648 protein-coding genes, 15 tRNA genes, 3 rRNA genes and 12 pseudogenes (2 of these 678 cut by a window edge) are annotated in these 922,746 nt (G+C 41.9%); 372 read left to right on the top strand and 306 right to left on the bottom strand.

The annotated features are described in order from the left end of the window. Positions 1 to 1,258: the 3' portion of an arylsulfatase gene (locus CGC64_RS04650; RefSeq protein WP_005679232.1), read on the top strand. 263 nt of this gene lie to the left of the window's left edge; the window shows 1,258 of its 1,521 coding nt (coding positions 264-1,521); its start codon lies off the left edge, out of view; its stop codon occupies positions 1,256 to 1,258. Between the two features lie 73 nt (positions 1,259 to 1,331). On the opposite strand, the gene CGC64_RS04645 is transcribed toward CGC64_RS04650, so the two are convergent. The 6 genes from CGC64_RS04645 to CGC64_RS04620 form a co-directional block, all read right to left on the bottom strand. Beyond that, a complete protein-coding gene (locus CGC64_RS04645; protein ID WP_005679231.1) occupies positions 1,332 to 1,658 on the bottom strand; it encodes a heavy metal-binding domain-containing protein in 327 nt (108 codons plus the stop codon). 283 nt (positions 1,659 to 1,941) lie between these two features. Next, entirely contained in the window at positions 1,942 to 3,153 is a 1,212-nt protein-coding gene (locus CGC64_RS04640; protein ID WP_005679229.1) for an aminotransferase class V-fold PLP-dependent enzyme, read from the bottom strand. Between the two features lie 16 nt (positions 3,154 to 3,169). Next, positions 3,170 to 4,513, bottom strand: coding sequence for a Fe-S cluster assembly protein SufD (gene sufD / locus CGC64_RS04635; RefSeq protein WP_032838470.1), 1,344 nt, complete (start codon positions 4,511 to 4,513; stop codon positions 3,170 to 3,172). 2 nt (positions 4,514 to 4,515) lie between these two features. Next, positions 4,516 to 5,268 carry a Fe-S cluster assembly ATPase SufC gene (sufC, locus tag CGC64_RS04630; RefSeq protein WP_005679227.1) on the bottom strand — a complete coding sequence of 251 codons (753 nt, stop codon included), beginning with the start codon at positions 5,266 to 5,268 and terminating at the stop codon, positions 4,516 to 4,518. A gap of 15 nt (positions 5,269 to 5,283) precedes the next feature. Beyond that, positions 5,284 to 6,738, bottom strand: coding sequence for a Fe-S cluster assembly protein SufB (gene sufB, locus CGC64_RS04625; RefSeq protein ID WP_005679226.1), 1,455 nt, complete (start codon positions 6,736 to 6,738; stop codon positions 5,284 to 5,286). Beyond that, the gene (locus CGC64_RS04620) at positions 6,716 to 7,246 is read right to left on the bottom strand and encodes a CvpA family protein (RefSeq protein WP_005679225.1); all 531 of its coding nucleotides are present in this window, start codon (positions 7,244 to 7,246) and stop codon (positions 6,716 to 6,718) included. The genes sufB and CGC64_RS04620 overlap by 23 nt, the downstream gene beginning before the upstream one ends. On the opposite strand from CGC64_RS04620, the gene CGC64_RS19410 reads away from it, so the two are divergent. Beyond that, positions 7,185 to 7,313, top strand: a complete 129-nt coding sequence (locus CGC64_RS19410) for a Loki-CTERM sorting domain-containing protein (protein WP_445534804.1) — start codon at positions 7,185 to 7,187, stop codon at positions 7,311 to 7,313. The two genes, CGC64_RS04620 and CGC64_RS19410, sit on opposite strands and share 62 nt — an antisense overlap. A gap of 11 nt (positions 7,314 to 7,324) precedes the next feature. On the opposite strand, the gene infB is transcribed toward CGC64_RS19410, so the two are convergent. The 3 genes from infB to rimP are packed head-to-tail and all read right to left on the bottom strand — an operon-like array spanning position 7,325 to position 12,255. Beyond that, positions 7,325 to 10,438 (bottom strand): translation initiation factor IF-2, encoded by a 3,114-nt coding sequence (gene infB, locus CGC64_RS04615; protein ID WP_005679223.1) that lies wholly within the window; start codon positions 10,436 to 10,438, stop codon positions 7,325 to 7,327. Positions 10,439 to 10,492: 54 nt separating this feature from the next. Beyond that, positions 10,493 to 11,785, bottom strand: coding sequence for a transcription termination factor NusA (gene nusA, locus CGC64_RS04610; RefSeq protein WP_005679222.1), 1,293 nt, complete (start codon positions 11,783 to 11,785; stop codon positions 10,493 to 10,495). Between the two features lie 2 nt (positions 11,786 to 11,787). Next, on the bottom strand, positions 11,788 to 12,255 hold the full coding sequence (gene rimP, locus CGC64_RS04605; RefSeq protein ID WP_005679221.1) for a ribosome assembly cofactor RimP: 468 nt from the start codon (positions 12,253 to 12,255) through the stop codon (positions 11,788 to 11,790). Between the two features lie 172 nt (positions 12,256 to 12,427). On the opposite strand from rimP, the gene CGC64_RS04600 reads away from it, so the two are divergent. Continuing rightward, positions 12,428 to 12,823, top strand: a complete 396-nt coding sequence (locus CGC64_RS04600; RefSeq protein WP_005679220.1) for a hypothetical protein — start codon at positions 12,428 to 12,430, stop codon at positions 12,821 to 12,823. 33 nt (positions 12,824 to 12,856) lie between these two features. On the opposite strand, the gene CGC64_RS04595 is transcribed toward CGC64_RS04600, so the two are convergent. From CGC64_RS04595 to CGC64_RS04550, 10 genes are all read right to left on the bottom strand, one after another. Continuing rightward, positions 12,857 to 13,561, bottom strand: a complete 705-nt coding sequence (locus tag CGC64_RS04595; RefSeq protein WP_005679219.1) for a YgjP family zinc-dependent metalloprotease — start codon at positions 13,559 to 13,561, stop codon at positions 12,857 to 12,859. 211 nt (positions 13,562 to 13,772) lie between these two features. After that, the gene (locus CGC64_RS04590; RefSeq protein WP_005679218.1) at positions 13,773 to 14,252 is read right to left on the bottom strand and encodes a hypothetical protein; all 480 of its coding nucleotides are present in this window, start codon (positions 14,250 to 14,252) and stop codon (positions 13,773 to 13,775) included. Continuing rightward, complete coding sequence (locus CGC64_RS04585) at positions 14,242 to 14,751, bottom strand: RNA polymerase sigma factor (RefSeq protein ID WP_005679217.1); 510 nt, start codon at positions 14,749 to 14,751, stop codon at positions 14,242 to 14,244. Before CGC64_RS04585 ends, CGC64_RS04590 begins: the two co-directional genes overlap by 11 nt. Before the next feature lie 61 nt (positions 14,752 to 14,812). Beyond that, positions 14,813 to 15,586 carry an acetylglutamate kinase gene (argB, locus tag CGC64_RS04580; RefSeq protein WP_005679215.1) on the bottom strand — a complete coding sequence of 258 codons (774 nt, stop codon included), beginning with the start codon at positions 15,584 to 15,586 and terminating at the stop codon, positions 14,813 to 14,815. A gap of 2 nt (positions 15,587 to 15,588) precedes the next feature. Continuing rightward, entirely contained in the window at positions 15,589 to 17,481 is a 1,893-nt protein-coding gene (speA, locus tag CGC64_RS04575) for a biosynthetic arginine decarboxylase (RefSeq protein WP_005679213.1), read from the bottom strand. Between the two features lie 70 nt (positions 17,482 to 17,551). Continuing rightward, entirely contained in the window at positions 17,552 to 18,622 is a 1,071-nt protein-coding gene (locus CGC64_RS04570) for a tetratricopeptide repeat protein (protein ID WP_005679211.1), read from the bottom strand. An 8-nt stretch (positions 18,623 to 18,630) separates the two neighbouring features. Then, positions 18,631 to 20,397 carry an HSP90 family protein gene (locus tag CGC64_RS04565; RefSeq protein WP_089421553.1) on the bottom strand — a complete coding sequence of 589 codons (1,767 nt, stop codon included), beginning with the start codon at positions 20,395 to 20,397 and terminating at the stop codon, positions 18,631 to 18,633. 9 nt (positions 20,398 to 20,406) lie between these two features. Beyond that, positions 20,407 to 22,905, bottom strand: a complete 2,499-nt coding sequence (locus CGC64_RS04560) for a tetratricopeptide repeat protein (protein WP_089421551.1) — start codon at positions 22,903 to 22,905, stop codon at positions 20,407 to 20,409. Between the two features lie 175 nt (positions 22,906 to 23,080). Then, positions 23,081 to 23,608, bottom strand: a complete 528-nt coding sequence (locus CGC64_RS04555; RefSeq protein WP_005677038.1) for a shikimate kinase — start codon at positions 23,606 to 23,608, stop codon at positions 23,081 to 23,083. Positions 23,609 to 23,670: 62 nt separating this feature from the next. Next, entirely contained in the window at positions 23,671 to 24,273 is a 603-nt protein-coding gene (locus CGC64_RS04550) for a nitroreductase family protein (RefSeq protein ID WP_005677037.1), read from the bottom strand. 140 nt (positions 24,274 to 24,413) lie between these two features. Here CGC64_RS04550 and CGC64_RS04545 point away from each other — a divergent pair, with 140 nt between their 5' ends. Both CGC64_RS04545 and CGC64_RS04540 read left to right on the top strand, forming a co-directional pair. After that, entirely contained in the window at positions 24,414 to 25,043 is a 630-nt protein-coding gene (locus CGC64_RS04545; protein WP_005677036.1) for a ribonuclease H1 domain-containing protein, read from the top strand. Between the two features lie 84 nt (positions 25,044 to 25,127). After that, on the top strand, positions 25,128 to 26,825 hold the full coding sequence (locus CGC64_RS04540) for an ArnT family glycosyltransferase (RefSeq protein WP_005677035.1): 1,698 nt from the start codon (positions 25,128 to 25,130) through the stop codon (positions 26,823 to 26,825). Between the two features lie 42 nt (positions 26,826 to 26,867). Here CGC64_RS04540 and CGC64_RS04535 read toward each other — a convergent pair whose 3' ends face one another. The 5 genes from CGC64_RS04535 to CGC64_RS04515 all read right to left on the bottom strand — a co-directional run bounded on the left by CGC64_RS04535 (position 26,868) and on the right by CGC64_RS04515 (position 34,335). Beyond that, entirely contained in the window at positions 26,868 to 27,818 is a 951-nt protein-coding gene (locus CGC64_RS04535; RefSeq protein ID WP_005677034.1) for a glycosyltransferase family 2 protein, read from the bottom strand. Further along, positions 27,815 to 28,195 carry a GtrA family protein gene (locus CGC64_RS04530; protein ID WP_005677032.1) on the bottom strand — a complete coding sequence of 127 codons (381 nt, stop codon included), beginning with the start codon at positions 28,193 to 28,195 and terminating at the stop codon, positions 27,815 to 27,817. Before CGC64_RS04530 ends, CGC64_RS04535 begins: the two co-directional genes overlap by 4 nt. Positions 28,196 to 28,202: 7 nt before the next feature. Then, positions 28,203 to 30,188, bottom strand: a complete 1,986-nt coding sequence (locus tag CGC64_RS04525) for an LTA synthase family protein (RefSeq protein ID WP_005677030.1) — start codon at positions 30,186 to 30,188, stop codon at positions 28,203 to 28,205. A 38-nt stretch (positions 30,189 to 30,226) separates the two neighbouring features. Then, positions 30,227 to 32,062 (bottom strand): ABC transporter ATP-binding protein, encoded by a 1,836-nt coding sequence (locus tag CGC64_RS04520; protein WP_005677029.1) that lies wholly within the window; start codon positions 32,060 to 32,062, stop codon positions 30,227 to 30,229. Positions 32,063 to 32,205: 143 nt separating this feature from the next. Continuing rightward, entirely contained in the window at positions 32,206 to 34,335 is a 2,130-nt protein-coding gene (locus CGC64_RS04515; RefSeq protein WP_005677028.1) for a BT4734/BF3469 family protein, read from the bottom strand. Positions 34,336 to 34,938: 603 nt separating this feature from the next. Here CGC64_RS04515 and CGC64_RS04510 point away from each other — a divergent pair. The 7 genes from CGC64_RS04510 (at position 34,939) to CGC64_RS04480 (ending at position 45,134) form a co-directional block, all read left to right on the top strand. Next, positions 34,939 to 35,547 carry an HU family DNA-binding protein gene (locus CGC64_RS04510; protein ID WP_005677027.1) on the top strand — a complete coding sequence of 203 codons (609 nt, stop codon included), beginning with the start codon at positions 34,939 to 34,941 and terminating at the stop codon, positions 35,545 to 35,547. Positions 35,548 to 35,729: 182 nt separating this feature from the next. Then, a complete protein-coding gene (locus tag CGC64_RS04505) occupies positions 35,730 to 38,207 on the top strand; it encodes a hypothetical protein (RefSeq protein WP_229066631.1) in 2,478 nt (825 codons plus the stop codon). A gap of 15 nt (positions 38,208 to 38,222) precedes the next feature. Next, entirely contained in the window at positions 38,223 to 40,583 is a 2,361-nt protein-coding gene (locus CGC64_RS04500) for a hypothetical protein (protein WP_005677025.1), read from the top strand. Further along, positions 40,576 to 41,637: a hypothetical protein gene (locus CGC64_RS04495; protein ID WP_005677023.1), complete on the top strand. Its 1,062-nt coding sequence runs from the start codon at positions 40,576 to 40,578 to the stop codon at positions 41,635 to 41,637. Before CGC64_RS04500 ends, CGC64_RS04495 begins: the two co-directional genes overlap by 8 nt. A gap of 83 nt (positions 41,638 to 41,720) precedes the next feature. After that, the gene (locus tag CGC64_RS04490) at positions 41,721 to 42,545 is read left to right on the top strand and encodes a hypothetical protein (RefSeq protein ID WP_005677022.1); all 825 of its coding nucleotides are present in this window, start codon (positions 41,721 to 41,723) and stop codon (positions 42,543 to 42,545) included. A gap of 304 nt (positions 42,546 to 42,849) precedes the next feature. Further along, the gene (locus CGC64_RS04485) at positions 42,850 to 43,785 is read left to right on the top strand and encodes a glycosyltransferase family 2 protein (RefSeq protein ID WP_005677021.1); all 936 of its coding nucleotides are present in this window, start codon (positions 42,850 to 42,852) and stop codon (positions 43,783 to 43,785) included. A gap of 5 nt (positions 43,786 to 43,790) precedes the next feature. Beyond that, complete coding sequence (locus tag CGC64_RS04480) at positions 43,791 to 45,134, top strand: DUF6056 family protein (protein WP_005677020.1); 1,344 nt, start codon at positions 43,791 to 43,793, stop codon at positions 45,132 to 45,134. A 75-nt stretch (positions 45,135 to 45,209) separates the two neighbouring features. On the opposite strand, the gene CGC64_RS04475 is transcribed toward CGC64_RS04480, so the two are convergent. From CGC64_RS04475 to CGC64_RS04445, 7 genes are read right to left on the bottom strand one after another with little or no spacing between them, the layout of a single operon-like run. After that, positions 45,210 to 46,202 carry a glycosyltransferase gene (locus CGC64_RS04475; protein ID WP_005677019.1) on the bottom strand — a complete coding sequence of 331 codons (993 nt, stop codon included), beginning with the start codon at positions 46,200 to 46,202 and terminating at the stop codon, positions 45,210 to 45,212. 44 nt (positions 46,203 to 46,246) lie between these two features. Then, a complete protein-coding gene (locus CGC64_RS04470; protein ID WP_005677018.1) occupies positions 46,247 to 46,786 on the bottom strand; it encodes an acyltransferase in 540 nt (179 codons plus the stop codon). Between the two features lie 2 nt (positions 46,787 to 46,788). Beyond that, positions 46,789 to 47,898, bottom strand: coding sequence for a DegT/DnrJ/EryC1/StrS family aminotransferase (locus tag CGC64_RS04465; RefSeq protein ID WP_005677017.1), 1,110 nt, complete (start codon positions 47,896 to 47,898; stop codon positions 46,789 to 46,791). Between the two features lie 52 nt (positions 47,899 to 47,950). Further along, a complete protein-coding gene (locus tag CGC64_RS04460) occupies positions 47,951 to 48,829 on the bottom strand; it encodes a glycosyltransferase (protein ID WP_005677016.1) in 879 nt (292 codons plus the stop codon). Between the two features lie 58 nt (positions 48,830 to 48,887). Then, a complete protein-coding gene (locus CGC64_RS04455; RefSeq protein WP_005677015.1) occupies positions 48,888 to 49,820 on the bottom strand; it encodes a glycosyltransferase family 8 protein in 933 nt (310 codons plus the stop codon). A 56-nt stretch (positions 49,821 to 49,876) separates the two neighbouring features. Further along, complete coding sequence (locus CGC64_RS04450; protein WP_005677014.1) at positions 49,877 to 50,611, bottom strand: glycosyltransferase family 32 protein; 735 nt, start codon at positions 50,609 to 50,611, stop codon at positions 49,877 to 49,879. Positions 50,612 to 50,661: 50 nt separating this feature from the next. Further along, on the bottom strand, positions 50,662 to 51,648 hold the full coding sequence (locus CGC64_RS04445) for a glycosyltransferase family 2 protein (RefSeq protein ID WP_005677013.1): 987 nt from the start codon (positions 51,646 to 51,648) through the stop codon (positions 50,662 to 50,664). A 116-nt stretch (positions 51,649 to 51,764) separates the two neighbouring features. Between CGC64_RS04445 and CGC64_RS04440 the strand changes: the two genes are divergently transcribed. From CGC64_RS04440 to CGC64_RS04430, 3 genes are all read left to right on the top strand, one after another. Next, entirely contained in the window at positions 51,765 to 52,709 is a 945-nt protein-coding gene (locus tag CGC64_RS04440) for a hypothetical protein (protein ID WP_005677012.1), read from the top strand. Positions 52,710 to 52,939: 230 nt separating this feature from the next. Next, positions 52,940 to 54,049: a glycosyltransferase family 4 protein gene (locus CGC64_RS04435; RefSeq protein ID WP_005677011.1), complete on the top strand. Its 1,110-nt coding sequence runs from the start codon at positions 52,940 to 52,942 to the stop codon at positions 54,047 to 54,049. 31 nt (positions 54,050 to 54,080) lie between these two features. After that, positions 54,081 to 54,899, top strand: a complete 819-nt coding sequence (locus CGC64_RS04430; protein ID WP_032855083.1) for a glycosyltransferase family 2 protein — start codon at positions 54,081 to 54,083, stop codon at positions 54,897 to 54,899. Positions 54,900 to 54,960: 61 nt separating this feature from the next. On the opposite strand, the gene glf (CGC64_RS04425) is transcribed toward CGC64_RS04430, so the two are convergent. Then, positions 54,961 to 56,103: a UDP-galactopyranose mutase gene (gene glf / locus CGC64_RS04425; protein WP_005677008.1), complete on the bottom strand. Its 1,143-nt coding sequence runs from the start codon at positions 56,101 to 56,103 to the stop codon at positions 54,961 to 54,963. A gap of 122 nt (positions 56,104 to 56,225) precedes the next feature. Then, positions 56,226 to 57,194: a glycosyltransferase family 2 protein gene (locus CGC64_RS04420; protein WP_005677007.1), complete on the bottom strand. Its 969-nt coding sequence runs from the start codon at positions 57,192 to 57,194 to the stop codon at positions 56,226 to 56,228. Positions 57,195 to 57,331: 137 nt separating this feature from the next. On the opposite strand from CGC64_RS04420, the gene CGC64_RS04415 reads away from it, so the two are divergent. The 7 genes from CGC64_RS04415 to CGC64_RS04385 all read left to right on the top strand — a co-directional run bounded on the left by CGC64_RS04415 (position 57,332) and on the right by CGC64_RS04385 (position 63,889). Further along, on the top strand, positions 57,332 to 58,240 hold the full coding sequence (locus tag CGC64_RS04415; protein ID WP_005677006.1) for a glycosyltransferase family 2 protein: 909 nt from the start codon (positions 57,332 to 57,334) through the stop codon (positions 58,238 to 58,240). 243 nt (positions 58,241 to 58,483) lie between these two features. Then, entirely contained in the window at positions 58,484 to 59,293 is an 810-nt protein-coding gene (locus CGC64_RS04410) for a glycosyltransferase family 2 protein (protein ID WP_005677005.1), read from the top strand. A gap of 1 nt (position 59,294) precedes the next feature. After that, entirely contained in the window at positions 59,295 to 60,344 is a 1,050-nt protein-coding gene (locus tag CGC64_RS04405; protein ID WP_005677003.1) for a pyridoxal phosphate-dependent aminotransferase, read from the top strand. Next, positions 60,341 to 61,072: a phosphocholine cytidylyltransferase family protein gene (locus CGC64_RS04400; protein WP_005677001.1), complete on the top strand. Its 732-nt coding sequence runs from the start codon at positions 60,341 to 60,343 to the stop codon at positions 61,070 to 61,072. The genes CGC64_RS04405 and CGC64_RS04400 overlap by 4 nt, the downstream gene beginning before the upstream one ends. 18 nt (positions 61,073 to 61,090) lie before the next feature. Then, a complete protein-coding gene (locus tag CGC64_RS04395) occupies positions 61,091 to 61,903 on the top strand; it encodes a LicD family protein (RefSeq protein ID WP_005677000.1) in 813 nt (270 codons plus the stop codon). Between the two features lie 34 nt (positions 61,904 to 61,937). Continuing rightward, the gene (locus CGC64_RS04390) at positions 61,938 to 63,071 is read left to right on the top strand and encodes a glycosyltransferase family 4 protein (RefSeq protein WP_005676999.1); all 1,134 of its coding nucleotides are present in this window, start codon (positions 61,938 to 61,940) and stop codon (positions 63,069 to 63,071) included. After that, complete coding sequence (locus CGC64_RS04385; protein ID WP_005676998.1) at positions 63,068 to 63,889, top strand: FkbM family methyltransferase; 822 nt, start codon at positions 63,068 to 63,070, stop codon at positions 63,887 to 63,889. The genes CGC64_RS04390 and CGC64_RS04385 overlap by 4 nt, the downstream gene beginning before the upstream one ends. On the opposite strand, the gene CGC64_RS04380 is transcribed toward CGC64_RS04385, so the two are convergent. The 5 genes from CGC64_RS04380 to CGC64_RS04360 form a co-directional block, all read right to left on the bottom strand. Next, positions 63,890 to 64,801, bottom strand: coding sequence for a lipopolysaccharide kinase InaA family protein (locus CGC64_RS04380; protein WP_005676997.1), 912 nt, complete (start codon positions 64,799 to 64,801; stop codon positions 63,890 to 63,892). 112 nt (positions 64,802 to 64,913) lie between these two features. Then, entirely contained in the window at positions 64,914 to 65,951 is a 1,038-nt protein-coding gene (locus CGC64_RS04375; protein WP_005676995.1) for a hypothetical protein, read from the bottom strand. A 12-nt stretch (positions 65,952 to 65,963) separates the two neighbouring features. After that, positions 65,964 to 67,067 (bottom strand): UDP-galactopyranose mutase, encoded by a 1,104-nt coding sequence (gene glf / locus CGC64_RS04370; RefSeq protein WP_032855102.1) that lies wholly within the window; start codon positions 67,065 to 67,067, stop codon positions 65,964 to 65,966. 23 nt (positions 67,068 to 67,090) lie between these two features. Next, positions 67,091 to 68,122, bottom strand: a complete 1,032-nt coding sequence (locus tag CGC64_RS04365; protein ID WP_005676992.1) for a glycosyltransferase family 9 protein — start codon at positions 68,120 to 68,122, stop codon at positions 67,091 to 67,093. Between the two features lie 3 nt (positions 68,123 to 68,125). Then, entirely contained in the window at positions 68,126 to 68,731 is a 606-nt protein-coding gene (locus CGC64_RS04360; RefSeq protein WP_005676990.1) for a DUF4254 domain-containing protein, read from the bottom strand. A gap of 117 nt (positions 68,732 to 68,848) precedes the next feature. On the opposite strand from CGC64_RS04360, the gene pdxB reads away from it, so the two are divergent. Further along, positions 68,849 to 69,892, top strand: coding sequence for a 4-phosphoerythronate dehydrogenase PdxB (pdxB, locus tag CGC64_RS04355; RefSeq protein WP_005676988.1), 1,044 nt, complete (start codon positions 68,849 to 68,851; stop codon positions 69,890 to 69,892). Between the two features lie 19 nt (positions 69,893 to 69,911). On the opposite strand, the gene CGC64_RS04350 is transcribed toward pdxB, so the two are convergent. The 3 genes from CGC64_RS04350 to purN are packed head-to-tail and all read right to left on the bottom strand — an operon-like array spanning position 69,912 to position 72,945. Then, positions 69,912 to 70,847 (bottom strand): hypothetical protein, encoded by a 936-nt coding sequence (locus CGC64_RS04350; protein ID WP_005676987.1) that lies wholly within the window; start codon positions 70,845 to 70,847, stop codon positions 69,912 to 69,914. A 9-nt stretch (positions 70,848 to 70,856) separates the two neighbouring features. Then, positions 70,857 to 72,290, bottom strand: coding sequence for an MBOAT family O-acyltransferase (locus CGC64_RS04345; RefSeq protein WP_005676986.1), 1,434 nt, complete (start codon positions 72,288 to 72,290; stop codon positions 70,857 to 70,859). A gap of 31 nt (positions 72,291 to 72,321) precedes the next feature. Then, the gene (gene purN / locus CGC64_RS04340) at positions 72,322 to 72,945 is read right to left on the bottom strand and encodes a phosphoribosylglycinamide formyltransferase (RefSeq protein WP_005682440.1); all 624 of its coding nucleotides are present in this window, start codon (positions 72,943 to 72,945) and stop codon (positions 72,322 to 72,324) included. A 98-nt stretch (positions 72,946 to 73,043) separates the two neighbouring features. Between purN and CGC64_RS04335 the strand changes: the two genes are divergently transcribed. Genes CGC64_RS04335 through rnc form a run of 3 tightly spaced genes read left to right on the top strand, consistent with a single transcriptional unit; the run spans position 73,044 to position 75,516 of the window. Then, positions 73,044 to 73,280: an acyl carrier protein gene (locus tag CGC64_RS04335; RefSeq protein ID WP_002558672.1), complete on the top strand. Its 237-nt coding sequence runs from the start codon at positions 73,044 to 73,046 to the stop codon at positions 73,278 to 73,280. An 18-nt stretch (positions 73,281 to 73,298) separates the two neighbouring features. Next, positions 73,299 to 74,561 carry a beta-ketoacyl-ACP synthase II gene (fabF, locus tag CGC64_RS04330; protein ID WP_005676981.1) on the top strand — a complete coding sequence of 421 codons (1,263 nt, stop codon included), beginning with the start codon at positions 73,299 to 73,301 and terminating at the stop codon, positions 74,559 to 74,561. Further along, positions 74,527 to 75,516 carry a ribonuclease III gene (rnc, locus tag CGC64_RS04325; RefSeq protein WP_005676980.1) on the top strand — a complete coding sequence of 330 codons (990 nt, stop codon included), beginning with the start codon at positions 74,527 to 74,529 and terminating at the stop codon, positions 75,514 to 75,516. Before fabF ends, rnc begins: the two co-directional genes overlap by 35 nt. On the opposite strand, the gene CGC64_RS04320 is transcribed toward rnc, so the two are convergent. Continuing rightward, complete coding sequence (locus CGC64_RS04320) at positions 75,458 to 76,468, bottom strand: ATP-dependent 6-phosphofructokinase (RefSeq protein ID WP_005676979.1); 1,011 nt, start codon at positions 76,466 to 76,468, stop codon at positions 75,458 to 75,460. The two genes, rnc and CGC64_RS04320, sit on opposite strands and share 59 nt — an antisense overlap. Before the next feature lie 137 nt (positions 76,469 to 76,605). Between CGC64_RS04320 and CGC64_RS04315 the strand changes: the two genes are divergently transcribed. Next, the gene (locus tag CGC64_RS04315; RefSeq protein ID WP_005682443.1) at positions 76,606 to 78,126 is read left to right on the top strand and encodes a GH3 auxin-responsive promoter family protein; all 1,521 of its coding nucleotides are present in this window, start codon (positions 76,606 to 76,608) and stop codon (positions 78,124 to 78,126) included. A gap of 140 nt (positions 78,127 to 78,266) precedes the next feature. On the opposite strand, the gene mnmA is transcribed toward CGC64_RS04315, so the two are convergent. Then, the gene (mnmA, locus tag CGC64_RS04310; protein WP_005676975.1) at positions 78,267 to 79,364 is read right to left on the bottom strand and encodes a tRNA 2-thiouridine(34) synthase MnmA; all 1,098 of its coding nucleotides are present in this window, start codon (positions 79,362 to 79,364) and stop codon (positions 78,267 to 78,269) included. 52 nt (positions 79,365 to 79,416) lie between these two features. Here mnmA and CGC64_RS04305 point away from each other — a divergent pair, with 52 nt between their 5' ends. The 3 genes from CGC64_RS04305 (at position 79,417) to cysS (ending at position 85,450) form a co-directional block, all read left to right on the top strand. Next, a complete protein-coding gene (locus CGC64_RS04305) occupies positions 79,417 to 82,263 on the top strand; it encodes a DEAD/DEAH box helicase (RefSeq protein WP_005676973.1) in 2,847 nt (948 codons plus the stop codon). 73 nt (positions 82,264 to 82,336) lie between these two features. Continuing rightward, complete coding sequence (locus CGC64_RS04300; RefSeq protein ID WP_005676972.1) at positions 82,337 to 83,152, top strand: Cof-type HAD-IIB family hydrolase; 816 nt, start codon at positions 82,337 to 82,339, stop codon at positions 83,150 to 83,152. Between the two features lie 816 nt (positions 83,153 to 83,968). After that, entirely contained in the window at positions 83,969 to 85,450 is a 1,482-nt protein-coding gene (gene cysS / locus CGC64_RS04295) for a cysteine--tRNA ligase (RefSeq protein ID WP_005676971.1), read from the top strand. 128 nt (positions 85,451 to 85,578) lie between these two features. Here the strand turns inward: cysS and CGC64_RS04290 are convergent, their stop codons facing one another. From CGC64_RS04290 to CGC64_RS04280, 3 genes are read right to left on the bottom strand one after another with little or no spacing between them, the layout of a single operon-like run. Then, positions 85,579 to 88,446: a chondroitinase family polysaccharide lyase gene (locus CGC64_RS04290; protein WP_005676970.1), complete on the bottom strand. Its 2,868-nt coding sequence runs from the start codon at positions 88,444 to 88,446 to the stop codon at positions 85,579 to 85,581. Positions 88,447 to 88,486: 40 nt separating this feature from the next. Further along, a complete protein-coding gene (locus CGC64_RS04285; protein WP_005676969.1) occupies positions 88,487 to 90,034 on the bottom strand; it encodes a sulfatase family protein in 1,548 nt (515 codons plus the stop codon). Between the two features lie 44 nt (positions 90,035 to 90,078). Then, positions 90,079 to 91,281, bottom strand: a complete 1,203-nt coding sequence (locus tag CGC64_RS04280) for a glycoside hydrolase family 88 protein (RefSeq protein WP_005676968.1) — start codon at positions 91,279 to 91,281, stop codon at positions 90,079 to 90,081. 139 nt (positions 91,282 to 91,420) lie between these two features. Between CGC64_RS04280 and CGC64_RS04275 the strand changes: the two genes are divergently transcribed. Further along, positions 91,421 to 91,831: a PaaI family thioesterase gene (locus CGC64_RS04275; protein WP_005676967.1), complete on the top strand. Its 411-nt coding sequence runs from the start codon at positions 91,421 to 91,423 to the stop codon at positions 91,829 to 91,831. Between the two features lie 62 nt (positions 91,832 to 91,893). On the opposite strand, the gene CGC64_RS04270 is transcribed toward CGC64_RS04275, so the two are convergent. The 6 genes from CGC64_RS04270 to CGC64_RS04245 all read right to left on the bottom strand — a co-directional run bounded on the left by CGC64_RS04270 (position 91,894) and on the right by CGC64_RS04245 (position 104,351). Then, positions 91,894 to 92,766 carry a DUF3108 domain-containing protein gene (locus CGC64_RS04270; RefSeq protein ID WP_005676966.1) on the bottom strand — a complete coding sequence of 291 codons (873 nt, stop codon included), beginning with the start codon at positions 92,764 to 92,766 and terminating at the stop codon, positions 91,894 to 91,896. Then, entirely contained in the window at positions 92,714 to 94,624 is a 1,911-nt protein-coding gene (locus CGC64_RS04265) for an Ig-like domain-containing protein (RefSeq protein WP_005676965.1), read from the bottom strand. Before CGC64_RS04265 ends, CGC64_RS04270 begins: the two co-directional genes overlap by 53 nt. A gap of 330 nt (positions 94,625 to 94,954) precedes the next feature. Then, on the bottom strand, positions 94,955 to 96,604 hold the full coding sequence (locus CGC64_RS04260) for a RagB/SusD family nutrient uptake outer membrane protein (protein ID WP_005676964.1): 1,650 nt from the start codon (positions 96,602 to 96,604) through the stop codon (positions 94,955 to 94,957). Between the two features lie 14 nt (positions 96,605 to 96,618). Continuing rightward, on the bottom strand, positions 96,619 to 99,390 hold the full coding sequence (locus tag CGC64_RS04255; protein WP_089421549.1) for a SusC/RagA family TonB-linked outer membrane protein: 2,772 nt from the start codon (positions 99,388 to 99,390) through the stop codon (positions 96,619 to 96,621). Between the two features lie 27 nt (positions 99,391 to 99,417). Beyond that, complete coding sequence (locus tag CGC64_RS04250; protein WP_005676961.1) at positions 99,418 to 101,214, bottom strand: RagB/SusD family nutrient uptake outer membrane protein; 1,797 nt, start codon at positions 101,212 to 101,214, stop codon at positions 99,418 to 99,420. An 11-nt stretch (positions 101,215 to 101,225) separates the two neighbouring features. Continuing rightward, positions 101,226 to 104,351, bottom strand: coding sequence for a SusC/RagA family TonB-linked outer membrane protein (locus CGC64_RS04245; protein ID WP_005676959.1), 3,126 nt, complete (start codon positions 104,349 to 104,351; stop codon positions 101,226 to 101,228). A 483-nt stretch (positions 104,352 to 104,834) separates the two neighbouring features. Here CGC64_RS04245 and CGC64_RS04235 point away from each other — a divergent pair, with 483 nt between their 5' ends. From CGC64_RS04235 to lpxA, 5 genes are all read left to right on the top strand, one after another. Then, complete coding sequence (locus tag CGC64_RS04235) at positions 104,835 to 107,942, top strand: glycoside hydrolase family 2 TIM barrel-domain containing protein (RefSeq protein WP_005676956.1); 3,108 nt, start codon at positions 104,835 to 104,837, stop codon at positions 107,940 to 107,942. Positions 107,943 to 108,124: 182 nt separating this feature from the next. Continuing rightward, positions 108,125 to 109,300, top strand: a complete 1,176-nt coding sequence (locus CGC64_RS04230) for an efflux RND transporter periplasmic adaptor subunit (protein ID WP_005676955.1) — start codon at positions 108,125 to 108,127, stop codon at positions 109,298 to 109,300. Positions 109,301 to 109,315: 15 nt separating this feature from the next. Further along, positions 109,316 to 112,744, top strand: coding sequence for an efflux RND transporter permease subunit (locus CGC64_RS04225; RefSeq protein ID WP_005676954.1), 3,429 nt, complete (start codon positions 109,316 to 109,318; stop codon positions 112,742 to 112,744). A gap of 11 nt (positions 112,745 to 112,755) precedes the next feature. Then, positions 112,756 to 114,147: a TolC family protein gene (locus tag CGC64_RS04220; protein ID WP_005682455.1), complete on the top strand. Its 1,392-nt coding sequence runs from the start codon at positions 112,756 to 112,758 to the stop codon at positions 114,145 to 114,147. Between the two features lie 18 nt (positions 114,148 to 114,165). Next, positions 114,166 to 114,936 carry an acyl-ACP--UDP-N-acetylglucosamine O-acyltransferase gene (lpxA, locus tag CGC64_RS04215; protein WP_005676951.1) on the top strand — a complete coding sequence of 257 codons (771 nt, stop codon included), beginning with the start codon at positions 114,166 to 114,168 and terminating at the stop codon, positions 114,934 to 114,936. Between the two features lie 111 nt (positions 114,937 to 115,047). On the opposite strand, the gene CGC64_RS04210 is transcribed toward lpxA, so the two are convergent. After that, the gene (locus tag CGC64_RS04210; protein ID WP_005676949.1) at positions 115,048 to 115,689 is read right to left on the bottom strand and encodes a carbohydrate-binding family 9-like protein; all 642 of its coding nucleotides are present in this window, start codon (positions 115,687 to 115,689) and stop codon (positions 115,048 to 115,050) included. A 110-nt stretch (positions 115,690 to 115,799) separates the two neighbouring features. Here CGC64_RS04210 and CGC64_RS04205 point away from each other — a divergent pair, with 110 nt between their 5' ends. Together CGC64_RS04205 and CGC64_RS04200 are read left to right on the top strand one after the other, a co-directional pair. Beyond that, a complete protein-coding gene (locus CGC64_RS04205; RefSeq protein WP_032855081.1) occupies positions 115,800 to 119,882 on the top strand; it encodes a hybrid sensor histidine kinase/response regulator transcription factor in 4,083 nt (1,360 codons plus the stop codon). Between the two features lie 394 nt (positions 119,883 to 120,276). Continuing rightward, a complete protein-coding gene (locus CGC64_RS04200; protein WP_005682465.1) occupies positions 120,277 to 121,812 on the top strand; it encodes a sulfatase-like hydrolase/transferase in 1,536 nt (511 codons plus the stop codon). 254 nt (positions 121,813 to 122,066) lie between these two features. Here the strand turns inward: CGC64_RS04200 and CGC64_RS04195 are convergent, their stop codons facing one another. The 7 genes from CGC64_RS04195 to CGC64_RS04165 form a co-directional block, all read right to left on the bottom strand. Next, positions 122,067 to 124,367: a DUF4955 domain-containing protein gene (locus tag CGC64_RS04195; RefSeq protein ID WP_005676946.1), complete on the bottom strand. Its 2,301-nt coding sequence runs from the start codon at positions 124,365 to 124,367 to the stop codon at positions 122,067 to 122,069. 98 nt (positions 124,368 to 124,465) lie between these two features. After that, on the bottom strand, positions 124,466 to 126,385 hold the full coding sequence (locus CGC64_RS04190; RefSeq protein ID WP_005676945.1) for a PL29 family lyase N-terminal domain-containing protein: 1,920 nt from the start codon (positions 126,383 to 126,385) through the stop codon (positions 124,466 to 124,468). A 31-nt stretch (positions 126,386 to 126,416) separates the two neighbouring features. Beyond that, the gene (locus CGC64_RS04185) at positions 126,417 to 127,307 is read right to left on the bottom strand and encodes a PL29 family lyase N-terminal domain-containing protein (RefSeq protein WP_005676943.1); all 891 of its coding nucleotides are present in this window, start codon (positions 127,305 to 127,307) and stop codon (positions 126,417 to 126,419) included. Between the two features lie 11 nt (positions 127,308 to 127,318). Beyond that, entirely contained in the window at positions 127,319 to 129,244 is a 1,926-nt protein-coding gene (locus CGC64_RS04180) for a PL29 family lyase N-terminal domain-containing protein (RefSeq protein WP_005676941.1), read from the bottom strand. Positions 129,245 to 129,263: 19 nt separating this feature from the next. Continuing rightward, positions 129,264 to 130,388, bottom strand: a complete 1,125-nt coding sequence (locus CGC64_RS04175) for a DUF5017 domain-containing protein (protein WP_005676940.1) — start codon at positions 130,386 to 130,388, stop codon at positions 129,264 to 129,266. Positions 130,389 to 130,430: 42 nt separating this feature from the next. After that, complete coding sequence (locus tag CGC64_RS04170; RefSeq protein WP_005676939.1) at positions 130,431 to 132,230, bottom strand: RagB/SusD family nutrient uptake outer membrane protein; 1,800 nt, start codon at positions 132,228 to 132,230, stop codon at positions 130,431 to 130,433. A 34-nt stretch (positions 132,231 to 132,264) separates the two neighbouring features. Continuing rightward, positions 132,265 to 135,444 (bottom strand): SusC/RagA family TonB-linked outer membrane protein, encoded by a 3,180-nt coding sequence (locus CGC64_RS04165; RefSeq protein WP_005676938.1) that lies wholly within the window; start codon positions 135,442 to 135,444, stop codon positions 132,265 to 132,267. A gap of 149 nt (positions 135,445 to 135,593) precedes the next feature. Between CGC64_RS04165 and CGC64_RS04160 the strand changes: the two genes are divergently transcribed. Continuing rightward, positions 135,594 to 136,538: a tRNA-dihydrouridine synthase family protein gene (locus tag CGC64_RS04160; RefSeq protein WP_005676937.1), complete on the top strand. Its 945-nt coding sequence runs from the start codon at positions 135,594 to 135,596 to the stop codon at positions 136,536 to 136,538. 54 nt (positions 136,539 to 136,592) lie between these two features. After that, entirely contained in the window at positions 136,593 to 137,828 is a 1,236-nt protein-coding gene (locus tag CGC64_RS04155; RefSeq protein WP_005676936.1) for a DcaP family trimeric outer membrane transporter, read from the top strand. A 368-nt stretch (positions 137,829 to 138,196) separates the two neighbouring features. On the opposite strand, the gene CGC64_RS04150 is transcribed toward CGC64_RS04155, so the two are convergent. Together CGC64_RS04150 and CGC64_RS04145 are read right to left on the bottom strand one after the other, a co-directional pair. After that, entirely contained in the window at positions 138,197 to 141,271 is a 3,075-nt protein-coding gene (locus CGC64_RS04150; protein ID WP_005676935.1) for a chondroitinase family polysaccharide lyase, read from the bottom strand. 42 nt (positions 141,272 to 141,313) lie between these two features. Next, positions 141,314 to 142,006 (bottom strand): DUF6250 domain-containing protein, encoded by a 693-nt coding sequence (locus CGC64_RS04145; protein ID WP_032855080.1) that lies wholly within the window; start codon positions 142,004 to 142,006, stop codon positions 141,314 to 141,316. A 98-nt stretch (positions 142,007 to 142,104) separates the two neighbouring features. On the opposite strand from CGC64_RS04145, the pseudogene CGC64_RS19405 reads away from it, so the two are divergent. Beyond that, a pseudogene (locus CGC64_RS19405) lies at positions 142,105 to 142,167 on the top strand (DUF1573 domain-containing protein); the annotation flags it as partial. A gap of 17 nt (positions 142,168 to 142,184) precedes the next feature. On the opposite strand, the gene CGC64_RS04140 reads toward CGC64_RS19405, so the two are convergent. Beyond that, positions 142,185 to 142,742 carry a hypothetical protein gene (locus tag CGC64_RS04140; protein WP_005676932.1) on the bottom strand — a complete coding sequence of 186 codons (558 nt, stop codon included), beginning with the start codon at positions 142,740 to 142,742 and terminating at the stop codon, positions 142,185 to 142,187. A 210-nt stretch (positions 142,743 to 142,952) separates the two neighbouring features. Between CGC64_RS04140 and CGC64_RS04135 the strand changes: the two genes are divergently transcribed. Beyond that, the gene (locus CGC64_RS04135; protein WP_005676931.1) at positions 142,953 to 145,574 is read left to right on the top strand and encodes a TlpA family protein disulfide reductase; all 2,622 of its coding nucleotides are present in this window, start codon (positions 142,953 to 142,955) and stop codon (positions 145,572 to 145,574) included. A gap of 7 nt (positions 145,575 to 145,581) precedes the next feature. Here CGC64_RS04135 and CGC64_RS04130 read toward each other — a convergent pair whose 3' ends face one another. After that, positions 145,582 to 146,865: a DUF2851 family protein gene (locus tag CGC64_RS04130; protein ID WP_005676929.1), complete on the bottom strand. Its 1,284-nt coding sequence runs from the start codon at positions 146,863 to 146,865 to the stop codon at positions 145,582 to 145,584. A gap of 83 nt (positions 146,866 to 146,948) precedes the next feature. Here CGC64_RS04130 and dapB point away from each other — a divergent pair, with 83 nt between their 5' ends. The 5 genes from dapB to CGC64_RS04105 all read left to right on the top strand — a co-directional run bounded on the left by dapB (position 146,949) and on the right by CGC64_RS04105 (position 155,257). Continuing rightward, positions 146,949 to 147,713 carry a 4-hydroxy-tetrahydrodipicolinate reductase gene (dapB, locus tag CGC64_RS04125; RefSeq protein WP_005676927.1) on the top strand — a complete coding sequence of 255 codons (765 nt, stop codon included), beginning with the start codon at positions 146,949 to 146,951 and terminating at the stop codon, positions 147,711 to 147,713. Between the two features lie 24 nt (positions 147,714 to 147,737). After that, a complete protein-coding gene (lepB, locus tag CGC64_RS04120; RefSeq protein ID WP_005676925.1) occupies positions 147,738 to 149,222 on the top strand; it encodes a signal peptidase I in 1,485 nt (494 codons plus the stop codon). 16 nt (positions 149,223 to 149,238) lie between these two features. Further along, positions 149,239 to 150,177 carry a signal peptidase I gene (gene lepB, locus CGC64_RS04115; protein ID WP_032855079.1) on the top strand — a complete coding sequence of 313 codons (939 nt, stop codon included), beginning with the start codon at positions 149,239 to 149,241 and terminating at the stop codon, positions 150,175 to 150,177. Between the two features lie 61 nt (positions 150,178 to 150,238). Further along, on the top strand, positions 150,239 to 150,877 hold the full coding sequence (locus CGC64_RS04110) for a WbqC family protein (protein WP_005676923.1): 639 nt from the start codon (positions 150,239 to 150,241) through the stop codon (positions 150,875 to 150,877). Between the two features lie 405 nt (positions 150,878 to 151,282). Further along, a complete protein-coding gene (locus tag CGC64_RS04105; RefSeq protein WP_032855100.1) occupies positions 151,283 to 155,257 on the top strand; it encodes a two-component regulator propeller domain-containing protein in 3,975 nt (1,324 codons plus the stop codon). Positions 155,258 to 155,342: 85 nt separating this feature from the next. Here the strand turns inward: CGC64_RS04105 and CGC64_RS04100 are convergent, their stop codons facing one another. The 6 genes from CGC64_RS04100 to CGC64_RS04075 form a co-directional block, all read right to left on the bottom strand. Beyond that, positions 155,343 to 156,887, bottom strand: a complete 1,545-nt coding sequence (locus CGC64_RS04100) for a Gfo/Idh/MocA family protein (protein WP_005682479.1) — start codon at positions 156,885 to 156,887, stop codon at positions 155,343 to 155,345. A 32-nt stretch (positions 156,888 to 156,919) separates the two neighbouring features. After that, the gene (locus CGC64_RS04095) at positions 156,920 to 158,761 is read right to left on the bottom strand and encodes a heparinase II/III domain-containing protein (RefSeq protein WP_005676920.1); all 1,842 of its coding nucleotides are present in this window, start codon (positions 158,759 to 158,761) and stop codon (positions 156,920 to 156,922) included. 52 nt (positions 158,762 to 158,813) lie between these two features. Continuing rightward, complete coding sequence (locus tag CGC64_RS04090; protein WP_005676919.1) at positions 158,814 to 160,346, bottom strand: M60 family metallopeptidase; 1,533 nt, start codon at positions 160,344 to 160,346, stop codon at positions 158,814 to 158,816. 109 nt (positions 160,347 to 160,455) lie between these two features. Continuing rightward, positions 160,456 to 163,287, bottom strand: a complete 2,832-nt coding sequence (locus CGC64_RS04085; protein ID WP_032855099.1) for a M60 family metallopeptidase — start codon at positions 163,285 to 163,287, stop codon at positions 160,456 to 160,458. Between the two features lie 80 nt (positions 163,288 to 163,367). Beyond that, positions 163,368 to 165,302: a RagB/SusD family nutrient uptake outer membrane protein gene (locus CGC64_RS04080; protein WP_005676917.1), complete on the bottom strand. Its 1,935-nt coding sequence runs from the start codon at positions 165,300 to 165,302 to the stop codon at positions 163,368 to 163,370. Positions 165,303 to 165,311: 9 nt separating this feature from the next. After that, on the bottom strand, positions 165,312 to 168,500 hold the full coding sequence (locus CGC64_RS04075; protein WP_005676915.1) for a SusC/RagA family TonB-linked outer membrane protein: 3,189 nt from the start codon (positions 168,498 to 168,500) through the stop codon (positions 165,312 to 165,314). Between the two features lie 336 nt (positions 168,501 to 168,836). On the opposite strand from CGC64_RS04075, the gene CGC64_RS04070 reads away from it, so the two are divergent. Then, positions 168,837 to 170,138: a glycoside hydrolase family 88 protein gene (locus CGC64_RS04070; RefSeq protein WP_005676913.1), complete on the top strand. Its 1,302-nt coding sequence runs from the start codon at positions 168,837 to 168,839 to the stop codon at positions 170,136 to 170,138. Between the two features lie 15 nt (positions 170,139 to 170,153). Next, on the top strand, positions 170,154 to 171,425 hold the full coding sequence (locus tag CGC64_RS04065) for a DUF2264 domain-containing protein (RefSeq protein ID WP_005676912.1): 1,272 nt from the start codon (positions 170,154 to 170,156) through the stop codon (positions 171,423 to 171,425). Between the two features lie 214 nt (positions 171,426 to 171,639). Here the strand turns inward: CGC64_RS04065 and CGC64_RS04060 are convergent, their stop codons facing one another. Beyond that, the gene (locus tag CGC64_RS04060) at positions 171,640 to 172,860 is read right to left on the bottom strand and encodes a M16 family metallopeptidase (RefSeq protein ID WP_005676911.1); all 1,221 of its coding nucleotides are present in this window, start codon (positions 172,858 to 172,860) and stop codon (positions 171,640 to 171,642) included. Positions 172,861 to 172,965: 105 nt separating this feature from the next. On the opposite strand from CGC64_RS04060, the gene CGC64_RS04055 reads away from it, so the two are divergent. The 4 genes from CGC64_RS04055 to CGC64_RS04040 all read left to right on the top strand — a co-directional run bounded on the left by CGC64_RS04055 (position 172,966) and on the right by CGC64_RS04040 (position 177,049). Next, positions 172,966 to 173,499 (top strand): LOG family protein, encoded by a 534-nt coding sequence (locus CGC64_RS04055; protein WP_005676910.1) that lies wholly within the window; start codon positions 172,966 to 172,968, stop codon positions 173,497 to 173,499. Between the two features lie 4 nt (positions 173,500 to 173,503). Next, complete coding sequence (locus CGC64_RS04050) at positions 173,504 to 174,109, top strand: SIS domain-containing protein (protein WP_005676909.1); 606 nt, start codon at positions 173,504 to 173,506, stop codon at positions 174,107 to 174,109. Next, a complete protein-coding gene (locus CGC64_RS04045; protein WP_005676908.1) occupies positions 174,097 to 175,017 on the top strand; it encodes a carbohydrate kinase family protein in 921 nt (306 codons plus the stop codon). Before CGC64_RS04050 ends, CGC64_RS04045 begins: the two co-directional genes overlap by 13 nt. Before the next feature lie 109 nt (positions 175,018 to 175,126). After that, the gene (locus CGC64_RS04040; RefSeq protein ID WP_005676907.1) at positions 175,127 to 177,049 is read left to right on the top strand and encodes a DEAD/DEAH box helicase; all 1,923 of its coding nucleotides are present in this window, start codon (positions 175,127 to 175,129) and stop codon (positions 177,047 to 177,049) included. 179 nt (positions 177,050 to 177,228) lie between these two features. Here CGC64_RS04040 and CGC64_RS04035 read toward each other — a convergent pair whose 3' ends face one another. The 5 genes from CGC64_RS04035 to ruvB all read right to left on the bottom strand — a co-directional run bounded on the left by CGC64_RS04035 (position 177,229) and on the right by ruvB (position 183,894). Further along, positions 177,229 to 179,367, bottom strand: a complete 2,139-nt coding sequence (locus CGC64_RS04035; protein ID WP_005676906.1) for a S46 family peptidase — start codon at positions 179,365 to 179,367, stop codon at positions 177,229 to 177,231. Between the two features lie 19 nt (positions 179,368 to 179,386). Then, positions 179,387 to 180,742, bottom strand: a complete 1,356-nt coding sequence (locus CGC64_RS04030; protein WP_005676905.1) for a TIGR00341 family protein — start codon at positions 180,740 to 180,742, stop codon at positions 179,387 to 179,389. Between the two features lie 3 nt (positions 180,743 to 180,745). Further along, positions 180,746 to 182,242: an oligosaccharide flippase family protein gene (locus tag CGC64_RS04025; protein ID WP_005676904.1), complete on the bottom strand. Its 1,497-nt coding sequence runs from the start codon at positions 182,240 to 182,242 to the stop codon at positions 180,746 to 180,748. A 52-nt stretch (positions 182,243 to 182,294) separates the two neighbouring features. Beyond that, the gene (locus CGC64_RS04020) at positions 182,295 to 182,678 is read right to left on the bottom strand and encodes an endonuclease domain-containing protein (protein ID WP_229066542.1); all 384 of its coding nucleotides are present in this window, start codon (positions 182,676 to 182,678) and stop codon (positions 182,295 to 182,297) included. Between the two features lie 184 nt (positions 182,679 to 182,862). Further along, positions 182,863 to 183,894, bottom strand: a complete 1,032-nt coding sequence (gene ruvB, locus CGC64_RS04015) for a Holliday junction branch migration DNA helicase RuvB (RefSeq protein WP_005676902.1) — start codon at positions 183,892 to 183,894, stop codon at positions 182,863 to 182,865. 345 nt (positions 183,895 to 184,239) lie between these two features. Here ruvB and CGC64_RS04010 point away from each other — a divergent pair, with 345 nt between their 5' ends. Continuing rightward, on the top strand, positions 184,240 to 185,472 hold the full coding sequence (locus CGC64_RS04010) for a nucleoside recognition domain-containing protein (protein ID WP_005676901.1): 1,233 nt from the start codon (positions 184,240 to 184,242) through the stop codon (positions 185,470 to 185,472). 16 nt (positions 185,473 to 185,488) lie between these two features. After that, a complete protein-coding gene (gene ybeY, locus CGC64_RS04005) occupies positions 185,489 to 185,905 on the top strand; it encodes an rRNA maturation RNase YbeY (protein WP_005676900.1) in 417 nt (138 codons plus the stop codon). A gap of 119 nt (positions 185,906 to 186,024) precedes the next feature. Here the strand turns inward: ybeY and CGC64_RS04000 are convergent, their stop codons facing one another. The 10 genes from CGC64_RS04000 to CGC64_RS03955 form a co-directional block, all read right to left on the bottom strand. Next, positions 186,025 to 186,447 carry a lipocalin-like domain-containing protein gene (locus CGC64_RS04000; RefSeq protein WP_005676899.1) on the bottom strand — a complete coding sequence of 141 codons (423 nt, stop codon included), beginning with the start codon at positions 186,445 to 186,447 and terminating at the stop codon, positions 186,025 to 186,027. A gap of 5 nt (positions 186,448 to 186,452) precedes the next feature. Further along, the gene (locus tag CGC64_RS03995) at positions 186,453 to 189,176 is read right to left on the bottom strand and encodes a S9 family peptidase (protein ID WP_005676898.1); all 2,724 of its coding nucleotides are present in this window, start codon (positions 189,174 to 189,176) and stop codon (positions 186,453 to 186,455) included. Then, positions 189,160 to 191,517: a S9 family peptidase gene (locus tag CGC64_RS03990; protein ID WP_005676897.1), complete on the bottom strand. Its 2,358-nt coding sequence runs from the start codon at positions 191,515 to 191,517 to the stop codon at positions 189,160 to 189,162. The genes CGC64_RS03995 and CGC64_RS03990 overlap by 17 nt, the downstream gene beginning before the upstream one ends. 18 nt (positions 191,518 to 191,535) lie before the next feature. After that, positions 191,536 to 193,890 carry a S9 family peptidase gene (locus CGC64_RS03985; protein ID WP_005676896.1) on the bottom strand — a complete coding sequence of 785 codons (2,355 nt, stop codon included), beginning with the start codon at positions 193,888 to 193,890 and terminating at the stop codon, positions 191,536 to 191,538. A 40-nt stretch (positions 193,891 to 193,930) separates the two neighbouring features. Beyond that, positions 193,931 to 195,637 carry a PKD-like family lipoprotein gene (locus CGC64_RS03980; RefSeq protein ID WP_005676895.1) on the bottom strand — a complete coding sequence of 569 codons (1,707 nt, stop codon included), beginning with the start codon at positions 195,635 to 195,637 and terminating at the stop codon, positions 193,931 to 193,933. A gap of 18 nt (positions 195,638 to 195,655) precedes the next feature. Next, complete coding sequence (locus CGC64_RS03975; RefSeq protein ID WP_005676894.1) at positions 195,656 to 196,414, bottom strand: DUF4843 domain-containing protein; 759 nt, start codon at positions 196,412 to 196,414, stop codon at positions 195,656 to 195,658. Positions 196,415 to 196,455: 41 nt separating this feature from the next. Next, positions 196,456 to 197,970: a RagB/SusD family nutrient uptake outer membrane protein gene (locus CGC64_RS03970; RefSeq protein ID WP_005676893.1), complete on the bottom strand. Its 1,515-nt coding sequence runs from the start codon at positions 197,968 to 197,970 to the stop codon at positions 196,456 to 196,458. Between the two features lie 10 nt (positions 197,971 to 197,980). Continuing rightward, complete coding sequence (locus CGC64_RS03965; RefSeq protein ID WP_005676892.1) at positions 197,981 to 201,322, bottom strand: SusC/RagA family TonB-linked outer membrane protein; 3,342 nt, start codon at positions 201,320 to 201,322, stop codon at positions 197,981 to 197,983. Positions 201,323 to 201,370: 48 nt separating this feature from the next. Next, entirely contained in the window at positions 201,371 to 202,573 is a 1,203-nt protein-coding gene (locus CGC64_RS03960) for a FecR domain-containing protein (protein ID WP_005676891.1), read from the bottom strand. Positions 202,574 to 202,821: 248 nt separating this feature from the next. Beyond that, the gene (locus CGC64_RS03955; protein WP_005676890.1) at positions 202,822 to 203,388 is read right to left on the bottom strand and encodes an RNA polymerase sigma-70 factor; all 567 of its coding nucleotides are present in this window, start codon (positions 203,386 to 203,388) and stop codon (positions 202,822 to 202,824) included. Between the two features lie 1,242 nt (positions 203,389 to 204,630). Here CGC64_RS03955 and mnmG point away from each other — a divergent pair. The 7 genes from mnmG (at position 204,631) to CGC64_RS03915 (ending at position 211,925) form a co-directional block, all read left to right on the top strand. Continuing rightward, on the top strand, positions 204,631 to 206,517 hold the full coding sequence (mnmG, locus tag CGC64_RS03950) for a tRNA uridine-5-carboxymethylaminomethyl(34) synthesis enzyme MnmG (RefSeq protein WP_005676888.1): 1,887 nt from the start codon (positions 204,631 to 204,633) through the stop codon (positions 206,515 to 206,517). 50 nt (positions 206,518 to 206,567) lie between these two features. Next, positions 206,568 to 207,098, top strand: a complete 531-nt coding sequence (locus tag CGC64_RS03945; protein WP_005676887.1) for an adenine phosphoribosyltransferase — start codon at positions 206,568 to 206,570, stop codon at positions 207,096 to 207,098. Between the two features lie 74 nt (positions 207,099 to 207,172). After that, positions 207,173 to 209,002, top strand: a complete 1,830-nt coding sequence (uvrC, locus tag CGC64_RS03940; protein WP_005676886.1) for an excinuclease ABC subunit UvrC — start codon at positions 207,173 to 207,175, stop codon at positions 209,000 to 209,002. A gap of 134 nt (positions 209,003 to 209,136) precedes the next feature. Continuing rightward, positions 209,137 to 209,589, top strand: coding sequence for a D-aminoacyl-tRNA deacylase (dtd, locus tag CGC64_RS03935; RefSeq protein ID WP_005676885.1), 453 nt, complete (start codon positions 209,137 to 209,139; stop codon positions 209,587 to 209,589). A 26-nt stretch (positions 209,590 to 209,615) separates the two neighbouring features. Further along, positions 209,616 to 209,954: a nucleotide pyrophosphohydrolase gene (locus CGC64_RS03930; RefSeq protein WP_005676884.1), complete on the top strand. Its 339-nt coding sequence runs from the start codon at positions 209,616 to 209,618 to the stop codon at positions 209,952 to 209,954. Further along, a complete protein-coding gene (gene deoC, locus CGC64_RS03925) occupies positions 209,941 to 210,843 on the top strand; it encodes a deoxyribose-phosphate aldolase (protein ID WP_005676883.1) in 903 nt (300 codons plus the stop codon). Before CGC64_RS03930 ends, deoC begins: the two co-directional genes overlap by 14 nt. A 404-nt stretch (positions 210,844 to 211,247) precedes the next feature. Beyond that, the gene (locus tag CGC64_RS03915) at positions 211,248 to 211,925 is read left to right on the top strand and encodes a DUF1266 domain-containing protein (RefSeq protein ID WP_005676882.1); all 678 of its coding nucleotides are present in this window, start codon (positions 211,248 to 211,250) and stop codon (positions 211,923 to 211,925) included. A 3-nt stretch (positions 211,926 to 211,928) separates the two neighbouring features. On the opposite strand, the gene CGC64_RS03910 is transcribed toward CGC64_RS03915, so the two are convergent. Next, positions 211,929 to 212,903 carry a polyprenyl synthetase family protein gene (locus tag CGC64_RS03910; protein WP_005676880.1) on the bottom strand — a complete coding sequence of 325 codons (975 nt, stop codon included), beginning with the start codon at positions 212,901 to 212,903 and terminating at the stop codon, positions 211,929 to 211,931. An 87-nt stretch (positions 212,904 to 212,990) separates the two neighbouring features. Between CGC64_RS03910 and polA the strand changes: the two genes are divergently transcribed. Continuing rightward, positions 212,991 to 215,840: a DNA polymerase I gene (gene polA, locus CGC64_RS03905; protein ID WP_005676879.1), complete on the top strand. Its 2,850-nt coding sequence runs from the start codon at positions 212,991 to 212,993 to the stop codon at positions 215,838 to 215,840. 264 nt (positions 215,841 to 216,104) lie between these two features. After that, positions 216,105 to 216,500 carry a DUF3836 domain-containing protein gene (locus CGC64_RS03900; protein WP_005676878.1) on the top strand — a complete coding sequence of 132 codons (396 nt, stop codon included), beginning with the start codon at positions 216,105 to 216,107 and terminating at the stop codon, positions 216,498 to 216,500. Positions 216,501 to 216,593: 93 nt separating this feature from the next. Here the strand turns inward: CGC64_RS03900 and CGC64_RS03895 are convergent, their stop codons facing one another. Both CGC64_RS03895 and CGC64_RS03890 read right to left on the bottom strand, forming a co-directional pair. Then, positions 216,594 to 217,370 (bottom strand): LytR/AlgR family response regulator transcription factor, encoded by a 777-nt coding sequence (locus tag CGC64_RS03895; RefSeq protein WP_005676877.1) that lies wholly within the window; start codon positions 217,368 to 217,370, stop codon positions 216,594 to 216,596. Further along, positions 217,367 to 219,400: a tetratricopeptide repeat-containing sensor histidine kinase gene (locus CGC64_RS03890; protein WP_032838484.1), complete on the bottom strand. Its 2,034-nt coding sequence runs from the start codon at positions 219,398 to 219,400 to the stop codon at positions 217,367 to 217,369. Before CGC64_RS03890 ends, CGC64_RS03895 begins: the two co-directional genes overlap by 4 nt. A 121-nt stretch (positions 219,401 to 219,521) precedes the next feature. Between CGC64_RS03890 and CGC64_RS03885 the strand changes: the two genes are divergently transcribed. From CGC64_RS03885 to purD, 4 genes are all read left to right on the top strand, one after another. Continuing rightward, positions 219,522 to 220,427, top strand: coding sequence for a serine O-acetyltransferase (locus tag CGC64_RS03885; protein ID WP_005676874.1), 906 nt, complete (start codon positions 219,522 to 219,524; stop codon positions 220,425 to 220,427). 16 nt (positions 220,428 to 220,443) lie between these two features. Beyond that, complete coding sequence (locus CGC64_RS03880; RefSeq protein WP_005676873.1) at positions 220,444 to 221,913, top strand: THUMP domain-containing class I SAM-dependent RNA methyltransferase; 1,470 nt, start codon at positions 220,444 to 220,446, stop codon at positions 221,911 to 221,913. 169 nt (positions 221,914 to 222,082) lie between these two features. Continuing rightward, entirely contained in the window at positions 222,083 to 224,278 is a 2,196-nt protein-coding gene (locus tag CGC64_RS03875) for a S9 family peptidase (protein ID WP_005676872.1), read from the top strand. A gap of 62 nt (positions 224,279 to 224,340) precedes the next feature. Beyond that, complete coding sequence (gene purD, locus CGC64_RS03870) at positions 224,341 to 225,615, top strand: phosphoribosylamine--glycine ligase (protein ID WP_005676871.1); 1,275 nt, start codon at positions 224,341 to 224,343, stop codon at positions 225,613 to 225,615. A 103-nt stretch (positions 225,616 to 225,718) separates the two neighbouring features. On the opposite strand, the gene CGC64_RS19015 is transcribed toward purD, so the two are convergent. After that, positions 225,719 to 225,898 carry a hypothetical protein gene (locus CGC64_RS19015; protein ID WP_198134677.1) on the bottom strand — a complete coding sequence of 60 codons (180 nt, stop codon included), beginning with the start codon at positions 225,896 to 225,898 and terminating at the stop codon, positions 225,719 to 225,721. 108 nt (positions 225,899 to 226,006) lie between these two features. Here CGC64_RS19015 and CGC64_RS03865 point away from each other — a divergent pair, with 108 nt between their 5' ends. From CGC64_RS03865 to CGC64_RS03810, 12 genes are all read left to right on the top strand, one after another. Further along, positions 226,007 to 227,017 (top strand): hypothetical protein, encoded by a 1,011-nt coding sequence (locus CGC64_RS03865; protein WP_005676870.1) that lies wholly within the window; start codon positions 226,007 to 226,009, stop codon positions 227,015 to 227,017. Next, positions 227,002 to 227,481 (top strand): YqaA family protein, encoded by a 480-nt coding sequence (locus tag CGC64_RS03860; RefSeq protein ID WP_005676868.1) that lies wholly within the window; start codon positions 227,002 to 227,004, stop codon positions 227,479 to 227,481. The genes CGC64_RS03865 and CGC64_RS03860 overlap by 16 nt, the downstream gene beginning before the upstream one ends. Before the next feature lie 49 nt (positions 227,482 to 227,530). Next, positions 227,531 to 228,229, top strand: a complete 699-nt coding sequence (gene mnmD / locus CGC64_RS03855) for a tRNA (5-methylaminomethyl-2-thiouridine)(34)-methyltransferase MnmD (protein WP_005676867.1) — start codon at positions 227,531 to 227,533, stop codon at positions 228,227 to 228,229. Between the two features lie 69 nt (positions 228,230 to 228,298). Further along, positions 228,299 to 229,246 carry a metal ABC transporter solute-binding protein, Zn/Mn family gene (locus CGC64_RS03850; RefSeq protein WP_005676866.1) on the top strand — a complete coding sequence of 316 codons (948 nt, stop codon included), beginning with the start codon at positions 228,299 to 228,301 and terminating at the stop codon, positions 229,244 to 229,246. 14 nt (positions 229,247 to 229,260) lie between these two features. Beyond that, positions 229,261 to 230,010 (top strand): metal ABC transporter ATP-binding protein, encoded by a 750-nt coding sequence (locus tag CGC64_RS03845; RefSeq protein ID WP_005676865.1) that lies wholly within the window; start codon positions 229,261 to 229,263, stop codon positions 230,008 to 230,010. A 542-nt stretch (positions 230,011 to 230,552) separates the two neighbouring features. Then, positions 230,553 to 233,966, top strand: a complete 3,414-nt coding sequence (locus CGC64_RS03840) for a glycosyltransferase family 117 protein (RefSeq protein ID WP_005676863.1) — start codon at positions 230,553 to 230,555, stop codon at positions 233,964 to 233,966. A gap of 106 nt (positions 233,967 to 234,072) precedes the next feature. Beyond that, positions 234,073 to 234,687, top strand: coding sequence for a polysaccharide deacetylase family protein (locus tag CGC64_RS03835; RefSeq protein WP_005676862.1), 615 nt, complete (start codon positions 234,073 to 234,075; stop codon positions 234,685 to 234,687). Between the two features lie 63 nt (positions 234,688 to 234,750). Then, complete coding sequence (gene queG / locus CGC64_RS03830) at positions 234,751 to 235,674, top strand: tRNA epoxyqueuosine(34) reductase QueG (RefSeq protein ID WP_005676861.1); 924 nt, start codon at positions 234,751 to 234,753, stop codon at positions 235,672 to 235,674. 485 nt (positions 235,675 to 236,159) lie between these two features. Continuing rightward, positions 236,160 to 236,390 carry a hypothetical protein gene (locus CGC64_RS03825; RefSeq protein WP_081447298.1) on the top strand — a complete coding sequence of 77 codons (231 nt, stop codon included), beginning with the start codon at positions 236,160 to 236,162 and terminating at the stop codon, positions 236,388 to 236,390. Between the two features lie 99 nt (positions 236,391 to 236,489). Then, on the top strand, positions 236,490 to 236,972 hold the full coding sequence (locus CGC64_RS03820; RefSeq protein ID WP_005676855.1) for a hypothetical protein: 483 nt from the start codon (positions 236,490 to 236,492) through the stop codon (positions 236,970 to 236,972). A gap of 55 nt (positions 236,973 to 237,027) precedes the next feature. Continuing rightward, on the top strand, positions 237,028 to 237,687 hold the full coding sequence (locus tag CGC64_RS03815) for a porin family protein (RefSeq protein ID WP_005676854.1): 660 nt from the start codon (positions 237,028 to 237,030) through the stop codon (positions 237,685 to 237,687). 104 nt (positions 237,688 to 237,791) lie between these two features. Beyond that, positions 237,792 to 238,517: a hypothetical protein gene (locus tag CGC64_RS03810; RefSeq protein ID WP_005676851.1), complete on the top strand. Its 726-nt coding sequence runs from the start codon at positions 237,792 to 237,794 to the stop codon at positions 238,515 to 238,517. A gap of 273 nt (positions 238,518 to 238,790) precedes the next feature. On the opposite strand, the gene CGC64_RS03805 is transcribed toward CGC64_RS03810, so the two are convergent. From CGC64_RS03805 to CGC64_RS03785, 5 genes are read right to left on the bottom strand one after another with little or no spacing between them, the layout of a single operon-like run. Continuing rightward, on the bottom strand, positions 238,791 to 239,831 hold the full coding sequence (locus CGC64_RS03805) for a BACON domain-containing protein (RefSeq protein ID WP_005682524.1): 1,041 nt from the start codon (positions 239,829 to 239,831) through the stop codon (positions 238,791 to 238,793). A 14-nt stretch (positions 239,832 to 239,845) separates the two neighbouring features. Next, a complete protein-coding gene (locus CGC64_RS03800; RefSeq protein ID WP_005682525.1) occupies positions 239,846 to 241,120 on the bottom strand; it encodes a DUF4302 domain-containing protein in 1,275 nt (424 codons plus the stop codon). A 16-nt stretch (positions 241,121 to 241,136) separates the two neighbouring features. Then, positions 241,137 to 242,006: a zinc-binding metallopeptidase gene (locus CGC64_RS03795; protein WP_032838487.1), complete on the bottom strand. Its 870-nt coding sequence runs from the start codon at positions 242,004 to 242,006 to the stop codon at positions 241,137 to 241,139. A gap of 28 nt (positions 242,007 to 242,034) precedes the next feature. Further along, entirely contained in the window at positions 242,035 to 243,537 is a 1,503-nt protein-coding gene (locus CGC64_RS03790) for a RagB/SusD family nutrient uptake outer membrane protein (RefSeq protein ID WP_005676846.1), read from the bottom strand. A gap of 14 nt (positions 243,538 to 243,551) precedes the next feature. Further along, positions 243,552 to 246,671: a SusC/RagA family TonB-linked outer membrane protein gene (locus CGC64_RS03785; RefSeq protein WP_005682528.1), complete on the bottom strand. Its 3,120-nt coding sequence runs from the start codon at positions 246,669 to 246,671 to the stop codon at positions 243,552 to 243,554. Positions 246,672 to 247,351: 680 nt separating this feature from the next. Between CGC64_RS03785 and CGC64_RS03780 the strand changes: the two genes are divergently transcribed. Continuing rightward, a complete protein-coding gene (locus CGC64_RS03780; protein ID WP_005676844.1) occupies positions 247,352 to 247,597 on the top strand; it encodes a carboxypeptidase-like regulatory domain-containing protein in 246 nt (81 codons plus the stop codon). A 135-nt stretch (positions 247,598 to 247,732) separates the two neighbouring features. On the opposite strand, the gene CGC64_RS03775 is transcribed toward CGC64_RS03780, so the two are convergent. The 18 genes from CGC64_RS03775 to metK form a co-directional block, all read right to left on the bottom strand. Next, positions 247,733 to 248,974: a DUF4861 domain-containing protein gene (locus tag CGC64_RS03775; protein ID WP_005676842.1), complete on the bottom strand. Its 1,242-nt coding sequence runs from the start codon at positions 248,972 to 248,974 to the stop codon at positions 247,733 to 247,735. 94 nt (positions 248,975 to 249,068) lie between these two features. Continuing rightward, positions 249,069 to 249,872: a gluconate 5-dehydrogenase gene (locus tag CGC64_RS03770; protein WP_005676841.1), complete on the bottom strand. Its 804-nt coding sequence runs from the start codon at positions 249,870 to 249,872 to the stop codon at positions 249,069 to 249,071. Positions 249,873 to 249,915: 43 nt separating this feature from the next. Next, the gene (gene kduI / locus CGC64_RS03765; RefSeq protein WP_005676840.1) at positions 249,916 to 250,758 is read right to left on the bottom strand and encodes a 5-dehydro-4-deoxy-D-glucuronate isomerase; all 843 of its coding nucleotides are present in this window, start codon (positions 250,756 to 250,758) and stop codon (positions 249,916 to 249,918) included. 719 nt (positions 250,759 to 251,477) lie between these two features. Continuing rightward, positions 251,478 to 251,548: transfer RNA gene (locus CGC64_RS03755), tRNA-Gln, on the bottom strand. Positions 251,549 to 251,655: 107 nt separating this feature from the next. Continuing rightward, on the bottom strand, positions 251,656 to 252,948 hold the full coding sequence (gene tyrS, locus CGC64_RS03750; RefSeq protein ID WP_005676838.1) for a tyrosine--tRNA ligase: 1,293 nt from the start codon (positions 252,946 to 252,948) through the stop codon (positions 251,656 to 251,658). 86 nt (positions 252,949 to 253,034) lie between these two features. Next, positions 253,035 to 253,688: a TatD family hydrolase gene (locus tag CGC64_RS03745; protein WP_032855097.1), complete on the bottom strand. Its 654-nt coding sequence runs from the start codon at positions 253,686 to 253,688 to the stop codon at positions 253,035 to 253,037. 17 nt (positions 253,689 to 253,705) lie between these two features. After that, positions 253,706 to 253,945 carry a membrane protein insertion efficiency factor YidD gene (yidD, locus tag CGC64_RS03740; RefSeq protein ID WP_369894050.1) on the bottom strand — a complete coding sequence of 80 codons (240 nt, stop codon included), beginning with the start codon at positions 253,943 to 253,945 and terminating at the stop codon, positions 253,706 to 253,708. 32 nt (positions 253,946 to 253,977) lie between these two features. Further along, positions 253,978 to 254,367: a ribonuclease P protein component gene (gene rnpA / locus CGC64_RS03735; protein ID WP_032838430.1), complete on the bottom strand. Its 390-nt coding sequence runs from the start codon at positions 254,365 to 254,367 to the stop codon at positions 253,978 to 253,980. A gap of 5 nt (positions 254,368 to 254,372) precedes the next feature. Next, positions 254,373 to 255,119, bottom strand: coding sequence for a uroporphyrinogen-III synthase (locus CGC64_RS03730; RefSeq protein WP_022043208.1), 747 nt, complete (start codon positions 255,117 to 255,119; stop codon positions 254,373 to 254,375). A 4-nt stretch (positions 255,120 to 255,123) separates the two neighbouring features. Then, the gene (locus CGC64_RS03725) at positions 255,124 to 255,975 is read right to left on the bottom strand and encodes a DUF4271 domain-containing protein (RefSeq protein WP_005676833.1); all 852 of its coding nucleotides are present in this window, start codon (positions 255,973 to 255,975) and stop codon (positions 255,124 to 255,126) included. Then, entirely contained in the window at positions 255,972 to 256,559 is a 588-nt protein-coding gene (locus CGC64_RS03720) for an LOG family protein (protein WP_005682538.1), read from the bottom strand. The genes CGC64_RS03725 and CGC64_RS03720 overlap by 4 nt, the downstream gene beginning before the upstream one ends. 463 nt (positions 256,560 to 257,022) lie before the next feature. Next, positions 257,023 to 259,260, bottom strand: coding sequence for a TonB-dependent receptor (locus CGC64_RS03715; protein WP_005676831.1), 2,238 nt, complete (start codon positions 259,258 to 259,260; stop codon positions 257,023 to 257,025). Next, entirely contained in the window at positions 259,260 to 260,309 is a 1,050-nt protein-coding gene (locus tag CGC64_RS03710) for a DUF4249 family protein (protein WP_224241319.1), read from the bottom strand. The genes CGC64_RS03715 and CGC64_RS03710 overlap by 1 nt, the downstream gene beginning before the upstream one ends. After that, positions 260,272 to 261,264 (bottom strand): thioredoxin domain-containing protein, encoded by a 993-nt coding sequence (locus tag CGC64_RS03705; protein ID WP_005676829.1) that lies wholly within the window; start codon positions 261,262 to 261,264, stop codon positions 260,272 to 260,274. Before CGC64_RS03705 ends, CGC64_RS03710 begins: the two co-directional genes overlap by 38 nt. 66 nt (positions 261,265 to 261,330) lie before the next feature. Next, the gene (locus CGC64_RS03700) at positions 261,331 to 262,269 is read right to left on the bottom strand and encodes a hypothetical protein (protein WP_005676828.1); all 939 of its coding nucleotides are present in this window, start codon (positions 262,267 to 262,269) and stop codon (positions 261,331 to 261,333) included. Between the two features lie 5 nt (positions 262,270 to 262,274). After that, complete coding sequence (locus CGC64_RS03695) at positions 262,275 to 262,667, bottom strand: DUF3244 domain-containing protein (RefSeq protein WP_005676827.1); 393 nt, start codon at positions 262,665 to 262,667, stop codon at positions 262,275 to 262,277. A 95-nt stretch (positions 262,668 to 262,762) separates the two neighbouring features. Beyond that, positions 262,763 to 264,280: a tetratricopeptide repeat protein gene (locus CGC64_RS18910; RefSeq protein WP_005676826.1), complete on the bottom strand. Its 1,518-nt coding sequence runs from the start codon at positions 264,278 to 264,280 to the stop codon at positions 262,763 to 262,765. 280 nt (positions 264,281 to 264,560) lie between these two features. Continuing rightward, a complete protein-coding gene (gene metK / locus CGC64_RS03685; RefSeq protein ID WP_005676825.1) occupies positions 264,561 to 265,853 on the bottom strand; it encodes a methionine adenosyltransferase in 1,293 nt (430 codons plus the stop codon). Between the two features lie 228 nt (positions 265,854 to 266,081). On the opposite strand from metK, the gene CGC64_RS03680 reads away from it, so the two are divergent. Further along, complete coding sequence (locus tag CGC64_RS03680; protein WP_005676824.1) at positions 266,082 to 266,270, top strand: hypothetical protein; 189 nt, start codon at positions 266,082 to 266,084, stop codon at positions 266,268 to 266,270. Here CGC64_RS03680 and folK read toward each other — a convergent pair. From folK to miaB, 8 genes are all read right to left on the bottom strand, one after another. Next, a complete protein-coding gene (folK, locus tag CGC64_RS03675) occupies positions 266,245 to 266,730 on the bottom strand; it encodes a 2-amino-4-hydroxy-6-hydroxymethyldihydropteridine diphosphokinase (RefSeq protein ID WP_005676823.1) in 486 nt (161 codons plus the stop codon). The two genes, CGC64_RS03680 and folK, sit on opposite strands and share 26 nt — an antisense overlap. Beyond that, entirely contained in the window at positions 266,730 to 267,788 is a 1,059-nt protein-coding gene (gene queA, locus CGC64_RS03670) for a tRNA preQ1(34) S-adenosylmethionine ribosyltransferase-isomerase QueA (protein WP_005676821.1), read from the bottom strand. Before queA ends, folK begins: the two co-directional genes overlap by 1 nt. Positions 267,789 to 267,805: 17 nt before the next feature. After that, a complete protein-coding gene (gene truB / locus CGC64_RS03665) occupies positions 267,806 to 268,528 on the bottom strand; it encodes a tRNA pseudouridine(55) synthase TruB (protein WP_005676819.1) in 723 nt (240 codons plus the stop codon). After that, positions 268,528 to 269,319 (bottom strand): undecaprenyl-diphosphate phosphatase, encoded by a 792-nt coding sequence (locus CGC64_RS03660; protein ID WP_005676818.1) that lies wholly within the window; start codon positions 269,317 to 269,319, stop codon positions 268,528 to 268,530. The genes truB and CGC64_RS03660 overlap by 1 nt, the downstream gene beginning before the upstream one ends. A gap of 9 nt (positions 269,320 to 269,328) precedes the next feature. Then, positions 269,329 to 269,565 carry a DUF3098 domain-containing protein gene (locus CGC64_RS03655; protein ID WP_005676817.1) on the bottom strand — a complete coding sequence of 79 codons (237 nt, stop codon included), beginning with the start codon at positions 269,563 to 269,565 and terminating at the stop codon, positions 269,329 to 269,331. Between the two features lie 75 nt (positions 269,566 to 269,640). Next, positions 269,641 to 270,522: a cell division protein FtsX gene (locus tag CGC64_RS03650; protein ID WP_005676816.1), complete on the bottom strand. Its 882-nt coding sequence runs from the start codon at positions 270,520 to 270,522 to the stop codon at positions 269,641 to 269,643. A 3-nt stretch (positions 270,523 to 270,525) separates the two neighbouring features. Then, positions 270,526 to 271,425: a methyltransferase domain-containing protein gene (locus CGC64_RS03645; RefSeq protein WP_005676815.1), complete on the bottom strand. Its 900-nt coding sequence runs from the start codon at positions 271,423 to 271,425 to the stop codon at positions 270,526 to 270,528. A gap of 546 nt (positions 271,426 to 271,971) precedes the next feature. After that, complete coding sequence (gene miaB, locus CGC64_RS03640; protein ID WP_005676814.1) at positions 271,972 to 273,339, bottom strand: tRNA (N6-isopentenyl adenosine(37)-C2)-methylthiotransferase MiaB; 1,368 nt, start codon at positions 273,337 to 273,339, stop codon at positions 271,972 to 271,974. Positions 273,340 to 273,675: 336 nt separating this feature from the next. On the opposite strand from miaB, the gene CGC64_RS03635 reads away from it, so the two are divergent. From CGC64_RS03635 to CGC64_RS03625, 3 genes are all read left to right on the top strand, one after another. After that, positions 273,676 to 274,137, top strand: coding sequence for a hypothetical protein (locus CGC64_RS03635; RefSeq protein WP_005676813.1), 462 nt, complete (start codon positions 273,676 to 273,678; stop codon positions 274,135 to 274,137). A 157-nt stretch (positions 274,138 to 274,294) separates the two neighbouring features. After that, positions 274,295 to 275,794 carry an acetyl-CoA hydrolase/transferase family protein gene (locus CGC64_RS03630; RefSeq protein WP_005676812.1) on the top strand — a complete coding sequence of 500 codons (1,500 nt, stop codon included), beginning with the start codon at positions 274,295 to 274,297 and terminating at the stop codon, positions 275,792 to 275,794. A gap of 43 nt (positions 275,795 to 275,837) precedes the next feature. After that, the gene (locus CGC64_RS03625) at positions 275,838 to 277,202 is read left to right on the top strand and encodes a hypothetical protein (RefSeq protein WP_005676811.1); all 1,365 of its coding nucleotides are present in this window, start codon (positions 275,838 to 275,840) and stop codon (positions 277,200 to 277,202) included. A gap of 21 nt (positions 277,203 to 277,223) precedes the next feature. Here CGC64_RS03625 and dacB read toward each other — a convergent pair whose 3' ends face one another. The 4 genes from dacB to CGC64_RS03605 all read right to left on the bottom strand — a co-directional run bounded on the left by dacB (position 277,224) and on the right by CGC64_RS03605 (position 281,846). Then, a complete protein-coding gene (gene dacB / locus CGC64_RS03620) occupies positions 277,224 to 278,630 on the bottom strand; it encodes a D-alanyl-D-alanine carboxypeptidase/D-alanyl-D-alanine endopeptidase (RefSeq protein WP_005676810.1) in 1,407 nt (468 codons plus the stop codon). A 235-nt stretch (positions 278,631 to 278,865) separates the two neighbouring features. After that, a complete protein-coding gene (locus CGC64_RS03615) occupies positions 278,866 to 280,068 on the bottom strand; it encodes a TlpA disulfide reductase family protein (RefSeq protein WP_005676809.1) in 1,203 nt (400 codons plus the stop codon). A 27-nt stretch (positions 280,069 to 280,095) separates the two neighbouring features. Continuing rightward, a complete protein-coding gene (gene lpdA / locus CGC64_RS03610; protein ID WP_005676808.1) occupies positions 280,096 to 281,439 on the bottom strand; it encodes a dihydrolipoyl dehydrogenase in 1,344 nt (447 codons plus the stop codon). A 14-nt stretch (positions 281,440 to 281,453) separates the two neighbouring features. Next, positions 281,454 to 281,846, bottom strand: coding sequence for a PH domain-containing protein (locus tag CGC64_RS03605; RefSeq protein ID WP_005676807.1), 393 nt, complete (start codon positions 281,844 to 281,846; stop codon positions 281,454 to 281,456). Between the two features lie 106 nt (positions 281,847 to 281,952). On the opposite strand from CGC64_RS03605, the gene nadB reads away from it, so the two are divergent. Both nadB and CGC64_RS03595 read left to right on the top strand, forming a co-directional pair. Then, a complete protein-coding gene (gene nadB / locus CGC64_RS03600) occupies positions 281,953 to 283,524 on the top strand; it encodes an L-aspartate oxidase (RefSeq protein ID WP_005676806.1) in 1,572 nt (523 codons plus the stop codon). Between the two features lie 2 nt (positions 283,525 to 283,526). Then, complete coding sequence (locus CGC64_RS03595) at positions 283,527 to 283,802, top strand: DUF4884 domain-containing protein (protein ID WP_005676805.1); 276 nt, start codon at positions 283,527 to 283,529, stop codon at positions 283,800 to 283,802. 64 nt (positions 283,803 to 283,866) lie between these two features. Here CGC64_RS03595 and rbr read toward each other — a convergent pair whose 3' ends face one another. Then, on the bottom strand, positions 283,867 to 284,445 hold the full coding sequence (gene rbr, locus CGC64_RS03590) for a rubrerythrin (RefSeq protein ID WP_005676804.1): 579 nt from the start codon (positions 284,443 to 284,445) through the stop codon (positions 283,867 to 283,869). A gap of 248 nt (positions 284,446 to 284,693) precedes the next feature. Between rbr and CGC64_RS03585 the strand changes: the two genes are divergently transcribed. Next, positions 284,694 to 286,373, top strand: a complete 1,680-nt coding sequence (locus CGC64_RS03585) for a SulP family inorganic anion transporter (RefSeq protein WP_005676801.1) — start codon at positions 284,694 to 284,696, stop codon at positions 286,371 to 286,373. Positions 286,374 to 286,628: 255 nt separating this feature from the next. On the opposite strand, the gene CGC64_RS03580 is transcribed toward CGC64_RS03585, so the two are convergent. From CGC64_RS03580 to CGC64_RS03515, 14 genes are all read right to left on the bottom strand, one after another. Then, entirely contained in the window at positions 286,629 to 287,144 is a 516-nt protein-coding gene (locus CGC64_RS03580; RefSeq protein ID WP_005676800.1) for a GNAT family N-acetyltransferase, read from the bottom strand. A 214-nt stretch (positions 287,145 to 287,358) separates the two neighbouring features. Further along, on the bottom strand, positions 287,359 to 291,240 hold the full coding sequence (locus tag CGC64_RS03575) for a TIM-barrel domain-containing protein (RefSeq protein WP_005676799.1): 3,882 nt from the start codon (positions 291,238 to 291,240) through the stop codon (positions 287,359 to 287,361). Positions 291,241 to 291,542: 302 nt separating this feature from the next. After that, on the bottom strand, positions 291,543 to 293,057 hold the full coding sequence (locus CGC64_RS03570; protein ID WP_005676798.1) for a sulfatase family protein: 1,515 nt from the start codon (positions 293,055 to 293,057) through the stop codon (positions 291,543 to 291,545). Positions 293,058 to 293,309: 252 nt separating this feature from the next. Beyond that, positions 293,310 to 295,595: a glycosyl hydrolase family 95 catalytic domain-containing protein gene (locus tag CGC64_RS03565; protein ID WP_005676796.1), complete on the bottom strand. Its 2,286-nt coding sequence runs from the start codon at positions 295,593 to 295,595 to the stop codon at positions 293,310 to 293,312. A gap of 43 nt (positions 295,596 to 295,638) precedes the next feature. Further along, positions 295,639 to 297,144, bottom strand: a complete 1,506-nt coding sequence (locus CGC64_RS03560) for a sulfatase (protein ID WP_005676795.1) — start codon at positions 297,142 to 297,144, stop codon at positions 295,639 to 295,641. Between the two features lie 74 nt (positions 297,145 to 297,218). Continuing rightward, positions 297,219 to 298,757, bottom strand: coding sequence for a sulfatase family protein (locus CGC64_RS03555; protein ID WP_005676794.1), 1,539 nt, complete (start codon positions 298,755 to 298,757; stop codon positions 297,219 to 297,221). 18 nt (positions 298,758 to 298,775) lie between these two features. Further along, positions 298,776 to 300,158, bottom strand: coding sequence for a sulfatase (locus CGC64_RS03550; protein WP_005676793.1), 1,383 nt, complete (start codon positions 300,156 to 300,158; stop codon positions 298,776 to 298,778). A gap of 73 nt (positions 300,159 to 300,231) precedes the next feature. Further along, positions 300,232 to 301,623, bottom strand: coding sequence for a sulfatase family protein (locus tag CGC64_RS03545; RefSeq protein WP_005676792.1), 1,392 nt, complete (start codon positions 301,621 to 301,623; stop codon positions 300,232 to 300,234). Positions 301,624 to 301,643: 20 nt separating this feature from the next. After that, the gene (locus CGC64_RS03540) at positions 301,644 to 304,565 is read right to left on the bottom strand and encodes a M60 family metallopeptidase (protein WP_005676790.1); all 2,922 of its coding nucleotides are present in this window, start codon (positions 304,563 to 304,565) and stop codon (positions 301,644 to 301,646) included. 30 nt (positions 304,566 to 304,595) lie between these two features. Beyond that, positions 304,596 to 306,272 carry a M60 family metallopeptidase gene (locus tag CGC64_RS03535; RefSeq protein WP_005676789.1) on the bottom strand — a complete coding sequence of 559 codons (1,677 nt, stop codon included), beginning with the start codon at positions 306,270 to 306,272 and terminating at the stop codon, positions 304,596 to 304,598. Between the two features lie 81 nt (positions 306,273 to 306,353). Further along, a complete protein-coding gene (locus tag CGC64_RS03530) occupies positions 306,354 to 308,279 on the bottom strand; it encodes a RagB/SusD family nutrient uptake outer membrane protein (RefSeq protein ID WP_005676788.1) in 1,926 nt (641 codons plus the stop codon). 6 nt (positions 308,280 to 308,285) lie between these two features. After that, positions 308,286 to 311,690, bottom strand: a complete 3,405-nt coding sequence (locus CGC64_RS03525; protein ID WP_005676787.1) for a TonB-dependent receptor — start codon at positions 311,688 to 311,690, stop codon at positions 308,286 to 308,288. Positions 311,691 to 311,929: 239 nt separating this feature from the next. Then, a complete protein-coding gene (locus CGC64_RS03520; RefSeq protein ID WP_005676785.1) occupies positions 311,930 to 312,484 on the bottom strand; it encodes an RNA polymerase sigma factor in 555 nt (184 codons plus the stop codon). A gap of 248 nt (positions 312,485 to 312,732) precedes the next feature. Further along, positions 312,733 to 313,830, bottom strand: coding sequence for a FecR family protein (locus CGC64_RS03515; RefSeq protein WP_005676784.1), 1,098 nt, complete (start codon positions 313,828 to 313,830; stop codon positions 312,733 to 312,735). Positions 313,831 to 314,536: 706 nt separating this feature from the next. Here CGC64_RS03515 and CGC64_RS03510 point away from each other — a divergent pair. Continuing rightward, positions 314,537 to 317,827: a glycoside hydrolase family 2 gene (locus CGC64_RS03510; RefSeq protein ID WP_005676783.1), complete on the top strand. Its 3,291-nt coding sequence runs from the start codon at positions 314,537 to 314,539 to the stop codon at positions 317,825 to 317,827. 135 nt (positions 317,828 to 317,962) lie between these two features. Here the strand turns inward: CGC64_RS03510 and CGC64_RS03505 are convergent, their stop codons facing one another. The 7 genes from CGC64_RS03505 to CGC64_RS03475 form a co-directional block, all read right to left on the bottom strand. Continuing rightward, complete coding sequence (locus CGC64_RS03505) at positions 317,963 to 320,200, bottom strand: TIM-barrel domain-containing protein (RefSeq protein WP_005676782.1); 2,238 nt, start codon at positions 320,198 to 320,200, stop codon at positions 317,963 to 317,965. A gap of 36 nt (positions 320,201 to 320,236) precedes the next feature. Continuing rightward, entirely contained in the window at positions 320,237 to 322,417 is a 2,181-nt protein-coding gene (locus tag CGC64_RS03500) for an alpha-galactosidase (RefSeq protein ID WP_005676781.1), read from the bottom strand. Positions 322,418 to 322,460: 43 nt separating this feature from the next. Beyond that, complete coding sequence (locus CGC64_RS03495) at positions 322,461 to 325,274, bottom strand: M60 family metallopeptidase (RefSeq protein WP_005676780.1); 2,814 nt, start codon at positions 325,272 to 325,274, stop codon at positions 322,461 to 322,463. 95 nt (positions 325,275 to 325,369) lie between these two features. Continuing rightward, on the bottom strand, positions 325,370 to 326,734 hold the full coding sequence (locus CGC64_RS03490) for a DUF1735 domain-containing protein (protein WP_005681966.1): 1,365 nt from the start codon (positions 326,732 to 326,734) through the stop codon (positions 325,370 to 325,372). Between the two features lie 32 nt (positions 326,735 to 326,766). Beyond that, entirely contained in the window at positions 326,767 to 328,683 is a 1,917-nt protein-coding gene (locus CGC64_RS03485) for a RagB/SusD family nutrient uptake outer membrane protein (RefSeq protein WP_032855094.1), read from the bottom strand. Positions 328,684 to 328,696: 13 nt separating this feature from the next. Next, a complete protein-coding gene (locus CGC64_RS03480; RefSeq protein WP_005681969.1) occupies positions 328,697 to 332,095 on the bottom strand; it encodes a SusC/RagA family TonB-linked outer membrane protein in 3,399 nt (1,132 codons plus the stop codon). A gap of 40 nt (positions 332,096 to 332,135) precedes the next feature. Next, entirely contained in the window at positions 332,136 to 333,083 is a 948-nt protein-coding gene (locus CGC64_RS03475) for a FecR family protein (RefSeq protein WP_005676776.1), read from the bottom strand. A gap of 119 nt (positions 333,084 to 333,202) precedes the next feature. Between CGC64_RS03475 and CGC64_RS03470 the strand changes: the two genes are divergently transcribed. Then, positions 333,203 to 333,751 carry an RNA polymerase sigma-70 factor gene (locus CGC64_RS03470; protein ID WP_005676774.1) on the top strand — a complete coding sequence of 183 codons (549 nt, stop codon included), beginning with the start codon at positions 333,203 to 333,205 and terminating at the stop codon, positions 333,749 to 333,751. Between the two features lie 105 nt (positions 333,752 to 333,856). On the opposite strand, the gene CGC64_RS03465 is transcribed toward CGC64_RS03470, so the two are convergent. The 11 genes from CGC64_RS03465 to CGC64_RS03415 all read right to left on the bottom strand — a co-directional run bounded on the left by CGC64_RS03465 (position 333,857) and on the right by CGC64_RS03415 (position 350,454). Then, the gene (locus tag CGC64_RS03465; RefSeq protein ID WP_005676773.1) at positions 333,857 to 334,630 is read right to left on the bottom strand and encodes a radical SAM protein; all 774 of its coding nucleotides are present in this window, start codon (positions 334,628 to 334,630) and stop codon (positions 333,857 to 333,859) included. A 157-nt stretch (positions 334,631 to 334,787) separates the two neighbouring features. Beyond that, complete coding sequence (locus tag CGC64_RS03460) at positions 334,788 to 336,032, bottom strand: retropepsin-like aspartic protease (protein WP_005676772.1); 1,245 nt, start codon at positions 336,030 to 336,032, stop codon at positions 334,788 to 334,790. A 181-nt stretch (positions 336,033 to 336,213) separates the two neighbouring features. After that, entirely contained in the window at positions 336,214 to 337,611 is a 1,398-nt protein-coding gene (locus tag CGC64_RS03455; RefSeq protein ID WP_005676770.1) for a TlpA family protein disulfide reductase, read from the bottom strand. A gap of 3 nt (positions 337,612 to 337,614) precedes the next feature. After that, a complete protein-coding gene (locus CGC64_RS03450) occupies positions 337,615 to 339,015 on the bottom strand; it encodes a DUF1735 domain-containing protein (protein WP_229127081.1) in 1,401 nt (466 codons plus the stop codon). A 22-nt stretch (positions 339,016 to 339,037) separates the two neighbouring features. After that, entirely contained in the window at positions 339,038 to 340,732 is a 1,695-nt protein-coding gene (locus CGC64_RS03445; protein ID WP_105095006.1) for a PKD-like family lipoprotein, read from the bottom strand. A 12-nt stretch (positions 340,733 to 340,744) separates the two neighbouring features. Next, a complete protein-coding gene (locus tag CGC64_RS03440; protein ID WP_005681976.1) occupies positions 340,745 to 341,587 on the bottom strand; it encodes a DUF4843 domain-containing protein in 843 nt (280 codons plus the stop codon). 25 nt (positions 341,588 to 341,612) lie between these two features. Further along, a complete protein-coding gene (locus tag CGC64_RS03435) occupies positions 341,613 to 343,166 on the bottom strand; it encodes a RagB/SusD family nutrient uptake outer membrane protein (RefSeq protein WP_005676765.1) in 1,554 nt (517 codons plus the stop codon). Positions 343,167 to 343,200: 34 nt separating this feature from the next. Then, positions 343,201 to 346,518 (bottom strand): SusC/RagA family TonB-linked outer membrane protein, encoded by a 3,318-nt coding sequence (locus CGC64_RS03430; RefSeq protein ID WP_005676764.1) that lies wholly within the window; start codon positions 346,516 to 346,518, stop codon positions 343,201 to 343,203. A gap of 133 nt (positions 346,519 to 346,651) precedes the next feature. Next, on the bottom strand, positions 346,652 to 347,821 hold the full coding sequence (locus CGC64_RS03425) for a FecR family protein (protein ID WP_005676763.1): 1,170 nt from the start codon (positions 347,819 to 347,821) through the stop codon (positions 346,652 to 346,654). Positions 347,822 to 347,851: 30 nt separating this feature from the next. Continuing rightward, positions 347,852 to 348,361, bottom strand: coding sequence for a sigma-70 family RNA polymerase sigma factor (locus tag CGC64_RS03420; protein WP_005676762.1), 510 nt, complete (start codon positions 348,359 to 348,361; stop codon positions 347,852 to 347,854). Positions 348,362 to 348,405: 44 nt separating this feature from the next. Next, positions 348,406 to 350,454, bottom strand: a complete 2,049-nt coding sequence (locus CGC64_RS03415) for a helix-hairpin-helix domain-containing protein (RefSeq protein WP_005676761.1) — start codon at positions 350,452 to 350,454, stop codon at positions 348,406 to 348,408. A gap of 145 nt (positions 350,455 to 350,599) precedes the next feature. Between CGC64_RS03415 and CGC64_RS03410 the strand changes: the two genes are divergently transcribed. Then, positions 350,600 to 351,178, top strand: coding sequence for a DUF4294 domain-containing protein (locus CGC64_RS03410; protein ID WP_005676759.1), 579 nt, complete (start codon positions 350,600 to 350,602; stop codon positions 351,176 to 351,178). Between the two features lie 363 nt (positions 351,179 to 351,541). On the opposite strand, the gene CGC64_RS03405 is transcribed toward CGC64_RS03410, so the two are convergent. After that, positions 351,542 to 352,069 (bottom strand): RNA methyltransferase, encoded by a 528-nt coding sequence (locus CGC64_RS03405; protein ID WP_005676758.1) that lies wholly within the window; start codon positions 352,067 to 352,069, stop codon positions 351,542 to 351,544. 490 nt (positions 352,070 to 352,559) lie between these two features. On the opposite strand from CGC64_RS03405, the gene nadA reads away from it, so the two are divergent. Next, on the top strand, positions 352,560 to 353,498 hold the full coding sequence (gene nadA, locus CGC64_RS03395) for a quinolinate synthase NadA (RefSeq protein WP_005676757.1): 939 nt from the start codon (positions 352,560 to 352,562) through the stop codon (positions 353,496 to 353,498). Positions 353,499 to 353,597: 99 nt separating this feature from the next. Here the strand turns inward: nadA and CGC64_RS03390 are convergent, their stop codons facing one another. Then, on the bottom strand, positions 353,598 to 354,956 hold the full coding sequence (locus CGC64_RS03390; RefSeq protein WP_005676756.1) for an alpha-L-fucosidase: 1,359 nt from the start codon (positions 354,954 to 354,956) through the stop codon (positions 353,598 to 353,600). A 302-nt stretch (positions 354,957 to 355,258) separates the two neighbouring features. On the opposite strand from CGC64_RS03390, the gene CGC64_RS03385 reads away from it, so the two are divergent. The 9 genes from CGC64_RS03385 to CGC64_RS03345 all read left to right on the top strand — a co-directional run bounded on the left by CGC64_RS03385 (position 355,259) and on the right by CGC64_RS03345 (position 373,805). Next, positions 355,259 to 356,167 (top strand): metallophosphoesterase, encoded by a 909-nt coding sequence (locus tag CGC64_RS03385; RefSeq protein ID WP_005676755.1) that lies wholly within the window; start codon positions 355,259 to 355,261, stop codon positions 356,165 to 356,167. A 441-nt stretch (positions 356,168 to 356,608) separates the two neighbouring features. Further along, complete coding sequence (locus CGC64_RS03380) at positions 356,609 to 359,791, top strand: SusC/RagA family TonB-linked outer membrane protein (RefSeq protein WP_005681985.1); 3,183 nt, start codon at positions 356,609 to 356,611, stop codon at positions 359,789 to 359,791. Between the two features lie 17 nt (positions 359,792 to 359,808). Continuing rightward, positions 359,809 to 361,665 (top strand): RagB/SusD family nutrient uptake outer membrane protein, encoded by a 1,857-nt coding sequence (locus CGC64_RS03375; protein WP_032855076.1) that lies wholly within the window; start codon positions 359,809 to 359,811, stop codon positions 361,663 to 361,665. Between the two features lie 43 nt (positions 361,666 to 361,708). Further along, positions 361,709 to 364,486, top strand: coding sequence for a SusC/RagA family TonB-linked outer membrane protein (locus CGC64_RS03370; protein ID WP_005681987.1), 2,778 nt, complete (start codon positions 361,709 to 361,711; stop codon positions 364,484 to 364,486). A gap of 14 nt (positions 364,487 to 364,500) precedes the next feature. Next, positions 364,501 to 366,192, top strand: coding sequence for a RagB/SusD family nutrient uptake outer membrane protein (locus CGC64_RS03365; RefSeq protein WP_192913162.1), 1,692 nt, complete (start codon positions 364,501 to 364,503; stop codon positions 366,190 to 366,192). Between the two features lie 116 nt (positions 366,193 to 366,308). Then, a complete protein-coding gene (locus CGC64_RS03360; RefSeq protein ID WP_005676749.1) occupies positions 366,309 to 367,037 on the top strand; it encodes a hypothetical protein in 729 nt (242 codons plus the stop codon). Between the two features lie 21 nt (positions 367,038 to 367,058). Then, a complete protein-coding gene (locus CGC64_RS03355; protein WP_005676748.1) occupies positions 367,059 to 368,144 on the top strand; it encodes an alginate lyase family protein in 1,086 nt (361 codons plus the stop codon). Positions 368,145 to 368,167: 23 nt separating this feature from the next. Further along, positions 368,168 to 369,550 carry an alpha-L-fucosidase gene (locus tag CGC64_RS03350; RefSeq protein WP_005676747.1) on the top strand — a complete coding sequence of 461 codons (1,383 nt, stop codon included), beginning with the start codon at positions 368,168 to 368,170 and terminating at the stop codon, positions 369,548 to 369,550. 232 nt (positions 369,551 to 369,782) lie between these two features. Continuing rightward, a complete protein-coding gene (locus CGC64_RS03345) occupies positions 369,783 to 373,805 on the top strand; it encodes a hybrid sensor histidine kinase/response regulator transcription factor (protein ID WP_005676746.1) in 4,023 nt (1,340 codons plus the stop codon). A 1-nt stretch (position 373,806) separates the two neighbouring features. Here CGC64_RS03345 and CGC64_RS03340 read toward each other — a convergent pair whose 3' ends face one another. Continuing rightward, complete coding sequence (locus CGC64_RS03340) at positions 373,807 to 376,068, bottom strand: glycosyl hydrolase family 95 catalytic domain-containing protein (protein ID WP_032855075.1); 2,262 nt, start codon at positions 376,066 to 376,068, stop codon at positions 373,807 to 373,809. 280 nt (positions 376,069 to 376,348) lie between these two features. Here CGC64_RS03340 and CGC64_RS03335 point away from each other — a divergent pair, with 280 nt between their 5' ends. After that, on the top strand, positions 376,349 to 377,572 hold the full coding sequence (locus tag CGC64_RS03335) for a glycoside hydrolase family 88 protein (RefSeq protein WP_005676743.1): 1,224 nt from the start codon (positions 376,349 to 376,351) through the stop codon (positions 377,570 to 377,572). An 11-nt stretch (positions 377,573 to 377,583) separates the two neighbouring features. Beyond that, the gene (locus tag CGC64_RS03330; protein ID WP_005681995.1) at positions 377,584 to 378,819 is read left to right on the top strand and encodes a DUF2264 domain-containing protein; all 1,236 of its coding nucleotides are present in this window, start codon (positions 377,584 to 377,586) and stop codon (positions 378,817 to 378,819) included. 142 nt (positions 378,820 to 378,961) lie between these two features. Here the strand turns inward: CGC64_RS03330 and CGC64_RS03325 are convergent, their stop codons facing one another. From CGC64_RS03325 to leuS, 4 genes are all read right to left on the bottom strand, one after another. After that, positions 378,962 to 379,798, bottom strand: a complete 837-nt coding sequence (locus tag CGC64_RS03325; protein ID WP_005676741.1) for an OmpA/MotB family protein — start codon at positions 379,796 to 379,798, stop codon at positions 378,962 to 378,964. Between the two features lie 31 nt (positions 379,799 to 379,829). Beyond that, a complete protein-coding gene (locus CGC64_RS03320) occupies positions 379,830 to 380,411 on the bottom strand; it encodes a non-canonical purine NTP diphosphatase (protein WP_032855091.1) in 582 nt (193 codons plus the stop codon). A 64-nt stretch (positions 380,412 to 380,475) separates the two neighbouring features. Next, the gene (locus CGC64_RS03315) at positions 380,476 to 381,393 is read right to left on the bottom strand and encodes a YitT family protein (RefSeq protein WP_005676739.1); all 918 of its coding nucleotides are present in this window, start codon (positions 381,391 to 381,393) and stop codon (positions 380,476 to 380,478) included. Between the two features lie 116 nt (positions 381,394 to 381,509). After that, a complete protein-coding gene (gene leuS / locus CGC64_RS03310) occupies positions 381,510 to 384,344 on the bottom strand; it encodes a leucine--tRNA ligase (RefSeq protein ID WP_005676738.1) in 2,835 nt (944 codons plus the stop codon). 633 nt (positions 384,345 to 384,977) lie between these two features. Here leuS and CGC64_RS03300 point away from each other — a divergent pair. Then, complete coding sequence (locus CGC64_RS03300; RefSeq protein ID WP_005676737.1) at positions 384,978 to 385,853, top strand: DMT family transporter; 876 nt, start codon at positions 384,978 to 384,980, stop codon at positions 385,851 to 385,853. A 30-nt stretch (positions 385,854 to 385,883) separates the two neighbouring features. Here CGC64_RS03300 and CGC64_RS03295 read toward each other — a convergent pair whose 3' ends face one another. After that, positions 385,884 to 386,426 carry an RNA polymerase sigma-70 factor gene (locus CGC64_RS03295; RefSeq protein WP_005676735.1) on the bottom strand — a complete coding sequence of 181 codons (543 nt, stop codon included), beginning with the start codon at positions 386,424 to 386,426 and terminating at the stop codon, positions 385,884 to 385,886. Positions 386,427 to 386,568: 142 nt separating this feature from the next. Here CGC64_RS03295 and CGC64_RS03290 point away from each other — a divergent pair, with 142 nt between their 5' ends. The 6 genes from CGC64_RS03290 to mutS all read left to right on the top strand — a co-directional run bounded on the left by CGC64_RS03290 (position 386,569) and on the right by mutS (position 399,536). Continuing rightward, complete coding sequence (locus CGC64_RS03290) at positions 386,569 to 387,639, top strand: FecR family protein (RefSeq protein WP_005676734.1); 1,071 nt, start codon at positions 386,569 to 386,571, stop codon at positions 387,637 to 387,639. A 324-nt stretch (positions 387,640 to 387,963) separates the two neighbouring features. Continuing rightward, positions 387,964 to 391,248 (top strand): SusC/RagA family TonB-linked outer membrane protein, encoded by a 3,285-nt coding sequence (locus tag CGC64_RS03285; protein ID WP_224241376.1) that lies wholly within the window; start codon positions 387,964 to 387,966, stop codon positions 391,246 to 391,248. Positions 391,249 to 391,261: 13 nt separating this feature from the next. Then, complete coding sequence (locus CGC64_RS03280) at positions 391,262 to 393,118, top strand: RagB/SusD family nutrient uptake outer membrane protein (protein WP_005676732.1); 1,857 nt, start codon at positions 391,262 to 391,264, stop codon at positions 393,116 to 393,118. A 228-nt stretch (positions 393,119 to 393,346) separates the two neighbouring features. Continuing rightward, on the top strand, positions 393,347 to 394,465 hold the full coding sequence (locus tag CGC64_RS03275; RefSeq protein WP_005676731.1) for a glycoside hydrolase family 88/105 protein: 1,119 nt from the start codon (positions 393,347 to 393,349) through the stop codon (positions 394,463 to 394,465). 30 nt (positions 394,466 to 394,495) lie between these two features. Continuing rightward, positions 394,496 to 396,595 carry a glycoside hydrolase family 2 protein gene (locus tag CGC64_RS03270; protein WP_085962109.1) on the top strand — a complete coding sequence of 700 codons (2,100 nt, stop codon included), beginning with the start codon at positions 394,496 to 394,498 and terminating at the stop codon, positions 396,593 to 396,595. A 352-nt stretch (positions 396,596 to 396,947) separates the two neighbouring features. Next, complete coding sequence (gene mutS / locus CGC64_RS03265; RefSeq protein WP_005676729.1) at positions 396,948 to 399,536, top strand: DNA mismatch repair protein MutS; 2,589 nt, start codon at positions 396,948 to 396,950, stop codon at positions 399,534 to 399,536. 140 nt (positions 399,537 to 399,676) lie between these two features. On the opposite strand, the gene lgt is transcribed toward mutS, so the two are convergent. From lgt to CGC64_RS03235, 6 genes are all read right to left on the bottom strand, one after another. Continuing rightward, positions 399,677 to 400,519, bottom strand: coding sequence for a prolipoprotein diacylglyceryl transferase (gene lgt / locus CGC64_RS03260; protein ID WP_005676728.1), 843 nt, complete (start codon positions 400,517 to 400,519; stop codon positions 399,677 to 399,679). 28 nt (positions 400,520 to 400,547) lie between these two features. Further along, on the bottom strand, positions 400,548 to 401,459 hold the full coding sequence (locus CGC64_RS03255) for a ketopantoate reductase family protein (protein WP_005676726.1): 912 nt from the start codon (positions 401,457 to 401,459) through the stop codon (positions 400,548 to 400,550). 42 nt (positions 401,460 to 401,501) lie between these two features. After that, a complete protein-coding gene (gene ychF / locus CGC64_RS03250; protein ID WP_005676725.1) occupies positions 401,502 to 402,605 on the bottom strand; it encodes a redox-regulated ATPase YchF in 1,104 nt (367 codons plus the stop codon). 236 nt (positions 402,606 to 402,841) lie between these two features. Beyond that, positions 402,842 to 406,282, bottom strand: a complete 3,441-nt coding sequence (locus CGC64_RS03245; RefSeq protein ID WP_005676723.1) for a bifunctional proline dehydrogenase/L-glutamate gamma-semialdehyde dehydrogenase — start codon at positions 406,280 to 406,282, stop codon at positions 402,842 to 402,844. 432 nt (positions 406,283 to 406,714) lie between these two features. Next, positions 406,715 to 407,857, bottom strand: coding sequence for an MFS transporter AraJ (gene araJ, locus CGC64_RS03240; protein WP_005676721.1), 1,143 nt, complete (start codon positions 407,855 to 407,857; stop codon positions 406,715 to 406,717). Positions 407,858 to 408,064: 207 nt separating this feature from the next. Beyond that, positions 408,065 to 409,486 (bottom strand): alpha/beta hydrolase family protein, encoded by a 1,422-nt coding sequence (locus tag CGC64_RS03235; protein WP_005676720.1) that lies wholly within the window; start codon positions 409,484 to 409,486, stop codon positions 408,065 to 408,067. Between the two features lie 201 nt (positions 409,487 to 409,687). On the opposite strand from CGC64_RS03235, the gene CGC64_RS03230 reads away from it, so the two are divergent. From CGC64_RS03230 to CGC64_RS03220, 3 genes are all read left to right on the top strand, one after another. Continuing rightward, on the top strand, positions 409,688 to 410,026 hold the full coding sequence (locus tag CGC64_RS03230) for a cupin domain-containing protein (protein ID WP_005676719.1): 339 nt from the start codon (positions 409,688 to 409,690) through the stop codon (positions 410,024 to 410,026). Between the two features lie 103 nt (positions 410,027 to 410,129). Continuing rightward, positions 410,130 to 411,077, top strand: a complete 948-nt coding sequence (gene cysK / locus CGC64_RS03225) for a cysteine synthase A (RefSeq protein WP_032855090.1) — start codon at positions 410,130 to 410,132, stop codon at positions 411,075 to 411,077. Positions 411,078 to 411,168: 91 nt separating this feature from the next. Further along, on the top strand, positions 411,169 to 412,935 hold the full coding sequence (locus CGC64_RS03220; protein ID WP_005676717.1) for a CotH kinase family protein: 1,767 nt from the start codon (positions 411,169 to 411,171) through the stop codon (positions 412,933 to 412,935). A gap of 130 nt (positions 412,936 to 413,065) precedes the next feature. Here the strand turns inward: CGC64_RS03220 and CGC64_RS03215 are convergent, their stop codons facing one another. The 3 genes from CGC64_RS03215 to rnr are packed head-to-tail and all read right to left on the bottom strand — an operon-like array spanning position 413,066 to position 418,096. Beyond that, complete coding sequence (locus tag CGC64_RS03215) at positions 413,066 to 415,426, bottom strand: glycoside hydrolase family 3 N-terminal domain-containing protein (protein ID WP_005676716.1); 2,361 nt, start codon at positions 415,424 to 415,426, stop codon at positions 413,066 to 413,068. Between the two features lie 2 nt (positions 415,427 to 415,428). Then, positions 415,429 to 415,908, bottom strand: coding sequence for a pyridoxamine 5'-phosphate oxidase family protein (locus tag CGC64_RS03210; protein ID WP_005676715.1), 480 nt, complete (start codon positions 415,906 to 415,908; stop codon positions 415,429 to 415,431). A gap of 31 nt (positions 415,909 to 415,939) precedes the next feature. Then, entirely contained in the window at positions 415,940 to 418,096 is a 2,157-nt protein-coding gene (gene rnr, locus CGC64_RS03205) for a ribonuclease R (RefSeq protein WP_005676714.1), read from the bottom strand. A gap of 349 nt (positions 418,097 to 418,445) precedes the next feature. On the opposite strand from rnr, the gene CGC64_RS03200 reads away from it, so the two are divergent. Both CGC64_RS03200 and CGC64_RS03195 read left to right on the top strand, forming a co-directional pair. Beyond that, positions 418,446 to 419,453 carry an NAD-dependent epimerase/dehydratase family protein gene (locus tag CGC64_RS03200; RefSeq protein WP_005676713.1) on the top strand — a complete coding sequence of 336 codons (1,008 nt, stop codon included), beginning with the start codon at positions 418,446 to 418,448 and terminating at the stop codon, positions 419,451 to 419,453. Further along, complete coding sequence (locus tag CGC64_RS03195) at positions 419,444 to 420,409, top strand: phosphatase PAP2 family protein (RefSeq protein WP_005676712.1); 966 nt, start codon at positions 419,444 to 419,446, stop codon at positions 420,407 to 420,409. The genes CGC64_RS03200 and CGC64_RS03195 overlap by 10 nt, the downstream gene beginning before the upstream one ends. A gap of 55 nt (positions 420,410 to 420,464) precedes the next feature. Here CGC64_RS03195 and dusB read toward each other — a convergent pair whose 3' ends face one another. After that, positions 420,465 to 421,460 carry a tRNA dihydrouridine synthase DusB gene (dusB, locus tag CGC64_RS03190; protein ID WP_005676711.1) on the bottom strand — a complete coding sequence of 332 codons (996 nt, stop codon included), beginning with the start codon at positions 421,458 to 421,460 and terminating at the stop codon, positions 420,465 to 420,467. Positions 421,461 to 421,584: 124 nt separating this feature from the next. On the opposite strand from dusB, the gene CGC64_RS03185 reads away from it, so the two are divergent. The 13 genes from CGC64_RS03185 (at position 421,585) to CGC64_RS03110 (ending at position 436,208) form a co-directional block, all read left to right on the top strand. Next, the gene (locus tag CGC64_RS03185; protein WP_005676710.1) at positions 421,585 to 422,874 is read left to right on the top strand and encodes a peptidase U32 family protein; all 1,290 of its coding nucleotides are present in this window, start codon (positions 421,585 to 421,587) and stop codon (positions 422,872 to 422,874) included. Positions 422,875 to 422,911: 37 nt separating this feature from the next. Then, complete coding sequence (locus CGC64_RS03180; RefSeq protein WP_005676709.1) at positions 422,912 to 423,313, top strand: acyl-CoA thioesterase; 402 nt, start codon at positions 422,912 to 422,914, stop codon at positions 423,311 to 423,313. Then, entirely contained in the window at positions 423,310 to 424,434 is a 1,125-nt protein-coding gene (gene dprA, locus CGC64_RS03175; protein ID WP_005676708.1) for a DNA-processing protein DprA, read from the top strand. Before CGC64_RS03180 ends, dprA begins: the two co-directional genes overlap by 4 nt. 419 nt (positions 424,435 to 424,853) lie before the next feature. Then, on the top strand, positions 424,854 to 425,075 hold the full coding sequence (locus CGC64_RS03170; protein ID WP_005676707.1) for a DUF4248 domain-containing protein: 222 nt from the start codon (positions 424,854 to 424,856) through the stop codon (positions 425,073 to 425,075). A gap of 927 nt (positions 425,076 to 426,002) precedes the next feature. Next, positions 426,003 to 427,196 carry an adenine-specific methyltransferase EcoRI family protein gene (locus tag CGC64_RS03160; protein WP_005676705.1) on the top strand — a complete coding sequence of 398 codons (1,194 nt, stop codon included), beginning with the start codon at positions 426,003 to 426,005 and terminating at the stop codon, positions 427,194 to 427,196. Between the two features lie 188 nt (positions 427,197 to 427,384). Beyond that, positions 427,385 to 428,236, top strand: coding sequence for a BRO-N domain-containing protein (locus CGC64_RS03150; RefSeq protein ID WP_005676704.1), 852 nt, complete (start codon positions 427,385 to 427,387; stop codon positions 428,234 to 428,236). Positions 428,237 to 428,258: 22 nt separating this feature from the next. Next, entirely contained in the window at positions 428,259 to 429,431 is a 1,173-nt protein-coding gene (locus tag CGC64_RS03145) for an HNH endonuclease family protein (protein ID WP_005676702.1), read from the top strand. Positions 429,432 to 429,476: 45 nt separating this feature from the next. Further along, positions 429,477 to 430,400 (top strand): tyrosine-type recombinase/integrase, encoded by a 924-nt coding sequence (locus CGC64_RS03140; RefSeq protein WP_005676700.1) that lies wholly within the window; start codon positions 429,477 to 429,479, stop codon positions 430,398 to 430,400. A 737-nt stretch (positions 430,401 to 431,137) separates the two neighbouring features. Further along, positions 431,138 to 431,635 (top strand): HU family DNA-binding protein, encoded by a 498-nt coding sequence (locus CGC64_RS03130; protein WP_005676697.1) that lies wholly within the window; start codon positions 431,138 to 431,140, stop codon positions 431,633 to 431,635. A gap of 230 nt (positions 431,636 to 431,865) precedes the next feature. Then, on the top strand, positions 431,866 to 433,143 hold the full coding sequence (locus tag CGC64_RS03125) for a DUF3575 domain-containing protein (RefSeq protein WP_005676696.1): 1,278 nt from the start codon (positions 431,866 to 431,868) through the stop codon (positions 433,141 to 433,143). 7 nt (positions 433,144 to 433,150) lie between these two features. Next, on the top strand, positions 433,151 to 434,146 hold the full coding sequence (locus CGC64_RS03120) for a DUF5119 domain-containing protein (protein ID WP_005676694.1): 996 nt from the start codon (positions 433,151 to 433,153) through the stop codon (positions 434,144 to 434,146). 54 nt (positions 434,147 to 434,200) lie between these two features. Further along, positions 434,201 to 435,196 carry a fimbrillin family protein gene (locus CGC64_RS03115; protein WP_005676693.1) on the top strand — a complete coding sequence of 332 codons (996 nt, stop codon included), beginning with the start codon at positions 434,201 to 434,203 and terminating at the stop codon, positions 435,194 to 435,196. A 184-nt stretch (positions 435,197 to 435,380) separates the two neighbouring features. Continuing rightward, positions 435,381 to 436,208 carry a helix-turn-helix domain-containing protein gene (locus CGC64_RS03110; RefSeq protein ID WP_005676692.1) on the top strand — a complete coding sequence of 276 codons (828 nt, stop codon included), beginning with the start codon at positions 435,381 to 435,383 and terminating at the stop codon, positions 436,206 to 436,208. 90 nt (positions 436,209 to 436,298) lie between these two features. On the opposite strand, the gene CGC64_RS03105 is transcribed toward CGC64_RS03110, so the two are convergent. From CGC64_RS03105 to CGC64_RS03055, 11 genes are all read right to left on the bottom strand, one after another. Next, on the bottom strand, positions 436,299 to 437,549 hold the full coding sequence (locus CGC64_RS03105; RefSeq protein WP_005676691.1) for a thioredoxin family protein: 1,251 nt from the start codon (positions 437,547 to 437,549) through the stop codon (positions 436,299 to 436,301). 105 nt (positions 437,550 to 437,654) lie between these two features. After that, entirely contained in the window at positions 437,655 to 438,410 is a 756-nt protein-coding gene (locus tag CGC64_RS03100) for a succinate dehydrogenase/fumarate reductase iron-sulfur subunit (RefSeq protein WP_005676690.1), read from the bottom strand. Positions 438,411 to 438,446: 36 nt separating this feature from the next. Beyond that, positions 438,447 to 440,426, bottom strand: coding sequence for a fumarate reductase/succinate dehydrogenase flavoprotein subunit (locus CGC64_RS03095; protein ID WP_005676689.1), 1,980 nt, complete (start codon positions 440,424 to 440,426; stop codon positions 438,447 to 438,449). A 37-nt stretch (positions 440,427 to 440,463) separates the two neighbouring features. Further along, positions 440,464 to 441,168, bottom strand: coding sequence for a succinate dehydrogenase/fumarate reductase cytochrome b subunit (locus CGC64_RS03090; RefSeq protein ID WP_005676688.1), 705 nt, complete (start codon positions 441,166 to 441,168; stop codon positions 440,464 to 440,466). Positions 441,169 to 441,288: 120 nt separating this feature from the next. Continuing rightward, positions 441,289 to 442,161, bottom strand: a complete 873-nt coding sequence (locus CGC64_RS03085; RefSeq protein WP_022042538.1) for a helix-turn-helix transcriptional regulator — start codon at positions 442,159 to 442,161, stop codon at positions 441,289 to 441,291. Positions 442,162 to 442,300: 139 nt separating this feature from the next. After that, complete coding sequence (locus CGC64_RS03080; RefSeq protein ID WP_005676686.1) at positions 442,301 to 443,890, bottom strand: sulfatase family protein; 1,590 nt, start codon at positions 443,888 to 443,890, stop codon at positions 442,301 to 442,303. 136 nt (positions 443,891 to 444,026) lie between these two features. Continuing rightward, on the bottom strand, positions 444,027 to 444,650 hold the full coding sequence (locus tag CGC64_RS03075) for an HU family DNA-binding protein (protein ID WP_005676685.1): 624 nt from the start codon (positions 444,648 to 444,650) through the stop codon (positions 444,027 to 444,029). A gap of 559 nt (positions 444,651 to 445,209) precedes the next feature. Beyond that, positions 445,210 to 446,799, bottom strand: a complete 1,590-nt coding sequence (locus CGC64_RS03070; RefSeq protein ID WP_005676683.1) for a S41 family peptidase — start codon at positions 446,797 to 446,799, stop codon at positions 445,210 to 445,212. Between the two features lie 28 nt (positions 446,800 to 446,827). Then, on the bottom strand, positions 446,828 to 447,283 hold the full coding sequence (gene coaD / locus CGC64_RS03065; RefSeq protein ID WP_005676681.1) for a pantetheine-phosphate adenylyltransferase: 456 nt from the start codon (positions 447,281 to 447,283) through the stop codon (positions 446,828 to 446,830). Beyond that, a complete protein-coding gene (locus CGC64_RS03060; protein ID WP_005676679.1) occupies positions 447,280 to 449,157 on the bottom strand; it encodes a DNA topoisomerase IV subunit B in 1,878 nt (625 codons plus the stop codon). The genes coaD and CGC64_RS03060 overlap by 4 nt, the downstream gene beginning before the upstream one ends. Before the next feature lie 10 nt (positions 449,158 to 449,167). After that, positions 449,168 to 450,304, bottom strand: a complete 1,137-nt coding sequence (locus tag CGC64_RS03055) for a hypothetical protein (protein ID WP_005676678.1) — start codon at positions 450,302 to 450,304, stop codon at positions 449,168 to 449,170. 172 nt (positions 450,305 to 450,476) lie between these two features. On the opposite strand from CGC64_RS03055, the gene CGC64_RS03050 reads away from it, so the two are divergent. Beyond that, positions 450,477 to 451,106 (top strand): ORF6N domain-containing protein, encoded by a 630-nt coding sequence (locus CGC64_RS03050; protein ID WP_005676677.1) that lies wholly within the window; start codon positions 450,477 to 450,479, stop codon positions 451,104 to 451,106. A gap of 2 nt (positions 451,107 to 451,108) precedes the next feature. Here the strand turns inward: CGC64_RS03050 and CGC64_RS03045 are convergent, their stop codons facing one another. From CGC64_RS03045 to CGC64_RS03015, 7 genes are all read right to left on the bottom strand, one after another. Beyond that, positions 451,109 to 453,574, bottom strand: coding sequence for an outer membrane protein assembly factor BamB family protein (locus CGC64_RS03045; RefSeq protein WP_005676676.1), 2,466 nt, complete (start codon positions 453,572 to 453,574; stop codon positions 451,109 to 451,111). Between the two features lie 44 nt (positions 453,575 to 453,618). Further along, positions 453,619 to 455,496, bottom strand: coding sequence for a sodium:solute symporter family protein (locus tag CGC64_RS03040; RefSeq protein ID WP_005676675.1), 1,878 nt, complete (start codon positions 455,494 to 455,496; stop codon positions 453,619 to 453,621). Between the two features lie 482 nt (positions 455,497 to 455,978). Further along, on the bottom strand, positions 455,979 to 457,766 hold the full coding sequence (locus CGC64_RS03035) for a RagB/SusD family nutrient uptake outer membrane protein (RefSeq protein WP_005676674.1): 1,788 nt from the start codon (positions 457,764 to 457,766) through the stop codon (positions 455,979 to 455,981). 19 nt (positions 457,767 to 457,785) lie between these two features. Beyond that, the gene (locus CGC64_RS03030; protein ID WP_232286814.1) at positions 457,786 to 460,944 is read right to left on the bottom strand and encodes a SusC/RagA family TonB-linked outer membrane protein; all 3,159 of its coding nucleotides are present in this window, start codon (positions 460,942 to 460,944) and stop codon (positions 457,786 to 457,788) included. A 303-nt stretch (positions 460,945 to 461,247) separates the two neighbouring features. Next, entirely contained in the window at positions 461,248 to 462,447 is a 1,200-nt protein-coding gene (locus CGC64_RS03025; protein ID WP_005676672.1) for a glycoside hydrolase family 130 protein, read from the bottom strand. A 34-nt stretch (positions 462,448 to 462,481) separates the two neighbouring features. Next, positions 462,482 to 463,960, bottom strand: coding sequence for a glycoside hydrolase family 30 protein (locus CGC64_RS03020; RefSeq protein ID WP_005676671.1), 1,479 nt, complete (start codon positions 463,958 to 463,960; stop codon positions 462,482 to 462,484). 317 nt (positions 463,961 to 464,277) lie between these two features. After that, positions 464,278 to 465,195, bottom strand: a complete 918-nt coding sequence (locus CGC64_RS03015; RefSeq protein WP_005682103.1) for an alkaline phosphatase — start codon at positions 465,193 to 465,195, stop codon at positions 464,278 to 464,280. Between the two features lie 235 nt (positions 465,196 to 465,430). On the opposite strand from CGC64_RS03015, the gene CGC64_RS03010 reads away from it, so the two are divergent. Continuing rightward, complete coding sequence (locus tag CGC64_RS03010) at positions 465,431 to 466,999, top strand: DUF4832 domain-containing protein (protein ID WP_005676668.1); 1,569 nt, start codon at positions 465,431 to 465,433, stop codon at positions 466,997 to 466,999. Positions 467,000 to 467,018: 19 nt separating this feature from the next. On the opposite strand, the gene CGC64_RS03005 is transcribed toward CGC64_RS03010, so the two are convergent. After that, the gene (locus CGC64_RS03005) at positions 467,019 to 467,999 is read right to left on the bottom strand and encodes a calcium/sodium antiporter (protein ID WP_005682105.1); all 981 of its coding nucleotides are present in this window, start codon (positions 467,997 to 467,999) and stop codon (positions 467,019 to 467,021) included. A 127-nt stretch (positions 468,000 to 468,126) separates the two neighbouring features. On the opposite strand from CGC64_RS03005, the gene CGC64_RS03000 reads away from it, so the two are divergent. Further along, positions 468,127 to 469,950: a mechanosensitive ion channel family protein gene (locus CGC64_RS03000; RefSeq protein ID WP_005676666.1), complete on the top strand. Its 1,824-nt coding sequence runs from the start codon at positions 468,127 to 468,129 to the stop codon at positions 469,948 to 469,950. 69 nt (positions 469,951 to 470,019) lie between these two features. Here the strand turns inward: CGC64_RS03000 and CGC64_RS02995 are convergent, their stop codons facing one another. The 9 genes and pseudogenes from CGC64_RS02995 to CGC64_RS02960 all read right to left on the bottom strand — a co-directional run bounded on the left by CGC64_RS02995 (position 470,020) and on the right by CGC64_RS02960 (position 475,810). After that, the gene (locus CGC64_RS02995; protein ID WP_005676665.1) at positions 470,020 to 471,210 is read right to left on the bottom strand and encodes a class I SAM-dependent methyltransferase; all 1,191 of its coding nucleotides are present in this window, start codon (positions 471,208 to 471,210) and stop codon (positions 470,020 to 470,022) included. 61 nt (positions 471,211 to 471,271) lie between these two features. Beyond that, on the bottom strand, positions 471,272 to 472,045 hold the full coding sequence (locus CGC64_RS02990; protein WP_005676664.1) for a M15 family metallopeptidase: 774 nt from the start codon (positions 472,043 to 472,045) through the stop codon (positions 471,272 to 471,274). A gap of 212 nt (positions 472,046 to 472,257) precedes the next feature. Next, positions 472,258 to 472,383: pseudogene (locus CGC64_RS19400) on the bottom strand (DUF7825 domain-containing protein); the annotation flags it as partial. A 43-nt stretch (positions 472,384 to 472,426) separates the two neighbouring features. Then, positions 472,427 to 472,684 (bottom strand): annotated as a pseudogene (locus tag CGC64_RS02985) (SWIM zinc finger family protein); the annotation flags it as partial. Between the two features lie 534 nt (positions 472,685 to 473,218). Then, positions 473,219 to 473,292: transfer RNA gene (locus tag CGC64_RS02980), tRNA-Ile, on the bottom strand. Between the two features lie 92 nt (positions 473,293 to 473,384). Next, positions 473,385 to 473,696, bottom strand: coding sequence for a DUF4491 family protein (locus CGC64_RS02975; RefSeq protein WP_005676661.1), 312 nt, complete (start codon positions 473,694 to 473,696; stop codon positions 473,385 to 473,387). 4 nt (positions 473,697 to 473,700) lie between these two features. Then, complete coding sequence (locus tag CGC64_RS02970) at positions 473,701 to 474,165, bottom strand: Lrp/AsnC family transcriptional regulator (protein ID WP_004302580.1); 465 nt, start codon at positions 474,163 to 474,165, stop codon at positions 473,701 to 473,703. Between the two features lie 156 nt (positions 474,166 to 474,321). Then, on the bottom strand, positions 474,322 to 475,206 hold the full coding sequence (locus CGC64_RS02965) for an FKBP-type peptidyl-prolyl cis-trans isomerase (protein WP_005676659.1): 885 nt from the start codon (positions 475,204 to 475,206) through the stop codon (positions 474,322 to 474,324). A 19-nt stretch (positions 475,207 to 475,225) separates the two neighbouring features. Continuing rightward, positions 475,226 to 475,810: an FKBP-type peptidyl-prolyl cis-trans isomerase gene (locus tag CGC64_RS02960; RefSeq protein ID WP_005676658.1), complete on the bottom strand. Its 585-nt coding sequence runs from the start codon at positions 475,808 to 475,810 to the stop codon at positions 475,226 to 475,228. A 368-nt stretch (positions 475,811 to 476,178) separates the two neighbouring features. On the opposite strand from CGC64_RS02960, the gene CGC64_RS02955 reads away from it, so the two are divergent. Continuing rightward, positions 476,179 to 476,877 (top strand): SIR2 family NAD-dependent protein deacylase, encoded by a 699-nt coding sequence (locus CGC64_RS02955; RefSeq protein ID WP_005676657.1) that lies wholly within the window; start codon positions 476,179 to 476,181, stop codon positions 476,875 to 476,877. Positions 476,878 to 476,892: 15 nt separating this feature from the next. Here the strand turns inward: CGC64_RS02955 and CGC64_RS02950 are convergent, their stop codons facing one another. From CGC64_RS02950 to CGC64_RS02940, 3 genes are all read right to left on the bottom strand, one after another. Further along, positions 476,893 to 477,111, bottom strand: a complete 219-nt coding sequence (locus tag CGC64_RS02950; protein ID WP_005676656.1) for a hypothetical protein — start codon at positions 477,109 to 477,111, stop codon at positions 476,893 to 476,895. A 13-nt stretch (positions 477,112 to 477,124) separates the two neighbouring features. After that, positions 477,125 to 477,475, bottom strand: a complete 351-nt coding sequence (locus tag CGC64_RS02945) for a helix-turn-helix domain-containing protein (RefSeq protein ID WP_005676655.1) — start codon at positions 477,473 to 477,475, stop codon at positions 477,125 to 477,127. A 74-nt stretch (positions 477,476 to 477,549) separates the two neighbouring features. Continuing rightward, positions 477,550 to 478,323 carry a class I SAM-dependent methyltransferase gene (locus tag CGC64_RS02940; RefSeq protein ID WP_005676654.1) on the bottom strand — a complete coding sequence of 258 codons (774 nt, stop codon included), beginning with the start codon at positions 478,321 to 478,323 and terminating at the stop codon, positions 477,550 to 477,552. Positions 478,324 to 478,749: 426 nt separating this feature from the next. Between CGC64_RS02940 and CGC64_RS02935 the strand changes: the two genes are divergently transcribed. From CGC64_RS02935 to CGC64_RS02860, 17 genes are all read left to right on the top strand, one after another. Beyond that, positions 478,750 to 482,784, top strand: a complete 4,035-nt coding sequence (locus tag CGC64_RS02935) for a hybrid sensor histidine kinase/response regulator transcription factor (protein ID WP_005676653.1) — start codon at positions 478,750 to 478,752, stop codon at positions 482,782 to 482,784. Between the two features lie 248 nt (positions 482,785 to 483,032). Further along, on the top strand, positions 483,033 to 483,164 hold the full coding sequence (locus tag CGC64_RS19225) for a hypothetical protein (RefSeq protein ID WP_005676652.1): 132 nt from the start codon (positions 483,033 to 483,035) through the stop codon (positions 483,162 to 483,164). A 64-nt stretch (positions 483,165 to 483,228) separates the two neighbouring features. Beyond that, a complete protein-coding gene (locus CGC64_RS02930) occupies positions 483,229 to 484,659 on the top strand; it encodes an alpha-L-fucosidase (protein ID WP_005676651.1) in 1,431 nt (476 codons plus the stop codon). Positions 484,660 to 484,678: 19 nt separating this feature from the next. Beyond that, complete coding sequence (locus CGC64_RS02925; RefSeq protein WP_005676650.1) at positions 484,679 to 486,787, top strand: glycoside hydrolase family 2 protein; 2,109 nt, start codon at positions 484,679 to 484,681, stop codon at positions 486,785 to 486,787. Between the two features lie 109 nt (positions 486,788 to 486,896). Then, on the top strand, positions 486,897 to 490,361 hold the full coding sequence (locus CGC64_RS02920) for a TonB-dependent receptor (RefSeq protein ID WP_005676649.1): 3,465 nt from the start codon (positions 486,897 to 486,899) through the stop codon (positions 490,359 to 490,361). A 29-nt stretch (positions 490,362 to 490,390) separates the two neighbouring features. Next, a complete protein-coding gene (locus tag CGC64_RS02915) occupies positions 490,391 to 492,418 on the top strand; it encodes a RagB/SusD family nutrient uptake outer membrane protein (protein WP_005676648.1) in 2,028 nt (675 codons plus the stop codon). Between the two features lie 144 nt (positions 492,419 to 492,562). After that, positions 492,563 to 494,965, top strand: coding sequence for a M60 family metallopeptidase (locus CGC64_RS02910; RefSeq protein WP_005676647.1), 2,403 nt, complete (start codon positions 492,563 to 492,565; stop codon positions 494,963 to 494,965). A gap of 40 nt (positions 494,966 to 495,005) precedes the next feature. Beyond that, positions 495,006 to 496,124: a discoidin domain-containing protein gene (locus CGC64_RS02905; RefSeq protein WP_005676646.1), complete on the top strand. Its 1,119-nt coding sequence runs from the start codon at positions 495,006 to 495,008 to the stop codon at positions 496,122 to 496,124. Positions 496,125 to 496,305: 181 nt separating this feature from the next. After that, positions 496,306 to 499,029 carry a sugar-binding domain-containing protein gene (locus CGC64_RS02900; RefSeq protein ID WP_005676644.1) on the top strand — a complete coding sequence of 908 codons (2,724 nt, stop codon included), beginning with the start codon at positions 496,306 to 496,308 and terminating at the stop codon, positions 499,027 to 499,029. Positions 499,030 to 499,031: 2 nt separating this feature from the next. Then, positions 499,032 to 499,802: a beta galactosidase jelly roll domain-containing protein gene (locus CGC64_RS02895; RefSeq protein ID WP_022042517.1), complete on the top strand. Its 771-nt coding sequence runs from the start codon at positions 499,032 to 499,034 to the stop codon at positions 499,800 to 499,802. A 117-nt stretch (positions 499,803 to 499,919) separates the two neighbouring features. After that, positions 499,920 to 503,789: a TIM-barrel domain-containing protein gene (locus tag CGC64_RS02890; RefSeq protein WP_005676639.1), complete on the top strand. Its 3,870-nt coding sequence runs from the start codon at positions 499,920 to 499,922 to the stop codon at positions 503,787 to 503,789. A 137-nt stretch (positions 503,790 to 503,926) separates the two neighbouring features. Continuing rightward, positions 503,927 to 506,875, top strand: coding sequence for a glycoside hydrolase family 88/105 protein (locus CGC64_RS02885; protein ID WP_005676638.1), 2,949 nt, complete (start codon positions 503,927 to 503,929; stop codon positions 506,873 to 506,875). Positions 506,876 to 507,289: 414 nt separating this feature from the next. Continuing rightward, positions 507,290 to 507,721, top strand: coding sequence for a TlpA family protein disulfide reductase (locus tag CGC64_RS02880; protein WP_138332468.1), 432 nt, complete (start codon positions 507,290 to 507,292; stop codon positions 507,719 to 507,721). A 17-nt stretch (positions 507,722 to 507,738) separates the two neighbouring features. Continuing rightward, positions 507,739 to 509,142 carry a DUF4932 domain-containing protein gene (locus tag CGC64_RS02875; protein WP_005676636.1) on the top strand — a complete coding sequence of 468 codons (1,404 nt, stop codon included), beginning with the start codon at positions 507,739 to 507,741 and terminating at the stop codon, positions 509,140 to 509,142. After that, positions 509,135 to 509,524 (top strand): hypothetical protein, encoded by a 390-nt coding sequence (locus tag CGC64_RS02870; RefSeq protein ID WP_005676635.1) that lies wholly within the window; start codon positions 509,135 to 509,137, stop codon positions 509,522 to 509,524. The genes CGC64_RS02875 and CGC64_RS02870 overlap by 8 nt, the downstream gene beginning before the upstream one ends. Then, positions 509,511 to 510,602, top strand: a complete 1,092-nt coding sequence (locus CGC64_RS02865; protein ID WP_005676634.1) for a TlpA disulfide reductase family protein — start codon at positions 509,511 to 509,513, stop codon at positions 510,600 to 510,602. The genes CGC64_RS02870 and CGC64_RS02865 overlap by 14 nt, the downstream gene beginning before the upstream one ends. 98 nt (positions 510,603 to 510,700) lie before the next feature. Further along, positions 510,701 to 511,555 (top strand): SGNH/GDSL hydrolase family protein, encoded by an 855-nt coding sequence (locus CGC64_RS02860; protein ID WP_005676633.1) that lies wholly within the window; start codon positions 510,701 to 510,703, stop codon positions 511,553 to 511,555. 9 nt (positions 511,556 to 511,564) lie between these two features. On the opposite strand, the gene CGC64_RS02855 is transcribed toward CGC64_RS02860, so the two are convergent. From CGC64_RS02855 to CGC64_RS02810, 10 genes are all read right to left on the bottom strand, one after another. Next, complete coding sequence (locus CGC64_RS02855) at positions 511,565 to 512,320, bottom strand: glycosyltransferase family 2 protein (protein ID WP_005676632.1); 756 nt, start codon at positions 512,318 to 512,320, stop codon at positions 511,565 to 511,567. After that, positions 512,313 to 513,578, bottom strand: coding sequence for a glycosyltransferase family 4 protein (locus CGC64_RS02850; protein ID WP_005682140.1), 1,266 nt, complete (start codon positions 513,576 to 513,578; stop codon positions 512,313 to 512,315). The genes CGC64_RS02855 and CGC64_RS02850 overlap by 8 nt, the downstream gene beginning before the upstream one ends. 12 nt (positions 513,579 to 513,590) lie before the next feature. Continuing rightward, entirely contained in the window at positions 513,591 to 514,706 is a 1,116-nt protein-coding gene (locus tag CGC64_RS02845; protein WP_032855073.1) for a glycosyltransferase, read from the bottom strand. Beyond that, positions 514,679 to 515,695 carry a hypothetical protein gene (locus tag CGC64_RS02840; RefSeq protein WP_032855085.1) on the bottom strand — a complete coding sequence of 339 codons (1,017 nt, stop codon included), beginning with the start codon at positions 515,693 to 515,695 and terminating at the stop codon, positions 514,679 to 514,681. Before CGC64_RS02840 ends, CGC64_RS02845 begins: the two co-directional genes overlap by 28 nt. 2 nt (positions 515,696 to 515,697) lie before the next feature. Further along, the gene (locus CGC64_RS02835; protein ID WP_005676626.1) at positions 515,698 to 516,561 is read right to left on the bottom strand and encodes a LicD family protein; all 864 of its coding nucleotides are present in this window, start codon (positions 516,559 to 516,561) and stop codon (positions 515,698 to 515,700) included. Between the two features lie 55 nt (positions 516,562 to 516,616). Beyond that, entirely contained in the window at positions 516,617 to 517,669 is a 1,053-nt protein-coding gene (locus tag CGC64_RS02830; protein WP_032855072.1) for a hypothetical protein, read from the bottom strand. Next, complete coding sequence (locus tag CGC64_RS02825; protein WP_005676623.1) at positions 517,656 to 518,531, bottom strand: glycosyltransferase family 2 protein; 876 nt, start codon at positions 518,529 to 518,531, stop codon at positions 517,656 to 517,658. The genes CGC64_RS02830 and CGC64_RS02825 overlap by 14 nt, the downstream gene beginning before the upstream one ends. Continuing rightward, on the bottom strand, positions 518,528 to 519,976 hold the full coding sequence (locus tag CGC64_RS02820; protein ID WP_005676622.1) for a lipopolysaccharide biosynthesis protein: 1,449 nt from the start codon (positions 519,974 to 519,976) through the stop codon (positions 518,528 to 518,530). Before CGC64_RS02820 ends, CGC64_RS02825 begins: the two co-directional genes overlap by 4 nt. Positions 519,977 to 519,980: 4 nt before the next feature. Next, entirely contained in the window at positions 519,981 to 522,020 is a 2,040-nt protein-coding gene (metG, locus tag CGC64_RS02815; RefSeq protein ID WP_005676621.1) for a methionine--tRNA ligase, read from the bottom strand. Between the two features lie 122 nt (positions 522,021 to 522,142). Next, a complete protein-coding gene (locus CGC64_RS02810) occupies positions 522,143 to 522,856 on the bottom strand; it encodes a LexA family transcriptional regulator (protein WP_005676620.1) in 714 nt (237 codons plus the stop codon). Positions 522,857 to 523,250: 394 nt separating this feature from the next. On the opposite strand from CGC64_RS02810, the gene CGC64_RS02805 reads away from it, so the two are divergent. From CGC64_RS02805 to CGC64_RS02665, 29 genes and pseudogenes are all read left to right on the top strand, one after another. Then, positions 523,251 to 523,592, top strand: a complete 342-nt coding sequence (locus CGC64_RS02805) for a hypothetical protein (RefSeq protein ID WP_005681941.1) — start codon at positions 523,251 to 523,253, stop codon at positions 523,590 to 523,592. A gap of 45 nt (positions 523,593 to 523,637) precedes the next feature. Further along, the gene (locus tag CGC64_RS02800) at positions 523,638 to 524,594 is read left to right on the top strand and encodes a DUF4373 domain-containing protein (RefSeq protein ID WP_089421546.1); all 957 of its coding nucleotides are present in this window, start codon (positions 523,638 to 523,640) and stop codon (positions 524,592 to 524,594) included. A 149-nt stretch (positions 524,595 to 524,743) separates the two neighbouring features. Then, a complete protein-coding gene (locus tag CGC64_RS19285) occupies positions 524,744 to 526,018 on the top strand; it encodes an RHS repeat domain-containing protein (RefSeq protein WP_005681939.1) in 1,275 nt (424 codons plus the stop codon). Continuing rightward, the gene (locus CGC64_RS02790; RefSeq protein ID WP_005676614.1) at positions 526,015 to 526,209 is read left to right on the top strand and encodes a hypothetical protein; all 195 of its coding nucleotides are present in this window, start codon (positions 526,015 to 526,017) and stop codon (positions 526,207 to 526,209) included. Before CGC64_RS19285 ends, CGC64_RS02790 begins: the two co-directional genes overlap by 4 nt. Before the next feature lie 80 nt (positions 526,210 to 526,289). Further along, positions 526,290 to 526,694 carry a hypothetical protein gene (locus CGC64_RS02785; protein ID WP_005676613.1) on the top strand — a complete coding sequence of 135 codons (405 nt, stop codon included), beginning with the start codon at positions 526,290 to 526,292 and terminating at the stop codon, positions 526,692 to 526,694. A 243-nt stretch (positions 526,695 to 526,937) separates the two neighbouring features. Continuing rightward, a complete protein-coding gene (locus CGC64_RS02780; RefSeq protein ID WP_005676612.1) occupies positions 526,938 to 527,435 on the top strand; it encodes an HU family DNA-binding protein in 498 nt (165 codons plus the stop codon). Positions 527,436 to 527,679: 244 nt separating this feature from the next. Next, positions 527,680 to 527,775, top strand: coding sequence for a smalltalk protein (locus CGC64_RS18760; RefSeq protein WP_005681936.1), 96 nt, complete (start codon positions 527,680 to 527,682; stop codon positions 527,773 to 527,775). A 49-nt stretch (positions 527,776 to 527,824) separates the two neighbouring features. Further along, positions 527,825 to 530,677: an RHS repeat protein gene (locus CGC64_RS02775; RefSeq protein WP_005676609.1), complete on the top strand. Its 2,853-nt coding sequence runs from the start codon at positions 527,825 to 527,827 to the stop codon at positions 530,675 to 530,677. 26 nt (positions 530,678 to 530,703) lie between these two features. After that, positions 530,704 to 533,868, top strand: a complete 3,165-nt coding sequence (locus CGC64_RS02770; protein WP_236588796.1) for an RHS repeat-associated core domain-containing protein — start codon at positions 530,704 to 530,706, stop codon at positions 533,866 to 533,868. A 474-nt stretch (positions 533,869 to 534,342) separates the two neighbouring features. After that, positions 534,343 to 534,549, top strand: coding sequence for a hypothetical protein (locus tag CGC64_RS02760; protein ID WP_005675194.1), 207 nt, complete (start codon positions 534,343 to 534,345; stop codon positions 534,547 to 534,549). A gap of 215 nt (positions 534,550 to 534,764) precedes the next feature. Further along, positions 534,765 to 535,976 (top strand): annotated as a pseudogene (locus CGC64_RS02755) (RHS repeat-associated core domain-containing protein); the annotation flags it as partial. 13 nt (positions 535,977 to 535,989) lie between these two features. Next, on the top strand, positions 535,990 to 536,355 hold the full coding sequence (locus CGC64_RS02750; RefSeq protein WP_005675196.1) for a hypothetical protein: 366 nt from the start codon (positions 535,990 to 535,992) through the stop codon (positions 536,353 to 536,355). A 386-nt stretch (positions 536,356 to 536,741) separates the two neighbouring features. Next, complete coding sequence (locus CGC64_RS02745) at positions 536,742 to 538,802, top strand: acetate--CoA ligase family protein (RefSeq protein ID WP_005675197.1); 2,061 nt, start codon at positions 536,742 to 536,744, stop codon at positions 538,800 to 538,802. 99 nt (positions 538,803 to 538,901) lie between these two features. Then, positions 538,902 to 542,918: a hybrid sensor histidine kinase/response regulator transcription factor gene (locus tag CGC64_RS02740; protein ID WP_005675198.1), complete on the top strand. Its 4,017-nt coding sequence runs from the start codon at positions 538,902 to 538,904 to the stop codon at positions 542,916 to 542,918. A 428-nt stretch (positions 542,919 to 543,346) separates the two neighbouring features. Next, positions 543,347 to 546,541 (top strand): SusC/RagA family TonB-linked outer membrane protein, encoded by a 3,195-nt coding sequence (locus tag CGC64_RS02735; RefSeq protein ID WP_005675200.1) that lies wholly within the window; start codon positions 543,347 to 543,349, stop codon positions 546,539 to 546,541. Between the two features lie 12 nt (positions 546,542 to 546,553). Continuing rightward, the gene (locus CGC64_RS02730; RefSeq protein ID WP_005675202.1) at positions 546,554 to 548,476 is read left to right on the top strand and encodes a RagB/SusD family nutrient uptake outer membrane protein; all 1,923 of its coding nucleotides are present in this window, start codon (positions 546,554 to 546,556) and stop codon (positions 548,474 to 548,476) included. 19 nt (positions 548,477 to 548,495) lie between these two features. Further along, complete coding sequence (locus tag CGC64_RS02725; RefSeq protein ID WP_005675203.1) at positions 548,496 to 549,710, top strand: DUF5000 domain-containing lipoprotein; 1,215 nt, start codon at positions 548,496 to 548,498, stop codon at positions 549,708 to 549,710. 21 nt (positions 549,711 to 549,731) lie between these two features. After that, on the top strand, positions 549,732 to 550,406 hold the full coding sequence (locus CGC64_RS02720; protein ID WP_005675204.1) for a DUF4998 domain-containing protein: 675 nt from the start codon (positions 549,732 to 549,734) through the stop codon (positions 550,404 to 550,406). A 279-nt stretch (positions 550,407 to 550,685) separates the two neighbouring features. Next, complete coding sequence (locus tag CGC64_RS02715) at positions 550,686 to 552,500, top strand: glycoside hydrolase family 2 protein (RefSeq protein WP_005675205.1); 1,815 nt, start codon at positions 550,686 to 550,688, stop codon at positions 552,498 to 552,500. A 25-nt stretch (positions 552,501 to 552,525) separates the two neighbouring features. Beyond that, positions 552,526 to 553,608: a glycoside hydrolase family 88/105 protein gene (locus tag CGC64_RS02710; RefSeq protein WP_005675206.1), complete on the top strand. Its 1,083-nt coding sequence runs from the start codon at positions 552,526 to 552,528 to the stop codon at positions 553,606 to 553,608. A gap of 47 nt (positions 553,609 to 553,655) precedes the next feature. Next, positions 553,656 to 556,742 (top strand): SusC/RagA family TonB-linked outer membrane protein, encoded by a 3,087-nt coding sequence (locus tag CGC64_RS02705; protein WP_005675207.1) that lies wholly within the window; start codon positions 553,656 to 553,658, stop codon positions 556,740 to 556,742. Positions 556,743 to 556,764: 22 nt separating this feature from the next. After that, positions 556,765 to 558,615 (top strand): RagB/SusD family nutrient uptake outer membrane protein, encoded by a 1,851-nt coding sequence (locus CGC64_RS02700; RefSeq protein WP_005675208.1) that lies wholly within the window; start codon positions 556,765 to 556,767, stop codon positions 558,613 to 558,615. Between the two features lie 68 nt (positions 558,616 to 558,683). Next, on the top strand, positions 558,684 to 559,922 hold the full coding sequence (locus tag CGC64_RS02695) for a DUF2264 domain-containing protein (RefSeq protein WP_005675210.1): 1,239 nt from the start codon (positions 558,684 to 558,686) through the stop codon (positions 559,920 to 559,922). An 82-nt stretch (positions 559,923 to 560,004) separates the two neighbouring features. Then, the gene (locus CGC64_RS02690) at positions 560,005 to 560,979 is read left to right on the top strand and encodes a metallophosphoesterase (RefSeq protein WP_005675211.1); all 975 of its coding nucleotides are present in this window, start codon (positions 560,005 to 560,007) and stop codon (positions 560,977 to 560,979) included. 29 nt (positions 560,980 to 561,008) lie between these two features. Then, a complete protein-coding gene (locus CGC64_RS02685; RefSeq protein ID WP_005675212.1) occupies positions 561,009 to 562,439 on the top strand; it encodes a sulfatase in 1,431 nt (476 codons plus the stop codon). Between the two features lie 17 nt (positions 562,440 to 562,456). Continuing rightward, complete coding sequence (locus CGC64_RS02680) at positions 562,457 to 563,665, top strand: glycoside hydrolase family 88 protein (RefSeq protein ID WP_005675213.1); 1,209 nt, start codon at positions 562,457 to 562,459, stop codon at positions 563,663 to 563,665. A gap of 14 nt (positions 563,666 to 563,679) precedes the next feature. Continuing rightward, the gene (locus tag CGC64_RS02675) at positions 563,680 to 568,314 is read left to right on the top strand and encodes a glycosyl hydrolase (RefSeq protein ID WP_005675214.1); all 4,635 of its coding nucleotides are present in this window, start codon (positions 563,680 to 563,682) and stop codon (positions 568,312 to 568,314) included. Further along, complete coding sequence (locus CGC64_RS02670) at positions 568,314 to 570,293, top strand: glycoside hydrolase family 127 protein (protein ID WP_005675215.1); 1,980 nt, start codon at positions 568,314 to 568,316, stop codon at positions 570,291 to 570,293. Before CGC64_RS02675 ends, CGC64_RS02670 begins: the two co-directional genes overlap by 1 nt. A 45-nt stretch (positions 570,294 to 570,338) precedes the next feature. Continuing rightward, on the top strand, positions 570,339 to 572,378 hold the full coding sequence (locus CGC64_RS02665; protein ID WP_005675216.1) for a hypothetical protein: 2,040 nt from the start codon (positions 570,339 to 570,341) through the stop codon (positions 572,376 to 572,378). Between the two features lie 654 nt (positions 572,379 to 573,032). Here CGC64_RS02665 and CGC64_RS02660 read toward each other — a convergent pair. The 6 genes from CGC64_RS02660 to xerD form a co-directional block, all read right to left on the bottom strand. Then, positions 573,033 to 574,571: a YifB family Mg chelatase-like AAA ATPase gene (locus tag CGC64_RS02660; RefSeq protein WP_032854926.1), complete on the bottom strand. Its 1,539-nt coding sequence runs from the start codon at positions 574,569 to 574,571 to the stop codon at positions 573,033 to 573,035. 6 nt (positions 574,572 to 574,577) lie between these two features. Continuing rightward, positions 574,578 to 575,654 (bottom strand): TlpA disulfide reductase family protein, encoded by a 1,077-nt coding sequence (locus tag CGC64_RS02655; RefSeq protein WP_005681906.1) that lies wholly within the window; start codon positions 575,652 to 575,654, stop codon positions 574,578 to 574,580. 138 nt (positions 575,655 to 575,792) lie between these two features. Next, complete coding sequence (locus CGC64_RS02650) at positions 575,793 to 577,001, bottom strand: 6-bladed beta-propeller (protein ID WP_005675223.1); 1,209 nt, start codon at positions 576,999 to 577,001, stop codon at positions 575,793 to 575,795. Positions 577,002 to 577,198: 197 nt separating this feature from the next. Further along, positions 577,199 to 578,827, bottom strand: coding sequence for a tetratricopeptide repeat protein (locus CGC64_RS02645; RefSeq protein WP_005681904.1), 1,629 nt, complete (start codon positions 578,825 to 578,827; stop codon positions 577,199 to 577,201). A 162-nt stretch (positions 578,828 to 578,989) separates the two neighbouring features. Beyond that, a complete protein-coding gene (locus tag CGC64_RS02640; RefSeq protein ID WP_005675225.1) occupies positions 578,990 to 580,684 on the bottom strand; it encodes a tetratricopeptide repeat protein in 1,695 nt (564 codons plus the stop codon). Positions 580,685 to 580,830: 146 nt separating this feature from the next. Then, on the bottom strand, positions 580,831 to 581,781 hold the full coding sequence (gene xerD, locus CGC64_RS02635; RefSeq protein ID WP_005675226.1) for a site-specific tyrosine recombinase XerD: 951 nt from the start codon (positions 581,779 to 581,781) through the stop codon (positions 580,831 to 580,833). A 145-nt stretch (positions 581,782 to 581,926) separates the two neighbouring features. Here xerD and aroQ point away from each other — a divergent pair, with 145 nt between their 5' ends. From aroQ to CGC64_RS02605, 7 genes are all read left to right on the top strand, one after another. Then, positions 581,927 to 582,349, top strand: coding sequence for a type II 3-dehydroquinate dehydratase (aroQ, locus tag CGC64_RS02630; protein WP_005675227.1), 423 nt, complete (start codon positions 581,927 to 581,929; stop codon positions 582,347 to 582,349). Between the two features lie 28 nt (positions 582,350 to 582,377). Beyond that, positions 582,378 to 583,835 carry a pyruvate kinase gene (pyk, locus tag CGC64_RS02625; RefSeq protein WP_005675228.1) on the top strand — a complete coding sequence of 486 codons (1,458 nt, stop codon included), beginning with the start codon at positions 582,378 to 582,380 and terminating at the stop codon, positions 583,833 to 583,835. A gap of 14 nt (positions 583,836 to 583,849) precedes the next feature. Further along, on the top strand, positions 583,850 to 584,488 hold the full coding sequence (locus tag CGC64_RS02620; protein ID WP_005675231.1) for an O-methyltransferase: 639 nt from the start codon (positions 583,850 to 583,852) through the stop codon (positions 584,486 to 584,488). Between the two features lie 12 nt (positions 584,489 to 584,500). Then, entirely contained in the window at positions 584,501 to 584,833 is a 333-nt protein-coding gene (gene rbfA / locus CGC64_RS02615; RefSeq protein ID WP_005675232.1) for a 30S ribosome-binding factor RbfA, read from the top strand. Between the two features lie 17 nt (positions 584,834 to 584,850). Beyond that, entirely contained in the window at positions 584,851 to 586,077 is a 1,227-nt protein-coding gene (locus CGC64_RS02610; RefSeq protein ID WP_005681899.1) for an FtsX-like permease family protein, read from the top strand. Between the two features lie 102 nt (positions 586,078 to 586,179). Continuing rightward, positions 586,180 to 586,341, top strand: a complete 162-nt coding sequence (locus CGC64_RS19330) for a RagB/SusD family nutrient uptake outer membrane protein (protein ID WP_122118206.1) — start codon at positions 586,180 to 586,182, stop codon at positions 586,339 to 586,341. 96 nt (positions 586,342 to 586,437) lie between these two features. Further along, a complete protein-coding gene (locus CGC64_RS02605) occupies positions 586,438 to 588,825 on the top strand; it encodes a hypothetical protein (RefSeq protein ID WP_032854936.1) in 2,388 nt (795 codons plus the stop codon). Positions 588,826 to 589,011: 186 nt separating this feature from the next. Here the strand turns inward: CGC64_RS02605 and CGC64_RS02600 are convergent, their stop codons facing one another. Together CGC64_RS02600 and CGC64_RS02595 are read right to left on the bottom strand one after the other, a co-directional pair. Then, positions 589,012 to 590,022 carry a 2-oxoacid:ferredoxin oxidoreductase subunit beta gene (locus CGC64_RS02600; protein WP_005675235.1) on the bottom strand — a complete coding sequence of 337 codons (1,011 nt, stop codon included), beginning with the start codon at positions 590,020 to 590,022 and terminating at the stop codon, positions 589,012 to 589,014. 3 nt (positions 590,023 to 590,025) lie between these two features. Further along, positions 590,026 to 591,876, bottom strand: a complete 1,851-nt coding sequence (locus CGC64_RS02595; RefSeq protein ID WP_005675236.1) for a 2-oxoacid:acceptor oxidoreductase subunit alpha — start codon at positions 591,874 to 591,876, stop codon at positions 590,026 to 590,028. A 203-nt stretch (positions 591,877 to 592,079) separates the two neighbouring features. On the opposite strand from CGC64_RS02595, the gene CGC64_RS02590 reads away from it, so the two are divergent. After that, positions 592,080 to 592,151: transfer RNA gene (locus CGC64_RS02590), tRNA-Arg, on the top strand. A 176-nt stretch (positions 592,152 to 592,327) separates the two neighbouring features. Here CGC64_RS02590 and secDF read toward each other — a convergent pair. From secDF to CGC64_RS02565, 5 genes are all read right to left on the bottom strand, one after another. Beyond that, positions 592,328 to 595,351 carry a protein translocase subunit SecDF gene (secDF, locus tag CGC64_RS02585; RefSeq protein ID WP_005675237.1) on the bottom strand — a complete coding sequence of 1,008 codons (3,024 nt, stop codon included), beginning with the start codon at positions 595,349 to 595,351 and terminating at the stop codon, positions 592,328 to 592,330. A 165-nt stretch (positions 595,352 to 595,516) separates the two neighbouring features. After that, the gene (locus CGC64_RS02580; protein WP_085962096.1) at positions 595,517 to 597,601 is read right to left on the bottom strand and encodes a M3 family metallopeptidase; all 2,085 of its coding nucleotides are present in this window, start codon (positions 597,599 to 597,601) and stop codon (positions 595,517 to 595,519) included. A gap of 31 nt (positions 597,602 to 597,632) precedes the next feature. Next, on the bottom strand, positions 597,633 to 598,718 hold the full coding sequence (locus CGC64_RS02575) for an endonuclease/exonuclease/phosphatase family protein (protein ID WP_032838214.1): 1,086 nt from the start codon (positions 598,716 to 598,718) through the stop codon (positions 597,633 to 597,635). Positions 598,719 to 598,722: 4 nt separating this feature from the next. Beyond that, on the bottom strand, positions 598,723 to 599,628 hold the full coding sequence (locus CGC64_RS02570) for a rhomboid family intramembrane serine protease (RefSeq protein WP_005675241.1): 906 nt from the start codon (positions 599,626 to 599,628) through the stop codon (positions 598,723 to 598,725). Then, a complete protein-coding gene (locus CGC64_RS02565; RefSeq protein ID WP_032837909.1) occupies positions 599,609 to 600,286 on the bottom strand; it encodes a rhomboid family intramembrane serine protease in 678 nt (225 codons plus the stop codon). Before CGC64_RS02565 ends, CGC64_RS02570 begins: the two co-directional genes overlap by 20 nt. Before the next feature lie 221 nt (positions 600,287 to 600,507). Between CGC64_RS02565 and CGC64_RS02560 the strand changes: the two genes are divergently transcribed. Together CGC64_RS02560 and argS are read left to right on the top strand one after the other, a co-directional pair. Beyond that, positions 600,508 to 600,780, top strand: a complete 273-nt coding sequence (locus CGC64_RS02560) for an HU family DNA-binding protein (protein WP_005675243.1) — start codon at positions 600,508 to 600,510, stop codon at positions 600,778 to 600,780. 84 nt (positions 600,781 to 600,864) lie between these two features. Beyond that, a complete protein-coding gene (argS, locus tag CGC64_RS02555; RefSeq protein ID WP_005675244.1) occupies positions 600,865 to 602,682 on the top strand; it encodes an arginine--tRNA ligase in 1,818 nt (605 codons plus the stop codon). Between the two features lie 229 nt (positions 602,683 to 602,911). Here argS and CGC64_RS02550 read toward each other — a convergent pair whose 3' ends face one another. Next, the gene (locus CGC64_RS02550) at positions 602,912 to 604,921 is read right to left on the bottom strand and encodes an LruC domain-containing protein (protein ID WP_005675245.1); all 2,010 of its coding nucleotides are present in this window, start codon (positions 604,919 to 604,921) and stop codon (positions 602,912 to 602,914) included. A 68-nt stretch (positions 604,922 to 604,989) separates the two neighbouring features. Beyond that, on the bottom strand, positions 604,990 to 607,335 hold the full coding sequence (gene topA, locus CGC64_RS02545) for a type I DNA topoisomerase (protein ID WP_005675246.1): 2,346 nt from the start codon (positions 607,333 to 607,335) through the stop codon (positions 604,990 to 604,992). 355 nt (positions 607,336 to 607,690) lie between these two features. Here topA and CGC64_RS02540 point away from each other — a divergent pair, with 355 nt between their 5' ends. Then, positions 607,691 to 611,632 (top strand): hybrid sensor histidine kinase/response regulator transcription factor, encoded by a 3,942-nt coding sequence (locus CGC64_RS02540; protein WP_005675247.1) that lies wholly within the window; start codon positions 607,691 to 607,693, stop codon positions 611,630 to 611,632. 120 nt (positions 611,633 to 611,752) lie between these two features. Here CGC64_RS02540 and CGC64_RS02535 read toward each other — a convergent pair whose 3' ends face one another. The 7 genes from CGC64_RS02535 to CGC64_RS02505 all read right to left on the bottom strand — a co-directional run bounded on the left by CGC64_RS02535 (position 611,753) and on the right by CGC64_RS02505 (position 625,442). Next, complete coding sequence (locus CGC64_RS02535; RefSeq protein ID WP_005675248.1) at positions 611,753 to 612,877, bottom strand: DUF4971 domain-containing protein; 1,125 nt, start codon at positions 612,875 to 612,877, stop codon at positions 611,753 to 611,755. 87 nt (positions 612,878 to 612,964) lie between these two features. Continuing rightward, entirely contained in the window at positions 612,965 to 614,425 is a 1,461-nt protein-coding gene (locus CGC64_RS02530) for a BACON domain-containing protein (RefSeq protein ID WP_005675249.1), read from the bottom strand. Between the two features lie 21 nt (positions 614,426 to 614,446). Next, positions 614,447 to 615,922, bottom strand: coding sequence for a BACON domain-containing protein (locus CGC64_RS02525; protein ID WP_005675250.1), 1,476 nt, complete (start codon positions 615,920 to 615,922; stop codon positions 614,447 to 614,449). Positions 615,923 to 615,954: 32 nt separating this feature from the next. Then, positions 615,955 to 617,670, bottom strand: a complete 1,716-nt coding sequence (locus tag CGC64_RS02520; RefSeq protein WP_005681793.1) for a RagB/SusD family nutrient uptake outer membrane protein — start codon at positions 617,668 to 617,670, stop codon at positions 615,955 to 615,957. 19 nt (positions 617,671 to 617,689) lie between these two features. Next, on the bottom strand, positions 617,690 to 620,467 hold the full coding sequence (locus CGC64_RS02515; protein WP_005675252.1) for a SusC/RagA family TonB-linked outer membrane protein: 2,778 nt from the start codon (positions 620,465 to 620,467) through the stop codon (positions 617,690 to 617,692). A 31-nt stretch (positions 620,468 to 620,498) separates the two neighbouring features. Next, positions 620,499 to 622,256 carry a RagB/SusD family nutrient uptake outer membrane protein gene (locus CGC64_RS02510; protein WP_005675253.1) on the bottom strand — a complete coding sequence of 586 codons (1,758 nt, stop codon included), beginning with the start codon at positions 622,254 to 622,256 and terminating at the stop codon, positions 620,499 to 620,501. 12 nt (positions 622,257 to 622,268) lie between these two features. Next, on the bottom strand, positions 622,269 to 625,442 hold the full coding sequence (locus tag CGC64_RS02505) for a SusC/RagA family TonB-linked outer membrane protein (protein ID WP_032854938.1): 3,174 nt from the start codon (positions 625,440 to 625,442) through the stop codon (positions 622,269 to 622,271). A 435-nt stretch (positions 625,443 to 625,877) separates the two neighbouring features. On the opposite strand from CGC64_RS02505, the gene CGC64_RS02500 reads away from it, so the two are divergent. Then, positions 625,878 to 626,429 carry an HU family DNA-binding protein gene (locus CGC64_RS02500; protein WP_005675256.1) on the top strand — a complete coding sequence of 184 codons (552 nt, stop codon included), beginning with the start codon at positions 625,878 to 625,880 and terminating at the stop codon, positions 626,427 to 626,429. A 144-nt stretch (positions 626,430 to 626,573) separates the two neighbouring features. On the opposite strand, the gene CGC64_RS02495 is transcribed toward CGC64_RS02500, so the two are convergent. The 9 genes from CGC64_RS02495 to CGC64_RS02455 all read right to left on the bottom strand — a co-directional run bounded on the left by CGC64_RS02495 (position 626,574) and on the right by CGC64_RS02455 (position 645,401). Beyond that, positions 626,574 to 628,298, bottom strand: a complete 1,725-nt coding sequence (locus CGC64_RS02495; RefSeq protein WP_005675257.1) for a TonB-dependent receptor — start codon at positions 628,296 to 628,298, stop codon at positions 626,574 to 626,576. 22 nt (positions 628,299 to 628,320) lie between these two features. Next, the gene (locus tag CGC64_RS02490) at positions 628,321 to 631,338 is read right to left on the bottom strand and encodes a tetratricopeptide repeat protein (protein WP_005675258.1); all 3,018 of its coding nucleotides are present in this window, start codon (positions 631,336 to 631,338) and stop codon (positions 628,321 to 628,323) included. Positions 631,339 to 631,470: 132 nt separating this feature from the next. After that, positions 631,471 to 631,992, bottom strand: a complete 522-nt coding sequence (locus tag CGC64_RS02485) for an NUDIX hydrolase (RefSeq protein ID WP_005675259.1) — start codon at positions 631,990 to 631,992, stop codon at positions 631,471 to 631,473. 133 nt (positions 631,993 to 632,125) lie between these two features. Further along, positions 632,126 to 633,595 (bottom strand): DUF4832 domain-containing protein, encoded by a 1,470-nt coding sequence (locus CGC64_RS02480; RefSeq protein WP_005675261.1) that lies wholly within the window; start codon positions 633,593 to 633,595, stop codon positions 632,126 to 632,128. 33 nt (positions 633,596 to 633,628) lie between these two features. Further along, on the bottom strand, positions 633,629 to 635,215 hold the full coding sequence (locus CGC64_RS02475; RefSeq protein WP_005675262.1) for a glycoside hydrolase family 31 protein: 1,587 nt from the start codon (positions 635,213 to 635,215) through the stop codon (positions 633,629 to 633,631). 19 nt (positions 635,216 to 635,234) lie between these two features. Then, positions 635,235 to 639,365: a hybrid sensor histidine kinase/response regulator transcription factor gene (locus CGC64_RS02470; RefSeq protein ID WP_005675263.1), complete on the bottom strand. Its 4,131-nt coding sequence runs from the start codon at positions 639,363 to 639,365 to the stop codon at positions 635,235 to 635,237. An 18-nt stretch (positions 639,366 to 639,383) separates the two neighbouring features. Then, entirely contained in the window at positions 639,384 to 640,487 is a 1,104-nt protein-coding gene (locus tag CGC64_RS02465; RefSeq protein WP_005675264.1) for a DUF5017 domain-containing protein, read from the bottom strand. 30 nt (positions 640,488 to 640,517) lie between these two features. Beyond that, positions 640,518 to 642,311: a RagB/SusD family nutrient uptake outer membrane protein gene (locus CGC64_RS02460; protein ID WP_005675265.1), complete on the bottom strand. Its 1,794-nt coding sequence runs from the start codon at positions 642,309 to 642,311 to the stop codon at positions 640,518 to 640,520. A gap of 18 nt (positions 642,312 to 642,329) precedes the next feature. Further along, positions 642,330 to 645,401, bottom strand: a complete 3,072-nt coding sequence (locus CGC64_RS02455; RefSeq protein ID WP_005675266.1) for a SusC/RagA family TonB-linked outer membrane protein — start codon at positions 645,399 to 645,401, stop codon at positions 642,330 to 642,332. Between the two features lie 853 nt (positions 645,402 to 646,254). Between CGC64_RS02455 and ahpC the strand changes: the two genes are divergently transcribed. The 3 genes from ahpC to CGC64_RS02440 all read left to right on the top strand — a co-directional run bounded on the left by ahpC (position 646,255) and on the right by CGC64_RS02440 (position 650,394). After that, positions 646,255 to 646,821 (top strand): alkyl hydroperoxide reductase subunit C, encoded by a 567-nt coding sequence (gene ahpC, locus CGC64_RS02450; RefSeq protein WP_005675267.1) that lies wholly within the window; start codon positions 646,255 to 646,257, stop codon positions 646,819 to 646,821. 88 nt (positions 646,822 to 646,909) lie between these two features. Beyond that, on the top strand, positions 646,910 to 648,460 hold the full coding sequence (ahpF, locus tag CGC64_RS02445) for an alkyl hydroperoxide reductase subunit F (protein ID WP_005675269.1): 1,551 nt from the start codon (positions 646,910 to 646,912) through the stop codon (positions 648,458 to 648,460). Positions 648,461 to 648,567: 107 nt separating this feature from the next. Continuing rightward, on the top strand, positions 648,568 to 650,394 hold the full coding sequence (locus CGC64_RS02440) for an endonuclease/exonuclease/phosphatase family protein (protein WP_005675270.1): 1,827 nt from the start codon (positions 648,568 to 648,570) through the stop codon (positions 650,392 to 650,394). 76 nt (positions 650,395 to 650,470) lie between these two features. On the opposite strand, the gene CGC64_RS02435 is transcribed toward CGC64_RS02440, so the two are convergent. The 11 genes from CGC64_RS02435 to CGC64_RS02385 form a co-directional block, all read right to left on the bottom strand. Continuing rightward, positions 650,471 to 652,420, bottom strand: coding sequence for a glycoside hydrolase family 97 protein (locus CGC64_RS02435; RefSeq protein WP_005675273.1), 1,950 nt, complete (start codon positions 652,418 to 652,420; stop codon positions 650,471 to 650,473). Between the two features lie 2 nt (positions 652,421 to 652,422). Continuing rightward, positions 652,423 to 653,427, bottom strand: coding sequence for a GRP family sugar transporter (locus CGC64_RS02430; protein WP_005675274.1), 1,005 nt, complete (start codon positions 653,425 to 653,427; stop codon positions 652,423 to 652,425). A 10-nt stretch (positions 653,428 to 653,437) separates the two neighbouring features. Then, entirely contained in the window at positions 653,438 to 654,478 is a 1,041-nt protein-coding gene (locus tag CGC64_RS02425; protein ID WP_005675275.1) for a nucleoside hydrolase, read from the bottom strand. Positions 654,479 to 654,486: 8 nt separating this feature from the next. Then, positions 654,487 to 656,100, bottom strand: a complete 1,614-nt coding sequence (locus CGC64_RS19070; RefSeq protein ID WP_005681784.1) for a DUF4832 domain-containing protein — start codon at positions 656,098 to 656,100, stop codon at positions 654,487 to 654,489. 12 nt (positions 656,101 to 656,112) lie between these two features. Continuing rightward, positions 656,113 to 657,735 (bottom strand): DUF4832 domain-containing protein, encoded by a 1,623-nt coding sequence (locus CGC64_RS02415; RefSeq protein WP_005675277.1) that lies wholly within the window; start codon positions 657,733 to 657,735, stop codon positions 656,113 to 656,115. Positions 657,736 to 657,752: 17 nt separating this feature from the next. Then, entirely contained in the window at positions 657,753 to 659,168 is a 1,416-nt protein-coding gene (locus tag CGC64_RS02410) for a RagB/SusD family nutrient uptake outer membrane protein (RefSeq protein ID WP_005675278.1), read from the bottom strand. Between the two features lie 13 nt (positions 659,169 to 659,181). Continuing rightward, positions 659,182 to 662,127 (bottom strand): SusC/RagA family TonB-linked outer membrane protein, encoded by a 2,946-nt coding sequence (locus CGC64_RS02405; RefSeq protein WP_005675279.1) that lies wholly within the window; start codon positions 662,125 to 662,127, stop codon positions 659,182 to 659,184. Between the two features lie 25 nt (positions 662,128 to 662,152). Further along, a complete protein-coding gene (locus CGC64_RS02400) occupies positions 662,153 to 663,328 on the bottom strand; it encodes a DUF1566 domain-containing protein (protein WP_005675282.1) in 1,176 nt (391 codons plus the stop codon). 12 nt (positions 663,329 to 663,340) lie between these two features. Then, entirely contained in the window at positions 663,341 to 664,276 is a 936-nt protein-coding gene (rbsK, locus tag CGC64_RS02395) for a ribokinase (RefSeq protein WP_005675284.1), read from the bottom strand. Positions 664,277 to 664,318: 42 nt separating this feature from the next. Beyond that, complete coding sequence (gene rbsK / locus CGC64_RS02390) at positions 664,319 to 665,242, bottom strand: ribokinase (RefSeq protein ID WP_005675285.1); 924 nt, start codon at positions 665,240 to 665,242, stop codon at positions 664,319 to 664,321. Positions 665,243 to 665,468: 226 nt separating this feature from the next. Continuing rightward, entirely contained in the window at positions 665,469 to 667,010 is a 1,542-nt protein-coding gene (locus CGC64_RS02385) for a hypothetical protein (RefSeq protein ID WP_005675286.1), read from the bottom strand. A gap of 345 nt (positions 667,011 to 667,355) precedes the next feature. On the opposite strand from CGC64_RS02385, the gene CGC64_RS02380 reads away from it, so the two are divergent. The 3 genes from CGC64_RS02380 to CGC64_RS02365 all read left to right on the top strand — a co-directional run bounded on the left by CGC64_RS02380 (position 667,356) and on the right by CGC64_RS02365 (position 671,175). Next, positions 667,356 to 668,159, top strand: coding sequence for an inositol monophosphatase family protein (locus CGC64_RS02380; protein WP_005675287.1), 804 nt, complete (start codon positions 667,356 to 667,358; stop codon positions 668,157 to 668,159). A 30-nt stretch (positions 668,160 to 668,189) separates the two neighbouring features. Then, complete coding sequence (locus tag CGC64_RS02375; protein ID WP_032855003.1) at positions 668,190 to 668,897, top strand: ComF family protein; 708 nt, start codon at positions 668,190 to 668,192, stop codon at positions 668,895 to 668,897. 862 nt (positions 668,898 to 669,759) lie between these two features. Next, positions 669,760 to 671,175, top strand: a complete 1,416-nt coding sequence (locus tag CGC64_RS02365; protein ID WP_005675289.1) for an alpha-L-fucosidase — start codon at positions 669,760 to 669,762, stop codon at positions 671,173 to 671,175. Between the two features lie 38 nt (positions 671,176 to 671,213). On the opposite strand, the gene CGC64_RS02360 is transcribed toward CGC64_RS02365, so the two are convergent. Together CGC64_RS02360 and CGC64_RS02355 are read right to left on the bottom strand one after the other, a co-directional pair. Continuing rightward, a tRNA-Asn gene (locus CGC64_RS02360) sits at positions 671,214 to 671,287 on the bottom strand. 28 nt (positions 671,288 to 671,315) lie between these two features. Continuing rightward, positions 671,316 to 671,389, bottom strand: a tRNA-Asn gene (locus tag CGC64_RS02355). 77 nt (positions 671,390 to 671,466) lie between these two features. On the opposite strand from CGC64_RS02355, the gene CGC64_RS02350 reads away from it, so the two are divergent. Both CGC64_RS02350 and CGC64_RS02345 read left to right on the top strand, forming a co-directional pair. Next, a complete protein-coding gene (locus CGC64_RS02350) occupies positions 671,467 to 672,456 on the top strand; it encodes an adenosine kinase (protein ID WP_005681775.1) in 990 nt (329 codons plus the stop codon). Positions 672,457 to 672,501: 45 nt separating this feature from the next. Next, positions 672,502 to 674,190 (top strand): S41 family peptidase, encoded by a 1,689-nt coding sequence (locus CGC64_RS02345; RefSeq protein ID WP_005675293.1) that lies wholly within the window; start codon positions 672,502 to 672,504, stop codon positions 674,188 to 674,190. Positions 674,191 to 674,295: 105 nt separating this feature from the next. On the opposite strand, the gene CGC64_RS02340 is transcribed toward CGC64_RS02345, so the two are convergent. Then, a complete protein-coding gene (locus CGC64_RS02340; RefSeq protein ID WP_005675295.1) occupies positions 674,296 to 675,486 on the bottom strand; it encodes a sensor histidine kinase in 1,191 nt (396 codons plus the stop codon). 171 nt (positions 675,487 to 675,657) lie between these two features. Between CGC64_RS02340 and ahcY the strand changes: the two genes are divergently transcribed. From ahcY to CGC64_RS02310, 6 genes are all read left to right on the top strand, one after another. After that, complete coding sequence (gene ahcY / locus CGC64_RS02335) at positions 675,658 to 677,088, top strand: adenosylhomocysteinase (RefSeq protein ID WP_005675296.1); 1,431 nt, start codon at positions 675,658 to 675,660, stop codon at positions 677,086 to 677,088. 114 nt (positions 677,089 to 677,202) lie between these two features. Further along, the gene (locus CGC64_RS02330; RefSeq protein ID WP_005675297.1) at positions 677,203 to 679,716 is read left to right on the top strand and encodes a YfhO family protein; all 2,514 of its coding nucleotides are present in this window, start codon (positions 677,203 to 677,205) and stop codon (positions 679,714 to 679,716) included. Between the two features lie 344 nt (positions 679,717 to 680,060). Next, on the top strand, positions 680,061 to 681,392 hold the full coding sequence (locus CGC64_RS02325; protein WP_005675299.1) for a TolC family protein: 1,332 nt from the start codon (positions 680,061 to 680,063) through the stop codon (positions 681,390 to 681,392). 28 nt (positions 681,393 to 681,420) lie between these two features. After that, positions 681,421 to 682,512 (top strand): HlyD family secretion protein, encoded by a 1,092-nt coding sequence (locus CGC64_RS02320; protein WP_005675300.1) that lies wholly within the window; start codon positions 681,421 to 681,423, stop codon positions 682,510 to 682,512. 65 nt (positions 682,513 to 682,577) lie between these two features. Further along, on the top strand, positions 682,578 to 684,215 hold the full coding sequence (locus CGC64_RS02315; protein ID WP_005681770.1) for an efflux MFS transporter permease: 1,638 nt from the start codon (positions 682,578 to 682,580) through the stop codon (positions 684,213 to 684,215). 39 nt (positions 684,216 to 684,254) lie between these two features. Continuing rightward, a complete protein-coding gene (locus CGC64_RS02310; RefSeq protein WP_005675304.1) occupies positions 684,255 to 685,130 on the top strand; it encodes a helix-turn-helix domain-containing protein in 876 nt (291 codons plus the stop codon). Between the two features lie 4 nt (positions 685,131 to 685,134). Here the strand turns inward: CGC64_RS02310 and upp are convergent, their stop codons facing one another. Beyond that, complete coding sequence (gene upp / locus CGC64_RS02305) at positions 685,135 to 685,788, bottom strand: uracil phosphoribosyltransferase (RefSeq protein WP_005675306.1); 654 nt, start codon at positions 685,786 to 685,788, stop codon at positions 685,135 to 685,137. Between the two features lie 284 nt (positions 685,789 to 686,072). On the opposite strand from upp, the gene pckA reads away from it, so the two are divergent. The 16 genes from pckA to CGC64_RS02225 all read left to right on the top strand — a co-directional run bounded on the left by pckA (position 686,073) and on the right by CGC64_RS02225 (position 712,456). Then, on the top strand, positions 686,073 to 687,680 hold the full coding sequence (gene pckA / locus CGC64_RS02300; RefSeq protein WP_005675310.1) for a phosphoenolpyruvate carboxykinase (ATP): 1,608 nt from the start codon (positions 686,073 to 686,075) through the stop codon (positions 687,678 to 687,680). Positions 687,681 to 687,828: 148 nt separating this feature from the next. Further along, the gene (locus tag CGC64_RS02295; RefSeq protein WP_005675311.1) at positions 687,829 to 688,398 is read left to right on the top strand and encodes an RNA polymerase sigma-70 factor; all 570 of its coding nucleotides are present in this window, start codon (positions 687,829 to 687,831) and stop codon (positions 688,396 to 688,398) included. Positions 688,399 to 688,489: 91 nt separating this feature from the next. Beyond that, positions 688,490 to 689,425, top strand: coding sequence for a FecR family protein (locus CGC64_RS02290; RefSeq protein WP_005675312.1), 936 nt, complete (start codon positions 688,490 to 688,492; stop codon positions 689,423 to 689,425). Between the two features lie 149 nt (positions 689,426 to 689,574). Further along, the gene (locus CGC64_RS02285) at positions 689,575 to 692,976 is read left to right on the top strand and encodes a TonB-dependent receptor (protein ID WP_005675313.1); all 3,402 of its coding nucleotides are present in this window, start codon (positions 689,575 to 689,577) and stop codon (positions 692,974 to 692,976) included. A gap of 20 nt (positions 692,977 to 692,996) precedes the next feature. Beyond that, positions 692,997 to 694,850, top strand: a complete 1,854-nt coding sequence (locus CGC64_RS02280) for a RagB/SusD family nutrient uptake outer membrane protein (protein ID WP_005675314.1) — start codon at positions 692,997 to 692,999, stop codon at positions 694,848 to 694,850. A 44-nt stretch (positions 694,851 to 694,894) separates the two neighbouring features. Beyond that, positions 694,895 to 695,365: a DUF5018-related domain-containing protein gene (locus CGC64_RS02275; protein WP_005675315.1), complete on the top strand. Its 471-nt coding sequence runs from the start codon at positions 694,895 to 694,897 to the stop codon at positions 695,363 to 695,365. Positions 695,366 to 695,491: 126 nt separating this feature from the next. Continuing rightward, on the top strand, positions 695,492 to 696,619 hold the full coding sequence (locus CGC64_RS02270) for an acyltransferase family protein (RefSeq protein WP_005681766.1): 1,128 nt from the start codon (positions 695,492 to 695,494) through the stop codon (positions 696,617 to 696,619). Between the two features lie 1,181 nt (positions 696,620 to 697,800). Further along, the gene (locus CGC64_RS02265; protein ID WP_229066661.1) at positions 697,801 to 701,016 is read left to right on the top strand and encodes a SusC/RagA family TonB-linked outer membrane protein; all 3,216 of its coding nucleotides are present in this window, start codon (positions 697,801 to 697,803) and stop codon (positions 701,014 to 701,016) included. A gap of 10 nt (positions 701,017 to 701,026) precedes the next feature. Then, a complete protein-coding gene (locus CGC64_RS02260) occupies positions 701,027 to 702,952 on the top strand; it encodes a RagB/SusD family nutrient uptake outer membrane protein (RefSeq protein ID WP_005675320.1) in 1,926 nt (641 codons plus the stop codon). 33 nt (positions 702,953 to 702,985) lie between these two features. Further along, positions 702,986 to 704,242, top strand: coding sequence for a DUF5000 domain-containing lipoprotein (locus CGC64_RS02255; RefSeq protein WP_005681760.1), 1,257 nt, complete (start codon positions 702,986 to 702,988; stop codon positions 704,240 to 704,242). Between the two features lie 16 nt (positions 704,243 to 704,258). Then, positions 704,259 to 705,437, top strand: a complete 1,179-nt coding sequence (locus tag CGC64_RS02250) for a DUF4998 domain-containing protein (protein ID WP_005675322.1) — start codon at positions 704,259 to 704,261, stop codon at positions 705,435 to 705,437. Positions 705,438 to 705,645: 208 nt separating this feature from the next. Beyond that, positions 705,646 to 707,454, top strand: a complete 1,809-nt coding sequence (locus CGC64_RS02245; protein ID WP_005675323.1) for a right-handed parallel beta-helix repeat-containing protein — start codon at positions 705,646 to 705,648, stop codon at positions 707,452 to 707,454. 24 nt (positions 707,455 to 707,478) lie between these two features. After that, complete coding sequence (locus CGC64_RS02240) at positions 707,479 to 709,974, top strand: glycosyl hydrolase family 95 catalytic domain-containing protein (RefSeq protein ID WP_032855006.1); 2,496 nt, start codon at positions 707,479 to 707,481, stop codon at positions 709,972 to 709,974. A gap of 7 nt (positions 709,975 to 709,981) precedes the next feature. Beyond that, positions 709,982 to 710,539 (top strand): chromate transporter, encoded by a 558-nt coding sequence (locus CGC64_RS02235; RefSeq protein ID WP_005675325.1) that lies wholly within the window; start codon positions 709,982 to 709,984, stop codon positions 710,537 to 710,539. Next, complete coding sequence (locus CGC64_RS02230; RefSeq protein WP_005675327.1) at positions 710,536 to 711,060, top strand: chromate transporter; 525 nt, start codon at positions 710,536 to 710,538, stop codon at positions 711,058 to 711,060. Before CGC64_RS02235 ends, CGC64_RS02230 begins: the two co-directional genes overlap by 4 nt. A 79-nt stretch (positions 711,061 to 711,139) precedes the next feature. After that, on the top strand, positions 711,140 to 712,456 hold the full coding sequence (locus CGC64_RS02225) for a MutS-related protein (protein ID WP_005675328.1): 1,317 nt from the start codon (positions 711,140 to 711,142) through the stop codon (positions 712,454 to 712,456). 61 nt (positions 712,457 to 712,517) lie between these two features. On the opposite strand, the gene typA is transcribed toward CGC64_RS02225, so the two are convergent. After that, positions 712,518 to 714,317 carry a translational GTPase TypA gene (gene typA / locus CGC64_RS02220; protein WP_005675329.1) on the bottom strand — a complete coding sequence of 600 codons (1,800 nt, stop codon included), beginning with the start codon at positions 714,315 to 714,317 and terminating at the stop codon, positions 712,518 to 712,520. A gap of 155 nt (positions 714,318 to 714,472) precedes the next feature. Between typA and rpsO the strand changes: the two genes are divergently transcribed. The 3 genes from rpsO to CGC64_RS02205 all read left to right on the top strand — a co-directional run bounded on the left by rpsO (position 714,473) and on the right by CGC64_RS02205 (position 717,186). Beyond that, positions 714,473 to 714,742, top strand: coding sequence for a 30S ribosomal protein S15 (gene rpsO / locus CGC64_RS02215; protein WP_005675330.1), 270 nt, complete (start codon positions 714,473 to 714,475; stop codon positions 714,740 to 714,742). A gap of 185 nt (positions 714,743 to 714,927) precedes the next feature. Continuing rightward, positions 714,928 to 715,503: a helix-turn-helix domain-containing protein gene (locus CGC64_RS02210; RefSeq protein WP_005675332.1), complete on the top strand. Its 576-nt coding sequence runs from the start codon at positions 714,928 to 714,930 to the stop codon at positions 715,501 to 715,503. Positions 715,504 to 715,536: 33 nt separating this feature from the next. After that, positions 715,537 to 717,186, top strand: coding sequence for an AMP-binding protein (locus CGC64_RS02205; protein ID WP_005675334.1), 1,650 nt, complete (start codon positions 715,537 to 715,539; stop codon positions 717,184 to 717,186). Positions 717,187 to 717,349: 163 nt separating this feature from the next. Here the strand turns inward: CGC64_RS02205 and CGC64_RS02200 are convergent, their stop codons facing one another. Beyond that, positions 717,350 to 718,432 (bottom strand): mannose-1-phosphate guanylyltransferase, encoded by a 1,083-nt coding sequence (locus CGC64_RS02200; RefSeq protein WP_005675336.1) that lies wholly within the window; start codon positions 718,430 to 718,432, stop codon positions 717,350 to 717,352. A gap of 165 nt (positions 718,433 to 718,597) precedes the next feature. On the opposite strand from CGC64_RS02200, the gene CGC64_RS02195 reads away from it, so the two are divergent. Continuing rightward, positions 718,598 to 718,681: transfer RNA gene (locus CGC64_RS02195), tRNA-Leu, on the top strand. 113 nt (positions 718,682 to 718,794) lie between these two features. Here the strand turns inward: CGC64_RS02195 and CGC64_RS02190 are convergent. The 9 genes and pseudogenes from CGC64_RS02190 to CGC64_RS19055 form a co-directional block, all read right to left on the bottom strand. After that, positions 718,795 to 719,742: an ISAon1 family transposase gene (locus tag CGC64_RS02190; RefSeq protein ID WP_441296204.1), complete on the bottom strand. Its 948-nt coding sequence runs from the start codon at positions 719,740 to 719,742 to the stop codon at positions 718,795 to 718,797. A gap of 25 nt (positions 719,743 to 719,767) precedes the next feature. After that, positions 719,768 to 720,071, bottom strand: a pseudogene (locus CGC64_RS02185) (ISAon1 family transposase N-terminal region protein). Between the two features lie 52 nt (positions 720,072 to 720,123). After that, the gene (locus CGC64_RS19065; protein WP_005681752.1) at positions 720,124 to 720,342 is read right to left on the bottom strand and encodes a hypothetical protein; all 219 of its coding nucleotides are present in this window, start codon (positions 720,340 to 720,342) and stop codon (positions 720,124 to 720,126) included. A gap of 40 nt (positions 720,343 to 720,382) precedes the next feature. Further along, positions 720,383 to 721,003, bottom strand: a complete 621-nt coding sequence (locus CGC64_RS02175; RefSeq protein WP_005675341.1) for an HAD family hydrolase — start codon at positions 721,001 to 721,003, stop codon at positions 720,383 to 720,385. Positions 721,004 to 721,015: 12 nt separating this feature from the next. Continuing rightward, positions 721,016 to 721,642, bottom strand: coding sequence for an NUDIX hydrolase N-terminal domain-containing protein (locus tag CGC64_RS02170; protein WP_005675342.1), 627 nt, complete (start codon positions 721,640 to 721,642; stop codon positions 721,016 to 721,018). A gap of 80 nt (positions 721,643 to 721,722) precedes the next feature. Continuing rightward, entirely contained in the window at positions 721,723 to 722,286 is a 564-nt protein-coding gene (locus CGC64_RS02165) for a Crp/Fnr family transcriptional regulator (RefSeq protein WP_004323784.1), read from the bottom strand. Between the two features lie 313 nt (positions 722,287 to 722,599). Then, positions 722,600 to 723,691, bottom strand: a pseudogene (locus CGC64_RS19060) (PDDEXK nuclease domain-containing protein). A 25-nt stretch (positions 723,692 to 723,716) separates the two neighbouring features. Further along, positions 723,717 to 724,781, bottom strand: a pseudogene (locus tag CGC64_RS02150) (tyrosine-type recombinase/integrase). Then, positions 724,769 to 724,960 (bottom strand): annotated as a pseudogene (locus tag CGC64_RS19055) (hypothetical protein); the annotation flags it as partial. The pseudogenes CGC64_RS19055 and CGC64_RS02150, both read right to left, overlap by 13 nt. 152 nt (positions 724,961 to 725,112) lie before the next feature. Here CGC64_RS19055 and CGC64_RS19395 point away from each other — a divergent pair. The 23 genes from CGC64_RS19395 to CGC64_RS02030 all read left to right on the top strand — a co-directional run bounded on the left by CGC64_RS19395 (position 725,113) and on the right by CGC64_RS02030 (position 752,499). After that, positions 725,113 to 725,241 carry a hypothetical protein gene (locus tag CGC64_RS19395; protein ID WP_420838833.1) on the top strand — a complete coding sequence of 43 codons (129 nt, stop codon included), beginning with the start codon at positions 725,113 to 725,115 and terminating at the stop codon, positions 725,239 to 725,241. Positions 725,242 to 725,342: 101 nt separating this feature from the next. Next, entirely contained in the window at positions 725,343 to 725,687 is a 345-nt protein-coding gene (locus tag CGC64_RS02135) for a hypothetical protein (protein ID WP_005675348.1), read from the top strand. A gap of 344 nt (positions 725,688 to 726,031) precedes the next feature. Further along, on the top strand, positions 726,032 to 726,715 hold the full coding sequence (locus CGC64_RS02130; RefSeq protein WP_005675349.1) for an energy transducer TonB: 684 nt from the start codon (positions 726,032 to 726,034) through the stop codon (positions 726,713 to 726,715). Between the two features lie 170 nt (positions 726,716 to 726,885). Beyond that, a complete protein-coding gene (locus CGC64_RS02125; RefSeq protein WP_032855007.1) occupies positions 726,886 to 727,509 on the top strand; it encodes a hypothetical protein in 624 nt (207 codons plus the stop codon). Positions 727,510 to 727,555: 46 nt separating this feature from the next. Continuing rightward, the gene (locus tag CGC64_RS02120) at positions 727,556 to 728,119 is read left to right on the top strand and encodes a cob(I)yrinic acid a,c-diamide adenosyltransferase (protein ID WP_005675351.1); all 564 of its coding nucleotides are present in this window, start codon (positions 727,556 to 727,558) and stop codon (positions 728,117 to 728,119) included. 73 nt (positions 728,120 to 728,192) lie between these two features. Beyond that, positions 728,193 to 728,414 (top strand): DUF2795 domain-containing protein, encoded by a 222-nt coding sequence (locus CGC64_RS02115; protein WP_002558131.1) that lies wholly within the window; start codon positions 728,193 to 728,195, stop codon positions 728,412 to 728,414. A gap of 198 nt (positions 728,415 to 728,612) precedes the next feature. After that, positions 728,613 to 729,971, top strand: coding sequence for a tyrosine-type recombinase/integrase (locus tag CGC64_RS02110; RefSeq protein ID WP_005675352.1), 1,359 nt, complete (start codon positions 728,613 to 728,615; stop codon positions 729,969 to 729,971). A gap of 7 nt (positions 729,972 to 729,978) precedes the next feature. Continuing rightward, on the top strand, positions 729,979 to 730,614 hold the full coding sequence (locus CGC64_RS02105; RefSeq protein ID WP_005675354.1) for a hypothetical protein: 636 nt from the start codon (positions 729,979 to 729,981) through the stop codon (positions 730,612 to 730,614). 242 nt (positions 730,615 to 730,856) lie between these two features. Continuing rightward, complete coding sequence (locus CGC64_RS02100) at positions 730,857 to 731,189, top strand: helix-turn-helix domain-containing protein (protein WP_005675356.1); 333 nt, start codon at positions 730,857 to 730,859, stop codon at positions 731,187 to 731,189. Continuing rightward, on the top strand, positions 731,179 to 732,642 hold the full coding sequence (locus CGC64_RS02095) for a DUF3987 domain-containing protein (protein ID WP_005675357.1): 1,464 nt from the start codon (positions 731,179 to 731,181) through the stop codon (positions 732,640 to 732,642). The genes CGC64_RS02100 and CGC64_RS02095 overlap by 11 nt, the downstream gene beginning before the upstream one ends. Before the next feature lie 12 nt (positions 732,643 to 732,654). Next, positions 732,655 to 733,704: a DUF6371 domain-containing protein gene (locus tag CGC64_RS02090; protein WP_005675358.1), complete on the top strand. Its 1,050-nt coding sequence runs from the start codon at positions 732,655 to 732,657 to the stop codon at positions 733,702 to 733,704. A gap of 165 nt (positions 733,705 to 733,869) precedes the next feature. After that, positions 733,870 to 735,426 (top strand): MobV family relaxase, encoded by a 1,557-nt coding sequence (mobV, locus tag CGC64_RS02085; RefSeq protein ID WP_005675359.1) that lies wholly within the window; start codon positions 733,870 to 733,872, stop codon positions 735,424 to 735,426. A gap of 159 nt (positions 735,427 to 735,585) precedes the next feature. Beyond that, on the top strand, positions 735,586 to 735,786 hold the full coding sequence (locus CGC64_RS02080) for a helix-turn-helix transcriptional regulator (RefSeq protein ID WP_005675360.1): 201 nt from the start codon (positions 735,586 to 735,588) through the stop codon (positions 735,784 to 735,786). 90 nt (positions 735,787 to 735,876) lie between these two features. Further along, entirely contained in the window at positions 735,877 to 737,343 is a 1,467-nt protein-coding gene (locus CGC64_RS02075) for a type I restriction-modification system subunit M (RefSeq protein WP_085962099.1), read from the top strand. A 4-nt stretch (positions 737,344 to 737,347) separates the two neighbouring features. Then, a complete protein-coding gene (locus CGC64_RS02070; RefSeq protein WP_005675362.1) occupies positions 737,348 to 738,868 on the top strand; it encodes a type I restriction-modification system subunit M in 1,521 nt (506 codons plus the stop codon). Continuing rightward, a complete protein-coding gene (locus tag CGC64_RS02065) occupies positions 738,865 to 739,977 on the top strand; it encodes a restriction endonuclease subunit S (RefSeq protein WP_005675363.1) in 1,113 nt (370 codons plus the stop codon). Before CGC64_RS02070 ends, CGC64_RS02065 begins: the two co-directional genes overlap by 4 nt. 11 nt (positions 739,978 to 739,988) lie before the next feature. Further along, positions 739,989 to 741,431: a Fic family protein gene (locus tag CGC64_RS02060; RefSeq protein WP_005675364.1), complete on the top strand. Its 1,443-nt coding sequence runs from the start codon at positions 739,989 to 739,991 to the stop codon at positions 741,429 to 741,431. Positions 741,432 to 741,533: 102 nt separating this feature from the next. Then, a complete protein-coding gene (xerA, locus tag CGC64_RS02055; protein WP_005675365.1) occupies positions 741,534 to 742,520 on the top strand; it encodes a site-specific tyrosine recombinase/integron integrase in 987 nt (328 codons plus the stop codon). A gap of 1 nt (position 742,521) precedes the next feature. Further along, on the top strand, positions 742,522 to 743,607 hold the full coding sequence (locus CGC64_RS02050; RefSeq protein WP_005675366.1) for a restriction endonuclease subunit S: 1,086 nt from the start codon (positions 742,522 to 742,524) through the stop codon (positions 743,605 to 743,607). 20 nt (positions 743,608 to 743,627) lie between these two features. Continuing rightward, the gene (locus CGC64_RS02045) at positions 743,628 to 746,561 is read left to right on the top strand and encodes a type I restriction endonuclease subunit R (protein WP_005675367.1); all 2,934 of its coding nucleotides are present in this window, start codon (positions 743,628 to 743,630) and stop codon (positions 746,559 to 746,561) included. A gap of 23 nt (positions 746,562 to 746,584) precedes the next feature. Further along, positions 746,585 to 748,099 (top strand): hypothetical protein, encoded by a 1,515-nt coding sequence (locus CGC64_RS02040; protein WP_005675368.1) that lies wholly within the window; start codon positions 746,585 to 746,587, stop codon positions 748,097 to 748,099. After that, the gene (locus CGC64_RS02035; RefSeq protein WP_005675369.1) at positions 748,086 to 750,461 is read left to right on the top strand and encodes a phospholipase D-like domain-containing protein; all 2,376 of its coding nucleotides are present in this window, start codon (positions 748,086 to 748,088) and stop codon (positions 750,459 to 750,461) included. Before CGC64_RS02040 ends, CGC64_RS02035 begins: the two co-directional genes overlap by 14 nt. Before the next feature lie 382 nt (positions 750,462 to 750,843). Next, positions 750,844 to 752,499, top strand: a complete 1,656-nt coding sequence (locus tag CGC64_RS02030; RefSeq protein WP_005677245.1) for an IS1182 family transposase — start codon at positions 750,844 to 750,846, stop codon at positions 752,497 to 752,499. A 101-nt stretch (positions 752,500 to 752,600) separates the two neighbouring features. On the opposite strand, the gene CGC64_RS02025 is transcribed toward CGC64_RS02030, so the two are convergent. Together CGC64_RS02025 and CGC64_RS02020 are read right to left on the bottom strand one after the other, a co-directional pair. Further along, complete coding sequence (locus CGC64_RS02025) at positions 752,601 to 754,148, bottom strand: sulfatase family protein (RefSeq protein WP_005675374.1); 1,548 nt, start codon at positions 754,146 to 754,148, stop codon at positions 752,601 to 752,603. 123 nt (positions 754,149 to 754,271) lie between these two features. Further along, on the bottom strand, positions 754,272 to 754,832 hold the full coding sequence (locus CGC64_RS02020; RefSeq protein ID WP_005675375.1) for an RNA polymerase sigma-70 factor: 561 nt from the start codon (positions 754,830 to 754,832) through the stop codon (positions 754,272 to 754,274). Between the two features lie 176 nt (positions 754,833 to 755,008). Here CGC64_RS02020 and CGC64_RS02015 point away from each other — a divergent pair, with 176 nt between their 5' ends. From CGC64_RS02015 to CGC64_RS01995, 5 genes are all read left to right on the top strand, one after another. After that, positions 755,009 to 755,953, top strand: a complete 945-nt coding sequence (locus CGC64_RS02015; protein ID WP_227102871.1) for a FecR family protein — start codon at positions 755,009 to 755,011, stop codon at positions 755,951 to 755,953. A 57-nt stretch (positions 755,954 to 756,010) separates the two neighbouring features. Then, positions 756,011 to 759,361: a TonB-dependent receptor gene (locus CGC64_RS02010; protein WP_005675379.1), complete on the top strand. Its 3,351-nt coding sequence runs from the start codon at positions 756,011 to 756,013 to the stop codon at positions 759,359 to 759,361. A gap of 20 nt (positions 759,362 to 759,381) precedes the next feature. After that, positions 759,382 to 761,457 (top strand): RagB/SusD family nutrient uptake outer membrane protein, encoded by a 2,076-nt coding sequence (locus CGC64_RS02005; protein ID WP_005675381.1) that lies wholly within the window; start codon positions 759,382 to 759,384, stop codon positions 761,455 to 761,457. Between the two features lie 28 nt (positions 761,458 to 761,485). After that, entirely contained in the window at positions 761,486 to 762,877 is a 1,392-nt protein-coding gene (locus tag CGC64_RS02000) for a DUF1735 domain-containing protein (RefSeq protein ID WP_032855010.1), read from the top strand. A 99-nt stretch (positions 762,878 to 762,976) separates the two neighbouring features. Continuing rightward, the gene (locus CGC64_RS01995; RefSeq protein ID WP_005675385.1) at positions 762,977 to 765,910 is read left to right on the top strand and encodes a M60 family metallopeptidase; all 2,934 of its coding nucleotides are present in this window, start codon (positions 762,977 to 762,979) and stop codon (positions 765,908 to 765,910) included. 137 nt (positions 765,911 to 766,047) lie between these two features. Here the strand turns inward: CGC64_RS01995 and CGC64_RS01990 are convergent, their stop codons facing one another. The 3 genes from CGC64_RS01990 to CGC64_RS01980 are packed head-to-tail and all read right to left on the bottom strand — an operon-like array spanning position 766,048 to position 769,652. After that, positions 766,048 to 767,235, bottom strand: a complete 1,188-nt coding sequence (locus CGC64_RS01990; protein ID WP_005675387.1) for a porin — start codon at positions 767,233 to 767,235, stop codon at positions 766,048 to 766,050. Between the two features lie 15 nt (positions 767,236 to 767,250). Then, complete coding sequence (ansB, locus tag CGC64_RS01985) at positions 767,251 to 768,309, bottom strand: L-asparaginase 2 (protein ID WP_005675388.1); 1,059 nt, start codon at positions 768,307 to 768,309, stop codon at positions 767,251 to 767,253. A gap of 32 nt (positions 768,310 to 768,341) precedes the next feature. Further along, a complete protein-coding gene (locus tag CGC64_RS01980) occupies positions 768,342 to 769,652 on the bottom strand; it encodes an anaerobic C4-dicarboxylate transporter family protein (RefSeq protein ID WP_005675389.1) in 1,311 nt (436 codons plus the stop codon). A 176-nt stretch (positions 769,653 to 769,828) separates the two neighbouring features. Here CGC64_RS01980 and aspA point away from each other — a divergent pair, with 176 nt between their 5' ends. Together aspA and CGC64_RS01970 are read left to right on the top strand one after the other, a co-directional pair. Continuing rightward, on the top strand, positions 769,829 to 771,262 hold the full coding sequence (aspA, locus tag CGC64_RS01975; protein ID WP_005675390.1) for an aspartate ammonia-lyase: 1,434 nt from the start codon (positions 769,829 to 769,831) through the stop codon (positions 771,260 to 771,262). A 228-nt stretch (positions 771,263 to 771,490) separates the two neighbouring features. Continuing rightward, positions 771,491 to 772,861: an FAD-dependent oxidoreductase gene (locus CGC64_RS01970; protein ID WP_005675392.1), complete on the top strand. Its 1,371-nt coding sequence runs from the start codon at positions 771,491 to 771,493 to the stop codon at positions 772,859 to 772,861. Positions 772,862 to 773,236: 375 nt separating this feature from the next. Here CGC64_RS01970 and CGC64_RS18750 read toward each other — a convergent pair whose 3' ends face one another. After that, positions 773,237 to 773,488, bottom strand: a complete 252-nt coding sequence (locus CGC64_RS18750) for a hypothetical protein (RefSeq protein WP_153880752.1) — start codon at positions 773,486 to 773,488, stop codon at positions 773,237 to 773,239. 423 nt (positions 773,489 to 773,911) lie between these two features. Between CGC64_RS18750 and CGC64_RS01960 the strand changes: the two genes are divergently transcribed. The 4 genes from CGC64_RS01960 to CGC64_RS01945 all read left to right on the top strand — a co-directional run bounded on the left by CGC64_RS01960 (position 773,912) and on the right by CGC64_RS01945 (position 779,404). After that, positions 773,912 to 774,484 (top strand): porin family protein, encoded by a 573-nt coding sequence (locus CGC64_RS01960; RefSeq protein ID WP_005675395.1) that lies wholly within the window; start codon positions 773,912 to 773,914, stop codon positions 774,482 to 774,484. Positions 774,485 to 774,563: 79 nt separating this feature from the next. Then, positions 774,564 to 777,020, top strand: a complete 2,457-nt coding sequence (priA, locus tag CGC64_RS01955) for a replication restart helicase PriA (protein ID WP_005675396.1) — start codon at positions 774,564 to 774,566, stop codon at positions 777,018 to 777,020. Positions 777,021 to 777,076: 56 nt separating this feature from the next. Then, positions 777,077 to 778,873, top strand: coding sequence for a DUF4091 domain-containing protein (locus CGC64_RS01950; RefSeq protein ID WP_032854950.1), 1,797 nt, complete (start codon positions 777,077 to 777,079; stop codon positions 778,871 to 778,873). Between the two features lie 60 nt (positions 778,874 to 778,933). Then, positions 778,934 to 779,404 (top strand): low molecular weight protein-tyrosine-phosphatase, encoded by a 471-nt coding sequence (locus tag CGC64_RS01945; RefSeq protein WP_005675398.1) that lies wholly within the window; start codon positions 778,934 to 778,936, stop codon positions 779,402 to 779,404. Here the strand turns inward: CGC64_RS01945 and CGC64_RS01940 are convergent. Continuing rightward, positions 779,379 to 781,451, bottom strand: coding sequence for an HD family phosphohydrolase (locus CGC64_RS01940; protein ID WP_005675399.1), 2,073 nt, complete (start codon positions 781,449 to 781,451; stop codon positions 779,379 to 779,381). The two genes, CGC64_RS01945 and CGC64_RS01940, sit on opposite strands and share 26 nt — an antisense overlap. Positions 781,452 to 781,545: 94 nt before the next feature. Between CGC64_RS01940 and gltX the strand changes: the two genes are divergently transcribed. Both gltX and CGC64_RS01930 read left to right on the top strand, forming a co-directional pair. After that, positions 781,546 to 783,063, top strand: coding sequence for a glutamate--tRNA ligase (gene gltX, locus CGC64_RS01935; RefSeq protein WP_005675401.1), 1,518 nt, complete (start codon positions 781,546 to 781,548; stop codon positions 783,061 to 783,063). 17 nt (positions 783,064 to 783,080) lie between these two features. Continuing rightward, positions 783,081 to 784,304 (top strand): 3-deoxy-D-manno-octulosonic acid transferase, encoded by a 1,224-nt coding sequence (locus CGC64_RS01930; protein ID WP_005675402.1) that lies wholly within the window; start codon positions 783,081 to 783,083, stop codon positions 784,302 to 784,304. A gap of 137 nt (positions 784,305 to 784,441) precedes the next feature. Here CGC64_RS01930 and CGC64_RS01925 read toward each other — a convergent pair whose 3' ends face one another. The 4 genes from CGC64_RS01925 to CGC64_RS01910 all read right to left on the bottom strand — a co-directional run bounded on the left by CGC64_RS01925 (position 784,442) and on the right by CGC64_RS01910 (position 789,087). Then, positions 784,442 to 786,076, bottom strand: a complete 1,635-nt coding sequence (locus CGC64_RS01925) for a TlpA family protein disulfide reductase (protein ID WP_005675403.1) — start codon at positions 786,074 to 786,076, stop codon at positions 784,442 to 784,444. Continuing rightward, complete coding sequence (locus CGC64_RS01920; protein ID WP_005675404.1) at positions 786,073 to 786,495, bottom strand: hypothetical protein; 423 nt, start codon at positions 786,493 to 786,495, stop codon at positions 786,073 to 786,075. Before CGC64_RS01920 ends, CGC64_RS01925 begins: the two co-directional genes overlap by 4 nt. Before the next feature lie 215 nt (positions 786,496 to 786,710). Next, positions 786,711 to 787,226 (bottom strand): gamma carbonic anhydrase family protein, encoded by a 516-nt coding sequence (locus tag CGC64_RS01915; protein ID WP_005675405.1) that lies wholly within the window; start codon positions 787,224 to 787,226, stop codon positions 786,711 to 786,713. A 79-nt stretch (positions 787,227 to 787,305) separates the two neighbouring features. After that, positions 787,306 to 789,087 carry an aminopeptidase P family protein gene (locus CGC64_RS01910; protein ID WP_005675406.1) on the bottom strand — a complete coding sequence of 594 codons (1,782 nt, stop codon included), beginning with the start codon at positions 789,085 to 789,087 and terminating at the stop codon, positions 787,306 to 787,308. 189 nt (positions 789,088 to 789,276) lie between these two features. Between CGC64_RS01910 and rpsU the strand changes: the two genes are divergently transcribed. The 53 genes from rpsU (at position 789,277) to CGC64_RS01640 (ending at position 823,794) form a co-directional block, all read left to right on the top strand. After that, entirely contained in the window at positions 789,277 to 789,468 is a 192-nt protein-coding gene (gene rpsU / locus CGC64_RS01900; protein ID WP_005675407.1) for a 30S ribosomal protein S21, read from the top strand. A gap of 73 nt (positions 789,469 to 789,541) precedes the next feature. Beyond that, positions 789,542 to 790,423, top strand: coding sequence for a tyrosine recombinase XerC (gene xerC, locus CGC64_RS01895; protein ID WP_005675408.1), 882 nt, complete (start codon positions 789,542 to 789,544; stop codon positions 790,421 to 790,423). Positions 790,424 to 790,439: 16 nt separating this feature from the next. Beyond that, entirely contained in the window at positions 790,440 to 790,739 is a 300-nt protein-coding gene (gene hpf / locus CGC64_RS01890; protein ID WP_005675409.1) for a ribosome hibernation-promoting factor, HPF/YfiA family, read from the top strand. 97 nt (positions 790,740 to 790,836) lie between these two features. After that, positions 790,837 to 790,910: transfer RNA gene (locus CGC64_RS01885), tRNA-Thr, on the top strand. 72 nt (positions 790,911 to 790,982) lie between these two features. Continuing rightward, positions 790,983 to 791,065 (top strand) — tRNA-Tyr (locus tag CGC64_RS01880). Positions 791,066 to 791,093: 28 nt separating this feature from the next. Beyond that, positions 791,094 to 791,166: transfer RNA gene (locus CGC64_RS01875), tRNA-Gly, on the top strand. Between the two features lie 10 nt (positions 791,167 to 791,176). Continuing rightward, positions 791,177 to 791,248, top strand: a tRNA-Thr gene (locus CGC64_RS01870). 49 nt (positions 791,249 to 791,297) lie between these two features. Further along, a complete protein-coding gene (tuf, locus tag CGC64_RS01865) occupies positions 791,298 to 792,482 on the top strand; it encodes an elongation factor Tu (RefSeq protein ID WP_005675411.1) in 1,185 nt (394 codons plus the stop codon). A gap of 52 nt (positions 792,483 to 792,534) precedes the next feature. Next, positions 792,535 to 792,607 (top strand) — tRNA-Trp (locus CGC64_RS01860). Positions 792,608 to 792,621: 14 nt separating this feature from the next. Further along, positions 792,622 to 792,813, top strand: a complete 192-nt coding sequence (secE, locus tag CGC64_RS01855; RefSeq protein WP_004296363.1) for a preprotein translocase subunit SecE — start codon at positions 792,622 to 792,624, stop codon at positions 792,811 to 792,813. A gap of 15 nt (positions 792,814 to 792,828) precedes the next feature. After that, a complete protein-coding gene (nusG, locus tag CGC64_RS01850; protein ID WP_004296362.1) occupies positions 792,829 to 793,371 on the top strand; it encodes a transcription termination/antitermination protein NusG in 543 nt (180 codons plus the stop codon). 61 nt (positions 793,372 to 793,432) lie between these two features. After that, positions 793,433 to 793,876 carry a 50S ribosomal protein L11 gene (gene rplK / locus CGC64_RS01845; protein ID WP_004307548.1) on the top strand — a complete coding sequence of 148 codons (444 nt, stop codon included), beginning with the start codon at positions 793,433 to 793,435 and terminating at the stop codon, positions 793,874 to 793,876. A 15-nt stretch (positions 793,877 to 793,891) separates the two neighbouring features. Next, positions 793,892 to 794,590 carry a 50S ribosomal protein L1 gene (gene rplA / locus CGC64_RS01840; protein WP_005675413.1) on the top strand — a complete coding sequence of 233 codons (699 nt, stop codon included), beginning with the start codon at positions 793,892 to 793,894 and terminating at the stop codon, positions 794,588 to 794,590. 15 nt (positions 794,591 to 794,605) lie between these two features. Further along, a complete protein-coding gene (rplJ, locus tag CGC64_RS01835) occupies positions 794,606 to 795,124 on the top strand; it encodes a 50S ribosomal protein L10 (protein ID WP_005675414.1) in 519 nt (172 codons plus the stop codon). Positions 795,125 to 795,171: 47 nt separating this feature from the next. Continuing rightward, the gene (rplL, locus tag CGC64_RS01830; protein WP_004296358.1) at positions 795,172 to 795,546 is read left to right on the top strand and encodes a 50S ribosomal protein L7/L12; all 375 of its coding nucleotides are present in this window, start codon (positions 795,172 to 795,174) and stop codon (positions 795,544 to 795,546) included. A gap of 104 nt (positions 795,547 to 795,650) precedes the next feature. Beyond that, a complete protein-coding gene (rpoB, locus tag CGC64_RS01825) occupies positions 795,651 to 799,463 on the top strand; it encodes a DNA-directed RNA polymerase subunit beta (RefSeq protein ID WP_005675415.1) in 3,813 nt (1,270 codons plus the stop codon). Between the two features lie 105 nt (positions 799,464 to 799,568). Beyond that, the gene (rpoC, locus tag CGC64_RS01820; RefSeq protein ID WP_005675416.1) at positions 799,569 to 803,852 is read left to right on the top strand and encodes a DNA-directed RNA polymerase subunit beta'; all 4,284 of its coding nucleotides are present in this window, start codon (positions 799,569 to 799,571) and stop codon (positions 803,850 to 803,852) included. 141 nt (positions 803,853 to 803,993) lie between these two features. Next, positions 803,994 to 804,302, top strand: a complete 309-nt coding sequence (locus CGC64_RS01815; RefSeq protein ID WP_005675418.1) for a DUF3467 domain-containing protein — start codon at positions 803,994 to 803,996, stop codon at positions 804,300 to 804,302. Positions 804,303 to 804,438: 136 nt separating this feature from the next. Then, positions 804,439 to 804,840: a 30S ribosomal protein S12 gene (rpsL, locus tag CGC64_RS01810; protein ID WP_005675419.1), complete on the top strand. Its 402-nt coding sequence runs from the start codon at positions 804,439 to 804,441 to the stop codon at positions 804,838 to 804,840. A gap of 142 nt (positions 804,841 to 804,982) precedes the next feature. Further along, positions 804,983 to 805,459, top strand: coding sequence for a 30S ribosomal protein S7 (rpsG, locus tag CGC64_RS01805; protein WP_005675420.1), 477 nt, complete (start codon positions 804,983 to 804,985; stop codon positions 805,457 to 805,459). A 47-nt stretch (positions 805,460 to 805,506) separates the two neighbouring features. Beyond that, complete coding sequence (gene fusA, locus CGC64_RS01800) at positions 805,507 to 807,624, top strand: elongation factor G (protein WP_005675421.1); 2,118 nt, start codon at positions 805,507 to 805,509, stop codon at positions 807,622 to 807,624. Between the two features lie 80 nt (positions 807,625 to 807,704). Next, positions 807,705 to 808,010: a 30S ribosomal protein S10 gene (gene rpsJ / locus CGC64_RS01795; protein WP_002558075.1), complete on the top strand. Its 306-nt coding sequence runs from the start codon at positions 807,705 to 807,707 to the stop codon at positions 808,008 to 808,010. Positions 808,011 to 808,028: 18 nt separating this feature from the next. After that, positions 808,029 to 808,646, top strand: coding sequence for a 50S ribosomal protein L3 (rplC, locus tag CGC64_RS01790; RefSeq protein ID WP_005675424.1), 618 nt, complete (start codon positions 808,029 to 808,031; stop codon positions 808,644 to 808,646). Further along, a complete protein-coding gene (gene rplD / locus CGC64_RS01785) occupies positions 808,646 to 809,272 on the top strand; it encodes a 50S ribosomal protein L4 (RefSeq protein WP_005675425.1) in 627 nt (208 codons plus the stop codon). Before rplC ends, rplD begins: the two co-directional genes overlap by 1 nt. A 16-nt stretch (positions 809,273 to 809,288) precedes the next feature. After that, on the top strand, positions 809,289 to 809,579 hold the full coding sequence (gene rplW / locus CGC64_RS01780) for a 50S ribosomal protein L23 (protein ID WP_005675426.1): 291 nt from the start codon (positions 809,289 to 809,291) through the stop codon (positions 809,577 to 809,579). Positions 809,580 to 809,584: 5 nt separating this feature from the next. Continuing rightward, positions 809,585 to 810,409, top strand: coding sequence for a 50S ribosomal protein L2 (gene rplB / locus CGC64_RS01775; protein ID WP_004296346.1), 825 nt, complete (start codon positions 809,585 to 809,587; stop codon positions 810,407 to 810,409). Between the two features lie 20 nt (positions 810,410 to 810,429). Next, positions 810,430 to 810,699: a 30S ribosomal protein S19 gene (gene rpsS / locus CGC64_RS01770; protein WP_004296345.1), complete on the top strand. Its 270-nt coding sequence runs from the start codon at positions 810,430 to 810,432 to the stop codon at positions 810,697 to 810,699. A gap of 35 nt (positions 810,700 to 810,734) precedes the next feature. Next, a complete protein-coding gene (gene rplV / locus CGC64_RS01765; RefSeq protein ID WP_005675428.1) occupies positions 810,735 to 811,145 on the top strand; it encodes a 50S ribosomal protein L22 in 411 nt (136 codons plus the stop codon). Positions 811,146 to 811,150: 5 nt separating this feature from the next. Continuing rightward, positions 811,151 to 811,882, top strand: coding sequence for a 30S ribosomal protein S3 (gene rpsC, locus CGC64_RS01760; RefSeq protein WP_005675430.1), 732 nt, complete (start codon positions 811,151 to 811,153; stop codon positions 811,880 to 811,882). A 23-nt stretch (positions 811,883 to 811,905) separates the two neighbouring features. Further along, on the top strand, positions 811,906 to 812,340 hold the full coding sequence (gene rplP / locus CGC64_RS01755) for a 50S ribosomal protein L16 (RefSeq protein ID WP_004291234.1): 435 nt from the start codon (positions 811,906 to 811,908) through the stop codon (positions 812,338 to 812,340). A 5-nt stretch (positions 812,341 to 812,345) separates the two neighbouring features. Continuing rightward, positions 812,346 to 812,543: a 50S ribosomal protein L29 gene (gene rpmC / locus CGC64_RS01750; protein WP_005675431.1), complete on the top strand. Its 198-nt coding sequence runs from the start codon at positions 812,346 to 812,348 to the stop codon at positions 812,541 to 812,543. Beyond that, a complete protein-coding gene (gene rpsQ / locus CGC64_RS01745; RefSeq protein WP_005675432.1) occupies positions 812,540 to 812,809 on the top strand; it encodes a 30S ribosomal protein S17 in 270 nt (89 codons plus the stop codon). The genes rpmC and rpsQ overlap by 4 nt, the downstream gene beginning before the upstream one ends. A gap of 2 nt (positions 812,810 to 812,811) precedes the next feature. Next, positions 812,812 to 813,177 carry a 50S ribosomal protein L14 gene (rplN, locus tag CGC64_RS01740; protein ID WP_004296340.1) on the top strand — a complete coding sequence of 122 codons (366 nt, stop codon included), beginning with the start codon at positions 812,812 to 812,814 and terminating at the stop codon, positions 813,175 to 813,177. A gap of 20 nt (positions 813,178 to 813,197) precedes the next feature. After that, positions 813,198 to 813,515 carry a 50S ribosomal protein L24 gene (gene rplX / locus CGC64_RS01735; protein ID WP_005675433.1) on the top strand — a complete coding sequence of 106 codons (318 nt, stop codon included), beginning with the start codon at positions 813,198 to 813,200 and terminating at the stop codon, positions 813,513 to 813,515. Between the two features lie 2 nt (positions 813,516 to 813,517). Further along, a complete protein-coding gene (rplE, locus tag CGC64_RS01730; RefSeq protein ID WP_005675434.1) occupies positions 813,518 to 814,075 on the top strand; it encodes a 50S ribosomal protein L5 in 558 nt (185 codons plus the stop codon). 5 nt (positions 814,076 to 814,080) lie between these two features. After that, complete coding sequence (gene rpsN, locus CGC64_RS01725) at positions 814,081 to 814,380, top strand: 30S ribosomal protein S14 (protein ID WP_004310885.1); 300 nt, start codon at positions 814,081 to 814,083, stop codon at positions 814,378 to 814,380. Positions 814,381 to 814,433: 53 nt separating this feature from the next. Continuing rightward, positions 814,434 to 814,829, top strand: a complete 396-nt coding sequence (gene rpsH, locus CGC64_RS01720) for a 30S ribosomal protein S8 (RefSeq protein WP_005675435.1) — start codon at positions 814,434 to 814,436, stop codon at positions 814,827 to 814,829. 17 nt (positions 814,830 to 814,846) lie between these two features. Beyond that, a complete protein-coding gene (gene rplF, locus CGC64_RS01715; protein ID WP_004296335.1) occupies positions 814,847 to 815,416 on the top strand; it encodes a 50S ribosomal protein L6 in 570 nt (189 codons plus the stop codon). 21 nt (positions 815,417 to 815,437) lie between these two features. Next, positions 815,438 to 815,782: a 50S ribosomal protein L18 gene (gene rplR / locus CGC64_RS01710; RefSeq protein ID WP_005675437.1), complete on the top strand. Its 345-nt coding sequence runs from the start codon at positions 815,438 to 815,440 to the stop codon at positions 815,780 to 815,782. Between the two features lie 5 nt (positions 815,783 to 815,787). After that, entirely contained in the window at positions 815,788 to 816,306 is a 519-nt protein-coding gene (gene rpsE / locus CGC64_RS01705) for a 30S ribosomal protein S5 (RefSeq protein WP_005675439.1), read from the top strand. A gap of 9 nt (positions 816,307 to 816,315) precedes the next feature. After that, a complete protein-coding gene (gene rpmD / locus CGC64_RS01700) occupies positions 816,316 to 816,492 on the top strand; it encodes a 50S ribosomal protein L30 (RefSeq protein WP_004296332.1) in 177 nt (58 codons plus the stop codon). Between the two features lie 31 nt (positions 816,493 to 816,523). After that, entirely contained in the window at positions 816,524 to 816,970 is a 447-nt protein-coding gene (rplO, locus tag CGC64_RS01695; protein ID WP_005675440.1) for a 50S ribosomal protein L15, read from the top strand. A gap of 4 nt (positions 816,971 to 816,974) precedes the next feature. Continuing rightward, positions 816,975 to 818,318, top strand: coding sequence for a preprotein translocase subunit SecY (secY, locus tag CGC64_RS01690; protein WP_005675441.1), 1,344 nt, complete (start codon positions 816,975 to 816,977; stop codon positions 818,316 to 818,318). A 15-nt stretch (positions 818,319 to 818,333) separates the two neighbouring features. Beyond that, on the top strand, positions 818,334 to 819,131 hold the full coding sequence (map, locus tag CGC64_RS01685) for a type I methionyl aminopeptidase (RefSeq protein ID WP_005675442.1): 798 nt from the start codon (positions 818,334 to 818,336) through the stop codon (positions 819,129 to 819,131). A 1-nt stretch (position 819,132) separates the two neighbouring features. Beyond that, positions 819,133 to 819,351, top strand: coding sequence for a translation initiation factor IF-1 (gene infA, locus CGC64_RS01680; protein WP_002558052.1), 219 nt, complete (start codon positions 819,133 to 819,135; stop codon positions 819,349 to 819,351). A gap of 8 nt (positions 819,352 to 819,359) precedes the next feature. After that, on the top strand, positions 819,360 to 819,476 hold the full coding sequence (gene ykgO / locus CGC64_RS01675) for a type B 50S ribosomal protein L36 (protein WP_002558051.1): 117 nt from the start codon (positions 819,360 to 819,362) through the stop codon (positions 819,474 to 819,476). A gap of 33 nt (positions 819,477 to 819,509) precedes the next feature. Next, complete coding sequence (rpsM, locus tag CGC64_RS01670; protein WP_004296328.1) at positions 819,510 to 819,890, top strand: 30S ribosomal protein S13; 381 nt, start codon at positions 819,510 to 819,512, stop codon at positions 819,888 to 819,890. A gap of 11 nt (positions 819,891 to 819,901) precedes the next feature. Further along, on the top strand, positions 819,902 to 820,291 hold the full coding sequence (rpsK, locus tag CGC64_RS01665; protein ID WP_005675443.1) for a 30S ribosomal protein S11: 390 nt from the start codon (positions 819,902 to 819,904) through the stop codon (positions 820,289 to 820,291). A gap of 117 nt (positions 820,292 to 820,408) precedes the next feature. Beyond that, positions 820,409 to 821,014 carry a 30S ribosomal protein S4 gene (gene rpsD, locus CGC64_RS01660; protein ID WP_005675444.1) on the top strand — a complete coding sequence of 202 codons (606 nt, stop codon included), beginning with the start codon at positions 820,409 to 820,411 and terminating at the stop codon, positions 821,012 to 821,014. 11 nt (positions 821,015 to 821,025) lie between these two features. Beyond that, entirely contained in the window at positions 821,026 to 822,018 is a 993-nt protein-coding gene (locus tag CGC64_RS01655; protein ID WP_005675446.1) for a DNA-directed RNA polymerase subunit alpha, read from the top strand. 3 nt (positions 822,019 to 822,021) lie between these two features. Beyond that, a complete protein-coding gene (gene rplQ, locus CGC64_RS01650; protein ID WP_005675447.1) occupies positions 822,022 to 822,519 on the top strand; it encodes a 50S ribosomal protein L17 in 498 nt (165 codons plus the stop codon). Between the two features lie 233 nt (positions 822,520 to 822,752). Continuing rightward, on the top strand, positions 822,753 to 823,148 hold the full coding sequence (locus CGC64_RS01645; protein ID WP_005675448.1) for a hypothetical protein: 396 nt from the start codon (positions 822,753 to 822,755) through the stop codon (positions 823,146 to 823,148). 103 nt (positions 823,149 to 823,251) lie between these two features. Then, positions 823,252 to 823,794, top strand: coding sequence for a hypothetical protein (locus CGC64_RS01640; RefSeq protein ID WP_005675449.1), 543 nt, complete (start codon positions 823,252 to 823,254; stop codon positions 823,792 to 823,794). Between the two features lie 66 nt (positions 823,795 to 823,860). On the opposite strand, the gene CGC64_RS01635 is transcribed toward CGC64_RS01640, so the two are convergent. Further along, entirely contained in the window at positions 823,861 to 825,675 is a 1,815-nt protein-coding gene (locus CGC64_RS01635) for a MutS family DNA mismatch repair protein (protein ID WP_005675450.1), read from the bottom strand. A gap of 841 nt (positions 825,676 to 826,516) precedes the next feature. Between CGC64_RS01635 and CGC64_RS01630 the strand changes: the two genes are divergently transcribed. The 11 genes and pseudogenes from CGC64_RS01630 (at position 826,517) to CGC64_RS01580 (ending at position 839,828) form a co-directional block, all read left to right on the top strand. Then, the gene (locus CGC64_RS01630) at positions 826,517 to 827,161 is read left to right on the top strand and encodes a DUF6563 family protein (protein WP_005681711.1); all 645 of its coding nucleotides are present in this window, start codon (positions 826,517 to 826,519) and stop codon (positions 827,159 to 827,161) included. A gap of 357 nt (positions 827,162 to 827,518) precedes the next feature. Next, positions 827,519 to 827,737 (top strand): annotated as a pseudogene (locus CGC64_RS19045) (hypothetical protein); the annotation flags it as partial. Between the two features lie 351 nt (positions 827,738 to 828,088). Then, positions 828,089 to 828,733 carry a TetR/AcrR family transcriptional regulator gene (locus CGC64_RS01620; RefSeq protein ID WP_005675454.1) on the top strand — a complete coding sequence of 215 codons (645 nt, stop codon included), beginning with the start codon at positions 828,089 to 828,091 and terminating at the stop codon, positions 828,731 to 828,733. Between the two features lie 56 nt (positions 828,734 to 828,789). After that, a complete protein-coding gene (locus CGC64_RS01615) occupies positions 828,790 to 830,136 on the top strand; it encodes a TolC family protein (protein WP_005675455.1) in 1,347 nt (448 codons plus the stop codon). A 34-nt stretch (positions 830,137 to 830,170) separates the two neighbouring features. Further along, complete coding sequence (locus tag CGC64_RS01610; RefSeq protein WP_089421542.1) at positions 830,171 to 831,187, top strand: efflux RND transporter periplasmic adaptor subunit; 1,017 nt, start codon at positions 830,171 to 830,173, stop codon at positions 831,185 to 831,187. Positions 831,188 to 831,216: 29 nt separating this feature from the next. After that, positions 831,217 to 834,375 (top strand): efflux RND transporter permease subunit, encoded by a 3,159-nt coding sequence (locus CGC64_RS01605; protein ID WP_005675457.1) that lies wholly within the window; start codon positions 831,217 to 831,219, stop codon positions 834,373 to 834,375. 12 nt (positions 834,376 to 834,387) lie between these two features. Beyond that, on the top strand, positions 834,388 to 834,681 hold the full coding sequence (locus tag CGC64_RS01600) for a PG0541 family transporter-associated protein (protein WP_005675458.1): 294 nt from the start codon (positions 834,388 to 834,390) through the stop codon (positions 834,679 to 834,681). A gap of 199 nt (positions 834,682 to 834,880) precedes the next feature. Further along, positions 834,881 to 836,284, top strand: a complete 1,404-nt coding sequence (locus CGC64_RS01595; RefSeq protein WP_005675460.1) for an SGNH/GDSL hydrolase family protein — start codon at positions 834,881 to 834,883, stop codon at positions 836,282 to 836,284. After that, entirely contained in the window at positions 836,271 to 837,194 is a 924-nt protein-coding gene (locus tag CGC64_RS01590; RefSeq protein ID WP_005675463.1) for an SGNH/GDSL hydrolase family protein, read from the top strand. Before CGC64_RS01595 ends, CGC64_RS01590 begins: the two co-directional genes overlap by 14 nt. Further along, positions 837,181 to 838,668 carry an MBOAT family O-acyltransferase gene (locus tag CGC64_RS01585; protein ID WP_032855011.1) on the top strand — a complete coding sequence of 496 codons (1,488 nt, stop codon included), beginning with the start codon at positions 837,181 to 837,183 and terminating at the stop codon, positions 838,666 to 838,668. The genes CGC64_RS01590 and CGC64_RS01585 overlap by 14 nt, the downstream gene beginning before the upstream one ends. Before the next feature lie 146 nt (positions 838,669 to 838,814). Further along, positions 838,815 to 839,828 (top strand): aldo/keto reductase, encoded by a 1,014-nt coding sequence (locus CGC64_RS01580; RefSeq protein ID WP_005675466.1) that lies wholly within the window; start codon positions 838,815 to 838,817, stop codon positions 839,826 to 839,828. 85 nt (positions 839,829 to 839,913) lie between these two features. Here CGC64_RS01580 and CGC64_RS01575 read toward each other — a convergent pair whose 3' ends face one another. Further along, positions 839,914 to 840,471 (bottom strand): RNA polymerase sigma factor, encoded by a 558-nt coding sequence (locus tag CGC64_RS01575; RefSeq protein WP_005675467.1) that lies wholly within the window; start codon positions 840,469 to 840,471, stop codon positions 839,914 to 839,916. Between the two features lie 166 nt (positions 840,472 to 840,637). Between CGC64_RS01575 and CGC64_RS01570 the strand changes: the two genes are divergently transcribed. From CGC64_RS01570 to CGC64_RS01440, 26 genes are all read left to right on the top strand, one after another. Then, positions 840,638 to 841,618 carry a FecR family protein gene (locus CGC64_RS01570; RefSeq protein ID WP_005675468.1) on the top strand — a complete coding sequence of 327 codons (981 nt, stop codon included), beginning with the start codon at positions 840,638 to 840,640 and terminating at the stop codon, positions 841,616 to 841,618. A gap of 324 nt (positions 841,619 to 841,942) precedes the next feature. Next, positions 841,943 to 845,224, top strand: a complete 3,282-nt coding sequence (locus CGC64_RS01565; RefSeq protein ID WP_229093633.1) for a TonB-dependent receptor — start codon at positions 841,943 to 841,945, stop codon at positions 845,222 to 845,224. Between the two features lie 21 nt (positions 845,225 to 845,245). Beyond that, entirely contained in the window at positions 845,246 to 847,111 is a 1,866-nt protein-coding gene (locus tag CGC64_RS01560; RefSeq protein WP_005681698.1) for a RagB/SusD family nutrient uptake outer membrane protein, read from the top strand. 38 nt (positions 847,112 to 847,149) lie between these two features. Further along, a complete protein-coding gene (locus tag CGC64_RS01555) occupies positions 847,150 to 848,769 on the top strand; it encodes an IPT/TIG domain-containing protein (RefSeq protein ID WP_032854954.1) in 1,620 nt (539 codons plus the stop codon). 8 nt (positions 848,770 to 848,777) lie between these two features. Further along, positions 848,778 to 850,088 carry an IPT/TIG domain-containing protein gene (locus CGC64_RS01550; RefSeq protein WP_022042961.1) on the top strand — a complete coding sequence of 437 codons (1,311 nt, stop codon included), beginning with the start codon at positions 848,778 to 848,780 and terminating at the stop codon, positions 850,086 to 850,088. Positions 850,089 to 850,182: 94 nt separating this feature from the next. Beyond that, positions 850,183 to 851,859, top strand: coding sequence for a right-handed parallel beta-helix repeat-containing protein (locus CGC64_RS01545; protein ID WP_005675473.1), 1,677 nt, complete (start codon positions 850,183 to 850,185; stop codon positions 851,857 to 851,859). Between the two features lie 52 nt (positions 851,860 to 851,911). After that, a complete protein-coding gene (locus CGC64_RS01540; RefSeq protein WP_005675474.1) occupies positions 851,912 to 853,492 on the top strand; it encodes a right-handed parallel beta-helix repeat-containing protein in 1,581 nt (526 codons plus the stop codon). A gap of 36 nt (positions 853,493 to 853,528) precedes the next feature. Then, positions 853,529 to 855,676 (top strand): alpha-N-acetylglucosaminidase, encoded by a 2,148-nt coding sequence (locus CGC64_RS01535; protein ID WP_005675475.1) that lies wholly within the window; start codon positions 853,529 to 853,531, stop codon positions 855,674 to 855,676. A 107-nt stretch (positions 855,677 to 855,783) separates the two neighbouring features. Then, positions 855,784 to 857,103, top strand: coding sequence for a Gfo/Idh/MocA family protein (locus CGC64_RS01530; RefSeq protein ID WP_373101771.1), 1,320 nt, complete (start codon positions 855,784 to 855,786; stop codon positions 857,101 to 857,103). Positions 857,104 to 857,135: 32 nt separating this feature from the next. Beyond that, positions 857,136 to 859,460 (top strand): beta-galactosidase, encoded by a 2,325-nt coding sequence (locus tag CGC64_RS01525; RefSeq protein ID WP_005675478.1) that lies wholly within the window; start codon positions 857,136 to 857,138, stop codon positions 859,458 to 859,460. A 1,430-nt stretch (positions 859,461 to 860,890) separates the two neighbouring features. After that, positions 860,891 to 862,419: ribosomal RNA gene (locus CGC64_RS01515) — 16S ribosomal RNA — on the top strand. Positions 862,420 to 862,607: 188 nt separating this feature from the next. Next, positions 862,608 to 862,681, top strand: a tRNA-Ile gene (locus CGC64_RS01510). Between the two features lie 18 nt (positions 862,682 to 862,699). Beyond that, a tRNA-Ala gene (locus tag CGC64_RS01505) sits at positions 862,700 to 862,773 on the top strand. A 143-nt stretch (positions 862,774 to 862,916) separates the two neighbouring features. Further along, positions 862,917 to 865,796 (top strand): 23S ribosomal RNA (locus CGC64_RS01500). Between the two features lie 74 nt (positions 865,797 to 865,870). Then, a 5S ribosomal RNA gene (gene rrf, locus CGC64_RS01495) occupies positions 865,871 to 865,981 on the top strand. Together the 16S, 23S and 5S rRNA genes with 2 tRNA genes alongside form the textbook arrangement of a ribosomal RNA operon. Before the next feature lie 291 nt (positions 865,982 to 866,272). Continuing rightward, entirely contained in the window at positions 866,273 to 866,716 is a 444-nt protein-coding gene (locus CGC64_RS01490) for a hypothetical protein (RefSeq protein WP_005682835.1), read from the top strand. A 158-nt stretch (positions 866,717 to 866,874) separates the two neighbouring features. Next, complete coding sequence (locus CGC64_RS01485; RefSeq protein ID WP_005675486.1) at positions 866,875 to 867,678, top strand: MotA/TolQ/ExbB proton channel family protein; 804 nt, start codon at positions 866,875 to 866,877, stop codon at positions 867,676 to 867,678. A gap of 29 nt (positions 867,679 to 867,707) precedes the next feature. Continuing rightward, complete coding sequence (locus tag CGC64_RS01480; RefSeq protein ID WP_005675487.1) at positions 867,708 to 868,313, top strand: ExbD/TolR family protein; 606 nt, start codon at positions 867,708 to 867,710, stop codon at positions 868,311 to 868,313. 15 nt (positions 868,314 to 868,328) lie between these two features. Beyond that, positions 868,329 to 868,982 carry an ExbD/TolR family protein gene (locus tag CGC64_RS01475; RefSeq protein ID WP_005675488.1) on the top strand — a complete coding sequence of 218 codons (654 nt, stop codon included), beginning with the start codon at positions 868,329 to 868,331 and terminating at the stop codon, positions 868,980 to 868,982. 26 nt (positions 868,983 to 869,008) lie between these two features. Then, entirely contained in the window at positions 869,009 to 869,824 is an 816-nt protein-coding gene (locus tag CGC64_RS01470; protein ID WP_005675489.1) for an energy transducer TonB, read from the top strand. Positions 869,825 to 869,828: 4 nt separating this feature from the next. Further along, positions 869,829 to 870,776, top strand: coding sequence for a PstS family phosphate ABC transporter substrate-binding protein (locus CGC64_RS01465; protein ID WP_032838671.1), 948 nt, complete (start codon positions 869,829 to 869,831; stop codon positions 870,774 to 870,776). 20 nt (positions 870,777 to 870,796) lie between these two features. After that, entirely contained in the window at positions 870,797 to 872,263 is a 1,467-nt protein-coding gene (locus CGC64_RS01460) for a tetratricopeptide repeat protein (RefSeq protein WP_005675491.1), read from the top strand. Positions 872,264 to 872,435: 172 nt separating this feature from the next. Beyond that, positions 872,436 to 873,281, top strand: a complete 846-nt coding sequence (locus tag CGC64_RS01455) for an ABC transporter ATP-binding protein (RefSeq protein WP_005675493.1) — start codon at positions 872,436 to 872,438, stop codon at positions 873,279 to 873,281. 6 nt (positions 873,282 to 873,287) lie between these two features. After that, entirely contained in the window at positions 873,288 to 874,139 is an 852-nt protein-coding gene (locus CGC64_RS01450; protein WP_005675495.1) for a hypothetical protein, read from the top strand. Positions 874,140 to 874,150: 11 nt separating this feature from the next. After that, positions 874,151 to 874,519 carry a GntR family transcriptional regulator gene (locus tag CGC64_RS01445; RefSeq protein ID WP_005675496.1) on the top strand — a complete coding sequence of 123 codons (369 nt, stop codon included), beginning with the start codon at positions 874,151 to 874,153 and terminating at the stop codon, positions 874,517 to 874,519. Positions 874,520 to 874,529: 10 nt separating this feature from the next. Further along, on the top strand, positions 874,530 to 875,336 hold the full coding sequence (locus tag CGC64_RS01440) for a hypothetical protein (protein WP_005675497.1): 807 nt from the start codon (positions 874,530 to 874,532) through the stop codon (positions 875,334 to 875,336). A gap of 68 nt (positions 875,337 to 875,404) precedes the next feature. On the opposite strand, the gene CGC64_RS01435 is transcribed toward CGC64_RS01440, so the two are convergent. The 3 genes from CGC64_RS01435 to CGC64_RS01425 form a co-directional block, all read right to left on the bottom strand. Continuing rightward, a complete protein-coding gene (locus CGC64_RS01435) occupies positions 875,405 to 877,042 on the bottom strand; it encodes an alpha-galactosidase D (protein ID WP_005675498.1) in 1,638 nt (545 codons plus the stop codon). A 108-nt stretch (positions 877,043 to 877,150) separates the two neighbouring features. Beyond that, positions 877,151 to 877,223, bottom strand: a tRNA-Pro gene (locus tag CGC64_RS01430). Between the two features lie 14 nt (positions 877,224 to 877,237). Beyond that, positions 877,238 to 877,310: transfer RNA gene (locus CGC64_RS01425), tRNA-Phe, on the bottom strand. Positions 877,311 to 877,637: 327 nt separating this feature from the next. On the opposite strand from CGC64_RS01425, the pseudogene CGC64_RS01420 reads away from it, so the two are divergent. Continuing rightward, positions 877,638 to 877,935: pseudogene (locus tag CGC64_RS01420) on the top strand (ATP-binding protein); the annotation flags it as partial. Positions 877,936 to 878,049: 114 nt separating this feature from the next. Here CGC64_RS01420 and gadC read toward each other — a convergent pair. Continuing rightward, a complete protein-coding gene (gadC, locus tag CGC64_RS01415) occupies positions 878,050 to 879,660 on the bottom strand; it encodes a putative glutamine/gamma-aminobutyrate antiporter GadC (RefSeq protein WP_005675504.1) in 1,611 nt (536 codons plus the stop codon). Positions 879,661 to 879,876: 216 nt separating this feature from the next. Here gadC and CGC64_RS01410 point away from each other — a divergent pair, with 216 nt between their 5' ends. Beyond that, positions 879,877 to 880,653 (top strand): potassium channel family protein, encoded by a 777-nt coding sequence (locus tag CGC64_RS01410; RefSeq protein WP_005675506.1) that lies wholly within the window; start codon positions 879,877 to 879,879, stop codon positions 880,651 to 880,653. Positions 880,654 to 880,760: 107 nt separating this feature from the next. On the opposite strand, the gene glsA is transcribed toward CGC64_RS01410, so the two are convergent. The 3 genes from glsA to CGC64_RS01395 form a co-directional block, all read right to left on the bottom strand. Further along, positions 880,761 to 881,726 (bottom strand): glutaminase A, encoded by a 966-nt coding sequence (glsA, locus tag CGC64_RS01405; RefSeq protein WP_005682998.1) that lies wholly within the window; start codon positions 881,724 to 881,726, stop codon positions 880,761 to 880,763. Between the two features lie 10 nt (positions 881,727 to 881,736). Next, a complete protein-coding gene (locus CGC64_RS01400; RefSeq protein WP_005675508.1) occupies positions 881,737 to 883,179 on the bottom strand; it encodes a glutamate decarboxylase in 1,443 nt (480 codons plus the stop codon). 340 nt (positions 883,180 to 883,519) lie between these two features. Further along, positions 883,520 to 884,023, bottom strand: coding sequence for an RNA polymerase sigma factor (locus tag CGC64_RS01395; RefSeq protein WP_005675509.1), 504 nt, complete (start codon positions 884,021 to 884,023; stop codon positions 883,520 to 883,522). Between the two features lie 317 nt (positions 884,024 to 884,340). On the opposite strand from CGC64_RS01395, the gene CGC64_RS01390 reads away from it, so the two are divergent. Continuing rightward, positions 884,341 to 885,570, top strand: coding sequence for an MFS transporter (locus CGC64_RS01390; protein ID WP_005675511.1), 1,230 nt, complete (start codon positions 884,341 to 884,343; stop codon positions 885,568 to 885,570). Positions 885,571 to 885,572: 2 nt separating this feature from the next. Beyond that, positions 885,573 to 886,493, top strand: coding sequence for a DMT family transporter (locus CGC64_RS01385; RefSeq protein ID WP_005675512.1), 921 nt, complete (start codon positions 885,573 to 885,575; stop codon positions 886,491 to 886,493). Positions 886,494 to 886,569: 76 nt separating this feature from the next. On the opposite strand, the gene CGC64_RS01380 is transcribed toward CGC64_RS01385, so the two are convergent. From CGC64_RS01380 to CGC64_RS01370, 3 genes are all read right to left on the bottom strand, one after another. Further along, entirely contained in the window at positions 886,570 to 886,962 is a 393-nt protein-coding gene (locus tag CGC64_RS01380; protein ID WP_005675513.1) for an HIT family protein, read from the bottom strand. A gap of 51 nt (positions 886,963 to 887,013) precedes the next feature. Continuing rightward, on the bottom strand, positions 887,014 to 887,478 hold the full coding sequence (gene greA, locus CGC64_RS01375; RefSeq protein WP_032838703.1) for a transcription elongation factor GreA: 465 nt from the start codon (positions 887,476 to 887,478) through the stop codon (positions 887,014 to 887,016). Positions 887,479 to 887,659: 181 nt separating this feature from the next. Then, a complete protein-coding gene (locus CGC64_RS01370; protein WP_005675515.1) occupies positions 887,660 to 888,811 on the bottom strand; it encodes a TlpA disulfide reductase family protein in 1,152 nt (383 codons plus the stop codon). 196 nt (positions 888,812 to 889,007) lie between these two features. On the opposite strand from CGC64_RS01370, the gene pnp reads away from it, so the two are divergent. The 4 genes and pseudogenes from pnp to CGC64_RS18745 all read left to right on the top strand — a co-directional run bounded on the left by pnp (position 889,008) and on the right by CGC64_RS18745 (position 892,893). Further along, on the top strand, positions 889,008 to 891,134 hold the full coding sequence (gene pnp, locus CGC64_RS01365; protein WP_005675516.1) for a polyribonucleotide nucleotidyltransferase: 2,127 nt from the start codon (positions 889,008 to 889,010) through the stop codon (positions 891,132 to 891,134). A gap of 96 nt (positions 891,135 to 891,230) precedes the next feature. Beyond that, positions 891,231 to 892,163 (top strand): annotated as a pseudogene (locus CGC64_RS01360) (FecR family protein); the annotation flags it as partial. 183 nt (positions 892,164 to 892,346) lie between these two features. Next, positions 892,347 to 892,691 (top strand): annotated as a pseudogene (locus CGC64_RS01355) (STN domain-containing protein); the annotation flags it as partial. 64 nt (positions 892,692 to 892,755) lie between these two features. Continuing rightward, entirely contained in the window at positions 892,756 to 892,893 is a 138-nt protein-coding gene (locus CGC64_RS18745) for a hypothetical protein (protein WP_005675522.1), read from the top strand. Positions 892,894 to 893,191: 298 nt separating this feature from the next. Here the strand turns inward: CGC64_RS18745 and buk are convergent, their stop codons facing one another. Together buk and CGC64_RS01345 are read right to left on the bottom strand one after the other, a co-directional pair. Then, complete coding sequence (buk, locus tag CGC64_RS01350) at positions 893,192 to 894,253, bottom strand: butyrate kinase (protein WP_005675523.1); 1,062 nt, start codon at positions 894,251 to 894,253, stop codon at positions 893,192 to 893,194. A 17-nt stretch (positions 894,254 to 894,270) separates the two neighbouring features. Continuing rightward, positions 894,271 to 895,227, bottom strand: a complete 957-nt coding sequence (locus CGC64_RS01345; protein WP_005675524.1) for a phosphate acyltransferase — start codon at positions 895,225 to 895,227, stop codon at positions 894,271 to 894,273. 179 nt (positions 895,228 to 895,406) lie between these two features. Here CGC64_RS01345 and CGC64_RS01340 point away from each other — a divergent pair, with 179 nt between their 5' ends. The 9 genes from CGC64_RS01340 (at position 895,407) to CGC64_RS01300 (ending at position 908,357) form a co-directional block, all read left to right on the top strand. After that, a complete protein-coding gene (locus CGC64_RS01340; protein ID WP_005675525.1) occupies positions 895,407 to 896,210 on the top strand; it encodes a glycoside hydrolase family 16 protein in 804 nt (267 codons plus the stop codon). Between the two features lie 8 nt (positions 896,211 to 896,218). Further along, positions 896,219 to 897,127, top strand: a complete 909-nt coding sequence (locus CGC64_RS01335; RefSeq protein ID WP_005675526.1) for a S66 peptidase family protein — start codon at positions 896,219 to 896,221, stop codon at positions 897,125 to 897,127. A 70-nt stretch (positions 897,128 to 897,197) separates the two neighbouring features. Next, complete coding sequence (locus tag CGC64_RS01330) at positions 897,198 to 898,181, top strand: M20 family metallopeptidase (RefSeq protein ID WP_032838704.1); 984 nt, start codon at positions 897,198 to 897,200, stop codon at positions 898,179 to 898,181. Positions 898,182 to 898,231: 50 nt separating this feature from the next. Beyond that, a complete protein-coding gene (locus CGC64_RS01325; RefSeq protein WP_005675528.1) occupies positions 898,232 to 898,657 on the top strand; it encodes a SufE family protein in 426 nt (141 codons plus the stop codon). A gap of 248 nt (positions 898,658 to 898,905) precedes the next feature. Then, positions 898,906 to 901,962, top strand: a complete 3,057-nt coding sequence (locus tag CGC64_RS01320; protein WP_005675529.1) for a SusC/RagA family TonB-linked outer membrane protein — start codon at positions 898,906 to 898,908, stop codon at positions 901,960 to 901,962. 12 nt (positions 901,963 to 901,974) lie between these two features. Beyond that, on the top strand, positions 901,975 to 903,366 hold the full coding sequence (locus tag CGC64_RS01315) for a RagB/SusD family nutrient uptake outer membrane protein (RefSeq protein WP_082431431.1): 1,392 nt from the start codon (positions 901,975 to 901,977) through the stop codon (positions 903,364 to 903,366). Positions 903,367 to 903,394: 28 nt separating this feature from the next. Next, positions 903,395 to 904,606, top strand: coding sequence for a DUF4929 family protein (locus tag CGC64_RS01310; RefSeq protein WP_005675533.1), 1,212 nt, complete (start codon positions 903,395 to 903,397; stop codon positions 904,604 to 904,606). A 24-nt stretch (positions 904,607 to 904,630) separates the two neighbouring features. Next, positions 904,631 to 907,477, top strand: a complete 2,847-nt coding sequence (locus tag CGC64_RS01305) for a M16 family metallopeptidase (RefSeq protein WP_005675534.1) — start codon at positions 904,631 to 904,633, stop codon at positions 907,475 to 907,477. Then, on the top strand, positions 907,470 to 908,357 hold the full coding sequence (locus CGC64_RS01300; protein ID WP_005675535.1) for a ChaN family lipoprotein: 888 nt from the start codon (positions 907,470 to 907,472) through the stop codon (positions 908,355 to 908,357). The genes CGC64_RS01305 and CGC64_RS01300 overlap by 8 nt, the downstream gene beginning before the upstream one ends. Here CGC64_RS01300 and CGC64_RS01295 read toward each other — a convergent pair. The 5 genes from CGC64_RS01295 to CGC64_RS01275 form a co-directional block, all read right to left on the bottom strand. Further along, a complete protein-coding gene (locus CGC64_RS01295; protein WP_005675536.1) occupies positions 908,347 to 909,120 on the bottom strand; it encodes a CPBP family intramembrane glutamic endopeptidase in 774 nt (257 codons plus the stop codon). The two genes, CGC64_RS01300 and CGC64_RS01295, sit on opposite strands and share 11 nt — an antisense overlap. A 136-nt stretch (positions 909,121 to 909,256) precedes the next feature. Then, positions 909,257 to 910,243, bottom strand: coding sequence for a bifunctional riboflavin kinase/FAD synthetase (locus tag CGC64_RS01290; RefSeq protein WP_005675537.1), 987 nt, complete (start codon positions 910,241 to 910,243; stop codon positions 909,257 to 909,259). A gap of 10 nt (positions 910,244 to 910,253) precedes the next feature. Then, on the bottom strand, positions 910,254 to 910,877 hold the full coding sequence (locus tag CGC64_RS01285) for an HAD family hydrolase (protein WP_005675538.1): 624 nt from the start codon (positions 910,875 to 910,877) through the stop codon (positions 910,254 to 910,256). Further along, a complete protein-coding gene (locus tag CGC64_RS01280; protein WP_005675539.1) occupies positions 910,867 to 913,572 on the bottom strand; it encodes a calcium-translocating P-type ATPase, PMCA-type in 2,706 nt (901 codons plus the stop codon). The genes CGC64_RS01285 and CGC64_RS01280 overlap by 11 nt, the downstream gene beginning before the upstream one ends. A 90-nt stretch (positions 913,573 to 913,662) precedes the next feature. Then, on the bottom strand, positions 913,663 to 914,838 hold the full coding sequence (locus CGC64_RS01275; RefSeq protein ID WP_005675540.1) for a sensor histidine kinase: 1,176 nt from the start codon (positions 914,836 to 914,838) through the stop codon (positions 913,663 to 913,665). Positions 914,839 to 915,061: 223 nt separating this feature from the next. Between CGC64_RS01275 and rd the strand changes: the two genes are divergently transcribed. Next, positions 915,062 to 915,226: a rubredoxin gene (gene rd, locus CGC64_RS01270; RefSeq protein WP_004306971.1), complete on the top strand. Its 165-nt coding sequence runs from the start codon at positions 915,062 to 915,064 to the stop codon at positions 915,224 to 915,226. A 110-nt stretch (positions 915,227 to 915,336) separates the two neighbouring features. Further along, positions 915,337 to 916,056 (top strand): hypothetical protein, encoded by a 720-nt coding sequence (locus CGC64_RS01265; RefSeq protein WP_032838707.1) that lies wholly within the window; start codon positions 915,337 to 915,339, stop codon positions 916,054 to 916,056. Positions 916,057 to 916,149: 93 nt separating this feature from the next. Here the strand turns inward: CGC64_RS01265 and CGC64_RS01260 are convergent, their stop codons facing one another. Next, a complete protein-coding gene (locus CGC64_RS01260) occupies positions 916,150 to 917,847 on the bottom strand; it encodes a Na/Pi cotransporter family protein (RefSeq protein ID WP_005675546.1) in 1,698 nt (565 codons plus the stop codon). Positions 917,848 to 917,929: 82 nt separating this feature from the next. Here CGC64_RS01260 and CGC64_RS01255 point away from each other — a divergent pair, with 82 nt between their 5' ends. Both CGC64_RS01255 and CGC64_RS01250 read left to right on the top strand, forming a co-directional pair. Then, complete coding sequence (locus tag CGC64_RS01255) at positions 917,930 to 919,603, top strand: nucleoside kinase (protein WP_005675548.1); 1,674 nt, start codon at positions 917,930 to 917,932, stop codon at positions 919,601 to 919,603. A 221-nt stretch (positions 919,604 to 919,824) separates the two neighbouring features. Next, positions 919,825 to 920,223, top strand: a complete 399-nt coding sequence (locus CGC64_RS01250) for a hypothetical protein (RefSeq protein WP_005675550.1) — start codon at positions 919,825 to 919,827, stop codon at positions 920,221 to 920,223. A gap of 133 nt (positions 920,224 to 920,356) precedes the next feature. Here CGC64_RS01250 and CGC64_RS01245 read toward each other — a convergent pair whose 3' ends face one another. Further along, positions 920,357 to 921,730: an aminopeptidase P family protein gene (locus CGC64_RS01245; RefSeq protein ID WP_005675551.1), complete on the bottom strand. Its 1,374-nt coding sequence runs from the start codon at positions 921,728 to 921,730 to the stop codon at positions 920,357 to 920,359. Positions 921,731 to 921,868: 138 nt separating this feature from the next. On the opposite strand from CGC64_RS01245, the gene rpoN reads away from it, so the two are divergent. Continuing rightward, a protein-coding gene (gene rpoN / locus CGC64_RS01240) for an RNA polymerase factor sigma-54 (protein WP_005675552.1) crosses the window boundary here: on the top strand, positions 921,869 to 922,746 show its 5' portion. Its footprint extends 607 nt past the window's final position; the window shows 878 of its 1,485 coding nt (coding positions 1-878); its start codon is at positions 921,869 to 921,871; its stop codon lies off the right edge, out of view.

The following is a 922,746-nucleotide window of genomic DNA, read 5'->3' as shown; positions in this document are numbered from 1 at the left end:
ATTACATACCGGGCACGCCTATATACGGGGGAATGACGAAATGGCTTCACGTGGAGATGTTTGGAATCATAAAGCTGTATTAGCTGATTCGACCCTGGAAGGCCAACGCCCCGTTCCGGCAGAAACGGTAATGATTCCGGCAGTCATGAAGCAAGCCGGCTACACAACGGCCTGTATCGGAAAATGGGGATTGGGGTATCCCGGTTCTGCCAGTACCCCAAACAAAATGGGATTTGACTTTTTCTACGGATATAATTGCCAAAGAGAAGCTCATACCTACTACCCTCCATTTTTATATAGAAACGAACATCGGGAATATCTGAATAATCCATTGGTAGTCCCCCACACCAAACTGGATAAAGGTGCAGACCCATACGAAGAAAAAAGCTATGCGAAATATACTCTCAATGAGTATGCACCGGACCTGATGTACAAAGAAATACTCAACTTTATCGACCTTACTAAAGATAACCCTTTCGTCTTATTCTGGACGACGCCCCTTCCCCATGTTCCCTTACAAGCACCGGAAAAATGGGTAAAGCATTATGTGAACAAGTTTGGAGATGAAAAACCATACACAGGCAATAAAGATTATTTTCCCTGCCGTTATCCTCGCGCAACCTATGCTGCCATGATCAGCTACTGGGATGAACAGATCGGGGGACTTATTAATAAACTTAAAGAACTGGGAATCTATGACAATACCATCATCATTTTTACCAGTGACAACGGGCCGACTTTCAATGGCGGAAGCGATTCTTTCTTTTTCGATAGTGCTAAACCATTCAAAAGTGAATGGGGCTGGGGCAAAGCATCGCTCCGCGAAGGAGGCATTCGTGTTCCGATGATTGCCAGTTGGCCTAAAAAGATAAAAGCCGGTAGTAAAAGTGATCTCATCTGTGCCTTTTGGGACATTATGCCTACTTTCTGTGAGATTGCAAAAGTAGAATGCCCGACTACGGACGGAATCAGCTTTTTGCCGGAATTACTAGACAAAAAACAGAATAAACATGATTTCTTATATTGGGAATTTCCCGATAGCGGAGGCCAAAAAGCTGTCCGAATGGGCAAATGGAAGGGTATTGTATTGAATATTTTTAAAGGAAACAGGAAAATTCAATTATATGATCTGGATTCTGATCCCAGAGAACAGACAGATGTTGCCAGATACCACCCGGAAATCGTGAAAAGAATGGAGGATATTATGAAGCAGGAACATATCGAACCGGAACTAGCTTCATTCAAAATGCCTCATTAGAGCCTTAAATAAATCATTATTCATTCTGCTTATTCGGAATGAATAATGATTTATAATTTCAATGCCACCTATCTCAGTCATCCTCAATCTTTACGGCTGTACCGTTAGCAGTCACCATTAGCATACTGCCACTACCTCCTACTGTCTCGTAATCCAAATCAACACCTATCACGGCATTTGCTCCTAACTGAGCAGCTTGTGCCTGCATTTCCTGCAAAGCGGTATCTTTAGCTTTGCGCAATACTTCTTCGTACGCTCCGGAACGCCCTCCTACAATATCGCGGATACTTGCAAACAAGTCACGAAACACATTGGCACCTATGATTGTTTCTCCGGAAACGATTCCATAATATTTCACTATTCGTTTTCCCTCAATAATGGGAGTTGTTGTTATTAACATTGTCTTTTTCTCTTTAAGTTATTTGCAATTCTATATATTAGACGTAAACCGTCCTAAAAAAGTTGCAGCTATACCGTAATTTATTTACGATATAGCTGCCATTAATGTTAAAGAGAGAGAATTTATAATATAAGCATGGTCTCACGACCCTCCAGATATTCCATGAATATTTGTTTCTTTACTCATTAGACGCAAGAAAACTCAAATCACTGCACTTTGGGTATTCTTTTTTTAGTTAAAGAATAAAAAAATCGCTATTCCACAGAAATAGCGATTCATATCTTTAAAACATCTTGCTGACACGTTCAATCCCGGCCACCAATATATCAATTTCCGATTTCGTATTGTACATGGCAAACGAAGCCCGCACTGTCCCCTCTATGCCAAGGCGTTGCATCAAAGGTTGGGCACAATGATGTCCTGTACGGACGGCAATACCTAAGCGGTCGAGTAAAGTTCCGAGATCGAAATGATGAATGTCGCCGACAAGGAAGGATATCACCGCTCCATGGTCAGCAGCTTCACCGAATATACGCATAGTAGGAATTTCTTTCAGACGTTGCAGAGCATAAGTTGTCAGTTCATGCTCATGGGCGGCTATTTGCTCCAGACCGATACCATTCACATAATCGAGTGCTTTCGCCAGTCCGGTAGTTCCGATATAGTCAGGTGTACCGGCTTCAAACTTGAAAGGAAGTTCATTGAAAGTCGTTTTTTCAAAAGAGACATGCTGAATCATCTCTCCTCCTCCCTGGTAAGGCGGAAGGCGGTCCAGCCATTCTTCCTTTCCATAAAGTACGCCGACACCTGTCGGACCATATATTTTATGAGCGGAGAACACGAGAAAATCGGCATCCAAATCCTGTACGTCCACTTTCATGTGAGGGATAGACTGAGCTGCATCAATCAGACAGGGTACACCGTGAGCATGTGCTGTTGCAATCATTTCCTTCACCGGATTCACCGTACCCAATACGTTCGACACATGCACCACACTGACAATCTTCGTGCGTTCGGAGAATAATTTTTCGTATTCGTCCAACAACAGTTCGCCTTTGTCGTTCATCGGAATCACTTTGATTGCAATACCTTTACGAGCAGCCAGAAGTTGCCAGGGGACAATATTACTATGATGTTCCATTACAGAAAGGATCACCTCATCCCCTTCTTGCATAAACTCGTCACCAAAACTGGAAACAAGCAAGTTTATGCTTTCTGTTGTTCCCCGTGTGAACACCACTTCACTCGTGCTGCGGGCATTGATAAACTGACGTACCGTTTCACGAGAGGCTTCGTGCAGTTCCGTAGCCTGCTGTGAAAGATAATGCACTCCGCGATGCACATTTGCATTGACGGAATAATACTCATCTACCAATGCATCAACCACCAGACGGGGTTTCTGAGTCGTTGCACCATTATCGAAATAAACCAATGGCTTACCGTAAACCGTACGGCTCAATATCGGGAAATCCTCACGTATCTTTTGAATATCCATGTTTATTCGCTATTACTCATTTACAAATCGCACAACCCTGACATCTGTTCAACTCACCACGGAAACGTTTCTCAACCAACAGATGCAAGCGATCTTTCAGCGCATCCAGACGAATGGTATCAATCACTTCGTTGACAAACGCAAACATCAGAAGCAGACGAGCTTCTTTCTCGTTGATTCCACGGGAACGCATATAAAACAATGCATTCTCATCAAGCTGTCCCACCGTTGCTCCATGCGAACATTTCACATCGTCCGCATAAATCTCCAACTGCGGCTGCGTGTACATTCTAGCATCACGTGTAGCGCAAAGATTACGGTTTGTCTGTTGAGAATTTGTATGTTGGGCGTCAGGACGTACCAGCACTAATCCGGCAAATGCACCTATCGACTGATCATCGAGTACATATTTGAATAATTCATTACTTGTACAATTCGGAACCGCGTGATCAATACTTGTATTATTATCTATATGCTGGTTCTTATCAGCAATCGCCATTCCGCAAAGATTAATTTCAGCTCCTTCTCCTGCCAGCAATACCTCCGTAGTATTACGGGTAGTGCCATTATGCAAAGTCATACCATTCAGCAAAACGTTACTGTTTGCTTCCTGCTTTACATATAAATTACTAATACGGACAGTACTTGTATGTGTTTCTTCCAACTCATACAAATCAAACACCGTATTCTCTCCTGCAAAGACTTCTATTACCTGTGTTGCAAGGAAGTTCACATTATCCATAGCATGATCACAAATCAGGAGACGGGCTTGTGCACCATCTTCCAGAATAATCAACACACGGCGGTTCACCATGAAATTGACATCTGCACGAAGAATATTCACCAACTGGATAGGTTTTTCCACTACTACATTCTTCGGCACATAGAAAATTACGCCATCTTGCGCAAAAGTCGTATTAAAGGCGGTCACACCATCTTTTGAAGTATCCGCCAGTTTGCCGTAATACTTCTTCACCAATTCGGGATGTTGCCTGGCCACCTCTTTCAAGCTGCCAAATATCACGCCTTCCGGCAAATGACTTTTGGGAAGGGCCTTGTCATAGAAAGCGTCATTCACCACAAAATACAGGGCAGTGCTCATATTCGGCACATCGCACTTGAACACTTCATACGGATTGACCGGAATAGCCAGGCGATTCAGGTTCAAACCAAAGTCCGGTTCAAAATACTTGCTTACATCCGTATATTTGTACTTCTCCATTTTGCGGGTCGGGAATCCGATTCGCTCAAAATCGGCAAAGGCAGCAGCACGAGGCGCATTCAGCACTTCAGCGCTATGTTTGCAGATCATAGCTTCCGTCTGCGAGAAGAGTTCTATATATTGTTGTTCCGCATTCATCGTCATTCTCCTACTTCTTTCTTTATCCAATCATATCCTTTTTCTTCCAGTTCAAGAGCAAGTTCCGGTCCGGCAGTTTTCACGATACGACCTTTATAAAGAACATGCACGATATCCGGTTTGATATAATCAAGCAGACGTTGATAGTGAGTGATAACAATTGTGCTTGTTTCGGGAGTTTTCAATTTGTTCACTCCTTCCGCAACGATACGAAGAGCATCTATATCCAGACCGGAGTCCGTCTCGTCAAGAATGCTTAAACGTGGTTCCAACATCGCCATTTGGAAAATCTCGTTCCGTTTCTTTTCACCACCGGAGAAACCTTCGTTTACCGAACGGTTAGCCAATTTGTTATCCAATTCAACCACCGCACGTTTCTCACGCATCAGTTTCAGGAACTCGCTGGCAGTCAGCGCAGGCAGACCTTTGTATTTGCGTTGTTCGTTTACGGCAGCACGCATAAAGTTTACGATACTCACTCCCGGAATCTCCACCGGATACTGGAAACTAAGGAAAATACCTTCATGGCTACGATCTTCCGGACTCAACTCCAACAGATTCTTTCCATAAAAAGTGATTGAACCTTTCGTTACCTCAAAAGCCGGATTCCCCACCAGTACCGACGACAAAGTACTCTTACCGGAACCATTCGGTCCCATAATTGCATGTACTTCGCCCGGTTTCACCGTCAGGTTAATGCCTTTCAATATCTCTTTGCCATTAATGCTGGCATGCAGGTCTTTTATTTCTAACATAATCACTTTTATTTTTTATCCTACACTTCCTTCCAAGGAGATAGTAAGCAACTTCTGTGCTTCTACCGCAAATTCCATTGGAAGTTTATTCAATACTTCTTTCGCATATCCGTTCACAATCAGTCCGATAGCGTCCTCTGTCGGAATACCGCGCTGGTTGCAATAGAAAATCTGGTCTTCACTGATCTTGCTTGTCGTAGCTTCATGTTCCACTACCGCTGTCTCATTATGAATATCCATATATGGGAAAGTATGTGCACCACACTTATCTCCCAACAACAAAGAGTCACACTGGCTGTAATTACGGGCGTTATCCGCTTTCTCCGCTACACGGACCAGTCCGCGATACGAATTCTCGCTGTGACCGGCAGAAATACCTTTGCTGACAATTGTACTACGTGTATTCTTACCGAGATGAATCATCTTCGTACCTGTATCCGCCTGCTGATAGTTATTAGTCACAGCCACAGAATAAAATTCTGCTGTCGAATTATCACCTGTCAGGATACAGGAAGGATATTTCCAGGTAATCGCCGAACCGGTTTCCACTTGTGTCCAGGAAAGTTTACTATCCACTCCTTTGCAGTTACCTCGCTTCGTCACAAAATTGTATACACCGCCTTTACCTTCGGCATCTCCCGGATACCAATTCTGAACCGTACTGTATTTCACTTCTGCACGGTCATGCACGATAATCTCTACAATAGCAGCGTGCAGTTGATTCTCATCCCGCATCGGAGCCGTACATCCTTCCAGATAAGATACATACGAATCATCATCCGCCACAATCAGCGTACGTTCAAATTGTCCCGTGTTACGGGCATTGATACGGAAATAAGTAGAAAGCTCCATAGGACAACGCACCCCCTTCGGAATATACACAAAAGAACCGTCGGAGAATACAGCTGAGTTCAATGCGGCAAAGAAATTATCACGGTAACCGACTACCGAACCAAGGTACTTCTTCACCAAGTCCGGATGTTCACGCACCGCTTCGCTGAACGAACAGAAAATAATTCCTTTTTCCATTAATGTTTCCTTGAAGGTAGTCTTTACTGAAACCGAGTCCATTACGGCATCAACCGCCATTCCACTCAAGGCCATTTGTTCTTCCAAAGGAATTCCCAACTTATTGAAGGTCTTTATTAGTTCAGGATCAACCTCATCCATGCTCTTCGGCCCTTCCTTTTTCTTAGTAGGATCAGCATAGTAAGAAATAGCCTGATAATCAATCTCCGGAATACGGAGATGTGCCCATGTGGGCATTTCCAGCGTCAGCCAGTGGCGGTACGCTTTCAATCGGAACTCCAGCAACCACTCCGGTTCGTCCTTTTTCGATGAAATCAAACGAATCACATCCTCATTAAGTCCACGCTCAATGATGTCTGTATGCACCTCCGTGGTGAAGCCATATTTGTACTTCTCCTGCGTTAGTTCCTTTACATATTTATTGGGTTCTTCTTGTTGCATCTTTATTCTCTAATATATATTGTTGCGTCATACTCTTAGCAGCAGGGAAAAAGATTCCCGCAAACGTTTCTATCGGATAATATAACAAAGATTCGCTCTTTTTTGTTGCACTAATTAACTTATTATCGCCATCCATAAACTCTATCAGACAAATCACCAGACTTGTTAACAATAGAAATTTAAGTGCTCCCAGCACACAACCGAGCCAACGGTTCAACCAATCCAGCGAAACCGCTTTCATTGCCTTTGTCAGCAACGAAGCCACCAATAAGAATATCAGTGGAACGGCTATCCAGATGATAATAAAAGCCAATACCTGTGCAACAGTCATCGAATCAGTCACCGTTGGACAAAGCTTTTCCGCTAAAGTGGTATACAAAGCCTTCGCCGCCAGCAAACCGACTATTAATCCCAGTATAGAAGCCAACTGACGAATAAAGCCTTTCATAAAGCCTACTATTGCGCCTGCACCTATTATAATAAGGATAATAATATCAATCGTTGCCATATTTCTCTATAAAAAGAAAAAAGAGGCACGGAGTTATAATTCACTCTGTGCCTCCGTTTATTCTTAATTCAGTACAAATTATAATGTCTGTTTCACTTCTATTTCTTCGAATGCCTCGATCATATCGCCTACCTTCATGTCGTTGCAGTTCACTAAGCTGATACCACACTCAAAGTTTGTACCTACTTCCTTCACATCGTCCTTGAAGCGTTTCAGCGCATTGATATTCCCGGTAAAGATTACGATACCGTCGCGAATCAGACGAGCCTTGTCGCTTCGTTTCACCTTTCCGGTTTTCACCATTGCACCGGCTACCAAACCTACTTTCGTGATATTGAACACCTCGCGGATTTCGATAGTAGCAGTCACCTGCTCCTTCACTTCCGGCGCCAACATACCTTCCATAGCAGACTTCACCTCTTCAATTGCATCGTAGATGACAGAGTACTTACGGATATCGACACCTTCCTGTTCAGCCATCTTAGCGGCAGCACCTGAAGGACGTACCTGGAATCCCACGATAATCGCATCCGAAGCAGCGGCCAGAGAAACATCCGATTCGGAAATTGCTCCCACACCCTTATGGATGACATTTACCTGAATTTGTTCCGTAGACAACTTGATCAACGAGTCGCTCAATGCTTCCACAGAACCATCCACGTCACCCTTAACGATAATATTCAATTCCTGGAAGTTACCCAAAGCGATACGACGACCCAATTCATCCAAAGTAAGAATCTTCTGCGTACGCAAGCCTTGTTCACGAGCCAACTGTTCACGTTTGTTGGTGATTTCACGAGCTTCCTGGTCGCTTTCTACCACATGGAAAGTGTCACCGGCAGCAGGAGCACCGTTCAATCCCAGAATCAATGCCGGTTCAGCAGGACCCGCTTCTTTGATACGTTGATTACGTTCATTGAACATAGCCTTCACACGACCATAGCTAGTTCCGGCCAATACGATATCTCCGACTTTCAAAGTACCGTTAGATACCAATACCGTAGCTACATAACCACGTCCCTTGTCAAGTGAAGACTCGATAATAGATCCCGTAGCGTTACGGTTCGGGTTTGCCTTCAAGTCGAGCATTTCGGCTTCCAGCAATACCTTTTCCAACAAATCTTCCACTCCCATACCTTTCTTGGCAGAGATATCTTGTGACTGATACTTACCACCCCATTCTTCAACAAGGTAATTCATAGCAGCCAATTCTTCTTTAATCTTATCCGGATTTGCAGTCGGTTTATCCACCTTATTGATAGCAAACACAATAGGTACACCCGCCGCCATTGCATGGTTGATGGCCTCCTTTGTCTGCGGCATCACGTTATCATCCGCCGCTACAATAATAATCGCAATATCCGTTACTTTCGCACCACGGGCACGCATAGCGGTAAACGCCTCATGTCCCGGAGTATCAAGGAATGTAATACGGCGACCGTCTTCCAACTTCACATTGTATGCACCGATATGTTGTGTGATACCTCCGGCTTCACCGGCAATCACATTCGCCTTACGGATATAGTCAAGCAATGAAGTCTTACCATGGTCAACATGTCCCATTACAGTAACAATCGGAGCACGCGGCTGCAAATCTTCCGGAGCATCTTCTTCTTCCACGATAGCCTGTGCCACTTCCGCACTTACATATTCGGTCTTGAAACCAAATTCTTCGGCCACCAGATTGATTGTTTCCGCATCCAGACGCTGGTTGATAGAAACCATGATGCCAATACTCATACAAGTAGCAATAACCTGGTTGACAGAAACGTCCATCATTGTAGCTAATTCATTAGCTGTAACAAATTCGGTCAGCTTCAATACTTTGCTGTCTGCCATTTCCTGATCTTCCAGTTCCTGCATACGGTTGGAAGCCATTTCACGTTTCTCCTTACGGTACTTGGAAGTCTTGTTCTTACCTTTAGTGGTCAGACGAGCCAAGGTTTCTTTTACCTGTTTTGCTACATCTTCTTCACTTACTTCCTGTTTGATAACCGGCTTTTTGAAACGATCCTTGTTATTGTTTCTTCTATTATTGTTGTTATTGTTACCTTGGTTATTACCACCATTATTATTACCGCCTTTGCCTTGCACATTCGGTCTTGGAGCTGCAAAGTTGGAAGTTGCAACGTTATTCACATCCACCTTCTCTTTGCTGATACGATTCCGTTTTTTCTTGTTACCGGCTGCATCCGCATTATCTTTCGGTCCGCTCTTAGCCTGTTTGGCATCATCTTTACGGATTTCCTTGATAATCGCTTCCTTCATCAGTTTCTTCTGATCCTGGCGGATTTTCTCTTTTTCTTCACGTTCACGACGTTTCTCTTCCTTCGATTTCTTCTTAGGGCGAGTTGACTGATTCAATGCTGCAAGGTCAATCTGACCGATTACATTAATCTTTGCTCCCAGTTCCGGCTGACGGATCTTGAAAACCTCGTCTTCCTTAGGAGCGTCTTTTTCTTCCGAAACGACTTCTGTCGATGCTACTGCTTCCACAGGCTTTTCTTCTTTTTTATGTTCTTCTGCCTTCACAGGTGCTTCTACCTTCTTCGGCTCTTCCTTAATCACTTCTTCCACTACCACTTTTTCAACTTCTGCCGGTTTCGGTTCTGCTACAGGTTCCGGTTGTTTCACCACCACAGGTTCGGCCGGAGTTGGAGCAGGTGCCACCACCTCTTCCTTTTTTACTTCAGGCTCTTTCTTTTCGGGTTCTTTCTTCACTTCCGGTTCAACGACAGGGCGTTCCGCTACTATCGGACGTTCCACCACAGGACGTTCTACCACAGTTTCCTTTTTCTGTTCCGGTTCCTTTTCTACTTTATCAGTTTTACGACCGTTTAATTTATCCAAATCAATTTTACCGACAGGTTTAAACTTCGGACGTGCATCCTCAGGTACGACTGTCTTGATCACATCTTCCGACTTCGGTTTTTCCTGTTGCTTTTCGAAGCCTTCAATCGAAACCGATGCCTTATTACGATCCTTATTCTGACGTTCCTGAATGAAACGCTCCGATTCAAGTCTAAGGTTCTTATCCGTACTAAACTCTTTTACGAGTATAGCGTACTGCTCCTCGCTAATTTTTGTATTAGGATTAGCCTCAACGGTATACCCTTTCTTTTGCAGGAACTCAACTACCGTCGCGATTCCTACATTCAAATCTCTTGTAACTTTGTTTAACCTTATCGTCATATTTTAAATTTAATGAATAAATGGAGCGAAGAAAATCTCAATCGTAATTGCCTATTACTCTTGTCCTTGTTCCGGTTCTTCTTCCGATTCTTCTTCTTCAAACTCCGATTTCAAAATGCGTATTACCTCGTCCACTGTCTCTTCTTCCAGGTCCGTCTTTTCAATCAACATCTCACGAGGAGCATTCAACACAGCTTTTGCCGTATCAATACCGATAGCCTTGATTGCATCAATCACCCAACCATCTATTTCGTCTCTGAACTCGTCAAGATAGATATCTTCATCAGCTACATTCTCATCCAACTCACGGAACACGTCGATAGTGTACTCAGTTAACATACTGGCCAGTTTGATATTCAAACCGCCTTTACCGATAGCCAGCGATACTTCTTCCGGTTTGAGGAACACCTCTGCTTTCTTCTCCTCCTCGTTCAAACGAATAGAAGAAATTTTCGCCGGGCTTAAAGCACGCTGTATAAACAATGAAATATTCGATGTATAGTTAATTACGTCGATATTCTCATTGCGAAGTTCACGAACGATGCCATGAATACGACTCCCCTTTACACCTACACAGGCTCCTACGGGATCGATTCTGTCATCATAAGATTCTACCGCAATCTTGGCACGTTCGCCGGGGATGCGGGCAATCTTCTTGATAGTTATCAGACCATCATTTATTTCAGGTACTTCCATCTCAAACAGACGTTGCAAGAAAACGGGAGAAGTACGTGACAAGATAATCTTAGGATTATTATTCTTGTTGTCTACGCGGGCAACCACTGCGCGTGCCGTTTCACCTTTACGATAAAAATCGCTCGGGATTTGTTCGGTCTTGGGCAGCAGCAGTTCGTTTCCTTCATCGTCGAGAAGCAACATTTCCTTTTTCCAGATCTGATACACTTCTGCATTGATAATTGTACCTACCTTATCTATATATTTATTATAAATACTGTCTTTTTCCAGTTCCAGAATCTTGGAAGCCAATGTCTGGCGGAGGTTCAGGATAGCACGACGACCGAATTTCGCAAAGATAACTTCATCAGTCACCTCTTCGCCTTCTTCGTATGAAGCGTCAATTTTCTGCGCCTCACTCAACGCAATCTGCATATTCGGGTTAGTCAAATCTTCATCGGCCACAACTTCACGGTTACGCCATATCTCGAAATCCCCCTTATCCGGATTCACGATCACGTCGTAATTTTCATCGGTGCCAAACATTTTCGCGATTACGCTACGGAACGACTCCTCGAGTACACTAACCATTGTCGTTCTATCGATATTCTTCAGTTCCTTAAATTCCGAAAATGTATCAATCAAGCTGATTGTTTCTTCTTTTTTGGCCATAACTATTTAAAGCTAATTAAGTATTTAGTATATTTTATTTGCTCATAAGTAAAGGTTTCGTCTTCTTCCACCAGCTTTGGTCGCTTGGATCCTTCGAGTTTCACCTTCTTTTGTACGGTTACCGTAAACTTCTCTTCATCGGCATCCTTTAGGATACCGGTCAGTTTCTGTCCGCCTTTGGTCATCACTTCCACTTCTTGTCCGATGTGGATGTAATACTGTTGCAGCACTTTAAAGGGCTGTCCTATACCGGCCGACCCTACTTCCAGTTCATAATCTTCCTCTTCACGGTTCAGTTTCGATTCAATGTAGCGGCTAAGCTCCACGCAATCTTCAATCCAAACGCCTTCTGCATGGTCAATTTCGACCACAATTTTGTCATCCGGGCTCACAGTTACCTCTACCAAAAAGTAATCTTTTCCTTCCAGCCACTCTTCAACAATCTGACAAACAGTTTTCTTTTCTATCATTTATTAGCTATTAAGAACAAAAAAAGGAGCTTAATTGCCCCTCCACCTTTCATCCGTTTTCGGTTGCAAAGATATAAATAATCTATTCGACTACAAAACATTAAAGAAAAAAAGTATGAATTAACAGTGCGATATTCGTATCTTTACGCCGCAATTAAAAAAAATAACAACTATGGCGCATCGTCTCAACACCAACAAACAGTTCATGGTCGGCAATGGAATCCTCGCTTTTGCCGTCATTTTTGTCGTAGTGATTTTCATCTATATGAGTATGCGACTGCAACAGAAGCAACAGGAAGAACGACATTTTATCGAAACATATACGATTAGTCTGGTCAAAGGCTTTACCGGCGATTCAATTTCTTTGTTTGTCAACGACAGTCTCATTTCCAATAAGACTATCATAGAAGAACCTTATACAGTGGAAGTCGGTCGTTTTGCCGAGCAGAGTGCATTGTTAATTGTAGATAACAAAACTGAATTAGTATCGACTTTCGACCTAAGCGAAAGAGGGGGTAATTATCAGTTTGAGAAAGAGGAAGACGGAATTAAGCAACTGGCGAAATAAACGGTAAAGCAAGATAAAGACAAAGGAACTCTTTTATATTTCTGTCCGATATTTCTTCAGTTCTCCCCGTAGAGCAAGAGCTTTTCCTTCCGTGAATTGATTCAGTAGAGACCAAAAACGTTCACTATGATTCATCTCACGGGTATGACATAGTTCATGCAAAAGCACATAATCAATCAAATAAGAAGGCAACAAAACGAGGTAATAGGATAAATTAATATCCTTCTTTGTCGAACAACTCCCCCACCGCCCCTGACTGGAATTTATCTTCACGCTTGCATAGGGCAATCCGCATTGTTTGGAAAGACGGTCTAAACGTGGAGGAAGAATACTTTTTGCATTCCGCCTCAACGATTCTTCAATCACCTTTCGTAGCCAACTCTGCAATTTCTCATCAGTAAAGTCCGCATTTGGCGGACAAATAATCTGCATACATCCCAATCGGGAATTTGCCAGAAACTGCTCTTTCTCTCCGGACACCAAAGACAACTTGAAATATTCTGCATCAATCTTATAATTCAAATCAATTAACGGACGATTCAATCGTTGACGAGAAGCCAGCAACTTACTACGTAAATCTTCAATCGCCCGTTTTACTTCTTTCATCGTTGTGCCGGAAGGGACTGAAACGTATACCGCATCACTCTTTGTACGAAAGACAAGACTTTTAGCACGCAAATTAACACGCACTATTAACCGTCCAAGTTCTTCATCTTCTATAATTGCTTCCTTCATCATAAGTCTCCTAATAACAGGTACAAAAGTAATAAAAAAAAGATTCTTCCACTCTTAGAAACATAAAAGGGCTACTGCATCTCGCGGTAGCCCATTTATTTAGTTAGTTTCATTATAAAAATTTGAGAGAATTGAAAACTTCACAGTTTCGCTTTCGATGTTGTTTTAATTAAGCACACTAACTATATTATATGTTTAAAGCAAATGAAAATGTCTATTCATTAATAACCTGCATCTTGTGGTTGATCTTCGCCAAGCTATCAGCCAAGACCTGATCCGCTTTCACATCGTTCGAGATAGCGACCGACGGTGCAGTTACTTGTTTACCAATGGTATCTGTGGCCAATACACTTCCATCATCTCCCGAGAAAGAATGTTGTGCCACATTTCCCAATCCGAGAATGATTGCAATCACGGCAGCGGCTTTGAACAGAGGAATAAAGCGACTCGTCAGTGTCAGACGTTTTGCTTTCACTACCGGGACCTCCACTTCTGCCAGAATACGTGCATCAAAGTCCTCACCCAGCCCTACTTCTTGCTGAACCTGCTGATAAACAAACAAGTTCTTATAGCGAAGCAAATGAGCCGGTACGTCTTCTTTCGAGAAGAAGTCACGCAATCTTGATTCCTCCTCAACGGAAGTTTCACATTGCCAGTATCGCTCTAGGAGCTGTTCTATATCCTTATAATCCATATTCGTCAATTTCTAAATACCTTTGTTTTACCTTTTGCCTGGCTCTGAAGAGATTCACTTTGACTTGTTCCTCTGTCAGATTCAGCAGGGTTGCAATTTTTTTATAGCTTTCACCTTCAATGTCCCTCAGTTGCATGATAAGCCGCTGTTTTTCGGGAAGTTCGTTGACCAACCTATTGATGATGTTCATTTTTTCATCATGAATCATCCGATCGTACGGACTGTTTGCATCAGGTTCTTCCTCCATTTCGGGGGTGAGTTCCACGTTTTGAGCCTCTTTCTTCTGACTCCGGTCTATCGCAAGGTTCTTTGCCACTATCAGGCAATAGGCTTCAACCGATTCAAATTGCGGCCACTCATCACGCTTGCTCCACACTCTTATCATGGTGTCCTGAACGACATCCTCGGCTTCTGCCCTATCCAGGGTGATTCTGAGCGCCAATCGAAAGAGTTTGTCCTTCAACGGCAAAATATCGTTTCGGAAGCTGATTTCTTGCATCTCTATAATAATGACGGGCTAGGATTCGAAAAGTTACAGTCGCCCACTACTTTTTTTTGAATTATTTTTTTATCCGGGTTCCTCCGTTGCCGTTAATCGCTGATGCTAAAGTAATTATCACTTCAGACACCCCGGCATTTATTGCTTCAAAAGAATTCTCCAATTTCGGAATCATACCTCCTTGAATAACGCCATCGGCTACGTATTGTTCAAATTCCGCACGGGTAATCTGAGGAATTACACTATCGTCATCATTCTCATCACGCAGTACACCTTTTTTCTCGAAACAGTACACCAATGTCACATCAAACAGGCCCGACAAGGCTTTTGCCGTCTCTCCGGCAATAGTATCCGCATTCGTATTCAGCATATTCCCTTGTCCGTCGTGTGTCAACGGAGCCATAACCGGCACCACACCTTTGTATATCAAGTCAGACAACAGAGAAGCATCCACCTTCTCCACATCGCCGACGAAACCGTAATCAACTTCTTTCACCGGACGTTTCACCGAACGTATCACGTTCATATCCGCTCCGGTCAATCCCAGCGCATTGACACCATACGCCTGCAACCCGGCAACAATATTCTTATTCACCAAACCGCCATACACCATTGTCACTACCCTCAACGTTTCCGCATCAGTAATCCGGCGGCCATTGACCATTTTGCTTTCAATTCCCAGTTGTGCGGCTATCTTTGTAGCCGAACGGCCTCCGCCGTGCACCAGCACCTTATGTCCTTCAATAGCGGCAAAGTCGTTTAACAACTGACGAAGGGTGGCTTCCTCTTCTACGATTTTGCCACCCACCTTAATTACAGTTAGTTTTTCTCTCATTTTTATTCTAAATACGTATATCCATAAAGTCCCGAACGGTAGTTGGAAAGGAATTCTTTTCCTTCTTCCAAAGAGATTTTGCCTTCCTTTACTGATTTCGTCACCCAAGTTTCGAGCGTACGAACCAGCTTCTTCGGATTATACTGCACGTAGTCCAATACTTCCGCCACCGTTTCTCCGTCAATAATCTGTTCGATATTATATCCTTTCTCGTTCACAGAGACATGCACTGCATTCGTATCACCGAACAAGTTGTGCATATCCCCCAAAATCTCTTGATAAGCACCTACCAGGAAAACAGCTACATAATAAGGTTCTGTTTTCTTCAGGCTATGTACAGGCAGATAATGAGCTACATTACGGGTAGAGATAAAGTTCGCAATCTTACCGTCGGAGTCACAGGTAATATCCTGCAAAGTAGCCGAGCGGTCCGGTTTTTCATCCAGCCGTTGAATAGGCATAATCGGGAATATCTGGTCTATCGCCCAGGAATCCGGCAACGATTGGAACAGTGAGAAGTTACAGAAATATTTATCCGCAAGCAGCTTGGACAATCCTCGGAATTCGTCAGGCGCATGTTTCAGGCCTTCGGCAATCTGATTAATCTCACGTGTGATCGACCAGTACAGGCGTTCAATCTGTGCACGGGTTTTCAAGTCGACAATCCCGTGACTGAACAAATCCAACGCTTCCTCACGAATCTGTTGCGCATCATGCCATGCCTCCAACATTTTATTCTGATTCAACGAATCCCAAATGCCATATAATTCCTGTACCAGTTCATGTGCGTCCGGAGCGATTACTTCTTCATCATCCCATTCGGGTAAAGTGGCAGTCTCCAACACTTCAAAGATAAGCACAGAGTGGTGTGCAGTCAATGCGCGTCCGCTTTCGGTAATAATATTCGGGTGCGGGATACCATTCTTATCGCTGACATCCACCAACGTAGAAATCGAGTCATTCACATATTCCTGAATAGAATAGTTCACGCTGCCTTCGCTGTTGGACGACCGGGTTCCGTCGTAATCAACTCCCAGTCCGCCGCCGATATCCACAAATTCCACTTTGAACCCCATAGCATGAAGTTGGACATAAAACTGTGAAGCCTCACGCAAGGCGGTCTTGATGCGACGGATCTTCGTCACCTGACTACCGATATGGAAGTGAATCAGTTTCAGGCAATCTTTCAATCCCTTGCTTTCCATGAAATCGAGCGCTTCGAGCAACTCACTGGAAGTCAGCCCGAATTTGCTGGCATCGCCACCCGATTCTTCCCATTTTCCGCTACCGGAAGAAGCCAGTTTAATACGAATACCGATATTAGGTTGCACATTCAACTGCTTCGCCATTTTTGCAATCAGTTTCAGCTCATTCATCTTCTCCACAACAAGGAAGATACGTTTACCCATTTTCTGGGCAAGCAAAGCCAGTTCAATGTAACTCTCGTCTTTATAGCCGTTACATACAATCAATGAGTCAGAATCCGTATTAACAGCAATCACAGCATGCAGTTCAGGTTTAGAACCCGCCTCCAGTCCGAGATTGAATTTCTTTCCGTGGCTGATAATCTCCTCCACCACAGGGCGCATCTGGTTGACCTTAATCGGATAGATAATAAAGTTCTCCGCCTTATAACCGTATTCTTCGGCTGCCTGTTTAAAGCAGGACGACATCTTTTCAATACGATTATCCAGAATATCCGGAAAACGCACCAACGTGGGAGCCGCTACATCTCTCAGTTGTAACTCGTCGACCAACTCTTTCAAATCAACAGCTACCCCATCTCTACGCGGTGTAACAACAACATGACCTTTGTCATTAATACCAAAGTACGAGGTTCCCCAACCTGTAATGTTGTAGAGTTCCTCAGAATCTTCAATACGCCACTTTCTCATTTTTCTGTAATTCAGTGTTTTTAGTAAATAATTGGACGGCAAAAATACAGATTTATCTACATGTTGCCAATTAATTAGACATTATTTCTTTCAGTCGGTCCATATATCCGCTGTTTCCGTTACGGGCGTCATAGCGCCGTGCCAGTTCTTCAGCCTGCTGATAGAAATACCGGCGTAATTCGCTGACAGAGTAAACCCCGTCCGCGCGGTAAAGAGGGAACTCCTCCGGCAAAGCCAGATGAACCTCCGGACGCATCTCATACTTCAAGGCCTCCACCATATCACAGGAGAAACGATATTTCTTCAACGTATTGGTACGCAGGCTCCAGTCAATGCACCGTTCGGCATACTCCCAGCCGCGCTCCGGATTCGTCATTAAATAATAAGCGATAAACAGCCCCATATAGAGCAACAGATACTCGTCCTTCTCTCTTCCGGCCAACGCTTCTTCGGCACGTGTACACATATCGGCAGCAATATCCGGCTTACCCGCTTTTTGTGCATAATAAGCAAGCTTCAGGTAAGCACGCAGGTTAGCTTCATAGCAAGTCACCTGTTTGTTAATCAATGGCTGCGCCCGGCTATAAGCCTCATCAAACTTTCCCGTTTCCAGATAATAATCCAACATAAAGTTCAGTTCACAAGCCTCACACGACTGGTCGTCCATTTTCTCCGCCAGCATCTTATCAATATATTCCTTTGCCTTGTCATACTGCCTCATCCATGTGCATTCCACCGACCAGCGCTGATAAAAACTCCGCAAAGAATATCCGTTCCGCAAGATACGGGTCTTATAATCCTCCCCTACCGCTTCCACCTGTTCCATTGGAATCTCCGGAATATCAAAAGTCGAAGACCATATCCATTTATACTTCCACAGCAGATCATCCTCCTTGATTACATCCTTATGATTCTCATAATCATCCAGAATCTTAGAGAACACGGCAATCTCCTCAGTGTCCGCCGAGAGAAGGTTCAGTTCATAAATGAGGTCCAGCCTCATTTCCGTTGCCCATTCCACATCTTCGTTTTCATCAGCGATGCGGATAGCCTCTTTCAACAAATTAGCTTTCTCACGGGGATGCAGGTTTTTATTCTGTGCCTGCAACAGCAGTTTTTGTATTTCAAGTGTGTATTTCATACGCTTTCTTAATTCAGGAAATTTATAAAATCATTCATTTTAGCAGTCATCAATTCACTGAGCGAGTGGTTGAAAAGTTCCATTTCCTCACTGTTCACAGGATACTTACCCTGAAGGAGTGACTGTACATATAATATATGTACCACATGCTGAAACATTTTATTATCTCCCTGTATTTGCAGTAAAGTGCGGACCATTTCATTATCCGCATTAAATGTCAGCGTCGGAGGTATCTGCCTGGTCGTATTGACAGTCCCCAACACAGCCGCTAACGGATTATTGGTACTCTTGGTCGTACTCTCTTTCTCCTCTGCCACAAATATCACCGGAATATCCGCCGGAGTAAAGTGCTTCAACCGGCAGACGCAGCCAAAACGCTTTAACAACTCGTTCGCCTTCGCCTCAAAAGCCCGGAACTCTTTTTTGGCTTCTACCTCCCCAAACTGTTCCAGTAATCTCGAAGGGGATATTTCATCCAAAGTCAGTTCCGGATTCAGGCGGGCATACTTTTTCAACAACGTTTCATCAAACGTATAAGCAGCATTAACCACCAACCATCCTTGTGCTCCGGCAATACGGCGTACCTGCCTGAAATCCTCCAGATTTCTGGTATAACAGATCACATTGTCCGCCGAACGGATACTCCCGAAGCTCCGTACCCCCTTATTCGTCTCAAAAGGAAGATAATCCATAAACAAACGAAGCAACTCATTATCTTCCGAAGCAATCGCCTTGATGTGAAAATGATGCACGTCCAGTATCTTATTAAACATAGCCCGGTTGTTCTGCACCAGTCCCCGCAAATAATCCTTGATAGCCATACCTATCTCCTTGCGGGCATCCTTCAGCAAATCATTGCTTACCAGAGACTCGCGTGAAGCGGTAGACAACAACCCATCCGCATTCACCAGACAACGGATAAAGAAAGCCCACTGCGGCAACAGGTTACAATCATCCTCGCTCAACAGCATACGCTTCAAATACACTTTGTGAGAGTTACGCACAGAAAACTGCGTCCGGAAAGGCAACACATAAAGCACTCCCTCCACCCGACCGCTTTCAGTCCGTATCCGAAAAACATCAAGCGCAGATGATTGAAAAACTTTCGCCCCGTAATCAAGGAGTTCCTTGCGGGTTGCCTTCGGGTCAAGCCATACAGGCGAAGGCGTATTCACCAACTCTTCCTCATCCTGATGATGCAGATAGACAGGATATGGCAACACCTCTCCATAGCCGACCAATATCTTCTTAAATGTATCATATTCAAAAAGATGCATCCAGTCATTCTTGGGATGCAATACCACCTGCGAACCGATAGGACGTTCTTCGGCGGATGACGTCAGTTCATACGTACCGTCCACCTTACCACACCAACAGACAGCCTGCCCGCCCATTGCCGACCGGCTCTCCACCTTGATCTCATCCGTCACTACAAAACAAGACAGCAAACCAATACCAAACCTTCCGATAAAATCATCCGCATCAGGCGTATCCCGTTTCGAGCTTTCCCCGATAACGGTAAGGAAACGATATACCTCCTCCTCTTTCAGCCCGATTCCATTGTCGCGGAATATCACCGTTTTGTCATCATTCAGAAAGACATCAATACGTCCTGCATAATTCTCGTCAATATTGCGCAAAGCTGTAATAGCATCCACACAGTTCTGCAACAACTCACGGACAAAGGTATTCGGATTACTATAAATATGCTCTGACAACAAGGCAATCATTCCTTTGAGATTGACTTGAAACAGATTATTCCCTTCTTTCTCCATGCCTACTTACTATTTTCTCCTCCTTCCGGTGATCTTAAGGGCCTTTTCGTTACCATTTTCAGCAGCCTTCTCGAACCACTCCATTGCTATATCATCGTTTTCTTCCACACCATTTCCCGTCAGGTAAGCGTTTCCTAGTTCAAATTGAGCCTTATCATTATTCTTTTCGGCAGCTTTCAACAACCATTGCACAGCTGCTTCCGGGTCAGGCGTACAGCCTTCGCCATACATTTGCATCTTACCCAGATAATATGCGGCACCGATATTCTCATTACCGGCCGCATCCGTAAACCAGCGGTAAGCCTCCGCATAATTCTGCTTCACACCCACTCCGTTGTAATAACAAAGTCCGGTACGATACATACTCGTCACATTACCGTTATCCGCAGCCAGTGTATAATATTTAAAGGCTTCCGTCTCATTATCCTCTACACCGATACCCATTTCGTAACAAATACCCAGTCCTTCGTTATACCATTCGTATTCGGCAGCTTTCTTAAAGTAAGCAAACGCCTTTTCCGACTCGTTCAGACTATCATAATCATACAAATAATAATCCCCCATGCGCAGCATCGCCATAGGAATCTCATTCGCAACAGCCTTTTCGTACCATTCCACGGCTTTCTTGTTATCTTCCAAACAAGGACCGCACCCGAAGAAATAATAATCTCCCATTTTAAACTGGGCGTAACCATAATCCTGTTCCGCTGCCCGTGTCATATATTCCACAGCCTTTTGCGGGTTTTCCTCCACACCGTTACCGTTCTCATAAGCCAGCCCCAATTCAGTCAGACAGCGGGATTCGTTCTTCTCTGCCCCCTTTCCGAACCACTCGAGTGCCTTGTCCCAGTCCTCCTCCGTACCGATTCCCTGTTTGTAACAACGTCCCAGAGCAAAGATTCCTTCATTTTCATCCGCCATGGCAGCTTTTGTATACCAGGCAAATGCCTCCTCCGGCTTCGCCTCACCCAATACAGCTTTTTCCAGATAAAGACCTACGCGGAACATTGCATAAGGATAGCCTTCCTGTGCCGCTTTTTCACAGAGTTCAAAAGCCTTCTCATAGCTTCTTTCCACTCCGTTGCCATTCTCGTATAAGAATGACAGTTCTACCAATGCAAAACATGAACCCATTCCGGCCGCTTTCTCGTAATATTCTCTCGACTTCACCGCATCCGTCACACCGCTATATCCGTTAGCCAAGTAAAGCGCTGCACGGCAGTATCCGTCCACATTATCCAGTTCAGCTGCTTTCTCGTAATATTCCATAGCTTTCACATAATCCGGTTCTTCAGACAGAAAGCCACGTTCATACATCCAACCCAAACGATAGGCCGCATTTCCCGAACCCAGTTCGAGCGCCTTTTCCAGCAACTGTTTTGCACGACTCATGTCTTCTTCCACCAGGTCACCGTTGAAATATACATTCGCCAGTCCTTCGATACCTTCTATATAATCACCTTCCACACAACGTTCGAGACACATCAGCCCACGTTCCACATTCTTATAATCATCATTGTACAAGTAAATCAATGCCAACTCATACGCACTATACAACTCGCAATAAAGCATTCCCTTCTCCAGCCATTCTATTGCTTTAGGCAGATCAAGCCATTCCTCCTCCTGATAATTGTATCCCAGGAAGTTGGCGGCAGACCATACTCCGGCATGCCAGGCTTTCTCCCAAATTTCGAAAGCCAGTTCTTTCGGTTTACCCAGTTCGGGATAACGGAAATACAGAGTAGCGAGATTTTTCAGACTATATAGATTGGGAACGATTTCCAAAGACTTTTCATAACAGGCAGCTTCCTCGGCTATCTTGCCTTCTCCCCTGTCGAGTGCGTCTCCCATTGCCGCATACACATGAGCACGCAAACGGTCGCCTTCGGGCAGTTCGGCAAGCAAATCCTGCCGTATCTGCAACGCTTTCTCCTTGTTGCCCGTAAACTCTTCGGCAAAAGCGCGATAATGTTTCCCCCAAAGAATAGCTTCGGGTGAAGAAAGAGCCGCAAAACGTCGTTCTCCTTCTTCCTTATCCTGCTCACAATAAAACCCCATATACCGCCAATAGGCAACAGTCGCTTCCGCTTCACCCCAGCCCATATCGGCAGCCTTCTCGTAGCAAGGGAACAAATAGCTCATATCCCGCTTTCCATAGCGGGCCTCGGAGTACTGTGCACCTTTCTGCGCCCAGCCTGCTCCGCTGAACACAGCCACACGTTCGCACACCCTCATCACCTTCTCCCACCAGAACTCATATTCTTCTTCGCTGAGATCGACTTCGACATTACAGTCGAATGCACTGAATATCAATTCAAAGAAACCTTCCGTCAGTTTCTCATCCTCCCGGGTGTCCAACGCATATTCGCATACAGCCAATGCTTCCCACCAGTTATCAGCATTTAATAATGAAGTAGATGTATATTTTGGGAACCATGCCGCAGCAGGTTTCCCAGAGGCTTTAATCCCGGCGGACAACTCCTCGAATTTCTCTTTCAAAGTTCCCATAACAGTCTCTTTATCTTCTTTCTTGTGTTAATAGTCAATAGAAAAATCTCGTAACGAGCGCCAAGGTACAAATATTGACTGAATGAACAAAAAAGAGAACCCAAAAAGATAAAGAGCAGATAAAAAGAAAAGGAAGAAACCATGTGGTTGACATGACTTGTGAAAGTAAAATAGCTTATAGTCCCAACAATTCCTGCAATCGTTGCACGGCTGTTTCGATCTGCCAGCGATCTTCCAGTTCGTCGGCATTGAAAATATATTGCGCCTGCGTGTAGAAAGGAGCCCGTTGTTCCAGCGCCCGGATGATAAACGCTTTCAATTCATCATCCTCTTTTCCCTGAAGTATGGGACGCTGTTGCTTGGCGATACGCAACCGTCTGAACAACACATCGGGATGAACATCCAGAAATACCGTCTTCCCCACCCGGTTCATAAATTCCATATTATCAAAAAAACAAGGCGCTCCCCCCCCCGTAGAGATTACCACATTCTCGAACTCGGCCACCTCATGGAGCATATTCCTCTCCAATTCCCGGAATCCGGTTTCACCACGTTCGGTAAACAGCTCTCCAACAGTTTTGTGAAAACGCTCCTCAATATACCAATCGAGATCAACGAACGGTACATTCATCTTACGGGCAAATGCCTTACCCAATGTCGTTTTTCCGGCACCCATATAGCCGGTAAGGAAGATACGAACCATAAATGACTAATTTTGCTCACAAAATTAGTCATTTTATTAAAATCCAAGTATTAAAAACGAAGTTATTTGAATACCCTCACCCGTTCTTCGAGCGGTTGAAACTCTTTTTCACCCGGTTTAGTCACAGGAAGTCCGAACGGCATTTCCGCAATCAGATGCCAATGTCCGGGCAGATTCCATGCACGACGCACCTCGTCGTCAATCAACGGATTATAGTGTTGCAGTGATGCTCCGAAACCGACATCTTCCAGCATGACCCATATAGCCAGCTGATGCATGGCCGAAGTTTGCAGCGACCAGCCGGGGAAGTTATCCTGATAGGATGGGAAAGCCTCCTGAAGTCCTTTCACTACCTTTTGGTCTTCAAAGAAAAGCACAGTCCCATATCCGCAAGCGAACGAGTTATCTATTTTTTCTTCCGTCTTTACGAAAGCCTCCGCGGGCACAATTTTCTTCAACGCATCTTTCACAATCTGCCACAGTTTCTTGTGTGATTCCCCTAACAAAAGTACCACCCGCGTAGACTGCGAATTAAATGCAGACGGCACGTGGCGTACGGTCATATTGACGATACACTCAATCTCCTGATCCGGGATAGGCGACTGATTAGTAATTGAATAGTAAGTCCGGCGATGTTTCAAAGCTTCACTAAAAGATCTTTCCATAATAGCTCCTTTCTAAATGTTATATTCTTAAACTCTCTTATTTTTATAACAAGTAGCTCTGTTGACTTGTTCAGTTAGAGAATATATTTGTACCTTCGCGCTGTCAATATACAGACATCAATTCATTGTAAAAAGGAAAAATGGCTAAACAGAAATTCTACGTTGTATGGGAAGGCGTGACGCCCGGGGTTTACACATCCTGGACGGACTGCCAGCTTCAAATCAAAGGATACGAAGGCGCCAAATACAAATCATTCGACACCCGCGAAGAAGCGGAACGCGCACTGGCCACCTCCCCTTACGCCTATATCGGGAAAAACGCCAAGAAGAAAAGCGAGAAAGTTTCTTCGGAAACATTGCCCGCCTGCGTGATTGACAACAGTCTGGCGGTGGACGCTGCCTGCAGCGGCAACCCCGGTCCTATGGAATATCGCGGAGTCCACATAGCCAGCCGCCAGGAAGTCTTCCACTTTGGCCCGACGAAGGGAACGAATAATATCGGCGAATTCCTCGCTATCGTACACGGACTGGCTTTGCTGAAACAGAAGGGATTCGATATGCCCATTTACAGTGACAGCGTCAATGCAATCAGCTGGGTGCGGCAAAAGAAATGTAAGACCAAGCTTCCGCGTACCGCAGAAACAGAGGAACTGTTCAAACTGATAGAACGTGCGGAGAAATGGCTTCGGGAAAACACATACACCACCCGTATTCTGAAATGGGAAACCAAAGAATGGGGAGAGATTCCGGCAGATTTTGGCAGAAAATAAGACAAAAAGACCAAACACCCCAAAATATATTTTTATCTTTGAACCCAAGATAGCATTTTTGTATCCAAACACATCAATAAATGTATGAAAAATAAGCAATTTATTATTTTAGCGGTCGTTTGCGTCGTTACTCTTCTCCCTTTTATGGGATTAACGGATTTCCATACCAAAGGGGAACCCCGCGAAGCAATCGTTGCATACTCCATGATTGAAACCGGTAACTGGACGCTTCCCGTCAACAACGGCGGGGACATCGCCTACAAGCCGCCCTTGTTTCACTGGTGTATTGCCGCCCTTTCCTCTATTGCCGGGAAAGTAACGGAATACACTTCACGTATGCCCTCTGCATTGGCACTGATAGCTATGGTGTTAGGCGGATTCTTATTCTACGCCAAACGCAGGGGAGCTTCAGTCGCCCTCCTTATGGGCTTAATTACCCTGTCTAATTTTGAAGTCCACCGTGCCGGTATGAACTGCCGCGTTGACATGATGCTGACCGCCTTTATCGTACTCGCGCTCTACCAACTCTACCGTTGGTGTGAGAAAGGGCAAAAAGGATTCCCCTGGATAGCCACCTTGTTTATGGGATGTGCCACACTAACCAAAGGTCCCGTAGGTATCCTCCTGCCTTGCATGGTCACCGGGGTCTTTCTGCTGATCCGGGGTACCAGTTTCTTCAAAGCCTTTTTCTCGATGGCGCTGGTAGCCATTACGTCCTGTATCCTGCCCGCCCTTTGGTACATCGCTGCCTACCAACAGGGAGGAGATAATTTCATCTCACTGGTTATGGAGGAGAATTTCGGTCGTTTCATGGGAAAAATGAGCTACGAATCCCATGAGAATCCTGCTTACTACAATATCATTACAGTCGTATCCGGCTATGCCCCTTACACATTGTTGGTTCTGCTTTCCTTATTCAGCCTTACATACGGGAAAATAACCGGAAAACCCCGCGAATGGTGGCAGAGGTTCACAACATATATCCGCGAAATGGACAGCACCCGCTTGTTCTCTTTATTGAGCATTGTTCTCATTTTCGTTTTTTACTGCATCCCAAAGAGCAAGCGCAGTGTTTACCTGTTACCCATTTATCCGTTCATCGCCTATTTCCTTGCCGAATATATCATGTATCTGGTCCGGAAAAACTCAAAAGCAGTTAAGATATACGGCGGATTTCTCTCCGTCGCCGCTATTCTTCTCCTTGTCACGTTTATAGCCGTGCGGTTAGGATTAGTGCCCGACAGTATTTTCCACGGAAGACACGCCGCCGAGAATATAGCCTTCATGAACGCGTTGGCAAATATCTCACTCAACGCAGGCCACATCATCGTCATCTGCCTGCCATTAATTGCAGCCATCTATTTCTTCCGGACAATCAGGAAAAAAGAATCGGGAATGAACGTAGTGTATGCCACTCTTTTCGTTACATTCTCGCTTTTCATGTCATTGGACGGTGCTTACCAGCCCGCCATACTGAACACCAAATCGGACAAAGGAATGGCGGAAGATATCCGGGAAATAGCTTCGGGCAGCAAGATCTATTCTTATGTAGCTGTCGATATGCTCCGTTTCTACACGGTCAATTTCTATCACAACGACCAGATAGGATTGTTTGAAAAGGATATGCCGGCCGAAGGCTATCTATTGGTAGGACGACGCGATTTTGAAGGTTTCAAGCCCAAATATGAATCCGAATATACTTTTGAAGAAGTATATCAGAGCACGAAAAGAGGATGTGACATCCGTGACATTATTTACCTGTATCGTTTCAAGAGAAAATAGCCATAGGATCAGCATAGAATAACAGAAAAAGAAGTAAACCCGTTACAGGTTTACTTCTTTTTCTATCAGATAACGCGGACGGCGTTTCACCTCCTTATATATTTTACCGATATATTCACCGATCACTCCGACGGCAGTCAGGATAGCGCCGCCGATAAACCAGACAGAAATGAGTAGCGAAGTCCAGCCTCGGATTACGTCTCCACCAATAAACTCCACCAAAGCATAGATAATGGCCAGGAAAGAAACCAGCATAAAGATAAGCCCGGATGTGGTAATCAGGCGTAATGGTTTGACAGAGAAAGAAGTGATTCCGTCCAGGGCGAAGTTCAACATCTTCGTGAACGGATATTTCGATTCACCGGCAAAACGTTCCTTGCGGTCGTAATAGACTGAAGCGGTAGGATATCCGAGCATACACACCATGCCCCGGAGGAAAAGATTACGTTCGGGGAAAGACACCAATGCCTTCAGGGAGCGCTTGCTCATCAGGCGGAAATCCGCATGATTGTAAACAATCTCCCCGCCCATTGTCCGCATCAGTTTGTAGAACATCTGCGCGGTATGTTTCTTGAAGAACGTGTCCGTTTTACGTTCCCGCCGTACACCGAACACCACATCGGCCCCCTGATTATAATAATCCACCATTTCCACAATAGCATTCACATCATCCTGCAAATCAGCGTCGATAGATACAGCCGCATCATAATCGCCGGCCGCCACAAAATCCAATCCCGCCCAGAGAGCCTGCTGATGCCCGACATTATGCGCCAGTTTCAAGCCCGCCACACACCTATGAGATTCAGACAATTGCTCTATCAGTTTCCAAGTAGTGTCCTTGCTTCCGTCGTCCACATACAAAATCTTTCCTTCAGCCACCTTCCCTTCCTGCTCCATTCGGGCAAGCACATCAGATAGCTGACGAGTCGTTTCTTTCAATACTTCTTCCTCATTATAACAAGGAACTACAATCACAAGTCTCACGCCGTTCATAGCTTTTTATGTTTAAAGACAAACCGAACAAATAAGAAATTCACAGGAATCGCTATCGCAAACACCGGCACAGGTGCCCATGCTTTAGAAACTCCCAGATAGAGGAATACATTCAACAGAATGATATGCAACAAATAATTAACCAGATGCGCCCCTCCCATACCAACCAACTTTTTCCATGACGGAGTGGTTCCGAACGTAAAATAAGAAGTCAGATAGAAGTTGACAATAAAACTGATTACATATCCCGTCGTATAGGCTACATTGACGTTGATAAAAGATTGCAGGAAATAATAAATCCCATAATGCAATGCCGTAGCCAGCACGCCGACCACGCCAAAACGTATAAACTCTTTCACCAACGGCTTTGTTTTCATAAAGCACTTACTTCTTGACGGATACTTTATCTAATGTCTTGTGTTCTTTTACCAGGGATTCCGTACTTTGCAGCATAGAGAAGCAATAATCTTTCAAGTTCCGGAAAGCCTCCTCATCAGTACCAGTGGCAGCGTGGAGCTTACCTTCCTCCAGTTTGTACTTGAATTCCTGTTGGCTGTCCGGCGAATAGATAAACATATTCACCGAGTCTCTTGCCCCGATCAGATTATCCGCCGTAAAGAACATACAAGGACGTTCTTCTTCCAACAGATTGACACCGAAATTGTTTTGCAGGTAACTTATGTTAAGCAGCCCCAACAACGTAGGAGATACATCCACCTGCCCACCAAAACCGTCGTATACCCCCGGCTTGATATCTTTCCCGTAAATCATCAGAGGGATATGGTTATAAGACTGGGGCATTTCACATTCAGGTGTTCCCACCATTTTGCCATGATCGCCCAGAAAAACGAAAATCGTATTGTCAAACCACGGCTGTTTTTCCGCAGCCTGCATAAACTGCCGGATAGACCAGTCGGCATATTCTACAATCTGTTCTTCGAGCACATCACTATGCGGGTGAAAATAGGGCGGAATCACATAAGGGGGATGATTGCTGATAGACAGCAATACGCTGAAGAACGGATTCCCCGTCCCGGCCCTTTCATTCAAAATAGGAAGTGCATACTGATACATGAAGTCATCCTGCACACCGAAGCTGTTCACTACTTTTTCCGAAGGATAATTCTCCTGAGCGTAGATTTCGTCGAAGCCGTTCGTGCGAAGGAAAGCATTCATATTGTCGTACTGCGATTCGTGAGTCATAAAGAACAGGTTACAGTATCCGTTCTCCTGCAATACGGTAGGCAGTCCCGAATAGACAGGAATCACAGAACCTTTCATGGCATTCCGTTTCATGATAGCCGGAAAAGAATAAAGCGTGGAATAAATACCATGATTGGTATGAATACCGGAGGAGTAGAAATGACTGAAACTCAAGGATTGCTGATAAAGGCTATCCAGATAGGGAGTCAGTTTCTTATCCGATCCAAAAGTCCCCATTAGATTGGCGGACATAGACTCCATAAAGACCAGAACTACGTTCCTGCGATTAGGCGTACCTTCCCGTTCTACTTTCCGTGCGATCGGAGACAACCGGTCAATTCCTTGCCTATGCAAATATTTCTGTACTTTTGATAAAGCGTCTTCCTCAGACATCAGATGCAGAGTCCGGTTTTCTTTCCGGTTATCATCCAGTGTACTTGTCAGCAGATTAAAGACGGGATTCACTCCCAACTGATTCAGGAACGGGTCTTCACAATAATATGCCTGACTTACTTTTATCGGGTTATATCCCATACGCCCACGAATGCCGAACAGGCAAAGCCCGATACAAATTGCACCTGCTACCAACACAGCTACCCGGCTCAACAGACTTATCTGTGGTGCAGCCTTTTCTGCCCTACGATAGAAATAGGATGCAAGGGAAGAAGCTCCCCAAACAAATACCACGATAGACAGGAGTCCGAGGAATATCGGAAAATAGTAAGAAGACTCCCCAAACATCAGACCAGCTGTTGTACCGCCATAGCCGAACCAATTATAAATAGAAGAATTAATCGTTTTGAAGAAATATTCAAAATATGGAATATTGGCAGCAGCGATAACAAAAGATACCGAATAAAAACAACTAAAATAAACCGTTGTAAACCTAAACAGCCATTTAGCGGTGTAGTTACAAAGAGCGGCTATCCACAAAACAGCCAGAGGGAGCAACAGGATATAACAAGCTATTACATTGTCAAACCAGAGTCCGCGGAGGAAAGCACCGGACTGCAAAAGAACATCTCCCTTTATTTCTGCCGGGAATTGATAGTCAATGGAACAGAACAGTGTGAACCGGAAAATAAAGAAAATGAAGAGAGCTGCCACGTGTATGGATAACAGATATAAGAGGTAGCACTCAAAACGTTTTATAGAGATTCCTTTCATTAGATTCAACTTAAAAAAGTTCCATTATAATTATTCCGTTACAGTTGCTGCATATCGTGTAAGCGTTTGTAATATCCGTTCAGTTCTATGAGTTCCTCATGCTTGCCGCGTTCCACAATCTCTCCCTCATAGAGCACGCAGATTTCATCCGCATTCTTAATAGTAGAAAGACGGTGAGCAATGGCAATCGTTGTACGCGTCTTCATCAAACGCTCCAACGCTTCCTGTACCAGACGTTCCGATTCGGTATCCAGTGCCGAAGTAGCCTCATCCAGAATCAGAATCGGCGGGTTCTTCAAGATAGCACGGGCAATGCTGATACGCTGACGCTGACCACCGGACAACTTACCGCCCCGGTCACCGATATTCATATTATATCCCTCCGGCTTCTCCATGATAAAATCGTGTGCATTCGCAATCTTGGCAGCTTCTATCACTTGCTCCATTGTTGCATTTTCCACACCAAAAGCGATGTTGTTGAAGAATGTGTCATTAAACAAGATTGCTTCCTGATTCACGTTACCGATCAAACTGCGCAAATCGGCAATACGAACATCACGTATACTGGTTCCGTCGATTGTGATATCTCCTTCCTGCACATCGTGATAGCGCGGCAGCAAATCCACCAACGTCGATTTACCCGACCCCGACTGTCCTACCAGTGCGATCGTCTGACCTTTAGGAACTGTCAGGTTCACATGCTTCAACACTTCCCGTTTACCGTCATAACTGAAAGTGATATCCTTAAACTCAATTTTGTCATTCAGTCCCTTCAACGGTTTCGGATTCGAAATTTCTTTGATCTTATTCTCAGCTTTCAGAATCTTGTCTACACGCTCCATTGAAGCCAGACCTTTCGGGATGTTGTATCCTGCCTTCGCAAAATCTTTCAACGGATTGATTACGCTATACAAGATCACCATATAAAAGATAAATGTCGGAGCGTCAATCGATGCGTTTTGTCCCAGAATCAATGTACCGCCGAACCATAACACAGCTACAATCAGAATCGTTCCTAAGAACTCACTCATAGGATGCGCCATAGCCTGACGTATGGCAACCTTATTTGTCGCGTCACGAAGTTCGTTGCTGCATTTGGTGAAACGGTTAATCATTTTGTCTTCCGCAATAAAAGCTTTGATAATGCGCAAGCCACCCAACGTTTCTTCCAGTTGCGACATCGTATCGCTCCACTTGCTCTGCGCCTCCAAAGACTGGCGTTTCAGTTTTCGTCCTACCACACCCATCAGCCAGCCCATTCCCGGCAACACAACGATCGTAAAGAGAGTCAACTGCCAGCTGGTGATGACCAGTGTCGCAAAATACAGAATAATCATAATCGGACTCTTCATCAACATATCCAACGAGCTGGTAATGGAGTTCTCCACTTCACCCACATCCCCGCTCATACGAGCGATAATATCTCCTTTTCTCTCTTCCGAGAAGAATGACATCGGCAGACGCATCACCTTGGCATACACCATAATACGGATATCACGCACCACTCCTGTACGCAACGGAATCATTACAGCCGAAGAAGCGAAATAACAACCGGTTTTAAACAATGTCATAATCATCAGGAACAGTCCCAAAAAGATAAGCGCCATAGTAGGTCCATTATCTATTATCATCTGACTGATATAATAATAGAAGTTATTCTTAGCAACATCGGCCAAATCACCACTTCCCCATTCCATAAAATGATAGACCTTATCAGCCCCTTCCGTCTTGAACAGGATACTCAGAATAGGAATCAAAAAAGTGAATGAAAACACATTGAATACAGCAGATAAAATATTCAGCAAAACAGCCCAGCCGATATACTTCTTATAAGGCGACACAAAACGTCGCATCAATTGTAGAAATTCCTTCATTACTTGCCATTAAATAAGTTAAGACCGCAAAGATACAATAAAACCGATTAACAGACAGCAGTTTCACCGAATTATTAACGCGATTTATCGAAAAGAGCTTGTAAGAAAGCGATCATATATCCGACAAACTCTCATTTCCCGAGTCATAAAGTCTTTCTTCCGGTAAGTCTTTCGCAATTACCCTGTATCTCTTTTTGAGCGACAGCCACCACATGATAATAAACTCCGCGCGTTTTCCTGTACGATTTCACTCCCAACCGTTGCAGAATACGTCCGAAATAGTTCACCTGACCGGAAGAGAATTTCATTTTACTCGCCTTTTGTATCCGTTGCAATATATCGGCAGCAAGTATCCACTCTCCTTCTTCCTCATCGTCCGCAACGCGGTAATACACAAGAAACAGCTGTTCGATAAGCGGTGACTGTTCAAACTCCTGATTGGCTTCCGTCATAATGGCTTCTTCCTTTTCGTCAAACCAATACCGTTCATTGTGATAGAGCGCCGCCATTGCCTGCGCATAAAGCTGTTCATAATCAACAGGACGAACCACATCAATCACTCCCGTAACCTCCACACCTATATAACGACGACTGCCGGAAGTATCTGTCAGCAAATCCTTATGATTGCTTGTTCCGATGAAAGAAGCGTAGCGGCGAAGTTCTTCTACCGCCGAAGCATTCGGGCGCCGTGTATTAACGACCGGCTTTTGCATGATATGTTTAAGGAAAGGCTGCTGATTGATACCTATCTGGTCAAACTCATCCATATTAATCAGCAAAAAACGATTCAGATACAACTCCGCATCCCGTTTCCGGCTAAAGTCAATGCTATCCGTATAGTACGCCTGCAAACACGGCGGTAGAATCAGGCGGCAAAACGTAGATTTCCTGTAAGCCTGCGGACCGACTAATATAGGCGAAGTGCTGTTTGCATGATTTTTACCCAGTCCACGCCAATGAGCTATCATGCTGAGAAACCAACGACGGAACAACTGTGCCCAATGGGGATTATTGCAAGGAACCCGCTTTGCCAGATCTCCGATGTGATCTTTGCCGTCCCAACGGGGGAGATCATAAAGGAACTCTTCAATAGGCTGATAAACCGGCACATGATCTGAGTTCAGATAACGCACCACGTCTTTGTCCCACAATTTAAGCCCTTCGTATTGCGCATTCATGGTAATACTTGCCATCAGCCTCTTATTTACCGGACGAAAATAAAAATCAAAACTGTTCCGTTGCCGGCATTCCACTTGCGAGGTCAACTGATTGAAACGAAACTCATAACGACGTTTCATAAACTCATCCATTTGCATCACAAACAGTTGTTCCGGCAGCAGACTGCTTTTATCCGCAAACCCTTTACAAGTGCGATATACATTCTGCACTGTCTCACGGATCAGAAATTCATCATCCGGCAAGCGGTAATGGGCACGAGTCCACCGCACTGTATCCTCTGCGGGAATACCGGCACGAAAACAATGTCCGGCCAGACAAACCAGCAAGGAATGTATATCATCTCCCGGCTGATAGCCATGCTGCTCATCCAAAGCCCGCGCAAAAGCCGCCTCAAAAAGTACGGAAAGAGCTTTATAACTCTCATATCCCGGTACAAGCCGTTGCAAAGGCGAGGTTTCCGCCTTCACCTGTTCGCGATAGGTCGTTTCTCCCGGCATAGCCATAGGCTGTTTCATATAGACAGGCATCGCTTCGGGATTAAAATACAGTTCGGGGTCGAAGGTCAGACGACAATATTGCTCTAGTGAAGGTTCTTTCAAGTCGATATCGAAAGGAAGCTGCGGTTGATAAAATTTCACGGCGAGCCGGTAAGCGTGCGCATGGAAAAGTTCCGCTTGCTCACGGTTGCCCGGCAAAAGATCGTCAGGATAAGTAAAGCGTACCCATATCTTTACCGACTTTCCGGAAGAACCGGTAAAAGCAAGATAGGTCTGCGGAAACTCCTTCACACGTTCTTTCACCTCATCCGCTTCCATAGGTCCGGAGAGATTGTTCACTTGAAGCATCACCACTCCGTTGTACTCGTCCATTGTCATTACCCCATTCTTACGGACAAAGGCAGCCGCAGGAAGCAACTTCGGCACTTTCTGTACATAGTCATTTTTATCTCCCGGAAATATATAAGGCAGGACTTCTCTCATTCCTGAGACGAGTTGTGCTTTAGTTTCCACTTTCATTTGCTCCACGAGCTGTTCGATTTTCAACGTCCGCAAAGTGTTCACTCTGCCGTCGTCTCTAATTTGTGTTATTCTCATTACTTATTTAGTTTGTCCTGCATGTTTGTGTAGGGCGATTATTACCGGAGACAAAAGTACTGTAAATATTCCATACAAACAAATTTTAAAAGCGCTGGTTCTTCTTTCTACTAGAAAAGATTTTTCAATTTCATTTCTCATATTCTCATACTTTTCAGTTAAAGTGTAGTCAATCAAATAGATGTACTATGAGAAATACTTTTTCAAACAGGCATTTCTCATAGTTTATTCCACATCTCGGCTCAAAATTCGGGTATTTCTCATTGTTTTTCAGAGTATTTCTCATAGTCAGCACAACTCTGCTTACCTAATGCCGGATAACCTTATCCAATATGAAATTAAACTATTATTTACGTATAAACAACTAAGCATTTACTTGTTTTCCGCCCAATATTGTTGTATCTTTGAAGGAACATTCCAACCGTTCCACTCCAGTGCACAGGCCTGTCTACTCCAGTAAAAAGTTCTGTCTACTGAAGTGCAAAGAACCGTCTACCGGAGTGGAACGATAGAAGCATAGGTAGGAAAAGAAAGGAATGAAGGCAAGATATAGCAACAGCCTAAGTAACATAATACATAAATCACCATTAAATTGAAACAGCAATGGCAATACAATTCGAGTTTTATAAGAATCCCCAACCGGAAAAAGAAGGGGAAGAACCAAGCTACCACCCTCGCGTAGTTAATTTTCAACATGTCACTACTCAGCGACTAGCAAAAGAAATCCACATGGCAACTACTTTCGGAAAAGCAGAAGTAGAGGCAATGTTAATGGAACTGAGCAGATGCATGGGCAATCATCTGCGCGAAGGAGAAAGAGTGCATCTGGACGGGATCGGGTATTTTCAAATCACGTTGCAAGCCGCCGAACCCATACACTCACTTACTACCCGTGCCGACAAAGTGAAACTAAAATCCATCAACTTCCAGGCCGACAGAGACTTGAAAAGTTTGTGTATGACCACACACCTGCGGCGTTCGAAATATAAACCGCATTCCGCCTCTCTTTCAGAAGAAGAAATTGACCGGAAACTCACGGAATATTTTGCAACGCATCCTGTCTTGACTCGTACTAATATGCAGTCTCTTTGCAGCTTCACTCAAAGTATGGCCAGCCGGCAAATACGCAGGCTAAAGGCAGAAGGTAAGCTGCAAAATATTGGGAAGCCTACGCAACCTATCTATGTTGCAGGGGCGGGATACTATATTTAGCATACTAAAATTTGTATCAATAGTGAAACATAGGTTCAAAAATTCAAGGCATGCCCAATAATTCTCTTGAAAAAAAATAAAATACCATGAAATATACGAGAATATACAAATTTATTGTAACTTTGGAATCATTTTGATTAGAAAAGCAACAGGATTACAGAAAAATGGTTAGGTCTGCGTTTATGGGAACTTTTGGAGAAGAAGCCATGAAATGGTTAAGTCTCTTGACAGCGCCACAATATGACTATATTGTGGCTATAGCACGTAAGTGCCCCCGTTTAATTGACGTCATCCTTCGGGAAAGCAAGACGTTTTCTCCTTCGATCTGGGATAAAGTAATAACAGAACATGCTCTGCCTTTTCATTTTGCACAAATGCCCCCAAAGCATAATTATTTACTAATTGACGACAGTGTGTTCTATGGAAGCACATTCAAAAAGATAGAGACACTTATAAAAAATTTAAACAATATTTCTCAATCTGAAAATGCGAATGAATGTAACAAGATCAATATAAAAAACGCTACCCTTTTTCTCTTAGAAAACAACAGACTGGAAAACCTAAATATCAATATGTACTTCCGGACCGGAAATGAGCAGCAAGCAGTCACATTCGTCAATTATGAAATGTCAGCATTCCTTAAAGGAGGACCTTATGATTTAGAATTCCCTATCATATATCATCCAGGAGAGTTCGACGAAAATAAAATACAAACTGCACTGGAAGAGAACTTCCCCGAAGCACAAATTTATTCATTGGACGAACCTGTTCTATTGGAAAACGGAGAGAATGCAACAAGAAAAAGTTGGACAATATTGTTTTATCCTATAAACAAAAGAAATGCACAGTCTACAGATCCAGAATTCAGCAAAATAAGATTTTTCCTTAACGAGACCCGGAATGAACTCAGAATTGTGCCTTTCTCTCCCTATCCATTAACAACGGATGCACTAAGTAAATTTGATTTATTCCTTCCCGATCAGCACAAAGATTTATACAGAAAGGTTTACAATCGTGTATCTCATCTTCTTGATTTAGAAGCTAACAACGAGGACGAAGAATATATTGTCTATCAGACAGAAAGAAGTTTGGTTATATGGATAAATTACTTGCTGTCTATTAATTTATATATCAAAAACAAAAAGGCATTAGACAACTTCCTTTTGTCCGTCAACGCCACCAGCCAACATCTTGACCCCAAAGACATACGCTTTTTAATCGGATACGAATTGGCAGAAGAACTATACCCTTGTATAGAAACTTGGTTTAAGAGCAATGACATCATGACTCCTTTATTCATTGATTATAGTCCTATCTATGTCAATGGACTTGAAGAAATGGTTATCCCTGCCAACTATGTTAACTCATTTTCCCAAGCATTATCGGGAAAGTTCGCAGGTTCTACCGCTATCAATGAGTTTGTCTCCTGGCATTTTTTCTGCCAACATGAATTGATAGACAATGCGAGCAGAAATCAGACAGCGTCCAACAAGTACGCCCGCCTCAGATATGGCATCACCTACCGGGGATTATACAACAATATCCTTGTACATAAGACCGACATCGACTTTGAAAAAGATTTACATATAGCCATGGATGCGCAAATTGATGAAGGGAGTGTAGTGCCTAAATATATCAAGTTATCTTCCCCTGAACGTAAATCGATGTGGACACGTATGTTCCGCTCCGGAGAAAGGATTCCTAAGTTTATCGAAATGATAAACTTAAGTCTCTCACTTATTGTACAACTGAAAAAGAAACTTAGTGTATCTTCCGTACCAAAGACTATTTTGGAAACATATCTCTTGCAGGCCCTGACCAATTCACTTGACAACAAAGAACTATATGGATTATCGGACTATTCTTTCAAAAGATATCTGATGCCCGTCAAGGATGATATGCCAATGTATTGTGCTGCAATAGCGCCCGATCAGAAACAAAACCAATGTATCCCGATTACACGTTGGCTGATTGATCACGATTATATGAAAGAAAGCTACGACAGCTACGAAATATCAGGATGTATAACAGAGCATATATATTATCCACATAGCTTCGAAAACGCTTATAATGAACTGTCCTCTGCCTTTGCACGCATACTCGATACATTTTATGAAATGAAAAACTATATTTTCAAACTCTCTTTATTCGGATTAAGCAAAGAAGAGACTAAGGAAATTCAGATAGAACTACTAAAGCTTTGGAAAAGTAGGTTTGAAAAGTGCATGACAGAATTTCACAATACAAGCAATGATTACAGTAGTTCCGAATGTTATAAATTTCTTTATGAATACATTAAGAATTACAGAGATTTGGACAACAACTTATTGACAAAAATAAACAAATTGACAGAAGAGCCAGGAAATGAGAACAATAAATATTGGGCAACTATATTACAGAAAGAGCAAGAAGGAAAGGCCTTTGCTTTTGACAAAGAGCTCGATGGAAAATTCCAATTGGCAATTCTATTATGTTCAGCATATAGCACAATTAGATCAGAAATTCCCATGCTTAAGAATAATGATATTATCCAAACAGAATTAGAAGACAACAACATCAAAAGACTTTATGATTTTGTTTTAAAAAAAGAAAGCTTGAGAAATGATATTCTGCAACAAATCTGCAAAAATATCTTCGAAAAGAGTTTTTACTTTTACTAATATATTTCTTGATATATGGCACAAAAAAACTATGAAAAACTACTGACCGAATTAATGAAAAAGATTCCCCAAAACAGATTGGTAAAACATTTATTTTTAAATTATACTATCGGAAAAGGAGGGAATGAATTTCTTGTTATAAACAAAATTTGCAAACGTATATTCGGCAAACCGGCAAATAGAGAAGAAGATAAGGCAGATACTGCTGACAGTAGTACATTCGATCCTGTATATGACAGAAATTCCTGTTTTATCGACGAAGAAAAAGATATAAATATCGATTGGGAAGCAGTGTTTAACCCGGAACTAATCAATGAAGACTTTAGAATCGCCAAAATCTCTTTTGAGAACTTCCGCAAATTTCCGGGAAAAGGAGATAACCAATATCCTTACGGAGTATCTTTCAAATATTCTCCGGAGGATGAAAACCCTTGTTCAGCCATTATACTGGGAGTAAACGGAGTAGGAAAAAGTTCCGTATACCAAGGCATCGAATATATATACAGAAAAGAAATCGGTGAAGCACGTTTACGCGACTATGGCAAAAGAGAAGATACAGAAGCCGGTAAATTTAAGAGATATATGTCTAATTGGACATGTAATGATGTAAACGTAAAAATGTGGGTAAATGGTTCCCAAAAAGAATTTACGAATGAAATACCCCTACAAGCGGAACAAGGAGTACTATCCAATTGCCTCAAATATGGCTTTTTTATCTCTGAATATGAAGTAATACGCCTGGGGCAAATGAAGATTGAACATGGCGGCCACGACTCCTTGAGAATGCAAATAGCCAACGCGCTGGATATGGGCGAATTGAATTGGCTCAACAGGTTAGTCTATAAGCTTGCCATTTACCAGTCTAATATCAAAGTAGAGGAGAATATCAGTAGCGAAGAGATTGATGCCAAACGGGACACTATCAAAAGGAATAATGAATTCTTCACGCATATCGACTTTTTAATGAATTTAAAACCCGGAGAGCAATCTTTGAAAAATTTCCTCTACAATCTTCCTGAGGTTTTAACAATGCCGGATGTCAATAAAACCATAGAGCATGCAAATAAAATCATTCACCTTGCAAGTATTATTTCAGAATTCACACTGTCGACAGGCAAGAAGAACATTTCTGATACAACTCCTATAGGAGTAAACAGCGAAAGGAAGATAATCACCCAACTGGATAATCTGGTCAGAGCACTTAATAACATACACGAACTCCGGGAAAAGATTGATGCGGAAATAAAATATATAAAAGACAGTCTTCCTCTCCAAAACTTAAGGTTTAAAGACGAATACATCCATAACATATTAAAACAAATAGACGATGACTTCTACAATGTAATCGATCATATACAGAAAGATAAAGATAACGCAGTTCCCATAACAATAAGCGGCTTGAACGCTTTGAAAAATAATTGCAGGGAAATCCTCTCCTTCATCACAATGGAACTGATTCCCACTCTGCCCAAATGGGAAAAAGAAAGGAATGAACTTATCGGTGCATTACAATTGTCGAAAATCATCGAAACATATAACACATATTCGTCAAAAGAGTTAATCAACAGAGTAAAAGAAAACGACCAATTAGCAAAAGAAATCCATGCCTTAGAGTTGGCTCAAAAAGAATATCAGGACAGAATCAGTCAATACAATCTCATTCAATGTATTAAGCAGGATGCATACCAGATTTATAAAATCATAAACAAGAAGATATCATCCAAATTACAAGAGGAAGTGAGCAGAATCAACAGAGACATTATACAAAATATAATGTCACACTTCCTCAGTGAAGACGAAGAACTTATCTGGACTTGGGACAATATGTTAATCAAAGAAGAAAATGGTAAATATACTCCTGCTACAGATTCAAAAGAGAACAAATATCTAGCTTGTATGATACAAGACAAGACAAGCGGAAGCACTATCTCGGTAAAAAAGCACTTCAACACTTTCAGATTCCACCTTTTCAACACAATCCTGAATATGGCGTTCTCATTTGCCGTGATGGAGAAACTCAAAGTAAAATTGCCTATTATGCTGGATGACATCTTTTATGCTAGCGATTTCCACAACAGGAGAAACATTAAGCATTTTGTTAAAGCAATACTTACAGCATACAAGAGCATTTTCGAAAACGGGAAAGATAATAGCGAACAACCGGACAAAATCGGAAGTAAATTACAGCTTGTCATCTTTACGCATGACGAACTTGTATTTAAAAGTATCACCGACGAGATCAAAGAGTTTCATAAAAATGACTATCGCAAATACTTTATGTTCCATTCGCTATTACCACATAAAGAAGCTGCGCCCGACAGTAACTTTGAGATAAGTAACTTAGTATTCAATTTAAACGAGAGAAACGATGAGTGAAAATAAAGATATACAAAAGGTAGAAAACGATAAAGATAAAATTGAATATGAAAAATTCCATTGGGAGATTTCAGCTATCAAACGATTTAATATATGCATTGTTATAATAGTGTTGGGTATCTTTATTTGTGCTTTATTCAACATTAGTTATAAGATAAACGAACACAATAAAGCATGTGCCAAGAAGTTTGATTCCTTGACAAAAGATGTTGTCATCGACTTGCCACTCATACAAAAAACAGACTCAAATGTTACTGCCATACTTTTAGAATCCATTATCAAACAAATAGACAAACATTATTCAATGAAACTCGGAGAAATCCAAACAGTTGCTGACACCCGTCTATCCAGAGAAATGAATAATTTAAACCTATGGATAACCGTTTGGGCAGTACTCATGGGAATCATAAGCATCGGGCTGCCAATGTTTCTCAGCCTTATTGATTTCAAGAAGAGAGAATTCGAGAAACGAGAGCTCCAAAAGTCAGGAAACTACTATAAAAAAATATTTGAGGAAGACAAAAACGAATTTGATACCAAAATTAAAAAAGCGACAAAAGAACAAGCTGATCAATTAGAAAAACAATTGATAGAAGTGGAAGGACAGTCAAAGATCATGTTTCTGTTGCATTTATTAAGCACTCTTTGTAACTTCTCCTCTACCTCATTTCCGGAATCTGCAGAGCGGGACCAATGCGTGTATGATATTGTCATGAAAACAAGTAGTGCTTTCGACAAGATATATATATACTACAATCAGCACAGGAATTACAAACCAGATACCTCATTTCATTCACTGATTGTGTTCCTAATTATATCCTGCGACCAAATTAAAATAACAATTTCAAATCGCAAAGTATTACGCCTTTTGAGTGACTTGACAAACACTACCGAAGAACTTGAAAAGAAGTTTTGTCTTTATATGAGAAATAAAGCAGAAGAAACCGATAAAGAAATGTATGAAAAATTCCTTGAAGCACTCAAAAGTACAAATTATGCATTAGACAACTTTAAAAATGGTCTGAAGCAACTGCTCGCAGAACATTCAACATAATCAATAAAGTATATCCTCATATTTTTATATTGGGAATTACGCACCACAAACTAGATTATTAACACACTAAACTAAACGCCATTATGAAAAATCTACTTAATGTTTTGTTCATTTTATTATTTATCTCGTCATGCTCAGATACGGACAACAGCACATTTCCTGAGATAAACGACGAGGAGGAAAATAATACGGAGAAAATCATTCCGTTAAAATTAGAGATAGAAGACACACGGAAAAACATTTTCGATTATGCCGTTTTTGGCTTATTTCCCAATGATTATTTCATTATGTTTTCTCTATTCGACATTTACGATTCAATCACGTGGAAAGTTTCTAATTTAGACGGTAGCCTGAAAATATTCAAACATACAGAAGGTAGCGCCAATTTCATACGTCAATGGTCTCATTCTTTTTATAGCCCGGGAAAATACAAAGCGTATGTGTCAGGATACAAAAACAAAGAAGTAATCAGCAGTGACACCGTAGAAATAGAGATTACGAACACTAAAGATTTTCTTTGCTATAATTGGAAAGACATAAAAGGCTCTATCGGACATGCGACAGGATACGAAGATGTTTTAAACGATTATGAATTTATCACGTATGAGGATATGCATCAAGGAATCCCTTCTGTATCCGTGTATCTTCGCGACAAGGAAAAGAACGACAGACCCGCCTTTCTTATACGAAGTAAAAAAATACTCACTGACTATATAAATTCGCTATATAATACAACTCCTATTTATGACGAAACGGATGATATTCTCCTCAAAAAACGCGAAGAGTTATTCGTGTATAAAGAAGAAAACACCTATCCTCTATGTATATGGATTACTCCAAAATCAAGGATCGTATTAATCAAGAATGAAAGGTTTAATGAATATCAGCTCTATGCGGAGCCCCAATAAGGAAAATCTAAAATTATTAACTGGCCCTTTTATGCTCAAACTTAAAAAATAAATTGAAAATAACAGTCTCAGTTATTATTAGCTATTTATCATATTTAATCAGGCTTTTCTTGTTTTTATAATATATTATTCATAATATTGCAACATTATATACCTAAACGTCAGAAAAATGTTTATGAAAAAATCATTCTACAAACGTCCTCTGTTAAATATTGATACATGAAGTCAGGTATGCTCAGACGATCAAATATTGTTTATGTATCTATTTTTGTTATACCTACAACCTCTTTTCAAATAAAAAGATATGAGTAAAATCAGTGTTCTTATACCAGCCTATAATGAAGAACTTTCTCTACCAGAATTATATTTAAAAATGAAAGAAGTGATGGAGACTCATTCACAATATGAATGGGAGATTTTATTTATCAATGATGGTAGTTATGATAAAACATTAGAAATCATAAAATCTTTGAGACAACAAGATAATAGAATAAACTTTGTTGATCTATCTCGAAATTTTGGAAAAGAATCCGCAATGCTAGCAGGTTTTGATTACGCAACAGGAGATTGTGTAATTATTATGGACGCCGACTTACAGCATCCTCCTTATCTGATTCCAGAAATGCTAAGATATTGGGAAGAAGGTTATGAAGACGTATATGCGAAACGTATAACCCGAGGTAAGGAAAGCTTAATACGTAAACATTTATCTTTACTGTTTTATAAATTGCTGCAAAAAACTACACGTATTAAAATTCTCACGAATGTAGGAGATTTTAGATTATTAGATCGATGTTGTATCAATGCACTAAAAAAGCTTCGCGAGAGTCAACGATATACTAAAGGCATGTATTGTTGGATTGGCTTTCGTAAAAAAGAAATTAAATTTGAGCAGGAGAATCGCATTGCAGGTAACTCTTCATTCAACTTCTTCAGTCTACTGAGTCTAGCTATGGAAGGGATAACTTCTTTTACCATAGCCCCTTTACGTATTTCGACTTTTGCTGGAATCATTATATCATTGATCGCTTTTATTTATATGTGTATTGTCATGATAAAAACATTAATTTGGGGAGAAAAAGTACAAGGATTTCCAACACTATTAGTCACGATTCTCTTTTTAGGAGGAATACAACTACTATCTTTAGGTGTTATAGGTGAATATATTGGACGAATCTTTAACGAAACAAAAAACCGCCCAGCATACATTGCAAGAGAGTATAATGGGACAAAGCAATAAATAGAATGTATAAAAAAACACCACTGCTAAAAATCAGTTTATTTCTCTCGATAGTTGGTATTCTATTCTATCTAATAAATTTGTATACACCATGGATATCTGACGACTATTTGTATTCTTTTTTTTTAACACCAAAGGCAGCTAAATCCTTTTTTGAAGGAACATTTATAGGCTTTGAGCAGAAGATATTATCAACATCAGACATTATACATTCGCAATATAATCATTATTTTTTTGTTAATGGGCGTACAATTCCCCATATCATTGAACAGGGGTTCGCAGGTATTTTAGGAAAAGAATGGTTCAATTGGATTAATGTATTATTCTTCTTATTACTCACAGCGCTAATAATCAGATTATCAAACAAAAAAAATATATTCAGTTTTCCTTATTGGACGATAGGGATTTCTTCTGTATGGTTCTTATTACCTCATCCAGCTGATATTCTTTTACCAATGGTATGCGCTATTAACTATGTTTGGAGTGCACTTCTTTGCCTATTTTTTCTTTTCGTCTATTGCAAAGTAAAACATGCCCAAAATATCCATTGGCCAGCTACTATATTTTTATTTCTATTTAGCATTATTACAAGCTGGACGCATGAAGCATTAGTTATAGGTATCTCTGGAGCCTTATTTCTCAATTACTGCTTACACTATAAAAAACAAAAAACAAAAAAGGCAGAAATCAGCATGATGGTTGGCTTTTGGATTGGAACATTGTTAGTATGCCTATCCCCAGCAGCCCGTGATCGAGCATTACTAGACCACGTTTCTATTTGGGAGACATGTCTTGCCTTGGCTAGTCAGCTCAAAGCATTCTATATTCTTTTCTTTTTACTTGGGGGCATGCTACTATATGAAAAAAAATACAATACACACATCTTTAGAAAATTTATCTATGACAATCAATTCTATTTTTACATAATCTTTATCAACTGCGCTTTTAGTTTATTCATTGGCTATCGAAATGCACGGCAATTATTTGGAATAGAATTATTTTCTATTATACTTTTCATAAAAAGTATCAGCTCCTTTGTAACAAGTTCTTCTTCATGGTTTAAAAAAGTTTCCAACATAATTGCTGCATTAACTATAATACATATGGCCTACGTTGTTCCTAAGTCAAAACAAACCTACATACAATACCAAAACCTAATCAAAACTTACATACAATCAGATAGTGGTGAAGTCAATTATGAACGAAAAACCTTCTCATGGTGGCTAGACCCATATGTTTGGAGATTCGGAGAATATTTAGATTGGGAGACATCGTGTATATCTGTCTATTACACAGGTAATAAAAAGCAGATGAAAATTATACAAACAAATAAAATTGATTTAGAATGAATTAAACATTAAAGTTTAAAAATTGATTCTTCCTCAGATCTAACATAAGTTAGCTATCCCAATAAGAGTATCTTCTCATAGACGCTGATATTTATGAAAATAGAATTTATAAAGTATTCGTATTATCTTACGCCCTAACTGAGTACGCGCCACCTGCAACCGAAAATATTGATAAAAGCTCAATCGTTTTCCTCGCAATGCCCGTCTCATCTCAATTATAACATCTTTATCTCCAAAAGCAGCCAAAAGTCTCAAATAAGTTAAATAATACTTCTCATCTATTTCTTCTTTTATATTCATTGGAAGATTATATAACTTTACCAATTCCATTTGAGCTGTATACAATCCTGACACTCTCATATATGTTTTTTCTAAAGAATTCGAATGACTAGCACTCTCTGGTAAGAGACGATATACGCTTGTAGTATCAGGTAAAAAATAGATATCAGTTTTTGAAAGCATATGAGCAAATAGCACAAATGTTGAATCAACCGATTCAAAAGAAGGTTTAACTAACAATTCTTTACGAAACATCCATGTACAAGGAGCTAAATATGAGGGAGTACAAACAAATGTAGCTAAATCGCTATGCAAGGGAAACCATTTTGAATTAGTATGAAATACAGAGCATTCAAGGAAGCCATTAGCTTGCCACAATCGATTAAAATCAGTATACACGCAACCTACGTTGGGATGAGTTTCCAAATAGGCAACTTGCTTCTGTAGTTTATGTGAATCAATCCAATAATCATCACCTTCACAAAATGCAATATATTTTCCTGTAGCACTAAATAAGGTAGTGTAAAAATTATCACTTATTCCCAAATTCTTTTCAGGAAGTAAAAGTGTTATTTTATCAGGATACAGTTCTTTGTAGTATTGACATATCTTGCGTGTACTATCTGTACTACAATCATCACTAATAATGAATTCAAATGGAAAATCTGTTTCTTGCATAAGTACTCCCTCAATCGCCTGCTTAATATACAAAGATTGATTATATGTTATCATGCATACTGAAACCAAAGGTTTTATATCCATTTTACTATCTGAAAAAATTGTTTCCATTTAATTATATTATTAATAAACCAGTTTATAGCCAAACAGAAAAATTACTTTAAACTTAACAACATTCGAGAACGTTCACGAATAACACGCGCAGGTATACCAGCGGATATTGTCCATGCAGGAAGAGATTTATTTATTAAAGACATAGCTCCTGCAACACTACCCTCTTCAAGCGTAACATTAGGAAATACAATACAATTCACTCCTATCTGTGAATACTGTTTTAATAAAATCCGCCCTCCAGTCACATGTGTAAATTTTTGAGGATGAATAGGTCCTATCATAAAATCTCCTCCAAAATCATCCATTGCACTAAAAAGTGTAGAACGTGGAGAAATTCCAGTATTATTTTCCAATTCAATCCCCATACTTCCATAAAGAGCCGAATATGCACCGATATGAATATTTGAACCTAGAGTTATCTCACCTGACAAAATACAAAAATCATCTATTCGTACATTATCACCAATTTGCATTCCTTTGGTACCATAAAGCGAAGCTTTACGACTTATAAGTACGTGGGAGCCAACACATTGAAAGCCTAAATCCAATAGCTCATCATTTGTATAAAAAGAGGTACACATGATTATTTACAAATAATGGATATTACATGATTTACATCATCATTACTGAGCTCGTGATGTATCGGCAAGCAAATAACCTCTTGTGCCATACGTGTAGCAACTGGTAAATTTGCAGAAGAAGCAGAAGGTAACCCTCGATAAGTAGAAAAAGTGCTTATAAGAGGATAAAAATAACGTCGTCCTAATATATTCGCAGCCTTCATTTTAAAATAAAGCTCATCTCGTGACATTCCATACTTATTTGCATCTACAAATATTGGAAAATAAGAATAATTATGCCGCACACCTGGAATATCTTCAAAAAATGAAATACCCTCAACATCATATAAAGCTTCACGATATCGAAGTGCAACCCGATGTCTTGATTCAATTGCTGCATCAATATATTTTAAATTTAAAATCCCATATGCAGCACGGATTTCATCCATTTTAGCATTAATACCAGGTGCTACAATTGTCGTCTCATCTGCAAAGCCAAAGTTCTTTAAATAATCTATCCGTTGCTTCATGTGAGTACTATGACATATTAATGCACCTCCTTCTATAGTATTATAAGTCTTAGTTGCATGAAAACTAAGCGTACTGATATCACCTGCATTCAAAATAGACTCCCCATCAACCTTTACACCAAAAGCGTGCGCTGCATCATAAATTACTTTCAATCCATATTTATCCGCAATATTTTGTATTCGCTTTGTATCACAAGGCATACCATATACATGAACTGGCATAATTGCAGTTGTATATGGCGTGATAGCTGCCTCTATACAGTCCGGATTCAAATTTCCTGTTCGTGGATCTATATCAACAAAAACTGGCTTAATACCATTCCACCAAATAGAATGAGTCGTAGCTACAAAACTATACGGGGTAGTAATTACTTCTCCCGATATACGTAAAGCTTGTAAAGCAGCAATAAGTGGAAGTGTTCCATTAGTAAAAACAGAAATGTACTCAATACCTAAATAAGTACAAAGGGCTTTTTCTAGTTCTTGATGATAATATCCATTATTAGTAATCCACTTCCTATTCCAAACATCACGCAAGTATTCAACAAACTCATCAAGTGGTGGCAACAAAGGAGATGTTACTGTTATTTGTTTTTTTTCCATAAATACATTTCTCAATTTAATGTAAACAATAAAAGACCTATGCAATATGCAACTATCTTTTTAAGTATTTGAATGTGCAACCAATACAATGTAAAAGATGTTTCCAAGAAAAAGGACGAGACCAAAATTCATATAATACCTTTCTTTTATCTGATCGGCTACAATTCGTTCTTAAAATTCTATGTAAAAAATCATAAGAAATTTTTTCCTCATAACGCATCAAACGCTTATCAGAGATATTAACATCATTAGTTTTTATAGGTAATAAATATTTCCATTTTTTATGTAAACAAATAGTAGCGGAGAACCATTTTTCATCCATACTTCCCATAGAAAAATGTTCAATTAGAACCTGGTTTGAACAACACACATAATTTTTAAAATGAGCATGTGCGATTTGTAGAGTAAAATCAATATCATAACAATGAAATCCTGTTAATAGTTCTTCATCAAATGGATATTGTTTCCAAACATCTTTCCTAACAAATAGCCCCAACCCATCCAATACTATAACTTCCTCAAAAGAACGTTCTAAATATGTATTAGAGGCACGAAATGCAGTCAACCCATTATGAAGGTTCTGATAAAAGTAATTAACCGTACATTCACCGCACTGATACCACCCAGAGTAACTAGATAATTTAACTTTAGAACCTCCAAAACCTATAACCCCACAATCTGGTTCTGCAAGCTTATTCACAATTACTTCCCCCCAACCGTTAGAATGAAAATTAACATCCTCATGAACAAAAAACAGATAAGGATACTTAGCTTTTTGTGCACCATAATTATAAACTTTTGCTATCGGCCATCGTTTCTCACGATTATCAACAGCAATAATTTCATGACTGATGCCAATTGTTTTTCGTATATTAGCTTCTAACGCCTCTAAATATTTTAAAGAAATTGAACATATAATGATTGACAACATACTTAATATAACTTACAAATCCTACTTTATAAAACAATTCGCACCAAATTTGACAAAATCATCTCTTCTTTTTAAAACGGATTTTTCTGTCTAGTCTCTCGGCTTTCTCCAAAGTGCAGCCAAGCCATATAAACAAACTAACAGGAAACTTAAAAGCGCTAAAAACATAGTAATAATCGGGGCTTTGACATCCCCATGAAAGCTTTCTTGAATAGTTAAAGTATTCCTTTCTCAAAGGATGCGGGCATCCATGATGCCAAGGTTTTAAAGGACCAGAAAAATGTATCACCGCTGGAGAGTCTAGATTTTCATGCAGTTCTCGCATATATTTCTTCGCAATAAAAGGTGGTTTTCTATAAAAGCAATCCAACATATTCCATTTGATTGGCACAAACAGTACTTTCCCATGAAGTAATGCATTCAGAACATCCTGATCATGAAGGACAATTTTCTCTCGACAATCACGAATATACGCCATCGCCTTATTCGTGAAATCCATATCACGCAGATATTTCACATTCAACAACACAAATCCTGCATTAAAGTACAAATCCGATTCTGGAAATCCCAATCTTAAAGCATTCTGATTTGGAGCATCCTCCATGCCAGCTAAAGCATAATTTGTTATATCAGAATCATATAAAGCAGAGATATCTTTTTTAAAAATAATATCTGAATCAACATATAAAGCCTTGTCAACTTCAAAAGGTAACAGCTGAGGGATAAACAAACGCAAATAAGTTGCCAAAGAAGGATAATCGGTTGATTTCATTGGAAAATTTAATACTAGCTCTGAAGGTATATCTATAAAATGAATTTGTTTTTGATAACTATCCACCAACTCCTTCAATAAGTTTTTGCTTTTCTCTGATAGTTCTAATGATAAAACATATATTGTAATAGCCCCCGGATTAGACTCAAATAAAGATAGCAACATAGCTCCACAATGTTGACAATACTGATCATCGATACCACATATTATATTCTTCATATCACAAAATTACTTTACAACTTATCTTCTTAATCTTACAACTTCTTAAAACGCTTTTATGACATACGGTATTTCTTAAAAAAGAATCCCAAAAAACGATACCACTTAAACTTTCTCATTTTTTTCTTAGAATCTTTGAGCCAAGAACCTGAGAAATGATGAATAGAATATGTTCGCGGAGTTACTTCCAATTCACGAGTATCAAATGTTTTGGGACTAAAATAGTCTACAGGAAAAATAGATATAACCTCAGGAGAGAAATCAAACTCATCAACTTTCTGAATTTCTTTTAAAGTAAAATGCTGATTTATTATATTTAGCATAATTAAAGGCATAACTTGAATATCAAAATCCCAGTTATATTCATGGTTACCTTTAACATAGAATGGTCTATCTTGATAATAATCTAATAAATATTTCATCAATGGATGCCCCTTCTCAAACCCGATAGTAGCAGCTTCAATAACACTCTCACTCTTTTCTTTTCCTATAAAATAAGGCAAATGCAACAAATCATCAAAAGATTTTAGGACTTCTACGTCACAATCTAAATAAATTCCCCCATAATTATACAAAGCATATGCACGAATATAGTCTGAAGCAAAGGCATACTTACCTGCATAAAAGGCCGTCTTTACCCATTGTGATGAATCAATATCGAAGCACTTAAAGTTCCACAATTTAAACTCATAATCTGGAAGATATTTCTTCCAACTATATATACATGCCAGAATCCCATCCGGATAAGGCTCATCGCTCAACCAACAATAATGAATGACTTTAGGTATCATAAATTTATATATAAACAAAAGTTATAATTATTCCAAAAAACAGTCTATATTTACTGCTTCAACTCTTTAAATGCAAAATGTACACAATAGTAAATTGGCCAATAATAAGCAATGTTTCTTATTCGCTTATAGACTCTAACATCAAATTCATTTTTAGGAAATGTCAATAAATGTTTGAAGCCTTTTCGTATCTCATCAATTTCATTTTTAAAGTTTTTAGGCCTCACCCTTTGCAAAGCCTGTTTAAACTGCATCAAAGCATTTCGAAGTATCACAGTCTGCACATCAACCAATTCCCTGCCAGAAAATAATGCTTGTTCGTGTATAAAGTCTAACCAAATAAAACAAGATAGAATATAATGATAACGATTCTCTGGGGAGATTGTATGGCAAATACTATTTGCACGTTCTACATAATAATAATAAGTTTTATCAACCCAAACAATTCTATCACACATCATAATCCAACGAGGCATATTTCTACGATCTTCATAGACAAATCCTTCAGGGAATCTCAAGGAAGTAAACAGTTCCCTTTTAAATAGTCTTATCCAGACTGCACAACTTTTTCTCTCCCACATTAAATCCCGAAGTAATTCTTCTTTTACACAAAGAATATTATTTCCAGAGTTAGGAGCCAACAATTCTATATGTCCATCCTCATATTCATAACAATAATTACAAAAAGTTAGATCTGCATCATTCTCAGTCATTGCTTCAACCAAATCTTTAAACATATCAGTCCCTATATAATCATCACTATCTACAAACCCAATATAGGGAGCTGTCGCAGCATCTATTCCAGCATTTCGAGCTATACATAAACCTGCAATAGGAAGATGGATTACTTTTATTCGAGAGTCAATCTTCGCATATTCATCACAAATTTCAGCAGAATTATCTATCGACATATTCTCAACAAGAATAATCTCTATTTCCTTTAGGGATTGATTACGTACAGACTCCACACATTTATGTAAATAAGGCGCTGTATTATGTACAGGTATAATAACACTCACTAAATAATTACTTTCCATACAGAAGGGGCTTATTGATAAATGCAACAAAGATATATAAAATTGGAAACACCCAAAGAGCAATATAGAATAAATTTCATACCTTTGCCTCGTGTTACTATCAAAGCTAAAATAAAATGAGTAAATTCAGCCAAAGATTTCCAACTTCCATACGAAAAAGATACATCAAGCTTTTTCCTCCAACAGCTCTAAAGCCACTAAAATATGATAAAGACCCTAATCGCGTATCGGAGATAATATATAAAACACTATTATCAGATAAGCCTTGTATGATTGCACGATTTGGCGCAGTTGAATTAGGATGTGTCGTTAATTATCTTGGGGTAAGAAATAAGGATATCTTAAACTATATCCGAGGAAAAGCCGAACCATGGTGGTGGACAAAACCAACATTACAACAAATGTCTAACAATGCAGGATTCTTCTCCATTAGTGATAAAAATCTAAGAAGGTTTTCCGAACTAATGATACAAGATATGTCCTCAGTCGATATTTTAGCATCGTGGTTACAAGATGAAAGTCGATTTGAAAAAGAATTATCAAATGTATATAAAATCTGGCTAGAATATCTTAACCCATATTGGAGCGAAAATCCGTGGTCACGTGCCCTAGAAGGGAAGAAAGTGCTAGTGGTACATCCATTTGTAGACTCTATACAAAAACAATATAAGAAAAGAGCCTTCCTTCACAAACACCCCCAAACCCTTCCTGACTTTGACTTAAAAACGATAAAGGCTGTGCAAGGCATTGGTGGAGTATGTAATGAAGGATTTAAAGATTGGTTTGATGCTTTTGAATACATGAAAGCAGAAATTAATAAATCAAATTATGATATTTGTATTTTAGGATGCGGGGCATATGGTTTTCCTTTGGCAGCTCATGTTAAGCGAATGGGGAAAAAAGCCATACACATGGGGGGAGCAACTCAAATGTTATTTGGGATTAAAGGAAAGCGTTGGGAAGATGAATATGGAGAATTTATGAATGAACATTGGATAAGACCTTCAAAAGAGGAAACTCCAATAAATGCGATGAAAATCGAGAATGGTTGCTATTGGTAATTCACTAACCTACCAAATTATTAGCACAGATTATACAAGAGCAACTATTCCCCTATAAATATGTAATTAATTACTTGTAATCGTAACAACCTATTAAACTACTCAACTTTCAATAAAATCACAGTGGTCTCAATAAATGCAATAAGGATATACAAAATCAAGATAGATAAAAGAAATTAATAAGATAAATTTCATACTTTTGCATATAAAATCAGCAAAGAAAATCCAGTATGAGCCAAAGCCACCAACCATTCATTTTATATGATAATCAAATCTTTGATATTCAACGATTTGGAGGTATATCACGTTACTTTTGTGAAATATTGCGAAGACTAAATATGAAAAAGGATATTGCAGTTCGCTATTCTGTAAATTATTATTTAACGACTTACAGATTAGGCAAACATCGTATACCGCTCCCCCGATTCATTTTTAAGCATTATCGTAAACAATGTCAAAACCAAAACAAAGAATTAAGCAAAAATCTATTACAACAAAGCAATAAGTATCTTTTTCACCCAACTTATTACGATCCATATTTTCTAAAATATATTGGAAGTAATCCATATGTTATCACCGTACATGATATGATTCATGAAAGATTCCCCTCATACTTTTCCGATGCTTCCGAAATTATAGCACATAAAAAAGAAGTGATTACTCACGCAAAACGCATTATAGCAATAAGCCAAAACACTAAAGAGGATATTATCCAATTATTACATATTTCTCCTGAGAAAATAGACGTAATCTATCATAGTACTAGTATGAAGCCTTTCACTGGGAAACAACGCTTAACATTACCTGATTCTTTTTTACTTTTTGTCGGAGACAGAACTCCTTACAAAAACTTTAATCGCTTAGCTAAAGCTTTTTCAGAGTTAAGTACTAAAGATGAAAATTTATTCCTAGTATGTACAGGAATGCCATTTAAACAATCAGAAAAAGAACTACTTGACAAACTAAACATTTCAAACAAAGTAATACACATCAAAGCTACTGACAGAACTCTTGCAGAGTTATACAGTCGAGCTAAACTTTTTGTATTTCCGTCACTATATGAAGGATTCGGCATACCTATTTTAGAAGCCTATGCTTGTTATTGCCCTGTGGCTCTAAGTAACACAAGTTGCTTTCCTGAAATTGCAGGAGATGCAGGAATATACTTTGATCCTTATTCTGAAACATCTATACTTGAAAGCATCAAAGAAGTTATATACGATGACAGAAAACGTACAGAACTCATCATGCGAGGGAGAGAGCGTCTCAAACTTTATTCATGGGAAAAAGCAACCGCACTAACTCAGAAAACGTATTTAAAAGCGTTGAATATGGAATAACTTCTCACTTAATCTTAAACATTAAATGAACATGAAACGAGTAACTTTAAGTATCATTACCGTCAATTACAATAACAACACAGGCTTAATCCAAACATTAGAAAGCATAAAGAAACAGACATTCTCTTCGTATGAGCATATCATAATAGATGCGAATTCCACAGATGGCAGTAAAGACACCATAAAAAAGTATGCAAAAGAAAATATCCATCTTAGCCATTGGATCTCAGAACCTGACAAAGGTATATATGACGGAATGAATAAAGGTATAGAACATGCCAATGGAGAATACCTATATTTTCTAAATTCTGGTGATTGTTTAATTGAAAATATCCTTCAAAAAATACCATTCGATGGAACTGAATATATTTATGGAGATATAGAAATGGTCGGTAAAGGGAAAAGACGAATAGATAAATGTCCAGATAAGGCTGACATAATGTTCTTTCTAACAAAGTCTTTACATCATCAAGCTTGTTTCATACATCACACACTATTCCAAAATGAGAAATACGATATAAATTATAAGATTATGGCTGATTGGATACATAGTGTACGGTCTATTATTTTCAAGGAATGCAGCTATAAACATATTCCCTACACCATAGCAGAATACGATCAAAATGGTATCAGTTCAGATTATCAAACATCACAACAAGAACGTATCAAATGGCTAAAAAGCAATCTCTCCAAACCATTTTACGAAGCCTCCATTGAACTAACTGAGCTGCAACTGTCTGTATTTAAAGACATAATTCCGATTCTCAACAAAACACGTAAATTTCAAAAAAGAGCAAAACGAATTGTCATGTTCCTATATAAAATCAATTCACTATTTTCAAACAAATAAAGAGTAAAAAGAACAATAAGTACTTTTTTGACATTAACTATAAAAAACACCAACTAAATTTCTACCTCTCATACGCCTTTGTCTTAAACATATTCAGCACTTTCTTCACTATCGGGGCCATATCATAATATTTATATTCTGCTAAACGTCCACCAAAAATAACATTTTTCTCACAAGAAGCCAACGCTCGATATTGCTCATATAAAGTATTATTACGATCATTGTTAATTGGGTAATAAGGTTCCTTACCTTCTTCCCACTCAGCAGAATATTCTCTTGTAATTATAGTCTTAGAACATTTATTCACTTCATTTCCAAAACATTCAAAATGTTTATGCTCAATAATCCTTGTGTACGGAATATTCTGTTCCGTATAATTTATCACTGCATTTCCTTGGTAATTAGAACAATCAAGTTCTTCTTCTTCAAACATAAGAGAACGATACTCTAATTTTCCAAAACGATATTGATAAAATTCATCAATTGCCCCTGTAAATACAATCATATCAGCTATATTCTCAAAGTAAGTACGATTCTCAAAAAAATCAGTATTACATTTACACTCCACATCATTCAACAAACCATCTATCAATTTATTATAGCCACCGACAGGAATCCCTTGATATGTATCATTAAAATAATTATTATTAAAAGTAAAACGCACCGGCAAGCGCCTGATTATAAACGCTGGCAATTCCCGACACGATCTTCCCCATTGCTTTTCTGTATATCCTTTTATTAATGCTTCATAAATATCACGACCTACTAACATTAAAGCTTGTTCCTCTAAATTTATTGGAATATTACGTCCCTGATTTTTTATAAATTCAAAGGCCTTCGCTTTTTGTTCTTCTATTTTAGCTTTGGCTTCTTCTGGTTTCGTCACTCCCCACATTTGATAAAATGTACTCATATTAAAAGGAAGATTAAATAACTTCCCTCTATATTGAGCTAATGGGGAATTGATAAAATTATTGAATTCAACAATAGAATTTACGAACTTCCAAACCTCTCTATCTGATGTATGAAAAATGTGTGCACCATATTTATGTACATTAATGCCATATTTCTCTTCACAATAAATATTTCCTCCTAAATGAGAACGCCTATCAATAACCAAACAACGCTTGCCCAACTCTTTAGCTTTATTGGCAAAAACTGCTCCAAAAAGTCCTGCACCAACAATCAAATAATCATATTTCATAAGTTCTATTTCTACATATAAAACAATTAATTACATCCTCACGTAAATATATCAAAAAAACAGCTCTCTATACAAAAAGTTCGCCATTCCTTTTTAAAAGAAGCACTTTAAAATACATTATATCATTTGAATAAAAGTTTTATGCTCATATATATATTCATAAACCAAGCACTAGGAAGACATAATAGATAACGATATACTGATTTTATCTTTAATGACATATCGAAAATATTCTTTTCTTGATAAAATACCCATAATTCTTTGATAATAGTATTTCGTTTTCTAATATTGGAAATTCGTTTAATTGCATTCAGATAATTTCGAATAATTTGCAGAATCATGTACTCCTGAAGTCTTTTATCTGTGTAATAAATCAAAGATTCTTGATATGCATGAGATAATAATAGAAACTCATCATAAGTATGTTTTTTTTTCGTTAACCCGGTATCTGAGACTCTATAATTATAAACAATATTAGGTAAAATCATAAGTTTCTTGCAATAATGAGCATAGTGTAAAGTAAAAACCTCATCCTCTCGATAAGATAAATTTTCAATAAAACGTATATTGTATTCTTTCAGAATATTGCTTCTAAATACCTTATTCCATGTAAAACCCAAGTAATCATAATATTTCGGGTTTGTTATCAAATCAATCATCCCTTCCTGAACCTCAGAAAAGCCATGACAAATGCATAAATTGGGAGAATATAAAGTCACATTCCCATTCACTGAATGAAATGAACTACCATAAAAGATTAAATCAACATCACTTTCCTGAGCCATTAAAAAAGATAAAGCATTTTTTTCCAACCAATCATCACTATCCACAAAAATAACATATTCCCCTTGTGCCCGCTCAATACCTTTATTTCTAGCAGCACTTACCCCTCTATTTTTCTCATGAAATACATAAATATTATTATATCGACTAGCATACTCATCGCACAATTTCCCGGAGAAATCAGTACTTCCATCGTCTATCAATAAAATTTCAAAGTCATCAGAAGCTTGTGCCAAAATACTGTCAAGACATTGTTTTAGATATTTCTCCGAATTATAAACTGGAATTATAATAGATAAAGTAGGCATATTATGAATTTTATAAATTATGAACTGAATGCAAATATACTACATTATCAAACAATCCCTACCAGATTCTTCTTCATGAATTTGGATTATCTTTGATATTTACGTATTTTTGTTCAAACAACTAAAAATGAGCTCAAATGAAAATAAATTGTGTAATAGTAACATACAATAGACTCAGTCTACTTAAAGAATGTATCTCCGCTCTTAAGAACCAAACATACAAAATAAATAAGATTTATATCATAAACAATAACTCAACAGATGGAACGAGCGATTATCTACAAGAACTAATTGCAGATTCTCAGTTTGTCATTATTAACCTACCTCAAAATATTGGTGGAGCAGGGGGATTTTCAGAGGGAATAAAAAGAGTAGTGTTAGATGGTTGTGATTGGGCATGGATAATGGACGACGATACAATTCCGATGAATAATGCTTTAGAAGAACTGGTTAAAGGAACAACTGTTACAAAAAATGTTGGTTATGTATGTAGCCGGGTTGTATGGACAGATGGCATGATACATAAAATGAATATTCCCAGATTTGATTGCGAGAATAAACAACACCTTCCTATCAATTATTATTCAAATCTTGCTGACGTTCTTTTAATAAGAGCTGCGTCTTTCGTCTCACTATTAATAAACTCAAAAGCGGTTCGTGAGGTAGGATTACCTATAAAAGAGTTCTTCATTTGGGGGGATGATACTGAATTTACTACTAGAATTTACCAACATGGATACGTGTGCTTATATGCAAGCCAAAGTACTGTAATACATAAAACGACAGAAAACTATATCTCACAACTTCAAAATGCTCCGGTAGAAGCTTTATGGAAATTTCAATATGGATTCCGAAATGACATATTCCTGCGTCGAATGAGAAAAAAGAATTTTCTATTTTTTATATCTGTTATAAACGCATACAGACGAGCAGTTAGACATATTAATAAAAGGCCAGGGAATGATAAAAAGGAATTTCTAAAAGTCATTAGAAAAGCCTGTTGGAATGGATTATTTTTTAAACCAAAGATCGAATATCTTCCTTAAAATGGAGCTAACCTATTTATCTAAAAAACGTACATTTATATTCTACCGATATTTCAAGATAAACTTTATTAAGAAATCTATGAAACCATAACTTAAAATACACGTATTATTTCAAAGAAGAAGCTAACCCTCTAATGTTTAGCAAAAAAGGCAGTAACACTTGTTACAACCAAATAAAATGTCTACATTTGTAGAATTTTAGTACAAACCCCTTAACTATTTAACTAACTTAGTAATAAATTTATGAATAAATCAATGGCGAGCAAGATTAGCACATCGCTTATTATATCGACTTATAATAGAAGCGACGCATTAGAATTATGCGTTAAAAGCGTGCTACGTCAATCTCTCCTTCCCGATGAAATCATTATCGCAGACGATGGTTCTAAAGAAGAAACGGGAGAGTTAATTCATCAATTGGCAACTACTTCTGTAGTTCCCATTATACATGTGTGGCATGAAGATTTAGGGTTCAGATTAGCTACAATCCGTAACAAAGCCATTGTAAAAGCTACTAAAGAATACATCATACAAATCGATGGAGACATCGTTTTGCATAAAGACTTTGTCAAAGATCATGTTCGCTTTGCCCAAAAAGGCAGTTTCGTAACAGGTAGCCGTGTGCTAATCCGGGAAGCCCTGACAAAAAAGATGTTGGCAGAAAAAAACTGCGTTATATCTATCCACGACAAAGGAACAAAAAATACAATCAACGGAGTACACTTGCCATGGCTGAGTCCTCTGTTACAACATTATCGCCAGTGGGACATTTCTTATTCCAGAGGATGTAATATGGCTTTTTGGAAAGAAGATCTGTTGAAAGTTAACGGATACAACGAAGCAATTACGGGTTGGGGAAGCGAAGACCACGAATTAGTGTGCCGACTCATCAATAGCGGAGTGCGCAAGCGTACTATCAAATTTGCAGGAATTGTATTCCACCTTTATCACGAACTTCATGGAACCGACAATTTGAGCAATAACCGCAGCATTTTGAGCGATACCAAAACCCAAAAGCTGACCTGGTGCGAAAAAGGAATCATACAAAACTAATATGGAAAAGAATTTAAACTTTTTAGACAGAAACGAATTTAACTACAGCCCATCAAAAGAAGTAGTAGAAGCACTCAAAAACTTCGATATAAATAAACTTTGCTTTTATACCCGTATTTACGATGAAGGCAAAAAAAGCATTTTATCCGTTTTCTTATCTGAATTATACGATATAGACGAGACGCAAGTTTTATTAGGGTACGGCGGAGAGGATATTCTGAAACAGGCCGTACATTATTTCCTCACAGAAGAAGACGGAAATAAAACGATGTTGATTCCTAAATTCTCATGGTGGTATTATAAGTCTATCGCAGATGAAGTGAACGGTCGCACTTTACAATATCCTCTTTATGAAGACGGAAACACGTTCAAGTACGACTTCGCCGCCATGAAAGATATGATACAAAAAGAAAATCCGAAGATTTTACTGCTTGCATCGCCCAATAATCCTACCGGGAATGGTCTGACTCCGGAAGAACTGGATGAGTTGCTGGCTGAAGTTCCTGCCAAAACGAAGGTCTTGATTGACGAAGCATACGCCTCTTTCGTCTCAACAGACACAAGATATATCAAAGAGCTGGTGAACAAATATCCGAATTTGATCATCTCCCGCACTTTATCCAAGTTTTACGGCTTGCCGGGGTTACGCATGGGATTCGGTTTCATGAGTAAAGAACTGGAAAAATTTAGCAAATACAGCAACAAATATCTGGGATACAACCGGATATCTGAAGACATAGCTATTGCAGCACTCAAATCGGATGCACACTACCGTAACATCGCCAAACTGATGAATGAAGATCGTGCCCGCTATGAAAAAGAAATCGGTGTGCTGCCCGGATTTAAGGTATACGAATCGGTAGCCAACTTTATTTTAATCAAATATCCGATTGCATTAAAAGAAGCACTGCAAAAAGCGTTTGCCGAACAGAGTTATAAAGTGAAATTTATGAATGAACCGGATATCAACACTCATCTGCGCATCACGCTGGGACGCCCTGAGCAGAACCGGATCGTCATAGATACAATCAAAGAAATCGCATCCAAATGAAAGCTGTAATACTAGCCGCAGGAATAGCCTCACGTCTACGCCCACTGACCGACACAACTCCCAAATGCTTGCTCAAGATAGGAGAACGTTGTTTGTTGGAAAGGGCTTTTGACGCTTTAATACAAAATGGTTTTAACGAATTTATCATTGTCACCGGATATCGCCAGCAACAAATAGTCGACTTTCTGCAAGCTCATTATCCGGCTCAAAGTATTACTTTCATCTACAATGATAAATATGAATCAACCAACAATATCTATTCTTTGTGGCTGACCCGCCCTTATACGGAAGGGGAAGAGGTATTACTTCTGGATAGTGACATCGTATTTGATCCCCAGATCGTAGAGAAGTTGCTCCGGTCGGACAAAGCCGATGTATTGGCACTCAACCGCCACGAACTTGGTGCCGAAGAAATTAAGGTTATTGTGGACAATGAACAAAAGGTAGTGGAAATCAGTAAGGTTTGCTCTATACCTGATGCAATCGGTGAATCAATAGGTATTGAAAAGATGTCGGCAGCATACACACAAGCGTTATTCCGTGAACTGGAGATGATGATCTTATCAGAAGGATTGGACAATATTTTCTATGAACGGGCGTTTGAAAGACTGATTCCACAAGGATATAGTTTCTACGTAATGGACACCACCGAATTCTTTTCGGCAGAGCTGGACACGGTAGAAGATTTCCAACAAGCACAGAAGCTGATTCCGGCTAGTCTTTACTAATATAAAATTTGAATAGAAATGGCCACTTACGATATTCGCCCCTTACAGCTTCGCATCTTAAAGAATTTACTAGCAATAGATAAAGTCTGTAAAGAACATAACCTGCGATATTATATCATGGCAGGTACGATGTTGGGAGCTGTACGCCACAAAGGATTTATCCCCTGGGATGATGATCTGGATATTGGTATGCCACGGGCAGACTATGATCTATTAATGACTAATGCCAAGGAATGGTTGCCGGAGCCATACGAAGCCGTATGCGCTGAGAATGACAAAGAATACCCGCTTCCGTTTGCCAAGATACAGGATGCCGACACAACATTAATTGAACGTATGCATCTTAAATATCTGGGAGGCGTATATATTGATGTATTCCCATTGGACGGTGTGCCGACAGGCCGTATGGCACAAAGAATGCATTTTGCCAAATATGAATTTTACAAACGGGTTCTTTACCTGATTCACCGCGACCCGTATAAGCATGGAAAGGGGCCAAGTTCATGGATACCATTACTATGCAGGAAGTTTTTCACACTCACCGAAGTACAGAAAAGCATCAGAGAGGTTATGACCAAATACGACTTTGACAAGAGTGATCTTATTTGTGACTATGACGACGGCATGAAAGGAATCATGCCAAAAAAGATTTTGGGAGTTCCTACCCCTGTCTTGTTCGAGAACGAAGAAGTATGGGGTGTACAGGAATATGACACATATCTGTCTCAGAAATATGGGGATTATATGACGATTCCCAAACAGAGTGGACAAAGACAACATAATTTTCATTACTTGGACTTGAATAAACCTTATCGGGATTTTGAAGTCTAATTATAAACCATATAAGCAGTAGGTAACAACAGAGATGAGAATAGGTTTTGACGGAAAACGTGCAGTGCAGAATTTCACCGGGTTAGGTAATTATAGCCGCTATGTAGCGGATATTCTTTGCCACTTCTATCCGGAGAATGACTATGTCCTGTATGCACCTAAAAAACGGGAAAACAAAAGGATGAATCTATTAACCGGACAATACCGGCAGCTCACTCTCGCCTATCCTGCTACTTCTTTTTGGAAAAAACTAAGTTCATTATGGCGCGTATGGGGAATCACCTCTCAATTGGAGAAAGAAGGTATTGAGTTATTCCACGGACTCAGTAACGAGCTTCCTCTCAACATCCATAAAAGTCGCATTAAAAGTATTGTAACTATCCACGACCTGATATTTTTGAGGTATCCGCAATATTACCAATCTATTGACAGGAAAATATATACATACAAATTCCGTAAAGCGTGCGAAAATGCTGATAAGATAATTGCTATCAGTGAATGTACCAAACGGGATATTATCCGATACTTCAACATCCCTGATGATAAAATAGAAGTCGTTTATCAAGGATGCGACGTCTCATTTACTCATCCGGTGACGGAAGAAAAAAAGGAGGAGGTACGGAAAAAATACCAGTTGCCGGACCACTATATACTTAATGTAGGCAGCATTGAAGAACGAAAAAATATTCTTGCAGCAGTACAGGCATTGCCTATGCTGCCGCAACATATTCATATCGTTATCGTAGGACGCCGTACAGGCTACACAGAAAAGGTTGAACAGTTTATCAAAGATAACGGTTTAGGCGAAAGAGTGCATATTATCAGTAATGTCCCTTTCAACGATTTGCCCGCTTTTTATCAATCAGCAGAGATTTTTGTATATCCTTCCCGTTTTGAAGGTTTCGGTATCCCCATCATAGAGGCACTATATTCGGGTATTCCTGTGGTAGCCGCCACAGGCTCATGTCTGGAAGAAGCCGGAGGGCCCGACTCTATCTACGTAAACCCGGATGATATCACCGGACTGGCTGATGCATTTAAACAAATATATTCAAATTCCGATAAAAGGAAGAACATGGTGGAGAAAGGACGGGAATTCGCGAAACGGTTCTCTGAGAAACAACAATCGGAAGAAATTATTAACATCTACAAGAAACTAATACGATGAACATACTTAAACACTCAATAAAGAAATTTATATATGGTACGCTTCCATATTATTTTATGAAAGGGTATAAGCCGGATTCTCCTTATCTGAAGTATTATAAATACATCAGAAAACATGGATATTCAAGACACTTATACGAATTCAAAGATGAGTATTTGAGTATGCCTGTTGATGTACGGAAAGACGAAAATAGGAATTTGTATTATGTACTAAAGGAGGATGGTAAACGCCTGTACTTCCAAAGAACAACACCTCCCCATAAAATCCAGAAGTATTACAGGGCGTTGATGATAGAGCAAGACCAACGCTCCGCACACCATTATTTCAATAATAATAAGGACGTAACGGGAAAGGTTTTTGTTGACGTGGGATGTGCCGAAGGATATTCTTCGCTGGAGATTATCGAAGAAGCCAAACATGTTTATTTATTTGAGCAGAACGAATCGTGGCTGGAAGCTATCAGGGCCACTTTTGAGCCATGGAAAGACAAGGTAACCATTGTTCAGAAGTATGTGAGCAACCGTAATTCTCCCAAAGAACAGAAACTGGACGATTTCTTCAGAGACAAACCGGACGAGCATCTATTTATAAAAATGGATATAGAAGGGGCTGAGCGCCGTGCGCTGGCCGGATGTGAACAGCTTTTCCGGGATTGCAAGAAAATAGATTTCGCCATCTGTACTTATCACCTACATGATGACGAGGAGGTTATTTCTGCGTTTCTTGATAAACACAACTGCACATACAGAAATCAAAAAGGATTTTTCAGACACAAGATCAGGAGTGTTGTTCTTCGAGGCAACAAGAAAGTAAATTAACTACCGATAGTCAGAAGATAGCAAATCGCAATAATCATACTTACACAAGTAGGTATCATAAATATGTTTTTCCTTCGCTAATAAATAATGCGAGAAGTGAGGCTCCCAGGAAAGGAACTTACGCGTAGAGCGACATAAGCGGAACAATAAAATATGCGAAACGATATGTTTTGACTTCTCTTTTCGGGCTGCACGACGGTAAATGTAGTGGGTAAAGAACTGATCACTGTAATAAAGAGCGAGCTTGACAGTAGCCGCTACATCCCAACCCCGCAAAGAAGCATATTCGGTCATTATATATGCCAGCACTTCCCGGGATATGCACAGACGGCACATATTACGGCAAACTTTATCACAATCTATTTCCGGTAATAACTGCATACGGTTCACATCAACCAAAGAGAAGCTATATTCATTTGCTCCATTCTGATGAATCAGAATATTGCCGGGAGAATAGTCCAAATGTAAAATACCCGCCTGATGTAATGCAAAAGTGTAACGCGCGAACGCCAGTAACTTGTCTTCATTTCCCTCAACCTTACCGTCCATCAAATAACGAACGGTTTCACCATTGTCATAGCAACAAACATAGTAGCTGTTTGTAAGAAGACCTTTCTGAAATTGTTCGATCATGGCAATCGGTTCCGGAGTATTGAAACCATGCTTCTGAAGTTCCATGGAATAGATATAGGAGCGGGCAGCTTTGGATTGGCGGAAATATGAATAGACAACACGATTAATGATGTGAGGCTTTTTAAAGCTTTTCACAACAACATCAACGTTATCCAGACTAATCCGTTTTAGAATATTACGCCCATCATACACCACCTTTCCTTCATCCGCAAAGAACTTGGGAATCTCCTCTATCTGTTTTTGCAAATGTGTGTACTTGGGATTTACAATCACTCTCATTACACTCTTCTATAAATCCTACTTACAAAGATTGTGCAAAGATAAAGAAATTAGGGCATATTCCGACTATATTTTTTTCTTTTATCGCAGAACTAAGATAAAAGGGGACAATTTAGCCCTTTATTTCGACTCCCAAGTCTGCGCAGGCTTGCTTTATTGCCTTAAAGCAATAATATCCATGCGAAAGTTTATCGGCTATTTGCAATACATTTTTCTTCATTTCCATGTATTGTCCTGCACTTATTTTAGGTAAAATATCTTCAAGTTCCGTCAAAGAAGAGATACATATACCCACATTGTTCTTCTTCACAAAAGGCGCCAGCCCGGCTTTCTCCCAAACGATAATCGGAAGACCGCAACGTATGTAGAGAGACATTTTATGAGGAGCGTTATATTGAAGATATTCTCCCAAAGCACCACTTCCTCCCTCTAAAGAAGATCCATACCAGGCAAGTCCATATTCGCCTTCTGCCGTCGCTATCAGCTCGTCCGAAGAGACAAAGCCTTTATAATCAACTTTTCCTTCCAGTTTTTCGGTTTCAAGGCCACTTCCATAGAGTACTATATCATAAGAACGGGGAGAATTTACCTGTTTATATAAGAAATCATTATGATAAGAAGACAAAGCACCGACAAACAGGATGCGGTTCGGTGATTTCGGCGAATCATTGCCGGCAACAGGTTGGCTATCGGATAAATAATCAAATATCTCCAATATCTGCAGCTTGGCCTTAATTCCATGTTCAAGCAGCCAGTCCCTCATACGTTCACTATGTACAATCACACAGTCCGAGTGATCCAAGCGCGCTATTTCTTGGGGAATAGTCAGCTTCTTACGACGAAAACTACCCAAATCATGAATCAACGTCACCACCTTGCAGCCACGTAGATGAGCCATATTGCAGACAAATGCATAATATTTCTTCAAAGGATATTGCAGTACCAGCACATCGCCTTTACGCAAACAGAGAATACTCTTCAGCACACTGAATAAGGTACGACAAAAAGCTACAACGACATTTCTATACCGGGTTTGTTTCAGCCCGACATTCCGGAAGCCATGCGACTCCATTATCTGTTCAATGTCTGTTTTTGCTTTATTTCCGGCATTATCGACACCTCGGTAATTTCTTGATAGATAACAAATCATAGGAATGATATTTTATAGTTCATTTTGCGCCAAAACCAATGCGGCAGCCACTGTATCGTCCATATCAAAATAAGCGTATTGAGCTAAACGTCCGCCAAACAAGACTCCGGGAGTATGTATAGCCAACTCCTTGTATTTCTCGTACAACCGCATATTTCTCTCGTCATTCACCGGATAATAAGGTTCGTCCCCGGGAGTGAATACAGAAGGATATTCGCGGGTGATCACCGTATGCGGCTGCTTACCAAATTCGAAATGTTTATGTTCGATAACACGGGTATAAGGAATCTCTCTTTCACAATAATTAATGACCGCATTCCCCTGATAATTTTCCATTTCCAGACGTTCGTGTTCAAAACGAAGACTACGGTATTCCAAATGCCCGAAACGAAAATCGTAATACTCGTCAATACATCCGGTAAACAATACTTTATCCACCAGCGAATCCAGTTCTTCACGAGCAGAAAAATAATTCGTCCCCAAACGCACATCAGCTCCTTCAAACAAACTTTCAATCAGCTTATTGTATCCGCCTTTAGGAATGCCTTGATACTCGTCATTAAAATAATTATTATCATAAACGAAACGGAAAGGAAGTCGTTTTATAATAAAGGCCGGAAGCTCCGTTGCAGGACGCCCCCACTGTTTTTCCGTATATCCCTTGATTAGTTTCTGATAAATATCTTTTCCACAAAGCGTCAAAGCCTGTTCTTCCAGATTGGCAGGAGCCTGGATATGTGCATATTCGCTACGTTGTTCTTCAATCTTATCCTTAGCCTCTTTAGGAGTGTTAACTCCCCATAACTTATTAAAAGTATTCATGTTAAAAGGCAGATTATATAATATGCCTTCATAGTTAGCTAATGGAGAATTAGTGTAGCGATTAAATGTTACGAAACGGTTCACATAATCCCAGACCTCTTTATTGTCTGTATGAAAGATGTGCGCTCCGTAAAGATGTACATGAATGCCATCTACATTCTCACAATAGATATTTCCGCCGATATGACTACGTTTATCTATAACAAGACAGCGCTTGCCCGCATCAATGGCTTGACGAACAAACACAGCCGCAAACAGCCCTGCTCCAACTACCAGATAGTCATATTCTTTCATATACATTCAAAAGCTATTTATGATTAATCAATGATTCCCTCAATCTTTGCAATCACCTGTTCGGGAGTTATATCCCTCAAGCAAGCATAGTCGCCCCGCCAGCAAGGCTTCTGTCCATAAACCGAACAAGGACGACAGGATAAATCGAGTTGTACTGTATTGACCGGTAATTGTTTCCACCCCATAAATCCGGCATAAGGATGAGTGGCTCCCCAAACGGAAACCACAGGTATATTCACCAGAGATGCCAAATGCATATTAGCAGAGTCCATAGACAACATCACATCCAGATGACTCATCAGATTCAGTTCCGTACGCATATTCAATTTACCGATCATGGAAACCACCGAAGGATATTTGGCAATCCAGGAGTCAAAGACTTCCTGTTCGCTTTTCCCACCGCCAAACAGAAAAACTTTCACCGCAGGATTAGCAGCAAAATGAGCAACAACCTGTTCCTGCAATTCTAACGGATAAATCTTGCCCTTATGCTTGGCAAAAGGAGCAATACCGATCCATTTTTGTTTTCCTTTCGGTCCTGTCATCGGTTCAATCTCTGCGAAATCACCCTTTCCTTCTCCATAAATAGAAGAAAAGTTCAATAAAACCGGCAGTCCCAACTTTTCTAACACATCAGCATAACGACGGAAAGAACTTTTCTGGTTCTCCAGCACTTTATGACGGCGGCGAACCAGTTTCTTTTTTCCGGCTCTCCCTTTACAAATGAAAGCAACCGGTATATTGGCAAGGCGAAACCGCAGACACAGATATTTCGAACGAAGTACGTGATGAAAGTCCGCCACGTAATCGAAATGCATCCTTTTCAGTTCCGAGTAAAGGCTGTTCAATCCCCATAGCCCTTTATGCTTACCTGTCAGATCAGCTCCGACAAAATTCACATTTTCAGGCAAACTTTGAAAAAGAGGCTGCCATACGGCACGACTTAATACAGTGATTTCGTGCTGTGGATATTGCACAGCAAGCGAATGTATCACAGGTATTGTCATGGCTACATCGCCAAGGGCTGAAAAACGGATAATGAGAATACGCGCCATTCGTTATTTTTTTGCATAAAGCACCGGATTCAACGCCGGGTCGTTATACATCTTCATCTGTTTATATACTTTCATATATTTTCTTCCGGCCTCAATGTCTGCCAACAACTGTTCGATAGCAGAAGAAAGGTCTTTCTGCTGTTCCAACAGAATATTCAGCTTGGTCCGGCATTGCTCACAATGTTCTTCGGTAGTATCCGTACGTTCCACCTCCTGCTTCATGTGGTAAATTTTCAACGCAAGAATAGAAAGCCGGTCAATTGCCCATGCAGGACTCTCTGTATTGATAGTTGCATCAGAAAGCGGTTTAACAGCTTTGTATTTGTCCAAAAAATAACTATCAATCAGTTCAACCAGATCAGTACGGTCTTGATTGGACTTATCAATTCTTCTTTTCAAAGCCAGTGCTTCTACAGGATCAATTTGAGGGTCACGGATAATATCTTCGAAATGCCATTGAACGGCATCGATCCAATTTTTCAAGTATAAATAATACTCAATCGTCTTCAACTCGTAAGGATTGTTCATCGGTGCATCTACACTGTCCGTTACGTGGTAATCAGTCGTCGATTTCCAAAAAATCTCGTTGCAAAGGTTACTAAATGTCATAATCTTAACTAGCTTATAGATATATAATAGGGCAAATCTATGTAATATTTTTCAGACAAGCAACCCTTTCTTACTTTTTTATTTCCTACCTTTGTGGGAACTAAATACAGATTGTATATGAAAATTATTATCGATAATAAGATACCTTATATAAAAGAGGCTGTCCAGACAATAGCCGACGAAATAATCTACGCCCCCGGAAAGGATTTTACTCCGAAACTGGTACAAGACGCAGATGCGCTGATTATCCGGACCCGTACTCACTGCAATCAGGAATTACTGGAAGGCAGCCGGGTAAAGTTTATAGCTACGGCAACCATAGGGTTCGACCATATCGATACTGAATATTGTAAGCGGGCAGGTATCGAATGGACAAATGCACCCGGTTGCAACTCAGCTTCTGTTGCCCAATATATTCAATCTTCACTCCTGATATGGAAGTCTCTCAGAAATAAGAAACTGGACGAACTGACTATTGGAATCGTAGGAGTAGGAAATGTGGGGAGTAAAGTTGCCAAAGTCGCCGAAGACTTCGGCATACGCGTTCTACTGAACGATCTGCCACGGGAAGAAAAAGAAGGAAAAGAATCCTTTACCTCTTTAAATAAGATAGCGGAAGAATGTGACATCATCACTTTTCATGTACCTTTATATAAAGAAGGCAAATACAAAACATTCCACCTGGCAGATGAAGATTTCTTCAATTCGCTAAAACGCAAACCTGTTATCATTAATACTTCACGAGGAGAAGTTATCGACACGGACACTCTCTTGAAGGCATTGAACAATGGTTCTATCTCAGACGCTATTATTGATGTATGGGAACACGAACCGGAAATCAATCGTGAATTATTAGAGAAAGTGATTATCGGCACTCCACACATTGCCGGATATTCCGCTGACGGCAAGGCTAATGCAACGCGAATGTCGCTGGATGCAATCTGTAAGTTCTTCCATATAGAGGGAAAGTATGAAATTAACGCTCCCGCACCTACCTCTCCTATCATTCATGCACAAAGTCAGGAAGAAGCATTGCTCCAAATATATAACCCTGTCGAAGACAGCGACCGGCTGAAAGCTCAACCGGAACTGTTTGAAGAATTACGGGGAAACTATCCGTTACGAAGAGAAGAAAAAGCCTACATAATAAAAATTGAATAAAACAATTTCTCACATATATTTATAAAGTTCTTTTCAACTCACCTGCTATCTTCCGAGAATGCATCACCACACCTTCCCTAATCAGATGATAACGCGAGTCATAGAACATACTATCAGGATAAACACAACCGGAAGGTTCCAAATAATAAGGAAAGCCTATAGCCTTCAAACTCTCCGAGATACGGTTAATGGCCAAAGAATCATTTTGAAAAGAAGAACGACAATATGGAGGAGGCAAGAAGAAAATAGTCACCCCCCGCTCACTTAAAGTAGATATTTTCTCTTTCAAATCTATAAAAACTTTTTCATCGGGTGATACCATAGGTAATGGGGCACTGTCCCAATGTCCGGCAGAAGATAGATTATAATGTCCGGTATAATCACCATATTCATTATATTTAGTACGAACTTCCATATTCTCCGGTATATCTTCTATATCCATACCTATCCGTTTTACACGTTTACGAATCAAGCGATACATCGAAAAAAAATTATGTGTATTTACCATATTATATAAGGCCTTTCCCCATTCATGCTTTATCAGATACATATCAGTCAGACCTTCATCCCCATAATAACTGCCCTCCTTAAGAAAATGATTATATTCTGCAGAAACGAGCAACACATCTCCTTTTCGTAAATGGTCGTAAACCTCCTCAAACATATAATTCAATCCCAACCCGATATGTATTCCCATATTCACAGGTTCCAGATGTAATGTATCTCTCAGAATGGAAGAATCAAAGCCAAAGCGGGCGTTAGAACCACCTATTATTAGCAAGCGGGACTGATTTCCCAATTCTTCCAAACGCTTTTCTTTATCCAGTGCAGACGCATAATTCACATATGTCAAATCATCTTGCCATGCTAAAAAGACCAACGTTCCCCAACACAATGCATTAATAACAGCTACGGGAATTAATGCTAAAAGAAGATTTCTTAAGAACTTTCTCATATTCCTTATTTAGAATTGAAAATAAATGAACTCCGAGGACTTACCCATGGTTATCTCTATGAATAAGATTACAAACGTCAGGATAGCAACGCGCAATGATTTACTTTTTAGAAACTGAATCTGCAACGCATATGGCTTATCTCGCTGAAACCATTCCAGAATCCAGAAAAGCAGAATATACAATCCTACCTCCAAAGAGTGGGAAGGCATATTGCCGGTAGACTGTTGCATAGAAAAAAGTCGTCCGATATAGCCGATAGCTTGTTCCATATTTTCTGCCCGGAACAGTATCCAGCCGATTACTACCAGAAAAAATGTTGTTCCTATCTGAATAGCCTCCTTCCAGGAAGGAAGAAGTTTTCCTTCTGCCACAATGCCACGATATTTTCTATTGGAAGAAGTCAGTAATAAAGGCAGGAATAATAAAGCATGGAAAAGTCCCCAGCAAATAAATGTCCAGTTAGCTCCATGCCAGAAGCCGCTTACGAGAAATATAATAAAAGTATTCCGCACACTTTTCCACTTCCCTACCCGGCTTCCGCCTAAAGGAATATAAATGTAATCTCTAAACCATGTCGTTAGCGAAATATGCCATCTTCTCCAAAACTCCGCTATATTACGCGAGATATACGGATAATCGAAATTCTTCATTAATTTAATCCCGAGCAACTTGGCTGTACCGATAGCTATATCCGAATAACCGGAAAAATCACAGTAGATTTGAAAGGTGAAGAAGACAGCTCCTAAAAATAGTTGTATGCTTCCCAACTGTTGGTAATTGCTAAAAACGATATCGACCAATCGGCTACAATTATCGGCTATCACCATTTTCTTAAATAACCCGTACAGTATCTGCTGCATTCCGTCTACTGCCTGTCCATAATCGAACGTGCGAACTTTCAAGAACTGCGGCAACAAGTTAGTAGCCCTTTCGATAGGACCTGCCACTAATTGAGGAAAGAAACTGATAAAAGCAAAAAATGCCACCATATCATGTGTCGGTTTCATTTTATGCTGATATATATCAATAGTATAGCTGAGAGCCTGAAAAGTGTAAAAGCTGATTCCAACAGGAAGCAGAATATCTAATGTTACCCAATCCAACTTAATCCCGAAAGTCTCAAATAAGGACACAAAGTTCTCAGAAAAGAAATTAAAGTACTTAAATATGCATAACACCAACAAATTCAATGTAATATTAGCCGCACATATCCATCGTTGAATCAAACGACGTTCTTGCCGCTCTATCAGGATTCCGCTAGCATAACTACACAAAGTAGTAAATGCTATTAAAATTAGAAAACGCCAGTCCCACCAACCATAAAAGATATAACTACTGATTACAACAAATATATTTTGTAATTTCAAACGTTTAAAAATAAACCAGTATCCGATAAAAAACAATGGCAAGAATATTACATATTCTATTGAATTGAACAACATAACAGTTTAGAAGGCTAATTTAGTGTGGGGATTATAACGTCGTTATAATCTGTTCTATTACTCGTGGGAAATGTTCGTACTCTAAAGCGTGTACCTTCTCAGCGACATCCCCAGGAGAATCTGTCGGAAGAACGGGACAGGTCGCCCGAAAGATCGTATCTCCTTCATCATAGTGTTCATTAATATAATGTATAGTAATACCGCTTTCTTTTTCACCGGCAGCAACCACAGCCTGGTGAACACGATCTCCATACATCCCCTTCCCGCCGAACTTCGGAAGAAGTGCAGGATGTATATTTATGATTTTATCGGGATAAGCATGCAAAAGTAAATCCGGCACGCGGACAAGGAATCCTGCCAACACAATAAAATCAATTCGATACTCTTGCAAAACAGCCAGAATTTCATCTCCGGCTATCCAATCTTCCTTTGTAAACACGTTACAGGGCACTCCTAGACGGTGTGCACGCTCCAAAACATAGGCATCACTTTTGTTGGAAAGCACCAATGACACCTGAGCAGAGTCATTCTTTTGGAAATACCGGATAATATTCTCGGCATTAGAGCCGGAACCGGAAGCGAAAATAGCGATGTTTTTCTTCATAACTCTCGATTTCAATGCACAAAACAGTGAAAAATGTGCAAAACATTGCATTTATTTAGTCAAATATTTGCGCAAAACGATAAATATTCATTCCTTTGCACCGCAAATTTAAAGAAATAAAACTAATTATTAATTAAAAACTTAAAGTTATGTCTGAAATTGCATCAAGAGTAAAAGCGATTATCGTTGATAAATTAGGCGTAGAGGAATCAGAAGTTACAACCGAAGCAAGCTTCACTAACGACCTGGGAGCAGATTCTCTTGACACTGTAGAACTTATCATGGAATTCGAAAAAGAATTCGGTATCTCTATTCCTGATGACCAAGCAGAAAAGATTGGTACTGTAGGTGATGCTGTATCTTATATCGAAGAACACGCTAAGTAATTATCCGATTTCATCAATATGGAATTAAAAAGAGTGGTAGTAACAGGCCTTGGCGCCATTACTCCTGTTGGCAATGGTGTGCCCGAATTTTGGGAGAATATTGTGAACGGGGTTAGTGGAGCAGGGCCTATTACTCATTTTGATGCGTCGCTATTCAAGACCCAATTCGCATGCGAAGTGAAAAACTTCGATGTAACGAAATATATCGATCGTAAAGAGGCAAGGAAAATGGATCTGTACACTCAGTACGCCATTGCAGTTGCCAAAGAAGCGGTAGCAGACTCCGGTCTTGATGTAGAAAAAGAAGACTTGAACAGAATCGGTGTTATTTTTGGCGCCGGTATCGGTGGTATACATACATTTGAAGAGGAAGTAGGCAACTACTACACTCGTCAGGAAATGGGTCCGAAGTTTAATCCGTTCTTCATCCCGAAGATGATCTCGGATATCGCTGCCGGACAGATTTCTATCATGTATGGCTTCCATGGTCCTAACTACGCGACTTGTTCGGCATGTGCTACTTCTACCAATGCCATTGCAGATGCGTTTAACCTGATTCGTCTGGGCAAAGCAAATGTGATTGTATCCGGTGGTTCGGAAGCGGCTATCTTCCCCGCAGGTGTAGGTGGTTTCAATGCTATGCATGCTCTGTCAACCCGCAACGACGAGCCCGAAAAGGCTTCACGTCCGTTCAGTGCAAGCCGTGACGGCTTCATCATGGGCGAAGGTGGCGGTTGCTTGATTCTGGAAGAACTAGAACATGCGAAAGCCCGTGGTGCTAAAATCTATGCAGAAGTTGCCGGTGTAGGCATGTCTGCTGATGCACATCACCTGACAGCTTCTCATCCGGAAGGTCTTGGAGCCAAACTTGTGATGATGAATGCATTGGAAGATGCGGAAATGGACCCGAAAGAAGTGGATTATATCAATGTACACGGTACATCTACTCCGGTTGGTGACATTTCGGAAGCAAAAGCGATTAAAGAAGTATTCGGTGATCATGCGTTCGAGTTGAACATCAGTTCAACAAAATCAATGACAGGTCACTTGCTGGGTGCTGCCGGTGCGGTAGAATCAATTGCAAGTATCCTTGCCATCAAGAACGGCATTGTTCCCCCGACTATCAACCATGAAGAAGGTGACGACGACGAAAATATCGACTATAACCTTAATTTCACGTTCAATAAAGCACAGAAACGCGAAGTTAATGTTGCCTTGTCCAACACATTCGGATTCGGCGGTCATAATGCGTGCGTTATCTTCAAAAAATACGCTGAGTAAAATCGTGTTACGAAACCAAATAGATAAGATAAGGCTCTTGTTCCACAGGGATAGAGAGTCTTATCTTTGTTTTTACCGGATACTCGGTTTCTACCCGCGTAACATCCAGCTCTATGAGCAGGCTCTCTTACATAAATCCTCATCTGTCCGTTCGGACAAGGGGCGTCCGTTAAACAATGAGCGTCTGGAATTTTTAGGTGATGCCATTCTCGACGCTATCGTAGGCGATATCGTCTACAAACGTTTTGAAGGGAAGCGGGAAGGTTTCCTGACAAACACACGTTCCAAGATTGTACAACGGGAGACTTTAAACAAACTTGCCGTAGAGATCGGACTGGACAAACTTATTAAATATTCAACCCGTTCTTCTTCCCACAACAGCTATATGTACGGGAATGCTTTCGAGGCATTTATCGGAGCGATCTACCTGGACCAGGGATATGAACGCTGCAAACAGTTTATGGAGCAGCGAATCATTAATCGTTATATTGATCTGGATAAAATCTCCCGTAAAGAAGTAAACTTCAAATCAAAACTGATCGAATGGAGCCAAAAGAGCAAACTGGAGGTTTCTTTTGAACTGATTGAGCAATTCCTTGATCAGGACAGCAATCCTGTTTTCCAGACAGAAGTACGCATTGAAGGACTTCCTGCCGGAACCGGAACCGGATATTCCAAGAAAGAATCCCAACAGAATGCCGCCCAAATGGCTATAAAGAAAGTAAAGGACCCGACTTTCATGGCAACCGTCAACGAAACCAAAATGCAGCAATCAGCAATGGCAGCCGAACCTGAACCCGAAATGGATGCAGACTCTGATATCGAATTGCTGAATGACAATATATTGGAAGAAAATGAGTTCGACAATGAGATTACGGCAGAACCGATCGTGGAATCTATCCAAAGCAAATCCCCATGCGACGTCCCTGAATCACCAGATCGTGATCCTCACTAACCAACTTTAGTTTCCCAGCCACTTCTTCCAAAGGGATAGAAGCGATAGTATCTCCTTTTAGTGCAACCATACGCCCGAATTCCCCGTTGGCAATCAGTTCCGTCGCGTGTCCGCCCATTCGGGTAGAGAGATTACGGTCATAAGGAGTAGGCGAACCACCACGTTGAATATACCCTAATACGGTTTCACGGGTTTCAATACCCGTCTCATACTCTATTTCCTGTGCAATGTATTCCGCAGCACGTTTACGGCCGTCCGTATGAATGCCTTCAGCTACTACTACAATAGAGTATGGTTTCCCCTTTTTCAATCTTTCCAGAATAGTGTTTCCTATGTTTTTAATGCTATAAGGTATTTCAGGCACAAGAATAACATCTCCCCCTCCTGCCATACCGGAATACAAAGCAATCCAACCCGCTTTATGTCCCATGACCTCAATCACCATCACCCTTTTATGAGAACTTGCGGTAGAATGCAACCGGTCAATAGCGTCCGTAGCAATACTTACAGCCGAGTCGAAACCAAAAGAGATATCCGTCCCCCAGATATCGTTGTCAATGGTTTTAGGAACCGAAACGATATTTACACCCATGGCAGCAAATTTGGCAGCCGTCTTTTGCGTTCCGTTTCCACCGATACAGACAACACAATCCAATCCCATTTCCCGAATATTCTGAAGGATCAGTGCAGGTTTATCGACATCCGAAATAACACCTCCTTTTTTAAAAGGCTTCTCGCGGGAAGTCCCCAACATCGTTCCACCAAGATTCAGCAAACCCGATAAAGATTTATCTGTAAAGGATTCTACATCTTTTGTGAGCAACCCCTGAAAGCCGCTATGAATACCTACCACTTCCATACCGTAGTAGTTAATGGCAGTTTTGCACACGCCACGAATAGTGGCATTTATACCGGGGCAATCTCCCCCTGATGTTAAGATTCCGATTCTCATTGTCGCATTTTTTAGTCTAAAACTCGGAGATTATATGAAAGCCGTCAATTTTTAACGATTATTTCCGTCGTAAAGATAGAAAAAAAAGATAAATAAGTTACTTTTGCACGACTAAACATTATTATGTCAAAGCAGAAATGAATATTACAAAAATTATTAGTAAGACTTTTGATTCCCGTTTAAAACAGATAGACCTATATGCTACTCAGGCTAGTGAGATACAGCATAGTGTACTAAACCGCTTAGTACATCAGGCTGCTCAGACAGAATGGGGAAAAAAGTACGACTATTCCTCGATCCGCAGCTATGAAGACTTCAGAAAACGTGTTCCAATCCAGACTTATGAGGAAATCAAGCCGTATGTAGAACGTTTGCGGGCAGGAGAACAGAATCTGCTTTGGCCGTCGGAAATACGTTGGTTCGCCAAATCTTCCGGAACGACAAATGATAAAAGTAAATTCCTCCCTGTCAGTAAGGAAGCACTGCAAGACATTCATTACAGAGGAGGAAAAGACGCTGCCGCACTTTACTTCCGCATCAACCCGGACAGCCATTTCTTTTCAGGAAAAGGATTGATCCTAGGGGGAAGCCATAGTCCGAATCTCAATTCTAATCATAGCCTGGTAGGAGATTTATCTGCTATTTTGATTCAAAATGTCAATCCGCTTATCAATTTTGTCCGTGTGCCCAGCAAGAAAATCGCACTAATGAGCGAATGGGAAACCAAGATAGAGGCGATAGCCAACAGTACTATTCCGGTCAACGTCACAAGTTTATCCGGCGTACCGTCGTGGATGTTGGTGCTTATCAAACGGATCCTTGAAAAAACAGGCAAACAGACGTTGGAAGAAGTATGGCCGAATCTGGAAGTTTTCTTCCACGGAGGAGTTGCATTTACTCCTTACCGTGAGCAATACAAGCAAGTGATTCATTCACCGAAGATGCACTATGTAGAGACCTACAATGCTTCCGAGGGATATTTCGGCACACAGAACGATCTTTCAGATCCTGCAATGTTGCTGATGATCGACTACGGAATCTTCTACGAATTTGTTCCGTTGGAAGAAGTTGACAAAGAGAATCCACGTGCCTATTGCCTTGAGGAAGTGGAGCTTAACAAGAATTACGCAATGGTCATTTCGACCTCTTGCGGTTTGTGGAGGTATATGATTGGGGATACAGTGAAATTTACCGGCAAGAACCCTTATAAATTTGTCATTACCGGACGAACCAAACATTTCATCAATGCTTTTGGCGAGGAACTAATCGTAGATAATGCAGAAAAAGGACTGGCAAAGGCTTGTTCGGAAACAGGGGCGCAAGTGAGTGAATATTCTGCCGCACCGGTGTTTATGGACGAACATGCCAAATGCCGCCACCAATGGTTAATAGAGTTCGCTAAAATGCCGGATTCCGTTGAGAAGTTCGCAGCAATACTGGATGCAACATTAAAGGAAGTAAACTCCGACTATGAAGCAAAACGTTGGAAAGATATTGCATTGCAACCCTTGGAAGTAATCGTTGCCCGACCGGGACTATTCCATGACTGGCTGGCACAGAGAGGGAAGTTGGGAGGACAGCACAAAGTCCCCAGACTCAGCAATACACGTGAATACATAGAGACAATGCTGGCATTGAATTCCAGCCCTCAAATATAGAGAAACTTATCATATAGTTATTACAGGTTTTCTTTTTTGCAAAGATTACTTGCCTGAGACCCGGGTGTCGTGTAGACGGAATCCGGGTCTCAGCATGGATGAGACTTGGGTTCGCACAAGTTATTCCGGCTGTCGGATAGTTATCGGGCTTTTACTATAATCCCTCCCCCCAGCAGCAAATCATCTTTATAGAATGCGGCAGCTTGTCCCGGAGCAATAGCAGTCAACGGTTCATGAAGCTGTATATGCAATAAGTGTTCCGGAGTAACAGTTACCGTACCGTGATTCTCCTGTTTGCGGTACCGTATCTTCACGATTATATCAGAACAACCGAGTACACGGTTTTCGTTTATCAAGTTCCAATTATCCAGCCACATTTCTGTTTTCTCTAGAGATTGAAGAGGGGCAAGTACTATCTCATTCTTTTCCGGAAATATATCTTTCACAAAAACAGGACGATTCAGATGTATCCCTAGCCCGCGTCTCTGTCCGATGGTATAAAAAGGATATCCTTCATGCCAAGCAATAAAATGCCCCGTTTCATCGACAAACCGCCCTCGTCTGACTATTTCTGACCATTTCTGACCATGTGCGGTAAAAAGCTGATCATTTTTATCCAACCAGTTTTTTAAAAAACTCCGATAATCCATTGGACAGAAACAAACCCCTAAGCTGTCCTTTTTAGTAGCAACTTTCCGGAAGCCACGTTCAGCAGCCAATGCACGGGCTTCCACTTTCGTGATATCTCCCATTGGCAATAACATTCTACGGAGAATATCTTGTTTCAATCCCCATAAAAAGAACGTCTGATCCTTGTCCGAATCAGCCGCAGATGTGATATAATAGGTATCTTCCAACTTAACTTTCCGAACGTAATGCCCTGTGGCAATATAGAATATGCCCATTTCATCGGCAAGTTCCGCTAACAACGGCCATTTCAAATAATTATTGCATAAGGTACAGGGAACCGGTGTACGCCCCGCCATATATTCCTGCACGAAATACTCAATGATCTGCTTATTGAATACTTCACGGGCATCGTACGTTATATGACGGATTCCCAAATGCTCCGCCAAACTACGGGCATCTTCCAGATATTCGGTCGAGCCATTTAATTCATAAAAACGAAAAGTCACCCCGATCACCTCATATCCGGCCTCCAGCAGTCTCATAGCGGCAACGGAACTATCCGTACCGCCACTCATTCCTAACAATACTCGTTTGTTTTCTTCTATCATGCTGCAAAATTAAGGATTTTCCCGTATCTTTGTCAGTTAAAGCCCAAAGAGAATGAGAGAGAAAACAACTAACGGACAAGTCATCATCGTTTATACAGAGCATCCTGTGTTTGGTATACTACTGATCCCTTACATAGCAGAGCGACTGGAAGATGGCACGTTGCAGTTGATTGAACAGGCTTTTCACGCTTCTCCCGAAGCTATTGAACAAATGAATGAAGCAGAAAGACAAGCCATCGACATCGCTTCTCACTATACAGAGAAATATTTAATGGGAGCCTATTCCCGAGAAAAGATAGTATCACGCTTCCTGCATAAGTTATCTCAAGATCCTGAGAAAGTAAAGAATAACATTCGGCCATTTATTGAAGGCAAACTACTCGAGATGCTTACTCTCATACGGGAAAACGGGTTATCTTTTTATCAGAAACAGCCCGGAAGCAAAGTGTTGTACGCCCACCATGCTTATCACGTACATCCACATGACGCCGAAGTCCGCTTTACATTTCATGTCGACAGCAGTACTTTCCGCTATCAACTGCAATGTTATTATGAGAAGCAACCATTTTCATTGGACGACCAAAAACCCGTTATCGCATTAACTGCCTCACCGGCTACTCTATTGCTAGGGATGAATTTATACTTCTTTCCACACATAGATAGTGTCCGGCTCTTACCCTTTACCAAGAAAAAGGCAATTAGTGCAAGCGCCGCTCAACTCGAAAAGTATATCGACAATATTGTCATTCCGATTGCACGCTATCACGAAATCATAACCGAAGGGTGGGATATCCCTGAAGAAAGATGTGCCTGCGAAGCATTACTGTCACTTGAAGACATCACCCATAGCGAACAGTTGTTGCAGCTTGGTTTTCGTTATAGAGACCAGCTATTTACATCAGACAACGGAGCAGCAATGAAGAAAATCATTTATCGGAAAGACTCCGGTGAGGTATCCTTCTTCCGGCGGGATATTGTCGCCGAAAAAAAAGCGATTCAGCTTTTAGAAAGCTCCGGTCTGCAACGTATCGGTGATATCCATTTCAGGTTATCAGCCAGTTCTTCTGAGAAAACACTTGTTGAATGGATCAATAAGCATCGGGAGATGTTACAATCGGACTTTCAACTGACCGGCCATATGGGAAACACTCCTTACTGCCTGGACGAGATACATATCGAGCAGAGTTGTGACGATGAAGTAGTAGACTGGTTTGAGTTACATATCACCGTTGTTGTCGGCAACCTGCGCATTCCTTTCTCACGCTTCCGCAAGCATATCCTCGAAGAAAAGAGAGAATATCTGCTGCCGGACGGGCGCATGATCCTTTTACCCGAGGAATGGTTCAGTAAGTATGCGAACTTGTTGGAAATGGGAGTTCAGACAGAGCAGGGAATACGATTGAAGCATACATTTATAGGCGCCGCGCAAGCTGCCTTGGGAGGAACAGGACTTAAAAAGTTCTCTGGCAAAAATCAGATTAAGAATGTTTCCGTCCCTAAAGCACTAAAAGCAACATTACGTCCTTACCAGCAGAAAGGATTCTCATGGATGATGCATCTGCATAAACTAGGATTCGGCGGATGTCTGGCAGACGATATGGGACTGGGGAAAACCCTCCAGACACTTACGTTGTTACAACATATATATAAATCGCCCGCCTCAAGGAAAGCAGCCACTCTCATCGTCGTTCCTACGTCGCTGTTGCACAACTGGCGACGGGAAGCGAAACGCTTTACAACGCTTTCAATGATTGAATATAACAGTAGCATCGTCGTGCCCCCCAATCATCCCGGGAAGTTCTTCGGACGTTTCCAGTTGATATTCACAACGTATGGCATGATGCGCAACAACATCGACCTGCTTTCTTCTTACAAATTCGAATATATCGTACTCGATGAGAGCCAAAATATTAAGAACAGCGAATCGCTCACCTTCCGTTCTGCACTCCAACTGGAAAGCAAGTATCGGCTTGTACTTACGGGCACACCTATCGAAAATTCACTGAAAGATCTGTGGGCACAATTCCGTTTCATCCAACCGGACTTACTGGGAACTGAGAGTGCTTTTCAAAAACAATTCATGATTCCGATCCGCCAAGGCAATACCCGTGTAGAAGCACAGTTACAACAACTGATATCCCCATTTATTCTTCGCAGAAGCAAAAGTGAAGTGGCTCCGGAACTTCCCCCGCTTACCGAAGAAACGATCTATTGTGACATGCCCGAAGAACAAAATACTCTTTACGAACAAGAAAAAAATAGTTTGCGGAATATCCTGCTCCAACATCCTCAAAATATGGATAAACTTCATTCTTTCAGTATCTTGAACGGCATCCTGCGGCTACGCCAACTTGCCTGTCATCCGCAACTCATCTATCCGGACTTTAACGGTGCATCCGGCAAAGCGATACAAATAATAGAAATATTCGACACACTACGGAGTGAAGGACATAAAGTACTGATTTTCTCATCCTTCGTCAAACATCTGGAAGTCCTCGCCGAAGCGTTTCGCGAACGGGGCTGGAAATATGCACTACTGACAGGAGCAACCAACAACCGGCCGTCCGAAATTGCCCATTTCACCGAGCAGAAAGACGTACAAGCCTTCCTTATCTCTCTGAAAGCCGGAGGCGTAGGACTTAATCTGACACAAGCCGACTATGTGTTTATTATCGATCCGTGGTGGAACCCCGCCGCCGAATCGCAGGCTATTGCCCGTGCCCACCGCATCGGACAGGACAAGCAGGTTATCGCCTATCGCTTCATTACCCAGAACAGTATTGAAGAAAAGATTCTCTATCTGCAAGATGAAAAACGAAAGTTAGCAGAAACATTTGTTACCGACAGCGAAACATTGCCTGCATTGAGCAATGAACAGTGGGTGGATTTGCTAAAATAAAAACTGCATCTTTATATGGACTGTCTTGCAAGAATACTTTTTTACTTTATCTTTGCACGCAAAATGACACTGCATGAAATACAAGCTTATCGTGCTCGACCTTGACGGCACACTCACCAACTCTAAAAAAGTAATTACTCCCCGCAACCGGGAAATATTGATACGTGTACAAGAACAGGGCGTCCGTCTGGTTCTTGCTTCCGGTCGTCCGACTTATGGCATTGTGCCGTTGGCAAATGAATTGCGCATGAATGAGTTCGGCGGATTTATCTTATCCTACAACGGAGGGGAAATCATCAATTGGGAAACACAGGAAATGCTCTATGAGAATGTATTGCCGAACGATGTCGTCCCCGTACTCTATGAGTGCGCCCGCAGCCACCAGTTAAGCATACTGACTTACGACGGAGCAGAAATCGTAACCGAAAACTCTCAGGACCCGTATGTTCAAAAAGAGGCTTTCCTGAATAAAATGGCAGTCCGGGAAACAAACGACTTCCTGACAGACATCACGCTTCCGGTAGCTAAATGCTTGATTGTGGGAGATGCCGACAAGCTCATCCCCTTAGAAGCCGAACTTTGTCTTCGGTTGCAAGGACGTATCAACGTATTCCGTTCAGAACCTTACTTTCTCGAACTAGTCCCGCAAGGAATCGACAAAGCCCTGTCTCTTGCCGTATTATTAAAAGAAATAGGAGTAGAACGCAAAGAAATGATAGCAATAGGCGACGGCTACAATGACTTGTCCATGATAAAGTTTGCAGGACTAGGCATTGCCATGGGCAACGCACAGGAACCGGTGAAGAAAGCGGCGGACTATATCACTCTGAGCAATGAAGAAGACGGAGTGGCGGAAGCACTAGAACACTTTTACTATAAATTTACGTAGCATCATATGCTCACAATTCCTTTTTCAACCGTACCTTCATAACCTTTGACTGTATGTCTTATACTCTGTTTCAGCAGTATGCAGAGTAGCTATCGTATATCAATCTTACCATTATATAGCTCGTTGCACTAAAGTGAACAGTTCTTTCTACTAAAGTGATGAGATCTTTCCACTCCAGTACACAGGCCTCATCACTCTTGTGGAAAGAAGCGGATGTTTATTACATAACGCAGTGATGTCAGCAAGAGGATCTGCGAATATCGACTACTTAAGTTATCAGAACAGGGCCAACAACATATAACCAAAGGTCATCCTACTTTACGTTTATCAATATGGTTCATATAAATAAGCAAATGGTTTCATTTCCAACTATCATGAGAACAATGATGAGAAATACCCCCCAAAAAGATGCATTATAGCCATTTTTGAGTTAACGAACGTAAAAAACGAATGAGAAATACCAATTTTGAAAGGCATTTCTCATTCGTCACATATCTGATTATAAAGGAATTGCCAAAAAATATGAGAACAATGAGAACAATATTAAAAAAATCCGTTCTAGGATGGGGATGCAAATTATAGATGTATGCTGTCTATATACTCATGATACGTACAGCAAGAAAAGCTGTACCAATAAGCGAACACACTCTTTACAACTATATAAGAAAGCTGCGTGAAGTATTGTCCAAAGACAAAGAGATCTCAATCACAACACAGAACAATGGCTATGAGTTACATATTTCAACTTGAATTATCGTAATATATCAAAGATTTATTCTAATTTTGTGGTTTTAAATCGAATAAATAGCAAACGTTATGGAACATCAACTGACCATTTACAACACGTTAGATAGAAAAAAAGAGTTATTCGTACCGCTCCACGCACCTCATGTAGGTATGTATGTGTGCGGACCGACTGTTTACGGTGATGCGCATCTGGGACATGCACGCCCGGCCATTACTTTCGACGTACTCTTCCGTTATCTCACTCATCTAGGATATAAAGTACGTTATGTACGCAATATCACTGACGTAGGTCATTTGGAACATGATGCCGACGAAGGAGAAGACAAAATTGCCAAGAAAGCCCGTCTGGAAGAACTGGAACCAATGGAAGTCGTTCAGTACTATCTGAACCGCTACCATAAAGCAATGGAAGCCCTCAACGTGCTCTCTCCAAGTATCGAACCTCATGCTTCGGGCCATATCATCGAACAAATCCAACTGGTACAGAAGATTCTGGACGCCGGATATGCTTACGAAAGTGAAGGCTCCGTCTATTTCGATGTAGCCAAATATAACAAGGATCATCACTACGGAAAACTTTCCGGACGCAATCTGGATGATGTACTGAACACCACCCGCGACCTTGACGGACAAAGTGAAAAGCGTAATCCCGCCGATTTCGCCCTCTGGAAAAAGGCACAGCCGGAACATATCATGCGCTGGCCATCTCCTTGGAGCGACGGTTTCCCCGGCTGGCATGCCGAATGTACCGCTATGGGACGCAAATATCTGGGTGAGCACTTCGACATTCACGGCGGAGGAATGGACCTGATTTTCCCGCATCATGAGTGTGAAATAGCACAATCAGTAGCCTCACAAGGCGACGATATGGTTCACTACTGGATGCATAACAACATGATTACCATTAACGGAACGAAAATGGGTAAATCACTCGGCAACTTCATCACATTGGATGAGTTCTTCAATGGCACACATAAGTTGCTGACCCAAGCCTATACTCCAATGACAATCCGCTTCTTCATCCTGCAAGCCCACTACCGCAGTACGGTCGATTTCAGCAATGAAGCACTGATTGCTTCCGAAAAGGGATTGCAACGTCTGATAGAAGCTATCGATGGATTGGGAAAGGTTACCCCTGCATCCGCAACTTCAGAAGGTATCAATGTAAAAGAGCTGCGTGCCAAATGCTACGAAGCCATGAATGACGACCTGAATACTCCAATTGTCATCGCACAGCTTTTTGAAGGTGCCCGCATCATTAATAACGTCATTGCCGGCAATGCAACGATCTCCGCTGAAGACTTGAAAGAGCTGAAAGAAACTTTCCACTTGTTCTGCTTTGACATTATGGGATTGAAAGAAGAAAAAGGTTCTTCCGACAGTCGTGAAAATGCCTATGGTAAAGTGGTGGATATGTTGCTGGAACAGCGTATGAAAGCAAAAGCCAACAAAGACTGGGCTACTTCCGACGAAATCCGTAACACATTAACAGCCCTCGGATTCGAAATCAAAGATACAAAAGACGGTTTTGAGTGGAGATTGAATAAATAAATATTAAACATCAGGGAGATAAATCCCTTCTACAGATAAAAAAGACCGGTTCGTAATGAGCCGGTCTTTCTGTTTCATAGAAACATAGTAACTAATACCCCTCTTAAACTACAAATCTTATCATCTAATCACTTGTTTTCCATTAATACCTCAACAGGTTGTCCGTGCTGGCAGGTTACCGTCAATTGTGTATCATTTCCTTGTCGCTCCAACCGGACATTTTCCATTGAATTCTTTAGCGTCCAACGACCTTTGAGTAGTATTTTCTTATAAATAGGACGGCTAGGTTCTTTCGTCGTATACGCCTTTTCTTTTATATTCAAGTTTGGGTCACAAACACTCAAACGAACTCCTTTACCGGTTTCTTTCGCATACATCACCATTGTTTCAGCAGGAATAGAAGCAATCACCTTATCAGTTACCGGCTGATAAGCCTCAAAAACCGCATACGCCGTAATACCTGTTTTCTTATCATAAACGACATGAGCCGTTTGATCACGTTGCAGGACTTCATACGCAGGAGTTTTCTGAAGGTCGTCCAAGTCCGCTGCAGAAGGCTGTATCAATACCATATATTCATAAGTTCCGTTCTTCGGAGCTTTACCATGCTCTATCCATGCAGAGGAGAATTTTCCTTTAGTGACCGCACGGGTTTTCTCATGACGTGATTCTTGTTCCGCGATCTGCGAACGAACTGTTCCGTCTACTACATGATAGTAATTGTCATAACCGTCATGTAACCAATAGCCGTCATTACCCACTTTCTGTTCTCCGCCGTTGTATTTCGTCTGGAAAAGAGTCGTTTCCGTAGGATAATCGGCATTACTATTCGTTATGCCGGTTCCCAGACAAATCATCCGGTTGTCGAAGCAGAATACAGATTTACGGGCAACAAAATCAGGAGTGAAGTTTTCCAAATTACGCTCCATTAACTTCATAGCAAACATGCCATTCTTGCCTTCCAAGGAACTGCTACCGGAGAAGTTTTCCTTGGAATGAGCCATGGTAGTACCCTTTAACGGACTATCCAGCAACTCGAAGGGCAAATGAATAGTAGTCGTACCCGGCAGGCGGTTCCAATCCCAACCATCCTGTACAAAGCCGCTTCCGGTACGGGAAACGGGGTTTCCTTTTCCCATGATCTGCACCGAACCATAACTCTGATAACGTCCGTAACGATTATCTTTTGTATAGATTTCAGCCCCCCAAACATCAGTAGTATATCCTTTTAGTGTCACCATCCAATCTGCACGGCGGAAAATACCTGCCGAACCGTAATTATAAACAAAAAATCCTTGTGGAGCTTGTGCAGGCTTGATGCCTTCTTTCTTAAAGAAACGCGCATTCGGAGTATCCCTATCACGTACTAACCGTAGATAATCTGCTGCCAGAGCATGATCGAACGTATTCCCCCGACCGGACAAATCACCGGCTAAAGCTATATTGGCAAATGCTTCCACATCATCATTCCCCATTTTTCCACCGAAAGGATGACGTCCGCTGATACCAATTCCCCATTCATAAAGATTACAATAATTGCGCATGGCAATAAATGCGGATTTTATATGTTGCCGGGCTTCTTCCGTCAGTTCAAAATCCGTATTGTTAGTAAAAGCAATGAATTGCCCTATTACGGCCAGCACTCCGGTCGTATATGCCGGATAGAAACCACCATGGTGAAAAGTTGTGCCATCTATCTTAATACCACCAATTGTTCCCGGTGAATAGTGTAAAGAAGAAGAAACCCAACGGGAGAGGCCCTCCAAAGCCTGCGCCTGCTCTCTTGCATCCGTGAACATCATAGCAGAGATAAATCTCGCCATTAAAAGCGTATGCCAAGTATCCAGCATTTCATCCCGTTCCAAAGGACACGGTTGACGAGTCTCCTGCAAAGCAGACCAGAAACGTAATGTCGACAAATAAGCATCCCTGTGGGGATGTTTATAGATCTCATCTCGCATCAACCATGCCGTCGTATATATCTTACGTATCTGATAACCATAATGATGATTGGTTCCCATACCGCTACCAAAGGCAAATCCCTGGTCAATAGCATAATCAAACACCGTGAAGTAGTTTTTCTTTGATGTCTCGTTTCGATTGCAATAAACGTCATACGCAAAACCGGAAAGCATTGTTTCAATATCATTCCACGACATCTCTCCTATCTTCTTATTCTGTTCGTCCGGAGCTACAATAGGTGTTCCCGTAAATCCCGTACCTGCTGCCGACGGGCGGATATCCGCTCTTTTAAATGTCTCGTAAGCGGCATCAACTTGCTTTTTAGGGGCTTTTTTCACTTCCAGAAAATCTGTCAGACGTTGCTCGATTGTTTTCAGGTCTTTCGCCTGTCGAGCAGTCAACTTGGATGCCAATGGAGTATCATACGACAGTTGCTCCCACTTCCATACCAGGCACCAATGCCAGAGGTCACGGTTAGCCAAGCCATTATTAGTCGGCAACTGCTGATCCGGAGTGGTACGAAGATTCATCTTCTTTTCCGGGAATATCAGACGGTCAAGAAAAATACGTCCTTTGCGTTGGGGGGCAACTAACCTGTAAGCTACAATATCTTTGTCCTTCTTATCGCCTTGCATATATTCGAAAGAAATCCAGCAAGCCCGCCACCCTGCTGCTTGCAGATGATAAGCAAACCAATAAGACACCTCTCCCGCCTTATTCAGGAATTCAAAACGAATAGAATCCTGCTGTGGCTTTTCATTATATATCCACAAGGTAATGCCATACTGTCTCTCCGTTTTTCCTTTTAATGATAAAGGAGGTATCTGTACATTCAAAGTTGAACCGGATTGGAAATCCCACTCCAAGCTACTTTTACCCTCTTTATAGAAAAGAGAAGAAATTTTCGCCTCTCCCTTTCCGGAAGTCTTAAATGCTTCGGGTACCTCACTACTCTCAAATCCTATGAGTTGTGCGAAAGCCGAAGAAGCTGTTACAAACAGAAACAGTAGTATAAAACAAATATCTTTCTTCATTGTGTCATTATTAAATGGTCAAACAGTAACCAACTACTGCTTAATAAGGTATTTTGTCCGATAAAATCTTCTCCGTATACCAAGGATCGTTGATTTCTTTCAACATAGCACCCATTTCACGATAAAGTTGTGCCACTATTTCCTTGTTTTCTTCCAAAGGTAGATTGTTCAACTGATACGGGTCTTTCGCGTCATTGAATAAAAGACTTTTCTTTAACTGTTTTGTCTTACGGTCGATGTACAGAGCCAATGTATAGTCCGCAGTCTTAATACCTCGTGATGAAGGAAAGTAAGTTTTTACCAAGCCGTTTTCGTCCTTTTCACCATCTATATTCTGAATGTACAAAGCACCGGTAGGACGAACAATTTCAGCCTTTTCATCGAAGAAAAGAGGGGCAAAGTTACGTCCCTGCACTTCTGCCGGAATTGAATCACCCAATCCGCACAGTCCGAGCACAGTAGGCATTATGTCAGGAGCGGAAAGCAGCAAGTCATCTACCCGCGGCTGAATCTTATCCGGGAAACGAACCAGAAACGGGATATTCATTGACTCTGAGTAAGGCGAATTCTTCGGATCATCCGTACGTTGGCTACACATCGTTTCACCATGATCGGAGGCAAAAATAACGACTGTATTCTTATCCAGCCCCATCTCTTTCAGTGTTTCCAGAATCTGTCCGAAAGCACGGTCTACCCCGGTCACGGAAGCGAAATAATAACGGGCTGATTCGGCTTTCTTCATTTTCAGGTCAACATTAGGACGAATCAACAGACTGTCTAAAGGTTGGTTTTTATAAAGATCAAAGTCCTGCTCTTCGCAATCATCCAATGAACGATACGGACTATGAGGAGGATTCATCCCTACCATGATAAAGAAAGGCTTCTTTGTATCACGCACATTACCTTCGTTTTTCAAATAAGATACAACTTTTCCGGATTCATGCAGAGGTGACCATTCTTTCGGATCGTGCCTTTTACCGTCCGTATCCCAGTAATGCGGATTCTTATGTTCATCAAACGTGCCATAAGAATACCAGTAGTTGAAACCATGACGACGCTCTTTCGGTGTATAGGCATCCCACACAGGACGTTTGGATTCTACATATTGTCCCGGATGTTCGGGATCATTCGGAGTGGGAAAATCTGCATGAAGTTTACCGAAATAAGCACAATCATAACCAGCTTTGCTAAATACATCACCGATGCACTCCGCATCCTCACGCAAAGAACTGATCGGACGTGTAGAGTTGCAATTTAAAGGCACTCCGCTACGGTTCGGATACATACCGGTCAGCAACATTCCCCGATGAGGGCTACTCAACGGACAGTTGCTTTGCGCGGAGGTCAGAACCATAGACTCCCGTGCAAATGCATCCAGATTGGGGGTATGTACGGGATCTCCCTCAAAATTTACTTTATCCCGGAATCCATCCTGACTCCAGAAGCCCATTGCCTGATTACGGTACTGGTCCGGAAATACATAAATAATATTGGGATGTTCCGATTGTTCGACTACTTGCTTCGGAGCCTTGCAACCCTGTGCCGTAAACAGTGTCAGGCCTCCCACCAAAAGATTTATAGGTTTCATATATATTTAAGTTATAAGATGATAAATAATAAACGATAACCTTATTATTTCTTTTCCAAGTCTCTTTTGCGCATCAGTCCTTCCAAGAAGTAATAGTCGGCATAATTCAAAGGAACATCAATCTCCTGTCCGTGAGGGATACTGCCTACCGAGTGCATCAGGATAAAGTTTCCATTTGTTCCAACTTTAGCACGATAAGCGGGTGAGCCCAAGCTTTCCATGATCTTATCAGCAGTTTCCTTGTAATGATTGCCCGGCAGATAACCGTCCAGTTCGTAAAGGGCGGAAGCCGTACAAGCAGCGGCAGAAGCATCACGCGGTTCATTCGGGATGTTCGGAGCATCATAATCCCAGTAAGGAACGAGATCTTCCGGCAGGTTCTTATTCGTAAAGATGAAGTTATATACTTTTTGCGCCTGGTCGAGATACTTCTTATCTTTAGTGTAGCGGTAACAAGTAGTATATCCGTACAAGGCCCAGGCCTGTCCGCGAGCCCAGGCGGATTCGTCCGCATATCCCTGCGCTGTTTGTCTCTTACGCACTTCGCCTGTTTCGGGATCATAATCCACAACATGATAACAACTGTTGTCCGGACGGAAGTGATGAGCCATGGTCGTATCCGCATGTTTCACTGCAATATTATAGAAAGTAGAGTCACCGGAAAAAGCGGTTGCCTCGAACAGTAATTCGAGATTCATCATATTGTCGATAATCACCGGACATTTCCAACCGCGCGTTCCTTGCCAGCCTCTATCGGCATCCCATGACTGAATAACACCTGCATTCGGGCGGAAACGGGTAGAAAGAGATTTTGCCGTTTCAATGATTACATCTTTATATTCTTTCTTGTCTGCCATACGGTATCCGTTCAGATAGCTGCAGCCAATCATGAAGCCTACATCATGGTGCCATTTCAGATGCTTCACAGAATCAAGGGCCTCTGTATACTTTTCAGCCAACGGTAACCATTTTTGATCTCCGGTCAAGTTATAAGTCAGCCACATACTGCCGGGAAAGAAACCGGAACACCAGTCGTCAATAGGTATATAAGATATACTACCGTCTTTATTGATAGTTCTCGGATTTAGGATTTTACCTGATTTCTCGATAATATCCGTTTGAATCGTGTTTTGTGCCACTGCGTTGTCGATGTTGTCCTGGATAAAGTCTACTTCAACTTTTTTCTGTCCACCGCAACTCGTAAAGATCAGAAGGGATAGTCCTAATGCGCTAAGAATTGTTTTCATAATACACGGATTATTTTGTTAAGTGATTAATTATCTGATTGCAAAAATAATGCATTCAACAAGAATAGACCGACCTAAATAATCCAAATGAGGGACAAATTTGGTACATTTGCAAGGAAATATCAAAATTATAAAGACCATGACTCCACAAGAATTCTTCAAAAATGATCTTTTCGCCGAAAACGCAGGTGTAGTGCTGCTGGAAGTACGTGAAGGGTATAGTAAAGCCAAATTAGAAATAAAGCCGGAGCATCTTAATGCAGGCGCACGGACTCAGGGAGGAGCTATCTTTACACTAGCAGACCTTGCGCTTGCCGCAGCAGCCAACTCACACGGTACACTAGCCTTCTCTCTCTCCTCCAACATCACTTTTCTACGGGCAAGCGGACCGGGCGATACACTTTATGCCGAAGCGCACGAACGCTATATCGGACGAAGTACAGGCTGTTACCAAGTCGACGTGACAAACCAGAACGGGGACTTAATTGCTACTTTTGAATCAAGCGTATTCAGAAAAGAACAGAAAGTACCTTTCGAAATTCAAAAATAAAAAATCGGAGAGCCGGAAGAACCTTTACAGGCAACTTCCGGCTCTCCGACTTTTCTCTTGATTTATTTAACAATAGAGGTCAACGGGTGACGATTGCCGGTTACACTATTCAAGAATGCTTTTGCCGAACCAAAATTCAGGAATAAATCCAAGCGGACAGGAAGGTGATTTAAATCATCAGTCACAAAAAAAGTAATCACCTCTTTTTCTTTTCCTTTCTTGTCATACTCGACTAACGAAAAGATCAGGCAACGATAAGTAACCCCGTTCTCAGCTTTCACATTTTCTTTTCCACGATAGATAAGCGTTTGCTCCTCCACTTTACGTCCGGTAGCCATAGGAAATTTAATTTTATCCCCTACTTTATAATCACTAGGATCATAAGAACGTGCCTGTGCCAAGATGCTCAACATATCGTAGATACAACGGCTGTCACTTTCTTCCGACTCGGTGACGGATCCGTCCCGGTATGTACGCTTCTGATTGGCAAAACAAAGACCATCCTTATAAGAAAACCAAGCCTCATCAACCGTATAACGTTTTCCTTCCTCGGCACCTTTGCGGAAATAATGCGGTTCGAGTTTTTCACCTATTACACAAGTCAGCGTATCCCGCATTTTAAAGAAGAAATCCGCCCGCTTACTGCCCAAAGCCAGCAGATTGATACGATAGGCAGGCTCCGAGTGGTAAGTAGTTGCGTTCGTTGTCAAACTGGCCAATCCGGCTTTCACCCATACAAACTTCCAGTTAAAGTACAAGTCGTACATCACGTGCTCACCGGATTTGAATGCATCGTTCTTAGCTTCGCACTGGGCACTGGCAGGAAGAACAAAGATTCCCATTAGCAATGTCGCTAATCCAATTATAATTTTTCGTCGAAAATTAGCGACGTCGCTGACTATTCCTATCTCTATCTTTCTTTTTCTTGTCTTCATCCGGTTTTTGTTTTTTAAGTTCGTCCAGTTTCTGCTTATCTAGCGGAATTGCGTGAATATCCCATGATTGCTTATCTAAGTCCCAGTTTGCCTTCGGCTCCAAGATCATATTGTAATAATACACTTCCTCAGGTTGTTCTCCTTTTTCAAAGTTACCAGTATCCCAGATTCCATTTCCATTCCGGTCGTTCACCAGTCGGGCACAATATTTACCAGGATTCAAAAAATAAAAGTCTGCATACCCTCCGTCCGTTAACCTTCTCTGGCGCACCACTTTATCTTGAGCATCCAACAATTCTACAAAAGCAGTAGAGTCTGCTCCTGTCACCAGAAAGGTGATACTGGCATATTCTTCCAGTTTACGTACTTTGAAGCCCTGCTTTATTTTATCGGTGAACAAGCCATATATACCATGGAATGCAGTCGAGTCTACCGAGAACTCATATTCATTACCCGGTTCCCAGTCATAATACAAGTTGAATCTTTTCAGATTCAAAGAATCTTGTTCAAACTCAAATGGTATATCTTTCCAAAGCGTATCCACCTTTTCTTTCAGATGAATCGCCGCACTATCAAAACGGGCAATCGGTTCATCAAAAGTCAAAGATATAGAACCGTATACATCCATTGATGAAGGTGCACCGACATTCACCGGCAAGAATTTGGTTGGTTCCGGCTCATCTTCTTCATCTTTCTTTTTCTTTTTTTTCTTTTTCTCCGGTTCTTCCTTCTTATATTTTTGCTTCGAAACCAGATTCAACGTATCCGTACGTGATACCAATTGATTTAATGTATCCGTATAAAGATAAGTTAGGCTGATAGCAAGTGTATCCTGCTTAAAAAGCAAAGAGTCTTTCAACCAATAATGGATCGTATCGTTCCGCGGATTCTTTTCGATAACAAAAGCATCCCTTTCATCGAAATTCAACCCCTTCAATGTAGGTAAAGTATCTGCCTGACCGGCAAAATAGAACGTAAATTTCTGCGGAACAAGCCGTTCTGATTTAATCAAATATTGTGAGTAGTTGAACTCCTTAAAGGCACGGAGTATAAGATCATCCGGCAGATAATGCATATATTTCCTCTCAACAATCGTATCGTAAGTCAGTGAGTCCACCCAAGCCGTGTCCATACGGATTCTTTCCTCCATACGAGGAATGACCAGTGAATCGTTAAAAGCAATGACTTCACTTTTTTGGTTGAAAGTAAATGTCTGGTCTGCATCCATTAACCCATAAATACGATATTTGCCAGGAGCTACGCCACGGATAGAGAAGCGTCCCCGGCTATCGGTACGTGCCACACGGTCAAATGGCAATTTTGTAAAAGCCGAATCGTTCAGGTTGGAATGTAATCCTACCAGGATTCCTTTTATCGGCTCCAGATTGGAAGCGTCAAGCACCGTTCCGGATACCTCCATTGTATCTATTTGCGTACCGGTAGAAAAGGTGAAGGTAAAGTTACCCAACGGGTTACCTTCGTTATTATCGACTATCGCATCCGAAAAGTCAATTGTATAAGTGGTATTCGCTTTCAATGAATCAAGCAGGTTCACCTGTATCCGCTTTCCTGAAGCTTTAATTTCGGGCTGTTGTACCTGCGGTGGAGAAACAACGACTTTTTCTGTTGCTTTTTCCAACTTTATAAATTCGTCGAACAAGAGAGAAACTTTTGTCCTCTGATTATTTAAAGCGCCGGCAGCAGGTGTACTACCGATGAAACGGGGTGGCGTTTCATCATAAGGGCCACCGTCCGGACGTCCGATACTGGCGCAAGAATATAGCATGACAACCAGCGTTACTACCGGAAATGCCTTGCGAACGATTTGCTTTATCTTTTGATTCTCAAATTGTAACATGCTGCAAAAATAAGTGTTCTTATCCAATAAACACCACACTTTCTAGCTAATTTATTAAAAAACGAAAGGGTAGCTTAAGGTAATAAACAATTCCAACGCGTTTTTTATTTCTTTTTATCGCTGATATAATTAGTTTTCTTACCTAAAGCGACTAGCTTTATTAGCTAGTCTTTTTCTCTGATTTTTACGAGATGATATCAAGAAGAAGGAGTAAAGAGCAGGTAAACCGGTAGTTGATATGCAGAAAACAGAAGTTGGATAATAAACTGAATAATTTAACGTGAGATACTGTTTGCAGGAAAAGCAGAAACAGTATCTCACGTATTTTATTTACCAGCCTGTATTTTGGCCTAAATTAGGATTCTTATAATATTCTGTCTGTGGTATAGGATACAGATACATCTTATCATCCCAGTTACGTGTTTCAAGCAACTCTTTCTTATAAACAGGTGAACCATTTTCCAGAGTAATCTTGATGCAATAAATGGCTTTGGTTTTATCACCTATCTTCCAACGACGGATGTCCCAGAACCGATGGTCTTCAAACGCCAGTTCCACGCGTCTTTCGCGACGGATACTTTCAGTAAATGCATCGCCATCCGTTGTAACAGCAGGCATATCAGCTGCACTACGTACTTGATTCAGTGCTGCACGTGCAGACAATGGATGATCATTATCCGTATAATCGGCACCCTTCCAGGCATCCATCGCTTCTGCATAGTTCAGAAGAATCTCTGCATAACGGAATATAATGAAATGATGAGGTTTCTTTTTCTCGTTAGAAGGAGTAAGAGAAACGGTCTCGTTCATATACTTCTTCAAATAATAGCCAGTGGTAGTCGCTCCGGCTGTTCCGGCACCATCTTTACCGCCTTCATAAGACTGAATAGTTGAATTCATCCATGTATCTCCGTTGCAAAGTACTGTTTTGTAAAACCGTGGGTCTCTGCCCTCATACGGGTTCTGCCCTGGCGCAAGCTGTTCCCAGTCAAAGTCTTTTCCATTAGTCAGCTGAAAAGCATCCACCAGATTTTGGGTAGGTACATTGCCGGTTTCTCCCTTTTCATAACTGATAGGCAGATTGTTTGCTTCAAAGTCAAAACTTTCTCCATTTCTACGCTCAAAGATTAATTGCGGAGATTTCAAAACATCGTTTCCACCGTTCTTATCATACAGAGGATCGGCATTCGTTTTCGGCAGACTGTACCAGTTCTCTTTTATGATAGCATAAGCCGCATCGGCAGCAGCTTTCCACTTATCAGCATCCTGACTGGGATTATGTAACATACTCGCCGCATAAAGAAGGGCACGAGATTTCAATGCCAACGCAGTACCTTTAGTTACGCGTCCCGTCTCCGCCCAAAAATCTTGATGACTGACGGGAAGTGTTTTAGCTGCATCACTACATTCATCGCATATATATTTTATCACTTCGCTGAAAGAACTCTTTTCCACGCTATTGATCTCATCCAACGCATACGTACGTGTCAATAATGGAATATCTCCGTATCGTTTGGCCAGTTCGAACAAGTAGAAAGCCCGCAACACCCGCAATTCTTCACGATACATAGTAGCTTTGGCAATATCTTCTTCATACGTATCATTCCAACGGAAACGCTCCAGCCTCTCTTGGGAATAGTTTTCGAGAAATGAATTAACGGAACGGATAGCTCCATAACACTTCGACCACATATTGTCGACTGCATTATTGGGACTCCAGGCATTATTATAAAAGTCGTGAACACTATTATCACTCCAAATATAAACAGAATTATCCGTTGCAGACTCTCTCAAAGCCCCGTCGAGTACTCCGAGATCTCCGGGCAACTGGCTATAAACATAAGTAGCCAAGCCCTTGACATTGCTAAAGTAGGAATAAGCCTCTTCTCTGTTCAAACCAGTCGATTCGTCCAGTTCGAGCAAGCTACACCCAGAAACGGATAGTAGCAAACCTGTATATAATATGATACATTTTCTCATGGTTATCTCACATTTTAGAAGTTAATATTCAATCCGAAATAAACGGAAGTCATATCCGGATAATTGATTTTCAGATCCTCACAGTTCATATATTTCACATGATCCAGCGAGAAAAGATTATTAGCTCTCGCATATACCTGAATCTTCTCCATCTTCACCTTCTTCGCCCAAGAAGAAGGAAAATTATAATAAACATTCAGGTTACGAAGTTTAAAGTAACTTCCGTTCTCCAACCATTGTGTACTATTTCTGAAATTATTGGCATTATCCAGCGTGGTCAAACGAGGAACATTGGCAATATCTTTCGTATCTTCCGTCCAACGGATTTTGTCGTTCAGATACCAGTTTGAAATATTTGTGTTGTTTCTCAACGGCCAGTACACGCTTGCAGTATTCAACATCACGCTATAATGCCCTACCCCTTGGAAGAGAGCGTCTACCCCAAAACCTTTATACTCAAATCCTAAGTTGATACCATAGTAAATCTCCGGTATGGCAGTAGAATATCCTATCGCTTTCTGATCATTACTGTCAATTACTTTATCACCATTTAAATCCCTATATTTGACATCCCCCGGACGTACCTCCGAGAATTTCTGTACAGGGCTGTTCTTAATGTCCTCCTCATCTCTAAAATAACCGATCGCTTCCCAACCGAAACATTGTCCGATAGGATAACCTTTCTTAGACAGATAGCCATACGGTTGATACCCCTCACCATTCTCTATGACTTTACTTTTGGCATAAGAGAAATTAGCACCGATGTAGTAGCTGAAGTTTTTATACTCTTTTTTCCACATAGTAGAGAGTTCTGTTCCTTTTGTTTCCACTTTTCCCGCATTCATCTGGGGAATGGTAACTCCGATTGCAGAAGATATCAACCCGCTTCCTTCAATTAAAATATTAGAGCGCTTGTCATAGAAACCATCAATAGAAAAAGTCAACCCTTTGAGCAAACTCATATCCAAACCGATATTATATTTATCTGCCACTTCCAAGTCGAGTTGCTCCATTGCCAGCATTCCCTCCTTCAAACTGCTTCCGGCAGAGGTATTCCCAGCCTGAAAATAATAGGAACCGCTTCCTATCCAATATTGCTTATCCATATCATAATCATAGATATCATATCCGGAACGCCCGTAAGAAGCGCGGAGTTTCAAATAATCAAAAGCGGAGATTCCTTTCATGAAATTCTCGTTCGAGAGTATCCAGGCTGCAGATATGGCAGGATATGCACGATACTTATCGTTCTTTCCCAATACGCTACTGCCGAAACAGTTAGCAACAACATCCACCATATAACGATTATCAAAATTATAACCTACGGTTCCGATGATGTACTGACGGTAACGGCTATTATTAGCTCCCGTCAGAGTCATTGATTCCTGGCGGAACATGGCACTGGCAGTAAAATCATGTTTATCCCATGTCCGGTGATAATTGACTTTCGCTTCAAAGTTGGCATGTATATATTGATTAGCCAATCCTTTGTTGCTGATTTCCAATTCATCGTTAGGATTTCCGTAATTCGTATAAACCGGTTCTCCGTCAGTACCTTTCTCAATGGTCTGATACATAAAGCTTTTCTTGGCTGTTTCCTGATAAGTTGCATTATTATCATAGGCAATAGCAAGTTCAGCGCTCAGTCCGCGAGTCAATACAGACAGGTCTTGTATCAATCGCAGATCTGCTTGCAGCATTCGCTGATTCAGCTTATAATAGCCTACGTCCGCCAGATTGGCTATCGGGTTTGTTTTCAGCACATTATTACTACCCCAGAGTCCATTCTGAGTCTGTACAGGGAATGCGGCAGATGGAGTATTGAATATCTGTTCAAACAAAGTAGCCTCCGATGTGGTAGGGCGTTTCGTTTCACGCAGCATACCGAGCATATTCAGTTTCAATTTCGTTACATCTGTGATATCTACATCCAGATTCATGCGAAGATTGAGAAAATACTTTTTCATCTGGGAATTATAACGATCAGTGTAGTCAGTGTACTTGGAATTCAACAGTCCCATATCATTCTTATAATTCAAGACACTGAAATAGCGCAGCCTCTTACCTCCCCCGCGGAAAGTAATATCCAGTTGATGACTGGTCGTATGATTACGCAACGCTTCCTTCTGCCAATCAACATTCGGATAAAGATCGCTATTACCTCCGGCCAAAAAAGAAGCTTCATCCATATCCGGTTGCAGGCCATCATATCTCAATGCTTCATTCCGGGCTTTTGCATATGTATAAGCATCGGCAAATTCCGGTTGGTTTACGGGCAGACCTAAACCAAACTTGTAATCTACCTTGATCTCTTTTTTACTGTACATACCGCGTTTGGTAGTTATCAGCACCACGCCGTTGGCGCCTCTACCTCCCCAAAGAGCAGTAGCAGCACCGTCTTTCAATACGGATATTGATTCTATTTCCGAAAGATTGATATATTCGATCGGGCGGGCAAAACCGTCTACCACAAATAATGGCGTATCTCCATTCAAGGAGCCACGACCACGTACATTTAAACGTGATTTGTCGGTTCCCCAACTCGTATTTTGCATCACAGTCAGTCCCGGCAACAGGCCATATATTGCATTGTAAGGACTCGTAGTTGCATTTTTATCCAATTCGTCCGAATAAATGGTAGATACCGCCTGTGTCTTCCGTAACTCGGTTGTCGTCTGAGTTCCCAGATCGACTGTCTTATCTTGTCCTTCATTATTTTGAGCTATCCCTGTAGTGGCAAACGCCAACGAGAAAGCTACGATATAAAGTGATTTATTCATAATCATTCTTCTTATTATTCAACGATTTGATTATTACCAACCCGGATTCTGAATCAATCCATATTTCTTGTTTATCTCGTCTACCGGTAGAGGTAACAGGAAATATTTGTCATTCCACTTCTCAGGTTTCGCATACTGGCGTGTTTCCGCCATTGCATGAGATACTTTATAAGAAAAGCCGCTCGGCTCACCGGCCGCTTTTTTAATAATCAGACGTGATAGTTGTCCGGTAAATATATCTGCGCGTTTCCAACGTATCAAATCGAAATAACGTACTTCTTCATAACCGAATTCAATGGCTCTTTCACGTAATATCGCTTCGCGCAACGGTTTTCCGGCCGGAACATCTGCCGCCGAAATCGCAGGCATACCTGCACGTTCCCTGGTTTTGTTCAGATAATCATAGGCCGTATTGCCAAACTCGTCACGAACTTCCGCCTTATTCAACTCATTCATCGCTTCAGCCATATTCAAATAAACTTCGGGAAGACGAATTAACGGACAAGAATAGAATTTACCATTCACTTCGTCATTAAAGTTTCGTATGAATTTTCTCATCGCAAAACCATTGTAACTCATTCGCCCATCTTTATAAGGTGACTGGGTGGTTCCTTCAAAAATCTGTACTTTCTGGGCACCCTTAAACTTATCTCCATTCACAGCAACCGTTTCATACAAGCGGATATCCCTTCTAGGATTTCCATCCTTATCAAAGAAAGGGAATTTATTATGATCGGGATTATTCCAGTCGAATTCCGTCCCGTCCTTCATCTGAAACATATCGACATAAGTTAATGTAGGAGAAGCAACTCCGTAGCGTACTTGGGCAAACGGAGTTTTCCCCGTAACATAAGTGGTAAATCTTCTGGAAGAAATCAGAACCTCTCCATTATGACGATTGAAATATCCTGCCGCAAAATCATCGCGAGGGTTACCTGTATTCACCAGTTGATAAACATTCGAATTCTTTTTATTAGCCCGCATAAATTCCAACCCTGCATCCAGTGCTTTCTGCCACCTGTCTGATGAATAATTACCATACCAGGTAAGGAATTGAGAGGAAGCATCACCTTCCAAATAGGGTTTGTCAGCATTAAACAAAGGACTCGCCACAAACTGAAGCACTCTGGACTTTAATGCTAAAGCAGAGGCCGCCGTCATTCGTCCGTCATTATCCGCATCTACCTGCCAAGGTAATACAGAGGCGGCGGCATCCAGCAACCCGATGATTTTCTGTACGGTTTCTTCTACCGTCATGCGAGGAAATTTCATCGCATCTTCTGCCGTATAAGCATGGTCTATCCACGGCATACCCCCATAATAACGGAGCATTTGAGAATAATGATAGGCAATAATTACTTGTGCTTCCGCTTTTCCTATCGCCTTTTCATCCGCAGTCATATCTGTCACTCTATCCACATTTTCAATATAGATATAAGCTCTCCGGATACCATAAATCGGACCGACACCAATGGTTCTATTATCAACATCCAACCGATATGGAAGATGTTCCAGATAGGCATTTGTTCCGTCTACCGTTCCTGTATAGAACTTAGGTGCTCCTTTTTTTGTCCAGTCACCCAAATCGGTAAGCATTTCCAGCACTCCATATCCCAGACGTCCTTGCATAGGCAGATAATCCGGCAGTGAATGGTAAGTCTCCGCCAATGCCTGCTCAGCATATACTTTCTTGTTAAAGACAGAATCTATATTCTGCTCATTACTTATCGGCTTATCCAAAAACTTCTCTCCGAACTTAAGGTCTTCGCACCCTATCAATGTCAATGCAAAGAGAGAAAGACAGCCCATATACTTTTTATAGTTTTTCATTGTCAGCACTATTAGAAGGTTAGATTAATACCTAAATTATATATCTTAATGATAGGGTAAGAATCCGCATTATTCGGATTACATTCAGGGTCCATGATGTCAAACTTATCAAAGGTCAGCAGATTATAGCCTGTTAGTTTTATACCTAACTGCTGGATACCCAGTTTTTTCAACATCTTCTTATCTGTAAAGTTATATCCTATTGTCACATTCTTCAGTTTCAAATAGGAACCGTCTCGTACCCAAAGAGAAGAAGAACGCATATTGTAAACTGCGTTTGTCTCGGTAAACCGCGGTGTGGTAGCCGTACTGGCTGTTTCCGGTGTCCAACGTGTATCTGCGTGAAACTGCATCAAGCCACGAATTTTACCATTTCCAAAAGGTTCTCTAAAAGCTCCATCCAACAACAAGGAACGCTGTGCGGCACCAGTCCAGTTCATTGTCAGGAAAAAGCCCTTATAATTAATGCCATAATTCAATCCGAATGTATAGGCCGGACGAGTCGGGTTTCCAATAATAGTCTGGTCGTCCGAAGTAATTTCTTCGTCACCGTTCAAATCCCGGTATTTCACATCACCCGGCTTCACAGATACCCCAGGATCGGGCAAGCCAGCCACAAGTTTGCCGTTCTCTCCGAAATCCTCCTCCGTATAAAAACCGTCCGCCACATATCCGAAAAGAGCTCCTACCGGATTTCCCGTCCGCCACATATAAGGTTCATTAGGTTCTACCTCGTCCTGGAAAATAATCTTATTCTTTGAGTAGGAAACATTTGCCTGAATATTATACTGAACCTGACCGATCCTGTCATTCCACTTCACTTCTACTTCATATCCGTGATTTTTCACTTTACCCATATTTACGGCAGGCAGAATCGAGGAAGTCAGTCCCGTCAATAAAGGTATTGTCTTACGATTGATAAGAATGTCCTTACGTTCCTCGAGGAAATAATCCAAAGAGATCTTCAGACGGCTCTTCAAGAAATGAACGTCCAATCCATAGTTCTGTTTCAGCGCAGTTTCCCAAGTCACGTTAGGATTACCCAGACGTTTTTCCAACGCACCCTGGATTAACGCTTTGCTGTTATAACCAAAATTGAAGCCGTATTTATTGTTATTCCACGCGTCTACTCCGCTCAAATTCACATCATAAGAATCCGGCAGGAACAAGAAACGGTTATTTCCAAGGTTATCATTTCCGACCAGACCAACTGAAGCACGGAATTTCAGATAATCAACAACTTTCTGTTGTTTCATAAATGCTTCCTCCGACAGGATGTAACCGATAGAACCGGCAGGAAATGCGCCGAACCTCTTACCCGGAGCAAAATTCTCGGAACCATTATAACCGAAGTTGACTTCTGCCATATAACGGGATTTATAATCATACGTCAGACGTCCTACAAAACCGATGTAAGCGGACGGTACTCCCACCCATTGAGCAGGATAGTATTTTTTACTCTGATTATATAAGAACAATCCTCCGACATTATGAGAACCAAACTTACGGTTATATCTCAGACTTGCTTCCAGATACCAGTCTCTTGCCCTCGAGGAAGTTTCGTCATATTGCAAGCTCTTATTTTCTCCTTTGATCTTATAAACAATATTCTTGTTGAAATCCGGCGAGTCATAACCAAGCGACGGGTCCTCCAAAGAAGACTGATAGAAAGGCATAAATTGCTCCACCTGTCCTTTACGTTTCTTAGTAAAACCATAACTCGTATTATAGGCGCCTTTTATCTCTGCTGACAGTCCTTTAGTAATAAAGTCCAATTTCTGGTTCAACAGAAGATCCAAATTCATTGTATTATTAATAGCTGTTGAATAGCCTGTCCCGTAACATTTAGGCAAAGCACTGTTACCCAAATTAATTTTATTATCAAAACGTTCTTCGGGGGTAACTATCAGCTTCCCGTCAATTACTCCCGGGCTGCTGAACGGAGTCGTCTGATTAATCAATGTCCAGATTGAATTAGTCGCATCATTAATCATCGGTTCATTCCGGTTACCTACAATACCACCGATACCAATCTTTAACGTGGTAGTCTTAGTAGCATCAAAATCCAGATTGGCCCGATAATTATACCTTTTGTATTTATAATTATTATCATATCCCACTCCTTCGAACTGTTTCAACAGGCCATTCTGATATAAGAAACCTAAAGATATGAAGTAACGTATATCCTTTGTTCCTCCGGAAATATTCAGGTTGTGTTGTGTCTGCACAGATGTCTTATTCAGCAGATATCTTCTCCAGTCGATACTGGGATACATGATGGGATCATCATTCAGTCTGAATCGTTCAACTGCATAATTATCAAATACCAAATCATTCTCGGTAGCATTTGGCTTGTCATTTGTTATAATCTCATTTCTCAAAGTTGCATACGTATAACTGTCTGCCATTTCGAGCATACGAGTAGGCATCTGAATACCAACCGAAGAATTCACCGAGATTTTCGCTTTGCCCTCCTTACCACGGCGTGTAGTTACCAAAATTACGCCATTTGCACCTCGAACACCGAATACAGCAGTGGCAGAAGCGTCTTTCAGTACTGTCACACTTTCTATTTCATTCGGATCCATTTGATAAAACGAACGTTCCACACCGTCCACCAGGATCAGAGGAGAAGAAGCACTTTCTGTCAAAGACCCTACACCGCGAATAAACACTTTGGGATCTTCCTGCCCCGGTTGGCCGCTGGTTTGTACAGATGAGAGTCCCGTGATCTGGCCTGCCAACGTGTTAGCTACACTAGCATTAGGCGAACGCACCAACGCATCATTACTTACGGCAGAGATAGCCCCTGTCAAAGTCTCTTTCTTCTGTGTACCATAGGCCACAACCGTAACTTCCTGAAGTTCATTTGCTGTTTCTTTTAGAATAATTTTTAGTTGTTTACGCCCGTTCAACGGGACCTCTTGAGGTTCATATCCCATGAACGAGATTTGCAGAACAGCTTTTTGAAGATTGCTCACTTTTAAATGAAAAACACCATTCATGTCGGTGATGGCACCGTTAGCAGTACCTTTTTCTTTCACATTCGCACCAATTACTTCCAAATTAGATTCATCCAATACAGTTCCCGTTACTGTATTCTGCGCCCATACTAAGAGCGAACAACACATAAGCATTAACGTACTGATGCACCTTTTGCATCTTTTCAGCCTCGTCAGTTTATTCATAATAACAAATTTAAGAATTAGAAATAGGTTTATTAAAAACACTCGCTGCAAATTAAGTAAATGATACAGTTTTTAAGATACTGATATCATACTAAAAAGGTACAAAATAGTACATAACAAGAAATAATAAGTATTAAAATTAATTGTATTATCCATAGTATCAAGCTATCCCAACAACAAAAAACATCCAATTCATCGTTTCTTATTGACTTTACATACACGAAAAATAAAACTTCAAAGATCAACTCACCAAGTTCTTCCTTCATCGCAAATCTATGCATAAACAATGCATCTTTATTATACTTCATTTTATAGTTCATAAATAAATTAAAATTGAACCATAGATATACTTATTAGACTCATTATTCTCCTTTACTAATCAAATTATTCCCTATCTTTGACTCCCGAAATTCAAACCTAATACAAAAACCCATGAAGAAACAACTGCTATTTTGCTGCTTGGCCACGTTAGGACTAAACGCCATGCAAGCACAAAACTTCAATGAGTGGAAAGATCCGGAAGTGAATTCCGTAAACCGCTCGACAATGCACACTAATTATTTCGCCTATGCATCGGCTGATGAAGCCAAAGCCGGAATCAAAGAAAACTCAAAGAATTTTATGACCCTGAACGGGCTTTGGAAATTCAACTGGGTGAGAAACGCGGATGCACGTCCGACCGATTTCTTCCAGACTAATTTCAATGACAAGGGCTGGGACAATATTAAGGTGCCCGGAGTATGGGAGTTAAACGGATACGGAGACCCGATCTATGTAAACGTAGGATATGCATGGAGAAGCCAGTTCAAGAACAATCCCCCCTTTGTTCCCGTTGAAAACAATCATGTAGGTTCTTACCGGAAAGAAATCACTCTGCCCGCCGACTGGAAAGGGAAAGAGATTTTTGCCCATTTCGGTTCAGTAACTTCTAATATGTACCTTTGGGTAAACGGACGCTATGTGGGATACAGCGAAGACAGTAAATTGGAAGCTGAATTCAACCTGACAAACTATCTGAAACCAGGAAAAAACATCATCGCTTTCCAAGTATTCCGTTGGTGCGACGGCACTTATCTGGAAGATCAGGATTTCTTTCGCTACTCCGGTGTGGGACGCGACTGTTATCTTTATGCCCGCGATAAGAAATATATCCAGGATATTCGTGTAACTCCCGACCTCGACAGCCAATATAAAGACGGGACATTGAATATCTCTGTAGACTTGAAAGGTAGCGGCACAGTGGCCTTAAACCTGACAGATGCACAAGGGAACAGTGTAGCTACTGCCGATCTGAAAGGTTCCGGCAAGCTGAACACTACTTTGAATATTTCCAATCCTGCCAAATGGACTGCCGAAACACCTAATCTTTACACACTGACTGCCACTCTGAAAAACGGCAATAATACCGTAGAAGTGCTTCCTATCAAAGTAGGTTTCCGCAAGATTGAACTAAAGGGCGGACAAATACTTGTAAACGGCCAGCCGGTACTCTTCAAAGGAGCCGACCGCCACGAAATGGACCCTGACGGTGGTTATGTGGTTTCAGTGGAACGTATGCTCCAAGATATCAAAGTAATGAAAGAACTTAATATCAATGCTGTACGTACCTGCCACTATCCGGACGACAACCGTTGGTATGACCTCTGCGACCAATACGGTCTGTACGTAGTAGCCGAGGCAAATGTGGAATCCCACGGTATGGGTTACGGTGACAAGACACTCGCCAAAAACCCAAGTTACGCCAAAGCTCATTTGGAACGCAACGAACGCAATGTTCAACGCGGTTACAATCACCCTTCTATCATCTTCTGGTCACTCGGTAACGAAGCCGGTATGGGACCGAACTTTGAAAAATGTTATACTTGGATTAAAAACGAAGACAAATCACGTGCCGTACAGTATGAACAGGCGAGGACCAGCGAATTTACAGACATTTTCTGTCCGATGTACTACGGCTACGATGCGTGCGTCAAGTATTCCGAAGGCAATATTCAGAAACCGTTGATTCAATGCGAATACGCTCATGCTATGGGTAATTCTCAAGGCGGATTCAAAGAATACTGGGATATCATCCGCAAATATCCGAAATATCAGGGTGGATTTATATGGGACTTCGTAGACCAGTCCTGCCATTGGAAAAATAAAGACGGAGTGGATATCTACGGCTACGGAGGCGACTTCAATAAATATGACGGCTCGGATAATAACTTCTGCGACAACGGTCTGATTAGTCCCGACCGTGTGCCCAATCCGCACGCTTATGAAGTAGGTTATTTCTATCAGAACATTTGGACAACTGTTGCCGATCTTGCTAAAGGCGAAATTAATATTTTCAACGAGAATTTCTTCCGTGACCTTTCCGCATATTATATGGAATGGAAATTACTGGCAAACGGAGAAGTGGTACAGACAGGCATTGTTTCAGACCTGAAAGTAGCGCCTCAGCAGACGGTTAAAGTCCAATTACCTTTTGACACAAAGAATATCTGCCCTTGCAAGGAGCTGCTGCTCAACGTCAGTTACAAGCTTAAAGCTGCCGAAACTCTCCTGCCTGCCGGAACCACCATTGCTTATGACCAACTAAGCATCCGCGATTACAAAGCACCGGAACTGAAACTGGAAAACCAACAAACTTCCAATGTTGCAGTTATCGTTCCTACTATTCAGGATAACGACAGAAATTATCTGATTGTTAACGGCGAGGACTTCACCCTCGAATTTAACAAGCATAACGGTTATCTCTGCCGCTATGACGTAAACGGAATGCAGCTAATGGAAGACGGCAGTCTCCTGACTCCTAACTTCTGGCGTGCACCGACCGACAATGATTACGGAGCAGGATTACAGAACAGATATGCAGCCTGGAAGAACCCGGTACTGAAACTAACTTCTCTGAAACATGCGATTGAAAACGAACAGGCCGTAGTTCGTGCCGAATATGATATGCAGTCAATAGGTGGAAAATTGTTCTTGACTTATACTATCAATAACTTGGGCGCAGTGAAGGTGAACCAGAAAATGGTAGCTGACAAGAGCAAGAAAGTTTCTGAAATGTTCCGTTTCGGTATGCAGTTCCGTATGCCTCTTGCATTTAACGAAATTGAGTATTACGGACGTGGCCCGGTAGAAAATTATTCGGACCGTAATCACGCCGCTATGCTCGGCAAATACCGCCAGACGGTAGAAGAACAATTCTATCCGTACATCCGTCCGCAGGAAACCGGCACAAAAACAGATATCCGCTGGTGGAGACTGTTAAACATCGGTGGTAACGGATTGCAATTCGTCTCAGACGCTCCGTTCTCTGCTTCCGCACTGAATTACACGATCGAATCTCTGGACGACGGCGCCGGCAAAGACCAGCGTCACTCACCGGAAGTAGAAAAAGCCAATTTCACTAATTTCTGTATTGATAAAGCACAAACAGGACTTGCATGTGTCAACAGTTGGGGAGCTATTCCATTGGAGAAATACAGACTTCCTTACCAAGATTATGAGTTAAGTTTTATTATGACTCCCGTCTATCATAAACTAAAGTAAAAAACATAGTTAAAAAACACGGTATCAGAGAACAAGAATACCGAATTTAAAGTACTTTTGCAGCCGGAAACTGATTCTATCAAATCAGTTTCCGGCCTTTTTTCCTTAAACCATCCCTCTATACAAGAGAATAACACACGTGCAACAAAACGCATCAATTTAAAAACAGATAAATAAGAAGTATGAAAAGTAGAATTGTTTTATTTGCATTTTGCTTAGCCCTTCTGTCCAGTTGCGGCAATAAGGGCAATGACACGGGAAAAGTCCCAGAATATGCAGTACAGGAATTACAAAAATCAACTGCAAATCTAACGACAGCTTATCCGGCTACTATTAAAGGTAAACAAGACGTAGAAATTCGTCCGCAGGTTTCCGGTTTCATCACTAAATTATGTGTTGATGAAGGAGCTACCGTGCGCAAAGGACAAGTACTGTTCATTGTCGATCCTACTCAGTACGAAGCAGCCGTACGCACTGCCAAAGCAGCAGTTGCCACAGCCGAAGCGGCAGTGAGCACTCAACAAATGACGTATGACAACAAAAAAGAGCTGAACAAGAAACAAATCATCAGCGACTATGATCTGGCAATGGCAGAAAACTCTCTGGCACAAACCAAGGCACAACTGGCCCAAGCTAAGGCACAACTGACCACTGCTCAGCAGAATTTATCATTTACACAAGTCAAGAGTCCGTCAGACGGTGTAATCAACAATATCCCTTATCGTGTAGGAGCGCTTGTCAGCCCTTCTATCGCTACGCCCATGACTACCGTATCCGAGATCGATGAAGTGTATGTATACTTCTCCATGACAGAAAAAGAATTACTGGCTATGACTAAATCCGGAAGTACCATCAAAGAAGAAATCAGCAAAATACCAACTATCAAGCTGCAGCTGATTGATGGCTCCACATACGCCATGGAAGGTAAAGTAGACGCTATCACAGGCGTTATCGACCAGTCTACCGGTTCGGTAAGTATCCGTGCTATTTTCCCCAACAAGGAACATGTGTTGCGCAGTGGAGGTACTGCCAACGTTCTGATTCCTTACAACATGGAAAACGTTATCAGCATCCCGCAATCGGCAACAGTGGAAATCCAGGACAAGAAATTCGTTTATGTGTTACAACCGGACAACACGTTAAAATATACGGAAATCGGCATTTTCAACTTGGATAACGGAAAAGAATATCTGGTCACTTCCGGATTGAATGCAGGAGATAAAATCGTAATCGAAGGTGTACAAAACCTGAAAGACGGTCAGAAGATTCAACCGATCACCCCCGCACAAAAAGAAGCGAACTACCAACAACATTTGAAAGACCAACATGACGGTAACCTAGCCACAGCTTTCAATTAATAATCAGATAATCGTATGAAATTAGATAGATTTATTAACCGTCCGGTACTATCAACCGTTATTTCTATCCTGATAGTCATCTTGGGAGCTATCGGATTGGCAACACTGCCTATCACGCAGTATCCGGACATCGCACCTCCTACCGTATCGGTAAGAGCCACATATACGGGTGCGAGTGCATCGACCGTATTGAACTCCGTAATCGCTCCGTTGGAAGAACAGATCAATGGTGTAGAAAACATGATGTATATGACCTCCAACGCCTCTAACACTGGTGCCGGAGATATTTCCATTTACTTCAAACAGGGAACAGACCCGGATATGGCTGCCGTCAATGTGCAGAATCGTGTTTCCATGGCACAAGGACTACTGCCTGCCGAAGTAACCAAAGTCGGCGTGACAACACAGAAACGTCAGACTTCTATGCTGGTGGTATTTTCCCTTTATGACGAAAGCGATACATACACAGAAGCATTTATCGAGAACTACGCAAAAATCAACTTGATTCCGCAAGTTCAACGCGTACCGGGTGTAGGTGACGCCTCTGTAATGGGACAGGACTACTCCATGCGTATCTGGTTGCGTCCGGACGTAATGGCGCAATACAAGTTGGTTCCGGGTGATGTGTCCGCAGCGCTGGCAGAACAGAACGTGGAAGCTGCTCCGGGACAATTCGGTGAACGCAGTAACCAGACTTTCCAATATACTATCCGTTACAAAGGTCGTCTGCAACAGCCAGAAGAGTTCGAGAATATCGTCATCAAGTCTTTGCCCGACGGTGAAGTGCTTCGTTTGAACGACATCGCCGAAATCCAGTTAGACCGCTTGGGATACAACTTTACTAACCGTGTAAACGGCCATAAAGCAGTAACCTGTATTGTTTATCAGATGGCAGGGACAAACGCGACACAAACCATCAGTGACATTCAAGCATTACTGGATGAAGCCTCCCAATCACTGCCGGCCGGTTTGAAGATAAACGTTTCCATGAATGCCAACGACTTCTTGTTCGCTTCAATTCATGAGGTATTGAAAACATTGATTGAGGCATTCATCCTGGTATTTATTGTAGTATATATCTTCTTGCAGGATTTACGTTCTACATTGATTCCTACTATTGCCATTCCGGTAGCTCTTATCGGTACATTCTTCATACTGTCTTTAGTGGGATTCAGTTTGAACTTGCTAACGTTATGTGCGCTTGTGCTCGCCATTGCGATTGTGGTCGATGACGCCATTGTGGTTGTCGAGGGTGTACACGCCAAGTTGGACCAGGGCTACACTTCCGCCCGTCTGGCTTCTATCGACGCGATGAACGAGTTAGGTGGCGCTATCGTATCCATTACGCTAGTCATGATGGCCGTGTTTGTTCCGGTAAGCTTCATGGGTGGAACGGCAGGAACATTTTACCGCCAGTTTGGTATGACAATGGCTATTGCCATTGGTCTGTCCGCCTTGAATGCTTTGACATTAAGCCCCGCCTTGTGTGCTGTTCTTCTGAAACCGCATAAACAGGAAGGTTCCGAAGATATTCCTCCATTGAAGGAGCGTATGAAGACAGCCTATAAAACGGCTCATACAACAATGATCAACAGATACACCGAAGCTATCGGAAAGATGCTGCATCCGGGAATCACACTCACATTCACACTTGTTGCCATACTTGGTATGATCTTCGGCCTTTTCAACATCAATCCGATAATTACTGCCATCTTCATACTTCTTAGTATTTTGGCATTAATCGGAATGAGTACGAATAAATTCAAGAACAGATTCAACGATACCTATGAATCTATTTTGAAACGGTACAAGAAACGCGTATTGTTCTTCATTCAAAAGAAGTGGTTGTCTATGGGACTGGTCGTTGCTTCCATTGCCTTACTTATGTTCTTCATGAACACCACTCCGACAGGTATGGTACCCAATGAAGACACCGGTACATTGATGGGAGCTGTAACCTTGCCTCCGGGTACATCACAAGACCACTCGGAAGAAATCTTGGCACGTGTAGACAGTCTGATTGCCTCTGATCCTGCCGTAGCTTCACGCACATTGATTTCCGGTTTCAGTTTCATCGGTGGACAAGGCCCATCCTACGGTTCTTTCATCATCAAGTTGAAAGACTGGGACGACCGTTCAATGATACAGAACTCTGACGTTGTCGTAGGTTCCTTATATATGCGTGCACAAAAAATCATCAAAGAAGCACAGGTATTGTTCTTCGCTCCACCGATGATTCCGGGTTACTCGGCATCTACGGATATTGAAGTGAACATGCAGGATAAGACGGGTGGAGACCTGAACAAGTTCTTCGATGTGGTCAACGATTATACCGCTGCGCTGGAAGCCCGTCCTGAAATCAATTCGGCGAAGACAACATTCAACCCGAATTTCCCGCAATACATGATTGATATTGACGCGGCGGCTTGTAAGAAAGCAGGCATCAGCCCGAGTGACATCCTTACTACCATGCAAGGATATTATGGTGGTCTGTATGCATCCAACTTCAACCGTTTCGGTAAGATGTATCGTGTAATGATTCAGTCAGACCCGCTATCACGTAAGAACCTGGAATCCTTGAAAAATATCAAGGTTCGCAACAGTGCCGGCGAAATGGCTCCTATCTCACAATTCATCACTGTTGATAAAGTATATGGTCCGGATATCATCAGCCGTTTCAACCTTTACACTTCCATGAAAGTGATGGTGGCTCCTGCCAGCGGTTATACATCCGGTCAGGCATTGACTGCGTTGGCAGAAGTAGCCGGTCAAAATCTTCCGGCCGGTTATACTTACGAATTGGGTGGTATGGCACGTGAAGAGGCACAGAGCAGTGGAAGTGCTACCGGATTGATTTTCATCCTCTGCTTCGTATTCGTTTACCTGTTGCTGAGTGCACAGTACGAAAGTTATATACTTCCGTTGGCCGTGTTGCTGTCCGTTCCGTTCGGTTTGTTAGGCAGCTTCCTGTTTGTCAACGGAGTGAGTGCTATCGGTAATATCTCGATGTTAAAGATGATTCTCGGTACGATGTCCAACAATATCTATATGCAGATTGCGTTAATCATGTTGATGGGTCTGTTGGCGAAAAATGCAATTCTGATTGTAGAGTTCGCCCTCGATCGTCGTAAGATGGGCATGAGTATCACGTGGGCAGCCGTATTAGGTGCCGGTGCCCGTCTCCGTCCTATCTTAATGACATCATTGGCGATGGTAGTCGGATTACTTCCGTTGATGTTCGCCTTCGGAGTAGGTGCTCACGGTAACCGTACACTAGGTACTGCCTCTATCGGTGGTATGTTAATCGGTATGATTTGCCAGATTTTCATTGTTCCTGTACTGTTCGTAATCTTCCAGTACTTACAAGAGAAGGTGAAACCGATGGAATGGGAGGATATTGACAACACGGATGCCGTAACTGAGATTGAACAATACGCTAAATAATGAAATTCGATATGAAGAAACAGATTCTATATATGGTGTGTGCAACTGCTCTCCTGAGTAGCTGCCACATCTATAAGTCGTATGACAGACCCGAAGACATTACTACTTCCGGGCTATATCGTGACCCGATTGCGGAGAATGATACACTGGTTTCGGATACAACCAACTTCGGCAATCTGCCGTGGAGAGAAGTCTTCACCGACCCGCAGTTACAGTCTCTCATCGAAGCGGGACTGAAACAAAACACTGACCTCTTGACCGCTGCCCAAAATGTAAAAGCAGCAGAAGCATCTCTGCTGTCGGCACGCCTGGCTTATGCTCCGTCCTTGGGACTGTCTCCGCAAGGAACAATCAGCAGCTTTGACAAGAATGCAGCTACCAAAACCTATTCATTGCCCGTCACTGCCAGCTGGCAAGTCGACTTGTTCGGGCAGTTGCTGAACTCCAAACGGAATGCTCAGGTCACTTTAAAGCAGACGAAAGCTTACCGTCAGGCTGTACAAACGCAAGTTATCTCCAACATTGCCAATATGTATTATACACTAATGATGTTGGACCGTCAGTTGGAAATAACCAAGTCTACAGCCGAAATCCTGAAAAAGAATGCCGAAACAATGGAAGCGATGAAAGACGCTGCCATGTACAATATCAATTCAACCGGTGTAGAACAAAGCAAGGCTGCTTATGCCCAAGTGCTTGCCAGCATTCCGGACATCGAGCAGAGTATCCGTGAAACGGAAAATGCCCTGTCTACATTTTTGGGTGAAGCTCCGCACGCTATCAAACGCGGTACACTGGAAGCACAAGTACTTCCGACAGAACTTTCTGCCGGTGTACCTATCCAGTTATTATCCAACCGTCCGGACGTAAAAGCTGCAGAAATGGCTTTGGCCAGTTGCTACTATAATACAAACTCCGCACGTGCCGCTTTCTATCCGCAGATTACTCTTAGCGGTTCTGCCGGGTGGACAAACAGTGCCGGAAGTGCGATTATCAATCCGGGCAAGTTACTGGCTTCTGCAGTCGGTTCTCTGACACAACCTCTATTCTATCGGGGACAAAACATCGCTCGTCTGAAAGCTGCAAAAGCGCAAGAAGAATCAGCGAAACTATCCTTCCAGCAGGCACTATTGAATGCCGGAAGTGAGGTCAGCAATGCGCTAAGTTTATACCAAAAAACCAGCGAAAAGGTAGAATCTCGCCGGTTACAAGTAGAATCTGCTAAAAAAGCTTCGGAAGATACAAAAGAATTGTTTAACTTAGGGACTTCAACTTATCTGGAAGTACTGTCGGCACAGCAATCTTATCTGAGCGCGCAAATCTCACAGGTTTCCGATTGCTTCGATCAGATGCAGGCCGTAGTCAGCCTTTATCAGGCTCTAGGTGGTGGAAGAGAAGAATAACTTTAAACATATACTATTATGATTAGTCCGTTAGCTTACGTAGACCCCGAAGCAAAACTTGGCAAGAATGTAACTGTCCTGCCGTTTGCCTACATTGAAAAGAATGTGGAAATCGGAGATGACTGCGTCATCATGTCTTATGCCAGTATCCTGCAAGGTACTAAAATGGGAAAAGGAAACAAGATACATCAGAATGCTGTCCTGGGAGCGGAACCGCAAGATTTCCACTACACGGGAGAAGAAAGTAGCCTGATTATCGGTGACAACAACGATATCCGCGAAAATGTGGTAATCAGCCGTGCTACCTTTGGCGGCAATGCTACCAAGATCGGTAACGGAAATTACCTAATGGATAAAGTACACCTCTGCCATGACGTACAAATCAACAATAACTGTGTGGTAGGTATCGGTACGACTATTGCAGGAGAATGCACATTGGATGACTGCGTGATTCTAAGTGGAAATGTTACTCTGCACCAATACTGCCACATCGGTAGCTGGACACTTGTACAGAGTGGTTGCCGTGTTTCTAAAGATGTACCTCCGTATGTAATTATGTCCGGAAACCCCGTTGCATACCATGGAGTGAACGCGGTGGTTCTTTCACAACATCACAATACATCCGAAAGGATCCTCCGTCACATCGCCAATGCATACAGACTGATTTACCAAGGTAATTTCAGTATTCAGGATGCTGTACAGAAGATTGTCGACCAGGTCCCGATGAGTGAAGAAATCGAGAATATCGTTAACTTCGTGAAGGCTTCGGAACGAGGAATCGTGAAATAAGCAAAGTTACTTTTCAATATTGAAAGGGTGACGCCTAATAAAAAAGCGTCACCCTTTCTGTTTATAGTAGGGCGACGCTCTGTGAGTTATTATTTCGTTTCCGTTTCGTAATTATTCAAACTCCAACGTACCGAAGAAGTCGGGACGGTGGAAGTCCGGGTTCTCTATTTTTATCGGATTCCATGAAAGGAAGTGGGGGGTCTGCAATTCGTCACCACACTTGTAAAAGTTAGCTTTTATCTCCTTCTCATCGAGTGATTCGATCTGATGCTTAAAGAATACAGCATAGGGAATAATCAAGGCAACTTCCCAATCAGTTTCTTCCACACGTTCTTCAAAAGGTGTATCACCCAAACTTGACCAGCGCTGCACAAGGTCAGTCACTTCCTTCGGAGCGTGTTCTCTACCGTTGCGGGTAGGACCGACACCTATCAGGATTGTTCCGATGCAGTTGCACTCTATATTATAATACACCCCGTCACCTGCCGGAATAGAAAAGAATTCCACACAGGAATCAGTCCATACAGAACCGTTGTCCGTTCCGTATCTGGCACGCACACTCGCTTCTTTAACTTTAAAATGTAACAAGATAGAGTTCTTCGTGTGAGCAATGCGAAAGTTTACTTTGGGTTTGTAGGGATATTCAGCCCAATTAACACATTGAACCGGTTGAAAATCTATCTTTTCTTCATCAAATAATCGGGGAAGCGAACAAGCCTCCACGTTAGCCGCACTAATTTTCTTTACTTTCATATTTCTATTGTTTGGATGATACAAATATAGTTACTTTCTTCTAATAAGGTTCACTGAAATGAAATAAAAACAATATATTTGCCAGTAGTAATACCTTAAAAAACGAATTAGTGAGAAAAGTAATCCTTTTATTTCTGCTTTTTTTAAGCGTAGACACCGTCCGTACACAAGGACAGAACATCACTTTCAGCCATTTGACCACTGATGATGGACTTTCTCAGTTTTCTGTCAACAGCATGTATATTGATGAACAGGGAATTATATGGATCGGTACGCGCGAGGGACTAAACCGGTATAACGGTAATGATATCAAGAGTTTCAAACTTAAAAAGAACGACCCGAACAGTCTGTTCAGTAATACCGTACTACGCATCACCGGAAATAGAAATGGTAAAGTGTACCTGCTCTGTACCGATGGTGTGGCGGAATTCGATCTGGCGACTCAAAGGTTTAAAACATTGTTGCAAGGGAATGTAGACGCTATTTATTTTAATGAGAAGTTATATATCGGAAAGAGGGAGGAAGTCTTTGTATACAATGAAAGTACGGGCAACTTCGATCTTTTCTATCATCTCGCGGGAAAAAACATCACTCTATCCTGCCTGCACCTGGATAAAAACAAAAATCTGTGGTTGGGGACTACCAGCAATGGCATATACTGCCTGTCGGAAGATAAAAACCTTTCCCGGCCTGTCACAAAAGGCAATATAACCAGTATCTATGAGGATTCTTCCAACGAACTGTGGATAGGGAGTTGGGAAGAAGGACTTTACCGTGTAAAAACAGACGGCAGCATTGAAAACCTTCGCCATAATCCGATGAATACGAACAGTCTATGCTCCAATTTTGTCAGAAGTTGCTGCGAAGATAACTCCGGGGATTTATGGATAGGAACATTCAACGGACTGAACCGATATGACAGAGAAACAGGTCAGTTTCACCTTTACACCGCCAATGGAAACAGTCCCGACGGGCTTACCCATTCTTCTATCTGGTGCATCGTAAAAGACGGGCAGGGAACAATCTGGCTGGGAACTTACTTCGGCGGAGTGAATTACTTCAATCCTGAATATGAAATCTATACCCGCTATAAAGTGGGAGACACGGAGAAAGCAGGTTTGAGCAGCCCGATTGTAGGCAGAATGACGGAGGACAAGGACGGTAATTTATGGATTTGTACCGAAGGTGGTGGTGTAAACGTATACGACCGGATCAATAATACATACCGTTGGTATCGCCATGAGGAAGGGAGAAACAGTATTTCGCACAATAATGTAAAAGCCATCTATTACGACCGTACTAACGAGATCATGTGGATAGGTACCCATTTGGGAGGATTAAACAAGCTCGACCTGCGTACCAACCGTTTTACAGTCTACCGGATGAAGGCGGGAGATCCGACCTCGTTACCCTCGGATATTGTTCGCGATATTATACCATATAAGGATAAGCTGGTAGTTGCCACACAGAAAGGTGTCTGCCTGTTCAGTCCGGCAACAGGTAGTTGTGAGCAGCTTTTTCAAGAAACAAAAGAAGGAAGAGGAATTGACATGGTGGCCAGCCTTTGTATAGACAATGACGGTACCCTATGGGTTGCCGCCACCGGAGAGGGTGTTTACTCTTATCGGTTCGACACTGGCAAGCTGACCAATTATCCGCATAACCCTGCCAATCCGAACAGTCTCAGCAACAACAACATTAACAACATTATGCAGGATAGTAACGGCAACCTGTGGTTCTCCACTTCCGGCAGCGGGCTTGACCGTTACCGCAAGGAAAGCGATGATTTCGAGAACTTTGATATGCAGAAAGACGGTTTATCCAGTGACTGCATTTACGAGGTATTCGAATCATCGATACAAAAAGGACATCTGTTGTTGATTACTAACCAAGGATTTTCAGAATTTGACTATCCGAACCAGAAGTTCTATAATTATGGCACGGAAAACGGATTCCCGTTGACCGCCGTCAATGAGAATGCGCTGTTTGTGACACACGACGGAGAAGTGTTTTTGGGTGGTATCCAGGGAATGATTTCTTTCTGGGAGAAGAAACTGCATTTTTCTCCCAAATCTTACAACATACTTCTTTCCCGTTTGCTGGTCAACGGTAAGGAAGTAACCCCCGGAGATGAAACCGGGATTCTGGAACAGTCAATCTGCCATACACCGGAGATTAAATTGAGGGCGAACCAATCAATGTTCAGCATTGAGTACGCCACTTCCAACTTCATCCCCGCCAACAGGGACGAAATTCTTTATCGTCTGGAAGGCTTCTCCGACGAATGGAATCATACGTATCGCAAACAGACGCTTATCACTTATACAAATCTGAATCCGGGCAAGTACACACTTGTCATCAAATCACAGCGGGACGGGATCAAAGAAGCCAAACTGCTGATTATCGTCCTTCCGTCCTGGTATGAGACATGGTGGGCTTATCTGATTTATACCATCGTCACTATCAGCCTGTTGTGGTATCTTATCCAGAACTATAATTCAAGAATCAAACTCCGCGAGTCATTGAAGTACGAAAAGAAGCATATCGAAGACCTGGAAGCACTGAACCAGTCGAAACTCCGCTTCTTTACGAATATTTCGCACGAGTTCCGTACTCCGTTGACACTAATCGTCGGACAGGTGGAGACGTTGTTGCAGGTACAGACGTTCACACCCAATATATATAATAAGGTATTGGGAATTTACAAGAACAGTCTCCAGTTGCGGGAACTGATTACCGAGTTACTCGATTTCCGGAAGCAGGAACAGGGACACATGAAAATCAAAGTGAGCCGGCACAACCTGGTGAATTTCCTGTATGAGAATTATCTGCTCTTTCTCGAATACGCCAGCAGCAAGCAAATCAACTTCAAGTTTAATAAACAGAAAGACGATATTGAAGTGTGGTATGACCAAAAGCAGATGCAGAAAGTAATCAATAACCTGTTATCGAATGCATTAAAGCATACTAAAGCTGAGGATACTATCTCTATCAATGTATCGCAAGAGGAAGACTATGCCATAATCGAAATAAAAGACACCGGCTCGGGCATTGCCGCCGCGGAGATTGATAAGATATTCGACCGCTTCTACCAGACCGAGCACCTCAACTCGTTGAATACCGGAGCCGGTACAGGCATCGGGCTGGCACTGACGAAAGGTATCATTGAGCTTCACCAAGGCACCATCCGCGTAGAAAGCGAACCGGGCAAAGGAAGCAGCTTCATTATCACCCTCAAACTGGACAAAAAGCACTTCACGGAGGAAGAGATAGCACAAGAAAGCACAGAATCAACGATCCGGCAAACGGAAACGATTGTTCCTTCAGTGGAGATAATACCTGATTCGGAATGGAAAGAGGAAGAAAATAAACGGATTGAAGGCGCCAAGATGCTGATTGTGGAAGATAATGAATCTATCAAGCAGATGTTGGCAGGTATCTTCGAAACGTTCTATCAGGTCAGTACCGCTTCGGACGGAGAAGAAGCTTTGGAAATGATACAAAAAGAGATGCCGAGCATTATACTGAGCGATGTCGTCATGCCTCGTATGTCCGGTACGGAACTTTGTAAACGGATCAAGACGGATTTCAACACTTGCCATATCCCGGTTGTGCTGTTGACTGCACGCACGGCCATAGAGCACAATATCGAAGGACTGAAGATCGGTGCGGACGATTATATCACTAAACCATTTAATACAAACCTGCTGATTTCGCGTTGTAATAACCTCGTGAACTCCCGCAGACTGCTGCAAGAGAAATTCAGTAAGCAGCCGCAGACTTTTGCACAAATGCTGGCTACCAATCCAATGGATAAAGAGATGCTCGACCGAGCAATGGATATTATCGAACGCCACTTGGATGATACAGATTTCAATGTCAACATCTTTGCCCGTGAAATGGGTATGGCCCGCACCAATCTGTTCACCAAACTGAAAGCGGTGACGGGACAAACGCCGAATGACTTTATTCTGAACATTCGCCTGAAGAAAGGGGCTGTCATGCTACGGAATAACCCCGAACTGAATATTACGGAGATTTCCGACCGGATTGGCTTTTCTTCTTCACGCTACTTTAGTAAGTGTTTCAAGGAGATTTATCATGTCAGCCCGTTGGCTTACCGCAAGGGAGAAGAGAAAGAAGAAGGAGACGGGGAAGAAACGAACAATTTGTATAATGGTGATAATAATTAATTTATGTATTCACCTACCACCTCCCCCTACGGGTACTCCTCCTTCCCGAAGGAGGAGAATTAAAGATACTGCCGATTCGCTCTTGCAGCCATAAAACAGGACCTTTTGTGCCACAAGTGTGCCACCCTATTGGCACGCTTGTGCCAACGCACTGGCACAGTTGTGCCAAAGGCTTGGCAGGGTCGTGCCAATACGTTGGCACAAGGTCAGCAAGATAACTTCGAAAAACAAGCAAGGTTATTAAGGAGAACAAGCGTAGAATCTTCACACTTCACATCACAGAGTAAAGCCTTTCGTGTACTATTTTGTACTTCACTTGTACATTCCTGCTCCTTCTTTTCCTTTCAATCATTTACCTTTGCTTCCAATAATTCATCCCTTAAAAATCAACTTCATGAGAAACGTATCACGTATACTTCCGCTATTGCCCGGCATCGCAATGTTGTCAGGATGTAATAATGCCGCTCAAAAGAGTAATGGACAAAACGACCAGAAGCCTAACATTATTTACATATTCGCCGACGATCTTGGTATCGGTGATTTGAGTTGCTACGGAGCAACCAAAGTGAGCACACCCAATATCGACCGTCTGGCCGGACAAGGCGTGCAATTCACGAATGCTTACGCAACTTCCGCCACCAGCACTCCTTCCCGTTTCGGGCTCCTCACGGGTATGTATCCCTGGCGTCAAAAGAACACAGGTATCGCTCCCGGCAACTCGGAACTTATCATTGATACTGCCTGTGTCACTATGGCGGATATGCTGAAAGATGCAGGATACGCCACCGGTGCCGTTGGCAAGTGGCATTTGGGACTGGGACCGAAAGGAGGGACAGATTTCAACAAACAGATCACTCCGAATGCACAAAGTATCGGCTTCGATTATGAATTTATCATTCCGGCAACCGTAGACCGTGTGCCATGCGTGTTTGTGGAGAACGGCCGCGTAGTGGGTCTCGATCCTAATGACCCAATCACCGTCAACTATGAGCATAAAGTAGGCGACTGGCCCACCGGAGAAGAAAATCCGGAACTCGTAACGTTAAAACCCAGCCAAGGGCATAACAATACCATTATCAACGGTATCCCCCGCATCGGTTGGATGACAGGCGGCAAGTCCGCTCTCTGGAAAGACGAGGATATAGCCGACATCATCACCCATAAAGCGAAGAAGTTCATCACTTCCCATAAAGAAGAACCTTTCTTCTTGTATATGGGTACGCAGGATGTACACGTGCCACGTATCCCCCACCCGCGTTTTGCAGGAAAAAGCGGACTCGGCACCCGTGGTGACGTTATCCTCCAACTGGACTGGACCATCGGTGAAATTATGAACACGTTGGATAGCCTCAACATCGCCGACAATACCATTCTGGTCTTTACCAGCGACAACGGTCCCGTCATCGACGACGGCTATCAGGACCATGCCTACGAGCTTCTCAACGGTCATACTCCAATGGGAATCTACCGGGGAGGGAAATACAGCGCTTATGAAGCGGGCACACGTATCCCGTTCATTGTCCGCTGGCCTGCCAAAGTAAAACCGAGCAAGCAACAGTCTCTTTTCTCACAGATTGATGTATACGCCTCACTCGCCTCACTGCTGAATCAGCCTTTGCGCAAAGGTGCAGCCCCCGACAGCCAGGAACACCTGAACACGTTCTTAGGCAGGAACAATACCGGTCGCGAATACATCGTCCAACAGAATCTTAATAATACGCTTGCCATTGTAAAAGGGCAGTGGAAATATATCGAGCCCAGCGATGCTCCCGCCATTGAGTTCTGGACGAAAATGGAACTTGGCAACGACCAACAGCCTCAGCTCTACGATTTATCGTCCGATCCTTCGGAGAAAACGAATGTGGCGAAACAGCATCCTGACATCGTAAAAGAATTAGCTGAATTATTGGAATCTGTAAAAGAGAAATAAATATACCGGAATAACAGAATTGTATGATTTTATACCAATCCTGAATCATTCTATCCACAGGAGAGAGCGTAAATTGCATACATTTGTAACAGAGAAACGATAAAGTCACATTACAACCAAAGTAATATACTGCACAATTCTTCTAACCTTTATCAACAGATTTATATAAAAATCAGACTTTGATCAATTTACCCCCAAAAGAGAGAGGCCCTTCGAGCCCCTCTCTTTCTTTAGTTGATATTTCTCGTATCCTCTTATTTCAATGCCTTCAACCAGGCAGGCACAAAGCCCAGGCGTTTCTCCAGCTGTGCTTCGTAAAGAGACTGCGGCTCTACCGGAGTTCCATTACTTTCGTCCAGTTTTACTTGCTCCTGCACAAAATTCAACGGTTCGCCATGAAAACCGACAATAACGGGCGGAAGGAACTTCCAACCTTTAAAGCCGATACGCCACCAGTCGAATACACCGGCAGGAGCCGAATTACCGCTTGCCGTGCGCGATCTTTCCGAATACATATTCCAAATAGTGAGGTCATCGAGGTGATTGGGAAGTTGGTTGTAATCACCTCCCTGACGAGACTGCATGAATCCACCCGTACAATTATCAATCAGCGTAGCACGCGGCTGCGTGGCATGAGACTCAAAGCAGGCATCCAATCCCCAATGTACCCGCCAAATGACAGCACCCATACTCGGTTTTGAGACTCCGCAAGCATGATATTGTCCTGCCCCCTGCTGTATGACGCCTCTATTATCTATTAGAGGTCCGTTGGTACGGTCGGTCACTTTGCCGATAAACACCCGCGACGACCCTTGCGACCGAATGGCGGCATGGCCACGATTACCGTCTATCTTAATATCGTAGGCGGACACGTTAGCGGAAGACGTAATCGAGTTGGCCTCACTAACACTTATAAAGTTCACCCGGCGCATCCACGAGTTTGTCAGGCGTGTCATCTTTATCGGTTTATAAGCACCGTCATGCGCCCAGTTTCTGTGATGCTGAAAATCATCGGTGGCATGTCCTACGAAAGTCACGTCTTCTATACCGACTTCCTCATAATGCGGATATTTGTGGATCGCCCAACCCCAACGAGAATCAACTTCGTGCATTATAGGTTCTTTAAAAGTGATTACATTCCCGCTTTTTGCCACAATTTGGTGGAAGTCCTGCACCTGCACACCTACATTTATAATATTCTCCATTGTTGGCTCGGGTGCATAGGGAGACAACTCGTTGCGTACCAGTTCCGGGTCATTGTTCTGTAAATACAGGCATACCCAGTCACCTTTACTCAGCGAAGCCGCATCAGATACTTCCACGCTAAAAGTACCTTTAGCTGCGTTACCCGTGATATCACAGAGTTTCGACAACCCGGAGTTATGTTTAATATCAATCATTACCGGCGACGAATACATGGTAGTAATATCATCCGGCAAGTTCGGAGTATCCATTATCAGCTTTGTTCTTCCTGCGCCATCTCCCTTAATTACAAAATGGCCTGCGAATATATAGATACTGGAACTTTTATTATTTCCTTTACTATCCAAAGAATATGCTTCATCACCTTCCTTTCCCAATACCGGCTTGCCCGGCTCTATTGTATTGTCATCGTCATTATGCAATACGTATTCTCCTTCCGGGAAATAAATGACAATCCGGGCATTTGCATTGTTGTAATTCTTACCGTCCTTACGGGTCATGTTATTCTCCTGCAATATGGTTATCAAGGCTTCACGGGCAGTCATGCCACGGTTTTCCATACGTTCTTTCACATTGAAAACTTTATATCCTAATGAGAAAGCCTCCGGAGGTGTCACTTCTCCATGTTTGTATCCGGCATACGAATAATCCAACAATACATTGTCATCACTATTCATCAGGAACTTTTTCCACGCTTGTGCTGTGCCGTTATTGCGGGTATCCAGTTTAAGCACACTCCCGCTTGTACGGGATTCCAAAGTGATTGTATTCGTCTGTTCATCTAAAACAGCCGAACGGTAAAGAGAGAAATCAACAGCCGTTTTTCCTTCCAATGACGGAGCCGGAGTGTCACTCAAACGTTGCCACTGATAGCCATTGTAAGAAACTTGCCAACAGCCGTCCTCCCCCAATGCAATTTGAGGAGTAAGAATGCCTTTTCCTGTCTTGTTTAAAGCAGGAGCCGGATTGCCATGCGTATCTGTCAGAATGCGTGAAGTACCTTCCAATTGATAATTCCAGTAACCTTCTTTATCAATTCCAAGAAGGGGAATATCTTTATCGTCGGCAGTTTGGATATAAACATCCGCTATCTGTCGGTTACTCAATTGAAGTTTGTAGTTACCCTTCTCGTCAGAGGTGTAGTCTACAATCTCGGCTTTGCCATTCATCATGGCCTGATAAGCCGCAATATTAGTATTGTATTGCGCAGTGAGTTCTGTTAATTGTTCCGGTTGCTCGGGAATAGTTGGGTTATTTATTGCTTCATCGTCCGAACAGGAAGTGAAAACTATGACAGCAACCATCATACAAGTTGTCGCTATACTATGTAAATCAAGTTTCATGTTTTTCATATTTCTAAAGTCTAATAATGTTATAAAGGCGAAGAATCCGTTAAACCCAATATTAGCATTAATAGATTCTTCGCCTTTATCAAATTTAATTGCAGCAACTATTCGATAACTGCACCTATACCTTGATATTCCGGTTTAAGAGTATATTTTCCTTCAATGTCAACCAACGTTTCAAAAGGAGTCTCTTTTTCTATGGTTATTACATTATCCTTAAAACCTACCGGCGCGGTTCTAAAATACTGCCAAGTCATCTGAGTATTTTCAAGAGAGGTAAATATTCTATTATTAGAAAAGTCTGTTTCATTGAAAGTAGCTGCACCAATCATTAAAGTAGATAACATTGGGAAAGTCCCACTAGCTGCACAATCCGTATCATACCAGAATAGATTATTTTTCATCGTCCATCCTTCTTCAGCGGTTACTTTAAAAAAGCCGGAGCTATTTCCATGATTACTTAGAATATTAATAACCGTGTTATTTTCAATACTCACATTATCAGAGAACTTTGCATTCGTTCCTTTCAGTAATGCCACAAATAGAACAGAGCGATCCTGTGTAGAGCAATAGAAAACATTATTATGAATCATTATATCTCCATAATTCCCATTATTAAAATTCAAGAAATTAATAACTTTAGTAGTTGCCGATGGAGCCGGCACTGCAATATAACAAGATTCAACCAACAATTTTGATATACCTGACGATGCATTATTAAAATAAGAGAACATCTTGTCCGCCATCATCTCAATCTTACAATGATCTAAATACAGTCTTTCTATTACATCTTTACTTGAACTAGGAAAGTTAAACCAATAATTTGCGGTTAACTCATCAGGAGATAAAGTAATCTCCTTACATAACATTCCAATTTTCGACTCCACATTTTCCAAAGAGACAATCCCTTTGGTCATTACTTTTGAAGAATAATTACTATTCTTTTTCTCTCCTATCAGAATCAGGTCACTCACTGCACCAGTCCAATAAGCCGTAGCACCTTCGGCAATAAAGTAAATACCGCTTTCGGAGATTGATTCACCTTCTTTTACCAATACTCCATTCGGGTTATCATATTTATTAAGTACTACATCACCGATCCTGATATCAAATCCAGCCTGATATTCAGCCCAGTAACTATCACTGGAAGTTTTTGCCTTTATCTGATCTGTTGCTGAATTTACTCCATGAGTCACTTCTACAATAATCGTACACTCGCTCGGAGTTGCAGGAGGTGTCACAGTCACTGTTACTTCCGTTGTTCCAGCCACATATTCCGACAGTTTTGCATTCCAATCAGCAGGTGCTTTTACTCTTACTAAATCACCTTCAGCCAAATTTACTTTCACAGTAAAGGAAGACGCACCTCCTCCGGCTACCAACCAAAGATCATCTGTTACACCTTCGGGAACATTAATTGCACATTCCAATCCTTTCACAATAGGAATCAGATACTCCTTTCCGCCAAAAGTAACTTTAAAATTATCTCCGTCAACAGTTGCGTTGCTGATAGGATTCGAACCTGTATTTATACCTTCAGCCAGACCGTTTTCCAATACTTTCCAGGTTGAACCGTTGTCATAACTCACATACCAATACTTTTTATCTCCATCGGCCGGATTGGGTGCAATCTTAAATTCGGGAGTAATGGTAGCATCTTCCCCATTCTCCGCTTGAGCACGCCAGCCTGTATCTGTACCGCCAATAAACCAATTACCATTTGCACCGATCTCAATAGAAGGATAGTTGCCTCCGGTCACTCCCGGAGTCAAAGTCAATGTTTCGCCATTGCTTAAGGTCAAGGTATAAGTATCACCATTGATAGAGTAATCGGTAATAGTCTTGTTGCCGTCCAACAGCACACGGATAATGTTCATCTCATCGTTCAACTGCTGTACCTGTGCCTCAACATTCGTCACACGATCTTTCAAGGCATCAATGTCTCTTTCCAAATCGTCTGTATTACATGACACAAAAGCCAATGCAAACAAACTGAATAATATGAATGATTTATAGTATTTCATAATGATTTCTTCGCTTAATTATTAATTCAACTTATTCAGCAACCGTCACCTCTAATGATTTAATCAGACGATATCCTTCCTTAGAGAATATCTGGAAATAAACAGTATATTTGCCGGAAGCCAGTCCTTTTGTTTTAATCGTCAGATTATCGGAAGCGTCATCAGTCAAGACTACCTGTACAGGTGTGGGATCTATAATCACTCTGGCTACATTCGTCTGTTTTGCCGTCAATACCGCTGAACCTCCCTTCGCTACATTTACAGAAGTAATATTCGATGAACCACCTTGAGAAAAAGTCATATCCAATCCTCCCAATAAAGGGATCTCGGTTTTCGAGCCGTCTGTAAATTCAAAGGTCACGATATTACCGTTCACCGTTACATCGGCAAATATACCTCCCGGAATCTCTCCAATATTGGCAATGTTGTAACGCCCGTCTATACGTTGAGGTTCTCCACCGCCAACGGCATAACACCAGTAACCGTCCGCATCAATCGAGATGGTTGGAGTTTGTCCGTCGGAACCGTCTACGGGAACAGCAGGACAAGGATTGCCTTCTTTATCTTTCAATTCAACGGTTCTACCGTCAAGGGTATATGTCCAATTTCCGGCTTCATTAATGCCAAGTGTAGGAATATCTCCCGCAGGCTGTCCGCCATAAACAACCAATTCCGTACCGTCACTCAGTGAAAGTGTATAGTTACCCTTTTCATCCATTGTATATCCGGTTACAAGAACAAGTCCTTTCACTGCATCTTGGAAAGATTTGATGCTCGTATTCAAATTTTCGAGATCATCTGTCAAAGCATCCAAACGAGCATTCAGATCGTCGATGTCTTTACGTATATCATCCTTATCATCACAGGAGGTAAAGGTGATGACAGGCAATAAGCAAACTAATAGTATCAATATCTTTTTCATAATTCTTAGTTTTAGCGTTGTGCACCATATTGAGTGTAACCTTCTTTGGGAATGAATGTCCCTGTAGATTTGTTAAAAGTAGCCGGATCAGTGGTATTGAATAATCCTTCTACTAATTTTACATCAGGATCAATTGCTGTATTTTGGAACATACGAAGAGGTTTATCGCTTACAGAATATCCAAAATTATCACTACTATCCAATGACTCTACCAAGGAACTAGCACCAGTAAAGAAATATGCTGCCTTAGCGGCATCTGATAACCAATACAAGTTATCCTTTACAGTAGCTTTCAACACTTTAGCTGCCCTGACAAGCCCATAAAGACTCGCACCTGATGACTCAATATCAATCAATGTATTAGATGTTAAATTCAGAGTTTCCACTGTTAAGCCATTGCCATTAAATATCTTAAATTCAGTCACATTCCCATCTAAAGAAGAAGCATAAATAAGGTTATTATCTAAACTAATATTCTTGCAACTCATCTGGGTCAACAAATATAAAGCTGCACCCGATTGAGCAAGATTTATATCTGAATTATGAATAATAAAATTATCCACAGAAACTGCTGATACTTCAGAACTTTTCATTGCAAATCCTTTAGTCGGGACTAAACCATTCACTTTACATCCGTCCAAAACTATATTTATATTCTGTTCTGCTATTATACGTAATGGATAATGAAATGAAGTTGCATTCGGAACTTGATTTAACAAAGTTACATTCTGACAAGCAAACATTCCTTTCAAATATATCTGTTTAGAGACTACCAGATTTATCGTAGTAACATCCTTGGTTGTTGGTACAATAATTAAATTATCCACTCCCGTAGTACCTAAATTATAAGTTAGTCTCACATTATTTGTAGACACAAAATAAACACCACCCTGTTCAATCGGCATATCAGCAGTAACTTCCGTTGCTTCACCATACTTTTCTTTTGTAATCTCCAGCCCGCCTACAATAACAGCCTGTCCTTCATTATACATATCCAGATTAGAAGCAAGTCCTTTCGGATTCTTCACTTTTATCTTGTCAACTGCCCAAAACAAGCCTTCCTGTACCTGAACAGTTACATCGGCAGTATTATCCGCCGCGGCTCTCGTTAACGTTTTATTCTCAGCAGCCGGAGCAAAGATCAACAACTGATAATTATTTCCTTTTTCATCGGCAACATCCAGTTTGTTCAAAGTAGCTCTCCAACCTTGCGGATAAGTAACCTGCGGATTCTCACCTTCAATCTTAGCAGGAATCACCACTCTTTCTCCTTTATTGATAATCAGGAAGTCCTCATCATCAAATGCAAGACCTGTTCTATCAATAGCACAAACCAAAGTTGCCACGATAGGAAGTGTATGCACAGTCCCATCTTTAAGAGTCACAACAAAGTTGCTACCGTCTACTTTGGCAGATTCAAAGATCTGGTCGCCTAAAGAACTGCCACCGGCAATCCCCTCTCCACCGGGAACATTCGCCCACTCACCGTCACCGAAACGTATCTGCCAATTTCCATTCTGTACACGAAATTCGGGATATCCCTCCCCATTCTTACCGTTCTCTCCTACGGCTACTACGCCGGTAGAAATACCGTTGATATACCATTTCCCATCATCTCCTATCGTAATCTCCGGTTCGTTGACTGTTCCTTCCTTACCGATAGTCAATGTCAGTTGGGTATTATCACTTAAAGTTATGACATATTTCGCAGCAACCCCATTCTCTTTAACAGTCTCCACTTTACTGACTGTCTTATTCTGAGGATCAAGGATGTAGCCGATCACAGCCAGATTATCATTCAACAGTTTCACCTGCTGCTCGATAAGCGTCACCCTATCTTTCAGGTCGTTTACATCGTCTTTCAGGTCGTCTATAGTACACCCCGCAACCGCAAAGCCCATGATAACGAAAAGTATATACGATTTTATGTACTTCATAATCTATTAGTATTTAAAGTTATTCTGTTACATTGATTATCAATTCACAAGTCTTGGACGCCACATGTGAATAATTTGCGTTATTCATCAGAAACGTAGCAGTATATGTACCCACCTGATTATAAGTATAAGAGTAAGACTCCAGATCCAGAGAAATGTCTTTTACCTTCACTCCCGAATCCGGTTCGGGACATTCCGCCAGATTCAGATAATCGGAAACAAGCCAATTATACTTCCAAGGATTATTGGCAGCCGTACCGTTAATAGTAAATCCGCCGCTTTTTATACTACTCAAGTTCCACATGCCAGTCACTCCCGTTGAAACAGAACCATATTCAAGATCTTTAGGCATATTTTCCGGAGCCTGTTCTTCATACTTCGTCTTATTCTTCATGTTCAATGGAGTAAAGCCGAAAGAACTTGCATAAGCAGTAGTGACACGTCCGTTCTTCCATTTGGTTTCCACACACATATTCAGAATATTGAATGTAGACTGAACAATAGTAGCCTCCGGATCTTCCGGATTATTGGCACTTATTGCTTCTTTCTGATCTCTGTTCAGCACTAAAGCCAGCGTCAGTTTCTTGCCAATATATTCTTTGACCGATTTACTGAAACTCAAAGCTCCGGCTGCACTGGTCACAGGTGCTTGCGGCAGTTGCGCACGTGTGATAAGTTCCTTCCAGGGAGTATTCTTCTCCACAAGTACAGAATCAGCCTCGAAATTATTCTTGCTCATTCCCGGGAAAAAGATCGTATTTCCCGGATTATCAGGATCTTCTTCTTCCGCCAGATACAACACATCAAACTGGTCTTTGCATGAATTGGCTACCCCGTATTGAGCCCAAATCGAAAACTTAAAGTCGCATGACACAATATCTTCTACCGAAATCTCCTTCCGGTCACGATAAATATACTGATGACCGATTTCGCCACTGAAGAAAGAAATGTAATCAGGATCACCGTGAAAGAGAAACTCGACAGGAGTCCCCTTCTTTACAGTCAGGATGTTGCCTTCGTACCGTACATTCTCATTGGTAGCCACAGTTACACTGACATCAGTCAGATCCCGGTCCAACTCTTTTTCGCATGAAGCAAACAAGAGAGTTCCCAGAGTTAGTATTAAGAATTTATATGTTTTCATCGTTGTATTCTCTTCAAAAATTATTAATTGGATTAAAGCGGATTACCAACCGGGGTTATTGCCCGTAATCAGTTTGTTGACAGCTTTCTCGGCATCCGGAATCGGGAAGTACTGATAAGCGGAAGATACCCGGAAGAAAGGTGCAGCCTGCCCTCCCTGAGTCCAGTTGTTTCCACTCTGTGCCAGCACTGCCTGCTCGTTCATCTTATCTACAAAGTCTCCCCAACGAATCAGGTCGAAACGACGGAGATATTCAAAACAAAGCTCCATTGCACGCTCATCCTTTATAATAGTAAGAAAGTCCTCACCTGAAGTAATCTGACCTGTAAGATCTGAGATTCCGGCACGGTCACGTACCTCTTTCAGGCATTCTTCGGCCAAGGGTGTCGGGGCACCGTTATATTCATTCTCCGCTTCCGCAATCATCAGCAACACATCCGAGTAACGAAGTATAGGGAAATTGATAGAAGTACGGTTCTTGTCCTTCTTTGCAGCAGGCTCATATTCCCGGCGGAACTTGGCACAACACAAATCTTTCCTTTCCTTACCGGCAGCAACCGCTTTTTTGTAAACATCTCCAATCTGCTCCACCTTACTGTTATATTCTTCACCCTCATTGGCTCCCTCATAATTATACGATCTGTCTCCGTACCAGCCGGCACCTTTCACCAGATCATACAACGCCTTGTTTTCAAAAGTTCTTCCTACAATTCCCAAGTCAGTACGGTCCGCAATTCTACGATATGTAAAAGGGGCAATGTTCCAGGTGAAACGTTCATTATCACCATTCGCCACATACAAATCATAAAGTTTCGGAGTTGCCCAAATAAAGCCATAAGAATATCCCGGGTCAGCCTTGCCTACAACATTAGATAAAGAAGAAAAGTCCGAACACTGAAGCCCGATCGTATTTCCGATACGGCCTTCCGAACGCACGTCTCCCGTTCCGTCTCCGGCAAACTCAACTTCCCAGATACTTTCATTGGCAGTCGTATTGTATTTGTCGGAACACATATCAATAAACGGGTCCCAGTAATTAGCGGCAAGCGTATGCCCCTGTGTCCGCACTTTCTGGCCGAAATAGCTGGCACGCTCGAAATACGACTTGTTTTCCGCATCGGCCGGTTTACCGTCGCGCTTATGTTCACCGGCCCAGAATAAATAGACACGTGCCAACATACCCCATGCCGTCGATTTGGAGATACGTCCCGGCTTATAGCTTAACTCTCTGGCAGAGAGCAGCCCTCCGGTTTCTTCATCGGCAGCCTCTTCCATTTCTTTCACGATAAACTTATAAATCACGTTCTTATCCGTACGTGCTATATCCTTATTAGTCACCGTCCCGGACGAATAGGTAGACTCCGTCTTGAACGGCACATCTCCCCAGCACTGCACCAACGTAAAGTAATAAAACGCACGTAAGAAACGAGCTTCCGATTTGTATTGCAAACGGCTCTTATCACTCATTCCGGGGACATTGTCTATCTGTTCCAGAAACATATTGGCACGCTCGATGCCGTTATACAAATTGAGCCAGAGGTTGGTAACCGCCGCATCACTGGTGGTAGTGTTATTACAAATCAATCCTGTATTGGAAATACGTCCGGTAGACCCTCCATAAAACTCCAGGTCGTCACCGCCTGCAAGAACCATGTAATCACCTCCGTAGAAAGTTGACTGTCCTAAGTTCGAATAGATACCGGTCAGGAATGATTGTGCTTCCGCCTCATTCTGGAAATAGTTTTCCGGTACTATTTTATATGGTTCCTTCTCCAAAAAGTCACATGACGCTAGCGTACATGTAGCCAACAAAGAAAGGAATGCTATTTTTATCTTTTTCATATCTTCTCTATTTTTATATGATTTCAACTAAATACTAAAACCCAAGATTAATTCCGAAGTTGACAGCATAAGCCCTCGGATAAGCGGAATAGTCAAGTCCCGGTGTCAGGGCACTGTTACGGATAGACACTTCAGGATCATAGCCGGAATAGCCGGATATTGTCCAGAGATTCTGTCCTGCTACGTAAACACGGGCAGTAGAGATTCCCCATTTCCTAAGCGCTTTCTTCGGCAAAGTATAACCCAGCGTCAATGTCTTCAGACGCAGGAAAGAACCATCTTCGATCACACGTGAAGATACAACCTTGTTGGAACTTGAGTTCTTGGCTACCGGTATATTGCTTGTCGGGTTTTCCGGTGTCCAACGGTCGGCATAAGTCGCATACTGGTTCAGGTTACGTGAATTGTTGACGTTTTCAAAGAACAAGCGGTTCGCATTCAACACATCATTTCCGTAAGACCATTGGAAGAAGATACTCAAATCAAATCCTTTATATTCAAAATCATTCGTGAAACCACCTGTATGGATAGGCAAGCCACGTCCGATCATCGTGCGGTCGTTCGTGTCGATTATACCGTCGCCATTCAGGTCTTTATATTTAGGCATACCCGGCTGAGTGTTGTTCTCGCTGGAGAAGTAAGGAACTCCCGGACGCAACACATACGTATCACCGGACTTATAAAAATCTTCGTATTTGTAAGTACCTTCATACATATAGCCGTACATCATACCCATTGAATAGCCTTTCTTCGCAATGTAAGTAGGCTGTGAATTGTACGTCTGGTCGAAATAAGCGGAGGTCAACAAGGAAGTCTGATTCTCCGCCAACTCCAATACCTTATTCTTATTAAAGGCAATATTGAAATTTGTGCTCCAACGGAAACCGTTTCTATTTATATTTATTGTATTCAGGGTAAATTCCAAACCGGAGTTACGCACTTTACCTACATTCTTCATTGCGCTATAATAACCGGTAGAATAAGGCAAGCTTGCATCAAGAAGCAGATCGCGGGTCGTTTTCATGTACCAGTCTACATTAATGCCAATTCGTTCGTCAAAGAAGCCCAGGTCAAGGCCGACGTTCCACTGTTCCGTCGTTTCCCACTTCAAATCTTTATTCGCTAGCGAGATAGGTACCATACCGATGCTGTTCTGATTGTTCTCGAACGGATAAACTCCCGAAGGAAGATTGTTCGATGCCGCTTTCGCCATTTTCAACAAAGCATAGGCTTCATATTCCCCTACACGGTTGTTACCAGTCAACCCCCAACTGGCACGCAACTTACCATTGGAAAGAATGGACTTATATTCCTTCATGAAGTCTTCTTCGCTGAAGTTCCACGCCAGAGAAGCCGAAGGGAATAACCCATACCGATTCTTTTTGGCAAACTTGGAAGAACCGTCGACACGGAAAGAAGCCGTTGCATAGTACTTTGACATATAATTATAGTTCACACGTCCGAGATAAGACATCATAGACCATGAGGACTTTTCAGAGCTTGTCGTACTTGGGATACCTTCGTTCATGCCGGCCATGCCCAAAGATTCATTGGGGATATTGGTGGTCTTGAAAGAATAGTATTCATAGTCGGAATTCTGCAAAGTAATACCAAGCAACGAATTAAAGAAATGCTTCTTGTTAATGTTAACCTGATAGGTCAATACATTTTCGTTCAACCAGGTCAGACGTTGCTGGCGGACTACCTGTGCATTCACCTTATCCGTTGAGATCGGGCTACCATAACGGGTCTTTGAGTTATTAAACGTATCATTGCTACGGGCATCGTACGTGTAACCGCCGGATACCTTCAGCTTCAATCCCTTGATAAATTCATATTCTACAAAACCGTTCAACTGAAGGTTATTCGTATAGTTCTTACGATATTCGTTCTTCAATGACATAATCGGGTTGAAACGATAGTCATTAGTCGGTTCTACTGATGAATCCAGCGCATTGTCCATTAAGGTGCTCAACGGAACATCCGGTTCGGTAACAGGGCGGTAACCCCATACACTATAAAATAAGTTATTCATACCGCTGGATGAATATAAAGAGGTAGAGCTACCGGTCTGAATGGCACGTGCATAGTTGGCAGTTACACTCATATTCAGTTTGCCACGGCGGACAACGGTATTCATACGAGTTTGGAAACGTTTGTAGTTGGAGTTGAGCACGATACCATCCTGATCGAAATAAGAAGCCGACGCATTGTAACGTACCCCTTCCGTTCCGCCCATCAGGCTGACGTTATGGCTTTGCTGCCAAGCTGTGCGGAAAATCTCGTCCTGCCAGTCATACTGCGGAACACCCCGGTAATCTTCCACCGTCCACTGCTTGCCTTCATGTTCAATCAGATAGTTCTTTTGGGTATCTGCCGGAAACAGTTCATTCTGCAACTTCACAAACTCATACGCATCCAGCATTGGAATTGTATTGGTGACCTGCTGAAATCCGAAACTTCCGTCATACTTGAGTTGAGGTTTTCCAACCTTTCCTTTCTTGGTCGTGATAATAACGACACCGTTAGCACCACGGGCACCATAAATGGCAGTGGCCGAAGCATCTTTCAACACTTCAACGGATTCAGCGTCGGAAGGGTTAATGGTAGCCGCAATAGCAGGATCTTCTACCGGAAACCCGTCAATAACATATAAAGGTGAATTATCCTGGGTCAGAGAGTTGTTACCACGGATAACAATATTCATCGTTCCGCCCGGCATACCCTCGCCCGAACTTACGTTTACTCCGGCAATACGTCCACCCAAAGTCTGGTCGAATGAAGAAGCAGGCGTTTTCAGCAAATCTTCCATATTTACTTTCGCCACTGCACCGGTCAGGTCTTTCTTCTTCACCTCCTGATAGCCTACGATAACGACTTCGTCCAATGTCTTCGTATCTTCCTTCAAGATGATAGACATGGGCTTGGCCGTCTCGACCGGCAATTCCTGGGTTACATAACCGATAAAAGAGACTATAAGAATAGACTTCTTATTAGGAGCATTCAACGAGAACTTACCATCAATATCTGTTATCGTACCCTGAGTACCGCCCTTGATCTGAATACTGGCACCTGGGACCGACTCCCCGGTTTGATCAACGACTGTACCCCGTACAAGTACTTGGGCTACTGCCACAGAGAAAGAAAATAAGGTTAACAGCATCATACTGAAGCCTCTCTTCCATGAAAAATTTGTTCGGAATCCGGTTTGCATACTATTAGTTTTACATTTTTAATTAGATTTGTCAATGCGCAAAATTAAGTACTGATACCCTAATTTACAGGCCAAAATTATTCAATTATGATACAAAAACATACATATACCAAAGTATATTCGATGTATCTTTGCACAAAAATAACGTAATGCAAGACATTCTATCCATTCACTTCGCTCCATTGCAAGGCTATACGGAGGCTTTTTACCGTAATGCACACGCTGCCTGTTTCGGTGGCATAGACAGTTATTATACTCCGTTCGTACGACTGGAAAAAGACGGTTTCCGGAATAAAGATGTCCGTGAGATCGCTCCGGAAAGTAATCAGGTGCCTCATTTAGTTCCTCAACTCATAGCTACGTCCATAGAAAAGGCGGAGACAATCTTATCCCTTTTTATAGAAAAAGGATATAAGGAGGCGGATATTAATCTGGGCTGCCCGTTTCCGCTTCTGGCTAAACGGCACAACGGTTCCGGCATTCTGCCTTATCCGGACGAAGTGAAAACATTATTGGGACTGACTCTGAAATATCCGCAAATCAGTTTTTCCGTAAAGATGAGACTGGGCTGGGAGAATCCCGACGAATGCCTGCAACTCGCTCCTATATTAAATGACCTGCCGCTACGCCACATCACGATGCATCCCCGTCTGGGAAAACAGCAATATAAAGGAAGTGTAGACCTCAATGGGTTCGACGCTTTCCTGAATGTCTGCCAACATCCGCTCATATATAATGGCGACATTAATTGCCCGGATGACGTTCACCGCATCCGGCAACAATTCCCCGCATTGGCAGGAGTGATGATCGGACGCGGACTGCTCGCAAACCCGGCATTAGCTTTGGAGTATAAGGAAAACCGTACGCTGACACCCGACGAGATGAAAGAGAAACTGCATATCATGCATACTTCCGTCTACAATCAGTACGCCGCACAACTGGAAGGAGGCGACGGGCAGCTTCTGAACAAGATGAAAACGTTTTGGGAATATCTCGCACCGAATGCGGACAGAAAACTAATGAAAGCAATCCATAAAAGCACAAGCCTCAGCAAATATAATCAGGCTATCCAAGCCTTTTTTAGCCAACGATAAACTGATTACCAGTTATTTTGTGTAATTTTGCGCCCGTTTATAAACAAGCACATTATGAAAAAATACATTTTAATCTCGCTTTGCCTGCTAACGGCCGCAGGCAGCTTCGCACAGAACAAGGATTTCAAGTTTAAATTCTATGGGCAGATCCGTACCGACTTCTATTATAATAGTCGTGCTAACGAAGAAACCGTAGACGGATTATTTTATATGTACCCCAAAGATAAGGTACGCGATGAGGACGGAAACGACTTGAACTCAACGCCGAACAGCAACTTTTATACCTTGTATTCACGCTTGGGCGTAGATGTGGCCGGTCCGAAACTGGGAACCGCCAAAACTTCCGCCAAAGTAGAAATTGATTTTCGCGGTACAGGTACCTCATACTCGGTAATCCGCCTCCGCCATGCTTATTTGAATCTGGATTGGGGCAAGTCCGCCTTATTACTGGGACAGACATGGCATCCACTGTTCGGAAATGTCTCCCCTCAGATTCTGAACCTTTCCGTGGGAGCGCCTTTCCAACCGTTCAGCCGTGCGCCGCAAATCCGCTATCGCTACACTGAAAAGAACTTCCAACTTACGGGAGCTGCCGTATGGCAGTCGCAATATCTGTCGCAAGGTCCTGCCGGAAAGAGCCAAGAATACATAAAGAAAAGCTGTATTCCCGAAATCTACATCGGTGCCGATTATAAGAACGGAGGTTTATTGGCTGGTGTAGGAATCGAAATGTTATCATTGAAGCCACGGACAGAAGCTACCGGAGAAAACAATAAGAAATTTCAAGTAGACGAGCGTATCACCACTCTTTCCTATGAAGCTCACGTAAAATATACCAATAAAGACTGGTTTGTCGGAGCAAAAAGTGTTCTGGGTTCCAATCTCACACAGGCTTCCGGTCTGGGCGGATTCGGAGTGAAGTCTGTCAACGAACGTACCGGAGAACAAAAGTATACCCCGATACGCTTTTCCAGTTCTTGGCTGAACGTTGTTTATGGACAGAAATGGAAACCGGGCGTTTTTGTCGGTTATGCTAAAAACTTGGGGACAAGTGACGAATTATATGCCCCTGATGGAAAAGCACAATTATATGGTACAGGTACAAATCTCGACCAACTTGTCACTGCCGGAGCAGAACTTACTTATAATGTCCCTCATTGGAAATTCGGTTTAGAATATACGCTAAGCTCTGCATGGTATGGTTCTCTTAATACATCCAGCGGTAAAATCAAAGATACTCATGCCGTATGCAACAACCGCATTGTTGCAGTTGCCATGTTTATGTTCTAATCTCTCCCACTAATTTATTTTAATCATATAGCTGCCACCTGTCACCGATTGCAGTTTAACGTTTTGGTTATAAACGGATAAGGCTGTAACGGCAACAGGTGACAGCATTGTGAAGGCAATTTTGCTGTCACCGGAACTAAAAGACAACAGAAGTAATAAGATTAAAAGTTTCGCGCCTTGAAACTTTTGGTTTACCCATGCGAAACTATAGTTTCATCAGCTTGAAACTAAAGTTTCAAAGGCTTGGAACCATTGGTTTCTTACCGATGAAACCAAAGTTTCTCTATGGGGAAACTGTAGTTTCAAGCAGGTGGAACCATCTAAAACCGTCAATACAAGAATAAAATATGCAGCGGCTTATTCGCTTCTTACCTCCTTAACTCCACTTCAAAACTAGCTCCGTCCTTACAAGTAAAGCAAAGTACAGTCTGCTTTTTATCTGCTGAAACCACTTTACAGAAAGGAGTCTCCTTAATCTTCCAATATCCTTTCACAGTTACCGTCACCGGAATCTCTTTACTTTCGTCATTAATCCACGGACGGGAATAAATGCTGCGTTCCACTCGTTTTCCGTCTTCATCAAAGGCTTCGTCACTCGGTCCGCGATATAGTGCCAAGTCCGGTTGAGCTACGGTAAGCAACAACTTGTCGGACGATTCTTTACGAATCATCACCAGACAGGAAGTATCCACACGCTGCAACAAATCACCGGGAAGTAACATTTGTGGGGTTTCAAAAAGTACATAAGAATATAAGTTGTCAGTTAACGACTGCACAATATGAGCATTACGGTCCTGCTTCAAAACCTTATATCCCGGTTTCTTGGCAAAGGCCTTCATGGCAGACTCAGTTGTCTGCGGCAACACAGCGTATTCATAGCTGGCGTTCTTGGGGGCTTTGCCATGATCGACTACCAATGAGACCCAGTCCCCTTTCGTTTCTTTGCCCGTATCCTGCAAACGGGAATACTGCGGGAAGTTCTTCTCAAATCTGGCGGAAACGGGTACATAATAACCGGTATTCAAATGATCGATCCATATCTTACCTTCGCCACGGTAGTCGTTCCAATAATCATGTCCCGCCTTATCCGTTACTGCCAACTGGAAAATCGTTGTTTCCGTCGGGTAAGCGGCATTGGTATTTTCAATATCGGAGCCCAGGCAAACAATCATTCCATCGATGAAATGAAAGGATTTTCGCGCCCGGTGAGAACCGTTATACTTATCATGCTCATGCAGTTTCATTCCAAAATTGCCGTTTTCTCTCTTTTGTGACAATCCGCCGGCAAATGCTTCATCGGAGTAAAGCATTTCTTCCATGCCGGAGAATGTATCTACATTCATGACTTTAGCTTTCAACTGTTCCAACGGAAGATGTATGGAAGTTACACCCGGGATACGGTTCCAATCGAAGCCTTCCTGTTGCCAGCCGCTTGTTGCGGGAGTCACCATTTGCCCCGGAGCAGCCGTCAGAATCTGTAAACTGCCATGCGCCAGATAACGGCCATAAAGGTTATGTCCCAAATAATGTTCCGCCGCCCAAAGATAGCGGGAGTGACCGCGGGCCACCGCCGACCAGTTGCCACGACGCTGAACGGATGCACAGCCATAGCCCAATGACAGATTTCCCTGTGGGTCAGGTTCGGCACGGAATCCTTTCTCCACAAGCCGTTTTGCCATCTTCCGCTCCTGTGCATTCGATACTTTCGGCATATATTCCGGTTCCTGCCCATCAGCGGAAGTGTCTGAAACAAGACGCAGGTAAGCGGACGCCATTTCCTTGTCAAACTCCGATTTTCCGTCCGGAGTTCCCGCCATAGCCATCACTGCATAATGCATCGGGACTAATTTCCCCTTTCCATCGGGATGACGGCCGGACATCGACAACGGGAAGTTCAACTTATTACAATAGAAACGCATGGCAAGTAATGCATTTTTCACTGTTTCGTGCGCCAACTCGGATACGGCAAACTCTGTATGATTAAAGAGGTAGATCATATTTGTTGCTCCGTCCAAACCGCCGACAGCATAAGCCGGGTAGTGATTGCGGTGATGAAAAACGCCGCCATCGCTCTTGAACGACCCAAACAATCCGGGAGCCGGACGGCAACCGTAATCAATCCAACGGGAGAAGGATTTCAGGTATTGCAGCTTCTCCGGGGTATCTTCCATCATCAGGATACTTGCAATGCGACCGGTAGTTTGCGTGTTAAAGGAATCCATATCAATTCCGTTGCCCTCAGGTCTGGGATACACCTCGTTGGTTATCGCATACCAACGCAATGTCTGTTCGGCTTCCGGCAACTTTCCGGCTTCCCGAAGTACGTCTTTCATCAGGAAATAAGCCAGGTATAACCCGCGAACACTATATCCGTAATGGTGAATATTCCCCCAACAGCTACCATAAGCCACTCCCTGGTCGGTTATATGGTCATACATCGCCAGAAACTTCTGCTTCATTTCTTCCCGGATTTCCGACTTTGCAGCACTATTATTATAGGCTACGGCAATCCGCCGCATCAAATCAAAGTAAGCACGCATTTCTATGCCGAGTTTAGTCAGCATATCTTTATTCCAATCTGGAATAATCCGTTCATAGGCCTCGGCAGCACGTACCATATAAATAGGTACGCCCGATACCTGCCCGTTCTTGTAAGTAATCTGGTAGAAATCATATTTCTTGCGGATAGTCTCCACTTCCTTGTCCGAGAGCTTGCCTTTTGTATAATTCATGTCGCGGAAACGTTTCTCCAACAGTTGCATTTCTTCTTTTTGCTTGTCGCTGACAGGAGTCAACTCGATATCCGGCTTCAGAAGAGAGTGCTTATAAATAACCAGCCAGTGATTTTTTGTTTCGGGATTAACAAAAGGTACTTGCAAATCGGCTGTCTGCTGACGTGCATCAACCTTCGTTGCAGTAATCAAATGATCGATGAAAAGGCGTCCTTTTGCATTTGGGGCGACAATACGGAGTTCATTCATACCTTCTTCCGGTGTGCCTTGCATATCACGCTCATAACAAACCCATGCGGCACGCCAACCTTTAAAGTTGATTCCGAAAGGGAAGGAGGTGCATTTCTTTCCGTCTTTCAAAAATTCAAATTCAATGGTTGCTTTCTGCGGTTCTTCATTGTATATCCACACGATAAATGCCGAAAGATACAAGTCCTTGCCCGTAGGGTCTTTCTTTTCAAACTTCAGATCTTTCTTAAGCTCCAATACGGCACCGGGATTAAACGCCCATTCCATCGAATGTTTTCCGTCTTTATAATGTGTATCGGAGATAGATAATTGAGACCGGGTGGCGGAAATACATTCCGGTACTTGCGGATCTTCAAAAGAGAACATCCGCTCGTCCGTCACAACTTGCGCATAAAGAAATGCCGGACATAAGAGAGATAGCAGAGTGAATACTCCTAATTTCGTAAAAGCTTGTTTCATCATGGATTTATGGTCTTAGTTAGATTTATTTCTATTAATTCGGTTTTAAAATATCCTCACCTTGAAATCTGTAAACAGCACATGATTCTGTAAAAGGCGCAAACCAAAATGCCCGTCTCCCTCACTGCCGGTAATAGAATAACGGAACAGTTCTTCACCGTTAACGGAATAAGTGGTCACTCCTTTTTGTACACGAATACTAATCTGATACCATTGATTCGGAACAAGTAAATGCGGGGTATCCGTATATTCTCGAAGTAATGGTTTCACTTTATCATCCGCTACTCCGTAGTACTTGCCGTTATACCGGCGGAAACGGGTGGTGGAATTATCATTTCCCCCGTATCCAACGTAAAAAAGATCTAATGTATTATAGTTTTTAAAGACACCATTACGCCACTCGCTACGGGCAAAAAGATTATCAGGGTTTTTAGGATCATTGGCAGCCCAAAAGCAGTTTAAATCACTCAGGCGGTCATATTTCCCGCCTTTCATCACCATACAAATGCGATAGTTTATCTCATAATCACCCGTCAGGCGTTGCTGATACCACATCGTTAGCCCACCGGGCACGATTAGTTCTACTGTATCCGCACGCTCTATCATCTGCAAGGCACGGGATTCATCTTCAATCTTCCACTGTTGCACAGAGGTGTTTTCATGTTGTGCATACAGCATGACACTATTCAAAAGAAAAAAAGTAATCAGACAGCAGCTTGTAGAGAATCGTTTCATCATCAATGGCATTAGTTTAAAGACATTCTTTTCGGATACAAAGAAACCCCTCTTTTTTCAAAAAGAGGGGTTCAAATTGTACAAAATATCTCAAATAATGTATCGTCAGAGAAATGGTAGATGGAAAAGAGTCAGAACTAGGATACTATGTAGGAGAACCTTAAGAGAGTAGTAAGCTTTTTCAAGGATGTATCTCTTTGAAAGCTGCATTTTCCTCTTTTACTTGCTGAATGGTCTGCTTCAATTCCCCGATCGGCAAATCATATCCATACCAGCCTGTATAACAGTCCACTACATACCATTTCCCATCGGCAGCCTGTTCAAATTCGACACGCAAGTCGATTTCTGATTCCTCATAACCTGCTTCGAACACTTTATGAACCGGCTCATTGAGAGTGAACTTAGAAACATAAATACCACCTTCTTCCTGCTCAATGCGTTCCTCCTTCATCGTTTCACTATCCAGCAACGGCCATTTTTCTTTGGTGAACGGAAACGTTTTCTCAGTTTCTCCGTCATCGGCCAATAAAGTAATCGGTGTCTTTAATGGAAACTTGATACGGGTATATTGGAATGCTGCACTGGACGTAAACTTATCAAGGAATGATTTAAAATCCTCGCCGGACTGTGCTATCTCATTCTTCGCTTTAGCCCTGGAACTATTACCGCAAGAAATCAAAGACACTCCCAACAGCAACACACTGGCTAACAGACAACATACAAACCTTTTCACGTTCATAAATATATAATATTAGTGATTCATTCCCATAATACAAATGCTATCATTCAAGGCACAAAGATAATCACAAGTTCAACATCTTCATACACGAGAGCCGCGAAATAGAAAAATTACCGTTAAACAACTATAAATTACATATATTAGATGTGGGGATGACTATCTTTAGGGGGTATTTACTGTAACTAGTATCACTTTAAATCAGACATACTTATGACACACATTCATCCATTCCGTCTTTTCGTCTTTTTATTACTATGCTGTACACGAGTTATCACATTCGCCCAATCCGACAGTTACCAGACAATACCCGAATCTTTGCGGGGTTATTGGCAATACAAAACAGAGAACGTATCCGACTGGAACGGACCTCTCATTGGAGAGAATTTTGTAGAAGCTCTCTATACCGTTTTCCAGGTCGAACAAATGGAAAAGAAAACCGATGGAAGCTATCTCTTCCACCTGCGGAACCAAAATGGAAATAAAATGGATTTCCGTTTCACCCCTATCAGCGAAGATAGTGCTATCATCTTCTATCAAGGCTGGAAAGAACCTAAACACTGTGTCCGCAAGCAAATTCCCGACCACACGGAAATGCTTACTCCCACTACACTGCCTGACATCATTTACAAGAAATGGGTGGAAGGATTGTCCGGCAATGTTATATACGAATTTACACGCGATGGTAAATTTATATATGACGGAAAAACATGGGATATCGTATCTGCCGGACATTTCCTTAATAAAGAGTATCGTCTGCTCGCCAAAAACGGAGAACGGTACAAACTGCTTTACCTTAGCTTTCCTTTTCCCAACTCAATGAAGGTTGCAGCCGAATTACAGAATGAGACAGTATTTCCCATCGCAACTTCCCGCCCTGAAGTATATACCATCACCGGATGTTGGGTGAATCAGGCAACCGGCGAATGGACTATTGGTTTCTTTGAAAACTTCGCCGTATACCAATGCCGGTTCTGGGACTACGAATCCATACAAATTAAAAAGGATGAAACCGTCGTCAAACTAAAAAACAATACAACCCGCCTGACTCTATCTCTGAAACATAAGAACAGAGCTTCTTGCAACATTGCATTCGGAAAAGATAATCCACAAAAATATATCCTCTGTAACGGCAAACATCTACCGGACTACCCGTTAACCGATACTACACCGTTCATCGACAACGGGTACCGGACAGACAGCGTCACCCTCACCGGATACCTGCGCAATCCTCCTTCTTCACGCCCTTTCGACGTTAGCATACCTGACATGATTACAGGCAAAGAAGAAAAATACCAGACTGACATCGACTCGCAAGGACGGTTTACCCTGCGATTTCCCGTACTGAACAGTCATAATGTCTTTATCGACTGGGGACGTACGACCATCTGGTCGGCGGTAGAACCCGGAGAAACTTATTTCTTATACGTAGATTATGCCCAACAACAAAAGTTATTCATGGGAAAGAAAGCACGTGTACTCAACGAACTTCTCTCCCATGAAGGACTGAGGGAATCACTCGATTATAATGAAGAACAAAAAAGAAGTAATCTGGAGTGTCTGCACAAGACACAGGAAAGGCTTCATCGTCAACTGGAGTTCCGGAAGAAAACACTCCAAGAACATCCGTTACTTTCTGACAAATACCGCTACTACACCGAACAGGAACTACGATACGATGCGGCATCTACCCTGATGCAACGACGTTTCTCAGTAGACCGTAACAAACAGGAACATTTGGAAGACGAATTCATGAACTATATAGATTCTGCTTTTTACCCACATCCAGTACATCCTTATACTCTTCTCAGAGGGTATAATTCATTCATGAGAGATTACATTGGTTATATCGACGACACAACTCCATCATCCAACAGCCTAACCTTAACACCTCAAAATATGGAGAGACTTTACTTTGCCTTTGAAGCCGAAGGTAAAGTCCGGCTATCCGAAGAAGAAAAGAACGCACTACGCAGTTTCAGCAAATATCAAGAAGAAATTGAAAAGTTGCAGATTGCCAAAGCCGATTCAGCAACCATTAAGGCTTACACCAAGGAACAGGAAACTGTCATCAAACCCCAGATAGAAATAATAGAGCAACTCATTGCCAGAGACGGTCTTCTCAATGAATATATGACAGGACAGATGTACGTTAATGCAATCAACAACAGCATGGCAATTATCGACTCCCTTCAAATGGATAAGGACCTGAGAGAGATTCTAAAAACAAAGTACTATTATGAAATGCTTCAATATACCCATAAGGAATTGCCCGACAGCCTTATCAGTAAATTTAAAAAGGAAGTTACGAATCCTTCTTTGCAATCTTATGTTCTGGTCCAGCAACAGAAATATGATAAAGTATCACATAAAACCATCGAACATCCGGAAAGCCTGATGCCGAATGCCCCTCTGGAAGGAATAACGGACGGCGAACAGTTATTCCGCAAAATCATTGAGCCATACAAAGGGAAAGTGATTTATCTGGATATTTGGGGGACTTGGTGCGGTCCGTGCAAGGATATGATGCAATATGCGGGAAACATTAAGAATCTATTTGCAGGAAAAGAAGTCGTGTTCCTTTACCTTTGCAATCATTCGACAGACAAGTCATGGAAAAACATTATCAAAGAGTACAGTCTGACAAGCAAAAGTTCAGTCCATTACAATTTGCCCGACAAGCAACAGTCTGCCATTGAAAAATATCTTGGAGTCCATTCCTTCCCTACCTATATGTTAATAGATAAGGAAGGAAACATTGTAAACCGCAAAGCTCCCAGACCTACAATGGAAAACCAACTTCTAAATGCAGTCTATAAGGAACTGGAGAAGTAAGAGGTACTTACTTCTTCCGCAAATATTCATATCCGAAACGACAATACAAACATTTACGTTTATCACAATATTCTTTTTGCAACTGTATCAGCGCCTGACTATCCGCAGCAGAAGCTACCGGTAGTCCGGCGTCGCTCCAGGAGCGAATAATATGGTTATTCTCCGCTTTCAGTTCTTCCAGAAAGCGTCCGGCACGTTCGCACATTCCTTCATCGGCCTTGTGCAAACCATATGTATACAAGAAAGGGACAACGGTATTGATGATAATCAGATCTTTCGACTGTTCTCCTAACAATTTTTCCCTTTGTGGAGAAGTACGACCGAATATATAATGATTCTCCCAATAAACAGAAGTACGGGTGGAGAGCAAAATTCTCACTTCCGCCAATGTCTTCGCCTCCAATAAACGGGAAAACAACTTGTCCCCTTTCTGATAAAGATAAGCCAGTTGTGCCAGCCGGATATGAGGAAAATTATCCGGGCGAAGCCGGAGAAAACGCCAGAGAGTAGCGTCTATTACCCGAAATATCTCAAACTTCCGTTGCAAATAATGAAATTCTTTGCTAAGACGCAGGCAGTATTCATCCTTTTGTTCTTCTTTCAGAAATGTATCTTCAAACAGTCCCGCCATACCATAGAAAAGAGCTTCTATCTGAAACAGATCGTTCCGGTGCTTGTCCAACGCACGAAACGGAAGCAGCTCCGCCCATGCCTCAAAAGCATCACCGTTCAAGCCAAAACCATAATTACGGGCAAGAGTGATGAAGAAAACATCTTCCCAGTTGTTGTTACAATGTTCGAGACGTGCTCCTATCAGTTTCGCCTTTTGTTCCAGCCGTTCCGTTTGCAAGGCAGACAACCACGAATGAACCGTAAGCTTCGGTAAAGAACGGAGGATCGGATAACAAGCCGGATAACAGTCGGACACGCAAAGTTCATAATAATGCATTTTTATCCGTTCGGGACAGCTCACTATCATTTGCGGAATGACTTCCCCGTTGGTACGGGTCACTTCTCCGTCCGCTTCACCCACTATATGCAGGATCACCGAGTCATAGACTTTATCACCATCGTGCCCGTGACGGAACCAATCCGAAGAACGGGTATGGATTTCCACGTTTCCTACCCATAAAGTATTGTTTATCTTTAATTTGGCATTGAAGAAATCAGGACCGGAATTCGGATTCCGGAGACCGGGATCAATAACCTCTACCGGTAAGCCTTTGGTGGTTTGCAGGATTTCAAGGGAGAATAATTTATGTTTCCACACGTAGTGGAGAAGGTGTTCCATGTTAACAAGACGTTAATGTACACTGCAAATGTAATAAAAATCTTATCTTTGCGACTATTATTTTGAATATAAGTCAGAAAACAATGAAAATAGCATTGATCGGTTACGGAAAAATGGGCAAAGAGTTAGAAAAGGTTGCCCTGAGTCGCGGACACGAAATTGTCTGCATTATTGATATCAATAACCAGGAAGACTTCGAGTCGGAAGCATTCAAATCGGCTGATGTTGCCATAGAATTTACAAATCCGACAGTGGCTTACAGCAACTATATGAAAGCCTTTAAAGCCGGAGTCAAACTCGTATCAGGCAGTACCGGATGGATGTCCGAACATGGCGAAGAAATCAAGAAGCTCTGTACGGAAGGCGGAAAAACGCTGTTCTGGTCGTCCAACTTCAGCTTGGGAGTAGCCATTTTCTCTGCTGTAAACAAGTATCTGGCCAAGATAATGAATCAATTCCCCGCGTATGACGTCACCATGAGCGAAACACACCATATCCACAAACTCGACGCTCCCAGCGGAACTGCCATTACGCTGGCAGAAGGTATTCTAGAGAATATAGACCGTAAGGATAAATGGGTGGAAGGGACATTTACGGCACCGGACGGAACAATCAGCGGAACAACTGACTGCGCTCCGGACGAACTTCCGATCAGTTCTATCCGCGAAGGTGAAGTTTTCGGTATTCATACTGTTCGTTATGAGTCTGATATTGACAGCATTTCAATCACTCACGATGCCAAGAACCGGGGCGGTTTCGTACTCGGAGCTATATTGGCCGCCGAATACACCGCGCATCACGAAGGTTTCCTGGGAATGAAAAACTTATTTCCGTTCTTAAACGAATAAAGGTTCTAATATAAATATACCACTATGAGACAAGCCACACGTGCACAATGGATTAAATGTGCTATTGCTATTCTTCTCTATCTTGTTTTCCTCATCTGGGTGCGAAGCTGGTGGGGATTAATCGTCATACCTTTCATTTTCGATATCTATATCACAAAGAAAATACCCTGGTCGTTCTGGAAAAGGTCAAAGAATCCGGCAGTTCGGAGTGTCATGAGCTGGGTAGATGCTATTATCTTTGCATTGGTAGCCGTTTACTTTGTCAATATCTATATCTTCCAAAACTACCAGATTCCTTCTTCTTCTCTAGAGAAATCATTGCTGGTAGGCGACTTTCTATATGTCAGCAAAATGAGTTACGGTCCCCGCGTGCCGAACACACCGCTTTCTATGCCGCTGGCGCAACATACATTACCAATTGTAGGTACTAAATCATATATCGAATGGCCACAATGGAAATATAAAAGAGTGCCGGGATTCGGCAATGTGAAATTGAATGACATCGTAGTGTTCAACTTCCCTGCAGGAGATACGGTAGCCGTCAATTACCAACAGACGACAGACTTTTATACATTGGCATACGGCGAAGGCCAACGCATATATTCCAAACAGATAGATATGGATAGCCTGACACGCGAACAACAGCGTGCCGTGTATGACTTATATTACGCCGCAGGACGCAAACAGATCCTAAATAACCCGCGAACCTACGGAGAAGTGCTCTGGCGTCCGGTAGACCGCCGCGAGAATTATGTAAAACGCTGTGTAGGACTGCCGGGTGACACGCTCCAGATCGTAGACGGACAAGTCATGATTGACGGCAAGGCAATCCAGAATCCGGAGAATCTGCAATTCAACTATTTCGTGCAAACAACCGGTCCATATATCCCGGAAGAAATGTTCCGCGAACTGGGAATCAGCAATGCTGACAGGACACTAATGGAAGACTCCGGTTATGAAATCGGACTATTGGAAATGGGACTCGACAGCCGGAATGCGCAAGGAAAACTGAATCCTGTATATCATCTCCCGCTGACTAAAAAGATGTATGACACTCTTCTGGGCAACAAGAAGCTAATCAGCAAAATAATCATGGAACCGGAAGCCTATGCCGGACAAATGTATCCGCTGAATCTTTACACCAAGTGGGACCGCAACAACTACGGGCCAATCTGGATTCCGGCCAAGGGAGCTACCATTACGCTGACTCCGGACAACCTGCCTATCTACGAACGTTGCATCGTGGCATACGAAGGCAACAAGCTGGAAGTGAAGTCGGACGGTATCTATATCAACGGTGAAAAGACCAATGAATATACCTTCAAAATGGATTACTACTGGATGATGGGTGACAATCGTCATAATTCTGCCGACTCCCGTTATTGGGGCTTTGTACCCGAAGACCACGTTGTGGGCAAACCGATCGTTGTATGGCTGTCGCTCGATAAAGACCGTGGCTGGTTTGACGGAAAAATCCGTTGGAACCGCCTCTTTAAGTGGGTGGATTAAAAAAGGAAGCTATTAAGTGAACATTCGTAAATTCAAATGGATACTAGTATTTGCCGGAGCAATAGTCATTGTGCTTCTGCTCCGGGGATTTGCTTTTACGTCTTGTTTTATCCCTTCCACCGGCATGGAAAACTCTATTTTCCAAGGCGAACGTATTCTGGTGAATAAATGGAGTTACGGCCTGCGGATTCCTTTCATGTCGATATTCTCCTATCACCGTTGGCGCGAGCGTCCGGTACGGGAACAAGATATTGTTGTGTTTAACAATCCTGCCGGCATCCGGCAACCGGTTATCGACCGCCGCGAGATCTACATCGGCCGTTGTATCGGTGTTCCGGGTGATACTCTATTTATCGATTCCCTTTTTTCTGTGATTTCTCCCGAGGTACAATTCAATCCGGACAAGAAGCGGCTCTATGCTTATCCGGTAGACAAAGAGAATCTGATAACTTCACTCATGCACACTCTTTCCATTGACGATGACGGTTTAATGGGTAGCAGTGACAGTACCCATGTACGCAGTTTCAGCCGTTATGAATATTACCTGTTGGAACAAGCCATAAACGGGAATAACTGGATTCAGCCTTTGGCGGGGAAGAAAGACACCGAGCTGCGACCGCTTATCGTCCCCGGTAAAGGGAAGTTCATCCGGGTACATCCTTGGAATATTACACTACTGCGAAACACCCTCGTGATGCATGAAGGTAAACAGGCGGAAATCAAGAATGACACTCTTTATGTGGACGGCAAACCAACACAACACTGTTATTTCACCAAAGATTATTATTGGGTGGGAGCCAACAACACCATTAACCTGACTGATTCGCGCTTGTTCGGATTCGTTCCGCAAGACCATCTGATCGGCAAAGCCTCTCTTGTCTGGTTCTCCAAAGAAAAAGACACCGGAGTGTTTGACGGCTACCGTTGGAATCGTTTTTTCCGGACGGTGAAATGATCTTCCGGGCAGCACGACAATCCCCCGAACAGTAACATAAACGACTCTCAAAACGTATAAAATGAAAGAAATGAAAACAGCTTATTTATCTTCAGCCTACCTCGCTCCTGTCGAGTACTACACCAAACTATTGGCATACGACAAGATTTTTATAGAACAGCACGACCACTATATGAAACAAACCTACCGTAACCGATGCACAATTACCGGACCGGACGGCGAACTGGCTCTCTCTATCCCCACCGTAAAGCCCGATACACCGAAATGCCCAATGAAAGATATCCGGATTTCCGACCACGGCAACTGGAGACACCTGCATTGGAACGCTATTGAGTCGGCCTACAACAATACTCCTTTCTTCGAATACTACAAAGACGATTTCCGTCCCTTCTACGAAAAGAAATACGAGTTTCTGTTCGATTTCAACGAAGAACTCTGCCGACTGGTCTGCGAACTGATAGATATTCATCCGGTTATAGAACGTACCGCCGAATATAAAATGGAGTTCACCGCCGACGAAGCCGACTTTCGTGAAATCATTCATCCCAAAAAGGACTTCCGGACGGCCGATACAGCGTTCGTTCCGCAGCCTTATTACCAGGTTTTCGAGTCCAAACTGGGGTTCCTGCCTAACTTGAGTATTATAGACTTGCTGTTCAATATGGGACCGGAAAGTTTGCTAATACTAAGCAAACATTAATCATATTCTGTCCAGCCACTGTAAAACAAAACACAAAATATAGAAGAGAAATCATCCTTCGCCTCCTCCACATCGTATAACGCTGTCTCACAACGTTTATTGGACATATAGATCCAGTGTGGTGGATATATAGATCCAGCGCCTTGGGTATATATGCCCAACAACTCAGGTATTAATACTCTGAAAAAGAGGCGTTAGCACCTGACAGCTAAAGTATTAATACTTGACAATATTTTCACTGTGAGCAGACAGAATGCCCTTAACTCCATAAGAGGAGAAATCGTCCCTTCCATGATACATTTATGTCCTCTCTATTAAAAAGCTCATTTTTAACATCTCATTCTCGGCTAAAAGCTTTACTTTTGTATGGTAATCATAAACACGCTTAATCTCAAAATCCCCGCTATGAAAAGGAAATCGTTACTATGCCTATTTCTTATCATATCTGTTGCCATTCACGGAAATATCTATTTTAAGCATTTAGGCAAATCAGATGGTCTGTCACAAATATCTGTACTTTCTATCTGCCAGGACGAACTGGACAGAATGTGGTTTGGTACACTCGAAGGCTTGAACTGCTACGATGGGAACCAAATGAAAACCTATAAACCTTCTCCGGACAATAAAGATTATTTTGGCGGTAATGAAATATCACACATAGTAAGTGACAAACAAGGTAATCTATTCTTTACTTCCGACGGGAAACTGATCCGTTATGATCTACATAAAGATCGTTTTTTATCTCTACCACTACGCACACAAACTCTATTCGCACACAACCATACAATATGGACAGCTGTTAATGATAGTGTCTTCCAATGGGACCGGGAACAAGAAACATTCAGATTCGTCTACCAAGCCCCTTTCCATAAAACAATCATCCGCCTTTATGTAGATGCCAATAACAGTCTCTGGCTGGGTACCCGAAACGGACTTTACAGAACCGATAACATCCATAATCCTTCATCCCCCATCTGCGTGATTCCAAATATCAACGTGCTTTCATTATACCGGGACAGCCGTGGAACGATGTGGGTGGCCACTTTCCGCAACGGCATGTACAAGATAGAGAACGGAATCAGCCAGCAATTTACCATCCAAAAGGAATTCGGTATCTCCAGCAATGATGTGCGTTGCTTTGTGGAAGACAACGAGGGAAGTATTTGGCTGGGTACCTTCAACGGACTGAACAAGATAGATACCTTAGGGCATATTTCTTACTATCAAAGAGGAAGCAAACCCGGAAGTCTATGCCACTCTTCTATTTTTTCACTTCACAAAGACCGGCAAGGTACTATCTGGGTGGGTACCTACTATGGTGGTGTCAACTACTTCAACCCCGAAGTGGATATCTTTCACCACTATACCGAAAGTATCGGCAACGAAAACGGATTAAGCTTTCCTTTTGTCGGAAACATGGTGGAAGACAAGCGTGGAGACGTATGGATTTGTACCGAAGGAGGTGGTCTGAACTGTCTGGAACGGGAAACCGGACGTTTCACTCACTACCTAATGGACGCAAAATCAGCCCACGGACCTTTCTACAACCTGAAATGCATTACCTACGATGCCGCAAACGACCAACTCTACATAGGTACTCACAAACAGGGCGGCTTGTGCTTCGACATTCCAAGCAAGAAAGTTGTCTTCCACTCCAAAGCATTTGGAAATACCTGGATAAAGGTAACGTTCAGAGATGAGAAAATCTATCTCCTTACGGGAGAAGGGATGTTTGTCAAAGAAGGCAAAGGGAACTTTCAAAAACTATTCCCTCAAACTCCGGAAGCAAATACAGAAGGAAGCAATTTTCTGATAGATTCTCAAAACTACCTTTGGATAACCCATTGGAGGAGAATTGTACGTATCAACATGAACAATCCGCAAGAAAAATATATCTATCAATACGGTGAAAAAGGATTGGGAAACTATTATGTACAGAGCATGGCGGAAAGTCACGATGGTACCCTTTATTTCGGTACCTCCGGAAGCGGCATCTATCGGTTCGACGGAAAAAAAGAGCAATTTACAGCTTGCACAGATATTGATGCCGACTATTGCTACAATATGGATATCACCACCAAAGGTTATCTGGCAATCAGTAACGACCATGGTCTTCTCATTTATCATCCACAGACCAAGGAGAAGCAGATAATTGATGTGGAGAGTTTGCACCTCTCTGCTATCAACGAAGGTTGCGGACTTCTGATTTGCCGTAACGGGGAAACCTTTGTAGGTGGTATAGAAGGCATGAGTTCGTTCATGAACTCCTCGTTGCAGAAAATAGCCCCCAATTACAACCTTTATTTTTCTTCTTTAGTAGTAAACAATCGGGTTATCTCCGTCGGAACGGACGATGGTATTCTGAAAAGTGCTTTACCCTTTGTCCGGCAAATAGAATTGAACCACAAAGAGAATAACTTCTCCATCAGTTTTTCTTCGAACAATTACGTTAATAATACTGACAGAAAAATATATGAATACAAGTTGGAAGGATTCAGCAAAGAGTGGAGCAAAACCAACGGTAATACTGTGGTATTCACCAATATCCCCCCCGGAAAGTACAAACTGGTAATACGTGAACAACAACAGAGTCTACTCGACGAAATACATGCTATCGAACTCCCCATCCTTATTCATCATCCCTGGTGGAACACCTGGTGGATGTGGATTCTTTATCTCTGCACAATCACTGTCATTGGCTGGAATATTTTCAGTGAAGCACGTTCCAAGATGCAACTCCGCGCCTCACTGGCACAAGAAAAACTGGAAAAAGAGAAGAATGAAGAACTGATACAAGCCAAGTTGCAGTTCTTTGCCAATATCTCTCACGAGTTTCGTACACCGCTAACACTCATTATCGCACAAATTGAAGCACTGTTACAAGTCAATAGCCTCTCTCCTTTTCTGCGCAGTCGCCTGACAAAAATCTACAGAAACACATTCCAGTTCAAAGAGCTGATCTCAGAGCTACTGGATTTCCGGAAGATGGAACGTGGGAAACTGCATCTAAACGTTTGCCAAATGGACCTCATCCCCTACTTGAGACAAATTCATCAAGATTTCACAGACCAAGCGAACTTACAGAATATACAGTTCATATTCCATACAGAAGCAGAAAACTTGTTGTGCTGGTTCGATGGACGACAATTGAGGAAAGTCTTCACCAATCTACTTTCCAATGCCTTTAAACATACGCCCGAAAAAGGAAAGATAGAATTGTCAATCACCGATAAAGGAGATTCTATTTATATTAAGGTGATAGACTCCGGCAAAGGTATTCCCCCAAAGGCCCTACCGTTCATCTTCGACCGCTTCTACCAGGCGGACGAAAACTTTTCTTCACCCGGTAGCGGTATCGGCTTGGCTCTTTCAAAAGGTATTGTAGAACTACACCACGGTCAAATCGAAGTGCAAAGTGCAATAGATTATGGAAGTATCTTCACAGTAATACTACCCAAAGAAAATCTCTTTAAAGATGACAACGATGTCACCTTCATAGAGGCAACAAAAGCGGAATCTGCAACAATACTCGCACCATTCACAGAAACGACAGAAACAGAAGAATGCGCAGAAACACCGGAACCTATTTTCATTGAAAGGACGGACAAGGACTGCGTACTCATTGTAGAGGATAACGAAGAACTGCTCCAACTGCTTACCGATCTACTCTCGCCACTCTACCGGATAGTTATTGCGATGAACGGCAAGGACGGACTACAAAAAGCAATGGAAGAACGTCCCGACCTTATACTAAGCGATGTCATGATGCCGGAAATGAACGGTATTGAGATGTGTTCCAAGATAAAAACCGACTTCGACCTCTGCCACACCCCCGTAGTACTGCTCACAGCCCTCACTTCGAACGACAAAAAGTTGGAAGGACTGCAATGCGGTGCCGATGAATACATTGGGAAACCTTTCAACAACAAAATGCTGCAAGCTCGCATTGCCAATATACTGCGTAACCGAAAACTGCTAAAACAGAAATTCAGCCAGGAAATGACAACTAGTGAATCTCCTGCTGAAATTGAGATACAAGCACTAGCACTTAACCCTATTGATGCCAAGTTTCTGGAACAGTTAGAGGAAACGGTCAAAGCCCATCTCTCAGACTCAGAATTCGACGTCGGTGCCCTAGCCAAGGAAATGGCTTTAAGCCGTAGCGCATTCTACAATAAACTGAAAGCCTTGAGCTGTATGTCTCCTAACGAGTTCATTATGAATGCCCGCCTGAAATACGCAGCAGAACTGTTGAGAAATCATCCCGAGCTACAAATCACGGAAATAGCCTATCAGGCAGGATTCAGTTCTCTACGTTACTTCCGGCATTGCTTCAAAGCCTGTTTCAATCAGTCACCACAAGAGTACAGAGGAAAGTGAAAAATCCCGTTCTGCTATTGTTGCTGAACGGGATTCACTCTTTGATACCCTGAGCCTATTGATTACATGTTTTTTAAATTTTATTTTATTCTTCGGTTGCTGCCCATTCTTTGGCGCCTTGTTCTTTCAATTTGCTAGTGAAAGCCTTCGCTTTTTCCATCGCTGCTTCCTCGTCAGCAGGAGCAGCATAAGCGTGTCTATATCCTTTCACCTTATTCCATTCACCACGGGTAAAATCGGGAAACGTAACAGCAGCACAACCATTGTCCATAGAGAGTTCACCCAACTCTGCCAAGCAGCACCATTCTGCCAAATCATAAACGTCCATATCCAACGGAAGACCATTCTGCAAGCAGTAAACCAAACGGCTGTCCATAATGAAATCCATACCACCATGGCCGCCTACCTCTTTCGCCATCTCACCATACTTTTTCAGGATAGGATGTTGATACTTCTCTACTAAAGCTACCATCTCCTCTCTCGGCATGAAGCCATGTGAATTCAAGTCGTCCACCTTAGGCTGAACGCCGGAAGCCTTCAACTGCTCTGCATCAAGGGCGTACCCTTGAATAGGATATTTATTGGCAAAACCCTTAGTACCCGTCAGTTGATAAAGGCGGTTGTAGGGTTGCGGAGTCATCACGTTATGCTGGATTTCGATAACCTTACCATTAGCGGTACGAATCAAAGTAGTAGTGTGGTCACCATTACGGAAACTATTACAAACAGAATCGGCATTTTCTTTCACCAAGTCCTTACCTACGACCGATTTGGTGTCCATTGCTACTAAAGTCTCCATACGGTCACCACGATGAATATTGAGGGCCTGCGCCACCGGACCAAGACCATGAGTAGCATATACATCGCCACGATGACGCATATTATAATCCAAACGCCAGCCCAATTTGTCATCCTCACCTTTCTTCCAATAATGCTTCCAGAAAGGAGCAAGATTATGAATATAGGCACCCTGCGCGCGAATTACCTCACCAAACACTCCATGTTGTGCCATATTTAAGGTATTCATCTCAAACCAGTCATAACAACAGTTCTCCAAAATCATGCAGTGCTTACGGTTCTTCTCACTAAGATCAACCAGTTCCCAACATTCTTTCAGGTTCATAGCCGAAGGAACTTCAATCGCTACGTTTTTGCCATTCTCCAATGCGCATTTCGCCACAGGAAAATGATGCAACCAGTCGGTTGCAATATAAACCAGATCAATATCATCGCGTTTACACAATTCTTCGTAACCTTTATCACCCGAGTAAACAGCTGCTTTTGGTAAAGAAGCTTCTTTCAGATACTTTTGACACTTCTCAGCACGCTCCTTTTCATAGTCGCACAGTGCTACAATCTGTGTGCCAGGAATGTAAGTGAAACGTGACACAGCACCCGGCCCACGCATACCTAACCCTACAAATCCCACACGAACTACTTCCATCTTAGGAAGAGCCAACCCGATGACACTCTCTTGTCCGGCAGGTCGTTCGGGAGTTTTCACTACAATTGTTCCTTTATTCCACTCCCATTCCGTACCCTTGTCGTTGACTTGTACAGTAGATTTCTGCATTGTACATGAACCAAACAAGAGGCATATGCCCAATGCTAAAAAATTTGTTATTTTCATACGTAATTATTAATTAAATTATTCTTAGTAGGCTATCTCATATTTCTTTTACTGCTCATACGCACCACAACCTTTCCTTTACCACCTTCCAATCCACATTCTGCCTCCAACATATTGTAACCTTCAATGGGATATTCACCCTTATAGGTATTCTTTGCCGGATAAGTTTTAAAGGTAGCTCCTGCCGGAGCGATGATTTCCATATAAAAATGTTTGCCTTCATGCGTCAAGCGTACCCGGTTCTCTTTTACTTCCACTTGTGCCTTGGTGGAAGCTATCCATGAGACTATAGACTGCGGGCTGAGTAAGTCCACTTCATCCATTATCTCTATTGTGTAATCATTTAACAATTTGAACGTGCGGAATACAGAAGAAGCCTGATCTTTGTATAGAGTAGTCATATCCAGCTTTACAGAAGGCTGCTTCGCATCTGTATGCTCTTCGCAAACAAATGCCTCGCCATTGGCATACTGAATCTTATGGTCGATACTCAACGTATTATGGGAAAAATTGTTATTACGGAAATACTTCCAACGTTGTCCGTCAGGACGTCCGTCCCAAAATCCCGGTAGGGCATAATCATCAGCTCCCAGATCCTCTGTCCAACAAACCCCATTGCTTTCAACAATGAATGTACCTCCATCCAAATGTTGATGCGCTTGACGAGGTTCTCCACCCTTGGCTATCAAAAATAGAGAACCTTTCTTATTTCTATTCCCATTGAAAACTATTATATCATTAATTGTGTTGTGGTATATTTCTAAAGCAGGTATTTTCTCCACTTTTTTAGGTGAAGCATTGTCAAACCAAGGAAGTGACAGAAAGAAAAGCTGATGTAGAAGTAAATTATCCTGCATGGTCAATTTTAACTTTTCCCGATACCATTCAGCCACTTCAGGTTGGTTATACATACGGCTGAATAAGAAAAATGCCGGAGAATTTTGAGCATCAGCCCCCGCATTACCGAAATTAAAAAGACGACCGGACGGAGTAAGTGTCCGTTTTTGATAAAGCGCCGTGCGCTCCAAGCCGGGTAGTTGTGCTATACCTCCCTTTCCATTGTCATTATCAGCCACCGCCTTTAGGTAGAGAGTTAAATAACTGGTAGTATATCCCCAATAAGCAGGGCCCTCATAGCATACGCCATCCGGAGCAAAATGTTTCAGGCAGTTGGGCATATACTTGGCAGCATTATCAAGAATGACAGCGGCCTCTTTCGGATAATCTTCTGCAATACCCAAAGCGGCCAGCACCATACCAGTGTTACATACCACGTTCCAATTGGTTTCTCGTTTCGCCCAACTTCCCAAGCTACCCTTTTCGTATTCACGCAACACACGAACAATGGCACGTTCGTACAAACATTTCTTTACCAAGTCTTTAGTCGAAGTAGGCAGCGCATCATACAACCAGTCATAAGCAATAGCTACGGCAGTTGCCATTTCCGCAGTATCCAAATAGTGAGGTGGATCCCAGTCGGGATAGTTACACACCCACAATAAAGCCTCGTTGGCGGCATCCAAGTATTTCCGCTCACCGTAAAGACGGTAAGCTAATGCAAGCGTACCCAAGCGGTTCACATAGGATCGGGATGTCCACAATATATTACCATATTTATCCTTTAAATAAGGTTTCTGCGGAGTAATCACCAATGTATCCGCTTTCGCTTTCAAGAACTCCGCCAACTCACCGGCAAGCCGATTGTTTTGTATCAACTGCTTCACAGCAGCTTCTTCTGCACCAGTGAACAGCAAGCGAGGGTGATTGGAAAGAAAGCGTTGCTGACCATACATATTGCAAACAAAAAGCAACATGAATACAACAACAGTGCATCTGCCCATATTTGCAATCGAATTAAAAAATAGATTTCTCATATTGAAAGAATTAAATGCAACTCCCGTGAATTGTTTTTATGTCATACAAAAACTAATCTGTCAATTTTGTCACATCCATACTCGGTTTCGGATAGTTTTTAGAAGCAATGTAGTGCTTTGTTTCCTCAATCATCTTGGGAGTGACCTCAAAATCATAGTTACCATAATCGCCTACGTGAAATTTTCCGGTCTGAAAGAACCCCCACGCATCGAAAAAGTCCGTAAGATCTGTTTTCAGGAAATCACAGCAAAGCTTAATATATTCATACATATTATGAATAGATGCATTACCTGCCCCTTTATGAGGTTGGTTACGTAAATGCTCCATCAGGTCGGCATAGAAATCCTTATAACCAATCTTATCGGCATAGATTTGAATTTGCCAGAAGGGTATCAACTTATGGAAAGGATCCTTCACACACATGATAAACTGCTTTTCTGGCGCATTAAGTACTTTACTAAAAGCAACCTCATAAATATGACGCTTACTCAAACGGCTGGAATCACCCAAACTCATAGTACCATACATGGAGAAAAGATTATTACTCACTTCTGTCATTCCTCCCCAAGTAAGCCAAGGACGCATCTGCATCACGTGTCCTATCTCATGATGAATACCCCAGTTAGTTGTCACTTCCGGACCTATCGCTGCCTTCATAGTGCCATCTGTACCCTCAAAAGCTACACCGTCACCATCGCGAAACATAAAATAGTTAAAGTTGACACGCGCCAGAATACGCTTCTTTGGTATACGATTATATTTCGTGGCACCCGAGAAATCGTATTGTACCTGCATTACCTTGTCATAATTCTCAGCCAGTTCCTTGCCTTTGCCATAAGTCAACTTTTTTAATTGCTCCACAGGGTATGCTAGTTGAATATATTTCCCCTTCACATCCATAACAGGGCTGACCGCATTATCTAATAGACGGTTCCAGTCTTCGTTACTCTGTACAGTAGCGTCAAAGTACCCATTTACCTTCCCAGTTACAAAGTGAATGGTAACTGCCGGTGCAGTGTCGGGGTCATCCGCGAAATAGTCTACATACACATTACCGGCTTTCTTCACATTGATTACGTTCACACCTTCGTGTAACAGTATCTCTTGTTTTTTCAGTCCCCAGCCTTCGGGGTCTTTTGTCGGTTGATAGCCTAGAGTCGGTTGACGCATCCAGTCTGGAATGAGCAGTCCTACGGTGCGTCCGTGAAGGTCACCCACCAATACTACATTTTCTCCAGCTTCCAAATAGACCCCGGTAATGTTTTCGTAACGACTGTATCCGTTGGTGAGTTTGAGTTGTTGCTCCAGTACCTTATTTGAGGGTATAGGCTTATAACTCTGTAACAAGTAGGCCGAGTTATAATCACCTCTCAGCATTTTCTCGGCCAATTGCTTCATTAGCTGGGATTCCATGCCTTTCAAATGTTTGTCTTTAAAGTTCTTAGACAGAGATGATGCTGTCCAATCAGTAAAGTTAGTAAGGTCCTTGTTTACTTGATAGGTGGAGTAAGAGGGTGTTTGCGCATAGAGTACCCCCGCCAAACTACAAAAGGCAGCCACTGTCCACTTGCGAAGTTGTTTCATATTTATAACGTAATAAAGATTAATTTATATACAAAGATAAATAAAAGACCGCCTATTCTAACAGGTTGTGCTAAAATAAGCAGCCTTCATTTCAAATAGCGCCTCTATTTTATTTAATAGAAGCGGCTATACGACTACCATCATATTGTACGGCCATCAACTTATATCCATTTTCCCAAGCAGTATTCATCTTATAGGATTTCTTACTACCTTCAAATACACAAATAAGTTTATTGTCGGCATTGAGCACTTCGAAAGCTACTACATTTTGCCAGTTATTAACGGTAATAGTAGAAGTGGTGATTCCTTCATCGTTGGTTTCTTCTTGATATGAAGCTATACCGGCTATAACATTCTTCTTATCCTTGAAGATATCTACGGTGTTATCTACAATATATTCTACAGCATCTGTACATTTAGGTAATCCCAAGGCAACGATACGATTTCTTACATTGGCTATCTCTGTTTCAGTGATGGTGAATTGTTTGTTGGTATAATCACCAATCATCATATCGATGGGTGATAAGAATCCCCACTTCTCAAAGAAACCAGTCAAGTCCATACCAGCCGATACGCAACTATTATAAACAAATTCGAGTTGGCACAAACCATCGGTTGTCGGATTAGCTGTGGTACGTACTTTCTCATAGATGTCTGCATAGAAACCTCCGTGATCGGTCCGTTTCATCGGAGTGTTTCCTTTCACTTCGCCAAAGTAGAGTTCCAATTGCCAGAACGGAACTAATTTGTTGAATACATCGCTTTCGGCATTATGTGCCTTTTGACCTGCCATAATGCTATTGAAAGCCGACACATAACGATCCTGAACAGTCAAACGTGACGGCTCGTTGTAGACCTTAGTTTGTACATAAATGGCAGTAATGTTGTTTGTTACCTCTGTCATGCCATGCCATTTCAATCCCGGACGAGTTTGATGAATATGTCCCAATTCGTGTGCAGGTCCCCAACAATTGGCCGCCATTTGGGTCTCATCAGCCAGATAATTCAAACTACTTTCAATGTAGGCTGTATGATAATCGGTAGCATACATAAATGAGCCACTATTATAATGGACATGGAAATAACTACGATTATGAAACATACGATCATACTTTTCCAATCCCAAGAACTCTTGCTGACGATAAATCATATCATCATAAAGGTTAATCAGGTTATCTACATCCTTAGTATAATTCAAGAAACTGCGCGTAGTAAACGTAAGATGCACATATTTACCTATCACATCAAAGTGAGTATCTACACTATTATTGAGTAACTCTTTCCAACGTCCTTTCAGTTTTGGATTTTGACTATCGTAATATCCATTTACCTTACCCGATGCAAAATGCAGAGTGATTTCAGGGGCATTTTCATAATCATCTTTGTGATACATCACATACACAAGTCCTTTCTCTTTAATGCTAATAGTATTAACACCGTTTACAATGGTATATTCCGTTCCTCCAAATCCATCTTGTCCTGGTTTGTCGAGATTCTGTACACGGATATTCACTTTATCCAATCCATTCAAATCGGCCATTACTACCAAGTTCTCTCCGGCAGGAACAAAGATTCCTGTTGGATTATCAAGTAAACTATATTTAGCTGTTTTATTAACAGCAGCATCGATATCAGGATGCGGATAAGCCTTATAGTTGGCAATACGGAACTCACGTTGGTACTCATTATTATACATAAACCAAGCCAAAGTCTTGTAAAATGAACTCTTACAATTCAAAATATCCTCTTCGGTGACGGTAGGCTTCAAGTCAGTGCAAGCGATATCAGTAAACAGTTCATCATATTTGAAAGCATTGGGATCTTTTTGGAAGAACTGCATTTCTTGACACCGCAATGGTTTGCTCATATTATAGCAAGTACTGATAGTAAATTTTACCTTTGTCACATTGCTTTGGGAAGCATTGAAGTCTGCACGTGTAGAGTTGGCGTTATCAAATGTCCCTTCGTATACTTTCACATATTCTGCACTACGTGTTTTATTAACATCGGTCAACACTTCAATCTTCACATCTTTAAAACGATTAGCAGAATAGGTACAATGATAAATGATGTAGTCCAAATCTACCGGTTCATCAAAAGTATATTCAATATACTGAGGATATACCAATCCTATTGGAGCTTTCCAATTCGCTTGCCATTCGGTAGTCAAATCATTATCGAAAGTTGCATCATAATTTCCACCGGGCACACCACCATCACCTTCCGCACTGTTGGGAAACAGTTGAATATCGTTGCCCTCTTCAGGTGCAACAGGTTCGTAAACATCCAGTCCTTTTTGCACCACATTAATAACGGTTGGCTCCAAGTCGGACATTTCATCACTATCGGCAAACACAATTTCACCCATACGTTTTGCTCCCTTGTTACTCTCTATTTTAAAGAGGTATTGTTTGGTAACAGTTTCCTGCGGAGCACGGGTATCAGGTTGAGTCTCTTTTATTATCCAATCGGGGAGGGTAATAATATAGTCTACATTCGAAGTTACTTCCACCAATACTTTATCTCCGGCAGCATCGATATTCATGTTCTGAGGAGATACCAAAATAGCTTGTTGGTAACCTAACTGCGCTACACGTACAGTATCTGTTTGAGAAAATGCCTTTACATAGAATTCACCTCTACGCACATATTTGTCTTCACTCAAAATAACACTTACAATCAAATTGTCATCTTCATTACGAGTCACACTACACCAGCCTTGTAGTTCTTTGCTCAATTCTACAGTCCATTCTTCGTTACAACGAACCTCCAGTATCCGTTCTCCACTGTTTTGGTCAAAGTTCACATTGTAGCTGTCTAAGAGCAAAAACGGAGTGAGCGGTATATCAAAATTATAATCGTCACAGCCAGTTAATATAGTCATCCCAAAGAACACCATTATAACCCAACCAGCTATTTTTTTTAATAAATTACTCTTCATAGTATATTTTCTTTCTGTATTAGATACTTTATTTGCCTTCCCCCTCATCCCTAATAGACATGAGAGAGAAAGCTTTTTCTTTAATTATAGTAAGGGTTTTGCACAATATGCGGGCATTTGTTAATTTCCTGATAAGGAATTGGCATTAGATATTGTCCCTTATGGAAATTTCGCGGTAATGGAAGATCCATCGGAGTAAAATCTTCCACCTTAGTAGCATTAGTATTCAGTCCGCGATCGGGCATTCCACAATGTTGCTCTGCTATTTTCCAACGACGAATATCGAAGAATTTATGACCTTCTAAATATAACTCGTTCATACGTTCTGCACGTACAATCTCTCGCATCCCCTCTTGAGTGTTTTGGTAACCAGGATTAGTAGAATACTTATCCCAAGCCTCATCTACACTAGGAATACCGGCACGTTCGCGTACTTTATCCAAATATACTTTAGCTTCGGATAAACGATCCAACTCAACTAAAGCTTCAGCATAGTTTAAATAAAGCTCTGCAAGACGGAATAACGGAAATGGATATTCTATTACATTCCATTCAGCGGACGGTACAACACCCTTTTTATTTCCAAATCCAGAAATAGAATACTCCTGATCGGTACGATTACCACGACCATGAGGATCATCTCTCAACAAATGGATTCTGATAGCACGCTTAGCCGGATCAGCACTAATTTCTTCATTGTTATATTTACCAAATTCAAAATATCCATTATGATAGGTAGTCCACGCATAAAATCGGGGCTCACGATCGGTGCAAAGACGCATTACCTTATCACTACTAGGAGTAAAATTAGCATATTTCACAAGATCCTCATAATTGTTTCCATCACAATTTTCCGGAGCACTAATATATTCATAACGTTCGTCATAGTCGAACGTTTTATCCTTATTTATTGGAAGCCCGTTTTTAGTGTAAAATGCTTCAATGGTTTGCAAAGTAGGACAGTTAGTCATACTGATACCAGCAAACTTACCACCGAGCGTCTGACGAGGCGGACAGCGACGCTGTATTCCATAATAGTCATCATTACGTGTGTCAGCCCAAATAATTTCCGGATTATTCCCTGTCTGATTGTCGATATTGGTATATCTCAATCTTCGTTGTGCTTTATTGGGAAGTCCCGGTTTAGCATCACTTGGTTCACCGGCATCCGCATCGTGATAGAGATGGAATTTAGCTTTTTCCACTTCATCAATTGCATACTTTGTTTGGGTAGCACTTATTTCCCATTTTGCTTGACTTTTCTCTTGAGCTATTAACTGACGTCCATCTAACGGACTACGGAAATCGGCATACATTTCTGTGTTTCCATTATAGAGCGGTGAAGCAGCATAGAGGTAAACTCTGGATTTCAATGCTAATGCTGCAAGACGTGTGGCACGACCATAATCTTTTCCACTCCATGTAGTAGGTAGTCCGCCTTCAGACATTGCTTCATCCAATTTTTCGTTAATAAAGGCCACTACTTCGTCTATACTACTACGTTCGGGAAAACCACTAATGGGTGTTTCTAAATCTATAACACTGCGAATAATCATGGTCGGACCATACGAACGCATAGACAAGAAATGATAATAAGCTATCAAAAAATTAGACTCTGCCAAATATTGTTTTTTCATTTCGTCTGTTACATATTCGTTGGACACTTGTTTCAAGCTTTCTTGGAACATGTAGCATTGATGAATACCATTCCAAATAGTAGACCATGTATTACTAGTAAATCCCAAACTGACAGGACTATAATAACCGTATTTGAAAGTGGTAAACAATTCTTTGGTAACAGCTGTGAGTTCTTCCGCAAGCCAATAACTGTTACCGAAAGTTCTGTTAGCCGGTAAATAGCCATAACAAGAATAGAGATATCCTCTTACCGCACCTTCCGTCTTCCAAGTATCCGATTCTTGTGCACGTTCATCGGGGACAATGTCTAGATAATCGCAAGAACTAAGTTGCCCCATCATTCCCAATACGATTAAAAATTTTGCTATCTTTTTCATATAGAATTCTTATTTATTATTAAAGGTTACTTGAATACCAAAATTGATGATACGTTGAGTGGGGTACTTCATACCACTACCGCTCCCCATTTCAGGATCCCAATAATCGAAAGGGGAAAATGTCAACAGATTCTGTCCGCTTAAGTAGAAGCGCCAGCCTTTGAAAGTATAACCCACTTCGGCATTTTTCAGTTTCAAAAACGAACCATTACGTAACCAATAGGTTGAGTTTTGTGTATTATTGCCATTGTTTTCCAATGTCAAACGCGGATATTTGGCATCAATATTTTGGTTTTCAGTAGTCCAGTGGTCATCGGCTATGTATTTAAACAAGCCGCGGATACGTGCCTCACCAAAAGGATGGATACCACTCATCAAAATTGAAGTCTTAGCTACTCCTTGAAAGAAGAAAGAGAAATCCCATTTCTTGAATTTGATAGAAGGACCAAAACCATATACTATTTCCGGGTCTTGCGGATTGCCCACATAACGTCGGTCATTGCCATCAATCACATTATCATATTCACCACGGTAGTTAGGAAGATTATGATACCAAATATCCCCAGGTTGTGGAGTGTATCCCAAAGCTTTTTGATCGGGGTTATTATGGATGGTCTTTTCATCGGGGAATAATCCGTTGTCAATATAGAGCAAATATTGCCCTAATGAATGCCCTACCGATGACAAGTTAGGATATTCTTGGAAAGGAGGCTCATCTCGTTCCAAAATGGTATTGTGCGCATAGGTGAATGTTCCCTTGAAAGAGAGAAAAAGATCTTTGTTCACCTGTTTGTTATAATCTATCGACAAATCCATACCTATATTTTTCATCTTACCTAAGTTAGCATATACCGTTGCTCCGCTCAAACCCAAGAAATCGGGGATTGTACTACCTCGACTCAAGAAGATGTCTCTACGAGTCTCTTTGAATGCTTCGACTGTCAGATTAAAACTATTATAAAGTTGAAGATCAATACCTACATTTATCTTTTCTCCTATTTCCCATCCCAAATTTGGATTAAAGAAACGAGACCATTTAGGTCCCTTGTAAGTTACCCTGTTTCCACCGACACCTGTAGTGTATCCAGGACTACCACCCAAATCAATATCTTCAAGATAAGTAAATCGTCCGGCTCCGGTATTATCATTACCTACCAATCCCCACGATCCACGCAGTTTTAAGTTGGAAATCACAGGACGAATATTATCCCAAAATTTCTCATTTGATATGTTATATCCTACAGCGATAGATGGGAAGAAACCATAGCGGTTACCTGATGCAAAGTTTTCCGAACCATTGTAACCAAAGTTAGCTTCAGCCATATAGCGACCATCGTAAGCATACGACACACGTCCGGCAATACCCTGTTTGCGCTCAGGCAGTGAGGAAAAAAGGTCAGTCACATTATTTGTATTGTACTGCTGACGATTAAACAAAAACATGGCATTCACATCGTGTACACCGCCAAAGGTATGTTTATAGTCTAAAGTAGCTTGCAGATAGAGTTTACGGTTACCGCTATGCGAGCCCGAGGTTTTAATAGCAGTACCACGTTCATTGCCCGTTCTACGAAGAGTATATTCACCGGTTTCGTCATTTTGAGAAGCGACCTCAAAAGCATTATAGTCACTCACACGAGTGGCATTACTGCTTGAATGGTTTTTGTAAGAGAATAATCCATTGAATGTCAATCCTTTTATAAACATACCCAAATCCTGCTGCAACTTAAAATTGGCAGTAATAATACTGGTATGGTTTGTTTTGTATCCGGTCACGTAGTCAGCTACAGGATTCATATATCCACCGGTAGCAAATGGGCCCCCACTTTTATCCCCCCACATAATATCTTCGGTATCATATCCATAACCAGCAGGAAAAGAAACAGGATAGTCTACAGGATTGTGTTCCATAGTAGATGCAAATAAAGAACTTGTACTAGCATTCGGTCCTTTCCAATCTTTAATAGAGGCATTCAAACCCAATGACAGTTTAGTAGTAGGAGTCGCTTGTACATTCAAGTTATTAATAAAATCGTAGTTGGTTACATTGATGTTATTATTATAGCTGAAACCATATTTCTCGCTCAACGAGTTCAAGTTACCATCGCTGTGTTTCACACCCACACTCATAAAGTAGTCCATTTTTTTGTTACCTCCACGAATATTGAAGTTGGCACGCTGGGCAAAAGCATTTTTTTTGAACATCTCATCATACCAATCTACATTAGGATAAAGATAGGGATTGAGTCCGGCACGTGTTCCTTCTATCTTTTCCCTACTATAGGGAGTAGCAGCCGAAGTGGGGCGAGCGGCTCCTTCATTATAAGCTTCCATATAGGTTACACCATCAGCCATTTCAGGAACTTTGGTTAGCGAGGTCAAGGCTCCCTCTAAGCGAAAGTTAATAATAGGCTTGTCGAGATCTTTACCACTTTTGGTAGTAATAATCATTACACCATTGGCGCCGCGTGTACCATATAGCGCAGTAGCAGTAGCATCTTTCAAGATAGAGAAACTCTCGATAGCTTCAGCATCGAGTGAATTCAATTCAGTACTGCTGATTTCCACACCATCCAAAATAATAAGTGCACCAGTTGCGCCACTAAAGGTAGATTTACCGCGAATCCAGAAACTGGCCCCATCGGCACCCGGTTCACCACTACGTTGTACAGCAATGACACCCGAAAGACGTCCGGCAAATGAAGTAGACAAACTAGAAGAAGGTACCTTTAATTCAGCAGGTCTCACCTGTGTCACAGCACCAACCAAACTTTCTTTCTTTTGTCCTACGCCAAAAGCAGTCACAACCACTTCATCCAATGATTCAGTAGCTTCACTCAACTCAACTGTATAAGTCTTCAAATGACTTATACTGATTTCTTTGCTCTCATACCCCAAATAAGAAATGATAAGCACATCTCCTTTTGATGCTTTCAAAATAAATTCACCATCAAGATTAGTAGTAGTACCAACAGTAGTTCCCTTTACTTTGACAGCTGCACCAATAACTGGTTCACTCGTTTTTCCATCCAAAACAACACCTCGGATTTCGCCCGTTTTTTGTTGTGCTCCCATAGAATTAACTAAAATCACCTCATTTCCATTTACTCCATTTGCGAATGAAGAATTCGAAATGAAACAAAGACCTAAAGTCAACAAAGGAAGCGCACTAAGAATTATGCCACTTTTCTTTTTCATAATAATAAAGAGTTTTTTGTTTTCATAATAAAAGTTTTATTTTAGATAAAGGGTTAATTATTTACAGGCACAAAAGTGAATAATTCCATTCAAATAAAGAGGATATTTCATCTATTTCAGGTACTGAATTTGTCTTCTCCATGAAAAAAATCTATTTTAACACAACAGAGAGAGGATTAACGATTTCTTTCCTAAAAAAGCTTCTTACCGGACAAAACGTTAAAAACAAAAGTGAAAACACAAACTCCCCTTCGAATGGACGGAATATCCCCCTACCTATTTTATATAGGAATAACTTTGCAGCATAAAAACATCTAACATATAATATCTAATAACATGATTAAATTTATAAAGAAGAATCCGGCAATCCCCCAAAGATGGATTGTACTTACTGCATTGGCATATTCACTAACTGCCGCACAAGCTCAAACGCCCCAAGCAGAAAAAGCATTTATCAAAGAGAATATGGAATTCGCCACCAAACAATATAGTTTGATGATGCAAACCCCTGCACAAGGAAAAAATGGAAAAGCTATCATGCCACACAGTATACGCAAAGACGGTACTCCCAGCAAAGGAAGTATTTACCTTTGGACAGCAGGCTTTTTCCCTGGTACATTATGGTATCTATCAAACTACACAGGCGACAAAGCTTTGCAAGACTCTGCCTTAGTTTATACACATCAAATGGAACCCGCAAAGACCTTCACAGACAATCATGATATTGGATTCATGATGTATTGCAGCTATGGTAATGCCAATCGCTTCGCACCAAAAGACGAATATGAGGACATATTAGTAGAATCGGCACGTTCACTCTGTACACGTTTCCGCCCTCAAGCAAAAGTCATTCAATCATGGAATGGATTTCGCAGTTGGCACGGTGACAAAGTATATGATTTTCCTGTTATCATCGACAATATGATGAATCTAGAACTATTATTCCATGCCTCCAAAGTGACGGGTGATGAAAGTTTTCGTAAAGTGGCTATTTCACATGCAGAACAAGTAATGCACCATCAAGTACGTAAGGACTACAGTTGCTTCCACATCATATATTATGATAAAAAAACAGGCAAGCCCATCAAAGGAGAGACTTCTCAGGGATATTCAGATAATTCAGCCTGGTCACGTGGACAAGCTTGGGGAATCTATGGATTTACCATGTGTTACCGTGAGACGAAAGACAAACGCTTCTTGAAAACTGCAGAAAAGATGGCAGACTTCTACCTTGATCATCCCAACCTTCCTTCCGACAAGGTTGCCTGGTGGGACTTTAACGCCTTTCAAGAAGGTTACACACCCGGTATCCGTTCCAACGCCTGCAAAATGGTAAATAACTACCGCGACGCTTCCGCCGCAGCCTGCGTAGCTTCGGCATTACTGGAACTGAGTACTTATAGCAAAGGTAGCAAAAGCAAGAAATATCTGGAAAGTGCCAAACAGATTCTACATGCACTAGGTAGTACCAACTACCGCGCCGAGCTAGGTAAGAATGCAAACTTTATACTGATGCATAGTGTAGGTGCCGTACCTCACAATTCAGAAATAGATGTGCCGCTAACGTATGCCGACTACTATTTCATCGAAGCTTTACATCGTTATAACCGAATGCTGGACGGAAAAAGTCCACTATAAATAAAAGGAAAAAACATGAAAAGAAAGAATTATCTAATCTGTTTACTAACGGCTATAATACTACTGCCAATAGGAGTACAAGCCAAAGACAAGAAAAAAGGAAAGAAGAATATTCCCATGACGGAAATTCAAACCACTGGCACCCAAGATCGCGCCATATGGGTAAAGCTACTTTGGAAAATATCATATCCTGTCATCCATAACCTCGCAGAAGGAACACTACACCAGAATATGCCCATTGAGACCCGTAGCGGTGAAACAGCAGGCTACAAAGACATGACACATCTGGAAGCTGTAGGCCGCACACTCGCCGGGGTTGCCCCTTGGCTAGCACTCCCCGATGATGATACAGAAGAAGGCAAACTACGCAAGCAGATGCGTGAAGAAGTACTGAAAGGATTAAAAAATGCAGTAGATCCTGCATCACCCGACTTACTGAACTTCACCAAACACGCTCAACCTATCGTAGATGCCGCCTATCTGGTACATGCCTTCCTCCGCGCCCCCAAAGCTTTATGGGAACCATTGGATGAAGTTACAAAAGAACGCTATATTAAATCCTTCCAATCCTTACGTGATCGTACTGGTGCTTACAACAACTGGTTACTCTTCACCGGACTAACAGAATCATTTCTGTTGGGAAAAGGTGTACAATACGACCAGTTCCGTATTCGTGTAAGTAAAAACAAGGTAAAAGAATGGTATGTAGGCGATGGCTGGTATAGTGATGGTCCATCATTCAGTATGGATAATTATAACGCCTACGTGATGCATTCTATGATGGTAGCTATGCTGGAAAATCTTTTACCTAAACGTTGGGCAAGTCAGAAGGAGCTAGACGAAGCTATGAACCGCATGATACGCCACTCTGAATTTTGTGAACGTATGATAGCTCCCGATGGCACATATCCCGCTTTCGGACGTTCGGTTACTTATCGTACCGCTGCATTCCAATCGTTAGCAGACGTAGCTCTACGCAAAAAATTGCCCTCACACGTTTCTCCCGCCCAAGTACGTTGCGCCCTGACTGCCGTACACCGAAATATGTATGAGGGAAATCAGAACTTCGATAAGGATGGTTGGTTAGTGCTCGGCTTCAACGGTCATCAGCCAGAATGTGCTGATGGTTATACCTCCACTGGCAGCCTTTATATGGCAACCTTAAGTTTTCTACCTCTCGGTCTTCCCGCTGATGATCCGTTTTGGACAGATGCATACGCAGATTGGACTAGCAAAAAAGCTTGGAAAGGAGGACATCTACACAAAGATTACAAAGTGGAATACTAAAACAGGGTTATCAAATGGTCCAGAAACCAACCTTTATAACTTAGCAAGGCATGAAAATTTGTATATAAACAATAAAAATGTTGTGATTAAATAACCAATTACCATCCTCCTGTATTATCCTCTAGTATAACGGTATAGAGTTAATACAAGGGGATGGATCCAAATGGTTTAATCCGTATACCACTATCTTTTACTGCATAGCAATCTCACAATACTACCTGTAAATCAGCGTTGACAAATATTCCTCAGCAAACATCTCATTGGCAACTTCCAACAAAGTCTCTGCAGTCAAAGCCTCTATACGTTTAAAGACAAGCTCGGATGATTCGTACTTATGGTAATGCAGGAAAGTTTTCGCCATGCCCAACGCATTATTCTCAAAATTATCGGAGGCCACCCCGATTTGTCCGATCAACTGCTTCTTGGCTGCCGCCAACTGAGAAGAAGTCATTTTCACATCCCGCATTCGTTTCAGTTCCTTATAGGTCAATTTCAAACAAGTATCCATATCTTCAATATCCGTCCCGAAGTAGATGCAGAAAGCACCTGTATCGGTATAAGAAGTCAGATTGGATTCGACATTATAAACCAATCCCCTGCGTTCACGAAGAGAAACATTCAGTTTGCTGTTCATTCCAGGACCGCCGAGGATATTATTCAGCAGATAGAGTGCGGTACGTTTGTCGTCGTATGCATTATATCCACGGCTACCAATCATTACATGTGCCTGATGTGTGTCTTTAGTTACCGTTAAATGTTCAGGAATATAAAGAGGCGGAGGCGTACGGCGGTTCTCAATTTCCACAGCAGGAATATCCGACATATATTTTTCTGCCAGACGGATAATTTTCTTGAAATCATATTGTCCTTGAACGAAAAATACCATATTCCCCGGCTGATAGAACCGACGGGTAAAGGACAGGACATCCTCCGTGCGAAAACTCCTCAGAAGTTCCGGTTTCCCCAGAATGTTTCTTCCCAGCGGATGATTACGGAATATCATATCTTCAAAATCATCGAAGATCAATTCGGAAGGATTGTCTTCATAGGATTGGATTTCGTCAATAATCACTTCTGTTTCCTTTTCAATCTCATGTTGCGGAAAAGTAGAATGGAATACAATATCCCCCAGTAGCTCAAGCGCACGTTCCAGATGTTCTGTCAGGAAGGCGGAATAGACAACCGTTTCTTCTTTATTCGTATAAGCATTGAGGTCACCGCCTACATTCTCCATTCGGTTGAGAATATGCCAAGCTTTCCGTTTCACCGTTCCCTTAAAAATAAGATGTTCTACAAAATGAGCCATTCCCTGTTCATTTGCCGCTTCATCACGGGTGCCGGCATCAATCGCAAAACCACAATAAGCTACTTTTGAAAGCGTCGGTTCATGGATAATACGCAGGCCATTAGGTAATGTATATTCGTTGCAATGCATTGTTTTCTACTTCCTTATTGAATTAATGCCACAAAAATACAATAAAACTTATTGCTGTTTATAGAAAATTGCAGATATTTGTGGACTATAACAGTTACAACGTATATGGAAAAGATAGGAATTTTCTGTTCTGCCTCTGAAAACATTGACAAAATGTACTTCGAAAGTGCTCGCCGAATAGGCGAATGGATAGGACAGACAGGCAAAACGTTGATTTACGGAGGAGCCAACCTCGGACTTATGGAATGCGTAGCACGCACCGTAAAAGAAAACGGGGGTAAGGTCATTGGAGTAGTCCCGACCAAACTGGAAGAAAATGGTAGAGTAAGCTCTCTACTGGACGAGGTGATTCATACCCGCAACCTGAGCGACCGCAAAGATATAATGACGGAAAAGTCGGATGTATTGGTGGCACTGCCTGGAGGCGTAGGCACACTCGACGAAGTTTTCCACGTTATAGCTGCCGCTTCTATTGGCTACCACCACAAGAAAGTTATCTTCTATAACGAATATGGTTTCTACAACGAGCTGCTGAAAGCACTCAAAACCTTGGAAGAAAAAGGCTTTGCCCGCCAACCTTTCTCAACCTATTACGAAATAGCAAACACTCCGGATGAACTAAAAGAAAAAATAAACTGATCATATGATAGACTCCATTAAACAACTTTTGCAACAGGAAGCACAAGCTGTGCTCAATATCCCTGTAACAGACGCTTATGAGAAAGCAGTACAACTTATTGTTGAACAGATACATCAGAAGAAGGGAAAACTAGTAACTTCCGGTATGGGGAAAGCCGGACAAATTGCGATGAACATTGCTACCACTTTCTGTTCTACGGGTATTCCCTCTGTATTTCTGCACCCTAGCGAAGCACAACATGGTGACTTGGGTATCCTGCAGAAAAATGATTTGCTCCTGCTTATCTCCAACTCCGGCAAGACGCGTGAAATCGTCGAACTTACCCAACTTGCTCACAATCTGGACCCGGAACTGAAGTTTATCGTTATCACGGGAAATCCAGATAGTCCGTTGGCGCACGAATCGGATGTTTGCCTGAGTACCGGTAAACCTGCCGAAGTTTGTACGCTGGGTATGACTCCTACTACTTCGACTACTGCCATGACTGTTATCGGTGATATTCTGGTAGTACAGACCATGAAGGAAACCGGATTCACCATTGCCGAATATTCGAAACGCCACCACGGAGGTTATCTGGGAGAAAAATCAAGATCACTATGCGAAAAGTAATCGGTATCGGAGAAACAATCCTCGACATCATCTTTCGAGGCGACCAGCCTTCCGCAGCCGTACCGGGAGGCTCTGTATTCAACGGCATCGTATCCTTAGGCCGGATGGGAGCAAACGTCGGTTTCATCAGCGAAACCGGTAACGACCGCGTGGGAAACATTATCCTGCAATTCATGCGTGACAACAATATCCCGACCGACCATGTGAATGTATTCCCTGACGGGAAATCACCGGTATCTCTGGCTTTTCTCAATGAGCAAAGTGATGCCGAATATATCTTCTACAAGGATTACCCCAAACAACGTCTCGATGTCCTGTTCCCAAAACTGGAAGAAGACGACATTGTCATGATAGGCTCCTACTACGCCTTGAATCCGGTATTGCGGGAAAAGATTCTCGAACTGCTCGACCAGGCGCGCGAGAAAAAAGCTATTATCTACTATGACCCCAACTTCCGTTCTTCACACAAAAACGAAGCGATGAAACTCGCTCCCACCATTATCGAGAATTTGGAATATGCGGATATTGTACGAGGCTCATTGGAGGACTTTTTCTATATGTACGGCATGCAGGACGCGGACAAGATATACAAGGATAAAATCAAATTTTACTGTCCTCGGTTTATCTGTACTGCGGGAGGAGAAAAAGTATCACTCCGTACAAATTTAGTTAATAAAGATTATCCGATAGAACCATTGGAAGCTGTCAGTACCATTGGAGCAGGTGACAACTTCAATGCCGGGCTGATCTACGGATTACTTAAATACGACGTCAGATATCGTGATTTGAACAACCTGAACGAAGCAACCTGGGATAAGGTTATCCAGTGCGGAAAAGACTTTGCCGCAGAAGTCTGCCGGAGTTTCAGCAACTCCGTATCCGTAGAATTTGCGGAAAGCTATAAATAATACCCGCGAAATAGAATAGCGGTACAATATTTTATTAACTGATAAATGATAGTTGATTCAACTATATTGACTATCTTTGCACCCGAAATAAAAGATATACAGAGATTTAATGAAGACATTTGAAGAGCTTGGCGTTTCTCCGGAGATACGTAGAGCAATTGAAGAAATGGGATACGAGAATCCCATGCCGGTACAAGAGGAAGTGATTCCGTACCTTTTAGGAGAAAATAATGATGTAGTAGCTCTTGCACAGACAGGAACAGGTAAAACAGCCGCATTCGGCCTGCCCTTGCTCCAACAGATTGACGTAAAGAACAGAATTCCACAATCGCTTATCCTCTGCCCTACTCGTGAGCTTTGTCTCCAGATAGCAGGAGATTTGAACGATTATTCCAAATACATTGACGGGCTGAAAGTACTCCCGGTATACGGTGGTTCTTCTATTGACAGTCAGATACGCAGCCTGAAACGCGGTGTACATATCATCGTGGCCACTCCCGGACGTTTATTGGACTTAATGGAGCGCAAGACCGTATCCTTGTCCACTATTCGCAACGTGGTAATGGACGAAGCGGACGAAATGCTGAATATGGGATTTACGGATAGTATCAATGCTATTCTTGCCGATGTTCCCCAAGAACGTAATACGTTGCTTTTCTCTGCAACAATGAGCCCGGAAATTGCGCGTATCTCAAAGAACTATCTGCGCAACGCTAAAGAAATCACTATCGGCCGCAAGAATGAAAGTACCAGCAACGTAAAGCACGTTGCCTATACCGTTCATGCTAAAGATAAGTATGAAGCACTGAAGCGTATCGTAGACTATTATCCGCAAATTTACGGTATCATTTTCTGCCGCACACGTAAGGAAACACAAGAAATTGCAGATAAACTGATGCAGGAAGGTTATAATGCCGACTCATTGCACGGTGAATTGTCACAGGCACAACGTGACGCCGTGATGCAGAAATTCCGTATCCGTAACCTGCAACTGCTCGTTGCTACGGACGTAGCTGCCCGCGGGCTGGACGTGGACGACCTGACACACGTCATCAATTACGGATTGCCGGATGATACGGAAAGCTATACTCACCGTAGCGGACGTACAGGACGTGCCGGCAAGACAGGTACTTCTATCGCCATTATCAACCTGCGTGAGAAAGGGAAAATGCGTGAAATTGAACGTATTATCGGCAAGAAGTTTATTCCCGGAGAAATGCCGACGGCAGCAGGAATTTGCCAGAAACAGTTACTTAAAGTAATTGACGACCTCGAGAAAGTAAAAGTAAACGAAGAGGAGATTTCTGAATTCATGCCCGATATTTACCGTAAGCTAGAATGGTTAAGTAAGGAAGACTTGATTAAACGAATGGTTTCTCACGAATTTAACCGCTTTGCCGAATATTACCGCAACCGCGCAGAAATAGAAGTACCGACCGATAGCCGTGGCGAACGTACCGGAAGAGGTGACCGAAAAGAAGGTGGTTTCGAAAAAAGAAGCCGGAAAGCTGCTCCGGGCTTCAACCGTTTATTCATTAACTTGGGCAAAACGGACAGTTTCTTCCCCAGTGACCTCATCGGCTTGCTGAATAGCAATACACGTGGACGCATTGAATTAGGACGTATCGACTTAATGCAGAACTTCTCTTTCTTTGAAGTTCCCGAAAAAGAGGCTATCAATGTCGTAAAAGCTCTAAGCCGTGCGAAATGGAACGGACGGAAAGTCGTAGTAGAAGTATCTAGTGAAGAAGGCGGAAAAGGACATGAAAACGGTTCAAGTGAACGCAAAGGCGGAAAACGATTCGGCAAAGGAGAAGATCGTACTCCACGCTACGACAATAAAGATAGAAAAACAAAAGATGCTTCTACCAAAGGTCCAAAATCCGGCAAAAAAGAAAAACCGAGTCGTGCAGAACGAGGCTATTCGGATGCTCGCGGTCCAAAAAAGAAAGACGACTGGCAGGAATTCTTTAAAGACAAAGAACCAGACTTCAGTGAAGAAGGGTGGGCACGCAGAAAACCAAAGAAATAAAAACTTTCAAAGCAAAAACCATAGAATTCCCCTTTTGAGGGAATGGTTACTTCTTTAAAAAAGTTGTACCAAAAACGTTTATATAACCTTTTATAAGGTGAGTTCAATATAAACTTAATGATTATGCTTCCCTTCCTTTGGAAAGGAAAGAGAAGCATGAGAATGAAGTTATATCAAACTCACCTTATTTTTAATTCTTTTATCAGATTCCCCGCTTTCCCGTATTTCTCGATAATAAAGAGCATATAACGCACATCCACACCGATACATCGTTGTAAATCGGGTTCAAATACAATATCACTGCTCATGGCTTCCCAATTGCCGTCAAACGCCAGACCGAGCAACTCTCCCTTACCGTTGAACATGGCACTGCCGGAGTTTCCTCCTGTTATATCATTGTTGGAGATAAAGCAGACATTCATATCTCCCTGTTCGTTGGCATACCTGCCGAAGTCGCGGGAAGATAATAAAGACAAGAGTTCCGGCTGCACGGCAAAGTCAATGTCTCCGGCATGCTCTTTTACCTTCTCAAAGATACCTTTCACTGTTGTATAATAGCCGTAAGTAGCCCCGTCGAAAGGAGAATAACCACTGACCGTCCCGAAACTAAGCCGCATGGTCGAATTGGCGTCGGGATAGAAATTACGGTCGGCATACATACGGCGCATGGCATCATTGAATAAGCGCTCTCCCTGTTCGATCTGCTCGGAAGCTTCGGAAATACTCTGGTTCATCTCATAATATTTCACAATCAGGTCAAGACTCAAAGATACGGCAGGGTCTTCAATCAGATTATACGTCGTATCCCGTTCCAGAAAGCGTTTCAAACCTTTAGGCGAGGTTATATTGGATGTTGCATACAAGGAGTCTACATAGGCTTGGATATTCCCGTTATAGAGCGTGTCGATCTTATCGTACATAGCGGGAAGATATTTCTTGTCCACTTTCGTTTGATACTCTTTCAGCATGGCGGCAAAGACTTCCTTGTCAATGGCAGTATCCAGGTTGTCATACTTTTCCAACAGCTTCTTCATACGGCTTACCACTTGCTTTTCTTCCGCCTCAAAGTCGAAGTTCAGAATTTCAAGCGCAAGCTGAACCAATTCAGGACCATTGATAAATGCTTCACCGAAATAAGCCAAGGCACGGTTTATCTCACGACGATTGCCATAATTCAGCTCCAGGGAAGAGAATAAACGAATAAGTTTCTCCCTTTCTTCGGGATGCGCCTGAATCCATTCGCGCAGTGCAGCCTCGGCAGCACGTTTCTTTTCCAGCACTTTCAGGTGTTGGATCGCTTTATTGGTTCCGATACTATTCTTCCAGTAATTAGAGCTTTCATCGTACTTTGAGGCATACTTGATACGGATGTCCGGACGACGGTCCATTTCCCGCTTCCAGATAGCCTGTTTCACTCCACGCACGTCAATCATAGCCTGATTGATGCCGTTCATCATCTCCTCGATGCCATACGAAGAGAGATAACGCTCCGTACTCCCCGGATAACCGAGCGTCATACAGAAAGAGCCTTCCTTATATCCTTCCAAAGAGACAGGAGCTACATATTCGGGATGATAGGGCACATTGTCCGAAGAATAATCCGCCGGACCGTTCTGAGTGTTCGCATAGATACGGAATACGCTGAAATCGCCCGTATGACGCGGCCACATCCAGTTGTCCGTATCCCACCCGAACTTACCGACAGAGGAAGGGGGAGCAAATACCAGGCGGACATCATTATAATCACGGTAAACAGACAGCCAGAACTCATTTCCCGCATAGTAGGCGTCAACAATACCCGTCAACGTGGAGTCCTTTTCCGATACTTCCATCCCGATTACATTCATCACAGAATCGACTACCACCCGCCGCTCGGATTCCGTCTTGGCGTGTTTGGCGGCAGACAATACCCGCTTGGTCACATTTTCCGTACGAAGCAGGAAACGGACATATAACTCGGGATTCGGCAGTTCTTCTTCGAGGCTACGGGCCACAAAACCGTCTTTCAGATAATCATGTTCTACCGAAGAATGCTGCTGGATACTACTGAAACCGCAATGATGATTGGTGAACACCAACCCGTCTTCCGATACGACTACTCCCGAACAAAAGCCACCGAAACTGACAACGGCATCCGCCAGACACGGCTTCTTCGGATTATATAATTTATTTACAGGCATCTGCAAACCAAGTTCTCTCATTACCCGGTCTGTTTGCTTATTCTTCTTAAGATTTCCCAATAGCCACATTCCCTCATCGGCAAAAGCATTCGACAAGCAAAGAGCAAGGACAATAACTGCGGTCAGTCTGAATTTCATGCTATTATTTTTAGATTCTTTATTCGGTAATCAACCTCAACTTTTTCGCCCCTACCCGGGCTTTCAGCCACTCGCTGATTTTCTCTTTCTCCGTATTCGTCGGATGTTTGGCAAACTTCATGACAGCCAGCGTCACCGTATCCGTTTTCATCGAATCTACCCGTACTTCGAGCGAGTGAGCAATGGAAAGCGTAGTGATAGAAGGATAAAGCACCTTCAGTTCCGGCACCAGTGTACGACTCATTTCATCATACGATTTATATTGTTGGAGAGTTGTCTCCAGTTGAGTTATTTTGACTTTCTGTTCCTGAAGCCGTTGTTCGCTGTTCTTGTAGAAGTCTTCCATTACCATGGCACGGATAGAAGACACATCCACCGCTTCGTTGTTCATACCCTGCAATACTATCAGCTTGGTATCTTCAAGTTTATACTCTTTCAGTTTACTGCGGGCTATGGAGATCGAAGCGTCCGGCACTTCCGAGCCGATCAGGACAACACGGACTTCCTTATGTTCATAGCTGACCTTTTTATCAAGCACTTGCGTATTCTCGAATCCCAACTGTTCGTTGATAAACCGGTTGGCCGCCGCTTCATAGAAGGTACTTTTGATAATGCCGAATGTCAGATAAACAGCCGGGCACATCGTCAGAATCACAATCAGGATGATATATTTACGCACCGTCTTTTCACGGTTTTTATCAACGAACTCTTTCCGCTGGAAATGCATCACACGCACACCGATAAAAGTTGCGAGGCTAATGAATACGGAATTTATGAAGTAGAGGTAAAAGGCTCCCAGAAAATAGATCAGATTACCGGAAGCCAGCCCGTAACCAGCCGTACAAAGCGGCGGCATCAATGCCGTAGCGATAGCGACACCCGGAATCACGTTCCCTTTTTCTTTCGTAGAAAGAGCCACCACACCTGCCAGACCACCGAAAAGTGCGATGAATACGTCATAAATTGTCGGCGATGTGCGGGCCAGCAACTCTGACTGCGAACCGGCAATAGGCGCCAGAAGGAAGAAGATTGTCGCCGTCGTCACACTGAAAGCGGTCGTAATAAGAAAACTCTTTAAAGAACGTTTCATCAGTTCGAAGTCGTTCAAGCCGACAGAAAGCCCTACTCCCATGATAGGCCCCATCAACGGAGAAATCAACATGGCACCGATGATCACGGCGGTAGAGTTCACATTCAAGCCAAGTGACGCCATGAAAATGGCAAAGATAAGAATCCACAGGTTCGCCCCCTTGAACTCCACACCTTTACGGATAGAATCAACTGTTGCCAGTTCATTATCCTTATCCTTTCTCAAATCCAGATATTCGCCTAAAAAGGACTTTATGGCGAATTTATTACGTTCATCTGTCTTCATAAGTTATTTCTTCTTTATAAATCGATTAATAACAGGTAGCTGACTTAACGGCAAATCTTTCTTGACGATGTATGCTACAAACAACAATAAAAGCACAGTACGGAAAGCCAGACGGAGCACAAGATCAGAAATCGGCACTTGTTCGCCGATCACATACAGTACCGCAGCAAGCAGGATATAAAGTCCCAGACTTTTCAAGTCATACTGAATCGGATACTTCTTCTGTCCCATCCAATAGGACAACAGCATAATCACCCCATATCCGGCAACAGAAGCCCACGCAGAAGCAATATAACCATACACAGGCACAAACACAATGTTCATCACCACAATAATGGCACATCCTATCAGTGAGAAATAAGCCCCCCAACGTGTTTCATCCGTCAGTTTATACCAAAAGGAAAGATTGAAATAGATTCCCTTACATATTTCTGCAAGCATCACAACAGCCACTACTCCCAACCCTTCCCAATATCCTCTTGCCACCAGATAGCGCAACAAATCCAAATAGAACATCACGGCAAGGAAAGCCAACAATGAGAAGATGAGGAAATATTTCATTGCAGCCGCATACATTTTACGATTGTCCCCTTCTCTGTCTTTTCCAAAAACAAAGGGTTCGTATGCATAACGGAAAGCCTGCGTAAACATAGCCATTACCATAGCAATCTTACTGGTAGCCGCATAAATGCCCAACTGGACCAGTCCTTCCTGACGATCCTCGAAAAGAAACGGATAAATCATCTTATCCACCGTCTGATTCAGAATACCGACCAGCCCCAGAATCAACACCGGGAAAGAATATACTACCATTCGTTTTAGCAGTGCCTTGTCCAACTTATAAGCAAAGCCTCTCAATTCAGGAATAAAGAAGAACATCTGCACTGCCGAAATAATCAGATTGCTGATGAAAATATAACCTACCAGATAATCCGGATCATAAAACCAGGAAACCGTTGCCGGAAAATGAACATTCAGCCACGGACAGAGCAACAGAAAGAACAGATTCAAGCCAATTCCACCGATAATGGAAAGCAATTTAATAGCCGCAAACTTAATCGGTCTTTTCTTATAACGTAAGTAGGCGAAAGGAATGCACTGGAAAGAATCCAAAGCCACCACCATAGCCATCATCGCTATAAACTCGGGATGATTGCCATAATCCAGCAGATTGGCGATCGGTTGCAGGAACAGTAGACAGAGAAGGACGAAAATCAAGGATACCCCGCCTACTGAAAGCAAAGAGTTTGCATACACTTTCATCGGATCTTCCCCTGATTTATTGGCAAAGCGGAAGAAACCCGTTTCCATACCGAACGTGAGCAGTACGAGCATCAAAGCTGTAAATGCATAGACATTTGATACTACTCCATAGCCTCCGGAAGAAGCCGGTAAAACTGCTGTGTACAACGGTACCAGCATATAATTGAGGAATCGACCGACAATACTACTCAATCCATAAATCGCAGTATCTTTTGCTAATGATTTCAGTCCAGCCATGTTCTATTTTATCAGATTAATGATATTATAATACTACCTTCACCAAAATTGATTAAAAGTCGGTAGTATCTCCATTCTCCTCCTTCGGGAAGGAGGAGTACCCGTAGGGGGAGGTGGTAGGATTTTCTCTCCTTTTTTTCACAACCTCCCGAATCTCCTCCACAATCCGCGTAGGATTCTCAAATACGACTCTATTCTCAAAACGTATTACCCAAATATTTTTCTCATTGACGAGAAAACGTGCACGATTATCAGCATAATCCATAGCTTCCGTAGTAGAATGTACTTCACCGTCCAACTCTATCCCCAGCCGGAATTGCGGGCAATAAAAGTCTAAAATATAAGGACCGACACTATGCTGCCGACGAAACTTAAGTCCATCTATTTGCTGCCCTTTGATTAACTTCCAGAGAGTGGCTTCGGCAGAAGTACTCATATTTCTTAGATCTTTTCGAACGGATTTTAGTTCGGGCTTATTCATTATATCGTGCATAGATAATTGTTTTATGTATTCACCTACCACCTCCCCCTACGGGTACTCCTCCTTCCCGAAGGAGGAGAATGGAGATACTACCGACTTTTTACTTTAATCAATTCCGGTGAAATGGTACCGCCCACTATCAGTCGTTAAACAATGTTTTCTGACTGTTATAAAGGCTTCTTCCCAAATGTTTGTAGGCAAGTTCGGTCACCTCACGTCCGCGAGGAGTACGCTTCATGAATCCTTCTTTTATCAGGAAGGGTTCGTAAACTTCCTCAATCGTCCCCGCATCTTCCCCCAAAGCCGTAGCAATGGTAGTGATTCCCACAGGACCGCCCTTAAACTTGTCTATAATCGTACAAAGTATCTTGTTGTCTATCTCATCCAGACCGTACTTGTCAATATTCAATGCCTCCAGTGCAAACTGGGCTATTTCCGTGTCAATAGAACCGGAACCCTTCACCTGTGCAAAGTCGCGCACCCGGCGGAGCAAGGCATTGGCAATACGCGGCGTCCCACGGCTGCGGGAAGCAATCTCTCCTGCCGCACGCAACGAGCAAGGCACATCCAATATGGAAGCGGAACGACGGATAATGTTACTCAAGATATCATCATCATAGTATTCCAGATGCAGATTGATTCCGAAACGTGCACGGAGCGGTGCCGTCAGCAGACCGCTGCGTGTTGTTGCGCCAACCAGCGTGAAAGGATTCAGATCTATCTGGATGCTACGTGCCGAAGGCCCTTTATCAATCATGATATCAATGCGATAGTCTTCCATGGCAGAATAAAGATATTCTTCCACCACGGGCGACAAGCGATGAATTTCATCAATAAAGAGTACATCATTCGGTTCGAGACTGGTCAGCACACCTGCCAAATCTCCCGGTTTATCGAGCACCGGACCGGAGGTTACCTTAAAGCCGACTCCCAACTCGTTGGCAATGATATTTGAAAGCGTTGTTTTTCCCAATCCGGGAGGTCCGTGCAGCAGGACATGGTCGAGTGCTTCGCCACGCAAGCGTGCCGCCTTCACAAAGATGCGAAGGTTTTCCACCACCTTATCCTGTCCGCTAAAGTCCTCAAAACTCAACGGCCGGAGTGCATTCTCAAAATCCCGTTCCCTTGAAGTAAGCTGATGTTCGCGTATGTTAAAATCTTCCTGTTCCATTTATTTCTTGAAAGTAGGAGACAAAGATAGAGATTTACATTCATTTTCAGTACAAGAAAAACGAATAAAAACTCCGGGCACGCTCTGAATGGCAGCTATCGGAAGGCTATTTATAAAGATTTAAGAGAATATAGGGCCAACCTTGTGCCAACGTATTGGCACAGCCATGCCACCCTGTTGGCACTATCGTGCCACTGCGATGGCACAGTTGTGCCAGCGGGGAAGCACTGTCTGTGCAACGAAGTCTTCATCTATGACGTGTCGGGAGACAACCTTTTATCCTGTTATTAGTTTATTTGAAACGTAATAACTACTTTTGCATCATCTATATACACGCTATCAACTATGGTTTTAAATTACATCTGGATAGGATTCTTTGTCGTCGCCTTTATTATCGCCCTTATAAAAGTAATTTTCCTGGGAGATACGGAGATATTTACGGCTATCATGAACTCTACATTCGATTCGTCAAAGACAGCTTTCGAAATCTCGTTGGGACTTACGGGAGTATTGGCCCTCTGGCTGGGTATCATGAAAGTCGGAGAGAACAGCGGACTGATTAATGCTCTGGCACGTTTCCTGAGTCCGGTACTCTGCCGATTGTTTCCGGATATACCTAAAGGACATCCGGTGTTAGGTTCTATCTTTATGAATATGTCCGCCAATATGCTCGGACTGGACAATGCCGCCACCCCGTTGGGACTAAAAGCGATGAAAGAATTGCAAGAGTTGAATCCGAAAAAAGATACCGCTTCCAATCCGATGATTATGTTTCTGGTGATTAATACTTCCGGCCTCATCATCATCCCGATCAGTATCATGGTTTACCGGGCACAAATGGGAGCTGCCCAGCCTACGGATGTATTTATTCCTATTCTGTTAAGTACCTTCATTTCCACTCTGGTCGGGGTCATAGCAGTCAGTATCGCCCAGAAGATAAACCTGATCAATAAGCCCATTCTGATTTTAATGGGTATCATCTGTCTTTTCTTCTCCGGTTTGATTTACCTGTTCCTGAGTGTTTCTCGGGAAGATATGGGCACTTACTCTACCCTGATAGCGAATATTCTTCTGTTCAGTGTCATTATCCTGTTTATTTTAACGGGTGTCAGAAAGAAGATTAACGTATATGATTCTTTCGTGGAAGGAGCCAAGGAAGGGTTTACGACAGCTGTGCGCATTATTCCTTATCTGGTTGCTTTTCTGGTAGGCATTGCGGTATTCCGTACTTCGGGAGCCATGGATTTTCTGGTGGGAGGTATCGGATACGTAGTAGGACTATGCGGAGTCGACACAAGCTTTGTGGGAGCACTGCCCACTGCATTGATGAAATCGCTTAGCGGCAGCGGTGCCAACGGGTTGATGATTGATACAATGAAGGAACTGGGGCCGGATTCGTTTGTAGGACGCATGAGTTGCGTGGTACGCGGGGCGTCGGATACCACATTCTACATCCTTGCCGTTTACTTCGGCAGCGTAGGTATCACCAAGACCCGCAACGCCGTCACCTGTGGCCTGATAGCCGACTTCTCGGGTATCATAGCCGCTATCTTAATCAGTTATTTATTTTTCTTTTAAATCATAACATTCAATTATGGCTGTAACTTATCAAACAGAAGGCATCAAAATGCCTGAAATCAAGAAACGCGAGACTACGGAATGGATCAAAGCCGTAGCTGCTTCCTATGGAAAAAGACTCGGTGAAATCGCTTATATTTTCTGTTCCGATGAAAAAATTCTGGAAGTAAACCGCCAATATCTGCAACACGACTACTACACGGACATCATTACTTTCGACTATTGTGAGGGCGACCGCCTGTCCGGAGACTTGTTCATCAGCTTGGATACGGTACGCACCAATGCAGAACAATTCGGCGCTTCTTATGACAATGAACTCCACCGTGTCATTATTCACGGGATACTTCATCTTTGCGGTATAAACGATAAAGGACCCGGAGAACGGGAAATTATGGAAGCGGCGGAAAATAAGGCATTGGCAATGCTACACTAAATACCAGACTTTCTCAATCATCCTCTATAAATGGAAAAACGCCCTATCGTAATCACTACGACAGGGCATTCTCATTAGCCTTCGCTAATTAACATTAAATTATTTAAGAGAGAGATTTATTACTTCTTGTCGGGAGCCACTTCCGAAGTGACCAACTTCTTGATAGACTTGGTATTCAGATACAGGAAAGCCAACCGTGGAGGTCCGTCCTGCGCAACCAATTCCAATGAATCAGGTGTTATGTAACCTATACGTTCACGTGTCTTATACACTTCCACCTTTCCATCTTCTCCTTTGCTAAACCCTTCAACGATTAAATAGCCATCTTTATCAATCTTCCAAGTCTTCAAATCCAAAGAGGGAATATTGACGGCAGAGCATTTCCCACCTTTTTTAAACTCAAATCCTTTCAGTTCACCGGTAGACTGATAGGTATAAGGATTGCACCATTTACCTATAATTTGTTTCTCCACCTTCTTCTGTCCATAGCTGCTGAATGCAAAGCAAGACAGAGCCATAACTGTCATTAATAGTTTCTTCATTTCATTTATTTTTCTAGTAAATCATATTTTTGGTCAATGCCACGTTCTCTCAGATGAATACCCTCTTTCATCCAACGCGGTTCTTTTGTTCCTTTCAGGTAATAGTCGAAGAATTGCATCATCCGGATAGTCCAGTCCTTCTGGGCAGCCTGATTACTAAGGAAATGTCCTTCACCTTTGTAGTTGAGATGCCATGCCGGACGCTGTAAACGGCGCATAGCCAAATACAAGGCACGCCCCTGTTCATAAGCCACAGCCTCATCTTTGTCATTATGCCAGATCAGTAACGGCGTATGTATTTTATCGGCCTCTATGATAGCGGAGTTTGCCAGATATTTGTCCTTGGCTTCCCACAAATTCTTTCCCATACGGCTTTGCCATTCTTCGTACATGAAATAACGCGGTAAACCGCTTCCACCACGAATGCCCAAATAACCGGTCACCATATCAGTGATAGGAGCACCAATATTGGCACAAGTAAATAGATCAGTTTTAGTCACCAGATAACTGGTTTGGAATCCCGACCAGCTATGTCCTTGCAGACCTATCTTTCCCGGATGTGCTATCCCCTGCTCTATCAAATATTTGGTTCCGCTTACTACGGCATCATAACAACTCTGTCCCGGTGTTCCTATAGTGAAATGCACATCCGGCATGAATACGATATATCCGTTGCTGACGAAATACATCACATCACCCATTGCGCTGCTCAACATCGGAGCATGATAAGTATTCAATCCACCTGAATGCGTTTCATAGAATTGTACCAGTACGGGATATTCTTTTTGAGGATCATAATCTTCCGGCAGATAAAGTATTCCCTTATTGGGTTTATTCTCATAGTTTGTCCATTCCACCAACTTTGCAGTTCCCCATTTGTATTCACTTTGCTGAGGATTAGCATTCGTTATACGGATCGGATCGGAGAAATCGGCTTTGCTCCACCACAGATCACGGAATTCTGACATATTCTGACGATTCCAGATGCAATACTTCTGATTATCCGAGAAACGATGAATCGCATAGATATAAGGACCTTCCGCAAGCTTCTTCAAACGACCTTTCATGTCAAGCGAATAAATGCCTTCATCCATCGTATTCTCATCCCACACGCTGACTACAACCGTCTCGTCCGGTTTGAAAACTTCCTTATCAATATTGCTGGTCATTTTACGGATAGATCTCTTATTTTTGCGGCCATATCCCTTGGTGAAACATTCCGGCTGACGTTCTCCGGTTAAATCTATCTTCCACCAGTCATAAGCATCGTAAATCAGTACATTATTACCATCAGCAGTCCAACCTGCAATGCCATAGGCAGGCGCAGGATTCGGTTTATCATAAGTTTCCTCGAATACCGGATAACCAATAGCTGTTGAAATATCGGTAACCTTACCCGTTGTTCCGTCAAACTTATTCCATACCTGTGCAACAGGATCATACATCACAGCCCATTTACCGTTCATTGACCACTTCGGCCTTGTCCGATAGCTACGTCCTACCAATTGCTTTTTTCCTGTATGCACATTCACAGAATAGATATCAAACGGCACTTCATTAAGCCATTCTTTCTGCATACGATAGGGAGTTTCGTCCGTATAAAGCACATAATGTATTTCTTCTGCACGGTCCGGTTCCAACAAATCAGCATGACCGGGAGCTACTTCCGTCAATTTTCCGGAAGCAATATCATAGATATATTTTGAATATTGAGGACGGAAATAACGACCACGAGTCTGCAACGTAGGAACTTCATATTCATCCCAAGTCCACAGCTCCAGTTCGAAACTCTTATCCGGCTTTACTTCCTCTTCTTTTTTATCTTTATTTACTTTCTCCTGATAAGGTCTGAGTTCCATTGTCAGGAACTTCTGACTGTGCGACAGAGTGGCCCGCGCAAGTTCCATTCCTGCCGGTAGAATCACCTCTTTACGGTCGAAGACCAAATCGCAGGTATTCTTCTTTAAAGAGAAATTATACCATAGCGAATCCTTAATACTGAATTCTCCTGTCATCAGTTTTGTATCCAAACTGAAAGAAACAGGTTCTTTCTTTACAGCACTCTGATAGATAGTCTGATAGGGTCCCGTCAATGGGCCATAACACAATGCGTTTCCTTTTGCCTGCCTGCGTACAAAAATGATAGAACGTCCTTCATTGTATAAGGTATAATAGCCAATACTATCAATCTGAAAAGCAGTACCGGTTTTCAGATGACGAACCACCAAACGATTAAAAGACGGGACATGATTGACCGTATCTTTCGGAACGTTTGTCACTGAGACTGAATAAGGAGTTCCATTTACCGGCCGGAAAGATTCCTTATATTTCCATTCTTTCTTGATACCTGAAGGAAGTTCCATCAGGATCGTCTTCATATTTCCTGTAGAGTCAGCCTTCTGATAAGAAAGAGCTTGATCCGAATTATAAAACTCAATGTTTTCCACATCATCCAGCAGAATCTCCTTGCGGGTACGTGTATCAAACAGATGTACAGTTTTTGCGTCGGTGTTTTCAGGATTGTACTCCATAGGTGCAATCCGGTAGGTAACCCAACGTCCTGTTGGGGAGATATCCGGCGATTCAACACGCTTCCACGACATGCAGGCTTCAATGTCAACCGGCTTCTTCTGTGTTTGAGCATCGACACTCGGGACAAAACCGACTAACACTCCCACTATTAATCCGATTCCCATTATTGTCTGCTTCATTTTATCTTCTCCTTTCATCTTTTATCATATCTTTATTCAAATCAATATCACAGTCTGCCGAGTTATCATGTAACAACAGACGTGCAAAATGACGCCACATTTTATGCTCAAAAAAGCTCTCGGACTCACCGAAGAATCCATGAGTACATTTAGGTAACACAAACATATCAAAGTCCTTATCCGCTTTAATCAATGCATCTACCAGACGTAAAGTATTGGCCGGATTCACAGTCTGGTCTATGGCACCGGTAAACAGCAGCAATCCATGTTTGTAATTCTTCGCCAACTCCTGATTCGGACGCACACGTACACTATAATTATACGTTTTGCTCTCTACTCCCAAACTGTCTTTAGTCGTTGTCACCTTCTCATCTACACCATAATGAATCTCCACGAAACCTTTATTGTAAATACGATTGTCATGGTTACCGGCCGATGAGACAGCAGCCGAATAAAAGTCCGGATAAGTGCAAATAGCGGCAGCCGACATAAATCCGCCGCCTGAATGACCGTAAATACCTACCTTGGTAGCATCTATAAAGGGATAACGGGCAGCCAGTTGTTCGATAGCATATTTATCATCCGCCAGCGGATAATCGCGCATATTATTGTATCCATAGGTATGATAAGCCTTTCCACGCATTGGAGTACCCCCTCTGTGGCCTACGGTAATTACAATGAATCCCAGTTGAGCCAAACGGGTGTTATAAACATCATTTATTGTGAAACGAGTCGGCACGTACTCGAAGAACGGCCCCGGATAAACATTTGAAATAATAGGGTAAACTTTCGTCGAATCAAAATCGGCGGGCTTCCACATCACACCATAAAGGTCGGTTACTCCGTCGGCAGCTTTTACTTTAAAACGTTCCGGAGCTTTCCAGCCCATTTCATAGACAGGTTGCAAGTCCGGTTTCTCCAATGTCATGATTACCTTCCCATTCCGGTTGCGAACCACGTTTACCGGCTCCTGCGACACGGTAGAATATGAATCTACCAGATAGCGACAGGAGGGAGAGATACTGACTTCGTGTGACGCATTCTCCGGCGTCAACAGACGGAGTGCATTCGGACGATCCAAATGAGCTTCATAAAGAATATAGTAATAAGGGTCAATTCCTTTCTCCCGTCCATAACCATAGAAATACATCTTGCGTCCGACAGTATCAATCTGCGCAACCGGGCCGGCTACCCAAGTACCGTCTGTCAGTTGATTCTTCAGGTTTCCTGTTGCTGTATCATACAGATAATAATGTCCCCAACCGTTACGTTCGGAACGGAACAGGATTTCTTTTCCGTCATTCAGGAAAGAAACATTACGCATCTGATAATCGAGATACGGCTTGTTTTCTTCATGAATCACCACACGCACTTTTCCGGTCTCTACATCCACTTCGCAAATATCCGACTGGTTCCATGTACGGTTATAGCGTTGGAAGTACAAGCGTTTTCCGTCTTTTGACGCATACAATACATCAATATACTGATCCGGCCAACGATTGATATCCACCTTCTTAACTTCCCGCTTGTCTATATCTCCCAACAGTAATTCATATTGAGTCACATTTTTATCGCCGGCCAATTCAGCTTTATAAGTGATCAGTTCAGGAGAAGGCTTGGATAAAGAATTAATAACCCACAAGTCACGGACTTTCCGGTTGTCTTCACGGACAGCGTAGAAACGGTGGCTTCCCGGAATCCAGTGAGCCGATTCGGCTCCGAAACGGCCTTCCATCTTGCCTTCGTCTTCACGGTTGAATGTATAATCCGGCATACCGTCCGTCGTCAATTGAACCGGGATTGTATCCTGTCCCTTTTTCGGGTTTCCAACGAAATACAAGTTATCCTTACTGGCATAAAGAAAATACAAGCTATCCGGAGAATATTTCATCCAATACGGGTCGCCGGTTTTATACGTTGGCTTCTCATCGAGTTGCTTCAATTCTTTTGTATGGATATTGTATGTATAAAGTCCGCGGTCAAAATCAATACGAATGGTTTCGTTGTCCTTCATAAATGTGAAAGACAAATGCGGATCTGCCGAAGAATAGGCTTTCTTGGTATATACTGCAATTTTGCTCAATAACTCATCCGTATCAAACAACAATCGTTTCTCCTTCTTCTTCGGATTAACATAATAATATTTCTTTCCTTCACGTGTTGTAAAAGAGTAATAAAAGCAATCCGTATCGTTGATAAACGTCGGTCTGACTTCTGTAGAATACTTATCTATAGGATTTTGCTCCAACAAACGGAACTTTTCCGCTAACTGATAATTCGCTTTTTGTTGCGCACCGGCAAGGTTGCATGATACTAATGCAACCGCCAGGCACAAATATCTAAAGAGAGAGTTTTTCATAAAATCTTATCTATTGTCTTATTTACTACGGTTAATATCTCCCCAATAGTCTGCACGGGTATCACCTAGCAAATGTTTGGCAAAGAAACGGTACATTTTCTTCTCAAAATACTCATCGGCAGAGCCATATCCATGACCGGCTCCGGGAATGACAAGCATATCGAAATCCTTACCGGCCTCAATCAAAGCCTGAGCCATACGGTATGTATGTGCAGGATTCACGTTCTTATCCATATCTCCGGTTACAAGCATCAAGTGTCCTTTCAGATTCTTGGCTATCTCTGCATTCGACTTTACTCTAAACTTGTATTCATATTCTTTGGTCTCGTTACCCAGACTGTCTTTCACCACCTTCTCTACTTCTCTTACACCATTGTAACATTCTCCCCAACCACGGTTATAGATACTATTATCATGGTTTCCGGAACAAGAAACGGCAGCCTTATAAAAGTCCGGATAAGTGCAGATAGCAGCCGCAGCCATAAATCCGCCACCGGAATGTCCGTAGATACCAACTTTCTTACCGTCAATAAACGAGTGGCGCTGAGCCAACTGCTCAATAGCATACTTATCATCTTCCAACGGATAATCACGCATATTGCCGTAACCGTAACGGTGATATGCCTTTCCACGCATCGGAGTATCTCCCCTATGGCCTACAGTGATTACAATAAAGCCAAGCTGCGCCATACGGGTACAATAGCTATCATCCAACGTAAAGTTAGTAGGAACGAACCCGAAGTATGGTCCCGGATAAACAACCGAAATAATCGGATATTTCTTTTCCGGATCAAAATTAGACGGCTTCCACATCACTCCATACAAATCCGTAACATTATCGGCAGCTTTCACCACAAAATTTTCCGGCTTCTTCCAACCGGCGGCATATACCTGACTTAAATCAGGCTTTGCTAACTCCATAATCACCTTGCCGGTATTGTCCTTCAATAATATCTTCGGTTCCATATCGACTCTTGAGAATGTATCAATAAAGTAGCGCCTAGACTTCAAAAAGATTACCCGGTGCTGCCCGTCTTCTTTAGTGAGTAGAGTTGCTCCCTCACGATCCATATTGGACTTATACAAACGATAGTAAAACGGATTGATCTTCGGGTCATCTCCATATCCATAAAAATAAACCGTACGTTGCAGCGTATCAATAGCGGCAATATGTCCGCTTACCCACGGTCCTGAAGATATCGCATTTTTCAGGTTCCCTTGACCGTCGTAATGATAATAGTGTCCCCACCCTGTACGTTCGGAACGAAATAGAATATCTTTTCCATCATTCAGAACTTCCACGCTACGCGCATGCGGATCACGATAAGGCTTATCCACCTCATGAATCAGTTCTTTGACCTCCAAGGTAGAGGTATTGACCGAACACACGTCTACCTCATCCCATGTACGTTTGGTACGTTCAAAAAAGACATACTTGCTATCCGACGTTACACTAAAAGGCATCACATACTGGTCATTCCACTTTTGTATCTTCGCTTTTCTCGCAGTCCGTTCTACAATATCAATGATTACAAGTTCATTCTGGGTTACATATTTATCTCCCGGAAATTCATACTTATATTTCTTCAACTCCGGCTTGTCCGAAATCGAATTAATCACCCAAAAGTCACGCAATTTCCGATTATCATCAAGCACAATATATGCATGCCGGCTATCAGGACACCAACGAGCATTAGAAGGAACTTCACCATTCTCCCCCGCATCCTCCTCACGAGCATACGAAAAATCAGGGACTCCGTCCGTAGTCAATTGCACTTCCGTAGTATCTACTCCCAATGCCTTGTTGCCCTTCACATACAAGTTATGGTCTTTCGCATACAGTATGTACTTCTTATCCGGAGAAAAATTCATCCATGAATATATCGGCTCGGCATCTCTGTCATCTGCCTTTTTCTCCTCCACCTCTTTCAATTTGCGGGTAATTCGATTGTAATCATACTTTTTCGACCTGTAACTGAATACAAATGACTTTTGATCTTTTGCGAACTTTAATTCTGACAAATCCAACCTTACCGGATTCACAACCTCATGAGTTAAACCGGAAAGCAGCATAGCCATTTCCTCGTTATCGAAGAGTAACTCCTTCTTTCCCTCCTTGGGGTTGACATAATAGTAGTGTTTACCTGCCGAAGTCGTAAAATCAAACCAGAAATTATCCGTATCATTGATTTCATGCGGATAAAGGGACATACTATTATTAGACAGTTTTCCCCCTAATGTAAATTCATGAAACTTCTCTGCCAACTCATAATTGGCTTGTACCGTATCATGCTCGGCAGGAACTTGTCCCCATCCTTGCAATGCAAGAGTAAAAGACAAGCTGCCGGCAATAAAAAGTTGTTTTAATACCATAATGGTTATTTATTATCAAAAAAACGCTTTTAAAGCTCTTCTAGAACGCAAATGACATATAATCCATACCGCGTCCCAGTTTATAAAGGACATCTACTATTTTACCAAACTTCTTGTTTTCTTCCGAGGTAGTTTCATTCGGGAATTGTTGTTTAAGAGAAACCTCTGTACACGTCCCATCTTCCAATCTTGTTTCTACAACACCGAATATATAGAAACTTCCGTCTTCCAGAGCAACGCCTAATTGCCCAGCGTAAGGATACTTCTGTTTATATAAGTTGGTGGTTACATCCATACCCGACAATGTCTTAACAGCCGCAGGTAAGGGTTCCCCCAATGGCATCAATTCACCTCTATATTCCACATCTCCATAAGCATCCCATCCATATTGATAATAATAAAGTTGATTTCCGCTGGCAATGACTACATAACGCTTGTTTCCAAAATTAGCCATACCACGATAATCATTGATAACACCCAAAGAGGCCTCGTAATACCAACCTTCCAGACAGCCAACATACCTTCTTTCAGCCTCCAATCCGAAATAACGTAATTCATACACCGATGTCGCTTCATCTTTCAGCAGAACAGTCCAATATGGTTCAGACTCTGTTATATCATTTCCAGAGTTATACGGAGCAGGTAATGCATCCACCACAGTCTTCTCTATATTCGAAAAATGATCTTCGCCACTCGGATCAGTGATATTATACATATTTCCACTTGTATAGCTGGAATTTTCAGTAATTACTGTACCACTAGTAGCATATCCCATATCCAAGATTCCAACCAATGAATTATCTTCTTCCGTCAGTGCAAGCATCACATCTGTAATATAATCATTAAACTTGTAGGCTTGGAATAAACGACTGAACCGGGTATTATTATTTAATCCTATGGGCATATAAGTACCTGCATGGAAATCCGTCACATCCGCCTTTTTTTCCCAATAAATCAATCCATTCTCGTCTAGTAGCGCTTTGGATGAAAAAGTCATAGCAGCTTCTACCGGAGAAAAATCAGCAGGAATATCTCCATGAAATTCTTCATCCGTATATACCTCACGTTCCAACGTATTACCATTAAGTTCGACCCAACGATCTTGCTTCACCACCAACTCGTCATACACGCTAATCCCATATTCGCTATTATAATCCATTTCACCAATATTGTTCATTAACCCTTTCGGATTTGAGCCAAGATTGGAGATAATATCACGTTTCACTATATGATAGACCAACGAATCGCGAGTGAACGTCTCTCCACCATACGTTACCTGATAACGTTGTGTTGTGGGCACAATGAAATGGAGCACAGATCGCCCGCCATCATCCGACAAAATCACCCAGCCACGCTGATAGATAGATCTCACATTAATGGTTGTGGATTTTCCGAACTGAACCCCCGTCTTATTATCTGTTACCGCAAATGTCACTTGATATGTGCCACTCTTTTCGGCTTTAAATGTATAAGTGGGACCAGTTTCGCCTGTCTGCAACTTCTTATCTACATACCATTCATAGCTAACATCCGGTGTAATACTATCTATTGTAAACTTAAATGTAGGTGCCAATACCAATTCTTCTCCTTCTATCACACTATAATCCAAATTAAAGTTCTCAAAATTGAGCGCACCACCTTGCATTTCATTTATCTGCTTGTAGTTATAGTTGTTATCATCATCCAAACAACTGGAAACAACTCCAACTAAAACTACTATCACTGCATATATTCCTAATTTTCTCATACTTTGCAATTTTATAATTTACCCTGCCACTTCCACAGTAATCACATTATCATTCTCATCTTTCACCCAATCTTCCATATCCTTTCCTGCGTTCATCTGCTTCAAGGTATTCTTCAATCTCAATGAATACTTACGCAACACTTGCTTATTCTTTCCATCAAACACTATATCATCCTTTTTCAACTCGTCCAAAAACATCTGATACTTTTTTTCTGAGTACTCACCTAAATAATACCAATCAACCGAATTTCCTGGGTTTTCCTCCGTCCCAGCATCGTTTACCGACCACCAATCGGGTTTAAACAAACGATCGGTGACAGAAATGAGAGCACGCGAATACAAATAATCACCTTGTTTCACAGTATTTGCTTCTACAACCTGTAACGCTAATATCTTCGTTTCTGCCCTCAATATCGGATCATTCTTCAATGTTACATAAATAGTATCCGTAAGCAATCCTTTTCTAATCTTACAATCTGCAGGCAATACATACAAATTAGCCGGCAAAGTAGTACGTTCGACATCTGCAATTACATTGAAATGTAAATCTTCATCCTGCATCTGCCCATAAACAGAAACCTCTATCGGTATCTCAGCATCCTCACCTTCATTATACATTTTAAAAGATACTGTAGTAGTATCCTTAGTCATATCGTTAACGAATTTTAAATAGGCTGTGTCGTTGCTGCTGACCAACAATCCCTTCTCTTCACATGAAGCGAGCATCAGACATACGCTGCAAAACAACACTCCCCATATAGCATATCTTTTCTTCATTTTCGTTTCTTTTAAGTAGTTATTCTAAAATAGTATCACACTTAAATGTTTGACTCCGAATCGGGCTTAGGTAATATCATATTTTCGTCAGTTGGTAACACGGGATTACTATAATAAGAACTGGCAGGCATCGTCCGATTCAACCGTTTATACATATAGAAAATCTGTCCTTCACCTAAGAACTCACGACGGGCATCATTTACCAGCAAGTTTATAAACTCTGACTTATTTGTGACATTATCAAACTTCTTTGATACTCCTCTTCCTTTCTTCACCAATTCCAAATACCCCTGCGCTTCTTGGGGATTAGTATCAAAAATTGCTTCAGCGGCAATGTAATACACTTCAGACATACGTATCATAGGAATTGTCTGATTATTTGTTATTCCGACAGTAGTACTCTCCGTCTGTTTGTAATATTTCAAAGTACGATAATAATATCCATAATACATTTCTTCCAGTTGATACTTAAACCGCCAATCACTGTCCTTTTCATCTCCATATAATTCTTTTGCCACCTCGCTATCAAGACACAGATAATGTTCCTCACTAGAGCCGTCGGAACCATGATTTATTTCCTGATCCCATTCCACTAATTCCTTGGGGGAATAAAGCCCAAAAATAATATCATTATACATCTTCATATTTCCATTCCTGAAACCTGATGAACTGGTTGATGCTTTAAAATAACCTGTTTCACTTTCTTCATCAATGATTTTTTTGGCTTCTGCATAAGCTTCCGCATTCTTTCCTGCATACAAATAAACACGAGCTAATTCTGCTGTTACCGCATAATAATTCAAACGATATCCTCTAGATCCTGCAAACTGGCTTTGAGAGACTTCATTGATGTTAAATCTAGAGTTTGCATTCATCTTGGATTCTTTATCAACTTCCTCCAATATACGCTGTGCTTCCTTCAAATCAGCAATAATCTGTTCCAAGCAATAATTAACCGTCTGATGATCGTTAATATAACTGGGATAAACATTGACATAAGGAATAAAAGTACGGTTATCTTCTCTAAAACCAACAGATGAAGGAGACGGAGCATAAATACGAAGCAAATCAAATTGCACAAATGCACGCAATCCAATAGCTTCTCCCAAAATCATCTGGCGTTCACTGTCAAGTCCATAAAAAAGATTAGGGTCAGCTTGAACCGCTTGCTGAGCCAATTCATTACAATTGGCAACCACATTCCAAGCGGCTTTCCACATTGCATCAGTAACAGGAACCAATTCGGTATTTTTAAAAGCAAGCTCTGCTATCTTTCTCATGGGGGTTCCACCAGCTATACTTGGAGCTTGCTCTATGTAATAAGCCTGGGCCCAAGCATCCAGAATTCCCCAAGTAAGGTTACTTCCATACAAATCGAAAGTGGCCATTTTCCGATAAATACCATTCGTCGCTGTACGAAAACCATCACCGGAAGAAAACAAGTATTCCTCCTTTATCTCGTCGGAAGGATAAAGGTCCAGCCAATCTGAACACGAAGAAAGTGTCAAGGCTGCAAACGCAAAAGAAATAAACGTAGTATATATTTTTTGTATCATAATGGTATACTTAGAATTGTGCTTTAATAGAGAAATCGACCGTCCATGACTTCGGATAGCTTAAGCCTCGCTCTTGACGGATAGAATTCCAGTTAATAAAATCGCGTGTACTTGCTTCCAATCGAAGCATATTCATCCCCAAATGTTTCTTTATCCACTCCCGATTAAAATCATAGCTCAAAGTCAATGCACTCAAGCGCAGATAAGCCTTGTCCTGAACGAAGCGTGAAGTCGGCATGGTGACATTATCAGCGTTTTTAATATCTTTAAACTGAGCAATATCTCCCGGTTGTTTCCATCTGTCGGTCAACACACGCAAGTCTACATTTTGATATTGTATTCTGGCGTTTTCTACCCGATCCACCAAAGTCTGATTATACTCCTGTCCGCCCCATTCGTATTGGAAAGCCGCAAACAAGCTCCATGCTTTATAGGCAAGATTAAACCCAACAGAACCGTTGAATTTAGGTTCTGTATTACCAACAACCACTTCCTGAGTGGCATTCCAAGTATCGGACACGCTACCATCACGATTCAGGAATATTTCCTTACCCGTAGTGGGATCAATACCCAAAGACTTCACAGCCCAAATGGAAGTAAGTGACTGTCCTTCCTCATATTGAGATATAGGTACTGCATATTGAGCATTATAGCGACCATACTCTTCATTCGCAGAATTCTGATAAAATTGTTCTACACGTAGATTATAGGCACGTTGTGAATCTGATATTTTCACAATCTTATTTTTATTGTGTGCCATATTTCCCCACAGAGCTACCAACCAGTCACGATTACGAAATACTTCACCACGCACCTGCAACTCAAATCCCTGATTCAACACTTCGCCCATATTGTCTTTATAACTAGAGAAACCTGAAGTTTGAGACAAACTGACATCGTTCACTAAATCAATGGTCTTATCATGGTAATAATCCGCATCTACTGTTAAGCGCCGATTCAGAAATTGCATTTCAATACCTACATTAAACTTATCAGTCTTTTCCCAACTCAAGTTGTTATTTCCTAAAGCTTTTAGCACTGCGCCAAAGCCTGTTGCATACCATTCATCAAAAAGCGCCTCATACATGGTTGTAGCAGCATAAGACGGGAAACTAGCCTTACCAGTCCGGCCATACGATGCGCGTACCTTCAATTTATTGACTATCTCATTACCTTTTAGGAATTCATAATTATGAATGTTCACTCCCAAACCTCCTGAGAAGAAAGGTGCCCAGCGCTGTTTGGAACCAAAATCAGATGAACCGTCAAAACGAACGGAAAAATCAGCTAAATAGATATCGTTCCATGTATAGTTTCCGGTAGCCCACGTACTAACCATACGTGAGGTTCCTTCGGTACGCGACGGCTTTTCATATATCTCGGCTGCATAATTCGGCGAATGAAATTGTCCGTTCGGGAATCCACGATAATGAGCACTTGTCGCATCTGATGAGCCGGAAGATGCTTCCCAAGCCACAGACAAATTCAAATTATGTTTATTGAAAGAGCGTGTATAATATAAAGCCGCATTTGCATTCCAACTCAAATTGTTTCCATTATCTACATAGAGGTCACCCAAATTATGACCACCGTCACGAGGGGAAGCTGTTGTTTTTGAAGATAACGGATCAATGAACCGTTCTCCGTTAGAATACTTGCGGTTCACGCTGAATTGCCCCCTGACGGTCCAATAATCAGTCAGATACCAATTTAAGCTCAAATTATTGGATACTTCATCATAAGCACTCCAAGTATAATTGCCAAGAGTCGCTTCATATAACGGGTTTTTAGCCACGCGTCCGCCACTAACTTGCGAAAATTTTAAATTTTCTTTCAATGTACCATTATCATTATAAGGTGTATCATACGGCTGCAAAATAGTATAATCACTAAAAGAACCATAAGGCGACTCTTTTGATTTGGAATGAGTAAACGATACAGTGTTCTTCACTTGCAAAGACTTCATTCGATAATCCAAAGAAAAACCAACACTGTAACGATCACGGCCAGAACCTTTCATCACACCGTTCGCTCCATTATAAGATGCATCTACACCCCAACGCAGATTTTGCGTACCTCCTTCTATGAAAAGACTGTGTTTATGATCGAATGCATTTCGCAGAGGCAATACCATCCAATCGGTATCTACACCACGTTGAATCTCAGCAAATTTCCGGTTGTAATCATAGATTTCAGTTCCAAAATCAGTATTCTCAAAAAGTCCGGCAAGACGTTCCATTTCCAGTTTCTGCGAAGCGTTTGCCAAACTATAATCGCGCAAATCGGGCATTTCCAATGTACCGGTGAAATTGTAAGAAACACGAACTTCGCCCGGTTTTGGAGCAACAGTAGTAATTACCACTACACCGTTAGCGGCACGCGAACCGTAAATAGCCGTAGCGGCAGCATCTTTAAGGATAGTCATACTCTCTATACGGCTAGGATCCAAGTCATATACCTTTTCAATGCTAACCTCAAATCCATCCATAATAAATGTAGGAAGATTCGGATTATTCTCCAGATTCGATTTAGACAGTTGATTCTTGTCCAAATCTCTGACACCTACCCCCGAACGTCCGCGAATATACATTTCAGGCAACGCATTAGGATCGGAGCCAAACTGCGTATTAGTCATCAAGCGGAAAGAAGGATCAAACGACTGCATGGCGTCAAGTACATTCGTCTGTGACACCTTGCGCAATTCATCACCTGTTATTTGCGTAGAACTACCCGTAAAGCTGGATTTACGAACATTACTGTATCCCGTAACGACTACATCCTCCAATGTTTTCACATCGTCCACCATAGTTATTTCAAGCATCTTCTTACGGGTAGCATCCACCTGAAGTGTTTGTTTTTTCATTCCGATAAAAGAGACCTCCAAAGTCACTTTGTCATTTTTCACATCCAGCGTAAACTCACCTTCAATGTTTGTTGAAGTACCTGTACGAGTACCTTTCACAATAATACTGGCTCCGGGAATCGGATCTCTATTCGAATCAACAACCATACCGCGAATACGGTTTTCCCGTTTTTCCGCCTGCATTTTGCGAATCACCACAATGCCGTCCTTCACCACATAATCAAATCCCTGAGGATTAAGAATCAACTTAAGTGCGATCTCCCATTTCTCATTTTTCGCATCAATCGACACCGGAGGCACTCCTTTGAACATTTGTGAATTATACAACATATTCACACCTGTTTGTTTCTTCACTGCATCCAAAACAGTCTCGATAGAGACATTGTGCAGTTTCAAAGTTACCGTCTTGTCTTGTGACGGTAAAGCCCATGCACTAAACGTGCAGCACATTGCCACTAGAAAACATAGCAGCCATCGTTTTTCTCTCATAAATTAATGATTAAACTTTTGTGTACCTAATATTCTAACTATTCTATATTATTCCAATTCTTCTACCTTATCATATATCAATATGTTCCTTCCACTGATTTTATAAGTCAGATCTCCTGTCAGTTCCAGTGCATCCAGGAATGAATTTATTGTTCCATAGCGTTTCAAACTACCACTATAAGTAATGTCACGCAAATGGGGAGTCTCATAATAAACCTGTATGTCGTACCAACGTTCGAATGTCTGCATTATCTCTCCTAAAGGGCGGTTATTAAAGACATACCTCCCGTCTACCCAACCGACATATTCATCCAGATCTACCATACGTTTTTCCGAACCGTTGGCAGAAACCACAGCCTGCTCCCCCGGCGAAAGAATAATAGTTCCGATGCTTGATGAAGAGAACTGTACTTTTCCGTGTACCAACGTTGTGTAAACAGACGCATCGGTATAAGCATTGATATTGAAGGCAGTACCAAGCACAGTTACCTCTCCAAGATGAGTCTGCACGATGAATGGCCGTGTTTCGTCTTTCACGACATCAAAATAGGCCTCGCCTTCCAATGCCACAACTCTCCGCTTACCTGCAAAACGTACCGGATAAGTTAGTTTGGAGCCGGCATTCAAATGAACAGTAGTTCCATCCGCCAGGATTACGGTATTTTCACCCCCACGCGGTATAACCAACTCATTGGATTTAACCGGTTTTTCTTCGGTACTTTCTTCCTCATGTTGTGTTGTAACGGTTGGTTGATAAGACAGTACTCCTTTCTTATATTTTACTTGAACGCCATCTACTACCACATTCACTTCTTTTTTATCCACATCAATAATGCTACCGTCAGGTAACGTTAACTGTGCCTGTTGTGTACCCGGCTGAATAAGAACTCTCTTCTCCTCTACTGCCGAATAGAAATTCGACATATAGAATGAAAGGCCGACAGCCAGAACTATGACAGCCGCAGCAGCATACCACCAAACCCGGGAAATAGAAGGCTTACGTTCCTTCTTCTCCATTCGTCCGATTTTCTGAAGGAAAGATTGATAAGCTTTCTTTGATGAATAATCTTTATATTCTCCAAACGCAGCCTTCAATGTTTCACCATTCTGCAACTGCTCATACACTTTCTTTAAGTCCGGGCATTCCGCCAATCGTTTTTCAAGCTCTTTCCGTTCTGCTTCATTCGCTTCTCCCAAAAGAAACTTTCTCATTAAAGCAGCATCTTGATATATATTTTCGAACTTATTCATCTTATTATCTATTTTTTAATTAAATTGCAATTTCATCCTTGTTTTATTATAACTATACATAACTCATAGAAAAGGGTGACAAAAAGATGATCTTTTTTTGGAGAAGGAATATCCAACGAGGGATTTTAAAGAGAAAGATATAGCATTATGCTATCAAAATGAAGAAATACGGTTACATTTAACAAAGAAAACAAATCTTAATCAATCAATAAAAAGACAAAGAAGTATCAAATTGACTTTATTTCTTTTTAGAAAAATAAACAGAGAATTATAGAATGAATAGAGTCTCCCAGCTTTTCACGAAGAAATTTATAGCTACGGCTCTTTTGAGTTTTAACGGTATTGATACTTATTTCCAGACGTTCCGCTATTTCTTCCCAAGTATACCCTTCGATTCTCAACAGAATGATCCGGCGTTGCTCAGGCGGAAGTTCTTCAATATGGAAATACAACTGACGGATGATCTCTTCTTTCACTGTCAATGCATAAATCATATCCTCGTCTTGCCGACATTCTTCAGCAAGGGAACTTAGAATACTATCATGAATCTGATTATTGCGTATATATAATAAGGTATTATTATAACAGGCACGATAAAGATAATTGGTAAGCTCTTTAATATCAGAGAAGGTACGCTTACCCTCCCATACGGAAATAAAGACTTCCTGTACCAAATCTTCAACTGCATCGGGAATTGGCAATATCTTGGAAACATAAACACATAGAGCAGCATAAAAACGATCGTAGAAATCGCCCCACGTCTTTTCATCCTTCCGGTTAACTCCTGCTACTATGGTGTCAATTCTATCACTCATATTGTCACTCTACTCATCAAAAAAGAATACAGAATTCGTAGAAATCGCTATAACCACTTACTATATCGATATTTACGAATGCAAATATATTGTTTTTTTCAAAAACACAGACTTTAAGTAGCCTACAAAATAGAAAATAAAAACGTTCTTTCTCTATATAAAAAACACAATATCATCTATCACCTATCACCGACATCAAGCAAACCGTTTATTCATCGTACTTTCCGACGGTGATAGGTTGTTTCCTAACCTATCACCCAACCTATCACCTATCACCAACCATTTTCAAACAAATTAGTATATAAAACCAGCCGGTATCCACCTACTAAAAAATATATCCCTTAGACAGGGCCAACAGATTATACCTTGGCAGCAGGTGTTTCACGCCGAGAAACAAATAGTTTCAAGTAATGGAAACCAAAGTTTCAAGGCTTAGAAACTCTAGTTTCGCACCGTTGGAACTAAAGTTTCAAGCCGGAGAAACTACTGTTTCCCTTGCAGAAACTTAAATGCTCCAATAGGAACAACTCCATGCTTATAGCATACAGCGATATAGGGGTACAAAAAAAGAGCGAATTATTCCGCTCCACCATTAAAGAATCCCCATAAATGGGATTCTTCTTTTTCATCATTCATTTACTCGTTTCCTGAAAACTACTTTTTACTAATACCTAGTCAAAACAACCTTTTTCCTAAAAACTAATCTTAAAATCCAATACCTTAATTTTATAAACTAATATCCTTTAATATTACCTTGTTCTAATACCTAAAATCTTAGTAGTTTCACAACTACGCTGCAAAGGTATAGCTGTTTTAGAAAACAACAATAGTTAGTATGCTAAAAAACATATTTTCCCCTATTTTTTTGATTTATATCAAGAAAACAAGGAACGATTAGGTGTAATAAGGACATTCATTATTCAAATGCATGGAATCACGGACAGATCTTCTCTTTTCACTTCTATTTCATCAGAGGAACCGCCCATTTTTCTACTTACAAAAAGACAGCAAATAAAAGATTAAATATGCAAAATTCCAGCATTCCGTTCCAAAAAGCAAGTACAAAGCAATAAATAAGAGATAAGATTGTAGACATTCTGTATATTTAAACTCCAAAATTACGGCGATTTTTCGAACCATTCCGGACACTCCCCCGAATTTTCGGAAGCAAAAACAACTGAAAGATACAAGTCTCGCAACTTTTCCGTAACTTTGCAGCGTTTGATAATAAATAAGATAGGAATGGATTTTAAGTACGACGTTATCGTAATCGGTGCCGGACATGCAGGCTGTGAAGCAGCAGCCGCAGCAGCAAATTTAGGTTCCAAGACTTGTCTCATCACAATGGACATGAACAAGATTGGACAGATGAGTTGCAACCCGGCCGTAGGAGGAATCGCCAAAGGACAAATAGTACGTGAGATAGATGCACTGGGTGGACAAATGGGATTGGTGACAGATGAAACAGCTATTCAGTTCCGAATCTTAAACCGTTCAAAAGGCCCCGCCATGTGGAGTCCTCGTGCCCAATGCGACCGCGCCAAGTTTATCTGGTCATGGCGCGAGAGACTGGAAAACACCCCCAACCTTCATATTTGGCAAGATACTGTATGCGAACTTCTCGTTGAAAACGGAGAGGTGACAGGACTCGTCACCGTCTGGGGAGTTACTTTCAAAGCAAAGTGCATCGTACTGACTGCGGGAACTTTCCTCAACGGACTGATGCACGTAGGACGCCACCAACTACCAGGCGGAAGAATGGCCGAACCGGCTTCCTATCAACTGACCGAATCTATCGCCCGCCATGGGATTACTTACGGAAGAATGAAGACCGGAACTCCGGTACGTATCGACGCACGCAGCGTGCACTTCGACCAAATGGAAACGCAAGACGGAGAATGTGACTTCCACAAGTTCTCTTTCATGAATACAAGTACACGTCATTTGAAACAACTCCAATGCTGGACATGCTATACAAATGAAGAAGTACATCGGATTTTACGTGATGGATTGCCGGACTCTCCCCTTTTCAACGGACAAATTCAAAGTATCGGCCCACGCTATTGCCCCAGCATAGAGACCAAGATTGTGACTTTCCCCGACAAAGACCAGCATCAGCTTTTCCTCGAACCGGAAGGAGAAACGACACAGGAATTATACCTCAATGGATTCTCCTCTTCGCTTCCAATGGATATACAGATTGCTGCCTTGAAAAAGATTCCCGCTTTCAAAGACTTGGTTATTTATCGTCCGGGATATGCAATTGAATATGACTACTTCGATCCGACACAATTAAAACATACGCTGGAATCGAAAGTTATTAAAAACTTGTTCTTTGCCGGACAAGTAAACGGAACCACCGGCTACGAAGAGGCCGGAGGACAAGGAGCAATAGCCGGAATCAATGCACACATTAATTGCCATGGTGGAGAAGAATTTACGTTGGCACGCGATGAAGCATATATCGGCGTATTAATCGACGATTTAGTTACCAAGGGAGTTGACGAACCTTACCGGATGTTTACTTCACGCGCAGAATACAGGATTCTGCTCCGTATGGACGATGCAGACATGAGACTTACCGAACGGGCATACAAACTCGGATTAGCCAAGGAAGACCGTTATCGGTTGATGAAAAGCAAAAAGGAAGCTGTGGAACAGATTATTTCTTTCGCACGAAATTATTCGATGAAACCGGCACTAATTAATGATGCGCTCGAAAAGATAGGAACAACTCCCCTACGTCAAGGTTGCAAATTAATTGAAATATTGAACCGTCCGCAGGTGACGATAGAGAACATAGCCGAACACATTCCGGCATTTCAACGGGAACTGGAAAAAGTAACAAGTGCCAACCAAGACCGTAAAGAAGAAATTTTGGAAGCTGCCGAAATCTTAATCAAATATCAAGGTTATATTGACAGAGAGCGAATGATAGCAGAAAAGCTGGCACGCCTGGAAAGTATAAAGATAAAAGGTAAGTTTGACTATTCTTCTATCCAGTCCCTATCCACCGAAGCTCGCCAAAAGCTGACTAAAATAGATCCGGAGACCATTGCCCAAGCGAGCCGGATTCCGGGAGTATCGCCAAGCGACATCAACGTGTTGCTGGTACTTTCGGGCCGGTAAGCGGCAACGTTTCACGTGAAACAAAGCATTTAAAGAAACGAGATAAATCAATGATTATGAGCAAAGAAACGCTAATTAAAAGTATCCGGGAAATTCCCGACTTTCCGATTCCGGGAATCCTGTTTTACGATGTAACCACATTGTTCAAAGATCCGTGGTGCTTGCAAGAATTATCGGACGTTATGTACGAGATGTATAAGGATAAAGGTATCACCAAAGTTGTAGGTATAGAATCAAGAGGATTCATCATGGGACCGATTCTGGCTACCCGACTCAATGCTGGCTTCATCCCTATCCGTAAACCCGGAAAACTTCCCGCAGAAACTATTGAAGAAAGCTATGACAAAGAATACGGAAAAGACACAGTGCAGATTCACAAAGATGCATTGGATGAAAACGATGTAGTACTGCTGCATGACGACTTACTGGCAACGGGCGGAACAATGAAAGCAGCCTGCGAACTGGTGAAGAAATTGAAACCGAAGAAAGTATATATCAACTTTATCATCGAACTGAAAGACCTCAACGGAAAATCAGTATTCGGAGATGATGTAGAAGTAGAATCCGTATTGACTTTATAAAGGATTTGTTTATATTTGCAGGGCGTAGTGATACTACGCCCTTTTTCATTTTAGCTATTTCATCCCTAAAGATTATGAATACAGAAGCGGAAAACAAAACCAATAAATACTTGAAAGGAATCGTGGCAAACCTTCCTGAAAAGCCGGGAATCTACCAGTACCTGAATGCGGAAGGAACGATTATATACGTTGGAAAGGCTAAAAACCTGAAGAAAAGGGTATACTCTTATTTCAGCAAAGAACACGAGCCGGGAAAGACACGGGTATTGGTAAGCAAGATAGCTGATATACGGTATATCGTGGTGAACACAGAGGAAGATGCACTGCTATTGGAAAATAATCTGATCAAGAAATATAAGCCGCGTTATAACGTCTTATTAAAGGATGACAAGACTTACCCTTCGATCTGTGTACAGAACGAATATTTTCCCAGGATATTCAGAACCCGGAAGATTATCAGAAACGGCTCATCTTATTATGGTCCGTACAGCCATATCCCCTCGATGTATGCAGTGCTGGACTTGATAAAGCATTTATATCCGTTACGTACCTGTTCTTTAAACCTCACTCCGGAGAACATACGGGCCGGGAAGTTCAATGTATGCCTCGAATATCATATAAAGAACTGTGCAGGACCCTGCATCGGGCTTCAGTCACAAGAAGAATATCTAAAAAACATCGATGAAATCAAAGAGATTCTAAAAGGGAATACGCAGGAAATTAGTCGTATGCTACTGGAGAAGATGCAGACTTTGGCCGGTGAAATGAAGTTTGAGGAAGCACAGAAGATTAAAGAGAAATATCTTTTGATAGAGAACTACCGTTCCAAATCAGAAGTGGTAAGCGCCGTACTACATAATATAGATGTCTTTTCGATCGAGGAGGATGACAGCAATTCCGCATTTATCAATTATCTGCATATCACAAACGGAGCAATCAACCAGGCATTTACTTTCGAATATAAAAAGAAGTTGAATGAATCCAAGGAGGAATTGCTGACGCTCGGCATTATCGAAATGAGAGAACGTTATAAAAGCCGGTCACGGGAGATTATCGTCCCCTTCGAACTTGACCTGGAATTAAATAATGTCGTTTTCACCGTTCCCCAACGGGGTGATAAGAAGAAATTGCTGGATCTTTCTATCCTGAACGTGAAGCAATACAAGGCCGACCGCATGAAACAGGCGGAGAAACTGAATCCTGAACAGAGAAGTATGCGCCTGATGAAAGAAATACAGCAAGAACTGCATTTGGAGAGACCGCCCTTGCAGATTGAATGTTTTGATAACTCGAACATACAGGGATCGGACGCAGTGGCAGCTTGCGTGGTATTCAAAAAGGCCAAACCTTCGAAGAAAGATTACCGGAAATACAATATAAAGACAGTAGTGGGGCCTGATGATTATGCTTCGATGAAAGAAGTCGTAAAAAGGCGTTATCAGCGCGCAATAGAAGAAAGTTCGCCGTTGCCCGACCTGATCATTACCGACGGTGGGAAAGGGCAAATGGAGGTCGTCAGAGAGGTCATTGAGGACGAACTAGGGTTGAATATCCCTATTGCCGGATTGGCTAAAGACAATCGCCACCGCACGTCTGAATTGCTATTCGGGTTTCCTCCGCAAACTATCGGGATCAAACAACACACTCCCCTGTTCCGGTTGCTGACACAAATACAGGATGAAGTACACCGCTTTGCGATTAGTTTTCATCGCGACAAACGTAGCAAAAGACAGGTTGCATCTGCATTGGATAGCATCAAAGGCATCGGGGAAAAGACTAAAACAGCTCTTTTGAAAGAATTTAAGAGTGTAAAGCGGATAAAAGAGGCGTCGCTAGAGGACATCAGCGCTATTATTGGGGAAGCGAAGGCCAAGACGGTGAAGGAAGGATTGAATAATGAATAACAGAGGCTAAAAGTAGAAGGTTTCAAGAGGCAGTAACACGTTCTTCTTCGATAATATTTTCCTCCCAATACATCGTTTTCTCTTTCGAAATTCGTAAATTTGCCTTTCATAATCACGAAATAGAATAAATAGCAATGCGAATAGTTATACAACGGGTAAGCCATGCATCAGTGACCATTGAGGGACACTGCAAATCAGCTATCGGAAAAGGAATGCTGATATTAGTCGGCATTGAGGAAGCCGATGGGCAGGAAGACATTGACTGGCTCTGCAAGAAGATAGTAAATCTGCGCATTTTCGACGATGAGAATGGCGTAATGAACAAATCCATACTGGAAGACGGAGGAGAAATTCTGGTTATCAGCCAGTTCACTTTACATGCTTCCACCAAAAAAGGGAACCGTCCTTCTTATATCAAAGCTGCAAAGCCGGAAATATCGGTCCCACTCTATGAGAAGTTCTGCAAAGATTTGACTGCCGCATTGGGCAAAGAAATCGGTACGGGTACCTTCGGTGCAGACATGAAAGTTGAACTTTTGAACGACGGACCTGTTACTATATGCATGGATACGAAAAACAAAGAATAACGTAAACAACTTATAATAAAAGAACTATGACCCTGGAAGAAGCTCAAAAACAGGTAGACCAATGGGTAAAGACATACGGCGTCCGCTATTTCAGCGAATTGACCAATATGGCAGTACTGACGGAAGAAGTCGGGGAACTGGCCCGCGTCATGGCCCGCAAATACGGTGACCAATCCTTCAAGGAAGGTGAGAAAGACAATATCGAAGAAGAAATAGCAGACGTTCTGTGGGTGCTCCTATGCATCGCCAACCAGACAGGCGTAGACGTCACTGCCGCCCTTCAAAAGAGTATGGAAAAGAAAACGAAACGAGATAGCAAAAGACATATCAATAACCCAAAACTGAACGATCATGGAGGAGAATAATTCACTGTCCAACAAGTACGATGCCGCTCTGGCGAAGTATAATACACATCTGAGCGATGCAGATATTCAGGCTCGCGTAGCTGACCTGATTGAAAAGAAAGTGCCGGAGAACAACACGGAAGAAGTCAAGAAATTCCTGTTCACGTGCATTGACCTGACTACACTGAACAGTACGGATAGCGATGAAAGCGTTATGCGATTTACTGAAAAAGTAAACCAGTTCGATGATGAATTTCCTGACTTGAAAAATGTAGCTGCGATCTGCGTGTATCCCAACTTTGCAGCTATCGTCAAGAATACGCTGGAGGTAGACGGAGTGAATATCGCCTGTGTATCAGGAGGATTCCCTTCTTCTCAAACATTTACCGAAGTAAAAGTAGCGGAAACTGCACTGGCCATTGCAGACGGCGCAGACGAAATAGATATTGTAATCTCCATAGGCAGGTTCCTGAGTGGCGACTACGAAGCAATGTGTGAGGAAATACAGGAGTTGAAGGAAGTCTGTAAGGAACGCCACCTCAAGGTAATCCTCGAAACGGGTGCACTAAAGAGCGCTTCCAACATCAAAAAAGCCTCTATCCTATCCATGTATTCAGGTGCGGATTTCATCAAAACATCGACCGGAAAACAGCAGCCTGCAGCTACTCCGGAAGCTGCTTATGTGATGTGTGAAGCTATCAAGGAATACTATCAGAAGACAGGAAACAAGATTGGCTTCAAACCGGCAGGAGGAATCAATACAGTCAATGACGCAATTATTTATTACACTATTGTGAAAGAAGTATTGGGTGAAGAATGGCTGGACAACCGGTTATTCCGCTTGGGAACAAGCCGCCTGGCAAATCTCCTACTCTCTGATATCAAGGGAGAAGAAATAAAATTCTTCTAGGAAAGGCTACATAAGCAATCAAATATGCCTTACCGCACGGCTCTCCGCAAAACGAGAACCGATGCGGTATTTTTTATTTAAGAAAAACTAAAGATAGTTATCAAGCAATCCGCAAAAATCATTATCTTTGTCTCAGATTTGGCTGTGGATATCTAGCTAAATAATTGAACCAGAGAACGTTTCATTTATTACCAAATTCCTGGAATTCGGCAAAATTCAAAGTTATGAATGGTAATAAGCAAACGGGTCTCACGCACTTTCATGTATATACTGTTGTTATATAGCGAACGGAGCGTGGGACTGTTGCTTGTGTATAATTCATAACGGCTTGCCGAAGCCTCAGGAAAATATATAGCAACAGTCCCCACGCTTTTTCAGTGAACTTTAATCATAAGAGTATAAAAATGGAAGCACACATTCAAGCCTTAAGAATAAACCGCAATCCGCTAAATCTAGTCCTCGGGACGAAAAGAAAGCTAGGGTTGCGCATTGGCTATATGGAAGCTGCGTTAAAAGGTTTTTATCTCAACTCAATAGAAACAGGAGTTCACCCGCAAAAGTTAACCCGACTGCTGTCTGAAGAATTTCACTGCGTTGACACCGAATCAACCAACGGACTATTACAATTCCTGACTAATGAAGGAGACAGGGTTCCCTATCAGATCATGCTCCCCTACCTGCTCTCGTCAGACAATATCAACGAATTTGAAACAATCATACATAAACGCTTTTTCGGAGTGGAACGTTTCGTCCGGCAGGGAAACAATTTATACAGATTCGTAAAATATACAGAGGAAAGAAGAGACCCGATTATATGGATAAATGACTTGGAAAGAGGAATTGACGCATGGGATATGGGGATGTTGGTCAACCTGGCACGTGCGGCTTATGAAATCGGATATATCACCAAAGGACAAGCATGGGAACATATTGAGCAGGCAGGAATACTATGCTCCGAAATACTCCGTTCGCCGGAAGAAATAGACAAGAGTTTCCTCCTCGGGCGAGCAATGCAATCAGAGAAAATAGAAGATTGGGACCGTTTATTATCGTGCTATTTACTTTTGAACAAACATCGATAACCGCTATTTTTCGCGATCTACAACGTAATCCAGATAAGACCGGAGAGCCACGCAGATAGCAGAATCCGGCAGAGAGGCCAACAGCCCAAAGGCTTTTTGCTTATATGCGTTCATCGTCCGGACAGCATATTCAATACCACCGTTTTCCTTGGTAAATGCGATCAGACGAGCTATTTCATCGAGAGTAGCCGTACCCTCTTTCACTTTGAGAGCAATTTCAGTAGCCTGATTGTCATTCGCTCTATTAAGTGCATACAAGACAGGGAGTGTCAGTTTGCCTTCAAGCATATCGTTCCCTGTCGGCTTACCGATTTCCTTGCTGTCGAAATAGTCGAAAATATCATCCTTAATCTGAAAACAGATACCGATATATTCACCCAACAAGCGGGCTAATTTCACTTCTTCCTCACTCACTCCTACCGAGTAAGCCGCCGCCGCCGTACAGGCAGCGAATAGGGCCGCAGTTTTCTTACGAATCACATCGAAATAAACTGTCTCCGAAAAGCTATGATTACTTACATTTGAGAGCTGGAGCAACTCGCCGTCGGCAAGATCCTGCCCCAATGAAGATACCAGCCGGATAATCTGATGACTGTTCGTCAGCTCGGCATGCACCAGGCTTGTTGCCAGAAGATAATCCCCCGTCAGTACGGCTACCTTATTATTAAAGATAGCATTCACCGAGAGTTGCCCACGGCGTTCGGTACTTTCGTCCACTACGTCGTCATGCACCAAACTGGCATTATGAAGAAGTTCCAGAGATACCGCCGCATGAAGAGTGGCAGGAGACACGACGCCATAAAGGCGTGCTACCAACAAGACGAGAATAGGACGCATCATCTTTCCACTGCGCTGGCGTATATGAGCTACTACGCTATCAAGCAGTGTATTCGAACTGGAAAGAGAACTATCATAAAGTTCTTTGAAAGCCTCAAGTTCGCTTTCAATCGGTGTTCTGATAATAGAGATGCTGTCCATTCATGCACAATTTGAGCACAAAAGTAATAATAAAACGCTTAATACGGTATTTTTTTGTACTTTTACCATGAAAAATTAATAAAATCTATGGAGTCAGACAATAAATTATTTCTTTTAGACGCTTATGCACTGATATACCGGGCTTATTATGCCTTTATTAAGAATCCCCGAATCAACTCAAAAGGATTCAACACTTCAGCTATTCTAGGGTTTGTCAATACCCTCGAAGAAGTATTGAAGAAGGAGAATCCCACTCATATAGGAGTGGCTTTCGACCCGGCCGGCCCTACCTTCCGCCACGAGGCTTTCGAACAATATAAAGCACAGCGTGAAGAAACTCCGGAAGCAATCCGTCTTTCCGTACCTATTATAAAAGAAATCATCCGTGCCTACCGTATCCCTATTCTGGAAGTGGCAGGCTACGAGGCTGACGACGTGATAGGAACACTCGCTACCGAAGCCGGACGCCAAGGGATTATTACTTATATGATGACCCCGGACAAAGATTACGGACAATTAGTAAGCGACAAGGTATTCATGTACCGCCCCAAACATACGGGAGGTTTTGAAGTAATGGGTGTCGATGAGGTGAAAGCCAAATTCGATATTCAGTCACCGGCACAAGTCATCGATATGCTCGGCCTAATGGGAGATTCTTCGGACAATATCCCCGGCTGCCCCGGAGTAGGAGAAAAGACAGCTCAAAAACTGATAGCCGAATTCGGAAGCATTGAGAATCTTCTGGAACATACCGACCAACTCAAGGGAGCACTGAAAACAAAAGTGGAAACGAATCGGGAAATGATTACTTTCTCAAAATTCCTCGCGACTATCAAAATCGACGTGCCTATCCAACTCGATATGGATTCGCTCGTTCGTGAGCAGGCAGACGAAGATTCGCTCCGACAGATTTTCGAGGAACTGGAATTCCGGACACTGATCGATCGCGTTCTGAAAAAAGAGAATGCCGGAAACGGAATAACAACTCCAACCGGAAACAAAACGGCAGCAGAAAAAAGTAACCTCGCCCCTCTCCCACTTTTTCCCGAGGAAGGCGGAGCCGTGCAAGGCGATTTATTTGCGAATTTTACGGGCAACGAGCCGGGCGAAGCTAAAAATTCAAATCTAGCGACGTTAGAAACGCTCAATTGTGACTACCAACTTATTGATACAGAAGAGAAAAGAACAAAAATTATTCAAAAGTTACTTACATCAAAAATTCTTTCGCTAGATACGGAAACTACCGGAACCGAACCAATGGACGCCGAATTGGTCGGAATGAGTTTTTCCATTGCCGAAAATGAAGCTTTTTATGTCCCGGTCCCCGCCGATCAGGAAGAAGCGTTAAAAATCGTCAATGAGTTCCGCCCGGTATTTGAAAATGAAAACTCATTGAAGGTCGGACAGAATATCAAGTATGATATGATCGTTCTTCAAAATTATGGAGTGCAAGTAAAAGGCCCGTTGTTCGATACAATGATCGCCCATTATGTTCTTCAACCTGAACTCCGTCACGGAATGGATTATCTTGCCGAAATCTATCTACGTTATCAGACAATCCATATTGATGAACTGATTGGTCCGAAAGGGAAGAACCAGAAAAATATGCGCGACCTCGCCCCGAAAGACGTTTATCGTTACGCCTGCGAAGATGCGGACGTAACCCTGAAACTGAAAAACGTTCTGGAAAAGGAATTAAAGGAGAATGACGCCGAGCGGCTGTTCTATGATATAGAAATGCCGCTTGTTCCGGTACTGGTTAATATCGAACGCAACGGTGTGCTGCTGGATACGGAAGCGCTGAAACAATCTTCCGCCCACTTTACGGCACAAATGGAGAATATCGAAAAGGAAATTTACGAGCTGGCAGGTGAAACGTTCAATATTGCTTCACCGAAGCAAGTCGGTGAGGTGCTGTTTGATAAATTAAGAATTGTAGAGAAGGCAAAAAAGACTAAAACCGGGCAATACGTCACTTCGGAAGAGGTGCTCGAAAGCCTTCGCCACAAACATCCTGTGGTAGAAAAGATATTAGAACACCGGGGACTGAAAAAGTTATTGGGAACATACATCGATGCACTCCCCCAACTCATCAATCCGCGTACAGGACGGGTACATACTTCTTTCAACCAAACCGTTACCGCCACGGGACGTCTTAGTTCAAGCAATCCGAACCTACAAAATATCCCGATCCGCGACGAGAACGGAAAAGAAATCCGCAAAGCATTCATCCCCGATGAAGGCTGCCTTTTCTTCTCTGCGGACTACTCACAGATTGAATTGCGCATCATGGCGCATCTGAGCGAGGATAAGAACATGATCGACGCTTTCCTCAGCAACCATGACATCCACGCTGCCACCGCCGCAAAGATTTATAAGATTGACTTGCAAGATGTAGGCTCCGATATGCGTCGCAAAGCCAAAACTGCCAATTTCGGCATTATCTATGGTATATCCGTATTCGGCCTCGCCGAACGGATGAACGTAGAACGGAAAGAAGCCAAAGAACTTATCGACGGCTATTTCGAAACCTATCCGGGAGTGAAGGCTTATATGGATAAAAGTATCCAGGTTGCACAAGAAAAAGGCTATGTGGAGACTATTTTCCACCGGAAACGCTTCTTGCCGGACATCAACTCACGAAACGCCGTTGTACGCGGATATGCGGAACGGAATGCCATTAACGCACCTATCCAGGGAAGTGCGGCAGATATTATCAAGGTGGCTATGGCACGTATCTATCAACGTTTCCAAACGGAAGGAATACAAGCCAAAATGATCCTGCAAGTACATGACGAATTGAACTTCAGTGTTCCCGTTGAAGAAAAAGAACGTGTAGAAGAAATTGTTATCGAAGAAATGGAACACGCATACCGTATGCATGTACCTCTGAAAGCTGATTGCGGGTGGGGCAAGAACTGGCTCGAAGCTCACTAACATTATTTAACTCGCTATCCGAAAGCTAGAAAAAAGATTTCTTTTTAAACGAAGTGATTCGTTCTATATCCGGCAGATTGACTGCCGGATATTTTTTTGTCACTAATCTTGGCAAAAAGCAAACTACTACCAGCACCCATGCTTGACAATTTGATAATATTTCACTCCCCAAAATGCATAAATATCAAATTAATATGTAAGTTTGCAGCGTAAAACTGGTACATCAGTAGACAAATGAAAGTATAACTTAAAACTAAAATAGCCATGAAAGCAAAAGTATCCTTAAAAATGTTCGTTTTATCCGCTGCTCTTCTTATTGCATCTTTCACCGCTTCCGCACGTAACAACGACGGTCAGTTGATTTACAATCCGATAGAAGAAAATGGCATGACAGTAGGCCAGACCGTTTACAAAATGGACGGAAATACACTTGCCAACTATATGAAGTACAATTATAAGTACGACGACAATAAACGCATGACCGAAAGCGAAGCCCTCAAATGGGACAGCAACAAGGACGAATGGGTAAAGAATTTGCGTATCAACTATATTTATGAAGGCAAGACCGTCACTACCAATTACTATAAATGGAACGCTAAAAAGCGTGCTTATGTACTGGTACCCGAGATGACTGTAACAATGGATAATACAAATATGTAACAAAAACTCTCTCTCATTCTAATATTCTAACAAAAGAGAACGCCGCTCCTGATGAAGAAGAGGCGTTTTCACTTTATATAACCGTAGGCTGTATCACAAGACATAAAACCGTTCCTGCAATTCTTTCAGATAGCTTCTGGAAATGACCAGATCACCTTTATCGTGGAAAGGCGGATAAAGTTGGCAACACTTTCCATCGATCATAGCCAGATAATTTACATTCACAATGGCCGATTGACTGATTTGTACGAAAGCCTGCGAATAACTGACGATATCCTCCGCTTTCGTGTTCCGTTTCAGGTTCAACCGGGTTTGATTAAACAGAACCACCTGCCATTGACGTTTATCTTTCAAATATTCAAAAAATCCGATTTCTTCCAGCCGTAAGAGCTTGAATCCTGTCACCGTGCTAATCATAAACATTCCCTGTTGCGGCATCAGAGCTATAATAGAAGAAGCAAAAGAGGGAGGCACCACTACAGCAGAACGCACCGCTTTCCGATAACGGTCTATGACAACTTTCAAGTCTTCCGCGCTAAAAGGTTTCAACAAGAAATCAAAAGCCGACTCACGCAAAGCCTGAAGCAGATATTTATCATAGGACGTATAGAACACAACCTTCATATCCCACAATACATCATCCTTTATCTCACTTAGCAAATTAAGCCCCAATATATCCGGAAGCTCCACATCAAGAAAGAGTAAATCCGGATGCAACTCCATAATCATCTTTTTCCCTTTTGCACCACTGCTTGCAATTCCCTTTATCTCAAATTCACGATAAGGCTCCAGTTCACGGCGCAAAGCGTCACTTGCAGAACGTTCGTCATCAATGATGACCACTTTGTACTTTTCTTCTGTATCCATCATAAATCATAAGAAAAACGAAACGGGATATATACCGAAACTAATGTACCGGTCTGTCCACTGTTTCTATTGGTTATTTCAAAACGTATTTTGTCACTCTTGTTTTTCGTATTCAGCAGTTGAATGGTCTGATACAACACCTTCAGTCCGGTACCCGTTCCCCGTGTTGCCGAAGTTACGTGCGGAAGATACCCGCGGCCGTTATCACAAATCGTAATACAGATACCATTCTTTTCATGAGAGACATGTATCGTCAACTCCTTTTCACCATCTTTCCCAACCAGTCCATGCTTGATTGCATTCTCAACCGGTATTTGTATAATCATCGAAGGAATCATCACACGACTTGCATCCAGTCCTTCCTCCACTGTAACCGTTGCCGTAAAATCTTCGCCGACGCGTCCTCTTTCGAGATTAATATACGAACGTACAAAATCCAGCTCGTCTTGTAAGGAAACACTTAGTTTTTCCGTCAGTTCAAGACTGCGTCGGAGATATTTAACCAGCTCCAACAGGTTATTCTTCACATCTTCCGACCCCGTGAACTGATTAATCTCACGTCCCAATACATTGAAAGTGAAATGGGGGGAAATCCGGCTCCGCAGGTTCTCCATGCGGACACGGTTGATTTGCCGGAAAAAGCGTTCACGAAGAAATTCTCTTTTCTTCCGCATATACCAGATGATACCGCCTGTTCCTGCAACTAGCAGCACACAAACAAGTACCCATATATAAACGCTCAACTTCAAAGCTTTCACTTCACCTGCCTGCCGTTGAATCTGCATTTCTTTCCGCAATACAATAGTGTCCTGACGATAGCGCATATCCAGTTCTGCGACACGTGTCTGTACCCGTTCGCTACGGATAGAATCATCCAGACGACAGTCACGCTTCAAATATTCATAAGCACGGCGGTAGTCGCCGGCACGCTCGAAGTAATGCTGGAGATATTGGTTGCGTATTGTCAGCATATTGGCATCAAGATGTCCCACAGGAGCGGTACGTTCTATCATTTTATGAGCTAGCGCCATATTTCCTTTCTGTAACGCCAGTTCAATCATTTGAGTTTCGATATAGTATACAGCCGAGTTATGCTGAATTTCCGAAAAGAAACGATAACTCTCGTCCAAGCATATCTGTGCTGAATCCAAGTTATTGGTCAACAAGTATAATTCTCCCAGGTTTACTTTGATAAAGTTCTGTTCAAACACCATTTGGGGGTGGGCGGAGACTAAGGCATTGGCTCTGCGCATATAGTTCAATGCTTCCTGATAATTCTTCCTGTAATAATAATGATTTCCGCGATTGTTGAGATAGGTCCAACGTTCTCCCACATTCATTTCGTCAAAGAATTTTCCTGCCAGCTCATAATAATGGTTGGACAAATCGAAGTCGCGCAAGTCCATATAAGTTTGTCCCAAACCGTAATAGACAGGGAATTTCGTATGTTCGGACAATCTCAGAGAATCGCAGAGAAACAAGGCGCGGCGGTAATAAGAGGCAGTGTGCGCCAAGTCACTGCGATGCAGGCAGGCGTCAGCCATATTGATACAAATGTCGGGAAGAAGGTGCAGGCGCTTTCCTTTCAGACGATATGCATACGCCTTTTGATAATCAAGTATGGCAGAATCGGGACGGTTCAACTGCATCCAAACGTTTCCTTCAACATTATAAACATCGGCCAGGACATCGTTCCAGCGAGGACACTCGGAAACATTGCGGGAGAATTGCTTAACCTGTCGATTGTAATAAAGTATGGAGTCAAAATCAGAAGAAACAAAGAAGGTTTTACCATAAAGGGCGAGCAGACGATAATACACTTGTGAGTCTTGCACTTGCACCAGCGCGTCACGTACCTGCGAACGGGAATAAAGTACATTGGAGAAAAGAGAATCCTGAACGCGGACTTCGAGAGAATCGACAAGTTCCTGCTCACAAAAAGGCTTATGGCGATGCCTGTCAGCACACCCGCAATACAACAATATCAAAAGCCCGAACAAGCCAAACAGCTTCATAGTAGTCCTCCCATTCATCAACCCCTTATTCATGTCATGTTTTGAATGTGACAAAAATACATTATTTATCCTGAATCCCAACCAATTTTATTATTTTTTTAATACCTTTGTCCCCATATAAATATGAGCAACTGACCTAATGAGTCCACTGAACTTCACCCACATTTTGACACAGGCAGTCGATGAGCTATCGGAAAGCGAATCTTACAAAGGACTGTTTCATCAACACAAAGATGGCGAACCACTGCCCTCTGCTAAAGTCTTGTATGAAATTATCGAGCTTTCACGCTCTATCTTATTTCCCGGATATTACGGAAATTCCACTATCAACAGCCGGACAATCAATTACCACATCGGTGTAAATATTGAGAAGTTATTTGATTTGCTTACCGAGCAAATCCTTGCCGGATTGTGTTTTGGAACCAGTATAGAAGGAAGATGTAATGCCTGCTCCGATTCCAAGAGAGAAGAAGCAGCCCGCCTTGCCGCCAAGTTTATCAGCAAATTGCCTGTCATGCGCAGAGTGCTGGCAACCGACGTAGAAGCCGCCTATAACGGCGACCCTGCCGCCGAAAGTTATGGCGAAGTTATTTTCTGCTATCCCGCTATCAAAGCCATCAGTAACTACCGCATCGCGCATGAGCTACTGGAACTGGGTGTCCCCCTGATTCCGCGTATCATTACGGAAATGGCGCACAGCGAAACAGGTATTGATATTCATCCGGCCGCCAAGATTGGCAGTCACTTCACGATCGACCACGGCACAGGTGTGGTAATCGGCGCAACGAGTATCATCGGAAACAACGTCAAACTCTATCAGGGCGTCACTCTGGGAGCCAAGAGTTTCCCGCTGGATGCGGATGGAAAGCCAATCAAAGGCATCCCGCGCCACCCGATACTGGAAGACAATGTAATCGTTTATTCCAACGCCACTATCCTGGGAAGAATCACTATCGGACGCGATGCAACCGTAGGCGGTAATATCTGGGTGACGGAGAACGTCCCCGCAGGAGCAAGAATCGTACAAACCAAAGCAAAAAAATAAAACCAAATAACTATATATGAACGAACAATTCGAGATGATTGCCAAGACCTTCCAGGGACTGGAGGAGATACTTGCAGAAGAGCTGACAGCACTAGGAGCCAACGACATTCAAATAGGCCGCCGAATGGTGTCATTCACAGGAGATAAGCGTATGATGTATAAGGCTAATTTCTGCCTCCGTACTGCTATCCGTATTCTTAAACCGATCAAGAACTTTACGGCAAAGGATGCCGACGAAGTTTACAATGAAATACAGGCAATTCCTTGGGAGGAATATCTCGACGTAAACAAGACATTTGCAATAGATGCAGTAGTATTCAGCGAAGAATTCCGCCATTCGAAGTTTGTTTCGTACAAGGTGAAAGATGCAATCGTGGATTATTTCCGTGAAAAGACAGGCAAACGCCCGTCTGTACGCATCAGCAATCCGGACGTATTGTTGAATATCCATATCGCACAAACGACCTGCACCTTGTCTTTGGACTCGTCCGGTGAATCACTTCACCGGCGCGGTTACCGCCAGGAAGCCGTAGAAGCTCCGTTGAACGAGGTATTGGCTGCCGGTATGATTCTGATGACCGGCTGGCGGGGAGAATGTGACTTGATTGATCCGATGTGCGGTTCGGGTACTATTCCAGTGGAAGCTGCATTGATAGCAAGAAACATCGCTCCGGGCGTATTCCGTAAGGGATTTGCATTTGAGAAATGGGTGGATTTCGATGCGGATATGTTCGACGAGCTTTACAATGACGACAGTCAGGAGCGTGAATTTACACATAAAATTTACGGATACGACAACAATCCGAAAGCGAACGAAATAGCAACTCATAACATAAAGGCAGCGGGGGTATCGAAAGATGTCGTACTGAAACTGCAACCGTTCCAGCAATTCGAACAGCCGAAAGAGAAGTCTGTCATCATCACCAACCCTCCTTATGGAGAGCGTATTTCCACCAATGATTTACTCGGACTATACCAAATGATTGGCGAGCGCCTGAAACACGCGTTTGTAGGAAACGAGGCATGGGTTCTCTCCTACCGGGAAGAGTGTTTCGACCAGATTGGTTTGAAAGCCAGCCAAAAGGTTCCTTTGTTCAACGGGCCACTGGAATGTGAATTCCGCAAATATGAAATCTTTGACGGAAAATACAAGGAGTTCAAGAGTCAGGAAGAAGCAGGAGAAGAAAAGAAAGAGACGGAAGGAGAACAAGAGTCTAAGTTCAGGGAAAGAAAAGAATATAAACCTCGTCGGGAAGGAGAATTCAAACCCCGTAGAGAAAGTGAGTTCAGGCCGCGTCGGGAAGGTGACTCCAGACCTCGCAGAGAAGGAGAATACAAGCCGCGCCGGGAAGAAGGAGAATTCAAGCGGGAAGGAAACAGAGAGAGAAAACCGCAGGGAGAATTCCGTAGCCGAAGAGACCCGAAAGCTCCGAGAGAGTTCAAAGGAAATCGGGAACCGAGGATTCCGAAGAAGGAAGAGGAGTAAACAAGCGTTAATAGTTAATTGCACATTCACAAGAAATTAGCAACGAAAAGCAATTTAATGGATTATTCAATGCTTTTGCCAAGTTGGGTGCTGCTATTCGGATAAAGAGCACTTCTTTGGACAGAGTAAAAATAAAAGGATTTAAAAACAAATAATAAAGAAAAGAGCAATGAGTAAAGTTGGAAAAAGAGCCTTCCTTTTGTTGTTGGCAATCCCAATTGTAATCAATGTTATGGCACAAGAAACCAAGAAACCGACACTGGAAGACCTGATTCCGGGCGGTGAAAGTTATCGTTATGCAGAAAACCTGTACGGGCTGCAATGGTGGGGCGACGAGTGTATTAAACCCGGCATCGACACCATCTATTCTATCCAGCCGCAAATAGGCAAAGAAACAATGCTCATCACCCGTGAGCAAATCAACAAAGCGCTTGCAGAAGACAAGTCAGGAAAGTTATCCCACTTGTATTCCGTACGTTTCCCATGGGCGGAAAAGCCGCAAATGTTACTGAACATAGCCGGAAAATACATCGTATATGATTTCAAGAACAACCGAATTGTCAGCAGTCGCAAGCCTAAAGCCAAAGCGGAAAACGAAGACTACTGCACCGCTAATGGAAATGTAGCCTATACAATCGGCAACAATCTATACGTAAACGAACAGGCGGTGACGAACGAGCCCGAAGGCATCGTCTGCGGCCAGTCCGTACACCGCAATGAGTTCGGTATCAACAAAGGTACATTCTGGAGCCCGAAAGGTAATCTGCTCGCCTTCTACCGTATGGATGAAAGTATGGTGACTCAATACCCGCTTGTAGACATTACCGCACGTGTGGGCGAAGTGAACAATGTCCGCTATCCAATGGCAGGAATGACCAGCCACCAAGTGAAGGTAGGTATCTACAACCCCGCAACGGGCAAAAGCATTTACCTGGATGCAGGCGACCCTACCGACCGCTACTTTACGAACATCAGTTGGGCACCGGACGAGAAGAGCCTCTACCTGATTGAAGTAAACCGCGACCAGAACCATGCCAAACTTTGCCAATACAACGTAGAAACAGGCAAGCTGACAAAGGTGCTCTACGAAGAAACTCACCCGAAATACGTAGAGCCGCAAAACCCGATTATATTCTTGCCGTGGGATACCAGCAAATTCATTTATCAGAGCCAGCGCGATGGATACAATCACCTCTATTTGTTTGATACCAAAGCAAGCATTTACGGTGACCTTCAGGAAGGAACCGGCGGCGCCCAATATCGCGAATCAGTGAAGGTAAAACAGTTGACTAAAGGCAACTGGCTGGTAAAAAACATATTAGGCTTCAACGCTAAGCGGAAAGAAGTTATCTTCACCGCCATAGAGGGCTTGAGAAGCGGTCATTTCGCAGTAAACGTGAACAACGGAAAGATGAGCTGCCCGTTCGATAGCAGCAAAGAGAGTGAACACAACGGAGTGCTCAACGCTTCCGGAACGTTCCTTATCGACCGTTATTCCACTAAAGACCAGCCCCGCATCATCAATCTGGTAGATACAAAGAACTTCAAAGAAACCGTAAACCTGCTGACTGCCAAAGACCCGTATGAAGGTTATCAAATGCCAAGTATTGAAACCGGGACAATCAAAGCGGCCGACGGCACAACCTACCTTCACTACCGCCTGATGAAGCCGGCAAACTTTGACCCGAACAAGAAATATCCAACCATTATTTACGTCTACGGAGGTCCTCATGCCCAATGTGTCACCGGAGGCTGGCAGAATGGCGCACGTGGCTGGGACACGTATATGGCCAACAAAGGCTATATCATGTTTACGATCGACAATCGTGGCAGCAGTAACCGCGGACTGGAGTTTGAGAACGCCACCTTCCGTCGCCTCGGCATTGAAGAAGGCAAAGACCAGGTAAAAGGTGTCGAATTCCTGAAATCCCTCCCTTACGTAGACGGCGGACGCATCGGCGTGCACGGCTGGAGCTTTGGAGGGCACATGACCACTGCCTTGTTGCTCCGTTACCCGGAAATATTCAAAGTAGGCGTAGCCGGTGGCCCTGTCATCGACTGGGGATATTATGAAGTGATGTACGGCGAACGCTATATGGACACACCGGAAACCAATCCTGAAGGTTACAAGGAATGCAACCTGAAAAACCTCGCGGGTCAGTTGAAAGGTCATCTGCTGATTATCCATGACGACCATGACGACACTTGCGTGCCTCAACACACCTTGTCGTTCATGAAAGCTTGTGTAGACGCCCGCACCTACCCCGACCTGTTCATCTACCCGTGCCACAAGCACAACGTATCAGGTCGCGACCGTGTACATCTGCACGAAAAAATCACCCGGTACTTTGAGCAGAACCTGTAAAAAGCGGCTGCTTATCCATACCTAATCAAACGTATAACAGTATAACTTATAACAGTATAAAGATGAAGATTTTATTACTAGGCTCGGGCGGCCGCGAACATGCACTGGCATGGAAAATTGCCCAAAGTCCGAAAGTTGAGAAGCTGTATATTGCTCCGGGAAATGCCGGAACAACTGCCGTAGGCGAAAATGTCAACATCAAGGCTACTGATTTTGAAGCTATCAGCGCTTTCGCCCTGAAGGAAGACATCGCCATGGTCGTAGTAGGTCCCGAAGATCCGTTGGTAAAAGGAATCTACGACTACTTCCAGAACCGCCCCGAACTTAAACACATCGCTGTTATCGGTCCCTCCGCACAGGGAGCCGAACTGGAAGGAAGCAAGGAATTTGCAAAAGGCTTCATGATGCGTCACAACATCCCGACAGCCCGTTACAAAAGTATCACTTCCGCAACTATTGAAGAAGGTTTGGCCTTCCTCGAAACATTGGAAGCTCCTTATGTACTGAAAGCCGACGGCCTCTGTGCCGGAAAAGGCGTACTGATTCTCCCCACGCTGGACGAAGCCAAAAAGGAACTGAAAGAAATGCTCGGCGGTATGTTCGGCTCTGCATCGGCAACAGTTGTCATTGAAGAGTTCCTGAGCGGTATCGAGTGTTCCGTATTTGTCCTGACCGACGGTGAAAACTATAAAGTCCTCCCCGTAGCAAAAGACTACAAACGTATCGGTGAAGGCGACAAAGGTCTGAATACAGGGGGCATGGGTAGCGTAACCCCTGTTCCGTTTGCCGACGAAGTGTTCATGGAGAAAGTACGCACCCGCATCATCGAGCCGACAATCAACGGCCTGAAAGAAGAGAATATCGTCTACAAAGGTTTCATCTTCCTCGGATTAATCAATGTGAAAGGTGAGCCAATGGTGATCGAATACAACGTCCGTATGGGCGACCCGGAAACAGAAAGCGTCATGCTCCGCATTCAGAGCGATATCGTGGAACTGCTGGAAGGCACTGCCGCAGGCAACCTGAACGAAAAGACACTCGTTATGGACCCGCGTTCGGCAGGTTGTGTGATTCTCGTCAGCGGCGGTTACCCGGAAGCTTATGAGAAAGGATTCCCGATCAGCGGACTGGAACAGGCTGCCGCTACGGAAAGTATCATTTTCCATGCCGGAACAGCTATGAAAGACGGCCAAGTAGTTACAAACGGAGGACGCGTTATCGCTGTCTGCTCCTATGGAGCTACTAAAGAAGAAGCGTTGGCACAGAGCTACAAAGTAGCGGACATGATTAACTTCGACAAGAAGTACTTCCGCCGCGACATCGGCTTCGACCTATAACTGCCGGCGTAGCGCCGAAGCAAGGCTTCCATTCGACGGCATTGTTTCAAATGAGAGGCGATGTTTATTCTAGAGAAGAGACGATGTCAACGCTAGATAAGAATCACCTTGGTAAAGCCACGCTAGAGGCAAATCTATCTCCATTCTCCTCCTTCGGGAAGGAGGAGTACCCGTAGGGGGAGGTGGTAGGTGAATACATAAGTCTATTATTAAAACAGATAGGCGCACCTACCACCCCGGCTTTCAGCCACCCCTCCTTCCCGCCGGAAGGAGGGGAAGCCATTCGGAGAAAACCATTCGGAAAGAAAGGAAATAAAGGGAGAGAAGGGAAAGAAACTATAGAAACCACAGAAGAAACAGAAGCAACAAAAAAATAATTGAACGAGATTAAATGAGAAATAAAAAGCTGCAAGGTCAAGTAACAGCAGGGCGGTGGACGCTGCCTATCGTTGTCTTTATCTGTACCCTCTGTTGGGTACTGACATCCTTTTTACTGCCCGACCTCACAGCCTCAACAGTGGAAGACAGCACTCTCTCCCTCTGGCAATCCGCCCGCGACTTGTTACTTCCCGCATGGGCCGAACGACTTGTCAGCTATCTGATTTATGCCGTTATCGGTTATAGCCTGATAGAGTTGAACAACCGTTTCGGCATTATCCGTATGCGGGCATCCATGCAGACAGCCATATACTTTCTGTTGGTCACTATCTGCCCGGAAATGCACTTGCTATATGCAGGAGACATTGCAGCCCTTGCTTTCCTGTTCTCCATTTATTTCCTGTTCAAAAGTTATCAGCAGCCGCAGGCAGCAGGCTATTTATTTTATTCCTTCCTTTTCATCGGAGCGGGAAGCCTGCTTTTCCCCCAACTCACCTTCCTTTCGGTACTCTGGATATTCGAAGCTCACCGTTTTCAGGCACTCAAGCCCCGTAGTTTCTGCGGTGCGCTCTTAGGCTGGGTACTGCCTTACTGGTTCCTGTTCGGGCACGCCTTCTTCTACAATCAAATGGAGTTATTCTACCGTCCGTTTACCGAACTGGTAACTTTCGGCAAGCCCTTCGACCTGCAAATTCTCCAACCTTGGGAATTGGCGGTTCTCGGCTATTTACTTGTACTGTTCATTGTCAGCGCCGCCCATTGCATCATCGCAGGATTTGAAGACAAGATACGCACTCGTGCCTATCTGCAATTTCTTATCGACCTGAATATCTTCCTCTTCCTGCTCATAGCTTTGCAGCCAACCTATTGTGCCAATCTGTTGCCGTTGCTCATGATAAGCAGCAGCATCCTGATCGGACATTTTTTCGTACTGACCAACAGCAAGACATCGAACGTGTTCTTCATAATCTCGCTGGTCAGTCTCATCCTCCTATTCAGTTTTAATATATGGACGCTTTTATAGACTCAACAATACAACTCCTCATCGAATGGGGATTACCGGGATTATTCATCTCGGCTTTACTGGCCGGCAGCATCGTGCCTTTCAGTTCCGAACTGGTACTGGTGGCACTCGTCAAACTCGGCCTGCCCCCTACCGCCTGCCTGATATCCGCCGCACTCGGCAACACGGTAGGCGGAATGACCTGTTACTATATGGGACGTCTGGGCAAAATAAGCTGGATAGAGAAATATTTCAAGGTAAAGAAAGAAAAGGTAGACAAAATGGTGAACTTCCTGCAAGGGAAAGGAGCACTTATGGCATTTTTCGCCTTCCTTCCGGCTATCGGTGAAGTTATCTCCATTGCACTGGGATTTATGCGAAGCAATATATGGCTTACGGTAGCTTCCATGTTTGCCGGCAAGTTGATACGTTACATCCTTCTCCTGTATGTGCTGGAAAGTGCATGGAATGTGGTAGCAGGATAAATGTTTCATTAAGTAATCAAGCAATAAGTATCAGATAGCAAGTTATACGATGAAAAGAATAATCGAGAAGACCGATGACGGGAGCACTACCCTGTTTGTTCCGGAATTGAATGAGCATTATCATTCAACGAAAGGGGCACGCACGGAGTCCCAGCACATTTTCATCAATATGGGACTGAAAGCCTCCACCGCCACCACCCCTCACATTCTGGAAATAGGTTTCGGAACAGGTCTGAACGCCTGGCTCACCCTCGAAGAAGCAGAAAAAAGCGGGAGGAATGTATACTATACAGGTCTGGAACTCTATCCCCTGGAATGGCAACTCGTAGAGCAACTGGGGTATATTTCCGCCAACGAACAACTAATGACAGGCGACAACCAGTGTCCGGCCCACGAGTTATTCAAACAGCTTCATACCTCCCCGTGGGAAGAAGACGTACCGATTACCCCTCACTTCACCCTACGAAAAGTACAAAAAGACTTTAATAAGCTGGAAACAGAGACAGAAGGGTGGAAAGCAGACGTGATTTACTTCGACGCCTTCGCACCGGAAAAGCAGCCGGAGATGTGGTCGCAAGAACTATTCAACCGCCTTTATGTTTTATTAAATAACGGCGGAATCCTGACGACTTATTGTGCCAAAGGAGTCGTCAGGCGAATGTTGCAGGCCGCAGGATTCATCGTGGAACGTCTTCCCGGCCCTCCAGGAGGAAAACGGGAAATACTGCGGGCCCGGAAACAAGAATAAGAACTTAAAAACGAAAACAAGAATAAGTAAAACAAGATAAGTAAGAACAACCCGAAAATACAACAAGTCATGAAAAAGCAACTAATAGATATGAAGACCCTGCTTATCATCGGCTCCTGCCTCCTACTGGCAGCGTGCACCGGACGAACGTCCCAAAGCGGTACTGAGGAAAAGCCGGTCATTACCGTCACACTCGAACCGCAACGCTATTTCACGGAAGCCATTGCAGGCGACAAGTTCACGGTAGTCAGCATGGTCCCCAAAGGTTCCAGCCCGGAAACATACGACCCGGTTCCGCAGCAACTCGTATCCCTTGGCGACAGCAAAGCCTACTTCCGCATCGGTTACATCGGCTTCGAACAGGCCTGGATGGACCGTCTGATGAACAATGCCCCTCATATCCAAGTGTTCGACACCTCCAAAGGAATAGACCTGATTCTGAACGACAACGAACATGGCAACGGATATCATGACCATGAAGGTCACAATCATCCAGGTCACAGTCATGCCGTAGAGCCACATATATGGAACTCGACCGCCAACGCCCTCATCCTTGCCGGAAATACGTATAAAGCGCTCTGCACCCTTGATAAAGCCAATGAGCTTTATTACAGGAACCGGTACGACTCCCTCTACCAACGCATCCAGCAAACGGACAGTCTGATTCGTCAACAACTCTCCGCACCGAACGCCGCCAAATCCTTTATGATTTACCACCCGGCCCTCTCCTACTTTGCCCGTGACTACGGACTGCACCAGATTTCTATCGAAGAAGGAGGCAAAGAACCCTCTCCCGCCCACCTGAAAGAGCTGATAGACCTCTGCAAAGCGGAAGACGTGCGTGTAATCTTCGTCCAACCGGAGTTTGACAAGCGCAATGCGGAAACTATCGCGCAGCAGACCGGTACCAAAGTAGTTCCTATCAACCCTCTCAGCTACGACTGGGAAACAGAAATGCTGAATGTAGCCAAAGCTCTCGCCCCGGCCGAGACAAAGGAACAAACAGTCAGACAGTGATATCAGAAAAGCCAATGACGAAGCCAATTATCGAAATAAAAAACCTATCCGCCGGATACGACGGCCGCAATGTTCTCCATGACATCAACCTTGCCGTCTACGAACGGGACTTCCTCGGAATTATCGGTCCGAACGGAGGCGGGAAGACAACGCTTGTAAAGTGCATCCTCGGTCTGCTAAAGCCCACCGGAGGGGAAATTAGTTTCAACTGTAAGCCTTCTTTGGGCTACCTGCCTCAATACAGCACGATCGATCGGAAATTTCCCATATCAGTGGAGGAAGTAATCCTTTCCGGACTCAGCATACAGAAGTCACTGACCTCCCGTTTCACCCCCGAACAAAAGGAGAAGGGCAAGCAAATTATTGCCCGCATGGGGCTCGAAGGACTCGAACACCGTGCTATCGGGCAATTAAGCGGCGGACAGTTACAACGCGCGCTTCTGGGACGCGCCATAATCTCCGACCCTTCCGTGCTTATTCTGGACGAACCCAGCACGTATATCGACAAGCGTTTCGAAGCACGCCTCTACGAGTTGCTGGCGGAAATTAATAAAGAATGTGCCATTATCCTTGTCAGTCACGACATCGGCACGGTGCTGCAACAGGTGAAATCTATCGCCTGTGTCAACGAAACTCTGGATTATCATCCCGATACGGGGGTCACCACCGAATGGTTGGAAAAGAACTTTAACTGTCCTATCGAACTGCTCGGACACGGGACGCTGCCGCACCGTATTCTGGGTGAACATCATCATCACCACTAGCCGTTCGCTGTGGAGGGGTGGACAGGTAGATACATAATGCTGATAATCTATTAATTTACGCATGCACCTACCACCTCCCCCTACGGGTATCCTCTTTCCAGAAGGAGGAGAATATAGATAGTATCAGCTTTAAAGTTCCTTTATAAGGACGGTATCAATGGATTAGAGCGGCGGTATTGTTAGCTTGCCACGGCCGTGGTAGGTATTCGTCACGGGCGTGGAGAGATCTTTCCACAGCCATGGCAGGAAGTCTCCACGGCTGTGGCAATCCAATGATAGCGGTAGTGTAATGTAACTTTCCTTACTTGTTTTCTCATGTTTGCCGGCTCTTCTACTTATATAATGCGGCTTCACAGCAGAGTTTTCATTACGGTTCTTCCTCACCCCTATCAGGGCTTTTCCCAACCGCCGCAGGGACATAAGATAGCGTAAATCATCTTCCCGTTACTTAATATTTCTTACTTTCTACCTCATTATCCTTACAAATCACTATCTTTGCGACCGCATAACCTGTTTTTAACGAATAAACTACGATAGTGCTAATGAAACAGTACAGAACCGTAAACAACCTCATGGGTTGGCTTACATTCATCATTGCGGCAACGGTTTATTGCCTGACAATAGAACCGACTGCAAGTTTCTGGGATTGCCCCGAGTTTATAACTACCGGCTACAAACTGGAAGTCGGTCACCCGCCCGGCGCACCTTTCTTCATGCTAATGGCGAACCTGTTCACCCAGTTTGCCTCCGATGTGACCACCGTGGCAAAAATGGTGAATTATATGAGTGCCCTGATGAGCGGTGCCTGTATCCTGTTCCTTTTCTGGAGCATCACCCACCTGGTTCGCAAACTGATTATCACCGATGAAAACAATATTACCAAAGGCCAGCTTGTCACCATTATGGGTAGCGGATTGGTCGGTGCACTGGTTTATACATTCAGTGACACATTCTGGTTCTCGGCCGTAGAAGGCGAAGTATACGCTTTCTCCTCCCTGTTCACCGCCGTTGTTTTCTGGCTGATACTGAAGTGGGAAGACGTAGCCGACCAGCCTCACAGCGACCGTTGGATTATCCTCATCGCCTACCTGACCGGTTTGAGTATCGGCGTACACTTGCTCAACTTGCTTTGTTTGCCCGCTATCGTGCTGGTTTACTATTATAAGAAAACTCCGAATGCCACCGCAAAAGGTTCATTGCTTGCCCTTTTCGGTTCCATGGTGCTCGTGGCAGCCGTGCTCTACGGCATTGTGCCGGGTATCGTGAAAGTAGGCGGCTGGTTCGAACTGTTGTTTGTCAACGGATTGGGAATGCCGTTCAACACCGGAGTAGTGGTCTATATCATCCTGCTTGCAGCAGCGCTGATCTGGGGTGTTTACGAAAGTTACACGCAAAAGAGCAAGGCGCGCATGGCTGTCTCCTTTATCCTGACGATTGCCCTGCTCGGTATCCCGTTCTACGGACATGGAGCCAGCAGTATCCTCATCGGTATCCTCGTAATCGGCGTATTGGCTATCTATCTTGCCCCGCAGATGCAGGAAAAGATGAAAGAGAAATGGCGTATTTCGGCGCGCACGCTGAACACGACATTGCTGTGCACGATGATGATCGTTATCGGCTATTCGTCTTATGCACTGATCGTTATCCGCTCTACTGCCAACACGCCCATGGACCAGAACTCACCGGAAGATATCTTCACGCTGGGCGAATACCTCGGTCGTGAGCAATATGGCACACGCCCGTTGTTCTACGGCCCTGCTTTCTCCTCCAAAGTGGCACTCGACGTAAAAGACGGTTATTGCATTCCCCGCCAGTCGGAAACAGGCAGCAAGTATGTCCGCAAGGAAAAGACTTCGCCGGACGAAAAAGACTCTTATATCGAACTCCCCGGACGTATCGAGTATGAATACGCACAGAATATGCTTTTCCCGCGTATGTACAGTTCCTCGCACGCCCCGCTCTACAAGCAATGGGTTGACATCAAGGGACATGACGTACCTTACGACCAATGCGGAGAAATGGTCATGGTGAATATGCCTACCCAATGGGAGAACATCAAGTTCTTCTTCTCCTACCAGTTGAACTTCATGTACTGGCGTTACTTCATGTGGAACTTCGCCGGACGCCAGAACGACATTCAGGGTAGCGGAGAAATAGAACACGGCAACTGGATTACCGGTATTCCGTTCATCGATAACCTGCTCGTAGGCAATCAGGAATTCCTGCCGCAGGACCTCAAGAATAACAAAGGACACAATGTATTCTACTGCCTGCCGTTGCTGCTCGGACTGATCGGGCTTTTCTGGCAAGCCTACCACAGTCAGCGTGGTATCCAGCAGTTCTGGGTAGTATTCTTCCTGTTCTTCATGACGGGTATCGCCATTGTGCTCTACCTCAACCAGACGCCTGCACAGCCTCGTGAACGAGATTATGCATACGCCGGTTCATTCTATGCCTTTGCCATCTGGGTAGGTATGGGTGTGGCAGGTGTTATCCGACTATTGCGGGAGTACTGCAAGATGCAGGAACTTCCTGCCGCTGCTCTGGCTTCCGTTCTCTGCCTGTTTGTCCCCATTCAAATGGCAGGACAGACGTGGGACGACCACGACCGTAGCGGCCGCTTCGTAGCCCGCGACTTCGGCCAGAACTATTTGATGACCCTGCAGGAATCAGGAAACCCGATTATCTACACCAACGGTGATAACGATACCTTCCCTCTGTGGTACAACCAGGAAACGGAAGGCTTCCGTACCGATGCCCGCACTTGTAACCTGAGTTACTTGCAGACCGACTGGTACATCGACCAGATGAAGCGTCCGGCATACGATTCGCCCTCTCTCCCTATCACATGGGACCGCGTCCAATACGTGGAAGGACAGAACGAGTATATCTCTATCCGCCCGGAAATGAAGAAGCTCATCGACAACTACTTCAAGCAGGCCGAAGAACTGGCAGCACAGGGAGACACCACCGTATTGTCTCTCGTCCACTCTATCTTCGGAGAGAACCCGTATGAACTGAAGGAGATTATCAACCGCTGGATGCTCGGCAAGAACGACCAACTGAAGGAGCTGCTCAAGAAAAGCGGACAGGGAATCGAACTTCCTCTGATCCCGACGGACAGTATCGTGATGAAAGTGGATGCGGAAGCCGTGCGCCGTTCCGGCATGAAGATACCGGAAGCCTTGGGTGACTCTATCCCCGAATATATGACTATCTCGCTGAAAGACGCCAACGGCAACCCGAAACGCGCGCTTTACAAGAGCGAACTGATGATGCTCGAAATGCTGGCCAACGCCAACTGGGAACGCCCGATCTATATGGCAATAACCGTAGGCAGCGAAAACCACCTCGGCATGGATAACCACTTCGTTCAGGAAGGTCTTGCCTACCGCTTCACTCCGTTCGAGACGGACAAGCTGAACAGCAAAATCGACAGTGAAAAGATGTACGACAACCTGATGAACAAGTTCAAGTTCGGCGGTATCGACAAGCCGGGAATCTACATCGACGAGAACGTGATGCGTATGTGCTACACACACCGCCGCATCTTCACGCAACTGGTGGGACAACTCATCAAGGAAGGCAAAAAAGACAAGGCGCTTGCCGCCCTCGACTATGCCGAAAAGATGATTCCGTCGTCCAACGTACCGTACGACTGGGCCAACGGGGCTTTCCAAATGGCAGAAGCCTACTATCAGTTGGGACAGACAGAGAAAGCGAACAAGATTATCGACGAACTTGCCAACAAGTCGCTCGAATACATGGTCTGGTACCTGAGTCTGACCGACTACCAACTCTCCATTGCCAGCGAAAACTTCATGTACAATGCAGGATTGCTTGACGCGGAAGTACGCCTAATGGAGAAATACAAATCAGAAGAACTTGCAAAACACTACTCCGAACAGCTCGACCAACTATACAACGAGTATGTGACGAGAATGAAAGGGAAATAAATTAAGCAATAAGTAACAAGTATTAAGCGATATCATCCATGCGGTTTACAACGCAGCCCATTGCTTATTACTTGTTACTTATTATTTCAAAAAAGTACAAACTCTCATGTTTATAGAACAACCACCGTGGTTTTTCCGGGCGTTGTATCCGCAAGCCATTTTCCGAATGGACCCGAACGAACGGGCCGTCTACCTGACTTTTGATGACGGACCTATCCCCGAAGTTACTCCCTGGGTACTGGAACTGCTGGAAAAACACAATATTAAAGCTACCTTCTTCATGGTAGGCGACAATATAAAGAAACACCCGGACGAATACCGGATGGTGGTAGAACACGGTCACCGCATCGGCAACCACACTTTCAACCACATCCGTGGATTCGAATACTCCAACCCCGACTATCTGGCAAATGCCCAAAAAGTAGATGAAATCATACATTCCGACCTGTTCCGCCCGCCACACGGCCACATGGGTTTCCGACAATACTATACCCTCCGCTATCATTACCGGATCATCATGTGGGACCTCGTGACCCGCGATTACAGTAAGCGGATGCGCCCGGAACAGGTACTCAACAACGTGAAACGTTACGCACGCAACGGCTCTATCATCACCTTCCACGACTCCCTGAAATCATGGAACAACGGGAATCTGCAATATGCCCTCCCCCGCTCTATCGAGTTTCTGAAAGCGGAAGGATATGAGTTTAAAGTGTTATAACGTTACGCGAGCTATACAGAATACGTCATATCAGCTAAAACATACGTTATATCAGCTATAAAAATGGAAGCACTCCTCCCCACTGAAATAATCAAAGCCGAAGCCCTGCGCCTCGGCTTTTCAGCCTGTGGAGCAGCGCCTGCCGAAGCTGTCAGTGAAAAGGTTGCTGATACTTTCCGCCAATGGCTTGCAGACGGTTGCCAGGGGGAAATGGCTTATATGCAGAATTATGAGGACAAGCGCCTCGACCCGCGGCTCTTAGTAGAAGGGGCACGCACCGTTATCAGTGTTGCCCTGAACTATTATCCCGAAACGAAGCTGCCGGAGAATGAATACCAGATAGCGTGGTATGCCTACGGCAAAGATTATCACGATGTCATGAAGGCAAAGCTCAAGACGTTGCTTGAGTTTATCCAAAACAACTATTCTGCCGGCGGACGCGCCTTCTGCGACACCGCCCCCGTACTCGAACGCTATTGGGCATGGCGTGCCGGACTCGGCTGGATAGGGAAAAACACCCAGCTTATCATTCCGCAAGCGGGTTCTTGCTTCTTTTTGGGAGAATTAATTATTGACTTTCCTGCCGACCGCTATGACAGTCCGCAGGAAAACCGTTGCGGTTCATGTACCCGTTGCCTCAACGCTTGTCCTACAAAAGCGTTAGAAGCGCCTTTCAGGCTCAATTCCGCCAAATGTCTCTCTTATCTGACCATTGAATACCGTGGAGAACTTCCGCCCGATACGGGGCAAAAAATGGACAAAATGATCTACGGCTGCGACGAATGTCAACGTGCCTGTCCATGGAACCGCTTCGCGACTCCTTCACGGACAATAGAATTCTCCCCTTCCGCCTCCCTGCTGACCATGCGGAAGGAAGACTGGCACCGCCTCTCGGAAGAACAATACAGGACACTGTTCAAGGGCAGCGCAGTGAAAAGGGCCAAGTATCAGGGACTCATGCGAAACATCCGGTCCGCGAAAAAGTAAGTGACCGAAGTTCTGAAAACACGCCGCACGGTCTGAATAAGCAAAATTTAGCAACCATATTGTTCTCCCGCCTCATTATTTTTCATAAATTTGCAGCGGACTCTTCCGCAGAAAGCCTTCGGGTGGTTAGTGGGGAGAGCTGTTTATATAGAGAAGACGTTTACAAGCGTTTGTCTTTCGTGTTTCAAAACTTCGCAGTTTTTTTCATATCACCAGAAAGATGAATAGCAACAAAGACGTCCTCCTGATGTGTATTTATATACATCCGTGCCTCTCTTTGCCGAAACAAAGGGAGGTTATGGGTGTTGTACATATCGGCGTGGGCTTTCTGCGTTGTTCGTTCTTGATGATATGGCATTGCGAAGGCCTTGAAACACGGAACGGACGAAGGTGAGATTCCCACGCCTCTTTTATATATTCTCGCCGGTATTACAATAATCCGTTCCTCCAACGGGAATCCGGGGGACGCACACTTGCAGAATGACATGATTCATGCGGGACAACTTATCGAACGCACGCTTCACGAACAAGGACGTACTGTTACCTGGTTCGCCAGTCAGCTATGCTGCACACGTCCCAACGTCTACAAGATCTTCCGGAAAGAGAATATCGACATCCACCTGCTCTGGCGCATCTCCTGCATCCTCAACCACGACTTCTTCCACGATTTATCCGACAGCATCAGTACGGGCAGCTCCTCCGGTGTATCCAAATAGGATACAATTCCGTATCCTCCTTGGAACTATGTTTTCTCCTGCTGGTATAGTCCTTTCGCATACCTTTGCAAGCATATTAACATATAATCACAAAGGGATATGAAAACGAAAAAACTGATTTTAGTTATTTTCCTCACCTTTATCGGTGCAATCGGAGCGTACGCACAGAAAACAAATGTAAGAATGCAGGAAACACAGGCACGTCTACTGGATGTCACCTCAAACGCTTATGTAAAGCCGCTAACCGTGGAGTTGCAGATAGACAAATCGAAAGGACGCATCAAAGACGAATGGACGCTCACCAGAGAACAAGCCGAACAGGAGATGAATGGCGACCTGGTCAACATCCGCAGCTATGCAATCTATATGTCTTCGCAAAAACATAATGCAGACGTGATAGTGGCAGCCACATTCAACGTCAAAACCAATGACGACGGGAACGGGTATAAAGTGACCGTCATCGGCTATCCGGCCACCTTTATCAACTGGAAGACGGCAGAAGCCTCGGACTACGAATGGATCCGCATGGAAAAAACTCTCACAACAGCCGACAAAGACAAGATAGCCGCCGTCATCAAATAACAACCGTTATCAAATAAACAGACAACAAGTATTAATAATCAAATAGAATTTCAACATGAAAAAACTATTATCATTGGCAGCCGCATTCTTACTGTGTGCAGGCGTGCAAGCACAGATTGTATCATCCAGAAGTGTCAGCATCAAATCCGCTCAGAAACAGCCTTCTGAAACACAATGGTTCCTGCGTGGCGGATTGAATGTCATGAAAATGACCGGAGACGGAGCGGAAGACACCGGCAGCAAACTCGGTTACAACTTTGTTTACGGTTTCCAGAAGCCATTAGGGAGTATAGGTACGTACTGGGGAATGGAGTTCGGACTCGGTTCCCGCGGCTGGAAGGTCGAAGAAAACGAAAGCGACTACGAATACAGCCTAAGCTTAATGGCCCACAACGTACAGGTTTCTCCGTTTACTTTCGGATATAAATACAACATTACGGATGCTCTGGCAGTCGACGCACATCTCGGCGCTTACGTAAGTTGCGACTATGTAGGTAAGATTAAAGAAAAAGAATCCTATCAGGGAGACAGTGAAGAAACAAGCGTCAACATGGGCGACTGGGAAGACTGGAAGCGGGTGGATGCAGGCATGAATATCGGTGTCGGTATATGGTACGACCGTTTCAACCTAGATTTCACTTATCAGCGCGGCTTTATCAAAACATGGGAGTGTAACACCAGCAATGTCCTGATTCGTCTGGGTGTAGCTTTCTAAGTGAAGTACAATCAAACCTCAATTACACATATATCCAGCGTTCACGTCTTTCTCTCTCAACAGGGAGAAGGGGTGAATGCTGTTTTTCTTAAAAACAACGGAGTATGATGACCAAACAACGATTCCTTGCAATTATCTATCTACTGATAGGGATAATACTGCCCGCCATGGCGCAGACGTTTACGGAACAGAAGAAAACTTATCCTGTCAGTGCCGACGGTAGCAAATACGTAGTCAGCGGGTTTACTTCTTTCAGCCCGGCAAGCGATGAGCATATCTACGCCAACGCACTATTGTGGACGGTGGAGAACGTCTGTCCGAAGCTACGTGAAGGAATAACGGAAGCCAACGTACCGGCCAAAAGTTTCAGTTGCGACCTGGTACTCGCCTCGCAAGCAGATTCAAAGCAGAACAACACCTATTATTGCAAAGCCATTTTCCGGGTAGCGGAAGGCAAGCTGGTCTACTATCTCTCTGATGTCCTGATAGAATCGTCGGTACTTGTAATGAAGAAAGTCACCGCCATGGAGAAACTGCAACCGGAGAAGAAAGCGTCGCACAAGGAGATAATGGATGATTTCGTACAGGTGGAATCGCAAATGCTCAACCGGATGTTCGACTTCATCGCCACACATCAACTTTCACCGATCACCCATTGGAACGAGATCAGTATCGGTAAACCGGTGAAAGGTATGACCGAGGATGAATGCCGCCTGGCTTTCGGCAAACCGCAAACGGTTCTGGAATCAAACGGAGAAGTGCAGTGGATGTACTCCAGCTCCTTTTATGTTTTCTTCAAGAACGGACGTGTGGAAACGATTATCAAATAAGTTTAGAAACATATAGATAATCTATAAGAAAAAGAAGCATCAATTGAATATTCACTACGTACGCCTATATACAAAAAAGAATAGCTGCTTTATCACAAGACAGCTATTCTACATAATTAATGTAAGCTAAATCATCTTTCAAAGAATTTATGATCCGACTTACTCTAAGCTCGCTTGCTTACATATATTCAAAACATGTTATTTATTCTAGTATCTTTCATGTCGCTGTATCTTTAGTATTAAGTCATTCTACATTCCAGCATATAACTTGTTTCATTGGTGTTCCATTACAATATCAACCGCATACCCGTAACTTTTTCCGGCAAACTGGCCTCCGTTTTCCCATTTCTTATCAAAAATGCCGTACATAAATCCGTCTACTTTATGATCTTTCCATGTTCCATCATCTTTAAACTCAAAGAATGGTAATCCTGCTTTTGTAAACTGCAAATCAGCAACATACATGATATTTCCTCCCCAAGTTAATACATTAGCCGCTTTATCATACGCACAGAGATAAATGTAATTAGGAGAGATAAATCCCAAATACTGATTATCAAAGTTGATAACCAGCCGTCCGTCAGTCAATACAGCTTTAAAAGGTACACCATTATTGAGCGGAACATCTTTTGCTATCAAATCATACACTCCCTTCTCATCTGTTGCCGTAAAGGTACAACTACCCGTATAACGTTTTCCGTCATTACGGGTATGCATCATAGTATATGTACCGGACAATCCTCGCTGAACGCAAGTCGCCGACCATTCATTTTTCCCACTCTGAACGGTCAACGTCCCTTCCCGATAATCCGTACCGTCCAACATAGGAGAAACCACCACATGAAGCTGATCGCCTTTCAATTCATAAGTCAGCCATTCGGCAGTAGATTGAATACTATATTCGCGCCGGGTATGCAAAGTGAAAACAGCTTCACCCCCTTGCATAAGAAAATCCTTTGTACCTTCTACATCACAAATAAAAGTATCGCCCAACTGGGTCACGGGAACTTGCAATATATCTTCCCCGGATTGTATGACCACCATTGTGGTACGACTGGATATAGAAAGATTAGCCTCAACAACCAAACTGACTTCCTGATCGGACACACTGGCTACCTTACACCAAGCGACATCCGAGGTGGCACTTACCTGTTTACCGCCTGACAGTTCAATAGTTCCTGTGCCACCATCCGCAGAAAACTTAACATCCGACCTTATCGCCTTTAATGCTACATCCGCCGTATCCTTATCATCACTACAACCAACAGCCGACAAGCATAGCACACAAAGTAATATAGAATATATTTTTCTCATAGTCATTCCTTTTTTTATTCATGTTTAACAAGAGTGATAAATGCAAAACGAGATTCGGCATAAGCCTTATATTCACCCGCCTTGCTCCACAGAATCATACCGCGAGTTACAAAATCAGCTTTCCTTCCGTCGTCTACAAACTCATATTCGTTGTCAGAACCTTCTTTCAGTTTGCCGTACATACCATTCACAAAATCAGTTCCTCCATACGTCAGGCTTCCGGGATTCACCATCCAAATGCTCAAATAAGCTTCACTACCGTCCGTCAACTTCTGATTCAGGAGCTCCATACGCCGTTCTGCCTTATTATAAATCATTGTCAGATCAATCGGCAACATACCTTTAATTGTATAACTTTTCATATCCTCTTTCTTCACTAACTCGATTTCCAGAGACAATACAGGAGTATTCTCACCACGTCGGTAATTCATCGTATACTTGCCCAAATATTGTGCGTAAATGATATATTCCGGATCATAATCCACTTTCAACACAACATCCGGAGCATTTTCAGCTACCAGTGTTTCATTTGCAGCCGACCAAGTAAAGCGGTGCAGCTCTTTGCCACCAACTTCCACCGGAAGATAAAACTGTATTCCTGTTGCCGTCGGCATGAAAGAAGTAGACGTTTCCTGTCCGTCATATACCACATTAAATGTATGGGAATCCGTATAAAGCAGAGCCAGTTCTTTCCCATTCATCATGCCACTGAACCCCAATACCCCTTCCAAACGGTTCATTTCTTCATCCACTCGGATAGCAGCAGCCAGATAAGGTGTAGCATCTTCCGCCAGACGGGTCATACGAATTATATTCTTCGTTTTCTTCCCTCGAAGGACAATCTCATTCTCAGTATGCGAGCGCAAAAGAAATTCATAATCACCCTCATACCCTTTGCCCGTTCCTGCTCCTCCGGATATATCCGAATCAGAGAAATAATGGAACAAGCTATTATAAGTGTCAAAGTTAAGGGTCGGTCCGATATCCTTCTTAATAGAAAAAAGGCTCTCTTCCGTTTCCTCCGGTTTCCCAAAAGCATCAGTAGAAATAGTCACTTTATCCCCTCCTTTAAACTTCATAATGTAGTTGAAACCACCATATATCTGCGAAGAATGCGGATAATACTCCATTAACCACCCGTGCTCGGAACTTACCAGCAAATCATGATATTCTTGAACGGCTTCTTCTACCCGCTGGGCAACAGGTTTATCGTATACATCATCTACATCCTGCACACACGAAAAGCAGACAGTGGCAAATGCCAGTAAAGTATAAATCAGTTTTTTCATATTCTCAGCGTTTGTTTTAATAAATATGATCCAAATCCAGTTCACTAATCTCATTAGTACGACGTGCAATCACTTTGCGAAGCAGATCAAGGTCCACTTGCCAGGAATCTTTCATATACTTCTTCACCATTGCCAGCTTTTGGTCAATGATCGGTTTACCTTTTTCTCCAGCCAGAGTCATAACATTTTCCCACTGTGCTTCCGGATAAGTCAGGAAACAGGCTGTCACTTCAGCAATATCCTCACTCGGTTTACTACCGGCATACGGTGTGACAAATCCCAAAGGAGCGACCTCTGCCAATTTACGGTTCTGCCAACCGGTAGGTGTATAATTACCTGCACTAATCTTATCATAATCTACCGGATAATTTTTTTTCTGATGCAGAATGTGGGCAAACTCATGATGCATCACCTTGAAGTAATATTCATTCATGCGGTCAACATTCGTCAAATCCAGCCAGTTACCCATATACAAAGTCACTTTCAGTCCGCCTTCGGCAGTTCCCAGTGTATACGTCCCCTTATCCCACGAAGCAGAACCTATAAGATGAATAACTTTCGGAGCACAAGCACGTGTAAAATCAAGACCTCCCACTTCATCATAGGCCTCCAGCCAGCAATGTTTCACTATCTTCGCCAATTTCACACTCAACCAAAAGTCCGTAGGTACAAGATTGTGCGTATAATCGGATTCAATATGTTCCATTCTGTATTTAAAGTCGATGTTATAGGGATTGACGTAGTTTTCGAGTAACCAGCGGTCAAACTCACTCTTTTCTTTCTCTGATGCATCAAAAATACTCTGGTCTTCCAAGTCATCGTCCTGGCAGGCGAAGAAGTTGCTGCTCACCAGAATACAAAGCAAATATATATACCAATTTTTCATAATCAATTCTTTATTATCTAACATTAAACTATCTTGGATTAGGCTGCATACCAGCCTCTACGACAGACGCCGGAATTTGAACAGCTTTACGGAGGTCGTGAGCTTTCAGCACAATAGGAGATTCGTTCTCTATATTATGGGAAATCTCAATACCGAAACGCTTAATATCCTGCCACCTTTCCCCTTCGTGCACCGTCTCAATACGACGGGCATGAATGACTGCTTTCAGCAAATTTGTCTGTAATCCTGCTTCCAGAGCAAACTTGGGATCAAGTGGTTTACCGTTAGTCGTAGGATCTACTGTCTCATAAAAAAGATTCAGTTCATCTTTGTCGGGTACTTTAGTAGCCGCTTTAATACGATACCAATACTGTAAATCGTTCACTGCCTTATCATATTGCTTAGAGAGCACATAAGCCTCAGCACGATTCAACAATGTCTTATCAGTGGTAAAAGCAAACGCAACCTGACGTCCATAATAACTACCTGTAATGGCATTGGCAATCTCTTTAAACTGGTCCATTTTAGGAACAAAAATAGACTGGTCACCATATCCCAAGACTGTTTCATATACTTTCAAACTACCATAAGGACCCTTCGACCAGATAGTCTGTTTCTCACAAATCTCACGGCTATGACCGTAGCGATAAGCCGATTTATAGTTACTCCCCCACCATGACATCGTTTGCTGTAACATCAGATTAGCCGGTTCGTCGCTACTAATGTATGCCAGCGTATATTCCATAGAACTGGGAAATTGAGCATATCCTCCCATATTTCTCAACACAGATGACGGGTCCTCACCAATAGCCTCCGTAGCATAACGAATCGCCTTGTCGAACTTATTATAAAACAAATTGAATTGTGCGGCAAAAGCATAGGCTGCATTCTGATTGAAGTGATATAAGGGAATATCATAGGCCTCGGAACTAATCAGCGGTAATCCTTCTTCAATATCTTTATCAATCATGGCATACGTCTCTGCCAATGTACCACGCTCATATTGTACACCGACATTTGTTTCGGGAGCAGTGATATAGGGTATTCCCAGATTAGTATCTGCATCATCCCCATAAGCCATACAGAATATTTTGGCTAAAGCAAAATGCCCATAGGCACGACACATCAGCGCTTCCCCCTTATAAGGCTGCGCCTCCTCCGGATCTCCCAGTTCTTCAATCGCCTGCAATGCCTGGTTAGCAGCAGCAATCGCACTATAACATCCATTCCATAAATATCTTGGCGTATCTTGATTGATATCGGTCATTTCTTCCCAATAGTAACCCTGCATCAGTATATTGGAAGGAAAACCATATTTTTCTCCATTGTCCATACGGTTGTCCGACATAAATTCTTCCATTTGTATGGATGAAGCTGTAGAATAGGCAGACATCAGCAAATCTTTCACTTTTCTCACAGAGTTCAATTCCGTACGCTGATCGGGCATGGTATCCAGATAACTTTCACATGAAGTAATCATGCACGTCAATGCGAGTGCCAGCAATAATATTATTTTATTTCTTGTTTTCATACGCTTTCAACTATTTAAAATCCAACTTTCAATGTCAAAGTAAACTGCTTGGGCACAGGTGCCGACACACCACCGGAACGGAAGAATTCGGGGTCCTGCCCATTCAATTTCGAGTCTGCATAAAGCAGGGCAAGGTTCGTACCCTGTATTTTCAATCCGACACTACTGATAGGGGTAGACTTCAGCCATTCTTTCGGAAAATCATAAGAAAGAGAAACCTCTTTCAAGCGGACGAAAGCACCACTGGCAATGCGTGCAGTAGAATAGTTATACGAATTGTAGGCAATACTCAGGTTCGCATATTGATTGCGTTCAAAAGAACTGGCCATTACAGGGATGTCCGTCACCTTTTCATCACCCGGCAACACCCAACGGTTCTTGAAATCTTTCGGAGTGGCATCCAAGTCACTATACGACGAACGGAACATCGGGTCCAAGCGGACTTTGTTACCACCGGAGTAAGTGACAAATACATTTAAGCGGAAATTCTTATAGGTAAAGATATTACCAATACTTCCTGTTATAGTCGGATCGGTAGGACCTTCATATTTAAGGAAATCCACATCTGTCGATTGTTGCAGGTTCAGACTGCCATAGTTTGCTTTCGTTACGGTTTTTCCGTTAAAACTGAATATCGGAAAGCCATCCGAATCCAATCCTTCGAACGGAATAGAAAACAAACCGCGTACCGGATAACCTTCACGGGCAAACCCAACGCCGGAGATCAAGTCGAATACACGCGAACGTGACTTGAAATCGGTTACTTCCGTCTTATTATATCCGAATATGAAATCGGTAGACCATTGGAAGTTACGGCTTTCGATATTGCGGGTAGAGAGAGTAAATTCAAAGCCATGGGACTTCATAGAAGCTACGTTTGCCATACGTTCTACCGAACCACCGACACCTTGAGTTGTAATTGCACCGATCAAATCATAATTATCACGTTTGTACCACGCAGCTTCAAGATTGATACGGTTGTCAAGAAATCCCATATCCAAACCGATATTCATCTCATGCTTCTTTTCGTAGGTCAAATCACTGTTTTCAAGATCTACAATCTGTAATCCCGATTCAGAAACACCTGCCGACGGACGCCAAGGAGTATAGCTGTTAATAATAATCTTGGAGTTTGACACATTACTCGGACCTACATCAGCCGTCAAACTATACGAGGCTTTCAATGTAAAATGAGATAAAGCAGGTTCTAGTTTCTTGAAAAACTCCTCTTCATGCATATTCCATGCACCGGCAATATTCCAAGTAGGCAACCAGCGGGCAGAGCGTGACTTTCCCAAACGGTTGGAGCCTTCATAACGACCTGTGCCTGTAATGATATACCGTCCCTTATATGAGTAAGTGGCAGTTCCGAAGAAAGCTACGTTACGTTTCTTGGTATTAGTAAGGTCATAATAGTTTGTATTACCCTCGCGCAGTTTCTTGAAAGCAAGGTAATCAAAGAAAGGAATTTCACCGTTTTCATACTGCATCCCCCAGCCGTCAAAGCTATTTGCCGTACGATTTTGAGCATTCGATTCCATACCTGCATAAACGTTGACAATATGCGTATCATTAAACACATCATTATATGAAGCAGCAGCACGGAAGTCATAACTCAGCATCTTATATTGCGCTGTATTATAAAAACCTCCCTTAGGCAAGATAGACACCGGAAGTGCATAAGGATCATCCGGATCTTTATACAGCCATGAGTTACGGTTGATAATCGTGCCATCTCCCATAGCCCGGTATGCCAATGCCTGGTTTGAGTTTTCGCGTATTTTGTGTTCTTGTGATGTGGCGGAATACTTCAAGGCGCCTAAAGCGCTCAGTTCCAGTTTGCGGAAAAGTTTCCATTTCAATTCCGCCTGAAACTTCAAATCGATAACGTCCAAAGAGATATTGTTGGCATTCAGTTCGTTGAAAATATTAAAATCAGAATAGTTACGCATATAATACTCGTTCGGATCAAGGGTTCTGGAAGTGTTCAGAGCATAACTATAAGGATTGATATCAAATCCACGGCTCACTGTGCCGGAAGCTGCATCAGAACTCTGTCCCAATGTTCCCGGAGCTTTCTGCTGACGATAAGAAGCATTGGCAATCACGTTGAGCGACAAGTCTTTGACTATCTTATAACTATTATTCAAATTAGCCGTGTATCGTTGCACCTTATTTTGCAACATCCAGCCGGGATCGACCATGGCACTTACTGAGACATAAGAAGTGGATTTCTCCGTACCGGTAGCATAACTGACGGAGTGATTCATCATAATGGCATTACTGAAAAGCAAGTCGAACCAATCGGTATTTCTATATTCGGCTTCGCGCAGATAAGCATTCTGAGCTTCAGGAGTTTGAGCAAGACCATACATTCCGTTGGTTTTGTCATACCAGTTATTCAACTGATACATTTTCCCATACACACCACTATTGGAAGCACGATACACGCTGGCAAAGTTCAAATCACCTTTATCACGCATTTCTTTATAAATCCCCATTTGGTCTTGAGAATTCATCAGGTTAAAGTTACGGTAAGACGGCTTCATCCGCATAGTAAACTCACCCGTGTAACTCAACCTACTTGTACCTGCCTTACCCTGCTTAGTAGTAACAACAATCACACCCGACATTGCACGCGCTCCGTAAATAGAAGTTGCCGAACCGTCTTTCAATATTTGAAAACTCTCAATGTCATCTGCATTCAACCCCGCAATAGCCGAACTAATCAAAGTAACCGCATCTCCCGAAGATAATTGATCGGCACTGACTTCTACGACATCGTCCATAATAACGCCATCTACTACCCACAATGGTTTGGAATTACCATAAATTGACGTGGCACCACGAACCCTGATTTTAGGAGCTGTACCAAAGGTACCGGATACGTTTTGAACAGATACGCCGGCAGACCGGCCTTCCAGTCCACGGCTAATATCAGGCAGACCATCCAGCTTTACACTTGCCGCTGTCAAACGATCGGCCGCACCAGTAAAAAGACGCTTGTCTACTTTTGTCATACCTGTAACCACGACTTCGTCCAGTACTTCGGCATCCGGCTGCATAACGATTTTCATCGTCCCCGGTTTAATGGATACTTCTTGCGCTTTCATCCCGATGTAGCTGATTTTCAAAGTTCTAGCAGAACTTAATATTGTAGCATCTGTATTTTACAATTTCGGGAATAATTGTCAATAAAATCACTTAAAACATAACTGTCAAAATGATATTCTGCTTCCTTCTGTTTGCAAATATTTTGGTATAAGTACAGGATATAGAATAAAAATGCAAGGAATTAAAAATACTTCTCCATATCGAACGCTTACGAGAATATATATGTTACTCATAATTGTAATCATATTGCATAATAACAGCAATATGTCTATTTAATTATCATTAAGTAATACGCCACCTTTAACTGGTTATTTTTATATTTGAGGAAAGGTATTTCAGAAATTATGTAGATGTTTTTCATCACGATTTACTCTCATCACAAATCGTCCGGTCTTAAATTCCCCTAAAATAATAAGTGTAAATTTTCAATATAATTAAGCTTGTTCTTTTAGAAGATATTCCAGTTTTATGGGTACTTAGAATAATCATATACCTTATTAATAATAACAAAATGTTAATAAGCACATAATATACATGGATTCATGAGAATTGAATTCGATATAGTTCTTTCAAATTAATTCGCAAACAAATTGATATATTTTTTATTGTTTTGTTTTGTTTTTAATAAAATGTGCTTATTTTTGCAAAAGCATACAAGCAAATAGACAACTATTATATTAACCAAATATTTAGTGAGCGTATGAAAAAAAGATTTGTGTTGTTATTGGCCTGCTTATTAGCAGGAATCGGTCTGGCGATTGCCCAAACACCTAAAACAATCACAGGGGTTGTCATTTCAGAAGAAGACAATCAGCCTGTTGTAGGGGCATCCGTACTAGTAAAGGGCACAGCTATCGGAACTACTACCAATGTAGACGGAAAGTTCACGATCAGCAATGTACCAAGTTCTGCTAGAACTAAATCAATCGGTTATCCCCTTTCATAACAAATATACACTAAACGTTCCTCTCCGGATTCCTTCTTACGCGGCAGATTATTTCTACTAAAAAAAACAATGGGAATTCCCATATAGTTACAGGAATCCCCACTTTTCAGCTATTTTCAGTTCTTAAACTTGCTACTAATATGCTACCGTCAGCGGAGCACGTAATTTCTGAGCATATTCGGCCATGTATTTATTCCAAACATCCACAGTTTTGATAGCCCCCTTATTCCAGGCAGAACCCCAGTAATAAGTATATTCAGAACCCGGTTCGTATTCGCTGATAGCCAACACATGACCGTCGGCTCCGCCACGCTCCTTCTTTTCCTTTTCAGAAAGAAGCACCACTTTAGCCTCCTTCACCTGTGCAGGGAAAGCAGCACCGATGAATATCTTGCCGTTTCCTCCCTTGCGGTCGGTGGTAGGATCTACATAAGTAATATAGCCATTCGCCGCATCGGCTGCAACAACGCCGTCCGGCTCACGGAGAACGATTCCGGTGGTTACAGGCATTGCCTCTTTCATGTTTGTATAAGAGATTACGGCTTTATTGAGGTACGAACCCGCATCCAGAGTAATCACACGCGTCTCTATCACATTAGAATCACCGCGGACTACCAACGGATTAAATTCCAGTTTCACCGTGAAACGCAACGGACCATTATCAAGGATTTCCTGCGTGCGATAACAGTATGGATAGATGATCGTGTCGCCCTGCATCAAAGCAGCCGTACCGCAACCCAGCGTAGGACCTACGGCATAACAGTCCATTCCATAACCGTGATCGATATGATAGGAAATGGCTCTTTGCAGTTCAGAAGCCGCTTTAGGATCTGTTTTTCTCAGTTCAGCTATCTTGGCACGCTTTTCCTTATTGAGTTCTTCAGCGTACATACCTTCAAGAACTGGCTGGGTGGTATTGTACTTCGTAAAGAGGTCATAACCAAAGCCACGTTCACCTCTTGCCTGCAATGCAGGACCATAAGCACGGTAACCGCCCAGGTCATTCTCCCATGCAACGTCGTCCAGACGTTCGGAATAATATTTGCCGCAGGCAATTACGTTGAAAGGTTCCGGAGTGCCCGGTTGGATAGTATAAGTGGCTGTACCATTCGCTTTCACCGTAACCGGGAAAACAACCTTCTCATCATACGTCACCTGATACGGAACTTGCTGTCCGTCTATGTCAAGCACCACAATTTGCGCTGTATCGGCCAGTTTCAACTTGGCAACGACATAGCTCATCGGCACTTCAATCATCTCTCCCGCACGCTCTAAACCCAGCGGATTGGTCACGGTCACCGTCATAACCTGCTTGCTTTCGACGCAGGAAGCAAAGCCGATAAAAGCAACGGCAAACAGAATAAATATCTTTTTCATGATTGATTCTTATTAAATAAAAAATAAGGTGACAGATGAAAAGAGTATGCTCTTTTGCCATTCTATCACCTTACCGGATATAGTTTATCTTACATTATTTCGGTTGTTTTCCGATGTAAGCAAGGATACCACCGTCTACGTAAAGAACGTGTCCGTTGACAGCGTTAGAAGCTTCTGATGCAAGGAATACAGCAGGACCGGTCAATTCTTCCGGATCCAGCCAACGGCCGGCCGGAGTCTTGGCGCAGATGAATGAATCGAACGGGTGGCGGCTTCCATCTGCCTGCGGCTCACGAAGAGGAGCAGTTTGCGGAGTAGCGATGTAACCCGGGCCGATGCCATTACACTGGATGTTGTATTCGCCATATTCAGAGCAGATATTGCGAGTCAGCATCTTCAGACCACCCTTAGCGGCAGCATAAGCAGAAACAGTTTCACGACCCAGCTCAGACATCATAGAACAGATGTTGATAATCTTACCGGCACGCTTTTCCATCATAGCAGGCAAAACAGCCTTGGAAACGATAAACGGAGCATTCAAGTCGATGTCGATTACTTTACGGAAATCAGCAGCTTCCATTTCGTGCATAGGAACACGGCGGATAATACCTGCGTTATTTACAAGGATGTCAATTGTACCTACTTCTTTTGCGATAGTAGCAACCATAGCCTGAACAGCCGGTTCGTCTGTTACGTCGCATACATAACCATGAGCCTTAATTCCCTTTGCAGCGTATGCAGCCATACCTTTGTCTACCAACTCCTGATTGATGTCGTTAAAACAAACAGTAGCACCTTGTTCTGCAAAAGCAGATGCGATAGCAAAACCGATACCGTAAGAAGCACCTGTAACGAGAGCTACTTTACCTTTCAAAGAAAAATTCAAATACTGATTCATAATTTTTTTGTTGTTAAATTAAGGAAACTATTGTAGTTGTTTATTATTTCAAGTCTGTAATCAATGAGAAGTCCTGATCGCCGTAATCAAGGTTCTCTCCGCCCATACCCCAGATGAAAGTATAATTGTGGGTAGCCGCAGCCGAATGGATAGACCATTCGGGAGAGAGCACCGCCTGATCGCCTTTCATCCAGATGTGGCGCGTCTCGCCTACTTCACCCATGAAATGACAGATAGCGTGTTCTTCGGGAATTTCGAAATAGAAATAAGCCTCCATACGACGGCTGTGCACGTGGGCCGGCATCGTGTTCCATACGCTGCCCGGAGCAAGCTCGGTCATACCCATTTGGAGCTGGCAGGTAGGCAATACCTGGTTCACCAACATCTTATTGATATTACGATGGTTGGAGCCTTCCAAAGAGCCCATTTCAGCCACTACCGCATCGGCTTTCGTCACTTTGCGGTCGGGATAGTTGCGATGTGCAGTCAGTGAATTGAAATAGAATTTAGCGGGATGAGAAGCGTCTTTGCTTTCAAAGGTCACTTCACGGTCGCCCGAACCCAGATAAAGAGCCTCTTTATAATCAAGTTCGAATACAGCGTCGCCTGCCTTCACGATACCGGGGCCGCCTACGTTGTAAATACCCATTTCACGACGGGTCAGGAAGAACGGAGCTTTCAGCGGATCGATTGCTTCAAGCGTCAGTACCTCCCCTACCGGAAACGCACCGCCCACCACCATACGGTCGTACATGGAATATACCATATTCACTTCATTGGGGACAAATATCTTTTCGATTAAGAAATCTCTGCGGATTCTTGTAGTATCATAGTTTTTTGCATCTTCGGGATGCGCAGCATAGCGAATTTCATAGTTCGTTTTCATACCTTATTTATTTATAGTTATTGAATAAGCTCTCTTTCTCAAATGTACATCGTTTACGTACACGATGCAAAAATAGTAAAAGAAAACGGGTTAACATTACAATTTTGTTCCAATTATCCATCAAAAATGTCCAGATTTGACGCAATGTACATCTTTTTAACGAACTATAATACGATTTGAGGTAGTTTTTTACCTAACGGGAAAAACAGAGCCACTCCTACTCTCATGAAAACATCCTCTTTTAGCAATAAATACTCCCGGCTATTGACTTTCGCCTTTTTATTTTGTATCTTTGAGAAACAGTAAAAAAAGAAATAGCACATGAAACGTACAGAAATAAAGACATAATCAGTCCACCACAGCATATATTTCCATATATGCACAAACTTCTAATGGGAGAAAGTCAGTCATGATTTTCTCCCATTTTGTTTAAATACTTCGATTCTTATCGCCAAAGAAGCCGAAAAACGTTTTTAATAAACTTGGATACCGTTTATAATAAACTCTCCAATTAGTTATTAAAAACGCTCTCTCCATTTATTATAATGTTGTAAGGATATTATTGCAGCAGAAAGTCACCTTATCCATAGACAAACAGGACAATAGCAGATAATAGTTAATATTCTATACAAGAAATAGCAGTACACCAAACAGATAACAGCAGAGTCGACCTGCATAAAAGAAAAACCCCGAAAGATTACTCTTTCGGGGCTTCTCTGTTGGACTACCAAGATTCGAACTTGGACAAACAGAACCAAAACCTGTTGTGCTACCATTACACCATAGTCCAAACTTATGTGCTTTCTGTTAAAAAGCGGTGCAAAGATAGAGGTTTGCAAGCAAACCTCCAAATATTTCGTTCACTTTTTTACTTTGCACCTCGCAAATCGCGTATTATTACTTCGCAATCAGCAAATAATAGTTCTTTTTACCACGCTGAACAAGCAGATATTTCTCGTCGAGCAGGTCAGCAGCTGTAATTACCTGGTCAAATGCCGCTAATTTCTCTTTATTCAGCGAAACGCCTCCGCCTTGAACCAGCTTACGCATTTCTCCTTTTGAAGCAAATACAGCCGCATTATCAACGAATAAATCAACCGCCTTCACACCTCCCGTCAACGCGTCACGAGAAATCTCGAATTGAGGCACACCTTCGAATACAGCCAGCAAAGTATCTTCGTCCAACTTGCGCAAAGCTTCGGAAGTAGCATTGCCGAACAGGATATTCGATGCATCTACCGCTGCATTATAATCATCTTCAGAGTGAACCATTACAGTCACTTCCTTAGCCAGACGTTTCTGAAGAATACGCAAATGCGGAGCAGCCTGATGTTCTGCAATTAATGCCTCGATTTCTTCTTTTTCGATCGAAGTGAAGATCTTGATATAGCGTTCGGCGTCGGAATCACTTACGTTCAGCCAGAACTGGTAGAATTTGTAGGGAGAAGTATAACGGGGATCCAGCCAGATATTTCCAGATTCGGTTTTACCGAACTTACCACCGTCGGCTTTTGTAATCAACGGACAAGTCAGCGCAAACACCTCACCTCCGTTGGTACGGCGAATCAATTCCGCACCGGTAGTAATATTTCCCCATTGATCGGAACCGCCCATTTGGAGCTTACAGCCTTTTGTCTCATACAAATGAAGAAAATCGTAGCCTTGAAGCAGCTGATAAGTGAACTCGGTAAATGAAAGTCCGTCACGTGCTTCGCCATTCAGACGACGCTTTACTGAGTCTTTAGCCATCATATAGTTCACAGTGATGTGTTTACCTACTTCGCGAACAAAATCCAGGAAGGTAAAGTCTTTCATCCAATCATAGTTGTTCACCAACTCAGCACGATTAGGTACATCCGACTCGAAGTCGAGGAACTTGGCCAGTTGATTCTTAATGCATGCCTGATTGTGACGCAGTGTTTCTTCATCCAGCAGGTTACGTTCTGCCGATTTGCCTGAAGGGTCACCAATCATGCCCGTAGCGCCACCGATCAAAGCTAACGGCTTGTGACCGCAGCGTTGGAAATGACGAAGAATCATCACTCCACAAAGGTGACCAATGTGTAGCGAATCGGCAGTCGGGTCGATACCCAAATAGGCAGTCACCTGCTCTTTGATTAACAACTCTTCCGTTCCCGGCATGATGTCCTGCAACATGCCACGCCATCTCAATTCTTCTACAAAATTCATCGTATTACTCTTTTATTATTAGTTTTTTATTGTATTTCAATCCCGTGAGGGGCAAAAGTACGACTCTTTCTCGGAAGATACAACTCTTACGCCCTAAAAAAGATGTCTTGAATATTTTTACGGACAATAGCCTGCAACGTTTCTACTTCCACACCACGTACTTTCGCCGCATCACGCAACACATCTTCAATATCTACCGGACTGTCATCCGTTTCCAAAAACAAGCGGCTATCAGGCACTACATTCATCGCCTCACTGGAGTAATGCATTCCGAAAGAAAGATAGAATCCTTTCTGTAACAATTGTTTTGCCTGTTCAGGCTTTCCACGGAATCCATGCCATATCCACGGCTGTTTCGGTGCACATTCCTTTCTCAAGGCAAGCAGTTCGTCCATAGCCTTCACACAGTGAATAATCAACGGCAATTCATACTTTTCCGACAATTCCACCTGTTCTTTAAACACAGCTACTTGAAGCTGCATCGGAGCAGCAGCCAGCTTATCCAGTCCGGCCTCACCCACAGCCACTAACTGTTTTTCTGCAAGTTGCTCCCGAAGGCATTCCAATCGACGCTCCGTATCAAACTCCGTCAAATCCCAAGGGTGAATACCAGCAGAATAGAAATATCCTTCGCACAAAGCATCTGTCGCCAACTTACGGTTAATAATCGCCTTCCCGGCAGAAACCGGTTCTGCTTTATGGGTATGAATATCCAGAATATTATTTGTATTCCTTTCCATTTTCCACATTTTGGAGTTTAAGGTACAGGATCATAGCCGGAACCACCCCAAGGGTGACACCGCAAGATACGCCTCACAGCCAGATAAAAACCCTTAATAGGACCATGTTTCTTTATCGCTTCGACCGCGTATGCCGAGCAAGTCGGCGTGAACCGGCAGGAGGGAGGAGTAAGTGGGGATATGCAAATCCGATAAAAATAGATAGGAAGCAGGAGCAGGAATGAGAACACCCTCCTCAAAAATCCTTTGACGGACATCCGGATGCCAGACATCCGGGAGCTATGGGCTTTCATAAGGATAGTTTTTCGGAGATACGCGAAAGCGCTATTTTCATTTTTTCTTCCAGCTCGGCAGTAGCAGTAAGCTCGTCCGACAGATAGATAAAGGCAATAGCCAAACGCTTTTCCCGGCGTTGCAACTCGTCTACCAACAGATATTTATTCTTCCGGTAGGCTTCGCGTATCTGCCGTTTCACCCGGTTGCGCTTCACCGCCCTCTTGAAGCGGCGTTTCGATACACTGATCAATATGGAAGCCGGCGCCTCGCCTTGTTCGACAGGCATATATACAACGCGTATCGGAAAGATGGAAAACGACTTCGAAACACCGCCTTCAAACATCTTTCCGATCAGAATTTTACTATTCAGCCTTTCGGCTTTGCACAAAGTATATATACCCACTCTGTTTATTTATTGTTTTCCTTGATAAACATGTCAAGTGCGGCAGTCATAGACGGAGCTTGCACCGTAGGGGCTTCGAGATCCAGACGGAGTCCTGCATCGCGTACAGCCTGTGCGGTAGTAGAACCGAACGTACCGATCTTGATTTCTTTCTGGTCAAAATCAGGGAAGTTCTTCTTCAAAGAAGTTACTCCGGCAGGGCTGAAGAACACCAACATGTCATAATCGAATTCTTCGTCGGGTGTAAAGTCATTGCTTACCGTGCGATACATCACAGCTTCGGTATGCTGTATGCCGTTCTTGTCAAGCAGTGTTTTTACGTCGTCATTATGTACGTCCGACATTGGGACAAGGTATTTCTCTGTTTTATGCTTTACGATAGAAGGCACGAGGTCCTCAATCTTTCCCGTTGCACCAAAGAAAATTTTACGCTTACGGTACTGCACATATTTTTGAATATACAATGCAACTGCTTCCGTCACACAGAAATACTTCATAGTTTCCGGAATTGCAACACGCAATTCAGTACACAAATTAAAGAAATGGTCGATAGCATGACGAGAAGTGAATATAACGGCAGTGTGGTCGAGAATCGAAATTTTCTGTTGCCGAAATTCTTTCGCCGAAAGACTTTCAACCTTGATAAACGGCCGGAAATCTATTTTTACGCCATACTTCTCTGCAATGTCGTAATAGGGAGATTTCTCTGACGCAGGCTTAGGCTGCGACACTAGTACTTTTTTAATTTTCAACGTCCTAAAATTTTATTAGCAATATATTGTTAATTTGAATCATACCTTGATAGAGTAGCAGACAAGGTAGTATTTCAAGAGCGCAAAAGTACAAAATTAATAGGAAAAGTGCGCCAAATTGATGAAAAAAAAGCTTTATCCACTTATAAAACATCAATATTTTAGCAAAAATTAGAATTATGGTTCCAATTATGAGCAAATTGGTGAGACTCAGGTCGAAATAAACTAAAAAGAGTACGAACGGGAAAAGGGCAAATCCTGCATAATATATGAGCGTAGAATAAGATTCCAGCCATATATTTGTCCTGTTTTTATCAAAGAATGTCCAACCTATAAACATATAAAGCAACCATTTCAGTAAGAAGTAAGCAAGACAGGAGCCCACATAAATCCCCAAAAGCAGAAGAGGGGATACGGAGTTCATCAAAGCAGGGGATGTATCATGAAAATAGTTGAAGAAAGTAATCCCCGACAATACGCACGTCTGCACTACAAGCACAAGAAGATAACGCATGTCAGCCGCTGTAGAACTATCAAAAATACTTGTCCGTTCACGATGCAGCACAAAGTCTTTTACTTGCTGGGAAAGAAATTTCTTTCCGCGTGCCAAAGCTATGGAAGAAAGGAAGAAACAAGCCAGCAAGGTTAGCGCTATGGCATCATCTGTACGGGGAGAATAGGGGATAGGAGTTCCCTCGAAACCGGAAATGACTTCCTGCGCAGAATGGATCTGTGCCAATTGCAAGCTATCACTATCCGCCTTTATTGTCGATTGCGATGAACCACCGAGCTGCCCTTGTTGGAAAAGCGACAGAGTATCCGTAGTGCGCTGGAAGCTGAGAGTGTCAATCGTCATATAGCTGCAAATTTACGAATGGAGATATCCCATACAGGCGTTGAATAAAGCAGTTCCACAGCTTCCTCCGGCGTTTGCGCCACTTTCCATATATCACCGTGCTGGCGGCGCATAAAGTTTTCGTCGATTGCTTTTTCAAGCATTTCGAGTAACGGATCAAAGAACCCGTTTACATTCAGAATCACAATCGGATTGAGATAGAGTCCCAGTTGTTTCCAGGTGATAATTTCAAGCAATTCTTCCAACGTTCCGCAGCCACCCGGCAAAGCTATCACCGCATCACTCAAATCTGCCATTTTCTGTTTGCGTTCGTGCATGGATTCCACTTCAACCAGCTCCGTCAAGCCTGTATGGTGCCAGTTCTGCTCTACCATAAAATGAGGAATAACACCAGTCACCTCACCACCATTCGCCAACACCGCATCGGCCACAGAACGCATCAGGCCAATACTGCCGGCACCATTAATCAAACGGATATGATGATCGGCAAGCAGTCGCCCGAGAGTCTCGGCTGCAGTAAAGTAAACAGGATCTATTTTAGTGCTGGAAGCGCTATATACACATACGGAATTTATCTGGTTCATCAGTTTCTCCATGATTTTATTATATCATGGGCACAAAATTACGAAAAAATTTGGTATTTGTCCACTACCTCCGGAAGCAATCTTGGGCTTCTTACTCGGAAGCCCAAGAGCCTTTCTCACAGAGAATACATCTATTATCAGGTATTTCACCTACTAGCAGATGCACCGAATTGTTGCTGAATATAATCAATCCTATTATTCGATTTTCTCAAATCATCAGATTGCTTGAAACCCTACCAGCATTCAGCATAACAATTAATAAGGATGATCTTTATCTTATTATTCTACAAGAATTATAAAGCCCGCGAATGAGCAACCAAATCTTTCCCCTTCTGGAAGCATTCAATCGCCATCTTAACAATGCACTACATATTCTCAATAGTGGGGCTTTTATAATTAATCGTTTAAAAGCTCATATAAAAGTACAAAAAACATAGAACGCATACGTAATAGCCCAAGCCAACTAAAACTTGAATTGATAGGAAACAGAAGGTAATGTACCATACAAATACATTTTATGTATTTCAAGATCTCTAAAAGAGAATTCGCTTCTACTTGTATACATAGTAAACACATTTTTCCTATTATATACATTAATCACAGAAAAGATTAAACGCCCCTTTCTTAACTTACATGCCATAGATAAATCCAGTTGATGAAACGCAGGAGCACGATACCCGTTTCTCGTAGAATAGATATAGAAAGATGTACCCTGCGTCTTATAATGAGCAATAGGCAACGTCAGATTCATTCCTGAATTATAAGAGAAAGTAGCTGCGAAAGCACATCTTCGTCGTCGTCCGGCCTCACAATTCAGAAATATCTTCAGACTATGCGGACGATCATAAACAGGCGGATATTCATTATCTTCAAAAGTTGCCACTTTATTTTGTGCACGCGAGAGAGTATAACTAATCCACCCTGTCAACTGTCCCACATTTTTAGAAAAATAAAATTCAGCTCCATAAGCTTTTGAAAAACCAAAACCTAACTGTGATTCAATCTGGTTATTCAAAAAGATATTAGCATTATCCACAAAATCAACAATATGATTGGTCTTTCTATAATAAGCCTCCATAGAAAAGCTATATGCCCCTTTTGCCCAGTTTTTTTTATACCCTATAGCCATTTGTTTCATTACAGCAGGTTTCACCCGTCCATTAACGGGTATCCAAATATCAGAAGGAATGCCCACAGAAGAATTGGATAACATATGTAAACTTTGTGAAGATTGCGTGAAAGCAACATGCAATTTATCCCCTTTTCCCGGAAAATAAGACAATTCTGCTCTTGGCTCAGGCATAACATAACACTTCTGTTTATACGTACTCACCTTAGGACTGTAAATAGTAGATAAACGAATACCTCCATTAAACTGCCATCTAGGCGAAATTTCATAAGAAATTTCGCCATAAGCAGCTATATCCAGCAAACGCCGTCGATTCATTCGATAAGGAACAACATTGTTCAGATCTCCCCAGTTATCAATACCCCCAGGCATAATTGTAAATGTATGGCCAGAAAGCCCGCTTTTAATATGTAACATATTAGAGAAAGCATAATCCACATCATATTTCAACTGATACGACTGCATATTTGACTTCCACAAATATTTCATACCGTCTGCCATCGACTTATAACGATAATAATAATTACTAAAAATAGCACTCAAATTTCCTGAGGTCTTATCTGTCAAAACATGATTCCAACGGAAAGTAGCAGTAGTATTACCCCAGTTCATACCATACCCCCGAACCAACTGATTAAAATAAGTATGATCTCCACCATTATATATGGAAAAGAAAAAACGGTTCCGATCATTCAGTGTCGAATTAATTTTAGCATTTATATCATAGAAATTCATTTTTGTGCCTCGAAATCGCTCCAGCACCCCAAGTATAGCACCCGGATAAGCAAATCTAGTAGATAGCAAGTATGATGTCTTACCTCTCTTTATTGGACCTTCCAATTGAAGTTTCGAAGCGATAACACCAATTGTAGCACTCCGATGCTTTTCTTGATTATTTCCCTCACGCATTCTAACGTCAATTACCGATGAGGTTCTTCCTCCATACATCAACGGAAAATAAGATTTATAAAGATTAACTTGTTGTATGGCATCATTATTAAATACTGAAAAGAAAGATAAAGCATGATTCGGATTATAAACCATTGCTTCGTCCAACAGAACCAAATTCCCCCACTGATCACTCCCTCTAACAGAAATATTATTAGTCCCTTCATTACCACTAATAACACCGGGTAAATATTGCAACGACTTTAACACATCAGGTTCACTCCCCAAAGTCGGAAAAGACTGGATCTCTTTCTGAGTTAATGCTAACTGCCCGCCAAATTTTCGTTCACCTACTATCTCCACATCGTTTAATTGATAATTATCAGGCATTAGCGCAAAGTCATGAACCATATTAACTGCCAACGTCAATGTATCTATCTTAGTAGCATACCCCAACATTGAACATCTTAAAATACATTGTTTACTTTTGACATGAATGGAGTACAACCCATATGAATTAGTAGCCACCCCTGTCCCTAACACTAAGTCCGCAACATTAGCGTCAGAAAGTACCTCACCAGTTTTCCTGTCTATAACACGTCCTCTGACTGTAACGGTTTGGGCACCACAGATTGTGAAAGCTCCACAACAGGATAAAAAAAGCAATAATAAATACTTCTCCATCAAATCCTGTGTTTTTGATAATGATATATCTCTGAAATAGCACTTACGCGAAAGATTCCATAAGCTCCATTACTAATATTACTCTTTACAGAAGCAGGACGATTAGAGAAAGTTCCGCCATCTGAACGAATTTGTTTAATCATCCGATCATATACATTATAACAATTTTCAGAAATTGAATGCATTTGTACCCAAATCGAATCAGCAATGGGATAGCTCCATGTGGGACGATTAGGAAGTATAAACTGCTCCCCAACACTTACTGCATAATCTTCTACATTTTCTGTTAAATATTTATCATCTAAAATAGAAAATGGCCAGCCACCGCTATTTGTCATCCCATAATACAAGTTATAAATGGATGCAATACGAAACGTTTTAGAAGAAAAAGAATCAATATAAAATAAATAATAGTTATGTTCCTCCATAGGATTTTTAAAGCTTATACATGGAACTTCATTATGTTCTCCTTCTCCCATATCAACACGTTTCATTATTATTTTGTCAATAGGAGTTTTAGGCACCATCCGTTCACATGCAGTATATTCCTTTCCTTTATATTTAATATGCAATTCATATATATGATTTTCTATCCCATATATCTTTGTAGTAACATAAAGTCCCCCCGGTGTTTCACCTTTATCCCACTTTATCGGGACAGTTACTTCTTTATGCCTATAATGGTCATAATATCGAAAATCATTATAAGGTGTCAGTTCTGCATTCTTCAAAGTATCTCTCACCCCAACCGTCTGATCAATAATAACAATTTCTGCATCATTAATCCTCTCATAACCACGACTTACATATTCACCCAATCCCCCAGAAGGTTTACTTAATGAAAAAAAATAAGGAGGAGGCTCATTAGTTATCACTCCATCAAAGACAATCGCACCTTCAGGTGGTACCATTTCTGTATTATATAGTTCTTCACAAGCTGCACATAAATACAGCAATTGTAGAAGAACTATACAATGAAAGTTAAAGTTAGGTTTCATTCTAGTTATTACATTAAAGTTCGCGCTCCAATAGCTTGGATAATTCTTCATAGCTATTAGTGACATAAACCAATCGGTCATTGATAATAATAGTAGGAGTAGCCATAAGCCCTCTCTCAACCAATCGATTAATAATATTATCCAATTTCTTATAATTATCAGGAGAATGCAAATTTTTATCAAATTCCCTCATATCTAACCTTTTAGACTTTGCAAAATTGTATATGAATGCAGAGTCAGCCACTTCTACATAGTTAAAGATCGCGTCATGAAAAGACCAAAACTGCCCTTGTTTATCTGCAGCTTCACACGCCAAAGCAGCTAGAGAAGGAGCATCTGCAAAATGTACAAATCCAAACTTCACCTGCTCCCTATACTGATCATAGAGCTTAGATAATGTTTTTTCAAATTGCACACAGCGCCCACAATTATAATCAGAAGCAACAATAAAAGAAGTAGACGAATCTAAGTTTCCTCTATAATGTACACATAAATCCCTCACAACACATTCCGGTTGTTTAGGGGGATAAATATATCTCTTAATATCCGCTTTTTGATATAAAGAATCGACCAACGCTTGGACTATCCGATTTCGAAGTCTTTGTTGAAACGATAACTCCTCTTCTATGGTCCCCTTTTTTAGCGGAATTAAACTATTCTTTGCATAAAAACTTTCTGTATTAATCGCATAGTACTTTTTTATACTATCCTGATCAAGAAGTAATTTCTGCTGAACCAAAAAATCTAGAAATTCCTCCAAAGACATGTTTTTATTTTTAGCCGTATTTTCCAGCAATTTCTGTTTTATTAAATTCGTCAATACACGATTTTTAATTTCGTATGCAGTATTTAACAAATCAAAAATTTCTTGTTTACTCTGAGATGACAATTCTGAAAGATAAATCTTTTCTCCATTTACTTCTGCAACAATCTCATCTTTATTTACATTAGAAATATTACAAGAAATAAAAAAAGTGATCAAAAAAAGGAGAGAGGCTACTTTCATATTTATATATTAATTAAATAAATTCTTATCAATGAATTTCGTCAATAAGAATTTATTATAAACAAATTAATGTTGAGACGACATCTGTACTAATCTTCCAAATTTATCTTTATCAGTATTGAGACAGATATAATATCTTGTATTAATACCTATTTCTACTCCAAAATAACATCCAGAATTACCTAAATCAGCTTGATATCGATTTCCCAACCAACGTTGTGCCCAATTTTTATTATTATGATCTTCATCATCAAGATACAAATTACCTGAAGACATATCCGGAAGCGCAATAACCCCATAGTTAATTCCTACCGGTCCCATTGGAGGCCTTCCTCCCCATGCAGACATATTCCTATTCATATGCCATGCTAATGTCGCGTTAGCATCTAGTTTTGATAATCCGGATATACGACTTATATCACCATCCCTATAAAAAGGATCATCAGACCAAAGACTCTGATGACCACCATCTTCCGTATCGTGATGACGAACAATTATAAATGACTCATTAACGGTAGGTGCATCTTCAATTAACAATACTCCTCCAGGAAAACTATTTGCAGCTTCTACCAAACAAAATTCGAGATGCATATTATCATTACCATCAACAAAACTATCGCCAACATTACCCTCTACGCGAGTTTTACTTCTGCCATTCTCACAATCAATAACTATTGCTAAGTATTTATAATTTCCACAAGAACCAACTTTAAAAACACCAACTCTAGGTGATGCCGCACTATAGGCCGTACGCATTACTTTTTCTTTTGCAACTTCCAAACGCCCCATAATTTCTGCGATATAATTATCTTTCAACATTTGAATGGAATCTTCATCACCAAAGGTCTCGGCCTTCAATTCAGCGCCAACAATCGCTTTTGACTTACCTAATTCATACTCATTGTTTAAGCCTCTTAAATCAGACTCTGTATCCAACAGAACAGAGTTACCAGCACAAGAACAGCATAAAACTGCTAATGCTCCTATAAATAATTTATTTTTCATCTTGGCTAAATTTGATAATTAGATTCCTCTTCAATAAAAAAACTTCCAGAAAAGATATTTTCACCTATGTATATATCTATTGTATACTTTCCTGGATTCTCACCTGCAAGATCAACTGTACAATCATTTACATTCAATTCTGTAGATGAATAAACAACTTTATCTGTTTCTGCATCTTTTACAGTAATTGTTACAGAAGGAATAACAGATAAAAAATCAATAGATACCAAGGAACCTTCAACAGAGGCAACAGGCGAAATTAGAATAGACCGATGTTGTGCTTGCGCTTTAACTCTTAACTCAATTCGGCGTGCAGTTTTCATCTCCCGTGCAAAAGAAGATGTATTTACTTGAAGTAAAATAGCGAATAACAAAAATAACAAAAATCTAGCTTTCATAATAAATGTGTTTTAAGAATTATGATTCAAAAGTACACAGATAGAATAAAAGAAACGATTTTTATATGGTAACAGTGGTAACAGTATTCTATACTTTACTGATTATCAACAGTAAATACAGATTCAAATAACTGTTGGTCCATTTTGTTCTTAATACGATTTTTACGTGTCTTAAGAGCATCTGAAGTAGCATTCATCAATTCCATTATAACCACTTTGGAGCAATGAAGCAAAGAAAGAATACAATAAAACAGGTCATCATTAGTTAAAGTCGGACAGCATTCTTTCAAATTCGCCATTACATCAACAAATGTTTTGCAAATAGTTGCATTAATTTCCGTTCGCAAATTATGCATTAACAGTAATTGCTTAGGAGTTGCATTCTCCAAAGCCTCTAATTTACGATAGCAATCTGTAGTTTGAAAAACAGATATACATAATTGCAGTTGCTCCTCTCTCAGTTCTGACAACTTCTTATTAATATCTTCTTTATTAGATCCTGAAAATGTCTCTTCTTTCAACAACATAGTATCTATTCGCTTTTGATTCAACTCATGCTGTAAAGCTATATAGTATTTTTTTCGCTTCCTGTCATTCCACAAAAAAAGAAACAAGCATATAATCATCAAAGAAATAAACACAACAACCAAACTCATTATCAATGTTCTAGTATGTTCAGACAACTTCCTTTTATATTCCTCTAACTGATAATTATCCATAAGCCGAACAAGCTCTTCGTTATCTGATATTCCTTGAATAGAATCATAAAGCATCACATATGTATCAAGATTATCCACTGCCGCTTTCCATTCTCCTTTTCTTTTTGCTACCTGATACATCCCATTGTAACAAATAGCCTTCCCATAAATATCAAGTCTATCTATATCTTTGCTAAAAAAATAGTTAGTAGAATCAAGGTTATTCATATTTAGCATAATCTTTGCTTTTAACAAATAAGCAATTGACTTATTCTGTCCCATTGTTTCAATTGCTTTTGACACATACTTATTTGCCTGAATATAGTTCTTTTCTTCATTATAGATTGTAGCCAAATCATAATAAAGTACCTCCATCAAAGCAGAATCTTGCACAGCTACCGCACAATCAAGAGCTTGCTGATAATAGTACAATGCACTATCTTTTTCATTTTGCAACAAAAAAACACGTGCCATACCCCTTAATGGATATATTTGTCCTACACCTCCTTTCAATATCTGATAAGCTTTACGATAAGCCTCCATTGCTACATCATCCAAGTCTTCTTCCTCATAGCATTCCGCCAAATTATCATATATCATTGCCAAGAACTCATTTTGTTCAGGCATTAGTCGAATCGCTTTCAAATATTCTTCTACCGCAAAGGAGGTACGTCCCATATCCCGATAAGTGGCGCCCCAATAATAATGAGCCTGTGCAGCGCGTAAACTCTTATCTCTGTCACCATAATAATCGACAGCCGTCTTTATCAGCGAATCATCATCTAAAGGTACATAATTCTTATGCCGTGCCTGTGTAAGCAACAATGCATAAAGCGCTCTATCAGCACGTGACAGCTTCTGTGGTGAGGAAATTGACTCCAAAATAGATAACGCACTATCAGGACTTACCTCCATTAACGAGTCAGCACAGAGCAGTAACGGATTCTTCACAGAAGAAGAACAAGAGGATAGAGAAACAGATAGTAAAATACTACCCATACCGATAAACAAAAAGGCGAATAGTGGAAAGTAGTATATAAAATAGTCGTATTTCTTTTTCATCTCACGGCTTGTTTTACTTCTTAATGGAACAAAGGTAGTGATTTCTAGTAGAAATAAAGAGCCGCAATCCCAAATTCCATAAAACGGAAGTGAGATTGCGGCTCTTATCGTATAAACCCTCTTTCAGACTAGCTTACAGACCGAAAGCTGCTTTAATCTTATCAACGTAGTCGAGTTTCTCCCATGTAAAGAGTTCCACTTCCACTGTTTTGTCACCTTCATAACGAGAAGAAAACTTCTTCGTTACCACTTGTGGTTCGCGTCCCATGTGACCATAAGCTGCCGTTTCCTGATAAATCGGGTTACGAAGTTTCAGACGTTCCTCGATTGCTTTCGGACGAAGATCGAACAGCTGGTCGATAACGCGTGCAATCTCGCCATCAGTCATGTTCACATGAGAACGGCCGTAAGTATCCACAAAAATATTAATCGGACGAGCCACACCGATAGCATAACTTACCTGTACAAGCATTTCGTCTGCCACACCTGCTGCAACCATATTCTTAGCGATATGACGAGCTGCATAAGCTGCGCTACGGTCCACCTTACTAGGGTCTTTTCCGGAGAAAGCGCCACCACCGTGAGCACCTTTACCGCCGTAGGTATCAACGATAATCTTACGTCCGGTCAGACCGGTATCTCCGTGAGGACCACCGATGACAAACTTTCCGGTCGGGTTAACATGATAGACAATCTTGTCATTGAACAGAGCCAGCACTTTATCGTGATGAATAGAAGCAATCACGCGAGGCATCAGAATTTCAATCACATCACGACGAATGATAGACAGCATTTCTTCATCAGCTTTCAACTGAGCGACTTCCGAGTCATTCTCCGGCTGAATAAAATCATCATGCTGTGTAGAGACAACAATTGTATCAATGCGAACAGGAGTTCCGTTATCGTCATATTCAATAGTCACCTGACTCTTGGCGTCGGGACGGAGGTAAGTCATTACCTTGCCTTCGCGACGGATGTCGGCCAGCACTTGCAGAATACGGTGTGCCAGATCAAGAGAAAGCGGCATGTAGTTTTCCGTTTCGTTCGTTGCATAACCGAACATCATACCTTGGTCGCCTGCACCCTGTTCCATCGGATCCTGACGTTCTACACCACGGTTGATATCGGGACTCTGCTCGTGAATAGCGGAAAGTACACCGCAAGAGTTACTTTCGAACATGTACTCTCCTTTGGTATAACCGATTTTCTTAATCACCTCGCGTGCGATGAGTTGTAGGTCAACGTACGCTTTTGTTTTCACTTCACCCGCTAATACTACTTGTCCGGTAGTTACTAGTGTTTCGCAAGCTACTTTCGAACTGGGGTCGTAAGCCAACAGTTTGTCAAGCACGGCGTCCGATATCTGATCGGCTACCTTGTCGGGGTGTCCTTCTGACACCGATTCGGATGTAAATAAGTATCCCATCTTTCTTAAATTAAGAATTAAAAAATAAGAATTAAAAGATGATAGAGCAGGAGAGGTGAGTAGTGCAAATATATGCCGAAAGACATCAACGAGTCGTGTTTTAGCATTTTTTTCTGTGGTTGCAAGCTACTCAAATCTGTCCACACTTTCATTTCGGTTGCAAAGATAAAGAGATTTCGGAGATTATGAGTATCTTTGGGCGGTATTTAACACAATAATAGATTTAAAATGATTCTAAATAAGAAAGTAAGAACGCTTTTCGCACTGGCGCTCTATATCGGATTTACGATTGCGATTTACGCCATTGTCTGTCATTTCATCCACCGTGAGTTTCAAGACATTCACCTGCTTTATGCCATATTGATAGGCTGTCTGGCTTATCTGCCACGATTTATTGCCGACAGGAAGAAGAAATGAGCTCTTTTATCGTCCTTCCCAATACCGGGTGTACCACGTCCGGCGCAATTTCTGCCAGTGGCCGCATCACAAAATCGCGCTCCGTCATTAGAGGGTGGGGGAGATTCAGTGCTGCCCCGGAAGGAGAAGTAACAGAGAGCACCAGATCATCGTAAAGCAAGAGGTCAATATCAATCAGACGGTCGCTATATACTCCGTCAACAGACTTCTTGATGCGCCCTAACTCTCGTTCAATTAGTTGCGTCTCCCGCAAGACCTCTAAAGGAGATAAATCCGTGTCTACACAAGCGGCAGCATTCAGGAAACTGTTTTCAGAAGCAAAGCCCCACGGAGCAGTAACGTAAAAAGCAGACAGGGAAACAACTTTCCCTATCTGCTCTTCTATTTTCTGCACGGCATCCCGGAGATTCTGTTCTTTATCACCCAGGTTAGTACCGAGTCCTACATATACTTCCGCCATTATTTGTCCAAAATCAGCATTGCATCGCCATAAGTACCGAAACGGTAACCTTCTTTCAATGCTACGTGATAAGCGTCCATTACCTGCTCGTATCCGCCGAAAGCGGCTACAATCATCAGGAGTGTAGAAAGAGGCATATGAAAATTGGAAATCATCGAGTTAGCCACAGTAAATTCGTACGGCGGGAAGATGAACTTATTTGTCCAACCTTCAAATTCTTTCAAATGTCCGTCGGTGCTGACTGCACTCTCGATAGCCCGCATCACCGTAGTACCTACCGCACATACGTTTCTACCGGTATCCTTGGCACGATTGACAGTTTTCACCGCCGCTTCGTCCACAAGCATCTGTTCCGAGTCCATTTTGTGCTTCGTCAAGTCTTCTACATCAATGTCACGGAAGTTGCCCAGGCCGGCATGTAAGGTGATATAGGCAAAGTCTATTCCCTTAATTTCCAGACGTTTCATCAATTCACGACTGAAGTGCAAGCTAGCTGTCGGGGCAGTCACCGCGCCTTCTTTCTTCGCGAAGATAGACTGGAAACGTTCGGCATCTTCCGGTTCTACAGGACGATTGATAATAGAGTGGGGGAGCGGAGTTTCGCCCAAAGCATACAAAGCCTTCTTAAATTCATCATGCGGTCCGTCATACAGGAAACGAAGCGTACGACCACGAGAAGTGGTATTATCAATTACTTCGGCCACCATTGAATCATCCGGACCGAAATACAATTTATTACCAATACGGATTTTACGCGCCGGGTCTACGAGCACATCCCACAGACGGAGTTCTTCGTTCAACTCACGCAATAAGAATACTTCAATACGAGCACCCGTCTTTTCTTTATTACCGTACAAACGAGCAGGGAACACCTTTGTATCGTTGAATATAAACACATCTTTATCATCAAAGTAGTCCAATACATCCTTGAACATCCTGTGTTCAATTTTACCTGTATTACGATGCAATACCATCAAACGCGACTCATCTCTATACTTCGTAGGATGCAAAGCGATTTTATCCTCGGGTAACTTAAATTTGAATTGTGATAGCTTCATATCTATTCCTTATTACGTTAATTATTTTCTTCATCATTTTCTATCTCCTGCCCGTCGATCCACTCTTTAAAAAGTGCGGGATCCAAACAGTCTTCCAAACGGACATCGCCTACACGGGTACGAATCAACCCTGTGAGATGAGCCCCGCTATGGAGCGCCTCGCCAATGTCGCGTGCCAGTGCGCGGATATAAGTCCCCTTGCTGCATACCACACGAATCCGAATCATCGGTTCCGGTTCTTCCAAACGGCATTCCAACAATTCAATCTCGTCGATAACAAGCTGTTTCGCCTTTAGTTCGACTTCCTCACCTTTACGTGCCAGCTCGTAAGCACGCTTGCCGTCCACCATACAGGCGGAGAAGGCAGGAGGTACCTGTTCTATCGTTCCGATAAAGTGCGTCAACACTTCTTCCACCAGTTCCCTCGTGATATGTCCGGTAGGGTAGGTGGCATCTATCTCATGCTCCAAATCATACGACGGGGTAGTAGCACCCAACCGGAGTGTCGCAACGTACTCCTTCGTGTGATATTGAAACTCTTCAATCCGCTTTGTAGCCTTGCCTGTGCATACAATCATCACCCCCGTTGCAAGAGGGTCCAACGTGCCGGCATGGCCGACCTTTAGTTTTTTCACCCCTATCCGGCGACAGATATGATAGCGGGCGTGCCCTACCACCTTAAATGAAGTCCAGCCAAGAGGTTTATTAAAAAACAGTACTTCGCCTTTTTTAAAATTCATCAGCTCAATATAATCGTTACCAATCCTGCTATCGCACAATAGATTGCGAAATAGATCAGCTTTCCTTTCTTCACTATGTTTATCATCCACTTACAAGCCAGGCAACCGGCTATGAAAGCAGCCATAAAACCTACAATCAACGACAATGCAGGAATGTCTCCCACTACGTCCTCCCCTTTCATCATCTTCATACCGTCAAGCAATGCCTCACCCAGAATGGGCGGAATAACCATAAGGAAAGAGAATTGCGCCAACTTCGCTTTGTTGTCTCCCAACAGTAATCCCGTAGCGATGGTAGAACCCGAACGGGACAATCCCGGCATTACTGCACAAGCCTGGGCAATACCGATAATAAGCGCATCTTTCATCGAGATTTTTTCTTTTTGACGCGGCTTGTAATAGTACGAGAAAGTCAGCAGGGCAGCCGTCAACAACAACATACAGCCCACAATCAGCAGTCCCGAGCCAAATATTTCTTCTACATAGTCTTTAAAGAATACTCCCACAATACCGATTGGTATCATTGAGATCAATATATTAATCACGTAGCGCGTCTCCTCGTTCATCCGGAACTTGAATAACCCGCGGAAAATCCAATCTATCTCTTTCCAAAGAATCACCAATGTACTGCATACCGTAGCCACATGCACTACAATTGTAAATGCCAAATTCTCTTCACCCTGTATCCCAAACAATGCCGACCCGATAGCCAAATGCCCACTGCTACTTACAGGCAAATATTCTGTCAATCCCTGAATCAGTCCAAGGATTAATGCTTCCAACCAACTCATAACTTATCTTTATTCTATTTTAGTTTTAGGTTTGCGCAATACCGCATAAATCATCGACAAGAAACCGAACAGGCAAACGACAGGCGCCACCTTAATTCTACGTGCACTGAAAATATCAGGTTCAAAGACCGTTTCGGACGACGAAGGTCCTGTCATCAATAGAAACCCGATAATAACAATCGCCATTCCTACCGCTAGCAAGATAAAGTTCACTTTATCAAAGGCAAATTTCTGCTTGTCAGACATAGTTTGTTTAATTATAAATTCAAAATTAAAGTCGCGAATCACAGTTCGCTATACCTATTTACTATCTATTCTCTACTAAATATAATACAAGGTATTGGCCCTCATTCTCAAGTATTTGTTAATGGAAATGTAGGCACACAGCCACGTAATCACCATTCCAAACACCAACACACTCGCACAAACGATAAGCATGACTTCGGGAGTGATTACCTGAAGCAATTCCTGCTCGTATGTCACTGCCCAATAGGCCGTCCCCATTAATATGGCATCGGCAACTACGGCAGCCAGCACGCCACTCCACACATTCCTTCGGAGAAACGGTCGCCGAATGAAGCTCCAGCTCGCCCCCACCAGTTTCATTGTATGGATGAGGAAGCGCTTGGAGTATATAGCAAGCCTTATCGTATTGTTTATCAAAGCAAAGGAGATAAAAGTAAGCACTACCGCCAAAGCCAGTAATACCAGACTGATATTCCGTATGTTATCATTCACAGCATCAATCAGCTCCTTCCGGTAGAGCACATCCTGTATATTACTGTTCCGTTTGACCATTTTCTCAATCTTCGCAATACTGTCGGAGTTAGCATAATCGGAATGGAGCTTTATTTCAATAGAAGCGGTGAAAGGATTATAACCCAGAAACTCTTCAGGATCAGTTCCCATAGCTTCGGTCTGCTCCTTCAATGCCTGTTTTTTAGAGATATATTCGGATTGTTTCACGAAAGGTTCCTGATTCAGCTTCTTCTGCAGTTTCAGGATATCCGCCTCTTTCATATCGTCGCTAATAAGAATGGAGAAACTGATATTCTCGCGGACATATACGGAAAGATTGTGCGCCGTAAGCACGAAGAACACAACCAGCCCTAACAGCAACAACACCAGCGTGGTACTGATACTCGACGTAATAAACTGCATATCGAAAATCGAACTTGACTTATATCTGCTTTTATTTCCCATCCTCTACCTCTTTTTCCGAAAAACGTAAATCATGGAACTGCTCCGCTCCTTCCGTCCCAAAGCGCTGAACCATGCCAATGTTCCGACATACATCCCTTTCAGGAAACTACATGAACTACCCCGATGTTTCTCACTTAGCATGGATACGTAAAAAGCGTCAAACGGCATCGGGTGACGTGCCGCCATGATAAAGCCATGCCGGGAAGCCAACTGTTGGATAGTGCCCGGTGTGAAATGCCAAAGATGTCGCGGGACATCATAAGCCGCCCAATACTCGCCGTAACGTTGCGCATCATAAGAGGAACAGTTGGGCACTGCCACAATTAGCAGTCCTTTTTCCGTCAACATCTCGTGAAGCTGTTGCCACACCTCGCCGAGGTGTTCAAGATGTTCCATAACGTGCCAAAGGGTAATGACATCAAAACTGCCGGGAGCAAACTCTTGCAGAGCCGATTCGGGTTTCACCTCCAGTCCGAAATGTTCCTTTGCAAACTCACGTGCCTGCGGATTCTTCTCCACCGCCTCCACTTTCCAGCCACGACGCACCATCGTATCGGCAAAATAACCGGTGCCCGTACCTATATCGAGCAAACGCCCCGTCTTGCGATGCGCCTCCTTAGCTACCAGCCGCGCCTTGCGGCCCAGCATATAGGAACGTACATAGTGATAAACGGAATTCATCGCGCCTTTGCGCGTATCAGTGTGGGAGATATAATCAGGAGTCTCATAATACTTACCTATCTCAGCCTCTACGGGAACACCTTGCGTGAACGTAAATCCGCAATCTTCACACGAATACAGTTCAAACTGTTCGCCCGAAGCATAAAAATCCGTACAAGTCATGACGCGTTTCAAGTGCGTACTGCCACACACCGGACAAGCATTTATACTGAGTTTCTCCATTAATTTCTAAGCAAAATTAAGTGCTGCCTCAAACCACAAGACAACACTATACCCGAATTTGGTGCAAAGAAACAAATAAAAAGTGATGTAATGGGCTTTTGTTAAGGACTTTTAATAATACAAACTGACCTTGCTCTGATATAAGTTGTATAAACTGAAATCTATATAACAGAGCAAGACAGTTATTTACGTCAGGGTAGGACGCTTGCTTTAAGAAGTTTAAGAAGATTCTTTTCTTCATATCAACCAACCGAATTAAAAGATCCCCATCTTCTTTGCCATCCTCATTATACGAATATAAAAGAATAGAATCATCAAATATTTCGACTATGTAACCTACATAAAACTTGTCCGTGTCATTATCAAAACTATGTCAAATGGTATCTCTACTTCAGGAACAAGATGACAAAAAGTAATGGCGTTGCGGTACCGCAACGCCATTACTTTAAAATCATTATAACTTATCACCAACCATTTTTGGCAACATTACCCACGATATAATTACCCTACAAACATTGCATACGCGCAGGAACACAAATTTAAAACTTACACTTCCTCCCCTTTCAGCGTAGCCGAACTGGCTTCCGTGACACGCACGTTGACGAAATCACCGACACGATGCGTACCCCTATCGAACACTACGACGCGGTTTTGCTCCGTGCGACCGAACAGTTGGTCGCGCGAACGCTTGGAGACTCCTTCCACAAGCACTTCGTAAGTTTTTCCGATGCAACGCTGGTTGGACTCAGCCGACAGGCGATTCTGCAAAGCGATAATCTCATTCAGGCGGCGGACTTTCACATCTTCGGGCACATTGTCTTCGAGATGTTTGGAAGCATACGTTCCCGGACGTTCGGAATATTTGAACATGAAAGCAGCATCGTATCCGCACTCTTCCATCAGGGAGAGCGAGAGAGCGTGGTCTTCCTCCGTTTCGGAGTGGAAACCGGAGAATATATCCGTTGTCAGTCCGCAATCGGGAATGATACGTTTGATAGCGGCCACACGGTCCAGATACCATTCTCGGGTATATTTGCGGTTCATCAGTTTCAGGATACGGGAGCTGCCGCTTTGCACGGGTAGGTGGATATGCTTGCACACATTGGGCACTTGCGCGATCACTTCCAGCGTTTCGTCACTCATATCCTTCGGATGAGAGGTAGTGAAACGGATGCGTACTCCCGGAGCAGCTTCGGCCACCGTGCGGAGCAACATCGGGAAGGTGACGATTTCACCTGTCGGCTTCTCAAAACGGTAGGAATTGACGTTCTGCCCCAAAAGTGTGACTTCCTTGTAGCCTTTTGCCACCAAGTCCGACACTTCGTTGAGGATACTTTCCACGTCACGGCTGCGCTCGCGTCCACGGGTGTAGGGCACGATACAGTAGGTACAGAAATTGTTACAGCCACGCATGATAGACACGAATCCGGAGATATGATTGCCGCAGATACGTGAAGGAATCACATCCCGATAGGTTTCGGTGGTGGAAAGTTCAACGTTGATTGCCTTCTCGCCGGCTTCTACGGCGGCAATCAGATCGGGCAACGTCAAGTAAGCGTCCGGACCGACCACAAGATCGACATGATGATTCGTTATCAGATCATCCTTCACTCGCTCGGCCATGCAGCCCAGTACCCCCACGATGAGACGCTTCTTCTTTTTCTTCAGCGAGTGGAAAAACTCCAGGCGGTTCAGAATCTTCTGTTCCGCATTGTCGCGGATCGAACAGGTGTTCATAAACACGGCATCAGCCTCCTCCAGCGTTTCAGCTACGGAGTACCCCGCCATTTGCATCACCGAGGCGATCACCTCACTGTCGGCCACATTCATCTGGCAGCCGTAGGTTTCGATAAACAACTTCTTGTTGTCATCAGCAGTTGCGGATTTAAAGTCCGCTCCCGTTAATTCGTTCATACTCAAATCTCATTTAAAAATTCGACTGCAAAGATACGGCTTCGGTTTTTAATAAGTGGTGAATTGATACAAAAATAACGCAAAAACTTATAGTCTGGCGAGCTAACTTGTAATTAATGTTAAGAGAATAAACATTTTCCGGTCAGTTTCTTGGCAAATTTAATTTTATTTTTCACATTTGTGCAATGAAAGAAACATTAGATTTTTTCATAGTTAAGGTTTAGGTTAAAAAAATTAAGGGGAGCTGTGAAGCTGCCCTTTTTTCATAACTAAATGTTAGCTCAAACCAGATAAAATGCCTACCTTTGGCGGACAACTATTTAGAAGTGAAGCAAAATGGAAGATTTTTTGAAATTTCTCTTGATAGCAGGTGTCATTCTCGTGGGAATATTCAAAGAGGTGAATAAAAATAGCAAATCGAAGAAAGCTAAAAATAACCGCCCCGTCCCGCCGACACCCTCTCCCGTCGAAGTAGCTCCCGACGCCACTCCTATGCCCGAAGCCTGGGGCAGACCCAGGTCGCTGGAAGAACTGTTTCAGCCGATTCCCGCAGAGCAGCGGACGCGCAAACCGAAAGTAAGGCAGCAGGAGTCGAAACCGAAAAAGAAAAAAGAAGAAGTATCCGTTGCCGCCTCTATCGCCAACAGTGCCGCACAGGATGAACGAAACAGCCGGCAAGGTGCCCACTATAACACTTCCCACGATTCACATGACAACAAAGAAGACTTCACCATTCATTCTGCTGAAGAAGCCCGGCGCGCTATTATCTGGGGAGAAATCCTTCAACGGAAGTATTGACAAGTGTCAGGTGTAAAGTATTAGATATCAACTGTGTCAGGTATTAAACATTGAGCATTACGATTCGAGTATCAGGTTCCGCCCTGAATGTCAACATATTGAGCGAATTATTAACCAATTAAATATCAACTGTATTTAACACGAAATTGTACTATTTATGTCATTCAATCGTATTTCAGCAGCAGAAGCTGCAAGCCTTATCAAACATGGCTACAATATCGGCCTGAGCGGATTTACTCCCGCCGGAACGGCCAAGGCTGTCACAGCCGAGCTAGCAAAAATAGCTGAAGCAGAACATGCCAAGGGAAACCCTTTTCAGGTAGGTATCTTTACAGGTGCATCGACCGGTGAATCTTGTGACGGCGTACTGGCACGTGCCAAAGCCATTCGTTACCGTGCTCCTTACACTACCAATTCCGATTTCCGCAAAGCTGTCAACAACGGAGAAATTGCCTACAACGACATACACCTCTCACAAATGGCACAGGAAGTGCGTTACGGCTTCATGGGGAAAGTGAACGTAGCCATTATCGAAGCCTGCGAACTGACTCCGGACGGCAAAATATATCTGACGGCTGCCGGCGGTATCTCTCCGACTATCTGCCGTTTGGCAGACCAGATCATCGTTGAGCTGAACAGCGCGCACAGCAAATCCTGCATGGGATTGCACGATGTGTACGAACCACTCGACCCGCCTTACCGCCGCGAAATACCTATCTACAAGCCGAGCGACCGCATCGGACTGCCTTACATCCAAGTGGATCCGAAGAAAATCGTAGGCGTGGTAGAGACTAACTGGCCGGACGAAGCACGCTCTTTCGCCGCTGCCGACCCGTTGACCGACAAAATCGGACAGAATGTTGCCGACTTCCTTGCCGCAGACATGAAACGCGGTATCATCCCGTCGACCTTCCTGCCGTTGCAGTCGGGCGTAGGAAACATCGCCAACGCCGTACTCGGTGCGCTGGGACGTGACAAAACGATTCCCGCATTTGAAATGTACACTGAAGTTATTCAGAACTCCGTGATCGGTTTGATTCGTGAAGGACGTATCAAATTCGGCAGCGCCTGCTCGCTGACTGTCACCAACGACTGTCTGGAAGGTATCTACAATGACATGGATTTCTTCCGCGACAAACTGGTGCTCCGCCCGTCGGAAATCTCAAACAACCCGGAAGTAGTACGCCGTCTCGGTGTTATCTCTATCAATACCGCAATCGAAGTCGACCTGTACGGCAACGTAAACTCAACTCATATCGGCGGTACGAAGATGATGAACGGTATCGGCGGTTCGGGCGACTTTACACGCAATGCTTACATCTCTATCTTTACCTGCCCGTCAGTAGCTAAGGAAGGTAAGATCAGCGCTATCGTGCCAATGGTTTCCCACCTCGACCACAGCGAACACTCCGTGAATATCGTTATCACCGAACAAGGTGTTGCCGACCTTCGTGGCAAGAGCCCGAAAGAACGTGCACAGGCCATTATCGAAAACTGTGCACATCCCGACTACAAACAGTTACTTTGGGATTACCTCAAACTGGCCGGCGGCAAGGCACAGACTCCGCACGCTATTCAGGCTGCACTGGGCATGCACGCAGAACTTGCCAAGAGCGGTGATATGAAGAACACTAACTGGGCCGAATACGCCCGATAATATTCCGATTTTCTATTCACCTAAGTCTGAATATAAAAAGAATATGAAAAAGATAGCTGTACACAGTCTGCTTCTCCTTATTATATTAGGGAGCGGCAGGCTGCAAGCAGTAGCCGGTCCTGCTGATAAAATCCGGAAAAATATCGAATGCTATTTCAACGACTATCTCCGTGGAGAAACGCCTTTATATGAAAAGCACCAGTCATTCAGTCTTCTCAAAGCATCGGCCTACCGCCAATTGGTATGGGAAGCTTGGAAAACAGCCAACGATGAGCTGGACGAAGAAAAGCTAATCGCCCTGGATACGTTATCCGCTTCCAGCAAGGGAAAATGGCACCTCCCCAAAGAACTGGAACCCAATGCTATCATGCCCTATTATTGGGGGAGCAAGGGCACGGAAAAACCCGCAGACGGTTATCCGATGTATCTCTACATACACGGTTCCGGTCCCAAACAGGCGGAATGGAAAACCGGCCTGAACATCTGTTCGCGTTTTGACGACGCTCCTTCCGTCTACTTTATCCCGCAAATCCCCAACGAAGGAGGTTACTATCGCTGGTGGCAGAAAGCCAAGCAATACGCTTGGGAGAAACTGTTCCGTCAGGCACTAGTATCCGGGCACGTCAATCCGGATAAACTGTTTATCTTCGGAATATCCGAAGGTGGATACGGCAGCCAGCGTCTTGCCTCTTTCTACGCCGACTACCTGGCCGGGGCAGGTCCCATGGCAGGCGGAGAACCTTTGAAGAACGCCCCTGCCGAAAACTGTGCTCACATCGCCTTCTCCCTGCGGACCGGTGCCGACGACCGCGGCTTCTACCGGAACATCCTCACCGGCTACGTGAAGGAGGAATTTGAACGGCTGCAAGGTCTGCATCCCGGACTATACAAGCATCACATAGAGCTAATCCCCGGCAAAGGGCATTCTATCGACTATCGTCCCACCACTCCGTGGCTGAAACAGTATACCCGCAACCCTTATCCGAAATATGTCTACTGGGAAGACTTTGAAATGGACGGCTTGCACCGCAAAGGATTCTACAATCTCTTTGTCAAAGAGCGCCCGAATGACGATATCAATGCCCGTACCCGCTACGAAATGAACATTACGGACAACCACATCACACTGAATGTGGATAATGTCGTTTATGAGACCGTTCAGAAAGATCCGAGGTGGGGCATTGAAATGAAGTTCAGGAAGAATTACACGCCTGCCGCCAAAGGGAAAGTGATTATTTATCTCTGTGATGAACTGGTTGACTTGAAGAAGGAAATCACTGTTACAGTGAATGGGAAACAGGCTTTTCAGGGAAAGGTAAAGCCGGACCTGAAGAATATGGTGAACAGTTGTGCCACATTCTTTGATCCGCAACGCATCTATCCTGCCGCCATTGAGGTGACATTATAAGCCGATAGGCAGAGAGAGCGCCTAACGCCCGATAATCACCTCGCACACCTTATCCTGGAAGGCTCTGGCCTTTGCAGCCGAAAGCACATTCTGGTTCATTATGGCAAAGGCCACTTCATGTCCGTTCTTCATCTTCAGATAGCCTGCAAGTGTATTGATAGCTGTGAACGAGCCCGTTTTGGCATGAACATTCCGGAATGTGGCTGCGCTTTTCATCCTGTTTTTCAACGTACCGTCTATGCCGCCTACGGGAAGAGACTTGTATAGCATACGGAACACTTCTGTCCGGGAATATGCATATTTCAGGAAGTCAACCAACAGGGCGGGGGAGAGGTAGTTGTAATTGGAGAGTCCGCAACCGTCCGCAATCTTATACTCTTTCGGGTTGTGTCCCAGCTGGCGGATGAGCTGCATGATCTCGACGATTCCGTCTTCGGCAGCCACCTGCTTCTTCCCTGTCGCCTGCGCGCCAAGGCGGCAGAGGAATGCTTCGGCATTCAGGTTATCGCTCTCTTTCATTAGTTGGTTCAAGACTTCCTGCACGGAGGTATTCCAACAGGCTATCCGTTCCACTTGCACACTGTCACGGGGTAATTCGGCGAATCCGTATGATTGGGGAGCCGTGATACCTTTCCCCCGAAGACGCTCGAGGAAAGTGTGCATAAAGAAAGCGGAAGAATCATAGATGTTTATATCATCCTTTCTAATGGAGGTAACATTGCCCGAAACAACCAGATTATTTCCATTCCTCAACCAATCTCTTGAGAAGGAGAACTTTCCAGCAGAGGAAGTACGTGTCTTTGTCCGGTTCGTCAGGGTATAATAGGAAGAAACCGGTTTACAGGATATGCTTGCCGTATCTCCCTGCACAGCGGAAGGAAACACGGAAATCTGTACCGTGCCTTTACAAAACATCAACGGAGACAAGTAAGGCTGATAACCTGCAGGAGTATCGTCCCAAGCCCAGCCATGCCCCCAATAGAGCGAGTCTTTCATCGAAACGTCGCCATACACCTGCCCGTTAATCACGGAGAAAGGAAAAGTCATCACTTCCTCTATCAACGAATCCATTGCCTGACTGTCAAATTCGGGGTCAAATCCCCCTACTACATACAGATTGCCTTGCAGTGTATCGTGCTCTATCACACCATCGTGCCATACTTCCGTGCGGAAAGGCTCATCCGCATCAGGACGGGAGAGAGCGGTAATGGCCATCAACAGTTTCATGGTAGAGGCAGGCCGGGAGAGCTTGTCTGCACGGTAGCTATACAACGGCCTTTTCGCCGTCAGGTCATAAACGGATATGCCGACTTCGGACGCTTCGGGAAGCATCTTTTTGATAAGTGAGTCTATTTGGGAGAAATCCCGCTGTCCCCACAACGGCAACAGACAGACGGACAACGCAACTAATAAAAGAACTTTCTTCATACAATACAGGTTATGAATCGAATCACACCCGCAAATATAGCACTTCCCAACTGAATAAGTCTAAAATCTGACAAAAAACAAAAGAGGGTATCTGAAAGCCGGGGTGACAGGTGGATGCACAATGCTGATAATAAATGATTTATGCATCTACCTACCACCTCCCCCTACGGGTATTCCTCCTTCCAGAAGGAGGAGAATGAAGATACTATTGACTTTTTAGTCAGTCTCTTTTCTACTATTTCAGATTCTTCTTCACCGTTTCCAGAAGTGAACCGGAACCATAACCGGACCACATATCTTGTATCTTCCCGCTAGGAGCAATAAGCACATAATGAGGAATCCCTTTCACCTGATAACTCACAGCAAGTCCCGTACGGCCTCTGCGAAGTTCATTCCACTGGTTGCCGCCCATTCCTTTCGTCTTAACATATTCTTTCCAGCGTGCTTTCGGGTCTTCACTGATACTAATCACGGTCATTCTATCCTTATAAGTATCTATGACCTTCTCCATTTCCGGGATCGACTCCACACAAGGACCACATCCGCTACTCCAGAAATCCAGCAAAATGAATCGTCCCGCAAATTCGGATATATGGCGGAGAGAGTCATTCACGTCATATAGTTCTCCGTCAACCATCATATCTCCTATTCCTGCCACAGAAGGAGGATAAATATAGGCCGTAATCTCCTGTCCGGCATCCGTTTGCTTCTCGGTTTCCGGCATTCGAGCATACAAGCTCTTCACTTCTTCCTTATAAGGCATGACAGTTTCGTATTTCATCATAGAAGCATATAGCAGCAGCTTATCTATCCACACTTTAGAGATAGGCGCCTCTTTCATATATTCAAGTTCCTTTTTCCAGATTTCTTGCTGTAAAGGCGTTGTCAACTTCCGGATAGAGTCTATCTTTGCCCAGCCTTTCTTTTCAAATTCCTGATCGCCTGCATGGTCTATAAACATCATCCGCTGCCAGTCATATTCGGCCGCCAAATGCTGCATCAGTTCTTTTTGCTGAGCCATTGCACAAGCCGTAAAGCGATTTTCTTCCGCCTGTTCGGGGATATCGCTCACCACTTCCCAGGTTTTCAGTAATTTGTCCTCTCCTTTGATTTCTATATACTCCCCCGGCGCTATCCATACTTCCAGCCATGTGCCCGGGAATCCCTTATTATCAGACATTATCAGCATTTTCTTTGTAACAGAGACAGTATCCCGGAAAGAAAACTTGCCATTCAGAAGCGTATCTCTCGCCACAAGGTTGAAAATGTTTCCTTCATCCACATACAGCCCTATCACTATACTATCCGAAAGATTTGCCAGCTCTCCCTGAATCAAATATTCGTTTGCCGGAACTGTTGCTTTCCGGTCGGATGTACAATGACACATCATCACCAGCACCACCGCCAAGAAAACCGGAACAATTATATATTTTCTCATATATATCTTTTTATGGTATGTACCGGATTACAATGCTTCCCGGAATATCTCACCCACCGTTGGATGAGGGAAGACAATCTTCTTCCATTGCGCCGCCGTCAACCCAAGTTCAATGGCCGTTCCTGCAAGGGTTATTATCTCTGAAGCCGGGTTACCCAACACGTGCGCTCCAATCACCCGCTCCTGTTCATCCAGCAGCACCTTGCAAACCCCGTTCACTCCTTCGTTCTCTGCTACAAAACGACCGGAATAAGCCATTGGGAGCTTTATGACTTGACAAGTAATGCCTTTTGCTGAAGCAGATTCTTCCGTTTCACCTACCCCGGCAATCTCCGGATTGGTATAGACAACCCCCGGAATGGCACGATAGCTCATAGTGTCTTCTTTTCCCAAAATAGAATGCACGGCCACCTCTGCTTCACGAACGGCTGTATGAGCCAGCAAGGAGAATCCGGTCAGGTCACCGCAAACATAAACACCAGGCACGGAGGTCTGCATCTTCTCATCCACTTTGACAGCCCCACGTTCTGTCTTTTCCAAATTCAGGTTTTCGAGCCCGAAACCTTTTGTCACAGGACGACGGCCGACACTCATCAACAGCTTCTCCGCTACCACACTGCCACTTCCTTCCGCATTCTCATAAGAGACAACAGCAGCTCCTTCCGTCTGCGACAGGCCGACAACTTTCGTACTAAGCAGGAATTTAATGCCTCGCTTTGCATATTCCGCACGCAACAGAGCAGAAAGTTCCTTATCCATTCCGCCGAGAATCTCATCCAGCATTTCGACTACCGTCACTTGCACGCCCAAGCTATTGAAGAAAGAAGCGAACTCCATTCCTATCACTCCGCCACCGACAATGGCCAGAGAAGCGGGCAGTTCTTTATTATCCAACGCGTCCCGGTGCGTCCAGTAATTCACCGTTTCCACTCCGGGAATAGGGGGAATAAAGGTTTCCGAACCGGTGCAAAGTATCAGGTTCTCGCCTTCGTAAGTCTCCTCACCGCAGCGGACTGTATTCTTATCTATGATTTGCGCTTCTCCCGATACTATCGCGACATTATTCGAAGCCAACTTCGCCTTCACCCCCAATACCAGTTTACGTACCACTTTGCTCTTACGGACAATAATCTTGGATAAATCAAAAGAGACTTCGGATACGTTTATCGCATACTTCGACGCGTGCTTTGCACTATCATAAGTTTTTGCCGAATAGAGCAGGGTCTTAGTCGGGATGCATCCCTCGTTCAGACAGACACCGCCCAGATTGTTCTTTTCAATCAACAATACACTCAAACCGGCTTTGCCGGCAGATTCGGCAGCCGTATATCCCGCAGGACCACCGCCGATAATAATCACTTGGTATTTCATAGTAAATAAATTATTTAGTTCATTTTCTTTTCAATCAGTTCAACAAATTCCCGTTCTTTGACAGGCATGACGGAAGCAAACTTGTCTTTCCCATACTCTATCAATATGTAATCGGTCACCGAGAAACTCCCGAATTTCATAGAACGGTACCTTTGTATAGTCGTAATTTCGGAAATAGGAATTACCTTCTTACGGATAAAGCGTCCACGGGATATTTCAATATTTCCGTTCGTAGTGACCGTATAGGCGGTATGTATAATCTGTTCGATCACTACAATCAGCATGAGCATAAACAGCACAGCCGGCAAGATATATTTACACCACAAAGCACCGACGGCATTTACAGTAAGCACTGCCAAGAGGAAATACTGGTACCAGGCGATGCGGGCATGAAAAATTCGATTCATTTTGTCAGATTTTTGCCTGCAAGGTAGCAATTTTATGAATTAGTGACAACGAAAAGTACAACGAAGTAACTTATTTTGTAGCTTTGCGGTGAGAAATAACAAAATTATGGTAAGAAAATTCGATTTCCTCGTTATCGGCTCCGGAATTGCCGGTATGAGTTTTGCGCTGAAAGTGGCGCACAAAGGTAAAGTTGCTCTTATCTGTAAAAGTGGGCTGGAAGAGGCCAATACGTACTTCGCACAAGGTGGGGTAGCGTCTGTGACCAACCTGCTGGTAGACAATTTCGACAAACACATTGAAGACACCATGAACGCCGGCGACTGGATCAGCGACCGTGCCGCAGTGGAGAAAGTAGTGCGCGAAGCTCCCGCACAAATTGAGGAACTAATCAAGTGGGGAGTGGACTTCGACAAAAATGAGAAAGGCGAATTTGACCTGCACCGCGAAGGGGGACACTCTGAATTCCGTATCCTTCACCACAAAGACAATACGGGAGCTGAAATACAGGATAGCCTGATCAAAGCCGTGCAACGGCATCCCAATATCACGGTAATCGAGAACCAGTTTGCTATTGAAATCCTGACCCAACATCATCTGGGAGTCACCGTTACCCGCCAGACACCGGACATCAAATGCTACGGTGCTTATATCCTCGATCCGAAGACCGGAAAAGTAGATACCTATCTTGCCAAAGTGACTTTGATGGCCACCGGTGGAGTAGGAGCCGTCTACAAGACCACAACCAATCCGCTAGTCGCCACGGGAGACGGCATCGCTATGGTTTACCGCGCCAAAGGTACGGTGAAAGATATGGAATTTGTACAGTTCCACCCCACCGCCCTTTATCATCCGGGTGACCGTCCTTCTTTCCTGATTACGGAAGCAATGCGCGGCTACGGTGGCGTACTCCGTACTATGGACGGCAAGGAATTCATGCAGAAATACGACCCGCGTCTCTCGCTTGCCCCGCGCGACATCGTGGCACGTGCCATTGACAACGAGATGAAGAATCGCGGAGACGATCATGTTTATTTGGACGTCACCCACAAAGATCCGGAAGAAACAAAGAAACATTTCCCCAATATCTACGAGAAATGCCTGAGTCTGGGCATCGACATCACTAAAGATTATATCCCGGTAGCTCCGGCCGCCCATTATCTCTGCGGCGGTATCCTGGTAGACCTGAACGGACAGTCTTCTATCGAGCGTCTATACGCAGTAGGAGAGTGTTCTTGCACAGGACTGCACGGCGGTAACCGCCTGGCTTCCAACTCTTTGATTGAAGCCGTGGTATATGCCGATGCAGCTGCCAAGCACAGTCTGCAAGTCATCGACCAATATTCCTACAACGAAAACATCCCCGAATGGAACGATGAAGGTACCCGCTCACCGGAAGAAATGGTACTCATCACACAGAGCATGAAGGAAGTAAATCAGATTATGAGTACGTATGTAGGTATTGTCCGCAGCGACCTTCGCTTGAAACGTGCCTGGGACAGACTGGACATTATCTACGAAGAGACTGAAAGCCTGTTCAAACGTAGTGTCGCTTCCAGAGAAATCTGTGAATTGCGCAATATGGTGAATGTCGGCTATCTGATTATGCGCCAGGCAATGGAACGCAAGGAAAGCCGCGGATTGCATTACACGATAGATTATCCGCACGCAAAGAAATAATTATGAAAACATTAGCTCAACTCTTTATTTCTTTGTTCTGTATGATAGGATTAGCTTCCTGTTATACAGGCATCCCGCTAAAAAGTGGGAAATCCGAGAACAACAGAACCTACGAAGTAAGTTATCTGTTTGAGCACGAGGGAATAAAAGTCTACCGTTTTTTTGATATGGGAAACTATGTATATTTCACCACACGGGGAGATGTAACTAGTATCAAGAATGATTCGACAGGAGAACGAACAATTACCATTTACAAAGACAGTATCCGAAATAAATAGAAAATGAGGCTGATTAACAAGTCAGCCTCATTTTTCTTTATCCAATTAACCCGGTAGACGCAGATTAATAGTTTTCTTTCTTCACTTCGAAATATGCTTGCGGATGCAGGCAAGCCGGACAAACTTCAGGAGCTTCCTTACCTACGGTGATGTAACCGCAGTTACGGCATTGCCATACCACTTCGCCTTCTTTAGCGAATACAGTCATATTTTCGATATTGTTCACGAAAGCCAGATATCTTTCTTCGTGACCTTTTTCAGCGATAGAGATGTTGCGGTACATAGCAGCAATCATCGGGAAACCTTCCTGTTCTGCTACATCTGCGAAGTGGGGATAATCCAGTGACCATTCTTCATGCTCGCCGGCAGCGGCAGCGCGAAGATTTTCGAGTGTAGTACCGATTACACCGGCCGGATAGCTGGCAGTAATTTCAACCATACCACCTTCCAGAAACTTAAACATACGTTTTGCATGTTCTTTTTCCTGATCAGCCGTTTCAGTGAAGATAGCAGAAATCTGTTCGTAACCTTCCTTTTTAGCCACACTTGCGAAATAAGTGTAACGCATTCTTGCTTGTGATTCTCCTGCAAATGAAGTCAACAGATTCTTCTCTGTCTGAGTTCCTTTAATACTTTTAGCCATAATTCTAATCTATATTTTAAATTGGTAATTACCAAACGTAACTTGTCGTACTATTTATAACGCAAATATAAGCGAATTGTTCGTAATAAACCGACTTTTCTTTATGAATAAAAACTATCAGTTCATTGATGAAATCTATCAACAGACAAATAATATGCTGGAGAACATACTTATTTCGATTATTTTATATAATTTTGCAACCTCTACTTTGCAAAAAGGTCAGATTACACGTATAACAACTCATAAAAATGAAGCTATTTGAATTTAAACCCAAGCTGGTTTCTTGTCTGAAGAATTACTCGAAAGAAACGTTTATGGCGGACCTAATGGCCGGCATCATCGTAGGTATCGTGGCACTTCCATTGGCTATCGCCTTCGGTATCGCCTCGGGAGTATCGCCCGAAAAAGGTATTATCACCGCTATCATCGCCGGATTTATCATCTCCCTAATGGGAGGTAGCAAAGTCCAGATCGGCGGCCCGACAGGTGCTTTCATCGTTATCATCTACGGCATTATCCAGCAATACGGTGAAGCCGGACTGATTGTAGCCACGCTCATGGCAGGTGTACTGCTTGTATTACTGGGAGTCTTCAAACTCGGTGCAGTCATCAAGTTTATCCCTTATCCTATCATTGTCGGATTTACCAGCGGTATCGCCGTTACTATTTTCACTACCCAGATTGCCGATATTTTCGGTTTATCTTTTGGAGAGGAGAAAGTGCCGGGAGATTTCGTCGGGAAGTGGATGATTTATTTCCGTCACTTCGATACGGTCAACTGGTGGAACACTATCGTGAGCGTTGTCAGCATTATTATCATCGCCATTACCCCCAAGTTCTCAAAAAAAATTCCCGGCTCACTGATAGCAATTGTCGTTGTCACTGCTGCCGTCTATCTGATGAAAACCTTCGGAGGAATCGACTGCATCCAGACGATAGGAGACCGTTTCACTATCAAATCGGAATTGCCTGACGCTGTCGTGCCCGCCCTAGACTGGGAAGCTATCAGGGAATTATTTCCGGTAGCTATCACGATTGCCGTATTAGGAGCTATCGAATCATTGCTGTCCGCCACGGTAGCCGACGGTGTGATTGGCGACCGCCACGATTCCAACACAGAGCTTATCGCGCAAGGCGCGGCAAATATCGTAGCCCCTCTGTTCGGAGGTATCCCCGCTACCGGAGCTATCGCCCGTACCATGACGAACATCAACAACGGTGGCAAGACACCGATAGCCGGAATTATTCATGCAGTAATCCTGCTCCTGATTCTGCTTTTCCTGATGCCGCTGGCACAATACATCCCCATGGCATGCCTTGCCGGCGTGTTAGTCATTGTATCTTATAACATGAGCGGCTGGCGCGTATTCAAGGCTTTACTGAAAAACCCGAAATCAGACGTCACTGTGTTGCTTATCACTTTCTTCCTTACGGTCATTTTCGATTTAACCGTTGCTATCGAAGTAGGATTAATCATTGCCTGCGTTCTCTTTATGAAACGCGTAATGGAGACAACCGAAATCTCTGTCATCACCGACGAGATTGACCCGAACAAAGAATCGGACATTGCCGTGCACGAAGAGAACCTCATCATCCCGAAAGGCGTAGAGGTATATGAGATCAACGGCCCCTATTTCTTCGGTATCGCTACAAAGTTTGAAGACACCATGGCACAACTGGGAGACCGCCCGAAAGTACGTATCATCCGTATGAGAAAAGTTCCGTTCATTGACTCCACAGGCATACACAACCTGACCGTGCTTTGTGAAATGTCGCAGAAAGAAAAAACAACTGTTATCCTTTCCGGAGTAAATGATAAGGTACATAAAGTGCTGGAGAAATCCGGCTTCTATGAACTGCTGGGAAAAGAAAACATCTGCCCGAACATAAATATAGCGTTGGAAAGAGCGGAAAGCATTGTGAAATAGCGATGTTTATCAACTAATTACAGGAGATATATACCGTGTATATCGGGCATATAGATCCAACGTATTGGACATATAGATCCAATGCGTTGGGTATATATGGCCTACGTGCCGGATCTATATGTCCAGCACACACGGCATACAAGCTACTTAAATCAAACATTATTTCACCAGACTTTCAAGAATAATCCGCGCTTATACATCGCTCTCAACAGTACTGAATCAATAAATGGTACGATCGTTAGAAAAACGATAAGATTATGCCTTATCACAATTCAGGATTGAATACATCTTCATATCCACAACGACGCCATTCTTCACCGCATTCTTTCTCAGCGTTCCCTCCAACTGAAAGCCGCTTTTCTCAAGGATACGACAAGAGCCGATATTATGTGCGAAAGGCTCCGCAAAGAGCCGGATGATATCGGTATTGCGAAAGATATACTCACATATCTGTCTGATGGCACTCGTTCCAAGTCCTTTTCCCCAATAGGGTTCTGCAATATAATAACCTACTTCAGCCGTTTTCGAATGTATATTGCTCTGACGGAACGCGGCTATACTTCCTATTGCCTTGTCATCTACAGTAATGGCAAATGAAAAAGTAGTTTCCGGATCGGCAACATTCATCGCTTGTATGAACTCTTTCGCATCCTCCACCGTATAGGGGAAAGGAATGCCGTCTCTCAAATTATCAAGCACTTTCTTGTTATTCAGCGTCTCTGCAATGTCATTGGCATCTTCTATCCGCCACCGACGTATTCTACATTCCATACAATCTTTACTATTTGAGGTTACACTCCTTGCTAATACGTCCGTAAAACTACGAAATAAATCCTAGACTGATATAAAGAGCCGATTCTATTTTTTCTAAAAAAACAGAGCAAACAGTAGAGTCGGATTTTTATTTCCAGCCTCTACTATTTGCTCCCCTAACCATTTTACAAGAAAAAATAGATTGAATGATTCAGGAATGCTGCTTCTATCACTAGAATTGATGCATTCTCAGTTCCTTATCAACCAATATTCCGTCTTTCAAAGTCAATTCAAACTTCACTTTACGTTTCGCTTTCAGCTTCAGGACAAACAATTCTTCCGAACCATTCAATGCTTCCTGCTTTCCTATATTGACAAACGTAGGATAGAGCGATTTCACTCCATTGGTATGCAAGCGGTCGTAAGTCAGGTTTTCCATTGCTTTCATATTCAGCGGCTCTACACCAACGAACTCAAAGTCATTCTGATCGTAAGGCAATGCAAAGCTAAGTGCATTCACAGCTTTCAGGTCATTACCCTTCACGCGGATTTCAACGATTTCATCCTTCTGATAGAGGCGTTTCGGGGTGCTGATTGATAAAGAGCCCGATACTTTAAGCGTATCTTTTCTACCGACACCACCTTCGAGCTGAGTAGCTACCACGCTGATATCGTAAGCGTCTATCAGATCATTCATGTTTATATCCCCTTTGCTGATATATCCTTCATAATCAGAATCTCCACGGCGCAAGCCCGTGTAATTCATATAAGAAGTCAAGTCGTTGCGGTCGATCTTACCGTCATTGTTGATATCTCCCTGCAAGTAGCTGGCTGTTCCAGGCACTTTGAATACGTACAATTCGCGGCCGGAACCGTAATTTCCTACACCTTCCGTAACGGCAAGTTTGATATAGCGTGCAGTAGGACGGGACTCGAAGCTGAATATCTTCACATCACCGTTGCGTTTCCAATCGAATGCACCCGCTTCCGTCCAATGTTCCTTATCCATGCTATAATATACCGTACCTTTCAATAATGTACCGTTACCGGCATCAGTACGCGGCAAGTAGTGGAACTTATCCAGTTGGTTCACCGTCTTGAGGTCGATAATCAGATCAAGCGGCATTGCATTCACACGGTACTTCGTATGCCAGTTGTCTCCCGATTCGGCAAAGTCGAACAAACGGTTCACTCCGAATCCTCCCTGAGAAGCGGCAGTTGATTCACCTTCGATTCCGTGAATAGCAAATTCCAACGGATTGGCCTTCGTCGTTACCTGAATAGTTGCCCAGTCGGAAACGCCGTCTTTATTGACAGCACGTACTTTGAAAGAGTACGGAGTTTCTGCATTCAGCCCTTCAAACAATAAATAAGTATTGCGGATAGTCGTATAAAGCATACCGTCGAATTCGATTTCATAGAAATCTGCATTAGCGACCTTATCCCATGTCGGTTTCAAGGTGTATGCTTCGCGGTTTTCTTCGGTCACTTGTGCATTCTGCGGCATGGTCAAAGTACCGGTAGTCACACGGTAACGATCGGCAGGCGCAAAACGGAAACCGTCTACGTTCAGCACAACCTGACTGACCGTAATGTCGGCAGAAGCCAGTTTAACGCGTAGTTGCGGATTCTTTGTAATGACCACTTTCTCAAATTCACTGCCTTTAGTAGCGAATTTATTCAGGTTGGGAGTAGCTTCATACCAGTAGACGTTCTCGCCTTTCAGGAAATCTTCGGCCGTAGTTACTTCCATAAGTTTCACCGTTTTCTTGTTCACCTTAGCGACAAGTTTCTTCGGTTTTTCGGTAACATTGATACGCAATTCCGTCTTTTTATCCTTCACAAAACCGTCAAAGTTTCCGGCTGTCGGATGAATGGTGATAGTAAGACGGTTCTTCTTGTCGTTTACGTCCGATTCAATCAGGGTAGATACTGATTTATTCCGGCGGTAAGCTTCCGTTACACCGTCATCATCATACTCTATGGTTTCAGTGTGCCCGTTCGGGTAGAACTCATAAATACGCAGAGACTTGTCTATCTCGCTAACGTTATTATGAGGGTTGGTCATCGGAATGATAGAGCCATTCTTCACAAATACGGGAAGTTTCCAGATAGGAGTATCGAAGTTGTTGAGAATACAGTTACCTTCGTACTTCTCGCCACTGAAATAATCAATCCAGGAGCCGGCGGGCAGATAAATACCGTCGCGGATATCATTGCCTTTCTCATCAGCCTGGGTTTTCTGATAAACGGGAGCTACAAGGAAATCCGTACCATACATATACTGGTACTGGGTAGCCGTTCCATGCGTATAAGCACTGGGATAATCCAGGAACATCGCACGGATAAGAGGCATTCCGTCTACCGCCTCTTTGGCAAAACTATATGTGTAAGGCATCAATTCGGATTTCAACTTCAAGAACATCCGGTTTATGGATGTGGCCGGTTCGCCTAAAGCATGGGGGTACTTCTCATTGGCGCCCCAGCCGTCCATATTCAATTGCATCGGACTAAATGTTTTCCATTGAAAATCACGTATATTGACTGTTTCATTCTTGCCACCGAAGATTCCGTCCATGTCCGAACAAATATTCGGTTGACCGGAAAGGCCGGAGCCTATATAAGTAGGGATATGGAAACGAATATATTCCCACACACCGCCTGTCTGGTCGCCCGACCAAATTCCGGCATAACGTTGTGTGCCTGCCCAACCGTCCAAAGAGATAATGAAAGGACGTGCATCATTTCCATAGTAAGGCATAATACGGCCTACGTCAGCCACACCGTTCAACCCGAAGGAGTATCCGGCACCTACCCACGCTACGTCTGTTTTCAGTACACGCACGCCTGCATCACGAACCTCTTTCACAATATCACGTTGCAGCAAAGCACTTACGCCTTCCTTCGGATGCAAGTCTGACTGTGTCCAAAGTCCGATCTCCACTCCGTTTTGACGGGCATAATCTCCCAGACTTTTCAAGTTGGCAATGTTACCGTCCAGCGTTTCGGTCTGTCCGTATCCTGCACCGTAACCGTCGTTGGGAAGCAGCCAGCCGAGGGGCATGTCATGGCTCTTATAGCGGTCGATCACTGCACGAGCGGAGAACTGATAGTTGTTCTTTTCACCGTTCAGAGATTCTTTGATACCACCATTGTCTTTCTGACTTTCTTTGTAGCGTTTTCCATCTTCAAAAAGAATTCCTTTTTCATCTTCTTTCCAATAGTCACGGTTGTAGGCATTCAAATGTCCTTCGTAAAAACCAAATTTGGGGAGTAAAACAGGATTTCCCGTCAGTTGATAGAAGTCGTTCAGCAACGCAACGGCTCCATCGTTAACCATATAAAAAATATCAAGGTAGGAAGAATTGTGAGATAGTTTCACAACATTTTTTTCCGTTGCGCCAAAGTCATACTCACCTTTTTTAAATGTATACCACATCATTCCGTAGCCGTTTGTCGACCAATAGAAAGGGGTAGGGGATGCTACGCCGCCGTCGGTCCAGCTATTCTGATTCTCGATAGCAATGACTTTGCCTTTATGAGAGAAGCGTCCGTTCTGTACGCCGCCACCATAGAAGTACTCATCCGGCTGCTCTTTCAAAGTAACAGTTACTTTCTTCGGTTCGAATACCACAGGAGCAGTTTCATCAATGACACAGGCATTTGTTCCCAGATTGATGACCTTCATCAGCCCTGTCTGTTTATTCAGTTCGACCCGGACTTTTCCGGTAGCCAATGTTATAATGCCGTCCTTTTCATCTATTGCCAGATTGGATACTTGACGACGAGGCTGGTCTACAAGTATCTGTGCCTCAGGTTTTGCTTCCGGGTCACGGATGATTCCTCCCGAATTATCCTGAAATACACGGAAGATATTCTCTCCGTAAAAATCAATTGTCCTCCGCTGATTATTGGAGAATAACACATCGACTGTTGTCGGATTTACTTTCTTCACACTAAGAATACCCGAGGTCTGTTGAGCCGTGTTCGAAACGACATTACTCATATCGGACTTTTCAGATGCTTGTATGGAAAGAAGTGAAATCGGATAAAAGAGTAAAAACACTGCGATAAATCTAAGTTTTCGCAAACAGAAAGAGTGGTTTTTAATCATGTTTTACTTATTTAGAATTAGACATAAGACTGCTTTTTATTTCTATCTCAACTTTTGTTTTTCCAATACTTCCGCTTTATTTACGGAAATATTTCGCTAATGTATAATAAATACACACCAGTTCATTGTACCCCTATTCAAAAAGGCGTTTTTTTAAATATTCTTTGTTCTTATTACTTTTTTTCACTATTTGCCCAACTTAAACAAAGAAAACAATGGTATACAAAAAAGGAACCGACTTAGAGAAAAACATAAAGATTCAGCTTATTTATCTTTTATCAAAGCATACTTATATTCAACGATTAAAATCTAGTTTTTTTACCCGTACTCAGCTTCAGCGCTTCAAACTCATCAGTAAGCTCTTTTACCTTTTTCGGATATTTATCAGCCAAGTTATGCTTCTGCCCGATATCTTCTTTTAAATTATAAAGTTGATATTCCGTCTGTTTACGATAAGGAGGTATTAACGCCCAATCTCCTTTTCGATAGGCATAATTGAACATACCTTCAATTACCAATTCTTCCCGACCCTTTTTACTTTTACCCAGAAAAGCCTTCAAGGTGTTCCGACTATCAAGTTTATCCGGATAAGTTTGTCCCAACAGTCCGGCAAATGAAGCCAACAGATCCATCTGACAAACAAAAGCGTCGGATACTCCTGGTTTTACCATAGCGGGCCAGCGCAACATAAACGGCACACGTACTCCTCCGTCATACATCGTCGTCTTCCAACCGCGAAGAGGGCCTGCCGGACGGTGCTTACCAACCAACTCTACTGCTTGGTCCTTATATCCATCATCCAACACAGGACCGTTATCGCTCGTCAATATTACAATCGTATTTTCTGCCAGTCCCAACCGGTCCAGTTCTTTCAAAAACTCATCAACACACCAATCAGCTTCGAGAATAACATCTCCGCGAGGCCCCATACCCGACTTGCCAATAAAACGTTCATTAGGTACTCTAGGCACATGCGGCTGATGCAGGCCATAATAAAGAAAAAAAGGACGCTCTTTATTATCTACGACAAATTGCTTCGCTTTTTGAAGAAATAACTGTGCCATATCCTCATCCCGCCATTGTGCTGCCTTTCCCCCTTTTTGGAAACCAATACGGGGCACTCCATTCACTATCGAACCGGCATGCCCGACACTGGGATGCATTCTTAATAATTCCGGATTATCTTTCCCCGTAGGCTCTCCAGGAAAATTTTTCCGATAGTCAACATAAAGCGGGTCTTCCGCCTCAAGCCCTATCACTTTATTATTCTCTAAAAAAACGCAAGGCACCCGATCATTCGTAGCTGCCTGAATAAACGAATAATCATATCCAATCTCAGAAGCTCCCGGATATACTCTTTTATTCCAGTCCACATTACCATCCCCCAGTCCGATATGCCATTTTCCTACGGAACCGGTTATGTATCCGGCCTGTTTCATTACCTTAGGCAAAGTAATTGCCTCTGTATCAATAATCAACTTTGCATTCCCCGGCAATATCTTTGCATCCGGATTTGTCCAGGGATACCTGCCTGTCATTACCGAATAACGACTGGGGGTAGAAGTAGCCGCCGTACAAAATCCTTGAGTAAAACGAATACCCTCATTAGCAATACGGTCCATACCGGGAGTTTGTATTGCATCAGCCCCATAGCAACTCAAATCTCCGTAACCCAGATCGTCAGCAACAATAAGTACTATATTGGGGTGTTGTTTATCTATAGATTTCTTCTCCGGTTGAAACTGTCCGGCCAACAGAGTAACAGGCATCGAAGAAATGCCTGCGAACGCATAAAAAGTCAAATTCAAGTTTTTCATATTTATTTATGTAGTTATTTAAATGTTTTCAAGTTGTTTTTCAGTCTCTGCAAGACCTCCGGATATTTCTCATTTACTATTTTTTCCTCTTTGTAGTCATTAAAATAATCTCCGACAACATTGAGATATGCCTCTTGCTTCTCTTTTCTTCTCTGCCACACCCGGCAAAGCTACTAACAAAAGAGCAACACATACAAATGATGTTCTTTTAATATTATAGCTTCTTTTCATGCATTCCTCAAATTAAAGCCTTCACAAACCAATTCTTTCTAACGTTATTTCTTCACCCGCCCGTGTTTTTAACTCAAGAACTCCATTCTTTTCAGTAATCTTCTTCTTTTTCCCAGCAATCCTGAATTTTCCTTTAAAAGGATTGACCAAACGCAACAAGCCTCCTTTCTCAGAAACAACTTTAACCAAAGAAACATCTCCGTTTTCTAAACTGGCACTTACAACAAAGGCTCCTATGGCACGTAGCTTATCAAACGAAACATCTTTCCAATCGGACGGAATAGCAGGAAAAACACGAATAACTCCACTGTGACTTTGTAATAACATCTCCTGAACTCCGGAGGCAAAAGCCATATTCCCTTCTAATGTAAATGGACGATAAGTAAATCCGGACTTACCACTTCTACTTTGATCTCCATTTGCATGAAAACCATTTCTTAAACAAAAACACTCCGCAAATATACGTAAGGCCTTAGCAGCTCCGTTGCCATCAAAAGCCCGTGCCTTTAAATTTGCCAACCAACTATACGAATACCCGGTCCAACCGCCAGGCCCGTATTTATCTAATGTATTCAAACTAGCATCAATAATTTGAGAATCGCTTTTTCCATAAGATTTATCAAGCAATCCTAACGGATGAATTGCTAATAAATGAGAAAAATGTCTATGAGAATGTTCGTATGGATGCCCTACAGCAATAGACAATCCCCCTTGAGCATCAAGAATAAAATCAGGTAATTCTTCCTCCAGTTTCTCCCAATGATCAGCTTCATCTTTCCGCCCTAATTCCCTAGCCAATTCAGCTGCTGCACGAAAAGCAAAACGAACCAATGCACGGTCAAAATTCGTCATCTCTCTAAACCAAGCATCCATACTATTATCTTTAAATTCCGGAGATGAACTTAAAGGTAAACTTCTTATCCCATCTTTCACTATAGTAAACTGCTCCAAATAAGTAGCAACTTCTTTCAAATAGGGATAACACCTGTCTATTAAAAATTGACGGTCCTGTGAATATTTCCAGTATAAATAAAAATGCTGGGAAAGCCATGCGGAAACAGTTGGGCCTAATGAATATTGACACCATCCTCCCATCGGTTGTCCCAGTAAAGTACAAACTCCCGGAACATTCAACCCCTCAGTTCCAAAATAGGTTCTCGTATATCTCTTATTTTCCTTCAGTTGATTCCACAAAGTATGTAAATATCCGTAACTTTCTTCCAGATAATTGCCAGTATAAAAAGGCCAGTAACTCAATTGTGTATTCAAATCGTGATGATAATCACCTTTCCAAGGAGGTAATTGCCCATTGTCAGCTGTCCACACAGACTGTAAAGATATCGGATACGAGTCTTTTCTAGAGATACTCCCCATTTTATAAATTTCATTGTAATATTGCTTTTCTATCACCTTGTCCGGCAATGTGACAGACGAACGGCTATAAAATATATTCCACCAATTTTGGTGAGTCTGATAATAAGCCTCTATTCCGGCATTCATAGCCTCATCCACAATTTGTGATGCTTCTTCTTTTACAAGAGAAGAGGTAACACTCCATACACCTATTATTTTTTCTCCAAACCGCTTCCATTTTACTGCAACCGAATAAGAAAAATCCCCCCAACCAGGTTGATTATAAACAAATTTATCGGATAATGTCCGTTCAACTTTTCCTTGTTCATATCCGAGTCGGAACAGACTATGTTGACTATGATCTTCAGCGGTATGTCTTACTTCTTCATTATAAGAAGGAGGAATTAATAATGGCTCAAAATCAGCTTCTACCCCTTCAAATATAAACCAACCCACAGGTTTTTGGGCATGGACAAAACAGCGTAAGGATACTCCTGATTTCCATACAACTTCACATACAGCTTGTCGTTGATATAAATGCACTTTTTCAACCTCTCCAAAATGTTCTATTGGAAACTCCAAACCCGCACCCGGAATTTTTGAAGGGCCGGGATAAGCGTTATATGGATTATCAAACCGCCTCTGTACCGGTGTATAATCTCCTTTTTGAAGCTGTTCGTACAACCAATGAAAAGAGAAGCCTTCTCCTTCTAATTCTTTAGAATGCCGCAAGTCCCACAAATCACTGCGATCTATGGACATACGCAAACGTTCTCCTTTTTGCCAGATTAAAGAACCAATAGTCGCATTTCCTAGCGGTATTGCTTCATCCCATTTTCTTGCCAAGTCTCGAAATTCCATATCATGCACATGAGTAGAAACAGTTACTACCGAAGCATATGAATCAATAGTCAATAGAAACAATATAGCAAACAACAACTTTCGATAACTCATTATTTTTCACTTACTTAAAATTAGAGGTAAACAAAAGAGAATCTTAAAAATAAACAAAAGGTTTCAGCTCATTTCCTTGTTTATCAATAGGATAAAGAGCGCCTTCTTTTTCCAACCGAGACGACATATTACGAATCATCTCCCTACATTTATCAGGAAATACAGAAGAAAGTTCTTTTTTCTCTTCCTGATCCTCTTTCAGATTATAAAGTACCGCTTTCGGTTGCTTCGGAGTCTCCGGCGAATAATAGTAAATCAGCTTCCAATCTCCCTCGCGATATACTGTGAAGTAATTGCCGCGATGAGCGTGAGGGAAGTGCATAAGGAACGTTTCAAGACGTTTTCTATTGACTTTTCCACTTAGCTGCTTCTTTAGATCGAATCCGTCTATTACATAATCGGCAGGCAGTTTACATCCGGCTACCGATAAAACTGTCGGATAAATATCCATGATCGTTCCCAGTTGGCTTTGCATACCTCCGGCTTCAATAGGTAACCGCTTCTGAAATTTATTACCTTTCCGGGGCTTTGCCCAACTCACAATAAAAGGCACACGCATACCACCTTCAAACTCCGTACCCTTTTTTCCTCTCAATGGCGCGGAAGAACCATATCCCCGTTCTTCTCCTAAAGGTGCGTCTCCACCGTTATCTCCCAAAAAGAAAATCAAAGTGTTTTCCGCAATTCCCAATTTTTCAAGTTGGTCCATGATGTCCCCCAAAGACTTATCCATGCCTTCTATCAATGTAGCAAAGGCCTTGGCCTGTTCCTTCTTATTTGGGTCTGTATAACGGGACAGAAAACGTTTGTCGGCCTGGAAAGGTGCATGGACAGCATAATGAGCCATATTCAAATAAAAAGGACGCTTTTCTTCCACAGCTTTAGCTATCTCACGGTTAGCCTCTATCGTCAGGGCTTCGCTCAGGAAAGTATCCGTACCATGATATTTCTCCAGATCGGGTACTGCTCTGGCTTTCGAACCTTTAATATGACCGTATCCCCACTCACCATAATAACTGCCGGGATGTCCTATTCCCGACCCCGCAATGTTGACATCAAAACCAAGATTCAACGGATTTTCACCCTCGCTATCCATACAGCCGAAGTGAGCTTTTCCTATATGAATCGTCTTATATCCAGCCTGTTGCAGAACTTTCGGCATGGTCGGAATATCCTTCGTCAGCCCTTTCCAATTCCAATCAGGAGGGCCGAAAGGAGTACGGTTATTACTTTCCGCATTAATCCAGTTCGTAGTGCGATGTCTTGTTGCGTTTTGCCCCGTCAACAATGAGGCTCTGGAAGGGGAACTCACACTTTGCGCATAAAAAGTAGAAAAGCAAATCCCTTGTTCGGCCATCCTCTCCATGTTGGGAGTATGATACCAATTATTTAAAGAATGCCTCACCCGATTTCCGCTCCCGTCTGTCAGAAAAGGAACGGAAGTATCCATAAGTCCCATATCATCTACCAGAAAAACAATAATATTAGGACGTTCCTGATAACCTGCTACCGTTCCCGAGGCTGCTACTAAAAGATTTAATAAAAACATAATTACATTCAATGATTAAAATTCGGTTCTCTACCTACACCTTGCCATATCCCTAAACATCCGAATATCCTATCTTACTTAGTATTCGCTTTTTCCCGTTCCAATATGGCTTTCATAGCTTTCACCTTCTCCGGATATTTTTCAGCCAGATTTTCTTTCTCACCTCTGTCCTTTTTCAGATTGTATAGTTGATCTACCGGAGCATTACCAGTCTCAGTCCTTGTCAGTTTCATAAAAGCTGCCCCTTTATTCGGAGTAATATATTTCCAGGCTCCGTCTGAAACAGACAAAGAACCAGAAGCTTCGATCACATAATCACGTCCCTTACGATCAGTTCCCAAAAAGGCTTTCAACTGATTCTGACTGTCTACTCCGGCACCCGACTGCATCTCTTGTCCCACCAATTCAGCCATTGAAGCAAATAAATCAATCTGAGACACCAAAGCATCCGAAGTTTTACCTTTTTTCACCTTATCAGGCCAGCTGACAATAAACGGAACGCGAGTACCTGCTTCAAAATTACTATATTTACCTCCACGCAGGTTTCCCCAAGGACGATGGTCGCCCAACAGTTCTACCGCCTGATCCTGATAGCCATCATCCACCACCGGACCATTATCACTACTCAATACAATTAAAGTATTTTCCCGCAATCCCTGTTTCTCTAATGCCTCCAGAATCTTACCTACCGTATAATCAAACTGAAGAATGGCATCTCCCCGATACCCCATTCCGCTTTTGCCTACAAAACGAGGATGCGGAAAACGAGGGACATGCACATCATTGGTTCCTACATACAGGAAGAAAGGTTTATCACTATTTCTTTCGATAAAACCTACCGTTTTCGCAATTATCGTATCAGCAATGTCTTCATCCTTCCAAAGTGCTTTACCTCCTCCCTTCATATATCCGATACGGGAAATTCCATTAACGATAGCCTGATTATGACCATGATTCGGAGACGGTTTCAAATTTGTCAATAACTCCGGATTATTCTTTCCGGTAGGTTCGCCGGGAAAAGGCTTTGTATAACTTACTTCAATAGGAGCCGATGGATCATAATTAAGCACCTGTTGATTTTCCATCCATACACAAGGCACGCGGTCACCGGTAGCAGCCATTAGGCAAGAGTAGTCAAATCCCAAATCTTCCGGCCCCGGACTAACTTTCTTGTTCCAATCCTGCGTACCCGTTTTATCCCCCAAGCCTAAATGCCACTTCCCGATAGCTCCGGTCGTATATCCGGCAGACTTAAACATATCTGCAATCGTAGTTTGCTCCGGCCGGATAACCATACCTGCATCACCACGGGCAATTCCCGTATCATTTCTACGCCAGGCATAATGTCCGGTGAATAAAGAATAACGTGACGGTGTACTCGTTGAAGCTACCGCATGCGCATCCGTAAAACGAATACCACTACTGGCTAATGCATCTACATGAGGAGTCTGAACGCGATGGGCACCATAACAACTCATATCTCCATAGCCTAAATCATCAGCAATAATAAAGATTACGTTAGGTTGTTTTTCTTTTGCTTTCTTCTGTGCCTGAATCGGCGCTGCGATCAACAAAGAGCCGCTGATACTCATCCATAAATCAAAGTTCTTCATAATATAATTGTTATTGGGTTATTGTTTTTTCGCCTTTATATATGCAGGATTCAGTTCTGTCGGAATATCTGCACGGGTATCTATAAGCCATTTCATCAGTCTGGTATACAGTTCTTTTGCGAGAGTCGGTTGCAAATTAACTAAATTATTCCTTTCCATTCTATCATTTTTCAAATTAAAAAGCTCCATTGACTTATCTTCATAATAATAAATCAGTTTCCAGTCTCCCGAACGGATGATGGAATATGGAGTTGCTCTAAAATCTTTACCAAGCCCCTGATAACCTTCCAAATAAGCAGGAAAATGCCAGAAAAGCGCTCTTTGAACTTTCGATGTACCTTTCTTCATCCGATCAAAAATATTCTCGCCATCAAGCCCGTTATCCGGTATTCCACCAGTCAATGCTACTAAAGTAGGATAGAAATCAACTCCTGTTACAGGTTCTGAAACTACTGTTCCCGCTTTTATCTTACGAGGGTATTTCATTATAAGCGGAACTCTGATTCCTCCTTCATAAGGCATTCCTTTGGCTCCTCTAAGCCGGAAATTATTGGTTGCTGCCGCAGCACCTCCATTATCAGAATAAAAGACAATAAGCGTATTTTCCGAGAGTCCTAATGAGTCAATAGCATGACATAACCTGCCTACATTCCAATCCAGATTTTCTACCATAGCCGCATAAATTGCATTCGTCTGATACTTCCCCTTAGTCTTTTTCTGATATTTATCGACCAAAGTCTGGGGAGCCTTTAAAGGCGTATGAACCGCATGATGCGCCATATAGAGGAAAAAAGGCTTGTCTTTTGTCTGTTCTACAAATTTAATAGCTTCACTTGTCAAACGATCTGTCAGGTACTCTCCCTCACTCCCCTCATCCAATCCCAAATGGCACTTTTGCTTTCTACAATAAGGGTAAAAATAAGAGTAAGGTGAACCGGCCCTGTCGCCGGCTATATTATAATCAAATCCCTGTGATAGGGGACCGGTTTTACTGCCATCAAGATCACTACCCAAATGCCATTTCCCGATATGCCCGCACACATATCCCTGCTGTTTTAATGCCTCTCCCAAAGTAACAAAGTCTGTCCGCACGTCCTCCGTATTTGTAATAGGAATCAATTTACGCTTGGTTTTATCTCCTCTCGCTGAAGGACTCACAGTATATACTCCGTGTCTCGGAGTATAGAGACCTGTCATAAAACAGGCACGGCTCGGTGCCGAATTGGCTGCCGCTGCATAAGCATTATCAAAGAAAACCCCTTCAGAAGCCAGTTTATCAATATTAGGCGTCTCATAATAATCACTTCCGGTTATGCCAAGATCATTCCAACCCAAATCGTCAGCCATGATAAATACAATATTGGGACGTTCGTTCTGTGCATGTAAGGCTGATACAAACATACACCCACCAGCCAATATCGGAAAATATAAATGTCTCATCCGTCTCTTTTTTTATGGATACTTAATAAGTTATCTATTTTTTCTTATATAAATCCTGAGCTGTTTTAATCTCATTATGCATCAACTGCTGATGATACCTATTGGTTATTTTTCGCCAGCCTTCTTCCAGCCATGAGGGTTCAATACACTCATTTTTCTCCCATTTAGCCAATTTTTTCGCCAGTTTATGATACAAATCCGGCTCTTTGTTTATCAAATTATTCATCTCTTCAGGATCTCTTCGGATATTATACAATACAGAATCAACCCCATGAGTGATGATTAATTTATAATCTCCCGAACGAATAGCACGTGTATCCATTTTACGCCAGTATAACACTTTATGGGGTTCCCCTTTTTTACCTTTCAGGTAAGGTAGTAATGATACACCGTCCAATCTATTACGTGTTTTCGATATACTGGCCGCATCAATAGCTGTCGCAAAAATATCCAAAGAAGAAACCAAACCATCATAAGGCTTGCCAGCAGGAATTCCATTCTTCCATACTACAAAATAAGGCACACGATGTCCACCTTCAAATTTATTTCCTTTGAAACCCTTCAAAGGATAATTTGAAGACTGATTGGTAGTGGCTCCTCCGTTATCACTTAAGAAAAAAATCAATGTATTATCAAATTTCCCACTATCTTTCAGTCCACGAATTACAGTGCCTACGCCCCTGTCGAGTGCATAGGTCATTGCAGCTAGTTTTTGTCTCGGATGCCCTTCAAACTTAGCCATATCTTCATCGGTTGCTTGCATTGGAGTATGCACCGCATTATAAGCCAAATACATCATGAAAGGCTGAGAACTTTCATTTATAAACTCAACCGCTTTTTCACTGAAAGCATCAGTCAAATACTTCTCAAATTTCACTTGCCTGTCATTCAATAACAGGTTACGTTCATCACCGGGACGGTCACTCTTTTTTTCATTATAAAAATAATCACGTCCCCCCGCTTTCATACCGTAAAACAAATCAAATCCACGATTATTAGGATGTTGTTCATCCCTACTTCCCAAATGCCACTTACCAATAGCAGCAGTACGATATCCATTCGTTTTAAATACTTCCGCAATCGTTTCTTCTTCCAAAGGAAGGCCATTAGTACGGTCCGATAAGTTACATTCATAGCCGAACCGATGTCCATAACGCCCTGTGATAAGACAAGCTCTTGAGGGACTGCTTACTGTCGCAGCCACATGAGCATCGGTAAATACGACTCCCTCACTGGTTAAAGCATCAATATTAGGAGTTTGCATCTCTTTTGATCCCATAAATCCGAAGTCATTATAACCCGCATCATCAATCAAGATCACCAATATATTCGGATTTTTATCAGTTTTACTTTCTACCGCCGAGACGGTCTGAATGTCACCGGAAACTAACAATCCGGGAAGACATATATACTTTAATATATTCATACTTTTCTTTACATATAAATTTATCTTGTACCACAAACCAAAGTTCTTTTACCATCCCAAGAGACAGCTTCAATACGAGTAGCCCCTTTGGGATAACGAATAAATGTACTTGAATTATCTATAGTTCCTGTACCGACAATACAAACTTCAACTAACTCATTACCAGCATACGTTTCAAATGCTACGACATTTTTCCACACCGAATGAGAAACTGTTTTCGAAAGATTACCATTAGATACCCCTTGATTAAAAACTCCTTGTACAGAAAGTTGTTTTTTATATGTATCCAGACTATTTCCAGATATATAATAAATAACAGGAGTAGGTACCGGAGATTTACTCTTACCATAGTTTTCTATCTCCCCTACCATTTCTTTCGTTATCGTTATTTGCTTTGCCGGCCCATAATCCCCGACTTTCATATTAATCTCCCGCAGTAATCCCATCTTTTTAAAGAAATCGGTCAAATTCATCTCTGATGCATCCATCGCACGTTTCATGAAATTTACATATTTTTCGCCATAAGTATATACCGAATTATTATCGTGAATAGCTGCCCAATGTACATCTGGCCAGAAATCAGGTTTAGACCACGGAGCATCTTCTGTTAACATAAAAAAGAGAGATAATTGCCAAAGAGGAGCCAATGAAACAAACGGATCAGCACTATAATATTCACCTTTTTCAGGGTCATTAACAAGTCCGCCTTCATGTGTCAAATACGGTTTTTTCTTCACAATTGCATCATTCAAATAGGCATTAAAACGATCGGCAACTACTTTATCATTATAACCTTGCCTTTTAAATTCAGTATGCTCCAAACGACAAGCAGCATTATTCATCTGATACATGGCTTGTTGCGCATAAATATTGTTTGTTACTTCCGCCCAACCGGCTCCTTTCATTTGAGCCACTTGATTGCCATGACCAAATTCATGCCCGAATACCCAGATATTCTGAAGAAAAACTCCTTTATCAAGCATAGCTTGTTCACTATTGGGAAAATTAGCACAAGTGCCATTCCAATTAGGGGATCCTCCCCATGAACGCACACCCAACATACGATTTCGGGGAACTGCATTGTTTTTAACTAATCCCATCATCATATACTCTATCTGCATTAGTTCATCATGCATATTCATTATACTCATAATATCATCCGGACAATAAGTATTAAATGCATTAACTGTATTTATCAATTGAACACGTTCACCTAAAACATCCAGCATAGCATTAGTTACATTCAAACGTTGGACACATATATTCGCTAAATTAAGAATACGTTTCCAATCTTCATTGGTATGTCCGGCACGTACATCCCAAAATCCTATTTCATTACCGTAACATACATGTACTTTTACGGCAGGTTCATATACTTCCATATCTGTCCAATACTGTATATACCCTGTACCGTCTACTGTCGTTATTATTGTATTTAAACCACTTTTTAATCTAATAGTCTGATTTTCGCCTCCTTCACGCCAATCCTTGATATATAAGTTTAGGGTCTTATCACCTATCTCGTCTCCTACAAATATAATATACTTCTTATCCTTTTCAAAAAATAATCCTGTCGGATTATCGCAAATACTTCTTTTACCAATTGTCAACCCTTCACCAACTGTTACCGGATTTTTACAAGACTGGTAAGTCCGTACCCGAAACTCACTCGGATAAGTATTGTCTAAAAGTTCTTGTGCAATGGCACGTATCATCGGATGAGTGATTTTCACAATGTCAGCTTGGGTAGTCGTAGGTTTCAATTGAGAAAAAACATTGCCTTCAAAATAAACAGCATCAGCCGCCAGATCAAAATCAGTACCTTCTGCTTTCTGATAACATTCAAACTCTGCCAGAGCAACACTGCCTTGATTTGGTTCTGGTGTACGTTCAAATGTAAGACGAAAATGAGTAGGTTTTACCACATTCACATCCATCCGAATAGACGGCACTATTATTGACTCATCAAACGAACCACATTTAGTCCATTCCGTTACCGCAGCAGACTTATATGCTATTTCCCCTTTTGTTAATTGATTATGTACTGTTATTCCCGCTTTTCTTTGATGTAAAATAACATAATCAACTTTTTCTGTCCCTTCCTGCAGTGTATACTCAAATATGATAGGTTCCCGTTTTGCACTTGTGCCCGATCCATAATGAGTATTCAGATCACCATCAATAGTCTTTTCCGGTCCCGACTTTCCATCACCATAAACAGTACCTTGAATCATCCCAACACTTTCAACCTTTACCTTAATATCATCCGGAATAACATCATCAACGTTTGCAGCTTCCTGTTCTACTGCAACCTCTATCACAACAGGTTCATCACTTTGCTCAACCGAATTTATTCGAATTATATCTCTACGTGGAGATAAACCAATATTAGCAGTCACACTATATTGATATTCCGACTCCACCATTCCTCTCGTATCCGGTCCTTCTTTCAATGTCAGCCATTTTTCTTCATTCTGAAGGGTATATTCTACATTAGCTGTCACTTTCATAGTAAATGTTTGTGCCTCCTTTGATAAAAGTTTTGATTCAATGTTTACCAATATTTCCGGTTCTGAACCTAACTGTACCACTCGAAAAGGTATACTTTCAACTCCTGTACCACGTAGAACGAACTCAGCCTCACGCCTGCCCACTTCTTCATTAGGAGCGACATTAAATGTCAGTAAATGAATATCTGAAGCCGATAAACCAATAGAAGTTTTACACCAATCGTATCCACTTGAAATTTTAGGAACCAATTCCCAATCAGACAAATTGGTATGTATTTTTATAGTTCCCGTTTTTCCTTCAATAGGTACATTGAATACATTATTTTCGAGCTCAACAGTCAAATAAGGATCAATCAAATTTTCTTCCGTATCACTACATGCAAATAAAAAAAAGAGAAATGGTAAGAATAAATAAGAATAAATATGTTTCATGATTAGATTCGTTATGAGTATTTAAAAGAGCTATAATGTAAAAACATCCTTCCGTCTACCGTCCCAAGAAACAGCCACTAACCGGTCGCATCCATTCGGAAAATATGCGATTGTCTCAGTATTGTCCTCAGTTCCCGTACCTACCATAGAAACACGCTGCAATTTACTTCCCTGATAGGCTTCAAAAACCACTACATTCTTCCATATATCATGAGAAATATAACAAGATTCACCCTCCACACGAATCCCCTTTCCTTTTATACCCTGTACAGGTAACTGTTCACGGAAAGCTTTGACACTATTCATTGTTATATAATGTATAACCGGAGATTTAGGTTTTGGATATCGAGAAGCATAACGGATAACTTCCTCTACTTGCTTTTGAGAAATACTTAAATGCCGGTTACCTCCATAATCACCAATTTCAGTATCTACAGACCGGAGCATACCGCATCTTATGAAAAAGTCTGTTAAATCTTCCTGTATTACATCGCAGGCATTCTTAACAAAGTTCAATTGAAGTTCACCTACTGTCAGATCCTGTTCATTTGTCCGACGTACAATCTCACTTATACGCGCATAGAAATCCGGTTTTCCAAAATTTGTAAGTGCATTATAAATTTGTAGTTGCCAAAACGGACAAAGACGTACAAAAGGATTTTTATTATCTGAATAGGGAGGCGTAAACGATGTTCGAGGGTTATATAGCAAAGGCTTTTGCTGTACGACACAATGATTGAAATGCCAATTAAACAAACCACCATAAACTTTTTGCCCTGTACCGTCGGGAGCTTTGGAATGCTCTATCCTAAAGGGGCCTTCCGGACGCAGCAGATATTGTATCCATGCCGCCTGAATATTATTAGTAATTTCCGTTGTTCCATGCCATTTCAAGCCCGGACGTACCTGATTCACATGACCGAATTCATGCCCGATTACCCAATTGGAATTTCGGATATCTTCGGGACGAATAATAGAAGAAGTACGAGGAAAAGAGACTCCTTTCCCATTTGCATTAGGCGGACCTGCCCAACTGATACGAGCAAACATATGGTTGTTCGTACGATAACCGAACTGATCAATTCCCAACATTTCCTGCTGCCACAGAATAATTCGATCATACATACGAATCATCTCCACTCCGCAATCACTTCCTTTTTCACGCAGAGTTTTTACATCGAAAGTCAGATGTACATATTTTCCCTGCATATCAATCACTTCTGCTATCGCGCTATCCAACATTCGCTTCCATTCATCATTCGTATGTTGATAGGCATTAAACACCCCATTATTAATTCCTGTGTGAAAGGTAAGTTTCTGTTCCGGAGCCTTCCGGCAATCCTTTACATAATAGCTTACATAAACCAATCCCTTATGAGGAGCATAAAACTTATTATTTCCTGTTTTTAAAGTAAATACGGTAGTCTTCTCTTTCTTTTCACCTTCAGCAGGTTTACTAAAGTCGACCAACAATAGATTCAATTGATAACCTTGTAAATCAGGAGCTGTTACCTGTATCGTTTCGCCTTCTTCAAAATATAATCCGGTAGGATTCTCAAACGGACTATAACGGGATGTCTTCAGCTGTTTTGCCAATGAATTGATATCAGAATAAGGAATAGCAACAAAATTGACAGGAGTAGCTTGTACGGTAATCCCAAAACAGACATTCAACAACCCTAAAATAAATATACTTTTAATAGTCATCTTGTTTAAATTATAAATAAAAAGAGGCTTATATGAACCTAAGAGGTATCAATATAAGCCTCCTTCAAACAATAATTATGATTAATATCCTGGATTTTGGACAATATGAGGAACCTTATTGGTTTCTGTCATAGGAATAGGCATCAAATATTGTGCCTGTTTAAAAGTACGAATATTCTGTAATTCAGTTGGCACAAAGAATGTCTCATCTGTATCTCCTTCAATATTCATACCCCATACTTTCTCACCCAAAATGCCTGCATCTTTCCAACGGCGTAAATCCCAGAAACGTTGGTTCTCCAAATAAAATTCTATCTGCCGTTCTCTGCGTACTATCTCTCTAAGTCCCTCAGCAGTATTCGCTTTCTCCGGATGATTCGCCTTTTTCCATGCCTCATCAATAGTAGGAATACCTGCACGAACACGAATTTTATCAATTAAACCTTTAGCTTCTTCCAAGCGTCCCGTCGTATTCTCCAAAGCATCCAGTTCTATTAAAATCTCAGCTAAATTCAAATACATTTCTGCCATACGAATCACCGGATAGGGGTAATGAACCGGACCATTCTGAAACGCAGGATGAACGAACTTCTTATTCAGATATCCGGTACCTGTGTAATTACCTGTTTGTCCATCTTCCCAGCCATTAGCATCATTTTTTCTGAATTTCACTACTATAGCCTTTTTTGCATTATTCGTATTAACTACTTTTCCATTATATTTCATGATCTCATAATTTCCATTATGAAATGCAATCCACGCAAAGAAACGCGGCTCTCGGTTTAAATGTAAATTCAAAGTTCTTCCATTTGATTGAGCAAAATAATTATTTCCATCATAATTTACCGGCATATTCACAATTTTATATCTCCCGGAATAATCGAATTCTTTATCCTCATCAATAGGTAAACCATTTTTTGTGTAGAACATCTCAACAGTCTGTAATGTCGGAGCCAAAATACCCCATGAATTTTTATATCCATTAGATGCCTTTTGTTTTGGAGTAGACTGATTCTGAAGAGCATACGTCCCTTCTTTACGAGTATCAACCATGATCACTTCTGGATTTGTGCCACCTACATTATCCATAAAAGTATAACGTACAGCACGTTGAGCTTTATTCACGGGCCCCGGTTTATTAGCCGAAGGAGTACCAGCATCATCATGTCCTACTTCATTATATAAACGATAACCGGCATTCTCCAAATCAGCAATTGCCTTACGTGTCACCGTCTCTGCAGTTTTCCACTTTTCTATGTCAACCGTCTGAGATATTAGAAAACGGCCATCCAACGGACTTTTAAAGCCTGCAAAGAAATCAGAGTTGCCATTAAACAAAGGAGAAGCAGCATACAAATGTACTTTCGCACGTAAAGCTTCTGCCACATACTTCGTAAAACGCCCGTAATCATCTCCATCATGTTTCTCAGCTAGCCCTATTGTTTCCGCCTCAGTAATCTTTTCATCAATAAATTGAACTACTTCATCTACACTCGAACGCTCGGGAAGTTCTTCAATAGGGGTAAGCGGATCTATGTTCTCTCTCATAATTACCGAAGGACCATAGGCTCGGAAAGACAACCAATGATAATAAGCAATCAACAAGGTAGCTTCTGCTTTATAATGCTGTAAATCATCCGGTTCTATGTCAGGTGTAAAATCCACCACACTCAAAAACTGATAACATTGATGCAAACCTGTCCAAATATTATCATAATATCCTTTTGTCAACTGTGGCGAACTCGGTGAATAATAACCACGCGGAAAAGTAACCCATTCACTTTTTTCGATCACATTAATAATCTCCGCTGCCGAATATTTATCAAGCGCTTCACTCACTCGCGGATCAGGCATTTTTGAATAACAAGAATACAAATAATTCTTTGCTGCCTGAGGATTCTGATAAGTGTTTTCCGGTGTATTACGCTCATCCGGAACAATATCCAAATAATTACATCCAGAAAGGAGTACTCCTCCCATTAATAATATAATTGCAAACTTTTTCATAGCTTTTTACTTAAAGGTGAATTGAATTCCAATATTAAATACTCTTTGAGTAGGATATTTCATACCACTACCACCACCCATTTCCGGGTCCCAATGCTTAAAAGGTGAGAAAGTCAAAAGATTCGAACCGTTCAAATAAGCACGGAACATCTTGAATGTATAGCCAATTTCTGCATTCTTCAACTTAAGAAAAGCACCATTCCGCAACCAATATGAAGAATTTACCGTATTATTAGCATTGGTATCACGAGTCAAGCGTGGATAAGCTGCATTCGGGTTCGGATTACTTTCACTCCAATAATCATCAGCGATAAACTTCATAACACCACGAGTAGCATTTTTCCCAAACGGATGAAAACCCGACATTAGAATAGAAGTGCGAGCTGCCCCTTGGAAGAAAAATGAAAAATCCCAATTCTTATATTTCATTGAAGGACCGAAACCATATACAATCTCAGGATCTTCCGGATAGCCCATATAAACACGGTCATTGGTATTAATAATCCCATCACAATTGCCATTTGCATCTGGTTGATCCACATATTTAATATCGCCCGGCTGAGGAATATACCCCAATGTTTGTTCGGCATGTGAATCAACATCAGCCTGGTCACGGAATAATCCATCCGCTACATAAACCAAATGCTGCCCTCTGGAATATCCTACACTGGACAAATTAGGATACAACTGGAACGGAGGTTCGTCACGCTCCAAAATCGTATTATGCGCATAAGTAAGTGTCCCCTTAAATGATAAAAAGAAATCTTTTGTTATCTGTTTATTGTAATCCAACGCTATATCAAATCCGACATTCTTCATCTTACCGCTATTCTCATAGATTTTCGTTTCACCAGTTCCTATGAAATCAGGAAGAGTATTTACTTTCTGCATATAGATCTTACTACGAATCTCTTTAAATACATCAAAATTCAAATTGACTTGATGAAATAACTGCATATCAAATCCGACATTCAGTTTTTTCCCTACCTCCCAAGTTAAATTCGGATTATAATAACGGTTCCATACGGGACCCTGTAAATTAACATTCTGATTTACTCCCGTCGTATATTTCCATTTATCACTAGATAAAACAATATCTTCCAAATAAGCATAACGCTCATTGATACCATCATTACCAACCAAGCCATAAGAACCACGCAATTTGAAATGAGATATCACATTTGAAATCGGTTCCCAGAACTTTTCTTGTGAGATGTTATATCCCAAAGCTATTGAAGGGAAAAAACCGAAACGATTGTTTTTCGCAAAGTTCTCCGAACCATTATATCCAAAATTGACTTCAGCCAGATAACGGTCATCATAAGCATAAGACAGACGTGCGGCAATTCCTTGTTTCCGACGTGGTAAAGAAGATAAGAGATTATCCGGTTTATTATTGTCTAACTGATCCTGATTATATAAAAGCATTGCATTGACATCATGTACGCCAAACTTTCTTTTATAGTCCAAATAGGCTTGAATAAATATTCTACGGTCACCTGTGGCAGCTCCCTCCGTATTTAAAGCCGTTTTTTGTTCATTACCCACTCTACTTAATGTATATTCTCCCGTAGCTTCATTGTATTGATCAATCTCAAATTGATTATAACCAGCTTTACGTGTAGTTTCCGTCTTTGACCAGTTTTTAAAAGAAGCCAATACATGGAGTTTTAATCCTTTAGTTACCATTTTTAAATCCTGGTCTAAACGAATATTTGCATTTACCGTACTGGCAAATTGCTTTTTATAACCGACAACGTACTCAGCTACCGGATTACGGTAACCGTTGTTATAAATACCACCACTCATACCTCCCCAAAGCGTATAAATCTCTTTATCATTACGAGCCGGATATACAATAGGAAAATCAACGGGAGAAGCTTCTCTTGACATAGAAAATATTCCATCAACACCTGCTGAAGGCCCTTTCCAATCCCGTAAACTTACATTTAATCCCAATGATATTTTGGTAGTGTTTGTTGCTTTTATACTCAGATTATTAACAAAATCATAACGCATCACATTGATATTGTTATTGTATGAGAAATAATCCTTACTCAATGACTTCAGATTACCAGCATCATGCTTCACCGATGCACTCATAAAATAGGTAACCGCCTTTTTACCTCCACGAATATTAAAATTAAAACGCTGCGCAAAAGCATTCTTATTAAACATTTCATTATACCAGTCTACATTCGGATAAACCAATGGATTCAACCCTTGTTCCGTAGCCCTGATTTTAGTATCATCATATAATCCGGTTGTGATGCCACGAGTTGTCAAGGCTTCATTATAAAGCTTCATATAGTCAACTCCTCCTACCATTTCGGGAACAGAAGTAAGTTGGGACATAGACGTTTCCAAGCGGAAATTAATTATCGGCTTTAAAAGGTCCTGACCGGATTTAGTAGTGACAATCATCACACCATTTGCTCCGCGGGTTCCATACATAGCCGTAGCCGTAGCATCTTTCAAGATAGAAAAACTTTCAATGACTTCCGGATCCAAAGCATTCAAATCGCTCGAACTGATTTCTACCCCATCCAATACAATTAAAACGCCTGTAGCATCGCCGAAGGTCGATTTACCACGAATCCAAAAATCAGCTCCATCAGCACCGGGCTGTCCGCTACGTTGTATAGCAATCACACCGGCCATACGTCCGGCAAAACTGGTACTTAAACTGGAAGAAGGAACTTTCAATTCGGCAGGGCGTACTTGCTGGATAGCCCCAACCATTGTTTCTTTTTTCTGTGTAGCACCAAATGCTGTAACTACAACTTCTTCTAGTGACTTCGTATCTTCTTTCAACTGAACAGTTATCGAAGAACGATCTCCTACTGAAATTTCCTGAGTCACATATCCTATATAAGATATGACAATTACGGAATTTTTATCGGTTACTTGTATCTGAAATAAGCCATCTAGATCTGTAATAACCCCTGTTCCCGTATTTTTTAACTGAATGCTGGCACCAATAATCGGATTTCCTTGTTCGTCTTTCACAAGCCCCTGAAGCAAACGTTTTTTCTGCGAAACGCTTTGCTCTGATACTTTTTTCTCTTTCAGAACTATCTGGCGTTCTTTCATTTCATATACAATATTAGCTTGCTCCGAGACCTTATCCAACAGTTGCTTAACAGTTGCATTTTTTAAACTCACACTGATTTGTGTTGACTGATTTATCACTTCCGGCTTAAAAAAGAATACATATTGGCTATTCTTTTCCACATAAGAAATAACTTCTTTCAAAGTTACATTTTTCAGCGATACCGTAAACGTTTTGGCCTGCCCATAAACCGGAGATTTAGCCTGCAAAGCAACGACCAAAAAACAAAAAACAAATAGAAGGAGATACTTGCCGTTTTTCCTAACTACAGAATCCTCCTTAGCCATAAAGTTAATCATAGAATTAAATGTTTAAGAATGTTACATCGGTAATTGTGTATTAAGCCCCTTTCTGCATCCGAATGATATTTGCGGTATCATCAACGAATAGGGAAAAACATAAAAAATCATGGTCCCATAGTGTTTCTCATTTATAAGTTCATAAATATTAGTTATTTTTCTCGTTCATTCTATTGATAAGACGAACGAGCTCTTTATTACTCCTCAATTTATCAGGAAAAAATGTGCAAAAGATTTTTTTAGTGAAATTGCCCTCCAGTCAAAACGATCTGACGCAATTTAGCTACCGAGCGTCCTACTAGATTCATACACGAATGAGAAGACATCTCAAACATATCTGCTAGTTCATCCCACGAAAATTCTTGAACAAATCGAAAATATATGGCATTTCTTTGTTTGGAAGACAGTTGCTGAAAACCCTTTTTCAATAATTGGACCTTCTTCAGGTCAGAATCATTTGCCTCAAAAATCTGCATCAAGCCTGTGTCGTCGATAGGAATATCAACGTACTCATCCAATGGCAAGCTACGGTTACGGGCAGCTTTGGAGGAATCTAACAGAGCATTTAATAAAGTACGATATAGATAAGACTTCACATAAGATAAGGTAGGAAGAGAAGAATGACTTACGTATATTTTAACAAACATATCCTGCAAACAATCTTTAATCGTTTCTTCATCAAAGTTCAGACGAAGAGCATACCCAAACAAAGAAGAATAATAACGATGATATAGTTCCTCAAAAGCAACTTTATCACCTTTCAGTATTCGTGTCCATAGCTCGATATCCGTCATGTGTCTTTTAAATAGCTTGCAATTAATGATAAGGTTTACAAATGTAGCTTTTTTCTATCAACTAGCGCATTCTTCCTTAGTCTTTTATAAAAAAACTTAAAGTTACCCACCCTCTGTCTTTTTATTACAATCCGCATTGCAAGTTAATAGATTATCCATAAATTTGTATTATTAAGGATTTTAATCATCGGTTATTGGTTATTATCCCTTTTTTCAATTCGGATGGTATTTGCGGTACCATCCGTTTTTTATTGCTGTCGCTTCGGACTTATATAATAGGTTCCATCAATTATCTGACAATCAATCGGCACCACTACTGAAATCATCCTAACCAGTTCGGACAAAGGTAAACGTAAATCCAACTTTCCATCTACAATTTCAGTTTGTATAGCGGGTGCTACAACAATGGGGATATCATAGAAACGGTTCAGCCTCTCGAACACACTCATCAATGGTTCGTTGTGCAAGATAAGCAAACCATTAATCCAAGCCGTATAGTCTTTTGCACGCACGCGCTTAATCCGGCTAGCACGTCCTTCACTTACAACAACTAGGTTATCAGGCTTCATCAAAACTTCTTTTTGATATTTGTCGCTAAGCCTCACAGAGCCTTCCACCAAAACTACTTCTGACTGTTTTTTTCCTTTATAAGCATTGACATTAAAGGAAGTTCCCAATACTTCTACATTAAATTGATGTGTCTTTACTACAAATGGTCTACTTTTATCAGGAGTTACATCCAGATAAATTTCTCCTTCTACATATATTTCTCTTCGGTTATCGGCAAAGACTCTCGGATACACTACCCGTGTACCGGAATTGACATGCATCCGTGTTCCGTCCGAAAGCGTTAATTGACTATATTTCCCTTTAGGAACAATAATTTGATTAAACCCTTTTGCCTCATCTGTATTTTCACTCGTTTCACTAACAGTATGTTCTTCCTGTTCTATTTGAATCTTTCCATTAGAAGAATAAACAATACCGACTGTGTCCTTATCTATCTGTACTTTCCGCTTGTCTGAAAGCAATAATTGTACTTGACCACTTGCTTCCGCTACATCTGCCAACTGGCCTACATAGGCATCCAAAGTCCAACTGTTATCCGAAAACTCTCCTTTATCTATCACATATGCCAACAACAAACAAGCAGCTACCGATACAGGTATTAAAAATCTTTTTATATATTCTCTTACTCGTGTTTTCTTCTCCTGTTGTCTTATTTCACGGTTGATTCGTTCCCACATATCCGTCTCATCATCCCGTTCTTTACGGTCATGAAATCTAAAATAACCGATGATTTTATCGATTATTCCATCCAATTCTTGTTTTTGTTGACTTTTCATAAAATAAAGCTGCTTTATATTGCGTTTTAGACGGCGAATCGAAATTCTTCAATTCATCTCTCCAAAACAGTTCTATTACTATGACGAATAGACAATTGATTACTCCTCACTTTTTACTACATTTTTTCACCTTCTTCATATCACTCAATACTAAAGATATACCTTTTTTAAAAAAGGGACATTCAAATTATAAAAAGAGCTGTATTTAAATATCAGCTTATAAGGGAAAAAGAAAAAATGAAGGCATTTGCTAATACAGAAATACGTATTTCCAACACTAAACGACTTTATCGATTAGTATGATTCACATCTAGATATTTTATTTACTAATAAACACTATTTGGATATATAAACTATCATTTTACTACTCCTTTCTTATCCGTTTTTTGATATCAAATAGAAAAAAACAGCTCAAAAAGCACTTGTTTTTTCCTTTTCACCGAGTAAGAAGAGCTTCCTTGGTGAGAAAAGGAGCGACGTACACCGATTATGAAACGATAAGTTCTCATCAAAATATTAAAAATGGAACACTATCATAAAAAATCTCAATAACTCATTCTCTTTTTTTGTTAAAACTGAGGAGTAACCCAATACACAATCGTCATTGTAATAAAGACAGCTTAAATAGTTCAATTCAAGCCAAATAACTGAACTTTAAAGGAAATTGCGAACGAATAAATTGTGTATTAAACAAAACCATAAACCCATGATAAACAAATATCTATTATCATCCTTAGTCTGTATTTTATTTTATACAGCACAAGCACATCCTTCAAGCAAATTGCCCCAATATAATATAATCAATGACTTGTCCTCACTAATCAAGAATATTGCAAATAAAGACATTCAGGATGATATACTATCTCTTACCGGACAATGGGGTGTAAAGTTGGATCCGGACAGTATCGGTGAAAAGCACAACTATTTCAATTCCGGTCATACAACCATGCCGATTCAGCTACCCGGAACTCTTGATGAAGCCGGCTATGGAACTCGCACAGTCGGTTCGGATTATGGTATCCTCACCCGCCGACACAAATACATAGGTCCGGCCTGGTATACACGTGAGTTTGTCATTCCTCAAAATTGGCAGGGAAAAGAAATAACACTTTATCTGGAACGTGTGCTGTGGGAGTCAAAAGTCTGGATTGACGGACGTTTCATTGATACACAGGAAGGATTAGGAACTCCACATTATCATCGTTTAGGAACTTTAAATCCCGGAAAACATCGAATAGCAATCCGTATCAACAACGACATGATATACAATATAGGTGATAAGGGCCATTCATACGGAGAATACACTCAGATTATCTGGAATGGTATCCTCGGAAAAATAGAACTACAATCTTCACCCACACTTTCAATAGACCGGATCAAAGTATATCCCCATACATCTGACAATCGCTTGGATATTTCCTTCGATATACAAAATCATTCAAATAAGACATTGAAAGGAGAGGTTTCCTATACATTGAAAGAAATTGGAAGCAAAAAGAAAATATACGCATACAAAAAAGAAATAAAAGGAGAAAAAGGAATACAACATCACCGGGAAACATTGAATATCCGGCAAGCCGTGAAACACTGGGACGACCTACACCCAAACCTATACCGGTTGGAGATATGTATCACGCAAAAAGGACAATCCCAACTTAAAACGGTTGATTTCGGATTTCGTAATGTTACTGCTTCCCGATCAAAGATTCTAATCAACAACCGACCCGTATTCATGCGAGGTAATCTGGATTGCCTCCATTTTCCCCTTACCGGTTATCCCTCTTGCGACATTCAGGAATGGGAACGTATTTTCCGTATTTACAAATCATACGGACTCAATCATGTGCGTTTCCACTCATGGTGTCCTCCCGAGGCAGCTTTTACGGCAGCCGACCGGATTGGTATTTATATTCAGGCAGAAGTATTATGGATTGACTGGTGGATGTCCGTCGTAAGAAAAGAGCGCCCTGAAATGACCACACGCGGACTGCCGAAAGGATTGGGGCATAATCCAAGTGCAGATAAATTTGTACCGGAAGAACTGCAACGTATGATTGAGGCTTACGGTAATCACCCTTCTTTCACTATGCTTTGTATTGGAAATGAATTAGGCAACTCAAACTTTGATATCATGCAACAATGGATTAAATCTTTGCAAGAAAAAGATCCACGCAGACTTTACGCTATTTCTACCGCCCGAAAGATTATGCCGGCAGATCAATATATGGTCACTCACAACATACCCCAGACAGGCGGTACTTATGGCATAAACGGTTCCGGCACTGACAATGACCGAGAATCTATCTACTCTAAGGCAACAATCCCGATCATCGCCCATGAAGTCGGTCAATATCCAGTTTATCCTCTTTGGAACGAGATAGATAAATATACCGGTGTATTGGAAGCCAGAAATCTTGAAAGCTTACGCCAACAAGCCGTAAAAAATCATATAGAACACCAGGACAGAAAATTCCATGAAGCCAGTGGAGCATTACAAACAATCTTATATAAAGGTTTGATTGAAAATTTACTGCGTACCCCCTCATGTGCCGGATTCCAAATGTTAAGTATGACTGATTATTCGGGACAGGGAGAAGCTTTAGTCGGTTGGTTAGATTCATTTTGGGATTCCAAAGGAATCATCACGCCCGAACAATTCCGATGTTATTCCAACGACATTGTCCCTCTGGCACGTTTCCACAAATATACCTGGCAAACGGACGAGACGTTCAAAGCTCAAATCCAAGTGGCAAACTACAGTGATACAACTCTAATTACACCTACGATATGGACTTTAACCGACGAAACAGGCAAACTGCAACAGCAAGGCAGCAGAGAAGTGCCCTTATCATCCGGAAAAGTAAATCAGGTAGATTCTTTATCTATCGATCTCTCCGAAATTACATCACCGGGAAAATATTACCTCGATGTCACCATTAGCGGCACACCTTATCACAACCGTTGGAGTATTTGGGTATATCCTCCTTATAACATGCCACAAACCAATATCATCATTCACGACAAATTTGATTCGACTGTCATTAGTGCCTTGGAACAAGGAAAGAAAGTATTGTTAGTGGCAGATCAACTCGGGAAAAAGGATAACTCCACCCCTCTTTACTTCACACCTTTGTTCTGGTCTACTTCTTTCTTTCCCGGTCAAAGCAACACCACCCTAGGGGCATGGATAGACAAAGCTCACCCTGCATTCTCGCAATTTCCAACCGACAATTATACTGACTGGCAATGGAAAGAAATAACACAAGGCCGTTCGTTTATCATCAACGAACACCCTCAATTACACCCCATTGTACAACCGGTAAGCGACTTCCATATCAACGACAAACTAGCTTCTATCTTCGAATGTAAAGTGAGCAAAGGCAAATTATTAGTCTGCGGTTACAACCTGAATTTGGATTCACCGGTAGCACGACAACTAAAATACAGCTTATTACATTATATGACACAATCGAACTTCAATCCTTCTTATTCAATAGAAATTGATACACTGAAGAAGATGTTTGCATATACTCCTAAAGCAATGGTTTCCGTTCCTAAAGGATTTGAAAACTCAATTCTTTATATATCATGCGGGAAGCAAATGAAGAATTCCGGTTCTGCTCCTTGGACAGCCACGCTCGACCATACTGAAATACAAGACGAACGTTGTAAATACAAAGTTACTTGTGATAATATCTGGAAAGATGAAAAAGGGACAGCCTGGACAGGCAAAAATATGACAATTGAAATACAAACTCCGGAAGGTATTATTGGAGACTTATATGTAAAATTTGAAGACTGGAATCACCAAAATAGAGCAGGGCTCTTATCAATCGAAGGACGAGAGTCCATTTTAGAAAATCAGAAAGGAAAAGAACGGTGGGTGAAACTATTCATTATGAGAGAAGATACAAATGACGGAAAAATAGTTCTCAAAACCCATACGAAACAAGGAGGTAACCTAATGATTAGCCAAATAGCATTCATAAAACAATAAGTAGTCAATACTCTTACACCAAAGATTTCCAATAAAGAGGGCTCACTTCAATTGAACTGCACCCCAAAAGTTAGACACAAAACTTTTGGGATACAGTTCATTCCCTGAAACAGCCCGACATTATCCACAAAACAATTATCTTACAGTTATTTCAACAGCTTTGCGTATATCAGTAGCTTTCACCGAAATGATAATTCCATTCACGCTACTGTCCACGATTGGTTTAACCGTTTTTCCATTCACTTTAACTTTGGATTTCACATCAACCCCAGGTAGTTCAATACGATAAGCCCTCTTTTGTGGCTGCCCTTTATAATTACCTTTCACGGGATGAACATGGACTGTTACACACCCATTTTCTTTCTTATAAGTCATGTCAGTAGTGGCATAATTGCCATTAGCATACTGCATCGTTAAACCATCATCCTCATACAATGAATATGTATTATCACTTCCTTCACTTCCCGGATAACAACGTATCACAAGTGTAGTTAACGGAGTAGAAGCCATACGTTCAGTATAAGGTTGCATCGGCAAAGGCCAACCGCCCTTCACAAAAACCGGAAACTCTTCCAACGGGCAGCTTACAACGGACGTCTTTCCGCCTTCATATTTACTACCGGTGAAAAGGCTATACCAATCGTCCCCCCTTGGGAACCACACAGATTGGCTCACTATCTTGTCTTTACCACTTCCTGCCTGCGTAATAGGAGAAGCCAAAATTAAATCACCAAAAAGAAATTCTTCTTCGTGTTTATAAGATTCTTTATCGGCAGGATATTCAATATAAAGCCCACGATTCAATGGTAACATATCTGTATGGCACTGACGAACACTACTATAAATGTAAGGCATTAATTCCGAACGCATGTGATAAATACGCCGCATCGCTTTTTCTTCACGTTCTCCCCAAAGCCATGGACGACGATCCATCTTATCACCTACTACAGAATGGATACGTAATGAAGAATTCAGCAGTCCAAACTGTGTCCAACGGGTATATAATTCAGAATCCAGGCCATCGTAAAAACCTCCAATGTCATGCGCCCAGAAAAAACAGCCAGCATTGCCACTGGTAGTAGTCAGTTTTACTTCGAAATTCAACATATTCCAGTTACCGACTGCATCACCGGAAAACTGGATAGGGTGACGGTGATCGCCCCAACCTCCCCAACGAGAAAAGCCTGTTCCACGAAGTTCACCCTGTTTCGAATAATTATAATATATCTCGTTTAACCAAGGTAAATGCTTGGTTGTTGTACCACGCACCACAGGATACGCATAATCTTGTTGCCAATCCAACCACCAGAAAGCAACTCCCATAGAATCACTTTCCTGATGTGCATATCTCATAAACGCGTCCATATACTTCCGGTCACCGGCATCAAAGATAGGGACAGGATCTTTATCTGCATCTATTCCTAATGCCCGGATAAATTCCGGATAAACATCCTCATGAGGACGAATGCCGTCATGTGGATGCTCATTAATTGTTACATAAATTTGTTGATCATGAAACTCCCGGATTAATGCTCCCGGATCGGGTATCAGTTTACGATTCCAACTATATCCGGTCCACCCGCGTGTAAAAGCATGTCCGGTACCAATCTTTCCGTCTTTACGATGCCAATCCATATCAAATACCATAATGTCCAACGGAAAATCATGTTCATGATATCCTTTTACCAAATCACGGTAATCATCTGCCGTATATTGCCACCAACGACAATACCAGGAACCATGCACATATTTACGCGTCATAGGAACTGCTCCGCTAATCGCTTTAAGAGAGCGCAAAGCAGACTTATAATCGTTGCCATAAACAAATAAATATAAATCCTGTACATGGTCCCGATCCCGAACTGACAACCAGCCATTTTTATAAACATCTTTACCTGTATCATTAATCAGATACCAACCGTCACGGCTCAATAATCCTTCCTGAAGAGGAATAGGGCTGCCTATTGCATCAAGTGTAGTGATAGCACCTCCCAAATTATTTCGCTGTTCGTCCGTCATACACCAGCTTTTACGCTTTCCGTCCATTTCAAAAGATACACGTACGTTATTCTGTCCAAAAGGAAAACCATCATTCTCAAATTCAACAGACATCATTGACGTAGAAAATATATACTTCCCATCTTTCTTTTCAACCTTCACATCTACATTTCCGGCCTGACGGTTAACAGCAAACAAAGTAGAATCATCCAAAAACTTTTGATGATTAGCATACTCCATTCGAACCAGATTCTCCGTAATAAAGGTAAAACGACTATTTCCTACTACAATGGGATTATTATCCGCCTTGGCCACCATTCCCAATAGAACAAATAGCCCTGTCATCAAAGTTGTCTTAAAGTTTATTCTTTTCATTACTCAATATTTACTTTTTTACTATTCATTTATAGATTATTCGGCTGTCAACTCCAGCACAACACTTGAGTATTCCTGCCACAAAGGTACAGCAATTCCTGTATTCATAAGTACAGAACCGGAAATCAATTTCCCGTCCAACGAACAAGGTTTCCCAGTGGGAGTAACTTCTCTCAATTTGTAGGTCTTTTGCGGGTCAAGTCCGGCCAAACGTATACGAGGCATTACCTGATTAACGAAATGCTCTATCTTATAAGCAAAAAATACCGCTTTTGTCTGTTCATCGTTCGTATACATCAACGATGCCATCCCTTTACGGTCATAAGGAGAAACCAAACGGTATAGGTTACCCAGTTGTACAATCGAACGAATATCTTTATAAGATTCAATCGATTTTCGTGCAAACGTTTTCTCATCATCCGTCATATTCTTCGGTTGGATTTCCATTCCCAAACGCCCGCTCATGGCTACATCAAACCGAAATTTAAGAGGAAGACGGCGTCCTGTCTGGTGATTAGGCGAAGCACTTACGTGTTGTGCCATTGCATTGGAAGGATAAAAATAAGAAGTACCCCATTGCATATAGATACGTTGCAAAGCATCTGTATTATCACTTACCCAAAATTCATCATTATAAGGCATCACACCATAATTAACGCGACCGCCTCCACCGCCACAAGCTTGAATAACAACCTTCGGATATTTTGCACGGATACGTTCAAGTACCTTAATCAGCCCGCGATGATAATCAATATAAATATGCGACTGCTTATCCTTAGGCAAATAAGTAGAACCATAATTCTTCAGTTCCGTATTGGCATCCCATTTAAGATACGCTATTTCAGGATAGTTTGTCAACAAAGTATCTACGAAATTAAATGCAAAATCCTGTACTTTAGGATTACACATATCCAATAACAACTGTGTTCCTCCACGTCCATAATTGAACGTGCGTCCTTTTACCTGAAGCACCCAGTCGGGATGTTTCTCAAACAACTCACTTTGGCTATTCGTGCTTTCCGGCTCAATCCAGATTCCAAACTTGATGCCATACTTCTTGGCAGTATCCGTCAGTCCCTTTATTCCTTTAGGTAATTTGCGTGTATCTACTACCCAATCTCCCAATGAAGATACATCATTGTTACGAGGATATTTATCTCCAAACCACCCGTCGTCCATAACAAAGAGCTCACCTCCCATACCGGCGATATCACTCATCATCTGATCCATACCGGTTTCATTGACTCCAAAATAAACGCCTTCCCAACTATTGAGTAAAATATCACGTGTACCCCAGCCGTCATGCAATCGATTATTACGTGCCCAACGATGAAAATTACGACTGGCTCCACTTAAGCCTTCCTGTGAATAAGTTATTGCCAGTTTGGGAGTTACAAATACCTCTTTAGGTTCTAATTTATACTCTGAAGCCTCATCATTGATTCCTGCGAAAATATGGTGAACTGAATTATTATCCGTATCAATACGAAACTTATAATTACCACTCCAGCAAAGGGCAGCTCCTACTACACGACCTGTATTTTCATTCGGTTTTCCGTCCAACGACAACATAATTTCCGCATGATCATTCTGCCCATTTCTTGCTCCATCCATATTTTTAATGACTTTCATTCCGGACTCCAACCTTTCAGTAGTCACAAAAGTCTCCGAAGCCCATGAACCATGCATATGGGAAACCCAGACATCATTCTGACTCAAAAGAAAATGTCCTGAATCAAAACGTTTCAACGCTACAGCTTTTTTTTCCGTATGTGAAATTTCCGCCCAAGTCTCTATCATATCTACATTATCATAAGCCTTATAATACAGTTTCACAACGAAAGGATATAATTTATCAACAAGCGTAATCACAGTTTGATGTGCATTCTCTATTATTTGAGTTTCTACACTCTCGGCTACCATATCCAAGGTCCAATCTCCGTTTGCATGTTCCACCTGCAAAGCAGGTGTTTGTGAGCAACTTGTTCCGAACACAGGATAAGCAGGCCGGTTTAACCCATTCCCACTACTATAAATATGAGGAATCTGCCCGGAAGTGATTTTATCCCCTAAATATTGAAAACGTAAACTGTTACCTTTTTCCGCATAAAGAAGGAGAGAGGTTCGGGGAGTGGATATTAGAATATGATTGTCCCATGCCCAAAGGGTATGTAAAGACATAAATAGCAGAGATACAAACAAATACAGTTTCTTCATTCTTCTCGTTTTTAATTGTTTATAAGATTTTCAAACATCATAGTCATTTATTAAATGTAACCTCTATACGCCCTTGAGCAGCAGATACGGCATATACTTTATAAGAATCTTTCCAGGAGGGAACTGTAAACCCATAAGGACGTTCTAATGCATTCACGACATAAACAAGTTCACCATTTTCATTTTCAACTTCATAAGCAACAACATTTTTCCAGTTGTTCAATGTAATCGCACCACCCTCTTTGGAAGATGTACCTGCCTGCACCGGTTTATTTTCAATAAAATAATTCAGGTTATCGTCTGTAATATACTCAAAAGCAGCTGTTTCCTTTTCAAAACCTAACAAATCTATTTTCGCAAGTATTTCATCAATCTGTTTCTGAGTCACAATAATTTTACCATCCCCGTAGTCATCTACTGTTACGTCTACCGGAGTCAGAAATCCCCATTTTCTAAAAAATCCGGTTAAGTCTTTCTCGGCTTTTAAGCAACAGATATATACAAACTCCAGTTGCTGTTCTCCCGCTGTCGGCAAATCAGGGTTTTTCCGGATGTGCTCATAAATCTGTGGATAGAATCCATCCCAACCATTACTTTCTTTTGGAGTAAACCCTTTCACTTTTCCCCAGTAAAGTTCCAACTGCCAAAAAGGAACCAGTTTCATGAAGAAATCTGTTTCTTGAGCATGAGCACGCCTTTTCGCTATAATCTCATCCCAAGCTTTTGTGTACCAGCCTTCCGATTGCAAACGCGAAGTATTGCCCCAAACAGTTGTTTGAATATATTGAGACATAATATTATTTGTCACCTCAGTAAGACCATGCCATTTCAGTCCCGGACGTGTCTGGTTACAATGTCCTATTTCATGAGCAGGTCCCCAACAGCCGGTTGTTTTCAGTCTGTCAGGATTACACAGTTCATCCATCGTATCATCATGATAAGCTGTGTGATAATCGCTGGCATACATAAAATTATGATACATTACATTCAAATACATACGATTCATAAACATACCGCCATATTTCTTCAGTCCCATAAATATCTGCTCCTTTTCTACAATCTCATCATATAAATCAATCAGTTCCTTGCCCCTGTTTCCGGTAGAATTACGCAGACGATTTACCGGAAAAGTCAGATGCGCATAAGTCCCCAATACATCAAAATAGCCACATACCGTATTGTTCAATAATTCCGACCAACGGGAGGCTTCATGTTTATTGCTATCAAAATATCCGTTTACTTTACCCGAAGCAAAATGAATTTTCACCGGTTGCTTGCCTGCCAGTTCTTCTAAAGACGTAGTATGATATATCACATACACAAGTCCTTTGTTTTTCACTTTTATCTTATTGACTCCTGTCGTCAACGGATAAGTATCTCCTCCAAATCCGTCTCCCCCCGGTTTATCCAGATTCTGTATACATATACCCATGTCCTCATTATGCGCATCGGCCACTAATACAACGAGTTCTTGTCCCTGTGCGACGTAAATGCCTGTCGGATTATCAAGCAGACTATAAGCACTGGTCTTATTAATTGCTTTCTGTATATCCGGATGAGGATAAGCCTTAAACTCAGCTATACGAAATTCCCGGGGATACTTCTGACGATACATATAATAAGCTATGTTCTTGAAAAATGAGTAATTGCAGTTTTGAATATCTTCTTCAGTGACACCCGGCTTGAGTTCACTACAACTAGCGTCAGTAAACAATACTGAATAGTCAAAAGGATCGGGATTCTTTTTATAAAACTCCATTTCTGCGCATGAGGCAAAATCTCCTATACCCGAGTTAACCACAATCTGCACAGCAGATACTCCAATCTGAGACATCGGAAAATCAATACGAGCGGCACTGGAAGAACCACCGAGATTTTTCTTGATAACAGTAGTCCACTCATCGGTTCCATAGGTATTGGCATTAGAACGCACGCGAATCTCCACTTCCTTAAACCGACCGTTAGCACCGCCATCTGTACGAGGATAATACACTAAATAATCCATATCAGCACCTTCATCAAAATAATAAGTTAATATTGCAGGCGACTCTTCCGTCACTTTATTATCATTATATGGAGAATGGTAGATTGTGTTCATATCCCCATCGAACGTTTTTTCAATTCCTTCACTGATAGATTGTGCTTTATTGGCCTCACCACGTATAACCTGTACCTTGATATCCTCTTTAATCCCCTCAATGCCGGTAGACTCATAATTATCTTTCATTTTCTCCTGAGTAACTGTCAGCGAACCTGATTCAATTTCTGAGTTCTCATCCTTATCTTTCACCCAAATAGTAGTCTCACGATATTCAGTCGCGTTCAAATCAGCTTTATAAACAAATGTATTTGTCACCATTTCGTGAGTAGAACGGGTTTTAGGTACTACATGTATCCAGTTGCACCCTTCTTCTATTTCAACATTATATTCTATATTAGCAGTTACTTCGAAAGAGAATTCCTCTCCTATCGGAAGTACTTTTATACTTTTCGGTGATACCAGAATAGCTTTTCCCCAGCCTAGTTGTGCCACTTGAATGGTTTCTTTCAACTGAGAAGCAGCTATCTGAATAGAGGTTTTTCGAACATCCTTTTCCGTGTTTTCATCAATATGAATCAAAAGCCGGTCCGACTGCAAATCAACGTGGCACCAAGCTTGACCTTCGGAAGCCACAGAAGCGGACCATTCCACATTGGAGGTTATAGAAATCTCCCTGGTCACAGCGCTCTCACCGACATATACATTTTTACTTCCCACTTCCAATACCGGAGTAATCATCTCCTTCTCGTCTTCACTACCACACGCACAACATACGATAGTGGAACATAATAAAAGAATAGCGAATATATTTTTCATGTTTTATTCTACATTTAAGTTAATGAGTAAAAAAAGACCTGCTTCCACAACGGAATGCAGAAACAGGTCCAATCTATTTTCAATCTAACAAGCAATTATTGTCCGTAGATAATCAAGTCGTCAAGATTGAAATAGCCTTTATCTCCTTGTTTTGCCATTTCTCCATTCGGACCTTTAGTCACACACCAGCGCAAATAAGTAAATGGTTCGTCAGCTTTGAAGAATCCCGATTGATATTTAGTACTCTGTGTTGTCGGCAAACCCTTTTCAATGACTGTCAATTTGTGCCACTGAATCCCATCGTTACTTGTGAACAATTCAATTCTCAACGGAGTTCCATTATTAGTATTTGAACGTGTCCAGTATTCAAACAACAATGTTTGAATGGATTCTTTAAAATGAATCTGGATATAGTGCCCGTAAATAGGGTCAATAACAGAACCACTATAATTGCTATGATAATGTTTGCCGTCACCAACTCCATCGAACAGCCCCGTCAATCCCGTACCATCTCCCTCAACAGTCGCATTGGCAGTCAGCATGCTCAAATTCAGAGGAATGTTTGGTAGAGCATAACAATAGCCTATCAATAGAAGACTTTTCTCCGCCTGAATTTCAAAACGGGGATGCGTACACTTCTTGAGTTTCAAAGGTAGCAGATAATTGCCATTATCTAATTCTGAACGGTCAATAGTAACCTTTATCGTCATACTGTTGATACCCGGTTTAAAAGTTACAATCTTATCATACGTATATGCAGTTTCCGGCAGAAGACTGTAATCTCTTCCGTTCTCTTCATTATATTGACCTACCGCAGTTTCATCAATACCTATCTCACAATCAAACTCCCAATTATTCTGGAACGGGACAGTGATGATTCTTTCAAGTACTACTTTCGCAGGATCACTCTCAGTAACCGTTACTTGCTCAAAATCCACATTCTGGAAAGAGATTGTAGGGGTAGTGACTTCCGGATGAAGCAATAATACCTTCTTCTCCTCATTCACCGTCTGAGTAGACGACAGACTAAACGGCAATGCATACTCGCTATTTTTATCCAATGCGTCAATCTTATCCGAATCAAAAGTTACAGGAAATGTATGAACCAGCTCAGAAGATTCGAATTGAAAATCTTTCTTCTGAGTTGACTGATAACAGTCTGCCGGTAGCATTTTGTAATGAGTATCATTTGCAAGATTGTATTCCTGCAACTCTGCTTCATTCATTAATGTCACAGTAGCGTCCGATGTAGCCGACAGATCACTTCCGGCTTTATAGACGGCTATATTATAAGTAGTAGGCTCACCCACTTTCAGACATTCTACATTTTGTATCCCACTATTTGTAAAATACATGATTGTAGAATAATCATCCAAGAATTCAGTTTTTCCATCATCATCGCAGGCATTCATAGTCAACAACATACCTACCATTGAAAAATATAATAATTGTTTCTTCATATCGTTCATTAATTAGATATTCTTATTTAAGGTTACCATCCATAGTTCTGAGTCAGAATCTTATTTCTGTCCAGTTCTCTTTGTGAGAACGGATATAGATAATGATTGCTTTTGAATACGCGTGTTTCGAATACAGTACGTTTCCAGAATCCGTCCGGAGTTTCATTTGCATTCATTCCTTCTTCTAGCGGACAAGTAGTATCCATACCATACATTGGTCCGTTATCAGTCTGTTCGGCAATCATCCAGGTACGTGTATCAAAATAACGTTGTCTTTCAAAAGCCAATTCCACTCTTCTTTCTTTACGACACAACTCTATCAATTCCTCAGTTGTCGCATTCGGATAAATATCCATAATCGGCTCCATACCGGAACGTTTACGCAAATCATCCCATTTGTCCATTGCTTCCTGCTCATATCCATTGGTAAGAGCAACTCCATACTTTTTACACTCAAGTACTGCCTCTATAAAGTTCAGATATATCTCTCCTAAACGGAATAGCGGGAAAGTAACATTTCCCCATGAACCATTTGCGGAATTCAGCATATGGTCATAGCATTTATTTACCAAATATCCACTCTTCGGATAGTCGTGAGATTTATTTCCATTAGCTCCTTTAGCGAAAGAAGTCATCGTCTTACCACCTTGTCCGTGCAACCAGTAGTTTCCACCGAAAAATACAGAAACGTAAAAACGAGGCTCACGATTTTTATACATATTAGGGGCTTCAATTGAATAATTGGATGCTACCGACCAACCCTTACAAGGATATGTCCAGGTTGACTTTTCAAACTCATCTTTACTATATCCTGATTGTGGATCAATAACAGGAGTACCATCTTGCTCATAACCTAAAATAGGATAACGTCCGTTATTCATAGCATACGCATCTACTTGTTGCTGAGTAGGGCCGATAGAACCATAAGCCGTACCGCCTACACTAGTAGGCACCGTACCCGAACCCCAAGCTTGAAGACTACAATATCTATCTGTCCAAATCAATTCACTGTTCCATGTCTCATGGATGATACCATAATAGTTTTCATACGGGTCATCATTTGCCGAACGGTATAAAGTATAGCTTCCGTCCTCAAATACTTTATGAGCAGCTTGTGCAGCCTCTAACCATTTATTAGCATTATAATCCTGTGGAAAGAGATTCACACCCGACAGTTCGGGAAAATCGGACATAACCGGATTTTTCACATCTTTATATAACTTATTACCATTATACAAATCGCGTGCAGAATATAGTTTCAAACGGGAAATAACAGCATAACAAGTTCCTTTTGAAGCAAGCCCGTAATATGAATCCGGCATTTCAGACTGTTTGTACATATATTGGTTTTCAGCACAAGTTGTCATTTCTTCCGTCACATAATCGACACATTGTTCCCAAGTGTTACGCGGACGATACAATTCTTCGGTTGAAGCCGAAAAATCTAACAATTCATCGCCTATCAAAAATACGGGTCCGTAATCACGCATCAGCAAGAAGTAATAATACGCTCTCGCAAAGCGGGTCTGTACTTTCCACTCTTCAATTTGTTGTTTCGTCAAAATAGGGTCGGAAGAACGATCCACATTTTGCAAGAATATATTGCACTCACGGATTCCCTTGTAATATTTGGCAAACCGGTCATAAGGAACATTGTTTGCATTCCATGAACCAAAATTAATTTTACGATAATCACGGTCCCAAGCTACGGAGAATTCATCAGCAGCTCCGATATAAGGATCATTATCCACATGATTGCTAATATTTTCGTTGGGTAGGAATGACATAGTAGTCAACCAATACTGTCTGATTGTATTCCTTGATTCCCAAATTTTATCAAAAGTAAGCTTTTCATCCTCCTGTCTGTCCAGAAAATCGTTGCAAGAGGAAAAGAGCAAGCCACACGTAGCAGCCAATATATAAATAGTTTTATTCCAAGATTTTTTCATGACTTTTTCTTTTTTAGAAGTTAGCATTAAAACCGACTGTAAATATCTTGTTCAACGGATAACCGGAACCATCACTGCTACCTTTTTCAGGATCCCACAGTTTAAAATTGCTGAATGTCAGCAGATTATTGCCAGACATATAGAACCGCAAGGATTTGATAAAGGTTTTTCCAGTCAGTGACTTCGGAAGGGTATAACCTATCTCAAAATTCTTCAGACGCATGAAACTTCCACTGCGCAACCACCAGGTAGAACTCTGTGAGTTGTTAGAAGCACCTGCACCACCGCTACCATTACTCATACGGGGATATATAACATTTGCATTCTGCTCGGGTGTGTTTGTTGACATCCATACATTTCCATACAAATCCTTATTAATAGCCGCACGTTCCATATTACCAGCAGAAAAAGGAGTACGGATAGAAGAACCATTCAGAGAAAAACTGGTACGCCCCACGCCTTGGAAAAAGATATTAACATCCCAGTTTTTCCATTGAGCCGTTGCCCCAAATCCATAAACTATTTCCGGAAGATTTGTATATCCGATTGCTATCTGATCCTGATTGTCAATAACTCCATCACCATTGATATCCTGATATTTAATATCACCAACACGATATTCACCGAACGACTGTTTCGGACTATTATCAATTTCTTCCTGGTTCTGGAATAATCCCAAAGCAACCAATCCGAAAGGTTGCATGCTACCTCCCTGTCCGAAAGGTTTACCTATACGGTTCTGATATTTATATGCCCAGTCGGGTTCATCATTATTCAGAAGTTTATTACGTGTATAAGTCAGGTTACCGCGAGCTGTAACAAACACCTGCCCAATCTTCTGCGAATATTCAATCGTACCATCAAATCCCTGGTTAAGAGTTTCTCCCACATTGACATAAGGAGTGGTAGAAAGTCCCACGATAGCCGGAAGTCCGGCACGTTGCAGGAAAATACCCGTTCTCTCTTCACGGAAATAATCTGCTTGTACTTTTACTTTATTAAATAAAGAGAATTCTACGCCTACATTCAACTTCAACGCTTCTTCCCAGGATGCATTCAGATTTTCCACTTCACCGATACGAATACCCTGTCCGCCATCATTTCCGTTCTTGCCATAATACCATGAATCACTGCTATTCACAATTGTAGATTCATACACCCAGCGTCTTTGTCCACCAATATCGTCATTACCAACTTTACCGTAAGATCCTTTCAGTTTCAACATATCCACTGTTTTAGTAAACGGTTCGAACCATTTCTCATGAGATACCATCCAACCGGCAGCTACTGCAGGGAAAAATCCGAAACGGTGGCCGCGTGCAAAATTCTCAGAGCCGTTGTATCCAACATTTACTTCTGCAAAATATGTATCTTTGAACGCGTATGTTACACGTCCCGCAATACCCTGATTCTTATAGGGAAGTGAAGAACTACTGTCGCCTGCCTGTGTTTTGGTGTGAATCTTCTGATTGTAAAGGAACAAAGCGCCTACTCTATGCTTTTCATTAAACAAACGATTATAGTTCAACGAACCTTCCAGATAACGGGTCATTGTTCCGTCCCGACCAATAGCATAGCTGAGTTGTTCGTCTCCCTGATGTACAGGATCCCAAATACCGTCTTCATTGTTATCATCATATCTGAGGCTTCCGTCAGCATTTCTTCCACGCGCATGATACCAAGTTACCGATTTGCTGCGGCGTTGAAGAGTTGTATTCCAAGCATCCCAAGAGAACTTGATATTTGCAGTCAATCCTTGCAAAGGTTCCCACAACTTACCAATATCCTGAGTAATTCCAATCAAAGATTGTGCAGAATTCCAGAATTGTTCACGATAACCGGAATGTGCCAGCATATTCCATGGGTTCGCACCCGAATCGGTAGACGGACCGGATATAACTCCATCCGAATATTCAGACGGGAAAGCATTGGGACTAGTCATAAAAGTATAAGACCAGATACTTTTATCATCATCTCCATAGCCCGGGCCAAATGATTTCTCATAAATATTTGCCAAATTCAAATTCAAAACCGTACTCGGAGTTACGTTCAAGTCTATATTAGCACGGAAATTAAATTTGTTGTAACGCAAAGAAGAATTATATCCATAAATATTACCCGCATTCTTATAAATAGAATTTTCATTATAGAAAGAACCGGCCACGTAATATCTCACAATATCACCTCCTCCGCTTATATTCAGGTTCACACGTTCGCTTTCTGCCATATCATCGAACAATGTATCAAACCAATTTACGTTTGGAAACAGGTCGGGATCTGAATTTTCCCTATATCTACGAATATCCTCAGGAGAATAATATTGAGTTTGGAAAGCCTCATTGTACAACTCAGCCCATTCTGCCGAGTTTACCATTTCGGGTCTTTTCGTCGGACTGGTAAAACCAAACTCCGTACGTACATTAATAGACGGTTTACCTTCCTTTCCTTTTTTCGTTGTAATCAGAATTACCCCGTTTGCTCCACGTACACCATACACAGCTGATGCAGAAGCATCTTTGAGAATAGAGAAAGAAGCAATATCATCCGTGTCAACAAGGTCCAAGTCACGTTCGATGCCATCTACCAACACCAACGGAGTGGAAGTTCCTTTAAAAGAGGAGACACCACGGATATAAAAATCGGCTGCACTATTTTTACCCGGCTCTCCTGAACGTGTAACAGCCACTACACCAGACAACTGTCCGGCCAGAACGTTTGAAATAGATGAACCCGGAACTTTCAAGTGGGAAATATCCAACGTAGAAATAGCCCCCACAACACTTTCTTTTTTCTGATTGCCATACCCTACAACCACTACTTCATCCAATACCTCCGTATCAGGGGCCAGCACTACATTAATCACTTTCTGATCCCCAATCACAATTTCCTGCTTCTTCATACCTACATAGGTAAATTCGAGTACACCACCAACTCCTTCAACAGTAATTGAATATTTTCCATCCAGATTGGTAACAGCACCGGCCGAACTATTCTTCAACCATACACTGGCCCCGATAATCGGTTCCTTAGTTTCCGAATCAACAATAATTCCCGTTATCGTGCGCTTCTTTTGCTGCTGTGCAACACTTACCGGACTACTAACCTTGAAAACAACCTCTTTACCATTAATAATAAAATTTACATTACTTCCTGCAAACAATTCTTTCAATACTTCATCAATTGTACCTTTACAGCTAATATCCTTTTTCGAAGTATCTTTCAAGTCACTATCTTTATAAAAGAAAGTATAATCACTCGTTTCTTCTATATACCGGATAGCCTCCTTGAGAGAGAACTTTCCCTTTATCTGGATATCCCCTTGTGCTGCTAACATCACAGTTGGCCATAATAATAAGAGTAATACGAGATAGCTCAAATACCGCTGTCGATACAAAAAAATACATTTTTTCATGTTCTCATTTTATTAGATTAGACATATAGTTTATTAAAATTCAATTTCTGATAATGATTGTGTTACCTACTCTTTCTTCTTTCAAATTCATAAGGAAACAGATTTTGAGAATAATATCATCCAACGCTTCCTCCTGACGAATGGTACCACTGAACGGAGAAGTTTCGTCCTTACCTTCATACACTATATTAGCATGATACATCTGATTAATGATAGAAATGAGGCGGTTAAGCGGCATAGCGTCAAACTTGAATTTACCATCCTGCCATTCTATATTTTCAATCTTCCGTATTCCTATTTCCGCATTAACTGAGTTATAAAAAATCTTTTCCATGGGCTTCATTACTATCTGTTTGCCGGTCGCCTCTACATTAAACTCAACACAACCGTTGAACAGCGTAATCTCATTATTTCCCGCTTCTTTTTTATCTACTAGAAACCGGGTACCTTTTACTTCGATAAAGGCTTTATCAATATAAACTTTGAAGGTGTTCCCATGCTGCTTACGTACATGGAACATGGAACTACCCTCCAACCATACTCTTCTGTCTTTATTGAAGTTCTTGGCAAAACGAATGGAACTATTCGGATACATCCATACTTCAGAACTATCGGGCAACTGATACAACATATTTCGGGTGGCTACTACCTCAGCAAATTCTTCTTTAACGAAGAAATCACTATTCACATAAAAAAGCCAACCTCCCAAAACTGCGACTAAAGCCACACAGGCTACTGCCAACGGATAATAGAACTGTCGAATTGACTTACGTTTCGAACGTACTTTATATTCTTTGACTATTTTAGCCCAAATATAATCTCCGATTTCCGGATCTACTCTTTCCGAGTTTTCCGCTATCGGATTTTGTTCCTCCCATTGCACTTTCATTTTGCGCTCTATCATATCTATTTCGGACAGATCCTTTAATTCGTCTTTTTTCAGTCTGTCTGAAAATAATTTTCTAATTAATTCACTTTTATAACTCATTACTTTTCTCTATTATTTGTTATTCTATTATTAAATACACATCAAAAATTGGAGACCCTGGTGAAAAAGCAATTTTTTTTTTAGAAAGTATTTAGCTAATTTTGTCCCAAAAAGATAAAATGATATCTAAAGAGTTGATTAGAAGGTTTAAAAATGGAGATGAAGATGCTTTTTCATTTCTATATAAACATTACTGGGAAAAGGTCTATGGCTTTACCCGGCTTTATCTAGTTTCTTCTGAAGATATCGCAGAAGTGGTACAAGAGGTTTTCATCAAACTCTGGGAAGCAAGACATCTGATAGATGAAGAGCAGCCTTTTGAAGGGTTTCTTTTTATCATTACCCGTAATATGATTTTTAATTATTCACGCAAAAAATTAAACTACTCATTTCTGAAAGTTACTGTTCTACAAGCAATGGAACAAGAATATGAAGAAGAAAATAAGTTGGAATTATCCGATTTAAAAAAGTATCTTTCAGTACTAATATCACAATTACCTCCACGGCAGCAAGAAATCTTTCGCATGAGCCGGGAGCAAAACTTAACCTATAAACAAATTGCCGAGCAATTGTCTATCAGTGAAAAAACTGTAGAATATCATATGGGATTGGCATTAAAATACTTACGAAAAAATCTCTATTTGCTTTCTCTGTTTTTGTCTGTTTAAACACAATAAATACACATTAATTCCTCCAATCAATCTTGATTGAAGGAATCCTGATAATATCATTGATAATTGAAAAATTCTGTTGGTATGCTTTCTGTTTTATAATTAATAAGAAGCTGTTGCCGGAATGCCGGCTTTCTTAATCAATTCTACAATCCGGTCCAACTCTTCGTGAGTTGCCTTCTGCAAATCATGATCAGGGGTTTCACGGTCAATCGTGTAAATCATCACTTGCCGGGGCGCGATTTCTTTTACCGCCTCCAACCAGGGAAGTACAAACTTATCTGAGGTATTATCCATATCCTTTCCCAGGTAACTCCCTTTGAGAAACATAGTTTGAATGATACAGTTTCCTTTGAATTCTTTCATCTTCTCGATAATCTTCTTTACAGAATATTTTCCATTCGGACGATCTAACCGGTGAATGTATTCTTCATCCACTGTATCAAGTTTCAAGATATTATTATCTATCTTATTCAGTGCATCAAATACAGCAGGGCGGTCGATAAATGTAGAATTACTTAATACACTGACTTTCGCTTTCGGAAAATACTTGTCCCGAAGTGCAAGAGTATCGTCTATGATTTCCGGGAAATGGGGATGTGCAGTCGGTTCACCATTTCCGGCAAATGTCAGTACATCGGGAGCAGGACCATTTGCCTGCATATCTTTTAGTTTTTCTTCAAGGGCTGTACGAACCTCTTCACGGGTGGGAAGAAGCTTCTTTGTACGATGCTCGGCATTGAAGCCGCATTCACAGTAAATGCAATCGAACGAACAAACTTTACCGTCGTCCGGTAATAAATTTATTCCCAAAGAAACACCCAAACGGCGGGAATGAACAGGACCGAAAATGGGTGAAGGAAAAATTACAGTCATCTTTTTATTGTTTAATTAGCTACAACAAAGATAACTCAAAAAACTCCAGGTTATTAATTCTATTGAACATTTTTTAATGATGTTCTTCATTCGACCGGTATACTTCCGCAAAACATTCCCCTGACTATAACTGCACTGCCATTACTGAAAGAATGCCTTACTTTAACTTCTTACGAGGAGACAGGTGTACTACTTTTCTCAATAAGTCGATCGTAAAATTGAAATCACTGAAAAACTGTATACCTATCGATCCGTCTACATCGGTATGATTTGAAGAATCACCGCCCGTTGAAGCTTGAAGAGTGACAGGTACATTTTTGCTCACTACACTGCCTACTTTTAATGAACGTGCATGACCATAAAAAACTGGTGTTGAATGCCCCAAACTCACTGTCGCCCCACTTCCCTCGGGTTTGAATCCGCTCAGTAACAGCCTGTTTTGACGAACAAACCGACTAAAAGCTATCAAATAATAATTAGCTCCCGTATCCATTATAAAATTACCCGAAATACTTTTATCCCCGGTCAGATTCAATGCGGAAGGTAACATGATAAGGCTCGGTACCCTAAGGGGGATCATACGTCCTTTCCTCTGAAAGATATAATCACCGAAGGTATAAAGCGAAATAGTTTGCGTATCAAAATTCACTTCAGTGATATATTTTCTTATCAGATTCAGCCCGATGATGCCATCCGTACCGTTACGCACCCTCTCGAAAATTGCAATATTCTGCTTTTTCAATGATAAACTGTCCGACAGACGAAGTACATTATCGGCAGATATCTGCACCGTTTTCCGTCCGCCTACAACACTCGCTTCTTGCGAATGACTGACTTTCAGCCCTATGCTATCTGCCAACGAACGGCGGATAGCCATTCCGTCAGCTCCCGTATCAAGCAAGAATGACATCACCCAGGGGCTATCGTTCAAGCGGGCAGACAAAATGATAGAGCCACCCTCTATCCGAAAAGGCAGAACGGCTGCCAACGATGATTTCCGGTAACGGCTATCACCGAACAGCCGGTCGAAATAATCGACAAAAAGGATTTTTCCGGACTCATTGAAAGCTATCATGCTCTTCTCTTCCTGTCCGCCGGCCAATGTGAAACGGACCTCCAGACTGGTGACGTTTCCCTTTGTTTTCATCCCCTTCCAGTCGGGTTGGATAGATTGGAAAGTTATACCTTCCATAATCTGTTTCAACAAACCGGATGCAAAGGGCAACGAATAAATGCTGATAGAAAATTCGGGAGCAAAACTCTTTTGTGCAACAGCGATTTCTTTTGTTTTCAAACCGTCTTCCATGTGTTTCAAAGCAAGACGGATGCTGTCTTGATCCGCTTTTCCGTTTGCTGTCAACGGAAAGAACAGAAAGCATATAATTATTTTCAAGTATTTCATAGTCTATTACATTGAAAAAAGGGTACTGAAGGCTATGTATTGGACATATAGATACAACGCGCTGGACATATAGATACAACATGTTGGGTATATATGGCCAACAAACAGGATATATATACCCAACAACTCTGCTATCAATACCCATTGAAGTGCCTGTATATCAGCCTATTGATAATATCGTTTATTTTTTCAATGCGTCGTTCAACACTGCCCGTATCTCGGAAGAAGAAGGACGCGGAGCATCCATATAAAGCAGACTGCCGTCTTTGCCAACCAGCATAAAACGAGGAATACCTGTTATCTTATAAGGTTTGGACAATGCAGGTCCTGCCATGTCTCCGGCAAAAAGCTGTACACCGGGAAGCTGTTCTTTTATCACGAAGTCCTTCCATTTCTGGATATTTTTAGACGCATCGACACTAATCCCCATAAATACAATATCTTTATTGTCTTTATATTCGGCTTCCAGTGCTTTCATAGCCGGCATCTCCTTTTTACACGGACCGCACCAGGTAGCCCAGATATCAATATAGACAACCTTGCCACGAAAATCGGAAAGAGAAATATCATTTCCTTCCGCATTAGGGAACGTCAAATTAATGATTTCTTTCTTCTCCATACTCTCTCTAAAGTTATCTTCAATACGTTGCCAACGCTCTTTCTGACTGTCGGTGATGAGGAAACTGCCATATTCTTTCTTATATTGTTCCAATCCCACCTGTGTCTTGCTCATTCCGCTGAACATTAACGCTATTTCTCCTTTAATAGTATCATTACTAATCATCCCAATGTCTTCTTTCAACATAGCCGAAACGGGATTCTTTCGTTTCTCTCCGGCTGATGAGGAATCAGATACCATGGACTTGAGCATATATGCATTGACAAATAAACGCAATCCGTTGGGATAATTGAGAATGCCTGCAGTACGGGCGATAGCAGGAATATCTATCTGCCGGTAATAATCAATAAAATCCTCCTTCTGCGGATGTGCTGTCCTTACCGTATAAATGAACTGTACAGCATTGAACAGCAAATCATACTTACGAAAATCAGCAAACGTAGTGTCGAAAACCTTATTCTTTGTTTTCTTCACTTTATAAGAACCCAATTTATCCAGTTTCTCTTCCAACAGCGGAAAGAAGTCTACATACGTACTGTGTTTTCCCATAAAATACACAGCTTTATCTTCCAGAGGAAAAATAAAATCATGCCAGCGGACCATTTCCTTGTTCTCTGCCGTATTCTCTTTTCCTATCAGTTCATAACTTTCGGGCAATATCCGCACATTCAATGGGTCGCCCGGCTTCATATAAAATATATAGCGATTCTGAAAAACGGAAGAGGAAGTACCCAACACGAAATAACCTTCCTTCTCCGGGGTAAACGTCATCCGGAAACTACCGTCTTCTCCTAACGCAGAAGTGGCCACTTCCGACAAGTTACCGCCTTCTACAATCTTGAACATTTTGACTGCTTTTGTTTTACCCCTTTCCCACACGCCACTGACAGTAGATGTTTGGGCAAACAAACTTCCTGCACAGATAAACGCAGGAAGGATCATTAATAATAATTTTTTCATGGATTATTCATTTTGAGTATATATATAAAAATCTTTGCAAGAATAGTACTTCGATTTAGCTACCATATTATTCAGTCCGATATAGCGGGCATTCACAGGTTCGGCAAACTTGAAGTACATGTGTTCGCATCGGCTGGGAAGTGCTATTGAACCGAGGCTCACCGAAAGACGGGTAGCATTATAGAGTTCCTCTCCGGCATAAGACAAGTCCATGCTTGCAGGAGACATCGAGCTATTGTTCGCCCTGAGATATATTCCGGTGATATTGCGAACTTCATGTCCCAAATCGATTGTGACACTGGCCGGAACATCCAATACCCAGAAACCTCCTTCGAACATACTTTCCCAACTGCCTTGAGTAAATTTATATTCTTCCGACAGGGCTTTATAACCGCTCCTTTCTGTCTGTCGCACACCAAACGCAGTATCATCGCTTTCAAGCGTGTACCCACCGGATACCGAATTCACTACCAGATAATATACATCTGTACGCATAGTCTTGACAGGCTCTACCGCACCCGGTGACGTAACCGATTTTATCTTTATGGGGACAAGATAATTATCACCCGCAAACTGCGACGTCTCTCCCTTATAGGCGATATGTCCCGTAGCCGTTGTACTGCCGGCCGGTAACGCAACATCGGCCAATTCCCAGTCACTCACGGCAAGGGTTTTGAAAGCTGTCCCATATTTGCTATTGAAAGCTGCTACCAGACTATTGTCTACTTCCAGCCCGATATTTATATCATTGTCTGACGCAATATAAGCCATAAGCGGCAGATCGTATCCGGTGAAACTTTCGTTTCCTGCAACCATCACACTGTTTTTGCCTTCTTCAAATCCCACACCGTTCTCCTGTGTCACATCCAACGTCAGATAAGAGACTCTTTTACTGTAATCTACTTGTGCATCATAGCCCGAAGCCGAAGTGATACGCACCGGCATGATGTATCCGTCCATACTGGTAAACCCGTCCAAAGGCCGGGTCAAGGCAACGGTAAGTGTATCTGCAGATTCCATACTTCCCTCGGGAATGGTCAGGGTCGATTTATTCAACCTGATCCAATTACTTGCAAACCGGTGATAGGATGTTTCATTTTTCTTATTGTATACATCTACCAACAATGTATCAATAGTAACTTTCACCGTCAAATTGCCACCTGCCGGAGAAGTACAATTGACTACCAGTTTGGCAACCAATGTATCCATATTGGCAACCTTACCTTCTACTGTACGTTGGGCATTGAAAGCAAGTGAAGCATACTTATCGCTGATAAATACTTTGTTGGAAGCTTCAGCAGCTGTCTGTTTCTCATAATTGTTGATGTCATCCGTGCATCCTGCAAAAAAGCTGCATGAACTGCAAGTCACCAGTAACAGACATATTATTTTTCTAAGTTTCATATTTTTCATCTTTCTAAATCGTTTAAGGTTTATAATCCATATCTACTATCTTTCCAAAACCTTTCCACGACATCTCTATCGTTTCATCATCATTCACCTCGTGCGTCGCTATGGTAAGTGCGCCGGAAGAAGCATTCGACATGGAATAGAAGTCTATTCTGCCTCCTTCATCCTTTCCTAAGGAACTGTTGTAGGTAGCAATTCCCAGATATTTACTACTTGTACTGGGAATCATAAACTTTAAAGCGGTTATTTCATTATAACCTTCGGGAAGAACTGCATCCGTTATTTCTCTAACCACCGCATTGCTACCCGATACATCGGCATAAAACACCCGGTTATCTTCAGTCGCATAGTAGATAAACGCATTGTTGGGTTCGGGAGCGGCAGCAATAAATTTGGCATGGTCAATGCCGGTAGATGCATCAAATATACACGTTCTCAATTTATTATCTTTCGTCACCAAAGCAGTAGTGTTAGACGGCAAACCGTATTCAATATATCTGAATGTACCGTTACTTTGTTTCAGAAAAGCAAAAGAGGTCATCTTTGCTATACTCGTATAGCGTTCGCCCATATACAACAACCCCTCATTCTTATCATCAAAGTTAAAAATATGGTCGGAAGACTCATCCAGAAAATCTTCGGTAAAAAAGAACGATGTGCTGAAATCATTGGAAGAACGGTATGTAGTCTGGCAACTGAACTTATTTTGTTCCTGATCGAAAAACAATGTTATTCTGTTACCACACGATATAAACGGAGCAGGTTCGTAACGTTCACTATCGTATACGGTATTCCCCGTACGATAGGCATTCATCGGATAGGAAAAGAAGTAGTAGACAGGATAAGTGTTATGCAAATACCAATTTCCCTGTCCGTTATCATCTTTCACATATACATATACATGCGGTTTTATACCACCACTTGTAGAAAAATACCCCACTTTCATCTTCTCCGCAACAATAGGCTGCCCAGTCGATACATATTCCTGATGAAGAGGCGAACCGTTCTCCACTGAATTGGATATATCATACGAAGAATCCCAACTGAAATCAGCCACTTTCAAACGTGTCGTATAATGGTCGGTCAGCAAGTAAACCGAACGGTTGGAACCATCCGGCTGATATGGATGAGGAGCAGTGGGATCAGCAAAGATATTGAGCTCATAAGGTTTTACCCCTTCACGCTGCAGGGAAGGTGCGGTAGAAGCCAGTATATTATACTTCGGTATATATTGATTCTGAGAATTCTGAACGACCATTCCCATATCAAATCCGTCTTCTTTCTCATACAATAAGACATATCCCTTATTGAAAGTTCCCGATACTCTTATACTGAAAATTTGTCGGTAAGCAATATCCGTCACTTTGTTTTTTGCTTCGAAGGCACAAGTATAAGTACTATTCGGAGATCCGATAGGATCGGCTATAACAAAATCAAAGTCTTTACCCTCCTGCAATACATTCCATGCAGAACCGCTTTTATAATACCACGTATAATCCAAATTATCCATATTGCCCGAAGTAGTATTGAGTTCAGGAGTAATCAACAACCGTTCTCCTACTTCCACTGAATAGCTCTCCTGAATATTAGCAATTTCTGTCACCCGATTGATTGCTTCATAGTCATAATTGCCCTTGTCTTCATTGCATGCAAACAGAGACAGTATTCCGGCACATACAATTATTATCCGTAAATCTATTATATATTTCATATCCATCATCTTTTATTGAATACTAGATAGAGGCATCTTGACCTCTTCACCAAATTCATCAAGCAAAGGCTCTCCATGCTCGTTTTTATATTTTACCAAGTAACGATTAATCAATGAAACCATTCCAAAAGAAATTTCCCTCGAGAAACGTTTGGTAAACGTTTCCTTACCCGTCGGGTCGTTATCTTCAGGATCAATCTCAAAATATTCTCTTGTCACTCCGCAAGCCTCATATATCACATTCATTTTTGCATTACTGTATGCGCCGAATGTACTTTCTAAGGTCATCGACGAATAAGAAGCCGCCCATAAACTGGGTTTTTCAGCCAGTGCCGTAAAATAAATACTATAAATCAATCCGTTTCGATTGTTTCCTTTATCATATCTGGACGTTGAATAATCCGTATGAAAGTTTTCATTCGAAGCCAACCGGATACGGGCAAACAACATTTCATTATCAACGGCTTCCGTACGTTTCAGCCTTACTTCCACATTACCAAAGATTGAGTTGGCAGGTAGATACGCAGACAAAATCTCTATATCTTCTCCTTCTGTGGCTGTCGATTCTTCAGGTATCATCACTACTTTTACCGCCCGGTCTGTTTCCGAAACTCGTCCCATTAGTTTGATAGGAATCTTAATGATACTGTCGTTTTTCAACGGCCTGTCATATCCCATATTAACAGTGATCTGATCTTCATTTTCTCCAAAGTCGGAAGAGGATGCATCAGCATATTTAAAATAAATTCGAGGAACATCTTCATAAGTCATTAAATCCTCGTCAGCGCAAGATACCATTCCTATCCCAAGAAATAGAAATGTATAAACACACCATTTAAAACTGTTTCTTTTCATATTGAATTTATTTTTAAAGACTGAATTATATATCTGTTTCAATATTCGGAATAGGTATATTATACATTGCACTGGCATTTACTGCCACCGAAACTCCTCCGTATCCAGGAAACATCTGATCGCTCTTCATCCGCTTATGATAAAAATAAACTTGCCCTTCCCCATAAAACTCCTTATAATATTCACTCTCTATGTGGGAATAGAATTGTTCATCCATATCATTCTCCGTCAAGTAATAAAAGCTAGTCTCCGGAATGCCTCTATGAGAAGAAACAGTGTTCAATAGTTCGGCAGCTGTCTTTTTATTACCATCTTTCAAGGCTGTTTCCGCCTGAATATAATACATTTCAGTGACACGAATCAACGGTTGGAAATCGACCAACGCGGGAAGATTACTATTGGCTGAAATATTAAACTTGTTAGAGATGTAGGTACCATTCTGCGAATAGGAGACAGAACTTCCTCCCTGGTCGTTACTTTCCGTCCACTGCCGGGCACGGACATCTATTATTGCTTTCAGGTTATCACCAAAACCGGAATAGATGTTTTGAACCAAATTATCACGGTCTACTGCATATAAATCGTTTATATCCGTTTTATTATAAAAGGAGTTATAATTGGAAAGCATATCCGGATTGTTGATTCCAAAAACTACTTCATTGAAGAAAGAGTAATCCATATTGGCAAGTACGGTTGTAACATTTGTCCATGAGAACACTTTTCCTTTTTCCCCTATCTGATCAGTCACTACCTTGGCTGCTATAGCCGCATTCTTATAGTCTCCTATATATTGCAATACACGGGCTTCGAGCGCTTTCACCGCATAATAATTCATACGTCTGTTACGATTCTTATAAAAATCACTTATCAGCTCCTTACTAATAGCAGAGTCATCAGACAGGATAGGGTCAGTAGCCAACAACCGTTCCGCCTCACGAATATCCTCCAATAAATAATCCAAATATTCATCGGCAGTGGAGTACACATCTTCTTCATAACCGACATGATTCAGTATCATATCCGTAGTTCTACTATACGGCAAAATCTTATTGATATTCGAACGATCTTCCCATCTGGGGCCGAACAAACGGAAAAGGTCAAAATGAAGATAAGCCCGTAATCCGTATGCCTCACCCATCAATACATCTTTATTGTTACTACCGATAACAGCAGTCGATCCCTCCATGCTTTTCAAAAAATAGTTGATATTGAGAAGCGTATTATATCCGCTTTTCCATATATCGGCAAATATGCTTTCAGCTGCTCCATACTCTTCGGACCGTCCGTTACAGAGGAAAAACAATGTGGCAGACAATTTATTTCCCGACGGTTGTGACGGAGGATAGGTATAAAAGTGCCCCATTGCGTCCAGAGCAGTCTGAGATAAATTCGCCCCGTAAAGGGAGGTAGATATTAATTGCCTGTAAAGCCCGTTTAAAGCTCCATGAATACCTGCTTCCGTTTTATACTGGTCTTCTTCCAATACCTTGTCCTTCGGTGCCACATCCAGAAAGTCGCTACAGGAAGTAAAGAAGCCTATGGCTACTATATATAATAAATGTGATATATTTCTTTTCATACTTAATTCTATATTTATTCATGTATTGTTATCGTTAGAAACGAGCACTTAATCCGAAAGATATGGCTCTCTGGAACGGATAGTCCGTTCCTCTTTCCCGTTTCATTTCGCTCAAGTCGAAGAAATCATTGAATGAAACATTAAACCGCAGGTCTTTCAGGAACAAACGCTTAATCCATTCGTCTCTGGAAAAATCCCAACTGATACGTGCACTTTCGCCACGCAGATAATTGTCGCGTTGAACAAAGCGAGATGAAATCGGAGTCTGGGTAGTTAATGAAATACCCTTGAACTGTGATACATCACCGGCATTCTGCCATCTGCTATACAAAGCACGCTTATCCTGATTATAAGCAATGTTCGATGCAGAAATATTTTCTACCTTGTTAAACAAAGCCGAGTTGAATGCAAACGAACCTAAGTTATAACGCAAGTTGACACTTGCCTGCAAATTCTTGTAAGTAAACGATATACCGAATACACCCCGAATTTTCGGATTGGTATCGGCTATCTTCACACGGTCGTCAGCATTATAATCGAATGTAGGAGTTCCGTTCTTGGTGAGAAATACTTCCTTACCCGTTGCCGGATCGATGCCTAACGAACGAACTGCAAAAAGGGCAGTAGGACTTTCACCATCCTGATACTGTATCATTGAGTTTACATTCAACTTACTATCTACCGAAGAGTCTTTCTTATAGGCATCGTTCAAGTTAGCTAAAGCTTCTCCAAATCCTCCATATACAGATTTATAAGTATTTCCGTTCAAACGGAAGTTCAGCATAATGCGCTTTTCCAGATTTCGTATAGCATACCAACTCACATTAAACTCAAAACCATTAGTATTCAAATGACCGAGATTAATGGGTAAAGTAGACAAACCGCTGGAAGGCTTTTGCTGAATAGATACTACCAATGGATTGGTATTTGTATGATAGTAGTCCATGGTCAACAACAAACGATTATCCCAGAACATAAGATCAATACCCACAGAGGTCTTCTTTACAACTTGCCACTCCAAATTAGGATTGGCATAACCGGACAAATAAGAAGCAGTACCGAAAATATCGCTACCTGCATAATAACTATATACATTACTTGTCAGGTTACTGACATTCTGATTACCGTTACTACCAAATGAACCACGTAATTTTAATTCCTGCATCCAGTCCCAGTCCTTGGCAAATGATTCCTTGCTGACATTCCAACCGGCCCCTACCGACCAGAATGTCTGGAATTTCTTATCGCGCCCGAAAGAAGTGGAACCGTCACTCGAAAGACTGGCATCAAACAAATAACGATACTTATAGTTATAATTGAAAGTCCCCAGAAAACTTACTCCACGACTAATGCTTTCGCTATATCCGGGTGTCGAATTTTCTTTAAAGGAATAAGCAAAAGAAGGAATGGCACCTACTCCTTTCGGAAAACCGGTAGCTACAAATGACTCGGTATTTGAAGAAGTAGACCTGATTTCAGCACGGCCATTGAAAGTCAGATTATGATCATTCAAAGAAAGTGCATAAGCGATACCGGTATTCATGGTATAACGCCAACTTCTGGATTTCGATGAGGAATATTCACCTTGTTTGGTATAATCCGACGAAGCATACTTCGTATGAGCCGGATCGGTGAAGTTCATATTGTCAGTGTTGGTTGTATTCAAACTCATTGAGGCCGTCCAACGCAGATTATCAATAATATACCAATTAAGGTTTGTGTTATTAGTAACGGACAGTATTTTAGATCTGTTTTCGGAAGGCAACATAGCATTGTAATATGGATTAGTAGCTGTTATGTCGGCATAATTCGCACGTTTATACACATCCAGATCACGAAGGATAGTACCGTCTTCATTAGTAACCGGATAATAAGGATTAGCATTTACAAACTCTGAAAAGGAGCCCCATGCACCATTATTTCCATTTGTTATGTTTACATTCAAGTTATTCGAAATATTAAACTTGTTTTTACGGTAAGTCATACGCATATTTCCTCCGAATGTCTGGCGAACAGAACCTTTCATAACTCCTTGGATATCTTTGAACATAGCACCTATCTGATACAGGAATCCTTTGTCACCTCCCGACACATTCAATGAATGAGATTGTGTGACGGCAGTTTGGATAGGTACTTTCAACCAGTAAGTATCTACTCCTCTTCTCACATTCTCCAAAGCCCGCTGATATTGTGCAATGCTTTCTCTGTTGCCTGACCAGTCATTCAAATCACCATAACGACCGGCCAAGACTTCAAATTCCAGTTTTTCGGCAGCATTCATCATGTTGTAAACACCCAAGTCGGCCCATGCCACTTGCGCATCTCCACTATAATTGATCATCACTTCACCGGCTTTGGGTTTAATAGTTTCTACAACCACCACGCCGTTTGCTCCCTTTGAACCGTAAATGGCAGTGGAAGCAGCATCTTTAAGTAAAGTGATAGATTCAATTCTATTGATATCCAAATCATTAATCTCTTGCAGGCTAGATTCAAAACCATCCAAAATAAACAGAGGTTCATTGGGATTGGTCGTCGTATCATCATAAATTCCGGAAATAGTCATCGTAGTACCACCACGCATGGTAATTCTGGACATGGTATTAGGGTCAGACCCCATCGACATATCATCAGCAACTACGAAAGAAGGATCCAACGTTTTTAAACTTTGAAGCACATTAATATTACCCACAGCTTTCAGTTCCTCCTGATTGACTGTCCTATACGAACCGGTAAACCCCATTTTATTACGTTGGATAATACCTGCCTCTACTACCACTTCATCCAATGCTTTGGTATCGGTTTTCAGTACCACCGACATCTGGGGTTTCGGAGATAACGATTGAGATTGCATGCCTACATAAGATATCTTTATCCGATTGCTTTGAGGCACATTGACAAGTCTGAAATTCCCGTTCGCATCTGTAATCGTGCGAATAGAAGTTCCTTCTACCTGTATGGTTGCACCAATTACAGGTAGTCCGTCTTCTTCAGCAATAATTTTACCTTTTACTTCCGAAATAACATTCTGAGGATTTTTATGTGTAATATTGATGAATTGCCCTTCAATGACATACTTCAAAGGATGCTTCCCAATAATTACCTTTAAAACTTCTTCAATCGAAGCTTTCTCCACCTTTCCAGTAGAATGATAAGAACGAACTTCATCGTAGATAAAAAGTACTTTATATCCCGATAATTTCTGCAAACGTTTAAAAATAGAAGGTAAACCTTCATTTTTAAATTCCATTGTTATTTGCTTTCCATTACCAACTTGTGCCTTAACATAAGGTGAATGGACATAACAGAACAACAAAAGTAAAACAATCAATTTCCATGCTTGTCTTTCCATAAATCCGATTGGTTAAATAAATCTATTTTTTATATTTTATACGAGTTTTATAAAAGAATGGTTACCCATAAAAAGATTTATTTTCCAAAAATATTTTTCTAACCGGATTTATTTCTTGCTGAATAGTTGTTTTTTACTCGATAATAAGGCTTTCACCTTCTAAATAGACATGAATTCTTTCCATACGATTTAACAACTCAATCAAATCAGAAACTTTCTGCTGACGGTTTGCCAGAAAATGCATACGCAGATTCATTATCTCACTGTTTCTAAATTCTATATCTATATTATACCATTTACCTATTTCTTTCATCATATCCACCAATGCTACATCGTCGAAATAAAAGAATCCCTCCTTCCAATACAAGAATGTTTCCGTATCAACTTCGTCAACGGCAAATGTTCCGTCTGAAACGAGTTGTGCACTTTGCCCCGGCTTCATTTCTACAGTTTGTAAACTACAGGTATCACTGACGGCAACTTTTCCTTCGATTAAGGTAACACGGACATTGTCGGGGGTATAGCTACACATATTAAATTCCGTTCCTAATACTCGAACCTGAACATTTCCACTTTTTACTATAAAAGGATGTTCAGTGTTTTTGGTTACATTAAAATAAGCTTCCCCTTCCAAAGAAACAACTCTTTCTTTTCCTTTAAACACCGTAGGATAAGACAAGCGACTGTCCGAATTTAAAAGTACTTCAGTCCCGTCGGATAAAACTACCTTAAAAGTTTCTCCTCTCGGTATACTTAATCTATGTATCTGTACTTTTTTATTTCTTATTTTCTTATTCTCAGTCTGAATAGTATTATAAGCAATCTTCTGCGGTGATAATTTCACCGTAGAAGAGGGAAGTGATTGCACTGCTTTTTTTAAAGGTTCAACTTTTTCTTCACCGGCAACCTGCAAAGTAACTTGCTGCGGGGCGTGGTCTGCCTGAAAAACTTTAATACTTTCTATATCCGATTCCGGAGAAAAGGACATCATGCGTAAAACCAGTATAATAATGATTGTTGCCGCTACTCCTGCAACACTTGTCCATAAAATATAGAGCTTTTTATTTCGCCTGTCCAGATGTTTTCGATGAAAATCAGCTAAAGCCTGCTGTGTATTAATGGAAAGTGCATTTTTTTCCATTTGCATTCCTATTACAGCTTCTGCAATATCACTGCAGGTCTGAAAGCATTCCTCATTCTCTCTTAATGCTTGCAATTGATCGGAAGTAATATCAGAAACATTTTCCATTATTTCCAAAGCTTCCTTTTCCGACTTATTTATATATGTATTATTTTCATCCATAGATTATTCATTAGATATATAATATACGTTTTAAAATTCATTTTGGTTACCTTTTTGGCCTAATTCTTCACGAAGAATACGCAAAGCTTTTACTATATTCTTATGAATAGCTGCCACGCTTACATTGAGTTCCTCGGCCACTTCCTTATATTTCTTGTTATGGATGTAACACGCTTCCAAAATGTAATAATTATACGGAGTCAGCTTTTTCATGGCTTTACGAATACATAAAATACGGGAATCCGGTTGTTGTGAATCCGATTCTTTTATTTTATTGATTAATTGCGAAGTAAATTCGACATATTCTTCATGGATATTTTGTTTACGAAGGTAATCAATGCAACGTGTACGAATTATTGTATACAAATAAGTTTTCGCTGTAACTTCTTCTATTTTATCATAATTACGCCACAAATATTCAAAAACATCACTTACGATATCCCGGCAGACTTCGACATCATTTACAAAATAGTATGCAAAATATACAAATTGTGCATACCACTCATTAAACATTCTGTCAAAAGCAGCTTTATCATCCATTTATTCTCGTATTCTTTTATTATTTTCTGGCAGACAAATATACATTAAAACTTGATACGTAGTTGCATTTGTATATCTGCTTTTTTATTTCCATAGATTAAATCGTTGCCGGAACCTATTTCATTCCGGTTCAGATAGATAGTTTCTCCGAACTTGGTTATAAACAACCAGTGTTTATTCAATTCATATCTTAACCGGACAGCACAACGAAATCCGCGACCTTGAAAGGAAGGAGTATAAAATGTATAGAGCAATCCTTTTTCTGATACATACACACGGGAGTCATAATCGTCCGTACAAAAATAACTGCCTTGAACGTCAGCAAACAGCCTGGTCCAAGGCAGTTGGGAGGATATCATCTGTGTAACCTGATATCCTTTAGTAGCAGCTCTGTCCTGAGAATGAAAATGATTATAATCTAAAGTTGTACGACTGCTAAACACATCATTCAAAGAATAGTTCAAACGATAACGAAGTTGATGATGAAAAATAGGAAGCGTTAGTGTTCCTTTACTGCCTGTCAAGTCACGTTCTTTCTGCTTATAACGATATTTCAGATACATTGATAAATTAGTACGCGGAGTAAAAGTTGCCTGAATCAATCCGTCCGTTCCACGGGAAGGTTTATTAATTCTGTATTTCTTCCAGGGAAAAGAAAACAGATCGAATGAAACAAAAAACCTCCAATGGCTGAAAGGTGTTGTTTCTAATCCAACATAATATCCCTGTTCATTTTGAACCGTACTTCCTTCACCGAAAGAATGAGCATACATAGCCCAATAATCATACGAATAAAAACGATGTATCAACATAAACTGTATGTCTTGAACCGGCGAGTATTGTAATCGGTTCAAAGAAGCCCAACCTTGTTTTCCTATCGCCGTTTCTCCCTGAAAAGAGAAGCGACGCCAACGATAAGCATAATCTATCCCTAAATTATAGAAATGATTTCCATGAATATTATACTTGGAATAACCTGTTAGTTCCGGTTCATAAGGTCGGTTGAAAACATAGTAAACACCGGTGATACCCAATCGGATATGGTTCTGTTGATAACTAACATTTCCGCCTGTTAACTGTGATGTGAGCAAGTTCTTTTTATCCGCTTCTTTGCGACTTCTATGTAATCCGGTTTTATATACAGATGTTATTTCTCCGTCCGTAACAACACCATCCATATTCCGATGTGAATAGAATGCAGAAACCGATAAACGTTTTGTCAAAGCAACAGTAGTTGCCACCCCACGAAAATAATTATATTCATCCGTAGAAGAATGCCTTTTGATTCCAGTGCTGCGATTGTTGAAAGAGGATGCATATATTGTTTTTCCCATTAGATAATCCGTACTCATCACTAAGCCTTGCCCGAAACTAAGCCGATAGTTACCAACAGCCAATGATTTCAACCGACCACAATTCTGAAGTAATAAATAAAATGAGTAATAATCATATCCGTAGCGATTATGCAAAGCAGCAAAAGGTTCTCCGGCATCTTTTTCGGCAACTCCCCCTGCATAAAGCTGGTCACGATATCGAAATGTATATTTCACAGAGTTATAAACAGAAGGTCCCAAATAGGTATGTTCATAACCTTTTCGTTTATAAAATGGTATATCCAAGCGAGTTAACACTTCATTCTTACCATACCTTCCTGCATCTTTCAACATAGTTTTCCACCGAAAAGCAGGCTCATTGTTAATAGCTTTTATACAGACAAAAGGCAATAAATACTGAATAGTCTGCCTGTCCAGTTCCTCTACCAACTGAAGTTCGTAAATGGTTTCCATTTGCCCATGTATATAAATATAAGCCAATAAATGCTCAATCTGAATATCACTTAAAAAAGGAAATTGTTCGAGTTGTTCACGGGTAGCACTATTTAAATTAACAGGCTCCTGCAGACGGTTGGAAAGCTCTTCCAATTCATTTTCCCAATTCAGGGAATTAACCGAGTTATTAATATCATTATTAACAGATAAATCTTCAAGAACTTCTTCCATAAGATTTTCTGAAGGGTTTTGAGCACTACAAGCAGGAATTATGAACAGGCTGTTTATAATACTTATCAACCGTAATAGTTGAGTAGTTTTCATCAATAAAATGTGTATTTTCTTCTTGCCTTTTCACAGACAAGAGCGCAAAGATACTTTAAATAGGTTAACGCTCTAAGAAAATATCTGAATAATAAAATTTTAATTCTATTTTTGTAATGTGAAAAGGAGACTTAACATAGTAATAATGACGTTGTTTGCTGTTTTTTACTGTTCACTGCATCTGCAGGCTCAGGAAAAACAAAGCATTAATGGATACTTGGTTCCGATGTGTATCTATAATGGAGATACGATTCCATGTGTCCAACTAAGAACTGTGTATATCTTCCGACCACTGAAATTCAAAAATGAAAAAGAACGCAGAGAGTATTACAAACTTGTTCGTAACGTGAAAAAAGTATATCCTATTTCTAAGGAAATCAACCAGGCCATTATCGAAACTTACGAATATCTGCAAACATTACCAAACGAGAAAGCCCGTCAGAAACACATTAAACGGGTGGAAAAGGGATTAAAAGACCAGTATACCGCCCGAATGAAGAAACTTTCTTTTGCTCAAGGAAAGTTGTTGATAAAGTTAGTGGACCGTCAAAGTAATCAGACCAGTTATGAACTGGTAAAAGCATTTATGGGACCTTTCAAAGCCGGATTCTATCAGGCATTTGCTGCACTGTTTGGCGCCAGCCTCAAAAAAGAATACGATCCGGAAGGTGAAGACAAACTAACGGAACGTGTAGTATTGCTGGTAGAGAACGGACAAATCTAAATTACGTGTCTGATGCTTATTAACCAACTTTATTAACCGAAAGTTAGTAAAGCTATTACTTTCTTCTACAACATTATCCTTGATTTACCAACATCGATTTCGTTTTTACAAGACATATATAAGCTATTTGCAGGGCATATATACCCAATGTGATGTATATATATATCCACCATGCTGGGCATATATGTCCAATACGCTGTATATATATGCCCAGTAAACAGGATATATCCCTCCTATAAAGAGTACAATGACATAACTTGGATTCTATACTTATGAACAATTATATATATATTGATTATAAGCGAATTAACTATATTATTAACTAGTTATAAACCACTTATTAACTAATAAGGTTTTAAGCTGTCAACGAAGTTTTTTGAATAAATCCCAGATCACAATTCCTGTCGTTACAGAAACATTCAATGAGTGTTTCGTACCATATTGAGGTATTTCGATACAACCGTCCGAATGGTTAATAACCTCCTGCTGCACACCTTTCACCTCATTTCCCATTACGATAGCGTATTTCTTACTTTTATCCAATTCCAGTTCATCAAGCATGATACTTCCTTCCGCCTGTTCTACCGAATAGACCATATAACCAGCTTTTCGAAGGTTATCAACAGCATCAACAGCGTTATCAACATACTTCCAGTCGACAGTGAATTCAGCCCCCAATGCTGTCTTATGCATTTCGGGATGTGGAGGAGTTGCCGTTATACCACACAAATAAATACATTCAATACGAAAAGCATCCGAAGTACGGAATACCGAACCTATATTGTGCAGACTACGAATATCATCCAACACTACCACCAAAGGCAGTTTCTCAGCCTGTTTAAACTCTTCGGCACTGATACGGTTCAGCTCTGTTATTTTCAGTTTGCGCATACGTCTTTTCTTTTATTACATTCCGATTGCAAAGGTAACTCTTTTCTGTTAACACAGATGTTGATAACAGTTTAAAACCTGTCAAAACTATCGGCAAAGATTTTGAAAAATAATTCTTGCATTATTCAAAAGAAGGTATAAGAGGACTTCATTATGAACATTCCAAAAAATTAAATCAAAACTTTCTATGCAGACATAAACATATTTTTCAGCACTTATCTACCTGTTTATATCCATAAAGTTTTTAACTTTGCACTTTATCAACAGGGAGTTAATAGATAACTTCCATTGACCGATGCTTGCATTGATAATAAAGCAGATAGACAGTAAATCTTCTTCTTTTTTCCCGTTCATAACGGACTTATAAAGCAGAAGTATGGACTAATAACTTATCCGGCAAGAAAAAACGGATTTATTTGCTAACATTATTAACAGGCAATCATCACTAACAAAGGATTTTTTTAAAAAAGGAAGAAATAAGAATATTATTATGAATGAACTCATAAAGGCTATTAACAAGCTGAAGAAAGAAAAGAATGCGATCATTCTGGGCCACTACTACCAGAAGGGTGAAATACAAGACATCGCTGATTACGTCGGTGACAGTTTGGCATTGGCTCAATGGGCGGCCAAAACGGAAGCGGACATCATTGTGATGTGCGGCGTTCACTTTATGGGTGAAACGGCGAAGGTGCTTTGTCCGAACAAGAAAGTGCTGGTGCCCGACATGGAAGCAGGTTGTTCGTTGGCGGACAGTTGTCCGGCGGACAAGTTTGCGCAGTTTGTCAAAGAGCACCCGGGACACACCGTTATTTCGTACGTCAACACAACGGCTGCGGTTAAAGCGGTAACGGATGTGGTGGTAACTTCCACCAATGCACGGCAGATTGTGGAAAGCTTCCCAAAAGATGAGAAAATAATTTTTGGTCCGGACCGGAATCTGGGTAATTATATCAACTCAGTTACGAACAGGAATATGCTTCTTTGGGACGGAGCCTGCCATGTACACGAACAATTTTCGGTTGAAAAGATCGTGGAACTGAAAGCACAACATCCGGAAGCATTGGTACTGGCACATCCCGAATGTAAGAGTACGGTGCTGAAACTGGCGGACGTGGTAGGTTCTACGGCTGCATTGCTGAAGTACGCCGTGAATCATCCCGAAAACACATATATCGTAGCTACCGAATCGGGCATTCTGCATGAGATGCAGAAGAAATGTCCGCAGACAACGTTTATTCCGGCTCCTCCTAATGATAGTACGTGCGGATGTAATGAGTGTAGCTTTATGCGGTTGAATACGTTAGAGAAGCTGTATGAGTGTCTGAAGAATGAATCGCCGGAAATTACGGTGGATCCTGAAGTAGCAGAAAAGGCAGTGAAGCCGATTCAACGAATGTTGGAGATTTCGGCAAAGTTGGGATTATAAGAAATTATTTTGGTTTACTTACTGGATATCTTTGAAAGAAATATCTAAAAAGAAAAGGAGAAACTTGACAACAATAAGTTTCTCCTTTTCTTTTTAGTGTTAATATATTGCGAAAGACTTTATGACCGGATTATCTTTAGCTTCTTCTATTTCCAACTTTACAACAGATAAGGAGTGAGTTGGAAAGTGTTCGATCCGTTTATGACCGATACAACTTCCTTCAGAAAGTTGTATCCATTTTCCATTACACAGACCTTTTAGTTTATATTTCAGAACTCTTTCTCCAAATGCTATATCTTCTGACAATACGATACGGCTTATATTGGTCTCTTTGTTTAACCGGATAGATAGTTCGTATCCTTTGCCTGATATTTTTCGGATAGGTTTTGAAAATGTTTTTCGTATAATGTCACCGAATTCTTTCGCTCTTTTTACATCAGCATCAGGAACCAAGCCGTTCTTATCTATTACTAAACCAAGCAGCATATTGGTATTACGTCCTACACTGGTTTCATATTTAAGTAAAAGCTCATCAGTAGAAAATATCAGATGATCTTCATTAGCGCGCCAAAACCAACCACCTTGGAATGAGTCATTACGGCGTAGTGTGAAATCAGCTTCTCCGGGACACCAGTAGTTTCCGTGTGGATTACCGTATAAGCCTTTTATCTTCTGTACGCCATCAGCGGAAGTTGTTGCATCGGCTGTTGCCCAACAGGGATAAGGAGAGTTACCTTCTTCATTACCTACCCAGCGGATTAAATTCGGATATCCATAAGGGCCTTGAAATGCAATGGAATTGGGCTGTAAACGTTGAATAAGTGTCAATATATCAGCTCCTCCATTTTGCTGAGAGAGTACGCCGCCATCAAACCATATTTCAAACAGTTTTCCGTAATTACTCCAAAGTTCGGTCAATTGTGTCTCTACTATTTTGTTATACTCTTCTTGGGTGACCGGACTTCCTTTCTTGACAAGTCCAGGGTTGTCGACATGTAGAAAACCATTAGCAGTAGTACTGGCATAGATTCCTGGTTTAATTCCGTATTTTCGGCAAGAAGCGACAAATTCGGCTACAATGTCTCCCTTTCCATTTTTGTAAGGTGAATTTTTTATACTGTATTCATGAGCCTTTGTTGGCCATAATGAAAAACCGCTGCAATGTTTGGCTACTAACACTGCATATTTGGCTCCAAGGCTTTTGGCTGTGTGTATCCATTGATCGGTATCAAGGGAAGAAGGATTAAATGTAGATGGTGAAGGATGGGTACCAAATTGTCGCCAATTATAGTCGGGGTGGAATACCGGCATATCAAAGTGAATGATAACTCCTATTTCGGCATTTGCCCATTCTTGTTGTAATTCATTCGGACATACAATTATTTTCTCTTGGGCATCGAGAAAAGGACTGGTAAATGTCAGAATAGCAAAGATTATGCATTGAATGAATGTTTTCATTGTATAATGATTTAGTATATACATACTTGTGTTATGATATAGCAAAGATAAGAGATATTAAATTTTAAAGCAAATTCTTTTATTAATCTTCGATATTAAGAAGAAGAGTTTGATGAATTAATCAGCACATTCAAGATTTCTATATTTGATTAAATTTAGTATATGAAATGATATTCAATTCTTTTTTTGCATTTCAGTATCTTTTTTCTACCTTTGCCTATGGGTTAATAAATGGATAAAGAAATACTTAATAGGCATTTGAATGAGATAAACTAAGTATGAACATCAAATAAAATTAAGTAATGAAAAACATTAATATTTCATGGGCCGTATTTATAGTAGGTATATTCTTCTCCTTAAATAATATTTTTGCTCAAAGTAGTCCTCCGCTTATCGTGTTTGGTTTGATTGCAGATACACAATATGCTGACTGTGAATCTGGAAAAACTCGATTTTATCGAAACTCTTTAGGTAAATTACATGAAAGTATTGATTATTTTAATAATCAAAAGGTACAGTTTACAGTTAATTTGGGTGATATCATTGATAGAGATCAAAAAGATTTAGATTCAGTATTAATATGTCTGAAACATTTAAACAAAAAAATATTCCATACTACTGGAAATCATGATTATAAAGGTATTACAGATAATAAAGTATTATATAAGAAGCTTAAAATGCCTTCAGAATACTATTCATTTATGAAAAAGAACTGGGTGTTTGTATTTCTGAATACAAACGAAATAGCAGCTTATTCAAATGTTGTCGGAACAGCAAAAGAGCAGGAACTTTTGAGAATACAGAATCAGATTAAAGTAAATAAAGAAATTCAAGGCGCTAGGTGGAATGGAGGCGTAAGCAGCCGGCAATTGCAGTGGCTGGACAACCTTTTGAAGAAAAGCGAAAAGAAAAATAGAAACGTATTGATTTTCTGTCATCATCCGTTATATCCCAGAAGTCAATTTACTGCATTAAATAATATGGAAATATTAGATGTTATTAATCGCTATAATTGCGTAAAAGCTATATTTTCTGGCCATCATCATTCGGGAGCTTTTGGATACTTCGATCATATTCCATGTAATACTGTAGAAGGTATGATTGAAACTCCGGATAAAAATTCATTCGGCATTGTTAGAATATACAAAGACCGAATTGAATTGGAAGGAAAAGAGCGAATGACTTCTCGACTTTTCATGCTTCAACCATAGGAAAATACTTCATCACATTACAGTATTTGTAGCTAGGGGCACAACTTTAATAAGGTGTTCCTTTTATTTTTTCTTAGTCTATCCGGTTACGTTTAACACTTAAATTATAGTTGGAGGAAAAATGTGCTTTTACTGGTAATTGTATTTATAATCAGGTAGTTATATCGGATGTTGTTCGATGTATATAAATTGTCCGGGTATAATATAAATCGTCCGTATACAATTTGTGCAGTTATAAAGGAAAATTCTAGCAGATATAATTTAAAATAAAACGCGTCCTTTGAAGCGAAAAGTTAAACAACAATAAAATCTATTACGTATGAAAAGACATTCAACAATTCGTTTACCATCAAATAGTAAGATTCTATCTAAGTATTTAACATGACAAGTATTCTGTTATTAACCTTTATTTATTATTAACTACTAAAAAATTAAAAGTGTATGAAAAGACGAGTCAGTTCTATGAAAATACCTTGTAGAATATGGCTATTGGCAGCCACATTGTCTGTAGGGCAAGCGGCTTTTTCAACGGAAATGGAAACTATTTCCTTTTCGACGGGCCAAGATATAGCACAACAAAAGAAGGTAATTGAAGTTACTGGTACTGTTACTGATAATTTTGGTCCTGTGATTGGGGCAACTGTTACAGTAAAAGGCATGAGTGCAGGAGTTATTACTGATACAGACGGTAATTTCAAGCTTAAAGTTCCGGTAGGAGCTACTATTGTGGTTTCTTATATTGGATATGAAAATAAAGAAATCCATTATAAAGGAGAAAGAAGTCTGAAAATTAAATTGAATGAGAATGTTCAGGAACTTGAGGAGGTACAAATTATCGCTTACGGTTCTCAAAAGAAAGTAACTGTGACTGGTGCTCTTTCTTCTATTAATAATGAAGAACTATTAAAATCTCCAGTTGCAAGTATGGCTAATGCTTTGACCGGTAAGGTCACAGGTTTGGCCAGTGTGCAATCTAGTGGACAGCCTGGTGCCGATGATGCAACTTTGTATGTGCGTGGTGTCGGTTCTTTAAGTACTGACTTATCTCAGCCTTTGATGTTGGTGGACGGTGTAGAACGTTCCTTCTTTCAATTAGATCCGAATGAAGTCGAAAGTATAACAGTATTGAAAGATGCTTCTGCTACTGCCGTATTTGGTGTACGAGGTGCAAATGGTGTCATTCTGGTTACAACCAAACGTGGTACATCGGGAAAAGCAAAAGTAAATTTTTCAACTACTTATGCTTGGCAAATGCCTTCAAGAGTACCGGAATTTGCAGATAGCTATGGTTATGCAAATGCTTATAATAATGCTCAACTACATGATGGTGTCTCAGAGGATCAACTAGCTTTTTCTTCTGATATAATTGAGAAATTCCGTACCAATAGTGATCCTCTTGTGTATCCAAATACTGATTGGACAGATATGTTGATTAAGAAATCAGCTTTACAAACACAACATAATTTTAATATATCAGGAGGTTCGGAAAGAGTTAAGTATTTTGCTTCATTAGGAGTGTTTACTCAAGATGGACTCTTTAAAACATTTGAAGAAAACGGTAATGATAAAGGATTTAAGTATAATCGTTATAACTACCGTATTAATATGGATATTAATGTAACTTCGACAACCTCTATGCAGATTAATTTAGGAGGTTATCTTAATGATAAACAAGAACCAAATTACAATAATGGTACTTACACGCAGTTAAAATACTTATTTCGGGATATTTATACCGCTGTTCCTTTTGCTGGTGCAGGTATTGTAGATGGTAAATGGGTAGTATCGGATACTGATCTTTTTTCTATTGGTAATTATTATGATGCATTAAATACTTATTATGGGAAAGGATATAATAACCGTACTCAAAACACATTAAACTTTGATTTTCAGTTAGATCAAAAATTGGATTTTTTAACTAAAGGGTTAAAGGTACATGTGAAAGGAGCATACAACAGTGGTGTAACTATCACAAAGCGTCGGGAAGGGCGTGCCAATAAATATGAAGCGATTTATAATACAAATAATGAGCTGATATATAAAAAGAGTCAGGATTACCAAAAGCTGGGATATTCTGAAAGTACAGGTCAAACAAGAAACTGGTATTTAGAGGCTGCTGTAAACTATAAGCGTGATTTTGGAAATCATCACGTGTCTGCACTAGCTATGTATAATCAATCTATGACTTATTATCCTTATGAAGGTAGTAGTCCATCAGAATTTATTGGTATTCCAAGAAGTTATGTTGGTTTGGTAGGACGTGCAACTTATGATTATAAAACTAAATATTTGCTAGATTTAAGTTTAGGTTATAATGGTTCTGAAAACTTTGCAGAGGGACAACGATTTGGTCTTTTCCCTGCTGGATCATTGGGATGGATTATTTCAGAAGAGAATTTCTTTCAGCCAATAAAGAAGGTAATTAATTACTTTAAAATTCGTGGTTCTTATGGTATTGTAGGAAATGATCGTGTTAGTGATTATTCCCGTTTTCTATATTTACCTGATAAATATTTGATTAGCTCAGGAAGTTATAATTTTGGTATAAATACTTCAACTAATATTGCCGGAGCGGTAGAATCTAAGAAGGGGAATCCTAATGTCACATGGGAAACAGCGGCTAAGCAAAACTATGGTGTTGATATGAAGTTTCTCAAAGATCGATTGAGTTTAAACTTTGACTATTTTGTTGAACATCGTAAAAATATATTAAAGGCACGAACTGTAACTCCCGATTACTTGGCAGTTAGCTTGCCTATTGCAAATATTGGTAAAGTTGATAATAAGGGTTATGAAATCAATCTAAAGTGGGAAGATCGTATCAATGAGGTGCGTTATAACATCGGAGCTAATCTTTCCTACGCTAAGAATAAGGTTGTATTTATCGATGAGATTACATACCCCTATGAATGGATGCAAACTGAAGGAAAACCTGTCGGTCAGCAATTTGGCTATGTTTTTGATGGATATTTTACAGAAGAAGAAGCTGCCAATTATGAGAATCTGAAAGGAAATATTGAAGGAGGGATTCCTGACCAAGGTTCTGGTTATGTACCTTTAGCTGGTGATGTAAAATACAAAGATTTGAATAAAGATGGAAAAATTGATGAAAAAGATGTAAGAGATATCGGTTATCCGAAATATCCTCTTTATACAGCTGGTATGAATTTAGGCGTCTCTTGGAAAGGATTTGATTTTAGTATGACTTGGTCTGCCGCATTCAAAACTTCTCGTCTTTTGAGTTCTATGTATCGGGTACCGTTTGGTGAAAGTAATAATTCAGCTGTCATGAAATACATGATTGAAGATGCCTGGACACCAGAGAAAGGAAATTCTGCTAAAGCACCTGCGCTTTCCTTTAAGAGTAAATCACACAATTATCAGGATTCTGATTTGTGGTTAAGAGATGCATCTTACGTACGTTTGAAAAATATAGAGCTTGGTTATTCATTTCCTTCTTCATTAATGAAGAAGGCGCACATTGGTTCACTTCGGCTCTTTGTTTCAGGTTATAATCTGCTGACTTTCGACAAATTGAAAGTAAGTGATCCGGAAGCTAATCCGGATGGAACAGCCTATCCGCTTATCAAAGTCGTAAATGTAGGATTAAAAGTTGGTTTCTAATTTAATAATGTAGAATCATGAGGTCATTAAGAAAATTATTATATACAACCCTTTTGATGGGTACTTTGTTTGTCGGGGTTTCCTGCGAAGACTTGGCTTTCGGAGACAAGTTCTTGCAAAAGCCACCTAGTTCAGATGTAACGATTGATACTATTTTTTCCACTTCAGAATACGCCCGTCGTATCTTGTGGAAGAGTTATCAATATCTTCCTTATGGAATGGAAACTTCAGGTTATTGGACGCAAATGTGGTTGGGGACTCTTGAAGGTTTGACAGATTTGAACTATGATAACGTAGGTTATTCTGGATTAGCTAAAGTTTATTATCCGGGTAATTATAATGCTTCTATAGAAGATAGAAAAAGTTCATATCCTACGGGACAGAGAACTAAATGTCGTTTTAACGATGCTGATTCGCATATGTGGACAGGTATCCGTCACGCTTGGCTTCTTTATGAAAATGTTGACCGTGTACCTGATATGGATGCAACTGAAAAATCTCGCCTGAAAGCGGAAGCTAAAATGATAGTTGCTATTTATTATTCTCATATGTTGCGTCACTTTGGTGCTTTGCCTATTGTAGATCACGCTATTGACCCTGAAGATGTGAATCTACCAGGGAGGGCCACTTTACAAGCTACGGTAGATTTTATCATAGGTTTGCTTAACGATGCTATTAACTGTCCTGATTTTCCATGGAGAATATCAGATAATGATTTGGCAAACTGGGATGGTCGCATGACAAAAGCTGGAGCTATGGCCCTTAAGGCACGTGTTTTACTGTTTGTAGCCAGTCCATTATTCAATGATAATGCTCCCTACTGTGATGGAGAAGCTTCATCTAGTTTGATGACTTGGTTTGGTGGATATAATAAAGAACGTTGGAAAGATGCTATTAATGCTTGTGAAGAGTTTTTCACTGCATTGAATCAAAATGGTTATTATAAGTTAGTAGAAGTTGGTGATAATGGTACATCTGATGTTCGTGGGGCATATACTAGTGCATATTATGATCGTGGGACAACAGAAACTTTAATTTCTGTTAGAAGAAATATATTAAATGCCAACGCTAATTCGATATTAAGCAATTCTATTCGTTGGGGAGGTTATTGTCCTACTAAAGAATACTTTGATATGTTCCAGATGAGCGATGGTACTGATTTTAGTTGGGATAATCCTGAACAAGCTAAGAATCCATTTTTGAATCGTGATCCTCGTTTATATGAAACATTTATTTTGGATGGAGACAAATACAATGGTAGAACAGCTGCATTGACAGAAGCATTGGCTAGTGATCCTGTAAATTATCCACAGGGAGCAGACTGGGCACAAGGTGGAAGCACGCATGTATTGAGTTTGGGTACGGGACTGGCATGCCGTAAATGGGGTTTGGATCGGAATACGGAATGGAAAAACCGTCCTATACAATGGCCGTTCCTGCGCTTAGCAGAAATTTATCTTAGTTATGCAGAAGCGTTGAATGAGTATAATGGTTCTCCCAATGCGCAAGCATACGATGCTGTTGATAAAGTACGTGCTCGTGTAAACTTGCCTGGACTTAAAAAAGGATTGGGGCAAAAAGAATTTCGTGAAGCTTTATTGCGTGAACGTGCTTGTGAGTTCGGTTACGAAGAAGTTCGTTTCTTTGATTTGATTCGTTGGAAGCTTTATAATGTTTTTGAGAAGCAGTTACATGGTTTGCATGTATATAAACATAAAGATACAGGCGAATATAAATTTGTTCCATATGAATTGACCAAATATCCGCGTGTATGGTGGACTAGCGGTTTCGAACCTAGATGGTGCTTGAGTGCTTTTCCTTCAGTAGAAATCAATAAAGGATATGGCCTTGTTCAGAATCCGGGTTGGGAATAATTAATTAATGATATTAACAGAAAATAGAAATAACAATATACTCATGAGAAAAAGTATCAAGTTATTAGTAGCGTGTATGTTGTGTTCTCCGGTAGCTATTGTAGCTCAGGAACAGGACAGCTTGTTTGCACGCAAAAGTAAAGTGGCTATAGAGTATGGACGCGGCATTTCTTTCAATCTGAAAGAATCGACTACGGCAACTGCAGTAGCAAGTGAGGAGGAACTTTCGCATAAGAAAAGCATTAACAACTCTAATATGCTTTATGGCTTGATTCCTGGATTGCAAGTGCTGCAAAACTCTGATAATGCCTGGAATGACGCTGCAACATTGAGAGTACGCGGATATGGAACCAGCAGTTCTACTACTCCATTAGTATTGGTAGACGGTTTTGAACGTTCACTGGATCAAATAAGTGCTGATGAAATAGAGTCTGTCACTGTTTTAAAAGATGCAGCTTCTACGGCTCTTTACGGAATGAAAGGTGCCAATGGTGTTATCTTGGTGAAAACGAAACGTGGAAGGATGGGTAAGCCGGAGATTAATTTCTCTTATCAATTCAATATGGCTACCCCACAACGTCTGCCGGAATTTGTTGATGGATATACTTATGCCAAAGCTTTGAATGAAGGATTGACCAACGATGGATTGTCGGCACGTTATTCGGCTAAAGAACTGGAAGCTTTCAGAACTCAAAGTAATCCGGATGTATATCCGAATGTAGATTGGTGGGACGAAGCATTACGAGATCATAGCTATGGAAACAATGTAACCTTCTCGGCAAGAGGTGGTGGAGAATTTGTACGTTATTTCACTCAGTTGAATTATTTGAATGATAATGGTATATTGGAACCGACAAGTGATAATGACGGTTACTCCACTCAGTTCAAATACTCAAAACTGAATATTCGTACCAATTTGGATATTACTGTCAGTCCTACAACTACCGTACAGCTGAACCTGTTTGGAAATTTCTCCGAACATAACCGTCCGGGAGAAACGACATCGAACATTTTCAGTGCATTGTATCAAGTTCCTTCTGGAGCATTTCCTGTAAAAACGTCTCGCAATGTATGGGGTGGTACAACTGTATATTCCAACAATCCGATTGCAAGTATTTCCGGTAGAGGCTATGCTCGCTCTCAAACCCGTAATATGTATGCTGATATGAAATTGAATCAAGATTTGAGTGCTCTTGTGAAAGGATTATCAGTAGGCTTTCAGGTAGGTTTGGACAACAGTGCTTCTTATTGGGACAACAATACCATGAACTTCGGATATGAACAAGCAACGATGAATTGGGAAACCGGAGAAACTACTTATAATACTTTACGTAATGAAGGTACTCTTTCATTCAGTAAGAGTGTAGGATCTTCGGTCAATCATTTCAATTTTGGGGCCTATGCCAACTATGCTAAGGACTGGAATAAGCATAGTCTGGTTGCAACTCTGCAATACAATATGGATAAAACAAATGCCAAAGGTCAGAACAACTCGAAGGCATTTATGGATGTAGTGGCACAGGCCCATTATGTATATGACCATCGTTATGTACTGGACGCATCTTTATCCGGTTCTGCCGCCAGCATTCTGGAACCGGGACATAGATGGGGAATCTTTCCGTCGGTAGGTGCCGCATGGATTATGTCGGAAGAAGCTGCCTTGAAAAGCGACTGGTTAAACCTGTTGAAACTTCGTGCTTCCTACGGTATTTCCGGACGTGCTGATTATGGTACTGACCTTTATCTTGATGTGTATGGTACAGGGGGAAGTTATTATTTCGGAAAAAATCCGGCAAGCATCAGTGGTATGAAAATTACTCAACTGGGTATCACTGACATGACCTATGAGAAGTCTCACAAATTGAATGTAGGATTCGATTTCATAGCTTTCAACAAGTTATCTGTTACTATTGACGGTTTTTACGATCACCGCACGGATATTTTAGTAAGCGGAGATAATGCCGTGTCTTCTATATTTGGTTTGACAGCTCCCAATATCAATAATGGAGTTGTGAATAGTTATGGAGTAGAAACAAGCGTACGCTGGGCGGATAAAATCGGTGATTTTAATTATCAAATTGGCGGTATGCTGACTTTCAACCGTAACAAGATTATTAACCAGAACGAAGAATATCGCCCTCATGACTACTTGAAACGTACAGGCAAGCGTTTGGGACAGTTCTTCGGTTATGAAGTGGAAGGTATTTACCAGAGTCAGGAAGAAATTGACAACCGCGGTGTTAAACAAAACCTTTCAGATGTTCGTCCGGGTGATTTGAAGTATAAAGACCAGAACAATGACGGAGTTATTGACGCTTATGACCAGGTAGCTTTAGGATACAGTGCTATGCCGGAAATCTATTACTCATTCGACTTGAATCTGGAATATAAAGGTTTCGGTATCTATGCTTTGTTCCAAGGAACGGGAAATCAGAGCCGTCTTTTGAACACTTCAAGTGTGTATTGGCCTTTGATTAGTAACAGTACTATTTCCACCGAATATTATAACAATCGTTGGACTCCGGATACTCCGAATGCTAAATATCCGCGTCTGACTTCAGAAGGTTCCGCCAATAACTATACGACTAACTCCTTGTGGGTGGCTGATGCGTCTTATATGAAATTGCGTACATTGGAACTTTATTATAATTTCTCACAGGAAATGATGAAGAAGAGCAAATTCATCAAAGGTGCCAAAGTCTTTGCGCGCGGTCACGACCTTTTCTGTGTAGATAAGATTAAAGTATTAGATCCTGAAAATATCGGAACAAATCATCCGACCATGACTCAGTATACTTTTGGTGTTAACTTATCATTCTAAAAAGTAAAATGAACATGAAGTATTTTAAAATCAAACATATTGCCTTGTTGCTTGCGGTTACATCCGCTCCTCTGTACACAGCTTGTGATTTTATGGATTGCAGCGAAACAGATTATTATTCAAAGCAACAAATTCTGGATAACATGGACCGTGTGAAACAACTGGCTACACAGGTATATAGTTATTTGCCGCATGACTTCTGTAATACATCGGGAGCTATGCAAGACGCAGCTACGGATGATGCTATCCATGTTTACGAATCATCTGCTATCCAACGTTTTGTCAATGGTACGTGGTCAGCCAATTATACGGTCAATGACGTATTCGGTACTTACTACAACGCTATTCATGATGCTAACTTCTATCTTGAGAACTGTGTCGGACTGACGTTCAATGAATGGAAATATTCCGACGGTTTTGCCGATGATTATAAAAGTTACCTGAATTATGAGCATGAAGTTCGCTTTCTGCGTGCATTCTATTACTTTGAGTTGGTGAAACGTTATCAGAATATACCTCTGATAACGAAGACACTGACACAGGAAGAAGCCAACGAAGCAGAACCTTCGGATGCAGTTACTATCCTGAACTTCATCATCAGTGAATGTACTGATCTGGCTAACGACAAATTGCCTGTTAATTATAATAATATGCCTGGTGGAGAAGGTAACTTGCAACGTGCTACTAAAGGTATGGCTCTTGCATTGAAGTCTCGTGCATCTCTGTATCTTGCCAGCCCTTTGTATTCTGCCGATGATACGCAGAAATGGAAAAATGCCGCTCAGGCAGCATACGATCTTATCAGTCAGGCCGGTACTTTAGGATATAGTCTGGACCCGAAATATTCTAATTTGTACGGTGCTACCAATAACCAAAGTAAAGAAGTCATCATGTGCCGTCCCACGGGAGCAAGTACAAGTTTTGAGTCTGCAAACTTCCCGATGGGAGTTACTAAAGGCTCTACTACCACTTGTCCGACAGAAAACTTGGTAAGTGCTTATGAAATGACAGATGGTACAGCTTTTGACTGGAGTAATGCAGAAATGGTTAAAGACCCGTATGCGAATCGTGACCCGCGTCTGGGAATGACCGTAGTATATAATGGTATGGCATGGCCTAAAACGACCCCGGTAGAAGTGTTTGAAGGAGGTAAGAACGGTCAGCCTATAAAAAATGCCACGACTACCGGATATTACTTGAGAAAATATGTGAATAACAGTGTCACTTTTGAACCGGGTGAAACTACTACCAGCCAGCAGCATAACTGGATCTTGTTTCGTTATGCAGAAATTCTGTTGAACTATGCAGAAGCAATGGTAAATGCTTATGGTGATCCTGACTACACAGGTTCTTATAGCCTGAGTGCACGCGATGCAGTCAACCAAGTACGTAATCGTGGAGATGTGAAAATGCCGGCGTATCCTGCCGACATGAGTAAAGATGCCTTTTTGAAACGATTGAAAAACGAACGCCGTGTAGAATTTGCATTCGAGGGACAACGTTTCTGGGATCTTCGTCGCTGGAAAGAATTAGATGATATGCAGAATATTTATAAAGTGAAAGTAGTTAAGCAAACTGACGGTACTATTCAATATACGAAAGCTTTGCATGCCACTTACAATATTCAGGATAAAATGTATTTCTATCCGATTTCGAATACCGAACTTTTCAAAAACCATAAACTGGTACAGAACACAGGGTGGTAAATTTGGAATGAGATAACGAGTATATACCGATGAGGGTGTCAGTTCATTCGAGGAAAGGCACCCTCATTATATTTAAAACATGAATTTCCGGCATTAACTAAAATCTAAGGTAAATTATGAAATATAGCTACAATGTATTTTTCATTATATTATGGGGACTTTTTATATCCTGTTCAAGCGATGATCCTGCGGTTGATTCTAACGAAGGGAAAGATGATAAAGAAGATCCTCTTCCCGATAAAGGAACTTTATTCGCCGACTTTGAAACGTATGATACAACCCCCTATTTCTTTCGTTATGGCAATTCAGGCAGTAGTAAGATAGACGATTATTATCCGCGTTGGGCATATTCCCATATAGTGATAGATAATCCGGTTCAGAGTGAAGAAAACACTTCCTCCAAAGTGCTGGAATATACTTCGATGGAAGCCCGGAATTACGGTTTGAAATTCCGTTTTTCCGAAACAGTAGATATTGATGAACTAAGAGGAATCCGTTTCCGAATTTATCAACCTGCCAATGTGATAGGAAAAGAAACGTGGAAGGGTACTTCCAAAGCAGTATCTCAACAATTAGGAGTTAAACTGATAGGAAGGTTTAATTCGGTGAATGATTACGAGCAGGAAGAAGGAGTTTTGTTAACCAATTCGTTGGTTGATTTCAAAGAAGAAGGAGCATGGAAAACATATACGTTTGCTTTTAGTAAAAGAGAATACAGTGCTGCCGCTACACAGTTGAAGAATGGTATAGCAGGCATAGTCATTCTGCCGACATATAGTTCGGGAGTCACTTTGGCCGAGGGAAATAAGTATAAATGTTACATAGATGATATTGAAATTTTATAAGAACGGAAGGAGAGGAAAAGGATGAAAGGAAAATGTTTTCTAATATGTATGTTATTATGGGGGATGTCTTGTGTAAAGGCTCAAACCTCGGACGTGGATAAAATGTTTCCGAATGTCGTGCTCACACGTGAAAACTATGATAAAGTGAAAACAGCATTGGAGAAGGCTGATAATACCGCTTTTCCGATGAATTGGTATATCAAACAGATAGAAACTCCCGCTAAAAATATTGTAGAGAGTAACCGGAAAACGACTCCGGTTAAATCTATTGATGAAAATCCGGATAAGATAGACATTAGTAATGAAATGAAAGCTATTCATCAATTATGTCTCGCGTATGCTTTTACACAGGATAGGACGTATCTGAATAAAGCGGTTGAATATCTGAAAGCATGGTCTGAAATCAATGTTGCCTTGTCGAAAAGAAATATTCATGAAGAATCATATAATATTGCTGTCGAAGGTTATTCATTGATTCGTAAAGTAATCGGACAGTCTGACCGGGAATTGATTGATACCTGGCTACGTAAGAGGGCGGAGGTATTTATTAAAGATAATGACTTGAGGGTCAATAACTGGGGTACTTGTCTGTTATATCAATTTTATCTGTTCGGCACGGTATTGGAAGATGAGGCTATAGTCGATAAATTCCGTTCCTCATATGACGATTGGGTGAAGGATAACCTGTTTCCTAACGGAACGACTACGGATTTACTCGGTCGTGATGCTTTTGCTTATCATGCTTATGATTTATTGTTCTTCGCTCGTCTTTGTCATTTGAAGGCGATGTATGAAGGTTATGAAGCTGCTGAAGCTTTCTATAAGAAGGATGTACATTGGGGAGCTTCTATCCGGAATAGTGTGGTTTTCTGGAAACCTTTTCTGTTGGATTCCAAGAAATATACTCACCTTGAATTTGTAGGTACAGAATATGAACCCGATAAGAAACGTTCGGATTACAATAAAGCTTACAATCCTTCGGGAACTTTATATGTGATCGATGAATTGTACGAAATAGATAAGGAACTTAAAGAGGTATTAGATTATTATAAACGTAATCCGGATGTTTCTTTGAAATTGGGATTAAGTTCTTTACGTTGGCATTAATGGTTGTATAAAATAAGTTTTGTATGAAAAGAATTTTTATAGTAATTGTTCTTTTGACAGTTATATCCAATTATTCTATGGCTACTACCGAAGACAATTTGCATTGGTTCAAAGATGTAAAATTCGGTTTGTTTATACATTGGGGATTATATTCTCAGACAGCCGGTGAATGGAAAGGCCATCCAACCGAAGGTGGCGAACACTTTATGCTTTATGAGCGTATTCCGTTAAAAGAATATGCAACAATAGCCAAAGATTTTAATCCGGTAAAATTTGATGCGAAGAAATGGGTACGGGCTGCCAAGCACGCAGGAATGAAATATTTGGTATATACGACTAAACATCATGACGGATTTGCCATGTATAATTCAGCTTGCAGTGATTATAACATAGTGAAGTGTACTCCTTTTGCCAAAGATCCTTTAAAAGAACTGGCGGAAGTTTGCAAAAAAGAGGGAATCAAGCTGGGACTTTATTATTCATTAGGACGTGATTGGGAAGATCCGGATGTTCCTACTAACTGGCCTGTAAAAGCAGGCCGCAGCAATACTTGGGATTATCCGGATGAAGATAGCAAACAGTTACCGGCTTATATTGAACGCAAAGTAAAACCACAATTAAAAGAATTACTTACGAATTACGGTGAAATAGCAGTTATCTGGTTCGATACGCCTGAACTGGTTACTAGGCAACAGAGTAAGGAATTACGTGAATTGATTCATTCGTTGCAACCGGGGTGTTTAATCAATAGTCGCATTGGGAACGGATTAGGAGACTATTCAATTATCGAACAGAAACTTTCTAACAGCATAAATAACAAACCTTGGGAGGCTTGCCTGACGATGGGTAAGAACTGGGGGTACAATCGTTATGATACTGTTTATAAAAAGCCGGATATATTAATCAGAAATTTTGTAGACATTGTTAGTAAAGGTGGAAATTTATTGTTGAATGTGGGACCAGACCAAGCAGGATGTTTTCCGGAGCAAACGGATATAATATTGAAAACTTTTCATAAGTGGCTGAAGAGTAATGGCGAGGCTATTTATGGAACAACTCCCTGGCGTATCTTTGGAGAAGATTTTACGGTAAATAGAGTAGAAGATACTGAACAGAAACCTTTTCACGATGCAGTATATGATGGAACTCCTAAAGATATTGTACCTGATGTCCGCTTCACCATGAGAGGTAAAAGTGTATATATTATCGTACGTCATGTTACTAAAGCTTCTTATACATTGCGTTCCTTTTCTTCGGAAAAGGATAAAATCAGGAAAGTTACATTATTGGAGAATCATAAGAAGGTAGACTGGGAATTAGATGATGACGGGTTAAAAATAAGTAATATACATCGTTCTGCTAAAGACTCTTTTCCTGTTTATGTGCTAAAAGTAGAATATTTCTGATACTTATAAAATTGAGAGTAAAGGTTGTGAATTTCTATAAAATTTGCAACCTTTTTTATTATATCTGACATAAGTGAAGAAAACCTTTGTTAGAATCGTAAAGGCAGGATTATAGATTGATTCGCTTATAAAAATGTTGTTTATGTCCAGTATTTTTTCGAATATTGCAAATTGTTAGTATATTTAAGCGATTAATTTGTGATTAACAGAACAACACCAAATAAAAAATAATATGAAGTTGCGTCATTTATTACTGTTGTTTATTTCTTTTTTCTTTGTTTTGCCATTATATGCTGAATATTTCAAACATATTGGTTTGTCGGAAGGTTTAACACAGCCCTCTGTAATGGCTATTTATCAGGATAGGTTGGGCAGAATGTGGTTTGGAACAAAGGAAGGAATAAGCCAATATGATGGAAACCGTGTAAGAATATTCAAAGGCTGGATAAAATCTGTAGGTGAAGAACCACCGGTCTGGTTGGGCAATGAAGTTTCGTTTATCGTTGGTGACAGCTTGGATAATCTATATTTCTTAATTGATAAGAATTTAATCAAATATGACATACAAACAGAGAAATTCTCCCGACTCACGAATGAAAGTATTATCACCGCGCTTACTTCGTCCGAAGGACAAGTGTGGTATATGAAACATGATTCTTTATTTTGTTTGAAAGCAGATAAAGAACCAACTTTTGTATTAAAAACGAATATCACTTCACGTATTTGTTGTCTGACCATGATGGACGATCAGATTGGTATCGGGACATATAACGGAGTTTATCTGATTGATCGCCGTACATATCAGCAAAAGCAACTATTGGAAGGGGTGGAGATTTATCGCATATTTGAAAGTTCTCAAAAAGAGCTATGGATTGGTACCCGCATGCATGGATTATATCGGATGAACGACAAACAACAATTGTCGAAAGTTCCTTATTTGCCGGGAACTTCGGAAGGTATCAGTAGCGAACAGATTCGTGATTTTGTAGAAGATAACGAGGGAAATATATGGTTCGGTACTTTTGACGGACTTCATCGCTACAGTATTGGTAACAAACAGTATTCTCTCATTCAAATTCCCCAATATGTGGGCGGGCTGAATCATCCCTCTATCTTTGCATTGTATAAAGATGTTGCCGGAACTATCTGGGTAGGTAGTTACTATGGAGGAGTTAATTATTTCAGCCCTCAACATGATACTTTTGTACATTATGACTATGGGAGAAAGATAAACTCATATTATTCTTATATCGGAGAAATTGTTATTGATAAGAATGAGCATTTATGGCTTAGTACAGATGGGGGCGGCATCACTTGTGTAGATAAGAAATGGAATACTCTTCAGCAGTTTACAGCCGGTGGAAAAAACTCTATTTCTCATAATAATGTGAAAAGTATTTGTTATGATGAAAAGAAGAATTGTCTGTATATAGGAACCTATTTGGGTGGTTTGTCACGTTATGACTTGAATACAGGTCGGTTTTATAATTATTGGAAAGAAGAGAGTCACTCTTCCGATATGCCTGATGAAATTGTTTATCATGTGAAGATATGGAAAGATCAAATATATATATCTGCCCATAATGGCTTTTTTCGGTTGGATACTCAGACACAGAAATTCCATAGGATCAACATTCCTTTTGCATTTTATGAGCATTTCGATATTGATGCGGAAGGTAATTTGTATATGGTGGGTTGGAAAAATGTTTTGTGTACTCATGTAGAACATCCCGAGTCTATAGTCTATGTTCCATTGGCAGAAGGAGATAGTAAAGCAACTCCTACCCGTGTGCTTGCCACCTCCGATGGTGTCTATATCGGTACGTTAGGAATGGGGCTCTTTTTTTATGATAGGCAGACGCGTAACATGGCTCATTATACTTCCCGAAACAATCAGTTGCCGGGTGATTTCTGCTATAATCTTTGCCGGACCCAGGATGGAAAGATTCTGATAACAGGTGATAAGGGAGTCACCTGCTTTGTTCCTTCCGAGGGCACTTTCACAACGATTGATTTGATGAGAAACTTTCCCTCGACTCATATTATCAACGGATGTGGAATTTTGGTATCCGGAGAGGGAAGTATTTACATTGGAGATACAAAAGGAGTAACCGTATTCTCAGAAAATGAGTTTAACAAAACCGGTACTGCTAATGAGAATTCTAACTTTTACTTTTCAGAACTTTGGGTCGATAATAAGACGATTATTCCGGGAGATGATACAGGGATATTGTCTCAGTCGCTCCCGTACACTCGTGAACTTAAACTTAATTATGATCAGAATAATCTGATTATTCATTTTGCTTTGTCCGATTACGGACAACAATTATCGGAAAAGTGGTTTCAATATAAGCTTGAAGGTTTGGACAAGAATTGGATTAAGACTAAACAGACGGAATTGTATTACACTAATCTGGATCCGGGAAAATATACGTTGCATGTGGCTTCGATAAATGAAAAGAGCGGGCAAAGTTTGGAGGAAATAACGATGCAGCTTGTCATTGCCTCTCCGTGGTATGATACGTGGTGGGCATGGATAATCTATGTGACAGCTTTCATTGCGTGCGTTTTCTATTATGTATATAGTAAAATAGCAAAACGCACATTGGCTCTTTCTTTGGAAAAGGAACGTTTTGAGAAACAACAGATAAAGCAGCTTAACCAGGAAAAACTAGTTTTCTTTACAAATGTGAGCCATGAGTTCCGAACGCCTCTAACTCTGATTATCAGTCATATTGATATCCTATTACAAAAATATTCATTGAACCCTTCTATATACAATCAGATAACGAAGATTAGGAAAAATGCGCAACAAATGAATAAGTTGATCTCTGAGTTGCTTGAATTCAGGAAATTGGAACAGAACTATGGAACGATACAAATAAAGCAACAGGATATAATTGTATTTTTGAAGGAAATCTATCTTTCTTTTGTCGATTATGCACAGCAAAGGAATATAAATTATGAATTCAAATTACCGGAATTGTCTGTCTTATGTTGGTTTGAACCGCAATTAATGGAGAAAGTATTCTTCAATCTTTTGTCCAATGCCTTTAAGTATACCTCCGACAAAGGGAATATTATTCTGTCGGGAGAGATAACGAATAGTGATATAAAAATTAATATAACGGATACCGGTATCGGTATTTCTGAACAAGATAAAGATAAAATATTTGCACGATTCTTTCAGGCTGACAATCAAGAAAAGAAAGGAAGCCTGTTTAGCGGAACCGGTATCGGATTGGCATTGACCAGAACAATTGTGGAAAAACATCATGGAGAGATAACAGTGAAAAGTGTTGTTGGTGAAGGTAGTACATTTACAGTGCGGCTGCCCCGCCGGAAAGATGTATTCCTGAACGATAAGAATGTACAATTTTATACTCAGGATTCTGAAAGTGATATTATCCCCGATTCAATGCCTGTATTTGTAGATGAGGGGAATTCGCCCATAGAACTTATTGAGACTAAAGATACGGAAAACAAGACTCATACGGTGCTTCTTGTGGAAGACAATGATGAGTTGCTCCAAGTGCTGAAAGAGCTTTTCGAGCCTTTCTATAAGATCATTTGTGCCCATGACGGGAAAGAAGGACTCAGTCAGATTTATGAGAACTCTCCTGATTTAGTTATCAGTGACGTCATGATGCCTGAGATGACCGGGACAGAAATGTGTCTGCAGATTAAGAATAATATAGATTTATGTCATATACCTGTAATTCTGTTGACTGCACTCAACTCTACCGAGCAGAACATTGAGGGACTCAGCCGTGGTGCCGATGATTATATCACGAAACCCTTTCATGCACAGTTGTTACTGGCACGTGCCAATAACCTGATACGCAGCCGCTTGCTGATGCAACATCAATTTGATAAGAAACCGATGTCCGAGATTGATTTGGCCAGCATAAATCCTTTGGACAAAGATCTGTTGAAACGGGCTTCACAGGTGATTGAGCAACATATTGACGATACGGAATTTGATATTCCGGCTCTTTGTAAAGAAGTAGGTGTCGGTCGGTCATTGCTTTATACTAAGTTCAAAGCATTAACCGGCATGACACCCAATAACTTCTTGCTAAATTACCGCCTGAAGCACGCAGCCACTTTATTGAAGCAATACCCTGATCTTCCCATTGCAGAGGTTAGTGACCGTAGTGGGTTCAATGCGCCCGTATATTTCAGCCGTTGCTTCAAAAACCAGTTCGGATGTACACCTCAGAATTACCGGAAAGAAAAGAAACAGGCAGACTGATTCAGGACTGTTTCTTTTTTCCGAAACAATTCGTTCTGCTATTATTCACAGGACGAATGGTGAAGTCCGGCTGAGTACCTTTGGAGTAAATGATTACTTCTTCGCCTTTCTGTAAATCTATTTTGTACATAGATTCGGATAAAGCTGTGGCCGCAAATTGGCGTTTTCCTTTGAAGACAGGTGAAGATATGTCAGTCACTACAATGCAAGGTTCGCCTGCAAGGCTTTTGATAGTGATAAACTCAGTCTTACCGTTTTTCCGGCTGGCAGTGATAAGAAAAGCACCTTCAGCACGGAAGTCTTTATAAGCAATGTCTTTCCAACTGTCGGGAACGGCAGGGAAGATGCGCAGCTTTCCTCCCCAACTTTGAAGCAACATATCATGGATAGACTGGGCGGCAGATAATGGTGTTTCTATGACCGGGCCCGATTCACGATAAAGTGTATTGACAGATAAGAATTTAGTAAACAACTTGTCAAGGTATGTAAGCGCTTCATTGCCTTTACCCAAAGCGGATGATATAGAGGATGCTCCCGTACATGAATATCCCTGATGTGCCCCGGATTTGCCTTGCCAATAGAGGAGTGATTTCTCTATGAGGTCGTATTCTTCGGGATTTTCCTTATTGATAAGATATAGAGGATAGGCAGCCAATAGATGCGAATAGTGGCGGTGCGAGAAAGCATAAGGAACATCCCGTCCTATCATAAGCCCGTTGGCCGGGTCTGTGGGGAACGGTGTAAGTTCTTCCAAAATCGTTTTCCAACGCGGGATAAGCGGATCGTCTATGTTCAGCCGGCCGGTAATCTCAAGTAATGTCCGGCAACCCCAAGATAATAATGCCAGGTCGAAGTTACAATCTTCCGCACTGCCATATTCCGGAGAATATGTTTGGGGCAGATGTATCTTGCCGTCTTTTCCTTTGTAGGTAAAGTGCAGGTAGTAGTTGATAGCTTGTTTAAGTACAGGAAAGAGTTTGTTGCGTAATAGCTCGTCATCCATTTTGTGGCGATAAATCAACCATAAGCTATGGCATGCCCAAGGCAAAAGCCCGACTTCCGCTGCTTTGTCCACACCGGGGATTCCGATTTCGCCGGATTCGCATACCAGATTCGACGAGCGTCCTATTGCCAATGCGTCTTTGCGATAGGCTTCCGGTACGTTTTTCTTAAGGTTTTCTATATTGTTGTAAATAGCATTCTCCAGAGAGGCTGCCAAATCGAGATGATTGGATGCATTGAGTGCCCAATAGGTCAGTTGTACGTTCAAGTTCCACCATGCATTGGGCCATGGAGTGACGGTCAGCCATGGGCCGGTGTTGTCTATTAGTGCACGGTCGCCGCGCGTGGCACTGGCAAGCTTATACATCTGTATCCAATAGAAATTCTCTTTCATACCATCCGGTAACGTAAGGAAACTGCTCGGATAGTAATGATTCCACCAGGTACGGTGTTGTTTCTGTAATTTTCCGGTTCCTGTTGCTAATGCCTTATCCAAAATTTGAGCGGCATCCTTTTCGGCCGTGGCTTCGGGATACGAATGAGTTACGGTAATCCAGTATGTGCGTTCATTTTTTTTAGTTCGGGTTTCTTTCCATGCAACGGCTGTTTCACCTCCTGCCCGCAATTTCTGAACGGATACTTCCGGTTTTACCTCCGGTGCCGGGTTAAGAGAGTAGTCTTCAGGCACCTTTATCCATTTTCCTTCTCCTTTTGCATAAAGATATCGCGGGCTTTGGGCGGAGGCAGGTATCCATTCCCAACGGAAGTTTTTCTCTCCATCGGTGGCGTTAGTCTGAACCAGCATTACCATATCATTGGCGTGTACATAGGCGTGCAGACGGATGATTCCTTTTGTGGTGGTTATCTCTGCTTTTGTTTCGGCATTCCAGATGTCAAGATGCATCGTTCCATTTACGATTGTACCTTCAGGATGTAAGGCGAAGTGCCCGGTGAGCAGTCGGGGAATGGCAAATAAGTCCGATCCCGCTTTGTGGTCGTGTACCGAGCAGTTGCCGGTTTCAAACCGGATATAGTTCTGTCCCGGTTCCTTATAAATCATAAGTCCCAACATACCGTTGCCCATATAAGCCGATTCATACCAGTATTCGGGCAATATTTCCCAGATCAAATCTTGTTTTTGCATGAAAGCAGGCCAGTCTATATCCGTTTTTACTTTTTCTGTTCGGGCGGATGCGGATGTATATCCTGTTACTGACAGACAAAGGCATAAAATAAAAAAGCGTATTTTAATGTTCTTCATGATGTTGTATGATTATTATGTCGCAGGCAAAGATGAAAATTATATCTGTATTAATCAATATTTTCCCCGTTGATTTGGATGATTTGGAAAATAGATGCAACTATTGAGGACAATTTAGTCAGATAAGATAAAAATAAATGGTGCTATTTTGCCATACATTAATATCTTAATTAGATGATAGAAAAAATACTTATATTTGTGTTCTCATTATTTTATACAATTATATGTATTCGGTCATTCAGAAAAGGAAATTATTCATTTATAATAAAGAATCTATATCATGAAATTGAAAAACTCTATTCTTGCAGGATGTACTGCTCTTGTGGTAGCCACATCTTGCACCCAAAGAGCTGTCGAGAAACAAACATGGGTTGAAAAAGCTATTGAAAACGCACATGCTCAAATTGGATTGGAAATTGATACTATTGAAAGTAGCGGCAGATTTCTGAATCCGGTGACGCTCAATAATAAGGGTGGTGTCTATTATTGCGGATACGCTGACTGGCGGAGCGGCTTTTTTCCCGGCAGTGTATGGTATTTGTATGAACTGACAGGCGACACTGCTTTGCTTCCGCTTGCCCAGAAATATACCGAGGCTATTAGCGAAGCACAAAATCTTACTTGGCATCACGATATTGGTTTTATCATTAATTGCAGCTTTGGCAATGGCTTGCGCCTGATTGATAAACCTGGTTATAAGGAGGTAATGATCCAAGCAGCAAAATCTCTTTGTACCCGTTTTCGTGAAAAGCCTCAAGTGATTCAAAGCTGGGATGTGAAAGGAAATAGCTGGCAGTCGAAACGGGGCTGGGAATGTCCTGTGATTATAGACAACATGATGAATCTTGAATTGTTGTTTGAAGCAACCAAACTTTCCGGTGATTCTACTTTCTATAACGTAGCGGTGATGCACGCAGACCGTACGTTGAAAGAGCAATTCCGCCCGGACGGAAGCTGTTATCACGTTATTGATTACAGTATTGAGGACGGAACCGTACGTCATCGCCAGACTGCTCAAGGCTATTCCGATGAATCTGTTTGGTCTAGAGGACAAGCATGGGCGATCTATGGATATACCGTATGTTATAGAGAAACAAAGAATCGTACTTACCTTGACCAGGCAATCAAGACTTTCGAATTTATGAAAAATCTTAAGAATATGCCGGAGGACCTTGTTCCATATTGGGATATGGACGCGCCTGATGTTCCTGCTGCCCCGCGAGATGCTTCTTCGGCTTCTGTCATAGCATCCGCCTTATATGAGATGAGTACTTATGACCTGCCGGACGCTGCTTCTTACCGGGCGTATGCCGACAAAATAATGGAGTCGCTTGCATCAGAGAGCTATACTGCCAAATTGGGAGAAAACGGACGGTTTATCCTGATGCACAGTGTAGGTAGTATTCCTCATAACAGCGAAGTGGATGTTCCGTTGAACTATGCGGATTATTATTATCTGGAAGCTTTGAAACGTAAAACGGATATTGAAAAAACTGCCATTTAAAAAGAATGATTATGAAAATGAGAATTGTTTTATTAGCTCTTATTTCTTTTTGTTTCCTGAGTGTAAATGCCGCTGATAAGAAAAAGAATCAACCGGTGAACGACAGAACACAGTGGGTTGACTTATGTTATAAAATAGCGCAACCCGTTTTGGAGAATATGAGTAAAGGCGAGTTGCAAAAGAATATGCAACTGGAGTTGAGTCCTACGTGGGACGGAAGAGACAAGCGGGTGGCTTATATGGAAGCATTCGGTCGGCTCATGGCAGGCATTTCTCCCTGGCTGGAGCTGCCTGATGATGATACGGCAGAAGGAAAGCAACGCAAGCAAATACGTGAGTGGGCTTTGAAGGCTTATCAAAATGCTGTTGACCCGCAGAGTCCGGATTATTTGCTGTGGAAAGGACATCAGCAGCTTTTGGTAGATGCCGCTTATCTTGCGGAAAGTTTCATCCGTGCTCCTAAGGCCACTTGGGGACAGTTGGATGATACGACAAAAGAACGTTATATTGAATGTTTTAAGAAGGTGCGTGTCATCCGTCCTGCCTATAATAACTGGTTACTGTTTCGTGACATGGTAGAGGCTTTCTTGCTTTCCGTCGGTGAAGAACCTGACGGTTATGCCTTGACTACCGGTCTTAATAAAATAAATGAATGGTATCTTAGTGACGGATGGTATTCCGACGGAGCGGAATTTTCGTTGGATTATTATAATTCTTTCGTTATTCATCCCATGTATGTCGAGATACTGGAAACGTGCAGCAAGAACCGTTTTCCTACCCCAATCAGTTATAAGCTGGCAATCAGTCGTATGCAACGTTTTAATACCTTCATCGAACGTCTTATTTCTCCGGAAGGTACCTTCCCGGCTTTCGGGCGTTCCGTAGTCTATCGTATGGGAGCATTCCAATCGTTGGCATTGGCTGCCTGGAAATATGGCCTTCCTGAAGGACTGACTAACGGACAAGTCCGGAGTGCATTAAGTGCAGTGATGAGAAATATGTTTTCAGTAGATGGAAATTTTGATGATAAAGGATTCCTGGCACTTGGTTTTGCGGGACATCAGCCGGATTTGGCCAACTATTATACTAATAATGGTAGCTTATATATGACTTCACTCGTTTTCTTGCCTTTGGGTCTTCCTGCCGATCATCCTTTTTGGAGTGATCCGGCCGAGGAATGGACATCTCAAAAGGCATGGGCGGGAAAAGCTTTTCCAATTGATGGACACCAGTCATTAAAGAAGTGATGTTTCCCCCGTCATTATCCGTTCAACGCGGGTAATGACACATCCTTCTAAAAAATAGATAGTTTAATGGCTTGAAACACTAAATATCGAAAAAGAGGCTAACGTTAGGTCAGCCTCTTTTTCGATATAAGAATTTTTAATTTTACTCTTCCGTGCTTTGAAGCATCTGGAACAGTTTGTCTAACTTCGGAGCCATGATAATCTCCGTACGGCGGTTCTTACTTCTGCCTTCTGCCGTTTCGTTGTCATCGACAGGCATATATTCGCCGCGGCCGCTCGGTTGTATCTGCAAAGGATTCACGTTATAGTTTTTAATCAGAATACGTACGACGGAGGTAGCACGAATCACACTCAAATCCCAGTTATCCTTGAATTGTACAGTGTTGATAGGCTTATTGTCCGTATGTCCTTCAATAAACACATCAATATCCGTCTGTTTGTTCAGTACTTCGGCCAATTTGCCAAGAGCTTCTTCACCACGCTTATCCAGACGGGCGCTTCCTGATTGGAATAATAATTTATCCGACATTGCCACATATACTTTTCCGTCTTTTTCGCGAACGGTCAGTTCATCGCTGCTGAAGCCTAATAACGCATCTTTTACGCTACTCAACAGTTTCCGGACTTTCTCATTCTGCGCATTGATCATCTGCTGCAACTCGTTGATAGTACGCTCTCTTTCATTCAACTCGTTTTTCTTCTGGTTCAACAGGGCGTTCAGTTTTTCCTGTTCGGTCATGTTCACATTCAGCATACTTTGATACTGGCGGATACTGTTTCCCATTTTTGTTGTATCACGCATGAGGTTTTTGATTTGTACCGACATTTGGTTGCCCGTGTTACGGCAGTCGGTCAGTAGTCCTTGCAAACTATCTTTGCTTGCGGTAGCTGCCAGCTCTGCAAGCATGAACTTCTTTTTCGTTACACATGAAGTACATAATAGGATTGTAAGGAAGGTAAATAAAGTAATTTTCTTCATTGTGTTTTATGTTTTAAAAGGATATATACAATTAGCTTTGTAGAAATTCACATAGTTTTTGCACAGCCAGTGCACGGTGGCTGATTTTATTCTTGACATCATTTCCCAGTTCGGCGAACGTCCGTTCATAGCCTTCCGGTTTGAACACGGGATCATAACCAAAACCCGAATCGCCCCGTTTTTCTCTGATTATCTCGCCCTTTATCACTCCTTCAAAAAGATATTCCTTTCCGTCCAATATCAACGAAATGGCAGTACGGAATTGTGCTTTGCGATTTTCTTTGCCTTCCAGTTCGTGAAGCAGTTTGAGCATATTGGCTTGGGCGTCGTGTCCTTCGCCGCCTGCATAGCGGGCGGAATAGACTCCGGGGGCCCCGTCCAAGGCTTCTACTTCCAGTCCGGTATCATCGGCAAAGCAATCCAGGCCGTAGTTTTTAAAGATAAACGACGATTTCAACAGGGCGTTTCCCTCCAGCGTCTCGGCTGTTTCGGGAATATCCGTATGGCAACCGATATCGTTGAGGCTCAGCAGTTCTATTTGGTCTCCTAAGATAGCGGCTACTTCTTCCAGTTTATGAGCGTTGTTGGTAGCAAATACCAGTTTGCGTTTCATCATCTTATTTTGTTTTTAACGGGGTTGTTCAATACTTATCGGGCCAATCAAAGCTTGGAACCGGTTATTTTACTTTCAGTTTTTCGAATCCTTCGCCATATACTCCGATAACTGAACTTTGGGAGATAAAAGCATTCGGGTCGATACGTTTCACCAGACGGAAGATGTCGAGTGACTGGCGTTTCTTGGCAAGTACTACCAGTACTTTTACATTGGCTTTACTGTACCAGCCTGTGCCATCGAGCACGGTTACTCCGCGATCGGCATCTTTGATGATACGGTCGGCTATTTCGTCATACTTCTTGGAGAAAATGAAGAATTGGACCGATTGGCGTGCACTGTTGATAATCCAGTCGAGCACGACGCCAATGATGAACAGGGTGACGAAACCGAAGATAACACGACGCCAGTCATGGAATATAAAGTAACAGGAACTGATGATGAATACATCGCAAATCATAATCATTCTTCCGAGTGTCACATCTTTATATTTGTTAACTATGGCGGCGATAATATCTGTTCCTCCCGTACTTCCGTTATAGTTGAACACAATGCCCAGACCTACGCCACACATGGCGGCACCGATGATACAGGCCATGAAATCCTGTCCGGGACCGAGCAGTAGCGGTTTGCCGTCGGCTGTCATGTCCGGTACTTCCACATAATTGTTGACCAGTAGTTGGAACAACCAGAGCAGGAAAGTCAGCATAAAGATAGCATATGTCGTTTTTATACTGAATCGCGGGCCTAATATCCGGATAGCAAATGTCATCAGAACGGCGTTGATAATGAAATATGACCATTGGATAGGGAATCCGGTTGAGTAGTAGATGATAGCACTGATACCGGTAGTTCCTCCGGTCGTTATCTGATAGGGCAGTAAGAATGCCGCCCAGCCCAAAGAATAGCTGATTAGTCCGAGAGTGATGTAAGCATAATCTTTCACTTCTCTCATTATTCCCGCTTTTGCTAGTTTATGCATTGATTTTAAGTATTAGGTGTCAAAGTATCAGGTATCAAGTATTAAGTATTCACCTTGCGGATATATATTTGAATCATAGCCGTGGTGATACTTAATACTTATTACTTAATGCCTGTTTAAATAACAACGTTTACAATCTTCTTCGGAACGACGATGATCTTTTTCGGAGTCTTTCCTTCGATCCATTTCTGTGAACGTTCGTCAGCCAATACGGCTGCCTGGATGGCGTCCGAAGTTTCATCTGCAGCAAATTCCATATTGAAACGTGCCTTTCCGTTGAAAGAGATCGTGTAGTTGATTGTATCTTCTTTCAGATATTCTTCGTTGTATGCCGGCCATTGGGCGTCGCATACGGAAGTTTCGTGCCCCAGTACGTCCCACAATTCTTCGCAAACGTGCGGAGCGAAAGGAGCAAGCGTGATGACGAGTTGTTCCAGAATCTCTTTCTTACTGCATTTCAGGTTGAAAAGCTCGTTTACGCAAATCATGAATGCACTGATAGAGGTATTGTAAGAGAACTGCTCAATGTCACCGGTCACCTTCTTGATAAGTTTGTGGAGGCTTTTCAGTTCTTCCTTCGTTGCCGGTTCGTCCGTCACTAGATATTCATCCGTGCGGCTGTAGAACAGCGACCAGAATTTGCGGATAAAGCGGTGTACACCATCGATACCGTTTGTATCCCAGGGCTTAGACTGTTCTACCGGGCCGAGGAACATTTCGTACATACGAAGTGTGTCCGCACCGTATTTCTCAACAATCATATCCGGGTTGACAACGTTGAACATTGACTTACTCATCTTTTCAATCGCCCAACCACAGACATATTTTCCGTCTTCGAGGATAAACTCTGCCGTTTTATATTCGGGACGCCATGCCTTGAATGCTTCCAGGTCGAGAATGTCATTGGATACGATGTTAACGTCTACGTGAAGCGGTGTAACGTCATACTGGTCTTTTAGGTTCAGTGAAACGAATGTATGGGTATCTTTGATACGGTATACAAAGTTACTGCGACCCTGAATCATTCCTTGGTTTACTAATTTTTGGAATGGTTCTTCCATTATGGATACACCCATATCATAAAGGAATTTATTCCAGAAACGAGAATAAATCAAGTGTCCCGTAGCATGTTCGGTACCCCCTACATATAAGTCTACATTCTTCCAGTACCGGTCAATTTTCGGGTCAACCAATGCTTTATGATTGCGCGGGTCCATGTAGCGCAGATAATATGCGGAAGAGCCGGCGAATCCCGGCATGGTATTCAGTTCCAATGGGAAAACGGTTACATTATCAATCTTTTCGTTTTCTACCACGCATTTGTTCGCTGTGTCCCACGCCCATTTCGTAGCGTGTCCCAATGGAGGCTCGCCTGTTTCGGTAGGCAGGAACTTGGCAACTTCCGGAAGTTCCAGTGGCAGACAGCTTTCTTCGATTACATAAGGCATTCCGTCTTTGTAGTAAACCGGGAAGGGTTCACCCCAGTAACGTTGACGTGAGAAGATAGCGTCACGTAAACGGTAGTTTACTTTCACGCGACCCAGATTATGTTCTTTTACATAGTTCTTGGTTTTTTCAATTGCTTCTTTGATAGTCAGTCCGTTCAGGGAGAGGTCACAGTAAGGAGTGACGTCCGGACGCGGAGAGTTGCAGACGATACCTTCTTTGGCGTCGAAACTTTCTTCGCTGACATCACAACCTTCTACCAACGGGCGGATTTCCAATCCGAAATGCTTGGCAAAGGCGTAGTCGCGGCTGTCGTGAGCAGGTACGGCCATGATAGCTCCCGTTCCGTAACCGGCCAATACGTAGTCGCTGATCCAGATAGGTACTGCTTCGCCTGTGAACGGGTTGATCGCATACGAACCACTGAATACACCGGTAACGCTGCGGTCGGCAATACGTTCACGTTCCGTACGTTTCTTAGTACGGTCGAGGTAAGCGTCTACTTCCGCTTTTTGTGCAGGAGTGGTTAATTGTGCCACCAATTCACTTTCCGGGGCCAACACCATAAAGGTAACACCGAACATGGTATCTGCGCGGGTGGTAAAGATTGTAAATTCGAGATCACTGTCTTTTACCTTGAATTGAACTTCGGCACCTTCCGAGCGTCCGATCCAGTTTCTTTGAGTTTCTTTCAGAGAATCTGTCCAGTCGATAGTATCCAGTCCGTCAAGCAAACGTTGTGCGTAGGCGGATACACGCAGACACCACTGGCGCATCTTCTTTTGGATGACGGGGAAACCGCCGCGTTCGCTGACGCCGTCCACTACTTCGTCATTCGCCAATACCGTTCCTAATTCAGCGCACCAGTTTACCATTGTTTCGCCCAGATAAGCGATGCGGTAGTTCATCAGGATTTCCTGCTTTTCCTTTTCGCTTTTTGCGTTCCATTCATCGGCGGTGAAACTGATTTCTTCACTGCAAGCGGCATTCAGTCCCTCGTTTCCGTAGACAGCAAAGGCTTTTTCCAGTTCTTCGATAGGGCGTGCTTTCTGCTCGTCGTTGCAATAATAACTGTTGAACATTTTTAGGAAAGCCCATTGTGTCCAATGGTAATATTCCGGGTCGCAAGTACGGATTTCACGGTTCCAGTCGAAAGAGAAACCTATTTTGTCGAGTTGCTCGCGGTAGCGGTCGATATTGTTGATGGTAGTGATGGCCGGATGCTGTCCGGTCTGGATAGCATATTGCTCGGCGGGCAAGCCGTAAGCGTCGTATCCCATCGGATTGAGTACATTGAAGCCTTGCAGTCGTTTGTAACGGGCGTAAATGTCCGAAGCGATATATCCCAGCGGGTGTCCTACGTGTAGTCCGGCTCCTGAAGGATAGGGGAACATGTTTAATACATAAAATTTCTGCTTCGATTCGTCTTCCGTAACTTGGTAGGTTTTCTCTTCCACCCACCTTGCTTGCCACTTCTTTTCAATCTCCCTGAAATTGTACTCCATAGTGATAAAGTTTTTATTTATAGTGATTTATACTGTTATTTCTAATTTGAGGCACAAATTTACGTGTTTATTTTCAGATAACCACGCTTTACCTATTGACTTTCTCGTTTTTATTTCGTATATTTGGAGAAATTAAAAACAGAAAAGTAATCATGAAATATATAAGTATTATTACATAGGTTCAATAGGTGAATGTGCAAAATTGCATATGAGGATAACGAATGGGCAAGAAACTGTGAAGGTTCTTGCCCATTTTTGTTGCAATAATTCGATTTGAGTAACTGAAAGTGCCTAAAAATAGTTTTTAATAAACTTGGGAACCGTTTATAATAAACTATTTCATTATTTATTAAAAACTCGAAGCGGGTTTATGCAATATCGGTGATAAAGTGTAAAGAAGAAATATCGTGAGGATTTGCCGATTTTTAGTTTTTTCCTTATTTGGTAAGATTTGTTTATACAATGAACCCTTTGCGTTTATTGGTATTTTATTTGACAGTGACCGGGTGCTTCGGCAGGAAGCGACTATTTATAGTTTTGTTTAGTCGAGATTCTGTCTGAAATATATTCATAAGAGTCGGTATATATTTTCGTGATTCCCTGTATCTTTGCGGCATTATTAAAAGTATAAGTATGAAACTGACGCACGGATACTATCATCTGATTGCCATACTGACGGTTGCTATCTGGGGGCTGACCTTTATTGCAACGAAAGTATTGATTAATCACGGACTCACTCCTCAGGAAATTTTCTTTTATCGCTTTTTGATAGCCTATATAGGTATTTGGGCGATTTCTCCAAAACACTTGTTTGCCGATAATTTGAAAGATGAGCTTTGGTTGGTGGCGGGAGGCGTATTCGGCGGATCGCTTTATTTCTTCACAGAAAATACAGCTTTGGGGATTACCCAAGCCTCCAATGTTGCTTTCATCATTTGCACGGCTCCTCTGCTGACTACGATTCTTTCCCTGCTCTTTTATAAGAGTGAGAAGGCTACGAAAGGGCTGATCTATGGTTCGCTGTTGGCCCTGATTGGCGTAGGGCTGGTCGTCTTTAACGGAAGTGTGGTGTTGAAGCTCTCTCCTGTGGGTGATTTGCTCACTTTGCTTGCGGCTCTGTCATGGGCTTTTTATAGCCTGGTAATAAAGCGGATGACGGGACGTTATCCCACGGTATTTATTACCCGTAAGATATTTTTCTATGGGGTATTGACTATTCTTCCCGCTTTTCTTCTTCATCCGCTGCAACCGGATTTTGATGTGCTTCTGCAACCGCTCGTATTGTCCAATCTCTTGTTCCTGGCAGTCCTGGCTTCTTTGATCTGCTATATTCTTTGGAATGTGGTTTTGAAACAGCTGGGAACGATGCGGGCTTCCAATTATATCTATTTGAATCCGTTGGTGACGATGGTGGCTTCGGTGCTCATTCTCCACGAACAAATCACATGGATTACGTTAATGGGGGCGGCTTGCATCATATTAGGGGTTTATCTGGCGGAAAAGAAGTAGGATCATTCCATCTTTTATCTGCCGGGAAACTTAGAACAAATATTGATATTGTGTACCCAAGAACTTCCGGATTTGTTTCAGCGCTTTCGTGATTTGTGCCTCTACTGTCTTGACAGATATATCCATTGACTCCGCGATTTCCTGGTTTGTCAGATTCTTCGTGCGGCTTTGCAGAAATACCTCACGACATTTTTCGGGAAGTGACAGGATAGCCTCCTGAATTAAATTATTCAGTTCTTCTGTTTCCAGTGAATCGGTGATGCTTACTTGCGGAGTGTCCTGTCCGTTGATGTCGTCCAGTGAGACAGTAGCCTTTCTGTCCCGTATAGCGTTCAGACACCTGTTTTTGGCAGCCTGAAAAAGATAAGCTTTGAAAGTAAGCCTGATTTCAAGTTTTTTTCTGTTTTCCCATACGGACGCAAAGATGTCACTTGCTATATCTTCCGCTTCTTGTGTATCTCCTAAATACAAATACATAAAGCGGCAAAGAACAGTGAAATAAGTATCGAAGACGTACTTGAACGCCTGCTTATCACCATTCTTTATCAATTGCAAAAGGAACATATCGTCCATAGTGTTTGTAATTAGGTTAGTGAGACGTTGCAAAGTTAAAGAATATTTTTTTAGTAGAAACTAAAAAAATGCTTTTCTGAATAAGGGTATGATTCGTTTTTTGTGTCTTAGTATCGGTAACAGTTAAAAACGACAGCGAAGCATGAAAAAAGAAATACCTTGGGAGTTAATCATTTCCGACCTGAAACAAGACATCTCCGATGCTGATAAAAAGCACTTGGAGGAGTGGGTGTCTATCGATGAGAACCGGAAGGTGTATGAAGAACTTCGGGGAGTTTGGGAAAAGGTGCGTGCTAAAGTTATCAATTATACGCCGGACGTAGATTTCTACTGGAAAGAGTTGATGCAGCGTATGGAGGAGTGTGAGGAGGCTGAACGGAGACAAGCTGAAGATATGGAAAGGTCTGAAGATAAAGTTGAAGTGAATCTCAAAGATAAGGAACAACTTGTTCGTTTGTGGGCTTTCCCCCGTTTTCAACGCTATGTTGCGGCTGCCTGCGTAGTTGTGGCTGTCTTCCTTTCTGTTTCTTTATATATAGGTATAAAGATCGGTCAGCCGGAAATGGCGCAACAAACCTATTCCAATTGGGGAGGTAAATCGGAAGTAGCTCTGCCGGACGGGTCGAATGTATGGATTCATTCGGCTACTTCGCTTACTTATAATACGAATTATTATTCGAAAAACAGAAATGTCCGGTTGAATGGAGAGGCTTACTTTGATGTGGCCCACGATAAAGATCATCCTTTCGTCGTTGAAACCGAAGGAATGAAAATCACCGTACACGGTACAAAATTCAATGTAGAATCCTTTCCCGGTTCGGAAAATACATTTGTCAGCCTGAAAGAAGGTTCGGTGTCGTTGGAGACGAAAGCGGAAACCCGTTTTCTGCATCCGGGAGAAGTCGGTACTTTCAACAAGCGTAACGGACGGCTTCAAATAGAAAAAGGAGATATCGAGTTGGCTGTCTCGTGGGCAAGCAATCAGATTGTATTTAAAAACAGGCCGTTGGATGAGATTTGCCCTCTTCTGTCCAAATGGTATAATGTGAAGATAAATTTGTCTCCGGAATTGCAGGAACAGTACAGATACACATTCACCTTGCGGCACGAACCGTTGGAAGAAATCATGCGAATCATGTCGCGCATTCATCCTATCAACTATGAATTTAATGATGAGAATATGTTGACAATTTTACCGAAGCAGAAACAATAAGTGGTAACACACAATGCAAATATCCGAGTTCAATATCGGTAAAATGATTTTTTTGACAAATAAGTAAGAGAGAAAGGCGAGCCTATGATATAATGAAGATATAGAATAAATAAGGGGGAAGTTCCGCTTCCGGCTTTCCCCCCTACCAAATCAAGTTTTTTATTAACCGAAGAAAGTGAGTGAACATTAAAATCTGACCCATTTTAATGCAGCCTCCTTACAGTTAACTTTTAATATCGCAAAAATATGAATTTAAAAAAGCATTTTGCACTTTTAACGCTATTATTTTTTAGCGTTGTACTTTCTGCACAAGTAAAAGAGAAGATGATAACGATAAGCTTCTCGAAAATTCCATTGTCCGAAGCTATGGCACGCATTGAGAAAACCAGCGGCTATACCTTCTTTTATGACGCAACACAAGTAAATGTGAAACAGGAAGTCAGCCTGAACGTGAAACAGGTTCCTGTATCCAAAGCGGTAGGAGAAATGCTGAAAGGCATTGACCTGTCATTTGAAGTGACCAGCACACAGATTGCCTTGTTCCCCAAAAAGAGTACTCCGGCACAAACGGGCAAGGCGACTACAATCATCGGTAAAGTTGTAGACGAGAACGGAGAGCCCATTATCGGAGCTAATGTTTTGGTAGCCGGCACAACGACCGGTGTGATTACCGATATTGACGGTAACTACAAACTGGAAGCGCCTTTCGGATCTTCGCTTCAGATCTCGTATATCGGTTATACGACTCAGACGGTGAAAGCCGGGCAGAAGTCTATCATCAAAATGAAGGAAGACTCCAAGACACTGGAGGAGGTCGTAGTGGTAGGTTACGGTGTAATGAAGAAGAAAGACCTGACCGGAGCCGTGGCATCCTTGAAAGCCAGCGACCTTGAAAAAGAACAACCGAAAACTGTTCAGGATATGCTCCGCACGGGTGTGGCCGGACTTTCGGTAGGTATCGAAACCGATACGAAGGGTAACACCAGCATGATGGTGCGTGGTAAAAACAACCTGCGTGCAACGAGTACGGATAAATCTTCCCTTGAGCCTCTGATTGTATTGGACGGAGTAATCTATTCGGGACAGATGACCGACATCAATCCTAACGACATTGAGCAGATAGACGTATTGAAAGACGCCAGTTCCACAGCCGTTTATGGTGCGAAGGCAGCCAATGGCGTTGTGCTGATTACTACCAAGAAAGGAACAAGTTCAACGAAACCGATTATCAATTTCAGTGGTACATGGGGACTTTCAATGGTGAACTCTTTGCCGGAAGTATACGAAGGAGAGGATTTCATCAATTTCCGCCGGGATGTGGAAGTTAGCAAGAATCCTTCAAAAGCAGCTACCGGATATTTCGACAATCCGGCACACATGTCCAATGCGGACTTGGCAAACTGGATGGGAAACGATAAAGGCGACCCGACAAGTATCTGGCTGACACGTCTCGAATTTACCAATACGGAGGTCAACAACTATTTGGCCGGACGTCTTGTAGACTGGCGCGATGTCATTTATCAGGATGTAGCGTTACGTCAGGATTACACGGTCAGCGTGGCAGGAAAGAAAGATGAAATGTCTTATTATTCATCTATCAACTACCTGAAAAACGAGAGTAACGTGCGTGGCGGAGGATACAGTGCTATCCGTGCACGTATCAACCTGGAGAATAAGATACAGAGCTTCCTTACTTACGGTGTGAACGCACAGTTTACTTCACGTGATGAGGGATATATCAGTAGTTCATCCGGCAATTACACTACTCTTTCACCTTTCGGAAGCCTTTACGAAGACGATGGAGTGACTTTGAAACAATACCCTACCGGTAACAATAACCAGAGCAACCCGTTGCTTGCTCCGGCTTTCCAGAATAAACGCAATGACATCGAGAACTTGAATGCAGCTCTTTATCTGAAAATCACCCTCCCTTTGGGCTTTTCTATCCAGACTACTTATTCTCCGCGTTTTGAATGGACAAACTATCTTTTCCATAAGGCAGCCGCTTCTCCCGACTCCGGTTCGCAGAACGGCCGTGTGGAACGTACGCATACGAAGGATTTCTATTGGCAATGGGATAATATGCTGAAGTGGAACAAGACATTCGGCAAGCACGCTTTTGACTTTACTTTCCTTGCCAACTGGGAGAAGTTCCAGCGTTGGCATGATGAAATGACGAATGAAAACTTCCTGCCTACCGACGAACTGGGTTATGGAGGTATCGGTTTCGGTACCAGCCCTAACGTATCCAGTGATGATGTCTACCGTACAGGAGACGCCTTTATGGGACGTCTGCACTATGTATACGACCAGCGTTACCTGATTACCGCTACTGTACGTCGTGACGGATATTCAGCTTTCGGTCTTGCCAACCCGCGTGCCACTTTTCCGGCTATCGCATTGGGTTGGGTGTTCTCTGAAGAGAAATTCCTGCACCGTCCGGATTGGTTCGAATATGGTAAACTGCGTCTCTCATGGGGTAAGAACGGTAACCGTGCCGTAGGTACTTATGCTGCATTCATGCAGTTGGCCCCGCGCAAATACATTTATGTGGATCCGGCAACCGGCAGTCTGGTGACCGCCAACACTTTCTATGCTTCTACTATGGCTAATCCCAACCTGAAATGGGAATCAACGACTTCATGGAATATCGGTACGGACCTGACTTTCCTGAAAGGCAGACTGAGCGCGAACCTGGATGTATATAAGAAGATTACGACCGACCTGCTTGTCAGCCGTGAGTTGCCCAGCCTGATCGGTTACAGCTCCGTGATGTCTAATATCGGTGAGGTACAGAATACCGGTGTCGAGCTTTCACTGAACTCTACCAACATCAGAATGGATAAGCTGACATGGCGTACTTCTTTCAGCCTGGCTTATAACAAGAACAAGATAACTCACCTGTACGGAATCATGGAAGATGTGAAAGATGCGGACGGTAACGTTATCGGCCAGCGTGAAGCGGACGATATCAAGAACAAGCGTTTCATCGGACACGATATTGATGAAATCTGGGATTACAAGGTAGTGGGAATCTGGCAGGAAGAAGAACGTGAAGAAGCTGCCAAATACGGTCAGCAGCCGGGTGACGTTCATCTGCTGGATAAAGATATGAACTACAAATATGACAATACGGATAAGGAATTCCAGGGAACTACGATGCCGCGTCTGCGTTGGAGTATGCGTAATGATTTCACGTTGTTCAAGAACTTCAATATCTCGTTCAATATGTACTCCTATATCGGACATAAAAAGACATTGGGACGTTTTACCAACGACAATGCTTTGCTGAACGTGACGAACCAGATTAAACGTGACTACTGGACGCCGGAAAACCGTAACAATGAATATCCGCGTCTGGCCAACAAGAAGCCGGCCGGCGTTTCGTATGCCATTTACAAGAACGCTTCTTTCCTGCGTTTTGATAATATCTCAATCGGATATACTTTCCCGAAGAAGCTGATAGAGCCGCTGCGGATTCAGAACCTGAACGTCAATGCTACGATGAAGAATGCAGGTTATATCTCCGGTTGGCCCGGTTACGACCCGGAAAACAGTGATGCAAATACCCCGAGAGTAATTTATTTTGGTATTAACTTGACTTTATAATATCTACAGACTGATGAAACTAAATAATAAGAAAACAGGCATTGCCTGCATGATTGGAGTAGCTGTATTAGCAAGTAGTTGTTCGGATTGGCTGGACCCGAAGCCACTTTCATTCTATACGCCGGAGATTTCTTTTACGGATTACAACGGCCTGAAGACCGGAACGGATATGTTGAACCGTGACGTCCGTTACTTTGATTTTTATCCCACAGGAGGCTCTATGGACCCTTGTATCCTTTCCGAATATTTCTTTTCGGATATAAGTGTCAACGGACGTACTGACGCGGCAAACTCTCCACAGGATCTTGTTCGACAGATTACTCCCAGTGCTTCTCTGACAGGAAATGCAAGTCAGATTAATAACTATTGGACCTATCTGTATAAAGGTATTAAAGACGCCAATACATTGCTGACCCGTTCGGAAACGGCAGAGTTTGACAATGAAGACCAACGTAAGGAAATTGAAGGATTGGCATGTTTCCATCGTGCTTATCGTTATTACCGTCTGGTGAATCAGTATGGGGATATACCGTTCATCACAGAAGAAATCACCGGGCCACGTTATGATTTTTATTCAACGAAGCGTGAAGCAATCTTGCGGTATCTGAAAAACGATTTGGACCGTACGGCTCCTTATCTGAAAAACAACGTTTATATCGGTATGGTGACTCAGGCTGCGGCTTATCACTTACTGACAAAGATCAATCTTGCATTGGGCGAATTTGACGATGCAATCGAATCAGCCAATAACGTCATTAATGACGGAGTGCACTATCTAATGACAGAGCGTTTCGGTGTTGACAAGAATGACGCTACCAAGAATGTGATTTGGGACTTGCATCAGTCTGAGAATAAATCCTTGCCTGAAAACAAAGAAGTACTTTACATGGTGCTCGACCGTTATGATGCCGGTGAGGATATTCGTTCGGCAGCCGGACTGGAAATCAAACGGCAGGTGCTTCCCTGGTTTGCAAAAGACGGCGAGATTAAAACTCCCGACGGCAAAAACGGATTTACCGATAACGATGCAAAGAAAAATCCCTATCTTGAGCAATATGGTCGTGGAGTATGTACAGCACGTTCTACCTGGTATCATACGCACATGATCTGGACACTGGATGACACAGATCTTCGTCATGCTCCGGGCAACTGGATAGAAATGACCGACCTGACCTACAATAATCCTGAACTCAAAGGTACGGAATGGTACGGACAACCGGTTCGCTTTAAAGACGATAAAGGAAACATCCTGGTAAACGATACCATTCGTGACTGGGTGGGGTGGCCGCATTATAAGACCAACGTTGCCGACCAGAAAGATAAATGGTGGCGCGGTGGTTGGGCCGACTGGTATATTTTCCGTATTGCCGAAACGTATCTGTTACGTGCTGAGGCATACATTTGGAAGGGGGATGCAACCAGCCTCCAGAAAGCTGCCGATGACGTGAACAAGGTACGCCGCAGAGCGGGAGCCGATGAACTTGATGCTGACCAGATGACTATCCGTACGATTCTGGACGAACGTGCCCGCGAACTGTATTACGAAGAACCGCGTAAGACGGAGTTGACCCGTATCGCATTTATCTATGCTAAAACCGGCAAGGCGGACGATAAGGGACGTACCTACCGTATGGATAATTTCTCCGAGAAAAACTTCTTCTACGACCACATTATGGATGTAACGGATTTCTATAACAAAGGGGTGAAAACGCCGATTGGAAATGAATATACCATTGCTCCCCACAATGTATTGTGGCCGATTGCATTGAATGCTATTTCGACAAATGTGCAGGGACATATCAATCAGACACCGGGATATGCCGGTTCGGAAAACAATATCGAGCCGTTGGACATTGACTTCAGCAAGTAACGTTTTCTTAATGGTATAACGTACCATTAACTTCCTGTTTATTGGGCATATATATCCACCACGCTGGGCATATATGCCCAATATGTTGAATCTATATATCCACCATGGTGGATATATATTTCCAATAAATCCCTCAATTATATCCGATATTTGGCGTATATTTGTACTTTGTCGGGTATTGGAACCAAAAAACTACCGAACTTTCATAATTTTTTAAACGATAAACGAATGAATCTAAGAACAAAAATCGGGGTCGTAGCAGTGCTGCTGTCTACCCTCACCGTGCAAGCACAAAACATTCCTTTCCGTAAAGCGGAAATAAAAGAAACGATGAAGAAAGTTGCCGACTGGCAAATAGCTAACCCCAACAAGGGCGCCGAACATGGTGACCTGAGCTGGACAAACGCCGTACTATATGTCGGTATGCTCGACTGGGCGGAATTGGCGGAACGTGAAGACGGTAACAAGGATTATTTTAAATGGCTCACCCGTATCGGAAGCCGTAACGGCTGGCAGCCGGACAAGCGGATGTATCATGCCGACGACATCGCTGTTTCACAACTCTTTATCGACCTTTACCGGAAATATAAGAACAAATATATGCTCAATCCTACCATTGCCCGCACGGATTGGGTGATGAAGAACCCGCCGACGGACGATTTCAAGCTGGATTATCGCAAACCTGAGACACTGGAACGCTGGACTTGGTGTGACGCCCTCTTTATGGCTCCTCCGGTCTACACTAAATTATACGTCCTGACGGGTGATAAAAAGTATATCAAATTCATGAACCGCGAATACAAAGCTACGTATGACCACCTTTTCGACAAGGAAGAGAATCTTTTCTATCGCGACTGGCGGTATTTTGACCAACGCGAGGCCAACGGCCGGAAGGTTTTCTGGGGACGCGGCAACGGCTGGGTACTCGGCGGGCTGGCGGAGATATTGAAAGAACTGCCTGCAAAGGACAAGAACCGGAAGTTTTACGAAGAACTGTTCGTGAAGCTCTGTACCCGTGTCGCTAAATTGCAGAATGCGGACGGATTCTGGCATGCAAGTCTGCTCGATCCGGCTTCTTACCCGTCACCCGAAACAAGCTGTACCACGTTTATTGTCTATGCTTTGGCTTACGGAATCAACGAGGGACTGCTGGACAAGGATACTTTCCTTCCTATACTGGTAAAAGGCTGGAATGCACAGGTTTCTGCTGTCGATGCAGACGGTAAATTAGGTTATGTACAGCCTATCGGGGCCGATCCGAAGAAGGTGACGCGGAATATGACTGAAGTATATGGCGTGGGTGCTTTTTTAATGGGCGGATGTGAGATTTATAAAATGGCCAGATAAACAAGAACTCATAATCTAATGGTAAAAAATATGATTGTATTTCTGCTCCTGTTACTGGGAGCAGTTATGAATGATACGTCCGCACGTGATGTCATTTCTATCAATACCGGCTGGCAATTTAAGAAAGGGCCGTTTTCTACGGACCCTATGCGTGCTTCCGCACAATGGGACGGCAAGTGGGAGGAAGTGACAATTCCCCATACCTGGAATGCGAAAGATATGCAAGTGAAAGCTGATGCATTCTACGAAGGTGTAGGTTATTACAGAAAGAAACAGTTTTTCGGAAATGAGTTGGCGGGTAAACGTGTATTCTTGCGTTTTGAAGGAGTAGGGGCTTGCACAGAAGTCTATGTCAACGGAAAGTTGGTGGGAACGCATAAAGGCGGGTATAGTGCCTTCGCTTTCGAGATAGGCACTGCCTTGAAACTGGGGGCTGAGAACGAGATTATCGTGAAGGCTGACAATACGGCCCGTCCCGATGTGATTCCTGTCAATCACAGTTTGTTTGGGGTGTATGGCGGTATTTACCGTCCCGTATGGTTGATTACTACGGAGCAGAATAATATCACAGTGACCGATTGCGCCTCTCCCGGTGTGTACATCACTCAGAAGAATGTATCAAGACGTTCGGCGGATATAACTGTTAAAGTAAAGCTGGATAATGGTAGTCTGGCTCCTGCGCAGCTTGTTCTGGAGAACAGTATTTATACGCAGGAAGGGAAAAAGGTGGTTTCCCAACGTCTGCCGCTTGAGTTGACTCCGCAAGGAACACAAAGCTATGTATCAACATTCAAACTAAAGAATCCTCATCTCTGGCAAGGTAGGGAGGACCCTTATCTTTACAAAGTAGTCTCCCGTCTGTTGGCAAATGGTGAGGTGATTGACGAGGTCACGCAGCCTTTGGGTGTTCGTCATTACGAAATTGTTGCCGGAAAAGGTTTTTATCTTAATGGAGAGAAATATCCGATGTATGGTGTTACCCGTCATCAGGACTGGTGGGGCCTGGGGAGTGCGCTGACCAACCGTGAACATGATTTTGACCTGGCTCAAATTATGGATGTCGGTGCCACGACCGTGCGTTTTGCTCATTATCAGCAGTCGGAATATCTTTATTCGCGTTGTGATACATTGGGCTTGATTATCTGGGCGGAAATCCCCTTTGTCAACCGGGTGACAGGCTACGAATCGGAGAATGCGCAGACACAACTCCGCGAACTGATTCGTCAGAGTTTCAATCATCCCTCCATTTATGTGTGGGGGTTGCACAATGAGGTTTATCAGCCTCACGAATACACAGCGTCATTGACTCAATCTCTTCACGATCTGGCGAAGACGGAAGATCCTGACCGCTACACGGTTGCCGTGAACGGTTACGGTCACGCCAATCATCCGGTGAATCAGAATACAGATATACAAGGCATGAACCGTTATTTCGGCTGGTACGAAAAGAAAGTGCAGGACATCAAACCGTGGGTGGAAGGACTCGAAAAAGACTATCCCTGGCAGAAATTGATGTTGACCGAATATGGAGCCGACGCCAACCTTGACCATCAGACGGAGTATCTGGGCGATGCGTTGAACTGGGGAAAGCCTTACTATCCGGAAACTTTCCAGACCAAGACGCATGAATATCAGTGGAGTGTGATAGCTGAGCATCCCTATATTATTGCTTCTTATCTATGGAATATGTTCGACTTTGCCGTGCCTATGTGGAGCCGTGGCGGTGTGCCTGCCCGGAACCTGAAAGGGCTGATGACCTTCGACCGGAAAATAAAGAAGGACTCTTACTACTGGTATAAAGCGAACTGGAGCAAGTCTCCCGTACTCTATCTGACGCAACGACGTAACACGGACCGCGAACGGAAGCAGACTTCCGTCACTGTTTATTCAAATATCGGAACTCCCAAAGTTTACTTGAACGGCAAAGAACTGACAGGCATTCGTAAGGGATATACGGATGTACATTATATCTTCGACCAGGTGACACTTGAAAAAGGAAAAAACAAAATCAAGGCTGTTGCGGTATATAATGGAAAAGAATACGTTGACGAGATCGAATGGGATTATCAGAGTGAAAAGAAACGTGATGCAGATGCGCACGAAAACAAAAATGAACATGCCGGGTGGTAAAACCCGGCTTATGGACATAAAAAAAGGAGCAACGCCTTGCTCCAACCTTTGTTAACCTTAAATCTAATACTATGAAAAACACATTGCAAAGATACGGACTCTTAGGAAATTAGCAAATTATCCAAGTAAAATACTATGTTTTATAACACGTTTTAATAGTTTTCTCCTGTTTGTTAAGAAAAACGCCGTTCTTTTTTAAAGGTATGCAACACTAATTTTGATAATTGAATCGGTGGATTCCGTTGATTCTCTGCCGAAAAACCGTTATCTTTGTTCCGATAATCACAGTATATACTCAATAAAAAAAGAAAAGGAGAGAACCGTGAACGAAGAAGAAATCGTGCTCACCCCCATGATGAAACAGTTTCTGGATTTGAAGGCGAAACATCCGGATGCGGTAATGCTGTTTCGTTGCGGTGACTTTTATGAAACATACTCTACGGACGCCATTGTTGCAGCCGAAATATTAGGAATCACACTGACAAAACGTGCTAACGGAAAAGGAAAGACGATTGAAATGGCGGGATTTCCTCATCATGCGCTCGATACTTATCTTCCGAAATTGGTTCGTGCCGGAAAACGGGTGGCTATCTGCGACCAGTTGGAAGACCCGAAAATGACCAAGAAACTGGTGAAGCGCGGCATTACCGAATTGGTGACTCCCGGTGTCTCTATCAATGATAATATATTAAACTATAAGGAAAACAACTTCCTGGCCGCCGTACATTTCGGAAAGGCTTCCTGCGGGGTTGCTTTCCTTGACATATCTACCGGTGAATTTCTGACTGCCGAAGGACCTTTCGACTATATAGACAAACTGTTGAATAACTTCGGCCCGAAAGAAATTCTTTTTGAACGTGGCAAGCGCCTTATGTTTGAAGGCAATTTCGGTAGTAAATTCTTCACTTTCGAACTGGACGACTGGGTGTTTACGGAAACTACTGCCCGCGAAAAACTTCTGAAGCATTTTGAAACAAAGAATCTGAAAGGATTCGGAGTAGAGCATTTGAAAAACGGTATTATTGCTTCGGGGGCTATTCTTCAATACCTGACAATGACACAGCATACTCAAATCGGGCATATTACTTCATTGGCTCGTATTGAGGAGGATAAATATGTCCGGCTGGATAAATTCACGGTGCGCAGCCTCGAATTGATTGGCAGCATGAACGATGGAGGAAGCAGTCTGCTCAATGTGATTGACAGGACGATCAGCCCAATGGGAGCACGTCTGTTGAAACGTTGGATAGTTTTTCCATTGAAGGACGAGAAACCGATCAATGAGCGTCTGAATGTGGTGGAGTATTTCTTCCGTCAACCGGACTTTAAGGAGTTGATCGAAGAACAGTTGCATCTTGTCGGTGATTTGGAGCGTATCATCTCCAAAGTGGCTGTGGGACGTGTGTCACCGCGTGAAGTGGTTCAGCTGAAAGTGGCTTTGCAGGCTATCGAACCGATCAAACAGGCTTGTCTTGAAGCGGATAATGCAAGTCTGAACCGTATTGGTGAGCGGTTGAATCTTTGTGTTTCTATTCGTGACCGGATTGCCCGGGAAATTAATAATGATCCTCCTTTGTTGATAAATAAGGGCGGAGTGATTAAAGACGGTGTGAATGCGGATTTGGACGAATTGCGCCGGATTTCGTATTCGGGAAAAGACTATCTGCTTCAGATACAGCAGCGGGAAAGCGAAGAAACGGGTATTCCGAGTTTGAAAGTGGCTTATAATAATGTATTCGGCTATTATATCGAGGTTCGTAATGTTCATAAGGACAAGGTCCCTAAAGAGTGGATTCGCAAGCAGACGTTGGTAAATGCGGAACGTTATATTACACAGGAACTGAAAGAGTACGAAGAAAAAATTCTTGGTGCCGAAGATAAGATTCTTGTGCTGGAAACGCAGTTATATACGAATTTGGTACAGGCATTGACGGAGTTTATCCCCCAGATACAGGTTAACGCCAATCAGATTGCCCGGTTGGACTGTCTGTTGTCTTTCGCTAATGTGGCGCGTGAGAATAACTACATCCGTCCGGTTATTGAGGATAACGACGTATTGGATATTCGTCAGGGCCGTCACCCGGTAATTGAGAAACAGCTTCCGATAGGAGAGAAATATATTGCCAATAATGTGATGTTGGACAGTAGTACGCAGCAGATCATCATAATAACCGGTCCCAATATGGCGGGTAAGTCAGCGCTTTTGCGTCAGACGGCATTGATTACGCTGTTGGCTCAAATCGGTTCGTTTGTCCCTGCGGAGAGCGCCCATATCGGGCTGGTGGATAAAATATTCACTCGTGTGGGAGCAAGTGATAACATCTCCGTAGGTGAATCTACTTTTATGGTGGAGATGAACGAAGCGGCGGATATTCTGAACAATGTTTCTTCCCGAAGCCTGGTACTATTTGACGAGTTGGGGCGTGGTACCTCTACGTATGATGGCATCTCTATTGCCTGGGCGATTGTGGAATATATCCACGAACATCCGAAAGCCAAAGCACGTACTTTATTCGCCACGCATTACCACGAATTGAATGAAATGGAAAAATCTTTCAAGCGTATCAAGAACTATAATGTATCGGTGAAAGAGGTGGATAATAAGGTAATCTTCCTTCGTAAACTGGAACGTGGTGGTAGTGAGCACTCTTTCGGTATTCATGTAGCAAAAATGGCGGGTATGCCGAAAAGCATTGTGAAGCGTGCGAATGAGATTCTGAAGCAGCTTGAATCTGATAATCGCCAGCAGGGAATAGCAGGCAAGCCGTTGGCGGAAGTAAGCGAGAACCGTGGTGGTATGCAGTTAAGTTTCTTCCAGTTGGACGATCCGATACTCTGTCAGATTCGCGATGAAATATTAAATTTGGATGTAAATAATCTCACTCCTATTGAAGCGCTGAACAAGTTGAATGATATAAAGAAGATAGTCAGGGGAAAATAGCGGATTATTAACGTGTTCACAAATAGTATATAGAACGTTTTCTGAGGTCTGGAAAACGATTTGTAAGTACAAAAGGCGTTTCCTTTAAGTGATTGGAGGAAACGCCTTTCTAGTATGCAGTCGATTTTTATATATCAGGTTCAGGCTACTTTTTTCTTCCGGTCGTAGAAAAACATGAAGTAGATGCCGACTATAACGAATGGAATACTTAGCCATTGTCCCATGTTGAACATCATGTTGTTCTCGAAATCCTCTTGGTTCTCCTTCAAAAATTCGATGAAGAAACGGAAGACAAATATGTAGGTCAGGCAGAGCCCGAAGAAGAAGCCGCGATGCAGTTTCTTGCTGTAATTCTTATACAGGTAAATCATGATGAAGAACAAGATAAGATAAGCGATCGCTTCGTAGAGCTGTCCCGGATGACGGGGTTGCATATCTACCCGTTCGAAAATGAATGCCCAGGGCACATCAGACGGCTTGCCGATGATTTCGGAGTTCATCAGGTTGGCAAGACGGATACAGCAGGCGGTAATTGGAGTAGCTACGGCAATCATATCCAGCACGTCCATATAATGAAGTTTTGTTTTGCGGCAATAGAGCCACAGAGCAATAATCAGTCCAAGTGTCCCCCCGTGGCTGGCAAGTCCTTCATATCCTGTGAATTTCCAACCGCCGGCAGGCAGGAATTTAATAGGTAACAGCATCTCTACAAACCCTTTACCGCTTGTCAGATACTGTCCCGGGTCGTAGAACAGGCAATGCCCCAGACGTGCTCCAATCAGAATACCGAAAAAACAATAGAAGAAGAGGGGGTCAAATTTCTTCTCATCTATTTTTTTATCGCGATACTGGTAGTGAACAATGACGTAAGCCAGAAAAATTCCTACTGCCCACAATAGCCCGTAGTAACGGATAGAAAGGCCGAACAGGTTAAATAGTTCGGGATTCGGATTCCAGTTGATAGATAATAATAAGGTATTCATATTGGATAACGGTTTACGGTTTGGTGAATTAGTGTTTAGTGAATTTTTCGGCTACCATCCGGTAAGTAGGAATATCAATCCCTTGTTCTTCCGCAGCGGTAATCATGTCGAATAACAATCCTTGTATCTCCGAATCATGTCCCCGTGCCAGGTCTTTCTGCATGGAAGCGGTACTTTCCGGGTCGAGTTTGTCGATGACTTTCAGATTATAGCTTATCGGGTCTTCGGGAAATTCTACACCCAGTTTACGTCCCAGTTCGGCACTCTCCGTGGAAAGTCCGATGAAGGTATCGCGTACCTTTCCCGGTTTCTGTACCTCGCCCATGGGGACGTCATAGTAAGCTCCGGTGACAGCCATTGCCGAGATGAACGACCATTTAATGAAGGTATCCCGATTGATATCCGGAGAGATTTCCGCTTTGATTCCGCTCTCCTGAAGATCTTTCTGAACGGCTTCCAGTATTCCCGGGGCAACCTGTGTCCCTTTGTGGGCTCCGTACACCAGGCGGAAAATTTTTCCCATTTGAGTGATCTCTCCTGTACCGGATACGAATCCGACAATATAGATGCAACCGTCGAGTACCGTCACTCCCGGAACGAGACGTTGGATACGCGGTCCTGTTCCGTAAACATTCAGAATAGGAATGACGATTGTCTTGTCATGTGCCGCCCTCTTTATCAGTTCAGTAATCGAGTCGACAGAATATCCCTTGACGCAGACAAAGATTACGTCTGCCTTTCCATTGAATTCTTCTGCTGTTGTTGCCGGGATAGCAAGCGTGTGCTCTCCCTTCAAGTCCGATTTCAATTTCAAGCCGTTTGTCTGTATTGCCTGCAAATGAGCTCCGCGGGCAATACAAGTAACGTCTTTTCCGGCAAGCGACAGAAATCCTGCTATACTACCTCCAACGCCTCCGGTTCCTGCAATGAGATACTTCATAATAATTACAATTTGCTGATTACAAATGCAAGGTTATCGCGATTATACGTTGAAACGGAAGTGCATGATGTCACCGTCCTGCACGACGTATTCTTTGCCTTCTACGCCCAGTTTTCCGGCTTCTTTCACTGCTGCTTCCGAACCGTACCGGATATAATCATCGTATTTTATCACTTCCGCACGGATGAATCCTTTTTCAAAATCGGTATGGATCACACCGGCACATTGCGGAGCTTTCCAACCTTTCTCGTAAGTCCAGGCACGCACTTCCTGTACGCCGGCAGTGAAGTAAGTTTCGAGATTCAGCAATTTATAGGCTGATTTGATAAGACGTGCTACGCCCGATTCCTCCAAGCCTACTTCGGCGAGGAACATCTGACGGTCTTCGTATGTTTCCAGCTCGGCGATGTCCGCTTCTGTCTTGGCTGCAACAACCAGTATTTCAGCATTCTCGTCTTTTACGGCTTCACGTACCATATCTACGTATTTGTTGCCGTTTACTGCACTTGCTTCGTCTACATTGCAGACATACATTACCGGTTTGCTAGTCAACAGGAACAGTTCATGTGCAATCTTCTGTTCATCTTTTGTCTCAAAAGTAACGGTACGTGCCGATTTGCCTTGTTCCAACGCTTCTTTATATTGAACCAGTACATCGTAAGCCTGTTTGGCAGCTTTGTCGCCACCCGTTTGTGCTTGTTTCTGTACCTTTTGGATACGACTCTCGATCGTTTCCAAGTCTTTCAACTGAAGTTCATAGTCGATGATTTCTTTGTCGCGGACAGGATTTACACTTCCGTCTACGTGTGTCACGTTATCGTCGTCGAAGCAACGGAGTACATGGATAATAGCGTCTGTCTCACGGATATTGGCAAGGAACTTGTTTCCCAATCCTTCACCTTTACTTGCACCTTTTACCAGTCCGGCGATATCTACGATTTCTACGGTTGTAGGAACAATCCGTTGGGGATGTACCAATTCTGCCAGCGCATTCAGACGTTCATCGGGAACGGTAATTACACCTACATTGGGTTCAATAGTACAGAAAGGGAAATTTGCCGCCTGTGCTTTCGCATTCGACAAACAGTTGAAAAGTGTCGACTTACCCACGTTCGGTAGTCCAACAATACCACATTGCAATGCCATATTAATCTATTATTTCTATTATTATCAATAGGATACATATATATGAACAATGATTTGGAGGCAATACCCGGATAAAAAAGAGTGTTTGTTACCAAGTTGTTCATTTTTAGTCTGCAAAGATAATCATTTTTTGAGCTAATAAAGGAAACTTGGTATACTTTCTGTCTTTTCCCCTTATTCCGGCTTACTTTTAGTATGGAAAGTAAAGTCACAGAATAAGGGGATTTTAGTATTAATTATTCGTAAGGCGGCACTTCGGAAATACTACCATACCGGTGATATTCGAAAGAAATGCTTTGTTCCTTGAAGTAGCGAATAAGTTCGATGCGTCCCTGTTTCATAGGAGGCGCTGCCACAATATACATATTGGTTTCCGCGGCACGTTCATACATACATTTGGGGATATTCGGAGAACAAGTACGTACTCTTTCATAGTCCGGCATCACTTTCAGGAAGTCCTCCAGTGATTCCTTTCGAAGCGGCCAGCCATATTGAGTAAGTGCGGCAGTACGGTCATCCGAGGGGTCGAAGCTGATAGTGAGAGGTGTTCTACATAGTTCCGAGGCGTATGAGATCATATTGACCTCTCTATCTGTGTCTTCCGGAAAAAGACGTAGAATCATGCTTTTCAAAGGTAAGTAACGGAAGACATTCTGTTCTCCGTATAGCTTATTAACATCCCTCGGGTCCATAAATTCTTCCTCACAAGCGTCGAAATAACTGTCTATGTAATCAGTCTGGCTGTCCGGCTTGTCTGTGATTTCTACAAAACAGGTACAATAATTGGGACCTCCCGCTTTGATACCGCCTCCGAAAGCAGACAGTTTCATTCCACCGAATGGCTGGCGGTTGACGATTGCTCCGGTGATTCCCCGGTTGATATACAGGTTGCCTGCTATTACGGAGTTTTTCCACAGCTTTTGTTCCTCTTCATCAAGACTCTGTAATCCCGAAGTTAACCCGTAATCCAGGCTATTGACTAACTTAATTCCTTCTTCAAGGTTCTCGATGCAGGCAACACTCAGCAGAGGGCCGAATAACTCGGTTCGGAAAGAGAAGTTTTCCGGTTTCACTCCCCATTTCACGGTCGGAGCCAGCATATATTCTTTCTCATCGATGAAACGGGGAGGAACCAGCCACGATTCTCCCGGTTCGAGGTTGAAGGCTTGCAGCAACTTGTCGTTCTTATTGGTAATCATCGGACCGACAATATTTCCGGGATTCCAGACACTGCCTACTTTCAGGCTCGTTGCCGCATCTTTCAGTTTGCTTTGGAAGTTCTTGTCTTCATAGACCGAACGTTCGACCAATAGCAGAGAGCAGGCGGAACATTTCTGGCCGGCATTACCGAAGGCGGAAGCGACGATGTTCATGATAGCATGGTCACGGTCGCCCGATGCAGTGAGGATAATGACGTTTTTGCCTCCCGTTTCGGCTGATAGCGGAGTTACCGGATTGGCTCTTGCGATATTCTGGGCGGTGTCTGTTCCTCCTGTCAGAATGATATGCTTGATTGCAGGGGCGGTAGTCAGCACTTTCAGCGCTTCCCGGTTGGTGATGATGACTTGTAAGGCCTCTTTCGGTACACCTGCATCCCAAAAAGCTTTGGCGAACATCCAGGCAACCGGAGCCGCTACGGTGGCAGGTTTCAGGATAACGGTGTTTCCTCCCGCCAGTCCGGCTACTATACCGCCTACGGGAATGGCACACGGGAAGTTCCACGGTGAAATGACCAATATGGTACCTTTCGGTTTTATCTCTATATCATCTAATGCGGCGAATTTCTTCATCGCTGTCGTGTAGAAACGGGCATAATCTACCGCTTCCGATACTTCTACATCACCTTCAATGACAGTTTTACCGGTTACGGCACACATACAACCTATCAGGTCACCCCTCATATCAGCGAGCCGGTTGGCTGCTTCGTACATAATCCGGTGGCGTTCTTCCAGTGTGGTTTTTCTCCACCCGGCAGGATCTGTCTCGGCAATTTCGATAATCTTTTCCACTTGAGCACTGTCCGCCTGTGACATTTCACAGATACAGACCTCGTCATTCTGGCAACGGTCGAGGTATTTGTAGCGGTTTTTGCATACTACTGTTTCCGCACCTATCTGTAAAGGAATGATTTCCGGTTCTTCCGTTCCGCTTTTCTTCCATTTGGCAAAGATACGGCGCACCCATTCCTGATTTTGTGACAAGTCGAAGTCCGTATCCGGTTCATTCTGCATTGTGTCCGATGGGGCGACGGGAGTGTACGGAAGATTACGGTTCTGAACGCGTGGAGACACATGCGTGAGGTGATCTTTCATAGCATAGGCTTCTTCAAACTGCTTTGCGAGGAAGTCCCACTCTTTTGTATCCGGTTTCAGATTGAAGGAGTGAGTCAGGAAATTGTCGGGTGCTGTATTTTCGTCCATGCGACGGACAAGATAAGAGACGGCGTTCAGGAAATGTTCGTTTTTCACTACCGGAGTATATAGAATCACCCGGTTACCGAGCATTGACTGCGCTCTCCAAAGATGATTCGCCATTCCTTCGAGCATTTCGAAGGTCATATATCCGGTTGTCCCATACTTCTGAGCCAGCAGATAAGCATAAGCGATCGAGAACAGATTATGAGAAGCAACCCCGAGATGTAAAACCCGGGCATTTTCGGGCATCAGTCCACGTTCCAACAGGCACAGATAATTGGCGTCAACTTCTGTTTTGGAAGGACGAATCGGGTTCGGCCAGCCTTTCAGGGAGGAGATAACCGTTTCCATTTCCAGATTACAGCCTTTCACCAGACGCATTTTGATAGGAGCTCCGCCTCCGTCTACGCGGGCTTTGGCAAATTCCAGCAACTCGGTTTGGAAGTCGTATGCATCCGGCAGATAAGCCTGTACGACGATTCCTGCCGAATAGTTCTTGAATTGCGGCAGGTTGAGTACTGCTTTGAAGAGGCGCAATGTGAAGTGGGCGTCTTTATATTCCTCCATATCCAGGTTGATGAACTTGGAGCGTTTTATTCCGTCTTCGTCCGTATAAGGAAAATCAATGGCTTTCTGATAAAGCGCGGACATTCGTGAAACGAGTTCCGGGAAACTTTCTTCGTAGTTCAGAGCGTGTGTCTGCGCGTAGATTCCCGATATTTTCACTGAGATGTAATTAATGTCGGGTGATTCAAGAGCTTCCAGATAGTGATGATAGCGGTGATCGGCTTCTTCGTTGCCAAGCACCACCTCGCCTAAAAGATTCACGTTCTGCCCGATTTTCTCTTTGAAGCGGGTAGCCAGATGCTTCGTGAGTTGCGGGCGTTCCTCATTGATAATAACTTGCGAGGTATCCATGCGCAGGTGTTTTTTGATAATCGGGATAGCGATAAAGTCGAAATGATGTCCGAATGCCTGATACATTTTGAATAAGAAAGCATCCCGTTTGTTCAGAAATTCGGGGACACCGTACTGGTCAAGGAGAGTCTTGATACGTTTGGCGAGTATCTTCCGGTCGCGGATTTGCGAGGATTCGTCGAGCATCTTCACGAGGAATTTCTTGTCTTGCGGGCGCTGCACCATGACGGCATATTTATGCTGTTCCAGGCGTTCGGCTTTCGTAATCGTTTGTTCACAAGTATTATACAGTTTAAGTACCCAATCCTGTACTTCGGTAAGGGTCGGTTGATATTGTTTGTCCATAAGAATCTGAATTATGTAAATGGAGAAAATGTGAAAAAAGAATCTCAAATTGCAATTTACATAGTACGGAGGGTAGGACTAAACATAACAGCACGGTAGCGATGCAGGGTTTGCAACGCTTGCTGCGAGAAGCAGTCGAACAGATACTGTTGTTTCATATTCGTCGTTTTTGAAGGTGATTAGAAACGAAAGACTCACACTTCTCACAAAGATAAAAATAAATTATTGATTTTCAAGTAAAAGGGGAAGAAAATGCAATTGTGATAAATTCTAATATGTATGGTATGAGTTGATACAAGACGCGAGCGAAATAAATTAATCTTAATCTCTCTAAGATTTAGTTGTTCGGATACTATTAATTAGTACTCGTTATGCATGACTTTATTAACTATGAGGAGTAAATATGTGCTAACTTTGAATTAGTTACCTCCTTTAGTATCTGGCCTGATATTTCTTATAAAAAATCAGAAACAGGATGAATCCGGTCAGTGCGAAAGGAACACCTGTGAGGGCGGGGTAACGATAGCCTTCACTAACAGTCAATCCCCCTGCATAAGCGCCAATGGCATTTCCCAGATTGAATGCGACCTGTACGCAGGCAGCCCCCAACATCTCGCCGCCTTTTGCCACACGGATAATCAGTATTTGTTCGGGGCTGGATACGGCAAACAACCCTGCCGTGCAGAGGCACATCAGTATAGCAGCCGTCCATTTGTAGGGAGAAAGGAAGAAAATGAGAAGTAGCATAAGGCATATTAATGCTTGTGCGGCAGTTCCCACTTTTCCGGGTGTATAGCGGTCGGAGAGGCGCCCGCTGATAAGATTTCCCATGACCATACCGAATCCGGCAAGAATCATCAGCGGAGTAATACTTTCGGTGGAGAAACCGGAAATATTCGTCAGCATAGGGTTGATATAGCTGTACCAACAGAATACGCCACCGTTGCCTAACGCCGTAGCACCGAGAATGAGCCAGGGAGCCGGAGTCTTCAAGAAATGGAATTGTCCTTTAAAGCCGGTATCCTTCAAGCCTTCTACGTGAGGTACCCAACGCCAGATGTAATACAGGATAACGATTCCCCAGATGCCGACCAACAGGAAAGTGGCACGCCAGGAAAGCATAGTGCTGAGAGAAGTTCCCAATGGGACACCGAATAGGTTGGCAATGGTCATTCCGGCAATCATAATCGAAACGGCTTCCGAACCTTTCCCTTTATCAGCCAGTCTTTCGGCAACAATGGAGCCGACACCGAAATATGCTCCGTGTGGTAGTCCGGAGATGAAGCGCGCAGCAAGCAATATCCAATAATTGGGAGCTGTTGCAGCACAGATATTACCTATCATAATCAGGGTAACTAATACCAGTAGAATATGTTTCAACGGATATTTGCGGGCTAATGTCAACACGGGGGCACCCACACAGACGCCTAATGCATAAGCGGAAATGAAATGTCCCGCCATAGGGATACTGATCCCTAAATCTTTTGCCACATCGGGCAAAATACCCATCATTACAAATTCGGCAATACCTAATCCCAGGGTGCCGAACGCCAATGCGATAAGACTCTTTTTCATACCAAACTTAACCTGATACCTGTAACTTTTTACCTTTTTCTTTTTTGCGGGTGCAAAGGTAAAACAAAATCGGGCAGAGTGAGTTCGGTGTGAAATATTTTGATTTAAGTCAATTTATACAATGCTGCGTATGTAAGACTATGGATTTTAATAATTGTGTTTATAATAATATTATTGCGGTTTTTTTTATTAATAGAGATTGCCTTTTCAATTGCTCTTTCCTGAATGTTTAAGAATCCAGTCTGTTATATCTTTTAGAACTTCTGGGCTAATGGTTTCTTCTAGCTGCCCATACTCCGCCAATGTTCCTTTTTCACAGGTTTGAAACAGATGATTTAAGTTCGGGTAGGCTTTTACCGTTACATTCTTATTCCCGTTCTCGCTGATTCTTTGTTGGATAGCCGTAAGGTTCATAGCCGCCTCCACTTGAATGTCCTTTTCTCCGTTTAAGGCAAGTACCGGACATTTTATTTTTTTCATGGCTTTAGCCGGGTCATATCTCATAAAATGAAGATACCAGGGGGAGGTCATGGAACTTATCTGGGAGGAAATCTGCTGTACGGTATTCAAGTCTTTCAGTTGTTCGGACGACATGGTTTTGGTAACATCTGCATATAACTCTTTTTGAAGTTCATCTGTGGTTTTGTCTGCTTGTTGCAGTATGGCATACCTGTTTCGTATCGACGGTTTCGTTCCTTGCCAGAACGCATCCGGCATTCCCTGGGATTTAGAAATCATCTCTACTTGTTTCAGCATCAGGCTGTCACCTCTTACGCCGGCTCCTGCCAATGAAACAATAAACGCAATCGCCGGGTCTTTGGCAGCTACGATGAATGCTATGATTCCGCCTGCGCTATGTCCGATAATGCCAATCTTCTTTGTGTTTATTTCTTTTCTGCCGCGCAGGTAATTGATGGCAGCTTCCGTGTCCGTTGCGAAATCCTCGTTGGTGGCTGTTGCATGGTTGCCTTGTGAGGCGGCTGTGCCACGATCATCACAGCGTAATACGGCGATTCCGTTCCTCGTCAGATAGTCGGCGATGACTAGGAAAGGCTTGTGTCCCATGATCTCCTCATCCCGGTTCTGCGCACCGCTTCCTGTCACCAACACTACTGCCGGAAATTTATTTCCCTTTTCGGGAAGAGTTAATGTCCCCGCAAGGTTAATTCCGTCCTGTTCGTTTCTTACTGTAACTTCTTCACTTTTATAAGGGAAAGGTGGTTGAGGTTCCTGCGGACGTTTGGGACGGCTTGCTTCTCCCTTTTCCAGGTTCAATGGGATAGGCATTCCTTGTGTGAATGTTCCGGTTATCGTTTTGTCACTTTTCAATTTTCCTTTGTAGGAAGCATAAATAACAGGTATCTGAATAGTTAATATGGAATCACTGAAAGAGGTAGCTTGTGTCTTTATGCCGTTGGCTCCCTGGTCGGGACTGTCGAGCGTTGTTACATAAGTTCCTTGAGCCGCTTGGTTGATATGGAATACGATAGTCAGCGACCCGGTGGGAACAGTCAGTTTTCCGTGCCAAGTTCCTGAGATATCTTGCGCGGATGCGGAAGAAGATAAGAACAGTCCGGTGAATAATCCGGTGATAATAGTAGCTATGTAGACAGTTTTCAATGTGTTCATAAGAGAGAGATTAATAGTGAATGTAATTGATGCATATCAGATGATCCGTACAAAGATAACGATTATTCTGACATAAAAAATAAGACATTACTCAATCTTGTTTTAAGTCGAGTAATTTCAGGATAATTTATGAGATTTTTTGCTGTCAATGGACTAAAAGGCTATCTTTGTTTTTATTTAATAGATTAATATTTGATAAATATGAAGATGTGTAGTGAAGTCTTCCAGTTTGAAAAGGAACTGAAGTGGGAGAACCCGGGTCCGGGAATCCGTCGTCAGATAATGGGTTATGACGAACAGTTGATGATGGTAAAAGTGCAGTTTGAAAAAGGAGCTGTCGGCACAATGCACGAACATCATCACAGTCAGGCTACTTATGTGGTAAGTGGAAAGTTCGAATTAACGATTGGCGAACAGAAAGAAATACTATCGGCAGGAGATGGCTATTATGTGGCTCCTAATAAACCTCATGGCTGTGTTTGTCTCGAAGCAGGCGTGCTGATTGACACATTTACTCCGATGCGGGCAGATTTTCTGTAAGACAGATGTGGTATGAAATTACCACATCTGTGGTATTTCGCCTGAACAGAATCCGCGCTATCTTTGTCATATATTAAAACGTATGAATTTAAAACGGATATATATGGAGAAGATAGCAAGAAAATTGACGGACCTGGTTGGTAACACTCCGTTGTTGGAACTTAGTAATTATAATAAGAGTAAGAATTTGAAAGCTCGCCTGGTAGTGAAGCTTGAATATTTTAACCCTGCCGGAAGCGTTAAAGACCGTATTGCTTTGGCGATGATTGAAGACGCTGAGGTAAAAGGTGTTTTGCAAGCGGGAGCTACTATTATAGAACCGACTAGTGGCAACACCGGAGTAGGACTGGCTTTTGTGGCTGCTGCCAAAGGTTATAAGTTGATATTGACAATGCCCGACACGATGAGTGTTGAACGCCGCAATCTTTTGAAAGCTTTGGGAGCAGAATTGGTCCTGACTCCCGGTGCGGATGGTATGAAAGGAGCAATTGCCAAAGCGGAAGAACTGAAAGCGGCAACTCCGGACTCTGTTATCTTACAACAATTTGAAAATCCTGCTAACCCCGCCATGCATTTACGTACTACCGGCCTGGAAATATGGAGAGATACCGAGGGGAAAGTCGATATCTTTGTGGCCGGCGTGGGTACTGGCGGGACAGTTAGCGGAGTAGGTGAAGCATTGAAGATGCGCGACCCCAGTGTGAGGGTGGTAGCGGTAGAACCGTCTGATTCGCCGGTTCTTTCCGGAGGAAAGCCTGGGCCTCATAAGATTCAGGGAATCGGTGCGGGTTTCATTCCGAAGACTTACAAGGCTTCCGTCGTAGATGAAATTATTCGGGTGCAGAATGATGATGCCATTCGTACAAGCCGTGAACTGGCGAAGCTGGAAGGATTGCTGGTCGGCATATCTTCGGGTGCTGCTGTTTATGCGGCGACAGAACTGGCAAAACGCCCGGAAAATGAAGGGAAGATGATTGTGGCGTTGCTGCCCGATACAGGCGAACGTTATTTGTCTACTATTTTGTATGCTTTTGAGGAATATCCTTTATGATACACTGAATTTTAGAAAAAAGAGAGAGAATAATCGGGTGGTTATTTGGCAAAATCGTATATTTGCCAAGTAACCATTTTTATTTAATACTATGTTAAACAATACTTTAGGGATTTTAGTAACTATTCTCTTACTATTCTCCGCCTGTAAAGACGAAGAACCCCCAATCTCTTCAACGAAGGAATTGCTGAACTTTTCTATTTTGAAAAGTGATAATCAAGGTAAGGTCGCAAATGATGTGGAAGCCTCTATTCAGGGGAGTGTGATTACATTGCCATTGGATAAGTATGATGATTTGAAATCATTAATTGCCGTATTCGAATATAATGGAAAATCTATCACGATAAATGGAGTTGAGCAGGAATCCGGAGTTACCTCAAATGATTATTCGCAGCCATTGGTTTTTACTGTGGAAGCAGAAGATGGCAGTAAACAGCAATATACAGTGGAAATTGCATTGAAAGATACCGGAGTGCTTTCTGCTTTCCGCTTTTTGAAAAAGAATAATGCATTCTTGACTGCTGATGTTGTATGTTCGATTGAAAAAGGTGAGGTTGTATCTCTTCATAAGTTTTTACAATCTAAACTAGTGGCAGAGTTTAGTTCTAATGCAGTGAAGGTTTTAATAGATGATGTGGAACAAATAAGTGGTGTGACGGAGAATGACTTTTCTTCTCCGGTTATTTATAAGTTCATAATGCGGAATGGAGAAATTCTTCAATATACGGTAAAGATGGAATTCTTATTGGACCTTGTTTCTCTGCTAGTCATTACCACAGATGATTCTTCTATTTCGGAAATACAGAGTAAAGACTCTTATGAGAGTGGAACTTTGACTGTCAATGGAAAAAGTACTTATGAAAGTTGTATAGTTAAAACCGAGATAAAGGGACGCGGCAATTCAACGTGGGGATATCCTAAAAAGCCTTATCGACTGAAACTTAATAAGAAAGCAGAGATCTGTGGTTTGGGGAAAGCCAAGAATTATGTGTTGTTGGCAAATCATCTTGATCCTACGTTAATGCTTAATTCGGTTGCATTCAAGATAGGTCGGCTGCTGGAACTTCCTTTTACCAATCATGCAATTCCTGTAGATGTGGTTTTAAACGGAATTTATAAAGGTTCTTACTTGTTGACCGAACAGATAGAGGTTAAAGAAAACCGTGTAGATTTGGATGAAAACAACAGTGTCATGTGGGAACTTGATTCTTATTGGGATGATGAGCCTAAGTTTAAATCGACTGCATTTAACCTCCCTGTAATGGTGAAAGACCCTGATTTGACCACAGAGCAATTTGAATATTGGAAGAAGGACTTTAATGCATTCACGACACAATTTGCAAAAGAACCGTTAGAAGGAAATAGCTATGTAGACATGATTGATATTGAATCGGTTGCCAAATTTCTGATAACCTTTAACTTGGTACACAACATGGAGATAAATCATCCTAAAAGTGTTTTTCTCCATAAAGAAGGAAATGGCAAGTATGTAATGGGACCTATCTGGGATTTTGATTGGGCGTATGATTATGAAGGTACGAGTAATCATTTTGGACGTTACAACACACCGTTATTTTCAAGTAGCATGAATGGAGTCGGTACGGCATTTTTCCAACGCTTTCTACAAGATAGCCGTGTGAAAGCGATATATAAGAGAACTTGGCAAGATTTCAAGAATAATAAGCTAGATGCATTGTTACAATATGTAGATGATTATGCTGTAATGCTTAAACCCTCTGTGGAAAGGAATAGTGAATTATGGGAAAATACTCGTTCATTCGATACAAAAGTGAAAGAGTTGAAGACGTGGTTAAGGAATAGAGCAGACTATATAGATAGTGAAGTCAGTAAACTTTAATAGAATCAATCTGTTGAACTGATAGATGAAAATAGATATCTGAAGAACCGGTAATAATTTCTGTTTCACTTTTTAGTGAGGAAAACAAAATTATTACCGGTTCTTATGGATTTATATTATTGATTGGGGTTTATTGCACTTCAAAACTTCCTTTCAACCGTATATCTTGTGATGAAGCTCCTATCATTATTGAAAAACTACCCGGTTCTACCGTAAACTGATTGTTCTTGTCCCATAACCCCAAGTCTTGAGGAGTAAGGGTAAAGCTGATTGTCTGTTCTTCTCCCGGTTGCAAATGAATACGCTCGAAGCCACGTAACATCTTGTCGTAGGTAGTCACACTGCTGAAATCATCCCGAATATAAAGCTGAACTACTTCATCTCCAGCTCTTTTCCCGGTATTCTTTACGATACACGAAAGGGTCATGTTTTCTTGTGGACCTATAACCGGTTTGGAGATCTTCAAGGCTGAATATTCAAAAGTAGTGTAACTTAACCCATATCCGAAAGGATAAAGAACTCCGTCTACACGGACTCTCCCCTTTGAATCGGAGCCGGGTTTGAATGGAAATGCAAATGGAACCTGTCCTACTGACTTCGGGAAAGTTACAGCCAGACGACCGCCCGGATTGTAATCTCCGAAAAGGACTTTAGCAATAGCATTCCCCATAAATTCACCGGGGAACCAGGCATGCACAATAGCGGGAACGTATTTGTTGGCCCAGTTGATTGTTGCTGCCCTTCCGTCTACCATTACCAAAACTACTGGCTTTCCTGTTGCATAAACAGCTTCCAACAACTGTTGCTGACGCCCGCAGAGATCGAGGCTGGTACGGGAAAATTCCTCCCGAACCGTCTTCTCATTTCCGCCTAATACAAGAATAGCGATGTCCGAAACTTTTGCCAGTTCTACTGCTTCATTAATCATAGCTTGTTCCTGTGTATCCAAAGGAACATTGTATAATTCACTTTCCGGGAAATACTTGTCAATGATGTTACATCCCTTTGCATAGCTGACTTCTGCATTAGGCAGATATTCTTTGATTCCCTGATATACAGTCTTGATAGGAGCATGGGCAGGGCCGTATCTGCACGTCAGTTCCTTCACTTCTTCTGCATTCGGACCGATAACTGCTATTTTGTTGAGGCTCTTGGACAACGGAAGCATCTGATTCTCGTTTTTCAGAAGAACAATAGACTCTAAAGCCGCTTTCATAGATACCTCCTGATGAGCGGCATTGTGTACTACCGTTTCTGGATGACGATCATCACCTGGGTACGGATTATCAAAAAGCCCCAACATAAATTTGACACGTAAGATTTCACCTACACGTTGGTCGAGGGTATGCAAAGAGATTTTTCCTTCGCTGATTGCACGGCGTAAAGGGAGGATAAAATCTTGTGGCGGGGTGAAGTTGGTGCGGATATTCAGTCCTGCATTTACTACTTGTGCCGCCATTTCTTCTTCAGTCGGGGTAATGCGGTGTTTTGTATGCAGGAATTCCACTGCTTCACTGTCCGATACTACATATCCCTTGAACCCCCATTGTTGACGCAGAATTTCAGTAAGGAAATGATAACTCCCGGAGACAGGTTCTCCGTCATAATCATTATAAGAGCTCATTACCCCTAAGGCTCCTGCTTCCTGAATTCCTTTGCGGAAGGGTTCCAAATAAAGAGTCTTCATCTCACGCGGAGCCACGTGCGGGTCGGTACGTGTACCTCCATCACGTCCTCCAACCGGGATACTATAGACGGCAAAATGTTTCGGAGTGGCTGCCAGCCCTTCGGCTTGCAGACCGAGAATCATTTGTTTTCCCAGTTCGCCTGCCAGATAAGGATCTTCGCCATAACTCTCTACTACCCGTCCCCAGCGCGGGTCTTGGGCAATGTCCAGAATCGGGGCGTAAATATTGGTATATCCGAGCGCTTTTGCCTCATCAGCAGTGACTTTCGCAATTTCTCGGATCAGTTTCTTGTTCCACGTGGCACCTTGTCCGCATTGGGCAGGAAACATGGTAGCCCGATTGTGGCACAATCCGCGTATTCCTTCATTGGTAAAGTCAACGGGAATGCCCAACCGTGTCTGTTCTACAAACCAGCGTTGTATTTCGTGGCGGTTCTTTACACTGTTGGCATACGGATAAGAAAGTTCGGAACCGAATTTACCCAATCCGTTCGCCTGTTCGTCAATATTCCCGATACCGTCTTTCCAGATTTCCTTTGACCATTCGGCAGTGGGCCATGCATCTTTCAATACCCGCCCCGAACCGTATAAAGTAGCCATTTGGCAGGTTTTCTCTTCCAGCGTCATTTGCGACAGCAAATCCGCAACACGGGCTTCAATAGGAGCGGCAGGGTCTTCGTATACGTCCTTGACTCCGTTCTTATTAAAGTCAATCCAATTCTTCTTGTATATGTCTTTTGTACTGCCGGCAAAGATGTTGCCGACAGACAGACACAAGGTAAGTCCACATACTAATTTTTTCATATCTATGGCTTTTCATCAGCTCGCAGGCCGAATACTTTTCCCGTCATCCGGTCTACCGGTACTTTCCATACTTTAACATTACGGACAGCCGGATCGGAGTAATTAAATTCATTATTCGTATAATGACACATGATAATGTCCAATGCGCCACGTTTTTCTTCCATGTCTTCAACGAACTCTACTTTTCCGCGACACATCGCACTTTCAGAACGCATACTGTAACTGCAAGCCACTTTTTCGTGCTGATAGACAAGCTTGTGTCCGAGACTAAAAGTGATACAGACATTATTATTGTGTTCCAACATTTCCACTTTACTGCCTTCGGGCCCGGAGTGGAGATAGATAATGCCGTCTTCATAACCGAAGTTCATCGGAACTACGTATGGATTACCTTCCATATCGACTATACCTACAAAACAAACGTCACAATGAAGAATAATAGACTCGATTCTTTGTTTGTCTTCGATGATAAAGGTTTTCATAATGGTTGTTAGCTTCCCCTTTGTGGTGAACTTATTTTTCTATTAATTCAAAATCCAATTGTTTCTTCTCAAGGTTGGCACGTGCTACGCGAACGGTAATAGCATCTCCCAGACTATATATCTTGTTTTTACGACGTCCGCGAAGGCAATAGTTCTTCTCGTCAAATTCGTAATAATCATCATCCAGATCGCGGATGGGCACCAAACCTTCACATTTATTTTCGTTCAGTTCTACGTAGAGTCCCCATTCGGTTACACCGGAGATTACGCCATCGTAAATCTGCCCCAAGCGTTCGCTCATAAATTCTACCTGTTTATATTTGATAGAAGCGCGTTCAGCGTTGGCAGCTATTTGCTCCATGTTCGAACTGTGGTCGCAGAGGTCTTCGTATTTGGCTTCTGATACGCTGCGTCCTCCGTTTATGTACTTCGTCAACAAACGATGTACCATCATATCCGGGAAACGGCGGATCGGTGAGGTGAAGTGAGTGTAATATTCGAATGCCAGTCCGTAGTGGCCGATGTTATGCGTAGAGTAACGCGCTTTCTGCATGGCACGGATAGAAACTGTTTCAATCAGATTCTCTTCTTTCTTACCATGAATATCGTCCAGAAGGTGGTTAATAGACTTTGAAATATCTGTTTTTGTACCGCTTGTACGTACTTTATAGCCGAAACGGGCGATGAACTGCGACAAGTTTTCCAGCTTTTCCGGGTCGGGCAGGTCGTGGATACGGTAAGGGAGCACTTTGGCTTTCTTATTCTTCGGCACACGTCCTACCTTTTCGGCTACGGTTCTGTTGGCAAGCAACATAAATTCTTCTACCAGCTTATTGGCGTCTTTTGACTCCTTGAAGTAAACGCTGATAGGTTTCCCTTTCTCATCGATCTCGAACTTCACTTCGTAACGGTCGAAGTTGATAGCTCCTGCTGAGAAACGTTTTTCGCGAAGTGCTTTGGCGATAGTATCCAGTGTGAGTACTTCTTCCTTGAAGTCTCCTTCTTTTGTCTCGATAATTTGCTGTGCCTCTTCGTAAGTAAAGCGGCGGTCGGAGTTGATAACCGTATGAACGATGCGTGAATCCTTGACTTCACCTTTTTCGGTAATATTGAAGATTACGGAGAAAGCCAGCTTTTCTTCATTCGGGCGGAGGGAACAGATGAAGTTACACAATCGTTCGGGAAGCATCGGAATGGTGCGGTCCACCAGATAGACGGAAGTGGCGCGTTTTTCTGCCTCTTTGTCAATGATTCCTCCTTCTTTCACGTAATGCGTCACATCGGCGATGTGTACACCTACTTCCCACAATCCTTCTTTCAATTTGCGGATAGAAAGTGCATCGTCGAAGTCTTTGGCATCTTTCGGGTCAATAGTGAAAGTGGTAACTTTGCGGAAGTCCTCACGTTTGGCAATCTCTTCGGCTGAAATTTCGGCGGGAATCTTGTCTGCCGCTGTCTCTACCGACTTCGGATAGACATAAGGCAAACCGAATTCGGCAAGAATGGCGTGCATCTCCGTAGTGTTTTCACCGGCTTTGCCAAGTATATCAATGACTTGTCCGATAGGATTTTTTGCCTTGTCCGGCCATTCGGTCACTTTCACAATTGCTTTGTCTCCGGTTTTACCACCTTTCAGCTTTTCTTTCGGGATAAAGATGTCATTGGCAAGTGTGCGGTTTTCCGTCACCAGAAAAGCATACGACTTGGCTACTTCCAGTGTACCGACAAATGTATCGTTGGCACGTTCCAGTATTTCTATTACTTCCCCTTCGGCATCCTTGTTTTTACGTTTGGCGTAGAAGGTGATCTTTACTTTGTCGTTGTTCATCGCATGGGCCGAGTTGCGTTCGGCCACAAAGATAGGATCGCCCCCTCCTTCGGGGATGAAGGAATTCTTTCCGTTACTTTTCCGTTGGAAGGTGCCGGTCATCTCTGTTCCATGATTGTTGAGACGGAACTTTCCCTTTTCTATTTCGCTGATATAGTCATCATCCAGCATTTCGTGAAGAATATCGACGCATAGCATTTTCTGCGGGTGAGTGGTGAGATGTAACTCTGAGAAAATATATTTCATGCTCAGCGTCTCGCTTTGTTTGGCATGGAAAAAGTCTATCAATAGCGCGGCTAACTGTTTTTTACTCATTCTCTTGCCGGCTTTCTTCTCTTTCTTTTCTTTCTTTTTCGCCATAATGTAGTCTTTTAAAAATATCTAGTTACAAAGATATAGGAATATTTTCCTTATCGAAACTTTGAGGAAAGAAAAATAACTTTGCAGTCTTGTATTTGATTTTCCGTAATAGGTCAGGTTGGTTCTGATAAGGTATATTACAAAGTTGGGGATAACTCATAATTTTATCGTTGTATTTAAGTGGTATTTAAAGGGTATCGTTTTTTTTCAACGGGTTGAGTGCGACAAATAATAATTGAGAAAAGCAAAATGGCTTTTGTTTTATATTTATTGTATCTTTGTGGCATTATCAAGAAAATGTTTAGTGAGGTACTTTTATTAATATTCACGCAGAACCTAGAGAGTAATAATGGAGAGTGTTTTAATTACGGGCGCAAGCGGTTTTATAGGAAGTTTCATCGTAGAGGAAGCGTTGAAACGAAGGTTTGGTGTGTGGGCAGGGATTCGTTCTACGAGCAGTAAGAAATATTTGAAAAACCGGAAGATTCATTTTCTGGAACTGGACTTTGCGCATCCTAATGAACTTCGCGCCCAACTCTCCGGGCATAAAGGTACTTATAACAAGTTTGATTATATCATTCATTGTGCCGGTGTCACCAAATGCTCTGACAAAAAGACTTTTGATTATGTCAATTATCTCCAGACTAAATATTTTATAGACACGCTGAAAGCGTTGAATATGGTTCCGAAGCAGTTTATATATATCAGCACGTTGAGTGTATTCGGTCCTGTACGTGAGAAGGATTATACTCCGATTGAGGCGGATGATACTCCGGCGCCCAATACGGCTTATGGGTTCAGTAAACTGAAAGCGGAACTGTATATTCAGAGTATTCCCGGTTTTCCTTATGTCATTTATCGTCCTACGGGAGTTTACGGACCTCGTGAAACAGATTATTTCCTTATGGCGAAATCTATTCAGAAGCATGTTGATTTCTCGGTGGGTTTCCGGCGTCAAGACCTTACTTTTGTTTATGTGAAAGACATTGTGCAAGCTATTTTCCTGGGAATAGAGAAAAATGTTACCCGTAGAACGTATTTCCTGACAGACGGGAATGTGTATAAGAGTCGTGCGTTTTCGGACCTGATACAAAAAGAATTGGGTAATCCGTTTGTTCTTCATCTGAAATGTCCATTAATTGTGCTAAAAGTTATATCTTTGCTCGCTGAATTTATTGCTACACGTTCCGGAAAGAGCAGTACACTAAATTCGGATAAATATAAGATAATGAAACAACGCAATTGGCAATGTGACATCATCCCGACAATTAATGAACTGGGGTATGCGCCCGAATATGATTTGGAAAAGGGAGTCCATGAAACCATTGCCTGGTATAAAAACGAAGGATGGCTTTAGACTTATTTAAGCGAGTAGAAACCCGGAAAGGGTTGTTTGCTGTGGAGAAGATTACATTGATTTATAATCTGTTGACCTCCATTTTGATTCTATTCCTGTTTCAGCGAATGGATCATCCATGGCACATGTTGCTGGATAGGGCTATGATTGCTGCAATGACTTTTCTGTTGATGTATCTCTACCGGCTTGCTCCCTGTAAGTTTTCGGCGTTTGTACGCATCGTCATTCAGATGAGCCTGCTTTCTTACTGGTATCCGGATACTTTCGAGTTCAACCGGTTCTTTCCGAATCTGGATCATGTCTTCGCTATCACCGAACAGTTTATTTTTAATGGGCAACCTGCTATCTGGTTCTGTCATACGTTCCCGCATCTTCTGGTCAGTGAGGCGTTCAATATGGGATATTTCTTCTATTATCCGATGATGTTGATTGTGGCGTTATTCTATTTCATTTATAGGTTCGAGTGGTTTGAAAAGATGTCTTTTGTGCTTGTCACTTCCTTCTTTATCTATTATCTGATATATATATTCGTACCTGTTGCAGGACCTCAATTCTATTTTCCTGCCATTGGATTTGATAATGTTTCTAAAGGAATTTTCCCGGCTATCGGTGATTATTTCAATCATCATCAGGAATTGCTTCCCGGTCCGGGCTATCAGCATGGGTTCTTTTATAGTTTAGTGGAAGGCTCCCAACAAGTGGGCGAACGGCCTACGGCCGCATTTCCAAGTTCGCATGTCGGCATTTCTACCATTCTGATGATTATGGCATGGCGGGGCAGTAAGAAGCTGTTTGCTTGCCTGATACCTTTCTATATGCTGCTTTGTGGAGCTACTGTATATATTCAGGCTCATTATGTCATTGATGCTATTGTAGGCTTTTTCTCCGCATTCCTGTTGTATGTGATGGTAACTTGGATGTTTAAAAAGTGGTTTGCGCAACCGATGTTCAAATAAAATAGCATTGCTCCATAATACTATCTTCAAGGATGCAATGCTATAAATATCGTATTTAATTTTTCGGGCTACTTTCTCTGTTGGTGAGTATTTCATTAAATATCTGAAACAGCTCCTCTTTGGTCTCGGCACGTAACATAGCGATGCGGGTGTCACGGAAATTAGGGATTCCTTTGAATAACGGGCTTGCAGCCAAGTGACGGCGTACGTGCAAGATACCTTTGCGTTCGTCGAGTAAGTTTACACTGTCAATCACTTCCTGGCGGAGGACTTCCATGCACCATTCAAAACTTAGTGGCGGCAGTTCCTCGCCTGTCTCCAGATAATGCTTCATCTCTTTAAATATCCATGGACGGCCGAAGCTGGCACGGCCTATCATAACAGCGTCCACTCCATAACGGTCGAAACACTCCTTGCAGCGTTGAGGCGTTGTCACATCCCCGTTGCCGATGATCGGGATATGCATCCGCGGATTATTTTTTACTTCTCCTATCAGCGTCCAGTCTGCTTCTCCGGTGTACATTTGTGCACGGGTACGACCGTGTATGGTTAATGCGGCAATACCGCAATCCTGTAACTGTTCTGCCAGCTCTACGATAATTTTGTTGTTGGCGTCCCACCCCAGACGGGTTTTCACCGTTACGGGGATTTTTACCGCATCCACTACAGCACGGGTAATTTCCAGCATTTGAGGGATATTCTGCAACATTCCTGCTCCGGCACCCTTTCCGGCCACTCTTTTCACCGGGCATCCGAAGTTAATATCCAAAATATCAGGCTGTGCCTGTTCCACAATCTTTGCGGCTTCCACCATGGTTTCCGTATCTTTGCCGTATATCTGAATAGCGACGGGACGTTCTTCATCACTGATGTTTAACTTCTGCGCTGTCTTGCTGACAGCACGTATCAGTGCGTCACTCGATACAAATTCAGTATATACCATGTCCGCTCCGAACTTTTTGCACATCAGGCGGAAAGCCGGGTCGGTCACGTCTTCCATGGGAGCAAGCAGGATAGGATGTTTTCCCAAGTCTATATGGTTAATCTTCATATACGATTTTGTTATTTGCTGTTTATGATTGAAGTAACTTCTTCTTTTCGCTGCAAAAATACGGAAAAAAGCCTACCTTTGTACGCATTCATTTGCTTAACTGATACAAATAAGTATATATTCTATGAGTCTTAGTTTGAAAGATTTTGAAATTATGGCTCCTGTAGGTTCGCGCGAATCTCTAGCTGCGGCCATTCAGGCAGGTGCCGATTCTATCTATTTCGGTATAGAAAACTTGAATATGCGTGCCCGTTCGGCTAATACGTTCACGATTGATGACTTGCGGGAAATAGCCCGCACGTGCGATGAGCACGGGATGAAAAGCTACCTGACGGTGAATACTATTATCTATGATAAAGATATTCCTTTAATGCATACGATTGTCGATGCGGCTAAGGAAGCGGGAATTTCGGCTGTGATTGCGGCTGATGTTGCAGTGATGGACTATGCCCGCCGGATAGGGCAGGAGGTGCATCTTTCCACCCAGCTGAATATCTCCAATGCAGAAGCGTTGAAATTCTATGCCCGGTTTGCTGATGTAGTGGTACTGGCCCGTGAATTGAATCTGGAACAGGTAGCGGAGATTTACCGGCAGATACAGGAAGAACATATCTGCGGTCCGAGTGGCGAACAGCTTCGTATTGAAATGTTCTGTCATGGTGCGCTCTGTATGGCTGTTTCGGGTAAATGCTATCTTTCTTTGCATGAGATGAACCATTCTGCCAACCGGGGTGCTTGTATGCAGGTGTGTCGTCGTTCTTATACCGTTCGTGATAAGGAAACGGATGTGGAATTGGATATTGATAACGAATATATCATGTCGCCGAAAGACCTGAAAACTATTCATTTTATGAATAAGATGTTGGATGCAGGTGTGCGTGTGTTCAAGATTGAAGGTCGTGCCCGTGGACCTGAGTATGTGCGCACAGTGGTGGAATGCTACAAAGAAGCTATCAAAGCCTATCTGGAAGATACCTTTACTGATGAAAAGATTGCAGCATGGGATGAACGCCTGAAGACCGTTTTCAACCGTGGTTTCTGGGACGGCTACTATCTCGGACAGCGTTTGGGAGAATGGACCCGCAATTATGGATCGGCGGCAACGGAACGTAAGATTTACGTGGGAAAAGGGATCAAATACTTTTCTAACATCGGAGTCTCCGAGTTTTTGGTTGAAGCTGCCGAGGTTAGCGTAGGCGACAAACTGTTGATTACAGGACCGACTACCGGCGCTGTTTTTATGACATTGGATGAAGCGCGTGTTGATCTGGAACCGGTGCAGACCGTAAAGAAAGGGCAGCATTTCTCTATGAAGTCGGATAAGATACGTCCGAGTGACAAACTGTATAAACTGGTATCTACCGAAGAACTGAAAAAGTTTAAAGGGCTGGATATCGAACAGAAAAGAGGCTAGCTCCGGTCATTATTCTCTAATCTTTAATTCACGATAAATGAACTATATCTATGAATTGGAAATGAAGGTGCGTGATTATGAATGCGACCTTCAAGGTATTGTCAATAATGCCAACTATCAGCATTATCTGGAACATACCCGGCATGAATTTCTGACCTCGGTCGGCGTTAGCTTTGCAGCGCTTCATGAGCAGGGAGTCGATCCCGTAGTAGCACGCATCAATATGGCTTTCAAAACTCCGTTGAAGAGTGGAGATGAATTTGTATCCAAGCTATATATGAAGAAAGAAGGCATTAAGTATGTGTTTTATCAGGATATTTTCCGGAAAAGTGATAATAAAGTAGTAGTGAAATCCACTGTTGAAACGGTATGTGTAGTAAATGGACGTTTGAGTGACAGCGAATTGTTTGATAACGTCTTTGCACCTTACCTGAAATGAATAGCTCCGAAGAAGAACAAATTTATAGTATTGCTTTGACAATGGTGCCTGGTATCGGGCATATTGGAGCGAAACATTTGATGGACGAGGCGGGAAGTGCCGGGTTCATATTCCATAATCGCGAGGCACTTCTTGAATGTGTTTCGGGAATAAGTCGGCGTGTAGTGAATGCGTTGGATTGCCCGCAAGCCATTGACCGTGCGAAGCAGGAATTTGATTTTGTTCAGAAGAATAATATTCGTTGCCTGACCATAACCGACGAGGAGTATCCTTCCCGATTGAGAGAGTGTGAGGATGCTCCCGTTGTTCTTTTCTTCAAAGGAAATACAGATTTGAATGCCCTCCGTGTCGTTAATATGGTAGGTACTCGTCATGCCACTGATTATGGAACCCGTATCTGTGCTTCTTTTTTGCACGATCTGAAAGTACTGTGCCCTGATATCTTGGTAGTCAGTGGCTTGGCTTATGGAATCGATATAAACGCTCATCGTGCAGCATTAGCCAATCAGCTTTCTACGGTAGGAGTTCTTGCCCATGGCTTGGATCGCATCTATCCCTATGTGCATCGAAAGACAGCTATTGATATGCTTGATAATGGTGGGCTGTTAACTGAATTCTTGACCGGAACGAATCCCGACCGCCATAACTTTGTCAGCCGCAACCGTATCGTTGCCGGTATGTGTGACGCTACAATTGTTATTGAGTCTGCCGAGAAGGGTGGTTCGTTAATCACTGCCGAACTTGCCGAAGGCTATCACCGGGACTGCTTTGCTTTCCCGGGACGCCTGAATGATGAATATTCCAAAGGCTGTAACCAACTGATTCGGGATAATAAGGCTTCTTTACTTCTTTCGGCAGAAGATTTTGTATCGGCAATGGGTTGGGATATTGCTGCTCATCCGGCGAAAGTGGAAAATGTGCAACGCAGTCTTTTCCTTGACTTATCCGAGGACGAGCAAAAGGTGGTTGATATTCTGGAGAAACAAGGAGATTTACAGATTAATACATTAGTTGTTGAAGCAGATATTCCTGTACAGAAAATGAATGCAATTCTTTTCGAACTTGAAATGAAAGGTGTAATTCGTGTATTGGTGGGAGGAATGTATCAATTATTAGCTTAGTTTATCATAAACATAAAAAAAGGAGCAACGCTTTGCTCCAACCTTTGTTAACCTTAAATCTAATACTATGAAAAAAATCACATGACAAATGTAAGCCTTCATTGTATTTCTTCCAAATAATTCTGTTGCATTTGTTTCTCTTTTAAATTCTTTCACTGATTTTTACTGTTATCGGACACGATGTACTTCTATACCACTTTTTCGGAAGATAATTTTAGGTTTGTCGGAAGTAGTTCGACGATTTTCGAACCGGTCGAATCTGAAAGCAGATAAATAACTAATAATCATATTGTTGTGGTAGTATTTTCTATTTTGTTAATTTTTCAACAGCCCGAATGACTTGACAAACGCTTTTTTATGTTGTATCTTTGTAGGTATAATAACAACAATAAAACTACAATTTAAAACTTAAAAGTGAAATGAGAAGAATCTTAGCTTTTGCCGAACTTGCCGTGATGTACTTCCCCGGGTGTACTACCAGCAAGAACGCGGTACGTTGTCTCAGCCGATGGATTAAAGGTTGTAACCCGTTGGTCAAAGAACTTATGCCGACAGGGTATCTGCCCTACAATCATCGCTATCTGACGATGAAACAGTATAAGATTATAACAAAACATCTAGGTGATCCTTATGAGGATTAGGGTATAAATAACCCGACAAAGAGCTTAAGGCTGCAAACTTTTAGGAGTTTTGCAGCCTTTTTTGTTGCATAAATTCGGTCCGGAAGTGCTTAAATGCTATATGAAAGTTTATAATAAACTGTCGACCCGTTTATAATAAACGATGAAGGTTTTTATTATAAACTTAAGAATGGTTTTTGCACAAATGATAAACTATTTTCAATAGAAGATGAATGGGAAAGCATAGATTCTTTTTATTTGTCATTTTATAAAGTAACTTTTGGGGACAGTCGTTCGTATGAAAAAAGAATACAAGATATTCTTTATATTGGCAATCATAATATTATTCTAGGGTTTTGGGGGGCATTCACATAATTATTTTACGGATGCAATCGAAGAATTTGTATTATCTATTTTAGATTTTTGTCAGTTAGACTTAACCGATTGAGAAATAAACTTTTAGCGAATTATTTGAGAAGTAGCGGTAACGAGTTTGCAACTGTACGAATTTCAGCGTTTTGCGTTGCTATGCTGTCAAATAACTCTTTCATTTACAAATATAGGGATTTTTTTCGAAAGTACGAACTATCGGTGGCAGTTTTATAAAATCAGCTGGCGAAAAAACAAATAGAATTTTCCAAAATAGCTTTGGATAAGCCATTAACGAAATACTTTCTTTTAAGAGCACAGTGGTTTACCCAATAAAATTATATACCTTTGTGACAAGTTAAAGAAGATGTCGCAATGAATCGGATAAAAGAAACATTGATTGAGGCGGGTATTAGTCAAACTGAATTGGCTAAACGGCTTGGTAAAGGTTTTAACATGGTCAATCTATACGCTACGAACAGAGTGTAACCGCCTATAACCGTACTATACAGGATAGCGGAAATACTGAATGTGGATGTGCGTACACTTTTGTACCTAACGAAATAAAAAAACAGACATATGGCAAATACTAATCTAAAAGAAGCTAAGGCGGCTAAGAATGATGAGTTCTATACGCAATTTCATGACATAGAGATTGAAATGAACGCCTATCTTGAATATGACCCCGATGTGTTTCGAGGAAAGATTGTGCTTCTTCCTTGTGATGATCCAGAATGGAGCAACTTTACCCGATACTTTGCTGCCAAATTCGATGAGTTGGGCTTGAAAAAACTGATTTCTACGAGCTATGCGCCGGATAGCAAAAAATACAAAACGCCTTATCAGCCCTCTTTGTTTGAGCAAGAAGCACCTCAGTTCGACCCGTCCAAGGCACAGGTGAAAGGTAAGATATTCATCTTGGAACGAGACAAAAGTGGGGACGGACGTATCAATATTGATGACCTTGAGTGGAAGTATATGGAAGGTGACGGAGATTTCCGAAGCAAAGAAGTTACCGAGCTTCGCAATGAAGCGGATTTTATCATCACCAATCCGCCATTCTCCCTGTTTCGTGAATTCTTGGCTTGGATTGTGGAAGCCGGGAAGAAATTTGCTGTAATAGGTAATATGAATGCAATCACTTATAAAGAGGTCTTTCCACTGATAAAAGATAACAAAGTTTGGTTAGGTGCTACAGGAAATGGAAATGATATGGTTTTTGGTGTTCCTGAAGGAGCTAAAGTGGATGAGAAAGACAGGGCTAAAGCTGCAAGATTAGGATATGTAGGCAATTATACCAGATTGGGCAATTCATGTTGGTTTACCAGTATTGAACATGGTCGTCGTCACGAGCCATTGTCACTGATGAGCATGGCAGACAACCTCCGCTTTTCCAAACATAAGGAACTGAAAGGCAAAGCTGCCTATGACCGCTACGATAATTATGATGCCATTGAAGTACCTTTTACGGATGCCATTCCGTCAGATTATGAAGGAGTGATGGGAGTTCCTATCTCATTTCTGATTAAATATTGTCCGGAGCAATTTAAAATCTTAGGGATAACTAAAACTTGGTATGGAATAGCTTCTAAGATTTATCCCGAGCAAATTCAAATAGACCACCATGGGAAAGAATCCAAAGTGACGAAACTTAATGATGGAGCGGTATTGCTTCATTCTAAAGTTCCTCAAAATGAGACTTATTATATAGTTGACGGAAAGTATTACACCCAAGTATATGCAAGAGTACTTATCAGACATATCAGATTATAATTTACGGATGAGTAATCGGGCATACATAGGAATATATCTTCTGCCATCTTTAATAACGCTTCTCGCATTCAAGTCGTTGTATTTTGGCTGTCAACATTCGTGTATTTCTTGGTTCTTAAGCAAGATGTGTTTTGCCTATCGGTTATCCCTAAGATTTTAACTTAAAAATAAAGACAAAATATAATATTATGACTCAGCATAATGCCATCAAGCTTTTTGAAACCAAGAAAGTGCGTACCATTTGGGATGACAAAGAAGAAAAATGGTACTTTTCCATAGTGGATGTGGTGGCTGTCCTAACCGATAGCCCTAATCCTCGTAAGTATTGGAGTGTCTTGAAAACACGTTTAAAAAAAGAAGGGAGTGAGTTGACTACAAATTGTAGTCAACTGAAAATGAGATCGGCTGATGGAAAGATGTATTTAACCGATGTCGCAGATACTCAGCAGCTTCTCCGTTTGATTCAGTCTATTCCATCGCCCAAAGCAGAACCGTTCAAGCAATGGATGGCACAAGTGGCGACTGAACGTCTTAACCAAATGCAAGACCCCGAACTCTCTATCAATCAAGCACTGGTGGACTATAAGCGGTTGGGGTATTCGGATAATTGGATTAATCAGCGTCTCAAATCCATAGAGATTCGTAAAGACCTCACGGATGAATGGAAGCGGCACGGATTGCAAGAGGGGGTGCAGTTTGCTACGCTGACCGATATTATTTATCAGACTTGGAGTGACATGACCGCCAAGGAATATAAGCAGTTCAAAGGTCTGAAAAAAGAGAACTTACGTGACAATATGACCAATAAGGAATTGGTACTAAATATGTTGGCGGAACTTTCCACCAAAGAAATATCTGAAAGTAAAAATCCGGAGACATTTCGGGAACACATGGATGTGGCGGAAGCCGGTGGTGAGATTGCCCGCAATGCCCGTATGGAGTTGGAAGCCAAGACGGGCAAGGCTGTCATCAGTCCGCTGAACGCCAAGACAGGTATTGCGCTCAATTCATCTCCGGAAGAAGAAGACACAAAAGAATAATCCTAAAAAGTGAATCAATATCATGGAGACAACATTGCATACAGAATGGACTGTCGAAGACATCTGTAAAGGATTTACCTACAACGAATTGGAAGGTAAAGGTCTGTTTGGATTGGACGGGCGGCTCACTATCCAACCCGAGTATCAACGCCATTACATCTACAATGATGGGAAACGTGATGTAGCGGTAATAGAATCCCTGCTAAAAGGCTATCCCATCGGACTAATCTATTTCAACCGGACTGTGGACGGACGATTTGAAGTACTTGACGGGCAGCAACGCATCACTTCCATCGGCCGGTTCATCACAGGCAAATTCGCCATCAAGAATGAAGCGGATAACGTGCAGTATTTCTCGGGATTGCCCGAAGAACAGCAACAAAAGATTATGCAATCCTCTCTGCTGGTATATGAATGCGAGGGTGAAGAAAAGGAAATAAAAGAGTGGTTTAAGACTATCAATATTGTGGGCATTCCGCTCAAGGAGCAGGAATTGCTCAATGCCATCTATTCGGGCGAGTTCGTAAATGCAGCCAAGCGGGTGTTCAGTAATTCCCAAAATGCGGAAATACAGAAATGGAATCATTATATCAAGGGAGATGTGAAACGGCAGGATTATCTGGCGGAAGCCCTCCGGTGGATTTGCGACAGTAAGGGGATGAGCATCGACGCCTATATGAGCATACACCGTCACGAGCCTTCCACGGGAGAATTGGAAGGTTATTTCCGTTCTGTGATTGACTGGGTATCAACTACCTTTACTATGGTAGAGCGTGACATGTGCGGTTTGGAATGGGGACGGCTGTATGAAACGTACCATACCACCCCTTATAGCACCGTCCATGTTACAGAACGGGTAAAAGCCTTGCAAGCGGATGAAAGTGTGCGGTGTCCCAGAAATATTTACGAATATGTACTGGGTGGAGAAGAGGATAAGAAACTGCTTGACGTCCGAATCTTTGAAGAATCAACCAAGCGGGCTGCTTACAAGCGTCAGACCGAAGCGGCTGAGAAACAAGGAATTTCTAATTGTCCGCTCTGTGCGTTGGGGAATAATGCCAACAAAACCCGTATTTACAAACTTTCAGAAATGGATGCCGACCATGTGACTGCATGGAGCAAGGGAGGGGCAACCAGCATGGAAAATTGTGAGATGCTTTGTAAAACCCATAACCGTTCAAAGGGAAATCGGTAAAATGTATTATTTTGAGAGAGTTAAATCAATTAATTCTCTCAAAATATGAACAATAAAAAAACATTTCACGAAGTTTCCGAGATTTGGTGTGATGCAAAACGTCCGATAGTGAAGCATTCCACCCTATGTGCTTATCAGCTTACGTTACAGACACACCTATTGCCACGATTTGGCGCTGCGGAAAATATAACAGAGAAGGATGTCCAGCAGTTTGTGATAGACAAATGTACTTCCGGATTAGCAAGAAAAACAGTTCGGGATATAGTGGCAGTGCTCAAATCTGTTATCAAATATGGGAATAAGCATGGGATTTTCCATTTTGAAGAATGGGAAATCGAATATCCTACCCAAACAGAAAACAAACTGCCGCCAACATTGTCATTAAATCATCAGCGTATATTGATGCGTCACTTGCTGGAACAGCCCACTCCACAAAATATAGGTGTACTGTTGGCTCTCTGTACCGGAATGAGAATCGGTGAGGTTTGTGCTTTGAAATGGGAAGATGTGGATTTTGCACAAAAGACAGTCATCGTGCAGCATACTGTAGGCAGAATATATAACTGTGAGTTGAAATCTACAGAAAGGGTTCACTCTTCCCCAAAAACCAAGAATTCTTGTCGTGAGATTCCTATATCCAAACAGCTTTTCCAAGCGTTGAAAATGGTAAGGAAACAATCTCAATCCCCATACGTGGTAGGCACTTCCATACAATCTAAAGAGCCTCGTTCTTATCGTGATTATTTTGGCAGGTTGCTAAAACGATTGGATATTCCCCACTTGGTCTTTCATGGACTTAGGCATACATTTGCGACCCGATGTATTGAAAGCCAGTGTGATTATAAAACTGTCAGTGTCATACTCGGTCACTCAAATGTGGCAACGACACTTAATCTGTACGTTCATCCTAATCTCAATCAAAAGAAACGGTGTATTGACCGTATGAGTAATTTCTTGGGAATAACATGAGTTAGTCTTGGCCTCTATATACATGGGGGACAAAAAAATGTCCTCCATGTATGTGATGCGCATGATTGACGTCATTATCACAAGTTTTTTAAGCATACAGTTGTTTTACCTTCTACGTTGATGTATTGCTTAGATTCTGCTGATGTTACCTTTTTCTGTCGAGATTTATATGAGAGTAAACAATATTGTTCCCAAGCATTTTTCTGTCATGATATGGCTTTTTATCTTTTTGACAAAATTACTTCGGAGAACTTATCTACCGAACAAACTGGATATTTCTTTAGAACGGATAGAGAGAGTCTCGGGAAACAGAACTATATAGCTTTGAATATGGATATTAGTCTTTGGGGAAATGAAATTACTCCAATTGCTCCTTTTATCAAAAAGGTTGATGAATTTGATAGATAGATTGCATGTGGCTATTTTAGCCTGTTTACTGCATAAACGGGTACATTTTTATAAAGGAGGATATTTTAAGAATGAGGCGGTGTTTAGATCTAGTATGAGAGATTACTTTGATGATGTATTCATGAAAAAATATTAATTTGTATATCTAGTTAATAACTAGTGTGTTATTACTTGAATCTAATGACCTGTAAGTACCAAAAAGGAGACGTAATGGAGACAAAAGGGGACTGGACAGTATACGGCCTGTTATATCTTTGCAGAGTCATTCAAACAAAACGAATGGCAAACAGATAACCTTTATTTTTTTAACCATTTAAACTTTAACGATTATGGCTTTAGAGTATGTAGTAACAAAAAGAGTGTTCGGTTTTGACAAAGACAAAAACGAAAAGTATGTAGCAAAATCGGTTCGTTCCGGTAGGGTTAATTTTGCAAAGATGTGTCGCAAAGTAAGTCAGCTTTGTGGTGTTCATCGGAAAGTGGTCGATTTGGTAGTCAGTGGTCTGGTAGATAAAATGGCTGAGGATATTGATGACGGAAAGAGCGTTCAGTTGGGTGAGTTCGGAATCTTTAGCCCTACTATCCGTACAAAAAGCTCGGATGAAGAAAAGGAAATTTCGTCCAAGTCAATCGTTCAGAGAAAGATTTTATTCTATCCGGGGAAAATATTCAAAGATACGTTGGCGGACATGAGTATTACGCGTCGTGCGGAGATTGAAACAGATTATACGGACGGAAGTAGCAACGGTGGCAATACCGGCGGAAAGCCGGGTTCTGGCGATGATGGCAAGGGAGAAGGAGGAGTGACACCCGATCCGGCAGTATAATAAGTTTAGTTTTGCTTTAAAGAAGGCTTTAGAGTTGTAGATGCACAGAGAATCGATAAATGTTCGATGATCTGTGCATCTTTTTTGTTTATATTCTGCTGTTAATCCTTTCCAAACTTGCAAAATCGTTTCAATCGGTTCACAGAACCTTCCACACTCTATATTTTGTTCTGAAAGTATGATTTTATTCATTTCTTAACTTCTATATTTGCTCACAGAAACGAACAATTATGAAACATGGAACCTATATATTGACTTTTTTTATGGCATTACTCAGCCTTTCAGAAAGTGGATATGCTATGGTCCCGTTTTTTACAGTTGCAAGTGATACAGCCCGACAGGTAGTAATATATTTTGAGGCGTCTGGGACTTGTATTGATTCTCGCTATAAAAGTAATAATCGGATGATTATGATGTTAGACTCTTTGTTGGCGGGAAATGCGGATACCAAATATATAACTGCTTTGAATGTAACCACTTTTGTTTCTCCTGAAGGCGATGAGTCTTATAATGCAAGTTTGATTTCCAAGAGGAACCATTCGATTAGTGAGTTTTTACAACGATACCATTCGGATATTGACGTTAATAAGATTCATTATTTTTCAGCTGGCGAGAATTGGTCAGAGTTACGTAAGATAGCGGCAGCTGACCCTAACCTGCCGGATCGTGAGGAAGTGTTGATATTGATTGATTATCATAAGAATGATATCGTAAAACGGAAACAATTGTTACGTAAGTTAAATCAGGGAGCTGCTTACAGATACATGGTCAACAATGTATTTCCTAAGTTGAGGCGGTCTGAAATTACAATAGTCCGGGAAATCTCGGAAGTGGCGAAGGAAACCTTTGAACCGGTATCTTCTGTCTCCGAGTTGTTGGTTTCAAGACAGGAAGAGGCGCTTCCGGATAGTCAGCCTGATAAGTCTGTGGGAGAAAGTGTAAATGAACAGACCTGTGAGGCAGTTATGTCGGAGGCAGAAGGACCGGGGAAAAGTAAAACAGTACTTGCAGTGAAGAATAACCTGCTATATGATATGGCATTGGCGCCGAATATAGAAGTGGAGATTCCATTAGGCAAACGGTGGTCTTTGAATACCGAATACAAATGCCCGTGGTGGCTGAATAGTGAACATGATTTTTGCTATCAACTTCTTTCAGGAGGCATGGAAGGACGTTACTGGTTGGGAAACAGGCAGAAACATAATCGGTTGACCGGGCATTTTATCGGGCTTTATGCTGAAGGTGGAATATATGACTTTCAATTACAGGGAGACGGTTATCAAGGTAAGTATTATGGAGCTGCAGGAGTGACTTACGGGTATGCACGACAACTGGCACTTCATTTTTCACTTGAGTTCAGTCTCGGCATAGGGTATTTGACAACGGAATATAAGAAATATACTCCTTACGAGGGGGATATTATATGGACAAATAGTGGGCGTTATAACTTTATTGGCCCTACCAAGGCGAAAATTTCTCTGGTATGGCTGATAACAACAAGGAGGTAAGGACGTTATGCGAGATACAAGATATATTATTCTTGTGCTTCTGTCCTCGCTGCTGATGCTGACCGGGTGTAGTCGTCGCGATGTATTGGATGATTATCCTGTAAGCGGGGTGGAAATCTCGTTAGATTGGGCCGGAGTAACAGATGAATTGCCGGAAGGAGTTCGGATTATATTTTATCCGAAAGACGGGGAAGGCAGAAAAGTGGATAGGTACCTTTCGGTACAAGGCGGGGAGATGAAGGTCCCTCCCGGACGATATTCGGTGGTAGCTTACAACTATAACACGGAAGTAGTGCGAATCCGAGGTGAGGAGTCCTATGAAACGATTGAGGCATATACGGGATATTGTAATGGTTTGGGCATTGCCGGAACTGAAAAAATGGTTTGGTCGCCGGACCCGTTATATGTGTTGAATATTGATGAATTGAAAATAAAGAAAAGTGATGAAGTGTTTCACTTGGATTGGAAATTGGAATCGGTGATAAAGAACTACTCCTTTGCAATAGAGGTGAAAGGACTGGAATATGTGACATCAGTTATAGGGTGTGTAAATGGATTGTCTGATTGCTATTGTATAGGTAAAGGTTGCGGAATGTGTAACTCACAGCCTATTTATTTTGAAGCAAAGAAGGAGGGTGGCAAAGTAATAGCGCATTTTACTGCTTTTAAAGGGGCGAAAGATATACCGACGCGAATGTCAATGTTGGGAGAACCGGTCTATCGAGAAGCAAGTAGTGTAAAGTTGATACTAAGTTTTGTAAGAACTGATAATACGATACAGGAAAGGACGATTGATGTTACTGAAATAATTGGTACGCTTGAAAAAGATGAGGAGGAGGAAGCAGGAAAACAAGATCCGCCACCAGAGATTGAGTTGCCACCTGATGATAAGATTGAAGTAGAGAAACCGGAAACACCACCTAATCCTGACGGGGGTGGAGGAATGAATGGAAACGTTGATGGTTGGGGACCAGAAGATAATGTTGAATTACCAGTAAACTGATTCCTAATAGCATAAACAGAATAGAATAATATTATTAACTAAAAAGATACAGTTATGAAAAAGATTTTATTGGCAGTAACAGCTGCTTTGGCAATTACGAGTTGCTCACAGAATGAAGAATTTGAGAATGAAGGACAGAAAACTGAGATTAACTTTACTACCATAGTAAGTAAGGCAACAAGAGCGAGCGAGTTGAAGACAGAAGGTTTGAAAACTAATGGTGGGTTTAAGGTTTTTGCATATAATACAAAGAATAATGATATGTCTGCTGAAACCATTTTGGGTGAAACACTATTTATGAATGGTGTGATAGTTTCTTGGAATAGCTCAGCATGGACAATGAACCCTGTTGGGCCTTATTACTGGCCTTTAAAGGATAAGATTCAATTCTTTTCATATTCGCCTGTGGCTAATGTGAGCTATGTTAAGCCGACTAGTTCAAAAGCAGGTTATCCAAGTTTTTCTTATACTATCGTTGATTCTCAAGAAGATTTAGTCGTGGCTTATGCAAAAAATGAAACCAAACCGGGAGTATCCGGTACACCTGTAAAATTAGATTTTAAACATGTCCTGACCCAGATTAATTTCAAATTAAAAGGGAAGGATGATGGTTTTACTTATAAAGTAACCGAGATTACTTTGTCAGGAATAAATAATACTGGAAATTTTACTTATGTTGATCCTACTGAGAGTGTAGTAGGTACTTGGTCAAGTCCTTCTACTCCTAAATCGTATCAGTATAATGCAACTTATACCGATTTTACAGGTACTTCTGGACTTACTTTAGCAACGGGTGATAATGCATTAATGTTAATGCCGCAAACTTTGGGAGAAAATGCAGAAATAACAATAGCATATTCTACTGTATATGGTGGTGGAGAAGTCTTTAATGGAGAGAAAAAAGTTAGTTTGAAAGATGTTGTTTGGGGAGCTGGTGATAAGATTCTTTATACTCTTTTATTACCAGGAGGAGCTGAAAATGTTACATTTACTCCAGATGTAACTAACTGGAATACTCAAACAACGCCGGAAGCAAACGAGGCTCAGTAAGAATTTTCTAGATTTGAAAATTGAGCTTTCGAAGGATTATTTCTAGATTAGAAATACTTTTAAGAAGTCATCTCAGAAAAATGAGATGACTTCTTTTTTACTTTTCTCCTTTTTTTTATGGCTATATGAAATCTTTCATATATTTTTGTTGGAAACATAAAACAAATACAAGCAAAGCCAACATATGCCGTCTATCTGTCAAGGAAATTGGGATTGTCAAAACTGTCCAAAAGCTGTGAGCAATGCCATTGCTCATATTATTTATCAGCGAGGTTTCCATAGGCCTGCGCATAAATGCGAGGAGAATTTCATTCTTTTTTTGATGAAGGGAGAGATGCTGGTTAATAGTCAGGAATATGCAGGTACGATGCTCAGAGAAGGTGAGTTTATTCTTCAGGCTATCGGATCAAAATTTGAGATGCTTGCTATGACTGAATGCGAATGTATTTATTATCGTTTCGTTCAACCGGAGTTGTTTTGCGATTTGCGTTTTAATCATATCATGAAAGAGGTATCTCCTCCGCTTATCTATTCCCCTTTAAAAATAATTCCTGAATTACAATATTTCTTGAATGGCTCTATAACCTATTTGAAGGGAGATAAAGTCTGTCGGGAATTGTTGTCTCTCAAACGGAAGGAATTGGCATTTGTGTTGGGTTACTACTACTCCGATTATGATCTTGCGAGCTTGGTACATCCACTTTCCAAATATACAAATGGCTTTCAATGTTTTGTCATTCAGAATTATAAAAAAGTAAAGACGGTAGAAGAACTGGCACAATTAGGCGGATACACTATCAGTACATTCCGTAGGATTTTCAATAGTGTCTTTCATGAACCTGTGTATGAATGGATGCTGGCACGCCGCAAGGAAAACGTTTTGGACGATTTGCAAAACTCAGAATGTACAATCTCTGAAATATGCTATAAATATGGATTTGAGTCATTACCTCACTTCTCCAATTTCTGTAAAAAATCCTTTGGGGCTTCTCCTCGTAATTTACGTAGATAGAAAGAAGTTACGATTTGCTGATAAATGACAGAGGCTGAACTCTCTACATTGAGACAACCTCTATCTATATTTATGCTTTATTATAGATTCTCAGTTCTGCTCCATTGGTTTCCTCAATTTTTCTGCTACTTGTAGCAACTGTGCTTTATAATCTATCATAGAAATAGCAGGAATTGCACCGGGAGGCAGATTTTTCTTGATCTCTTCGTTTTTCTTTATTAAGTCTGCACAAGCTTTTTCGCACCATTGAGTAGCTTTTTCGCGTAATGACATATCTGCACATGCTTTGTTCATCCATTTCACCCACTGCAATAATTGTTCTTCATCGCCTAGAATTGTGTGTGAAGCAAGTAGTTTGTCTCCCCGTTTTACAAACGAGTCCCACTGGTTCATAATGCCGTCTCTGTTAAGCCGTAGATTTTCGCCTATCATGTCGGCTTCTGCTACATTCATCTGTTTCATACGAGTGACATAAGCATTCAGTCCTTGTTCGTCGAATGTACAATGTTTCGACTCATCCACTTTCAGATATGTATAAGAGCCGATAATCCAGTCTTCAAGTATTCTACGGTTGAGCGAAGAAGCTTGTTGTGGAAATCTGTCGGCTATCTCCTTCTTATGATTTACCACATATAAAAATGCCGAGGAGTTGATATCATGTATATAGCGGTAGAATATTGAGAAATAACCTTCATATTCCAGTATTTTCTGTTCTTTTCCCTGTAAGAAATCAGCAGCTACTTTTCCCGCCTCTTCTTCACGGTTGGCGGCAGAAAGTACATTGATATATCCGCAGACAAAGGCAGAGTCACGCTCACCCGCTTCATAGCGTTTCCTAAGACCTGAAATTCCGCCGGACTCTACTCCCAGTTTTACTTTTTCCAACAGTGCAGACGCTTCGTCGGCACCAAGAAGGCGATGTACTACTTCACCACTTGAATTTAGGAAAAGAAGGGTGGGATAGCCTCGCACATCATATTTTTTTCTGATATCTATCCCTTCTCCTTTTTCCATATCCATTTTCAGATTGACAAAATGGCGGTTGAAGTAATCGGCAACCAGAGAATCTTTAAAAACTACCTTGGACAACATTCGACAAGGGCCACACCAAGTGGTAAAACAATCTACAAAAAGTAGTTTGTTTTCTTCTTTAGCCATTTTCAATGCACTGGCAAAAGAGAGTTCGCGGAAAGCGATGCCATCCGGTTGTGCAAGAGTCATTTGCATTTTTTTGGCAGGGATCATTTGTGCTCTCTGTGCAGGAACTACTTGCTGTCCTTGTATCGTTTGAAACGATAGCAGACATACTGTTGTCATACAGATAAGAAAGAGTTGTTTCATATTAATTATTTTGTGTTGATAAGAATAAATCCCCTGCCGGCATGCCGGCAGGGGATTCTGTCATTAATCAAATTGTCCCTCGACTCTTAAAACTTAGCAATAAATTTAGTCTTTCAGTTTTGCGATGATGAAGTCGCGGTTCAAGCGGGCGATGTTGCTGATAGAGATGTTCTTCGGACATTCCGCCTCGCAAGCGCGAGTATTGGTACAGTTACCGAATCCCAGTTCGTCCATTTTAGACAACATGGCTTTTGCGCGGCGCAAAGCTTCCGGTTTACCTTGCGGAAGCAAGTTCAACTGGCTGACCTTTGCAGAAACGAATAACATAGCAGAACCATTCTTACATGCAGCTACACAAGCACCGCAACCGATACAAGAAGCGGCATCCATAGCTTCATCGGCCACAGGCTTCGGTATCAGGATAGCGTTGGCATCCTGCGGAGCACCTGTACGAACGCTCACGTAACCACCTGCCTGCATGATTTTGTCGTAAGCGGTACGGTCTACCATTAAGTCCTTGATAACAGGGAAACCGGCCGAACGCCAAGGTTCAACGGTAATGGTGTCACCGTCGTTGAAGCGACGCATATAAATCTGGCAGGTAGTAGCACCTGTTGCAGGACCGTGCGGATGTCCGTTGATGTAAAGAGAACACATACCGCAGATACCTTCGCGGCAGTCGTGATCGAATACTACCGGTTCTTTTCTTTCGCTGATGAGCTGTTCGTTCAGAATATCCAGCATTTCGAGGAAGGAAGTATCACCGGGAATATCTTTCATTTGGTAGGTTTCAAAAGCACCTTTAGCTTTCGGACCAGCTTGGCGCCATACCTTCAGTGTAAATGATATATTTTTATCCATTGTCTTCTAATTCTTTTAAATGTTTAACTTCACCGATTAGCTCTTGTAGTTACGGGTCTGAACCTTGATAGCTTCGTATACCAGCGGTTCTTTGATCAATATCGGAGCCTTTTCATCGTCACCTTGATATTCCCAGCAAGCTACGTAGAAGAAGTTTTCGTCATCACGTTTGGCTTCTCCTTCTTCAGTCTGGTATTCTTCACGGAAGTGACCACCACAACTTTCGTTACGGTTCAATGCATCGTAAGCAACAAGTTCACCCATTGTGATGAAGTCGTACAGGCGGATTGCTTTGTCAAGCTCTACGTTCATGCCTTCTTTAGAACCGGGGATAAACAGGTTGGTTTCAAATTCCTTGCGGATTTCTTTCAGTGCAGCAATACCTTTCTTCAAGCCTTCTGCCGTACGTCCCATACCTACATATTCCCACATGATGTGACCCAGTTTCTTGTGGATAGAATCAACAGATTCATTACCTTGTATGCTCATGAACTTGTCGATCTTAGCTTGAACAGCTTTTTCCGCTTCCGCAAATTCGGGAAGGTCAGTAGAGAAACGGGGAACAGTAATCTGGTCTGCCAGATAGTTCTGGATAGTGTAAGGCAATACGAAGTAACCGTCGGCCAGACCTTGCATCAATGCAGAAGCACCAAGGCGGTTTGCACCGTGGTCGGAGAAGTTACATTCACCGATAGCGAACAGACCTTTGATGGTGGTTTGCAGTTCGTAGTCTACCCAGATACCACCCATTGTATAGTGGATAGCCGGATAAATCATCATCGGGTTATAATATTTCACGCCATTGATTTCTTTTGCCAGTTCGCCCGGATTAACGTCGGTGATTTCTTCATACATATCGAAGAGGTTGCCGTAACGTTGAAGAACAACGTCGATGCCCAAACGGTTGATAGCTTCGGAGAAATCGAGGAATACGGCCAAACCGGTGTTGTTTACACCGAAACCTGCGTCGCAACGTTCTTTAGCGGCACGGCTGGCAACGTCACGCGGAACCAGGTTACCGAATGCCGGATAGCGGCGTTCCAAGTAGTAGTCGCGGTCTTCTTCAGGAATATCGCTTCCTTTGATTTCGCCCTTCTGGAGTTTCACAGCGTCTTCTTTCTTCTTCGGAACCCAGATACGACCGTCGTTACGAAGAGATTCGGACATCAATGTCAGTTTAGACTGTTTGTCACCGTGTACCGGAATACAAGTCGGGTGGATCTGAACGTATGCGGGGTTAGCAAATACGGCACCCTTGCGGTAGCAAGAAACAGCAGCCGTACAGTTACAACCCATAGCGTTTGTAGACAGGAAGTAAGCGTTTCCGTAACCACCGGTAGCGATAACTACTGCGTGAGCGGCGAAACGTTCCAATTTACCTGTTACAAGGTTTTTGGCAATGATACCGCGGGCACGTCCGTCAACGATGACAACGTCCTGCATTTCATAGCGGGTGTAAAGTTTTACAGTACCTACGTTTACCTGACGGCTCAGTGCGGAGTAAGCACCCAGCAACAACTGCTGGCCTGTCTGACCTTTAGCGTAGAAAGTACGTGAAACCTGTGCGCCACCGAAAGAACGGTTGTCCAGCGTACCGCCGTATTCGCGAGCGAAAGGAACACCTTGAGCTACACATTGGTCGATGATAGCGTTTGATACTTCAGCCAGACGATATACGTTAGCTTCGCGGGCACGGTAGTCACCACCTTTTACTGTATCATAGAACAAACGGTAAACCGAGTCACCGTCATTCTGATAGTTCTTGGCTGCGTTGATACCACCTTGTGCAGCGATAGAGTGTGCACGACGCGGAGAGTCCTGAATACAGAAGTTGAATACTCTGAAACCCATTTCACCGAGTGAAGCAGCGGCAGAAGCACCTGCCAGACCCGTACCCACAACGATGATATCCAAACGACGTTTATTAGCGGGATTCACCAATTTCTGGTGAGCTTTATAGTTGGTCCATTTCTCAGCCACCGGGCCTTCTGGAATTTTTGAATCTATCTTGATCATAATATTATTTACAATTTAATCATTTACAATTTACTATTTAGCAAGCACCGCCACAAATCAGTGATTTCGCGAAGAATACCACTACTACGAGTGCGAAACCGAGTACTACAATCGTTGAATAGATGTTAGAAATACATTTCCAACGGTTGATCCATACTTTGTTGTTCCACCCCAGTGATTGCATAGAGCTCCAGAAACCGTGAGTAAGGTGGAACCACAGAGCAAACAGCCAAACGAGGTAAAGAACCACGTAAATCGGGCAAGAGAAAGTCTGCTGGATGTGATAAGCACCGTTTGCGGCATAAGCCAACGTCAGTGTGTCGGCGTGCATACCCATGTTGTGCATCAGTTCCGGCAACTGCATTTTTGCCCAGAAGTTGAACAAGTGTAAGCCAAGGCCTACGATTACGATAAGACCCAACACCAGCATGTTTTGAGAAGCCCACTCAACGGTTTTCGGCTTGTCAACCACTGCATAGCGTTCGCTACCACGCGCTTTGCGATTCTGCATTGTCAGCCAGAAGGCATAGATGATGTGAATTACGAAAAGAGCAGCCAGTCCTACGGTAGCCGCTAACGCATACCAGTTTGCTCCCAGGAACTCACAAACCATGTTGTAACCATCAGCCGAGATGATTGCAACCAGGTTCATCGCCATGTGAAATGTTAGAAACAGGACAAGGGCGATACCGGTAACGCTCATCACCACTTTCCTTCCTACAGATGAATTACTTAACCACATAAATGATTGAATTTAAATTATTTAATTGTTAGAACTAAAATTTCAACGTTTTACACCTCTTACGGACTGCAAAAATAGGGGAAATAGATTGATTGAGCAAGGAATTAAAGAAATTATTCCTTAATCGGCAACCTTTCCGATTTTTTCACCGTTGGCCGCCTTCTTTCGCAGCGCTCGGGGAGTGTCGCCGAAAGAGTCTTTGCAAAAGTGTGCGAAGTGGGATAGAGAGTCGAAACCGTAGCGGTTACAAATCTCTGTAATTCGCATATTGGTACGCTGGAGATCTTCCAGAATGCCTTCCCGCTTTTTCTCCAGTATCCATTCGTATACAGGTATGCCGTAGAGGTTTTTAAAAAGCCGGCGGAAAGTAGTGGTGGTATAACCTCCCAAATGCGCAAATTCTTCTACGTTCTTCACCGTGTTGTAGTTTTGCATTACAAAATAATGGAAACTTTTTGTGTACGTACTGATCGGATAGAAGAATGAACTTAATTGAGGCGTCGGATAATAATTGGTGATGAGGAAAGCCAACTCTTTGCATTTCAGTTCGATGAACTTGCTGCAAGGTGATTCTTCACCGAGAAATTCGGGCATACTGGTGATGAGATGATGAAGCCTTTCACTCATGATCAGCGGAGTGTAGGTCAGCGGTGCTTCTGCCTGTTCCGTTATTTCACGGTAACGTTCTTCGCAAAGCAGGGGTAACTCATTAAACCAGTAGACGATGTATTCAACGTCCGTGAGGGCAAGCAACTCTATTTTCGAGCCGATAGCTTGCAGGATAAATTGCTTTTCGCGCAGGATATTTCCGGGATATTCTTCACTGTTGATAAGTAATTCGCCTTTTATCATGAAAAGCATACAGTTTTGCGTGCACTTATCCTTCGGGATATGCGCTCCTTTGGGTAGGTTTCTATACACAAGGATGTTCTCGTTGACATTGGGACATCCTGTGCAGTTGGTGTATTGTATGCAAAATGAATCTTTTGGCATGAGTTTTATGCGTGAATTATTATCTTCCGGGAACAAAGATAAGTTTTTTTGCGGAAAACGGAACTTTTTCTTTCATTTATGTTTGAGCAGAAAGTTGACAGCACCGTTATAAAAACTCTGTGTCCTCCGTAGTGAAATCTTATTTATAGTACTTCTCCAGTAATTCCTGCATCTCCGGATATTTCTCGTCGGTGTCACCTACTTCCTTGCGAAGATTCAATAAATCTTTTTTCATCTGTCTGATGATAGGAGCGTATTTCGGATCGTTATACAAATTATGATTCTCGTGCGGGTCTTCTTCTAAATCATAGAAATCCCATGCAGGAGTGAAATCAAAGTTTTCCGTATCGGTCATGTCCAGATTCTTTGCGTAATAGAATATGAGTTTGTAGCGCTCGGAACGGATAGCGAAATGTGCCGGGCGGATAGCGTGATTCGTCCAGTAACGGTAATAGATTTCTTTCCGCCAGTCTGCCGGAGTTTTTCCTTCGAGGTTGTCGGTGAAGCTGTGTCCTTGTACATTCTCCATTTTCACTCCGGCAAATTCGGCCAGTGTCGGTGCAAAGTCGACGTTGAGTATCAGGTCTTTCAGGCGTTTCCCGGCGGGGATTTTTTTCGGATAACGGATGACGAAGGGCATACGGGCGGTTTCTTCATAAAACATTCGTTTGTCGAAGAAGCCGTGTTCGCCGAGGAAGTAACCTTGGTCGGAGACATAAACAACGATGGTGTTGTCGGCAATACCCATTTCGTCCAGTGTTTTGAGGAGTTTGCCGATGTTGTCGTCTATGGTGGCTCCGCAACGCAGATAGTCGCGGATCAGTTTTTGATAAATTGCACGCCGGGCGGTGGTCCGTTGCATTCCGTCGGTGTTGAAAGGTAGTCCGGGATAGCGGCACCACCACTTGTCCGGGTCTTTGGAAGCAACTCGCCAGCGATGTCCCAGTTCTTCGAGCGTTTGCCCTTGGAAAGAACGCCCGTTCGTTTCCGGTCCCCAGTCGAGGAAGTTCTCCGGTTCGGGGAAGGTGACTCCGTCATAAAGGTGTTCCATGCGTGTCGGGTAGTCGTATGGCTCGTGGGTGGCTTTGAAATGGCAGCACATCAGGAAAGGCTGGTTGCTGTCCTGCTGCTTGATCCAGTTGATCGCTTTTTCTGCGACGAGGTCGGTGGAGAAACCGGGCACGCGCTCGCCGAACGGACGGTTGCCCGGCCATGGGTCGCTGCTTTCGATGAAAGTAGGGTCGCGGTATTCTCCCTGGTCGTAGAAAATGGAATAATAGTCGAACCCTTGCGGTTGCGATTTAATATGCCATTTACCGACAAGTCCGGTATTGTAGCCGTTGGCTTGCAGGACGGTTGCCAGTGTGGGAATTGAAGTATCCAACGAATCGGCTAACGTATAAAGCCCGTTCCGGTGACTGTAAAGTCCGGTGAGGATACTGGCGCGGCTGGGGGCGGAGATAGAGTTGGTGCAGAAGCAGTTGTCGAGCACTACACCTTCGTTTGCCAGCCGGCGGATATTGCTGTTATAAGCATAATCTGCCAGAACTCCGCCATAGATTCCCCATGCCTGTGAGGTATGGTCGTCGCTCAGGATAAAAAGGATATTGGGCCGCCGGCTTTTATCCTTCGGGTCTTGTTGTTGGTTTTCTTGTCCGGCAAATTGAGCACCTTGAATGTGTGTCATTGCTCCGGCTGCCAGCAGGCCGGTTAGTATTAGTTTATTCATAGATATATAGGTGTTGCATTTCTTCAAATATAAGTTTGTGCTTACATCTATTTTTTTATTGTACGCCTAAAGATAGAGAATATTTTACTACTTTCTGTCTTTAGGCAAGTTCTTTTTACTATTCTGATCGTATTTCTCATAGCTTCGCCCTGCCATAATACCCCGGCATCGGCGCATAGATCGGATTATAATATGTATTGATATTCTGCAATTTCTTTTCCTCTTTCAGCCGTCTGATGTGCCGGGCGGCAGTGGTAGCGGTAAAGTTGCACAGCCCTTGAAAGTCGGGGCGCGTCAATATCGAGTTGTTGCTGAAGTAATTTGTCAGGAGCTTGTCAACCTCTTCGTTCGAGCGGGAGGCTGAATGCCGTTTCAGTTTGCTTCGTTCCAGATGTACGACGCTTACCGACTTTTTAAGTTTGATATCCGCCTTGAAACTGATGTTGGCTTTGAGTTTGATTTGGTTTGCCTTTAGTTTGGGCGAAGTGATTGGTTCCTGACTGTTCAGCTTTATCTGAAAGTAACCGATACCATCCAAATGGACGCTTTCCCCCTCCCGGAGCCGCTCCCCCATAAAGTGGCTTAGAGATTCGAGGACAGATTTTACGTCTCCCTCGGTCAGTGAAGTTGCCGTTTGGATTTGTCTGGCCAGATAATCCGTGTCGATATGCTGGAAGTTGACCACACGTGCGTGGTATGTCTCTTTGTCTGTCTCGTCCTTGGGACGGGGAGTTTTGTACAATTCAAATTGTATTGCCATTATTTTCTATTTATTTTATTTGTAAGGACATCGTATTTTGTCGTTGCAAACCGGGTTAATAATCTTTGGGACTTAGAGGGGATTGTGTTATATAGCTGTTGTTTGTTTGTTATCAAGCGGCTTTATATAAGTTGTCCTGCCTTTATTCTTTGATTAAGGCATAAGGATAGTTGTGTTCCGGTGCCTTGATCGTTCATTTGTCACAGCCGTGGTAACTACTTGCCACGGCTGTGGTAGCTTCTCGTCATGGCCGTGGCAGGAATTCGTCACGGCTGTGGTGAGTAGACTATATCGGTAGCAAAGATAAACTATATAAGGGAGAAAAGCAAAGTATTCCTGCTTGTTTAAGGAACTTGTTCACCTTGTCATGATGACTGTGTATGCTTGGAAAGGGTCCGAACTATATTGCGAAGCGTAATCCGGCGGTGATAGGTGATAGATGTGGTGATAGGTTAAGAAACAACCTATCACCGCCGGAAACCTCGATGAATAAAGCGTTTGATTACCGACGGTGATAGGTGAAAGAGAAATGTGTGTTTTCTATCGGGAGAGATAAGGATTAATTTGCTCTCAGTTTCTTCTGATATTCCTCCGAATTGAGAATCTCCAACGCCTTCTGTACACTTTCGTTCGTCGTATTCATCACCCGGAAATATTCGTTCATATCCCAAAGATCGCGGGCGATCAAGGCTTTGAGTTGCGTCTTGATGAGCGGGAGCGATTTCTGATACTGCTCTTCATTGAACTTCACGCCTTCTTTCTCACCCATTTCACGCAAGGTTGCCAGCATATCATCGTCTATGATGAACTTCGCATTAAACGATTCGAACTTCTTGTACTTGTTGGCCAGTTCCTTTCGGTGTCCTTCGATAAACTTCATGGTGAATTTGATAACGGCGCCTTTGGCTACCAGGTTGCGGTGATAATCCGTGTAAAGAGTGGTGTCAATCGGCACGAAATAATCCGGCATGATACCGCCTCCGCCGTAAACGGTACGGCCGAGTTTCTTGGTCTGTACTTTCAATGAGTCGGGGAAGTGAATGCTGTCGGCATTCATCAGTTCACCGTGGTTGAAGCGCTCTATCAGGTCTTTATTGTAATCTGTCGAGCTGTCGTAAGGCTTTTGGATGCAGCGGCCGGCGGGAGTATAATAACGGGCGATCGTCAGGCGGATCATTGAGCCGTCGGGCAAGTCGATCGGGCGTTGAACCAGTCCTTTGCCAAAAGAACGGCGGCCTACGATGATACCTCTGTCCCAATCCTGCACTGCGCCGCTGACAATCTCACTGGCGGAAGCTGTATATTCGTCTACCAATACGATGAGGCGGCCGTTACGGAACTCGCCGTTACCTTTGGCGTAGAAGTCACTGCGTTTGGCAGTCCGTCCTTCGGTGTAGACGATTAATTCCTTTTGACCCAAAAATTCGTTGGCAAGGTCGATAGCTGCATTGAGGTAGCCTCCTCCGTTGCCTTGCAAGTCGAGAATCATATCCTTCATTCCTTGCTTCTGAAGTTCTTTCATTGCTTTCTTGAATTCTTCGGCAGTCGTTGCCCCGAAGCGGTTGATGCGGATATAGCCTGTCTTCGGCTGAATCATATAGGACGCGTCAAGGCTGAGGATAGGTATCTTGTCTCTTTTTACGGTGAATACCAACGGGTCTTGGACGCCGCGACGGACAATTTTCAGGTTTACTTTCGAGCCTTTCGGACCGCGAAGACGCTTCATGATTTCTTCCGTACTCATCTTTACACCTGCAATGGCGCTGTCGTTGACGGCGATGATACGATCGCCTGCAAGGATTCCTATTTTCTCGGAAGGACCGTTGCTGACAGGTTGCACCACCAACAGCGTATCTTCAATCATCTGGAATTGTACGCCGATGCCTTCGAAATTACCTTGAAGCGGTTCGTTCATCTTCTTCACTTCTTCGGCGTCCGAGTAGGTGGAGTGCGGGTCGAGTTGGGCCAGCATTTTAATGATAGCTTCTTCTACCAGCTTGTCTTCGTCTACTTTATCTACATAAAAGTTGGAGATTGCAAACTCTGCCATTTGCAGCTTGCGCATGGCGGGCGAGCCGAAACTCTGGGCCTGTACGGCTGATACTGTCCATAGGCAAGCCAGGAGAACGTATATTGTAATCTTATTCATAATCTTGTTATTTTAGGTTCTATTCTTCTCAACTGATCTTCATCCCTTTCGGAATAAACTGGCTGATGTCTTTATTAAAGGTCAATAGCTCGCGTACAATAGTAGAGCTGACACAAGTCAGTTCCGGCTCCGTGAAAAGCAGAATGGTTTCGATACCTGCCAGTTTGCGGTTGATGTCTGCAATCGTTTCTTCGTATTCGAAGTCTTTTACGGTGCGGATACCGCGGACAATAAACTTTGCTCCTACTTCCTGTGCGAAGTCAATTGTCAGACAATCGTATGACATTACCCGGATACGAGGGTCGTCCTTGTAGAGTTCCCGAATCATTTCCTCTCTTTTGTCGATAGGGAAATACGTATTCTTGTTTTCGTTGATACCGATTCCTATCACGATTTCGTCCATAAAGGTGAGTGCACGTTCCACTACCGAATAATGTCCGATGGTGAAAGGGTCGAATGTACCCGGGAATATTGCTTTTCTCATGATGCCAAGTCTTCTTCAATAACCAAGTTGTCTATAATAAAGTTCTGTCGTTCCATGGTGTTTTTACCCATGTAGAATTCCAGTAGTTCTTTTACTGCGTCCGTTTTGCGCAATGTCACTTGTTCCAGGCGCATATCTTTGCCGATAAAGTGCTTGAACTCGTCCGGTGAGATCTCTCCCAATCCTTTGAATCGGGTGATTTCCGGATTCGGGCTTAGTTCATTGATAGCATTGACGCGTTCCTCCTCGCTGTAACAATAGAGCGTCTTTTTCTTGTTGCGTACACGGAACAGAGGAGTCTGCAAGATGTATACGTGTCCCTTCTTGATAAGGTCGGGGAAGAATTGCAGGAAGAAGGTAATCAGCAACAGGCGGATGTGCATACCGTCCACATCGGCATCAGTTGCTACAATCACTTTGTTGTAACGCAGTCCTTCGATTCCGTCTTCTATATTCAGGGCTGCCTGGAGCAGGTTGAATTCTTCGTTCTCGTACACCACTTTCTTTGTCAGCCCGAAAGAATTCAACGGTTTACCACGGAGGCTGAATACCGCTTGTGTGTTGACATCACGGCTCTTGGTGATGGAACCGCTTGCAGAGTCTCCCTCGGTGATGAAGATGCAGGAATCTTCTTCCAGCCCTTTTCCTTTCGGGTCGTTGAGGTGGATACGGCAGTCACGCAGTTTGCGGTTATGCAGGTTAGCTTTCTTGGCACGTTCGCGGGCCAGTTTCGTTACGCCTGCAATGGCTTTACGTTCCTTTTCCGATTCCTGTATCTTTTGCTGGATAGCTTCGGCTACGTCCGCATTCTTGTGGAGGAAGTTGTCCACTTCCAGTTTGATGAAGTCGCCTACGTATTTATTGACGGTCATGCCGCCGGGCGCCATGTTGGTAGAACCCAGCTTCGTCTTGGTCTGGCTCTCGAAGATCGGTTCCTCCACGTTGACGGCAATGGCGGCAACGAGTCCGTTGCGGATGTCCGTATAATCCATGTTCTTGTTGAAGAACTCTTTGATAGTACGGGCGATATGTTCCTTGAAAGCACTCTGGTGAGTACCTCCCTGGGTGGTGTGCTGACCGTTGACGAAGGAGTAATATTCTTCTCCGTATTGTCCGGTGTGGGTGAAGGCTATTTCGATGTCTTCTCCTTTCAGGTGGATGATAGGGTAGAGGCCGGTTGCCGTCATGTTGTCATTCAGCAGGTCTACAAGACCGTTACGTGACAGGATGCGGTGACCGTTATAGATAATGGCAAGCCCTGTGTTGAGGTACGTATAGTTACGTAGCATGGTCTCGATAAATTCGGGCTTGAAACAATAATTCAGGAATAATGTATTGTCCGGTTCGAAGAAGATATAAGTTCCGTTGTCTTCTTCGGTGGTCTGCGTTTCATCAGTCAGCAGGGTACCTTTGGAGAAAGTGGCGATGCGGACTTTCCCGTCGCGGTAACTGCGTACCTCGAAACGGGAGCTCAGTGCGTTGACGGCTTTCACACCGACACCGTTCAACCCGACGCTTTTCTTAAATGCCTTGCTGTCGTACTTACCACCGGTATTCAGCATACTGACGGCTTCAATCAGCTTTCCTTGCGGAATGCCTCGTCCGTAGTCACGCACACTGACACGAAGGTTTTCTTCAACGGTAATCTCGATTTTCTTACCGGCTTGCATCTTGAACTCGTCAATACTGTTGTCAATCACTTCTTTCAGGAGGACATAGATTCCGTCTTCGGCATGTGCACCGTCGCCCAGCCTACCGATATACATACCGGGGCGTGTGCGCACATGTTCCATGTCGCTCAGGTGGCGGATGTTGTCGTCAGTGTACTCTACTGCATTGTTGTTGTCTACAGGTATCAATTCGTTCTCTTCCATAGCTGTTTTTTTATTTTATCTCTTTGATGAACGCACGGCGGCGCTTATGTTGTTGAGTCTCAAAGTAATCCCATTGTGCCTGAACCTTTCCGTTCAGTTCCAGTTCGGGGTTGCTTTCCGCAAAGATAAAACCTAATTTTTGATAAACCGGAATTAAATCGGAAAATAACAAAGCGTTAACACCTTTATTCTGGTATTCCGGTTTCACGGCAACAAGTAGTAAATCAAGCATTTTCGCACGTCGTTTCATGAATAATGCTTTCAACAGATAGAACCATCCGAGCGGCAGCAGACGTCCGTGTGACTTTTGCAGCGCTTCGGCAAGCGACGGCATGGAGATACCTACGCAAACCAGTTTGTCATCGGCATCGGTGATAAGAGTCACCATTCGCAGGTCGAGTATCGGGAGGTACATCTTTACGTACTGGTTGATTTGTCGCTGCGTCAACGGAGAGTAGCCGTAGAGCGGGCTGTACGCTTCGTTCATCAGTTCGAATATTTCCTGTCCGTAGTCTTTGGCTATTTTTTTCCCGGAGGTATATTTTTTTATCTTGAGGTTGTATTTTCGTTGAATCAGTTCGGAGATACGCTTGTGCTTGTCGGGAATGGCGTCCGGGATATAGATTTTGTATTCCACCCAGTCGGCGTCTTTCTCGAAGCCGAGTTTCTCCATGTGTACGGGATAGTAGGGGTGGTTGTAGATAGTGGCCATGGTGCTGAGTTGGTCGAAACCTTCAATCAGCATACCTTCCGCATCGAAATCGGTGAATCCGAGAGGTCCGGCAATGTGAGTCATGCCCCGTTCCTTTCCCCAGTCTTCTACTGTTTTGATGAGAGCGGAGGATACTTCAGGGTCGTCAATGAAGTCTATCCACCCGAAACGGACGTTCTTGCAACCCCATTTCTCGTTGGCACGGTTGTTGATAATGGCGGCTACACGTCCTACGATCTTGTCATCCTGGTATGCCAGAAAATAATCTGCTTCACAGAATTCGAATGCTGCATTCTTACGCTTGTTAAATGTATTGAGCATATCGTCGTAAAGGTCGGGGACGGAGTACGGATTGCCCTTGTACATTCTGTAATTGAAACGGATAAATTTCTTAAGTTCTCTCTTTGTAGAGACTTTCTTGATTGTAATAGCCATATCTCGTATTTATGATTGAGGAAGCAAAGATACGTGATAATCTTCAAAGTACAACGCAGAGGGTGGCAAAAACTGTGTGAGAGGCAGGTCGGTTTTGGAAAATAAAAAGCAATTAGTAGTTGTTTAAACTGAATTTAGGGCTACCTTTGTTCGAAATACTATAACACATATCATGGAACTACAAATTATTCAGAATAAGATATATGAGATTCGGGGACAGAAGGTAATGCTTGATTTTGATTTGGCGGAACTCTATGGAACAGAAACACGGTTATTGAAGCGTGCTGTGAGGCGTAATATGGAACGTTTTCCAGATGATTTCATGTTTGAATTGACAAATGAAGAGGCTAACTGCTTGTTGTCCAGTAGGGTATCCCAAATTGGGATACCCCAATATAATTTTAGTGCTTACACTCCATTTGCGTTTACGGAACAGGGGGTAGCCATGCTTTCAAGCGTTCTGCATTCAACAGTTGCTATTAAGGTCAATATTAATATTATGCGTGCCTTTGTCAGTATTCGTCAATATGTCTTGGTCAGTGATACCAAGAATCAAGAAATAGACGAACTGAGACAGCGCATACAAGAACTGGAAAGTCAAGGAAGTAAAGCATTCGCAATGATTAACCAAATCGGCGAGGAGACTTTGGAAGCCATAAACGACCTCAGTGAAGATACCCGGAAGGAATTGGATAGTATTTATCTGGCTTTATCAGAATTGGCCGATAAAGAAAAAACGGAATCTCTGAAATCAAAGCATCGACGACCGATTGGGTTTATACATTACGATAATGAGGAATAAGTTTATTTTGATATAAAGCAATAAACATTTCCTGCAAAGTCACAGACAATCATCCGGTTTCCTGATACGGCTACGGTTGAGAATATCGGTGCTCCGAGATTATATTTGTCTTTTATAATTCCCGTTGTCCGGTCGATAGCATATAGATAACCATCGGAAGCTCCGATGTAAATAACTCCTTGTGATGCCACTGGGCTTGTTTCTACTCCGGCTTGCGGAGTGGTGGAATAAGGAGCTGTGTATACCAGCGAAGGCAAAGTCTCTGCTCTCCATTTATTGAAAAGCGTAGCTTTGTCCAGTGCGAAAACTCCGCGGTCGGCAGTGCCGAAGATAATTTCCTGTTCGGTAATAAGTGGTGTGGATGTTACGTCCAGGTTGGCTGACAACTCTTTCTGTTGGAGTACTTTTCCGGTTTGCGGTTCTATGACGAAGAAGCTTTTGGAGGAGATGATCCATAATTTCCCGTCTTTATAGACCGGAGAGGCTCCCCGGTTACGAAGTCCGTTATCAGAGAGTTTCCAGAGTTGTTTTCCGGTGTGAATGTCGTTACCGTATAATCCTCCCCATTGAGTTCCGCTGACTAATACATTTCCGGCAACAGTTAGCGTTGTAGTAGCACCTTCCCGTTGTCTCCAGTCCTTGTTAATCCATATTGTTTGTCCTGTCTTTAAGTCATAGGCGGATAGTCCGGCACCAATTCCGGCGTAGACTACTCCTTTATCTATTGTTATTCCTTCCGTTAAGTAAGGATAGCTGTTCAGTTTGATATATTGTTTCCAGAGTAATTTTCCGGATTCTGCATCCAAAGCGTACAGATTGCAGGCAGCGTCCTGTGCTATTACAATTCCGTTTTCATAGGCAATTGTGTTCTTCACCGAGTTTGCCGTGCGGAATTTCCATAACAGTTTGCCGGAATTGAAATCGAATGCACAGACAAATGTGTTCAGTGGTATATTGTCATCGGTGGTAGCGATAAATACTTTCTGTCCGGCGATAATAGGGGAAGCCATGAAGATGTTGCTGCCTGTGTTGGCTGTCCATTGCAGTTGCAGGGGGAGCTTGATTTGAGAATTATTGATTCCTCCGGAGTGTGCGGCATTTTGAAGCAGGGTATTCCAGTCCTCGCCCGGGATTGTAGCCGGCTTGAAGTCTTTTTGATAAGTGAATCGGCTGGTGGCGGTTGCTTTCTTGCCGTCATTAAAGAATGAAGTTACTGTGAGTTGTAGCTTTCTTCCGTTTTCATTCGCAGGCATTTGAATGTCTCTGCTCCAGTTCCAGTCGGTGAGGGAGATAAGGTTGCCTTTGGCTATCTCCTGATTATTCTCTATATCGCTTAGGATGTAGGAGACGTGTGATGTTTTAGCCTGTGCATGATAGGTATTGACAGAAACAGGAAGCCGGTCTCCGGTAGCTGCGGAAATTTGATTGTTCATCGGGGAGACTATGGCAATCTGCGGCTCGATGAAGGTATACCGTAGTTGCGTTGTGATATTGTCATTGCCGTCTACTTTTATTTCTCTGAAAGAAGAAGGAGAATGATCAATACCGCCTTTATCCAATGTACCGGTACAGATTGTATAGATTCCGTTTTGATTGCGGACATAGTTGTAGTGCATGTGTCCGTAGATTTGGGCTTTTGTATTGAAAGCACGTAGGTCAAGTGTATGCTCTTTATCGGCTTTGAATACGAATGTGTCACTTGCGGTAAACAGGTCATGGTTGAAGAGGATCAATGCCTGTTCTTTCTTCATCATGGCAAGGTCATTCTTCAGCCAGTTGTATACATCTTTTTGAGTATAATTAGTCGGGTGGTCTCCGTGGTCGATTGGGGTGACTACATAATGAACGTTACCCATATCAAATGAGTACCACGTCGGACCATAGAGAGATTCATAAAGCTCTTCGCCATAGCTACCTTTCACTAAGTCGTGATTGCCGATGCAGTAGTAAACGGGGCAATCCATTGTCTGTGCGTTCACTATTTGGTTATGCATTGTCAGCCCCGGTTCGTAACAGATGTCTCCGGTATGAATCAGGAAAGCGGGCTTTTCATTCTTTACATATTGCTGAAGGTCAGTTACCCAACGTCCCATTCCACCGGTCACTTCGGTATCGGTGATTTGAACGAAAGAATGTTCCCTGGCTTTTGTCCGTTCACTTTCAGTTAAGATAAAGTCGTAGCTTTTTCTATTCTCTTTGGTGGAAAGATAGAATTGCTCCGTTTCAAATCCGGCGGGAGTTGTAATGCTGATAAATCTTGTTTTATCGAATCCGGGTAAAGAGAACCGACCTTTCTTATCTGTTTTTACTACGTTCAAGCCGTCTGTTACCATAACTCCCGCCAGCGGTTTATCACCTTTATTAAATAGTCCTGATTGGTCGGTGTCGACATAGACTGTTCCTTTAAATTGAGCGCTTAGTGGCAGATATAGTAAAAATGATACTAGGATAACAGATAATCTTTTCATGGTCAGTCCTCTGGTTTTTAGTGTGTTAAGCTAATTATTTCTTTTTATTTCACTTGTTTCATTTCTTCATTGTAACGTGCTTCTTCTTTGCACAAAGGTTTGTACCAAGTCTTCCTTAGTATGAGTGTGGTGACTAAAAGCAAAGCGATAGAGCTCCAGAGCCCCAGTTGCTCGCGGACAACGAGATACATCGGAATGATAGTAAGCGCACATTGCCAGATGATACCGATTGCTACGTTGAAAGCATCCCTTTTGAAGTTCTTGTTCGGCTGGATATGAGGATAACGCGCCAATGCTTTTTCTTCTATCGGTTTCCACCAGCCCCATGGGCGGACACGGGTGTAGAAGTTGATCAGTGTCTCTTCGTCAGTCGGAGGTGCGCTATACGTTCCGGCGATACATCCTATCAGGGAAACCCCGAACAGAACGGGGAAGAAATACAATACCCATGCGTCGGGAACAGTGAATTTCATGACGATTGCCGCTATTACTCCGGCAGTCATTCCCCAGAAATAGCCTTCGCCGTTGAAACGCCACCAATGCCATTTGAGTACGTTGGCTGCGATGTATCCACCAAAGAGTGCACCTACAATCCATTGGAAGATTTCATTAATATCTTTCAGAAAGAATCCGATAACGGTGCTGACCACTACCACTGCAACAGAAATCACATAACTGCTGCGTATCTGCGTTTTTACACTCGCTTTCGGATTGATGTATTTCAGATAAATGTCATTCACGATATATGCAGGAGCCGCATTCACCGTTGAAGCGAAAGTAGACATGAACGCTGCCAGTAGTCCCGCCAATAACAGACCAGCTAATCCGGAAGGTACATAACGGGTAATCAAGTGAGGAAGAATCGTCTCAAAGTCCGTTCGTGTAACTTCCATTTGTGTCATTCCGCCGTCTTCCTTGAAGAAGTAAATAGCCAGCAATGCGAATCCCATAATCATCAGGTAGCGGGGGATTAATAACACCACAGATACAGAACCACTCATCATTGCCGCTTCTTTCGGAGACTTGCAGGACAGAATCTTCTGCATATCATAGTTAGGAGCGGGACCAGCCATGCTCATAAAGATTCCTTTCAGCAACGCCATCATAACAAATATGCTTATCAGACTGTAAGGCTCGTTGGCCATTCGCTCGGTAAGGAGATTCATCCGGCTGCTCCAGTCGATATCAAGTGTCCAGCCGAAGAAGGGCGAATCCCAGCCGGCAGGAACAAATGAGTGAATCATGTCCGGTGCCACCATCTGCATACCAATGACGACAATAACGATGCCTGCCACGGTCATTATCAGAAACTGAACGACATCTGTCCATACGATACTCAGCATTCCGCCGAGCATCACATAGAATGTGGCGATGGTAGTAAAGAAAATACCATATACATGAGGAACATATTCTGCAGGAACATTGAAAGGAATAAATGGAGATACTACTTCCCAAGGGATGAATATCTCCATAAATTTACCAATACCTATGAACCCGTAACTTAAAAAACCGAGTACGCTAAGTAATGCGAATACGATAACAATCGTATGTGAAAGAGTAGAACCTTTCCCTTTTCCGAAACGGGTTTTAATCCATTCGGCACCGGTGAGAACGTTCGAACGGCGCAGCCACACGGATAAGTAAACCATTAGGAATATTTGGTTGAACACCGGCCATAACCAGGGAATCCAAAGACTTTTGAAACCATAAGCGAATGCCCAGTATACCATTAGCATTGTGCCCGTAATATCGAACATTCCGGAGGCGTTGGATAATCCCAACATATAGAAAGGCAATGATTTTCCACCTAAGAAGTAGGAGTCCATATTCTGGGCTGCCCGTTTTTTAAGAATGAGACCGATGACAATCATAGCGATAAGATAGGCGCATATGATAAGAAGGTCGGTAGTGTGTAATTTCATATTATTATTTTGAATCGATTTATATATTGTATCTTCTTTGCTGCAAAGGTAGGGGGAAAGAAGCAAGGAAACAAATATTATTTTAGCTCATTCTGATACTATGTTGAAATCTCCGGTATTCTTCTTATGTTACCTTGATTTTGTACTATATCTTTAATAATTGACAAAATAGTACTTTACTTATAAGAAATAAAATGAGAAAGCCGGAGTATATTTGAATATTTCTTTTATCTGCACAATGTTATATTTCGTGAGAAGAATCCGTCTAATAGACATTCAAGGGGAAAACATATCTCTGCTATTGTTCTTCTTTGAGGTTTAGGCATTTTTAGCGCTATGTTGCACATCGTTAAAGTTAGAAAAGATACATGATAATCTTCAAAATTCAGGCACAGATTGCATAGATTTCAGTTCTTTCATTTTATCAGAGCTGCAAAATCTATGAAATCTGTGCCTATAATTTGAAAATTGTGGAGAATTACTTATCGCCAGCCCGAAGGTTGTTCCAAATTCGGGTTAAGCTGTATTTCGCTGAACGGAATAGGAAAATAGTAATACTTTGTTTCATCGAATCTGGGTGGATTGCCTTGGTCAATTGTGAAACGGATGTTTCCTTTGTTACCTTCACTCAGATAGATGTTTCCCTTTTTGCCGTCTTTATCTACCAGGTAATAAGTCTTTTGCAATTTTGACAGTTCATTTTCGGTTAGTCCGGCTGTTTTGTCGGGAGATTCTAGTATGGCAATATCGTTCTCACCATCACCAGTGACGTCGTAAGCTCCGAATGCAGGAATATACACACCTTCGGCAGGACCTTCGAGCAATTTGCCGGCTTTCCATCTCATCAAATCATCATAACGAAGACCTTCGCAGGCCAGTTCTACACGGCGTTCGCGGCGTATTTCTAGAATTACATTGGCCAGTGTACCGGTTACGGCAGGATATTGGACTGTGAGTTTTGGGTCAGTGGCTACATCGAGTTTTAAATCTGGCATGCCTACACGCTTTCTCAATAGGTTGACTGTTGCATTCAAGTCTTCCTGTTTGATTGTACCCAGTTCTGCTTTTGCTTCCGCGTTAATGAGTAGTGTTTCTGCATATCTGAAAATAACGATGTCATTGTAGCCTGCATCATATCCACTGTTCAGTTCCGCTGTACGAGGGTAATATTTCAACTGAGGCAAGTATCCGTAATCTAGTTTGGCTACGGTAGGCAGTGATTCATTGGCTTTGATGAATCCTGCCGGCATGATAGTTTCTGCCATACGAGGATCTCTATCGTCAAACATTTCATTGTAGGTCTTTGTCGCGTAATTAGGGTCGGAGGTGGCGGGGGAACCGTTTAACTTGAGATAACTGTCTGCTAAACTGCGGCTTAGGTGCCACATCCAATCTACAACTGAGGGAGTGTTACTACCGCGTCCTAATGTGCGGTCGTAGTCGGCATAGAGGATGATTTCCTTGTTACCTTTCAGGTCACCTGTGAAGAGGGCTCGATAACCTTCTGCTCCTTTTCCGGTGATTTCAAATCCGGCTTTCATGATTTCTCCGGTTGCCCATACGGCTTTTTCGAGAAAATTATTGGCGGTATTTGTCAAATTCAGTTCTGTATGGTACTTACGGAAGGTACCTTCATGCAAAGCAAATCGTGCCAGCAGGCTGTAGGCTGCCCATTTGTTAATGTAGGTACGGCTTTCAATGGCTTTGATGTTCTTGGCTGCAAATTCCAAGTCTTCCATGATTTTATCGGCTATCAGTTCGCGACTGTCCATTCCTTTGTATAGATCAGGATCATTTGTACTCAATGGATGATCGTACCAAGGAGCGGCACCGTATCTTTTTAGCATTTTGAAATAGAAATTGGCACGAAAGAAACGTGCTACGCCGATGTAGTGGTCGATATCTGTCTGTTCACCTTTCACCTTATGTGCATTTACTAGCAATACATTGGCTTTGCGCAAGTTGTACCAGTCTTTATCTTCGTCTTTACTCCAGCCGCCTACGGTATTTTCGTTGATGGTTCCATGCAGCATACTGTATACTTCGTGGCTTGCTGTATAACCACCGATATTGTCGGAATAGAGGTCGTCCGATCCGTATGGCAAATCTTTATAGGAGTTGTTCAGGTAGATTGCCATGTCTTCCGGAGTTTGGAAGAAGGCTTCTTCATTCAGTTCGGTTTCCGGATACTTTTCCAGAAAGCTGTCGTTGCAGGCTGTGAGAAATACCAGGCTAATGCTCGCTGAAAGAATATATTTTAATGTTTTCATATTGTTATTGTTTACAGATTTAGAAATTCAAGTTAACACCAAATGTGAAGGAACGCTGCAACGGGTAGGTTTTGCTGCTTGAATCCAAGGCTTCCGGGTCGAGGTTGGCTTTCAGATGTTGTAACTCGCACAGGTTTTCACCGCTGAAGTAGAAGCGTACGCGTTCGATACCTACTTTGCTAGTCCATGTTTTGGGTAGTGTGTAGCCAAAGGTTACATTCTTCAGACGTAGATAGGAAGCGTCTTGTAGGTATTTGGTCTGAGGGCAAGCAAGCTCGGAACCGGTACTTTCTGCAATATAAGGCTTCACACGAGGGAAGTAGGCATTGCGGTTTTCGGGTGTCCAGTGATCGAGGTTACCTTTCTGTACGTTAGTCCAAGGTTGGGCATAAATACCCCAGAAATAGTGGTTACCGCCACCAGCGTACCAGTCTCTTTTGCCTATGCCTTGCAAGAAGATGCGTAGGTCAAATCCTTTCCAATTGGCATCCATGTCAATGCTATAGGGGAGGCGTATGGAACTGTTACCGATTTTTTTGAAGTCGCCCGGATCGGCGAGAGTTCCTTTGCCGTTACTGATTTCTTTGTCACCGTTGATATCTTTGAACTTCAGGTCACCTACGTAGAACTTGTAGCCCATATCATCTTCACCTACTTTGGTCTGGTCAGCATGGTTAGCAAGTTCTTCTTCGTTCTGGAAGAATCCTTCAGTAGTTAATCCCCAGATTTCACCCAATTCTTTACCTACATAATGATTGTCGTTTGTCCAAATGGAGGTACGAATTTTGTTACCGTTCTTGTCCGTGTCCCAAACGTAGTTATCGAACTTGGTGATGAATGAGCGGCTGTCCGAGATGATGAAACGTACGCCATAGCTGAAGGGTGAATCTGCTAAGTTGAACTGGTCTCTCCATGCCAATGAAAGTTCCCAACCACGGGTTTTCAGGTCAGCAGCGTTTTCTTTCGGTTCGCTGGTACCTAATACACTGGGAAGGGATTTTCCTTTGGTCAGCATGCCTTCGGTGTAGCGTACGTAGTAATCAAAACCAGCTGTCAGACGATTGTTGAGGAAGCCTAAGTCGATACCACCATTGATAGTACGCACCTGTTCCCAAGTCAGTGAGCTGGATACGATACCTGGCATGATAACCTGAAGTGGTTTTTTTCCGTCCAGAATCCATTTGCTTTCTTCTGCTTTCATCTGTGGAGAGAAGGCGTATGCACCTACGTTCTGATTACCTAAGCTACCGTAAGAACCACGCAATTTCATTGTGTTCAGTCCTATTTTGTTTTTTAGATTTTCCATGAACTTTTCTTGTGAAACGTTCCATGCGGCAGAAACAGAAGGGAAAAAGCTGTAACGGTCGTTCTTCGGGAAGGGGGAGGAACCGTCGTACCTGCCGTTAAACTCAACGATGTAGCGATTGTCAAATACATAGTTCAGGCGGAAGAAGGCTCCGCGAACAGACCAGTCAGTAATACTTTCGCTGGTTTTGACAGTACCGGTGGCAAGCTCGATAGTTGGGAAAGAGGTACTGATTAGTTGATCTCTGCTCGACCAGTAGCTGTTGGTACGTGTGTTTTCTTGGTTAAAACCTACCATTGCTTGTACAAAGTGTTGGCCGGCAAAAGTCTTGTGGAAATCAGTATATATATTGAATACATTGTTATCGTAGAACTGCGAGTCGTTACGGGCAGAGCTTGTAGTTGTGTTCTGTTCCAGTGCCATTTCTGGTCCTTGCTTGTAGGAGTAGGGCAAAGATGCTCTACGTGTACGTTCGCTGTCGCGGCGGAAGGTGGCGTCTGCTTTGATTTGCCATACATCCTTCAACAGGTCGATGGTAGCGGCAAACGTGGTGGAAAAGTCACGTCGGTCGTTGACGGAACGTCCTCCATTCTCTAGCAGTCCCAGTATGGCACCTCCAGATTTGGTATATGTTCCGTCCGGGTTTCTTACTACGTCGAGCGTACTTTTGCGGTTCACCTCGTGGAAGAAACTTTCCATATCGATGTTAGGTTTGTCGTATTTGCGGAATGCAAACGATGTATTATTGCTGATGTTCAGCCAGTTGGTGAGTTGGAAATCTACTTTAGCACGCATATTGTAACGGTCGTAGATGTCGTTACCTTTCTTGAACATACCATCTTGGCGGTAGTATTCGCCAGAAAGGTAATAGCCAGCTTTTTTGGTACGCTGGGCAATGTTGAAATTGACAGTGTAGGAAGGTGCTGCATTTTTGTAGGTTTCGTCCATCCAGTCCGTCTGTCCGTAGTAAGCCCATTTGTTCGGGTCGCTCGGGTCTACTATGACTGCTGGTAGCGACGGGTCGTTAACGCGCTTTTGGGCTTCCGCCATTTGTTCTTCTGTGTAGAAACTGTACGTACGTGCTTGATTCTGGATGGTCATTACTTGATATGGATCGGTCACATGTTCGGGCAGGCGTGTGATTTTACGTGTTGAGTAATAAGCATTGACAGCTACGCTGATTTTCTCCGATTTTGCAGATTTGGTAGTGACTAGAATTACGCCGAATGCAGCACGTGCACCGTAGATAGCTGCTGATGAAGCGTCTTTCAGTACAGATACGTTTTCGATGTCGTTAGCATTCATACGGGAGAACTCGTCGGCTGTGACGGGAATGTTGTCTACTAGAATCAAGGGTTCGGCCGAATCACTGTTGATGGAACCAATACCGCGAATATTATATTTCGGCGAGGAATTGGCATTACCATCCGTGACTGTAATGTTGAGGTTGGGTACAGCTCCTTGCAAACCGAGCCCAGCATTGGATAGCGAACGGTTTTCTAGTACTTTAGAAGATACCGCGTCTACGGCTCCTGACATATTTACTTTTTTCTGGGTACCGTAACCCACTACTACGACTTCATTCAGCATTTCTGAGTCTTCCTTTAGTATTATCTGGAGGACTTTCTTTCCATTGAGGTTGACGGTTTCTGTCTTATATCCAATGTAGGACACTGTGAGGATAGAATTGGGGGAGACGCCTTTAAGCGAGAATTTGCCGTCTATATCAGTGATTGTTCCATTGGTACTTCCTTTTACTAGGACATTTACGCCGATGACGGGTTCTCCTGTTTGGTCGACTACGGTTCCTGTTACTGTGATGTTTCCCGTTTGCTGCACAATCGCTATTTCGTCACTAGCAATTACCATCATGCTACTACCGGGAGTCAAAAGGGACAGAACCAAACAAACTCTTTTAACTAAAGAGTTTACTTTGTGCTTTTCATTTTTCATGTTTTCTTTTATTTAAATTATATACATATTTTATAGTTTCTCTGTATTAGAGTATGGATTAAAGGTATCATCCATATTTTGTTTCATTTCTTTTCATATAGGCTGCATTTTTAAAGGTTTATACATTTATTTTATATAGTGCAAATTTAAATGATTGCCTTGTTTGTAGTGTAGACTTATTTTAACTTATGCTGATACTATTCTATCAAATTCATTTTGCTTTTAAAGATAAATTTGTTTCGTTTCTCCTGTGACGATTTTGTTTGACTCTATGAGCTTACAAATGTTTTCCACGGAAGCAGCTGAACGTAAACCGTCAACAGGTGTGTGGAGGCAATAATCCGTTAGTCTGTCAATAGTCGAAGTTGCCACGTGCATACGGGTGTCGGAAGAAGCGTAATAGATATATACTGTCCCGTCCTCGTCCGCAATCCAGCCATTGGAGAAGAGCACATTGGATACATCACCTATTCTTTCTCCGTCTATCGGAGCCAGCAAATATCCTCCTGGTTCAGCGATGATTCTTGTCGGGTCTTCCAAAGAGGTCATATACAGATAAAGTACATAACGTAGACCAGCAGCACAGGCACGAACCCCGTGGGCGAGATGTAGCCATCCTTTTGTGGTTTTGACAGGATGAGGTCCTTCGCCGTTTTTCACCTCTTTTATAGTGTGGTAGTGGCGGTGGTTGATGATAGTCTCTTCTTTCACTTCTGCATGAGTCATATCATCAATGAGTGCCCAGCCGATACCTCCGCCGTTTCCGGCGTCAATAAAACTATCTTGTGGACGAGTGTACAATGCGTATTTTCCGTTAACAAATTCTGGATGCAGAACGACATTGCGTTGCTGGCTTTTGGAAATCAGATTCGGCAAACGTTCCCAATTCTTCAGGTCTTTGGTGCGGACGATACCTGCTTTTGCAATGGCAGACGACAAATCGCCCGGAGCTGCGTCCGGGTCAAGGCTTTCGCTACAGAAAATACCATAAATCCAACCGTCTTCGTGTGCTGTCAGGCGCATATCGTAGACATTTGTCTCTGTCGGATCAGTATCCGGTAGTCGTATCGGATATTCCCAGAAACGAAAATTATCGATTCCATTAGGGCTTTCAGCAATGGCAAAGAATGACTTACGGTCGTTTCCTTCTACGCGGACCACCATAAGATATTTTCCTTTCCACTTGATGGCTCCCGAATTCATAGTGGCATTAACACCAATCCTTTCCATTAACCATGGATTTGTTTGGGGATTTAAGTCATAACGCCATTCTAAAGGGATATGTTCTGCTGTGATAACAGGATATAAGTAACGTTGAAATATTCCGTTGTAATGACTTTTATCTTCCAGATTTTTACGAGTTAGAAGTCGAAAATATGATTCTTTGAATTTTCTAAATTTTTGTTCGGTATAAGTAGGCATAACTTTTTATTTAACGGGTGTTACAAACGAGGGATTATAAACGGACCTTTCCAACAAATGTGACAACACTATATGGCGGTATTGTAAGGTTATAATATTCTTTGTTCTCCTGTACAATTGCCATTTCTGTCCAACTGTTATCTTCATTGGTTATATATTGTTTTAATAGGCCATTTATATTTGCTCCATCCAAACGAAGGCTGGTCTGAATTGTCTGTTTAGATGAATTGATTGTTACAAGAGTATACTCATCGTCTTTTTTATATGCAGATATTAAAAGAGGAATGCCGCTAGACTGGGTTACTTGTATCCGTGTACTCTCTTCAGGGATGTAGCGAGAAAAGTTTCCAAAAATATCATATCTTTTAGATAATAGAAAATCTTTTCTGTTTTTATCTAAAATAATGAGACTTTCATTATTGGATGTTGGCATGGCTCCTCCCCACCATATAATTGCGTTTACATTTGCTTTTGTAAGATAATTGTGAAAAGTAACAGCCCACTTCAGTCCGTCATGTATGGAGATGTCGAGTGGATTTACATCGCTTATTTCTGTTATCCATACCGGTATATCGGCTTTTTCTGCCATTTCAAATGGTAGAATAGCTGTTTTAAGATATTCTTTATCTACTTTTATTGGCATTATATCGGGTGATAAGCTATAGCCATGCCCGGCAGCAATGAGATTGAAATCTTTGGCTTCGGGATAGTTCTGAAGAATTGTATCAGTGAAGTCTTTGGATGAAACCATTTTTAATTGAGGCATATAAACAGCCCATAAAGGATTTTCTCCAAATATGATTTTGGCAGGAATATTCTCTTTTCGAAAGGTTGGACCGAGATATGAGGTGATGAATTTTCCCATTTCGTCTGCTGTCCATAAGGAAGAGTTCCAAGGGGCTGCATAACCGGGCTCGTTGGATGGTGATATAGCATAAGGTGCAATGCCTTTAGATTTGTAAGCGTTGTAGAAAGCGGCAAGATAATTAGCAAAATCTGTATAACATTCTGTTTTGAGCCGACCATTTGAAACCTTGCCATTACTTTTCATCCAAGCAGGAGCACTCCATGTGGAGAATACTAATTTGCTGATGTGGTATTTATTTTTAGCTTTTAACGTAAGCCATAACTGTCCTCGTCTTAATAAATCATCGGATTTGTTGATGAAATCAGAATCGCTCAATTCGATATGGATGTCGTCGTTAAGGTTAAAATCCTTGTCTGTTTCATTCTCCCAATAATGCGGGAATATCTCTCCTCTTAGAATATTCAAGCGCAATCCATCTTTACCGAACATTTTGTCCATGACTTGCTCTCTATTTTTGAAGGCGAACAATTCTTTTGCCCAGCCAGCCTGGGCTATTCCGAATCCGTCTATTCTTTGTTTGCAATCCTTCCATCTGATGACGATACCGGAATTGTACGGCTCTTCTGAGGCCATAGCAGCAGAGGCACTTGAGCAAAGCTGACTACATAATAGTGTACCGAAGGCGAGGATATAATATAATTTCATATTTCAGAATTTTAGTTGTAAAATGAGAGAATAATTTGTTGCAAAAGTATCGCGTTGTTGAGTTGTGAGCAAATAGGATTTTATCATTTGCTGATACAATTATATCAAAAAACATAGAGATAAGTAAAATAGCGACTTAATTTAATCCAAAGAATGACTTGATTTTCAAACGTGTGTGTTAGGAATCAATTTCATTTTGTAAAGATGTCGTATTGTAAGATATAGTTTATTTTTTTAAAAAAGAGAGAAAATAAAAGGAGAAACTGGTTTTGTTTCCAGTTTCTCCTTTCCCTTTCCAGTATATAATCTCAAAGCGATTATTTGAAAACAATCTTCATTGGTCTACCTATCCAGACTTGTGGTTGTTCGAGGTTGAAAATGTGAGCTATTGTAGAAGCTACATCATATTGCATCATGCTTACATCATCAAAACGAAGTCCTTTTTTAATATTCTTACCGGAAATGATGAAAGCTGTTTCCATTTCTTGCATTGTTTTGCCGCCGTGACCCTTCTTGATGCCTCCATGGTCGGAAGTCAATATGAAAATAGTGTCATCAAGGATGCCTGCATCTTTTACGGCCTGGACAATCTGGCCGACATAAGTATCCAACTCCTTGAGTTTCTCATAATATGCGGGAGTGTCATGTCCTTCAGTGTGTCCGGTATGGTCGGGACTATCATAGCAGATAGCAACAAGAGTCGGATGTTTCTCCTTTATGTAAGCAGATGCCATATTGCCTAACTCTTTGGGAGTCTTGTTGTAATCGGCCACATGATAATGATAACTTAGAGAAAGTGTATCTACTAAATACTTGATTCCGTTCCATTCATACAGACAGCCGATCTCTGCTTTCGGACGGGCATCACGCAGTAATTGGAAGATAGTGGGGAAGATTCCATTCTTGTTTAAAACACGTGACGGAAGTTCCGGAGTTTTAGATCCCCATTCGGTGTATCCGTGAAGTTCGGGACCGGCTCCCATAAACATGGATGCCCAGTTGATAGCACTGGACGAAGGAAGTGCCGAGCGTTTTTTGAGCGTGTAAGCTCCGTCTTCCATTAGTCTCTTGACATTGGGCATGTCTGCTTTAGGCAAGCTGTAAGCTCCCCAACCGTCCAGTCCGATGAGAACAACATGTTTGGCTTTGTCTTTTCCTTTGGCATTGCAGGAGAATGTGAAACAAAAAAGCAGTGCGAATGTAGCAAGTAGCGTAAAAGCGTTTTGTCTATTCATGATATTTTCCATTAAGTAATTAATATTGTAGGTTTAATGAATTAAGTTTTCTCATGTATTATTTTATTAGACAAAGGTAGAGTTATTCTGTTGGTGGAACAAATACAATCTTAGCATTAACTAATACTTTTGCATTTTTTATCTCAAACTGATACTTTACTGCGCGAAATGGGCTGTAAAGAGTGGTGGTGTTGCGAAATGTTATATATTTGCCCGCATAAACAAAAATATTACTATGAAGAAGAATTGGATGTATGGCAGTATGGTAGCTGCTTTGTTTGTTGTGCTGGCAAGTAGTTGCGGCAATTCGCAGCAGGTCCTTGATTTTCGTGGAATTTGTGTAGATGATACGCGCGGTGAAAACGGAATCTATAATCCCGGACGAGGTTTCCGGTTGGAGACGGCGGTAGATGTGAAAAAAGAAAAAGACAGTCCGACAAAAGAACTGTTGGAACTGTCTGCCAAATACGTGGCGGATAGTGTTTCGCTTGCCCAGAGCTATTTCTATCTTACTTATCTGATAGGTGAAAAACTGTCGGAAGAGAATCTTAATACGATGCAGGTGTATTTTGATGAATTGCAGAAACAAGGAAAGAAGGCGGTATTACGTTTTGCCTACGAGCGGGATTTTATGGGGAGAGCGGCGGTCGGGCCTACCGGAGAGCAGATATTGGAACATCTGGACCAGTTGAAACCTTTTCTGGAGAAAAATAAAGACCTGATTCTGGTGGTACAGGCCGGTATGGTGGGTGCTTGGGGAGAATGGCACAGCTCTGTTCAAGGACTGGAGAACTCGGATGAAACGAAAACTGCTATTTTGGAAAAGCTTCTTTCGGTGGCTCCCGAAGAAAGGCAGGTACAGGTAAGGCTTCCTATGTTTAAGAATCTGCTGAAAGATAAGCCGGAGTTATATAAGAGGCTTTCGTTTCATGATGATTTTATTGTGATACGTCCGGATCGTTGGGATGCGGAAATGCATGAGGGGACTGATAACTTTGACCAGATTGTCAAAGAATCGCCTTATTTGGTGGTCGATGGCGAGTTGCCTTGGGGATTCTGGAGTGTAGGTGCCGATCCCGACAGTCCTTCGGCGGGTTGGATTATTGACGGATTGCAGACAGCAAGACGTCTGTTCCTCCAGCACTTCACCTCATTGAGCGTGATACATAATTATAAGGAACAACACCCCAATAATAAGTTTGACGAGAATAATCCTCCTGAATATTCAATGGTAGTCTGGAAGAAAACCATGATAACGGAAGATTCTTTGCATCAGCATCATATGCCTGTATCCGACAGTTATTTCCAAAAGAAAGATGGTACGAAGGTGGAACGTAATATGTTCGATTATATACGCGATCATTTGGGGTATCGGATTGAACTGCAATCTCTTCGGATGCCGAAAGCGTTGGAAGCAGGAAAAGACAATCTCCTGAACCTGAGTTTGATAAATAGAGGGTTTGCTACTGTGTTTGGCGAACATCCGGTCTATTTCGTACTGATTGACGATAAAGGGAAAGTCATGGAATTTCCGACCGAAGCAAATCCGTTGGACTGGCAACCGTTCCAGCCGGAAGATTCTACATATACGCCGTTGACGCATTCCGTTGATTTGTCTCTCAGATTGCCGGATTCGGTTGCTCCCGGAAAATATAGGTTAGGGCTGTGGATACCGGACGGTTCGGAAAGGCTGAAATATAATTCCCGTTACGCTATCCGTTGTGCGAATGGGGATACTACCTGGGCGATATCCGATGACGGAAAATATGGCGTTAATGTATTGACGATTGTCGAGGTGAAATAAATGTTAGTTTACTTTTTATCTATGTATTATAAATCAATACCACGGTATATGCTACATAGCAGAGTATCATAATGCTTCCTTCTATCCGTGTGATTGTCCGTTTGGCGAAGAACAATCCGAACAGCCAGAGCAGGATGCACGAGCCGACCAGTGTGAGCAAGTCGAAGTTGGTGATTCCGCTAAGGTGGAGGGGAGTAATGCTGGCGCTGCATCCCAATACAAAGAAGATATTGAAGAGGTTACTGCCGATTACATTTCCGATAGCTATTTCCGGATTCTTCTTTAGTGCGGCAACGATAGAGGTGGCAAGTTCCGGCAGAGAAGTCCCTCCGGCCACCAGTGTCAGACCGATGATTGACTCGCTGACGCCCAGATTGCGGGCGATACCCGTAGCCCCGTTAACAAATAATTGTCCTCCGTAAATTAGTGCAGCCAGCCCTCCGATAATATAAAGAACCGATTTCCACCAGGGGAGCAATTTTATCTCGTTCTCTTCTTCCGGTACGGGATGTTCTTCCTGTCCCCCTGTGGAGGGCTTGGAAGCGATAGCAAATGTATATCCCATAAAGATAGCGAAGAAACAAAGCAATAACAGTCCGTCTACCCTGTTCAGGATATTTTCCGGTGCTTTATCCAGAAAGACGTCATTGGCGCAAACCAACAGGACGACAGAAGATAGAATGCAGAGCGGAATCTCTTTTTTGAGTGTATTCCGGGTGATGACAATCGGAGCGAATAAAGCCGTGCAGCCTACAATCATCAGTGTATTGAATATATTACTTCCTACCACATTACCTATGGCAATGTCCGCACTGCCTTTAAGAGCAGAAGACACACTGACGGTGAGTTCGGGGGCAGAAGTACCGAACGCGACGATAGTAAGCCCGATAACAATGGAGGGGATACGGAGACGTTTGGCAACTGAAGCAGCCCCGTCCGTGAGTCCGTTAGCTCCTAGAAGAATGAGGATTAATCCTCCGATAAGAAACAGTATATTCATGTTTTTTTCTCTTTTGGTGGCAAAGATAATCATTTTCAAAATTGATATGTCAAAAACAATCCGTATGTTTGCTCTGTTTTAGTGAAAAAACAGATTAACCTTAATTCACTGTCAGGGGATATAAGATATGGAAATGAATAAAATGAAACGTTTAGTGTTACTGCTCATTGTACTTTTGGGAACAACGGGAGTACGGGCACAGTTGGGAGAAGCTGTCAAGAAGATATTTGCAGGTGATAGTGTAACTACCGTGCACAACACACCTCTGAACCGGGATTCAGACTCTGTCTATGTGGCCAATCTGCAAAAATCCCTCGAAGCAGCCCGGCTCAACGAGGCGAATATGCGTATGGAAATGGAGCAGATGAAACTGCAAATGGCTGCCGTCGACTCCGTGAAGTACGCCCGGCAGCGTCAACGTATCGATTCTTTGCGACAGTTTACCAAAGGAATCCCCGTGGTAGCCGACGGAGATACCTTATTTTATCTTTTTACCAAACGTGGCGGATACACTCCCCAGCAACGTGCGCAAATGACCGGTGCTGCAATTGAAGAACTGGGAAGACGTTTTAACCTCCGCCCGGACTCCGTGTCGATCGACCATTCGGACATTGTCTCCGATTTGATGTACGGTAACAAGGTGTTACTTTCCCTTACCGATCAGGATGCTTTGTGGGAAGGTATTTCCCGTGATTCTCTTGCGAAGGAAAGACAACAAAACGTTATCACCAAACTGCACGATATGAAAGCCGAACACGGGCTTTGGAGAATGGCGAAACGTGTGCTTTATTTCATTCTGGTGATTGTCGGGCAATACTTCCTGTTTCGCCTGACGAACTGGCTTTTCCGTAAACTGAAAGTACGTATCTTGCGTCTGAAAGATACGAAGATACGACCTGTTTCCATTCAAGGATATGAATTGTTGGATGCCCAAAAACAAGCTAATTTGTTAGTCTTTCTGGCGGGCATCGGGCGGTATATTCTTATGGGATTGCAGTTGTTGATTACTATTCCGCTGATTTTCATTATTTTCCCGCAAACAGAAGGACTGGCTTATCGTATATTGGGTTATATCTGGAACCCGATTCGTGGCATTTTTGTGGGTATTATTGATTATATTCCCAAGTTGTTTACAATCATTATTATCTGGTATGCAGTGCGGTATCTGGTACGACTGGTGCACTATCTGGCCCGTGAGATAGAAGCAGGGCGTTTGAAATTCAACGGTTTCTATCCGGATTGGGCAATGCCGACTTTCCATATCGTCCGTTTCCTGCTTTACGCATTTATGATTGCGATGATTTATCCTTATTTGCCGGGTTCTGATTCAGGGGTATTCCAAGGGATTTCGGTATTTGTCGGATTGATTGTATCGTTGGGTTCAAGTACGGTGATCGGTAATATTATTGCCGGGCTGGTGATTACGTATATGCGCCCGTTTAAGTTGGGCGACCGGATTAAACTGAATGATACTACCGGAGATATTATAGAGAAAACACCCCTTGTCACCCGTATCCGTACACCGAAGAATGAGGTGGTTACCGTTCCCAACTCATTTATCATGTCCTCGCATACCGTGAATTACAGTACCTCGGCACGTGAATACGGGTTGATTATCCATTCGGAAGTATCTATCGGATATGATATCCCTTGGCGGCAAGTCAATCAGATATTGATTGATGCGGCATTGAATACTCCCGGAGTGGTGGACGATCCGCGTCCGTTCGTGTTGGAAACATCTTTAAGTGACTGGTATCCGGTTTATCAGATTAATGCTTATATCAAGGAAGCGGATAAGATGACTCAAATCTATTCGGACTTGCACCAGAACATTCAAGATAAATTTAATGAGGCGGGCATTGAAATCATGTCCCCGCATTATATGGCTGTCCGGGATGGAAACGAGACGACAATCCCCAAAGATGACTTGAGAGAAAAATCAGGAAAATAGTTTCTTTACTCTATGATACTTTCTTGATAGATGATGTAATGAGGAAGTTTCTTTCTCATCCGGCAGGAATCAGACTTTCCCGCAACGGATCAGTATTTTCTGTCCATCGTTTAAGGTGCTGGCAAAGAGGTAGGTATCTCCCCCTTCCGCTAACTTGATACGTTTACGGAGTTCTGCCACCGTAGCCGGAAAGTTGCGGACTGTGATATTCGCTTTTTTCAGGTCTGACAGATTCTCCTTTATTTCCTTTTTGTTGAGGCTGCACCGGTTGATGATGCGGAATGTTCTGCCGGGAAAACCCTCAATCTGCGTTTCGGAAGTGTAGAGATGACTGTTGGGATGCAGCTTCTTGACGGAGTAAGCCGCGGCAATGCTGCGGAAAGCACCGGCTTTCAGGAGAGAAGCATTGGGTTCGTACAGATAATTGCCAAGTGTGTCTGTATAGCTGCACTCGCTGTGCTGTTCCTGTTCGCGGGTAAATACGAAGAGTTGTTTTTCCTGCTCTCCTTTTGTGGAGAGGTTTACGCAGTGAACCGGGATTTCTTCCGGTGCTGTCTGTCCGAGTAACAACAGGAGTTCTTTGCATTCGTTATTGACGGAGATGATATGTACCTCCTGTGTGTGCGGCAATTCTTTCAGTGCCTGTGAAAGGTCGAGCATGGGGGAAAGTTTAATCATTATCCGGTTGGCTTTGCTCAACAGGAGTCCTTCGAGCTCGGCCACATTAGGCTCACAGTCGGAAATGGCAACGGTTTTTCCGCCGTGCTCATTGCGGCGGGCAGGGTCGAGAAAGATACAGTCTACCGGAGACATGGCTTCCAGATAGGCTACTCCGTCGTCGTTTCTGACACTTATATGGTTGAGGTCGAGTGCGGGAAAGTTGTGGGCTGCTATGGCGCAGAGTTCTGCCTGACGTTCTACGTAAGTAGCCGATCGGAATCCGGTGGCAAGGAAAGAGCAGTCGATTCCGAATCCTCCGGTCAGGTCGGCCAGAGACTCACCTTGCAGGAGGCTTGCTTTATAACGGGCGGTGATTTCTGAAGAACATTGCTCCAGTGAAAGATGTTTCGGATACCATATATCGTCTATCTCTTTCCAGGAGGGGATTTTCTCGGCTGCGATTTGTCGTCCTGCTATTTGGGTGATAGCAGCCGGTATGTCTACATCGGGGTATTTCCGGGCTTGCAGGGCCAGGTTGCGTACATCGTCGGATTGATGTTCGTTGATAAACTGTCGGGTTTCGGGAGAGATTGGAGTCATAGGTCGTTATTGTTCGGGAAGTGGGATAAATAAGTCTGATGTCCGGATATTGCCTTGTTATTTATGGTATTACCTTATATTTCTGCCTTGCTACATCCCGGCTACAAAAGTTGAAGTGCCACCATTCGCTGGGCAGGGCGCGAAATCCGGCTTCTTTCATTACTCTCCGCAACAGTATCCGGTTCTGCCGTTCCGCCTCACTTATTTTTCCGTTTCGTACCAGTTCACTTTCTTGTGTGATATGGGCTTCTATCCCCAAGTGGTCTACCTTGGTTCCCATAGGCAAGGGTTGTCCGAGAGAATCCTGAATGTTGATGTCTACCGCCAGTCCGTAGTTGTGAAGTCCGCCGCCACGGTTCGGGTTGGAGACGTATTTGTATTTGGGTGTTCCTTTCACTACATTCCACATCTTTTTTTGTACGGACATCGGACGGGCGGCATCGTAGACAACGAGATTGTAGGAAGGATGCAGTTGTTTCAGTGCCTCCTGTGCTTTCACGAGGGCGTATGCTGCGTCGGGATGCAGATAGGCTTCCGACAAATCATCGTAAAGCACCTCTCCGGTGAAATTGTCGGCTTGTGTGTACATCAACTTCACGGTGATACTGTTGTCCAGTTCCGCTATATTGACCAGTCCTAAAGAATCCATGTAGAGAGCCATGGCACTTTTCTTTGGTTGAGGGGCAGGGGAACATTCTTCGCGGGGTTGCATATCATCCGACGGATGTTTGTATTCTGCCATGGTGAGCCTTTCCTTTTCCTTGTGACCGGAAACGGAAGTACATTCTGCCAGAAGCAGACAGAGGACAGGCAAACTATATTTTAGAAATCTCATTCGGGCTTTTGTATTTAGTGCGTCAAAGATACTTCTTTTTGGCTTTAGCTCCAATAAGCTACCTTTAAATCCTGATTGTTGGAGTGACCGGGTGATGCCACGGGGCTGTCACAGTTGTGCCACCGGCTTGGCACAACTGTGACACTTCGATGGCACAACTGTGACAAGCCGGTGGCACAAGGTAGAGGAATAGGGGCTTGTAGCGGCTCTTCCTATCGCCGGATGTTAGCGACTGCTTTCTTCAGATTGGCTGTTCCTTTCCATACGTCAAGCAGGTGCAGGATGTATCCGCTTTCGCTTTTGCTGTTATTGACCGATAGCAGTTCCGCATAGATTTCCCGTTCTTCCCGGTTCAGCCCTTGCAGAAAGGGGATGTTGGTGGTTGTTACTTGCTGTCACAATTGGGGCTTTCAGTATCGAAAGTTGGGCGGGAGTCAGGTTGAAACTGGATTGTATTACGTTGGACAGAGCGATGAGGCAGCGTGCCGTCATATAAGGTTGCGTCAACTTCCCCCAAAAGAAACAGGGAGCGTCTTTTTTCTCTATTTCACTGTATTTGGCGAGGCATAGTTCGTCCTGGTCGGCAGCGCGTTGCAATGCAGACAGAGCGGCGTATTGATAAGAAATGGTATCAGCCATAGTTGGATAAATAGGTATTGGGTTGCTTATTGCCCCAATATAGAAATTTATTTCTTGCAAGAAAAGAAGTTGCGGGATTTACATTACTTCTGAGGGTATGTTTCACATTATAAGTTGAATAATTGAAGTTTGTAGAAGTAATATAACTACAATTCTTTATAATTTTGAACTATTCTTTATATATAAAAATATTATTCTTTATAACTAATATTAAATCATATTCTGCATTTAAATGTAAAATGATACCTTTGTTCGAGATTTGAATACCGTAATGACATAATTTAATTTATTAGATATACCATATGAGCCATTTGTGAAAATCGCTCCAATATTGTTTGTTTTGTTTGTGTTATCCCATTTTGAGTGTCAAGTGTGACATCAGAATGGGATTTTTATTTTCTCAGATAGAACTCTTTAAAACTTTACATTGATCCAAAACTTGCCCGTCTTTTATGTTGAGCCGCTTTTATTTAAGAATAGACATATAACAAACAAAGAAGCCTTGTAAACATTACATTTACAAGGCTTCTTATGTGGACCAGCCTGGGCTTGAACCAGGGACCTCCAGATTATGAGTCTGTTGCTCTAACCAACTGAGCTACAAGTCCGATGTATCCTTTTATCGGATGCGGTGACAAAAATAGTATTTTCTATTGAATTATGCAAATTCTTTCAATAAAAAACTACGTGACTTTTCTTCTCAGAATTTATATTTGCGTTTCGGGTTCTTGGGGAACCAGCCTTTTTTTACTCTTTCTTCCTGTTCGAAAACCTCTTTGATTGTCCAGAAAGAGGAGAAGGCAAATACGCCTAGCAGAGAAGCTATGATGACGTTCTCGATGCTTAATGAGGCAACTACACCGGCAATACCGAGTATCAGGAATATCCACCAGCATTTTGTGCCCCAATAATATTCGGCCTTTACCACGACAGGGTGAAAAAGGCCGATAATCAAAAAGGTACAAATTCCGATGAATAACCCTGCAAGGTGATATTCACTTAGAAATTCCATGGGCTTACTTTTCTACTCGGATAGGAATTTCTTTTTTGATGCTTTGCTCTAGAGATATCAATGTCTCGGTAGCTACTACACCCGGTATCTCTTGCATTTTGTTATTCAGCAAATCCATTAGGTGTTCATTGTCACATGCATAAAGTTTGGTCAGCATGGTATACGGGCCAGTGGTGAAGTGACATTCTACGATTTCCGGAATCTTCTGCAACTCGGCCACTACAGATTTGTACATAGAGCCTTTTTCCAGTTTGATGCCGACATACGTACATGTTCTGTATCCCAATGATTTCGGATTTACATGATAGCCTGAGCCTACGATGACACCCAAGTCAATCAATCTCTGCACACGTTGATGAATAGCTGCGCGTGACACTCCGCATTCGGCTGCTACGTCTTTGAAAGGGATGCGGGCATTCTGTGAGATAATCTCTAGTATTTGCCTGTCGAGGTTGTCTATTCTTTCCATAATAATAAATTGTAATTTCCAGTTGTTATCAAATAGTAAGCAAATATAGAGATTTATTTTAATTATTCTTCTTTTCCGAGAAAAAAAATAGGAAAAAGCAAAAAAAAGAGGGGCAATCACTTTGCACCTCTTTCCTTTTTCTATTTAGACAGAAAATTATTTCTTATCCTTCTCGATACTCAACAGTTCAACTTCGAAAATCAAAGTAGAGAACGGTTTGATCTGGCCGCCTGATTCTCTTGCGCCATAAGCAAGATCCTGCGGGATATAAAGTTCCCATTTAGAACCTACGGGCATCATGGTCAATGCTTCTGTCCAGCCTTTGATAACTTGGTTGGCACGGAAAGTAGCCGGTTCGTTACGTTTGTAAGAGCTATCGAATTCAGTACCATCGATCAAAGTACCTTTGTAGTTTACTTTCACTTTGCAAGTGTCGGCAGGAATTTCACCTTTACCTTCAGTGATAACTTTATATTGCAGACCGCTCGGAGTTGTTTTCACACCTTCTTTAGCTTTGTTGTCGGCAAGGAATTTTTCGTTTTCAGCTTTGTAGTCAGCATATTTTTCTTCCAAAGCTTTTGTTTTGATAGCTTCCATAGCTGTACGAGTATAAGCCTGAGCAGCTTCCATAGACATTACGCCACCTTTTTCCAGCGTACCTGCGATGAAACCAGCCATGAAGTTGTCTTTGCTGATAGTTTTAGTAGAGTCACCGGCAAACAGTTCCTGATTGATGTTTTTTATCATACCGTTCTCGCCGCTGATTTGCTGACCGATTTGAATACCTGCCATGTAAGCAATGTCTTTTTTGCTGGTTTTGCTTACACCGTCGTTCAAACCTTTGATGAATTCTGCCATATATGCAGTATCAACGTTCAAACGACCTGTCAGATAGCCTTTCAGACCTTGAGTCTGAGCCATACCGATAGAATAAGACAGTGAATCGAGGTCTGATTTCAGATTTGCTTTAGGAGCTTGAGCTGTACAAGAAGCAAGGCTTGCAGCAGCGGCGATTGCCATAAAAATACTAATTTTTTTCATTTTGCTTTGAAATTTTTATTTATAATACTTCAAGTAATTCTACTTCAAAAACGAGTGTGCTGTGAGGAGGAATCATTTCTCCGGCACCTCTTGCACCATAGCCCAGGTCCGATGGGATATACAGTTTCCATTTAGCACCTTCCGACATCAGTTGCAGGGCTTCTACCCAACCCGGAATTACCTGGTTAACGCCGAATACGGCAGGTTCGCCACGCTGGATAGAACTGTCGAACAGGGTGCCGTCTACCAACGTGCCTTCGTAGTGGCATCTTACTTGGTCGGTCGCTTTCGGTTTTTTGCCTGTACCTTCATTGATAACCTCGTATTGCAATCCGCTGGGCAGTGTAACAATACCCGGTCTTTTTTTGTTTTCTTCGAGGAAAGCCTTTCCTTGTTCAATGGCGACAGCGCTCATTTTAGCTTCCAGTTCTTCGAAGTATTTGTTTACTATTTCGCGGGCTTCATTGTGGCTGATAGCCGTTTGATTACCTTCCAGTACGTCTCTGATTGCTTGTGCAAAATCATCTACTGCGAGACCTTGAATTCCCATACTTGATAAGTTTTGACCGATTCCAAGGCCAATAGCGTAACTAAATTTATCCATATAATGTTTTTTGTTGGCGATTGAAATGTATCACCTTCATGGTTTTAGCTTTCAATCAATTGCAAATTTATGAATCGCAAAAGTACGTGTTTTATTTGAATCATTTAGCATTTGGTATTTAAAAATTCTTATATCCGTGAAAGTTAACTGCTTTTCTTTAGATTATTTATTCTTTTGTTCCTGAGATTTAATCTCATTGATTCTAGTATTTGTGTATAGATTATAGTATATGTGATGCTAGTCTTTAGGCTACTTCAACTTAAATCCCCGCATTTTCGAAGCTAGATTATTAGGTGCAAAAGTTTTCTTTTATTCGATGATTCTGATTACATTTGTATATCTTAAAATGAACAGAAGGAGGAACGATTATGAAGAATCTGGTAATATTGACGGGTGCCGGTATGAGTGCCGAGAGTGGAATCAGTACGTTTCGTGATGCTGGCGGTCTGTGGGACCGGTATCCGGTGGAGCAAGTGGCTACTCCGGAAGGCTATCAGCGCGACCCTGCATTGGTGATAAACTTTTATAATGAACGCCGGAAACAGTTGTTGGATGTGACGCCGAATCGCGGGCATGAATTATTGGCGGAGCTGGAAAAGAATTTCAGAGTAACGGTGGTAACGCAGAACATTGATAATTTGCACGAAAGAGCCGGAAGCAGTCATATTATTCATCTGCATGGTGAACTGACAAAAGTATGTTCCAGTCGTGATCCTTATAATCCCCATTATATAAAGGAATTAAAACCTGAAGAATACGAGGTGAAACTTGGAGACAAGGCGGGAGACGGAACACAGTTGCGGCCTTTTATAGTTTGGTTCGGCGAGGCGGTCCCCGAAATTGAGACAGCTATTCAATATGTGGAGAAAGCGGACATTTTTGTAATTATCGGCACTTCGCTTAACGTGTATCCTGCAGCGGGATTACTTCATTATGTACCGCGGGAAGCAGAGGTGTATCTCATTGACCCAAAGCCGGTGGATACACATACTTCTCGTCCGGTACATGTGATTCAGAAGGGAGCTTCTGAAGGAGTGGCTGAGTTGAAACAGTTGTTGGGCGTTTAAAACCCTTTCTTGTCTTTATTCCAGTTCAGAGGTAAAAATATGATTATTCCGGAGCACTTCCGAAATTTCGAGTGCGGTGATGCCACTGCACTCGATTCTTAATATTTTTTCCCAATCCTCAAAGTCTACATTCCATTTGTCGATTTGGGGATATTGTGCCAGAAGTTTCTCGATGCGTTTGATGTCGCATTTTCTGGTGATAGAAGTTCGAAAAATCAGAATCTTATTTTCCATGTCTTTTAGAGTTTTATTGATGTGAACGGAACTCTCGAATGGTCATATTGAAATATTGTCTGAAGTTGCGGCTTAATAGTGAAAGGCTGCTAAAACCGCATAGACGGGCAATTTCGGTAGCAGAAAGTTCCTTGTTCCTCTTTAATAATTGTGCTGCTTTTTCAATCCGGGTGCGTTTGATATAATCTGTGGGAGTTTCTCCTGTCAGAATAGTAAATACGCGATGGAAGTGGAAAGGTGAAAAACAGGCGATGCCTGCCATTTTCTGTAATGGTAGTGGCTGGTCTATGTTGTTATGGATGTAGTCGGTGACTTTGTTTATCCGTAACAGGTATTCTTGCTTATTTAATTCTTTCGTTTCCATATCTTTTTGCAAAGTAAAGGATAATAATTGCCGGAGAACTATCCTATTTTGCTAACTTCTCCGGCAGCTGGCAATTATCTTTTTTGTCCTATGTAGAATACATAACCATAATATTCTTTATACTTGTCATACAGACTCTGCTCATGCCGTTGCCCGGCAATGAGGTCTGCGGCTGCGGCATTTCCCGAGTATTCCTTCAAAAAAGCTTCCTGGGCCGGGAACTGGGGAGCATAGAAATGTTCTGTCCAACAGTTCTCCGGTAAAATGAAATGGGCTGTCAGTGTATAGCCGGCTTTCTCCATTTGTGCTATTTTTGTCGGGATAGTATCAATTTCCGGGTAATTGGCGAGCCAGAAGTCTTCTATTTCGGCAGGGCGTTCCGGGGTAAACCAGGAGGCTTCTGTTACAGCGATGAATCCGTCCTTTTTCAGGAATCTGTTCCATTCGTTCATGCCACGTTCGAATCCTATATTATAGATAGCGCCTTCGGACCAGATAAGATCGAGTTCTTCGTTTTGAAACGGCAGATTGTCCATTGAGCCGACAATGCCTTTTACTCTGTTTTCGCAATGGGTATTTGCTGCATTTCTGTTGAAGATCTCTATAAAATCGGGGAAAAGGTCGATGCCTGTAATCTGTCCTTTTGTATAGTTAGCTAATACCATTGTCTGTCCGCCTGTACCGCAACCAATATCGGCGATTTTGGCTTCTTCAGACAGTTCGTTGATGAAACTTACGGCTTTTTGTGTGACTTCGGGACTTCCGGGACCTTGGCGTTCTAATAACTTGAAGTAATTACATATCATTGTGAAATCGAAATCGTGGATTGATTTTAAATCGTTACTCATTGTTTTTTAATGTTTTAGGTGTACGCCAAATGAATGCATACAATGATGCCCGGCTCATTCGACTATACAAATTGTTTTAAAATTCAGATAATAGAATATAACTCTGACATGACTATGTCAGAGAAAACATAAGGGATAATCTGTAGTGAGAGGAAGACTAACAGATTATTTACAGAACGGAATCCTTACGGAATGAAAATGAGTTAAACATCCAATTTTTCTTTTAGTTCGTGGCAAAGATATGTTTTTTAGAGATAAACGTCCGTAAATTCTATAAAGAAAAATACTGTAAACGTGCATTTTAGCAAGAATCGTCAAGTGTATTTTTAGTACTTAGTCGAATAAATGATATAAAAAGGCTATGTATTGAAGTAATAATTAAGTATTATTTGTATTTTTGTAACTTGAAATCTAATTATATATTACATGAAAAGAAGCTTTATCTTTCTCTTGGGCCTTTTGTGTATTATAATGGTGGAGGCTAAAAACCATTACTTTAAACATCTGGGAGTTTCTGACGGATTATCTCAGGTTTGTATATTTTCAATTTATCAAGATGAGTTGGGTGCAGTATGGTTAGGCACTTCGGAGGGATTAAACAGATATAATGGTAAAGATGTAAAAATATTCCGTCCTTCGCAGGGAAATGAAGGTCTGACGAATAATGAGATCAATAAACTGTGTGGAGATAAAAAAGGAAGAATATATATTCGTTCGGGTAATGACTTGATAAAATTTGAACTTTATAAAGAACGGTTTACCTGTTTACTTCGGAATGATGTAAGAGATCTTTTCTGTAAAGAAGATACGTTGTGGGTTAGTTGCAAATCTGGTATCTATTATTATACAGCTGAAAGTTCAGAATTGACTTTTTTCACGAAATTACAGGGAGGAGTAGGTGCGGAAGGTATGATATATGTCGATAACGATTTTATATGGGTTGCTACCAATCATTTAGTTGCTATTTCGCGCAAAAATCCAAAGCAACAAAAGATACTAGCTTCATTCGACAGAGGTAGCCAATGTATTTCAGGAGATAGTTCGGGTAATATATGGGTAGGTACCTGGAACGGTTTGTATAAAATCTCCGCCAATAGGGAAATGACACGTTATATAAATTCTTCAGACAAAGGAGAATTGTCGGATAATCAGATTCGATGTGTATTGGAAGATGACTTCAAACATATATGGGTAGGTACTTTTCGCGGACTTGATTGTTATGATCCTACAATTGATAAATGGGAGCATTATACACGTTATGGTGATTCTCCAAACACCTTGAGCCACCACTCCGTTTTATCTCTCCACAAAGATATGCAAGGTAATATTTGGGTAGGAACTTATTATGGAGGTGTAAATGTCTTTAATCCGAGTAAGACTAGTAATCATTTTTACTATGCAGAGCCGTTGCAGGAAGACTGTTTGAGTTTTCCTGTCGTTGGAAAGATGGCGGAGGATAGTAGTGGAAGATTGTGGATTTGTACAGAGGGAGGAGGATTGAATTGTTATAATGCAGATACTGGGATATTTACTCGGTATCAACATCGGAAAGGTGATGCGAGTAGTGTGGGTAGTAATAATCTCAAGTCAATATTCTATCGAAAAGAAAATGAACGGCTATATGTTGGTGCTCATCTTGGGGGAATATTTGTGTTGGATTTGAAATCGAATAAAGGACATACGCTTCATAATATAGTAGGTGATCCCACATCATTACCGCATGAGATAGTGAACGATATTCAAGAGTATAAGGATGGGCTTGCTTTATTAACACAGGGAGGGGTTGCTTTTATGGATCCGGTGACTGAGAAATTTTCACCACTCTCGAATGATGTAAATGTCCGGAAGCTATTGAATAAACGATATGCTTTTGAAACCTTCCTGATTGATAGTCGACAACGTATGTGGTTGGCATCGGTTAATGGAGGTGTTATTTGCGTGGATTTGCCTTCATCAAAAATAACTGAGTATGCAATGGATACTAATAATCCTTCTTCAATAGGACGATTTAAAGTTGTCCATATTTTTGAGGACAGTAGAGGAAGTGTATTCTTTTGTACGATAGGATCGGGTATATATGAATATCAAGAAGGGGAGCAATCATTTAAGTCATACAGTACTTCGAATCAATGTCTGCCGAGTGATTATTGTTATTATATCTGTGAATCTGTTGAAGATCATCGTTTATTTATTCTTCATGGAAAAGGACTTTCTATTTTTAATAGAGAGAAAGGAGAAGTTGAAAATACCTATCACCTGTTTAATCAGACTTATAGTCAGGGATCTGCTTTGTATCTAGATAAGAATGGAACTCTTTTTATTAGCGGTACTAATGGCTTGGCTTTATTCCAGAAGCAATCTTTATATGCTTTACCTTCCAAGAATCTTTTGAATTTTGATAAATTGTTTATTTTCAATGAAGAAATTTGTCCTAATGACCAGTCTGGTATTTTGACTGATATACTGGCGAAGACATCGGATATTTATTTAAGCTATAAACAAAATAATATAACTGTTGAATTTGCATCCTTTAATTATAATAATGATCGTAACCGTTTATTTGAGTATCGTTTAGAAGGATTTGATAAGGCTTGGACTCAAACCACTGGTACAACAATAACTTATACGAATTTACCTCCTGGTGAATATATACTTAGAGCCCGTCCATTGGCTGGTAAAGAAAATCTGGATGAGGAAGTTCATTTGAATATACATGTTTCTGCTCCTTTTTATGCCACTGTCTGGGCCTATTTTTTCTATCTTCTATGTTTGCTAGGGGTGATGATTGCATTTATTCGTTTCAAAACTCGTCAGGCTGCTTTAAAGTCCTCTTTGGAGTTTGAAAGAAAGGAAAAAGAGAGGATTGAAGAACTGAATCAGGTAAAATTACGTTTCTTTACGAATATCTCTCATGAATTCCGTACCCCATTAACACTCATTCTTGGACAGATTGAGGTATTGATGCAGATGGATTTGGGCACAACTATTTATAACCGTATCCTTCGCATTTATAAAAATGCATGGCATATGCGGAATCTGATATCAGAATTGCTTGATTTTCGTAAACAGGAACAAGGTTATTTGAAACTTAAGGTTGAAGAACAGAATCTGGTCGCATTTACGCGACAGATTTATATGTGTTTCTATGAGTATGCACAAAAAAAAGAGATTACGTATCGTTTTGATAATGTAGAAGAAACAATTTCTGTCTGGTTTGATTCAAAACAATTACAGAAAGTTATTTTTAATTTATTGTCGAATGCTTTTAAATACACACCCAATAAAGGAAGTATAAGGGTAGAGGTAAGAATGCTTGCTTCTCAAGCGATTGTGTCGGTATGTGATACAGGAGTCGGCATTCCGGAAGAACATATTTCAAAGATTTTTGAGAGATTTTATCAAACAGATAATTCTTCTTCGTTCACATTAGGAACGGGCATAGGATTGGCATTGGCTAAAGGAATAATGAATATGCATCATGGAAAGATTGATGTAGAAAGTACTGTGGGAAAAGGTACTAAATTCACGTTATCTCTTCCTTTGGGAAATCGTCATTTTAGTGATGAAGAAATGGCTACTGTAGAAAGTAGAGAGTCAGTAATTATTTCCGAGGCGGTTCCTATGCTTCCCTTTGAACAAATAATGGATGTGGAAGAAGAAAAAACGAAAGTACAAGAGAATATTAAGGAAGAAGATAAACCCATTATTCTTTTGGTAGATGATAATGAAGAATTGTTGTCTATGCTGGAAGATCTGTTTTTGCCGATATATAAGGTATATATTGCACATGATGGACGTGAAGGATTGGAAATGGCACGACAAATTCAGCCGGACTTGATTATAAGTGATGTGATGATGCCTGAAATGTCTGGTAAAGAATTATGTTATAAGATTAAAACTAATGTGGAACTTTCTCATATTTCTGTGGTTTTATTAACGGCTCAGACTTCTGTTGAGTATGTTGTGGAGGGGTTAATGTTTGGTGCAGATGATTATGTAACGAAACCATTTAATGTAAAAGTATTGATTGCTCGTTGTAATAATCTGATTAAAAATAAAAAACGTTTGATAGCACATTATGCAGGTAAGACCATTACGGAGTCTCCGGTGACAGAAGCTATAAATGAAAGAGATAAGGAATTATTAGCGAAATGTGTGAATATTATTAAGGAGAACTTTGAAAATCCTGCTTTTGATGTTACTGCTCTTGCTTCCGAACTCTGTGTGGGACGTAGTAAACTATATATGCAATTCAAACAAATGACCGGATTGACTCCGAATGAGTTTATTCTAAAAATAAAGTTGGATGAGGCAATGTCTTTATTGAAGAACCATCCGGAATTAAATATCTCGGAGATTTCTATACGGTTAGGGTTTTCTTCTCCACGTTATTTCAGTAAATCTTTCAAAGCATTTTTTGGGGTCGCTCCGCAAACTGTAAGAAGTAGGAAGAAAGAATAATGTGTTTTTCATCTACTATCAAATTATACATGACATCCACTAATATTGTACATAAGAGGTCTTATTAAATTGGAGAAAAAGGCTAAAATATGACCAAATCTTCCATTTTAGGTGTTCATTTTTTCCATGTGGATTCATACGTCTACTTTTTGTAATATTTGTATTTATAGGTATTGTGTTTCTCCTCTACTTTTACATCGCTTTAATTTAGTTTTAGTACATAAAATCAAAAAGTTAATTAAACAAGTATGAAGGGCACAAAAAAATATGGAAATAAAATTTTTATAATTACTGAAAATCAGACCAATGCATTAAGAGAAGAAATTAATATGGCTGATTATAAAAAAAACGGTAATAGATGTGGCGGCTATGACCGATGAAATATGAGAAGATTTCAAGCAATCAAAGACTTCTAATTATACTCATTATAATATAACTTATCACATGAAAAGCAAATTAATAACATTATTCTTACTATTAGTTACTATTGGTTCGATAACCTCCGCTCAGGGAATTAAAGAAGAAATCTCTTTAAAATATGGAGCAACGAATGAGGGGAAGCGACAGGATCCTGCAATGCAAAAATTCCGGGATAATCGTTTGGGAGCCTTTATTCATTGGGGATTGTATGCCATTCCTGGGGGTGAATGGAACGGAAAAATGTACGGTGGGGCTGCTGAATGGTTGAAGAGTTGGGCAAAAGTACCTGCTGATGAATGGCTGAAACTGATGGATCAATGGAATCCTACCAAATTTGATGCAAAGAAGTGGGCAAGAATGGCTAAAGAGATGGGAGCTAAGTATGTAAAGATAACAACGAAGCATCATGAAGGTTTCTGTTTGTGGCCGAGTAAATATACTCAATATACGGTAGCGAATACTCCTTATAAAAAAGACTTGTTGGGCGAAATGGTAAAAGCCTACAACGATGAAGGTATTGATGTACATTTCTATTTTTCAGTGATGGATTGGAGCCATCCGGATTATCGTTACAGTATAAAATCTGAAGAAGATAGTATTGCGTTCAGCCGTTTTCTGGAGTTTACAGACAATCAATTGAAAGAACTGGCCACACGTTATCCTACAGTGAAAGATTTCTGGTTTGATGGTACATGGGATGCAAGTATTAAGAAGAATGGTTGGTGGACAGCTCATGTGGAACAAATGCTGAAGGAGATGCTTCCGGGGGTTACTATTAATAGCCGTCTGCGTGCCGATGATAAAGGAAAACGTCATTTCGATAGTAATGGTCGTTTGATGGGAGATTATGAATCAGGTTACGAACGTCGTTTACCCGATCCAGTAAAAGACCTTAAGGTTACACAATGGGATTGGGAGGCTTGTATGACTGTACCCGAAAACCAATGGGGATATCATAAAGACTGGTCATTGAGTTATGTCAAAACTCCGATTGAAGTACTTGATCGTATTGTACATGCTGTTTCTATGGGAGGAAATATGGTTGTAAACTTTGGTCCTCAAGCAGATGGAGATTTTCGTCCGGAAGAAAAAGCTTTGGCGACTGCTATCGGCAAATGGATGAGTCGTTATGGAAAGGCCGTTTATGCCTGTGATTATGCCGGATTCGACAAGCAGGATTGGGGATATTACACACGCGGTAAAAATGGTGAAGTGTATATGGTGGTATTCAATCAACCATATAGTGAACGTTTGATAGTAAAAACCCCGAAAGGAATTTCAGTTGAAAAAGCTTCTTTATTAGATACTAACGAAGATATCAAAGTTGTTGAAACAGCTCGTAACGAATATAATGTATCTGTTCCCAAGAAGAATCCGGGTGAACCTTATGTTATTCAGCTTAAGGTGCGTGCAGCTAAAGGAACAAAAGGTATTTATCGGGATGCTTTAACATAAATCAAAAGAGGATTGTAATATGAAGTTCAAATTTACATTCGTTTTGTTAGTATTGATCGGGCAGTTTTTCTCTCTCACTGCCCGGGAAGTGACCTCTTTCAATGAAGGTTGGTTATTCAAACGCGGTCCTTTTTCGGAAGACCCAGTAAAAGTTGTTGCTCAATGGGAGGGGAAATGGGAAACTGTAAATCTGCCTCACACATGGAATGCTAAAGATATGCAGGTAAAGGCTGCTTCTTTTTATGAAGGAGTTGGCTATTACAAGAAAAAACAATTCTTTAATGAAGAATTGAAAGGGAAGCGTGTGTTTCTTCGGTTTGAAGGTGTGGGCGCAAACACCGAGGTATATGTTAACAGTAAGCTTGTAGGAACCCATAAAGGAGGTTATAGTGCTTTTGCTTTTGAGATAGGAACAGCTTTGAAATTTGGAGCTGAGAATGAAATCATGGTAAAAGCTGATAATACTGCACGACCGGATGTTATTCCGGTGAATCATAGCCTTTTCGGAGTGTATGGAGGTATTTATCGCCCGGTATGGCTAATTGTTACTGAACAAAATAATATAACAGTTACCGATTGTGCTTCTCCAGGTGTTTATATTACTCAGAAAAATGTTTCGAAACGTTCTGCAGATATTACTGTAAAAGTAAAATTAGACAATGGCAGCCTTACTCCTGCGAATTTAGTACTTGAAAATACTCTCTATACCCAAGAAGGAAAGAGAGTTGCTTCACATCGTCTTCCTTTGGAATTAACTCCTCAGGGAACGCAGACTTATTTTTCAACTTTTAAATTAAACAAACCTCATCTTTGGCAGGGACGTAAAGATCCTTATTTGTATAAGGTCGTTTCACGTTTGGTATCAGAAGGAAAGGTTATTGATGAAGTTATCCAGCCTTTGGGTGTTCGTAAGTTTGAGGTTGTTGCTGGTAAAGGATTTTATCTGAATGATGAGAAATATCCGATGTATGGTGTAACTCGTCATCAGGATTGGTGGGGATTAGGAAGTGCTTTAACTAATAAAGAACATGATTTTGATTTAGCACAGATAATGGACGTAGGGGCCACAACTGTCCGTTTCGCCCATTATCAACAATCAGATTATCTCTATTCTCGTTGTGATTCTTTGGGATTGGTTATTTGGGCTGAAATCCCTTTTGTGAATCGTGTGACAGGATACGAAGCGGAAAACGCACAGTCTCAGCTTCGTGAGTTGATTCGTCAGAGTTTTAATCACCCTTCTATCTATGTTTGGGGGTTACATAATGAGGTATATCAACCTCACGAATATACAGCCGGGCTGACGCAGGTACTTCATAATCTTGCCAAGACAGAGGACCCGGATCGTTATACTGTAGCTGTCAATGGTTTCGGACATGCTGAACATGCAGTGAATCAGAATACAGATATTCAGGGGATGAACCGCTATTTCGGATGGTATGAGAAGAAGCTACAAGATATTGAACCATGGGTGAAAGGATTGGAAGAAAAGTACCCGTGGCAAAAGCTGATGTTGACAGAATATGGTGCGGATGCCAATTTGGAACATCAGACTGAATATCTCGGTGATGCATTGAATTGGGGAAAACCTTTTTATCCGGAAACATTCCAGACTAAAACGCATGAATATCAATGGAGTGTTATTTCGAAACATCCTTATATCATTGCTTCTTATCTATGGAATATGTTTGATTTTGCTGTGCCGATGTGGAGTCGGGGTGGTGTACCTGCTCGTAACTTGAAAGGCTTGATGACTTTTGACCGGAAAATCAAGAAGGATTCTTATTATTGGTATAAAGCCAACTGGAGCAAGGAGCCTGTATTGTATTTGACGCAGCGCCGAAATGCGGATCGTGAGCGGAAACAGACCTCTGTGACAGTTTATTCTAATATTGGTACTCCTATAGTATATCTTAATGGTAAAGAATTGACTGGTATTCGCAAGGGATATACTGATGTACATTATGTTTTTGATAATGTAACACTGGAACAAGGTAAAAATGTAATAAGAACCGTTGCAACACATAACGGAAAAGAATACACGGACGAAATTGAATGGAATTATACAGGAGAAAAGAAACGCAATGCTGACTCGCGTGAGAATAAGAACGAACATGCTGGTTGGTAATTGCTTGTTTAGAATATATAAAACAATATTGTTGAATCTTTAAATATGAAAGCCTATGTGAAACTATGATCTTACATCAATTCGAAAAACACTTAGAATTAAAAATGTTATGGAAAAAAAAACATCTAAATTACTTATGGAATACAAGAAATTTTATTTATTAATTATCGTATGCCTCTTTTCTATAGGAATATTCGCTCAGAGCGGTACGGAGAAGATTAGCATTTCGTTTAGTAAAATACCTTTAAAAGAAGCTATGGCAAGAGTAGAGAAGGCTTCGGGGTATTTGTTCTCTTATGATGCGACTGAAATAAATGCAGAACAATTGGTAAGTCTGAACTGCAAGAATGAAGAAGTGCGTCTGGCGCTTCGTAAAATGTTTGAACCGACTAATATTACATTCAAATTTCAGAATAAACAAATAGTATTGTCGCTTTCTTCTAAAGACGCGTTGACTTCTAAAAAAGGAGCTACTAAAACTGTTACAGGTACCGTTTCCGATGGAGCAGGGGAGCCTATTATTGGTGCCACAGTAATAGTGAAAGGCACTATTAACGGTGTATTAACCGATATGGATGGTAAATACACTATTAAAGCAAGAGAAGGTGAAGTTTTGGAATTCCGCTATATTGGTTATAATAGTGTTGAACAGAAAGTAAAGGATAAAAGTGTTATCAACATTGCTATGGCGGAATCGAATGTAAATCTGGATGACGTTGTTGTTATTGGTTACGGTTCACAAAAGAAAGAAAGTGTAGTATCTTCTGTGAATACAATGAAACCTGCAGAGATTGCTATACCAACGCGTAGTTTATCAAATACGATTGCTGGTCAGGTTGCTGGTGTGATTGCCATTCAACGTTCTGGAGAACCGGGAAATGATGATGCCGATTTTTGGATTCGTGGTCAAAGTTCATACGCAGGTGGTACGAGTCCATTGGTGTTGGTGGATGGTGTTCCTCGTAGCATGAATGATCTTGACACAGATGAAATTGAGACATTTACTGTCTTGAAAGATGCTGCTGCTACTGCTGTATATGGTTCTGAAGGTGCTAATGGTGTAGTTTTGATTACAACAAAACGTGGGCGTGCACAAAAAACTATTATCAGCTTCAACGCACAATATAGTATTGCTACTCCTACCCGTATGCCGGAGTTGATGAACTCTTGGGATTATTTATCAATGTGGAATGAAGCGTCTTGGAATGATGCGGGTAATCCTAATTGGGATAATTATGTGCAAAATAGCGCTCCATACAGTGCAGAAGCGTTGGCAAGGTATCGGGATGGAGTTGATCCGGATTTATACCCGAATTCTATTTGGACCGACTTATTATCTAATAACACGCAGAATCAACGTTATACAGTGAATCTGCGAGGAGGTTCGGAAAAAACTAAGTTCTTTGTATCAGGAGCTTATTATAAGGAAAATGGTATGTTTAAATCGAATCCATTGGATGACTACAATGCCAATATCGGATTGGAACGTTATAATTTGCGCTCCAATGTAGATATGGATATTACTCCGACGACCAAACTTTCCGTTGATATGAGTGGACAATACAGAACTCAAAATAACCCAGGAAATTCTTCTGACCAGATTTTTAAACATATCATACTTTTCCCGACTCATTTGGTACCTTTTACATGGTCGGACGGGACTGCTGCAGTTTGTGATACAGATGCGGATGGACGTTATAATCCTTATAATTTACTTAATTATTCCGGTTATTCTAAGAAATGGTCTGTAGCAATGCAAACTAAGGCAACTTTGAGACAAAAACTCGACTTCATAACGAAAGGACTGTCTGTTCAAGGTAGTATAAGTTTTGATGCAGATTTCAGTTCTACTTTAAAACGTTCGGCGAGTCCGGATAAATATACCGTCACAGGTAGAGATGAAAACGGTTTGCTTATCAAAAAACTATTTGACGAAGGTAGCCCGCTTGGAGAAGCTTCTGTCAGTACAAGTAGTGGTACTAAAAAAATATATATTGAAGCACAATTGAATTACGAACGTACTTTTGCTAAAAAGCATGCTGTTACAGGAACTTTTGTATATAATCAAAAAGAAACTCAATACCAAGGTTCCAGAAAATCTAACGGAGCAGAAGACGTTGGTGGTTTGAAACTGTTGCCTTATCGTAAACAGAATATTGTAATGCGGGGTACTTATGCTTATGATAATCGTTATGTATTAGAAGCTAGTTTTGGTGCAACAGGTAGCGAAAATTTCGCTCCAGGTAACCGTTGGGGTGTTTTTCCTGCAGTAGGAGCTGCTTGGAATGTACATGCCGAGAGATTTATGCAAAAGGAGAATATCTTGAATATTCTTAGTAAATTACGTTTGAGGGCTTCTTATGGTCTTACAGGAAATGACAATACAGGAGGTAACCGTTTTGTATATAGAGAGTTATTGACTGATAGCGGTAGTCAAAATGTAGGCTTGAATCCCGGAACTAATGGTGGCCCTACTAATGATATGGGAAGAATTTATGAAAACACATTTGCTGCTCCATATATTAGTTGGGAAATAGAGAAGAAAAGCAATTTCGGTATTGATATGGGATTATTCCGTGGTCGTGTTGATATTACTGCTGATTATTTTCATAATCGACGGGAAGACATTTTGATTCAGCGTGTAACTATTCCTACGGCTACTGGTTTCCGTCAAAATCCATGGCAGAATTTTGGTGTAACGACTAATGAAGGTTTTGATGCTAGTATTACAGTTAAACATAATATCGGAAAAGACTGGGTGCTTTCAGCTAGAGGTAATGTAACATATGCTGTTAACAAGATTATAGAAAAGGATGAGATTCCACAGGCTTATCCATGGCTTGCTCAAACTGGTACTTCTATCGGGACAAATAAAATATATGTAGCGGAAGGATTATTTACCAATCAGGATTTTATTATTACTGAAAAATCAGATGGTAGTTATAATTACAAATTAAAAGATGGAATTGCTACTTATGCTGCTGATGTGAAGCCTGGTGATATTAAATATAAAGACTTGAATGGTGATGGTGTTATTGACGATAATGACCAGACTTATTATAGTGGCATTTATCCAAATAATCCGCAACTTGTTTATGGTTTCGGACTTAATGTACAATATAAAGGTATTTATGCCGGTGTATTTTTCCAGGGAGTAGGTAGAACATCCGTTAACTTGAAAGCAAACACTAGTTATTTTGTCCCATTTGCTAATGGAAAAGATCAATCTTCTGCACGTGTACAAGCTGCCGATCATTGGAGTGCAAGTGATCCTAATAATATGAATGTTTTATACCCTCGTTTACATACCAATGAATATAGCAATAATACGCTGAATAGTACATGGTGGTACAGAAATGGAAGTTTTCTCCGTCTGAAGAATGTGGAACTTGGTTATCAGTTTGATAAAAAATTGGTGCAGAGATGGAAGATGCAGAATCTTCGCATTTATGTGCAGGGAAGTAATCTTGCTGTGTGGGATCATGTTAAAATGTGGGATCCGGAAATTGGAAACAGTGGTGCAAGATATCCGATTAACGCGACTTGGACTTTTGGTCTTGATGTGACTTTTTAACCAATAATCAATTATAAGAATAATCAATTATGAATATTATAAAAACAGTATGTACAGCAACCGTCGTATTAATGGCAGGTATGTTGACCTCTTGCTCAGATTATTTGGATGTTTCTAAAGAACTTGCTCAAAATTTGGACAAGGAAGAAGTGTTTTCCAAAGCTAAATATATCAAACAATGGTATGGAGAAATCTATCAAACCTGTCCGAACTATTCGGAAGCAGGTTTGGATGTGCAAAATTCAAATGGAACCGTTAATGCGCAAGCTATCTATTCAGGAGAAATCGTTTGTGCTCATCCTAGTGTGTTGAAATTCGGACAGAATACTTTTACTCCTAGTAGTACCACTCACAACCGTTGGTGGAATTGTTATAAACAAATTCGCCAGGCAATGATCTTTTTGGATATGGCACCTGAAAGCATAGGTGATCCGATCAATGCTGACGGTTATATTTCAGTAGAAGAGATGCGCCGTTATAAGGCGGATGTTACTTATCTGCTTGCTTATAACTATTTCTTGTTATTTGAATTCTATGGTCCTACACCTATTATTCCCGAGACAGCTGATCCATCAGATGAGAGCCTTGATTATGCACGTGCATCTGTTGATGAAATGGTAGGACACATTGATCAGTTATTAGAATCTGTTATAAACGGTGAATATAGGGATGATCTGCCTGAAACGATAAAAACAGGGACAGGGGATGATACCAGCCATGACAACAGTATGTACAATCTTCGTGAAATCCTGCGTCCTACAAAAGCGGCTGCTTTAGCATTACGTGCACGTTTGTGGGTATATGCAGCTTCTCCTCTGTTTAATGGAGGCTATAAAGAAGCGTTGAGTTTGACAAATCATGATGGAAAGCGTCTTTTCCCCGATCGTGATGATAACAAATGGCAAACTGCCAAGACACATCTTGAAGCTTTGTTGAGATTTGCCGAAGCACATGGTATGGATCTTTATTATTCCAAAGAGAGAGATCCTCATACATCAATATATGAATTGTTCCAACATTATAACGATGAGATTCTTTGGGCTAACGGAAATAACGATTATAATGATGGCGTCACTGCTAAAATGGAAGCTCGTACAATCCCTGGAGATATTCCTAGTGCTATGGGTAATGTAGGTTTTTATCAGAATATTGTCGATTTGTTCTTTACGAATAGTGGATTGGATATTAGTGAAGATCCTGATTATAATGAAAACGGATTTACGAACTGGGTAAATGTTTGTAATAATAAGCAACATGTAGACAAGCACATCTTCAATATGTATGTTAATCGCGAGCCCCGTTTTTATGCTGATGTTACATACGAAGGAAAGAGCTGGCATATACAAAGAAGCAGTTACCCAGATTGGGGAGCTCATTTTAGTAAAGGTGGTGCAGGCTATAGAGATAACACTATGCATGCACGCGCAGGCTATTTACTTTATAAGTTTAATAACCGTACGTTGCTGAAAGAAGGATCGTATCCAACGGATTGGGGACGTCCTTGGATCTATTTCCGTTTAGCAGACTTCTACTTGTACTATGCAGAAGTATGTAATGAGATAAATCCGAACGATGAAAATGTAATTAAGTATCTGGATTTGGTGCGTGAACGTGCTGGTATTCCCGGATATAAGGAACTGGCTACGAAACCTGCACCTTATGGAAAGAACATAATAGGAAATCAGGATTTGCAGCGTGAAGCTATCTATCGTGAACGTATTATTGAAATGTTGGGAGAAGGGAACTATTATTTTGATATGCATAGATGGATGCGTGCAGGATGGTCACAGGATGAGGCTACTGGTGAATGGATTAAAGATAATGAGAATAAACTGTTGATACGTTATGGTATGGACATCAGTAAAGAAGCAGTAAAAAAGTACAATAGTGCTAAAAACACTGCAATTGAATTTTATGATAAAATTGGTGAAGATTCATACTACAACCGTATTGTGGTAGATAGATATCCATGGTCAAAAGCTATGTTGCTTTATCCTGTACCTTACAATGAAATGCAGAAGAGTAAATTGACGGTTCAAAATCCGTTATGGAATTAATCGTATGACAGTTTGATAAACAAAGGCAGAGACCGGGCTCTTTTGTTCCGACTTTGCCTTTGCTTTACATGTTATTCATACTGGACTACCTTAAATATAAACTCTTGCATAAAATAAGTTAACGTAAAATATCGAAATGAGGTCATGAAAAATACAAAAATACCTATCATAAAAGGCCATTGGTGTAAGTTGAGGGTAATCTTATTATCTTTGCTTTATCCTTGTTTAGGCTATTCATGTAGTGACAGTGCAAGTTCGGCTATTCCTGATGATTGGATTACAATTTCTACAGAGTCCGTGAGCTTTCCTTATGAGGGAGGGACAGAAAAACGTGAGTTCGTATTGGGGCAAGGATTGGACATAAACCAGATAGCATCAACTTTAAGTAATAAGGGAGAAGATTGGTTGACCGCCCTTGTTGAAAATGGTAAAATGACGATTGTATGCGAACATTCTTTTGCAGAGAGAGTCAGAAGTTCTGTATTGACATTGATGTATGATGACAATCATAAATGTAATATCACAATTTCTCAAGAAGCAGCTCCCAGTTCTGCTGACAAATTAATAAAAGTAATTGGCGGCGAGGCCACTTCTGAGGAAACGCAAGGTAAAGATACAGACCAGAATCCGTTGACCTTAAAGATGTCCTATGATGGAAATAAGAAAACATATTTTAATTCCGCGTTTGGGCAGGTCTCATATCCATTTTCTATCAGGTATGAACTGGAGAAGGGGCATACACTGAATAGTATCGTTTATACTCCACGTACTGACTCTGGAAACAAATGGGGTTCATTCGATCAATTTACAGTGGAAGTTTCGACAGCCGATAAACCGGATGATTTTGTGAAAATAGGTGATTATGCAAGAGGTAATGGGGTGCATACGCCATTTACTATAAAATTGTCTAAGCCTGTGGAGGATGCCAAATTTGTTCGTTTTATCATAAATAAAGCCTATGAGGATAGAGTAAGCTGTGCTGAGATGGAATTTTATGAAGCTAGTAGTAATAAATTTGATCCAGCTACAATTTTTGCTGATAATATGGGTTTACAGCTTAAAGCTGGCGTGACAGAAAAGCAGATTAAGCAAATCCCTAATGAATATTTGAAAGAATTGGGACTTGCTTTGCTGAGTGGAAACTATGAGTCTGCTTATCGATTGGCGGATTACCGTCCTTACCAGAATCCAGCAGTAATGGCTACGGCTAATAAGACATCTAAATACAGCCTGAGAGATAATCCGACTGGAATTTATGCAAAAGCGGGTGAGACCTTGGCTATATTTGTCGATGATATTTATGAGGGTGGTAGAATTTCGATGCTTATTCAAGATCTGAACGGTGGTTACAACAATTCGAAAACCTACGAGTTGTCGGAAGGATATAATGAGATAACAGTAGAGGTCGGCGGTTTAATTTATATTTTGAATCATGTAAATGATGACATTCCTCTCCGGCATGAAGATGCTGATAATGATCAGAAAAGGAATATTGAGGCAAAGACGGTAAAAGTGCATTTTGCGAATGGAAAAGTAAACGGTTATTTTGATATTCAGAAAAACAAGGAAAGTGATTGGGCTCAGATTCGCGACAATGCAAAGTATCAGGAAATAGATATCTTGGGAGAATACTCACATTTGACGTGGAGAATATCTGACTTCAAAAAGTACAATACAGAGATAACGAAGACTATTGAAAATTTGGATCGTCTGGTATATTTGGAGGAAGAGTTTATGGGACTTGTTAAATATGGTAAGATGTTCAATAACCGGATGCATTTTTCTATTGACTACAAGGCAAAGAGCCCGAACGCATCAGATTATCGTACAGTTTATAATGCTAGTGATTACTATGCGGAACCGTTCTGTAAACCAGAAAATTTTCCTACTCGTTGTTGGGGACCTGCGCATGAAGTAGGTCATTGCAATCAGACACGTCCGGGGTTGAAATGGGCCGGTTTGACTGAAGTTACCAATAACATTATGTCGCTTTTTATACAGACATCATTCGGTCGTCCTTGCAAGTTGTTGGTTGACGGATGTACGTTGAAAGATGAGAACGATCAGACATTGGGAACGTATAATAATATTTATCAAGGCGCTACATCATTGATAGTGGATGGTAAACGTCCTCATTGTCTTCCTGGTATTGCAAATATTACTCGTGAAACTCAACTTGTACCATTTTGGCAGCTCAAACTGTACATGATAGATGTATTAGAAAAAACTGATTTTTATCATAAATTATATGAATATTTTCGTACTCATGAGAGTCCGAGTGACAAGGGTGAGAATCAAGGTATGAACCAGCTGGATTTTGTACGTCAGGTATGTGACATTTCAGGATTGAATATGCTCGATTTCTTTGAGAAGTGGGGATTCTTATATCCGGTTAAAACTACACTGAATGATTATGGAAATAAAGCATTCGAAATCACAGAAGAACAGATTGAACTGTTGAAGGAGGAAATTAACGGAAAAGGTTATGAAATGCCACATCCGAACGTTCATCAGATAACGGAAATCAATTTGGATGATTATAAATGATTGAATAATAAATGATCTATAATAATTAAAATTTAAGAATATGAAGAATATAAATAATATATTATCAGTGATACTATTGTTGTTTGCAGGATTTTTTGTTGCTGCCTGTGATGACGAAGAAACAGTTGTCGTTCCAGATAACTGGATAACTGTGTCAACAGATCCAATGACTATTGGTTATGAAGGAGGAAGTTTGACATGTGACTATACGTTGGCCAAAGGGCTTGATGCGAGTGTGGTATATATTATAAATCATGAAAGTTGGTGCTTGGGCTATATCAAGGATAGTAAGATAATGATAGATGTAGATTTGTCGGAGAATATAAATGGGCGTACAGCTAAGATGTCTTTGATTTATGATGAAAGTCATCAAGTGGAACTTGTTGTAGAACAAGGGAAGGCTCCGACGGTACTGGTTGAAAGTATTGATAAAAGTGCTATGCCAGAATCTATTAATATAAATGAGACGTTGGATCTGAATACGGTAGTAAAAGTATTACCAACTAATGCAAGTTATCAAAACCTGGCCTTTACTCTTGCAGAAGGTAGTGAAGCATTCGTTGAACTTTCAGAGTCAGGTGTGGTTAAAGGAGTTGCTGCAGGTGAAGCAAAAATTAATGTTGCTGCAGTTGATGAAAGTGGAGTGACGGATGTTATAACATTGAATATTATTGGTGATATTAGGCTGGATCGTACTTCTTGGACAGTAACTACTTTTGCAAAATATAGTAATGGACAAAACTATGTAACGGATGGAAATACAGGAAAACCGGAAGATATATTGGATGGTAAACAAAGTACTTATTTGTCAATGATTAAACCTGGAAAATCCATGGGTGCTTATGTGGGTACGACAGACCCAAATTTTACTGTTGATATGCAGCAGCCACAAACTTTCAATTATTTTTATTGGCAACATAGGAAACAGAATAATGGTTACTTACAGGTGTTGTCTGTAGATATTTATGGTAGTAATGATAATGAAACTTTTACAAAAATAAATGATGAAGTTATTAATATTATCGAAGACTTATATGATACTCAATATTTTGATATACCAGAATCAACCTATCGGTATGTTAAAGTACAATATAGGTCATATAGTTCAGGAGGTTCATCTGCGCAAGTAGCTGAATTTGGACTTGGCCTTAAACTCTAATCCGACGGTTTGAAATAGGTCCTTATACACAGAGGGCACTTTCTAAAGTAGTTGCTTAACAGGCTTCATACTTTTTGAAGTGCTCTCTTTTTATTTCTTTATAAGAGTAAAGTAATAATATCATTAATTATTCTATGTAGAAAATAAATTGTTGATATATGATGTTTTAATACAAGACTGTATGAGAAAAAAGTTTATTAAATCCATTCTTATTGTATTTGTATTGATAACCCAGTTATCTTTATTGAAGGCACAGACGCAAGAAATAGATCTGTCTGGTCAATGGGGATTTCAAACTGACCTGATGGATTTTCGACGCGGTTCTTTGGATATTCGTTATATGCATCGCTTGCAGGAGAGCATCCTTCTACCAGGGATTACGGATGACTATAAAATTGGTTATAAATCTCCTTATCGTCACATTGACCGTTTGACTCGTGTGTATGAGTATATGGGGCCGGCTTGGTATCAACGTGAAATAACTATTCCAAAAGAGTGGAAAGGCAAACGTATTTTTATATCTTTCGAACGCGTACACTGGTTGAGTTCTATTTATGTAGACACAAAGGAAGTCAGTAAAATAGACTATATCAGTGTTCCCCACAATCACGAACTGACAGATTTCGTGAAACCGGGTAAGACGCATCTTATTACTGTATGCGTTGATAATCGTTATCAATACAATACCCATAAATGGGATCATGCTCATTCGGAATATACTCAAATAAACTGGAATGGGATTTTGGGGGAAATGAAACTGGTAGCTCTTGATCCTGTATATATTGAGGATATGCAACTGTATCCGAATGTATCGGAGCATTCAGTCAAAGTCAGGATGAAGATATTGAATCACACTCATAAACTCGTTACAGGGAAGGCATTTTTTACAATTTCCGGCGAACAATATAAGCAGACTAGAGAGACAATGGTTTCTGGGAATGATTCAGTATTTTACGTAGAAGATATCATAGCGTTAGGTAAAGATATTCGGTTGTGGGATGAGTTTACTCCTAATCTCTATACGTTGCAATGTGATCTGGCAACGACTACGGGTAGTACAAACTATCAACATACACAGTCCGCTACCTTCGGAATGCGTGAAATAAAGGCAGATAGAGACAATATTCTGATTAATGGTCATCGGGTACATTTGCGTGGAACAGTAGAAAATGCAGTATTTCCTAAAACAGGTTATGCTCCAGTGGATGATGCTTCGTGGGAACGTATATTAACGATTCTGAAAGATTATGGGATGAACCATATGCGTTTCCATTCCTGGTGTCCACCTGCTGCGGCATTTCGGACAGCGGATAAACTAGGAATTTATCTGGAAGTGGAAATGCCGATGTGGGGAAAGGATGCCGAACCGGATGAGAAACGTTATGACTTTTTCCGTCGTGAACAAAAAGCTATCTTGAAAGAATATGGTAATCACCCCTCTTTTGTTCTTTACTGTAATGGTAATGAGATAACCGGTAATTTTGATTTTATAGAAGAACTAACCCATTATGGGAGGGTCAGTGACAAACGCAGGCTATTTAGTGGTTCGACAGCCCGTACACGTGTGAAGTCTGACCAATTTTACATCACTCATCAAACGCCTAAAGGACATATGGCTATATACGAAGGACGGCCATATACTGATTGGGATAAAAATAAAGAATTGGGCATTGATGTGCCTGTGATCTCTCATGAGTCGGGACAGCGTTGCATATATCCTAACTTCAAGGAGATTCCAAATTTTACCGGTCCGGTTCAAGCTCGAAACTTTGAAGTTTTCCGTGAATCATTGGCGGCAAACGGTATGTTGGATCAAGCAGATGATTTCTTCCGTGTATCAGGGGCTCAGACTGTACTGGAATATAAAGATGTTATTGAAGCTGAACTTCGTACTTCTCTTAAATCCGGTTTTCAACTTCTGGCCTTGAATGATTTTACAGGACAGGGATATGCTCCGGTTGGTATTCTCGACCCGTTTTGGGAGTCTAAAGGTTTGATTACTCCTGAAAAATTCCGTGAGTTTTGTGCACCCACTGTTGCTTTACTACGTTTTCCTAAACGAGCCTATTATTGTGATGAAACTTTTGAAGGGAAGGCAGAAGTGTATAATTATAGTCCCTCTATCTTGAAAAGTGCAAAAGCTAAGTGGTGGATTACCGATGCTTCCGGCAGAGTTCTGAAATCCGGTAGACTGAAGACACAAAGAATAGGAAACTATGGTGTCTTTCCACTTGGAACGTTTCAGTATATGTTGAATTCGGTGACTGCTCCGCAGAAATTAACCATACATCTGTCCGTTGGTGACAAAGTTCATAATAGTTGGGATATATGGATCTATCCCCATCATAAAGATTTGATGCAGACAACGCCTGATGTATTATATACAACAACCTATGATGCGAAAGCGAAACAATATCTCCAAGAAGGGAAAAAAGTTGTTCTTTGTCCGAAGCCGAACAAAGTGAAAGGGCGTAAGTCTGTATTTCACAATCATTTTTGGAATCCGATTATGTTCAAATGGGCACTAACGACACTGGGTTGTCTTATTCATGCCGATCAGCCCATGTTTGCAGACTTCATCACTGAAAAGCATCTTGATTGGCAGTGGTGGGATATTCTGACGAATGCAAAAGTGATTGATATGACGGATACTCCGCAAGAACTTCGTCCGTTTATCCAGGTAATAGATAGCTATGAAACCAATCAGAAACTAGGGATTGGCTTTGAGGCTAGGGTAAACAATGGTAAACTGTTGGTATTGGCTGTTGATACTCGGAAAGATCTGGATAAACGTCCTGCTACTCAACAATTGCTGAAGAGTATTGATCAATATGTGAAGAGTGGCCAATTTGCTCCCCGAGCAACTGTAAAAGAAGAGTTTATTCAATCCTTTTTAATAAAATAGTTATGCGAAGAGAATTATTTATATGTTGTTTATTTTGCCTGTCCTTACTGACTTTATCTGCACAGGAGATTCCGATGCAGGAAGTCGCGGCTTTAGAGCAAGTGTATGGTGATGTTCAGGAATCAGAGGGATTGCTGCCGATGAATGAATTGGGCATTGAGTTCGGCTATGCTTTATATGAGGCGGAGATTACTGTGGAGGATGTGGATCCAATATTGGCGGTAGAGAATATTCGGGACTATGCCTCAGTCTATGTTGATGGAAGATTACAAGGCTGGATCACTGATAATCAGAAGAATATTAAGCTGACTGTTTCTACGGGTACACATCATCTGCAACTTTATGCAGAGAATATAGGGCGTATTACTTATGGACCTGAGATATTGGACAATTCCAAGGGACTTTTCGGGAGTATCACTTTAGAAGATGTTGAAATAGAGAACTGGAAAATGACACCTCTCCTGATACGTGACTGTGACGTGGAAGAACTCCAGTTTACCCCTTGTCAAACAAAACAGTCTCCTTGCTTCTATCGCGGTACTTTTGAGATAGAAACTCCGACAGACATCTTTTTAGATACTTCGGGCTGGGGAATGGGAGAAGTCTGGATAAACGGGCAGTATATAGGTTCTTTTTGGGAGAATATTTCTCAGCGGACTATTCCGGTACCAGCTGCTATACTAGCTAAAGGTATTAACCGGGTAGTCGTATTTGAATTGAAGAATAATTGTAGGCAGGTGGTACGTCTATCTGAGAAAGCTATATTTGATTAATAAAATAAGAGTATAATAGAAAGAAAATTTAATTATTAGGTTTGTGACTGTTGTTAGTTGCATATAGCAGCTGATTTTTAGCAACTGATTCACATTATTCATTAATTTGTAAAATATATGAGAAATCTAACTACAACAAGTAGATGGAAGAAATCACTTTTGTTTATATTGGGGCTATCTGTGATGTTACCTCCTTCATTAATACAGGCTAGGTTATATAATAATGCGATAGAGACAGAAGTGTTGTCTCCCATTGTCGGTGCCAAAAAGATAAACCCCACCACCGTTGAAATACTATTCCCCAATAGCCAGCGTATGACATTGGACTTCTACGGGGAAAATATCTTCCGTGTATTTCAGGACAACTCAGGAAGCGTGATCCGGGATCCTCAAGCAAAGCCGGCGGCGCAGATATTAGTCGACAATCCCAGAAAGGCGGTTTCAAAGCTGGATTTGGAAGAGAATACAGATTTTGTTTTCCTCACTACCGGAAAGATAAAAGTCCGGCTGGATAAAAAGACATCCTTGCTTAAGGTAACTAATCTGGCAACCAACACTGTTGTAGTGGAAGAACTGGAAGCGCCTCTTTTTGAGAAAGGGAAAGTAACCCTGACATTGAAAGAGAATCCGCAGGAATACTTCTACGGTGGCGGTGTTCAGAACGGTCGGTTCTCCCATAAGGGTAAGGTGATTTCTATCGAGAACCAGAACAGTTGGACAGACGGGGGAGTCGCCTCTCCTACCCCTTACTACTGGTCTACCAACGGCTACGGTATGATGTGGTATACCTTCAAAAAAGGGAAGTACGACTTCGGAGCATCCGAAGAGGGAAAGGTGAAATTGTCTCACGAATCAGACTATCTGGATGTGTTCTACATGATTAATGACGGTGCGGTAGCTCTGTTGAATGACTTCTACCAACTGACAGGAAATCCCGTATTGTTACCTAAATTCGGTTTCTATCAGGGACATCTGAACGCTTATAACCGTGACTATTGGACAGAAAACGAGAAAGGCATTCTGTTTGAAGACGGAAAACGATATAAAGAGAGCCAGAAGGACAACGGTGGAATCAAAGAATCGTTGAACGGCGAGAAGAACAATTATCAGTTCTCTGCACGTGCGGTAATCGACCGTTATAAGAACCATGACATGCCGTTGGGCTGGCTGCTTCCGAACGACGGCTATGGAGCCGGCTACGGACAGACGGAAACATTGGACGGTAATATACAAAATCTGAAAAGTCTGGGTGACTATGCCCGTCAGAACGGAGTGGAAATCGGCCTGTGGACACAGTCTGACCTGCACCCTAAGGAAGGAGTGAGCGCTTTGCTGCAGAGAGATATTGTGAAAGAAGTAAGGGATGCCGGAGTACGCGTGTTGAAAACGGATGTAGCCTGGGTCGGTGCCGGCTATTCTTTCGGATTGAACGGAGTAGCCGATGTCGGACATATAATGCCTTACTACGGAAGTGACGCCAGACCGTTTATCATCTCCCTTGACGGCTGGGCGGGCACACAGCGCTATGCGGGCATCTGGTCGGGTGACCAGACGGGAGGCGTATGGGAATATATCCGTTTCCACATCCCGACCTATATTGGCTCGGGACTGTCCGGTCAGCCGAATATCACTTCTGACATGGACGGTATTTTCGGTGGCAGGAATGTGCAGGTGAATACCCGTGATTTCCAATGGAAAACGTTTACTCCAATGGAACTGAACATGGACGGTTGGGGAGCGAATGAGAAATACCCGCACGCCTTGGGAGAACCGGCAACCTCCATTAACCGCTGGTATCTGAAACTGAAATCGGAACTGATGCCTTATGCTTACAGTATCGCTAAGGAAGCTGTAGACGGTATGCCGATGATAAGAGCGATGTTTCTGGAATACCCGAATGCCTATACTCAAGGTACGGCTACACAGTACCAGTATCTATACGGGCCTTATTTTCTGGTTGCTCCTATCTATCAGGCAACCAAAGCTGACGAGCAGGGAAATGATATCCGTAACGGCATTTACTTGCCCGAAGGCGTATGGATTGATTATTTTACGGGCGAAAAATACGACGGGAACCGCATACTCAACAATTTTGCAGCTCCTCTCTGGAAGCTTCCCGTATTCGTGAAGAACGGAGCGATTATTCCGCTGACGAATCCTAATAATAATGTAAATGAGATTGATAAAGGAATCCGTATCTATGAGCTTTACCCGTACGGCAAGAGTTCTTTTACCGAATATGACGACGACGGTGTATCCGAAGAATACAAACGGGGTAAAGGAGTAACAACCAATATTGAGTCCGAGGTTGGCAGCAAGAATGACGTTACTGTGACCATTCATCCGGCAAAGGGTGATTTTACGGGCTTTGTGAAAGAAAAGGTTACAGAGTTCAGAATCAATGTCACTTCTCTGCCGAAAAAAGTGACGGCACAAGTGGGAAAGAAAAAAGTGAAACTGACAAAGGCCGCTTCGAAAGATGAATTTGCAAAGGGTGAAAACGTCTTCTTCTACGATGAGGCTCCCGATCTGAATCGGTTTGCGACTAAGGGAAGCGAGTTTGAAAAGACCGTTATCACCAAGAACCCGCAACTTTTGGTGAAACTGGGTGTCACCGATATTACGGCCAATACTACGACATTGCGCATTGAGGGATTCCGTTTTGTTCCCGAAGACCGCTATCGGATCACTTCCGGAACTCTGGCTGCTCCTGTTGCCCGGGTTACTGCCGACAATACGGAAGCCTATACCTTGAAACCGACATGGGATAAAGTGGCCAATGCCGATTTCTATGAGATTGACTTTATGAATATGCTATATACTACGATAAAGGATACGGAACTACTGTTTGGAGACCTGACTCCCGAAACGCCCTACTCATTTAAAATACGTGCTGTCAATAAAGACGGAGCTTCCGCCTGGACAGAGTTCGGTGCTGCGACCAAGTCCGATCCGCTTGAATTTGCTATTCGTGGTATCAGGGGCGAATGTACGGCCGCTTCGCAAGGAAGAGTAGGCGTGAAACGTCTGTTCGACTTTGTAGAGTCCGGAGATATCTGGCACTCGAAATACGGGGAAAAAGCCGTTCCGTTCGAACTGGTTATGGACCTGGTGACTGTCAACCAACTGGATAAATTCCACTACCTGCCACGTACAAACGCCGGTAACGGAACATTGCTGAAAGGAACCGTTTCTTATAGTATGAACAAAGAACAGTGGACGGAAGCCGGAACATTTGAATGGCAGCGTGACGATGAGGTGAAGGTATTCAATTTCACCCAACATCCTACTGCCCGCTATATCAAACTATCCGTTACAGAAGCAGTCGGCAACTACGGCTCCGGTAAGGAAATCTATGTATTCAAGGTGCCCGGAACGGAAAGCTATCTTCAAGGAGACATTAACGTCGACGGTAAGATTGACGGCAATGACCTGACATCTTATACCAATTATACAGGACTGAGAAAGTGCGATTCCGATTTTGAAGGATACATCAGCAATGGTGATATCAATAAGAACGGTCTGATTGACGCTTATGATATTTCGGTGGTCGCCACGCAGCTTGAAGGCGGTGTTGATAACCGTGGTACGGAAAAGGTGGACGGTACGATTGAGATAAGCACCTCGAAACAAGTATATGACAAAGATGAGATTATTGAAATTCAGGTAAAAGGTGTTGATCTGCGTGCAGTCAACGCATTCAGTTTTGCTTTACCTTACAATCAACAGGATTATGAGTTTGTCGGCGTGGAGTTGCAACACATGAATGCAATGGAGAATCTGACTTACGACCGTCTCCATTCCAATGGTTCAAAAGCCTTGTATCCTACCTTTGTCAATGTAGGAAATAAGAAGACGCTTGAAGGAACCGTTGACTTATTTCTTTTGAAGTTTAAGGCAAAACGTCAAGTGAAATTCGGGTTGAAGATCATTGACGGCTTGTTAGTAGATAAGAGATTGAATACTCGTAGATCGGGTGTTCAGTAATTGGGTTAGTTAGTAGAGTTGTTCAAAAAGCTGCTTTTTTCTTTCTTTATGGAAGATAAGAGCAGCTTAAACGGAAAATATGACTCTATTAAGTCCATAAAGCCCGGTATCTTTGTCTTAAATAAAATTATAGTATTATGAAGAAATTACTTTTAACCCTTGCCCTATGCATGGGCTATTTGTGTACTACAGTTGCGCAGACATTTGTTAAAACAGAAGTGAAGCAGTCGATGCGGCGGGTGGCCGACTGGCAGATTGCTCATTACAACAAGGCTATTTACGGTGATCTCAATTGGGTAAATGCCACTTTCTATTTGGGACTTGTCCACTGGGCTGCAATAGCCGAACAGACGGATAAAGATGATTCATACTACAAATGGCTGTTGCGGCTGGGGAACCGCAATTACTGGCAGGTAAATCAACGGATGTATCATGCTGACGATATCTGTGTCTCGCAGATGTATTTGTATATGTATGAAAAGTACAAAAGAAAAAGTATGCTTGTCCCGACACAGGCACGTGCCGAATGGGTGATTGCCAATCCTCCTTCCGGTTCGTTCGAGTTGGACTATGGCGATGCAACCACCTTGGAACACTGGACTTGGTGTGACGCACTGTTCATGGCACCTCCTGTTTACATGAAACTCTACAATATCACGGGTGACAAGAAGTTCATCCGTTTCATGGATAAGGAATATAAAGCTACTTACAATTATCTGTTTGATAAAGAAGACAATCTTTTCTATCGTGACCACCGTTACTTTACGATGAAGGAGGCGAATGGCGCGAAAGTGTTCTGGGGGCGTGGCAATGGCTGGGTACTCGGAGGGCTCGTTGAGCTTTTACGTGAACTTCCTGCCAAGAGCAAATACCGTCCGTTCTATCAGGACTTGTTCCAAAAGCTATGCCGCCGGATTGCTCCTTTGCAGAATAAGGACGGCTTCTGGCATGCGAGTCTGCTTGACCCGGCTTCTTATCCGTCGCCCGAAACGAGTTGCAGCGGTTTCTTCGTGTATGCGCTGGCTTATGGGATAAACGAAGGACTTTTGCCAAAAGAAGAATTCATGCCTGTGGTGGAGAAAGGCTGGCAAGCATTAGTGTCGGCTGTGGGAGAAGACGGTAAACTGGGATATGTGCAACCTATCGGCGCTGATCCGAAAAAGGTGACTCCCGATATGACAGAAGTCTACGGTCCGGGAGCTTTCCTGATGGCAGGGACGGAAGTTTACCGTATGGCACAGGACACTCCGAGGCAGCATGCGAATATTTCCCAAAGCCGTATCCGTGAGATTGCTGCAATGTTGCCCGATAAACCGGAAGGAATAGGCGTTTCTTATAAAGACCGCACCTTCTGGAACAAAGTAAAAGAGAGTAGCAAGGCAGAAAAACTGCTGACAGAAGAAGCACCTGCATTGCTGAAAAAGGGAATGCCTCCTTTTGTTGACTCCTTGTATCTGCATCTGAACAAAACCAATGTCCGCCTGCCGGGCGAAAATATGATAAATGCCCGTTACCATTATCTGTTTCGGTTGACATTGGCTGAATGTATGGAGAATAAAAGACGTTACATTCCTGCTATTGAAAAGGCTCTGGTTGCTCTCTGCAACCAGAACTCCTGGTCGATTCCGGCTCACGACCGCAATCTGAATAATTATCATGGAACAGATTATTATGTCGATTTGGTAGTTGCCACTGCCGGAAACGGAATTGCGCAGTGTGTTGCTATGCTCGACGACCGTTTGTCACCGGAAGTAAAGGCCCGCGTGCAGTGTGCTTTCCGCGAGAAAGTATTTCGTCCTGTATACCGTTGCCTGGAAGAGACAAAGCCTTTCTGGTGGTTTACGGTTACAAATAACTGGAACTCGGTTTGTCTGGCAGGTGTCACGGGTGCTGCCCTCACTTTGCTGGCGGATAAGGAGGAACGCGCTTATTTTGTTGCCGCAGCCGAGAAATATAATGTATACGGTATGAAAGGATATGCCGATGACGGTTATTGCAGCGAAGGGGTCGGCTACTATAATTATGGTTTCCGTGCATATATCTTGCTGCGTGAGGAAGTATGCCGTGCCACGCAAGGCAAGATAGATTTCTTCCGTGAACCTAAATTTGTGCATATTGCTCAATATGGTCGGAAGATACAGATGAATGAAGGTGTATGTCCTGCTTATTCCGACTGCCGTATCGGTTTATCGCCTGATAAGTTCATCCTCGATTACTGTGACCGTGCGCTTGGTATCACCTCTGCGGAAGAAAAATATATTCTCCCTTCCGGCAATAATTTCTCTCTTTATCTCATAGAGCTGTTCCCTCATCAGGTATGGAAAATGGAAATGACAGACGGCATTCGTCAGGCATTGCAGGAAGGTTCCGATTCTTTGCGGGCGTATTATGAAAAGGCAGGAATCTTGGTTGCACGTCCTGCCAAGGGCAGCTCGTGTACGTTGGCTGTCTCGGCCAAAGGGGGTAATAATGCCGAAAATCATAACCATAATGACATCGGCTCTTATGCCGTCGCTCTAGGAAAGTGCACTATGGTCGGCGATCAAGGCGGTCCTTTCTCTTATCCGGGTGATTATTTTAGTGCGGAAGCTCCCGAGAAGTATAAGATCAAAGGTTCTTTCGGTCATCCAGTTCCGGTAGTAGACGGAAAAACACAGTCCTCCGGTGCCAAAGCGAGCGCCATTGTACTCAAGAAAGAATTTACGGACGTAAAAGATTTGCTTAGTATTGACTATACTTCGGCTTATTCCACCCCCAGTCTGGATAAGTTGGTTCGCACTTTCGTCTATGACCGTCAAGAGAAAGGTAGCTTTACTGTGGGTGACGAATTTACGGCCAATGCACCTATCCGGTTCGAAACAGCCATAACAACACAAGCCAACTGGAAAATTATTGATGATACACATCTCTTGCTTACTACCGGCACAGAACAGATGACCGTTACGATTGAAGCGTCCGGCAAAGTCGCGTTTACTTCTGAAACGATTGAGGTGAACTCTCCGGCCTATAAACGTATCGGTATTTCACTGAAGGAGCAGTCGAAGGACGGATATATCCGGTTGACGATGCGTACAAAACAATTGTGATAATGAAGATACTATGAAAAACACCGCTATATCTTATGATTAAACAAGGAGGAAGCGTATGAATACTAATCTTGTATATGGATTGAGAACTAGTTGTTTGGATAATGAAGAGTTCTTCAAATATCAGAAATCAATTAATATATTGATGCATACTTATTCTATCTCCTGTTACTCTTTGCCACAAATTAATAACTGAAGAATGGAAGCAGTTATTTACCCTTATGGATATTTTTCAAATAATTCCGGATTTATTATATTCTATTTCTGAGAGAGGGACTATTTGTATAGACTCTGTTCGTTCCGTTTATAACAAATTGCCCGAGCTAACTAAAAATAGTATAATGGGGTAATTAGCTCTCAAAGAAATTGAAGAGCAAGAGGATAGAAGAGATCTCTTAAAAAGAACCTCCATAGGTGATACCTCTTAATTTCATCAGAAAAAGTATTTCTGGAGACATGGTTGAATTGGCTAATTATAAGAATAAGACTTTTGTATTATTGGATTTTTGGGCAAGTTGGTGTATGCCTTGTTTGAAAGAGATTCCTAAAATGAAAGAAGTATATAAGAAATACAATGAGAAAGGATTGACTATTATTGGTATATCATTGGATAGAGTCAAGGATAGTTGGTCTGAGGCTATAAGAAAATACAACCTGAATGTTTGGCCACAAATTTTAAGTTCTGAGACGAATGAGAAAGATGAAAAGGAGAATAACCTGTCGTACCTATACAATTGTGATGCTATTCCATTTTATGTCTTGATTGATAAAGAAGGAAAAGTCGTTGCTAAGTGGGAACATATAGGGGATGTGCAGTTGAAAGAGTTAGATATGCTTATTAAATAGTTATAAAGAGACAATATATGAAAACAACTTTATGGACAATAATGCTATTGTGTGCGATTAATAATATATCAGCACAGGTTAAAAGCCAAGTAAAAGAAAGCTTTGAGTTGACAAGTATTGCTTTTCGATTGGCTGGTGCGGAAGAGTATATAAATAATACTATCCCCGGTTATACAGCCGATATTGATAATTACTTCTCAAAATATAGAGAACATAAGCTCATCTCTTACATCAAAAAGATAAGAGAGGAGCAAGGAATAGCTTATGATGCTGTACCTGCGGCAACTGGATGTATTGAGATAAAGAGAGGGAAAGTGATTATTGATCCACAATGTGACGCATCAAAGATAAGTATGATTGACAGTAGGTGGACAGAGGAAAGTTTCAGAACATTTGTCCGTTTATTGAATGATTTTTATAGACAAACAAAATTTAAGGATTTCTATACACTGCATCGTGGCTTATATGATATAGCTGAAACTAGATTGAATACTATTCTTGTCGATCTGAATGCAGAGTGGTTTAAATCTATGTTTGGCGAAGGACCTGAAAATACAATAGTGGTTGCATCTCTTTGTAATGGACCTGGTAATTATGCTTTTAATGGAATAACAAAGGGAGAAAAACGTGGAATTGTTATTGGATGTAGTACCGATAAAGAAGGAAACCCGGCGTATAGTAGATTCCTTATAACTGTCATTGTGCATGAGTTGTTACACCACTATACTAATCCTTGCCTTGCTCAATATTGGTCTCAGATTGATTCTGCTTCGCAAATAATTTATCCTCACGTGAAAGAAAAGATGGCCAAACTGGCTTATGGAAGTACCAATTCAACGATGATAGAATGGTTTAACAACCTATTGACTATCATGTATTTTAAAGATAACCCTAATAGGGGATTCACTGCTACACATTTAACTGCATGGAGGCAACATGAAGGTTTTATCTGGATGGAAAGAAGCATGACGTTTATGGAACATTTTCGTAATCATCGTAATTTGTATTCTACCATTAAGGATTTTATGCCTGAGATAGTAAGTTTTGTCAACTATACGGCATCTGATTTTGATAATGTATTGAAAGAGTACGATAATAAAGAACCCTATATTACAGATATATTTCCTATTTCAAATAGCATATTACCTTTAGGTATTGATACTATACAAATACGTTTCTCTAAACCTATGTTTGGTGCTTACGGTATAAGGCCGTTGGATGATAAAAGAATATCGCCACCTTATACAGACTATCAGCCGTTTTGGAAAGATAAATATACTTTTTGTATTATATTAGATAGAAGTAAGCTGGAGAAAGGAAAGACCTATGGGTTTAAATTAAATCGCGCCTTCTTTCAATCAGAGAAAACATATCCAATGAAAGAAGATTTTCCTTACACTTTTAAAATGCCAGATGAATGAAAATATACATCCGGTTTCGAATAATATCTTTTTAGATTATATGTTGTTATTTAAATATGAATATATGAGAGTGATTTTGATTTTTTCCTTGTTTTGCATATTAGCATTAAATGTTATGTCAAAGAGCCACAGTTCGCCTGAGAGGTGTGATAGTGTAATAACAGTTATAGACTCTTTAGCTTTCAATTATCCGGTTGAAAGAATCTCTTTTATGCTGGACGGTAAACTTGTACATCATTCGGTTATCTTTAAAGAAGGACGACAACTGTATAAGTTTGTGAATGGATTTATGGATCCTCTTGACGCAATAAAACACTTTGGAGAGAAATATAGAAACGGACTTTTAATGTACAAAAAAGAAGAAAGCGATGAAAGTAAATAAATATATACTATTATTTTGTCTGTTGGCGTGTTCATGGAATATTTGCGGTCAAAATTCTTGTTTTCACATAGAAGGTACTGTAGATTCGAAATATAATGGTGCTTTAGTTACGCTTTTTACTATTACTGGTAATGTAATTCGTTCCGTAGATTCCACTTATGTAGAGAATGGCTGTTTTGGCTTTGTTGGGCCGGAATATCTCTATGAAAAATCTATAATATCTTTGGGTAATTATCCGGATACAGTTTTGTCAGCTGAACTTTATCTAGAGAGTGGCCCTATCAAAGTAGAGTTGAAACATAATTCCGTAGTTTGCTCTCCATTAACTTTGGAATATCAACAGTTTCTTGATTCGTGTGCAGAATATCGTCGTCAAATAAGTGTAGCTTTAAAAAACAAGGAGGATGTGGAAGATATGGAGTTAAAATTGTGTGAATATAAATACCGATTCAAAAAGAAGCATATTCATAATGGGTTGGGACGTGGATTACTTCTTCGGGAAGCAAACGATATTTATGATCCTTATTTTGATGAATTGTATGAGATGTTATCCGACAGAGATAAATGTCGTGGTGATGTTAAATCAGAATATCAAATTAGAAAGAAAGGGTTAGCTCAACAATTTCTTGCAGGAAAACAATTTATGGATTTTACTTTGATTGATTCGCTGGGTAACGAAAAGAGGATATCAGATTATGTGGGTAAGAATGAATTATTATTTTTGGATTTTTGGGCAAGCTGGTGTGGTCCTTGTCGTGCTCAAGAACCACGTCTTGTCCGGTTATATCAGGAATATAAAGATAGAGGGTTTGGCATTCTGGGGATTTCATTAGATGTAAACACGGCTTCTTGGTTGTCTGTATTGGCAAAGAAAGAGAATTTATGGCCTGAATTATGTATTGCCGGTAAAGAAGATGATAAACGTATACGGGAGTTATATTCTATAACGGGTATTCCTTTTGGGGTTCTACTAGATAAATCGGGCAAGATTATATCTGTTGTGAATGCCGGTTGGCAATATCTTAAAATGATTTTAAATGAATATTATAAGGCTGATGATAAAAGGTCTGCTAAATGAGATAAGAGATAAATATAACGTTTGTGTCCATACTTAATTTTTTTGAGTTACATTTGCTGTCTATTGAATAAAAATGTCTCATTTAATATAGAATACCAATGAAAAGCAAGTTATTACTAACGTGTACAGCTCTATTATTCTGTACTTGTTTTCTGCATGGACAGAGTCAAGCTTCTAAAGTCGTAAACTCCGGTGAGAACAGTCATAGCGGGTGGGTTCAACATCCGTGGCAAGGGAAGAAGGTAGGATATATAGGAGATTCTATTACAGATCCTAACTGCTATGGTAATAAGATTAAAAAGTACTGGGACTTTCTACAAGAATGGTTGGGGATTACTCCTTATGTATATGGAATAAGCGGGCGACAATGGAACGATGTGCCCCGGCAGGCGGAGCAATTGATGAAAGAACATGGAGAGGAAGTGGATGCAATCATTGTCCTGATGGGTACGAATGATTTTAATGCCGGTATACCTATTGGCGAATGGTTTACGGAAACGGAAGAACAAGTGTTGGCGGCCCGTGGCGAAATGAAGAAAATGGAGACCCGCAAGAAACGAACCCCTGTAATGGACAGTAATACCTATAAAGGACGTATCAATATAGGGATAACGCGGATGAAACAGCTGTTTCCTGATAAACAAATCATTCTGCTGACTCCGTTGCATCGTGCGTTTGCCAATTTCGGAGAAACGAACGTGCAGCCGGATGAGAACTACCAGAATAGTTGCGGTGAATATGTGGACGCTTATGTACAGGCAGTCAAAGAAGCCGGTAATCTCTGGGGGCTTCCTGTGATAGACTTTAACTCGGTGACAGGGATGAATCCGATGATTGAGGAACAACTTATCTATTTTTATGATTCGGGTTTCGATCGTCTGCACCCTAACACGAAAGGGCAGGAGCGTATGGCACGTACATTAATGTACCAATTACTTGCGTTACCGGTTTAGGCAACGCGCTTATTGTCCCGGTTTGAAGAATAGCCGGAGGACAAACCATGCATGATGTGCCACTGTACTTATCAGCCCGTAATGTTTTGCCATGATGCGGAATCTTTCTTTGAGAGAAGCCTTCCGGTTTTGGGTGGTCATACCTTCGTCAAGATAGTCGATGATTGTCAGGTGCGTATTGTGCAATGTGCGGGCTTTCTTCATGATGCGGACGCACCAGTCGAAGTCGGCGGAATAACGGAACTTCAAGTCGTATGGCTCCACCAGCGTATGGCGGGCGAAGAATGCCTGGTGGCAGACCAGCATTCCCTGTTTGAAGCTTTTCCAGGTTAATACTTCCGGGGCAGATAGACGGCGCATACGTTGGAAATGCCTCTTCTCGTCTACGATAGCCGTTTCTCCGTAAAGTACGTCGGGAAGTTCGTTACCATTGATAGTGTGCACCATTTGTTGCAGCGTGTCGTCTTCGTGAAAGCAGTCGCCTGCGTTCAGAAAGCAGAGATAGTCGCCGCTGGCGAGGGCAATTCCTTTGTTCATGGCGTCATACAGTCCCTTGTCCGGTTCGCTGACAACAGTATGTATCCGTGGGCGGTATCTGTCGATGATAGATAAAGTGCCATCTTTGGAGGCTCCGTCCACGATGATATATTCTACGTGATGATAGGTCTGCGCAATCACACTTTGAATGGTATCTTCGAGTACCTTTTCCGCATTATAGGTCACCGTGATGACCGAAAACTTGGGAGTAGGATGAACGCTATGCATATTTCCCCGTTACTTTATTGTAGAGATCCGTATATTTCTTGGCAATAATGCTTTCGGAATAGTTGCCTAATACCTTGCGGCAGGCTTGTGCGGAAAGCTCGTCATATTCCGGGTCCGTCAGTATCCAGTGTATACCGTTGGCAAAGTCCTCCGAAGATTTGTATCGGGCCACATATCCGTTGTGCAGGTGGTCAATCATTTCGGGGATGCCGCCGACATTGAATCCTACGCAAGGAACGCCGCACGCCATTGCTTCCATAATCATGTTGGGAAGATTTTCTTCCAGCGAAGGAATGACAAACAAGTCTACGGCATTATATATATTGACCACTTCGTGCTCATTCTTGATGTAAGGCAACGGGTAGACATGGAAAGGAATCTGTTCCTGCAACTGTTGGGACTGGTTGCCGAATACGACGACTCCCAGCGACTCTTTCCATTCCGGATGTTTCTCAGCCAGCAGTTTGCAGGCTTCGATTAAATATTCGGCCCCTTTCCGCTTATCGGTGATCTTTACCGAGCCGAACAGAATCATCTTCTTGTTTTGCGGCAACATACATTTGGCCCGTGCCTCTTCCTTGTTCTGTGGCTTGAACAGGTTGGTATTGATCGCGTTCGGGATGTTGATAACGCTTTTCCCTTCGAACAGCCTGCTGACCTGGGCCTGTTCCTTCAACCAACGGCTGCAAGTGACGAAATGAACGGGGGCGTTGCTATACAATTTCTGTTTCTTACGGAAAGTGCGGTAAGATAAATCTTTCTTGCTACCGCCTTTGTAGATGTACGGGCAGTTGTGGCACTCCTGTTGATAGTTCGTACATTCGCGTGCATAATGGCAGATACCGGTGCAGGGCCACATATCATGCATTGTCCAGACGACCGGTTTGCCGGAAGTAAGTATCTTCCGGATGTCTTTCAATGAAAGCATTCCCTGATTGATCCAGTGCAGGTGAATGACGTCTGCCTGCCGAAATTCCGGAAGAGAGGTAATGTCCGTTCCCGTGTTGGCAATGTCTACATCGAACAGATGATACCGTTGGAAACGGTTGGCGCTCCAGATAACGATGCGTTCCCACATGAACTTCCATACTTGCAGCCAGCTGCGCTTCAAACCCACAACGCTGATCTGGTCCGTTTGCTTGTCGCGCACCAGCATTTTGGCTTTAATACCATTATTCTTGAGTGATTCCATTAACCGGCCGGCTGCAATGGCGGCTCCTCCGATTCGTTCAGACGTATTTATAATCAGGACTCTCATGTGCATAAAAGTTTATGCAAATGTACGGTTTTTAGAGGAAAAGTTTGATATTTCCTGCAAGCTTTCTGCTATTTCACGTGAAAAGATTTCGAGATTGAAACGTTCTTCCGCCAGTTTGCGGGCGTTGTTGCCCATGCGTCGTGCCTCTTCGGGGTGGTCGGCGATGTAGCGGATAGCGTCTGTCCAACCCTGCACATCGCCGTATTCTACGGTAATGCCGATTCCTTCCTTGTCGATGTCAATTTCGAAATTGGGGTTACGCGAACAAATGACGGGAATGCCGAGAGCAAATGCTTCTACGAGTGTGGTGAGCCCTACGGTATAGGGAAAATCCAGACAACAGATGACAATACAGCTTTTCCGCGCCACCAGTTTGGCAAGCTCGTAGGGGATTACTCCGTCGGTGTAATGTACATGGATAGAGTCGGGCAGGGTGAAACCGTCAATGATGTTTTTATAATTGATGTTACCGCATGAGACGGCGATATATAAGTCGAGTTTCTCTTTAGTGGCGGCAAATGCCTGGAAGAGAGTGCTTACGTCCCGGTTTTCTTTGCCGGTAGAGATAAAGCCTTCCGGTTTGCGGTCGGGCATTTCCGCCAACAGGTGGTCATAGAAAGGGAGGTCCGGTCCCCAGTGTACCAGTTTTAGTTTATGGGCGGGCGCTTTCCGGGTTTTCAACGAATCCTGAATGAGCTTCCGGCTGAACAGGAACATCTTGTCTATGCCTTTATAGAAAAGGCGGGATATTTGTTCGCGTGCGAAACCGGAACTGTTGACTACTGCCGTGTGGTGCCAGATAACGATCGGCTTGCGGTATAGCCCCAGTGCACGGAGGAAAATCACCGGTTCGATACCACGGAAAGAGGTGGCGTAGAGCACCTGATATTTCTCCTTGCAGAACAGAATTTCTTTCGTTGCGTAGAGCATGAGCCTCAGGCGGCTTGAGAAGTACCGGCACTTGTGCATGACGGAATGTATCCCGTGTTTTTCCAGCAATGGAAGTCCGTACAAGATATGTCCGGGGAATTTATACTCTTTCCATTCCTCGTAACTTTCCCGCGTGAGGCGGGTATGGTAGAAATAAATCGTAAGTGGTTTTAGTGATGTTTGTTTCTCTTCAGCCATTTGTTTATTCGGTTTTTAACAGCTTTCGTAATGATAGAAAAATTACCGTATTTCAGGTTGAGGAACAGTTCCTCGAACGAGCGTCCTATCTTTATCCACGGGTGGTCCCAGCACATGATGCGGTAGACGCTTTTTTTGTACGCTACATTTTCAATGACGTAGCGGGGATGTTTCAGAGGAAACTCCGCTTCGTAACGCTTCATGGTGAAAATGCGGCGGTAGCCTTTGGGCAGCGTATGGACGGAACCGGCAAAGTGGGTGGAATCCGCCGTTGCTCCCAAGTTGTTAATCATGTTGCGTGTGGGCACAATGCTCAGTCCGGAGTTGAACAGTATGGAGGCATGGAAAATGGTTTCGTAAAAAGCCTTCCGGTGTTCGCGATGACGCCGGCACATATAGATGAAGTCGCTCCGGAACTTGCGTTCTTTGATGAGTTGTTCGAGTTGCTGCATATTGAAGGAGTCGTCCAGAAAAGTATAGAACTCGTCCCATTGGTCTACGACACGTTTCCAGCTTGCCCACCCCCAGATAGAGAAGGTGGTGGCGAAGAAATAGTCGTAAGGGATGTCTTTGCTGATTTCTTCGGGGTTGAATCCGGCAATCATGCTGATGCGGGTGTCATGTTCGTACTTGTCCAGCATTTCCTTGCAGAAACGGAAGAAAGAGACTGACGGCACATCATCATCTTCCAGTACAATGCATTTGTCGACTTTTGAGAAAGCCCATTTCTGCGATATATATTCCGAGGGGTCGCAACCGAAGTTCTTTTCCTGATAGAACCGTTCTACTTCGCACTCCCAGTCTATCTGCGACACGATTTCGCGGCAGGCTTTTATCCCGGGCAGGTCGTGTTCGTTTCGTGCTCCGTCCTGATAGAGAAACAGCCGTGACGGGCGTGCTTTCTTTACCTGCTCGAACACTTGCGATAATTGTTGCGGGCGGTTGAAGAACAGTATCAGTACCGGTACATCTACTAAAGCGGGTTTCATATTCATAGTTCTTGTTTTGGAGTCGTACTGAATGAAAGGGCGGCAGGGTAGTGATTGTTCACTTTCTCCTGTTCTTCCTCTGTATATCGGTGCAGGGTCGGGTAGTTGTATCGCAGGAAACCTTCCAGGTTGTCGGGAGCGTTCACTGTGAGCGGTCCGAACGGCACCGGTTGCAGGTGGCGGAGGCTTTCTCCGGTCACGTGGTCGGTGGTAGTCATCACGTTGTTGAAATACTTCGTGTTCCATGAATTGAAGCAGCTTTGAACGGCTACCAGCATACGGTAAATTGTTTTCTTCGAGAAAAGAACATCGACTGCTTTATTCAAGAAGCAGGAGAAGGCTCCCCGGTCTGTGGGATGTTCTATCTCGCATTTGCCGAAGTGTTTCCACATCCATATCTCTTTTCCCATGAGGCAACATTTGAGGAAACCGGCTGCGTCGTACTGTAATTTCCGCAACAGCTTGTTGTCGGGTATCCTGTCGAACGGGAATATATCTACAAAAATACCCGGATGCATCGGGACATTCTTGAACATTTCTTCTACAAAGAGGGTATTGTTTTTCTTGACTTTGGCATAGTAATAAGGACTGTGCGGATCTGTTTCTATCCATGAAAGAAAGTAGGAATCGCCCAGCTCCCGGGGGGCTACTTCGAGAAATCTGTTGTAGTCTTTCCGTGCCATGCCGATATCTATATCGTCGTCCCAAGGCAGTATCGCCCGGTCATAGAGTGCCCCGATTGCAGTACCGCCTATCACAAAATACGGGATGTCGTGTTTCCGACAGATACGAATGGTTTCTCCCAATATGTCGTAAAGCTCGGCATGTAACAAATCAAGTTCTTTTGCTGTATATTTCTTGTCCATTGGAAACGGTTAATGCACGTTATGATACAAATGTAGTGATTAAATTGACAAGTTCCTATAACTTTAAGTTTCCTTGTAGAAATTCCGCCGCCATTTGGCTGCGTCCCGGGATAGGGAGGGTGGCTGCTTGCGGGAAATCCTCAAGCAAACAGTCGGCAGGACTGATGTCCGGATAGAACTTCTTGAGCAGGAACAGGCTGGGCCCGGTGGTGATGCTTCCTGTGAATATGGAAGCGTTCATCAGTAGCTGTATGGAAGAAAGAAAACGAGTCATTTGCTTCTGTTTCAACTCTTTCGTCGTTTGCGTGAAAGCACTGTTGACATATCCTTTCTCGCCGGAATCGCATAGGGTATACCAACGTATGTCCGGGGCGAGCGACTGTACTTGCCGGAAGATACGGTAATCATCTGTCAGCACGAAGACATCGCGCAAGTCGGTTTTCTGTTTGATGAGGCGTATGTAATACTCTGCCGGAAGCAGGTTGGTTTCGGTGATCTTGTCGCCTCCGCGTATCTGGCAACCGACGTATTCTTGCGGGAGTTGCAGGTTGTCTGCCAGGTGTCGGCATTCTCGTCCGGTTACTTCGTTCAACTTCCACGTGATTTCCGTCATTTTCCGGAAAGCATGGAGATAATCCCCGTCTATACCCAGTTCGGGGATGTGGAAGTGTTGGTTGGGATCGAACTTCAGGTGGCAGTTCAGTAATACCGGTTTTTTATAGGTCAGGAAAGCGAGAGTCTCTCCGGTTATATTCTTGCAGGTTGCTTTCAGTTTCCATTTCATCAGTTTGGTCTTGGGCAATTTCTTGTCCTTCATCAATGCTTTCCACGAAGGCAGGCGGTGGGTGTTGTAGGTGTGGTGAAACGCTTCGTGCACTTCCTCACAGAAGGGGACGAAACAGTCTGTCCAACCTTTCTCCCAACCGAAGTTGGCATCGTCGGAATAGAGCTTGAACTGTATCTTGTGTTGCAGGCAATAGAGCATTGCATGAAGCATATAGGTATATTCGGTGAAGAATCCCGCGTCTATGCCCAAGTGAAAAATCATCGTCTTCCTGAAAGAACTGTTCAGCAGGCGATAGGTGGTTGTAAGGTTATTCGCGCTCATGGTGCTTGGGGTTTGGGTTGAGCTTTTTGAAATAACAGTCGTGGTTGAGATCTTTTCTCCAGCCTTGCCAGATACCTCTGGCGAGTGCTTTCAGTTTCTCCCATTTGTTTTCTTCCATAAAAAGGATATAGAAAGGACGCTCCCAAATGAGCTTCCAAAGCAGTTCGGGACGTTTGAACTCGGCGTATTGCTTGTTGAGGTACAAGAAGTTACGGGCTATGTAGTAGGTACGCACCGGGGAGTAGTTGAGTGACATCGGGTGCCAGATGAGTATTTGTTTCCGGAGCGGATGTCCCAGTTCATGTTTCAGGTTGGCGGCAGGTACGAGCATGACTTTTCCGGTATGGCGGCGGATGCGCAGGAAATATTCCGTATCAATGGCATCCATGACAAATTTGTCAAGATACAGACCGACTTTTTGTATCGTTTTCAACGGAAAAATACTTCCGGAGATAATCATCCCCTGTGCTTCTTTGAGCGGCGCATTGCTGTCTGTGCCAGAAGCATTGATGAGAGGAATATAAGCAAAATGGGAACTGTCTTTGTCATTGTTGATAATACGGATATAGTCTTTGAATGTGGAAGCGGTAAAAGCGCTGTCCTGATCCATTGTCAGCAGGTAAGTATATCCGTTGTCGAGGGCGAACATCGCTGCGGCATTGAGTGCTTTGCCGATACCGGTGTTTTCCCCTTGGCGTAACCTGACTATTTTGTGGGAGATAGATTCCGGAAATTGATAATTACTGCCTCCGGGGGTGTTGTCCCAGACAAACAATCCGTCCACATCTTCTGCATAAGTAAGAAGGTTGTCGGTGATGTGTGCGGGTGGATAATAGAGTGTGACGAGAGCGAGTAGTTTCATGCGCTTTTCTTTTTGATAAAATAGTGTATGGTTTCCTTGAAAGTTACCGAACGGCTCGCCCACATGGCTGCTGCATAAAGTGCCATTGCCAGTAGAATCTTGCTTGCCAGGCGAACATAGATGTTTTCGATAGGGCGGGCGGTGTAGTAGGTAACTGCCATGACGGAGGCTGCTATGATGGCGTAGGGAAGAATATCGGCCAGTGCGTGGCGTAGTTTCAACCCGATTTCAAGCTGCACGAAGTGATGCCACCTCAGTAGCCATAGTATATTGGTCGAGACATACATGGCAAGCATGGCATATATTCCGTAAGAATGTACCAGAAGAACGCCTGTGAGCAGGAGCATGCCGAGGATTATGATGTTCCACATAAAGATGCGTGACTTTCCTTTGCTGATGATAAGTTGCTGGTAAAGGTTGGCAATGGGGACAAAAGCTCCGCTGATACATAATATCTGCATGATAGATACGCTGGAGTACCATTTGTCGGTAATGGAGATAACGATTAATTCTTCCGCAATGATTCCCAGTCCCAGCATGGCGGGAAATGAGATGAAGGCGGTGAAACGCAACATCTTGCGGAATACCCGTTGCTGTCGGTCGGTATCTTCCGATATTTTCGCAAGTACCGGTTGTGCCACTCCGTTTATCATGCCCAGTATGAATTGTTGTCCCATGCCGCACCATTTGTTGGACTGGTTGTAATAGCCCACTTCTATCTTGGAGTAGTACTTACCCAATATGACGGAGAAGAGATTGTTGTTGATGTGATTGAATATGTTGGTAATTAACAGTTTACCACTGAATCCGAACATTTCTTTTATGGGCGCGAGGCTGAATTGAAGCGTAGGCCGCCAACGGGTGAAATGCCAGTAACAGGCAGTGTTGACAGCTACGTAGACAATGCTTTGCGTGGCATATCCCCAGTAGGAAAAGCCGAGATAAGCCAGCGTGACCCCCGCAATGCCGGATACGGTCAGTCCGATCACCGAGGACATGGCCTGCTGCTTGACCATTAGATTCCGTTTTAGATAAGCACTGTGTGAGATTCCCAGACTGGCGATGAAAAAGCCTGTAAAAGAATAACGTGCCAACGGCGTCAGTTCGGGTACCTTGTAGAAATAGGCTATGAGTGGCGCGCACAAGAACAACACCAGATACAGGCACAGGCTGGTTATGATATTAAACCAGAATACAGCATTGTAATCTTTGTGTGTCAACTCTTTCTTGTTGACAAGAGCGGCCGTGAAGCCACTCTCCTGTATCGAGCCGGCTATGAGGGAGAAAATCGCTAACATCCCCACCATTCCATAATCCGACGGGGTGAGCAGCCGGGCGATAAATATTCCGAAAACGAGATTCAGCAACTGTTGTATACCGTTGCTGAACCCTCCCCAGAATAATCCTTTGGCTGTTTTGTCCTTTAGTGATTGTTCCTCGCTCATTTCATTATTTCACTTCACTACCCGGCTTCACTTCCCGTTCCGGCATAATGACTGCCAGGCTGCCGTCGTTGTTCTCGGCACTCAGAATCATGCCTTCGCTGACGATACCTTTCAGTTTGCGGGGGGCAAGGTTGGCGATGAAACAAACTTGTTTGCCTACCAATTCTTCAGGTTTGTAATGCTTGGCAATGCCCGACACGATCGTACGCGTTTCCAGACCGTCGTCAATCTTGAATTGCAGCAACTTGTCTGCCTTCGGTACTTTCTGGCATTCGAGGATCGTTCCTACGCGGATATCCAACTTCGTGAAGTCGTCAAATTCGATGTTTGCCCGAATCGGATTCGCCTTATAACTGGCTTCTTCGTTTGCTTTCTTCGTGTCAAGCAACTTCTGTACCTGTGCTTCTATTGTGGCATCTTCGATCTTTTCGAACAGCAGTTCCGGCTTGTTCAACTGGTGACCGACGGGGAGCAGGTTGTCTTTTCCTAGTTCGGACCATTCGAAGGTGTCCATGTTCAACATCTTGCGGAGTTTTTCCGAGCTGAACGGCAGGAACGGGTCAAAAGCGATCGCCAGATTGGCAACCAGTTGCAGGGAGATGTTCAGGATTGTTCCCACACGTTCCATGTCAGTTTTCGCCAGTTTCCACGGTTCGGTGTCGGCCAGGTATTTGTTTCCGATACGTGCCAGGTTCATGGCTTCTTTCTGTGCGTCGCGGAATTTGAATACGTCGAGCAGCTTTTCTACTTCGGCTTTTACGTCTGCAAATTCTTTCAGCGTTTCTTTGTCGTAGTCGGTCAGCTCGCCTTGTGCGGGTACGCATCCGTCGAAGTATTTCTGAGTCAGCACCATTGCACGGTTCACAAAATTGCCGTATACGGCTACCAGTTCGTTGTTATTACGGGCCTGAAAGTCTTTCCAGGTGAAGTCGTTGTCTTTTGTTTCCGGTGCATTGGCAGTCAACACATAGCGGAGTACGTCCTGTTTACCGGGGAAATCGGCCAGATATTCGTGCAACCATACAGCCCAGTTGCGGGAAGTGGAGATTTTGTCTCCTTCGAGGTTCAGGAATTCGTTGCTGGGCACGTTGTCCGGCAGGATATAGCTGCCTTCTGCTTTCAGCATGGCAGGGAATACGATGCAGTGGAACACGATATTGTCTTTTCCGATAAAATGGATCAAACGGGTTTCGGGATCTTTCCACCATGTCTCCCAGCTGTCCGGAAGAAGTTCTTTCGTGTTGGAGATGTAGCCGATAGGCGCGTCGAACCAAACGTAGAGCACTTTTCCTTCTGCGCCTTCCACGGGCACAGGGATACCCCAGTCGAGGTCACGGCTTACGGCGCGTGGTTGCAACCCCATGTCGAGCCAGCTTTTGCATTGTCCGTACACGTTCGGGCGCCATTCTTTATGGTCTTCCAGAATCCATTTGCGCAGCCAGCCTTCGTGCTTGTCGAGGGGGAGATACCAGTGTTTGGTTTCTTTCATCACCGGTTTGCTGCCGCTAATGGCGCTTTTCGGGTTGATAAGGTCTGTCGGTGAGAGTGAAGTACCGCACTTTTCGCATTGGTCGCCATAGGCACCTTCCGAGTGGCAGTGAGGACATTCGCCGGTGATATAACGGTCGGCAAGGAATGTTTTTGCTTCCTCGTCGTAATATTGTTCGGATGTTTTTTCGATAAACTCGCCCTTGTTGTATAATGTTTTGAAGAAATCCGAAGCCAGTTGGTGGTGCGTCGGTGAAGTGGTACGGCTATACACATCGAAGGAGATGCCGAATTCTTCGAATGATTTCTTTATCAGCGTATGGTAACGGTCTACCACATCCTGCGGAGTGATTCCTTCTTTTTTGGCGCGGATCGTGATAGGCACTCCGTGTTCGTCCGAACCGCCGATAAATAATACATCTTCTTTCTTTAACCGCAGATAGCGCACATAGATATCTGCCGGTACGTATACACCGGCCAAATGACCGATGTGGACAGGTCCGTTCGCATACGGCAGGGCCGATGTGACGGTGGTTCTTTTGAATTTCTTTTCCATTATATAGCGTGATTTTATTGTTTTCTGCTTTGCAATGTGCAAAGATAATGACTTTTCACCATGGATTACATGGATTAACACAGATTATTTCACTTAAAATACTTTTTCATCCTGACGAAAACTTACATCATCATATGCCTGCGTATAGAGAACTTCACTATTGCCATTGCATTGATCGCCGCAAACGGTATATCCATTGGCTCATGGTGGGTGTTGTAGCTCACCAGTTTGATGCATCCTTCCTTTTCGGACCGGTTGGCATACTTCACCGCCAGATACTCGTCTCCGTCGATCATGAACGAAACCAGGTATATTTCCCCGTAAATAACGCTCTCGAAGCTGTTTATCTCCTTATATCCGATGATGTCCCCCGATTTCAGTATGGGGTACATACTGTCCCCGTTGACGTAGACCGCCCCGTCGCAGGCGGATATGTTCGGAATCCGTATTTTCCCCAAGGCATACTGGTGCTTGTTGGTGAACAGCGTCTTCAGGTTTGCCGCCGCCGTGATGTCGTATAGTGTCACGCTGCGGTCGTCAACCGGTTCGGCAGTTTTGGGATTGTGAATTATCTGCACCTCCCCTTGTGCCAGTTCGCTTTCGCAAAATCTCGACTGGTGTTTCGGGTTGCCTTTTCCCAACAATAGCCAGTTGTAGTCTACCGTATTTCCTAATTTGTCGAGCAGCAGGCGGAAATCTATACTGTTCCGTGCAGCCCAGTTGGTGACTGTCGCTCTTGAAACTCCCAGGAATTCAGCCAGTTCGCTGTCCCTCTTCAGGTTTAATGCCTGCTTGGCACGTTTGATGATGCCGGGTACATCCAGATTTGTATCCATTTTGTTAGCATTTAATTTTGATGTAAAAAATCATAAACGTATTAGTTGCTCATTAATAATCCGTTATCTGTTTTTTAAGAATTAATTTCTAAAACCGTATGTTTTCTTTATGAAAACTTATTTATCTTTGTAGCGGTGAAATTACAAATATGTTTCAAAAATATAAATTAAAAACAGAATAGCCATGAAAAACGCAGAAAAGTTTCCGAAAGGTTGCAGAAAAGTTCGTCCCCCGGCCTTGCATCCCCTTTGTATCACTGCTCCGGTAGCTATATATATACACTGTGATGAATATATAGATTCACCATGGTAAGCATATATGTCCACCATGTCGGACATACATCTCCGGCAAATAAACAACTTTTTTCTCAGAATTTAAATCAAAATTATCATTATGAAAACAACATTATCTTTATCGACAAAACAATCTACATCCAGCAGTATTTGCAAGAGTTGTAAACGTGAGCTTCCGTTGGAGTCCTTCTATATGAACAAAAAAACGCAGTCTCCGGATAAATATTGCAAGGAGTGTCGCAAATCTCTGAGCCGAAGGCAATACGGCAGTGGTAAGAAACTTCCCCATTGCTCTTTGTCCGGTGGACGAGTTTCCTATCCGGTCATAACACAGACTGAGGACCGGGAAACACGTCTCCGGCTTATTCTGCACGCCCTTGAGGTAGTGAGGCTTAGCATGGAACGCAAAAAGGCGGGAATGCAGGAAGAAGCCTTGCTGTAAAAGCGGGTTTTTTATATTGAGTATTTATCAAAAAACAGAATTATTATGGCAAGAATAAAGAAAAAGGGATTGGATTATTTCCCGCTGAATACGGATTTTATTCACGACCGTGCCGTCCGCCGCCTGATGAAGCGTGAGGGTGACTCCGCGCTTGGCATTCTGGTGGAAATCCTGTCGTATATCTATGCGGGCGAGGGGTATTATGTCCGTGCGGACCGTTTGTTTTACGAAGACCTCTCGGCGGGTCTGTACGAGAAGAGCGCTGATGACGTGGAACGTATCGTCCGTCTGGCGGTGGAATACGGACTGTTCGACGCGGTTCTTTTTGAGCGTAGCTGCATCCTGACTTCCGTCGAAATACAACGGCAGTATCTTTTCAGTACCCGTCGCCGCAGCATTTCACATCTGGAAGTCGGGTATTGCCTGCTTGCAGATGATGAACCGGCTGATAATAAGGATGATGCAAAAGGAACGCCGGCTGTGAAAAGTGAAAAACAGGGGCATGGAGAAGGCATTACGAGGGGTGATAATGTAACATTTATCCCTGAAAATGTAACATCAGGTACACATAGCACAGCACAGCATAGCGTAGCACAGCAAAGCAAAGAACAACCCCACTTCAATTCTCCCCTGGAAACGGCAGGGGAGAAGGCGGAGGGGAAGAAGATTGGGAAGGAGGAGATTTCTTCCGGAAGTTCCTACGGGCGGGATGCTCCCTGTTCCGGGAAACGGAAAAAGTGGACGCAGGAGACTATCGACGGCCTTCTTCCGCCGGCTGACGGGACATCACGCAACTATGCGGGGCTGCTCGATAATCTCCGTAGCTACGGTATCCCGCCTTCAGAACAGTATGCAATTATCCTGAAAAGTAATTTCGGGGCTATCGGCGGTGCAATCTGGCAGGGGATTGCTACGTTGCGTGGCAGCGGGGGCAAGATAAAACTTCCCGGACGTTATCTTTTAAGTGTTGTAAATAGGAGGTTGGAAATTGATAATTATTGATATTCAATTATTTATATTGGTTGAGAATTTGCTTAAGACACATATTGAAAATCACTTGTATATGAAATGTAACTGTCTTATCTTTGTGTTGTCGATAAGCTTACAGACAAGACTAAACTCGATTAATTAACACAAAAACGGATTGGATTATGTATTTATTACGGAAAATGATATTGGCGGGTTTATTGTTCTCCGCCGGAGTGAATATGTTTGCGCAGGAGTCTGCCTATGCTTATGACGCAAACGGGAATCTGACAAAAGATTTAAATAAGAATATTGTTGATATTCAATATAATTCTTTAAATTTGCCTAGCCGGATAGTCTTTAAAAATGGCGACAACATTTCTCATGTTTACAGTGCTGACGGTAGTAAGCTGCGTACGGTGTGGGTTGCTGACGGAGATACGCTGACGACGGATTATTGCGGGAATGTGATCTATGAAAACGGGGTTCCGGTGCGGTTGATGACCGATGTTGGGTATATAGCTTTGTCGGATACGAGCTATCATTATTTCATCAAAGATCATCAGGGCAATGTGCGTGTCGTTGCGGATGAACATGGTAATGCGGAGGAAGTGAACGATTATTATGCTTTCGGCGGATTGATGTCGACAAGTTCCCGGCAGAGCGTCCAGCCGTATAAGTATAACGGAAAAGAACTGGAGACAGCGTGCGGGGTGAACTGGTATGATTATGGTGCGCGGCGGTATGATCCGGTGTTGGGAAGGTGGAATGGAGTGGATCCTCTGTGCGAAGACTATTATTCAGAGAACCCTTATGGATATTGTGGAAATAATCCGGTTAACTATGTTGATCCGAATGGTCTGATGAAAGTGCTCTATAATCCTGATGGTACTTATAAGGAAACTACACATAATAATTGGTTTCATAATACGTTTATGGGGCGGCAGGAATATATTGATTATGGTGATCGAAAAGTGCATCTTTCCGAATCTGAATTTTGGCAATGGCAGAGGAGTGGAAGTTATGAGAATGTAGGTCCGGTAACAGATTTTGTTAGTAATTTGGAGCTTACCCTGAATGAATCGGCAGCAAATTTTGCCGACGGAGTTGCCAAATATATGGTATCGTCAGCTTATTCATCTATCAATTCTCCGAAAGTATGGTTGACGGGACGTTCTTGGGCAGGAACTTATGCGACGCCCGATGAAAGAGCCGGCGGATTCATTGATGTGGCCACTCAAAGATTGCCCGCCGTTCACTTGTTGAAACAATTGCATCCCGGTTCATGGTATAAGTTTAAATATGCCAATCGGCATATTCCCCCAAGGAGTAGGCGTGTAGTTTACGATGTGGAAATGAGAAAATTTGATGAAAGGATTCGTAATCCGAAAACTTTTGAGAATTTGAATGATGGAATAGATGGTATAATATATATTAATAAGAATAGAGACAACAAATGAGAGGTATAGATTATTTTGGTACTTTGATTATGTGGCTGGCGGTTTTTATCGGCTGGTTGATAAAAGGATGTAAAACCAATCTTTTTAAAGAATGTGCGAAAATAGAAGATTCTACAAAAAGAAATGTGGGAATAATTTTTGCAATATTTCTTATAGGGCCGGTTTTTTTAGGTGAGTGTCGTGGCGGTTAATTTTTCATTTGTTATATCTTTGATATGCAGTTTATTATGTTTTTTATTGGTTGTATGTTAATAGTTTAATACTAGAAAATATGGAAACAAACAAATTCTCTGTCGTAATGTCGGAAAAGGTTGATATGGCGTTAGTTCGAATAGTGGCTTCGGAGCGTGCTGATTATCAGCCTGAAGCTGTAATCGCAGCAGAGGAGGAACTGAAGCGGCGGAATATCACTCCGTCCATGTATCAGGACTATACGAAAGAGGTGGAAAAACTTATCGAAGTGGAAAAGGAGAAAGAGGTCGAGAAGCAGCGTCTTCCTTTATCTGCGTGGGTAAAAGCGATAGCCTTTCTTTTCCCTTTTCCATTGTTGCTTATTATAGGGTTGGCTCTTATATTGTTTGGTTATCAAACATGTGGTAAAGGGCTTTGTAAGTGGACACTTCTCGGATGGTTATTTTATTTTATCCTTCTTATGTTTTGTGAAATATTCCTTTAGATTATGACTTCCGGTATGAATCAACTTTTTGTTTTGATGCATACCGGATTTTTTTGTTTTAGACTTATAATTATTCCTCCGATTTCTTATTGTTATTCAATGCATTACTGGTGGTTAAGAATTTAGTTAAGACACATATTGAAAATCGCTTGTATATGAAATGTAACTATTGTATCTTTGTAGTGTCGATAAGCTTATAGACAAGACTAAACTAAATTTATTAACACAAAAACAAATTTGATTATGCCAGTATTGTATGGTCCATTTCAGTCCGTTCTGAAAGACAAAAACGGAGAACAACTATTCTATCCCCGTGTGTTGCGCACAGGTAATGTAAGTACTTCACAGATCTCTAAAGAGATAGCGGCTTATTCCTCCCTTTCCCCGGGTGATGTGAAGAACACGCTGGACAACCTGGTGACGGTAGTCAGCCAGCATCTTCAATCCTCGGAGAGTGTGACGCTTGACGGTTTCGGAACTTTCCGTCTGGTGATGAAGTCGAACGGTAAAGGTGTGAAAACTGTGGACGACGTGTCTGCCGCCCAAGCTTCACTGACAGTTCGCTTTCTTCCCTGTTCCACCCGTCATTTGGATGGCACTATGGCCACCCGTTCGCTAGTGACAGGCGCCCGGTGTGTCCGTTTCGACCGTGCCGATACCTCTGCTTCCGGTGAAGGAGAGGGTGGCAAGCCCGAAGGCGGCGGTTCCGGCGGTGGGGTGACACCGGATCCGTCAGTGTGATTCTCCGGCACAACACAGATTCAAACGACTAAACTAAACGAAGTATTCTGCTGAACGGCAGGTGCTTAACTGAACTGTAAATTATTCACTGATTATGCGAACTGTCAATTTGTTCGTGGTGCATTGCAGCGCCACGAGGGAGGATTGTACACTCTCCCCGATAGGTATCTGTCATGAAGACGGGCTGAAAGAACACAGAGTAACACAAGTATTTAAAGACACGGAAAGGAGGTAAATTATGGCAATGAAGAAATCAGTATGGGATATGATCCTGAAGGTGGTTATCGCAGTGGCTTCGGCTTTGGCAGGCGTTTTGGGCGCTAATGCGATGAATCTGTAATGAGAGGGATTAATATTTTTTTATAAAAACCAGATGACTGTTATCTAAAATGAATAATAAGACTATTATTTTAATAATTGCGCTGCTCACTTGTGTGGGCAGCGTATATAGCCAGGGCACCTCGCCGGCTTTGGCTGATACGGAAGGAAAATACAAATATAATTATGTTCCTGTGTCTCCGGTATCGGAGGAGTTGATGAAGCATATTATGTGTCCTGTTAATTATAATACAGGCAAAGTTGAACTTAGTATCCCGATATATGAGATACGTACAAGAGATTTCACGCTGCCTTTACGATTGCAATATGACAGCGGAGGCATCAAGGTCAGTGCGGGAAACGGCGTGGCAGGCTTGGGCTGGAACGTGGATTTCGGTCCCACCGTAACCCGGAGTATTCAAGGAAATCCTGATGAAGAAGGGTATTTGATCTATAACCCGGACTTTGGCAGTTGGGACACTTCTTATATGCATAAGATGACCGAAGGTATGGCGCACGAACAACCGGATGTGTTTTTTTATAGTACATTTGATGCTCAGGGGAATTTCGTGTTCCGGCGTCCTGAGAAATCCTCGGAAAGCGGCTCGCATATACCGGTTTATTTACCGTTGACTTCTGATAAGGTGGAAACGTCAGACATACGTTCGGGATTTCAGGTGACGGACGGTTCCGGTAATATTTACCGTTTTAAGGAAGCCGAATACTCTAATACGGGAAAGATTACAGGCTGGAAACTAACGGATGTCACCAGTCTGAAACAGGACAGGCTTTCTTTTTCGTATGTCACACAGAAGCTCACTTATGCAGATAGTTATGACTATTATGCAGTGGAGGATATGGGTGAAAGTTACCGTAACGGATATTGGCAGGGAGTGGATGGAAAACTGAAGTTTTTCCGGATGAACGGGTATGCTTTGCATAATGATTCTCTTTGGGCCGATTTTACGGTCGAAAACGTTGGCCAGTATGATAACCGGCCTTACAATTCGGTTGATGCAAAATATCCCAAAGAAATCACGTACGCTAATGGAAAAGTCGTTTTTGATTATTCCTCTTCTCTTCTGAAAACCGTGCATATTTATGAAAATGGGGCGGAAATCCAACGTGTCACATTGAATTATAAGCAACTGCGGTTCATGGGACGCAGCCTGCTTACTGAGGTCAATTTTACAGAACTGGTCAATAATCAAAGCCGTAGTTATACAATGTCATATAATGACTACGTGGATGACTATTCACCGACGCAGACCAAAGCAGTGGATAAATTCGGATATTATAACGGACGGACCGGTAATACCGATCTTGTAGAAAGACAATTGGTGGAGTTTGGAATGCCTTACGATGGCGACCGGGGTGTATGTTATGCTTATATTGGAGGTGCGGACCGTACACCGGACATTTTATTCGCCCAGGTTTATTCGTTGCAGTCTATTAAATATCCGACAGGTGCAAGAGAGGAATTAGTGTATGAGCTCAATACATATCCCGATACAGATGAATATGGGAATGCAATTTCATCTTATGCCGGTGGTTTGCGAATTTATTCTATCCAATGCCGTGATGTGGAAGGTACGCTGAAGAATGAACGTCGTTTCTTGTATGAGAAAGACGGTATTCCGACAGGTTATGCTCCTCAAGTGACTTTTGTCGATGAGATGGAGAAACTTTATTTGCGTACCTACTCTCGTACCAGCATGCGTTATCGTTTGTATTCATCCCTGCCGGTGGCCGATGCCGGTGCTGCAGCGGGAGTCTCTGTCCTATATCCTAATGTGAGTGTTGTGGAGAAAGATGATTATGGAAAAACGGTATCTCGTGAAGACTATGAATACAATACGAATTTCTATTTTCCAAGTATAATAAATGGTATGGTGCATGATGAGGTGTCCCATTATAAGAAGGGCAAACTGGTCAGGAGAACGGATTATGATGTAGATACGGAGCAGCCTGTGCATGATGAGGAGCATACATATACTGAAATATCTTTGAACAATAATACTCCTGTGGTGGCGGGACGTGAAGTGCGGCGTGCCAATCTGGTTGTTGCAGAACAGTCCGGTGTGGAAACGGACGATGACCTTTATTATCGTGAGTACAGGTATAGCATTGGCAGGGGGAATACGCGTGTGGAAAACCAGCTCACTGTGAATACGGATTATTATGCTGGTAAGTTGGTCAGTGATACGGTTGTCCGGACTTATGGCTCTACGGACTGGGATATACGATCCGGGCTTCCGGTGAGGGAGATTTATAAGTATAGCGATGGAAAGAAAAAGAAATGTGATTATACTTATCCATATCATGTTAATGATGCCGTTGGAAGGGCGATGACGGCTGCCAATGATATATTGAGACCTGCCCATATAGGAGAATCTGTGGAAGGTCCTGAAGGCTATATGGATGATTCCTTTACCAGTTTCGACTATACTCTGGATCCCGGCTCCGGTTCGGCCTTGCTGGACGAGGTGAGCGTCTGGAAGCATGAGGGGCTCTTTTCAATGAGTGAATCTTATCCTGTACACGATGCTTATGGCAATGTTTGTGAGATCCGCCGTGCGGATGCTCCTGTGGTCGCATTGCTCTGGGGATACAACTACAGTCGTCCGGTGGCTATTGTGGAAGGGGCGTCATATCAGGAAGTCGTTTCCGGGCTGCGCGTGAGTGTGGAGTCTCTTCAAAACCTTGACGGCAGTGCCCTTGAAAATGTATTGCTTCCGTTGCGTAATGCTTTCCCCGCCCCTTGCCGGGTGACCGTTTATAGATATGCTCCGCAACGGGGAGTTGTCTATATGAATGAACCTAACGGGAATGTAACTACATACAGCTATGACGGCTTCGGGAGACTGACGGAAATCCGTGATAAGGACGGCGCTGTGCTGGAGTATAATGAGTATAAGAAATGAATAAGAAACTGTTAAAAGGAAAAATTATGAATATAAAAAGAATCATTGTTCTTGTATTGATAAGTGCAAGCTCCGGTCTTCTTTGCGCTCAGAGGAAGACTGTGAACATGAGTGACCGTTATGGCATACTTACGGTAACTCCGCTTGACAAATATACGGGAGCAGCCTCGCTGTTGAAAACGAACGGTGTGCGCTCCCTGACTGATGTGTCCTATGGGGATGGTTTTGGCGGTGTTTCTCAGAAGATACACGTCGGAATAACCCCGCAGGGCAAAGACCTGACTGAAAGTTATGAGTATAACTCATTGGGAAATTTACAGTCCCGTACTCTTCCGGTTCCTGTGTTGTCGGAAGGGGCTTCCGGGAACTATAAGCAAATATTAAAGTCGGCACAGGAGTATTACGGGCACAGCAACGTCTGTTCACGTTTCGCGTATGAGGCTTCCCACCGTAGTTTACTGTTAAAAGAGTTTGGTGTTGGTGATGAATGGACCGGTAAAGCCGTATCCAAAAAATATAGCTGTAATCTTGAGAGTATACCCGTCCAACGTTGCAAGCGTTATCTGGTATCCGACGGCGGCGAGCTGGTAGAGAGCGATAGTCCCTATGCAGACGGTAGCCTTCGCGGCATACGCAGCGAGGACGAAGATGGCAACATGCATTGGGAATTTTATAATAGTGAAAATCAGTTGGTCCTTTCACGCATTCTGGATGGTGATACATTTTTTGATACTTATTTTGTCTACGATGAGTATGGCAATCTGGTGTTTGTGCTTCCTCCGGGTTACCAGGATCATCCGGATCTGGATCTTTATGCTTACATATATCGTTATGACTATCTGGATCGTCTTGTTTATAAGAAGCTTCCCGGTTGCGCCCCTTCTTACCTGGTTTATGACGCGGCACACCGTTTGGTTTTCTCTCAGGATGGCTGTCAGCGTAATGATTCTCTTTGGTCATTCTTTGTTTATGATGTCTATGGGCGTGTCGTTGTGGAGGGCGAATGTAGCAACAGCGATAAACATGTTCGGACTGCCGGTGAGACAGTTGTTTTAGGTACTCTTATGGAAGGCGACACCGGCCTGGCGTACAGTGGTTATCAGAGCTCTTTTGATCTGGTTGATCCTTGTGTATATGTGGTGAACTACTATGATACGTATGATTTTAGAACACGAAACGGCTTTTCTGCATATAATTTTCCGGAAGGAACTGTGAGTGCGACCGGTAATCTTACGGGTAGCATACTTTGTACGCATGGCTCTTCGGGATTCATTTATTCTGCGGACTATTATGACATCAATAAGCGGATAGTGAAAAGCCTGTCAAGCCGTGTCAATGGAGGCATGGATACATACGCCACTGAGTACTCCTTTCAAGGACGTCCTCTGTCCGTCCTTCACACCCATACGGATAGTTCCGGGTATTCATTGACGGAACGTTATACCTATACTTATGACCATTCGTCACGCCTGACACGAGTGAGCCACCAATACGATAACAATCCTTCCGTCTTGCTTTTGGAACACGCTTATGACGAGTTGGGCCGATTGCAGACAGACAAACTGGATAACGGTATTTATGCAACAGACTATGCCTACAATATCCGTAACTGGCTGACCGGTATTGAAGGCGGTAAGTTTAGCCAGTCTTTGCATTATACCGACGGTTTGGGAGTCCCTTGTTATAATGGTAATATCAGCAGTATGACTTGGAAAAGTGGAGCCGGGGCCACTCCCCGCGGTTATAAATTCAGTTATGACCGTCTGGGTCGCCTGACTGATGCGGAATATGGTGAAGGGCCGAGCTTTTCTGTAAATACCAACCGTTTTAATGAGCAGGTGACGGGCTATGATAAAATGGGTAATATCTTGGGTCTGAAGCGCTACGGGCAGACTTCAGCGACGGGTTATGATGTGATTGATGATCTTTCTTTGAGTTATGCCGGTAACCGGTTAAAGAAGGTGACAGACCGTTCAACCACCCCTGCCTTCAATAACGGCTTCGAGTTCAAGGACGGCATTGATTTGCCCACAGAATATGAATATGATGAAAACGGCAACCTGACTAAAGATTTAAACAAAAATATAACTGCTATTCAGTATAATTGTTTAAATTTGCCTAGTCGTGTAATGTTTGCGAATGGTGACAGTATATCTTATCTTTATGATGCTGCGGGCAGGAAACTCCGTACCGTGCACGTTCTGGAAGGAGACAGTGTTACAACGGATTACTGCGGCAATGTGGTCTATGAAAATGGAGTACCTCAGATTCTATTGACAGAAGTCGGTTATGTGTCCCTTACTGACGGTAAGTATCATTATTATTTGAAAGATCATCAGGGTAATAATCGTGTGGTTGTAGATGAGGAGGGAACGGTTGAGGAAGTGAATCATTATTATCCGTTTGGAGGTGTGTTTTCTTCTACCGGAGATGCTCAGCCTTATAAGTATAATGGCAAGGAGTTGGATCGTAAAGGTGGGTTGGACTGGTATGATTATGGAGCGAGGATGTATGATGCTGCATTAGGGAGATTTATGAAAACTGATAGATTTTCAGAGAAGTATGTTTCTTTATCACCTTATCAATATGGCGCAAATAATCCGGTGAATAATATTGATGTGAATGGAGATAGTATTACAGTTTTAAATTATGGTTATATAAGGAAACAACATATGGCTATTTTGATTCAAAATGATGCAGGTGAATGGCAATATTTTTCAGTGAATGGAGATAATGTTTATGTCTCTGGTGAGTTTTCTGGAGGGCGAAAATTTAACGACATAGCAGTGGGAGAATTTGATAGTCCTCAAGAATTTTTAAATAGTCCATATAATTCCTATGGTGCTTCTGATGATATGTCTATAAATACGTATGGTTTTTCTGAAGGCTATATGATTCCGACATCGAAAGAGCAAGATGATATTATAAGGGATACCTTTATAAGTATTAGTAAGAATGAGTCATATGATTTTTTAGGAAATAATTGCTCCACAGTGGTACAAAAATCTTTGGAAGCAGCCGGTATAATAACTTTTACTCAAAAGAGTACTAGGCATAGGATTCCAAGTAGCCATTATTTAGGAGAATCATCTTTTATTGCTACTATTTCTACCTCTAGACCCGTTATTCCTAGTGTTTCATTTAGAGCAATTATAAAAAATAATCCACAAGGTAAAATGATTTATAGATAATATATTATGAAAAGAATAAAATGGACTCCTGTATTATTGTTATTTCCTATATCAATAATAATATTTATAATTGATATGCGTTCTGAAGCATGGACACCATTTAGTCTTTTTTTCATTATTGGATTTATATTGATGATGTGTTTATTACTTTTGATAGACCGTTTTTTTATTATCTGGTTTAAACAAAAAAGTGTTTGGATCGTAGAAATAGTATTAATAATACTTGTACTTATTTATGTTTTTAAGGAAAGTACTTTATTCTGATGTATAGGCTATTATTTTGAATACTAATGACTCCTTAGTTAAAAATACAATATAAAGCAGTTAATATGCCAAATAAGGACAATGGAACTACCGGATGGGTAGTTCCTGTAACAGGAGGATTCTGCTGTTGATAATGTAAAAAGAGAACTTTTGTAAGTTGGAGGATATGTTTCTCATGGTAGATTAGACATTTATTATTTTATGTAAAAGATGTATGTGAAATTAATAAATGAAGGTTCTGTTGCGTATCAATCAGTTCCTTCATCAAAATTTAGTAGCAATATCTATAAATTGGAAGGATCTGATATATATGATATTGAAGATGAAATATGGGAATTTTTACCAGCTATTTTAGTACTTACTAAAAGGAAAGAGCTGGAAGGAAAATTAGTTTTGGTTGCAGTGGAGGAAATTTGACTCTAATAGGATTATTTTTACCCTGGTACAAGTTGATTGACTATCAATTTGTATCAGGGTATTTTATTCATAACTCTTATGGGAAAAAGTATATTTGTTTTTTAAGTTAGATGAAAATAATACAATGGAAGGATATAGTTATGTTTATTGAATATGAAGTTTTGACCTGTAATGACAACTAATTAAAAGGTGAGAGACCATTCAACTACGCCTGCTTTAATAACGGCTTCGAGTTCAAGGACGGTGTTGACTTGTCAACCGAATATGAATATGATGAAAACGGCAACCTGACTAAAGATTTAAACAAAAATATAACTGCTATTCAGTATAATTGTTTAAATTTGCCTAGTCGTGTAATGTTTGCGAATGGTAACAGTATATCTTATCTTTATGATGCTGCGGGTAGGAAACTCCGTACCGTGCACTTTCTGGAAGGAGACAGTGTTACAACGGATTACTGCGGCAATGTGGTCTATGAAAATGGAGTACCTCAGATTCTATTGACGGAAGTCGGTTATGTGTCCCTTACTGACGGTAAGTATCATTATTATTTGAAAGATCATCAGGGTAATAATCGTGTGGTTGTTGCTGAACATGGCAACGCGGAGGAAGTGAACGATTATTATGCTTTCGGCGGATTGATGTCAACAAGTTCCCGGCAGAGCGTCCAGCCTTATAAGTATAATGGCAAGGAGCTGGATAGTAAAGGTGGGTTGGACTGGTATGATTATGGAGCGAGGATGTATGATGCTGCATTAGGGAGATTTATGAAAACTGATAGATTTTCAGAGAAGTATGTTTCTTTATCACCTTATCAATATGGTGCAAATAATCCGGTGAATAATATTGATGTGAATGGAGATAGTATTTGGTATACTCGGAATGGTGATATTGTCACTATGCATGTAACTGCAAAGATATTTAATAATTCAAGTGATAATATAAATATGGCTAGAGCTGCCAAAGATATAGTTTCTGATATAAAAAGTACTTATGAAGGAAAATTTGAATGGAGCGATAATAAAACTTACAATTTAAAGGTTGATATGGATCTTAAAGTTGCAACTTCTATGAAAGATGTCGAAAACTCTGATCATTTATTTGTATTAGCAGATAGCGATAGTAAAGGAGCGCGTGGAGCAACAAGTATGTTAGGTGGAAAGGTTATGACTTTGGCTTCAAGCGATTTTGCTAATAATAATTGGTTGTCGAATAATTTGTCTTATAATAAAACTTTTACAGCTACTCATGAGTTTGGGCATGCAATTGGATTATCACATTCGCAGAATCCATTTAATATAATGAAGCAGGGAGGAGTTGTTCACAACAGCAATAGCAACCAAAGAGTTATCATGTTGCAGCAACAAAATAATCTAAATAATAATCTTGTTGTCGATATATATAATTTAGGTCTTAAATGGCGATAATATAGATGAAATTATGAAAGGAAAAAAAATAATAATAACGATAGGAATAATATTATGTGTGTGTTGTGTGTGTTTTACATCCAGAACTGCGTTAATATTTGTAGGTAACTCTTATGAAAATAGCAAAGAAATTAATGTTACTATTTCGGTGGATGATAAGGTATTATATAATGGCTTTTTAAAAGCTTATGAGATTCCAATGCTGTTGGAAAAGAAGAAAATGAGGGTCGGCTTTTACAAGGTTTCTGCGAAATGTAATAATATCCAAGTGCAGCATAGATTCTTTTATTTTTTTCAGAAAACTATTTGGATTGATTTTGATTTTGCAACTAATGACATATTATTAGTTTCGAAATTTTATAAACAAATACCATTATAATTTTATGTTATCTGTCTTATCGTAATATAAAGTTAATAAAACAGTCTTGCTCTGATATATAAGTTGTCTAAACTAAATCAGCATATTAGAGCAAGATTATTTTGTATGATGCAGCTATTGGATGTTGGTATGTAGTAGATCCGGAGTCTGAGAGATATCATTTGTTAAATCCTAACAATTACTGTGTGAATCTCTAGAGAAGGGCGGGTTAGTACAAATAGTAAGATGCCCTTTTATATTTCAAAAAGCTAGTATAATCTAACTGATATTTTATTTTTTTTCTTCTCCATAGCCTATTTCTATATGCAATTCTCCCCTTTTTCTTTCTTTTTTCTCATAAGAAAGAATATATTTGTACCTAAGTTAAATGAAAACCAGCGTATGATATGATAACAACCCAGTTGCTTCGCCCTGAAAGTATTGTTGTAGTAGGGGCTTCGAATAATGTACATAAGCCGGGTGGCGCAATATTAAAGAACTTGATAAACGGAGGTTATCAGGGAGAACTTCGGGCGGTAAACCCGAAGGAGAAGGAAGTACAAGGAGTTCCCGCCTTTGCAGATGTGAAAGATCTTCCTGATACGGATTTGGCAGTATTGGCTGTGCCTGCCGCACTGTGTCCCGATATTGTGGAAACATTGGCTGGTACAAAACAAACTCGGGCATTTATCATACTCTCTGCCGGATTTGGAGAGGAAACGCATGAAGGGGCGCTATTGGAAGAACGTATCCTGGAAACTGTGAATAAATACGGCGCTTCGCTGATTGGACCTAATTGTATCGGTTTGATGAATACCTGGCATCATAGCGTGTTCAGCCAACCTATCCCTAACCTGAACCTGAAAGGAGTTGATCTAATCTCCAGTTCCGGTGCAACAGCGGTGTTTATTCTGGAAAGTGCGGTGACGAAAGGATTGCAATTTAATTCTGTCTGGTCGGTAGGTAATGCCAAACAGATCGGTGTAGAAGATGTCTTGCAATTTATGGACGAGAACTTTGATCCCGAGAAAGATTCACATCTGAAATTGCTTTATATTGAAAGTATTCAGAACCCGGACAGATTATTGTTTCATGCTTCCTCTTTGATAAGAAAAGGATGTAAGATTGCTGCTATCAAGGCCGGAAGTTCGGAGAGCGGAAGCCGTGCGGCATCTTCTCATACGGGAGCGATTGCAAGTTCCGACTCAGCGGTAGAGGCGTTGTTCCGTAAAGCAGGAATTGTGCGTTGTTTCTCTCGTGAGGAACTGACGACCGTAGGTTGTGTATTTACTTTACCCGAATTGAAAGGAAAGAATTTTGCCATTATCACTCATGCCGGAGGACCGGGGGTAATGTTGACAGATGCGTTGAGTAAAGGCGGTTTGAACGTACCGAAGCTCGAAGGCGAATTGGCGGAAGAACTGAAAGCTCAACTTTTTCCCGGTGCTGCCGTTGGAAATCCGATAGATATTCTGGCTACCGGGACACCAGAGCATTTGCGTCTCTGCATTGATTACTGTGAAGAAAAGCTTGAAAACATAGATGCCATGATGGCTATCTTCGGAACTCCGGGATTGGTTACTATGTTTGAAATGTATGATGTGCTTCACGAAAAGATGCAAACTTGCAAGAAACCGATTTTCCCGATTCTTCCTTCTATCAATACTGCCGGAGCTGAAGTTGCAGCGTTTCTTGCTAAAGGGCACGTGAACTTTGCCGATGAAGTAACACTCGGGACGGCCCTTTCGCGTATCGTTAATGCTCCTAAACCGGCTGTTCCTGAAATAGAATTGTTTGGAGTGGATGTCCCGAGGATTCGTCGTATTATTGATTCGATTCCGGAAGACGGATATATCGAGCCTCATTATGTACAGGCATTGCTCCATGCGGCAGGTATCCCGTTGGTAGACGAATTTGTTTCGGATAATAAGGAAGAGATCGTAGCCTTCGCCCGCCGATGTGGATTCCCCGTAGTGGCTAAGGTTGTCGGTCCGGTGCATAAATCGGATGTCGGCGGAGTGGTGCTGAATATTAAAAGCGAGCAACACTTGGCGCTGGAATTTGACCGGATGATGCAGATCCCTGATGCCAGGTCGATAATGGTGCAGCCTATGCTGAAAGGGACAGAACTGTTCATTGGTGCGAAATATGAGGAGAAGTTCGGCCATGTAGTGCTTTGCGGTTTAGGGGGTATTTTTGTGGAAGTGCTCAAAGATGTATCTTCCGGTTTGGCTCCGCTTTCTTATGAGGAGGCTTATTCGATGATTCACTCATTGCGCGCCTATAAAATCATCCAGGGAACGCGAGGCCAGAAGGGAGTAAACGAGGATAAATTTGCTGAAATTATTGTCCGTTTGTCTACCTTGCTCCGGTTTGCAACGGAAATCAAAGAAATGGATATCAATCCGCTTCTCGCAACGGAAAAGGCTGTTGTGGCCGTAGATGCACGTATTAAAATAGAGAAATAAGACTATTTTTTCATTCATTGGGACGTATCTTCTATTTTTCGATTGTTATTTCACCTACATTTGGTAAGTTGAATAAAAGAAGTGTTATAAACCGAATATATGAAAAAAATTATAATAACGTTTATTTCTTTAATAATTGGAATTCTTAGCCGTGCACAAACGGTTAATGAACATTATTATTTTAAGAATCTTAGTAGCCAGAATGGGTTGTCACAAAACACAGTCAGTGCTATCTTGCAGGACTCGAAAGGTTTTATGTGGTTTGGTACGAAAGATGGATTAGATCGATATGATGGGGTATCTTTCCGGCATTTTAAGTACGATAGAAACAATCCGAGAAGTCTGGGCAATAATTTTGTGACTTCTCTTTATGAAGATATCGAAGGTAATATCTGGGTAGGGACTGATGTGGGAGTCTATATCTATTATCCGGAGAAAGATACTTTTCGTCATTTTGTAGAACAGAGTGACAAAAACACAAGGGTGGAACGAGCCGTTGCTATGATTTCAGGAGACAGTCAGGGAAGGGTATGGATAGCTGCAGAGGCGCAAAACTTGTTTTGTTATGATTTGAAAAAGCAAACCTTGAGAAACTATATTCTGACCGATCATCCATTGGTCTCTACCAATGTGAAATGCCTGACGGTTGATAATAGTGGTACTATCTGGATTGGCTTCTACGGTGACGGATTGTTTTATTCGAAAGATGAGTTGAAAACTCTTCATCCTTATATATCACCTATTGATAATGAGGAAACTTATAATAATGACGTTGTGAGCGAAATACTCCCGGGAGCATACAATTGTTTATATATTGGTTCTTTAAAAGGAGGAGTGAAAGAATTGAATCTGACTTCGGGTAAATTACGGGATTTGTTGTTGAAAGATGAAGATAATGAATCCATCTATTGTCGGACATTACTTTTTGCTACGGATAATGAGTTATGGATAGGTACAGAAAGCGGAGCTTATATTTATAATCTCCGTACGGGGAAGTATACGCACTTGCGTAGTTCTGAGTATGATCCCTATTCTTTGTCTGATAATGCAATTTATTCTTTTTGCAAAGACCGTGAAGATGGTATATGGATCGGTTCGTATTTTGGCGGAGTAAACTATTATCCGCGCTCGTATACCCATTTTGAGAAATATTATCCGAAAGGAGAGGAAAATAGTCTGCATGGTAAGCGGGTACGTGAATTTTGTCGTGATAACTATGGTGTGTTATGGATTGGTACGGAAGATGGCGGGTTGAACCGTTTTAATTTGAATACAAAAGAATTTTCTTTTTTTGCTCCTAGTGCGGGATTTACCAATATACATGGGTTATGTTTAGTGGACGATAAACTTTGGGTTGGCACATTCTCTAAAGGATTGAAGATTATAGATACCCGTACAGGGACTGTTTTGAAGACATATCAGAAGAACAGCTCTCCCCGTTCTTTGATTGATAATAGTATTTTTGCAATTTGTAGAACCGCTACAGGTGACATCTACTTAGGAACGATGTTCGGACTGGTCAAATATAATAAGCAATCGGACGATTTTGACCGTATACCGGAATTGAATGGGAAGTTTGTATATGATATAAAGGAAGATTCCGGTGGTAATATCTGGTTGGCAACTTATGCTAATGGTGCTTATTGTTATAATGTGAACGATCGGAAATGGAAAAACTATGTGCATGATGAAAAAGATACCACAAGTCTTTCATATAATAAGGTTTCTAGTATTTTTGAAGATTCCTATCACCGGATTTGGTTAACAACTCAGGGAGGAGGTTTTTGCTTATTTCATCCGGAGTCAGAGACGTTTACTAGTTATAACTCAACTGACGGACTACCTAGCGATGTTGTTTATCAGATTGTAGAGGATAAAGATGGACAGCTGTGGCTAACAACTAACAATGGACTTGTCTATTTTCAGCCAAAAACTGAAACGATGAAAGTATACACTACTGCCAATGGTCTGTTGGGTGATCAGTTTAACTATCGGTCCAGTTTTGAAGATGAAAATGGAATGATTTATTTTGGTGGAATTGATGGTTTTATAGCTTTTAATCCTAAAAGCTTCTCGGAGAATAAGAATCTTCCCACAGTAGTGATTACAGATTTCTTGCTGTTTAATAAAGAAGTGTATGCAGATGAACCTAATTCGCCTTTGGAAAAGAATATCACTTTTTCTGATAAGATAGTACTCCGGGCTGATCAGAATTCATTTTCTTTCCGCATCTCGGCTCTTGGTTATCAAGCTCCCGGAATGAATAAACTGATGTATAAATTGGAAGGGTTTGATAATGAGTGGTTATCTATCGGTGAGAGTCCGTTGATAACCTATGCTAATCTGCGTTATGGTGATTATATATTTCGGGTGAAAGCTGCAAATGACAATGGCGTTTGGAATAATAATGAAATCTCGTTGAGCATCCGGATTTTACCTCCTTTCTATCTGTCAATTTGGGCTTATTGCATTTATATACTTTTGATTATTGGATGTTCCGTTTATTTGATTCTTTATTTAAAACGCCGTAGTAATAGAAAACATCATCGGCAAATGGAGAAATTTGAGCAGGAGAAGGAACGTGAAATATATTATGCGAAAATAGATTTCTTTACGAATGTAGCTCATGAGATACGTACTCCTTTGACGTTGATTAATGGTCCTCTGGAGAATATTCTTCTGAAAAAGACGGTGGATCCTGAGATACGGGAGGATTTGAATATCATGAAACAGAATACGGAACGGTTGTTAAGTTTGACGAACCAGTTGCTGGATTTCCGTAAAACAGAGAGTCAGGGATTCCGCTTGAACTTTGCCGAGTGTAATGTTACTGAGGTACTGAAAGAAACTTATAACCGTTTTACATCTTTGGCGAGACAGAGAGAACTGGACTTTGTATTGAATGTAGCCGAACAGGACTTCTATGCACATGTCAATAAGGAAGCATTTACTAAGATTGTTAGTAATTTGTTGAATAATGCTGTGAAATATGCAGAAACATATGTACATGTGTTTTTGGAAATGAACGGGATAGGAGAAAAGAGGATGTTTTATATTCGTACAGTGAATGATGGCGTTATCATCCCGAATGAAATGAAAGAGGAAATCTTTAAACCTTTTGTCCGTTTCAATGAAAAAGAAGATGGTAAAGTTACCACAGGAACAGGAATCGGATTAGCTCTCTCACGTTCATTAGCTGAATTACATCAGGGAAGTTTGATGATGTTGGAAGGTGAAGAGGCAAATGTGTTCTGTCTGTCGCTTCCTGTGGAACAGGATAGTGTAATAAAGCTGACTTCGGAATATAAATCCGTAGAAGAGGAGAATGTGGTGGAACGGCGGACGGAACTAGCGGACAGCAGGGGAGACAAACCGGTAGTGTTGGTAGCGGATGATAATCCGGATATGTTGTCTTTCATTGTTCGTCAGTTGGAAAGTAATTATGTCGTTGTGACTGCCAATGATGGTGTGGAAGCATTGAAAGTATTGGATAATCAGGAGGTTTCATTAGTGGTAAGTGATGTTGTTATGCCTCGTATGGATGGATTTGAATTGTGCAAGTTGATAAAGTCTAAATTGGATTATAGTCATATTCCGGTGATTTTGCTTACTGCTAAAACGAATATTCAATCAAAGATAGAAGGGTTGGAATTAGGGGCAGATGCATATATTGAAAAACCTTTTTCTGTTGGGTATTTACAGGCTTGCATCGCCAATCTGATCAATAGTCGTGAAAAGTTGCGGCAAGCTTTTGCCCAATCTCCTTTTGTTGCAGCTAATACGATGGCTTTGACAAAAGCTGATGAGGAGTTTATGAAAAAGCTGAATGAAATCATTCAGAATAATTTGCATAATCCGGATTTTAGTATGGATGATATAGTAGACTCTTTAAATATGAGTCGTTCTAATTTCTATAGGAAAATTAAAGGTGTACTTGATTTAAGTCCGAATGAATATCTACGGTTGGAAAGATTGAAACGGGCTGCTCAGTTATTGAAAGAGGGAAATGGGCGGGTAAATGAAATTTGTTATATGGTAGGCTTTAATTCTCCTTCCTATTTCTCTAAATGTTTTCAAAAGCAATTTGGTGTACTCCCTAAGGAGTTTGCCGGTTAAGTTTATTATTTGGTTCTCACAAAAGTATTGGTGTTGTATATAGATATCTGTAGGGTACATATCCTGCAGATCGTAGACTTATGTGCTTGATAGATAGAGGGATTAGAGCGTTGTAATAATGCAGCGGAGGAGCTCTATATCTTTCTAAAAAATAGGCTAATATGATAATTTATGGGATATTTGTTCCATTTATATTTCATTTGAAACGAATTTGCTATTCTTTCTTTTGTTTGAGACAGTATTGCGATTTATTGGGATATTTATTTTATCAGGAAATCCTCTCATCCGTTAATTTTGCCTATGTTAATCAATCAAAAATACTATGATAAAACCATTGCATCAATTAAAGAAGCTTTTTATCCTTTGTGGGCTTCTTATCAACTGGTATCGGGAATATTTATAATGAAATAACCTTTTTATTAATAATTATGAAAACAAAAACAAGAGATCTAAGCACATGCTTAAAAAGGCGGTTGTGGATTGTAGGTGTATGTCTGACGACCTTTTCTTTTCTTTCTGTATCTGTTGCATATGCAGTCAGTGATAATCAGACTGTCCAGCAGCAAAAAAAAGGAATGGTGATTAAAGGTAAGGTTTTGGGTACAGACGGTGAACCTATTATCGGTGCATCTGTATTGGTGAAAGGCTCTACTACTGGAGTTGTTACTGATTTGGATGGTAACTATACACTGTCTAACGTTTCTAAAGGAGCTATTTTGGAATTTAGTTATGTAGGTTATGTAAAGCTGACTAAAACCGTAGGAAATGAAACAACCATAAATGCAATTCTGTATGAGGACTCTCAGATGTTGGAGGGAGTTGAGGTTGTGGCTTTTGGTACACAGAAAAAGGAGAGTGTTATTGGTGCTATTTCAACCGTGAAAGTGGCGGAACTGAAAACACCCTCCAGTAATCTTACGAATGCACTTGCCGGGCGTATTGCAGGAGTAATCTCTTATCAGAGAACTGGTGAACCGGGGGTGGATGACGCCTCTTTCTTTGTTCGCGGTGTTACAACTTTCGGATATAAAAAAGATCCGTTGATTTTGATTGACGGCATTGAGTTAACTTCTACCGATCTGGCTCGTTTACAGCCAGATGACATCGCCAGCTTTTCTATTATGAAGGATGCTACTGCTACCGCTCTTTACGGTGCCCGTGGTGCAAATGGTGTGATTCTGGTGAAAACCAAAGAAGGTCAGAAGGGAAAAGCACGGTTAAGCTTAAGAGTTGAGAACTCAATATCCACTCCGACTCAAGAGATAGAATTGGCAGATCCTGTTACTTATATGCGTCTGCACAATGAGGCCTATTTAACTCGTAATCCGTTGGCGCCGTTGATGTATTCTGAGGAAAAAATAGACAATACTGTACCGGGGGCGGGATCTGTAATTTATCCGGCTACGGATTGGAGAAAGGAATTATTAAAAGATTTTACGATGAACCAGCGCGTCAACCTGAATATTACAGGTGGTGGTGATGTCGCACGTTACTATGTGGCAGCTTCGTATAGTCAAGACAATGGTATTCTGGAGGTTGATAAGAACAGTAATTTTAATAATAATATCAAACAGAGAGTTTATACTCTTCGTTCTAATGTGAATATCAACGCTACCAAGACAACAGAATTGATTGTCCGTCTAAGTGGTGTGTTCGATGATTATAACGGACCGTTATATGGTGGTTCGGCTATGTACAATCTGATTATGAAGAGTAATCCGGTATTGTTTCCCGCTAAATATCCCAAAGATGAAGCTCATACATACACGAAACATACTTTATTTGGTAATGCTGAAAATGGACAATATTTGAATCCGTATGCAGAAATGGTAAGAGGATATAAAGAATCCGGCCGTTCTAATTTGAGTGCGCAGTTTGAAGTGAAACAGGATCTGAAATTCTTGACGGAAGGTTTATCGGCACGCTTGTTGTTTAATACTTCCCGTATCTCCAGTTATGATGTTTCACGTAAACTGAATCCATATTATTATAAGATGACTAATTATGATTATCTGACCGGTGATTATGCCATTGATATCATTAATCCGGATGACGGTTCGGAATATCTGATTTATGATCCGGGTGGTAAGAGTATTACGGCTAATATGTATATAGAGGCTGCATTGAATTATAATCGTGATTTCGGAAAACATGGAGTAGGCGGATTATTAGTCTATCAGTTGAGAAATAACCTTCAGCCGAATGCAGGCTCGCTTCAGGCATCTCTGCCTTACCGCAATGTCGGTTTATCGGGGCGTTTCACTTATGCATATAATAATCGTTATTTTGCAGAGTTCAACTTCGGGTATAATGGTTCCGAACGCTTCCATAAAAGTAAACGGTTCGGTTTCTTCCCTTCTGCCGGTTTGGCATGGGTTGTTTCTAATGAGTCTTTTTGGGATCCATTTAAAGATGTAGTATCCAAGTTGAAATTGAGAGCGTCTTATGGTATTGTTGGTAATGATGCTATCGGAAGCGGGCGTTTCCTGTATTTGTCGGATATCAATATGAATGATAGTAAGTATGGGGCAAACTTCGGATATAATTATGATTATCATCGGGATGGTATTTCGGTAAAGCGATATTCTGATCCTGAAATTACATGGGAAAAGTCTGCTAAAACAAACTTTGCACTTGAGTTCACTTTATTTAATGATTTGAATGTGACGGCAGAGTATTATACGGAACGCCGTAAGAGTATTTTGCAACAACGAACTTCGATCCCGGCATCTATGGGACTTTGGGTACAACCTTATGCAAACTTGGGAGAGGCCAAGGGGCACGGAGTTGACTTATCGTTAGATTATAATAAATATTTCGCCAATAAATCATGGTTGCAGTTGAGAGGAAACTTTACTTATGCGACAAGTGAATATATGGTGTATGAGGATTATGAATATCCGGGAGCATGGTGGAAACAGAAAGTGGGTTATCCAACTAATCAGACTTGGGGATATATAGCAGAAGGTCTATTTGTTGACGACAATGAAGTGGCTAATTCTCCTGTGCAATTTGGAGAATATGGTGCAGGTGATATTAAGTATCGTGATGTGAACAAGGATGGTAAGATTACTGATCTCGATCAGGTACCTATCGGATATCCGAAAGAACCGGAAATTGTATATGGTTTTGGTGCCTCTTATGGATATAAGAATTGGGATATATCAGTGTTTTTCCAAGGATTGGCTAGAGAATCATTTTGGATTGATTATAATAATGTATCTCCATTTTTTAACACGGTTGATACAAAAGTTGTAGGTAATAGAGTTGGGCATAATGCACTTGCAAAGTTTATTGCAGATAGTCATTGGTCGGAGGATAATAGAGATGCTTATGCGGTATGGCCGAGATTAAGCCCGACTTCTATTGAGAATAACAGTAAAACGAGTACTTGGTTTATGCGGGATGGTTCGTTCTTGCGTTTAAAACAATTGGAGATTGGTTATACTATTCCTGAAAAAGTGACTAATAAAGTAGGAATCAAGAACCTTCGATTCTATGTTACAGGAAACAATCTATTATGCTTTAGTAAATTTAAACTTTGGGATCCTGAAATGGCAGGTTCCGGCTTAGGTTATCCTGTACAGCGTGTGTATAATATAGGACTAAATTTAACTTTCTAAATTTGATATAAAATGAAAAAAATACAACTGTTTATATTAAATTGTTTGATTATCGCTTTATCTTCATGTGATTCATTCTTGGATATTGTTCCGGATGATATTGCTACAATCGATAATGCATTTACAATGAGGGCACAGGCAGAGAAATATTTGTTTACCTGTTATTATTATCTTCCGGCTCATGGCCTGTTGGAGGCAAATCCGGCAATTGCCGGTGGTGACGAACTGTATATTACGGAGTCTTTTCGTAGTGCAGCACACGTACATGCATGGTATATTTCACATAATATGCAAAGTTCGGCAAGACCACGCTGTGATTATTGGACCGGAGCCGATCAACAGAATAACAAATCATTGTATCAAGGAATCAGTGACTGTAACATCTTTCTGGAGAATATTCAGAAGGTACCTGATATGACACAAGCAGAGAAAGACCGTTGGGCGGCAGAAGTACGTTTCTTGAAAGTCTATTACCATTATTGGCTGATTAGAATGTATGGACCAATTCCTATTATGGATCGGAATATTCCGGTAAATGCAAGTGAGGATGAAGTAAAGGTTTTTAGGAGTACTATAGACGAATGCTTTGATTATGTAATCAATTCTTTAACCGAGATTATCAACAGTAATCATTTGCCTGATAAGATAATGAATGAGGCTGAAGAGTTGGGACGAATTACTCAAGGAATTGCAATGGCAATAAAAGCCGAAGTGATGGTAACTGCTGCCAGTCCTTTATTTAATGGAAATGCTGATTATAAAGGATATACTGATTCCAGAGGTATTGAACTATTCAATCCGAATAAATCGGAACAGGCCAAAAAACAGCGTTGGATAGATGCTGCGGAAGCTTGTAGGCAGGCTATTGATTTTCTGAAAGCTCAGGGACATGATTTATATAAATATACTTCTCTTGAATACACAATATCCGATCAGACCCGTGCGAAAATGAATATTCGTAACATTGTGACGGAAAAGTGGAATCAAGAAATTATTTGGGCTAATTCAAATAGTATTATCGGACAGTTACAGGATCATGCTATTCCACGTGGATTGGAACCGGGAAAAGAAGGAAATGCGAGTGTTGGTGGTAATTTGGCTGTCCCTCTAAAAATAGCAGATTTGTTTTATACAAAAAATGGAGTTCCTATTACAGAAGATAAGACATGGAATTATGATGATCGTTTTGAATTGAGAAAAGCAACAGCTAATGATAAGTACTTTATCAAGGAAGGGTATACAACAGCTAATCTGAATTTTGACAGAGAAGTACGCTATTACGCAAGTTTAGGATTTGATGGTGCAGTCTGGTTCGGGCAGGGAGTGACAGATGAGACGAAACCGATTTATGTGCAATGTAAACAAGGACAGTCTGCTGCCAATCAGATTGCGAATTCATGGAATGAAACAGGTATATGGCCTAAAAAACTAGTTCATTTTAAGAGTGTGGTAGGGCAGACCAGTGGTTTTACTAAGATTACATATCCGTTCCCGGTGATGAGATTGGGTAACTTATATCTGTTGTATGCTGAAGCTTTGAATGAAAGTGGTGCTACTAAAACTGATGTTCTGACTTGGGTCGATTTGATCAGAGAAAGAGCAGGACTGAAAGGTGTGGAAGAAAGCTGGGATACATATACGAACAATAAGAAATATGAAACAATAGATGGCAGACGTGAGATCATACAACAGGAACGTGGAATTGAATTGGCATTCGAAGCACAGAGATTTTGGGACTTACGTAGATGGAAATTGGCATTTCAGGAACAGAATAAGCCGATAACTGGTTGGAATACTCAGTATAGCACAAATGAAGATTACTATACAGAACAATTGATTTATACTCAAGAGTTTAGAATAAGAAACTATTTCTGGCCGATTTTAGATAAGGAACTATATTCGAATAAAAACCTGGTACAGAATTATGGTTGGTAAACTTTAAAATAAAAACGTTATGAAGAAGAAATTTTATAAATATGGGTTGTTTTATATAGGAGTTGTTTTGGCTGCTTGTGCCGACAATGCTGATCTGAACGAACCTACGGGAAGTACGACACCACCGTCACAGGTGCTGAATGCGACGGTAAAGAATCTGCCTGGTGCAGCAATTATCTATTATGATTTGCCGGATGATCAAAATTTAAAATATGTTCGGGCTAGCTATAAAGTTGATAATATGATTCGTACAGTTAATGCTTCTTTCTATACAGATTCTTTGGTAGTAGAAGGATTCCCTACTAAGGGAGAGTATGACGTTGAACTTTATTCCGTTAGTTATGGTGAGGCTGTCTCTACTCCGCTTGTGGTAAAAGTAAGTCCGGATACTCCTCCTTATCAGAAAGTGCGTGGAACATTAATTTCAGCTGAAACATTTGGCGGTATCAAAGTGAACTTTGATAACCCGGAAAAGGCTAAATTGGGACTGGGGGTCATAAAGAAACAGGCAGAAGGGATTTGGACACAGGTATATATGCATTATACTGAGGCTAAAGGTGGTGATTTCTATGTACGCGGCCTGGATGCTGTTACTACAGATTTTGGTATTTTTGTCAGAGATAGATGGGGACATCTTTCTGATACATTGTATGTCACTGAGACTCCTTTGTATGAAGAACAATGCGATAAGTCTTTGTTCAGGAAGATGGCTTTGCCGACTGACTCTTATGAGTGCCACTCATGGAATGAAGTGACGAAAGGAAATGATATGACGCGGCTTTGGGATGGAATCACAGATACAGATCCTTGTTTTCAAACCAAGACGACAACAGTAATGCCGCAATGGTTTACCTTTGATATGGGGGAAAAGTATAAATTGAGCCGATTTGTAATGGTTTCACGTTATTATCCGGGTAAGTATGGTAATACATTTAAAGCAGGACACCCGAAGCATTTTGAACTGTGGGGTAGTAATGATCCAAATCCAGATGGTAGCTTTGATGATTCTTGGGTATTACTTTCTGAATATGAGTCGGTGAAACCTTCAGGAGGTGGTGTAAACGATGCTCTTACAACAGAGGATCAGGAAGCTGCGAAAAATGGTGAGAATTTTATTATTCCTGATAATGCTCCGGCTGTACGTTATATTCGTTTTAAAACGAATGACACATGGGGGAAAACACGTTATATGCATCTTCACGAACTTACGTTTTTCGGTGCGAGGCATAATTAGTAACAAGTAAAAGATAATGCTATGAAACTATTTAAAAAACTGATTTTTATATTTTTAAGTATAGGTGCCTTGATCTCTTGCGATGGTATGGATGCCACGTATAAAGAGTTTATAGAAGAAGGGCCTATTGTATATATTGGAAAAGTAGATTCACTGAAAGCTTATGCAGGACGTAATCGGGTTATGCTCGAATGGCAGAAATTATTTGATCCTCGTGCTAAAACGGCAAAAATATTCTGGGAAAACAGAACGAAGTCTACTGAATTACAATTGACAGATAAAGCAACTCTTACTCAGGTTGTAGTAGAGGATTTGGCGGAAGGCTCGTATGTCTTTGAAATCTGTACATACGATACGTATGGTAATTCTTCTATTATGTCGGAGGTTCCTTGTGCAGTATATGGTGATGTTTATGAGAAATTGTTGTTCAATACAAAAGTAAAGACGGCGGTTTTAAAGAATGATGTATTGACCGTTACTTTTGCAGCTTCGCTTGAACCAACTTTTTTTGCTTCTGAAATTACTTATATGAGTTCTGAGGGGAAAAATAAAACTGTGCTTTTGAAAGCTCCCGCAACACAGGTGAAGATAGATGATTTCGCAGGAGACCATATCACTTATCGTTCCGTTTATTTGCCGGAAGAAACCGCCATAGATTATTTTTATAGTGAGTCGGATGAGCTTGAAATCAATTAAAAGAAATAGCAGAGATAACAAAAAGGATTTATAAGGTCATTTTTCTTACTATAGAATTATATGAAAGCCTTGTATCTTTTGTAGTAACGGGTACTACAAATGGTACAAGGCTTTTTTTTATGCTATATGCATCAATTATCCCATTCATGTTTCATTTGTCTATATCATTTTATTTTGAGACGTTTTTGTGATTTATTGGGATGTTTATATCATCTATATATTGTGCGAACCTCTAATTTTGCCTGTGTTGATTACTGCAAATGATAAAACTAGTTATATATGATAAAACAATTATTTTCAATAGGAATAGCTCTGTCATTATTTTCTCAGATGTTATGGGCACAATGGACCCCTGTAGGAGATAGGATCAAAACTTCTTGGGCGGAGAAGATAGATGTGAACAATGTATTACCGGAATATCCGCGTCCTATTATGGAGCGTTCTGAGTGGTCTAATTTGAATGGTTTATGGAAGTATGCAGTTTTACCGTTGGGAAAATCAATTCCGGATTCTTTTGAAGGTGATATATTAGTACCATTTGCTGTCGAATCCAGCCTTTCGGGAGTCGGAAAGACATTGGGAGAAGATAAAGAATTATGGTATCAGCGTGAGTTTGTTATACCCTCTAAATGGAGAGGAAAAAGGATTTTGCTTCATTTTGGAGCTGTTGATTGGAAAACTGAGGTATGGGTTAACAATATAAAAGTAGGAGAACATACAGGAGGATTTACTCCGTTTACATTTGATATAACCCAAGCTTTGAAGAACTCGGAAAATAATTTGGTTGTCAAAGTGTGGGACCCGACAGAAAAAGGTACGCAGCCACGCGGAAAGCAAGTGAGTAATCCTCATGGTATCTGGTATACGCCGGTGAGTGGTATCTGGCAGACTGTATGGTTGGAACCGGTGTCTGAACACTATATTACAGATATAAAAACAACACCTGATATAGATTTGAATAAGGTTAAAGTAAAGGTTGAAACAGATGACAATAGGTATTCAGATAAATTTGAGGTAAAAGTGTTTGAAGGAGGGCGTCTGGTGGCTGTGGGAACATCAATTAATGGGTTACCAGTTGAGGTTTCCATGCCGGCTGATGCCAAACTTTGGTCGCCGGATGAACCATTCTTATATCAGATGGAAGTTTCTTTATTTGAGGGAGGAAAACGGGTAGACTGTGTAAGGAGTTATATGGCGATGCGTAAGTACTCTATGAAAAGAGACAAAAAAGGTATTGTGCGTTTACAGTTAAACAATAAAGATCTGTTTCAATTTGGTCCGTTAGATCAGGGTTGGTGGCCGGATGGATTATATACAGCTCCTACGGATGAGGCATTGTGTTATGATATCAAGAAAACGAAAGATTTGGGCTTTAATATGATAAGAAAACATGTAAAGGTAGAGCCTGCACGTTGGTATACATACTGTGATCAAATGGGAGTAATTGTTTGGCAGGATATGCCTAATGGTGATAAAACCTTGGAGTGGCAGAGAAAGAAGTATTTTGATGGAACGGAACTGACACGTTCTCCTGAATCTGAGGCTACTTATCGTAAGGAATGGAAAGAAATTATTGATTATCTCTATTCTTATCCTTGTATTGGGACTTGGGTGCCCTTTAATGAGGCTTGGGGGCAATTTAAGACAAGTGAGATTGCAGAATGGACCAAACAATATGACTCTACACGTTTGGTCAATCCGGCAAGTGGTGGAAATCATTATACTTGCGGTGATATGCTTGATTTGCATAATTATCCGGGGCCGGAAATGTATTTGTATGATGCACAACGTGCTACGGTACTAGGAGAATATGGGGGGATTGGTTTAGTTTTGAAGAATCATCTTTGGGAACCCAACCGGAATTGGGGATACATCCAGTTTAATACATCTACGGAAGCTACTGCTGAATATCTGAAGTATGCAGAAATGCTGAAAGAAATGATAAAGCAAGGCTTTTCTGCAGCTGTTTACACACAAACGACAGATGTAGAAGTAGAAGTGAATGGACTGATGACTTATGACCGTAAAGTAATAAAGCTGGATGAAGCAACATTGAAGAAGATCAATAATGAGATTTGTAAAACGTTAAAATAACAAATATAGAGATTTTATATTTACCATGAGAAAAATACTTATTTTGGTTTTTAGTCTTTTTTCGATATTCTCTACAGTAGAAGCGAAAAGTAAGAAGGGACAAGATCGTGTGTTAATTGATAAAGTTGCCATGTGGCAGGTAAATCATCAGTCAAAAGTTAAACATCATGATTTGGCGTGGACAAACGGAGTCTTGTTCCGGGGGATGGTAGAATGGGCAGATTATACTCAAGACTCCCGTTATTATGATTTTCTGATGCAGATAGGGAAGAAACATCATTGGGGGTTCTTAAAACGTCTCTATCATGCGGACGATCTTGTTATAGCACAGATGTATATTCGTATGTATGAGAAATACCATGATCCTGCAATGATTCAGCCTACAATTGCCCGTGTAGATTCTGTTGTTGCTAAACCTTCGAAGGCCCGTTTGTGGCTCGGAGCAAAGAATTGGTCGGAACGTTGGTCATGGTGTGATGCGTTATTTATGGCTCCGCCGGTATACGGGTTGTTGAATAAGCTCTATCCGGAGAAAAACTATTTGGCTTTTATGGATAGGGAATTTAAAGAAGCTACAGATTCTTTATATGATGCGGATGCTAAGTTATACTATCGTGATAGAAGATATATTCCCAAAAGAGAGAAGAATGGCGAGAAGGTATTTTGGGGAAGAGGTAATGGTTGGGTGTTTGCAGGAATACCTTTGTTGTTGCAAACTTTGCCTAAAGATCATCCTACTTATGATTATTATCTGAACATTTATAAAGAAATGGCTTCCGCTATAGTTCAGTGTCAGGATAAGAATGGTTCTTGGCATGCCAGTATGCTTGATCCGGATTCATATCCTTCCCCTGAAAATAGTGCTTCCGGATTTTTTGTTTATGGCTTGGGCTGGGGAGTGAATCAAGGAATTTTGAAAGATAGAAAATATAAAAAAGCTGCCCGTAAGGGGTGGAAGGCTTTGAAAAGCTATGTTCATGAAGATGGCATGCTTGGATATGTCCAACCGGTTAGTGCTGCTCCTGAACAAGTGACTCAGAATATGACTGAGGTATATGGGGTTGGAGCATTCTTGATGGCAGGAATTGAGATGTTGAAAATGAAATAGCCTTTTAATAATAATTAAACTTATACGAAATGGAAAGACATTGTTTTATGAAAGTGAGAATCTTATGGTTAATCGCTTTTCTGTTGTTTACCGTTCAACTGTCTGCTCAACAAAAAGTAACAGTGAAAGGTAAGATAACTGATGAACATAATGAGCCTGTTATTGGGGCTAATATAATGGAGAAAGGTACAACGAATGGAGTTATTTCTGATTTTGACGGATTTTTTACTTTAAATGTTTCTTCCGGAGCTACCCTTGTAGTATCATATATAGGATTTGCTCAGCAAGAAATTCCTGTCAAAGACAAACGCGATTTTGTGATTCGTCTGGCAGAAGATTCAGAAACGTTGAATGAAGTAGTTGTGATTGGTTATGGTAGTGCTCGCAAAAGAGACTTGACTGGTGCAGTAATGCAAGTAAAGTCTGCGCAGTTGGAAAATGAAAGTCCTTCCTCCATGCAAGACTTATTAAGAGCGAATGTTCCGGGATTGAGTGTTGGTTTTAGTGCAGGTCCCAAACCGGGTGGAAGTCTTTTGATTCGTGGAAAGAACTCAATTAATGCTGGAACTGATCCGTTGATTGTATTGGATGGAGTTATATATCCGGGTGACTTGGCCGATATTAATCCGAATGATATAGAACAAATTGATGTGTTGAAGGATGCTAGTTCTGCTGCTATTTACGGAGCGCGTTCTGCTAGTGGAGTTATTATCATCACTACAAAGATGGGTAAAAGTGAAAAACCGACAATTAGTTTTGATGCTTCTATAGGTGTAGCTACTCAGGCTATAGTTCCTGAAGTATATCAGGGAGATGAGTTTACTGCTTGGAGGACGGATGTCTTTAATAGTGCAAATCCGAACCATAGACCTTATGAGTTTAATGACCCTCGTAAATTACCCGCAGATGTTTCTATTGAAGATTGGATGAAATATGATAATTCGACGGGAGATCCTGTAGAGACTTGGTTGCGTCGAATTGGCTTTAAGAACTTGGAAATACAGAATTATTTGGATGGTAAATCTGTAGATTGGGCCGATATGGTTTTTCAGAATGGTCTTCGTCAGGATTATAATGCAAGTATTTCGGGAAAGACAAAAGGGGTAAATTATTATTGGTCTATGGGATGGACAGACAATGAGGGCATTATTGTAAATAACGGATATAAATCATTTAAGACTCGTTTAAATCTGGATGCCAAAATAAATAAGTTTCTGACTGTGGGATTAAATGCGCAATTTGTACAACGTGATGCCAGTGCTATCGGAGCGGATTGGGTTCAGTATCAGAAGCTGACTCCATATGGAAGTCCTACTAATGAAGATGGAACAATGAAGTTGAATCCGGGAGATGACACGTCAGCGAAGCATCCTTTGATCGATTCTTATTATACAGATAAGAGAAATGTGATAAATAATTTGAATGCTAATATCTATGCTAAGGTATCTTTACCTTTTAATATATCTTATCAGATGAATTTCTCTCCACGATATGAGTGGGCTACAGATTATGTACATAAATCTTCGGAACATCCAAGCTGGAAAGATTTTGGGGGTTCTGCTTCACGAACTTTTAGAAATGATTTTCTATGGCAACTTGACAATATAGTAAAGTGGAAACAAACTTTCGCCAAAGTACATGACGTGGATTTCACTTTCTTATTTAATGCGGAGAAGTTTCAAAGATGGAGTGATGAAATGAATAATGAAGGATTTGATCCAAATGATGATCTTGGATATCATTATATGAAAGGTGGAATATTGCCTACAATTAGTAGTAATGATGAATATAGAACCGGTGATGCATTGATGGCACGTTTATTTTATTCGTATGACAACCGTTATATGATTACCGGTACGGTTCGGAGAGATGGCTATTCTGCGTTTGGACAAAAAAATCCTCGGGCGGTATTCCCCTCAGTTGCTGTCGGCTGGGTATTCTCTGATGAACCTTTTTTGAAGAAGTTAAATTGGTTGGACTATGGAAAGCTAAGGTTCTCATGGGGATTAAATGGTAATAGAGACATTGGGGTTTATAGAGCTTTAGCCAGAATGGGTAATAGTAAATATATGTATGTAAGTCCGGATGGAAAGGTTTATAATGGATCCTATCTTTATGTGAATTCTTTGGCTAATAAAGAATTAAAATGGGAACGTACGGCTTCATTCAACTTAGGATTGGATTTTTCTATATTTAATGAACGGTTAAAAGGAAATATCGATATTTATAAAGCTAACACGAAAGACCTTCTTATTGAACGTACATTACCCGAATTGATCGGATTCAGTTCAGTGATGTCTAATTTAGGTGAAGTAGAGAATAAAGGCATTGAACTTAGCCTGACATCGAAGAATATTGATACAAAGAATTTTGCATGGAGTTCAACATTCAATTTTACTTTGAACAGAAATAAGATTGTTCACCTGTACGGAGATATGGTTGATGTTTTAGATGAAAATGGGAACGTAGTAGGACAGAAAGAGGCTGACGATATCAAGAATAAATGGTTTATAGGTAAGTCTTTGGATGAAATATGGGGATTGGAAGTTATTGGAGTCTGGCAACAGGATGAAGCGGAAGAAGCAAAGAAGTATGGTGTAGCTCCTGGTGATTTTAAGTTGAGGGATGTTGATGGAAACGGACAGTATACAGATGAGGATAAAGTATTCCAAGGGACAACTAGTCCGAAATTTACATGGACATTGCGCAATGATTTCAAGATATATAAGAATATAGATGTTTCTTTCATGTTGTATTCTCTTTGGGGGCATAAAGGTACATATGATGTAGCTAAGCATAGTGGAACCACGGTATATAATGATAGACAGAATGCTTACAAGTTACCATACTGGACTCCGGAAAATCCGACAAATGAGTGGGCAAGAATTGATTCCAGTACAGGAGGAAACAGTTTTTCTGTATATCGGAAAAAATCATTTATTCGATTAGATAATATATCTGTCGGATACAATGTTCCATCACGTTGGATTACTAAATTGGGATTAGGCTCATTGAGAGTTTATGCTAATGTAAGAAATGTAGCGGTTTGGGCTCCGGATTTTAAACTTTGGGATCCGGAAAATAGTAGTCCTACTCCTCGTACGTATACTTTTGGTATTAATGTGACTATGTAATTAACTTTTAAGAATCAATGTTATGAATAATATTAGTAAATTAGTGATAATAGGATCTGTTGCGATAACTCTTTCGAGTTGTGGGGACAGCTGGTTGGAACCTAAACCTCTTTCATTTTATTCTCCGGAGAATACTCTGGTAGATGCTAAAGGTATGTGGGCTGCACTTGGTACTTGTGAGAAAAGGATTAAAGCGGAGTTTTATGGAGATGGACCTGCCATTATTACCGAACATATTTTTTCTGAGGTAGCTATTGAAGGAACTACGGACAAAACAAGTGTTGCTCAAGATCTAAATGCGGTTATTACGCCTGATAAAAATTTGAATAGTCCTAATGCCAATAGAGTAGGTTGGTATTGGAATGAAGCGTATGATAATATTAGGTATGCTAATACTGTGATTACACGTATTGATGAAGCAACTTACTCGTCTGAACAGGAGAAGAACGAGATATTGGCTACTGCTTATTTCTTTAGAGCTTATCACTATTATCGTTTGATAAATCAATTTGGTGATGTGCCTTTACTATTGAAAGAATTTACAGAGGCGAAACTCGACTTCTATACAACGAAGCGTGAGGTCATTTTAAATAAAATGATCGATGATATGAAGTTTGCTTGTCAATGGATGCCTGAGGTGGTTGATAGAGGAAAAGCTCCACGTGCGGCAGGCTATCATTTGTTGGCAAAGTTATATTTGGCTGCCGGTTTGTTTGATGAAGCCATAACAGCAGCTACGGCTGTAATAAGTGACCCGCGTTATGAATTGATGAAAAATAGATTCGGAGCAGAAAAAGCTGATGCTACTAAAAATGTGATTTGGGATTTACATCGCCCTGAAAATAAGGCATTGGCAGAAAATAAAGAGACTATCTTGTTGGTTATTGACAGATACCTTGTAGAAGGAAGCCAAGGTGATGGAATCAGAACGATGAGAAATGCAGTGCCTTATTATGGAAATACGAAGAATGCTATATTGACTCCTGATGGTAAACAGGGAGTAACAGACAAAAAGGATCCGACAGGAACAGTTAAAATTTCACTAGTTAAAAAGTATGGACGTGGAATCGGACGCTGTCGGGGAACAGCTTATTCTACCCAGTATATTTGGGATGATCCGAATGATTTGCGTCATGCAAAAGGAAATTGGATGAATATGGAGGATTTAGTATATAATGAACCTAAGTTGGAGGGGAAAAATAAATATTATGGCAAACCTTTACAGCTTTATGGAGAGACTGGACAGCTGTTGTGTAAAGATACAATTCGTAGTTGGTTTGGTTGGCCGCATTACAAATTATTTATACCGGATCCGGACAGAGTAGATCAACCGGAAGGTGGTAATACAGACTGGTATGTATATCGTTTGGCGGAAACCTATTTGTTGCGTGCAGAGGCTTATTGTTGGAAAGGCGATGCTGCTAGTTTGCAGAAAGCGGCAGATGATGTGAATGAAGTAAGAAATAGAGCGGGTGCAGGTGATTTGGCGGCATCTGATATGAATATTGGAACAATTTTGGATGAACGTGCGAGAGAGTTATATTATGAAGAACCTAGAAAAACAGAGTTGACTCGTATTGCTTATATATTTGCACAAACGGGAAAACCCTCTTATACTGGTAAGGTCTATAAAATGGATAATTTCTCAGAAGATAATTTCTTTTATGATAGAATTATGGAGTCCACCGATTTTTATAATAAAGGAGTTAAAACTATTTCTAATGTGGAATTTACAATGAGTCCGTATCATGTCTTATGGCCTATTCCTGCATCTACGATTAATTCTAATACTAAAGGGCATATTAATCAGAATAAGGGATATGCAGGATCTGAAAATAATATTCCTCCTTTGGAAACAATAGAAGCTAATTAATTTATTTAGATAAAATCTCAGTATCTTTGGTGTGACCGAAGATACTGAGAACTAATAATTATAAAATTATGAATAATAAAAATCATAGAATATTCTTCTTTTTTCTAGTATTTTCTCTTTTGGTAAATGGGGGGAATGCTTTTGCAAAGAAAAGTAAGGATCGTGAGTATTGGGTGAAAACAATGATCAAGATTATTGATCCGCTATATACCAATTTGAGTCAGAATACTTTGAGGAAAAACATGCCTGTTGAAACCTTTGATGGATTAAACAATGGCAATACAAGAAAGAATGTGACGCATTTGGAAGCTTTAGGACGTTCATTTGATGGTATTTCTGCATGGTTGAATTTACCTCCTGATGATACGGAAGAAGGTCAGCTTCGTGCTAAATATACCAATTTAGTGGTGAAATCTATTGCTAATGCTGTAAACCCGGAATCACCTGATTATATGCGTTTTGATGGGCCTGGAGGACAGCCGTTGGTTGATGCTGCTTTTTTTGCACAAGGCTTGTTACGTTCTAAGGATCAGATTTGGCCGAAGTTAGATAAAGTGACTCAAGAGAGAATTATTAAGGAATTGAAAGCTTCGCGCAGGATCAAGGCTTCAGAGTCTAATTGGTTGATGTTCTCTGCTACTATTGAAGCGGCCTTATTGGAGTTTACGGGTGAATGTGATTTGAAACCAATTCACTATGCGTTAAAGAGACATAAAGAATGGTATAAAGGAGATGGCTGGTATGGTGACGGGCGTAATTTTCATTTGGATTATTACAACAGTTATGTGATTCAACCCATGTTGATAGATGTATTGGCGGTCATGAAAGAGCATAAAGTGGAAGGGGCTGATTTTTATGACGTACAGTTACAACGCCTGATCCGTTATGCTGATCAACAAGAAAAGATGATATCTCCGGAAGGGACCTATCCTGTATTGGGAAGATCAATGGGCTATCGTTTTGGGGCTTTTCAGGTATTAGCTCAGGTATCCTGGATGAAATTATTACCTGAACATATCAAACCGGCACAAGTGCGTTGCGCTCTAACTAAGGTTATGAAAAGACAATTGGCCAAAGGTACATTTGATAAGGATGGATGGCTGAATCTGGGATTTTGTGGGCACCAGCCCGAGATTGCCGACAGATATGTATCTACTGGCAGTAATTATTTGTGTACTTTTATTTTCTTGCCTTTGGGTTTACAGGCGGATGATGAATTCTGGACGGCCAAGCCTGAGAAATGGTCTTCGGTTAAAATATGGAGCGGAAGTCGTGATATAAAGAAAGATGGTTCTATTAGAAACTAGAATTAAATCTCGAAGGTATGTTCTATTTAAGTAACAATAGTACAACATACCTTCAACTGAGTTGAATAAAAATAGAAATATTATGAAAAAACATTTGAGATTGGCAGCTTTATTGGCTACTACAATTCTGGTATTGTCAAGTTGCAGTACACAGAAACAGGTCAGATTGGTTTTATTGCCGGACATACAAACTTATTCACGACTTTACCCGGACATTCTGAGATCGCAGACCCAGTGGGCGGTGGAACATGCAGATAGTATTGATTTTGTTTTACAGCAAGGGGATATGACGGATCACAATATTGATAAAGAGTGGGCGGTGGCAGCTTCTACCTTGAATATGATGGATGATAAAGTTCCTTATGCTTTTGTTATGGGAAATCACGATTTGGGAAAAAATTCGAATAAAAGAGATTCCCAATTGTTTAATAACTATTTTCCTTATGCAAAATACAGTAAGATGAAGAATTTCGGAGGTGCGTTTGAAGAAGGGAAAATGGATAATGTATGGTATACTTTCAAAGCTGCCGGAATAAAATGGCTAATTCTTTGTTTGGAATTCGGGCCTCGTAATAATGTACTTGATTGGGCGGGAGAGGTTGTGAAGAAACATCCGCATCATAAGGTGATTATTAATACGCATGCGTATATGTACTCAGACGATACGCGTATGGGAGAAGGAGACCGTTGGTTGCCGCAGAAATATGGTTTGGGAAAGGATACCGGTGAGAATGCGGTGAATAATGGTGAGCAAATGTGGGATAAGTTGGTGAGCAAATATCCCAATATCCTCTTTGTCTTTAGTGGACATGTTTTGAATGGCGGTGTTGGGACGTTGGTTAGTATAGGCGAACAAGGTAATAAGGTATATCAGATGTTGGCTAACTTTCAGGATGGAGTGAAAGGAACGAATAGAGGACAAACCGGTTTTTTACGTATTGTAGATATAGATGTGAAAAAGAAACAGGTAAAAGTGGACACTTATTCTCCTTATTTGAAAGAATATAAGACTGACGCTAAGAATAGATTCTCATTTGAGGGAGTTAATTTTAAATAATCTGGTTTTACATTCCAAAGGATATAGCTATGAGCAGCATTCAATCATTTTATTTTGTAGGTGTGATTACTTTAGTCTCTTCTGCCCATGTTTATGGACAGAAGAAAGATAAGATGAATGTTTTATTTATCATTGCTGATGATATGCGGCCTGAATTGGGGTGTTATGGAATAGAGGATATTGTGACTCCTCACATTGATAGATTGGCGGAGCAGGCTACGGTCTTTCAAAATGCATATTGTAATATTCCTGTGAGCGGGGCTTCCAGAGCGAGTCTGTTTACAGGAGTATATCCTTGTTATCCGGAACGTTTTACTGCTTTCGATGCTAATGCAGAGAAAGATTGTCCCAAGGCACTTTCGCTTCCGGAGTGTTTTAAGAAAAACGGATATTATGTTATTTCCAATGGAAAAGTTTTCCATAATATAACCGATCATGCCCGTAGTTGGTCAGAATATCCGTGGAGAGTATATCCTGATGGTTACGGTAAGGATTGGGCTGAATATAATAAGTGGGAATTGTGGCAGAACGAAGAGTCTTCCCGTTATATCCACCCTAAGACTTTGCGAGGACCGTTCTGTGAATCGGCTGATGTCTCGGATACAACTTATATTGATGGTAGAGTAGCGCAGAAGACGATTGCAGATTTAAGGAGATTGAAAGAGATGAAAGTACCTTTCTTCTTGGCATGTGGCTTCTGGAAGCCACATTTGCCGTTCAATGCTCCTAAGAAATATTGGGATTTATATCAAAGGGAGAAGATTCAGTTGGCATCGAATCCTTATCGACCTAAAGCATTGCCGAAGCAGGTTACTTCCTCCGGTGAGATTCGTGGATATGGGAAATTTACGACAACAAAGGATGAGGCTTTTCAGCGAGAGGCAAAACACGGTTATTATGCATGTGTGAGTTACATAGATGCGCAGATCGGTTTAGTACTTGATGAACTTGAACGCTTGGGATTGGCAGAGAGTACGATAGTAGTGATATTAGGAGATCATGGCTGGCATTTGGGTGAACATGGTTTCTGGGGAAAACATAACCTGATGAATCATGCGACCCGTGCTCCATTGATTGTCCGTGTGCCTCATTGTAAAGGCGGAAAAGCTGGGGGAGTTGTAGAATTTGTGGATATTTATCCCACATTGTGTGAGTTGTGTAAAGTTCCGGTTCCTGAGGGGCAATTACAGGGAAAAAGCTTTGTTCCTATTCTGCAGGATAGTGAGAAGAGGATAAAAGAATACGCTTTTGTTCAATGGCAAGGTGGGTATAATATTGTTTCGGAGCGATATAGCAGTGCTATATGGTTGAAAGGTGATTCTGTTGTAGGTCGGATGGTGTTTGACCGCCAATCGGATGTTGCAGAGAATGAAAACAAAGTGGGTTCTGTCTCATTAAGTGAAGAGATAAAAGAACTGGAAACTCAGATAAGAATAAAAAAACTTCAATTAGAAAAATAATTTTAAAGAATATATAAATGAAAGTAGGTTCATCTATTATTGCATTTTTGGGACTGATGGCAGTTTGTAGTTGTTCAGCTCCCAAAAGCGAAATGAGTACTCTTGTGAATAATAGTTTGCAAATAGCGACTGTTCAATCAAAGTTAATGGCTGAGAATTTATTGAATGAAGAGGAGAAATTGCCACGTACTATTGGTAAGGATGGTAAACTGATGACTTCAAAGGCCAAATGGTGGACAAGTGGTTTTTTCCCTGGGGTATTATGGTATTTGTATGAGGTGAATCAAGATGATTCCTTGAAAATGTATGCAGAAAATTATACCAAAAGGATAGAAAATGAGAAATACACAACAGATAATCACGATGTGGGATTTATGTTGTATTGTAGTTTTGGTAATGGATTGCGTCTGACAAGCAATGATGAGTATAAACAGGTATTGTTGCAAGGAGCGGAATCATTGAGTACTCGTTTTCGTCCACAAGTCGGTTGCATACGTTCATGGGACTGGAATCAGAAAGTGTGGGAATATCCGGTAATTATTGATAATATGATGAATTTAGAGATGTTGATGTGGGCTTCCAAGAATTCCGATAATCCGAAATTTGCGGAAATAGCCAAGTCACATGCAGATGTGACGATGAAGCATCATTTCCGTCCGGATTATAGCTCATACCATGTGATTTCTTATGATACGATCTCGGGACAGCCTGAAAAGAAAAACACTTGTCAGGGATATGCTCATGAATCATGTTGGGCACGTGGCCAGGGCTGGGCATTATATGGCTATACAATGATGTATCGTGAGACCGGGCAAGAGAAATATCTGCAACATGCTACGAATGTGGCTAGATTTATTATGAATCATCCTCGTTTGCCTGAAGATAAAATTCCATATTGGGATTTTGATGCTCCTGGTATTCCCAATGAACTTCGTGATGCTTCTGCGGGAGCATTAATGGCCTCGGCTTTCATCGAACTTAGCCAGTATACTGAAGGTGATTTCTCAAAACAATGTCTTTCTGTTGCCGAAACACAGTTGAAGACTTTGTCATCGCCGGAATACTTGGCTGAGCCTGGTACAAATTGTAATTTTATTCTGAAACATTCAGTAGGTAATAATCCGGGTAAGGCAGAGGTTGATGTACCGTTAACTTACGCTGATTATTATTATGTTGAAGCTTTAGTACGTTATAAAAGAGATATTTTAAAAGAAAAACTTCATTAAAAACTTCATTTTAAATGATACAAAGATTATCTTTCTGGATAATGATGATTGTCTGTTCGGTGATGGTGAGTGGGCAAGAATATGACGGATATTACACAAATCCTATCCTGCCTTCGGGTGCTGATCCGTGGGTTGTAAAACATGAAGGATGGTATTATTATTGCTGCGGGGTGCCGGGTGGCATCGGAGTTTCCCGTTCTCGTGATTTGCATAAGATAAATCCTCCTGTACGTGTTTGGAAGGCACCGGAAAAAGGGCAATGGAATTCGACTTGTATTTGGGCACCCGAACTTCATTTCTGGAAAGGTAAATGGTATATTTTTTATGCGGGCGGATATAGCGGTCCTCCTTTTATTCACCAAAAGACGGGCGTGTTGGAATCTGTTACATCAGACGCAATGGGCGAGTATATCGACAAAGGAATGCTGTTTACGGGGGATGTTTTGGGAGACTGGAAAAACAATCGCTGGGCGATTGATATGACTTTGTTGGAGCATAAGGGACAATTGTATGCTGTCTGGTCCGGTTGGGAGAATAGTGAACCGACTGACAAAACTCAGCAACATCTTTATATCGCAAAAATGGAGAATCCTTGGACAATGGCTTCCGGAAGAGTAAAAATATCGTCACCGGACCGCTATTATGAACAAGGAGAGTTGCCATTGAATGAGGGACCGCAGATTTTAAAACACGGGAAAGATGTGTTTGTTGTTTATTCCTGCGGGCAATCATGGCTGGATACATATAAACTTTCTTATTTGCGTCTGAAGGACCCGGACGCAGATTTGTTAGATCCGAAAAGCTGGATTAAAAGTGATAAACCTGTATTTGAAGGTACCGATCAAGTATTTGGGGTAGGGCATGCCAGTTTTACAACTTCTCCTGATGACAGGGAACATTATATTTATTACCATACGAAAAAAGAGAGAAAACCTGGTTGGAAACGGGATATTCGTCTTCAGAAGTTTACTTTTGATGCATCTGGCGTTCCATGTTTTGGGAAGCCGCTTCCGGTAAGCGAGAAACTTCCTTTGCCTTCAGGCACTGCTCATCCTGTAAAAGTTAAGCCGATGAGTGAGCTGGAAAAAGACTTTACCCAATTGTCTTCGACTGCCCGGCCTTATACATATTGGTTCTGGATGAATGGAAATATCACAAAGGAAGGCATTACAAAGGATCTGGAGGCGATGCATCGTATTGGGATAGGTGGTGTTTTCAATCTGGAAGGGGGAACTGGAATTCCAAAGGGGCCTGTTACTTACTTAAGTCCGGAGTGGTCGGAATTAAAAGCACATGCTATAAAAGAAGCAGCTCGTTTAGGCATTGATTATGTGATGCATAATTGTCCGGGTTGGTCGTCAAGTGGTGGTCCTTGGATTACTCCTGAGTATTCAATGCAAAAATTGACTTGGAGTGAGACTGAGGTGGCAGGCGGTAAACGGGTGGATACTTTATTACTCCGGCCGGTAACGGAATTAGGATATTATAGAGATATAGCTGTGTTAGCTTTCCCTTCTTTCAAGAATGGTAAACCTGTGGGCTTTTCTGATTGGCAGTTATTGAATAACAGTGTTTTTAATCATAGAGGGAAGATCGGTATACAAACGTATGACAAAGAACAAGTTATTCGCTTGGAAGATATTATTGACTTGACGAATCAGGTTGATTCTTTGGGACGTCTGAATTGGGAGGCACCTTTGGGAAACTGGACTGTCATCCGTTTGGGACATACTTCTACCGGAAGAAAAAACTGTGCAGCTCCGGATACAGGCGTGGGGCTTGAATGCGATAAGTTTAGCAAACAGGCGATTCAGCTTCATTTTAATAAAATGATGGATTTATTGTATCCACTAATCAAACCTTATGTTCACCAGATTCAGATAGGACTGGAGATAGATAGTTGGGAAGTCGGTATGCAAAACTGGACATCCGGATTTGAAGGTGAGTTTTGTGAAAGGACCGGATATGATTTGATTAAATATTTGCCGGCTATGACAGGTAAGATTGTAGGAAGCAAAGAAATGACAGAACGTTTCTTATGGGATATTCGTCGTGTACAGGCTGACTTGTTGGCAGATAATTATTATGGTGAATTTCGGAATCTATGTAATCAATATGGGCTGGTATCCTATTGCGAACCTTATGACCGCGGACCAATGGAAGAATTACAAATAGGCTCACGGGTAGATGGAGTTATGGGAGAGTTTTGGAATGGGTTATCTGCTATTTTCCAGAACAACTTGATGATGCGGCGTACTACAAAATTGGCGTCTTCGATAGCTCATATCAACGGTCAGAAAGTGGTGGGTGCCGAAGCATATACTTCTGAACCTGAGTCGGGAAGATGGCAGGAATACCCATTTGCTTTGAAGGCTGTTGGTGATAAGGCGTTTACAGAGGGGATTAATCGGATGGTGATTCATCGTTATGCAATGCAACCTCATCCGGATGCTGCTCCCGCTATGACTTTAGGCCCTTGGGGAATACATTTTGACAGAACTAATACCTGGTGGGAGCCGGGATGTGCCTGGATAAATTATCTGAACCGTTGTCAAACTCTATTGCAAGAGGGACTATTCGTAGCTGATTTTGCATACTTTACAGGTGATAATATTGTAGGATACACGAAAGTGCATAGAAGAGATTTGAATCCGGTACCACCGGAAGGATATGATTACGATTTGATGAATACGGAAACGTTATTGAATAGAGCTTGGGTAGAACGCGGGCGTTTAAGGCTTCCGGACGGAATGAATTATCGTGTATTGGTTTTACAGGAACAATCGCATATTACGTTGGGTCTATTGAGGAAACTGCGGAATATGGTGGAACAGGGATTGATAATTGTCGGTGCCCGTCCGCAACAGACCGTAGGGTTGCAATCTTATTCAGTTATTGAAGAAAAAGAGTTTGAAGAACTTTGTGACGAACTATGGGGAAAGGCCGCAACTACAGTGGTGGATCGTAGCGTAGGGAAAGGTAGGATTTTCTGGGAGACCTCTTTGAACTTGGAACAAGTACTTGAGAAGATTCAGTTAAGACCTGACTTTGAAGTGAGCACAGATTCAATTAGTGCCCCAATACGTTATATCCATAGGCAGATAGGAGAGGCGGATGTTTATTTTGTTGCTAACCAGCAACGGACTTCGAAAGAGCTGATTTGTAACTTTCGTGTGAAAGGAAAGATTCCTGAGTTTTGGAATCCTGTATCAGGTGAAAGAACACGGGCTATGGTATATCAAACGAATGAAGAAACCATATCGGTGCCTGTTCAACTGGAAGCGTATGGTTCTGTGTTCGTCGTCTTTCGTTCTGACCTTCCTGAACAGAAGGCTATTCGTTCTATTCATAAAGATGGGAAGTGTCTGATAGATGCTTCTGCTATATCAACCGAAGAATGGAAGCAGGCGGCATACCCTGACATAAGAGATAATTTCTCAATCTCATTGTGGGTGAAACCGGAATCAGATGCCATGTTGAATATAGATAATCCAATGGGATATATACCGTACCCTTGGACGGAATATTATGCAATCTATCCGTCGGGCGGTGAACTGTTATATGGCGCAGGACATGCCACTTGTGGACTGGCTGTAGGTAGAAATGGAGTTGCGGTATGGGAGAATGAGAAAGGATATCCTGAGTTTAAAATGGGAGTGGAAAAACCTATTTCCGGTTGGAGCCATATTTGTCTGGTTTATAGGGAAGGGGCTCCGCATATTTATATCAATGGAGAGCATATAGCTTATAAGACGAAGTCTTTGCAGACAATTCATCCTGGATTGAATTTTACTACTTTAAAAGAAGGAGCTTCCTATTATAATGGGGATATGTCTGTTCCGGTATTGTTTTCTAAAGTATTATCAGATAAGGAGATTTCTCAATTGGTAGCCAAAGGATATACAAGAAATACTGATGAGCGTATATTGGACTGGATACCTTATGCGGATACCCGCTCTCTGTTGGCATGGAGTGATGGGAATTATGAATTTGTTACATCGGACGGTATAAAAAGAGAGGTAAAGGTTGAAAAAACAGGAAGTCCGGTGATGATAAATCAGAAATGGGAGGTTAGCTTCCCGAAAGGGCTGGGAGCACCGGAAAAAATAAGTTTGCCCAAATTGTTCTCTTTGCATAGACACGAAGATGAGGGCGTTAAATATTTTTCTGGTACAGCTACTTATAAAACTAACTTTGTTGTGAAACCTTCTATGATGTCTGAGGATAGAGTTGTTTTCCTTGATTTGGGTGCAGTAGAGGTGATGGCGGAGGTGATTGTCAATGGAGTAAATAAAGGGATCTTTTGGTCCCGTCCGTATTTAATTGATGTCACTGATGTGCTGAAGCCGGGTGAAAATACATTGGAAATTAAGGTGACTAATCAATGGACGAATCGTTTGATTGGGGATGAACAGTTACCGGAGGAGAACGAGTATGTACCCGGAGGGGGAGTAAATGGAATTGCTGCTTTGAGCCGTGGGGCTATCAGAAAGCTACCGGACTGGTATAGAAATGGAGTAAATAAACCGGAAGGCGGAAGAGTGGCATTCACTACTTGGAAACATTACCGGAAAGACTCGCCATTGATAGAATCGGGGTTAATAGGTCCTGTTCGGCTGATTCCTGCGAAGAAAATAGAATTTGAATAATGGATATGATAATGTGCGAACGTATAGTAGCCAAGACATCTGTAAGAATGCTATTGAGCTTATTGCTAATCTTTGGCTCGGTGAATCCTGCTATGTCTGTGTTACGAAAAGGGGAGACATCGCTGGGGACGTCTTTTGAAAGTTATTTTCCATTGAAAGAAATACGTTTGTCAGATGGTCCTTTTCTTGATTTGCAACAAAAAGGCAAAGAATATCTTCTTTGGCTGAATCCTGACTCTTTGCTTCATTTTTATCGGATTGAAGCGGGATTGTCATCGAAAGCCGGACCTTATGCCGGCTGGGAGTCGCAAGACGTATGGGGAGCAGGCCCGCTTCGGGGTGGATTTCTTGGGTTCTATCTTTCTTCCGTATCGATGATGTATCAATCTACAGGCGATAGAGAGTTGCTGAGACGATTGAAATATGTGCTGAAAGAATTGAAGCTATGTCAGGAAGCCGGTAAAGATGGCTTCCTGTTAGGTGTGAAAGGAGGCAGGGAACTATTCAGGGAAGTAGCCTCAGGAAAGATAAAAACGAATAATCCTACGGTCAATGGTGCTTGGGCACCTGTTTATCTGATTAATAAGATGCTGCTCGGGCTTTCTGCTGCTTATACACAGTGTGACTTGAAAGAAGCGTTGCCGATATTAGTACGGTTGGCCGATTGGTTTGGTTCTCAGGTATTGGATAAGTTGACTGATGAACAGATTCAGCAATTATTGATTTGTGAACATGGTTCGATTAATGAGTCTTACGTTGAGGTTTATGAGTTGACGGGGCAAAAGCGTTTCCTTGATTGGGCCCGCCGTTTAAATGATCGGGCTATGTGGGTTCCTTTGTCTGAAGGAAAGGATGTTTTATTCGGGGGGCACGCCAATACACAGATCCCGAAATTTACGGGTTTCCATAAATATTATATGTTTACCGGTGATCGGGCCTTTCTTCTTGCGGCGACTAATTTCTGGAATATTGTGAAGCAAAACCATACTTGGGTAATAGGTGGTAATAGTACCGGAGAACATTTCTTCTCTAAAAAGGAGTTCATTGATAGGATGCTCCATATCAGCGGACCGGAAACGTGTAATTCCGTAAATATGTTACGTTTGACCGAAGCTCTGTTCATGCAGCAACCGGATGCGACTAAGGCGGCATATTATGAAAGAACTTTATTTAATCATATCTTGTCAGCCTATGACCCGGTGAAGGGTATGTGCTGCTATTTTACTTCCATGCGACCGGGGCATTATCGTATTTATGCTTCACGTGATAGCTCTTTCTGGTGCTGTGGACATACAGGGCTGGAAAGTCCGGCGAAGCTGGGTAAGTTTATTTATAGCCATAAAGTGACGAATAGGCATCAAGAAAAGGATATAAGAGTGAATCTGTTTATTCCTTCCATTCTTTCTTGGAAAGAAGAAGGAGTCGAGCTTATTCAGCAAAGCCGGATTCCGGAATCCGAACAAGTTGACCTTACATTGAATCTAAAGAAAAAGCAGAAACTGATTCTGCGCATTCGTAAACCTGATTGGACTGATAAGGCTACTTTTATAATTAATGGAGAAGAAGAACAGCCTCTGCTTGGCAGTGATGGGTATTGGATTATAGACAGAGTGTGGGAGCGGAAGAATGTGATTACACTACGACTTCCGATGCATATATATACAGAGAACTTAACAGGTACCGACCGTTATGTTGCATTATTATATGGGCCTTACGTGCTTGCCGGGCGTATGGGAAAGGAAAATCTTCCTACTACTTTTTGGGGAAAGATGAACAATACGGCTATGAATAAGATGGACATGGCAAAAGTCCCGGTATTCAGAGAACCTGTAGAACGGATTCCAACTCATGTGGAGGTTGTTTCAGGAGAACCATTGAAGTTTGGTATAAACTTGAAAGGTTTTGAGCATATAGTGCTGGAACCTTTTTATAAAGTTCATTTTGAACGTTATGCGGTATATTGGCCGATAACTCATTAGATTCTGAATGGAAATGAAGGTATAATAGAACAATAGATAAGAGGTATGAAAACGATATTAAGGACATTTGTGGGTTGTACAGCGATTTTGTTTGGTACTGCCTGTATGGGAGCAGTGAAGTATGTTCCTGAGAATATGAAGGTAGAACTATCTTTAAAGGTTCCGGGTAATAATGCTGTGAATTATAAACTGCATCCGGATAAGTTGGAGAATAGCTATTTTGATTATGAGTGGCGTTCGGATAATAAATTGCCGATAACGGTTTTTCATAAAGTTGAAGAACGGGATAGTTGTATGCGATTGACTGTACAGCTTACCGCTGCACAGGATGTTTACTTCAACTATCGTCAATTGTTGAGTACGGGCTATCGCCATGATAACTGTCAGTTTTATATGCCGGGATTTTGGTATCGCCGTAATTTGCGTTCTCCTAAAAAAGCTCCATCATTCCATACGTCGGATAGTTGGTTGGTTCGTGAAGACAGGTTGAGCGCACCACTTACGGGGATTTTTAGTGAAAAAGAAAAACGATTTATGACAGTAAATCGTTTGGATGATTTTTCTATGGATGCTTTAGCTACACATAAAGAAGGAGAGATCATTCTTTCAGGGAAGACTTCCTTGGGATTTACCGGATTTGAGAATCAACAGGGAATAGCTATGCTTTCTTTTGGTTTTCCCTATCGGGAGGCTCCTAAAAGTTATATTCGTAAATTAACATTAGCACCTGAGGTGGAGGCTTTTCAACTGATGAAGAAAGGTGAGTCGGTATTGTTGACATGGGAAATAATGGAAAGTGGTGCGGATGATTTTTCAGACTTTATACAGCATACATGGGAGCATTGTTATGATACCTATGCACCAAAACCTGTGGAGAATTCATATTCTATAGCGGATATGAAGCAAGTGCTTAGTTGCTTTTTTGTAAATAGTTTGGTCGATAATCAACCGCTGGTTTATAATTCCGGAATACATCTGAAGGTAAGTGATTGTGAAAGAAACGGTCAGGCTGAGGTTGGTTTTATCGGTCGTGTACTTCTTAATGCATTTAATGCATGGGAATACGGTTGGCAATCGAACCGGGAAGAACTGAAAGTGAACAGTACAAAGATATTTGATAGTTATTTGAAGAATGGTTTCACACAAGCGGGATTTTTCAAGGAATCCGTGAATTTTGACAAGGGATATGAGGAACCGATCCATAGTATCCGGCGTCAGTCGGAAGGCGTCTATGCCATGTTCCATTTCTTAGCTTATGAAAAAGAGAACGGACGCCGTCATCCTGAGTGGGAGCAAAAGTTGAAAAGAATATTGGATATGTTCTTACAGTTACAGAATGTTGATGGTAGTTTCCCCCGTAAGTTTCGTGATGATTTAACTATTGTCGATCCGAGTGGGGGAAGTACCCCATCTGCTACGTTGCCACTAGTTATGGGATATAAATATTTTAAAGATAAGCGTTATTTGGCCAGTTCCAAACGGACGGCAGACTATTTAGAGAAAGAGCTGATTTCGAAAGCTGATTATTTCTCATCTACATTGGATGCGAACTGCGAGGATAAAGAGGCTTCTCTCTATGCTGCTACCGCTACTTACTATCTTTCATTGATAACAAAGGGAGAAGAACATAGGCATTATGCCGATTTGACAAAAAAAGCGGCTTATTTTGCTTTATCCTGGTATTATTTGTGGGACGTTCCTTTCGCACCGGGACAGATGCTGGGTGATATAGGTCTTAAAACTCGTGGTTGGGGAAATGTTTCTGTGGAGAATAACCATATTGATGTTTTTGTTTTTGAGTTTGCATCTGTACTTCAATGGTTGTCAAAGGAATATGCTGAACCTCGTATGGCCGATTTTGCGGAGGTGATATCTACATCTATGCGTCAGTTGCTACCTTATGAAGGGCATTTATGCGGCATTGCAAAATCCGGCTTCTATCCGGAAGTCGTTCAGCACACTAATTGGGATTATGGTAAGAACGGAAAAGGGTACTATAATGATATCTTTGCACCGGGATGGACGGTTGCTTCTTTATGGGAGTTGTTGACTCCGGGACGTGCGGAAAGGTTCTTGCTTGATTAGGTAAACTATTGAAGAAAGTGAATACAGGTCTGTGGCTCTCTTGAAAAAGAGAAAATGCAGTAATTAACAGAAAGCATGCTACAAGGACTTGACAAACGGCTTTAAATGTTGTATATTTGTAGTCTGAGAATATAAAGGGGGGGGGAGACCTACCACCTCCCCCTACGGGTACTCCTCCTTCCTGAAGGAGGAGAATATTAGATACTACTGACTTATTGCTCAACCTCAAACTATGCAGGGTGTTTGTGAAACTTGAGTTATTAATGAATAAATGAGAAAAAAGATATAAAATCGAGTATGAAAATAGTGAGATATTACAACAAATATAGCTAACTGTCCTACCCTTGTACAGAGACAGGAATGATTAATATAGGCAAAAGGCTGCAATCTTTATAGGAATTGCAGCCTTTTTTGTTGTAATAAATGGATGCTAAGATTCTAAATTTCTATTTGAGAGTTTATAATAAACTTGGATACCGTTTATAATAAACGATTCGGAAATTTATTATAAACCGAATAGGCGTTTATGTAGTGAACTGTAAATTATTTTAGTCATATTGATTTTCGTGCATGGAATCTTCTTGAATTCGGGTAATTATAGCATACAATGGGTCTGGTAACCTAATTATACAAACACTTGTTTTTCTTGTCCTGTTATCCGGCCCAGTTCTCCCTATCCAGATTTCTATAACTGATCGCTTCCGCTAAATGTCCGGAAAGAATTTGCTCACTTCCTTCTAGATCGGCAATGGTGCGTGATACTTTCAATATCCTGTCATAGGCGCGGGCGGATAAATTGAGCCGATCCATTGCATTCTTTAATAAGGTAAGCCCTTTGTCATCCGGCCGGGCAAATAGTGACAGTAATTTGCTGTTCATCTGTGCATTGCAATAGATACCGGGATATTCGGCGTAGCGCTTTTCTTGTATTTGTCGTGCTTTGATAACTCGTTCGCGGATCGTTTCACTGGATTCTCCCCTTCTTTGGTCAGATATCTTATCGAATGGTACGGGAATGATTTCTATTTGAATGTCAATCCTGTCGAGCAGCGGGCCGGAAATTTTATTCAAATATTTCTGTACTTGCCCGGGACTGCATACACAAGCCTTCGTCGGATGATTATAATATCCGCAAGGGCAAGGATTCATCGAAGCTACCAGTGTAAAACTGGCCGGGTAATCGATGCTGCTTTTTATTCGGGAGATTGTGATTCTCCTGTCTTCCAATGGTTGCCGCAGTACCTCAAGTACGTTTCTATTAAACTCCGGCAGTTCATCTAGGAATAAAATTCCGTTATGCGCCAGACTTATTTCCCCCGGCTGGGGAAAACTGCCCCCGCCTACCATTGCTACTTGCGAAATCGTATGGTGCGGGTCACGGAAAGGGCGTTGAGTGATTAGGGAGGAATTGCGGTTTAATTTTCCTGCTACGGAGTGTATCTTGGTCGTTTCGAGGCTTTCACCCAACGAGAGGGGAGGGAGAATGGAAGGAAGGCGTTTGGCCATCATTGATTTTCCGCTTCCCGGCGCACCTATCATGATGAGATTGTGTCCGCCGGCAGCAGCTACCTCCAGTGCTCTTTTCACGTTTTCCTGCCCTTTCACATCTGCAAAATCAAACTCGAAAGTACTTTGATGGGCATAGAACTCTTCTCGGGTATTAACAACTGTCGGTTCTAATTCGCGTTCATTATTGAAGAACTCAATGACTTCCCTGATATTGCTGACTCCATAGACTTTTAACTGGTTAACTACGGCGGCTTCCCGCGCATTTTGTTGGGGAATGATTAATCCTTCAAAACCGTCTTCCCGTGCTTTGATGGCAATGGGAAGTGCTCCCTTGATCGGTTGTATGCTTCCGTCCAAGCTCAATTCTCCCATTAACAGGTAGCGGGAAAACTTCTCCGATGATATGGTTTCACTGGCGCCCAGCAACCCGATAGCAAGAGGCAGGTCGTAGGCCGAACCTTCTTTCCGGATATCTGCCGGCGCCATATTGACTACAATATTGGTGGTCGGCATTTTATAACCGTTGACTTGCAGTGCGGAGATGATACGTTGGTGGCTTTCTTTGACCGCTGAATCCGGAAGGCCGACGAGATAAAACATACAGCCACGCGAGCTGTTTACTTCGATTGTGATGAGTGTTGCATCAATCCCTTGAACAGCCGCTCCGAAAACTTTAATTAACACGTTTGGTTACTGGTTATTTCTTTTTTTGTTGTCTTTCTTATCTTTTTCTTCTGCTGCGGAAACTACTTCTTCAATTTTCTTCTTCAGCTTTTCGCCTTTGAGGTCCTTTGCCAGAATCTTTCCGTCTGCTGACAGGAGTATGTTGGCCGGTATTTGCCGGATCGTATATTGTTTAGCAACTTCGGAGTTAAATCCATCGAAGTCGCACACTTGTTCCCAGTCCAGCGTGTCACGTTTAATAGCGTCTTTCCATTGCTCCTTGTTCAAGTCAAGAGAAATGCCCAACATGGCTATATATTTATTCTTTTTGTATTTTTTGTAGATTTCCCGCAGTTCGGCATTGCTGTTTTGATTGGCAATACTATCACCCCATGAAGCCCAGAAATTGATTAGCAGGTTTTTCTTTTTGAGGTTTTCCGATGTGCGGCTTATCTTTTCTCCTTTCACATTAGGGAGACTGAAAAATGGGGCATATTTACCGATCTCTGTCTTTTCCGCTTGGGAGATGCTTTCGTTAAGACGTTCGATGTAAAGTTTGTCTTGCAATACTCCTGCCATTACTTCGATGAGTTTTTTTATTTTATTGAAGTCGGGCGAGTCTTTTTGGACGAAGTATTTATCCAATAGGTAGAGGCTGACGAATGAAGAATGATGTCCCCGGATGAACTCTTCCGCTTTCTGCTCCAATACCTTTTCAGAGGGAGTGCCCAGCCCTCGCAGATCTTCCTGGAAAGCAGTAAACTCCTGATTATATATATTCCCTTCGATATGAAGGTATTCCGGATTGCTTATATCTCCTTTAATTTTGATTTTGTTTCCTTTATCAAGATATATGGGATATTCTATTTGGTTGTTGATAAGCAGAAAAGCAGGAGTAATGGTGTCTACCGGGATGGTATAGGCGAATTTGTCGTCCTTGGTGAAGATCGTGTCTATCCGGTCGCGCAATTCGTCCATGCCGTACAGGTAAAGTGTATCTGTTCCCAATCCTTTGATTTCTCCGGTGATACTGGCTTCCTTGGAAGGCTTGCTGCAACTGAACAGGCAGATAGCTATGAGGATTAAAATGCTACTCTTTTTCATCATTTTGATTTCTTTTCTGCGAAAGTACGGTTTTTACGGATAAAAAAAAAGAAGAGGCTGTCTCAAAATGCATTGCACCCCAAAAGTTAGACAAAAAACTTTTGGGGTGCAGCTTTTTTATTGCTTTTTGGAGGATTTTTATTTTTTCATTTTAGCAAAGAGAACAACGTTGTTATTGTCTTCGTTTAATGATTTCACTAACGCTTGTGTACGTTTTCGTACTGTGCTGGGGAGATCTTTTCTTGCCAGTTCTTTCTCTAGTGTTTCTTTTAGTTGTGACGGTTCCATGTTAGAGACGTAATATCCGTTGCCGAAAGACGGCCATATCTGCATCTCCTTTGTTCCTAAAAAGTCATTGTACAAGTGGAAATAGTTGCCGTGCAGTGTCTTTTTGTCTACAATATATTTGGCAGGCTTAGTGCTTCCCCATGTGTTTTTAGACATTTGTACCGGGAAAGAAACGTCGCCTATAAAATGGCGCGGATATTCGGAATAGCCATGCCAGGGAATTTTATCTTTATTGGCATATTCGACAGTGAAACGGGCTTCCAGACGGTTTTTGGCATTGTTGTAGTGGTATAGGCTGTCTACTCGCGGGGTAGGCATAATGACCATTAGCATGACATCATAATCGGAGGTGTTGTTACCCATAAATACTTCATTACTGAAGTCTCGTGGAACGGTCAGATGTGCGGGAGCAACGAAGTTTTTGCGTTTGCCGTTAAAATCTTGTGTCCATACTACTGCCGGCCAACCCTGAAATGGCAGTACCGTCACTGTGACTTCCGATTTCTCCGTGTCTACTCTGAATTGTCCTTTAGGAACGCGCAGGCATAATGGGATGGGGGCTTGTGGATTTCCTTTCAAATCGAATACAAGTAATTTGTCACTTTGCCAGGGTAGGATATAGATACGGTTGTGGGCCTCGTCTAACTGTTCAGCGTACGTATTTCCGTATTCGTTCGGTCCCTGGCCATAGGCGCCAATGTTGGTGATATATTTGCCGTCACGGGTGAAAAGTTTATAGGGAGTCTGTTTGTTATTACTAACCAGAATGTAATTGTCGCTGACAGTAGTACGTACCCAACCTCCTACCAGTGCTTCATCCCGATTGTCTAACTGTACCACTTGGAGTTCTTCTGTCAGATAGCTCAGGGGAATGTCTACCGTATCTTTCAGGCTTTTTAAATTACAGGAAATTAATGTTCCCGTAGGTGTTGTGACGCTCTTGGCTACGACAGGCGATAGTGCCAGTGGGTCTTTCGTTGCTTTGCTGTTGTCTGTAAAAGCAAAAATTGCTAATAAAGAACAAGCGCATAAACTGAAAATAATACTTCTGTTTTTCATACTGATATGTATTTAGTTAGTACTGTTTTTCTAATTGGCTTCGGGACAAAAGTAGGCTGAAACAAATAGAAAAACAAAAAAACAGGCGGACAAGAATGCTCTCTTGGTTGTCGCTTATATATCTGATTATTAGTAGAATATACGCTATTGCGTTATTTTGTAAGGCGGACAAAATATAAATGAGGTTGGACTAATTACTAAAATGCTTTGAGAAAACTGTCAAGGCTTATGTTTTCATCAGTGATTCCCAGCTTGTCGGTTTTGATTCGATATTTTCGTTTGGTGATAGCTGCTTTGCTGATACAGTAGATGTCTGATAAATCCTGTATATTGACATTGATTTTGACGAGGCAGCAGAAGCCGATTTCTTTTTCTCCCAAAGAAGGATAGGCTTGTTGTAAGCGAACTACAAAATTGTCGAAGGCATCATTTACGACTGAAATGACTTCCGCCCACTCTGTGTTTGTTACCACTATTTTGCTGTTAGCGGCAGATTCATCCTGCTTGTCATCGGTGTGGAGGGAAGGTAGTTTATGAAAGAACGATATTCTTCTGAAAAGAGCTTCCCGCAACTCCGCTTCTTTGTTTCTCTGTCGGATTTCTTTTTCCCGCAATCCGCTTAGTTCCGCTTCCTTGTGCAATAATAGATTCTCTTGCTGCAACCGCTCTTTTTTCTCTCTTTGATAAAAGAAGAATGCGATGAACCCTACGCTTAGTAAAGCTGTGATGATTCCGAGCATCCATAGTTCGTGCTTCTGTTGCTGAAAATGAAGCTGGTATAGCTCGTTTTGCAATTTGAGCTCGTTGAATTCTCTTCTTTGTATTTCTGAATTGATGTTGCCAAGTATATTATTTTTTATTGTATTTTCCTTTTGTTTGCTGTAAAACGCTTGTTCTGGATAATCTTCTTGATTTATCAGATTGAATAAAAGAGCATTTGCTTCCATGGCAATAAATTCTGAAGTGGAGGTTGCAGCTTGCTGATAGTAATATTTGGCGGAATCTGTCTGGTTCAGGGCTGCGTATGTCCTCCCACGGAGCAATAGGTAATGGGGAATTTCGTATCGGCTGCGACGTTCATTGGATAACAGTTGGAGATACTTCAGCGCTTGCCGGTAATCTTTTCTTTCCAAACTGGTATTCAGCAGATTTTCGAATGCATAATAAATGAGGGACTGGTGGTTGGGAGAGTCTCTAAGTTCTTCTATCAACTTTTTGTACCCTTGGGTATATTTTTCATGTTGCTGCATTGCTTCTATAATTTGAAGGTATAGTTGGTTTGCAGTGAAGTAGGCAAGCGTATCTTTGCTTTTACGGGTTAGCTGTTTGCTGCTATCCGCCATTGCAAGGGCTTGATTGTAGTCTTGTTTTCTGTAATATGCCGCTCTCCTTAGTCCGTATATGCGTGTCTTTAATGTATCGTTCAGTTGGTACTCTTTCAGCAACTTTCCGGTTGATAATAATGTGGAATCGGGTAGATTCTTATATAGGTAGGAAGCGCTTTGCTCTATGTGTGCTTGCAGCCATTTGGCTTGTAGGTTGCTTTGTTTGTAGCACGTGAGAGCATTTCGGAGCAGTGAGTCACCGGGGAGGCCGGTTTTCCATAGCGTTGCTTTATAAGAGAGCAAATAATAGTCTCCTTGTTCGGATAGGGATAATTGGCGGGGGTGTGCTATTTGTTGCAAATAGAAGAATATACTGTCTGTTGAAACTTTTTCCATTTTCATGGCTTCTTTCAGTAGTGATGAAGGTTTGGGCTGGCAACTGCTCATAATAATGAGGCAGCTGATTAATAAACTGTAATAGTATCTACTGTGCTTTTTCATATATTCTATTCTATGATTACGAATATACTATTTTGCCGACAATAAAGAACCTTTCTTTAGGGTATTTTATTAATTAACCGTTTTCTCCGGATAAAAAAAAGAATTGCCCGTCATATATATGACAGGCAATTCTCATTATTTAAAATAGAGTGGTAATTCTTATTATTTAGCGATGCTCATGAAATCTGCATTAGTGAAGTATTTTGCAAATTCCAGGTCAGTAGCTGCCTTCTTAGCTAATGAAGGATCTTTAGCAACTGCGCTCTTCAAGCTGCTTGTTACCATAGAAGAATTGTTAGTTCTAGCACCTAAAACAGCCATCAGGTAGTCAGTGTAAGCATCCGGTCTTTCTACGTTAGCCAATGTGTTTTTAGCCTTGTTGTAGTCCTTAGCAAGGATCTGAGCCAGAGCAGCACTGTTAGTCTTAGAGTCACCGAATGAGTTAACTGCTCTTTCATATTGACCTTGAGCGATGTACAGGTTACCCATAGATTCGCCAAGTTCTTTAGTGCCGGCAGCTTTACCGAAGTAAGTTTCAGCAGCAGCTTTGTCACCCTTGATCAAAGAGATCAAACCTAAGTTCATGTTAACTTCAGGAGAAGCGTTAACGCTGGCAGCTTTCTTGAAATAAGATTCTGCTTTGTCAACGTTACCAGCCTGATAAGCCAATTTACCCAAGTTGTTGAAAGCACGGTAATCGTTAGGGAATTGTTTTGTAGCCTGAGTATAGATAGCTTCTTGTTTAGCAGGATCGTTAGTCAGTGTAGCAGCATACAGCAATTCTTCAACATTCAGTTCTGAAGGATTAGAAGAAGCCAGCTTAGCGATTTCTTCGTCAGACTTACCGATGATTTCGTAGTTCAAAGTCAAACGAGAACGACGCAGCTGAGGAAGGATTTCGTCAGCCAAAGTTTTGTAAACTGAAGAAATGTTTTTGATTTCTTGTTCTCTTTGTGCAGGATCTTGATACATTGACAATACGCGGAGAATCAACTCTTTATCCTGGATGTTAGATTTAGAAACCAGTTCCTGGAAGCCTTCCCAGTCCTGTGCGGTATATTTAGCATCGATCGGAGCGTCGATTTTAGCTTTCTTCAGGTCTTTGCTCAACATCTTAGTTGTGTTGCCTTCACGATTTTCAGCCAGTGTAGTATTCAAGCTTACACCACCATCAGGAGAAGCGTATGCAGAAACTTCGATATTGCTGATCTTCTTGTTAGCAGCTTCGTTTACGTTAGCCACTTCTTTATTGAATTCTTTAGCAGTTTTCAACTCGCTTGAACGAATGTTAGCTTGTTGGATCAAGAACATGATGTTAGCGTCATGTTTTTCTTTGATGATACGTTGGAAAGCGTCTTCGCCCAATGCCGGGTTTGCGTTACCTAATGTATTGTTAACTAATTCAGAAGTAGAAATGACACCATCAGCTACTTTCACAGCAGGGATAGTAACCACTTTCTTACCGATAGTAGCTTTAAATTCGAGGTACAGTTCAGACTTAGCCATTTCAGGAACATAGTCGAAGGAAGTTTTCATTGTGTAGCTACCGCCCATCTTGTAAGAGATAGTCTGGTCGTTACCTTCTACTTTTTCACCTTGGAAAGTCGCTGGTTGGCCTTTAGCTTCGCCACCATTCCATTTCAAAACCGGAGTTACTTCTACAACTGCTTTCTTGTTGAAATACTTTTCCGGGAATTTGCCGTTAATGGTTGCAGGAACTTTACCACCTACTGCCTCCAGCACCTGCGGAGTAACAGTGAAGTAATCAGCTGATAATTCACCCATTTTTTTGCTGCAAGAAGAGAATAATGCAACAACCATTGCCATGAGTAAAGGCAAGTACAACTTCTTAGTCATTTTAGGTATAAATTAAATGTTTGTAATTGAAATATCGTCGTATTCACATACACCTTTCTGTCTAGTACAGAAAAAGTAACGCAAAGATATTAATTCTTAATATAAATATAAGGATAAGGGGTTGATTTTATCATAATTTAATGAAATTAGCGCTCTTTTTCTTTCCGGTACTTGATATTTCGGGGATGATGTTCAATGATCTCACTGCGAAGCATATTACGGTCGATATGCGTGTAAATTTCGGTTGTAGCAATAGACTCATGTCCGAGCATGCATTGAATAGCCCGCAAATTGGCTCCGCCTTCCAGTAAATGAGTGGCAAAAGAGTGGCGGAAAGTGTGCGGGCTGATATTTTTGATGATACCTGCCGTTTGTGCTAATTCTTTAATCATGTGGAAGATCATTATTCGTGAAAGTCCTTTGCCTCTCCGCTGGCTGACAAATACAAAATCTTCATATTCTTTTTTTACTTCGATCCGGTTACGGTCGGTGAAGTAGAGTTTTATCTCGTTAATGGCACGGGGGGAAATGGGCACAAGTCGTTGTTTGCTGCCTTTTCCTTCCACTTTGATGAAACCCTCGTCGAAATAAAGATCGGACAGCTTGAGGTTGACAAGTTCTGATACGCGAAGTCCGCAGCTATATAAGGTTTCTAATATAGCCCTGTTTCGTTGCCCTTCGGCCTTACTGCGGTCGACGGCAGAGATAATCCGATCGATTTCTTCCACCGTCAGCACCTCAGGGAGTTTGAAGCCTATTTTGGGCCCTTCCAGCAATTCGCTGGGATCAGCCTCCAAATAATCAGCCATAAGCAGGAAACGGAAGAATGATTTGATCCCTGACAGGATACGGGCCTGCGAACGGGGATGGATACCAATATCATGTAGTCCGGCTGTAAAACGTTGGAGATCAGACAGGCACACTTCCAGAACGTTGATGCCCTCCAAGGTCAGGAAACTCATCAATTTGTCCAGGTCTGTAAGATAGGCTTCCAGCGTGTTGGGAGATAAAGACTTTTCCAGTTTGAGATACTGCTGATACTTTCTGATTATCAGTTCCTGTTGTTCCTTCTTCTTCTTTTTTTCGTTGATTTCCATTTCTTTTTTCTACCTTTGCTCCGCGAAGATAGGCTGCACCTCAGCAGAATACAAATAAATTTGTTTCTACATTCGGTTTGCACTATCTTTGTGGCTTGAAATATTGTTCTTTGGATACAAAGGTATAAAAAAAGAGGATTACGCGATGAAGATACAAATTATTAATGGCCCGAATATAAATCTGTTGGGTAAGCGTGAACCTTCCATATATGGAAGCGTTACATTTGAAGATTATTTGGCTGAACTTCGCAAAAGATACACTGACGTGGAGATCGACTATTTTCAATCGAATATTGAGGGAGAGATGATCGACTGCATACAGCAGGTAGGATTTGACGTGGACGGGATTATTCTGAATGCGGGTGCTTATACGCATACTTCCATTGCTTTGCAGGATGCTATTCGCTCTGTGACGTCTCCGGTTATCGAGGTGCATATCTCCAATGTACATAGTCGTGAGTCTTTCCGGCATGTGTCGATGATTGCTTGTGCCTGCAAAGGGGTGATTTGCGGCTTTGGACTGAACTCATATAGGTTGGCGCTGGAGGCATTGTTAGAAAATAAATAAGGTATAATATATAATAGGTAGAAAGACTATGTTATTGAAACAGACTAAGATTGTGGCTTCTATTTCGGATAGACGTTGTGATGTGGATTTTATAAAACAGCTCTTTGAAGCTGGAATGAATGTGGTGCGTATGAATACTGCGCACGCCAGCCGTGAAGGTTTTGAAGCTCTGATTGCAAATGTACGTACCGTGTCCAATCGTATTGCGATTCTAATGGATACGAAAGGACCGGAAGTCCGTACGACTGCCAATGAAGAACCGATTCCATATAAAATAGGTGAGAAAGTAAAGATTGTAGGTAATCCGGAACTTGAAACTACCCGTGAGTGTATTGCTGTTTCATATCCCAATTTTGTACACGATTTGAATATCGGTGGTACGATTTTGATTGACGATGGTGATCTGGAACTGGAAGTCATTGATAAAACCGCTGATTATTTGCTTTGTGAAGTGAAGAACGAAGCTACTTTGGGAAGCCGTAAGAGCGTGAATGTTCCGGGTGTTCGTATCAATCTTCCTTCCTTGACGGAAAAAGACCGTAACAATATCCTTTATGCTATCGAAAAGGATATTGATTTTATCGCTCACTCTTTCGTGCGCAATCGTCAGGATGTACTTGATATTCGTGCGATTCTGGATGCTCATAATAGTGACATTAAGATTATTGCCAAGATTGAAAATCAGGAAGGCGTAGATAATATTGATGAGATACTGGAAGTAGCCGACGGCGTTATGGTTGCCCGTGGTGATTTAGGTATTGAGGTCCCTCAGGAACGCATTCCGGGAATCCAGCGTGTGCTGATTCGTAAATGTATCCTGGCAAAGAAGCCGGTGATCGTTGCTACGCAAATGTTGCATACGATGATTAACAATCCTCGTCCTACTCGTGCGGAAGTTACTGACATTGCCAATGCAATTTATTATCGTACGGACGCTTTGATGTTGAGTGGTGAAACTGCTTATGGTAAGTATCCGGTGGATGCGGTGAAAACAATGACTAAGATTGCGGCTCAGGCTGAAAAAGATAAACTGGAAGAAAATGATATTCGTATCCCGTTGGATGAAAACAGTAATGATGTTACGGCTTTCCTTGCCAAACAGGCTGTAAAAGCTACATCTAAGTTAAAGATACGTGCGATCATTACCGACAGTTATAGCGGACGTACAGCACGCAATCTGGCTGCTTTCCGTGGCAAGTATCCGGTATTGGCTATTTGTTATAAGGAAAAGACGATGCGGCATCTGGCTCTTTCTTATGGTGTGGAAGCGATCTATATGCCGGAACTCGCAAACGGGCAGGAATACTATTTTGCAGCCCTGCGCCGCCTGTTGAAAGAAGGACGTTTGCAGCCAACGGATATGGTAGGCTATTTGAGTAGTGGTAAAGAAGGTACGCAAACTTCCTTCCTCGAAATAAATGTGGTGGAGGATGCGTTGAAGCATGCGGAAGATACCGTATTGCCTAATAATAACCGTTATCTGTAAAAAGAACAGGCTGTATGCAAGAGACTGAATCTATTGACGAATATATTCTGCAACATATTGATCCCGAAAGCGATTATTTGAAAGCGCTGTATCGGGATACGCACGTAAAATTGCTTCGTCCCCGTATGGCTTCCGGGCATTTGCAGGGGCGGATGTTGAAGATGTTTGTGAAGATGATTCGGCCTCGGCAGATACTGGAGATCGGGACGTATAGCGGATATTCCGCTCTTTGTCTGGCAGAAGGTTTGTCGGAGGGCGGAATGTTGCATACCTTTGAAATAAATGATGAACAAGAGGACTTTACCCGTCCGTGGCTTGAAAAATCGCCATTTGCAGATAAAATCCGTTTCTATATAGGTGATGCCTTGGAACTTGTTCCCGATTTGGGCGTTACGTTTGATCTGGCTTTTATTGACGGTGATAAACGTAAATATATTGAGTATTACGAAATGACGTTGGCTCATCTTTCCGAAGGAGGATACATGATAGCTGACAATACGCTGTGGGATGGTCATGTGCTGGAACAACCCCGTAATACGGATGCCCAGACAATCGGCATTAAGGCTTTTAATGATCTTGTAGCCAAAGATGAACGGGTGGAGAAAGTAATATTACCCTTACGTGATGGGTTAACGATTATAAGAAAAAAGTAAAGGAGTAGATTTATGGAAACAACTAGACAGAATAAGATATCCCGCTTGTTGCAGAAAGAACTGAGTGAGATATTCCTGTTGCAGACAAAGGCGATGCATGGGACGTTGGTATCGGTTAGTGCTGTGCGCATTAGTCCGGATATGAGTATTGCCCGTGTTTATCTCAGTGTTTTTCCTTCTGAGAAAGCAGAAGAAATGGTGAAGAATATCAATGATAATATGAAATCCATTCGTTATGAACTGGGTACTCGTGTTCGTTATCAGCTACGTATTATCCCTGAACTGAAGTTCTTTGTGGATGATTCGTTGGATTATATCGAGAAGATTGACTCATTGCTGAAATGAAATAATTCATTGCAGAGGTGAATTTCCCCTTCTATATAGCCCGGCGTTATCTTTTTTCGAAAAAGAAACATAATGCTATTAATATCATATCCGGCATTTCTGTGTGCGGAGTGGCCCTTGCTACATTGGCGTTGATCTGTACACTCTCTGTTTTTAACGGCTTTCAGGATATGGTGGCCAGCTTTTTCACCGCTTTCGATCCGCAGTTGAAAATTGTGGTTCGTGAAGGGAAGGTTTTTGACGGGCAAGATGAACGGATTCGCGCTGTTTGTGCGCTTCCCGAAGTGGCTGTATCTACAGAAACGCTCGAAGAGAATGCAATGGTACAGTATAAAGACCGTCAGACTATGGCTGTTTTGAAGGGTGTAGAAGATAACTTTGAGGAATTGACCGAGATTGACAGTATACTTTATGGAGCCGGTGAGTTTCTCTTGCATGATTCGATTGTGAATTACGGGATTATGGGAGTGGAACTCGTGGCCACTTTAGGTACAGGATTGGAATTTGTCGATCCGCTTCAGGTTTATCTTCCCAAACGGAATGCCAAAGTAAATATGGCAAATCCCGGTGCTTCCTTTAAACGTGACTATCTTTATTCTCCCGGAGTGGTGTTTGTCGTGAATCAACAGCTGTATGATGGTAAATATATTCTTACCTCTCTTGATTTTATCCGACAACTGCTGGATTATACCACGGAGGTTTCTGCGATAGAGCTGAAATTAAAATCCGGTGCAAACGTCTCATCTGTACAATCTAAGATCGAAAAAATGTTGGGAGATGATTTTGTTGTTCAGGACCGTTATCAGCAGCAGGCGGATGTGTTCCGTATTATGGAAATTGAGAAACTGATCTCCTATCTATTTTTGACTTTTATCCTTATGATTGCCTGTTTTAATGTGATCGGTTCTCTTTCTATGCTGATACTGGATAAAAAAGATGATGTTGTAACATTACGCAGTCTGGGGGCTAATGATAAACTTATTTCCCGGATATTCTTATTTGAGGGACGTCTTATTTCTCTTTTTGGTGCTATCTCCGGTATTATTCTCGGATTAATTTTATGTTTTGTCCAGCAGAAATTTGGCGTAATTTCGCTAGGTGGAGGCGGTGGTACTTTTATCGTGGACGCCTACCCTGTCAGTGTTCATGCGTGGGATGTTGTGCTTGTCTTCATAACCGTTCTGACTGTCGGATTCCTTTCTGTGTGGTATCCGGTACGCTATTTGAGTAAAAGACTTTTATAGTCGGATGCGGAACTCCTCTTGTGGAAACTTTCCTATATTTGAAAACTTTTAAAGCCTTATTATTTTTGTAATTGATGATATACTTGTATATTTGGCTCGATTTTGTTAATTGAAAAAGTAATTTGTACAACAGCTGAAGAATTTAATAGGGAAGTTAAGGCAGACATGATGCCATTCGTATTTAAAGAAGAAGGCTACCTCTATCCGATTCAGCAGGAATATTTGAACAAGAATCCGAAATTGGTACAGAATCCTAATTGGTAATTGAGTTGCCATAAATAGACATATACATATCACACTTTCCCTTAATTCCCTTATATAGGGGAAGTGTGATTTACTATACAAAACACTGATATATAAATGATAAAAAATTATTTCCTGCTAGGAAGCTTGTTATGTAGTATGGGTGCCTTTTCTCAGTCTACCGTATGGAAACATACCGGATGGGAAGCTCGCATTTCAGACAAGGGCTATTTGGAACAGATTATCTTCAAGGATAAGAAAGGTAATGACACCATTCCTTTCTTTCGTTCTGGGCAAGGTAACTGTGGTCCTTCTTTTTATGCTGAAATCAGTGGTAAAGAAATTACCGCAGCTTGGATACCTGACGGATATCTTTCTTATCGGAGTACGATAGACCAGGTGGAATGCCGTCTAACGTATCAGTCATGGAAAGGGCAGCCGGCTTTGAAAGTTACTCTTGAAAACAAAGGGAATGTACCTTTTCAACCGACAAAGGCGGGACTGAAATTGGGAATCGATACTTATATGGATAAGTATCCGGACTGGTTTGGAAAATATTTCCCAACGCTGATGCGCAATGAAAAGACACATTTCTACGGTTATCTGCAAACCCCTGCAGGACACGCTTTGGGAATTGTATCGCCACAGCCTGTAGCTTCATGGAGTGTGGCTTACAATCTGGGTTATCAAGATCCACCTCCACATTGGTTTATGGGGCACCGGATAGAGTCATTAAATCTGGATTTGATGAATGCATTACCTTTGCCCGAACGCAATCCACAAGATTTGTGGATGCTGAAACAAGGGGAGATCAAGAGCTGGACTATTGTGCTCATGGATATAAATCCGTTGGGGGAATTTGAACACGTTATACATAAGGCGACTGGCATACCGATGATCTCTGTTGATCGGACGACTTATGTTCCGGGAGAAACCGCATCTTTTGAAGTTCTGTCTGGTTCTAAAGATATCAAAGTGTTGGATGATAAAGGGCAGGAGTTGAAGGTCAATATCCGGACACAGGGAGAGGGAGTAAAGCAAGTGTCGTGTGTACTGCCGGATGTCGGGTTGTATACAGTACGTGTCAGGGACAATGGAAAAGAAACAGAAGGTATTCTTTCAGTACATCATGACTGGAAATGGACTATGGAACAGGCACGTCGGAATGCTTTGAAATATCACCAGAAAGCTACTTCACACATAGAAAGTTGGTATGGCTTCCATTCTTCTTTTATTGCTGCACAATATTTTCCGGATAAACAACTGGATAAAGCTTTACGTGATCGCTTTGATTATTTATTCGGCTTGTTACATGATCAACAAAAGATGGAGCCTAAGTACCACGCTTCACGCATACAGAATACTTCGGGGACAATAGGTTTGTTAGTAGACAAATATCAAGCTTATGGTGATATAGCCGACTTACAGAAGGCTTCTCGTTTGGCAGACTGGTTGATGAACAATTGGCAACGTGAAGATGGTGCCTATGTCAATCATCATATTATTTATACCAGCGTTATCTATGTAGCGAAAAGTATGCTGGAACTTACTTTGGTCGAACGTGAGTTAGGCAAGAAGAATACTGTATGGGCAGAGGCGGCGGAGCGCCATTATCAATCTGCCAAACGTGCTATCGACCAGTTGGTTGCTTCACAAGGTGACTTTGAAACAGAAGGAGAACTTACTTTTGAGGATGGAATGATTTCCTGTTCTGCACTTCAGATTGGAATGCTGGGATTGATGCAGAAAGACGAAAAGGTGCGTAAACATTATACAGACGCTATGTTACAAATTCTGGAGAGTCATGATTGTCTTACCCAACTGCGAGTCCCCGATGCCCGCCGGAGGGGTGGAACCATGCGTTATTGGGAAGCACAATATGACGTGCAGATGTTGCCGAACATGTTCAACTCTCCTCACGGTTGGAGCGGCTGGCGTGGTTACGCTACCTATTATGCTTATCTGCTGACAGGTGAAGAACGCTGGTTGAAAGAAACTTATAATGCGATGGGAGCTTTTTCTCATCTGATTGATTATCGTACAGGAAATCTTCGCTGGGCATTTGTTGTAGATCCGTATCTGAAAGTAAAACAGGCTTGCAGTGCTGATACACATGTGACACAAGATTCATTGAGTTTTGGAAATCCACATCCTGAACTCTATGATACACGCGAATTTATTATAGGTGAACAATATGTGAATATGGTTAGTGATTGGCAGACAATTAATACACAGGATAACGATGTGCACGAAGTATTCAAGTGTATTGCTGAATCTATGCTTACTAACGCCTTTATTGTAGAACGTCCGGACGGCTCGGTTGTCGGATACAACTGTATTATTGAAAAGCAAGGAAATAAACTGAAGGTCAAAGCAAATGAGAAGCAAATAACTAATCTTCATTGTAACTTGAAGCATCCATTCACAGTCGTGTTTGATAAAGTAGATAAGGTGCTGGAGGCAAATTATTTGGGTTGGGCATTTGGAACGGATATCTATCAATAGAATAAAAGGATATATTTTATGAATTTCAAATTCCATATGGCGGTAGGGGAATTGCTCTGCTCATCTCAAGAGAGTTCGTACATAGTTTGATCGGCAGAATGGCTGAATTATGGTGGATAATAAATAAAGGCGTAGAAAGAGAACCAGTTCTCACTCTACGCCTTTGTTATTAGATAAATTATGAATTTACTTCACTTCCCAAGTATCATTAGTCATCAACAGCTCTTGGAAATTGTGGTATTTCTTCTTGCCTTTGATTTCTTCGATTTGTTCTGTAACTGCATCATTGTAGGTCGGAGCATCTACATCGCGGATTACACCGAGTGCAATCGGGAAGTCGGGACCTTCCATCAAGGCCAGTTTCAGTTGAAGTGTATTGTCCTGGCAGTGTGCATCGTGGATAAGAATATCTTTTTCTGTGATACCGTTTTCACCGAGTTTCACTACTTTCAGTCCGAAACCTTCCTGCATTAATCCGAATTCTTTGTTTTCACCGAACAACATCGGTTTACCATGTTCCAGATAGATCGCGTTCTTGGCACGTCCTTCTTTGGTTGCAACGCTGGCATGAGTTCCGTCGTTGAAAATAACACAGTTTTGCAGAACTTCGACAACCGAAGCACCTTTATGAGCGGCTGCTGCTTTCAATACTTCTACGGAAGCGGCACCGTCTACAGCGATACAGCGTGCAAAGAAACGTCCACGTGCACCGAAAGCAAGTTCTGCCGGATGGAATGGGTCTTCTACTGTTCCGTAAGGAGATGATTTACTGACAAATCCACGTTCGGAAGTCGGTGAATATTGTCCCTTGGTCAAACCGTAAATGCGGTTGTTCAGCAGAATCATATTCAAGTCAATGTTACGGCGGACAGCGTGGATGAAGTGGTTACCACCGATTGCCAGGCCATCACCGTCACCGGAAATCTGCCAGATAGTCAAATTGGGATTAGCTACTTTGGCTCCTGTTGCAATAGCGGCTGCACGTCCGTGTATAGTGTGGAAGCCATACGTATTTACATAGTAAGGCAGACGGGAAGAACAACCGATACCCGAAATTACGGCAATATCATGCGGAGCTGTTCCCAGTTCGGCCATAGCCTTATGCAGTGAATTCAGGAAAGCGTGGTCACCGCATCCCGGACACCAGCGGGGCTGGCCTGATTTATAATCTTGTACGGTATATACTTTATCGCTCATCTCTTATTCCTCCAATAATTTAGTAAATGCATCTATCAATTCTCTCGTAATGAAAGGCTGTCCTTTCACTTGGTTGAACTGGCTGATGTTCAGTCCGGGTGCTTTCATGCGCAGGTAACCTGCAAATTGTCCCAAGTTCTGTTCAGCTACCACGATCTTTTTATATTTACGTAATACGTCAGCCGTGTTCTTCGGTAGCGGGTTGATATATTGGAAGTGGGCGAAAGCCACTTTCTTTCCATGTTCGCGCATATAGTCCATAGCCAGACGGAGATGGCCGTAAGTACCACCCCAGCCTACAATCAGCAAATCTGCATCTTTGTCGCCCAATACTTCGAGCTCGGGGATGTAGTCTGCAATTTTGTCCACTTTGGCTTGACGAAGGTGAACCATTTTATTGTGATTTTCCGGTTCGGTAGAGATTGCACCTGTTTCGTTACTCTTTTCAAGACCACCGATACGATGCATGAAGCCCTCTGTTCCCGGGATAGCCCAATAGCGTACACCAGTTTCTTCGTTACGTTGGTACGGGGTCCAGTTTCCTGCCATATCAGGAGTTACATACGGTGGATTGATAGCAGGATATTCATCCAAGTTAGGAAGTTTCCAGGCTGCAGAGCCGTTAGCTACAAAAGCATCAGTCAACAGTACAACCGGAGTCATGTGTTCCAAAGCGATTTTAGCTGCCATATATGCAGCATCAAAACAGTTGGTCGGTGATGTTGCAGCAATGACGGGCATCGGGCTTTCACCGTTACGTCCGTAGAGAGCTTGCAGTAAGTCGGTCTGTTCTGATTTCGTAGGAAGACCGGTAGACGGTCCGCCACGCTGTACGTTGACGATCACTAGTGGAAGTTCGCCGATAACGGCAAGGTTCATTGCCTCACTTTTCAGGCAGACGCCCGGGCCGGAAGTCGTAGTTACTGCCAGGGCACCGGCAAAAGCTGCACCGACAGCAGATGCACAACCTGCGATTTCGTCTTCGCACTGTACGGTTTTTACGCCCAGTGATTTATGTTTGGCTAATTCGTGCAGAATGTCAGTGGCCGGAGTGATAGGATAAGAACCCAAGTAGAGTTCCAGACCAGCTTTCTCGGCTGCAGCTATCAAGCCGTATGACGTTGCCTTATTACCATTAATATCTGTATAAAGTCCTTTGGATTTTGGAGCTTTGCTTTCGATCTTATAAGTAGAGACAGAAGCGTGAGTGTTGGCTCCGTAGTTGAAACCGTCGTTCAATACCTTGATGTTGGCTTCTGCAATTTCGGGCTTTTTGGCGAATTTCTCGCGCAGCATTTTCTCGGCTGCTGCCAGGTTACGGTTGAACAACCAACAAACTAACCCCAGCGCGAACATATTTTTACAACGGAGAACGGATTTGTTGTCCAGTCCTGAATCCTTCAGGCTTTCTTTACACATGGAAGAAATAGGTACTTCAAGTACTTCTTGCTTAACACCCAATTCTTCGAAAGGATTGTCAGTCTTGAATTGTGCCTTTTCTAAATCTCTGGCTTCGAATGAGTCGGAGTCGGTGATGATAAGTCCTTGCGGTTTACAGAATTTGATTTGTGTTTTTAGTGCGGAAGGATTCATTGCTACCAATACGTGACAACGGTCTCCGGGAGTGTAAACTTGCCCGGCGCCGATGTGTACTTGAAAACCGGAAACCCCGGTTAACGAACCTTGCGGAGCGCGGATGTCTGCCGGGTAATCGGGGAATGTACAGATGTCATTTCCTACCGTAGCCGACATGTTCGAGAAGATGTTGCCGGCCAGCTGCATGCCATCGCCGGAGTCGCCGGAGAAACGTACTACGACTTCCTCCAATTCTTTAACCATCATTTCGTCTGCCATAATTTTAATTACTATATTTAATTTAAAAACTATTTTTACTTTCAATTTGTGAGTACAAAGGTCGGAAAGTTAATCGAATTATCAAAATAAATCAGTCTTTATTGCCCTATTGACGCTGAATATTTGAAGTGTCTGGAAGGAACCTTTATTTTTATTCTTGTTAAATCAACAGAAACCGTTATCTTTGCAAGCAAATTTATAACGGCCTTGTAGTTCAACGGATAGAATAGAAGTTTCCTAAACTTTAGATAGGGGTTCGATTCCCCTCGAGGCTACTACAAAGAGGAATCTATAGGAAGTTGTGTTGTAGGCTTTCATGCTGTATCAAGTTTTAAGTTTTACAATAGCTTCTTTCAAGATTAACGTCTTATAGCTTATATTTGTTTTAATAATCAATAGAAAAAGCCTCTTCCGAACATCCGGAAGAGGCTTTTTCTATTTCTGGACTTTATTATTCTTCCGTAGCTGCCGGTACTACAACTTTTTTGTTCTTCATCATGTTGTATGCAATCGGAGATGCAATGAACAGTGAAGACAATGTACCGATAACAACACCGAGAATCATTGCGAATGCGAAACTGCGGATTGAATCACCACCGAGGATGAAGATACACAGTAACACGATCAATGTACTCAATGATGTATTGATAGTACGTGCAAGTGTAGTGTTCAAAGAGTCGTTGAACAACTGACGTTTGTCACGTTTCGGATACAGGCCGAAGAACTCGCGTACACGGTCGAAGATTACCACTTTATCATTAATAGAGTAACCGATAGCCGTCAGGATAGCACCGATAAATGTCTGGTCAATTTCCAGAGAGAACGGCAGGATGCCCCAGAACAGTGAGTAAGCACCGATAATCATAATGGTGTCACAACTCAAGGCCACAATAGAGCCGATACTGTAAGCAATGTTACGGAAACGGAGTAAGATGTACAGGCCGATAGCAAGCAATGCCAATACAACAGAGTAGATAGCACCTGTCTTAATATCGTCTGCGATACTCGGACCTACTTTCTGTGAACTTACGATACTACCACCGGTATGATTGTCACGATCGATGAAAGTTTCCAAAGAAATGTTTTGAGTCAGTACCGGTTTCAGAGTTTCATACAAGTATGATTCAATTTCTGAGTCCACGTTGTTACCTGCATCTTCGATGCGGTAGTTTGTGCTGATACGTACTGTTTTCTTATCTGTACCGATAGCGATAACACTTACGTTAGCATCACCGAACTTGCTGGCAATTAGCTCGCGTACTTGTTCCGGTTCAACCGGGTTTTCGAACTGTACCTTGAAGTTACGTCCACCGGTGAAGTCGATACTCTGACTCAAGCCACGGATTGCAAATGAGCTGATACAAACGATAATTACTGCACTGACGATAATAAGGGACTTCTTGTTCGTACCCATAAAATCGAAACGTGTATTGGTCATCAGGTTCTTTGAAATCTTAGTTGTAAATGTCAGCCCCAGCCACTTATCTTTACTCATGAAGTGTTCGTAAACCAGACGAGTCATGAACACAGCTGTAAAGAAGGATACAAGGATACCGATAATCAATGTCGTAGCAAAACCACGGATCGGACCGGTACCGAAGTTGAATAGGATGATACCTGTAATGATAGATGTCAAGTTAGAGTCAAAGATAGCCGAGAATGCGTTGGAATAACCGTCAGCAAGTGCTTTCTTCACTCCCTTACCTGCGCGAAGTTCTTCTTTTGTACGTTCATAGATAAGTACGTTCGCATCCACTGCCATACCCAGTGACAACACCATACCGGCAATACCGGACATTGTCAGCGCAGCCTGGAAGGACGAAAGGATTCCCAGTGTAAAGAAGAAGTTGAGGATCAATGCCCCATTGGCAACCATACCCGGGATGATGCCATACATAGAGCACATATAAATCATCAACAGAATCAAAGCAACAACAAATGAGAAGATACCCGCATTGATAGATTCCTGACCCAGTGACGGACCTACGATATCTTCTTGTACGATGTGAGCCGGAGCCGGCATCTTACCTGATTTCAATACGTTAGCTAAGTCCTTTGCCTGCTCCGGAGTGAAATGACCTGTAATCTGTGAACGTCCGCCTGTGATCTCAGTGTTTACGTTCGGTGCAGAATATACATAGTTATCAAGAACGATAGCGATAGCACGACCGATATTCTGTTTGGTCAGTTGAGCCCAACGGCGTGCACCGTCAGAATTCATAGACATGCTGACAGCCGGTTTGCTGTACTGGTCGAATTCGTCTTTGGCATCTGTTACTACGTCACCTTCCAACGGAGCTTTGCCGTTGCGTTCGGTAGATTTGATTGCATACAATTCGAAAGTCTGACCTTTTTTGTCAAATTCGGAAGGAGAAACACCCCATTTCAGACGGAGGTCTTTTGGAAGTTCTGCTTTGATTTCCGGCATAGCCAGATATTTGTTAATGTCTGCAGTGTCCTTGTAGTTTGCATATCCGATAACCGGACCCTGCCCACTAGAGTTTAATTGCAGTATAGACAGCAAAGGATACTGTTTCTTGATCTCTTCCATGTTCGCAGCAGTTGCATCATCTTGTTTGGCGTCTCCTTTCAGAGCGGCAGCAAGGCTGTCGGCAGCACTTACGGCTTTCTTAGTCGGAGTTGCTTCGGTAAGAACAGCAGCTTTTGTAGTGTCTGTTGTAACAGAATCAGTAGTTGTTTCCTGAGTTAACACTGCACGCAATTTAGCGTCTGCTGACTGCATAGCCGGAAGAATTTCTTTGGCGGTATATGTTTCCCAGAATTCCAGGTTAGCCGAACCTTGAAGAAGTTTTCTCACACGTTCCGGTTCTTTGATACCCGGCAATTCTACCATGATACGTCCCATTTTGTCTTCCAGGCTCTGGATGTTCGGTTGAACCACACCAAAGCGGTCGATACGGGTACGAAGTACGTTGAATGAGTTCTCAACAGCCGCTTTTACTTCTTCTCTCAATACTTTTTCAACTTCCGCATCCGTTGATTTCTGGCTAACCTTGTCTTTCAACTGTTGTGTAGCGAATAGTTCGGAAAGTTTCGCGTCCGGAGCAATTCTGTGGTATTCTTTGACAAACAGGGTGATTACATCATCCTGACTGTTGATAGCCTGTTTTGCTGCTGTTGCCAATGCGTTATTGAAAGCTTCGTCCGGCTTGTTGTCAGCCAGTGCTTTAATAACATCAGGTACAGAAACTTCAAGGATAACATTCATACCACCTTTCAGGTCCAAACCTAAACTAATCTCCATTTCACGACATTGTTTCAGCGTCCAGTTACCCAGCCAGACCTTCTCATTGGAGAGAGAGTCAAGGTAGTCTTGTTCTACTTTCATGTCGCCGTTCGCAATTTCTTTCGCCTTGTTGTTATAATGGCGTGTTACGAAGGAGAAGGAGAGGTAGAACACGCATACCAGCGTGAGTAATACCGCAAAAACCTTTACAAATCCTTTGTTTTGCATTTTACTTTTAATTTATGATGATTACTTTTTTAATTTAATTTTCAGTTAAATTCTGTCGTACACAAGTCCTTTTTGCCGCATACAAGGCTGCAAATATAGTTTTTTTTTCACATTCATGTGTAATAAGCCCTCAAATATTTGATGTTTAAGGGCTTTTTTACCGATTTATTTCATTCCTCTGTTTTTCAGCAGTGGCTCCATGCTCGGTTCTGTGCCACGGAAATTTTTGTAGAGAGTCATCGGGTCTTCGCTGTCACCCTTCTCCAACACGTTCCGACGGAACAATTCGGCGGTGTTTTTGTCGAAGATTCCATGCTCTTTGAAAGCTTCAAAGGCGTCGTTATCCAGTACGTTAGCCCACAGGTAACTGTAATAGCCGGCTGCATATCCGCCGATGATGTGATTGAAGTAAGTCACACGGTAACGTGGGGCAATTTCAGAGATAAGATTGAGCTTGTCCATAGCTTCTTTTTCGTACGAAACAACATCTAAATTCTTTACATCTTTCAGCATGTGCAGGTTCATGTCAAGGATAGCGGCAGCCAGCAGTTCGGTAGTCATGAATCCTTGGTTGAATGTTTTCTGCTGAAGTATTTTTTCGATGATTTCATCGGGGATTACTTTACCGGTAGCATAATGTTTGGCATACATTTTCAACACTTCCGGTTCGGTTGCCCAATGTTCGTTGATTTGAGAGGGAAGTTCTACAAAATCACGTACAACATTGGTGCCGGAAGTTCCTTTGTATTTGCATTGGGTGAGCAAGCCGTGCAGTGCATGTCCGAACTCGTGAAACAGTGTTTCCACTTCATCCATTGTGAGTAGAGAAGGGGTGTCACCTATCGGTTTGGTAAAGCTGCAAACATTGCATACTAGCGGACGGATTGGCCCACTTTGTTCGCGGTAGTTGCTCATCCATGCTCCGCCGCTTTTTCCGGGACGTGGGAAGTAGTCTACATAGAAGATACCGAGTTGGGAACCATCGACGTCTTTTACTTCAAACACTTCTACATCAGGGTGATAAGTAGGGATATCTTCCAGCTTGCTTAGGGTGATACCATATAGTTTATTAGCTACGGCAAAAGCACCTTCGCGGACATTTTCCAATTTGAAGTAAGGTTTCGTGTCTTCTTCGGACAGGTTGTATTTCTCTTTTCTGAGTTTTTCGGTGTAGTACCACCAGTCCCATGCTTCCAGTTTTTCACCTTTGCCTTCCTTGTCCATAAGTTGCTGAAGTTCTGCGGCCTCCGATTTCGCTTTTGGCAGGGCGTAGCTCCATAGATTATTCAGGAGGTCCATTACGTTATTAGCATTTTTAGCCATGGTTTCGTCTAACACGAAGTTGGCATAGCAATCGAAACCCAATAAGTTCGCCTTTTCCAGACGGAGGGAAATGATTTTGCTGATTACTTCTTTATTGTCGTTCTTATCGTTATTATTTCCACGGTTGATATATGCTTTATACATCTTCTCACGGAGTGGGCGGTTTTCTGAATACTGCAGGAAGGGCAGGCGGCTGGCGTTATGTAGAGTAAACAACCATTTTCCCGGTTGTCCGGCAGCTTTAGCCTCTTCGGCGGCACTTTGGCAGAACCATTCCGGCAGGCCGGCAAGGTCTTCCTGCTTGTCAACGAAAAGTTGGAAAGCATTATTCTCGTTCAATACATTGTTGCTGAAGGTGATACCGAGTGTAGAAAGTTCCTTGTTGATTTCACGGAGGCGGGCTTGTTGTTTTGTGTCGAGGTTGGCTCCGGAGCGGACAAAGCTTTTATAGGTCTTGTCTAGCAGTCGTTGTTGTTCTATTGTCAGGTTCAATGAGTCTTTTTGTTGATAGACATCGTTTATCCGTTTGAAAAGTGTCTGGTTCAAGGAAATATTATCTTCGTGTTCCGAAAGAACCGGAGCCAGTTTGATAGACAACTCGGTCAGCGAATCGGTCGTTTCTGCGTCTGTCATATTGAAAAAGATAGCACTGACACGGTCTAAAATGGGAGCACTGTTGTCCAGCGCTACGATTGTATTTTCAAATGTTGGAACTTCCGGGCTCTCGATGATAGCCTCGATGTTCTGATTTTGTTCTTCGATACCTTTCAGGAAGGCGGGTTCGTAATGTTCCAGTTTAATCTTATCAAAAGAAGGAACACCATACTCTGTTTGAAACTCTGTAAAGAAAGGATTACTTTCTGTTTTTGTAGTACAGGAGTACATCATGCAACTTGCAGCTAAAATGGTTAGTGTTTTTTTAATCATCATAAGTGTTTTATATTAGAGTTTACAGTTTTTATCGCTTGCTGATATGGCACCAGATAGGATAGTGGTCCGAAGCCTTTATAGATCGGTCTACGGTGCAGTTATAAGCTTTCAGGTTAGGGCTTATCAGGATATTGTCGATACGGAAATAGAATTTGTTCTGATTATACGAGATTCCTAATCCTTTGCCGGATTGGGTAAATGCGTCGTCCAATTTTTGAGTCAGGATACGGTGAGTATACGAGATAGAGCCGTCGTTGAAATCACCACACGCTATAATAGTCGGATATTTGCTTTCTGTAATGGCTTTGTTTACGGAGTCTGCCTGCGAAGCGCGGATGGCTGATGCTTCCGCTAATTTTTTGACCAGTTGCCGAAGTCCGGTTTTTACCTTCTTGGCGTTCGGGTCCTTAATCATATCCTCATACATTCCCCGGTCTTCCTTGGTAAGTTTGTTGGACTCCAAATGGTTGTTAATCAGAGTGACTGTGTCATTATTCACTGCCAGCACATATTTGACGGAACCATTGTATGTACTTTCATAATCAATGGGAGATACTGAAAGTATGGGATATTTAGAAAAACAGGCAAGCTGTACGTCGCTTCTGTTTTGTCGGCGAACGGAATAATAGGGATATGCTTTCAATGCTTTTTTGATGTCTGCTTCTGTCAGATATTTCTTATTCTGCGCTGCATTATATTCTTGCAAACAGATAATATCTGCTTTGCTGTTAACCAGGTATGATAAGATTGGATTCTTTCCGTCTTTCTTTTCCAAATTGCTGAAATTCATTACATTATAAGAAAGAATTTTGATACTTCCTTCTGGGATTGTCTTGGTAGTGGAATTGAAAGGAATATAGGTCCTTATCTGCGGAAAGCAAACCAAAAAACCGATTAGCGGTACTAAAGCATACCGGTAATTGATGAATACCCAGAAAATGATAAAAGCGATATTGATTACCAAAAATAGTGGAAATGCAAGCCCCAGTCCAGAGGAAAGCGGATTCAATTTCGGATTAAGATAAGGACTGTAAGCGCTCAATATCAGCGTTCCTACGAAGAAAGCGTTGATAGCTAATATCAGATATGCGACAATTTTGCCAATATGTTCCATCTTATTATCTTTTGCTTGCATCGAACAAGCTTTTCTTTTCCTCCGTCGTCAGACTGTCGTAACCGGATTTTTTCAATTTATCCAGAATGCGGTCTATTTCGTCAGACTGTGCTTTTTTATGGGCGTTGTAATCATAATCTTTTTCACGACTGGTCGTGCCTCCTCCGTAATGTACTTTCATTTTGGGTTTGTGTTTCCATGTCTTTTTCTGGAATAGAGAGATAAAAGCGTCCAGAAGCCAGTTGATCCATGCGGTCAGATCCGCCCCTTTGCTTAGGCTGGTGGCAAACCAAAGTCCGGCAAGAGCGCCGCCCAAGTGAGCGATATGTCCTCCGGCATTGCTTGACGTGATAGATAATACGTCAATTCCTATAACAACGAGTGCCAGATATTTGAGACGGATTGCGCCGAAAAGAAAGAGTTGTACCCGGTAATTGGGCTCACGGTAAGCAGTGGCAGCCACAATCGCCAAGACGGAAGCCGAAGCTCCTACTAGTGTAGAAACTGCTACTTCCTGATTGAACAAAGGAAATACATTGTAGGCAACCATATATAATAAACCTCCAAGGATACCTCCCAATATGTACAAACCTCTTAAATGCTTTGCTGAAAAAAAGTGTAGAAACAAGCTTCCGAACCAATACAACCAGAGCATATTGAATAGGATATGCAGAAGACCGGCGTGCATGAACATATAAGTGATAATCGACCATGGTTGATGAAAGAACCGAATAAAGGAAGCCGGTAAAGCGAATATGCCGAATATATCGGGTATACTGTGCTGAAATAGTTGCAAGAAAACATTGATTAACGTGCCAATGATAAAAATGCTTACGTTAATGTAAATCAGCTGGATAAATATATTCCCTCTTCTGAATGTCTCTTTTAAATCAGTTATAATATGTCCCATTGTTTTTACTTTTTTTTCTCCAATACAAAATCAGAATAAGCCCGAATAGCATTCCGCCCAAGTGAGCAAAATGAGCTACATTATCTCCGGCACTGTTGGCAAGTCCTGCCCATAACTCAATCGCAGCATATCCGATAACGAAGAATTTAGCCTTGATAGGGAAAGGCAGCGGAAAGATAAACAGTTGGTTGTTGGGATACAACATTCCGAATGCCAGCAAAATGGCGTAAACGGCTCCTGAAGCACCTACGGTAGTCATCATGTTGAGATACTGGTCCATAGAAATGATGCCGTAACCTATTAAGTTCACTTCCGTGTGTTGGCTCAGTTCCGTTATGTACTGAATATATTGAACCCCTTCCTGAATGAGTCCTGCACCGATACCGCAAAGGATATAGTAAAACAGGAAACGTTTGGGGCCCCAGGTTTGTTCGAGAATCGGTCCGAACATGAAAACGGCAAACATATTAAAAAATATATGGCTGAACCCGCCATGCATAAACATGTACGTGATGAGCTGTGCCGGATTGAAATCACTTGCGAGGAAAAAATGTAATCCTAGATAATTAGCTAAATCTATACCGTAACGTTGGGCTACAAGCGTTCCGAAAAATACTAATACATTGATAATTATCAGGTTTTTAGTTACAGTTGGCATCATTTTAAATTCTGAATATTTAGATACTAGATGCAAAAGTACGAATAAATTCTGTTTTAAAGCATGAAAAAGACTTCCTATTAGCTCTTTTTCAATAATTTGCTGCGTTTTTTTTATGTTTTTATTTGATATGTTGTTTTGTTCGGCTATATTTGTGGAATTAATCCCTTGTAGGATAATCTTTTGTGTAACATATATATTAATTAATCATTTTACGTATTATGAATAAGTCTGAACTTATTAGCGCAATGGCTGCTGAATCTCAAATGAGCAAAGCCGATGCAAAAAAAGCACTTGATGCTTTTATCACTTCAGTTACTAATGCTATGAAAGCTGGCGATAAAGTATCTCTCGTTGGTTTTGGTACTTTCTCTGTAAGCGAAAGAGCTGAAAGAACTGGTATTAACCCTTCTACAAAGGCAACTATTACTATTCCTGCAAAGAAAGTAGCTAAGTTTAAAGCTGGTGCTGAATTGTCTGCAGCTGTTGAATAAGATATCATAGTTGAAAGAAATTAGAAAGAGGAGACGTATACGTCTCCTTTTTTTGTATCTTTGCGCGCAAGAAACAACTTGATTATGAAGATAGAAGATAAACTTGTAGCGTCCGTCATTAGCGGACTGAAAGCACTCTACAGTCAGGAAGTCCCTGAAAAAATGGTGCAAATTCAAAAGACCAAAAAAGAATTTGAAGGACATCTGACGCTGGTCGTGTTCCCTTTTCTGAAAATGTCAAGAAAAGGACCGGAACAGACGGCGCAGGAAATCGGTGAATATCTGAAGGTGAACGAACCGGCAGTAGCAGCTTTTAATGTGATAAAAGGTTTCCTGAACTTGACTATCGCATCGGCTACGTGGATCGATTTGCTGAATGAAATTCAGGCTGACGAACAATATGGTCTGGTGAAAGCTACCGAAACTTCGCCATTGGTGATGATTGAGTATTCTTCTCCGAATACGAACAAACCTCTTCATTTAGGTCATGTGCGTAATAACCTTTTAGGTAACGCATTGGCTAACATTGTGGCGGCAAATGGTAATAAGGTAGTAAAAACAAATATCGTAAACGATCGTGGTATCCATATCTGTAAATCCATGCTGGCATGGAAGAAATATGGAAACGGTGAAACCCCGGAAACTTCCGGCAAAAAAGGTGACCACCTCGTTGGCGATTATTATGTATCTTTCGATAAGCATTATAAAGCGGAGGTAAAGGAACTTATGACTGAGTTTGCGGCACAGGGAATGAGTGAGGATGAAGCTAAGGCGAAAGCGGAAGCTGCTTCTCCCTTGATGCAGGAAGCTCGTGAAATGTTGGTGAAGTGGGAAGCCGGTGACCCGGAAATACGCGGATTGTGGGAAATGATGAATAACTGGGTGTATGCCGGATTTGATGAAACTTACCGGAAAATGGGTGTCAGCTTCGACAAGATATATTATGAATCCAACACTTATCTCGAAGGGAAGGAGAAGGTTATGGAAGGGCTGGAAAAAGGTTTCTTTTTCAAAAAAGAGGACGGATCTGTTTGGGCGGATCTGACTGCTGAAGGTTTGGATCATAAGTTGCTTCTTCGTGGCGATGGTACATCTGTTTATATGACGCAAGATATCGGTACAGCTAAACTTCGCTTTGCAGACTATCCTATTGACAAGATGATTTATGTAGTAGGTAATGAGCAAAACTATCATTTTCAGGTGCTTTCTATTCTGCTTGACAAACTCGGTTTTGAGTGGGGCAAGAGCCTGGTTCACTTCTCTTATGGAATGGTAGAGTTGCCGGAGGGCAAGATGAAATCTCGTGAAGGTACGGTGGTGGACGCTGATGACCTAATGGAAGAAATGATTGCCACTGCTAAAGAAACTTCACAGGAACTTGGCAAATTGGATGGTTTGACACAGGAAGAAGCTGATGATATTGCCCGTATCGTCGGTCTGGGTGCATTGAAATATTTCATTTTGAAAGTAGATGCGCGTAAAAATATGACGTTTAATCCGAAAGAGTCTATCGACTTCAATGGTAATACAGGCCCGTTTATTCAATATACTTATGCTCGTATTCAGTCTGTGCTTCGTAAAGCTGCCGAATCGGGTATTGTGGTTCCCGGACAGATTCCTGCTGGTATTGAATTGAGCGAAAAAGAAGAGGGGCTGATTCAAATGGTTGCCGACTTTGCTGCTGTTGTCAAGCAGGCAGGGGAAGATTACAGCCCGTCTATTATTGCGAATTATACTTATGATTTGGTGAAAGAATACAACCAGTTCTACCATGACTTCAGTATTTTGCGCGAAGAGAACGAAGCGGTGAAAGTGTTCCGTATCGCTCTGTCGGCTAATGTGGCCAAAGTCGTGCGTTTGGGTATGAGTTTACTGGGTATTGAAGTACCTTCCAGAATGTAAGACATTCTCTGAACAAAATATCTTTCTACGGGGTTGCTTCATTATGTATATAATGAAAGGAATCCCGTTAGATCATTTTATAAATATGTTGCGTGTCGTATGATTCCCCTCTCTCTTTGTTTGATAGAGTGTATACCGATAGGGGATTTAAGGTAGGATAAAGTAAAAAAGAAAGGCAGACAAAGTTCAAGCCTTGCCTGCCCGATTCTGTTTCTTATGCTGATAATTGTTATTTCTTAGGATACTTATACCAGTCTTTAGCTTGTGCGCCATTAGATTTAACCCATGTCGTAAACTTCGGATACGATTCGTCTATTCTTATACCTTCCTCAGGGATCGGGAATTCACTAACCGGCATATTGAGTGCAAACGGCATCAGATCTATTGAAACATAATATAAATCTTCTTCTGGCCTGGATACGTCTTTTCCTGTTCCTAATAATGAAAGATCGGCTTTATCAGTAGGAGGATATTTTACCAAGTGCACTTCTCTACCTCTGGCTTGGCCAGATCCTACGAAGATAAACGGATTGTAAGGTGGCAATATACTTTTCGAAGTAACATCATTTACTTGGATAGTTACAGTGTATTTCCTGGCTTTTTCTTCTTTATTATCAAATATTGCCATATTATCAAATAGCAAGATTGTAGGATGTGATTGACCAGCCTCTGTTTCTCCGGGCATATATTGGGATTTGGGCGCATACGAAGGGCTTTCAATAGTAACTTTGCTAATATCGCTATTAGTAGTGTTATGCAATTGATAACCAAAACCATTCACTAAATAACCTCCACGATGTAATGGAGTGAACTCGTCAACAACCTTATAGATACGATTGGTCAGTATTGATTTATATACTTTACTGGTATATCGTATCATTACGTCATTCATATCGTAATCTCCCTGCTCCGGCCATAAGTCTTCGAATGTCAATATCCCGGAATAAGAAGTATAGTTGTCTTCATCAGTTGGACCTTCCGGATCTGTTGGTAACTCGGGAATTACACCTTCATCAATAGCATCTTTTTCGGCTATGTGAACATAGAAAATTGCATCACAGTAATCGAGGTCTATGTTGTCCTCAAATCCGATAGCAACAATCTGATTAGATTTACTGTCCCGTAACGATATGGTTCTTTGTCTTTGTACGCCATCCTTTCCCGGTTCATTCAAAATTGTGGTGGAGTATCGAGGGCCCATTCCTTTTACGAGATCGCCTTGTGAATCTCCGTTTGAAGGTGTGCTTCTGAATCCCATACCTTGCAGATACCAGCCAATAGTGACGCCCTTAGGAAATTTGTCTTCAAATTTTCCCGTGTCTTCATTCCAGTATTTTAGTTTAACTTCATCACCACAGACTAAAGCTCCTACTCCGGCTGTTTTATAAATAGGAGAAGCATTTGGGAATGCTAATATCCTTTTGATGTTTTCTATGGTCGGTATTTCGCTGGTCGGATAAGTGTAATACCCTACTGTATTATACCATGCGGCACTACTGTTAACAAATACTAGACTAACTTCTGTATCTTTAGTGATAGGGATATCTGATATCATATCACCATTAAAGAACTCAGGATAGTTATCATGAATGTTCCTTCCTCCCGCTTTGTCGAAGATGCTTTTTATATTATAAAGTACATCAGCAGGAGGAATATTCTTTTCTTTTGATAAGTTATTGGGACGTCCGTTGTCATCCCAGTCCATACCAGGCAGCAGTGTCCAGACATCCAAATATTTGTGCTGATTGGCTGTTGCCCCTCTGCTTATCGGGGTTGATGCTTTTTCAAGCAGGGACTTAACATAGTCATTTTGGTTGAAAGAAATACGATGATCGGCGTTAATTGTTAGTTTTACCGGAGATGCTGTACCTAGATAGTCGGATGATAGCCATACTTCTGAGATATCAGCCGGTATACTTATTCCATCTTCACTAAATTTACCATGTTTGTCAGTTGCAGCCCGATAAAAGGGTTCTACTTCTTTTTTCTTCCAACTACCATCTTTGTCATTTACTTCGATCGGATCTTGGTCATAAATCTCAAAAAGAACCGTATATTCTTCCTTAAAGCCATAGTCAATATCTAAGGCTAAACTTTGATTCATGTCGAAATCAAAGAACTGTTCTTTGGGAATCTTCTCGGGTTCTTGAAATAAATCACGTTCATTGTCTACACAACTACATATCAATGGGATACAAAATATGCCCATTAATGTCTTTACAAATATTGTTTGTTTCATATGTTAATGAAATATAAAGATATTAATGGGCAAATATAGAAATAAACCGAAAGCTTTCCAAAAGATATTTACTTCTTTTTTGCAAATTTCTTTTTTGGTGCTGAGGTAACACCTTTCTCGTCCTGTATCCTGATTAATTCCATGCAACTATGCAGGCTTAAATCCTGTGGGACAATATCTTTAGGAATCTTATAGTTATTACCTTTATATGCTATATATGGTCCGTAACGACCATTCAGAATTTCCAATTCTGGTTCTTCTGCGAACTTCTTGATGTGGCGTTCGGCTTCCTTTGTGCGTTTCTCTAGAATCAGTTGTTCCGCCTCTTCTAAAGTAATTTCCATGGGATCCATCGTTTTCGGGAGCGATACATACACCTTATTATGTAGTACATACGGACCGAAACGACCAATACCTACACTGACTGTCTTTCCTTCATATTCGCCTAACGTACGGGGCAGCTTGAACAATTCCAGCACTTCTTCCAATGTGATCGTTTCTATGGACTGACCTTTTTTCATTTGTGCAAAACGTGGCTTTTCTTCATCTTCCGCCGTACCGATTTGCGCCATAGGACCAAAACGTCCGATTTTTACCGAAACAGGTTTACCTGTTTCCGGTTCCTCACCCAAAATACGTTCGCCTACTTTATGTTCAGTCTTTATTGCCAAAGTGTTTTCTACTGACGGGTGGAATTGGTCGTAGAAGGTTTTCAGAATTGAAGTCCATTTCACTTCTCCTTCGGCAATTTCATCGAACTCTTTTTCTACACTAGCTGTAAAGTTATAATCCAGAATATCAGGGAAATATTCGGTGAGGAAATCATTTACTACCGTTCCGGTATCCGTAGGGAATAACTTGGCCTTTTCTGTTCCGGTAATTTCAGTATGATTTTCGTCTTTGACTTGTTGGTCTTTTAATGTCAGCACATTGAACATCCGTTCTTCTCCGTCTTTATTGCCTTTTTCCACATATTCGCGATTCTGAATCGTGGAAATGGTAGGCGCATACGTAGATGGGCGACCGATTCCCAGCTCCTCCAATTTACGTACAAGACTTGCTTCGGTATAGCGCGGTGGGCGTTGGGTAAAACGTTCGGTTGCAACGATAGGACCGTGTTCCAGTTTCTGACCTTTTTTCAGAGGAGGCAACAGATTACTTTCATCCTCTTGTTCATTTTCATCGTCATAAGATTCACGGTATACACGCAAGAATCCATCGAATTTAATAACTTCACCGATAGCTGTAAAGACTTCACTACTACTGCTAATTGATATTGTAACAGTTGTCTTTTCCAGTTCCGCATCTGCCATTTGTGAGGCAATGGTACGTTTCCATATCAAGTCGTACAGTTTTTTCTCCTGCGCTGTCCCTTCGATGGACTGGTTTTCCATATAGGTAGGACGGATTGCTTCATGTGCCTCCTGTGCCCCTTTGGTTTTCGTTTCAAAGTGACGAGGATGCACATAACGTTCACCCATCATTTTGATGATAGCATCCTTACTGCCTATGGTTGCAAATTCCGACAAGTTCACGGAGTCGGTACGCATATAGGTGATAAATCCCGATTCGTACAAACGTTGGGCAATCATCATAGTTTGCGCCACCGTATAGCCTAATTTGCGTGCAGCTTCCTGTTGCAATGTCGAAGTTGTGAACGGAGCAGGAGGTGTTTTCTTTAACGGACGGGTAGTAATATCTTCGATAGCAAAATTAGCTCCTTTACATGCGTTGAGGAATGCTTCTGCTTCTTTCTTCGTTTTGATACGGTGGGCCAGTTCGGCTTTCATCTCCACTAGTTTCCCATCAGTGTCGGGCACAAGGAAAACGGCGGTCACACGGTAAGCTGCTTCCGATTTGAAAGCATGGATTTCGCGTTCGCGCTCAACAATCAGTCGAACGGCAACCGATTGTACACGTCCTGCCGAAAGCGCCGGTTTCACTTTTCTCCAAAGTACAGGAGACAGTTCAAAACCTACGATACGGTCCAGAATACGTCGTGCTTGCTGTGCATTCACGAGGTTAATGTCAATATCACGTGGTTGTTCGATTGCTTTTAAGATAGCACTTTTCGTAATTTCATGAAATACGATTCGTTTTGTGTTTTCCGGTTTTAGTTTTAAGACCTCATACAGATGCCAGGCGATAGCCTCTCCCTCGCGGTCCTCATCGGATGCGAGCCATACGGTTTCTGCCTCTTTCGCTTCTGCTTTCAGTGTGCTAACCAGAGCCTTTTTGTCTGCCGGAATTTCATAATTGGGTTTAAAATTCTTCTCTACGTCGATACTGAACTCTTTTTTCTTCAGATCGCGTATATGTCCGTAACTTGAAAGGACTTTGAAATCTTTCCCAAGAAACTTTTCAATCGTTTTTGCTTTTGCCGGAGACTCGACAATGACAAGGTTTTTCTGCATAATTCTTTCTTTTATAATGGCTTGTACCACAATATTTGGGCACAAAAGTAAAAAAAAAGATTCTCCCTACCTTATAATATAAGGAGAATCTAATGTTTTTTAGTAAAATAACGTCAGCCCGATATAAATCAGTTATAACTATAAATTTTCTTTTTCAGCGCATAGAAGTATTCGTAGGAGGTGGAAGAACATACCAACGGTTATGCTAAATTCATGTTTAAATAGGTTCGAAATTAATTCGTATTTTATATACGGAAGAAAAAGTACTTTACTTATAATTAGAATTTGAAATAAAACAGTACTATTAAAATAAAATTTATTATATTTACAAATCGTATTGTATGTCTTACTAAATATGAGTAAAGTTCTGTTAAAAATATATTTAATATTCTTCTTTGTCGGAATGGCTCATTCCATTCGAAGCCAATCCCCTTACTATTATTATAAACAGCTTGGAATTAAAGAAGGACTTTCGCAGTCAAGAGTACAATGTATCTTGAATGATCATAGAGGCTATTTATGGATTGGTACAGAGTCTGGTTTGAATTGTTACGATCGCGATCATTTGAAACACTATTTGCATCGGCCGGAGGACGAAAGTACATTGCCCTCAGATAATATAATTTTTATAGCGGAAGATTCTTTGCATAATTTGTGGGTAGCCACAACAGTTGGTATTTGTCTTTATAATAGAGGCCATGATAACTTTAAAACTTTATCAAGTAATGGTAAACCTATTTATGTTGCTTCCAGTTTATTGGTAGAAGGGGGAATTTTGTTGGGTGGGTCAGGTGATATTTATAAATATACTTATGCCACTAATAAACTTGAACCTTTATATTATGCAAAGGATCCTGCTTATTATGTTCCTTTTTGGGAGATGGTGCGTTACGATGACGAACATATCTTGCTTAACTCATGTTGGAATGGCATATATTCTTTCAATATTAAAACCCACGAACTGAAGAAGGTAGATGCTTTTACCGGAAAGAGTTATACTACTATTTTCTTAGATTCCCATAAGCGTCTGTGGGTGAGCGTTTATGGTAGTGGGCTGTACTGCTATCAAGAAGGTAAACTTTTGAAACATTTTACAACATCCAATTCCTCTCTGACGTACGATGTCATTCATGATATTATGGAGAAAGATAATCAGCTTTGGGTGGCAACTGATGGTGGCGGAATTAACATCATTTCCTTGGATGATTTTTCGTTTACCAACATTCAGCAAAAGCAGGATGATGTTCACTCCTTTCCTGCCAATACCATTTATCGGCTTTATTTGGATTCTGCCAATAATATGTGGGCGGGCAGTATCCGCAGAGGGTTGATTGGTATAAGAAATGTATTTGCTTGTTCTTATCAGAATGTTCCTTTTGGCAATTTATATGGGTTGAGCAATCAGACCATCAATAGTTTTTTCCAAGATAGTGATGGAATGGTTTGGGTGGGGACTGATGGCGGTGGAATCAATAGGTTTGATCCGTTAACGGGAACTTTTAAGCATTATCCTTCTACTATGCATGAAAAGGTGGTTTCTATTGTCGAATATACCCCTGATGAATTATTATTTTCCTCTTTCAACGAGGGACTCTTTATTTTTCATAAGCAAACGGGACGGGTACGTCCTTTTGTTCTGGTCGATAAAGAAACAAATGATCGTGAATGTATTGACGGTTTCTCTGTCAACATCCGACGGGTAACGCCAGACAAGATTCTTTTCAGTGGCCAACATATTTTTATATACGATACTACTCGTCGTAAATTTGAGATTGTAGCCACTATGGGAAGAGAATACGAACGAAATTCGCCCTTGATCATAGCTACTGTGGGTACGAAAACTTATCTTACCGATTTGAAAAATATCTGCGAATATGATTCCTCGGAAGGGATTTTCAGGACGATTTATCAGGGGAAATATATCATTAATGATGCATCGCGTGACCAGGATGGCGTTTTCTGGTTAGCGTCTACCGAAGGCTTGGTACGTTACGATCCACGAACAGGAGAGAGCGAGTTGATCAAGACGAGTTTGTTTCAAGAGGTATCTTCTGTTGTAACTGATAACCAACATCGGATATGGGTAGGAACAAGACGATATTTGTTCGTTTATTCTTCTCTCACTCGGAACTTTGTTACATTGGACGAGGTGGACGGGGTTTTGCCTAACGAATATCTTTTTCAGGCCACTCTTCTTGCTCATAATGGAGATGTTTTTCTAGGTGGTACTATGGGGATGACAGTGATAAATTCTGGCTTTCATTTAGAAACGGAAGAAGATCATACTGTTGAATTACTAGATGTATTACTGAATGGTTTGCCTGTCCCATTATCCGAGAAGCGGGAGAAAGCTATTGAAACTATTCGGGTTCCATGGGACTTTTCCTCTCTGCAACTGAAAGTCCTGTTGAACGAGGGAGATGTGTTTCGTAAAAACTTTTTCCGGTTTAATATTGAAGGAATCGGGCAGGACTTGGCTAATTTCAATTCCAACTCTTTGGTTATTAATTATCTACCGATAGGGGAGTATACAATTACTGCTTCTTATTATACTCGTAATGGGGGGTGGAGTGTGAAACAGCCGATTCTTCATGTCGTGGTTGTTTCCCCTTGGTGGAAGAGTAATTGGTTTTATGCGGGGTTATGTATATTGGTGGGAATAGTAGTTTATGGCATTACTTTCTATTTTTATCGAAAAAAGAAAGCCAAACAGAAGCGGGAGATTCTGCGTCTGAAAAACAAAATGTATGAAGAGAAAATTAATTTCTTAACGAACATCAGTCATGAGCTTCGTACGCCTCTTACGCTGATTTGTGCACCGTTGAAGCGTATTATTAATCATGAATCAGGTAGTGATCGTGAGGTAGAAAAATTGTTAGTCCCAATTTATAAGCAAGCACACCAAATGAAGAACATTATCGACATGGTACTTGACGTGCGGAAACTGGAGGAGGGAAAAGATATGTTACATATCCTGCCCTACTCTTTGAATGAGTGGGTACGGTCTGTCGGAGATAAATTTGCCGATGAATATCGCGTGAAGGGTATTTGGCTGGAATATGAACTGGATGAGCGCATAGGGAAGGTTCCTTTTGATAAGAATAAGTGTGAGTTCGTTCTTTCCAACTTCCTGATGAATGCACTCAAGTTCAGTGAATCAAATACTACTACTACGCCAATCACCTGTCTGTTGGAGGGAGAAGGACGGGTACGGGTTTCTGTCAAGGACGAAGGAATGGGGTTGAATATGGTGGATACAGATTCTCTTTTCTCTAGTTTCTATCAAGGGATACATGAGAAGGGAGGGAGTGGTATCGGACTTTCTTATGCGAAGAGCCTTATTGCTCATCATAAGGGAAAAGTGGGTGCTTCGAATACAGAAGGAAAAGGGGCGGTATTCTATTTTGAGTTACCGTTATTGGCGGATACATATGGACGACAGGAACTGTTGCGGGCAGATACGTCTACAGGAGTGGAAGTGAATGAACAAGACAAGATTGATTATACATTCTTAAAGAAATATGCGGTGATGGTGGTAGAAGACACTTCTGAATTACGAAACTATTTGAAAGAAACGTTGAGTAATTATTTTGCTCGTGTATACGTTGCTAAAGATGGTAAAGAAGGGTTGGAGCAGATTAAAGACCGATTGCCTGACATTATCATCAGTGATGTCATGATGCCTCGGATGAATGGGTTTGAACTATGCAAGGAAGTGAAGACTAATTTGAAAATCAGTCATATTCCATTCATTTTATTAACTGCCTATCATAATTCACAAAATATGTACACCGGTTATAAGACTGGGGCGGATGTCTTTTTTCCGAAGCCTTTCGAGATAGATAGCTTGCTGGCGCTAATTCATAACCAACTACGGCAGCGTGAACAGATCAGGATACGCTATAAGGATGACAAATTGTTGACACATAAGGATATGAGTTTCAGTAATGCTGATGAGACTTTTCTGCTGAAGTTGAATACATTGATTGCGGACAACATGAGCAATCCGGAACTGGATGTTGCGTTTTTGGCTACTAATATGTGTATCAGTCGCTCATTGTTGTTTAATAAAGTGAAAACTATCACAGGTATGGGGATTGTAGATTATGTGAATAAGCAGCGTATTGAACGGTCTATCGTGTTGCTTACAACCACCACTATGAATATTACCGAGATTTCTGAAGTAGTTGGCTTCTCCTCCTTGCGTTATTTCAGCAAGGTTTTCAAATCTATAAAAGGAGAGATTCCTTCTGCTTACCGGAAACAGGATAAAGTGGGAGGCGACACCTGTTTGTGATTGATGTTAGAAAACCGATTGTAACAATGAGAGGAATGAAAATCATAAAGTATGTTTATGCTTTCATTCCTCTTCCTTTAAGAAGTCCCTAAAAACTTAGTTCTACCTTAATCAGAAAAACTATTTATTCAGTTTGCTAACCTTTACCCAATCTATTTCCATAATGGCAGGTAGATCGGTGTCATCAATAGGACCTGCCCATGAATCTGCGTTTCCTCCAAGTCCCATATTCAGAATGATATAGAAAGAAGAATCTTTGGTGAACGGCCATTGTTTCATTTCTTCTTCATTTGCCAGCTTGAGGTTCTCATAAGAGAAAGTCTTTTGGTCATTGACAAAGAACGTTATTTTATCTTCTGTCCATTCTACGGCATAGATATTCCAGTCCTCGTAGCTGCATGTTACCGATGTCGAGTTGATAGGATCTTTGATGTTCAAGTCGTAGGTATAGTGGGTATGCACTGTCTGATAAATCACATCTTCTTGCCGGATATGCTCCATTATGTCAATCTCACCGCCATTCGGCCAACTACTGTATAAGGGAGCAGACTTTTGAGGCATCAGCCAGATAGCAGGAAAGGCTCCGTCAGGATGTCTGGGGATTCTCGCTCTGACTTCAACACGCCCGAAGGTGAAGTCTACCTTACCTATTGACTCGATACCGCCGGCACGATATTCATTACCTATTTTTTCTGCCTTTAGTATCAGTTTGCCATCTTCTACATATGCTTGGTCGTAGCTTTCGGACATCTCGTCGCACCAGTCTGATGTTGATTTTTGACAGAGTACCCAGCTGTTGGGGTTGGGAATGCCATTTACGTTGAAATCGTCTATAAAGATAATGTCTTTCAACGTTTCGTCATACTTCGGTAGTACGATGGTATAAGTAATCGACTGATTGTTCGCGGTGGTGACAGTCACCTTTTGCTCTTTCTGCCAGTTTTGTATAAAGGTAGCGGGGTCTGGTGAAATGCTCGCTCCGTCCATCAATGTATAATCCACGCCGGTGATGACATTCGCATTTTCGATGGTTCCGATTTCTATCTTGTGGGTGGTCTGGTCTATCTTTCCGTGATAATAGGAGGTAGTACCCGTTTGTACATTATTCACTGCTACGGCAAAAGCTGTAAGCGGATAGTTAGTCTTTTTTTGAGTGACGTACTTCGTTTCATCGTCCAGACAAGCAAAACAGGAAATACCGATGAATGTCAGGCTCAATATAAATAATAATTTTTTTTTCATCATACTCTTTTGGTTTTATGTATTATGAGTTTAATAAGCACTTACCCGAATTGTTGTTGGCAAGCGGGCAAGCACTTTTTGACTAAAGAATCAGTCTCCCCAGTTTAACGGAGCCACATATTCCCATTTAGTAAATACGAGACTGCCACTTGTTGCTCTGACAAGGAAAGTTCCGCCGGAGCTAAGTTGCGAGAATGGCACTTTCCACGTGTCGCCTGTTCCGTCTGCATCGCTCACACCATCGCTGGTTGCTTTGGCGATTATCTTATTGTTCAGTATCCATTCGGTGTAGAGCCAGCTGCCGGTAGGTGTTACGCTCTCTTGGAGTTCAAACGACAGTACATTGGGTTGACTGGAATCTACAGTGTGGCGGCAATCAGATCTATCATCGAACACATCACTACACCAAGGTCTCGTACTTAGGAGGGTTATATTGTCACTGACATGGAAACGAAGTTCCACATCTCCCCACATAAAGAAGAGTTCGAAGTTGGCATTGAAAGGTTCGAAGTAGAAGTTGTAACGTCCGGGCATCAAGCTGCCGGGACCATATTGAGTACCTAACGTAACATCCATGTTGTGTACCTCAGGACGTTTGGGATTGGCCTGCTTGAACTTCACGGTCTTGGTCAGCGGTGTAGCGCCTTCGGCGGCTTTGGTTGCCAGTATGATTGTTCCCGTACGAACGCTGGACCCCGTATGTTCGGATACTTTGATTACCAGTTCTTCAGAACCGGAGAAAGAAGTTTTCTCGAAATCGTACCATGTATCGTCCAGTTCATTCTCTTTATAAACAGTCCATTCTGCATTGGATTCTATGGAGATTTTGAGCTCCTGCTCTTGCTCATAGATGGTAAACCACTTACCGTTCACTGGTGTTTCCGGTGTCAGCAGCACGCCGTCTTGTGTGCATTTCACTTCCATGGCAACTTTTCCGTGGCGGTCGTAAATGGTTACTACACCCGTTCTCATTTCACCTGTGTTGGGGGTAGCTTCTACTGTAATCTGTCCGTTTTGCTCGCCTTCAATCTTCCCGTCGTTACCTCGGATAGAAAGCCAGATGTCACCTTCTGTCACCTTAGCACTCCACTTCTGGTTACTGAGCACATTGAATGTCATAGCATCGCCTTCTTGGTTAATCATCTCTACGTCCTCTACATTCAGATAGGCAGTACCTTTCTGAGTGAGTACAAAGCGTTTGCCTGTCCAATAGTCACTCTTGATGTGAATGGTATCTATACGGTCGTCCAGTGCGGTATTCTCTTTGCAGGCAACAGTTACAGTATAGGTCTTACCAGCTTCACCCGTTGAGGGTGAAAGGGTATACCAGTCATATTTTCCGAAGACTTCCCATGAGTCAGTAGACTTGACTTCGAAAGAGAAAGGCTCCGGGTTGGAGGCTTGGATCACGTAAGAGTCTTCTACTCTATAACGCAAGTCGACCCACTTCTCTGCTTTGTCCTCTTCGCAGCTCTGCAACAGTAAACCAGTTGTAGGCAATGTCAAAAGCGGTAAAGCCCAGTATATTGCTTTATGTATAATTGATTTCATATTTACTTTATGTTTTTAGTATTATTCATAAGACTCAAAGTTGATAGATTTGAATGTCATTGTACAAATCTGGTCTGTTTCACTTTCAAATCCGAAGTAGAACTGTTGTCCACGGAAATTCGGATTGACCGCATAAATGTCCGTCTTATTTTTCATCCGTGCTACCTCTTGTTCGTTGACGTAAAGTATTAGACATATTTTGCCTTCATTTTCCGGATCGTCTTTGGCTTCAATGGAAATAGATTTAACGTCATTGATGTTTATATTAAAGTTTTGTAGTCTAAAGTAAGCTCCGTCCCATGCATCAATGTTTGAAGTCATCTCTGAACTTTCCGGTCTCAACCAGGCTTTGATATAACCGGAGCCATCTCCCCAAGTCCATGTATCTCCGTTAAGTTCGATTGCTCCATTACTGTCCGGTATATCCACTTTGTCAAACTCCCAAGCAACTTTTCCTTTTCTGAATCCAAAATTGGATACAAATCTGGCTGCGCCTTTACTTTGGATAGTAGTATATCCTGTCACCGGATCTACGGTCTCCTCTCCTCTGTTTAGAGACATATTTCTGGGTTGTGTCACTTCAATAGGCACGCCTTCAAATCCCGGAACATTCATTTTAGGATACAGTAAGATGTGTCCGGTACGCGGAACGAATAAATTATTAAACGTAGTAGACAGTTTTAACCGATTACCGTCTGCTTCTGCACTCAGCCATTCTTTGTATTCAGTCGGAATTTCTATTTTCCATTCTACACTAGAGTTGATTTCTATTGTTTTCTCTCCACCTTCTCCGCTCATTGTGTTAACAGCATCTTCTTCATTCTTGGTTTCAATCACAATACCATCTTGGGTAATAGTGAATGTCTCCTCCTGAAAAGCCGTTTTCACGGTGATTTCCGCACTTCTTATTGCTCCTGTATTTTGGGGGACAGTAATTGTAATGTTCTCTTTCTCACCGTTCTCATTTCCCGTACCGGATGTTTTATCGATATTCTCAAGGAACTGAGTCGTAGTAATGATTTCCCACGGTTTATTGGAAATGATATTAAATGAAACCATGCCTCCTTCGGTAGGAACGATATCCGTAGGGCGAATTACTACCAAGTCTTCTTTAGAAGCTTGTTCGATAGTCACTACCTTAGTTCCCTCAATGCCTTCAGCCTTGATGAACAGTTGAGCTGTACGCATTTGTTTTCCCACATTATTTTCGAGAGTTACTACAATCTCCGAAACCAGTGAACTTGCCGCACTCATAGTGGGAGTGGGTTTGCACCACTGTTGATTACTCTCGATTGTCCAAGGGGTGTTTGAACTTATATTAAAAACGATGTTGCTGGGAGAAGTTGCCAAAGCGGTATAAGCCTCCAGTGCATCTATCTGGATGTTGAGGGGTCCTTCCGGCTGTGAGTCGATATCGAACTCCTGACATGCTACGAAACTGAATGTGCACAATGCAAGAATCAGTTGCAATAATGTGTTGTTATATAACTTTTTCATATATCATATTTACTATTAGATTAGACAATAAATTACCATCCTGCATTTTGAGGATTTAAGTTTGTATTTTTGTACAGCTCGCTCTGAGGTATAGGATAGAGATACATGCAGTCTCTCCATGTGCGGCTTTCATAAAGGTTTTTATAAAAACTCAGTGTGCCGTTCTGTTGTTTTTCAATCTTCACTCCGTACAGTTCGCGCTGGGTAGTATCAGCTATTTTCCACCTACGTACATCCCAAAAACGGTGATCTTCGAAGGCAAATTCTACGCGCCATTCATTGTACAGACGTTCCAAGAATTCTTCTTTTCCCATAGAAGTAAGTAGCGGCATGTCGGCATTCTTTCTTACTTCGTTGATAGCCCACAATGCTGAATACACATAAGTCTCATCAGTGTAGTCGACATCATTGAAAGCATTAACCATGGATTCTGCATAGGTGAGCAAGGTTTCCGCATAACGGTAAATTGCCCAATAGTGCTTGTTGGCTGATTCCCTGCCCGGTTCAAAACTGGTACCTTCCTGAATGTACCGGCGTAGAAAATAACCGGTGGGCGAACCTCCTTCTGACACAATACCATCATCGATACCTCCTTTGAACGTTTCTACCGTACTCTCTTTAAATGTCATGCCATTGGCGAGAATTGTGCGATAGAATCGTTTGTCACGGTTTTCATAAGGAGCTTGCGGATTGAAATCGGGGTCATCGCAAACCCAACCGGTATTTTCCAGTGTCACTCTATAACCGTTGGCGGTTTCAAAGGCGTCCACCAGATTTTGTGACGGGAAGTTGCCGTAAGCAATCATGGAAGTGCGTGCCCCGTAAGTGAAACGAAGAGGAAAATTATATCTCTCGAAGTTTGTAGCTTCAGCATTGAGTCTCATCAGTACCACTTCTTTTGATGCGAAGTTGTTGGCACTCTCTTGACCGTCAAGGGAGTAAAGTCCTGTATTCATGATGTCCAATGCAGCTTTGGCGGATTGCTTCCATAATTCGGTATCCATAGAAGGATTATGTAAGCGGCTGGCTGCATATAATAATGCTTTTGATTTCACCGCCATTGCAAAACCTCTGGTTACTCTGCCTATCTCCGCTCCCGGTTCGTTTACATAATCATCCGGTAAGTTGTTAGCAGCCTCGTTACATTCGTTGACAATAAAATTAATCACCTCGGCAAATGGTGTTTTACCAATAGTGTTCGCTTCTTCTTCTGTAAGCACTTCCAATGGCATGGCGATATCACCATAGCGGCGTGCCAGCTCAAAAAAGTAGTGTGCGCGCAGCACTCTGGCCTCGTAAGGGAAGTATTTCAATTGCTTCATCCAATTCTGATATTGTCCGTCGTGTTCATAACGCGAGAAGTCCACTTGTGCAATCTCTGTAAGAAAACTATTGGCGGCACGGATGCCACGATAGAGCGTCCAAGCGTCATCATACGTTTTGATGGGTGACCAATTGCCGTTGTTCGCGTTTTGGATGTTGGCGGCGTAAGCTCCGAACTCACCGTCGTCTGAGGCACAGTCACGCATGGAATAACTCTCTTCGGAAAAGATTCCTTCAGTTGCGAAATACGCATATCCTTGCGGCATATATGAGTATACGTGGGACAGCATATCTTTGCTTGTACCGAAATACTTATACATGTCTTCTTTTGTCTTCAAACCGTTTGTTTCATCAAAATCGAGATAATTGCACGAAGCAAGGCTCAACGAAGACAAAACGGTTAAGATGATGTATTTGGTTCTCATAATGTTCATTTACTTTACATTAAAAATTAAGTTTCACACCCGCCCAATAGCTCCTTGCAGACGGATAAGCGATACCAAGTTGTTCGGGATCGGCAAAATGGATGTTATCTAGCGAGAACAAGTTAGTGCCTTGCACGAATACTTGTAAATCGGCAAAACGGGTCTGAGATTTCGGAAATGTATAAGCTACCAGCAGGTTCCGTAATTTCAGGAACGAACCGTCACGATACCACAATGAACTGGCACGGTAGTTGTTCTGGTTTTCCTGTGTAGTCAGTCTCGGCATAGTAGCTTTGGCTTTGTTCTCCGGTGTCCAGTAAACTTCCTCGTTCAGGAACGTGTTCGAGATGTTTCCGTTGTCCACAAGCGGTCGGTAAAGCGGGCTGTCAAGTAGAGAGACTGTTACACCGGTCATTCCTTGGAAGTCGGCAGAGAGTTCGAATCTTTTATAGGAGAAATTCAGATTGAATCCGAAGTAGAAACGTGGTAGTGAGGAACCGAACATTTTTACCACATCTTTTTCATCAATGCGGTTATCACCGTTTTGGTCTTTATACTTCACGTCACCGGGAGCGATGCCTGAGAATGTTTGCTGCGGGCTGTTGTTGATTTCCTGCTGACTGTTGAAGAATCCTATTGCTTCCAGACCGTACATCTGTCCCACACGGTTGCCTTTGGTGTACAAGTAGTCATACTCTTGATAGGCTTGGTTTACATTGACTACTTCCGAGTTCAAGTACGACATGGTTGCTCCGATACTGTAATGGAAATCACCGGCTTTGTCATTCCAGTTCAAAGAGGCATCAAATCCTCTGTATTTATAGATTCCTTCGTTTACTTGCCCCACCGTGACACCGATGATGCCGGACGTGGAATTGGCGCCGGACACAAGTATATCCGAACGTTTCTCGTAGAAACCTTCCACAGTAGCATTTAACCGGTTGTTGAGAGCGGAAAGATCAAATCCGAAAGTCGCTTTTTGGGATTTCTCCGCTACCAATCCGACTACTGGCAAGTTACCTTCGCTACCTCCTGAAACGCTTCCGGCGTTTTCGCCGAAGTTGTAACCTGCAGCATAACCGTATGACTGGCGCCATAATTCGTGGCTCAAGTTTCCATCCCAACCGGAAAGACCATAGGAGGCACGAATCTTGAAGATATTAATCGGAGTTATTTTCTCCATGAATGCTTCGTTGGATACGATCCAGGCGGCAGATATGGCAGGATAGTTCGCGAATTTGTCTCCATCCGGCAAATATGCCGAACCGGAACGGTTGAATACGGCATTAAGGGTATAACGGTCGTCGTAAGTATAGGTGGCATTCATTAAAACTGACAGATTTTTTTGTGAATTGTTTCTGCCGTTTCTATTTACTGACTGCATGTCGTAAATCAATGCTCCTCCTACCCGGTGTTTGTCAAAGGTACGGCTATAGTCCGCTTTTGCCTGGAAGTTGCTTCTGAACAACAGGTTTTCAAAAGGCTGGCTGTGTCCCAAGGTTTCGGAGTCTGTGCCCCAAATAGTAGGAGTGGTTATCAATGTGCCATCGTCGGAAATACTGGCTCCGCTGTTCATATAACGGTAACTTTTGCTGCTGGTTTCATACATTCCTCCGATGTTATCGAAAGAAATAGCCGCCTCGACTGCCAATCCCTTGGTCAGCATGTCCAGTTTTTGGCGGACGCTCAAGTCGGCGAGCAGGCTTCCGTATACATTACGGATATGTCCGTAATGTTTCAGTAAGGCAATCGGGTTCTTGTCTCCATAGACTGAACTTCCTCCAAAGATGCCGTTTTCATGACGGATGGGGAATGCGGCCGAAGGAATGCCGTAAATGTCATTGAAGATAGCGTTACGCCCGTAACGGGTTCCCCGAAGTTCTTTCAGTTTTCCAGCGATTCCGAGTTTCAGATAAGTACTTTTAGTCACGTTCACGTCCAGATTGGTACGCACAGTTAAGCGTGTATCTGTGGGCGTGGTGTCGTAACGTGTGTCTTCCGTATTTTTCTTCAGCATCGAACGGTCACGATAGTAATCTACTACGGTATAGAAACGGAACTTTTCGCCACCTCCGCTGAAAGCCATTTTTAGGTTATGTGTAAATCCGGTTTTGTTCAACGTTTCTTCCCACCAGTCTACGTTCGGATAGTCGTATGGGTAAATACCTGTACGGAAAGCCTCCAATTCCCGGATATTGTAGCGTGCGGACAGACCGTCTCCACTCAGTGCGGTATTGAGAGTGTTCGCATACGTATAGGCGTCTGCAAAGTCAGGAGAGCGGAACTGGGTGTTAACGCCGAAGTTATAGTCTACCTTTACTTTTAGTCCATTGCTTGTGCCGCGTTTGGTCGTAATCAATATTACACCGTTAGCACCGCGCATACCATAGAGGGCAGCAGCAGCGGCGTCTTTCAGTACGTAGCACGATTCGATCTCCATAGAACTAATATCGGTGATGTCGCGAGGAAAACCGTCGATCAACACTAACGGAGCATGACCGTGTATGGAGAGAGAAGAAACGTTGTCGGCTGACGAGCCTGCGCCTTGATATACGTTCAGACCGGCTACTTTCCCATATAGTGCTTTGCTGATGTCTATATGCGGAGATTTTTCGAATGCAGAAGCATTGACTCCGTTGACAGAATAACTACTGGTCTGGGAAGATACGTTTATACGGTATCCTACGCTCAAGGTGTCAGCCAGCTGCATATCCGATACCGTTGCTGGTGTCTGCGCGTTCAGAACTACCGCACCTCCCAGGAGTAGAGTGGTTAATATATAGTTTATTTTATTCATTGTTCAATAGAATATTAGTTTGCGTATCAATTTACCAACCCGGATTTTGGGTCATTCCATATCTCTTGTTGATTTCGTCTTGAGGTATCGGAGCCAGATACCATTTGGTATCCCAACTGTCTACCCAATAGCGGTCGCTTAATTCTACTTTCTCAAAAGTGAACGCTGTGGGATTGTGTTGGTCGTTACCTCTGCTCCGCAGTCCGTACAGTTGCTTTCTGAAATCGTTTTCACGACCTCTGCGCACAAGGTCGAACCAACGTACCTCTTCGAATCCCAATTCCAGCGCTCTTTCTCTCAGTACGGCTTCCAGAAACTCATCGTAATTCATGTTCTTGGGAAGTTCGGAGAGACCTACTCTCTTCCGTACATCGTTCACCAACTTGTAGGCTTCATCGTTCGGACGTTTATTCACTTCGTTGAGTACTTCCGCATATCCCAGCATGATTTCCGGCAGACGGGTATGAGGCCACTGTATCGGCCCTTCACGGTCACTGTTCTCTTGTAAGATGAACTTCATGGTCATGAATCCGCTACCGGCTTTGTAGTTGGGATGATTGAGATGGACAGGGGCGACTGTTCCATTGCAATAGGTGTCTCCCGGACAAGCCACATTTTCATACAGGCGCGGGTCACGGGTAGGTTCCATATCACCCACGGTAAAGAAAGGCTGACGGGAAGGAGACTGCCAGTTGAAGTCTTTCGGAAAATCGGTTCCGTCCGCCCAAGAGAACATATCGACATAGTTTAATGTAGGAAGATACCCCCAAGGACGGCTGTCGATATACTCCCAAATAGTGTTGACATCATATCCATGACGGGTAGAGATCAGTATTTCCGTACCGCCACGATTATAGTATGCCCGGCGGTAGGCAAGACGTCTTGCCCGATGAGTATCTTCCTCCGGCTGGATCAGCGAGTATCCGCCTTGTCTTTGCACTTCCGCAAAGAAAGCCTCGCCTGCTGCCTTTGCAGCTTCCCAACGCTGGGCGCTATAGTTGCCGTAGCAGGTATATTCGTCCGCTTGGGGATGCCATTTCTTGTCAGAGTTGAAAGTGGGGCTGGCAGCCCATTGCAGTACTTTGAATTTCAGTGCCATAGCTCCCGCCTTGGTCATACGTCCGTCATCCGCGTCATCCTGTTTCCACTTTAAGTTGGAGTTGATGACCTCGTCGAGCAAAGCTACAATCTTCTCCACGGTTTGGGCGAATGTGATGCGGGGGAAGTTCATCTCCTCGTTGACGTCTACATAGTGGTCTATCCACGTCACGCCGCCTACATAGCGAAGCATCTCGAAGTAACAAAGGGCTATAACGGTTTTCGCTTCAGCGATACGTTGGCTCTTTTCACTTTCCGACATATCGGGCACATCTTTTACATTCTCGATATAGCACCAGGCGTAGCGGATGGCAGTCCAGTCGGCTTTACTTCCATAACGGTAGGCTGCACTTCGGGGAACGTTGGTGGGACTGAGTGCGCCGTTATAATAAAGTTTTAGAGGACCGTCGTTGATGTTGTCTCGAAAACTGTAACATAAGTCAGTGAGAGATTCGAGGATGTTCACACCTAACTTCCAGTCGGAAGTGGTGGGCAGCCCGTAAGGTAATCCGGTATATGCTTTTGTCAGCACCTTTTCGGCATTTATTCTCGAAGAAAACATCTCTTTGGTGGTTGCTCCGGAACTTTCAGGCTGATTGCCCAGAAATTTATCTCCGAAACTGATTTCAGAGCAGGAAGAAGCCATTAGCAGGCATCCTAGTGCCATGAATCCTTTTAATATACTATTCATAAAGTTGTTCTTTTAGAAGTTAAGATTTAAACCAAAGCTGTACACCTTAATCAGCGGATACTCTCCATAGTTGTCAGGGTTACTTTCCGGGTCAAGGTATTTAAGCGGTGAGAAAGTCAGCAGGTTATAACCGCTGAAATTGAATCCGAGTGAAGTAAGTCCCAGTTTCTTCAAGAATTTTTTTCCGGTGAGCGTGTAGCTGAGGCTCAGACTTTTCAGGCGGAGATAAGAAGCATCTGCCAGCCAAAGAGTAGAGGGCTCGGAATTCCAGCTTTCCGAAGTTTCCGATGCACGCGGATAGACAGCACCCAATTGGTTCTCCTCTGTCCAACAACCATCATAAAAGTAGGTTAGCAGACCGCGCTTTCCTGCATTGGTATACGGGATACGGTATTCGATTTCGTACATTCTGTTGACGTTCTTGGAGCCTACCCACTGCATGGAGAGGTCAAAGCCTTTCCAGTTGAAACCCATGTTCATGCCGAATACATATTCCGGGCGGGTGGCAAAGCCGGTCACACATTTGTCATTACCGTCTACGACATGATCACCGTTGAGGTCAGCGTACATAGCATCGCCCGGATATACCTTCACGGAGGGTTGCGGAAGTTCCGGATTTAAAACTAACTCGCCACCGGCACCGGTAGTAAAGTCGCTGTACTGATAAAGACGGACAAAGTTGTACAATCTGCTGTAACGTCCCGTAGAACCGCCGGTATGGTTCATATAAGAGAACTGCTTGGGTACTTCGTCCATATAAAGGATCTTGTTGCGGGCAAAGGAGACGTTGGCATCTACGTAATAACCGAAATTCTTACCTATCCTGTCGCGCCAGCCCAAAGAGATTTCGTAACCGTGATTGTTTACCTTACCTATATTGAGGTTAGGCAGAGAGGTTGCGATAATGTTCGGAGTAGATTCTGGAGAAATAAGAATCCCCGTGCGGTGTTCGATAAAATAGTCGAAAGTTGCAGACAGGCGGCTGTTGAAGAACTTAAGATCGATACCGTAGTTCTGTTTCTCCGCAGTTTCCCAAGTCACTTCCGGATTACCCATACTTGAGATGGCGGCTGCCGATTGGGATATGGGATTATTAATACCGAAACTGTAACTTCCTGAGCCACCCCATACGGCAGGCATGTACATAAAGCGGGAATTTACGCCTTTGTCGTTACCTACACGTCCCCAGGAAGCTCTGAGCTTTAAGTAATCCACTACTTTCTGGTTTTCCATAAATTTCTCGGCAGTGGCTATCCAGCCAGCTGAGAAAGAAGGGAAGATACCGAAACGTGTGCTACCCGGAGCAAAGTTTTCCGAGCCGTTATACCCTACGTTTACATCGAGCAGGTATTTGCTTTGATAGGCATACGTGGCACGTCCCACCAGTCCTACATAGTTGCGCGGCAGATAAGTGTAGCTGTCCGGATAGTAATTGCGTGATTGGTTGTACAGGATGAGTCCGGACACTTTATGATCGCCGAACATACGATCATAGTTGATACGTCCCTCGAGGTACCAGTTTTGTGCTCGTCCGCTACTTTCCGAATAGGTCAGCGGAGTATCGCTGCCGGAAGGTACGAAAATATGTGTCTTGTCGTAATCGGGATCGGTCTGGGGCATATTCCCGTTCGAGTCGAAATATGATTGGTAGTATACTGTTTGTGATTCTATGGCTCCTCCGGCACGTTCCTTATATAACTTGAATTGATTGTCGTAGGCTCCTTTGACGGAAACGCTCAGTCCCGGAGTGACGAAATCTAATTTCTGTGTGATGTCCAAGTCCATATTCAACGTCGTGTCATACGTTTGGTTGTATCCTTTTCCGTAGAATACGAACATACCATCGCGCATTACTTCTCCTAAGGGTACCAGGTCATCGGGAACCAATGTACGTACTCCATTGATAAACCCCGGTCCGGCAAAAGGATGTGACCATATTTGCGCTATCACCCAAGCATTCGGGTCGTTACCTGTACCCGACTGAACGTCGCGTGGTTCTTGTATCTTGCCTAGCACACCGCCTACACCCAATTTCATGGTAGTGGTCTTGGTCAGGTTCGCGTCGATATTGGCACGATAGTTATAGCGGTTGTAGCGGTAGTTGTTGTCATACAACTGTCCGGGAAGTTCTTTCAGTAGTCCGTTCTGATACGTATAACCTACCGATACGAAATACTGTACATTGTCGTTACCACCGGAAATGTTGACGTTGTTCTGGCTTTGGAGGTAGAGATTATGGAAGATATACTTCTTCCAATCCATGTTAGGGTACATGATAGGGTCGGAGCCTGTACGATAAGCCTCTATCTGTTCCGGAGTAAAGTAAAGTTTGGGATTGGTGACATGATCCATTTCCTGCTTCATGTTCCAGAACCGTGCAAATTCGTAACTGCCTGTCTGCTCTACCAGTGAAATGGGTTGCTGCAATCCTAGCTTGGTACTGGCGGATATTTGTGTCTTTCCCGATTTACCTCTACGGGTAGTAATCAGTATGACACCATTCGCGCCTCTTACTCCGAACACTGCGGTAGAAGAGGCATCTTTCAACACGGAGATAGTTTCTACCTCATTCGGGTCAATCTGTGAAAAGGCACGTTCGACACCATCTACCAGAATTAAGGGCTTGGACTGTGAATCATTCAATGAACCGACACCACGTACGTAAATGGCGGCGGCATCCTTACCCGGTTGTCCGGTAGTCTGTACTGAAGATACCCCCGGCAATGCACCGGCAAGGATGTTCGTGATACTTGTTGCCGGTGATTTTATCAACTCCTTGTTGTCAATAGAGGAGACGGCACTCGTAAGCATTCTCCTGTCCTGATTACCGTAGGCGATAGCTACCACTTCTACTTCACCAAGGTTCTGCGAGTCTTCTTTCAAGGTGACTGTGATAAATTTCCTGTCTCCCACTACTATTTCTTGGGTTACATACCCGATAAAGGAGATACTCAACACCGACTTTCTGTTTGGAACGACGATTGTAAAGTTGCCGTCGAAATCTGTAATAGCTCCTATGCTTGTACCTTTTACAGTTACATTAGCACCGGGAACACCTTCTTTGAGTGTTTCATCCGTTACTTTACCTTTGATAGTAATACCTTCAGGGGGTAAGGCATACATCATTGGTATGAACAAAAGAAACATAATAAGAAAACGGAATCTTAAATTACGCGCGTTTCTCATACTGTTTAATTTAATTAGGTTAATAATGAAAGATTAATAATATGTTAAGTTAATAATCTGCTTCATTTGAAGTAAGGTCAACAATTAATGGATTTGTTGGCTTTTAACAATACTGCAAAGTTAGATGAGGTGTGGAAAACAGATGTGCAATATTCTCCAAATAAGGTGCACAAAATGCTATAAAACGCTTTGTGATAGTACAGGAAGCCACTTTTGAAGTTGTGGGTAAATATGTTTACATTCACTAGGAAAACCTATCGGATAAAATAAAATGTTGGTTAGTATAGATTAATGTCTGTATATTCTACGTACATTTGTCTCGTTAGTATTTTAGTTTTCGTTTAACAATTGTTGAACGAAAACTGACTAGCCAATGAAGTAAATAGTATATGAGGATGAAAAGAATAATCTTCCCCAATGAAAAACAAATGAGTAATGAGTGTTAATTATGACCTTTACGAAACACCTAATCCTGACAAGGAAGGGGAAGTGTTGCCTTTACATGCACGTGTGGTATTGAAGGGTAGTTATACTGCCGAAGAAATTGCAGATCAAGTTGTAGCATTTCAGCGTATGCCTCATGCGCAAGTGGTGGGTATCATAGAAGCTATCTCGAAAGAATTACGGCATTTGCTTTTGAAAGGATTTTCCGTTGAATTGGGTGATATTGGCTATTTTACTCTTTCTTTGAGTGTGGACAAAGAAGTGACTAAGCCAAAAGACTTACGTTCACCATCAGTATCTCTTAAAGACATTAATTTGAGAATAAACCGTCAGTTTAAGAAGGATATTGAGAGTGAATTGGTATTGCAACGTTATCATTCTCCCTTTCGTGTGAAGAATCCGTGTATTAACCGACAGGATTATGCTTCACTTGTCGGAAAGACAAAAACACAGGCATTGAAAGATATAAATACTTTTATTGGGCAAGGCATTTTGAGAAAGTATGGGACAGGACGTTCGGTAGTATATATAAAGGCTGAATAAAATAATTAAAGTATTTTTGCGATAGATTAGAAAGATAAAATCTGATTGATAAAACTAGTTCCGGCTTAATCTGACTACATTGGCGTGTGTAATAGATTAAGCCGGAACTGATTTATTTTGCTATGATTTATCTTTTTGCTGACTTTAGAACCGGAAACTCAGGCCCCCTAGGAAATTGAATCCTTCGGCAGGATAACCTAAATAGTATTGATACTTCTTGTTCAGCAGATTGTGTACTTGCGCATAGACCGATACTCCTTTGAACACATTATAGCTTGCCCCAATGTGCAAATCATTGATAGCAGCCATTTTTGCGTATCCTTCCACTTCTTCCCTGTTGATGTAGTCATAGCTGAGATTGATATTCAAGGCGGAAATCGGATGAATACGAACGTTGAAAGACATTTCGCTGGCAGGTTTTACAGCCAACAGATATTCTTCTGTTTTGCTGTCCCATTTACGATAAGTGTACTTGGCAGATAAAGACACGATTTCTTTATAGTCGTAACTAACTTCACCTCCGACATAAAGATTGTCTGTATTATCTTGCGAGAAATTCAGATAAGATTCGAAATGGGTAACACTCGCTCTTCCGAAAGCTGAATAAGATAAGTCATTTTTCAAGTTCTGGTAGCCTCCGTATATATTGAACCATACTCCCGGATAAGGACTGGCCTTGAATCCGAGCGTACCATTAATTTGTTCGTATGTATCGTAAGGACGTTGCACATATCCCCAGGTGGAAGAAAGATGGGCGTCCGGTAGTTCGCCATAAGGACAAATACTCTCCAATCTGCGGAAATCATTGAGAAGTTTCCCTCCTGTTGCTTTGGCATAAACTACATAGCTGTCAGAGAATATGTATTGTGCAGTGATGTCCGGTGATACGCGGAATGTTTTGTCGAATCCGAAAGATAAGTCCACATTGGCGCCGACGTGTAATTTCCAGTCATCATTATCCAGTTCGTAATAAGGATTCAGAAGGAGGGTTGTATAATTCTTGAAGTATTCATCTCCAGTGGAGATATTCTTTGTATATCCGCTGTACAAGAAATTGTTCATAGCTAATGCAATAGTAACCGATTGCTGGTCGTTGATCGCTCCTGTGACATCTCCTTTGGTACGTATGATTGTTTCTTTAAGCGATGTATTGTCTGTATGTTCATTGAGCATATTGTGCTGACGTTCGTACATCAACAGATTCGTCTCGGCATTGAAACGCAGGGGAGCGGTTTCATCGATGAAATGAATGCCGGCATGAAAATCTCCGGATGTAAACTTTTGCTTGCTGTTCGCACTTCCCGGTTTGAAGTTAAAATTACTCAGTCCGAAGTTACCGGCAATATTCAAATCCAGCTTGTTAAACTGGTGTGTATAATCTACGTTGGCACGTGTACGGTAATAGAATGCATTCCATTTCTCGCTGTCGGTGAAAGGAATGGTCAGTTTACCGTCCATCCCATCCATTTGGAAGCGTACATTCAGTTTGTCTTTATCAGACAAGCGGAATAAATAATTGGCGAGTACATCGAGATTGCCGTAATTGCCATAACCGGCACGCACATATCCGGGAGTGCTGCCGGGTTGTGTTTCTTTTCCGGTATAGGGGCGCATCAGACCTGCTGGAACGGAGGTCGCCGGAAAGAATGTCGTGGCGTATTCCACATTTTTCTTGCTGACTGTCGGTTCTTCCACTTTGGGCAGGACGTTCACTTTCGAGGCGTCCATAATATCCGGATTATATTCTTGTTCCACAACGACAGTACGGTTCATGGTCGTATCTTTGGGTTGGGTAGTCTGGGCTTGAAGAGCTGACGGTATTGAGATTGCCAGTGTAAGTCCTCCTATTATATAAAAAGCTCGTTTCATATCATTTCTGTTTTTTAGATTCTCAATTTTCAGTTTTCAGTTTCTGAAGTCTGCTTTCAATCATACTCTCAATATCGTCGTTACCTTGATAGTTCTGTTGCAGGCTCAATAGGTATTGGCGTGCGTCCAGATCTTTGCCTGTCGCATGATAAACATCGGATAGAAGGACAAAGCTGCGTGCCAGCCAGTAAGCGTGAGGGGTACTCTGTTCGATGTAGTTGAGAAGTTCTTTTTCCGCAGCAGCATATTCTTTGGCATCGTAAAGCCCTTGGGCAACCTGATATTTCGCTTCGGCACCGTAAGAGTTACGTGTGTCCTTAGCCAATTCGCGATAATCGTCCATTGCTTTCTTGCCAGCTTTTTGGTTAGTATAAGCTTTGGCACGGTAATAGAGCGCTTCGTTTCTTAGTTCCGGACTAAGCTTGGGCTCTACCAGTAAATCGGTAGCGGCATGGATTGTTTCCACATCGTCTCTCAACAGGAAGGCACAACGCAGGATACCTGTTTCGGCAAGCTGGCGTCTTTCTACATTGGTTGCTTTCTCTTTCAGCATTTTGTAACTTGCCAGTGCCTCTGCCGTATTTTGTTGGTTAAACTGTACTTCCGCCCGCAGGATAAGTGCTTCTTCCGCAAATGGATTATTCGGATATTCCAATAACTTGCCGGAGTGGAGGAGAATCATATCATAATTCTTCTGTTCACTGCCGATCAGACAGAGATAGTAATGTGCATTCAGACTGAAAGCTCCTTCGGGGAAAGTCTGCAGGTATTTGTTGAGGCTTGTTTTGGCTTCTTCCATTCTGCCTTTCATATAAATCTTTTCGGCAGCGGTATACGTAAGCGAATCCTGTTCGTTGGCGTCGAAACGGATATGTCCCGGCATGGCATTCGCTAAAGCGGCAAACTCATCAATACGGTTCAAGTCTACATAAATAGACTTCAAGTCACGCATGGCGAGGCGTGCTTCTTCGCTGCCCGGATATTTCTCGATAACTTGCTTATATGCTTCGATCGCTTGGTTATAATCTCCTTTCTGATAAAACAGCAAACCGATTTCTGCGGCAGCTTTCCGGCTGACCGGGCTTTCGGGATATTTGTTCAGCAGTTCCTTGAAGGAGGTGATAGCCTGATTGTTGTTATCCATTAGCACATAGGAACGCCCTTTCTCATAAATGGCGTTTACAGCATAAGGTGAAGCGGGATATTTGCCGACCAGACGGTTCAATAAAGTGATTTTACCGGTGTAGTCCTTCTGTAAGCCGGATACGAGAGCGAGTTGATAGAAAGAATAATCTCCTGAAGGAGTATTCATTTGCTCGGCTTGCGAATAGTAATGTTTGGCTTCTTCAAAGTTACGTACATGGAGGTGGCAGTCACCAATACGGTTGTAAGCGTCGGCAAGCGCCGTTGTGTTTTCTCCTTTTTCCAATTGGATATATTTTTGGAAATAGTTGCTTGCCTGTGTATAGTCTTTCCGATGGAAAGCGATATAGCCCAAGTTGTAATTAGCCAACGCGTACATTTCGTTATTGGGCTGGGTGGTCAGTTGCAGGTAGGCGTTGAAATCGCGGGCTGCCTCTACCATTCGGTTGAGACGATAATATGACTCTCCACACCAGTAGTAAGCGTCTGCTTTGGTCTGGCGGTTGTATTGTCCGATAGCGATAGACTGGTTCAGGTATTTAAGAGCCTGTTCGAAGTCGGCGTTGGCAAAAGATTGTGTACCTAACTGGAATAATATCTTTTGTTTGGCTTCCAGTATCTGGGCACTCGGTTTGGCAATCCGGTCGATAGATTTTAATGCGGCATCGTAGCTGCGGGTATTCATATAAACTTCTACCAGGTAACTGCTTACTTTTTCGGCGTATGGAGAGGTCGGAAATTCATTCAGGAACTTCTCGAAAGCAGTGACAGACTCGCCGAAGGCAGAAAAAGAAGTTTCGTGCAGGCAAAGCGCATAGTTATAAGCTGCCTGTTCTTTGATTTGCATATTGGCATTGGATGCAGCAGCCTGTTCGAAAGCCATACGTGCTTTGTTCTTTTCTGCCAATTGCAGGTAGGAAAGTCCCATGTGCAGATAAGCGTTCTGTGTAAGGGCATCGTTTTCTGTGGTTACTTTGCCTAACGTCTCTGCTGCTTTGGAATAAACTTTTGTTTGATAGTAAGAAAGTCCCAGCATATAAAGGGCATCACGGCGCGGGACGGCGTGCTCTCTGTCCAGATAATTGCTGAATGCTTCTACGGCTTGGGGATATTGCCCGAAGTGGTAGTAGGCATCTCCTAGGATGCGGTACATTTCGGCGGCGTGCTCGTTATTCGGGTAAGCCGACAGGTAATTCTGTGCTACGATTTGTGCCTTATCATAATTCTTGAGCTGTACATAAATCTCGGCGATATAATAAGGGACGAGTGCCTTGTATTTAGCATTGTCTTGTAGCGGCAGGAAACCTTTCAATGCTTCGTTATAGCGTTTCTGTGTGTAACGGATATAAGAAATATAGTAATCACAGTCTGTTGCATACTTGGGACTGTTGGCACGTAAGGTTTCGAACCAGATAGCAGCTTCCCGCAAATCGTTTGTTTTCAGATAACAGGTAGCCAGTTGATAAGTGCGGTCGTCCCGTTCCTCATTGTTTAGCAAATCGAGGTCGGTAGAGTTGAAGAGTGCCATAGCCTCATCGTATTTTCCTTCGTAGAAGTAGCAGGAAGCCAGTAACGAGTAGATACGATTGGCATAAGGAGTATCGGGATAATGGTCGAGATACTTGCGGAGCAATTCGATACGGTTCTTGTCGTTCAACTCGTAAGCTGAACTGACCAACATATACTCCGCATCTTGGAGTAGGCTGGCTGTTGGCTTTTGCTTTACAAATGCCTTTAGTGCCGGCAGGGCAGCGGCATAATTTTTTTCCTGGAAAAGTTCTTTCCCTTCTTTATAAAGGTTGTCAGCCGAAGTGAATTTATCACCTGTCTGGGCAAATCCTATAATTGGTGCGCAACAGATAGTCGCACAAATGAGTCTAGTAATTTCTTTTTTCATAATAGGGTGTTTATGCAAAAGTACTATATATCTTCCAATGACGTATTTTAATGGCTGTTAATTTAAAGCTCATTAAAATATTAGACAGAATGGAAGGGGATATGTTTCCGTAATTTGTTATATTTTAACGAATTATCTGTCGGATAAGAATTTTTTAAGTCCTCGACGGATAGAATCCAGTCCAAAATCTTCCGGATTGATCTCGGAGAGAGGCAGGAAGAAAGAATCTGATACATCATCCATTGCCGAGAAGTGGCTTATATCTTCTACGGTACAAAGAAAGAACATATCAAGTGTGTGCACGGGAAAACCGGAATAGATGTAAATATTGGGAAGTGAGAATTGATAGACGGCTTGTTGCACTTTCAATCCGGTTTCCTCCAATACTTCACGGGCTACGCCTTCTTCGCCGGTTTCGTTCATGTCGATAAATCCCCCGGGAAGGTCGAGCGTACCTTTGGCAGGTTCTTTGGCACGGCGGCAGACGAGCAGCTCGTTTTGGTCGTTCAGGATTAGAGCCACGGTAGCGGAAGATGGATTGAAATAATAGACAAAGCCGCAATCTGTACATTTTTTGGACTTTTCATTGTTGACTTCGAAATGAGAGGAACCACATTCGGGACAATATTGGAACAGGTCAAGAGGATGTTTCATAATTCTTTTGCAGATACTGCATTTTGGTTTTTTCGATTACAAAAGTACCTAAAAAAGCAAAAACGACAAACTTTGTGAGTGTATCGTTTTTGCCTGCCTTTTCTTTTTCCCTCAAAGAAGACGTTCCTTTGAATTATTTTACTTGGAAATTTTCTAAACTTTCTCCAACGAAAGATGCTTTATTTGAATTAGTAACCAACATTGTACTGTGTATTTTATTATATCCGTATTGTTTGTTCCATACATCTTTGTTAGCTAATTGTATACTGTATTCCCAACGTGCCGAAATGGTTGGTCTGGGGTCGGGAAGATTCAAATAAATATCATATTCACCGCTTGGCATTGATTCCGGTAGTCCGAATCGAGCCTGAATGGTAATCTGCTCATTCGGAAACCAGAAACGCGGATCTTCTTTAAGTTTGATCTTATACTTGTTCTCTTTCTTCTTTTTGTGGACAAATACAATCTCGACATCTCTCGGATTAAATGGGGCAGCCCAACCTGTATTCTGTAACTTTAACACCACTTCATAAGGACAACCTATTTCTCCTTTGGGAGTAAAATATCCTTCGGAGAGAGTGAAGCGATAACCTAAACGCTTTTGTATTTCCTTCATGCATTGTTCGTCCTCCCATTGGTTGATGACTGCGGGATGATAATCAATATTAATATACGACCAATGGTATTTGGCAAAGTCTGTTACAGCATTCTCGCAGTTCGAATATTCCGACAGTTTACAGGTTTCTCCTCCCATGGCTACATATTTTGTTTCCCATTCCCAGAATTTTCTGTAATCAGGATTCTCTCCGAAAGTTCCCATGTCATCTATGTCGGCCAGAAAACAGTCGTTGTGAAAAGCTATACGAGATAAGTCGGATTCATTATAAGCCGTTTTCCTAGTAATGGTGTCGGTGTAGTTAATATTGAAAGTAAATAACTTGGCTACCGGATACCGTACACTTATCATTCTGTCCTTGGGCATTACTTTCAGAAGGGCATCCAGTACCTTACGGCGGGGAGCATACTCTCCCTTTTTAGGCTGGTAGTTATAATGGTCAGTATAGTACCATTCTCCCCATACCCCGACAAATCCGGCTTCGAGTACACATATTACATCCGAAAATTCTTCCAGAATAGGTTTTAGTTGTTGGATATGCTGTTCCGTGAGTTCCCTGGGAGCATCCCATGGCTTTTCGTTTTCAGAGGAAGTATATGCAAAGCGTAATACAGATTTTGCTCCTCCTTTTCTGAGAGCCAACATATTGTTGCGTATCCGTTGCAGATATTCTTCGGAGATCAACTTATCTTTGAAATCTCTCATATAGTAGGCGGTGAATATAAGGCTCATGCCTTTCTCCCGACATTCTTTCAAGAAGGCGGGGGTAATGGAGTGGTTATTGTCCGTGGCATATTCCTGATGAGTGAAGAATCCTCTCTCCGGGTTACAAATTATTTCCTCCGAGGGTTGGTATGTTACTTTCTCCAGTTGATCCGGCGCACTGGAAGCGGGAGATTCTGTTTCTTCTTTGGAGTTTACTTTGTCATTGCAGAAAGTCAATAACAGAGCCGGAATACAAAGAAGAGATAACAAGAGTCTTTTCATGGGATACTATATATGAAGTGTGAATATTCGGGATTATTTAACTTCTACAAACCAGGGAAGCCGTGAAAGAGGGACGTCGAGGGTATACGTTTTACCTCCTTTATAGACTTTTCCCAGATCATCTTTCCATTTACCTTTGGGGAGTTTTACTGTACGTGTATTGCCGCTGGACATAATGGGGGCTACCAGGTATTTATCCCCCAACATATACTGGTCTCTGCATTCTTCAAATCCCTGATTAGGGAAGGCATAATCCATGTGACGTACAATGGGTTCTCCTGTAATAGAGGCTTTTTTTGCCTGTGAGAGTATATAATCACCCAGTTGCTCATGCCATTTGGCATACTTGATGCACATTTCCAGGTTCTCTTTGCTTAGAATCCGCCAGGGGGCTACTGAAAACTGCATCATCGGCATCATGGAATGTATCTGGCAGGAACGTACAATCAATGTCTGGTCAAAACCGGACGCATCAATACCCTGAAAACTGGAATATTCTCCGCCTCCAATCATGTCGGGACAGGCATACGAATATCCCAACAGGCCGGCGGCTATCATTGAGGGAACCAGACTTGCCACTCCGTCCCATGAGTATTTCTTGTCGCCCAGGCGTTGTACTAAAGGCTGGCCGCCTAATTTCCAGCAGGCACGGAATTCGTTATATGGAAATTCGAGCCCCAACTTGGCCCATAAATAAGTCTGTTCGGTATCATACGATTGGCGGTCGAAAACATCTACCTCTTTTTCCGGATATCTTTCCGGGTCTCCTGCATCGAATTTGAAACCGTCGATATGATAGTCTTGCTGCATTTTCTTGAGCGTACTCCGTAAATGGTTATAAGCTTCAGGATTGCTCAGGTCATAACAGGCACTGGAACCGTTCCACCAATCGAGAATTGCCGGCTGGTCACTACCTTTTCTTTTTACCAGATATCCCTTTGTCTTTAGATACCTGAATTCTTCGCTATCGGGTGACACAAACGGACTTACCCATAACATCACTTTAAATCCCATGGCATGAAGTTCGTCAACCATTGCTTTGGGGTTCGGAAACTTGTCCGGGCGGAAGTTGAAGTTTCCGTAATCTTTTTGCCAGTTATCGTCAATCATCAGTATGCCGGTAGGAAATCCGTTGTCGATAATACTTCTTGCATATTTCAGGATATCCTCTTGATTCTGATTATATATAAGCTCTATCCAGGTATTGTATTGCGGTTTTGAGAAGAACAGTTCGGGCGGCAATATACCGGCGGGTGGGAGATACTTTCCGGAAGCGGTCAGGTAAGCCTCTTTTAATGTGTTTCCCGCGGTAGCGTACTCTATTGTTCCTCTGGCGGATTCTATGCGGATTTTTCCGTCTCTCAGTTGAAACTGGAATGGACCGTCACACCAGATATAACGCCCCTTATTCGAGATAAGTAACGGGGTAGTCTGGTTATTAAAATTCTGGGTTTGCAGGTCGGCTTCTATTGTGTTATCGCAGAAAGGCATTTTATTGCCGAGGTCGGTAGCTCCTCCCCACCATTTTTCATTGGGAAGGATTTCTATTTCTTTTACCTGTTGTGGCAAAGCAGTTGTTGCGAGACTGAATGCCAGGATACTGAGGATTAATTTCTTCATAATATAAATATTAATGTGACTAATGCTTGATAAATTCGGAGGGTGAACTGCCGAATTGTTCTTTAAATGTTCTCGTGAAATAAGACGGACTTTCGATTCCGACGGCATAACCGACTTCACTGATTGACATATCGGTGGTTCTTAACAATTCGGCTGCCTTGTCCAACCGAATCTTACGGATGTAATTTCCCAAAGACATTCCGGTTGTCGACTTGATAAAGCTATACAGTTTGGTCCTGTTCATTCCAAGTTCGAGGCAGAGGTGGTCGACGGAGAATTGCTGGTCGGTTAGATTGGCATTAACCAACTCTACTAGTTTGTCGAACACTTCTCTTTGTTTCTTGTCCTGAATCTCCTGCCGGACGTTGTTGGCGGTAGGCAGATTCCGCATCTGATGACTTTTATTGAGAAGATTGCGGACGTTTGCTTTGAGAAGTCTGGGGTTGAAGGGTTTGGGGATGTACGCATCCGCTCCCATTTCAATCCCTTCAATCTGGTCCTCAACCTGCGATTTTGCAGTAAGCAGAATGATAGGAATAAAACAAGTCTGTAAGTTCTTCTTTAGAGTTGCACACAGTTCTATACCGTTCATTCTGGGCATCATTACGTCTGAAATGATAATGTCCGGAAGGCTGCGGTTACATTTGTCCAAGGCTTCCTGTCCATCAATAGCCATGATGATATTATAGTCTTTTACGAAATACTCCCTTAATATCATAAGTATTTCGTGGTTGTCATCCACCAGCAGAATCGTAGGTTTGCCTTCCATATAAATAGCTGTGGTTTCTTCTATCTCCAATGGTTCGTACTCTACTGCATAGTTTGATAAATAGTCTTTTAGTACGAAAGTACTTTCTTCTATCTTTTCCTCTTTGGCCAGATAGGTGTCCGATATCGGCAGGGCTATGATAACTTCGGTTCCTGCATCCGGCTTGCTGCTGATGATAATTCCGCCGTGGTGGAGTTCGATAAGGGATTTGACCAGAGATAACCCGATGCCCGAACCGGTATGCTGTTTACCTGTATTATTTTGCACCTGATGAAAACGTTTGAAAATGGTAGGCAGTACGGCTTTCTCCATGCCAATCCCTGTATCGCTCACTCTTATTATCGCCTGTTCGCCGGGAATCATATCTTTGGTATTCCAGAAAGAATCCTTATAGCGGGGAACAATGTCATTCACGTATCCTTTAGCAACCTGAATGTTGATTTCGCTGCCGGCATGAGAATAGCGTATACTGTTGGAAAGAATATTCGACAGTATTTTACCGAAATGCTCCGGGTCTATCCACATCCCGATCTCCGGATTGTCAATTTGTAAGTTCACATGGATGTCGGAGGCTTCCGCCCAGCCTTTGAATTCTTCGTAAATATCGCTCACGTATTCAGGAATAGAAGTATAGGTCGTCCTGAGTTGGGCGGACTTCACTTCTACCCGGTGAAAATCAAGCAGTTCGTTGACCATGTTCGACAGTTTGCCTGTATTATGTTTTATGATATTTACATATTTGTTTGTGCAAATGTCCTCGTCTTCAGCAATCTCATTGATAGCGTGGCTTATCAAGGTCAGCGGGGTCCGGAACTCATGAGAAACATCCGTGAAGAATCTCATTTTCATTTGCATCATTTCCTCTTTCTGTCGTTCCTGTTCTTTCTGCATGGAAATCGTATTCTTCATCTGAGTCCACTTGATGAAGTAACGGAAACCTACGTAGAACAGTCCCAGAATGGCGAGAATATATAGGGTATAAGCCCACCAAGTCATCCAGAAAGGGGGTTGGGAGTAAATCTGCAATGCATATTGTTCATTACTCCATGTTTGCCAGTCGCCTGCTTCCACCAGTAAGGTATGCGAACCGAACGGAATTTTCTGATAAGCTACGGCTGGTTCCTTGCCTGCTTCTATATATCGCCATTCATTATCATATCCTTCCAGTTTGTAGCGGTAGCGTATGTGGTGCTGGTTACTGTAAGATAATGAGGTGAAGTTGACGGAGAAATTATTATCAGGATACTTGAGTTCAAGACTGTTGGAAAATTCGATGTCCGAGTCTACAGGTTTTCCGTTGATATGGCAACCGGTAAAGTAAACACGATATGAGGTGTTATGCGGAGTTTCGGCAATAGGAGTGAAGTAGTTCAGGCCGTGGGCTCCTCCGAAGTATAAGTTTCCTTCGTCATCCTTGGCGGAAGAGGAAGTACCGAACACATAACTTTGTAAGCCATCGTTTGTGTCGAATACATTGAAGCGTTTTATCCCGTCGTCGAAGTAGTTCAGATTAAAGCCTCCGCACCATACACGCCCGAACTTGTCGACTTCGATACTCTCTATGTCGTTGGACGTCGCTCCGGCTTCTATCCCGTAACTTTTGGCTGAGTAGTCGTAAATCCCGTTGGGCCTGTCTATCAGTGTCACTTTATTAAGCCCGTTGCCCATGGTGCCTATCCAGTAAGTAGAGTCGCTTCCCTTGTCGATAGGCCAGATGTAGTTACTGCTTAAACTGTTCTCGTCGTTCTCTCTCGCCAGATATTTGACGATACGGACTACCTTGCCTTCATTATCGAATATGACACGGTTGATACCCATTGCCGATGTGATAATGAGTTCATTTTTAGTTGTATCGCTATATATGTTGTGAAGCAAGTCGGTGGACAGATTACAAGGAGCGGGAGTCCGGCTGGTATAGGTCATCGTGTTTTTCCATAGACCGTTGCTCTCTTCGAAACACTCCAGTCCGGCATATGTCGTGACCCACAAACGGTTGAACTTGTCGAAATCCAGCCAGAAAATATAACCGCCGTTGATTGTCCGCAGTGAGTGGGTAACTTCTCTTGTCTTTTTATTGATAATGACGATATTATCTCTGACAGCTGCATAGATATTCCTGCTATCCGACTGTATACTTGTGATACTCGGAAATAACTGGGGAAGGTGACAATAATCCCATATCACCTCTTTAGTTCTGATATCGAAACTGCTCAATCCGCCAAACTTGCTTCCCATATATACATGGCCATCCTTGCTGTAATGTACGGAACTGATAAACTCGGAACCGATACTTGTATCGGACGTTCTGAAAGGACTGTATCTGACAGTCTTGAAAAAACGGGCCCTTGTATTGGCATAAGACACGCCTGCGGTCCAGGCGGATACCCATAGATTATTGTCCCTGTCGAGGAAGATATTGTTGATGTCACTTCCTACCGAATAGGGATTGGACGGTGAGTGCTTATGTTCCATGACAGAGGTGGACTCATTGCTTTTCCATACTTGGAAAAGTCCTTCGTTTGCTCCTATCCATACATATTCGGGGTCAACACATAAGGACAGTACCCCACCCGGAGTATGGAACATGACCTGCTTGGCAAGTGTATAACTGCCGTCGTTTTCGATTTTATATTTAGCCAGATGTTCCTGATAGATGATCCATAAATCTCCGTTATCATAACAAATATCCCTGACTCCCGATCCTATGTTATTATTGATATTGCCAGAAAACTTCAATTCTCCCTCAGCGTCAACCTTGTAGGCGGACAGATACCTTTTTCCCGAAATCCAGGCATTCCCCAGGCTGTCTGTTGCCACCTTCGGGTTCAACTCGTCGGAAATATAATTGTAAGTGTCTCCTATCTTTCTGGCAGAAATGACCGGTTCCCCGTTATCTTTTCCGGAAGATTCAATCTTTACCAATCTGATTTGGTTATCCGATATGAGCCATAACTGATTACCAATGCCCTGCTTGAGCACCCTGACTTTGGAATAAAAGGCGGGATCGGGTTGAGCCTCTGTCCGGTAACTGACAAATTGCTTGGTTCTGATATCAAAACAAGCCAGTCCGGCTTCCGTAGCCAGCCAGATATAGCGACCTACTATCTGAATACTATAAACCCTGTTATAATAGACTGAATTTATAATACCGTTTTCGTACTTGTAGGAATCAATGGAATATCCGTCGTACCGATTAAGCCCTCTATGGCTTCCGAACCACATATATCCTAAGGAGTCTTGTACGATACAGGTCACGTTATCGTGTAGCAGTCCCTCGTTTCTGGTCAGATGACGGAACAGGAGTTCTTCCTGTGCATTGCCGGTTATGAATGCACAGGAAAGAACGATAAGTGACAGAATGATTTGTTTATAATATCTCATAAGCAAAAAACGTCTGTGTTATGGACGAACGGTTATGTCAATGGTAGAGAACTGAGTGTTGTAATCATATTCACTTGCATGAATATTGTTTCCTACATTGTCTTTATACCCGCTATCCGAATAGTTTTTCATACTTGTATTGGTGCCTATTACGACTACCTGATAATTACCCGGTTGCGTATACGTATATTGATATTTTAATATTCCGGAGTTGTCATTGATGTTCAGAGACTGGCCTGTGGAGAACGGAATATAGTCTATATCACCATAACTTGCGGAAGCTATGTAGTAATCGCCTAAATATCCGGCATTATTACTAGGGGTAAATAAGATCTGTATGTATGACAATGTACCCATCGTTTTTCCCGTAGCTCCCTGCCAGGCGTCTATAACACTCGACAAGTCAACGGAGTAGTCCGTAAACGCGGTATTGGGATTCCAGTATATGTCCCAGACGGTTTCATCTCTGAATATAACCTCCGTTTCGCCGACTCCAATGCCGCCGAGGCGGATGACTACCTGAAAGGTTGTGATGTCCGGACGCTGCTCTCCCGAACTGACATCTTCCAGGATGTCTTTGTCGAATCTCATCCGTAAATTCAGCTTTTTGTTTGTTCCCAGTTTGGCGTCCGTATGCAGGCGGAGTGCCTGATACCACCATTCGGGATGAACGGATGTGATTTTCAGTACATTCTGCTGAATGGACTCGTCATACTCGATTTCGGCTTCCGAACCTATCAGGTTATCACCACTGCCTGCGTTCACAACTTCTGCGAGATTGTCCGTAATGGAAGTGGAACCGGCGGGTGTATCGGCAAAGTTACAATTATACGGTGTAATTTCCGGATCGATAGGGCGATAATTGTTGTTTTGTAAATCATCGTTGGTTTTTCCTTGCAGCAGATAGTAGGCACTGCTCTTGTAGTCGTGCCCGTCGTCTCCGGTGTAAATGGATACGGCCATTGCATTATGCCGGATACTGAATGTAACGGGTTCTCCTACCTTTACCTCTGTCTTGTCTGCGCTGGCGGAGATATGTAAGCTGGGGGCTTTCTCTTCATTGCACGCAATAAATGTAGTTGCTGCGAGCAGAAGTATGAATTTAGTATAGGTTGTTTTCATTCTCTTATCGTTTTAAGTTGACACAAAAGATTAATATCCCGGGTTCTGAGTCAGGTTCTTGTTCACATCTATTTCACTCAAAGGCACGGGCAATAACATATTGCGGGATTGGATATTCTCCGGAGCTCCGGGAGTTGTGATTTCCCGTTCCGTATTACTGATGAACGGGTTATATTGCCGCCATGCCTGCATCTGCTTTACCAGGATACCGCGGCGGACGAGGTCGCACCACCTGTCGGTCGACTCGGCTACTAGTTCGCGTGCCCGTTCGTTAAGTATTTCAGTTCTGAAGGCTGTATAATCATCGCCGTATCTGTTATACTCCCAGGCAGTTCTCACTCCGTCGTAGATATAACCGTATGCTCCGGGTTTCCAGTCGGGTACACATTCGTCTACTTCGGTAGCATAGTCGGTAATTAATTTACGGGGCAGTACATCCTGGTGCATAATGCCTTCGTTGGCGATTCGCGAACGTTTGCGCACAAGGTTGACAGCGTCGTAAGCAGACTGTATGGAGATTCCGCTCATGTCCATTCCTGAAGAAGGTCGGTAGTCGCCGGGAGCATGGTTGACTTCGTTGTATGCTTCCGCGTACATCAGTAACACGTCCGCATAGCGGAGCAGAGGTTCATCCATACCGAAGTTGGTGTAATTGTATGATGAAGGGTCTGCCAACGGATATCGTCTGAATTTGCCGATACTCCATTGAAGCCAGTTATTGTTTTCCGTGGCCTCGCTCAGCTTCTGGTCGCCCCTTGTGTCCCAATACATCTTGTAGTCCCAGCCCCATAACGTTCCGTCATCTTGTATGGTCATTCGCGGGCAGTTCCATAAACGGCGGATAGAGTCGCTCGGTTCATACATCATGCGGTGGTAGTCCGAACTTGAGATGTTATCCCACGAACCTCCGAGGTTCTGGTTGCCTCTGATACCGAACATCATGCCTGTCCATGTTCCCGTGTCGTCACCTGTCAACCCCTGAACACACCACAAAACTTCATCCGGTGCCTTGTCCCGGGTCTTGGCATTGAATACATCCGGATAATAGTCCACCAGTTTGTAACGTCCGCCTTGAATAACAGCACTTGAATGTTCGAGTGACTTCTCGAAATTGTCGGCTGCATTGCCTAGTATTTCTTTTCCGTCCCGTTGCGCTACGCTACCCAGCCATAAATATACTTTAGCCAGGAAACCATGGCAGGCGTCTTTGGTCAATCTGCCGTATTGATAGCCTTTTGAAGTGTCGCCCTTGTCCATTGTGTGACTGATACAGTATTCGAAATCCTCTATGATTTGCCGGAATACTTCTTTCTGCGGAGTGCGTGTCACCTCCAGTCCGTCAAGAGATTTGGTATCGGTCAATACCAGCGGCACATCACCAAACCACCTGACAAGGTCGAAATACAGGAAAGCACGGATGCCATGTGCCTGTCCGACATATCTTTCCCAGTTGTTGATTTTCTCTTTGTTGGCAGTCACGTTGTCTATCACAGAATTGCAGTCTTTTATCACTGCATAGTGATTTTGCCACATACCGGCGATATATGTGTTCTCAGAACCGTATGTGAAGTTACTTAGTCCGCTTGCTTCGTCCCAGCTTGCGCGTTTCAGCAAGTCGTTGGGGATTTGCTTTATATTGTATCCCGTCACCCACGAATCGGATAATCTGCGGTAAACACCATTAATGGCTTGCCGCGCATCGGATTCACTGTTGTAGAAATTGTCAGTTGTCAGTTTGCCTTTGGGGTCTTCTTCCAGAAAATCGGAGCAGCCACAAATGTTCAGGCATACAAGCATTGCAATTAATATGTTAAACTTATTCATGTACTTGTTCTTTTATGATTAAAACCCTAGTTCGATTGAAAGCGAGAAGGAGCGTGGTCTCGGGTACGGGCTCATGTCGAGTCCGGGAGCCAGACGGGCTACTGTTCCGTAACCGGTATTTGCCTCGGGGTCGAAGCCGGAGTAACGGGTCCAGAGCCATAAGTTCGTTCCGGTCAGTGCTATGCGCATTTTGGAGAGGCCCATTTTGCCGGTTAACTTGGCGGGGAAGGTATAGCCCAGAGTCAGGGTTTGCAGACGTAAGAATGAACCGTCTTCTACCAGGTCACTTCTAAGTACGCTTTCTCCCCAGGTTCCTCGGCCGTACAAAGGATAATTATTAGTGGGGGTGTTGGCAGACCATACATCTTTGTAGACACTCTTCAGGACGTTGTTGATACTAGTCGTTCCTACGAGATAGTAGGCGTTGCCGTTTACTACGTCGTTGCCGTATGACCAGCGGAAGAAGGCGTACAAGTCGAAACCTTTATAAGAGAATGTATTTCCGATTCCTCCTGTATGTTTGGGGTTGACATCCGCAATCGGTGTACGGTCGTTCGAGTCGATTACACCGTCTTTATTGACATCGACAACTTTGAGTTGTCCCAATCCGAGGTTAGGGCCGGGGTATCCGTTGATGACTTCGGTATCATTGTTGTAAGTTCCGTCGCTGATATAGCCGTAGTAGATACCTACCGGCATTCCTACTCTGAGCAGGACGTCACTGGTAATTTTGGCATTAATTCCTCTGTCGTAGAATTGCTGGTATTGTCCCTTGTCCAGTGACAGGATTTTGTTCTTGTAGAAGGAGATATTGAAGTCCGTCGACCAATTGAAAGCGCCTTTAAACCAGTTCGCGTTAATGGCGAACTCCATACCCTTGTTCTCCATTGAACCTGCATTTTTCCAGGCTTTGGTATAGCCGGAAGTAGAAGGAATGTTTACTTGCAGTAACATATCGTCAATCCTTTTGTAGTAAAAGTCTGCCGTAATAGAGAAACGGTTATCCAATACGCCGAAATCAAATCCGATGTTGTACTGTTTCTGGCTTTCCCATTTCAGGTCGTCATTCGTTACGTTGGAAGGATAACGCCCGATTTCCACCGTGCTTCCGTTCATTACCACCTTATTGTTTTCCAACTGGGATAAAGATTGATAAGAGGGAATCTGATTATTACCCGTCATACCGAAGCTGGTGCGTACCCTCAGGTTGGATATGAAATCAAACTTCTTGATGAATTCTTCTTCGGAAGCGCGCCATGCGACACTGACAGCAGGGAAATAGCCGTATTTGTTATTGGCTCCGAACTTGGAAGAGCCGTCGACACGCAAAGAGGCATTTAATACATATTTATTGTCGAAAGTATAGGTTCCCCTACTGATATACGATACCATTTGATTGCTGTCATACGTGTATTTGGGAGCGTAAGTGACCAGCCCCTTGTCTATTCCCCATATACCGACAGCCATGTCTTCGAAGTTTGTTGATTTGTTGTAGATATCTTTCATCGACCATTTGCTGGCCTCAAAAGCTCCCATTAGTGAGAAGGAATGCTTCTTTATGCTTTTCGCATATTGCAGCCGTGCTTCATATACCCAACTGTTTTCTTCCCGGTTACTGATTTCCATGCGTCCCCTTTCCGATTGCCCGTACCAGGTATCCGAACCCCAGAGCTTGTCCTGATCCATGGAATACTGGCGATAAGAGGCGCTGGTACTGAACGTGAGGTCTTTCAATATCTTATAGTTGAAGTAGATATTACCATTGAGTTCACTATACTGATTGTTGATATTGACCTGATCGACTGCTACCAGGGGGCTCATAATGTTCACGTTACTGTAATTCATGATATCCGCCAGTCCCGGATAAAAGAGGAAAGGAGAAATCTGCAAGGCATTGAGAATGACTCCCGACTGTGACCAGTCGCTGACCGGATTCTTGTCTTTAGAGGTAGAATAAGACAGATTAATACCGATATTGATTTTGGAATTGACCTCCTGATTCAAGTTCAGGCGTGAGGTGAAACGGTCGAATGCAGACCGTTTGATAATTCCCGTATTATTCAGATATCCGAGTGAAAGCATATAGGTTGTTCCTTTGGTTCCTCCGGATATACTTGCGTTTGCTTCGTATTTTCTCGCTGTCCGGGTAATTTCATCCATCCAATTGTGTACGGACGGGTCGTTCCAACCTTTGTTGTCAATCACGTTTTGCCAGAAATTGATGAGGTTCGGACTATCGTATGTTCCGTAATCAAGCATTTTCTTTGCGTACTCTTCCGGAGATAATACTTCCAGCGGAATATTGGGATTCATATCCAAACCTCCTGTCAGGCTGAACGAGAATTTAGGTTTGGTAGAGGCTGCTCCCCGTTTGGTGGTGATGATGACAACGCCGTTGGCTCCTTTGGCGCCATAAATGGCTGCCGCCGCTGCGTCTTTCAGAATCTCCATGGATTCGATGTCGTTCGGGTTCAGTCCTAACAATGGATTATTCACCGTTTCGGTATCTTCATTAGTAATTTGTTGAGTAGGCATGGGGACACCGTCGATGACAAACAGCGGCTGGGTTCCGCCTGTGATAGAGTTGACACCTCTGATTCTGAAGGTCATTCCGCTCGATAACGAACCGTCTGTCGGGATAATCTGCACACCGCTGATTTTGCCTTGCAGTGCTTGCAGGGTTTGCGCCGAACTGCTTTTGGCAATATCTTTTATATTAACTGACGCAACAGCGGTTGCAATGTCGCTTTTTCTCTGGCTACCGTAACCTACGACTACTATCTCGTCCATTTCTGTTACTGACGGATCCAGCGTTATATTAAACTTGCGGTTTTTCCCGATAGCCACTGTCTTGGGTTTATATCCCAGATAACTGATGACAATCTTCTCGGAAGGAAGTGCTTTTAGAGTGAACTTTCCTTCTAAATCTGTAATTACGGCGTTGGTAGTGCCTTCGATATTTACCGTAGCACCGATCAGAGGTTCGCTCTTCTCATCCAACACTTGCCCTGAAATAGTTACTTGCTGTGCTAATACTACCGTCATGTGGAGCATTAGGAACAATGTGCTTAATAGTACCTTTCTCTTCATAGTGCAGATATTAAAGTTTATAATAAGAATGAATACAAATAGACTTAAATGGTGATGCAAATAAAGCGATTTATAATATTCGGGCTTTGACTTATAGTACTTTTCTCTTGACCAATTTACAAACTTCTTTTTAAAATTATCTCCGTACGCCTTAAAATTAGGGGAGAGGACTGCTAATTTATAAATAGTTAGGAAAAAGACCAGATATGAAGGATTGTATATTCAATCATTCTATTTTCTGAAATTTGCGGCCCGGCGTAGGTCTGAAGGAAAAAACTCGAAGGATTTAGTATTAGTGAATTCGCGAATGTTGTCATATTGGGCTATTCCCTGTTAATGTGTCGCTCTTTTGCTGGTTAGTGGGGTGTAGGGAAGGAAATATTAATGATCCTGTTTGAAAATGATAATATCAGTTGCTTCTTGTTCTTATGCCAACTAGGGTAAATAGTGCTTCAAATAGGTGTTTAAAATCCTTCTTTATCGTGTCCGGTTTGTTTCACACCGGGAAACACTTCGTGTCGCACCGGGAAACAACTCGGGAAACGGTTGTTTCTTGCATATTTGGCTCGTTTATATGCATAAAAAGACCGGATATTGTATGTATATGCGTTATTTTATACGCGATTTCTGCTCTTAGTGAGAATCTGACAGTCCCGGTTGTGATGAGAATCTTAAAAATAGGACATTTCGCAGACTTATCGGTTTCATCTATCACCGCATAGAATTATTCGATTGGACTTTTTTTGCAAAGGCGGGTCTTCCGCCTTTATCTTTGCATCAGAAACAAGAAACAAAACGAAGTTTCTGATGTTATAAGTCAAATCAATTAATAACAATAAAAGCAATAAAGATTATGGAACCAATTTTAAATTCTCAGCTTCCTGAATTCAGTGTTCAGGCTTTTCAAAACGGAGCTTTCAAGACTGTAACCAACAATGACCTGAAAGGTAAATGGGCGATTCTGTTCTTCTATCCTGCCGACTTTACTTTCGTATGTCCTACTGAATTGGTGGATATGGCTGAAAAGTACGACCAGTTCAAAGCAATGGGCGTAGAAATCTACTCGGTAAGTACTGACTCGCACTTCGTACATAAAGCTTGGCATGATGCTTCTGAAAGTATCCGCAAGATTCAATATCCGATGTTGGCAGACCCGACAGGTGCTCTGTGCCGTGCACTCGGAGTATATATCGAAGAAGAAGGTATGGCATACCGTGGTACATTCGTTGTCAATCCGGAAGGAAAGATTAAAGTGGTGGAATTGAATGATAACAATATTGGCCGTGATGCGAGCGAATTGCTTCGTAAGGTGGAAGCTGCTCAGTTTGTAGCGACTCACGACGGAGAAGTTTGTCCGGCCAAGTGGAAGAAGGGTGAATCTACCCTGAAACCGAGCATCGACCTGGTAGGTAAGATTTGATAGATCTTGATAATGATGATTATGAAGGGCCGGTAACGGGAGACGCTGCCGGCCTTTCTTTTCAAAAAATAGAAGGAGAAAAAGGTATATGTTAGAATCTGCATTAAAAGAACAACTGAAGGGTATTTTTGCCGGACTGGAGGCGAATTTTACTTTTGATATATCGGTATCATCCAGTCATGAAAACAGAACTGAACTGGTTGAACTGCTGGGAGACGTAGCAGACTGCTCCGACCACATCACTTGTGTAGTGAATGAAGGAAGCGGACTGAAATTTGCTTTATTGAAGAACGGTGACCGTACTGGAATCACTTTCCGGGGAATCCCCAACGGGCACGAGTTTACTTCGCTATTGTTGGCTATACTGAATTTGGACGGCAAAGGGAAGAACTTCCCCGATGAGGCTGTCTGCAATCGGGTGAAAGCACTGAAAGGCCCGATACATCTGGTTACCTACGTTTCGCTGACTTGTACGAACTGCCCTGATGTTGTACAGGCTTTGAATGCGATGACAACACTCAATTCTTCCATTACGCATGAAATGGTGGATGGTGCGCTCTACCAGGACGAAGTAGATGCATTGAAGATACAGGGAGTGCCTTCCGTGTTTGCTGACGGCAAATTGCTCCATGTAGGCCGTGGCGAATTCGGCGAACTGCTTGCAAAATTGGAAGAACAATATGGAATTGATGAAACCAAAGCGGTGGCTGAGGTGAAAGAATATGATGTGATTGTTGCCGGTGGAGGCCCTGCGGGAGTGTCGGCTGCTATCTATTCTGCCCGTAAAGGATTGCGTGTAGCTATTGTAGCCGAACGTGTCGGCGGACAAGTGAAAGAGACTGTCGGCATCGAAAACCTAATCTCTGTTCCTGAAACAACGGGCAGCGAACTGGCAGATAACCTGAAAACTCACTTGTTGCGTTATCCGGTGGATCTGTTGGAACATCGTAAGATAGAGAAAGTGGAAATACTGGGAAAGCAGAAACTGGTAACGACTTCTGTCGGTGAAAAGTTTCTGGCTCCTGCATTGATTATTGCGACCGGTGCAAGCTGGCGTAGGCTGAACGTTCCGGGAGAAGCGGAGTATATCGGTCGCGGTGTTGCTTTCTGTCCTCACTGTGACGGCCCGTTCTACAAAGGAAAGCACGTAGCGGTAGTTGGCGGAGGAAATTCCGGAATCGAGGCGGCTATCGACTTGGCAGGTATTTGTTCTAAAGTAACAGTCTTTGAATTTATGGATGAACTGAAAGCGGATAATGTACTTCAGGAACGCCTTAAATCATTGCCGAACGTAGAAGTATTTGTCTGCTCACAAACTACCGAGGTGGTAGGAAACGGTGACAAACTGACTGCTTTGCGTATCAAAGACCGCAAAACGGAAGAAGAACGTCTGGTGGAACTTGACGGAGTGTTTGTACAAATCGGCCTTTCTGCCAATAGTAGCGCATTCCGCGAAGTGGTGGAAACAAATCGTCCGGGTGAAATTGTGATTGACGCACATTGTCGCACCAACGTGACCGGAATCTATGCAGCCGGAGATGTTTCCACCGTACCTTATAAGCAAATCATTATCTCTATGGGAGAAGGGGCGAAAGCTGCACTTTCCGCCTTTGATGACAGAGTACGCGGCGTTATTTGATAGAACCGGAACTAAAAATAAAAGCTACAAAGGTATCGTTCATGCCTTTGTAGCTTTTATTTTTTTATTACCTTTGAGGCTCATTTAATTAACCCCCAATGAGAAACATGAAAAAGAATCTTTTATTCATCTTTGCCGCTCTATTTACTTTTTCGGCACAAGCTCAGAATACGTTGAAACTGATGAGCTACAATATCAAGAATGCAAACGGTATGGATAATGTATGTAATTTCCAGCGTATAGCGAATGTTATAAACAATGCATCCCCGGATGTGGTGGCTATACAGGAAGTTGACAGCATGACAAACCGAAGCGGGCAGAAGTATGTGTTGGGCGAAATTGCCGACCGTACTCAAATGCATGGTTATTTTGCACCTGCAATAGACTATGACGGAGGAAAATATGGGATCGGACTGTTGACGAAACAAGTCCCGCTTCGTTTGCAGACCTTACCTTTGCCGGGAAGGGAAGAAGCGCGTACATTGATTCTGGCGGAATTTACCGATTATATCTATTGCTGCACTCACATGTCGCTGACCGAAGAAGACCGTATGAAATCATTAGAGCTGGTGAAAGCTTTCACTTCCTCCTCTACCAAGCCTCTCTTTCTGGCCGGTGACATGAATGCCGAACCGGAATCCGGCTTTATCAAAGAACTGCAAAAGGATTTTCAGATACTCTCTAATCCGAAACAGCATACATTCCCTGCGCCTGATCCTAAAGAGACGATAGATTACATTGCTACGCTAAAGCAGAATGCGAAAGGATTTGCTGTGATATCTGCAAAAGTCATAAATGAACCGATGGCTTCCGATCATCGTCCTATATTGGTGGAACTCCGTACTGCCGAAAAGGCGGATAAGATATTCCGCATGAAACCTTACTTGCAGAATCCGGTAGGCAACGGTATTACAGTGATGTGGGAAACCACCGTTCCTGCTTATTGCTGGGTGGAATATGGAACGGACACTACCCAACTGAAACGTGCACGTACGATTGTCGATGGACAGGTGGTTTGCAATAACTACTTGCACAAAATACGTATAGACGGCCTGCAACCCGGTCAGAAATATTATTACCGTGTATGCTCACAAGAAATTCTGCTTTATCAGGCGTATAAAAAGGTGTTCGGCAATACGGCGCAGTCGGCCTTCAGTGAGTTTACACTTCCGGCAACGGATACAGACTCTTTTACTGCCGTTGTCTTTAATGACCTGCATCAGCATACGCAAACCTTCCGAGCTTTGTGTCAGCAAATCAAGAATGTCAATTATGACTTCGTTGTCTTCAATGGTGACTGTGTAGACGACCCGGTGGACCATAATCAAGCAACCAGTTTTATCAGTGAACTGACAGAAGGAGTGTGTGGCGACCGTATACCGACTTTCTTTATGCGTGGCAACCATGAAATCCGCAATGCCTATTCTATCGGTTTGCGCGACCACTACGACTACGTAGGGGACAGGACTTACGGCTCTTTCAATTGGGGGGATACCCGTATCGTTATGCTGGACTGTGGGGAAGACAAACCGGATGACCATTGGGTGTATTACGGTTTGAATGATTTTACCCAGTTACGTAATGAACAAGTTGATTTCCTGAAAAAGGAGTTGTCTTCCAAAGAATTCAAGAAAGCCGGGAAACGTGTCCTTATTCATCATATTCCTCTTTATGGAAATGACGGAAAGAACCTTTGTGCAAATCTGTGGACCAAACTATTGGAGAAAGCACCTTTCAACATCAGTCTGAATGCACATACTCATAAATATGCTTATCATCCGAAAGGTGAGCTGGGCAACAATTATCCGGTTATTATCGGTGGCGGGTATAAAATGGATGGCACTACGGTGATGATTCTGGAAAAGAAAAAAGACGAACTGAGAGTGAAAGTTCTGAACGCAAAAGGAAAGATTTTACTGGATATTACCGTCTGAAACGATTGGGAATAAAATAAAGGCAGGCTGTCTCGATATAAAGAGGCAGCCTGCTTTGTTGAGTAACCGTAAAATGTTACTTCTTTATATGAATAATACCTGTATATCCTCCTCCTCTGCTCATATCTATGGGCAGTTTTTCGTTCTCCTTGATAACTTGTTCTATTATTTGGGAGTCTTTCGCCTGTTGGCCGGCATTTACTCCATCTATATGTGCTTTTATTTTCTTCGGTCCATTTCCTATGAATGATAAATCAATCTCAATATGCCGTGGGGTAGCTCCGTTGATTACTCCGATATACCATGTATCGTCATGCCGGCGTGCAAGAGCGATATATTCGCCCACTTCTCCCTCCAAAGGGACTGTCTCATCCCAGGTTGTAGGAATACTTTTGATAAATTCAAAACTCCGGAGATTCTCGTCATATTTAGTAGGACTGTCCGAAATCATTTGCAACGGGCTTTCGTAGACTACATACATGGCTAACTGGTGGCTACGTGTGCCCTGACTCATCGGTTCATGTTGATTTTCATAGAATGTTTCCGGATGTGCGTTAAGCATAGCTCCGGGAGTATAGTCCATTGGGCCTACCCACATACGCAGATAAGGGATGATTACATCATGTGTAACCGTGGCTCTTTTGCTCCATTTGTTATACTCCAGTCCTATTACTCCTTCGCGTGTCATCAGATTCGGGTATTTGCGTCTCATGCCCTCGTTGGGGTAAGAACCGTGAAAGTCTACTAATAATTTGTATTGAGTGGCTTTAATAGCTACTTGTTCGTAGAAGTTAACCATTTTGGCATCATTACGGTCCATAAAGTCTATTTTGACTCCCTTCACTCCCCATTTGCTGAATTGTGCAAAAGCCTCATCCATTTGTCGCATGATGTTTACCCATTTCGACCATAACTGGATACCTACTCCTTTTTTTGTTGCATATTCACAGATACGCGGAATGTCAACATCGGGATTGAGGGTTAACAGATCGTTACGTGCCGACCAGCCTTCGTCGATCAGGACATATTCGATGTGATGTTTGGCTGCATAGTCTACCAGATAGAGATATGTATCGGTATTAATGCCACTTTTGAAATTTATATGATAGATATTACGGTCATTCCACCAGTCCCATAATACTTTACCGGGTTTAACCCATGTATAGTCGGCGGCTTGTTCTTTCTCCTCGGAGAGTAAATATATAAGCTCGCTTTGTAATATGGAAGAAGCATTGTCGAAGGTACCGATTACCCGCCATGGAAAGACCCGTTTCCCGCAGGTGGGAATAAGATAATCTTTGCGTGTGGAGGCATAGATTTTATTATCCCCTTCGTATGGCACTTCCTTATCCGGATAATTGGCAAAAATGCCATGGAAGGATTCTTGGGCGGGTTGTAAGTACATTCCCGGATAATTATAGAGATTGGCTTCAGCTAATAATACTTTGTATTTGTCTACTTCAACCATTACAGGAGCTACGGAGAAACTGTCTTTGGGTAATGCATTGATCGGCTTTACCGTATAATCCTGCTCAAACCAGTTTTGTAGCTGGTCGGTTAAAAGAGTGTACGAGGTGTGATCCTGTCCGAAGCGGAAAGATACCGACTCTTTCTTTACAGGCTGTTTATTGTTTGCAGTACTTACGAAACGATAGGCCACTCCGTCATTATAGATTCTGAATTCGATTTTATAGTCTTTGTAAATAAGCTCAACCTGGTTATAATTATCCACTGTCTCTTTATATTTACGCGGTACAATAAATTCCACTTTTTCCGAAACGCTTTTACGAGTTATCTTTCTACATTTGTCTGTTCCCCAAGTGTCGTTTCCGACTGTAAGTGAGAGCGGGCAAGTATCAAGAATCTTTGTTCCATTCCGGGATAAGCTGTAACTGACCTGATTGTCAGTCTCGATAGTTATCACATTTTTCTTGTCCGGCGAACCGGCCTCAATTATTTTAGCAACTGTTATCGAAGGGAAACAGAAGGCTGCTGTTAGTAGGAAAAGAATATGGTTCATTTTCATAATTAGTTTCCTCCGGATAAAACGATGAATGATAATCCTGTGATGAACAGAATAAACATGATTCCTAAAAGTCTGTCGGTTGATTTGGAACTACCGGTGAACTCTTTCCAGATAAATACACCCCATAAGGCGGCAATCATAGGTGCTCCCTGACCGAGAGCGTAGGAGATGGCAGCTCCCGCTTTTCCTGCGGCTATATAGCTTAAAGCAGTTCCCAATCCCCATATACATCCTCCGAGGATACCTACCAGATGTGTGCTTGCTTTTCCTGCAAAATATTCTTTATAGCTTACAGGAGTTCCTACAAACGGGCGTTTCATAACAACTGTATTGAATAGGAAGTTGCTCAGGAAGATACCGATTGAGAATATAAAGAAAGCGGTGTATGGAGTAGCCATGCCCGGAGTCGGAGAGTCAAAATTGTTAAGGTCCATGGCAGCAGCCACAAAACGGTAGAAGAAAGACATAAGTATGCCGGCAATAGCCGCAAGAATAATCCCTTTCTTGCTATTATTATTTCCCTTTTTTTGTTGTCTGCCTGCCGCTATTCCATTGCAGATGATAGCGATAACAATCAAGATTACTCCAGTAAACAACCAGAACGGATCTCCTTTAGGAGTGCTGAAATAGTTGATGAACACACCTAGGACCAAGGCAAGTCCTACGCCCAACGGAAAAGCAACCGCCATTCCGGCTATGGAGACCGAAGCTGAAAGTAAGATGTTGGAAGCATTGAAAATAATTCCTCCGATCAAGGCACTGACTATGTATCTGGTATCTACTTGCCGGATATCTTCCAGAAAACCTCTCCCCGAATCTCCGAAACTTCCGAGTGTGAAAACGAGAAGTAAGGCAAATAATAAGATACCGATTGTATAATCCCAGTAATAAAGCTCATAACGCCAGTTCTTGCTGGCCAGTTTCTGGGTGTTACCCCAGGACCCCCAACATATCATGGTTATGAAGCAAAAGATAATGGCTAGTGTATAACTATTGACTATAAACATGACTCTTTCTTTATTGGTTTATATTCTTTTCTTCTTTCCCTGTCACCTGGCGGACAATGGCACCTAATGTTCTCTGAATATTCTCATTTCCTTGAATCATAAGATATTGATGTTGTCCTTTGTCTGACGCATTAAATAGACTGTGTCCTGCACTGTCTATTGTAATCGTTCCTTTTGTTGACAGTTCAAAATAATCCTTCTCCGGCTCTATGGCCTGTATGACAGAAGTCAAATCCCAAGTTTGCCTGTCGTATGGCATTTTGTCATATATCTGGTAAGATACACAAAGAGGATGTTTGTAAGCGTTCGGGAAATCATTCAAGATACTCTGATGCGGATACAACAATTTGTTGCCTAGTTCCCAGCCGCTTGCAATGACCGGAGTGGGCCATTCGCTGAATACGGTTTGTGCGGCATTTATATCCTGTACTAGATTCCATTCGGGGAAATCGAACTCGTTCCCATAGAGTCCTCCCATTACGGACAACAGCTTCACTTTTTGGGCAACGAGTGATTTGCCGTCCAAAGGACTGTATTCGTCGGCTTCTGAGCATAGCAGGCGTGAAAGGTTCGTTTCCGGTCCTACGGCAATAAATACCACGGAATTATCTGGTTGTGAAGCCAGTAATTTCCGTAATAACTTATATCCTTCCGGCAGATTGTCTTTTATGCTTCTTTGAGGATACAGTATCTTATTGCCTTCAATAATGGTATCCAAAGTCTGGCGGAGATAACCTCCGTCTTCGGGAGTAGCTCCGTTGTATGCATATCCCAATGGAATGTCTCCCCTCTCGTTGAGGCGGCAATATCCGTCAATATATTCAATTGAATAAGGGTTGGACTTGCTGATTGTGATACCTAGCAGATCTATTGTTCCGGCTTTCTCATAGTTGAATAGCATTTGCATAGCCAGCACGTCGTCAATGTCATTGCCGACATCCGTGTCGAATATCACGGGAACAGGAATCTTCGTTTCTGTAGGCTTGTTACAGGCGCTCAAGAAGCAGAACGAAAGGAGTGCAACAGATGTGATATATTTATATATTTTCATGTTACTGATTATTTATCGGGTTGTTTGAATTGATATTTTAAAGACTTGTCACTTTGAATGTCGAAGAATAAATCTGGATTCAGACGGGTATCGGCAACTGATTCACCAATACCGATATAGCCCATTGGATGATAACCGCCTTCGAAATAATTCTCATTGGCAAATCGGAGCGAAGGTTGCATACCGGCCGGATCGAGCACCGTTAAAGCCAGGATATATTTTCCCTTGGCAATGGGGGCGTCAATAGAAATATTCTTTCGGATGTGATAAGTTGGCGGAGCTATTTGGTATTTATGTTCATCTACAGACCAATTATCTCCCGGCATCCATTCGGAGATGTTTACTTCCTCCAATATTTTTCCCCACACTTTTTGATGACTTTCAGGGTCTAGTAAAGCTACTTCTACCGGCCAGTTATAATAGAATGGAGACGATCCGCTGTTGACAACTTTGAAAGAAATAGGGAATTGTGCTCCCACCTTAATTTCTTTCGGGTAAGAGAATTCATTGATAATGAACCGGTACCCCATGGCTTTTTGCAGTATCTCTGCATTTTTCCGGAACTCCGGTTCGTTGAAGTCTGCCCAGGTGATTCCGCCTAGATGATTGCAGTGCAGGTTCCGGATCTGTTCCATGACATATTCCCGGGTATCCTTATCTGCCACCACTTCTTCAAAAGATTTGAACCGGGCTAAATCTCCCCAGTTCCAAGTAATTTCTCCACCTATCGGCTGGGTTTTCCAACGATCACCCAGCTTCTTCATTTCCTCATAACCTCTTACAATCTCTTGGGGTTGAGACCATGAATCCCAATAAATTCCGAATTCATAATCTTTAAATTCATAGGCGTAGCGAACCATTACTTTCTTGTTTTTGAATGCTTTGGCAAAGGCATCTCCCAGGATCTTTTCCATGCCCGGAATCCATGTCCGGTTAGCTACGTGTTCCGGTTCGTCGTGCGGAGCCCAGTAAGTTGAGAGATCCGGATCATGGTGTTCTCCCCATTCGCCGATGATCCCCATTTCTACATACGCTACCCGTGGATCGTTATCCCATGCCTGTCCGAGTTTCTCTACCAGTTTTTTTACGCGCTCAGGAAAAGAAGGATCAAAGTACCCCCCGCTAATGGGGGTATTTTTGTCTTTTTCTTCTACATAGGCGCCCACGGAGTTCGGTTTCTGTTTATAAGGACCTTTTTCCGGATCTATTCCTTTAGGCCAGTGCCAACCGGTCAAGTCGTCCGGATTAGTGGGGTCTTTAGGTTTTCCGCCATGCCAGGGCTCCAGCCATACAAGAAAAACCCGGGGAATTACCTTGACATTTATGTCTTCCACGCCTTTCCATCGATGATTGCTGTAAGCGATAATCTTGTCTACCCCGTCATTGGCGTCATCCTCGATCATATTCCACTGCATATATTCTTTTGTCAGTGAACCGTAAGGGTAGGGATATTCTTCCCTGACCCGGTCGATACCGGGAGCGAAGAATTCCCTGAAGCCTTTCATCGGATTCCTGAATGCATTCGGATACTCCTGGTAAGAAACCGTGACGGTTTGTTCACTACAAGCAGATAACGTTCCGAATGCCATTAGGAGTAATATGTTTCTGATGCTTGATTTCATTAAGCTTATTGGTTATTGGATTTTATATTTCAGGGTTTTATCCTGCCTCATGTCATTAAAACTGCTGACCGGTATCTCAAAATAGATAGGCTCGGTATTGACGCCGATATGTCCCATTGGGTGACGTCCTCCTTCAAAGTAGTTCTGAACGGCGAATCTCAGTGAAGGAAGCATACCGGCCGGATCTAGCACAGCAATAGAGATGATGTAATCTCCCGTATCCAGTTTCTTGTCTAAAGTCAGTTCTTCTTCAACATGGTTCGGAGTAGCCGGTTGGGTATAAACTTTGGTTGAGTTGTTCCAGTTATCTCCCGGCATCCATTGGGATATCTTGGGAGTCTTCAGTGTTTTGCTCCATACAACTTCCTTGGTTTGGGAATTTAGCAGGGATATTTCTACCGGCCAGTCATAATAGAAGGGTGACGAGCCTGTGTTGGTTACGTCAAATGATATTTTGAACGGCTCATCCGGCTTGATACTTGTTGGGTAACTGAAATTGGATAAAACAAAACGGTACCCCATTGTCTTTTGCAATAATTCAGCGTTTGGCTCAAAAGACGGGTCGTTAAAGTTAGCCCAGGTGATACCTCCCAAGTGGTTGCAATGCAAATCACGTATTTGCTGGATGACCAGGTCTCTTGTCTTTTCATCTGCCACCACTTCTTCAAAAGATTTGAATTTATAGAGGCTTCCCCAGTTCCAGGTTATTTCTCCACCTATCGGTTGAGTTTTCCAGCGGTCGCCGAGCTTTTTCATTTCCTCGTAGCCACGCACCTTTTCTTCATCAATAGCCCATGAATCCCAATAGATTCCGAATTCATAATCTTTAAACTCGTACGCATAGCGAACCATTACTTTCTTGTTTTTGAAGGCAGCGGTAAATGCATCTCCCAACACCTTTTCAATGCCCGGTAACCAGGTACGGTTCTCTACATGATTGGGTTGGTCGTGAGGAGCCCATACTGTGGTGATGTCCGGGTCATGATGTTCCCCGAATTCGCCGATAATCCCCATTTCCACATACGCTACCCGCGGATCGTTGTCCCATGCTTGTCCAGCCTTCTCTACCAGTTTTTTCACTCTTTCCTGAAAAGTAGGGTGGCAATAGCCTCCAATAATAGGAGCGTTAAGATCGTCTTCATCGTATGTCTCTCCCGGAATGTCGCTTGGCCAATGCCAACCGTTCAGGTCGTCCGGGTTGTCTGTATAAGTGTTCTTGGCATATCCTCCATGCCAGGGTTCCATCCATACGATATAGATACGTGGGATAACCTTGACATTGATATCTTCTACTCCCTGCCACCTGTGGTTACTGTAAGCTATAATCTTGTCGACACCGTCGCTTTCATTGTTTTCCAGCATATTCCATTGCATATATTCTTTAATGATGGAGCCGTAAGGATACGGATATTCGTCTCTTACCTTGTCATAGCCCGGGCCGAAGAATTCACGTAAACCTTTCATCGGATTTCGTATCGCATAAAGATATTCTGCCGGATTGACCGTAACTCTTCCGTCTTTGACTTCTATAGTTCCTCCCCCTTCGATAGGAGGGAGTATGCCATGGTCTTCTTCTTTACATGAATAAAAGAAGATACTCATCAATAGTCCTGTGATAAAAATAAATTTTTTCATGTGCTAAATGATTTATGTTAATATCCTTCGTTGTTTTCTGTGATAGCGTCATTGGCATCGACGGCTGCCTGTGGAATTGGGTATAGAACATGATAAGGCTGGATGGTGACTCCGGCATGGTCTTTCATATATTCGCCCAGTTTGCCGAAGCGGATTAAATCCCAGCGGCGCAGGTGTTCACAACATAATTCATGTAATCTTTCTTCCAGTACGACTTCGGCAAATTGTTCTTTATTCAGATTATCGGCTGCTGTTATGGAAGTCAGTCCTGCCCTGCCTCGTACTTCATTTAAGGCATCATACTTATCATTACTTGTGTCATCAATGCTGTTCAGCGCTTCCGCTTTCATCAAAAGCACGTCTGCATAACGAATCATTGTAAAATTCAGATTATCATCTTCAATCACATTACCTGTTTCTGCGTCCCAGAATTTGCCGGAAGAAGGAGGTGTCTGGGTGACGCCTGCATATTCTGTGATGAAGAATGCTTTTTTACGTTTATCGTTGTTATCATAAGAATCGTATAAATATTGTGTCGGACCAAATCCGCCCCAGCCGCCAAAGTTGGTCGGTCCGCCTACATTACGAGGTCCCCAATAAGAATGCTGGATACTTCCCTCCAGTCCCCATGAACCGGAATGCTTGAATTGAATTTCAAATATATTCTCATATTCCTGATTCTTGTTTTTAGGATCGAATATATCCTTTAGATTATCGTACAATTTGAATTTGCCTTCGAGCATCCGGCAGTATTTTAATGCTTCTTCCGGTTTTCCCCACTGAAGGTAAATGCGTGCCAGCAAAGCTTGGGCAGCGTATGAAGTGGCTCTTCCTTTATCTTGGGCATTCGGCCAGGAGGTAGGGAGGCCGAGAGCTGCTTCCATATCCTGCGTAATCAGTGTGTAAACTTCGTCAACCGTAGCGCGCGGTCTCATGATTTCACTTCTGTCAATGGATGATTTTGTCCATAAGGGAACTCCACCGTACATTCTTACTAAGTCGAAATAGTAGATCGCTCTTAAAAAACGAGCTTGCATAATCATGGAATTATGAAGATCCGCACTGACTGCATCCGAAGGCATATCAATAACTGCATTGCAACGTTTGATACCTTCGTAACAGAGCCGATAGTGATTGTCCAGGAATTCGTGTGAAGCGGAAAAAGTATAGTAATGCAATTGGGAATAAGCCGCCCAACCCATATCAAACGGAATTACTTCATCTGTTCCGAATTCAGTAAGGGTAATGGTATATTTCCCGACAAAGACTTCCTGGAGCGTGCCATAAGCGGCATAAAGAGTTTGCTGCCAGTCTTCCGGTTTTTCATAAGCATTTTCCGGTGTTAGTACACTTTGGGGTGTCAAGTCAAGAAAGTTGTCGCAACTACATAATGTCAGGCAACTGAAAGCTAATATTGATAAATATTTTTTCATAATGTTTCTGTTTTTAGAAGTTAAGAGAAATACCACCGATAAAGCTACGGGCGTTCGGATAAGGATTGGTATTGTCGCTGGACTCTACATCAAATCCCGTAAATTCCGTAGCTGTGAATAGGTTTTGTACAGAGAAATAAACTCTGATATTTGAGGCTTTGATATTTCTGATGACGTTTTTCGGCAAGCTATAACCAATTTCCAGATTACGGAGGCGGAGATAATCACCTTTTTGGAGATTGGCGTCGGTACCATCTCCGTTGGCATAAGCACTACCAACTCTCGGAGCCGGATATTTGTTGTTCGGTCTGTCTTGTCTCCAATAATATTTGTAATAGTTTTCACTCATGTTTCCCCATACATTGAAAGAATTGAGGTAACGGTTCAGTGAATTGTTGATTTTATGTCCTCCTGCAAAAGTAAAGAACGCGGTAAGGTCAATACCTTTATATGAGAATGTATTCGTAAAGCTACCATAATATTTGGGAGTGGAAACTCCGCAGAAATCACGGTCTTCTCCGTTGATGACATAGTCTTTCTTGGCATCCAGAATCTTGCGGTCACCGGGTTGGGCATTGTACTTGGCAGCTTCGGCAGCTTCATTGGTTTGCCAGATACCTTCGGATTTCAATAAGTAGAACTGTCCGATAGGACGTCCCACAAACAATGTTTTATTGACATCTTGTTTGCCGTCATAAAGTTCTTTGATCTTATTGTTATTATAAGAAATCATGAAGGCAGTTGTCCATAAGAAGTCTTTGGTACTGATGTTGACCGTGTTCAGCGTAAATTCAATACCTTTGTTATCAATTTTGCCGATATTGGTAAGTGAAGTTCCGAAGCCGGATTCCAACGGAAGGGGTACTTCCCATAGCAGGTCAGTCGTACGCTTATAGTAGGCCTCGATCGTACCGGCTATCCGATTGTTGAATAACCCGAAGTCAATACCCAAGTCTAGTTGGTTGGCTTTTTCCCAAGTCAGTTCCGGGTTCGAAATAGAGGTTTGTACGGAGCCGGTTACCAGGTTATTACCTAAAATGTAATTGGCGGAAGCTCCTCCGAGGGCGATTGTCGGGGCATAAGCAAAATCTCCGATATTCTGGTTACCCAGTTTGCCGGCGCTGATTCTTAACTTCAGGTTGCTGATGACCGGAGCGTTTTCTTTGATGAAACTTTCTTCAGAAGCACGCCATGCAAGAGCCAGTGACGGAAAGAATCCCCATCGGTGTCCCGGAGCAAAACGGGAAGAACCGTCGCCGCGCATCGTCAATGTTGCCAAATAGCGGTTGCTGAAATTATAATTGAATCGTCCGTAGAAAGACACCAGAGAAGATGGGACTGCATACGAAGAGTTCGGTCCATGTTCTTCCGCTCCTTGCAAATTGTAATACTTGAGAATAGATGATAACTTTTTGGAGTCGGCGGTTACTTCTTCATAATCTGTTCTGGAAGCGGAGAAACCTGCCATTGCAGAAAGTTGATGTTCTTTATTGATGTCAAATGAATAAGTGGCAGTGTTCTCTGTTTGCCAATATCTTTTCTTGTTCGACATCACATTAGCATGGCCACCAGCCGTATAATGCTGTCCCATACGGCCGTCTTCGTAAGTATTTACTTTATAAAAGACAAGTTCTCCGCCGTTATCGGAACGTAATTTCAAGTTCTTTATCGGTTCTATCTCGATGTAGGCGGAACCTACGAATCTGGACTTGAGTGTGGCTTTGTCAAGCAGGTCAACAATAGCCACCGGATTTGCTCTCGTGTTGAGGAAACCATCGAAGTATTCTCCGTCTTCGGTATAGATAGGAGCTGTCGGTTGTGAACTAATGGCACTGAACATAGTTCCGTATCCCGAATCGGCTTCTTCATTGATATTCATGAGCTTTGACTCAATGACATTGAAACGTACACCGTATCTCAGCCACTTGTTTAGTTTGGCATCCATATTATATCGGACGGTCAGCTTATTGAAAGACGAGTTTTTGATCGTACCTTTCTGATCATACCAGTCTACTCCTAAAAAGTGTTGTATATCGTTCTTCCCTCCGGAAATCGAGAAGTTATAGTTTTGGTATTGCCCGTTTTGGGTCACTGCGTCCTGCCAGTCGGTCGATTCACCACGGCTTAGCAAGCGTAGTTCTTCTGATGTCCATTTGTAGTTAGGCTGGGCAATGGATACTAATTCATAGTATTGCTGTGCGTTCATCAAATCTTGCTTGTTCAACATTCGTTGCGTACCGAAAGAGGCATTCAGGGAGATTTTGGCTTTTCCGCTTGTACCCTTCTTGGTAGTCACGAGTACTACGCCATTAGAACCTCTCGAGCCATAGATAGATGCGGAAGAAGCGTCTTTTAATATTTCGATAGATTCAATATCACCGGAAGATAAATCCTGCAAACCTCCTTGTACGGGAATACCGTCGACGATGTATAACGGCTCGCTGCCGGCTCGGAGCGAACCTACTCCACGAATAACGACAGAAGCATCTCCACCCGGTTTTACGGAGCCGGTAGTGACTTGCACGCCGGCGGCAAGTCCTTGCAGGGCAGTTGTCACTGTTCCTACTTTGGAGTTAGTAAGATTTTCTGATTTGATAGAGGCAACGGCACCCGTTAAATCGCTCTTTTTGGCAATACCATACCCGATTGCCACTACTTCGTCCAGATTAATGGCGTCTGCTGCCATTTGTATATTAATGACATTTTGCTTTCCTACGGTAACAGATTGTTTTACCATACCCACGAAAGTAAACTCCAGAACATTTCCTCTTTGGGCCCTGATGCTGTAGTTGCCGTTTGCATCACTTACTGTTCCTGTTTGAGTACCTTTTATGGTTATAGATACACCTGGCAATGTTTCATTACTCGTGTCGGTAACGGTTCCTCTAATGTTGATTGTCTGTGCATGTAATACACTGGCAAAAAAGATGGCTATAAATAATATAATGTGTTTTTTCATGACGCTTATTTTATAGGATTGTTAGTTAATAGGCCCGGATAGGAAGAACACCAATTTTCCAACCGCTTTTTGAGCAGATTTCAGAAACGATATTAGTCTCTTCGTAGAAGTTCACATAATAGGCAGACCAGCCGGCTTCCCCGTCGCCTTCACTTGAAGTCCAGTAATTGTTTGCCGGAATATTGACTCCTTTCTCAGCTAATAAACTTTTAACTTTGAATACTTCGATCAGTTCTTCTCTGGAAGGGAGGAACCAGTCGGCATATACGGCATTTCCTTCAGTGACACTGTTGTCCAGACAAAGTTGGGCGGCAATTTTGACTCCTTGCCACTCGGGCCAGTTGTTCGCACTTTGCAATGCATTAAACTTTTTGACTATATTTTGAGTGTTTGTATAGCCGCTTCCCATGTTTTGACTCGTTCCGGCCGCGTCCGACGGATTTACCTCCGGACCGAATTGTTCTGTTCCCGTACCGATGTTACTCATGTTTACGATATATCCGTGTGCCTTTGCAGCGTCCACCCAGAATACAACACCTCCTCCGAGTTTGTCGCCAACATTCGTCTCGATAGTGATTGTTCCAAGATTACTTTTCCGTTCTCCCCTGATAATCATAATAGAGTTTACCCCGTATAATCCTTCCGGAAGTGTAAATTCTACTCCTTCTTCATTAAGAGTTAATGGCAGATTGTATTCGACGCCTGTCGGGTAGAAAGAAGCATATAATACGGCGACGTCCCCTGCTTCAAATCCTTTTCCCTGAATCTCGACTTTGCTCTTGGGCTGTACATTACCTGAAGGGAGAACGATATCAATGATCGGAACAACGAAAGGTACTTTGAAAGTTCCGTTTAAAACGGTCTGTTTCCCTGCTCTTTCAATTGTTACGGTATACTCGCCGCCTGCTTCTACCGGGACGATAAACTTCAGGTAACTGTCTGTAATCTCCGTGACTTCTACCTTTTCTTTCTGGTTGTCAGCGTTACTTAAATAGACTATATCTTCTTTTGCAAAACCGAGTCCGTTGATTTGCGCAACCTGACCGGGGATGATGTCATTTTCCGAAGGAAATTTTATTTCCTTTAGAATGGGGGCTATGGGAGTAGCGGTGTGTTCGTCGTCGCTATCACAACTATAAAAGCTGCATACTATCAAGCCCGATAAAATAGGGATGAGTAGTCGTTTCAAATAGGTTTTCATGGTTCATTAAATTTAAAAGTTGAACGATAAGGCTAATTCTTTTTCAAGCATGAAGTGCTTCACTTCATCGAGAGTGGGAATAGACGGTTGTGCACCCGAGCGTGTGACTGCAATGGCTGCCGCAGTGTTGGCAAAGTTGAGTGCTTCCCGGTCTATTTCTTTTTTTGCACAAACGACCGCCAATGCGCCGCAAAAAGTGTCACCTGCGGCGATTGTGTCGATCGCATTTACTTTACAACCGGGAAGTTGGATGGTTTCTTTAGCATTTTTCATGTATGCACCTTGGCTTCCCAGTGTGATTACCACATTGCTTGTACCCGCTTTCAGCAATGTTTCGGCTATTTCCTCAAGATTATTATCTGTATAATCTATCCCTGAGATGAATGAAGCTTCCAGCTCATTGACGACTAGTATATCAATGGCTTTCATCAGCTCCTCATCGATCAGACAGGCGGGTGCGGGATTGAACAATACCTTTTTACCTTTTTTCTTTGCTGATAGAGCTATTTTTTTTATTGTTTCGTAAGGAATCTCAGCCTGCATGACGATGATGTCGGCTTCGTCAATTACTTTTGAGAAATGGGTGATTGAACCGGGTAATAAAGAATAGTTAGCTCCGGGAGCTACTGCAATGCAGTTCTCACCACTGTCAGCCACAAAAATAAGTGCGGTTCCTGTGGGATGATTGACATCATCAATAATGTAATCGGTGGTGATACCTTCTTTCTTAAAGTGATTTTTTAAAATATCCGCATACATATCATTCCCCAAAGAGGTGACAAACGTCACAAAGCCGCCAAGCCTGGCTGCCGCCACAGCCTGGTTGGCTCCTTTGCCTCCGAGGGACTGCATGAAATTTGCATCTCCGACTGTTTCGCCGGGTGCCGGGAGATGGCTGACTTGTGCAACCATGTCGATGTTTGAACTTCCAATAACTACTACTTTCATTTGAATCAGATTTATGTGATAGACCTAGGCTTTTTCTTTATTCTATAAGTTGACTTCCCTTTTGTATGGAATAGCACTCTGGGCACCGATGCGTGTGACGGCAATGGCGGCCGCTGCATTTGCGAATTTTACGGATTCGGCCAACGAATGTCCTTGGGATAGATACACACTGAATGCTCCGCAGAAGACATCTCCTGCTCCGGTTGTGTCGATCGTCTCTACTTCTTTTGCAGGAATCATGGTATATTCGTCCTTTTCTTTCACGTAGGCTCCGTCTTTTCCCAAAGTAATGACAACATTTTCTATACCTTTCTCTCCGATAGCTTTAGCTGCCCGGTGCGCACTCTCAACATCCATTACTTTTATTCCTGATAGCATTTCTGCTTCTATACGATTAGGCAATATAGTATGTACATTATTTAAAAAGGAGTTGCTCAACGTAGAGGCAGGCGCTGGATTGAGTATTACTTTCTTACCGTATCGGTTGGCAATAGTAGCCGCGTACTCTACTGTATCTATCGGAACTTCAAGCTGCATGAGTATAATATCGGCTTCCTTGATTTTTTCTTCCGCTTTATTGATATCTTCTGTTGAAAGCGAACGGCTGGCACCCGGTGCTACAATAATACTGTTTTCACCAAACGAATCGACAGAAATAAGAGCTACTCCTGACGGGCTTTTCTGATCGGTGAATATAAATTCAGTATTGATTTTCTCAGATCTGTATATTTCCAAAGCTTGCAGCCCGAATAGATCGTAACCAATTTTGGAGATAAAGGTGACTTCCGCTCCCAACCGGGCCGCTGCGATTGCCTGATTGGCTCCTTTTCCTCCGGGGTTCATATAGAAAGTTCCACCTAGAATGGTTTCTCCGGGGACAGGTAGTCTGTTGGCTTTCACAACCATATCGGTATTACAGCTTCCGATAACTACGATTTTGGGTCGATTGCTAGATATAGTTTCCATAATATTAATAATTAAGATGATGCAAATAAAAGGAATAATAACGCGTCGTTTTTTACATTAATATTCCATTTATATAATTTCAAATTATATATTTAGGATGAAATATCCTGTTTAAAAATAATTTATGGATTGTATTGTTGTGTGGAATTATATAATTACAAACGGATAAAGTGAAAATAAGGAGAGCGTTTTAGTGTTGTGAGTTTAGATGATCTGCTTTTTCTTTTTAGATTTCTTTAGCATTTGTGTGCCGTTTAAGAACATCAGACAGTTTTTCTTTTCGTATTTTTGATTCTATCCATGCGGTAAAATCGAAAATGCGTAATAGCTGATTTTCGTATTTATCATTGTATAATTCATGAATTTCGGGATATAACTTTTCCCAGAAATCTTCCCGGTCTTTTCTTAGAATAGGCAGATTACTTTTATTTAAGAACCATAAAACCGTATGCTCTGTTTTGAAAGTCTGCTCTTTGGGAGAAGACAGGCTGCGGGTAATAGAACGGGATTCGTGTCGTATCAATTCAAATTCTTGTGTCTCATAGTAAGCTATAAGACGAACCAGACGAATGGTTCTCATTAATGGCAGGTATTTGATATTATGATCTATAATGGCATTACTGATATATTTTTTTGCGGCCTTGTAATTTTGGTTCCCGATGTGTATGAGGGTTGTGTAAAGTAATAGCTCGCTTTTACGAATCGGACTTAACCATGCTTCTTTATCATAAAGTGTTTCCTGATAACGGCTCATGAGTTCTGTACATTCAGCAAAGTTCCCTTTGTCGAGGTAAGGAAATAGCTCATATTGGAAAAGCAGGCAAGTTGCATTTATCTTAAATTCCAATGAAGAATCCTCTGCGATTAACTTTCTTAATTTCTCCAGGAAATAGGGTATCTCATTATAATTTCCAACCGACCGCAGACTACCGAGTACTCCTTCAAGTACAGATAAATAGTAAATGGGGGGATTCGACCAGAATTGCTGATTCTGTTCAAATAATGAGTTAAGCTCTTTGTATGAATTTAAGGCAGCTCGGTAATCTCCCGCCCCCATTAGATAGTTTGCTTGAAAGAGTTTATGGTTTCGTGTCAATTCAAAGTTTCCTTCCGCGTCTGAAGAAGCGGCTATATATAGCTCGTTGACCATAAGGTCGTTCATATCTTGTTTTTGCTTCGCAGTTCGTATGGAGCCGATATGAGAGAGGCGGTATTTTAGTAAATTGTGCAGAGAAGATTGCTCCGTTATTTTTCGGATTTTCTTTAAAGATTCATTCTGGATAAAATGTTTATGAAAAAGCTCCTGTTCTGTCATGTTGGGGAAATTCAGCCGTAGCAGATATTCCAGTTCCTGTTTTTGGGCAATTGTCAGTATCTCATTGTTTTCGTAGAATTGAGCTTGCTCAATCGTGTTGGATAGAATCTCGAAACATTCTTCGAACAGAGAGCGCTCATACAACATACGGGCTTTGCATAGATCATTCAGCAGATCATAATAGATGTCTTTCTTCTTCCTTAATGTGAGCAGCGTGTCTACCAGTTTCTCATATAAATATTGAATGGATACTTCGAAGGAGCCTCTCGGCCTGCGCTTATAAAATTCTTCTTTCACTGTATTTCCGTTGGGTTGTTTACTCTTCGTGATAATGTCGTAAATCACAAGATAGTCCTTCTCCTCCTTGTCTTTAACGACCTGCAAGGAGAAGTGTTTCTTTTCTGATTTTGATAAAGAGTATATTAGGGAGATAACGGAATCGACTCTTTTCATGAAAGTCCTTTCAATTAGTATTAGATTGCAATATTCGGGAATTTCTGTGAAAAAAGCAAGTTATTCAAGAAATTAACACATCCGGTTTAAGCGGACTCAGACCGGATTTGTCTCTAAATATTAATGAGTTCTTTGCAACATTAACTATACTCTATCATTCGAAGAACTCTAGTCCTTCGAATGATAAACTTCAGTTCTTCGAATAAAATTATACATTCAAAGTTATTAATATTTTTAGGTAAAGGTGTTATTTTGTACATTTAATGAGAAAATATTATTTTCTTTCCATGTTTTTACGGGAAAAACTATACCTTCGAAGCACATTTATTTAATATTAAAGAAGAAATGTTGGATTTAAAACAGCTCACAGGCGATGTATGCCGTATCGCAACCGAAGCCGGGCATTTTTTGAAAGAAGAGCGGAAGAATTTCCGTCGTGAGAGTGTGGTGGAGAAACATGCACACGATTATGTGTCTTATGTAGATAAAGAATCAGAGGTACGGATAGTGAAGGCTCTTTCCGCTTTGTTACCCGAAGCTGGCTTTATAACGGAGGAAGGCTCTGCTACTTATCAGGATGAACCTTATTGCTGGGTTATTGATCCGCTGGACGGAACAACGAATTATATTCACGATGAGGCTCCTTACTGTGTATGTATTGCTTTGCGTAGTCGCACCGAACTGCTCTTGGGTGTTGTATATGAAGTTTGCCGGGACGAATGTTTCTGTGCATGGAGAGGGGGAAAGGCCTTTATGAACGGGGAAGAAATACACGTTTCAGGTGTTCGGGATATAAAAGATGCATTTGTCTTTGCTGAGTTGCCATATAATGCCCAACAATACAAACAGACAGCTCTCCACTTGATAGATAAACTTTACGGAGTAGTGGGCGGCATTCGTATGAATGGCTCTGCCGCTGCCGCGATTTGTTATGTTGCTATGGGGCGTTTTGATGCGTGGGCGGAAGCTTTTCTCGGAAAATGGGATTATTCGGCAGCGGCTTTGATTGTGCAGGAAGCCGGTGGGCGGGTTACCGATTTTTGTGGTAACGGACACTTCATGGACGGCCATCATATTATAGCGACTAACGGATATTTGCATTCTGTATATCAACAGCTTATTGCGGAAGTCCCTCCATTGGATATGTAACGATATTGTAGCCTTCAATTCTCTATGATTATGAAACACACATTTCTTGTTAAAGAATGGTTTGGGGCATTTCTTTCCCTCTTATTCCCTCGTTGTTGCGTTGTCTGCGGCAGGGCATTGGCAAAAGGGGAAGAATGTATTTGTGCTGTGTGCAATATGGATTTACCACGTACCGATTATCATCTTCGAAGAGATAATCCGGTTGAGTTACTATTCTGGGGAAAGTTTCCTTTGGAACGGGCTACGTCTTTTTTCTACTATCGGAAAGGGAGTGATTTTCGACGGATACTACATTTGCTTAAATATGGGGGGCAGAAAGAGATAGGAGCCATCATGGGACGATACATGGCTGCGGAATTGATAGAGTCCGGTTTCTTTCAGGGAATCGATGTGATAATTCCGATTCCGCTGCATGAGACGAAACAACGCATCCGTGGCTATAATCAGAGTGAATGGATAGCGCGGGGAATTGCTGCCGTGACTGGAATCCCCGTCGATACGGAAGCTGTTGTACGTCGGAAATATACGGAAACGCAAACGCGTAAATCTATTTTTGAACGTTGGGAGAATGTAGAGGGAATCTTCGAATTGCATCATGCTGAATCCTTGATTGGAAAACACGTGTTAATAGTGGATGATGTGTTGACAACGGGAGCGACTACCGTAGCATGTGCTTCCCGGATCATGGAAGTAGAGGGTATACGGATAAGTGTGCTGACATTAGCGGTAGCAGATTAAATGTATTCTCTTTAGTAGTACCGGATAATCGAAAAAATAGGGGGATATTCCTTTTGTGGAGTTTGAGGGTGTTAATCCTGAAGATTGTATCTGCATATTTGGAAGAAATGAAAAATGTTATCTTATATTACTTCGTAAACGGATACGCTTTTCGATGCTCTTCTATTCTATAATGCAGTTTTCTCTATTTTTACAACCAGCTATTCCGCTATTAATAAACTTGATTTCTGTTTATAATAAACTTTTGGATAGTTTATTATAAACGCTATCCGAGTTTATTAAAAACTATTTTTCCCGTTTTTCGAAAATGGATTAAATATTTTAAGTAAAAATATAAACAAAATAGGACAATAATCGTTAGACTATTGCCCTATATCATATCTATCCTGATACTAAAATATATCAGTCGGAATGTTGTTTATGTATCTATTTTTCTTATATTTATCATGCTGTTTATCACTTTTATTTCTTCAAAGATACAAAATAAAAAGTCGTTTGTCAAGTATTTCAGAAGAAAAGCAGACTATTCATGCACGGCTGAGATAATAAGGGGCTATCAGTAAGCTTCACTAACTTCTTACCCATAGACTTGTCGTTTAGTTAGGTTTCAACAAACTTACTCTATTTTCATGTGGTATCCAATTTTGTTCAGTTAATGAAACAAAATACAGGGTATTGGCTTATCTAAAGGGCTTGATTCTTTGCATAAAAATACTAATTCATGCATGAAATAAGAAAATCTTATTTTTCTTCTATGCTTTTTGCGGGAAAAACTATAACTTCGGAGCGCTTTTGATAACCCGTGGAATTGTTGTTGTGACAGGAATTCCTTATAGATACTCAAGAAAAGATAGAAAAACGCATGAGAAAAATTGTAGTTTTATTTGTTGTGGCATTTTGCCTGCTCTCCACAGGAATGAGAGCTCAACACACATTTGTACATAAACAATCATCGACCTACGAATGGCCGGAAGACTCTCTCGTATTGAAGAAACTGGACCAGTGGCGTGATTTGAAGTTCGGTGTTATTTTTCACTGGGGACTTTATGCCGTGCCTGGTATTGTTGAATCGTGGGCTCTGTGTTCCGAAGATGTGGACTGGATCAGTCGTTACGGTCACAATAACTATCAAGAGTTTAAGGATTGGTATTGGAACGGATTGAGTAAGCAGTTCAATCCGACTGAATTCGAACCTGCCCAATGGGCGGAAGTGACGAAGCAAGCCGGTATGAAATACATGATTTTTACGACTAAACATCATGATGGCTTTTGTATGTTCGATAGTCAATACACGGATTTTTCCATATCCCGGTGTGCTTTTAAGGAGCATCCGAAAGCGGATGTTGCCAAGTATGTATTCGAAGCCTTCAGAAAGGAAGGGTTTATGACAGGCGCTTATTTTTCAAAACCGGACTGGCATAATCAGGACTATTGGTGGGATTATTTCGCTACACCTAATCGGAATGTGAATTACAAGATAGAACGTCATCCTGAGAAATGGGAAGCTTTTAAAACATATACACATAACCAGATTGGTGAACTGATGAGCAATTATGGAACGATTGATATCCTATGGTTGGATGGCGGGTGGGTTTCTCCTCGTAACAATCAGGATATCGATATGCCGCAGATTGCTGCTATGGCGCGTGCAAAACAACCTGGCCTTTTGGTGGTAGACCGCACTATTCATGGTAAATATGAGAACTATCAGACACCGGAACAAAAAATTCCTGAGCATCAGCTTCCCTATCCATGGGAAAGTTGTGTGACGTTGACTACGGATTGGGGCTGGGTAAAGAATCCGGTTTATAAAACACCTAACCGGATTATCTCCATTCTGATGGAAGTGGTTGCCAAAGGCGGAAATTTACTTCTTGGAGTAGGACCTACTGCCGAAGGCCTTATCGAACAACCTACTGTAAAACGTTTGCAGGAGATTGGACGCTGGATGCAGAAAAATGGGAAGGCTATTTACCATACCCGGATCACCCCCAATTACCATTGTGGGAATGTTTGGTTCACTGCCGATAAGAATGGCAGAACCCTTTATGCGTTATACGCTTTGCCTGAAGGAGAAACGCTGCCTGCTGTCATTGAGTGGGAGGGGAATGTTCCTGAGCGTGGTACAAGTGTCAGACTGTTGTCCACAGGACAACGTATGAAATGGATAGAAAGAGATGGGAAAGTGGCAGTGACATTACCTGCTAATTTGGCAGGTAGCACCGAGCCTATTGCTCTTCAGTTCGATACTCCTTTGCCGAAACAAAACAAGAAGTGATAATAAAAAAGCCACCCATTTAGGTGGCTTCTTTTTTGCTCTTCCTCTTGGACTTGAACCAAGGACCCTCTGATTAACAGTCAGATGCTCTAACCGACTGAGCTAAGGAAGAATGTTTGCAACTAAGATTTCTAACTTTGCTCTTCCTCTTGGACTTGAACCAAGGACCCTCTGATTAACAGTCAGATGCTCTAACCGACTGAGCTAAGGAAGAATGTTTTTCTCAATTGCGATGCAAAAGTAGTAGGTTTTTTTGAAATATGCAATATCTTTGCAAAAAAAATATTTGAAATGGACAAAATAATAGGATTGGGCAACGCCCTGGTAGACGTACTTGCAACCCTAGAGGATGATACGCTCCTGGAGGAAATGGGATTACCCAAAGGAAGCATGCAACTGATTGATGACGCTAAGTTACAGCAGATTAACACGAGATTTTCACAAATGAAAACCCACCAGGCAACGGGTGGATCGGCAGGAAATGCCATACTTGGGCTGGCTTGTCTCGGTGCCGGAACAGGATTTATAGGAAAAATAGGAAATGATCATTTTGGGGATTTTTTTCGTAATAATCTTCAGAAAAATGATATTGAGGATAAATTATTGATCTCGGAACAACTTCCTTCCGGTGTTGCATCTACTTTTATTTCACCGGATGGAGAACGTACTTTTGGTACTTATTTGGGAGCGGCTGCTTCTTTAAGGGCAGAAGAACTGACTCTTGATATGTTTAAAGGGTATGCTTACTTATTTATAGAAGGTTATCTGGTACAAGACCATGAAATGATTCTTCATGCCATTGAACTGGCAAAAGAAGCAGGATTGCAGATTTGTCTCGATATGGCAAGTTATAATATTGTAGCTAATGATATGGAGTTTTTCTCCTTATTAATAAATAAATACGTGGACATTGTCTTTGCGAACGAAGAAGAAGCGAAGGCTTTCACGGGGAAGGAGCCGAAAGAGGCTTTAGGAGTGATTGCCAAAAAATGCAGTATTGCTATCGTAAAAGTTGGTGCGGAAGGTTCTTATATTCGTAAAGGAACGGAAGAAATTAAGGTTTCTGCTATCCCGGTAGAGAAGGTCGTGGATACTACCGGTGCGGGGGACTATTTTGCTTCCGGTTTTCTATATGGATTGACATGTGGATATTCGTTGGAGAAGTGTGCTAAAATAGGTTCTATTCTATCGGGAAATGTTATTCAGGTAATCGGAACATCCATGCCGCAAGAACGTTGGGATGAAATTAAGTTAAATATTAACAGGATTCTGGCGGAATAACCAGGGATTGAGTTACTTTTACAACTCATTTATATTGAAAGAAGTATGAAAAAATTGCTGAGTGGGCGGATAGCTATTGTTGTAGTAGCCGTGATAGCTACGGTAGCTTTCTTTAGTTTCAAGAGTGGAGACGACCGCAATTTCCAGATTGCCAAGAATTTGGATATATTCAATGCGATTGTGAAAGAGCTGGATATGTTCTATGTAGATACAATTGACCCGAACAAGACCATTCGGGAAGGGATTGACAATATGCTTTTCACGCTGGATCCTTATACGGAGTATTTTCCGGAAGAAGACCAGAGTGAACTGGAACAGATGATTAAAGGCTCATTCGGTGGTATCGGTTCTTACATTGCTTATAATACAAAGCTCAAACGTTCGATGATTTCCGAACCTTTCGAAGGTACACCTGCCGCGAAAGCCGGATTGAAAGCCGGAGATATTCTAATGGAAATCGATGGCAAGGATCTTGCGGGTAAGAACAATGCGGAAGTCAGCCAGATGTTGCGCGGACAGGCTGGAACCAGTTTTAAATTGAAAGTGAACCGTCCCAATGCGAAGGGAGGAAATACACCGATGGAATTTACGATTGTACGTGAATCTATTCAAAATCCGGCGATTCCTTATGCTGCTGTGCTGGATAATCAGGTAGGATATATTAATTTGAGTACTTTCTCCGGTAATCCTTCTAAGGAGTTTAAGAAGGCGTTTCTGGATTTAAAGAAACAAGGGGCTACTTCGTTGGTAATTGACCTTCGCGGGAATGGCGGCGGCTTGTTGGATGAGGCGGTGGAAATTGCTAACTATTTCTTACCACGTGGAAAAGTGATTGTAACAACAAAAGGTAAAATTAAGCAGGCGAGCAATACTTATAAGACTTTACGTGAACCGTTGGATTTGGATATTCCGATTGCTGTATTGGTAAATAGTGGCACAGCTTCTGCTTCTGAGATTCTGTCGGGTTCTTTGCAGGACCTTGACCGTGCTGTAGTTGTCGGCAGTCGTACTTTTGGCAAAGGACTGGTACAGGTGCCCCGTTCTCTGCCTTATGGAGGAACGATGAAAGTGACTACTTCCAAATATTATATTCCAAGCGGACGCTGTGTGCAAGCTATTGACTATAAACACCGGAATGAAGACGGAAGTGTAGGTACTATTCCTGATAGTTTGACGAAAGTGTTCTATACGGCTGCCGGACGTGAAGTGCGCGACGGAGGCGGGGTGATGCCGGATGTTGCTATCAAACAGGAAAAGTTGCCGAATATCCTGTTTTATTTGGTTCGGGATAATCTGATATTCGATTATGCAACTCAGTACTGCCTGAAACATCCTACTATCGTAGAGCCTGAAAAGTTCGAGGTTACGGACGCTGATTATAATGACTTTAAGACATTGGTGAAGAAGGCTGATTTCAAATATGACCAGCAAAGTGAGAAAATTCTGAAAACTTTGAAGGAGGCTGCCGAATTTGAAGGTTATATGGAGGGTGCTTCGGAAGAGTTCAAGGCACTCGAGAAGAAGTTGAACCATGACCTTGAGCGCGATTTAGATTATTTCTCTGGTGATATAAAGAAGATGATAGCTTCTGAAATTATAAAGCGCTATTATTATCAGCGTGGTAATATCATTCAGCAGTTGAAGGATGATGACGGCTTGAAGGAAGCTGTGAAGATTCTGAATGATCCAGCGAAATACAAGGAAATGCTAAGTGCGCCGGTTGCCAAGAAATAGGGTATACGTGTGATAATAAATAAAGAAACGACGGGGTGTATGGTAAATGCAAATACTCGTCGTTTTTTTGTTTCTGATAATCCGGCTATTTTTATTCGGTTGTTCTTATTGACGAATCAGAGGCAGGGTGAAGTAGAATCTGCTTCCTTTTCCTTCTTGGGAACGCAGCCATATACGTCCTCCCATTTTCTCTACTAACATTCTGCAAAGAGTTAATCCGAGTCCGGTACCTTGTACAAAGTCGTTTATTTTACCGAATCGTTGGAAGATAGTAGCTACTCTTTCTGCCGGGATACCGATACCACTATCTTTGACATAAAATTCCACGAAATCTTCTTTCTCCCGATAGCCGAAATGAATTTCTCCTTTTGGGGTGAATTTGGCAGCATTACTAAGCAAGTTACTTATAATCTGTATGATACGATTCCAGTCTCCGGATACATAAAGCTCGGTGTCTACATCGTCCAGAATCAGTTTAGTACCGTTTTTGACTTTATAACAGAATTGCTGTTCCAGTTGCAGGCAGATATCTATTAATTTGATAGGGCGGATATTGAAACTCAATGAATCGGCTTCGAGTGATGACAAATCCAGAATATCATTGAACAGATTCAGTAATATTTCTGAATTTCTCTCGATGATTTCAGCATACTGTTCCTTCTCGTTTGTGCATTCAGCGTCGATGACTAATTTGGAAAATCCGACGATGGCGTTCAGGGGGGTACGGATCTCATGACTCATGTTGGCAAGAAAAGCTGATTTCAGGCGGTCCGATTCTTCGGCTTTGATTCTGGCGGCTTCCAGCTCTTTTTGTTGTTTCTTGTTGGTTTGTTCCGCATTCCATTGTTCGGATATATCGCGACACATACATAGCAGGTATTCGTTATCCAGAGGGAAAATACGATTTTCGTAATGGTGTAAGATACCGTCCAGCATCAGATCATGCCGGGATGTTGAGCTTTCTCCTGTAAGGATTACCCTGTCCATATTTTGGCGTACGCTTTCGTAGGCTTCCGGCGGAAGTATGTCTTTTACGTTAGAATGGGTGATATTATCGGCATTGATACCTTCCACATGATTGGTCGACGGAGAGGAGGCGAGTTCAATAATGTTTGCATCGTGGTCGAAAACTGTCAACATATCGGGCAGGGCGTCCAGAATACGGGTACTGTATTTTTCACGGAAACGTTCTTGTACGGGGTATGACTGCATAGAAGAAAGATCTTCAACTTTCTTCTCTAATTGTTCTATAATTTTAATCAGCTCTTCTTTTGTCTTGTTCTCGTTGTTTTGCATAGAAGGTTCAATAAATCTGTTATCAATGTTGTATAAAGTGCATTAATATTGCAAATATAAGACAATAATCCGACAAACGTGCCAGGCTTCCTAGTTATTATAATATAAAAAAGGAGGATAGCTTTTGCCCTACTAATCAGAATGTTCTATCTTTGCACCACTTATTTATAAATGATTTACAATATGTCTACAGAATTATTCTCTACTCTGCCCTACAAGGTGGCAGATATTACGCTTGCTGACTTCGGACGCAAGGAAATCGATTTGGCAGAAAAAGAAATGCCCGGCCTCATGGCTCTTCGCGAAAAGTATGGAGAATCCAAACCGTTGAAAGGTGCCCGTATTATGGGATCGTTGCACATGACCATTCAGACAGCCGTTCTGATTGAAACATTGGTTGCTTTAGGTGCTGAAGTACGTTGGTGCTCTTGTAATATATATTCGACACAAGACCATGCTGCGGCAGCGATCGCTGCTTCGGGGGTGCCTGTGTTTGCATGGAAGGGTGAAACGCTTGCCGACTACTGGTGGTGTACGTTGCAGGCTTTGAGTTTCCCCGGTGGTAAAGGACCGAATGTGATTGTAGATGATGGTGGTGATGCAACCATGATGATTCACGTTGGTTATGATGCTGAAAACAATGCTGCCGTGCTGGATAAGGAAGTGCACGCAGAAGATGAAATAGAGCTGAATGCTATCTTGAAGAAAGTGTTGGCGGAAGATGCTACCCGTTGGCATCGCGTAGCGGAAGAAGTTCGTGGCGTATCTGAAGAGACAACCACAGGTGTACACCGTCTGTACCAGATGCAGGAAGAAGGCAAACTGTTATTCCCGGCATTCAATGTGAACGATTCGGTAACGAAGTCCAAATTCGATAATCTGTACGGATGTCGTGAATCATTAGCTGACGGTATCAAGCGTGCAACGGATGTGATGATTGCCGGTAAGGTAGTAGTTGTATGTGGCTATGGTGATGTCGGTAAAGGATGTTCACATTCCATGCGCTCTTACGGGGCACGTGTGCTTGTGACGGAAGTAGACCCGATCTGCGCATTGCAAGCGGCAATGGAAGGCTTTGAAGTAGTGACAATGGAGGATGCGTGCACTGAAGGCAATATTTTCGTGACTACTACTGGCAATATCGATATTATCCGTATTGACCACATGGAGAAGATGAAAGACCAGGCTATCGTATGTAATATCGGTCACTTCGACAATGAAATTCAGGTGGATGCGTTGAAACATTATGCGGGTATCAAATGCGTGAATATAAAACCGCAGGTAGACCGTTATTATTTCCCGGATGGCCATAGCATTATACTGCTTGCCGACGGCCGTCTGGTAAATCTGGGGTGTGCGACAGGACATCCGTCATTCGTGATGAGTAACTCGTTTACTAATCAGACATTAGCTCAGATCGAACTGTTCAATAAAAAATATGATATAAATGTATATCGTTTGCCGAAACATCTGGATGAGGAAGTAGCCCGTCTGCATCTTGAAAAAATCGGGGTGAAACTGACTAAGCTGACTCCTGAACAGGCTGCTTATATCGGTGTATCGGTAGACGGCCCTTACAAGGCGGATCATTATAGATACTAAATTCAGTTGATAATTGATAGTTGATAAATGATAGTTGTTGGCTTGGGGGCTGAATGCAACAAGTCAGTTATCATTCTCAACTATCAATTATCATTTATCAACTATCAATATATTATGAAGAAAATCCTTCCAGACTTAATTGCCATTCTGGCTTTTATCATTCTTTCTTTTGCTTATTTCTTTCCGGCTGATATCGAAGGTCGTATTCTGTTTCAGCACGATTCGGTGGCCGGAGTTGGTGCAGGGCAAGAATCCAAGGAATATCTCGAACGTACCGGAGAACGTACACGCTGGACAAACTCTATTTTTGGCGGTATGCCTACCTATCAGATGTCTCCGAGCTACGATTCAACAAAGACTTTGAAGTGGGTGGAAAAGGTGTATCAGTTATACCTTCCCGGCTATGTCGTACTGACTTTCATTATGATGCTGGGCTTTTATATCCTTCTGCGAGCATTCGGATTATCAGCATGGCTGGCAGGACTAGGGGGGATTATATGGGCATTCTCTTCCTATTTCTTTATTCTGATACCGGCGGGGCATATCTGGAAGTTTGTTACATTGGCTTATATTCCGCCTACGATTGCCGGTGTCGTATTGGCTTATCGGAAGAAATATTTGTTAGGAGGGGTTATTACAGCCTTGTTTATTGCTCTTCAGATTCAGTCGAATCACATTCAGATGAGTTATTACTTCATGTTTGTGATCCTGTTCTTTATAATAGCTTATTTTGTTGATGCTTATGAAAAGAAGGAATTGCCGCATTTCTTTAAGGCTAGCGCTATTCTTGCATTAGCTGCTGTGGTAGGAGTTTGCGTAAATATCTCCAACTTGTACCATACTTACGAGTATAGTAAGGAGACCATGCGCGGTAAGAGCGAACTGAAACAGGAAGGCCCTGCTGCCAACCAGACCAGTAGCGGACTGGACCGCGATTATATTACAAATTGGAGCTATGGCATAGGTGAAACACTGACTCTATTAGTGCCCAACGTTAAGGGAGGGGGCTGTTCTACTACTTTGTCACAGAATGAAACTGCTATGGCAAAAGCAAACCCGATGTACGGAAACCTTTATTCGCAGTTGACGCCCTATTTTGGCGATCAGCCGTGGACTGCCGGGCCGGTATATGTCGGAGCGTTTGTTGTGTTCCTGTTTATTTTGGGATGTTTTATAGTTAAAGGACCGCTCAAATGGGCACTGTTGGGAGCCACCATTTTCTCTATCCTTCTTTCGTGGGGAAAGAACTTCATGGGGCTGACTGATTTCTTCATCGATTATATTCCGATGTATAATAAATTCCGTGCGGTATCCTCCATTCTTGTAATAGCCGAATTTACAATTCCGTTGTTGGCGATTTTTGCTTTGAAAGAGATTCTGAGCAAACCGGATATCCTGAAGCTGAAAGAGAACCGTACAGGAGTAATTGTCACGTTGGTGCTTACAGCCGGTGTTGCGTTGATTCTGGCTGTTGCTCCGGGAGTTTTCTTCTCCAACTTCAGTTCAGGACAGGAAATGGCTGCTTTGAAGCAAGGGCTTCCGGCGGAACATCTTGTTCCTGTCATGACCAGCCTGAAAGATATGCGTGAGGCGATACTAACTTCGGATGCATGGCGTAGCTTTTTTATCATCGTTATAGGTTGCCTGCTTTTATTCTTATATCAACAGAAGAAGTTGAAAGCCTCATTCACCTTAGGAGGTATTGTACTTCTGTGTCTGATAGATATGTGGAGTGTCAACAAACGCTATTTGTATGACGATCTGTTTGTTCCGAAGTCCAAACAAGCAGAAGCATTCGTCAAGACGCAGGCGGATGAAATTATTCTTCAAGATACGACCTTATATTATCGGGTATTGAACTTTGTAGGTTTCCCCGGCAATACATTTAATGAGAATAATACAGCGTACTGGCATAAGAGTGTCGGTGGTTATCATGCCGCCAAGTTGCGCCGTTATCAGGAAATGATCGATCATCATATTACTCCGGAAATGCAGGCGACCTATCAGGAAGTAGCTGCTGCCGGTGGCAAAATGGACAGCGTGGATGCTTCTAAATTTCGTGTGCTGAATATGCTGAACACGAAATACTTTATCTTCCCTGCCGGACAACAGGGGCAGCCTGTTCCTGTGGAAAATCCGTATGCATACGGTAATGCCTGGTTTGTGGATAAGGTGCAGTATGTGAATAATGCAAATGAGGAAATTGATGCTTTGAATGATATTCTTCCTACGGAAACCGCTGTAGTAGATGCGAAGTTTAAGGAAAAACTGAAGGGTGTGACGGAAGGATATAAGGACTCTCTGTCTGCCATTCGTTTGACGAGCTATGAGCCGAATCGTTTGGTTTATAAGACTTCTTCCGCTAAAGACGGTGTAGTTGTTTTCTCTGAAATATATTATCCGGGATGGCAGGCAACGATTGACGGTCAGCCGGTGGATATTGCCCGGGCGGACTATGTGTTGCGTGTAATGAATATTCCGGCCGGTGAACATACGATTGAGATGTGGTTTGATCCGCAGAGCATACATGTGACGGAAAGTATTGCTTACGCAGCATTGGCTTTGCTGTTGATTGGAGTGATGATTCTGGTATGGATGAGTAGAAGCAGAATCTCTAAGAAATCTTGAATGAAATGATGTAATGCTTACCTTATTGCATAGAATAGATAAGGTTATTAGATAAGAACGGCTCTCTTCCTCCCGAAGAGAGCCGTTTTGCATTCACTAAAAAATTATGAAAAACAAACGCTATTTGGTTGTTTGAATATGCTGATTAATCATTCTTTATTTGTTTTAATACCTCAAAACTAAGCAGATACTGGGATAGATGAAAATAAAATCGACTAAGTACGGAGTTTTGTCTATCAAAAGTTCTGTTGAAAAAGGAAAATATGAATATAAAGAGTCGGTTTATGGGTAGCTTTCATTTGTCCTAACCCACTAAATTTGTAGCCGATTATAGAGCATATATTATGAAAAGACTACTGTTCATTTTTACCTTTTTTATTTTGCTCGTTGTAAACGGGAGAGCGCAAGGAGTAGAAACCTTGACATTGGAAGATTGCCTTCGGATAGGTATTGATAACAACTTGTCGTTGGAGAGCAAGCGTAGAGAAATACAGAAAAGCAAATATGGTGTATCTGAAAATCGGGCAAGATTGTTGCCGCAGATTAGTGCTGTCGCCGGTTATAGTAATAATTTTGATCCTCCGGTATCTGTGACGGACGGTTCATCTTACGGCGTTCCCTATAATATTACTCAAACATTGCAACATTCTGCTAATGCAGGCCTGGAAATGCAAATGCCGCTTTTCAACCAGACTCTTTATACTTCTATGTCTATTGCTAAAGTTGTGGAGGAGATCAGCCGCTTGTCTTATGGTAAGGCGAGGGAGGACATTATTCTTCAAATTAGCAAGATGTACTATCTGGGGCAAGTAACAGCCGAGCAAATAGTGTTGATAAAGGCGAATATCACCCGTCTGGAAGAGTTGCGGGATATAACCCGGGCTTTCTTTGATAATGGTATGTCTATGGAAGTCGACCTGAAAAGAGTAAATATCAATTTGGAGAACCTGAAAGTGCAATATGACAATGCACAGGCAATGATGAAGCAGCAACTTAATATGTTGAAATACATTATGGATTATCCGGCTGAAAAAGAAATAGCCCTGACGCCGGTTAATACTGATAGCATTACTACGGTCGCTTTAACCGGTTTGTCGGAAAACCTCTACGAACTGCAACTCACGCAATCGCAGCTGGAACTGGCTGAACGGCAAAAACGGATGATTACTAATGGCTATATCCCTTCTCTTAGTTTGACAGGGAACTGGAGATATGCTGCCTACACAGATAAAGGTTATCATTGGTTCCATTCCGGTCCGTCCAATCATTGGTTTCGTTCGTATGGACTAGGGCTGACTTTGCGCATTCCTATTTTTGATGGACTGGATAAAACCTATAAGATAAGGAAAGCGATGATCGACATTGAGAATCGCAAGCTGGCATGGGAGGACACCCGGAAAAATCTGCAAACCCAATATTTGAATGCGGTGAATGACCTGATGAATAACCAGCGTAATTTTAAAAAACAGAAAGATAACTATCTGTTGGCGGAAGATGTCTATGCCGTTACTTCTGACCGTTATCGCGAAGGGATCGCTTCAATGACTGAGGTGCTGCAAGACGAAATGCAGATGAGTGAAGCGCAGAACAATTATATCAATGCACATTATAATTATCGGGTCACCAACCTGATGCTCCTCAAACTGACCGGGCAGATAGAATCATTAGTCAAATAATATGCAACTAACAATCGAATCATAAAATATGGAAACAATGGAAAATAATATTCCTTCCGCTACTCATCAGGAGAAAGCGAAGAAAATGAAGAAACTTCGTCGTTGGCAGATTGCAGTCAGCCTTTTAGGAGTGGCTATTATTGTCTGGGGAGTAATTGAAGTGGTTTGTCTCTTTTTGAATTATAGCCAGACGGAAACCAGCAACGATGCCCAGATCGAGCAATATGTATCGCCTATCAACCTGCGTGCTTCAGGATATATTGATAAGATTTACTTTACCGAGCATCAGGAGGTACATAAAGGGGATACTCTGATGGTGCTCGACGATCGTGAATATAAAATCCGGGTAATGGAAGCCGAAGCCGCACTGAAGGATGCACAAGCCGGTGCCACAATAATTAATGCCACGTTGAATACTACACAGACCACTGCATCCGTCTATGATGCCTCTATTGCTGAAATCGAAGTGCGCCTGGCTAAACTGGAGAAAGACCGGAAACGATATGAAAATCTGGTGAAACGAAATGCAGCGACTCCTATTCAGCTTGAACAGATTATTACGGATTATGAGGCTACGCGTAAGAAGCTGGAAGCTGTGGAAAGACAGAAGAAAGCTGCCCTTTCCGGTGTGGATGAGGTGTCTTATCGTCGTGTGAGTACCGAAGCTGCTATTCAACGGGCAACGGCGGCACTTGAAATGGCACGCCTGAATCTGTCTTATACGGTTGTGGTAGCTCCCTGTGATGGAAAGCTCGGTCGTCGTTCGTTGGAGGAAGGACAATTCATTTCCGCCGGACAAACGATTACTTATATTCTTCCTAATACTCAAAAATGGATTGTAGCCAATTATAAGGAAACGCAAATTGAGAATCTGCATATCGGACAGGAAGTATCTGTTACGGTAGACGCTATTAGTGATAAAGAGTTTACGGGGAAGGTGACATCTATTTCAGGGGCCACAGGTTCTAAATACTCATTAGTCCCGACAGATAATTCGGCCGGAAACTTTGTAAAGATACAACAGCGTATCCCTGTACGTATTGATTTTACTAATTTATCCAAAGAAGATAACGAACGACTGGCAGCTGGTATGATGGTCGTGGTTAAAGCCCGGCTTTAGTTTCATTTTGCCTTGTCCGTGAAGTGTGATTAACTATTTGTAAACAGTAATTTGGATTTACACAAATGCCCTCATATCCTAAAAACTATCCTTTTTATAACTGGATGCCCAAGCCATTGGGGATTATCATCCTATTATTCTTTTTCCTGCCGATTCTTACGGTAGGCGGGGTTTATTCGGTGAATAGTACCGAGATGATGAGCGGTCTTGGCATTATTTCCGAACATATTCAGTTTGCTAACTTTGTGACTTCGATCGGTATGGCGGCTTTTGCTCCATTCTTGTACGAACTGGTGTGTGTGCGCCGAGAGAAGATGATGTGCATTGTCGGATTCGCATTGATGTATATATTCAGTTATATTTGTGCCAAGACCGATAGCGTATTCCTGTTAGCACTTTGTAGCCTGTTGACAGGCTTTCTGCGTATGGTGTTGATGATGGTCAATCTGTTTACCCTTATTTGGTATGCCGGAGGCATGGAAGCTACCCGTAATATCACTCCGGGGCTGGAACCGAAAGACGCAGCCGGTTGGAACAAACTGGATATTGAAAGATGTGTGAGCCAGCCGGCGGTTTATCTGTTTTTTATGATTCTGGGACAGTCGGGTACGGCACTCACGGCTTGGCTGTCCTTTGAATATGAGTGGAAGTATGTGTATTATTTTATGATGGGGATTCTACTGGTTTCTATCTTAATCATATTTATCACTATGCCCAATTACAAATTCCCTGGGCGCTTTCCTATCAACTTCCGTAAGTTCGGTAATGTCACTGCCTTCTGTGTTTCGCTGACGTGTCTCACTTATGTACTGGTTTACGGTAAAGTGCTCGATTGGTACGATGATGAGTCTATCCGTTGGGCAACTGCTGTCAGCATACTTTTTGCCGGGATCTTTCTCTATATGGATGTCACCCGCCGGTCGCCTTATGTCTTGTTGGATGCATTCAAACTACGCACCATCCGTATGGGCGCTTTGCTTTATCTGCTGCTGATGATCATCAATTCCAGTGCCATGTTTGTTAATGTATTCGCAGGTGTAGGGATGCATCTTGATAATTTGCAGAATGCTTCGTTGGGCAATTGGTGCATGGTGGGATATACTATTGGTGCAGTGATTGCTATGGCGTTGGGGAGCAAAGGATTGCATTTCAAATATCTTTTTGCTCTTGGTTTTTTCTTTCTGTCCTTATCGGCTGTGTTCATGTATTTTGAAGTACAGACAGCAGGGATGTATGAACGTTTGAAGTATGCAGTCATTATCCGTGCTATTGGTATGATGATTTTGTATGCCCTGACGGCAGCTTATGCTAATCAGCGTATGCCTTTCAAATACCTTTCTACCTGGATTTGCATCATGCTCACCGTGCGTATGGTGCTGGGACCCGGTATTGGAGGAGCTATTTATTCGAATGTGCTCCAGGAACGGCAGCAACATTACATCACCCGTTATGCGCAAAATGTAGATTTGCTAAATCCGGATGCTTCTACTTCTTTTCTTGGTACGGTGCAGGGGATGAAGTATCAAGGGAAAAGTGAGACGGAAGCCCGTAATATGGCAGCTATATCTACTAAGGGACGGATTCAGGTGCAAGCCACGCTTTCCGCCCTCAAAGAAATGGCAGGCTGGACGATCTATGGCGGGTTAATTTGTATGATATTTGTGCTTGTTGTTCCTTATCCTAAACGAAAATTGCTAACTTAGCGTCGTTTTTGATAATGATTTATATAATGTATTGGTATTATGGATACACAGCAAGATCGTTTATTGCAATTTGACCGCGACTTGTTGAGCGGGAAAAATATATGTAGTTCGAGAGGTGTACTTGTGACTTTTCCGTCTTCTTTAAAAAAACTGTTCCACATGAAAGGATTGGGGGTGATTATTTGTCACCGGGGGAGTTTCCAGTTTTCCTTGAATCAGAAGGTCTGTTCTGCTAAGGCGGGCGAAAGCCTGTTTATTCCCGAAGAAGGTGCGTTTCAGGTTCTTCAGGAATCAGAAGATATGGAAGTACAGATTCTGATCTATCAGATAGAGCCCATACGGGATATTATGGGCAATGCGGTTGTGACTATGTATATGTATTCGCGGATTACTCCTGATGAGCCTAGTTGTGTGTGGACCACCGGTGAAGAAGAAGAAATCACGAAATATATGTCTCTGCTCGACAGTGCTGTGGAGGTAGAAGAAAATCCATTTAAACTTTACGAACAAAAACTGCTTCTACTTGCATTAACATACAGGATTTGTTCCATGTATAATCGTAAATTAGTGAATGATGGAGAAGAAGCGGGAGGACGGAAAAATGAAGTCTTCATCCGTTTAATCCAGTTAATTGAGAAATATTATATGCAGGAGCGGGGAGTGGAATTTTATGCGGATAAACTCTGTTTGTCTCCTAAATATCTTTCTGCGGTTTCAAAAAGTATATGCGGGTATACAGTACAGGAACTTGTATTCAAGGCGATTATCCGTAAAAGTATCTCGTTGCTGAAGAATACTCAGCAGGACATTCAGGAAATCTCGAATGCTTTCGGCTTCCCCAATGCTTCTTATTTCGGTACATTCTTTAAGAAGCAAGTGGGGATGTCACCGCAGCAATATCGAAAGAGTCTTTAAAGATTTATTCTTTTTCTCCGTAGGCAAGATCGCCTGCGTCGCCCAGCCCCGGAACGATATAGGAGTGTTCATTGATTTCGGGGTCGATAGCAGCACACCAGATCGTTGTCTTATCTTCGGGGAATACATTTATAATATGATCGATAGCCTTCTGGCTGGCGATGATGGAAGCAACGTGGATTTCGGCAGGGTGACCTTTGGTCAGCATTGCCTGATAGCTCAGTTCCATACTGCCGCCTGTTGCCAACATAGGGTCGGTGATGATCAGCGTTTTGTCGTCAATACGGGGAGAAGCGATATATTCTATATGTATATCAAATTTTAGCGTATCCTTATACTTACGGTATGCGGAAACAAACGCATTCTCCGCACCATCGAAATAACTCAAGAAGCCCTGATGGAAGGGTAGGCCTGCACGTAAGATAGTGCTGATAACTAAATTGTTGTCCGGTGTACTTACCGGAGCAACTCCCAGTGGTGTCCGGATGTTTTTTACCGAATATGTAAACTCCTTACTCATTTCATACGCCATGATTTCTCCGATACGTTCAATGTTACGGCGGAAGCGAAGGCGGTCGTTCTGAACTTCTACATTTCTGATCTCGGATATGTACTGGTTTAGAATCGAATTTGTTTTGCTAAAATCAATTACTTTCATATTATAGTTTAATCATAATTTAATCTCATTTTCATAGTATTGATAGCATACTGACTTGCAAAGTAAATGATAATCTTTCAAATTGCAATATTCAGTTTGCAGATATTGTTAGGAATTTATAAAAGAGATTCAATTAGGGAAAAATTTCTCTAATCCCTTCTTGCTTTCCAAAGAAAGTGTTACTTTTGTACCCGGATTTACAAGGGGGCGTTCCTCAATCCCCTTCTTAGTCAAAAGGTGAAGAGATAATAAAACAAAATACCAATTTAATTAATTCAAAGAAAATGGCAAATTTAGATTTAAGCAAGTACGGTATCACAGGTGTGACCGAGATTTTGCACAACCCGTCTTATGATGTTTTGTTCGCTGAAGAAACAAAACCGAGTCTGGAAGGCTTTGAAAAAGGTCAAGTAACTGAATTAGGTGCTGTTAATGTAATGACAGGTATCTATACCGGTCGTTCTCCTAAAGATAAATTCTTCGTTAAGAATGAAGCTTCTGCTGATTCTGTATGGTGGACTTCTGACGAATACAAAAACGACAACAAACCTTGTACTGAAGAAGCTTGGGCTGATTTGAAAGCTAAAGCTGTAAAACAATTGTCAGGCAAACGTCTGTTCGTTGTTGATACTTTCTGTGGTGCTAACGAAGCAACTCGTATGAAAGTACGTTTCATCATGGAAGTAGCTTGGCAGGCTCACTTCGTAACTAACATGTTCATCCGTCCGACTGCTGAAGAACTTGCTAACTACGGAGAACCTGATTTCGTATGTTTCAATGCTTCTAAAGCTAAAGTTGACAACTATAAAGAACTGGGCTTGAACTCTGAAACTGCTACAGTGTTTAACCTGAAGACTAAAGAACAAGTTATCCTGAATACTTGGTACGGTGGTGAAATGAAGAAAGGTATGTTCTCTATTATGAACTACATGAACCCGCTTCGTGGTATCGCTTCTATGCACTGCTCTGCTAACACGGATATGGAAGGAACTAGCTCTGCTATCTTCTTCGGTCTGTCAGGTACAGGTAAGACTACTTTGTCTACTGACCCGAAACGTAAGTTGATCGGTGACGACGAACACGGCTGGGATAACGAAGGTGTATTTAACTACGAAGGTGGTTGCTATGCTAAGGTTATCAACTTGGATAAAGACAGCGAACCGGATATCTATAACGCTATCAAACGTGACGCTTTGCTTGAAAACGTAACAGTTGACGCTAACGGTAAGATCGACTTCACTGATAAGAGCGTAACAGAAAACACTCGTGTTTCTTATCCTATCTATCACATCGAAAACATTGTTAAGCCTGTTTCTAAAGGTCCTCACGCTAAACAAGTTATCTTCTTGTCTGCTGACGCATTCGGTGTATTGCCTCCGGTATCTATCCTGAACCCGGAACAAGCTCAGTATTACTTCCTGTCTGGATTTACAGCTAAATTGGCTGGTACAGAACGTGGTATCACTGAACCGACTCCGACATTCTCTGCTTGCTTCGGTGCTGCTTTCTTGTCATTGCACCCGACTAAATATGCAGAAGAACTGGTTAAGAAGATGGAAATGACTGGTGCTAAGGCATACTTGGTTAACACTGGTTGGAATGGTTCTGGCAAACGTATCTCTATCAAAGATACTCGTGGTATTATCGATGCGATCCTTGACGGTTCTATCGACAAAGCTCCTACTAAGGTTATTCCTTACTTCGACTTTGTTGTTCCGACAGAACTTCCGGGTGTTGATCCGAATATCCTTGACCCGCGCGACACTTACGAATGTGCTTGCAAATGGGAAGAAAAAGCAAAAGACTTGGCAGGACGTTTTATCAAGAACTTCGCTAAGTTTACAGGTAACGAAGCTGGTAAGGCTTTGGTTGCTGCTGGTCCGAAACTCTAATTTATATATTAGATATATTGAGAAAGGCGGTTCCGAAAGGAGCCGCCTTTTTGTTTCATAAGTTTCATAAAAATATGAATTCTATTTTGTAATTTGATATAATAAAGATATATTTGTTATGCCTTATAAATATCTAAAAGAAAAATAAATGAACCTGCGCGATAACAGTATTGATCTCGTCTCTTTCAATAAACTATTTACGGAGTATCATGAACGCTTTGTCCGTTTCGCTTATACTTATGTGGATAACTATATGGAGGCTGAGGATATTGTGATGGAAGCCATGACTTATTACTGGGAAAACAGGACCCGTTTGTTTGGAGTGAATCCTCCTGCTTATATTTTTACTACAATTAAAAATAAGTGCCTGAATTATCTTCGCGACCGTCAGTATTATCAGGCTGTATCAGAGCAATTACAAGAGCATGCAGCATGGAAGCTTGCGATACAGATATCTACTCTGGAAGCATGCAACCCGGAGGAACTTTTTTCTAAAGAAATGAAGCAGTTGGTGGAGCATGCGTTAAGTAAATTGCCGGAAAAAACAAGAAGAGTCTTTATTATGCGGCGCTTTGAAGAAAAGAGTTATCGTGAGATTGCTTCAGAGATGAATATGTCCGTCAAGGGAGTTGAATACCATATGAATAAGGCGACAGAATCTTTAAAAAAAACATTGAAAGACTTCCTGCCTCTTTTGATTTATCTTATCTATCATTAATTTTTCACATCTATTAACTAGGGATTCTTTTTCGTTGTGTGCTTTACTATAAAAGGCAATGGTATAATGTGTCATTTTATATAAGTTGACGATGAATTTGGACAGAGAACTTTTATTTCGTTTTTTTAATAAAGAAACGACGCTTGAGGAAGAAAAGAAAATTCGTCTTTGGATAGATGAATGCGACGAACATCGTCGCGAGTTTTTCCGTGAACGTCAACTTTTTGATGCTATTTTGCTTCACGGGGATCCGTCTTACGAAAAGAGCCGCCCCCGATTCTATATTCCATGGCATAAAGTGGTGGCTACTCTTTCCGGTATTGCAGCGATTGTGATACTTACTATCATTACGACTACATATTTCTTGCAACAATCTTTTAGAGACGAAGTGATGAATACAGTTACTGTCCCCCAGGGACAGCGTGTTCACTTGACATTGTCTGATGGAACAAAGGTTTGGTTGAATGCTAAAACCAAAATGGAGTATCCGCAAAGCTTTAAAGTGTCCGATCAAAGAATAGTAAAAGTGGACGGCGAAGCCTATTTTGAAGTGAGTAAGAATAAAGAGAAACCATTTATTGTTAAAACGACTAAGGGTGATGTAGAAGTATTAGGAACTAAGTTTTACATAAGCGCTTATGCGACAACAGATGTTTTTGAAACTTCTTTGATAGAAGGTAAAGTGAAGGTGCATACTGCTTATGAAGATATGACACTCTATCCCAAAGATAAGGCTGTATTGGAAAACGGTCTTCTCACTCGTAAGCAGATTGATGATATGGATACTTACCGTTGGCGTGACGGGCTTTATTGTTTTAAGAACCTATCTTTTGATGATGTTCTGAAACAATTTGAGATCTATTATGATATCCGTTTTGTGAAAGAGAATCCACAAATTGCAAACCCAAAACTGAATGGAAAGTTCAGGCTGATTGACGGAGTAGATTACGCATTACGGGTACTTCAAAGAGAGGTCGGTTTCTCATTCCGGAGGGATGATGAAGCTAATGTGATTTATCTGAAATAATTTGTCCAACTATAAAATGAATGCCTATGTAAATAAATAGAAGAAGTCTGAAAACGAAATCGGCAAGTACTACCAATACCTGCCGATCGTGAGATAAATTTTCTCACCCGAGAGTGAAAAAACTTTTAATAAAATCTAATCGTAAAAATATGAAAAATAAATCAATCGGGGACGATTATAAGCTAAAAAATCCCCATGTTAACCTATTTTATAGAGCTATGCGAATAACTACATTCTTATTGTTCTTCTGTTCGTTCTGTGCTTTAGCCGATAATGTAAATTCTCAGACGGCGAAAGTTACTATTAAAAGAAGTAATGTGACACTTCTGGATGTGCTGAATGAAATAGAAAATCAAACTAATTATCTGTTTATTTATTCCAACGACATTAATGTGAAACGTCCGGTTTCGATTAATGTGAATGCAAAGGCGGTTAATAGCGTTTTAGCTAAGTTGTTTGCTGGAAAGGACGTTGCCTATCAAATGGAGGGAACTCATATTGTTTTGACAAAAACGGAAAAATCCTTAAACGAGGTAAGTGTACAGCAACAAAGTAAAAGAATGGAAAACATTACCGGTGTGGTGCTTGACGAAGCGGGAGAACCGATAATCGGTGCTTCTGTAAAAGTACAGAATACAACTATTGGTACCATTACTGATCTGGAAGGAAAGTTTAAATTGGAGCTTCCGGCAAAATCTGTCATTGAAATATCGTTTATCGGATATCGGACGAAAACGGTTGTTGTCGGTAAGGAGAAACATATTAGTATCTATATGGAAGAAGATACTAAGGCGTTGGACGAAGTGATTGTTGTGGGGTATGGCACGACTTCCAAGCGCAAGACTACTGCCGCTATTGCCAGTGTGAATGCTGAAGATATAGCTAAAGTACCTACGGCTAATATAACACAGAGCCTTGCCGGCCGTGCTCCGGGATTGATCGTGAATACATCCGGAGGTGGTATTAATAACTATTCTTCTATATCCATTCGTGGTGGTGCTACTCCATTGTTTGTTATCGATGATGTTATCTGTGAAGAACGTGATTTCCGGAATTTAAATCCTGAAGATGTGGAACAGATGTCTGTGCTGAAAGATGCGGCTTCTACTGCCGTATATGGTGCACGTGCTGCAAATGGCATTATCATGGTGGTAACTAAGCAGGGTAAAGCTGGTAAAATGAGTATCAATTATAGTTTCAACTACAATTTGAGTCAACCTACAATTATGCCTGATAAATTGAATTCGTATGATGCCGCTTATTATCTGAACCAGGGGTTGGCGAATGACGGTATGAAAGAACGTTTTAATGCGGAAGAAATGGAACTTTTTGCGAACGGTTCTGATCCTCATCATTACCCTAACGTGGACTGGCAGAAGTTGGCTATGAATACGTTTGCTCCTGAACAACGTCATACACTGACTGTGACCGGTGGTAGTGAAAAAGTAAAAGCATATACATCATTCTCATATTATGACCAGCAGTCTATCTATAAGAATAATACCAATAATCTCCAACGCTATAATTACCGTACCAACCTGATTGCAGATTTTAAGGAAGTAGGCGTTAAAGTAACTTCAGGAATCGAAGGATATCTGACAAAAAGCCGGGAGCCGTTGAGTACTACGGGAGGTGATTATGGTAGTGTCTGGAGTCATATCCAGAATAAATTGCCTTGGGAAAATGCGTATAACCAATATGGGCAATTGAATAATATCCCGGATAACCCGTTGGCGGAGATTTCTCCGGAAGCGGGATATAGCAAGGGAGAGATTGCTACGGTTAAGGCCAATATGGGATTGGAATGGACGGTACCTTGGGTAGCAGGACTAAGATTGAAAGCGTTAGGAAATTATCGTCTGACAGCCGACCGTCAGAAGGATTGGAAGAAATCTCCGGTTATGTATGATTGGGACGGAAATCCGAATACTCCAAGCAAGCCGTCTTTAGAAAAGAATTATTGGAATATGTCAGAGTACACCGTACAAGCTTTTGCAAATTACGACCGTACTTTTAATGTTGTGCATACTGTTAGTGCTACGGCCGGTATTGAGGCAAATAAATATATGTATGATAATGCAACTCTGGGACGTAAAGAATACTTGTTGGATGTAGATCAGATCAATCCGGGGCCTGTTGCTACGGCTACAAACTCCTCTGCTGAGGGGACACGTGCACGTGCCGGTCTAGTGGCTCATTTAAAGTATGATTATGCAAGTAAATATGTGGTAGAAGGTAGTATGCGTTATGACGGCAGTGACAATTTCCCGAAAGGAAAACGTTGGGGAGTCTTTTATGCAGGTTCGGCGGCATGGGTAATCTCTGAAGAATCGTTCTGGAAAAATTTGAAAGATCGCCATATTCTTGATCTGTTTAAGATTAGGGCTTCTTATGGAGAGATTGGTCTGGATGATATTTCTGCTTATTCATATTTACAGTCTTATAATTTGGATGAACGCGGATATTTGTTAGGAGGTAAATTTTATCCGGGTTTTTCTGAAGGTAACTTGGTTAGCAAAGATATTTCTTGGTATACAACTCGCAGTACAAATGTCGGATTAGACTTTGCTTCTTTAGATAATCGCTTGTCCGGTTCTGTCGAATATTTCCGTATGTCTACAAAAGGATATCTGACTTCTCCTTCTAATGTGGCATATACTGATCCGTTAGGAACCTCATTGCCACAAGTAAAGTCTGACGGTGAAAGTATTCGTCAAGGAGGTGAATTCATTGTACAATGGAAAGAAAAGAGAGGTGATTTTGAATATGCGATAGGTGCTAATTTTACCTATTTTGATTCATTCTGGATGAATAATCCGTACGAAGCAGAAACAGACTTGAAGAATCCTTATAAACGTACTACTCATGCCAAAGGATATTGGGGAATCGGATATGAATCTTTGGGATATTATCAAAGTCAGGAAGATGTGATGAACTCACCCAAACGGCAAAACTCGGTAAACTTGGGTGCTGGTGATATTAAATATTATGATTTCAATGGAGATGGTATAATTGACGGAAATGACCAACATCGTATCGGTAAAAATTCTTCTCCTCGCGGACAGTATGGTATAAGTATAGATCTTAATTATAAGGGCTGGTTCATGAATATGTTGTGGCAAGGAGCTACGTCCAAAGATTTCTATTTTGGAGACAAGCTGCAAGGTCAAGGTTCCGATTATGGCTATTTGTCAGTGATTTATGATTTCCAGAGAGACGTTTGGACACCGGATAATCGGAATGCCAAGTTCCCTCGTCTGCGGAGTACTTCTAAATATAATGGAAGCAACAATTATGGTTCATCTGATTTCTGGTTGGTTAATACTGGCTATATCCGTCTGAAGAGTTTGAATATCGGTTATGATCTGAAACATAAAGTATTGAAGAGAGTTCCATGGATCACGAAATGTGATGTCTCTCTGAGTGGATATAACTTGTTGACTTTCAGCGAATCGAATAAATACGATATTGATCCGGAGATTGGAAATACTAATTTATATACTTATCCTGTCAGCAGGGTATATTCGATTAGTTTTAACATTGGATTCTAATAACTTTAAAAACACAGAATATGAAAATAATAAAATATATAGTTCCTGCACTTTTAGGAGGGATGTTAACACTGCAAAGTTGTGAACATTTTTTAGATACGAAACCTACGGAAACTTATTCGGAAGAATTGGTTTGGGGGAGTCGGTCTACTGCCGATGCATTCGTACTACGCACATATCCTGATATTTTGGGATTATACCACGATTTTTGGGGAGACGATCAGATAACACTAAATACAATTCTACGCCAAAGTTGTCCGGGAGAGGCACGTGACCTGATAAATCGGGAACATGATTTCGGTTTTAATAAATTTAGTATTATCCGTCGGTGTAACTTGATTATTGAACAGGCTTCCGCCTCTACTGCTTTATCCGATTTGGATAAAAAAGAACTGGTTGCCGAGGGAAAAATGCTTCGGGCTATGATCTACTATTATCAGGCGAAACATTGTGGACGTGTGATTTGGGTAGACAGGGTATTGCAAGTAGACGATGAATTTAATTTGCCCCTCACTGAATCTATTGACCGGACGTATGATTTGATATTGAGTGATTTGGATGATGCCATAGCAGGACTTCCAGAGGAATATCCTGCCGGGCGTGCCAATGCTAATGCGGCTCGGGCTTTGAAGTCGGAAGTCTGTCTGACGGCTGCTGCTTACACTACGGATGCTACACGAAAGAAGACATTATGGGAACAAGCGGTAGTAGCGGTAGATGCTATCCAAGGTTATTCTTTGGACGCCAATTATGGTGGCATGTTCAATCAGGAGAACTCTTATTCTTCAACGGAGATTATTTTAGCCAGATATTTCAGTAAAGAAAATACAAATGGCGGTGATACTTATATGCAGACTGTCATTCCTAATCAGGGAAATGATAATCTAAAAAAGTTGGGACGTGGTCCTTTGTTTAAAAAAGACTGGGTCTTTGAGTGCTGGCTGGAACATTCGCCTTCCCAGAATTTGGTAGATGATTATCTGGTTATTGACCAACTGACAAATGAAGCTAAAAAGTGGAATACGACTTCCCAGTTTGTGAATAATACCAATGTCATTTCTAATGATGCTGTAAGAGATCTGGCTGTGAATGCTGATGAATTGGATGAACACTCTCTGGCTTATGAAACGAAAGATAAAGGGCGTGATACCCGTATTAATGATTTTATGTATACGCATCGCGACAAACGTTTTTATGCGACAATCGTACAGGACTCCTGTGAATATTATGGGGAATTAGTCACAATGCATAAGACCGGTAACTTGCAACGTTGTAGTTTGGGTGAGGCTCCGGGAACCGCTGAAATGGGGTCTACCAATTACTTGTGGCGCAAAGGTGTCTACATTAATGACTGGCGTATATTTGTTGATGTGCCTACGGATTATCATTATGTAATTTTCCGGTACGGACGTGCGCTGTTGAATAAGGCTGAAGCCCTTCTTTGTCTGGCAAAGAGTGACCCTTCAAAACTGTCAGAAGCAGTAGCTACTTTCAATCAGACTCGCACTGTACATGGTGGTTTGCCGGAATCCGAAGCATCCACGTTGGTTGAGGCATGGAAAGATTATAAGATTGAGCGTCATGTAGAATTGCCAATGGAAGGCGACTATTATTGGTCTTTGTTGCGTTGGGGCAAATATGGTGAAGAAGCAAACGACGGACAACCCTCCGGAAGTGAAGTCATCAAAGAATTGCGTACTCCGGCTACATTTATTGAAATTAGCAGTGACCGTCATCGTATGTTTATCGGTACACAAGGATATGGAAATGCCGACCGTACTTTTTCTAAGAAACGCTATTTGTATCCTATTCCGCAAAGTTTGATTAATGCAAACTCTGCTATAACAGAGAAGGACCAAAATCCTCTGTGGTAAAATGATAACCAATATTCGAATTATTAATCAATGAAACAAGAACAATGAATAGAATTAAATTATCAGACATAAAATGGTTGCTTGTACTGTTGTGCTTGCCATTTGTTTCCTCATGTAAAGATGATCTTGAGGCTTATGAAGAAGCGGAAATTACCTCAGTCGGTGCATATCACCGCTACTATACAACAGAGAAGGATGCTTTGACAGGTGAGTTTAAGGTGGCGGAGAAGGAATTGGAGAAGTCCAATAGTATCAACGAAGACGAAGCGGTTGTTACTGCGACTTTCACGGTTCCTGCTGCCAGTGGCAGTTTTACTGATGCTGAACGTGCAAAAGTGTCGTTGAATAAGTTGGTTGTATACTTCAATGTGTCTACTGCTGCACGCGTGACACCACTGGATGGCTCCCCGAAGTTAGGGGCTCCGGGCGATTGGACCTCAGAACGTAGATATAGTGTCATGGCTGCAAATGGAACAAAGAAAACATGGACTGTCAAAGTTGTGTTGAATAAATAGGTATTATTTTCTTATATTTGTAGCAAATAAACTGAAATCAAACAATTGAGGTCTTGGGAGTCGTTGAGGTGGTGAGTAAGCACGTTATGTCAACGACTCCTTTTTAATTTGAAAATTATAATGTTTATGAATACACCTTTGTCTCCCGTCTCCGGGCGTTTGGCTTCACTCGATATCCTACGGGGTTTCGACCTCTTTCTTTTAGTTTTCTTTCAACCGGTATTTGTGGCTTTGGGGCAACGTTTGAATTTTCCGTGGCTTAATGACATTTTATATCAGTTCGATCATGAGTCTTGGATTGGTTTCCGGTTCTGGGACCTTGTGATGCCACTTTTCCTGTTTATGACAGGAGCCTCCATGCCTTTTTCCTTTTCCAAGTTTAAAAATGCCCCTAATAAATGGCATATTTATCGTAAAATAATAAAGCGCTTTGTATTGCTTTTTATTTTCGGCATGATTGTGCAGGGAAACCTTTTGGGATTGAATCCTGATTCTCTTTATTTATATTCGAATACGTTGCAGGCGATAGCAACAGGCTATCTTATTGCAGCAATAATTTTGTTACACTGTTCTTTCCGTTATCAGGTGCTCATTACATTATTATTGTTACTGCTCTACTGGATACCGATGACTTTCTTCGGCGATTTTACTCCCGGAGGGAATTTTGCAGAAAAGGTAGACCGACTAGTGCTAGGCCAGTTTCGGGATGGTGTGTATTGGGGAGAAGATGGAAACTGGCATTTTTCTCCTTATTATACTTATACTTGGATATGGAGTAGCTTAACTTTTGGAGTAACAGTTATGCTAGGTACTTTTGCCGGAAAGATAATGAAAGAAGGAAAAGAAAATAGAAAGGGAGTGGTGAGGCTTTTGTTATTGTTAGGCATAGTATTAATAGGGGTATCTTTGCTATGGAGTTTGCAAATGCCTATTATTAAGCGGCTATGGACTTGTAGTATGACTTTGTTTTCCGGAGGACTCTGCTTTCTGCTTATGGGATTATTTTATTATTGGATAGACTATAAAGGGCATACCTATGGGTTGGATTGGTTGAAAATTTATGGGATGAACTCTATCACTGCCTATATTTTAGGTGAGGTCGTTAATTTCCGTTGTATAGCAGCTTCTATCAGCTATGGCTTAGAGCAGTTTCTTGGTAACTATTATTCTGTATGGTTAAGTTTTGCTAATTATCTCATTGTCTTTTTTATACTTCAAATGATGTATAAACATCGTATCTTTTTGAAAATTTAAAAATACTACAATGAATAAGAAAAGTCTGTATTGGTATAATAAATGATTCCTGTCGTTATAGGCGTTTCTTTTTCACTGTTTACTATTTTATTAGTTTTTTATTTCGCGTAACTATAGTCTTCTTTTCGTATAACTATGGTTATGCGAAGTAATAGTAGGCAATGAAATAATCTATTTAGAATATGAATGAAGTCTCAAATGTAGCTTCCCGATGATAGTCTATATGTTCCTTAAAAACTATTCAAAGATATATAATTATAAAATTTAATAGATTTTTTTACTGAAAGAAAATATGCAATTAGAAGATTATTCAGAATTTGTTTGAAATAACTTTTACCAAGTTCTACTGGAACTTCGTGATTCGTTTTGTAAAGTGAACTAATGTGTTAGTTTGTATGCAATAATAATTGTAATACGTTGCAAATATATAGATAATTTTTGTAATTGCAATAGATTTGAGTAATGTTTTTATTATCTGGTCAGATAAATATAAAAAAAGAACTTATCTGTTTTAATATTTTTACTCAATGAAATAAATTGTCAATAGTTTTATTTGCAAATAAGCGTTTATATCGTGATTTTTGTATCTATATATTATGCGCTTTTTGTAATTAACTTTGGTAGAGTCCTTATTTTCTTCATTTCATACCCCTCTGATATATATTCTTTTTTTATCACGAAGTTCCAGTAGAACTTAGTGTAGCGATAAATAAAAAAAGACCTTATATCCTATGAACAGTACAGCTCAGCACAGTTTATCTCCTCTGGTACAGTATAACCAGGTTATATCATCTTGTTTTTTATATTCAATTTATGGAAAAAAGAGTGCTTTTGTCCGGGGATTGAATAAGTCTTGTATAATGTATTATTTGAAACTTAACATACCCCCAAGTTCCCACAACCGATGCAACAGAATGTAGTATCGGGTAGTGGGATTTTTTGAAAAAACGGATGTGATTCATAAGATAGAAAATGCCGTCTATTTGAGAATTTCCGGTGTAACACCTTTAACAAGATTATAAACTAATAACGAATGCTGGCAAAGAAAAAATAAACGTTTTTGTGAAGATAGCAATTTAATAGATGAAAGTGCTATCCTTTATTTATTGAAAACCTTTAATTAACCCAGATTCATGCTTATCGAAAAGCATAAGAATGAATTGTTAACACTTTTAATTTCTATGATGAATGAAAAACAAAATTGTGGAAGAATACTGCGATTATTGATCCTGTTTTGTTTGTATGGTATTTGTTTACCTCCCCTTCACGCCAAACAGGATATTGCATCACCACAACAGACAGGCAAGACCTATACAATTAAAGGAGTTGTATTGGATTTTAACAATGAACCGATTATTGGTGCCAGTGTTTTTATTCCGGGAACCAGTATCGGAGTAGCTACAGACTTGGACGGAAATTATGTACTGAAAGTACCGGCAAACACGAAAAATATAGAATTCTCTTACATTGGATATGAGAAGAAAGTTGTTCCGTTCAACCCTAAAGATCTAAATGTCTTTCGTGTTGTGACGATGAAAGAAGATAGCGGTATTGCACTTGAAGATGTCACGATTGTAGCTTTTGCCAAACAAAAGAAAGAGTCCGTATTAGGCTCCGTTTCTACTATCAAACCGGCGGAGTTAAAAACTACCAGTAGTAATCTTACTACCGGATTTGCAGGGAAGTTGGCGGGAGTAGTTGCTTATCAAAGAAGTGGAGAACCGGGTGAAGATAATGCCGAATTCTTTATTCGTGGTGTGACGACATTTGGAACAGGGAAAGCCGATCCGTTGATTTTGATTGATAACATTGAATTGACTTCATCAGATTTGGCAAGATTGAATACCGATGATATCGCCAGTTTCTCCATTCTGAAAGACGCTACTGCTACTGCGCTTTATGGTGCGCGTGGTGCTAATGGTGTTATTCTTGTAACGACAAAAGAAGGTACGGAAGGTAAAATGAAATTATCTTTCAGGGTAGAAAGTTCGTTCTCCGCTCCTTCCAAAGAGGTTGAAATTGCTGATCCGCTGACGTTTATGAAACTTCATAATGAGGCGGTGAGAACTCGAAATCCGGATGGTGCATTACCTTATCTGGAAAGCGCGATTGCTGCTCGCGAAAAAGGGTTGAATCCGATGGCTTATCCGATGGTAGACTGGAAGGATATGCTATTCAAAGATTTCACAACTAACTATCGCGGAAACATGAGCCTTAGCGGTGGTGGCCGTGTAGCCCGTTACTATGTAGCATTGTCTTATTCGCGGGATAATGGTATCTTGAAACAGGTTCCCAGTAACCTTTTTGATAATAATATTAAGTTGGATAAATATACGGTACGTTCGAATGTTAATATTAATCTGACCAAAACAACCGAGTTGGGAGTGCGCGTGAGCGGCACGTTTGATAGTTATCAAGGTCCGATACAGGGCGGTTCGCAGGTTTACAGTCAGGCTATTAAAGCAAGTCCGGTTCTTTTTCCTGCTATGTATGCTCCGGATGCAGCTAACCAATATACCAATCATCCTATGTTCGGTAATTATGGAACTAGTGCAAATTACTTGAATCCATATGCTGAAATGGCACGCGGTTATAAAGAATATGAAAACACTGTTATACTTGCCCAGTTGGAGTTGAAGCAAGATTTCAGTTTTATAACCGAAGGCTTGAAAGGGCGTTTGTTGGGAAATGTCACGCGAACTTCATATTATGACCTTCAACGTTCTTATACTCCGTTCTATTATGCCTTGGATAGTTATGATAAGACAAAAGATGAATACACTCTCTCTGCTCTAAATCCGGATTTGGGTACAGATTATCTAGGATACTCTCCGGGAAGTAAAAAAGTAGGTAGTTCCCTGTATTTGGAAGCGTCGTTGTCATACGATCGGACGTTTGTTGAAAAACACAATGTCAGTGGTATGTTGGTTTATACAGTGCGTGAAGGGAAAAGTGGCAATGAAAACACCTTGCAGAAATCACTCCCTACCCGTAATTTGGGATTAGCAGGACGTTTTACTTACGGATTCTCCGACCGTTATTTTGCGGAGTTTAACTTTGGTTACAACGGTTCCGAACGTTTTGACAAGAGTCATCGCTGGGGATTCTTCCCATCGGGAGGTTTGGGCTGGGTTGTGTCCAATGAAAAATTCTGGGCGGACAAACCAATTTCCAAAGTTATCAATATGCTTAAGTTGAAAGGTTCATACGGATTGGTCGGTAATGATAATATTTCTAATAATGACAACCGGTTCTTCTATTTGTCTGAAGTAAATATGAATAATTCCGGTAGGGGAATGAATTTCGGCACAAACTTTGACGAAGGTTATAACGGTATTTCTATCAGCCGTTATGCTAATCCGAAGATTGGTTGGGAAATTTCTCATAAAATGAATGTGGGATTTGAACTGAAATTATTCAATGATCTGGAGATTCAGGCGGAGTATTTTAAAGAAAGAAGAACGAATATTCTGCAAGAACGTGCCGATATTCCTAGTTTGATGGGATTCCAGGCGCCTATCCGGGCAAATATCGGTGAGGCTAAAGGACATGGGGTCGATATTTCTTTGGATTATTCGCATATCTTCAATAAAAATTGGTGGACTACTGTCAGAGGTAACTTCACATACGCTAGCAGTGAATTTTCTGAATACGAAGAACCGGACTACTCGGCTACTCCATGGAGAAGTAAAATTGGTTCTAAGCTGAGCCAGACTTATGGTTACATAGCCGAACGTTTGTTTGTTGATGATGAAGATGTGGCAAACTCTCCGAAACAACAATTTGGCGAATATACGGCCGGAGATATCAAATATAAAGATATCAATCGTGACGGAATCATCGACGAGCAGGATATTGTACCTATCGGTTATCCGACTACGCCGGAAATTATTTATGGTTTCGGTTTTTCTGTCGGATATAAAGCGTTTGATTTTAACTGCTTCTTCCAGGGATCGGCACGGTCTTCCTTCTTTATTGACCCTTTGCGTATCACTCCGTTTGCCCAGCCTTATGACCCGGACAACGAATTGGGAGGAAAACAGGCTAACAATGCTTTGCTTCAGGTTATCGCCAATAATCATTGGAGCGAGTCCAACCAGAATATGTATGCTTTCTGGCCACGGTTGTCGGATACGGCTATCAGTAATAATAACCAGTCGAGTACATGGTGGTTGCGTGACGGTACTTTCTTGCGTATGAAATCGGCAGAAATAGGCTATACGCTTCCAAAGCGGCTGACCAGTAAAGCTAAATTGGAAAACTTGCGTATTTACGTAAGCGGGACGAACTTGTTCAATATTTCCAAATTCAAAATTTGGGATACGGAAATGGGGAACAACGGTTTGGGATATCCTGTTCAACGAGTATTTAATGTAGGTATTCAACTTTCACTCTAAAACATGTTATATGAAAAAAATAATCATATCCATATCACTCGTGATTGCTGCCATGCTGTGTAGCACTTCTTGTAGTGATTACCTAGATATAGTGCCCGAAGGTACTCCAAGCATGGATAATGCCTTCAGCAACCGCATTAATTCATTTAAGTTTCTACATACTTGTTATAGTTACCTGCCTTCATGGGATCAGGGTGGCTCCATTGGCTTTTTGGCAGGTGATGAACATTGGTTAATGCCTAAAGGAACCGGTTTTATAGATCAGCGTATCTCTCTCAACGCATGGGAAATAGGTCGCGGTGAACAAAATAATAATGACCCCTACCAGAATTTTTGGGATGGAGGAAATGGGGGAACCAATCTTTGGGTAGCTATCCGCGATTGTAATATTTTCTTGGAAAATATCAACAAACCTCTCGATTTGCAGAATTATGAACGCACCCGTTGGATTGCGGAAGTAAAATTCCTCAAAGCATATTATCATTATTATCTGTTTATGCTTTACGGTCCTATTCCTATCATGGATACTAATATTGCGGTAGATGCTTCACAGGATGAAGTAAGGCGTTATCGCGAGCCGGTGGATGATGTAGTGGCTTATATCTCTAACCTGCTGGATGAAGCATATAAAGATCTGCCTTCAAAGATCACAGATCCAGGACAGGAGATGGGGCGCATCACCCAGCCAATTGCAAAAGCAGTAAAAGCACAATTGTTATTATTGGCTGCCAGCCCTTTGTTTAATGGAAATTCGGATTATATTAATGTGAAAGATAATCAGGGTAGGCATTTGTTCCCGACACAGGTTGATAACAGTAAATGGAAATTGGCAGCAGACGCAGCGCTTGAAGCGATAAATTGTGCAAAAGAAAATGGTCACGAGAAACTTTATACTTTCTCTTTGCCGATCAATAGTATTTCTGCGGCAACACGCAAACTGCTGGATATCGGTGAGGCTGTCACAGAAAAATGGAATGAAGAAATTATTTGGGGAAGTACTCGGAACGTTAACGGATTGCAGACGGTTGCAATGGCTAAACATACGAAGGGGAGCCACTATAACGCGCGTTCTGTTTTAGGACCAACTTTATCAGTAGCCGAAGCATTCTATTCTTCAAATGGTGTGCCTATTTCTGAAGATAACAGTGATTTCTGGACGGCTAATTATCCTAACCGCTATGAGATTACCACTATCCCGGATGAGGGAAATAATAAATATTACCTTCAGATAGGAGAGCAAACAGCCTATCTTCACTTGAACCGTGAACCGCGTTTCTATGCTTCATTGTCATTCGACCGTGGAACATGGTATGGAGATGGTTATACGAATGATGAGCCGGCAAATCTTGCTTTCTATCATTTTCGGGCAAAGGAGGTATCAGGGCGCCAGACTTCGGAAGACCATTCATATACGGGATATTTGAATAAAAAGGTATGTAGCTATAAGACTGGTTTGACAAAAGACGGTTTCTCTCCCTACCGTTATTCGTTCCCAATCATACGTCTTGCTGATTTGTATCTGATGTATGCGGAAGCTTTGAATGAATCGCAGGAATCACCCACACAGGATGTATATGATTACGTGGACTTGGTTCGCGAACGTGCAGGGTTGAAGGGGGTAAAGGAGTCGTGGAGTAAATATTCCAAGTCCCCGGATAAGCCTAATACGAAAAACGGTATGCGTGAAATCATTCGCATGGAACGTTTGAATGAACTGGCCTGTGAAGGAAAACGTTTCTGGGACTTGCGTCGTTGGAAAAAAGAACTTCCCCGCGAAGTGAAAGGGTGGCATATTCAAGGAGAGACTGCCCAGGAATTTTATAGAGTAACCACTATCTACTTACGTTCAAAGTATAGTTATAAGGACTATTTGTGGCCGTTGAAACTGGAAACAATATTGAAAGATCCGAACCTGGTACAAAACCCAGGGTGGTAACTATGATATTCATAATTTAAAATGACTGGAAATATGAGAAATATGAATAATATATCAGAGCTTGTGAAATATGCGTTCGTCACATTGCTCGGTACACTCTGCCTAGCAGGATGTGGGCAGGACGAAAAGATTGGTCTCAATGCTACCGACAGTGTAGCACCGGGATTGCCTACGAATATAGAGGTGGAGAACATTAATGGAGGAGCTATCATTCGTTATACTCCTCCGAAAGATGATGATCTCTTGTGTGTTGTGGCGTCTTATATGATTAATGGGGTGGAAAGAACCACAAAAGCTTCTCCTTATGTAGATAGCTTGATCGTAGAAGGATTCGGAAAGGTGGGTGACTATAATATCTTTTTGAAGAGTGTAGACAAAAGCCAGAACGAGTCTGAACCGAAAACCGTTTCTATCAGTCCATTAACTCCTCCTGTAGAATATATTTATGAGTCACTCAAGATTACTGATAGTTTTGGAGGAGTGAGTTTGACGTGGAAAAATCCGACTCGACAGAATATTATTCTGGAAGTTACCAAAAAGGAAAACGGAGAATGGGTTTCTTTGGAGAATTTCTATTCCAGTATAGTGGAAGGGCAAGCTAAAATCCGGGGATTGGCTGCTGAACCAATCACGTTAGGATACAGAATTCGTGACCGTTGGGATAATTATTCCGAGATGTTGGAGCTGGAAAGCAATCCTTTGTATGAAGAGGAACTTGACAAGTCGAAATTTAAAGAACTTCCGACACGTTTGCCTGGTGATTGTGAGGCAATGGGTGGTCTGCCGATACGAAATATCTGGCAGGGTAATAATAACACAGACTGTTTCCATAGTGTTACTAATAGTGATAACCCTGCCCCTGGTCGGTGTATAACGTTCGATATGGGACAGGTTGCCAAGGTAAGCCGTTTCAAGATGTGGCAACGCAGAGGAGATGCGAACGTTTGGACCTATACTCATAATAATTTGAAGAAATATGTGATTTATGGTTGTACGGAACTTACGGACGAAATGTATAATAGCGGTGTGGAAAAAGATGGTATCATGTATCCTACCTTTGAGGGTTGGACGAAGATTATGGATGTTGAATGTTATAAACCTTCCGGACAAGATAATCCGAATATAACCAATGAAGATATTGAATATATACAGAATGGCGATGAACACGAAGTTCCCATTGAAGCTCCTAATTTCCGTTATGTAAGAATTCTTATGCTTGAAACCTGGAGTGGAGGTACTTACGCTCAGATTGGCGAAATGACTTTCTGGGGACAACCTGCAACAGAGTAATTAAAAAAATCAGATTATGAAAAATATAATAAGATATATAGCTTGTGGCTTGTCAGCCTTTTTGATGACCGCTTGCGGAGATATGTATGAGATACACGAAAAATACCTTGAAATGGGAGAAGAAACCTATCTCGGGGCCGTTCAGGATTTGAGTGCCTATAGCGGGTTCAATCGTGTCAAGTTGGAGTGGTATCTGAATGCCGACCCACGAATCAGCTCTTGTGTGATTACGTGGGAGGGAAATGAAAATCCTGTGGTAGTTCCTGTTCCGGAGAATCGTGTTATAAAGGATCCTATATCGACGATTATTGACCTTCCGGAAGGGAAATATATATTCAATATGATAACGAGGAGTGATACAGGTAAAGAGTCTTTGGTAAGAACTATTGCGGGTGAAGTGTACGGTTCCACTTATCAGGCCAGTCTATCAGCTCAGGGAATTAATTCGATCTCGGCAGATTTGAACGGAGTAACGATTAATTGGGTTCCGTTAGAGGGGTGTACCGGAACTACGTTGACGTATACAAATAATGAGGGAAAGGAGAAAATCATCAAAGTAGATGAAGGGCAAACTTCTACGGTTATACCGGATGCGGTCCTTAAGACATCATTTAAGTTGATATCTACATTTAAGCCAGCTGATGACGCTTTCGATGATATTCCAACTTTGGAAAAAATAATGGATTTTCCTGCTTATTATACCATTTCAAAAGAAGATTGGGATGCGGTTCACGAACAATATGTTGATGCAGACAGAACGGATTGGGGAATCTCGGCTTCGACAGAAGAAAAGGTTGGAGAAAATGCTGGTAAATATGGTATTGCCACCTGTATCCTTGACGGAGATCTTGCCAGTTTCTGGCACTCACAATGGAAAGGTGAAGGGGCTAATCCTCCATTGCCACATGAAATCATTATTGATATGAAATCACAACAGGATATTCTTTCGATAGAACTGGCAAGAAGGCAAGGTAACGGAGATACTAAAACTGTTATATTCAGCATAGGTGAAAGTGAAGAACATTGGACAGAATTGGGACAATTGAACTTCCCTAGTGAAAAGGCGACCAATGCCCAAACCCTGCTGTTGCCGGAACCTGTAAAAGGAAGATATATACGTGCTTTGGTTACGGGTAGTAATAATGGTGTAAATGCAAGTATTGCAGAGATAATGTTTACGACAAGTAAGAAATAATATTATTAATAGTGAGTCCGTTGAAGTGACAGAGTTCAATAGATAGCTATATTTCTCACTAAAGAAAGGTTAGAGCCGCTGGAGAATCGGGTTTATGTGAATAAATGCGATTTGATGGCGGCTCTTTATTTAATAATCGAACATAATTCGCTATCTTTGTATAAATATAAAGTAACGCGACAACTTCTTCTTTAATACATATTTGCTTATGAGATTTATTGCTTTATTTATATGCTTGTCAATAGTCGGAATTTCCGGTATTACCCGGGCGCAACAAAAAGATACTATCCGTGTTTCAAACTTCGGAGCACATCCGTATACATATGAAAATTGTGTGACCTGTTTGCAGGAAGCTATTAGTGAATGTAAGCGAAGTGGTGCTCGCGTGCTCTCTTTTGAGAAAGGGCGTTATGATATCTGGCCCGAAGGTGCTATCCGGCGGAAATATTTTATATCGAATACATCGACCGAACAAGAGTGTCCTTCCAAAGTGAAAACTATCGGTCTGCTGTTTGAAGATATGAAAGATCTGACGATTGAGGGAAACGGAGCAACGCTGATGTTTCACGGGAAAATGACGACTATCGCTCTCGAACGTTGTAAGAATCTGGTGTTTAAAGATTTGCATATTGATTCTGAACGTCCTGCCGGTTCGGAAATGACATTTGCCCGTGTGGAAGATGATGAGGTGGAAGTTGTTGTACATCGTGACACACGTTATGAAATAGTGAATGGGCGGATGAGCCTCTTTGGTGAGGGTTGGCGTTCAAACAAGAATCATTGTATAGAATATAGTCCTGTTGATAGTACTTTCCGTTATAGTCAGGGGTGGAATGTGCTTGCTGCTGCGGAGGCGGAAGGGGTGGCCCCGAATGTAGTACGTTTCCATGTCCCGGAAGGATTTCGCCCGAAAGTGGGGAATACTTTGACAATTCGTGACATTATTCGTGACCAGGTGGGATGGTTTATTTTCGAAAGCCGAGATATTACACTTAACCGGGTGCAGATGCACTATATGCATGGGCTTGGTATAGTAAGTCAATACACTCGTAATATTACAATGGATAAAGTGAAATGTATGCCGCGCGAAGGCAGTGGCAGGTTGTTGGCAGCTTCTGCGGATATGATGCACTTTTCCGGATGTAGTGGAAAGGTGAAGATAGTTGGTTGTTATTTTGCGGGTGCACAGGATGATCCGATAAATGTGCACGGTACTAACTTGCGTGCCGTTGAGAAAATAAACACCCGTACTTTGAATTTGCGTTTCATGCATGGACAGAGCTATGGGTATAACGCTTACTTTGAGGGGGATACGGTCGCTTTTGTCAAGGCGTCTACTATGGAACGTTTTGCATCTGCGCAAGTGGTTGCTGTGAAACGGTTGACAGACCGTATTGTTCAAGTCACCTTCAATCGGGATATTCCCGGTGAATTGGAACTGAATCACGATTGTGTGGAGAATATCAGTTGCACGCCCGAAGTGGAAATTCGTCATTGTTATTTTACGAGGACAAGTACGCGGGGTACCTTAATGACTACTCCCCGAAAAGTAGTGATTGCAGATAATACTTATTATAAAACGGGCATGAGCGCTATCCTGATAGAAGGAGATGCCGAAGGCTGGTATGAATCGGGACCGGTGAATGATGTTTTGATTCAGAACAATATATTTATCGGCTGTGCGTATAGTGGAGGACCTGAAAATGCAGTCATTGCGTTGCATCCTTCTAATATGGTGGTGGATGCGGAACGTCCGGTGCATAGAAATGTGCGTATCATAGGTAATACGTTTCGTACATTCGGAAATCCGGTGTTATACGCCAAAAGTACGAAGGATTTGATTTTTAAAAAGAATCATGTAGAATGTACTTCTTCGGACGATTTTCGTCAAAAGCCTTTGTTTATTTTGAATGGTTGTAAAGGTGTTGTAATCAGAGAGAATAAGCTGGAGGAGGTTTGTGATAAAAAAATGGAATTTAGACAGATGAAAAAGAAATATATCAAGGTTGATTTTTAACCCCCAAAAATAAATACTATGACAATGAAGAAACTTTATTCATTTTTTATCAGTACTTTACTTGTCTCCTCTGCAGTTTGTGCCGGAGGGACAGATTATACAAAAGGACTTGCTATTTGGTTTGATGCTCCGAATACTTTGCAAGGACATGCCGTATGGTATGGTGGCAGACCGGATATGTGGAAAGGTGAAAATAAACCGGAAACCGCCGGTGATACAGCTCGTAATCCGGATGCTGCATGGGAGTCACAATCATTGCCTATTGGAAATGGCAGTATAGGGGCGAATATTATGGGATCGGTCGAAGCTGAACGGATTACTTTTAATGAAAAGACACTCTGGCGGGGTGGTCCTAACACAGCGAAAGGAGCGGATTACTACTGGAATGTCAATAAACAGTCAGCGCATATCCTTGATGAAATACGTAAAGCATTTACGGAAGGAGACCAAGTTAAAGCGGAGAGGCTGACGAGACAGAATTTTAATAGTGAAGTACCTTATGAGGGCAGCAGGGAAAAGCCTTTCCGTTTCGGTAGTTTTACGACTATGGGAGAGTTTTATGTGGAGACCGGGCTGAATATTATTGGTATGAGTGATTATAAGCGTATTCTTTCTTTGGACTCTGCTATGGCTGTAGTGCAGTTTAAAAAAGACGATGTAGCGTACCAACGGAATTATTTTATTTCTTATCCTGCTAATGTGCTGGTCATGCGTTTCAGTGCCGACCGGCCGGGCAAGCAGAACCTGATATTCAGTTATGCTCCTAATCCGGTATCGACAGGTAGTATGGTGGCTCAAGGTGATAATGGCTTGGTTTATTCGGCTGCGCTGGATAATAATGGAATGAAATATGTAGTCCGTATCCAAGCGGAGACTAAAGGTGGAACATTGGTCAATAGAAATGGGAAACTCACCGTGAAGGGAGCGGATGAAGTTGTCTTTTATGTCACTGCGGATACTGACTATAAGGCTAACTTTGCTCCAGACTTTAAGAATCCGAAAACGTATGTCGGGGTCAATCCTGTCGAAACAACGGGCCAATGGCTGGCTAATGCGGTGGCCAAAGGTTATTCGGCTCTGTTGAATGAGCATTATCAGGATTACGCTGCTTTATTCAATCGGGTGAAGTTGAATCTGAATCCAACGGTAAAGACCGGTAATTTACCGACCGGGCAGCGGTTGAAAAATTATCGGAAAGGGCAGCCGGACTATTATCTGGAGGAACTTTATTTTCAATTCGGCCGTTATCTTCTGATTGCAAGTTCTCGTCCGGGCAATATGCCGGCCAACCTGCAAGGTATTTGGCATAATAACGTTGATGGGCCTTGGCGTGTTGATTATCATAATAACATAAATATTCAGATGAATTATTGGCCTGCCTGTTCTACGAATCTGGAGGAATGCATGTTGCCGTTAATTGATTTTATCCGCACATTAGTGAAGCCGGGTGAAAAGACGGCTCAGTCTTATTTTGGTGCGAGGGGCTGGACTGCATCTATTTCTGCTAATATCTTTGGGTTTACTGCTCCACTGGAAAGTCAAGATATGTCGTGGAACTTTAATCCAATGGCAGGCCCTTGGCTAGCTACGCATATTTGGGAGTATTATGACTATACACGGGATTTGAAATTCTTGAAAGAGACGGGATATGAGTTGATAAAGAGCAGTGCCAATTTTGCAGTTGATTATTTGTGGCATAAGCCGGACGGAACTTATACTGCGGCACCGTCCACTTCACCCGAACATGGCCCTATTGATCAGGGGGCCACATTTGTACACGCCGTTGTGCGTGAAATCCTATTGGATGCCATCAAGGCGAGCGAGGAATTGGGAGTGGATAAGAAAGAACGTAAGGAATGGGAACAGGTGCTTGCCAATCTCGTTCCTTATAAGATCGGCCGTTATGGGCAATTAATGGAATGGTCGGTAGATATTGACGATCCGAAAGATGAACACCGCCATGTAAATCATCTGTTTGGTCTGCATCCGGGACATACGGTTTCTCCTGTCACTACTCCCGAATTGGCTGAAGCTGCCAAAGTAGTATTGGTGCATCGTGGTGACGGGGCTACGGGTTGGAGTATGGGATGGAAGTTGAACCAGTGGGCTCGCTTGCAGGACGGCAATCATGCTTATACCTTATTTGCTAATCTGCTGAAGAACGGTACGCTTGATAATTTATGGGATACGCATCCGCCTTTCCAGATTGATGGAAACTTTGGTGGTACGGCCGGTATTACGGAGATGTTACTGCAAAGTCACATGGGATTTATCCAACTGCTTCCTGCTTTGCCGGATGCATGGAAGGAAGGCTCTGTCCGGGGTATATGTGCGAAAGGAAATTTCGAGGTAGACATGATATGGGAGAACGGACTTTTGAAGGAAGCGACTATCCTGTCAAAGTCAGGTGAAAGATGTATTGTGAAATATGCCGGCAAGACTTTGTCTTTTAAAACTGTAAAAGGACATAGTTATCAACTAAAGTATGATAGCGTGAAGGGGGAATTGCTAAAACGCTGACAGAAAAATGATTGTTACTTATTTGAAACTCTTTTATACATTTGCGAAAATTGGTATGTTCACCATTGGAGGTGGATATGCCATGATTCCGTTGATAGAACGGGAGATAGTCAAGAAAAAGTGGATGAGTAAAGAGGAATTTATGGAAATGTTTGCCTTGACCCAGTCATTGCCCGGTGTTTTCGCAGTAAACATATCTATTTTTGTAGGTTATAAACTTCATAAGGTGATTGGTAGCCTGGTGTGCGCACTGGCTACCATATTGCCTTCTTTTGTTATTATGATGTTGATTGCGATGTTCTTTGCCCGTTTTCAGGATAATGAGGTGATGATCCGTATCTTTAACGGAATACGGCCGGCAGTGGTGGCATTGATTTTATTCCCTTGCATATCTGCGGTTAGGGCATTGAAGCTGAAATATATACAGTTGATGGCCCCCCTCATTGCTACTGTGTTGATCTGGCAATTCGGACTTTCTCCTATTTATGTAGTATTGGCGGGAATTGCGGGCGGACTGGTTTATACTTTATGGTTGAAAGATAAGATTAAAGATATAAAGGCATGATATATTTACAATTACTTTGGGTGTATCTGAAGATAGGTACGTTTGGCTTCGGAGGTGGCTATGCTATGCTTTCCCTTATTCAACACGAAATTGTGGATATTCATCATTGGCTGACTCCCCAGCAATTTACGGATGTAGTGGCGATTTCGCAAATGACACCGGGTCCGATTGGAATTAATAGTGCTACTTACGTGGGATATGCAGTTACACAAAGTGTATGGGGAGCGGTGCTTGCTACTGTGGCAGTTTGTTTGCCTTCTTTTATTTTAGTATTGCTCATTTCTTATTTCTTTGCCAAATGCAAAGATAATAAGTATATCAAGGCGGCGATGTCGGGGCTGCTTCCTATGTCTGTGGCATTGATTGCTTCGGCAGCCTTACTGATGATGAACAAAGATAACTTTATTGATTATAAAAGTATTGGGATTTTTGTCGGTGCTTTTCTGATTACATGGAAATGGGAGCTACATCCTATTCTGCTGATCTGTCTTGCTGGTGTAGTGGGAGTGTTGTTGTATTAAAAAAGCTTATTAAAAAGTTCTTTATTACTAGTCTATTCTTACTTTGTCTATTTTTGTGAAGTTGGATAAAAATCATACTATGGTATATTTGGACGCTGATAAACAGACTTATGCGGATTTGAACGTTACAGGGAATGTGTATGGTGAGCAGGCGCTTTGTTCTTTGTTTTTAAAAGCAGAAACGAAGAAAGGAAAGTCGCTGATGCTGGATTGGATTATGCATCCGTTGAGTGATTGGGAAGAGATTTGTAAACGTCAGGAAGCTATCGCCTGGGATTTCTTGCCGGAACTTCCTTTAAATGAGGAAGAACTGGACTTTATTGAATATTATCTGGAATATCGCGAACAGATAAGGGGAGCAAATATATTACTTTCATGTGCGACGATTATTGATCGTCTTGTACGATATGATCCGAACCGGTATGTGGTTTCCCGAGGAGTGAAATTGGTTTTTCTCATGTTGCACCGTTTGGAGAAATGGACTATTGCAGCAGGGGGGAATATGCCACAACTTTTAAAAGAAACAGCTGATAAGGTACAGGAACTTTTGCATGGAAGTGAATTAGAGGAAGTTCTGCAACAAACTTTAGATGAAAAGGCACGCTTGTCGAATTATGCCATAGATAAATATGATTATTTATTTCGTTGTACACGGTTATTGTCCATAAGGGAGTTGTTGTCTGTTGTCTACATGTTTGATGTTTGCAGGACGGCGCATCGGGTAGCGAAGGCAAAGAATTTCTGTTTCACTCCGACCATGGTGCAGACAATGGAGTTCTCTGTTGAAGGTATTGTACATCCTTTTGTGGAAAATGCGCAAAAGAATAATTGGGAAATGTCCTGTGGGAATATATGTCTTTTTACAGGTTCCAACATGGCGGGAAAATCGACAACTTTGAAGGCTTTGGCGCTGGCTGTCTGGTTAGCTCATTGCGGTCTGCCCGTTCCGGTTAAGTCAATGATTTGTCCTGTTTATGAGGGGATATATACATCTATCAACTTGCCTGATTCTTTGCGGGACGGGCGAAGTCATTTTATGGCGGAAGTGCTTCGTATTAAGGAAGTTCTACAAAAGGCGGGAACCGGAAAGAAATGTCTGGTCATTCTGGATGAGATGTTTCGGGGGACTAATGCTAAAGATGCATTTGAGGCTTCCGTTGCGGTAAATGAATTATTGAAGGAGTATTCCAATTGTCATTTTCTTATTTCGACCCATATTCTGGAATATGCAAAGGCATTTGAACTAGATCCTTTCTGTTGTTTCTATTATATGGAAGCGGAAATCAAAGATGATAATTTTGTATGTCCACATCGGTTGCAGAAAGGTATTTCAGAAGCTAGAGTCGGCTATTGGGTTGTGCGGAAGTTACTGAATATGGTTGAGCTGAAAAAATAAGAAAAGCCCGCTAAAGATTCTTCTCCAACGGGCTTTCTTGTTTTATCTGAAGTGAATTGTTTTAGATCTTGTTCGCACGTTTGCGCTCTATTTCGTCCAAAATGACTTTACGCATACGCATTGCTTTCGGGGTTACTTCTACATATTCGTCTTCCTTGATGTACTCCAATGCTTCTTCGAGTGAGAACTGAACGGGAGGAATCAGACGAACTTTATCGTCCGAACCGGAAGCACGCATATTGGTCAACTTCTTTGATTTGGTAACGTTGATAACCAAGTCATTGTCGTGAGAGTGTTCACCTACCACCTGTCCTGCATAGACTTCATCCTGCGGGAAGATAAAGAATTTACCGCGATCCTGCAATTTGTCGATAGCATAAGCAAAAGCGGTTCCGCTTTCCATGGCAATCATAGAACCATTGGTACGACGTTCGATTTCTCCTTTGTATGGCTGGTATTCTTTAAAACGGTGTGCCATAATAGCTTCACCGGCAGAGGCGGTCAGCACATTGGTACGAAGACCGATGATCCCACGTGAAGGCATATCAAATTCGAGATTGATACGTTCGCCCGTATTTTCCATTTTGACCATTTCACCTTTACGGCGGGTTACCATATCAATAATCTTACTGGAATATTCTTCCGGTACGTTGATTGTCAGTTCTTCAATCGGTTCGCATTTTACACCGTCTATTTCTCTGTAGATAACCTGTGGCTGACCTACCTGCAATTCGTATCCTTCGCGGCGCATTGTTTCAATCAGTACGGAAAGGTGAAGTACACCACGGCCGGAAACAATCCATTTACCATCCTCTTCACTCTTCTTTACGCGAAGAGCCAGATTCTTGTCGAGTTCCCTCATCAAACGGTCATGGATGTGGCGTGAAGTTACAAACTTGCCGTCTTTTCCGAAGAACGGAGAGTCGTTGATGGCAAATAACATACTCATTGTCGGCTCGTCGATTGCAATAGGTGGCAATGCCTCCGGATTTTCGAAGTCACAAACAGTATCTCCGATTTCAAATCCGTCGATACCTACCAATGCACAAATATCTCCAGAAGAAACTTCACTTGTTTTTACACGGCCTAGACCTTCGAATACATGAAGTTCTTTAATTTTACTTTTAAGCATATCACCGTTGCGCTTTACAAGCGTTACGTTCATACCTTCTTTTAATGTACCGCGATGCACACGACCTACGGCGATACGTCCGGTATAAGAAGAATAATCCAGAGAAGTAATCAACATCTGCGGAGTACCTTCTAACTGTGTCGGAGCCGGAATGTTCTCGATGATACAATCCAGTAGCGGAGTGATCGTTTCAGTCGGCTTCTGCCAATCGGTGCTCATCCAGTTGTTCTTGGCAGAACCATAGATAACGGGGAAATCCAATTGATCTTCCGTAGCGTTGAGGCTGAACATCAAGTCGAAAACCATTTCGTATACTTCTTCCGGACGGCAGTTCGGCTTATCTACCTTATTGACTACTACAATCGGTTTCAAACCAATTTCCAATGCTTTTTGCAGCACGAAACGAGTCTGGGGCATCGGACCTTCAAATGCGTCGACCAGCAGAATACAACCATCGGCCATATTCAATACGCGTTCAACTTCACCACCGAAGTCACTGTGTCCCGGAGTATCAATAATATTAATTTTAGTACCGTTGTAGTTAATGGAAACGTTCTTGGAAAGAATCGTTATACCACGTTCGCGCTCCAAGTCGTTGTTATCCAGGATAAGTTCACCACTATTTTGATTGTTGCGGAACAAATTTCCGGCCAACAGCATTTTGTCAACCAGCGTTGTTTTCCCATGGTCAACATGGGCAATGATTGCAATGTTTCGAATATTTTGCATATAATACCTATTATTTGGCTGCAAAGGTACGAAAATAGGATTAGAAATATATGCTATACTCGCATTTTTTTCTTGTAAAACGTTGTGGGATATAAAGATAATGCCTATCTTTGCACGCTCAAAAGAATATTTACTATATCAAAATTCTAAAAATTATGTATTTAGACGCTGCTAAAAAGCAAGAAATCTTCGGAAAGTACGGGAAGTCTAACACTGATACTGGCTCAACTGAGGCGCAGATAGCTTTGTTTTCCTACCGTATTTCTCGTCTGACTGAGCACATGAAGCTCAACAGAAAAGATTATAGTACAGAGAGAGCCTTAACAATGTTGGTAGCTAAACGTCGTCGTTTGCTCGATTACTTGAAAGCTAAAGATATCACAAGATATCGTGCTATTGTTAAAGAACTCGGTTTGCGTAAGTAATCTACTTGCCGCGAAAAAATTGAAGAAGCCGTTTCTCATTATGAGGAACGGCTTTTTAGTTTCTCCCTTTTTCTATCGGATAGTCATATTTTCTTTGGTTATAATTGTGCTCATCTAAAGATTTTGTTATTTTTGCAACTTAATTATTATAATTTATCACCTTTGACAACTAAAATGCTTACAATATGGATACAAGTAAAATTGTAGGAGAGAAAATTAAGTCACTCCGCGAAGATAAATCAATAACCATAGAAGAATTGGCGCAGCGTTCTGGTTTGGCTATGGAACAGATTGAGCGTATCGAAAATAATATCGATATCCCTTCTCTTGCTCCGTTGATTAAGATTGCTCGTGTATTGGGTGTACGGCTGGGGACTTTCTTGGACGATCAGGACGAAGTGGGACCGGTGGTATGCCGTAAGAAAGAGGCAAAAGACGCTATCAGCTTCTCCAATAATGCGATTCACTCACGCAAACACATGGAATACCATTCTTTGTCCAAATCGAAAGCCGACCGTCACATGGAGCCATTCATCATTGATGTAATGCCAACTGAAGATACCGACTTTGTTCTTTCTTCTCATGAGGGAGAGGAGTTTATCATGGTTATGGAGGGTATCATGGAAATCAGTTATGGAAAGAATACATACCTTCTGGAAGAAGGCGATAGTATTTATTATGACTCTATCGTTCCTCACCATGTACATGCTTACGAGGGACAGGCTGCAAAGATTCTGGCAGTAGTTTATACACCGATTTGATGTTATGTAAGAACCAAGATTTAAGTATATCGTATGCAATTATTTGACCGTACTTTGGGACAGTGGCTGGAACACTGGGCTGAAGAGACTCCTGATAAGGAATATATCGTATATTCCGACCGCAATCTTCGATTTACCTGGAGCCAATTGAATCGTCGCGTAGATGATATGGCGAAAGGACTTATCGCCATTGGCGTGGAACGAGGCACCCACGTAGGTATCTGGGCCGCTAATGTTCCCGATTGGCTTACATTGCTTTATGCTTGTGCTAAGATTGGTGCCGTATATGTCACTGTGAACACGAACTATAAACAGTCAGAGTTGGAATATCTTTGCCAGAACTCGGATATGCACACACTTTGTATCGTAAATGGTGAGAAAGATAGTGATTTTGTGCAAATGACGTATACTATGCTTCCCGAATTGAAAATTTGTGAACGCGGGTATTTGAAAAGCGAACGTTTTCCATATATGAAAAATGTAGTATATGTCGGACAGGAGAAACATCGCGGAATGTATAACACGGCGGAAATCCTGTTGTTGGGAAATAATATCGAGGATAGTTGCCTAAATGAACTTAAAAGTAAAGTTGACTGTCACGATGTGGTAAATATGCAATATACATCAGGAACTACCGGTTTCCCGAAAGGGGTAATGCTTACACATTATAATATAGCTAACAATGGTTTCCTGACCGGTGAGCACATGAAGTTTACGGCAGATGATAAACTTTGTTGCTGTGTTCCGTTGTTCCATTGTTTCGGGGTTGTATTGGCCACCATGAACTGCCTGACTCATGGTTGCACGCAGGTAATGGTAGAGCGTTTTGATCCGTTGGTTGTGCTGGCTTCCATTCATAAAGAGCGTTGTACGGCGCTTTATGGAGTGCCTACTATGTTTATTGCCGAGTTGCATCATCCGATGTTCGACTTGTTTGATATGTCTTGTCTTCGTACAGGTATTATGGCAGGCTCTCTGTGTCCTGTTGAATTGATGAAACAGGTTGAGGAGAAGATGTATATGAAGGTGACCAGTGTATATGGTCTGACGGAAACGGCTCCCGGCATGACTGCCACCCGTATTGACGATTCATTTGATGTGCGTTGTAACACGGTTGGGCGCGATTTTGAATTTACGGAAGTGAAAGTCATTGATCCGGAAACAGGTGAGGAATGTCCGGTGGGTGTACAGGGAGAAATGTGTAACCGTGGATATAACACCATGAAGGGGTATTATAAGAACCCGGAAGCTACGGCGGAAGTGCTTGATAAAAATAACTTCTTGCACTCCGGCGATTTGGGTATTAAGGACGAAAACGGCAATTACCGCATCACCGGACGTATCAAGGATATGATTATTCGCGGTGGCGAAAATATTTATCCGCGTGAGATAGAAGAGTTCCTTTATAAACTTGATGGAGTGAAGGATGTACAGGTTGCAGGTATTCCTTCTAAGAAGTATGGTGAGGCTGTTGGAGCGTTCATCATTCTACAGGAAGGTGTCACGATACAGGCGGAGGATGTACGTGACTTTTGCAGAAACAAGATTTCCCGTTACAAAATACCGAAATATATTTTCTTTGTGGACGAGTTTCCGATGACAGGTAGCGGAAAGATTCAGAAGTTCAGATTGAAGGATCTCGGTCTGAAACTTTGTAAGGAACAGGGAATAGAGATAATTTAGAGATCTATAATTTAAGTCTTTATAGTTTAGACACACAAAAGTTTTTCATTATAAAAAACAGTGAACGGTGAACAAACTGTATTTAGGTTACAGGGAGTTCACCGTTTGCTATTTATATTGTTACCTTTATTCTGTTCTAATCAAATTTCTGCTATCGTGAATTCTAAATAAAGTCGTCACCGAGTTGCATTTGGGCATCATTTACATATTTACGAATGGCATGTTCTTCATCCTTACGACAGATTAACAGCACGTTATTCGACTCAGCAATCAGGTATCCTTCCAGACCGTCGATTACGGCAAGTTTTCCTTTCGGAAGTACTACCATATTATCTTTGCTGTTATAGATAAGCGAATGGCATTTCAGAGTGACATTGCCATCCTGATCTCTTTCCGATAAATCGTAGAGTGATCCCCACGTTCCGAGATCCGACCAGCCGAAGTCTCCTAGAGATACATATACATTGTCAGCTTTTTCCATAATGCCGAAGTCGATAGATACATTGGGGCATGCGGGGAAGTTTTCTTCGATAAATGCTTTTTCCTTCTCGGTGGCATAGATGTCTTTTCCCGGCGCTAATTTTGAAGCCAGTTCAGGTAGCAGATATTCGCAGGCTTTGATGATTGTATTTACGTTCCACATAAATAGACCGGAATTCCAATAAAACTCTCCACTTTCTACAAATACCTGGGCTAATTCCAGCTCCGGCTTTTCTGTGAATGTTTTCACTCTGTAGAAATTTTCTCCGGCAGGTTCGTCTATTTGTATATATCCATACCCTGTCTCTGGACGATTCGGCTTGATACCCAGTGTCAATAGTTTTTCGGAACGCGATACGAAGTTCAGTCCTTTTTCAATGGCAGCGAGAAATTCGTCTTCTTTCAGAATTAAATGATCGGAAGGAGCGACTACGATATTAGCGTTTGGATTTAATGCGCGAATGTGGTAGGAAGCCCATGCTATACAAGGAGCGGTGTTCCGTCTTGCCGGTTCCAGCAGAATCTGATCTTCGTTTACTTCAGGTAATTGTTCTTTCACTAAGTCCGCATACATTGCATTGGTGACAATGAAAATATTTTCTGTTGGAATAACTTTTTGGAAGCGGTCAAAAGTTTGTTGTAAAAGTGAACGCCCGGTCCCGAAGAAATCTAAAAACTGTTTGGGGAGTGTTTTACGGCTAAACGGCCAAAAACGGCTTCCGATACCTCCACCCATAATCACGCAATAATTATTCATGTTTGTCATGATAGTGACTCTATTTTAAATGTTTTTGCTAATGTACGGTTTATTCTCTGAATAGAGAAGTGTTTAAGATATGTTTTATTATTTTTTTCTCCTTTTTTTTGCCAAACTATTGTGAATTCAAAATAATGTCGTATCTTTGCACCGCAATTGAGAAATCAAGCACGCGCCCAGATGGCGGAATCGGTAGACGCGCTGGTCTCAAACACCAGTGGATTCACTTCCATCCCGGTTCGACCCCGGGTCTGGGTACGAAGAATGAGGTTGTGTCAAAACGTTGGCACAACCTCTTTTATATTTTACAGTTCTGCTATATTTTCTTTTGGCTATGCTGGATCAACGTAAGAATCTGAGGGCTTTCGTTTTTATGCATATAATTTAGCGAGTCTGTACAAGAAAAATGCTTTATCTCTTACTCCTCTGAACTGTGCCCTGAACGCTTTGATTTTAGCATTAAATGATTCTGCTGCTGCATTGGTAGTCCTTCTTTCAAAGAAGTTTATTATATTCATATAGTGCGTTTGTATCGAGCGCGCTACCCTTCCAAAGGTGAGAAACCCCGCTTTGTCTACTTCATCATACCACCTTGCAAGCCTTGTCAAAGCTATATCTTTAAACTTACACTGATGATAGATTGATCCTAACCGCATGGCCATATAATATCCTTTCTTTATATCGGGATATTCTTTAAATAGAATCTCGGCCCGTATCCTTTGAGACTGAGTCCATAGAGATTCTTTTTTGTAAAGCAGATAAATACTCCTTGCCAGCAACTGTTTTCTTGTATCTCCATTGGCGAAAACGGGCGCATGATACATCTTTCCGCAGGCCTTGGCGTAAGCTATCTGTATGGACTCTTCGTCCAAAGCCTCCCAGCGAGCTTTCACCCGCATCTCCTGAACCGCTTCATACGCTAATTTCTGTACATGGAAACGATCCGTAACCCGTTTGGCAGCAGGGAAGCAAGTCCGGGCAATCTGTTCCATATTGGGAGCCATATCCAATGTTATCTCACGCACCTGGTAGCGGCGACGACGCGAAAGTTTAAGCAGGACAGAGGTAACCGTGCAAACATCCGTACCTTTAATGATACCAATAATACTGCCACCGTAAGTCTCTTTATTAATCAACACAGTATAGAGTTCTCCACGGGAAAGAGCCACTTCGTCAATGCAGACGTAGGCACCAATGTTCTTCTCAAACAGGAGCCAGTTCTCTGCGTGAGCAAGCTGATCCCAGTGTAGGTAATTACTTAAATGGTTGCGGTATTGACGTTCCAACAAATCCCCGTCAACGCCATATAAAGTACCCAATAACTTGCAACTGATCGGATAATTATCAATATAGTTCTTTTAAAAAAGACGCAAAGTCTTGCGTCAAACGAGTACCCTCAGCCACCATACGCCAATTGCGGGAAATATACTCATTGCTGCTTTTCAAAATCCAACGGCGACGACGGAGGTTCAAAAAGACTTTCTTGCCACGAAGAGGAAAGTCTTGAACAACAACAGGCTCATAAGACCCTTTACTCTCTGTTTCTTGACCAGCATACTTCTCGGGGAGCTCTTTCCTTCACATCAACAAGATCAAAGTAATCCAAAGTTCCTTCTGGAAGAAAAAGGTGATAACCATTTAACTTCATAAGCAATTAATTTGGAGACAAAGATAACAATTTATATATTTAACCCTCAGGGTTATTCATTGATCCCAAACCGTACATGGTATGACTTAAGACGACATAAACCAAAAGAAAAATAGCGGAGTAATACACTATAATCTTGCTCGTTAATGCTGAAATTGGCTACATGGATAGCTAATTCTTCAACAGTTTTTGTTAGTTCAGATGCAGAAACTTTGCGCTGTGAGTATTCCGATAGTAATCGAAAAAAACTCTGTTGTAATAATGCTTTCATCTATTAATATTTTTAATTTCATAATTAGTTAGTTCGTCTTTTATAGAATTTTACTTATATCATTGGGTGTCTTAAAATAATAGTCTGCACGTATAGGATTAGATACATTATTGCTCCATAAAACCAATCCGGAATCAACACCAGCATTGTTAGCACATTGAATATCATAAATACTATCACCAATATAGAGAGCGTTTTCGGGGCTTACATGGGCTTTAGCCAAATATGCTACTAAGGGTGCTGCTTGGGGCTTATGTTCGTCAGTATCATCGGCACATACAATTGTGGAAAAATAGTCCGCTAACCCTAATGGCTCAAATTCAGAATAATATTCTTGATATGTTTTGGAGGTTACAATGCCTAAAATATAACCTCTTGATAAAAGGGATTGCAAGCATTCTTTGATACCTTGAAAAGGTTGAATAGTGTGCTGGAGTAATTTCATATTCCTATCCCATCGTTTCAATGCATCTTCTATGTCGGGTATTTTGAGTAATTCCAACGCATTTCTTCCGGTAATGCCTAAAGCAAATTTCAGACTTTCATATTGAGGTGCGCTTCCTGTTATTTCTGTAATTGTTTTTATTAAAGAGTTGATGACTGCATATTCCGTATCTATCAATGTACCGTCTATGTCGAATACGATATGTTTATATTTCATGTGTTTGATTTATTAGTCAAATAATACTTGCCAGTTTCTATCGTAGTAAGCTGCAAAGCACATTTTAATTTGTTCTTCGTTATTTTTCTCTTTTGCAAGAATAGGTAATTCTTCCAATCCGAAATAGGCACTCTCATCCGTTTCAATATTGGGTCGGAAATATCCGCTTTCAATCTCACAAAGAACAAAAACTTTACAAACATTGTAGGCATAGGGAGGAATATTATGCAAATTTCTATCTTGCATAGCTATTATCCGGATAGCTTTTACATTTAATCCTGCTTCTTCTTTTACTTCTTTTTCCGTATTAGTCTTGATACTCTGATTTATATCGACCCAACCACCGGGCAAAGACCAAGTTCCATTTTTCTCTTTCACAAGCAGTATTTTATCATCTTTGAATATAGCAGCTCGTGTATCTAATTTAGGAGTTTGAAATCCTGTTTCATTGCAAAACAGATTCTTTACTTTTTCTATGGGTATTTCACTTTGCAGACTAAGCATTTCTGCTGTAATTTCTCTAATGCGTTCAAAGCGTTCTATATCAAATACATCTTTGGAATATGTCAATCCCCCTTGGGCAATGAATTGTAGTTCTTTTGTCCATTCAAGCCATTGTGGTTGTACTATTTTATTCATATAGTGAATGTTAGTATCGTTATATTGATTTACAAAGGTATGGAAAATGAAATTCTTTATTTTTGTCCTATGTTAAAAAATCATCGGCTTGACCGGATTCTGCTAAGAGAAGGTTGTGTTATTCCTAAAAAAGAGGCAATATGTCCTAAAGTCACTCGGTGGAAAATGCTGGGATATTCTTTTATCAACTTTTCATAACGTTCTTGGGCAGACAAGTTCAGCCGGGAAATATGAATGTCCTGTAAAAGTAGAAAATTTTCTTGCTGTAACACTCTCATCCAATTGGCAATGTCAATACGGGATTTATATAAATCATTCAACTTGTCTATAGAAATGGAGTAGGTTAAAGTTTCTTCTAAGGTTTCTACATATTCAAATCCTGCTTTGTGCCGATATAAATCCCATGAACCACAAGTCGCATCGCCTTCCATAGAAAACCATGTTGTTATTTCTTTTCCATTATGCAGGATATATGAACGTGTTATACCTTTTTCTATAAAATAAACCTGATTGTCAAAACGACCAGCTTGTATGATGATAGTTTTAGCCGGAAAAGTCTGTTGTTTGAAACAGTACTTTAGCAGATGCAATGAATCATCCGAAACAGGATAGAGTTCTTGTATCTTTCTTATTATATTATCCATTATCAATGTTTTTGCTCTTTCTACAAAAATACGAAAACAGAAAGGGATAATATTGTTGCATTCATAGTTTAAAAAGGAATTTGACTATTTTTAGCAAGGTGGGATGAAAAGAGAACCACGATGTGGATATGTGATATAGGCAAAAGAAATAGGTGGTACTAAACTATGTTTAGTTTATCCCTTTGTCTATATAGCCAAAACGAACTAAACCAATTTCTATTGACAGCTAAAAACGATACTGGCGAAAAAAGAAATAGTATTACCTTTTTCGCCAGTATCGTTTTTAGCAATCTTTTTCAGTCTTGATTTATCCTTAATAGTTTGAGGAAGAAATGAACTCTTTTATTTCTTCCTCGGTTGGAAGTTCTATCATGTACTTCTGTACAAAGATATTCGGGTCTAATCCGGCAGTGGCATATTTAACTAATGCATCTCCCTTTTCGGTGCAGAGTAAAATGCCGATAGGCGGATTATCATCCGACTGCATCACTTCTGCTTTAAAGTAGTTGAGGTACATATTTAACTGTGAAGCATATTCATGGCGGAACTTGTCTATCTTTAATTCCACAATAACATGGCATTTCAAAATACGGTGATAGAACACAAGGTCAGTAAAGAAATAATCTTCATCAATCAAGATGCGTTTTTGCCGGGCTTCAAAGCAGAAGCCAAGTCCCATTTCTAATAGGAAGCGTTGCAGATTGTCAAGAATGGATTGCTCCAAATCGTTTTCTGTCACTAATGCACGTTCATTCAACCCTAAGAATTCCAAAGTAACAGGGGTATTGATTACATCTTTGGGCTGTAATAAGGTTGCTTGTTGTTGGACTAAAGGGAGAGTGCTTTTTTGTTTTTGGATAGTCCGCTACGTTCGTAATATAAAGATGCTATTTGTCGTTCCAACTCAGCAACCACGAATAGTTTCCATTTCATAGAAAGCACGTTTTACTGGGTTCTCAATTCCCGATATGGTATTTAAATGGGTGGAAGATAATCTGTTGAATAATCTATCAGCCGGAATCATCCATGTTTCGGTTTGTAGAGGTTCTGTTGAAAATTTCCAAATGCCATTTTCAGATTCGGCGGTTAATGACTGCCGAATTTGAATTTGTGATGCAATGTATTGTGTGACAGATACTTTTAATTGTGGGTAAACAAGGTATAACCGCCTAAATTCACGAAATCTACGCTCGTTCAGACCTTTTATTTTCAGCCGTTGTTCCAGCTTCTTCAACAGTTGTTCACCGTATGCGGCACGGTCTTCCCCGTTCTGTTCAAATTCTACGATATAGCAACCCATAAGCCAGTTACGGGAAGTGAGGGCAAGGTTTACAGCGTGTGCGGCTTGTGCCTGCAATGTGTTCTGTATCGTGCTGATATGTTTTACTAATGCTTCAAAGTTCATAGTTACAAAGATAAGTCTTTTGTGGTTAAAACTTTAGTTCGGGCAGGCTATTTATAGCTTCCTCTTTTAATTTATCCACCGCACGGGTGTATTTCTCCGTATGCTTTAATCCGCTATGTCCTAAAAGGCTGGCTACGGTTTTGATATTTGCCCCATTGTTCAGAATATTCACGGCAAACGAATGTCGGGCGCAATGCCAGCTTATGTGTTTGTCTATCCCGGCTCTCTTTACCCACCGCTTTACTGATTTACAGCAACTTTCGTAAGTAGGTAAATCGAATATCAAACAGTTTTTGTCTACCGGGGCTTCACCAATGATAGACAATAGGCTGTCATTCAGGGGAATAACTACACCACTACTGGCTGAATATCCCTTTGTCTTGCTTTGCTCAAACTTCAATAACCGATTAGCGTAATCCACATTCTTATAGGTAAGGTCTTTTACATCACAGAAACACAAACCGCAGTATAAGCAGAATATAAAAGCCCGTCTGACATTCGGGTTCTCGTTGTCATAATGGCAAGCCGCCAGCTTTTGGATTTCTTCGGGAGAAAGAACATCTTTCCGAAGCATTTGGCTATCCACTTTGCAGGTAACACTTTTGGATGGGTCTTTCAACATTACATCGTGGTCAATCGCATATCGAATAACTTTCTTGAAACGCTGGTAAATGCTTTTAGCACCTTCACCCACACTTCGGGATTGCAAATAGGCTACAAATTGCTCCATCATTTCCTTGGTAATAAGTTCCGGTTTGATACTAAACTCATTCATGGGGTATTGCTCTTTTAAGAAGTCCTTAAAACGGCTAAACGCAATTTGTACCATGCGAATATCTTTCTTGGTGTAATTGTTGATATAAACAGATACAGACTAAGGTTCTCTTTTCGCCTGTTGTGCTTTACTGCAAACTTGGGCTTGCCTTGCATCTTTCCACTTATCATAGTACACTTGATTACCGTTTTCATCCAATACGGGCTTTTCCTCTCTACCTAAATAATACTCTAAGTAAAGGCTGATTCTGCCGTCCGAGAGCTTATTTTGCTCCAATTTGGGATTTTCTTTCGTTTTATTTTCTAACTTTGCCATTGTTCAGAGGTTTTATCCCGATTTAGGTACCGTAATCGGGTGATTACACTAAATGCTTGATTTTCTTTTGTTTTCCTATGATTTCTATAGCTTATACCGGGTCTGGGTACTGAGGCGGAGAAAGTTGAAAAACTCTCTCCGCTTTTCTTTTCTACTCCTCGTAACTCATTGGTTTGCTGGGCTCAACGTCCAATACCTTCCAATCGCAACCTGCATAAGCTACTACGAGTCATCTTCCCCGAAGTTTTAATGGAGTATTTCGAGATCTCCTGTTGGCATGACGACTTCATGAAAACACTACCTGGAACGTTCAGATTACAAGAGTGGAACTGTGATTTCACATGGTTTTACTGATGAGAAAGTGATCCAGAACTTTCCTCTGCGTGGCAAACCTGTTTATCTCCACGTAAGACGTCGTCGCTGGTATGGCAAAGCTACAGGGAAAACGTTTTCTTGTTAGATAAATAATGTGAAAACTGTATTTTTTCTTTGGAATAGAATTAACTTTCAGCCACTTATAAGGTCTAACATATATTATTCATTTAATATTATGTTAGAATTATGAGAAAACAAATTTTAAGTTTACTTGTTGTGTTGTTAATCGGCTCAACAGTATGTATGGCTCAGGATCGTCAAAAAGGAAAAGTTGACAGAGAGAAGCGTATCGAACAGATAATAACCGATCTGGGACTGAATGAAAAGCAAGCCAAGGATTTTAAGGCTGCAATGGAAGAAATGCGACCGACAAAGAGAAATTCTAATGAAAGACCTTCGCGCGAAGAGATGCAAAAGAAGAGAAAAGAGGGAGAAGCTAAAATAAAGAGTATCCTGACTGATGAACAATATAAGAAATATCAGGATATGCGTAAAAAGGAAAATGCAGATAGAAAGAAAAGAACTAAATAAGAAAGTATTTCTTTTTTACTCTTTTTAGCTAGTTTTATTGGCCTGTTATCGTTTCTCGTATATGTTTGGTTATCGTGACTTTAGAGGAGATGATAGGCTATTAAGTATTTATAAAGGTATTATTTATACAGATATAAAGCAGGTTTTTGCTGGCTGATATTCATAAATTTTATCCAAAAGAAGGAAAAAGAATAGAATAAACAAGAAGCAACGTAACACCCTATCCATAAAAATGCTATATTTATTGCAGCTAGAGAGCACTTTAAGTAATGCTTAAGAGGAAAGACGCAAAGTAGTATATATACTATATATTTTCTATTATTAATTACTTAAACACATTTTTTATGGAAGCCAAGAAATCAAAAAAGGCTACAATCGAGAATCAACGGGGTTCTTGGTTGTTGATGGGTTTGGTTGTTGCGCTTGCCTTCATGTTCGTTTCGTTCGAATGGACACAACATGATGTCAGGGTTGCAGCACTATCATCAGATGATGAATCCATCTTTGTTACAGAGTTAGTTCCGATCACATTCCCAGATGAGAAACTGGAACCGCCTCCACCTCCCGAAAATAAGATCGTAGAAATATTAGAAATAGTAAAGAATGATATAGAGGTAGCGGATAATGTTTCTACAGTTGGAGAGGATATGGACGCAACTCATAAGATTGTCTGGATACCGCCAGTGGTGGAAACGGAAGTGGTTGATGAAGACGTTATTGTTGATGTTGCAGAAATCATGCCTGAGTTTCCCGGAGGTACGGCTGCTTTGATGAAATATTTGGGTACAAATATCAAGTATCCGACTATTTCTCAGGAAATGGGTTCAGCGGGAAGAGTGATTGTCCAATTTGTTGTTGACAAAGATGGATCAATTTCAAATCCCGAAGTGGTACGAGGGGTAGATGCATATTTGGATAAAGAAGCTATCCGTGTGATAAGTTCTATGCCAAAATGGAGGCCCGGAGTACAGAATGGTAAGAAAGTTCGAGTAAAATATACCGTTCCTGTAGTATTCAGGTTACAGTAGTTGCTTGAAATAGATGTGTAATGCGGGCCGGTTCCGAAAGGGATCGGCCCTTTTTTATTGAAATCCGACATTCTCAATCACAGGATACTTATAACATTTCTTTTCCGGATTGCTTCTATGAAATAAAAAAACATATCTTTGCAAGAAGAATAAAAACAAATGTTGATTTTATGAATCTTCTACTTTGTCTTAAAAGACCCTTTATCTGGCTTTCCCGCTTCCGTTACCGTTGCGGATATGGTGTACATTCTCCATTTGCATTTAGTCTGATAACGGATGTGATATATGAAAAGATGCCTTATTATGCTTATGATTCTTTGGAGAAAGAACAGAAGAAAATAGTAGAGGAGCGTGGGTGTAATAAAGGTACACAGAAGGTAAATCGTTTCTTGTTCCGGCTGGTGAATAAAGTGCAACCTGCTACTATTGTAGAGGTAGGTCGTCCTTCGGTGACCTCACTTTATCTTCAATCGGCGAAATCTTCTGCGGAATATCTTTTTGCTTCTGACTTGTCGGAACTGTTTCTGGATACGGACGTTTCGGTAGATTTTCTATATCTGAACGATTATCAGAATCCGTGTTTGCTGGAGGAAGTCTTTCGGGTTTGTGTACGCCGGACCACCTTGAAAAGTGTGTTTGTTGTGCATGGAATCTGTTATTCTAAAGAAATGCGGGCATTCTGGAAAAGATTGCAGGCTGACGAACGGGTAGGTATTACCTTCGACCTGTACGATATAGGCTTGCTCTTTTTTGATAAAACAAAGATAAAACAACATTATATCGTCAACTTCTGAGAACCTTTGTACGTTTACCTTATATAGATCAATAAATTGGAAGATTATGAAAAAGAGCCTTGTATATACAAAAACCGGAGACAAGGGAACAACAAGTCTTGTTGGTGGTAGTCGTGTTCCGAAGACCCACATTCGTTTGGAAGCTTATGGAACAGTGGACGAGCTTAATTCCAACTTGGGATTACTGAATACTTATTTGCAAAATGAGACTGACAGGAACTTTATTTTGGGCATACAACATAAGTTATTTGCTATCGGGTCGCATTTGGCTACCGATCAGGAAAAAACACAACTGAAAGCCGCCAGTATCATTTCAATGGAAGATGTGGAACGTATCGAGCGGGAGATTGATAAACTGGATGAACAATTACCGGAACTTTGTGCGTTTATTATTCCTGGAGGAAGTCGTGGAGCGGCCATCTGCCATGTTTGTCGTACCGTTTGCCGGAGAGCAGAAAGACGCATTCTGGCTTTGTCCGAAACTTGTACAATTTCCCCTGAAGTACTAGCTTTTGTCAACAGATTATCAGATTATTTGTTTGTTTTATCTCGGAAAATGAATTTTGATGAACAAAATAATGAAATATTTTGGGATAATAGTTGGAAATGATAGATTTTATTATACTTTTGCCGAAAATATAGAAAATAAGACAGATTAGTATTCACTTTAAATACTCAAGATTATGTATTGGACATTGGAACTAGCATCAAAACTTGAAGATGCTCCCTGGCCGGCAACCAAGGACGAATTGATTGATTATGCCATGCGTTCGGGTGCTCCTCTTGAAGTTATTGAGAATCTCCAAGAGATGGAAGATGAGGGCGAGATCTATGAGAGTATCGAAGATATTTGGCCGGATTACCCTAGTAAGGAGGATTTTTTCTTTAACGAGGAGGAATATTAAGAAGCTAAAATCAAATTAAATGATTTAATATCAGCGGGATAAGCAAAAATAATTTGTTTGTCCCGCTGGTGTTTTATAGGCTTAAATGGTGTGGTTTGTTTGTCTAAAATGCAATTTTTCTTCTTGAAAACAGAGTTTGTTTGTCTAAAATACACTACCTTTGTGCATCCTCAGGAATATTAAAACAAAAGGAAGCGTATGGGAAGACCGAAGAGATTATATCCGTTGGGCAAATATCGTCTCCGCACACCGAAGGAGTCTGACAAAAATAAAGCCTACCCTATTGAGTTGGAATATACTTGGAATAGGCAAATTATACGTAAGACAACAAATGTCTTTGTTAAGGAAACCGACTGGAATCAGAACGGCAATCAAGGTCGTGGAGAAATTCGTGTCAGTTATGGATCTGAGTACAAACGTCTCAATCAACTGTTGTTGGCACGTGTTGACCGGATTGACTCTATGCTTGCAGAGTATAATGAAAAGCATCCCAATCAAATCACTGCTGACATTATTTCGGGATTCCTTGCAGATAAGCCATTGACGCGCCCAGACCAAGGAAAAGATTTTGTTGAGTTCACATTGGAGCGTCTTTATTCAGAATACTCAAGAAACAAGATTGGCCGTAGTCGATATGAAAACGGTAAAAGCGGAATGAATATATTCCAAACCTTCCTTCGTTCCACGAAACAGGGTACATATCGTGCCGATTCTATCTATGTTGGCGATATCACTCCTGAATTATTGGATGCATATATTTTGTGGCGTAGAGAGATAAAGCAGAATAGTGATGCAACAATCAATCACTCTTTAACACCAATATTAAAAGCATGTGCTTACGCATGTGAGATGGGTATGCTGGAACCTTCTGTTAATGCAAGAATACAGGATATGCGTATTATTACTAAGGTATCTTTGTCGGAAGAGGAGAGTGAATTTGATGGGAAGAGCCTGAATAAAGAACAATTACTTGCTCTATTGGAATACTACAAAACCTGTCCTGAACCACGTAGGAGAGAGTTTTTAGAGATTTTTTTCTTTGCTTTCCATGCTTGTGGACTTCGTGTTGTGGATGTAATGACATTGCAATGGGGGCATATCAACTTTGAGAAGAAAGAGTTGAGAAAAATTATGATTAAGACAAACAAACGCCATGTTATTCCTCTTACAGAGCAAGCTATATCTATCTTAAGACAGTGGCAAGAAAAACGGGAAGGCTGCAAATATGTATTCAATCTTGTGAAAGAAGAATTAGACCTAGATGATGCTGAAGCCCTTTATAAAGCTCGCAATAATGCCACTAAATGCATCAATCAGTCACTTGTGGTAGTGGGCGAACAGATTGGGTTGCCGTTTAATTTGTCAATGCATGTAGCTAGACACTCATTTGCAGTGTTTGCATTAAACAAAGGGTTGTCAATGACTGTAGTAAGTCGCCTTTTAGGGCATGGCAGTACAGATGTTACAGAGAAAGTATATGCCAGATTTCTGCCTGAGACTCTTTCGTCCGAGGTGGCACGTTTAAAAGATGAATTTAAAACTCTAGAAATAATTTGAATGAAGTATGTTGCAGATTATATTTCTTAATATTGGTCTTTGCGTTATTTTGTTGGCAATTGCCTTCGTCTTCAAAAAATATGCAAGAGTAATTCTATGGTCGAGTGCAATTACATTATTCGTAGGCACATTATTACTCGTTGGACTTGGGGTTGTAAACCCTGTCAGCGATAACGAAACTGGCTCATCAGAGTTTTGGGGCACAATTATGTTTCTGATTTCAGCAGCTGCATTAGTCATTGGTGCAGAAATTCTTCGTGAGAAAAATATTAAGAATGTGGAAGAAGTTGTATCTGTTGATGCTGAAATTATTCTTTCTGAAACATTGGATACAGAATTGGCTCGTAAAGTTTTTGCAAAGGCCATAGAAGCTGGTTATATGAAAGAAGATGGCACACACTATATATGGAACGAGTCTAAAGTTCTTTTAGCATATATGTGTGGTCGCATATATTGTGGAGATAAACCAACGGTCTCCAATATTGATGATAGGGAATTTTGGAAATTTGGAAGAACTGCCTTTTTCCCTGATACGGAACTAAATAATTTATTTGATGTTTCAGGATTGGGGCAATCACGTTCAAATAGGAAAGATCTTCCAGTACCAACAAAATCAACAGAGATTGATAAATTTTTCGAGTAGCCACTTGACTACTCTTTTTTGTTTATAATCAGGTGGTTATATTTCAATCCTAATATCAAAATAACTCAATCCTAACATTATTCCTAACGCATTAGTCTAATTCATCCTAACTTTTCACCTCCTAAGGATTCTATACTTTCGCTGCGGTTATGGACGATGTGCACAATCGTACCATGGCAAAATAACCCGGCTTAAAAGTCCGAGTGCGCATCAGGACAGTTGAGCCATAATTTAAATTGTATATGGCTAAAATTAAGAATGTAGAGTCCCTATGTGAACGGGAATTGCTGGAGAAAATTCTCCACACTGTAGAGAAGCATGAAAAGGCTTTGGCTCAACATCAAATGCCCCAAAATCATCTATATGATAATAAGGCACTGATGGCAAAATTGGGTATAAAGGAAAAATATCTGAAGAAATTGCGTGATAATGGCTACCTTGGATATTCACGTCAAGGAGACAAATATTGGTATACTCAAGAAGATGTAGACCGATTCCTGCGCAATTTTCACTATGATGCCTTTGCGGCAAGTGATGAACTACCCCAACGGAGAGGAGGTGGTTATGGTCGATAAGTTGCATTTAACCAATATGCTCCGAGCAAAGGTAGAGTATAATCTTGATGGAGGATTGCCGTTGGATGTTTTCCCTGATAAAATTCAGGAAATTATTCTGAACCTTTCTCGTTATGAAAATTTCAATGTTGAGTATGTGGCATCCATTATTATATCTGCGATGGCGGCTGCCATTGGCAATTCGTACCAAATCAATATCAGGAATGAGTGGAAAGACAGTCCATCTCTTTATATGATGCTTATTGGGCGACCTGGTTTAGGTAAAACTCCTCCTCTTAACTTCCTTTACAAACCTATCAACGATTTGGACGATCGTCTTGACGAGAAATATAGCGAGGAACTTGAGAAATATGAGTGTGCCAAGCAGGCGAACGGAGGAAATGATAAATTGAAAGTGCCCAAGTGGTTGACCAATATTATATCTGACTTCACACCAGAAGCAATGGTAGAGGCTCATTGGCGCAATCCACGAGGGATAGCTATAATTGTAGACGAGATAATTGGGCTATTCAATTTCGCAAAGAGATACAATGGCAATAATAATCTTATTGAACTTCTGCTAACAGCTTATAGTGGTGGTACGATTAAAGTTCTACGCAAGTCCTCATCACGTCATATTCGTGTTAAAACGCCGTGTATTAATGTAATAGGAACGGTACAGACCAACATGCTACATGAGGTGTTCAGAAAAGAGTTCATTGCTAACGGATTCCTTGATAGGTTTATCTTCATTTTTCCAAAAGACAGGAAGATTTCAAGATGGAGAAGAAATGATAATAGTGTTCCTAAACCTGATATAGCAGGGCAATGGGCGACTATTCTCAACAAAGTACTTGAAATTCCCTGCACGATTAATGAAACAAGGAATGTTGCAGAACCAAAAGTTTTGGAAATGACCGAGGAGGCAGAGGTGTATTTTTATGATTGGTATAACAATATCATTGATAATGTTAATAGCATTGATGATGATGCAGATGTGGAGAGTCGCAGCATGAAACTTAATGGCCATGCAGGACGTTTATCGTTGATATTTCAGATAATGAAATGGGCTGTAGGCGAAGGAGATATGCAGCCAGTAAGCCTGTCTTCTGTGAAATCCGCTATTCGTATGGTTGATTACTATGAAGATACTTACCATAGGATACAAGAGATACTTTTGTCTAATACTATCGGTGATGTAAAAGAAGACTGGTTATCTCAGTTGGGTAATACATTCACAGCAAGCGATGCTATCGCTGCTGCGAAAATATATGAAATACCCAGAAGAACCGTATTCTATGCATTAAAGAAACTCTGTCAGGCAAAGCAGCCAATTCTGAAAAAAAACAAGCATGGCGAATATCGAAAAATTCAACACCAAACATCAAATGCATCTTGCACTATTGCACTTTCAACCCAAGTTGAGGAATTACAGACAAAGCATAGTGCAAAAGTGCATAGTGCAAACGAATAAACTTATCTATCCATGAGCAAGTATAGATTTCATTTGCAAAAGTATAGTTTGGGAAGCAAGATTGCTTGCCCTAGTTGTGAGAGACCTCGATGTTTTGTGAAATATGTTGATGAAGAGGGAGTTGTAAGTTTTCCCAATGAGGTTGGGAAATGTGACCATGAAATCAGTTGTGGTTATCATTACACTCCACGTGATTTCTTTCGTGATAATCCCAATGCAAACATCAAGGAAGAACGGTCTAGTGATTATGTACAGCCTGTGAAAAGTACTCATGAAAAAGAAATTATTGTGCCACCCTCTTTTATTCCCTTAGAGTATTTTAATGCGAGTCTTGCTCATTTTGAGAAGAATCCCTTATACAAATACTTATGCAGGGTGTTTGGTGAAGCTGAAGCCCAAAGGGTATTCCATTTATATCATGTTGGTACATCGGCTAAATGGGGAGGTGCGACAGTTTTTTGGCAAATTGATGCTAATGAGCAGGTACGTTCTGGTAAGATTATACTTTATAATTCTGAGACAGGGCATAGGGTTAAAGAACCCCACAGTTATGTAAGCTGGGCGCATCGTGAACTACAACTTAAAGATTTCAATCTGAAGCAATGTCTATTTGGCGAACATCTATTGAAAAGATATCCTGATGCACCGGTCATATTGGTGGAAAGCGAAAAAACGGCTATTGTCATGAGTCACTTCATCCCGAACTATGTTTGGGTGGCAACTGGCGGCATTAATGGATGCTTCAAAGAAGAATTTGTTCATAGTCTTAAAGGTAGGGATGTAACTCTAATTCCTGACTTGGGAGCTACACAATTGTGGAAAGAGAAATCGATAATTCTGACAAGAATCTGTAGCAGAGTTGTAGTCTCGGATATGCTTGAGCAGATAGCAACCGAAGAAGAACGATCTAAAGGACTTGATATTTCTGACTACTATCTATTCTCTCCATCCAAACACCAGATTCTACAAATGATGATTGAGAAGAACCCTCTTTTACAAAATCTCATTGACGCTCTAGGCTTGGAGTTGATAGATGCTCAGCAGATGACAGAATCCACTTAGATTGTACAAAACTAAAATGGTAAAGGAACTTGTTCCAGGAGTTAAAATAAAACCCATAACACAATAAGGACTTTTTGCTTTGCAGCAAGAAACTCCCATTTGTGGTTGGCAAACACAACTCTAAATGAGCAAGCTCAAATGTGTAACTTTTAAAACATTAGATCTATGAATGAAAGTATTAAACAAGCCATGCATTTAGATGCATGCAAATCTTTTGGCGCAGCAGAAGCCAATGAAAACGAAAGAAGATGGGATGATAAGATGATTGATTCTAAGAACAACGATTCTATTAATAACTACGACAAAACCAGAATGAGGCTTAATTTTGAGATTGGCCCCGATGGTAAGATTCACTCTTTGGGCTATCAGGATAAAAGACTTGATGTTCGCTTGCAAGAACGGCTAAATGAACTTGGTTGGCGTCCATTCAAAGCGGATAGTAAGATTCAGCCCAATTGTTGTGCTCGTCTCATCTTTGGTGGCAATCGAGAGCGTACATTGGGAATGGCATTTGGCACTCAGGATCTAAAACTGGATAAAGGTTCGGACAATAGCCATATACATAGATGCAAAGAGGTGGAGCAATGGGCTTTGGATGTATATAATTGGTGTTGCCGTAGGTATGGGAAAGAGAATATCATCGGCTTTCAGGTTCATCTTGATGAAACGTCACCACATATTCATGCACTTATTGTTCCTGTTGGGGTACGTCCTAAAAGTGGCCGTGAATGTGTGATGTGGTCTGCAAAATTCGGAAAGAATAAATATGAGTATGGTTCAATACTCAAGGAAATGCATACCTCACTCTATGAAGAAGTTGGTAGCAAATACGGTTTGGAGAGGGGGGACAGCGTAGAAGGTCGCAATATCCAGCATCTGAATAAGCGAGATTATATCCGTAAACTCGCAAAGGAGCAGAAGAAGATGGAAAAGGCCATCAGAGGATTGCAAACCATGAAAGATAATATCGAGGCTGAAATGAAAATGTTTTCCGATGAATTAAAAATCTTGGAGAAAGATTTGGCTGCAGGACGTGTTGTATTGGCTGAATATCAAAACAAGAAAGCGTGCATTGAGGATTTGATACAAGATTGCCAAGAAAGACTCGATGATAAGGAAACCAAGTTGATGATAAAGCAGCAGGAGTTAGACTCGTTACTGAAAGATATCCAAAACATTCATTCTGTGAATAGACCGTTCAAGAATTACAAGATTGAGTTTAATGCGCCACAGATTACAGAAAAACCGCCAATGTTTGGAACCGATAAGTGGCTGGAACGCCAAAATACAATTATCGAGAAGCAATTTACCGCTATGGGGCGTAAATTGGAAGAACTTTATAGAAATGAAGCTGCTAATCAAGTTGAAGCTGTTCGCCAGAACATTTTGGTGGATATGAAAGAAGTCCATACGTTGAAAGCAGAAAACAAGACTCTTACTGAATGTATGAATTACTGGTCTAATTTGGCATTGAAGACTTTTGACTACCTTTCGATACCATCTTTACGTGATGAATTATGTGCTGTAGCAACAGCTCTTATAGGTGGAGATTATGTAGTTCCATCAGGGGGTGGAGGCGGAGGAAATGAATCAGACTTACGTTGGGATGGTCGCAGACCTGACGAACCTGATTTTGCATTCCAAAGAAGATGCTTCTCACATGCTGTCAAATACATTATGGCTAAATACAGTGTGAAGCAGAATAAGGGACGCGCCCGATAGTTTTTCAAAGACCGCTATCACCAAGAAATATGGTGGTAGCGGCGATTTGATTTTTACAAATAAGGGGAAAAAACATTTTTGCAAAAGAATTATTATAGGAATTGCAGGTTTTAATGGACTTTTAATTATCTTTGCGTTTAAAGCAATAAAAATTACGTCATGAACGACATGAATAGAATAAAAGTAGTTCTTGTAGAAAAGAAGAAAACTAGCAAATGGCTTGCAGAAGTTTTAGGCAAAAACCCTGCAACCATTTCTAAATGGTGCACTAATACATCCCAGCCCGATGTGGCAACACTCCGAGAAATAGCTCGAGTGCTCGATATAGATGTAAAAGAGCTTCTTAACTCTACAAAATAATTCACTATCTTCATATGATAGCAATATATTATGGCAAAAAAGAAAAATAAAGAAGAATCTCTGGTTCCCAAAGACGAGAAAACCCTTAAAATGGAAGGTGTGCAGAATCTGTACAACTTTCTGTTTGAGGCATGCAACATATTGCGTGGTCCTGTGAGTCAAGATAACTTCAAAGATTATATAACACCAATCCTCTATTTTAAGCGTATATCTGATGTATATGACGAAGAGACTCAAACTGCGCTTGAAGAAAGTGGTGGCGATGAGGAGTATGCATCCTTGCCTGAACAACATCGTTTTGTAATTCCAGATGGTTGTCATTGGAGTGATATTCGCGAACGCTCCGAGAATCTTGGTGCTGCAATTGTTGGTGCGATGCGAGGTATAGAGTTAGCAAATCCTGATACACTATACGGCGTGTTGTCGATGTTCAGCGCACAGAAGTGGACCGATAAGAAAAACCTTTCTGATGGTAAGATTCGTGATTTGATAGAGCATCTATCCACCCGTAGATTGGGCAACAATGATTACCCAGCTGATTTGATGGGTGATGCATATGAGATATTGCTGAAGAAATTTGCGGATGACAGTAAGGCTCAAGCTGGAGAGTTCTATACGCCTCGTTCGGTCGTAAGCTTGCTTGTACGCATTCTCGATCCGAAACCAGGTGAGACTGTGTATGACCCAGCATGTGGTAGTGGCGGTATGCTGATTGAGGCGGTACAGCACATGAATCACTCAAGTCTTTGCTGTGGAAGCATATTCGGACAGGAGAAGAACGTTGTCAACTCGGCCATTGCAAAGATGAACTTGTTCTTACATGGCGCCAGTGACTTTAATATTATGCAAGGCGACACACTTCGTTCACCCAAGATTTTGCAGAATGGAGAGATTGCCAAGTTCGATTGCGTTATAGCTAACCCGCCCTTCTCACTTGAGAAATGGGGTTCAGTAGAATGGTCTTCAGATAAATATGGTCGTAATGTTTGGGGAACACCCAGTGATTCGTGTGGAGATTATGCTTGGATTCAGCACATGGTGAAAAGTATGGCATCAGGCAATGGTCGTATGGCGGTTGTTATGCCTCAAGGTGTATTATTTCGTGGAAATGAAGAAGGCCGCATTCGCGAGAAATTGGTAAAGAGCGATTTGGTTGAAGCTGTTGTGACATTAGGCGATAAACTCTTCTATGGCACACCTCTTTCTCCCTGTTTCTTGATATTAAGACGTTTGAAACCGGCTGCACATAGTGCGCGAGTACTGATGATTGATGGCACAAAGATTCTCACCGTAAAGCGTGCACAGAATATACTTTCTCCAGAAGATGTAAATCGTTTATACGAACTCTACACCAATTACGAGGATGTAGAAGACTTTTCTAAAGTGGTGACTCTTGATGATATTGCGGCTAAGGATTATGACCTTTCTCCTAATAAATACGTGGAATATCACAAAGAGGAAATCCGTCCATATGCAGAAGTGCTTGCAGAGTTCAAGGCGGCATACGAGGAGGTAAAGAGATTTGAAGGAGAATTTAGAAAACTGATAAACTTATAACCCTATGGAACAACCTGTAAAATATTATAGAAATCCCGATGAGCCTATTTCATTGGAAGACTTGAAATCGTTCCTTTGGGGAGCAGCCACTCGCCTTCGTGGTCAGATTGATGCTGCTGGTTACAAAGAATATATTTTCCCTTTGCTATTCTTCAAACGAATTTCTGACGTATACGATGAGCAGTTTGAAGGCTATGTTTGCGAAGGCGGTATAGAGTATGCCAATGCTCAAGCTCAAGAATTAGTAATTCGTATTCCCGATGGTGCCCATTGGCGTGATGTACGTGAGTGTACTGAGAATGTTGGCCAGCGTTTGGTCGAAGCCTTTATTGCTATTGAACAAGCCAACCCTGGCGAACATGCCGATGGACGTGTTATCGGAGGCCTGGAAGGTATCTTTGGCCCTAAAGATGGGTGGACCAATAAAGCCAAGATGCCCGACCACATTATCACCTCTTTGATAGAAGATTTCTCACGTTACAATTTGTCGCTTAAAGCGTGTCCAGCAGATGAGATGGGACAGGCATATGAGTATCTTGTGGGCAAGTTTGCCGATGATGCTGGTAATACGGCACAGGAGTTTTACACCAACCGTACCGTTGTGGATTTGATGGCAGAGATACTTCAACCTCGTCCGGGCGAAAGCATCTATGACCCTACTTGTGGTTCGGGTGGTATGCTTGTAAAATGTTTGGACTTTCTTCGCAAAAAGGGTGAACCATGGCAAGGAGTAAAGGTTTTTGGGCAAGAGATTAATGCACTTACCAGTGCTATTGCTCGAATGAATCTTTATCTAAATGGCGTTGAAGACTTTTCTATTGTCAGAGAAGATACCTTAGCATACCCCGCCTTTGTCGATGGAAGCAAATTGCGTAAGTTTGATATCGTATTAGCAAATCCGCCATACTCTATAAAGACATGGGATCGTGAGGCTTTTATAAACGACAAATGGGGACGCAATTTCTTAGGAACACCGCCTCAGTCTAAAGCAGACTATGCCTTCATACAGCATATTTTATCATCTATGAATGATCATGGAAGATGTGCTATTCTATTGCCTCATGGTGTTCTTAATAGACTTATAGAGAAAGATATACGTCAAAAGCTCATTCAGAACGATCTTATTGATGCCGTTATTAGTATTGGGAAAAATTTATTTTTTAATTCACCAATGGAGGCCTGTATTCTTATTTGTCGATCAAATAAACCAACTGATAGGAAAAATAAAATTCTTTTAATAAAGGCTACCGATTTAGTGGAACGGAAAAATACTGAAAGTTATTTAACCAATGAGCATATTTCAATAATAACGAGTATTTATACCCGATATACCAATATTGACGGACGTTCAAAGATTATTAACAATAATGAAATCCCTGATAACAAGTATAGCATTTCACCAAAATTCTATGTAAAATCCAACGATCCAAAAGATATTGAAGATATTTCTGAACTTTTAGAAAATTGGAAGTCAAACTCAGAGTCTTTACACGAGTCATTTACCAATTTAATAGATTTATTATGAGCATAGTCAAGTTTTCTGAGGTTGCACACCGAGCATATACAAGAGAAGATAGATTCAATACTGAGAAAATCTATTATGTAGGTGGTGAACATATAGATTCATGTGAGTTATATGTTACAAAGAAGGGTGTAATAAAAGGTTCAACAATTGGACCAATGTTCTATTGCGGCTTTACTGCAGGGCAAATTCTATTTGTTACACGAAATCCTCATTTAAAGAAGTGTAGTATTGCTGATTTTGATGGAATCTGTTCAGAAAAGACCTTTGTAATAGAAACTAAAGATGAAAGTATTCTCACACAAGAATATTTAGCAATAATTATGCAAAGTGATGATTTTTGGAATTATTGTGAAGAAAATAAAAGTGGTGGTGTTAATTACTTTCTAAACTGGAGTACTCTTGCTGATTACGAATTCGAGTTGCCTCCAATTAAGCAGCAATTAGAAATTGCCCAAAAAGTGATGTCAGCTTATCGCCTAAAACAATCATATAAGAAGCTTCTTGATGCTACTCGAGAAATGGTGAAATCGCAATTTATCGAGATGTTTGGTAATCCTGTTACGAATACAAAAGGTTGGAAGACTGCTAAGATTAAAGATGTCGCCCCGGAAATGCCTTCTAAAGAGCAACTATCTGGCAAAATCTGGCTATTGAATCTTGATATGATAGAATCAAATACTGGTAGGATAATAGAGAAGGTCTATGAAGATGTTGAGAATGCTTTGTCTGTTCAATCCTTTGATGAAGGGAATGTACTATTCTCAAAATTAAGGCCTTATTTAAACAAGGTTGTGATACCAGATGAGCCTGGAATGGCAACGACAGAACTGGTTCCATTACGTCCAGAGCCTAGTAAATTGCATAAAGTATTTTTGAGTCATCTGTTGCGGGGTAATCAGTTCGTTAATTATGCAAATGATATAGCTGGAGGTACTAAAATGCCACGAATGCCGCTCACTGAGTTAAGAAACTTTGATTGTATCTTACCGCCAATGGACAAACAACTTGAATTCGTTTTCATAGCAGAACAGGTCGATAAATCAGAATTTGAATTACGCAAATCGATTGACGCAATAGACCAAGTAATAAAGAGTTTGATAAACAACTAATATATATCACTATGATATCAAAAGAAGAAGTACGTGAGCTGTTGAAGAGCACTGAGACATATAGAATAGAGCGTACCACATCTACCGGAGATATGGATAAGTTTCAAGAAGCAATATGTGCTTTCTCAAACGATTTACCTAATTCCAAGAAGAATGGGTATCTGATTCTTGGTGCGTATGATAATGGAACTTTATCGGGGTTGAAAGTTGATGATGATTTACTAAAAAAGATTTCAGCCATACGTTCAAATGGTAATATATTGCCTCTTCCTATTATGTCGGTGGAAAGATTTGAATATGAGGATGGAGATTTGCTTGTTGCAGAAGTTTCACCTTCGTTGGTTCCACCTGTACGATATCGCGGTAGGACATTTGTTCGTATTGGTCCTCGCAGGGATATTGCCAGTGAAGCGGAAGAACGAATTTTGTTTGAACGTAGAACTTCATATATGGCAACATTTGATGCCACTCCTTGTTTTGGCGCAACCATAAAAGATATTGATACGGAGTTCATCAAAAGAGAATATCTTCCTCAGATAATTGACCACGAAGTATTGGCTAGCGATAGCCGTAATATCAAGGAACAGTTGGCGGCAATTCATTTGTATGATCTTACACATGAATGTCCTACAAATGCTGCAATGATTCTTTTTGGTAAAGACCCTCAGTATTATATGCATGGGTGCTATGTACAATACGTTCATTTTGCAGGTAAAGACCGTGGTAGTGAAATCGTTAATGAACGACAGATTAAAGGAAGTCTTAGTAAAATGCTACCGCAATTGGAAAACTTTGTTAGGGATGCTGTGGTGACTTCTCGCCCTATGCCTATTAGCATGCTGCGTGAGAAGAATGTGTTGAATTATCCTGACTTGGCTCTTAGAGAGTTGTTGATGAATGCATGTATGCATAGGGATTACCAGTCCAATATGCCAATTCGACTTTATCAATATGAGGATCGTATTGAGATTCTTAATGCTGGAGGATTGTATGGTGAGGCTCGTCCTGAGAACTTCCCAACGGTAAATGATTATCGTAATCCAATTGTTGCAGAGGCTATGCGTGGATTGAAGTACGTTAACATGTTCAATCGTGGAATTCAGCGTGTAAAGAACTTATTGCAAGAGAATGGAAATCCCGAACCAGTGTTCAATGTGGATAAGATTACAGCTTTTGAGGTTATAGTGAGGCCTTCTTTATCACTTAACTTGGTCACCGATGAGGAAAATGTGACTAAGTCAGTGACTAAGTTAAGTGACACACTTAATGATATAATTGATTTTTGTTCTACTCCTCGAAGTATGGCTGAAATCATGGAGCATCTTGGTCTTAAACACAGATATAATGTAAAGCATCGCTATATTGACCCACTTATAGAGGGAGGATTCTTGGTAATGACTATTCCCGAGAAACCTAATAGTCGGAGCCAAAAATACAAACGAGCATTGACTTAGTCACTTTACTTGGTCACTCATGAGTGACTAAGTTCATATTATTGTAGTGCATGAATAATTAGTCGCGCGTTAATTGACGAACCTTTATAATATAGTAAGATTATGGTTAAGAACTTGATTAACGAAATAGAACAGGCTATGCTCGGTTCATTGAATAATGAGCAGTTGGCCCAGTTGCGTAAGGTGCTTGATTACACCTTCCGTAACATTGTCGTGACTGAAAAAGATTCTGTCAATGCAGAAAGTAATAATCAGATTTTGGTAGAGAATTTTATCTCAGCCAAGAAAGTTGAAGGATGTTCTCCTAATTCAATCGCCTATTATCGCAGTACTATAAATAATGCATTGATTAAGTTGGGTAAAGAGGTTATCCACATAACTACTGATGATTTACGGCATTATTTAAATACATATCAAAGCGAGAGTGGCGCGAGCAAGGTAACGGTAGATAATATTCGACGCATACTATCCAGTTTCTTTTCTTGGTTAGAAGAAGAAAACTATATAGTAAAGAGTCCTGTACGAAGAATCCATAAAGTAAAAGTGGGTAAAACCGTAAAGGAAACATATACTGATGAATCTCTTGAATTGATGCGGGACCATTGCTCAAATCCGCGTGATTTGGCATTGATAGATCTATTGGCATCAACAGGAATGCGTGTTGGAGAATTGGTTAAGCTCAATCGCTCAGATATAGACTACCACAACAGGGAGTGTATTGTTACCGGCAAAGGTGATAAGCAGCGTAAGGTATATTTCGATGCTCGTACAAAGATTCATTTGCAGAAATACATAAACAGCCGTACTGACAACAATGAAGCGTTGTTTGTCTCACTCCTGGCTCCTTATGATAGATTGCAGATTAGCGGAGTGGAGATTAGACTGCGCCAGATGGGGAAAGATTTGAATATTCCAAAAGTGCATCCACATAAATTCCGTAGAACATTGGCAACAATGGCAATAGATAAGGGCATGCCTATTGAGCAAGTCCAGCACCTACTCGGTCATCAGAGTCTCGATACGACATTGCAATATGCAATGGTGAATCAGAATAATGTGAAATTGTCTCATCATAAATTCATTGGTTAGTATGTCGCAATTTATCGAGATGTTCAAAGAGAAGGGGTATCCTTTGAGAATGCTAAAATCGTTTGCTGATGTATCCACTGGAGGTACGCCTTCTAAGGCAAATCTTGAATATTGGAATGGAGATAAGCCATGGGTATCTGCAGAGGACATGAAAAATAAGTATGTATATGACACTTGCGAGAAGGTCACAGAAGCCGGATATGCTACATGCAAGATTATCCCAGTAGATACCTTGATGTATGTATGTCGAGGTAGTATCGGAGTAATGGCAATCAATAAGATAGAATGTGCAACCAATCAGTCTATATGTAGAGCAAAGTGCCACGATAACGTATGTAACGTAGAGTTTCTTTATCATGCTTTAATGTATCAAAAAGACAACATTAAGAAAATGGGGACTGGCACATCATTCAAATCATTGAATCAAACTTCATTCTCTGAATTGAAAATAGAATTGCCCCCTTACAATGAACAGATGAAGTTTGTAAGCATTGCTCAACAGGCCGATAAATCAGAATTTGTTGGTTGCAAATCGCAATTTATCGAGATGTTTGGAAATCAGAATACTAATGACAAGGGTTGGACAGAATCATTAGTAAAAGATGAATTTAAGCTATCGATGGGTAAGACTCCAGCACGCAATAATCCTGAGTGTTGGGATAATGGAACCCACAAATGGGTTTCTATATCCGACATGTCTTCATACACGCGTTATACAGGAGATACTAGCGAATACATTACAGACTATGCAATAGCTGATTCAGGAATCAAAGCAGTGCCCAAAGGTACGATTATAATGAGTTTTAAGCTCTCTATAGGAAGAACTGCTATTACCTCAGAAGATCTATATACCAACGAGGCAATAATGGCTTTTGCTGGTTTTGATGAGAAGAAATTCAATATCGACTTCCTGCATTTTCTTATTGCAAACAAGAACTGGTTACTAGGTGCAAAGCAAGCAGTAAAAGGCCAGACACTTAACAAGGAGTCTATTGGAAATGCGAAGATCATTATTCCTCCAATTGAGGCTCAAGAAGAGTTTGCCAGCATTTACAATCAGGCTGATAAATCAGAATATTACAATTAGAAACAAAAATATAATAACATATGGCATACTTTAACGAAGAAAATACAGTTGAGCAAATGCTCATTAATGCAGCAGGACAATGCGGTTGGATATATGTGGAACCGCAGTTTGTTCCGAGACTTCCTGATGAAGTTCTTGTTGTAGAATGGCTCATGGAGGCACTGCTGGCATTGAATCCTATTACTCCTGAACAAGCAGAACAGGTTATATATAAGCTTCGAGCTTGTATTACAAGTGGCGGAGCTTCTGATGAACTAATCACAGCTAATGATAAGTTCCGCAAGTTACTATTTGAAGAAAACTCATACCCATTTGGTGATAATGGCGATAATATCAACATTCGTTTCTTTGCAGGCAAGGATGATGAATATAAGAATCGTTGCATAGTAACTAATCAGTGGGAGTATCCGAGAAAGAGTAAGGAGGGAGGCAAGCGTTTAGACCTTGTATATGTCATCAATGGTATACCTATGGTTATCGGTGAAGCAAAGACTCCTGTTAAGGCATCTGTAACATGGGCTGATGGTGCTACTGATATTATGCATTACCAGAAGAGTATCCCTGAAATGTTTGTTCCGAATATTCTAACCTTTGCAAGTGAAGGTAGAGAACTTCAATATGCTGGTATTGGATGCCCTATTGACAAATGGGGCCCATGGTTTGCCGATGAGGAACGTAAGCATGGTACATTGGAGGATGTTGAGCATAACTATGTATCATTGATGACTCCTGAAAGACTATTGGATATATATCGTTTCTATTCTGTTTTCACAGGAACCTCAGGAGGCAGAAAAATTAAAATTGTATGTCGTTACCAACAATATTGGGGTGGCGAAGCTATTGTTCAACGTGTTCTGTCAACATATATAAATGGCTCTGGCCCTCGTAAAGGTTTGATTTGGCATTTCCAAGGTTCTGGTAAGTCGTGGTTGATGGTATTTGCGGCTCAAAAACTTCGTCGTCAGGAAGTGCTAAAAGCGCCAACAGTAGTGATTGTGGACGATAGAATTGATTTGGAAGACCAGATTACTGGTGATTTCACTCGTGCAGAGATACCTAACATTGATAGTATATCATCAAAACAAGAACTGGAGGAAAAGATCCATCAAAGAAAGATCTTGATAACCACCATCTTTAAGTTTGGTGATTTGAATGATGGCGAGGTAATTGATGAACGTGATAATATCATCCTCTTGATGGACGAAGCTCATAGAACACAAGAAGGAGACCTCGGTAAAAAGATGCGCACAGCACTGCCAAATGCATTCTTCTTTGGATTAACTGGTACACCTATTAACCGTAATGACCATAATACATTTGCATGTTTTGGTGCCGAGGAGGATAAATATGGATACATATCAAAATATACATTCCAAAATTCAGTAGCAGATGGGGCAACTCTTGAACTTAATTTCAAGACCGTTCCAGTCGAGATGCACTTGGACGATGCTAAATTGCAAAAGGAGTTTGACGAACTTACCGACCAGATTAGCGAAGAAGACAAGAATGAATTGGTAAGAAGAACAAGTGTTGATGCATTCTTTACTGCAGAAAAAAGAATCAATGACGTTTGTAAGTATATTGTCTCTCATTTCAGAGAGTATGTGGAACCAACAGGCATGAAAGCTCAGGTTGTTGTTTACAATAGAGAATGTTGCGTCAAATATAAAAAGGCTTTGGATGCTCTTCTTGGCACAGATGACCAAACAACAATTATAATGCATACTGCTGGAGATAAAGCAGATGAATATAAGGCATATAAGCGTAGTCGCGATGAGGAAAAGAAGTTGCTTGATCAGTTCAGAGACCCATTGTCTCCGCTAAAATTTGTGATCGTAACAAGCAAACTACTAACAGGTTTTGACGCACCTATACTCCAGTGTATGTATTTGGACAAACCAATGAAGAATCATACTTTGTTGCAGGCTATTTGCAGAACCAATCGTACCTACAATGAGAATAAGAAATGTGGATTGATTGTTGATTTTGTTGGTGTATTTGAGGATGTTGCAAAGAGTCTTGCTTTTGATGAAGAGACAGTTAAGACCATTGTTCAGAATATCGATGAAATCAAAAGTCTTATACCTACATTCATGCAACAATGTATTGAGTTCTTCCCTGGCGTTGATAGAACTATTGGTGGATGGGAGGGGCTTACTGCTGCTCAACAATGCTTGAAAGATGATGGTGTGAAGACAAACTTTGGCCGCCACTTTGCCCGTCTCAATAAAGCGTGGGAGATAGTTTCTCCCGATGCTTGTTTGGCCGAATACCAAAATGATTATACTTGGTTGGCTCAAGTGTATCAAAGTGTGCGTCCTGTAAGTGGTGGTAATCTTATCTGGACTTTGCTTGGAGCTAAGACCATAGAGATTATACATCGCAACATTGAAACTATTGACATTGGTACTCCACTAGAGGATTTGGTAGTTGATGCCGATGTGATAGATGCAGTCCTTGAAGATGAAAAAGCACGTGAGAAGAAGATTGTTGAAGTAGAGAAAATACTTCGATTGAGATTGGGCGAGCACAAAGGTGATCCTAACTTCAAGAAATTTGCAGAGAAATTGGATGAACTCCGAGAACGAATGGAACAAAACCTGATCAGCAGTATTGATTTCTTGAAACAACTTCTTGCATTAGCAAAAGACTTGCTTGAAGAAGAAAAGAAAAAGGATGAACCTCAGGATAAACGTGCTCAAGCTCGTGCCGCCTTAACAGACCTTTTCCAAAGTATAAAGACCGAAGACACACCTATTATCGTTGAACAAGTTGTAAATGATATAGATAATGAAGTGGTTAACATTGTACGTCAATTTAATGATGCTTTCCAAAGTGTAACAGCCCGCAGAGAAATCAAAAAGAAACTACGTGCTATCCTCTGGGTTAAGTATCAGATAAAAGACAATGATGTATTTGAACGTGCATACCAATATATTGAGATGTACTATTAGTGTTTTGTTCAATCTGTTGTACAATGGCACAATATAAGCAATCTGAAATCACAAATGTATTTTGGGCATCGAACGATGGCTTCAAAGGTGGGCGTGACCCATTGGGAATCCAGAATAGTTCAATTGCAACCTATAGCAAATTGTTACCTGGGCTCACCAATCTAACCCGTCACATCCGCTATTACAGCCTTTATTGTTGGCTACTTAGTGAATATGACAAACTTGAAGTTGCTGGTCAAATATCTCTGCATCAATATAATTTTATACGTCGTGCAGAGTTGGCAATGGCACTAATTATGAAGGAACAGAATGTTGGTTCTGTGGTTGGAGCTTTGTTTGTTTCACAAGGTAGATATAAGCAAATAGAGGATGGTATTTATGATATTGCAGATGGTGCTGATTATGAATCTAAAGATAAGTACTGGACATTCAAGAGTGGAGCTTTTGGCCAGTACTATCTTGGTTCTCTTATTTATTATGAACTTGTAAAAATTGAAGAAGGCAGATTTTATCTTCGTAACAAAGGAAAAGAGTTAGCTGATGCTGTCAGAAATAGTATTGATGAAAACATCCGGAAATTATTTCTTAAATGTATTCTGGATGGAAGTCTTAAAGAAGAAGCAATAGAAGACTTACAATCTTTAGCAATACATCGCATAATTGTAGGCTCTGAGGAATGGCTGTTCTTAAATAATTTGCTTACGAAAAGTGACGAGGACTCTTCCTTGCGAAGAGAAACAATCTATTTGCTCCTAAATGATATTTCAAATGGTGTAGAGATTCAGGAGTTCGTAAAGAATCGTTTTTTGCATATAACTGAAGACGGTAATTTACAGGCCGCATTTGGGTGGTATTTCTATTATTTATGTGAAGGTTTGCATTATAGTATTGACTTGCTCTTTTGTTTAATACTCTACAAAACTCATGAATTACACAATCCTCCAATAGCACTACTTTCTCAAGATATTAAACAATCTTTATTGTCGGTTATAGAGAAAGAGATGAATTATAACTCTCTTGACGAATGGAGGAAAAATGTGAGTGATAATATAAATATAATCTATGATGAATTAAGGGATTACGTCAGTAAACAAGATTATATTTCTGCAGCAGCACATGCAATAAGACTCATGTTGAGACTTTATACTGAATTTGAGAATAACACAAAAGATATAGAGGAGTTTGAAGGGGAAAATGACTTGAAACGTCAGCGAGGTATACTCAGTGAAGGGTTAAGATCTTATGTGGAGCGTTATCTGTCATTCTCTATATCCGGTTTTATAGAATCTCTGATAGTGCAAATAATGCAGGAGCATACTGTGGTCGCCATTGCTAAAATGGGAAAGAATAATTCAGACCTAAGAAAGTTTATTCTTGAGGATGGACGGATTGTTTTAATAGAGCAGCGGTATCCAGTTGAAACATCGCCACGTATTGATTCTCTATTTAATTTTTTACAAGACATGGGTTATCTTGATGAAGATAATACACTAACTGAGATAGCATCACAATTCATTGAGAATTATGGAAAAGAATGAGCATGCAATATTATTGGATATTCCTAGCGGCGGCAAAAATGGCAAATATCATTCAGCTGTATTGACTACTTATGCCATAGATTTGATACATTTCGATAATCAATTATTGAACATGCTTCATCGTAAGCAAGTATGTAGCATAAATGTGTTTGCCGATACCAATCAAATGGATAAATCTATGGAATATGTATCTCCTATTTATATGAGACATATTGGTAAGGAGTACTCCATTACATCTATAAGTGCTGTCGGAGCTTTTCATCCTAAGATTAATTTCTTTGTAGGAGATGACGCTGTATTGGTTGTGTTTGGTACTGGTAATCTAACAGTTACAGGACATGGAAAAAATCATGAGGCATTTACAGGTTTTATGATAGATGAGACTGATACGACGCATCGTCCTCTCATTGAAGAATGTTGGCAGTATCTCTGCCGATTTACAAAGCAATGTAACGACTATGATCATAATAGAATTCTTCGTGAGATTCCTGAAAATTGTACATTTTTAGATTCCTCTTTCAATATTGTGCCTCATAGTATGTGCAAGGTACAAGAAGGGTTAAATGCTGCTTTACTGTATAATGATTCTCAGTCTGGGATTTTACAACAAATTTCAAATTTAGTGCCATTAAATGAGGTGCAGACTATAACACTTCTCAGTCCATATTTTGATGAATGTGGAGAATCATTGATTACATTATCCCAACTTTGTCCGAACTCAACGGTGAATGTTTTGATTCACCAAGATTGTGCTTTGCCACCAAGCGGAATGCTTCCAAATAGTAGTATTCATTTTTATGATTTCAGCGAAACAAAAAGGGGTGAAATAGCTTTTAAAACATATGAACGTCAATTGCATGCAAAGGTTTTGCACTTTAAGACTAATGATGCTGAATATTGTATGGTTGGCAGTGCAAATGCAACATTAGCCGGACTTGGAACAATAACTCACAGAGGCATAAATGAAGAGTTTGGAGTCTTGTATCATTCGACAAAGCAAGATTTTCTATCTACACTTGGTCTGAAAACCAAGAAAAGAATAGATGTGCCAACTAATAGATCCAAACATTCTAATGAAGCTCCTTCTGAAACTGGAAGACGATTAAGACTATTATCCGCTTATTACGAATCAGGTAAATTAAATGTCTATAGCAATGAGGAGATTCCTGATGGAGTACTACTGTCTATCGACAATGGAATTGAGACTCTTGTAAGTGAACTTAAACATGATAAAGGCAATAGATATAGTACTGATATAAAGTTAGCAAAAACTCAATATACATGTTATTTAGTGGATAAAGACAAGAAATCTATATCTAATAAGCTGTTCGTCAATTGGACTGAGTTCTTAGCCACAACAAATCCGTCGAAAATGAGTCGTAATCTTAATAGATTCATTTCTCGTATTGAGAATGAAGGATATGATGGTATGGAGGTTGCTGATATGCTATCTGATGTAATGTGGGACTTAGTTAATGATGCTGGTGAAAAAGTTTCTCCAAAGATTAAAGTTTCATCAGAAGATAAAAGGCAATCTGATTTATCTTTGCCCGAAATAAAATACAATTCGGAATATGACAATGACGATGCAAAGAGTAGCAGGATTTTCCAAATAGATCGTACATCAAGACTGATTGAATGTATTGAGGAGAGTATTAGAAAAAAGATTCGTTCGATAGATGATGCGATCATTGATGAAGAGGAAGAAGGCTCGGCAGAAACAAGCAATAATAGAGAAATAGAAGAACAGGAGGATATCTTCCTCAGCAAGCAACTGTTAAAAGGTTATGGTGAATTATCAACATCTTTGTTAATGAAATATCAGAAGATGATAAGTAAGCGATACGAGCAGGTAAAAGCTACAGGTGATGGCGTTATAACTAGAGATGACTTAAACTTCTTTTCTCTGTCTATGTTTGCTGCAATGGAGATATGTTATCTTAATAAATTTCGTTATAAATTTGACCAAATACCCTATTCATCAAGAAACTTTTCTCAGAAACAGTTTTATGATAGTTTGGAAAGGAGCATAAGTAACGTTGGTCTTGACTCATTGGAAAAATTTGTAAAGTTTTGCAATACAATGAAACTTCCAGCACAAAGAGATGAGAATTTCAATAAAGTTTCGTCTCGTTCTATGAAATATGCAATATTATATGGGACCTTATTTAATAGACTTTCTCACATTGAAACTATACGCATATTGGGTAAACGCTTGCAAAAAGCAGTAGATAGCCTGGCTGTGCTATTCGGTAAACCTTCGTTTGAAACTCTGACAAAAGAGCTTGAACCTTTATCAGAAAGGTATGACTATGTATTTCGCATGAATCATGTTGAAAATATGATTAGAAGTCTTAGCTGATAATTTCGTTCGTTGGAACGAACAAACTACTATTAAATAAGGGAAAGAAAAAACATGGGCAATGATTTTTCCTTGTGTATAGCAAAAAGTTGTGCCTGTTTTCATTTGTTTGTCAAAAAACACATATCTTTGCCATTGATAGCCTCAGATGGCGTGGTTTGTTTGGCTAAAAATCATTCTTTGAAATATAATTGATTGATAATCAAATGAGACACAACTCTTTAACGAGGAAGAGTATTAATTTATAAATGACCGAACATATAAAATGGAGGTGTGTCAAAATGCGCACCTTCTTTTTTTTAAGCACAAAGCCCCGACTTTCACAAGCTGGGGCTTTGTTATTACCTAAAGATTTTGTATCTTTAGGCATAAGATTTTCACTATGACAAAGATACATTTTCGTCCTTATAATTCCAACCAAACAGTGCTTTTTCCTCAAAGAATTGACGAGGATATTGCAGAGCATGATCCAGTTCGGATGGTTGACGCTCTGGTTGAGAGCCTGAACCTTGAAAGTTTCAGGAAGTTGTATAAGGAATGCGGCCGCAGCCCTTACCATCCCAGGATGATGCTCAAGGTCATTCTCTATGCCTATATGAACAACGTCTATTCCTGCCGGAAAATTGAAAAGCTCCTTCATCGTGACATCCATTATATCTGGCTTGCCGGATATGAGAAACCTGATTTCATTACCATCAACCGTTTCCGCAACCGGGTGAAAAAGGAAATCAACGAGGTATTTACCCAAACCGTACTCCTTCTCTCTTCCAAAGGCTTCATCAGGCTGAATGTGGAATACATTGACGGGACAAAGATTGAGTCCAAAGCCAATAAGTATACTTTCGTCTGGCGAAAAACGGTTGAGCGGAACTGTGAACGCCTGATGAAGAAGATACATGTCCTGTTAGGGCAGATAGACGATGTCATCGCCCAGGAGAACTCATCGGAAAGCAATGAGGAGATTGAGTTCACTCCGGCCATGCTGACTGAGATGGCTGGAGAATTGCGGAAAGCACTTGAACAGGTTCCTGAGCCCTCCACGAAAGAGGAAAAGACTGCGTTGAAAAAGAAACGCAAACAGCTGAAGGAACTGGAAGAACACAGGGACAAGCTGCAGGAATACGACAACCGTCTGAACACGCTACAGGACAGGAACTCCTATTCCAAAACGGACAAGGACGCTACTTTCATGAGAATGAAGGAGGATGCCATGCGTAACGGCCAGACAAAGCCCGGTTACAACCTCCAGATCGGCACCGAGAACCAGTTCATTACCGATTTTGCACTCTTTCCGAACCCTACGGATACACTGACCATGATACCTTTCCTGCAATCCTTCTCAAGCAGATATGACAGGTTGGCCCATACGGTGGTGGCCGATTCCGGCTACGGTTCTGAGGAGAATTACCGCTTCATGTCAGAAAACGGTATGGCGGGCTACGTCAAATACAACTACTTCCACATGGAACAGCGGCCGAGATTCAAACCGGACCCGTTCAGGGCGGAAAACTTCTACTACAATGAAGAACAAGACTTTTGTATCTGCCCCATGGGACAGAAGATGCAAAGGATAGGGACTAGACATGTGAAAACAGCATCCGGATATGTCAGCGAAAATGCCACGTACAGAGCCATCAGATGTGAAGGCTGTCCGCTAAGATGCCGATGTTTTAAAGCAAAGGGGAACAGAACGATAGAGTTGAATCACAGACTCAGAAGATACAAGCAAAAAGCCAAAGAGTTGCTCTGCTCAGAGGAAGGACTGAAACACAGAGGACAGAGATGCATAGAACCGGAAGCCGTGTTCGGACAAATGAAAAACAATATGAATTACAAACGTTTCCGCCATTTTGGAAAGGATAAGGTCTTCATGGACTTTTCCTTCTTTGCCATTGCCTTCAATATAAAAAAGATGTGTGCAAAAATGACTAAAGAAGGTATGGATTGGCTGATTAGACCGTTTTATGAGCTTACAGTTGCTCTATTTAGATGTTGCGAACACATAAACCAAAGAAATCCTCAAAATATCGCAGCTTAAAGAAAATGAACCGATTTTTATAGTCAATGAAAAAAAAGAAGGCGCATCGTGTATTACGACACACCTTCATTTTTTATTGATGAACATCGTTTTTGGTATTTCTATTTTCTAACTCGTCTCAGAATATTCTGCATTTCGTAGACTATTTCGGGGTGTTGGTCCGCAAGGTTTTCCTTTTCATATTCTCTAACTCTCATGTCATAAAGTTGAGGAGTTTTCAAATTTCCAGTCTCTACTTTTGGGCCCCAGGTAATCATGGCAGGTCCATCGTTTGGTTCAATATATTTCCAATTTTTGGTACGTACAGACATGGTTGAAGATTCTTCTATAATCCATGGGCGATCCGTTTGATCCTTTCCGAGCCATGTGTTTAAGCGGTTCTGGCTATCTGGCGCACTTCCTTTTGGTAATTTTGCATTGATTAGAGCAGCCATTGATGCAAACCAGTCGATTTGTGATACTAAGGCGTCGGAAATTTGCGAACCGGGGATTTCTTTCGGCCAACTGACAATTGCAGGTACCGCCGTTCCTCCTTCAAATGCGCTGTATTTATTACCACGAAAAGGACCTGCAGGACTATGTCCGTTAAGCAATTCCTCAGCATGGTCATCATAACCGTCGTCAACTACCGGACCATTGTCACTAGAGAGGATAATTAATGTGTTTTCTCGTAATCCCCGTTCGTCAAGAGCTGCTATTATTTGTCCCACTGTCCAGTCAAATTGGGCAATAGCATCACCACGTACTCCCATTTTATTCTTACCTCTAAAACGTTCATGTGGAAAACGTGGTACATGTACGTCGTTTGTAGCAAAATACAAGAAAAAAGGCTGGTTTTTGTACTTGTCGATAAAATCAATAGCATGTGCGGTGATGGAGTCGGCTATATTTTCATCTTTCCATAATGCTTTGCCACCACCTTTCATGTATCCTATGCGACCAATTCCGTTGACAATAGCCATGTCGTGCCCATGACTATGTTTCATATTGTACAACAGTTCCGGATGATCTTTCCCTAATGGTTCGCCAGGGAATGGCTTTTGATAACTAACCTCAATAGGAGCAGAAGGGTCGTAGTTGGCTACTTTACCGTTTTCAATAAACACGCATGGTACGCGATCCGCTGTGGCTGCCATAATATAGGAATAATCAAATCCCAAGTCTCCCAGTGCTGTAGGTAGTGGAGCATTCCAGTCTTGCATGCCCGATTTGTCACCCAATCCTAAATGCCATTTGCCGATAGCGCCGGTGATATATCCGGAATTCTTAAAAACATCTGCCAGCGTGTAAGTTTCAGGTCGGATAATCATACCAGCATTACCTGCTGCCACACCGGTTCCCGGTACACGCCACGCATATTTTCCAGTGAGCATGGAGTAACGTGAAGGAGTACTTGTTGCCGCAGTGGCGTGCGCATTGGTGAATTGGACACCACTTTCTGCCAATTGGTTTACATGGGGAGTTTGTACGTTTTTGGCTCCATAGCATTCGAGGTCACCATATCCCAGATCATCTGCATAGATAAAAATGACGTTTGGCTGCTTTTGAGGATTTGTTTTGGTTTTGAGCTTTTCGCTTTGTGCCGGACCTGTAACCGCCAATAGGCTTGCAACTGGCGAAAGAAAAGCTAATAATGCATACTGTTTCATGGGTATATTTATTTATAGGTTTTAAGGTAACTTATACCTTTGTGTCTTATTAATAAATACGTATATTTTTAGCCCAGCACTATATCAAACCCAGTTAAAACTAGTTAAAACGCAGAATGTCTCTTATGGTATCGTAATGAAGAAAATAAATAGGTTCAAATTCTTTTTTATGAATTTTAAAGCAAAGTAGATATTACGTTCTACCGCCTTCTCGCTAATGTCAAGTTGTTCTGCTATTTCTTTGTTTGTCATTTGTTGTTTCCTGCTCATGATAAAAACCTCTTGTTGTCGTGGTGGAAGTAAAGAAACTAATTTCCATATATATTCCAGTAGATCCTTAACTTCGAGCGTCTCATCAGATATAGCAATTTTCTCAGCAACCTCAAGAGCAGTAATTTTCATCGTTACCTTATTCAGACTTTTGCGGAAGTAATCAAAAATTGTGTTACGAGTCATAATAAAGAGTAATCCGTCTATGTCTTTGTTTTCGTTGATTGATGCACGCGATTCCCATAATTTGATAAAAACCTCTTGTACTGCCTCTTTTATTTCCTCGTCGTCATTCAGATAAATCTCTGAAAATCTGTATACTTTCCGCCAATAATGATCATATACAAAGGTAAATGAGGTTTCGTCTCCTTGTTTTAATTTTGCTAAAACAGATGTTTTCTCCATTACGTGCATAATTATAATTGTTTTGCAAAGATAAGAAAAAAAGGACTGGTTAGCGTTCTAAAGAACTGCTTTCTGATTTTTCGAAAAAAAGTTCAATGCAATGTAGGGGTAGACATAAAAGTTTCGTATTTAATATTAGAGACGCTTGTTTTATAATGAAAATGAAAAATGTGAAAAAGATAGATATGAATAAGAAACTATATGAACAAATCAAAGCTTTATTAGCAGACAAACTGGATGAAAAAGAACAAAAGGAACTATTTCATCATCGAGAGTTTGAAGAAAGAATGCACCTGCAATGGAATATGGATCGACAAAAAGAACTTGACGATGAAGTAGGGCGAAAGATGTGGAAAATGGTAAGACAGAAATGTCTGGATTGCCAACAACAGAAAAAGCATGTTTATATACCATATTGGCTATCTGTGGCTGCCGTAGCTCTTGTTTTGCTACTTGGAGCAACTTGGATGTATTTCTCCGGAAAAAAGGTAAATGAGGCGAAAGATGCTTTTGTAGAAGTAGTATCAAAAGAAGGACGTCTATATATGCTGCCTGATAGTTCACGAGTTTGGATGCATCCGGGAAGTTCTATCCGTTATCCGGAGAATTTTGTTCAGAATAGAAAAGTGTGGTTGAAAGGAAATTCCCATTTTGATGTTTATAAACAGGAAGGCAAACATTTTATCGTATACATTGATAGGGCTTTTGTAGAAGTAAAAGGTACTTCTTTTTTAATTAATCAGGAACAGGCAAATATTTCTAAAGTCACTTTGTTTAGTGGTAAAGTCGATTTTACGATAGTAGGTACTGAGCATACTATTGAGATGAAACCTTCGCAAGAATTGACCTTCAACGCGGAGAAGGCAAGCGTGAAAGTGGATGAAATGCAAGGAGTGAAATGGAAAGATGGTAATTATGAATTTACAAATGTTGATTTAAGTTCATGGATTGAGATTGTAGGAAGAATATATAATGTAAAAATATCATTGGAACACGGACAGGCAACCAAGAATCTGTTAAATGGGCGTCTACGTTACAATGAGTCATTGGAAGAAGCTATTGAAAAAATGTGCTTCAGTACAGGGTGGCGATATAGAAAGGAAAATGGAGAATATATCATATTCCGTTAAAGGTATACTATAATATGTTTGTATAATTTTTTAATGTTAATCTTTTAATTATTTAGTATGGAAGAAAAGCAGCAGCATGGCAGGTGGAAGTACCTCATGTGCATTTGGTTTGGAATCTTTTGTTTCCCATTGATTGTAATAGCAGCACAGGGAGTCATAAAGGTGAAAGGGTATTTTAGTGAAGTACAAGCTATCCGTCAGATCGAAAAAAACAGTAATTATGTGTTTTTTTACGATGCAGCGGATTTGGATGAAGTAAAGCGCAAAAACATTGACTGCCAAGGTACGATTGAAAAAGTATTGTCAGTTGTATTTGAAGGGAGTAATGTTAACTATTTAGTCCGGGGAGACGAAGTTGTACTGAAAGTGAATAAACAGAGTGTACAGCAGAAAGGAGAGAAAAGAGTCGTCACAGGTGTGGTTACAGATGCCATAGACGGCGAGCCGTTGGTAGGTGTGAACATTGTTGTGAAAGGTCAGAAAAGTGGAACTATCACGGATTTGAATGGTAGATATTCTATTTCTGTGAGCGGAGACAAAGCCGTACTGGTCTTCTCGTACATCGGTTACCAGAAACGTGAAGCTCCGGTAGAAGATTTAGGGGTGGTTAATGTCACGATGTCCGGAGAACAGCAGACGTTGAACGAGGTCGTTGTTGTAGGTTCCGGAGTACAAAAGAAAGTGAGTGTGACAGGGGCTATTACAAATGTGAAAGGAGATATTTTACGAATGCCGACTTCACAATTAAGTACTTCGTTTGCCGGTAAGCTGGCAGGTGTGATTGCTACCACTAAAACAGGAGAGCCGGGTTCTGGGGCTGATTTTTATATTCGCGGTATTTCTACTTTTGGCGGGCGTACAACACCGCTTATATTATTGGACGATGTAGAAATTTCAGTAGCTGATCTGAACTATGTGCCGGCGGAAAATATCGAGAGTTTCTCCATTTTAAAAGATGCTTCTGCAACTGCAATTTATGGTGCACGCGGTGCAAATGGTGTAATGATAATCTCGACAAAGGGAGGTGATTACAATATGAAGACGAAAGTTAATGTTAGTGCGGAGAACTCTTTCAATATCATGTCCGATTTTCCTGAGTTTGTAGATGGTCCCAGATATATGGAACTTTACAATGAAGCTGACCTGTCGAGAAATCCGAATAAATCGAAAGATCAATTATTGTATTCGGACAGACGGATCCAGTTGACCCGTGACGGGGTAAATCCTTATGTATATCCGAATGTGGATTGGCAGGATGTCATTTTCAAAAAGATGACAATGACGCAGCGTGCCAATATCAATGTATCGGGAGGAGGTACAAAAGTGAAGTATTATATGAGCTTGAATGTCAGCCACGATAGTGGTTTGCTGAATACGGAGAAAGCTTATTCGTGGAACAATAATATTAATATCATGAATTATACGTTCCAGAATAATATCTCCTATAAGTTGACCCCCACAACGACAATCAGGATGAATATGAATGCTCAGATCCGTCAGAACAAAGGGCCTAATATCAATAGTGCTGATTTGTTTAAAATGATTCTGACGACTACTCCGGTAACTTTCCCTGCAACTTATCCTGCGCAACCGGGTGATACGTATATCCGCTATGGGTCTGATTATCAGAGTTCGGACTATCTTTATCCTAATCCTTATGCGCAGATGATGACTTCTTATAAGGAGCAGAATGCGAATACATTGAATACAGTCATTAAAGTGGAGCAGGATTTTGGGTTTGTAACAAAAGGATTGAAGGCAAATATTTGGGTAAACTTTAAAAACTGGTCCAGCAGTTCCTACAATCGTTCCATTACTCCTTATCTTTTCAGAGCTGTGGGATACAGTGAAGATAGTCCGTTGGAATATGACTTGGAACGTATTCAGGAAGGTGCAGACTATATAGCACAGTCGGATATTGCCAGAAGTTCGGATCAGACATTTGAATTTCAGGGAAATATCAGTTATAATCGTCAATTTGGTTTGCACAATGTCGGAGGTATGTTGATGTACCGGCAAAGGGAATACAGAAGTGATGTGCTTCCTAATCGTAATCAAGGAGTCTCAGGACGTTTCACATATGATTACGGACAACGTTATCTGGCTGAAATCAACTTCGGTTATAACGGTACGGAACGTCTTGCCAAGAAGAAGCGTTTCGGTTTCTTCCCGGCAATGTCTTTAGGATGGGTTATCAGTAATGAGAAGTTCTTTGAACCTTTGAAAAATGCGGTGAATAATCTGAAAGTGAGAGCCTCTTATGGATTGGTAGGTAGCGATGATCTGGCACAAGCGGGCGGAAGCTATTATTTATATATTGATAAGCTGACGGATAATAAATTGGATCAGATAAAGTGGACATTTGGAGAGAGTATGAATCACACATTGGGAGGTCCGGAGATTGCCTATTATGCAAATCTGGATGCTGTGTGGGAAAAAGCGAAGAAATTTGATATTGGCGTAGATATGACTTTGTTTGACCACTGGAATATAACAATAGACTATTTCTATGACAAACGTTACGATATATTTATGGAACGTCAGTCTTGGCCTAATTCTTTGGGTTATGGTAAAGCAAAACCTTGGGGAAATGTCGGTAAAATGGATAATAAGGGTGTGGAGTTCAGCCTTAATTATCATAAGAATTTCTCTAAAGATTTGGGGGCTAGTTTTCAGGCTAACCTGACATATAATAAAAATAAGTTGGTTTATAAAGACGAACCGGATTATCCTACTATTTGGAAGTCGGAAACAGGAAAACCATATTCCAGATTGACCGGATATATTTCGGAAGGACTGTTCCAGAGCCAGGAGGAGATAGATAACAGCCCGGAACAGATGGTAGGAAATAGCACTCCGAAGGTCGGTGATATCAAATACCGTGATTTGAATGGTGATGGAAAAATAACGGAAGACGACCAATGTATGATTTCCAAGTACGGTTCTGTTCCACGTTTGCAATATGGTTTCGGTGGTACCATTAATTATAAAAAATTCGACTTTGGTATTTTCTTCAGTGGTTCGGCATTGCGTTCCATTCTGATCAATGGTTTGGACCCCTTCCTTGAAGGGAATCGTATACCGAATAAGAATGTGTTGAAATTTATTGCAGATAATCACTGGTCGGTAGATAATCCGAATCCGAATGCCGAATATCCGCGTTTGGGATTGACGACCGGTGATATAGGTAATAATACGGTCAACAGTACTTATTGGTTGCGTAATGGTTCTTTCCTGCGTCTGAAGAATCTGGAAATCGGTTATAAAATTCCGTATGGGCGTATTTATGTCAGTGGTGCGAATCTGCTTCGTTTCAGCCCGTTTGATTTGTGGGATCCGGAATTGAGCAGTTGGAATAGCTATCCGTTGCAACGTACGGTCAATGTAGGTTTACAACTTAATTTCTAATAATCTAAATCATAGAAGATATGAATATTCTGAAAAATATAGTTCGAGTGGGTCTGATTGTGACTGCTCTTTCATTTAATTTAGTTTCTTGTGATTATCTGGATGTAGTTCCGCCTGAACAAGCAGGGCTACAGGATGCCACAAAGACCCGGAAAAGTACTTTAGGATTTCTGTTCACTTGTTATGCAGGACTTCAGGAAGATGATTCTCCTATTGGTCACACAAGTGCTCTTAATGGTTCCACAGATGAGTTTGCACTGCCGATAGAATGGCGGAACGATAGTGGAGCTTTTTGGGATGATTATGCATATAATTTAGTCTCGGCAGCCAATCCGGATGGACTTTGGGGTAATTATTATAAGTATATTGGTCAATGCTATCTTTTTTTACGTCAGGTCGAAAATAATCCCGGTGAAACCTTATTGCAGGAATGGTTACCGGGTGAAAAAGAACAGTGGTTGGCCGAAGCTCATTTTTTAATTGCTTATTATCATTTTGCATTACTGAGAAAATACGGTCCTATACCTGTTGTTACGGAATATGTACCTCAGAGTACTCCCTCTTCCGAGTTTGGTGGAAGATGTCATTATGATTATTGTGTTAACTGGATTGCATATCAACTTGATCTGGCAGCACAGAATTTGCCGCCGACCCGTGAGGGAACAGAATGGGGACGTGCTACTTCTACGATGGCTAAAGCTTTGAAAGCTCGTGTACTGATGTATGCTGCTTCTCCTCTTTGGAATGGTCAATTCCCTTTTTCTTCATGGAAGAATAAAGTGAATACTCCCGGGGATAAAGATTTTTTTGTAGGTGATGATGCTAAATATAAAGAATCTATCGGACGGGATGATTATGGCATTGAACTGGTAAGCAGCAGTTATAATGAGAAAAAATGGGAAAGAGCGATGGAGGCCTGTCAGAAGGCATTGGATTTTGCGCTTAATGAGGGTGGATGCCGTCTTTATGGAACGGAAGCTTCTGATATGACATTGTATCAGACAGAACTGGGAAATAATGATAAGTGGTTACCTTATGTGCCGGGAAAGGAGGATAATAATATTCAGGAGAACAGAGAGTTCAAAGAAAGAGTAATGATGCTTCGTTATATGGTTGCTTCCCGCTATCCGCATAATAAGGAATTAATCTGGGGGCTAACCGGTAAGAATATTAATTCAAGAATACAGGGACGTATACCGGCGCATATATTCCAAACAGGCAATAAGACTTCTTGGGCAGGGGGATTTTCAGCTATTTCTCCGACGCTATATACCATTGAACATTTCTATACGGAAGATGGTGTGTTGCCTGAAGAGGCCGCTTCAACAGGCGATTTTGCTTCAAGAGCAGAATGGTTCCAAAAAGCAGGAATAGCAGGAAACAACAGAGAGGATATTATTAAACTTTGTGTGAACCGTGAACCGCGTTTTTACGCATGGATGGCGTTCGATGGTGGTGATTACGGTTCAAAGTTGTTGAAGGCCAGCAGTGGCGATGCAGGTTCGCCATGCGTTTTGAACATGAAGACTGCTGCAGGACATGGATACGACCTTACCAGAAGTCCGCGTAACTATAATGTTACAGGATTTATGACCCAAAAATATGTAAATCCGACAGCTCAATTTGTATTCGATGGTGGAGCTTTCCAGGCTGGAGATACCAAACCGATACCTCTTATACGTTTGGCAGAATTGTATCTGAATCTGGCGGAATGTCAGGCGAACGTAGGTGGTGCCAATCTGGCAAATGCTTTAGCCAACTTGAAGGAGGTTCGTGACCGTGCCGGTGTTCCCACGACTACGACTGTACCGGAACAGAGTAAATTAATTGAAATGATTCATAATGAGCGATTTATTGAGTTCTGGAATGAAGGCCATCGTTATCATGATGTGCGTCGTTGGGCGGAAGGTCAGAAATACTTTGGTGCTAAACGTGAGGGGTTGAACGCAATGGTGAAAGATGTACCGTTTGAAAAATTTAATGTAAGGACTACTATTGACCAGCCTTTCAGATGGAACGACCGTTTATATCTGGCTCCTATTCAGAATGCCGAAGTGTATAAAAACCCGCAAATGGTTCAGGCATACGGTTACTAATTGTATTATGAATTTAAAAAGCAAATTTATGAAGAAAAGTTTATTTATACCATTATTATGCGGATTGTCATTTGTCTATACGGCATGTGATGAATATGATGATACATATCCGAAAGAATATCATAAGATCTTGTCTTTGAAGCAAACCGGAGAAGAAAGTAAAATTCTTTATAACACCGGTCAGGATGCTTCTTTTGATATAACAATCATGAAGACCGGATGTGATCCGTCATTAACGGCTCAGGCTCAATTGACTGTATTGTCGGATGAAGCATTAAAGGAATACAATGAAAATTATACTATTTTGCCTTCAAATACCTATTCTATAGATGGCAGCGAGTTGATTTTTCAGTCCGATGAGAGATATAAAATGTCCAAAGTGGTGATGAAAACGAGTGCAATTCAAGCCTTGGTAGAACTTCCGGAAAATGCTGATAAGACTTTTGTATTGCCCATTTCATTGGTTAGTGCTACGGATTCTGTAAATTCTATGAATAATCTCTATGTCATGAAGCCTGTGATTACCACTCCGAAGCTGGAATTTAAAGTCTCTGAGGAAGAATGTGTCCAAGGGTTTATAAATAGTACGGATCCTGTTTTATTCACTATACCTATGGGGTTAGAGATAGACAACCAATGGGATTTCACGGCTAAGGTAGAAGTTGTGAATAACGATGGAAAGGAAGGATACTTGTCTTCTAGTTCAGTAACGCTGGAAAATGACGGTCTGGTAACGTTTGAGCCGGGAAAAGAAGCTTCATTGAAGGTGTCGGTATCGGCAGGAAGCGGTGATGATTTGACAAATCTGGTTGTAGGAGGACGAGTGGCTATTAAAATTACCGAAATAGAAGGAATTAATTTTGATTTTGATAGTCGGGAGTTTAATCTGACAGTGACAGGTAAAGAATATGAGTATAATAACAAAGGGTTGGATGCTTCTATGTTGAGTTTCAATTTCCCCGATTTTGTAGGTAATACAACTGCTGCGAGTTTGTTTGATAAAGATCCTGCAACGTATGTGCAGACTCCATTCCCTAATAGGAACTTTGTTAATACTGGCGGCACTAATCCTTATCTCCAATTGCAACTTCCGGAAGGAGTTACAGATTTTGCCATCTCATGGACACAGTGTTTACAAAATGAAGTCTCTTTATTGAGAGGATTTGATGTACTTTGGTCTGTTGATGGTACATTTGAGGATATTCCTAATGCTCGAAAGTCATATAGTGTGGCTGATTTGAGCACGGCAGGTGCGGTTAACTTGGGAGCTTCTTTCACAACATCAGCTTGCCATTGTGATACCCCGGTTAAGTTTATACGTATAGTACAAACTTGGAATTGTGAGAGTACCACTGATGCAGGTGGAAGGTGGCAATTCCGATTGGCTGAACTTAAACTTTACGGAGTATCCATTAAATAAGATATATATCTGAAAAATAGCTTTATCCGTTGGTTGGTTTGAGTATAAAAGGATTCCGGCCAACGGATTTTTTATCAGTTAAATCTAATATTATTTATTATGGTAAATTTCTTGAAGACACACTTTGGTACCATGTTGACAGTGCTATGCGTCCTATTACTTTTTACTGCTTGCAGTGACGATGAAGAGGTGATAGATCCCTTTCTAAAAACAGACTTGATTGGTGAAACAATCAATTTGGGTTCGGATGCCGTAGAAGCATTTGACGTGAAAGTAATAACGAACCGGAGAGACTGGGAAATTGCTTCTTTAGGAGTTGTTCAATGGTGTAATTACGAAATCATTCCGGATGGAGAAAATGCTATCATTCGTTTTTCCGTTGCCGAGAATGAGGAAGCCACGCAACGTGAGACAGAATACCGGTTAACGGCACCAGGTTGCCAGCCTTTGAAAATAAAAATTGTTCAATTAGGAACAGAATATGCGATTCTTTTTGATCAGTCCACCCCTAGGAAAGTGACACAGGAGGGTGAAGAATTTTTGTTGACTGTAACTTCTAATGTCGCTAATGAACCTACGATAGAGGCTGATATGGAAGGCTGGGTTGAAATAATAGAACAACCGATAGTGACAAGAACTTTTTCAGACAAGATTTTTAAGGTTACAGTACATAAGAACATCACGTTTCAGAATCGCACGGGGCATATTAAATTTGTCTCAACTGCGTTAAAAGACCCCGTAGTTTTTACTATCATTCAGGAGAAAGCCTCCACTGAAGGTATGGGTGATACGAAATTGAAGGTAAAAAGCGCGGAACTTATAGAAGGCAATGTTTACGGCAATCAGGATGTCAGTAAAACTATTGATGGAGACTATTCGACAAATTATAGTAGTGCCTCACTAGGTTCGCCGGAAGCCAATAGAGGACATTCTATTATCATTGAATATACATTGGAACAGCCCGAAAACATAGGCTATGTTCGTTTGATGCAACGTTCGAACAATGATAAAAATTCTCTTTTTGCCAGTGGAGGTGTTTCGGTTTTGAAAGAAGGCGAAACTACTTGGAATGAGGAAATCGGTTTTGTAGCCGCACAAACGGCGGGAGCGGCTGTTGATATTAGTGTTAATAGCCTTCAAGTGAGTAAAGTGCGTGTACGTATCGATCGGATGACGCCCGGAATTGATAACGTCAATGTGGCTCTGGCCGAGTTTGAGTGTTATCAGTATTCGGATAATACAAATGACATTTTGGAAGCGCAAAAGTTCTTTACGGACGAGACCTATTCGGAATTAAAGGGTACAGTGACTTCAGAAAGCCTTAAGGAGATCAAGACCGCCGTTATTTATCAATTAGCGAAAGAGTTGCTGGAAGGGAAATACGATAAAAAATTTCGTTTTAGTACCTACCATTCTTGCAAGAGTCCTGAAATAGTGGCAGAAGAACTGACTATAGGCTCAAGAAGCATATATGATAATCCGACGGGAATCTATTTTACGCAGGGAGAGCCGGTGCTGGTTTTCGTTATGTACAAAGGAGCAAGCAATACCCCGCTGAGTCTTGCTATTGCCGATTATAGGGAAGGTGGAAAGAAAAGCGTGATCTCCTTGCGGGGAGGTTTGAATGTGATTACTCCGGCAAATTCGGGTAATGGCTATATTCAATATTGGACGAGAGATGATGCCGGAGATACAGATGTCGATATTCATTTTTGTTTCGGTAAACAGATTGGCTATTGGGATGTAAGACGTGGTGATACGGATGCCACTTGGCCGGAAATATTGGAGAGGGCTAAGAGAAGTGCGGTGGATATTCCGAATGCGATGATGGATATTCTGGGACAAAGAGTACACTTGCAGAATACGGTGAATGCCTTTGCCAAATGTGCGCCAAACGCAATTCAGGCAGTAGTCGATATGCACGACCGTATGTTGGATTTTGAATATTTGATGATGGGACTGGTGAAAAACAATGCTGTGCCTGCTAACCGCTTTTTTGGCGTCCGTTCTTGGGGAGGAAGTCCTAACTGGAACGGAGTATGTGCCAATTATCCCAACACGGAAGATGCGATGTTGGTTCCGAAGGTCTTTTATAGAAAGAATAATGTATGGGTTTTCGGACATGAGTTTGGGCATGGCAACCAGGTTGCCCAGATGAAAGGCAATGGTTGGACGGAAGTGACCAATAATCTTTACTGTTCATTTGCTCAGTATATGATGAGAAACGACCCGTTGAGTGAAGGCTATCTGAGACTGGAACATGAATCCTTCAAGCGTCCGGGAGCACGTTCGGCTTTGGCGGGCGGGCGTATAAATGCTTTCTTGAACGAAGCTTTGGTTGCCCATAAATCGTACTTCATGCAAGTGGCAACTATTTCCACCGACAAACCGGGCGTATGGGAATCTGATCCGTTTGTGAAATTAATCCCTTTATGGCAAATGACTATGTATTTTATGGCAGCGGATATAAAACCTGATTTTTGGCCTGATGTGCATTGGGCGGCTATCCATGATAATGACAAGAGTTACTCTCCGGGGCGGAGGTATGTGAATTTCATGAAACGTGCTATTGACGCTTCGGGACTGAATCTTTGCGGATTCTTCGAGGGTATGGGGCTGCTGAAAGTATTTGATAATGTGAAGGTGGATGACTACACGGTTGCTACCATAAATATAACGCAGGAAATGGTAGATGAAGTGAAAGCTTACGGAGAAGGAAAACCATTACCTTCAGGCGGTATGCAATACATCTCGGCCAACAGCGTGGAAGCATTCAAGAGCAAAAGTAACGTAGAAGGAACATTTAATTCCGGGATTACCAAAGGAACTGATTATGTCACGGTAGACCATGCTATATGGAAGAATGTAGTTGCTTTTGAAACATATAAAGGCAAAGAACTGACTGATATTTGTATAGTCGGTACTGGTGACGTTACTAATAAGACAACTCGTGTGGATTATCCTACCGGAGCGACTCGGATTGAGGCCGTAGGTTGGGATGGAAGTCGGACTTTGGTGACCGGCAGTAGATAAAAAAGAGAAAAGCCTTCGATCAATCAGGATAATAACTTAACACATACACTAATCGATCATATGAGCTACTGTTTTAATATTCAAGTAGAGATGCGGAAAAAGCATTCTTACTTGAATATTAAAACAGAGCTCTATTTTTAGAATACAGGCATTTGCCAGATGAACCCTACTGAAACCCGGTTGGTACTGTAATTCTCCTGTCCCAGCACCTTGGCGCGGGAAGTGAAATCGTAGGACCGTCCTACATACGTGACGAAGAAATGCAGGTTGGTTTCCATTGGATAAAACTCGATACCGGCAAGGTATCCCCATGAAGTGCTGTAATTCCCCTTCTCTATTCCTTCGGACGCCTTCGTAACCGAAGCCGTTTCATACATACCTTTCACGAAAGCGTTCCATTTCGGCAGGAACCGGTAATTACATTTGGCAACTACGGACAGATAACCCGCATCGAATGCATTATGTCCGCCCGGACGGCCGACAATGTTCGTGATAATGCCTTTCCGGTCAATATCTTCCTTTGAATACATGAAGTCGACGAACGCGTTCCATTTGCCGAGATTCAGCTCGTTTCCCACTGCATAATAGTACATATTATGACTTTTGGCTTCGTTCATGACGGAAGCCGACCAACGGGTTTTGAATACATTATTGAAATTACCGTTCCAGTTCAGCGTGTAAACCAGCGGCATTTTGCCCGACTTCAAATCGGGGATATTCCCTTCGGCGTCTTCCGTGATTCCGTACGTACTGTCGAAAGAACTGTTGCGGCTGTTCAATATCTGTAAGTTCAGCTGCTGATCGGGCGTGATATTATAACCGACATTCAATCCCGTCATAAAATTGCTCATATAATCAATCATGTCGCAGTATTGGTAGACATCAATCGGGTTCAGGTCGAACTCGAAACCACCGTATGCGGCACATTGTTTTCCGGCAAAAAGACTGAATTGGTCGTTTAACTGAATTCCGATACCGGCGTAGTCGATAGAAGTCGGCAGGTTGTCAATCATGCCGTTGGCATCATTCGAGCGGTTGAGGCGCTGGCGGTAACGGTATGACAGCCAGTTGTTGATATTCCCTTTCGCTTCGATGCGGAGCTGGTGCATATTAAAATCACCTTCCTGAAATCCATCCCGGAAGTGGGCGTCAAAACTACCTTGCATATTCAGGTATAAATTGAACTTATCCGTCTTTTTCTTTACGTTCGTCAGTTCTTCGAACAGGGGAGTATCGGGGGAGAACTTGTCCTTCTTTTCCGCATTTTGCGCATACACTCCTCCTATGCTGCCCGCAAGGAGCAACATAAAAATCAAATTTTTCATAAGTCAGTCCGGTTTTTAGTATTCGTTAAAGTACTGTTGAATTAGCTTCCAGTCCGTGGTCTTGGTAAGAGCGAGCATCAACAATACGCGCGACTTTTGCGGATTCAATTCCTGTGAAGCGACAAACTGATACTTGGCATCATCCACTTCCGCGTCAAGCGTGGTAGGACCTGTCGGGACACGGGAAGAACGAACCACCAGGATACCTTTTCTACGTGCGTCGGTCAGTACCGGGAAGATATTCTTGTGGATATTTCCGTTTCCTACTCCGGCATGGATGATTCCTTTGTATCCGTGTGTCAGTAGCGGAGTCACCATATCTGCCTCGATGTTGGAGTAGCTGTATACGATACCGACTTTAGGCAATGAAGTGAGGTGAGTCACATCAAATACGGATTGAGTGGTATGTTTCTTCAATGTCACCTGGTTATAGAAAACCTGTCCGTTCAGCACATAACCCAGTGCGCCGGAGTTGGGGGCCTGGAAAGTCTGTACGTCGACGGTATTCATTTTCACGGTACTTTCCGCTCCGAGGATCAGGCCGTTCATGGCAACCAGCACACCTTTATCTTTAGATTCCTTGGCGGCGGCAGTGACTACGGCATTGTAAAGATTCAACGGGCCGTCGGCACTTAGCGCGGTAGACGGACGCATGGCACCTACCAGCACGACAGGTTTGTCACTCTTGACAGTCAGGTTCAGGAAGTAAGCAGTTTCTTCCATGGTGTCCGTTCCGTGAGTGATAACGATTCCGTCGATATCCGGACGTTTCAGCAGCTCGTTGATTTTCTTGGCAAGTGTCAGCCAGACTTCGTCGTTCATGTCCTGCGAACCGATTCTCACAATCTGCTCGCCTGTCACGTTGGCGATGTCCTTTATTTCGGGCACTGCATCAAGCAATGCGCCGATAGCAACCTGTCCTGCTGTGTAGCTGGTTCCGGTGGCGGAGCTTCCTGTACCCGCAATAGTTCCTCCGGTGGCAAGGATATGAATATTCGGTTTTGCGGCAAAAGCCATTGTAACGGTACATAGTAGTGCGACTACTACCAGACCAAATCTCTTGAATTGTTTCATAACTGAATGATGTTTAGGTTAATAATATATAGTTAGAATATTTGTATAAAGAGCAATCCCAAAGCAATCGCCACGACCGTAGACACCAGTCCGGGCATCATGAACGAATGATTCAACACATATTTACCGATTTTTGTTGTCCCCGTCCGGTCGAAATTTATGGCGGCCACTACGGTAGGGTAGTTCGGAATAAAGAAATATCCGTTTACTGCCGGGAACAGGGCAATCAGCATATAAGGCGAAATGCCCAACGCAATCCCAAGCGGCACCAATGCCCGCACGGTGGCTGCCTGGCTATATAGCAGGATGGACATCACGAACAGGGCGATACCGAACAACCACGGCATCTGACGGACAATTCCCTCAATAGAGAAAGTAAGCTGTGCCATATTCCCCTGAAGAAAAGTATCTCCCATCCAGGCGATACCGAAGATGGCGATGACAGCTTGCATCCCGGCCGGGAATACAGAACCCTGCGTTGCCTTGATACCGTCCGTCCGGGTCACTATCAGGATAATGGCGGCAGCCGATAACATGACAATTTCGATGATAGAGGACATTCCCAATGTAATTATCTCTCCATCGATAAGGAAGCTGGGACGCATCCCTTCGAAAGAACCGAAAAGGACGATGAAGGCAGTCGCCAATATAAAAATGATAACGGAAAGCATGGCGGAACGTTTGTTCTTTACGTCTTGAATCTCCACCTTCTTGCTATTGAAGAGACCTTCTTTCAGGCGTTTCTGATATTCGGGGTCTTCCACCAGTTCTTTGCCGACTTTCATGGAGAATAATGCGCCTACCAACACGCCTACTATTGTAGCGGGAATTGTGATTTTAAGGATGTCGAACAGAGTGATGTCAAAACCGGCCAATAGTCCGAGTAACGCAACGGTAGCGGCGGAAATAGGACTTGCCGTAATAGCCTGCTGGGAAGCGATCACCGCAATGCCGAGCGGACGTTCCGGACGAATCTTGGTTTCGGTGGCGACTTCTGCAATGACCGGCAGTACGGAATAGGCCACGTGCCCCGTTCCTGCAACGAACGTGAAAAGGTAAGTCACCAACGGGCTCAACAGTGTGACGTGTGACGGGTTTTTACGGAGCAAATGTTCTGCCAGTTTCACCATATAATCCAGTCCTCCGGCGGCTTGCATACAGGAAGCTGCCGAGATAACGGCGGCAATCATCAACATGACGTCGATAGGAGGGGCGGTAGGCTGTAAACCAAAACCGAACGTGAGTATCGCCAATCCGACGCCTCCCATAACACCGAGTCCGATACCTCCCAGGCGTGCGCCAATAATAATGGCTGTCAGAACAAATGCTAATTGTAATATCATAGGTTGTTGTTTTAAGTTCGAAACAAAGATAAGTGATTTCTCTCTTTGTATTTTCTTTTTCTTGTATTAACAACAAAAAAGTTATTGAATAGTTTTTGCATATTTATTAAAACAATAACCTTTCTCGTTGGTTATATAAGTACTAACCAAAATGTTATTGTTATAAAACAACCGATATGGAACAGAATTTATCAAAAAAAACTCGTACAGAAAGCGACTTGATAGGTAGTCGTGAAGTGCCGGAAAGTGCACTGTACGGAGTGCAGACACTCCGTGGTATTGAAAACTTTCGCATCAGTAAGTTCCACTTGAATGAATATCCTCTGTTTATTCAGGCATTGGCTATTACAAAAATGGGAGCTGCCGTTGCCAATCGCGAACTGGACTTGTTGACGGAAGAACAGGCGGACGCTATCTTGAAGGCCTGTAAAGAAATACTGGAAGGGAAACATCACGACCAGTTCCCGGTAGACATGATTCAGGGAGGCGCGGGTACTACTACGAATATGAACGCCAACGAAGTGATTGCCAACCGTGCGTTGGAATTAATGGGACATCAGCGAGGGGAGTATCAATACTGTTCGCCCAACGATCATGTGAACCGTTCGCAGTCTACCAATGACGCTTATCCTACCGCCATTCACATCGGACTGTACTACACCCACCTCAAACTGGTAAAACATTTTGAGGTACTGATTGAATCTTTCCGCAAGAAAGCAACAGAATTTGCCCATGTCATCAAAATGGGGCGTACCCAACTGGAAGACGCTGTACCGATGACACTCGGACAGACTTTCAACGGCTTTGCAAGCATTCTCCGGCATGAAGTGAAGAACCTCGATTTTGCCGCACAGGATTTTCTGACAGTCAATATGGGTGCTACGGCTATTGGAACCGGAATCACCGCCGAACCGGAATATGCCGAAAAGTGTATCGCCGCTTTGCGTAAGATAACGGGACTGGATATAAAACTGGCGGATGATCTGGTGGGGGCCACCTCGGATACTTCCTGCATGGTAGGCTATTCGGCTGCGATGAGGCGTGTGGCTGTCAAGATGAATAAGATATGTAATGACTTGCGTTTGCTGGCTTCCGGCCCGCGTTGCGGATTGGGAGAAATCAATCTGCCCGCCATGCAGCCCGGCTCTTCCATTATGCCGGGAAAGGTGAATCCTGTCATTCCCGAAGTGATGAATCAGGTAGCCTACAAAGTGATAGGAAACGACCTTTGTGTGGCAATGAGCGGTGAAGCCGCCCAAATGGAACTGAACGCAATGGAGCCCGTAATGGCGCAGTGCTGTTTCGAGTCTGCCGATTTATTGATGAATGGGTTCGATACTTTGCGTACTTTATGTATCGACGGTATCACGGCGAATGAGGATAAATGCCGCAGAGATGTGCACAACAGTATCGGAGTAGTGACCGCACTGAATCCGGTAATCGGCTATAAGCATTCTACAAAAATAGCCAAAGAAGCGTTGGAAACAGGAAAGGGAGTTTATGAACTTGTCCTTGAACATGACATCCTTTCCAAAGAAGACCTGGACACTATCCTCGAACCGGAAAATATGATAAAACCGGTGAAACTGGATATTCATCCGAACCATTGATTGATGTGATAGTAAGTGGAATTTGATTCAATAGGTAAGTCGCCGGGCAGATGTCATATCTGTGCCGGCGACTTTCATTATTTCTTACTTTTTCCCCTCTCGGGAATAATTGCTAACTTATCCGGCAAAATGGTTATTGCTTATCCCTCCGGAAGTAACGACCTTTGCATTATCATTTAAAGATGAACCTGGCAAGGTCTAATCAGAACCAATTAAAAGTATATAGATATGAATGCATTTGATGTTATTATTATCGGTTTCGGTAAGGGCGGAAAGACCCTTGCGGCAGAGTTTGCAAAGCGTGGGCAGAAGGTTGCCATTATTGAACGTTCGGACAAGATGTACGGGGGAACGTGTATTAATATAGGGTGTATTCCCACAAAGACATTGGTGCATCAGGCAAAAATGGCTTCGGCTCTGAAGGACGCCACATTTGAAGAAAGAAGTGAGTTCTACCGGAATGCTGTCTCTGTGAAGGAGTCCGTGACAAGTGCATTGCGAAACAAGAATTACCATAATCTGGCGGATAACCCCAATGTGACCGTCTATACGGGCATAGGTTCTTTTGTTTCCGCCGATGTGGTTGCTGTCCGCACGGCTACGGAAGAAATACGGTTGACATCAAAGCAGATCATTATCGATACGGGAGCGGAAACGGTGATTCCTCCTATTGAGGGAGTTGCGGGTAATCCGTTTGTCTATACCAGCACCTCGATTATGGAACTGGCCGACCTTCCCCGTCGTCTGGTCATTATCGGCGGCGGTTATATCGGTTTGGAGTTTGCGTCTATGTATGCTTCGTTCGGTTCGCAGGTGACGGTGCTCGAAAGTTATCCGGAACTGATAGCCCGTGAGGACCGCGATATTGCTGCAAGCGTAAAAGAGACATTGGAGAAGAAAGGTATTGTTTTCCGGATGAACGCCAAGGTGCAGTCGGTGAATCGTGTTGAAGATAAAGCAATCGTCACTTTCGCCGATTCGCAGACTAACGAGGTGTTTGTGCTTGAAGCCGACGCAGTGTTGCTGGCCACCGGACGGCGGCCTAACACGAAAGACTTGAATCTGGAAGTGGCCGGAGTAGAGGTGGATGTGCGTGGAGCTATCATTGTCGATGAATACCTGAAAACGACTAATCCGAATATACGCGCCGTAGGCGATGTGAAAGGCGGATTGCAATTTACTTATATCTCATTGGATGATTACCGGATTGTCCGTGAAGACTTATTCGGCGATAAAGAACGGCGGACGGGCGACCGTAATCCGGTCAGTTACTCTGTCTTTATCGACCCGCCATTGTCCCGTATCGGTCTGAATGAAGAGGAAGCCCGCCGGCAGAATCGGGATATTATTGTGAAGAAGTTACCCGTTATGGCAATACCGAGAGCCAAGACATTGGGAGAAACGGACGGCCTGTTGAAAGCTATCATTGATAAGAATACGGGAAAAATATTAGGCTGTGTATTGTTTGCCCCCGATTCCGGTGAGGTAATCAACACGGTTGCTGTCGCCATGAAGACAGGGCAGGATTATACTTTTCTGCGTGATTTCATCTTTACTCACCCCAGTATGAGTGAAGCATTAAATGATTTGTTCTCATAATAGCAAGAGGCTATCTAAAAGTCGGTAGTAACTCCATTCTCCTCCTTCGGGAAGGAGGAGTCCCCGTAGGGGGAGGTGGTAGGTGAATGCGTAAGTCGGTTATTATCAGCATTGTGTGTCCACCTACCACCCCGGCTTTCAGCCACCCCTCCTTCCCGAAAGGAGGGGAATGGAGATACTACCGACTTGCTAAATTACCACCAAATTTGCAGAAGTACGCCTCTCCTTCCTTATTAGCCAATATATAATCTAACCACTTGTTTCCTGCGGCGCAACTTTAGTTTCAAACGCTTGAAACTAAAGTTTCAGAGCCTTGAAACCAATCGTTTCATGCCTTGAAGCACTTTGTTCCTCATCGGGAAACAGAAATTGCCCCTAGTTACCGCTTTCGTTTACAGTAGATTTTATCCAAATTAGCAGGTGATAGGTGATAGATGAGGTGATAGGTTGCAAACAACCTATCACCGTTCTGAAAGCATGATGAATAAAGGGATTGGCAAAGTAGGTGATAGGTTGAAAGAGGATTTTCGTTTTTTTATATGGAAGAGAGTAGTCGGATAATACAGAACTTCCTGTATTTATTCCTGTATTTCTGCTGCATTTCAAAAAAAGATATATCTTTGTCATACGCTTTCTGCTCATCAGCGTGATGAAATTGGCAGAAGGCGTTTTTATTTCCTAATGGAGTAAAAGTGTATTATCTCTCACTTCTGAAATCTAGCAGTTTCTATTTAGGAGAGAGATGATACAACAGATACTCCACGTGAATGGCTGTATATCAACATATCAGTTAGAGATGTGTTATATATAAATGCATGGCGTGGATGTCTGTTGTTATCATTATCTTCCTAAATTGGCGCAAACCGCCTGTCGTGCCTGTTGGTTCAAAAGATTCTGTATGAGAATCCGGAAATGAAATTAAACTATCAGAGAAGGCGCGGGAATAGGAGTGGATGAACAATAGCGACTTTGAGCGAACAAAAAACCGATAAATTGTGTTTATTTATTCTAATTATATATCTTTGTCCCGAATTATAAACACGTAAATTTATGAAAAAGATTTTTGGTGCTTTATTGATTGCTGTATGTATTGGTATGGCAATGCCTGCTCAGGCTCAAATACATTTTGGTGTAAAGGGAGGTTTGAACTTGTCAAAAGCGAGCTTCTCTAATGTGAAAGAAAACTTTAAGAAGGATAATTTTACCGGCTTCTTTATTGGCCCAATGGCTGAGTTTAATATTCCAATCGTAGGGTTGGGGGTAGATGCTGCGTTGCTTTTTGCCCAAAGAGGTATCAAGGTTTCTGATGCCGACGCGGATGTTACTGTGAAGCAGAACGGTATTGATATCCCGGTTAACTTGAAGTATAACATCGGCTTGGGTAGCCTGGCCGGTATTTATCTGGCTGCCGGTCCTGATTTTTATTTCGACTTTGAAAAGAAAACCGGAATCGACAAGAAGAAGGCGGAAGTAGGTATCAATGTAGGTGCCGGTCTGAAGTTGCTGAACCATTTGCAGGTGGGAGCTAATTATAATATCCCATTGGGCGACACTGCTGATATTGACGGCGGCGGTTCCTATAAAACCAAGACTTGGCAGGTATCTGTTGCTTATATTTTTTAGCGGATAATTTACTTTAACATAGTAGAACAAGAGGCTTTCGACTGTCGGAAGCCTCTTTTTTTATATCTTTGTGCCTGCAATGAAAAAGTATGTAGATGTCATATTACCGCTTCCGCTTCCAAAGAGCTTTACTTACTCTTTGCCGGATGAGTGTGCGGAAGAAGTGAAGATCGGTTGCCGCGTGGTAGTTCCTTTCGGACGGAAGAAGTTCTATACGGCTATCGTTCTTAATGTTCATTATTGTGCTCCGACGGAGTATGAGGTGAAGGACATATCTGCATTGCTGGATGCTTCTCCTATATTATTGCCTGTTCAATTCAAGTTTTGGGAGTGGATAGCCGATTATTATCTCTGTACGCAAGGGGATGTTTATAAGGCGGCGCTGCCTTCGGGATTGAAACTCGAAAGCGAAACGATTGTAGAGTATAATCCCGATTTTGAAGCGGATGCACCATTGCCGGAACGTGAACAGCGCATTCTGGATTTGCTTGCCGTGGATGCACAGCAGTGTGTCACTAAGCTGGAGAAGGAGAGCGGGATAAAAAATATTCTGACTGTCATCAAGTCGCTGCTCGATAAAGAAGCGATTTTTGTAAAGGAGGAGTTGAGGCGTACTTATAAACCCAAGACGGAGGCGCGGGTGCGGCTTGCGGGTTCGGCGGATGAAAAACGGCTGCATATACTGTTTGATATCCTGTCGCGTGCTCCGAAGCAGTTGGCATTGTTGATGAAATATGTGGAATGTTCGGGGATTCTGGGAAATGAAGTCCCGAAAGAAGTCTCCAAGAAAGAACTGTTGCAACGCGCCAATGTGTCGCCTTCCATTCTGAACGGTCTGGTAGAGAAAAAGATATTTGAGATTTATCATCATGAGATCGGCCGGTTGAACCAGCAGGTGAAGGAGGTCGTCGAACTGAATACGTTGAATGAGTTTCAGCAACGGGCACACGATGAAATCGTACAGTCCTTCCGGGAAAAGAATGTCTGCCTGCTTCATGGGGTGACGTCCAGTGGTAAGACGGAAGTATATATTCATCTGATAGAAGAAACTATTCGTCAGGGAAAGCAAGTATTGTATTTGTTGCCTGAGATTGCCCTGACTACCCAGATTACAGAACGTCTGCAACGGGTTTTCGGCTCTCGGCTGGGCATTTATCACTCTAAGTTTCCCGACGCCGAACGGGTGGAGATATGGCGGAAACAGTTGGGAGAAAATGGTTATGATATTATTTTGGGAGTCCGTTCTTCCGTTTTCCTCCCTTTCCGGAACCTGGGACTGGTGATTGTGGACGAGGAACACGAGAATACTTATAAGCAGCAAGACCCTGCTCCCCGTTATCATGCACGTAGCGCAGCTATTGTACTGGCTGCCATGTATGGAGCTAAAACACTGTTGGGAACGGCTACTCCTTCTATCGAGACATGGCAGAACGCGACGGACGGAAAATACGGCTTTGTCCAACTGAAAGAACGCTATAAAGAGATTCAGTTGCCGGAGATTATCCCGGTAGATATCAAGGAACTGCACCGTAAGAAACGAATGGTCGGACAGTTCTCGCCTTTGCTGGTACAATATATGAAAGAAGCCCTGGAACAGAAGGAACAGGTGATTCTTTTCCAGAACCGTCGCGGCTTCGCTCCCATGATAGAATGCCGTACTTGCGGCTGGGTGCCGAAGTGCAAAAACTGTGATGTGAGCCTGACTTACCACAAAGGAATCAATCAACTGACCTGCCACTATTGCGGCTATACCTATCAACTTCCGAAGGCCTGTCCCGCTTGCGAAGGTACGGAACTGGTGAACCGCGGCTTTGGTACGGAAAAGATTGAGGACGACATCAAAATCCTTTTCCCCGAAGCAGCCGTGGCGCGTATGGATTTGGATACCACCCGCACCCGCTCTGCTTACGAAAAGATTATTGCAGACTTTGAACAGGGAAAGACCGATATTCTGATCGGTACGCAAATGGTGTCGAAGGGTTTGGACTTCGACCATGTAAGTATCGTCGGAATACTGAATGCCGATACGATGTTGAATTATCCCGATTTCCGTTCTTACGAACGTGCCTTCCAGCTAATGGCACAAGTAGCGGGACGCGCCGGGCGTAAGAATAAACGCGGACGTGTGATACTCCAGACCAAGAGTATCGACCACCCTATTATTCATCAGGTGATTGCCAATGACTATGAAGATATGGTAGGCGGGCAACTGGCGGAGCGTCAGATGTTCCACTATCCTCCTTATTATCGCCTGGTATATGTTTATCTGAAAAATCATAATGAGTCGTTGCTGGATCAAATGGCGGCGGTAATGGCCGGCAAGTTGAGGGCAGTATTCGGCAACCGGGTGCTGGGACCGGATAAACCTCCTGTTGCCCGTATCCAGACACTGTTCATCAAAAAGATCGTTGTGAAGATAGAACAGAATGCCCCAATGGGGCGTGCCCGGGAACTGCTTTTGCGCATTCAACGGGAGATGATAGAAGATGAGCGTTATAAGTCCCTGATAGTCTACTATGATGTAGACCCTATGTGATAAAAGAAATTATTCCCCCTTATTAATAAACCTTGTATTAATTTAATTAACTAACCATGAAACGATTTACAATTTTTTCTCTGACTTGTTTCCTTAGCATGGGTTCTGTGTTTGCCCAGCAAGGAGTAACCCAGTGCGGCGTTCCGACAGGACAACCGAAGTTCCCTTTACAGGCTTATCAGGAATTGCCCGACCCTGCGGCACCTTCCGAAAAAGAATGGGCGGCAGTCACGGCACCGCAAGTGTCGTGGGGAACAATTGATGTCCGCTACGCGAAACATCAGCTTCCGGCTTTGAAGAAAACCACGAACACCTCTCTGAAAGGCTGGCGCGGCGAACGTGTGAATGCCCAAGCGGTCGTGTGGACAGGCACGGAGCTGAAGGACTTGAATTTCAGCTTTACCGATTTTAAGGATAAGAAGGGGAACTCTCTTTCGGGAGATGCGTTGACAGCCAGCTTTGTCCGCTACGTCATGACGGACGAACTGAACAAAGACGGAAGAGGTGCGTGCGGCTATCGGAAGTCGGTGGACTTTGACTCTCTATTGGTAGCCGATCCGATTGACTCGGAACTGAAAACGATGGCTTTGCCTGCTCGTACTGTTCAGCCTATCTGGGTACAATGTTGGATTCCCCAGTCTGCGGTTCCCGGAACTTATAAAGGACAGTTATTGGTTAACGACGGCTCGAATCTGTTACAGCGCCTCAATCTTGAGATTACGGTTTCTTCCCGCGTACTTCCCCAACCCTCGGAATGGGCTTTTCATCTGGATTTGTGGCAAAGCCCGTATGCCGTAGCCCGTTATTATCAGGTGCCTTTATGGAGCCAGGAGCATCTGGACGCTATGCGTCCTCTGATGAAAATGCTGGCAAATGCCGGGCAGAAGATTATTACGGCTACTTTGACTCATAAACCCTGGAACGGGCAGACGGAAGATTATTTCGACACAATGGTGACTTGGATAAAACGTGCAGACGGTACGTGGACGTTTGACTATACCATTTTTGACCGTTGGGTGGAATTTATGATGAGTGTCGGCATTGACAAGCAGATAAACTGTTATTCAATGGTTCCCTGGAAACTGTCTTTCCAGTATTACGACCAGGCTACGAACTCGTTGAAATTTGTGAAGACCGCACCGGGCGAACAGGCTTATGAAGAAATGTGGGTGGCAATGCTTACTTCTTTTGCAAAACACCTCAAAGAAAAAGGCTGGTTTGATATTTGTACGATTGCTATGGATGAGCGCCCAATGGACGTAATGCAGAAGACTCTGAAAGTGATTCGTAAGGCTGATCCGGATTTTAAAGTTTCACTGGCTGGAAATTATCATGCGGAAATTGAGCCGGATTTGTATGATTATTGCATTGTGATCGGTCAGAACTATCCCGAAGATGTACGTCTCCGCCGTAAAGCCGAGAATAAGCGCACTACCTATTATACTTGCTGCACGGAAGCACACCCCAATACGTTTACTTTCTCCGACCCGGCCGAAGCTGCCTGGATGAGTTTCTATTCTTCAAAGAAGCATCTGGACGGTTATCTGCGTTGGGCGTACAACAGTTGGCCGTTGGAGCCGTTGCTCGATTCCCGTTTCCGTACCTGGGCAGCCGGAGATACTTATCTGGCATACCCCGGAGCACGTAGCTGTATCCGTTTCGAACGTTTGATCGAAGGAGTACAAGCACATGAGAAAATAAATATTCTTCGTCAGGAATTTGAGAAGAACGGAAATAAAGCCGGACTGAAGAAGATTGAGAAAATGCTGGCTCCGTTCAACTTGGGGGATATGCCGGAGATCCCGGCAGCTGTCACCGTGAACCGGGCGAATCAGATTTTGAACTCATTCTAACCGGCGTAACACCGGAGCAAGGTTTCCTTGTGGCATATTGTCAAGTATTAAAAGTTTATTATGAAGAAAATATTATTTGTTTGCTTGGGAAATATCTGCCGTAGTTCTACGGCAGAGGGTGTAATGCTTCATTTAATAGAGGAGGCGGGACTGGAGAAAGAGTTTGTGATAGACTCCGCCGGAATCCTGTCTTACCATCAGGGAGAATTGCCGGACAGCCGGATGCGTGCCCACGCTGCCCGTCGGGGGTATCAACTGGTGCATCGTTCACGCCCGGTACGAACAGAGGACTTTTATAATTTTGATCTGATTATCGGTATGGATGACCGTAATATTGAGGACCTGAAAGATAAAGCTCCCTCTCCCGAAGAATGGAAGAAGATTCACCGCATGACGGAATATTGCAACCGTATCCCCGCAGATCATGTCCCCGACCCCTACTATGGTGGGGCCGAAGGTTTCGAGTATGTGCTGGATATTTTGGAAGATGCCTGTTCCGGCCTGCTTATTTCTTTAACTCAGGATAACTGATCCGGGTATGATAAGCAATCTTTAGTTTTTCTTTGAATACAGTTTTTATTGTGGCAATATCTTTGAAAGTAATAGGGCATTCCTTGAAGTAGCCCTCTGTAACCTGGGAGTCAATAATCTTGTCGACCAGGTTACTTATACTTTCTTCCGTATATTCAGGCAGACTGCGTGAAGCTGCTTCTACGGCATCCGCCATCATCAGGATGGCCTGTTCTTTAGTAAACGGGTTCGGACCGGGATAAGTGAATAATTCTTCGTTCGGCTCCTCGTCCGGATGTTCGTTTTTCCACGAGATATAGAAATATTTTGTTTTCCCCCGTCCATGATGCGTACTGATAAAGTCTTTGACGGCTTTAGGCAGATTGTGTTTGTCGGCTAGTTTTAATCCGTCCGTGACATGACTGATCACGACCTGTGCACTCTGTTCGTAGCTCAGGTTCTTGTGCGGATTGACCCCTCCCGACTGGTTCTCGGTGAAGAAAGCCGGATTCTCCATTTTTCCGATATCGTGATACAAAGCTCCCGTACGTACGAGCTGGCTTTTCGCACCGACGCGGATAGCTGCTTCTGCCGCAAGATTGGCTACCTGCATGGAGTGCTGGAAAGTTCCCGGTACCGTCTCGGACATCTGGCGCAGTAAGTCATTATTGATATTCGATAATTCCACCAAAGTGACATTGGAGGTAAATCCGAATGTTTTTTCCAACAGGAACAACAGCGGATAAGCGAATAATAGCAGAACTCCATTTATTATAAAATAGGTGTACATCCGCAAATTCAGTTTCGAGAAGTCATTGGAAAGCCCGTTCTCCGTCATTAACTCGAAGGCAAAGTAAATGGCGGCATAAGTCAATATGACTAATAGCGCCGTCCGGAAAAGTTGGGATCTTTGGGATAATTCCCTTAAACTGAATATCGCAACCAGTCCCGCCGCCAACTGGGTCAGGATAAATTCATGCGGGAAGCGTAGGGATATGGAGCATATTAATATCGTGATGACGTGTGTCAGGAAAGCGGTCCTTGAATCGAGGAACACACGAATAATGATCGGCAACATCGCATAGGGGATGATATACACATTGAATATATTGTGTGTGACCATGAAAGCCGTGACTATACTGTAAAATACAATCAAAGTGAACAGCAGCGACAAACTGCCCTTCCGTTGATAATAGTCTTTCCGGAATAAATCAAGATAAAGCATGAAACACAACATCAGCATACCCACAAACAGAATCTGCCCTCCGAGAATCAGGCGGCTTTGCCCCATTGACTCATTCCGCTTAATGGATTCTTTCCGCAGTGATTCCAGAATATTATAAGTTTCCGGGCTGATGATCTCTCCCCGGTCGATAATCTTTTGTCCGCTGACTACCAGCCCGTTCGCCCAGGAATAGTTGTTCAGCATTTCTTCTTTGGCAGTCTGGGTGCGTTGTTCGTCAAAAGTGAGGTTGGGAGTGATGTATTCGTTCAACGAACATTGTCTTAGAATATCCCGGTTGAAATGGGTAGAGTCAGCCGAAAGCAGGTATTCGTAAGCCTTCTTCACCGTGTAAATCTCCTCGGTGGGATGCGGGTTGGCTAGCTTGTCGTCTATAACCATGATAGACGAAGTGCTGTCTTTTTGCAGTTGCTGTATGTTTTCTGTCGATACAATCCCTGCCTGATAGATTTCTTTGAGCGTGCGTTCGATATACCGCAGGTAATCTATGGATGGAAGGATCCCTTTCAGGTTCGTATGATAGTTCTCCTTCAATTTGCTGATGGCGTCCTTTTCTATCTTCTTGTCGAGCTCGTAGTAAGGTTGGAAAAGAACTAACAGACTGTCTTGTTCGCGCTTCACCACCGCCTCGTCTTTATAGATAGGAAAATCGAAAGTAGCTATCAACTGCCCGTACTTCCAGGGTTTGTTTATATCAAACTGGTAGTTGAACTTCCCGTCGCGCGGTAAGAAATAAACAATCAGTGCCACAGTAGCCACAAATAGCAGTGATTTATATAGCAAATCTCTCCATGAGAAACTCTTTTTCTTCTTCAAATGTTCCATACGCATTGAAATTTTTGCGAAAAGTACAAAAAAAAACAATAGTGTGGAAAAAAAGGTTTAATTTTGCCACGATTTACCTATACTAACCCAAATTATGGCAGAAAGAAAAGTAAGAGTTCGTTTTGCTCCGAGTCCTACGGGAGCACTGCACATCGGTGGTGTGCGTACAGCTTTGTATAATTATCTATTTGCGCGTCAACACGACGGAGACCTGATATTTCGTATAGAAGATACTGACTCTCACCGGTTTGTTCCGGGAGCGGAAGAGTATATACTCGAATCTTTCAAGTGGTTGGGTATCCACTTTGACGAAGGTGTGAGCTTCGGTGGGGAACATGGCCCGTACCGTCAGTCGGAACGCCGCGAAATCTATAAGAAATATGTAGAGGTTCTGCTGGAGAATGGAAAAGCATACATCGCCTTTGATACCCCGGAGGAACTGGACGCCAAGCGTGCGGAAATTGCTAACTTCCAATATGACGCATCTACCCGAGGGATGATGCGCAATTCACTGACTATGCCGAAGGAAGAAGTGGATGCACTGATTGCGGAAGGCAAGCAATATGTAGTCCGTTTCAAGATTGAACCGAACGAAGATGTTCGTGTGAACGACTTGATCCGTGGTGAAGTGATTATCAACTCATCTATTCTGGATGATAAGGTTCTTTATAAATCGGCCGATGAACTGCCTACCTACCACCTTGCTAACATCGTGGACGATCATTTAATGGAGGTTTCCCATGTGATCCGTGGGGAAGAATGGTTGCCTTCCGCTCCGCTGCACGTACTGTTGTACCGTGCTTTCGGCTGGGAAGATACCATGCCGGAATTTGCTCACCTGCCTCTGCTCTTGAAGCCGGAAGGCAACGGCAAACTGAGCAAGCGTGACGGTGACCGTCTGGGATTCCCCGTATTCCCGTTGGAATGGCATGATCCGAAATCGGGAGAGGTTTCTTCCGGTTATCGTGAATCCGGTTATTTGCCTGAAGCTGTCATCAATTTCCTTGCTTTGCTTGGCTGGAATCCGGGTAACGATCAGGAAGTGATGTCAATGGACGAACTTATAAAGTTATTCGACTTGCACCGTTGCAGTAAGTCGGGTGCTAAATTTGATTATAAGAAAGGTATTTGGTTCAACCACCAGTATATCCAGCAGAAACCGAATGAAGAGATTGCCGAACTGTTTGTGCCTGTATTGAAAGAACACGGTGTGGAGGCTCCTTTCGAGAAGGTTGTTACTGTGGTCGGGATGATGAAAGACCGCGTAAGTTTCGTAAAGGAACTGTGGGAGACATGCAGCTTCTTCTTTGTGGCTCCTACCGAATATGATGAAAAGACAGTAAAGAAACGTTGGAAAGAAGATTCGGCTAAGTGTATGACCGAATTGGCGGAAGTAATTGCCGGCATTGAAGATTTTAGTATTGAAGGGCAGGAAAAGGTCGTAATGGACTGGATTGCGGAAAAAGGTTATCATACAGGTAATATCATGAATGCTTTCCGTCTGACTCTGGTAGGCGAAGGCAAAGGCCCGCACATGTTCGACATTTCCTGGGTATTGGGTAAGGAAGAGACTGTGGCTCGTATGAAACGGGCGGTAGAGGTTTTGAAGTAATCGACATACATAGTACTATGCTTTACAACCTGGCAATAGTCATTTATGACTTTTTCGTCCATTTGGCTGCTCCGTTTAGCCGCAAGCCCCGGAAGATGATGAAAGGGCATTGGGTGGTATATGAACTTCTACGCCAACAGGTGGAGAAAGGGGAGCAGTATATCTGGTTCCATGCCGCTTCGCTTGGTGAGTTCGAGCAGGGACGTCCCTTGATAGAAATGATTCGGGAAAAATATCCGAATTATAAGATATTGCTTACTTTTTTCTCTCCGTCCGGTTATGAAGTGCGCAAGCACTACCGGGGAGCGGATATTGTCTGCTATCTGCCGTTTGACAAACCGCGGAATGTGAAGAAGTTCCTGGATATCGCAAACCCTTGCATGGCATTCTTTATCAAGTACGAGTTTTGGAAAAATTATCTGGACGAACTGCATAAACGCCGTATTCCGGTGTATAGTGTGTCTTCTATTTTCCGCCGCGATCAGATCTTCTTTAAATGGTATGGAGGGACATATCGGAATGTGTTGAAGGATTTCGACCACCTGTTTGTGCAGAATGAGACTTCCAAACGTTATTTGTCAAAGATAGGTATTAACCGTGTGACGGTAGTGGGTGATACCCGTTTTGACCGGGTATTGCAGATTCGCGAGGAAGCCAAAGATCTTCCGTTAGTGAAACTGTTCAAAGGAGACAATACCTTTACTTTTGTGGCGGGAAGCTCTTGGGGACCGGATGAAGATTTATTCCTTGAGTATTTCAACAATCACCCGGAAATGAAGCTGATTATAGCTCCCCATGTAATTGATGAAAATCACCTGGTAGAGATTATCAGCAAACTGAAACGTCCTTACGTGCGTTATACCCGTGCCGACGAAAAGAATGTATTGAAAGCTGACTGTCTCATTATTGATTGTTTCGGATTGCTTTCTTCTATTTATCGTTATGGAGAAATAGCTTATATCGGGGGTGGTTTCGGGGTTGGTATTCACAACACTTTGGAGGCAGCCGTGTATGGTATTCCTGTGATTTTCGGACCTAAATACCAGAAATTTATGGAAGCTGTTCAATTGCTGGAAGCAAAAGGAGCCTATTCTATCAAAGATTATGATGAACTGAAAACTTTGCTGGATCGTTTCCGGACTGATGAGGTATTCTTGCGTGAAACCGGTACAAATGCGGGGTATTATGTGACAAGCAACGCCGGAGCTACGGAGAAGATTATGCACATGATTAATTTCTAATTATAAAAGTCCCCTAATTTTAGTTCTCTGTAATGGGTCAATCTAAAATAAGGGGACTTCTCTCTTCTTAAAGGGGATTTCATATTCCGAAATCCTGCCCTGAAAAACAATTCTCTTTTATTAGTATTTGTACGGACTTATATCTTATTGATTTCTTGTTCCAGTAAATCTTTTAATTCTTTGGTGGTAATGTGAGTAAATCGTTTCACTATATTCCCTTGCTTGTCTATTAGCAGATACATCGGTAACCCTGTCATTTGAAAATGTGTCCAAAGATATTCCCATTGCTCTTTGTCCAGCCAGTAATGTTCGCCTGCGATATCTTCTATGAGTATTTCCCATGTCTTCTTTATCGAACTGGGGCCGGTGAGGTAAATGAAAGCTACTTTGTCTTCACTTATATCTTTCTTTAGCGGCTCATATTCTTTGATAATCTGCCGGCAACCGCCACACCAGGTAGCCCAGAAATCGATAAACTGTACTTTGCCTTTATGACGTGCAATGAGTGCATCCAGCAGTTCTTCTTCTGCCACTTGTGACGCTTCGCAGATGGTATATTTCTTTGTTGTTGCCTTCTTCCGGGGTTGCATCTGACGGTTCATGTCTTGAATGATGCCTATGAATATAGGATTTGTAATTTCCGAAGCCATGATTTCCTGCCGGGAGGTCAACGGTTGTAGGTTGTAAAGGCTGGAGCGCATATAGATTGCGCGTATGTAGTCAACCGGCAAACAGGTGCTGTCTTGCAGGATATGCCCCAGACGTTTTTTGGCTTCGGAAAATATTTTCCAGTTACAGTCGTCTCTCTCTTTAGTATATTTGCGGATGAGTGTCATCAAATCGTTTTGCCGCCGGAAGATTACTCCTGCTTTAAAAGCTGCTTCATATTGATGAATGAGTGTCTGCTCCTCTTTTGTGAGCGGTGCGTTTTCCAATAGATATTTTTCCATAGAGAGTGGGTCATAGTGTGTATCATATAAGAAGTTTGTGACTACATTACGGTAATTATAACAATAAAGTGCCAAAGGGTGATTGACAGGAAAATCTTTCAGGTAGTTGTGAAAATCATCAGGTAAATGTATATCGAGGAAAGCTGCAAAAGCTTGTTCTCGCGTAATGTTTTCTTTCTTCTGATAAGCTGTTTGCAGACAATAGTGGGTAGCTTGCAGGTTTTCCAGACAATCAAATGCGCATGAAAGATTGGCTAGTGTACGAGTGTCTTCGCTGAATTGCGACTGTGTGTTGTTGTGCGCTATGTACTGTTTGTATTGGTTGATGCAGCGTTCCTTGAACTCGTTGGCACTGATGCCTGCAATAGAATCCAATAAGTCGCCATCTCTATAAACAGGAGGTATCTTTGTTATCAGTTCCGGCTGACACCATTCATTGTTAATGGTAGCATACTGACCACTATATACAAATTGTTTTCCTGGCAGATTGCTTAGATTGATAGTTACATTGGTCTCTTTTTCGGGACTTAACAGAATGACTAAATCTGCATTTCCTATTATCATCCGTACTTGAGCACTATGGTAGAGAGGAATATTAATCGTGAAACTTCCATCTGCTTCAACAGTCGGATAAAGTGTCTCGGCTGTTCCCATTACGATATTGGGAGCACCGATCTTGAATATCAGATTGTCGTCCGGATTGTAGTTGGCGATTGTCCCACTCAGGATGGCTTGTCCTTTTTTATACTCGGGGGTCGGTAATTGTGCCTGTGCTAGATTGAATAACAAAGACAGGCAAAGGAAGGTAAATAGTCTGCTCATAGTAGTTCTTTTATTGTATGGATTATTTCTTTATCGGTATTCTCTTTACTATAACTTCTGATTCCTTCTTGATCTACAATGAAAAAGTAAGGTGTGGCACCGCTTGTCTGATATTGTTTGATTACTTCATTGGCTGCGTTTAGAATAGTATCATTTAACTTCTTCCGGTTTGCGTAATTTCGAATAGAAGATACTTGGCGGCTCCAAGATTCTATTGCGATAAGCTCAAACTCTTTGCTACTGAATAATGTGGTGGAATCATCAGGTTGCCGGCTTTCGTCAGTGACGTAATATGTCGCAGATTCAATCTTTTCTAACTTGGTAAGTACTTTCTTTAAAAACGTTCTTTCCATGATTTGGGTATTGGCAGCTATTGTTGCTGTCGGTAAGAGAATTGTAAGTAGTAGTCTTATTTTCATAATAGGTGAATGTTTGTTGATTCACTGCCTCGATTTAATCTTTTACAAATCTACGGATATTTCGTAATATTCCAATTATCAGAGGGTTAAATAAGATGAATATGGACTTTGGAAGTCAATGATGATTGATTCGGGTAATACAAGAAAAACTCCTTCTTACTCTTATGTTTTAAGTGTAAGAAGGAGTGAAGCTTTGTTTCCGATTTTACTAAAAATCATTCTTTATACCATTGCGAATACATCAGATAATTGTGAGCAATCTTCTGGTTTAATTCTTTGGCTTGTTCCGGGTCTACCTTCTTTATAAATTTGGCAGGTACTCCACCCCAAATACTTCCAGGCTCGATTACTGTATTACTTAGGACTAAAGAACCGGCAGCTACAATTGCTCCTTCACCGACTATAGCATGGTCTAGTATGGTCGATCCCATTCCGACTAAAGCATAATCTTTGATAGTCGCTCCGTGTATGGTTACATTATGCCCCACGGAAACATGGTCGCCGATTTCGATAACTGATTTTTGATATAATGTATGCAAAACACTTCCATCCTGGATGTTAACTCCATTGCCTATACGTATAGAATTGACGTCACCGCGCAATACGGTGCTAAACCATATACTGCAATCATTTCCTATTTTTACATCTCCTATAATAGTTGCGTTGTCTGCGAGGAAGCAGTTTTCTCCGATTTCGGGAGTAAAGCCGCGTACAGATTTTATTAAAGCCATAAAGTATTTGTTCCTAATAAAATTTTTAATTTAATGCTGCCCTATGTTGTATGACATCCGGGTGTTAAGCAAGGTTGGCTTAAATAGAAGCAGTCGCTTCCTGTAACCAAACTTTTTCTTCTTCGTTAAGATTCGGTGACAGCTTTTCGTAGACAATCTGATGATAATTGTTTAACCATTCAATTTCTTCATTTGTCAGCATTTCCTTGACTATTCCCTTTTTACAAATAGGACATAAAGTAATCGTCTCAAACTTGAGATAATCTCCGAACATACCTTCTTTGTCTTTGCAGACAAGCGTCAGGTTCTCGGTGCGGATGCCATGACTGCCGGCTTTATAAACTCCCGGTTCGTTGGAAGTAACCATGCCGGGTTGTAATACGACAGGGTTCTCGTTCATGCGGATACTTTGCGGTCCTTCATGCACGCTGAGGAAATGCCCGACACCATGGCCTGTACCATGAAGGAAGTTCATTCCATATTTCCAGATCGGCATACGGGCGAGAACATCAAGTTGGGCGCCCCGGGTTCCGACTGGGAACTTAGCCATAGCCAATGCAATATGCCCCTTTAATATCAAAGTATAATCCGTTTTTTCTTCTTCAGTTAGTTCACCTAATGCGATCGTGCGGGTAATGTCGGTAGTCCCGTCCAGATACTGGGCTCCCGAATCTAAAAGAAGAAAACCTTTGGGTTGAAGAGGAACGTCACTTTCCGGAGTTGCGGAGTAATGCACAATAGCTCCGTGTTCCTTATATCCGGCAATAGTGTCGAAACTCTCTCCCATATAAAGGGGCTGGGCTGCTCTGAATTCATGTAATTTCCTGTCTACGCTTAGTTCTGTCTCTTTGCCGGAAGGCACTGCTTCTTCCAACCATTTGAGGAATTTGACGAGCGCAACGCCATCCCGCTGCATAGCTGCATGAATACCTGCAATTTCTTGTTCGTTTCGAATAGCCTTTAATAGAGCTACAGGAGATTCACCACGTATAATGTTGCATTTCGGATTAATTGCAGAATATATGGCAAAGTTTGTTTTCTTGGGATCAATAAGGATATTTCTGCCTGTAAAAGTATTCAAGTAAGTTTCTACTTCATCGTAGTTTTTCAACTTGACATGCTGTTCTTTTAAATACTCGTTCACTTCTTTTGTAACCTTTTCCGGTGAGATGAAGTAAATCACGTCATCTTGCGTGATTAACAGATAGCTGACTACTACCGGATTACAATGCACGTCGTTCCCTCTCAAATTGAGAGTCCATGCTATTTCGTCCAGGGCAGATAAGAATAAGGCATACGCTCCTTTCTTTGTTAATTCGGCACGAATAGCGGCAACTTTTTCTTCACAACTTTTGCCGGCATATTCAATATCATAGACGAAGGCCGGAGAATTAGGTATAGAAGGCCGGTCTTTCCAAATCCTTTTCAGCGGATCACCGAATAAGTCAACCTGCAAACTGTATGCTGCAAGTTCTTCTTTCATTTGCTCAACTTGTTGTACGGAGAACATCTTGCCATCGATACTTACCGATTCACCGGGCTTTAACTTCTGGCTGAGATATTTTGTAATACTGGGAGTTTCCGGTAGCATTTCCTTATATAAAGTAATACCGCTACCCTCCAATTCTTTGGCGGCTTGTAGAAAATAACGGGAATCGGTCCATAGTCCGGCTTCGTTCATTAAGACGACAACGGTTCCTGCCGAACCCGTGAAACCGGAAATCCATTCACGTGACATCCAGTGCGGAGCTACGTACTCGCTCAAATGCGGATCGGTGCTGGGGATGATAAACGCTTTAATGTAATTGGGGGGGAATGTCATTCGTAATGCATGCATTCGTTCTTTTATACTCTGTCTCATACCATTTTATATTATTAATAGACATATAACAGATTCAAAGGTAGTAACTTTTTACGGTTAATGAGTTGTTTATGAATAGTTTTTGAGAAATATTTGCCGAAAGTTTTGTGAATAAAGAAAGTATGTGTAATTTTGCGGCGCAATTTGACTGCGGAATTTTTTAACCAATAACATATTAATAGTAACAAAATGATTGTAGTACCTGTAAAAGAAGGCGAAAACATTGAAAAATCGCTGAAGAAGTTTAAGAGAAAATTCGAAAAAACTGGCATCGTTAAAGAATTAAGAAGAAGACAGCAGTTTGATAAACCGTCTGTAACTAAAAGACTTAAGAAAGAACGTGCAGTTTACGTACAACAACTTCAGCAAGTAGAAGATTAATAATTCGTAATTTCCTTTGAATTATTGAATTCTTTTCATACATTCGTTGCACGATTTTAGATGTAGCGATATTATGTTAATAAAATCTTTTCTTGATTATCTCCGGTATGAGCGGAATTACTCTGAAAAAACCGTTCTGGCGTATAGTGAGGATATAAAGCAACTACAGGAGTTTGCTCAGGAAGAGTATGGAAGATTTAATCCGTTGGAGGTGGAAGCTGAACTGATTCGTGAATGGATTGTTTCATTAATGGATAGGGGATACACTTCGACTTCTGTAAATCGTAAACTGAGTTCGCTCCGGTCGTTCTATAAATATCTTTTAAGGCAGGGGGAGGTGACTAAGGATCCGTTATGTAAAATAACAGGACCTAAAAATAAAAAGCCGCTACCTGTTTTCTTGAAAGAAAGCGAAATGAACAAGCTGCTGGATGAAACGGATTTTGGTGAAGGGTTTAAAGGTTATCGGGATCGATTGATTATTGAAGTATTTTATGCTACGGGCATAAGGCTTTCGGAATTGATAGGATTGGATGACAAGGATGTGGATTTTTCTGCTTCTCTTTTGAAAGTAACCGGGAAAAGGAACAAGCAACGGCTGATACCGTTCGGTGATGAACTGCGTGAGTTGATGCTTGGATATATTAACATAAGAAACGAAATGATTCCGGAAAGGTCGGAAGCTTTTTTTGTTAGAGAGAATGGCGAACGACTTTATAAGAATCTAGTCTATAATTTAGTGAAACGGAACCTGTCAAAGGTGGTTACGCTGAAAAAAAGGAGTCCTCACGTGTTGAGGCATACTTTTGCTACCACGATGCTGAACAATGATGCGGAGTTGGGTGCAGTAAAAGAACTTTTAGGTCACGAGAGTATTGCAACTACCGAGATCTATACGCATGCCACATTTGAAGAACTTAAAAAAGTGTATAAACAAGCTCATCCAAGAGCTTAAAAACAAGGAGGTAAGTATGGATGTAAGAATTCAATCAATTCACTTTGATGCGTCAGAGCAATTGCAGGCATTTATTCAAAAGAAAGTGTCTAAGTTGGAAAAGTATTACGAAGATATAAAGAAAGTAGAGGTGTCATTAAAGGTAGTTAAGCCGGAAGTTGCTGCAAATAAAGAAGCAGGCATAAAAATACTTATTCCTAACGGGGAGTTTTATGCAAGTAAAGTGTGTGATACATTTGAGGAAGCAATTGATTTAGATGTGGAAGCGCTCGAAAAGCAACTGGTTAAATACAAGGAAAAACAACGTAGCAAATAAAAAAATCGCAAATATTTTGCGGGAAAGAAATAAATAACTAAATTTGCAGCCGTTTCGCTCGTGTTAGAACGTGGCGGTTGCATTTTTTAGCTAGAATGCCTCTTTAGCTCAGTTGGCCAGAGCACGTGATTTGTAATCTCGGGGTCGTTGGTTCGAATCCGACAAGAGGCTCAAGGATGAGAAGGTTAATTCTTTTAGAAAGATAGACGGAAGCTCGTTCTTTGCGTAGTGAGAAAATTATTAGGGCAAATACCAGAGTGGCCAAATGGGGCAGACTGTAAATCTGCTGGCTTACGCCTTCGGTGGTTCGAATCCATCTTTGCCCACAATCAGAGTGACAACTTTGGCAAGAATGCGGAAGTAGCTCAGTTGATAGAGCATTAGCCTTCCAAGCTGAGGGTCGCGGGTTTGAGCCCCGTCTTCCGCTCTTTTTTCTTGCTGTTATAGCTCAGTGGTAGAGCACTTCCTTGGTAAGGAAGAGGTCCCGGGTTCAAATCCCGGTAACAGCTCATAAGATGTAAATGCTGATTATTAATCAAATAAATAACAAGTAAAGCTATGGCTAAAGAGAAATTTGAACGTACCAAACCGCACGTAAACATTGGTACAATCGGTCACGTAGACCACGGTAAGACAACGTTGACAGCTGCTATCACTACTGTGTTGGCTAAGAAAGGTCTTTCTGAATTGCGTTCTTTCGATTCTATCGACAACGCTCCTGAAGAAAAAGAAAGAGGTATTACTATCAATACTTCACACGTTGAGTATGAAACAGCTAACCGTCACTACGCACACGTTGACTGTCCGGGACACGCCGACTACGTAAAGAACATGGTAACTGGTGCTGCTCAGATGGATGGTGCTATCATCGTTTGTGCTGCAACTGATGGTCCGATGCCTCAGACTCGCGAACATATCTTGTTGGCTCGTCAGGTAAACGTTCCTCGTCTGGTTGTATTCTTGAATAAGTGCGATATGGTAGACGATGCTGAAATGTTGGAACTCGTTGAAATGGAAATGAGAGAACTTCTTTCTTTCTATGATTTTGATGGTGACAATACTCCTATCATCCAGGGTTCTGCTCTTGGCGCATTGAACGGTGTAGAAAAATGGGAAAATAAAGTTATGGAACTGATGGATGCAGTTGATACTTGGATCCCACTGCCTCCGCGCGATGTTGATAAACCATTCTTGATGCCGGTTGAAGACGTGTTCTCTATCACAGGTCGTGGTACTGTTGCTACAGGTCGTATCGAATCAGGTATTATCCACGTAGGTGATGAAGTTGAAATCCTTGGTTTGGGCGAAGATAAGAAATCAGTTGTAACTGGTGTTGAAATGTTCCGTAAACTGTTGGATCAAGGTGAAGCTGGTGACAACGTAGGTTTGTTGCTCCGTGGTGTTGACAAGAACGAAATCAAACGTGGTATGGTTCTTTGTAAACCGGGACAGATTAAGCCGCACTCTAAATTCAAAGCTGAGGTTTATATCCTGAAGAAAGAAGAAGGTGGTCGTCACACTCCGTTCCACAACAAATACCGTCCTCAATTCTATCTGCGTACTATGGACTGTACAGGTGAAATCACTTTGCCGGAAGGAACAGAAATGGTAATGCCGGGTGATAACGTAACTATTACAGTTGAGTTGATCTACCCAGTAGCATTGAACCCGGGTCTTCGTTTCGCTATCCGCGAAGGTGGACGTACGGTAGGTGCTGGTCAGATTACTGAAATCATCGACTAATACACAATAATTAATCAGTTCTCGGTGTAAATCGGGAACTGATTATGTACAAACGGGAGTAGCTCAGTTGGTAGAGCACCGGTCTCCAAAACCGGGTGTCGGGAGTTCGAGCCTCTCCTCCCGTGCTAATATTATTGAAATGAAAAAGGTAATAGCTTATATTAAAGAATCTTACGACGAACTTGTTCATAAAGTATCGTGGCCTACGTATTCCGAACTTGCTAACAGTGCAGTAGTTGTTTTATATGCTTCCCTGCTTATTGCATTGGTAGTATGGGGTATGGATGTCTGTTTCCAAAACTTCATGGAAAAAATTGTTTATCCACATTAAAAACAGGAATTGAAAATGGCTGAGATTGAAAAGAAATGGTACGTTCTGCGTGCTATTAGCGGAAAAGAAGCTAAGGTAAAGGAATATCTTGAAGCTGATCTTAAAAACAGCGACCTTGGTGAATATGTATCTCAGGTATTGATTCCTACTGAAAAGGTTTACCAGGTTCGCAATGGTAAAAAGATTGTGAAGGAAAGAAGTTATCTTCCTGGTTACGTTTTAGTGGAGGCTGCTCTGGTTGGTGAGGTCGCTCATCACCTGCGTAATACTCCGAATGTGATAGGCTTTTTGGGTGGTTCCGAGAAACCGGTACCTCTCAGACAATCAGAAGTGAATCGTATACTTGGTACAGTGGACGAACTGCAGGAAACGGGTGAAGAACTCAATATTCCGTACGTAGTGGGTGAAACTGTAAAAGTTACTTTTGGTCCTTTTAGCGGATTCAGTGGTATCATTGAAGAAGTGAATAGTGAAAAGAAGAAACTGAAGGTCATGGTGAAGATATTCGGGCGAAAAACACCGCTTGAATTGGGCTTTATGCAAGTGGAAAAAGAATAACGCGGAATTGTTACGCTGTTGTTGTTCTTCGTTTAATGTTTATATATAAATCAATAAAAAAATGGCTAAAGAAGTTGCTGGACTAATCAAATTACAGATTAAAGGAGGCGCTGCAAATCCATCACCCCCAGTTGGACCTGCTCTAGGTTCTAAGGGTATCAATATCATGGAATTTTGCAAGCAATTCAATGCCAGAACCCAAGACAAAGCAGGTAAGATTTTGCCTGTTATCATTACTTACTACGCAGATAAGTCTTTCGATTTTGTAATCAAGACTCCTCCCGTTGCTATTCAATTACTTGAAGTAGCTAAGGTAAAGAGTGGTTCTGCTGAGCCTAACCGTAAGAAAGTTGCCGAGCTTACTTGGGAACAAATTCGTACGATTGCTCAGGACAAAATGGTGGACTTAAACTGTTTTACTGTGGAAGCTGCCATGAGAATGGTTGCAGGTACAGCTAGAAGTATGGGTATCGCTGTAAAAGGGGAGTTCCCGGTTAATAACTAATAAACTTCAATTGTAATGGGTAAACTGACAAAAAATCAAAAGTTAGCTGCAGAAAAGATTGAAGCAGGGAAAGCATACTCACTAAAAGAAGCTGCATCTTTGGTAAAAGAAATCACTTTTTCCAAGTTTGATGCTTCACTGGATATAGATGTACGTTTAGGTGTTGACCCACGTAAAGCTAACCAGATGGTGAGAGGTGTTGTTTCACTTCCTCATGGTACTGGTAAACAAGTACGTGTGTTGGTACTCTGTACACCGGATGCTGAAGCTGCTGCGAAAGAAGCTGGCGCTGACTATGTTGGTCTTGACGAATATATTGAAAAGATCAAAGGTGGATGGACTGATATCGATGTGATAATCACTATGCCATCTATCATGGGTAAAATTGGTGCACTCGGTCGTGTACTCGGTCCTCGTGGATTGATGCCGAATCCTAAAAGTGGTACCGTAACTATGGATGTTGCTAAAGCTGTAAAAGAAGTAAAACAAGGTAAGATTGACTTTAAAGTTGATAAGAGCGGTATCGTTCATACTTCTATCGGTAAAGTATCATTCAGTGCTGATCAGATTCGCGACAACGCGAAAGAGTTCATCTCTACATTGATCAAACTGAAACCGACCGCAGCAAAGGGTACATATATTAAGAGTATTTATCTTTCTAGTACAATGAGTGCGGGTATCAAGATCGACCCGAAATCAGTGGAAGAAATCTAATAAAACAGAGAAATAATGAGAAAGGAAGATAAAAATTCGATTATAGAGCAAATTGCTGCTACGGTAAAGGAATATGGTCACTTCTATTTGGTAGACGTTACAGCTATGAACGCTGCTGCTACTAGCGCATTGAGAAGAGATTGTTTTAAATCAGGCATCAAATTGATGGTGGTTAAGAACACATTGCTTCACAAAGCACTTGAAAGCTTGGAAGAAGACTTTTCTCCTCTTTACGATTCTTTGAAAGGTACTACTGCTATTATGTTTTGCAACACTGCAAACGTTCCGGCTAAACTGATCAAGGATAAAGCGAAAGACGGTATTCCCGGACTGAAAGCTGCATATGCAGAAGAAAGCTTCTACGTTGGTGCAGACCAATTGGATGCTCTCGTTGCAATCAAGAGTAAGAATGAAGTTATCGCTGACATCGTTGCATTGTTGCAATCTCCGGCGAAGAATGTTATTTCTGCTCTTCAATCAGGTGGTAACACCCTTCACGGAGTTCTCAAAACTCTTGGTGAGAGACCCGAATAATTTTCAAAAATCAACAAAGTATTTAAACAATTAAAATCATACAAAAAATGGCAGATTTGAAAGCTTTTGCAGAACAACTAGTTAACTTGACAGTAAAAGAAGTTAATGAACTTGCAACTATCCTTAAAGAAGAATACGGTATTGAACCTGCTGCTGCAGCTGTTGCTGTTGCTGCTGGTCCTGCAGCTGGTGCTGCTGCCGCAGAAGAAAAAACTTCTTTCGACGTAGTATTGAAGAGCGCTGGTGCAGCTAAACTTCAGGTAGTTAAGGCTGTTAAGGAAGCTTGTGGTCTTGGTTTGAAAGAAGCTAAAGACTTGGTAGACGGTGCTCCTAGCACAGTAAAAGAAGGTTTGGCTAAAGACGAAGCAGAATCATTGAAGAAAACATTGGAAGAAGCTGGAGCTGAAGTTGAACTTAAATAACATTGGCCTGGTAATCAGGTAATTCGGTTAGGAATCCTTCGCAAGAGGATTCTTAACCTTTTTGTGTATATATTTCAAATTAAGTTCTCCAAATTCATTGACAGATGTCTTCAAATACTGTAAATCAAAGAGTTAATTTTGCTTCGACTAAGAATCCGCTTGAATACCCGGATTTCCTGGAAGTACAATTGAAGTCATTCCAAGACTTTCTACAATTAGATACCCCACCTGAAAAGCGCAAGAATGAGGGTTTGTATAAAGTATTTGCTGAAAACTTCCCTATTGCCGATACAAGAAACAATTTTGTTCTTGAGTTTTTGGACTATTATATTGATCCGCCGCGCTATACCATTGATGATTGTATAGAGCGTGGGCTTACTTATAGTGTTCCTTTAAAAGCGAAACTTAAGCTATACTGTACGGATCCCGATCACGAGGATTTTGATACAGTGATTCAGGACGTATTCCTCGGCCCGATTCCTTATATGACTGATAAGGCTACTTTCGTCATTAATGGTGCCGAACGTGTAGTTGTGTCACAGCTTCACCGTTCTCCGGGTGTATTCTTCGGTCAGAGTGTGCATGCCAATGGTACGAAACTTTATTCGGCTCGTATTATTCCGTTTAAAGGTTCGTGGATTGAGTTTGCTACTGACATCAATAACGTGATGTACGCATACATTGACCGTAAGAAGAAATTGCCGGTAACTACTCTGTTGCGTGCGATCGGCTTCGAGAACGACAAAGATATTCTTGAGATTTTCAACCTTGCAGAAGATGTGAAGGTTAACAAGACAAATCTGAAGAAAGTGCTGGGCCGTAAACTGGCTGCACGTGTCTTGAAAACATGGATTGAAGATTTCGTTGATGAAGATACCGGTGAGGTGGTTTCTATCGAACGTAACGAAGTTATTATCGATCGTGAAACCGTACTGGAAGAGGAGCATATAGATGAAATTCTGGAATCGGGAGTTCAGAACATCCTTTTGCATAAGGATGAACCGAACCAGTCCGATTTCTCTATCATATATAATACGTTGCAGAAGGATCCGAGTAACTCGGAAAAGGAGGCTGTGTTGTATATCTACCGTCAGTTGCGTAATGCTGATCCGGCTGATGACGCAAGTGCACGTGAAGTTATTAACAACCTCTTCTTCTCGGAAAAACGATATGACCTTGGTGATGTGGGGCGTTATAGAATCAACAAAAAATTGAATCTGACGACTGATATGGACGTACGTGTCCTCACGAAGGAAGATATTATTGAAATCATTAAATATCTGATTGAGTTAATTAACTCAAAGGCAGATGTGGATGATATTGACCACTTGAGCAATCGTCGTGTACGTACAGTAGGTGAACAGCTTTCTAATCAGTTTGCCGTTGGTCTGGCTCGTATGTCCCGTACGATTCGTGAACGTATGAATGTTCGTGACAATGAAGTGTTTACTCCGATTGATTTGATTAATGCTAAGACCATTTCTTCTGTTATCAATTCATTTTTCGGAACGAATGCGTTGTCTCAGTTCATGGACCAGACAAACCCGTTGGCTGAAATTACACATAAGCGCCGTATGTCTGCATTGGGACCTGGTGGTCTTTCTCGTGAACGCGCCGGATTTGAGGTTCGTGACGTTCACTACACGCATTATGGTCGTCTTTGTCCGATTGAGACTCCTGAAGGTCCGAATATCGGTTTGATTTCTTCATTGTGTGTGTTTGCTAAGATTAACGAGTTAGGATTCATTGAAACTCCGTACCGCAAGGTAGAAAACGGAAAAGTGGACCTATCTGATAATGGCCTGATTTATCTGACTGCTGAGGAAGAAGAAGAAAAAATTATTGCACAGGGTAATGCTCCATTGAATGATGATGGTACATTTGTGCGTAATAAAGTAAAATCTCGTCAGGATGCTGATTTCCCGGTTGTCGAACCAGCGGAGGTAGATCTTATGGACGTTTCTCCCCAACAGATTGCATCAATTGCAGCTTCATTGATTCCGTTCCTGGAACATGACGATGCTAACCGTGCGTTGATGGGATCAAACATGATGCGTCAGGCAGTTCCTCTTTTGAGAAGTGAGGCGCCGATTGTTGGTACAGGTATCGAACGCCAGTTGGTCAGAGACTCTCGTACACAAATCACTGCTGAAGGTGATGGTGTCGTTGATTTCGTGGATGCTACTACTATTCGTATTTTGTACGACCGTACGGAAGATGAAGAGTTTGTTAGCTTCGAGCCGGCTTTGAAAGAATATAGAATTCCTAAATTCCGTAAAACCAACCAGAATATGACTATTGACTTGCGTCCGATTTGTGACAAAGGTCAACGTGTGAAGAAAGGCGATATCCTGACAGAAGGTTATTCTACTGAAAAAGGTGAGTTGGCATTGGGTAAAAACCTATTAGTCGCTTATATGCCTTGGAAGGGTTACAACTATGAGGATGCTATCGTTTTGAATGAACGTGTGGTACGTGAAGACTTGTTGACTTCTGTACACGTAGAAGAATATTCTCTGGAAGTTCGTGAAACGAAACGTGGTATGGAAGAATTGACTTCTGACATTCCGAATGTAAGTGAAGAAGCTACAAAAGATCTGGATGAAAACGGTATTGTAAGAATCGGTGCCCGTATCGAACCGGGTGATATTATGATTGGTAAGATTACACCGAAAGGTGAATCTGATCCTTCTCCGGAAGAAAAATTGCTTCGTGCAATCTTCGGTGATAAGGCTGGTGATGTAAAAGATGCTTCATTGAAAGCTTCTCCTTCTTTGAAAGGTGTCGTAATTGATAAGAAGCTGTTCTCACGTGTTATCAAAAATCGTAGCTCTAAGCTGGCTGACAAAGCATTGTTGCCTAAGATTGATGATGAATTTGAATCAAAGGTAGCAGACTTGAAACGTATCTTGGTTAAAAAATTGATGATTTTGACCGAAGGTAAGGTTTCTCAAGGTGTGAAAGACTATTTGGGTGCGGAGGTTATCGCTAAAGGCTCTAAGTTTAGTGCATCTGATTTCGATTCACTCGATTTTACTTCTATCCAGTTAAGTAATTGGACTAGTGATGAACATGCTAACGGTATGATTCGTGACTTGGTGATGAATTTCATCAAGAAATACAAAGAACTGGATGCTGAACTGAAACGTAAGAAGTTTGCTATTACTATCGGTGACGAACTTCCGGCTGGTATTATCCAGATGGCTAAAGTATATATTGCTAAGAAACGTAAGATCGGTGTCGGTGATAAAATGGCAGGTCGCCACGGTAACAAGGGTATCGTGTCACGTGTTGTACGTCAGGAAGATATGCCGTTCTTGGCTGACGGTACTCCGGTTGATATCGTATTGAATCCGTTGGGCGTGCCTTCTCGTATGAACATCGGACAGATTTTTGAAGCTGTGCTTGGACGTGCCGGAAAGACATTGGGCGTGAAATTCGCAACTCCTATTTTCGATGGTGCTACAATGGAAGATTTGGACGAATGGACAGACAAAGCTGGATTGCCTCGTTACTGTAAAACTTATCTTTGTGATGGCGGTACAGGTGAGCAGTTTGACCAGGCAGCTACCGTAGGTGTGACTTATATGTTGAAGTTAGGGCACATGGTTGAAGACAAAATGCATGCTCGTTCTATTGGCCCGTACTCATTGATTACTCAGCAACCTCTTGGTGGTAAAGCACAATTCGGTGGTCAGCGTTTCGGAGAAATGGAGGTTTGGGCACTTGAAGGCTTTGGCGCTGCTCATATCCTACAGGAAATTCTGACTATTAAGTCTGATGACGTAGTAGGACGTTCGAAGGCTTATGAAGCAATTGTGAAAGGTGAACCGATGCCGCAACCTGGTATTCCGGAATCCTTGAACGTATTGTTACACGAGTTGAGAGGGTTAGGCTTGAGTATCAACCTAGAATAAAATACTGAAAGAATGTGTGATGTCAATGCACCTATGAAGGTTCATTGACATTCGCACCTTTTCAATTTCTAATGATTCAATTATCAAATCTCAATTATATAGAGTATGGCTTTTAGAAAAGAAAATAAGACGAAAAGTAATTTCTCGAAGATCTCAATTGGTCTGGCTTCTCCGGAAGAAATCCTTGAGAATTCGAGTGGTGAAGTTTTGAAGCCTGAAACCATTAATTACCGTACTTACAAACCCGAACGTGACGGTTTGTTTTGTGAACGCATTTTTGGTCCTATAAAGGACTATGAGTGTCATTGCGGTAAATACAAACGTATCCGTTATAAAGGTATCGTCTGCGACCGTTGTGGTGTGGAAGTTACTGAAAAGAAGGTACGTCGTGAGCGTATGGGACATATTCAGTTGGTGGTCCCGGTGGCTCACATTTGGTATTTCCGTTCGCTCCCTAATAAAATCGGTTATTTGCTCGGATTACCGACGAAGAAGTTGGATTCGATTATATACTACGAACGTTATGTTGTTATTCAGCCGGGTGTGAAAGCTGAAGATGGCGTAGCTGAATATGATTTGCTTTCTGAAGAAGAGTATCTGGATATTCTTGATACACTTCCGAAAGATAATCAATATCTTGAGGATAATGATCCAAACAAATTCATCGCTAAGATGGGTGCTGAAGCTATCTATGATTTGCTGGCTCGTTTGGACCTGGATGCTTTGTCTTACGAACTTCGTCATCGTGCTGGTAACGATGCATCACAGCAGCGTAAGAATGAAGCATTGAAACGTCTTCAGGTAGTAGAATCATTCCGTGCATCACGTGGACGTAACAAGCCGGAATGGATGATTGTACGTATTGTACCGGTTATCCCGCCTGAGCTTCGACCGTTGGTTCCGTTGGATGGTGGCCGTTTCGCTACCTCGGACTTGAATGATCTATATCGTCGTGTGATTATTCGTAACAACCGTCTGAAAAGACTGATCGAAATTAAGGCTCCGGAAGTGATTTTACGTAACGAAAAACGTATGCTTCAGGAATCTGTGGACTCATTGTTCGATAACTCACGTAAGTCAAGTGCAGTGAAGACAGATGCTAACCGTCCGTTGAAATCTTTGTCTGACAGTTTGAAAGGTAAACAGGGACGTTTCCGTCAGAACTTGTTAGGTAAACGTGTTGACTACTCTGCGCGTTCGGTAATCGTTGTTGGCCCGGAATTGAAGATGGGGGAATGCGGTATTCCTAAATTAATGGCTGCAGAATTGTACAAGCCGTTTATTATTCGTAAACTCATTGAACGTGGTATCGTTAAGACTGTTAAGTCTGCAAAGAAAATTGTTGACCGTAAGGAACCTGTGATCTGGGATATTCTGGAGCATGTAATGAAAGGACATCCTGTACTGTTGAACCGTGCACCGACATTGCACCGTTTGGGTATTCAGGCTTTCCAGCCTAAGATGATCGAAGGTAAGGCTATCCAGTTGCACCCCTTGGCATGTACGGCATTTAATGCCGACTTTGATGGTGACCAAATGGCTGTTCACTTGCCTTTGAGTAACGAAGCTATTCTTGAAGCACAAATGTTGATGCTTCAATCACATAATATCTTGAATCCGGCAAACGGTGCGCCTATTACTGTGCCTGCACAGGATATGGTTCTTGGTTTGTACTACATTACTAAGTTGCGTGCTGGTGCAAAAGGGGAAGGTTTGACGTTCTACGGACCGGAAGAAGCGTTGATTGCTTATAATGAAGGTAAGGTAGATATCCACGCTCCGGTGAAGGTAATCGTGAAAGACGTTGATGAAAATGGTAACATTGTAGACGTGATGCGCGAAACTTCCGTAGGTCGTGTGATTGTGAACGAAATCGTTCCGCCCGAAGCGGGTTATATCAATACTATTATCTCTAAGAAATCTCTTCGTGATATTATTAGTGATGTAATTAAGGTTTGTGGTGTAGCTAAAGCTGCTGACTTTCTGGATGGAATCAAGAATTTAGGTTACCAGATGGCATTCAAAGGTGGTCTGTCATTCAACTTAGGTGATATTATTATTCCGAAAGAAAAAGAAACACTGGTACAGAAAGGTTATGACGAAGTTGAGCAAGTCGTAAACAACTATAATATGGGTTTCATCACTAACAATGAACGTTATAACCAGGTGATTGATATATGGACGCATGTTAACTCAGAGTTGTCTAATATCTTGATGAAGACTATTTCTTCGGATGATCAAGGTTTCAACTCTGTATATATGATGCTTGACTCTGGTGCCCGTGGTTCTAAAGAACAGATTCGTCAGTTGTCTGGTATGCGTGGTTTGATGGCAAAACCGCAGAAAGCGGGAGCAGAAGGTGGGCAGATTATTGAAAACCCGATTTTGTCGAACTTTAAAGAAGGGCTTTCTGTGTTGGAGTACTTTATCTCTACTCACGGTGCTCGTAAAGGTTTGGCGGATACGGCTTTGAAGACTGCCGATGCCGGTTATCTGACTCGTCGTCTGGTTGACGTATCGCATGATGTGATTATTACAGAAGAAGACTGCGGTACACTCCGTGGATTGGTTTGTACAGACCTTAAAAATAACGATGAAGTTATTGCAACTCTGTACGAACGTATCTTAGGTCGTGTTTCCGTGCATGATATTATTCATCCTACTACCGGTGAACTGTTGGTTGCTGGTGGGGAAGAAATCACAGAAGAAATTGCCAAAAAGATTCAGGATTCTCCGATCGAGAGTGTTGAAATTCGTTCGGTATTGACTTGTGAAGCTAAGAAGGGTGTTTGTGCTAAGTGTTATGGACGTAACCTTGCTACGAGCCGTATGGTTCAGAAAGGTGAAGCTGTCGGCGTAATTGCTGCTCAGTCTATCGGTGAGCCGGGTACACAGTTGACATTGCGTACATTCCACGCAGGTGGTACTGCTGCCAATATTGCAGCTAATGCAAGTATTGTTGCTAAAAATAATGCACGTCTTGAGTTTGAAGAGTTGCGTACAGTAGATATTGTAGATGAAATGGGTGAAGCTGCGAAGGTGGTAGTAGGTCGTTTGGCTGAAGTTCGTTTCGTAGACGTGAACACTGGAATCGTTCTTTCTACTCATAATGTTCCTTATGGTTCAACACTGTATGTTGGTGACGGTGATTTGGTAGAAAAAGGCAAGTTGATTGCTAAATGGGACCCGTTCAACGCTGTTATTATAACTGAAGCAACCGGTAAGATCGAATTTGAGGGCGTAATTGAAAACGTTACTTATAAGGTTGAGTCGGATGAAGCAACAGGCCTTCGTGAAATTATTATTATTGAATCTAAGGATAAGACAAAAGTTCCTTCGGCTCATATTTTAACAGAAGACGGTGACTTGATCCGTACGTATAACTTACCGGTAGGTGGTCACGTGATTATTGAAAACGGTCAGAAAGTGAAAGCTGGTGAAGTAATCGTGAAGATTCCGCGTGCCGTTGGTAAGGCAGGTGATATCACGGGTGGTCTTCCTCGTGTAACCGAATTGTTTGAAGCTCGTAACCCGTCGAATCCAGCTGTCGTTTCTGAAATCGATGGTGAGGTGACAATGGGTAAGATCAAACGTGGTAACCGTGAGATCATCGTAACTTCCAAGACTGGTGAAGTTAAGAAGTATCTGGTTGCATTATCTAAACAAATCTTGGTGCAGGAGAATGACTATGTACGTGCTGGTACTCCATTGTCTGACGGTGCCACTACACCGGCGGATATTTTGGCGATTAAAGGTCCTACGGCTGTACAGGAATATATCGTAAATGAAGTTCAGGATGTATATCGTTTGCAGGGTGTGAAGATCAATGACAAGCACTTCGAGATTATTGTCCGTCAGATGATGCGTAAGGTACAGATTGAAGAGCCGGGTGATACTCGCTTCTTGGAGCAACAAGTTGTTGACAAGTTGGAGTTCATGGAAGAAAACGATCGTATTTGGGGTAAAAAAGTTGTGGTTGATGCTGGAGATTCTCAAAACCTACAACCGGGACAGATTGTTACTGCTCGTAAGTTGCGTGATGAGAACAGTATGCTGAAACGTCGTGACTTGAAACCTGTTGAGGTTCGTGACGCTGTGGCTGCTACATCTACTCAGATTCTTCAAGGTATAACACGTGCTGCTTTGCAGACTTCAAGCTTTATGTCAGCTGCTTCTTTCCAGGAAACAACGAAAGTATTGAATGAGGCTGCTATCAACGGTAAGATTGATAAATTGGAAGGTATGAAGGAAAATGTGATTTGTGGTCATTTGATTCCGGCTGGTACAGGTCAGCGTGAATTTGAGAAACTTATTGTTGGTTCAAAAGAAGAATATGATCGTATTTTGGCTAATAAGAAAACAGTACTTGACTACAACGAAGTAGAATAATACAATTCAATTGACTATATGAGAAGGAGCAGTTGCTATATTGGGCAGTTGCTCCTTTTTTGTTCCTTTTTTATTGGAATGTATTATCTCTGTCTCAGGAAAAATGTGTTATTTTGCAGGATAACTTTAATCATATTAAACATGGAAGAACAAAATAACAACGGGCAGTTACAGATTGAATTAAAAGAAGAAGTTGCACAGGGAACTTATGCAAATCTTGCTATTATTACTCATTCGAGTTCTGAGTTTATTCTTGATTTTGTACGTGTGATGCCGGGTGTACCGAAAGCTGGTGTGCAATCTCGTATCATTGTAGCTCCTGAACATGCAAAACGCCTACTACGGGCATTGGAAGACAATATAGCTAAATATGAACGTGTATTCGGTTCGATCCGTATTTCTGATGAGTCTCTTATTTCTCCTTTGGCGAGTGTAAAAGGCGAAGCGTGAGGGGGATATAAAAATATTAAAAAATAAAAAAAGGTTGTAGTGCATTGAATATTCAAATATTATTCGTATTTTTGCAGCCCAAAATGTATAGTTACGAAATTAATATAACAATAATATAAATCAAAAAACAATTAAAATGCCTACAATTCAGCAATTAGTAAGAAAAGGACGCGAAGTGCTGGTGGAGAAAAGTAAATCTCCTGCCTTGGATTCATGTCCCCAAAGACGTGGCGTTTGCGTGAGAGTATATACTACTACTCCGAAGAAGCCGAACTCTGCAATGCGTAAAGTAGCTCGTGTACGTTTGACTAACCAAAAAGAGGTAAACTCTTACATTCCGGGAGAAGGACACAACTTGCAGGAACACTCAATCGTTTTGGTACGTGGCGGTCGTGTAAAGGACCTTCCGGGTGTACGTTATCACATCGTTCGTGGTACACTTGATACAGCAGGTGTTGCTGGCCGTACTCAAAGACGTTCTAAATACGGAGCTAAACGTCCGAAACCGGGACAAGCTGCACCAGCTAAAAAGAAATAAGGATTAAAATCTAATTAAAATTAAAGTAATAACTTACGTTTTAGTTTGTTGGAGATGCTAAGGGTTGAGTAAATTCTCCGGAGGGAGAGTTGAAGAAGTCAAGAAGTAACAACCAAGAACAAAAACATTATTTTTCAAACAAATGAGAAAAGCAAAACCTAAAAAACGCGTTATCCTTCCGGATCCCGTTTTTAATGATCAAAAGGTTTCTAAGTTTGTAAACCACTTGATGTATGATGGTAAAAAGAATACATCTTATGAAATCTTTTATGCCGCTCTGGAAACAGTGAAAGTAAAACTTCCTAATGAAGAAAAATCTGCTCTCGAAATCTGGAAAAAGGCTTTGGATAATGTGACTCCGCAAGTGGAAGTTAAGTCTCGCCGTGTAGGTGGTGCTACTTTCCAAGTTCCTACAGAAATCCGTCCGGACCGTAAGGAATCAATCTCAATGAAGAACTTGATTCTGTTTGCTCGTAAAAGAGGTGGTAAATCAATGGCTGATAAGTTAGCTGCTGAAATCATGGATGCCTTCAATGAACAAGGTGGTGCATACAAGCGTAAAGAAGATATGCATAGAATGGCTGAAGCTAACCGTGCATTTGCTCATTTTAGATTCTAATACTATTAAGATACAATCAATTAAAAACTTAAAGTAAAGGATATAAAATGGCTAAGCAAGATTTACATTTGACTCGTAATATCGGTATCATGGCTCACATCGATGCCGGAAAGACAACAACTTCTGAACGTATCCTGTTCTACACCGGATTGACTCACAAAATTGGTGAGGTGCATGACGGTGCTGCTACTATGGACTGGATGGAACAGGAACAAGAACGTGGTATTACTATTACATCTGCCGCAACAACTACACGATGGAAGTATGCTGGTGATACTTATAAAATCAACTTGATTGATACTCCGGGGCACGTTGACTTTACCGCAGAGGTAGAACGTTCATTGCGTATTTTGGATGGTGCTGTTGCTGCTTACTGTGCAGTAGGTGGTGTAGAACCGCAATCAGAAACTGTATGGCGCCAGGCTGATAAATATAATGTACCACGTATCGCATACGTAAACAAAATGGACCGTTCCGGTGCTGACTTCTTTGAAGTTGTGCGTCAGATGAAGGACGTTTTGGGTGCTAATCCTTGTCCCATCGTTGTACCTATCGGTGCTGAGGAATCTTTCAAAGGTCTTGTTGACTTGATTAAAATGAAAGCTATCTATTGGCATGACGAAACAATGGGTGCTGATTATAGCGTAGAAGAAATTCCGGCTGACCTTGTTGATGAAGCTAACGAATGGAGAGATAAAATGCTTGAAAAAGTAGCTGAATTTGACGATACTTTGATGGAGAAATATTTCGATGATCCTTCTACTATTACTGAAGAAGAAGTATTGAGAGCTCTTCGTAATGCAACTGTTCAGATGGCTGTTGTTCCGATGCTTTGCGGCTCTTCATTTAAGAACAAGGGGGTTCAGACGTTGCTTGATTATGTCTGTGCTTTCTTGCCTTCTCCATTGGATACGGAAAACGTAATTGGTACAAATCCTGATACGGGTGCTGAAGAAGATCGTAAGCCTAGTGATGACGAAAAGACTTCAGCTTTGGCATTTAAGATCGCCACCGACCCGTATGTAGGGCGTTTGACTTTCTTCCGTGTATACTCAGGTAAGATTGAGGCTGGTTCTTATATCTATAACTCTCGTTCAGGCAAAAAAGAACGTGTTTCTCGTCTGTTTCAGATGCACTCAAACAAGCAGAATCCGGTTGAGGTAATTGGTGCTGGGGATATTGGTGCTGGTGTAGGTTTTAAAGACATTCACACTGGTGATACTTTGTGTGATGAAACTGCTCCGATTGTGCTTGAATCTATGGACTTCCCGGAACCGGTAATTGGTATTGCTGTAGAACCTAAGACTCAGAAAGACATGGATAAATTGTCTAACGGTTTGGCTAAACTGGCTGAAGAAGACCCGACGTTTACAGTGAAAACTGACGAACAAACAGGTCAAACTGTTATTTCTGGTATGGGTGAGCTTCACTTGGATATTATTATTGACCGTTTGAAACGTGAGTTCAAAGTAGAATGCAACCAAGGTAAACCTCAGGTTAACTATAAAGAAGCTATTACTAAAACAGTTGATCTTCGTGAAGTTTATAAGAAACAATCAGGTGGACGTGGTAAGTTTGCTGATATCATTGTTAAGATCGGTCCGGTTGATGAAGACTTCAAAGAAGGTGGGTTGCAGTTTATCGATGAAGTGAAGGGTGGTAATATTCCTAAGGAATTTATCCCGTCAGTTCAGAAAGGTTTCACAACTGCAATGAAAAATGGTGTATTGGCCGGTTATCCGTTGGATTCACTGAAGGTAACTTTGGTTGATGGTTCATTCCACCCAGTTGACTCTGACCAGTTGTCTTTCGAAATCTGTGCTATCCAAGCATATAAGAATGCTTGTTCCAAGGCAGGTCCTGTACTAATGGAACCTATCATGAAGCTGGAAGTTGTGACCCCGGAAGAAAACATGGGTGACGTTATTGGTGACTTGAATAAGCGGCGTGGTCAGGTAGAAGGTATGGAGTCTAGTCGTTCGGGTGCTCGTATCGTGAAGGCAATGGTTCCGTTGGCTGAAATGTTTGGTTATGTAACAGCGTTGCGTACTATCACTTCAGGTCGTGCAACTTCATCAATGGTTTACTCTCATCACGCTCAGGTTTCTACTTCTATTGCTAAGGCTGTATTGGAAGAAGTGAAGGGACGTGCTGATTTACTCTAAAATATTTAAAGCAGCAGACTAGCGAATGACTCTTAGTCTGCCGCTTTATCTTATTATAAATATCTTAATTTAAAATTGTAATGAGTCAGAAAATTAGAATTAAATTAAAATCTTACGACCACAATTTGGTTGACAAGTCAGCTGAGAAGATTGTAAGAACTGTAAAGGCTACAGGCGCTATTGTTAGCGGTCCAATTCCTCTGCCTACGCATAAGCGTATCTTTACCGTGAACCGTTCGACTTTCGTAAACAAAAAGTCTCGTGAGCAGTTTGAGTTATCTTCTTATAAGAGATTGATCGACATTTATAGCTCAACGGCTAAGACAGTAGATGCTCTGATGAAGTTGGAATTACCGAGTGGTGTGGAAGTAGAAATTAAAGTTTGATAATTAAAAATTAGTGAAATGCCAGGATTATTAGGAAAAAAAATCGGAATGACATCCGTTTTCAGTGCCGATGGTAAGAATGTTCCATGCACTGTTATCGAAGCAGGTCCTTGTGTTGTTACTCAGGTTAAAACTGTAGAGAAAGATGGCTATGCAGCTGTTCAGTTGGGTTTCCAGGACAAAAAGGAAAAACATACAACTAAACCGTTGATGGGTCACTTCAAAAGAGCTGGGGTAACACCGAAGAGACACTTGGCTGAGTTCAAAGAATTTGAAACAGAATTGAATCTGGGTGATACAGTTACTGTTGAGTTGTTTAATGACGCTAACTTTGTTGACGTTGTTGGTACTTCAAAAGGTAAAGGTTTTCAAGGTGTAGTAAAAAGACATGGTTTTGGTGGTGTAGGTCAGACTACTCACGGCCAGCACAATCGCGCTCGTAAACCGGGTTCTATCGGTGCTTGTTCTTACCCTGCTAAAGTATTTAAAGGAATGCGTATGGGTGGACAACTTGGTGGTGACAGAGTCACTGTACAAAACTTACAGGTATTAAAAGTAATCGCGGATCATAACCTGCTTTTGATTAAAGGTTCTATCCCGGGTTGCAAAGGTTCAATCGTATTAATTGAGAAATAATGGAAGTTAACGTATATAACATTAAAGGTGAAGACACTGGGAGAAAGGTTACGTTAAACGAATCTATCTTCGGAATTGAGCCCAACGACCACGCTATCTATTTGGACGTAAAACAATTTATGGCTAATCAGCGTCAGGGTACTCATAAATCAAAAGAAAGAAGTGAAATCAGCGGTTCTACTCGCAAGATTGGTCGTCAGAAAGGTGGTGGCGGAGCTCGTCGTGGTGATATGAACTCGCCGGTTCTTGTTGGTGGTGCTCGTGTTTTCGGTCCGAAACCAAGAGATTACTTCTTCAAGTTGAATAAAAAAGTTAAGACATTGGCTCGTAAGTCAGCTTTGTCTTATAAAGCGCAAAACAATGCGATCATTGTTGTGGAGGATTTCACTTTTGAAGCTCCTAAGACAAAAGATTTCGTTGCAATGACAAAAAATCTTAAAGTTTCCGACAAAAAGCTACTTGTAGTTTTACCGGAAGCAAATAAAAACGTATATTTGTCAGCTCGTAACATCGAGGGTGCTAATGTGCAGACTATCTCAGGATTAAATACTTACAGAGTATTGAATGCTGGGGTTGTTGTGCTTACAGAAAACTCTCTGAAGGCTATTGACAATATCTTAATTTAAAAAGGAGGCTTAAATAATGGGAATTATTATTAAACCGTTGGTAACAGAGAAAATGACTACAATCACTGATAAGCTGAATCGTTTCGGCTTCGTTGTGCGTCCTGATGCTAACAAACTGGAAATTAAGAAGGAAGTTGAAGCTCTTTATAATGTTACAGTAGTTGATGTGAATACTGTGAAGTATGCTGGCAAAAATAAGAGCCGTTATACAAAAGCAGGTATCATCAATGGACGTACGAATGCTTTCAAAAAGGCAATCGTGACATTGAAAGAAGGAGATACTATTGATTTTTATAGCAATATTTAATAAAAATGGCAGTACGTAAATTTAAGCCCACAACACCGGGGCAAAGACATAAAATTATTGGTACTTTCGAAGAAATTACTGCATCAGTACCAGAAAAGTCTCTTGTATATGGTAAGAAATCATCTGGCGGTCGTAACAGCGAAGGTAAGATGACTATGCGTTACATTGGTGGCGGTCATAGAAAAGTGATTAGAATTGTCGATTTCAAGAGAAATAAAGACGGTGTTCCGGCAGTAGTTAAAACAATTGAATACGATCCAAATCGTTCGGCTCGTATCGCTTTGTTGTTTTATGCTGACGGGGAAAAAAGATATATTATTGCTCCCAATGGATTGCAAGTTGGTGCGACTCTGATGTCGGGTGAAACAGCAGCGCCAGAGATTGGTAATGCTCTTCCTCTTCAGAACATCCCGGTTGGTACTGTAATTCATAATATCGAATTACGTCCGGGGCAGGGTGCGGCATTGGTTAGATCGGCTGGTAACTTCGCTCAGTTGACTTCTCGTGAGGGTAAGTATTGTGTGATTAAATTGCCTTCAGGTGAAGTAAGACAGATTCTTAGTACTTGTAAAGCTACTATCGGTAGTGTTGGTAACTCAGATCATGGGTTGGAAAGTTCAGGTAAAGCTGGACGTTCTCGTTGGCAAGGACGTCGTCCTCGTAACCGTGGTGTTGTAATGAACCCGGTTGATCACCCGATGGGTGGTGGTGAAGGACGTGCTTCTGGGGGTCACCCAAGATCTCGTAAGGGATTGTATGCTAAGGGACTTAAGACTAGAGCTCCTAAGAAACAATCGTCTAAGTACATTATTGAGAGAAGAAAAAAGTAATCTGATTAATTGAGTAAACTATGAGTCGTTCATTAAAAAAAGGTCCATATATTAACGTAAAGCTTGAAAAGAGAATTCTTGCAATGAATGAATCAGGCAAGAAAGTCGTAGTAAAGACTTGGGCCAGAGCTTCAATGATTTCGCCTGATTTTGTAGGCCATACTGTTGCAGTTCACAATGGAAATAAATTTATTCCTGTTTATGTTACCGAGAATATGGTAGGACACAAGTTGGGCGAATTTGCTCCAACTCGTACATTCAGAGGACACGCTGGTAACAAGAAAAGATAATAGGAATTATTTGAAATAATAAAGTAATAAATATAATGGGAGCAAGAAAAAAAATATCGGCTGAAAAAAGAAAAGAAGCCCTTAAGACCATGTATTTTGCTAAATTGCAAAATGTTCCTACTTCTCCGCGTAAGATGCGTCTGGTTGCAGATATGATTCGCGGTATGGAAGTGAACAGAGCACTTGGTGTTTTGAAGTTTTCTTCAAAAGAAGCTGCTGCAAGAGTAGAAAAATTGCTTCGCTCTGCAATTGCTAACTGGGAACAGAAAAACGAACGTAAGGCAGAAAGCGGCGAATTGTTCGTAACTAAAATTTTTGTTGATGGTGGCGCTACACTCAAAAGAATGAGACCGGCACCGCAGGGTAGAGGATATAGAATTCGCAAACGTTCAAATCACGTAACATTGTTCGTTGGTGCTAAAAGTAATAACGAAGATCAAAATTAAGGTAGATGGGACAAAAAGTTAATCCAATAAGCAACCGTTTAGGAATTATCAGAGGATGGGATTCTAACTGGTATGGTGGAAATGATTACGGTGATTCTTTGCTGGAAGATAGCAAAATCCGTAAATATCTTAATGCAAGACTTGCAAAGGCAAGTGTATCAAGAATCGTAATTGAACGTACGCTGAAGCTCGTTACTATTACTGTTTGTACTGCTCGCCCGGGTATTATTATCGGTAAAGGTGGCCAAGAAGTTGATAAGTTGAAAGAGGAGTTGAAGAAGGTTACCGACAAAGATATTCAAATTAATATCTTTGAAGTGAAAAGACCGGAACTGGACGCTGTGATTGTTGCTAATAACATCGCTCGCCAGGTAGAAGGTAAAATTGCCTATCGCCGTGCCATTAAAATGGCTATCGCAAACACAATGCGTATGGGGGCTGAAGGTATCAAAATTCAGATTTCAGGACGTTTGAATGGAGCTGAAATGGCTCGTTCTGAAATGTATAAAGAAGGAAGAACTCCGTTACACACTTTCAGAGCTGATATCGACTACTGTCATGCAGAAGCGTTGACTAAAGTAGGTCTTTTAGGTATTAAAGTTTGGATTTGTAGAGGTGAAGTATTTGGCAAGAGAGAATTGGCTCCGAACTTTACACAAAGCAAAGAAAGTGGTCGTGGAAACAATGGTGGAAACAACGGCGGAAAGAACTTCAAAAGAAAGAAAAATAATCGCTAAACGAATTTGAATTTTAGGAAACTATGTTACAACCGAAAAAGACAAAATTCAGAAGACAACAGAAAGGTCGTCAAAAAGGTAATGCCCAAAGAGGTAACCAATTGGCCTTTGGTTCTTTTGGCATAAAGGCTTTGGAGACTAAGTGGATTACAGGCCGTCAGATTGAAGCTGCTCGTATTGCAGTGACAAGATATATGCAACGTCAAGGACAGATCTGGATCCGTATATTCCCGGATAAGCCGATCACTAGAAAACCTGCCGATGTACGTATGGGTAAAGGTAAAGGTGCTCCAGAGGGATTTGTGGCTCCTGTGACTCCAGGTAGAATCATTATTGAAGCTGAAGGAGTATCTTACGAAATCGCGAAAGAAGCATTGCGCTTAGCTGCTCAAAAGCTTCCTATTACAACGAAGTTTGTCGTAAGACGTGATTATGATATTCAAAATCAAAATGCGTAAGTGTTATGAAAATTGCAGAAATTAAAGAAATGACTACTAGTGATTTAGTAGAAAGAGTAGAGGCAGAAACGGCTAATTATGACCAAATGGTTATTAATCATTCTATTTCTCCTTTGGAAAATCCTGCTCAAATCAAACAATTACGCAGGACTATTGCGCGTATGAAAACAGAATTACGCCAAAGAGAACTTAACAATAAATGATCAGCTTGATGGAAGCAAGAAATTTAAGAAAAGAAAGAACAGGGGTTGTGCTGAGCAACAAGATGGAAAAGACTATCACAGTTGCTTCTAAATTTAAGGAAAAGCACCCTATATATGGTAAGTTCGTTAGCAAAACGAAGAAATACCATGCTCATGATGAAAAGAATGAATGCAATATCGGTGATACTGTACGCATTATGGAGACTCGTCCTTTGAGCAAGACTAAAAGATGGAGATTAGTAGAAATAATTGAAAGAGCTAAGTAATTATGATACAAGTAGAATCCAGACTTACAGTATGTGATAACAGTGGAGCTAAAGAGGCTTTGTGCATCCGTGTTTTGGGTGGAACAGGTCGTCGTTATGCTTCAGTGGGGGATGTCATTGTCGTTTCAGTGAAGAGTGTTATCCCTTCTAGTGATGTTAAAAAAGGTGCAGTATCAAAGGCTTTGATTGTACGTACGAAGAAAGAAATCCGTCGTCCTGATGGTTCTTATATACGTTTTGATGATAATGCTTGCGTGTTGTTGAATAATGCAGGTGAAATTAGAGGAAGTCGTATTTTCGGTCCAGTAGCTAGAGAACTTCGTGCTACAAACATGAAAGTTGTGTCACTTGCGCCTGAGGTACTTTAATTTTGTAAAAGATTTAAGTAATGAGTAAATTACATATTAAAAAAGGCGATACAGTTTACGTAAATGCTGGTGAAGATAAGGGCAAAACTGGTCGTGTATTGAAGGTTCTTGTTAAAGAAGGACGTGCATTTGTTGAAGGTATCAACATGGTGTCTAAGAGCACTAAGCCAAATGCAAAGAATCCGCAAGGTGGTATCGTGAAGCAGGAAGCTTCTATCCACATTTCAAACTTGAACCCGGTTGATCCAAAAACTGGTAAAGCAACGCGTATTGGGAGAAAAAAGAGTTCAGAAGGAACTCTAGTGCGTTATTCTAAAAAATCAGGAGAGGAGATTTAGTAATGAGTAATACTGCTAGCCTAAAGAAAGAATATGCAGATCGTATCGCACCTGCATTGAAATCACAGTTCCAGTATTCTTCAACAATGCAGGTACCCGTACTTAAAAAGATTGTTATCAATCAAGGTTTAGGTATGGCTGTTGCTGATAAGAAGATTATTGAAGTAGCAATCAATGAAATGACAGCTATCACAGGTCAGAAGGCCGTAGCTACCATTTCTCGTAAAGATATCGCAAATTTTAAGTTACGTAAAAAAATGCCGATTGGTGTTATGGTAACTTTGCGTCGTGAAAGAATGTACGAATTCTTGGAGAAACTCGTTCGTGTAGCTCTTCCTCGTATTCGTGACTTTAAAGGTATCGAAAGTAAGTTTGATGGGAAAGGTAACTATACCCTTGGTATTCAGGAACAAATCATTTTTCCTGAAATAAATATCGATAGTATTACAAGAATTCTCGGAATGAATATTACCTTTGTAACCTCTGCGGAGACAGATGAAGAAGGTTATGCATTGCTAAAGGAATTCGGTTTACCTTTTAAAAACGCTAAAAAAGACTAATAGATATGGCAAAGGAATCAATGAAAGCACGTGAAGTAAAGCGTGCTAAATTAGTAGCCAAATACGCCGAGAAAAGAGCTGCTTTGAAGCAAATCGTAAGAACAGGTGATCCTGCTGATGCTTTTGAAGCTGCACAAAAGTTGCAAGAGTTGCCAAAGAATTCTAATCCGATTCGTATGCATAACCGTTGCAAACTGACTGGCCGTCCTAAGGGTTATATTCGCCAATTTGGAATTTCGAGAATTCAATTCCGTGAAATGGCATCTAATGGACTGATACCGGGCGTAAAAAAAGCAAGCTGGTAATTATTGTTTAAATATTGTCAGGGTAGTCCTGATTAATTTAATTTATTTTTTATATGACTGATCCAATAGCAGATTATTTAACGAGGTTGCGGAACGCGATTAGTGCAAAGCACAGAGTTGTTGAAGTTCCCGCTTCGAATTTGAAAAAAGAAATCACTAAGATTCTTTTTGAGAAAGGCTACATTCTTAACTATAAGTTTGTAGAAGATGGTCCTCAAGGAACTATTAAGGTTGCCTTGAAATATGATTCTGTTAACAAAGTTAACGCAATCAAAAAGTTAGAAAGAGTATCTTCTCCGGGTATGCGTAAGTATACTGGATATAAAGATATGCCGCGTGTTATTAATGGGTTGGGTATTGCTATAATATCTACTTCCAAAGGTGTAATGACTAACAAAGAGGCTGCAGAACTGAAGATCGGTGGTGAAGTCTTGTGTTATGTATATTAATTTAGGAGGAATTAGCAATGTCAAGAATAGGAAAATTACCCATTAGTATCCCAGCTGGAGTGACAGTCACTCTTAAGGATAATGTGGTTACCGTAAAGGGACCCAAAGGCGAAATGAGCCAATATGTGAATCCTGCTATCAATGTTGCCATTGAAGACGGACACGTAACTTTAACAGAAAACGATAAAGAAATGCTTGATAACCCGAAGCAGAAACATGCTTTCCACGGTTTGTATCGTTCTTTGGTTCATAACATGGTTGTGGGCGTATCTGAAGGATACAAAAAAGAGTTGGAACTTGTCGGTGTAGGTTATCGTGCTTCTAACCAAGGTAACATTATCGAACTGGCTTTAGGTTATACACACAATATTTTCATTCAGTTGCCTGCTGAGGTAAAGGTTGAAACTAAATCTGAAAGAAATAAGAATCCTCTTATTATATTGGAATCGTGTGACAAACAGTTGCTTGGTCAAGTTTGCTCTAAAATACGTTCTTTCCGTAAACCTGAACCATACAAGGGTAAAGGTATTAAGTTTGTTGGCGAAGTAATTCGTAGAAAGTCTGGTAAATCAGCCGGCGCTAAGTAATTCATATAAAATTAGATTATTATGACAACAAAAATAGAAAGACGAGTTAAAATCAAATATAGAGTACGCAATAAAGTTTCAGGTACTACTGAATGTCCGCGTATGAGTGTATTTAGAAGTAACAAGCAAATTTATGTCCAGATTATCGATGATCTTTCTGGTAAAACATTAGTTGCTGCTTCATCTTTGGGTATGACTGAAAAAGTCGCTAAAAAAGATCAAGCTGCTAAAGTTGGTGAAATGATTGCTAAAAAGGCTCAGGAAGCAGGTATTACTACTGTTGTTTTCGACCGTAATGGTTACTTGTATCATGGGAGAGTAAAAGAAGTGGCTGATGCTGCTCGTAACGGTGGACTTAAATTTTAATCATTATGGCAGGAGTTAATAATAGAGTTAAGATAACTAACGATATAGAACTGAAAGATAGATTGGTTGCTATTAATCGTGTTACTAAAGTTACCAAAGGTGGTAGAACTTTTAGTTTCTCTGCAATTGTTGTTGTAGGTAACGAAGAAGGTATCATTGGTTGGGGCCTTGGTAAAGCAGGTGAAGTAACAGCTGCTATCGCTAAAGGTGTTGAGTCAGCTAAAAAGAATCTGGTTAAGGTACCTGTATTGAAAGGTACTGTTCCTCACGAACAATCAGCTAGATTTGGTGGTGCTGAAGTATTCATCAAACCTGCATCTCACGGAACTGGTGTTGTAGCGGGTGGTGCTATGCGTGCTGTATTGGAAAGTGTTGGTATTACTGACGTTTTGGCAAAATCTAAAGGTTCTTCAAATCCGCACAATCTTGTTAAAGCTACAATCGAAGCTTTGAGTGAAATGCGTGATGCAAGAATGATTGCTCAGAATAGAGGTATTAGTGTTGAAAAAGTATTTAGAGGATAAGGAGGAGATATGTCAACTATAAAGATTAAACAAGTTAAAAGTAGAATTGGTGCTCCAGCTGATCAGAAAAGAACTCTTGATGCACTGGGACTTCGTAAACTGAACCGCGTGGTTGAACACGAAAGCACTCCTTCAATTCTTGGAATGGTAGATAAAGTAAAACACTTGGTTGCCATTGTTAAGTAATTATTTGTTGAATAATAAAACGAATTACAATATGAACTTAAGTAATTTAAAACCTGCAGAGGGATCTACTAAGACAAGAAAAAGAATAGGACGTGGTACCGGTTCTGGCTTAGGTGGTACTTCTACAAGAGGTCATAAAGGAGCTAAATCAAGATCTGGATACTCTAAGAAAATTGGTTTTGAAGGAGGTCAGATGCCTCTTCAACGTCGAGTACCTAAATTTGGTTTTAAGAATATTAATCGTGTAGAATATAAAGCTATCAATCTGGATACAATCCAGAAACTTGCTGAAGCTAAGAGCTTGGTTAAGGTTGGTATTAATGACTTTATTGAAGCAGGATTTATTTCTTCAAATCAGTTGGTAAAAGTATTGGGTAACGGAACTCTGACTAACAAGCTGGAAGTAGAGGCTCATGCATTCTCTAAGACTGCAACTGCTGCTATCGAGGCTGCTGGTGGAACTGTAGTAAAACTCTGATTCAATGAGAAAAGCTATTGAAACATTAAAGAATATATGGAAGATTGAGGATCTGAGACAGCGGATCCTCATCACCATATTGTTTGTGGCAATTTACCGTTTTGGTTCATATGTCGTGTTGCCGGGTATTAATCCGGCTATGCTGGCAAAATTACACGAACAAACAAGTGAAGGCCTTTTAGCCTTGTTAAATATGTTCTCTGGAGGAGCATTTTCTAATGCCTCTATTTTTGCATTAGGAATCATGCCTTATATCTCTGCATCTATCGTAATCCAGTTGTTGGGAATCGCTGTGCCGTATTTCCAAAAATTGCAACGCGAAGGTGAGAGCGGCAGAAGAAAAATGAATCAATATACCCGTTATCTGACGATTGCTATATTGTTAGTTCAGGCCCCTTCTTATTTGCTCAATCTTAAAATGCAGGCTGGCCCTTCCTTAAATGCTTCATTAGATTGGACTCTGTTTATGGTTACCTCTACCATTATTTTGGCAGCAGGTAGTATGTTTATTTTGTGGCTTGGTGAAAGAATCACTGATAAAGGTATTGGTAATGGTATTTCATTTATTATCTTGATTGGTATTATCGCTCGTTTCCCTGATGCTTTGATACAAGAAGTTGTGTCCAGAGTGGCAAATAAGAGTGGTGGTCTGATTATGTTTATAATTGAAGTCGTATTCTTATTGTTAGTGATTGGCGCTGCAATTCTTTTGGTTCAAGGAGTGAGAAAGATTCCTGTACAATATGCAAAGAGAATTGTAGGTAATAAGCAGTATGGTGGTGCACGACAGTATATTCCTTTGAAAGTGAATGCTGCTGGTGTAATGCCTATCATTTTTGCTCAGGCAATCATGTTTATTCCAATTACATTTATCGGTTTTTCTAACAATGTAAATAATGCAGGCGGTTTCTTGCATGCGTTTACAGATCATACAAGTTTCTGGTATAATTTTGTTTTTGCGGTAATGATTATATTATTTACATATTTCTATACTGCAATAACAATCAATCCGACTCAGATGGCTGAGGATATGAAGAGAAATAATGGTTTTATCCCTGGTATCAAGCCAGGAAAGAAAACAGCAGAGTATATTGATGATATTATGTCTCGTATTACTTTACCGGGTTCTTTCTTCTTGGCTTTAGTTGCCATTATGCCTGCATTCGCCGGTATATTTGGGGTACAGGCCGGATTTGCTCAATTCTTCGGCGGTACATCTTTGTTAATTCTTGTAGGTGTGGTTCTTGATACACTGCAACAGGTTGAAAGTCATTTGTTGATGAGACATTATGACGGTCTGTTGAAATCAGGTCGTATTAAAGGACGCGCTGGTGTAGCGGCATATTAATTCTTTAGAATAGAAATGATATTTCTTAAAACAGAAGATGAAATAGAATTGCTCCGTCAGAGTAACCAGCTTGTCGGTAGGACTCTTGCAGAGGTTGCCAAGGTGGTGAAGCCTGGTGTAACTACACGTGAGTTGGATAAAGTTGCTGAAGAGTTTATTAGAGACCATGGAGCAACTCCAACTTTTAAAGGATTTCCGAATCAATACGGGGAGCCGTTTCCTGCATCCATTTGTACTTCTGTCAATGAGCAGGTAGTACATGGAATTCCGGGAGATATTGTTCTAAAAGAAGGTGATATCGTATCTGTGGATTGTGGGACATATATGAACGGTTTTTGTGGAGATTCTGCTTATACTTTTTGTGTAGGAGAGGTGGACGAAGAAATTCGTAATTTGTTGAAGGTAACTAAAGAAGCGTTATATATTGGCATACAGAATGCAGTACAAGGAAAGAGAATCGGAGATATCGGATATGCTATTCAGCAGTATTGTGAGTCTCATTCTTATGGTGTAGTGCGTGAGTTTGTTGGTCATGGCATTGGTAAAAATATGCATGAGGATCCCCAAGTGCCTAATTACGGCAAGAGAGGATATGGTCCTTTGATGAAGCGAGGTCTTTGCATTGCAATAGAACCTATGATTACCTTAGGAGACCGGCAAGTGATTATGGAACGTGACGGATGGACTGTGAGGACTAGGGATCGTAAATGTGCTGCACACTTTGAGCATACGGTAGCTGTAGGAGCTGGTGAAGCTGATATTTTGTCTTCATTCAAATTCATAGAAGAAGTTTTAGGAGATAAAGCAATATAATATGGCAAAGCAATCTGCAATAGAACAAGATGGAGTTATAGTTGAAGCATTGTCGAATGCAATGTTTCGTGTTGAATTAGAAAACGGACATGAGATTACTGCGCATATTTCGGGTAAGATGAGGATGCATTACATCAAAATCCTGCCGGGAGATAAAGTGAGAGTCGAAATGTCTCCTTACGACTTATCGAAAGGAAGAATTGTGTTTAGATATAAATAAAATTAGATATGAAAGTAAGAGCATCATTAAAGAAACGCACGCCAGAATGTAAGATCGTTAGACGTAATGGCCGTTTGTATGTTATTAACAAGAAAAATCCTAAGTATAAACAACGTCAAGGATAATTTATTATTTTTGCAAAAAAAATAATTTAGTATATGGCTATAAGAATAGTTGGTGTAGATTTGCCTCAAAACAAAAGAGGTGAAATTGCGTTGACCTATGTATATGGAATAGGTCGCAGTAGTTCAGCAAAAATTTTAGATAAAGCTGGTGTGGATAAAGATCTGAAGGTTAAAGACTGGACAGATGATCAGGCTGCTAAGATTCGTGAGATTATCGGTGCAGAGTATAAGGTAGAAGGTGATCTTCGTTCTGAAATCCAATTGAACATTAAGCGATTAATGGATATTGGTTGCTATCGTGGTGTACGTCACCGTATTGGTCTGCCGGTTAGAGGTCAGAGCACTAAGAACAATGCACGTACTCGTAAGGGTAGAAAGAAAACCGTTGCTAATAAGAAAAAAGCTACTAAATAATAATTGTTGATATGGCAAAAAAAACAGTTGCAGCTAAAAAGAGAAATGTGAAAGTAGACGCTAATGGACAGTTGCATGTTCATTCATCTTTCAACAATATTATTGTTTCTCTTGCAAATAGTGAAGGGCAGATTATCTCTTGGTCATCTGCTGGTAAAATGGGATTTAGAGGTTCAAAGAAGAACACTCCTTATGCAGCCCAGATGGCTGCCCAAGATTGTGCTAAAGTTGCATTCGATCTTGGCCTGAGAAAGGTAAAAGCATATGTGAAGGGTCCAGGTAACGGACGTGAGTCTGCTATTAGAACTATCCACGGAGCTGGTATCGAAGTTACTGAAATTATTGACGTAACTCCGCTTCCACATAACGGTTGTCGTCCTCCGAAAAGACGTAGAGTTTAATTTACCTTTAACTTACACAATGATCTTGATTTTGTTTTTGGATTGCATTAATTTCTCTCTGTAATCGCGGCTGCAACAAATTAAGTTCATGAATAAACAATTAAATATTTAAAAGAAATGGCTAGATATACTGGACCAAAATCAAGAATCGCCCGTAAATTCGGTGAAGGAATCTTTGGAGCTGATAAAGTTTTGTCAAAGAAGAACTATCCTCCCGGACAACATGGAAATTCTAGAAAAAGAAAAACTTCTGAATATGGTGTGCAACTTCGTGAAAAGCAGAAAGCAAAATACACCTATGGAGTTTTAGAAAAACAATTCCGCAATTTGTTTGAAAAAGCAGCTACTGCTAAAGGTATTACTGGTGAGGTGCTTCTTCAATTGTTGGAAGGTCGCCTTGACAACGTAGTATTCCGTTTGGGTATTGCCCCTACACGTGCTGCTGCTCGTCAGTTGGTTGGTCACAAGCACATTACTGTTGATGGTGAAGTGGTAAACATTCCTTCATACGCAGTAAAACCAGGACAATTGATTGGTGTTCGTGAAAGATCTAAATCTTTGGAAGTAATTGCTAATTCTCTCGCAGGATTCAATCATAGCAAGTATGCTTGGTTGGAATGGGATGAAGCTTCAAAGGTTGGTAAAATGCTGCATATTCCTGAAAGAGCAGACATTCCTGAGAACATTAAAGAACATTTGATCGTTGAATTGTATTCTAAATAATAATTAATTTCATGGCGATATTAGCATTTCAAAAACCTGATAAAGTATTAATGTTGGAGGCGGACTCCAGATTCGGTAAATTCGAATTCCGTCCGTTGGAACCGGGTTTTGGTATTACTGTAGGTAATGCATTACGCCGTATCCTTCTTTCTTCATTAGAGGGTTTTGCTATCACTACTATCAGAATAGATGGTGTGGAGCATGAATTTTCTAGTGTACCTGGAGTAAAAGAGGATGTTACCAACATTATCTTGAATCTGAAACAAGTGAGATTCAAGCAAGTAGTTGAAGAGTTCGAGAGCGAAAAAGTGAGCATCACTGTCGAGAATTCCAGTGAATTTAAAGCAGGTGACATAGGTAAGTATTTGACTGGATTTGAAGTGTTAAATCCGGAATTAGTTATTTGTCATTTAGATTCTAAGGCAACTATGCAAATTGATATTACAATTAACAAGGGACGTGGTTATGTGCCTGCTGATGAAAATCGCGAGTACTGCACGGATGTTAATGTAATTCCAATTGACTCTATTTATACACCGATACGTAATGTCAAGTATTCTGTAGAAAACTTCCGTGTAGAACAGAAGACAGACTACGAAAAGCTAGTACTTGAGATTAGTACAGACGGTTCTATACATCCGAAGGAAGCATTGAAAGAAGCTGCAAAAATTCTGATTTATCACTTCATGTTGTTCTCTGACGAGAAGATCACGCTTGAAAGTAATGATACTGATGGCAATGAAGAGTTTGATGAGGAAGTATTGCATATGCGTCAGTTGTTGAAGACTAAGCTTGTTGATATGGACTTGTCAGTTCGTGCCCTCAATTGTTTGAAGGCTGCTGACGTAGAAACACTCGGCGACTTAGTACAGTTCAACAAGACTGACCTGTTGAAATTCAGAAACTTCGGAAAGAAATCGCTTACCGAGCTTGATGATTTGCTGGAAAGTCTGAATCTGTCGTTTGGAACCGATATTTCTAAATATAAATTAGATAAAGAATAAAAAATGAGACATAATAAAAAATTCAATCATTTAGGTCGTACTGCTTCTCATAGAAGCGCTATGTTATCTAACATGGCTTGCTCTTTGATCAAGCACAAAAGAATCACTACGACTGTTGCAAAGGCAAAAGCTTTGAAGAAGTTTGTTGAGCCTTTGATTACTAAGTCTAAAGAAGATACTACGAATTCTCGCCGTGTCGTATTTAGCAACTTGCAAGATAAGATTGCAGTAACAGAGCTGTTCAAAGAAATCTCAGTTAAGATTGCTGATCGTCCGGGTGGTTATACTCGTATTATCAAGACTGGTAACCGTTTGGGTGATAATGCAGAAATGTGCTTCATTGAGTTGGTAGACTATAATGCAAACATGGCTAAGGAAAAAGTTGCTAAGAAAGCTACACGTACTCGTCGTTCTAAGAAGAATGCTGCTGCCGAAACTGCTGCTCCTGCTGCTGTTGAAGCTCCTGCAACTGAAGAACCGAAAGCTGAATCAGCTGAATAATTTTACAGTTATTCTTATTCGATATAGAAAAGGCTGCTCTGCAAAGAGTGGCCTTTTTATTTGAAGTAAATACCTTTTTATTTGAGTAAGGAGGGGCAGATTTTGGAATTGAGCCGTATAGAGTATACGTCTATTCCCTAATGATATTCACTTGTTTACTAATCCTAAGATAAATTAAAAGATAACCTGAATAAACTTTTCGTGAATAGAATCTGTTATATTTGCAGGAGAATATGGCAAAATTTGTAAAGGTAATATTGTTTCTGTTGCTTACGGTGACTCTCCATGGGGTAGCAAGTAACGTTTTCACTGAGAAACCGGTGGAACAGTCTGAACTTGCCATTACATATTCAATGAAACAACACGAGCAGATTAGTGCTCCTGACTTTCCTTATGCTCCAGTGGCTGAATTGAACAATCTTCAAAGTCACCAGATATCAGTGACACGTATTCAGCGTGTACAGCTTGGAGAGTATTTCACTACTTTAAGGAACCTACTGCAATGCTGCGCCGACCGTGAAAACTCTCTGTCACAGCATAGGGGGCGAATTTATAATACTACAACTTCTTATTACTGTCAGCCGTCGAGTGAGTACTATGTATTTACTTTAAGGCATATTATTATTTAGAATTCATTTATTGGTATTATTTGTTTTATGGTTATCGATATATTTTATACCGATGGTCCTTTTTATCTTTATATTATTACTAATAAATTAAATTTTAAATATTATGGCAACTACTCAAACTATTGATGCTACTATATTCGCATCTTCACATCCAGATATCGCTAAGCGTACAAGTATTTCCGGAGTTTTATTCTCTTCATTCATGTTGTTGGTGGGTATTTTAGCTTTTGCTTCCACTTTTGAACTGGAAGATAGGTCCTCTACTGTAAGTATGGCTTTAATGGTGTTCGGGACGGGACTATTCCTTGTAGGTATTTTCCGTCTTTTCTGGAAGTCAAAGGAAGTTGTTTATCTACCGACCGGAAGTATTGCAAAGGAACGCAGTGTCTTCTTTGATTTGAAGCACATGGATAAGTTGGTTGATATCGTAAATTCCGGTTCGTTCTCTGCTAATTCGGATATTAAGAGCGAAACAAGTGGGAACATTCGTATGGACGTAATTCTTTCTGAAGATAAGAAATTTGCTGCCGTACAGCTGTTCCAGTTTGTACCTTATACTTATCAGCCGATAACATCAGTGCATTATTTCACTAATGAAGATGCATCGGCTGTGGTCGCTTTTCTTTCAAAAAGTAATTTGAATTAGAAGCTGTTGAGCTAAGATTGTTACACAGAAGAAGGAACAACTTTAGTTTTTGATAAAGAGTGGGGATTAGTCGTCAATGACGGCGATCCCCATTTTTTTCATTAAGAAACAAGCGTTCATATTTTGGGCGACTCCGTTTCTCATTTGATAAGAGAAGGTGAGTTCGTTGTTCGTGATGTCCGCTTCGAAACAGTAGTTACGGATATTCTGTGGGAAGGATTCTATCAAGGTGCCGAGCAGAAGGTCGTGAGTAGCTATGATACCGTTGGCGTTCATATTCATAAACTGCTTGATGAGAGCGAAAGAGCCTTTTTGTTTATCCATAGAGTTGGTGCCTTTCAATATTTCATCAAGGATGATGAAAAGTTCCTCTCCTGCTTCGAGTTTGTCAATGATTAGTTTCAGACGTTTGAGTTCTGCGAAGAAGTAAGACTCGTTATCGGTGAGTGAGTCGCTTGTACGAAGGCTGGTGACGAGGCGTGCCGGATATATTTCCATTTGCTTTGCCCAAACCGGTGCACCTATGCAGGCTAAAAGATAATTGATGCCTACGGTACGCAGGTAAGTACTTTTACCGGCCATGTTGGCGCCGGTTATGATGATAAAGAAAGGACGCTTGTCGATATCTATTCCGTTTCGCACACATTTGTTGCGGTTCATAAGTGGATGACCCAAAGCTTCGGCTCGCAGATGAAAGGATTGAGAGCTGATTTTGGGGAAGATATAATCCGGATGATTGTATGTAAACGTTGCTAAAGAGCAGTAGGCGTCGATTTCTCCGATTGTTTCTATCCAGCGGGGGAGGTCGGAAGCATGAGTTTCTTTCCATTTCTCGATTCGCATTACTTGGCGCAGTTCCCAAAAAATAAGTCCGTTGAGGATTGTACTCATTAACAGGTTACTGCGTTGATCGAGCGCGTTCATCAGTTTCGATAGTTGGCGGACTGCCTGGGAAGCTGTTTGATTCTGGCTTGTAAGTTCCGTTTTGAGCTGTTGCAGAACAGGGCTGTTCATTTCCTTTTTCTCTGTGAGAAGAATTTGGTCGGCGTAAGTAGAGAGGATTTGCAATTTTTTGCCGTAAGTTGCTTGCAGTTTTGTGATACCTTTAGAAAAGATAGAACTGAAAATGACGAAACAAAAAAACACACCTCCGGGTACGGTGGCAGGAAGAATTCCTACAATGGCCGAACCTATGCATATAAGGTTGATGATGCTAACTACTGTCGGGATGATACGCAGTAGCGTATGCTTCCGGTAATAGCTGGGGCTTCCCGCCCATTCCCTGATTTCGTTGGTATCGGCAGGTTTTCCTTTATAAAGTAATCCGAACAGACGGATTTGTTGCCGGTATTCCAGATCGGTTGATAATTCCCGGATAGCCTCCTGGCGTTGTTCGATCGATTCTTTTAGTTCCAGATGTGCGTTGAACCAATCAGCCAGATGCTGCTTGCCGACAGGCGTTGAAGTACGGTTGATATATTGGAAAAGCGAATAATCGCCGAATACATCCAAGTCATAAGTATAGAGATGCGCAGGGTCGATATATTCATTTCCGCTGTCGAAATCGGAAAAATCATATTGAATGGCCCGTAACTCCTGTTCGTTGATTTCTATTTTCTTTTTCAGATAATCTTTCCGGTAAAACCAGAGATTATGTCGTTTTACCAGCCAGATAAATGATATAAAAGGCAGAATGGCAAAGACGAAAAGAGATAACCAGCCGTCGCTCCAGAAGATAAAGGCTGCCGCTATGGCTTCTACAAATAGCACAAGGCGTAGAAGGCTGATATAATAGATGCGTTTCCGGGCCCTCTGAAGAGCTTGTTCCGACTCTTGAATAATTTGCTGATAGGTTGAGATTATATTTTCCAGTTTCTCCATAATTGCTTTGATACTTTTTGCGCAAAGGTAATATATTTAACAACGGACAGGCTATGAGCTTGTTTTTGTCAAGAGCAGATTTACTGTTTATTAACGCAAAGCGAATAGGAAGCGAAAATGAGAGCTGCCGGATGATGCATTCAGCTCTCGTAAATCCTCGATGCAGGAATAGCAAAGCCAATTTCGCGACTTATGAGAGCTAACCCTACGCTTTACGGGGACTAAACCTACGCTTTGGGAGTGCTAACCCCACGCTTAATGAATGTTGAGCCTGTGTTTTAGTAAAACGAAGCCTCTGTTTCACCCGAACAGAGCCTCCGTTTTATAAAAATAGAGCCTGCATTTCCTCAAAAACAAAAGGTGATTTCTTCTTTCGGCACGATCAGACATAAAAAAAGGGAGAATACACTGCTTCCCCTTTACCTGCATATTAAATAGAAATATATTTTGTAATAACAGATACAAAGATAACACATCAGGAAGGCAAAGTCAAGTATTCAGTTACTTTTTTGGGGGCTCTTTTTCAAATTTGATGGTAATTTAGCAAGTCGGTGGTATCTTCATTCCTCTTTTGGGGGAAGGAAGGGGGCTGAAAGTCGAGGCGGCAGGTAGATGCACAGGGTTGATAATAAACGAATTATGTGTTTACCTACCACCTCCCCCTACGGGTACTCCTCCTTCCGGAAGGAGGAGAATGAAGATACCACCGACTGGCTAAATTACCATCAAATTTGAAGAAGAACCCTTTTTTTCAATATTTCTTTTTCTGTCCTTGCATTTATCCGCTAAAATGTATAACTTTCCACTCGAAAAGGCGTTAGAAAGGAAAGGAGGAAGGCTTATGAAAAAAAGATGTATCTTATGGCTGTTGATGAGCGTGATTGGCCTCCCGTTGATTGCGCAGAATATTATCTATTCCAACTTGAAAGAGTTGCTTGCTCAAAATGGAGACACCATAGCAGTGCTACGTGTGGAGAAACGTTCCAGAAATCAGATCGTATTGACAGGCGGGGCTGACTACCGTATAACGGCAGGCGATGATGAGTCTATGTGCCGCCGCTTGAAGAAACGTTGTTTTGCAGTGCGAAGTGAAGAAGGAGATTTATATTTGAACTGTCGCAAGTTGCGCTATAAGAAACTGCGTTTTGGGGCATGGTATGCTCCGGCAGTTCAGTTAGGCAAGAATATCTACTTCTGTGCCATGCCTTTGGGATCAGTTATCGGTGGCAATTTTGTAGAAGACGACGATGTAAAACTCGGAGGAAATATCGGTGACGCCCTTGCCGCTTCGAGCTTGGTGACCAAACGCGTTTGTTATGAACTGAATGGGGAAACGGGCAAGATTGAATTTCTCGGAAAAGATAAGATGCTTCAAATATTGGATAAGTACCCGGAATGGAAACAAGCTTACCTGAAGGAAGACAGCCAGGAGGCAAAAGACACATTCGACTATTTGCTAAAACTACGTGATAGTCAAGAGAAATAGGGCAGAGGATTCTTTGCCATAGCTATCGGTTGTGGTACGATTTATGATAAGGCGGTTCCGGTACGCCATATATGAGGTATAATACCTTTCTGATAATAAATCCATCATTTCCCTTGTCTTTTACTTTCTTTTTTCCTACATTGCGGAGAGTTATCAAACTGTATTGCTTACAGTTTGTAGTCTTTAATTCTGCTTATTATGAAGATAACTCTTGGCAATACACTACCTCCTTATCCGGATTTTGTAGAAGGTATACGGAGAACTCACGACCGTGGCTACACACTTGTTCCGGTGCAGGCCAAGTTATCTCCGGCGGTAACTTCCACGACCTGTCGCTTGCCATTTCCTATGATTTTCTATAAGGTAATGGACGACCTCGAACCTATCCTTGCCATTGAACTGATGAACGCCGCACAAGGTGTCGACTTCCGCCGTCCGTTGAAAACGTCACCGCTTCTGGAGCATTTCCTCCATACCTGCCGGAAAGAAGTACCTTTTGTGAAAGATGATATCGTGGTGTACAAAGAAATACATAAAACAGTCGCTTTTCTGAAAAGGACAAAGTTTGAATACTGACAATAAACAGACCCTTTTCCACCTTATCGTTAATAATGGTGACTGCTGTTGCCGGATGAGTGTCGATTTTAATCGACATTTATCCGGCTTTTGTCGGGTGTACCCCTTCCGATACCGATAAAACTTTACCTCGCATCTCCTTCCTCTTTATCTTTGTGCTGTGTTTGGTCCGTATTTCCTCTTAACACTTGTTTTCATTTCTGTCCAACGAATGATAATATTTATCAAATGGGCTACAAATAAATGGAAACTTGATTTCTTAATTGAGTTTTCTATATATCTTTGTTCCGTTTTTCCTCCCGATGCAAGGGAAAACAGAAAACTGGATTATAATGAAATAGAAAACGAACGATGACAGAACATGGAAAAGACGCTTCCCAACGGGCGGAGTTGAAAGAACGGATTATAGCAACGGCAACAGAGGCTTTTACTACAAAAGGCATTAAGAGTATTACGATGGATGATATTGCAGCAGCATTAGGTATCTCCAAACGTACGCTTTATGAAGTTTTTGTAGATAAGGAATCGTTGCTGAAGGATTGTATACTGACGGTGCAGGCAGAAAGAGACCGGTATTTACAGGAAGTTTATGAGCAGTCCCACAATGTGTTGGAAGTGATACTTGCCGTATTCCAAAAGAGTATTGAGATGTTTCATAAGACGAACAAGCGTTTTTTTGAAGACATCAAGAAGTATCCGAAGGTATATAATATGATGAAAGAGCGCAGCGAGAGTGATTCGGAGAAAACCATGTCCTTTTTTATGTTGGGAGTGGAGCAAGGCATTTTCCGTTCGGATGTCAACTTTGCAATCGTCAATTTGCTGGTACGCGAGCAGTTCGATGTGCTGTTGAATACGGATGTATGCAACGAATATTCCTTTATAGAGGTGTATGAGTCTATTATGTTTACCTATATACGCGGCATCTCTACGGAGAAAGGCGCGAAAGTACTGGAAGATTTTATATCAGAATATCGTAGGAACCGCATAGAATAAGCGACCGATGAGGTTCCGGAGACAAACAACTAAAAGATCAATTAGAAACTAGTTTTATGAACAGAATGAAGAGACTGACAGGTAGGAAGATACTTCTGGCAACTGTTGCACTTTGCGCATTTGGCATTGCAAAAGCGCAAAACGCACAAGCGGCGAAGGACACACTGACCTTAACCTTGGACAAAGCCTTAACAATTGCGTTGGATGAGAATCCTACGATGAAGGTGGCGGCAGAAGAAATTGCTTTGAAAAAAGTAGCCGGCAAAGAAGCGTGGCAAAGTCTGCTGCCTGAAGCAAGCATCGCTGGTTCGCTGGACCATACGATTAAAGCGGCTGAAATGAAGCTGAACGATATGTCGTTCAAAATGGGGCAGGACGGAACGAACACCGCCAATGCCGGACTAAGCATTAACCTGCCTTTGTTTGCACCGGCTGTCTATCGGACAATGTCGATGACAAAGACGGATATCGAACTGGCAGTAGAGAAGTCGCGTGCTTCCAAACTGGATTTGGTGAATCAGGTAAGTAAAGCCTATTATCAACTGATGCTTGCACAAGATAGCTACAACGTGCTTCTGGGAAGCTACAAACTGGCGGAAGACAACTTTAACATCGTCAATGCCAAATATGAGCAAGGCGCAGTGAGTGAATATGATAAGATCAGTGCTGAGGTACAGATGCGCAGCATTAAGCCGAATGTGATTTCAGCAGCCAATGGGGTGACTCTGGCAAAGTTGCAGTTGAAAGTGTTAATGGGAATTACCGCCGACGTAGAACTTAAAACAGAAGACAGTCTGACGAATTATGAAACGGCTGTATTTGCCAATCAACTGAAGGATGAAGAAGTCGGATTGGAGAATAACACTACCATGAAGCAGTTGGACTTGAACATGAAAATGTTGGAGAAGAGCTTGAAGGTCGCAAAATCAAGTTTTATCCCTACGTTGTCGATGAGTTTCTCATATAACTATCAGTCCTTGTACAACCCGAATATTAACTTCTTCGAGTATAATTGGAGTAATAGTTCCAGCCTGATGTTCAACTTGAGCATTCCTTTGTACAAAGCAAGCAACTTTACGAAAGTAAAATTTGCCCGTATCCAGATGCGCCAACTCGATTGGAACCGCATTGACACGGAAAGAAAACTGAATATGGAAATCGTAAGTTACCGCAACAACATGGCTGCCAGCTCTGAGCAGGTGGTCAGTAACAAGGAAAACGTGATGCAGGCTGAGAAGGCGGTACTGATTGCCGGCAAACGCTACGATGTCGGTAAGGGTACAGTGCTCGAACTGAACAGTTCGCAAGTATCTCTGACTCAGGCTCAACTCACTTATAACCAATCCATTTATGATTATCTGATTGCTAAGGCAGATCTCGATAAGGTGCTAGGAAAAGAATAAAGATAGACAACTAAAAAAATTACAACTAAGGAATATGAAAAAAAGTATCCAATTAGTAGCCCTGCTGTTAACCGTGGTTATGGGCTCATGTACGGGTGGAAAAGATAAAGCTGCTACGGAACACGTGGTTGAGAAGCCCAAAGTAAAGGTGGCCGATGTGAAAGCCCGTCCCGTAGACCAGATTCAGGAATATACGGCAACAGTAGAGGCGGAAGCGAAGAACAACATCGCACCTTCATCTCCTGTGCGTATCGACCAGATTTTTGTAGAAGTGGGCGACCGTGTATCCAAAGGTCAGAAATTGGTACAAATGGACGCAGCCAATCTGAAACAGACAAAATTGCAACTGGACAATCAGGAAATAGAATTCAACCGTATGGACGAACTGTACAAGGTCGGCGGTGCATCCAAATCAGAATGGGATGCTTCGAAAATGCAGCTCGACGTACAGCGCACAGCCTATAAGAATCTGTTGGAAAACACTTCTTTAGTAAGTCCTATTAATGGGGTTGTCACAGCCCGCAACTATGACAACGGAGATATGTATAGCGGTGGAAATCCTGTGCTGGTAGTAGAACAGATCACTCCGGTGAAACTCATGATTAATGTATCTGAGAGCTACTTCACGCAAGTGAAGAAAGGTGAGCCGGTAGATGTAAAACTGGATGTATACGGTGACGAGATATTTAAAGGTACCATTAATCTGATTTATCCGACTATCGACGCTGCAACCCGTACTTTCCCGATAGAGATCAAGCTGGACAACAGAGATCAGCGTGTTCGTCCGGGAATGTTTGCCCGTGCAACGCTAAACTTCGGTACGGCCGACAATGTCGTTGTTCCCGATCTTGCTATCGTGAAGCAAGCCGGTTCAGGTGACCGTTATGTGTATGTTTACAAAGACGGCAAAGTATCTTATAATAAGGTAGAGCTGGGTAGACGTATGGGAACGGAGTATGAGTTGAAATCCGGTGTGCCCAATAATTCGCAGGTAGTCGTTGCCGGTCAGGCACGTTTGGCGAATGGCGTGGAAGTAGAAGTAGAAAAATAATACCTTATCACCTTAACACATTATAATATATGAGTTTATACGAAGGTGCGGTTAAGAAACCGATTATGACCTCCCTCTGCTTTCTGGCAGTGGTGATCTTTGGCCTTTTCTCTTTGTCCAAGTTACCTATCGACTTGTATCCGGATATTGATACGAATACAATCATGGTAATGACTGCTTATCCGGGGGCAAGTGCCTCGGATATAGAAAATAATGTGACTCGCCCGTTGGAAAATACGTTGAACGCGGTGAGCAACCTGAAACATATTACCTCCCGTTCTTCAGAGAATATGTCATTGATAACACTGGAGTTCGAGTTTGGTAATGATATAGACGTCCTGACGAATGATGTACGTGACAAGCTTGACATGGTAAGTTCACAGCTTCCCGACGATGTCGAGAATCCGATTATCTTCAAGTTCAGTACGGATATGATTCCTATCGTACTGCTTTCCGTCCAGGCGAAAGAGAGCCAGTCGGCACTTTATAAAATTCTGGACGACCGCGTGGTGAATCCCTTGGCACGTATTCCCGGTGTGGGTACAGTATCTATCAGTGGTGCACCTCAGCGTGAGATCCAAGTATACTGTGACCCCAATAAACTGGAAGCATACAACTTGAGTATCGAAACGATCAGTTCCATTATCGGGGCTGAAAATAAGAACATTCCCGGGGGTAACTTCGATATCGGTAGCGAGACATATTCGTTGCGTGTAGAAGGAGAGTTTGATGATTCCCGCCAGTTGGCAGATGTAGTGGTTGGCACGCATAATGGAGCCAATATCTTTCTACGTGACGTTGCCCGTATCGTCGATACAGTAGAGGAGCGTGCGCAGGAAACCTATAACAACGGTGTGCAGGGAGCTATGATTGTTGTTCAGAAACAATCGGGTGCCAATTCGGTAGAAATTTCCCGCAAGGTAGAAGAGGCACTTCCCCGTTTGCAGAAAAACTTGCCGAGTGACGTGAAGCTGGGAGTGATTGTCGATACGTCTGACAATATCTTGAACACGATTGATAGTTTGGCGGAAACCGTAATGTATGCTTTGCTGTTCGTTGTCATTGTCGTGTTCCTTTTCCTGGGACGCTGGCGTGCAACCTTGATTATCTGTATCACGATTCCGCTTTCGTTGATTGCCTCCTTTATTTATCTGGCTATTTCCGGGAATACGATTAATATTATCTCGCTTTCGTCCCTTTCTATTGCTATCGGTATGGTGGTGGATGATGCGATTGTGGTACTCGAAAACGTGACAACGCATATTGAGCGTGGTTCCGATCCGAAACAGGCGGCTGTGCACGGTACGAATGAGGTGGCTATTTCCGTAATCGCTTCTACGTTGACAATGATTGCCGTGTTCTTCCCTTTGACAATGGTAAGCGGTATGTCCGGTGTACTTTTCAAACAGTTGGGTTGGATGATGTGTGCGATCATGTTTATTTCCACCGTGGCGGCATTGTCATTGACGCCGATGCTCTGTTCGCAGTTGCTCCGTTTACAGAAGAAACCGTCGAAGATGTTCAAACTCTTTTTCACTCCGATAGAGAAGGCGCTGGACGCACTCGATACTTGGTATGCAAAGATGTTGAACTGGGCGGTTCGTCATCGTCCCATTGTTATCGTGGGATGTATTGCTTTCTTCATTGTCAGCTTGCTGTGTGCAAAGGGGATCGGTACGGAATTCTTCCCCGCACAGGATAATGCCCGTATTGCCGTACAGCTTGAGTTGCCGATTGGTACGCGTAAAGAGATAGCGCAGGAACTTTCGGAGAAACTGACGAATCAGTGGATGACCAAGTATAAGGATATTATGAAAGTATGTAACTATACAGTTGGTCAGGCTGACTCCGATAATACATGGGCTTCCATGCAGGACAACGGTTCCCACATTATATCTTTCAACATCAGTTTGGTGGACCCGGGCGATCGTGACATTACCCTGGAGGCAGTCTGCGATGAAATGCGTGAAGACTTGAAAGGATATCCGGAGTTCAGTAAGGCTCAGGTAATCCTTGGAGGTAGTAATACAGGTATGTCTGCTCAGGCAAGTGCCGACTTTGAGGTATACGGATATGATATGACGGTGACCGATAGTGTGGCAGCCCGTTTGAAACGCGAACTGCTGAAAGTGAAGGGCGTGACTGAAGTTAACATCAGCCGTAGCGATTACCAGCCGGAATATCAGGTTGACTTCGACCGTGAGAAACTGGCTATGCATGGGTTGAACCTTGCGACAGCCGGTAACTATTTGCGTAATCGTATCAACGGTGCAGTTGCTTCCAAATACCGTGAAGATGGGGATGAATATGATATCAAGGTGCGTTATGCTCCGGAATTCCGTACAAGTTTGGAGAGTCTGGAGAATATCCTTATTTACAATGCACAGGGACAATCTGTTCGTGTGAAAGATGTCGGAAAGGTAGTCGAACGTTTTGCGCCTCCTACCATTGAACGTAAAGACCGTGAACGTATTGTGACTGTTTCTGCCGTAATCTCCGGTGCTCCGTTGGGAGATGTAGTTGCTGCCGGTAACAAGGTGATTGATAAAATGGACCTTCCGGGTGAAGTGACGATTCAGATTTCCGGGTCGTACGAAGATCAGCAGGATTCGTTCCGCGATTTGGGTACACTCGGTATCCTGATTGTTATCCTTGTATTTATCGTAATGGCGGCACAGTTCGAATCATTGACTTATCCGTTCATTATCATGTTCTCTTTGCCGTTTGCGTTTAGTGGTGTCTTAATGGCATTGTTCTTCACGGGCAGTACGTTGAGTGTAATGAGTTTGTTGGGAGGAATCATGTTGATTGGTATTGTGGTGAAGAACGGTATCGTGCTCATTGACTACATTACTCTCTGTCGAGAGCGAGGCATGGCGGTGATAAACTCTGTGGTGACATCTGGTAAGAGTCGTCTCCGTCCGGTATTGATGACTACTGCGACAACCGTTTTGGGTATGATCCCTATGGCTATCGGCGGCGGACAGGGTTCCGAAATGTGGAGTCCGATGGCAATCGCCGTAATCGGTGGTTTGACGGTATCTACCGTATTGACCTTGGTTCTGATTCCGACCTTGTATTGCGTATTTGCAGGAACAGGTATCAAGAACCGTCGTCGTAAACTTCGTCGTCAACGCGAATTAGATGTTTACTTCCAGGACCACAAAGATGAAATTATAAAGAAATAACAGGAAAAAAATATGAAATCAGTATTAATAACATTCGACCAGGCTTATTACGAACGAATCATGGCGTTGCTCGACCGTTTGGGTTGCCGCGGATTTACTTACCTCGAAAAGGTACAGGGACGTGGCTCCAAGACTGGTGACCCGCATTTTGGAAGCCATGCATGGCCTAGTATGTGTTCGGCTATCCTTACGGTGGTCGATGACAGTAAAGTAGACCCGTTGTTGGATACACTGCACAAAATGGATTTGCAGACTGAACAGTTGGGATTACGTGCATTTGTATGGAATATTGAACGGACGATCTGATAATTGTCCGGTAAATAAATAACTAAGAGGGAGAATCTCATAAATAATGTAGATTCTCCCTTCTTTTTTCTTGCTTTTCTCTATCTTTGCAGCCTGAAAATGTCAAAGCACCGTTGAGCTTGTGCTCCGGCGCCGATGAGCCTCTCTCGGCATCAGGTAAGGCCAAGGACTAAAAAAGGTGCTTATATCTATTGGTGAAATGGAGATTATAAAGAATTATTTGAAATATTCGTTATGGCTTGTGCTGACTGTGTTTGTCGCCTTATTCGGGCTTCATTGGCTTCCGGCTATAACGATCGACGGACACACGATGAGGCGCGTCGATATCCTGGGTGACCTCCGTTATCCGGAACCGGAAACGGCAGTAGCCGACTCGGACAGCATTCCCTTGCCTCCTGTCATAAAACCGGCTTTTGTGGATACCTGCCGTGCCGGCATGACTTGCATCGAAGATTATAGTGACTCTACCCAGCGCGGTATGGCTCCTTTTTATGAAGCCCTCGACCGCCTTTCATCTTCTTCTTCTGATTCTGATGCGGATGATAAACTTGTCCGTATCGCTGTATTCGGTGATTCTTTTATAGAAGCGGATATTATGACAGCTGACTTACGTGAAATGTTCCAAAAACGTTTCGGAGGCTGCGGGGTAGGTTTCGTTACAATTACTTCCATGACAAGCGGTTACCGTCCTACGGTGCGGCATACATTCGGCGGTTGGTCCAGTCATTCGGTAATGGATACGGTATACTTCGACCGGAAGAAACAAGGCATCTCCGGCCATTATTTTATTCCTCGTAGCGGGGCGTATGTTGAGTTGCGGGGACAGAATAAATACGCTTCTCTGCTTGATACCTGCCAACAGGCTTCTATCTTCTTCTATAACAGAGATTCCGTGCAACTCTCCGCCCGTGTGAACCGGGGAGAAAGCCGGAGCTATTCTTTAGGTGCTTCCGGCCATCTGCAAAAAATACAGGTGAACGGGCGTATCGGTTCCATACGCTGGTCGGTGGACCGTGCAGATTCTACTCTTTTCTATGGATTGGCAATGGACGGAAAGCAGGGAATCATTCTCGATAACTTCTCGCTGCGCGGCAGTTCGGGTTTGTCCTTGCGTGGCATTCCGAAGCAGATGTTGAGGCAGTTCAACGAGCAACGTCCTTATGATTTGATCATTCTTGAATATGGATTGAATGTAGCTACCGAGCGTGGCCGGAACTATGACAACTATCAAAAGGGATTACTTACGGCTATCAACCATTTGAAAAAGTGTTTCCCGCAAGCGGGAATTTTATTGCTGAGTGTCGGCGACCGGGACTATAAAACCGAAACCGGTGACCTCCGTACTATGCCGGGAGTAAAGAACTTGATTCGTTATCAGCAGAATATTGCTGCTGAAAGTGGTATCGCTTTCTGGAATATGTTTGAGGCTATGGGAGGAGAGGGAAGTATGGCGAAACTGGTACACGCCAAACCTTCAATGGCGAACTACGATTATACACATATCAACTTCCGTGGTGGCAAACATCTGGCGGGATTGCTATATGAGACATTGATATACGGTAAGGAACAATACGACAGGAGGCGTGCTTATGAGAAAGAGTAAACACCTGCCCGGTTTCATTCTCATCCTTACGCTTATAGGAATATTGGGCGCCCCCTTCTCTCTTTCGGAGTTGGCGGCACAAGACCGGATTCCCGCCTGCCCCCCTCCCGGAAAGAAACAGAAAACAATCAAACCCTTGAGGGAGATGAACTGGGCGAATGATACTATCTCTGTACAGTTTTCTTTCCCTGCCGCTTTCCGCGGAATGGGAAGAAATGAGATTGTCGACAGCATTGCTTTATTGACTCCCGTATTTGAACGGCTCCGCCAGGTGCGTGCCGGATTGTCGGAAGATACGGTCCGTATTGTTCATATCGGCGATAGCCATGTGCGTGGACATATCTATCCGCAGACTACGGGTGCCCGATTGATAGAAACATTCGGAGCAGTCTCCTACATAGACAAGGGAGTGAACGGTGCTACTTGCCTTACTTTTACTCATCCGGACCGTATCGCCGAGATTGCCGCCCTGAAACCCGAACTGTTGATTCTCTCTTTCGGCACAAACGAGAGTCACAACCGGCGCTATAATGTCAATGTACATTATAACCAAATGGACGAACTTGTTAAATTATTGCAGGATAGCCTTCCTAACGTATCTATTTTACTGACTACCCCTCCCGGTTCTTACGAAAGTTTCCGGCAACGGCGGAGACGCCGCACTTACGCTGTCAATCCCCGCACGGCAACAGCGTCCGAAACCATTCGGCGTTATGCCAAAGAACACCGTCTGCTGGTATGGGATATGTACGATGTAGTGGGTGGTAAACGTCGTGCTTGTGTCAACTGGACGGAAGCCAAACTGATGCGTCCCGATCACGTGCATTATCTGCCCGAGGGATATATCCTGCAAGGAAATTTATTATACCAGGCCTTAATCAACGCTTATAATGACTATGTTTCCCATTGATATAGATTTCAGCCGGATCAAAGAGGTGCTTACTTATGACCCGCAGGCACCGATGATATTCAGTAGCGGCATCTTCCTTTGGTTGTTTACCGCTTTCCTGGTGGTGTATGTGCTGTTGCAGCATAAACACACTGCCCGCATCCTGTTTGTCACCCTCTTTTCTTATTACTTCTATTATAAGAGTAGCGGCACCTACTTCTTCCTGCTTGCTCTTGTCACGGTTTGCGATTTCTTTTTGGCGCAGCTCATGGCGCGTGCCGAAGGCTATTGGAAGCGTAAAGGGCTGGTAGTTTTGAGTCTTAGTGTCAATCTGGGACTTCTCGCTTATTTCAAATATACGAATTTCCTGGGCGGAGTGATTGCTTCCCTTATGGGAGGGGAGTTTACGGCACTTGATATATTCCTGCCTGTAGGGATCTCATTCTTTACTTTCCAGTCGTTGAGTTATACGATCGACGTTTATCGGAAAGATATAAAACCATTGACAAGTCTGTTGGACTATGCCTTCTATGTGTCTTTCTTTCCGCAATTGGTAGCAGGACCTATCGTTCGTGCCCGCGATTTTATTCCCCAAATCCGGAAACCCCTCTTTGTGTCGCAGGAAATGTTCGGACGGGGAATCTTCCTGATTTTCTCCGGTTTGTTTAAGAAAGCAATCATCTCCGATTATATCAGTGTCAACTTTGTAGAACGTATTTTCGATAATCCGACGCTCTACTCGGGCGTTGAGAACCTTATGGGAGTGTATGGATATGCCTTACAAATCTATTGTGACTTCTCAGGATATAGTGACATGGCTATCGGCATTGCCTTATTGCTGGGATTTCATTTCAATCTGAACTTTAATTCTCCTTATAAGTCGGCCTCCATTACAGAATTTTGGCGTCGCTGGCATATCTCTTTATCCAGTTGGCTGAAAGACTATTTGTATATATCATTGGGAGGCAACCGAAAAGGAAAATTCCGTCAGTATCTGAACCTGATAATCACCATGTTTTTGGGTGGATTATGGCATGGGGCTTCCTGGAACTTCGTTCTTTGGGGAACATTTCATGGCATTGCTCTGGCTTTGCATAAAATGTGGATGTCAATCACCGGACGTAAGAAAGGAGAACAGAGTCATGGCTGGCGTCGTGTCTTCGGGGTGATTATTACCTTCCATTTTGTTTGTTTCTGCTGGATCTTCTTCCGTAATGCAGATTTCCAAAATTCAATGGATATGTTAAAACAGATAGTTACTACCTTCCGTCCGCAACTATTCCCGCAACTGCTGGAAGGTTATTGGAAAGTCTTTGCATTAATGTTACTCGGATTCCTGCTTCATTTTGCTCCTGATAGTTGGGAGGATGCAGTCTGTCGAGGTGTTATTCGCCTGCCGTTTGTGGGAAAGGCATTGATGTTGGTAGTGTTGATTTATGTAGTTATTCAAATGAAAAGCTCGGAGATTCAGCCGTTCATTTATTTCCAGTTTTGAAGATTTTAGTGTTGTTTAATTATGTCGGGAAATGTATTTCAATAATATGAAGTATATTTCCCGATTCTTGTTTATGCAGGCTTTTTTCCCTTTCTTTGTAGAAGAAAAATTGATTTTTGTAATAGGAAAGATAAATCGTGAATCTTATGGATAATTCATTCGCTTATCAGCCGGCAACCGAACGTTACGAACGGATGCAGTATAAATATTGTGGTCGGAGTGGTCTGAAACTACCTCTTATTTCTTTAGGATTATGGCATAACTTCGGCAGTGTAGATGACTTCACCATGGCAACCGATATGATAAAGTATGCTTTCGATCACGGTATTACTCATTTCGATTTGGCAAACAACTACGGTCCTGTTCCCGGAAGTGCCGAAACAAACTTCGGGCGGATTCTAAGAGAGAACTTTCAGGGGTATCGCGATGAAATGATTATCTCTTCCAAAGCCGGACATGAAATGTGGGCAGGACCTTATGGCGGTAACAGTTCCCGTAAAAATCTGATGGCAAGTATTGATCAAAGTCTCCGTCGTACAGGATTGGAGTATTTCGATATCTTTTATACTCATCGTTATGACGGAGTCACTCCGGTGGAAGAAACGATTCAGGCATTGATTGATATCGTGAAGCGAGGTAAGGCTCTTTATATCGGAATATCCAAGTATCCTCCCGAACAAGCACGTATTGCTTATGAAATGTTGGCGAAGGCCGGTGTTCCCTGTCTGATTAGCCAATACCGGTATAGTATGTTCGATCGGGCGGTTGAGGCCGAAATCCTTCCATTTGCTGCAGCATCCGGTTCCGGTTTTATCGCCTTCTCTCCTTTGGCGCAGGGATTATTGACGGACAAATACCTGAATGGTATCCCGGAACATTCGCGGGCTGCCCGTTCTTCCGGTTTCCTGCAACGCTCGCAGGTGACACCGGAGAAAATAGAAGCTGCCCGGCAACTGAATGAAATAGCCCATCGCCGTGGGCAGACGTTGGCTGAAATGGCGTTGGCATGGGTACTGAGAGATGAACGAATGACGTCGGTGATAGTAGGAGCTAGTTCCGTGAATCAGTTGGCTGATAACCTGAAAGCATTGGAGCATTTGGAGTTTACGTCCGAAGAGTTAGCTGAAATAGAGCAAATATTATCCAGAATGATTTTATAGTAACCGGAAAGGGGGGGGCGTAAAGTCTCCCTTTTTTAGTGATGATTTTTTAGTTTGATAGCTTCCTTATTATAGTTGGCCGAATTTATCTAAAGTATTTTTGCAGGTTTTCCGTCAGTCTGCGAATAGCTGTAGTCATGTGTGTATTGACAGTCCTTTCGGATATATCCAGCGCTTCACTGATTTGTTTATAGCTCATGTGGTCTTCTTTTGCCATACAATAAACAATTCTGGTTTTCTCAGGCAGTTGCCGGATAGCTTGCTGCATACATTCTTCCATATCTTTCTTGAGTAACTTTTCTTCCGGCGTGAGGTCGTTTCCCGGTATCTCTATGATGATTTGGTCAATAGAACTTAAGTTATCCTGACGGTTTTTCTCCAAAAATGTGATAGCATGATTCTTGGTTGTTATAAATAAGTAAGAATCCCAATCTTTCACATCCTTCAAGTTCTCACGTTTATGCCATAGAGTGAGAAAGACGTCGGACAGTACATCTTCGGCCGAAGAAGTGGACTGAACGAAATATAATGCAATAGAATAGCATTTTTTGAAGTACCGCTTGTACATTTTTTCAAAGCAGGAGGAGTTACCCTCACTAATTTGACTTAATAGATAACTAATGTCATCCTCTTTATGTGGCATATTCAAGAATTTGATTATAAGGTTTTTACAATAAAAAATTATAATGTAGAAGCGTCTATTAACAATATTTATTTGCAAAAGTAACTTTTTATTTGATTTCAACTACGTATTTTGAGTTTTATTTCTGTCTTTATATATAGAAGCGCTTAATAATATTTGTAAAAAGATGAAAGAGAATAGTAGTATATGGGACTTGCTTGCTAAAAGAACTGATCATTCTTTAAGTAAAGAGGAAGCAGAGGCACTGGAGCAGATGTTAAAAGAAGATACTTCTTTGCAGCGTGCTTCTCAGCTGGTGGATGACTCATTGGTGAATATGGATACACGGCAAGTGGAAGAAGTAATGAACCGTACTTGGAGCAAGGTAGAATCCGGTATGAAAGCAAACAGAAAGCCACGATTGAAGTTGATTATCCGTCGTTGTGCCGTGGCAGCCAGTATTGCTGTCCTATGTGTGTTGGGTGGTGTATTGGGTTATCAGCTTTGGGCTAAACCGGATATGCTGATTGTGATGAACCAAGGAAAAGAAGCCTTGCTGTTCACGCTTCCCGATAACTCTAAGGTTTGGCTGGGGGGTGGTTCGAGCTTGAAATACCCTGATAAGTTATCTGCACGTAATCGGGAAGTGTACTTGGACGGTGAAGCCTTCTTTGATGTGAAAAAAGACAATGGAAGAACATTTCAGGTCGTTACGGAGCTTGTAGAAGTAAAGGTGCTCGGAACCCGTTTTGACGTAAGAGTATCGGAAGAGGATAATATGGCAGAAGTAGTCTTGGAATCCGGTTCGGTAAAGTTGAACGAGCGCAACAAGGCAGAAGACGGAGTAATCTTACGACCCGGGGAAATGGGGCGTGTCAGCCGGCAATCCGGTATTGAGGTCCGCCATGTCGACCTTCAACTCTATACTACGTGGAAAGATAAATATATGAATATTGAATCTCAAAAAATGGAAAATGTAATGTTTATGTTGAGTAAACGTTATCATACGGAGATTCGTATTGAAGGTGAGGAATTGAAAGCAGAAATATTCTCAGGGCGTTTTGACATAGACCAATCTCTGGAGAATATTTTTGAGACGATTGATTTGATTACTCCCATTCATTATCAACAGCAACCGGATGGAACCTATTTGGTGACTCCGAAATAAAAAAAGAAATAGGCAGCCTAATATTATGATAAACTAAAAAATGCTAATCCTAAAAAGAAAGATGATGAACACAACTTGAAAAAGAAAAAGGATCGGAAAATTCCCGTTTTCCAATCCTATCCAGATTAAAATTAACTCTACCAATTATTAATTTTAAATTGCAAATTTATGAAAAATATTTCAATCCCAAAAGGAATGAGAGGTTTTATTTTACCTCTATCCTTTTTGGGGAAGCTAAGACTTTGTACCTGGCAAATATTATTTCTACTGTTTTTTATATCGCTCCAGGCGCAGGCACAACAATCAGATTTGTTGACTCTGAATATGAAAAATGTTACGCTGAAACAGTTTGTAGAAGCGGTTCAGACCCAGAGTGGTTATTCATTTCTTTACAAAGATAATCAACTTAAAACGAATCAGCGAATCACTGTATCCGTTAATAAACAATCAATTAATGTTGCTTTAGAACAGGCTTTTAAGGGAAAAGGAATTTCTTGGAAAATTCAGGGCAAACAGATTCTTTTGTTTCCGGCAAAAGAGGAACAGTCTGTCAATACAAAAAAGTCACGTACCATCAAAGGTAATGTCACCACTACTACCGGTGAGTCGATTCCGGGGGCGAGCGTAAAATTGGCAAATGCTACTACTGGTGTAATTACTGATATTGATGGATTTTACATGATAACAGTTCCTGATAATCAGTCAGAATTGGAATTCCGTTTTATGGGATATGAACCCAGGAATATCAAAGTGGGCAATCAGACTACTATTAATGTCTCTTTGGAAGAAGCTACTTCCAGTCTGGAAGAGGTAGTGGTTGTGGCATACGGTGCTCAGAAGAAAGTGACGATGACCGGATCGGTAGCTTCGGTGAATATAGGAAGCCTGAAAACTCCAGTTGCCAATCTTAGCAATGCTTTGCAAGGTAAGGTTGCAGGTATTATTTCCGTACAGTCCAGTGGTGAACCGGGATATGATAACTCGACCTTTACAATTCGTGGAATCGGTACTTTCACGGGAAATACATCTCCATTGGTAATTGTAGACGGTGTGCAGCGTGACGATGTGAACTCCACTTATGGAGGTGCTTACAACAATATTGACCCGGAAGATATCGTTAGTATCTCTCTCTTGAAAGATGCTTCTGCTACTGCTGTATATGGTGCGAAAGGTGCTAACGGTGTGATGATTATTACTACTAAACGCGGGTCGGTAGGTAAGCCTAAAATCTCCATAAAGGCAGAAACGGGTTTTACCAACTTCACTAAAGTTCCGGAGATGTTGAGTGGTGTTGATTATATGATGTTATATAATGAAAGTCGTCGAAATTCGGGATTGAGTGAGGTATATTCCCGTGAACAGATATTAAAAACCGAGAGCGGACTGGATCCTTACTTATATCCGAATGTGGATTGGATCGATAAGATTTATAAGAATGTTTCATCTGTATCTAATGTCAACCTGAATATTAGTGGTGGTAGCGACTTGGTTCGATACTACTTGTCCGCTTCTTTCTATAACCAGGGAGGACAATATAATGTAAAGAAGGAAAACGGGTATGACCCGAACCTGAATTATAAGCGTTATGATTTCCGTAGTAACGTAGACGTGAACATTACAAAAACTACTTTATTACAGATGAACCTGTCGGCTATTATGACAGATTCGCGTTATCCGGGTATCGCTTCTAACAAACTATGGTATGAAGCTTTCTCAACTTCACCGGTTGCTTTTCCTGTTCGCTATCCGGACGGGCGTTGGGCAGGTCCTCCGGCCAATGCTGGTTCCAATCCGATGAACGAAGTGCAGAACAGCGGGTACACTGATACTTTCCGTCCGGCTTTGCAATCGGTATTTACCGTCAACCAAAAATTAGATTTCATAACCAAAGGACTTTCGGCTTATGCTCGTTTCTCTTTTGACAGTTATAGTGAATTCAATAATAAGCGTACCGGAGGGGTAGACTTATGGTATACCAACCAGCGTGACGGAAACGGAGAACTTGTCTTTGGTAAACCGATCAAGGAAGGTTCTGATGAACTTTATTATGAACATAGCGATACGGGAGAAAGAGTTATTTATACTGAAGCCAATATCTCATATGATCGCACTTTCGGTCATCATAACGTAAATGGAATGGTGCTTTATAATATGCGTAACCGTATGATTGCTACTGCCGGAAGTGCCATTGCTTCTATTCCATATCGTAATCAGGCGATTGCTGCCCGTTTCGGCTACGGATATAAAGAACGCTATTTAGCAGAGGTGAACGGTTCTTACACCGGTTCGGAGAACTTTGCTCCCGGACATCGTTTCGGTTTCTTCCCGGCTGCTTCTGTGGGTTGGGTCATTTCAAACGAACCGTTTTTCAAGAATATGACTCGTACGGTAGACTTGTTGAAATTGCGTGCTTCTTATGGTATCGTAGGTAATGATAACATTGGTGGTACAGGAGACCGTTTTGCTTATTTTACTCAGTTCGGAAGCGGAAACAGCTATGGATTCGGACCGAACGGAAATCTCGTATACGGTATTAGAGAGACGCTGCTGGGGTCGGACAAACTGACTTGGGAGAAATCTTATAAGACAAATATTGGTTTGGAAATGATGCTTTGGGGTAAATTGAACTTGACATTGGATTATTATTGGGAAAGACGTAAGGATATTCTGATTCAACGTTCTTCTTTGCCGAGCATGGCAGGCTTTGACGCCTCTATCTATGCCAATATGGGTGAAATGGATAATAAAGGAGTAGATGCGAATTTGGAATACCAGACCCGTATCGGTAACAAAGTAGGGTTGCGTTTATTTGGTAATCTGACTTATAGCAAGAATAAGATTGTGTTCCGTGACGAACCGGCTATGCAATACGCTTATCAAAAGAGTGAAGGTACCCGTTATGGCGAGTTCTATGGATATATAGCCGAAGGTTATTTCCAGAGTGAGGAAGAAATCAAAAAGAGTCCGAGACAGATGCGTGAACTGGCACCTGGTGACATCAAGTATAAAGACTTGAACGATGATGGTGTGATTGACGCTAATGACCAATGTTATTTGGGCAAGTCCTGGTTCCCTTCTTGGTCATACGGTATGGGCTTTAATATCAACTATCATAACTTTGACTTGGCTCTCTTCTTCCAGGGAGTGTCGGATGTATCTATTATGGCCAATGGTGGTTCTATTGATACCGGCAACGGTGACTGGGGAGCAAGTGGAGTCGGTATTGTACCTTTCACCGGCATGGGACTGAATCCCAGCAATGTCATCACCAAAGCATTAGATCGCTGGACGGCGGACAATCCTCGTGCAGATGCATGGTATCCGCGTATGACAGCTAATGCAACAACAAATGACAACAACTATGTGAATAGTACGCATTGGTTGAAAGATGGCAGTTATCTACGTTTGAAACAAGCCTCGCTCGGATATACGCTTGAGAACAAGAAACTAATGGATAAAGGAATAGAATACCTTTATTTCTATCTGTCCGGACAAAACTTGCTGACATTCTCTAAATTCAAGTTATGGGATCCGGAACTTGGTTCTAATGGGGCAAAGTATCCGTTATCGCGTATGGTGACATTGGGAATGAGAGTTTCGTTTTAATCTAATAAAGCAATGAAAACAATGAAAAAAATATTTAGCCGTATATTGGCTGTCGGGCTGTTGTCCGCCGGCATTATAGGAGTCTCTTCTTGTGATTATTTGGACCAGAAACCGGAGAACCTGAAAACTACGGATATGATTTGGGAAACCCGTGTGGAGGCGGAAGCTTATTTATATAACATTTACGGATATATTTGGCTGTCTACTGATGATCCGGTTGTGTTCGGTTTTGCTGATGAAACCTCCTGTGTCTTTTCTAATACGAATGTCCGTAATATGGTAGAAGGCAACTGGGGACCTTCCAATACATTGGGTGATAATAAATGGAGTGCTGCTTATCGAGGTATTCAGAAAGCGCTTGTATTCGAGCAAAACATCGACCGTGTTCCGGAAGGTGTGTTAAGTACTGATTTGAAGACTCAGTATAAGGCGGAATCACGTTTCTTGCGTGGTTGGTTCTATTGGAATCTGTTGCGTCTGTATGGACCGTTTGTTATTTTCGAGAAACCTGCCGAGCAAGACGAAGATTTCAATAATTATGTTCGCCGTCCATTTGACGAATGTGTGGAGTATGTCTGTGGCTTGATGGAATCAACATTGAATGTACTGCCGGATGTATGGACCTCAACAGCTTATCTGGGACGTCCTACGAGGGGGGCTGCTTTGGCGGTGATTTCACAAGCTCGTTTGTTGGCAGCCAGTGAACTCTGGAATGGAAATCCCCGTTTCAAGGATTTCAAGAATAAGGACGGAGAATTGTTGGCACCACAGACCAAAGATCAGGAAAAGTGGCGAATTGCTGCTGAAGCCGCCGAAGATGTGATTGATCTAGGCATTTATCATCTTTATCACAATACAGAAAGCGGTGATAGAGAATTTGACCCGTATCTGTCTTTCCGCGAACTGTTCATGTCCGGCAATCATGCTGAAGTTATATTTGCTACTCATAAATCTGGAGACTGGCAGTGGGGATATGATAAACGTTGTAACCCGAAGAATGGCGGATATAGCATGCAGAATGCAACGCAGAATATCGTAGATGCTTTTTTGACTCGTGACGGACTGGATATCAATGATGACGAGAATTATTCGGAAGAAGGATTTGCGCAGAAAGATGATCCGGACGAATACGGAAAAGTCCGTAATGAGATTAACCGGGGATACCGTAAAGGAGAATCGAATATGTACGTTGATCGTGAACCTCGTTTCTATGCTTCCGTACATTATAACGGACGTCCGGTGCTCTCTGCCATAACTGTTGACGACCGCAATTATTTTTCTTCCGACAAGAATAAAGATGGATTCGGAAGAGCTGAATATTACTATTCCGGTTCATCGGGAGCGGGAACGCAGATGACCGACTTCACCGGGTATAATGTAGCCAAGAAAGTAAGTACCTCTTCCAGTATCCGTAACGATCAGGCAGTATACCGCCCGTATATTCATATTCGTTATGCCGAAATATTATTGAACTATATGGAAGCGATGAACGAATACAATCCGGAAGATCCCAAGATTATCACTTATTTTAATGAGATTCGTGAACGTGCCGGTATTCCGAATATTACGGTTACCTATCCTCAGGATTTGGGTGATAAAGAAAAAATGCGTGAATGGATTCTTCGCGAACGTCAGATTGAACTGGCATTTGAAGGCGACCGTTTCTGGACGCTTGCGCGCCGGTTACTTTATGAGAAAGAAGAGAATCGCAAGATTTATCGTATGAATGTACTTGCTGACGATCAGGGACAAGGATTTGCTTTTGAAGGTTTCTATGAACGCAAGTTGTTGCAGACCAGATATTGGGATAATAAGATGTATTTGTACCCGATTGCTCAGACAGAGATTGACCGTGGACGTGGCTTGGTTCAGAATCCGGGTTGGTAGAATTTTCCTGAAAAATATAAAACTAATAAGATAGCATAATGAAAACAATTTCATACTATATATCTATGGTTGTTATTTTGGCAGCAACCATTTTCACCGGCTGTACGGACGATGATGAAAAGTCGTTGTCACCTCGTGCCGGAGAACTTTCTATCTATGATTTTGCTCCGAATACAGGAAAAGGAGGTACGCAGTTATTGATAAACGGCGAACAGTTTCCTTTGGATGCAACTTCTATCAGTGTGAGTATTAATGAAGTACAATTATCTATTCTGCGTTCCAATGAAGAGCAGTTATTGGTGGAAGTTCCGGATAATGAAGCAATAGGAACGGCTCCTATTGTCATTAAGACAAATGGGAAGACAACTCAATCGGAAGTGAACTTTATTTTTCAGAAAACAGCCATTACAGGTTACTCTCCTGCTTATGGAAAGGTTGGGACAAAAGTACGTATCTATGTAGAGAACTTACCGACGGAAATCAAGAATCCGTCCGCTACCTACAATGGGCTAGCTGCTGATTGTACAGTTGAAGAAGGATATTTCCTGGTGACTATTCCGGAAACAGACTTCGGATCATATCCTATTGTAATCAGTTTTAACGGAAGAACTCTTACTACGGGAGATTTTGAATATAAAGAACTCGTGTTCGAGCGTACAGTTACCACTCTGCCGGGAAGTTCCGAATTTAATATTATGGATGGGCAACCCCGCCGGGGTGGTATCGCAACCGATAACAATGGAAATGTTTATTTGACGGATATAGGTAATTTGCGCGTACGTAAAATTGCTCCTGACGGTACTGTCACGGAAATGGCGGGTACAGGAACGGCAGATGATGTTGACTGGGGACTTAACTGGCGCTTTGACAATGGTGGTGCAGGTTCGTATAATGCCGTAGTACGTCCTACTGACTTGAAGATTGACAGTAAAGGGAATATGTATGTTTGTGACGACTGGACGGCTGCAACTGTACGTTTTGAACCCGATGGCAAAGCACATTATCTAGGGTGGCAGGTAGCTGTCAGTCTGGCTATTGATGAGGCAAGCAATCGTCTTTACAGTATGACTGCAAATGGAGATATTCTTCTTAAAGATCTGGATGATTACGGTGGTTCTCCAAGTAGTCATGGCACTGTAATAATTACTGGTGATGGAAATCCCGGTGGCATGGATATAGATAAAAGTACAGGAGATCTCTATATTACTAATGTCGGAACCAACCAGATTATTAAATATGTTAAGGATAGCTGGGATACACCTATTGTAATAGCTGGTACCGGCAAAAGCGGATATGCTGATGGCCCGGTTAATGAAGCGACCTTTACTTCTCCGTGGGGAATAGCAGTTACGGCAGACGGTAATATCTTGGTAGCAGGTAATGGTACAGCAGAAGCTTCGACAGTTAGTGCCGACCAAAGTATTCGGTATATAGACCAGAAAACGGGAATGGTTACCACATTTGCCGGTTCCGGAACTTCCGGAAATACGGATAGCAGCTTTGAAGTGCTTTCTTATGCAGGTGTCAATTCAGCGCTTGAAAGCCTGCCAGCCGCCTTTGGTGCGCCTTCTTCTGTCTGTGTCGATAAGGACGGTACGGTATATGTATTAGACCGGCGGAATAATTGTGTAAAGAAAATAACAACCGTAGAAAAATGATAAGTCTTATGAAACTGAACACTATTCAATATATAATTTTGATTTTACTGATAGGCAGTGTAAATCTATTTAGCAGTTGTAAAGACGATGACGGGCACGATGCTGGTAGTCCGGTAGTTGTGAATCGTTTTTATCCGACTAGCGGTAGTGCCGGAACGGAAATTCTGATTACCGGAAAGAATTTTTCTGAGAATCCGGAAGATATCTCGGTAACTTTAGGAAACATTCCTTTGAAAGTGCTTAATTGCAGTATGAACAACATTCTGGCTATCGTCCCTCCTAAATTGGGGGACGGAGAGCTTACTATTACTATTGCCAACCGGGAACCCGTTCGTACTATCGAGAAGTTTACTTATTCATTCTCTGCGGTAGTCACTACGTTGGCAGGTAGTGCCAATGGCGAACCGGGATATCAGGATGGAGTTGGAAGTGAGGCACTGTTTTTCTTTGACGCTGCCAAAGCAGAGCCGGCAGAAGACTGGAAGAAAGGTTCTGTTTGCGTAGATGATGACGGAAATGTGTATGTAGGCGACTGCGTCAACTACTGTGTCCGTAAGATTACTCCTGACGGAACTGTCACGACTTTGGCAGGACTGGCCGGAAATAAAGGTTGCATTGACGGAACAGGAGTACAGGCACGCTTTAACGGACTTTACGGAATGGATTGCGATGCGGAAGGAAATATAATTCTGACCGATGTGTTCGAATGGAAAATCAGGAAAATAACACCTGAAGGAGTGACAACTACACTTGGAGAAACAGACTTTGAACCTTGGTTCCTGACCGTAGATAAACGCAATGGAGATATTTTTGTATCGTCCAGCAGTGGTATTTACAAATGGACGGCAGAGGGATCTACCCAGATAACTACCGGTAATTTTAGAGGGATTGTTGTGGATAAGGAAGGTAATTTGTATGCAGCCGACCAGATTCTGAATGGCATTGTAAAATTCAAAGCTGGTACTTGGGAAGCAGAGAATTTGATAGGTAAAGGAACATCGGGCTATCTGAACGGATCTTTTGAGGATGCACTCTTTACATTCCCGTCTGATTTGGCTATTGATTCGAACGGTGATATCTACGTAGCTGGTAATGGTGCGTGGGACGGTGGAGAGAATCTTGACCAAAGTATTCGCCTGCTCGATATGACAAACAGAGTGGTACGCTTGGTTGCAGGTGGCACTCAGGCAGGATATGTGGATGCTAATGCCGGCTCTGCCGCTTTCTCAGGACCTCAGGACCTTGCCGTAGATAAAAATGGTGTGATTTATGTCTACGATAAGAAAAATAATGTGATAAGGAAGATAGTTTATGAATAATTAAGGGGGAATGAGGCGGGGAGGAGTGCTTCTGCATCTTTAAGCCGCCTCTTCTGTTTTTCAGTTTTTAATAGGGTATTTAAAAGAAGTACAAATGAGAAAGAAAATGATTCTATTGGCTCTTACCTTGTTCATCGGGCTTAGCGCGTGTGGCAACGATGATAAGGAACTACCGGATGAACCGGGAAAAGAACAAGGTGGAAATGGAGGGGATGAACCGGAAAATCCTGATAACCCTTCCGGCAATGAACCGGTAAGCTGGTATGTGGCTACCACAGGCAACGATGGAAACAGTGGTACTTTGGACAGTCCTCTGAAAAGTATTTCAAAGGCATTGTTGCGTGTCAATCCCGGTGATACGATTTTTCTCCGGGAGGGTGCATACCATGAGTTTGTCACTCCTACTCGTTCAGGGGAAAAAGGTAAACTGATAACATTAAAAAGTTATCCGGGCGAAACTGCTAAGATTGATGGGACCGGAATGACGATCAAAGGTTGGTTCAGTGCATTGGTGCAACTGAAAAGTGTCCAATATATGACTTTTGAAAACCTGCATATCTGCAATGCTACGAATTCGGATGTTAATACCGACCCGGAAGGGGTATATATCAATGGAGTGTCAAGAGACATCACTTTCCGTAACTGTAAGGTTTATAATATAAAAAGTACTTGTCTTGCAGGACATAACAACGGTGACTGGCGTAGTGCGCATGCGTTTCTAGTCATAGGAGATGATAACGGCACACCGATACGTAATCTGACAATTGAAAAATGCGAAATCTACGATATGCATACCGGAACCAGTGAAACGCTGACTATTGCCGGGAATGTTGACGGTTTTACCATACAGGATTGCGAAGTACATGATGTCGAGAATATCGGTATTATTGTGGCCGGAGGAGACAACTTGAATGCAGGTGGTAATATATCCGTAAATTATGCGCGTAACGGAGTGGTGAGACGAAACAAGGTATATCGGTGCTCTCATCAGGTCTCAAAGGATTTTTGGGAAGGTGTTTATAATAATCCTGCCGCTTATGGGGCGATTGGAATCTATGTTTGCGGAGGTGCAAGTACTATTATCGAGCAAAATATCGTGTGGGAATGTGACCGTGCTATCGGTTTGGTAAGCGAGAGTAATGTGCTGGCTACCAAAGATTGTATTGTGCGTAATAATTTTGTTTACAACAACTATCGTACGGGAATTTACCTGGGCGATTATATCGGATACACGGTAGGAGGTACGTCCGGATGTTATGTTGTAAATAACACGCTCTATCACAATAATCTGGTTGGCGGTGCGTTGAACGGAAGCAATAATTCGGAAAATATCAATGATGAAAAGGATAGCGAGGGTGAGATTCGCCTGGCCGAGAATTGTACTAATAATACAATAATGAACAACCTCATTTATGCTGTGACCGATAGGGATATTTTTGTCCGTAAATACACCCGGTCCGGTAGCAAGAATAAAATCGGCTACAACCTCTATTATTCTCCGACTTCTGCCAATCACAAGTGGTTTTGGGATGGTGTAGAATATACGAATTTCTCTTCATGGCAGAAAGCCAGCGGAGATGAGAACTCGCTTTATAATGTCGATCCGAAATTGGTGCGCCTTGACATATCCGCTCCTGATTTGCACTTACAATCAGGATCGCCCGCTAAGAACGCCGGTTATTTCATTGCCGCCTATTTCGTAGGTAGCTATGATATTGATGGTAATGCACGTTACAATGGAACAAATATCAGCATAGGAGCCGATCAGTAATAAAACAGATTATAGATTAAATTCAAAGATATTCAATTAAAGCCAAATAGAAATGAGAAAAAGTTTTTGTTCGCTCATAAGCTTTCTTCTATTTAGCTTGTTAGCATGCGGAGCTGCTTCTGCCCATTGGTATGTGGCTCCGACTGGTAATGATGCGAATAATGGAAGTAAAAGAAAACCTTTAAAAACAATAGCCGCAGCACTGCAGCGTGTCAATCCCGGCGATACCGTTTTCTTGCGGGAGGGATCATACAGAGAGTTTGTCGTTCCGACACGTTCGGGAAAGCCCGGCAAGATGATAACGTTGAAAAGTTATCCCGGTGAAACTGCTAAAATAGACGGTTCCGACCTGTATATCAAAGGATGGGGCAATGCACTGGTACAGGTCAATAATATAGACTATATGCAATTTGAGAACTTGCATATCTGCCATGCCCACGATTCGGAGAACAACACAGATCCGGAAGGAATTTATATAACCGGAACGTCCGGTAACATAACATTCCGGGGATGCAAAGTATATGATATAAAGAATGACTGCCCGTTAGTTGACGCAAAAGGTGACTGGCGCAGCGCGCACGCAATTCTGGTCTTAGGTACGGATGACAACACGCCAATTCGCAACCTGCTGATAGAGAAGTGTGAAATCTTCGAAATTCATAGCGGCACAAGTGAAGCCTTTACATTGGCAGGCAATGTGGTCGACTTCACCATTCAGGACAATGAAGTACACGATGTGGAGAATATCGGTATCATCATTGCGGGAGGAGATAATCTGAACCCCAAAGGCGATATTTCGGTCAATTATGCACGCAACGGGGTAGTGCGTCGCAATAAAGTATACCGTTGTACACACGAAAAATCGCAGGACTATTGGAGCCAGTCCGTATCCAATGGCGGCGCGATCGGTATATACCTGTGCGGCAACGGAAACACGATTGTAGAGCAGAATGAGGTTTTCGAATGTGACCGTGGTATCGGGCTTTGCAGTGAAAGTTACAAGTTGCAGACCAAGGACTGTATCGTACGTGATAATTTTGTGTACAACAACTTCCGTACCGGTATCTATATGGGAGCTTATCTCGGTTTCGACGGACTAAGTACCAAAAACTGTTATGTTGTGAACAACACTCTGTTCAATAACAACCTCAAAGGCGGCCAACTGGACGGCACGAACAATTATCTCAAAGTGAATGATCGGGATAACAGCAGCGAAGGGGAAATCCGTCTTTCCGAGTTGTGTGAAGGGAATGTAATCGCCAATAATATCATCTATGCCGTATCCGACCGGGATATCTTTATCCGCAAATACACGACTTCGGGAAAGAATAATTATATCGGTGGCAATATCTATTTCTCACCCACGAAGAAGAACCATAAATGGATATGGGATGGTAAGGAGTACACCGACTTTTCCGCCTGGCAGGCTGTAAGTGGTGATAAGACATCAGTGTTCGATGTAGATCCACTATTGAAAAGTACCCGGCTACAACAACCTGACTTACATTTGAAATCCTCTTCGCCGGCGATAGGGACAGGACTCATATTTCAGGGCTATGTCCGGGGAATGTTCGACATTGACGGCGATAAGCGTTGTGATAATCATCGTATTAACATAGGTGCAGATCAATAAAGTGTCCGCCTTTTCACTAGTTTAAATATACAAACCATGAAAATACTAAAACAATTCTTTTCTGTTCTTTTCGTGCTGCTGTGTGTAGTAGGCACTGGCTATGCCGCTACGTTCGATGGCGTACGCGAACTTGTGTCCCGCCGTGCCCCATGGCTGGGAAAACATATTCAATTCAAGGAAATTGCGTCTTCGGACGGTGATTGTTTCATATTGCAGACTGTCGGCAAGAAATTGGTGGTACAGGCCACGGGAGCAAATGCGGCGGCAGTCGGTGTCAACTGGTATCTGAAATATTATTGCCACCGCAGTATGTCTCATCTAGGTGACCAGCTCGCCCCCGTTACTGAGCTTCCGGTCATCGGACAACCTGTAACAGTCAAAACCACATCTATATATCGCTATGCGCTGAACTACTGTACTTTCAATTATACCATGAGCTTTTATGACTGGGACGACTGGCAATGGGAACTTGACTGGATGGCACTCAACGGCGTGAACCTGATGCTTGTAGCCAACGGCTCGGAAGCTGTATGGCAAAACACGCTCCGCCGGATGAACTACTCGGAAAAAGAGATTGCCGATTTTATCACCGGACCGGCTTATAATGCCTGGTGGCTAATGGGAAATATCGAAGGTTGGGGTGGCCCTATGCCTCAGTCACAGATAGACAGCCGGAAGAAACTGGTGCAGAAAATGCTGAAGCGTATGAAGTCATTGGGGATTGAGCCGTTAATGCCCGGATTCTACGGAATGGTGCCGAGCAACCTGAAAAACAAGAGTAAGGCGCATATCATTCCGCAAGGAACTTGGGGTGCTTTCACTCGCCCGGATATTCTGGATCCTATGGACCCAGAGTTCGATCGTGTTGCAGCCATCTTTTATGACGAAACCCGCCGTTTGTACGGTTCGGACATTCGTTTCTTCTCCGGCGACCCTTTTCATGAGGGAGGAGCTACGGACGGCGTAGCGCTGGGAGATGCAGGACGAGCTATACAAAAAACGATGCAGAAACATTTTCCCGGATCTATCTGGGTGTTGCAAGGCTGGCAGGACAACCCGAAGCCGGGTTTGCTGGAAAAGCTGGATAAACGCTATGTATTGGTTCAGGAATTGTTCGGGGAGAATACCAATAATTGGGAAACCCGTAAAGGCTACGAAGGAACGCCTTTCATTTGGGCTACTGTTACAAACTTCGGCGAACGTCCCGGTATCAACGGAAAATTACAACGTTTTGCCGATGAAGTTTACCGTGCCTCGAATAGCGAATATGCGAAGTATATGAAAGGGGTAGGTATCTTGCCCGAAGGTATAAACAACAATCCTGTTACGTATGAATTGTTACTTGAACTGGTGTGGCACAAAGACCGGGTGGATGTAGACCAATGGATAGAATCTTATGTTACAGCCCGTTACGGACGTATCACCGATGAAATACGGACTGCCTGGAAGATGATGTTGAAATCTATTTATAGCAGTGAAGTCGGTTATCAGGAAGGACCGCCCGAAAACATCCTGTGCGCACGTCCCGCACTTGAACTCAAATCGGTTTCCTCTTGGGGTAGACTGGCTAAGAAGTATGATAGAGATCTTTACAAGAAAGCAGCGTTCCTTTTTGCCAAGGCAATGCCGGAATTTAATGAGGTTCGTACCTATCGCATTGATCTGATACACTTCCTGAGACAAGTCATTGCCAATGAAGCTGATTCGGTGTTCTATGATATGATAACTGCCTATCAAGAGAAGAAAGTTGAGAAATTTGAGCAGGAAGTTTCCAAATTCCTGATGATGATCGATACCGAAAATGAGTTGTTGGCACAGGACCCGTTTTTCCGTCTGAGCACTTGGCAGCAACAGGCCAAAGATGCAGGAAATACGGCCGCAGAGAAAAAGAACAACTTCCACAACCTGATGATGCTTATTACCTATTGGGGAGAACATGTGACATCGGAAGACAATTTGCATGACTATGCCTATAAAGAATGGGCCGGCATGATGAACACCTATTATAAGGAGCGTTGGCTCGTTTACTTCGATTACTTGCGTGCGTTGCTTCGCGGAGAGGAAGCGAAAGCGCCCGATTATTTCCATTGGGAACGCGAATGGGTGGAAAAGAATTTGCACATGGCGGACGATGCGCCACGAATGTCTTTGGAAGAAATTGTAAATAAGGTCACTGACAGGTAATATTGTTTTATGTAAAAAGAATGAAAGTTATGAACAGGATATTTATCAGTTTAATGATTACCCTTCTGCTTGTAGGCTTTTCCGGTTGCGGGCAGAAGAAAAGCACCATGCATCCCCTTGTGGTGGCTACTCCGGAACGTCCTTCAGGGCAGGAGGACGTCATTCAACTAACTACTCCCAAGATGGACACGGTACGCGTGGGATTTATCGGACTGGGGATGCGTGGTCCGGGAGCTGTTGTCCGTTTTACACATATTCCGGGTATCCAAATCAAGGCTTTGTGTGATATACGTCAGGAATGTGTGGAAAAAGCCCAGAACATTCTCAAGGAAGCCGGTTTGCCGGAGGCTATGACCTATTACGGTGATGAGAACTCCTGGAAACAGTTGTGTGAAAGGGATGATATTGACCTTGTGTATGTGGCTACTGACTGGAAACACCATGCGGAAATGGGAGTGTATGCTATGGAACATGGCAAACACGTAGCTATCGAAGTTCCCGCCGCCATGACATTGGAGGAGATTTGGAGTTTGATAAATACTTCCGAAAGAACCCGCAAACACTGTATGCAACTGGAAAACTGTGTATATGATTTCTTTGAACTGACAACATTGAACATGGCACAGCAAGGAGTTTTCGGCGAGATTCTGCACGTTGAGGGCGCTTATATTCATAATTTGGAAGATTATTGGTCTTCTTACTGGAATAATTGGCGTATGGATTATAATCGCAACAATCGTGGGGATGTCTATGCGACGCATGGCATTGGCCCGGCTTGCCAACTACTCAATATTCATCGGGGAGACAGGATGAAGACATTGGTGGCTGTGGATACAAAGGCGGTTAACGGACCGGCATATATCCGGAAAACCACGGGCGAAGAAGTAAAAGATTTCCAGAACGGTGACCAGACAACTACTGTCATTCGTACGGAAAACGGTAAGACAATGCTCATCCAGCATAACGTAATGACGCCACGCCCGTATAGCCGGATGTATCAACTGGTCGGCACTGACGGATATGCCAGCAAATATCCGGTGGAGGAATATTGCCTGCGCCCCGAACAGGTAGATACGAATGTTGTTGCCAACCATGAAAACCTGAATGCGCACGGTTCTTTGCCCGAAGATGTGAAACGGGAATTGATGAACAAATATAAGCATCCGATTCATCAGGAACTGGAAGAAACAGCCAAAAAGGTAGGCGGCCATGGTGGTATGGATTATATCATGGATTATCGTCTGGTGTATTGTCTGCGCAACGGATTACCGTTGGATATGGATGTGTATGATCTCGCTGAGTGGTGTTGCATGGCTGAGTTGACTCGCCTCTCTTTGGAAAATGGTTCGGCTCCGGTGGCTGTTCCCGACTTTACCCGTGGAGGCTGGAATAAGGTAAGTAAATTCCGGCATGCATTTGTACAATAGGTATAGAAATAAAAATATAACAATCATCTATTATGAATAAAGGACAAAGGCTTTATAAGTTCATACTTGGTTTGCTCATGCCGTTTCTGTTTTTGGCTTGCTCCTCTAAAGAGCGTATTAAGATAGACGGCGGAACTTTCAATGTTGACGGTAAGGATGTGCAGTTGATTTGTGGCGAGATGCACTACGCCCGTATTCCTCACGAATATTGGCGCGACCGTTTGAAAAGGGCACGTGCCATGGGATTGAATACAATATCAGTCTATGTGTTCTGGAACTTTCACGAACGACAGCCCGGTGAGTTTGATTTCAGCGGGCAGGCGGATGTTGCCGAATTTGTACGTCTGGCACAGGAGGAAGGCTTGTATGTGATTCTCCGTCCGGGTCCGTATGCTTGTGCTGAGTGGGACTTCGGCGGTTATCCTTCCTGGTTGTTGAAAGAAAAGGACATGGTCTACCGCAGCAAAGATCCCCGCTTCCTGGAGTATTGCGAACGTTATATAAAAGCGCTTGGCAAACAACTGGCCCCGTTGACGGTCAATAACGGCGGAAACATATTAATGGTGCAGGTAGAAAACGAGTACGGTTCGTATGCGGCGGATAAAGAATATCTGGCAGCTCTCCGCGATATGATAAAAGATGCCGGATTCAATGTTCCGCTATTTACTTGCGACGGTGGCGGGCAGGTTGAGGCCGGACACATTGATGGTGCATTGCCGACATTGAACGGAGTGTTCAGCGAAGATATCTTTAAGATCATCGATAAATATCATCCGGGCGGTCCGTATTTTGTGGCGGAATTTTATCCGGCCTGGTTCGATGTGTGGGGACAGCGCCATTCGACAGTCGACTATAAACGCCCTGCCGAGCAACTCGATTGGATGTTGGGACAAGGCGTATCCGTTAGTATGTATATGTTCCACGGAGGAACAAATTTCTGGTACATGAATGGTGCCAATACGGCTGGAGGATATCGTCCGCAGCCCACCAGCTATGATTATGACGCGCCTCTGGGTGAATGGGGAAACTGTTACCCGAAATATTATGCTTTCAGGGAAGTCATTCAGAAGCATCTGCCTCATGGAACCGTATTGCCCGAGGTTCCCGCCGACAATCCGACAACAACCTTCGCAACGATTGAACTGAAAGAAAGTGCTCCTTTGCAGGCTGCTTTTCACCAGACTACCGAATCGGAAAATGTCCTTTCAATGGAAGATATGGGAGTCGACTTCGGTTACATACACTATCAGACTACCATAAACAAGGCAGGCAAACAGAAACTGATTATACAGGATTTGCGTGATTATGCCGTAATTCTGGTTGACGGAAAGCAAGTGGCAAGTCTGGATCGCCGTTACAATCAGAATAATGTAATGCTGGATATACAGAAAGCTCCTGCTACCCTGGAGATACTGGTAGAAAATACAGGACGTGTTAATTATGGTCCCGATATTTTGTTCAACCGGAAAGGAATTACGAACCAGGTGCTGTGTGGAGATGAAAAGTTGACAGGTTGGTCTATCACTCCTCTGCCGCTTTATAAAGAGAAAGTTTCGGAAATGAACTTTGGCGAAAGTATCCAGGGAAAACCTGCTTTCCATAAGGGAATATTTACCGTTCGGCAGAAAGGCGACTGTTTCGTTGATATGAGCCGTTGGGGGAAAGGGGCTGTCTGGGTAAATGGTAAATCGCTCGGGCGTTTTTGGAATATCGGTCCTCAACAGACTTTATATCTGCCTGCCCCATGGTTGAAAGAAGGGGAGAATGAGATTGTCGTTTTTGAAATGGAAGATACCGGAAACCGTGTTCTGCAAGGACTGGACCGACCGATTCTCGACAGCCTCGGTGTAGACAAGAATTATCAGAAGGGACAGCTTCGTGTGGTTACGGGTACTCCTACGCTCGACGAAGGGGATATCATTCTGAAAGTTACTTTGAAAGAAATGAACGAGTGGCAACAGTTCGATTTCCCTGTTGCTGCAACCTTCCGTCATTTTTGCATCGAGACTCTTTCCTCGTATACGGATGACAATCAGGCTTGTATCTCGGAAGTGGAATTGCTGGATGATAAAGGTCAGGTGATTGATAAAACGAAATGGAAAGTTGTCTATGTAGACAGTGAACTGGCGGACCAGAATCTGGGAGTAGGGGAGAACTTATACGACGGAGATGTTTCGTCCTTCTGGCATACGGCCCCGACAGCGAAAGCTTCTCATCCGCATCAGATCATAATTGATATGCAGGAGATATATAAAGTTACTGCTTTCCGGGTGAAAGTGCGCGAAGGCTCATTCTTATCCGGTAAAGTAAAAGAGTTCCAATTATATACCCGTCCGCAGTTCTTCCTGTTTCATTGATAAGATAAATCAGGGAGATACGTCAAAAAACTAAGTAATGTTTTACCGTAGGGATGTGGTTTGCCTGTCTGAAGATAATTTGTTATATGTCTTCAGGCAGGTATCTTCCTGTCCCTTACGGTAGATCTTTTTTGGGGGATGGCATCTCTCTTAAAATCTATAAGCTGAATAACTTGAACTTAGTTTTCTACCAGAAAAGATTTTTCAGTTTCATATCTCATATTCTCATGTTTTTTGTATAACTAATTTGTTTTCAATTAATTAATTTATGAGAAATAAAAAGGAACAGAGTTATTTCTCATAGTTTTTCTGTTTTTTTCCCTCATAATTGAGTTATTTCTCATAGCCCCCTTTCCTGTTCTTTCTTCTCTCTACTCCATATTTTTCTCCTGCCATATGCTTCTTTTTCTGCAGTCTTCCCTTTAATACCATATGCTATGTTCATGTTTTTTTAATATTACGTCTTTCTCCTTGTGCTTTTCCCCTATCCTCTCTTTTGTTCCACTCCGGTACCCGGGCTTTTTCACTCCGGTGGCCGGTTCTTTCCACTGAAGTGTCCTGTCCTGTTCACTGTAGTGGAACGAACAGCATGTCTTTTCGATTATCCGTTATTCTCCTCCTTCCGGAAGGATGATTCCCCTCAGGGGTAGGTGGTATGTAAATGTCGGAATGGGTAATTCCCCGCTTTTTATATCCGGCCTGTTTTTTTTAGTACCGAATAAATCTGCCTGCATTACTTGTTTCTTTGTTTAGTGCTTTCCTCCCTCGTTTAAATATAATAATGTGTATAGTTTTGTATTCTTCCCTTCGTAGCTTCTTGTATAGAAACGGCGGTGTTCTTGAAGCAGCCTATCAATCAGCAAGTTAGTCAGATTATAAAAAAATAATCAGAAAAAAGAGTGATATATATTTGTTTTGTATCCTGAAAGGGAGTACTTTTGCACCCGCTTTCCGAGAGAAGAAAGCCTTGATGAAAATGACTTAGTGACAAAGCGCAGGACTGCTTGACTCAAGAACAAAAAAAACTTCCGAAAAGTTTTGGAATATAAATAAAAAAGTTCTTATCTTTGCAGTCCGATTCGCAAAGAAAAGGTGTTTTGCTTGTTCTTCTTTCTATTTATTCTTTCCCTTTCGCATAGAGAGTCTGAGAAACGGATAAAAAGAAAAACTGAAAAAAAAACTTCCGAAAAAGTTTGGTAGTTAAAAATAAACCTCTTACCTTTGCACCCGCTTTTGAAACGGAAGCGACAAGTTCTTTGAAATATTGATAAACAATACAAGTAGTACAAGAAAAGATAGAACCGTCAATACAATCTGTTATTTATGTTTATCTATATGTAATAGATACAGGTATTTAGAATGAAGTCAATAAATTGTACGGCATCCTGAACAGAGCTATAACCGGCACATGCCGATTAAAAAATACTTTTACAATGAAGAGTTTGATCCTGGCTCAGGATGAACGCTAGCTACAGGCTTAACACATGCAAGTCGAGGGGCATCAGTTTGGTTTGCTTGCAAACCAAAGCTGGCGACCGGCGCACGGGTGAGTAACACGTATCCAACCTACCTCATACTCGGGGATAGCCTTTCGAAAGAAAGATTAATATCCGATAGCATATATTTCCCGCATGGGTTTTATATTAAAGAAATTCGGTATGAGATGGGGATGCGTTCCATTAGTTTGTTGGGGGGGTAACGGCCCACCAAGACTACGATGGATAGGGGTTCTGAGAGGAAGGTCCCCCACATTGGAACTGAGACACGGTCCAAACTCCTACGGGAGGCAGCAGTGAGGAATATTGGTCAATGGACGCGAGTCTGAACCAGCCAAGTAGCGTGAAGGATGACTGCCCTATGGGTTGTAAACTTCTTTTATATGGGAATAAAGTGGTCCACGTGTGGACTTTTGTATGTACCATATGAATAAGGATCGGCTAACTCCGTGCCAGCAGCCGCGGTAATACGGAGGATCCGAGCGTTATCCGGATTTATTGGGTTTAAAGGGAGCGTAGGCGGATTGTTAAGTCAGTTGTGAAAGTTTGCGGCTCAACCGTAAAATTGCAGTTGATACTGGCAGTCTTGAGTGCAGTAGAGGTGGGCGGAATTCGTGGTGTAGCGGTGAAATGCTTAGATATCACGAAGAACTCCGATTGCGAAGGCAGCTCACTGGAGTGTAACTGACGCTGATGCTCGAAAGTGTGGGTATCAAACAGGATTAGATACCCTGGTAGTCCACACAGTAAACGATGAATACTCGCTGTTTGCGATATACAGTAAGCGGCCAAGCGAAAGCATTAAGTATTCCACCTGGGGAGTACGCCGGCAACGGTGAAACTCAAAGGAATTGACGGGGGCCCGCACAAGCGGAGGAACATGTGGTTTAATTCGATGATACGCGAGGAACCTTACCCGGGCTTAAATTGCAAATGAATTATGGGGAAACCCATACGCCGCAAGGCATTTGTGAAGGTGCTGCATGGTTGTCGTCAGCTCGTGCCGTGAGGTGTCGGCTTAAGTGCCATAACGAGCGCAACCCTTATCTTCAGTTACTAACAGGTCATGCTGAGGACTCTGGAGAGACTGCCGTCGTAAGATGTGAGGAAGGTGGGGATGACGTCAAATCAGCACGGCCCTTACGTCCGGGGCTACACACGTGTTACAATGGGGGGTACAGAAGGCCGCTACCTGGTGACAGGATGCCAATCCCAAAAACCTCTCTCAGTTCGGATCGAAGTCTGCAACCCGACTTCGTGAAGCTGGATTCGCTAGTAATCGCGCATCAGCCATGGCGCGGTGAATACGTTCCCGGGCCTTGTACACACCGCCCGTCAAGCCATGAAAGCCGGGGGTACCTGAAGTACGTAACCGCAAGGAGCGTCCTAGGGTAAAACTGGTAATTGGGGCTAAGTCGTAACAAGGTAGCCGTACCGGAAGGTGCGGCTGGAACACCTCCTTTCTGGAGCGATGTCGTTACAATGACTTCATGGTTCATTTCCTTTAGGGGAATATTGAACCGGGTTCTGTTTCGATTGTACTACTGGTACTTGTTTATTTATAATATATAGATCAACCATCTATAGTAATATAGATAGAGATAAACAAGAGAAAACAGAAGCCGAGTCTAAAGACAGACACGGTTGAACTAGTCCTATAGCTCAGTTGGTTAGAGCGCTACACTGATAATGTAGAGGTCGGCAGTTCAACTCTGCCTGGGACTACTCCGAAACGACTCTTACGGGGGATTAGCTCAGCTGGCTAGAGCATCTGCCTTGCACGCAGAGGGTCAACGGTTCGAATCCGTTATTCTCCACATCCCCAGCAATGGGAAACGATCTTTGACATGATGTACAAAAAGTAAAATAAAAGTAAAGAGCTAAAAGTATATATCAAACCGTACTCTCTCCGATATTTTCCCATTTCAGTAATGGATAGTTTTCGGAGCAGTCAGTTTGAAAGAAAGTAAGCAAGGGCGCATGGCGGATGCCTTGGCTCTCGGAGGCGATGAAGGACGTGATAAGCTGCGATAAGCTTCGGGTAGGTGCAAATAACCTTTGATCCGAAGATTTCCGAATGGGACAACCCGACATTCTGAAGGAATGTCATCCTGCTTGGCAGGAGGCTAACGCAGGGAACTGAAACATCTTAGTACCTGCAGGAAAAGAAAATAATAATGATTCCCCAAGTAGTGGCGAGCGAACGGGGATTAGCCCAAACCAATGTTGTTACGGCAATATTGGGGTTGTAGGACCACGTTGTCGCAAGACATTCAGTGAGAAGAATTCTTTGGAAAATGAAACCATAGACGGTGATAGTCCGGTATTCGAAGCTGAACGAAGCGTAGTGGTATCCTGAGTAGCGCGGGACACGAGGAATCTTGCGTGAACCAGCCGGGACCATCCGGTAAGGCTAAATACTCCCGAGAGACCGATAGCGAACCAGTACTGTGAAGGAAAGGTGAAAAGCACTTCGAATAGAAGAGTGAAATAGTCCCTGAAACCATGCGCCTACAAGCGGTCGGAGCAGCTTATGCTGTGACGGCGTGCCTTTTGCATAATGAACCTACGAGTTACTTTTTCCGGCAAGGTTAAGGATCTAGAGATCCGTAGCCGAAGCGAAAGCGAGTCTGAACAGGGCGATAAGTCGGAAGGAGTAGACGCGAAACCAAGTGATCTACCCTTGGCCAGGTTGAAGGTTAGGTAACACTAACTGGAGGACCGAACCGATAAGCGTTGAAAAGCTTCCGGATGAGCTGAGGGTGGGGGTGAAAGGCTAATCAAACTTGGAGATAGCTCGTACTCCCCGAAATGCATTTAGGTGCAGCCTTGTGAGTTACTAATGTGAGGTAGAGCGACTGATAAGATGCGAGGGCTTCACCGCCTATCAAGTCTTGATAAACTCCGAATGCGCATTAGTTCTATCACAGGAGTGAGGGCATGGGTGCTAAGGTCCATGTCCTAAAGGAGAAGAATCCGGACCATCAGCTAAGGTCCCGAAATAGATACTAAGTTGAACTAACGAAGTCAGATTGCTAAGACAGCTAGGATGTTGGCTTGGAAGCAGCCATTCATTTAAAGAGTGCGTAACAGCTCACTAGTCGAGGAGTTTGGCGTGGATAATAATCGGGCATTAAGTATCTTACCGAAGCTATGGGATCATTAATGATCGGTAGGGGAGCATTCCACTCCGCGTCGAAGGTGAAGCGTGAGCTTTGCTGGAGCGTGTGGAAAAGCAAATGTAGGTATAAGTAACGATAAAGGGGGTGAGAAACCCCCTCGCCGAAAGACTAAGGTTTCCTGATCAACGCTAATCGGATCAGGGTTAGTCGGGTCCTAAGGCTCAGCCGAACGGTGAGGCCGATGGCAGAACAGGTTAATATTCCTGTACTACCTTAAGGAGTGACGTGGAGACGGAGTCGTGACAACGCCGCGGACTGACGGAATAGTCCGTTGAAGGGTGTAGATGTTGATTGTGGCAGGCAAATCCACCACGAGAGTCGAACCTGATAGTATACCAATTCCTTCGGGAAACGGTAATAGTGCGTGTAAACATACTCCCGAGAAAATCCGCTAAACTTAATCCTTGAGGTACCCGTACCGCAAACGGACACACGTAGTCGGGTTGAATATACTAAGGCGCTTGAGTGATTCACGGTTAAGGAACTAGGCAAATTGACCCTGTAACTTCGGGATAAAGGGTCCCAACGAGAGTTGGGCGCAGAGAATAGGTCCAGGCAACTGTTTAACAAAAACACAGGGCTGTGCCAAATTGAAAGATCACGTATACAGCCTGACACCTGCCCGGTGCTGGAAGGTTAAGAGGAGATGTCATCGCAAGAGAAGCATTGAATTGAAGCCCCAGTAAACGGCGGCCGTAACTATAACGGTCCTAAGGTAGCGAAATTCCTTGTCGGGTAAGTTCCGACCTGCACGAATGGTGTAATGATCTGGACACTGTCTCAACCGTGAGCTCAGTGAAATTGTAGTATCGGTGAAGATGCCGATTACCCGCGATGGGACGAAAAGACCCCGTGAACCTTTACTATAGCTTAACATTGAATTTGGGTAATTGATGTGTAGGATAGGCCGGAGACTTTGAAGCGCAGACGCCAGTTTGTGTGGAGTCGCTGTTGAAATACGGCCCTTTGATTATTTGAGTTCTAACCCGTTGTAACGGGGACACTGTTTGGTGGGTAGTTTGACTGGGGTGGTCGCCTCCAAAAGTGTAACGGAGGCTTCTAAAGGTGCCCTCAGGACGATTGGTAACCGTCCGTAGAGTGTAATGGCATAAGGGCGCTTGACTGGGAGACATACAAGTCGATCAGGTAGGAAACTAGAGCATAGTGATCCGGTGTTTCCGCATGGAAGGGACATCGCTCAAAGGATAAAAGGTACTCCGGGGATAACAGGCTGATCCCTCCCAAGAGCTCATATCGACGGAGGGGTTTGGCACCTCGATGTCGGCTCGTCACATCCTGGGGCTGGAGAAGGTCCCAAGGGTTGGGCTGTTCGCCCATTAAAGTGGCACGCGAGCTGGGTTCAGAACGTCGTGAGACAGTTCGGTCTCTATCTATCGTGGGCGTATGAAATTTGCGTGGCTCTGACACTAGTACGAGAGGACCGTGTTGGACTGACCTCTGGTTTACCAGTTGTGCCGCCAGGTGCATTGCTGGGTATCTAAGTCGGGATTGGATAAGTGCTGAAAGCATCTAAGTACGAAGCCAGCCACAAGATTAGATTTCTTAGGGTCGTCAAAGACGATGACGTTGATAGGATGCAGGTGTACAGGTGGTAACATCATAGCCGAGCATTACTAATTGCCCGTCCACTTTCTTTCTGCGGGACGGTTGTTATATACGTTTAGCTTGTCAAATGTCTTTCATTTTACTTTTCGTCATGTCATAACCTTTTTCAGGTGGTTATAGCACGAGGGTTCCACCTCTTCCCATTCCGAACAGAGAAGTTAAGCCTCGTCACGCCGATGGTACTGCGTAACAGTGGGAGAGTAGGTAGCCGCCGTTTTTTATGAAGCCCCTTCAGTAGAAATACCGGAGGGGCTTCATCTGTTTATAAACTTTGCAGGATGATTACTATGAAAAAAATAAGGGGTCTGAAGCTCTCTTCTTTTTTATATACCTCTTTTAACATATAAATCTGATAACTGATTAAACAAAACACATTATAGCTTGTTTTTATAATAGAGTTAAACTTTTAAGCTTAAATGATGTGAACGACGACAAACTGATACTTTTTTATTGCTACATTTGTCGCGAAATTAAAGAGATCTAGTATAAACAACTAAAAAGAAATACCATGAAAGTTTCTCTGAAATTCATATTAGCCACGATTCTGCTAATGCTATCTTATAGCATAGGTGGAAATGCTATGGATTTCGCTTCATGTGTTTCTAAGTGCGAAAGCTCTTGCCAGTTGTCTGAATCGTCTTCCGATATAAAGTCCAATTCTTCTTTAAATAGCCGCGCTGTAGGCTTCGACAAGTCTTCTCAGTCATTGACTATTTCCGATGTAGAATTAGGCTTTAAATCAGTTTCCGAAACATCATCTAATAATTATCGTCTACGTAGAATCATTGAAGTAAATGACTCTTTAAAGGACGTGATGCACAAGTTTTCTTTGTTGAGAGAAAACTCATTAGTATTAGATCAAAGTAAATCTTATTATTCGGATAAGGATCCACATTACTCCATTATCTCCAGCGATTACTATGTATTCGCTTTGAGACGTATCCTTATTTAGTATTCTCACTTTCTCTCCGTATTAATTTACTTTTCGTACTCTGTATGAACTGTGTGATTTTTTGTGCTCAAAAAGTCGCAGGGGCTGTAGCGCAGTGTATCTAATCTTTTGAAATTTTCTAAATAACTAAAATTAATATCTTAACAAAAAAACTTATTATGGAAACTACTAAAAAATCTCAGATTGTAGGTATAAAAAATGCCGGTATCGTAATCATCTGCTGTTTTATTATAGCAGTTTGTATTTATCACTTCCTATTAGGAAATCCGTCCAACTTTATGAACAATGATCCTAACAATCATCCGTTGCCTGGAAACTTCTTGGGTACTATTTACAAAGGTGGTATTATCGTGCCTGTTATTCAGACACTGTTGTTAACCGTGCTCGCTTTGAGTATCGAACGTTATTTTGCTCTTCGTTCCGCTTTCGGAAAAGGTTCCTTGGCTAAATTCGTTGCTAACATCAAAGCTGCCTTGGCTGCCGGTGATATCAAAAAAGCACAGGAAATTTGTGACAAACAACGTGGTTCTGTTGCCAATGTTGTAACTTCCACTCTACGCAAGTATGAGGAAATGGAAAAAAACACATCTTTGCCTAAGGAACAAAAGCTGTTGGCTATTCAAAAAGAACTGGAAGAAGCTACCGCGCTGGAAATGCCGATGATGCAACAGAATCTTCCGATTATTGCTACTATCACTACTTTGGGAACATTGATGGGATTGCTTGGTACTGTAATCGGTATGATCCGTTCATTTGCCGCATTGTCTGCAGGTGGTGGTGCCGACTCTATGGCTTTGTCACAAGGTATTTCCGAAGCTTTGATTAACACGGCTTTCGGTATCTTGACTGGTGCGTTGGCTGTTATTTCTTACAACTATTTCACTAACAAAATTGACAAATTGACTTACGGGCTCGACGAAGTCGGATTCTCTATTGTGCAGACTTTTGCAGCTACTCATTAATTCTGCGGACCCTTTAAAATCTATTAATCATGGGTAGAGCGCAAATTAAAAAGAAAAGTACGTTCATAGATATGACTGCTATGAGTGACGTGACCGTATTGTTGCTGACTTTCTTTATGTTGACTTCAACATTTGTGAAGAAAGAACCGGTGCAGGTCAACACTCCGGCTTCCGTATCGGAAATTAAGATTCCGGAGACAAACGTGCTTCAGATTCTGGTAGATCCGGATGGGAAAATATTTATGAGCCTCGACAAACAGCAGGATATGCAGGCTGTTTTGGAGAGCATGGGTGATGAGTATGGTATTAAGTTTACTCCTGAACAGGAGAAGCGGTTTGTTCTGTCTTCTACTTTCGGAGTACCTATTAGAAGTATGCAGAAATTCCTGGATCTTCCCGAAGAACAACGAGACAAGATTCTGAAGAATGAGGGAATTCCATGCGATAGCGTCGATAACCAGTTCAAGTCATGGGTACGTAACGCACGTGCTGCCAACGCTGACCTGCGAATTGCTATCAAAGCTGATGCTTCAACTCCATACTCGGTGATAAAGAACGTTATGAACTCACTTCAGGACTTGAGGGAGAATCGGTATAATCTGATTACTTCGCTCAAAGTGGAATCTGAAGATTAAAAGGGAGGAAAAACAATGAGTGCTGAAGTACAAGAGAGCGGCGGAAAAAATGGAAAGAGCAAGCAGAAGAAATTTGCTGTACGGGTAGACTTTACTCCGATGGTGGACATGAATATGTTGCTGATTACTTTCTTTATGCTTTGTACCACGTTGAGCAAACCTCAGACGATGGAGATAAGCATGCCGAGTAACGATAAGAATATAACTGAAGAACAGAAGAGTATGGTAAAGGCTTCGCAGGCAATCACATTGCTGCTGGGGCCGGACAATAAGCTCTATTATTATGAGGGAGAACCTAACTATAAGGATTATACCTCATTGAAGGAGACTACTTATGGCCCGGATGGGTTGCGTAGCATACTTCTTCAAAAGAATGCAACTGCTGTCAATAAAGTGAGAGCTTTGAAACAGCAGAAACTTGATCTTAAGATATCGGATGAAGAATATAAGAAACAGGTTTCCGAAATAAAGAGTGGAAAAGATACGCCGACTGTGATTATCAAGGCGACGGACGATGCTTCTTATATGAATCTGATTGACGCACTGGACGAAATGCAGATATGTAATATTGGTAAATATGTGATAACGGACATTGCCGAAGCGGATCGATTCTTGATTAAGAATTTTGATTCTAAGGGAGAACTGTCACAGAATATAGCTGATAAATGATGTAACACCTAAAAAAGAAAAGTAAAATGGCAAAAATAGATTTAACTTCTCAGGAATGGTGTCAACTGATTTTTGAAGGCAAGAATCAAGCGTACGGTGCATACAAGATGCGTGCTAACTCGACTAAGCGCCATAATCTCGCGATGTTGGCAGTGCTGGTCATAGCATTAATCGGATTTACGATTCCTACGCTGGTGAAGTTGGCAACCCCGAAGCAGAAGGAAGTGATGACGGAGGTCACTACTCTGTCGAAATTGGCAGAACCGGAAATCAAACAGGAAGAGATGAAACGGGTGGAACCCGTTGCGCCTCCACCTCCTGCATTGAAAAGCTCCATCAAGTTTACTGCTCCCGTCATCAAGAAAGATGAGGAAGTGCACGAGGATAATGAAATCAAGAGTCAGGAAGAGTTGACTTCTACCAAGGTGGCTATTTCCATTGCCGATGTAAAAGGTAATGACGAAGCCAACGGCAAGGATATTGCCGACTTGAAACAAGTGGTGACACAGGCTGAGCCGGAACCCGAAAAGGTGTTTGATATGGTAGAGCAAATGCCGACTTTCCCGGGTGGACAACAGGAACTGATGTCTTATTTGGGTAAGAATATCAAGTATCCGACTATTGCACAGGAGAATGGAACACAGGGACGCGTGATTATACAGTTTGTAGTAGAACGCGACGGTTCGATCACGGATGTGCGTGTGGCTCGTGGGGTAGACCCTTATCTGGATAAAGAAGCGGTACGTGTGGTAAAAAGTATGCCGAAGTGGATCCCGGGTAAGCAGAATGGAAAAGCGGTGCGCGTAAAATTTACTGTTCCGGTAATGTTCAGGTTACAATAATATGATGATGAAGAGACAATTTTGGCTGATAGGAATCGTTTTGTTGGCGGTATTAAGTGCTTGCCGCTCTAAATCGAAGGAGGGACCGACGGATACTTATTCGTCTGGAGTGATAGCTATTGCGGCGGATGAAAGTTTCGAACCCATAATACAGGAAGAGATTGATGTATTTGAAAGCCTGTATCCATTGGCCGGAATTGTCCCTCGTTACACGACTGAGGTCGAGGCGATTAATTTACTTCTGAAAGACAGTGTCCGGTTGGCTATTACAACCCGGACACTGACCGAGGAAGAAATGAATTCGTTTCACAGCCGGAAGTTCTATCCTCGGGAGATGAAGCTGGCTACGGACGGGCTGGCATTGATTGTGAACCGTGCGAATCCGGATTCTTTGATAAGTGTGTGTAATTTTCGCCGTATCCTGACAGGAGAAGTGAAAGAGTGGAAAGCGGTGAACCCTAATTCCCGTTTGAAGGATATTCAGGTGGTGTTTGATAATAAAAACTCTAGCACCGTGCGTTTTGCAATAGATTCTGTTTGTGGCGGGAAACCTTTGTCTACGGGCAATGTAAGTGCGTTGAAGACAAATCAACAGGTGATAAATTATGTGGCGGAAAATCCCGGAGCAATGGGAGTGATCGGAGTAAACTGGTTGGGAGACCGCAGTGATACGACTAATCTTTCTTTCCGGCAGGAGATCAGGGTTATGGCGGTGAGTGCCGAGGATGTGGCGACTCCTGTTAACAGCTACAAACCTTATCAGGCTTATCTGTATTATGGTAACTACCCGTTGGCAAGATCGATTTATGCATTACTGAATGATCCTCGTAGTGGGCTGCCTTGGGGATTCACTTCTTTTATGACATCCGATAAAGGGCAGCGGATTATATTAAAATCTGGACTTGTTCCGGCTACTCAGCCGGTGCGTATTGTCCATGTGAAAGACGAATAATAACTAAAATTAAGACTATCATGAAACGAGTACAAATGTTTTTAGCTGGAGCGTTTATAGCAGTTGGGTCGCTCTACGCACAGTCGTCTGATGCCGAATGGCAGATGGAAGTTGCAAAGTTGAAAGAAACTATTCAGTCGGATCCGGCGCAAGCTGCCGAGCAAGCTGAACAACTGATAAAAGGAAAAAATAAAAAGAATGTGGAACTTTTGACAGCTATCGGCGAAGCTTATTTGCAGGCCGACAAGTTGTCCGAAGCACAAATGTACGCTGCTCTTGCTAAAAAAGCGAATGGCAAGTCTGCTTTGGCTTCCGTGCTGGAAGGGGATATTGCGGCCAAGCAGAAAAATGCAGGTCTTGCTTCACAGAAGTATGAGGAAGCTATTTATTTTGATTCGCGTTGCACGCCTGCGTATCTGAAATATGCTGATATTTATAAGTCAGCAAATGCCGGTCTGGCCATAGAAAAGCTGAATCAATTAAAGACCCTTGAACCGTCCAACACAGCCATAGACAAGAAATTAGCAGAGATTTATTATTTGAAGAATGATTTCAGTAAGGCGGCCGATGCCTATTCCCGTTTTGCAATGGGACCGACGGCTAACGAAGAAGATCTGGTGAAATATGCATTCGCCTTGTTTTTGAATCATGATTTTGCGAAGTCACTTGAAGTGGCTAATATGGGATTGAAAAAGAACCCGCGTCATGCGGCATTCAACCGTTTGGCGATGTATAATAATACGGACTTGAAACGCTTTGAAGAAGCATTGAAGGCGGCGGACGTTTTCTTTAATGAATGTGATAAGGCGGATTATTCTTATTTGGACTATATGTATTACGGACATTTGCTGGAAGAACTGAAGAAATATGATGAAGCTGTCGGCCAATATGAGAAGGCTGTGGAACTGGATCCGACAAAGACGGATTTGTATAAGAATATTTCCTCTGCTTACGAGCAGAAAAATGATTATAAAAAAGCGATCGGTGCATATCATAAATATTACTCGTCTCTCGAAAAGGAAAAGCAGACTCCTGATTTGCAGTTCCAGTTGGGCAGACTTTATTATGGTGCAGGTACGCAACCCGATTCGTTGACTATCAATGCTGAAGAACGTAAGCAGGCACTGATGTCTGCCGATTCTGTTTTCCAAGTGATTTCAGAGGCCGCTCCAGATAGCTATTTAGGCAATTTTTGGAGAGCACGTGCAAATTCTGCACTCGACCCCGAAACAACGCAGGGATTGGCGAAACCTTTCTATGAAGAAGTAGCCGCATTGTTGGAGAGCAAGAACGACCCTCATTACAATTCGGCGTTGGTAGAGTGTTACAGTTATCTCGGATATTATTATTTGTTGGCTATTGAAAACCCCACATTGAAAGCGGAAGCAAAAGCCAATAAGGAGAAATCCAAGGAGTACTGGAGTAAAATTCTGGCTATAGACCCCGCTAATGCTACTGCTAAAAGGGCATTGGACGGCATCAAATAGTGAATAATTTTAGTTGTTTGTCGTGACAGGAGGAGTGGAGAGTGATCTTAGCTCCTCCTTTTTTTACACTTTTTTTTGCTTTTCTATTGGAATATTGAAAAGATTGTCTACATTTGCAGTGTGCTATTATACTAATACACTAAAATGCAATTGATAATCAAAAGAAAATGCTATGATTACAGTAGAAAACCTCTCATTTACTTATCGTAAATCGAAGCGTGTTGTACTGCACGACTTCTCTCTCGCGTTCGAATCGGGCAGGGTATATGGATTGCTGGGGAAGAATGGTGCCGGAAAGTCCACTCTCCTTTATCTGATGTCCGGTCTGCTGACTCCTAAAGGTGGCAAGGTAATGTTTCACGATACGGATGTACGCCGCCGGTTGCCGGTAACTTTGCAGGATATGTTTCTAGTGCCTGAAGAATTTGAACTGCCTCCTGTATCTTTAGTCAGCTATATTGAGTTGAACAGTTCTTTTTATCCCCGTTTCAGCAAGGAGGATATGATTAAGTATCTTCATTACTTTGAAATGGATATGGATATCAACCTCGGTTCGCTTTCTATGGGCCAGAAGAAAAAAGTATTTATGAGCTTTGCACTGGCAACGAATACTTCGCTTTTGCTCATGGACGAACCGACGAACGGATTGGATATTCCCGGAAAAAGCCAGTTCCGTAAGTTTATCGCATCGGGGATGTCGGATGATAAGACGATTGTGATTTCCACACATCAGGTTCGTGATATTGACAAGGTGCTCGATCATGTACTGATTATGGATGAAAGCCGTGTACTGCTGGACGAATCGACAAGTAGTATCTGCGAAAAGCTTTTCTTTGTAGAGAGTGATGATCGCGAACTGGCGCAGACAGCTCTTTTTGCCATTCCTACTATTCAGGGTAATTACCTGATCCTTCCTAATAAAGAGAAGGAAGAATCGGACATAAATCTGGAACTTCTTTTTAATGCTACACTGGCTGCTCCCGAGGAGATGGCCCGATTGTTTCAAACTCAAAAATAAAAGACGATGATAAAAGATACTTTTTTTAGTTTGCCTCGTTTTATGAATCTTTGCCGCAAGGAAATGGTGGAGAGTTGGAAGTCGAATGTACTTCGTATTGTATTGCTTTATGGGGTGATGACTGTTGTGTTGGTCTGGAACGGATATTTTGCATATCGTACTCACGATTCGGTTCGTTTTCTCGAACGTCATATGGAGGCCGATCCTGCCTGGGGATTTATATTAATAGCTTTTCTTTGGTTTCTATTCGGATTTGGTTGTTTAAGCGGGTCGCTGACAATGGAGAAGATGAAAAGCAAGACAAACAGGCTGTCTGCATTAATGACACCGGCCACTCCTTTTGAGAAGTTCTTTTCTCGTTGGTTGGTATCAACTGTTGTCCTGTTGGTTGTTTTTTTCATTACCTTTGAACTGGCTGATTATACACGGGTATTGGTTTATTCGCTTATCTATCCGGACGTAAAAGAAGTGATACTTCCTGTCAATCTGGGAGATTTGGTAGGTAGCGGGAAACGGTGGTACTTGTTCCACAAAACGTATGAGTTGACACTGGTGCTTTCTATCTATTGCTTTGTACAGTCATTGTTTGTATTGGGCAGTTCTGTATGGCCGAAAAATTCGTTTCTTAAAACATTTGTTTCTGTTACGATAATTGTTTTAATTTACGTATTGGTCGGAATGTTGGTGGGGGATATGTTATTTAGCGGAAGCAGTAAAGATTATGGTTATATTTTTTCTTCAATAACGAAGGAACAGGTTACTGTCATGGTAACTGTGGGCTTTATGCTTTTTGCATTCGTAAATTGGACGCTCGCTTATTTCCGTTTCAAGGAGTCTGAGATCGTTCAACGTATGTAATACTTTAGACTATGAATTTTAAAGAAAGTAAAGCTATTTATTTACAGATTGCAGATAGAATCTGTGATGAGATACTTCTGGGACAGTTTGCTGAGGAGGAACGTATTCCCTCTGTCAGAGAATATGCTACTATTGTGGAAGTAAACGCCAATACGGTAATGCGCTCATTCGATTATCTCCAGTCACAGAATATTATTTATAATAAACGCGGTATTGGTTATTTTGTCGCCACCGGTGCGAGAGAATTGATTCATTCACTGAGGAAGAATACTTTTTTGAAGGAAGAACTGGATTACTTCTTCCGCCAAATCAAGACACTGGATATTCCTATAAAGGAGATCACGGATATGTACCGGGAATTTTGTAAAAAAGAACAGTAAAATAAATATTATGAAACGTACAACTTATATATTAATAGGACTTTTTGTAGCCGGACTTTGTGTGCTGGTAGGCGGAATGTTTATGATTTTTTGTTTAGGAAGGCCATACATTTCCAATCAACTGAATTTGCAAGGAGAGCAGATAACCAAAGAAGTGCCGGCTTGCCGGGTGGTCTGGCTGACTCAAACAAGGCTGTATACGCCAGAACGTAACGTCTGGCTGGCGAATTCTCTTCTGGAAGTGCAGCCTTCAAAAGAAGGGAAGAATCTGTTTTCTTGCTCGAAGAAGGTAAATGACTATCTGAAAATGACCGTTATGGGGGACACGTTGAAAATCCTTTTGGACTATTCGCTGGATCAACTTCCGCAGGAGTTTAAGAAATCCAAATTTATGGGAATGAATATAGGAGACATGCGATTGGATATGACGCAAGATGTGGAGTGTATTATAAATGATATTAATTCGCAGAACATAGGATTCAAACATTTGGAAAAGGATTCTTTGTCCATTGATACGTCTAATTCTATTGTGGTCGATTCTTGTGATTTTGCAGCTTTGCAAGTCATCAGGAGTGGCGGGAATGTGGATTTTCAGAGTGGGACTATTAATAATCTGTATTTGAATCTGGGTATGATGGGTAATTGGTCTGTAAATGTTGAAAAATGCCATATCGGTACGGAATATTTAACCGCACATTATGCAAATGTACAACTTCAAAAAGGAGAGTGTGAGCGTATGATCTGGATTCCTGAGAAAAATGATTCCAAGTTAAATGTATTTTTAACCGGAAAAGCTTGTGTGACGGTAATGGAGTGATTATATGTCTGAAATAAAAAAGAGCAAAAGTGAACTTGTCTCATCTTTGCTCTTTTTTATATACTGTATTATAATACTTTGGTTAATGTGAAGCAGTCGATATCCGGTGCCCAGTTATAACTATTGCCCATTCGGATCGTATTGTAACCGGCCTTCAATTCAACGGGAATTGTGATTTGACTATGTTTCTCATCTTCCCCCAATGCGGCAATCTTAGTGATGACGCCATTGATATCAACTTCCAGCTGTCGTCCTTTGCCGTGTGAATATTGGATAGTCATCTGGTAGCGTCCGCCGTCTGTACTATATACTTCCCGCCATTCTGCATAGTTTTCCGGTTTTCCGCCGAGGAATCCAATTTTCATCTTACCGGAAGCATCCTTGTCATGAGCATAAATAATGCCTTTAGGATTTTTACCCAAATCATTGAATAGAGGTAAGTATGCCCATTCGGCTTCATATAATGTAGGCTCCAGACGCGTTTCTCCTTCCATGCGGAGGAACATAGCGCTGTGAGGAGGCAGTGTTCGTTCAAATACATCGGAGAAATTTCCCAAGTCATTTTGTCTTGCTAAATCGCGTACTTTCACGTTTCCACCAAATTCGAGTGAGGTAAACGGTACAGAGAAGCTGCATAACGTATCCGAAGGATTGTAAAGTGCAACGGCACGTACATTGCCGCGTTTTTGCTCAATATCTTTCACCAGTACATAACCTTCATTTTCATGCTGTGCCACATACGCCTGCAATCCTAACGGGTCTTGGTTGAGTGCGATCAATTCCTTGTTTGTAAGTAATTGGAGTGAAGAATCCGGCAGGTTTTCCAGATTGCAGCCGATTAGGAGAGGCGAACTCATGATACACCATAAACCGAAATGAGCTTCTTCTTCTGTCGGAGTAAGTCCTTTTCCGCCTACTTTGCTATTGTCACGGAATCCGATCACCATCATATCCATATCGTTGTAATGTCCGTTTCCGGCATAGGCAGATAGATAAAGATTCTTTCTGACTACATATTTCAGTGATCCCCAATGTGCATTGATATCTCCACTGATGCGCCAGGAAGTTGCCACATCTTTTGCCCAGGTACCGGGGAAAGCCCAGCGGCAGATGTTGACGGAAACGTTTTTGTTTACTTTGTCAATGCTGTTGCGGATAGAAGTATAACGTTCTTCCTCGTCCAGTCCGAGGACATCGCCTCCACAATAGTCTATTTTGATAAAGTCGAAGCCCCAGTCGCCAAAGTATAGCTGGGCGTCTTGAGGTTCGTGCCCATAGATACCTGCGCCTACTCCTGCAAGGTCGTTGTCCCAGATAGAACCACAAGTGTTATTGCCTGCATCCGTATAGATTCCCGCTTTCATGCCGAGACTGTGTATGTGGTCGGCAACCGGTTTCATTCCGTTCGGGAAACGTTTCTCGTTGGTGAACATGATTCCGTTGTCGTCACGTTTGCCGAAGAAGCCATCGTCTACGTTGATATAGTGGTAGCCCGCATCCTTCAAACCTTTTTCTACCATAAGGTCGGCCTGATGTTTAATAATGTCTTCACTAATATCTACTCGGAAAGCATTCCAGGAACTCCAACCCATGATAGGCGGAGTGATTGTCTTCTCATTCTCAGAATGAGCCACTTGAGTCTTTGTGCAACTGAAACACAGCAAAGAGAGTGCTGTTGCCGTCAAAATGTAGAATCTGTTCTTCATGATATAATAGGTTGATAGATTTCAGTCCGGCTGTTCCGGTTACGTCCCGACAGCCTAAAAATAATAAAGGGTAACTTGCTGTATTCCAGAAAGCTACCCTTTACCTTGTCGGAATGAGGCGACTCGAACGCCCGACCCCTACGTCCCGAACGTAGTGCGCTACCAACTGCGCTACATTCCGATTGCTTAAGAAAGTGGTGCCACCAGGAATCGAACCGGGGACACAAGGATTTTCAGTCCTTTGCTCTACCAACTGAGCTATGGCACCTTTCTCGTTTGCGGGTGCAAAGATAAGTATATTTTTTAATACCGCAATAACTTGAAGGGAATTTTTTACTAAATAATAATACTATGAAAACCTGGATTTCTTTTTAGGGGATAAATATGTACTCAAATGCAAGACCGTATATTTTATAATTTTACACACTAAAACATTCAAACAAATATAAAATGTGTAACTATGGGACTGCTTTTGTTGTAATTGCTATTTTACTGGCTTTTCTTATTTTTTTGCAGGTAAATGCTGTTTGGTCAAGATGGTCTTCCCATACCTGCGGAGAGCGTGATACGAAGAATCGGAGACCTGCTGCACTGCGGTGTATTTGCCATGAAGCTGGCGAATAATTCTGTGGTAGTTTTGGTCTGTGAGTCGCGATTGCAACTGATAATGATGCCCTCCGAGCATCAGCGTATTATTTGGGTATTAACAAATCTACTTCATAAAGTTGGATCGTGAGGTGCAGGGGGCAGGATTAGGATTGACACTTTCACAAACGATTGTCTGCAGTCTGGGTGGGAGAGTCGGTCTGGAATCTGAAATGAACGAAGGTTCTACTTTCTGGTTCGTGTTGCCGTTGAAGGCAACATCGGAAGAAATTAATGAAAATAAGTAAAGAGTGCCAAAAAGCAGTCGTAATCTTTATTCCCCTTCTTAAAGAAGGAGAAGTGAAGTTATTATTAGTTTTTGGCACTCTTTACTTTTTTTAGGTAGAATGAACACTTAGTCTTTATGACTTAGGCGTATCCTTATCTTTGTCTCCGCTTCCCAGAGACGTGCTGGTTGATGCAGAACTTCCGCTCGAAGGAGCAGAGCTGTTTGATGAACTCGGACCGGAAGCGGTTGTGCTTGGCTTGGTAACACTCGGACTTGCAGTAGCAGGTTGAGCCTGTACTTCCCAGTGGAAAGGTTCGAAATTGGAATTCGGATCTACCCAAGACGGTTTCTTGGACGCATAGATGATGAACGGGGCAACAACTACGATGATTGCACCGATAATCAATACAGAGAACCAAACGGTATTGCTACCGGTTGAAATCTGGCTAGGCGGGATAAAGCTGAGGATGAAGGCAAGTAACGAACCACAGAAACCAAGACCACCGACGAACCACATCAAACCGTTACCGGACTTACCGATACGGAACGGACGGTTCAGTTTCTTCATCTTATACCGCAATGCGATAGCTCCAGAGAACATCAATAGGTACATAATAAGGTAAAGAATAACTGTCAGCTGTGACAAAATCTGATAAAAACTCTGTACAGAAGGCATAACGACGAACAGTAAGCTCAGTACTGTTACAGCAAGACCTTGCACGAACAGGATATTTTTTTGTACACCCAGTTTGTTTGTCTTCTGGAAGAACGGAGGCATATAACCGGCCTTACCTACAGCAAATATACCTTTTGATGGACCGGCAACCCATGTCAATACACCGGCTAATACTCCGAATGCCAGAGCAATAGCAATGATCGGTGATAACCAGGAAGCGTGGATGTATTTAAAGTAGTTGTCAAAGCCAACAAGCAAACTTTGGGTAAGGTTGATGTCTTTGGCAGGAATGATAACACCTAGTGCAAACGTACCCAAAACGAAGATGAGAACTGTGATAAGTGCACCGATAAATACGGCTTTCGGATAGTTTTTGGAAGGATTTTCCACGTCTTTTACGTGGATACCACCCATTTCCATACCGGCATAAAACAAGAAGATACTAGCAGCGAGAACGACATTGTCGAAGTTTGTGAAGTCGGGGAAGAAGCTACTATGGAAATCCATATTGGACTGTCCTCCGGTTGCCAGGTAAATGATTCCTAGGATAATCAGCAGAGCAGCCGGGATAATTGTACCTACCATACCACCGATTTTGGCAACCTTACCGACCCAGCTCATACCTTTCAATGAAATGAAAGTAGCCAGCCAGTAAATGACAAGCACTACGATAAGCGTATAATACTTGTTGTTTGCCAGTGACATATCGTGTACGTCATTCATTCCGATGAAGGCAATGGATACGGCGCCGAATGTCAATACTGTCGGATACCAGATTGTACTTTCAATCCATTGCACCCAGATAGCGAGGAATCCCAACTTTTTGCCGTAGGCTTCGCCTACCCACCGGAATACACCACCCTGTTTATCCTGAAACATTGCCGCCAGTTCGGCTGCAACGAGCGATGTCGGGATCAGGAAGACAATCGCTGCGAAAAGATAGTAGAAGGCCGAACTCATTCCGTATACGGCCTCGGCTGGCAGTCCACGTAAGGATACTACCGCCGTAACGTTCATGATAGCTAGGGTAAACACGCCTAGCTTCACTGCATTTTTAATATTTGCCATAAGTTAAGGTTTTAAGTGAAAAATATTTTAAAGTCAGTCTTATAACAACATTTAGCGTGAGATGTTTCAGCAATCTCTTTCAAAGTTCGTTAATTAACATCGATAAACTGCTCTTTTGCCAATCTCAATTTGTCTGTTTCAAAACAATCGCTTTCTCCGATTGTTTCTAAGCATTATAAATTACATACGAATCATTTTATTATAAACTAAGTAGTTATGAAATCAGCACTTTCAGATTTTATCTTAGGGAAAAAGGGCATTTATGGCATTCTCCACATTATTATATTGGTGATGTCTCTTTTTCTCGTAATTAGTATCTCGGTAGATACTTTTAAGGGAATTCCTTTTTATACACAGTCGTCTTATATGAAAACCCAGTTGTGGATTTGCATTTGGTTTCTTTTCGATTTTGTATTGGAATTTTTTCTGGCGAAACACAAAGGACGTTATTTACGGACACATTTCATTTTCCTGTTGGTAGCCATTCCTTATCAGAACATTATTGCTTATTATGGATGGACTTTTTCTCCCGAAATTACTTATCTACTCCGTTTTATTCCTTTGTTGAGGGGGGGATATGCGCTGGCGATTGTGGTCGGCTGGCTGACGTACAATAAGGCTTCGAGCCTGTTCGTTTCTTATCTGACGATGTTGCTGGCTACTGTTTATTTCTCCAGTCTTGCTTTCTTTGTGCTTGAGCATAAAGTAAATCCGCTTGTCCATAGTTATGGGGATGCATTGTGGTGGGCATTTATGGATGTAACTACTGTCGGGTCGAATATAATAGCGGTAACGGTGACCGGTAGAGTGTTGTCCGTACTGTTGGCAGCGTTAGGAATGATGATGTTTCCTATCTTTACAGTGTATATCACGAATCTTATTCAGCAGTCCAACAAGCGGAAGAAGCAATATTATGCAGAAGAGGAGGAAGAAAAGGAGAAGGCTGTCGGACAAGAAACTCCGGCGCAATCCGTACAAGAGGCAAAAACATAATGCTTTTATAAAAGATAATATCCTTCATATTGAAGTATAACCGGGAAGAAGAAAAAAGGTTACTATCTGCAGACAGTAACCTTTCATCTTTTTCATAGAGAGAGTCGTTAATCAACTATAGTGATACGATTGTTACCAAATACATTCAATCTTAGTTTGTTCATGATGTATTCGATAGCCAACTGAGCTTTTACAGAGTTACCCGATCCGTCCAAAGGAGGAGCGAATGCAGCGATACCGAATTGTCCGGGTAATACGCCCATTACCCCACCACCTACACCTGTTTTTGCAGGGATTCCGGAAGTGTACATCCAGTCACCGGTATGTTCGTAGAAACCTACTGCAGCAATCATGGCTGTGATTTTAGGAGCAAGGCTAGCATCGAAAACTTCCTTTTTAGTCACTGGGTTCACACCACCATTGGCAATTGTCCCGGCAGCAACAGAAAGCTGTAATGCAGTAACTCCTAATGAACATTGGCGGGTATAGAGGTCTAACGACATATCCGGATCATCGTAGATACGGTTGTAGTTTTTCAACAACCAGGCAATAGAACGGTTATTGAAGTTCGTATCCGATTCGGATTTATATAATTCATCAATCAGCTGAGGAGCGCTGCCGCACAAATCGGTTACGTTTCCAACGATAGCATCCCATTTCTTGGCAGAGTCACCGATAGGCTTCACCATACTGCAAGCAGAAATAGCACCGGCGTTTACTAATGGAGTAGACGGATGGTCGTTCTCCAGTAAGATAGCGATGATTGAGTTGAAAGGCAAGCCGGTTGCATCAGCTCCGATCTTGTCCAGAATTTCCTTGGCGCCATATTGACGTAATGCAAGGATAGCGGTATGTACTTTCGATACGGATTCTATTCCGAAGCGGTAATCAGTATCTCCCACATGGATAGTCTGCCCGTTGAGCAGGCAGACACTAATTCCGAAGAGATCTTTATTGACATTTGCCAAGTAAGGAATATAGTCGGCATTCTTGCCTCCTGTATTGGTTTTTACCTGGTCGTATGCCTCCTGTACCACTTCTTTCAATTGAGCGAGTGTTACTTTTTTATCCATAGATCTATTCTTATTTAACTGTTTTGTGACGGCGGCCACCATGGTTGAACATCTTTGTTTCTACCGGAAGATTCTTTTCCTGAGCCATACGGGTAGGAGTCGGATAATCCAGTTTTTCTAGTTCGGCAACAGCATTGTTGATGTCACCTAGTAACATGTCTGCCATATCGCGGCTGAATCCTTGGCGGACAACGACACGCATTACTACATAGTCTTCCAGTTTAGAAGGTAATGTATAAGCCGGAACCATCCAACCATGTTGAGACAATTTGTCTTGTAGGTCATATAACGTCCATTTGGCTGCTTTGGCGTATTCAGGTTTGAGATACCAGATGAACAATGGGTTCACTACATCTTCGGAGTAATTGACGAACGGAGCCATTTTGGCGATTTCATCGTGGATATATTTAGCGATCATCAACGAATTGTATTGTACTTCTTTGTATCCCTGGAATCCTAAACGAATGAATTGGTAATATTGTCCCAGAATCTGAGCGGCAGGACGGGAGAAGTTCAGACCTACCTGTGTGATGTTAGCACCCAGATAATTTACGCTGAACGCCATTTCTTCGGGCAGATATTCTTTGCCTTTCCAGCAAACCCAACCAAGTCCTGGATATACTAAACCGAATTTGTGACCGGATACACTGATAGAAAGCACCCATTTCAAACGGAAGTCCCACTTCTTTTCCGGATAAAGGAACGGAAGGATGAAACCACCGCTTGCGGCGTCTACGTGGATAGGAATGTCATAACCAGTTTTTGCGTTGTAAGCATCAAGTGCTTTATCTAATGCTTCAACATCATCGTTCAATCCTGTCCATGTAACACCTTGGATAGGTACGACACAGATTGTATTTTCGTCACACATCTTCAATGCTTCTTCGGGGTCGAGTGTGGTTTTATCAAGTGTCAAAGGCACTTCACGCATTTCAATCTGCCACAACTGTGCAAACTTCTCCCATACCACCTGGAAACCTGTTGAAATAACGAAATTTGGTTTATCGAATGGTTTGCTTTGAGCCTGTCTTTTCTTACGCCAGCGCAACCATGCAGCTACACCACCCAGCATACAAGCTTCTGAAGAACCGATTGCCAATGCACCTGTTTTCCATGTGTCTTTTTCGGGAGAGTTCCATAAGTTGGCAACGATATTGATACATTTACCATTCATTACTGCGATACGTGGATACTCTGTTTCATCAATATAATTGATATTGATAGCTTCGTTCATCAGCTTGGTTGCATATTCGTCCATATAAGTGGTAACGAAAGTAGCCAGGTTCAAACGTGGTTGAGTTTGGGCGAATGTTTCGTCTTTCACCATTTGATAAGCGACTTCAGGAGTAGTAGGGCCATCAGGAATTTTCTCTACCGGAGAGGGTTGTAGCATTCTGTCTGAGCCAAATACATCGGTTTTTGCATCACCTTTTCTGAAATTTAAATCTTCCATACTAATTTGTTTTTTAAAAGGTTTAGGGCGATGGGGATTTTCCCCGTCGAATTTCCCACAACAACAGCAGATAGTTTTGAAAGTTTTCGGCTTTTACATTATTTGGCGTTTATTAAGGGGGGAAGTTTTTCCCGTATGTAGGGAGTTTCATTAGTGTGTAAGATATAGTTAAACGAAAAAAAATAAGTAGGGAGAGAGGAATAATGGATAGTGAGATCAATAAGAATAGGGAGGCGGGAAAATAAAAAAAGCAAAAGAAGAACAGCTCCTTTTGCTTTTTTATACCTATTGACTTAACTGAAAAATGGCGTTTCAACATAGACGCCGGACTCTTTGCCGTTTAGCGGAAGTCTTTTAATTCTTCCTGCAATTTTTGGCGTGTGAAGAAGATACGGCTCTTTACCGTTCCTAACGGAAGATTCAGCTTTTCTGCTATTTCACGATATTTGAAGCCGGAAACGTGCATCGCGAACGGGACTTTATATTCTTTAGGAAGTGTGTTGACCACACGGTGCATCTCTTTCAGGTCATAAGCCTTTTCTGTACTCTCAAAACCGGCGTCTTGTGGCAGGTTCAGGTGATAAAGGTTATCGGTCCGGTCGATGAATGTTTGGTCGCGAACTACTTTGCGGTAGTTGTTGATAAAGATGTTGCGCATGATAGTATACATCCATCCTTTGAAATTAGTATCAGGCGTATATTTATCTTCGTTATCTAATGCTTTCAATGATGTTTCCTGCAACAAATCGTTTGCTTCTTCGCGGTCGGTTGTCAGTTTATAAGCGAACCGGAGTAATTCATCTTGTACTCCTACTAAATCTTTTCTGAAGCTTAAACTTTTCATATGCGTTGCTTTTTAAATTGTGAGTATTCGTTGTAATTCGATGATGCAAGTTTACGGCATTTTTTCAGATACGACGGGGTAGAATCCGACGGATTTTGACCCAAAAGCTATCGGTGGATAGTTTTTAGGTGGTTTTTGATAGTTTTCAGGTGGTCTTTTGGGGGAATTTCGTTCAGATTCTGGATATTTTTCTCTTCATTTTCATTCGAGTCTATCATGCAAATGTCTTTTTTCTTCAAAAATCATTTCTTGTTATTTTGAACTTTATACCGGAAGTATTGTTGTTCTTCCAATCTAAACTTTTAACGAGCAAGTATATGAAAATAAAGACAGGTAAAGGGACGATCCCTCTCATAACTTTAATAGCTATATGGTCTATTTCGGCATTGACGTCTCTGCCAGGGTTGGCTGTTTCACCTATTTTGGGTGATCTTACAAAAATATTTCCAAAAGCTACGGATCTGGATATTCAGATGTTGACTTCGTTGCCATCGTTGCTGATTATCCCTTTTATATTGCTCGGTGGTAAATTGACGGAAAAAGTTGATTTTGTCCGTGTGTTGCAAGTCGGGCTATGGCTGTTTGCAACAAGTGGAGTGTTATATTTGCTTTCCAATAAAATGTGGCAATTAATAGTGGTAAGTGCCTTGCTTGGTGTAGGGGCAGGGTTGATTATTCCTTTGTCCACCGGATTGGTTTCCAGGTATTTTGTGGGTACATATCGGGTGAAGCAATTCGGGTTAAGTTCGGCGATTACTAATTTTACTTTGGTTATAGCGACTGCTGTAACCGGATATCTGGCAGAAGTCAGTTGGCATTTGCCTTTTCTGGTCTATCTGCTTCCCTTGATTTCTATTCTGCTGGTTGGACATCTAAAGACGACTCAGCCGGAAGCTGCCGTATCTTCTTCTCAGAAAGATGATTCGGAAGCCGAAGATTCATCCATAGATATAGGAGGTGGTAAATATGGTATCCATATCAGGCATCTGATACAGTTAATGGCTTTTTACGGGATAATTACTTATATTGTAGTAGTGGTGATTTTCAATCTGCCTTTCTTAATGGAAAAACATCATTTTTCCAGCGGTAATTCGGGGTTGATGATTTCGCTTTTCTTCCTGGCTATTACGGCTCCGGGCTTCTGCTTGAATAAGATTGTCGGCCTTCTAAAAGAACGTACCAAGGCATATAGTCTGTTATCCATAGCTTTAGGGTTGTTATTAATCTGGATAGCTCCGTTGGAGTGGCTCATTATTCCGGGTTGTCTGCTTGTCGGATTGGGATATGGCGTTATTCAGCCTATGTTGTACGAGAAAACGACTCATGCGGCGCTTCCACAGAAGGCAACAATGGCACTGGCATTTGTGATGATGATGAATTATCTGGCAATTTTGCTTTATCCTTTCATTGGTGATTTTCTGCAATGGGTATTTCATACACAGTCGCAGGAATTTCCGTTTATCTTCAATCTGTTGATTACTGTTGGCACTTTCTTCTGGGCATACCGTTGCCGTGATACTTTTTTGTTTAACGACCAATTGAAATAAAGATGAGAAATAAAAAACTGGAAGCTAACGTCAGCATGGCCGTTTCAAAGATATTCGGTGGTTTTAATATGAATGCGTTGAAATTTCTTCTTCCGTTGTGGATGAGTCCGCTAACGGGAGCGGCAATCCGTTGTACGTTTGCAGCGGTCGCTTTTTGGATTATCGGCTGGTTCATGCCGAAGGAACAGTCCACTCCGAAAGAAAAAATCCTGTTGCTTCTGTTGGGGGCGTTGGGGTTGTACGGCTTTATGTTCCTTTATCTTATCGGGTTGAGTAAGACTACGCCTGTTTCCAGTTCTATTTTTACTAGTTTGGAACCTATTTGGGTGTTTGTGATTATGATTGTGTTCTATAAAGAAAAGGTGTCAGTGAAAAAAATAGTAGGTATGGCTATCGGGCTGGTCGGAGCTCTGGTGTGCATCTTGACTCAGAAAAGTGACGACCTTGCTTCGGATGCATTTACAGGGAATATGCTTTGTTTGCTTAGTTCCGTAGCTTATGCTATCTATCTGGTAATGAGCCAACGTATCCTTGCAAACGTGGGAGCGATGACGATGTTGCGTTATACATTTACGGGAGCTGCCATTACCGGTTTGATTGTTACGGCTATCACGGGTTTTGATGCTCCTGTACTGACAATACCTATCCATTGGCAACCTTTCTTGATACTGATGTTTGTATTGATATTTCCTACCACAGTCAGTTATTTGCTGATTCCGATCGGATTGAAATATCTCAAAACAACCGTTGTTGCCATTTATGGCTATCTGATTCTGATTGTTGCTACTATCACTTCACTAGCTATCGGACAGGACCGTTTCAGTTGGACGCAGACCTTTGCCATAGTGTTTATTTGTGCCGGTGTTTATCTGGTTGAAGTGGCCGAAAGCCGTGACAAGTCTCCGGACCCGTTGAAAAAATGAGAGTTTTTTCTGAAAGAAGCAGGAAAAGAAAAAGGCGTCCTTCGCAAGACGCCTTTCGTTATTTTGTCATCATGTTTTATAGAGAGGAGTTGATTGCTTGTGCGATAGACTTGAATTCTTCGTCCGACAATTTCAGTTTCGGATTAGAGAACAGCATATCCGATTCCTTCTGGATAGGGATTAAATGAATATGTGCGTGAGGAACTTCCAGTCCAATCACTGCTTCACCCACCTTCTTGCACGGGAAGGCCTTTTCGATGGCACGGGCTACCTGCTTTGCAAATACGTGCATTGCAGCCAGGTCTTCATCGCTCAAATCGAAAATATAGTCTACTTCTTGTTTGGGCACTACCAATGTATGTCCCTTTACCAACGGGTTGATATCGAGAAATGCGAAGAACTTGTCGTTTTCCGCCACCTTGTAGCAGGGGATTTCGCCTGCGATGATTCTGCTGAATATTGTTGCCATAACTTTTATTGATAAAATAAGGCAAGCCTCATACGGAGACCTGCCTTAACGTTAAATGGATATGTTTACTACTTCTAATGCAATTTTGCCTTGCGGTACTGTAATTTCTGCTACATCACCGATCTTCTTGCCAAGCAGACCTTGTGCAATCGGGGTGTTTACTGAAATTTTTCCTTCCTTCAGGTTAGCTTCACTTTCGGAAACGATGGTATAAGTCATCTTCATACCATTCTTTACATTTTTCAGTTCCACCTTATTTAAAATCTGTACGGAATCAGTTTTGAGCTTGGACTCATCAATGATTTTTGCATCCGCAATCACTGTTTTCAGTTTGTTGATACGCATTTCCAACAGACCTTGTGCCTCTTTGGCTGCATCGTACTCTGCATTTTCTGACAAGTCTCCTTTATCTCTTGCTTCGGCTATTGCCGCGGAGATCTTCGGGCGTTCCACTGTTTCCAGTTCTTTCAGTTCCGCCATAAGTTTCTTGTAACCTTCTTCTGACATATAAGCCATGATGTTTTCCTCCTTTAATTGTTTTAAATGGTCATATAAACAAAAAAGAATTCCAACATGTGCCATGTTGGAACCCTCTTTTCATTATTTCTTTGCAAAGATAGCTTTTTAAGTGATACGTGTCAAGCAAAAAATGCTGCTATGTAACATATTTAAATGAAATATGCTAATTTATAACAACTTAGAGTAATGACTTGACGGATGCTTCCAAATCCTTGATATCCTCGCCACGAAGTTTCAATTCGTTGTTGCGGTTAATCAAAAAGATAGATGGAACCTGGCGAACATTATATACAGCTACATTGGTGGAATAAACTCCGTTGCCGTCACGCACACATATCCAAGGGAGGTTGGCTGCTGCCGTTTTCCAGTAGTGTTCGTCCGCATCGAGAGAGATCTGGTAAATTTCCAATCCCTGTGAAGCATACTTATTATATAGTTCGCGAAGCAACATATTGTGGGGAGCGCCTGCCGGTGACTGGAATACGGAGAAGTCGAGTAATACGACTTTGCCTTTCAGGTCAGTCAACTTGCGCACATTCCCGTGTATGTCGCGCAAAGCAATGTCGATGATGCCGGTTTCTACAATTTTTTCCTGTGGAATCTCCAGTGCTTTTGCCTGGGGTTGACGTGTGTTTTTCATACCTTTAATAACGATATTATAAAGGTTCTTGGAGCGTACTGCATCGGGATATGTATTGTTGAGGCTGGTAGCTACGGCTGCAAAACATTTCACATCGTCTTTGTTGTTCAACGGATCGAATATCAGATAGTTGTTGAGCTTTTGGAACAGGGCGAAATAAGCGGCTGCCGTATTCGGTGCTGCGAATATATAGTTTACTTTCACATCCTCTTTATAGTTATTGAGCAACGTGGCCAGGCTGTCTTCGAAAATATCGTGGCTGATATTATTGTTGCGTAATGTAGCTAGCAAGTCGTCCACATTCTTTTGAAGATCGATTTGTTTCAGCGTTAGCTCTTTTATTTTGTTGCTGTTTCCGGAACCTTCTATGGTGTACGCAGTTGAAAAGTCTACATACGGTGCTTTTATCTGGAGCGTTTCGATAGAATCGACAGAAAAGTTAATGACTTTGTCGTCTATTCGCAAACGGTAAAATTCGGGTGATTCGGGGCGGGGCTGTTTGAAACTGAATGCTCCTTCTCCTTTCAGTTTGACCGAGTCCAATGCGGCGATCCCTTCAAGGCCGGACGCTTCGAGATAAAGCATTTTTCCGTCGGCTCCTGAAATATCTCCGTTCACTTGGAATTTAGGACCGGAACTACAAGCTGTAATAGTAAGTGCGGCAAGCGCAACAAAAGTAATCTTTTTCATATCTCGTGTGTTTTTTACAAGGTGCAAATATACGTCTTTTCGAGATTAGTCAAAGCATTTTGCAGTGTTCTTCATCCTAATTTAGAAAAAAAATCAGTTACTAACTAACTTTTTAGCTCATTTCCACCTAATTACCACGATAAATGTATATCTTTGCAGGAATTTTGAAAGAAAAAGTATAGATAAAACAATTTTTATGATTAACCCAATTGTTAAGACGATCGAGTTACCTGATGGAAGAACCATCACACTCGAGACGGGAAAGTTGGCAAAACAGGCAGACGGTTCTGTAATGCTACGCATGGGAAACACCATGTTGTTGGCTACTGTTTGTGCCGCTAAAGATGCAGTTCCCGGAACAGATTTTATGCCTTTACAGGTAGAGTACAAAGAAAAATTTGCGGCATTCGGCCGTTTCCCCGGTGGTTTTACCAAAAGAGAAGGTCGGGCTTCTGATTATGAGATCCTGACCTGCCGTCTTGTTGACCGTGCTCTCCGCCCCTTATTCCCCGACAATTATCATGCAGAGGTATATGTAAATATCATCCTCTTCTCAGCAGATGGTGTAGATATGCCGGACGCATTGGCAGGACTTGCAGCTTCTGCAGCACTTGCTGTTTCAGATATTCCATTTAACGGACCGATTTCCGAAGTGCGTGTAGCGCGTATTGACGGTCAGTTTGTAATCAATCCGACTTTTGAGCAACTGGAAAAAGCTGATATGGACCTTATGGTGGCTGCTACTTATGAAAATATCATGATGGTAGAAGGCGAAATGCACGAAGTATCCGAAGCAGAATTGCTAGAGGCTATGAAAGTGGCTCACGAAGCAATTAAGGTACATTGCAAAGCTCAGATGGAGTTGACTGAAGAAGTTGGCAAAACCGTAAAACGTGAATATGACCATGAGGTAAACGACGAAGACTTGCGTAAGGCAGTTCGTGAAGCTTGTTATGACAAGGCTTATGCTGTTGCTGCTTCCGGAAATAACAATAAACATGAACGTTTTGCTGCTTTCGAAGCTATTTGTGAAGAGTTTAAGGCTCAGTTCTCAGAAGAGGAACTGGAAGAAAAAGCGGCTTTGATCGACCGTTATTATCACGATGTAGAAAAAGAAGCAATGCGCCGTTCTATTCTTGATGAAGGCAAACGCCTGGATGGTCGTAAAACTACCGAAATTCGCCCGATTTGGTGTGAAGTAGGTTACCTACCCGGTCCTCACGGATCTGCTATCTTTACTCGTGGTGAAACTCAATCACTGACTTCTGTCACACTGGGTACAAAACTCGATGAAAAGATTATTGACAATGTATTGGAACACGGAAAAGAACGTTTCCTGTTACATTATAATTTCCCTCCTTTTTCCACTGGTGAGGCAAAAGCACAACGCGGCGTAGGTCGTCGTGAAATTGGTCATGGCCACTTGGCTTGGCGCGCTTTGAAAGGACAGATTCCTGCTGACTATCCGTACGTAGTACGTGTTGTTTCAGAAATTCTCGAATCTAATGGTTCTTCTTCTATGGCTACCGTATGTGCCGGAACATTGGCATTAATGGATGCAGGTGTGAAGATCAAGAAGCCGGTATCAGGTATTGCAATGGGACTGATTAAGAATGCAGGTGAAGATAAATATGCAGTATTGTCTGATATCCTCGGTGATGAAGACCACCTCGGAGATATGGACTTCAAGGTGACTGGAACAAGAGATGGTATTACTGCTACGCAAATGGATATTAAGGTAGACGGTCTGTCTTATGAAATCTTGGAACGTGCATTGAACCAGGCTAAGGAAGGGCGTATGCACATCTTGGATAAGATTGCTGAAACAATCGCTGAACCGCGTGCAGACTTGAAAGAACATGCTCCCCGCATTGAAACCATGACAATTCCTAAAGAATTTATCGGTGCTGTGATTGGTCCTGGTGGTAAAATAATTCAAGGTATGCAGGAAGAGACCGGTGCTGTCATCACTATCGAAGAAACAGAAGGTGTGGGACGTATCGAAGTTTCAGGTACTAATAAGAAATGTATTGACGATGCAATGCGCATGATCAAGGCAATTGTTGCTGTTCCCGAAGTGGGTGAAGTGTACAAAGGTAAGGTTCGTTCTATCATGCCTTACGGTGCGTTCATCGAATTTTTGCCGGGTAAGGACGGTTTGCTGCACATTTCTGAAATAGACTGGAAACGTTTGGAAACAGTGGAAGAAGCCGGAATTAAAGAGGGTGACGAAATTGATGTAAAATTGATTGATATTGATCCTAAAACCGGTAAATTCAAACTTTCTAGAAAGGTTTTGTTGCCAAGACCGGAAAAGAAGTAAAAAGTGACAGTTTTAATATAATATAGAATAACCCGATTACTAGAAGTCGGGTTATTTTTTTGTCTAAACTTTTGCTTTTCTGCAAAAGTTTCCGTTGAGTTATTACATAAATATTTTAAGGGTAACACTACTGTTGAGGAAGAAAAATGTCTTCTTAACTGGGTGAATGAATCGGAGGAAAACCGTCGGACATTGCAGAAAGAACATATGTTGTTCGATATTGCCCTTTTCACCAATACCAAAATAAACAATAAGGGAGAGAAAGTGGCTGTGGGTACTCATATCTTACCTATGTTAAGGTAGAGTGCCCGTATAGCTGCCGTTATAGTAGTAGCAATCAGTTGTGTTTTTTTATTCAAGGAGTATCATTATGGTAATACAGCGCATCTGCAGACAGTGACAGTGCCTGCTGGCCAGCGAGCACAGATTACTTTGGCAGACGGTACGAAAGTATGGCTGAATGCACAGTCTACATTAACATACTCCCATGATTTCGGACGGAATGAGAGGAATGTGGAACTAGACGGAGGAGCTTACTTCGAGGTGGCGAAAAATAAAGAAATCCCATTCTATGTAAATACGGAAACTAATCAGGTGAGAGTAGTGGAAACACATTTTAATGTGTGTGCTTACCGGGGTAGCAATGAATTTACAACTACTTTGCTTGAAGGTATTGTCGATATCTATGCGAAAGGCAGCGAACATTCGCTTACACGTCTGTGGGTGAACGAGGTTTTTATTTTCTGGGACGGAAAGTTCAGAAAGGAGCGTTTTACTGATTTTGATTATCTCCGTTGGAAAGATGGTTTATACTGTTTTGATGATACTCCTTTTAACCTGTTGCTTGGTAAACTGGAGAAATATTATAAAGTGAAGATCGTTGTGGAGAATCCGAAAGTACTGAATTATCGTTGCACGGGTAAGTTTAAAGATCAGGATGGGGTGGAACACGTACTGAAAGTAATTCAGAAAGATCATTCGTTTATTTACTCCATAAGTGCCGAAAAAGACAGTATCTTTATAAAATAAAGAAATGAGCTCACGCTAAATATATACCTTAAATTAGTACTAACCCTTAAAAGCATAACAATTATGAATAACAGTCAATAGCATCTCATTAAAAGAGAATCGGAAAGTACCCCCATACTTTCCGATTCGAAACAGTCAAAAATCGACCTTAATCAATTTATTAACTTAACACGTTGCAAAGATATGAGAAAAATTTCTTTGAAAGGGCTTTTTTGCCCAAAAAGTTTAGAATCTAAGCAAATAATACTAACTATGAAGATCACTTTATTCCTTCTTCTGTTCGTAACATTTCAAGCTTATTGTGAGAATGGATACTCTCAGAGTGCAAAAATCAGCATTCCCCACTCAACGCTGAAAGTAAGTGAGTTACTCTCTAAAATAGAGTCACAGACCAACTATTTGTTTGTCTACAACAAAAAAACAGTAGATGTAAAACGGGTAGTTAATGTAGCTGCCAACAATCAGTCGGTATCCGAAATTTTGGACCGAGCTTTTGAAGGCACAGGTATTCATTATGTAATGGAAGGCAATATTCTCTGCATCCCATACCCAGTTCTCTTACGGGCAGGAGGAATTCTCAATAGCCTATTGGATGTGTATTAAAGAAGGTGGCAAGCTAGGAGATATTTATGGAAATGCTTTTGTTTGCAATGGCGATGGTTCTATTCAAGTAAACGCTGACGGTTCGCCGGTGAATAAGACCGGAAATAAAGACCTGCCGGAACTTTAAAGGTGGATGAATAGTTTATAATTATAGGTGTAACTTTTTTTGATTCAAACGTGTTTCTCCGTGTATTAGGAAATGAGAGGAGAAAGATTGTGAGGGAGTGAAGTCGAGGGGGCTTCGCTCCCTTTTATTAAAAATACTCCCTCCTTTAAAAGAAAGAGGGCGTTAAGGCAAAAAATAGTTGAGGTGTTTTTTTCCATATATTTGCTTTGAGGGTGATAGAAATATATTGATTTGTGTTGATTATCAGCGTTTTATCAATACGATAAAAACGGTGAAACTCAAGAATGGGAAGTTTGTGTTATTTATAAATTTGTATCGGAAGTTCTCCTTTCAATGCCCCTAGCGCATTGAAAGCCAATGATTCCATTTCGTTTTCTCCGGGATAAATATGGATCGGAGCTAAAAAAGAAATACGTTTTTTGAGTCGTGAAATGACATAATCGGAGTAAGCAATCCCTCCTGTCAGGAGAATAGCATCTATCTTCCCACAAAGTACAGTAGCGGCGCCACCTATTGCTTTTGCTACGTTATAAATCATGGCGTCCAATACGAACTCCGCTTTTTTGTCTCCTTCTTCTATGGATTTGATAATCACAGGTACATCGGTAGTACCCAAGTGAGCTGTCAGTCCCGCACGTCCGGAAATACGCTTCTTCAATTCATCTTTGGTGAACTGTCCGCTAAAACAAAGGTCGATAAGTTGACCGGCAGGCAGTGTACCTGCACGTTCCGGCGAGAAAGGGCCTTCGCCGTCCAACGCATTGTTTGCATCAATAGCCCGTCCATGGCGGTGAACTGCAATAGAAATACCACCTCCCAAATGGCAGATGATTAAATCAAGGTCTTCGTATTGTGTTCCCTGCTCTCTGGCGAAGCGGCGTGCTATTGCTTTCTGGTTCAAGGCATGCCAAATTGTAATTTTGGGCATTAACGGTGAGCCTGTGATACGGGCTATATCTTCCAGTTCATCCACTACTCCCGGATCGGCAATGAAAGCACGACAATTGGGTAAGGAAGAAGCAAGTTTGTCTGCAATTAATCCTCCAAGGTTACAGGCATGAGTGCGCATGGCGTGTACCGTATCACGTTTCATGGCTTCATTTACCTCATATACTCCACCCGGTATCGGTTTTACCAGTCCTCCGCGTCCGATGACTGCATCAAAGTCAAAAGGTATCTTATTGGCTTCCAACTCCTGGAGTACCAGATTCTTCCGAAATTCAAACTGGTCTACCACTTGTGAATAAACGGATAATTCTTCTACTGTATGGCTGATATTACGGACCAGTAGCGGAGTTTCATTTTCATATACTGCAATCTTCGTCGAAGTGGAGCCGGGATTGATAACTAGAATTTTCATCAATATTGATTTTTGAATTATGAATTATTGGGGACTTGATTTATTTGTTTTCTGCATTCACAGTCTCCTGAGACTTGCAGGCAAGCCATTGCCATGCTATAATATTTGGACAAGCCGGAGTCACTACGAGACGGAAGTACCACTGGGCAGATCGGTCCTTGCAATAAACCCGCCATTTCTGCCTGTGCAAACAGGGACACAGATTTGTAGAATGCATTACCCGATTCTATATTGGGGAATATCAGCACATCCGCTTGTCCGTTGATAGGAGATACAATACCTTTAATATCGCCGCTTGCCTGCTCGCAGGCGGTACGTACATCCAGCGGGCCGTCAATAATTACATTTCCGAACTCTCCGGCTTCGGCAAGTTCCACGATATTTACATAATCCAGTGAGTGGGGAAACTTGGCGCTTACTTTTTCCGTACAGTGGATTAAGGCGATACGTGGTTGTTCAATACCGAAGTGGCGGCACGTGCATATAGCATACCAGATCATTTCTATACGTTGTTGCAAAGTGGGACGCGGAATAACGGCAGCATCCGAGAAGAAAAGCAATTTGTGATACGTTGGAATTTCCATTACCGCCAGATGCGTAAGAATTTTCCCTTTCGGAAGCAATCCTTTTTCTTTATCAAGTATAGCGTGCAACAGGTTGTCCGTATTAATAATTCCTTTCATCAGAATATCTGCTCCTCCCTCACGGACAATGCGTACCGCTTCGCGTGCTGCCTCGTCCGAATCTTCTATATGGATGATTTTTATGTATTCGGGATATTGTTTGAGTGTAGGATATTTTTCCAGAATAGCCGAATCTCCGATCATCAGAAACTCCGCAATTCCTTCTTCCAATGCGCGGGTAATAGCATATTCCGTGTTAGGATCATTGGCACAGACTACGGCAATCCGTTTTCTATGATTTAGTTTTTTGAGATGAGCCGTCAATTGGGCAAAACTTTGAATAGGTTCCATAACGTTAGATTTTTAGCAAATATCAGAAAAAGGATTGAAAAAATAGCGATTGCAATCCGAAAAATTACATCCATTATGTAACATTTTGCTATATTTTATTTGTTTTGGTCGATAGATATGCATGGAATCGTTTTTTCCTGTATTTTTGCAAATGAATCCCCCAATGAAATAAAAAAGACATGAAACAGTTTAAAAATCTATTTTTTGTTAGCTTAATCCTCCTTTGTTGGCTGTTCGTTTCGTGCAAGACGACGAAGGTTCCTGAAGGTTGGTCCTTGGTCTGGAAAGAAAACTTTAATCAAAAAAAGAATTTTGATTCAAAGGTATGGAGTAAGATTCCACGAGGAAAGTCGGATTGGAATAATTACATGACTGACTTTGATTCTTGTTATGCAATGCGTGAAGGCAAACTGGTGTTGAGAGGTATCGTCAATCAGGTTCAGCCCAATGACACGGCTCCTTATTTGACGGGCGGTGTTTATACAAAAGGCAAGAAAGCTTTTATAAACGGACGTATTGAAATTTGTGCCAAGTTGAATGCTGCGAAAGGGGCATGGCCGGCTATCTGGATGTTACCTGAAAAAGCGGCATGGCCGTCCGGTGGCGAAATTGATATTATGGAACGTTTGAATAACGATTCAATTGCTTATCAGACTGTTCATTCTCATTATACCTACACATTGGGCATCACAGAAAATCCAAAGTCTCATTCCACGGGACCTATTTATCCTGATCGGTACAATGTTTACGCAGTAGAAATGTATCCGGACAGCCTTTCATTTTATATCAATGATATGCATACGTTTACCTATCCTCGCATACAAACAAAAGAAGAAGGGCAATACCCTTTTAATCAGCCTTTTTACCTGCTGATTGATATGCAATTGGGAGGCTCGTGGGTCGGAGCGGTCGGTCCTGAAGATCTTCCGGTAGAAATGGAAGTGGACTGGGTACATTTTTATCAACGGAAGTCAAAAAAATAAGAACATATATGGATATTCAATTTCCTCCTTTTTTGCAGAAAGGTGATAAAGTAGTTATCGTATCGCCCTCCAGTAAGATAGACAAACAATTCCTGAAAGGTGCCAAGAAACGGATTGAATCATGGGGGGTGAAAGTTGTTATGGGAAAGCACGCCGGAGGTTCATCCGGGCGATATGCCGGCACGATCAGCCAACGTCTGAAAGATTTGCAGGATGCAATGGATGATCCGAAAGTGAAAGCTATCCTTAGTAGTCGTGGAGGATATGGAGCTGTACATCTGATAGATAAGATTGATTTTACGGCATTTCGTGAATATCCGAAATGGTTGTTGGGCTTCAGTGATATTACTGCATTGCACAATCTGTTTCAGAAAAACGGATATGCTTCGTTGCATTCGTTAATGGCACGTCATCTTGCGGTAGAGCCGGAGGATGATCCGTGTACAAACTATTTGAAAGATATCCTGTTCGGAAACTTGCCTTCTTATACTTGTGAGAAACATAAGTTGAATAAGCAGGGCAGTACGCAGGGGGTTCTTCGTGGGGGGAATATGGCGGTAGCTTACGGTTTGCGCGGTACTCCTTATGATATTCCGGCAGAAGGAACTGTGCTGTTTATCGAAGATGTCAGCGAACGACCTCATGCCATTGAACGCATGATGTATAATCTAAAATTGGGCGGTGTACTTGAAAAATTATCTGGACTGATTGTCGGACAGTTTACGGAATATGAAGAAGATTGTTCGCTGGGCAAAGAGTTGTATGCTGCTCTGGCGGATTTGGTAAAAGAGTATGATTACCCCGTTTGCTTTAATTTTCCTGTAGGGCATGTTACTCATAATTTGCCGCTTATAAACGGAGCAAAAGTAGAGTTTACGGTTGGAAAGAAAAATGTAGAATTAAAGTTTATTTGTTAATAATCTATTTCATCTGAACAATGCTGTGATGAAAATGACTAATTTTGAGACTTTAATAGAAAAGAGGATGATGAAAAAGAAAATTATGATAGTATTGGTAAGTGCCTTTTTGTTATTATCAGCATTCTCCTGCGGAGGTGGCAATAAGGCAAATAGTACAAGTGAACAAAACGAAAAGATAGTTGTGAATGTACCACAGTTTGATGCAGATAGTGCTTATCTGTATGTAAAGAATCAAGTAGATTTTGGTCCTCGTGTTCCTAATACAAAGGGGCATGTAGCTTGTGGAAATTATCTGGCTAAGCAATTAAAAGATTTCGGTGCGCAGGTGACCGATCAGTATGCCGATCTGATTGCTTATAACGGTACTTTGTTGAAAGCGCGAAATATTATCGGTTCTTATAAGCCGGAAAGTAAAAAAAGAATCGCTTTATTTGCCCACTGGGATACACGTCCGTGGGCCGATAACGATCCTGACGAAAAGAATCACAAGACTCCGATTCTGGGAGCGAATGATGGTGCAAGCGGAGTAGGAGCTCTGTTGGAAATAGCCCGTTTGGTCAATCAACGGCAGCCGGAACTTGGTATTGACATTATTTTTCTTGATGCCGAAGATTATGGTACACATGACCAGAATAATGAAGAATCATGGTGTCTGGGTGCACAATACTGGGCGCGTAACCCTCATGTACAGGGATATAATGCTCGTTTTGGTATCCTGCTTGATATGGTAGGTGGCGAAAATACGGTTTTCCTGAAAGAATCATATTCTGAGAGATTTGCGCCGGATATAAATAAAAAGGTGTGGAAAGCAGCCAAGAAATTGGGATATGGCAAAATGTTCATTGATGAAGACGGAGGAGGGGTGACGGATGACCATTTGTTTATCAACCGCCTGGCACGTATTAAAACGATCGATATTATTGCTTCCGATCCGGAAGGTGGTTTTACCCCGACCTGGCATACTATCAATGATAATATGGAGCATATAGACAGGAATACACTGAAGGCGGTCGGGCAGACTGTATTGGAAGTAATCTACAATGAAAAATAATCTCCTTGTTATTTAGAGTATTTAGAAATTTGTAAATAGCAATTATATATATGTCAATTAATGAATTACAAGACGAAGTGATTGCAGAGTTCAGTGACTTCGATGACTGGATGGATCGGTATCAACTACTTATTGATTTGGGAAATGAGCAGGAACCGCTTGAAGAAAAATATAAGACGGAACAGAATCTGATTGAAGGATGTCAAAGCAGAGTATGGCTTCAAGCGGACGAGGTAGACGGTAAGATTGTTTTTAAGGCGGAAAGTGATGCTTTGATTGTAAAAGGAATTATTGCCTTGCTGATAAAAGTCCTTTCAGGACACACTCCTGATGAAATCTTGAATACTGATCTTTATTTTATAGATAAGATAGGGTTGAAAGAACATCTGTCACCTACACGTAGCAATGGGTTGTTGTCCATGGTCAAACAAATACGAATGTATGCATTGGCATTCAAAGCAAAAGAGGGGAAGTGAGAACTTCCCTTTTTTATGATATGCTTGTTGATCTTGTGAAAATTTTATAAAATTATAGATTTTATTCAGGAAAGCTTGTACATAGGTTTATGGAAGTTTTTTGCTAGTTTTTCTGTTGTTTTATTTAGAAAAAAGTAAGGAATCTGTCTATTTGACCAATGTTTAAAAATATATAATATAATAAGTTTCGTTTGATACTTTGCTTTTTTATTTATTTTTTTGCAAAAAAGTGAATAAAACGCGAGCTTATGAAAAATTATGTGAAAAGAGTAATCCTGTTCTGGTTTTGTATGGTTTTCTATATGTTAGTACAAGCTCAAGTGAGGGAAAACCGAATAACCGGACACGTATATGATTCTCAGAACTTGCCTTTGGCTGGTGTAAACATTAAAGTAAAAAATACTCCTTATGGGACAGTCTCCAATGAAAAAGGAGAGTTTGTGCTAGCAGGTAAATGGGAGCAAGGTGTATCAATTGAATTTTCGTTTATTGGTATGCGGCGTAAAACTATCACTTATAAAGGTCAGACTAAGCTGGAAGTAACTTTGGCGGACGACACTAATAATATGGATGAGGTTGTTGTGACTGCTAAAGCCAATATTAACGAGATAGATATTCGTGCTCGTTCCGGTGTAGTGCAAGAAGTCGATATGCGGCGTATTAATAGTAAGCCGATGATTGATATGGGCTTGGCTTTGCAGGGATCTGTACCGGGGCTGATTGTAACAAATACAGGAGAACTGGGTTCTGCTCCTGAGATACGCATCAGGGGAAATTCCTCTTTACGAAGGGGAAACACAACCAATGAGCCACTGTATGTAATGGATGGAAAGGTCATAAGCTCGGAAACTTTTTATAATCTGAACCCTCAAGATATTAAAGAAATCAAGGTACTTAAAGATGCGGCTGCTTGTGCTTTATATGGTATAAAAGCTGCTAATGGGGTACTGGAAATAACTTCCCAGCGTGGAATTAGCGGACAAACAATGGTTACCTATACTTTGGATATGGGTATAACTACTCGTGGCCGTCGGGGAATTTCTATGATGAATTCTGTAGAAAAGCTGGAACTGGAACGTCGTTTGCAAAATGTAGAAACTCCCGGTTACCGATATAGTGCAGATTATTATAATAAATATCATGCTGATGATCCGAATTTGCCACAACTGATAGCGGCAGGACAACAAAAACTGGATGAATTGAAGAATATTAATACCGACTGGTTCCATGAACTTATCCGGAATAGTCTTTATCAGAAACATAATGTCAGTATTCGTGGAGGAAGTGAAGAGACAACCTATTATGTTTCTGCTAACTATACTCAACAGGGAGGGCGTTTGCCGGGTAATGATAAACGGCGTATGAGTTTGCGCATGAATATGGACCAGAAATTGGGACATATCGGTTATGCATTGCTAAGTGTAAATGGGGGATATGCTAAGACAAATACACCGAATGGTACAACCTCGGACCCTACTCAACTGGTTTATGAACTGAATCCTTATGAAACAAAAGATAGTGGCGAATTAGTTTCTTATCCGGGACGTACCTACAATGATTTGATGAATCAGTACAGTCAGGAAGATGCGGCAAAGACAGCCGGTATTAGTGGCAGTTTGATTTTGAACCCATTACCTGGACTGGATGTGGCGGCAGTGGCCGGCCTGGATTTTTTGCTGGACGAGACAGAACAATTTACTCCTTCTACTGCATATTCGGAAATGACAACGGGAGTTCCTGAGATTCAACGTGGTATTTATTCAAAATCAAAGAATACGACAACCAATGTTTCTACTAATGTTCGTGTGACTTATAATAATGTATATGCAGGGAAACATAATCTGACGTTAGGTGCTAATATAGATTATTACCTGACGCAGTTGGATAATGTTTCTATTACCGGTTATGGGGTTGGAACTATAAAATCTGCGGCTGCTATCAATCAATCTATTCAAGGAACGCGTAAAGCTGAAGTGGGGGCGTTGAAAGATAAAAATGCCCAGTTGGGATTTGGTGCTGTTGTCGGGTATACTTTTGATAATATTTATGACCTTTATGGTACTTATAAGACTGACGCTTCCTCTATTTTGCCTTCCGACAAACGCTGGAACAGTGCTTGGGCAGTGGGGATTGGTTGGACTCCTAGTTATTATGAATTTCTGTCGGATAACCCCGTTTTAACCCGTCTGAACCTAAAAGCTTCTTATGGATATACTGCCAATTTGAATGGCGTCTCTGTCTCTTCAACAGTAGCCACTTTTGCTTATTCTACTAACAGTTATGAAGACCAGCGTCCACTTGACTTAATGGGGCTTTATAATAAAGATCTGAAACCGGAACAGACTAAGTCTATTGATGCAGGAATTAATATAGGTCTGTTTGATCGTATCACTTTAGAGGCGAGTTGGTACAACCGTCGTACCGAACAAGCGTTGTTGGATGTTCCGATTCCGTCTTCTACTGGATATACTACATTGAAACGTAATATAGGAATACTTGAGAATAGAGGTTTCGAATTTGGAGTGAATATGAAAGTGTTGGATACAAACGATTGGTTGCTTAGTTTGCGGGGGAATATAGCTTATAACCGTAACAAAGTTATTGATCTTTATTATGCTGATAGAATATATACCTCTGAAGAAGCATTGCTTCCTGATTATGAGGTGGGTAAGTCGTATGATATGATTTACGGACCTTCTTCTCTGGGGATTAATCCTTTGACTGGTTATCCTGTTTTTCTGGTGAAAGGTAATAAGGAAAAACAAGCAAGTGAAGCATTGACTGCTGAAGATGTGGTAGCATTGGGTCATTCTACGCCTCCATATAGCGGAAGTTTTGGACTATCGCTTTCTTATAAATCATTCGATTTGGATATGGATTTCTATTATGTACACGGTGGTATCCACCAATTTAACTATTCGTATGTGCGTGATAAAGATGATTCAAATAAAAATGCTGTTGCTGGACAAACAGATAAAATGTGGTTTAAACCGGGAGATGAAGGTAAAGTTTATCCGACTCCTTTTTACACATCTGCTGTAGCAGAAGACAATTTAAGCCAATACCCGAACTCGTTGACAGTAGGTAAGAGTGATTATTTGAAGCTCTCTATGGTTTCTCTTCGTTACCGAGTGCCACCTCATTTCTTAAGAAAGACATTACCGTTTGTAAAGTATGCGACGCTTGCTTTTCAGGGTTCTAATTTGTTTACGTGGACCTCATATAAGGAATCGGATCCGGAAAGTGGTACATTGGCGGGTAGTATGCAGCCTATTTATACATTCAATATGAGTCTGACTTTTTAAAGAATAATGATTATGATAAAGAAATTCATCTATATATTTACTGCCATATCAGGAATTTTAGCGGGAGTATCGTCTTGTTCACTTGATATTCCTCCTGCTGACCAGTATTCGGATCCTGATGCTATTACTAATGTTTCCACGGCCCGTTCGCTCCTGACATCTGCTTATTTACTATATCCGCACTATGAATATGAACTTTCTATCTTAGGTGATGACTTTTGTCAAACGTCTATTACAGGAAAGGATATGAGTCAGAAGAATCTTTATTTGTGGCAGGATAACTCTATAACTTCTTTTGCGGAGACTATCTGGCTGGAATATTATAATACAATTGCTTCTTGCAATACTTTGCTTGAACGGGTGGATAATATCGTATTGGAGAATGCTTCGGAGGAGAGTGCAAAAGCAGCTATAATAAGTGAGTGCAAAGCATTGAAGGCTCTTTGTTATTTCAATTTGCTAAGGTTGTTTGCACCAGCTTATGACAAAGATCCGCAAGCTGATGGCATTGTTTTGAAAGAACGTTTGGGACTTGAATTTCCAAAACGTTCTTCTATTGAAGATTGTGTATCTGCTATCCGTACATTGTTGACAGAGGCGGCCGATACGGAGAATGCTCCGGAAAAAAATGGGTGGTTATCTCAAACAGCGGTTTATTATTTGCTTGCTGAACTGGAATTATATGCAGGACAATATGGACAGGCTGCGATTTATGCAGAGAAAATATTAGAGCAGGCAACAGATGATATGTTTACTGTTGCGGGATATAAACGTTTGTGGGAAACTGCTTCTTGCAAGGGGCGTATCTTTGCGTTTTATACAGCAAAGAGTTATTATGCGGACATTCAGTTTAATGAAACAAGTGGTGATTATTTCGCTTTGAATCCTCAGATTGTTTATGGGGAGGAAGATATACGGAAGACATACAATGTTTATCCTTTTGAAATGGAAGGAGAACAAAGGAATTTGCTAGGTAAATATAATAAAGTAAATAAGGATTCAGAAAGTATACAATATATAAATATAATGCGTTATGCCGGAGCTTATTTCATAGCTACCGAGGCTTATAGTCGGATGGTGGGTAAAGAAGATGTCGCAATTCGGAAATTGAATGAATATTTGGCAGCTTGTCAAGCCACGACTCTTGATGAGGGACTGACAGGTAATGCACTGCTGCAGGCTATTCATCTGGAAAAAATGAAAGAATTTGCGGGTGAAGGTATACTGTATTTTGATTTGAAACGTTTACATTCTGGAAGCCTTTCCCGGTTAGCGAAATGGGGGAGCAGTGAAGATGTAAAAATTGAGAGTAGCGATTATCGCTGGTGTTTTCCTATTCCTCGTTCTGAATATAAATATAATGAGAATATGACTCAAAATGAGGGGTGGCCTCTGAATAGATAATTTTTCTATCTTAAAAACAAAGAAGATTATGAAATACAAATATTATTCTTTATTCATATTTTTGATTTGTCTGTCCTGGATTGTTATAGCTTGTAGTAACAACATTGATTATACTTATAAGGGACGCAATTATATACAAATGAGTACTTCCGATGATCCTGCACTTTCGGAAAGTGATGAACGTGCAATTACTGTTGATGTACTTCTGGCTACTTCCGTAGAAAATGATGCTGTAATTAATTTCGAATTGTTGGATAATGCAGATGATATTTTGCGCTTGGAAAATGGGGCAGTACAAATAAAGGCGGGAGAGAAGACGGCGCGTTTCAAGGTACTTTCCAATCGTCAGAGTTTGCTGAATAACCAAAGGATGATAACTTTAAAGGTAAAGGATTATACAGACGAACGTATGCAACCATGGAATGAATTGAAACTGACTGTAAGGCCAAATCCAACCTTGCCGGACTTGACCGAACAACAGATTGAGTTTGTTCATGGCTATATGGAGAAGTACAGGCTTAATCTTAATCGCTTTATGGGTGAAGTAAGCTGTCGCGTAGAGGTGACTTTCCCAGCAGATGAGGTTGGAGTATTTAGTGATACGGAGACTCGCTCCTTTGAAGGAAAGAGTATGATAACATTGAGTGAGAATGCTACTGCAGATCGTCCGATACTTAAGATGATTGATAATCCAATGGGAATAACTTCATTTTTGTGGGAAATATACAGAAAAGAAACGGTGGAGAATGAATTTTGGATTTTTGAAGGAAGTAAATATGTCTCTATGATGGAGGCGATTGGCTATGACATGAGTAAGGAAGTATTTAGTGTAGTTCTTGATAATTTGGAATTATTGCCGGATGAAGGTACTTTTTCATTCGTAGGCCCGACTTTAAATCTTTGGGATGAAGAAATAGAATCATTGCCTTTTGAATATTCTTTTACCGCTTGGGAGCGTTGGAAGAAAATGGCTGACGAAGGTGGTACGATTTTAGTTCAGGAGGGAGATAATATGGTGGAAGCGAGTGTTAGTGATTTGATAGAGGAAGGAATAACTTTAAATCCAGTTTGTTTAGTGTATTCGTCTATTGATGAAGACAATTGGGAGAATGAACCTTCAGACTGGATTGAACCGAAAGGAATGTTTAATGAGAAAACCTTTAGTTTTCAATTCCCTTGGGATCATGTTAATTCGTTAGGGTATACTCAGATTCGCGTGACTTATACATTAAATGAATAAATATAATATATAAAACGACCATTCATGTTTAAGCAGACAAAGTTTAAAGTTTTTCTATTCTTGGCAGTTCTATTAGGAGGACTTCCCGTGAATATGCTTGCACAACAGAAAGCTTCTCATTTGGAGAAAAAAGTAAATTTACCTCCTAATACAGTTGAAGGGACCTTGGCTAATGGGTTACATTATTTAATCCTTCCTAACGAGGCGCCGATTCACACAACAGAATTCCGGTTAGTGATGCGTATCGGTTCTGTTCAAGAGTCGGAAGAGCAAAAAGGAGCCGCCCATTTTCTGGAGCATATGTCGTTTGCCGGTAGTAAACATTTTCCTGGCAGGGGAATGGTAGACTATCTGGAAACTTTGGGCATGAAGTTTGGACGTGATATAAATGCGGTAACCGGATATGATCGTACGATCTTTATGTTGACAGTGCCTATGGATAAAACTGACCATAAAGTTAGTAGCAAAACTTTATTGATTTTGAAAGATTGGCTGAGCGGAATCACTTTCGAAGAAGAGCGGACGAAGAAGGAACGGGGCGTTATTTTGGAAGAATTGCGCGGATATGACTTGGGGGATGATTTTTATGCATTAAAAATCGGAAAGAACCATTTCACGGAGCGTATGCCGTTGGGAAGTTCCGAGGATATTCGTAGTATTGACCGTAAGACGTTGATTGAATTCTATAAAAAATGGTATTCTCCGCAGATGGCTACCGTAGTTGTGGTTGGTAATGTAGATCCGGAATCTATTGAAAAACAAATCAAGGAAATGTTTTCATCTATTCCTCGTAAAGAAGTCAAAGGCTATCGTACTTATCCATTGACTTATGACCCGGGAGTTGAGTTATATGAAATTGGGGATGATCTGGAGCGTAGTTCAGAGTTGGAGCTGATGATTCCTCATCCTTGTGTGATTGGTAATACAATCGGCAGTATTTATCAGAAGGAACTCGGATCTTTATTGATACGTGCTATCAGTAACCGGTTGAAATACCAGAATATCCGGTGCAATGTTTCTGATGCATGGTTTCTTTCTGATAAGAATCATTTTGTTTTTGCTTTTTCCGGGGTAGATAAGGCAAATCTCTTGCAACAAGTATCCGAACTGTCTAATGAAATGGAGTCTATTCAGAAAAACGGCTTTAAGCAGGAAGAAGTGGAGGATGCTATTAATGAGCATCTGAGGCGTTTGAAAGTAGATAACTCAACTCAATTATCTTCTAAATGGTGTGATGATTTTGTTGATTATGTGATATCCGACGACCGTTATATTCAGTCAGATAGTGAAATGAAACAGTTGGCGGACAAGATACGGGCGACTGATAGCGCTACTTTGCAACAACTTTTGCGTGAGTGGCTTTCATACAAAGATCAAACCTTATTGGTGGCTTATCGTAATAATGCAGGTAAACAAAATTCTCTTAAAAAAGAAGAAGTTGTTCAGGCATGGGATGAAGGTATTAAGAACCCGTTGAAAGATTTTACGTATGTACGTAAAGATGTGAAAGAAGAAAGAGTAGTGACACCTGCTTGCCTGGTTGAGAGTTATCCTTTTAAGGCCTCAGATATAGTTAGTGAGAAGAAATACGCAGACCTTAACATAACAGAAGTAATTCTGAAAAATGACTTACGTATTCTTCTCCGTCCGACAAATGATGAAAGTCAATCCATTTTTGTGACAGCTTTTGGAAGAGGAGGGACAGCAGATTTATCAGATAAAGATTATCCTTTATATGAAGGGACAGGAGGTTATATGGAAATGGGAGGGGTAGCTTGTATTCCTTATGATACTCTATCTTCTTTTATGCAACAGGAAGAAATATCTATGAATATTGCTATCAGTAATTATTGGCATGATATTATGGGAATGTCTCCTGCTGCCAAAGCACGAGAACTCTTTAATTTGATGTACGAGAAGATGTGTCGTCCGGAGCTTTGCTATGAGGATTTTGATGAGATTCGTAAAGATGAAATGGAGCGTTTCGGGAAGGAAAGTGTATTGGAACAAATGATGAAACGTGCTTCTGATCGTATGTTGACAAACCGCCTGGATTCTCTAATGGGAAATACGGTACCTCGTCCGGCTCTAACAAAAATGGATCTGGAAAGATTGGATCTGGATAAGATTGCAGATTATTATTGTTCATTATACAGCAATCCGTCGCAAATGACATTCGTAGTAACAGGAAAGTTTGATACGGATAGCATCAAAGAATTGTTAACTGCGACGTTCGGACGTATGCCGAAAGTAAATACAGTGTCTTATCCCAACAAAGCGTTTAAGCTCCCTAAGAAAACTTACATAGAAGAATTTCCGAATGATAATGATACGCAGACTATCTTTGATTATGTTTTCTGTGGAAATTATCAGCCTTCCTTGAAAAATAGCCTTACACTGAAATTGATGCGTGATATCTTGCAAAACCGCTTGTTAAGTGTTTTGCGTGAAGGAGAGAATATAGTCTATTCTCCATACGCTTCTTTATTTTATAATGGGCTGCCACAACAAGTCTTTTATTTTGATTTGTCGGCCTCTGTTGATTTCGTAAATACGAAGAAGGTGGAGGAGCTTATAAAGCAGATTATAAATGAGCTTCGTACAAGTAAAGTGAGCGAAGAGGAATTGGAAACTTTGAAAAAGTCTTTTTGGGTTACAAAACGAAAAGTGCTTTCGGATGAGGCTTCTGCCGAATGGCGTACTAATCTTGTGAATTTGCTGAAGAATGGTGAGTCTGTCGCTGATTTTGAGCGATATGAACAATGTCTCAATAGCATATCCACTGTGGATATTCAGAAAGCATTTAAGCATTTTACGAATCCCGATAAATTTGTATTGTTATATATTGGAAAACATCAAAAATATGAATAATTTATTTTTCTCAAGATTTTGTGGGTTATTGCTTTTGTGTTCTATAGGAGTAGCGGCCTTTGCTCAGAAAGGATACAAGAGAGCATATACATTGTTTAATGCCGAAGGCAAGGAGATAGGCTATGATGAGCTTATTGAAGCGTTGGCACAACCGGATGTCGTGTTTATAGGCGAGATTCATAATTGTTGTATTACTCATTGGCTGGAATATGAAATAACCCGTTCGCTATATGCTATTCATAAGGAAAAACTGATGTTGGGAGCTGAAATGCTTGAGGCGGATAATCAGCTGATTTTGGATGAATACATGAGTCGCGCGATTTCTTATGACAGATTTGAGGCAGAAGCCCGGTTGTGGGATAATTATAGTACGGATTATGCTCCATTTGTCTTTTTCGCAAAAGAGAATAAAATTCCATTTATTGCAACTAACGTACCACGACGCTATGCTAATGTTGTAAAAGATAATGGCTTACAGTATTTGGATTCATTATCTAATGAAGCAAAGCGATACTTGCCGCCTCTTCCTATTCAGTTTACCTACAAGGAAGAAGAAGGTGGTGCTTTTGCATTAATGCAGATGATGGGTAAGAGTAAAGGCAATCAGGAATATTTGGCACAGGCGCAAGCTATCAAAGATGCAACAATGGGCTGGTTTATAGCTCATAATATAAAGGATAAATTCCTGCATTTTAACGGGAACTACCATTCTGATTTTAAAGGAGGAATAATTCCTTATCTGCTTCAATATCGTCCGGGGACAACGATTAAAACTGTCTGTTCAGTCCGTCAGGAAAGTATAGACCAATTAGATGAAGAAAATAAAGGAAGAGCAGACTTTTATATTTGTGTTCCTGAAGATATGACCTCTACTTATTAGAGGTCATGCGTTGCATATATGGAATGACTCCTGCCAGTATGACAATTGCACCGATAAGAATAATAAGATACGGTGTACCGCTAATCAGGTCATCCATATTCTCCGCTTCGGGATATTTGATACTGAGATATACTGATAAGGAGTTATTTAATATATGCATGAATATACAAGGTATCAGACTACCCGTTTTATAATAAGTCCATGCCAACAGGATACCGATCAGAAATGCCGGAAGTATCTGTGCGGGATTTATATGAAAGACACCGAATAGAAGTGCCGAAATAAGAATTGCTTTGGTCGGATTATATTGTTGGAGCAAAGCTTTGGTGATTGCTCCCCGGAACAATAATTCTTCAAGTACAGGGCCTACGATTGCTATTGCAAGAATCCCTCCCCAGCCGGATTGGAGGATATCGAAAGATTGCTCCATGATATTAGGTATCCAATCCAGCAAACTCATTAATGAAGAAACAACAAATCCACTGGTAAGGATTGCCACTGCACTACCTAAAAGATAAGGAGCGGACACAAGTGACCAGGTCTCTTTCTTTGTGCTGATGTAGCCGGCCTTCCACAGATAGATACCCATCATTATCTGACCGGCCAATTGCGCCGGAATTATAATTGTTTGCGTCAGAACAGCCTTATCCAAATTTCCTGTGGTTACTAACAAATAGATAGTACAAGGAATCATAATCAGGACAGGGGCAACAATTTGCGCAATGACAAGGTCTATTAATACAAGTTTGATAGCCGTCTTCATATTTTACTTTTTTATTTAGTAGCGAAGAAGCTGCATATAAACATAGCTAACATAGAAATTGCTATTACCACCAGAGAAATACTCATAAATGACTTTTGCATAAGAATCTATTTTAAGTTGTTATTCGGTTGATGTATTATTTTCTTAGTTCTTCCTGTTGGTTACTTCTTGCTTTGCTGGCAAGAAGAATCGCTTCGGTTTCTTCTGCATCTTTGTGGAGTTGGACTATTAGCTCGTCAATGCTGGAGAACTTCAGTTCGGGGCGTGTCCGTTTTACAAAAGTAAGCCGGATGAATTTATCATATATATTCGAGTGGAAGTGAAGGATATTCACTTCAATTGTTCGATTCGGACCATTGTCAATCGTCGGGCGGACACCTATATTTAGCATTCCCATGTATGTTTTCCCGTCAAACGTTACCCATACGGCATATACGCCATCGGCAGGAATAAGTTTATCCGGATCATCTACGCTTAAATTGGCAGTCGGAAAGCCGATCTTTCTGCCTACTTGGTAACCGCCTACAACAGTCCCGTCCAAAAAATATTCATATTTCAGGCAACGGGCTGCGATTTCCACTTCTCCTTCATGTAACAGTTTACGAATCAAAGACGAACTTACCGGAATGTTTCGGGTAGTTCCTATTTCTATGTCACTGGTATATGCCTGTGCACGAATTACCTCTATACCAATTTCTTTCCCGTAGCATACATAGTCCTCGAATCCTTCGCTGCGATTATGTCCGAAACGGTGGTCATAACCGATAACCAGACATTTCACCTGATAACGCTCTTTTAGCAGTCGGTTCATAAATTCGCGGGCGGTTAACTGCGAAATGTCCGGGGTGAAATCGAGCATCAGGCAATAGTCTACACCAATGTCAGCAAGCAGACTAATTTTCTCTTTCGGAGTAGTCAGGAGTTCCGGCCGATAGGCTGCATTCATTACCTTACGGGGATGAACAGGGAAAGTGACCAATGCAGAACGTAGACCTTTGGCTGCGGCTATCTCTTTCACTTGTTGAATCAGATAGCGATGTCCTGCATGCACTCCGTCAAAGAAGCCTATGGTAGCTACACAGGGTTCTGGTTTTATAGCCGATATGTCACGTATAATCTGCATATCTATTAAATTATTTACTGTTGAAAAGATGACTCCAGTCTTCGCCGGCTTTTGCCGTATAAGTAGAGATTCCTAAGTTCTGTGCCGCTTTGCAGTTGATTTCGGAATCATCAATAAAAAGAGTCTCCTCCGGTTCGATGCCGGCATCATCCAATATTGCTTTAAAAATTTCCGGTTCGGGTTTGGCCATTTTCATTTCAAAAGAGAGATATGTTTTTTCAAAATAGTCCTCTACTTTGAAAGTACGGTAGGGGAATAGATTCTTACAAGTCCATTTCCAATGAATCTCGTTTGTATTACTCAACAAATAGACTACATATTTTTCGCGTAACTTCAGCAATAAATCAAGTTTGTGTGTTGGTATATCTACCAGAAAACTATTCCAGGCGGCATCAATTTGTTTGTCACTAACTACTTTACCTATCATTTCGCGAACGCCATTACGAAATTCTGCGGGAGTAATCAAGCCTTTCTCCTGCTGCATCAGGATTCCGTCCTGATTTGAGATGTCCAATAGTTCCTCCACGTTACGGAGCCCTAATTTCTGGAAGTTCTCGATACAACGTTGACGGTCGAGATTGATAAGTACACCGCCTAAATCAATAAGAAGGTTTTTAATTCCTTTACTTTTCATTTCTTTTTCTTTTGTGAATAATACGCTGAACAAGGCGAACAAGTTCTCCAACCCATAACACCATGGACGAAACGCCTATAATTAGAAGCCATGTCTGCCAGTCGAGTGGTTCCGTGCGGAATACAGCACCACCGAACTGTACAATAAGGAATTGTCCGACAAGAATGGCAAGCACAATTAATTCCATGCCATACGATTTGGAAAGTCCTTTGAATGCCGAGTCGGTAGTGCCGAACACACGTGCATTAAACAGGTTCCAGAATTGTAACATGACAAAGAAGGTGAAGAAAATAGTGAGGTTGTGTACATCCATACCTTTTGCACTGTGGTCGAAATAATAAATCATTCCGAGCAGTACGATGAGGAAGATAGAACCTACCCCTAATATGTTAGACCTCATTGCTTTGCTGATAATGAAATCAGTACTGCGACGAGGCTTTTCGAGCATAACAGTTTCGCTGGGCGGAATAGAAGCCAGGGCCAGCGCTGCGAAAGTATCCATAATCAAGTTTACCCACAACATCTGCGTCACAGTCAACGGAAGTTCCGTGCCGATAACGGAACCCAATAGAACGATAAGTAATGCAACGAAGTTGATCGTTAACTGGAAAACGATGAAACGCTGGATATTCTTATAAAGCGAACGTCCCCACATGACGGCGGTTCCGATACTGTTGAACGAATCATCAAGCAATGTAATATCACTGGCCTCTTTGGCTACAGAAGTTCCTGTACCCATTGATAAGCCGACTTGTGCATGGTTCAGAGCAGGCGCATCATTTGTTCCGTCTCCGGTTACGGCTACTACCGCTCCTTTTTGCTGGAGCAACTGCACAAGGCGTTGTTTGTCTGTAGGACGGGCACGCGACATAATTTTCAAATCCATTACCCTGTCAAGTGCTTCTTCGTCACTCAATTCAGCAAAAGCAACACCAGTGATACGATTCCGGTCGGTGTCGGTTTCCGGCTTCCAAAGACCTATCTGACGAGCAATCTCGGTTGCAGTCCCCGGAGTGTCGCCGGTCACAATCTTGATACCGATACCTGCCGACTGACATTTGGCTACGGCGGCAGGAACATCCGGACGAATCGGGTCAGAGATAGCAACCACTCCCAAGAAGTTCAAGTCGTTTGCCGAAACAAGTTCCACACAATCATTCGGTTCATTCTCCTCTACGATTTTGAAGGCGAAGCCCAGTGTGCGCATCGCCATATTCTGGTAATTCAGTAGTTGTGCTTCTACTGTTGAACGGTATTCCACGGCATCCACCCGTCTTCCGTCCAAGACAACTTCTTTACATTTGCCCAGAACAATTTCGGGAGCACCTTTTATATAGAGTATTTTCTTTCCGATTAATGGTGATTCTACAAGCGTAGCCATGAACTTGCGCTCCGTAGAGAAGGTGAGCTGGTCGAGAACACGGGCGTTCTCACGGAGTTTCAGGTAATTTCTTCCCTGACTATTGAGCCATAATAGTAAGGCCACTTCCGTCGGATTTCCTACTCCTTTCGGCTTTTCCCCGGTTTCTGTTTCCTCAAGGAAGGCGGTCGAATTAGCGCTGATTCCCTCTGCAATCAATGCACTGATATCATCATCGGACAGGTTACTGCCGTTTTTGATTCCATAGAAGTTTGGTTCGTGTACTTGCATCAGATTTTGCGTCAGCGTACCGGTTTTATCCGTACAGATGACAGTGATAGCACCCATTGTCTCGCAAGCGTGCATTTTCCGAACCAGGTTGTTGGTAGAAAGCATACGGCGCATATTTAGGGCCAGACTAAGAGTTACACTCATCGGTAATCCTTCGGGAACAGCAACAACAATCAGCGTAACAGCCATCATAAAGTATTTAAGTGTCCGTTCAAATACCGGAAGCCATTCGTGCCAGCCGTTTAATGCACCGAAATCAAAATATAGCAATACATCTTTTACGAAGAAGATAAGGAAAGCCAGGCCGGCAACAGTAAAACCAATTTTTCCGATTAGATTGGCTAATTTGGTCAACTGTATATTTAGTGGAGTCGGTTCAAGGTTTTCTTCCGTACTTTGGCGGGCCACTTTTCCTATTTCCGTTGCATCTCCTACGTGCAGAACGCGCATTGTGCCATGACCGTCGACTACCGTAGTGCCACGCATCACCAAATTAGAGGCGTAAGTCGCTTCTTCGTCAAAATCTGCTTCTATAATCGTCTTATTGATAACAGGTTCTCCGGTCAGGTTGGATTCGTTTACTTGCAAAGAGATAGCTTCCACCAATTCTCCGTCAGCCGGGATTTCTTCTCCGGTTTCCAAAATCACGATGTCGCCTACAACTATATCTTTGCGCGGAACTTCCTGTACGCGGCCGTTACGAATCACTTTAACTAGTGTTTCCTCATTAACGGCATTCAGTAAGTCGAATTTTTTGTTGGCATCATATTCAAAAAAGAAACCGATACCCGTAGCCAGCAAGATAGCGGCTATGATACCGATCGTTTCGGCGTACTCATTTTCGATAATGGAAATAATCAACGAAAAGACGGCTGCAACTAGCAGTACGCGTACGACCGGGTCCTCAAATTTCTCAAGATAAAGTTTCCATAAAGAAGGACGCTTGGGGGGTGTTAACAGGTTTATACCATTCTTTTCCCTGCTTTGTAGGACCTCACTGTCCGTAAGGCCTAAATGATTGTAATCATCTTTATTTGTACTCATGCAGATACATGCGTTTAGTTTGGACTGCAAAAATACAACATATAATTGTGATAAAATGTTTAATTAAAACTTTTTATGAAGTAGAATTTCTTACTGAGGTTTGCCGCATGAAAGATAAGGGAGGGTAAACCAGAAGGTAGAACCTTCTCCTTCAATGGAATCCGCTCCGATCTGGCCGCTCAATTTGCCTACAATCGTTTGTGAAATCGAAAGTCCCAGTCCTGCACCTTTTTGGTCTTTATTCAGTTTCACAAAACGCCCGAATACATTCGACAGTTTTTCTGCCGGTATGCCCGTACCCGTGTCTTTCACGTAGAAATATAGTTCAGTATCTTTAGCTTCATAACCGATACGGATATTTCCTTCCCGGGTAAATTTAATAGCGTTGCCCACGAAATTGGAAATGACCTGTGCCACCCGATTGCGGTCGGTCTGTATAAGGCAGGAAGAAAGTGAAGGCTCTGCTATTATCTGTACTTTTCCTCCGGCATCATTAATCCTCATTTGGAAAAGTCTTTGTAAATCGGATAGCAACAAATTAATATCTACCGTTGAATACACAAATTCTAAAGTGCCCGCTTCTATTTTTGACATATCAAGAATATCATTTACTAATTGCATCAGAAGATCGGCATTCATTTTGATAATTTCTTGGTATTGTGTTTTTTCTTCTTCTGTGTTTGCGCTGCCCATTACTTCTGCAAACCCGGTGATAGCATTCAGCGGAGTACGAATCTCATGGCTCATGTTGGCCAGGAAGGCTGATTTTGCTATATCTGCATTTTCCGCTTTCTCTTTTGCCACTTTTAATTCCCTTTCTACTTGTTTCAAATGGGTAATATCATGTACGGTAAGCACCATATTTTCTTCTTCATTGAGGAGGAAATAAGAGCCGGAAATAACGGCTTCACAGGCTACCGTTTGATTTTCGGAAGTAACCATATTCAAAGTGGCTTCCAGATTAGTGAATCCTCTTCTTTGTTCGAAAGCCTGACGGATAGCCTGGCGTATAGGACAGGAGCCACAATAAACATGTGTACCGCAACCTCCCTCTGCCGATAATGCATTACAGCACTGCAACAAATCACCTACTCTTTTTTCTTCCGGTCCTTTTCGTGTTCCGGTCTGTTGGTAGTAATTCGTTTTCAGCACTTTGAAGTCGTTGTTTATTAACAGGATGAAGGCGTGTACATTTTTCAAGATAGCACTGGCAACATGGTTGGTATGTTCTAGTTTTCTGGATTCCCGAAATAACCGTTTCTGCATTCGAAGGCATTTCCTGCGCTCCCACAAAAAACTGATTAGCAGGATTGCACATAAAATTATGAGGGTAGATAAAAGTGCTATTAACATGACATAATATTGTTGGTTCAGCTTGTTGAATACGGTTACAAAGATAGTTTTTTTCTTTCATTATAAAAAAGTGTTGAACAAATATCTTGTTATTTGTGTTATATTAATTAGAAAACCAATTAAAAATACGAACGTTATGAAGAAGTACATTTGCACGGTCTGTGAATATATTTACGACCCCGAACAAGGAGATCCGGAAAGCGGAATTGAACCAGGAACTGCTTTTGAAGACATTCCAGATGATTGGACTTGTCCTCTATGCGGAGTCGGGAAAGAAGATTTCGAGCCGTACGAAGGATAAAACAAAGGGAGAGAATTTATTAAGAGGAAATGGCCGGATACAAATCGTATCCGGCTATTTTTATTTTTTTGAATAAAAATATAATGCTGATTATAAATGTAGTATCTTTGATGCAAAAATATAGAATTATGCATAACAAGGCAACTACCAGTTCTAACTTCCTCTTATATCCTGTTATCTCTTTTTTGTTGATGTTCGGGCTTTTAATAGCTGGTTGTAGTGATAATGAGAATGAAGAAGAACTACCTGCTCCTGATGTTCCTGATTATAGTACGATAATAGTCAAAGACATACAGAATATGCCGAAAAATTTTACATTCGACCGGGTGGAGGTAAAAGTGACCGGCTTGGACTGGCAAGTGATTGAAACTCTTATATTCCCTTATGAAAACGGGCAAATTGTAATGACACTTCCTGCTACTTTCCCTTCGGAAAGACTTCAGAAAGTAGATCGGCGGAATGGTGATATGGCTGGTTATTGGACTGGAACCTCAAATGACGGTGATGCGCTTGTAGCAACATTGGGAGACTTTTTTGTTTTTAATGGCGATACGAGGGTAGGACGAATAGCACTTTCCAATTGGTCCGGCAATGGATCGTCTGCGGAAAAAGCAACATTGGTGAGTTATCAGTATGCCGACCGCCCCTTCATATTGACCGGCAGTGATAAATCTTATTATTATAGCGAGTGTTCCTTTAATAAAGGGTGGAATATTTTTGCTAATATCAATCCCTCGGAAGGCAGTTCGCAAAAGGTACTTCGGACAACTACCGTCCCGGAATCTACTTTATTCTGGCGACTGGCAGAATCCTATGTCTATAATAAATAGTGAGTAAATACAAAATAATTGATAAAGAAAAAGGAGAAGCAGATGCATTAGTACATAACTGCTTCTCCTTTTTCTATTCTTTATTTCTCCTATTTAGGAAGCTTTCTTTTCTTTTACATCACTGCTGGCTTCTACCACATTTACTATATAATCACCCAGTTTCTCACATTCGGCGATAATATCCATATAGTAAACTCCCATTTGATAATCATATTCCTTGTTGTTTACATCCAAGATGTTCTGATTCTTCAATTGGTTGCGGTAATTATTGATTTCGTTTTCGATATTGAAAGACTTGTTGATATCAATACTCTGATGTTCCGGTTTCTCTACTACCACAATCATTTGTGCAAGAGCGTCGTTCGTCAGCTTCATCATAAAATGGATATGCTCATATTGCTTTTCGGTGAAGTCTTGATTTGTCTGGCGTTTCCGGTTAATCGTACGTGCCAAGTTGTAACAACTGTCCCCGATACTTTCAATTTCCGTCACTTCACGCAACATGGCGCGTATCTGTAACTTACTTTCAGAACTCAAACGACCCTCTGATACTTGATTCAGGTAGTTGGCTATCTCCAGTTCCATGTTGTCGCTGATATTCTCGTATTTCTCTATCCGGCTGAACAACTTATTGAAATCATCATCCTTTTCCGTATGCAGCAAATCTTGCACCATGCCGAACATACGGTGGGTACGTTCAGCGAATAAATGAATTTCCTTACGTGCCTGAAGGATGGAAAGTTCTGCCGTAGAAAGCATACCGCCTGTAATGAACCGCAGTCTTGGTTCTTCGTCTTCTTCCTTCGGGTGGATTAAAGCGCATACGGTACGTTCAATTAACTTCACACCCCATATCAGGATACATACGTTGCAGATATTGAAAATAGAGTGGAAGGCGGACAGTTTGTAAGAGATAGCAACTTCCGGATTACTTGTCTGGAAGAAAGTATCTACTACCCAGTTAACCAACTGCATGAACGGGTGGAAGATAATCAATACCCAGATAACACCGAACACATTAAAAACAAAATGCGCCAATGCTGCCCGTTTAGCCTGTGTGTTGGCTGTTAATGCGGCAAGATTGGCGGTGATCGTAGTTCCGATATTTTCTCCCAGTACCAGGGCTGCTCCCAGCTCCAGGCTGATCCAGCCGTTGGCACACATAATCAGTGTGATTGCCATTGTCGCGGCTGAAGCCTGCACAATCATAGTCAGTATCGTACCGATGAATAAGAACAGGAGGATAGAGAAGAATCCCATGTCCGTGTAGTTCTGTACAAAGGCAAGCATTTCCGGGTTGGCATTCAGGTCGGGAGCATTCGCTTTCAGGTAAGAAAGTCCCATGAAGAGGAAAGAAAAACCGAAAATGAATTCACCGACAGACTTACGGTTGCTTTTGCCGGAGAAGATGAGCGGAAGGGCAATGGCCAGAAGAGGAAGGGCAAATGCGGCCATATCAACCTTAAATCCGAAAATTGAGATAATCCAGGCAGTGACCGTAGTACCGATATTGGCACCCATGATGACACTGATAGATTCAGCGAGAGTGAGTAACCCGGCATTCACGAAACTCACGACCATTACCGTCGTTGCTGAAGAAGATTGGATAAGGGCTGTGATTAACACACCTGTTAAAACTCCCGTTACCCTGTTGGTAGTCATTGCCGTCAAGATACTTCGTAGTCTGTCACCCGCGACCTTTTGCAAGCCCTCACTCATTATCTTCATTCCGTACAGGAAGAGCCCTAATGAACCTATGAGCTTTAAAAAATCATAAAAAGAATATTCCATCTATAATATTGTTAATGGTTATTTGTTCTCAGTCTGATTATAAGTATATTAGTCCCAAATTATTCACCTTTTAACGAACTCGATGAAACAGATGTTACAAATATGTTGCAAAAATAACAATATTTCTAAAGAATTCCCCATCGGGAGCTCACTTTTGGATATTTATTACGGTTTTAATCTTAATTTTCCTTATCAAGTGGTTAGTGCTAAAGTCAATAACCGCTCTGAGGGACTTAATTTTAGGGTATATAATAATAAGGATATAGAGTTTCTGGACGTGAGAGACCAGTCCGGTATGCGTACCTATGTCCGTTCGCTCTGTTTTGTACTGTTTAAGGCGGTCACGGAATTGTTTCCCGAGGGCAAGCTGTTTGTAGAACATCCCGTTTCGAAAGGTTATTTCTGTAATCTGCGTATCGGGCGTCCCATTGAATTGGAGGATGTGAAACGCATCAAGCAACGTATGCAGGAGATTATTGCAGAAAATATACCCTATCATCGTATCGAATGCCATACAGCCGAAGCTGTACGCATTTTCAGCGAACGGGGTATGAATGATAAAGTCCGGTTGCTCGAAACTTCCGGTTCCCTCTATACCTATTATTATACGTTGGGCGATACGGTCGATTACTATTATGGCAACCTGTTGCCCAGCACCGGCTATCTTAAACTGTTTGACATCGTGAAGTATTACGATGGACTATTGCTGCGTATTCCCAGCCGCGAGAATCCCGAAGTGTTGGAAGACGTTGTAAAGCAGGAAAAGATGTTGGACGTCTTTAAAGAATATCTGAACTGGAGCTATATCATGGGACTCAACAATGCAGGCGATTTCAACCTCGCTTGCGAAGAAGGCCATGCAACAGATTTGATTAACGTTGCTGAGGCATTGCAGGAAAAGAAGATAGCCCAGATTGCCGATACCATTTTTCATCGTGGCGAAAACGGCAACCGGGTGAAACTGGTACTGATTGCCGGACCGTCTTCTTCCGGAAAGACCACTTTCAGCAAGCGGCTTTCAATCCAGTTGATGACAAATGGGTTGAAACCTTTTCCTATCTCTCTCGATAATTATTTCGTAGACCGTGAGGATACTCCTTTGGATGAAAACGGAAACTATGATTATGAATCGCTTTACGCGCTCGACCTCGAGCTGTTCAACCAACAGCTGCAAGCCTTGCTGCGTGGTGAAGAAGTAGAACTTCCCCGCTTTAATTTTGCTCTCGGCAAGAAAGAATTTAAAGGTGATAAACTGAAAATTGAAGATAACACGATTCTGATATTGGAAGGTATTCATGCCTTGAATCCGGAGTTGACGCCACATATTCCTGCCGAACGTAAATTTAAGATTTATGTATCGGCATTGACCACTATCTCTCTAGACGACCACAACTGGATTCCTACTACCGACAATCGTCTGTTGCGTCGTATTATCCGTGATTTCAATTATCGGGGCTATTCTGCCCGTGAAACTATTTCACGTTGGCCTAGTGTGCGTGCCGGTGAAGATAAGTGGATATTCCCTTATCAGGAAAATGCAGATGTAATGTTCAATTCAGCTCTTCTTTTTGAGTTTGCAGTGCTCCGCCTGCACGCTGAACCTATATTAATGGGAGTTCCGCGTAATTGCCCGGAATACTGCGAAGCCTATCGTTTGTTGAAATTCATCAAATATTTTGTTCCGGTTCAAGACAAAGAAATACCACCGACTTCTTTGCTTCGGGAATTTTTAGGAGGAAGCAGCTTTAAATATTAAGTAGGAAAATTAGGATATATTCGTTTTTTCAATTTACTTTGCGTAATTATCCCAACCTGTCTGTTAGGGTCAGATAGGTTGGAATACGAAACAGCAATAATTAAATTCGTTGGAATTATTCAGACGAGAGGGTCAATAACTGTTATATGGCACTTGAATAAATGAACCTTTGGGTATTTATTCTGTTATGAAGATATTACATACAACAAAAAAACGGGAATATGATTTTTTATAATAATCTTTTGGCAAAATGGTTCTTAGGGAAAAAGAAGCATTATTTTATGGTAGGCGGGCTTTTCTTTACCCGATATAAATATTTAGAAGTTTGGGAAGATATGGAATTACGGATACATGCAAGGCAATATTGGGAATGTTTCTTTTTGACTTTAGCTCCGGCATTAATTTTGTCTTTGTGGCTTTCGTGGTGGTGGATGATAGTTCCTTTCGTTACCTATGACATACTTTATTGGTTGGAAAAAGCATTCCGTTCTCATTCTGTATTCAACTGGGAAGCGGTAGAAAATTGTGGTGATACGCTTTATTTAAGAAAAAGAAAATCTTATGCATGGATGAAATGGTACGGTAAAAAGACGTTGCCTTTATCCGATTGGGACGAATAAAGGTCGTTTCTTTATGAAACTGTTCATTTGGGCACTCCTATAAAAATGACGGAGGTTTTCCGGTATTAATGAAAAACTTCCGTCATTCTAGTGGTTGTCTGAGAAGCCAGTGTTAATGCGATTAATTTTTTGCTTATCGTAAAGCTTCCACTTCGTCCGGAGTCAGAGGGATTTTCTTACCCAATCTGCGGGCACCAGTTTCCGTAATCAGGTAGTCTTCTTCGTTGCGGATACCACCGAAATCCTTGTAAGTTTCCACTTTTTCGTAGTTGATGAAATCGGCAAACTTCTTTTCCGCCTTCCACATATCTATCAATTCGGGAATGAAATAGATACCCGGTTCTACCGTATGCACAAATCCCGGTTCCAACGGAATGGCGAGACGTTGTGATTTACGTCCGAACTGCGTGCTTTTCGGTTGTCCGTTATATCCTACCCAGATTTCACCCAAGTTTTCCATATCATGAACATCCAGTCCCATCATATGACCTAATCCGTGCGGATAAAACAACGCATGAGCACCCTCGCGCACGGCGTCTTCTGCATTTCCTTTCATCAGCCCCAGTGCCTTCATTCCTTCTACCATTACACGGGCGGACAATTCATAAACTTCCATGTAGGGAATGCCCGGACGTAGCGCTTTGACCGATTCCAGATGCATGGCATTCTGTATTTCGTAAACTTCGCGTTGACGGGTAGTAAACTTTTTGTCAGCAGGAACCGTGGACGACATATCGCCGGCATAGCCCGATTCAATTTCCGCACCCGCATCAATCAGGAACAAATCACCCGGTTTCACGAGATTGCCGTGATAATGATTGTGCAGCGTCTGTCCGTTGATAGTAGCGATAGTGGCAAAAGAAAGTTCGCAGTTGTTAGCTTGCGCTACCCGGTTCATTTCGGCTACCACTTCATACTCGTACATACCCGGGCGGAGTACCTTCATCGCTGTGATATGCATATCGGCCGTCACGTCGCACGCCTTTTCTATTTCTACGATTTCTTCCGCAGATTTATAATTACGTTGTGCGATTACGGCACGGATAAAAGGCACCGAGCCTTCCTGACGTGCAGGCGGTATGCCCAGCCAATCCATTAGCTTCAGTTTATGTTCGGGGCGGTAAGGAGGCAGATAATGAATCGCCTTTCCTTTCTGCACACATTTATGCAGATAACCGACGATGTCGGCCGAAGGCATTATATCTTTTACTCCTACACGTTCGCATTTTTCGCGTAGCGTAGGCTGCGATCCCATCCATACGATAGCGTCAATAGACAGTTCATCACCAAAAATGATTTCTTTGTCCTCATCAATATCAATAATTGCCGAAAGTCCGGCGCATGAAAGTCCGAAGTAATAAAGGAATGTAGAATCCTGACGATAACGGAATGTGTTATCCTCATAATTCAGTCCGCACTCGTCATTTCCCAGAAATAACAAAACTCCGGAGCCTAAATTCTTTTTTAGCAGGGCTCTGCGCTGCATATACGTTTCTTTGGCAAACATACTGTCTTAATTTTTAAGTTCGTGCAACAAAGATAACGATTTTTGTGTTATAGGATTAAAAATTATCTCCCTAATCTGTGTAATCTCTAGTTAAAAAGTTACTTTTGTAGCGAGAAACAGTAGAAAGCAAAAACGAATATGGCACAAGGTTCCCGTCAAATACAATCGCAGGCGCAACAGCAGGTACAAACGCTCTCGCCCCAGCAGATTCTGGTCGTGAAACTGTTGGAGCTTCCCGCAGTAGAACTGGAAGATCGTATCCATGCTGAACTATTGGAAAATCCGGCACTCGAAGAAGGAAGAGAAGAATCCGCAGCGGACGAATATTCCGATGTTGAAGGTTCTGAAGATGGCATGGATAATGCATCCACCGACTATGATTCTTTGAATGACTACCTCACCGAGGACGATATTCCCGACTATAAACTGCAAGAGAACAATCGTTCGCAAGATGATCAGCCGGAAAATATTCCCTTCTCCGAATCTACCTCCTTTTATGAAATATTGAAGGAGCAACTCGGTGAACGCAATCTGACAGAACATCAGAGTGAACTGGTGGAATACCTCATCGGTTCATTAGACGACGACGGACTGCTCCGCAAATCACTTGAAAGCATTTGTGACGAACTGGCCATCTATGCCGGAGTAGAATCCACCGAGGAAGAACTGGAAGAAGCATTGTGCATCTTGCAGGACTTTGATCCCGCAGGAATCGGTGCCCGTACTCTCCAGGAATGCCTGTTGTTACAGATCTGCCGGAAGAAGGATGAAGAACGGACCCCCAACCCTATATTGGAACTCGAAGAACGTGTTATCAGAGACTATTATGAAGAATTCACCCGCAAGCATTGGGAGAAAATCATCAGGAAACTGGATGTCGACGAAGATACGTTCAATGAGGTTATCAGCGAAATCACCAAGTTGAACCCGCGTCCCGGTGCCTCTTTGGGAGAAACTATCGGGAGAAACCTCCAGCAGATCATTCCCGATTTCATCGTGGAAACATACGATGACGG

This window comes from Bacteroides caccae (assembly GCF_002222615.2).
Taxonomy (GTDB): Bacteria; Bacteroidota; Bacteroidia; order Bacteroidales; family Bacteroidaceae; genus Bacteroides; species Bacteroides caccae.
This window is presented reverse-complemented; position numbering and strand designations above follow the sequence as displayed.

Coding starts and splice junctions, on each gene's coding strand:
- CGC64_RS04645 (WP_005679231.1), bottom strand. CDS start 1,658: ATGTTAATAACAACAACTCCCATTATTGAGGGAAAACGAATAGTGAAA.
- CGC64_RS04640 (WP_005679229.1), bottom strand. CDS start 3,153: ATGGATATTCAAAAGATACGTGAGGATTTCCCGATATTGAGCCGTACG.
- sufD (WP_032838470.1), bottom strand. CDS start 4,513: ATGAATGCGGAACAACAATATATAGAACTCTTCTCGCAGACGGAAGCT.
- sufC (WP_005679227.1), bottom strand. CDS start 5,268: ATGTTAGAAATAAAAGACCTGCATGCCAGCATTAATGGCAAAGAGATA.
- sufB (WP_005679226.1), bottom strand. CDS start 6,738: ATGCAACAAGAAGAACCCAATAAATATGTAAAGGAACTAACGCAGGAG.
- CGC64_RS04620 (WP_005679225.1), bottom strand. CDS start 7,246: ATGGCAACGATTGATATTATTATCCTTATTATAATAGGTGCAGGCGCA.
- infB (WP_005679223.1), bottom strand. CDS start 10,438: ATGACGATAAGGTTAAACAAAGTTACAAGAGATTTGAATGTAGGAATC.
- nusA (WP_005679222.1), bottom strand. CDS start 11,785: ATGGCCAAAAAAGAAGAAACAATCAGCTTGATTGATACATTTTCGGAA.
- rimP (WP_005679221.1), bottom strand. CDS start 12,255: ATGATAGAAAAGAAAACTGTTTGTCAGATTGTTGAAGAGTGGCTGGAA.
- CGC64_RS04600 (WP_005679220.1), top strand. CDS start 12,428: ATGGCGCATCGTCTCAACACCAACAAACAGTTCATGGTCGGCAATGGA.
- CGC64_RS04595 (WP_005679219.1), bottom strand. CDS start 13,561: ATGATGAAGGAAGCAATTATAGAAGATGAAGAACTTGGACGGTTAATA.
- CGC64_RS04590 (WP_005679218.1), bottom strand. CDS start 14,252: ATGGATTATAAGGATATAGAACAGCTCCTAGAGCGATACTGGCAATGT.
- CGC64_RS04585 (WP_005679217.1), bottom strand. CDS start 14,751: ATGCAAGAAATCAGCTTCCGAAACGATATTTTGCCGTTGAAGGACAAA.
- argB (WP_005679215.1), bottom strand. CDS start 15,586: ATGAGAGAAAAACTAACTGTAATTAAGGTGGGTGGCAAAATCGTAGAA.
- speA (WP_005679213.1), bottom strand. CDS start 17,481: ATGAGAAAGTGGCGTATTGAAGATTCTGAGGAACTCTACAACATTACA.
- CGC64_RS04570 (WP_005679211.1), bottom strand. CDS start 18,622: ATGAAATACACACTTGAAATACAAAAACTGCTGTTGCAGGCACAGAAT.
- CGC64_RS04565 (WP_089421553.1), bottom strand. CDS start 20,397: ATGGAGAAAGAAGGGAATAATCTGTTTCAAGTCAATCTCAAAGGAATG.
- CGC64_RS04560 (WP_089421551.1), bottom strand. CDS start 22,905: ATGGGAACTTTGAAAGAGAAATTCGAGGAGTTGTCCGCCGGGATTAAA.
- CGC64_RS04555 (WP_005677038.1), bottom strand. CDS start 23,608: ATGGTTCGTATCTTCCTTACCGGCTATATGGGTGCCGGAAAAACGACA.
- CGC64_RS04550 (WP_005677037.1), bottom strand. CDS start 24,273: ATGGAAAGATCTTTTAGTGAAGCTTTGAAACATCGCCGGACTTACTAT.
- CGC64_RS04545 (WP_005677036.1), top strand. CDS start 24,414: ATGGCTAAACAGAAATTCTACGTTGTATGGGAAGGCGTGACGCCCGGG.
- CGC64_RS04540 (WP_005677035.1), top strand. CDS start 25,128: ATGAAAAATAAGCAATTTATTATTTTAGCGGTCGTTTGCGTCGTTACT.
- CGC64_RS04535 (WP_005677034.1), bottom strand. CDS start 27,818: ATGAACGGCGTGAGACTTGTGATTGTAGTTCCTTGTTATAATGAGGAA.
- CGC64_RS04530 (WP_005677032.1), bottom strand. CDS start 28,195: ATGAAAACAAAGCCGTTGGTGAAAGAGTTTATACGTTTTGGCGTGGTC.
- CGC64_RS04525 (WP_005677030.1), bottom strand. CDS start 30,188: ATGAAAGGAATCTCTATAAAACGTTTTGAGTGCTACCTCTTATATCTG.
- CGC64_RS04520 (WP_005677029.1), bottom strand. CDS start 32,062: ATGAAGGAATTTCTACAATTGATGCGACGTTTTGTGTCGCCTTATAAG.
- CGC64_RS04515 (WP_005677028.1), bottom strand. CDS start 34,335: ATGAGAATAACACAAATTAGAGACGACGGCAGAGTGAACACTTTGCGG.
- CGC64_RS04510 (WP_005677027.1), top strand. CDS start 34,939: ATGGCAATACAATTCGAGTTTTATAAGAATCCCCAACCGGAAAAAGAA.
- CGC64_RS04505 (WP_229066631.1), top strand. CDS start 35,730: ATGGGAACTTTTGGAGAAGAAGCCATGAAATGGTTAAGTCTCTTGACA.
- CGC64_RS04500 (WP_005677025.1), top strand. CDS start 38,223: ATGGCACAAAAAAACTATGAAAAACTACTGACCGAATTAATGAAAAAG.
- CGC64_RS04495 (WP_005677023.1), top strand. CDS start 40,576: ATGAGTGAAAATAAAGATATACAAAAGGTAGAAAACGATAAAGATAAA.
- CGC64_RS04490 (WP_005677022.1), top strand. CDS start 41,721: ATGAAAAATCTACTTAATGTTTTGTTCATTTTATTATTTATCTCGTCA.
- CGC64_RS04485 (WP_005677021.1), top strand. CDS start 42,850: ATGAGTAAAATCAGTGTTCTTATACCAGCCTATAATGAAGAACTTTCT.
- CGC64_RS04480 (WP_005677020.1), top strand. CDS start 43,791: ATGTATAAAAAAACACCACTGCTAAAAATCAGTTTATTTCTCTCGATA.
- CGC64_RS04475 (WP_005677019.1), bottom strand. CDS start 46,202: ATGGAAACAATTTTTTCAGATAGTAAAATGGATATAAAACCTTTGGTT.
- CGC64_RS04470 (WP_005677018.1), bottom strand. CDS start 46,786: ATGTGTACCTCTTTTTATACAAATGATGAGCTATTGGATTTAGGCTTT.
- CGC64_RS04465 (WP_005677017.1), bottom strand. CDS start 47,898: ATGGAAAAAAAACAAATAACAGTAACATCTCCTTTGTTGCCACCACTT.
- CGC64_RS04460 (WP_005677016.1), bottom strand. CDS start 48,829: ATGTTGTCAATCATTATATGTTCAATTTCTTTAAAATATTTAGAGGCG.
- CGC64_RS04455 (WP_005677015.1), bottom strand. CDS start 49,820: ATGAAGAATATAATATGTGGTATCGATGATCAGTATTGTCAACATTGT.
- CGC64_RS04450 (WP_005677014.1), bottom strand. CDS start 50,611: ATGATACCTAAAGTCATTCATTATTGTTGGTTGAGCGATGAGCCTTAT.
- CGC64_RS04445 (WP_005677013.1), bottom strand. CDS start 51,648: ATGGAAAGTAATTATTTAGTGAGTGTTATTATACCTGTACATAATACA.
- CGC64_RS04440 (WP_005677012.1), top strand. CDS start 51,765: ATGAGTAAATTCAGCCAAAGATTTCCAACTTCCATACGAAAAAGATAC.
- CGC64_RS04435 (WP_005677011.1), top strand. CDS start 52,940: ATGAGCCAAAGCCACCAACCATTCATTTTATATGATAATCAAATCTTT.
- CGC64_RS04430 (WP_032855083.1), top strand. CDS start 54,081: ATGAAACGAGTAACTTTAAGTATCATTACCGTCAATTACAATAACAAC.
- glf (WP_005677008.1), bottom strand. CDS start 56,103: ATGAAATATGATTATTTGATTGTTGGTGCAGGACTTTTTGGAGCAGTT.
- CGC64_RS04420 (WP_005677007.1), bottom strand. CDS start 57,194: ATGCCTACTTTATCTATTATAATTCCAGTTTATAATTCGGAGAAATAT.
- CGC64_RS04415 (WP_005677006.1), top strand. CDS start 57,332: ATGAAAATAAATTGTGTAATAGTAACATACAATAGACTCAGTCTACTT.
- CGC64_RS04410 (WP_005677005.1), top strand. CDS start 58,484: ATGAATAAATCAATGGCGAGCAAGATTAGCACATCGCTTATTATATCG.
- CGC64_RS04405 (WP_005677003.1), top strand. CDS start 59,295: ATGGAAAAGAATTTAAACTTTTTAGACAGAAACGAATTTAACTACAGC.
- CGC64_RS04400 (WP_005677001.1), top strand. CDS start 60,341: ATGAAAGCTGTAATACTAGCCGCAGGAATAGCCTCACGTCTACGCCCA.
- CGC64_RS04395 (WP_005677000.1), top strand. CDS start 61,091: ATGGCCACTTACGATATTCGCCCCTTACAGCTTCGCATCTTAAAGAAT.
- CGC64_RS04390 (WP_005676999.1), top strand. CDS start 61,938: ATGAGAATAGGTTTTGACGGAAAACGTGCAGTGCAGAATTTCACCGGG.
- CGC64_RS04385 (WP_005676998.1), top strand. CDS start 63,068: ATGAACATACTTAAACACTCAATAAAGAAATTTATATATGGTACGCTT.
- CGC64_RS04380 (WP_005676997.1), bottom strand. CDS start 64,801: ATGAGAGTGATTGTAAATCCCAAGTACACACATTTGCAAAAACAGATA.
- CGC64_RS04375 (WP_005676995.1), bottom strand. CDS start 65,951: ATGATTTGTTATCTATCAAGAAATTACCGAGGTGTCGATAATGCCGGA.
- glf (WP_032855102.1), bottom strand. CDS start 67,067: ATGAAAGAATATGACTATCTGGTAGTTGGAGCAGGGCTGTTTGCGGCT.
- CGC64_RS04365 (WP_005676992.1), bottom strand. CDS start 68,122: ATGGCGCGTATTCTCATTATCCGTTTTTCAGCCCTTGGCGATGTAGCC.
- CGC64_RS04360 (WP_005676990.1), bottom strand. CDS start 68,731: ATGACATTTAGTAACCTTTGCAACGAGATTTTTTGGAAATCGACGACT.
- pdxB (WP_005676988.1), top strand. CDS start 68,849: ATGAAAATTATTATCGATAATAAGATACCTTATATAAAAGAGGCTGTC.
- CGC64_RS04350 (WP_005676987.1), bottom strand. CDS start 70,847: ATGAGAAAGTTCTTAAGAAATCTTCTTTTAGCATTAATTCCCGTAGCT.
- CGC64_RS04345 (WP_005676986.1), bottom strand. CDS start 72,290: ATGTTGTTCAATTCAATAGAATATGTAATATTCTTGCCATTGTTTTTT.
- purN (WP_005682440.1), bottom strand. CDS start 72,945: ATGCAATGTTTTGCACATTTTTCACTGTTTTGTGCATTGAAATCGAGA.
- CGC64_RS04335 (WP_002558672.1), top strand. CDS start 73,044: ATGTCTGAAATTGCATCAAGAGTAAAAGCGATTATCGTTGATAAATTA.
- fabF (WP_005676981.1), top strand. CDS start 73,299: ATGGAATTAAAAAGAGTGGTAGTAACAGGCCTTGGCGCCATTACTCCT.
- rnc (WP_005676980.1), top strand. CDS start 74,527: ATGCGTGCGTTATCTTCAAAAAATACGCTGAGTAAAATCGTGTTACGA.
- CGC64_RS04320 (WP_005676979.1), bottom strand. CDS start 76,468: ATGAGAATCGGAATCTTAACATCAGGGGGAGATTGCCCCGGTATAAAT.
- CGC64_RS04315 (WP_005682443.1), top strand. CDS start 76,606: ATGAATATTACAAAAATTATTAGTAAGACTTTTGATTCCCGTTTAAAA.
- mnmA (WP_005676975.1), bottom strand. CDS start 79,364: ATGATAGAAGAAAACAAACGAGTATTGTTAGGAATGAGTGGCGGTACG.
- CGC64_RS04305 (WP_005676973.1), top strand. CDS start 79,417: ATGAGAGAGAAAACAACTAACGGACAAGTCATCATCGTTTATACAGAG.
- CGC64_RS04300 (WP_005676972.1), top strand. CDS start 82,337: ATGAAATACAAGCTTATCGTGCTCGACCTTGACGGCACACTCACCAAC.
- cysS (WP_005676971.1), top strand. CDS start 83,969: ATGGAACATCAACTGACCATTTACAACACGTTAGATAGAAAAAAAGAG.
- CGC64_RS04290 (WP_005676970.1), bottom strand. CDS start 88,446: ATGAAGAAAGATATTTGTTTTATACTACTGTTTCTGTTTGTAACAGCT.
- CGC64_RS04285 (WP_005676969.1), bottom strand. CDS start 90,034: ATGAAACCTATAAATCTTTTGGTGGGAGGCCTGACACTGTTTACGGCA.
- CGC64_RS04280 (WP_005676968.1), bottom strand. CDS start 91,281: ATGAAAACAATTCTTAGCGCATTAGGACTATCCCTTCTGATCTTTACG.
- CGC64_RS04275 (WP_005676967.1), top strand. CDS start 91,421: ATGACTCCACAAGAATTCTTCAAAAATGATCTTTTCGCCGAAAACGCA.
- CGC64_RS04270 (WP_005676966.1), bottom strand. CDS start 92,766: ATGAAGACAAGAAAAAGAAAGATAGAGATAGGAATAGTCAGCGACGTC.
- CGC64_RS04265 (WP_005676965.1), bottom strand. CDS start 94,624: ATGTTACAATTTGAGAATCAAAAGATAAAGCAAATCGTTCGCAAGGCA.
- CGC64_RS04260 (WP_005676964.1), bottom strand. CDS start 96,604: ATGAGAAAATGTATCATATTATATACAGGTTTGCTACTATCCGTTTCT.
- CGC64_RS04255 (WP_089421549.1), bottom strand. CDS start 99,390: ATGATTATGAATAAATCACTTTATATCGTAGCTTTCTCGTTGGCGTTT.
- CGC64_RS04250 (WP_005676961.1), bottom strand. CDS start 101,214: ATGAAAAACTATAAAAAGTATATGGGCTGTCTTTCTCTCTTTGCATTG.
- CGC64_RS04245 (WP_005676959.1), bottom strand. CDS start 104,351: ATGCTTATGTGTTGTTCGCTCTTAGTATGGGCGCAGAATACAGTAACG.
- CGC64_RS04235 (WP_005676956.1), top strand. CDS start 104,835: ATGAAGAAACAACTGCTATTTTGCTGCTTGGCCACGTTAGGACTAAAC.
- CGC64_RS04230 (WP_005676955.1), top strand. CDS start 108,125: ATGAAAAGTAGAATTGTTTTATTTGCATTTTGCTTAGCCCTTCTGTCC.
- CGC64_RS04225 (WP_005676954.1), top strand. CDS start 109,316: ATGAAATTAGATAGATTTATTAACCGTCCGGTACTATCAACCGTTATT.
- CGC64_RS04220 (WP_005682455.1), top strand. CDS start 112,756: ATGAAGAAACAGATTCTATATATGGTGTGTGCAACTGCTCTCCTGAGT.
- lpxA (WP_005676951.1), top strand. CDS start 114,166: ATGATTAGTCCGTTAGCTTACGTAGACCCCGAAGCAAAACTTGGCAAG.
- CGC64_RS04210 (WP_005676949.1), bottom strand. CDS start 115,689: ATGAAAGTAAAGAAAATTAGTGCGGCTAACGTGGAGGCTTGTTCGCTT.
- CGC64_RS04200 (WP_005682465.1), top strand. CDS start 120,277: ATGAGAAACGTATCACGTATACTTCCGCTATTGCCCGGCATCGCAATG.
- CGC64_RS04195 (WP_005676946.1), bottom strand. CDS start 124,367: ATGAAAAACATGAAACTTGATTTACATAGTATAGCGACAACTTGTATG.
- CGC64_RS04190 (WP_005676945.1), bottom strand. CDS start 126,385: ATGAAATACTATAAATCATTCATATTATTCAGTTTGTTTGCATTGGCT.
- CGC64_RS04185 (WP_005676943.1), bottom strand. CDS start 127,307: ATGAAAAAGATATTGATACTATTAGTTTGCTTATTGCCTGTCATCACC.
- CGC64_RS04180 (WP_005676941.1), bottom strand. CDS start 129,244: ATGAAGTACATAAAATCGTATATACTTTTCGTTATCATGGGCTTTGCG.
- CGC64_RS04175 (WP_005676940.1), bottom strand. CDS start 130,388: ATGAAAACATATAAATTCTTAATACTAACTCTGGGAACTCTCTTGTTT.
- CGC64_RS04170 (WP_005676939.1), bottom strand. CDS start 132,230: ATGAAAAAGATAAAAATAGCATTCCTTTCTTTGTTGGCTACATGTACG.
- CGC64_RS04165 (WP_005676938.1), bottom strand. CDS start 135,444: ATGCAAACCGGATTCCGAACAAATTTTTCATGGAAGAGAGGCTTCAGT.
- CGC64_RS04160 (WP_005676937.1), top strand. CDS start 135,594: ATGCAAGACATTCTATCCATTCACTTCGCTCCATTGCAAGGCTATACG.
- CGC64_RS04155 (WP_005676936.1), top strand. CDS start 136,593: ATGAAAAAATACATTTTAATCTCGCTTTGCCTGCTAACGGCCGCAGGC.
- CGC64_RS04150 (WP_005676935.1), bottom strand. CDS start 141,271: ATGATGAAACAAGCTTTTACGAAATTAGGAGTATTCACTCTGCTATCT.
- CGC64_RS04145 (WP_032855080.1), bottom strand. CDS start 142,006: ATGATGAAACGATTCTCTACAAGCTGCTGTCTGATTACTTTTTTTCTT.
- CGC64_RS04140 (WP_005676932.1), bottom strand. CDS start 142,742: ATGAACGTGAAAAGGTTTGTATGTTGTCTGTTAGCCAGTGTGTTGCTG.
- CGC64_RS04135 (WP_005676931.1), top strand. CDS start 142,953: ATGACACACATTCATCCATTCCGTCTTTTCGTCTTTTTATTACTATGC.
- CGC64_RS04130 (WP_005676929.1), bottom strand. CDS start 146,865: ATGGAACACCTTCTCCACTACGTGTGGAAACATAAATTATTCTCCCTT.
- dapB (WP_005676927.1), top strand. CDS start 146,949: ATGAAAATAGCATTGATCGGTTACGGAAAAATGGGCAAAGAGTTAGAA.
- lepB (WP_005676925.1), top strand. CDS start 147,738: ATGAGACAAGCCACACGTGCACAATGGATTAAATGTGCTATTGCTATT.
- CGC64_RS04110 (WP_005676923.1), top strand. CDS start 150,239: ATGAAAGAAATGAAAACAGCTTATTTATCTTCAGCCTACCTCGCTCCT.
- CGC64_RS04105 (WP_032855100.1), top strand. CDS start 151,283: ATGAAAAGGAAATCGTTACTATGCCTATTTCTTATCATATCTGTTGCC.
- CGC64_RS04100 (WP_005682479.1), bottom strand. CDS start 156,887: ATGAAAATAACAAATTTTTTAGCATTGGGCATATGCCTCTTGTTTGGT.
- CGC64_RS04095 (WP_005676920.1), bottom strand. CDS start 158,761: ATGAGAAATCTATTTTTTAATTCGATTGCAAATATGGGCAGATGCACT.
- CGC64_RS04090 (WP_005676919.1), bottom strand. CDS start 160,346: ATGAAACAACTTCGCAAGTGGACAGTGGCTGCCTTTTGTAGTTTGGCG.
- CGC64_RS04085 (WP_032855099.1), bottom strand. CDS start 163,287: ATGAAGAGTAATTTATTAAAAAAAATAGCTGGTTGGGTTATAATGGTG.
- CGC64_RS04080 (WP_005676917.1), bottom strand. CDS start 165,302: ATGAAAAAGATAGCAAAATTTTTAATCGTATTGGGAATGATGGGGCAA.
- CGC64_RS04075 (WP_005676915.1), bottom strand. CDS start 168,500: ATGAAAAAGAAAAGTGGCATAATTCTTAGTGCGCTTCCTTTGTTGACT.
- CGC64_RS04070 (WP_005676913.1), top strand. CDS start 168,837: ATGATTAAATTTATAAAGAAGAATCCGGCAATCCCCCAAAGATGGATT.
- CGC64_RS04065 (WP_005676912.1), top strand. CDS start 170,154: ATGAAAAGAAAGAATTATCTAATCTGTTTACTAACGGCTATAATACTA.
- CGC64_RS04060 (WP_005676911.1), bottom strand. CDS start 172,860: ATGCATTGCAACGAATATACATTACCTAATGGCCTGCGTATTATCCAT.
- CGC64_RS04055 (WP_005676910.1), top strand. CDS start 172,966: ATGGAAAAGATAGGAATTTTCTGTTCTGCCTCTGAAAACATTGACAAA.
- CGC64_RS04050 (WP_005676909.1), top strand. CDS start 173,504: ATGATAGACTCCATTAAACAACTTTTGCAACAGGAAGCACAAGCTGTG.
- CGC64_RS04045 (WP_005676908.1), top strand. CDS start 174,097: ATGCGAAAAGTAATCGGTATCGGAGAAACAATCCTCGACATCATCTTT.
- CGC64_RS04040 (WP_005676907.1), top strand. CDS start 175,127: ATGAAGACATTTGAAGAGCTTGGCGTTTCTCCGGAGATACGTAGAGCA.
- CGC64_RS04035 (WP_005676906.1), bottom strand. CDS start 179,367: ATGAAATTCAGACTGACCGCAGTTATTGTCCTTGCTCTTTGCTTGTCG.
- CGC64_RS04030 (WP_005676905.1), bottom strand. CDS start 180,742: ATGAAGACAGATGAACGTAATAAATTCGCCATAAAGTCCTTTTTAGGC.
- CGC64_RS04025 (WP_005676904.1), bottom strand. CDS start 182,242: ATGGCTGGACTGAAATCATTAGCAAAAGATACTGCGATTTATGGATTG.
- CGC64_RS04020 (WP_229066542.1), bottom strand. CDS start 182,678: ATGAGTACTTCTGCCGAAGCCACTCTCTGGAAGTTAATCAAAGGGCAG.
- ruvB (WP_005676902.1), bottom strand. CDS start 183,894: ATGGAACAGGAAGATTTTAACATACGCGAACATCAGCTTACTTCAAGG.
- CGC64_RS04010 (WP_005676901.1), top strand. CDS start 184,240: ATGGTTTTAAATTACATCTGGATAGGATTCTTTGTCGTCGCCTTTATT.
- ybeY (WP_005676900.1), top strand. CDS start 185,489: ATGGCTGTAACTTATCAAACAGAAGGCATCAAAATGCCTGAAATCAAG.
- CGC64_RS04000 (WP_005676899.1), bottom strand. CDS start 186,447: ATGAAGAAACTATTAATGACAGTTATGGCTCTGTCTTGCTTTGCATTC.
- CGC64_RS03995 (WP_005676898.1), bottom strand. CDS start 189,176: ATGAAAGGAGAAGATAAAATGAAGCAGACAATAATGGGAATCGGATTA.
- CGC64_RS03990 (WP_005676897.1), bottom strand. CDS start 191,517: ATGAAAAACTCTCTCTTTAGATATTTGTGCCTGGCGGTTGCATTAGTA.
- CGC64_RS03985 (WP_005676896.1), bottom strand. CDS start 193,890: ATGGTATTAAAACAACTTTTTATTGCCGGCAGCTTGTCTTTTACTCTT.
- CGC64_RS03980 (WP_005676895.1), bottom strand. CDS start 195,637: ATGAGAAAATTAGGAATATATGCAGTGATAGTAGTTTTAGTTGGAGTT.
- CGC64_RS03975 (WP_005676894.1), bottom strand. CDS start 196,414: ATGAAGAAAAGATATGCTATATGGGGAGTGTTGTTTTGCAGCGTATGT.
- CGC64_RS03970 (WP_005676893.1), bottom strand. CDS start 197,970: ATGATACAAAAAATATATACTACGTTTATTTCTTTTGCGTTTGCAGCC.
- CGC64_RS03965 (WP_005676892.1), bottom strand. CDS start 201,322: ATGAGAGAAAAACGATGGCTGCTATGTTTTCTAGTGGCAATGTGCTGC.
- CGC64_RS03960 (WP_005676891.1), bottom strand. CDS start 202,573: ATGAATAAGTTCGAAAATATATATCAAGATGCTGCTTTAATGAGAAAG.
- CGC64_RS03955 (WP_005676890.1), bottom strand. CDS start 203,388: ATGAGTGATAGAATTGACACCATAGTAGCAGGAGTTAACCGGAAGGAT.
- mnmG (WP_005676888.1), top strand. CDS start 204,631: ATGGATTTTAAGTACGACGTTATCGTAATCGGTGCCGGACATGCAGGC.
- CGC64_RS03945 (WP_005676887.1), top strand. CDS start 206,568: ATGATTATGAGCAAAGAAACGCTAATTAAAAGTATCCGGGAAATTCCC.
- uvrC (WP_005676886.1), top strand. CDS start 207,173: ATGAATACAGAAGCGGAAAACAAAACCAATAAATACTTGAAAGGAATC.
- dtd (WP_005676885.1), top strand. CDS start 209,137: ATGCGAATAGTTATACAACGGGTAAGCCATGCATCAGTGACCATTGAG.
- CGC64_RS03930 (WP_005676884.1), top strand. CDS start 209,616: ATGACCCTGGAAGAAGCTCAAAAACAGGTAGACCAATGGGTAAAGACA.
- deoC (WP_005676883.1), top strand. CDS start 209,941: ATGGAGGAGAATAATTCACTGTCCAACAAGTACGATGCCGCTCTGGCG.
- CGC64_RS03915 (WP_005676882.1), top strand. CDS start 211,248: ATGGAAGCACACATTCAAGCCTTAAGAATAAACCGCAATCCGCTAAAT.
- CGC64_RS03910 (WP_005676880.1), bottom strand. CDS start 212,903: ATGGACAGCATCTCTATTATCAGAACACCGATTGAAAGCGAACTTGAG.
- polA (WP_005676879.1), top strand. CDS start 212,991: ATGGAGTCAGACAATAAATTATTTCTTTTAGACGCTTATGCACTGATA.
- CGC64_RS03900 (WP_005676878.1), top strand. CDS start 216,105: ATGAAAGCAAAAGTATCCTTAAAAATGTTCGTTTTATCCGCTGCTCTT.
- CGC64_RS03895 (WP_005676877.1), bottom strand. CDS start 217,370: ATGATGGATACAGAAGAAAAGTACAAAGTGGTCATCATTGATGACGAA.
- CGC64_RS03890 (WP_032838484.1), bottom strand. CDS start 219,400: ATGAATGGGAGGACTACTATGAAGCTGTTTGGCTTGTTCGGGCTTTTG.
- CGC64_RS03885 (WP_005676874.1), top strand. CDS start 219,522: ATGAGTCCACTGAACTTCACCCACATTTTGACACAGGCAGTCGATGAG.
- CGC64_RS03880 (WP_005676873.1), top strand. CDS start 220,444: ATGAACGAACAATTCGAGATGATTGCCAAGACCTTCCAGGGACTGGAG.
- CGC64_RS03875 (WP_005676872.1), top strand. CDS start 222,083: ATGAGTAAAGTTGGAAAAAGAGCCTTCCTTTTGTTGTTGGCAATCCCA.
- purD (WP_005676871.1), top strand. CDS start 224,341: ATGAAGATTTTATTACTAGGCTCGGGCGGCCGCGAACATGCACTGGCA.
- CGC64_RS19015 (WP_198134677.1), bottom strand. CDS start 225,898: ATGGCTTCCCCTCCTTCCGGCGGGAAGGAGGGGTGGCTGAAAGCCGGG.
- CGC64_RS03865 (WP_005676870.1), top strand. CDS start 226,007: ATGAGAAATAAAAAGCTGCAAGGTCAAGTAACAGCAGGGCGGTGGACG.
- CGC64_RS03860 (WP_005676868.1), top strand. CDS start 227,002: ATGGACGCTTTTATAGACTCAACAATACAACTCCTCATCGAATGGGGA.
- mnmD (WP_005676867.1), top strand. CDS start 227,531: ATGAAAAGAATAATCGAGAAGACCGATGACGGGAGCACTACCCTGTTT.
- CGC64_RS03850 (WP_005676866.1), top strand. CDS start 228,299: ATGAAAAAGCAACTAATAGATATGAAGACCCTGCTTATCATCGGCTCC.
- CGC64_RS03845 (WP_005676865.1), top strand. CDS start 229,261: ATGACGAAGCCAATTATCGAAATAAAAAACCTATCCGCCGGATACGAC.
- CGC64_RS03840 (WP_005676863.1), top strand. CDS start 230,553: ATGAAACAGTACAGAACCGTAAACAACCTCATGGGTTGGCTTACATTC.
- CGC64_RS03835 (WP_005676862.1), top strand. CDS start 234,073: ATGTTTATAGAACAACCACCGTGGTTTTTCCGGGCGTTGTATCCGCAA.
- queG (WP_005676861.1), top strand. CDS start 234,751: ATGGAAGCACTCCTCCCCACTGAAATAATCAAAGCCGAAGCCCTGCGC.
- CGC64_RS03825 (WP_081447298.1), top strand. CDS start 236,160: ATGATTCATGCGGGACAACTTATCGAACGCACGCTTCACGAACAAGGA.
- CGC64_RS03820 (WP_005676855.1), top strand. CDS start 236,490: ATGAAAACGAAAAAACTGATTTTAGTTATTTTCCTCACCTTTATCGGT.
- CGC64_RS03815 (WP_005676854.1), top strand. CDS start 237,028: ATGAAAAAACTATTATCATTGGCAGCCGCATTCTTACTGTGTGCAGGC.
- CGC64_RS03810 (WP_005676851.1), top strand. CDS start 237,792: ATGATGACCAAACAACGATTCCTTGCAATTATCTATCTACTGATAGGG.
- CGC64_RS03805 (WP_005682524.1), bottom strand. CDS start 239,831: ATGAGAAAAATATATTCTATATTACTTTGTGTGCTATGCTTGTCGGCT.
- CGC64_RS03800 (WP_005682525.1), bottom strand. CDS start 241,120: ATGAAAAAACTGATTTATACTTTACTGGCATTTGCCACTGTCTGCTTT.
- CGC64_RS03795 (WP_032838487.1), bottom strand. CDS start 242,006: ATGAAAAATTGGTATATATATTTGCTTTGTATTCTGGTGAGCAGCAAC.
- CGC64_RS03790 (WP_005676846.1), bottom strand. CDS start 243,537: ATGAAAACAAGAAATAAAATAATATTATTGCTGGCACTCGCATTGACG.
- CGC64_RS03780 (WP_005676844.1), top strand. CDS start 247,352: ATGAAAAAAAGATTTGTGTTGTTATTGGCCTGCTTATTAGCAGGAATC.
- CGC64_RS03775 (WP_005676842.1), bottom strand. CDS start 248,974: ATGAAAAAGATATTTATTCTGTTTGCCGTTGCTTTTATCGGCTTTGCT.
- CGC64_RS03770 (WP_005676841.1), bottom strand. CDS start 249,872: ATGAATCAGTATTTGAATTTTTCTTTGAAAGGTAAAGTAGCTCTCGTT.
- kduI (WP_005676840.1), bottom strand. CDS start 250,758: ATGAAAACGAACTATGAAATTCGCTATGCTGCGCATCCCGAAGATGCA.
- tyrS (WP_005676838.1), bottom strand. CDS start 252,948: ATGAATTTTGTAGAAGAATTGAGATGGCGTGGCATGTTGCAGGACATC.
- CGC64_RS03745 (WP_032855097.1), bottom strand. CDS start 253,688: ATGGAAAGGAATACAAATAATATTCTGGATATTCATACCCATAAAGCA.
- yidD (WP_369894050.1), bottom strand. CDS start 253,945: ATGTCCGTCAAAGGATTTTTGAGGAGGGTGTTCTCATTCCTGCTCCTG.
- CGC64_RS03725 (WP_005676833.1), bottom strand. CDS start 255,975: ATGACGATTGACACTCTCAGCTTCCAGCGCACTACGGATACTCTGTCG.
- CGC64_RS03720 (WP_005682538.1), bottom strand. CDS start 256,559: ATGAACCAGATAAATTCCGTATGTGTATATAGCGCTTCCAGCACTAAA.
- CGC64_RS03715 (WP_005676831.1), bottom strand. CDS start 259,260: ATGGAGAAGTATTTATTATTGCTTTTTTTATCCTGTTGTGGAGCTTTC.
- CGC64_RS03710 (WP_224241319.1), bottom strand. CDS start 260,309: ATGAAGAATTATCCAAGCTATTGGAGCGCGAACTTTAATGTAATAACT.
- CGC64_RS03705 (WP_005676829.1), bottom strand. CDS start 261,264: ATGAAAGTAGCCTCTCTCCTTTTTTTGATCACTTTTTTTATTTCTTGT.
- CGC64_RS03700 (WP_005676828.1), bottom strand. CDS start 262,269: ATGAAAAATAAATTATTTATAGGAGCATTAGCAGTTTTATGCTGTTCT.
- CGC64_RS03695 (WP_005676827.1), bottom strand. CDS start 262,667: ATGAAAGCTAGATTTTTGTTATTTTTGTTATTCGCTATTTTACTTCAA.
- CGC64_RS18910 (WP_005676826.1), bottom strand. CDS start 264,280: ATGGAGGTAAGTCCTGATAGTGCGTTATCTATTTTGGAGTCAATTTCC.
- metK (WP_005676825.1), bottom strand. CDS start 265,853: ATGGGATACTTATTTACATCCGAATCGGTGTCAGAAGGACACCCCGAC.
- CGC64_RS03680 (WP_005676824.1), top strand. CDS start 266,082: ATGATTCTAAATAAGAAAGTAAGAACGCTTTTCGCACTGGCGCTCTAT.
- folK (WP_005676823.1), bottom strand. CDS start 266,730: ATGGCGGAAGTATATGTAGGACTCGGTACTAACCTGGGTGATAAAGAA.
- queA (WP_005676821.1), bottom strand. CDS start 267,788: ATGAAGCTATCACAATTCAAATTTAAGTTACCCGAGGATAAAATCGCT.
- truB (WP_005676819.1), bottom strand. CDS start 268,528: ATGAATTTTAAAAAAGGCGAAGTACTGTTTTTTAATAAACCTCTTGGC.
- CGC64_RS03660 (WP_005676818.1), bottom strand. CDS start 269,319: ATGAGTTGGTTGGAAGCATTAATCCTTGGACTGATTCAGGGATTGACA.
- CGC64_RS03655 (WP_005676817.1), bottom strand. CDS start 269,565: ATGTCTGACAAGCAGAAATTTGCCTTTGATAAAGTGAACTTTATCTTG.
- CGC64_RS03650 (WP_005676816.1), bottom strand. CDS start 270,522: ATGGGAAATAAAAGCAGATATAAGTCAAGTTCGATTTTCGATATGCAG.
- CGC64_RS03645 (WP_005676815.1), bottom strand. CDS start 271,425: ATGGAGAAACTCAGTATAAATGCTTGTCCGGTGTGTGGCAGTACGCAC.
- miaB (WP_005676814.1), bottom strand. CDS start 273,339: ATGAACGAATTAACGGGAGCGGACTTTAAATCCGCAACTGCTGATGAC.
- CGC64_RS03635 (WP_005676813.1), top strand. CDS start 273,676: ATGGAAGATTTTTTGAAATTTCTCTTGATAGCAGGTGTCATTCTCGTG.
- CGC64_RS03630 (WP_005676812.1), top strand. CDS start 274,295: ATGTCATTCAATCGTATTTCAGCAGCAGAAGCTGCAAGCCTTATCAAA.
- CGC64_RS03625 (WP_005676811.1), top strand. CDS start 275,838: ATGAAAAAGATAGCTGTACACAGTCTGCTTCTCCTTATTATATTAGGG.
- dacB (WP_005676810.1), bottom strand. CDS start 278,630: ATGAAGAAAGTTCTTTTATTAGTTGCGTTGTCCGTCTGTCTGTTGCCG.
- CGC64_RS03615 (WP_005676809.1), bottom strand. CDS start 280,068: ATGAGAAAATATATAATTGTTCCGGTTTTCTTGGCGGTGGTGCTGGTG.
- lpdA (WP_005676808.1), bottom strand. CDS start 281,439: ATGAAATACCAAGTGATTATTATCGGCGGTGGTCCTGCGGGATATACG.
- CGC64_RS03605 (WP_005676807.1), bottom strand. CDS start 281,846: ATGAATCGAATTTTTCATGCCCGCATCGCCTGGTACCAGTATTTCCTC.
- nadB (WP_005676806.1), top strand. CDS start 281,953: ATGGTAAGAAAATTCGATTTCCTCGTTATCGGCTCCGGAATTGCCGGT.
- CGC64_RS03595 (WP_005676805.1), top strand. CDS start 283,527: ATGAAAACATTAGCTCAACTCTTTATTTCTTTGTTCTGTATGATAGGA.
- rbr (WP_005676804.1), bottom strand. CDS start 284,445: ATGGCTAAAAGTATTAAAGGAACTCAGACAGAGAAGAATCTGTTGACT.
- CGC64_RS03585 (WP_005676801.1), top strand. CDS start 284,694: ATGAAGCTATTTGAATTTAAACCCAAGCTGGTTTCTTGTCTGAAGAAT.
- CGC64_RS03580 (WP_005676800.1), bottom strand. CDS start 287,144: ATGGAATGTAGAATACGTCGGTGGCGGATAGAAGATGCCAATGACATT.
- CGC64_RS03575 (WP_005676799.1), bottom strand. CDS start 291,240: ATGATTAAAAACCACTCTTTCTGTTTGCGAAAACTTAGATTTATCGCA.
- CGC64_RS03570 (WP_005676798.1), bottom strand. CDS start 293,057: ATGAAAAACTTGAATTTGACTTTTTATGCGTTCGCAGGCATTTCTTCG.
- CGC64_RS03565 (WP_005676796.1), bottom strand. CDS start 295,595: ATGAGTTATCGAAAGTTGTTGTTTGCTATATTGTTTCTATTGACTATT.
- CGC64_RS03560 (WP_005676795.1), bottom strand. CDS start 297,144: ATGTTTTTATTAAATCTTTTAGTAGCAGCCTCGGGAACGGTAGCAGGT.
- CGC64_RS03555 (WP_005676794.1), bottom strand. CDS start 298,757: ATGAAGAACTTTGATTTATGGATGAGTATCAGCGGCTCTTTGTTGATC.
- CGC64_RS03550 (WP_005676793.1), bottom strand. CDS start 300,158: ATGTTTGTATCAGCCTTACATGCACAGAACGAACGTCCCAATATTGTA.
- CGC64_RS03545 (WP_005676792.1), bottom strand. CDS start 301,623: ATGAATATATTAAAGTATATATGTCTTCCCGGATTGTTAGTTTCCGGT.
- CGC64_RS03540 (WP_005676790.1), bottom strand. CDS start 304,565: ATGAAACATATTTATTCTTATTTATTCTTACCATTTCTCTTTTTTTTA.
- CGC64_RS03535 (WP_005676789.1), bottom strand. CDS start 306,272: ATGACTATTAAAAGTATATTTATTTTAGGGTTGTTGAATGTCTGTTTT.
- CGC64_RS03530 (WP_005676788.1), bottom strand. CDS start 308,279: ATGAAAAAGTTTGCAATTATATTATTAATGGGAGGAGTACTCCTTTCT.
- CGC64_RS03525 (WP_005676787.1), bottom strand. CDS start 311,690: ATGATTAACTTTATGGCTAAGGAGGATTCTGTAGTTAGGAAAAACGGC.
- CGC64_RS03520 (WP_005676785.1), bottom strand. CDS start 312,484: ATGACGGATATCGAGCTATGGACACGAATACTGAAAGGTGATAAAGTT.
- CGC64_RS03515 (WP_005676784.1), bottom strand. CDS start 313,830: ATGAAAAGTCAACAAAAACAAGAATTGGATGGAATAATCGATAAAATC.
- CGC64_RS03510 (WP_005676783.1), top strand. CDS start 314,537: ATGATAAACAAATATCTATTATCATCCTTAGTCTGTATTTTATTTTAT.
- CGC64_RS03505 (WP_005676782.1), bottom strand. CDS start 320,200: ATGAAAAGAATAAACTTTAAGACAACTTTGATGACAGGGCTATTTGTT.
- CGC64_RS03500 (WP_005676781.1), bottom strand. CDS start 322,417: ATGAAGAAACTGTATTTGTTTGTATCTCTGCTATTTATGTCTTTACAT.
- CGC64_RS03495 (WP_005676780.1), bottom strand. CDS start 325,274: ATGAAAAATATATTCGCTATTCTTTTATTATGTTCCACTATCGTATGT.
- CGC64_RS03490 (WP_005681966.1), bottom strand. CDS start 326,734: ATGAAGAAACAATTATTATATTTTTCAATGGTAGGTATGTTGTTGACT.
- CGC64_RS03485 (WP_032855094.1), bottom strand. CDS start 328,683: ATGAAAAAATCTTGGAATAAAACTATTTATATATTGGCTGCTACGTGT.
- CGC64_RS03480 (WP_005681969.1), bottom strand. CDS start 332,095: ATGAAAAAATGTATTTTTTTGTATCGACAGCGGTATTTGAGCTATCTC.
- CGC64_RS03475 (WP_005676776.1), bottom strand. CDS start 333,083: ATGAGTTATAAAAGTGAATTAATTAGAAAATTATTTTCAGACAGACTG.
- CGC64_RS03470 (WP_005676774.1), top strand. CDS start 333,203: ATGATATCTAAAGAGTTGATTAGAAGGTTTAAAAATGGAGATGAAGAT.
- CGC64_RS03465 (WP_005676773.1), bottom strand. CDS start 334,630: ATGACTGTAATTTTTCCTTCACCCATTTTCGGTCCTGTTCATTCCCGC.
- CGC64_RS03460 (WP_005676772.1), bottom strand. CDS start 336,032: ATGAAATACTTGAAAATAATTATATGCTTTCTGTTCTTTCCGTTGACA.
- CGC64_RS03455 (WP_005676770.1), bottom strand. CDS start 337,611: ATGAAAAAATTATTATTAATGATCCTTCCTGCGTTTATCTGTGCAGGA.
- CGC64_RS03450 (WP_229127081.1), bottom strand. CDS start 339,015: ATGAAACTTAGAAAAATAATATGTCTGTTACTGGTGACTTGCAGTTCA.
- CGC64_RS03445 (WP_105095006.1), bottom strand. CDS start 340,732: ATGAAATATATAATAGATTTACGGATAATAATTGTATGTGCCGGAATA.
- CGC64_RS03440 (WP_005681976.1), bottom strand. CDS start 341,587: ATGAAAAGAAACAGTTTTAAATGGTGTGTTTATACATTTCTATTTCTT.
- CGC64_RS03435 (WP_005676765.1), bottom strand. CDS start 343,166: ATGAAAAGAAATATATCACATTTATTATATATAGTAGCCATAGGCTTC.
- CGC64_RS03430 (WP_005676764.1), bottom strand. CDS start 346,518: ATGGAAAGACAAGCATGGAAATTGATTGTTTTACTTTTGTTGTTCTGT.
- CGC64_RS03425 (WP_005676763.1), bottom strand. CDS start 347,821: ATGGATGAAAATAATACATATATAAATAAGTCGGAAAAGGAAGCTTTG.
- CGC64_RS03420 (WP_005676762.1), bottom strand. CDS start 348,361: ATGGATGATAAAGCTGCTTTTGACAGAATGTTTAATGAGTGGTATGCA.
- CGC64_RS03415 (WP_005676761.1), bottom strand. CDS start 350,454: ATGAAAACTACTCAACTATTACGGTTGATAAGTATTATAAACAGCCTG.
- CGC64_RS03410 (WP_005676759.1), top strand. CDS start 350,600: ATGACGTTGTTTGCTGTTTTTTACTGTTCACTGCATCTGCAGGCTCAG.
- CGC64_RS03405 (WP_005676758.1), bottom strand. CDS start 352,069: ATGCGCAAACTGAAAATAACAGAGCTGAACCGTATCAGTGCCGAAGAG.
- nadA (WP_005676757.1), top strand. CDS start 352,560: ATGAATGAACTCATAAAGGCTATTAACAAGCTGAAGAAAGAAAAGAAT.
- CGC64_RS03390 (WP_005676756.1), bottom strand. CDS start 354,956: ATGAAAACATTCATTCAATGCATAATCTTTGCTATTCTGACATTTACC.
- CGC64_RS03385 (WP_005676755.1), top strand. CDS start 355,259: ATGAAAAACATTAATATTTCATGGGCCGTATTTATAGTAGGTATATTC.
- CGC64_RS03380 (WP_005681985.1), top strand. CDS start 356,609: ATGAAAAGACGAGTCAGTTCTATGAAAATACCTTGTAGAATATGGCTA.
- CGC64_RS03375 (WP_032855076.1), top strand. CDS start 359,809: ATGAGGTCATTAAGAAAATTATTATATACAACCCTTTTGATGGGTACT.
- CGC64_RS03370 (WP_005681987.1), top strand. CDS start 361,709: ATGAGAAAAAGTATCAAGTTATTAGTAGCGTGTATGTTGTGTTCTCCG.
- CGC64_RS03365 (WP_192913162.1), top strand. CDS start 364,501: ATGAAGTATTTTAAAATCAAACATATTGCCTTGTTGCTTGCGGTTACA.
- CGC64_RS03360 (WP_005676749.1), top strand. CDS start 366,309: ATGAAATATAGCTACAATGTATTTTTCATTATATTATGGGGACTTTTT.
- CGC64_RS03355 (WP_005676748.1), top strand. CDS start 367,059: ATGAAAGGAAAATGTTTTCTAATATGTATGTTATTATGGGGGATGTCT.
- CGC64_RS03350 (WP_005676747.1), top strand. CDS start 368,168: ATGAAAAGAATTTTTATAGTAATTGTTCTTTTGACAGTTATATCCAAT.
- CGC64_RS03345 (WP_005676746.1), top strand. CDS start 369,783: ATGAAGTTGCGTCATTTATTACTGTTGTTTATTTCTTTTTTCTTTGTT.
- CGC64_RS03340 (WP_032855075.1), bottom strand. CDS start 376,068: ATGAAGAACATTAAAATACGCTTTTTTATTTTATGCCTTTGTCTGTCA.
- CGC64_RS03335 (WP_005676743.1), top strand. CDS start 376,349: ATGAAATTGAAAAACTCTATTCTTGCAGGATGTACTGCTCTTGTGGTA.
- CGC64_RS03330 (WP_005681995.1), top strand. CDS start 377,584: ATGAAAATGAGAATTGTTTTATTAGCTCTTATTTCTTTTTGTTTCCTG.
- CGC64_RS03325 (WP_005676741.1), bottom strand. CDS start 379,798: ATGAAGAAAATTACTTTATTTACCTTCCTTACAATCCTATTATGTACT.
- CGC64_RS03320 (WP_032855091.1), bottom strand. CDS start 380,411: ATGAAACGCAAACTGGTATTTGCTACCAACAACGCTCATAAACTGGAA.
- CGC64_RS03315 (WP_005676739.1), bottom strand. CDS start 381,393: ATGCATAAACTAGCAAAAGCGGGAATAATGAGAGAAGTGAAAGATTAT.
- leuS (WP_005676738.1), bottom strand. CDS start 384,344: ATGGAGTACAATTTCAGGGAGATTGAAAAGAAGTGGCAAGCAAGGTGG.
- CGC64_RS03300 (WP_005676737.1), top strand. CDS start 384,978: ATGAAACTGACGCACGGATACTATCATCTGATTGCCATACTGACGGTT.
- CGC64_RS03295 (WP_005676735.1), bottom strand. CDS start 386,426: ATGGACGATATGTTCCTTTTGCAATTGATAAAGAATGGTGATAAGCAG.
- CGC64_RS03290 (WP_005676734.1), top strand. CDS start 386,569: ATGAAAAAAGAAATACCTTGGGAGTTAATCATTTCCGACCTGAAACAA.
- CGC64_RS03285 (WP_224241376.1), top strand. CDS start 387,964: ATGATAACGATAAGCTTCTCGAAAATTCCATTGTCCGAAGCTATGGCA.
- CGC64_RS03280 (WP_005676732.1), top strand. CDS start 391,262: ATGAAACTAAATAATAAGAAAACAGGCATTGCCTGCATGATTGGAGTA.
- CGC64_RS03275 (WP_005676731.1), top strand. CDS start 393,347: ATGAATCTAAGAACAAAAATCGGGGTCGTAGCAGTGCTGCTGTCTACC.
- CGC64_RS03270 (WP_085962109.1), top strand. CDS start 394,496: ATGATTGTATTTCTGCTCCTGTTACTGGGAGCAGTTATGAATGATACG.
- mutS (WP_005676729.1), top strand. CDS start 396,948: ATGATGAAACAGTTTCTGGATTTGAAGGCGAAACATCCGGATGCGGTA.
- lgt (WP_005676728.1), bottom strand. CDS start 400,519: ATGAATACCTTATTATTATCTATCAACTGGAATCCGAATCCCGAACTA.
- CGC64_RS03255 (WP_005676726.1), bottom strand. CDS start 401,459: ATGAAGTATCTCATTGCAGGAACCGGAGGCGTTGGAGGTAGTATAGCA.
- ychF (WP_005676725.1), bottom strand. CDS start 402,605: ATGGCATTGCAATGTGGTATTGTTGGACTACCGAACGTGGGTAAGTCG.
- CGC64_RS03245 (WP_005676723.1), bottom strand. CDS start 406,282: ATGGACAAACAATATCAACCGACCCTTACCGAAGTACAGGATTGGGTA.
- araJ (WP_005676721.1), bottom strand. CDS start 407,857: ATGAAAAAGAGTCTTATCGCATTGGCGTTCGGCACCCTGGGATTAGGT.
- CGC64_RS03235 (WP_005676720.1), bottom strand. CDS start 409,486: ATGAACACATTGAAAACTGTCTACATAGCTACTATTATCACCGGATTA.
- CGC64_RS03230 (WP_005676719.1), top strand. CDS start 409,688: ATGAAGATGTGTAGTGAAGTCTTCCAGTTTGAAAAGGAACTGAAGTGG.
- cysK (WP_032855090.1), top strand. CDS start 410,130: ATGGAGAAGATAGCAAGAAAATTGACGGACCTGGTTGGTAACACTCCG.
- CGC64_RS03220 (WP_005676717.1), top strand. CDS start 411,169: ATGTTAAACAATACTTTAGGGATTTTAGTAACTATTCTCTTACTATTC.
- CGC64_RS03215 (WP_005676716.1), bottom strand. CDS start 415,426: ATGAAAAAATTAGTATGTGGACTTACCTTGTGTCTGTCTGTCGGCAAC.
- CGC64_RS03210 (WP_005676715.1), bottom strand. CDS start 415,908: ATGAAAACCTTTATCATCGAAGACAAACAAAGAATCGAGTCTATTATT.
- rnr (WP_005676714.1), bottom strand. CDS start 418,096: ATGGCGAAAAAGAAAGAAAAGAAAGAGAAGAAAGCCGGCAAGAGAATG.
- CGC64_RS03200 (WP_005676713.1), top strand. CDS start 418,446: ATGGAGAGTGTTTTAATTACGGGCGCAAGCGGTTTTATAGGAAGTTTC.
- CGC64_RS03195 (WP_005676712.1), top strand. CDS start 419,444: ATGGCTTTAGACTTATTTAAGCGAGTAGAAACCCGGAAAGGGTTGTTT.
- dusB (WP_005676711.1), bottom strand. CDS start 421,460: ATGAAGATTAACCATATAGACTTGGGAAAACATCCTATCCTGCTTGCT.
- CGC64_RS03185 (WP_005676710.1), top strand. CDS start 421,585: ATGAGTCTTAGTTTGAAAGATTTTGAAATTATGGCTCCTGTAGGTTCG.
- CGC64_RS03180 (WP_005676709.1), top strand. CDS start 422,912: ATGAACTATATCTATGAATTGGAAATGAAGGTGCGTGATTATGAATGC.
- dprA (WP_005676708.1), top strand. CDS start 423,310: ATGAATAGCTCCGAAGAAGAACAAATTTATAGTATTGCTTTGACAATG.
- CGC64_RS03170 (WP_005676707.1), top strand. CDS start 424,854: ATGAGAAGAATCTTAGCTTTTGCCGAACTTGCCGTGATGTACTTCCCC.
- CGC64_RS03160 (WP_005676705.1), top strand. CDS start 426,003: ATGGCAAATACTAATCTAAAAGAAGCTAAGGCGGCTAAGAATGATGAG.
- CGC64_RS03150 (WP_005676704.1), top strand. CDS start 427,385: ATGACTCAGCATAATGCCATCAAGCTTTTTGAAACCAAGAAAGTGCGT.
- CGC64_RS03145 (WP_005676702.1), top strand. CDS start 428,259: ATGGAGACAACATTGCATACAGAATGGACTGTCGAAGACATCTGTAAA.
- CGC64_RS03140 (WP_005676700.1), top strand. CDS start 429,477: ATGAACAATAAAAAAACATTTCACGAAGTTTCCGAGATTTGGTGTGAT.
- CGC64_RS03130 (WP_005676697.1), top strand. CDS start 431,138: ATGGCTTTAGAGTATGTAGTAACAAAAAGAGTGTTCGGTTTTGACAAA.
- CGC64_RS03125 (WP_005676696.1), top strand. CDS start 431,866: ATGAAACATGGAACCTATATATTGACTTTTTTTATGGCATTACTCAGC.
- CGC64_RS03120 (WP_005676694.1), top strand. CDS start 433,151: ATGCGAGATACAAGATATATTATTCTTGTGCTTCTGTCCTCGCTGCTG.
- CGC64_RS03115 (WP_005676693.1), top strand. CDS start 434,201: ATGAAAAAGATTTTATTGGCAGTAACAGCTGCTTTGGCAATTACGAGT.
- CGC64_RS03110 (WP_005676692.1), top strand. CDS start 435,381: ATGCCGTCTATCTGTCAAGGAAATTGGGATTGTCAAAACTGTCCAAAA.
- CGC64_RS03105 (WP_005676691.1), bottom strand. CDS start 437,549: ATGAAACAACTCTTTCTTATCTGTATGACAACAGTATGTCTGCTATCG.
- CGC64_RS03100 (WP_005676690.1), bottom strand. CDS start 438,410: ATGGATAAAAATATATCATTTACACTGAAGGTATGGCGCCAAGCTGGT.
- CGC64_RS03095 (WP_005676689.1), bottom strand. CDS start 440,426: ATGATCAAGATAGATTCAAAAATTCCAGAAGGCCCGGTGGCTGAGAAA.
- CGC64_RS03090 (WP_005676688.1), bottom strand. CDS start 441,168: ATGTGGTTAAGTAATTCATCTGTAGGAAGGAAAGTGGTGATGAGCGTT.
- CGC64_RS03085 (WP_022042538.1), bottom strand. CDS start 442,161: ATGCCAAAAGATTCATTTTGCATACAATACACCAACTGCACAGGATGT.
- CGC64_RS03080 (WP_005676686.1), bottom strand. CDS start 443,890: ATGAATAAACTAATACTAACCGGCCTGCTGGCAGCCGGAGCAATGACA.
- CGC64_RS03075 (WP_005676685.1), bottom strand. CDS start 444,650: ATGGCAATACAATTTGAATTGTACAAAACTCCCCGTCCCAAGGACGAG.
- CGC64_RS03070 (WP_005676683.1), bottom strand. CDS start 446,799: ATGAATAAGATTACAATATACGTTCTCCTGGCTTGCCTATGGACAGTA.
- coaD (WP_005676681.1), bottom strand. CDS start 447,283: ATGAGAAAAGCAATATTCCCGGGTACATTCGACCCTTTCACCATCGGA.
- CGC64_RS03060 (WP_005676679.1), bottom strand. CDS start 449,157: ATGGAAGAGAACGAATTGATACCTGTAGACAACAACAATGCAGTAGAG.
- CGC64_RS03055 (WP_005676678.1), bottom strand. CDS start 450,304: ATGGCTATTACAATCAAGAAAGTCTCTACAAAGAGAGAACTTAAGAAA.
- CGC64_RS03050 (WP_005676677.1), top strand. CDS start 450,477: ATGGAACTACAAATTATTCAGAATAAGATATATGAGATTCGGGGACAG.
- CGC64_RS03045 (WP_005676676.1), bottom strand. CDS start 453,574: ATGAAAAGATTATCTGTTATCCTAGTATCATTTTTACTATATCTGCCA.
- CGC64_RS03040 (WP_005676675.1), bottom strand. CDS start 455,496: ATGAAATTACACACTACCGACCTTCTTATCATATGCGCCTATCTTATC.
- CGC64_RS03035 (WP_005676674.1), bottom strand. CDS start 457,766: ATGAAAACATTAAAATATATTCTTTCAGCGAGCATTAGCCTGGTATTT.
- CGC64_RS03030 (WP_232286814.1), bottom strand. CDS start 460,944: ATGATGGTAATTGCTAGTGACGAAATAGCGATTGTGCAGCAAACGGGA.
- CGC64_RS03025 (WP_005676672.1), bottom strand. CDS start 462,447: ATGCCTACTTATACCGAACAAAAATTTAGAAAATTCAAAGAATCATAT.
- CGC64_RS03020 (WP_005676671.1), bottom strand. CDS start 463,960: ATGAAATTATATTATATCCTCGCCTTCGGTACACTATTATGTAGTCAG.
- CGC64_RS03015 (WP_005682103.1), bottom strand. CDS start 465,195: ATGAATAGACAAAACGCTTTTACGCTACTTGCTACATTCGCACTGCTT.
- CGC64_RS03010 (WP_005676668.1), top strand. CDS start 465,431: ATGAAGAAGAATTGGATGTATGGCAGTATGGTAGCTGCTTTGTTTGTT.
- CGC64_RS03005 (WP_005682105.1), bottom strand. CDS start 467,999: ATGAATATACTGTTTCTTATCGGAGGATTAATCCTCATTCTTCTAGGA.
- CGC64_RS03000 (WP_005676666.1), top strand. CDS start 468,127: ATGGAAATGAATAAAATGAAACGTTTAGTGTTACTGCTCATTGTACTT.
- CGC64_RS02995 (WP_005676665.1), bottom strand. CDS start 471,210: ATGACTCCAATCTCTCCCGAAACCCGACAGTTTATCAACGAACATCAA.
- CGC64_RS02990 (WP_005676664.1), bottom strand. CDS start 472,045: ATGAGATTTCTAAAATATAGTTTGCCTGTCCTCTGTCTGCTTCTGGCA.
- CGC64_RS02975 (WP_005676661.1), bottom strand. CDS start 473,696: ATGGAATTTCTAAGTGAATATCACCTTGCAGGGTTATTCATCGGAATT.
- CGC64_RS02970 (WP_004302580.1), bottom strand. CDS start 474,165: ATGGAAAGAATAGACAACCTCGACAGGCAAATACTAGAGATTATCTCA.
- CGC64_RS02965 (WP_005676659.1), bottom strand. CDS start 475,206: ATGAAAAAAATTAGTATTTTTATGGCAATCGCCGCTGCTGCAAGCCTT.
- CGC64_RS02960 (WP_005676658.1), bottom strand. CDS start 475,810: ATGGATAAATTTAGTTACGCTATTGGCCTTGGAATCGGTCAAAACTTA.
- CGC64_RS02955 (WP_005676657.1), top strand. CDS start 476,179: ATGAAGAATCTGGTAATATTGACGGGTGCCGGTATGAGTGCCGAGAGT.
- CGC64_RS02950 (WP_005676656.1), bottom strand. CDS start 477,111: ATGGAAAATAAGATTCTGATTTTTCGAACTTCTATCACCAGAAAATGC.
- CGC64_RS02945 (WP_005676655.1), bottom strand. CDS start 477,475: ATGGAAACGAAAGAATTAAATAAGCAAGAATACCTGTTACGGATAAAC.
- CGC64_RS02940 (WP_005676654.1), bottom strand. CDS start 478,323: ATGAGTAACGATTTAAAATCAATCCACGATTTCGATTTCACAATGATA.
- CGC64_RS02935 (WP_005676653.1), top strand. CDS start 478,750: ATGAAAAGAAGCTTTATCTTTCTCTTGGGCCTTTTGTGTATTATAATG.
- CGC64_RS19225 (WP_005676652.1), top strand. CDS start 483,033: ATGAAGGGCACAAAAAAATATGGAAATAAAATTTTTATAATTACTGAA.
- CGC64_RS02930 (WP_005676651.1), top strand. CDS start 483,229: ATGAAAAGCAAATTAATAACATTATTCTTACTATTAGTTACTATTGGT.
- CGC64_RS02925 (WP_005676650.1), top strand. CDS start 484,679: ATGAAGTTCAAATTTACATTCGTTTTGTTAGTATTGATCGGGCAGTTT.
- CGC64_RS02920 (WP_005676649.1), top strand. CDS start 486,897: ATGGAAAAAAAAACATCTAAATTACTTATGGAATACAAGAAATTTTAT.
- CGC64_RS02915 (WP_005676648.1), top strand. CDS start 490,391: ATGAATATTATAAAAACAGTATGTACAGCAACCGTCGTATTAATGGCA.
- CGC64_RS02910 (WP_005676647.1), top strand. CDS start 492,563: ATGAAAAATACAAAAATACCTATCATAAAAGGCCATTGGTGTAAGTTG.
- CGC64_RS02905 (WP_005676646.1), top strand. CDS start 495,006: ATGAAGAATATAAATAATATATTATCAGTGATACTATTGTTGTTTGCA.
- CGC64_RS02900 (WP_005676644.1), top strand. CDS start 496,306: ATGAGAAAAAAGTTTATTAAATCCATTCTTATTGTATTTGTATTGATA.
- CGC64_RS02895 (WP_022042517.1), top strand. CDS start 499,032: ATGCGAAGAGAATTATTTATATGTTGTTTATTTTGCCTGTCCTTACTG.
- CGC64_RS02890 (WP_005676639.1), top strand. CDS start 499,920: ATGAGAAATCTAACTACAACAAGTAGATGGAAGAAATCACTTTTGTTT.
- CGC64_RS02885 (WP_005676638.1), top strand. CDS start 503,927: ATGAAGAAATTACTTTTAACCCTTGCCCTATGCATGGGCTATTTGTGT.
- CGC64_RS02875 (WP_005676636.1), top strand. CDS start 507,739: ATGAAAACAACTTTATGGACAATAATGCTATTGTGTGCGATTAATAAT.
- CGC64_RS02870 (WP_005676635.1), top strand. CDS start 509,135: ATGAATGAAAATATACATCCGGTTTCGAATAATATCTTTTTAGATTAT.
- CGC64_RS02865 (WP_005676634.1), top strand. CDS start 509,511: ATGAAAGTAAATAAATATATACTATTATTTTGTCTGTTGGCGTGTTCA.
- CGC64_RS02860 (WP_005676633.1), top strand. CDS start 510,701: ATGAAAAGCAAGTTATTACTAACGTGTACAGCTCTATTATTCTGTACT.
- CGC64_RS02855 (WP_005676632.1), bottom strand. CDS start 512,320: ATGCATAGCGTTCATCCTACTCCCAAGTTTTCGGTCATCACGGTGACC.
- CGC64_RS02850 (WP_005682140.1), bottom strand. CDS start 513,578: ATGAGAGTCCTGATTATAAATACGTCTGAACGAATCGGAGGAGCCGCC.
- CGC64_RS02845 (WP_032855073.1), bottom strand. CDS start 514,706: ATGGCTGAAGAGAAACAAACATCACTAAAACCACTTACGATTTATTTC.
- CGC64_RS02840 (WP_032855085.1), bottom strand. CDS start 515,695: ATGAAACCCGCTTTAGTAGATGTACCGGTACTGATACTGTTCTTCAAC.
- CGC64_RS02835 (WP_005676626.1), bottom strand. CDS start 516,561: ATGGACAAGAAATATACAGCAAAAGAACTTGATTTGTTACATGCCGAG.
- CGC64_RS02830 (WP_032855072.1), bottom strand. CDS start 517,669: ATGAGCGCGAATAACCTTACAACCACCTATCGCCTGCTGAACAGTTCT.
- CGC64_RS02825 (WP_005676623.1), bottom strand. CDS start 518,531: ATGAAACTACTCGCTCTCGTCACACTCTATTATCCACCCGCACACATC.
- CGC64_RS02820 (WP_005676622.1), bottom strand. CDS start 519,976: ATGAGCGAGGAACAATCACTAAAGGACAAAACAGCCAAAGGATTATTC.
- metG (WP_005676621.1), bottom strand. CDS start 522,020: ATGGAAAAGAAATTCAAAAGAACCACCGTCACATCGGCCCTGCCGTAT.
- CGC64_RS02810 (WP_005676620.1), bottom strand. CDS start 522,856: ATGGATACAAATCTGGATGTACCCGGCATCATCAAACGTGCCAAGCAG.
- CGC64_RS02805 (WP_005681941.1), top strand. CDS start 523,251: ATGAAAACAACATTATCTTTATCGACAAAACAATCTACATCCAGCAGT.
- CGC64_RS02800 (WP_089421546.1), top strand. CDS start 523,638: ATGGCAAGAATAAAGAAAAAGGGATTGGATTATTTCCCGCTGAATACG.
- CGC64_RS19285 (WP_005681939.1), top strand. CDS start 524,744: ATGTATTTATTACGGAAAATGATATTGGCGGGTTTATTGTTCTCCGCC.
- CGC64_RS02790 (WP_005676614.1), top strand. CDS start 526,015: ATGAGAGGTATAGATTATTTTGGTACTTTGATTATGTGGCTGGCGGTT.
- CGC64_RS02785 (WP_005676613.1), top strand. CDS start 526,290: ATGGAAACAAACAAATTCTCTGTCGTAATGTCGGAAAAGGTTGATATG.
- CGC64_RS02780 (WP_005676612.1), top strand. CDS start 526,938: ATGCCAGTATTGTATGGTCCATTTCAGTCCGTTCTGAAAGACAAAAAC.
- CGC64_RS18760 (WP_005681936.1), top strand. CDS start 527,680: ATGAAGAAATCAGTATGGGATATGATCCTGAAGGTGGTTATCGCAGTG.
- CGC64_RS02775 (WP_005676609.1), top strand. CDS start 527,825: ATGAATAATAAGACTATTATTTTAATAATTGCGCTGCTCACTTGTGTG.
- CGC64_RS02770 (WP_236588796.1), top strand. CDS start 530,704: ATGAATATAAAAAGAATCATTGTTCTTGTATTGATAAGTGCAAGCTCC.
- CGC64_RS02760 (WP_005675194.1), top strand. CDS start 534,343: ATGTATGTGAAATTAATAAATGAAGGTTCTGTTGCGTATCAATCAGTT.
- CGC64_RS02750 (WP_005675196.1), top strand. CDS start 535,990: ATGAAAGGAAAAAAAATAATAATAACGATAGGAATAATATTATGTGTG.
- CGC64_RS02745 (WP_005675197.1), top strand. CDS start 536,742: ATGATAACAACCCAGTTGCTTCGCCCTGAAAGTATTGTTGTAGTAGGG.
- CGC64_RS02740 (WP_005675198.1), top strand. CDS start 538,902: ATGAAAAAAATTATAATAACGTTTATTTCTTTAATAATTGGAATTCTT.
- CGC64_RS02735 (WP_005675200.1), top strand. CDS start 543,347: ATGAAAACAAAAACAAGAGATCTAAGCACATGCTTAAAAAGGCGGTTG.
- CGC64_RS02730 (WP_005675202.1), top strand. CDS start 546,554: ATGAAAAAAATACAACTGTTTATATTAAATTGTTTGATTATCGCTTTA.
- CGC64_RS02725 (WP_005675203.1), top strand. CDS start 548,496: ATGAAGAAGAAATTTTATAAATATGGGTTGTTTTATATAGGAGTTGTT.
- CGC64_RS02720 (WP_005675204.1), top strand. CDS start 549,732: ATGAAACTATTTAAAAAACTGATTTTTATATTTTTAAGTATAGGTGCC.
- CGC64_RS02715 (WP_005675205.1), top strand. CDS start 550,686: ATGATAAAACAATTATTTTCAATAGGAATAGCTCTGTCATTATTTTCT.
- CGC64_RS02710 (WP_005675206.1), top strand. CDS start 552,526: ATGAGAAAAATACTTATTTTGGTTTTTAGTCTTTTTTCGATATTCTCT.
- CGC64_RS02705 (WP_005675207.1), top strand. CDS start 553,656: ATGAAAGTGAGAATCTTATGGTTAATCGCTTTTCTGTTGTTTACCGTT.
- CGC64_RS02700 (WP_005675208.1), top strand. CDS start 556,765: ATGAATAATATTAGTAAATTAGTGATAATAGGATCTGTTGCGATAACT.
- CGC64_RS02695 (WP_005675210.1), top strand. CDS start 558,684: ATGAATAATAAAAATCATAGAATATTCTTCTTTTTTCTAGTATTTTCT.
- CGC64_RS02690 (WP_005675211.1), top strand. CDS start 560,005: ATGAAAAAACATTTGAGATTGGCAGCTTTATTGGCTACTACAATTCTG.
- CGC64_RS02685 (WP_005675212.1), top strand. CDS start 561,009: ATGAGCAGCATTCAATCATTTTATTTTGTAGGTGTGATTACTTTAGTC.
- CGC64_RS02680 (WP_005675213.1), top strand. CDS start 562,457: ATGAAAGTAGGTTCATCTATTATTGCATTTTTGGGACTGATGGCAGTT.
- CGC64_RS02675 (WP_005675214.1), top strand. CDS start 563,680: ATGATACAAAGATTATCTTTCTGGATAATGATGATTGTCTGTTCGGTG.
- CGC64_RS02670 (WP_005675215.1), top strand. CDS start 568,314: ATGGATATGATAATGTGCGAACGTATAGTAGCCAAGACATCTGTAAGA.
- CGC64_RS02665 (WP_005675216.1), top strand. CDS start 570,339: ATGAAAACGATATTAAGGACATTTGTGGGTTGTACAGCGATTTTGTTT.
- CGC64_RS02655 (WP_005681906.1), bottom strand. CDS start 575,654: ATGAAAAAGAGTAGCATTTTAATCCTCATAGCTATCTGCCTGTTCAGT.
- CGC64_RS02650 (WP_005675223.1), bottom strand. CDS start 577,001: ATGAAAAACAGAAGTATTATTTTCAGTTTATGCGCTTGTTCTTTATTA.
- CGC64_RS02645 (WP_005681904.1), bottom strand. CDS start 578,827: ATGAAAAAGCACAGTAGATACTATTACAGTTTATTAATCAGCTGCCTC.
- CGC64_RS02640 (WP_005675225.1), bottom strand. CDS start 580,684: ATGACTAAGAAGTTGTACTTGCCTTTACTCATGGCAATGGTTGTTGCA.
- xerD (WP_005675226.1), bottom strand. CDS start 581,781: ATGGAAATCAACGAAAAAAAGAAGAAGAAGGAACAACAGGAACTGATA.
- aroQ (WP_005675227.1), top strand. CDS start 581,927: ATGAAGATACAAATTATTAATGGCCCGAATATAAATCTGTTGGGTAAG.
- pyk (WP_005675228.1), top strand. CDS start 582,378: ATGTTATTGAAACAGACTAAGATTGTGGCTTCTATTTCGGATAGACGT.
- CGC64_RS02620 (WP_005675231.1), top strand. CDS start 583,850: ATGCAAGAGACTGAATCTATTGACGAATATATTCTGCAACATATTGAT.
- rbfA (WP_005675232.1), top strand. CDS start 584,501: ATGGAAACAACTAGACAGAATAAGATATCCCGCTTGTTGCAGAAAGAA.
- CGC64_RS02605 (WP_032854936.1), top strand. CDS start 586,438: ATGATAAAAAATTATTTCCTGCTAGGAAGCTTGTTATGTAGTATGGGT.
- CGC64_RS02600 (WP_005675235.1), bottom strand. CDS start 590,022: ATGAGCGATAAAGTATATACCGTACAAGATTATAAATCAGGCCAGCCC.
- CGC64_RS02595 (WP_005675236.1), bottom strand. CDS start 591,876: ATGGCAGACGAAATGATGGTTAAAGAATTGGAGGAAGTCGTAGTACGT.
- secDF (WP_005675237.1), bottom strand. CDS start 595,351: ATGCAAAACAAAGGATTTGTAAAGGTTTTTGCGGTATTACTCACGCTG.
- CGC64_RS02580 (WP_085962096.1), bottom strand. CDS start 597,601: ATGATTAAAAAAACACTAACCATTTTAGCTGCAAGTTGCATGATGTAC.
- CGC64_RS02575 (WP_032838214.1), bottom strand. CDS start 598,718: ATGGAACATATTGGCAAAATTGTCGCATATCTGATATTAGCTATCAAC.
- CGC64_RS02570 (WP_005675241.1), bottom strand. CDS start 599,628: ATGGGACATATTATAACTGATTTAAAAGAGACATTCAGAAGAGGGAAT.
- CGC64_RS02565 (WP_032837909.1), bottom strand. CDS start 600,286: ATGCCAACTGTAACTAAAAACCTGATAATTATCAATGTATTAGTATTT.
- CGC64_RS02560 (WP_005675243.1), top strand. CDS start 600,508: ATGAATAAGTCTGAACTTATTAGCGCAATGGCTGCTGAATCTCAAATG.
- argS (WP_005675244.1), top strand. CDS start 600,865: ATGAAGATAGAAGATAAACTTGTAGCGTCCGTCATTAGCGGACTGAAA.
- CGC64_RS02550 (WP_005675245.1), bottom strand. CDS start 604,921: ATGAAACAAACAATATTTGTAAAGACATTAATGGGCATATTTTGTATC.
- topA (WP_005675246.1), bottom strand. CDS start 607,335: ATGCAGAAAAACCTTGTCATTGTCGAGTCTCCGGCAAAAGCAAAAACG.
- CGC64_RS02540 (WP_005675247.1), top strand. CDS start 607,691: ATGAGTAAAGTTCTGTTAAAAATATATTTAATATTCTTCTTTGTCGGA.
- CGC64_RS02535 (WP_005675248.1), bottom strand. CDS start 612,877: ATGATGAAAAAAAAATTATTATTTATATTGAGCCTGACATTCATCGGT.
- CGC64_RS02530 (WP_005675249.1), bottom strand. CDS start 614,425: ATGAAATCAATTATACATAAAGCAATATACTGGGCTTTACCGCTTTTG.
- CGC64_RS02525 (WP_005675250.1), bottom strand. CDS start 615,922: ATGAAAAAGTTATATAACAACACATTATTGCAACTGATTCTTGCATTG.
- CGC64_RS02520 (WP_005681793.1), bottom strand. CDS start 617,670: ATGAGAACCAAATACATCATCTTAACCGTTTTGTCTTCGTTGAGCCTT.
- CGC64_RS02515 (WP_005675252.1), bottom strand. CDS start 620,467: ATGAATAAAATAAACTATATATTAACCACTCTACTCCTGGGAGGTGCG.
- CGC64_RS02510 (WP_005675253.1), bottom strand. CDS start 622,256: ATGAATAGTATATTAAAAGGATTCATGGCACTAGGATGCCTGCTAATG.
- CGC64_RS02505 (WP_032854938.1), bottom strand. CDS start 625,442: ATGAGAAACGCGCGTAATTTAAGATTCCGTTTTCTTATTATGTTTCTT.
- CGC64_RS02500 (WP_005675256.1), top strand. CDS start 625,878: ATGAGTGTTAATTATGACCTTTACGAAACACCTAATCCTGACAAGGAA.
- CGC64_RS02495 (WP_005675257.1), bottom strand. CDS start 628,298: ATGAAACGAGCTTTTTATATAATAGGAGGACTTACACTGGCAATCTCA.
- CGC64_RS02490 (WP_005675258.1), bottom strand. CDS start 631,338: ATGAAAAAAGAAATTACTAGACTCATTTGTGCGACTATCTGTTGCGCA.
- CGC64_RS02485 (WP_005675259.1), bottom strand. CDS start 631,992: ATGAAACATCCTCTTGACCTGTTCCAATATTGTCCCGAATGTGGTTCC.
- CGC64_RS02480 (WP_005675261.1), bottom strand. CDS start 633,595: ATGAAAAGACTCTTGTTATCTCTTCTTTGTATTCCGGCTCTGTTATTG.
- CGC64_RS02475 (WP_005675262.1), bottom strand. CDS start 635,215: ATGAAGAAATTAATCCTCAGTATCCTGGCATTCAGTCTCGCAACAACT.
- CGC64_RS02470 (WP_005675263.1), bottom strand. CDS start 639,365: ATGAGATATTATAAACAAATCATTCTGTCACTTATCGTTCTTTCCTGT.
- CGC64_RS02465 (WP_005675264.1), bottom strand. CDS start 640,487: ATGAAAACAACCTATACTAAATTCATACTTCTGCTCGCAGCAACTACA.
- CGC64_RS02460 (WP_005675265.1), bottom strand. CDS start 642,311: ATGAATAAGTTTAACATATTAATTGCAATGCTTGTATGCCTGAACATT.
- CGC64_RS02455 (WP_005675266.1), bottom strand. CDS start 645,401: ATGAAGAGAAAGGTACTATTAAGCACATTGTTCCTAATGCTCCACATG.
- ahpC (WP_005675267.1), top strand. CDS start 646,255: ATGGAACCAATTTTAAATTCTCAGCTTCCTGAATTCAGTGTTCAGGCT.
- ahpF (WP_005675269.1), top strand. CDS start 646,910: ATGTTAGAATCTGCATTAAAAGAACAACTGAAGGGTATTTTTGCCGGA.
- CGC64_RS02440 (WP_005675270.1), top strand. CDS start 648,568: ATGAAAAAGAATCTTTTATTCATCTTTGCCGCTCTATTTACTTTTTCG.
- CGC64_RS02435 (WP_005675273.1), bottom strand. CDS start 652,420: ATGAAAATGAACCATATTCTTTTCCTACTAACAGCAGCCTTCTGTTTC.
- CGC64_RS02430 (WP_005675274.1), bottom strand. CDS start 653,427: ATGTTTATAGTCAATAGTTATACACTAGCCATTATCTTTTGCTTCATA.
- CGC64_RS02425 (WP_005675275.1), bottom strand. CDS start 654,478: ATGAAAATATATAAATATATCACATCTGTTGCACTCCTTTCGTTCTGC.
- CGC64_RS19070 (WP_005681784.1), bottom strand. CDS start 656,100: ATGAAATCAAGCATCAGAAACATATTACTCCTAATGGCATTCGGAACG.
- CGC64_RS02415 (WP_005675277.1), bottom strand. CDS start 657,735: ATGAAAAAATTTATTTTTATCACAGGACTATTGATGAGTATCTTCTTT.
- CGC64_RS02410 (WP_005675278.1), bottom strand. CDS start 659,168: ATGAAAAAATATTTATCAATATTAGCTTTCAGTTGCCTGACATTATGT.
- CGC64_RS02405 (WP_005675279.1), bottom strand. CDS start 662,127: ATGAAAAAACACATTATATTATTTATAGCCATCTTTTTTGCCAGTGTA.
- CGC64_RS02400 (WP_005675282.1), bottom strand. CDS start 663,328: ATGAAAACCTATTTGAAACGACTACTCATCCCTATTTTATCGGGCTTG.
- rbsK (WP_005675284.1), bottom strand. CDS start 664,276: ATGAAAGTAGTAGTTATTGGAAGTTCAAACATCGACATGGTTGCACAA.
- rbsK (WP_005675285.1), bottom strand. CDS start 665,242: ATGGAAACTATATCTAGCAATCGACCCAAAATCGTAGTTATCGGAAGC.
- CGC64_RS02385 (WP_005675286.1), bottom strand. CDS start 667,010: ATGAAAAGAGTCGATTCCGTTATCTCCCTAATATACTCTTTATCAAAA.
- CGC64_RS02380 (WP_005675287.1), top strand. CDS start 667,356: ATGTTGGATTTAAAACAGCTCACAGGCGATGTATGCCGTATCGCAACC.
- CGC64_RS02375 (WP_032855003.1), top strand. CDS start 668,190: ATGAAACACACATTTCTTGTTAAAGAATGGTTTGGGGCATTTCTTTCC.
- CGC64_RS02365 (WP_005675289.1), top strand. CDS start 669,760: ATGAGAAAAATTGTAGTTTTATTTGTTGTGGCATTTTGCCTGCTCTCC.
- CGC64_RS02350 (WP_005681775.1), top strand. CDS start 671,467: ATGGACAAAATAATAGGATTGGGCAACGCCCTGGTAGACGTACTTGCA.
- CGC64_RS02345 (WP_005675293.1), top strand. CDS start 672,502: ATGAAAAAATTGCTGAGTGGGCGGATAGCTATTGTTGTAGTAGCCGTG.
- CGC64_RS02340 (WP_005675295.1), bottom strand. CDS start 675,486: ATGCAAAACAACGAGAACAAGACAAAAGAAGAGCTGATTAAAATTATA.
- ahcY (WP_005675296.1), top strand. CDS start 675,658: ATGATTTACAATATGTCTACAGAATTATTCTCTACTCTGCCCTACAAG.
- CGC64_RS02330 (WP_005675297.1), top strand. CDS start 677,203: ATGAAGAAAATCCTTCCAGACTTAATTGCCATTCTGGCTTTTATCATT.
- CGC64_RS02325 (WP_005675299.1), top strand. CDS start 680,061: ATGAAAAGACTACTGTTCATTTTTACCTTTTTTATTTTGCTCGTTGTA.
- CGC64_RS02320 (WP_005675300.1), top strand. CDS start 681,421: ATGGAAACAATGGAAAATAATATTCCTTCCGCTACTCATCAGGAGAAA.
- CGC64_RS02315 (WP_005681770.1), top strand. CDS start 682,578: ATGCCCTCATATCCTAAAAACTATCCTTTTTATAACTGGATGCCCAAG.
- CGC64_RS02310 (WP_005675304.1), top strand. CDS start 684,255: ATGGATACACAGCAAGATCGTTTATTGCAATTTGACCGCGACTTGTTG.
- upp (WP_005675306.1), bottom strand. CDS start 685,788: ATGAAAGTAATTGATTTTAGCAAAACAAATTCGATTCTAAACCAGTAC.
- pckA (WP_005675310.1), top strand. CDS start 686,073: ATGGCAAATTTAGATTTAAGCAAGTACGGTATCACAGGTGTGACCGAG.
- CGC64_RS02295 (WP_005675311.1), top strand. CDS start 687,829: ATGAACCTGCGCGATAACAGTATTGATCTCGTCTCTTTCAATAAACTA.
- CGC64_RS02290 (WP_005675312.1), top strand. CDS start 688,490: ATGAATTTGGACAGAGAACTTTTATTTCGTTTTTTTAATAAAGAAACG.
- CGC64_RS02285 (WP_005675313.1), top strand. CDS start 689,575: ATGAAAAATAAATCAATCGGGGACGATTATAAGCTAAAAAATCCCCAT.
- CGC64_RS02280 (WP_005675314.1), top strand. CDS start 692,997: ATGAAAATAATAAAATATATAGTTCCTGCACTTTTAGGAGGGATGTTA.
- CGC64_RS02275 (WP_005675315.1), top strand. CDS start 694,895: ATGAATAGAATTAAATTATCAGACATAAAATGGTTGCTTGTACTGTTG.
- CGC64_RS02270 (WP_005681766.1), top strand. CDS start 695,492: ATGAATACACCTTTGTCTCCCGTCTCCGGGCGTTTGGCTTCACTCGAT.
- CGC64_RS02265 (WP_229066661.1), top strand. CDS start 697,801: ATGATGAATGAAAAACAAAATTGTGGAAGAATACTGCGATTATTGATC.
- CGC64_RS02260 (WP_005675320.1), top strand. CDS start 701,027: ATGAAAAAAATAATCATATCCATATCACTCGTGATTGCTGCCATGCTG.
- CGC64_RS02255 (WP_005681760.1), top strand. CDS start 702,986: ATGAGAAATATGAATAATATATCAGAGCTTGTGAAATATGCGTTCGTC.
- CGC64_RS02250 (WP_005675322.1), top strand. CDS start 704,259: ATGAAAAATATAATAAGATATATAGCTTGTGGCTTGTCAGCCTTTTTG.
- CGC64_RS02245 (WP_005675323.1), top strand. CDS start 705,646: ATGAGATTTATTGCTTTATTTATATGCTTGTCAATAGTCGGAATTTCC.
- CGC64_RS02240 (WP_032855006.1), top strand. CDS start 707,479: ATGAAGAAACTTTATTCATTTTTTATCAGTACTTTACTTGTCTCCTCT.
- CGC64_RS02235 (WP_005675325.1), top strand. CDS start 709,982: ATGATTGTTACTTATTTGAAACTCTTTTATACATTTGCGAAAATTGGT.
- CGC64_RS02230 (WP_005675327.1), top strand. CDS start 710,536: ATGATATATTTACAATTACTTTGGGTGTATCTGAAGATAGGTACGTTT.
- CGC64_RS02225 (WP_005675328.1), top strand. CDS start 711,140: ATGGTATATTTGGACGCTGATAAACAGACTTATGCGGATTTGAACGTT.
- typA (WP_005675329.1), bottom strand. CDS start 714,317: ATGCAAAATATTCGAAACATTGCAATCATTGCCCATGTTGACCATGGG.
- rpsO (WP_005675330.1), top strand. CDS start 714,473: ATGTATTTAGACGCTGCTAAAAAGCAAGAAATCTTCGGAAAGTACGGG.
- CGC64_RS02210 (WP_005675332.1), top strand. CDS start 714,928: ATGGATACAAGTAAAATTGTAGGAGAGAAAATTAAGTCACTCCGCGAA.
- CGC64_RS02205 (WP_005675334.1), top strand. CDS start 715,537: ATGCAATTATTTGACCGTACTTTGGGACAGTGGCTGGAACACTGGGCT.
- CGC64_RS02200 (WP_005675336.1), bottom strand. CDS start 718,432: ATGACAAACATGAATAATTATTGCGTGATTATGGGTGGAGGTATCGGA.
- CGC64_RS19065 (WP_005681752.1), bottom strand. CDS start 720,342: ATGAAAGCATTATTACAACAGAGTTTTTTTCGATTACTATCGGAATAC.
- CGC64_RS02175 (WP_005675341.1), bottom strand. CDS start 721,003: ATGAAATATAAACATATCGTATTCGACATAGACGGTACATTGATAGAT.
- CGC64_RS02170 (WP_005675342.1), bottom strand. CDS start 721,642: ATGAATAAAATAGTACAACCACAATGGCTTGAATGGACAAAAGAACTA.
- CGC64_RS02165 (WP_004323784.1), bottom strand. CDS start 722,286: ATGGATAATATAATAAGAAAGATACAAGAACTCTATCCTGTTTCGGAT.
- CGC64_RS02135 (WP_005675348.1), top strand. CDS start 725,343: ATGAGAAAACAAATTTTAAGTTTACTTGTTGTGTTGTTAATCGGCTCA.
- CGC64_RS02130 (WP_005675349.1), top strand. CDS start 726,032: ATGGAAGCCAAGAAATCAAAAAAGGCTACAATCGAGAATCAACGGGGT.
- CGC64_RS02125 (WP_032855007.1), top strand. CDS start 726,886: ATGAATCTTCTACTTTGTCTTAAAAGACCCTTTATCTGGCTTTCCCGC.
- CGC64_RS02120 (WP_005675351.1), top strand. CDS start 727,556: ATGAAAAAGAGCCTTGTATATACAAAAACCGGAGACAAGGGAACAACA.
- CGC64_RS02115 (WP_002558131.1), top strand. CDS start 728,193: ATGTATTGGACATTGGAACTAGCATCAAAACTTGAAGATGCTCCCTGG.
- CGC64_RS02110 (WP_005675352.1), top strand. CDS start 728,613: ATGGGAAGACCGAAGAGATTATATCCGTTGGGCAAATATCGTCTCCGC.
- CGC64_RS02105 (WP_005675354.1), top strand. CDS start 729,979: ATGTTGCAGATTATATTTCTTAATATTGGTCTTTGCGTTATTTTGTTG.
- CGC64_RS02100 (WP_005675356.1), top strand. CDS start 730,857: ATGGCTAAAATTAAGAATGTAGAGTCCCTATGTGAACGGGAATTGCTG.
- CGC64_RS02095 (WP_005675357.1), top strand. CDS start 731,179: ATGGTCGATAAGTTGCATTTAACCAATATGCTCCGAGCAAAGGTAGAG.
- CGC64_RS02090 (WP_005675358.1), top strand. CDS start 732,655: ATGAGCAAGTATAGATTTCATTTGCAAAAGTATAGTTTGGGAAGCAAG.
- mobV (WP_005675359.1), top strand. CDS start 733,870: ATGAATGAAAGTATTAAACAAGCCATGCATTTAGATGCATGCAAATCT.
- CGC64_RS02080 (WP_005675360.1), top strand. CDS start 735,586: ATGAACGACATGAATAGAATAAAAGTAGTTCTTGTAGAAAAGAAGAAA.
- CGC64_RS02075 (WP_085962099.1), top strand. CDS start 735,877: ATGGAAGGTGTGCAGAATCTGTACAACTTTCTGTTTGAGGCATGCAAC.
- CGC64_RS02070 (WP_005675362.1), top strand. CDS start 737,348: ATGGAACAACCTGTAAAATATTATAGAAATCCCGATGAGCCTATTTCA.
- CGC64_RS02065 (WP_005675363.1), top strand. CDS start 738,865: ATGAGCATAGTCAAGTTTTCTGAGGTTGCACACCGAGCATATACAAGA.
- CGC64_RS02060 (WP_005675364.1), top strand. CDS start 739,989: ATGATATCAAAAGAAGAAGTACGTGAGCTGTTGAAGAGCACTGAGACA.
- xerA (WP_005675365.1), top strand. CDS start 741,534: ATGGTTAAGAACTTGATTAACGAAATAGAACAGGCTATGCTCGGTTCA.
- CGC64_RS02050 (WP_005675366.1), top strand. CDS start 742,522: ATGTCGCAATTTATCGAGATGTTCAAAGAGAAGGGGTATCCTTTGAGA.
- CGC64_RS02045 (WP_005675367.1), top strand. CDS start 743,628: ATGGCATACTTTAACGAAGAAAATACAGTTGAGCAAATGCTCATTAAT.
- CGC64_RS02040 (WP_005675368.1), top strand. CDS start 746,585: ATGGCACAATATAAGCAATCTGAAATCACAAATGTATTTTGGGCATCG.
- CGC64_RS02035 (WP_005675369.1), top strand. CDS start 748,086: ATGGAAAAGAATGAGCATGCAATATTATTGGATATTCCTAGCGGCGGC.
- CGC64_RS02030 (WP_005677245.1), top strand. CDS start 750,844: ATGACAAAGATACATTTTCGTCCTTATAATTCCAACCAAACAGTGCTT.
- CGC64_RS02025 (WP_005675374.1), bottom strand. CDS start 754,148: ATGAAACAGTATGCATTATTAGCTTTTCTTTCGCCAGTTGCAAGCCTA.
- CGC64_RS02020 (WP_005675375.1), bottom strand. CDS start 754,832: ATGCACGTAATGGAGAAAACATCTGTTTTAGCAAAATTAAAACAAGGA.
- CGC64_RS02015 (WP_227102871.1), top strand. CDS start 755,009: ATGAATAAGAAACTATATGAACAAATCAAAGCTTTATTAGCAGACAAA.
- CGC64_RS02010 (WP_005675379.1), top strand. CDS start 756,011: ATGGAAGAAAAGCAGCAGCATGGCAGGTGGAAGTACCTCATGTGCATT.
- CGC64_RS02005 (WP_005675381.1), top strand. CDS start 759,382: ATGAATATTCTGAAAAATATAGTTCGAGTGGGTCTGATTGTGACTGCT.
- CGC64_RS02000 (WP_032855010.1), top strand. CDS start 761,486: ATGAAGAAAAGTTTATTTATACCATTATTATGCGGATTGTCATTTGTC.
- CGC64_RS01995 (WP_005675385.1), top strand. CDS start 762,977: ATGGTAAATTTCTTGAAGACACACTTTGGTACCATGTTGACAGTGCTA.
- CGC64_RS01990 (WP_005675387.1), bottom strand. CDS start 767,235: ATGAAAAATTTGATTTTTATGTTGCTCCTTGCGGGCAGCATAGGAGGA.
- ansB (WP_005675388.1), bottom strand. CDS start 768,309: ATGAAACAATTCAAGAGATTTGGTCTGGTAGTAGTCGCACTACTATGT.
- CGC64_RS01980 (WP_005675389.1), bottom strand. CDS start 769,652: ATGATATTACAATTAGCATTTGTTCTGACAGCCATTATTATTGGCGCA.
- aspA (WP_005675390.1), top strand. CDS start 769,829: ATGGAACAGAATTTATCAAAAAAAACTCGTACAGAAAGCGACTTGATA.
- CGC64_RS01970 (WP_005675392.1), top strand. CDS start 771,491: ATGAATGCATTTGATGTTATTATTATCGGTTTCGGTAAGGGCGGAAAG.
- CGC64_RS18750 (WP_153880752.1), bottom strand. CDS start 773,488: ATGACAAAGATATATCTTTTTTTGAAATGCAGCAGAAATACAGGAATA.
- CGC64_RS01960 (WP_005675395.1), top strand. CDS start 773,912: ATGAAAAAGATTTTTGGTGCTTTATTGATTGCTGTATGTATTGGTATG.
- priA (WP_005675396.1), top strand. CDS start 774,564: ATGAAAAAGTATGTAGATGTCATATTACCGCTTCCGCTTCCAAAGAGC.
- CGC64_RS01950 (WP_032854950.1), top strand. CDS start 777,077: ATGAAACGATTTACAATTTTTTCTCTGACTTGTTTCCTTAGCATGGGT.
- CGC64_RS01945 (WP_005675398.1), top strand. CDS start 778,934: ATGAAGAAAATATTATTTGTTTGCTTGGGAAATATCTGCCGTAGTTCT.
- CGC64_RS01940 (WP_005675399.1), bottom strand. CDS start 781,451: ATGGAACATTTGAAGAAGAAAAAGAGTTTCTCATGGAGAGATTTGCTA.
- gltX (WP_005675401.1), top strand. CDS start 781,546: ATGGCAGAAAGAAAAGTAAGAGTTCGTTTTGCTCCGAGTCCTACGGGA.
- CGC64_RS01930 (WP_005675402.1), top strand. CDS start 783,081: ATGCTTTACAACCTGGCAATAGTCATTTATGACTTTTTCGTCCATTTG.
- CGC64_RS01925 (WP_005675403.1), bottom strand. CDS start 786,076: ATGAGCAGACTATTTACCTTCCTTTGCCTGTCTTTGTTATTCAATCTA.
- CGC64_RS01920 (WP_005675404.1), bottom strand. CDS start 786,495: ATGAAAATAAGACTACTACTTACAATTCTCTTACCGACAGCAACAATA.
- CGC64_RS01915 (WP_005675405.1), bottom strand. CDS start 787,226: ATGGCTTTAATAAAATCTGTACGCGGCTTTACTCCCGAAATCGGAGAA.
- CGC64_RS01910 (WP_005675406.1), bottom strand. CDS start 789,087: ATGAGACAGAGTATAAAAGAACGAATGCATGCATTACGAATGACATTC.
- rpsU (WP_005675407.1), top strand. CDS start 789,277: ATGATTGTAGTACCTGTAAAAGAAGGCGAAAACATTGAAAAATCGCTG.
- xerC (WP_005675408.1), top strand. CDS start 789,542: ATGTTAATAAAATCTTTTCTTGATTATCTCCGGTATGAGCGGAATTAC.
- hpf (WP_005675409.1), top strand. CDS start 790,440: ATGGATGTAAGAATTCAATCAATTCACTTTGATGCGTCAGAGCAATTG.
- tuf (WP_005675411.1), top strand. CDS start 791,298: ATGGCTAAAGAGAAATTTGAACGTACCAAACCGCACGTAAACATTGGT.
- secE (WP_004296363.1), top strand. CDS start 792,622: ATGAAAAAGGTAATAGCTTATATTAAAGAATCTTACGACGAACTTGTT.
- nusG (WP_004296362.1), top strand. CDS start 792,829: ATGGCTGAGATTGAAAAGAAATGGTACGTTCTGCGTGCTATTAGCGGA.
- rplK (WP_004307548.1), top strand. CDS start 793,433: ATGGCTAAAGAAGTTGCTGGACTAATCAAATTACAGATTAAAGGAGGC.
- rplA (WP_005675413.1), top strand. CDS start 793,892: ATGGGTAAACTGACAAAAAATCAAAAGTTAGCTGCAGAAAAGATTGAA.
- rplJ (WP_005675414.1), top strand. CDS start 794,606: ATGAGAAAGGAAGATAAAAATTCGATTATAGAGCAAATTGCTGCTACG.
- rplL (WP_004296358.1), top strand. CDS start 795,172: ATGGCAGATTTGAAAGCTTTTGCAGAACAACTAGTTAACTTGACAGTA.
- rpoB (WP_005675415.1), top strand. CDS start 795,651: ATGTCTTCAAATACTGTAAATCAAAGAGTTAATTTTGCTTCGACTAAG.
- rpoC (WP_005675416.1), top strand. CDS start 799,569: ATGGCTTTTAGAAAAGAAAATAAGACGAAAAGTAATTTCTCGAAGATC.
- CGC64_RS01815 (WP_005675418.1), top strand. CDS start 803,994: ATGGAAGAACAAAATAACAACGGGCAGTTACAGATTGAATTAAAAGAA.
- rpsL (WP_005675419.1), top strand. CDS start 804,439: ATGCCTACAATTCAGCAATTAGTAAGAAAAGGACGCGAAGTGCTGGTG.
- rpsG (WP_005675420.1), top strand. CDS start 804,983: ATGAGAAAAGCAAAACCTAAAAAACGCGTTATCCTTCCGGATCCCGTT.
- fusA (WP_005675421.1), top strand. CDS start 805,507: ATGGCTAAGCAAGATTTACATTTGACTCGTAATATCGGTATCATGGCT.
- rpsJ (WP_002558075.1), top strand. CDS start 807,705: ATGAGTCAGAAAATTAGAATTAAATTAAAATCTTACGACCACAATTTG.
- rplC (WP_005675424.1), top strand. CDS start 808,029: ATGCCAGGATTATTAGGAAAAAAAATCGGAATGACATCCGTTTTCAGT.
- rplD (WP_005675425.1), top strand. CDS start 808,646: ATGGAAGTTAACGTATATAACATTAAAGGTGAAGACACTGGGAGAAAG.
- rplW (WP_005675426.1), top strand. CDS start 809,289: ATGGGAATTATTATTAAACCGTTGGTAACAGAGAAAATGACTACAATC.
- rplB (WP_004296346.1), top strand. CDS start 809,585: ATGGCAGTACGTAAATTTAAGCCCACAACACCGGGGCAAAGACATAAA.
- rpsS (WP_004296345.1), top strand. CDS start 810,430: ATGAGTCGTTCATTAAAAAAAGGTCCATATATTAACGTAAAGCTTGAA.
- rplV (WP_005675428.1), top strand. CDS start 810,735: ATGGGAGCAAGAAAAAAAATATCGGCTGAAAAAAGAAAAGAAGCCCTT.
- rpsC (WP_005675430.1), top strand. CDS start 811,151: ATGGGACAAAAAGTTAATCCAATAAGCAACCGTTTAGGAATTATCAGA.
- rplP (WP_004291234.1), top strand. CDS start 811,906: ATGTTACAACCGAAAAAGACAAAATTCAGAAGACAACAGAAAGGTCGT.
- rpmC (WP_005675431.1), top strand. CDS start 812,346: ATGAAAATTGCAGAAATTAAAGAAATGACTACTAGTGATTTAGTAGAA.
- rpsQ (WP_005675432.1), top strand. CDS start 812,540: ATGATCAGCTTGATGGAAGCAAGAAATTTAAGAAAAGAAAGAACAGGG.
- rplN (WP_004296340.1), top strand. CDS start 812,812: ATGATACAAGTAGAATCCAGACTTACAGTATGTGATAACAGTGGAGCT.
- rplX (WP_005675433.1), top strand. CDS start 813,198: ATGAGTAAATTACATATTAAAAAAGGCGATACAGTTTACGTAAATGCT.
- rplE (WP_005675434.1), top strand. CDS start 813,518: ATGAGTAATACTGCTAGCCTAAAGAAAGAATATGCAGATCGTATCGCA.
- rpsN (WP_004310885.1), top strand. CDS start 814,081: ATGGCAAAGGAATCAATGAAAGCACGTGAAGTAAAGCGTGCTAAATTA.
- rpsH (WP_005675435.1), top strand. CDS start 814,434: ATGACTGATCCAATAGCAGATTATTTAACGAGGTTGCGGAACGCGATT.
- rplF (WP_004296335.1), top strand. CDS start 814,847: ATGTCAAGAATAGGAAAATTACCCATTAGTATCCCAGCTGGAGTGACA.
- rplR (WP_005675437.1), top strand. CDS start 815,438: ATGACAACAAAAATAGAAAGACGAGTTAAAATCAAATATAGAGTACGC.
- rpsE (WP_005675439.1), top strand. CDS start 815,788: ATGGCAGGAGTTAATAATAGAGTTAAGATAACTAACGATATAGAACTG.
- rpmD (WP_004296332.1), top strand. CDS start 816,316: ATGTCAACTATAAAGATTAAACAAGTTAAAAGTAGAATTGGTGCTCCA.
- rplO (WP_005675440.1), top strand. CDS start 816,524: ATGAACTTAAGTAATTTAAAACCTGCAGAGGGATCTACTAAGACAAGA.
- secY (WP_005675441.1), top strand. CDS start 816,975: ATGAGAAAAGCTATTGAAACATTAAAGAATATATGGAAGATTGAGGAT.
- map (WP_005675442.1), top strand. CDS start 818,334: ATGATATTTCTTAAAACAGAAGATGAAATAGAATTGCTCCGTCAGAGT.
- infA (WP_002558052.1), top strand. CDS start 819,133: ATGGCAAAGCAATCTGCAATAGAACAAGATGGAGTTATAGTTGAAGCA.
- ykgO (WP_002558051.1), top strand. CDS start 819,360: ATGAAAGTAAGAGCATCATTAAAGAAACGCACGCCAGAATGTAAGATC.
- rpsM (WP_004296328.1), top strand. CDS start 819,510: ATGGCTATAAGAATAGTTGGTGTAGATTTGCCTCAAAACAAAAGAGGT.
- rpsK (WP_005675443.1), top strand. CDS start 819,902: ATGGCAAAAAAAACAGTTGCAGCTAAAAAGAGAAATGTGAAAGTAGAC.
- rpsD (WP_005675444.1), top strand. CDS start 820,409: ATGGCTAGATATACTGGACCAAAATCAAGAATCGCCCGTAAATTCGGT.
- CGC64_RS01655 (WP_005675446.1), top strand. CDS start 821,026: ATGGCGATATTAGCATTTCAAAAACCTGATAAAGTATTAATGTTGGAG.
- rplQ (WP_005675447.1), top strand. CDS start 822,022: ATGAGACATAATAAAAAATTCAATCATTTAGGTCGTACTGCTTCTCAT.
- CGC64_RS01645 (WP_005675448.1), top strand. CDS start 822,753: ATGGCAAAATTTGTAAAGGTAATATTGTTTCTGTTGCTTACGGTGACT.
- CGC64_RS01640 (WP_005675449.1), top strand. CDS start 823,252: ATGGCAACTACTCAAACTATTGATGCTACTATATTCGCATCTTCACAT.
- CGC64_RS01635 (WP_005675450.1), bottom strand. CDS start 825,675: ATGGAGAAACTGGAAAATATAATCTCAACCTATCAGCAAATTATTCAA.
- CGC64_RS01630 (WP_005681711.1), top strand. CDS start 826,517: ATGAAAAAAAGATGTATCTTATGGCTGTTGATGAGCGTGATTGGCCTC.
- CGC64_RS01620 (WP_005675454.1), top strand. CDS start 828,089: ATGACAGAACATGGAAAAGACGCTTCCCAACGGGCGGAGTTGAAAGAA.
- CGC64_RS01615 (WP_005675455.1), top strand. CDS start 828,790: ATGAACAGAATGAAGAGACTGACAGGTAGGAAGATACTTCTGGCAACT.
- CGC64_RS01610 (WP_089421542.1), top strand. CDS start 830,171: ATGAAAAAAAGTATCCAATTAGTAGCCCTGCTGTTAACCGTGGTTATG.
- CGC64_RS01605 (WP_005675457.1), top strand. CDS start 831,217: ATGAGTTTATACGAAGGTGCGGTTAAGAAACCGATTATGACCTCCCTC.
- CGC64_RS01600 (WP_005675458.1), top strand. CDS start 834,388: ATGAAATCAGTATTAATAACATTCGACCAGGCTTATTACGAACGAATC.
- CGC64_RS01595 (WP_005675460.1), top strand. CDS start 834,881: ATGGAGATTATAAAGAATTATTTGAAATATTCGTTATGGCTTGTGCTG.
- CGC64_RS01590 (WP_005675463.1), top strand. CDS start 836,271: ATGAGAAAGAGTAAACACCTGCCCGGTTTCATTCTCATCCTTACGCTT.
- CGC64_RS01585 (WP_032855011.1), top strand. CDS start 837,181: ATGTTTCCCATTGATATAGATTTCAGCCGGATCAAAGAGGTGCTTACT.
- CGC64_RS01580 (WP_005675466.1), top strand. CDS start 838,815: ATGGATAATTCATTCGCTTATCAGCCGGCAACCGAACGTTACGAACGG.
- CGC64_RS01575 (WP_005675467.1), bottom strand. CDS start 840,471: ATGCCACATAAAGAGGATGACATTAGTTATCTATTAAGTCAAATTAGT.
- CGC64_RS01570 (WP_005675468.1), top strand. CDS start 840,638: ATGAAAGAGAATAGTAGTATATGGGACTTGCTTGCTAAAAGAACTGAT.
- CGC64_RS01565 (WP_229093633.1), top strand. CDS start 841,943: ATGAAAAATGTTACGCTGAAACAGTTTGTAGAAGCGGTTCAGACCCAG.
- CGC64_RS01560 (WP_005681698.1), top strand. CDS start 845,246: ATGAAAAAAATATTTAGCCGTATATTGGCTGTCGGGCTGTTGTCCGCC.
- CGC64_RS01555 (WP_032854954.1), top strand. CDS start 847,150: ATGAAAACAATTTCATACTATATATCTATGGTTGTTATTTTGGCAGCA.
- CGC64_RS01550 (WP_022042961.1), top strand. CDS start 848,778: ATGAAACTGAACACTATTCAATATATAATTTTGATTTTACTGATAGGC.
- CGC64_RS01545 (WP_005675473.1), top strand. CDS start 850,183: ATGAGAAAGAAAATGATTCTATTGGCTCTTACCTTGTTCATCGGGCTT.
- CGC64_RS01540 (WP_005675474.1), top strand. CDS start 851,912: ATGAGAAAAAGTTTTTGTTCGCTCATAAGCTTTCTTCTATTTAGCTTG.
- CGC64_RS01535 (WP_005675475.1), top strand. CDS start 853,529: ATGAAAATACTAAAACAATTCTTTTCTGTTCTTTTCGTGCTGCTGTGT.
- CGC64_RS01530 (WP_373101771.1), top strand. CDS start 855,784: ATGCATCCCCTTGTGGTGGCTACTCCGGAACGTCCTTCAGGGCAGGAG.
- CGC64_RS01525 (WP_005675478.1), top strand. CDS start 857,136: ATGAATAAAGGACAAAGGCTTTATAAGTTCATACTTGGTTTGCTCATG.
- CGC64_RS01490 (WP_005682835.1), top strand. CDS start 866,273: ATGAAAGTTTCTCTGAAATTCATATTAGCCACGATTCTGCTAATGCTA.
- CGC64_RS01485 (WP_005675486.1), top strand. CDS start 866,875: ATGGAAACTACTAAAAAATCTCAGATTGTAGGTATAAAAAATGCCGGT.
- CGC64_RS01480 (WP_005675487.1), top strand. CDS start 867,708: ATGGGTAGAGCGCAAATTAAAAAGAAAAGTACGTTCATAGATATGACT.
- CGC64_RS01475 (WP_005675488.1), top strand. CDS start 868,329: ATGAGTGCTGAAGTACAAGAGAGCGGCGGAAAAAATGGAAAGAGCAAG.
- CGC64_RS01470 (WP_005675489.1), top strand. CDS start 869,009: ATGGCAAAAATAGATTTAACTTCTCAGGAATGGTGTCAACTGATTTTT.
- CGC64_RS01465 (WP_032838671.1), top strand. CDS start 869,829: ATGATGAAGAGACAATTTTGGCTGATAGGAATCGTTTTGTTGGCGGTA.
- CGC64_RS01460 (WP_005675491.1), top strand. CDS start 870,797: ATGAAACGAGTACAAATGTTTTTAGCTGGAGCGTTTATAGCAGTTGGG.
- CGC64_RS01455 (WP_005675493.1), top strand. CDS start 872,436: ATGATTACAGTAGAAAACCTCTCATTTACTTATCGTAAATCGAAGCGT.
- CGC64_RS01450 (WP_005675495.1), top strand. CDS start 873,288: ATGATAAAAGATACTTTTTTTAGTTTGCCTCGTTTTATGAATCTTTGC.
- CGC64_RS01445 (WP_005675496.1), top strand. CDS start 874,151: ATGAATTTTAAAGAAAGTAAAGCTATTTATTTACAGATTGCAGATAGA.
- CGC64_RS01440 (WP_005675497.1), top strand. CDS start 874,530: ATGAAACGTACAACTTATATATTAATAGGACTTTTTGTAGCCGGACTT.
- CGC64_RS01435 (WP_005675498.1), bottom strand. CDS start 877,042: ATGAAGAACAGATTCTACATTTTGACGGCAACAGCACTCTCTTTGCTG.
- gadC (WP_005675504.1), bottom strand. CDS start 879,660: ATGGCAAATATTAAAAATGCAGTGAAGCTAGGCGTGTTTACCCTAGCT.
- CGC64_RS01410 (WP_005675506.1), top strand. CDS start 879,877: ATGAAATCAGCACTTTCAGATTTTATCTTAGGGAAAAAGGGCATTTAT.
- glsA (WP_005682998.1), bottom strand. CDS start 881,726: ATGGATAAAAAAGTAACACTCGCTCAATTGAAAGAAGTGGTACAGGAG.
- CGC64_RS01400 (WP_005675508.1), bottom strand. CDS start 883,179: ATGGAAGATTTAAATTTCAGAAAAGGTGATGCAAAAACCGATGTATTT.
- CGC64_RS01395 (WP_005675509.1), bottom strand. CDS start 884,023: ATGAAAAGTTTAAGCTTCAGAAAAGATTTAGTAGGAGTACAAGATGAA.
- CGC64_RS01390 (WP_005675511.1), top strand. CDS start 884,341: ATGAAAATAAAGACAGGTAAAGGGACGATCCCTCTCATAACTTTAATA.
- CGC64_RS01385 (WP_005675512.1), top strand. CDS start 885,573: ATGAGAAATAAAAAACTGGAAGCTAACGTCAGCATGGCCGTTTCAAAG.
- CGC64_RS01380 (WP_005675513.1), bottom strand. CDS start 886,962: ATGGCAACAATATTCAGCAGAATCATCGCAGGCGAAATCCCCTGCTAC.
- greA (WP_032838703.1), bottom strand. CDS start 887,478: ATGGCTTATATGTCAGAAGAAGGTTACAAGAAACTTATGGCGGAACTG.
- CGC64_RS01370 (WP_005675515.1), bottom strand. CDS start 888,811: ATGAAAAAGATTACTTTTGTTGCGCTTGCCGCACTTACTATTACAGCT.
- pnp (WP_005675516.1), top strand. CDS start 889,008: ATGATTAACCCAATTGTTAAGACGATCGAGTTACCTGATGGAAGAACC.
- CGC64_RS18745 (WP_005675522.1), top strand. CDS start 892,756: ATGTGTATTAAAGAAGGTGGCAAGCTAGGAGATATTTATGGAAATGCT.
- buk (WP_005675523.1), bottom strand. CDS start 894,253: ATGAAAATTCTAGTTATCAATCCCGGCTCCACTTCGACGAAGATTGCA.
- CGC64_RS01345 (WP_005675524.1), bottom strand. CDS start 895,227: ATGGAACCTATTCAAAGTTTTGCCCAATTGACGGCTCATCTCAAAAAA.
- CGC64_RS01340 (WP_005675525.1), top strand. CDS start 895,407: ATGAAACAGTTTAAAAATCTATTTTTTGTTAGCTTAATCCTCCTTTGT.
- CGC64_RS01335 (WP_005675526.1), top strand. CDS start 896,219: ATGGATATTCAATTTCCTCCTTTTTTGCAGAAAGGTGATAAAGTAGTT.
- CGC64_RS01330 (WP_032838704.1), top strand. CDS start 897,198: ATGAAAAAGAAAATTATGATAGTATTGGTAAGTGCCTTTTTGTTATTA.
- CGC64_RS01325 (WP_005675528.1), top strand. CDS start 898,232: ATGTCAATTAATGAATTACAAGACGAAGTGATTGCAGAGTTCAGTGAC.
- CGC64_RS01320 (WP_005675529.1), top strand. CDS start 898,906: ATGAAAAATTATGTGAAAAGAGTAATCCTGTTCTGGTTTTGTATGGTT.
- CGC64_RS01315 (WP_082431431.1), top strand. CDS start 901,975: ATGATAAAGAAATTCATCTATATATTTACTGCCATATCAGGAATTTTA.
- CGC64_RS01310 (WP_005675533.1), top strand. CDS start 903,395: ATGAAATACAAATATTATTCTTTATTCATATTTTTGATTTGTCTGTCC.
- CGC64_RS01305 (WP_005675534.1), top strand. CDS start 904,631: ATGTTTAAGCAGACAAAGTTTAAAGTTTTTCTATTCTTGGCAGTTCTA.
- CGC64_RS01300 (WP_005675535.1), top strand. CDS start 907,470: ATGAATAATTTATTTTTCTCAAGATTTTGTGGGTTATTGCTTTTGTGT.
- CGC64_RS01295 (WP_005675536.1), bottom strand. CDS start 909,120: ATGAAGACGGCTATCAAACTTGTATTAATAGACCTTGTCATTGCGCAA.
- CGC64_RS01290 (WP_005675537.1), bottom strand. CDS start 910,243: ATGCAGATTATACGTGACATATCGGCTATAAAACCAGAACCCTGTGTA.
- CGC64_RS01285 (WP_005675538.1), bottom strand. CDS start 910,877: ATGAAAAGTAAAGGAATTAAAAACCTTCTTATTGATTTAGGCGGTGTA.
- CGC64_RS01280 (WP_005675539.1), bottom strand. CDS start 913,572: ATGAGTACAAATAAAGATGATTACAATCATTTAGGCCTTACGGACAGT.
- CGC64_RS01275 (WP_005675540.1), bottom strand. CDS start 914,838: ATGCAGAAACGGTTATTTCGGGAATCCAGAAAACTAGAACATACCAAC.
- rd (WP_004306971.1), top strand. CDS start 915,062: ATGAAGAAGTACATTTGCACGGTCTGTGAATATATTTACGACCCCGAA.
- CGC64_RS01265 (WP_032838707.1), top strand. CDS start 915,337: ATGCAAAAATATAGAATTATGCATAACAAGGCAACTACCAGTTCTAAC.
- CGC64_RS01260 (WP_005675546.1), bottom strand. CDS start 917,847: ATGGAATATTCTTTTTATGATTTTTTAAAGCTCATAGGTTCATTAGGG.
- CGC64_RS01255 (WP_005675548.1), top strand. CDS start 917,930: ATGAAACAGATGTTACAAATATGTTGCAAAAATAACAATATTTCTAAA.
- CGC64_RS01250 (WP_005675550.1), top strand. CDS start 919,825: ATGATTTTTTATAATAATCTTTTGGCAAAATGGTTCTTAGGGAAAAAG.
- CGC64_RS01245 (WP_005675551.1), bottom strand. CDS start 921,730: ATGTTTGCCAAAGAAACGTATATGCAGCGCAGAGCCCTGCTAAAAAAG.